General features: G+C 49.4%; 655 protein-coding genes, 5 tRNA genes, 1 pseudogene and 2 riboswitches (2 of these 663 running past the window's edge). Of the genes and pseudogenes, 279 read left to right on the top strand and 382 right to left on the bottom strand.

Features of this window, described 5'->3' with window-relative positions; translation table 11 throughout:
* The 3 genes from ICL55_RS03550 to ICL55_RS03540 form a co-directional block, all read left to right on the top strand.
* Positions 1-813: the 3' portion of a hypothetical protein gene (locus tag ICL55_RS03550; protein ID WP_223151294.1), read on the top strand. 24 nt of this gene lie to the left of the window's left edge; the window shows 813 of its 837 coding nt (coding positions 25-837); its start codon lies beyond the left edge, outside the window; the stop codon is at positions 811-813.
* A gap of 167 nt (positions 814-980) precedes the next feature.
* Positions 981-1,847: a hypothetical protein gene (locus tag ICL55_RS03545; RefSeq protein ID WP_188094656.1), complete on the top strand. Its 867-nt coding sequence runs from the start codon at positions 981-983 to the stop codon at positions 1,845-1,847.
* A gap of 44 nt (positions 1,848-1,891) precedes the next feature.
* Positions 1,892-2,746 carry a hypothetical protein gene (locus ICL55_RS03540; protein ID WP_188094655.1) on the top strand — a complete coding sequence of 285 codons (855 nt, stop codon included), beginning with the start codon at positions 1,892-1,894 and terminating at the stop codon, positions 2,744-2,746.
* A gap of 15 nt (positions 2,747-2,761) precedes the next feature.
* On the opposite strand, the gene ICL55_RS03535 is transcribed toward ICL55_RS03540, so the two are convergent.
* The 3 genes from ICL55_RS03535 to ICL55_RS03525 all read right to left on the bottom strand — a co-directional run bounded on the left by ICL55_RS03535 (position 2,762) and on the right by ICL55_RS03525 (position 5,162).
* Positions 2,762-3,280, bottom strand: coding sequence for a hypothetical protein (locus ICL55_RS03535; protein ID WP_188094654.1), 519 nt, complete (start codon positions 3,278-3,280; stop codon positions 2,762-2,764).
* A gap of 235 nt (positions 3,281-3,515) precedes the next feature.
* Positions 3,516-4,247: a hypothetical protein gene (locus ICL55_RS03530; protein WP_188094653.1), complete on the bottom strand. Its 732-nt coding sequence runs from the start codon at positions 4,245-4,247 to the stop codon at positions 3,516-3,518.
* A 66-nt stretch (positions 4,248-4,313) separates the two neighbouring features.
* Positions 4,314-5,162 (bottom strand): bifunctional metallophosphatase/5'-nucleotidase, encoded by an 849-nt coding sequence (locus tag ICL55_RS03525; RefSeq protein ID WP_188094652.1) that lies wholly within the window; start codon positions 5,160-5,162, stop codon positions 4,314-4,316.
* A gap of 138 nt (positions 5,163-5,300) precedes the next feature.
* Here ICL55_RS03525 and ICL55_RS03520 point away from each other — a divergent pair, with 138 nt between their 5' ends.
* The 6 genes from ICL55_RS03520 (at position 5,301) to ICL55_RS03495 (ending at position 16,009) form a co-directional block, all read left to right on the top strand.
* Entirely contained in the window at positions 5,301-6,413 is a 1,113-nt protein-coding gene (locus ICL55_RS03520) for a phage tail protein (protein WP_188094651.1), read from the top strand.
* 25 nt (positions 6,414-6,438) lie between these two features.
* Complete coding sequence (locus ICL55_RS03515) at positions 6,439-6,984, top strand: phage tail protein (RefSeq protein WP_188094650.1); 546 nt, start codon at positions 6,439-6,441, stop codon at positions 6,982-6,984.
* A gap of 115 nt (positions 6,985-7,099) precedes the next feature.
* Positions 7,100-13,789 carry an MBG domain-containing protein gene (locus ICL55_RS03510; RefSeq protein WP_188094649.1) on the top strand — a complete coding sequence of 2,230 codons (6,690 nt, stop codon included), beginning with the start codon at positions 7,100-7,102 and terminating at the stop codon, positions 13,787-13,789.
* Positions 13,779-14,702, top strand: coding sequence for a PorP/SprF family type IX secretion system membrane protein (locus ICL55_RS03505; protein ID WP_188094648.1), 924 nt, complete (start codon positions 13,779-13,781; stop codon positions 14,700-14,702). The genes ICL55_RS03510 and ICL55_RS03505 overlap by 11 nt, the downstream gene beginning before the upstream one ends.
* A gap of 227 nt (positions 14,703-14,929) precedes the next feature.
* Positions 14,930-15,715, top strand: a complete 786-nt coding sequence (locus tag ICL55_RS03500) for a hypothetical protein (protein WP_188094647.1) — start codon at positions 14,930-14,932, stop codon at positions 15,713-15,715.
* A gap of 15 nt (positions 15,716-15,730) precedes the next feature.
* Positions 15,731-16,009, top strand: a complete 279-nt coding sequence (locus ICL55_RS03495; protein WP_188094646.1) for a hypothetical protein — start codon at positions 15,731-15,733, stop codon at positions 16,007-16,009.
* A gap of 45 nt (positions 16,010-16,054) precedes the next feature.
* On the opposite strand, the gene ICL55_RS03490 is transcribed toward ICL55_RS03495, so the two are convergent.
* The 5 genes from ICL55_RS03490 to ICL55_RS03470 form a co-directional block, all read right to left on the bottom strand.
* Positions 16,055-16,681 (bottom strand): DUF2306 domain-containing protein, encoded by a 627-nt coding sequence (locus ICL55_RS03490; RefSeq protein ID WP_188094645.1) that lies wholly within the window; start codon positions 16,679-16,681, stop codon positions 16,055-16,057.
* Positions 16,682-16,755: 74 nt separating this feature from the next.
* A complete protein-coding gene (locus ICL55_RS03485; RefSeq protein ID WP_188094644.1) occupies positions 16,756-17,118 on the bottom strand; it encodes a winged helix-turn-helix transcriptional regulator in 363 nt (120 codons plus the stop codon).
* 72 nt (positions 17,119-17,190) lie between these two features.
* Complete coding sequence (locus ICL55_RS03480) at positions 17,191-17,865, bottom strand: hypothetical protein (protein ID WP_188094643.1); 675 nt, start codon at positions 17,863-17,865, stop codon at positions 17,191-17,193.
* On the bottom strand, positions 17,865-18,398 hold the full coding sequence (locus ICL55_RS03475) for an RNA polymerase sigma factor (protein ID WP_188095678.1): 534 nt from the start codon (positions 18,396-18,398) through the stop codon (positions 17,865-17,867). The genes ICL55_RS03480 and ICL55_RS03475 overlap by 1 nt, the downstream gene beginning before the upstream one ends.
* A gap of 50 nt (positions 18,399-18,448) precedes the next feature.
* A complete protein-coding gene (locus ICL55_RS03470; protein WP_188094642.1) occupies positions 18,449-19,276 on the bottom strand; it encodes a hypothetical protein in 828 nt (275 codons plus the stop codon).
* Positions 19,277-19,465: 189 nt separating this feature from the next.
* On the opposite strand from ICL55_RS03470, the gene ICL55_RS03465 reads away from it, so the two are divergent.
* Together ICL55_RS03465 and ICL55_RS03460 are read left to right on the top strand one after the other, a co-directional pair.
* Positions 19,466-19,909: a lipocalin-like domain-containing protein gene (locus ICL55_RS03465; RefSeq protein ID WP_188094641.1), complete on the top strand. Its 444-nt coding sequence runs from the start codon at positions 19,466-19,468 to the stop codon at positions 19,907-19,909.
* A 60-nt stretch (positions 19,910-19,969) separates the two neighbouring features.
* Positions 19,970-20,722 (top strand): leucine-rich repeat domain-containing protein, encoded by a 753-nt coding sequence (locus tag ICL55_RS03460; RefSeq protein ID WP_188094640.1) that lies wholly within the window; start codon positions 19,970-19,972, stop codon positions 20,720-20,722.
* 1 nt (position 20,723) lies between these two features.
* Here ICL55_RS03460 and ICL55_RS03455 read toward each other — a convergent pair whose 3' ends face one another.
* The 4 genes from ICL55_RS03455 to ICL55_RS03440 form a co-directional block, all read right to left on the bottom strand.
* Positions 20,724-21,755, bottom strand: a complete 1,032-nt coding sequence (locus ICL55_RS03455) for an RNA ligase family protein (protein WP_188094639.1) — start codon at positions 21,753-21,755, stop codon at positions 20,724-20,726.
* 64 nt (positions 21,756-21,819) lie between these two features.
* A complete protein-coding gene (locus ICL55_RS03450; RefSeq protein WP_223151292.1) occupies positions 21,820-22,737 on the bottom strand; it encodes a DUF6268 family outer membrane beta-barrel protein in 918 nt (305 codons plus the stop codon).
* Between the two features lie 71 nt (positions 22,738-22,808).
* Positions 22,809-23,648 (bottom strand): AraC family transcriptional regulator, encoded by an 840-nt coding sequence (locus ICL55_RS03445; RefSeq protein WP_188094638.1) that lies wholly within the window; start codon positions 23,646-23,648, stop codon positions 22,809-22,811.
* A 91-nt stretch (positions 23,649-23,739) separates the two neighbouring features.
* A complete protein-coding gene (locus ICL55_RS03440) occupies positions 23,740-24,165 on the bottom strand; it encodes a MarR family winged helix-turn-helix transcriptional regulator (RefSeq protein ID WP_188094637.1) in 426 nt (141 codons plus the stop codon).
* A 55-nt stretch (positions 24,166-24,220) separates the two neighbouring features.
* Between ICL55_RS03440 and ICL55_RS03435 the strand changes: the two genes are divergently transcribed.
* A complete protein-coding gene (locus ICL55_RS03435) occupies positions 24,221-26,473 on the top strand; it encodes an ATP-binding cassette domain-containing protein (protein WP_188094636.1) in 2,253 nt (750 codons plus the stop codon).
* A 10-nt stretch (positions 26,474-26,483) separates the two neighbouring features.
* Here the strand turns inward: ICL55_RS03435 and ICL55_RS03430 are convergent, their stop codons facing one another.
* A complete protein-coding gene (locus ICL55_RS03430) occupies positions 26,484-27,077 on the bottom strand; it encodes a pyridoxine/pyridoxamine 5'-phosphate oxidase (RefSeq protein ID WP_223151290.1) in 594 nt (197 codons plus the stop codon).
* Positions 27,078-27,252: 175 nt separating this feature from the next.
* On the opposite strand from ICL55_RS03430, the gene ICL55_RS03425 reads away from it, so the two are divergent.
* The 8 genes from ICL55_RS03425 to ICL55_RS03390 all read left to right on the top strand — a co-directional run bounded on the left by ICL55_RS03425 (position 27,253) and on the right by ICL55_RS03390 (position 41,567).
* Positions 27,253-27,621, top strand: a complete 369-nt coding sequence (locus ICL55_RS03425; RefSeq protein ID WP_188094635.1) for a hypothetical protein — start codon at positions 27,253-27,255, stop codon at positions 27,619-27,621.
* Between the two features lie 227 nt (positions 27,622-27,848).
* Complete coding sequence (locus ICL55_RS03420; protein ID WP_188094634.1) at positions 27,849-29,078, top strand: cytochrome P450; 1,230 nt, start codon at positions 27,849-27,851, stop codon at positions 29,076-29,078.
* A 509-nt stretch (positions 29,079-29,587) separates the two neighbouring features.
* On the top strand, positions 29,588-35,503 hold the full coding sequence (locus tag ICL55_RS03415) for an RHS repeat-associated core domain-containing protein (RefSeq protein ID WP_188094633.1): 5,916 nt from the start codon (positions 29,588-29,590) through the stop codon (positions 35,501-35,503).
* 47 nt (positions 35,504-35,550) lie between these two features.
* Positions 35,551-36,828, top strand: a complete 1,278-nt coding sequence (locus ICL55_RS03410) for a hypothetical protein (protein WP_188094632.1) — start codon at positions 35,551-35,553, stop codon at positions 36,826-36,828.
* Positions 36,829-36,900: 72 nt separating this feature from the next.
* Positions 36,901-38,178, top strand: coding sequence for a hypothetical protein (locus tag ICL55_RS03405; RefSeq protein WP_188094631.1), 1,278 nt, complete (start codon positions 36,901-36,903; stop codon positions 38,176-38,178).
* A gap of 75 nt (positions 38,179-38,253) precedes the next feature.
* Positions 38,254-39,534: a hypothetical protein gene (locus tag ICL55_RS03400; RefSeq protein WP_188094630.1), complete on the top strand. Its 1,281-nt coding sequence runs from the start codon at positions 38,254-38,256 to the stop codon at positions 39,532-39,534.
* A 150-nt stretch (positions 39,535-39,684) separates the two neighbouring features.
* Positions 39,685-40,587: an SDR family oxidoreductase gene (locus ICL55_RS03395; protein ID WP_188094629.1), complete on the top strand. Its 903-nt coding sequence runs from the start codon at positions 39,685-39,687 to the stop codon at positions 40,585-40,587.
* A 59-nt stretch (positions 40,588-40,646) separates the two neighbouring features.
* Complete coding sequence (locus ICL55_RS03390; RefSeq protein WP_188094628.1) at positions 40,647-41,567, top strand: helix-turn-helix domain-containing protein; 921 nt, start codon at positions 40,647-40,649, stop codon at positions 41,565-41,567.
* A gap of 47 nt (positions 41,568-41,614) precedes the next feature.
* On the opposite strand, the gene ICL55_RS03385 is transcribed toward ICL55_RS03390, so the two are convergent.
* The 5 genes from ICL55_RS03385 to ICL55_RS03365 form a co-directional block, all read right to left on the bottom strand.
* Positions 41,615-45,094 carry a carbohydrate-binding protein gene (locus ICL55_RS03385; protein WP_188094627.1) on the bottom strand — a complete coding sequence of 1,160 codons (3,480 nt, stop codon included), beginning with the start codon at positions 45,092-45,094 and terminating at the stop codon, positions 41,615-41,617.
* An 87-nt stretch (positions 45,095-45,181) separates the two neighbouring features.
* Entirely contained in the window at positions 45,182-46,633 is a 1,452-nt protein-coding gene (locus tag ICL55_RS03380) for a RagB/SusD family nutrient uptake outer membrane protein (RefSeq protein WP_188094626.1), read from the bottom strand.
* A 29-nt stretch (positions 46,634-46,662) separates the two neighbouring features.
* On the bottom strand, positions 46,663-49,935 hold the full coding sequence (locus ICL55_RS03375; RefSeq protein ID WP_188094625.1) for a TonB-dependent receptor: 3,273 nt from the start codon (positions 49,933-49,935) through the stop codon (positions 46,663-46,665).
* Positions 49,936-50,191: 256 nt separating this feature from the next.
* Entirely contained in the window at positions 50,192-51,400 is a 1,209-nt protein-coding gene (locus ICL55_RS03370; protein ID WP_188094624.1) for a FecR family protein, read from the bottom strand.
* Between the two features lie 126 nt (positions 51,401-51,526).
* Complete coding sequence (locus ICL55_RS03365; protein WP_188094623.1) at positions 51,527-52,111, bottom strand: RNA polymerase sigma factor; 585 nt, start codon at positions 52,109-52,111, stop codon at positions 51,527-51,529.
* A 118-nt stretch (positions 52,112-52,229) separates the two neighbouring features.
* Here ICL55_RS03365 and ICL55_RS03360 point away from each other — a divergent pair, with 118 nt between their 5' ends.
* Both ICL55_RS03360 and ICL55_RS03355 read left to right on the top strand, forming a co-directional pair.
* Complete coding sequence (locus ICL55_RS03360; protein WP_188094622.1) at positions 52,230-53,657, top strand: glycoside hydrolase family 30 protein; 1,428 nt, start codon at positions 52,230-52,232, stop codon at positions 53,655-53,657.
* A gap of 104 nt (positions 53,658-53,761) precedes the next feature.
* Positions 53,762-54,721, top strand: coding sequence for an MBL fold metallo-hydrolase (locus tag ICL55_RS03355; protein WP_188094621.1), 960 nt, complete (start codon positions 53,762-53,764; stop codon positions 54,719-54,721).
* A gap of 36 nt (positions 54,722-54,757) precedes the next feature.
* On the opposite strand, the gene ICL55_RS03350 is transcribed toward ICL55_RS03355, so the two are convergent.
* Together ICL55_RS03350 and ICL55_RS03345 are read right to left on the bottom strand one after the other, a co-directional pair.
* The gene (locus ICL55_RS03350; RefSeq protein ID WP_223151288.1) at positions 54,758-55,105 is read right to left on the bottom strand and encodes a winged helix-turn-helix transcriptional regulator; all 348 of its coding nucleotides are present in this window, start codon (positions 55,103-55,105) and stop codon (positions 54,758-54,760) included.
* Positions 55,106-55,184: 79 nt separating this feature from the next.
* Positions 55,185-56,336, bottom strand: a complete 1,152-nt coding sequence (locus ICL55_RS03345; RefSeq protein ID WP_188094620.1) for a trypsin-like serine peptidase — start codon at positions 56,334-56,336, stop codon at positions 55,185-55,187.
* 110 nt (positions 56,337-56,446) lie between these two features.
* On the opposite strand from ICL55_RS03345, the gene ICL55_RS03340 reads away from it, so the two are divergent.
* The gene (locus ICL55_RS03340) at positions 56,447-58,660 is read left to right on the top strand and encodes a hypothetical protein (RefSeq protein WP_188094619.1); all 2,214 of its coding nucleotides are present in this window, start codon (positions 56,447-56,449) and stop codon (positions 58,658-58,660) included.
* 14 nt (positions 58,661-58,674) lie between these two features.
* Complete coding sequence (locus ICL55_RS03335) at positions 58,675-59,361, top strand: carboxypeptidase-like regulatory domain-containing protein (RefSeq protein WP_188094618.1); 687 nt, start codon at positions 58,675-58,677, stop codon at positions 59,359-59,361.
* Positions 59,362-59,426: 65 nt separating this feature from the next.
* On the opposite strand, the gene ICL55_RS03330 is transcribed toward ICL55_RS03335, so the two are convergent.
* The 6 genes from ICL55_RS03330 to ICL55_RS03305 form a co-directional block, all read right to left on the bottom strand.
* Positions 59,427-60,545, bottom strand: coding sequence for a TlpA disulfide reductase family protein (locus ICL55_RS03330; protein WP_188094617.1), 1,119 nt, complete (start codon positions 60,543-60,545; stop codon positions 59,427-59,429).
* Positions 60,546-60,558: 13 nt separating this feature from the next.
* Complete coding sequence (locus tag ICL55_RS03325; RefSeq protein WP_188094616.1) at positions 60,559-61,995, bottom strand: RagB/SusD family nutrient uptake outer membrane protein; 1,437 nt, start codon at positions 61,993-61,995, stop codon at positions 60,559-60,561.
* 23 nt (positions 61,996-62,018) lie between these two features.
* Positions 62,019-65,282, bottom strand: a complete 3,264-nt coding sequence (locus ICL55_RS03320; RefSeq protein WP_188094615.1) for a SusC/RagA family TonB-linked outer membrane protein — start codon at positions 65,280-65,282, stop codon at positions 62,019-62,021.
* 315 nt (positions 65,283-65,597) lie between these two features.
* Positions 65,598-66,797, bottom strand: coding sequence for a FecR family protein (locus tag ICL55_RS03315; protein ID WP_188094614.1), 1,200 nt, complete (start codon positions 66,795-66,797; stop codon positions 65,598-65,600).
* A 62-nt stretch (positions 66,798-66,859) separates the two neighbouring features.
* On the bottom strand, positions 66,860-67,459 hold the full coding sequence (locus ICL55_RS03310; RefSeq protein WP_188094613.1) for an RNA polymerase sigma factor: 600 nt from the start codon (positions 67,457-67,459) through the stop codon (positions 66,860-66,862).
* Between the two features lie 177 nt (positions 67,460-67,636).
* The gene (locus ICL55_RS03305; RefSeq protein WP_188094612.1) at positions 67,637-70,027 is read right to left on the bottom strand and encodes an outer membrane beta-barrel family protein; all 2,391 of its coding nucleotides are present in this window, start codon (positions 70,025-70,027) and stop codon (positions 67,637-67,639) included.
* Positions 70,028-70,138: 111 nt separating this feature from the next.
* On the opposite strand from ICL55_RS03305, the gene ICL55_RS03300 reads away from it, so the two are divergent.
* Together ICL55_RS03300 and ICL55_RS03295 are read left to right on the top strand one after the other, a co-directional pair.
* Complete coding sequence (locus ICL55_RS03300) at positions 70,139-71,191, top strand: sensor histidine kinase (protein ID WP_223151287.1); 1,053 nt, start codon at positions 70,139-70,141, stop codon at positions 71,189-71,191.
* Positions 71,188-71,889: a LytR/AlgR family response regulator transcription factor gene (locus ICL55_RS03295; protein WP_188094610.1), complete on the top strand. Its 702-nt coding sequence runs from the start codon at positions 71,188-71,190 to the stop codon at positions 71,887-71,889. Before ICL55_RS03300 ends, ICL55_RS03295 begins: the two co-directional genes overlap by 4 nt.
* A gap of 11 nt (positions 71,890-71,900) precedes the next feature.
* On the opposite strand, the gene ICL55_RS03290 is transcribed toward ICL55_RS03295, so the two are convergent.
* The 5 genes from ICL55_RS03290 to ICL55_RS03270 all read right to left on the bottom strand — a co-directional run bounded on the left by ICL55_RS03290 (position 71,901) and on the right by ICL55_RS03270 (position 75,281).
* On the bottom strand, positions 71,901-72,704 hold the full coding sequence (locus tag ICL55_RS03290) for a helix-turn-helix domain-containing protein (protein ID WP_188094609.1): 804 nt from the start codon (positions 72,702-72,704) through the stop codon (positions 71,901-71,903).
* Positions 72,705-72,725: 21 nt separating this feature from the next.
* Positions 72,726-73,127, bottom strand: a complete 402-nt coding sequence (locus tag ICL55_RS03285) for a GlcG/HbpS family heme-binding protein (protein ID WP_188094608.1) — start codon at positions 73,125-73,127, stop codon at positions 72,726-72,728.
* Between the two features lie 58 nt (positions 73,128-73,185).
* Positions 73,186-73,974 carry an SDR family oxidoreductase gene (locus ICL55_RS03280; protein WP_188094607.1) on the bottom strand — a complete coding sequence of 263 codons (789 nt, stop codon included), beginning with the start codon at positions 73,972-73,974 and terminating at the stop codon, positions 73,186-73,188.
* Positions 73,975-74,130: 156 nt separating this feature from the next.
* Entirely contained in the window at positions 74,131-74,844 is a 714-nt protein-coding gene (locus tag ICL55_RS03275; protein ID WP_188094606.1) for a VOC family protein, read from the bottom strand.
* Between the two features lie 86 nt (positions 74,845-74,930).
* Positions 74,931-75,281: a winged helix-turn-helix transcriptional regulator gene (locus tag ICL55_RS03270; RefSeq protein ID WP_223151285.1), complete on the bottom strand. Its 351-nt coding sequence runs from the start codon at positions 75,279-75,281 to the stop codon at positions 74,931-74,933.
* 303 nt (positions 75,282-75,584) lie between these two features.
* On the opposite strand from ICL55_RS03270, the gene ICL55_RS03265 reads away from it, so the two are divergent.
* The 3 genes from ICL55_RS03265 to ICL55_RS03255 all read left to right on the top strand — a co-directional run bounded on the left by ICL55_RS03265 (position 75,585) and on the right by ICL55_RS03255 (position 83,235).
* Entirely contained in the window at positions 75,585-78,080 is a 2,496-nt protein-coding gene (locus tag ICL55_RS03265) for a glycoside hydrolase family 95 protein (RefSeq protein ID WP_188094605.1), read from the top strand.
* 301 nt (positions 78,081-78,381) lie between these two features.
* Complete coding sequence (locus tag ICL55_RS03260; protein ID WP_188094604.1) at positions 78,382-81,507, top strand: SusC/RagA family TonB-linked outer membrane protein; 3,126 nt, start codon at positions 78,382-78,384, stop codon at positions 81,505-81,507.
* A gap of 24 nt (positions 81,508-81,531) precedes the next feature.
* Positions 81,532-83,235 (top strand): RagB/SusD family nutrient uptake outer membrane protein, encoded by a 1,704-nt coding sequence (locus ICL55_RS03255; RefSeq protein WP_188094603.1) that lies wholly within the window; start codon positions 81,532-81,534, stop codon positions 83,233-83,235.
* A 55-nt stretch (positions 83,236-83,290) separates the two neighbouring features.
* Here the strand turns inward: ICL55_RS03255 and ICL55_RS03250 are convergent, their stop codons facing one another.
* The 3 genes from ICL55_RS03250 to ICL55_RS03240 form a co-directional block, all read right to left on the bottom strand.
* Positions 83,291-83,686 (bottom strand): DUF4240 domain-containing protein, encoded by a 396-nt coding sequence (locus ICL55_RS03250; protein WP_188094602.1) that lies wholly within the window; start codon positions 83,684-83,686, stop codon positions 83,291-83,293.
* Positions 83,687-83,707: 21 nt separating this feature from the next.
* Complete coding sequence (locus tag ICL55_RS03245; protein WP_188094601.1) at positions 83,708-87,883, bottom strand: RHS repeat-associated core domain-containing protein; 4,176 nt, start codon at positions 87,881-87,883, stop codon at positions 83,708-83,710.
* A 259-nt stretch (positions 87,884-88,142) separates the two neighbouring features.
* Positions 88,143-90,467 carry a hypothetical protein gene (locus ICL55_RS03240; RefSeq protein WP_188094600.1) on the bottom strand — a complete coding sequence of 775 codons (2,325 nt, stop codon included), beginning with the start codon at positions 90,465-90,467 and terminating at the stop codon, positions 88,143-88,145.
* Between the two features lie 159 nt (positions 90,468-90,626).
* Between ICL55_RS03240 and ICL55_RS03235 the strand changes: the two genes are divergently transcribed.
* Positions 90,627-91,508: an AraC family transcriptional regulator gene (locus ICL55_RS03235; protein ID WP_188094599.1), complete on the top strand. Its 882-nt coding sequence runs from the start codon at positions 90,627-90,629 to the stop codon at positions 91,506-91,508.
* Here ICL55_RS03235 and ICL55_RS03230 read toward each other — a convergent pair.
* The 12 genes from ICL55_RS03230 to ICL55_RS03175 all read right to left on the bottom strand — a co-directional run bounded on the left by ICL55_RS03230 (position 91,495) and on the right by ICL55_RS03175 (position 109,274).
* Complete coding sequence (locus ICL55_RS03230) at positions 91,495-91,908, bottom strand: L-rhamnose mutarotase (protein WP_223151283.1); 414 nt, start codon at positions 91,906-91,908, stop codon at positions 91,495-91,497. The genes ICL55_RS03235 and ICL55_RS03230 overlap by 14 nt on opposite strands.
* Positions 91,905-93,455: a sodium:solute symporter family transporter gene (locus tag ICL55_RS03225; protein ID WP_188094597.1), complete on the bottom strand. Its 1,551-nt coding sequence runs from the start codon at positions 93,453-93,455 to the stop codon at positions 91,905-91,907. Before ICL55_RS03225 ends, ICL55_RS03230 begins: the two co-directional genes overlap by 4 nt.
* Positions 93,456-93,471: 16 nt before the next feature.
* Complete coding sequence (locus tag ICL55_RS03220; protein WP_188094596.1) at positions 93,472-94,644, bottom strand: mandelate racemase/muconate lactonizing enzyme family protein; 1,173 nt, start codon at positions 94,642-94,644, stop codon at positions 93,472-93,474.
* A gap of 10 nt (positions 94,645-94,654) precedes the next feature.
* Entirely contained in the window at positions 94,655-95,533 is an 879-nt protein-coding gene (locus tag ICL55_RS03215; protein WP_188094595.1) for an aldo/keto reductase, read from the bottom strand.
* A gap of 93 nt (positions 95,534-95,626) precedes the next feature.
* The gene (locus ICL55_RS03210; protein ID WP_223151281.1) at positions 95,627-96,844 is read right to left on the bottom strand and encodes a glycoside hydrolase family 27 protein; all 1,218 of its coding nucleotides are present in this window, start codon (positions 96,842-96,844) and stop codon (positions 95,627-95,629) included.
* A 126-nt stretch (positions 96,845-96,970) separates the two neighbouring features.
* Positions 96,971-98,776, bottom strand: a complete 1,806-nt coding sequence (locus ICL55_RS03205; protein WP_188094594.1) for a RagB/SusD family nutrient uptake outer membrane protein — start codon at positions 98,774-98,776, stop codon at positions 96,971-96,973.
* An 18-nt stretch (positions 98,777-98,794) separates the two neighbouring features.
* On the bottom strand, positions 98,795-101,926 hold the full coding sequence (locus tag ICL55_RS03200) for a SusC/RagA family TonB-linked outer membrane protein (RefSeq protein WP_188094593.1): 3,132 nt from the start codon (positions 101,924-101,926) through the stop codon (positions 98,795-98,797).
* A 553-nt stretch (positions 101,927-102,479) separates the two neighbouring features.
* Positions 102,480-104,012 carry an alpha-N-arabinofuranosidase gene (locus ICL55_RS03195; protein WP_188094592.1) on the bottom strand — a complete coding sequence of 511 codons (1,533 nt, stop codon included), beginning with the start codon at positions 104,010-104,012 and terminating at the stop codon, positions 102,480-102,482.
* A gap of 148 nt (positions 104,013-104,160) precedes the next feature.
* A complete protein-coding gene (locus ICL55_RS03190) occupies positions 104,161-106,320 on the bottom strand; it encodes a DNA/RNA non-specific endonuclease (RefSeq protein ID WP_188094591.1) in 2,160 nt (719 codons plus the stop codon).
* Positions 106,321-106,580: 260 nt separating this feature from the next.
* A complete protein-coding gene (locus ICL55_RS03185) occupies positions 106,581-106,976 on the bottom strand; it encodes a barstar family protein (protein ID WP_188094590.1) in 396 nt (131 codons plus the stop codon).
* A gap of 265 nt (positions 106,977-107,241) precedes the next feature.
* A complete protein-coding gene (locus tag ICL55_RS03180; RefSeq protein WP_188094589.1) occupies positions 107,242-108,354 on the bottom strand; it encodes an agmatine deiminase family protein in 1,113 nt (370 codons plus the stop codon).
* 83 nt (positions 108,355-108,437) lie between these two features.
* The gene (locus ICL55_RS03175) at positions 108,438-109,274 is read right to left on the bottom strand and encodes an AraC family transcriptional regulator (protein ID WP_188094588.1); all 837 of its coding nucleotides are present in this window, start codon (positions 109,272-109,274) and stop codon (positions 108,438-108,440) included.
* Positions 109,275-109,440: 166 nt separating this feature from the next.
* On the opposite strand from ICL55_RS03175, the gene ICL55_RS03170 reads away from it, so the two are divergent.
* Positions 109,441-110,406, top strand: coding sequence for a phosphatidylinositol-specific phospholipase C (locus tag ICL55_RS03170; protein ID WP_188094587.1), 966 nt, complete (start codon positions 109,441-109,443; stop codon positions 110,404-110,406).
* A gap of 196 nt (positions 110,407-110,602) precedes the next feature.
* Complete coding sequence (locus ICL55_RS03165; RefSeq protein ID WP_188094586.1) at positions 110,603-111,193, top strand: FMN-dependent NADH-azoreductase; 591 nt, start codon at positions 110,603-110,605, stop codon at positions 111,191-111,193.
* Between the two features lie 82 nt (positions 111,194-111,275).
* Here ICL55_RS03165 and ICL55_RS03160 read toward each other — a convergent pair whose 3' ends face one another.
* Both ICL55_RS03160 and ICL55_RS03155 read right to left on the bottom strand, forming a co-directional pair.
* On the bottom strand, positions 111,276-114,494 hold the full coding sequence (locus tag ICL55_RS03160; protein WP_188094585.1) for a reprolysin-like metallopeptidase: 3,219 nt from the start codon (positions 114,492-114,494) through the stop codon (positions 111,276-111,278).
* Between the two features lie 248 nt (positions 114,495-114,742).
* Positions 114,743-121,492, bottom strand: coding sequence for a type I polyketide synthase (locus ICL55_RS03155; protein WP_188094584.1), 6,750 nt, complete (start codon positions 121,490-121,492; stop codon positions 114,743-114,745).
* A 584-nt stretch (positions 121,493-122,076) separates the two neighbouring features.
* On the opposite strand from ICL55_RS03155, the gene ICL55_RS03150 reads away from it, so the two are divergent.
* Positions 122,077-122,754, top strand: a complete 678-nt coding sequence (locus ICL55_RS03150) for a hypothetical protein (protein WP_188094583.1) — start codon at positions 122,077-122,079, stop codon at positions 122,752-122,754.
* Between the two features lie 33 nt (positions 122,755-122,787).
* Here ICL55_RS03150 and ICL55_RS03145 read toward each other — a convergent pair whose 3' ends face one another.
* Together ICL55_RS03145 and ICL55_RS03140 are read right to left on the bottom strand one after the other, a co-directional pair.
* On the bottom strand, positions 122,788-123,990 hold the full coding sequence (locus ICL55_RS03145; protein ID WP_223151279.1) for an MFS transporter: 1,203 nt from the start codon (positions 123,988-123,990) through the stop codon (positions 122,788-122,790).
* Positions 123,975-125,096, bottom strand: coding sequence for an alkene reductase (locus ICL55_RS03140; protein ID WP_188094582.1), 1,122 nt, complete (start codon positions 125,094-125,096; stop codon positions 123,975-123,977). Before ICL55_RS03140 ends, ICL55_RS03145 begins: the two co-directional genes overlap by 16 nt.
* Before the next feature lie 201 nt (positions 125,097-125,297).
* Here ICL55_RS03140 and ICL55_RS03135 point away from each other — a divergent pair, with 201 nt between their 5' ends.
* The 3 genes from ICL55_RS03135 to ICL55_RS03125 all read left to right on the top strand — a co-directional run bounded on the left by ICL55_RS03135 (position 125,298) and on the right by ICL55_RS03125 (position 129,713).
* Entirely contained in the window at positions 125,298-128,276 is a 2,979-nt protein-coding gene (locus tag ICL55_RS03135; RefSeq protein WP_188094581.1) for a glycoside hydrolase family 2 TIM barrel-domain containing protein, read from the top strand.
* A 124-nt stretch (positions 128,277-128,400) separates the two neighbouring features.
* Complete coding sequence (locus ICL55_RS03130) at positions 128,401-128,706, top strand: ArsR/SmtB family transcription factor (protein ID WP_188094580.1); 306 nt, start codon at positions 128,401-128,403, stop codon at positions 128,704-128,706.
* 44 nt (positions 128,707-128,750) lie between these two features.
* Positions 128,751-129,713, top strand: a complete 963-nt coding sequence (locus tag ICL55_RS03125) for a zinc-binding dehydrogenase (protein WP_188094579.1) — start codon at positions 128,751-128,753, stop codon at positions 129,711-129,713.
* Between the two features lie 51 nt (positions 129,714-129,764).
* Here ICL55_RS03125 and ICL55_RS03120 read toward each other — a convergent pair whose 3' ends face one another.
* From ICL55_RS03120 to ICL55_RS03110, 3 genes are read right to left on the bottom strand one after another with little or no spacing between them, the layout of a single operon-like run.
* Entirely contained in the window at positions 129,765-131,645 is a 1,881-nt protein-coding gene (locus tag ICL55_RS03120) for an OmpA family protein (protein WP_188094578.1), read from the bottom strand.
* Positions 131,646-131,664: 19 nt separating this feature from the next.
* Entirely contained in the window at positions 131,665-132,666 is a 1,002-nt protein-coding gene (locus ICL55_RS03115; protein WP_188094577.1) for a PorP/SprF family type IX secretion system membrane protein, read from the bottom strand.
* Positions 132,667-132,703: 37 nt separating this feature from the next.
* Positions 132,704-157,453, bottom strand: a complete 24,750-nt coding sequence (locus ICL55_RS03110) for a DUF8202 domain-containing protein (protein ID WP_188094576.1) — start codon at positions 157,451-157,453, stop codon at positions 132,704-132,706.
* A gap of 637 nt (positions 157,454-158,090) precedes the next feature.
* On the opposite strand from ICL55_RS03110, the gene ICL55_RS03105 reads away from it, so the two are divergent.
* Complete coding sequence (locus ICL55_RS03105; RefSeq protein WP_188094575.1) at positions 158,091-158,756, top strand: response regulator; 666 nt, start codon at positions 158,091-158,093, stop codon at positions 158,754-158,756.
* On the opposite strand, the gene ICL55_RS03100 is transcribed toward ICL55_RS03105, so the two are convergent.
* Positions 158,722-161,742 (bottom strand): sensor histidine kinase, encoded by a 3,021-nt coding sequence (locus ICL55_RS03100; RefSeq protein ID WP_223151277.1) that lies wholly within the window; start codon positions 161,740-161,742, stop codon positions 158,722-158,724. The genes ICL55_RS03105 and ICL55_RS03100 overlap by 35 nt on opposite strands.
* A 203-nt stretch (positions 161,743-161,945) precedes the next feature.
* The gene (locus tag ICL55_RS03095) at positions 161,946-162,278 is read right to left on the bottom strand and encodes a hypothetical protein (protein WP_188094573.1); all 333 of its coding nucleotides are present in this window, start codon (positions 162,276-162,278) and stop codon (positions 161,946-161,948) included.
* Positions 162,279-162,582: 304 nt separating this feature from the next.
* Here ICL55_RS03095 and ICL55_RS03090 point away from each other — a divergent pair, with 304 nt between their 5' ends.
* Entirely contained in the window at positions 162,583-163,461 is an 879-nt protein-coding gene (locus ICL55_RS03090; protein WP_188094572.1) for an alpha/beta fold hydrolase, read from the top strand.
* On the opposite strand, the gene ICL55_RS03085 is transcribed toward ICL55_RS03090, so the two are convergent.
* The 4 genes from ICL55_RS03085 to ICL55_RS03070 all read right to left on the bottom strand — a co-directional run bounded on the left by ICL55_RS03085 (position 163,454) and on the right by ICL55_RS03070 (position 168,222).
* Positions 163,454-164,398, bottom strand: a complete 945-nt coding sequence (locus ICL55_RS03085; RefSeq protein WP_188094571.1) for a pentapeptide repeat-containing protein — start codon at positions 164,396-164,398, stop codon at positions 163,454-163,456. The genes ICL55_RS03090 and ICL55_RS03085 overlap by 8 nt on opposite strands.
* 132 nt (positions 164,399-164,530) lie before the next feature.
* Complete coding sequence (locus tag ICL55_RS03080; RefSeq protein WP_188094570.1) at positions 164,531-166,102, bottom strand: hypothetical protein; 1,572 nt, start codon at positions 166,100-166,102, stop codon at positions 164,531-164,533.
* 62 nt (positions 166,103-166,164) lie between these two features.
* On the bottom strand, positions 166,165-167,979 hold the full coding sequence (locus ICL55_RS03075; protein WP_188094569.1) for a cytochrome c peroxidase: 1,815 nt from the start codon (positions 167,977-167,979) through the stop codon (positions 166,165-166,167).
* 15 nt (positions 167,980-167,994) lie between these two features.
* Positions 167,995-168,222 carry a hypothetical protein gene (locus tag ICL55_RS03070; protein WP_188094568.1) on the bottom strand — a complete coding sequence of 76 codons (228 nt, stop codon included), beginning with the start codon at positions 168,220-168,222 and terminating at the stop codon, positions 167,995-167,997.
* A gap of 296 nt (positions 168,223-168,518) precedes the next feature.
* Here ICL55_RS03070 and ICL55_RS03065 point away from each other — a divergent pair, with 296 nt between their 5' ends.
* Positions 168,519-170,873, top strand: a complete 2,355-nt coding sequence (locus tag ICL55_RS03065) for a metallophosphoesterase (RefSeq protein WP_188094567.1) — start codon at positions 168,519-168,521, stop codon at positions 170,871-170,873.
* Positions 170,874-170,947: 74 nt separating this feature from the next.
* On the opposite strand, the gene ICL55_RS03060 is transcribed toward ICL55_RS03065, so the two are convergent.
* The gene (locus ICL55_RS03060; RefSeq protein ID WP_188094566.1) at positions 170,948-172,018 is read right to left on the bottom strand and encodes a hypothetical protein; all 1,071 of its coding nucleotides are present in this window, start codon (positions 172,016-172,018) and stop codon (positions 170,948-170,950) included.
* Positions 172,019-172,304: 286 nt separating this feature from the next.
* Between ICL55_RS03060 and ICL55_RS03055 the strand changes: the two genes are divergently transcribed.
* Positions 172,305-173,696 (top strand): B12-binding domain-containing radical SAM protein, encoded by a 1,392-nt coding sequence (locus tag ICL55_RS03055; protein WP_188094565.1) that lies wholly within the window; start codon positions 172,305-172,307, stop codon positions 173,694-173,696.
* Here the strand turns inward: ICL55_RS03055 and ICL55_RS03050 are convergent.
* Entirely contained in the window at positions 173,693-174,601 is a 909-nt protein-coding gene (locus ICL55_RS03050; protein ID WP_188094564.1) for a helix-turn-helix domain-containing protein, read from the bottom strand. The two genes, ICL55_RS03055 and ICL55_RS03050, sit on opposite strands and share 4 nt — an antisense overlap.
* 78 nt (positions 174,602-174,679) lie before the next feature.
* Positions 174,680-175,495 carry an SDR family oxidoreductase gene (locus ICL55_RS03045; protein WP_188094563.1) on the bottom strand — a complete coding sequence of 272 codons (816 nt, stop codon included), beginning with the start codon at positions 175,493-175,495 and terminating at the stop codon, positions 174,680-174,682.
* A gap of 175 nt (positions 175,496-175,670) precedes the next feature.
* Between ICL55_RS03045 and ICL55_RS03040 the strand changes: the two genes are divergently transcribed.
* From ICL55_RS03040 to ICL55_RS03005, 8 genes are all read left to right on the top strand, one after another.
* The gene (locus ICL55_RS03040; protein WP_188094562.1) at positions 175,671-176,129 is read left to right on the top strand and encodes a nuclear transport factor 2 family protein; all 459 of its coding nucleotides are present in this window, start codon (positions 175,671-175,673) and stop codon (positions 176,127-176,129) included.
* Between the two features lie 77 nt (positions 176,130-176,206).
* Positions 176,207-176,566 (top strand): nuclear transport factor 2 family protein, encoded by a 360-nt coding sequence (locus tag ICL55_RS03035; protein ID WP_188094561.1) that lies wholly within the window; start codon positions 176,207-176,209, stop codon positions 176,564-176,566.
* A 67-nt stretch (positions 176,567-176,633) separates the two neighbouring features.
* Positions 176,634-177,200, top strand: coding sequence for an RNA polymerase sigma factor (locus ICL55_RS03030; protein WP_188094560.1), 567 nt, complete (start codon positions 176,634-176,636; stop codon positions 177,198-177,200).
* Between the two features lie 66 nt (positions 177,201-177,266).
* Positions 177,267-178,208: a FecR family protein gene (locus tag ICL55_RS03025; protein WP_188094559.1), complete on the top strand. Its 942-nt coding sequence runs from the start codon at positions 177,267-177,269 to the stop codon at positions 178,206-178,208.
* Positions 178,209-178,258: 50 nt separating this feature from the next.
* Positions 178,259-181,705: a TonB-dependent receptor gene (locus ICL55_RS03020; RefSeq protein WP_188094558.1), complete on the top strand. Its 3,447-nt coding sequence runs from the start codon at positions 178,259-178,261 to the stop codon at positions 181,703-181,705.
* A 10-nt stretch (positions 181,706-181,715) separates the two neighbouring features.
* Entirely contained in the window at positions 181,716-183,563 is a 1,848-nt protein-coding gene (locus ICL55_RS03015) for a hypothetical protein (RefSeq protein ID WP_188094557.1), read from the top strand.
* An 11-nt stretch (positions 183,564-183,574) separates the two neighbouring features.
* Entirely contained in the window at positions 183,575-184,402 is an 828-nt protein-coding gene (locus ICL55_RS03010) for a hypothetical protein (protein WP_188094556.1), read from the top strand.
* Between the two features lie 260 nt (positions 184,403-184,662).
* A complete protein-coding gene (locus ICL55_RS03005) occupies positions 184,663-185,421 on the top strand; it encodes a basic secretory protein-like protein (protein ID WP_188094555.1) in 759 nt (252 codons plus the stop codon).
* Positions 185,422-185,561: 140 nt separating this feature from the next.
* Here the strand turns inward: ICL55_RS03005 and ICL55_RS03000 are convergent, their stop codons facing one another.
* From ICL55_RS03000 to ICL55_RS02985, 4 genes are all read right to left on the bottom strand, one after another.
* On the bottom strand, positions 185,562-186,074 hold the full coding sequence (locus ICL55_RS03000; RefSeq protein ID WP_188094554.1) for a hypothetical protein: 513 nt from the start codon (positions 186,072-186,074) through the stop codon (positions 185,562-185,564).
* Positions 186,075-186,474: 400 nt separating this feature from the next.
* A complete protein-coding gene (locus ICL55_RS02995; RefSeq protein ID WP_188094553.1) occupies positions 186,475-187,317 on the bottom strand; it encodes a YwqG family protein in 843 nt (280 codons plus the stop codon).
* A gap of 77 nt (positions 187,318-187,394) precedes the next feature.
* Entirely contained in the window at positions 187,395-188,000 is a 606-nt protein-coding gene (locus ICL55_RS02990; RefSeq protein WP_188094552.1) for an SUKH-4 family immunity protein, read from the bottom strand.
* A gap of 78 nt (positions 188,001-188,078) precedes the next feature.
* Entirely contained in the window at positions 188,079-188,405 is a 327-nt protein-coding gene (locus ICL55_RS02985) for a hypothetical protein (protein WP_188094551.1), read from the bottom strand.
* A gap of 167 nt (positions 188,406-188,572) precedes the next feature.
* Here ICL55_RS02985 and ICL55_RS02980 point away from each other — a divergent pair, with 167 nt between their 5' ends.
* The gene (locus tag ICL55_RS02980) at positions 188,573-189,004 is read left to right on the top strand and encodes a hypothetical protein (RefSeq protein ID WP_188094550.1); all 432 of its coding nucleotides are present in this window, start codon (positions 188,573-188,575) and stop codon (positions 189,002-189,004) included.
* Positions 189,001-189,480 (top strand): nucleotidyltransferase, encoded by a 480-nt coding sequence (locus ICL55_RS02975; RefSeq protein ID WP_188094549.1) that lies wholly within the window; start codon positions 189,001-189,003, stop codon positions 189,478-189,480. Before ICL55_RS02980 ends, ICL55_RS02975 begins: the two co-directional genes overlap by 4 nt.
* Positions 189,481-189,551: 71 nt before the next feature.
* On the opposite strand, the gene ICL55_RS02970 is transcribed toward ICL55_RS02975, so the two are convergent.
* Both ICL55_RS02970 and ICL55_RS02965 read right to left on the bottom strand, forming a co-directional pair.
* Positions 189,552-190,481, bottom strand: a complete 930-nt coding sequence (locus ICL55_RS02970; RefSeq protein WP_188094548.1) for a helix-turn-helix domain-containing protein — start codon at positions 190,479-190,481, stop codon at positions 189,552-189,554.
* A 5-nt stretch (positions 190,482-190,486) separates the two neighbouring features.
* Complete coding sequence (locus ICL55_RS02965; protein ID WP_188094547.1) at positions 190,487-191,350, bottom strand: NmrA family NAD(P)-binding protein; 864 nt, start codon at positions 191,348-191,350, stop codon at positions 190,487-190,489.
* Between the two features lie 246 nt (positions 191,351-191,596).
* On the opposite strand from ICL55_RS02965, the gene ICL55_RS02960 reads away from it, so the two are divergent.
* The 3 genes from ICL55_RS02960 (at position 191,597) to ICL55_RS02950 (ending at position 196,422) form a co-directional block, all read left to right on the top strand.
* Positions 191,597-194,731, top strand: coding sequence for an AsmA family protein (locus tag ICL55_RS02960; protein WP_484484286.1), 3,135 nt, complete (start codon positions 191,597-191,599; stop codon positions 194,729-194,731).
* Positions 194,732-194,773: 42 nt separating this feature from the next.
* On the top strand, positions 194,774-195,121 hold the full coding sequence (locus ICL55_RS02955; RefSeq protein ID WP_188094545.1) for a HopJ type III effector protein: 348 nt from the start codon (positions 194,774-194,776) through the stop codon (positions 195,119-195,121).
* A gap of 104 nt (positions 195,122-195,225) precedes the next feature.
* Positions 195,226-196,422 (top strand): winged helix-turn-helix domain-containing protein, encoded by a 1,197-nt coding sequence (locus tag ICL55_RS02950; protein ID WP_246496143.1) that lies wholly within the window; start codon positions 195,226-195,228, stop codon positions 196,420-196,422.
* Here ICL55_RS02950 and ICL55_RS02945 read toward each other — a convergent pair whose 3' ends face one another.
* From ICL55_RS02945 to ICL55_RS02870, 16 genes are all read right to left on the bottom strand, one after another.
* Positions 196,423-197,259, bottom strand: coding sequence for a hypothetical protein (locus ICL55_RS02945; RefSeq protein ID WP_188094544.1), 837 nt, complete (start codon positions 197,257-197,259; stop codon positions 196,423-196,425). It lies immediately after the preceding gene.
* Positions 197,260-197,288: 29 nt separating this feature from the next.
* Positions 197,289-199,751, bottom strand: coding sequence for an outer membrane beta-barrel family protein (locus tag ICL55_RS02940; RefSeq protein WP_188094543.1), 2,463 nt, complete (start codon positions 199,749-199,751; stop codon positions 197,289-197,291).
* A 42-nt stretch (positions 199,752-199,793) separates the two neighbouring features.
* Positions 199,794-200,504 (bottom strand): thioesterase II family protein, encoded by a 711-nt coding sequence (locus ICL55_RS02935; RefSeq protein WP_188094542.1) that lies wholly within the window; start codon positions 200,502-200,504, stop codon positions 199,794-199,796.
* Between the two features lie 27 nt (positions 200,505-200,531).
* Positions 200,532-202,199, bottom strand: a complete 1,668-nt coding sequence (locus ICL55_RS02930) for a cyclic peptide export ABC transporter (protein WP_188094541.1) — start codon at positions 202,197-202,199, stop codon at positions 200,532-200,534.
* An 84-nt stretch (positions 202,200-202,283) separates the two neighbouring features.
* Positions 202,284-223,175, bottom strand: a complete 20,892-nt coding sequence (locus tag ICL55_RS02925) for a non-ribosomal peptide synthase/polyketide synthase (RefSeq protein ID WP_188094540.1) — start codon at positions 223,173-223,175, stop codon at positions 202,284-202,286.
* 24 nt (positions 223,176-223,199) lie between these two features.
* The gene (locus ICL55_RS02920) at positions 223,200-229,766 is read right to left on the bottom strand and encodes a non-ribosomal peptide synthetase (RefSeq protein ID WP_188094539.1); all 6,567 of its coding nucleotides are present in this window, start codon (positions 229,764-229,766) and stop codon (positions 223,200-223,202) included.
* A 35-nt stretch (positions 229,767-229,801) separates the two neighbouring features.
* Positions 229,802-244,258 carry a non-ribosomal peptide synthetase/type I polyketide synthase gene (locus ICL55_RS02915; RefSeq protein WP_188094538.1) on the bottom strand — a complete coding sequence of 4,819 codons (14,457 nt, stop codon included), beginning with the start codon at positions 244,256-244,258 and terminating at the stop codon, positions 229,802-229,804.
* Between the two features lie 107 nt (positions 244,259-244,365).
* A complete protein-coding gene (locus tag ICL55_RS02910; protein WP_246496142.1) occupies positions 244,366-246,000 on the bottom strand; it encodes an MBL fold metallo-hydrolase in 1,635 nt (544 codons plus the stop codon).
* Between the two features lie 239 nt (positions 246,001-246,239).
* Positions 246,240-247,208: a 2,3-diaminopropionate biosynthesis protein SbnB gene (gene sbnB / locus ICL55_RS02905; protein ID WP_188094536.1), complete on the bottom strand. Its 969-nt coding sequence runs from the start codon at positions 247,206-247,208 to the stop codon at positions 246,240-246,242.
* 5 nt (positions 247,209-247,213) lie between these two features.
* Positions 247,214-248,182, bottom strand: a complete 969-nt coding sequence (sbnA, locus tag ICL55_RS02900; protein WP_223151275.1) for a 2,3-diaminopropionate biosynthesis protein SbnA — start codon at positions 248,180-248,182, stop codon at positions 247,214-247,216.
* Between the two features lie 1,100 nt (positions 248,183-249,282).
* Entirely contained in the window at positions 249,283-253,560 is a 4,278-nt protein-coding gene (locus tag ICL55_RS02895) for a discoidin domain-containing protein (protein WP_188094535.1), read from the bottom strand.
* A gap of 43 nt (positions 253,561-253,603) precedes the next feature.
* A complete protein-coding gene (locus tag ICL55_RS02890; protein ID WP_188094534.1) occupies positions 253,604-254,137 on the bottom strand; it encodes a hypothetical protein in 534 nt (177 codons plus the stop codon).
* An 8-nt stretch (positions 254,138-254,145) separates the two neighbouring features.
* Complete coding sequence (locus ICL55_RS02885) at positions 254,146-254,940, bottom strand: heme ABC transporter ATP-binding protein (protein WP_188094533.1); 795 nt, start codon at positions 254,938-254,940, stop codon at positions 254,146-254,148.
* Positions 254,940-255,968, bottom strand: a complete 1,029-nt coding sequence (locus tag ICL55_RS02880) for a FecCD family ABC transporter permease (RefSeq protein ID WP_188094532.1) — start codon at positions 255,966-255,968, stop codon at positions 254,940-254,942. The genes ICL55_RS02885 and ICL55_RS02880 overlap by 1 nt, the downstream gene beginning before the upstream one ends.
* Positions 255,949-256,824: a heme/hemin ABC transporter substrate-binding protein gene (locus ICL55_RS02875; protein WP_188094531.1), complete on the bottom strand. Its 876-nt coding sequence runs from the start codon at positions 256,822-256,824 to the stop codon at positions 255,949-255,951. Before ICL55_RS02875 ends, ICL55_RS02880 begins: the two co-directional genes overlap by 20 nt.
* Positions 256,825-256,854: 30 nt before the next feature.
* Positions 256,855-259,179 (bottom strand): TonB-dependent receptor, encoded by a 2,325-nt coding sequence (locus tag ICL55_RS02870; RefSeq protein ID WP_188094530.1) that lies wholly within the window; start codon positions 259,177-259,179, stop codon positions 256,855-256,857.
* Positions 259,180-259,419: 240 nt separating this feature from the next.
* Here ICL55_RS02870 and ICL55_RS02865 point away from each other — a divergent pair, with 240 nt between their 5' ends.
* The 10 genes from ICL55_RS02865 (at position 259,420) to ICL55_RS02820 (ending at position 275,263) form a co-directional block, all read left to right on the top strand.
* Complete coding sequence (locus tag ICL55_RS02865; RefSeq protein ID WP_188094529.1) at positions 259,420-260,184, top strand: hypothetical protein; 765 nt, start codon at positions 259,420-259,422, stop codon at positions 260,182-260,184.
* A gap of 354 nt (positions 260,185-260,538) precedes the next feature.
* The gene (locus ICL55_RS02860) at positions 260,539-262,857 is read left to right on the top strand and encodes a PSD1 and planctomycete cytochrome C domain-containing protein (protein ID WP_188094528.1); all 2,319 of its coding nucleotides are present in this window, start codon (positions 260,539-260,541) and stop codon (positions 262,855-262,857) included.
* A 54-nt stretch (positions 262,858-262,911) separates the two neighbouring features.
* A complete protein-coding gene (locus tag ICL55_RS02855) occupies positions 262,912-264,366 on the top strand; it encodes a DUF1501 domain-containing protein (protein WP_188094527.1) in 1,455 nt (484 codons plus the stop codon).
* A gap of 16 nt (positions 264,367-264,382) precedes the next feature.
* The gene (locus tag ICL55_RS02850; protein WP_188094526.1) at positions 264,383-265,408 is read left to right on the top strand and encodes an NHL repeat-containing protein; all 1,026 of its coding nucleotides are present in this window, start codon (positions 264,383-264,385) and stop codon (positions 265,406-265,408) included.
* Positions 265,409-267,562 (top strand): DUF2231 domain-containing protein, encoded by a 2,154-nt coding sequence (locus tag ICL55_RS02845; protein WP_188094525.1) that lies wholly within the window; start codon positions 265,409-265,411, stop codon positions 267,560-267,562. It abuts the gene before it with no gap.
* Between the two features lie 18 nt (positions 267,563-267,580).
* Positions 267,581-270,226 (top strand): glycoside hydrolase family 38 N-terminal domain-containing protein, encoded by a 2,646-nt coding sequence (locus ICL55_RS02840; protein ID WP_188094524.1) that lies wholly within the window; start codon positions 267,581-267,583, stop codon positions 270,224-270,226.
* Between the two features lie 135 nt (positions 270,227-270,361).
* Positions 270,362-272,824 (top strand): hypothetical protein, encoded by a 2,463-nt coding sequence (locus ICL55_RS02835; RefSeq protein WP_188094523.1) that lies wholly within the window; start codon positions 270,362-270,364, stop codon positions 272,822-272,824.
* 255 nt (positions 272,825-273,079) lie between these two features.
* A complete protein-coding gene (locus tag ICL55_RS02830; RefSeq protein ID WP_188094522.1) occupies positions 273,080-273,574 on the top strand; it encodes a hypothetical protein in 495 nt (164 codons plus the stop codon).
* 181 nt (positions 273,575-273,755) lie between these two features.
* Positions 273,756-274,127, top strand: a complete 372-nt coding sequence (locus ICL55_RS02825) for a YdeI/OmpD-associated family protein (RefSeq protein ID WP_188094521.1) — start codon at positions 273,756-273,758, stop codon at positions 274,125-274,127.
* A gap of 77 nt (positions 274,128-274,204) precedes the next feature.
* Entirely contained in the window at positions 274,205-275,263 is a 1,059-nt protein-coding gene (locus ICL55_RS02820; RefSeq protein WP_188094520.1) for a WD40 repeat domain-containing protein, read from the top strand.
* A gap of 75 nt (positions 275,264-275,338) precedes the next feature.
* On the opposite strand, the gene ICL55_RS02815 is transcribed toward ICL55_RS02820, so the two are convergent.
* Entirely contained in the window at positions 275,339-275,746 is a 408-nt protein-coding gene (locus ICL55_RS02815; RefSeq protein WP_188094519.1) for a RidA family protein, read from the bottom strand.
* Positions 275,747-275,835: 89 nt separating this feature from the next.
* Positions 275,836-276,957 (bottom strand): oxidoreductase, encoded by a 1,122-nt coding sequence (locus tag ICL55_RS02810; protein ID WP_188094518.1) that lies wholly within the window; start codon positions 276,955-276,957, stop codon positions 275,836-275,838.
* Between the two features lie 274 nt (positions 276,958-277,231).
* Here ICL55_RS02810 and ICL55_RS02805 point away from each other — a divergent pair, with 274 nt between their 5' ends.
* Positions 277,232-277,963 (top strand): hypothetical protein, encoded by a 732-nt coding sequence (locus ICL55_RS02805; protein ID WP_188094517.1) that lies wholly within the window; start codon positions 277,232-277,234, stop codon positions 277,961-277,963.
* Positions 277,964-278,238: 275 nt separating this feature from the next.
* Here ICL55_RS02805 and ICL55_RS02800 read toward each other — a convergent pair whose 3' ends face one another.
* On the bottom strand, positions 278,239-278,661 hold the full coding sequence (locus ICL55_RS02800; protein WP_188094516.1) for a hypothetical protein: 423 nt from the start codon (positions 278,659-278,661) through the stop codon (positions 278,239-278,241).
* A gap of 278 nt (positions 278,662-278,939) precedes the next feature.
* Between ICL55_RS02800 and ICL55_RS02795 the strand changes: the two genes are divergently transcribed.
* Together ICL55_RS02795 and ICL55_RS02790 are read left to right on the top strand one after the other, a co-directional pair.
* The gene (locus ICL55_RS02795; protein ID WP_188094515.1) at positions 278,940-280,412 is read left to right on the top strand and encodes a P-loop NTPase fold protein; all 1,473 of its coding nucleotides are present in this window, start codon (positions 278,940-278,942) and stop codon (positions 280,410-280,412) included.
* Between the two features lie 192 nt (positions 280,413-280,604).
* On the top strand, positions 280,605-280,931 hold the full coding sequence (locus ICL55_RS02790) for a YrdB family protein (protein ID WP_188094514.1): 327 nt from the start codon (positions 280,605-280,607) through the stop codon (positions 280,929-280,931).
* Between the two features lie 117 nt (positions 280,932-281,048).
* Here ICL55_RS02790 and ICL55_RS02785 read toward each other — a convergent pair whose 3' ends face one another.
* The 3 genes from ICL55_RS02785 to ICL55_RS02775 all read right to left on the bottom strand — a co-directional run bounded on the left by ICL55_RS02785 (position 281,049) and on the right by ICL55_RS02775 (position 285,436).
* A complete protein-coding gene (locus ICL55_RS02785) occupies positions 281,049-282,332 on the bottom strand; it encodes an MFS transporter (RefSeq protein WP_188094513.1) in 1,284 nt (427 codons plus the stop codon).
* 309 nt (positions 282,333-282,641) lie between these two features.
* Positions 282,642-284,858: a glycosyl hydrolase family 95 catalytic domain-containing protein gene (locus tag ICL55_RS02780; RefSeq protein WP_188094512.1), complete on the bottom strand. Its 2,217-nt coding sequence runs from the start codon at positions 284,856-284,858 to the stop codon at positions 282,642-282,644.
* Between the two features lie 122 nt (positions 284,859-284,980).
* Complete coding sequence (locus ICL55_RS02775) at positions 284,981-285,436, bottom strand: GNAT family N-acetyltransferase (RefSeq protein WP_188094511.1); 456 nt, start codon at positions 285,434-285,436, stop codon at positions 284,981-284,983.
* 210 nt (positions 285,437-285,646) lie between these two features.
* On the opposite strand from ICL55_RS02775, the gene ICL55_RS02770 reads away from it, so the two are divergent.
* The 7 genes from ICL55_RS02770 to ICL55_RS02740 all read left to right on the top strand — a co-directional run bounded on the left by ICL55_RS02770 (position 285,647) and on the right by ICL55_RS02740 (position 292,627).
* Complete coding sequence (locus ICL55_RS02770) at positions 285,647-286,192, top strand: RNA polymerase sigma-70 factor (protein ID WP_188094510.1); 546 nt, start codon at positions 285,647-285,649, stop codon at positions 286,190-286,192.
* A gap of 10 nt (positions 286,193-286,202) precedes the next feature.
* On the top strand, positions 286,203-287,168 hold the full coding sequence (locus ICL55_RS02765) for a FecR family protein (RefSeq protein WP_188094509.1): 966 nt from the start codon (positions 286,203-286,205) through the stop codon (positions 287,166-287,168).
* The gene (locus ICL55_RS02760; RefSeq protein ID WP_188094508.1) at positions 287,149-288,393 is read left to right on the top strand and encodes a hypothetical protein; all 1,245 of its coding nucleotides are present in this window, start codon (positions 287,149-287,151) and stop codon (positions 288,391-288,393) included. The genes ICL55_RS02765 and ICL55_RS02760 overlap by 20 nt, the downstream gene beginning before the upstream one ends.
* Before the next feature lie 81 nt (positions 288,394-288,474).
* Entirely contained in the window at positions 288,475-289,254 is a 780-nt protein-coding gene (locus tag ICL55_RS02755; RefSeq protein ID WP_188094507.1) for a class I SAM-dependent methyltransferase, read from the top strand.
* A 458-nt stretch (positions 289,255-289,712) separates the two neighbouring features.
* Positions 289,713-290,729 carry a terpene synthase family protein gene (locus ICL55_RS02750; RefSeq protein ID WP_188094506.1) on the top strand — a complete coding sequence of 339 codons (1,017 nt, stop codon included), beginning with the start codon at positions 289,713-289,715 and terminating at the stop codon, positions 290,727-290,729.
* Between the two features lie 185 nt (positions 290,730-290,914).
* On the top strand, positions 290,915-291,316 hold the full coding sequence (locus tag ICL55_RS02745) for a DUF5946 family protein (RefSeq protein ID WP_188094505.1): 402 nt from the start codon (positions 290,915-290,917) through the stop codon (positions 291,314-291,316).
* A 48-nt stretch (positions 291,317-291,364) separates the two neighbouring features.
* Positions 291,365-292,627, top strand: coding sequence for a serine hydrolase domain-containing protein (locus tag ICL55_RS02740; RefSeq protein ID WP_188094504.1), 1,263 nt, complete (start codon positions 291,365-291,367; stop codon positions 292,625-292,627).
* 347 nt (positions 292,628-292,974) lie between these two features.
* Here ICL55_RS02740 and ICL55_RS02735 read toward each other — a convergent pair whose 3' ends face one another.
* Both ICL55_RS02735 and ICL55_RS02730 read right to left on the bottom strand, forming a co-directional pair.
* On the bottom strand, positions 292,975-293,502 hold the full coding sequence (locus ICL55_RS02735) for a DUF4468 domain-containing protein (RefSeq protein WP_188094503.1): 528 nt from the start codon (positions 293,500-293,502) through the stop codon (positions 292,975-292,977).
* A 546-nt stretch (positions 293,503-294,048) separates the two neighbouring features.
* A tRNA-Lys gene (locus ICL55_RS02730) sits at positions 294,049-294,121 on the bottom strand.
* Positions 294,122-294,262: 141 nt separating this feature from the next.
* Here ICL55_RS02730 and ICL55_RS02725 point away from each other — a divergent pair.
* Genes ICL55_RS02725 through ICL55_RS02710 form a run of 4 tightly spaced genes read left to right on the top strand, consistent with a single transcriptional unit; the run spans position 294,263 to position 297,033 of the window.
* Entirely contained in the window at positions 294,263-294,796 is a 534-nt protein-coding gene (locus tag ICL55_RS02725; protein WP_188094502.1) for a GNAT family N-acetyltransferase, read from the top strand.
* Positions 294,793-295,734 carry a hypothetical protein gene (locus ICL55_RS02720; protein ID WP_188094501.1) on the top strand — a complete coding sequence of 314 codons (942 nt, stop codon included), beginning with the start codon at positions 294,793-294,795 and terminating at the stop codon, positions 295,732-295,734. Before ICL55_RS02725 ends, ICL55_RS02720 begins: the two co-directional genes overlap by 4 nt.
* Entirely contained in the window at positions 295,706-296,524 is an 819-nt protein-coding gene (locus tag ICL55_RS02715) for a DUF6597 domain-containing transcriptional factor (protein ID WP_188094500.1), read from the top strand. Before ICL55_RS02720 ends, ICL55_RS02715 begins: the two co-directional genes overlap by 29 nt.
* Before the next feature lie 41 nt (positions 296,525-296,565).
* Positions 296,566-297,033, top strand: a complete 468-nt coding sequence (locus ICL55_RS02710; protein ID WP_188094499.1) for an SRPBCC family protein — start codon at positions 296,566-296,568, stop codon at positions 297,031-297,033.
* Between the two features lie 47 nt (positions 297,034-297,080).
* Here ICL55_RS02710 and ICL55_RS02705 read toward each other — a convergent pair whose 3' ends face one another.
* Positions 297,081-297,572, bottom strand: coding sequence for a DinB family protein (locus ICL55_RS02705; RefSeq protein ID WP_188094498.1), 492 nt, complete (start codon positions 297,570-297,572; stop codon positions 297,081-297,083).
* A 67-nt stretch (positions 297,573-297,639) separates the two neighbouring features.
* Entirely contained in the window at positions 297,640-298,500 is an 861-nt protein-coding gene (locus tag ICL55_RS02700; protein WP_188094497.1) for a DUF6630 family protein, read from the bottom strand.
* 87 nt (positions 298,501-298,587) lie between these two features.
* On the opposite strand from ICL55_RS02700, the gene ICL55_RS02695 reads away from it, so the two are divergent.
* Positions 298,588-299,595, top strand: a complete 1,008-nt coding sequence (locus ICL55_RS02695) for an RNA ligase (ATP) (RefSeq protein ID WP_188094496.1) — start codon at positions 298,588-298,590, stop codon at positions 299,593-299,595.
* A gap of 21 nt (positions 299,596-299,616) precedes the next feature.
* Here the strand turns inward: ICL55_RS02695 and ICL55_RS02690 are convergent, their stop codons facing one another.
* The 10 genes from ICL55_RS02690 to ICL55_RS02645 all read right to left on the bottom strand — a co-directional run bounded on the left by ICL55_RS02690 (position 299,617) and on the right by ICL55_RS02645 (position 312,768).
* Positions 299,617-301,659 (bottom strand): TonB-dependent receptor, encoded by a 2,043-nt coding sequence (locus ICL55_RS02690; RefSeq protein WP_188094495.1) that lies wholly within the window; start codon positions 301,657-301,659, stop codon positions 299,617-299,619.
* A gap of 16 nt (positions 301,660-301,675) precedes the next feature.
* Positions 301,676-302,824, bottom strand: a complete 1,149-nt coding sequence (locus ICL55_RS02685) for a putative sensor domain DACNV-containing protein (RefSeq protein ID WP_188094494.1) — start codon at positions 302,822-302,824, stop codon at positions 301,676-301,678.
* Positions 302,825-302,868: 44 nt separating this feature from the next.
* Positions 302,869-305,247 carry an ABC transporter permease gene (locus ICL55_RS02680; protein WP_188094493.1) on the bottom strand — a complete coding sequence of 793 codons (2,379 nt, stop codon included), beginning with the start codon at positions 305,245-305,247 and terminating at the stop codon, positions 302,869-302,871.
* Between the two features lie 268 nt (positions 305,248-305,515).
* Positions 305,516-306,565: a type II asparaginase gene (locus tag ICL55_RS02675; RefSeq protein ID WP_188094492.1), complete on the bottom strand. Its 1,050-nt coding sequence runs from the start codon at positions 306,563-306,565 to the stop codon at positions 305,516-305,518.
* Positions 306,566-306,593: 28 nt separating this feature from the next.
* Positions 306,594-308,240, bottom strand: a complete 1,647-nt coding sequence (aspD, locus tag ICL55_RS02670) for an aspartate 4-decarboxylase (protein ID WP_188094491.1) — start codon at positions 308,238-308,240, stop codon at positions 306,594-306,596.
* A 47-nt stretch (positions 308,241-308,287) separates the two neighbouring features.
* Positions 308,288-309,988 (bottom strand): aspartate-alanine antiporter, encoded by a 1,701-nt coding sequence (gene aspT / locus ICL55_RS02665; RefSeq protein ID WP_188094490.1) that lies wholly within the window; start codon positions 309,986-309,988, stop codon positions 308,288-308,290.
* 95 nt (positions 309,989-310,083) lie between these two features.
* Positions 310,084-310,521 carry a hypothetical protein gene (locus ICL55_RS02660; RefSeq protein ID WP_188094489.1) on the bottom strand — a complete coding sequence of 146 codons (438 nt, stop codon included), beginning with the start codon at positions 310,519-310,521 and terminating at the stop codon, positions 310,084-310,086.
* A 307-nt stretch (positions 310,522-310,828) separates the two neighbouring features.
* On the bottom strand, positions 310,829-311,353 hold the full coding sequence (locus ICL55_RS02655) for a hypothetical protein (RefSeq protein ID WP_188094488.1): 525 nt from the start codon (positions 311,351-311,353) through the stop codon (positions 310,829-310,831).
* A gap of 5 nt (positions 311,354-311,358) precedes the next feature.
* Entirely contained in the window at positions 311,359-311,847 is a 489-nt protein-coding gene (locus tag ICL55_RS02650; protein WP_188094487.1) for a hypothetical protein, read from the bottom strand.
* Positions 311,848-312,114: 267 nt separating this feature from the next.
* Complete coding sequence (locus ICL55_RS02645) at positions 312,115-312,768, bottom strand: hypothetical protein (protein WP_188094486.1); 654 nt, start codon at positions 312,766-312,768, stop codon at positions 312,115-312,117.
* Between the two features lie 128 nt (positions 312,769-312,896).
* On the opposite strand from ICL55_RS02645, the gene ICL55_RS02640 reads away from it, so the two are divergent.
* The 4 genes from ICL55_RS02640 to ICL55_RS02625 all read left to right on the top strand — a co-directional run bounded on the left by ICL55_RS02640 (position 312,897) and on the right by ICL55_RS02625 (position 319,280).
* Positions 312,897-313,466, top strand: coding sequence for an RNA polymerase sigma factor (locus tag ICL55_RS02640; protein WP_188094485.1), 570 nt, complete (start codon positions 312,897-312,899; stop codon positions 313,464-313,466).
* 77 nt (positions 313,467-313,543) lie between these two features.
* Positions 313,544-314,569: a FecR family protein gene (locus ICL55_RS02635; protein ID WP_188094484.1), complete on the top strand. Its 1,026-nt coding sequence runs from the start codon at positions 313,544-313,546 to the stop codon at positions 314,567-314,569.
* A gap of 91 nt (positions 314,570-314,660) precedes the next feature.
* The gene (locus ICL55_RS02630) at positions 314,661-317,900 is read left to right on the top strand and encodes a SusC/RagA family TonB-linked outer membrane protein (protein ID WP_188094483.1); all 3,240 of its coding nucleotides are present in this window, start codon (positions 314,661-314,663) and stop codon (positions 317,898-317,900) included.
* Positions 317,901-317,909: 9 nt separating this feature from the next.
* Entirely contained in the window at positions 317,910-319,280 is a 1,371-nt protein-coding gene (locus ICL55_RS02625; protein ID WP_188094482.1) for a RagB/SusD family nutrient uptake outer membrane protein, read from the top strand.
* 68 nt (positions 319,281-319,348) lie between these two features.
* Here ICL55_RS02625 and ICL55_RS02620 read toward each other — a convergent pair whose 3' ends face one another.
* From ICL55_RS02620 to ICL55_RS02590, 7 genes are all read right to left on the bottom strand, one after another.
* A complete protein-coding gene (locus tag ICL55_RS02620) occupies positions 319,349-319,732 on the bottom strand; it encodes a hypothetical protein (RefSeq protein WP_188094481.1) in 384 nt (127 codons plus the stop codon).
* A 12-nt stretch (positions 319,733-319,744) separates the two neighbouring features.
* Entirely contained in the window at positions 319,745-320,251 is a 507-nt protein-coding gene (locus ICL55_RS02615) for a hypothetical protein (RefSeq protein WP_188094480.1), read from the bottom strand.
* A gap of 36 nt (positions 320,252-320,287) precedes the next feature.
* On the bottom strand, positions 320,288-320,755 hold the full coding sequence (locus ICL55_RS02610; protein WP_188094479.1) for a hypothetical protein: 468 nt from the start codon (positions 320,753-320,755) through the stop codon (positions 320,288-320,290).
* Between the two features lie 144 nt (positions 320,756-320,899).
* Positions 320,900-322,393, bottom strand: a complete 1,494-nt coding sequence (locus ICL55_RS02605; RefSeq protein WP_188094478.1) for a RagB/SusD family nutrient uptake outer membrane protein — start codon at positions 322,391-322,393, stop codon at positions 320,900-320,902.
* A gap of 11 nt (positions 322,394-322,404) precedes the next feature.
* Positions 322,405-325,578: a TonB-dependent receptor gene (locus ICL55_RS02600; protein ID WP_188094477.1), complete on the bottom strand. Its 3,174-nt coding sequence runs from the start codon at positions 325,576-325,578 to the stop codon at positions 322,405-322,407.
* Positions 325,579-325,812: 234 nt separating this feature from the next.
* Positions 325,813-326,868 (bottom strand): FecR domain-containing protein, encoded by a 1,056-nt coding sequence (locus tag ICL55_RS02595; protein ID WP_188094476.1) that lies wholly within the window; start codon positions 326,866-326,868, stop codon positions 325,813-325,815.
* A gap of 112 nt (positions 326,869-326,980) precedes the next feature.
* A complete protein-coding gene (locus ICL55_RS02590; RefSeq protein ID WP_188094475.1) occupies positions 326,981-327,535 on the bottom strand; it encodes an RNA polymerase sigma-70 factor in 555 nt (184 codons plus the stop codon).
* 262 nt (positions 327,536-327,797) lie between these two features.
* Here ICL55_RS02590 and ICL55_RS02585 point away from each other — a divergent pair, with 262 nt between their 5' ends.
* The 3 genes from ICL55_RS02585 (at position 327,798) to ICL55_RS02575 (ending at position 332,069) form a co-directional block, all read left to right on the top strand.
* Positions 327,798-328,637: a hypothetical protein gene (locus ICL55_RS02585; protein WP_188094474.1), complete on the top strand. Its 840-nt coding sequence runs from the start codon at positions 327,798-327,800 to the stop codon at positions 328,635-328,637.
* Entirely contained in the window at positions 328,634-329,548 is a 915-nt protein-coding gene (locus ICL55_RS02580; RefSeq protein ID WP_188094473.1) for a patatin-like phospholipase family protein, read from the top strand. Before ICL55_RS02585 ends, ICL55_RS02580 begins: the two co-directional genes overlap by 4 nt.
* 181 nt (positions 329,549-329,729) lie before the next feature.
* Entirely contained in the window at positions 329,730-332,069 is a 2,340-nt protein-coding gene (locus tag ICL55_RS02575; RefSeq protein WP_188094472.1) for an ABC transporter permease, read from the top strand.
* Between the two features lie 22 nt (positions 332,070-332,091).
* Here the strand turns inward: ICL55_RS02575 and ICL55_RS02570 are convergent, their stop codons facing one another.
* Positions 332,092-332,898 (bottom strand): hypothetical protein, encoded by an 807-nt coding sequence (locus tag ICL55_RS02570; protein ID WP_188094471.1) that lies wholly within the window; start codon positions 332,896-332,898, stop codon positions 332,092-332,094.
* A 100-nt stretch (positions 332,899-332,998) separates the two neighbouring features.
* Here ICL55_RS02570 and ICL55_RS02565 point away from each other — a divergent pair, with 100 nt between their 5' ends.
* Entirely contained in the window at positions 332,999-333,517 is a 519-nt protein-coding gene (locus tag ICL55_RS02565; RefSeq protein WP_188094470.1) for a GNAT family N-acetyltransferase, read from the top strand.
* Between the two features lie 657 nt (positions 333,518-334,174).
* Here ICL55_RS02565 and ICL55_RS35365 read toward each other — a convergent pair.
* The 5 genes from ICL55_RS35365 to ICL55_RS02545 form a co-directional block, all read right to left on the bottom strand.
* Positions 334,175-334,297, bottom strand: coding sequence for a hypothetical protein (locus tag ICL55_RS35365; RefSeq protein ID WP_281392402.1), 123 nt, complete (start codon positions 334,295-334,297; stop codon positions 334,175-334,177).
* A gap of 72 nt (positions 334,298-334,369) precedes the next feature.
* A complete protein-coding gene (locus ICL55_RS02560; protein WP_188094469.1) occupies positions 334,370-336,283 on the bottom strand; it encodes a CocE/NonD family hydrolase in 1,914 nt (637 codons plus the stop codon).
* 20 nt (positions 336,284-336,303) lie between these two features.
* On the bottom strand, positions 336,304-337,776 hold the full coding sequence (locus ICL55_RS02555; RefSeq protein WP_188094468.1) for a RagB/SusD family nutrient uptake outer membrane protein: 1,473 nt from the start codon (positions 337,774-337,776) through the stop codon (positions 336,304-336,306).
* A gap of 12 nt (positions 337,777-337,788) precedes the next feature.
* Positions 337,789-341,049: a SusC/RagA family TonB-linked outer membrane protein gene (locus ICL55_RS02550; RefSeq protein ID WP_188094467.1), complete on the bottom strand. Its 3,261-nt coding sequence runs from the start codon at positions 341,047-341,049 to the stop codon at positions 337,789-337,791.
* A gap of 753 nt (positions 341,050-341,802) precedes the next feature.
* On the bottom strand, positions 341,803-342,729 hold the full coding sequence (locus ICL55_RS02545; protein WP_188094466.1) for an alpha/beta fold hydrolase: 927 nt from the start codon (positions 342,727-342,729) through the stop codon (positions 341,803-341,805).
* 107 nt (positions 342,730-342,836) lie between these two features.
* Between ICL55_RS02545 and ICL55_RS02540 the strand changes: the two genes are divergently transcribed.
* The 24 genes from ICL55_RS02540 (at position 342,837) to ICL55_RS02425 (ending at position 378,673) form a co-directional block, all read left to right on the top strand.
* Positions 342,837-343,316, top strand: a complete 480-nt coding sequence (locus tag ICL55_RS02540; RefSeq protein ID WP_188094465.1) for a hypothetical protein — start codon at positions 342,837-342,839, stop codon at positions 343,314-343,316.
* A 151-nt stretch (positions 343,317-343,467) separates the two neighbouring features.
* On the top strand, positions 343,468-344,199 hold the full coding sequence (locus tag ICL55_RS02535) for an RNA polymerase sigma factor (protein WP_188094464.1): 732 nt from the start codon (positions 343,468-343,470) through the stop codon (positions 344,197-344,199).
* 96 nt (positions 344,200-344,295) lie between these two features.
* A complete protein-coding gene (locus tag ICL55_RS02530) occupies positions 344,296-345,516 on the top strand; it encodes a FecR family protein (protein ID WP_188094463.1) in 1,221 nt (406 codons plus the stop codon).
* A 256-nt stretch (positions 345,517-345,772) separates the two neighbouring features.
* A complete protein-coding gene (locus ICL55_RS02525) occupies positions 345,773-349,024 on the top strand; it encodes a TonB-dependent receptor (RefSeq protein ID WP_188094462.1) in 3,252 nt (1,083 codons plus the stop codon).
* A 21-nt stretch (positions 349,025-349,045) separates the two neighbouring features.
* The gene (locus tag ICL55_RS02520; protein WP_188094461.1) at positions 349,046-350,686 is read left to right on the top strand and encodes a RagB/SusD family nutrient uptake outer membrane protein; all 1,641 of its coding nucleotides are present in this window, start codon (positions 349,046-349,048) and stop codon (positions 350,684-350,686) included.
* A 33-nt stretch (positions 350,687-350,719) separates the two neighbouring features.
* Entirely contained in the window at positions 350,720-351,865 is a 1,146-nt protein-coding gene (locus ICL55_RS02515; protein ID WP_223151273.1) for an aryl-sulfate sulfotransferase, read from the top strand.
* A gap of 18 nt (positions 351,866-351,883) precedes the next feature.
* On the top strand, positions 351,884-352,879 hold the full coding sequence (locus tag ICL55_RS02510; protein WP_223151271.1) for a c-type cytochrome: 996 nt from the start codon (positions 351,884-351,886) through the stop codon (positions 352,877-352,879).
* Positions 352,880-353,208: 329 nt separating this feature from the next.
* Positions 353,209-353,478 (top strand): PAAR domain-containing protein, encoded by a 270-nt coding sequence (locus ICL55_RS02505; protein WP_168873429.1) that lies wholly within the window; start codon positions 353,209-353,211, stop codon positions 353,476-353,478.
* 1,052 nt (positions 353,479-354,530) lie between these two features.
* Positions 354,531-355,073: a Pvc16 family protein gene (locus ICL55_RS02500; protein WP_188094459.1), complete on the top strand. Its 543-nt coding sequence runs from the start codon at positions 354,531-354,533 to the stop codon at positions 355,071-355,073.
* A gap of 9 nt (positions 355,074-355,082) precedes the next feature.
* Entirely contained in the window at positions 355,083-355,637 is a 555-nt protein-coding gene (locus tag ICL55_RS02495; RefSeq protein ID WP_188094458.1) for a hypothetical protein, read from the top strand.
* A gap of 35 nt (positions 355,638-355,672) precedes the next feature.
* On the top strand, positions 355,673-357,604 hold the full coding sequence (locus ICL55_RS02490; RefSeq protein WP_188094457.1) for a phage tail sheath C-terminal domain-containing protein: 1,932 nt from the start codon (positions 355,673-355,675) through the stop codon (positions 357,602-357,604).
* 31 nt (positions 357,605-357,635) lie between these two features.
* On the top strand, positions 357,636-358,067 hold the full coding sequence (locus tag ICL55_RS02485) for a phage tail protein (protein ID WP_078671504.1): 432 nt from the start codon (positions 357,636-357,638) through the stop codon (positions 358,065-358,067).
* A gap of 35 nt (positions 358,068-358,102) precedes the next feature.
* The gene (locus ICL55_RS02480) at positions 358,103-358,546 is read left to right on the top strand and encodes a phage tail protein (RefSeq protein ID WP_168873425.1); all 444 of its coding nucleotides are present in this window, start codon (positions 358,103-358,105) and stop codon (positions 358,544-358,546) included.
* A gap of 10 nt (positions 358,547-358,556) precedes the next feature.
* Entirely contained in the window at positions 358,557-358,754 is a 198-nt protein-coding gene (locus tag ICL55_RS02475; protein ID WP_188094456.1) for a DUF5908 family protein, read from the top strand.
* Between the two features lie 23 nt (positions 358,755-358,777).
* Entirely contained in the window at positions 358,778-359,464 is a 687-nt protein-coding gene (locus tag ICL55_RS02470; RefSeq protein ID WP_188094455.1) for a CIS tube protein, read from the top strand.
* On the top strand, positions 359,454-361,178 hold the full coding sequence (gene vgrG / locus ICL55_RS02465) for a type VI secretion system tip protein VgrG (protein ID WP_188094454.1): 1,725 nt from the start codon (positions 359,454-359,456) through the stop codon (positions 361,176-361,178). Before ICL55_RS02470 ends, vgrG begins: the two co-directional genes overlap by 11 nt.
* Positions 361,179-361,185: 7 nt before the next feature.
* On the top strand, positions 361,186-361,632 hold the full coding sequence (locus ICL55_RS02460) for a GPW/gp25 family protein (protein ID WP_188094453.1): 447 nt from the start codon (positions 361,186-361,188) through the stop codon (positions 361,630-361,632).
* A 9-nt stretch (positions 361,633-361,641) separates the two neighbouring features.
* Entirely contained in the window at positions 361,642-365,175 is a 3,534-nt protein-coding gene (locus tag ICL55_RS02455; RefSeq protein WP_188094452.1) for a baseplate J/gp47 family protein, read from the top strand.
* A gap of 17 nt (positions 365,176-365,192) precedes the next feature.
* A complete protein-coding gene (locus ICL55_RS02450; RefSeq protein ID WP_188094451.1) occupies positions 365,193-368,456 on the top strand; it encodes a hypothetical protein in 3,264 nt (1,087 codons plus the stop codon).
* A gap of 55 nt (positions 368,457-368,511) precedes the next feature.
* Positions 368,512-371,766, top strand: coding sequence for a hypothetical protein (locus ICL55_RS02445; RefSeq protein WP_188094450.1), 3,255 nt, complete (start codon positions 368,512-368,514; stop codon positions 371,764-371,766).
* A 132-nt stretch (positions 371,767-371,898) separates the two neighbouring features.
* A complete protein-coding gene (locus ICL55_RS02440; protein WP_188094449.1) occupies positions 371,899-373,362 on the top strand; it encodes a contractile injection system tape measure protein in 1,464 nt (487 codons plus the stop codon).
* Positions 373,363-373,382: 20 nt separating this feature from the next.
* A complete protein-coding gene (locus ICL55_RS02435) occupies positions 373,383-376,790 on the top strand; it encodes an eCIS core domain-containing protein (RefSeq protein ID WP_188094448.1) in 3,408 nt (1,135 codons plus the stop codon).
* A 10-nt stretch (positions 376,791-376,800) separates the two neighbouring features.
* The gene (locus ICL55_RS02430; protein WP_188094447.1) at positions 376,801-377,358 is read left to right on the top strand and encodes a T6SS immunity protein Tdi1 domain-containing protein; all 558 of its coding nucleotides are present in this window, start codon (positions 376,801-376,803) and stop codon (positions 377,356-377,358) included.
* Between the two features lies 1 nt (position 377,359).
* On the top strand, positions 377,360-378,673 hold the full coding sequence (locus tag ICL55_RS02425; RefSeq protein WP_188094446.1) for an ATP-binding protein: 1,314 nt from the start codon (positions 377,360-377,362) through the stop codon (positions 378,671-378,673).
* A 95-nt stretch (positions 378,674-378,768) separates the two neighbouring features.
* Here the strand turns inward: ICL55_RS02425 and ICL55_RS02420 are convergent, their stop codons facing one another.
* Positions 378,769-379,224, bottom strand: coding sequence for a protein-disulfide reductase DsbD domain-containing protein (locus ICL55_RS02420; protein WP_188094445.1), 456 nt, complete (start codon positions 379,222-379,224; stop codon positions 378,769-378,771).
* Between the two features lie 228 nt (positions 379,225-379,452).
* On the opposite strand from ICL55_RS02420, the gene ICL55_RS02415 reads away from it, so the two are divergent.
* The 8 genes from ICL55_RS02415 to ICL55_RS02380 all read left to right on the top strand — a co-directional run bounded on the left by ICL55_RS02415 (position 379,453) and on the right by ICL55_RS02380 (position 388,545).
* Positions 379,453-379,854, top strand: coding sequence for a helix-turn-helix domain-containing protein (locus ICL55_RS02415; protein ID WP_188094444.1), 402 nt, complete (start codon positions 379,453-379,455; stop codon positions 379,852-379,854).
* An 84-nt stretch (positions 379,855-379,938) separates the two neighbouring features.
* Complete coding sequence (locus ICL55_RS02410) at positions 379,939-382,209, top strand: heavy metal translocating P-type ATPase (protein ID WP_188094443.1); 2,271 nt, start codon at positions 379,939-379,941, stop codon at positions 382,207-382,209.
* Between the two features lie 26 nt (positions 382,210-382,235).
* Positions 382,236-383,291 (top strand): ferredoxin--NADP reductase, encoded by a 1,056-nt coding sequence (locus tag ICL55_RS02405; protein WP_188094442.1) that lies wholly within the window; start codon positions 382,236-382,238, stop codon positions 383,289-383,291.
* Between the two features lie 123 nt (positions 383,292-383,414).
* The gene (locus ICL55_RS02400) at positions 383,415-383,627 is read left to right on the top strand and encodes a heavy-metal-associated domain-containing protein (RefSeq protein WP_169227291.1); all 213 of its coding nucleotides are present in this window, start codon (positions 383,415-383,417) and stop codon (positions 383,625-383,627) included.
* Positions 383,628-383,640: 13 nt separating this feature from the next.
* Positions 383,641-384,093 (top strand): DUF3347 domain-containing protein, encoded by a 453-nt coding sequence (locus ICL55_RS02395; RefSeq protein WP_188094441.1) that lies wholly within the window; start codon positions 383,641-383,643, stop codon positions 384,091-384,093.
* A gap of 84 nt (positions 384,094-384,177) precedes the next feature.
* Complete coding sequence (locus ICL55_RS02390; RefSeq protein WP_188094440.1) at positions 384,178-386,319, top strand: multicopper oxidase domain-containing protein; 2,142 nt, start codon at positions 384,178-384,180, stop codon at positions 386,317-386,319.
* Between the two features lie 487 nt (positions 386,320-386,806).
* A complete protein-coding gene (locus ICL55_RS02385) occupies positions 386,807-387,781 on the top strand; it encodes an NAD-dependent epimerase/dehydratase family protein (protein WP_188094439.1) in 975 nt (324 codons plus the stop codon).
* The gene (locus ICL55_RS02380; RefSeq protein WP_188094438.1) at positions 387,778-388,545 is read left to right on the top strand and encodes a phosphatidylethanolamine N-methyltransferase family domain-containing protein; all 768 of its coding nucleotides are present in this window, start codon (positions 387,778-387,780) and stop codon (positions 388,543-388,545) included. Before ICL55_RS02385 ends, ICL55_RS02380 begins: the two co-directional genes overlap by 4 nt.
* 4 nt (positions 388,546-388,549) lie before the next feature.
* On the opposite strand, the gene ICL55_RS02375 is transcribed toward ICL55_RS02380, so the two are convergent.
* Positions 388,550-389,677 (bottom strand): lactonase family protein, encoded by a 1,128-nt coding sequence (locus ICL55_RS02375; RefSeq protein WP_188094437.1) that lies wholly within the window; start codon positions 389,675-389,677, stop codon positions 388,550-388,552.
* Between the two features lie 231 nt (positions 389,678-389,908).
* Between ICL55_RS02375 and ICL55_RS02370 the strand changes: the two genes are divergently transcribed.
* Positions 389,909-390,298: a DoxX family protein gene (locus ICL55_RS02370; RefSeq protein ID WP_188094436.1), complete on the top strand. Its 390-nt coding sequence runs from the start codon at positions 389,909-389,911 to the stop codon at positions 390,296-390,298.
* Between the two features lie 150 nt (positions 390,299-390,448).
* Here the strand turns inward: ICL55_RS02370 and ICL55_RS02365 are convergent, their stop codons facing one another.
* The 3 genes from ICL55_RS02365 to ICL55_RS02355 are packed head-to-tail and all read right to left on the bottom strand — an operon-like array spanning position 390,449 to position 402,356.
* Entirely contained in the window at positions 390,449-395,821 is a 5,373-nt protein-coding gene (locus ICL55_RS02365; RefSeq protein ID WP_188094435.1) for a T9SS type A sorting domain-containing protein, read from the bottom strand.
* A 20-nt stretch (positions 395,822-395,841) separates the two neighbouring features.
* Positions 395,842-397,929: a fibronectin type III domain-containing protein gene (locus ICL55_RS02360; RefSeq protein ID WP_188094434.1), complete on the bottom strand. Its 2,088-nt coding sequence runs from the start codon at positions 397,927-397,929 to the stop codon at positions 395,842-395,844.
* Positions 397,930-397,934: 5 nt separating this feature from the next.
* Positions 397,935-402,356: a hypothetical protein gene (locus ICL55_RS02355; protein WP_188094433.1), complete on the bottom strand. Its 4,422-nt coding sequence runs from the start codon at positions 402,354-402,356 to the stop codon at positions 397,935-397,937.
* A gap of 242 nt (positions 402,357-402,598) precedes the next feature.
* Here ICL55_RS02355 and ICL55_RS02350 point away from each other — a divergent pair, with 242 nt between their 5' ends.
* A complete protein-coding gene (locus ICL55_RS02350; RefSeq protein WP_188094432.1) occupies positions 402,599-403,072 on the top strand; it encodes a macro domain-containing protein in 474 nt (157 codons plus the stop codon).
* Here ICL55_RS02350 and ICL55_RS02345 read toward each other — a convergent pair.
* From ICL55_RS02345 to ICL55_RS02305, 9 genes are all read right to left on the bottom strand, one after another.
* A complete protein-coding gene (locus tag ICL55_RS02345; RefSeq protein WP_188094431.1) occupies positions 403,065-403,421 on the bottom strand; it encodes a VOC family protein in 357 nt (118 codons plus the stop codon). The genes ICL55_RS02350 and ICL55_RS02345 overlap by 8 nt on opposite strands.
* Positions 403,422-403,464: 43 nt before the next feature.
* Positions 403,465-404,163 (bottom strand): hypothetical protein, encoded by a 699-nt coding sequence (locus ICL55_RS02340; RefSeq protein ID WP_188094430.1) that lies wholly within the window; start codon positions 404,161-404,163, stop codon positions 403,465-403,467.
* Positions 404,164-404,196: 33 nt separating this feature from the next.
* Positions 404,197-405,240, bottom strand: a complete 1,044-nt coding sequence (locus tag ICL55_RS02335; protein WP_188094429.1) for an SMI1/KNR4 family protein — start codon at positions 405,238-405,240, stop codon at positions 404,197-404,199.
* A 22-nt stretch (positions 405,241-405,262) separates the two neighbouring features.
* Positions 405,263-406,408 (bottom strand): trans-sulfuration enzyme family protein, encoded by a 1,146-nt coding sequence (locus ICL55_RS02330; RefSeq protein ID WP_188094428.1) that lies wholly within the window; start codon positions 406,406-406,408, stop codon positions 405,263-405,265.
* Between the two features lie 79 nt (positions 406,409-406,487).
* Positions 406,488-407,243: a LytR/AlgR family response regulator transcription factor gene (locus ICL55_RS02325; RefSeq protein ID WP_188094427.1), complete on the bottom strand. Its 756-nt coding sequence runs from the start codon at positions 407,241-407,243 to the stop codon at positions 406,488-406,490.
* A complete protein-coding gene (locus tag ICL55_RS02320; protein WP_188094426.1) occupies positions 407,240-408,316 on the bottom strand; it encodes a sensor histidine kinase in 1,077 nt (358 codons plus the stop codon). Before ICL55_RS02320 ends, ICL55_RS02325 begins: the two co-directional genes overlap by 4 nt.
* 14 nt (positions 408,317-408,330) lie before the next feature.
* Positions 408,331-409,317, bottom strand: coding sequence for an NAD-dependent epimerase/dehydratase family protein (locus ICL55_RS02315; protein WP_188094425.1), 987 nt, complete (start codon positions 409,315-409,317; stop codon positions 408,331-408,333).
* An 8-nt stretch (positions 409,318-409,325) separates the two neighbouring features.
* Positions 409,326-410,126 (bottom strand): SDR family NAD(P)-dependent oxidoreductase, encoded by an 801-nt coding sequence (locus ICL55_RS02310; protein WP_246496141.1) that lies wholly within the window; start codon positions 410,124-410,126, stop codon positions 409,326-409,328.
* Positions 410,127-410,258: 132 nt separating this feature from the next.
* Positions 410,259-411,035 carry an SDR family oxidoreductase gene (locus tag ICL55_RS02305; protein WP_188094424.1) on the bottom strand — a complete coding sequence of 259 codons (777 nt, stop codon included), beginning with the start codon at positions 411,033-411,035 and terminating at the stop codon, positions 410,259-410,261.
* A gap of 191 nt (positions 411,036-411,226) precedes the next feature.
* Between ICL55_RS02305 and ICL55_RS02300 the strand changes: the two genes are divergently transcribed.
* On the top strand, positions 411,227-411,664 hold the full coding sequence (locus ICL55_RS02300) for a winged helix-turn-helix transcriptional regulator (RefSeq protein WP_188094423.1): 438 nt from the start codon (positions 411,227-411,229) through the stop codon (positions 411,662-411,664).
* A 4-nt stretch (positions 411,665-411,668) separates the two neighbouring features.
* Here the strand turns inward: ICL55_RS02300 and ICL55_RS02295 are convergent, their stop codons facing one another.
* From ICL55_RS02295 to ICL55_RS02270, 6 genes are all read right to left on the bottom strand, one after another.
* The gene (locus ICL55_RS02295; RefSeq protein ID WP_188094422.1) at positions 411,669-412,988 is read right to left on the bottom strand and encodes a sensor histidine kinase; all 1,320 of its coding nucleotides are present in this window, start codon (positions 412,986-412,988) and stop codon (positions 411,669-411,671) included.
* Positions 412,989-413,106: 118 nt separating this feature from the next.
* Positions 413,107-413,328, bottom strand: a complete 222-nt coding sequence (locus ICL55_RS02290; protein ID WP_188094421.1) for a hypothetical protein — start codon at positions 413,326-413,328, stop codon at positions 413,107-413,109.
* A gap of 306 nt (positions 413,329-413,634) precedes the next feature.
* Complete coding sequence (locus ICL55_RS02285; protein ID WP_188094420.1) at positions 413,635-415,335, bottom strand: GMC oxidoreductase; 1,701 nt, start codon at positions 415,333-415,335, stop codon at positions 413,635-413,637.
* An 89-nt stretch (positions 415,336-415,424) separates the two neighbouring features.
* Entirely contained in the window at positions 415,425-415,952 is a 528-nt protein-coding gene (locus tag ICL55_RS02280) for a hypothetical protein (protein ID WP_188094419.1), read from the bottom strand.
* Positions 415,953-415,980: 28 nt separating this feature from the next.
* On the bottom strand, positions 415,981-416,505 hold the full coding sequence (locus ICL55_RS02275) for a hypothetical protein (RefSeq protein WP_188094418.1): 525 nt from the start codon (positions 416,503-416,505) through the stop codon (positions 415,981-415,983).
* Positions 416,506-416,828: 323 nt separating this feature from the next.
* A complete protein-coding gene (locus tag ICL55_RS02270) occupies positions 416,829-417,668 on the bottom strand; it encodes a helix-turn-helix domain-containing protein (protein ID WP_188094417.1) in 840 nt (279 codons plus the stop codon).
* Between the two features lie 182 nt (positions 417,669-417,850).
* On the opposite strand from ICL55_RS02270, the gene ICL55_RS02265 reads away from it, so the two are divergent.
* Positions 417,851-418,696, top strand: coding sequence for a sugar phosphate isomerase/epimerase family protein (locus ICL55_RS02265; RefSeq protein WP_188094416.1), 846 nt, complete (start codon positions 417,851-417,853; stop codon positions 418,694-418,696).
* 221 nt (positions 418,697-418,917) lie between these two features.
* Here the strand turns inward: ICL55_RS02265 and ICL55_RS02260 are convergent, their stop codons facing one another.
* Both ICL55_RS02260 and ICL55_RS02255 read right to left on the bottom strand, forming a co-directional pair.
* Positions 418,918-419,760 carry a universal stress protein gene (locus ICL55_RS02260; protein WP_188094415.1) on the bottom strand — a complete coding sequence of 281 codons (843 nt, stop codon included), beginning with the start codon at positions 419,758-419,760 and terminating at the stop codon, positions 418,918-418,920.
* A gap of 89 nt (positions 419,761-419,849) precedes the next feature.
* Positions 419,850-420,059: a dodecin family protein gene (locus tag ICL55_RS02255; protein WP_188094414.1), complete on the bottom strand. Its 210-nt coding sequence runs from the start codon at positions 420,057-420,059 to the stop codon at positions 419,850-419,852.
* A 260-nt stretch (positions 420,060-420,319) separates the two neighbouring features.
* Positions 420,320-420,419, top strand: a riboswitch (TPP riboswitch).
* Between the two features lie 308 nt (positions 420,420-420,727).
* On the opposite strand from ICL55_RS02255, the gene ICL55_RS02250 reads away from it, so the two are divergent.
* The 6 genes from ICL55_RS02250 to ICL55_RS02225 are packed head-to-tail and all read left to right on the top strand — an operon-like array spanning position 420,728 to position 425,583.
* The gene (locus ICL55_RS02250) at positions 420,728-421,426 is read left to right on the top strand and encodes an HAD family hydrolase (RefSeq protein WP_188094413.1); all 699 of its coding nucleotides are present in this window, start codon (positions 420,728-420,730) and stop codon (positions 421,424-421,426) included.
* Positions 421,426-422,268 carry a phosphoribosyltransferase family protein gene (locus ICL55_RS02245; protein WP_223151269.1) on the top strand — a complete coding sequence of 281 codons (843 nt, stop codon included), beginning with the start codon at positions 421,426-421,428 and terminating at the stop codon, positions 422,266-422,268. The genes ICL55_RS02250 and ICL55_RS02245 overlap by 1 nt, the downstream gene beginning before the upstream one ends.
* Complete coding sequence (locus ICL55_RS02240; RefSeq protein ID WP_188094412.1) at positions 422,258-422,812, top strand: TerD family protein; 555 nt, start codon at positions 422,258-422,260, stop codon at positions 422,810-422,812. The genes ICL55_RS02245 and ICL55_RS02240 overlap by 11 nt, the downstream gene beginning before the upstream one ends.
* A gap of 36 nt (positions 422,813-422,848) precedes the next feature.
* A complete protein-coding gene (locus tag ICL55_RS02235) occupies positions 422,849-423,463 on the top strand; it encodes a TerD family protein (RefSeq protein ID WP_188094411.1) in 615 nt (204 codons plus the stop codon).
* A gap of 43 nt (positions 423,464-423,506) precedes the next feature.
* Positions 423,507-424,607, top strand: a complete 1,101-nt coding sequence (locus ICL55_RS02230; RefSeq protein ID WP_188094410.1) for a toxic anion resistance protein — start codon at positions 423,507-423,509, stop codon at positions 424,605-424,607.
* Between the two features lie 13 nt (positions 424,608-424,620).
* Entirely contained in the window at positions 424,621-425,583 is a 963-nt protein-coding gene (locus ICL55_RS02225; protein WP_188094409.1) for a hypothetical protein, read from the top strand.
* Between the two features lie 71 nt (positions 425,584-425,654).
* Here ICL55_RS02225 and ICL55_RS02220 read toward each other — a convergent pair whose 3' ends face one another.
* The 20 genes from ICL55_RS02220 to ICL55_RS02125 form a co-directional block, all read right to left on the bottom strand.
* Entirely contained in the window at positions 425,655-426,467 is an 813-nt protein-coding gene (locus tag ICL55_RS02220) for a TerC family protein (protein WP_188094408.1), read from the bottom strand.
* 23 nt (positions 426,468-426,490) lie between these two features.
* Positions 426,491-427,999, bottom strand: coding sequence for a helix-hairpin-helix domain-containing protein (locus ICL55_RS02215; RefSeq protein WP_188094407.1), 1,509 nt, complete (start codon positions 427,997-427,999; stop codon positions 426,491-426,493).
* 31 nt (positions 428,000-428,030) lie between these two features.
* Entirely contained in the window at positions 428,031-429,428 is a 1,398-nt protein-coding gene (locus ICL55_RS02210) for a PP2C family serine/threonine-protein phosphatase (protein WP_188094406.1), read from the bottom strand.
* Positions 429,429-429,442: 14 nt separating this feature from the next.
* Positions 429,443-430,498 carry a TerY-C metal binding domain-containing protein gene (locus ICL55_RS02205; RefSeq protein WP_188094405.1) on the bottom strand — a complete coding sequence of 352 codons (1,056 nt, stop codon included), beginning with the start codon at positions 430,496-430,498 and terminating at the stop codon, positions 429,443-429,445.
* Positions 430,498-431,127 (bottom strand): AIM24 family protein, encoded by a 630-nt coding sequence (locus tag ICL55_RS02200; RefSeq protein WP_188094404.1) that lies wholly within the window; start codon positions 431,125-431,127, stop codon positions 430,498-430,500. The genes ICL55_RS02205 and ICL55_RS02200 overlap by 1 nt, the downstream gene beginning before the upstream one ends.
* A gap of 10 nt (positions 431,128-431,137) precedes the next feature.
* A complete protein-coding gene (locus ICL55_RS02195) occupies positions 431,138-431,773 on the bottom strand; it encodes a vWA domain-containing protein (RefSeq protein ID WP_188094403.1) in 636 nt (211 codons plus the stop codon).
* A gap of 17 nt (positions 431,774-431,790) precedes the next feature.
* A complete protein-coding gene (locus ICL55_RS02190) occupies positions 431,791-432,429 on the bottom strand; it encodes a vWA domain-containing protein (RefSeq protein WP_188094402.1) in 639 nt (212 codons plus the stop codon).
* 71 nt (positions 432,430-432,500) lie between these two features.
* Positions 432,501-433,184 (bottom strand): TerD family protein, encoded by a 684-nt coding sequence (locus ICL55_RS02185; RefSeq protein ID WP_188094401.1) that lies wholly within the window; start codon positions 433,182-433,184, stop codon positions 432,501-432,503.
* A gap of 7 nt (positions 433,185-433,191) precedes the next feature.
* On the bottom strand, positions 433,192-433,767 hold the full coding sequence (locus ICL55_RS02180; protein ID WP_188094400.1) for a TerD family protein: 576 nt from the start codon (positions 433,765-433,767) through the stop codon (positions 433,192-433,194).
* 91 nt (positions 433,768-433,858) lie between these two features.
* Positions 433,859-435,988, bottom strand: a complete 2,130-nt coding sequence (locus ICL55_RS02175) for a DEAD/DEAH box helicase (RefSeq protein ID WP_246496140.1) — start codon at positions 435,986-435,988, stop codon at positions 433,859-433,861.
* Positions 435,988-437,298 (bottom strand): ATP-binding protein, encoded by a 1,311-nt coding sequence (locus ICL55_RS02170; protein WP_188094399.1) that lies wholly within the window; start codon positions 437,296-437,298, stop codon positions 435,988-435,990. The genes ICL55_RS02175 and ICL55_RS02170 overlap by 1 nt, the downstream gene beginning before the upstream one ends.
* Positions 437,292-439,070: a tellurite resistance TerB C-terminal domain-containing protein gene (locus tag ICL55_RS02165; RefSeq protein ID WP_188094398.1), complete on the bottom strand. Its 1,779-nt coding sequence runs from the start codon at positions 439,068-439,070 to the stop codon at positions 437,292-437,294. The genes ICL55_RS02170 and ICL55_RS02165 overlap by 7 nt, the downstream gene beginning before the upstream one ends.
* Positions 439,071-439,528: 458 nt before the next feature.
* Positions 439,529-440,983, bottom strand: coding sequence for an aminoacyl-histidine dipeptidase (locus ICL55_RS02160; protein ID WP_188094397.1), 1,455 nt, complete (start codon positions 440,981-440,983; stop codon positions 439,529-439,531).
* Positions 440,984-441,047: 64 nt separating this feature from the next.
* Entirely contained in the window at positions 441,048-441,767 is a 720-nt protein-coding gene (locus ICL55_RS02155) for an AAA family ATPase (protein ID WP_188094396.1), read from the bottom strand.
* Between the two features lie 137 nt (positions 441,768-441,904).
* Entirely contained in the window at positions 441,905-443,143 is a 1,239-nt protein-coding gene (locus ICL55_RS02150; RefSeq protein WP_188094395.1) for a thioredoxin family protein, read from the bottom strand.
* Between the two features lie 59 nt (positions 443,144-443,202).
* On the bottom strand, positions 443,203-444,564 hold the full coding sequence (locus tag ICL55_RS02145; RefSeq protein WP_188094394.1) for a RagB/SusD family nutrient uptake outer membrane protein: 1,362 nt from the start codon (positions 444,562-444,564) through the stop codon (positions 443,203-443,205).
* A gap of 18 nt (positions 444,565-444,582) precedes the next feature.
* A complete protein-coding gene (locus tag ICL55_RS02140) occupies positions 444,583-448,092 on the bottom strand; it encodes a SusC/RagA family TonB-linked outer membrane protein (RefSeq protein ID WP_188094393.1) in 3,510 nt (1,169 codons plus the stop codon).
* A 40-nt stretch (positions 448,093-448,132) separates the two neighbouring features.
* A complete protein-coding gene (locus ICL55_RS02135) occupies positions 448,133-449,095 on the bottom strand; it encodes a FecR family protein (protein ID WP_188094392.1) in 963 nt (320 codons plus the stop codon).
* Between the two features lie 94 nt (positions 449,096-449,189).
* Positions 449,190-449,771, bottom strand: coding sequence for an RNA polymerase sigma factor (locus tag ICL55_RS02130; RefSeq protein ID WP_169227348.1), 582 nt, complete (start codon positions 449,769-449,771; stop codon positions 449,190-449,192).
* A gap of 59 nt (positions 449,772-449,830) precedes the next feature.
* The gene (locus tag ICL55_RS02125) at positions 449,831-450,727 is read right to left on the bottom strand and encodes an aminoglycoside phosphotransferase family protein (RefSeq protein ID WP_223151267.1); all 897 of its coding nucleotides are present in this window, start codon (positions 450,725-450,727) and stop codon (positions 449,831-449,833) included.
* Positions 450,728-451,381: 654 nt separating this feature from the next.
* Here ICL55_RS02125 and ICL55_RS02120 point away from each other — a divergent pair.
* The gene (locus ICL55_RS02120; RefSeq protein ID WP_188094391.1) at positions 451,382-454,486 is read left to right on the top strand and encodes a non-ribosomal peptide synthetase family protein; all 3,105 of its coding nucleotides are present in this window, start codon (positions 451,382-451,384) and stop codon (positions 454,484-454,486) included.
* Positions 454,487-454,527: 41 nt separating this feature from the next.
* Here ICL55_RS02120 and ICL55_RS02115 read toward each other — a convergent pair whose 3' ends face one another.
* Positions 454,528-455,094, bottom strand: a complete 567-nt coding sequence (locus ICL55_RS02115) for a hypothetical protein (RefSeq protein WP_188094390.1) — start codon at positions 455,092-455,094, stop codon at positions 454,528-454,530.
* A 340-nt stretch (positions 455,095-455,434) separates the two neighbouring features.
* Between ICL55_RS02115 and ICL55_RS02110 the strand changes: the two genes are divergently transcribed.
* Positions 455,435-456,784, top strand: a complete 1,350-nt coding sequence (locus ICL55_RS02110) for an outer membrane beta-barrel protein (RefSeq protein ID WP_188094389.1) — start codon at positions 455,435-455,437, stop codon at positions 456,782-456,784.
* A 58-nt stretch (positions 456,785-456,842) separates the two neighbouring features.
* Here ICL55_RS02110 and ICL55_RS02105 read toward each other — a convergent pair whose 3' ends face one another.
* Positions 456,843-458,192, bottom strand: coding sequence for a sigma-54-dependent transcriptional regulator (locus ICL55_RS02105; RefSeq protein ID WP_188094388.1), 1,350 nt, complete (start codon positions 458,190-458,192; stop codon positions 456,843-456,845).
* Between the two features lie 33 nt (positions 458,193-458,225).
* Entirely contained in the window at positions 458,226-459,416 is a 1,191-nt protein-coding gene (locus ICL55_RS02100) for a histidine kinase dimerization/phospho-acceptor domain-containing protein (protein WP_188094387.1), read from the bottom strand.
* A 226-nt stretch (positions 459,417-459,642) separates the two neighbouring features.
* Between ICL55_RS02100 and ICL55_RS02095 the strand changes: the two genes are divergently transcribed.
* From ICL55_RS02095 to ICL55_RS02065, 7 genes are all read left to right on the top strand, one after another.
* Positions 459,643-459,840, top strand: coding sequence for a hypothetical protein (locus ICL55_RS02095; RefSeq protein ID WP_188094386.1), 198 nt, complete (start codon positions 459,643-459,645; stop codon positions 459,838-459,840).
* Positions 459,841-459,867: 27 nt separating this feature from the next.
* Positions 459,868-461,502, top strand: coding sequence for a hypothetical protein (locus ICL55_RS02090; protein ID WP_188094385.1), 1,635 nt, complete (start codon positions 459,868-459,870; stop codon positions 461,500-461,502).
* A gap of 15 nt (positions 461,503-461,517) precedes the next feature.
* Entirely contained in the window at positions 461,518-463,683 is a 2,166-nt protein-coding gene (locus tag ICL55_RS02085) for a HEAT repeat domain-containing protein (RefSeq protein WP_188094384.1), read from the top strand.
* Between the two features lie 42 nt (positions 463,684-463,725).
* The gene (locus ICL55_RS02080) at positions 463,726-466,518 is read left to right on the top strand and encodes a hypothetical protein (protein ID WP_188094383.1); all 2,793 of its coding nucleotides are present in this window, start codon (positions 463,726-463,728) and stop codon (positions 466,516-466,518) included.
* 67 nt (positions 466,519-466,585) lie between these two features.
* Positions 466,586-467,008 (top strand): hypothetical protein, encoded by a 423-nt coding sequence (locus ICL55_RS02075; RefSeq protein WP_188094382.1) that lies wholly within the window; start codon positions 466,586-466,588, stop codon positions 467,006-467,008.
* A 116-nt stretch (positions 467,009-467,124) separates the two neighbouring features.
* Positions 467,125-468,429 carry a spondin domain-containing protein gene (locus ICL55_RS02070; RefSeq protein WP_188094381.1) on the top strand — a complete coding sequence of 435 codons (1,305 nt, stop codon included), beginning with the start codon at positions 467,125-467,127 and terminating at the stop codon, positions 468,427-468,429.
* A gap of 6 nt (positions 468,430-468,435) precedes the next feature.
* Entirely contained in the window at positions 468,436-469,296 is an 861-nt protein-coding gene (locus tag ICL55_RS02065) for a helix-turn-helix domain-containing protein (RefSeq protein ID WP_188094380.1), read from the top strand.
* Here ICL55_RS02065 and ICL55_RS02060 read toward each other — a convergent pair.
* The 4 genes from ICL55_RS02060 to ICL55_RS02045 all read right to left on the bottom strand — a co-directional run bounded on the left by ICL55_RS02060 (position 469,293) and on the right by ICL55_RS02045 (position 472,364).
* Positions 469,293-470,534, bottom strand: coding sequence for an MFS transporter (locus ICL55_RS02060; RefSeq protein WP_188094379.1), 1,242 nt, complete (start codon positions 470,532-470,534; stop codon positions 469,293-469,295). The genes ICL55_RS02065 and ICL55_RS02060 overlap by 4 nt on opposite strands.
* 205 nt (positions 470,535-470,739) lie before the next feature.
* Positions 470,740-471,033 (bottom strand): hypothetical protein, encoded by a 294-nt coding sequence (locus ICL55_RS02055; RefSeq protein WP_188094378.1) that lies wholly within the window; start codon positions 471,031-471,033, stop codon positions 470,740-470,742.
* A 92-nt stretch (positions 471,034-471,125) separates the two neighbouring features.
* Complete coding sequence (locus tag ICL55_RS02050; RefSeq protein WP_188094377.1) at positions 471,126-472,010, bottom strand: DUF72 domain-containing protein; 885 nt, start codon at positions 472,008-472,010, stop codon at positions 471,126-471,128.
* A 33-nt stretch (positions 472,011-472,043) separates the two neighbouring features.
* Positions 472,044-472,364, bottom strand: coding sequence for a TfoX/Sxy family protein (locus ICL55_RS02045; RefSeq protein ID WP_188094376.1), 321 nt, complete (start codon positions 472,362-472,364; stop codon positions 472,044-472,046).
* Positions 472,365-472,435: 71 nt separating this feature from the next.
* On the opposite strand from ICL55_RS02045, the gene ICL55_RS02040 reads away from it, so the two are divergent.
* The 4 genes from ICL55_RS02040 to ICL55_RS02025 all read left to right on the top strand — a co-directional run bounded on the left by ICL55_RS02040 (position 472,436) and on the right by ICL55_RS02025 (position 476,368).
* A complete protein-coding gene (locus tag ICL55_RS02040) occupies positions 472,436-472,636 on the top strand; it encodes a hypothetical protein (RefSeq protein ID WP_188094375.1) in 201 nt (66 codons plus the stop codon).
* Positions 472,633-473,493, top strand: coding sequence for a helix-turn-helix domain-containing protein (locus ICL55_RS02035; protein ID WP_188094374.1), 861 nt, complete (start codon positions 472,633-472,635; stop codon positions 473,491-473,493). The genes ICL55_RS02040 and ICL55_RS02035 overlap by 4 nt, the downstream gene beginning before the upstream one ends.
* Before the next feature lie 63 nt (positions 473,494-473,556).
* On the top strand, positions 473,557-474,747 hold the full coding sequence (locus ICL55_RS02030; protein ID WP_188094373.1) for an MFS transporter: 1,191 nt from the start codon (positions 473,557-473,559) through the stop codon (positions 474,745-474,747).
* A 148-nt stretch (positions 474,748-474,895) separates the two neighbouring features.
* Complete coding sequence (locus ICL55_RS02025) at positions 474,896-476,368, top strand: M12 family metallopeptidase (protein ID WP_188094372.1); 1,473 nt, start codon at positions 474,896-474,898, stop codon at positions 476,366-476,368.
* Positions 476,369-476,384: 16 nt separating this feature from the next.
* On the opposite strand, the gene ICL55_RS02020 is transcribed toward ICL55_RS02025, so the two are convergent.
* The 3 genes from ICL55_RS02020 to ICL55_RS02010 form a co-directional block, all read right to left on the bottom strand.
* A complete protein-coding gene (locus ICL55_RS02020; RefSeq protein ID WP_188094371.1) occupies positions 476,385-477,053 on the bottom strand; it encodes a hypothetical protein in 669 nt (222 codons plus the stop codon).
* Between the two features lie 14 nt (positions 477,054-477,067).
* Positions 477,068-477,141, bottom strand: a tRNA-Arg gene (locus tag ICL55_RS02015).
* Positions 477,140-478,480, bottom strand: coding sequence for a hypothetical protein (locus tag ICL55_RS02010; RefSeq protein WP_188094370.1), 1,341 nt, complete (start codon positions 478,478-478,480; stop codon positions 477,140-477,142). Before ICL55_RS02010 ends, ICL55_RS02015 begins: the two co-directional genes overlap by 2 nt.
* 71 nt (positions 478,481-478,551) lie before the next feature.
* Between ICL55_RS02010 and ICL55_RS02005 the strand changes: the two genes are divergently transcribed.
* Together ICL55_RS02005 and ICL55_RS02000 are read left to right on the top strand one after the other, a co-directional pair.
* Complete coding sequence (locus ICL55_RS02005; RefSeq protein WP_188094369.1) at positions 478,552-479,265, top strand: hypothetical protein; 714 nt, start codon at positions 478,552-478,554, stop codon at positions 479,263-479,265.
* A gap of 95 nt (positions 479,266-479,360) precedes the next feature.
* Positions 479,361-480,815, top strand: a complete 1,455-nt coding sequence (locus ICL55_RS02000; RefSeq protein ID WP_188094368.1) for an NAD(P)/FAD-dependent oxidoreductase — start codon at positions 479,361-479,363, stop codon at positions 480,813-480,815.
* Between the two features lie 50 nt (positions 480,816-480,865).
* Here the strand turns inward: ICL55_RS02000 and ICL55_RS01995 are convergent, their stop codons facing one another.
* The gene (locus ICL55_RS01995) at positions 480,866-481,246 is read right to left on the bottom strand and encodes a nuclear transport factor 2 family protein (protein WP_188094367.1); all 381 of its coding nucleotides are present in this window, start codon (positions 481,244-481,246) and stop codon (positions 480,866-480,868) included.
* A 261-nt stretch (positions 481,247-481,507) separates the two neighbouring features.
* Here ICL55_RS01995 and ICL55_RS01990 point away from each other — a divergent pair, with 261 nt between their 5' ends.
* The 8 genes from ICL55_RS01990 (at position 481,508) to ICL55_RS01955 (ending at position 495,477) form a co-directional block, all read left to right on the top strand.
* Positions 481,508-482,995: a ferritin-like domain-containing protein gene (locus ICL55_RS01990; RefSeq protein WP_188094366.1), complete on the top strand. Its 1,488-nt coding sequence runs from the start codon at positions 481,508-481,510 to the stop codon at positions 482,993-482,995.
* 24 nt (positions 482,996-483,019) lie between these two features.
* On the top strand, positions 483,020-485,398 hold the full coding sequence (locus ICL55_RS01985) for a hypothetical protein (RefSeq protein WP_188094365.1): 2,379 nt from the start codon (positions 483,020-483,022) through the stop codon (positions 485,396-485,398).
* Positions 485,399-485,407: 9 nt separating this feature from the next.
* Positions 485,408-486,772, top strand: a complete 1,365-nt coding sequence (locus ICL55_RS01980) for a radical SAM/SPASM domain-containing protein (RefSeq protein ID WP_188094364.1) — start codon at positions 485,408-485,410, stop codon at positions 486,770-486,772.
* Complete coding sequence (qhpG, locus tag ICL55_RS01975; RefSeq protein WP_188094363.1) at positions 486,684-488,234, top strand: flavin-dependent monooxygenase QhpG; 1,551 nt, start codon at positions 486,684-486,686, stop codon at positions 488,232-488,234. Before ICL55_RS01980 ends, qhpG begins: the two co-directional genes overlap by 89 nt.
* Positions 488,235-488,320: 86 nt before the next feature.
* Positions 488,321-488,914, top strand: a complete 594-nt coding sequence (locus ICL55_RS01970) for an RNA polymerase sigma-70 factor (RefSeq protein WP_188094362.1) — start codon at positions 488,321-488,323, stop codon at positions 488,912-488,914.
* A gap of 116 nt (positions 488,915-489,030) precedes the next feature.
* Positions 489,031-490,011, top strand: coding sequence for a FecR domain-containing protein (locus ICL55_RS01965; RefSeq protein ID WP_188094361.1), 981 nt, complete (start codon positions 489,031-489,033; stop codon positions 490,009-490,011).
* A gap of 220 nt (positions 490,012-490,231) precedes the next feature.
* Positions 490,232-493,648: a SusC/RagA family TonB-linked outer membrane protein gene (locus ICL55_RS01960; RefSeq protein WP_188094360.1), complete on the top strand. Its 3,417-nt coding sequence runs from the start codon at positions 490,232-490,234 to the stop codon at positions 493,646-493,648.
* Between the two features lie 11 nt (positions 493,649-493,659).
* A complete protein-coding gene (locus ICL55_RS01955) occupies positions 493,660-495,477 on the top strand; it encodes a RagB/SusD family nutrient uptake outer membrane protein (protein ID WP_188094359.1) in 1,818 nt (605 codons plus the stop codon).
* Positions 495,478-495,641: 164 nt separating this feature from the next.
* On the opposite strand, the gene ICL55_RS01950 is transcribed toward ICL55_RS01955, so the two are convergent.
* From ICL55_RS01950 to ICL55_RS01935, 4 genes are all read right to left on the bottom strand, one after another.
* The gene (locus ICL55_RS01950; protein ID WP_188094358.1) at positions 495,642-496,523 is read right to left on the bottom strand and encodes a DUF4249 domain-containing protein; all 882 of its coding nucleotides are present in this window, start codon (positions 496,521-496,523) and stop codon (positions 495,642-495,644) included.
* 3 nt (positions 496,524-496,526) lie between these two features.
* The gene (locus tag ICL55_RS01945) at positions 496,527-499,157 is read right to left on the bottom strand and encodes a TonB-dependent receptor (RefSeq protein ID WP_188094357.1); all 2,631 of its coding nucleotides are present in this window, start codon (positions 499,155-499,157) and stop codon (positions 496,527-496,529) included.
* Positions 499,158-499,238: 81 nt separating this feature from the next.
* Positions 499,239-500,213: a FecR family protein gene (locus ICL55_RS01940; RefSeq protein ID WP_188094356.1), complete on the bottom strand. Its 975-nt coding sequence runs from the start codon at positions 500,211-500,213 to the stop codon at positions 499,239-499,241.
* Between the two features lie 60 nt (positions 500,214-500,273).
* On the bottom strand, positions 500,274-500,840 hold the full coding sequence (locus tag ICL55_RS01935) for an RNA polymerase sigma factor (RefSeq protein WP_188094355.1): 567 nt from the start codon (positions 500,838-500,840) through the stop codon (positions 500,274-500,276).
* Between the two features lie 647 nt (positions 500,841-501,487).
* Here ICL55_RS01935 and ICL55_RS01930 point away from each other — a divergent pair.
* The 4 genes from ICL55_RS01930 to ICL55_RS01915 all read left to right on the top strand — a co-directional run bounded on the left by ICL55_RS01930 (position 501,488) and on the right by ICL55_RS01915 (position 509,667).
* The gene (locus ICL55_RS01930; protein WP_188094354.1) at positions 501,488-505,000 is read left to right on the top strand and encodes an nSTAND3 domain-containing NTPase; all 3,513 of its coding nucleotides are present in this window, start codon (positions 501,488-501,490) and stop codon (positions 504,998-505,000) included.
* Between the two features lie 302 nt (positions 505,001-505,302).
* Complete coding sequence (locus tag ICL55_RS01925) at positions 505,303-505,992, top strand: hypothetical protein (RefSeq protein WP_188094353.1); 690 nt, start codon at positions 505,303-505,305, stop codon at positions 505,990-505,992.
* 133 nt (positions 505,993-506,125) lie between these two features.
* A complete protein-coding gene (locus ICL55_RS01920; protein ID WP_188094352.1) occupies positions 506,126-507,181 on the top strand; it encodes a helix-turn-helix domain-containing protein in 1,056 nt (351 codons plus the stop codon).
* Between the two features lie 95 nt (positions 507,182-507,276).
* Entirely contained in the window at positions 507,277-509,667 is a 2,391-nt protein-coding gene (locus ICL55_RS01915) for a TonB-dependent receptor (protein ID WP_188094351.1), read from the top strand.
* Positions 509,668-509,849: 182 nt separating this feature from the next.
* On the opposite strand, the gene ICL55_RS01910 is transcribed toward ICL55_RS01915, so the two are convergent.
* The 17 genes from ICL55_RS01910 to ICL55_RS01830 form a co-directional block, all read right to left on the bottom strand.
* A complete protein-coding gene (locus tag ICL55_RS01910; protein WP_188094350.1) occupies positions 509,850-512,168 on the bottom strand; it encodes a Gldg family protein in 2,319 nt (772 codons plus the stop codon).
* An 18-nt stretch (positions 512,169-512,186) separates the two neighbouring features.
* On the bottom strand, positions 512,187-513,116 hold the full coding sequence (locus tag ICL55_RS01905; RefSeq protein WP_223151266.1) for an ABC transporter ATP-binding protein: 930 nt from the start codon (positions 513,114-513,116) through the stop codon (positions 512,187-512,189).
* A gap of 27 nt (positions 513,117-513,143) precedes the next feature.
* A complete protein-coding gene (locus tag ICL55_RS01900; RefSeq protein WP_246496138.1) occupies positions 513,144-514,622 on the bottom strand; it encodes a RagB/SusD family nutrient uptake outer membrane protein in 1,479 nt (492 codons plus the stop codon).
* A 21-nt stretch (positions 514,623-514,643) separates the two neighbouring features.
* Positions 514,644-518,282, bottom strand: a complete 3,639-nt coding sequence (locus ICL55_RS01895; protein ID WP_188094349.1) for a SusC/RagA family TonB-linked outer membrane protein — start codon at positions 518,280-518,282, stop codon at positions 514,644-514,646.
* A 176-nt stretch (positions 518,283-518,458) separates the two neighbouring features.
* The gene (locus ICL55_RS01890; RefSeq protein WP_188094348.1) at positions 518,459-519,640 is read right to left on the bottom strand and encodes a FecR family protein; all 1,182 of its coding nucleotides are present in this window, start codon (positions 519,638-519,640) and stop codon (positions 518,459-518,461) included.
* A 93-nt stretch (positions 519,641-519,733) separates the two neighbouring features.
* Positions 519,734-520,342 carry an RNA polymerase sigma factor gene (locus ICL55_RS01885; protein ID WP_188094347.1) on the bottom strand — a complete coding sequence of 203 codons (609 nt, stop codon included), beginning with the start codon at positions 520,340-520,342 and terminating at the stop codon, positions 519,734-519,736.
* A gap of 216 nt (positions 520,343-520,558) precedes the next feature.
* The gene (locus ICL55_RS01880; protein ID WP_188094346.1) at positions 520,559-521,866 is read right to left on the bottom strand and encodes a DUF4302 domain-containing protein; all 1,308 of its coding nucleotides are present in this window, start codon (positions 521,864-521,866) and stop codon (positions 520,559-520,561) included.
* A 36-nt stretch (positions 521,867-521,902) separates the two neighbouring features.
* Positions 521,903-523,297 carry a substrate import-associated zinc metallohydrolase lipoprotein gene (locus ICL55_RS01875; protein WP_188094345.1) on the bottom strand — a complete coding sequence of 465 codons (1,395 nt, stop codon included), beginning with the start codon at positions 523,295-523,297 and terminating at the stop codon, positions 521,903-521,905.
* Positions 523,298-523,317: 20 nt separating this feature from the next.
* The gene (locus tag ICL55_RS01870; protein ID WP_188094344.1) at positions 523,318-524,796 is read right to left on the bottom strand and encodes a RagB/SusD family nutrient uptake outer membrane protein; all 1,479 of its coding nucleotides are present in this window, start codon (positions 524,794-524,796) and stop codon (positions 523,318-523,320) included.
* A 19-nt stretch (positions 524,797-524,815) separates the two neighbouring features.
* Positions 524,816-528,298 (bottom strand): SusC/RagA family TonB-linked outer membrane protein, encoded by a 3,483-nt coding sequence (locus ICL55_RS01865; protein ID WP_188094343.1) that lies wholly within the window; start codon positions 528,296-528,298, stop codon positions 524,816-524,818.
* Between the two features lie 425 nt (positions 528,299-528,723).
* The gene (locus ICL55_RS01860) at positions 528,724-529,941 is read right to left on the bottom strand and encodes a FecR family protein (RefSeq protein WP_188094342.1); all 1,218 of its coding nucleotides are present in this window, start codon (positions 529,939-529,941) and stop codon (positions 528,724-528,726) included.
* A gap of 54 nt (positions 529,942-529,995) precedes the next feature.
* Positions 529,996-530,550 (bottom strand): RNA polymerase sigma factor, encoded by a 555-nt coding sequence (locus tag ICL55_RS01855; RefSeq protein WP_246496178.1) that lies wholly within the window; start codon positions 530,548-530,550, stop codon positions 529,996-529,998.
* Between the two features lie 267 nt (positions 530,551-530,817).
* Positions 530,818-532,965 carry a glycoside hydrolase family 31 protein gene (locus ICL55_RS01850; protein ID WP_223151263.1) on the bottom strand — a complete coding sequence of 716 codons (2,148 nt, stop codon included), beginning with the start codon at positions 532,963-532,965 and terminating at the stop codon, positions 530,818-530,820.
* 10 nt (positions 532,966-532,975) lie between these two features.
* Positions 532,976-534,658 carry a RagB/SusD family nutrient uptake outer membrane protein gene (locus tag ICL55_RS01845; RefSeq protein ID WP_188094340.1) on the bottom strand — a complete coding sequence of 561 codons (1,683 nt, stop codon included), beginning with the start codon at positions 534,656-534,658 and terminating at the stop codon, positions 532,976-532,978.
* Positions 534,659-534,676: 18 nt separating this feature from the next.
* Complete coding sequence (locus ICL55_RS01840; protein WP_223151262.1) at positions 534,677-538,099, bottom strand: TonB-dependent receptor; 3,423 nt, start codon at positions 538,097-538,099, stop codon at positions 534,677-534,679.
* A 149-nt stretch (positions 538,100-538,248) separates the two neighbouring features.
* Entirely contained in the window at positions 538,249-539,199 is a 951-nt protein-coding gene (locus ICL55_RS01835; protein WP_188094338.1) for a FecR family protein, read from the bottom strand.
* Between the two features lie 78 nt (positions 539,200-539,277).
* Positions 539,278-539,826: an RNA polymerase sigma-70 factor gene (locus ICL55_RS01830; RefSeq protein ID WP_188094337.1), complete on the bottom strand. Its 549-nt coding sequence runs from the start codon at positions 539,824-539,826 to the stop codon at positions 539,278-539,280.
* Between the two features lie 541 nt (positions 539,827-540,367).
* Between ICL55_RS01830 and ICL55_RS01825 the strand changes: the two genes are divergently transcribed.
* Together ICL55_RS01825 and ICL55_RS01820 are read left to right on the top strand one after the other, a co-directional pair.
* Complete coding sequence (locus tag ICL55_RS01825) at positions 540,368-541,123, top strand: SGNH/GDSL hydrolase family protein (protein WP_188094336.1); 756 nt, start codon at positions 540,368-540,370, stop codon at positions 541,121-541,123.
* A gap of 274 nt (positions 541,124-541,397) precedes the next feature.
* Entirely contained in the window at positions 541,398-541,844 is a 447-nt protein-coding gene (locus tag ICL55_RS01820; RefSeq protein WP_188094335.1) for a hypothetical protein, read from the top strand.
* A gap of 565 nt (positions 541,845-542,409) precedes the next feature.
* Here the strand turns inward: ICL55_RS01820 and ICL55_RS01815 are convergent.
* The 3 genes from ICL55_RS01815 to ICL55_RS35625 all read right to left on the bottom strand — a co-directional run bounded on the left by ICL55_RS01815 (position 542,410) and on the right by ICL55_RS35625 (position 548,342).
* Positions 542,410-546,810 (bottom strand): NACHT domain-containing protein, encoded by a 4,401-nt coding sequence (locus tag ICL55_RS01815; protein WP_188094334.1) that lies wholly within the window; start codon positions 546,808-546,810, stop codon positions 542,410-542,412.
* Positions 546,811-547,099: 289 nt separating this feature from the next.
* Positions 547,100-547,909, bottom strand: a complete 810-nt coding sequence (locus ICL55_RS01810) for a glycine-rich domain-containing protein (protein ID WP_188094333.1) — start codon at positions 547,907-547,909, stop codon at positions 547,100-547,102.
* A gap of 202 nt (positions 547,910-548,111) precedes the next feature.
* Positions 548,112-548,342: a helix-turn-helix domain-containing protein gene (locus ICL55_RS35625; protein WP_188094332.1), complete on the bottom strand. Its 231-nt coding sequence runs from the start codon at positions 548,340-548,342 to the stop codon at positions 548,112-548,114.
* Between the two features lie 255 nt (positions 548,343-548,597).
* On the opposite strand from ICL55_RS35625, the gene ICL55_RS01800 reads away from it, so the two are divergent.
* The 4 genes from ICL55_RS01800 (at position 548,598) to ICL55_RS01785 (ending at position 552,046) form a co-directional block, all read left to right on the top strand.
* Positions 548,598-549,410, top strand: coding sequence for a sensor histidine kinase (locus tag ICL55_RS01800; protein WP_188094331.1), 813 nt, complete (start codon positions 548,598-548,600; stop codon positions 549,408-549,410).
* A 954-nt stretch (positions 549,411-550,364) separates the two neighbouring features.
* Positions 550,365-550,838, top strand: coding sequence for a hypothetical protein (locus tag ICL55_RS01795; protein ID WP_188094330.1), 474 nt, complete (start codon positions 550,365-550,367; stop codon positions 550,836-550,838).
* A 163-nt stretch (positions 550,839-551,001) separates the two neighbouring features.
* The gene (locus ICL55_RS01790) at positions 551,002-551,292 is read left to right on the top strand and encodes a hypothetical protein (RefSeq protein ID WP_188094329.1); all 291 of its coding nucleotides are present in this window, start codon (positions 551,002-551,004) and stop codon (positions 551,290-551,292) included.
* 358 nt (positions 551,293-551,650) lie between these two features.
* Positions 551,651-552,046: a helix-turn-helix domain-containing protein gene (locus ICL55_RS01785; RefSeq protein WP_188094328.1), complete on the top strand. Its 396-nt coding sequence runs from the start codon at positions 551,651-551,653 to the stop codon at positions 552,044-552,046.
* 227 nt (positions 552,047-552,273) lie between these two features.
* Here the strand turns inward: ICL55_RS01785 and ICL55_RS01780 are convergent, their stop codons facing one another.
* Entirely contained in the window at positions 552,274-552,831 is a 558-nt protein-coding gene (locus ICL55_RS01780; protein ID WP_188094327.1) for a hypothetical protein, read from the bottom strand.
* A 278-nt stretch (positions 552,832-553,109) separates the two neighbouring features.
* Between ICL55_RS01780 and ICL55_RS01775 the strand changes: the two genes are divergently transcribed.
* Entirely contained in the window at positions 553,110-553,400 is a 291-nt protein-coding gene (locus tag ICL55_RS01775) for a hypothetical protein (protein ID WP_188094326.1), read from the top strand.
* 423 nt (positions 553,401-553,823) lie between these two features.
* Here ICL55_RS01775 and ICL55_RS01770 read toward each other — a convergent pair whose 3' ends face one another.
* From ICL55_RS01770 to ICL55_RS01630, 29 genes are all read right to left on the bottom strand, one after another.
* Entirely contained in the window at positions 553,824-554,432 is a 609-nt protein-coding gene (locus ICL55_RS01770; RefSeq protein ID WP_188094325.1) for an RNA polymerase sigma factor, read from the bottom strand.
* A gap of 1,002 nt (positions 554,433-555,434) precedes the next feature.
* Positions 555,435-555,845: a hypothetical protein gene (locus ICL55_RS01765; protein ID WP_188094324.1), complete on the bottom strand. Its 411-nt coding sequence runs from the start codon at positions 555,843-555,845 to the stop codon at positions 555,435-555,437.
* Positions 555,846-555,885: 40 nt separating this feature from the next.
* On the bottom strand, positions 555,886-557,784 hold the full coding sequence (locus tag ICL55_RS01760; RefSeq protein WP_188094323.1) for a ParB/RepB/Spo0J family partition protein: 1,899 nt from the start codon (positions 557,782-557,784) through the stop codon (positions 555,886-555,888).
* 55 nt (positions 557,785-557,839) lie between these two features.
* Positions 557,840-558,250, bottom strand: a complete 411-nt coding sequence (locus tag ICL55_RS01755; RefSeq protein WP_188094322.1) for a DUF6943 family protein — start codon at positions 558,248-558,250, stop codon at positions 557,840-557,842.
* A 42-nt stretch (positions 558,251-558,292) separates the two neighbouring features.
* Entirely contained in the window at positions 558,293-558,772 is a 480-nt protein-coding gene (locus tag ICL55_RS01750; protein WP_188094321.1) for a DUF6943 family protein, read from the bottom strand.
* Between the two features lie 587 nt (positions 558,773-559,359).
* Positions 559,360-559,701, bottom strand: a complete 342-nt coding sequence (locus tag ICL55_RS01745; protein ID WP_188094320.1) for a hypothetical protein — start codon at positions 559,699-559,701, stop codon at positions 559,360-559,362.
* A gap of 129 nt (positions 559,702-559,830) precedes the next feature.
* Positions 559,831-560,967: a hypothetical protein gene (locus tag ICL55_RS01740; RefSeq protein ID WP_188094319.1), complete on the bottom strand. Its 1,137-nt coding sequence runs from the start codon at positions 560,965-560,967 to the stop codon at positions 559,831-559,833.
* Between the two features lie 10 nt (positions 560,968-560,977).
* The gene (gene traN, locus ICL55_RS01735) at positions 560,978-561,832 is read right to left on the bottom strand and encodes a conjugative transposon protein TraN (RefSeq protein WP_188094318.1); all 855 of its coding nucleotides are present in this window, start codon (positions 561,830-561,832) and stop codon (positions 560,978-560,980) included.
* A gap of 32 nt (positions 561,833-561,864) precedes the next feature.
* A complete protein-coding gene (gene traM / locus ICL55_RS01730) occupies positions 561,865-563,103 on the bottom strand; it encodes a conjugative transposon protein TraM (RefSeq protein ID WP_188094317.1) in 1,239 nt (412 codons plus the stop codon).
* 349 nt (positions 563,104-563,452) lie between these two features.
* The gene (traK, locus tag ICL55_RS01725) at positions 563,453-564,073 is read right to left on the bottom strand and encodes a conjugative transposon protein TraK (RefSeq protein ID WP_188094316.1); all 621 of its coding nucleotides are present in this window, start codon (positions 564,071-564,073) and stop codon (positions 563,453-563,455) included.
* Positions 564,074-564,084: 11 nt separating this feature from the next.
* Positions 564,085-565,290 carry a conjugative transposon protein TraJ gene (gene traJ / locus ICL55_RS01720; RefSeq protein WP_188094315.1) on the bottom strand — a complete coding sequence of 402 codons (1,206 nt, stop codon included), beginning with the start codon at positions 565,288-565,290 and terminating at the stop codon, positions 564,085-564,087.
* A gap of 11 nt (positions 565,291-565,301) precedes the next feature.
* Positions 565,302-565,934: a TerB family tellurite resistance protein gene (locus tag ICL55_RS01715; RefSeq protein ID WP_223151260.1), complete on the bottom strand. Its 633-nt coding sequence runs from the start codon at positions 565,932-565,934 to the stop codon at positions 565,302-565,304.
* Positions 565,935-566,573: a hypothetical protein gene (locus tag ICL55_RS01710; RefSeq protein ID WP_188094314.1), complete on the bottom strand. Its 639-nt coding sequence runs from the start codon at positions 566,571-566,573 to the stop codon at positions 565,935-565,937.
* 3 nt (positions 566,574-566,576) lie between these two features.
* Positions 566,577-567,257: a conjugal transfer protein TraI gene (locus tag ICL55_RS01705; protein WP_188094313.1), complete on the bottom strand. Its 681-nt coding sequence runs from the start codon at positions 567,255-567,257 to the stop codon at positions 566,577-566,579.
* Positions 567,254-569,716 carry a TraG family conjugative transposon ATPase gene (locus ICL55_RS01700; RefSeq protein ID WP_223151258.1) on the bottom strand — a complete coding sequence of 821 codons (2,463 nt, stop codon included), beginning with the start codon at positions 569,714-569,716 and terminating at the stop codon, positions 567,254-567,256. The genes ICL55_RS01705 and ICL55_RS01700 overlap by 4 nt, the downstream gene beginning before the upstream one ends.
* A complete protein-coding gene (locus ICL55_RS01695) occupies positions 569,682-570,047 on the bottom strand; it encodes a DUF4133 domain-containing protein (protein ID WP_188094311.1) in 366 nt (121 codons plus the stop codon). Before ICL55_RS01695 ends, ICL55_RS01700 begins: the two co-directional genes overlap by 35 nt.
* Positions 570,048-570,057: 10 nt before the next feature.
* A complete protein-coding gene (locus ICL55_RS01690; protein ID WP_188095640.1) occupies positions 570,058-570,366 on the bottom strand; it encodes a DUF4134 domain-containing protein in 309 nt (102 codons plus the stop codon).
* 247 nt (positions 570,367-570,613) lie between these two features.
* Positions 570,614-571,114 (bottom strand): hypothetical protein, encoded by a 501-nt coding sequence (locus ICL55_RS01685; protein WP_188094310.1) that lies wholly within the window; start codon positions 571,112-571,114, stop codon positions 570,614-570,616.
* Between the two features lie 95 nt (positions 571,115-571,209).
* Positions 571,210-572,079: an RteC domain-containing protein gene (locus ICL55_RS01680; protein ID WP_188094309.1), complete on the bottom strand. Its 870-nt coding sequence runs from the start codon at positions 572,077-572,079 to the stop codon at positions 571,210-571,212.
* 285 nt (positions 572,080-572,364) lie between these two features.
* Entirely contained in the window at positions 572,365-573,207 is an 843-nt protein-coding gene (locus ICL55_RS01675) for a hypothetical protein (protein WP_188094308.1), read from the bottom strand.
* A gap of 27 nt (positions 573,208-573,234) precedes the next feature.
* Positions 573,235-575,268: a conjugal transfer protein MobC gene (gene mobC / locus ICL55_RS01670; protein WP_188094307.1), complete on the bottom strand. Its 2,034-nt coding sequence runs from the start codon at positions 575,266-575,268 to the stop codon at positions 573,235-573,237.
* A 23-nt stretch (positions 575,269-575,291) separates the two neighbouring features.
* A complete protein-coding gene (locus tag ICL55_RS01665; RefSeq protein ID WP_188094306.1) occupies positions 575,292-576,500 on the bottom strand; it encodes a relaxase/mobilization nuclease domain-containing protein in 1,209 nt (402 codons plus the stop codon).
* Positions 576,485-576,889: a plasmid mobilization protein gene (locus ICL55_RS01660; protein ID WP_188094305.1), complete on the bottom strand. Its 405-nt coding sequence runs from the start codon at positions 576,887-576,889 to the stop codon at positions 576,485-576,487. The genes ICL55_RS01665 and ICL55_RS01660 overlap by 16 nt, the downstream gene beginning before the upstream one ends.
* A gap of 163 nt (positions 576,890-577,052) precedes the next feature.
* A complete protein-coding gene (locus ICL55_RS01655) occupies positions 577,053-577,271 on the bottom strand; it encodes a hypothetical protein (RefSeq protein WP_188094304.1) in 219 nt (72 codons plus the stop codon).
* 266 nt (positions 577,272-577,537) lie between these two features.
* Positions 577,538-577,903 carry a helix-turn-helix domain-containing protein gene (locus tag ICL55_RS01650; RefSeq protein ID WP_188094303.1) on the bottom strand — a complete coding sequence of 122 codons (366 nt, stop codon included), beginning with the start codon at positions 577,901-577,903 and terminating at the stop codon, positions 577,538-577,540.
* Positions 577,904-578,615: 712 nt separating this feature from the next.
* Complete coding sequence (locus ICL55_RS01645; protein ID WP_188094302.1) at positions 578,616-579,608, bottom strand: helix-turn-helix transcriptional regulator; 993 nt, start codon at positions 579,606-579,608, stop codon at positions 578,616-578,618.
* Positions 579,609-579,797: 189 nt separating this feature from the next.
* Complete coding sequence (locus ICL55_RS01640) at positions 579,798-580,637, bottom strand: DUF3150 domain-containing protein (protein WP_188094301.1); 840 nt, start codon at positions 580,635-580,637, stop codon at positions 579,798-579,800.
* Positions 580,638-580,665: 28 nt separating this feature from the next.
* Complete coding sequence (locus ICL55_RS01635; protein WP_188094300.1) at positions 580,666-581,751, bottom strand: vWA domain-containing protein; 1,086 nt, start codon at positions 581,749-581,751, stop codon at positions 580,666-580,668.
* A gap of 18 nt (positions 581,752-581,769) precedes the next feature.
* On the bottom strand, positions 581,770-582,765 hold the full coding sequence (locus tag ICL55_RS01630; protein WP_188094299.1) for an ATP-binding protein: 996 nt from the start codon (positions 582,763-582,765) through the stop codon (positions 581,770-581,772).
* 1,076 nt (positions 582,766-583,841) lie between these two features.
* Here ICL55_RS01630 and ICL55_RS01625 point away from each other — a divergent pair.
* The 3 genes from ICL55_RS01625 to ICL55_RS01615 all read left to right on the top strand — a co-directional run bounded on the left by ICL55_RS01625 (position 583,842) and on the right by ICL55_RS01615 (position 587,105).
* On the top strand, positions 583,842-584,264 hold the full coding sequence (locus ICL55_RS01625) for a hypothetical protein (protein ID WP_188094298.1): 423 nt from the start codon (positions 583,842-583,844) through the stop codon (positions 584,262-584,264).
* A 451-nt stretch (positions 584,265-584,715) separates the two neighbouring features.
* Positions 584,716-585,450, top strand: a complete 735-nt coding sequence (locus ICL55_RS01620; RefSeq protein ID WP_188094297.1) for a hypothetical protein — start codon at positions 584,716-584,718, stop codon at positions 585,448-585,450.
* Positions 585,451-585,983: 533 nt separating this feature from the next.
* Entirely contained in the window at positions 585,984-587,105 is a 1,122-nt protein-coding gene (locus tag ICL55_RS01615) for a terpene synthase family protein (RefSeq protein WP_188094296.1), read from the top strand.
* A 27-nt stretch (positions 587,106-587,132) separates the two neighbouring features.
* On the opposite strand, the gene ICL55_RS01610 is transcribed toward ICL55_RS01615, so the two are convergent.
* Positions 587,133-588,908, bottom strand: coding sequence for an ATP-binding response regulator (locus ICL55_RS01610; protein ID WP_188094295.1), 1,776 nt, complete (start codon positions 588,906-588,908; stop codon positions 587,133-587,135).
* 389 nt (positions 588,909-589,297) lie between these two features.
* On the opposite strand from ICL55_RS01610, the gene ICL55_RS01605 reads away from it, so the two are divergent.
* Positions 589,298-589,690: a hypothetical protein gene (locus ICL55_RS01605; protein WP_188094294.1), complete on the top strand. Its 393-nt coding sequence runs from the start codon at positions 589,298-589,300 to the stop codon at positions 589,688-589,690.
* A gap of 180 nt (positions 589,691-589,870) precedes the next feature.
* On the opposite strand, the gene ICL55_RS01600 is transcribed toward ICL55_RS01605, so the two are convergent.
* Both ICL55_RS01600 and ICL55_RS01595 read right to left on the bottom strand, forming a co-directional pair.
* Positions 589,871-591,652: a hybrid sensor histidine kinase/response regulator gene (locus tag ICL55_RS01600; RefSeq protein ID WP_188094293.1), complete on the bottom strand. Its 1,782-nt coding sequence runs from the start codon at positions 591,650-591,652 to the stop codon at positions 589,871-589,873.
* Between the two features lie 596 nt (positions 591,653-592,248).
* A complete protein-coding gene (locus tag ICL55_RS01595) occupies positions 592,249-592,806 on the bottom strand; it encodes a hypothetical protein (RefSeq protein ID WP_188094292.1) in 558 nt (185 codons plus the stop codon).
* Between the two features lie 386 nt (positions 592,807-593,192).
* Between ICL55_RS01595 and ICL55_RS01590 the strand changes: the two genes are divergently transcribed.
* The 7 genes from ICL55_RS01590 to ICL55_RS01560 all read left to right on the top strand — a co-directional run bounded on the left by ICL55_RS01590 (position 593,193) and on the right by ICL55_RS01560 (position 602,541).
* A complete protein-coding gene (locus tag ICL55_RS01590) occupies positions 593,193-595,385 on the top strand; it encodes a peptidase domain-containing ABC transporter (RefSeq protein ID WP_188094291.1) in 2,193 nt (730 codons plus the stop codon).
* Positions 595,386-595,395: 10 nt separating this feature from the next.
* Positions 595,396-596,736, top strand: coding sequence for a putative HlyD family type I secretion protein (locus tag ICL55_RS01585; RefSeq protein WP_188094290.1), 1,341 nt, complete (start codon positions 595,396-595,398; stop codon positions 596,734-596,736).
* A gap of 47 nt (positions 596,737-596,783) precedes the next feature.
* The gene (locus ICL55_RS01580) at positions 596,784-598,400 is read left to right on the top strand and encodes a vitamin K epoxide reductase family protein (protein WP_188094289.1); all 1,617 of its coding nucleotides are present in this window, start codon (positions 596,784-596,786) and stop codon (positions 598,398-598,400) included.
* A gap of 76 nt (positions 598,401-598,476) precedes the next feature.
* Positions 598,477-598,713: a hypothetical protein gene (locus tag ICL55_RS01575; protein ID WP_188094288.1), complete on the top strand. Its 237-nt coding sequence runs from the start codon at positions 598,477-598,479 to the stop codon at positions 598,711-598,713.
* A 63-nt stretch (positions 598,714-598,776) separates the two neighbouring features.
* Entirely contained in the window at positions 598,777-599,778 is a 1,002-nt protein-coding gene (gene gwsG / locus ICL55_RS01570; protein ID WP_188094287.1) for a grasp-with-spasm system ATP-grasp peptide maturase, read from the top strand.
* A 155-nt stretch (positions 599,779-599,933) separates the two neighbouring features.
* Positions 599,934-600,938, top strand: coding sequence for a grasp-with-spasm system SPASM domain peptide maturase (gene gwsS, locus ICL55_RS01565; RefSeq protein ID WP_188094286.1), 1,005 nt, complete (start codon positions 599,934-599,936; stop codon positions 600,936-600,938).
* 460 nt (positions 600,939-601,398) lie between these two features.
* Entirely contained in the window at positions 601,399-602,541 is a 1,143-nt protein-coding gene (locus ICL55_RS01560; RefSeq protein WP_188094285.1) for a cytochrome P450, read from the top strand.
* A gap of 707 nt (positions 602,542-603,248) precedes the next feature.
* On the opposite strand, the gene ICL55_RS01555 is transcribed toward ICL55_RS01560, so the two are convergent.
* The 4 genes from ICL55_RS01555 to ICL55_RS01540 form a co-directional block, all read right to left on the bottom strand.
* On the bottom strand, positions 603,249-604,655 hold the full coding sequence (locus ICL55_RS01555) for a site-specific integrase (RefSeq protein WP_188094284.1): 1,407 nt from the start codon (positions 604,653-604,655) through the stop codon (positions 603,249-603,251).
* A gap of 212 nt (positions 604,656-604,867) precedes the next feature.
* Positions 604,868-604,940 (bottom strand) — tRNA-Lys (locus ICL55_RS01550).
* Positions 604,941-604,998: 58 nt separating this feature from the next.
* The gene (locus ICL55_RS01545) at positions 604,999-606,381 is read right to left on the bottom strand and encodes a phytoene desaturase family protein (protein ID WP_188094283.1); all 1,383 of its coding nucleotides are present in this window, start codon (positions 606,379-606,381) and stop codon (positions 604,999-605,001) included.
* Positions 606,378-606,896 carry a GNAT family N-acetyltransferase gene (locus ICL55_RS01540; protein ID WP_188094282.1) on the bottom strand — a complete coding sequence of 173 codons (519 nt, stop codon included), beginning with the start codon at positions 606,894-606,896 and terminating at the stop codon, positions 606,378-606,380. The genes ICL55_RS01545 and ICL55_RS01540 overlap by 4 nt, the downstream gene beginning before the upstream one ends.
* Before the next feature lie 177 nt (positions 606,897-607,073).
* On the opposite strand from ICL55_RS01540, the gene ICL55_RS01535 reads away from it, so the two are divergent.
* From ICL55_RS01535 to ICL55_RS01525, 3 genes are all read left to right on the top strand, one after another.
* The gene (locus ICL55_RS01535; RefSeq protein WP_188094281.1) at positions 607,074-608,135 is read left to right on the top strand and encodes a winged helix DNA-binding domain-containing protein; all 1,062 of its coding nucleotides are present in this window, start codon (positions 607,074-607,076) and stop codon (positions 608,133-608,135) included.
* 76 nt (positions 608,136-608,211) lie between these two features.
* The gene (locus tag ICL55_RS01530) at positions 608,212-608,583 is read left to right on the top strand and encodes a VOC family protein (protein ID WP_188094280.1); all 372 of its coding nucleotides are present in this window, start codon (positions 608,212-608,214) and stop codon (positions 608,581-608,583) included.
* Between the two features lie 2 nt (positions 608,584-608,585).
* Positions 608,586-609,011, top strand: coding sequence for a MarR family winged helix-turn-helix transcriptional regulator (locus ICL55_RS01525; protein WP_188094279.1), 426 nt, complete (start codon positions 608,586-608,588; stop codon positions 609,009-609,011).
* Here the strand turns inward: ICL55_RS01525 and ICL55_RS01520 are convergent.
* The 3 genes from ICL55_RS01520 to ICL55_RS01510 form a co-directional block, all read right to left on the bottom strand.
* Positions 608,982-609,368, bottom strand: coding sequence for a nuclear transport factor 2 family protein (locus ICL55_RS01520; RefSeq protein ID WP_188094278.1), 387 nt, complete (start codon positions 609,366-609,368; stop codon positions 608,982-608,984). The genes ICL55_RS01525 and ICL55_RS01520 overlap by 30 nt on opposite strands.
* 89 nt (positions 609,369-609,457) lie before the next feature.
* On the bottom strand, positions 609,458-609,835 hold the full coding sequence (locus ICL55_RS01515) for a nuclear transport factor 2 family protein (RefSeq protein ID WP_188094277.1): 378 nt from the start codon (positions 609,833-609,835) through the stop codon (positions 609,458-609,460).
* Positions 609,822-611,231, bottom strand: a complete 1,410-nt coding sequence (locus tag ICL55_RS01510; RefSeq protein ID WP_188094276.1) for an MFS transporter — start codon at positions 611,229-611,231, stop codon at positions 609,822-609,824. Before ICL55_RS01510 ends, ICL55_RS01515 begins: the two co-directional genes overlap by 14 nt.
* 89 nt (positions 611,232-611,320) lie before the next feature.
* Between ICL55_RS01510 and ICL55_RS01505 the strand changes: the two genes are divergently transcribed.
* The 4 genes from ICL55_RS01505 to ICL55_RS01490 all read left to right on the top strand — a co-directional run bounded on the left by ICL55_RS01505 (position 611,321) and on the right by ICL55_RS01490 (position 614,410).
* Positions 611,321-612,196 (top strand): AraC family transcriptional regulator, encoded by an 876-nt coding sequence (locus ICL55_RS01505; RefSeq protein ID WP_188094275.1) that lies wholly within the window; start codon positions 611,321-611,323, stop codon positions 612,194-612,196.
* 74 nt (positions 612,197-612,270) lie between these two features.
* Complete coding sequence (locus ICL55_RS01500; RefSeq protein WP_188094274.1) at positions 612,271-612,933, top strand: DUF2306 domain-containing protein; 663 nt, start codon at positions 612,271-612,273, stop codon at positions 612,931-612,933.
* Between the two features lie 131 nt (positions 612,934-613,064).
* Positions 613,065-613,547, top strand: a complete 483-nt coding sequence (locus ICL55_RS01495; RefSeq protein ID WP_188094273.1) for a YMGG-like glycine zipper-containing protein — start codon at positions 613,065-613,067, stop codon at positions 613,545-613,547.
* 125 nt (positions 613,548-613,672) lie between these two features.
* Positions 613,673-614,410: a protein phosphatase 2C domain-containing protein gene (locus ICL55_RS01490; RefSeq protein WP_188094272.1), complete on the top strand. Its 738-nt coding sequence runs from the start codon at positions 613,673-613,675 to the stop codon at positions 614,408-614,410.
* On the opposite strand, the gene ICL55_RS01485 is transcribed toward ICL55_RS01490, so the two are convergent.
* Positions 614,401-614,913 (bottom strand): 2'-5' RNA ligase family protein, encoded by a 513-nt coding sequence (locus tag ICL55_RS01485; RefSeq protein ID WP_188094271.1) that lies wholly within the window; start codon positions 614,911-614,913, stop codon positions 614,401-614,403. The genes ICL55_RS01490 and ICL55_RS01485 overlap by 10 nt on opposite strands.
* Positions 614,914-614,951: 38 nt before the next feature.
* On the opposite strand from ICL55_RS01485, the gene ICL55_RS01480 reads away from it, so the two are divergent.
* From ICL55_RS01480 to ICL55_RS01470, 3 genes are all read left to right on the top strand, one after another.
* Positions 614,952-615,479, top strand: a complete 528-nt coding sequence (locus ICL55_RS01480) for a hypothetical protein (protein ID WP_188094270.1) — start codon at positions 614,952-614,954, stop codon at positions 615,477-615,479.
* A gap of 51 nt (positions 615,480-615,530) precedes the next feature.
* Positions 615,531-616,058 (top strand): hypothetical protein, encoded by a 528-nt coding sequence (locus tag ICL55_RS01475; RefSeq protein ID WP_188094269.1) that lies wholly within the window; start codon positions 615,531-615,533, stop codon positions 616,056-616,058.
* A 319-nt stretch (positions 616,059-616,377) separates the two neighbouring features.
* A complete protein-coding gene (locus tag ICL55_RS01470; RefSeq protein ID WP_188094268.1) occupies positions 616,378-616,650 on the top strand; it encodes a hypothetical protein in 273 nt (90 codons plus the stop codon).
* Here the strand turns inward: ICL55_RS01470 and ICL55_RS01465 are convergent.
* From ICL55_RS01465 to ICL55_RS01450, 4 genes are read right to left on the bottom strand one after another with little or no spacing between them, the layout of a single operon-like run.
* Positions 616,637-617,323, bottom strand: coding sequence for a LytR/AlgR family response regulator transcription factor (locus tag ICL55_RS01465; protein ID WP_188094267.1), 687 nt, complete (start codon positions 617,321-617,323; stop codon positions 616,637-616,639). The genes ICL55_RS01470 and ICL55_RS01465 overlap by 14 nt on opposite strands.
* A complete protein-coding gene (locus ICL55_RS01460) occupies positions 617,320-618,342 on the bottom strand; it encodes a sensor histidine kinase (RefSeq protein WP_188094266.1) in 1,023 nt (340 codons plus the stop codon). The genes ICL55_RS01465 and ICL55_RS01460 overlap by 4 nt, the downstream gene beginning before the upstream one ends.
* Complete coding sequence (locus tag ICL55_RS01455) at positions 618,342-619,103, bottom strand: ABC transporter permease (protein ID WP_188094265.1); 762 nt, start codon at positions 619,101-619,103, stop codon at positions 618,342-618,344. The genes ICL55_RS01460 and ICL55_RS01455 overlap by 1 nt, the downstream gene beginning before the upstream one ends.
* A 3-nt stretch (positions 619,104-619,106) precedes the next feature.
* Entirely contained in the window at positions 619,107-620,015 is a 909-nt protein-coding gene (locus tag ICL55_RS01450; RefSeq protein ID WP_188094264.1) for an ABC transporter ATP-binding protein, read from the bottom strand.
* A gap of 170 nt (positions 620,016-620,185) precedes the next feature.
* Between ICL55_RS01450 and ICL55_RS01445 the strand changes: the two genes are divergently transcribed.
* Positions 620,186-621,511: an amidohydrolase family protein gene (locus tag ICL55_RS01445; RefSeq protein WP_188094263.1), complete on the top strand. Its 1,326-nt coding sequence runs from the start codon at positions 620,186-620,188 to the stop codon at positions 621,509-621,511.
* A gap of 32 nt (positions 621,512-621,543) precedes the next feature.
* Positions 621,544-622,362, top strand: a complete 819-nt coding sequence (locus ICL55_RS01440) for an SDR family oxidoreductase (RefSeq protein WP_188094262.1) — start codon at positions 621,544-621,546, stop codon at positions 622,360-622,362.
* An 8-nt stretch (positions 622,363-622,370) separates the two neighbouring features.
* Here the strand turns inward: ICL55_RS01440 and ICL55_RS01435 are convergent, their stop codons facing one another.
* Together ICL55_RS01435 and ICL55_RS01430 are read right to left on the bottom strand one after the other, a co-directional pair.
* Positions 622,371-622,961 carry a hypothetical protein gene (locus ICL55_RS01435; protein ID WP_188094261.1) on the bottom strand — a complete coding sequence of 197 codons (591 nt, stop codon included), beginning with the start codon at positions 622,959-622,961 and terminating at the stop codon, positions 622,371-622,373.
* A 43-nt stretch (positions 622,962-623,004) separates the two neighbouring features.
* Positions 623,005-623,886, bottom strand: coding sequence for a protease complex subunit PrcB family protein (locus ICL55_RS01430; RefSeq protein WP_188094260.1), 882 nt, complete (start codon positions 623,884-623,886; stop codon positions 623,005-623,007).
* Between the two features lie 327 nt (positions 623,887-624,213).
* On the opposite strand from ICL55_RS01430, the gene ICL55_RS01425 reads away from it, so the two are divergent.
* The 4 genes from ICL55_RS01425 to ICL55_RS01410 all read left to right on the top strand — a co-directional run bounded on the left by ICL55_RS01425 (position 624,214) and on the right by ICL55_RS01410 (position 626,018).
* Positions 624,214-624,435 carry a helix-hairpin-helix domain-containing protein gene (locus ICL55_RS01425; RefSeq protein ID WP_188094259.1) on the top strand — a complete coding sequence of 74 codons (222 nt, stop codon included), beginning with the start codon at positions 624,214-624,216 and terminating at the stop codon, positions 624,433-624,435.
* 54 nt (positions 624,436-624,489) lie between these two features.
* Complete coding sequence (locus ICL55_RS01420; protein ID WP_188094258.1) at positions 624,490-624,963, top strand: response regulator transcription factor; 474 nt, start codon at positions 624,490-624,492, stop codon at positions 624,961-624,963.
* A gap of 113 nt (positions 624,964-625,076) precedes the next feature.
* Positions 625,077-625,625, top strand: a complete 549-nt coding sequence (locus ICL55_RS01415) for a DUF4199 domain-containing protein (protein ID WP_188094257.1) — start codon at positions 625,077-625,079, stop codon at positions 625,623-625,625.
* A 12-nt stretch (positions 625,626-625,637) separates the two neighbouring features.
* Positions 625,638-626,018: a VOC family protein gene (locus ICL55_RS01410; protein ID WP_188094256.1), complete on the top strand. Its 381-nt coding sequence runs from the start codon at positions 625,638-625,640 to the stop codon at positions 626,016-626,018.
* A gap of 49 nt (positions 626,019-626,067) precedes the next feature.
* On the opposite strand, the gene ICL55_RS01405 is transcribed toward ICL55_RS01410, so the two are convergent.
* Genes ICL55_RS01405 through ICL55_RS01395 form a run of 3 tightly spaced genes read right to left on the bottom strand, consistent with a single transcriptional unit; the run spans position 626,068 to position 628,618 of the window.
* A complete protein-coding gene (locus ICL55_RS01405; RefSeq protein WP_188094255.1) occupies positions 626,068-626,481 on the bottom strand; it encodes a VOC family protein in 414 nt (137 codons plus the stop codon).
* A gap of 37 nt (positions 626,482-626,518) precedes the next feature.
* On the bottom strand, positions 626,519-627,358 hold the full coding sequence (locus ICL55_RS01400; RefSeq protein ID WP_188094254.1) for a helix-turn-helix domain-containing protein: 840 nt from the start codon (positions 627,356-627,358) through the stop codon (positions 626,519-626,521).
* Positions 627,359-627,403: 45 nt separating this feature from the next.
* Positions 627,404-628,618 (bottom strand): START domain-containing protein, encoded by a 1,215-nt coding sequence (locus ICL55_RS01395; protein ID WP_188094253.1) that lies wholly within the window; start codon positions 628,616-628,618, stop codon positions 627,404-627,406.
* A 217-nt stretch (positions 628,619-628,835) separates the two neighbouring features.
* Between ICL55_RS01395 and ICL55_RS01390 the strand changes: the two genes are divergently transcribed.
* Positions 628,836-631,277, top strand: coding sequence for a TonB-dependent receptor (locus tag ICL55_RS01390; RefSeq protein WP_223151256.1), 2,442 nt, complete (start codon positions 628,836-628,838; stop codon positions 631,275-631,277).
* 53 nt (positions 631,278-631,330) lie between these two features.
* Here the strand turns inward: ICL55_RS01390 and ICL55_RS01385 are convergent, their stop codons facing one another.
* Positions 631,331-631,702, bottom strand: coding sequence for a DUF4260 domain-containing protein (locus ICL55_RS01385; protein WP_188094252.1), 372 nt, complete (start codon positions 631,700-631,702; stop codon positions 631,331-631,333).
* Between the two features lie 52 nt (positions 631,703-631,754).
* Here ICL55_RS01385 and ICL55_RS01380 point away from each other — a divergent pair, with 52 nt between their 5' ends.
* On the top strand, positions 631,755-632,480 hold the full coding sequence (locus tag ICL55_RS01380) for a DUF92 domain-containing protein (RefSeq protein WP_246496137.1): 726 nt from the start codon (positions 631,755-631,757) through the stop codon (positions 632,478-632,480).
* Positions 632,481-632,515: 35 nt separating this feature from the next.
* Here ICL55_RS01380 and ICL55_RS01375 read toward each other — a convergent pair whose 3' ends face one another.
* Entirely contained in the window at positions 632,516-633,598 is a 1,083-nt protein-coding gene (locus tag ICL55_RS01375) for a Gfo/Idh/MocA family protein (protein ID WP_188094251.1), read from the bottom strand.
* Between the two features lie 118 nt (positions 633,599-633,716).
* Between ICL55_RS01375 and ICL55_RS01370 the strand changes: the two genes are divergently transcribed.
* Entirely contained in the window at positions 633,717-634,148 is a 432-nt protein-coding gene (locus tag ICL55_RS01370) for a secondary thiamine-phosphate synthase enzyme YjbQ (protein WP_188094250.1), read from the top strand.
* On the opposite strand, the gene ICL55_RS01365 is transcribed toward ICL55_RS01370, so the two are convergent.
* The 3 genes from ICL55_RS01365 to ICL55_RS01355 form a co-directional block, all read right to left on the bottom strand.
* Positions 634,149-634,652: an SRPBCC family protein gene (locus ICL55_RS01365; protein ID WP_188094249.1), complete on the bottom strand. Its 504-nt coding sequence runs from the start codon at positions 634,650-634,652 to the stop codon at positions 634,149-634,151.
* Between the two features lie 93 nt (positions 634,653-634,745).
* Positions 634,746-635,189, bottom strand: coding sequence for a hypothetical protein (locus ICL55_RS01360; protein ID WP_188094248.1), 444 nt, complete (start codon positions 635,187-635,189; stop codon positions 634,746-634,748).
* A 69-nt stretch (positions 635,190-635,258) separates the two neighbouring features.
* A complete protein-coding gene (locus tag ICL55_RS01355; protein WP_188094247.1) occupies positions 635,259-636,038 on the bottom strand; it encodes an alpha/beta hydrolase in 780 nt (259 codons plus the stop codon).
* 82 nt (positions 636,039-636,120) lie between these two features.
* On the opposite strand from ICL55_RS01355, the gene ICL55_RS01350 reads away from it, so the two are divergent.
* Positions 636,121-636,504: a winged helix-turn-helix transcriptional regulator gene (locus ICL55_RS01350; RefSeq protein WP_188094246.1), complete on the top strand. Its 384-nt coding sequence runs from the start codon at positions 636,121-636,123 to the stop codon at positions 636,502-636,504.
* 3 nt (positions 636,505-636,507) lie between these two features.
* Here the strand turns inward: ICL55_RS01350 and ICL55_RS01345 are convergent, their stop codons facing one another.
* Both ICL55_RS01345 and ICL55_RS01340 read right to left on the bottom strand, forming a co-directional pair.
* Positions 636,508-636,822, bottom strand: coding sequence for a hypothetical protein (locus tag ICL55_RS01345; RefSeq protein ID WP_188094245.1), 315 nt, complete (start codon positions 636,820-636,822; stop codon positions 636,508-636,510).
* A 74-nt stretch (positions 636,823-636,896) separates the two neighbouring features.
* The gene (locus ICL55_RS01340; protein WP_188094244.1) at positions 636,897-637,886 is read right to left on the bottom strand and encodes a sigma-54 interaction domain-containing protein; all 990 of its coding nucleotides are present in this window, start codon (positions 637,884-637,886) and stop codon (positions 636,897-636,899) included.
* Positions 637,887-638,361: 475 nt separating this feature from the next.
* On the opposite strand from ICL55_RS01340, the gene ICL55_RS01335 reads away from it, so the two are divergent.
* The gene (locus ICL55_RS01335) at positions 638,362-639,393 is read left to right on the top strand and encodes a GNAT family N-acetyltransferase (RefSeq protein ID WP_188094243.1); all 1,032 of its coding nucleotides are present in this window, start codon (positions 638,362-638,364) and stop codon (positions 639,391-639,393) included.
* A 50-nt stretch (positions 639,394-639,443) separates the two neighbouring features.
* Positions 639,444-639,878, top strand: coding sequence for an HAD family hydrolase (locus ICL55_RS01330; RefSeq protein ID WP_188094242.1), 435 nt, complete (start codon positions 639,444-639,446; stop codon positions 639,876-639,878).
* A 51-nt stretch (positions 639,879-639,929) separates the two neighbouring features.
* On the opposite strand, the gene ICL55_RS01325 is transcribed toward ICL55_RS01330, so the two are convergent.
* Positions 639,930-640,361 carry an acetyltransferase gene (locus ICL55_RS01325; protein ID WP_188094241.1) on the bottom strand — a complete coding sequence of 144 codons (432 nt, stop codon included), beginning with the start codon at positions 640,359-640,361 and terminating at the stop codon, positions 639,930-639,932.
* Between the two features lie 125 nt (positions 640,362-640,486).
* On the opposite strand from ICL55_RS01325, the gene ICL55_RS01320 reads away from it, so the two are divergent.
* Positions 640,487-641,125, top strand: coding sequence for a transposase (locus tag ICL55_RS01320; protein WP_188094240.1), 639 nt, complete (start codon positions 640,487-640,489; stop codon positions 641,123-641,125).
* A gap of 14 nt (positions 641,126-641,139) precedes the next feature.
* Here the strand turns inward: ICL55_RS01320 and ICL55_RS01315 are convergent, their stop codons facing one another.
* The 4 genes from ICL55_RS01315 to ICL55_RS01300 form a co-directional block, all read right to left on the bottom strand.
* Positions 641,140-642,033 (bottom strand): SPL family radical SAM protein, encoded by an 894-nt coding sequence (locus tag ICL55_RS01315; RefSeq protein ID WP_188094239.1) that lies wholly within the window; start codon positions 642,031-642,033, stop codon positions 641,140-641,142.
* Entirely contained in the window at positions 642,030-642,740 is a 711-nt protein-coding gene (locus ICL55_RS01310; RefSeq protein WP_188094238.1) for a DNA alkylation repair protein, read from the bottom strand. Before ICL55_RS01310 ends, ICL55_RS01315 begins: the two co-directional genes overlap by 4 nt.
* 124 nt (positions 642,741-642,864) lie before the next feature.
* Positions 642,865-645,288: an ABC transporter permease gene (locus tag ICL55_RS01305; protein WP_188094237.1), complete on the bottom strand. Its 2,424-nt coding sequence runs from the start codon at positions 645,286-645,288 to the stop codon at positions 642,865-642,867.
* Positions 645,289-645,420: 132 nt separating this feature from the next.
* A complete protein-coding gene (locus tag ICL55_RS01300) occupies positions 645,421-647,058 on the bottom strand; it encodes an FAD-dependent oxidoreductase (protein ID WP_188094236.1) in 1,638 nt (545 codons plus the stop codon).
* Positions 647,059-647,162: 104 nt separating this feature from the next.
* On the opposite strand from ICL55_RS01300, the gene ICL55_RS01295 reads away from it, so the two are divergent.
* Positions 647,163-648,125, top strand: a complete 963-nt coding sequence (locus tag ICL55_RS01295; RefSeq protein WP_188094235.1) for a helix-turn-helix domain-containing protein — start codon at positions 647,163-647,165, stop codon at positions 648,123-648,125.
* A 5-nt stretch (positions 648,126-648,130) separates the two neighbouring features.
* Positions 648,131-648,493: a hypothetical protein gene (locus ICL55_RS01290; protein ID WP_188094234.1), complete on the top strand. Its 363-nt coding sequence runs from the start codon at positions 648,131-648,133 to the stop codon at positions 648,491-648,493.
* A 48-nt stretch (positions 648,494-648,541) separates the two neighbouring features.
* Here the strand turns inward: ICL55_RS01290 and ICL55_RS01285 are convergent, their stop codons facing one another.
* Complete coding sequence (locus ICL55_RS01285) at positions 648,542-649,921, bottom strand: ATP-binding protein (RefSeq protein WP_188094233.1); 1,380 nt, start codon at positions 649,919-649,921, stop codon at positions 648,542-648,544.
* A 152-nt stretch (positions 649,922-650,073) separates the two neighbouring features.
* Between ICL55_RS01285 and ICL55_RS01280 the strand changes: the two genes are divergently transcribed.
* From ICL55_RS01280 to ICL55_RS01265, 4 genes are all read left to right on the top strand, one after another.
* Complete coding sequence (locus ICL55_RS01280) at positions 650,074-650,475, top strand: DoxX family protein (protein WP_188094232.1); 402 nt, start codon at positions 650,074-650,076, stop codon at positions 650,473-650,475.
* 109 nt (positions 650,476-650,584) lie between these two features.
* The gene (locus tag ICL55_RS01275) at positions 650,585-650,923 is read left to right on the top strand and encodes a YciI family protein (protein ID WP_188094231.1); all 339 of its coding nucleotides are present in this window, start codon (positions 650,585-650,587) and stop codon (positions 650,921-650,923) included.
* A gap of 50 nt (positions 650,924-650,973) precedes the next feature.
* Positions 650,974-652,194: an RNA polymerase sigma factor gene (locus tag ICL55_RS01270; protein ID WP_188094230.1), complete on the top strand. Its 1,221-nt coding sequence runs from the start codon at positions 650,974-650,976 to the stop codon at positions 652,192-652,194.
* 89 nt (positions 652,195-652,283) lie between these two features.
* A complete protein-coding gene (locus tag ICL55_RS01265) occupies positions 652,284-652,952 on the top strand; it encodes a dihydrofolate reductase family protein (RefSeq protein WP_188094229.1) in 669 nt (222 codons plus the stop codon).
* Here ICL55_RS01265 and ICL55_RS01260 read toward each other — a convergent pair.
* Entirely contained in the window at positions 652,947-653,879 is a 933-nt protein-coding gene (locus ICL55_RS01260; RefSeq protein WP_188094228.1) for a helix-turn-helix domain-containing protein, read from the bottom strand. The two genes, ICL55_RS01265 and ICL55_RS01260, sit on opposite strands and share 6 nt — an antisense overlap.
* 24 nt (positions 653,880-653,903) lie before the next feature.
* Positions 653,904-654,983: an aldo/keto reductase gene (locus ICL55_RS01255; RefSeq protein ID WP_188094227.1), complete on the bottom strand. Its 1,080-nt coding sequence runs from the start codon at positions 654,981-654,983 to the stop codon at positions 653,904-653,906.
* Between the two features lie 154 nt (positions 654,984-655,137).
* Here ICL55_RS01255 and ICL55_RS01250 point away from each other — a divergent pair, with 154 nt between their 5' ends.
* The 5 genes from ICL55_RS01250 to ICL55_RS01230 are packed head-to-tail and all read left to right on the top strand — an operon-like array spanning position 655,138 to position 659,107.
* Complete coding sequence (locus tag ICL55_RS01250) at positions 655,138-655,701, top strand: TetR/AcrR family transcriptional regulator (protein WP_188094226.1); 564 nt, start codon at positions 655,138-655,140, stop codon at positions 655,699-655,701.
* Between the two features lie 56 nt (positions 655,702-655,757).
* Complete coding sequence (locus ICL55_RS01245; protein ID WP_188094225.1) at positions 655,758-656,717, top strand: alpha/beta fold hydrolase; 960 nt, start codon at positions 655,758-655,760, stop codon at positions 656,715-656,717.
* A gap of 45 nt (positions 656,718-656,762) precedes the next feature.
* Positions 656,763-658,214, top strand: coding sequence for an MFS transporter (locus ICL55_RS01240; RefSeq protein ID WP_223151254.1), 1,452 nt, complete (start codon positions 656,763-656,765; stop codon positions 658,212-658,214).
* Positions 658,215-658,245: 31 nt separating this feature from the next.
* On the top strand, positions 658,246-658,638 hold the full coding sequence (locus tag ICL55_RS01235; RefSeq protein ID WP_188094224.1) for a hypothetical protein: 393 nt from the start codon (positions 658,246-658,248) through the stop codon (positions 658,636-658,638).
* A gap of 22 nt (positions 658,639-658,660) precedes the next feature.
* Positions 658,661-659,107 carry a hypothetical protein gene (locus ICL55_RS01230; RefSeq protein ID WP_188094223.1) on the top strand — a complete coding sequence of 149 codons (447 nt, stop codon included), beginning with the start codon at positions 658,661-658,663 and terminating at the stop codon, positions 659,105-659,107.
* A 9-nt stretch (positions 659,108-659,116) separates the two neighbouring features.
* Here ICL55_RS01230 and ICL55_RS01225 read toward each other — a convergent pair whose 3' ends face one another.
* The gene (locus tag ICL55_RS01225; protein WP_188094222.1) at positions 659,117-659,632 is read right to left on the bottom strand and encodes a VOC family protein; all 516 of its coding nucleotides are present in this window, start codon (positions 659,630-659,632) and stop codon (positions 659,117-659,119) included.
* Entirely contained in the window at positions 659,629-660,096 is a 468-nt protein-coding gene (locus ICL55_RS01220) for a DinB family protein (RefSeq protein ID WP_188094221.1), read from the bottom strand. Before ICL55_RS01220 ends, ICL55_RS01225 begins: the two co-directional genes overlap by 4 nt.
* 73 nt (positions 660,097-660,169) lie before the next feature.
* On the opposite strand from ICL55_RS01220, the gene ICL55_RS01215 reads away from it, so the two are divergent.
* The 4 genes from ICL55_RS01215 to ICL55_RS01200 all read left to right on the top strand — a co-directional run bounded on the left by ICL55_RS01215 (position 660,170) and on the right by ICL55_RS01200 (position 669,457).
* Complete coding sequence (locus ICL55_RS01215) at positions 660,170-661,270, top strand: acyltransferase family protein (protein WP_246496136.1); 1,101 nt, start codon at positions 660,170-660,172, stop codon at positions 661,268-661,270.
* A gap of 823 nt (positions 661,271-662,093) precedes the next feature.
* The gene (locus tag ICL55_RS01210) at positions 662,094-664,718 is read left to right on the top strand and encodes an ROK family protein (RefSeq protein WP_188094220.1); all 2,625 of its coding nucleotides are present in this window, start codon (positions 662,094-662,096) and stop codon (positions 664,716-664,718) included.
* A complete protein-coding gene (locus ICL55_RS01205; RefSeq protein WP_281392390.1) occupies positions 664,712-666,133 on the top strand; it encodes a sugar porter family MFS transporter in 1,422 nt (473 codons plus the stop codon). Before ICL55_RS01210 ends, ICL55_RS01205 begins: the two co-directional genes overlap by 7 nt.
* Positions 666,134-666,142: 9 nt before the next feature.
* On the top strand, positions 666,143-669,457 hold the full coding sequence (locus ICL55_RS01200) for a glycoside hydrolase family 38 N-terminal domain-containing protein (protein ID WP_188094218.1): 3,315 nt from the start codon (positions 666,143-666,145) through the stop codon (positions 669,455-669,457).
* Positions 669,458-669,507: 50 nt separating this feature from the next.
* Here ICL55_RS01200 and ICL55_RS01195 read toward each other — a convergent pair whose 3' ends face one another.
* Positions 669,508-670,251: a GntR family transcriptional regulator gene (locus tag ICL55_RS01195; protein ID WP_188094217.1), complete on the bottom strand. Its 744-nt coding sequence runs from the start codon at positions 670,249-670,251 to the stop codon at positions 669,508-669,510.
* A 162-nt stretch (positions 670,252-670,413) separates the two neighbouring features.
* On the opposite strand from ICL55_RS01195, the gene ICL55_RS01190 reads away from it, so the two are divergent.
* Both ICL55_RS01190 and ICL55_RS01185 read left to right on the top strand, forming a co-directional pair.
* Positions 670,414-671,442 (top strand): SDR family oxidoreductase, encoded by a 1,029-nt coding sequence (locus ICL55_RS01190; RefSeq protein ID WP_188094216.1) that lies wholly within the window; start codon positions 670,414-670,416, stop codon positions 671,440-671,442.
* Positions 671,443-672,012 (top strand): Crp/Fnr family transcriptional regulator, encoded by a 570-nt coding sequence (locus tag ICL55_RS01185; RefSeq protein WP_188094215.1) that lies wholly within the window; start codon positions 671,443-671,445, stop codon positions 672,010-672,012.
* Positions 672,013-672,060: 48 nt separating this feature from the next.
* On the opposite strand, the gene ICL55_RS01180 is transcribed toward ICL55_RS01185, so the two are convergent.
* The gene (locus tag ICL55_RS01180; RefSeq protein ID WP_188094214.1) at positions 672,061-673,158 is read right to left on the bottom strand and encodes a hypothetical protein; all 1,098 of its coding nucleotides are present in this window, start codon (positions 673,156-673,158) and stop codon (positions 672,061-672,063) included.
* A gap of 91 nt (positions 673,159-673,249) precedes the next feature.
* Between ICL55_RS01180 and ICL55_RS01175 the strand changes: the two genes are divergently transcribed.
* Positions 673,250-673,411: a hypothetical protein gene (locus tag ICL55_RS01175; RefSeq protein WP_188094213.1), complete on the top strand. Its 162-nt coding sequence runs from the start codon at positions 673,250-673,252 to the stop codon at positions 673,409-673,411.
* Between the two features lie 45 nt (positions 673,412-673,456).
* On the opposite strand, the gene ICL55_RS01170 is transcribed toward ICL55_RS01175, so the two are convergent.
* Together ICL55_RS01170 and ICL55_RS01165 are read right to left on the bottom strand one after the other, a co-directional pair.
* A complete protein-coding gene (locus tag ICL55_RS01170; protein WP_188094212.1) occupies positions 673,457-674,209 on the bottom strand; it encodes a hypothetical protein in 753 nt (250 codons plus the stop codon).
* A 236-nt stretch (positions 674,210-674,445) separates the two neighbouring features.
* Positions 674,446-674,928, bottom strand: a complete 483-nt coding sequence (locus tag ICL55_RS01165) for a hypothetical protein (RefSeq protein WP_188094211.1) — start codon at positions 674,926-674,928, stop codon at positions 674,446-674,448.
* Positions 674,929-675,133: 205 nt separating this feature from the next.
* On the opposite strand from ICL55_RS01165, the pseudogene ICL55_RS35155 reads away from it, so the two are divergent.
* Positions 675,134-675,883 (top strand): annotated as a pseudogene (locus tag ICL55_RS35155) (terpene synthase family protein); the annotation flags it as partial.
* A gap of 198 nt (positions 675,884-676,081) precedes the next feature.
* Here ICL55_RS35155 and ICL55_RS01160 read toward each other — a convergent pair.
* On the bottom strand, positions 676,082-676,837 hold the full coding sequence (locus ICL55_RS01160) for a LytR/AlgR family response regulator transcription factor (RefSeq protein WP_188094210.1): 756 nt from the start codon (positions 676,835-676,837) through the stop codon (positions 676,082-676,084).
* Positions 676,800-678,818, bottom strand: a complete 2,019-nt coding sequence (locus tag ICL55_RS01155) for a tetratricopeptide repeat-containing sensor histidine kinase (protein WP_223151252.1) — start codon at positions 678,816-678,818, stop codon at positions 676,800-676,802. Before ICL55_RS01155 ends, ICL55_RS01160 begins: the two co-directional genes overlap by 38 nt.
* Here ICL55_RS01155 and ICL55_RS01150 point away from each other — a divergent pair.
* Positions 678,787-679,968: a vWA domain-containing protein gene (locus tag ICL55_RS01150; RefSeq protein ID WP_223151250.1), complete on the top strand. Its 1,182-nt coding sequence runs from the start codon at positions 678,787-678,789 to the stop codon at positions 679,966-679,968. The genes ICL55_RS01155 and ICL55_RS01150 overlap by 32 nt on opposite strands.
* A gap of 108 nt (positions 679,969-680,076) precedes the next feature.
* Here the strand turns inward: ICL55_RS01150 and ICL55_RS01145 are convergent, their stop codons facing one another.
* From ICL55_RS01145 to ICL55_RS01135, 3 genes are all read right to left on the bottom strand, one after another.
* Positions 680,077-680,844, bottom strand: coding sequence for a hypothetical protein (locus tag ICL55_RS01145; RefSeq protein ID WP_188094209.1), 768 nt, complete (start codon positions 680,842-680,844; stop codon positions 680,077-680,079).
* 123 nt (positions 680,845-680,967) lie between these two features.
* Positions 680,968-681,747, bottom strand: a complete 780-nt coding sequence (locus ICL55_RS01140) for an alpha/beta fold hydrolase (protein ID WP_188094208.1) — start codon at positions 681,745-681,747, stop codon at positions 680,968-680,970.
* A 97-nt stretch (positions 681,748-681,844) separates the two neighbouring features.
* The gene (locus tag ICL55_RS01135) at positions 681,845-682,621 is read right to left on the bottom strand and encodes a nuclear transport factor 2 family protein (protein ID WP_188094207.1); all 777 of its coding nucleotides are present in this window, start codon (positions 682,619-682,621) and stop codon (positions 681,845-681,847) included.
* Positions 682,622-682,763: 142 nt separating this feature from the next.
* On the opposite strand from ICL55_RS01135, the gene ICL55_RS01130 reads away from it, so the two are divergent.
* Both ICL55_RS01130 and ICL55_RS01125 read left to right on the top strand, forming a co-directional pair.
* Positions 682,764-683,102 (top strand): winged helix-turn-helix transcriptional regulator, encoded by a 339-nt coding sequence (locus ICL55_RS01130; RefSeq protein ID WP_188094206.1) that lies wholly within the window; start codon positions 682,764-682,766, stop codon positions 683,100-683,102.
* 173 nt (positions 683,103-683,275) lie between these two features.
* Positions 683,276-683,446 carry a hypothetical protein gene (locus ICL55_RS01125; RefSeq protein WP_188094205.1) on the top strand — a complete coding sequence of 57 codons (171 nt, stop codon included), beginning with the start codon at positions 683,276-683,278 and terminating at the stop codon, positions 683,444-683,446.
* A 63-nt stretch (positions 683,447-683,509) separates the two neighbouring features.
* On the opposite strand, the gene ICL55_RS01120 is transcribed toward ICL55_RS01125, so the two are convergent.
* Positions 683,510-684,691, bottom strand: coding sequence for an exo-beta-N-acetylmuramidase NamZ family protein (locus tag ICL55_RS01120; RefSeq protein ID WP_188094204.1), 1,182 nt, complete (start codon positions 684,689-684,691; stop codon positions 683,510-683,512).
* A 67-nt stretch (positions 684,692-684,758) separates the two neighbouring features.
* Between ICL55_RS01120 and ICL55_RS01115 the strand changes: the two genes are divergently transcribed.
* Positions 684,759-685,244: a RidA family protein gene (locus ICL55_RS01115; RefSeq protein ID WP_188094203.1), complete on the top strand. Its 486-nt coding sequence runs from the start codon at positions 684,759-684,761 to the stop codon at positions 685,242-685,244.
* Positions 685,245-685,250: 6 nt separating this feature from the next.
* On the opposite strand, the gene ICL55_RS01110 is transcribed toward ICL55_RS01115, so the two are convergent.
* The 4 genes from ICL55_RS01110 to ICL55_RS01095 form a co-directional block, all read right to left on the bottom strand.
* On the bottom strand, positions 685,251-685,919 hold the full coding sequence (locus ICL55_RS01110) for a hypothetical protein (RefSeq protein ID WP_188094202.1): 669 nt from the start codon (positions 685,917-685,919) through the stop codon (positions 685,251-685,253).
* 87 nt (positions 685,920-686,006) lie between these two features.
* Positions 686,007-686,774: a slipin family protein gene (locus ICL55_RS01105; protein WP_188094201.1), complete on the bottom strand. Its 768-nt coding sequence runs from the start codon at positions 686,772-686,774 to the stop codon at positions 686,007-686,009.
* A gap of 18 nt (positions 686,775-686,792) precedes the next feature.
* Positions 686,793-687,998, bottom strand: a complete 1,206-nt coding sequence (locus ICL55_RS01100; RefSeq protein ID WP_246496135.1) for an NfeD family protein — start codon at positions 687,996-687,998, stop codon at positions 686,793-686,795.
* A 200-nt stretch (positions 687,999-688,198) separates the two neighbouring features.
* The gene (locus ICL55_RS01095; protein ID WP_188094199.1) at positions 688,199-688,723 is read right to left on the bottom strand and encodes a CHRD domain-containing protein; all 525 of its coding nucleotides are present in this window, start codon (positions 688,721-688,723) and stop codon (positions 688,199-688,201) included.
* Positions 688,724-688,919: 196 nt separating this feature from the next.
* Between ICL55_RS01095 and ICL55_RS01090 the strand changes: the two genes are divergently transcribed.
* Positions 688,920-691,028 (top strand): DUF748 domain-containing protein, encoded by a 2,109-nt coding sequence (locus ICL55_RS01090; protein ID WP_188094198.1) that lies wholly within the window; start codon positions 688,920-688,922, stop codon positions 691,026-691,028.
* 29 nt (positions 691,029-691,057) lie between these two features.
* Here the strand turns inward: ICL55_RS01090 and ICL55_RS01085 are convergent, their stop codons facing one another.
* The gene (locus ICL55_RS01085) at positions 691,058-691,432 is read right to left on the bottom strand and encodes a winged helix-turn-helix transcriptional regulator (RefSeq protein ID WP_188094197.1); all 375 of its coding nucleotides are present in this window, start codon (positions 691,430-691,432) and stop codon (positions 691,058-691,060) included.
* Positions 691,433-691,535: 103 nt separating this feature from the next.
* On the opposite strand from ICL55_RS01085, the gene ICL55_RS01080 reads away from it, so the two are divergent.
* Together ICL55_RS01080 and ICL55_RS01075 are read left to right on the top strand one after the other, a co-directional pair.
* Complete coding sequence (locus ICL55_RS01080; RefSeq protein WP_223151249.1) at positions 691,536-692,513, top strand: NmrA/HSCARG family protein; 978 nt, start codon at positions 691,536-691,538, stop codon at positions 692,511-692,513.
* A gap of 249 nt (positions 692,514-692,762) precedes the next feature.
* Complete coding sequence (locus ICL55_RS01075) at positions 692,763-692,960, top strand: hypothetical protein (protein WP_188094196.1); 198 nt, start codon at positions 692,763-692,765, stop codon at positions 692,958-692,960.
* A gap of 149 nt (positions 692,961-693,109) precedes the next feature.
* Here ICL55_RS01075 and ICL55_RS01070 read toward each other — a convergent pair whose 3' ends face one another.
* On the bottom strand, positions 693,110-694,099 hold the full coding sequence (locus tag ICL55_RS01070) for a prolyl hydroxylase family protein (protein WP_188094195.1): 990 nt from the start codon (positions 694,097-694,099) through the stop codon (positions 693,110-693,112).
* A gap of 784 nt (positions 694,100-694,883) precedes the next feature.
* The gene (locus ICL55_RS01065; protein WP_188094194.1) at positions 694,884-713,318 is read right to left on the bottom strand and encodes a non-ribosomal peptide synthase/polyketide synthase; all 18,435 of its coding nucleotides are present in this window, start codon (positions 713,316-713,318) and stop codon (positions 694,884-694,886) included.
* A gap of 936 nt (positions 713,319-714,254) precedes the next feature.
* On the opposite strand from ICL55_RS01065, the gene ICL55_RS01060 reads away from it, so the two are divergent.
* A complete protein-coding gene (locus tag ICL55_RS01060) occupies positions 714,255-714,587 on the top strand; it encodes a YegP family protein (protein WP_188094193.1) in 333 nt (110 codons plus the stop codon).
* A 367-nt stretch (positions 714,588-714,954) separates the two neighbouring features.
* Positions 714,955-715,974, top strand: coding sequence for a terpene synthase family protein (locus ICL55_RS01055; protein WP_188094192.1), 1,020 nt, complete (start codon positions 714,955-714,957; stop codon positions 715,972-715,974).
* Here the strand turns inward: ICL55_RS01055 and ICL55_RS01050 are convergent, their stop codons facing one another.
* The 18 genes from ICL55_RS01050 to ICL55_RS00965 form a co-directional block, all read right to left on the bottom strand.
* A complete protein-coding gene (locus ICL55_RS01050) occupies positions 715,975-716,970 on the bottom strand; it encodes a terpene synthase family protein (protein ID WP_188094191.1) in 996 nt (331 codons plus the stop codon).
* A 152-nt stretch (positions 716,971-717,122) separates the two neighbouring features.
* Positions 717,123-720,863, bottom strand: a complete 3,741-nt coding sequence (cobN, locus tag ICL55_RS01045) for a cobaltochelatase subunit CobN (RefSeq protein WP_188094190.1) — start codon at positions 720,861-720,863, stop codon at positions 717,123-717,125.
* Positions 720,864-720,878: 15 nt separating this feature from the next.
* Positions 720,879-721,904 (bottom strand): cobalamin biosynthesis protein CobW, encoded by a 1,026-nt coding sequence (gene cobW, locus ICL55_RS01040; RefSeq protein ID WP_188094189.1) that lies wholly within the window; start codon positions 721,902-721,904, stop codon positions 720,879-720,881.
* A gap of 21 nt (positions 721,905-721,925) precedes the next feature.
* The gene (locus ICL55_RS01035) at positions 721,926-722,534 is read right to left on the bottom strand and encodes a cob(I)yrinic acid a,c-diamide adenosyltransferase (protein ID WP_188094188.1); all 609 of its coding nucleotides are present in this window, start codon (positions 722,532-722,534) and stop codon (positions 721,926-721,928) included.
* 14 nt (positions 722,535-722,548) lie between these two features.
* Entirely contained in the window at positions 722,549-723,277 is a 729-nt protein-coding gene (locus ICL55_RS01030) for a vWA domain-containing protein (protein ID WP_188094187.1), read from the bottom strand.
* Between the two features lie 17 nt (positions 723,278-723,294).
* On the bottom strand, positions 723,295-724,242 hold the full coding sequence (locus tag ICL55_RS01025; protein ID WP_188094186.1) for a magnesium chelatase ATPase subunit I: 948 nt from the start codon (positions 724,240-724,242) through the stop codon (positions 723,295-723,297).
* Complete coding sequence (locus ICL55_RS01020) at positions 724,239-724,883, bottom strand: hypothetical protein (protein ID WP_188094185.1); 645 nt, start codon at positions 724,881-724,883, stop codon at positions 724,239-724,241. The genes ICL55_RS01025 and ICL55_RS01020 overlap by 4 nt, the downstream gene beginning before the upstream one ends.
* Before the next feature lie 12 nt (positions 724,884-724,895).
* On the bottom strand, positions 724,896-725,603 hold the full coding sequence (locus ICL55_RS01015) for a hypothetical protein (protein WP_188094184.1): 708 nt from the start codon (positions 725,601-725,603) through the stop codon (positions 724,896-724,898).
* Between the two features lie 12 nt (positions 725,604-725,615).
* Entirely contained in the window at positions 725,616-726,704 is a 1,089-nt protein-coding gene (locus ICL55_RS01010) for a cobalt-precorrin-5B (C(1))-methyltransferase (protein WP_188094183.1), read from the bottom strand.
* Positions 726,701-727,474 carry a precorrin-6A/cobalt-precorrin-6A reductase gene (locus tag ICL55_RS01005; protein ID WP_188094182.1) on the bottom strand — a complete coding sequence of 258 codons (774 nt, stop codon included), beginning with the start codon at positions 727,472-727,474 and terminating at the stop codon, positions 726,701-726,703. The genes ICL55_RS01010 and ICL55_RS01005 overlap by 4 nt, the downstream gene beginning before the upstream one ends.
* Before the next feature lie 6 nt (positions 727,475-727,480).
* Entirely contained in the window at positions 727,481-729,307 is a 1,827-nt protein-coding gene (gene cobM, locus ICL55_RS01000; RefSeq protein ID WP_188094181.1) for a precorrin-4 C(11)-methyltransferase, read from the bottom strand.
* Positions 729,304-730,494 carry a precorrin-6y C5,15-methyltransferase (decarboxylating) subunit CbiE gene (cbiE, locus tag ICL55_RS00995; RefSeq protein ID WP_188094180.1) on the bottom strand — a complete coding sequence of 397 codons (1,191 nt, stop codon included), beginning with the start codon at positions 730,492-730,494 and terminating at the stop codon, positions 729,304-729,306. Before cbiE ends, cobM begins: the two co-directional genes overlap by 4 nt.
* A gap of 6 nt (positions 730,495-730,500) precedes the next feature.
* Positions 730,501-731,862, bottom strand: a complete 1,362-nt coding sequence (gene cobJ, locus ICL55_RS00990; RefSeq protein WP_188094179.1) for a precorrin-3B C(17)-methyltransferase — start codon at positions 731,860-731,862, stop codon at positions 730,501-730,503.
* Positions 731,853-732,566 carry a precorrin-2 C(20)-methyltransferase gene (gene cobI, locus ICL55_RS00985; protein ID WP_188094178.1) on the bottom strand — a complete coding sequence of 238 codons (714 nt, stop codon included), beginning with the start codon at positions 732,564-732,566 and terminating at the stop codon, positions 731,853-731,855. The genes cobJ and cobI overlap by 10 nt, the downstream gene beginning before the upstream one ends.
* Positions 732,563-733,498 carry a sirohydrochlorin chelatase gene (locus tag ICL55_RS00980; RefSeq protein ID WP_188094177.1) on the bottom strand — a complete coding sequence of 312 codons (936 nt, stop codon included), beginning with the start codon at positions 733,496-733,498 and terminating at the stop codon, positions 732,563-732,565. The genes cobI and ICL55_RS00980 overlap by 4 nt, the downstream gene beginning before the upstream one ends.
* Before the next feature lie 10 nt (positions 733,499-733,508).
* Entirely contained in the window at positions 733,509-734,267 is a 759-nt protein-coding gene (gene cobA, locus ICL55_RS00975; protein WP_188094176.1) for a uroporphyrinogen-III C-methyltransferase, read from the bottom strand.
* 1 nt (position 734,268) lies between these two features.
* Complete coding sequence (locus tag ICL55_RS00970) at positions 734,269-736,284, bottom strand: TonB-dependent receptor (RefSeq protein ID WP_188094175.1); 2,016 nt, start codon at positions 736,282-736,284, stop codon at positions 734,269-734,271.
* 27 nt (positions 736,285-736,311) lie between these two features.
* On the bottom strand, positions 736,312-736,617 hold the full coding sequence (locus ICL55_RS00965) for a (2Fe-2S) ferredoxin domain-containing protein (RefSeq protein WP_188094174.1): 306 nt from the start codon (positions 736,615-736,617) through the stop codon (positions 736,312-736,314).
* A 127-nt stretch (positions 736,618-736,744) separates the two neighbouring features.
* Positions 736,745-736,953: riboswitch (cobalamin riboswitch) on the bottom strand.
* A gap of 107 nt (positions 736,954-737,060) precedes the next feature.
* On the opposite strand from ICL55_RS00965, the gene ICL55_RS00960 reads away from it, so the two are divergent.
* Complete coding sequence (locus tag ICL55_RS00960) at positions 737,061-738,353, top strand: cobyrinic acid a,c-diamide synthase CobB (RefSeq protein WP_188094173.1); 1,293 nt, start codon at positions 737,061-737,063, stop codon at positions 738,351-738,353.
* 3 nt (positions 738,354-738,356) lie between these two features.
* Here ICL55_RS00960 and bluB read toward each other — a convergent pair whose 3' ends face one another.
* The gene (bluB, locus tag ICL55_RS00955; protein WP_188094172.1) at positions 738,357-739,004 is read right to left on the bottom strand and encodes a 5,6-dimethylbenzimidazole synthase; all 648 of its coding nucleotides are present in this window, start codon (positions 739,002-739,004) and stop codon (positions 738,357-738,359) included.
* Between the two features lie 262 nt (positions 739,005-739,266).
* On the opposite strand from bluB, the gene ICL55_RS00950 reads away from it, so the two are divergent.
* The gene (locus tag ICL55_RS00950; RefSeq protein WP_188094171.1) at positions 739,267-740,235 is read left to right on the top strand and encodes a hypothetical protein; all 969 of its coding nucleotides are present in this window, start codon (positions 739,267-739,269) and stop codon (positions 740,233-740,235) included.
* Between the two features lie 36 nt (positions 740,236-740,271).
* Here ICL55_RS00950 and ICL55_RS00945 read toward each other — a convergent pair whose 3' ends face one another.
* The 5 genes from ICL55_RS00945 to ICL55_RS00925 all read right to left on the bottom strand — a co-directional run bounded on the left by ICL55_RS00945 (position 740,272) and on the right by ICL55_RS00925 (position 746,547).
* Positions 740,272-740,862: an RNA polymerase sigma factor gene (locus ICL55_RS00945; protein WP_188094170.1), complete on the bottom strand. Its 591-nt coding sequence runs from the start codon at positions 740,860-740,862 to the stop codon at positions 740,272-740,274.
* 147 nt (positions 740,863-741,009) lie between these two features.
* Entirely contained in the window at positions 741,010-742,611 is a 1,602-nt protein-coding gene (locus tag ICL55_RS00940; RefSeq protein WP_188094169.1) for a DUF6029 family protein, read from the bottom strand.
* Complete coding sequence (locus tag ICL55_RS00935) at positions 742,608-743,132, bottom strand: TlpA family protein disulfide reductase (RefSeq protein WP_223151247.1); 525 nt, start codon at positions 743,130-743,132, stop codon at positions 742,608-742,610. Before ICL55_RS00935 ends, ICL55_RS00940 begins: the two co-directional genes overlap by 4 nt.
* A 123-nt stretch (positions 743,133-743,255) precedes the next feature.
* Positions 743,256-744,188 carry an Omp28-related outer membrane protein gene (locus ICL55_RS00930; protein ID WP_188094168.1) on the bottom strand — a complete coding sequence of 311 codons (933 nt, stop codon included), beginning with the start codon at positions 744,186-744,188 and terminating at the stop codon, positions 743,256-743,258.
* A 265-nt stretch (positions 744,189-744,453) separates the two neighbouring features.
* Entirely contained in the window at positions 744,454-746,547 is a 2,094-nt protein-coding gene (locus ICL55_RS00925; RefSeq protein WP_188094167.1) for an outer membrane protein assembly factor BamB family protein, read from the bottom strand.
* A gap of 343 nt (positions 746,548-746,890) precedes the next feature.
* Between ICL55_RS00925 and ICL55_RS00920 the strand changes: the two genes are divergently transcribed.
* From ICL55_RS00920 to ICL55_RS00875, 10 genes are all read left to right on the top strand, one after another.
* Positions 746,891-747,769: an AraC family transcriptional regulator gene (locus ICL55_RS00920; RefSeq protein WP_188094166.1), complete on the top strand. Its 879-nt coding sequence runs from the start codon at positions 746,891-746,893 to the stop codon at positions 747,767-747,769.
* A 474-nt stretch (positions 747,770-748,243) separates the two neighbouring features.
* Positions 748,244-751,522 (top strand): SusC/RagA family TonB-linked outer membrane protein, encoded by a 3,279-nt coding sequence (locus tag ICL55_RS00915; RefSeq protein ID WP_246496134.1) that lies wholly within the window; start codon positions 748,244-748,246, stop codon positions 751,520-751,522.
* A 12-nt stretch (positions 751,523-751,534) separates the two neighbouring features.
* Positions 751,535-753,460: a RagB/SusD family nutrient uptake outer membrane protein gene (locus ICL55_RS00910; protein WP_188094165.1), complete on the top strand. Its 1,926-nt coding sequence runs from the start codon at positions 751,535-751,537 to the stop codon at positions 753,458-753,460.
* 20 nt (positions 753,461-753,480) lie between these two features.
* A complete protein-coding gene (locus ICL55_RS00905; protein ID WP_188094164.1) occupies positions 753,481-754,716 on the top strand; it encodes a DUF4959 domain-containing protein in 1,236 nt (411 codons plus the stop codon).
* Between the two features lie 6 nt (positions 754,717-754,722).
* Positions 754,723-755,415: a DUF4998 domain-containing protein gene (locus ICL55_RS00900; protein ID WP_188094163.1), complete on the top strand. Its 693-nt coding sequence runs from the start codon at positions 754,723-754,725 to the stop codon at positions 755,413-755,415.
* Positions 755,416-755,549: 134 nt separating this feature from the next.
* Positions 755,550-755,915, top strand: coding sequence for a nuclear transport factor 2 family protein (locus tag ICL55_RS00895; RefSeq protein ID WP_188094162.1), 366 nt, complete (start codon positions 755,550-755,552; stop codon positions 755,913-755,915).
* A gap of 797 nt (positions 755,916-756,712) precedes the next feature.
* Positions 756,713-757,852, top strand: coding sequence for a ParA family protein (locus ICL55_RS00890; protein ID WP_188094161.1), 1,140 nt, complete (start codon positions 756,713-756,715; stop codon positions 757,850-757,852).
* Positions 757,853-757,863: 11 nt separating this feature from the next.
* Positions 757,864-758,571 (top strand): RelA/SpoT domain-containing protein, encoded by a 708-nt coding sequence (locus tag ICL55_RS00885; RefSeq protein WP_188094160.1) that lies wholly within the window; start codon positions 757,864-757,866, stop codon positions 758,569-758,571.
* A gap of 398 nt (positions 758,572-758,969) precedes the next feature.
* Positions 758,970-760,376: a hypothetical protein gene (locus ICL55_RS00880; RefSeq protein ID WP_188094159.1), complete on the top strand. Its 1,407-nt coding sequence runs from the start codon at positions 758,970-758,972 to the stop codon at positions 760,374-760,376.
* Positions 760,377-760,408: 32 nt separating this feature from the next.
* Positions 760,409-760,921 (top strand): hypothetical protein, encoded by a 513-nt coding sequence (locus ICL55_RS00875; protein WP_188094158.1) that lies wholly within the window; start codon positions 760,409-760,411, stop codon positions 760,919-760,921.
* 263 nt (positions 760,922-761,184) lie between these two features.
* On the opposite strand, the gene ICL55_RS00870 is transcribed toward ICL55_RS00875, so the two are convergent.
* Positions 761,185-761,257, bottom strand: a tRNA-Lys gene (locus ICL55_RS00870).
* A gap of 215 nt (positions 761,258-761,472) precedes the next feature.
* On the opposite strand from ICL55_RS00870, the gene ICL55_RS00865 reads away from it, so the two are divergent.
* From ICL55_RS00865 to ICL55_RS00850, 4 genes are all read left to right on the top strand, one after another.
* A complete protein-coding gene (locus ICL55_RS00865) occupies positions 761,473-762,288 on the top strand; it encodes an SDR family oxidoreductase (protein WP_188094157.1) in 816 nt (271 codons plus the stop codon).
* 197 nt (positions 762,289-762,485) lie between these two features.
* Positions 762,486-763,313, top strand: coding sequence for an SAM hydrolase/SAM-dependent halogenase family protein (locus tag ICL55_RS00860; protein ID WP_188094156.1), 828 nt, complete (start codon positions 762,486-762,488; stop codon positions 763,311-763,313).
* The gene (locus ICL55_RS00855) at positions 763,310-763,603 is read left to right on the top strand and encodes a putative quinol monooxygenase (protein WP_188094155.1); all 294 of its coding nucleotides are present in this window, start codon (positions 763,310-763,312) and stop codon (positions 763,601-763,603) included. The genes ICL55_RS00860 and ICL55_RS00855 overlap by 4 nt, the downstream gene beginning before the upstream one ends.
* Positions 763,604-763,775: 172 nt before the next feature.
* Positions 763,776-767,009: a glycosyltransferase family 117 protein gene (locus ICL55_RS00850; protein ID WP_188094154.1), complete on the top strand. Its 3,234-nt coding sequence runs from the start codon at positions 763,776-763,778 to the stop codon at positions 767,007-767,009.
* Between the two features lie 104 nt (positions 767,010-767,113).
* Here ICL55_RS00850 and ICL55_RS00845 read toward each other — a convergent pair whose 3' ends face one another.
* Positions 767,114-767,959, bottom strand: coding sequence for a sugar phosphate isomerase/epimerase family protein (locus tag ICL55_RS00845; protein ID WP_188094153.1), 846 nt, complete (start codon positions 767,957-767,959; stop codon positions 767,114-767,116).
* A gap of 457 nt (positions 767,960-768,416) precedes the next feature.
* Between ICL55_RS00845 and ICL55_RS00840 the strand changes: the two genes are divergently transcribed.
* From ICL55_RS00840 to ICL55_RS00830, 3 genes are all read left to right on the top strand, one after another.
* The gene (locus ICL55_RS00840; RefSeq protein ID WP_188094152.1) at positions 768,417-769,511 is read left to right on the top strand and encodes a vWA domain-containing protein; all 1,095 of its coding nucleotides are present in this window, start codon (positions 768,417-768,419) and stop codon (positions 769,509-769,511) included.
* Between the two features lie 31 nt (positions 769,512-769,542).
* The gene (locus ICL55_RS00835; RefSeq protein WP_188094151.1) at positions 769,543-771,057 is read left to right on the top strand and encodes a sigma 54-interacting transcriptional regulator; all 1,515 of its coding nucleotides are present in this window, start codon (positions 769,543-769,545) and stop codon (positions 771,055-771,057) included.
* 90 nt (positions 771,058-771,147) lie between these two features.
* Positions 771,148-772,452, top strand: a complete 1,305-nt coding sequence (locus tag ICL55_RS00830) for a Gfo/Idh/MocA family protein (protein ID WP_188094150.1) — start codon at positions 771,148-771,150, stop codon at positions 772,450-772,452.
* 72 nt (positions 772,453-772,524) lie between these two features.
* Here ICL55_RS00830 and ICL55_RS00825 read toward each other — a convergent pair whose 3' ends face one another.
* Entirely contained in the window at positions 772,525-773,007 is a 483-nt protein-coding gene (locus ICL55_RS00825) for a GNAT family N-acetyltransferase (RefSeq protein ID WP_188094149.1), read from the bottom strand.
* Positions 773,008-773,377: 370 nt separating this feature from the next.
* Positions 773,378-773,448 (bottom strand) — tRNA-Cys (locus tag ICL55_RS00820).
* 197 nt (positions 773,449-773,645) lie between these two features.
* On the opposite strand from ICL55_RS00820, the gene ICL55_RS00815 reads away from it, so the two are divergent.
* The 5 genes from ICL55_RS00815 (at position 773,646) to ICL55_RS00795 (ending at position 777,913) form a co-directional block, all read left to right on the top strand.
* Complete coding sequence (locus ICL55_RS00815; RefSeq protein WP_188094148.1) at positions 773,646-774,527, top strand: nucleoside phosphorylase; 882 nt, start codon at positions 773,646-773,648, stop codon at positions 774,525-774,527.
* A 419-nt stretch (positions 774,528-774,946) separates the two neighbouring features.
* Positions 774,947-775,732 (top strand): diaminopimelate epimerase, encoded by a 786-nt coding sequence (gene dapF, locus ICL55_RS00810; RefSeq protein ID WP_188094147.1) that lies wholly within the window; start codon positions 774,947-774,949, stop codon positions 775,730-775,732.
* A 22-nt stretch (positions 775,733-775,754) separates the two neighbouring features.
* Positions 775,755-776,693 carry a magnesium transporter CorA family protein gene (locus ICL55_RS00805; RefSeq protein ID WP_188094146.1) on the top strand — a complete coding sequence of 313 codons (939 nt, stop codon included), beginning with the start codon at positions 775,755-775,757 and terminating at the stop codon, positions 776,691-776,693.
* Between the two features lie 121 nt (positions 776,694-776,814).
* Positions 776,815-777,456 (top strand): class I SAM-dependent methyltransferase, encoded by a 642-nt coding sequence (locus tag ICL55_RS00800; protein WP_223151245.1) that lies wholly within the window; start codon positions 776,815-776,817, stop codon positions 777,454-777,456.
* Between the two features lie 4 nt (positions 777,457-777,460).
* Positions 777,461-777,913: an NUDIX domain-containing protein gene (locus ICL55_RS00795; protein ID WP_188094145.1), complete on the top strand. Its 453-nt coding sequence runs from the start codon at positions 777,461-777,463 to the stop codon at positions 777,911-777,913.
* Here ICL55_RS00795 and ICL55_RS00790 read toward each other — a convergent pair.
* Together ICL55_RS00790 and ICL55_RS00785 are read right to left on the bottom strand one after the other, a co-directional pair.
* Positions 777,910-778,719 carry a queuosine precursor transporter gene (locus tag ICL55_RS00790; protein ID WP_188094144.1) on the bottom strand — a complete coding sequence of 270 codons (810 nt, stop codon included), beginning with the start codon at positions 778,717-778,719 and terminating at the stop codon, positions 777,910-777,912. The genes ICL55_RS00795 and ICL55_RS00790 overlap by 4 nt on opposite strands.
* Positions 778,720-779,001 carry a hypothetical protein gene (locus ICL55_RS00785; RefSeq protein WP_188094143.1) on the bottom strand — a complete coding sequence of 94 codons (282 nt, stop codon included), beginning with the start codon at positions 778,999-779,001 and terminating at the stop codon, positions 778,720-778,722. It lies immediately after the preceding gene.
* A 62-nt stretch (positions 779,002-779,063) separates the two neighbouring features.
* Here ICL55_RS00785 and ICL55_RS00780 point away from each other — a divergent pair, with 62 nt between their 5' ends.
* Positions 779,064-781,571, top strand: coding sequence for a YfhO family protein (locus ICL55_RS00780; RefSeq protein ID WP_188094142.1), 2,508 nt, complete (start codon positions 779,064-779,066; stop codon positions 781,569-781,571).
* Between the two features lie 122 nt (positions 781,572-781,693).
* Here the strand turns inward: ICL55_RS00780 and ICL55_RS00775 are convergent, their stop codons facing one another.
* From ICL55_RS00775 to ICL55_RS00735, 9 genes are all read right to left on the bottom strand, one after another.
* Positions 781,694-781,960, bottom strand: a complete 267-nt coding sequence (locus ICL55_RS00775; RefSeq protein ID WP_188094141.1) for a hypothetical protein — start codon at positions 781,958-781,960, stop codon at positions 781,694-781,696.
* Positions 781,957-782,247 (bottom strand): DUF6915 family protein, encoded by a 291-nt coding sequence (locus ICL55_RS00770; protein WP_188094140.1) that lies wholly within the window; start codon positions 782,245-782,247, stop codon positions 781,957-781,959. The genes ICL55_RS00775 and ICL55_RS00770 overlap by 4 nt, the downstream gene beginning before the upstream one ends.
* Before the next feature lie 125 nt (positions 782,248-782,372).
* Positions 782,373-783,131, bottom strand: a complete 759-nt coding sequence (locus ICL55_RS00765) for a glycosyltransferase (RefSeq protein ID WP_188094139.1) — start codon at positions 783,129-783,131, stop codon at positions 782,373-782,375.
* Positions 783,132-783,142: 11 nt separating this feature from the next.
* Positions 783,143-784,228, bottom strand: a complete 1,086-nt coding sequence (locus ICL55_RS00760) for a DegT/DnrJ/EryC1/StrS family aminotransferase (RefSeq protein WP_188094138.1) — start codon at positions 784,226-784,228, stop codon at positions 783,143-783,145.
* Positions 784,229-784,234: 6 nt separating this feature from the next.
* Complete coding sequence (locus ICL55_RS00755; protein WP_188094137.1) at positions 784,235-784,606, bottom strand: sugar 3,4-ketoisomerase; 372 nt, start codon at positions 784,604-784,606, stop codon at positions 784,235-784,237.
* A gap of 9 nt (positions 784,607-784,615) precedes the next feature.
* Positions 784,616-785,617, bottom strand: coding sequence for a glycosyl transferase (locus ICL55_RS00750; RefSeq protein ID WP_188094136.1), 1,002 nt, complete (start codon positions 785,615-785,617; stop codon positions 784,616-784,618).
* A gap of 9 nt (positions 785,618-785,626) precedes the next feature.
* The gene (locus ICL55_RS00745; RefSeq protein ID WP_188094135.1) at positions 785,627-786,271 is read right to left on the bottom strand and encodes a methionine biosynthesis protein MetW; all 645 of its coding nucleotides are present in this window, start codon (positions 786,269-786,271) and stop codon (positions 785,627-785,629) included.
* A gap of 75 nt (positions 786,272-786,346) precedes the next feature.
* Entirely contained in the window at positions 786,347-787,255 is a 909-nt protein-coding gene (locus tag ICL55_RS00740; RefSeq protein ID WP_188094134.1) for a glycosyltransferase family protein, read from the bottom strand.
* Positions 787,256-787,260: 5 nt separating this feature from the next.
* Positions 787,261-788,022: a class I SAM-dependent methyltransferase gene (locus ICL55_RS00735; RefSeq protein ID WP_188094133.1), complete on the bottom strand. Its 762-nt coding sequence runs from the start codon at positions 788,020-788,022 to the stop codon at positions 787,261-787,263.
* A 199-nt stretch (positions 788,023-788,221) separates the two neighbouring features.
* On the opposite strand from ICL55_RS00735, the gene ICL55_RS00730 reads away from it, so the two are divergent.
* Positions 788,222-789,712 (top strand): lipopolysaccharide biosynthesis protein, encoded by a 1,491-nt coding sequence (locus tag ICL55_RS00730; RefSeq protein ID WP_188094132.1) that lies wholly within the window; start codon positions 788,222-788,224, stop codon positions 789,710-789,712.
* Here ICL55_RS00730 and ICL55_RS00725 read toward each other — a convergent pair.
* On the bottom strand, positions 789,709-790,380 hold the full coding sequence (locus ICL55_RS00725) for a C40 family peptidase (protein ID WP_188094131.1): 672 nt from the start codon (positions 790,378-790,380) through the stop codon (positions 789,709-789,711). The genes ICL55_RS00730 and ICL55_RS00725 overlap by 4 nt on opposite strands.
* A gap of 125 nt (positions 790,381-790,505) precedes the next feature.
* Between ICL55_RS00725 and dnaE the strand changes: the two genes are divergently transcribed.
* The 5 genes from dnaE (at position 790,506) to ICL55_RS00700 (ending at position 798,604) form a co-directional block, all read left to right on the top strand.
* Positions 790,506-794,147, top strand: coding sequence for a DNA polymerase III subunit alpha (gene dnaE / locus ICL55_RS00720; RefSeq protein ID WP_188094130.1), 3,642 nt, complete (start codon positions 790,506-790,508; stop codon positions 794,145-794,147).
* 105 nt (positions 794,148-794,252) lie between these two features.
* Positions 794,253-794,570: a thioredoxin gene (gene trxA / locus ICL55_RS00715; protein WP_168873046.1), complete on the top strand. Its 318-nt coding sequence runs from the start codon at positions 794,253-794,255 to the stop codon at positions 794,568-794,570.
* 164 nt (positions 794,571-794,734) lie between these two features.
* Positions 794,735-796,876: a M43 family zinc metalloprotease gene (locus tag ICL55_RS00710; RefSeq protein WP_188094129.1), complete on the top strand. Its 2,142-nt coding sequence runs from the start codon at positions 794,735-794,737 to the stop codon at positions 796,874-796,876.
* Positions 796,873-798,054 carry an aminofutalosine synthase MqnE gene (mqnE, locus tag ICL55_RS00705; protein WP_188094128.1) on the top strand — a complete coding sequence of 394 codons (1,182 nt, stop codon included), beginning with the start codon at positions 796,873-796,875 and terminating at the stop codon, positions 798,052-798,054. Before ICL55_RS00710 ends, mqnE begins: the two co-directional genes overlap by 4 nt.
* Positions 798,055-798,061: 7 nt before the next feature.
* Positions 798,062-798,604: a DUF192 domain-containing protein gene (locus ICL55_RS00700; RefSeq protein WP_188094127.1), complete on the top strand. Its 543-nt coding sequence runs from the start codon at positions 798,062-798,064 to the stop codon at positions 798,602-798,604.
* Positions 798,605-798,709: 105 nt separating this feature from the next.
* Here the strand turns inward: ICL55_RS00700 and ICL55_RS00695 are convergent, their stop codons facing one another.
* The 3 genes from ICL55_RS00695 to ICL55_RS00685 all read right to left on the bottom strand — a co-directional run bounded on the left by ICL55_RS00695 (position 798,710) and on the right by ICL55_RS00685 (position 803,216).
* Complete coding sequence (locus tag ICL55_RS00695) at positions 798,710-799,075, bottom strand: GreA/GreB family elongation factor (protein WP_188094126.1); 366 nt, start codon at positions 799,073-799,075, stop codon at positions 798,710-798,712.
* A gap of 20 nt (positions 799,076-799,095) precedes the next feature.
* A complete protein-coding gene (locus tag ICL55_RS00690; RefSeq protein WP_188094125.1) occupies positions 799,096-800,658 on the bottom strand; it encodes an FMN-binding glutamate synthase family protein in 1,563 nt (520 codons plus the stop codon).
* Between the two features lie 269 nt (positions 800,659-800,927).
* On the bottom strand, positions 800,928-803,216 hold the full coding sequence (locus ICL55_RS00685) for a DUF7133 domain-containing protein (RefSeq protein ID WP_188094124.1): 2,289 nt from the start codon (positions 803,214-803,216) through the stop codon (positions 800,928-800,930).
* Positions 803,217-803,474: 258 nt separating this feature from the next.
* Here ICL55_RS00685 and ICL55_RS00680 point away from each other — a divergent pair, with 258 nt between their 5' ends.
* Both ICL55_RS00680 and ICL55_RS00675 read left to right on the top strand, forming a co-directional pair.
* A complete protein-coding gene (locus ICL55_RS00680; RefSeq protein ID WP_246496133.1) occupies positions 803,475-804,800 on the top strand; it encodes a NupC/NupG family nucleoside CNT transporter in 1,326 nt (441 codons plus the stop codon).
* Between the two features lie 228 nt (positions 804,801-805,028).
* The gene (locus ICL55_RS00675; RefSeq protein ID WP_188094122.1) at positions 805,029-805,433 is read left to right on the top strand and encodes a hypothetical protein; all 405 of its coding nucleotides are present in this window, start codon (positions 805,029-805,031) and stop codon (positions 805,431-805,433) included.
* 216 nt (positions 805,434-805,649) lie between these two features.
* Here ICL55_RS00675 and ICL55_RS00670 read toward each other — a convergent pair whose 3' ends face one another.
* Entirely contained in the window at positions 805,650-806,048 is a 399-nt protein-coding gene (locus tag ICL55_RS00670) for a DUF4259 domain-containing protein (RefSeq protein WP_188094121.1), read from the bottom strand.
* An 85-nt stretch (positions 806,049-806,133) separates the two neighbouring features.
* Positions 806,134-809,664 carry a chromosome segregation protein SMC gene (gene smc, locus ICL55_RS00665; RefSeq protein ID WP_188094120.1) on the bottom strand — a complete coding sequence of 1,177 codons (3,531 nt, stop codon included), beginning with the start codon at positions 809,662-809,664 and terminating at the stop codon, positions 806,134-806,136.
* A 365-nt stretch (positions 809,665-810,029) separates the two neighbouring features.
* Here smc and ICL55_RS00660 point away from each other — a divergent pair, with 365 nt between their 5' ends.
* Both ICL55_RS00660 and ICL55_RS00655 read left to right on the top strand, forming a co-directional pair.
* Positions 810,030-812,429, top strand: a complete 2,400-nt coding sequence (locus ICL55_RS00660) for an outer membrane beta-barrel family protein (protein WP_188094119.1) — start codon at positions 810,030-810,032, stop codon at positions 812,427-812,429.
* A 193-nt stretch (positions 812,430-812,622) separates the two neighbouring features.
* Positions 812,623-814,845 (top strand): FUSC family protein, encoded by a 2,223-nt coding sequence (locus tag ICL55_RS00655; protein ID WP_188094118.1) that lies wholly within the window; start codon positions 812,623-812,625, stop codon positions 814,843-814,845.
* 155 nt (positions 814,846-815,000) lie between these two features.
* Here ICL55_RS00655 and bshC read toward each other — a convergent pair whose 3' ends face one another.
* On the bottom strand, positions 815,001-816,587 hold the full coding sequence (gene bshC, locus ICL55_RS00650; protein ID WP_188094117.1) for a bacillithiol biosynthesis cysteine-adding enzyme BshC: 1,587 nt from the start codon (positions 816,585-816,587) through the stop codon (positions 815,001-815,003).
* 181 nt (positions 816,588-816,768) lie between these two features.
* Here bshC and ICL55_RS00645 point away from each other — a divergent pair, with 181 nt between their 5' ends.
* Positions 816,769-817,770 carry a glycosyltransferase family 4 protein gene (locus ICL55_RS00645; RefSeq protein ID WP_188094116.1) on the top strand — a complete coding sequence of 334 codons (1,002 nt, stop codon included), beginning with the start codon at positions 816,769-816,771 and terminating at the stop codon, positions 817,768-817,770.
* A 4-nt stretch (positions 817,771-817,774) separates the two neighbouring features.
* Here ICL55_RS00645 and ICL55_RS00640 read toward each other — a convergent pair whose 3' ends face one another.
* From ICL55_RS00640 to ICL55_RS00630, 3 genes are read right to left on the bottom strand one after another with little or no spacing between them, the layout of a single operon-like run.
* A complete protein-coding gene (locus ICL55_RS00640; protein WP_188094115.1) occupies positions 817,775-819,244 on the bottom strand; it encodes a glycoside hydrolase family 130 protein in 1,470 nt (489 codons plus the stop codon).
* A gap of 13 nt (positions 819,245-819,257) precedes the next feature.
* Positions 819,258-820,529, bottom strand: a complete 1,272-nt coding sequence (locus ICL55_RS00635; protein WP_188094114.1) for a glucose-1-phosphate adenylyltransferase — start codon at positions 820,527-820,529, stop codon at positions 819,258-819,260.
* A gap of 51 nt (positions 820,530-820,580) precedes the next feature.
* Complete coding sequence (locus ICL55_RS00630) at positions 820,581-821,999, bottom strand: glycogen synthase (RefSeq protein WP_188094113.1); 1,419 nt, start codon at positions 821,997-821,999, stop codon at positions 820,581-820,583.
* A 180-nt stretch (positions 822,000-822,179) separates the two neighbouring features.
* Between ICL55_RS00630 and ICL55_RS00625 the strand changes: the two genes are divergently transcribed.
* Together ICL55_RS00625 and ICL55_RS00620 are read left to right on the top strand one after the other, a co-directional pair.
* Positions 822,180-823,079 (top strand): DUF72 domain-containing protein, encoded by a 900-nt coding sequence (locus tag ICL55_RS00625; protein ID WP_188094112.1) that lies wholly within the window; start codon positions 822,180-822,182, stop codon positions 823,077-823,079.
* Positions 823,080-823,163: 84 nt separating this feature from the next.
* Positions 823,164-826,088: an FAD-binding and (Fe-S)-binding domain-containing protein gene (locus ICL55_RS00620; protein WP_246496132.1), complete on the top strand. Its 2,925-nt coding sequence runs from the start codon at positions 823,164-823,166 to the stop codon at positions 826,086-826,088.
* A 503-nt stretch (positions 826,089-826,591) separates the two neighbouring features.
* Here the strand turns inward: ICL55_RS00620 and ICL55_RS00615 are convergent.
* From ICL55_RS00615 to ICL55_RS00600, 4 genes are read right to left on the bottom strand one after another with little or no spacing between them, the layout of a single operon-like run.
* Positions 826,592-827,350 carry a class I SAM-dependent methyltransferase gene (locus ICL55_RS00615; RefSeq protein ID WP_188094111.1) on the bottom strand — a complete coding sequence of 253 codons (759 nt, stop codon included), beginning with the start codon at positions 827,348-827,350 and terminating at the stop codon, positions 826,592-826,594.
* A gap of 14 nt (positions 827,351-827,364) precedes the next feature.
* A complete protein-coding gene (locus tag ICL55_RS00610; RefSeq protein ID WP_188094110.1) occupies positions 827,365-830,538 on the bottom strand; it encodes an efflux RND transporter permease subunit in 3,174 nt (1,057 codons plus the stop codon).
* 22 nt (positions 830,539-830,560) lie between these two features.
* On the bottom strand, positions 830,561-831,703 hold the full coding sequence (locus ICL55_RS00605; protein WP_188094109.1) for an efflux RND transporter periplasmic adaptor subunit: 1,143 nt from the start codon (positions 831,701-831,703) through the stop codon (positions 830,561-830,563).
* Positions 831,704-831,742: 39 nt separating this feature from the next.
* Positions 831,743-833,020, bottom strand: coding sequence for a TolC family protein (locus ICL55_RS00600; RefSeq protein WP_188094108.1), 1,278 nt, complete (start codon positions 833,018-833,020; stop codon positions 831,743-831,745).
* Between the two features lie 309 nt (positions 833,021-833,329).
* On the opposite strand from ICL55_RS00600, the gene ICL55_RS00595 reads away from it, so the two are divergent.
* Together ICL55_RS00595 and ICL55_RS00590 are read left to right on the top strand one after the other, a co-directional pair.
* Positions 833,330-834,034, top strand: coding sequence for a TMEM175 family protein (locus ICL55_RS00595; RefSeq protein ID WP_188094107.1), 705 nt, complete (start codon positions 833,330-833,332; stop codon positions 834,032-834,034).
* 2 nt (positions 834,035-834,036) lie between these two features.
* Positions 834,037-835,092, top strand: a complete 1,056-nt coding sequence (locus ICL55_RS00590) for a hypothetical protein (RefSeq protein ID WP_188094106.1) — start codon at positions 834,037-834,039, stop codon at positions 835,090-835,092.
* 11 nt (positions 835,093-835,103) lie between these two features.
* Here ICL55_RS00590 and ICL55_RS00585 read toward each other — a convergent pair whose 3' ends face one another.
* Both ICL55_RS00585 and idi read right to left on the bottom strand, forming a co-directional pair.
* Positions 835,104-836,078, bottom strand: a complete 975-nt coding sequence (locus ICL55_RS00585) for a terpene synthase family protein (RefSeq protein ID WP_188094105.1) — start codon at positions 836,076-836,078, stop codon at positions 835,104-835,106.
* Between the two features lie 175 nt (positions 836,079-836,253).
* The gene (idi, locus tag ICL55_RS00580; protein ID WP_188094104.1) at positions 836,254-836,793 is read right to left on the bottom strand and encodes an isopentenyl-diphosphate Delta-isomerase; all 540 of its coding nucleotides are present in this window, start codon (positions 836,791-836,793) and stop codon (positions 836,254-836,256) included.
* A gap of 252 nt (positions 836,794-837,045) precedes the next feature.
* Here idi and ICL55_RS00575 point away from each other — a divergent pair, with 252 nt between their 5' ends.
* Complete coding sequence (locus ICL55_RS00575) at positions 837,046-837,570, top strand: GAF domain-containing protein (protein WP_343067667.1); 525 nt, start codon at positions 837,046-837,048, stop codon at positions 837,568-837,570.
* Between the two features lie 182 nt (positions 837,571-837,752).
* On the top strand, positions 837,753-838,505 hold the full coding sequence (locus ICL55_RS00570; RefSeq protein WP_188094103.1) for a tyrosine-protein phosphatase: 753 nt from the start codon (positions 837,753-837,755) through the stop codon (positions 838,503-838,505).
* Positions 838,506-838,510: 5 nt separating this feature from the next.
* On the opposite strand, the gene ICL55_RS00565 is transcribed toward ICL55_RS00570, so the two are convergent.
* The 22 genes from ICL55_RS00565 to ICL55_RS00460 form a co-directional block, all read right to left on the bottom strand.
* The gene (locus tag ICL55_RS00565; protein WP_188094102.1) at positions 838,511-840,064 is read right to left on the bottom strand and encodes a T9SS type B sorting domain-containing protein; all 1,554 of its coding nucleotides are present in this window, start codon (positions 840,062-840,064) and stop codon (positions 838,511-838,513) included.
* Between the two features lie 260 nt (positions 840,065-840,324).
* Positions 840,325-841,455 carry a DegT/DnrJ/EryC1/StrS family aminotransferase gene (locus tag ICL55_RS00560; RefSeq protein ID WP_188094101.1) on the bottom strand — a complete coding sequence of 377 codons (1,131 nt, stop codon included), beginning with the start codon at positions 841,453-841,455 and terminating at the stop codon, positions 840,325-840,327.
* Positions 841,456-841,491: 36 nt separating this feature from the next.
* Positions 841,492-842,106 (bottom strand): sugar transferase, encoded by a 615-nt coding sequence (locus ICL55_RS00555; RefSeq protein ID WP_281392389.1) that lies wholly within the window; start codon positions 842,104-842,106, stop codon positions 841,492-841,494.
* Positions 842,093-843,316, bottom strand: a complete 1,224-nt coding sequence (locus tag ICL55_RS00550; RefSeq protein ID WP_188094100.1) for a glycosyltransferase family 4 protein — start codon at positions 843,314-843,316, stop codon at positions 842,093-842,095. Before ICL55_RS00550 ends, ICL55_RS00555 begins: the two co-directional genes overlap by 14 nt.
* Entirely contained in the window at positions 843,313-843,822 is a 510-nt protein-coding gene (locus tag ICL55_RS00545; RefSeq protein ID WP_188094099.1) for an acyltransferase, read from the bottom strand. The genes ICL55_RS00550 and ICL55_RS00545 overlap by 4 nt, the downstream gene beginning before the upstream one ends.
* A complete protein-coding gene (locus ICL55_RS00540; protein WP_188094098.1) occupies positions 843,812-844,960 on the bottom strand; it encodes a glycosyltransferase family 4 protein in 1,149 nt (382 codons plus the stop codon). The genes ICL55_RS00545 and ICL55_RS00540 overlap by 11 nt, the downstream gene beginning before the upstream one ends.
* Positions 844,961-844,979: 19 nt before the next feature.
* Positions 844,980-846,230, bottom strand: coding sequence for a right-handed parallel beta-helix repeat-containing protein (locus tag ICL55_RS00535; protein ID WP_188094097.1), 1,251 nt, complete (start codon positions 846,228-846,230; stop codon positions 844,980-844,982).
* Between the two features lie 69 nt (positions 846,231-846,299).
* Positions 846,300-847,538 carry a hypothetical protein gene (locus ICL55_RS00530; RefSeq protein WP_188094096.1) on the bottom strand — a complete coding sequence of 413 codons (1,239 nt, stop codon included), beginning with the start codon at positions 847,536-847,538 and terminating at the stop codon, positions 846,300-846,302.
* A 16-nt stretch (positions 847,539-847,554) separates the two neighbouring features.
* Positions 847,555-848,922: an oligosaccharide flippase family protein gene (locus ICL55_RS00525; protein WP_188094095.1), complete on the bottom strand. Its 1,368-nt coding sequence runs from the start codon at positions 848,920-848,922 to the stop codon at positions 847,555-847,557.
* A gap of 33 nt (positions 848,923-848,955) precedes the next feature.
* Positions 848,956-850,107: a glycosyltransferase gene (locus tag ICL55_RS00520; protein WP_188094094.1), complete on the bottom strand. Its 1,152-nt coding sequence runs from the start codon at positions 850,105-850,107 to the stop codon at positions 848,956-848,958.
* A 32-nt stretch (positions 850,108-850,139) separates the two neighbouring features.
* Positions 850,140-851,129: an SDR family oxidoreductase gene (locus ICL55_RS00515; RefSeq protein ID WP_188094093.1), complete on the bottom strand. Its 990-nt coding sequence runs from the start codon at positions 851,127-851,129 to the stop codon at positions 850,140-850,142.
* Positions 851,130-851,148: 19 nt separating this feature from the next.
* Positions 851,149-852,435: a nucleotide sugar dehydrogenase gene (locus tag ICL55_RS00510; RefSeq protein ID WP_188094092.1), complete on the bottom strand. Its 1,287-nt coding sequence runs from the start codon at positions 852,433-852,435 to the stop codon at positions 851,149-851,151.
* Positions 852,436-852,480: 45 nt separating this feature from the next.
* Entirely contained in the window at positions 852,481-854,877 is a 2,397-nt protein-coding gene (locus ICL55_RS00505; RefSeq protein WP_188094091.1) for a GumC family protein, read from the bottom strand.
* Between the two features lie 17 nt (positions 854,878-854,894).
* On the bottom strand, positions 854,895-855,815 hold the full coding sequence (locus ICL55_RS00500; RefSeq protein ID WP_246496131.1) for a polysaccharide biosynthesis/export family protein: 921 nt from the start codon (positions 855,813-855,815) through the stop codon (positions 854,895-854,897).
* Positions 855,816-855,825: 10 nt separating this feature from the next.
* Positions 855,826-857,763: a polysaccharide biosynthesis protein gene (locus tag ICL55_RS00495; RefSeq protein ID WP_188094090.1), complete on the bottom strand. Its 1,938-nt coding sequence runs from the start codon at positions 857,761-857,763 to the stop codon at positions 855,826-855,828.
* Positions 857,764-858,471: 708 nt separating this feature from the next.
* On the bottom strand, positions 858,472-859,038 hold the full coding sequence (locus tag ICL55_RS00490; protein ID WP_188094089.1) for a LutC/YkgG family protein: 567 nt from the start codon (positions 859,036-859,038) through the stop codon (positions 858,472-858,474).
* A gap of 22 nt (positions 859,039-859,060) precedes the next feature.
* Positions 859,061-860,443 carry a lactate utilization protein B gene (locus ICL55_RS00485; protein WP_188094088.1) on the bottom strand — a complete coding sequence of 461 codons (1,383 nt, stop codon included), beginning with the start codon at positions 860,441-860,443 and terminating at the stop codon, positions 859,061-859,063.
* Positions 860,424-861,203: a (Fe-S)-binding protein gene (locus ICL55_RS00480; protein ID WP_223151243.1), complete on the bottom strand. Its 780-nt coding sequence runs from the start codon at positions 861,201-861,203 to the stop codon at positions 860,424-860,426. Before ICL55_RS00480 ends, ICL55_RS00485 begins: the two co-directional genes overlap by 20 nt.
* Positions 861,204-861,345: 142 nt before the next feature.
* Positions 861,346-861,927: a hypothetical protein gene (locus ICL55_RS00475; protein ID WP_188094087.1), complete on the bottom strand. Its 582-nt coding sequence runs from the start codon at positions 861,925-861,927 to the stop codon at positions 861,346-861,348.
* Between the two features lie 121 nt (positions 861,928-862,048).
* A complete protein-coding gene (locus ICL55_RS00470) occupies positions 862,049-863,050 on the bottom strand; it encodes an LLM class flavin-dependent oxidoreductase (protein WP_188094086.1) in 1,002 nt (333 codons plus the stop codon).
* A gap of 11 nt (positions 863,051-863,061) precedes the next feature.
* Positions 863,062-865,296: a helix-turn-helix domain-containing protein gene (locus ICL55_RS00465; RefSeq protein ID WP_188094085.1), complete on the bottom strand. Its 2,235-nt coding sequence runs from the start codon at positions 865,294-865,296 to the stop codon at positions 863,062-863,064.
* Between the two features lie 422 nt (positions 865,297-865,718).
* The gene (locus ICL55_RS00460) at positions 865,719-865,910 is read right to left on the bottom strand and encodes a cold-shock protein (protein ID WP_078668260.1); all 192 of its coding nucleotides are present in this window, start codon (positions 865,908-865,910) and stop codon (positions 865,719-865,721) included.
* A 235-nt stretch (positions 865,911-866,145) separates the two neighbouring features.
* Between ICL55_RS00460 and ICL55_RS00455 the strand changes: the two genes are divergently transcribed.
* Positions 866,146-867,444, top strand: coding sequence for an MFS transporter (locus tag ICL55_RS00455; protein WP_188094084.1), 1,299 nt, complete (start codon positions 866,146-866,148; stop codon positions 867,442-867,444).
* Here the strand turns inward: ICL55_RS00455 and rpiA are convergent.
* From rpiA to ICL55_RS00415, 8 genes are all read right to left on the bottom strand, one after another.
* Positions 867,408-868,088, bottom strand: a complete 681-nt coding sequence (gene rpiA, locus ICL55_RS00450) for a ribose-5-phosphate isomerase RpiA (RefSeq protein WP_188094083.1) — start codon at positions 868,086-868,088, stop codon at positions 867,408-867,410. The genes ICL55_RS00455 and rpiA overlap by 37 nt on opposite strands.
* Before the next feature lie 17 nt (positions 868,089-868,105).
* Positions 868,106-870,409 (bottom strand): aminotransferase class III-fold pyridoxal phosphate-dependent enzyme, encoded by a 2,304-nt coding sequence (locus ICL55_RS00445; protein ID WP_188094082.1) that lies wholly within the window; start codon positions 870,407-870,409, stop codon positions 868,106-868,108.
* Positions 870,410-870,419: 10 nt separating this feature from the next.
* Positions 870,420-872,366 (bottom strand): MGH1-like glycoside hydrolase domain-containing protein, encoded by a 1,947-nt coding sequence (locus ICL55_RS00440; protein WP_188094081.1) that lies wholly within the window; start codon positions 872,364-872,366, stop codon positions 870,420-870,422.
* On the bottom strand, positions 872,359-875,469 hold the full coding sequence (locus ICL55_RS00435; RefSeq protein ID WP_188094080.1) for a glycoside hydrolase family 2 TIM barrel-domain containing protein: 3,111 nt from the start codon (positions 875,467-875,469) through the stop codon (positions 872,359-872,361). Before ICL55_RS00435 ends, ICL55_RS00440 begins: the two co-directional genes overlap by 8 nt.
* Positions 875,470-875,544: 75 nt before the next feature.
* Entirely contained in the window at positions 875,545-877,068 is a 1,524-nt protein-coding gene (locus tag ICL55_RS00430; protein WP_188094079.1) for a RagB/SusD family nutrient uptake outer membrane protein, read from the bottom strand.
* A gap of 10 nt (positions 877,069-877,078) precedes the next feature.
* The gene (locus ICL55_RS00425) at positions 877,079-880,375 is read right to left on the bottom strand and encodes a SusC/RagA family TonB-linked outer membrane protein (protein WP_188094078.1); all 3,297 of its coding nucleotides are present in this window, start codon (positions 880,373-880,375) and stop codon (positions 877,079-877,081) included.
* A 119-nt stretch (positions 880,376-880,494) separates the two neighbouring features.
* Entirely contained in the window at positions 880,495-881,505 is a 1,011-nt protein-coding gene (locus ICL55_RS00420; protein WP_188094077.1) for a FecR family protein, read from the bottom strand.
* Between the two features lie 53 nt (positions 881,506-881,558).
* Positions 881,559-882,200 (bottom strand): RNA polymerase sigma factor, encoded by a 642-nt coding sequence (locus ICL55_RS00415; RefSeq protein WP_188094076.1) that lies wholly within the window; start codon positions 882,198-882,200, stop codon positions 881,559-881,561.
* 189 nt (positions 882,201-882,389) lie between these two features.
* Between ICL55_RS00415 and ICL55_RS00410 the strand changes: the two genes are divergently transcribed.
* Together ICL55_RS00410 and ICL55_RS00405 are read left to right on the top strand one after the other, a co-directional pair.
* Positions 882,390-884,009, top strand: coding sequence for a M28 family metallopeptidase (locus tag ICL55_RS00410; RefSeq protein ID WP_246496130.1), 1,620 nt, complete (start codon positions 882,390-882,392; stop codon positions 884,007-884,009).
* An 18-nt stretch (positions 884,010-884,027) separates the two neighbouring features.
* Complete coding sequence (locus tag ICL55_RS00405) at positions 884,028-884,816, top strand: M90 family metallopeptidase (protein WP_188094075.1); 789 nt, start codon at positions 884,028-884,030, stop codon at positions 884,814-884,816.
* Here ICL55_RS00405 and ICL55_RS00400 read toward each other — a convergent pair whose 3' ends face one another.
* The 4 genes from ICL55_RS00400 to ICL55_RS00385 form a co-directional block, all read right to left on the bottom strand.
* Positions 884,817-885,485 (bottom strand): hypothetical protein, encoded by a 669-nt coding sequence (locus ICL55_RS00400; protein WP_188094074.1) that lies wholly within the window; start codon positions 885,483-885,485, stop codon positions 884,817-884,819.
* A gap of 89 nt (positions 885,486-885,574) precedes the next feature.
* Positions 885,575-887,125, bottom strand: a complete 1,551-nt coding sequence (locus tag ICL55_RS00395) for a hypothetical protein (RefSeq protein WP_188094073.1) — start codon at positions 887,123-887,125, stop codon at positions 885,575-885,577.
* On the bottom strand, positions 887,064-888,062 hold the full coding sequence (locus tag ICL55_RS00390; RefSeq protein WP_188094072.1) for a FecR domain-containing protein: 999 nt from the start codon (positions 888,060-888,062) through the stop codon (positions 887,064-887,066). Before ICL55_RS00390 ends, ICL55_RS00395 begins: the two co-directional genes overlap by 62 nt.
* Before the next feature lie 18 nt (positions 888,063-888,080).
* Positions 888,081-888,623 carry an RNA polymerase sigma-70 factor gene (locus ICL55_RS00385; RefSeq protein ID WP_188094071.1) on the bottom strand — a complete coding sequence of 181 codons (543 nt, stop codon included), beginning with the start codon at positions 888,621-888,623 and terminating at the stop codon, positions 888,081-888,083.
* Positions 888,624-888,758: 135 nt separating this feature from the next.
* Here ICL55_RS00385 and ICL55_RS00380 point away from each other — a divergent pair, with 135 nt between their 5' ends.
* The gene (locus ICL55_RS00380; protein WP_188094070.1) at positions 888,759-889,961 is read left to right on the top strand and encodes a cytochrome-c peroxidase; all 1,203 of its coding nucleotides are present in this window, start codon (positions 888,759-888,761) and stop codon (positions 889,959-889,961) included.
* A gap of 93 nt (positions 889,962-890,054) precedes the next feature.
* On the opposite strand, the gene ICL55_RS00375 is transcribed toward ICL55_RS00380, so the two are convergent.
* The 8 genes from ICL55_RS00375 to ICL55_RS00340 all read right to left on the bottom strand — a co-directional run bounded on the left by ICL55_RS00375 (position 890,055) and on the right by ICL55_RS00340 (position 903,156).
* Complete coding sequence (locus ICL55_RS00375; RefSeq protein WP_188094069.1) at positions 890,055-890,531, bottom strand: MEKHLA domain-containing protein; 477 nt, start codon at positions 890,529-890,531, stop codon at positions 890,055-890,057.
* Between the two features lie 7 nt (positions 890,532-890,538).
* On the bottom strand, positions 890,539-892,278 hold the full coding sequence (locus ICL55_RS00370; RefSeq protein WP_188094068.1) for a thiamine pyrophosphate-dependent enzyme: 1,740 nt from the start codon (positions 892,276-892,278) through the stop codon (positions 890,539-890,541).
* Positions 892,279-892,623: 345 nt separating this feature from the next.
* A complete protein-coding gene (locus ICL55_RS00365) occupies positions 892,624-893,265 on the bottom strand; it encodes a hypothetical protein (protein ID WP_188094067.1) in 642 nt (213 codons plus the stop codon).
* A gap of 142 nt (positions 893,266-893,407) precedes the next feature.
* Complete coding sequence (locus ICL55_RS00360) at positions 893,408-893,800, bottom strand: hypothetical protein (RefSeq protein WP_188094066.1); 393 nt, start codon at positions 893,798-893,800, stop codon at positions 893,408-893,410.
* 126 nt (positions 893,801-893,926) lie between these two features.
* Positions 893,927-897,298, bottom strand: a complete 3,372-nt coding sequence (locus ICL55_RS00355) for a DUF1080 domain-containing protein (RefSeq protein ID WP_188094065.1) — start codon at positions 897,296-897,298, stop codon at positions 893,927-893,929.
* 65 nt (positions 897,299-897,363) lie between these two features.
* A complete protein-coding gene (locus tag ICL55_RS00350; protein WP_168872977.1) occupies positions 897,364-898,635 on the bottom strand; it encodes a Gfo/Idh/MocA family oxidoreductase in 1,272 nt (423 codons plus the stop codon).
* Between the two features lie 495 nt (positions 898,636-899,130).
* Complete coding sequence (locus ICL55_RS00345) at positions 899,131-899,997, bottom strand: ROK family protein (protein WP_188094064.1); 867 nt, start codon at positions 899,995-899,997, stop codon at positions 899,131-899,133.
* Between the two features lie 762 nt (positions 899,998-900,759).
* On the bottom strand, positions 900,760-903,156 hold the full coding sequence (locus ICL55_RS00340; RefSeq protein WP_188094063.1) for an ABC transporter permease: 2,397 nt from the start codon (positions 903,154-903,156) through the stop codon (positions 900,760-900,762).
* Between the two features lie 692 nt (positions 903,157-903,848).
* On the opposite strand from ICL55_RS00340, the gene ICL55_RS00335 reads away from it, so the two are divergent.
* Positions 903,849-905,786, top strand: coding sequence for an SPFH domain-containing protein (locus ICL55_RS00335; RefSeq protein WP_188094062.1), 1,938 nt, complete (start codon positions 903,849-903,851; stop codon positions 905,784-905,786).
* A gap of 194 nt (positions 905,787-905,980) precedes the next feature.
* Here ICL55_RS00335 and ICL55_RS00330 read toward each other — a convergent pair whose 3' ends face one another.
* The gene (locus tag ICL55_RS00330; RefSeq protein WP_188094061.1) at positions 905,981-906,367 is read right to left on the bottom strand and encodes a DoxX family protein; all 387 of its coding nucleotides are present in this window, start codon (positions 906,365-906,367) and stop codon (positions 905,981-905,983) included.
* 139 nt (positions 906,368-906,506) lie between these two features.
* On the opposite strand from ICL55_RS00330, the gene ICL55_RS00325 reads away from it, so the two are divergent.
* On the top strand, positions 906,507-906,890 hold the full coding sequence (locus tag ICL55_RS00325; RefSeq protein ID WP_188094060.1) for a winged helix-turn-helix transcriptional regulator: 384 nt from the start codon (positions 906,507-906,509) through the stop codon (positions 906,888-906,890).
* Here ICL55_RS00325 and ICL55_RS00320 read toward each other — a convergent pair.
* On the bottom strand, positions 906,887-907,774 hold the full coding sequence (locus ICL55_RS00320; RefSeq protein WP_188094059.1) for an NAD(P)-dependent oxidoreductase: 888 nt from the start codon (positions 907,772-907,774) through the stop codon (positions 906,887-906,889). The two genes, ICL55_RS00325 and ICL55_RS00320, sit on opposite strands and share 4 nt — an antisense overlap.
* 425 nt (positions 907,775-908,199) lie before the next feature.
* Here ICL55_RS00320 and ICL55_RS00310 point away from each other — a divergent pair, with 425 nt between their 5' ends.
* The 4 genes from ICL55_RS00310 (at position 908,200) to ICL55_RS00295 (ending at position 913,900) form a co-directional block, all read left to right on the top strand.
* Positions 908,200-908,661: an Mpo1 family 2-hydroxy fatty acid dioxygenase gene (locus ICL55_RS00310; protein WP_188094057.1), complete on the top strand. Its 462-nt coding sequence runs from the start codon at positions 908,200-908,202 to the stop codon at positions 908,659-908,661.
* A gap of 52 nt (positions 908,662-908,713) precedes the next feature.
* Positions 908,714-911,575, top strand: a complete 2,862-nt coding sequence (locus tag ICL55_RS00305; protein ID WP_188094056.1) for a TonB-dependent receptor — start codon at positions 908,714-908,716, stop codon at positions 911,573-911,575.
* A 66-nt stretch (positions 911,576-911,641) separates the two neighbouring features.
* The gene (locus ICL55_RS00300) at positions 911,642-912,490 is read left to right on the top strand and encodes an AraC family transcriptional regulator (protein ID WP_188094055.1); all 849 of its coding nucleotides are present in this window, start codon (positions 911,642-911,644) and stop codon (positions 912,488-912,490) included.
* Positions 912,491-912,568: 78 nt separating this feature from the next.
* Complete coding sequence (locus tag ICL55_RS00295) at positions 912,569-913,900, top strand: amidohydrolase (RefSeq protein ID WP_188094054.1); 1,332 nt, start codon at positions 912,569-912,571, stop codon at positions 913,898-913,900.
* A 127-nt stretch (positions 913,901-914,027) separates the two neighbouring features.
* Here ICL55_RS00295 and ICL55_RS00290 read toward each other — a convergent pair whose 3' ends face one another.
* The 4 genes from ICL55_RS00290 to ICL55_RS35360 form a co-directional block, all read right to left on the bottom strand.
* Positions 914,028-915,605: a DHA2 family efflux MFS transporter permease subunit gene (locus ICL55_RS00290; RefSeq protein WP_188094053.1), complete on the bottom strand. Its 1,578-nt coding sequence runs from the start codon at positions 915,603-915,605 to the stop codon at positions 914,028-914,030.
* A 159-nt stretch (positions 915,606-915,764) separates the two neighbouring features.
* A complete protein-coding gene (locus ICL55_RS00285; RefSeq protein WP_343067666.1) occupies positions 915,765-916,892 on the bottom strand; it encodes an HlyD family secretion protein in 1,128 nt (375 codons plus the stop codon).
* A 25-nt stretch (positions 916,893-916,917) separates the two neighbouring features.
* Positions 916,918-918,279: a TolC family protein gene (locus tag ICL55_RS00280; RefSeq protein WP_188094052.1), complete on the bottom strand. Its 1,362-nt coding sequence runs from the start codon at positions 918,277-918,279 to the stop codon at positions 916,918-916,920.
* Positions 918,269-918,901, bottom strand: coding sequence for a TetR/AcrR family transcriptional regulator (locus ICL55_RS35360; protein ID WP_188094051.1), 633 nt, complete (start codon positions 918,899-918,901; stop codon positions 918,269-918,271). The genes ICL55_RS00280 and ICL55_RS35360 overlap by 11 nt, the downstream gene beginning before the upstream one ends.
* Before the next feature lie 344 nt (positions 918,902-919,245).
* Here ICL55_RS35360 and ICL55_RS00270 point away from each other — a divergent pair, with 344 nt between their 5' ends.
* The 3 genes from ICL55_RS00270 (at position 919,246) to ICL55_RS00260 (ending at position 922,167) form a co-directional block, all read left to right on the top strand.
* Positions 919,246-919,725, top strand: coding sequence for a hypothetical protein (locus tag ICL55_RS00270; RefSeq protein ID WP_188094050.1), 480 nt, complete (start codon positions 919,246-919,248; stop codon positions 919,723-919,725).
* A gap of 312 nt (positions 919,726-920,037) precedes the next feature.
* A complete protein-coding gene (locus ICL55_RS00265) occupies positions 920,038-920,835 on the top strand; it encodes an AraC family transcriptional regulator (protein ID WP_188094049.1) in 798 nt (265 codons plus the stop codon).
* A 75-nt stretch (positions 920,836-920,910) separates the two neighbouring features.
* On the top strand, positions 920,911-922,167 hold the full coding sequence (locus tag ICL55_RS00260) for an aminopeptidase P family protein (protein ID WP_188094048.1): 1,257 nt from the start codon (positions 920,911-920,913) through the stop codon (positions 922,165-922,167).
* A 125-nt stretch (positions 922,168-922,292) separates the two neighbouring features.
* Here the strand turns inward: ICL55_RS00260 and ICL55_RS00255 are convergent, their stop codons facing one another.
* On the bottom strand, positions 922,293-922,746 hold the 3' portion of the coding sequence (locus ICL55_RS00255; protein ID WP_223151241.1) for a hypothetical protein. It continues 1,475 nt past the right edge of the window; 454 of the gene's 1,929 nt are visible here — the last part of the coding sequence; the start codon falls outside the window, past its right edge — the gene reads right to left on this strand; the stop codon is at positions 922,293-922,295.

The following is a 922,746-nucleotide window of genomic DNA, read 5'->3' as shown; positions in this document are numbered from 1 at the left end:
GCCAGCTGCAGCAGCAGCAAGTCCGACGACGCGGTTACGCCCGAAATACCGAAGACCGGCGAATGGTATCTGTCTGAAATTATCCGTAGAGATGTGGACAATACCGGTACGGTCTCTTCCTACGAAGACAGCACTGTCATCACCTACAATCCTGACAAAACATTTAACTCACGGGAAGAATTCAAAGGCGCAGTACCATCTTACTATGGCCTTTACAAAGTGGTGTATGATCAACAAAACATCACCAAACTAACTTTGCAAAGCAGTAAAACCGCTGCCGCGCAGCTGATAACAGAAGCCCGTAACACCAATAATCAGCTGGTCCGTTACTTTGAGCCAGGATATGCCAATAGCCGGTATGACTCCCTGGTGTATGAAAACAACAAGATTGTGAGAGTAGTGTACACGCATGAGGACAAGCGGAATAATGCAAAATGGGAATATACGTGGCAGAACGACAATCTGGTGGAGGAGAGAATGTACCAGGCCAATCCAACAACCCTGGTACTTGAACTGACACACATCACCAAACACACCTACAGCGATGTTCCCAATGTGTCCAGGCCCATGGCCGGCTATCACCTGTTAAGACAGTCGGACCCCAACGTGCAGCAGCTGTCTGCCAACGAAGTAAACAGCACCACCCTCGCTAAGGCAGATGGGATTGTTTACGCAGAATACAGCTACAGACGTTCGCTGAACGACAAAAAGCTGCCGGACACCGATACCTGCTGGTACAGGAATATTGCCAATAACACACCCCGTCAGCCTATCACTGTCTCTCATTACAAATACATTGACCTGGCTAAATAAATAATTACAACAGCAAAACGCCCTGCTATATTCCCGGGGCGTTTTGCCCGTATAGCCGTCCTGTTTACCCCCAATTTAACCGGATCCATTGGCCATCAAAAAAGTTAACCTACCTTGCGCCCGATATTGCCTGTCTGTACTAGATAAGAACCCACAATGATCCCCTTATGAAGCGAGTTTGGTTTTATATGACGGTTTACGCTGTCATCGCCGGTAGCTGTGGCAGCAAAAAGTCCGACGATATTACGCCCGTGTTTCCGCCATCGCCGGAATGGCGCCTGTCCGAAACGGTGATCCGTTATGCGTACGGGAACAATCCGCTGATAAAACCCGGCGTTACTGACAGTATCATCACCACTTATAATCCGGACAAGACGTTCCATACCCAGGAGCAATTCAGAGGTCCCCGCGCCAATTCCGGGGCCACCTATTACCTGTACACCGCTTTGTACGATCAACAGCAGGTGGCCAAAATAACTTACCAGCATAGTAAAACGGGCACCCCGGAAATTGTCAATGAAACACGGTATGTCAATCATCAGCTGGTCCGCTTTTTCAAGCCAGGCCTTGAAACAACCCGCTATGATTCTGTAGTGTACGAGAACAATAAAATCGTGAAAGTGATACATATCGATGACCCGGTTTCTATGAGCAGGAAGTGGGAATATGCCTGGGAGCACGATAACCTGAAGGAAGTGAAGTATTACGTCTATGCGCCGAACGAAGGCTGGAAAGATATATCTGTTACCAGATATGACTATACCGACATTGCCAATATGCTCAAGAGTGCTGCCCCCTGTTTTTTGCTGTGGGGAGGCGCACCGGATGCCAGCACGTTCTCGGCCAATGCCCTCCGTAGCACCACAACTTTTGCAACAGACGGCAAAATTTTATATACATACACCCTGAGCTATACCCTTGACGAGAACAACCTGCCCGCCACAGACAGCCTCTGGTATACCGATGCAGTAGCCGGTACCCGTCAGCTGTACAGTGTATCCCGCTCAAAATATATTGACCTGAATAAAAAATAACGGAAACCAATTTACATACATCAAAAAAAAGACTCATTACCTGCATGAAAAAAGTGTGGCTTGGTATGACAGCGCTGGCACTCATGGCTGCCAGCTGCAGCAGCAACAAATCAGACGACATCGTTACACCCGAAGTGCCTAAAACACCAGACTGGCGCGTTACGGGAATCATCGGTGTCCATCTTGACAACAACGGAGAACCCGCTAAAATCAAAGACAGCACCGTGTTCGCTTACAATCCTGATAAGACGTTCAATTTCCGGGAGACATTCCAGAGCGAAACCATGGACTTCTATTTCAAATACACCGCGGGATATGATAAGAACAACATCGTTAGTCTGACCCGGCAATTCGGCCTGACAGGCACTCCCAAAGTAATTACGGAAACCCGGCTTCTCAACAATCAGATAGTACGATACTATGAACCGGGATATGCCAACACACGGTATGATTCGCTGGTATACGAAAACAACAGGATTGTAAAAGTTGTTTTCAAACACGAGGATATACGGGCGCACAAAATCTGGGAATACACCTGGCAGGGAGATAATGTGGTGGAAGAAAAGGCGTACATGACCAACCAAAGCACCCTTGCGATGGAACTTGTCAGTATCTATAAACATACTTACAGTGATGTGCCGAATATCTTTAAATCCATGACAGCTTTGCATCTGCTACGGGAGTATATCCCCAACGTCCAGCAACTTTCTGCCAATATGCTCCAAACCACCACGGTAACAGATGGCGCCGGTAAGCTGCAATATCAAATCATTCGCAGCCGTTCGATGAATGATAAAAACCTGCCGGCCACTGATACCGCCCGGCAGCAGGACTTCGGCGCCTTCCCTGGCACCAGTACCTATGTTTCGCATTACAAATACATTGACCTGAACAAATAAAAAAAGGCGCACTTCCTAGTGCGCCTTTTTAAATCGTTCTTCCTGTATCGCTATCGCTTTGGTCAGCGTCTTCGTTTTTATATCGAGGTAACCGTTCCTCCCCTGCTTAAAATCAGCTTCCGGCACGGTCTGGAATTTAATCGTCACCTGACTGTCCGTATAGCCGTACTGTCTACCCAGGTGGGAAGAATCGGCCAGCTTCAGGGCGTAGTGGTCTTCCAGATAATCTTTTATCTCCTGCTGCGCCGAATAACTCAATATCCGGAAAGCATATCCCGCCACTTTATCATTATAGGCCAGCAGCTCTATATGTGGGGGCGCATAGCGGTCAAATAACAAGGCTCCTTTACTATCTATGCCATAGGAGATCATATTGGTGAGGTCATACATCTTCCCTTCCCGCACACCGGCGATGCCCTGCAGTACTTTCGCGGGCGCTTCATCAAATAATAGTTTTGCCAGGTTCACTTTTTGCTGTGCAAAGACGGTAAGGGAAAACAGCCACATCAGGGTGGTTAACAGCAACTGTTTCATGGTATCGTTTATAGGGATAAATATACGGATTTTTGTGCCCATCCCTGTTGACGATCATCATTAATTTTATTATAAATATCCGTTAAAATAAATGCGGCCTGCTTTCCCCGACCACTACCTCATGCAGCCCTGGAATGATGCTTCCATGAAAGATTATAGCACACAATAAAATTGTCAGGCATACACGGATGGTTAACAATTCATTAAGTGCGGGGGCCGTCTTCCGGTTGCTTTGTCACGTATTGCCGAAGATGACCGTCGCTTTGTGTAACGCCGGGCTATAGAAAAGGCTGATGCTATCCGGCGCAGTGTGCTGAAATTCACTGCCGTCGATGGTACCGATGTATTCAAAGGAAGGATCAATGGGCGCATCATCCGGAAACGCCTCCGGCGCGAGTGTGGTAAATATGCCGGCAGGCCGCTCCTGGTGCAGTTCTGCCAGATAATCCGATACAACATCTTTCTTTAGGTCTGCCGGTGTTAAGGCGCGTAGCCGTTCCAGGCGGCGGATATCATTTACCTGTAAACCAGGGCGGTTAAAATCACCTTCATACAACTGACCATACTGCTCAAAATACCCTTTCTTCAACTGGTACATGGCTTCATTCATGTTGTATTCAATTTGCTGATCGGGGAAATCGCTCGCGTATTGCTCTTCCGGAATAACGCTATAGTTTTCAAAATAACGCCAGTCGGCCTCAAAACGGTACTTACCACTTATCACATCAAAACCAATGATATCCGGTTGGGTGAACGGAGTGTGATATTGTTCTTTGGACTCGCCCACCCTGCCGTCGTAAAATGCTTTAACAGAGACGATGTGCAGCCATTCATCGCGATCAGGATATATCGCGCGGAGGTTGATGGAAACAAGTGGCAGGAAGTGTTGCTGATGTAAGTGAACATCAGTATCGAAAACATCTTCATAAGCGGGGAACAGTCTGGCAAACTTCTGAAATGCGTACATGGGCTAAAATCAATAATACGCTGGCAAATGTAATCATTTGCGGCACACGATTGATCTCCGTCTAGCTCAGGCCATGATACAACCAGGCTCGATACCTGATCTCCTGCGGGTTTCATCGAACAGCATTTTCATGGAGCCGATCATCGATCCGTTGGCGCCGGATTGACTGAGGTATACTTCATGCTGGTTGGCGTTGTGCAACACCATAGTGGTGCGAATGATTTTCTGTTGATGCCCGCCAACCACCCAATCGATGTGGGTAGAGCCGGCGGCTACATCGCGGTTGTCTGCCACGCCTTCCGGTTGTTGGAAACCCAGATGTGAGAGGCATACTACGATGTGGCAACCGTGTTCTTCCTTCAGGCGAACAGCCATATCGTTGGCCGCCTGTACCGGCGGCAGGAATGTGACGCCGCTATCAGCCGGTAATGCCGGGCCTACGCCGGTAATACCTACTTTTAACGATCCCGCATATACGATTTTATAAGGCAGCACCTGACGGGCCAATGTTTTATCCGTAAATTGGTAGTTACAGTTGACCAATGCGAATTGCATATGAGGTATCAGGGCAGCCAGGGCAGCCTGTCCACCTGCCAGTTCACGATTACCGATAGTAGCCGCGTGATAGCCGGCGCGGTTCATGGCGTCGATGGTTTCCCTATGTACATTACCGTTAGCCGTCCCGTGAAGGAAGTCGCCCGCGTCCAGCAATATGCCCTGATCGCCGGATGGGCGCAGGCGAGGTACCTGTCCGTGCATATCATTGGTATGCCATATCTGAAGCGCACGGTTATTACCGGGAAGGTAAGTAGCGTTGCCGGTGGTGGCAGCCAGTGATCTGAATGGTTGTTGCAGCAACAGCAAGCCTGTAGCGAGAGAGGTATTGCGCAGAAAAGCGCGGCGATCTTTATTCATATGTTATAGGGAACGGAAGAATGGGCGTAAAGATATACATTTTACGAAATAATTTATTGTACAGGAAAAATTATATGATATTTTTGCGGCGGTTCAGACGCGACCAAACGTATCCCTTTATCTAAATCACACAACCACATGGACGAGGCGTTTCTCGGGGAGATATTCCTTATAGCCCTTAACTATGCCCCTATCGGATTTGAGCTTTGCAACGGTCAGGAGCTCCCCATCAGCGGCAATGAAGCATTATTCTCACTACTCGGCAACACCTACGGTGGAGATGGTATTTCTACTTTCAGGCTGCCGGACTTACAAGGCCGGATACCTTTATGTACCAACAACAGCTATCCCTTAGGAGAAGCCAAAGGCACTGCCGATAAGCCATTGACAGCCGCCCATATCAGCGGTCATACCCACAGCATCGCTCCGGGCGCGCAGATACAGATGAAAACCGGCACTACTGCTGACGCATCATCTCCTGCCAATGCTTATCCCGCGCCTGTCACCGGTAAGCCGCGTTTCAGCTACCAGGCCGACGACAAGATGATGGCATTGAATGTAACGGAAATGACTACCCCACAGGGAGCTGCATTTACCACCGACCTCAATGCCACTGCCAACCAGCGGGTTAATAATATGATGCCGGGCCTCTGCATGAATTATGTCATTGCCACACAAGGGATATATCCCAGTGGAGGCACTAAGACAAGCCAGCAAATGGGCGATATCATCATGGCTGCGTTCCAGGCCCCACCCAGAGGTTATGCTTTATGTAACGGAGCAGCGATGTCCATTGCGCAAAACCAGGCACTTTTTGCCGTGTTAGGGGACCTGTACAAACCTTATACCACCACCGCGTTCTACCTGCCTAACCTGCAGGGGAAAGTGCCCATCGGCCCCCGTCAGGGTCCGGGCCTGAGTTTGTACAATCAGGGAGTCGAAGGTGGCATCATCAATGAAACCCTTACTGCCAGCCAGCTGCCACCGCATACACATAATGTGAAAAGCAACAGTCTTAGCCTGCCGGCCGGCGACAATAACAATACACATAATCCGGTGGGAGCATTCTCCGGCACCTCCACAACCGGCAACCTGTACAGCCTTACTGCCGGTCCGGGAGTGAGCGCCAGTCTGCCTGCAACACTGACCGTCAATAATGGTACAACTCCCCCCGCTCTTGACAATATGCAGCCTTATCTGAGTGTTCAGTTTTTTATTGCCATCACCGGATTGTTTCCTCCACGGAGCTAGTATTCACCCTACAACAGTACTATTTATGCCTTATATCGGAGAATTAAGAATATTTGCAGGTTCATTTGCCCCCTATGGCTGGGCCTTCTGTGACGGACAGCTATTGAGTATCGCACAACACTCGACGCTGTTTACGCTCCTTGGCACTACCTATGGCGGCAACGGGCAAACAACTTTCGCGCTGCCGGACCTTCGCGGCAGAGTGCCCGTGCACGCAGGGATACAGGCCGGCATCCAATATATACCGGGGATGGTCATGGGCCGTGAAAATGAGTTCATCACCGCCAACCAATTACCATCTCATACCCATGTGATATCAGGTAACGTTTACCAACCCGTGTTAGGTGAAAATCCCGGTCAACTGACATCCCCTGATAACGCCAACATGGCCATCACCAATGGTCAACAGGCGTACAGCACTGCTAAACATGCCACTAATCGCATGGCGCCACTGAAAGTATCCATACAGTTACAAAACACAGGAAGCGGGCAGCCCCTGAACAACATGCAACCTTATCTTCCGATCAATTTTGTCATCTGTTTAACGGGAGACTTTCCACCGCACCCCTAAGCCAACCAGCCACCACACAACGATATATCTCTTATACCTAAGACTTCCCTCTATGAAGTTAATTTTACGCAGGACGGTAATTTTTATATTATTACTAACCGGATTAGCCCCTATTGTGCAAGCACAGAGTATTGGCGCCGGCGATCTGTTGTTTACCGGTGTTAACACCTTCGACGATGATGTCGACGGCAACACACAAGACGATGCTTTTTCATTTGTGATGCTGCGCGACTGTCCGGCCAACACCACTATTTTCTTTACGGACCTTGGATGGACAGGCAGCAGCTTTCAGTCGCTCTCCTGTGGCGCCGGCGGTTCCCTGACAGACGGCATGATCGCCTGGAACTCGGGCGGTGCTGTTATCAAAGCCGGGCAGGCAGTAGTGGTCCGCTGCAAATACAAGCTGACAGCCACTATCGGCTCGGTGAGCGGTATCGCGGCCACCAGAGCGTCTGCCAATGGCGAATATATCAGTCTTGGACTGGCCGGCGATCAACTGTTTGCTTTCACCGGCGCCCCCTCCTTTCCCACCATCATAGCAGGGCTTAATGTCAACCGGTCCACGTGGGACGCCTCGCTGGACCCCTGCGAGTTCACCTCCTCTAAATCCTTGCTGCCAGGTAGTTTGACTACAGCGCAGGTCCCCAACATCACTGCCGTGAACGGCCGCTACAACTGTAACATAGCAGCCGCCGCCTCATTGGCAGCACTTCAGTCACTGATACTGAATAGCGCCAACTGGACAATGGACAATACCATGGCCGCACCTGTGCCGACAGCGCTCGACCTGATAAAGACACCGCCCTGTAACCTGGCCGTTGTAAAAGCCGGGTTTGCCGGTATTTTGTTTGTCAACAACCAGTCAGCCACCCCCGGAGACGGCAGCAGCTGGGGCTCTCCCCTTCCGGAGTTGCGCGATGCACTGGCAGCAGCCACCATTCCTGCCAACGGCATCCGGCAGATATGGGTGGCCAAAGGCACTTATAAACCCAGTACCACAGATCCCAATCAATCATTTGTACTGCTTCCCAATATACCTGTGTACGGCGGATTTGCCGGCACAGAAGGTGCGCCCGGCGCCCGCAATATTGCCGCCAACCCGGTAATCCTCAGTGGAGACATTGACAACGATGATGTGCTCACCAACGGTATCGCCCTCACTTCTTCCAATATTAGCGGCAACAACAGTTACCATGTGGTGACCAGCAACGGCGGCAATGTCACCCTCGATGGTGTGACCGTCACCGGCGGAAAAACCATCGCCTCTCTTGGCAACCCCAATGGGGCTGGCTTCTTCACCAACGCAGCAGGTAATGTAACGATCAGGAATACACGTTTTTATGGTAACAAGGCCGCCGGTGCCGGCGCTGCAACATGGTTCGGCCCATCAGCAAATGCTACGGTCTCCAACAGTAGTTTTTACGGCAATGAGGCGCTGGCAAACCAGGGGATTGTCACGATCTCGTTAAACAATACCCTGACGCTCACCAATGTCACGGTTGCCGGTAATCTGCTGGGCGGTGGCATCAGGCTAAACCCCGGCAGCCGGCTCTATGCCTACAACAGTATCCTGACCTCCAACACCAGCGGAGATGTACTGTTGATGGGAGGCCTCGACAACTATTACTACACAGTTGTCGGTAGTTTGTACTATAACAACAACGCCCCTACGCAGGCTTTTTCCGATGTAGGTTTCACGAATCTGGCCACCGGAGATCTTACCCTGAAGGTGACCAGTCCTGCTATCAACCGCGGCGACCCGCAGACTAACGACATCGGCTATCCGCTACAGGTAGACTTCTTAGATCTCGCCGGACAGATCCGCATCAAAAATACCGCCATCGACCTGGGCGCTTATGAATATCAGCCACAGACCCAAAACCTGATGTTCTATCCGATGATGTCGGTTACCTATGGTGACAACGACGTTACACCGAATACCACCACCACCGGCGACGGTATCATCACCTATACTTCCGACAACGCCGCCGTAGCCACTATCGTGGCCGGCAAGATCAGGATCAGAGGCGCGGGCTCTGCGAGGATCACTGCCTCTGCCTCCGCTACCAATGGCTATGAGGCCAACAGTATCAGTCAAACGTTTGTGGTGAATAAAAAAGTAATCACCCTGACGGCAGATGCTAAAACACGTGCCTACGGCACCCCTAACCCGACGTTTACCGGTACCTACAGTGGTTTTGTTTATAACGAAGACGCCTCGGTCATCCGTGGCACGCCGGGGTATATGACCATTGCCGACATCAACAGCCCAGCGGGCACCTACAGCATCAATCCTATGGTAGTCACGCTCCTCAGCGCTGACAACTACAGCTTTGCAGGTGCTCCCGGCAGACTGACGATCACACCAATTGCACAGACCATCAATTTCACCCTTCCTGCTGAAGTGCCTTATGGCACTCCGGTAACGCTGCCCAAACAGACAGACGGCGGCCTTGATATCGTATACGTCGTTTCCGGTCCGGCTACGGTAAGCGGCAACGTGCTTACGCTCACCGGCCTGGGCCCCGTAACGGTAAAGGCCGATCAGTTCGGCGATGTTAATCATTCACCGGCTACACAAGTGACGCAGACATTCACCGTCACCAAAGCGACCCTGACGGTGACAGCGAATGATAAAACCCGGAGCTACCAACAAGCTAATCCGGCGCCTGATTACACCATCACCGGATTTGTGAACGGTGAAAATACGACTGTCGTCAGTGGAACACCTAACGTCTCTATCGGTGCTGATATCAACAGCGACGCAGGCACCTACCCTATCACGATCACGAAGGGCAGCCTGAACGCCACCAACTATGATTTCAGTTTTGTTGCCGGCACACTCACCATCAACAAACTGCCGCAAACCATTACCTTCCCGGCGCTGACCAATAAAACCTACGGCGACGGGCCTATTACGCTCAACGCTACCAGCGATGCAGGTCTCCCGATAAGTTACGCCGCTACCGGTCCGGCTTCCATCAGCGGTAACGTGCTCACCATCACCGGCGCAGGCAATATAACGGTAACGGCTACACAGACAGGAGATATCAACTACGATGCGGCGAACGCTGTTCCGAATATCTTCTCCGTGAGCAGAGCTCCCTTGCAACTGAAGGCTGACAATAAATCAAGGGCATATGGCCAGAACAACCCTGCCCTGACCTACACCTATAGTGGTTTTGTAAATGGTGATGATATAACAGCGTTAACGGGTACCGCCAGCCTGTCTACTATTGCGGACATTAACAGCTTGCCGGGCAACTACCCCATCACGTTTAGCGCTGTCACCAGTTCAGCTAATTACCTCATCGTACCGGCAGGCGGCCAGCTGACCATCATGGTGGCGCAACAGGCCATCTCGTTCCCGGCTATCAGCGACAAAACATACGGCGACGCAGCCTTTACGCTCGCCGCCACCAGCAGCAGCGGCCTCCCGGTAACTTATTCCCTCAGTGGCCCCGTTACACTCAGCGGTAGTATCCTGAGCATCAACGGTGTGGGCCCCGTGACCATCACCGCCAGCCAGACAGGCAACGGCAATTATGATCCGGCACAACAGGTGACACAAACTTTCCGGATCAACAAAGCCATGCTGACGATTACCGCCAACAATAAAACGAGGGCATACCAACAGACGAATCCTGTACTGGATTATAGCGCCAGCGGCTTTAAGAATGGCGATAATGACGCCATGTACAACGGCGCGCCGATCATCACGACGACTGCCACGGCGTCCAGCGATGCAGGGACCTACCCCATCGCCATCACCCAGGGCAGCCTGACCGCCCTTAACTATGATTTTAGCTTTGTGGATGGCACACTCACCATCACTAAGGCATCCCAAAGCATTACCTTCCCGGTACCTGCCAATAAAACCTACGGTGATGCGCCCATCACTTTGAATGCGACCAGCAGTGCAGGTCTTCCGGTAAGTTATACCGTGAACGGACCCGCCAGCATCAATGGCAATGTGCTCCGCATCAACGGCGCCGGTACAGTGACCGTAACAGCAGATCAGGCAGGAGACATGAATTACAATGCCGCATCTGCTGTTAATCAAAGCTTCCAGGTAGCCAAGGCCTATCTGACCATCAAAGCTGACAACAAAACAAGGGAATACTACCAGCACAATCCGCCGCTGACCTATAGCTATAGCGGCTTTGTAAATGGAGACGATGCGTCCGTGGTCGCAGGCACGATCAATGCCAGCACATCGGCTGATCTCTTCAGTCTGCCTGGTGATTACCCCATCCTGCTCTCCATGGGCGTGTCTACGTTAAACTATGTTATACTGCCGGCAAACGGTACGTTGACCATCACCACCGCGCAGCAGTCCATCACCTTCCCGGCTATCAGCGACAAAACCTACGGCGATGCGGCCTTTACGCTCAATGCCGCCGCCAGCAGCAATCTGCCGGTGACTTATTCCGTTGTTAGCGGACCGGCTACCATCAGCGGCAACACCGTTACCCTTACCGGTGCCGGCACGGTGACCATCGCGGCAGACCAGGCAGGCAACAGTAACTATCAACCTGCGGCGCAGGCTACGCAGACCTTCCAGGTCAACAAAGCCATGCTGACGGTTACCGCCAGCAGCAAAACGAGAGCATACAAACAGGCTAACCCTGCGCTTGACTACACCATTACCGGTTATGTGGGCGCAGACAATAACAGCGTCGTAAACGGCCAGGCAGCGATCAGCACCACGGCAGACATCAGCAGTCCTGCCGGCGCTTATCCTATCAGTGTCAGCCCGGGCAGCCTTAGTGCCGCCAACTATGACTTCCGGTTTACCACCGGTACGCTGACCGTCACTCCTGCCGGCCAGCAGCTTACTTTTGCCGCTATCGCCAATAAACAATACGGTGATGCCGCATTTGCGCTCAATGCCACTTCTGATGCCGGTTTACCAGCCACCTTCGCTGTCACCGGCGGACCGGCTACCGTGAATGGCCATACGTTGACGATCACCGGTGTCGGTACTGTAACGGTAACGGCTACCCAAACCGGCGATGCTAACTATTACGCCGCTACGCCGGTAAGCCAAAGTTTCACGATCACCAGGGCGCCATTACTGGTAAAAGCAGATGACAAACAACGCGCCTTTGGCCTTGCCAATCCCGCGCTGACATATACCATCACTGGTTTTGTGTACAATGATAACAGCAACGTTATCAGCGGCGCACCGGTATTGAACACCGCTGCCAATGTTACCAGTGCGGCCGGTGCTTATCCCATACAGGTGACCGCCGGCAGCTTAAGTGCCGCCAACTATACCTTTACGCTGGCAGATGGCACGCTGACCGTAGGACCGGCAGACCAGTCCATCTCCTTCCCGGCCATCAGCGACAGGACCTATGGCGAGGCCGCCTTCACGCTGAACGCCACCGCCAGCAGCGCATTGCCGGTAAGTTATACCGTTGTCAGCGGACCCGCCACCATCAACGGCAATACCGTGACCATCGTGGGCGCCGGTACCGTGACCATCGCGGCCAACCAGGCAGGCAACAACGAGTTCAAACCGGCGCCGCAGGCCACCCGGACTTTCAATGTGGCCAAAGCCACGCTGACCGTTACTGCGAAGAACGATACCCGTACCTATAACGGCGCCGCCTATACCGGCGGTAACGGTGTAGACTACACGGGATTTGTCAACGGCGACAACACCGGCAGCTTAACCGGCACCGTGACCTATAGCGGCACTGCGCAAGGGGCTACAGATGCCGGTTCCTATGTGATCACGCCGGCAGGACTTAACAGCAACGATTATACGTTGACTTACGTGAACGGCAGCCTTACCATCACACGCGCCACACAGCAGATCACGTTCACCGCGCCGGCCAACAAAAACCAGGGCGACGCTCCGTTCACCCTCAGCGCCACCGCCAGCTCCGGTTTACCAGTCAGCTTCAGCAGCAACAATACGCCCGTGATGACCATTACCGGCAACATGGCTACTGTAGGCAATGCAGGTACGGTTATCATCACCGCCACACAGGCCGGCAACAACAACTACGAACCGGCTACCGCTGTATCACAGACCATCGTCGTCACCGCCTACCAACCGCCGGTAATCACCGCCCAGGGCAACACTGTCTTCTGTCAGGGCGGCAGCGTCACCTTACAGTCCTCCGTAGCACCGGTATACGAATGGTACCGCAACAATACCCTGATCACCGGGGCCGACAGTCGCACCCTCACCGTTACCGACGGTGGCAGCTATACCGTAAAAGCCATCTATCCTGATCATACCGGTCTGTCATCCGCCGCTACGACCGTCACCGTGAACCCATTACCTGCCGGCGACGTACAGGTAAACGGCAACACTACCATCAGCAGAGGAGAGCGCGTTACACTCGTCGCTTCCGGCGGCACCAGCTACAGCTGGGAACCGGCAACAGGACTGAGCGACGCCACCGCAGCGGCGCCATTAGCACGGCCGGCCGTCACCACTACCTACAGGGTGATCATCACCAACGCGGCAGGCTGTAGCATCAGCAAAGATGTTACCATCAACGTAAAAGAAGACTACAAACTGGAACCCAATAATATCCTCACACCCAACGGCGACGGCATCAACGATGTATGGGTCGTGAAGAACATCGACATGTACCCGCAGAACGAAGTGAAGATCTTTGACCGCACCGGTCGACTGATTTATCGTCAGCGTGGCTATACGAACAACTGGAACGGTACCATCAACGGGCAGCGCCTGGCCGAAGGGACCTACTACTATATCATCGATCTGGGCGAGAACAAACCATTATTTAAAGGATTCATCACCATCATACATGAGAACTAAACCGTTAACCAAATATATACTGCTGCTGAGCGCATGGGCGCTCGGCAGCCATACCGCCGGAGCACAGACAGCCGGCAACCCGTCGCAGCTGTACGAACCACTGGCAGCCCAGTATTTTCTGAACCCCTACCTCGCCAATCCGGCCATGGCAGGGATTGATACCGGCCTGCATGTATACCTCGCCTACCAGCGCCCCTGGTCAGATATGCCCGGTGCACCCGAAGCGAAATCGCTAACGGCAGATTATAAACTGTTTCATCGTGTCGGCATCGGCATGAATATTTTTAACGACAAAGCCGGTCTGCTCAATAATACCAAGGTCGCTTTTTCCTACGCCTACCACCTGCCACTCCGTGCCGACGAACAAAGTATGCTTCACTTCGGCCTGTCCGGCGCTTTCATCGCCCGGCGGCTGGATACCAAAGCGGTCAATGGTGATATGAACGACCCTAACATCAATGCGTTTAATCGCCGCGACAACTACTTTGAAGCAGACTTCGGGATGGCTTTTACACATAAAGGCCTTTCCCTGCAAGGTGCATTGCCGAATCTGGTCAGCCTCGTAAAAGACAAGTCTTCCGATTTCGGCATCAACCGCAACCTGTTTTTCGCCGCCGCCTCCTACCGCTTTCCCATCAACGATCAGCTGACGTCCATAGAGCCGAAAGTATGCCTGCGTGGAATGAAAGGGTATGACCACATCATCGATGCCGGCGCCAATTTTGTTTTTCTGGAAAACCTGCTAAACGTATTCGGCATGTACCACTCCAGCAGAAGCTTCAGCACCGGAGCCGGTATCAATTACAAGTCCATCGCCGGCTTTCAGTTGACATATCACTCTCAGACCGCAGGACTGGCCAATTATACCAATGGCACGTTTGAGCTGGACCTGGTGGTCCATTTGTTTAAATAATTACAATTACACCTATTCCCAGGGCTCACGCCCTGGGGCTACGATGTTAAATTCTTTCAAATCAGGGGCGCTTTCGTTTATGCTGACAAACCTACATCCCTTTTCCCTGCCTGTTCATGCATTTGAGAGATTAGCCCATCTTTTCATCGGTATTTTATATATTCGCTACAATCATTTAATATTCATGTTACAGCCCGGAGCTTTAGCGCCGGGAAACAAAAACCGATATGAAAAGATTCGCTTTATTATTTCTTGTAATGTTTTCTGTGTCCGGGTATGCCCAGAACACCATCAATAGCTACAAATACGTGCTGATACCCGAACGGTTTGATTTTTCGCGGGAAGACAATCAGTATGGTCTGAACACGCTGGCGAAGATGTTGCTGGAAGAAAAAGGTTTCACCGCCTATTTTGACAACACAGAACTTCCGAAGGAGCTGGCAGGCAATAAGTGCGAGGCACTGAAAGCAGAGGTAACACAGCGGAAAGCATTGTTCGCCACCAACCTGACACTGGTGTTAAAAGACTGTCAGGGTAACATCATCTTCAAAAGTAAAGAAGGGAAAAGCCGGGAGAAAGAATTCAATACCTCTTACAATATGGCACTGAGAGATGCGTTCGCTTCACTGAAGGATGAACCGTATACGTACAACGGTACCACCCACGCGCGGACAGAAGTGGTATCAACACCAGCGCCTGCACCCGTGGCAGCAGCTCCAGCTCCAGCGCCAGCGCCCGCACCTGTGACTGCTGCACCAGCACCTGCTCCTGCCACGCCAGCAGTGAAAGATGCCGCCGGTACGTTGTATGCACAGGCAATCGCTAACGGCTACCAGTTGATCGATACCGCTCCGAAAATCGTTTTGACCCTGCTGAAAACGTCCGTACAGGATTGTTTCATTGCTGAAAACGGTGCCGTACATGGCCTGGTCGTGAAAAGAAACGGAGACTGGTATTTTGAACATTACAAAGACAATCAGCTGGTGGCAGAAAAACTGCTGATCAAATTCTAATACCTCCCCTCTCCCATGGATAGACCAAGGATATATGTGGATTTTAATGAGATGATTGCCGAAGACCTGGTATTGCTCTCACAGGAAGATACCAAACAGGACAGCGACGGTAACGTCGTACTGCTCTGCGAAGGAAAGATGATCGATATATTCATGGACGACACCAATGAACCGGGAGAAAAAGATAACCTGATGGCCAGTGGTACCGTAGAAGCGAATACCACTGGCCTTTTTCCGGTTTGTAAATGGAACTGCCGGATTGATGCCAACGGCATACGGCATGAAAGTGAATGACGACCTGAATTCAAAAGAGCTCATAGCGGCGGGGGTATAGTCGTATTATTTTAATCGCACCGCCTTGATCATTTCATAGACATACAACGGGATAGCCCATCCCAGCCAGAAAAAAGTGGGACTGATATCTTCAAAGTTACCCAACCTGTATATCACCGGCATTTTCAGTATCAGGCCAGACACTACAAAGGCCAGAGTCACAAGATAACTTCTGATCATCCAGTCTTTGTGCTGCTTGAATTTCATCTTCAATGCCAGCCAGAAAGCGATGCTGGTAGTGGTGATCCATACAGACACCCATATTTGCAGGGAGAAAGCGTAGGCCCAGTTGACCGCATAGGCTGAAGTAGAAGCCAGTACGACGGCACAGAGGCTACTGGCGAGGATGGCCAGCAGGTATAGATAACCAACGATGCGGTGCAGCCGTTTGTTGGACTGCAGTTTTTTCCAGAACTGCAATGGTCCCAATACCAGGGCACCACCGCCGGACGTAATATGCATCAGCAGAAACCATCTGACCGGAAAATATTTACCCAGTGCTTCGGGTGTCAGCTGCAGGTATGGGTCGGCTCCGTGCATGAATGTCCACGTAATAAAGAGAATGCCGAGCCACAGTAGAACATATAGGCTATCCTTCAGAGAAAAAGACCTGTCGATGAGTGTTTTATTCATGATGCTTACAGATTTATGGACACAAAACTCCGTATCCGTTCTGCAAGAATCAATAACCGAAAAATTATTCGGTATCAGGCTGCGGTCCCCGCGATGGCCTGTTTCACCTGCTCTCCATATTTCTTTCCCCAGTTGTCGATGGCTGCTACCAGCGGAATCAGCGACATGCCCAACTCGGTGAGGGTGTAATGGGAGCGCAGCGGAAAACCAGTCCCGGCGTGTTTTTCCACCACGCCCATGGCTTCCAGTTCCCGGAGCTGCATATCCAGCACCCGCGGAGACGCTTCGGTAATGAGACGATGCATTTCGCTGGGCCGTTGATAGCCCTTATGGATCATATCGATGATGCAGGGTTTCCATTTAGCGCCCAGTACCTGCATGTATACGGTGATGCCACAGTCCATGTCTACCGGTATCTTACGTTCGTAAGTAAACATATTATAGGTTTTTCGTCAGGGACAAAGTAACGATATTTCATGAAAAAAGAAGTTAGCCTGCTTTACAAATTCCTAGTTCTTTTTCCCGGAAGAATCTTTTTGCACCGATATCCGGTAATCATCCGGCGTGATTCCTTTTACGCCCCGTGGCTTTTTAACGGGAACGGTCTGCACGGTGTCTGTCTCCAGCGGAAGATACCGCTGATGTTGTATGACGGGAGAATCCACCACGGGTGGCGGCACAACTTGTCTTGCTGAAGAATCCAATGGTGGAGCACCCGGTGGCGGCACCTCTATCAGGGAGATGCTATCTTTTTTAAGGATGACCGGAACAGCTTTCTTTTCTACCGGCGTTATGGTGGTATTACTGTCGGGTGGCGCTGGCGCATGTGTTTCCGGAATGGCTTTTACAGGTGCCGTCTTTTCCGGTGTGGGTGTCTGGTGACTGGTGTACCACCATAGTGCTGTGGCAGCAGCTGCGGCGCCGGCAAAACCATACCAGCCTTTACTGAGATATTGTATAATGCTTTTCTTCGCCGCTGCTTGATGAGGGGTATTGTTTTCTGTAGGGTGATTGTCTGTTTGTTGATTGTCTTTGGCATCATCTGAGGAATGATCATCCGGTGTGTCTGCAACCGCATCCAACTGCAACGCAATGCTCGCCCAAATGCTGTCCGCCATATCGGGAACGGGCACCTGGTCCAGCTTCGCTGCTATTAATTTTTCGTATGGAGTGGTTGTATTCACTAAACCTTTGTTGCTGTTAATTTTTGCTGAAGAATTTTTCTTGCCTCACTCAGATGCCATTTACTGGTTCCTTCACTGATGTTCAATTGCGTGGCAATTTCCCGGTGCGTGTAACCATCAATGGCATACAACACAAAGACCGCATGCGTGGCAGGTGGTAGCTTCCGTACCAGCTGCAGGATGTCCGCGGCATCTGTTTTTTCGATTATACTGTTATTGACGGAAGGCTCTTCCACCGCTTCCAGTTCGAGGCTGGTGAAGCGGCTCCGTTGTTTGACGACATCCAGCGCTTCGTTGATGACGATTTTTTTCAACCAGCCGTGGAAGTTACCTTTCGTTTCATCAAAGGTGTGCAGACTCCGGAACATCTTCACAAAGGCATGACACAGGATGTCCCCTGCTTCATGCTCATCGTTGGCATAACGCATAGCAATGGCCATGGCAAAGCCATAGAGCTGCCTGTACAGCTGCTCCTGTGCTTTCCTGTTGCCCTGGCGGCAATCTGCGATAATATGCTTTAAATCCTGTTCCAGTTGTCTGTCAAACCGTTTAGTACTATTGTCTCATTAAATCCCAGGGCCGGCTACCACTTGGTGTCATGCACTTTTCTTGCAAACAGCGCGGTGGTAATGGCGCTCACGTTCAGCTTCTCTGCGGGGGACAGTTCATTATAAAACCAGACATTCCGGTCAATCAGGTCGATGATGGCGATCACGCCGTCCCTGGTGCTGAGCTCATACCCCGACATCATCTTAAAAAGCAACTGCCCTGTTTTGCCGTTGGACAGCTCCGTTTTTTTAATGCTGAGCGGTTTGATATGGATCGTGTCAATACCGTTGGTGGCCATCCCTTCGTCTTCCTGTTTAATAAAAGCGAAAGGGTTCTTGTCGTTCTGTTCTTTCCGGTCGTATATGTTGGTCATCACCAGCTCCCAGTTCTTACTCTCCTGTGTGGTATCTACGCTGATCAACGCGGAGAAAATATACCGGTGTTCCTGTAATACTTCAAAACCACTCAATATATTACGATTATCGGTGGTTTCATATTCATGTTTTCTGGTCATCTGCCGTTCGTGGGCAAATATCTCCACGGTGTTGCGCCCGTCGGTAATGGCATAGCGGAACTTCGCCTTTTCATTTTCTACCGTTTCAGATTTCGAAATGCCCGCCTGGTTCAGTAACAGGTTCTCCCAGAAAAAACCATGGACCGGGCCCCATCCCGGGTAACTGACATGCACCCCTCTTTTTATTTTTGAAGTGGTAAAATTAGCAAACGACATCCTGTTGCCTCTCGCACCGGTCACATGCTGCATGGTGGCCTGCTCTTTGAATTTGTCCGGCACGGCCAGTTTCATGGAGGTGCCACAACCCATCAAACAGATCCCGCTAAATAGTAATACCGCGTTTTTCATCTTATTACTGCTCTATTAATGTATTACAAATACTAATATGTAAAATTACCGCATATACGGATATCAACATCAATACCCTTATTTTTTGTCAAAGGTTGGGTAATCCTCCAAAAAAATATTTTTTCTTTTTTCCCCAACCCTTTGGTCTGCACCAGGGGTACTACTGTAAAATCCACTCAAACGAAATATATGAAAACAATGACCATCAAATGCACCGCCACTGTACTCATCGCTTCCGCCCTGCTGTTTTCCTGTAAAAAAGAAAAAAGCAGCCCTTCCGGCTGTGATATCAGCGTGACCGGCCTTTCCGGCTCCTACAAACTGACCGCCCTGCAATACCGGGAAAGTGCCACCGCCACGCCCGTTGATTATCTCACCTATCTGGAAGACTGTGAAAAGGACGATATCATGGAGCTGAAAAGCAACGGCACCTATACCTACCACGACGCCGGCACCGTTTGCCAGGAACAGACCGTAGACCACGGCACCTGGGAAGTGAAAGGCAATACCCTCACCAGCGACGGCAAACTACAGGGCACCATCGCCAGCTACGATTGTAAAACACTGGTATATTATGTGGAAGGCGCTTTAACGAAAGGCGATAAACTGACCTATACGATGGTGAAACAATAACCATCTTTTTTATGGGAAACCTCCGGGAAACATCTCCGGAGGCTTCCCGTAAAAAACAGTATGTTTGGAACGATCAAAGGAGATATCGGGATGAACATATCGAAAGTCAAACTGGACAAACAAGACAGGCACTCTCCTGCCTGGCAGAAATTGTGTGAATACATTAAAATCGTGGCGGATGAGCAACGGGAGGAGTTCGCGCCCCGCGAGTTTCTCGGAGCAGATCTTTTTGCGCAGATATATACGCTGCCGGAAACCATCGGTACGCTCACCCGGGTAAAACGGGTACGGCTATATGGCAGCAACCTGAAACGAATTCCGCCGGAGATTGGTGAAATGAGCGCACTTGAAAACTTCGACCCCTATACGTCGTATGATCTCTGCTGGTTTCCCTACGAAATTACCCGCTGCAAAAACCTCCGGGACAGCAGAATAAGCACCCGTGCTTTATATGGGAACTACAAACACCGGAAACCTTTTCCCGACCTGCGTGACAATCCTGTCCGGTACTTTAGCGAAACGGTCCGCTGCAGCTGCTGCCGCAGGGAACTGTCCTACCAGGAAGTCAATCAGGCCTGGATCAGCCTTTGCATAGGGACCGATGTGGTGCCTTTATTAGTCAATCTCTGTTCGGAAGCCTGCGAGCGACAGCTACCAACGCCTCCGCCCCATTATCTTCCGTATGCCCATAAAGGCGGGCCGGACTTAAAACAGCCGCCCCGCGGGATACCTTATACCAAAAGCAGGAAGGAGGAAATACCAGCAGCTGAAGAACCGCTGCTGAAATTCATCAGAAAAAACCGGGAAAAATAATTCAGGACCGGCATTCAGCTATTAACACTGCTATGCGGGCAGCGACACGCTCCCTCACCCAGCGGCGGTCCTGCTCGTCCAGATCAGCAAGGATATTGCCGTTGTCCTCATTGAAATCTACCCATACATCTTCCAGAAATTCCTGTCTGATCTCCTCCTGCCGTTGTGGATTGGCGATATCCGGCCGGCCTGTCTTTGACAAGACACTGTCCAGTCGGTTGCTGGTGACATAACGCGCCATTTCGGCCACCAGGAAAGAAAGCTGCTCCGACCGGGACGTTACCTCGGGGATAAACGACCACTTCTCTGCCTCGTGGAATTTCTGCTCCTCGTCAAACTCCGGATTTTTCAGCTTGATGACCGGACGTATATCCAGCGTAGTGAGCCCCGAATGGTGCAGCGGCTTGATCACCACGCCTTCTATCAGGTTAAACGGCAGCTCGGGCAGTTGCAACTGCGCGGGGATGCCGGAAACAATGCGGGTATCAAAATTCAGCGCTTCGTTCCACTTACCGGCAAAGAGCACCTTCGCGTAGAAGATGCCAAACTGTTCGAAGTAGGTGACCGCGGTATCATAATCGATATAACGTTTAGTGCCGTCGGCAGTTTCCACGGCAATATCGAAAGCGCAGAACCGCACTACCGGGCTGTAATACACGCCCGTCTGGATGGCCTGCACCTGTGGGTCCGGTGTTACATCAGGATGTGGGTATTTCCCGCCAAACAGTTCTCCGTAGAGGATGTACCGTTGTGCCGGCACATCCTGCCTCAGCTGCTCAAAGAGGCGAACGATCCGCTCTTCCATACCGGCCACCACCGCCTGGAAACCGAAAAAATCGTCGCTCCATTGCAGATAGGCTTTCCGTTTGGCAAATGATAACTGATGATCTTCGTACACAAAGCTGAAGTTGGCGCCATGTACTTTCTCTGTCACTGCCCATTTAAGTTTATTGAGGTCTTGCATCGTTTTCTCTGACAGGTGAAGGCCTTTCAGACTTTTGGGCATTTTTTCGTATTCGGAGTGTTTGTTCATTTTTTATCGGGATGGCCCGTGGTTAACAGCGGCAAAAATAAACAATTCCTCCCACAAACAGTGGCTACTTCAACCGATAGGTGATCATGGCTTTGCCGTAGGCGGTATTGTCGATGCCGAAATTGCGGATGGTGTCATGACCGGGACTGAAGAGTTTATAACTGCCAGCCAGCCCTATACCGCCCTGCAACTGGAACCAGAAGTTTTTATAAATGCGCTGGTTAAACTGTAGGCCGGCATGAATAGTGGAGAACTGCGCATAGTCGATTTCCCTGCCTTCAAAGTCCGTATAGTTCTTCAGGTTATAGCGGGTCCAGTCGATGGCCCCTGCGATGCCTACCTGTGTATTGGGCGTTAGGTTATAGACCACGTTGAGCCGGGGCCAATAGAACTGGCCCACCCATTTGCCATTGTTGCTTTTATAGTCGACGGAGATGCCGGGAGTGAACAGGAATTCCCGGAAGGAGTACATGACATGCAAGCCGAAACCCACTTCCAGATTAGATTTTTTGCCGAACCTTTTAGACACGCCATAGATACCGTCCACGATCAGGTCATCTGAAGAAAGCCCGCTTTTGAAATCAGCTGCCACCGTAGGAATGAGTATCCCTAAAACAGACCATTTCTTCGCAATAGGATGTCTGACGATCATCACCGCTTTCACCTCATGAATTTTGTCCAGCTGATAAAGGTGTCCGGTATTTTTCTGGTCGAAAGAAAAATCCATCCGGCGGTAGTGGATGTTCGTGAAGAGCTGTGTTTTTCCGAAGTGCATGGGGGGTAACGACAACCACGCGTCGTAGGTATTGTATTTAAATTTGTTGCCATTCAGACCGCTTCCCTCCGGGAGATCGTTGAACTGACTTTCTCCATGGGCGGTCACCGATACTCCGGCTACATCTTTGATCGTTTGCGCGAAAATACCTTTCGAATAAAATACCAACAGACTGATGAGCAATGACTGATGCAATGAGCGTTTCATGTTTTCCTTTAATTTGATAACACGAAGGTCGCCCGCGGCCGGCGCTTGTTGTAGAACAGAATCTACCTTTATCAGGACAAACTTTGCACGAGAGAAGCCCTGTATTCGGAAGGTGTGAGGTGGGTGATCTTCTTAAAAAGACGACCGAAATAACCGGGGTCTTCGTAGTTCAGCTCAAAAGCCACAGCGGCAATATCTTTCGTAAAATCCTGTAACAAAAGCTGGCTATGCAGGATGTTCACTTTGTTGATCCACTCTTTGGGCGCCGTGCCTAAAGTCTGTTGCACACAGCGGTTCAGATAGTTCACCGAAACAGCCAGTTTATCTACATAAAAGGAAACCGCTCTTTGTTCCACATGGTGTTTATAGACCAGTTCCTTAAACGCAAAAGTGATTTCGCTGCTGCGGGTCACTGATTTATGTTGGCCGTTATCAGCCGCGATGATTTTCATGAGCGCTGCCTGGAAGAGGGAGTAGCAGATGCCGATGTCGGGAGTGAACTGATACAGTTCGCGGGTGAGCAATCCAAAGAGCGGTGTAAGCCAATGGCTGGTGTCATCGGGCAGGTGTACCACCGTGCCGGTGCTGAACAGGTGTATCAGCTTTTCTTTGGACAACAGATGATGCAGGGTGCTTTCTTCAAACACCACCACGTATCCTTCCACGTCGTCACTGGTTTCCAGCAGGGCGGTTACATTGCCCTGTTTTACGAAGAGGACATCATGGGGGCCGATATGTTTTACCGCAGCGTCTACCTGCTGACTGGCATGCCCCTGTGTGAGGTGAACGATAAAATTGTAGTCGGGCCGGTAAAGCGGCGTTGGCAGGCTGATCATCCCGGCTGTCTCCCGGATATCGAATATCTGTAGCGGCGTGCCCAGGGTTTTGAAAACCGGGGGTATACCGGACATATACCAGCGTTCAAATTCAATTGGCTTAACAGTTTTTATTTTCATATGTCAGATGGCAATATCCAGATGACACGTGAACGCTTTCTTACCCCTATTCTTCCTTCAGTATATCTACCACTTTCCGGAGGATGCGGGTAAACTGTTCCAGTTCTTTTTTAGGCAGCATGCCGCTGATACGCGTAGTAACGCTGTGGCGTTGGTTTTCCGAGCCGTCAACCAGTAGTTTTCCTTTGCTCGTCACTTCCAGCAGGAAATTCCGACGATCTTCCGGCAGCTGCTTCTGAACAAGCAGTTTTTTCTCCAGCAATAGCTTTACATGACGGGAAATGGCCGGGGCGCTGATATGAAATTTCTGTGCCAGCGTTTTGCTGTTGGCAGGGCCTTTGCGGTACAGGTATTCCACGATGTTGTAATGCGTAGCGCCGACCCCGTTATAATCTCCGCTGTTGACCTGCGCAATGACATAACACTGGAAATCGGTATAGGTATCGAAAAAGGCTTTTTGTACTTTTTCCATTAGTTAAAATTATTTAACTTAGTTAACTATTTACAAAGTTAATAAAAATTAACCCATGAACCCGATAAAGATCACCGGCGCCCGTCAGCACAATCTGAAAAACCTTACGTTAGAAATTCCCAAAGGCAGGATCACCGTTTTTACCGGCGTATCCGGATCGGGGAAATCGTCGCTGGTATTCAGGACCATCGGGGCAGAGGCGCAGCGACAGATGAGTGAGATGCAGCACAGCTTTGTACGCAGCAGGATGGAGCATCTGGGCGTACCGGATGTGGACAGCATCGAACATCTGAACGTACCGGTGATCATTAACCAGAAACGTTTAGGCGGCAACGTGCGCTCCACCGTGGGGACCGCCACGGACATCTACACCTCGCTGCGATTGCTGTTTTCACGGGTAGGCAAGCCATTCGTAGGCTACGCCAATATCTTTTCGTTCAACCACCCACAGGGCATGTGCCCCGTTTGTGGCGGCATCGGGCAAACACGGCAGATAGACATCCACCGGTTGATAGACACCTCCAAATCGCTGAATGAAGGGGCCATCCGCTTCCCTACCTTTCAGCCCGGCGGCTACCGCTGGCTACGGTATGCTGCCTCCGGGTATTTTGACAATGATAAAAAACTCGCCGACTATACGGAGCAGGAGTGGCAAATATTATTGCATGCTGAAGAGCATGTACCACCCAACCCCTCTCCCCAATGGGGCAAAACCGTGCGTTATACCGGTATCATCCCCCGGCTGGAAAGGGACATCCTGAAAAAAGACTCCAAAGAGCTGCGCCTGCGCGAAAAAGAAATCAGCCGGATTGTAAAGGAGCAGTCCTGCCCTGCCTGTCACGGGAAACGGCTAAACGAAAAAGTCCTCTCCTGTAAAATAGGCGGACGGGATATTGCCGACTGTGCCGCCATGCCGGTAGATGAACTACTGGCGTTTGTCAGCCCCATACAGGCCCAGGGATACGAGACCATTGTCGCTGAACTGGTGAAAAAACTGCAACACATGGTGACCATCGGTTTAGCTTATCTCACCCTCGACCGCGTAACGCCTACCCTCTCCGGTGGCGAATCACAGCGCATTAAGATGGTGCGGCAGCTGGACAGTAGCCTGGAAAATCTGCTGTATATTTTTGATGAGCCCAGTATAGGCCTGCATCCTAAAGACCTGGACAATATATCCCGTATTATTCAGAAGATCAGAGACAAAGGCAACACGGTGCTGCTGGTAGAGCATGATCCGGACCTCATCCGCATTGCCGATCATGTGATGGACATGGGCCCCGGCTCCGGCACCCACGGCGGCGAAATCATTTACCAGGGCAGCTTTGACGGTCTGCGTAAGAGCGAAGGAAAAACCGGCGGCTATTTCGCGCGACACAAAACATACAACCAGCATCCGCGGCCCTTCACCCACACACTGACCATCCGTAACGCCCGGCTACACAATCTGCAAAATGTTACCGTGCAGATACCGCTACAGGTACTGACCGTCGTTACCGGCGTGGCCGGCTCCGGCAAAAGCACGCTGATCAGCGAGATATTACCACAGCAGCATCCGGAGATCACATTGATTGACCAGTCCGGTATTGCCGGCCATTCCAAGTCGAACCTGCTCACCTATCTCGGCATCTCTGATATCATCCGCAACCTGTTTGCCCGTGCCAATGGCGTCAGCAACAAACTGTTTAGCCGTAACAGTGAGGGCGCCTGCCCCAACTGCAGAGGGCTGGGCATGGAGAAGATAGACCTGGCATTTATGGACGATGTGGAGATACCCTGCGAAGTATGCGGTGGCAGCGGCTTCCGGCCGGAAGTGCTGGCATACCATTACCGAAATAAGTCCATCGCTGAGGTAATGGACCTCACCGTGGAAGAAGCGACCGTCTTTTTTGCGGAGCAGCAGGAGCTCCGTCGCCACTTCACCATGTTGCACGACCTGGGCATGGGTTACCTCACGCTCGGGCAACGACTGGACACCTTCTCCGGCGGCGAGTTACAACGACTGAAACTGAGTACCCAACTAAAGGACCAACACTCGGTAGTGGTGCTGGATGAACCCAGTACCGGCCTGCATCCCGCCGATACCGAGAAATTGCTGGCGCTGTTTAACAAACTGATCGCTGCCGGACATACGTTGATCGTGATCGAACATAATCTCGATATCATAGCCTGCGCCGACTGGATCATTGATATGGGGCCGGGCGCCGGCAAAGACGGTGGGCACCTTACTTTTGAAGGAACAGTGGCCGATCTGCTGCAACATTCAGACACTGCAACAGCGACGTATATACGAAAATACCTGGCGTAGGAATATTTTGCTACGGTTGCAGTTTTTTCACCGACCACTGTCCATTTATCAGTTCATATAACGTACGGTCATGGAAACGGGATTCACTAAATACCAAAAACTCCACACGCACCGGAGCAATGCCATAGGCGCCCCAGTCGTCCGGCCGTTTGATGGTGGTAATATGCTGATCATCGGCAAGCTGATCAAACGCCTGCGTCAGTATTTCGGGCGCTGTTAACATCTCACCCTGACGGCTCACGACAGACACAATCTGGCTTTCACGGTTCCGTTCCTCAAAATAACGATCGGCCATTTCTTCGGGCAGCTGCGTGGCTACTCCCTGAATACGCACCTGCTGCGCTGTTTCAGGCCACCAAAACGTTAAAGCCACTTTATCATGGTGATTGATTTCAACGCCTTTCCTGGAGTTCAGTGCGCCGGTGACCACAAACTGTTCCTGATACACTTCTTTTAATGACACAAAACGGGCGTTCGGAAAGCCATCCAGCCCTTCGGTAGAAAGGCAGCAGGCATAAGGCAGTCGTACCTTCCGCCGTTGTATCTCCTGCTGTAGTCCCTTGTTAAACCGATCTATCATTTCCTGCAACGTTATTACTGACATAAGCGCTCTATTGATGGTTACCAATCCTTTTCCCTTACGGGGCACCCGCTAAGATAACTTATTATGCCTGTATATATATACAGGATTTCGCTGCAGTGGCATCCCATTCCCATTTTGTAGCTTTATACACACCAGATTGGAGTCCGGACCATTCATAACCTCAAAATAATTATTTATGAAAACACTCACCTGTATACTCACCGTAGTATTGTTACTGAGTGCCGCTCCATCTTCATCAGAAAAAAAAGCACCCCCTGTTAGTGGCAATGTCACCTTACGCGCCTGGTTTTATCACGCCAGTTCAGGCGCCTTTATTGATATCTGTGCCTTGCCGATATGGATGCCCCGGGCATACGTATGGGGTGATACCACCGTTAATATCAACTGCCCGTCCAGCTCTGTGGTGGTATATGTCACCGAAGGACAAACAGTATCCTGCTCTGTGGCCCTCAATCTGAAGACAAACGTCCTCGCCAGCTATCCGTATGTTGTAGACGCCGATAACATAGGCGCCGGATCAGTAGACTTAATCGTCCCGATGTAATCGTTGAATAGTCAGGCAGCCCGGAATCGGCGTCTATGCCCGTTCCGGGCTGCTCTTTTACGAAGTGAAGGGTTCCGGTGAATTGCCGGGTTAAAACAGTGGTTTATCAGCCTACAAAGTAAGTCCAGGGAAGCTTGCCGGACAACCAGGCAACACACTGCTTTTCTTCTCAGGGTTTTCCGGGAGAAGAACGTATGAGCAAGGGTCTCCTGCGGTAATTTTACAGTATGCAGGGTAACGTTTGCAACATTTCCGCAGTGGCGCAGTTTATTTTTATCGAAAACAACAAAATGCTCCCTGTTACTGTCCTCGACCTCGCACCCTGGTATCACCAGATGCGAGCGGAAAATCCGGTCCACTTCGACCCGGATTTTACTTTCTTCTATGGCGCCAAAGGCGGATGGCAGCTTTATACCTATGATGATGTGAAATGGGCGTTAAGCGACTATGAAACATTTTCCAGCGAATACCTTCCCACTACCGGCGATGACCTGCTGGGCGCGAGTATATTCGCCACCGACCCTCCCCGCCACAGAAAAGTACGCGCGCTCGTCACCAAAGCTTTTTCGCCGGCCACTATCTCCAGAATGGAAACATGGTTGTACGAACAATGCCACCAGTTGTTAACGCCGTTGCTGGCATCTGGAGAGATGAACTTTATCAGCGCTTTCGCCGCTCCCCTGCCGTGTCTCGTCATCTCCCATTTAATTGGCGTTCCCAAAGAAAACGGTCCACAGGTAACGCTCTGGACAAAAACGCTCACCGGCGATCCGACAGTGATCGGCATGGAAATATATTACCAGACCATGAGAGAGATGAGCGCTTTCCTGTCTCACCTCATCACTGAACGGGCGGCCCGGCCACAGCAGGACCTGATCACCGATCTGTTGCAGGCCGAAGTGGATGGCGAAAAACTGACCGACAAGGAAATACTGGCCACGTGCATCACACTGCTCGGTGCCGGAACCGAAACTACAGAGTCATGGCTCACAACAGCGCTTCATCTTTTTATCCAGCGTCCCGAACTGCAAGCGCACCTTGCTACTCATACCGCTGATCTTCCCAAAGCGCTTACAGAAGCGTTGCGTTTCAGATCACCGGTGATGGCGATGCCCAGAAGAGCAACACGCGATATTCTTCTTCGTGGTCAAACTATTAAGGCCGGCAGCCTCGTGAACCTTTGCCTTGCCGCAGCCAACCTGGACCCCGCCGCATTCCCCCAACCCGATGTTTTCGACATCAACCGGGACAATTCCAAAATACTCAGCTTTGGTCACAGCATCCACTATTGCATCGGTTCCATACTGGCAAAGCTGGAAACACGTATCGCCTTCGAAGTGTTGCTCAAACATATGCATCATATACGGGTAAAGCCAGGAGCAACGATCGTAAGAACGCCCAGCACGCTGGTGTACAGCTACCAGGAACTGCCTGTTATCTTCGATCCGTTCATCTGAACCGCTGATGCCATCATGGAAAGATCATCCGCACGCCACACCTTGCTCTTTTTATGATACGCAATTTTCCGGTAAAAAAAATTTTACACAGAAAAAATAAATACTTAACTTCCGATAAGTTAGTCATCCTAAGCATGGAATTAGTTAAAGACACACCACTTATACTCTGGCAGCACAACGACAATTAATCCGATCCTTAACAAAACCCAAATGCACCCTCATTTTTACCTTTACTATCGATGACCGGGACCCTGTATTAATAAAAGAAGAATTGTGGATATTCAGAAAGGACACAGACATCATACATCACTCAAAATAACCGATAACACCCTTTAACCCTACCCGTCAGGAAGGAGATGTAACATCATTGCATATCACATGCAGTTACATTCCGCCTGCCCTATCCGGGACCCAACTAATGATTTCCATACAATTTATTGTTTGACAGTTTCGGTAGGTCATCGACTTACTGAAACAAACGTTTACACTTCATCTAAAACAGCATCACAATGGGTAATTACGCAGGAAGCATTCCCGCCAGATTTTCTATTGACCATAATGGCGGCAGCAACTACACGTTCAAATTCGATGTTCCTCCGGGCATAGCCAAAATGCATCCCGATATAAGCTTCAACTACAGCAGCCTGTGGGACAACGGACCGCTGGGCATCGGATGCCAGCTCAACGGTATTTCCGTGATCGAAAGATGTGGCGCCACCATCGCCCGCGACGGATTTATAGCGGGTATCACCTTCAGCGACACTGATCGTTTGAGGTTAGATCACGCCGCCTTAGTACTACGTGATGGCAACTCCTATTTTGACACCCAGGCCACTTATGAAACAGAAATTCAGTCGTGGAAAAAAGTGGTGCCCACCTATGGCAGCACCTCCGGGCGTCAGGGGCCTGACAGCTTCACCGTGTATGCGCACGACGGAAAGATCTATCAGTATGGCGCCACCGCCGATGCACAGGGTGTAGCGGCCGATAACAATCCCAATATCATGGCGTGGTACCTCTCCAGTATCACCGATACACTGGGCAATACCGTCTCCTTCTCTTATATCAACGCCGGTAAAGGATGGCGACGGTTCCCTAACCGTATCGACTATACGGCCAATAGCGGCCAAAAGGTAAGTGCCAGGCGCTCCGTGCGATTCAGTTATGAAAACAGGGACGATACAGAAACCGGCTTTGTTGCCGGATGTGAGATGCAAATAAACAACCGCCTTCATTCCCTGGCCACCTACATCGATGAAACGCTGGTCACTACCTACACGTTCACCTACGAATACAGCGCGTCCACCAAACGCAGCCGCCTCACCGCCGTTTCCCAGACCGACACCAGCGGCAATGCGCTGCCATCCACCACTTTTTCCTGGCAGGACGCTGCCTGCAATTACCAGCCGGCAGCCACCATTCCTACCCAGAATGTCAGCTGGGGCGGCACTTTTATGCCGATGGACATCAATGGCAACGGAGCGGTGGACTTTGTAAATGCCTATAGTGATACCAATGGCAACCTCAGTTTTAATATCTACCTGTCACAGCTGAATGGCAAGTTCTCAGATCCTATCCCGGTGTCCACCACCCTGCTCTACGGCGGTGAATTTATTCCCCTGGACGCCAACGGAGATGGCAAAATGGAACTGGTATACGCCACCGGGGATAACAATGCGCTCTGCCTGACACTATTTACCGCAACGCCTTCAAATGGCTCCTGGACGCTCTCTCAAGGTAGCACCCAGACCACCGCGCAATCTTTCGGCGGCAACCTGATGGCTGCTGATGTAGACGGCGACGGACTGACCGACCTGGTATACAGCTATCAGGATGGCGACAACCTGGGACTGATCGCACTTTTCTCAGATGGCACCAATTTTAATCCTTCAGGGAAACCCGGCACCACCTTCAATGCCGGATATGGCGGCACGCTGATCGTCATGGACGCCAATGCTGATGGCAGGGAAGATCTGTTATATGTAACGGAGGACAACTACAACCTTTCGTTTACCTGGTTTCTTTCATCAGGAAAAAACGGCTTCACGGAAGTGGACAATGTACTGAAAGATACGATCGCATCAGGGGGACAGCTTATTCCGCTGGACATCAACGCCGATGGTAATACAGACCTCATCTATGTGGCCGGATCAGATAATGTGAGCCTGCAAATTCTTGTCAACAACGGCCAGACCTTCAGCGCCGGTAATCAACTTGCTACCGGTTTATCATCAGGCGTCTCCGTTATGCCCGCCTCGCTGACCGCCTCGCCGGTACCTGAAATAGTCCTGACCAGTCAGCAGGGTTACGACCTCAACATCTCCGTGGTACGCATCACCAACGCACAACTGAGCATGATGATGGGCATCAACCAGTTTACTTCCGGTACCCTCTTTGGTGGTTTAATGATGCCACTTGATCTATACGGAAGGGGATTCAGTGACCTGGTATATCTGACACAGGATGATGATGTGCAAAACACCACCGCCCTCTCTCCCGGAGGACAATATCCCGATTTGTTAACCGGGATCACCGACGGCGTAGGCGCCAAATACATCATTACCTATAGTCCGCTGAGCGATCCTAACGTGTACACCTGTACGCCACCGTCCCAGTCGGGTGTGATGGAGCCCCGGGGGCTCATCCATGCGAAGGTGAGCGGCGCCTCCTATAATGTTCAGCTGTCAGGCTTCACCATACCCGGCAGTGTTGCCGGAAAAGATGTGCTCCAGCGAACGCCCATTCCGAAGTACGTTGTCCGGTCGTACGAAAAAGACGAAATCACCGGAGATAAATGGACCACCACCTACACCTACGCAGATGCCCTGATAGACCGTTCCGGGCGAGGCTGGCTCGGGTTTGGCACCGTCAGCATTTTTGATCAGTGCATGGGTACCACCGAACAGTTATCTATGCTGCAACTGTTTCCCAATACGCAGCTGGTCAGTGAGCATACCACCTTACGGACCAAAGACAACACCTACATGAAAACCGTTGCGCACAGCTATCAGACACCGCAGAAAAAAAACTCGTGGCAGATACAGGACGCCACGATTACCACCCGGCACTTCAACTTCATGAAGGATGATACATCACCCGATACCACCGTCACCGTCACCCGGCAGTTTGATGATTATGGTAACATTATCCAGGCAGACCACGACGGAAACGGGCTGGCTGCGAGGCTGACAGAAACAAGCCAATACCAAAACGACGAAACAAAGTGGATCATAGGCGCCATCACCGACCATCAGTCGTACGCCGACACCGCCCTTAGCAAGACGCTCAAAAAAGAACAATTCGAATACGATGACACCACGCATCAGCTGACGAGCCATAAGATATGGGAAAACGTTGCCAGCGTATGGCTGACGACAACATTCGGCTACGACAAATTTGGCAACCTCACTTCCCAGACAGATCCCTCCGGATTTACGATTGACATCCAGATAGAAACTGGTTTCAATACGTTTGTTGCCTCCAGAAGCGTGAAGCCGGAAAAAGGCACTACGCTGACAAAACAGTTTACCTACGAACCGGCGTTTGGCAGGCTAAAAAGCAAAACAGAAGCCAGTGGCGGCGTCACCACACAGGAAACAGATGGCATCGGCCGCATCACTTCCATCTCCAAAACAGCACCGGACCAATCCATGGTGGAAACAACACAGTACAGCTGGACGATGGACGACAAGCTGTTGTGCCGGACAACCAAAACACGTGTATCGTGGAAAGACGACAGCTGGAAAACCCTGCAGGAATACTACGACAGCGCCCAGCGAAAAGTCAGGACCAGGCATGCGGACGTATCCGGCAAACAGACCATCAGAACAGATACCGTGTATAACGAAACCGGCCTCAAAACCGATGAAACGCTGCCCTATTTTGAATCGGCAACGCCACAGCATATGACATGGGCATATGATGAGTTTGGCCGCAACACCAGCCACGTTAGTCCCGCTGCAGACAGTGGCAACGATGCGGTGACCACCAAAAAAGAATATACCAACAGCACCACGGAAAAGATAACTACCGCCGCCGACACGTCCGTGAAGCGGGTAACGGAGATCACCTGGGCCAATGGTCCCAAACGTCCGTTGCCGGTCAGCAAAAAAGACGCAGACGGTGGCCTGACCACCTACAGCTATAACGGCCTGGGGATGCTGATATCCGTCACCGATCCCAATAACAATAACACGACCATTACGTACGATACCCTGGGCCGAAAAGTGCAGGTCGTCACTTCAGCGGCTACCACAACCATTACCTACAACGATAGTGAGCGCTCCATCAAAGAAGTGATCGGCGGCAATAGCACCACTATCTACAGAGATGGCATACACAGGATCATCAAAAAAACAACGGACAAAGGAGATACCACTTTCACCTACGATGAGACCAAAGCCGCTTACGGCGCGGGTATGCTGACCAGCGTCACACTACCTACCGGAGAACAATTTGAATTCGGGTACAGTGCTGAAGGACTGGTCACCGAAAGAAAAGTGACCGCCGGAGGGAGTACCTATACCATCACCAAAACCTACACGCCCGACGCTCATACAGATACGATTACTTTCCCCGATGGCGCTGTACAAACCAACACCTATGGCAGCGGTGTACTGACACAATCCGGTTTTACTTCCGGTAGCGACGAACTGCCGGCGTTGGTAGTATATGATAAATTTGATACCAACGACCACCCCGCTTCCATTACCTATCATAACGGCGTAACAGGCACATTAGGTTATGATAATTATGGCAGAATAGCGTCTTGTGAAGTAACCGGCAACCACCAAACCCTTTTTTCCGACAACATCAGCCGCGACGCCACCGATGCAGTCGTACAAACGGGGCAGCTCTCTTCTCCCAACACGTATCTCTATGATAAAAGCGGCCGGCTACAATCCGCCACAGACAATGTCGGGTCGTTATCTTACGACTATGACACCTCTGGTAATTGCACCACACTGAACGGGCATACGGTCCAATATGAAGGCTATGCGCCAAAAAGCGGGGATACCCTTTTCTCCGCTCAATACAATTCCGCAGGGAATGTACAACAACTGCAATGCGACAATAAAACCATCACTTACAGCTATGACAGCCAACAGCAGCTCATATCTGCGAATAATTCGGCTTTTGTGTATGACTATACCGGCGCCAGGCTGAGTAAAAGCGAGTCAGGCACCACCACCTACTACATCTCGCCGGAATATGAAGTGGTGCAGTTCCCTGGCGGCGCCGTTCAACACACCTGTATTGTGAGGGCCTATGGCACCCGCGTTTATACCAAAACGATAGTGGATTCCGGAAGTCCCGCACCACAAGATGGCATTCCCGCTACCGGCAGCCTCTATTATATCGACGACTATCGCAACAGTACCCGCGTAGTGCTGGATGATAGCGGCAACGTCACCGGCACACTGGAATATGACCCGTTTGGCGGGATACGGCAAAGGACGGGCAGCAAATCCTTCCGTCATTATTTCGGCGGCGGTGAATTTGACTATGACATCAACGCCTACTATATGCGTTCCCGTTACTATGATCCGCGGCTATTGCATTTCCTCACGCCTGACGACGGGCTTGGTGGCAAACTGCTGGACCGGGACACCTACAATCTGTATGCTTACGTTTCCAGTGATCCTATGGGACTGACAGATCCTTCCGGGCATTCCTGGCTGGACTTCATTGGGCAGACCTTCCTGGACGTTGTCTCCATTGGCATAGGCATTGGCGCTATCATCATGACCGGCGGAGCGCTGGCAGGCGTTGTCGGATCAGGATTGATCGGCGCCGGCATCGGTGGCCTGGTATACGGTATTACACAGAAATCCTGGGAGAAGTCATCCGAAGAATCGTGGGGCATCCGCGGATGGGGCGGTGCTTTCCTCGTGGGCGGGCTCACCGGAGCGGCCGCCGGCGTGGCAGCCTTGTACGTTGCTCCCGCTATCATTTCAACCCTCAGCCTGGAAGCAGCGTCAGTAGGCGCTATGGGCGTCAAACTATTGACCGGCATGATCTCCGGGGCACTTGTCAGCGGCAGCGGTAAAATGCTGACCAACTGGATGAATGGTAAATCCGTTACTTCCGGACTGGGTTCTGCGGTGGTGTTCGGCATTGCTACGGCAGGAGCGTCAGGCTTCTCCTCTCTCACCGCCTCCTATTTCCTGTTTGAAGAAACCATAGAACAGGAAGCCGTGACCACCCTGGAAAACAACGAATCATCCCTGCTGGAAGGAGAAGGAGAAGGCGAAGAAATAGCACCAACACGTGAAAACACGCCGGCACCCAAACAAATAAAACGGGTGCCGATCGCTAAGCGATGGTTCAGGGAAGACAAAGCGCTGATCATGACCACCATCCGGTTTACCTGGAGCACCACAAATAAAGTCCTCACCAGCCTGCATATCATCCCCAGTTTTTAACAAAAAAATTCTCTCAAAATAAACATTCACTTTAAAATCCATTTATTATGAAAGCCAGTAACACCCTCCCCACTCCTGATGTAGCCTTAGCAGGCACGCTCATTTACAACATTCGGGAACAAGCGGTCAATGAAAAAGAAATACATGCCGCACTCGAAGCCGGGAAAACAGTAGCGTTTAAACACACCGCTGCCGGTCAACCGGGAAAAATTATCCCGGGCCTTGAAATTCCTCATGGACTGGCGCTCTTTGCCGTTAAGCAGGAGCCTATCCCCGGCCATCCCGGCAGAAAGCACATTATTACGACCATCATTCCGGAAGAAATTCCGACGACCATCCAAAGTTTCTCGGCAGAGAAAGGTGCACAGGAAAGCAGGAAAGAAACTTTTTCCTTATCAGAAGAAGAAATTGAGGAAGAAATCAAAAAACATATGCAGCTTCAGGTAGACCTGGTTAATTCACTGACTCCTCCGGCAGCATTCTCTGCTTATTGGACGCCCGTTACCCAGAATTTCCCCTTTAATCCCGGTTATACACAGAATTTCTGGTCATACAAAAATGGAAGCGGCCAAACCGTGCAGGTAGTCGTAAGGCAGACTTATTATGTTTATCTCACCCAAAACGGGGGACAAACACAATTTAATATCATCGTCGTGCAAAACGGGTACTCACAGGCATCGGCCAACGGCGGGATTGTCGCCAACGACGGATGGGAAAAAGTATTTCTCAATTCCGACTTTCACCTGAAACAAAGCCTGAGTGGTTGTACCAACGCTTACGCCAGTTCACCCACCACCTCGCTCAACAGCTCCACCCCTATCCCGGACAGCATCAGCGTTCCTTTTCAACTGATATGCAGACAAGGCGGGAAGTCCAGTATCCAGTCATTCACCCCGCAATATTCTAATTCGGTATTAAGTACCGACTGGGGAATTATCCTGCAGCAGGATTCCGGCAACATTGACTGGTGTTATTACACCACCAATCCCTGGAATTCCACGCAACAGTATTTCCAGGACTTCGGCAACTGGTGGGGCAGGATGTATGATGGCGATGACAATGTGGTATCAATTAATAACCAATGCACCGGCGCGGTGAATTTCGATTCCGTCTCTCTCTGGAACACGCCGGCATCAAAAGGAATGACCAGTCTGAACGTAAACTTCGGATATTCCAGCTATTACTATTTCGTGGGTTTCGCCAATCCGAGTGGGACCGGCAACGGCCACCATCAAATGGTGCAGGCTTCTCCTTCCAATAACCCCAATCCTTCAGGTTATGATTTGATTTCCATTACCGGCTCTTACCAATATTTCAACTCATAATTCCGGTTTATGCCAGCCATCAGCCACTGCTGATGGCTGGCTGCTTATCCTCATCCTTAAAAACCATTTCCCATGAATATCAGTCACCCTACCGCCACATCCGACGGTATCCTGGCGGACACCCTTATCTATAACATCAAGGAACAAACCGTGAACGAGCAGGCCGTGCATGCCGCGCTGGAAGCCGGAAAAACAGTAGCGTTTAAACACACCGCCGCTGGTCAGCCGGGGAAAATTATTCCGGGCATAGACATTCCCCATGGACTGGCACTGTTTGCCGTCAAACAAGCCCCTATTCCGGGATATCCGGGCACAAAGCATATCATTACCACTATCATTCCGGAAACAATACCGGTGACCACACAGCGCATCTCTGTAGATAAGGGCGTACAGGAAAATCAGCCGGCAACTTTTTCCTTATCGGAAGAAGAAATCGATGAAGAAATCCGAAAACATATCCAGCTTCAGCCGGAAGCTTATAATGGACTGGTCCCTCCGACAGCATTGTCCGCTTTTTTTGGTGCGGTCACCCAAAACTTCCCCTTTAGTCGTGATTATTCCCAAAACTTCTGGGCACATCACAAGGGAAGCAGCCAGACCATTCAGGCAGTGGCGAGACAGACGTATTATGTCTACCTCACGCAGAATGGCGGACAAACACAGTTTGATATCATTATCGTACAAACCGGATACACGCAGGCATCGGCCTCCGGCACGCTTGCCTGCAACGATGACCAGGAAAGGGTGTTTCTTAATTCCTGTTTCCACCTGAAACAAAACTTACAGGGCTGTTCAAATACCTTCTCCAGTTCACCCGGCACAATACTCAACGGCCCGCAACCGATCACGGACAAGATCTCCGTACCGTTGCAGCTGATCTGCAAAAAAGGCGCTCAAATCGGTATCAACGGCTTTACCCCGCAATATTCCAACTCCGTGCTAAGCACCGACTTTGCCATTATGCTGACGCAGGATTCCGGCAACATTGACTGGTGTTATTACAACACCAATCCATGGAATGCCTTGCAGCAAAAGTTCCAGAACTATAACGACTGGTGGCAAAGGATGTATGACAGCAACGACAACGTGGTACCGGTGAACAACCAATGTACCGGGGTGGTGAATTTCGATGCTGTTTCTCTCTGGAATATTCACGCAGCAAAAGGTATGCGCAACCTATATGTAACGTTTGGGTTCTCCGGCAACTACGATTTTGTGGGCTTCGTTGACCGCAGAGGGTCAGGCAGCGGACATCATCAAATGCTGCAAGTGTCTCCCTTCAATACCCCCAATCCGGCAGGGTATGATCTCATCGCCTTAACTCACTCCTCCAGCTATTTCAACGGTTAAATAAATCTTGCTCTTGTCAGCCATCAGCTACCACTGATGGCTGATTTTTTTCCTCACCATTAAAATTCATTCTCCATGAACACCAGTCAAACCATTCCCACATCCGACAGCGTTATAACAGATGCCCTCGTGTACAACATGCAGGAACAAACGGTAGACCGGCAGGCAGTACGCGCGGCCCTCGAAGCAGGAAAATCTGTAGCGTTTAAACACACTGCCAACGGCCAGCCAGGAAACATCATTCCCGGTATCGAGATCCCTCAGGGACTGGCTTTATTTGCTATTAAACAAGTTCCCATTCCCGGATACTCCCACAGCAAACATACCATTGCTACCATTATCGCAGAAGAAATACCAGTCACCACCCAGGTAACTTCCGCAGAAAAAGGCTTAGGGCAAAGCAGGAAAGAAACTTTTTCCTTATCAGAAGAAGAGATCGATGAAGAAATCAAAAAACATACGGAGCTTCAGGTAGACCTCAACAATTCACTCACCCCTCCTTCAGACTATGAGGCCTATTTCCACCCTTATACTCAGCATTTCCCTTTCAACCCAGGCTATGTGCAGGATGCCTGGGACCATAACAAAGGGACCGTTCAATATTTTCAAATTCTCGTTACGCAGACCTATTACGTTTATCTGACGTTAAACGGAGCACAGCCACAGTTTAACATCATAATAGTACAGAACGGATATTCACAGACATCAGCCAATGGCAACATTTGTTGTAACGACGGATGGGAAAGGGTGTTCCTCAATTCCTGCTTCCATCAGAGACAGGTCTTAACCGGATGTTCAAATGCCTACGCCAGTTCACCTACCACCTGCCTTAATAGTTCCACTCCCATACCGGATACGATCGCCACTTCGATGCAACTGATATGCAGGGCAGGTGGTAAAGTAAGCTATAAGGACTTCACACCGCAATATGCCAATTCGGTGCCCAGCCCGGATTGGGGCATTACCCTGAACCAGGATTATGGTAGTGTTGACTGGTGTTATTATACCACCAATCCCTGGAATTCCACGCAGCAATTTTTCTGGAATTTTCAGGACTGGTACACCCGGATGTATAATGATGATAACGGCAACCTCGTATCGATCAACGATCAATGTTGCCTGGTCACCAATTTCGACTCGGTGGCCCTTTGGAATGCTGCCGCCCAGTTGGGAATGACCTCCCTGAACGTTGGATTGGGATACTCCAGCTGGTATTATATCGTTGGCTTTGCAAGCACCAACGGCTCCGGAGACGGTAGCCATGAAATGACAGAAGTATCGCCAGCTAATAGTCCCTCCGCGGTAACGGTCGATTTGATCTATTTAACAGGCTCTCAGAAGTATTTCAAACCGTAAGTCCTACCTCCCCATTGTACCAATATCAGTCATCAGCCCTTGCTGATGACTGATATTTCTCCCGCCTCGTTTTTGGCTACAACAACACGCGTTCCGGCTACAAATACCAGTTCAATTGGTTTCACCTTTGTGATACAAAAACAAAACAAGATGAAAGTATTTGTAACAGGGGCCACCGGATTTATTGGTTCCGCCGTGGTGAAAGAATTGCTGGCAGCAGGCCACGAGGTAACAGGGCTGGCCCGCTCCGAAGAAGCCGCGCAGAAAGTAACTGCCCTCGGTGCGAAAGTGCACCGTGGCGACATCACCGACATCGCCAGCCTCCAGTCCGGAGCAGCCGCAGCCGATGGCATTATCCACACCGGCTTTATCCATGACTTCAGTCGCTATCCGGAAATGTGCGTTGTTGACGGAAAAGCGATTGATGCGATGGGTGAAGTACTCATGGGCACCCAACGCCCACTCATCGTTACTTCCGGCACCGGTGTTATTGTAAAAGATACGGTAGTGACAGAAGAAGACGGTGTTGAAAACCAGGCCCATCCCCGGGCAGAAACAGAAAGGGCGGTGGAGAGATTAGCCGCCAAAGGTGTTCGTGCTTCCGTGGTACGGCTCCCTCCCTTTAGCCACGGCGCAGACGACACCCATGGTTTTCTTCCCATATTGATCCGGCTCACTAAAGATAAAGGCCGCGCAGCCATGATCAACGGGGGCGCCAATATATGGCCGGCCGTACACCGGTTGGATGCAGCGAGGCTGTATCGCCTGGCACTGGAAAGCAACCCGGCAGGCGGCACCCGTTTCCACGCGGTGGCCGAAGAAGGCAATGCCTTCAAAACCGTGACCACTGCTATCGGCGAAAGACTGCAGCTGCCGGTCGTTTCCCTGGACGCGGAGGAAGCCGCCGCGCATTTTACCTGGTTCGCACATTTCGCCAAAATCAACAACCGGGTATCTGCGGACATCACCAAAACAACACTGGGCTGGAAGCCTGTACATCCTACCTTGTCCGAAGACATGGCCGGAGATATATACTTCCCCGCAAATCAATAAAAGCGGTACATTCACCTACAGGCGGCGATACCGTCTGTAGGTTGTTAACTGATGAAACCATGCATACACCTCTCCGCATCAAAACCATCTCAGAGTTCCACGCGCTGCGCGGGTTGCCCAAACCTAAACATCCGCTGGTCAGCGTGATTAATTTTGATGATATCAAAAATCAGTTTGAAGCAGGCACCGAAAGCCTCATCTTCGATTTTTATACCATCTCCGTTAAACGCGGCATGAACCACCGCTACCGATACGGGCAACAGGACTATGACTTCAACGAAGGCGTGATGTTTTTTATGGCGCCTCACCAGGTATTGAGAATTGAAACAGAGGAAGAAAACCACCAACCCACCGGCTGGTCGCTCATCATACATCCCGATTTTTTCTGGAATACGCCACTGGCAAGCACTATCAAAAAGTACGACTTCTTTGGCTACGCGGTACATGAAGCCCTCTTTCTGTCGGAAGAGGAAGAACTAAAGATCCAACAGCTCATTGAAAATATCCGGCAGGAGTATCATACCAGTATCGATCAGTTTAGCCAAAACATTATTATCTCCCAGCTCGAAACATTGCTGAACTATGCCGACCGCTTTTACCAACGGCAGTTTATCACCCGCAACAAAGCCCATCATCTGGTGTTGGAGCAGCTGGAAACACTGCTCGATCACTATTTCGAGGCGGGTGATTTAAGCAGCAAAGGACTGCCGACGGTGCAGTATATCTCCGATCAGCTGCACCTGTCGCCTACCTATTTACGCAGCCTGCTTAAAATGCTGACGGGACAAAATACGCAGCAGCTGATTCATCAGAAGGTGATTGACAAGGCCATGGAAAAGCTGACCACCACTCATTTAACCGTCAGTGAAATCGCTTACGAGCTGGGGTTTGAACATCCACAATCGTTCAATAAATTTTTCAGGAAGAAGGCCAATATCACACCGATGGAGTTTAAACAACGGTTCCAACGGTCCAACTAAAAGAAAAGAGACGCTGATCAATCAGCGTCTCTTTTATACTTTATATTTTATATTTTAATCAAGGAGCGTGTTTTTGTTTGTCGATCTCCTTCCAGTCTTAGTATATACCTTCCCGCGGGTAGTGAACTGATGTCGCGGCTGATCTGCCGCTCCCCTTTCGGGATGTTCCACTGTCGCAATACATTGCCGCGTATATCCAATAGCGTTAGTCGCGTATAGGACAGGCCGCGCAGGTCTATCATCAGCTGTCCGTTGGTAGGATTGGGATAAAGGACAGGCCCTTTGGTGTCTGTTGTTTCCGGCGCCGGATATTCCGCCTTGCTGTAAGCCATCATGGTGGCGGGTTGGCTGACCGCGCAATTGTCAATCATGAACCAGTTAAACTTCAACGTGGTGCCCGACAGCACATGTACGCCGGTATAATTGAGCGCCGGCAGGCGGATGGTGTCTGTAATCGTTTTCCAGACGCCACCGGTATTAGGTATGCTGATGGTATCGAATTTAAAGGTGCTGTGGCCTATCCATATTTTAACCGGTGCGGTAGTCATCACCCGGAAGCTGATATTGTATCTGCCGGCGACCGGCACATTCAGGTTGCTGTAGGCGAACCAGTCGTTGGCTTTCAGGTTGGTGAAGTCCTGGCCGCCGCCCACGTCCGTACAGGTTTCCAGTACCGGCCCGGGCGCCCGGTTGGAAGCGCTTTCCGCTTCATACTTATCATTAACGGTACAGGTGTAGTCTATCGTCACCGTGGCCGTGGCGGACAAGGAGCCGCTGGCGGCGGTGACAGTATAAGTGCCCTGCGCGGTGCCGGCGGTAAATACGCCGTTGGTATCAATGGCATTGCCGGCGCCATCAACGCTCCACAGCGGCTTAAAGGTGAAGGGGTTGTTCCGCTGGTCGTAGCCTTTCGCCACGAACTGCTGCGAGGCCCTCAGTGGCACGGTAATCGCCGTGGGTGTCAGCTCAATGCGCGTGAGTACCGGCGGCATCACTACGTGTACGATGGCCGTATCACTGACCGTTCCTGCCGTGGCCAGTACCAGATAATCCCCGGCAGCGCTGCTGGTAAACAGCCCGCTGGCATTGATGCTACCGCCGGCGCCCTGCACAGACCATACCGGCGTGACGGTGAACTGGCTGCTATCCTGGCCGTAGCCGGTGGCGGTGAACTGCTGCGCCTGACCGACGTTGATGGTAGCGCTGTCTGGTTTGATCACCACGCGCGACAACGGCACAGAGTCGGCCCGGATAATGCTTAGCCAGTTGAAATTCCAACCGTCTTTGTTGGCGACGATCTTCAATGTTTTTTGTCCCTGCTCTAATCGTATAGGCGCTGAGGTGACCGTGGTCCATTTCTGCCATCCGCCGCTGGCGGGGAGGTCCACCGTTTGCAGCGTGGTAGTGTCCAGCTGCACCCGTAGACCGGAAGCGCCGTTCACCGCCACCCGGAACTGTATCCGGTAGGTATCGGTGCGGGGCACCTCAATGTCATACTCAAACCAGGTGCCGGTGCCGATGTAACTCACGTCCAGTCCACCGCCCACATCTGAACAGGGTTCTGTATTATTGTTGTTGCTGTTGTCAAAGCTTTCGGCCTGTATCTTCACCGGTATCAGCTTGTAATTGGCCGGCCGCCGCGTCACAAAGGCCACGCCTGTTTTAGTGGTGGTATCTACCGTAGCCGTGACCGTTACCTGCCCGGAGCTATTCAACGTGGCCAGCCCATTGGGGGTGATGCTATTTCCTGTGCCGGTAATGCCCCATGTAGGAGTAACGGTCATCGGATAACCATTCTGGTCGAGGGCTTTGAAGGTATACTGCTGCTGTTTCCCGGGCAGGAAAGACAGATCGGCCGGCGTCACCATGATAGTGTCCAGTACCGGTGTGCCCAGCCCTTTCTGATATACACGGGCATAGTCTACCTGCATGCTGTCGGGCCAGTCCGCCTCCGTGATGGCGCCGCCCATGCCTCCGCCGATGGCCAGGTTCAGGATGAGGTGGAACTTCTGGTCGAAGGGCCAGTCTTTCCAGTCGGTATGCGGATTAGGATAAGACAATATCTGTGTGGTATCGTACCGGAAGCGGATCGTATCCGGCGCCCACTCCATCGCATATACGTGATACACGGTATCCGCGTCCATCAGCTTTTTCGTGTTGGTGACACCGCCGCCATTGGTCCAGTTGTGGTTCTGTGTGTGGACCGTAGCCATCACCGTTCCGAAGTTGTTGCCTACATGCTCCATAATATCCAGCTCTCCGCTTTTGGGCCATCCGCCGTAGGCGCTGGTGGTAGGCATCAGCCAGATAGCTGGCCAGGAGCCGCGTGCGCGGGGCAGTTTGGCCCGTACCTCTACTTTACCATAGAGGAAGTCGAATTTACCCTGTGTGATGAGCCGGCCGGAGGACCATGGCTCGGTAGTGTTACCGTTAGGGAAATCCTTTTTTCCGGTGATGACGAGCCGGCCATTTCTCACGCGGGCATTGTCATGGGTAGTATCGGTGTATACCTGTTGCTCTCCGTTGATCCATCCTTTGGGGCGTGCATCTACGATCCATTTGGTACGATCAGGCTGCCCGTCGGTATTGAACTCGTCGGCAAACACCAGCGTCCAGTTGGGGTTGCCTTCAAATACGACATTGCCTTTCGCCGTATAGCTGGTGACGTTAGCCGTGGCCAGCTCTGCGCCGGCTATCAGCAATTTCAGCGTGGTACGGGAATAGTTGGCGCCGGAATTGCCGCTGAGGGTTATGCGTGCCGTGGTATCATTTACCCGCAGCACATTACTGATCACAATGCCCGGCGGCAAATTGGGGGCGGTCCAGTTAGCAGTGGTCAGGGTGGGTTTCAGGACCCCTCCTTTCACTTCCGCAGTGAGGACAGCGCCGTTCTCATGCCCCATCTGAATGCTGGTGTCCTTCAATACGATGGCCGTGGGATTGGGTCCCTGCAACAGATCGAAATACAGGATGCCATTGGCTTTCTTGCCATCGATGTACTGAATGGCGATGGTGTTGAAATCCGTCCGGTTTTTTACGCTCTGGAAATTATAGGTCGCTTCTTCCCAGTGGTTCACCCGCGAAGGTTTGAAGGTAAAGAAAACAGCCTTGCTGTAGTTGTTGCCGGGCTGTAGTTTGAACATGATCTCATCCAGCGTGGTGGCATACACCAGCATTTTAAAAGTGCTGTTGGAGGCGAGATCGAAAGAGTCTCTCAGTGAACACGACGCGCTCATGTACTCAAAGCAGGAAGTGTCTTTGGTGAATTTGGCTACCAGCGGACTGGTGTTCAGTCCGGATGGATTGGGATTGGGCACCCCGAATTCCACCTTACCGGTAGTGGTGTTGCCGGCGTAGTACGTCCATTTACCGGAGCAGGGGCCGTGGCCTTCCATGTCGTCCAGCAGGAGGTATTGCGCATGTAGTGTGCTGCACAGCAGCAGACAGGGCAACAATAATAACAGTAGCCACTTAGCCCGCACAGGTAGTCCCCGGCGAGCAGCAGATTTTGGTTTGCTCGTTTTCATAACGTTTCATTTTTGAAAGGCCGGCGCAGCCGGAAAGCTGTGCCGGCCGGGGTTTTATAGTATCAGGGTTTTAGGTTCGTCTACAGGTCATAGATTAGGGTTCACCACCGCGTCAGCGCCGGGTATAGGCATCCAGTAGTTTGCTTTGGTGATGTTACCGGCTGGTTGCAGATCGCCGGTCGCCTTGTTGGCGTTGGCAGCTTCCACCTGCTCCAGTCTCACCAGATCAAACCAGCGGTTCCATTCTCCGGCAAACTCCCAGGCGCGTTCGTTGACTACCGCCGCAGCGAAATCAGCGCCGGCCATACCGCCCGCCAGGTCAGGCAGCCCGGCGCGCTGCCGTACGGCATTGACAGCCGTATAGGCATCGCTGTTAGGCGTACCGGCGGAACGCGCCTGCGCTTCTGCATAGATCAGCAGCACATGCGCATAACGCATCATGATAACGGGATTGTTGGACATATACACTGCTTTCTGGCCCGACTGGACAGTAAACTTTTTATAGTAGGGATGTTTGGTCGTGGTTTGTTGCCAGGGGATCACGGTACCGTTGCTCAGGGTGAACTGTGTGCTGAAGGTCGCGTCTTTACGCGGGCCGGCCGGGAAGTTGTTAAAGAAATTCAGCTCCGGGAAAAAGTCACTCCACCCGCCTTCATCTTCCGGCATGGTAGACAGTCCGTAAAATGAATTGTACGTCACCCAGTTGCCACGCGTGAAAAGCGTGAACACATCTTCCACGGTACCACCCACAAAAATCTTTAGGTAGCCACCGGTGTAAAGATCAAATCCATAGGCTGTTTTGTTATCGATGACTTCTTTGGCCTTCGCTGCCGCCAGTGCATATTTCGACTGGTCTTTCAGCGGCCATCCGGCTTCTGTGAGATACACGTCTGCCAGCAAAGCTTTGGCCGAGCCTTTATTAGGTCGTCCGGAGCTTCGTCTGGTATTAGGTATCCACTCTTCCGCTCTTTTTAAATCGGCTTCTATCAACGGATAAATCTCTGCCGGTTTACTCTTTTTCAGGTTCAGGTATTCGGGTGCATATTTTTCAGAGGGAATCACCGGCACATCGCCCCACAGCCTTGTGAGCCAGTAGTACGACAAGGCCCGCAGATAACTGGCTTCGCCCACCATGGCGCGGATGGTGTCCTGATTGCCATCCTGCACCTTGCTGTAGTTGTTGATGATATTGGTGGTGGCCTGTATGGTTTTATAGCAGCCCAGCCAGATGGGGTTCATCCTGCTGTTGAGCGACGATACGTTGAAGCGGTCAAACTCGCGGAACTCCTCCTTGTTGGAGCCGGGATGCGTGGTGAGATCATCGCTGCCCATGGTCATGGCGATCTGCGATACCGTGGTAAAGCCGCTGGCCCAGGGTACCATCAGGCTGCCGTAGGCGCCGGAAAGCACCGTCTCCAGGCCGGTCTGGCTGCTCATGGCATCATCGCCGGCTACCAATCCTTTGGGACTTTCCGTCAGCTCCTTGCTGCATCCTGCTGCCAGCATGAGGAAGGATAACAGATATAAAGCGTATTTCATGTAAAATCGTTTAATCATAACGGTTAGTTTTAAAAGCTCAGCGTTACCCCGCCGGTGATGGTCTTTGCATTCGGATAAGTACCGAAATCAATACCCTGACGGATATCTCCCGCGGAGGAACTGCTTTCCGGATCGATACCGGAGTAGTTGGTCACCGTGAAAAGGTTGGTAGCGCTCAGGAAGACCTTCACGCCCAGTGTATTTTTCAGCGCCGATTTTGGTATATCATACGCCAGGCTCACATTCTTCAGGCGCAGGAAATCACCTTTTTCCAGGAAACGGCTGCTCTGCGTGAAATTGCGGTTGGTGGTACTGAAAGCCGGTATGTCGGAGGTTTCATTGACACCCGGAATATAGCGGTCTTTGATCTCCTGCAGCGTGGCTTCGCGCGCATCGCCGCCGTAATACATGGCCGCTGCCTTGTTGTAATTCAGCCGATCGAAGCCAAAGAGGCCCTGAAACAGCAGGTTCAGCGTAAAACGTTTATACGTCACCGTATTATTCCAGCCGATGGAGGTGGTGGGTATGCCGGTACCGATCACATGGTAATCGCCCGCATCGATGGTGCCGTTGTTGTCTACATCGAGGTAACGGGAATCGCCTGCCTTCGCGCCGTATAACGCAGCTTTGTCATCGCCGGGCTTCCAGGTGCCGAGGTAGGTGAGCCCCCAGATGGCGCCGAGCGACTGCCCGGGCATCACGACAAACTCCGACTGCGGCGACATGCCACCACCGATCTTGCGGTTGTTGGGGTCAAAGATGCGGGTCTTGCCTTCGCCCAGTGAGATCACTTTGTTTTTAACAAATGACACGTTGAACCCTGTGTTCCATTGCACGGCGCCGCTGTTGACCACATCCCCTTCCACGGCAAACTCCCAGCCTTTGTTCTGTACGGCGCCTACATTGCGGGTAATGGAGTTGCCGCCCAGGTACATGGGCAGGTTTTCCTGCAACAGCAGGTCGCGGGTGTCCTTGACGAAATAATCCACGGTAACGGCTATGCGCCCTTTCAGCAACCCGATGTCGAGCCCCACGTCCTTCTGCTCGGTGGTTTCCCATTTGAGGCCGGGGTTACCGATGTTGCCCATCACGAGCCCCACCACATGGCTGTTGTTGTTGAAAGATGCCGGTATATTGGAATAGGATGAAAGGGTGCTGTAAGGACTGATCGCCTGATTGCCTGTCAATCCCCAGCTGCCACGCAGTTTCAGGTTGCTGATGCCCTGCACCTGCTGCATAAACGGTTCGTTGCTCACTACCCATCCTGCGGAAACAGAAGGGAAATAGCTGTACTTGTTGTTGCCCTGGAATTTGGAAGAGCCGTCACGTCGCAGGGCCGCGGAGAGCAGGTATTTATCATTATAGGCGTAGTTCGCCCGACCTACCAGTGAGAACAGCGCCCATTTAGAGTAGCCGGAGCCGGGAGAACCGGGTGTTCCTAACGCGAGATTGTTCCACTGGAAATTTTCATACGTCAGGTTGGTAGCGCCCGAAGAGGAATAATTGTAGGTCGACTGCTGGTATTCCGCCACAGCCGTCAGGTCCAGGCTATGGACTTTATTAAATACCTTTCTGTAGTTCAGTGTGTTGGTGTTCTGTAAAACAATTTCTTTGTTTGACCGGATGCCGGCACTGGACACATTGTTATTGGTGATCTTTCCTCCAAAGCTCTTGTCCTCGTACTGGAGATAGTTAGCGCCGTATTGCAGGTTAAAGGTCAGCCCTGGCAGGATGTCGAACTTAAATCCGCCGATGAGGTTGGCCAGCATCCTGTCTCTGATGGAGATCCTGTTGACCGTGAGCGCCACCGGATTATAGAACAACGAGCCTACCGGATCGCTGACGACGAAACTACCGTCTGCATTGCGTACCGGCGTGGTGGGCGCCCAGGTGAGGGCCTGCGCCAGCGGGCTGCTGGGGCCATCTGCCGGGATATCTGCGTTCTGTGCCGTGCTGTAGGAACCGGTGATATTCAGGAAGGTAGAGACGATGTTCGAAAGGCGGGCATTGATATTGGAGCGCAGCGTGTACCGTTTGTAAAACGAGTTGTTGATCACCCCATCCTGATTGAGGTAGTTACCGGAGATAAAATAACCACTCTTGTCGGTGCCGCCGGAGAGACTGAGCAGGTATTCCTGTGCCGGTGCTGTCCGGAAGATCTCTTTCTGCCAGTCGGTGCCACCTTTAGCCCGGAAGTCCGCGATCTGCGCATCTGTGAACTTTGGCGTGGTGCCTACCGCTGCCGCATGGGCGTTGGCCGTTTCTGCAAAGTCGGCCGCATTCAGCAGGTCCAGTTTTTTGATGACGGTAGAAGAAGACAGCCGTGTGGTGAAATTGAGCTTCAGTCCACCTTTACCGCCTTTTTTAGTGGTAATGAGGATCACGCCGTTGGCGCCGCGGCTGCCGTAGATAGCTGTAGCGGCGGCATCTTTCAGTACCTGTATCGACGCAATGTCGTCAGGATTGATCGAGAAAAATTCCGCGCCCACGAAGCCGTCCACCACATACAGCGGATCGTTGCTGCCGTTGATGGAATTGGAGCCACGGATGCGGATACGTACGCTGCCACCGGGCGATCCGGCGGAATTAGTGACCTGCACGCCGGTCGCACGTCCCTGTAATACCTGATCGAGACGGTTCACCGGTGCGTCTTTAAAATCTTTGGAGGTGATAGAAGAGATCGCGTTGGTGAGCGTTCCTTTCTTTTGTTCGCCATAGCCTACCACCACCAGTTCATTGATATTGGAGGCGGATGGCTGTAAGGCAACAGACACTTCTTTTTTACCGTTGAGGGGTATCTCCATTTTGTTGTAGCCCAGGGAAGATACTACCAGCACGGCGTTGCCGTCGGGTACTGTAATTACATACTCTCCTTTGTCGTTGGTCACCACACCTTTGGCCGTGCCTTTCACCTGAATGGTCACACCGGGTAGCGGCTCTCCTTTTTCATTGGTGATCTTTCCGGTGATTGTTTGTTCCACCGGGGCGGGTATCTCGCTGGTGATGGGTTTACGTTTTACGATGACCACCTTGTCGGATATGCTGTAGGTAAAAGGCTGTCCGCTGAAGCAGGCTTCCAGCGCCTCTTTCAGGGAAACGTTTTTCAGTTGCAGGTCCACTTTCCGTCCCTGGAGCATTTGTTCATCCGTATACAGGAAAGTGTAGCCCGTTTGTTTTCGGATCTCCTGAAAGACCTTGTCCAGCGGCACATTACGTTGGGAGATGGTAACTGTTTGAGAATACCCGGCCGCATGTACCTGCAGCAGGGCAACGGTCATTAAAAGCACCGTTAATTTCATCATCAGTAACGTTTTTTTCGATAATCGTGGAAATTTTTTGTCCCACGCAGCACGACGCCGCCTGCCTTGGGAAAAAAGCATCAATTGCATACATTTGTATGGTTTGGGTAAGTAATGAATAATTGCCGCAAGCGATTGTACATACAGGACCTGACTTCACCGGGGGCGGTACGAACGCTTCCGGTTTTTTTTGTCCTGTATGGGTAAAGGGATTCGTGGAAAATTAAGGACCCATAAGTGTATCAGTTTTATTGGAATATCAGGGCGATACGATAATCTGCCTGTCTTTGATCTCGAAATGTACTTCTCCTGTCATCTCCAGTATTTTCAGCACCTGTGACACCGGCACGTTCCGGGGTATGATACCGCGGAAGTGAGCCGGGACGGGCGCCGTGAACACCACTTCCACGTTGTACCAGCGTGCAATCGTGCGCATCACGGAAGCGATGTCGTTGCCTTCCAGCTGAATAAAGCCATTTTTCCAGGCCACCGCTTCTTCTGTATTTACCTGCTGTTGAAGCGACAGCAGATCGTGTTGTTTATCCAGTTGTGCGCCCTGTCCCGGCGCCAGCTGTTTGCTGTTGCCATGGCGGCTCACTTTCACGGCGCCTTCCAGCAGGGTGGTTTTGATGACCGCTTCATCGGCATAGGCCATAATATTGAATTGCGTGCCCAGCACCGCTACTTCCATGCTGTCGTTAGGCTGACCGGTACGCACCGTCACTTTAAAAGGCATGGCGGTGTTGCGGGCCACTTCAAAATAGGCTTCCCCGTTGAGTTCCACCTGTCTGGCGCTGCCTTTGAAGGCCACCGGGTATTTCAGGGAGCTGGCCGCGTTGAGCCATACTTTGGTACCGTCGGGCAGTGTTACCTGGAACTGGCCGCCACGGGGCGTGCGCAGGGTATTGTATTGCAGGAGGTCCGGTTGGCCGGATAGCGCCGTGTACAGAAGCTGTCCGCCAGCCGATTGCGTAATGCGGGTATGACCTTGTTGCGTGAGCATTCCGCTGGCGGCGCTGTCGAGCGGCAGCTCCGTGCCGTCTGCCAGGGTGAGCATGGCTTTGTTGCCGCCGGGCGCCACGTCATGCACTGCCGGTACAGCAGCTACCATGGCAGGGTTACGGGTATTCGGCCGCAGCAGCCAGAAAAGGCCGACTGCCAGCAGCAATACAGCCGCGGCAGCGGGTATCCAGCGCAGGCGGCGTGGCGAACGAAGCGGTACCATATTGTCCGCTGTTTGCGGCCGGTCGGCCGCCAGGATCTGGCTGGCTATCTCATCCCAGTAGTCTTTGTCGTAACCGGCTGTGGCATCCGGAAGTTCCTGCAGCAGCAGCGTTTCCACCTGCTGCGTAAGCGCGCCGCTGTGGTCCTCTTTGATCAGCGTCGATAATTCCTGCAGCTCCGCCGCAGTGGCGACTTGCTGCAAAGCCTGCCCGAGCAGGTACGTAAGGCGGTCTTGTGTTGACAAATGGTGATTGTTTTGACAATGGTGAACGTGGTGATTTTGGTATGTTCTTCAAACGTGAAATACCCCCTTCTGATAAACAGACGCGCGAGCAGACATTTAGGACCTATCGAAAGAAAAAAAAATTTTTTACACCCGCAACAGCCAGAGTACCAAGGCGGGAAACAGCATCCCGGAATGCTCCAGGTGCTTGCGGATGGCGTGTAGCGAGCGTACCAGTGAATTTTTCACTGTATTGGGCGAGAGCGACAGCTGGGCGGCGATCTCCGGTATTTTCAGTCCCTGCTCGCGGCTCAGGAGGTAAATGCGCCGGGCCTGCGGCGGTAGCTGCTGTACCGCCACGCCCACCTGCTCCTTCATAAATGCATAGGCGATGTCCTCTTCCGGGCTGAAGATCGGCTCATCCGGCATCAGCGCGGCCATGGCCTTGTGATGCACCGCTTTTTTACGCAGGTAGGTGAAGCACTGGTAAAAAACGATGCGCATCAGCCAGGAACGCGGCTGTTCTATCTCTTTCAGCTTATCACGGCTGATCCATAAACGAAGAAATGTTTCCTGGAGGATGTCTTCCGTCACCGAAGCGGTTTTGGTGATATGCAATGCCATGGCACGGAACTGGGGCGCATACAGATGAAAAAGCTGCCGGAAGGCCATTTCATCGCCTTCGGAGATCAATTGAAAAAGTTCCTTGTTATCATGTGAGTACGCCTGCATGCGGGACAGCCTTCCCGCTAAAGTAGCAAAATAATTGATAGTTGTTTCGCTGCGGAATACTCCCCGCTATTTAAATTCTTTTTATATTTTCCCGGCCGAAATGTAAAAGATAGTTTTCATGAAAAGATATTCCACGTTATTTTTTGGCGGCATCGTCGCCACCCTGGCTGCCTGTTCCGGTAGTAAACAAATAGCCCATGCCCCGGTCCAGGCCACCGTCACCGCTTTTATCACCAGCAGTGACCAGCGATACCTGCTGAAAGAACAAACCGGGCTCCGCTTTTCAGGAACTAACGCCAACGGATATACTACAATAACGGTAGATCCTGCCCAAACATTTCAACCGGTAGAAGGATTCGGCTACACCCTTACCGGTGGCAGCGCGCAGCTGATCAACGCTATGGACCCCGCCGCCAGGCAGCAGCTGCTGCAGGAGGTCTTTGGCGCCGGCAGTCAGCAGCTCGGTGTCAGTTACCTGCGTATCAGCATCGGTGCTTCCGATCTGAACGCCACTGTTTTTTCCTACGATGATGTTCCTGCCGGAGAGACAGACGTTCCGCTCGCGCATTTTTCACTGGCGCCCGATATGGCCGGCGGCACGGGATTGATACCGCTGCTGCAGGAAATATTACAGATCAATCCGAAGCTGTCCATCATGGCGGCACCCTGGAGCCCGCCCGTATGGATGAAAGACAACGGTGCTTCCAAAGGCGGCTCCCTTCTTCCTACCTATTATCATGTGTACGCGCAGTACTTTGTCAAATATATTCAGGCCATGAAAGCAGCCGGCATCCCGATAGCCGCTATTACGCCGCAGAACGAGCCGTTGCATCCCGGCAATAATCCCAGCCTGAAAATGTTGGCAGGAGAACAGCGCGATTTCATCAAAGGCCACCTGGGACCCGCATTCGCGGCGGCCAACATCCACACAAAGATCGTCGTGTATGATCACAACTGCGACCGCCCGGATTATCCGCTGACCATCCTCGCCGATACTGCTGCCGCCAGATATGTGCATGGCAGCGCTTTTCACCTGTATGCAGGCGACATCAGCGCGCTGAGTGCCGTACAGCAATCGGCCCCCGACAAAGCTATTTACTTCACTGAGCAGTGGACCGGCTCCAAAGAAACATTCGACAACAACCTTCGCTGGCATATCAAAAACGTGATCATTGGCGCCATGCGTAACCACAGTCGCACAGCACTGGAATGGAACCTCGCCAACGACACCGCTTACAAGCCTCATACGCCCGGCGGCTGCACACAATGCAAGGGCGCCTTTACCATCAACGGCAACGATGTCAAACGTAATGTGGCTTACTATATCATCGCACATGCTTCCCGGTTTGTGCCTGCCGGCGCTGTCAGGATTGGCAGCAACAGCGAAGGTAGTTTCCATAGCGTGGCCTTCCAACGGCCCGATGGTAAAAAAGTGTTGATCGTACTGAACGACAACAGCATCCAGGCTTCGTTCAACCTGCGTTATCAAAACAAACAGGTAGTCGCCATTTTGCCTGCCGCCAGCGTAGGAACTTATATTTTTTAGGGAGATGATAAAATAGTGGTTACCTCCAGGTGTCCACTATCTGCTAAACGGTCTCTTTTAGAAACCACGCCATCGTAATTTTGTCTTCACAAAAAAACAAGTTTATGCGTAACAACAGACGATGGACATTTATACTGGGCATAAGCATATGGCTGCTAGGCATTCCTTTCTATTCTTTGGCCCAATCTGCTTCCTATTCCGTTAAAATCGGCGACATAACCGTTACAGCGCTGTTAGATGGCACGATCCCCATCAATGCAGACCAGCTTTTCGCCGGCAGCGAACCAGGAAAAGTGGCGCGGCTACTGGAAAAATCGTTTCTGAAAAATCCTGTAGAACTCAGCATCAACGCCTACCTGATACAGGATGGCGAGAAACGTATTTTAGTAGATGCCGGCTCCGGGGAGCTCATGGGCAAGTACGGCGGTAAACTGACGGAGAGCCTGAAACAAGCCGGCGTTCAACCGGAAGAGATCACCGATATCCTGATCACCCATGTACACGCCGATCATTCCGGCGGCCTGGTCGTTGCAGGGAAAAAGATATTCCCCCATGCTATCATCCATGTACATCAGACAGAGGTGGACTTTTGGCTCAATGCCAAAAACAAGCAGGCGGCAGACCCTAAACACATGGGCGCCGATCCACAAACCTTTACCAATGCAGAAAATGTGCTGACCCCTTACCTGCGAAGCAACCAGGTAAAAACCTTCAACGAAGCAACAGCGGTGCTGCCGCATATCATGGCCATGCCGTATCCCGGACATACCCCCGGACACACCGTGTACGTATTGAGCAGTAAAAATGAGAAGTTATATTTCTGGGGTGATATGATCCATATGGCGGCCGTACAACTCCCCGCCCCAGCCCTGCCCGACCATTTCGACGTAGATGTGGCCGCACAGCAGAAAAACCGCCATACGTTCTATAACAGGGCCGCGCAGGAGAAACATCTTATTGCTGCCGCCCATATCTCTTTCCCCGGCATCGGACACCTTCAGAAAAGCGGAGATGGTTTTCTCTGGCTACCTGTTCCTTTTAGTCTGGAAGGAAGAACAGAATAATCTTTATTAATCTTTATGCAAACCTGCGCGATGAAATCACCGGGCGGGTTTGCGTTTTCTATAGGGGTCGTTATACTTCCTGTTCCACAACGTCAGCTGATTCAGTATTTTCAACAGGTCGATCCCTTTCTCTGTCAGCGTATATTCCACGCGCATGGGTGTTTCGTTAAACTCTTCACGCGCCACAATTTCATCTTCCACCAGCTCCTTCAGTTGCGCTGTCAGCACTTTCTTTGATATAATCTCAATACGCGCGAATATTTCCCCGAAACGCAGTGTCTTCAGGCCGATGGTGTATATAACGATCGGCTTCCACTTCGTACCAATGGTGGCCATGGTGCGGGTCATCGGGCAATTATGGCAGGTAAATATCTCGGTATTCATGGGTCAAAGGTACGGCACTTTCAAACAAAGTGATGGTTGCTGCAACAAGTGTCTCCATAACACGTCATCGGGCTCCCTGTCACCATACTTTCGTCATAAACCGGGAGGCGCTGATCACCGTTTCACCCTCACAATCCCAATCGTCACATCGGAAAGAAATGCGGCACTGTTCTTTGGTCCTGTAGCGGAAGTTCCGGACACCACCAGTCAGTACTCCTATTACAGAATCATTCCGGAATACCGGAGAGCCGGAATCGCCCGTATATACGTCCAGGTTACAGATGAACCCACCAACGGGCAAAAGAGAACGGACAAACGCTTTGGAGGCCACTTTCACCGGAAGTCCCAATCCGTAGCCAATGGAATAAACAGCGTCCAGCATGGCCGGCGTTTGTATGGAAACCGGCAATACGCTTTCCCTGGGCAACGGCCTGTTCGTGGTAAAAACGCAATAGTCGTCCGTCGCATTTTCATCCACTATACTTCCCACCTTGTACACGTCGTTCGCTTTAATCAGCAAATTGGCCTTCAGGGAGTCTTCCATGCGGTATCCAAATACGATATAGTACCGTTTAAAATCAGTGCTGCCCAGACAATGGCCCGCTGTTACCATCGTAGTTTCCTTTATCGCAAATCCCGAACCACGGACCTTCACAACCGGCTGATGGTCAAAGTGCTCCCCGTCGCAGGTCCCGAAGGACGATTTCAGGTCTCCGTTTTGACGCAGCATATAGTTCCCATCTGCCCTTTTTACCAGTTGCCCTGTATCAATGATCAGTCCTACTTTTCCCGCCAGTTGTTTAATACCAAGAGTCGTATTATAGGGGTCCATCCGGTTATCGTCCCCATAGGTCCCGTAGATGGCCAGTTTCTCCCGTTGTATCTGATCAATCGTGATGATCAGTTGTTTTTCGGTTAGCCGGCTTAGTCTTTTTCTTTTTTGCAGAAAGGGCGGTAATGTGTCCGGGCGGGGGCTGTTCAGCCCCTTCCACTGCTGCCGGAATTGTAACTCCGTATATAGCTCCTCGTAGGAATATTGCTGCCGGATAAATGCCGGGGTAGTCAGTTCCAGCATAGGAGTCATATCCAGATCGCCCGGGCGTACAACTGCTGTGTCCCCTTTAGGGACGATGACAGTGGAATCTTCAGCAGGAGTGGTTTCGGTGGTAACATTTTCATTACAGGAAACAAGTAGCCATACAGCAAAAAATACAACTATCGTTCGTTTCATGGTATTTGGGATTAATTAAAAATACACTATTTTGGCAATAATATAACTGTCAACCTATTTTCTGATATCCCTACTATCAATAAACTTTTACTGACTCCAAAACCACCCAGATGAAAGGTACTTTTTCCCTGTTACTGTGGATGAATGCTATTCTTATGCCTGGCCATCTCTTCGGGCAATGGCCGCCGAAAAGCACTAAAAACACTTCCCAACTTATTACAATCGAGATTAATGACAAGGGAGCATTCAGCGGCACGCTTCCACCTACTCTCCATCCATCGGACCGCCTGGTATTTTTGATCCGCATCGCGGACGCAGCCGACACAGGGCACATTGACGTATACCGGCAGGCGTTAGTGACATATGACGAATTATGGAAGAATGGCTCCTACAAGGATGGCTATGAATCGATGTTTGGGGAGGATGCCACGGCCAGGGCCGCAGAACGGGCGGAAATCGCCAACACCATCAAATTTCTGGATACCCGCGACACCAGCCTGTTAACGGGGCTGAAATCCAACAAGTGGGTACCCGTGCCCCGCAGCGATTTTGCGCTGCCTTCCAGCCGCGTCACACTTTCTTTTCCCGGTATCAAACCCCGTCAACTCGCACTCACTGTCACCGATCAGGGCGTAGTTTCCGATACGTTTAAACTGGCGGAATTCGGCAACTACAGGACGGAACAAACATTTACCTATCAGGTGGAACTGGTAGACAAATACCGTGAACTGGTCATTGATCATTTCAGAAAAACCCACAGTTATTTTCAGCGGGACGGAGAGAAAAAGTGGCATCAGCTCCTGAAAGAAATTCTTTCCCATGCCCCTTTAATGGACTCCGTCGGGACGCTGATGAAAGCGCATGCAGCAGGTAAAATTGACGATACCACGTTTAATGCCGCCTTGCAAACAAAATGCTCCCGGATAAACGTGGTAACAGCACTCCTGAACCAACTAAGTGAGTCAGGCAACAATCGCTGGTTAGCCCCCTGGCTTTGGTATACCAAAGGCTCTCTCAGATTCAATCCGTTTGACTTCTCCAACGGGCAGCCACTGAAAGATTACGCCACGGCAAGATTTAAGCCTGATACGTCACAATACTACCGGAGCTTTATCGCCACAGTTGATGCGGCAGTTGATCAGTTACGTACCCACCCGAAACCCAATAGCCCGGACAGTATCCTGTTACTGGCAGAAAAGAAAAAACAAGGGGTAACAAAATTGTTGGACAACAGTACCGCGCTGGCGTTCATCGATAAAAACAATAAAGCTGCTGATGCCTTCCAACAATCAGAAATGGTTGTTTACAAAGGTAACCTGCTCGTGAGCACAGCCGACCAATTGCGATTTGTTCGTTACCACAACGGACTGAAAGGCTATACGCTTTCCTCCAGGCTACCGAAAGACTACCCGGAAGATTATGCCATGTATGTTGGCCTGGTAAATGTGCCGGGCAACAAGATCGTAACGCTGGACCAACGGCTGAGTGATTTCACCGACAAAGCCGAATTCACCACGCAGGTGCAGGAAAGCCTCGGAGCGATCACCAAGGGTAAATCCACCGTAACAGATGCTGCCAAAACTTTCGCTTCCTTATTTTCTACCGTAAAAAAGAGTGGCGAAGACGTCAATCCTCTCTGTACCGATAATGCAGAAACTACCTACCTGCATTACCTGTTCGTGACAGCCGGCTACAAAGGCGATCTCCCCGTACCGGAAAAACTCGCCAACCAGACAGACAGCAGTGATTATAAATACAGTACCATCCTCGCCGGCCAGGACGATAAAGCCGCTCCTTTCACCAACGAATACAGCATCGAAGAACGGCTTGCGTCGGACACCAGCAAAAAACAGGTGGCCAAAGGATTTCGTTACAATGTAGGCAAACTTCGCTCCTTTGCTATCGGCGCGGGACTGGCATTCGGATTTTCTCAGGTAAGCCAGGTAAATGTAGATTCCGCCGGCGCTATCTCCTCCTCTACCGATGCGGCCAGGGCCAAATTTATAGTGGGATTAAAATACTACCCCTTCAAAACTTTCCTGAGAGACAACGGCATCTGCCCCAGATGGCCGGAGCGCCGCTTCTCGTTATTCGGTGGTTTTGAAGTACTGGACCCGCTCAACAACCTCTATCTCGGTGTAGGTTATGATATTGTTCCCGGTCTGAATATAAACGTAGGCGCCAATTTCTACCGGCAGCACTACTACCGTTTGCAAAATGACAGGATACTCGACAAGGCCACCAGAATGCCTGCTGTCGGCTATCTGGCTATTACGCTGGACCCGGAAGTGGTAGTGGACCTCATCAAATTAATGGCAAAGTAAAACCAGCAACCGACATGAAAAAAATCCTCCCCATACTCCCTGTAATTGCCTTTGCTTATCTGTTGACCAACTGCGGCAAGAAAGAATTTGATGATATCAGTGGTAACAAAAAATTATCCGGCCGCGTGTACCTCATTGATACGCTGGGCACCGCCCAGGAGCCGCAAATGCTGAAAAGTAAAAAAGTGTACATCCGCTATAGTGGCAGTTCTACCAGCGACTATCTGTATTCCGTTGTCAGCGGCGCCGATGGCTATTTTACCTTCACTAACCTGTCTGCACAATCCTATACGGTATTTACAGAAGAAATTCGCTCCGGCATTAAATATGTAGACGCCCAACAGGTGGACCCGGGACAGAAAGACTCCATTGTGCTGCGCCTGAAGCCGGACACCTTACAACAACGTCTGTTAAATCTCATCGTAACCGACAAAAATAAAGAACGGGTATCCGGTGCTATTGTCTACGTATACAGCAGCCAACTGGTGGCCGATCATGATTCCGCGATAACCGGCACCGGTTCTATCCTCGCAGATACCACCAGCATCTATGGCAACAAACTACGTATAGGCCTCGGCGATGGCAAATACTATTTTAAAGCCAAACGGGCGTTGACAGATACCATATTGCGGTCGCGCGCCCTGGTAAATACTACTATTTCCGGCAACGGGCTGAAAGATATCAGTATAGCGGTTGAATAAATACCAACATAAAAAAGCAGCTGCCTCGAAGTACTTTGAGGCAGCCGCTTTGAGATCAATTCAAATTAATTCATCAGTTCTCCCAACTTCTTCAGGAGGTCTTCTCCCCTCAGGTCTCTGGCAATAATTTTACCATTTTTGTCCAACAGGAAATTGGCGGGAATACTTTTAATATCATACTGTTTGGCCACTTCGTTGTTCCAGTACTTCAGGTCAGACACGTGTGTCCAGGTGAGCTGATCGTGCTCAATGGCTTTTACCCACGCCTCTTTTTTGCTGTCGAGAGAGACACCGAGGATGGTAAACCCTTTGTCTTTGTATTGCTGATAAGCTTTCACTACGTTTGGATTTTCACCGCGGCAGGGACCACACCAGGAGGCCCAGAAGTCTACCAGCACATATTGGCCTTTGAAGCCGGAGAGGCTCACCGGATTGCCATTGACATCGTTCTGTGTGAAATCAGGCGCGATGGCATTTACAGACAGGGCCTTCGCAATCTCCAGACGGCGGGCAAAGTCGGCGCCTGCTTTGCTCTTGCTGATATTAACAGAAAGGCTGTTAAAAAGCGGCGCAACTGCGTCATAGTCGATCTTGCTGCCGGCTATTTCCCTAAGGGCAACCAGGCTGATATAACTATCAGGATGTTGATTGATATAGGCCTTCTGTATCTGCTTCTTTTCTTCGAGGGCGGGTGTTGCGGCCTTCATCAGGCTGTCTCTGAGCGTCGCGCCTTCTTTTTCGGCAGCGGTAGCCGCTGCCCATCTGGCATCGAGCTGTTTAAGGGTGGTTTCAGGCGAAGCCTGCTGTTGTTTATAGTCTTTGTAGTCGCTGTTAATCCGCGAGTTTTTGAAGACGGCATTTTTAATAGAGTCTTTGGCTGTCAGCTGCAACGTTCCATTTTCAACATAACAGGAGAGCATGTCCATGTTTGGCTGCCGGCCGGCGCCCTGATGGTCCAGTAACAGGGTGGCCATCACCGGGCTGGTGGTAACGCCTTTGAAGGTGAAGCTGCCTTTCTTCATGACAACAGAATCCAGCACATTGCCGCCTGTATTGCGGTATGACAGATATACTTTTGCAGGGGCATCGATTTTACCGATGTTTCCCTTAATGGTGAAAGTGGTGTCCTGCGCCAATGCCGGCATGGTGGATACCAGCAGAGAGGCGACTAATAATTGTTTCATGTTCGTTTATGTTTTAATTCAGATAAGCATCATTTTGAACAAGGCGCGGGTTGGCTTTGATTTCAAGGTCGGGAATAGGATACAGTACTGATCCTGGTTTCCACGTGTTAGGAGGTGAAAGCGGTTTTAACACGGCCTCTGCTCTTTTGGTCCGCTTCAGGTCCAGCCAGCGGTGTCCCCATTCAGCGAAAAACTCTACCTGTCTTTCTTTCTCAATAGCGAGTAAAAGAGAGGCCTGATCAGCCGCGGTAGTAACCGGCAAACCAGCCCTTTTACGGACCATGTTCAGGTCGTCCTGCGCCGGTTGTACCTTGCCTTGTTGTGCGCATGCTTCTGCACGGATAAGATATTGTTCGCTCAGTCTGAATACTACATAGTATTCCGTCAGTGCGCCGGTACCGGCCTTGTATTTGGCTGGATAGGCCCAGGAAAGGTTGGCACTGCTGCTAAAGCCTACCCAGGTGGTTTTACGGTTGTCATTTGTTTCGAAGGCATTTAACAACTGGGGCGTCAACTCATAGTTGGGCCGGGACCCGGCAACGGTAAGAAACTGACCGCCTTCCGGTGTATTGGCATTGGCGATCACGGGCTGTAGTTGCCATATTGCTTCGGGGCTTTCTTTTTTAAATACCTGATCGAGCGGCGGCAATGCAGCGCCGTACTTTCCGGAGTTGATAATACTGCCAGCTTCACTCTCCGCCTCCTGCCACCTGTTGGTATAGAGGAATGCCCTTGCCAGCAAGGCACTGGCCACCTGACGGTTGGGCCGCAGCTTTTCCCCGGTAGGATATTTATCGGACAATAACGCTTTGGCGTCTTTCAGGTCGCTGATAATTTGTTGCCACACCGTGGCAGCCGGCGTGCGGGGAAGCCCCATATTCTCCTGATAAGCGGTATTGAGTACCAACGGCACATCTCCAAAGAGATTGACCAGGTAGAAGTAACAAAACGCCCGCGTGAATTTGGCTTCTCCTGCCAACTGGGTCTTCACGCTGTCAGACATGCCGGTGGCCATGGAAAGACCACCCAGTATTGCATTGGTCCTGTAAATGTATTTATATCCGTCAGACCAGAGCGGCCCTACGTAGTTATTATCAGGCGTAAGGGTATGGTCCGAGAACTGCTGAAAATACGGCGCAGCCGTGTTATTCTGCGTCCAGATCAGCTCATTGGCAGACATGCCGCCGAGTGCCGACATTGAAAAACAGGCAAATGAGCCACTGTTGCCATATTGGTCATTCATCATGCTGATATAGATCGACAACATGGCTGCTGTGGCCGACTGGTCATTGGTAAATATCTTATCATTGGTCAGCACGTTGGGTGGATTTTCCACCGTAACAAATTTTTTGCAGGAACTGAATATACCCACTGCCGTCAGGCAGCAAATAATACACCACATACGGCTACTCCGGATGACAGGTGACAGGTGATTATAGTTGATTTTCATGATGACTACTTTGTTATGAATAATTAAAACCCTACCTGCGCTCCGGCTGTCAGCATTCTCATCGGCGGCATGGAAGAGAAAGACATTGTTTCCGGGTCTCCGGCCTTATAACGGGTAAAGGTGAGCAGGTTTTGTCCCTGCACATATACACGGATGGTTTCTGCTTTGATGCGTTGTGCCACGCTACGATTGAACTGATAGGACAATGAAACGTTTTTCAGACGCACGAAAGAGGCATCCGTGATACGGCCGTCGGAGTAATTGGCGTAGTAGCTGTAAGTCGTAGCTGCTACCCCGCCGGTTGTGTACCGTTGCACGTCGGTGATATCACCAGGGTGTTGCCAGCGATCCAGTACCATCACCGGCTGGTTCGCACGACTACCGGGGGGCAGGAACAGGATACTTGACTTACCCAGCTGTTTCACGAAGTGGAAAAAGATATCCATTGACCAGTTCTTGTAGGTAAACGTATTTTGGAAACCGCCATAATGGCGCTGTGCCAGGTTATACACCGCAGTCTGGTCTTTGGGAATAGCCATGCCTGCCAGTTTATACAAGCCGGTAGCCGGGTCTACGCCCTGAAGGGGAATCCATTTGGAAATGGTTACTGGTTGACCGATAGACCATATACTCCCGTAGTATGTATCTTCCAGTCCGGGGTAAGCCAGCAGTTTATTGCGCGGGATGGTAATGTTGAAGGTGGTTTTCCAGCTGAAGGATTGTTGTTGGATATTGGTGGTATTGAGGATCAGCTCCCAGCCGGAGTTCTGTAGTACAGCATTCTGGTTGGCGTTTACAAAGGAAAATCCTACCTGTGAAGGAAGCGTAAGCCCAGTCAGCTGATTGTCTGTTTTGCTCAGGTAATAATTGGCGCTGAAATAGATACGGTCTTTCAGGAAGGACAGTTCCAGTGCCGCTTCCCACTTACGGTTCCGTTCCCAGGCATAGTCGGGGTTGTAAAGATTATATGGATAAAGGCCGTTTGATCCCTGATAGGGCAGTGCTGCGGTGGTAGGCACCCATTTCGACAAGTATTGATAGTCGCCGATACGATCGTTGCCTGTAACGCCCATGCTGGCTCTTAATTTGCCGAGGCTGAGGAAAGACAGCCCTTTCATGAAATTTTCTTCAGAAAAAATCCATCCGGCGCCTACTGCTCCAAAGGTGCCGAACTGTTTTCCCGGGCCGAACCTGCTGGAGCCGTCATGGCGGGCAGACACATTGAGCAGGTACTTTTCGTCCCAGTTCAGGCTTACGCGGCCAAACAAGGCAGCATAGTGATATTTGGAGTAGTTGCTGGAAACGCTCTTCACCGCAGCAGGACCGGGTGTCAGCAGCAGGTCGTCATTCGTATAGCCGCTGGCGTTTATTTTTGTTTCTGTATTCAGTTGTTCCTGGAAACTGCCACCCACCAATACTTTTACGCCTGCTTTACCCCACCGCGCGTCATATTCGGCCTGAGGTTCGATGATCCAGTTGCGGGCGTTTTTGTTAAAGAAATCCGCGGTACTGATCAGCGTGGTACTATACGGACTTTGTGATTTGATGGGGTTAGTAGCCGTCTGGTCTACCCTCAGGGAGTTATAACCGGCATCAACTTTCAGTTGCAACCCACGCATAACAGTATAGCGCAGGTTCATGCTTCCGAGTACCTGGTCGGTATTAGCAATGAATTTTTTGTAGGTATAGGCGAGCGGGTTGGAGAAATTGATGCCCTTATCCCTCCAAACGAGGTTACCGGCGGAATCCAGCGGATAAGGCGCATTGGGGATGGTGGTGATCAACTGCATCAGGTCAGTGATGATGATGTTGTTTTTATCATTGCTGTATCCTGCGTTGAACGACACGGAGAATTTGTTATCGGCAGAGCGATGCACCATATTGGCGTGTACATTTACCCTGTTGTCGGGCGTATTGCCATAGTAGATGGGTGTTTCCCCATGGTAGCCTGCCGCCAGGGAGAACTGGGTTTGCTGACTGCCGCCGGAGAGGCGTACCTGTGCATCGTTGGCCCGTGCCTGTTTACCGAGCAGTAGTTTATTCCAGTCCGTATATCTGGTGGTATCCCATACCATCAGATCGCTGGCATTAGAAGCAGTAGGCACAATCCCATCATTGGCGAAGGCTTCTTTGCGCATGGTCACATATTGTTGGGTGTTCATCATTTTAGCCATACGGGTAGGCCTGGCCCATCCGGTATAGTAACTGACGTCCACCGATGTCTTGCCTGCTTTGGCTTTGCGGGTGGTGATCAGCACAACGCCGTTAGCGCCACGGGAACCGTAGATCGCTGTAGCGTCTGCGTCTTTCAGCACTTCGATGCTTTCGATATCAGCAGGATTGATGCTGACGAATGGGCTGACACCGGAATTGGCGCCCATCAGTCCTCCCATTGTTTGCGCAGATATACCACTGGCGAAAGTGACGCTGCCGAGGGAGTGGGCAAAAGGTACGCCATCGATGACATACAGCGGCTCCGTTCCTGCTCCCAGAGAGCTTTTCCCTCTGATCACCACACTTACCGGCGCTCCCGCCAGTCCACTCGTTTGTGAGATCTGCACACCTGGCAGTCTGCCGCTGAGGGCCAGCAGCGGACTTTCCACCGGCTGTTTACGGATATCCTCTCCTTTTAATTTGGCGATGCTGCCGGTGCTGGTACGTTGTGTGGTAGTGCCATAGGCGATGATCTGTATATCATCCAGCATGCTGGTAGCGCGGGACAACATAATATTGAAAGTCTTCCCTGCTACCATGGCGTCGGTAACAGGAAGTTCCTTTTTGTCGTAGCCGATAAAGGTAATCACCAGCACTTCGCCGGGGTTTACGCTGATGGTGAATATCCCATCCTGGTTCGTGATACCGGAGCGCTTCCCTCCTTTTACCACTACCGTAGCACCGGGAAGCGGCTGCCCGTCAGGCCCTGTGATACGGCCGGTAATGGGCTGTACGGCGGTAACCCCGGCAGTATTGGCCGCAGGCAGTTGTACCGGCGCCGACTTCGCATATACGAAAATACTTTTGCCCCTGATATTGTACTGTAGGGGCTGAAGACGGAACACGGCAGTCAGGAATTTTTCGAGCGGAACATCCTTTTCACTGACTGTAACGGGATGGGACATACGAAGTAATGACTCCGTATACATAAATACATATCCTGTTTGTTGTTTGACCGAATGGAAAACCGTTTCCAGCGGAACTTCTTTTCCGGTGAAGCTGATGTTTTGTGATACGCCTTTGGCGTACACGTTCAGCAGGCCAACTGTCATTAACACGATGGTCAATTTCATGATAGTCAGGATTTTGGTGACGTAAGGGCGCCGGCCCCCGCTCCGCGCGCGAATCGCAGAATTTTGCATAAGTTTGCATTGTTTGGTTGATAAATAAGCTGTCTTTACAAGGGACGCTGGTTTATGATCAATCAGGCGATACCGGAAGGCTGCAACCCTTCCGGTTTTTTTTACCTGTTATATTTTTCAGGAAGACAAAAACCTCCGGCCACAGAAGCATCATGCTTCAGCGCCATTCATTTTTTAAACATGTTACGGTTACTGTTGTCTGGCTTTTCCTATTGGCTGACGTTCATCTACTCATTGTTCATTCACTTAATTGCCTACTATCAACGTATTACCCTCCATACGGAATTGAACTCCCATTGCTTTTAACATATCCAATACATCTGAAAGATTTACATTCTTATACATCTCACCTTTAAAAACGATATCTGGTACCGCTGCTTCATATCGTACCCGGATGCCGTACCATCGTTCCAGTTGTCGCATGGCCGCATGCAGGTCTGACCCATTAAAATTAAAGAGCCCGTTCTTCCAGGCCAGCGCCTGGTCGAGGTCTGCCTGTGGCGCCACTTTTATGTCATCGTTGTTACCAGTAGTAGCTGCCTGCTGGCCTGGCTTCAGCGTTACTTCCCGCTGGTTGGTTTTTATTTTTACGCTGCCGGTGACCAGTGTAATTTTCGTATAGGCTTCATCTTTATAGGCATTCACGTTGAAGCTGGTGCCCAGTACCTTAATGGTAGTACCGTTCGCTTCCACCAGAAATGGCTTTTGCGCTAACGGCGCCACTTCCAGATAGGCCTCCCCGGTAATGATTATTTTCCGCTCGTCTGCCGGGAAAGCGGCGGGGAACCGTATGGAGGATGCAGCGTTGAGCCATGCTTTGGTACCGTCCGGCAGCGTTATCTGATATTCGCCGCCCTGTGGCGTGCTGATGGTGTTCCATAATGTTTCGTGCTGCTCGCCGGATTGCAGCTGGTACGTCAGCTGGCCGGTGGCCAGCTTCACGATTTGTGCATTTCCCTGCCGGGCAACAGTACCATTAGCCACCTGTTCCAGCGTGACCGTACTACCATCTGATAACGTCAGTGTGGCTTTATTTCCGCCGGGCCTGATATCTGCCGCCACCTGTCGGGACGCCGGAGCCGGTGAATGATGACGGGTGCGGGTGAGGTAGACCACAGCAGTGGTGATACCTGCCATAACGACTGCCGCTGCAGCGACACGCCACCACTCCATGCGGGCAATACGCCCACGGGGTGCATCTGAAGGTATGCCGGTAGCTTGTAACTGTTCCGTTAAACGCTGACGCAGGCGCTCCCTGACTTCCGGCATTTCTTCGGGGACGATGTCATAGCGACCGGTACGCAGGTCCTGCAGCATAAAAGCTGCCGCTGTTGCAGACAGGTCAGGATCGCGGAGGGCAGCCAACAGTTGTTGTCTGTCTTCCGGCTGAATAGTGCCCATCACGTATTCGTCCAATAATCGTTGTAATGTGTCGGTTGTCATCATCGCTGCTTATTTATAAAGACCCGCTTTTTTCCCGGGAGGGTGGTTGGGACGGAAATTTTTTTTTAACGGTAGGTGTAGGCTGCCATCACCAGCGTAATGGTGATCGTCTGATGTCCATGCTGTGTAAGGTAATTCCGGAGAAAATTAAGCGCTTTTACAATATGTTCTTTGACCGTATTACGGGAGATATTTAGTTCGCGACATATCTCTTCGTAAGACTTTCCGTCGATACGGCTCATGGTAAATACCTGTCTGCGGGCCGGCGGCAGGTCGCCAATCCCCTTCAGCAACAGGGCATGTATTTCCTTAAATTCGGCCTGATGATCAGGTAACCAGATGTCCTCTGCGGAGTGAACATCTTCCAGGGCTTCCGTCTCATCCAGTTTTTTACGGACCGCTTTAAATATCCGATTGCGGGTGATAATAAAAAGATAGTTGGCAAAATTTTCAATGGCAGGCAGCTTCTCGCGGCTGTTCCAGATATCCATAAATACATCCTGCGTTAGTTCTTCCGCCACGGACAACGATTTGGCATAAGCCAGCGCATGCCCGTACACCCGTGGCCAATAAATATCCACCAGCACGCTGAAGGAAGCCTCCTCCCCCGCTGCTATCCGCTGCAATAGCTGTTGCTCCTTATACAAATGGTTGCTGTCCAACAAAGTATCTGAATGTAAAATGTAAACATAGAATAAAAATATGAGATACCCTTGTCGAAAATTACCATCACTTTTAATGACCAGGCTATTGTTCGGTTAATTAATGTCCTTATTAAATAACCATCCCGACAGCCACTTGCCGGAAGGCTGCCGGGATTGCTTATCTGTACCACTGCTTAACTAATGCGCCCTGTTCCGTTCATCTTCATTACCAAAATCGCGCTGCTTCAATTTAAGGCTGCTGTTGCCAAACTTATAACTCAGCGAAACCCTGAACCCTCTTGTATCACCATAGCTGCGAACGGTATTTTTTATGCCGTTGGAATAATAGGTGATCAGCGGCCGCTGCGCATTCAGGAGGTCCTCCCCGGTAATGGTCAGCGACAGCTTTTTGTTGGCCATCAGGAACTTCACAGACACATCCAGGATGTTCATCGTTGCAATATGGAAGATCTGATAGCGCCCCGGCAGTTGCAACGCATAATTGACACTGAAGAAAAGCGTCTTTGGCTTGTTCAGGGTAAAATCGTTGTTCGTATAGCAGTAGCCGTTATAACCGTCCGTAGATGCAATAAATCCTGATCTGGACGTCACATGCTGATAGTTTACATTAAACCCGGTAAAGCTGCTCCACCAGGGCCGCACGTTGAAATTATAGTACGTCGAAAAACCCAGCTGATAGGTATTGCCATAGTTCACCGGTGTCTGCCGGGTGATATTGGTCACACTGTCCACGATAGACAGCTCCTGCCCGAAGTCCGTCACTTTGGAATAATAGACGGAGCTTACCCACTGCTGATTTTTCACATAGGAGAACTCCAGGTTATCTATATACGAAGGCTTGAGGAACGGATTGCCTTCGGAGTAGAAATAAGGGCTGGTGCGGACCACGAACGGATTCAGGTAGTCAAAGTCGGGCCGGCGGATCCTGCGGCTATAATTGAGTGAGAAGGAATTTTTATCATCCGGCACATAGGTCACATAGGCCGTGGGGAACAGCTGAATATAGCGGTTCGTGTTGGTCTGGTCCAGGTTTTGGGAATACCCTTTCGTTTGTGTGCCTTCCGCTCTTAGCCCCAGCTGGGTTTCCCATTTCGTGCTCAACTTTTTGTTGGCAGAAAAATACAGGGCCTCATTATATTCCTGATAGTTAAAGACATTGGACTGGCCGGTATTTAATACGGGAATGCCGGTGTGATGATCATACACTACCAGATCGTTGTTGGTATTGGTATAAGACACTTTGGTCCCGAAGCTGATATTCGCCCATGCATAAGGCAGCGATACATCAGCCTTGAGGGAGTAGTTATTGATTTTATTGGCGTTGGTATTGGTGGAAGAGAAGAATGTGCCCGGCACCATGTTTTTTCCCGGGTCCAGTTCATTGCCTGCAAAGAAGCGGTTGTCTTTTTTCCGGTAGCTGAAGAAATCCACATCCACCGTTATGCTTTTTCCCAGCGAATCCAACGTGAAAGCCTGATACCAGTTGAGGGCATGCATACCGGGCTTATTATTGGCCTGCGCGTTGGAGGCGATGTAGCCATTCACTGCCTTTGAGGTATTACCGGAGCGGGTAGTCAGCGGACTGTTCGCTGAAGTTTTATCCGTAAAGCTGCCGAGGTATTTGAAGCCGGTAGTCCATTTGGGGGTGATTTTGTAATCAATGCCCAAACCGGCACTGAGCGCATCACTTTGTGATTTATTGGCGACTTCCTGTTTCCATTGTTCATGCGGGTAAAATATCTGTTCTTCGGAAGTGGTCAGCAATTGCTGCCGGCTTTTGCTGAGAGAAGCCTGTAGGGCGATCTTCCCGTGGTTATAGTTAAATGCGCCCTGAAGGCTTCCGCCGCCATATGTTTTCTGCGTATAGGCGGCGCCGATATGAGCGTCCCATGAATTGGCCTTTGCTTTTTTTAGTTTGATGTTGATCAACCCACTGTTCCCTTCTGCCTCGTATTTCGCCGGCGGCGCCGTAATTACTTCTATGCTTTTAATATTATCTGCCGGGATGGATTTCAGGAAAACGGCCAGGTCTTCCTGGGACATACGCTGAAGGCGGTCCTCCACCATCACCAGCACCTCCCCTTTGCCTACAATGGAAACATTGTCCTGCTGCACCCTTACGCCCGGCGTAGCCTTCAGGGCGTCCAGGGCCGTTCCGCCGGTGGGCATCACCGCCTTTTCCACGTTAAAGACCAGCCGGTCTACCTTCTGCTCCACCAGTTTCTTCGCAGAGGTGATGGTAACACCCTGCAGCTCCGTTCCCTCGTGAATTTCTACGGTACCCAGGTCCATGTCCCTGTCCAGCACGATCTCCCGGTCGAGGCCAGGGTTCCCGAACTGCCGGACCACCAATCGATAAATACCCTTCGGCGCCTTCAGGGAGAAATGCCCCAGACTGTCCCCCATGGCTTGTGCGGCAGGAACGGAATCACGCTTCAACAACCCGGCATATACGAAGCCCACGGCTTCTTTACGCTGGTTAATTACCTTACCGCTGACAGAGAACTGCTGGCAGAGGGACTGAGAACAATATAAAACCGCGACGAGTAAAAAGAGGATCTGCTTCATGTGCTGTGAATTAAATGTGGCACAAAACTGCGTCGCATAAAGGCTTTTTACCACTTTTATCGACAAACCCCTTCCGTTTTCCGACGAACCCGGCTTTATATCTTTTTGGAAATGAATAGCTTTGTAAAAAACAGTCAGATGTTATACCAGGGGACATTATCAGGAAAAAAGGAATTATGGGTCCACATCCTATTTTGGATACTGGTGGCGTATTTTACGTTCGTTAAAAACCCGATCTACGCCCGGATACTGGTCCCTGACCTGTTTTACACCACCTACCTGATCGTATTTGTTCTCACCTTCTACTTTCACTATTTTATTGTGATGAAGCAGGTATTCAAATCTTTCCGGTGGACAAAGTTGATCATCGGCTTATTTATCTCCTACCTGTTCTTTACCGGTGCAAGATGGCTGACAGAGCAGGTGATTACTGACCTACTGTTTCATAAAACAAACTATACCGATCCTACGTTGATCAATTATATGCTGGACAATCTGCACTATAGCAGCATGCCCATCATCTTCAGCTCTTTCCTTTGGCTGGGCATCTATTTCATCCGTCTTTTAGAATACAACAAGGCGATCCTCGAAGAGAATAAAAACACGGAGATCAAATTCCTGAAAGCGCAGATCAATCCTCATTTCATCTTTAATACGCTCAACAATATCTATTCCATGGTCTATTTTCAATCCGACAAATCACTGACCGCGATTGAAAAACTCAGCCAGGTGATGCGGTTTACCACCTATGAATCGCAAAAAGAAAAGGTCAGGCTGGCGGATGAAATCAGCTATATACAGGCTTATATTGAACTGGAACAATTGCGGCACCAGGAAACAGGGTTTATACATTTCACCAGTAAAGTGGAAAATGAGCATGTCGAAATACCGCCTTATATCCTGTCGCCGCTCGTGGAGAACGCCTTAAAGCACGGGGCCACGTCCGGCGAAACGCCTATTGAGATTACGCTTACCGCCGATAACGAGCAACTCACTTTCAGGACATCCAACGAAATCGGTACCCAGCAAAAAGATAAATTAGGCGGCATAGGCCTTGATAATCTGAAAAAACGTTTGCAAATTCACTATCCCGACGGGCATCAGTTACGCCTCACCCGGAATAATAACCGGTTCACCGCCGAGCTGCTAATTCAACTACAATGAAGAAAAAGATTAACTGTATCATACTAGACGACGAGCCGTTTGCCGTAAAACTGATTGCGGATTATGCCTCCAAGATGCCGCAGCTGAATGTACTGTATGCCGACAGTGACGTGTATAAGGCCATTGAGGTGCTCAACAAAGAAACCGTTGACCTGATTTTCCTCGACATCCAGATGCCGCAGCTGACAGGAATTGAGCTGATGCAGCTGTTTAACCAAAAGCATAACTTTATCATCATCTCCGCCTATGCGGAGTACGCACTGGACGCTTTTCAGTTTCATGTGGTCGACTTTTTACTGAAGCCGGTGACCTTCAACCGGTTTTACCAGAGTGTAGAGAAGTACAACCGCTGGCAGGAAACCTTCCAGGCCACGGAAGATTCGGATAGCTCCCTGTTTGTAAAGGCCGACCGTAAACATTATAAAATCGCTACTGATGATATCCTTTATATAGAAGGACTCAAAGATTATATCCGGATACATACCATCGATGAAAAGATCATGGTACTGGAAACCATGAAAGATATTCTGGAGAAGCTGCCGCCAAAGCAGTTTGTCCGCATTCACCGTTCGTACATCATTCCGCTGGATAAAATCAAAGTCATCGAAGGAAATCAAATCCAACTGAGCGACGGTACTTTCCTGCCTATCGGAGAAACCTACCGGAAGCTGGTAGGTGAATGGACAGCGCGGAAGTAACATACCGGGTCTTATACCTCTGAAGTGGTGACGCCATACTTCTGTCTGAAAGAAAAATAAAAGTGGGACAGGTTTTCAAAACCAAGGTCCAGGTAGAAGTCGGCCGGTTTCTGCTGCTTTTGTTTGATCAGATAATAGGCCTCTTCCAGGCGTCTTTCTTTCAGCCATAATTTCGGCGTGACGCCAAAAGCCCTGGCGAAGTCGCGTTTAAAGCCTGAGAGGCTGCGGCCCGTTAATCTTGCCAGGGTGGCAACCGGCACATTGAACATATAATTTTGCTGCATAAACTCCCGGAGGTCGGATTTATGAGGCTCCGAAAAATCAAACAGCAGATTTTTGAAATCCGGATTGCTTTGCAGCAGTAGCTCTATGGCCTCTCTGATTTTCAGGTCTGCCAGTTTGGGAGTGGCTTCCTTGTTGTGGTTGATATAAGGGGTGAGAGAGATAAAAAAGCTCCGGAGAAATTCGTCCGGTTTAAAAAACAATTTTTGTTTGCCGCTGTAAGGTGTACTGATCCTGATTTTATTCTCAGCAGCATAGCGCTGCAATGCAGCGGTATCGAGCGTGATAGCCAGAAACTGATAGTTGCCCTCCCGGGAGGGATATTTAATCGTGCGGATTAGCTGGTTTTTGGGAACAAACACCACGGTATTTTCCCTGATCACGACCTGACCATCCGCATGGAATGCATGTGTTTCCCCGGAGAGTTGGAACCCTAAAAAATGTTCGGGTATAAACTCCTCCTGTCCTCTGTACTTTTCGAAAGCACAGGAATAGACAAACCTGTCAAATATGATTTCAGCTTTAGCCTCCATAATACGAATATCGCGGAAATCCTAAAGATTTCCGCGTGCCCCTGCCGTAGCAATTTCTTTGTCTTGTTCCGGAGTACCTCCCGAAGACGCAATGGCGCCGATGATATTTCCTTCGCTATTTTTGATGATGACGCCACCGGCGATGGTCAGCAGGCCGTCATTGGCATTGATCATGCCGTAGCCGTTCAAACCGGCGCCGGCAATAATATTGCCCATTACATCGCTGTCTACGCCAAACATGACGGCCGTTTTCGCTTTTTTAACGGCGAAGTCCGCCACACCGTATACGCTGTTCCATCTGCCGAAAGCCACCGGATGGCCGCCGGTGTCCACCACGGCTATGCTGACGGGTATATTGAGTGCTTTGGCTTTCTCCACTGCCACCGACAGCGCCTTCACCGCCTCATCGTATGTTATATTCATCATTTGTTTTTTTATGGGAAATCAAAAGAAATGCACAGGCAAATGCCTGTGCATTCACCTAACTTTTTACTGACCAGGCATCACTTTGCAGTTGCTTCACAAAATCTTCTGTTTCTTTCGGGTGCACGTTTCTAAAGTTAGGTTCCTCGTCCAACGCCACATTTACGATGACGTCTGCCATGGATTCGGGGTTTAATTGATGTGCGAGGGAGTCAGCGACACCATCAAATGCGCTTGCCGGGGTGAAATTTACGGCCGGATCGTACCAGCGGGCGATGGAGTCCACGCCCCGGTCATTAAAGCCGGTCCCGAAAACACCGGGATTGCAGGTAGCAATTTTAATATTAAAAGGGGCCAGTTCCGTTTTCAGTCCTTCTGCAATGGCCTCCAGCGCATGTTTGGAGGCACAGTAGGCCGCCACGTAGGGAACTGTCCACAAGCCTCCCATGGAGGAGGTGAAGACGATTTTTCCCTTCTTCTGTTGGACGAATTTTTTGATGAAGCCCTGCGCCAGTTCCAAGGCACCGAAAACGTTCACGTCGAACATGGAGCGTACCAGTTCCAATGGCTGTTCAGCGATAGGGCCACCTTCCATAATACCGGCGTTGCTGATTAAAATATCGATGTCATATTTTTTGAGTATGTAGGCGATATCGCGGGAACTGGTCACATCCAGCTTGTCTACCGTGAGTTCGATCCCTTTCTCCGCGGCCTCCCGGATCAGGTCGCTCATTTGCGGATATACCTGCGTAGTGGCGATAACGTTATGTCCTTTCTCAGCCAGCTTAAATGCGGCGATTTTTCCGAACCCGCTGGCGGCCCCTGTTATTAGAATGGTTTTGCTCATTTGTCAAGAGAATTAGTACACCACAAAATTGAACAAACCAGTTATAAAATAGCTTGCCGGAAAGTCCAAAGATGTATTGCCGGGAGGTTCATCGAAGTTGGCTGCTGATGTTGTTCACTCCAGGAGAAAGACAGTTTCTGCTTTCAGGAGGCCACCCTACATCGTGGCGCCATGTTGTTGTTTGAGGCGTTTTATCTCCTCTTCCGGCAGGTCAAGTCTGCTTAACTGTATATCGCACTCCCCGGCAAAATCGCGGTCTCCCATCAGCGAGGCCAGGTCCATCCGGATGATCAGCGCTTCGGCCATCGTCAGCCGATCCTCATCGGCCGCTTTTTTCAGCGCCACGTCCAGCACCTTCGCCGCCGCTTTTTCATCCTCTTTGTAGTCCCGGAACCTGATGGCCCTGGCGATGGCCTGCCGCAGCGGACTTTGCTGCCCGTCGTCGGCTTTCTCCCATGTTTCCTGGTCTTTTTCTCCCAGGCTAACGAAGATGATGCTATTACCGGAAACATCGGTCAGGGTAAACCGGGTGGTGCCGGGCTTCATCCGGGAAATGCGGGGCAGGCCGGCGTGAGGTACCCTGCCCAGCTTTGTTTTCATTCGTTGGGAAAACTCGCGGTACACTTCCGCTGCGTCCGGCACCGCTACGAGACAGCCATGATAGTGACGCTCGTCTGTTTCCATTCCTTTTAAAGCCGCAAAATGGACCGCTGCGCCGCCCCGTTCTACAACACCATACTGATAGGGGCGGGTTTGTTTGTAGGTGATCGCAAATCCCAGCATTTCCCAGAAGGAAAGCGTTGCCTCGATGGAGGCGCATGGCAATGTGGGAATGGACGTCCATTCCTTTTTACGGTGGTGATCAGTCATTGAAGCAAATTGTTTGATTGCCGCAAATCTAGCCACTCCCCTACAGAGCGCCATGGTTATATACTTTTTTGTATATAAAGGAAATATTACTCCCCGCTGCTCCCGATACCGACTTCTTTCATCAGGAAAAGCCCATAGGCAGTCAGTTGATCAATCATGGGCAATGCGCTCTGCCCGAGCGCAGTAAGCTTATATTCCACCCTTGGCGGCTTTTCGATATAGATATGCCGGGTGAGCATTTTTTTGTCTTCCAGCTCCCTTAACTGGGTGATCAACATTTTGTCAGAAATACGTGGAATAGCTGTTTTCAGATCACCGTATCGCACAGGCCCGTCTCTCAAACACAGGAGAATAGGCATTTTCCACGTGCCTCCGATGTGGGTCATGACAAATTCGATAGGATTATAGTATAACCTGTTGTTGTATGTAAATTCCATGATGATAGTTTAACCAGGAGCGTAAGCCAAGTTACAACAAGATTGTTTGTCCTGTTTGATACATCGCAGCCCATACGACCACATGGCTTTTTCTATGAGAAAATATTTATCACGTCCGGGAAAATAAGCGTCATTTCAACACCATCTTTATACTATGTGTCCGTTACTTTTCGCACCCACAGCCCATTTGAATACTAATTGAGCAATTGCTGGTATTATTTTACCGGTGGCAGAAATTTGCCATGGACGATGGTATTTATTTTATAATTTTCTGGTAACGTCCCTGAAAAAAACAACCGATTGATGTATCAACCAATACGTTCCGCGTGTAGAAAAAATAGCTGGATCACAGGCTTTCTGTTTACTGTTACTGCTGCGCATGCGCAGACGGGCATCATGCCTGCGGCTGAAAGAGCCGGCGATATTACCGCCCGTTGGGAAGACAGAGCGCAATGCAGCAGCCAGGCTACCAAACCGGCCGGTGATGTATTGTGGTACCGTCGCCCTGCCCGTGTATGGGAAGAGGCCCTGCCGGTAGGCAACGGCCGTATGGGCGCCATGATATTCGGCGGCGTGGCAGACGAACGGATACAGCTAAACGAAAGCACGTTATGGGACGGATACCCGAAAGATGCTGATAATCCCGCTGCCTTAAAGGCACTTCCCGAAGTAAGACGGCTGCTCTTCGAAAACAAAAACAACGAAGCGGTAAAACTTGCCAGCAAAACCATGCTGGGCGTGCCGGAGAGGATCAAACCGTACCAGTCGCTCGGGGAACTGTGGCTCGATCAACCGACCACCACTGCAGAAAATTACCATCGCAGCCTCGATGTTTCCACTGCTGTGGCAACCGTAAAATACACCAGCGACGGCGTGGAATACACCCGTGAAAGTTTTGCTTCCTTCGTTGATAACGCTGTCGTGGTAAGGTTTACCGCGAGCGGGCGTGACAAGATAAACTTCCGCTTTACACTCAAACGGCAGCAGGATGCGCAATGCATCCCTGACCCGGCCGATCGTACCGCCCTCCTGCTGGATGGCCGGCTGCCTATCAAAGACAGCACCGGCAAACCCCGCGGGATAAGGTTTGCAGCACGCGCTAAAGTCATCAACCATGGCGGGCGCGTATATATAAAGAACGGAATATTATATGTAGAGAATGCCAACGATGTAACGTTATATATAACAGGCGCCACCAATTACCCCGGATTAAAAAATCTGGCCAAAGGCATTACCACTGTCAATACTGACCCGGTACAACAATCCAGGAATGATGCTGCCGCGGCAACTGCCAAAACGTACAGCGCTTTAAAAGCAGCGCACATAGCGGCCTATAAAAGATATGCCGACAGGATGACGCTGGATTTTCATACAGGCGACACCGTAGCCGCCGCGCTGCCAACCGACGAACGGCTGGAATATGCCCGTCGCACGGGCAGTCCCGATGCCGGCCTGGTGGCCTTGTATTTCCAGTTTGGCCGCTACCTGCTGATCTCCAGCTCCCGGCCGGGGCATATGCCTGCCAATCTGCAGGGCCTCTGGGCCTGGCAGATGACGCCGCCATGGAATGCCGACTACCACACTAATATCAACGTACAGATGAACTACTGGCCGGCAGAAATCACCAATCTGAGTGAACTGCATCAGCCACTGTTTGATCTGGAAGAGGCGCTGGCCCAACCCGGCGCCCGCACGGCACGGCAGACATACGGCGCCAAAGGATGGGTAGTGCACCACCTCACAGACGCATGGGGATTTACCGCGCCCGCTGACGGTCCACAAGGCATCTGGCCGATGGGCGCAGCATGGCTGGCACAACATCTCTGGGAACATTACACCTATACGGGCGATAAAAAATTCCTTGCACAACGCGGTTATCCGCTCATGAAAGGCGCGGCCGAGTTTATGCTGGACTTCCTCGTGGAAGCGCCCGCCGGCACGGTATGTCCCGGTAAACTGGTCACCAACCCTTCCTACTCGCCTGAAAATGCGTTCCTGCTGCCGGATGGCACCAGCTCCGTCTTTACCTATGGCGCTACTATGGACATAGAAATCATCCATGATCTGCTGAATAATTGTATCGCTGCCGCTACCACACTGGGCATCGATGCCGCTTTCAGAGAGCAATGCGCCGCCACGCTGCGGCGACTGGCGCCGGTGCGTATCAGTCCCGCTACCGGCCGTATCATGGAATGGGCGGAAGACTACCCCGAGCAAGAACCGCATCACCGGCATACCTCGCATCTGTTTGGCCTGTATCCCGGTAATCAGATCACCATGGAAGGCACGCCCGAACTGGCGGCAGCGGCGCGCAAAACACTGGAAGGCCGTGGCGATGACGGCACCGGCTGGAGCCTCGCCTGGAAAATCAATATGTGGAACCGCCTGCACGACGGTAATCACGCCTTCCGGCTGCTGTCCGGACTGATCACTAAAAAGACCCTGCCTAACCTGTTTGATAATCATCCGCCCTTTCAGATCGACGGCAACTTCGGCGCTACCGCCGCCATCGCAGAGATGCTGGTACAAAGCCAGCACAGAAAAAGCGACGGCGCTTTTGAGATCGCCCTGCTGCCTTCCCTGCCTGATGCGCTGGCATCCGGCCGGGTGACCGGCCTGTGCGCCCGCGGCGGATTTGTGATCAACATGGAATGGCAAAACGGAAAACTGCAACACGCCACTATTACATCCAAACTGGGCGGACAACTGCATATCAAAGCCGGCGATCAAACCGTGAGTTATGCCACCCGGAAAAACGAAGTCGTACAGCTCAACAGTCAGTTATCAAAAGTCATGTAAACCAACACAATTTTTCAACTACCGTATAACGGCCAACACCCATCCATTACCAAAATATTTTTTCACCGTTTATGCAAACCTTTGCATAAACCAACCAAACAATCGTAAACCATTAGTCACTTGTTTCAAAACACGTTAGGAAAAAATTGCAGGACCTACAAAACAAACCAATAGTCACTTGTATTTCAGACACGTTAAGAAAAAACTGTTGAACCAATAAAAAGGGCAACAGGACTAGCCCAACGGGCTACTATTCAGTATTGCTTTATCACCAAACATCTATCATTCAAAAAATCGTTTTATGGGAGGAATAGTAAAAATAACTATTGCAACAATGCTCTCCATTTGCGCCATGTTTATGCAAACGTATGCACAACAAAACACCGGCCAGGTGAGCGGAACAGTAAAGGACGCCGGCGGCTCACCCCTTCCCGGCGCTTCAGTGGAAGCGTTGTCCAACGGTCACCGGGTGAAAGTCGCCATCTCCGACAGCGCCGGCAAATTCGTCTTCACCAATCTGCCCGTGGGCAACTACACATTCAGCTCCCGCATGATTGGCTACGATGCCAAATCATTTGCAGGATACAAAATCACGCAGGGAAAGAACCCCGAACTCTCGCTGGTACTGACCTCGACGGTCAGTGAACTGACCAGCGTAGTAGTGGTGGGTTACGGTACCAGAAAAAGACAGGACGTTACCGGCGCCGTCGCCAAAGCAGACCTGCAAGTGCAGAAACAATCACCCAATGCCAACGTCATGTCTTCCTTAAGAGGTACGGTGCCCGGCCTCACAGTAGGACAGGTGAACAGAGCCGGTAGCGACCCCACCCTGATGGTTCGCGGCCGGAACTCCATCTCCGGCACCACTTCCCCGCTGATTGTAGTGGACGGACTGATATACAGAGGTTCCCTTACGTCCATCAACCCGTCAGACATTGCGAGCATTGACCTGTTGAAAGATGCCAGTGCTGCCGCGGTATATGGTTCCCAGGCGTCCAACGGGGTGGTGCTGATCACCACCAAAAGCGGCGCCAGTGGCCTCGATAAGCTCACCGTCGATTACAGCGGCTCCTATTCCATGCAGGAGATGACCAAAAAGGAAATGAGACCGGCATCCGGCGCCCAGTACATACAAAAGCTCGGCGACTGGTACCTCAACGAAAGCCGCGATCCGAACGATCCGACAAAAATGAACCCTAACTGGGACCCCACTACGAAAATGCCCGGCATCGAAGGCGACAACTATAAAAACGGTTATGAAGCCAACTGGTGGGATTTAATGACCAACTCCCGTCCCAGAATACATAACCACAACATCGGTTTAAGCGGCAGGTCCAAAAAGGTCCGCTTTTATTTAGGTTATGGTTATTTTGATCAGGTGAACCTCATCAAAAACGATGACTACCGCAGAAACAGCATCCGGCTCAATCTGGAAGCCAAACCGGCGGAATGGCTGACCGTAGGCGCACAAACAGGGTTGTCCATCAATGATTACAGCGGCGTGTCGCCCACCTTCTCCGATATCATGTTCCTGAAACCGTACAACCTGCCCTTCGATCCCAAAACCGGCCAGATGCTGGAGTTCTATGCGCAAACCACCACGCCCACCGCACTGGAAGTACTCAGAAGATCAAAAGACCTGGACCGCAACATGAACATGATCGGTAACTTCTTCGTCAGCGTAGACGTCCCGTATGTGAAAGGCCTGAACTACCGCGTGAATTTCGGTAACAACTACATCTATACGAACAGGTTCAACTATAACGCTCCTAACGTAGAAGCCACCGCCTATAAAACATACATGACCAACTATTTCCTGACCATCGATAATATCCTCACATACAAAAGGGATTTCGGGAAACATGGTGTGGATCTCACCTTACTGTATGGTGCAGAAAAAAACAAACACGATGGCACCAGCACTTCCGCCGGCGGCATCACCAATGGTGTACTGTCGTACAACAGGCTGGACGTGGGCGACCCTGCGCGACTGACCGTATCCAACGACATGGACATCCTTCCATGGCAGGAAACAGCCTTGTATCAAATGGCCAGGCTCTCCTATTCGTTCGATAAAAAATATATCCTGACCGGTACTGTCAGAAGAGACGGATTTTCCGGCTTCTCCGCCACCAACAAATGGGCCACCTTCCCGTCCCTCGCTTTCGCATGGCGCCTGAAAGAAGAGAATTTCCTGAAGTCCGTCAATGTTGTCAACGACCTGAAACTGAGATTGTCTTACGGCGCCACCGGTAACAGGACCGTTGGCCGTTACCAGACACTTTCCCAGATGACCGTAGGATTATCCAGCGGCTATTTGTACGGTACCTCCGGTGGCGCACAACTGGGTTCTTACCTGAGCCAGTTGCCTAATTCGGCCCTGCGTTGGGAAACAACAAAATCCTTCAACACCGGCGTCGACTTCTCCTTCTTCGACAACCGGCTGTTCGGCTCAGTGGACCTGTATTTTTCCAATTCCACCAACCTGTTGAATTCCAGGGCTACGCCTACCATCACCGGCTTCAACAGTTTCCTGATCAACATCGGCAAAATCCAAAACAGAGGACAGGAGGTGAACATCACCGGCGTTCCGGTGTCCAACAAAAACTTCAAATGGGAAGTAACGGCCAACTTCTTCAGAAACCGCAATAAAGTGCTGGACATCGACGGCACCAAAAATGACCTGATCAACGGCAGCGATCCGATATTAAGCTACTTTATCGGTCAGCCTTATGGCGTGGTATACGACTATAAGATCACCGGCATGTACCAGCTGGGCGAACAAATCCCTGCCGGCCTCGCTGCACAGGGATTCAAAGCCGGACAATACCGCGTGGAAGACGTGAATGGCGACGGTAAGATCACACCGGAAGATAAACAGATCTTAGGCAGACTGGACCCCTCCTACAGCCTGGGCATCTCCAACAGTTTCCAGTACAAAGCATTCCAGCTGAAGTTCTTCATCAACACCATTCAGGGTGGTAAAAACGGATACCTTGGCGCACCCGGCATTATGTTGCAAAACCCCGATAACATCCGTAACAACAACGGCTTTGTGTACGATTACTGGACGCCCAACAATCCTGATGCCCGCTACAGAAGCATCGCGGCCTATGTGGCCACACTGGGCGAAAACTTCGGCCCTTATGTGTCCAGAAGCTTCATCCGCCTGCAGGACGTAACGTTCACCTACACTTTACCGGAAGGTCTGCTGAGCCGTTTAAAAATACTGAAAGCGGCCAGCGTATATGTGAACGCGCAGAACCTCCTGACCATCACCAAATGGGACGGATGGGACCCTGAATCCAATCCTGCTTCCAGCCAGCGCTCTTCGCTCGGGCTGAGGGTCCCCGGAGGCATGGGTCTCGACCAGAACGGCTACCCCGTGATGAAGAACTATTCCCTCGGTGTAAACGTGACATTCTAATGCTTCAACCGTAAACTTTCAGACATGAAACCATCAATCATCATATACCTCCTTTGCCTCAGCGCGGTGTTCTCTTCCTGCAGCAAGAGTTTTCTGGATGAAGACCCACTGTCTATCTATACGCCGGATAATTCGCTGCAAACGTCTATACAGTTTCAACAGGCCACTAATAACCTGTACAACGGCGTCCGGAACATCTATATGGGCAACATCAACCTGGATACCTATTTCGGGTTGTATTACGCTACCGACTTCGCCTATAACGGCACCGACTATGACCCGGCCGCGAAGTTAAACGCCTATAAAGCCACCATGGTGCCCACTTATTTTATTCCGGGAAACATGTGGACCGCATTTTATAAAATCATCACCAATGCCAACCTGATCATCAGCCAGCTGTCAAAATCCACCCAACTCAGCGATGCGGACAAAAACAGTTTTCTGGGACAGGCCTTGTTTTTCAGGGCCTATTCCTACAACGTACTGGCCAACCTGTACGGTGGCGTGCCCATTGAGCTGAATGAGCTTTCCGGCCCGCGTTACGACTACGTACGCGCCAGCCGTGAAGCCGTATACCAGCAATGTAAAAAAGACCTGCAGCAGGCCATCGGCATCCTGTCAGACATCAATCAGGTACCGGATGGCACCGTCAACAAGCAGATCGCCAAACATGTGCTCACGGAAGTGCTGATTTCTCTGAAGGACTATGACGGCGCTATTGCCAGCGCTTCTGATGTCATTAACTTCGGCGGTATATCCCTGATGAACAGCCGCTTCGGCAGAAGGGCCAATTTACCCGGAGACGTGTACAGGGACCTGTTTGAATACAACAACCAGAACTACAGCACCGGCAACCACGAAGGGCTGCTGGTCATACAAAGCACGCTGAACAACTCCGCCGCAGTGGGCGATCAGACAGCATGGGCGGTTGTTCCCAGCTTAACGGGCGTGAGAATTACAGAAGCCACCACCAAAACAAAAATGTCGATCCTGTTCAACGCCAAATTTGTGGACAGCGTATCTTCCAACGGCATCGGCTGGATACGGCCTACCTCCCACTTCTTCTACGAAATATGGACGCCCGGTGATATCCGCAACTCCTCCTACAACATCGTCAGGGATATCCGGATTTCAGGCGTGCCTGCCAACTCTCCGGACTATGGCAAATGGTATGTAAAAGACGGCTATAAAGCCAAAGTAGCACCGGCGGACTTCAGGGACACCATCCGCAATTTTTATCCGGTGATCAGGAAGATGTCCCCTTCCGCGGGCGACTTTGTGTCCGTGGCCGGTCCGTCTATCCTCACCAACGTCACCAATCCATTCGGAGGATTTTTGCTGAACGGCGCTTCCCGCCTGTTTATGCAGAAGTATATGGCCCGCGTGGCAGAAACTTATCTGCTGAGAGCAGAAGCTTATCTTGCTAAAGGAGATGCCCGGAAAGCCACGGATGATGTGAATATATTGCGGAACAGGGCCGGCGCCACACCTGCCACTGCCGCAGAAATGAACCTTGATTACATTCTGGACGAACGCCTGAGAGAGCTGTATATGGAGGAATTCAGAGCGGTAACGCTTACCCGATTAGGTAAACTCTATGACCGTGACAAGAAATACAATCCGAAGTCGGGGCTGACGATTGAGCCGTATCACAATCTGTGGCCAATACCGTCTACCGAAATCACACAAAATACCGGTGCTGTGCTGGAACAGAACCAGGGTTATTAATGAAGGGTCCATATAAAAAGGCGGGCAGACATGAAACGTCTGCCCGCCTTTTCGTTTAATATATACCGGTAGGCTCTCCGAATTTGTCTAAAAAAACTTCATCGGCTACCCCATACAAAATGGGGCCTGTATTGCCTGTTACCGAATGAGGGGTTTTTTCCGGATGTTTGACGATATCGGCATAGAAAGCTTTCCCTTTGCTGACAATCCAGTGGGAGACATCTTCTATTCCGTCTTCCGATTCTTCCATATAATCGGTGAAGGGTTCGTCCTGTAGCTCTACCGCCGCATCCACAAACTGTTCCTGGAAGCGCAGGATGTCATCTTTATCCATGCCGGACAGCACCTCCTTCAGGGTGTCCCTGTCTTCTTTGGCGTAACTGATGATGTCCCAGAACCAGTCGCTGATATGACTAAAGCTTTTAGGTAACTTAATTGATGCGTTATCCATGTTAGTTGATTTAATAGTATGTCAGGCGGGACATTTAGGCACGAAGTTTCCTTTTCTGTCCCATTTATATTCTTGTCGCAACTTTTTGTTGAGCCTTGTAAAAGGCACCCCTGGCCCAGGCCTGCCAAGGCGGCCGAGGGTATTGTCCCACGGAAGTTTATGTCCCAGGTCTGACAGGTAGGCGCGTACCTGTTTTTCCACCGCCTCAATGGAATGCGCGTTGCTCTTGTCAATTGTTAACACATCGAGCACCAGATTCCTTTTGGTCTTTTTCCCTGCTGTCTGATATTTGGAGAACCTTCCCACCATGGTATTGGCTTCTGTTTTCCCTACTTTCAGGTATTCTCCGGTATCAGCATCTTTCAGAATATAGAGCATGCCTTCCTGATTACCGTCGAATCCTACCGAGCGCCAATCACCGGTAAGGTCCAGTGTTTTCAGGTTTTCCGAGGTGATCAGGCCGTCCAGTCCGTCCAAACCGAATATGTCTACCCAGGCATTCGTATTCATGACGTAACCGTACAACTTGTGACCTCCTTTGAGCCCTATGGGGTCCTGACTGATGTACACACCTTCTTCAGGGCTGTAGTAACGGTAACGGTTATAGTACAATCCCGTTTCCACGTCTTCATACTGTCCCTGGTATCTGAATGGGACCATTCCCTGCTCTCCTGCTAACTTACGTACCTTACCATAAATATCCAACTCGCAGTCCCATACTTTTTCGCCGGCCTCATCATAAGCTTCACAAGGGGTCCCCAGATGGTCTGTGATAATGGAGAACATCCGGCCGTTCAGCAGTTTCGCTGCCGGTATAAATGAATCTTCCTCAAACACCCAGGTAGCAAGGGTTTCCGCGGGCACAGGTTCAGGATGGCTTTGTTGTATTTCTCCTGTTTCACTGACGATCGTCTGTGGCCGTTCTGTTGCAGGATAACACCATTCATGCAGGGGCACATTACCATCCCATACAAACCGGGTGAGCTGGCCGCCATATTGTTTTTCTATGCGACGGCCCAATGCATCGTATTTAAACGACACTGTTTTTCCGTCGGGGCGGGTCACATTTTTAAGCATGCCGTTGCCATACCAGCTGTACTCCCATTGGGCATAACCAACAGGGGCAGCTGTCGTAATTTTCTTTTGCAGATTGCCTTCTTCATCATAGACGAAGCGTGCCGTTGCTGATTCGAGGAGTTTACCGCCGGGACCATATTGACGGTCTTTGCGTATCTGTGTCTGGTACAGGTTGCCCGCCTTATCCGGCAGACGGTAATCATACTGCCCGTTTTCATATTGCGCCCAGGCGAGGCGATCGAAGTCATCGTAGCCGAACTTCACCACGCCCTGTTGAAGGCCGTTGACAATTTCTTTCAGTTGCTGGCTCGCATCCCAACGATAGTGCCGGTTCCGGACAGGCCGTTCGTTACTGTTGACAAGATGGCTTTCCGCGAGCCCCTGCTGATTATAGGTCCAACTGCTTTTCACGCCACCGGGCAATGTACGCTCTATTTCCAATCCCACCATATTCCGTTCAATATGGGCCTGCCAGGGGTTATACAGCCCCGCTGCTTCGGCCCGTATACCGGTCACATCACCGGTAGCGCTGCGTTGCACGGTAATATTGGCGCCCAGGCTGCTTTGCAGGTTTTTGCGGCGACCGTTCCTGTCGTAAATACTGTTGACACGGTAGCCATCCTGTTGTTCTTCCAGGACGCGGCCCAGTGCGTCGCGGCGGAAAGTGAGGGAACAGTGCTCATTGACTGCTTCTTCCAGATAGCCGCCGCGGTTGTAAGAATAGGTCTCCCAACTACCATCATGATGTTCTGCCCGTACTAACCGGCCGTTATAGTCGTATTCAAATGCGGTCCACCGTTTGCCGGGGCGCTGCACTTTAATGACCCTGCCGGCGGCATCGCGCTCGTAGTGGCGGGTGATACCGTCGAAACCCGTTTCCTGAATAATGTCACCACAGCTATTGCGTGTAAAACGGAACATTTCCCCGTGTTCATTCACAACGCCGGTGAGCTGTTCATCCCTGTTATACACGAAATGTACTTTGGTACCGTTTTCGTCCCGTGCACGAAGGCTTCCCATGGCCGTATATTCAAAACGTACGCTGCCATGCCTGTCGCTGGCTTCCAGTACGTCGTCATAAGCGTTATATTGCAGGCGGAGCTGCTCTCCGTCGGCCTGCCTTATTCCGATGATCCTGCCCAGGGCATCATATTGGAAATACTGTTCCTGACGCAGCGGGTTGGAAGAATAAATGCATTGTCCTCTGCTGTTATATTCCCAGACTGCGCTTCCTCCATCCTGCAGGGTAATGGCAGCAAGGTTATAATCCCCGTCATATTCTAATTGGATCTGTTTTTCCTGTTCATCTTCTATTTTACGCAGCAGTTTTTGCGCATTATACCGGAAAATGCATACCGAGCCATCCGCTTCCGTCAGGGTATGCAGCAAGCCCGCAAATTCGCCGGCGGCGTGATAAATATAAGTACGTCCGTTGCCCTGTGGGTCGAGGGACAACAACAGCCGGTCTTCCTCATCATAATTGAAAGTATAGGCGCTGCCATCCGGTTGAATGATGCTGGTACAATTACCCCGTTCATCATACGTATATCCGGTAACGTTAGCTTCCTCATCGATCTCCCTGTAAATCTCAAAGTCTTCCGTGTACTCGAAGCAACGGGCATTGCCTAACGGATCTTTGATCCTGTTGACCACAAAATCCGGCGTATAATAGTAGGTGGTGGTATGGCCCTGTGCGTTGGTGACCAGGTTATAGCCATCTTCCGGGTGATAGGCTATGCTGCCTTCCAGGATACCGCCATCGCCCCAGGTATGAACGCAGCGTTTTTTGTGATCATATCCCCAGTAGAAAGCCTGTCCGTTGCGGTCTGTTTTCATCGTCATCAGATGGTCCCGGTATTGAATGCGGGTCCACTGGTCGAGGCTGTCGCCAATCCCTGTCAAATCGCCCGCTTCACTGTAATCATACTGCACCAACAGCCACTGATCGCCGCCATGCCGGGCCGTAACAGTGGTTATGTGGTTATCATCATTCAATGTCACCAGCAGGTGACGGCCGGCGCTGTCTATGATGCGCACCAGCCGGCCGGCGCCGTTATAATGGAAGCTGACCATAAAACCGGCTTCGTTACGGATAGCGTATAGGCGGAACTGTTCGTCCTGCGGATGCTGGCGGCGGAAATGAAATGACAGGCCCTGCCGGTGATCGGACAAAAGGTATTCATCGGTGGCGGAACGGGTCAGCGTCAACCTTTCATGACGGTTATAATCGCTGTTGCCGGAATACGGCAGCAGATCGAACACCGCACTGCGCCCGTCTCCCAATAGCACGACGGTACCGTTTTCTTCGGGAAAAGCCTGCACCCACATATCGTAGCTGAAATGTACGCCGTGGCCCAGTGGCCCGTCGTATGAGCTGTCGCTGTTCCAGGAACGCTCCCACTTCAACGGGATAGGGCCGGGCAGCTCAAAATCAACGCCATCATTGATCACGATGCCCTGTACCAGGTCGACCGGCTCGAAGCCTTTTTTACAAAGTGCGCGGCTTAGTTTATTGCTGCCGATTTTACCTTTCAGCGCATGATTAAATTTGGTGAGCGCCTTTTTGCCCAGTTTTTTCAGCCCCTTCATCATCGCGCCAAATCCGAAAGACATGATCAGGTTCAGTAAAGCGCCTGCCCAGTCCGGAACAAAAGGTCCACCTACATTGACCGGCTTTCCGAAAGACAAGGGAATGGAAAAAGAGGTAGGCAAATACAGGCTGGGGATGGGTATCAGTTTCTTTCCCGGCGTGAGTGACAGGGGAATACCAATGTCGTTACAGGTCATCAGCAGATGACCAGACGGGCTCATGAGGTTGCCTTCCACCTTCACCTTTTTGCTACCGAAAAAATTGACGGAATCGTGCCCGATCATGGGGGCCAGCAGAAAGGGACCACCCATCGGAATATGGAACAGGATAATAATGATACCACTGGTATCACTTTTCCCGCGGGGCACATGATTAATTTTCGTGGTGGCGCCTATGAAGGGTACATAATCCATCGGGTCCAGCACAAATCCGATATACGGGTGAGGAAGCGGCACAGGAAATCCCAACAGCAGGACGATATGGATATCCAGCCCTATTACGGGAGTAAAATGTTTGTTGCTGACAAGCATATTTACAGATTTTTCAAATGATAGGGGCTTGCATGGCTATAGGGTAACGGACAAATAAAAAAGGGTTGTATTGATGGTTTCAATTTAGTGCTTTTTGCCGGAAATAAGTTCTTTTACCCCCGGCATTTTTTTACAATAGGGAGGTCGATAATTTCGGCCATTTTTCCGCGTCTTTTCTATCACAAAAAAATCCCCCCGGGAAATCCCGGAGGGCCACACATTCTTGCTTTATTCTGTAATTGTCGGGAGGTTTAAGTCACTATATCACCGCCACTCCTTCCCATGTAACCCGGACCGTTACTGTCTGTCCTGCGTTCACGGTGACGTGCGGCCATGTGATAAATGCGGTGTAAGGCAGCGGCACGGCAGCCTGGCGGTTGTTTTCCGCCAGCACGGACACCGATGCGTTGTAAGTCGTTGGATTGGTGACTGTCACCACCACAGCAGATTTTTCTGCGGCTATTATTTTGACGGTAACATGATCAAAAACGTATGCCTCTTTTTTGTCGGTGTTGATGTAGATGCCCGGTACTTCCAGCGCCATGAGCATGCCGGCTGTTTCCGTCCATGAGTTGCGCGTATTGATAAAATTACCGATGCTTTCTTTCCCTTCTGCATCGCTGGGCTGGATACGTTCCATAGAGGAACCGGTCAGGTTGTTGGTAGTGATGTGACCGGGCATGTTCACGGCTTCCGCGTGCGCATGCTGAATATCCCGCAGGAGGTCGGCATACCGGTGGTTGCCCGTAGCCCTGAAGAGTTTGAACAAGGCGTCACCCGACGAAGTGCAGATGCCCGGTGCGGCGTGTTTGTTCTGAATGCTGGCCCATACGGCGCCGGCCATATGGCTTTGTAACTTGCCAATAGCGCTGCCGGACGGAAAAACAGGGTCATAGGAAAGTGCCCATGTAGCACAGAGGGCGGCTTGTGTCTCTGCCTTTTGCAGCCAGTGCCGTTCCCCTGAATAATCGTACATGGCTACCAGTGACTCCAGAAAACCGAATGCTGATTCTGAGTTGGCATCCTGTGAAATATCTCCGCAGTCACCGCCGGTAAGACCCTGTTTTTCTACATCGCGGTGGTAATAAAAGGCGGACGCATTTTCTGCCATCTTCGTCCATGCCGTAACGTGAAAATAGCGTGAGGCCAGCATCATGCCGGCAGGCACGATGGCCCCCGCCGTGGAATTATAAACTGCTATTTCTCCGGTACGCGGAGCAATATATTGTCCGAATTCGCCGTGTTGTTGCCAGGTAGCGGCGAAGGCAGCTGCCAGTCGTTTGGCGGCCTGTTCCCATTGCGGCCTGATCATCTTAGCATATCCCTGCGCTTTCAGCAGCATCAGGTGTTTCATCAGCCAAAACAGGGCATCGCCGTTCTTTCTCACCATAGCCTGTAATTCCGGAAAATCCGGATGCATTTTCTCCGGGCGCAACTTGCCGTCGGCTGTGATACCACCGTAGAAGTAACCGCTTTCTCCCTGTAATTTGCTGGTGATAAAATCAAGCTCCCTCGCTACCCGCTGCCGTTCTTTTTCATCATTCAATGCCAGCATGGGATAGGTATTGATCATACCACTCACCCACCCCAGCTGGAAGTCATCATTGTTCTCCGGTCTGTAATAAGCGCCTGTCTTTACTTCGATAAAATTCCCCCGGCAAATGTCTGTTGCGCATTGCAGCAGTTTGCTCATGGGCAGTATGTTCCGCGGTTGATTGGGGCCGCTCAGTTCTTTGCGTACCGCCATGAATCGGCGCAACAAGGCAGGAATATTTTCCGCTTCAAAAACATATATCCGGTAACGCATCGTCACCGCATCACCGGCTTTCCAGTCCGGCGCGTGATCGCCGCTGCGATGAAAGTCGCCGAAACCGGGCGCCAGCTGTCGCATGGCCGGCGCGGATATGGCCAGTGAGCAACTGTCCTTTGCACTGTTTTCTGTGATGGCAAGGCCGCTGTTACCCAGCCTGGTTTGTTGTGTGGTCAGCAACACGAACCCTTTCTTTTCCTGCGGGGAATAAAAACAGATGGCCGGTGTGGCCGCATTCCCCGTTTGCAGCGCTATCACGGAAGGTTTGCCTGTTTCAACGGATAAGCGCGGATTGTTGGAAATCGTTAGCGGCGTTGCGGGGTTGTAATACATATCCCGCGGGTAGTCGGGACTGTAGCCGTCACCAATGGAACGATAACGATTGCCATTGTAGACGGAAGCGGGCACTAACACATAATGCTGCGCGCTCCATCTGCCAAAGTCCAACGATATTTTCACCGCGCTTTGCGCCACGGCGCCCTGTGTCAACCGGCATTCTACCTCCACATCAGCAGCGCCACCGGCCAAAGGCGTGGTGCGCATCCGCAGGCGCCAGTCGCCGCCGGCTGTTTGCAGGCGGTCGCCCTGAAATGTTTGTTCTGCCAGCAGAGAAGTGCCATCATACCGGCAAATGCTATATCGCAGGGAGCCATGTAACTGCCGGAGCAACGTTTCCGCCGCCGGTTGCTGCGCCTGCAGCACAGCCGTACTGCAAAGCAGGCACGTCAAAGTGAAGATCAGGGACTGTATCGTTATGTTATTATCGTTGTTCATCAGGCATTTTACCAACACAAAAATCCGTTATGCGTCATCTTTATACCACCCGTTATTTGACGAATACCTATGTTTTTTTTGCTTTGACAAAATCAGCCGTCAAAGTGCTATCATGACTTAAAATTTATTAATTTGGCACCGGGAGTATGCCACATATCTATGCAGTACATTTATGAGAACTTCACGTTTCCTCCGGACCAGTCATTTACCATCAGATCAGAAATGCTGGAGATCAGGAGATATACGGCTTTGAAGTCACATGTGAATTTTGAGATCGCGCTGATTGAAAACTGCAGCGGCAAACGTTTCATTGGCGATCATATCCGTGACTTTGAAGGTACGGAACTGGTATTGCTGGGCAGCTACCTGCCACATTGCTGGCAATATTACCAGCCGGTAGATCCTTTTCAGCCAACGGTGGCAACGGTCATTCATTTCTTCCCCGATTTTCTGGGCCGGCAGCTATTGGAGAAACCGGAAGCCCGGCAGCTCAATACACTTTTTGAAAAAGCCTCCAGAGGACTGCTGTTTACCGGTCCCACCATCACCACCGCCAGAAACCTCATGCAGGAGATGCTTGGGCAGTCGGGTCTCACCCGTGCCGTGCTGATGCTGCAGCTGCTGGATGTGCTGGCACAATCGGAATATGCCGAAGTGTTGTCATCACCCTATTTCAATGCGGTGGACAATTCTGGGGAAGCCAATAAAATCAACAAGGTATTTGATTACATATTCAGCAACTTCAGAGAAGAAATTGCCTTACAGGATGTGGCTGACCTTATTCCCATGTCAGCAGCAGCGTTCTGCCGCTTCTTCAAACGGAAGACTAACCGCACGTTGATTGACTTCGTGAAAGAAGTACGGATCGGCCACGCTGCCAAACTGTTACTGGAAGGACATCACAACGTAGCAGAGGCCTGCTACGAAAGCGGGTATAACAATATTTCCAACTTCAACAAACATTTCAAGGATATTAAGGGCGTATCGCCCCGCGATTTTATCAAACGGTACAACGAGCATGCGGTAGCTATTCCTTCCTGAATTCATAGAAAGGCGTAGCTTCCACCCAGGTTTCTCCCTGCGCCGTACCCGGTACGCCTACCTGGTATCCGCCCATCAGGCGGTTCCACTCCGCACAGCGCGGGCTGTAGGCCTCGGCTGTTTTGCCCATCTGTTGCAGGTCTGCTCCCACCGGCACCACAATCTTCATCACCAGTAAATATTTATAGCGATATAACGTGATCTGTTGATATCCTGCTTTTTTGAAACCAGCTTCCACCTCGGGCCATATGTGTTGATGATAACGCAGGTACTCCTGCAGCTTATCTTCCTGCGGCACAATATTAACCACGAAAACTTTCTCTTCTGTTTTGATGGATTTACCATTACTGCATGCCATGGCGCATGCGAGCAAAAACAGGCAAACAATTCTGTTCATCATTTTAATAAAAAATAAATTATCAACATAACAACCGCCAACACTGCCCATCCGGCCCATACCCTGCGCGACAGCCGGTTTCCCGCCGCGGCGACAAACGCCGGTTTATCTTCCTCCGCAGGCGATGGTGGCGTCAGCCCTGATACGACCACGATCAACAAGGCCAACCCGATAAAAAGATATACCGATAACAACAGGAAATGAGGCCAGAAGCCTTTATACGGATAGTTCAATAAATAACACACGCCGATCAGCAAACACACCGACCCGCCCCCGTACAACACCGTCACTACCGCCTGGCTATTCGTCCGTTTCCAGAAGATGGACGCCAAAAATACCACCGACAACGGCGGCGCAAGGATGGACACCATGCCCTGCGTAATTTCAAACAGCCCTTTGCCAGAGTATTGGAACATAGCGGCGATGCCGATCGCCAGCAACGAAGCCAGTACCGTCATCCACCGGCCCGTACGCAGACGGCGCGTTTCATCCATCGTTCGGAACTGCGCCACCACGTCCAGCGTAAATACGGTGCTGAAAGAATTGAGTCCGGACGATACCGTGTCTATCAGCGCGGCAATCAGCGCGGCGAAACAGAGGCCCCGAAAACCGTCCGGCATCAGCTGTTGTACCAGCGTGATATATGCATTGTCGGCCGTGGTGATATCACGGTATAAAATAAAACAGATAATACCCGGCAGCAGGAAAATGAATGGCGTGATCATCTTCAGCGCTGCAATAAACAGCGCACCATACTGTCCTTCCCGCAGGTCTTTTGCCCCCAGCAGTTTCTGCACAATGGTCTGATCAGCACACCAATAGTAAATAGCGACCACCGGATAACCCGCCAGAATGGCCATCCACGAGTATTCCCGGTCATCGGCGCCATGCAGCAGCTTCCAGAAATTCCGCGGCACCTCGTGTTGTGCGGCGCCGCTTTTGATCATGCTGTTGAAGGCGAGTATGGTCAATATCAGTGACGAAACGATGATGATGACCGACTGAAAAATCCCGGTGCGGACTACCGCCCTGAAACCGCCCACAGCCGTGTAGCTGGTGGCAATCAGCGCAATCAGCGCCACAGCATACATCAGCGGACAACCCAATACCTGCGAGATCACCAGTCCCCCGGCATACAAAGCACTGCCCAGCCATACCACCAGGATGGAGACCAGGCTATAGATAACGAGGAAATTATAAGCGCCTTTCCCATACCGATGCAGCAGGTATTGCGGAATGGTACTGATACCGGCCGACAGGTACCGCGGCAGGAAAAACATGGCGAGCAGCAACAGGAATATCCATGCCAGCCACTCGAAGTTGGCCCCCACCACTCCCTGAGAAAAGCCCAGGCTCGACATACCGATCAGCATCATAGGGCCTGCATTGGCACTGAACATAGAGAACCCGATCTGCCACCATCGCAGCGAACGGCCACCTAAAAAGATGTCCTTTTCACTGTTTCTGCCCAGAAAAAAACCTAATACAAAAAGAGCGATGATATACAGCACCAGCACAATGCCATCAACACCGGTAAGCGATATATTCACAGGCAAGCATTAAAGGTCACAGTGATACAATAGGTGAATATTTCCTGACGTTCTGATCGTTCCAATAATATTGTTTTATAATTTTATTCGCATTCCGGCAAAATTCCCAGTCCACCCTTACCGGCAAACCAGCAATATCCGGCAATACAAAACATCCCTTCTTCCATTCGGGATAAACGCTGAAATAACGTTCCAGTCCCGACATAATGGAGTACAGGTATTCTACTTCACAAGCCAGATCGGCGGTGGCCATCAGCGAGGCCGTAAACAGTGAATAGCCTCCGGAAGAAAAGTCAACACCGCTTTTCGCCGCGAGGTCCCTGACTTCCTTCCATTCATTCACGCCCCCCAGATGCGTGGGCACCGGCTGAAGATGTCGTACCCCCATGCTCACCAATGTAGGGAATAAACGGGAGGTACGTTCGGATTCACCGAAAGAAATTTTGAGCGGTGTACTCCCGCACAATATCCCTATCTGTTCAAATGAAGCAGAGTGAATCGGCTCTTCCAGCCATGCTACTTCTGCTGTGACGATCATGTCCGCAAAGCGCAATGCCTGCTCACAGCTCCATATCTGGTTGGCATCCACCGCCAGCCGGACATCTTTTCCCAGCAGGCTGCGTACAAATTTCACGCGGGCCGCATCTTCCTCCATCATGGTGCCAAATGCTTTGCCTACTTTCATTTTGTAGCAGTCCACCCCCGCTTCCATAAAACGGGCAACCTCCTGTTCCAGTTCGGCCAGCGTATAGTTGGTGCCTCCGCCACTGCCATACATTTTTACCGTATCCCGCGTAGCATGCAGGAAACGATGCAACGGCACGCCTTCCCGGCGCGCCGCCAGGTCATGCAGCGCCAGGTCTATCTGTCCTACCAACGCCGATGCCGGCCCTCTGAAACCTTCGTTCCGTATGGACCAGTACAGTTGGTGATACAATTGATGATAGGGAACATTGTGGCTATGCAGCAAGATGGGCAACAGGCAGTTTTCCAGGATATTGATATAACTGCTGTAAACAGGCGCTTCGCCAATAAAGCCGTTTTCATCTTCCAGTGTGATCAGTGCGAGGCCAAAAGTCGGAAAAGGGCCCATGGTCGCATCCTGAATAGGCGTCACCGCCATGGCAGGTTCCAGCTCTCTCAGTTGTACGCTGGTGATGTTGAAAATTTGATGATCAATAGTATACAATGTTATCTGTTTACTGATTACAATCCAGTATTTCCTGATAGATTGGCTCCGGGAGCGGGCCTTCGCCGAAAGCCGACAGGCTCTCTTCCAGCTCGGTGACACAGGAGGCACCGATGACGATGCTGAACTCACGGGGAATCGTGAGCAAAAAACGATGAGCCAACACTGATAACGGGAGATGATATTTGGTGGCGATCAACTGCAAACGTTGCGCCACGGCAATCCTGTCGTTGCCCAGCCATTGTGGCGGATGTTGCTGCCAGGCCTGAAAATTCCGCCCCAGCAGTCCCATGTTGAGCGGACTTGCAGCATAGTAGTCGATGCCGCTGGCATGACAAAGCGGAAGCCGGTCTTTGAGTGCCGCTATGTTACAGGCATTCAGCCGGTTGAACTCCATGATCACATCGAAGACGCCCGTTGTGATATATGCTTCCATCCACAAAGGGATGTTACCGCCCAGGCCAATCTTTTTCACCAGTCCCTGCTGCTTCAGGAGCAACAGCACAGCGATCACCTGATCGCCGTCCTGTTCCGGCACCGCTTCGGGATCATGCAGGAACAAAACATCCACTGCCGGGACGCCTAATGTTTTTAACGACTGATGGACGCTGTTCATAATGCCGGCGGCAGCATAATCGTAATATGCTTTATCCGCGGCATATGACCGCAGCCGGCCGGCTTTGGTGCTGATAACCGGCATAGGGCCTTTCCACTGTTGCAGTGCCGCCCCTACGATCTCTTCGGCGTTCCCATAGGCCGGCGCCGTGTCTATGGCTGTAATGCCATTTTCCAGCGCAGTCAGTATAGTGCAGACAGCGGCCGAACGATCCACTCGTCCCCACACTCCTCCAAGGCCTGCTGTCCCCAGCACTATACGTTTCGCATTCATTCAAAAAAATCTGATCAGGAAGTCAAAACTTACTGGTATAAATGTAGCATCTCTGTAAAGGCACGACAACAGATAAATTGACTTTAACCGATGTTATTTTTGCCCTGCTTTCAGGAGATAAACCACACAGTCGTGGGCGCTTAACTGCCCTTTCAGTGCCTTTACCGGTTTGCCACTCCATACTTCTGAGATATCAAAAGGTTGCCACAGATGCAGCTCTTTTTTCAGGTCTATCTCAAAGGCCTGCGCGTTGGCAGACCGGTTAAATACACATACCGCCACATCGTTGTGCTGCAAAGGTTTCAGCAACACCTGCAGATCGTTCCGCTTTAAAACAGTGGTCGCCTGTTTACCCAGTGCGTCCTGGTTGATGGCAAGCAACTGTTTGTTGGTGATCAGCTGCAATACCTCCGGCGTCATATGCTGCAGGTCCATGTTCACCATCAGCGGAGCGGCCAGCATGCACCACAGCGCAAAATGCGTGCGGTATTCGGTAGCGGTGCATCCTTTAAAGCGGCCATCTACAGAAGAAGAGGCACCTTTTCCGTAAAGGCCTACCATGAGCAGGTCCGGATCATTCCAGCCACCAGGGCCTGCAAAGGAGGCCAGGTTTTCCTGCTGATGGAATATCTCCATAATACCGGTGAGATTGGTATCGTGCGACTCCCACACGTCGCGGCTGTCCCAGGTGGTGCGCCACAGATGGCCGCCTGCCGCTCTGGCCCATAGCCAGGGTTTGCGTTGCCCCCATTCGCAGATGGAATAAACGATAGGGCGGCCGCACTTCTTCAGGGCATCGCCCATGCGGGCATAACGACTGAATGCGGTAGACACATCTTCCGGCGCGTTGCAGTAGTCATACTTCAGGAAATCGACGCCCCATGCCGCGAAAGTACGGGCATCCTGTTCCTCGAAATTGTAACTGCCCGTCACACCGCCACAGGTAAGCATCGCCGCATCTGAATAAATACCGAGCTTCAGTCCTTTGCCGTGTACATAGTCGGCCAGGTATTTGATGCCATGCGGAAACCGCACCGGATCAGGAATGAGGTTGTTCTGTTTATCACGTCCTGCCACCCAGTGATCATCTATCACAAGGTACCGGTAGCCGGCCGCTTTCATGCCGTTGGCCGCCATCGCGTCGGCCATGTCTATGATTACCTGTTCGCTTACCCGGGCCTCAAAAAAGTTCCAGCTGTTCCATCCCATGGGAGGCGTCATCGCCAGTGAATCCCAGGCACTGTAACGGGTTTGTGCGCTGACTGACGAGCAGGAAATGATGGCCGCCAGCAGAAAAATAACTGTTCTCATTGTTCTCTGAATAAGGGTATGTTTCCGGTAAATATCTGTAAAAAAGAGGATTTTCGACCCATTTGCGTTTCATACAAAAACCGGCAGCCATGGAACAGCTGCCGGTTTTTACAAAGAGGGAAATGATTATTGCAGCGGATCGAAGGCCCCGCCCCACTCTTTATTCTGTTGCAGTGCATTTTGCGATTGCGAGATCTGATCAGGTTTCAGGGCATAGAACCAGTGGTTCAGATCGAGACTGAATTTTACGCCGGCGTCACCATCGAGGTTGTCGATATAACGTGCGGAGAACTTCGCTCTGGTAGCAGCGTCCATGATGTTTTCAGCCGGGGTTACCATTTGTCCTTCTTTCAGGGTGATGTACAGGCCATGGCGCCCGCTCTGGCTGTTGAGAATATCGTAACGTTTCCAGCGGCGGAGGTCACCGAAGCGTTTGCCTTCAAAAGCAAATTCCACCTGTCTTTCGCGGATATATGCCTCGCGGATGTCTCCTGTTGTAGCGGCCGATATACCGTAAGTATTGCCGGCGCCCGGCGCAATACCGGCCCGTTGGCGGATGCTATACAGCACCTGCAACGCCTCGGCGGATTTACCCAGTTCATTGGCGCATTCACCGTAGTTCATCAACACCTCCGCAAACCGTATCTCCGGCCAGTCGGTGCCGGATTGGTCTGACACCGCGCTGGTAAGGGTGGTATCGAGCCCTTTGCGGTCAAAGAAACCGGTGATACCCTGATTGCCCGGCATGCCCGGATGAATGGTGCTGGCCGCATTGGTATACCGATTATTGGCCGCATCATATTTCCATACGTTCCAATAGCTGTTGCCACTCACATAGGAAGGCGGAATCTGGTCCGGGGTGGGATAAGGCGTGCCGCCGTAAAAAACAGTGGCATAGAACCGGTCATCTCTGTTGAGATAAAAATCATTCATAAAAGCCGTGTTGTAATCCGGGTCATTCAGCTGATTTTTATCAAACTGCATAGGCGAACCATCCCGCTTGGGAAAGGCCAGTAGCAAAGAGAGCAGCGGCTGGTTTTTATTGGACTCGTCACGGGTAAAAGGTTCTGCTCTGATGCCCCTGAAACTATTGGCATGAATGGGGTACGAGAACTGGTTGACCATGATCACCTCTTTGTTCCGCTCCTGATACCAGATGTTGCGGAAATTGGGATGCAACGCATGACCCGCACTCGCTGCTGCATCAACCGCAGCTTTACAGGCATCATAGGCCGATTGCCAGCGGGCGGCATCGCCATTGGGATTAAACAACGGGCTGGCATAAGTAAGCAGTACCCTGCCTTTAAAAGCCATGGCGGCCACTTTGGTGATACGCCCATAATCCTGCCCGGCATCCGCGTAAGCGGCGGGCAATGCCTGGATAGCCTCGTCCAGGTCTTTCACGATCTGGGCAATACATTCAGAGGTTTTGTTGCGCGGCACAAACAACGATGGTTTGTTCAGAAAATCCTGTGTATGCAGCACCAGCGGCACGCCGCCCACCTGGCTCACCATCCCCCAATAAGTCCATGCCCGCCAGAATTTCGCTTCTGCCGCGAAACGGCCGTTACGCGCAGCTGAAATCACCGTAACAGGCGCTTTTTCCAGATTGTCCAGGAAGTAGTTGATTTTTTCGATGTACTGATAATCCAGTTTTGTATTGGTCGTGCTTGTGCTGATAATGCCACGCTGATAGTCGCCCAGGCCTCTCGGCGTGGAAATGCCTTCATCTGCATCTTCGCCGTTAAAAGGCCATTTGGGTAGCAAACCGCCGTATATGTCGGACAAATATGCCTGGATCATGGTGGAGTCTTTCCATACATTGTCCGGAGACATATTCCCCACGTTGTCGTAGTCGAGCCCTTTTCTGCAGGAAGACGCGGCCAGTGCTACACATCCAAGGGAGATACCGAGTTTATATATAAGTTTCATCTTACGTTTTTTAGTCTGTTAGAGTGTAACGTTTACACCAAAGTTGAAAGTCTTCATCACCGGATAATTGGCATGGGAGCCCATTTCAGGATCGTAGTACTCGCTGTTGAATTTGCTGATCACGAAGAGGTTGGAACCACTGAAGTACACTTTGAACGCGCCTACGCCCCATCTGTTGATCAGTTTCGACGGCAGGCTGTAACCAATATTCAGCAGGCGTAACCGCAGGAAATCGGAGCGGGTAAGCCAGAATGAACTTTCATCTGTAGTCACCCGTTTATTGCCATCATTGGCGGAATAGCGCCGCGGCAGATAAGCGCCGGGGTTGTCCGGCGTCCAGCTGTTGGTATACCACTCCTTCCAGTTACGGTTCCATTCCACATTATTGGCCAGATCATTTACATATTTGTATTGTTTCAGGTTGCCGTTGATGGTAGCATCTACAGAAATACCTTTCCATTCAAATCCCAGGTTAATGCCCAGCAGGATGGGATTGTTGTTCTGTTTCAACTCCACTTTGTCCCAGTCGTCGATGATGCCATCCGGTTTGCCGTCCGGTCCGTTGATATCCTGATACACCATCTGTCCCAGCTGTGGCGCGATGCCGTAATATTTGTAATTGGGATGAGCAGCATTCCAGGCGTCCAGATCGGACTGTGTACGCAGGATATGATCTGCCACACGCGTTACAATTCTGGTGGTGGAGTGGCCAATTTCGTTCTGATACGGATAGGTAGCGTTCTGGTCTTTGACGATATATTTGGCGCCGCCGTAGGAAGCATTGGCATTCACGTAATACCTGACGTTGCCGATCCTGTTATTGTATCCTACTGTCAGCTCCACACCGTTGGCATGTACTTCTCCGTAGTTCTCCGCAGGCATCTCCCGGGGGAATGTGGGAGAAATGGTTTGTATCCTTTTAGCGAGGATATCGTAGGTGTTGATGAAATAATATTCGGCAGTGGCATTAAAATGATGGAGGAAATCCACGTCTACCGCCACGTTGTAGGATTTTGTCTTTTCCCAGGTAACCACCGGATTGGTGATGTTGCCATATTGTATACCGGTGTTGGTGACCGGCGAAGTACCGAAGTAGGCGTTTTCACCTGTCTTGTACACCTGCATCCACTGATAGGCGTCGATGTTATCGGAGCTGGTGAGACCCGCAGAGGCGCGTAGTTTCAGGAATTGCACCCCGTTGATATTGCGGAAGAAATTTTCTTTTGAAATAACCCAGCCGACCGAAGCGGAAGGGAAAAAGCCCCATCTTGAATCCACCGGGAATTTATAGGAACCATCATACCGATAGGAAAAAGTAGCCAGGTATTTTCCGTCATAGTCGTAGAAGAACTGGCCTACCCATGATTTACGCCCATTTTTTTCATTGGTGATGCCATCCACGTCTTTATCGTTAGGTTCTTTGCTGGCAGCCCACCACTGGTCTGTGGTATACACCGGAAAATTCTGACGATAAGCATCAGCGCCGCCCACTTCGGTCTGCGCCTGTTCCATCAGCACCCATCCGCCCACGTGGTGCCTTTTATGGAAGGTGCGGTCGTAACTGAGTTGCAGGTTCAATTGACTATAGTCTGTCCAGCGGTAATCCTCTTCCAGGTATTCATTGCTGACCTGATACGTTTTCTTTAAGCCTACAAGATCTTTTTCATCCAGCGAAAGGATTCTGTTGCCGGTACGTTTCATCACCCACACATCATATTTCTTCTCAAAATATTTATACCGGGTGTTCGACCAGTTGCGGTTATACTGTGCGCTGGCGGTAAGTCCGTCGATACCGGGTATTTTATAACTCAGTTTCAGATTGATCGTAGGATTTACCAGCGTATTCTTTTTATAGCCGCCATCTCCCCGCACCTGGGCGCCCATGTTCATGATCCAGCCATAGTCCACCGGGTGGCCTCCGTTGGTCCATACCGGTTGTTCCGGTTGCCATATCCTCAGTTTTCCATACCAGTCGTTAAAATCGTCTTTGGTAGGCGGAGAATAACGGTTGGTGGTATTCAGTGCCAGGCCGGCAAACAGCTGCAGGCGGTCCGTGATATCAGCGGTCACATTGGAACGCAGGTTGTATTTTTTGTAGTCCAGATTCTCCACAAAACTTTTCTGTGAGATCATAGACCCACCCATATAATAACGGACCTTGTCACTTCCGCCGGAGACATTCAGGTTATGGGAGGTGGTGGAGGGATTGCGCCATATGGTGGCCAGCTGATCATATCCCCATCCGTTGTTCACTGTTTTGAAGAAGTCCAGCTCCTGCTGCGACCACAAATCAGTGGCGTCGGGGTTGATCCGGTTGTACAACAAACCTGTTTCCACGGCGCTTGTCAGCGGTGCGTTTTTGGTACGTTTATCAAAGCCGGTGTTAAAGGAGTAATTGATGACCGGTTTGCCTTTCACGCCTCTGCGGGTGGTGACTACTATCACCCCGCCGGCGGCGCGCGCACCATAGGCCGCAGCGGCAGCCGCATCCCTCAATACGGATACGTTATCGATGTCGTTCGGGCTCAGGTTATTAAAATCATCTGCATTGGCGACCATCCCATCGATCACAAAAAGCACCGGCTGACTGGGCCCTCTATGATCAGGATCTTTGTCGAAGGTGGTTTCCTGCCTGATATTAAATGACGGCTTGGCACCCGGTACACCGGCAGGCGTGTTTACTTTCAAACCCGCTACCTGTCCCTGTAAAAGATTACCGGCAGAGGTGGTGGGCACCATCCGTTTTACATCATCCATTTTTACCACGCCGATAGAGCCGGATACAGCAGACTTTTTCTGTACGCCGTAACCCAATACCACTACCGCATCCAGGTTACTGGAAGACAATAGCAGTTTCACCAGCATGCTGGTGTCGGCTTTCACCTGCGCGTTATCATAACTTAATTCGGAGACTCTCAGGATGCTTCCTTCCGGCACCCTGATCTCAAAGATACCGGCACTATTGGCCACAGCTACTTCTTTACCCCCTAATCTGGCAATGGTGGCTCCCGCCAGCGGCGTAAGGTCTTTGGCATCTACCACCTTACCGGAGGCCCTGATGATTCGCTGCGCATCAGCTGCATGCATGGAGAGGAACATACACGACACCCCCAAAGCCGCTCTTACGAACGCTTTACTTTTTTCTTTCATTGTGACTGCTATTAGATTTTGATTGATGTTTTTCTTTCGGAAAGATGAAATAAAACCTGTTGTAAATCTCCATCTTTATGCAGCCGAAAACCACCATGAATTTGTCGGATTGTGATGTTTTATTTGCGCGTCAAAACACGCTAAACTAAATACAGCAAACAATTTCAAAGGATTTAAAAAAAACAAAAAGGATGACTCTTTATCTACCAAAGAGGCATCCGGTGGTGACTATTTTCTGAATAGGAATGCTGTGCGAAAAAGCCGTTTTACAGTAATATTTTCATTGTCAACGTGAAATTTTCCAAACTACGGAATAACGTTAGCAGCTCCCGGCTGCAGCCGATCCATTACCATGAAAGTTAAAACTAAAAAACTATCATTGTCCCGAAGGGCAAATAAAACATAGGTATTGATCAATAATCGCCAAGTCAGGCCAGCGAATAAATGATGGGTTACGATACTGACATAACGTGAAATTAAATGGCCGGACCCACCACTGATTTTCTTCAGCAGCTGTCCGGCAAAGTTATGATCGGGACACAAAAATGCAAATCTATTTAAGCTCCAGTACCACCACAGAGAATGGTGGCAGCTTCACTGTCACCGTATTATTCTTCAGCACTGCGTCTTTAAATGCTACCGGCTTGATCTTTTCAGGTTGCGTAAAGCTGTTGCAATCCTGCAGTTTGGCAGACGAGAGGATACGGCCGGTAACGGAATGATAGGCCGCTCCTGTGGCCACCGTTATCTCCCGGGCTTTGGCCGCGTCAATATTCACCAGCGAGATGTGCGTAGCGCCGGATTTGTCTTTGGATGCAGAAGCCGTAACCGCCTGCAGCTGCTCACCTTTGTAGGTGTAGTTGTCACTTTGCACGTCCACCGGTATCAGCGTAGCATCCTGGTGTACGTTGTACATTTCCATCACATGGTAAGTGGGCGTCAGTATCAATTGCTCGCCTTTGGTCAGGACAACCGCCTGCAACACGTTCACCGTCTGCGCGAGGTTGGCCATCCGTACCCTGTCGGAATGATTGTTGAAGATATTTAAGGTAACGCCGGCGATCATGGCGTCGCGCATGGTATTTTGCTGGAAGAGAAAGCCTGGGTTCGTACCTGCCTGCACGTTATACCAACCGCCCCATTCATCTACTACCAGCGCTACTTTTTTCTTCGGGTCATATTTATCCATGATGGCAGAATGGCGGCGTACCAGCGTATCCATGAAACAGGCGCTGCGCATGGTCTGGAAATACTGCTCTTCCGTAAAATCCACCGCGTCACCTTTTTTATCCCAGTTGATAACGGCATAGTGGTGTAGGGCCAGGCCGTCCAGCATATGCAGCGGAATATTTTTCATCAGCACTTCCGTCCAGTTATAATCGGAGGAGTTGGCGCCGGAAGCGATCTTGAAGGTATTGCCGCTCATGAAGGTGGCATATTTCCGGAAGATGTCCGCGTAATACTCCGGCCTCATATTGCCGCCGCAGCCCCAGGCTTCGTTGCCCACGCCCCAGTAACGGACTTTCCACGGTTGCTGCCGGCCGTTTTGCTGCCGCAGGTCTGACATCGGGCTTTTTCCGGGGAAGTTGACATACTGCACCCAGTCAGACAATTCCTGCACCGTGCCGCTGCCTACGTTGCCCGCCAGATAAGGCTCTGCCCCCAGCTCCTCGCACATGTTCAGAAAATCATGCGTGCCAAAGCTGTTGTTCTCTGTAACGCCACCCCACCAGGTATTCACGATCGTAGGTCGCTTGTCTTTGGGACCGATGCCGTCTTTCCAGTGATAGGTATCCGCAAAACAACCGCCCGGCCAACGCAGGTTGGGGACCTTCAGGTTTTTTAAAGCAGCGATGATATCTTTCCTGACCCCATTGACATGAGGGATGTTGGAGGTGTCTCCCACATAAAATCCGCCATAGATACAGTTGCCTAAATGTTCAGCAAAATGTCCGTAGATATTGCGGTTGATAGTTTGTGTCGGCGCTTCGGGATGTAAGGTGACTTTATGCTGCGCCTGAGCGGCCTCCAGGGAGGCCACCAGACCCAGCATACTAATAAAGCGACGGGTAAATTTGTTTGGCATGACGTGGAATTATAACGATTCGTGTTAAACTGATCCAAAGAAATAAAATATTTGTCAATTTTACAATTATTTTTTTTCAGGACAATAACAGGCACAAAAAACCCGCCAGCATCCGTAAAGACCTGGCGGGCGATCAACAGCTACAGCTTTACACTTTCTGCGTGCTGTGTGTATTGTGTTTTTTAAGATGAGTAGCCAACATCTCTGTGGAAGTGATTTCCGCGGCATCTCCTTCAAACGTATCAAAAGGAATAATAGCGGAGAAATCAATGCCCGTCTCTTTTTGAAGCGCCTCAATACTGTACATGTACTCCTTAAACTCCACATTCTGGTCCAGGTCCAGCTGCTCCCAGTCGATATCCTCTACCAGCGCTTTCTGCGACAATTTAAAGGCGGTGGCTTTCAGATCGCCGTCATCCGTGAGCCATAGTACGATTTTGAAAAAATCTACCGGCACCTGTACCCCTCTGAATACCCGGTCGTCTTCTTTAAACACTGGCCCGTTGAAGACGGAGATACGGGCTGTTTTCCCTTCCTCTGCTTCTGCTCCTTTCTCCAGCACCACTTTCTCCAGTATACCCCAGAGGCCTTTCCGGCTGCTTTGGTTGATGGTGGCCACCTGCGGACACGCATTGGTATACATACAGGTAAGATCGGCATTACGTTTGGCATCGTCTGCGGTAGCGCCCCAGTCGGCATCTTCGCGGCGGCTCATATGCCCTTTGTCGAAACCGCTGTTCTTATAGTAGGTATCGTCCAGTTGCAGATCGAAACTCAACCTGTTATCGCGCAGCCACACATCTTTCCGCTTGGCGTTATCGAGGCGTTTAGCCGGGTCTCCATCTACATTGATAGCGCTGATCATCGGCATTCTTCTCACGGAATGCAGAATAGTGCTGTAGTTGTAATATTTCAGCACAATGCTGTCGGTGCCATCCAGTTTAGCTGCAAATTTTTTCAAAGCGCCCTGCGGCTGCGGCATAGCGATATTAAGACCGCCACCTAAAAAAGTGGACAGGTATCCTTTGCAGGCAGAGAAATCCGTTTCCTGCTCCAGCTTTTTCACTTCCTCAAAGTCCGCTTCCGCAGTTGTCAGCGCTGCTGGCGCCGGAGCGGCCGCCGGCTGTATGCCTGCACCCTGGCTGATATTAATGTTAATAACACCATTGCGCTCTATCAGCGACGCCGGGAAGGAAATATTGACATTAGCGGAAGGATTGTTTGTTTCCATATCGGAGGTTTTAGGGGTGATCGAAGGGGTTATATTTTCCTGCTCAGGCATTTTAACCTGGGTGGCTGTCAATGTTGTCATCTTAGGAGCGGCCAGGTCTTTCACCAGCGGCTCCTGCGGGAAATTCAGGGCCATGTCTTTTAATATCACGCTGATCCGGATGCCTTCATTGGCAATCCATACCACCCGCGATGCATCAATGGTACCATTGACCATAGGAATCACTTTCCCGTCTTTGTCAATATAGTCACCGGCATCATTTTTCTGCCCCACGCCCATATGATGCAGGGCCACTACCTGCCACTGGTCGTTAAAGACCGGACTGCCACTGCTGCCGGGCGCTGTATCTGTTTTATACCAGATAGAAGTGGGCGCAATTTTTACGAAGAGATTTTCCCGGATAGACAACTGTTTATAGTCACCATCAGGATGATGAATGATGTTAAGCGCTTCCTCGTCTTCATTACCCAGTTTGCCCAGAGAGGGATCGAGGAAAAGAAAACCGATGTCATTGATACTGCGCTTTCCGGTGGTATCTATCGGCGCCACCGCCACAAAACAATAATCCAGTTCTTTGGAGGAATAGTAAAACCGGTTGACGTCCAGCGCAAATGCTACCGCACTGCCCGGAGAACCATGGATATCCAGCTCATAGAAAAACTGGACTTCGCTATCGGCCACTTCATCTTTGGTTTTAAATACATGCCAGTTGGTCAGCAGCAGGTTGTAAGACACCATGAAGCCGGTGGCATAACCCACATTTTTACTGCCCTGCTTAATGGCAATACGCCCCACCCGCTGTTTGGCGATGCCGATCAGTTCCACAAAATTGCTGTAAACCGAATCATTTTTACCAATGGCCCGTTCAAAGGCAAAATCTACCGGCTCCTGATTAATGGTTTCCAGCATTTGTTTTCTTCGCTGCATGTTTTCGTCGGCACCCAGGATATTGCCTGCTACCACACTGGTGGGCACATCTGCCGGCATCACCTCTTCCGGCGTTTCTCTGGTTGGAGCTTGTTTCAGGGTCGCGTACCGGTTCTCCGATTCGGCCAGCTGATCGAGGGGTAATTGCATAATAGTTACAGGGGTTTATTGGGTATAGAAATTAAACTACTCCTTACCGTTGAGTATGGTCACATCTGATAAAATCACAAAAACATTCATTGAACTACCGGTGGAATAATCGGCGATATCTGACTACATTGGGGCGGTAAAAATCTATTTAAAAGTACTGTTTACCGGCACGGTCACCAAATTAATTTTATGTTACCCTGAACGGTTTGACTGCTATGGGTTTTCCGGTGGTGGGTGGTATCGTCATTCAAAAGAAACAGCTACAGGGGAACTACCGTAATATTGGGGTGTTCTGCGATGATCTCCATCAATATGTCAAAATAGGTCTGCCCTTTGCCGCTGTTCAGTTCCGCCAGCTTCTCCTGAAAATGCGCCCTGTTGAAAGGTAATTCCGGCCTTAATTTTTCTTCGTAATACTTCCGGGTGGTGGCCACCCCTAATGCTTCCCTGCTATGTGCCATATCTCTCCAGACAAGGGCTATAGGCTCCTCTCCGTCGATGGCGCCAAAGCCACCGTGCAGCAAATCGTTGAAGCCATCGAGGCTGTTGCCCAGCTGCCAGTCCTCGCCGGTCATGAACAAACGATTTATTTCCGCATAGAAGCCCGGAATATCATTGATCCGGCTTCCCTCTATGATGAATTGTTTTTGCTGCATAGCGTCCAAGTTAATGAAATTAACAGCCTTTGTACTTATTGAAGTTTTTTGTATATTGGTAAAACGCAGGAATTCCCCCGTTGGGAGAATTCCTGTTATCCTAAAGATGCCCGCGGGCTGCCATTATAGAGAACAACCAGACTATCCATCAAAACTTCTTCTCATGCAGTATGTCAGAAAAAACCTGAAAGCAGTTATTTTCTTTGCCAGTATGCTGGTGGAGCTGATCGTTCAGCTATTTAAACATAGCTGATCATTTCCGGCACTATCTGGGTTGCTGCTGGGTCACACAGTGTACCATGCCTCCATTGGCAAACAGATTACGGCAATCGATGCCCACCACTTTCCTGCCCGGATAAAGGGCCTGAATAATACTATTCGCCACCGCATCGTTGGGGTCATTGTAATTGGGCACCAGCACGATATTATTGGCGATATAGAAATTGATATAAGATCCTTTCCCTACATTCTTCCCGTAAGTAGTCACCACGTTATTTTTCGTAAGCGGTACCTTCACGAACTTATAGGCCGCATTATTCCTGTTGACCGCGCTGTATAAGTTGCGGATATCCGACGGTGGCACCTGCCAATAGTCTAGATCTTCCTCAGACATGGTGATGATCGTATTGGCATCAGCGAATCTGGCAAACCCGTCGATATGCATATCGGTGATATCCAGGCCGGCACGTCCTTCCAGCCAGATGAAGCGGGTAACGCCCAAATATTTGGTGAACAGCGCTTCTGCCTGCTGCTGTGTCATGCCCGGATTACGGTTTTTATTCAGAATAGAGCTTTTGCAGGCCATCAACACGCCGTTTCCATCCATTTCCACGCTTCCGCCCTCGTTGATCATCACGTTGTTCAGGTCTACCCGCTGTATACCGCTATTGGCGGCTATCACGCCCGGTATCTGGTCGCAGTTCTGAAAGGCAGCTTTGTTGCCCCACCCGTTGAAGCCCCAGTCTTCCATCACCAGCCGGCCGTTGCCGTCTCTGACGAAGATGGGACCGTTGTCACGCACCCATACGTCGTCGGTACGACTGATCGTAAAGTCCACATTGGACATCGGTACCTGTGCTGTTTGCAGCAATTCGGTGACCCGCTCCCGTTCATCCTGATCATACACGATGAGGTGGACTTTCTCTCCCGGTACCAGCGCTTGTGTCATGGCAATCCAGGTAGCATCGAGGCGGTTGCGGTAGGCCCTGCCATATTGGTACTCATGTGGCCATTGCAACCACGTGCCTTCGTGTGGCGCCGCTTCTTCAGGCATTTTATACAAAACGGCAGTAGTATCAGCCGGGGCCACAGGTGTGCCGGTGTCCTCTTTGGCGCAGGACATCAGGAGTGCAGACAGGACCATGAATGTTGTTGTCATTTTAGTTGTCATTAATTGCTAAAATTTTGATAGCACAAAACTATCGCAGCGTTCATCCGTTCTGTTGTCCAAAATTGACAATCTTACTGAAGCGGCAACCATATGGCCGTCTCCTGTTCTTCTACAGAAGCAGTATTATCGGGGTGTTTGATATATTTTTCGATGATCGGCGTGGGGGCGAATTCGAGGTGAGTGTCCAGTATCCAGCCGGCGTAAATTTTTTGATAAGTATCTTCTATGGTTTCGTAGCTGCCGTAATGTATAAATCCGGCGTATTTACCGCCGGGAATTGTTTTGGAAGGCAGCTTCCCTTTGGCCGCCTGCACCGAAGCGCAGGCGTCATACCGGCATTTCAGGCTTTCCCGTATCAGTGGTTCATCTGCCACGATGCCATAGAACTCCGTTCCGGCGTTGGTAAACTGATGGGACATAAACCGCTCCCACAGCGCCTCTACATCTTCATGGTTATAATCGATAAAAGCGCTTTGGTAATACACCGTTACCGGCGGCACATACATGATATCAGGCATCAGCCGTTCTTCCATTTCCCGGGGAACAATGGCCGCTCCGGCCAGCAGTGGTAGTTTACGCTCCCTCGCTTCGCTGGGGGCCATGCCAAAATGTTGCCGGAACGCCTTGGAGAAGGAAGCTACGGTGGCGAAGCCTACTTCCAGGGCAATAGAGGACAGCGATTCGCGGGTATACAAAATCATTTTGTACGCATTCTCCACCTTCAGCCGCTGCTGATAGGCGCCGATGGTCTCTCCACAGGTATACTTAAATATCCGCTGGATATTCCTGTACGAATAGTGGGATACCTTCTCCAGCTCTTTGATGGAAATGAGCCGGCTGTAGTTCTCTTCCACAAAATGCAGCGTGTCATATACCCTGACCAGATGAGCAGTATCCCCCGTGTCCATTGCGCGCTTTTAGAACAAATTTACCCCAAAGCTGTCAAACTGCAGCGATGTTTCCGGTAGGCTATCGTAACATCACCTGCCGAACGATTAACAAATTATTAATTCCACGTATCTGATAATAAAAATCTACATTTTTTTTGCTCACTTTAAACAAACAAACGTTCCCATGAAACACCCTCAACTCCTGCTGGCAATTGCCATCTGTGGCCTGTTTGGCTGTAAAAAAGATCTTATTGACAACACCCGGCCGGGCAAGGTTACTGCTGACAATCAAGCTATCAGCAACAACGCCCCCGCCTTTTCGCTCAACAGCTGGATGGGCACCATCCCGAATGACCGCAACCTGGCGACCATCAGCATCCCCGGCACCCACGACAGCGGCGCACGTTTTGAGCCGATAGGCGGCACCGCCAAATGCCAGGAACTCACCATTGCGCAACAGTTGGACGCCGGTATCAGATTTCTCGATATCAGGTGCCGACACATCGGTGATGCCTTTGCCATACACCACGGCAGCATCTATCAAAACATGAACTTCAATGATGTGGTGACAGCCTGCTACGCCTTCCTCTCCGCCAACCCCACAGAAACCATTGTGATGAGCGTGAAAGAAGAGTACGACGCTACCAATAACACCAGAAGTTTCGAACAAACATTTGACAGCTACACCGCCCAACAACCGGGCAAGTGGTATCTGTCTAATACCATTCCCAATCTGGGCGATGTACGCGGTAAAATCGTACTGCTCAGAAGATTCGGTGCGTCCGCTACGCCAAAAGGCATCGAAGCGACCAACTGGGCAGACAACACCACTTTTACCATCAACAACAGCAGCTCCACCCTGCGCGTACAGGACCAGTATCAGGTGCCTGATAACAACAATAAATGGTCCGGCATCACCACGCTGCTAAACGAAGCCAAAACAGGCTCCCCGTCAACGTTGTATATCAATTTCACCAGCGGCTACAAACCACTGATTTTTGGTATCCCCAGCATCACGACCGTCTCCAATGCCATCAATCCACAGCTCAACACCTATTTCACCAACAATACACACGGCAGATATGGTATTCTGCCGATGGATTTTGCTACGGCCGACAGAAATAACCTTATCATCAGTACCAACTTCTGATCAACAAAACTGGTAACCAAACGGACGTCTCATGTATTTGAGACGTCCGTTTTATTTTTATAAGCTACCTGTTTAAGACCACTTATATATCATAAACAAACACATACATCATAGCCAAACCTTTTTTTTAAAAAAAGTGGACGGCATGTCCAAATTTTTGGACCATCGATCGTCATAGTCGTAAACATATCGTATTATGGCAAAGAAAACAGTTTTGCATCTTATCTCCAGTGCCCGGGAAAACGCGTCTTATAGCAAGGGGCTGAGCTCCGCTATTGTTGAAAAACTACACAGCAGGCATGAGATTGACAGGGTCATTGAGCGGGACCTGACAAAGGAGTTTCCACCATTTCTCGATGGTAACCTGATCGGCGCTTTTTATAAAGATCCCCGGTCTTTAAATGAAGCAGAACGACGGCTATTGACATATGCCGATTCCGTGGTCAAAGATGTAAGCGACGCTGATTTGCTGGTACTGGGGACCCCCATGCATAACTTTGGCATGTCAGCCTTATTAAAAGCCTGGATTGACCAATTGGTCCGCTTTGGCGTGACCTATGTTTATGATGAAAATTGGAACAGAAAAGGGCAATTGAACGGTAAAAAAATATACCTGGCGATAGCCTCCGGCGGAAATTTGCCCAAAGATTGTGAATTCATCTCCGGCCATGTCAACGCGGTGTTTAATGCCTATGTAGGCACCACCGAAGTACATACCTTCAGGGTGGAAGGTACAGCGATGCCCGGTTTTCAGGCAGATTATCAAAAGATTGTAGAGGAGTTGTAAAAAATATTGTCTGATAAAACAAACGGACGCCCCCTCTATAGGAGACGTCCGTTTTTACTATATCAGGTCCTGTAATCTGTCTTTATTGTTTAACGATTTTTTTCAGATACACCTGCTTTACACCATTTTTGATTCTTACCAGATAGATACCCGGAGGCAAAGCAGAAATATCCAGCTGTGCGTTAACGATGCCTATTTCCCGACGCAATACTTCTCTCCCATTTACGTCCAGCATGCTCACTTCTGATTTTCCGGTGAAACCTGTCAGGTTAATGTTCACGATATTGTTGACAGGGTTCGGGAAGACATCTACCTTTTGTCCTTTGCTCTCTTTTTCATCTATTCCCTCTTTGCTGACAACCACATCGTTTTCACTGCGGGTGGCCGTACCTAATTGTACCCGTAAGGTGTAGCAGGTAGTAGCACTGTTGGCGCCGCTATAGCCATACACCTGTGCATAATAAGTACCGGCAGCAAGTGTTTTGGTGATTGTTTCATTCGTAGTACCGCCTGCCTGTGAAATAGCGACCTGTGTACCGGCGCTGTTCAGCAGTTTCAGGTCATAGTCGCCGGGCAGCGTACGCAGGGTGATGGTAACAGAACCACGGGTGGTAATCACAAATTTATAGTGATCAATATCACCGCTTGGGCTGATGAGACCCGTTACATCGGTATTAAACGGAATCGTTGCAGCGCCGGCGGTAGTACCATTGGTGGAATTATCCAATGGGTTTGCACAACCAGAAGATGTCAGGGTAGTAAACTGCGCAGCAACATAGGCGCTGCTGCCTCCGGAACAGTTGGTCCTTACTCTCCAGTCGTACAAGGTAGCTGACGTTAATCCGCTCAGATTAACGGAAGTAGCCGTAGTGGCAGTAGCCGCGCTGATCCAGGTAGAAGAGGTATTAGGCTTGTAATCCACATCATAATTGGAGGCGCCGCTTACCGCTGTCCAGCTAACAGTAGCTCCGGCGGCTGTTACACCGGAACTGGTCAGGCCGGCAGGCGCACTGCAAGTGCTGGTGGATTTAGTGGTGAACTGTGCTGCCGCATAAGCACTGCTGCCGCTGCTGCAATTGGTCCTGATCCTGTAATCGTAGGTTGTTCCGGAGGTGAGGCCGGTTAATCCTACAGAAGTGGCGGTGGTTGCTGTCGCTGCATTGGTCCATGTAGAAGACGAGGTGGCCTTATAATCCACATCATAGGAGACGGCGCCGCTTACGGCTGTCCATCCTACTGTAGCAGATGTTGTATCGATAGCGGAAGCATTCAGCCCTGCCGGAGATGCGCAGCCGGAACCAGCGGTAATCGTGAAGTTAGTATTGGAAATATCAAAGAAAATATTTCCCACGGCTTCTACTTTTATTCTGGCAGTGGTAGTCGGTGTATTGGGAACAGTTACCACTTCACTACCATCATTGGGTGTGCTGGCCACCAGGGTGCTGAAGGTATTGCCGCCATCGGTGGAGATGGATATTTTTACGTTGGCGCAACTAACCGCACCGGTTGTTGTATTGGCTACGTTCCAGGTAACGGTTTGTGATGAGTTACCAGCCCATGATACATTAGTATTGGGAGCTGTTACGGCAAAAGGTCCGGAAGTATTGGTAACGGTGATAGTGGCATCGGCAAAATTGGTTTGCCCGATAGTTACCGGTGCAGTAGAACTGTAAGGCGCATTGTCCCTTACGGTCAAACGGAACTTCAACGTTCTGCTCACGGAGCTCAATGCTTCGGTATTAGCGCCTGCATCACCGCCAGGCAACGGGCCGGATATCAACCCGCCTGCGAGGATGGTCTCCAGTTTGGGGAAATACCTTACAGGAGAAGTCGTAGGCGCATAGGATATCCAGTTAGGGCCGGTTGCTTTGGTTACACTGGCCACGCTGGCTGTTCCTGTTTGTGAGGAGGTAGCGTTATCATTCTGTTCCCAGGAATATGTCAGCACATCACCGGCATTAGCATCGGTAGCGGAACCGGTCAGCGCAAACGGTGTGCTAATGGGAATAGTAAAATTACCGCCGGCATTCACCACGGGGGTGGCATTATTGCCGGATATGCTGGTGGTTACCGGACAAGTCTTTCCGGCAAGATTGGCCTGGATCTGTGCAATGGTAGCGGCATGATAGAACGCAATAGAGTGCGGGGCAATATCCTGGGCAGTGATGCCGGCATAACCCATAATGGTAATACCGGAACCAGGTTCCACGTTCACACCGGTGCCTTCATTGCTCATGGAGAAAGTATGGTTGCCACCCAGCTGGTGGCCTACTTCATGCACTACATAGTCGATATCGAAATTATCTCCCTGGGGAATATTATCAGCAGGAGAAGTAAAGCCGCTACCCTTTTGATTATCGACACAAATACAACCGATACAACCGGCATTGCCGCCGCCGCCGGACGCACCGAACAGGTGGCCGATATCATAATTGGCAGCACCGATCACGGAGGTCAGTGTATTTTGCAGCTCGCTGTTCCACGCGCCGCCGGCACCGGAACTGGCATCAGAATATGGATCTGTGGCCGGGTTATAATAAATCACATTGGTGGTTGCCGCGATTAGGTTCAGGTGGAGTGCGAGGTCTTTTTCATACACGCCGTTGCAACGGGTAAGCGTTGCATTGATCGCCGCCAGCACCAACCCTACCTGTGAAGCGCTGGTAGCGCCAAAGTAATTGGAGTATTCAGCGGTAACAGATTGCGCCAGCCGCAGTGTTTTGGCATCACCGGTGGAACGCGCCACGGTACCTACCTGGTTGCCAATGCTGGTAGCCAGCTTTTGTTCAGGAGTAGAACATTTCCATGGTAATGTCTTTGCTTGTTTTTTGAACACCGTATACACCGTGTGGTCAGCAGAATAAGGCTCAATGAATTCACTTTCTTTTTCAGTACGGAATACCATCGCTTGTACGCCCTGCGGAGAAATGCTCAGTTTTAAGGTGGCTTGTTTATCGGTAATACCTTTTCCGGAGAAAGCCCTTATCTCCGGGAATCGCGCTTGTAATGCAGGCTCGAAATTAGAAGCTTCCTTAATTTCGAACTGTTCAATCTGCCCGTCTGCGTTAGGCAAAGAGATAATGGTGGCATGTGCCTGTTTGTTGCCCACAGTTTTGAATACTTCACTCCGTAAAGGAGCAAGATCCAGGTCAAACAATTTGTAGGTGGCTGGAAATGCAAGCCTGGAAACGGCTTTGTCTTTAGTGATCCCGGCGGCGGCGGTATGCGGCCTCCAGTAGTCCTGCGCAAACAAGGTTGTGCTACACAACAACGCCGTTGCGAAGAGTAGAACTTTTCTCATGGTTAGTTGAGATTTTGGTGAATAATGGTTGTTTCAATAAGGGTTATTTCAATAAATTTAGATCAACTCTCTGCGGTTTAAATTGTACCGGTCGAAAATATTCACTGCGGTCATATCTGGGCTAAATCCCTGCTGTGCGGCGTCTAAACCGGCGACAACATTGACCAACAGCTTTTTATCAAAACGAAAAGAGGTCGCCTCAAATCGGATTTGAGACAACCTCCTGTTTATGAATGGGCAACTTTTCCTTATAGTACCATCGTTTTTCCTTTGGATACGGGCGTTGCAGGCTTCGGAAGGAATCCTTCCTGCTGCAGTTCCCGGATACTATCTTTCACTGCCTTGGTGATATGGCGCACCTGTTCATCTGTATGCGCGTCTGACAGGAAGCAGGTCCTCCCCTCCCATATATATACGCCTTTCTCTAACAGGTGATAGAAAAAGAGGTCCATATTGGAAGTGATGGCGAAATAGAACAGCGAGCCAAAATTGTGTACGTCCATGGGCACATTATTTTCTTTGAAGAAGGCCGACAGCTCATTCACCAGCTTAGTGGTACGGCTATTCAGTTTCTCCTGGAGCGCAGGGCCGCGTTGTTGCAGTTCCTTCAGCAGGGCCAGCGTGGCCGACATGCTCAATGGATGTTTACAGAAGGTACCGGCAAAGAAAGTCGTATCGGTAGCCGGGTAGGAATCATCCCCGTACTGCCATACGCCGCCGTCCAGTGCGTCCATATACTTGCGGGTACCGGCAATAATACCGATCGGTAATCCGCCCCCTGCGATCTTGCCATAGGTGGCCAGGTCTGCGCGCACCTCAAAATGCGCCTGTGCTCCGCCCGGATGGATACGGAAACCGGTGATCATCTCATCAAATACCAGGGCGATATCCTCTGCTTTTGTCATCTCACGCAGGGCGTGCAGCAAGGCTTTGGGCTGATACCCCGGCTTACGGCTTTGCACCGGTTCTACCAGTACGGCTGCCAGTTCATGTTTATGCGCGCGTATCTGTTCCACCACGTCAGGGTGGTGATAGTCGAATACCAGTACATCAGCCACCATATTCTGCATGATACCGAGGGCCATCGGTACGCCGGCATGCGATTTTTCCAGGTCTTCCGGCGCCGCCAGGGTGCCATCGAAGTGGCCGTGATAACCGCCGGCGAAGACGGCTACTTTTTTCCTGCCGGTAACGGTGCGTGCCAGCCTGATAGCTGTCATCACCGCTTCGGTACCGGAGTTATGGAAACTGGCCCGCTCTGCACCGGTGAGCGATGTTACCAGTTCAGCCACCTGCCCGGCCAGCGGCGTTTGTGGCCCGAGCTGGAATCCCTGTTGCAATTGCTGCTGGATGGCGTCCACTACTACCGGTGGACAATGCCCCAGCAGGTCTACGCCGAAGCCCATGGCCAGGTCGATATAGGTGTTGCCATCTATGTCCGTGATCGTAGCACCGGCGGAAGACGCGGCCTGTATAGGATATACCAGCTCTTTGGTAGAGAAGCGGAACCCTGCGGAGGCGCGGTTGTCAGCCAATACCGGCCGGTACTGCTGTGTCAGCGCCTTTGATTTTTGTGTTTTGAGATTATACCGACGGATGAATGCATCGAGGTATTCCTGCTGGGCGGCCGTATAGTTGGAGACGCCCGGACGGGTTTCCATCTTCGGGAAGATAGAGCGGTGCTGGGCAGGCGCTTTGGTTACCTCCGCAACGACTGGCGCAGCTGTCGATGGTCCGTTACCGTTAGTCTTCGCTGCTTCGGGCACTGCCGGAGTAGCTGCCGGTTGCGGCAGGAATTCTTCCGTGCCGAGATGTTGGGATAACAACGCCAGCTGCTGCTCCAGGAAATTGAACAGGCGCATGGACACTGCCGTGTCCGGCGTAGCAGGATAAGGCTGGGCGCCATTCGTCTTTACAGGACGAGCCGGCGCAGCGGCGGCCCTTACCACCGGCTGAGACACCGTTTCCGCTATCACCTCCGCTACCGCAGAAGCCGGTGCCGGAGCGGTTTCCACGGGCGCAACCGGGTTCTTCGCCACAATATAGTCCGTTATCTGATGGATAGTGGACAGCGTTTCAAACAGCTGCCGGATGGAAAAATTCACGTTGTATTTCTTCTCAATCCTTCTTACTGCACTCGCCAGTACCAGCGAGTCTGCCCCCATTTCAAGGAAACGGGCATGTATGTTGATATCGGCAGCCGGAATCTTCAGCAGGGTACTGAAAATGTCCGTAATATCCCGCAGGATGGCGGTACGTTGAGCTGGTACATGATTACTTTCGGGCATGATCTTACTTTTTTGTTCGTATTGCGAATGGGTAATGGGTGATGATGATTCTTTTGTTTCGGTCCAATAACGTTGCCGGTTAAACGTATATCCGGGAAGATGGACTTTACGGTAACCCGGATGATCGAACAGCTGTTCCATCCGGACAGGCAACCCTTTGACATATAGTGTCAACAGTACCTGTAGCATCATTTCCCAGGAAGAATGACCAATTTTCATACAGGGCAGCAGATGGTCTTCTGCATATTCCGCACTAAGCTGCACCATCGACAGCAGATTGGGCTGAGGTCCCAGCTCCATCAGGATATCGCCGCCCAGCCGTGCGATGGTCTGTATGCTTTTGGCGAACAACACTGGTGAGATGATCTGATCGCACCAATAACGATGGTCCGGTACTTCGGTCACCTCTTCGCCGGTGATATTGGAAATCAGCTGCAGCTGCGGCGGCCGGAATTCAATCTGCTTCGCTGCCTCACGGAATTCTTCGAGCATAGCCTCCATCAGCGGTGAATGCGACGCATGGGCTATCAGGAGCTGACGGGTATTGATGCCTGCCGCTTCCAATAATTTCAGGGCGTCCGCTACCGCCTGTTTTTTGCCGGAGATCACGGTCAATGCAGGGCCATTGACCGCCGCAATGGCCAGATCATTTCCGAATGGGCGAATGATGGCCGCTACTTCTTCTTGCCCGGCAAAGGCCGTGGCCATAGATCCCGGTTCTTTTACCCCCTGCATGAGTCGCGCTCTTGCGGTGACCAGCTTCAGGCCATCGTCCAGACTGAATACGCCGGCCACATAGGCAGCAGCGTATTCCCCTACACTGTGACCGGCAACGATAGACGGGGTGATGCCCCACGACTTCCACACTTCTGCCAGCGCGCAGGAAATCACGTAGATCGCCGGCTGGAAATAAGTCATCTCCAACAGCAACTCATTGGCAGCATCTTTTTCTTTTTTATACAATAAAGTGGTCAGCGAAAAGCCCCACTGTGATGCCAGCCAGCTGTCGCAATGGTCTACCACGCGGCGGAAGACGGCATTGTGCTGATACAGTTCAATGCCCATATTCCAATACTGGGAGCCACCACCGGTGAAAAGCCATACCAGCTTACCGTCGCGGGGTTGTACCAGGCCCGACAACACTTCTTCTGTATAAGGGTTCGCTGCATATGCCTGCAGGAGACGTGTCGCTTCCGTGACAGATGCCGCCTGAAAAGCGATGCGGTGGCTGAAGGCGTCCCGTGTTGTAAAAGTGCTGTAGGCAATATCTGCGAGGGTATCAGTAGTCTGCTCCAATGCGGTGGCGTAGCTCGCTGCGAGCGATTGTAAAGCCGCCGGCGATTTAGCCGAGAGCGTCAGCGGGTAAGATGCCCATTGTGGTAACGGCTCCGTATATACGTTATTGGCGACAGCAGGTGCTTCTTCCAGAATCACATGCGCATTGGTGCCACTCAGTCCGAAGGAACTGATGGCGGCACGTCTTACGCCGCTGGTAGCAGGCCAGGCCGTCAGCCGGTCCACTACTTTCAACCGCATCTCCTTCCACGGAATATAGCTGCTGGGGGTATTAAAATGCAGCGTGCCGGGCAACTGCCGCTGTTGCAGTGACAGTACGGTTTTAATCAGTCCTGCGATGCCTGCTGCCGCTTCGAGGTGGCCGATATTGGATTTCACGGCCCCCAGCAGCAGCGGATTATCTGCCGCGCGAGATTGGCCATAGGCCGCATGCAGCGCCTGGGCTTCCACCGGATCGCCCAGTTTGGTACCGGTGCCATGTGCTTCTACATATTGTATGGTGTGCGGTGCTACGCCCGCGCGTTGTAATGCTTTTCTGATGACCTGTTGCTGTGCAATACCATTGGGAGCAGTAAGCCCGTTGCTTTGCCCGTCGTGGTTGACGGCCGAGCCGCTGACGACGGCAAGGATGTTATCGCCGTCACGCAGCGCATCGCTGAGGCGCTTCAGTACGATCATGCCGGCGCCTTCTCCCCGCACGTAGCCATCTGCTTCTTCATCGAAAGCATGGCATTGCCCGGTGGGCGACAGCGCCTTCATACGGCATAGCCGGATCGTGGTATCGGGGGTGAGCATCAGGTTCACGCCGCCGGCCAGCGCCAGCGAACATTCGCCCAGCAGCAGCTGCTGACAGGCCTGATGCACGCTCAGCAAAGAAGAAGAACATGCGGTATCCAGTTGCAGCACGGGGCCGTGGAAATCAAACAGGTAAGCGATCCTGCCGGCGGCCACGCTTCGCTGGAGGCCCAGGCTCGTGAAAGCATCTTCAAATAAAGCCGGCGGCGTATGCTCCTGTACGATCTGCTGATAGTCATCAGTGCCCAACCCCACGAATACGCCGGTATCACTGCCCCTCAGGGAAGAGGGCCGGATGCCGGCATTCTCCATCGCCTCCCAGCTCACTTCCAGCAACAGGCGCTGCTGCGGGTCCATACCGATGGTTTCTCTGGGTGAAATACCGAAGAACAGCGGATCGAACTGGTCTGCCTGTTCTATGAAACCACCGTGACGGGTATACATCTTCCCCGTTTCATCTTCATCAGCACTGTAATATTGTTCCGCATCCCAGCGGCTTTCAGGGACAACGGTGACGCCGCTACGTTGTTCGCGCAGCAGTTCCCAGAAAGCAGCGGGACTGTTCACGCCGCCCGGAAAGCGGCATCCGATACCGATTACCGCCACTTTCCCGCCAGTAGCCAGGTGCTGCTGCCCCTCAGCCGTTGCGGTGCCGGTTTTACCGGAAAGGTATGCCGCCAGCGAGGTGGCGGTAGTATAATTGTAGATGACCGTTTTATCCACCGGTTGCTGCAACCACTGCTCCAGGTCGGCCGCCAGCATGACTGCCTGCATGGAGGTCATCCCGTATTCCGCAAACACCCGGTCGGCCAACAGGGCTTCGTTGGTCAGTTTAAACCGCTGTTGCAGCCATTGCTGCAACCATTTCCGGACTTCTTCAAAACTACGTGTGTTCGTCTCCTGTAGTGATGCGGTATGTTGTTGCGCCGCGGCTATTTCACGGATGATATCTGCGTATACCCCTTGCCGGTATTCTTCGGTAAAAGCATAACGCTTCACTTTCCCGCTGGTGGTTTTAGGCACTTTTCTCACCGGCAGCACATGCTTTACTTCCAGCCCCAGCTGAGAGGCAACATATCTTTTCACCGTAGCTACAACAGGCAGGAATTTCTCTGTGGAAGATTTATGGATCACAAATACCACCACCGCCTCGGTGCCTGTCTCCTCGTCGGGAACGCCACACGCCACTACCTTACCGGCTTCCATCCCGGTCCCTTGTTCTACCGTATGTTCTATATCATGCGGATAGACATTCAGTCCATTGACAAAAATGATATCTTTCGAGCGGCCGGCGATGTAGAGATAACCATCGAGCATAAACCCGGTATCGCCGGTATTGAGCCATCCATTACGTATAGCCGCCGCCGTTGCTGCTTCATTATTATAATAGCGACTGGTAACCGCATCGCCTTTTATCTGTACAGCCCCCAGATGGCCGTCGGGCAATGGTTTACCTGCTTCATTAGTGATACTGACCGTCACACCGCCGATGATTTTGCCGACGTTCACCACTTCGGTATGCTCTACCGTGGCTTCTTCGCCGCTGGTAACGATCACCGGTTGCCCCAGGGCCAGCGAATCCCTCCGTATGAACAGGCTGCTGAAGACGGTGTCCATATCCGCCAAACTCACTTCCAGCGTACCTTCCGCCAGTCCGTAGCAAGGGAACATCGACTTCGGGTCCAGCTGATACTTTCCCAGTACGTCTATAAACTGCCGGCACAACGGGGCCGCTATTGGCTCCGCACCGTTGAAGATGATCCTCAGGGAGGAAAGGTCCAGCCCTTCTCCTTTTTCGGGGGTAAACTGATTCAGGTAATATTTATAGCCAAAGTTCGGAGAACCGGTAACGGTAATACGATGTTCTGAAATTTTCTGCATCCACAACAACGGGTTCCTGATAAACAAATCCGTCGGCATCAGGTAATGATTCAACCCGGCAGCAAACGGATACAGGTGAAACCCGATGAGGCCCATATCATGGGTGAGCGGCATCCAGCTGAGGTGGCAGTCCTCCGCTGTGAGCTGATGCGCTGTAATGGCCTCAAACACGTTGGTGATAAGGTTTTTGTGTGTCAGCACCACGCCTTTGGGGTTACCGGTAGATCCGGAAGAGAATTGCAGAAAAGCGATCGTTTCCGGGGTAACGGGAACGACTACCCCTTCTTTACCGGTTTCTTCTTTGTCATCGGTGAAGATGATGTGATCAAAACCCTGCCCGTCGGCAGCCGCGGCGCCTGACAGCAGTTTTTCGTAATGGGCGCGTTTAACGGCCAATACGGGCTTGTCCAGAAAACTTTTGATCTTATACAGCTTCTGTGCGTTTTCACCTTCATAGGTCACCGCCACAGGCACCGGTATAATAGCGCCCAGCAAACATGCCCAGAAGAGCTGTAAAAAAGTTTTGCCGTCCTCTATCTGCAACACCAGCTCAGAACCCGGTGTCAGGCCTCTCTCCTGTAGGTGGGCCAACCATGATAGGGCGTCGGCATACAACTGCTGATAGGATAGAAACGTTTCTTTGTTGCTGCCTGTGATAAAGGTGACGCCTTTGTTTTGTTCATCTTTGAGTCCTGTCAATAACTGCTGTAACGTATCCGGACGCGATGTGTACTTCATAAACAATACATTTTGTAAATAGCTCCGCCAGAAGGCTGCGTACAGGCAGTCTGCGGATACCGACATGGTGAATGGTGATGAGGATATATGTATTTATCAGCGCTGTGTATTACACAGCACCAGAAAGGGGTAACGGTCCACGACAAGGCATAGCTGTCGCTATACTGAATCCAGTCGCTTCTTTCAGATATATTACTGGTGAAATGATTAGTGGCCTGGTGAAGCCATCATCAATGAGGTTATAGGACCTTCGATAGAATCGTTGCGTACCTCCCGGTAAGAGGAATAAGCAGTATCAAATGAATGGTTAAAAATTTTGAGTTAAAAAAGTATACGTAAACGCATACACCGCTAAAATAGTGAAAATTATTCAGCAAAAATAAAAAAAGTAGCCTGCACTGATACGACCATGACTCTTTTTCCGTTATAACCACACTATGCGCAGCATCCGCGATAATACTGCATACTGGCTTCACCTAAATATCAACGGAATGGGCATGACGCTTTTACATCCGTTTGCGTTTCATCACAACACGTATTATCTTGTGGCATTTGCCGTGTAGGAATGCCGCCAATTACTCACCATGGGATTATTTGATTTTCTAAAAAAGAAGGACCAGCCAGCCTATGCCGGCATAGTAGCACAGTATCAGCACTTTTACCAGGCGAATCAATCGCAGCCGCTCTCCCTGTATGGCCTTATTCCCTATGGCGAAGCGGGCAGCACTCCCTTTCATCAGACAGCGTATGAAAAGACATTGCTGGTTGATTTTCCATTTGAGTCAGAATATGTATGGGAGGATGTGGATGATGAGCAACTTGTGGAAGAAAAGATAGCGGCTGTGCAGTATGGTAACATCCCCATCGCCAAAGAAGGTTGCGGGATGTATTGGATACTGATCACCACCGGCAAGCATCAAAACGAAGTATGGCTGTTGACCGATTCCGGTGTAACGCCTGTGCAGGAAAAACTTACGCTGGAGAGCTGGAAGGAAAATCAGCTAAGGAGCGGAAATACTTTCTGGTACCCGGCCTTAGCGCACTGGGGGCCTATTGAAAATGCATTTTTTCTCTGCCATGCGCCCAAGAAAATGGCGGCATCCGGTGAAGATATTTTTGGGGTGAGCAGTAACCTGTGCGGCAGTTGTATTGAATATCTTTCCCGTTGTGCTGTCAAACATCAAAAGGAATTTTTTGTCACCGACCCGGTAGGCACCCGGATATTTGAGACTGACGGCCGTATTGAGTTAGTGAAACCCTAAGCCGCCAGTCCCTGTATGAAACCTGTTTTTATATTAATGCATTAATACCCGTTGCCTATCGGGCAATACCGCCCGTTGACCAAACCGTGTGGTATACCGCAAGGCAATCACCAGCCCGATAAACGCCATTCCTACCCCTACCAGCGACGGGTACGTATAGGGCAGACCGTATTCCAGCGGTATCCCGCCCAGGTAAGCGCCCAGCGCGTTGGCGATGTTAAACGCGGCCTGCATAAATGCGGCGGCCATCATTTCCGCACCAGGCGCGGCCCGCATCATCATAATATTTACCGGCGCCGCTACCGACATCGACAGTCCGCCGCTTAAAAAAGTTAGTATCAGAGAAGGTATCATCATCCCGGAAAAGAAGAAAACACCTGTCAACGCCAGCATCATGAGAAACAACAGCAGCGCGCTCGTACGCGCCGCACCCATCCGGTCTGCCAGATAACCGCCCAGCAGATTGCCCACCACCATGCCACCGCCGGCAAGGACCATCACATAGGCCATATTGCCCTGACTAACACCAGATACTTCCGTCATCAATGGCGTAATGTAACTAAACCAGGTAAATAGCCCACCGAAGCCAATAGCGGTAATCAGCAAGACATACCAGCTCTGTTTATTCTTCAGGAAATGAAGTTCTTCCGTGATGTTGGCCGCCTCCTGCTTTCCGTCCATGGCAGGAAGCCATACCCGGAGCGACAGCAACGTAAGCAGCCCTATCCCGCTCACCACCGCAAAATACCAGCGCCAGTGAAGCATGTGGCCGATGTAGGTCACCAGCGGCACCATCGCCAGATTGGCCACCGTCAGCCCGGTAAACATCAATGATATGTACCTTGCCTCTTTCCCTTTCGCTGCAATGCGGGAAGCTACCACTGCCCCCACGCCGAAAAAAGCGCCGTGCGGAAGGCCGGACAAAAACCGCAGCAACATCAACGCGGTGTAACCCGGCGCCAGCGCGGATAATCCGTTAAAGACCGTGAACAGTGCCATCATCGCCATCAACACCTTCTTCGGTGGAAACTTCACCGAATACCCTACCAGCAGCGGAGCACCCAACACCACGCCGATGGCATAGGCAGAGATAAAGTGCCCCGCCTCCGGTATGCTGATGTTAAAGGACCGGGCAATATCGGGCAGCAACCCCATGATCGCAAATTCTGTGGTGCCTATCCCCAAACCACCGATGGTCAGGGGAAGTATCCTTTTATCTATTATTCCGTTTCGCATAACGCTGCTTTGTTCCCGTATGTTTTCCAATCAATGTAACCATGCATCGTCAGACCGTAATGCAGGTCCCGTTGCGGCGGTGTCAGCGGCCAGTGATGCTGCAGACGGTCCACCAGATCAGGATTGGAAATGAAGGCTTCACCAAACGCTGCGATGTCAATGGTACCTGCATTGATCAGCCTTTCGGATTTTTCCCGGTCCATGCCGCCAGCCAGGATGATAGTGCCATCGTACCAGCTACGGAACCTTTCCAGAAAACCTTCCGGCAAAGCGAAGCTGCCGCGTGACTGCTGGTCCATGATATGGATGTAGGCAATTTTCCTGTCCGATAATGCTTTCGCCAGATAAGCGTAGGTAGCCTCTATCTCGTCGTAGTGAGGCAGTTCATGCAGTCCTCCATAGGGAGTGAGCCGGATGGCCACTTTCGACGCACCTACCGCGGCGATGCTGGCATCAATCGCTTCCAGCAGAAAACGGCTGCGGTTCTCCATACTGCCGCCATATTGGTCTGTGCGGTTGTTGATATGCGGATTTAAAAACTGTTCGATCAGGTAGCCGTTGGCGCCGTGCAGCTCTACGCCGTCAAAACCGGCCGCGATCGCGTTTTTCGCCGCCAGGGCAAAGTCCTGCGCTATTTTCGCCACCTCTTCCGTGGCCAGCGCACGCGGTTGGGAGGCGGTCACAAAACCTTCGTGGCCGTTCTCATCAAATCCCCAGGCTTTCGACTGTGCCGCCTGTATGGCTGAAGGGGCCACCGGCGCCTGTCCGCCAGGCTGATTGGAGGTATGGGACACCCTTCCCACATGCCAGAGCTGGGTAAATATTTTACTGCCTTTGGCATGTACGGCGGCGGTGACTTTCTTCCAGCCTTCCACCTGTTGCTGCGTATACAGGCCGGGAATGTAGAGTACGCCTTTGGCGGTGTCTGATATGGCTACGCCTTCTGTTATGATCAGCCCGGCACCAGCACGCTGGGCGTAGTACAGGGCATTGTTTTCGTTGGGAATACCGTCCGCATTTCTGGCTCTTGTCATAGGAGCCATGGCGATGCGGTTGTTCAGTTGCAAAGAACCGATAGTGGCCGGTTCAAAAATGTTTGTGTTCATGGTATTTGTTTTTGTGTATCAACCATGATGCTCATGATCGATAGTGCAAATTTCACTCGTATTATACCATCATCAAAATAATTTAAATTCTACCTTTCTATTATAATTATTATATCAAAAAATCAGGTGAGATGGATGTTGTTAAAATATTCCTCCAAAAACGCGTACCTTACCACACATCCAAAAAAAAGAACATCCACAGTGAACAGGTATTATTCTCCTCCGCAAAAGGGAGCCAGCAGCGTATTACAACGATATGCGGCATGGTGTTTTTTCCTAACGACATTAACGACGACCGCCACGCAGGCACAATCTCCCACAGCACCCAGACAGGAACTGGACTTCAATACCCACTGGGCCTTCTGTCAGCAGGACGTCCGCAATGCCGCAGCTACCGATTTTAACGACGCCTCCTGGGAAGCCGTTTCTATTCCACATGTAATGGGCATCACCCCCAAACATAACGGTGGCGGAAAAGTGTATCAGGGCATCGGCTGGTACCGGCGTCATTTCACCGTGCCGGCAAACCAGGCTGGCCGCAGGTTATACGTTTCCTTCGAGGGGGTACAGACCGACTGTGAAATATATCTCAACGGAGAAAAACTGGAGGAGCATCATGGAGGATATATGCGTTTCGGCGTAGATATTTCCGGCAAAGTTCGCCCCGGCAGTACCAACGTGCTGGCCGTCAGGGTTTCCAATATCGACAATCCACAAACGCCGCCCGGCAAAAAAATGTCCACGCTGGACTTTAACTATTACGGCGGCATCTATCGAAATGTATCCCTGGTGATCACCGATCATCTTTACATTCCTGATGAGGTGGAAGCCAATAAAATAGCCGGTGGCGGCATATTTACCATGAGCAGAAACGTGTCGGCCCAGGCGGCTGACCTGCTGGTCAACACCCAGGTGGTCAACAGCAGCGGACAGTCTGCCACCACCACCTTGCTGAGCAAACTGGTAGACAACAGCGGGAAAGTAGTAGCCTCCGCGCAACAAACCATCGCCCTCAACGGCAAACGGGACACCACTTTCCGGCAGCAACTTCATCTCACGGCGCCGCATCTCTGGCATCCTGATCATCCATATCTGTACCGGCTGGAATCAGCAGTCTATAACGGCAAAGTGCTCGTCGATAAACGGGTGACCCCCACCGGCATTCGTACCATCTCGTTTACGTCGCCCGACGGAAAAGCCGACGGCTTCTACCTCAACGGAGAAAAGCTATACCTCAGAGGGGCCAACCGCCACCAGGTGTATCCCTATGTAGGCGACGCCGCACCAGCCGCGATGCAATACCGCGATGCCTGGCAGCTCAAAAAAGGCGGGTACAATGCCGTGCGCGCAGCGCACTATCCGGCATCACCGGATTTCCTTCGCGCATGCGATGAACTGGGCCTGCTGGTCATCGAATGCCAACCGGGCTGGCAACACTACAGTGAAGACAGCACGTTCAAAGCACGCACCTTCCGCGATATCCGGCAGATGATACGCCGCGACCGCAACCATCCGTCCGTATTCCTCTGGGAAACATCCCTGAACGAATCCCCCACTCCTTCCGGCTGGATGCAGGAAGCCATCCGCATAGCACATGAAGAAATGCCGGGAGACCAAATGTTTACCGCCGACGATTACAATCAACGCAGCTGCGATCATTATGATGTTTTCTATAAAGTAGTGAATCCCGACATGACAGACCCGGCGCCCAACAAACCCTCTCTCACCCGCGAGTGGGGAGATACCTGGGTGGCAGATGCCGCACGGGAAAACGGACTGCGTGCTTCCCGTCGATACACCGCCCGGGGACTGGTCAACCAATGTATTTTACGGCAGCAGGCCCTTAACGGGGAAACCAGCGAAGAACACGGCGGCTATTGGGACCATGCCCGGCTGGACGCCAATCCCCGCATCGGCGGATACTTCGTATGGAGCTACAACGACTACACCCGCGGAAGCGATGCTGTCACGGCATTCAGCGGCGTGACGGATATGGACCGCTATGAAAAATTCAGCTACTACCAGCTACAGTCCATGCAGTCGGCACGCAATAAAGCATACGGACCCATGGTGTTCGTCGCCAGTTACAACAACCTGCCGGATACCGATTCCACCATCGTGGTGTTTTCGAATTGTGATACCGTGCTGCTGTACCGCAACAACCAGCTCGTGGGCCGGAAAACCCGCTCCGCCAATGCATCCACGGCACCGTTCATCGCAGCGAAGGGCGGCAGTCCCCTATATGCGTTCCCGTTAGGTAGCTATGAGCCGGGCACCCTCCGCGCAGAAGGCTGGCTCGATGGCAAACGTGTATGCGGCCATACGGTCAATACCCCCAAAGCCGCCAGACGCCTGGAAATCACGATACCGGAACCAGCGATGCCGTTGGTGGCCAACGGTACAGATATGATCCCGGTGTATATCAAAGTATGTGACGAAAACGGCACGGTGGTCACTAACACACAGGCAGGGCAATCGTACACCGTCCAGCTCCGCGTTACAGGCGCCGGACATCTCGTAGGCGGAAACATCCCCGCAGCAGCCATCGCAGTGCAACAAACAGAAGGCGGCATCGGCTATGCCCTCATCAGAAGCAGCGACAGCTCCGGCGACATCAGGATTACGGCGGAAAGTAAAGGACTCGCAAGCGCCGTTAAAATCATTAAAACCCAGGGCAGCAGGGCAAAGACAGTCCCGGATGCCCCCCACGCCAAATGGGTAAATGATTACGACAGAAAATATACAGACACCGCCACGCAAACCGGGCAGGCGGACGCGCTCCGGGAAATCTCACTGAAAAATGCAACGATCACGATCAATGGTCAGGTGAATCCGACGGGTTCCGGTGCATTGACAGACAAAAACAATGTTACCGGCTGGACGGCCACCAGCGGGGCTTTTCCGTTAACCATCACACTGCGCCCGGAAAAGGCCTGTACCTTAAAAGGAAGCCAGGTTTTCTGGGGTAAAGACAGCGATTGGTATACTTACCGGGTGGAGACTTCTACCGACGGGACCACCTGGACGATCGCCAGTCCTGATCAACTGTCCAGCGGACAGGACTACAAACCTGTGCTGTTCAATAGCCCCGGCGTACAATATGTGCGGTACGTGATTTCGGGTATTAAGCCGGAAAGCAGCCGTGTGGCCGTGAAGGAAATTTTGTTGTTTGGAGAGTAATAATACGTGTAAAAGGAGGGTGTCCCAAAAGACACCTTCCTTTTTTTACAGCTGTTCATCGATCACCATCGCACCGGTTGATTTTTAATTTCTGGATTTCGGGAAATATCGATATGTTTGCCCAATGGAATTACTCATGGTTTTTAAAGCACTCAGTAATGAGACCAGAATAAACATGCTTATCTGGCTCAAGCAGCCTCACCTGCACTTCCCCGCTGAGGAATTGGAGGACTATGATGCCAATCTTGGTGTATGCGTCAGCGACATTACGCAAAAAGCCGGCTTATCTCCGTCCACCACATCAGACTACCTGAGCATACTCCAGAAATGCGGGCTTATTGAAGCCACGCGGGTGGGCCAGTGGACGTACTACAAGCGTAATGAAGGAGCGATTAAGACCCTGAACAAACTTATCCAAAAAGCATTCTGATTTTTTTTACTCAAACATTTCGAAAATAAGCGAATTATCGAATCATGAAAGCGATTGTAATCAACAATTATGGCGGACCAGAAGTGCTTCAGTTAAAAGAAGTAGCTACTCCCTCCCTAACAGCTCCTACCCAGGTACTGGTGAGGGTAAGGGCTACCTCCGTAAATCCGCTCGACTACCAGGTCAGACGAGGGGACTATGCGTCACTGTTTGAACTACCCCTTATAACCGGTCACGATGTGGCGGGCGATGTGATAGCAGTGGGTGAAGCCGTGAAAAACTGGCGGCCCGGTGATAAAGTCTACTATTCTCCGCGTTTTGGTGGTCAGGGCAGTTACGCGGAATACCACCTTACCGACGAATCCTCGTTGTCCAAAATGCCTGAGCATCTTAGCTACGAGGAAGCCGCTGCGGTGCCGCTTATCGGGGGAACGGTATGGGAGATGCTGGCAGTACGGGCGAACCTGAAAAAAGGAGATACCATTCTCATTCCCGGTGGTGCGGGCGGTGTAGGTTCACTCGCCATTCAGGTCGCTAAGACACTGGGAGCTTTTGTATATACAACAGGGCAAAACATTTTACGGGAGCAGCTACAGCATCTGGGAGCGGATATCGTGATTGATCATCATCAAAAAAACTACCTTGAAGAGATACAGGCACTCACCAGGGGAAAAGGCGTGGATGTAATGATTGATACTGTTGGGGGCAGCACGCTCTCCGATAGTCCGCTTGCGTTAGCTGACTATGGCAGGCTTGTAACGCTGGTGGACATTGCCCGGCCGCAAAACCTCCTCCGCGCCTGGGAAAAAAATGCGACCTATCATTTTGTTTTTACCCGGCAAAGCAGGGAAGAGCTCCATCCTATTACCAGGTTAATGGAAGCCGGGCAGGTAAAACCAGTGATAGATAGCGTGTATCCACTGGAAGATATTAAAAAAGCCCATCAAAGAATGGAAGATGCGAAGCGAGACAGACCGCTGTTTGGTAAAATTGTATTGTCAGTATAAAAACTATCGCGCATAAAAAGAGGGTGCCTTTTGGACACCCTCTTTTTATTATTACCATTTTATGCGCAGCTCAGAACGCCTGTTCTGCTTATAATCTTCTTCTTTACAAGGAACGCCGTCCTTACAGCCATTCACCGGATCTTTCTCACCTTTGTTGCTGTAGTACAACCGTTTTGGATCGATGCCTTTATTGGCGAGATAATCTATTACAGCATAACAACGTAACGCTGACAGATCTACGTTGTATTGATCACTACCACGGTTATCCGCGAACGAAGTGATCACCACGCGCCAATCGGGATAACGCTTCAGCACAGCTGCCACCTGGTCCAGTATCCGGCGCGACTCTGTGAGCAGGGCGGTACTGTTGTAATCATACAGGAACTTCAGTTCTTCCAGTTTCTTTTTGTCTGCTTCCTCTTCCGGTGTATGTTTTTTCACTACCGGGACCGGCTTGCCACCATTGCCTGGCGGCACTGTATTGCCTGAAGTGGAAGGCTGGTTCGGGTTCGTGTTTGGATTTGAATGCGGGTTGCCATTCGCGTCCGGATTAGGCTGAGTGCCCGGTCCGTCATTCCTACCATGATCTACCCTGGTGAAATAGTTCGGATCGGAGAAGTAATAGACGTCGTCTCTTCCTAAGCCACCCTTCCTGCTGGAAGCCAGGTACCCTTCATAACCGTTGCGCTTCAATATCAGCCCGAGATCATCTGCGCCTGAATTGAATGGCAGCTTCATATTCTCCGGCGCTTCCCAATTGGTTTTCGCCCCTCTTACACGATAGATGTCGTAACCGCCCATCCCGGCATGTCCCCTGCTGGAGAAGTAAAGAATACCGTCTTCGTTGACAGTGGGAAATGTTTCTGATGCCACGGTGTTGATCTGGCTGCCGCAGTTGATCGGTGTGCCCCAGGAGCCATCAGCTTGTTTCTCTGCATACCAGATATCGGTCTGGCCTTGTCCTCCCGGACGATCGGACACAAAATACAAGATATCACCAGTGGAATTGAGCACCGCATGGCTGGAAGAATATCCTTCTATATTGATACCGGGTATCAACACGAGCGGCTCCCATTTACCGTTCTTTTTCACGGACTGATAAAGTTGCAGATGGCGAACACCGTTCACCGCGCCTTTACCGGTATAAGGCACTCCTTTGCCCTGTATATTGATGGTTGCATAGAGCGTATCTTCCGTGTTATTCAGACATACCGGTCCGATATTATAATCGAACTTGCCCAACAGTCCCGGCACCAGTTCTTCCAGATAGGCGTTGGAGTTATCTCCGGCATATTGTTGATACACGTAAGCCTTGTAATAGGGTTGCTCCGTACGTTTATCTAACGGCGGTTTGGCCTGTGAGCCGCTGCTCAGCGCCATGGTACGATAGCCGTTGGACATCAGCAACAGCCCTTTCTGTACTACGCCGCTTACCACATCGGAGCCGGGAGTATTCAGTTCTTTCAGCGGCTTCAGTTGCACAGGCGCTGCTTTTCCCAGCCACACCACAGCACTGTCGCAGCCTTTCAGCGCCATGTTTTTCAATTGCAGGCTATCGGCATTAGCGGTGGAGAACAACGCATATTGCGCTTTGGCTTCGTCATATTGTTCCAGCTGCCGGAGGGCTTCGCCATAGGCAAAATAAGCGGCATCGGGGCGGTCAGGGCGACTGGTAATCTCTTTGTAGATATCCGTTGCCTCCTTATAGTAACCGATCTCCTGAAAGCTACGGGCCATTTTCATCAGCTGCTCTACCGGCATCCTGTCGCCTTTCTGGCGGGCAATTCTGTTATAGAGCGCGCCGGCCACGGCATATTCCTGTCTGGCATAAGCTGCTTCGGCCAGCTGCAACACGCTTTTCTGCTCCTGGCCGTACAGGTTGACGGCAGACAAAAACAGCAGCGGAATGATTATTCTGGTACTACGGTTCATAGTGGGTAGTAACTAAAGTTTAAAAATAGCGGGGGTTCTTCACCGTATAGTTTTTCGAAGGGATCAGGAAGCCCAGTGATATTTCATGGGAACCTCCCTGATAACCGGCCATTTTGTTGATGGTCAGGTCGTAGGCATAACCGATACGCAGCTTTTCTGTGGCGTAGAACTCTACCATCACGCTGGCAGCATCCAGTTCACTCAGGTCTTTCTGCAGATTGGTTTTTCTCCATATGCCCACGCCGGTACGGTAAGAAGCACCTACCCACAGCTTCTCTCCGATCAGCAGGAAGGCGTTAATGTCCACGTTGGTAGGACCTTTAAAATCTTCTTTGATCAGGATCGAAGGTTTCAGCTGCAGGTTCTCTCCCAGCGGAAACATAGCACCGGTGGTAATATACAGGTGCTGTGTTTTACGGATGGTGGAATAGTTGTTGCCTTTCCAGTTGTAGCGCGACGCATCGGTATAGAGTGAAAACAGGTCCATCACAGACGCGCCGGCATAAAAGCGGGGCGTATAATAATAGATCCCGAAGCGGGCATCGGGCACCCATACGCTCTTTTTACCCAGCGGTATGGCCGCGTCTTCATTATCGATGTATTGCAGTGCCGTACCATCGATAGAGTACTGGGTAACGCCGGCGCCTATACCGAGGCAAAGCCGGCGGGTATCTTCATCGTCCAGCGGAATGCGGTACGAGTAAGAACCATAGAGCGACAACGCGTCCTGCGGTCCTGATTTATCAAACAACATTTGCAGTCCCAGGCCCACTTTCTTATCGCTGGCGGGCGTCACCCCGTCGACGGAAACGCCGCCCGTACGGGGTGCTCCGGGGAATCCGGCCCACTGATGACGATAAATGGCATTCACATACAAGTCCTCCTTGTAGCCTGCATAGGCAGGGTTAACACTTAACCCGTTGAAGATATACTGGCTGAACTGTATGTTCTGTTGCGCCACGCTCCTCATACTTATTGCCAGCAGCAAGACCATTATTCCCGCTCTGAGTACTTTTTGCATCTTTTACTTTTTTTGTAGCAGATATAATTGTTATCTCTTACCGTAAAATTGTTATCCAGCCTTTATACTTCTTGATACCATCCGGCTTCCTTACTTCCAGGATATAGTAGTAGGTTGCTTCGTTCAGGTTAGAACCGTTCCAGTCGTTGCGGTAATCTTTGGATTGATATACCATACTTCCCCAACGGTTGTAGATGTAAATAGCTGATCCCGGGTATTTCTCCAGTCCTCCGATGATGAATCTTTCGTTTTTACCATCACCGTTCGGCGTGATCACGTTCGGGAAGGACAGGTCGGAACCTTCTATCGCCACACTGGACACTCCCTTGTTGTTGGTGCTGTCGGCGTCCGGCATGTTGGTGCTGTAGGCGGTTGCTTCGTTGATGAGCTGTCCGCCTTCAATTACGCGGGTGGTCAGCGTCATTTGTACGGAGGCGCCTACTGCGAGGTCACCGATGTTCCATTCTACCAGTTTCGTTGCCGGTGATACCACTACTTCCCCTCTTTCCGCGGAAGTGTTGGTAGGCACGTCCAGTTGTACCGGCAGACGGTCTTCTGCTCTCACGTTGGTCACTGGTATGTTACCGGCGTTCCTGACGGTGATGCGGTAAGTGAGGTTCTGGCCCATGCGGTAAGGTCCTGTTGCCGGGGCAACGATCTCTTTGGTCACGATCAGGTCACCGGCCATTTTATCGGTATCGGTGATGGTGACAGTGGCTTCCTTCGCAGCACCTGTGGTGAAGGTGTAGCTGTTGGATGTTCCGCCGGTGAGCATGAATATCACGGTTTCAGGTGTCTCTACTTCATTGTCGTTCAGCACATTCACGGGAACGGTTACACTTGTTGCACCTGCCGGGATGGTGATCTTACCGGTAATCGCGGTGTAGTCAGCATCCGGTGTAGCGCTGCCGCTGATCATGTATTGTATGGTGATCGGGTCTGCGGTACGTTTGCCGCTGGCCAGGCTGATGGTGAACTCTCCGTTCACGCCTGGTTCCACTGCATCCGGTTTGCTGGCGGTCACGATCAGGCTCAGATCTGTATTGTCATCATCGGCGATGTTGACTGTTGCCGTTTTGTTAGCCCCTGCCGGGAAGTTGATGTTACCAGATTTACCATTGGTGATGGTGAGTACCACGTTTTCTACCGGTTCTATCAGGTCATCATCGGATACGATCACTGGTACGGTTACACTGGTTTTACCTGCAAGGATGGTGGCGGTGCCGGTGAGGGCTGTATAGTCGCTGCCTGCGGTAGCGCTACCTGCCACGGTATAGTATACGGTGACGTCTGCCGTTGGTATTTTACCGCTGGCGATGCTGATGGTGAATTCACCCGGGGTAGACGGTTCTGCCGCATTAGGCTTGCTGGCTGTTACTTCCAGGTCCAGGTTGGTGTTGTCATCATCTGCGATGGTCACGGTGGCCACGTTAGTAGCGCCTGGTTTGAAGACGAGGCTGCCTGCTGTGCCGCCGGTGCCGGTGATGACTACGGTTTCATCTCCTTCAATCAGCTGGTCGTCGATAACAGCAACCGGTATGGTGGCTCCGTCCTGACCTGCGGTGATCACTACTGTGCCGGTGAGGGCGGTGTAGTCTCCACCAGCGGTAGCAGTGCCTGCTACGGTGTAGGTGGCGGTGATGTCCATGGCAGCAGTCACACCTGCCGGGAGGCTGATTTTAAAGCTGCCGTTGGTAGACGGTTCAGCGCCATCCGCTTCTCTGGTCACATTCAGCACCAGGTTAGCATCGATGGTTTCATCATCGAGGATGTTCACCGTAGCGCTGCCTGCGGCAGTGAGCGTGAAGTGTGCTGAGGTAGCGCTGGTCTGTGTCAGTATCACCCGCTCGGTACCTTCTATTATTTTATCATCTTTTACATTGACGATGATATTGACACTGTCTTTACCTGCCGGAATGATAACGGAACCGGTAAGTGCGTCGTAATCTGCGTTAGCGGTAGCCTCACCTGCTACGGTATAGTTTACCGTGATATCTTCCGAAGAAGTAACGCCTTTCGGCAGCTTGATGGTGAAGAAGCCGTTAGTGGACGGTTCTGCTGCATCTTCGCCTTTGGTAACGGTCAGCACCAGTTTGGCCGGCGTGGTGGTTTCATCATCCGTGATATTGACGGTGGCGGCGCCATTACCGGTGAAGGTGAAGTGGTCTGAAGTGCCCCCGTTGAGGGTAACGTCCACCGTTTCTGTCACCTCGATGATCTGGTCGTCTATCACTATCACGGGAACGACTACCTCGTTTTTACCTGCCGGGATGAAGGCGGTACCGGTGAGGGCGGTGTAGTCTGCGCCGGCGGTAGCGGTACCTGCTATGGTGTAGTTCACCGTGATCCCTTCTGATGAAGTGATGTTGGCAGGCAGGCTTATTTTAAAGCCACCGTTGGTAGACGGTTCTGCCCCATCGGTATCTTTGGTGATGCTCAGTACCATGCTGGCAGGCGTGATGCTTTCATCGTCCGCGATGTCCACGGTAGCGCTGCCGTTGCCGGTGTACGTCAGTCTGGCGGAGGTGCCGCCGTTCAGTGTCATGATCACGTTTTCTGTTTGCTCAATCACCAGGTCATTCACTACGGTAACCGGTACGTCTACGCCCGTGCTGCCCTGAGGAATGATGACTGTTCCGGTGATGGCCACATAGTCATCGCCACTGGTGGCGGTACCGCTGATGGTGTAGTTCACTTTGATGTCTTCGGAGGCACGGATGCCGTTCGGGAGACTCACCGTGAAGGCGCCATTGGTACCTGGTTCTGCGGCATCTGCTTTCTTCACGATGTTCAGCGTGCGGTTGGCCGGCGTGTCTTCATCGTCTATGATGTTCACCGTTGCACTGTTGCTGCCGGTAAAGACGAAGCTGGTGCTGGTACCACCGGTGAGGGTCATTACCACGGTCTCGGTGCCTTCCAGGAACTGGTCGTCCAGCACTGGTACTGCAACGGTCACTTTGTCCACTTCGGCAGGGATGATCACCGTGCCGGTGAGGGCGGTGTAGTCTGCGCCGGCGGTAGCGGTGCCGCTGATGGTATAGCTCACGGTGATGGCTTCGGAGGAAGCGATACCGTTTGGCAGGCTGATGGTGAATTCACCTGGTGTCAGCGGTTCTGCGCCATCTTTGGTAGCAGTCACGGTCAGTACACGGTTAGTGGCGATGTCGTCATCATCCATAATATTCACCGTGGCACTGTTGTTACCGGTGAAGGTAAAGTGGGCAGAAGAGCCGCCAGCCAGTGTCATGTCCACTGTTTCTGTTTTTTCTATCAGTTTATCGTCCAGTACCGGTACCATTACGTTCACGCTGTCCTGACCGATCGGGATGATGGCTGTGCCGCCCAGTGCGGAGTAGTCTTTACCAGGGGTGGCGCTGCCGCCGATGGTATAATTCACGGTCACGGCTTCGGACACGGTGATGCCTTTAGGCAGATGTATCGTGAACATACCCGGAGTGGACGGTTCTGCGCCGTCGTTGGCTTTCGTCACTGTCAGCACGCGGTTGGCGGCTATGTCGTCGTCATCAGCAATATTCACGGTAGCGTTGTTGTTACCGGTGAAGGTGAAGGTGCCGGATGCACCGCCGTTCAGCGTCAGGACCACGGTTTCTGTCTGTTCTATTATTTTATCGTCGATCACTGTCACGGGTACGATTACACTACCTGGCTGATTGGCCGGTATGGTGATCACGCCGGTGATGGCTTTGTAATCAACATCTGCGGTAGCGGAACCGGTGATGGTGTAGTTCACGGTGATCGGTTCAGCAGAAGTGATATTGGCCGGGAGGCTGATTTTGAAGCCGCCGTGGGTACCTGGTTCTGCTGCGTCATTATTATTGGTCACCGTCAATACCCGGTTAGCGGTGGTGGCGTCGTCGTCCGCGATATCCACCGTAGCGTTGCCGTTGGTGGTGCTGGCGGTGTAGGTGAAGCTGGTAGAGCTGCCGCCGGTCAGTGTCAGGGTCACGTTTTCCGTGCCTTCAATGATCTGATCATCGGTGACGGTTACCGGTACTACCACGCTGCCGGTTGATCCTTTCGGAATGATCACGCTGCCGGTGAGGTTAGCGTAGTCAGTACCATTTTGGGCGCTGCCAGTGATATTGTAATTCACCGTGATATCTTCTGCTGCGGTGATACCGACAGGCAGACTGATGGTGAATTCGCCCGGAGTGCCTGGTTCTGCGGCGTCAGCTGTTTTTCTGACAGACAGTACGCGGTTGGCCGGGTTGTCGTCGTCATCAGCGATGGTCACCGTAGCATTGCCGTTGGTCGCGCTGGCGGTGAAGCTGAAGCTGGCTGAGTTGCCACCGGTCAGGTCCATGATCACGTCTTCTGTTTTCTCAATGATCTGATCGTTGATCACATTCACCGGAACGAACACGGTGTCTTTTCCTGCCGGGATGACTATCGTACCGCTGAGGGCATCATAGTCGGTGCCGGCGATAGCGGTAGATGCCGCTGCGATGGTATAGTTGACGGTAATATCTTCGGCCGAGGTTACTCCCTTAGGCAGGCTGATAGCGAAGCTGCCATTGGTGGACGGCTCTGCTGCATTGCCATGGTTCGTTACGCTCAGCACCCGGTTAGCGGCGATGTCGTCATCGTCTGCGATGTTTACGCTGTCGCTTCCCTTGGTGCTGCTTGCCACGAGCGTAAAGCTGGTGGAAGTAGCCCCTGTGGCCGTCAATATTACTTTTTCTGTTTTTTCGATGATCTTATCGTCGATGATGTTTACCACTACCGGTGCGCTGCCTGGTGTTCCTTTAGGGATGACCACACTGCCGCTCAGGGCTGTATAGTCGACACCTGCTGTGGCAGTGCCACCGACGGTATAGTGTACGGTGATGTCTTCTGAAGCGGTGTAACCAGTAGGCAGACTTACGGTGAAGGAGCCGTTGGTAGCCGGTTCTGCGCCGTCAACCGGGTCTCTCACGATAATGATCAGGTTTGCTGCCACATTATCATCGTCTGCTATGTTCACGGTAGCCTTGCCGTTGGTAGTGCTGGCCGTGTAGCTGAAGTTGGTGCTGGTACCGCCGGTCAGGGTCATCTCCACGGCTTCGGTGGTTTCAATGATCTTATCATCGATGACTGGCACGGATACCGTTACCTTGTCGCCACCGGCAGGGATGATGGCGGTGCCGGTCAGGGCGGTGTAGTCATCCCCTGCTGTGGCGCTGCCTGTGATATTATAGTGTACGGTGATGGCTTCAGATGCTTTGATATTGGCCGGCAGGCTGATGGTGAATTCGCCATTGGTGCCTGGTTCTGCCGCATCGGCGGTTTTCGTCACCGACAGTACACGGCTGCCCGGTGTGTTATCATCGTCTGCGATATTCACGGTGGCCATGCTATTGCCGGTGTATACGGAGCTGGCAGAGCTGCCGCCGTTGAGGGTCATTTCCACGGTTTCAGTGATTTCCAACAGTTGGTCATCTATCACCGGTACCACGACGGTAACATTCGGTGTATTGGCAGGGATCACGGCGGTGGTGCCCAGGGCTGTATAGTCGTCACCAGGTGTGGCGCTGCCAGCTACGCTGAAGTTCACCGTGATAGGTTCAGAAGCGGTGTAACCTGCAGGCAGACTGATAAGGAATGCGCCGTTCACGTTCGGCTCTGCTCCGTCGCCGGCTTTTGTCACTGTCAACACAAGGTTGGCTGCAACATTATCATCATCAGCGATGTTCACGGTGGCGTTGCTGTTACCAGTGAAGGTAAAGCTGTTGGAGGTGCCGCCTGCGAGGGTGGCGATCACAGTTTCTGTTGGCTCGATGATCTTATCATCTGCTACAGCCACTACAATGTCCACGCTGTCTGTACCTGCCGGGATGATCACTTTTCCGCTTAAGGCGGCGTAGTCAGCGCCTGCGGTAGCGGTAGAGGTACCCGCGATGGTGTAGTTCACCGTGATAGGCTCTGAAGCGGTGATGCCGGTTGGCAGACCCACTCTGAAGGCGCCGTTGGTAGCCGGTTCTGCGCCGTCTGCATGTTTCACGATACCCAGTACCAGGTTGGCCGGATCAGCACTTTCGTCGTCGGCGATATTCACTTTAGCACTACCCTCGGTACTGCTGGCCACCAGGCTGAAGTTAGCGCTGGTGCCACCTGTTAAGGTAACGATCACATCTTCTGTTGGCTCAATGATCTTGTCGTTCTTCACGATTACATCCAGGTCTACAGATCCGGGCATACCGGCAGGCAGCAGGATGGTGCCGCTCAATGTATTGTAGTCGTCACCTGCGGTAGCGCTGCCACTGATGTTGTAGTGTACGGTGATCGGTTCTGCTATGGTATATCCTGTAGGCAGACTGATGGTAAAGGCCCCATTCGTACCCGGTTCTGCTGCGTCAGCTTTCTTCTTAATGCTCAGCACCAGTGCTGTGGCGTCGTCGTCTACGATATCCAGGGACGCGATGCCGCTGGTAGCGCCAGGCGTGAAGAGGAAGCTGGTGCTTTTGCCGTCGATGAGGGTCAGCTCTACGTTTTCGGTGTTTTCGATGATCTTATCATCGGCGACGGTCACATCTACTGTCACACCATCGGCGTTGGCCGGGATGATGGTGGTGCCGGCGAGGGCCGCATAGTCATCGCCATTCGTTGCGCTGCCCGCAATGCTATAACGCACGGTGATAGCTTCTGACGTGGTATATCCTGCAGGCAGACTGATACGGAATGCGCCGTTGGTGGCTGGTTCCGCGCCGTCGGACACCCTGGTCACAGACAGTACCAGGTTGCCCGGCGCACTGTCGTTATCGGTGATGTTCACGGTAGCGGTACCCTTGGTGGGGCTGGCGGTGTATGGCGCAGCGCCGGTGCCGCCGGAGATAGTCAGGTCCACGTTCTCTGTAGGCTCGATGATCTTATCGTCCTTCACGTTAACCGCTACATATACTCCTTCGTCGCCCACTCCTATGATCGCCGTTTTGGTAAGGGCGGTGTAGTCGTCATCCGCAGTAGCGGTGCCAGCTACGGTGTAGGTCACTGTCACCGGCACTGCCGCGGTGTAACCGGCAGGCAGGCTGATGTAGAATCGGCCGTTAGTGCCTGGTTCTGCGGCATCACCCGCGTTGATAACACTCAGTACCCGGTTGGCCGGGATGTCGTCATCGTCCGCAATGTCCACGGTGGCTTTGAAATCTGTCGGGCTCACGGTGAAAGTAAAGTCCGGAGATTTACCACCGGTAAGGGTGAGGTCCACGGTTTCCAGGCCTTCTATGATCTTATCAGGCAACACGGTAACGGGGACGTCTACACTATTTGCATAGGCAGGTATCGTCACGGTACCGGTGAGCGTTGCGTAATCTTTTCCATTTTCAGCACTTCCCGCTATGGTATAAGTCACGGTGATGGGCTTAGATGAATTGATATTCGCAGGCAGGCTGATGGTGAAGGCGCCATTGGTACCTGGTTCTGCGGCATCCGTTTTCTTTTTGATGCTCAGTACCTGGTTGGCCGCGATATTGTCGTCATCGGCGATGTTGACAGTAGCGATGTTATTACCCGGTGCCGGAGTAAAGGCCCAGTTGCTGATAGCGCTGGTGCCACCGGTCAGGGTCATCTCCACGGTCTCTGTGCCTTCTATGGTGAAGTCATTTTTCACCGGTACGGCTACGGTTACGCTACCGGTCCCTCCCTTAGGTATCGTCACGGTACCTGTCAGGGCTGTATAGTCGTCATCAGCAGTGGCGGAGCCAGCGATGGTGTAAGTAACGTTGATGTCTTCCGATGCGGTGTAACCGGCAGGCAGACTGATGGTAAACTCACCAGGAGTGCCCGGTTCAGCGCCATCGGCTGTTTTCTTCACAGACAGTACGCGGTTGGCCGCGGTATTGTCATCATCGGCGATGTTCACAGTGGCGTTGTTGCCAGCCGGATCTGCCGTATAGTCGAAGCCGTTACCATCTTTACCACCGGAGAGCGTCAATATAGCGTCTTCTGTAGGCTCGATGATCTTATCATCCGTCACTACCAACGGAATGGTAAAGCTGTTGGTATTGGCCGGCATGGTGACGGTGCTGATGGTATAATCCGCATTGCTGGCAGCGCCACTCATTGTATAGTTCAGCGTGATCGGCGCTGCGGAGGTATAAGTACCCGGCAGGCTGACAGTGTAAGAACCATTGGTGGCCGGTTCTGCGGCGTCTTCATTTTTCACCACTTTCAGTACCCGGTTGGCCGCAACAGCAGCGTCATCATCCGCGATAGTCAGGGTAATCTCGTTCTTAGCCGGGTCTGGCGGGAAGATATAAGCATTGGTTCCATCACTGGCACTACCCGACAGGAGGGTAATGGTCACCGTTTCATTCAGCTCAATGATCTTGTCGTCCAGCACTTTGAGTGTGAGCGGTACAGATGGCGTACCGGCTGGTATAGTGATATCGCCCAGTGCTTCATAGTCTACACCGGAACTAGCGGTACCGGATATTTTGTATCCAACCGTCACAGGCCATGCAGACGTAGTGCCACCTGCCAGCTGTACGGTAAAGGTGCCGTTAGTAGCTGGTTCGGCAGCGTTGGTGCCGGCGATGATCTGTATCGGCGTGCTGGAGGCCGCGTCGGCATCGATGATGTTCACGACCGCTCCGTTGCCGGATGGATCTATGGTAAATGGTAAGCTTCCTGCGTTAGCGCTGGTAAGTGTCAGTATCACGGTTTCCGGTCCTTCCACTTTCGAGTCAGCCAGTGCATCTACATCGATGAATACCTCATTGGCGCCTGCTGGTATTACGATCTTACCGGCGGTGAGATTCAGTAAATTATAATCAGGGCCGCGGTCAGCTGTTCCGGCAACAGAGAAATCAATCACCACATCTTCTGAGCTGGTCACATTCGGCGCCAGGGAAACCTTGTACTGGCCTTTGGTGCTACCTTCTATTGCGTCGGACACTTTCGTGAGCAACACTACCTTGCTGTTATTGGCGTAGTCATCATCCGCGATGTTCACGGTAGCAGTACCTGCGCCGGCAGCTATGGTATAGGTGTATTTAGTGTCACTACCACCGGTGATCGCCAGGTCTACCGTCTCTGTCGGTTCCATGATCTTATCATCTTTCACGTTCACAGGAACGATAACACTGGGTTGATTGGCCGGGATGGTGATGGTGCCCAGGGCCTGATAATCTACACCGGAAGTGGCCGTGCCGGTCACGTTGTAAGTCACGGTGATATCTCTGGCAGAAGTATAACCTGTAGGCAGGCTTACCTCAAAGCTACCATGGGTGGCCGGTTCTGCGGCATCTGCTTTTTTGATGACAGTCAGCACCTGGTTGGCGGCGATGTTGTCATCGTCATCTATCGTTACCAGGGCGTTGCCGTTGGTAGTGCTGGCGGTGTAAGCAAAGTTGGTGCTGGTACCGCCGGCAATGGCAAGTGTAACATCTTCCTGGCCTTCAATGATCTTGTCGTCAATCACATTCACGTCAACGGTTACACTGGTCTGACCGATAGGAATGATCGCCGTACCTGTCAGTACATCATAGTCTTTGCCACCGGTGGCTGATCCGCCAATGGTATAAGTAACGGTGATGGCTTCTGACGGCTTGATAGTGCCTGGCAGGCTGATTTTAAATCCGCCGTTGGTGCCTGGCTCTGCGGCATTGCCATTATTGGTAACGCTCAGTACGCGGTTGGCCGCGGTATTGTCATCATCGAGGATATTGACGGTAGCAGTACCATTGGTGGTGCTGGCAGTATAAGCCTTGCCCCCGCCGGTGCCGCCGGTAATGGTCATATCCACGGTTTCGGTCAGTTCCAGCAGATCATCATTTATCACAGCTACCGGTACGATCACAAAAGGCTGGCCGGCCGGGATGGTAGCGGTACCACCTAATGTGGCGTAGTCTGTACCACCGATCGCTGTTCCCGCGATGCTATAGTTCACAGTAACAGGCTGGGTGGAAGTTACCCCGGCAGGCAGACTGATTTTAAATCCACCGTTAGTGGAAGGTTCTGCCGCATCACTGTCTTTAGTGACACTCAGTACACGGTTGGCCGCATCGTCGTCATCATCAGCAATATCAGCGGAAGCGCTGCCATTGGTTGGGCTGACAGTGAAGACAAAGCTGGTGCTCTTACCATCGGTAAGGGTGAGGGTCACATTTTCTGTACCTTCTATGATCTTGTCGTCCTGGATAGCTACCGGAATCAGCACGTTGTTCTCTCCTTTTGGCAGCAACACAGTACCGGTGAGTGTCGTATAGTCGGTACCGTTAACAGCGGTACCAGTGACAGCATAGTGGATGGTCACATCCTCTGATGTTTTAATGATACCAGGCAGACTCACCTTGAAGCTACCATCGGTAGCAGGTTCTGCGAGGTCAGACACTTTGGTGATGCTCAGCACACGGTTGGCGGCTGAATTATCATCATCATCGATATTGACAACAGCGCTGGCATTGGTGGTGCTGATGGTATAGCCTGTATTGCTCACGCCTGTCAGCGTAGCAACGACGTTTTCCGTGTTTTCAATGAGCTGGTCATCGATCGGGTTCACAAATACGTCGAGGCCTTCTGTATAGGCCGGGATCACCGCCGTACCGCTCAGGGTCGCGTAATCCACCCCAGGTGTTGCGGAACCAGCGATGCTATATGTCACCGTAATAGGTACGGCAGCTGAATAGCCGGCTGGCAGTCCGATGGAATAAGCCCCGCTGGTAGCCGGTTCTGCGGCATCCATTCTGGGTTTGATGCTGATCACACGGAACGCGTCATCGTTGTCCAGGATATTTCCGGTGGCTGTGGTGGCCGCAGGGTCCGGCGTAAATGTAAAGTCAGTGGAGGAAGCGTCCGTAATGGTGATCACGACGTTTTCTGTACCCTCTATGATTTTATCATCTACGATATTACCCACGATGGAGGTTGAAACAGTGGCCCCTGGTGACAGGATGGCTGTTCCGTCGAAGTGGTTCGCAGTGATACCGTTATAGTCAGTACCCAAAATAGCGGAACCGGTTACGGTATAATTAATTTTTATCGGTTGAGAAATGTCAGCCCCTGAAGCAAGGGAGAAATCGAACCTGATAGAGGTGCCGCCTTCAGCCCCATCGCGGGTGGCCACGACTTTCACGACGCGGTTGGCCGGTGTATTGTCGTCGTCCGCAATGTTCACGGTGGCCGTGGTAGCCCCCGGAGCGGCGGTATAAGGAGCGCCTCCGCCAGTTCCACCGGTAATGGTCATCACCACTGTTTCTGTCAGTTCGATGATGTTATCATTCGCTACTGTGACAGGCACCACAACAAAGGGTTGATTTGCAGGTATGACAGCGGTGCCGGTTAATGCAGTATAGTCTGCGCCTGCGGTAGCTGTTCCCCCAATGCTATAGTTCACGGTAATCGGCCGGGTAGAGGTTACCCCTGCAGGCAGGCTGATTTTAAATTCGCCATTGGTAGCCGGTTCTGCTGCGTCGCCATTGTTCGTAACGCTCAGTACCCGGTTAGCAGCATTATCATCGTCATCGGCGATATTAGCTGTAGCGGTGGTTTGAGAAGGATTAAGTGTATAAGCAAAGTTAGCAGAGCTGCCACCGGTGAGTGTCAACACCACATCTTCTGTACCTTCTATCAGCAGGTCGTTGGTCACCACTACAGGGACCGTAACATTGTCTTTTCCTTTGGGGATAGTTGCAATACCAGTCAACGTAGTGTAGTCTGTGCCGTTAGTAGCCGTTCCTGCTATCGTATAGGTCACCTTGATGTCTTCTGAAGGAATAACGCCTGAAGGCAGACTGATCGTAAACAGCGCATTGGTGGCTGGTTCTGCACCATCATTGGTTTTGGTGATGCTCAGTACGCGATTGGCCGGTGTGTTGTCATCGTCCAGAATGTTTACAGTCGCATTACCGTTGGTCGGGCTTGCCGTAAAGGCGAAGCTGCTGCTGCTACCACCGGTAATCGTCAGCGTCACGTCTTCGGTCAGCTCCATCAGCTGGTCGTTGATCACGGTTACGGGAACGGTGACACTGTTGTCACCCGCGAGGATGATCGCGGTGCCGGTGAGCGTCGCATAGTCGGTGCCGTTAATGGCCGTGCCAGTGATGGCGTAGTTCACCGTGATAGGCTCTACAGCGGTGATGTTATCGGCGGCGGTAGCGCCTTTAGGCAGACTGATCGTGAACTTACTGTTGGTAGCAGGTTCAGACGCGTCTCCCCCATCGTTGACGATGCTCAACACACGATTGGCTGGTGTGTTATCATCATCCGTGATGTCAGCAGTGGCGCTGGCCTCTGTGCTGCTGACAGTGAAAGTAAAGCTGTTGCTGGTACCGCCAGTCACCGTTGCAATGACATTCTCAGTCTTCTCGATGATCTTGTCATCAATAACGGTGATTGGCAGGGTGATGCTGTTCTGTCCTGCAGGCAGCAACACCGTTGTTCCCAGGGCGGCGTAATCTACGCCGCTGGTAGCGGTACCGGAGGATGTATAGGTTATGGTTACGGGTTCAGAAGATTTGATCGTACCAGGGAGGCTGATAGTAAACAGCCCGTTGGTAGCCGGTTCTGCGGCATCAGTTGTTTTTTTGATGCTCAGTACACGGTTAGCGGCAGTATTATCATCATCAGCAATGTTCACGGTAGCGGTACCGTTGGTGGTGCTGGCTGTGAAGGTGAAACTGCTGCTGGTACCGCCGATGAGCTTAACGTCTACGGTTTCCAGGTTTTCAATCAGGTCGTCATTGATCACGCTAACGGGCAGGGCTACACTAGGCTGGTTGGCCGGGAAGAGCACCGTACCGGTGAGGGTGTTGTAATCAGACCCACCTATGGCTGTACCGCTGACAGAATAGCTGACGGTGATAGGTTCGGTAGACTTGACATTAGCTGGCAGGCTGATGATAAAGCCGCCATTGGTGGCCGGTTCGGCGGCATCGTTCGCCTTGGCAATGCTCAGTACGAGATTAGCCGGCGTATTTTCATCGTCGATGATGTTCACGGTGGCAGTGATAGCACCGGCGCGTGGTGTCAGCGTGAAGTGAGCAGAGCTACCACCTGTGATGGAGGCAATCACCGTCTCTGGTTTTTCCAGCAGCTGGTCATCGTTCACCTGTACCAACACGGTGGCGCCAGGCTGACCGGCCGGAATCAATACTGAACCGCTGAGCGGAATATAGTCTGCGCCAGGGGTAGCATCGCCGGCCACGGCATAGTTCACGGTGATGTCTTCAGATGAAGTAACGTTTGGCGGCAGGCTAACATAGAAGGAACCATTGGTGTTGGGTTCTCTCGCATCGGCCACCCACACAATGCCTGCGGTTGTCTTAGCCGGGTCGTTGGCGTCATTGTCTTCAATGTTCACCGTAGCGGCAGACTGTGTGCTGCTGATAATATAGGCGTTACCACTGGTAACACCGCTGGCGGCGTTCAGGGTAACGGTCACGTCTTCTGTCAATTCCAGGATGTTGTCATCGGTCACGACTACGTTGAGCGGCGCGCTGTTGCTGCCAGCCGGGAAGGTCATGGTGCCGGTCAACGTCGTGTAATCGACGCCGTTAGCCGCGCTACCGGTCACGGTATAGTTCACGGTGATGTCTTCTGTTGCGGTAACGGTACCAGGCAGACTAACATTGAAAGAGCCGTTCTGTGCACCTTCTTTGCCATCCTGACCTTTGGTGATAGCCAGTACGCCGGTGGCGGTTGTTACACCCCCAAAAGTGGAGAAGTTCTGAATACCGCTGAATTCCACGTATTCCACGCCGTCCTGTTGGCCGGTAGCGGAAGGTGTCAGTTCATTGATATTGGCGAGTGCTGAAGGCGTCAGGTCCGCCAGCGTAGCGGCGATATCACCGGTATGTTTGAACCATGCCCAACGTTGTGCGCCGGTTACACCGCGCGTGCCGGAGAGCATGTTCTGTGCATTGGTTTTTTCGGCCGGGTTCCAGAACAGGCGGAGGGTAACACCACCGTTCTGTGTCAGGTCAGCACCGGTATAGCTGATCTGTACCAGTCTGCGCATCAGCTGCGTACCATAGTCGGTGCCGCTGTTTTTGCCCAGTGCCGCGTTCATATCTCTGTTTACATCTACCAGGGCCGACAGCTTGGTGACGTCCATGGTATTACCGTTCAGGGTAATAGAAGCGATGTATTTGTTGGCATCGGAAGGATCGATGAAATACAGCGTGCCTTTGTCGATACAGGTAGATGCCACTGTTCTCACCGTTGCATCCGGTACCAGGTTAGCCGTACGTTGCAGGTGGCTGGTCACCAGGGTGAACACCACGCCGTCTTTCAGGGTGCTGATGTTGTCGAAGCTCACGACACCGCCGTTGAAGCTGGTAGCCGGAATTTCGCTGACAGTGCCGGTGGCGAAGTTGCCGTCGCCGTCTTCATCCACCAGGATGGTGAAGTCAGTAGCAGCAGTGCCTTTCACGGTGATGCCGTTCAGATTGAACTGCAGGCTGAGTGGCTGGCTGCTGATATCGTAGTTGGTGAACTGTGTTTTCCATTCCTGTGTGAGACGTTCAGGGATACAGCTGCCTACGGGCAGGTCTGTACCGGCTACGGTCAGGGCATTGCTGTTGCTGCCCAGCATCAGGTAGCTCTTATCGGCGCCGAAAGTATTACCGTTATCGGCGTTGGTAGCGGCGATGGTGCGCATACCAATCGTCAGGATAGAACCCGGGTGGATGCTGTGGGACTGCTTCTGTGCCAGCGCCTCACGGTCATCGCGACCAATACCGAAGATATTTGTTTTATAAGCGTTGTTAGCGGTGGCGTTCCAGATCACGGAGCCATCTGTGGCCAGATAGTTCTGTGCGGTGCTCTGGTCAAGCGTGATACCATATTTCACCCCGAGGTAAGATTCCACCTGTTGGGCTTCAGTAGCCGTGAGGGCCGTCTTGTATACGATCACCTCAGGGATTTTACCGTTGAAGATGCGGTTATCATACGCTGTGTTGTCGGTGGTACGACCGCCTATTTCAAAGAAAGAGCCTCCTGCCTGCGTTGCGCAGTTATTGCCGAGCGTACCTTTTTTGCCATTCAGCCAGGTATTTCCATTCAGTCCGTTGTTGGCACTTACATACTCACCACGTACCACATTGGGCCCTAAGTAAGGAGGGTAAGACGGTGCCACCAGGCATCCGCCGCCATCCAGCGCATAGTTAATGCCGCTGGTATACAACAGTCCTCTGCCGGCATTCGCTGATGCCGACCATTCGCCATTGGTAGCGAAAATACCTCCCAGGCCATTGACTACCGGACCTTCCGGTGAACTCACAGAGAAGATGGACATATTGGGGGTAGAGTTCCAGCTGATACCGGCATTACCTTTCAGGGATTTGCCTATGGCGCCGGAGAAGTCTACCGTTGGGTTAAAGTTGATACCATTAGGTACATTAATGATGTCCGCTGAAGCGGCAATAGGATCTGTATGGGCTACAGGTGCAGCACGCAGTTCCGTTACCATAGAGCCGGCCTGGTTGATCCACTGTTCTACCTGATTGTTGGCATTCACCAGCAGGTCTGCATCTGCTTTCACCCACAGCATTTCGTTGGCCACACCACCCGGTGCTGTTACGAAGCTGGCGAAAGTAAAGTATTGACCGTTAGTCAGATCGAGGTTGGTCGCATAGCTGGCCACACCATTTACGTCTGTGGCAGACAGTTGAATAAACTGATCAGTACCGTCGAAAGTAGCATCATTGCTGACTACCAGGTAAGGGGTAGTCGCTATTTTCGGCAGCTGATCTCTCCGCACAGCGATATTAACGGTACCTACGGTACCGGATTCCTGTACCTTCCAGATTCTTGTCATACGGTTGGTAACAGCCGGATTACCGGTGATAGCGGTGGTGAAAGTGGTGGCAGCGCCATCATCTCCCCATACCATATATGATTTATCTGCGGAGAAGGTATTGGTATTGCTCAGGTTATCGGCTGCGATAGCACCGAGGCCCACTATGGGCTGTAAGCCGGTGTTGATGTTCTGGCTTTGTTTCTGTGTCAGGCCTTCCACATCATCACGACCGATACCGGTGATGTTATTTTTATAAGTGGCGTTGGCGGTGGCATCCCATACTTTGGTAGTGCCATCGGTAGCCAGATAGTCGACCGGCGTGGTCTGGTCCATCGTATAGCCGTACTTGATAGCCAGGTACGTAGATACGCGTTGCAGTTCATTGGTACTTAACGCGGTCGGATATACGATCACCTCACCGATGTTGCCTTTCCAGGACTGTGCGATGTCCCAGGGTGGGCTACCAATTTGAGCACCGCCGGTAGTGGTGTTCCAGGCCTTGGCCAGCGGTCCGCCTAACTTCTGCATCTTGCCGTACAGGGTAGCGTTGCCGCCATTACCGGCCCATACGCCCACCATTTCATTAAATACATTAGGTTGCCAGTAGCCGGCAGCGCTGGTCACGTCATTAGCCCAACCCACAAAATCAGCTGTACCGTTACCGCCTATGGCTGCGAGGCCTACACCTTGACTGGTAGTGTTGCCACCATATCCGATGATATAACCGTTGCCAGTGAGCGTAGACAAACTACCCGCGCCGAAGAATGTTCTGGCGCTGGTGCCCATCGGCAGTTTGTTGATATCGAGGTTCAGGAAATCTGCCCCATCGAATTTCACGACAGGGTTAAAGTTGGCATTGGTCGTTGCATTCCTCATGTACAGCGGCTGGTTCACAGCGGTAGCTTGTGTACCGTTGTTCAGGTCTGAAGCGTAGTCTGTCCAGCCGTTGATAGCGCTATTGTCTGTCGTGCTGGAAGTACCTGCGTCTGCACGCAGCCACAGGGAAGTGCCCACTACCCCACCCGGCGTTTTGATAGAGGCGCCATAGGTGAAGTATTGGCCGTTGGCCAGGTCCACATTGGCGGCGTAGTGTTTCACGCCGTTGAGTGTCATGGCGGTTACCGGAATGAACTGGTCCGTTCCGTCGAAAGTAGCGTCGTTGCTGACGATGAGGTAAGTCTGCGCCGCGTTGGGCAGTGCGTCGTAGGGCACCGCCACCTGTACCGTACCGACAGTGCCGGATTTCTGTACTTTCCAGACCCTGGCCATGCGGTAGTTGGCCACAGGGTGACCTGTCAGCGCGGTTTTAAAGAGACCGCTGCCGGCGTTGTCGCCCCATACCATATATGATTTATCAGCCGTGAATGCATTGGCATTGCTGTTGTTTGTTTCTGAGAGACTATTCAGACCGATCGCCAGCTGCATACCGCTCATGGTATTGCGGGATTGTTTCTGGTTCAGGTCTTCCGCGTCGTCACGACCGATACCGGTAATATAATTACCGTAACCGGTGTTGGTGGCAGCATTCCATACGGTGCTGCCGTCGGTGGCCAGGTAGTTGGTAGCGCCGTTGTTTAGCGTGATACCATATTTAATGGCCATGTAGCTGTTCACCTTCTGCTCTTCCACCGGAGTGAGCGCGTTGGTATACACGATTACATCGCCCATACGGCCGTTATAGGAACTGGTATTCCAACCTAACTGGAATGGTTTACCTCCGCCGGTTATGACATCCGTCTTATTACCAGCGGCCACATTGACACCATTCTTGTAGATGAATTGTTTGTTGGCAGCAAGACTCAAATTGCTGGTCGCTGTCCAGAGAATTACCTGATTGGTGATATCTCCTACATTATAGGTAAGACGGTTGTTGAGGAAAGGAGCATCCCAGTACACGACATTATCACTCCAGGTGGCGTGTAAGGTAAACTGGTTCGTTCCTGCAACAGGAGCAGGTTCTGTAAAGATAACTGTCTGATTGGCACTTGCCTGGCTTCCGGCATAGAAAGCATAAGCTGCATTGTAGGTACCGGTCTTCAGGAAAGAGTTGCCTGTCATGGCATGCGGCGCACCATTAAACCTTACCACGGGGTTAAAGTTCAGGTTGTTGGCAGCATTGTCCATGTAGATCGGCTGATTGGCAGCTGTAGCCTGTGCTACGTTGTTGCCATTGGAGCTATAGTCGTTCCAGCTGCTGATCGGCGTATTGTCAGCAGTTGCAGAAGTAGCGATATCTGCGCGCAACCATAACATATTGCTGCTGGCCACGCCGCCCGGGTATTTCACTGTTGCGCCGAAAGTAAAGTAGATACCATTAGGCAGCTGGCTGCTGCTGAGGGTAATGGTTTTATCTGCATTCAGCGGCAGTTCCTGGGTGACCGTCGCAAAAGTAGGATCAGTACTGATCAGCATATATACTTTCGTGCCGGTGGCATTGGCTTTCAGGGTAATATTCTGATCGGTCCAGTTGGTTTTGCCTACTTTCCATACGCGGGGCAGTCGGCGGGTGGCGTTGGTGCCGCTTACGATAGTGGTGTAAGAAGTCGCCGACTGGCCGTTATCGCCAAATACAAAGAAGGATTTATCGTTGGTAATCGTATTGCTGTTCTGTTCGTTGGTCAGCGGAATATTGCTGCCCAGTGAGAGGGTCACGTACCCTGTGTCCACGCTGAGGGACTGTTTGGTATTCAGCGCAGTAGCATCATCTCTACCGATACCGGTGATACGTGCTTTATAGATGGCATCGGCAGTCCAGTATTTGGAGCCGTCGGTAGCCAGGTAGTCCGTAGCGCCTTCGTTCATGGTGATACCATATTTCAGGCTCAGGTAAGATTCTACTGACTGACGTTCTGCGTCGGACAATATACGGTTGTAGGCCACCACTTCACCCATGCCGCCCATCCAGAAAAGTCCCCTGCCCGCGATGGAGCGGGAACCGATGGACACCAGGTTCTGTGTGAGCGGTGTTAGGTTGATCGTTCCCTGGTTGTCGAGCTTATAGTTTCCGAACATGCGGATACCATTGGGCGTATTGCTGGCCTGGGTAACGCTGAAAATATAGGGTTTATTAGCCTGGAAAGTGGCAAGGCCACCTACAGCCACTACTGCTGCTGCGTTTTCGAGGAATTGCTGCTGTCCTGAATTGACCATCCTGAATTCCATACCATGCGCTGCGCTTTCAGCGCCGCTGCCCACCAGTTCTCTCACAGTGGAGAAACCGGAGCCGCTGGCCACTGCAAAGATAGTGGCGGTTGACGGGTCTATACGGGTAGTGTTAATATCAAGGTAATCATCCGTACCATCGAATACGAGGCCATAGTTGAAGTTGAAGGCTTTCGCGTCCGTGATAGGCTGGCTGCCGACTACAGCTTGTACAGCGTCGTTACCTTTGCTGCTGTAATCGGTCCAGTTGCTGCCACCGGACATGCCGTCATCTGCACGCAGCCAGAAGGTAACGCCGTTGGTAACGCCATTGGGCCCGGTAACATTTCTCGCAAAAGTAAAGTAAGCGCCATCGGCCAACTGGCTGCTGTTAAGGGTAACAGTGCCATCGGCATTCAGCGGATAGGCAACGTCGCCTGCGCCGAAAGTATTGTCGGCACTTACCAACAGGTAAGTTCTTGCATTACCGCCGGCCACTTTGAGCGTAATATTCTGATCTGCCCAGTTAGTCTTCTGTGCTTTGAAGATACGGGTCATGCGGCTATTGACGGTGTTGAGACCGGTCACCGGTGTCAGGTAGGTCGTGGCCGCGCCATCATCTCCAAAAGTGAAGAAAGAGAGATCGTTGGTGATAGTGGTGGCATTGGCTTTGTTGGAAGCAGCAATAGCCGCACCCGCGGAGATGGTGATGATACCGGTATCTGCCGCAATAGATTGTTTCTGCAACAGCATGCCTTTGTCGTCACGACCGATACCAATGATATGTTTGGCGTAAGCGCCACCGGTAGCGGCTTTCCACATAGTGGTAGTACCGTCGCTGGCGAGGTAATCCATCGGTGTACCGATGCCCAATGTGAGGCCATAACGCAGCGCCATATAGGATTGGACCTGCTGGCGTTCTACGGTGGTCAGCTTGCGGGAATACAAGATGACCTCAGGGATGTCACCATTGTGTACAGCATTGTGACCGGCGCCGATATAATCCTTATTGTTAGCCGGAGAAAGGAAATTCACGGCATTGGGATTGACAGTCAGCAATACTTTGCCGTCCACACCGGCTGCCCAGTCGTTGGGAGCGCTCCAGATGTTGAGCATATGCGCATTGCGTACGCTGACACCGGCAGGGTACGGGAAGTTCATGCGACCGGTGTTGGTACCGAAATAAGTAAATTGATTGTTGTTGGTATAATTATAGAACGCTGCACCGCCTGCATAGGTACCACCAAATTCAAAAGGATACATGGCATTACCGGTGTTGTCAACGTTGGATGTTTGTATAGAGAATACTTCACCAGCGGTAAAGGTATTGGCGATCTCTGGCTGTAAAATGAAATAACTACCGCCAGTGCCAGTGCCAACGAAGCTGATACCCGGGTTAAAGTTAAAGGATGCAGCCTTCCATGGGAGGGCCACTCCATTAAAGACTGTCCATGTACGGCCGGAAGCGCTCATCTCTTTCCATTGGGAAGCGTTGCCGCCACTTATCACTACCCCGCTATCCGCTCTCGCCCATACTTCCAGGCCGCCGGCTACGCCAGCCGGACCTGCCTGCGCATTGGCAAAAGTAAAGAAGGCGCCGTCAGGCAGCAGATCGCTGCCCAGGGTAAGCTGACCGTTAGCATCCAGTGCATATACTTTATCACCGGCACCAAAGGTTTCATCATTGCTCACCAACAGGTAATTGGTATTGTTACCACCGGTCAATCCCAGTCTGATGGAACTGGTCGCCCAGTTGGTACGATCTATTTTATAGATACGGCCCATGCGCGCGGTGACATTCCCCAGACCTGTAACGCCCTGGCTGTAGGTAGCCGGCTGGCCGTTATCGCTGAAAGTAAAGAAGGAAAGGTCGTTGGCCACATCGGTGGTATTCTCCGAGTTGGCAGCTGCCAGCGCGGTACCGATACTGATGGTCACGTTGGCGCCATCGAGTTGCGACAGACTTTGTTTCTGCAGCAGTGTACCATTGTCATCCCTGCCGATACCGGTGATACGTTCACCGTAACCGGTATTTTTAGTAGCGGTCCACATTTTAGTGGTACCGTCGCTGGCGAGGTAGTCCGTCGTGGCGCCAGCGGCAGTTTTCAGGGTGAGCGCGTATTTCAGTGCGAGGTAGCTGTTTACCTGTGAACGCTCTGTAGCGTTCAGCTGCCTGTTATAAAGGATCACCTCAGCCATGCGACCATTAAATATGGAACCATGTCCTGCGCCGATAGCGGAGTTCAGCGCGGCCCCTCTGCTGAAAGAAACAGGGAAGGTTGTACTGCTGCCGATGGTTTTGCCATCAAAGTTCAATGCCCAGTTGCCGGGAGCGCTCCAATTATTTAATATATGTGCCTTTTGTATATTGAGACTTCCGAACGAATACCCGGGCCTTGCATTGGTACCAAAGTGCGTATATACATAACCGTTATACGGGTAGTGTTGTGCTGTCAGTGCGGACGCGTCTCCTCCAAATTCAAACGGGAACGAAGGCGCAGTAGCAGTAGCCGGCGTATTGGAATACTGTACGGAGAATATTTCACCCGCCGTGAAGCTCTCTGTGAATTTCGGTACTGTGAAAAAGTTATCACCCAGGAAGTTAACGGCAGGGTTGTAGTTAATAGCGTTCTTCGCCCAGCCCACGGATGTGGTGGTGTTAAGCGGCCACTCTCTCTGCACTGCCTGGTCCTGCCATTTGAGGATGTTACCATCCGCCACGGTAGTGCCGGCATCTGCTTTCACCCATGCTTGCAGGTTATTGGCCACGCCGCCCGGATACCGTTGTTGCTGGCCGAAAGTAAAGTAAGCGCCGTTGGCCAGGTCAGCGGCTGACAGTGTAACCGTTCCCGTGCCATTCAGTTTCAGTTCTTTGGTTACGGTGCCGAAAGCAGCATCAGTGCTGATGAGCAGGTAGTTGTTGCCTGCGCCACCGGCCAGTTGCAGCGTGATCTGCTGGCTGTTGTCCCACGAAGCTGTTTTCTGTACCCGCCACACGCGGCCCATGCGCTGATTGGCATTAGCGCTGGTGACAGCCGTGAAATAACCGGTTGTCCCACCATTGTCGCTGAAAGCGAAGAAGGCCTTGTCCTGCGTGAAGTTAGTGGCATTCGCCGCATTGGAGGCAGCGATCGCACTACCCAGCGCGATCGTGACGATACCACTATCCTGGCTGAGGGATTGTTTCTGGCTCAGCATAGCGCAATCCTCGCGGCCGATACCGGTGATGCGTTTGCCATAACCGGCATTAGCGGCGGCCGTCCATATTTGTACGGTACCGTCGCTGTTAATATAATCTGTAGCGCCGTTGTTGAGCGTGATGCCGTATTTGAGCGCCATGTAAGATTCTATCCGCTGCATTTCGGCAGGCGTCAGGTCACGGTTGTAGATGAATACTTCCGGGATAAATATTTTTGAGTATTCAGCATAAGCGTTGCCGCCTACGTCCAGCGTCCATCCGGTAGCGCTGGAGGTAGGGCCGTTTTTCCGCAGTACGCCGTTGCTTTTAAATTCATAGGCGCCGCTGGCTGCTCTTTCAAAAGAGTAAAGTTTACCTTTTGCCGTAACAGCGTTACCCTGATCGATCCAACCTTCCACATACGCGCGGTTTTCCAGCCCGGCATGCCACCCCATCAATTCATTGCTGGTGGAGCTGGTGAATACGCGGCCCGTCTGGCTACCTTCCAGCAGGCCCATGCCCATGATAGAATAAGCCCCGGCAACACTTGCCGCGGCAGGTACCACGTGGGCATCGTTGCCATCATAATAAATAGCCGGATTGAAGTTGACCATACCAGTGGTATTGTCCGGATCACCGACCACCGTCATATGGTTGGCGTTACCGGAAATATCGCCCCAGTTCACGCCATTCACCGCCTGGTCTGCCCGGTACCATGCTACTACGCCGTTGCTCACACAGGCAGGACCTTTGGCCGCCATCGAAATGCTATTGCCAAATTCGGAAGTACCGCAGGTATTAGCGGGGATGCGCAGCGTGGCGGTCCAGAAACCGAGGCCGGTAACACCCGGACCAGCATTATAGGTGATGGTTTGTGTAGAGGTGCCGGCAGAAAGCCCGGTTAAGGACGTAACATAATATTGCCCGCTCGTTTTGTTCGTAGCGGGATCATTGGCATAAATGTCGACGGTGTATTGTGCGCCGGCCGTTATATTGGGAATGGTGAGCTGTAATTGATACTGCCCTCCTCCCATCGGCGTGGACGACACCAGTACCGGCGTCTTGCCTGCCGCAAAGGTATAGTTACAGTTACCGCCCGCTAAGGAAATGCCTGCGAGCATATTATTATATATGGAGTTGTTGGTGATGATCACCTTGGTGGGCGTTACGGTTATGATGCCCGCACCGCCGTTGTCATGTACCACACAACCATCTATCTGCGAATCGGTGACGCCGGCGGCGGCGCCATAAAACCAAATCCCGTGATTGGTACTATTCACGACCGTGTCCCCTTTCAGGTCTACGTCGGTAACGGCATTTGCGCCGTTGATGACGATACCGGAGCGTCCCTGGTCATAAAAAGCAGAGTTGATGATGTCTACATTATTTCTCGGAGCATCGTTGTAAAACTCAATACCGTCCGTGTTCTTTGTAAATTTAGAATTGGTCAGCTGGAAATTGGTCGCTGCACCTGTAACATTAATACCATCTGCATCAAACTCGTTAAAGGTCACGTTGTCGATCGTGACGCCGGTAGCAGCTCCGGTAAAGTAAATACCTGCATCACTATCATCTGTAGTGCCCAGCTTGTCTCCGTTCAGTACTGAATTGGTACAGGTAAAGCCATTGACCGTGGTACTAAACAGGATGTGACTTCCGGCGTAGATCCCGGGTATCCGGTTTTCTATGACGGCTTTATTAATCGTGATATTGCTGGCCGCTCCGTTGAACCAGATGGACCAGAGATCAACTTCATTAATATTAATGGTATCGAGTGTAATATTCGTAGCTGTATTAACGAAGCGGAAAGCATAGTCGCCATCGTCATCGGCGCCAATCACGTCCAGATCTACCGTGGTGCGGTTGATGTCAAAATTCGTGGCGATGAAATCACAGTAGATACCCTGTGATATGCCGCTCCATAAACTATCAATGGTGACATTCCGGAACAACACATTGTTCGCCGTTTCCACCGCACCGCCGGTATTATTCAGTACCACCGCATTCTGGAAACCGCTGATATTACTATTGGTGAGCGTAAACCCATTCACGCCTGCGTCGCGGAATACGATGCCTTCTCCCCCGCGCGTATTGTTGGCCGTGCTGAGCTGAATATTGTCCATGATCAGATCGGTCTGCGTACCGCCGGTAAAATAAAAGGCCCGCCCGATATGTGGCGGGAGGGTGGAAGCACCGGCAGGCTCTACGTCGGTGGAAGTGATATTTCTCACCGTCAGCTTATTGGAAGCACCCTGTACCCGCATAAACGAGTTCAGGTTGTTACCTACCGTACTGAAAGAGCGTATATTCTCAATCGTTATCCCGGTTGTATTAGGGAAGATGTCCACATTGATGTCCCCGTTGTTCTGCACCGTGAAATTCCGGATAGTGACGCTGTCCGCATTGATCACAAAAGGATTAATGACGGGATTGACGCCTGTGGAATACAAGGTGATCCTGTTCTGCCCGTCGATCGTCAGTTTCTTCACCGTAATGGTAGGCAGCGACGTGGCCAGTGTAATCTGGCCGTGCACATTGAACACGATATCGTGCGGGCCTGCGCCCGCTGCGTTCGCATCCAGAATAGCCTGTCTGAATGAGCCGGGCCCAACATCGTTCGTATTGGTGACGGGGAAAGTGCCGGCAGTAGCGGCAACGGTCGTCATCATGCCAAACAGCGCCAGTAACAGCCGCTTGCAGCTTTTGCTGAAAAACCTTGATTCGGGAGTCATAACATTATTTAAGAGGGACATCATGCAATAAACATTGGGTAATAATAGTCCGGGACCACTATGCTACACACAGAGGACCAGGTATGATTCTTTTGGGAATCTTTATAGCTCAGGACGTGATATGGTTGATTATTAATACCAGCAACAACTCTCTATAACCGGTACAGATCAAACACAGACAGTATTGGTTTTAAGAATAATGGTTATTGAGACAATGTAAGACGGTAAAGTCCGCATGTGTTACAATCGCGTAAAAGTTCCCCATAGGAAATTATTAAGTTAAAAAAAGGATACGGGCCTCATTGATTCATCCTACAATTCACATTGTGTTCACATTTATTTATCCTACAAATCACCAGAAGTGTTCACATGACTCAACGGAACAATTCTGTTAACGAAAGTAGAGAAACTAATCTTGACAGCTTGTAGTAATGCTTCAATATAGACGTAGTAGTTATACTACATATTTTCTGGTAAGTAGTTGGGAAACAGAGGCAGTAAATGATTTAAATGATCACTGTGTCATGATTATATCATAAAAAAAATTTACAAATAATAATATACTTCCGAAGAAAAATATATTACATTAGTGGCGATAAAAGATCTATGCTACCCTCCCGCCCTAACCTTAAACGGAATGATACACGTATTGATAGCAGATGACCATTCGATCGTAAGACTTGGCATTAAACAAATTATCTGCTCCCTGCCTGGTAACATGCATGTTACAGAAGCCAAAACATTCGACGAAACCATCTCCTTTATGGAAGCCCAGCATTTTGACCTGCTGATATTGGACATTAATATGCCCGGTGGCAACAACCTGCAGATGATACAGGCGGTGAAGCTACGGCAGCCGCAGATCCGGATACTGATTTGTTCTGCCTATGAAGAAATCATGTATGCGCTGGGTTATTTGCAGACAGGCGCCGATGGTTATATTGAGAAGAACTCCCCGGATGATGACTTCAAAACGGCCATCAATACGGTTCTTGCGGGTGAAAGATATATCAGCAGGGCTGTCCGGGAACAACTGATCAGTAAATACACCCGGCAGCAGGACCATCGCCCGAATCCTTTCTCCGTGCTTTCCGGCCGTGAGGTAGAAGTGATGAACCTGTTGACCAAAGGACTTCCGCTGATAAAAATCGCGGAAATACTCCATCTGCAGCTCACTACCGTCAGCACCTACAAAGCACGCATTTTTGAAAAAACAGGGGTCAAAAATGTGATCGCCTTAGTGGAGAAAGCGCAGATGTACCAGGTGGCTAGTCATTCCGGCGAAGCAGTAGTGAAAGTATAGTGCCGCCGTTATCGCCGGAACGGGCCTGAAGCTGGCCATTGATCATGGTCAGCAATTCCTTGATGAGTATCAGGCCTATGCCTGTGCTGCCGGCGTGCCCGGTGCCGTCATTTTCCGGGTGATTGATCCAGTCCCTTACGGCCTGTGGCATTCCGCTACCCGTATCAGACACATGTATCGTCAGCGTCTTCGGTCCCTTTTCAACGGATACGGCTACACTCCCGCGAACAGTATATTTCACGGCATTGTCCAGCAGGTTGTGCAGCACCACCGCCAGCAGCAGTTTATTAGCCACCACCTTGGTGCCGGATGGAACATGGTTGATGAGCTGCACGCCTTTTGAATCGGACACCGGTTTAAAAATCGACATTTTTTCTTCCACCAGCCAGGGCAGGTCTATCACTTCTTCGGAGAAATCACCTGTCTGATAAGTCGTCCGCATATAATGTATCAGGTTGTCCACCAGATAATGCATGCGGTAAAGGCTTTCATAGGTGACCGTTTTTATTTCCTCCTCCTGCAATCTGTCGGACGACGGTTCATTATTATTAACGCGCAGCAGGAAGCGCAGCGGCGTTTTAATATCATGGGTAATGGCCGTCAGCAGGTGCTTATGCATCAGGCTTTGTTTACGCAGCAGTTCTTCCGACTCCTGCAGGATGCTCATCGTTTCCTGCAACTTCTCTGTGCGATTAAACACTTTTAACTCCAACAATTTGTTTTGTTCCTGAATACGCCTGATGCGCATCTTGTATAGTACGATGATCAGACAGATCAACACCCCCAACGCCAGTAACCGAAACCATCCTGTTTCGTAGAAGGCTTCCTGCACACGGATAGCGATCACCTTTTCGATATACTGGTCTTTCCCAAAACCTTTCAGCTTCCGGACACGGATGCGATAATCTCCTGAGGGTAACGAGGACAACGTAATGGTCCTGTCGCTACTAATGGGGAGCCAAATTAAATCTTCCTGTCTGCCGTCTTTCTCGAGGCAATAGTAAAAATAGAGATTCCCCGGGTCGCCGAAATAAGGAGTACTGATATGTAACCGGAAAGTTTTAAAATTATTCGGTAACGCGAGGTGTTCCCCTGGCGCTGTGGGTTTCAGGTTATGCTCCATCCAGTCCACAAATATTCCTTTGTCCGGCATCTCCATCCGGATAGCAGCGGGAGTAAACTGGACCAGCCCGTCGAGCGAGGGCAGGGAAATATCGCCGTTTTCGTATTTAAAGGCACAAGGTTCACAGCCACCATTAAATTCGTTGGTATTAAAGCCCTGGTCTTTTCCAAAATAATAATAGAACAGGTCGCGCTGCCTCCCGTCGGCATAGTCCAGCACGTCCTGATGGCTGACGCAGAACAGTCCTTTGTTGGTGGTGAGCCAGCAATAACCATCGGCGTCTTCCGTCACACAATGGGTGGTGGCCATATAACGCTTACGGTCCAACGGCAGCGCCATCAGCTTGTCGTTCCGGTAAAGATAAATGCCCTTGTTGTAAGTGGTGATCCAGGCTTCCCCTGGTTTGGGAATGTAGATGCTACGAATACGTCCGTCTTCCAGTCCGCTGATAGTATCTGTACGGCCTGATGGCAGATGGACCCGGTACAATCCTTTGTTGGCGCCCACCCAGATAACTCCCGGGAGCTTACCTTCTTTGATATAGGTCACATCGTTCACGGCTGCGGGAAGGTATTGCAGTCCCTTGCCAGGTTCCCCATTTTTCAAATAGTATAACCCCGGAAATTTGCCGGCCGTCCATACTGTTCCTTCCGGATCTGTGTAGACAGGGCCAATGAGATACGGCATATGAAATTTGTATAGCACCCGGCCGAAGTCGGGGGATATGCAGATCAGCGAATACCCGTCCCTTCCCCAATATCTGCCTTGTTTATCGCGGGCCAGCGTATATTTTTCGATGGTGTTTTCATGATTGAACGACAATGGCAACCAGTTGAATTGTCCGTTGTGACTGATGCTAAGGCCGGAGGCCGTCACCACGGCATTGCCGGGGAAAGGCGCCTGCGCATAAAACACTTCTTCGCCGGAGGCATTGGATTTATGGACCGTAAATTGTTGTCTGGTGCAAACGTAGAGCCCTTTGGTGGAGCTCCCCAGAAAAACGCGTTTGTTCTGCTGATCATAGTAGACAGTAGTGATATAGGCCTGATGCAGATCGAAGTCACGCAGCACCATTGTACCACGGATACGCCCCTCCGGTTCCGGCTGTAGCAGATAGCAGGCACGGTCTGTATATACGAAAACCTGTCGCGCCGCCGGATTCCAGAACAGTTCCATCTTGCATTTGCTAAAGGCAGGGTCGGCCAATAGTTCCCCTGCAAGCGGCAATTTTACAGGCCGGTCCCGCTCCCACCCCAGGAAATGCCCGTCTTTGTTCAGATAAAAAAGTTGGTTACCGCTAACGAATAAACGTTGCAGGTCCAGCTGCGGCTGAACGATCCGGTAGTCCACTTTTCCTTGTTTCACATGGGAGATGGTATCACGATACACCGAGAAATAACTGTCTGAGGTCTGCGGCAACACCAGCGGGCGCATTTTTGCGAAATGGGCGCCATAGTCATCCGGCCATCCCCGGATAGGATAATAATCGTCTTTCGTGTCTTTATATTGCTGGTATTGATATCCCGGTAGTTCTTTTCCTATATGCTTTACCGTGCTCTGCGAGACAGTCAGTATTTCCCCGATATCATTTTCTACCGCGATGACGGTATCGTTAGGATAAATCCGCGCCATCCGGCTGCTTTTCAGTTCGGGCAGGTTATCGCTGCTGAAATTGAAGAAGTAGCTCCCATCGAACCGTGTGAGGCCATTCTCCGTGGCCAGCCACAGGAAGCCATTCTTGTCTGCCACAATGCCTTTGATGCTGTTTTGCGGCAGTCCATCTTCATCAGTAAAATGTTTGACAAAATAGCGCGCTGTAGTGTCCGCCGGGGCAGAGGGAGTGGCCGGCATGAGATGCAGCAAGCATAGGTGAAGACAAAAGATAAGGTTCATCGAACAACAGGACAATACGGACGCCTGAATTTTTCAGGCCCGACAAAGATATAAAATACACCAGCAAATTAAAATCAGATTAGAAATATTCTGTCACCCTATCCCGAACACATGTGTCAAAAGGCCGCCAGGCCAGACACAACCGGTCTGGCCTGGCGGAAATTTATCTGCTTTTATTTTATTTTAATACGGGAAATCTTGCCGTCCAGGCCGTTATTATTGATAAAAGACACCGTTACCGTATCATCGTCATAGCTTTTTTCAAACGTACCAACGGTGTATTCCGGCGAGATCTTTTTTACATTGACGATCGTGAAATCATCATTGGTCGCGGCGTCCGGTGAATCATACACCGTTATTTCACAACCCTGACGAACCCCATAGAGCTTCATGGAACGGATCTCGTCATTCTTAACAGGTTTAAAATCCTGTCCCGGAGTGTCTTCAACGGTCTGCACAATGTTTTCAGTTCCGTTGTTGCCTTCATAGAATACGATAATACCCATAAAATAAAATTTTTGAGGTGAATAATGAATAAAAACAAAAAGGAGTCATCTCCTGTATACAGGAAAAATTTATATAAGGAAATCAGGTCGGGTGAAATAACAGGATTAACGAAATAGTCAGGACTCCAAATTATCAATGGTTTTTTACTAAGTACAAAAGGGGTCTCCTATCGGTGCAATCATAGCGTTGTCAAGCATTACAAGACCATCACACTCGTCTGCATTTGCTAAATGAAATTAATCAAAAAAACCAAACCATCAAAAAAAAGGCATAAAATATGATGAAGGAAATCACATGAATTCCATGCAGCCACAAAAGGTATTTCACCGCACCATACCCATTAACGGGTTAGATATTTTCTACCGGGAAGCCGGAGATCCTGTTCATCCGGCGATATTGCTGATGCACGGCTTCCCCAGCTCGTCGCATATGTTCAGACGGCTACTTCCCGCACTGGCACAGGCAGGCTACTACGCCATTGCGCCCGACTTTCCGGGGTTCGGCTACAGCACTTATCCTACCACTGACGGCTTCGCCTATACGTTTGAAAATTTTGCCCACATCCTATCGTCTTTTGTAGAACAAATGCAGCTAAGAAACTTCGCGCTGTACCTGCATGATTACGGCTCTACCATCGGCATGCGCGTGGCGTTACAGCATCCGGAGAAAATCAGCGCACTTATTTTTCAGGATGGCAATTCCTATGAGGAAGGGCTGGGTAAAGAGTGGGACACCGCTAAGGCTTATTGGGACAGTCCCACGGCCGCCAACAAGGCCCAACTACCGGAATGGCTAAACGCAGAAGGCACCCGTCAACAATATGTGGCCGGTGTTCCTGAAGCGCAGCTTCCCCTTTTCAGCCCTGACAACTGGGCGCTGGACTGGGCCCTGATGGACCGTCCGGGGCATGTGGAGGCACAATTTGCGCTGTTTGAAGACTACCGCGACAACAGAAAATTTTTTCCATTGTTCCAGGAATTTTTTCGTCGGACACAACTCCCTGCACTGGTGATATGGGGAAAATACGATGCTTATTTCAGTGTAGCGGAAGCATCCTGTTACACGAGAGATCTGCCTCATGCCGAGGTGCATATACTGGATGCCGGACACAAGGCACTGGAAAGTCATTTTGAAGAAATCAGTCCGCTCGTGCTGGATTTTCTCCGTCGGGAGCTCAAATAAGCGTCACTTGCTCCAGCCGCGCACCCATTCCTTTCAGGGCAGCGTAGGTGAGCTTATCCATGGTGGCCCCTTCAAAATTAATAGTCGCGATCGCGCGGTAGTATTTGTTCGTCAGCGCGAAGGCCGGACGGAAAGACACATTTTTGAGGGTGGCACCCTTAAACATCGCATCGTTCAGCACCGCCCGGTCAAACTTGACGCCGATAAAAGTTTGTCCGTCAAAACATTGTCCCCGCAAATCGGAACGTCTGAAATCCACGCCACTGAATATGCAGCGTTGAAAGAGGGTGGTCTTAAGGTCGGCGATGTCCAGTTTCACGTCTGTCAGCCTGATATCCGTGAATATGGCCCGCGTCAGTTCTGACTTGCTGAAGGTGGTGCGTACCAATATGGATTTGCTGAAACGCGCATCCGTCAGATTAACGATGGACAGCCTGCCATCTGTCAGATTCGCTTCACTGAAATTGGCGCCGCTGGCATCACTGGTCGAAAACGAGCTGCCCGTGAGATCTGCGCCGGTAAAGTCGCAGCCGCGTAAGCTGCAGGCATTAAATTTTCGTTTAGGCGCGATGACCCCGGCGAAGTCGGTCCCGGACAAATCAGTCCCGGAGAAGTCGGTCACCAGCTGCCGCTCTTCCGCACCAGTGGCAGAGGCTTCCACCTGCACGGCTGGCTCCGTATGTACAGTACCGTTAGCTGGTATGACAGGCGCCGTATCTTCTTTGACGGACTCAAAATCGGCTGAGAAGTAATTCAGGTCAACGCTCAGGATGGCGGCGAGCCGGTTGATGGTAATAATATCCGGAACGGATTCTCCCCGCTCCCATTTTCCGACGGCCTGCGGGCTGATAAACAACTGTTGGGCCAGTTGCGCCTGAGACATATTGGTCTCCTTTCGTGCTTTGGCAATTTTGCTGCCGATCTGCTTAGCTTCCATGTATACGCTTTTCATCACAAAGATAACCCGCTTCATGGTCACCACCACCAAAAGGCCGCCCCTGTTAGTTGTTGTGCCGCTACTACCTGTTGTAGTGTGACAACTACGGGTAGTATTTCCGTCAGGAGGAGGCTAAATCCCCCTGTCCTGGAATTTTTCCGGGATGGTATATTGACCGTTTTTAAATGGTATCACGGTCTTCTCCAGCGGCAGGTTACTACTGATACAACTGCCGGTAACGATCACCAGGCGATAGTTCTCTTCCTGTGCGACCGGCTCCATCTGCCATCTGGTATAACTGCAATGTCTTGTTCCCACCCCTTCATAGGCATTGTCCCTGACAAGCGTAAAAGCGGAGGAAAGCTTGTCGTTGGAGAACGACAGCACATCGTCCCAGAAAACATTGGACCCCATATGGGTGATACCGCCTGAAATCACGATGCCTATGCTGTGGCTGCCCAGCTTCACGAGCTCACTAAAATAACCGGAACTGCCGTACATGCCGCCACCGCCGGCATTTAGCATGTGGGCCGCCTGTTGCCAGCTGCCATTGGTGTTTTTAAATATCCAGATGTCCACCCAGCCGGATGGTGGCGCACCGCCGTCTTTTATTTCATTGCGGAAGGCGGCCAGGCAATACGTGTTGCCATCGTGTCGGAAATATTGCACGGAATCGAGCGCACGGGACACTTTGTCCGGTCCCAACTCTTCCGGTACGGTATCATAAACGGATTTGGTCAGCTGTGCTATCTGTGCCTGGCCAAAATCAGCCTGCGCGGAAAGCAGCTCCACATGTTCTGCAAAGGCCTGTTTAATTTCCTTCCGGATATCCTGTTTCAGGTTATCCATCGACTTTTCCGTTGTCAGCTTCTCCAGGAAAAGTTTAACGATGGCGGCGGTCCTGGTAGTAGCATGTTTTTGTATAAAAGAGAGATACTCATCTTTATTCTCCTGGTTCAGCGAGCCAATCTCCTGCCAGTTCTCAAAAGCAGGTGTGTTATCCTGGCCGAAAAGATAGTCTTCACAATACCGCTCAAAGCTTTCCCTGGCATTAAAAGCCAGGGTGCTGTTGGGATAGGCAACGAGGAACTGTTCCCAGTTCAGCGTCCGTTGGCCTACCTCATGAAAGGATACGCCCAGCCCTGCATCGGCGCTGTACAATACGGTATCTTCGTCCGCATTCAGTTGCAGATAGCTGCGGTAATCTGCCGGCAGCGCGTTTTTAAACAACTGGGTATAGAAAGTCGGTATCGTCCGTAATTCCGTATAACCTTCCCCGATACCCCATGGTTCAATACCGGCAGTGGCCAGCAGGTCAACAGTCCGCTGTACGCTATCCGGCGGCACGATTTTCTTTTTTTCTTCAACGTAGTAGTTGACATAGTTCTCCAGCCACACCGTTTCATTGTTGGAAATGCCTGCCAGGGCGGTATCTACGTATAGTGCCAGTGAATTGTACAGCTTCACTGCCGCTTCGGCGCTGATGCCCGGTAGCTGCTGCGCGATCGCTTTTCTTCTGCTGATGATGCCATCGACATATGTTTTTGTGGACAAGGCCTGCTCTGTGACAGGCTTCTGAGCGAGTGAATCCGCTTTCGCTTTTTCTTTGGTGCCAGCCTTTTTATTGCCTTCATGACAGGCAGCCAGCAAAACAATGGAGCATAACAGGCCCGGTAGCAGGCCTTTGAAAAATGTGCAGTTCATAAGTATTTTAAGCCGTGAATAAGGTTGTAAGATACAGAAAGCGTTGCAAATAAAACACGGCGTCAGTAGTGCACAGCTGCTTTCCAGCTGCTGGTGTCCGTCAATGCCTGCATAAAAGCCACCAGCGCTTTCTTCTCGGCGGGCGTCAGCTGCAGCTTCTCAGCGGGCAACGTTTGATTGGGAGGCGCTATGCCCAGTCCGGCGCCGCCGCCCTTGTCGTAGAAGTCGATCACCGACTCCAGCGTAGGGAACACACCGTTATGCATATACGGAGCGGTGAGGGCGCTGTTACGCACCGTCGGTGTTTTAAAGGCATAGCGGTGAATACTGATCTTATACAACACGTATTTACCGGGGTCCTGGTCCAGCGCGGCATGCGGACGGTTATTTGCCGGCACGCCCAGCACTTCTGATTCCGGCTCCGCGAAGTACGGCGGCGCCACGCCGCTGAACAGCGGCGCAAAATGACAGGTACCGCATTTCGCTTTTCCCATGAAGATATTGAAGCCTTTCTTTTCGGTGGTGTTCAGCGCCGTGGCATCGCCATTCATATACAGATCGAAGCGGGATTGCAGGCTGGTGAGCGACCGCAGGAAAGAGGCCAGCGCATTGGCGATGTTTTCTTCCGTAATGCTGTTATGCCCTGCTGCAAAGGCTTTGGCAAAAAGACGCACATAGGTGCTGTCTTTCTTCAGCGCATGGGCGGTCTGTTGCAGGGAACCGTTCATCTCCCGTTTATTGTGCACCACATCCGACACCTGGTTTTCCAGGAAGATAGCGCGGGAATCGTAGAACTGTTTGGACTGGAACGCGGCATTCAACAAGGTGGGCGTATTACGGGCGATGAGCGCTTTGCCGTCCAGGTCCGTATTACGCGCCAGGCCATCCGTAAAGGCTTTCGATGCCTGGTGGCAGGAGGCGCAGGAACGTTGCAGATTGCCTGACAGCAAGGGATCGTAGAACAGTCGCTGCCCCAGCTGTATCCTTCCGGTCGTAGGGTCCGACTCATAATTCGGCGAATAGCCGTTCACGTTATAGTACCGCATGGCAAAGAGGTGCGGCGCTTCCGGCGATAGTATCCTTCGTTCGGGCGGCAGCTGCAGGGAAAGCCGTTGCTGCAACGCCAGCAACGACGCGCTTAGGGGGTTGGCGTATTGTGTGATGAAATGGAGCCGGTCAAATTCATTGAAGCTGCGGTGTTGCAACAGGTACCGCCGCGCGGCGCTGAAACGTTCTGTCAGCGTGTATTTGAAGGCAATATCGGTCAAACTGCCGGCATACAGCATGGCGGCATGCTCCACCCCTTCCAGGGCCGCAGCAGCTTCCGGCATCGACAGCAGCGCTATCGGTGAATCGTACCCGGAGATACCCAATGCGATGACGCGGTATATCTCAAAGCGCATGGCGTCCAGCACATAGGCATCTATAAAACCATAAGGGTCTGTTTGCGATTGCAGGGTGGCGAACTGTGTCCGGAGCGCCGTAACGGCTGCCTGCAATTCTTTGGCGGCGGCAGCGGGCGTCCATAGTTTCTCTTCTATCACCTGAAAGCCCTGTGGAGGCAGTATATCGCGGGAGTTCTCCCCATCGGCAAATGGCAATGCCGGCCCGTTGATGTTCCGGATCAGGTGGGGGTAATAATATTCCGTAAGAAACTCCGCGCGCTTGTAGGACAGTCGGGCGGCGCGGAACAGCCGTTGCTGCACCGCCACCGGCGCATGACGACGGATGGCCTGCTGCAATTGTTCCAGGCTGTCGGCCACCACGCCCATCTGCCGGCTGAAATAGCCTTCCAGCACCGTGGCGGGTGGCGGCTCCCGGCGTGGCTGCGTAAACGTTAGTGCGGCAAACAATAGCGCCGTAAGGATAATTCTCATGGGTTCCGGTAAATATTATCGAATGAGCTGCTCAATCACAGTCTTCACCATCTTCAGTCCCTCCTGGGGGTCGAAAAGGAAAGCGTGTCCGCCTTTATCGACTTTCAGCAATTTCCAGTCAGGCGCTTCAGCCGTATGTTCATTATAAACGGCCATCACGCTGTCCACACCACCAGACAATACCAACACGACTACGGCTATACGGAGAGAATAATATAACGACCTGTCTTTTGTTGATTTCATAGCCATCGTACGGGAATTTTTAGATTAACTATTGTAAAATATGAAAATTATAATTAATTTCAACATCGGAACCATCGACGATTTTGGGATTTTTTGATTTACGAATGTGCGCATTTGAAAATGCAGCGAAGATCCCCCGACATCAAAAAATCTATAGATCAAAACATCCCAAAATGAGGCTGCCCCCGGAAACCCAGTGCTTCATTCCTCAACCTTTTCTGTATCAGACGATTCATTCAATTCACCTTTAATCTAAATCGATCTATCAACATCCAAACACGCTAAAATCTCATCCCATGATCCCATGCTTGTCCACTATTGCGAAATCGTGCATCCTTACGTGTTGCAGCGCCTTCCTGGGCCTGGCGCTACAGGCACAGACCACACTGGTCCCTTTTGGTTCTACCTGGAAATACCTTGACAACGGTTCCAACCAGGGTACGTCGTGGCGATCGGCCACCTTCAACGACGGCTCCTGGAAGAGCGGCCCTGCTGAACTGGGCTATGGCGACGGCGACGAAGCCACCGTGGTGAGCTATGGCAGCAACGCCAACAGCAAGTACCCTACCACTTATTTCCGGAAACAGTTCACCCTCTCCGGCCTTAGCAGCTACACCAGCTTCACGCTGGAATTCAGAAGAGACGACGGTATCGTGGTATATGTAAACGGTACCGAAGTAAAGAGAGATAACATGCCCTCCGGCACGATCTCCTACAATACCCTGGCTTCCGCCGATGCCAGCGACGACGGCGCCTCTGTACAAACAGCCACCATCCCCGTTTCCGCTTTTGTGGAAGGTAGCAACACCATCGCAGTGGAGATACACCAACAGGTGGTCACCAGCAGCGATATTTCCTTCGACCTGCAACTGAAAGGCAATACCGGCAGCTCTTCTGCTTCCGTGGTAAGAGGCCCTTACCTGCAAATGGGTAACCAGACCGCCGTCACCATCCGCTGGCGCACCGCTGAAGCCAGCAACACCAAAGTGAAGTACGGCACTGTATATGGTAGCCTCACCGACAGTGTGGTCAACACCACCTCGGCTACCGAACATGAAGTGAGGCTTTCCAACCTGCAACCAGACACCCGTTATTATTACAGCATCGGCACCACCACCGCCGTACTGGAAGCCACCAACAAAAACTATTTCAATACCGCGCCGCCCACCAATACTACCCGCAAAATCAGGATTGCGGCCTATGGCGACTGTGGCAACAACTCCAGCAATCAGACCAAAGTGCGCGACGCTTACCTGAACTACGTTGGCACCGAACATACCGACGTATGGCTGCTACTCGGTGACAACGCCTATGACGGCGGATTCGACAACGAGTATCAAACCAATTTCTTTAATATCTACAAAGACAATCTGCTCAAAAATATCCTGCTGTTTCCCACATTGGGCAACCACGATTACGACAACGATCCTTCCCGGCAGGACGATCATAATATCCCCTACCTCGCCAACTTCACCCTGCCAAAGAATGGGGAATGCGGCGGCGTAGCTTCCAACAAAGAAGAATACTACTCCTTTGATTACGGCGATATCCACTTCATCTGTCTCGATTCCTACGGAGAAGAGAGCAACAAACGTTTTTATGATACCTCCTCCACGCAGATACAGTGGCTTAAAAACGATCTTGCTGCCAATAACCGTAAATGGACCATCGCCTACTGGCACCACCCGCCGTATACCATGGGCAGCCATAATTCCGATACAGAAAGTGAACTGGTGAAAGTAAGACAGAACCTCATCCGCATACTGGAACGCAACGGTGTAGACCTCATCCTCAATGGTCACAGCCACGATTATGAGCGTTCTTACTTTATCCGTGGTCACTATGGACTGGAAAATACGTTCTCACTGACACAGCATGCGGTGAGCAAGAGCAGTGCGAAGTACGACAGTACCGCCGGCTCCTGCCCTTACCTCTCCTCTTCTGCGAAAACGAACCATGGCACCGTATACGTGGTGGCCGGTTCCGCCGGACAGGTAGGTGGTACCTCTTCCTCTTTCCCGCACGCCAGCTCCTACTATGCCAACGCCACCACCGGCGGCTCCCTGGTACTGGAAATAGAAGGCAACAGGCTGGACGCGAAATTCATTGCGGCGGATAAAACCATCAAGGACCGTTTCACCGTGATGAAAGATGTCAATAAAACCACGGTGGTAAATGCTACGGCCGGTCAACCGCTTACCCTCAGCGCCTCCTGGCCAGGTAATTACAAATGGGATGACGGCTCTGCCAGTCGCACCCGGACCGTAACCCCCAACAGCACCACGGTCTATACCGTTAGCGATAACGCTATGCCAACGATCTGCGTCACCGATACCTTCCGGGTAGTCACCAGCGCACTGATGGCTGCCAGCGCTGTTACGGACAACAAACCGGCTCCATCCGGCTTCTCCTGTAAGGTGTATCCTAATCCATCTCCCAACAACAAATTACAGGTGGAGATCAGCAGCAAACAACAGCAGCTGGTGAGATACAGTATTGTAGACCTTTCCGGCAGAAAGGTACAGGAAAATGCCTGGCAGGTGGGTGCCGGCACTACTACACAAACCATTACACTGCCCCGCGGCAATTATATCCTTACGGTGTTCAACAATAACGGTGAGCGACAAACGCAGCAGCTGGTAGTAGAGTGATCAATCATCTTTTTATAAAAAATCCCGGGGCATACAATGCTCCGGGATTTTTATTTATCGTACTGCCGATGGCGTTAGCTGCCTACGGGCGTGGCCGCATGTATAAATGTAGGCCGGCTGAAAGTATAGAACGGCTGAAAGAAGCACCAGATCCGTTTGGAGCCGTGTGAACGGAACACCTGCGTAGTGTTATCGGGATTGGCGATAGAAAAACTGATCGTAGCATTGTTTACGTCCGGGAAGTTGGGATCATATACTTTCAGCGACAGATCGGTCCCGTCCAGCTCGTAGCCATATACCAGCACCGCATGGTTTTCTCCCAGGTCAACCGGATTGATGGATTTTGTTTGCACCAGTGCGAGGGGTACCAGCTGATTGCTGTCCAGTTTACGTTGCATCTTGGGCCATTCGTCTTTGATCATACGCCAGGCCCTGCCCCGCGGCGCCAGTCCTATTTTGCTCATGTCGGTTTCGTGGTCCGGCAGCGCAGGGTTCATCAGGGTCATGTACGTGGTGAGGCCGCCGGGCAGGTTAAAGCTGGCCATAAAGCGGTCCACCAGATAGTTATACATCGTGCCGCCACAGGGTGAGGTGGTGGTAGCCGGCGGCAGCATTTTGCTTTCGAAGAGATCGCGCACAACGAACACCATACCGCCGCAGACGCCGTTGGAAGCGTTGCCAACAGGGATCTTGATGTTACCGAAAGGAATGGGCGGTATCAGGTTAAACAACGGGCAGTCCGGAAACCGGCTGTTGCTGAAGTGGAACGCGTTGACGCTGGGCGTGAAACCTGGTACGCTGTGTTGCCTGATCCAGGTGTCGGAAGACCATAACGCCCTGCCGGCAGCGTCGTATATCACCAGGTTGCCGTCGTTCTGTACGATCAGCCAGGCGCCGTAGTGGCCGTCTGTGCCTGTATCCCATACATAACTGTGGCCGGGGCCGTACATCACGAGATTGCCGTCCTGCTGCATTTCCAGGATATTCACCTGCCGGCCATCGGTGTTGGATGCCCAGCGTGGCACGTTACCGGTACGGTACAGTACCAGGTTGCCGTCGCCTTGCAGTATTAAAGTCGTTTTTCCGTTTGGGGCAGTAATTGTTCCGCCAACAGGGAGCGATTGTCCCGGTAGAAGCCTATCCATAAAAAGGGGGTTAATTTATTTGGGTGATGAATAACAATTATTTGAGGTTAACCGGTTAATTACAACACAAAAGTAGGCCGCCCACCGGAAAATAGTCAACGTAGAAACAGGTAATTTCATAACTCAGTAGATCTACGGAAGTCGCCCGCCCGTGCTACAGACGGATATTCTCCCCTCCCCCTAAAGCCCGGGGCGCTGATAACAGGGCAAAATCTTCATAATAAAAAGTACTTTGTATTTCAAAGTATATTTGTATTTTTGTATCGCCACTCTAAAACAATATGCTATGAAAATAGATTTGATTATTGCGTATGTGCAGCGATACGAATTCGGACACGAATATGATTTTGTACCACCTATCACGGGGATACACCTTGCGGCCATCACCCCGGCGGAGCATACCGTCAGGGTATATCACCAACAGGTAGATAACATCCATATCGACACCGATGCTGATCTGATCGCCATCTCCTTCTTCAGCGGCTTTGCCATGGCGGCCTATGCACTGGCCGTAGCGTTCAGGAAAAAAGGCAAGACCGTGGTAGCCGGCGGTCCGCATGTAACGTATTGTCAAACAGAAGCACTGGAGTACTTCGATGCCATCGTCACCGGTGAAGCGGAGAACGTATGGCCGCAGCTGATCAGCGATGCGGCCGGTGGCCAACTGAAACGCCTATACGCCGGGAGCCCCTGCGATATGCAGGACCTGCCTACGCCCAGATATGACCTGCTGCCCAACAAATTCTTTATCCGCAAGGTGATCCAGGCGACCAGAGGATGCCCTTTCTCCTGCTCCTTCTGTACCGTTCCCTCGCTGAATCCGGGCTTCCGGCTCAGGCCCGTTAAAGACGTGTTACGCGATGCCGGCTACGATAACTTCCCCTATTGGTGGCAGCGCAAAGTAGTCTGGTTCTGGGACGACAACCTCACCATCAAACGTCCCTATATCCGGGAACTGCTGCAGGAAATGATCCCCTTAAAAAAATGGTGGCTCACCCAGGCCAGTATGGACATCGCCAAAGATCCGGAGCTGCTGGACCTCATGAAGGCGTCCGGCTGCATCGGCGTGTTTCTCGGCATCGAATCTTTCGGAGTAGACTCCCTCGCCGACGCCAACAAACGGCAGAACAAAATTGCGAACTACAGCGCCGCGGTAAAAGCCATCCGGCAACGCGGGATAGCCGTGATGGCAGGATTTATTGCAGGCTTCGATCACGACGACGAACAAAGCATCATCAATATGGCCGACCAGCTGATGGAGATAGGCATAGATGTTCCCTTCCTCAGTATCATGACGCCGTTCAGAGGCACCCCCATCTACCATACATTACAAAAGGAAAACAGAATACTGGAAGACAGAAACTGGAATTATTACAATGGCTATAACGTGGCTTTTGCGCCGAAAAAAATCGATGCCGACCAACTGCTGCGGGCACACAGAACGTTATGGAAAAAATCTTTCTCTCCCTGGTATGCCGGCAAACGGATACTGCGCGGCCTGTTCACCCTCCGATGGGGCGCGTTGTTGTTATCCACGTTCATGAATGGTTTCTATTCCTATAAACGCATCAGGAAAAACTATCCCATCGATATGACTAAACGAAAAAATGGTGTAAACGCCGTGGAGCCAGTTCCCCACGCGCAAAGGGAAAGCAGCGCCCTGCCATTACCGGCCTAATTCATACTTCTGAATTCCAGCGGCGTTTTCCCTGTTTTCTGCTTAAACAGTTTATTAAAATATTGCGGATAGTCGAACCCCAGCGAATAGGCAATTTCGCTGACAGACTTGTTAGTGCTCAACAAAATGTTCTTCGCTTCCTCGATCAGATGAAAGTGGATGAGGTCCTGCGTGTTTTTGCCAGTCTCCCTTTTCAGCAGATCACTGAGATAGCCGGGTGATAAATGCACCTGCTCAGCCAAATCCTTTACCGTGATGAGTCTTTTTTCCGTACCAGGATTTTGGGCGAAATGCGCGTTCAGGATTTTTTCTACCTGCGCGATCACATGGTTATTGGTACTTTTTCTGGTGATAAACTGTCTGCCGTAGAAACGGGAACAATAGTTTAACAGCAACTCAATCGTGGAAACGATGATAGCCTGGCTGTGCACATCAATATTTTCCTGTAACTCTGTCTGGATCTTTATCATACAGTCAAACAGAATCTGTTTTTCTTTTTCTGACAGGTGCAACGCCTCTGATATTTCGTAGGAGAAGAAGCTGTACTCCTTCATCTTCTCATTCAGAGCAGTACCCCTGATCAGATCAGGATGGAAAAACAGGCCCCATCCAGCCATACCTTCAGCACTCTCGCCATCATCGTCCATTTCGATGACCTGATGGGGCGCCATACAAATCAGGCTGCCAGCCTGAAAGTCCACTACCTTGCGGCCATATTTGACACTGGTTTTAAAACCCTTGAACAGTATGGAATAGTGATCTGAGGAAATTTTTGTGCCATCGCTGACAGGCTCGGCCAGCTTGCTGAAATCGATGACAGCCACCAGCGGATGATGAACAACATCATCCAGCCGGAACAGTTTAAAAATATCTGAAATCGTCTGTAAATGGATAAACTCAGGCATACTGGTATGCATTAATCTCCCTAAAATTACGTAAAACGGCGGAAGCGATCACCATTGGCACGCTTCCACCGTCTATCATCAAATCCCTAACTGAGCTTTCATACCACCGATGAAAGTTTCGTCGTCCAGTTGTTTGCGGTTGGCAAGGATGACTTGGGCATCTTCGCCGGCGGTATAACGCAGCCGGCTGGTACCGTCTGTAGCCGCTTCATAAATCACCTCCGCGATCTGGCGACCACTCGGTGCGCCCTCATACATGGCCGTGGTGGCTTCCATTAATTTGCCCACCAGTTCCTGATATTCTGTGAGTGATTCATCATTGCTGAAATCAAACGACCTGCTGACAAAGTCAGTGGCTATTGCGCCCGGCTCAACGATTTTCACTTTCCCGCCAAACTGTTCCACTTCGTAGCTCAGTGATTCAGAAATACCTTCTACCGCGAATTTAGTTCCGTGATACAACGCCCCTAAAGGGAAAGTGATCTTACCACCTATGGAAGAAATGTTAATGATGATACCGCTTTTATGGGCCCGGAAATGCGGCAGCACCGCTTTGGTCACATCCAGCAGCCCTATCACATTGGTATCAAACTGGCGAACGATCCGCTCTCTGGTAAACGATTCCAACGGGCCATAAGCGCCATACCCCGCATTGTTGACCAGCACATCAATACGGCCAAATTTCCGTATCCCTTCCTGTACCGCGCGATCAATGGAAACGGTGTCCAGTACATCGAGGCGGGTGACCAGCACATTGTCCAGCTTTGTCAGCATTGTTTCTGCTTCCGGCTTGCGCATGGTAGCTATTACATTCCAGCCTTTGGACTGAAATAGCTCGGCCGCACCTTTTCCCAAGCCAGCGCTGGCGCCGGTAATTAAAACTGTCTTATTCATTTTTCGGATTTTTTAAATTGATGATGTAAAGGTCGGGTGGAAAACAGGATACCTTATAAGACGAATCCGGGGAAATTGTATACTTTTTACGGTGCCCCTGTGAGGAGGATATTTAATACCGGTTTTGACACATAACCGCTACTTTTGCGCTTTAAGAAAAAACGGACCCGAACATATGAACACTGTAGCACCATATACTCCTGATTACATCGCCATTCAGCAACTGATCAGCCAATACACCCACGTCATCAATCTTCGGGAGTGGGACCAGCTGGAACAGATTTTTTCTGAGAACGCTACCTGGCAGGCATTAGCGCCGGTGAACCTGAAATGGGAAGGACTATCCATGATTAAAACGGAACTGCCCGCAAGCGTGGAAAGAATGGAAATACTCATACAAAGTACATCCGGCACCGTTATTACCATGGAGTCTGCCAACACCGCCCATGCGAAATCGCTGATCACCGAATTCGGAAGAAACAAGGAAACAAAAGAAGGCATGCAGGCAACGGGTTATTACCATGATGTGCTCGTTAAAGAAAACGATACCTGGAAGTTTTTGAGCAGAACGTTTACCCTGATTTACTTCGAATCCAGAGAAGTGGCCGGAACATTGGTCAACTATAAATATTAAACATCAGAACAAGGTCATCAGAGGGGAAAACAACCGTAAAGGTGTATTTTTATTGAAACCAATAAAACCCACCTGTTATGACCGTAGCACAAATCGCTAACCGCCTGGCAGATCTTTGCCGGGAAGAAAAATTCAGTATTGCCCAAAAGGAATTGTATGCCGATGATGCAGTGAGCATAGAGCCTCACGAGACACCTGGTTTCGACAGGGAAACCAAAGGACTGCCGGCATTAATGGAAAAAGACAAAAAATTCAACGCCATGCTGGAAGCCCGTTACGGCACCACGATCTCCACCCCGCTGGTGACCGGCAATGTGTTTGCCTTTGTGCTGACGATGGATATCAAAATGTCGGGCAGGGAACGGGAAACCGTCAGCGAACTTTGTGTGTACCAGGTGAAAGACGGTAAAATAATTTCAGAGCAATTTTTTATGTAAGAAATGCCTGCCTGATATTTAACACTGGCTTAACACACAACAGCTATTTTCGCATGTCATTACCAACATGAAGCAATTGCCTGAAAATGAGCTGATAGAAAGATTAAAAGGTGGAGATCACCTGGCCTATGAGCAATTGTTTCATCGCTACTGGAAAATGGCCTTCGACATCGCCCATCGCAAAACAGGCGATGAACAGGAAACCCTCGACATTGTACAGAGCATTTTCTCCTATCTCTGGGAGAAGCGGGAAAGCCTTACTATTTCCGGCTCCTTCGCCGCATGGCTTACCGCCGTGGTAAGACATAAGGTCATCGACTGGTACCGCGCCTCCCAAACCCAACACGTACACAAAGAACAACTGTGGCATCAGCTGAACGCCCAGCAGGCATTGCAGGTAACGGATGGCAATAAAACCGCTCTCCGCGAACTGGAACGTGACTGGCAACTGGAGGTAGAACGCATGCCACTGCGCATGAAAGAAGTATACCTGCTTAGTCACCAATCGCAACTTCCTGTTGCAGAAATAGCCCGTCAACTTTCCCTGAAACCACAAACCGTCAAGAACCAGCTGTATAAGGCAGGAGAGCGCCTGCGCAAAATGCTGGAGCATCACTTCTTCTTCTTCTTTTAAGTGGTAACAATTTGGTAACATACTGTGGATGGTACGCATCCCCATTTTCCCCGAGAGATATATAACATGGGGACACATCAACAAAAAATCATAGACGGATTATTACAACGCTACCTGGATGGTCAATGTACACCGGAAGAGGAGCAAGTGATCCTTCACTGGTATGAAGACCTTGACCTCACCAACGGAGCAACGTCGGCGGTTGCTGCAAACGCAGAAGCCCTGCTCCGTAACAGGCTGCCACACCTTCCTGCCAAACGATTGCCCTTCCTTCACCGGGCCTATGTACGATGGAGCGCCGCAGCCGCGTTGCTGGCCGGCATGGTGATCAGCGCCCTGTATTTTATACCATCCGGAAGAAGCACCCGGAAGATGTCCACCAGCGTGTTTGCCACCCATGCCAAACAACTGAAAAAGTTCACCCTGCCGGACGGCACACAAGTGTGGCTCAATCAGCTATCACGCCTCGAATGGACGAACGACCACAACGACTCCCTGCGCCTGGTGCGGTTAACCGGAGAAGCTTTTTTCAAGGTGGCCGCCAATCCGGCGAAGCCATTCCTCGTGCAGGCCGGCAGCACTACCACCCGCGTATTGGGGACCGATTTTAACGTAGAAGCCTATACGAATGAAGCAGCCGTGAAAGTGGCGTTGTTGACCGGGAAGGTCCGGTTAACTGAAACAGGCACACCAGGCGCCGTTGTCCTGCAACCCGGCAAGATGGTCACCAGTAAAAAAGGACAGCCGTCTGTCATCACAGATATCAGCAACGAAGTGGATGCCTGGACAAAAGGGTTTACGGTATTCAATGAAGTACCGTTGGCAGAAGCATTTGTGCGCCTGGCCAACCGGAATGGCTGGCAGCTGATATGGCAACGGAAAGATCGTCCGTCAGCCCCGGTATCAGCCATTTTCAGCCGGGAAACACCCGGGCAGATGGTGCAGGGTATCGCCTTTACACATCACATTACATACCAGTTAAAAAACAATATCCTGACCATTTACTGATAAAAAAAGGGAAGCTGCGACCAACAGCTCCCCCGAAAAAAAACAAAAAAATGAAGATCAAATGTACCAAGTTTTGGGATCAATCCCAAAAGCGGCGATGTCATGTCCTGCTACTGGCAACGCTGCTGTTAGGGATGATGGCTTATCCCGCTGGCAGCAATGCCCAGTCCTACAGCCTCACAGAAAAAGTATCCCTGTCCCTTACCGCTACCAACGCTACCGCTGTATTGGAGGCACTCGACAAACAAACCAATTTCTCCTTTACCTGGTCCAAAGCAGCATTACGACAACTGTCCCTTCGAGCTGTTAGCTGGCAGCACATCACCCTGCACCAGGCGTTGGAAGAACTGAAAGAAAAATACCACATCGATTATCTGGTGGTAGGCGGCACCATTTCTTTTACGGTAACAACTCCACCTGCTCCGTCCACCAAAACCAGCGCCCCACAAGCTACCGGCGCCACCCTGAAAGGACGTATCGTGGATTTTGAAACCGCGCAGCCGCTGCCCGGCGCTTCGGTACAGCTGGAAAACACCCCGAAAGGCACGGCCACGGACGCCAAAGGATATTACGAGCTGAAAGACGTGCCGCCCGGGAAATACGCGCTGCTGGTCAGCTACATCGGCTATCAGCGCAACAGGCAGGCGGGCATCGATATTGTAGCCGGCAGGCCCAACACCTATGATGTGAAAATGCTGGCCGGAAAATCATTGGAAGGCGTTACGGTGACGGCTGGTCCCCACCGCGTGAAAGCCGTCACCTACTCCACCGATAAAGAGATCATCAGCGAAATACGCGGCGCTAACGCAGTGGTATCCGGTATCTCCAACGAACAAATCAGCAAGATGGCAGACCGCAACGCGGCGGAAATCGTAAAACGTATCCCGGGTATAACGGTAACGGACGAACGTTTTATTGTGGTCAGAGGCATGAACGCCCGGTACAACCAGACTTACCTGAATGGCAACCTGGCGCCGGGCACGGAACTGTACACCCATGCCTTTGCGCTGGACCTCCTGCCTGCGCCGGTCATCGACCGCATCCTGGTGTATAAGTCGCCCACACCCGATCTCTTCGGGGACGCCGCCGGCGGTTCCGTCAAGATATACACGAAAAATGCAAAACCGGTACGCCATTTTGATGTGGGCGTACAGAGCGGCTTCAGGACCACCACTACCTTTAAAGAAGGCGTCACCTATAAAGGCAGCAGCATGGACTGGCTGGGCTTTGACAACGGCATGCGCAGCAAAGCGATGAAAACGCTGCCGGCCTTTGCGGAGTCGTACGGTAAAACACCCGTATCGCAGCAGCAAATGATGCAGGCCTTCTCCCCTGACCTCCAGATCGGCCGCCAAAACATGCGCCCCGATTTTCAGGCTTTCATCAACTACTTCGATAACGCCCGGATCAGCAGCACTGCCCGCCTGTATAATTTCACGATGCTCAACTATACCAGCGAACGCCGCATACAGGAAGTATACCGGCAAACCGGCAACCTGTATTCCATGAGCTTCGGCGACTACGAGCTCACTACCGGCCAGAATAGAATGGCCACTGCCAGCCAGTCCATGGAAAAAGGCCGCGTCAATATCATGGAAAACCTGCTGCTGAAACTCAACAGCCGCCATACCGTTGAACTGAAAAACTTTTTCCTGAACGAAGGCAGCAAAAACACATCTGTCACCAACGCTCAGCTAAATCAGCTGCCGCAACAGGACAGCACGCAAAAACTACGTAACAGGGACCTGCTGGAGTCGTTCGAACAGCGCACCCTCTACTCCGGCAACCTAACGGGCACGCACCTACTGGGACCAGTTCAAAAACAGCAGGTGCAATGGAATATCGGTTACAACTACTATAAACAGCAGGTGCCCGACCAGCGTAATATCCGCTTCTTCGGTAAGCTGGGCGAAGGCGATCCGCTCGCCGCCCTGGGCAGCAACGGCACCGGTTACCGCGATGTATATCTGGGTATGATCAACCGGATATTCATCTGTAATCATGAAGAAAACTACCAGGCGTCACTGGACTACACCTACACGCTCCACCCGGCAGTAACGCTGAAAACCGGCGCCTATGGGCTGTTCAAGAACCGTCATGTGGACCGCCGCTTCTACCGGGTCAACAGAGCTGGGCTGGAAGGCGTGGAGCTGGGCGGTTATGATAACCTTGGTCCCGGTATATGGGACAACTACGGCTGGAGCGATCCTTCCCTGATCCGGTTCAGGGAAGCCGATTTAGGCAAAGTATGGACCGACGCGTATTTCAGGGCCGACGGCAAAGGCCTCGCCCTGTATGATGCCACACAACCTACTGATAGCTATATCGCCGACGAACGATATACCGCATTTTATGGCATGGGCGATGTGCACCTGTTGAACAGACAACTGAACATCGTAGGCGGCCTGCGCATGGAAAATGACCGGCAGCAGCTCTCCGCAGCCGTTGTGCAAAACGGCGCCTTCGTGCCGCTGATGGTTAAAAAGCCACTGACCGTGTGGCTACCTTCCGTCAATGCCACGTACACCTTTGCAGACTCCGCACTGGTGATACGCGGTGGCTATGGTAAAACCGTGAACCGGCCGGAGTTCCGGGAGATATCGCCCTTTCAGGACTATGACTTTATGAACGATGTGATGCTCACCGGTAATCCGAAGCTGGTCACTGCCCGGATAGACAATTACGATCTCCGTTTTGAATGGTATCCCCGTAACCATCCGGGGGAGATGATCAACGCCGGTGTATTCTACAAACACCTGAAAAATCCGATAGAGCAGGTACGTAATGATCAGTCGGGCGATGTCAACTTCATGCCCACCAACATCAGCTACTGGAATGCTGACAAGGCCGATGTTGTTGGCATAGAGGCCGAAGTCCGCAAGAGCCTCGCTTTTATTCCCGGTAAGTTTTTCCGCAACGTGTCTTTTATGCTGAACGGCGCCCTGATCAAGAGCCAGGCCACCAAAATGCCCATCGGCGACAGTGCACAGTACAGCTTTTACAGTGGATTTAAAAACCGGCAGTTACAGGGCCAGGCACCTTATGTGCTGAATACCGGCTTTTTTTATGAGAACTCCGGATGGGGACTGAAAGCCTCATTGACGTATAACGTTGCCGGCACTACGATTTACGCCGTGTCTACCGTATCTACCCAGGAAGCACATGGCAACGGCAAAGGGATCGGGGGCTCCCCTTCTTCGCAGGCATTTATCCGGCCCAACCTGATTGAGCTGCCGCGCCATCAGCTGGACTTCTCGCTTACGCAGCGGTTGTTAAAGTCGCTGAACGTAAGGCTCAATATTCAGAACCTGCTGGACCAGGCCACACGCCTCGCGGAAGATCATGACTACGACAGTAAATACACCGCAGAAAAGAATACCGGTATTGCCAAAGGCAGCGGTGGTGCTTTCGAAGGACCGCTGTACAAAGGGGATAATATTTTCAGGAGATATAACACCGGCCGGTATTTCCTGCTTTCGTTCACTTATTCATTTTAATGCTGGTTTTATGAAGATGTTTTACAAGTATATAGGACTGCTCTGCTTACTGCCGATGGCTTTCGCCTGTAAGAGGGTAGAAAAGAACGATGAATTGCTGCATACCATCTACTCCGTGATCACAGAGAGCAACTTATACAAAAATGACGGCTCTTTTATTTTCTATCAGTACACACCCGGCGGTAAGCCCCGCGTGGCCGGTGATACGCTGACCATCGCCGGTGTGCTGGGAGGCAGTAAGGCCGGCCGGCAAATACAGATCGGTGATAGTATCGTGCAGGCGTTCGGGTATGCGCAGTACCGGATATTCAATACCAGCACCGGCGACACCGTCTGGACAGACGTGGACTATCTGAAGTGCCGCATCCCACGCGGGATCACCGGTAATACAGTAGCCGTCACCGTTACCGTGAACGGCATACCGTTGAACGCACCTTCGCTGAAAATACAGCAGTTCACCGACATCCCCAGCGCTATGGACACGACGCTGATCGTAGAGAAAGTCGCTGAGTGGCTGCCCACTGATCTCGCCCAGTATAACACAGGCACCCAGTACACGCTGCCCACTCCTTTGTGGACGGATGGCACCGTCACCAATAATGGCAACATATGGTTTTACAATACAAAGGAAGGTATATTTCGTATCACCAATGGCGTTACACAATCCGTGCTACACAATGGTTCCACCATTACGCCTATCGCCGGCGCCGCTTTTAAGATTGTCAATATTCTGGGCTTTACCGTAGACATCGATGAAACGATGCTCTATTTCTCCGCTTCCACCACGGAACAAAATGCCGATACGGCGAAGTACTATATTACCCGTTTGTGCAGCATGAATCCGTTCTCCGGCGGCGTGGAAGTGCTGAACCGCTCCACTTTTATGCGGCCTGCCGCCAGTTATCAGAGAGCAGCAGACCTCATCACACCGCTGTATGACCCTACGTATAACTATCTGCCGGCAGAGGGCACCACAAAAGATGCAAAGATTGTCTTAAAGAATATGCACCTGATGCCGGACGGTACTTTGTTCGCCACCAACCATGCCTATAATACCATCACCACCCCGAAACATCCGCTGGCAGGCAATCCTAAATTCCCGCAATTCAGCGATCCGGCATACTATACACAAAGAGATTCCGCAGCAGCCCAGGCGTGGTATACAGGAGGAAATATCAGCGGTGGACTGAATAATTTTGTGCGTATACGGAATGGTGAAGTGAAGTCGCTCGCCAGGCCCGGCACCAATACGCCCGTGCCCTCGCTGGCGATCTTCTATTACCACAATCAGCAGATTAGTCCCGATGGCAAATACATCTATGCCGTCAATGCCTCCCAAAAAGTACTGACCATCACGTCGACAGACGATTTTGAAAACGAAACCATCGGTATGCCTGGTGCAGGCGATTTCAGTTTCTCTTCCATAGACACCTCGTCTCTTACCGGCTGGCATCAGCCGACCATCCAGTTGGATGAAGAACGCTTTACCACCGGTTATGTCCTTTCCAACAGGAATGGTGTTTTTTTCCCGGCCCAATTTGGCTACCAGGGCGTATCGATGCTGGGCATCAACTTCAGCCGGCATAACGCATACGCCTATGCCGGAACAGAAGCCGGACTGAAAATACCTTCCGCCAATGCTGCTACCCTTGGACAAACCAATACCACGGGGCTGGCTAAATGGGTGAACTTCTCCCCCGGCAGAAAACCCAGGACCGGCGGTCCGCTGTTCTTCATTGGGTTCGACAGAAGAAACAACCTTTATTTCGGTTCCTATAACTATAGCAACGTCCCGGGACAGGTTTATCAGTATCAACCTAACCTGCCCATGGAAATATTCCGCATCCGGAAACCTTAAAAAAACAGAACATGAAAAAGTGTTTATATGTGCTCTCCGCTGTGGCAGCCGTCCTGCTGGGTGCTTGTAGCAAAGAAAAATACGGTGACGGCGACGCGCACGGCAAAGTGAGTTTTTACAACGCGTCTTATACGCTGAATGCCTTTCTCGGCGCCAGCAGCAGCCAGCAGAAAGTGCTGCTGGCCCTTACGCCGGACGGTAAGCAGTCCGTTCCCATGGCCGGCAGCGCCACGCCGTATTTCAACGCCTGCACCGATTGCGGCAGCCGGTACGACTATCCCCGTGTAACGGCCAGGAATACTATTCCCTGGGTGTCGTTTGATTATTATACACCAGGGCCATATACTGTCAGGCTGTATTTAAACTCCATAGATTCCGCCATGCAGTATACTTTCCCGGTAAACGTAACGCAGGACCAGTCCTCTACCTATGCCCTGTCCGACAGTCTGGGTGCCTGGCATGTAACAGCCGTTAGGCATGAGGCCCCGGCGACAGCCGGTAATATCCGTTTGCGGTTGGTACAGCTTTGTCCCGATGCCGATTCCGTAAATCTGCGTATAGGTAACCGCTTGCTGACCGGCATGCAAAATTTGCCGTACGGTGCTGTTTCCCAAACAATAGATTATCCGCTGGCGGCCGACAGCACGCTGAAGCTACGCCTCTTTAATGCCCGGGATACACTGACGACGATAGCCCGTACCGATCTGCCTGCGTCACCCAGACAGTCCTATCTGCTCATTCTCAGAAATTATAGCAAGCCACATCAGTACACCGATAAGCAAGGCCGTACCGTCAGCATTATTGCCGCAGGTACACTGGATACACGTAAACTGGAATAAGATCGATGGACCCAAAAGCCTCCGGAAATCCCGGAGGCTTTTTATTTTTTCTTACCTTTGACCATATTAATAGCGCACGTTTTCTTCTTCCACGCAATCCCGCCGCAGCAGCTGACGAATCCCTGAAACAAGCCACCCATCAGCCCTCTCTCAATATCACCAAATTGTCAGGATCTTCCTGTTGTGTAGGATTATTCTGAAGTTATCAATAACTTACTATTGATCGACCGTTTATCTGCCCCTACGAAACCCAACATCTGATGAGATACCCAAACCCGTTATGCATTGCACTCAGTGCAGTTTCTCTTTTCTTTTTCTTCGCATGTAGCAAGTCATCACTCACCGACCCTCGGGAAACCGGACAAACCACGTTATCTACCAGCAAACAGGTCTCCACTGCTTCCACCACGCCCGTTGGTACCGTTATTTATACCAGCAATGGGTATAAACTGACGTTTACCAATAATGCCGGTGGATTTGATGACGCCACCCGTCAAAAATTCGTGGATATGTACTTTAGTATTTATCCCACATTGCTAAATCGATTTTATACCGGCGCTTCGAAGCAGGTGACCTTTGTTATCGATCCTAACTACAACGGCGTGGCCTATACGTCGGGCACCACCGTCACCTACAGCGCTGCCTGGATGGCCAACCATCCGCAGGACGTGGACGTACTCACCCATGAAGTGATGCATATCGTACAGGCATATACCGGTGGTACGCCCGGCTGGCTGACAGAAGGCATCGCAGACTATGTGCGCTATAAATATGGCGTCAACAACGGTCCTGCCGGCTGGTCACTCCCCGCCTGGTCTTCCTCCCAGTCCTATACAGATGCCTACCGCGTAACAGCGCGCTTCCTCGTATGGCTGGAACGGCACGTCAGGGCCTCCATTGTGGACGACCTGAATACGGCGCTGCGTAACAAAACCTATTCTGCCAATACATGGAATCAGCTGACCGGAAAATCAGTAGATCAGCTGTGGACAGACTACTCCAATAACCCGGCCTTATAATCTATTCAGGACATCATAACATTGCCGTTATTATTCTCTAATCAGGGAATGATGAACAGTCGATCAACTATTCAGGCAATGGTATGTACTACAGGTTACCGGCAGCCCTGTAAGGCATGGCCGGTAACCCTGCATAATCTTTACGACTGCGGTAGGGCCTGCGGGGCTGCTATAAGGCCCCTGGCAGTCAGCTCCTCCGCATTCAGTTGCAGGATATAATCACCGGTGATAACGCCATTGGCCAATAACAGGTGCCCATCCATGGTTCCGGCATACGGTGCATTGGATGCCAGCGAATACACTGCCTCCCCGAAAGTCCCGATAGATACCTGGGCTATACCCACCTCATTTCCGTCTTTGTCTACCAGTTGATGGGTACCCGGAACAAGTTTGTCGGCGCGTATCAGCTGCCCTGTACGCAGCAGCAACAACTGGTCTACACTGGTCACCATCTGGTTATTGTTGTTGAATAGAAGATGGGCCTGCCGCGGTTGGCCGCCACCTGATGGTTGGTACAAATCTACCAATACCGGTTCCCACACCGGCTTATCACCCTTCAGTGTGGCTGCATGCAACGGACTTCCGGGTTGCAGTTCCTGTACCGTCGCTTGTCCCTGTGGGATGGAGATTTGGGCATCTTTGTAGTAACACATAAGCATATATTTATTTGGTCAACAATAGGCTGTCCGTTGAATCGTTTCTGTCACCACGACTGAAAAATGGAGGGCATAAAGAGAGGAATAAAAAGATGCGTTTGAAGATACCTCCCGGTGGTTTTCTGTATCTGCGTTTCAGGCTATGGTTATTTTGAATACTGCTGCCGCATCGCGTTCGGAAAACGAATGTAAAATCTTTTTTTGAGTACATGCAGGAAAAAATCATCTCGCTACCTGCAGATCTTAAGCGGCGGTGGAACAAGGTTTCATCCGGGACCAGGCGCATCTTTGTGATCGCTAACAGGCCCTGCCGCGTTCTTCGATGAAGCATTAACAAACAGAAAATCCGCAGCTGACATCAGCTGCGGATTCTCATTATCATTTATACAACACGGTATTACATATCCTGCAACACGCACCAGCAGTCGTCAAAATTCTTTTTCTCCAGGTCCTGTTTTCTGATCCAGAAATATAAACGTCCCATATCAGCCCACATCATGCTGGCATCAGCTTCGTTACTATCCACCTGTAGCAATAACAACCAGTCTTTGGCGTCGGCCATCACGGCTGCATACTCCGGCTCGTCGAACTGCTTAAAGTTGCCGGTAAAATCTTTATGGGTAACAATCTGACAGAACTCCTCCATCTCTCCCTGCAATATATCAGCGTAGCCCAGTGTTTTATTGCTCTCCACCTCTCTCCATACTTTTTCTTTGTAGACATCTTTTTCTTCAGCACTCAGAAAAGATAAAGCTTTGCTCCGTCTGAACGGCATAGACACCTGTGTTTCACAGGTGAGCGAGCAGGCGCCAAACTGTGCACTCAGCGACGCAGGGAAATCAGGACATCTGAGCTCTTCCTGCGGGCCATCGAAATAGAGCACGCGGAACAGGTGCTTTTCTTCCATAGAATACCCGCCCATGGCCTGATTGGCATCGTAGAAGAAATAGAGATAGCCGGTGTCTGGAAGAACATGATAAGTATCAAAAGGCTTGATCTCCTGTAGATTCAGCTGTGCTATAAATGACAACGGATTACCCTGATTGTCGGCCGGCCAGGATATATGCTCCGGCAGGTCGGGCGTACCGCCTATTCTGGAGCCTCCTATAGGCACATCATTGTAGTCATGGATTTGGGTCAGATGATATCTGATGGTGTCTTTCATCAACTCCTCAAACCGGGGTTTGTGGTTGTCTAAATTGCTGGCGGTTAACGCGGCGTAAAATTCCTGTTTATTCATGGTACAGTATAAAAAGTAGGCTAAAGATAGATTCTTTTTATCAGGAATTTTACTCATTTGTTATTAAACAAATGACCTTATAACAAATCATCTTCTACCTGCTCCAATATAAAACTCCACCAGTTATTTTCGTGTATAGCTGTCACATCATGGTGTTCAAAGAATGCCTTCATCGCTTTGAATTCCTTCTCCTGATCAAATTTCTCTTTCCCCGGAGATGAGATAGGCATCGTCTTGTTCTTCAGTTGCTCCAGGCGTTGCAACATTTCCTCGCGGGTGTAGACGGCAACGGGCGTATCGTATGCCGCTCTGCGTTGCTGGTATTGCTGAAAATATTGCAGAAAGAGGAGGAACGCAGGCAGGCTGGTGTTAACAAAGGCGGGAGGTGTTTTCGTTTGTTCGTCAACGCTATAGACAGCGCCGGTTGTTTCTTCCAATGCTATCACCCGGACATGCTCCCATTCGTAACCAATTTGCCGGTAGGTTTTACCATCGATAAGCATGGCATTGAAGCTGCCTTCCAGGTGGATGCCCAATGCCCTGTCGCCCGGGCCTGCCGGCAGCCCGGTGGTGCGGAGCCATTCTATCGTAGCTTCGGGAAGCCGGGCATCCCTCAGTCGTGTATCCGTAAAGGTAATGGCGCCGTGCTGATATAGGTCTTTTAATTGTTCCTGATTGATCATGCAACAAAGATAAGAGGCGTGCCAGTGAAAAAAACGATCGTTTTGAGATTTACTGGCAGCACAGGCGGAAAACCGATCTCACATCGGTTTTCCAGGCATTACTTTTCCGGAGGAAACGCCTACAAATTCCAGCACTTTCACGGCATGCGAGCCATGGAGACCGCTCTCATCCCGCTCCTGCTGGAAAGCCCTGAAAGACGGCACATTCAGCACTTCCTGCTGGATCTTTTCATCCCGGTAGGCAGAGAAATGAGAAAAGGTGACTCCGTCATCCATCAGGGAAACATGGTACCAGAAGGCGGAATCGTCCATCTTTTGGAAATCGGCGAGGAAACGTTGTATGTTCTCTTTATTTTTCGCAACAAATGCTGGTTTTACGGTGTAGGTAACCTGTACGGTGATCATGTCCAAATACATTTAAAAGGTTTGAATTGAAGGCCCCTTCAGGACCATTTATACCTATACAACAACCGAAGTCTTACATTTTGGACAGGTAGAAAAAAATTTATTCCCAGCGATGCTCCGAACAAGAAAAAGACCATTATTTACATTATATTGGTTATATTTGTATTATGGCAAATATAGAAAAGAGGGTCGTAGTTATTCATTGGAAAAAGCGGCAAGACATCACCTTTGAAGTTTTTTCCAATCTCAAAAACCTGTGTCTGAGCTATCCTAAGTACAACTACAATACGCTGAACAACTACCTCGGCAAGGCAAAGACAGCTTACGAAAATGATGACGTTCGTATCGAACGTAAGAATATCTTTACGGAACCCAAAAATTCGCTAATGGGAACACGTCTTCCGGGACGAAGTATTGTTCCTGTCGTACATAAGGCAGCATTAAAGGACACAGATGAAAGCTTTGATAACCTGGCTTATTGGAGTGCGCAACCGCCTGTTAAACGTGTTGCTGCGGTGACTTTTATTATTTCTCAGTCCCTTCAGCCGGGAGAACGGCTCAACAAGAATATTGTTAATAGGAAAAAAATGAACTCATGATCCTGGCTCCAGACTTTGAAGATTTTATTAAACTACTGAACAAGCACAAGGTTGCCTATATGGTTGTAGGGGGATATGCACTTGCCTTTCATGGAAAACCACGCCATACCGGTGATTTGGATGTTTGGATAAAAATCTCCGACGACAATTCCAACAAGATGCTGAAAGTATTAAAGGAATTCGGAATGGGTGCTCTTGGATTTGAGAAAAAAGATTTTTTAAAACCTGGGTATATTACCCAAATTGGATATCCACCTCTGCGTATAGATATTCTCAATAACATTGATGGGATCGAATTTGATGAAGCTGGTAAAAACATGTTGCAGCTGGATGCCGAAGGTTTTAAGATTAATTATATTGGGCTGGACGATTTCCTGAAAAATAAAAAGGCATCTGGCAGAAGTCAGGATCTCGCAGATATTCAGGAACTTAAAAAAAGTAAAATAGCAAAACCGAAGAACAAAAAATCAAAGTGATTCCTTTGCAACGCGTTGCCTAACTCTTATCTCCTCCATTACATGACGAATTTTTTGTCCTGTTGAAACAGTCAAAACCTACTGGACTTTCTAAACTCCAGCGGTGAAACATTCGTTTTGGTCTTAAACAGTTTGGAAAATGACTGTGGATACTCAAACCCCAGCTCAAAGGCGATTTCATTGATGGTCAGATCGGTCATGGTCAGCCTTTCCTTTGCTTTTTCGATGACTTTCTCCTGGATATGCTGCTGGGTACTGTTGCCGGTAAGCGTTTTGAGCAGGCCGCTCAGATAGTTAGGGGAAATATTCAGTTGGGCGGATATATCCTTCACCGTGGGAACACCTTTCTCTTCCAGCACTTCCGGCATAAAAGCTTTTTCCAGCAACGCTTCCAGCTGGTCTACAATACAATGGTGGGTGATGGTACGGGTAATGAACTGCCGCTGATAAAAACGTTCCGCATATCCCAGCATGGTTTCGATCAGTGAAATAATAATACCCTGGCTGAATTTATCGATATTGGTACGGTACTCTTTCTCAATGTTCCTAAACAGGCCGCAGATGGTCTGCTCCTCCTCTTCCGACAGGAAGAGGGCTTCATTGACCGAATAATCGAAGAACTCGTATTGTTTGATCTTCAGGGCCAGCGGATGGTTCCAGAGGAAGTCCGGATGGAGCAGCAGCAGCCATCCGGTCTGGTTGATATCATCTTCGCGGCAGGTGTTGAAACTAAAGACCCGCCCCGGCGCCATAAAACTCATCACGCCTTTATCGAAATCATATTCCTGCTGCCCGTACTTCATTTTCAGGCACGACTGGGTGAACCGGCTCATGCTGATAAAATAGAAGTCGGTGGTCATCGTGATGTCTGCATTTCTGGACGGGTCCTTCAACTCAGCGATGTTGATCACGTTCATCAGCGGATGTTTCGTATCGGGCAGGCTTCTCAGCTGTGACAGCCCATGGATACCTTTTATTTTCAGGGGCGGATTTCCGGCCATAGTATTTAGTTTTGATGATACCAGGTAGCGTACTCCCTGGCAAAGTCCCTAAATCTTGTTTTTCCTAATACAGGTCTGTTAAGATAATAATCCTGCTGTGCTTTCCCATTATGAATGTTGTCCTGCATTTCCACCAATAACCCGGCCGCTTCAGGCGATACGCCGGTCGCCTCGAGGCCTTGTTTCACCTGTTCTCCCGGCAGCGCTATCCATTGAAGATCGGGTATGCCAACGGCTTCTCCGATAATCTGTGCCGCCTGTGTGCAGGTCAGTTCCTCGCTGGCCACATACTTCGCTTTCAGGCCCGGCACCGCCTCCGTATTGATCTCCTCCACGATGGCGGCGGCGATGTCTTCCGGGGCCACAAAAGCCACCAGGTCATCTCCTCCGTAATTGGACATGATCCTACCATGATGACGGATCATGTCTTTCAGGTGATAGAAGTTGGTGTAGAAAGGCCCTGGTCGTACAAAGGTAACGGACACTCCGTTCAGTGCCTCAAACTTTTTCTCCGGTTGTACGCTGTGCAGCAGATGCGCTATCCACCCGGTCAATACAATAACGCGTTGGATACCTGTTTGCCTGATGGCATGAATATAATTATCCATATTACGGTCCCATGCGCCCATGTCCCGCGACGTGAAATCCAGTGGGTTCATGCAATAAACAACATCTGCGCCGGTAAAGGCTTTGGTGAGAAATGACGTATCACTGATGCTGCCAATGGCCGGTTCTGCGCCCATCGCCTGTATGGTGGCCTGTTTGCCAGGGTCAGTACTGATGAGGGTCACCTGGTGTCCTTCCTTTACGAGCATTTCCGTGAGCGGTTTGCTGATATTTCCGAGCGAGCCGGTAAGTACGATTTTCATCTTTAAAAATTTTATGTGCCCAAAGGTGTCCCCGAATGCCGACCTAAAAGTGTTCAGATCTCAGAAGATTCTCGGAGAATCTATTTAATAAATAAAAGTTGTCTTTTGGGAAAACAGCCCTCTCTGCAAGTCCTGCAGCCAAAAAAGCGCTACCTTCGCCCCCGGAACCGTAATAAAAATGTCAGGCATATGCGTCCCTCCTACAGGACATATGTCGGCACCGCTTAAATATATACCCGGATTGCTATGCGTAATGCCTTCATTAAAAAAGTTGCATTAAAAACATTAAAAATTACTTCGATATCTTTGGCCGCCATTCTTGCGCTGCTATTCCTGCTTCCGATGTTGTTTCCGGATGCAGTGTCCAGCAAGATCAAGACCTGGGCCAACAGCAGTATCACCGGCGAGCTTAATTTTTCCAAAGCCCGGTTATCCTTCTTTAACCACTTTCCGTCTCTAACGCTCACCCTATACGATTTTAGTCTGAAGGGCGGAGCGCCTTTCCGGCAAGACACACTGGTGGCCGGCAATGAAGTATCCCTCGGCGTAAACCTGACCAGTGTTTTCTCCAATGCCATCACCATCGACGAGATATTTCTGACCAACGGGAAAATCCACATCATGGTGGATTCCAGCGGGCATCCGAACTATAACGTATACAAAGCCGCTCCCGCCGGCACCAGCAGCAAACCAGACAGCGGCAGCGCCTCCATGAAGATTGAGCGGATACAAATTGATCACTGTCACCTTATCTACGATGATCAGTCGCTCCCCATGTACGTGCAGGCCAAAGAGGTGAACTATGTGGGAAAAGGAGATCTTTCCAAAGCGGTCTTCGATCTCCACTCTAAAATCAACATCGGCTCCCTGGACTTCACCTATGACAACACTTCGTACATCTTATCCAAAAAATTAAACGGGGAACTGATCACCAAGATCAATACCAACTCCCTGGATTTTGTTTTTGAGAGAAATGACCTGAAAATAAATGAGCTGCCGGTAAGATTAAAAGGCGCTTTCGCTTTCCTGAAGAACGGCTACAAAATGGACTTCCGGCTTAGCTCCATGGAATCCGGCCTCCATGCGATTTTCGGCGCCCTGCCTCCTGAGTACCTCACCTGGATGCAGCATACCAACGTAGACGGCACCGCCGATGTAAACGCCAGTCTGATCGGTGAATACATCGCCGAAACCAACACCATGCCCACCCTCACTTTTAATATGCAGGTCCGCAATGGCGTTGTCACCAATCCGAAAGCGCCGGCGCCTATCAAAAACCTGTTCCTGAATTTCCAGTCGCGCCTCGCCCAGCTGAACACTGATAGTTTATATCTCAACGTAGACTCCATCTTCTTCAACATCGACAAAGACTATTTCAGTTCCGTGATACGGGTAAAAGGGTTGAAGACACCGGACGTCCATCTCAAATTAAATACAGACATCGATCTGGAAAAATGGAGCAAAGCCATGGGCTGGCAGTCTTTTGACATCAAAGGCCGCCTGCAGGCGCATATGCTGGCCGATGGCCCTTATGCCACCAGCATCGTCAACCGTGGCCCCAAACATCTTCCGGATACCGTCATCAGTAGTATTCCTTCTTTTGATCTCCAGGCGAGCTTCCGCGATGGCTACTTTAAATTTGCGTCCCTGCCGGAAGCGCTGAAAAATATCAGCTTCCAGGTGGCCGCCAACTGCCCGGACAACCACCTCGCACATACGCACTTTAATATCGATAATATCAATGCTAACCTGCTCAGCAACTATATCAAAGGTTACCTGCGCTTCAGCAATGCCCAGGCCCCTGTCATAGATGCGCAACTGGCTTCCGTGCTGCAACTGAGCGACGTCAAACAGTTCTGCCCCATGGACAGCCTCGATGTGACCGGCGCCTTGCATGTGGACATCCATACCAAAGGCAGCTATGTGCCGGCCAAAAGGTTGTTCCCCGTCACCACCGCCAAACTGACGATGGACAACGGCACCCTGCAGACAAAGTACTACCCCAGACCCATTCAGAAAATCAATGTAGACGCCACCGTCACCAATACCACCGGCACGCTCAGCTCTCTGAAAGTAGATGTGAAACCCATCGCCTTTGAATTCGAAGGCAATCCGTTTCTGCTGAAAGCCGATCTGAGCAACTTCGACAACCTGCGGTATAATATTACCTCCAATGGCATCATCGATCTGGGCGCTATCTATAAAGTATTTGCGTTGCAGGGATATGACCTGAAAGGCTATATACAGACCAACCTGGCCCTCAGCGGCACCCAGGCCGACGCGCTGGCCGGACGTTACGGCAAACTCAACAACCGGGGCAAAATGACGGTGAAGGATATCGTGTTGCAATCAGATATGTTCCCCCTGCCTTTTTATATCAGCAACGGCGTATTCCGGTTCGATCAGGATAAAATGTGGTTTGATACTTTTGTCGCCACCTACGGCAAATCGAAGCTCACCATGAACGGCTTTTTAAGCAACGTGATTGGTTATCTCACCGCCAAAAATCAGACACTGCACGGCAACTTCGATTTCAAAAGTAACTATGTGCTGGTGGATGAACTGATGAGCACCAACAGCCCGGCTGCCCCCACTGCTCCGGCTAAAAGCACCACGGCTTCCGGCGTCATCATGCTGCCTGCCAACCTGGCGCTGACGCTCAATGCGGCCGCCGACAGGATCCGCTTCAAAGGCATGAACATCGATAGCTTCCGCGGACAACTGGTGCTCGACAGCGGCAAAGTAGCGCTCAATAAAACCGGGTTCAATATTATCGGCGCTCCGGTAGAGATGGACGCCACCTATGCCTGTACACGGCCGCAGCGGGCTTCGTTCGACTATCACATCACCGCAAAGGAATTTGATATCCGCCGCGCCTATAACGAAATCAAAATTTTCCGCGACATGGCCAGTTCTGCTGCCAGCGCCAGCGGCATCGTAGGCCTCGACTATCGCCTCAGCGGTAAACTGGACGGCAATATGAACCCCGTCTACCCCTCGCTGAAAGGCGGCGGCGTACTGTCTGTCAAAAAGATCAAACTGAAAGGCTTCAAACTGATGAATGCTGTCAGCCAGTCCACCGGCAAATCAGACATCAAAGATCCGGACGTTTCCAAAGTGGACATCAAGTCCACCATCAGCAATAATATTATCACCATCGAAAGGACCAAACTGCGCGTAGCCGGCTTCCGTCCCCGTTTCGAAGGACAGGTAAGCATGGATGGCCGGTTAAACCTGAAAGGCCGACTGGGCCTGCCGCCATTCGGTATCCTGGGCATCCCCTTCAACGTTACCGGCACCCAGAGCAATCCTAAGGTAAAACTGCGCAGGGGTTCCGATAAAGATCAACTGGAAGAAACACCCGATACAGCAGAAGAATAGCATTCACCCATGTCACCTACATCTTAAAAAACTTTATTTCGAATGAACGAGCCATTAACAACATTGATCGGACAACTAAAGGCCAATGCCATCCAGTTTAAAGCGGTGATTGCATTTATTGACAGTCAGTATCATCATCAGCCAACAGCCTTTAAAAACGGGGATACGTATAATGAAGCCACACAAAACCAGGGTAGTGCCAGGGTTTTTGCGTTCGCTCAGTTACATCATCTTTCCAAAGAAGATACACTCTCTCTGTTTGCAGAACATTACCAGTCTGTATTAAATACGCCCAATGGAGAAGACCACCAGAATATCCGGCAGTTCATGGCACATGGATGGCCAGGCGTGGTATTTGAAGGAGAGGCACTGACGCCCATCCAGTCCTGATAACCTAACTTTTCAGCAAAGTTGTGACCTGCCGGGGTTTGCAACTTTGCTGGCTTCATGATAAACGTATCCCCTGAGGCAAAAATTTTTCTTATTTTGCTGCCATGATGCAGCCACATGTTCTCACCGCTCCACAGGCCAGAAAAATAATCCTTCACGCCGCAGGACTGGCACAGCCAGGCCAGTTCGGCAAAGGGATTGAAGCCGTTTACAAACTGATCGACCACCTCGGTTTTATCCAGATCGACACCAACTATGTGGTGGAGCGGGCGCATCACCACGCTATTGCTTCCCGTGTACCCGACTATAAACCGGAATGGATTGATGAGCTGATGGCAGATGGGAGCATCTTCGAATTCTTCACCTACGGCACCGGCTATATTCCGATGCATGAATTTCGTTTTTCACTGCCGGTGAAAGAAAGTTTTTTGTCCAGGAGAAAACCGCTGACACAACCGGAGATCAACCTGATGCACAAGGTGCTCGACAGAATTGGCCGCGAAGGCCCGCTGATGGTAAAGGATTTTGAGAACGACCGCCCGGTGGCCAGTTCAGGTTGGTGGGACTGGCGGCCGGCCAAGCTCGCACTCGAGCGATTATTTCTCGACGGCAGCCTGATGTGCACCCGGGAGAAAAACTTTCATAAAGTATATGACCTGCCTAAAAACCTGATTCCGGCAGACGTGGACACCACGATGCCTGGTCCGGAAGAATATGCCCGGTATGTTGTCCGGCGCTCCCTACAGGCGCTGGGCATCGCTTATGCCAAAGACATCGCCTGGCGTGCCAACTACGCAAAAGACAATCCGGTAAAAGCTACGCTGGAAAAAATGGTAGCGGAAGGTGAAGTGTGCCTCGTGAGCATCAAAGGACAAAACACCGCTCCCCTTTATATGTTGCCTCATTACAAAGACAAGAAAATAAAGCTGAGCGGTGATGCATTTATTCTTTCTCCCTTCGATACCTTAAACGTGCTCCGGCACCGTTTGAAAGACTTCTTTGATTTCGACTATCAGATAGAATGTTTTGTTCCCCAGGCGAAACGGAAGTACGGATACTTTTCATTGCCGGTGTTAGTCGGCGATACCTTTGTTGCCAGAATGGACGCTAAAGCTGATCGTAAACACCGTATCCTGACAGTCCATAATCTTCATATAGAACCGGTGGAACTTACACCGCCTGTGATCCGTAAGCTGGCAACGGCGATTAAAACATTCGCGCAATTCAATCAATGCCGGGAAGTCATCATCAAAAAATCCAATCATAAACAGCTGGTCAAAGCGGTTAAGGATGGACTTTGATTATTTGTTATAGATAGGACTTCTTTTCAGCATGTAATGCAAGGCATCGTGGTAGGACCCTTCATTATTTAAAAATGCCGTACGCCTGTTCGCGAATATTTTCTCATTCTGTTTATTGAAAACACTCAGGCTTACTTCATTCTCATACTGGTTCTCTACGGTAGTACTGTTGGAGTTATCATTCTGTCTTTTATTGCCTTCTACCTTGGTGGTACTGGAGCCGGAGGAGTTAACGCTTTCCTTTACACTGCGGGACAAGGTGCCCTGTAAAACAAATTCAGCGCCCAGTATTTTACAAAGTTCATCGTACGTATAGCCCTTAATGGTATTGATATCGATGCCTCTTTTGTACAACAGCGCGTTGGTGGTGTTAGGGTCCTGGAACTTGTACTGGCCATTCCGTTTGCTCAGGTACACATAGACATCGTTCTGCAACTTCTCTCCTTTTTCAATGACCTGCTGCACCGGTTCATTGACGGCGATGTATTTAAAAGGCAGGATGGCCACCAATCCTGCTTCAATAGGCCGGCCGCTCTCCATCGGTTCTCTGCTTCCATTAGCAACGGGAGCGCTGATCACCTCCACTCTTCCGCTGCTAAAAGTGATTTTACTGATGTCTGATTTTTTCAGTTCATATACCAGTGTTTCGCCGGTATGAATAAATTTAACGGTGTTTGTTTGCATTTCAGTGATCTTCCCATGTTTTTCCTCTCCGTTCAGCATCAGTACCACATCTTCTTTACTGCCTGAAGCTTTGCCGGTCTGTGCTTTTAAAAAAGAAAAACTACTCAGTACCATCCATAACACCGTCACTGAAAATTTCAACATTCTGATCATGATAAAAATATTAGGGTTTCAAAATTGTGTCATTTTTTCTCCGTCTTAACCCTTTTCTGCTCCTCCGACGCGCCGCCTTCGTGTTTGTCTGTCACATCTTTCTTATCATTTTTGTTAAAGCGATAAGTAAACGCCAGTTTCAGCACTTGTGTTTGCCATTGTCCGCGCATCAGGATATCGATATTCTGGTAGCGGCTCGTGGCTTTGTATTTGTTCCAACCGAAGATATCGGATGCGCTCAGGCGGATGGTAGCCTGTTTGCCCAGGATATCTTTTTGTATGCCGGCATGCAGCGTACCAATGGGCTGCAATAAAAAGGTACCGTCAATGCTCCGGGAGGAATAAGTGCCCATAAACTGAAAGCCCCAGCCGTTCTTCAGTTTCACCTGCTGCATCAGCTGGCCGGTGAAAACGCCTGCCTTTAGTCTAAATGGTCCTTCATTAATCGTACCAGAATAATCATAATTGTTATAGTCCATATAGATAATGGTAACCATGTTATCTCCTATGGGTATCTGGGCATTGATGTTGGCGCCCAGCACCTTGCGGGTATTCAGGTTCTCCGGACGCTGATAGGTTTCATTCCTGGCGGCGTCCTGCAGGATGACGTCCTGAATAATATCCGTTGTTTTGTTATACAGCAACGTGGTGGTCAGTGCGCCTTCCCATATGCTATAGCTCAGTTCCACGTTATGGCTGTATTGTGGATTCAGGTAAGGATTCCCTTCATTGTAAGTGTACTGGTCGAGGTAGAAACGGAATGGGTTCATACTGCGATAATCCGGCCGTTCTATCCTGCGCCCGTATGTCAGTGTCACTTTACTTTCCTTGTCTACATCGTAGGCCAGGAAAGCTGTCGGGAAGAACTGCAGATAATTACGGGAGAATGTTTGCCCGTTGTTTTTCTGTTCTCCTGTAATCCACGTTTGTTCTGCCCGGAGGCCGGCCTGAAATTCCCAGCGATCGTGTTTGTGCCGGAGATTGAGATAAGCTGCATTGATATTTTCCTTGTAGAGAAAATGGTTACTCAGCGTATCGTTCTTTTTCCAGCCGGCAGTCACGCCATCGTAATACTGCGCGTTGTTATCGGTATTCACGAAAGATGTTTTCAGCCCTGCTTCCAGGCGTGTATTGACTGAAAACGGATGGGTATAATCTGCTTTCAGGCTATAGATGCTGATTTTTCCCGGCAGGTCTGCCCGGAACAACTTGTGCGGCGCGGCCTCGCTGCTATCGGGTTTATAATAACGGTTATCAAAATGCTGCTCGCTGGTGCTGTTGTACGACAAATAGTCAGCATTGACCAGCAGTTCATGTCCTACAGTATCAAACACTTGTTTCAGGCTAACATTCGCTTCCAGATTATCCCATTTACCGTCGGAGGTAGCTGGTGCGTCTACCCGGGTTGTCATCACGCCTTCACCGGTTTTCAAAAGCGTATTGTTGGTGCTAACGGCCGAAGAGGGATTATGAAACCCGCCTACTGCTACTCCTATAGTCGTTTTCGCACCGGCGTAATAATCCAGTCCCAGTTTCGCAGTGGTACTTTGTCCCGTTGTTTTGGTGTAAGTATGCTGATCATAAATGCTGGTGATTTTATCATCGCCGTTGCGGAAGTTACGGACAATATAATAATCTTCAAAACTCTTCCGGTAACTATAGCCGGCATTACCGTAAAAATTAACATGCTGGTTACTATAATTAAAGTTAAGGTTTTGTGTAGTGCCGGGGTATCTTCCCTGTAAGGCGGTCAGGACAATGTTTCCATTGAAACCACCGGTTTTCATCTTCTTTCTTCTGATATTAATGACGCCATTACCGGCAGCATCGTACTTTGCCGGTGGGTTGGACATGATCTCGATCTGCTCCAGTTGTGAAGCCGGCATATTCCGCAGGAAGGCGGTCAGCTCCCCTCCGGAGAGGTAAGCGGGCCTGTCGTCTATCATGACTTTCACGCCTTGTTTACCTTTGATGGAGATGCTGCCATTCTTATCTACCAGCACGCCGGGCAGTTTTTCCATCACTTCCATGGCGCTGCCGCCGGCAGCCATAATAGACGATTCCACGTTGACAACGGTACGGTCCAGCTGCTGTTCGATAAATGGTTTTTTAGCCGCTACGGTCACTCCTTTCAGGTTGCTGGCATCAGATTGCAGCATCGTATTGTCCAGCGCCACCTGTGGCTGGTCCAGGCTAAAAACAGGGCCATTCCACTCTTTGTATCCTATATAGGTAATGGTAATAAAATAGCGGTTGAACGGAATGCTCTCCAGCTGCCAGTTGCCGGTGGTATCGGACAAGGTCACTTTCACCAGGGAGGAATCGGTCGCTTTTTTGAGCAGGATGGTGGCAGCCACCACCGGTTGTTGCGAGGCATCGTGTATCTGACCGGTGATTTTACCGGTTTGTGCCTTCGCGGCAACGGATAACATCAGCAAAACCAACGGCAATACCCATTGTTTTGTCAGGCACTTCAGGAAACTGGGTGTCATAGTAGTGTTTTCTATGGTTATGTACATATGATGAATGGGGTTTCAGCTATGCTGCGGGGTTAACGCCACGTCGCGCAGGAGCATGGCTATATTCTGGAACTGATGCAGGATGAAGAAATGATTACCGGGGTAACGCAGCGCACGGACCTCCTTCTCTGTTTCGAGGGCCCATCCGGCCGCCTGGCTGGTGGTGACCTCCTCCGTCGTGCCGGTGATGGTCGTGATACCGGTGCGATATTTTCCTAAGGACTGATACTGGTAACATTCCAGCGCCTTCATATCTTCCCGGATCACCGGCAGAAAAAATTCCATCAGGTCCTGATCGGCCAACAGGGCGTCGGGCATTCCGCCCATCTGCCTCAGTTCTGTGATCAGCTGTTCATCAGACAAAAGATGCAGTTTCCGGCGCTGATCATTAAAAACAGGCGCTGCACAGCCGGTAACGAAGAAATGCAGCGGCAGCGGCTTCCACTCCTGCTGCAGCCGGTGCACCAGCAGGTTGCCCAGCACGGCGCCCATAGAGTGACCATACAATATATAAGGGGACCTTGTATGCGGTAACAGCTGCCGGTAAAGATCAGCTGCCATCGCGTGCATATCCGACAACAACGGCTCCGCCAACCGCTTGCCGCGGCCGGGCAGTTCCAGTGTCACCATATCCATAATCCGGCCCAGAAAAGGTTGCAGGTCGCGGAAAGCGTAACTGTTTCCGCCTGCATACGGGATACATATCAGGGTAGTTCTCTGTAACATCTCCAATACTTTTTTGATATCATTTTCTCATACAACAACCGGCAGATCACTGGCTGCATTGACCGGCGTATCACTGACAATCGTACCATAGTCGAATTTTATCAACCGGTCGCCACAATTGAAATAGGTATCGTCATGTGTCACCACAATAACAGTTTTACCCATCTGCTTTAATTCAGGAATAATTTTCTTATAGAAATAAGCCCTGAACACGGGGTCCTGCTCTGCGGCCCACTCATCCAGCACAATCACGTCTTTATCTTCCAGCATCACATAAATCAACGCGAGCCGTTTCTGTTGCCCTTTAGACAAATCCGCCCTGATTGATTTCCTGTCGTTGTCAAACACCACGATGTTTTCCAGTTCCATTTTACGCAGCCAGAACATCAACCGTTCGTTGTCCGGCACCAGCTCCAGGCCGTCGTAGTTTTCGTTAAAGAGCACGCTGTCTGTGAAGATGGCGGCAATACGGTTGCGATAACCGGGATAGGTCCTGTCATTGATCACCCGTCCGTTTAAGGCGATGGTACCGGAATGCGGCACATACAAGCCGGTCAGCAGGTTCACGAAAGTGCTCTTCCCGCTGCCATTGCCACCGGTGATGAAAATGCTCTCTCCTTTTTTAATATCCAGCGTAAGCGGCTTTAAACGGAAGGTCTCCGCTCTTCTTTCATCATAATATTCAAATGTCACGCCTTCAAAACGGATGCCTTCAAACTTGTCTCCGGCGTTGGCCAGGTCACCATGACCGATAGCGATCGCTTTGGACGCATTGATTTTCTGATGAAACTGTTCCAGCCGGTCGACCGCTATCTGCATTTGTGTAAACTCGCTGATACGGGCCACCACAATACCTACAGGCCCCATCAGGTACAGCAGCGTGGCAACAAACTGGTTACTGGCCACGTTGGTCATCTGCAGGAGCACAGGTAGCAGGAAGACGATAATACCGATCAACAGATACCATAAATAATTACCCATCAGTTCATTGCCCATAAATTTGATCAATGTTTTGATGGTCAGTTCTTTTACCCGATGCCTGTTTTGGGAGATATATTTCAGGAAGATATTATCGCTTCGCGTGATGCTCATTTTCACGTCTTTAAAACCACGCAGGAAATCATTGACGTTCTGCTGGTAGATATTGGCCAGGTCACGCACGGTATTAAGGTCTTTGCTGATAGACAGGTTACGGATGTAATACACTACCGCCAGCGTAACGAGCACGCCCAGGATCAGTAAGGCGCCCATAAAATTGGTATAGAATAAAAAAGCCAATCCTATCAACACCATCACAATGGAGTTAAATGTTTCTATAAACACATTGGGAAAACGTTGCAGGGTTGTTACATCTGCTGTGGCGGTACGTACTTTTTCTTCTCCCAGCTTAATATATTCTTCATAATCTGAAAACCGCAGTTTTTCAAACACCGATAATCCCAGGTCATTGCCTAATTCATAGGTAAGCCGGATGGTGTAGGATTGAAAGGCCCTGGCGGTAAAAAAAGATACCAGGATCATGGCCACATATATCTGCCAGTCATATCCCCGCACGAATGGAAGAGGCGTTCCTGCTATCTTACTGTTGATCAGCAACAGCAGGCCCATAGACCATACGCTATTGATCATTCCCAGCAATAGCAACAGGATATAAAACAACTTCGATTTTTTCTGAAGCAAGCTTATTAGTCTCATACGGTCCCGGTTCTAAGGGTTATTGGATTAATGAATGTCAAAAAGAATGCTGCCCGGGCCGTAGCCCAGGGCAGCGTATTTCACCTAGTGTACTGACAACTGTTCGTTGAGGTATTGTGCCAACGGTCCGGCGTTCTCCTGCTTTAGCATGGAGAAGTGATCGCCCGGGGCGGTAAATACCTTTACTGTTTTCGTATGGGCGTCCCATCCAAGGCTTTCCCCTTTATCTTTCCATTGGGCAGATGCGGCCTTTACAATGTGCAGACCGGCATTGGTTTGCCCCTCTATCAGGTAAGCATTCAACACCTCAATGTTGCTTACCTTGATATCCGTTAACCGCATGATAAAGTCCACATGCGCCCGTTTATCGTCACTTATCTTTCCTTTCAGGTAGTTGGAGATAAATGGCACTACCGCCTTCATGTCCAATGGCCGCACCAGTTGCTTCAAGTCGGTCACCCAGTCGGGTGGCGTAGTGGCGATGATATTATTCTCATGCAGCACCTCCACCACGGAGTCGTAGAAGATATCCTGGTAAGTGATAGCGCCTTGTTGCAGCACGTCGATATGTCCCGGGTGAGCATCTGCATCCAGTATGGCCGCAAAGGCAACGGTTTCTCCCGCAGCTTCCAGCTGGCGCACCATCTCATACAGCACATATGCACCGAAGGAATGGGCAATGAAACGATATGGACCATGTGGTTGCAGTGCTTTTATCCAACGGATATTTTGTGCAGCGATAGCGGCGATTGTATAGAGCGGGCGTTCTCCTTCCATCACGCCCGGCATTTGTATACCGTATACAGCGGCGCTGGCGGTGAGCCCCTTGGCCAGTTCATCGTACCCGTCAGCCAATCCATCCTGACCCGGTACAATAAATACCGTCGTCCGGCTATTGCTTTTGTTTAACGGGATGATGTGGCTTTCTTCGGTAGCGGTTTGTTCACCTGCGGCGGGTGTATCCAGACTGGCGGCCAATCCTGCTATGGTAGGCGTCTCGAAGATATTGCTGAGCGCAATTTCTTTACCCAGCTTGCGGCGGATAGCAGCGATCAGACGGATGGATAACAGTGAGTGACCACCCAGCGCGAAGAAGTCGTCATGAACACCCACCTGGTCTACCTCCAGCAGCTGTTGCCAGATGTCTGCCAGCACTTCTTCCGTTTCATTGCGGGGCGCCACATAAGCATTTTCAGACAATGTGCCTGCGTCCGGATCAGGTAAGGCTTTCCTGTCTACTTTACCATTAGGGGTTACCGGTATCTTATCGATTTTAATTAACAGAGATGGCACCATGTAGTCCGGCAGCTTGCTTTCCAGATAAGCGATGATGGCCGCGCGGTCGAATGTGCCGTCCGGCAGCACATAGGCGATCAGCGATTTGTTGTCGGTGCTGCCTTTGGCCACTACCACAGCCTGACTAACGCCTTCGCACTGTTCCAGCGCGTTTTCGATTTCACCCAGCTCAATGCGGTAGCCGCGTATTTTCACCTGGTCATCTATTCTGCCCAGGTATTCGATGCTGCCGTCCGGCAGCCAGCGGCCGAGGTCACCGGTCCGGTACAGGCGGGCGTCTTCTTTTCCGGAGAAAGTATCCGGGATGAATTTTTCCGCCGTCAGTTCAGGACGATAGAGATATCCTCGTGCCACGCCTTCGCCACCGGCGCAGATTTCGCCGGTTACCCCTACCGGGCACAGTTCCCCGTGCGGGTCCAGCATGTACACCTGCACCTGTGCCACCGGGTTACCGATCACGATGGTGTCGCCCCGAAGCGGATCGTCGGTGAGGCTGGTACAAACGGTATTCTCCGTAGGGCCGTAAGCGTTAATAACGCGGATGCCTTTGGACTGGAAGTATTTAGCATCTTCGCGGTTCAGCGGTTCACCGGCAGACACGATGGTTTTAATCGTCCCCAGTTCTTCGCGGATGGTATGCTGGTATGACGGTGGCAATACCACCAGTTCTACCTGGTGTTTGCGTACCATATCGCCGAATTTATCAGCGGCCAGCAGGTCTTCTTTCCGGGGGAGTACAAGGCTACCACCACTTAACAGGGTATTGAAGATTTCGTAGCAGGATGCATCAAAGCCGAAAGCTGCAAACTGCAATGTTCTCATACCAGGTATTAATCTGAGGGATGCTGCCTGGCTCAGGGCCAGGTTTACTACACTTTTGTGTTCGATCATTACGCCCTTGGGGTTGCCTGTACTGCCGGATGTATAAATAACGTAGGCGAGATGACGTGGTGCGTGAACAACAGCCGGCGCCTGTGTTGGCTGGCTATTGATCATTCTGCGGTCGGCATCTGTTCTGATGATGTGAATGTGTGCGGGAGTATCCAGTTCATCCGCCAGCTCACGGCTGCTGACCAGCATCGTGGCGTGGCTGTCTTCCAGCAGGTAGGTGATCCTGGCCGCCGGATAAGACGGATCGATAGGGAGATACGCCCCTCCCGCTTTCAGGATACCTAATATCGCGATGATCATTTCAGGTGAACGTTCCATACAAACAGGCACCAGTGTTTCCTGTTGCACGCCTTTACCCGCCAGGTAATGTGCCAGCTGATTGGCGCGGATGTCCAGTTCCTGATAGGTAAGCACCTGCTCTTCAAACAGCAGCGCAATGCTTTCCGGTGCTACCGCTACCCTTTCTCTGAACAGGTCTATAATGGTTTTCTCCGCAGCGTCGTAAGTTACGGGCATGGCGTTGAAGTCCACCGCAATATGCGCTTGTTCTTGTTTGTTCAGCAGCACAATATCACGGATGCTGGCAGCCGGGTGGCCCACTATAAACTCCAGCACCTGTTGGAAATGTCCGCGCAGGGCCGTTACATACACGCGGTCCAGCAACGCGGTGTTGTATTTGAACCTCACCGCTACCGACTCGCCCACCACTGCCGCAATGCCCAAAGGATAGTTGGCATGGTCGCGCATCTCGATATTATCCATCTGCAGCTGCCACTGGTGGGTGCTCAGCAGATCGCTGACCGGATAGTTTTCAAATACCAGGAAGTTGTCGAACAAGTCTCCCGGTATTTCCATCCAGCGCTGCATATCATTGAGCGAGGTATATTGATGTTCGCGGCTCTGCACCTGCTGCTGCTGGATTTGCTGCAGCCAGGCGGCAATGCCCTGCTCTCTGTCGATGGTGGTATGGAAAGGCAGGGTATTGATATACATGCCCACGCGTTTTTCCACGCCAGGCAGATCGTCGGGGCGACCGGAAACCGTTACGCCGTAGGTAACCTGCTGTTGACTGGTATAGCGATATAACAGGTACGCCCATACGGCCTGTATTACGGTATTGACAGTGATACGGTGTTGTTGCGCGTAGGACAACAACTGCTTCGCCTTCGCTCCTTCCAGCTGCATTTCCTGCACTTCGTAGATACCCTTGCCTTTGGTGCGTTCTGCCGTGGCGCTGATGAAAGGCAACAGCGTACCGCTGTCTGCCGATGCCAGGTAGTTTTTCCAGTAGGCCATCTCTTCCTCCTGATCACGACGCTCGAGGTAGCGGATATAATCTTCGTACTTCTCTTCTTCTGTCACCACCGGTTTTTTACCGGCCATCAGCTGATCGTATGTTTGCAGCAATTCTTCCACGGCCACCGACCCGGACCAGCCATCCAGCAACAGGTGATGGAACGTCCATACCATGCGGTACTGTTCATCCGCCAACCGTATCAGGGCGATGCGCATCAGCGGCGGCGTGTTGAAATCGAAGCCTTTCACCAGATCGGCCGCCTCGTAGGCTGTCCATGCAGCTTCCTGCGCGGCAGCGTCCATCTGCCGGTAGTCCAGCTCATCGAATGGTATGGTCACCTGCTGCTGTACGCACTGTACCGGAATCCGGAACACATTGGCGAAGAAACTGCTGCGCAATACACTATGATGCTGTACCAGGTGTTGCCAGCTTGCTTTTAACACCGGGATATCCGGCGCATCGAGGGTGCAGCAAAGCTGTTGTATGTAGATGCCATCGCTGCTGTTATACAATCCATGGAACAACATCCCCTCCTGCAAACTGCTCAACCTGTACAGGCCTGTGATATGGTTTCTCCGGGTTCCGCCGCCGGCATGCGGCGCATCGAGGAACTGGTCCAGTTCCGTATTGGTCACGATATCTCCCAAACCATAATCCGATGGTGTGAACACGGGTTGCAGATTCGCCTGGGCTACCGCGTGGGCAATCAGCTGCTGCAACTGTGCACGGTACTTCTCTGCCAGCGCCTGTATCGTACTGCCGTGATAGTGATGAGTACTATAGCTCCAATACAACACCAGTTCTCCATTTTCCACGGAGCCGTTTACGGAAATTTTATGGCGGACTTTCACATCCGTGGTGTTACCGGTACCGGGGGCTTCCGGCGCAGCACTGAACCATTTACTGTTTCTTCTGGCAGCATCTACCTGCCCGAGGTAGTTAAAGGTAATGTCCCACGGATCTCTGCCTTGTAAGGCCTCCTCATTATTGATATATTTCAGGACACCATAACCGATGCCTTTTTGTGGCAACTGCCTCAGTTGTTCCTTGATCTCTTTTAATAAGATACCGGGTGCGGTGTCCGCGCTATTGTTCAGCCATACAGGATACAGACTGGTGAACCAACCCACCGTATTGCTGATATCGATGTTAGCGGAAATTTCCTCACGGCCATGGCCTTCCAGACCTACCACCACACCGGCGCCGTTCCAGGCGTGCAGCGCGGTAGACAAGGCAGTCAGCAGCATGTCGTTGATTTCTGTATGGTAGGCTTTCGGCGCTTCCTGCAACAACAGCTGTGTCAGGGTGGCGTCCAGGTGCATGACATAGGTATCCATATCATTGCCGGTCAGCTCACCATGGTAGGGCTTATCAACTTTCAGCGGATGGTACTGTTGCACGATATCCTGCCAGTAGTCACGTTGCTGCAGCAGCGGCTTACGCTGTCCATATTCCACCAGCGCCTGTTGCCATTCGCGGTAGGAGCTGGTTTTATGGGCGGCTGTCACCGGCGTTCCTTTGGAAAGGCTGTCCAGCATGATTTCCAGGTCGTCCTGCATAATCTGCCATGACACACCATCTACCGCCAGGTGATGCACGATAATGAGCAGGCGGTTGGCTGCTTCGGAATCAGGGGTTAAAAACAGCACGGCACGTACCAGGATTCCCTGTTCCGGCTGCAAACTGGCCTGGAACTGATCGCAGTAGTTGGCCAGTGTGGCGGCATAATCCGCGGCATCGATATCGCGCAGGTCCACTACTTCCAGTTCGCCGGCATAGTTGCCGTAATGCTGCCGCCAACCATTGTGTTTATGGGTGTATGTAAAGCGGAGGCTATCATGACGGAGCAGTAATTGTTGCACCGCGGTCTCTGCTATCGTAGCATCGATTTGTTTATCGATCCCAACAAATAACTGTTGAATAAAATGTTTGGCGATCGTTTCGTCTTCGAGGTACCACTGCTGGATAGGCGTCAGTCCGCTGTTGCCGGTGAGTACGCCCTGTTCGCTGCGAATGACTTTCTCTTTGCCGGTGGCCAGCGATGCGGCCAGTCCGGCGATGGTCTGGTGCACAAACAGGTCTTTCGGTTTCAGATCGTATCCAAAACGTTTGGCCCTGCCCACCACCTGAATGGTGATAATCGAGTCGCCGCCCAGTTCGAAGAAGTTATCATTTCTGCCGATGTTCTTCACCCCCAGCAATTCTTCCCAGATAACGGCCAAGGTTTGTTCCACCTCGCCGTTTAGGACAGCGCGGGTATGGGTAGTGGCGGTGTATGGCTCCGGCAATGCAGCCTTGTCTACTTTCCCGTTGGCGGTGACCGGTATTCTTTCCATCGCCACCAGTAAGGATGGCACCATATACGGCGGCAGTTTGTCTTTCAGCGACGCCAGTATCTGGTCCTTTTCGAAAGTGCCCTGCGGCACTACGTAGGCGACTAAACGTTTATGCCCGTTGTCATCTGTTTTCACCAGCACTACTGCCTGGGTGACGAAACCACTTTGCAGCAGGGCGTTCTCAATTTCTCCCGGTTCTATACGATAGCCACGGATCTTCACCTGGTCATCTATCCTGCCCAGGTATTCGATGTTGCCGTCCGGCAGCCAGCGACCGAGGTCACCGGTGCGGTACAGACGGGCACCCGGCTGACCGCTGAAATGGTCTGGTATAAATTTCTCCGCCGTGAGGGTGGGACGATACAAATACCCGCGTGCCACGCCGGCGCCACCGGCACAAATTTCGCCGGCCACGCCTATCGGGCACAGCTCACCCTGCTGGTCCAGTATATATACCTGTCCATTGGCCAGTGGCTTACCAATAACAACGGTATCGCCTTGTAACGGACTATCTGAGATACTGGTGATGACGCTGTTTTCCGTAGGGCCGTAAGCGTTAAATACACGGATGCCTTTCGACTGGAAATATCTTGTGTCTTCACGGTTCAGGGCTTCACCGCCGGAGATGATAGTTTTGATGGTACCCAGTTCCTCCCGGATGGTATGCTGGTAAGAAGGCGGCAGCAGCAACAACTCCACCTCGTGTTGTCTCACCATTTCGCCAAACTTATCGGCCGACAGTAAGTCTTCTTTGTGTGGGATCACCAGGCAGCCACCACTCAACAAGGTGCTGAAGATCTCGAAGCAGGAGGCATCGAAGCCGAAGGCCGAGAATTGCAATACCCGTATTCCCGGTTTCAATGGCAGTACCGCTTCCATATTCAGGGCCAGGTTCACCAGTCCTTTATGCTCGATCATCACTCCTTTCGGATGGCCCGTACTACCGGAGGTATAGATCACATACGCGAGATCGTCCGGCGCAGGAGTGGTGCCGAGCGTGATGCCTGGCTCTCCTTTGATCGCCATCCAGTCATCATCTGTATTAATCAGCTGAATATGTGCGGGTATGTCCATGCGCTTCACCACGTCGCTACTGCTGATCATCATCGTGGCACGGCTGTCTTCCAGCAGGTAGCTGATACGCGCGGCCGGATAGGACGGGTCAATCGGGAGATAACCTCCGCCGGCCTTCAGTATCGCCAATATGGCCACCACCATGTCCAGGGAGCGTTCCAGGCAAACCGGCACCAGGGTTTCTTTCTGTACTCCTCTGCTCACCAGGTACAACGCCAGCTGATCAGAACGTTTATCCAATTCCTGATAAGTAAGCGCCTGTGTTTCATATACCAGCGCCGTCTCTAGCGGAATGAGGGCCACCCGTTCTTTAAACAGGTCTATGGCTGATTTCCCGGCAGGGACCAGCGGCTGTGCGGCAGTATTAAAGGTGACGGCTATACGTTCCTGCTCGTTCTTGTTCAGCAGCACCACATCCCCGATTTTCGCAGCAGGATACCGGACAATGTATTCCAGCACCTGTGTGAAATGATCGCTGATTTGTGCGATGTAAGCCGGAGACAACAGGGTAGTATTATACTGCAACAGGATGGTAATCTCCTGTCCTACGCCTATCGTAATACTCAACGGATAGTTGGTATGTTCTTCTACCTGTAGCTGTTCTATCTGTAACTTCCAGGGGTAAGAAAGTGTTTCCTCATCCACCGGATAGTTTTCATATACCATCAGCGTATCGAAGAGATCTCCGGTAACAGGGGTATACCGCTGACTGTCACGTAACGGCGTGTATTGGTACTTGCGGCTTTGTACCTGCGCCGCCTGGATGTCACGCAGCCAGTCGGTGACAGACAGGTCTGGGGCCACCGCGATATGCACCGGCAATGTATTGATGTACATGCCCACCTTTCTCTCGATGCCTGGCATATCATCCGGGCGGCCGGACACGATGGCGCCATAAGCCACGTGCTGATTGCCGGTATAACGGTACAACAGGTACCCCCACACGCCCTGCATCAGGGTGTTGACGGTAAGACGGTGTTGCTGCGCATAGGCGGTAATGACACGTGTCTGAGCAGCATCCAGTACTACCGGCGTGGTTTTGTACAGTCCCTGCGCTTTTGTTCTGTCTGCACTGTTGATAAACGGCAACAGGGTGCTGTTGTCAATACCGGCCAGGTAGCCGCGCCAGTAGGCACCCTCTTCGTCTTTATTCCTGCGGTCCAGGTAGCGGATATATTCTTCGTAATGATCGATGGCAGTTTCTTCGGGTTGTTCTCCGGAGGCCAGCGCTTCGTAGGTACGCAGCATCTCCTCCAGCAATACCGGCATAGACCAGCCATCGAGCAACAGGTGATGATAAGTCCACACCATGCGGTAGGTATCATCCTGCAACTGAATAAGGCTCATCTTCATTAACGGCGGCGCGGTAAAATCCATGCTCTGTTGCAGCACCTCCGCTTCATGGGCGGTCCAGGCGGCTTCCTGCGCGGCGGCGTTCAGATGACGGTAGTCCAGTAACGTCACCGGCAGTTGCGCCTGACGGTACACGCATTGTACCGGCACATGGAAGGCGTCATGATAAAATGCGCTGCGCAGGATGGTATGCTGCTGTAACAGGTGTTGCCATGTTTCGATGAAAGCATCGATGTCTGTTTGATGCAGCAGGTAGGTAAACTGTTCCGTGTAGGCGTCTACGGTATTGTCATACAAACCGTGGAACAGCATGCCTTCCTGCAGGCCGCTCAGGCGGTACATCGCGGTGATTTCCTCGCGGCGTTTGGTGCCGCCAGGCATCGGCATGTCCAGGAACCGGTCCAGCTCTGTATTGCTCACCAAACCACCCAGTCCGTAGTCGGATGGCGTCAGCAGCGGCTGTTGCGCTGCCTGTGCTACCGCCTGTAAGATAATGGTTTGCAGTTCATCGATATACCGCTTCGCCAGCTTCGCGATGGTATCGCTGTTATAATGTTTACTGCTATAGCTCCAGTCCAGCACCAGCTCTCCGCCGGTCACCATACTGTTCACCGCTATTTTGCGGCGTACGGTGTAGTCATCTCCCGCATCTGCGCCGGCTGATTCGTCTGTAATGGTAAACCATTTACCACCGCTGGCAACAGTATCAAACTGGCCGAGGTAGTTGAAGGTAATATCCCAGGGATCATTGCCCTGTAAGGCTGCCAGCTTATTGAGATATTTCAGTACGCCGAAGCCAATGCCTTTGTCGGGGACCTGGCGTATCTGCTCTTTCAGGTTGCGCACCAGTGTACCGGCATCTCCCATGGTATTACCGGGCAACAATACCGGATAAAGACTGGTGAACCAACCAACAGTATTGCCCACATCGATTCCTTTGTCGATGTCTTCCCTGCCATGCCCTTCCAGTCCGATCAGCACATCGCTGTTGGCCCAGCCATGCAGCGCCAGCGCGAGGGTACTTAACAGTACATCGTTGATCTCCGTACGGTAGGCCGCCGGTACTTCGTGTAATAATTTCTGTGTAAAGGAGGCATCCAGTTTCACCTGACAGCTCTCCATATCTTTTATCCGCAGCACGCCGTCGTAGGCTTTATCTACCGGCAAAGGCTGATATTGCTGCACGATGCCGGACCAATAATCTGCCTGCTTCAGCAAACGGTCTATCTGTCCATATTTCACCAGCGCCTCATGCCACTGCCGGTAAGAACTGCTTTTTTTGCCGAGCGATACCGGCTCGTTGCGATACAGGCCGTCGATCAAACGTTCCAGGTCTTCCAGCAGTATACGCCATGACACCCCGTCTACGGCCAGGTGATGGATGGCCAGCAGCAAACGGTTATGTGTGTCTCCCGCAGGTGTTAAGAACAATACAGGGCAGATACAACTACCTTTGCTGACGTCGATATTGCGTTGGTAGCTATTGCCATACGTTTCCAGCATTCCCGGCAGCTCCTGCAATGATTCCGTCTGTAGGTTCACGATATGTAGCATCGCCTCGGTAGCGCTGTATGCCTGCTCCCATCCGTTGGCACCCTGCGTGTATTTGAATCGCAGGCTGTCATGGTACTGTACCAGTTGCATGATAGCGGCAGACAAGGTGGAGGAAGGAATACGTTTATCTATCTTCAGCAACATGCTCTGGTTGAAATGAGACGGCGCGGTGCCTTCTTCTTTCTCAAAATACCATTGCTGTACCGGCAAGAGGCCACAGCTGCCGCTTTGCACTTCCTGATCGGCAGAAAGGGCCGTAGCGGCGCCTTTACGGGCAGACATCACCGCGTATAACATGGCGATAGTCTGATAATCGAACAGGTCGCCCACCTGTAATTCGTAGCCGGCTCTTCTCACCCGGCTCACCACCTGGATGGTGATGATAGAATCACCGCCCAAAGCGAAGAAGTTGTCGTTGATCCCTACTCTTTCTACGCCCAGCAGCGCTTCCCAGATACCGGCCAAGGTACGTTCCACCTCGTTGCGCGGCGCTACATAACTATCCGTTTGCAGGTCCTGTCCATCAGGGTCCGGCAGTGATTTTTTATCGACCTTGCCGTTTGCCAGCAGCGGGAAATAATCCAGTACCATCAACAGGGATGGCACCATATAATCCGGCAGCTGCGATGTCAGCTGCTGCAGTATCTCTTCTTTATCTACATCCTCTTCCGCCACTACATACGCCACCAGTCGTTTGTTGTCGAGATGATCTTTTTTGACGATCACCACGGCCTGTTTCACCGTAGCACAGTTGTTCAGTGCTCTTTCTATCTCGCCCAGCTCGATACGGTAACCCCGTATTTTCACCTGGTCATCGACACGGCCCATAAAGAGGATATTGCCGTCCGGGAGATATTTCACCATATCACCGGTGCTGTATAACCTGCCGTTGGGGGTAAACGGATCCGTGATAAACTTAGTAGCGGTCAATGTTTCATTATGGAGATATCCTTCCGCAACGCCTTCCCCACCGATATACAACGCGCCGGGAACGCCTACCGGGCATAACTGCAGCTCGTTGCTGAGCACATATACCTGTGTGGCAGAGAAAGGTTTACCTACCGGAATAGTTTCGCCGTAGGTGGCATCCCTGTCCACGATGTGCAACAACTTGCCGATGGTCGTTTCCGTAGGTCCGTAGTGGTTAACCACCACACAGTCCCTGCTTGCCGCGTAGACAGCCGTTGCCACCGAAGACTCCAACGCTTCACCACCAAAGATCAGCAGCTTCTCCGGTAACAGTAACCGGTCCTGCAAACACAATGCTTTCCAGTGGGAAGGCACTATTTTCATACAGTCTATCGGATGTTTGTCCAGATAGTTATATAGCAGCGTAGTGTCCTGTACCATCTCTTTAGAGAAGATGTGTAAAGCGCCACCATTGGCCAGCGCACCAAAAATCACGGTATTACCGAGGTCGGTGGCCATACTGGACATCAATCCAAAAGAGCGGCATTCCTTTATCGGTAATGCATGGGTAAGACCGGAGATGTAATCTGCCAGGTTGCCATGCGTCACTACTACGCCTTTAGGCTGACCGGTACTACCGGACGTATAAATCACATATACGGGATGCTCCGCCCGGGTAATGCCGGGTATATTATCCGTTCCATGTACTTTAATATCATTCCAGTCATCATCCAGTAAGATGATATCCGCAGGACCCGCTTTTAATTTGTCCGCATATTTACCAAGGGTGATGATATTGGAGGCGTCAGTATCTTCCAGCATAAAGCGGATACGATCTTCCGGAAAATCCGGCTCCACCGGTACATAGGCGCCGCCTGCTTTCAGGATGCCCAATATGCTGACAACCATGTCTGCCGAACGTTCCATACAAACCGGCACCAGCGTGCCCGCTTTCACTCTTCTGCTTCTTAGGTAATGTGCCAGACAATTGGCGCGTTCATTCAGCTCCCGATAAGTAAAGGCGTGATCGTCAAACACTACAGCTATAGCATCCGGCAAACGATTGGCCTGCGCTTCAAACAGGTCTACAAAAGTGATCTGTTTCGTATATTCTTTCTCGTAAGTACCTTTTACGGACAAGAGCTGTTGTTCTTCCGTAGCCGTAAGCATCGGCAACAGCGCTATGTGCTGCGCCGGCGATGACACCACCGCCTGCAACAGTTGCTGGAAATGCCCCACCATGCGGGCTACTGTAGCTTCATTAAACAGGTCGGCGCAATATACCACCGTTCCATTCAGGCCGTCCTCATCTTCATCCATGCTGAATACGAGATCGAACTTGGCGGAAGTATGTGCTACCGTTTCTTCTGACAAAACAACATCACCGAATTGGAGGTCCGGCTGGTTCACGTTGTTCTGCAAACCGAATACCACCTGGAATACCGGCCGGTGGCTTCTGTCGTTGTCCACCACTACCTGGTCCACTATTTTTTCAAATGGCACTTCCTGGTGTTCAAAGGCATTCAGGGTGGTTTGTTTCACCTGTTGCAACAGGGAGCGGAAAGAAGGATTATCGCTCAGGTTCACCCGCAACGCCAGCATGTTCACGAAGAAGCCGATGAGGCCTTCTATTTCCTGCTGTGTTCTGCCGGCTATCGGGCTGCCTACGCAGATGTCTTCCTGTCCGCTGTAGCGGTGCAGCATCACATTGAAGGCGGTGAACAATGTCATGAAAAGGCTCACGCCTTCCTGGCGGCTCAACTGATGCAGCTGCGTGGTGAGCTCGGCAGGCAGTTGGAAGCTGACGGCGCCTCCCCTGGTGCTTCTCACCGGTGGTCTTGGGTAGTCCAGCGGTAAGTTCAATGGCGTGATGCCTCCCAGGTTCTCTTTCCAGTAAGCCAGTTGTTTATCCAGTATGTCACCGGTGATATAAGTCCGTTGCCAGATCGCATAGTCTGCATACTGAATATCCATTTTGTCCAGGTGCACTTTGGCGCCTGTAGATGCGGCCATGTAAAACGCTACCAGTTCTTTCACCAGAATACCGGTAGACCAGGCATCAGAAGCGATGTGGTGGGTGGTGATGATCAGGATGTGTTCCTCAGCGCCCAGCACGACCAGGTCGGCCCGCAACATATGATCTGCTGATAAATCGAACGGCGCATCTGTTACCTTTTTGATGAAGGCTTCCAGGGCGGCCGGATTTTCTTTATATGCCGGTTGATCGGTGATGTTTAATGTCCAGTTGTCCTGCTCCAGTATGTATTGATAGCCGCGGCCATCATTTTGCCGGATCACGGTCCTTAGTACCTCATGCCGGTTCACCACGCTGCGCAGTGCGGTGGACAAGGCTTCGATGTCCAGTGAGCCGCGCAGCCGTAATACTGCCGGTACGTGATATTGCACGCTGCCTTCCAGCTGATCTATAAACCAGAGACGTTCCTGTGCGAAGGAGAGCGGGATACGGTTGGGCCGTTTTACCGCTTTTACGCCCGGCAAAGATGTTTGTCCGGTTTGCTGCTGTAGAAAGGCTGCCAGTTCCTCCATCACGGGGTACAGGAATATGGACCTGACGGTTGTTTCCACGCCCATCTTGTTCCGCAGGGCGGCTGCCATACGCATGGACAACAGGGAGTGTCCTCCCAGTTCAAAGAAGTTATCGTACACGCCTACACGCGGCAGCTGCAGTAATTCCTGCCAGATATCTGCCAGCACCTGCTCCATTTCATTCCGTGGCGCTACATAGGTGCGCTGTGGCAATAAGTCGGTCGGCAATGCCTGCAATGCTTTCCTGTCGGCTTTTCCATTGGCCGTTAACGGCATTTTATCTATTGCTGTGAAGAAAGATGGTATCATGTATTCGGGTAACCGGCTGCGGAGATAAGCGACGATCTCTTCGCGCTTAAAGCTGCCATCGGGCACCACGTAGCCTACGAGGGATTTATTACCATCAGGGCCGGTTTTAGTTAATACCACCGCTTCTTTTACCAGTGGGCACTGCGTCAGCATATTTTCGATCTCTCCCGGTTCTATGCGGAAGCCGCGTACTTTCACCTGGTCGTCGATACGGCCGAAGTATTCGAGCGTGCCGTCCGGCAGCCACCGGCAGATATCGCCGGTACGGTATAACCTCCCTGCGGTAGCTGACAGCAACGGATGCCGGATGAATTTCTCGGCGGTCAGCTCCGGACGGTTCAGGTACCCGCGGGCCACCTGTATTCCTCCGATATGCAGCTCCCCGGGTATGCCTGCCGGCGCCAGGTTTCCGGCCCTGTCAAGGATATAGAGAGGGGTATTGGCCACCGGCGCGCCAATAGGCACCATATCTACCGGTAAGCCCCGTTGGGCATGCCAGCAGGTGACATCAATAGCCGCTTCCGTAGGGCCGTATAGGTTATACAAGGCTGCTGTCTGGAATTTCTCATGGAAACGCACCACCTGCTGCGGCTTCAGCGCTTCACCGCTACACAGCACCCTGCGCAGGGATGCACAGGCATGGGCCGGCATATCGTCCAAAAATGCGTCCAGCATAGATGGCACAAAGTGGAGGGTGGTGATCTGATGTGCGGCGATCACGTCGCGCAGGTAGCCGGCTTCCTTATGTCCGCCCGGTTTGGCAAACACCAGCTTAGCGCCTGCTGTCAGTGACCAAAACAATTCCCAAACGGATACGTCGAAGCAGAAAGTTGTTTTCTGCAATACGGCATCGCCGGCACCCAGTTTGAAATAATCCTGCGTCCATAACAAACGGTTCACTACACCTGCATGTTCGTTCATCACCCCTTTAGGCTGCCCGGTAGAACCGGAGGTATAAATCATATAAGCCAGGTGATGAGGCGCCAACGATGTTTCAACGGGCGTTACCGGTTCCCTGGAAATGATGTCCCATTGTGCATCCGGTAGAACAAGTGAAACATTCTCCGCTACAGCCGTCAGTTTATCGGCGCTGGTGATATCCGTCAGCAGCATGCCGGCGTCAATATCGTTCAGCATAAAGCGTATCCGGTCTTCCGGATACTCCGGATCGATGGGAACGTAGGCGCCGCCTGCCTTCTGGATGCCCAGTATCGCGACGATCATGGTTGCGCTACGGTCCAGGCACACCGGCACCAGCGTATCTTCCCGGACACCTTTCTTCCTTAAATAATGACCAAGCTGATTGGTTTGCTCGTTCAGCTCACGGTAGGTCAACTGTCTATCTTCCGCTACGATAGCCACCGCATCAGGGGTCAGCAACACCTGCTGATGGAACAGATCAATAATGGTCTTATCGCGCGGATAATCCGCTACATGACTGTTAAACGCCGCCAGCAGCTGTTCTTCCTCTGCGGTAGTGGTTATGCGCAGCGCATTGATATGAGCCGCCGGCGCGCTTATAATGGAACGCAGCAGCTGCTCAAAATGCTTCATCATCTGTTTAATCCTGTCGGCATTAAACAAATCCGTGCAATATTCAGCATAACCACGGATGCCATCTGCCTGTTCTTCCAAAGAAACGGTGATGTCACACAACGTGGTTTTATGAGATACTTCTTCATAAGCCAGATGCAGATCCCCCAGCAACAATTCCGGCACGGGTGGCGTATTCTGCAAGATGAACATGGTCTGATACAAAGGACTACGGCTCATGTCGCGGTCCTTCACCACCTGCTCTACTATTTTCTCAAACGGTACCTGCTGGTGCTCGTACGCGTCCAGCGTGGTGTTTTTCACCTGTTGCAACAGGGAGAGGAAAGAAGGATTATCACTGAGATCGGTTCTCAAAGCTACCGTATTCAGGAAGAAGCCTATCAGCCCTTCTGTTTCCTGCTGCGTTCTGCCAGACACCGGGGAGCCCACGCAAATATCATCCTGGCCGCTATAGCGTTGCAGCAATACGTTGTAGGCCGTCAGCAGGGTCATAAACAGGGTAACGCCCTGTTCTTTGGAGAACTGCTGCAGCTGGCCGGTTAATTCCTGATCCAGATGGAACCAGCTGATAGCGCCATTAAACTGTTGCACTGCCGGGCGGGTATGATCTGTTGGCAGTTCCAGCGGCGGCATGTTGCTCAGCTGCTGGTTCCAGTACGCCATCTTCTCATGGAGAACGGTCCCTTCAAAACTATTACGCTGCCAGAGGGCGTAGTCGGCATATTGTATTTCCGGTTTCTCCAGTATAGGCGCACGTTTCTCTGCATAGGCGCGGTACAGCTCCACCAGCTCTTTTACCAATATGGAGATGGACCAGCCATCGCAGGCGATGTGGTGAATCGTGAGCAACAACAGATGTTCGTCTGCCGCCAGCGGGAGCAGATGCGCTCTCAGCATATGATCGCGACAGAGATCAAAGGGTGCGTCTGCAAGGCTGCTCAGCAATTGCTTTAAGGCGCCTTCGTCAGACAGCTCCGGTGTGGCCGCCACCAGCGTCAGTTGCCACTGGTCTTTGTCCATCACCTGCTGCCAGGCGACGCCATCTTTAGGGGCGATAACGGTACGTAATACTTCGTGTCCGTTCACGATGTTACGGAGCGCATATTCGAGGCCTTGCACGTCCAGGTTGCCATGCAGTCGTAATATCACCGGCATATGATAAGGCACGGTGCCCTGCAGCTGGTCGATGAACCACAAACGTTCCTGGCTGAATGACAGCGGAATGCTGGCTGGTCTCGGTCCGGCGATCAGCGGCGGCAGGTGCGACCCTTTCTCCTGTTGTTGCAGATATACTGCCAACAGGGCGATGGTAGGATAGATGAAGAAATCTTTCACTGTCAGCTCCACGTCCATGTCTTTCCGCACGGCGGCCACCACGCGGGTAGCCAGCAGCGAGTGGCCACCTAATTCAAAGAAATTATCCTGTATGCCTACACGATCTACTCCCAGCAGATGTTGCCAGATATCGGCCAGTCGTGCTTCTGTTTCATTGGTGGGCGCCACGTAGTTAATGAGGCGTTTGCGTTGTATATCTTCCCAGGCCGCCAGGAATTTACGGTCTACCTTGCCGTTACCGGTCAGCGGCAACTTCTGCAAGGCCACAAAATCGGCCGGCACCATGTATTCCGGCAGGCGGTCCAGGAGTTGCTGTTTGATATTTTTCTGCAGCGATTCACAGATATCGGTGAACAACGGCACGTTTGTTTTCACGGTGTCAGCGAAGCTGATGCTGTTACTGTAGGATTGGTCCACAAAACCATCGAACGGATCACGTTCTATCAGCAGGTTTACTTTCAACGGATCTTCATCCAGGAAAAAGCGATAGCTGTAGCCGGCGGCGGTGGCTTCGCTCAGTATTTCATTCACGGTATGGGTGACCGCATCAGGCTCATTGATATAGTCGGATAAATCACCTACGTTGTTGAACAGATGGTTCTTCAGCGCATGTTCCAGCATCCTTTCTCTCCACACGCGATGGCCCGGCACATCCTGCAATGCGATCACCGGGATACGGTTCGTCAACTGATCGAGAATAGTGCTTTTATCCGCAATGAGGTCCCATGGCTGCCAATCCGGCTGCAATACAGGTTGCTCCGTACCGATGTGCATGATCACTGTATAACGGTAAAGGCTCAACTCATTGATATAATCCCCTTGCTTCCATACAATTTCTACATGGGTAATTTCCGGGAAGCGGGTTTGCAGGTGATAAAAATAGGCCGGGGAAAAACACAACTCTTCTTCTTTTAACACCTCCTGGTCTACGCTCCATTCAAATTCACGGGTGCTGGTTTTATCATGCAACTTGTCCAGCTGCAGGCGGCGTTTGAAAGAAGGCAACAAACGCAGGTCACGTACGTCGCCTACCACAATGCGGCCTTTCCCTTTCAACAGCGTAATGGCTTTGGCCAGCACGTCGGTCATGTAAGCCGCGCCCGGGAAATACTGCACAATAGAGTTTAAGATCACCAGGTCGATCTCTTCTTTTTCATCCAGGATGATTTCATGGGCAGCACATAGTTTCATTTCTGTATCCGGATAACGGCGCTCCCCTTTGGCGATGCGGCGCAGGATCTGTTCTACCGACACACGGGAGAAGTCCGTACCGATATATCGTTCTATATGGTCAGCAATCGGATAATAGATCAATCCCGTACCAGAACCAATTTCCAGTACCCGTTTAGGTTTCAGGGCTATGATCAAACGGGTAATATCGTCTACCCATTGCTGCATGTTTGCTGCGGGGATAGCTCCGCTGGTGAAACTGTCGTTCCAGCCGGTGATATTGAATTCTTCATCCAGGTCTTCTATCTCGTCAGTTTTACTGTAAGCCGTATCGTACAGAGCGCGCCAGCTGGCAATCTGCAACTGCGACAGCTCATATTCTTTCTGTTGCAGGGTTTCCTGCTGCGGCACATAATAGCTCACCAGTCTCTTTTCGCCACTGTGTTGCTGTTTTACCACCACGCAGCTGTCGCCTATTTCGGGCAGGTTGTTTAACACGCGTTCTATCTCTCCCGGCTCTATGCGGTGACCGCGGATCTTCACCTGGTCGTCTATTCTGCCTGCATAGGCGATCGTGCCGTCCGGTAGCCAATAGGCCTTATCACCGGTACGATACCAGCGGCCGGGTGTGTCTTCCAGCGTCACATATTTTTCGGCAGTTAATTCTTCTTTGTTGACATACCCCAACGACACACCATCACCACCCACATAAATTTCACCGCTCACACCGATGGGCACCAGTTGTTTATTTTCATCCAGTATCCGGATGCTGGTATTGGCCATCGGAGCACCGATAGGAACAGAGATTTTTCCGGTAACATCATTCACCTCGTAGCAGGTAGCGGCCACGGTTACTTCCGTAGGGCCGTACATGTTAACCAGCTTGTCCTGTCCCAGCACCGCCAGCGCTTTTTCCAAATGCGGCAGCGAGGCTTTTTCGCCGCCGAACAGGATTTTCCGCATGGGTTTCAGTCCCAGCACCTGGTTATCGACGAAGTTGTGGAACAACGCCGTCGGGAACAGCGCGATGGTAATTTTCTCCGCAGCGATGATCCTGGACAATTCAAACACATCGATGGCCGCATCGTCTTCCACCATACACAGGCAGGCGCCGTTGAGCAGCGCACTGTAAATATCAAAGGTGGAGCCGTCAAACGCGTAGTTGGAACATTGCAGCAGTCGGTCGGTAGGCAGTACCGAGGTAGCGCCACGGTCAAACGCCAGATTGATTAGGTTTTTATTGGTGATGGCAATCCCTTTAGGACGGCCAGTGGTGCCGGAAGTATACATCACATTCACGCAGGCGTCCCCGCCAGTGCGTATGCCCGGCGGCGTTATAGCGCTTTTACGCGCCGCGGAAATATCCAGTCCTGCGGTAAACGCGCTCATACCGGAAGTATGGAACAATTCTTTGCTGGTATATAACAACGTAGTGATACCCGCATCTTCCATCATGCCCTGCAAGCGGTCGGCGGGATAGCCGGTATGGAAGGGTGCGTAGGCATTGCCACTTTTCAAAATGCCCCAGATGCCCACGATCATTTCTATGCCGCGTCTCGACAACAGCGCAATGGTATTACCCGGCTGAATGCCCTGCTCCGCCAGGTAATTCGCTACCTGGTTGGCCTGCTCGTCCAGCTCTCTGTAGGTCAGCAGCTTTTTACCAAAGGTAACCGCCGGCGCATCCGGCGACACCGCCACCTGTCCTTCGAAAATAGATACCACGCTTTCTGCGGAGGGATACAGCGTGGCGGTGTCATTAAATGACACCTGCAATTGATTCACCTCTGCTTCACTGAGCATATTCAGCATGCCAATAGGCGTAGCAGGATGGTCCACCGCCGATTGCAGCAGCACCTGGAAATGCTGTACCATGCGCTGAATGGTGGCTTCGCTGAAAATATCCGTGTAATACTCTACTTCCACTTCTATCCCATCAGCCCCTTGTTCCATCGACCAGGAAAGGTCGAACAAGCTGGTGGTACGCATAATTTTTTCGTCCTGCATCACCACCTCTCCCATCTTCAGTTCTTTGGTAGGTGGTACGTTCTGCAACACAAAAACGACCTGGAACAGCGGGTTTTTGCTGATATCGCGCTCTCCCATCACCGCTTCCACCACTTTCTCAAAAGGCACTTCCTGGTGCTCATAGGCATCCAGCAATGTGTTTTTCACCTGTTGCAATAACGTGGCAAAATCCGGGTTACCACCCAGATCTGTACGCAACACCAGTGTATTCACAAAGAAACCGATCAACCGCTCCATTTCCGTTCTCATCCTGCCGGCCACCACGCCGCCGATGCTGATATCTTCCTGTCCGCTGTAGCGGTACAACAATACTTTGAAGGCCGCCAGCAACGTCATGTACAACGTAGCGCCATGCTCCTGTGATAATTTTTCCAGCGCCGCGGTCAGTGACTGATGAATATGAAAAGTCACCAACGCGCCCCGCGTGCTCTTTACGGCCGGACGTTCGTAGTCGGTAGGCAGATTTAATAACGACGCGCCATCCAGTTGTTTTTTCCAGTACGACAACTGTTTATCCATCATATTCCCGGCCAGGTACTTGCGTTGCCACACGGCATAGTCAGCGAACTGAATATCCAGGTTGTCCAGTACCGGTTCTCTTTTGGTAGCTGCCGCAGTATAGGCTTCGTTCAATTCATTCACGAGGATGGCGGTAGACCAGCCGTCAGAAGCGATATGATGCATCACCAGCACCAGCAGGTATTCTTCTTTCCCCAGCTGTATGAGATGAGCACGCAGCATATGGTCGTTGAAGAGGTCGAATGGTATTTGTACCAGCTCATCGATATACGCCTGCAAAACGTCCGCCTCTTCGTATCCGGAAGTGCCGTCAATGATATCCAGCTCCCATTGATCTTTTTCCAGCACGCGCTGCCAGGCATGACCATCTTCCAGGTGTATCACGGTACGCAGCACTTCATGACGGTTCACCACGGTGCGCAGGGCGTAGTGGAGAGCAGCAACATCCAGTTTACCTTTCAGCCTCAATGCAGCGGGAATGTGGTATTGCACGCTGCCTTCCAGCTGATGGATAAACCAAAGACGGTCCTGGCTGAATGACAAAGGCACGGGGCCGTTGTCATGCTCACGGGCTTCTTTGATGCTGCCAGAGAAATGTTGCGCTGGTGTAGCAGATGTATGTTTCTTAAAATAGGCGATCAGTGATTGTTTATTGTCTCTTAATTTATCGAGGAAACCAGCATCAATCTCTTTGTCTTCATCGGCTTCCACCAATAAATTATCGTCTTCCCAGGAAACTCTTATTCCGCTACCGTGGGCCTCGTTTAACAGATCAATTATTTCATTGAGATTAAAATCAAACATCGTGAATGGTTTAAAAAAATAGGATTATAGAATAATTTTTTTCTGTTTAGCTGTAGGGGCAGTCACCACGGTGGTATTAACGCCGATATATTTGGCCAATGCCGCAATAGTCGTTAGCTGGAAGAACGTACGCACGGCTACCTGCAAACCAAAATCTTCCTGTACCGTGGCCGCGAGACGCATGATCAACAGGGAATGCATACCAATTTCAAAGAGATTGTCGTATATGCTTACCCGTTCTATTTCCAGCAACCGGGCACAAATGGCGGCCAGCTTCTCTTCCAGTTCATTCGTGGGGGCTACATACAGGTCTGCTGACACCGTGGTCATATCTGATTCCGGTAGTGCTTTCCTGTTGATTTTTCCGTTGGCGGAAAGCGGCATCTCCGTTAAGATCATCCACTGCGCCGGCACCATGTATTCCGGGAGTTTGGTTTTCAGGTATGCCAACAGTTCATCCTTGTCGAAGTTTTCCTGTCCTACTACATACCCTACGAGTTTCAACTGTTGCTGTTGATCGGCACGGGTCACCACGACCACCTGTTTTACCATCCCGCTTTTCTCAATCACCCTTTCTATTTCACCCAGCTCGATACGATAACCACGGATTTTCACCTGGTCATCTATTCTACCCAGATGCACCAGGGTACCATCCGGTAGCCATTTGCCGAGGTCTCCCGTGCGATACATCGGCACCTGGTCACGGAAGGGATCAGTCACAAACTTCTCTGCCGTTAATTCCGGCCTGTTGAGATAGCCACGGCCTACGCCAATGCCGGACACGCAGATCTCTCCGGCCACCCCGATGGGACACAGCTGCCGGAACGCATCCAGGATATATATGTGTAAATTCTGTATGGGCTTGCCTAAAGGCACATTGTCGTGCACCGGCGCTTCATACATAAAATGATGGGTAATGTCATCGGAAGCCTCCGTAGGGCCGTAAGCGTTAACTACCGGAATGGTGTGATAATCCTGATGACCGAACCATTCCACCAGTAGCTGCCGAGGCAATGTTTCACCCGTTACCAGCAGGTATTGCAGCCGTTGCAGCGACACCCCTTTTACGGTAGCTAATATAGCAGAGAGATAAGAGGGCACCACTTCCAGGATCGTCACCTGGTCTTTCTCCACGGCCTGCATCAGCGCAGCGGGTTGTAAAATGGTGTCTGTCGGGTAAATAATCGTATAGCCGCCACACAACAAAGCGGAGAACATTTGCCATACGGAGATATCAAAAGTAAAGGCAGCCGTGAAAGCCACTACGGAAGCGGCATTCATCCGGAGATCATTTACTTTGGCAAACAGGTGATTGAGCATGCCGGCGTGTTCAATCATGGCGCCTTTGGGCAAACCGGTAGAGCCGGACGTATAAATAACATACGCCAGTTGTGAGGGCACCGGTAATGCGGCCAATGCGGTAACCGGGTAGCCGCCGATGGCTTCCCTTTCTTCATCCAGGGAAATAATGCGTATCTCACCGTCAGCAGGCAGCTTTTGTTTGTCGGTGCTGCTGCTGATAACGGTCCGCGCTTTGCTGTCGTTCAGCATATACGCCACCCTGTCTTCAGGGTAGCCGGGATCTATCGGCAGATACGCGCCACCGGCTTTCATAATACCGAGGATGGCGACGACCATCTCCGGTGAGCGGTCCAAACAAATGGGCACCAGTGAGGTATCGTCTACGCCCATCGCCCGCAGGTAGTGTGCCAGCTGATTGGAATGTTCATCCAGTGCGGCATAGGTCATCACCTGGTCACCCATCACCAGCGCGGTCGCCGCCGGTGTGCGTTGTGCCTGTTGGCCAAACAGGCCGATCAATGTGTTATCGTGAGGAAAATCTACCGTGGTATTGTTAAAGGCAACCAGCTGCTGCTGTTGTTCTGCTTCCGTCAGCAGCGGCAAGGCGTTAATTCGTGTATCCGGCAGGGTGATAACGGTGGCCAGCAGCTGTTCGAAGTGTGCCATCAGCCGGGTGATCGTATCCTCCCGGAAAATCTCGGTGCCGTACTCCACATAGCCGGTAAGGCCGTCTGGTCCTTCTTCCATAGACACCACCAGGTCGAACTGGGCGGTGTTGAATTTCACTTCTTCTTTGGTTACTGTCAATGACCCCAGTTGCACCTGATCTACAGCGGGCGTATTCTGTAATTCGAATAACACCTGGAACAAGGGGGTCCTGCTAAGGTCGCGGTCTGTATTCACCGCCTCTACTACTCTCTCGAAAGGCACGTCCTGGTGATCGTACGCGGTGAGCGTGGTTTGTTTCACCTGTTGTAATAACGACACGAAAGAAGGATGTTGGCTCAGGTCACTACGCAGCGCCAGGGTATTGACAAAAAAGCCAATCACGCCCGCTACTTCTTCCTGTGTTCTGCCGGCGATGGAAGAACCCACACAGATATCATCCTGGCCACTATACCGGTAAAGCAATACTTTAAAGGCCGCCAGCAACGTCATGAAGAGCGTTACATCCTGCTGCAGCGAAAACTGCCGCAGCTGCTCCGATAATGTGCGGTCCAGGGTAAAACGCTTCAACGCTCCTTTCGTACTCTGGATAGCAGGCCGGGAGAAATCAGTCGGGAGCTGCAATACCTCTACTCCTTCCAGTTGCTGCTCCCAGTAAGCCAATTGTTGATTGAGTTGTTCACTGTCCGCGATGCTACGCTGCCAAACGGCATAATCCGCAAACTGCAGCGGCAAAGGCTCCAGCGCGGCAGGACGTTTCTCTATATAAGCATTGTATAGTTCAGCGATATCATTTACGAGTAGCGTAACAGACCAGCCGTCGGAAGAAATATGATGCAGGGTGATCAGCAGCAGGTGGTCATCTGCCGACAGGCGGATCAAACAAGCGCGCAACATATAATCCGCCGCCAGGTCAAACGGTGCATTGACGAGGTCTATCAACTGAGCATGCAACCGTTCAGGCGTGTGATACTTTTCTCCGGAGAGGACGGCGAGCTGCCATTTATCTGCCGTCAGCAGCTGCTGGTAAGGCACACCATGCTCCTGCCTGATGACGGTACGCAGTGCTTCATGCCTGTCCACCACCGTATGCAGCGCCTGTGATAAAGCTGCTTCGTCCAGCGTCCCTTTCAAGCGGATGGCCAGCGGCACGTGATAAGCCACGGTACCATTCATTTGGTCAATAAACCATAAACGTTCCTGGCTAAAAGCCAGTGGTATCCTTTCGGGGCGGTTACCGGCCGTCATAGCAGGCCATCCGCTTTCTTTGTCTTTCCCAATAAGATGGGCCGCCAACTTAGCGATGGTGGGATACTGGAAGAAACGGGTGATACTCAATTCCACCTGCATAGCATTACGAATGGCGGTCACCGCCCGCGATGCCAACAGGGAGTGACCTCCCAGCTCAAAGAAATTAGCGGTGGTGCTGATCTGTTTTTTTTGTAAAAATCTCTCCCATATCGTGGTCAGTTGTTGTTCTGTTTCATTAGCCGGCGCCATATAAACCGCTGCTTCCCGGCTATCATCTTCCAATGCGCGCAGGGCTTTTTTATCTGCCTTACCATTGGAGTTCAAAGGAATTTTGTCGAGGATGACGAGTTGCGCGGGCATCATATATGCCGGCAGCCTGCTTTTCAGATAGTCTGTTAATGCGGCTTTATCGAAATCACCTTGCGGCACCACGTAGCCGGCCAGGTACTTATCATTTGTGGCATTGACCTGCATCATGACCACCGCCTGTTTTACGTCAGGATATTGTAACAGCACACTCTCTACTTCACCTGGTTCAATGCGGTGACCATGGATTTTCACCTGGTCGTCAATGCGGCCCTGGTAAACGATGGCCCCGTCCGGCCGCTGGTAGGCCAGATCACCGGTACGGTACAACCTGGCAGGTATATCACTAAAAGGATGCTGCACAAATTTTTCGGCGGTCAACGTAGGTTTGTTGAGATAACCTATGGCTACGCCGGCGCCACCTACATATAGTTCGCCTGTCACGCCTGTGGGCACCAGCTGCTGCTCACGGCTAAGGATATACGCTGTCCGGTTGCCCAGCGGATGGCCGATAGGAATGGTGATGCCCGGGTCTACGGATTCGATATTCCACCGGAGGGAAAAACCGGTATTCTCCGTAGGGCCGTATACGTTAAGGATCTGCGTAGTGGGATACGCCGCCATGAATTTCCGGATATGTTCTTCCGATATCTTTTCGCCTCCTACCATCAGGGCGGTCAATCCTTTAAATACGCCGATTTCATCATCTACCAGCTGATTAAACCACATGGTGGTAAAAAACATTTTGGTGACGCCCCGTCGCTGTATTTCCTGTTTGAGCAACTGATTATCCAGCATTTTTTTCTCCGGATATAACACCAGCTGCCCGCCATTCAGCAACATACCCCAGTATTCTACGGTGGTAGCATCGAAGGAGGGAGAACCGGTAGACAGTATCGTGTCGGCGGCGGTTAACTCCACGTAATCGCCTCCCATAGCTAAGCTGGTAACGTTGCGATGTGTTACCATCACGCCTTTGGGCTGACCGGTAGAACCGGAGGTATAAATAATATAAGCCAGTGATTCCGGGTGAGTGGCGATTACAGGTGCCAGTGTTTCAGAGGGCTGTTCCAGCACGTCTTCTACACAGATCAGGGTGGTGGCCGGCACTTCTTCCCGCAGCATCGACAGCTGTGCCTTGTTGGCCAATATCAGGTCGGACTTCGTATCTTCCAGCATATACCGGATACGGTCTTTGGGATAGGCCGGATCTACCGGCACATATGCCCCGCCGGCTTTCAGGATGCCCAGTATGCTGACGATCAGCTGTACCGAACGTTCCATGCACAGCGGCACCATCGTGTTTTCCTGCACGCCTTTGCTGCGGAGGTACCCCGCCAGTTTGTCGGATTGCTCCTGGAGCTGCCGGTAAGTGAGTTGTTCTTCTTCGAATAGCAGTGCCACCGCATCCGGCGCCAGCGCCACCTGCTCATCGAACAATGCGGTGATGGTTTTATCAGCCGGATAAGGGATATTGGTGGAATTGAATGCTATGAGCTGCTGCTCTTTTTCCCGGTGGCTCAACATCTCCATCACGCCAATGGCCTGCGCAGGATCTTTTACGATAGCTGCCAACAATGTTTCATAGTGCGCAAACATTCTCCGGATGGTGCTTTCCCGGAACAGGTCCGTGCTGTATTCCAGATAAATGCTAATGCCTTCCGGGCATTCCTCCGCAATCCAGGTAAGATCAAAAAGGCTGGCGTTGCGGACCACCGGCTCTTCCGTGATCACGACGTCGCCTATACGCAATGCCGGCATAGCCGGAACATTCTGCAATACAAAGATGGACTGAAACAACGGGCTTCTGTTCATAGCCCGCTCTTTCACCACCGCTTCCACTATTTTTTCAAAAGGCGCGTCTTCATATTCAAAGGCGTCCAGCAGGGTATTTTTAACCCGTTGTAATAAGGATAAGAAAGAAGGACTGCCGCCCATATCGGTGCGCAAGGCCAGCGTATTGACGAAGAAGCCAATCAGCGGTTCCAGTTCTGTACGTGTTCTTCCGGCCACCGCGCCACCCACGCAGATATCTTCCTGCCCGCTATAGCGATATAACAGTACTTTAAAAGCGGCCAGCAACACCATATATAGTGTTGCGCCCTCCTGTTGGGCCAGTTCCCGTAAGGAGGCCGACAGTGCAGGGTCGATATTAAACACGATGAACGCGCCCCGGGTGCTGCCTGCAGCAGGACGTTCGAAGTCTGTTGGTATTTCCGCCATGGCCACGCCTGTCAGCTTCTCTTTCCAGTGCGCTACTTTCTGCTCCATCACGGCGCCTGACAGGTAATTACGCTGCCATACGGCATAGTCGGCATATTGTATCTCCAGTGGCGTATAAACGGGCGCCCGTTTTTCCTCAAAAGCGCTGTAGCCTTCCATCAATTCCTGGACCAGTACAGCAGAAGACCATCCGTCTGAAGCAATATGATGCATGTTGAGCACCAGTAGGTGATCATCTTCCCCCAGCGTGATCAGGTGGGCACGCAACATATAATCCCGGGCGAGATCAAATGGCTGGCTGATCAGCGCTGCAATGCGTTCCTGCAACGCGGCGGCATCCGTTACATTGCTTATTTTTTCCAGCTGCCAGTTATCGCCGGGGATGGACTGCTGCCAGGTCCCCTCCTCATCAGCGCTGATAACGGTACGCAATATTTCATGCCTGCCTACAATATTACGCAGCGCCTGTTCGAGGGCGTCCGCGTTGACACTACCCTGTAGCTTCAGTACTGCGGGCACGTGATACTGCACCGAGCCCTGCAAGGCGTCGATAAACCACAAACGTTCCTGGCTAAACGAAAGCGGCGTGCGGGAGCCGGCAGGCCGTGCCGCCACCCGGATTTTTTCCGTAGCAGGCGTTGTAGCAGCAGCGTTAGCCTGTGCTTTAAAATAAGCCACCAGCTGCGCTTTATTTTCTTTCAGGGTCTGTAAAAAAGAAGGTGCAAACTGTTTTTGCTGTTCTGTTTTCAGCACCAGCTCTTCTCCGTCCAGGGAAAGACCGATTCCCAGGTCCTGTGCTTGTTCCAATATCAGGACAACCTCCGATAAATTAAAACCCGGCATATGCTTAATTAGTTAAATAATGAGAGAAAAAGCCGTTACAACCTCATTTCCTGCAATCCTTCAGACGTTTCCGGCACCGCCGCCTGGCTGATCTTGATATAGGCCGCCAGTGTTTTGATGGTGGTTAGTTTGAAGAATGTCCTTACGGTGATATGCAGCCCGAATTTTTCCTGCACCGCTGCCGATAACCGCATCACCAGCAGAGAGTGCATGCCCAATCCAAAAAGATTGTCGTTGATGCTTACCCGTTCTGTTTCGAGTAATTTTTTGCAGATGTCTTCCAGTATCTCTTCTATTTCATTGCCCGGCGCTTCATACGGGGTCTGCACTATTTGCATATCTGCTTCCGGCAAGGCTTTTTTATCTACTTTTCCATTCGGTGTCAGCGGTATCCTGTCCAGCGCAATGAGTTGTTCAGGCACCATGTATTCCGGCAAACGTTCTTTCAGATACACCACCAGCGCATCCCGGTCATAGCCCTCACCGGCTGCCACATAACCTACCAGGCGTCTGTCACCGCCTTCTCCTTTGGACAGCACCACGGCTGATTTCACGCCGGGGAACTGTTGCAGCACGTTTTCAATTTCACCCAGCTCAATTCTGTATCCGCGGATCTTCACCTGTTCATCTATCCTGCCCAGCATTTCAATGCTGCCATCAGGCAGCCATCTGCCGAGATCACCGGTGCGATACATGCGAATGGCGCCATCAGCATGGAAAGGGTCTTTGATGAACTTAGCCGCTGTTTTCTCCGGATCATTCAGATACCCTCTGGACACGCCCACGCCGGACACACATATTTCTCCGGCCACGCCCACGGGGCATAACTGCCGGGCGGTGTCCAGTATGTAAATACGTAGGTTTTGAATAGGCTTGCCCAACGGCACGTTGTTGCGCGCAGGAGCTGCGTACATGAAGTGATGCGTAATATCATCAGAGGCTTCTGTGGGGCCATAGGCATTTACCACCGGGATATGGCCGTAGGCAGCATGACTAAACCATTTCGTCAATAACGCCTGACTTACCGGCTCACCCGTCACCAGCAGGTATTGCAGGCTCTCCAGGGCTACATGGCTCTCTTCCATTAATACGGCGGCCAGATAGGAAGGCACCAGCTCCAGCACCGTGATGCCATCGCTGCTAAGGCGGCGCAACAACGCTGCCGGCTGATGAATTTGTGTTTCTGTGTACACGACGGTCCGTCCGCCACTCAGCAAAGCCGCAAACATCTGCCATACGGAGATATCGAAGGTATAAGCGGCCGTATAAGCCAGGATGCTGTCGGCATCCATTTTCAGATCATTTACCTTGGCAAATAAATGATTCAGCATACCGGCATGTTCCACCATCACCCCTTTAGGCTTACCGGTGGAACCGGACGTATAAATAATATAGGCGAGATCGTTAGGCGCGGGTGCGGTAAACAGTGGCGTGACCGGCTGGATATCCAGCGTGGCCGCATCACCGTCTATTAAGAATGTATTCAGTACGGTGATGTCACTGATTTTTTCGTTGGCATAGCTACTGCTGACGATCAACGGCGCATTGCAATCATCCAGGATATAGGCGATTCTTGCGGCCGGGTATTCCGGGTCAACCGGCACATAAGCCGCACCGGCTTTCAGGATGCCCAATATAGCGACGATCATATCTGCTGAGCGTTCCAGGCAAACAGGCACCAGCGAATTGCCGGTAACGCCCTCTCCGATCAGGTAGTGCGCCAGCTGATTGGAGCGCTCGTCCAATGCCTTATAACTAAGGACGGTGTCTCCTGCTATCACAGCCGGCGCGCCGGGTGTAATAGCAGCCTGGGATACAAACAAATCTATAAACGTTTTGTCCTGCGGGAAAGCAACGGCGGTGTTATTAAAATCTACCAGCAGCTGCTGCTCTTCTTCCTGCCGTAACATCGGGATAGAGCCGATATGTGCGGCCGGCAGCTGCACAATAAATTGCAGCAACTGCTCAAAGTGTTTCACCAGACGCTGCATGCTTTCTTCGGTAAACAGGTCCACACAATATTCAATGTAGCCGCTTAAACCGTGGGCATCTTCCTGCAAGCAGCAGCTGAGGTCAAACAAAGTAACGGTATGCGGAATTTCTTCCTGTGTAATATGCAGTTCGCCCAGCTTCAGATCTGGCGCATCGGGCATATTAAAGAGTTCAAACATCACCTGGAACAACGCCGTTCTGCTCATGTCCCGGTCTTTTTCCACCACTTCCACTATTTTTTCAAAGGGTGCGTCCTGATGATCGTAGGCATCCAGCGTAGTTTCTTTCACCTGTTGCAGCAGCGTGATAAAAGTAGGATCATCGCTCAGGTCACTGCGCAGCGGTAATGTGTTCACAAAGAAACCGATCAGTCCTTCTGCTTCCTGTTGCGTTCTGCCGGCGATGGTAGTACCTACGCAGATATCATCCTGGCCGCTGTAACGGTACAACAATACTTTGAAGGCGGTGAGCAACGTCATGAACAGCGTAGTGCCCTGTTGCTGCGACAGTACCTGCAACTGGTCGCGCAGCTCTTTATCCAGGCGGAACCTGCTGATAGCGCCGCGGGTGCTCTGTATCGGAGGACGTGAATAATCTGTAGGCAGGTGCAGCACTTCTACGCCCGCCAGTTTTTCCTGCCAGTATACCAGGCGTTTCTTTAAGGCAGCGCCTTCCAGGTGTGTGCGTTGCCAGATGGCGTAATCCGCGTATTGGATATCCAGCGCAGGCAGATGCGATGCACTGCCGGTGCTGTGGGCACGGTATAACGCAATCAGTTCATTTACCAATATGGATACTGACCAGCCATCGGAAGCAATATGATGCATTACCAGTACCAGCACCTGTTCCGCTGTTGATACGCGCAGCAGATGCGCCCGCAGCATAAAGTCATTGGCCAGATCAAACGGCTGGTATACCAGGTGGGTAATATATTCCTGTAACGCCGTACCATCAGCACTCAAAGCAGCGTCGTCTATTTCCGTCAGCTGCCACAGGTGTTTGTCCAGAAACTGTTGGTAAGGTTTACCCTGTTCCTGTCTGATGACGGTACGCAATGACTCATGCCGATGGACGATCTGTCCGATAGCATGGCCCAGCGCCTCATTGTCCAAGGCGCCTTTCAGCCTCAACACCACCGGCATATGATACGATACGCTGCCTTCCAGCTGATCAATGAACCACAGCCTTTCCTGGCTGAAAGACAGCGGAATCTGTACGGGCCTTTCTGCCGCGAAAAGCGCGGGCAGCAACAGCCCTTTATGTTGCAGTTGCAGGTAAGTAGCTAAGGAAGCAACGGTTGGATGCAGGAAAAAATCTTTTACCGTCAGCTCCGCCTCCATCTCTTTACGGATGGCAGATACCGCACGGGTAGCGAGCAACGAATGCCCGCCCAGCTCAAAGAAATTATCCTGCGTGCCGATACGCTCTACTCCCAGCAGCCGTTGCCAGATGTCCGCCAGCTGCTGTTCTGTGGCGGTTACCGGCGCCTGGTAATTCAACAGGCGCTTGCGCTGTATAAATTCCCATTCGGTTAAAAACCGGCGGTCTACCTTACCATTGCTGGTCAACGGCAACAGCTGCATGGCCACAAAAGCGAAAGGTACCATGTATTCGGGCAGCCGCTGTTGCAACTGCACACGGATATCTTTTTCCAGCACTTCGCAGATATCGGGGAACAGCGGAATATTTGTTTTTACACCCTCCGTATAACCGGCCGATTTGCTGTAAGATGGCTCCACAAAACCATTGAACGGCACCTGTTCTATCAGCAGGTTTATCTTAAACGGATCTTCATTCAGCAGGAAGCGGCATTGATAACCGGCAACTTTGGCAGCGGCCAGTATGTCATTCACCACTTTGGTATCGTTGTCAGGTGTCAGGATATAGTCTGCCAGATCACCCACCTGGTTGATGCTTCTGTCGGTAAGCGCCTGCTCCAGCAGCCTTTCCTTCCATAACCTCGGGTTAGGCACGTGCTGCAAGGCAATCCGTGGCTGACCGGCAGCGAAGCGCGACAAGATGCTGTGCTTATCCGTGATCTCGTCCCATGCCTGCCATTGCGGCTGCAGTACTGGTTTTTCTATATCCAGATGCAACACCACCGTGTAGCGGTAGAGCGTCAACTCATTGAGATAGTCGCCCTGCTTCCATTGAATTTCCACATGGGTAATCTCCGGATACAGCGACTGCAACTGGAAGAAGTAAGCAGGAGAAAAACACAGCTCTTCTTCTTTCCATACTTCCTGGTCTACGTTCCATTCAAACTCCCGGAGGCTTGTTTTACTTTGCAGTTTATCCAATTGCAGCCTGCGTTTGAAAGAAGGGAGCAAACGGAGGTCTCTCACGTCCCCGATCACAATATGTCCTTTCCCTTTCAGCAGGGAGATGGCATTGTCCAACACATCAGACATGTACTGCGCACCCGGGAAATATTGTACGATGGAGTTCAGGATCACGGTATCGATAGAGGCGCCTTCTTCCAGGGTTACTTCGTGGGCCGCACATACCTTCAGGGTTGTTGCAGGATAGCGGCGCAGTCCTTTGTCGATATGCTGCTGCAGCTGACGGGTAGATACCTGTGAGAAGTCGGTACCAATATATTTTTCGATGTGCCCGGCCAGCTGAAAATAGATCAAACCGGTACCACATCCTATTTCCAGCACATTACGCGGCTGGGTGGACAATACTACGCTGGTGATATCTTCCAGCCAGCTGCGCATGTTCTGCGCCGGGATGGCTTCACCGGTGAAGCTGTCGTTCCACCCGGTGATATTAAATTCCCCGTCCAGGTCTTTTACTTCGTCTGCTTTACTATAGGCCGTTTCATACAGTTCTTTCCAGGTAGCCACCTGTTGCAGGTACAGTTCCTGCTCTGTGCGGAGCACGGCTTGCTGGTCGGGCACATAATAGCTGACCAGTTTTTTCTCCGCGCCCTGTTGTTCCTTTACCACGACGCAACTGGCGGCTACAGCCTCCAGGTTGTTCAATGCTCTTTCTATTTCGCCGGGCTCTATTCTGTAGCCACGCATCTTGATCTGGTCGTCCATACGTCCCAGGTACTCCACCGTACCATCGGGCAGCCAACGGGCACGGTCGCCGGTGCGGTATAACCGGGCGCCCCGCTGTTCACTGAACGGATCGGTGACAAATTTTTCTGCGGTCAGTTCCGGCTGATTGAGGTAACCACGGGACACCCCCGCGCCGCCTACATACAGCTCTCCCGGCGTACCTACCGGCAGCAGCTGCATCGCGCTGTCCAGCACATAGGCCGTACGGTTGGCCAACGGCCGGCCGATAGGAATACTTTTGCCCGGCACCACCGCGGCGATATTCCAGGTGAGGGAGAAAGTCGTGTTCTCCGTAGGGCCGTAACCGTTAATAATCTGCGTAGCAGGATAAGCAGCCCGGAATTTACGGATATGCTCTTCCGATAGTTTCTCTCCTCCTGCCATCACAGCGGTCAGCCCTTCGAAGATGGAGATGTCATCATCTACCAGCTGGTTAAACCAGCTGGCGGTGAACCACATTTTTGTAACGCCCCGCTGACGGATCTCCTGTTTGAGCAACTGGTTGTCCAGCAGCCGTTTCTCCGGGCATAATACCAGCTGTCCTCCATTCAGTAACATACCCCAATATTCGATGGTGGTAGCGTCAAAAGAAGGAGAACCGGTAGACAATAAAGTATCTGCGGCGCTCAGCTCCACGAAGTTGCCGCCCCGCGCCAGGCTGGTCACGTTGCGATGGACCACCATCGCGCCTTTGGGCCTGCCGGTAGAACCGGAAGTATAAATAACGTATGCCAGGGAGTCCGGATCGGTTTTCACGCCTACCGGATACGCCGGCATCGCTGCGAGCAAATCAAGGATATTATCTACGAAGATGAGCGTGGCCTGCTCCGCTTCCGCGGCTAGCAACGCCTGCTGGTCGGTGGTCGTGAGCACCAGTTTGCTGGCCGTATCGTGCAGCATATACGCGATACGGTCCTTTGGATAAGCCGGGTCTACGGGCACATAAGCGCCGCCGGCTTTCAGGATACCGAGGATACTCACGATCAGGTGAATGGACCGTTCCATGCACAGCGGCACCATCACGCCTTCCTTCACGCCCTGCTTACGGAGGTAATGCGCCACGCGGTTCGATTGCTCTTCCAGCTCACGGTAGGTCAGCTGCTGCTCACCGAAAGACAACGCAATGGCGTCCGGCGCGTTGGCTACCTGCTCTTCAAACAGGGCAGTAATGGTTTTATTGACCGGATAAGGCACCACATTATCGTTGAAGGTAACGAGCAGCTGGTGTGTTTCTTCCGCACTCAGCATTTTCAGTTCCCCGATAGTGGTAGCGGCATTTTGTACTGCCGCCTCCAGCAGCGCCATATAATGATGCATCATTCTCAGGATGGTCGTTTCCCGGAACAGGTCTATGCAATATTCCACTTCCAGCGCAATGCCGTCCGGTCTTTCTTCTACGGTCCAGAAGATATCAAACAGGCTGGTGCTGCGGATCACCGGCTCCGGCGTCATCGTGGCTTCTCCCAAACGTAATTCCGACATCAGCGGAATATTCTGCAGGGTAAACATCACCTGGAACAGTGGGTTTTTCCGGATGTCGCGCTCGCCCATCACTTCCATCACCACTTTTTCAAAAGGCACTTCCTGGTTATCGTGGGCATCAAACAAAGTATTCTGTACTTCTTTCAATGCAGCGGCAAAAGAAGGATTACCACTGAGGTTGCTGCGAAGCGCGAGGGTGTTTACAAAGAAGCCTAACAATGGTTCCAGCTCCACCTGGGCCCTGCCGGCGGTAGCACATCCGATGCAGATGTCTTCCTGCCCGCTGTAACGGTACATCAACACTTTTAAAGCGGTGAGCAGCGTGGTAAACAGGGTAACGCCCTGCTGCCGGCCCATTTGTTTTACCCGCGCGGACAATTCCTTATCCAGTTGCATAGTGATCACAGCGCCTCTGGTACTTCTCACTACCGGCCGTTCAAAGTCAGTAGGCAACTGTAACAAGGTGACGCCATCGAGCTTCTTTTTCCAGTAGGCCAGCTTTTGGGCAACGAGCGGTCCCTGTAAAAAACGGCGCTGCCACAGCGCGAAATCCGCATATTGAATTTTCAGGGCCGGTAATACCGGCTGACGGCCGTTCAAACGGGCATTATATATTTCTATCAGTTCCTGGAAGAAAATATGTGCGGAGGAATCATCAAAAACAATATGATGGATGATCATCACCAGCACATGTTCTGTGGCTGAAACACGGATCAGGTATGCGCGCAGCATATTGCCTTCGGACAGTTTAAAAGGCATGTTCACCAGGCTGGCGATGTATGTCTGTAAAGCAGCTGCATTGTGCTGATACAGCGGATCTTCCACCTCTTCCAGTTGCCATTGTACCGATTCCTGCACCCGCTGACAGGCATGGCCTTCCTCCTGATAGATGTTGGTCCGTAAGATTTCGTGCCGGTCTACAATGAGCTGTAAGGCGTCCGTGAGGGCATTTTTATCCAGATGCCCTTTCAATCTTACGATAGCCGGCAGGTTATATTGCACGCTCCCTTCCAGCTGGTCAATGAACCATAAACGTTCCTGGCTGAAGGACAGCGGGATATGTGCAGGTCGCTCCTGTTTTTCAATGACCGTGGGCAAAACGTTCAACACCGCTGCTTCTACGGGCGCCACCTTTTTTTTAACGGGGGCTACCTGTGGTAAAAAACCAGCTCGTTGCAAATCTGTTATGGTATCCCTGAAACATTTTTCGATGAAGTCAATATCATCATCGGTATGTGCTGCGGAGAGGAAACAGGTTTTACCTTCCCATATGTACACGCCTTTTTCCAGCAGGTGGTAGAAGAACAGGTCCATGTTACCGGAAATGGAGAAGTAGAACAGGGAGCCAAAGTTATTCACCTTGATGGGCACCTGGTTTTCATCCAGCATCTTCGTGATATTGCCAATCAGGCGATTGGTGCGCATATTCAGCTTTTCCTGTAAAGCGGGGCCTTGTCTTTCCAGTTCGCCTAACACGGCCAGTGAGGCCACCATGCTCAGCGGATGCTTACAGAAAGTACCTGCCAGGAAAGTGGTTTCCGCTTTAGGATAAGAGTCGTCTTTATAGTTCCACAATCCGCCGTCAAAAGCCTGCATGCACCAGTCTTTGCCCGCAATGATACCGATCGGCATGCCGCCGCCGGCGATCTTGCCATAGGTCACCATGTCCGCGCGGATACCAAAATGTGCCTGTACGCCGCCCGGATGAATGCGGAAGCCGGTGATCATTTCATCAAAGATGAGGATGATCTTTTCCTGCTCCGTCATGGCCCGCAGCTCCTGCAACAGCGCTTTCGGCTGATAGCCCGGCCTTCTGCTCTGAATGGGTTCTACCAGTACGGCCGCCAGCTCATGCGCATGTGCACGGATCTGCTCTACCACGTTGGGATTGAGGTAATCAAATACCAGCACGTCGGCCACCATGTTAGGGATAACGCCCGGCGCAATGGGAATACCATTGTGATCGTGTTCTATATCTTCTACCATGGCCAGTGTACCGTCAAAGTAGCCGTGGTAGGAACCGAGGAAAATAGCGATTTTCTTTTTGCCGCTGGTAGTACGGGCCAGTCGCATCGCAGACATCACCGCTTCAGTACCGGAGTTATGAAAGCTCACTCTGTCCATGCCTGTGAGTGCGGAAATACGGGTGGCCACTTCTCCTGCCAGGTAGGTCTGCGGGCCCAGCTGGTAGCCTTTTTCCAGCTGTTTGTGAATCGCTGCCGTAACGATCTCCGGACGATGTCCTAATAAATTCACCCCAAATCCCATGGTCAGGTCCACGTATTCGTTGCCGTCCACATCCCTCATTTTTGATCCGAGGGAAGAAGCGGCCACGATAGGATAGACCATTTCTTTGGTAGCAAAACGGAAGCCTGCCGATACGCGGTTGTCTGCCAGTACCGGGCGATAGCGCTCTGTCAGTGCTTTGGAAGTTTTGGTTTTGGTGGTATATTTTTCGATGAAAGCATCCAGGTAGGCCTGTTGCTCCGGCGCATATTTCTGTCCTGGTTTAGTTTCTATTTTGGGGAAGATGGACACGCCTTTTTTGGGAGCAGCGGCCGGTGTATTTGCCGGCGCTGCTGCCGCGCCGCCGTTTACGTGGGGCGACGATGCCGCAGGATGCCCATTCGTATGACCGTTGGCGTTACCATTGCCATGGCTGTGCGCCGGCTGCATGCCTTGCGACATCCATTGAAACTGCTGCGCAATCACATTCAGTTGCTGCTGCATCAGCTGCACCGTGTCCTGGATAACGTTATACCCGCCCGGTGCCTGCATGTGTGGCATCAACACCGGGGCAGGCAGCGTCGATGGCAATGGTGAAGAAGATGGAGGTGGAGCCGGTGAAGGCGCCGCTACTGTTGTTTCCTGTACAGGAGCCGCCACCGGCATGCTGTCTGCGGTAACAAAAACGGTGGCATGTGCCGAGATATACTCTGCCATCAGCTGGATAGAAATCAGTTCCTCAAAGATCAGCCGCATCGAAAAACTCAAGCCATATTCATTCTCTATCTTTCTCACCAGACTGGCCATGATGAGGGAATCCGCTCCCTGCGAGAGGAAGGGCACATGGACGTTCAGTTCGTCTGAAGGAGACATTTTCAACAGCCGGCGCAGGTTGTCTGCCAGGTAATCGGCGATATATCCGGCACTATTGGGAAGTAAATGATTTTTGTGACTCATGGGCGTGTTTTTAGGGATGGTTATTTCCTCCACGGTGGCCAGCTTGTCTTTCGGCTGACGGGTATTTTTTTCTATCCAGTAGCGTTGGCGCTGGAAAGGATAAGTGGGTAAAATGGCTTTATGAGGGGCACCGGTCGCATAAAATGCGGGCCAGTTAACGGTAATTCCTTTTACATGCAGCGCCATCAGGGCATGAAGCATGGTGGTCCAGGACGAACGTCCTTCTCTCATCACCGGCAACAGCCGGTGCTCTTCATACTTCAGTGTCAGTTGCGCCATGGATAACAGGCTGGGCTGAGGACCCAGCTCCATCAGGTTAAACTCGCCGGCTTCTTTGAGCGTTTGAATGCTCTGCGAAAACAGTACCGGCCAGAGGATATGTTTGCCCCAATAAGCGGCATCGGTCACCTCTTTTCCGGCAATGGCGCCGGTTACATTGGACACCAGCGGAATAACCGGCAAATGATACTGCACGCCGGAGGCTATCTGATGAAAATCTTTCAGCACCGGCTCCATCAGCGGAGAGTGGAAAGCATGCGACACCTGCATTTCGCGGCTGCCGATGCCGGCTTGTTTCAGGGACTGCGTCACTGCGCGCAGAGCAGCTGTCTTCCCTGAGATAACGGTCAGCTCCGGTCCATTAATGGCCGCAATAGCTAAGTCGTTGCCGTACGACTGAATAGCGGCGGCCACTTTAACAGCTGTGGTAAATACCACCGCCATGCTGCCTTCTTCCGTTACGGCGTTCATCAGCGCAGCTCTGGCAGTGATCAGCGCCAGTCCGTCGTATAAACTGAATACGCCCGCTGCATAGGCGGCGGCGTATTCGCCGGCGCTATGACCTAATACTATATCGGGCACCACACCCCACGATTTCCACACTTCTGCCAGCGCACATTCTATCACGAACAAAGCAGGCTGGGTGAAAATGGTTTGCCGTAGCAGCGCATTGGCTTCTTCCGGATTCTTTTTATAAAGCAGGTCGGTGAGTGAAAACGGCCAGCTCTTTTTCAGGAAAGCGTCGCAATCATCTACCACCCGTTTGAACACGGCGTTGTTATCATACAGCTCCCTGCCCATGTTCCAGTACTGGGCGCCCTGGCCCGTGAACAGCCAGGCAATTTTTCCCGGCGACCGCAACGTATCTCCTGTGGAAACACTATGCTGTCCCCTGCCGGCCACATAGGCCTGCAGCTGTGCGGCCGCATCTTCTTTGGAAGCCGCCTGCCATGCGATCCGGTAGGGAAAGGCATCGCGGCCGGTGGCCATCGTCCGCGCGATAGCGGCGATGGTATCTTCACTTTGCGGCAGGAAAGAAACGTAGCCGGACACCATCGTCTCCAGTGCTGCCGGCGTTTTAGCGGACAACAACAAAGGATAGGCAGGCAACGGTTTCTCTTCGGGAGCTGACACTGCCAGCGCTTCTTCCAATATCATGTGCACGTTGGTACCGCTGAGTCCAAAAGCACTGACAGCTGCTCTCCGGGGCGATGCCGCGGCCGGCCACGGCATGAGGATATCTGCTACCTTCACGGCCATATCCTTCCAGGGGATAAACCGGTTGGGGGTATTAAAATGGAGACTGGCAGGAATTTGACGGTGTTGCAGGCTAAGCACGGTCTTAATAAAACCAGCAATACCTGCTGCCGCTTCCAGGTGACCTATATTTGATTTCAGGGCGCCCATCAGCAACGGCTCCTCCTTCTTACGGGAGCGGCCATAAACAGCATTCAGCGCCAGTACTTCTACCGGATCGCCCAGACGGGTACCTGTTCCATGTGTTTCTATGTATTGTATACTGTCTGCGTCCACCGCAGCGTTGTGCAGCGCTTTCTCTATCAGCTGCTGCTGCGCCATACCATTGGGCGCTGTCAAGCCATTACTTTGTCCGTCATGATTGACCGCGCCTCCCCTTATCACCGCGAGGATGTTATCACCGGCAGCCACGGCATCTTCCAGCCGCTTTAACACCACCACGCCGGCGCCTTCTCCCCTCACATAGCCGTCTGCGTTATCATCAAATGTTTTGCACTGCCCGGTAGGAGAAAGTGCTTTCATCCGGCATAACTTAATCGTCGTGTCCGGCGACAACATCAGGTTCACGCCACCGGCCAGCGCCAGCGAGCACTCTTTGCGCAACAGGCTCTGGGCCGCCTGGTATACGCTCAGCAGGGAAGACGAACAGGCCGTGTCCAGCTGTAACGCAGGACCATGGAAGTCCAGCAGGTAGGCAATCCTACCGGCTGCAATACTTCTTTCCACGCCTAATCCGGTAAATACATCTTCGTAGTAAGTGACGTCGCCATTGTCACGGATAACCTGCTGGTAATCGTCCGTGCTCATGCCCACAAAAATGCCGCTGTCCGAGCCTCTCAGAGAAGCCGGCGCAATACCGGCGTGTTCCAGCGCCTCCCGGCAAACTTCCAGCAACAGGCGTTGCTGTGGGTCCATCGCTGCCGCCTCTCTGGGGGAAATGCCAAAAAACAGCGGATCAAACTGATCTGCATGTTCGATAAAACCACCGTGACGGGTATACATTTTACCAGGCGCATCTTCCTGTTTATCATAATAGGCAGAGATGTCCCATCTGCTTTCCGGCACTATTCCCACCGCATCCCGGGACGATTTCAGCAACGTCCACATAGCCTCGGGGGAGTTCACATTCCCCGGAAAACGGCAGCCGATACCGATGACCGCCAGCTGATTGCCCGCCGCGTCCGTTGCCGGCGACGTAGTTTTATTTTCCGGCAGGGCAAGCGTCATCCCGGCGAAATGAGTAGCCAGGCTCTGCACAGTGGGATAACTGAATACCACGGTATTCTCCACCGGCGTTTGCAGGAAAATTTCCAGATCAGCCGCCAGTTGCACTGCCAGTATGGAAGTGAGCCCATACTCGGCAAAAGTTCTTTGGGCCTGCATCTCCGCTGGCGTAGTATGTAAATGCTGCTTCAGCCAGGCTTCCAGCCACTCCTTCAACCGCGATAACGTATGTGCGTTCACGGTAGTGATGGCCGGCACCGGAGGGGCAACCACCATTTCTTCAGCCGCAGCGGCCTTCTCTGCGACCGCTATTTCTTCGATCGCTTCTTTATAAGCACCTTTGATATATTCTTCAACAAATAAATGTCTTCTTACTTTCCCGCTGGTGGTCTTGAAGATCTTCCGCACCGGTATCACCTGTTTTACTTCCAGCCCCAGTCGCGCTGCCACGGTCCTTTTCACCAGTGATATCATCGGCAAAAATTTCTCTGCAGACATTTTATGCACCACAAAAACAACGATGGACTCAGATCCGTTCACCTCATCAGGGATACCTACAGCCACTACTTTACCCGTGTCAATTTCATCGAGGGTTTCCAGCGTATGCTCAATGTCGTGCGGATATACGTTGCCGCCGTTGACAAAAATGATATCCTTTACGCGGCCCATGATGTACAGCACATCATCCAGCACAAAACCCGTATCGCCGGTATTCAGCCAGCCATCTTTAAATGTATTTTTACTGGCCGCATCATTATTGTAATAGCGGCTCGCCACACAGGCACTTTTTACCCAGATAACGCCAGCATGGCCGGGCGGCAGCGTGGCGCCTTTTTCATTGACGATGCGCAGCTGGAAATCGCCTATCAGGGTGCCAACGGCCACTACTTCCAGCGTATCCGCTGCCGGCTTCTTCACCAGCGATTTGCCGGTAATGCTTTTGCCGATGGTCAACGCATCCCTTTTTACAAAGACGCTCTGGAAAGGCACATCTGCCTTGGGGAAGGTGATTTCCAGTGTAGCTTCCGCAAGGCCATATACCGCGCGCATGGCCATCGGATTGAGTTTGTATTTTGCCATCCGCTCGTTGAAAGTCCTGGACAGGCTGGCAGATATGGGCTCGGCGCCGTTTAGTATGATCCGCACAGAAGACAGGTCCAGGCCCTCTCCCTTCTCCTCTGTAAAATGATTTAAATAGTATTTATACCCGAAGTTAGGAGAACAGGTAATGGTAACGCGGTAATCAGAGGATTTCTGCAGCCATAACAACGGGTGCCTGATAAAGAGGTCCGTAGGCATGATATATTGCTGTACGCCTGCCGCCAGTGGGTTAAGGTGATAACCAATCAATCCGAGGTCGTGCGTCAGCGGCATCCAGCTTAAGAAGATATCATCCGATGTACAGGCATAAGCTTCCAACACCGCGAAAGTATTGGCGATCAGGTTGCGATGGCGGATTTCCACCCCTTTAGGGTTACCGGTGGAGCCGGAAGAAAACTGAAGGAAAGCAATATCATCCGGCGTAACATCGGCCGGAATACCTGCTGGCAGGTTATCTTTATTTTCTTCCAGGAACAATACCTGGTCGTAGAAAGTTTTATCGGCGCTACCATCACTATAATCCTGCTTGCACAGTTTTTCATAATGCGCCGGTGTGGTAATGATATAAGGGTTTTTCAGGTAAGTCCTTATTTTATATAGTTTCCTGGCATTTTCGCTGTAATGCGTGACAGAAACAGGTACAGGTATGATCCCTCCTAAAATACAGGCCCAGAAATACTGAATAAACTGCTGGCTATCGTCCAGCTGTAACACCAGTTCATCACCGGGTTTCAATCCTTTATGCTGTAAGTATCCCAGCAGGCACAATGCTTCGTGATACAACTGATGATAGGATAGAAAATTGGTCTTGTTGGCCGCAACGATAAAGCTAACGCCTTTATCACGTTGATCTTTTTGATGGATCAGCAGCTCAGACAAGGTCTTCAGGGACAGCTCGTTTCTCATTTGTGCTCAGTTATTTGTTCAGTAATAACAATAGTTTAACCTGTAGAAAGATGGGACTTCCACCTCACTACACACCTAATAGTACGCCGGCATAGGGTTAATAATGCTTATTCTGCGGCAGCATACTTCCGTTCGTACAGCAGTTCTTTTTCACCAAACAGGCGTTCAGCTATCATTCCTTTCTCCTGACAGTTTTTGACGAGTTTATCAGACTGGATGATGGGATTGGAAGCATCCGTATATTTAATACTGCTGATAAATTCCAGCCACGGCTCCATACCCATCGCATATACGTACACCTCTTTGGGATTGAAGATCTCTACCAGCGACATGCCTTTCAGGCAATCAGAACCTGCCAGCCTGCGGCTGCTGTCCTGTTCGCGGGTGATCTTTTTCGTCATCAGCGGTCCGTATAACCAGGTCAGCGGCGCGCCGTCGCATTCCATGCCGAGGAACATCACGTCCACATCACCGATGCTCTGATGAATGTGCTCGTAGAGGGCAGGCTCACTGATGCGGGAATCCGCCAGGAACAAAAGTTTGAAGCCGCTGATCTGTACCAGGTAGCAGGCCTTGGAGAGAATATTCAGATCGCTGTGTTCTCCGGTAAAGGGCAACCCTGTGATCGTTGTGTTGGTAAACTCAATGGTTTCCATTTCTTCTATCGCTTCCACCTGATCAAAACCGATGTTTTGGAACATCAGCCGCAGATCAGGATTCTCCAGTTGGCCGGAGTTGGTACGGGGAACAATCAGATGTTTGATCTTATGACGAAGTGGCAATAATGTTTCAAACAGAATATGGTCCTGGTGATTGTGGGTGATCAGCACATAATCGATCACGTCCGGAAGATCGGCATCGGAAAAATGCTCGATATCGCTATCATAGCCATAGTAGCTGATCAGCGGATCTACGAGGATACTAACGTCTTTGGTTTCTACCAGGATACAGGCATGGCCGAAGTAGCGCATACGGATTTTATCACCGGTATATTTATTATAAACAGGAGGCGGGGTGGTCGTAAAGAAGGTATTAAACAGCGCTTCGTCCGCAGGAGATATGTCTAATAATGTTTTGATATACTCCAGGTTTTTCGGCGTACGCTTCATTCTTGCCAGTTCATCGATACCGGCATGATCAAAAGGTAGGGGCAGGTGCAGCACCCCCGGTTCGTCCAGTCTGGGCGTGCTCAGACAAAAAGGACGGTGGTCGTTTTCAGTCACCCACAGGGCAATGCTCTGAGACGATTTATTGTAAAAATGGCTCTTATATAATAATGCTTCAAAAAAGCGAAAATCTGCGTTGTTGTTCCGATCGTAAAACAGTTCCACATATCCTTTGAGCATGGGGGGAACTTTCTCGTACAGCGTTTCCATGCCCATCCCTTTACCTTCCGCTTCCAGCAAACGGTCCAACTCTTTTACCGCTTTGGAAAACTTCAGCGCTTTCTCTTGTTCCTTCATGGTTTTTTCATAGAGGACATTCACTTCGTCGACCCGGTCAACCGGTATATCCATGAAAGGGCCGCCTTTCATCTTGGGGTTCAGTACCGCTTCAGCATGCACAGAAGGTTCCATGATAAAGGAATCCATGATATTCAGGTGTCTGCCTACCACGTTCATGGCGGCGGTAGCAGGTGATATCAGGTGGCTCCAGGCATACCATCTGTCGAATAAAGGTTCTATGACTACGTTAGGTTTTAAGTAAAATTCATTTCCATTCATGATGGTGAGGTTTCGCATTAAAAAATATGTTGATCATAAAAGTGTTTCCTCCAAAGTGGCGTTATGCTTACCACGACGTAAAGCAAACATTCACCCGGCGGAAACACTTGTGTATCAAGAATGTCACAGGAGACGTCGCTATGTGATAGTTTGGTAAGTTCCACCCATACCAGTGACTATCGGATAAAAACATCTTTCCTGCAAGCATCCAGACTCTTTAACAAAAAGAACCATGATCTGGTGTTGGGCTGACTATTTTAATCGGCGAGTACCGTACCGATGCCGGCTGCTTTTGCTTTCTCATAGAAGTATACAGCAGTAGCAATATCAAATACGGCCATTCCCATCGGATTAAACATGACCACCTCTTCCATCCCCGCATTTTGTAATTTGTCTTCACAAATGATATCCACAAGTGAAAGCGTGCCTGATTTGGTTAACCCCTGTGTTTTATGCATCACCTCGATATCTGTATTCTCCCGGCATACTTCTTCCCAGTCATCCACCACAATATGATTGGCGTAGTTGATAAACTCCGGCACATAATCTCTCAGGGAAATATTTAACTGCAGGGAGCCTTTCTTAGGGGCTTTGTTGATGTATGGCTTTTTAGAGACAGTACAGGTCATCAGTATATCTGCATTCTCAAATGCTTCTTCCCAGGTATGAACGATATGTACCTTGTCTTTCAGAGAGGCAGGGATCAGGGAAGCATCAGGCTGATGAAGGTCGTAGATATGCACGTAGTCCAGCCGCTCTCCCAGCAGGGAACTGATCATGTCCAGGTGTTGCTGGCCGATAGGACCGAAACCGATAATACCTACACTTAATTTCTCCTGGCGGTTGCGCTGCAGGTATTCGCTCACCACCAGTCCTGTTACGGCCGCCGTACGAACGGCACTCACGTGGCTGGTATTGATAATACAGGCAGGCACACCGGTATCTGCTTCATTCAATATGGTGACAGAGTTGGCACGGGGAAGGTTTTTCCTGATATTTTCAGGAAAGCTGGCTATCCATTTTATACCTGAAAAAGATACTTTACCACCCACGAATGCGGGCATAGCAATGATACGGTTGGTGAGGTCCCGGTATCTCAGGTAAGGTTTGATGGGCTGGGCAAAATCTCCATCTTTCAGGGTATAAACGGTTTCCCGGATCTTACCAATCATTTCTTCCCAGTTAACACCCATGTGTAACAGATCGGATTTACTTAAATAGTACATATTTATTATGCTTTTATTTTGGACAGCTTTTCCATCATGTTATTCACCCATTTTCTGTCGTATACATTGTTGATATAGGAATCTCCGCGGTCTGCACAGCAGAAAAGTGTAACAGGGGTACCCTGAATAGCGTGTGAATTGAAATAGGTTTTGATGGCGGCATAGACTGCTCCGGAGGAAGCGCCTGCGAAAATATTCTGTTCTCTCACCAGTTCGTGACAGCCGGCAACCAGTTCCTCGTGGGTCACGATCATGACCTCATCAATGATGGCGTTTTCCAATATGGAAGGCACTTTGCTGGATCCGAGGCCGGAAACATATCTTTTCTGGGGAGGAATATTAAAGATAACGGAGCCTTCAATGTCTACAGCGACGATGGTGATGTCCGGAAATTTCTCTTTTACTTTCCGGGATATCCCGCTGATAGTGCCACAGGAGCTGACGGCGATAAACATGTAGTCCAGGTGATCAAACCGGTCGCAGATCTCTTTTCCCAGGGTGTTGTAATAGCCTTTGAAATTATCGGGATTATCGTACTGATTGGTCCAGAAACTATTGGGGTGTTGGGCACACAGTTCCTTGACGGTTTCAATCCTGGTGAGGAGGTATCCGCCGGTGCTGTCTTCTTTTTCCACTTTTACTACTTTATCGGTAAACAAGCGGAGCATCGCTTCATTCTCGCGATTAATATTGGGATCAATGACGGGGATAAAGGTCAATCCCAGGTCTTTACAGATTCGTGCCAGGGCGATGGCGAAGTTACCGGAGCTCGACTCTACGATAAGCGTATCGCTGTTTACCCTGCCGTTACGGATGGCATTGGAGAGAATGCTCAAAGCAGCTCTGTCTTTAATACTGCCCGAGTAGTTTCTGTACTCCAGTTTTGTGAACAGTGAAACACCAGGCATATTAAGTTCTACCACTGGTGTATTTCCGATCAGGCCGCTGATCTTTTCGAGGGAAGATAACATCATCTCATCTTAGGTTTTTCAATGATTTATTAAATTGGTATGTAGGGACTACTAACGTTCTCCATTCATCTATTCGTTGCTATTGTCTATATCTTACGTTTCGTTATGCTCATATCTCATATTAGTTGACACAATACTGCTATACATTGCCGGAAGAATTTCTTCCCGCAAATGTGACAGTCATTCGTTCATATGAAAGAGATACCCTTCGTAAAGGACAACAACATTGACCGCAGTATCGAAAGGCATGTATGCTAAAACAGCCCTCCACTGCATTTGATGCATGCAATTCTAGTCCCTGTTGTAACAATTAAGGCGCAGCGACATGATCAGCACGATTTTCCGTTCCCTAAACGAAATACGATTAATAGTATGCTTGCAAGAACCAGTGAAACAATAGTTACACCGGTCGGAAAAACCAGACGCACAGTTTTTTTCTTAAATTCTTTGTGGAAACGCTCTCTTTCCGACAATACATCGTATTAAATCAAGCTCTTTAACTTGACCTGGGTTGCTTTAAACAGGTTTTTAAGGATAACTGACAACAACGCTTATACGTAAAATGTATAAACCCTGATGCTGGTATCGCTTTTTTGTGTCTAAACGTTCATGGGATCGATAAAATAGGGTTCTATGAAAATACAGTTGTGGTGGAAACAACTTTTTTCTGTTTGTCGCAAATACTTTTCAGTTCGTGATAGAAACGTATTCATTAGCGAGGTAAAGTAAATAAATAATTCTGAAACAACAAAAACTCTTATCAAGAAAAAACAAAAAATTATTTTTCCGGTAACATTGGACGACACCCGGAAACACCAGTAAAATAAAGCATCTACATATGTCCCATGAAATATTACCTCACCGCACACTGCAGTCCGACTTCAAAAATCAATCGCAATAAATAGATGTGAGAACAGGTATTTTTTACGTTTTATCATAATAATAGGAAACCAAACAATATTTATCCATGAGATCATAATTCAGTGTAAACTACCGTCGGCAAAAGACAAGACCCCGTGCTGAGCACGGGGTCTTGTTTGCTATTACACACAAAATTTGTGTTAACCGTGAAGGTGAGCTTCCTCCTTGCTGCATGACTGCTATCACTCTGTAATCACGATCTTACCTGTTTTCAACGGCCGGGCCGAAGGTTGCTTATTATTAAAAATACTATAAAAGTAAACGCCTGCGTTCAGATTGCCGGTATTTACCGTACCGCCGTCTGTCACGTATTCCATGCGTACCATTCTGCCTTTCACATCGTAGAGGCGCAACAGTAGCATCGTGTTGTCGTGCGTGCGCACGTTCACGCTTCCGCCCTGCTGCAACCTGGTCGGATATACGCTGATGTTACCGGCCGGCTGTTTACTAACCAGTGCTGCTTTAGCCAGAGATGACGTGGTATCAGGACAACCGGTAAACGACAGCTCAGCAATGGAGGTCCATGCATTGGCGTTCACTTCAGAAGTAGCTACCAGCTTCACATAACGCGCCTTCACCGTGGGTGAGAAAACCACATCCTGTGCCGCAGTGCTGTTCACAAAGTTGCCGCTGGCCACCTGCGTCCAGTTAATGCTATCGGCACTCACCTGCACCTGGTAGGCGTTGATACGTCCATTAGTGCCTGACTGCCTTGGCAGATAGGTGAGCTTACTCAGATTATAGGCGCCGCCGAGATAGATGGAAATATAATGTGGCATGGGCGCCGTGCTGTTGTACCACTGCGTATGCCAGAATGTGCTGTTATTACCGTCAATAACATTTACGGCCGGGGCGCTCTCTCCTACTGTTTCCTGGCTGTCGAACTGCGACACCCTCAACTGGCTGCGCGGTATCGGGGTGTTACATGCGCCGGCTACCGGCGGATTACCAGGACTACCGGCACCAAAGCCTCCCATACCGGTATTGAAGGTACCAGACACGTAATAGATAGTGGCGCCTTTCTTTCCGCTGCTATCACGCGCAACGTAGATCGTACCGGCGCCATCGGGCGCGGGATTGGCTGGTGTAACGTTACTGATATTGCTCTTCACCTTCACCACCTTCGCAGAATCCCAGATGAGCCCTGTCGTGTTTTCCCAGCCTTGCTTTTCAGCCGCCGTATAATACAATGTCACATTCAGGCTGCCGGCGGTGTTGTTATTGGTGGGAGTGATCTTCAGCGTTTTGGATGTCAGATAATGTACTTTGGCCGTGTCCCAGAATGGCGCCGCACTGGTACCTGCACGGTCTATCTGCACCGTGGTGCAACCATAATCAAAGGCGGACAGGTTCTTCACTTTCGCCATGATCTTGCCGGTGCTGTCTGCAAAGTATACGGTGGCATTAGGGCCAAGGTACTGCGTAGTGCCCGTATTCAGCGTGCCTGCCACGGTAGTAACGGCGGGCCGGGTATTGAAGATCAGGTTAGGTCTGGTAGAGCCATAACCTGGTGCCGTGAAACTACATCCTGCACCGCTGGTTTGCCGCTGGAACACCGTAGGATTAGCGCCGCTCACAGAGATAGACGCCACGAGGTTGTCTCCCTGGTCGGTGCCATCTGCGTTGTTGTAGCACGACTGTATGAGGATGTTGGAACTGCCGTCCCAGTAGAAAGGCTGTGAGAAAGGAACCTGTACCCATCCTGTATCTGCCACGGTGATACTGCCGCTATACACCGTTGTAACCGGGCTGTTATCAAATTGTGTGTCCGTAAATGTTGCCTGAGGCGTGGTACCTACCGCCACGTTGAAGTTCTGGAACGTGCTGGTGGTAGTCACCGTACGCGAGGTCACATGATAAGCAATGGAGTAGATATTGCCTCGTTGCAGGCCTGCCGCTCTCAGCTCATCTGCCGGATAGATAGTCTGGGCGCGCTTATCCGACTGCGTACCGTTGAACGGACTGGAGGCGCTGCCGCCCGTAGTGCCGTTACCGTAAGTGAGGTTAATGAGCGCCGTATCCCCTACCGGCGATGCATCCGGATAGCTGATATTCACGCGGCAGGTTTGTGCAGCCGGATCAGCCATGGCATTCGTACTACCGTTGACGTAGAACGATAACAACGCATATTTGCCGGCCGGGTCTGTCTTACTGCCATACACGCGGATAGTGACCGTACGCGGGGTCGTCTGTCCCGATGTAAAGATCAGCGTGTCCGCGGGTGTGGTAAAGCTGCCGTTGGTGGTCACGTCGTAATCGACGCCTTTCACGGCGGAAGACGTGGAACCTGCCACCAGCTGCACGTTGGCATTGCCGGAAGGCGCCGGGCTGACCGTCAGGTTAACGGTATAGTCCGTATAGGGCTTACAGCCGGACTTATTCACTCCGCCGGCGGTGGTATTGACCGTCGTAGCCGCGAAGGAAATCAGCGGTGTGATGGCATTGTTAAATTTAGTGCCGAAAACGCCACGACCGTAGAAGCTCACCCGCAACTCGCTGCTGTCGGCCACGCCGTTGTTATAGGCAAAGATATCCGTGATATCGGCAACGGTAGGCAGCCCGATAGAATACAGCGACCAGTCGGCCATGTTCTTATTACGGTAGTACACGCCGCGTGCCGTGGCCAGGTATACCGATTCGTTGGTAGCGTAGCGGTCTTCCAGCAGCCGGATAATATTGACCGGTGGCAGGGTGCCGCTGATATCCGTGAAGGTATTTCCCTGGTCTGCCGAGCGGTATACTTTGCTGCCGCAGGAGATATACACCACATTGGTATCACTCTTAATAGTGGTAACGCCGGCGGCTACACTGGTGGCTACCGGCGCGGCCACGCTGACAAACGTGGGCGACGCGGCCAACGCATTACGGGAGCGGTATACTTTCTGATTAGTGGTCACATAATATACCACATTGGCGTCTGCATTGCTGATATGCAATGCCTTGATCTTTTCTGTGTTGTTCACCACTTTGGTCCATGCCGGCGAAGCCGCGGTAATATTGGTGCTGCGCCACAGGCCCGTGTCTGCAATGAATGCAACGCCTACGTTGGCCGGTGTGAACTCCAGCTCCATTTTATTGGAAGCGGTGAACGGCACGTTGTACGAACTTTCGCTTCCGGTAACCGGTCTTCGCTTCCCATTCTCATAATAGTACACCTGGTTGTTGGTATTATAGTCAAAGGCAGAACGCGAGCCCCAATCGCCGCCCCTGTTGGTAAACCAGGGATTGGCGGCATACTTGTAATACAGCTCTCCGTTGTCCTGTGTGCCGATACTGATCATATCACGTCGGATAGGGCTATTGGAGGCATGATATACTTCTGTGGACGAAAGCCCGTCGCTGCGGGGGACCCAGTTGGTGCCACCGTCTGTGCTGAGCCAAACACCACCATCATTATAGTTGAACACCTTACTGTTGTTATAGGGGCTTACCTTGATACCATGCATATCTGTATGGATCATGGTCCACCAGCCGGTCTGGATCTGCGTCCAGCTGCTGCCGCCATTTGTGCTTTTCCATACAATGTGTGCCACCAGATAAAGGACATCGGCATTCACCGGGTCGGCGCCGATAGAAAAATTGTAATTCCCCTGTCCGCTGGAGGTGGCGTTGTAGCCTACCAGATTAGGTGCTACATCGCCTTTTACCTGTGTGAAAGTAGTACCACCGTTGGTGGATTTGTAGATCACCCCACCGGAAACGGCGTCATTAGCGCCTACCATTCCCACGTACACGCGGTTGGAATCAGCAGGCGTTACTGCTATCCTGCTGCCTTTGGCCCCACTGGCCGGCAAGGTGAGTGTAACAGGCATCCAGGTTTCTCCCATATCAGGAGATACATAAAACCCGCCGGCCATGTTCACAGCATAGATAGTAGTGGTATTGTTGGAGGCTTTGTAGGCCATGTCGGTAAACTGTCCGCCACTGAGCTTATTGGTCCAGGAAGTGCCGCCATCCGTTGTTTTCCATATCCCATCGTTGGTAGCGGCAATCAGCACATTATGGTCTGTGCGCGACATGAGCAGTTCCACGGCCATACGGTTGCCGATGTTGCTGTTGGACGGCAGCCACGATTGCCCGCCATCGGTGGTTTTATACACGCCCAGTGCGGTGCTGTAATAGTTGGGGTCCCCGGTGCCGAGGTACATGATCTGATCGTTGGTGTAATCTATGCATACGGAAGCACAGGTGGCCTTAGGCAGCTCGTCGGTGCCCTGCAGCTGCCAGGTATTGGCGGTATCGGTACTTTTCCAGAGGCCCCATACGCTGGTAGCATAGACGGTGGCCGCATTGGAAGGGTGGAATTTCATCTGTGTCACACGGCCAATACCGTTGATCTGTCCGGAAGAGTTGATCGGAAACAGCACGGGGCCGATATTTCGCCAGTTGCCATAGTTTTGTGCCACTGCAGCTGCAGACAGCAACAAGGCGGATAAAAACAGGAATATATGTTTACGCATAGTCATTGCGGTTATTTTCGGTTGATGATGGAGAAATTTTTTACTACCACTTCTTGCCGGGGTTATCGTTGTTCTTCTCCTGCTCTTTTTTATCTTTCACCTGCTTTTCCCGGATGTTTGTCTTTAGTTGCTTTTGCTGTTGCCAGATTTCCACCTGCTTTTCCCTGCTGAGGATAGACCCGTCCGGCTGCACATAGGGCAGCACCTGCCTCCTCCACCATTGGTATTTCTTGTAGGCAAAGGCATACTTGTGCGTATCCTCCTCTTTTTCCCGCTCGGCTTCAGACTCTCTTCTTTTGAAAATGCCCAGGAACCGGCGCTTTCGCTCGGTGTTCTTTTTCACGTCCAGTATTTCATCTTCCTCAATCGGCAGTTCCTTGTTTTTCCAGAAATCGTTGAAGGACTTTTCTATCACGAAAAAATTAACGTTGGGATCATCCATCATGGTGACCCAATCAGGTTCTTTAGTCTGCTGACGTGACTCATGGCGTTGTGCCGATACAGTTATACCGAACAAGAGCCAGGTCATCATCATCACGCAGTGCCATAAAGGCTTCCAGACAAATTGCTTTTTCATTATTCATGTTATTTAGTGTGAGAAACAGATGTTGGGGGATGATAAACAGGGATGACTGCCGACACATCTTCACTGTCCAGCTGATATACCGCCTGAATGTGAGTGGGGGTCAGCACTGCTTCCCGGCTGCCGTGTGCCGCCATCCGGCCTTTGTGCAGCAACAGGATATTGTCGGCAAACCTGGCGGCGATATGCAGATCGTGCAATACCGCCACGATCACCAGGTCTTGCTGTTGTAACAGTGTTTTCAGCTGCCGCATTAGTCTGAACTGATAGTGCACATCGAGGAAAGTGAGCGGCTCGTCCAGCAGCAGATAACGGCAGCCATTGGGCGGCTTCTCCCAGATCTGGGCCAGCACGCGTGCGAAATGCACCCGCTGCTTTTCTCCGCCGGAGAGACTGAGATAATCGCGTTCCGACAGCTCCTCCAGATCAAACAGCGCCATCGCTTCCCGGCAGTAGCGCTTATCTTTTGCTACCGGCTTGTCCGCAATATGCGGGTAGCGGCCCATCAGCACTACCTCCCGCACTTTCAGTGGAAACGCCAGCTCCTGTTGTTGCGACAGCGCCGCACGGACAGCTGCCAGTTGTTTCACAGAGAAATCAGCGACCGGCCTGGCGCCGTACGTCACGGTCCCCGACGTAGGCGACAGCTGACCGGCCGCGATCCGCAGCAAGGTAGACTTGCCGGCGCCGTTAGGTCCCATGACGACGTGCAGGCTGCCTGGCTCCCATTGTACGCTGATATCTTCCAGCAATACTTTGTTATTTTTAATGCAGGTAATACCAGATAATGCAAGCATCAGAAATAGTATTTTTTCTTCTTCAGTAAAAAAATGAGCACCGGCACGCCGGCAAAAGAAGTGACAATACCTATCGGCAGCTCCGCCGGCCGCAGCAGCAGCCTCGCCGCGATGTCCGCTGCCGTCAGCAATACCGCACCCGCCAATGCGCCGGCTGCCATCAGATAACGATTGTCGGCCCCTTTCCAGATGCGCAGAAAATGCGGCACTACCAGTCCCACAAAACTGATCACCCCGGTGAAAGCCGTTACCACCGCTATCATGATCACGTTGATGATCATCACCTCCATCTTCAACCGCCGCACGCCCACCCCTGATAATTGCGCTTCCTCTTCGCCCAGCATCAACAGGTTGAGCTTCGCTGCACAGGCCATGGCACGCCAGCAGCATAAGGTCACCACTACGGCCACGATGATCACCGACTCCCAGTTGGCGCCGGACAGAGTGCCCAGGTTCCAGAAAGTAATGGAACGCGCCTGCGGGTCCCGTGCGATGTAAGAGAGAAAACCGGTGCCGCTGAGAAACAGCGCATTGATGGCAATGCCCATCAGCAATAGCGTGACAATACCGGTCCTGCCGTCTTCCCGGCTGCCGGATAACACCAGCACCATGAAAGTGGCCAACATGGCGCCTGCGCAGGCAGCTAACGGTAACACCCATACGCCGGCATGAAAATGGAACATGGCGCCTGTTACAAAATACAACGCAGCGCCAAAGGCGGCCCCGCTGGAAGTACCTATCAGCCCGGGTTCTATGATGGGGTTCCTGAACAACGCCTGCAATAACACACCACCTACCGCCAGCGCCGCTCCTGCCAATAAACAGAACAACACCCGCGGCAAGCGTATTTCCAGGAAAATCCGCTCATGTAACGTATAGTCGTTGCCATGATAAAACAGTTTACCGAATGCTCCGGCTATCTCCTCCATGCTGATGTCTATGGCGCCCAGGCAGGCAGACGACAACACCGCTGCCACCAGCAGTATCGTCAGCCACAGCAACACTTCGCTATATGGCCTGTTTGGCATGTATCAGTTTTTGCAGTGCCAGCACGTTGTTGCCGGTACGCGGTCCCAGGTATATCAGATCATGTTCTTCCACCCGGTAGATGTGGTTGCTGCGTGCGGCTTTGGTGCCAGACACGCCGGGCAGCTCTTTGATCTTCTCTATAGACCCCAGCCTGTCGTAACCGAAATCTGTCAGCAAGATCACGTCGGGGTCTGCCTGTGCTATCAGCTCCGCAGATACCTGCTGCATTCCTTTTGTGCCACCGATAGGAATAACGCCACCGGCCCATCCTATCATTTTCGCCGCCGTACTCTGTTGTGTTACGGCGAGATAAATATTCATGGCACGGCCAAAATGGATGATCACTACACGCGGCGTGTCCGTATAGTGCTTACTGTTAGTCAACGCTTCTTTCATCTGCGTGTCCAGTATCCGGCAAAGACTGTCTGCCTGATGTTCTTTCCCGAAGTAAGCCCCCAGGGCAGTGATCATTTTTTTGTCCTGCTCTATCGTAAACACACTGTCAACAAAGGTTTTCATGGGTATCTTCATTTTCTCCAGCTGCTGCATCACCTGCTCCGGTCCCACGTTATTGTCGTGGATCACCAGCGTAGGCTCCTGCGAGATAATGCCTTCCGCGCTCAACGCGCGGTGATAGCCTACTGTAGGCAATGCTTTGATGGCCGGCGGATAGGTACTGGAGAGGTCTACTGCCACCAGGTCCTTTTCTGCGCCCAACGCATAAATTACTTCATTGTACTGCTTGGCCAGGCAAACGATACGGGTACGCCCGGCATGCTGGTCTTTATTGCCAAATCTGCCACAGGCGCATATCATCAACATGACGGCCGGCAACAGCAGGTATCTGTTTCTCATAATTATACTTTAAGGAGATGATGAACTTTTTCAGAATTTATAAGACAGGTTAAAACCGCCGTACCACACGGCTTTATAAGGTCCGGGAAGATAGATATTCGGTGGCGCCGCGCTGTAATTGGCGTTCAGGAACACCATGGTATAACATCTGCTGCTGGTGATATTATTGCCACCGGCAAATATATCCAGGCTGAAATGCTGTCCCAGCTCATGCCGGTAACCCAATTTGGCCTGCAACAGCGTATAGGCATCGGCGTAGTGTGCATTGTCGTACGTAATCGGCATACGATCCACATACTGAAAAGTAGTGTTCAGGTATACGCCCCATATGGAGACGAGGTCCACGCCGGCGTTGAACAGATGCGGCGCTATACCGGAAACTTTGTTATCGCTATAATCGATTGTCTTGGCGTTGTTGTTATTATCGCTTTTAAACTGCCTGTAGGTAAAGTTGGAATAGGTGTAGCTCACAAACGGCCTCACCAACGAAAATACCGCTGGATGTTTTGGTTGCAGCGCATAGGCCACATCTGCTTCCAGGCCCCGGTTTTGTTGTGCACCGGCATTGGTTGTCATGGTATACAACACCGTGCCGGTATTATTATCCGTCACCGCCTGCGAGGTGAGTTTGTCTTTGATCTCCATATCAAATACCATCAGCTGGAACGACAACCGTTTGGCCAGCAGACTGCCTTTGGCCCCCACCTCGTACTGCATGGCTTTCTCGGGCCGCAGGTCTGTATTCACCTGGCCGATCTGCGTAATCACCACCTGGCCGGACACGGGTGGCGAATATCCCTTACTCACGCCCGCGTATACGGACACGGTTTCATTCACCGCCTTTAATACGCTCACCTGTGGCGTGAGCACGGGTGTAAAAGTTTTGTGCCCCGACTGGTCCTTGTGCGTGGGATTGGCTGAATTGGTAAGCCGGTCGGTGATGCCGTATTCAATATAATTATTGCTGACACCAGCTGTAACCAGGAAGCCTAATGGCAGCTTCAGCTCCCATTGGGTAAAGAGGCTGTACTGCATGGCAGATATTTCCAGATCGCCGGTAAGTGGCCCCAATACGCCGTTTGCGAGTGCATAACCTTTTTTGAAGGAGTTCGTTTTCTGATATTCCGCACCTGCCGTCCCATTCAGTGTAACGGCCCTGCCGCCGAAGCTCAGCCCGAAAGCGGTGCGTGCACCGACATTCTGGGCTATATTGGACGACAGTCCCGCGGCAAAAGCCTGCGATTGTTTGTAGCCACTGAAATAAGCGCTGGTGATATTGCTGACATGTGATGAGAAAGTATATTGATGGGAAAGCCCTGCACGATAGGTTTCAAAAGCAACATACCCTTTATTTCTGAGATAGGGCACTTCGCCTGTATCTTTCCGCTGCGCAAACTGGCTGCTGTCAAGCTGTCCGGCTAATTGATCATTGGAGTTATTATAGGCCGCATATACGGAGAACGTCTGTTTTTCATTACTGTGAAAATCTCCGATGAAAGACACAAAATCTTTTTTGGAGGCGCTGTTGATACGATAGCTATCATAATTCTGATGACCGTAATTCAACATAATGGACGATTTCTCATCCGCATATTCCAGGCGGGTGTTGGTCCTGAAAAGCCCGTTACTGCCTGCCAGCGCTTCCTGCGAAATACGCGTGCCATACAGCGAGGGCTTCAGCGTGTACATTTTCAGTACACCGCCAATTCCGCTGCCATAGAGGCTGGAAGCTGGTCCTTTGATCACTTCGATGCGGCCGAGGATAGAAAAGTCGATGTCATCGAGGATGGTCGTGCCTTCTCCATCGGTTACCGGAATACCATTGAGGTAAGCTTTGTAGCCGGTGCCATTGAAGTTGGTGCCATTGCCGTAACCGCGTATGGTGATACGCTGGCCGCCAGCCATCGTTCTTTTCTCCATCCGTACGCCGGGAATCAGGTTGAGCGTGTACTCCGGGGAAATACCATCATTACGTTGCAGGTCTTTTCGGCCAAGAACAGCCACCGACTGTGGTTGTAGCAGATTACTGCGAGGCTTCGCCGCATTGACGGAGACCTCACTAAGATTATAAGTAGTAGCGGCAAGACCTATCAGCATCAGCGAACGGTTGTCCTTTACCCTGACCGTCTGCGGCTCATAGCCGGAAGCCATCACCAGTAGCCGTTCGTCATGGGCGCTGATACTGAAGCTACCCGTGATATCAGTTGTTGCCAGTAGTTGATCACCAGCGTAAATGCCGGCATTTTTTACGGGAGATAATGTGTACAGATCATAGACCCTGCCTTTGAGAGACTGTTGGGCATAGGTGTGTAGCATGCATAGCCATGCCACTGCCAACAAGGACATTTTTTTCATTGTTTATCAGATGTTTGGTTGAAGTATAATGCTCGTCGGTATTATCTATTATGGGCCAACTTCAGCAGGTTCATTGTTCACAATGGGCTCAGGTTCACAGGGCATTCAGATTTTTCAGCGTTAGCTTTGATTTCGATTCAAACAGGATAGCCATTCTTTACTAAAGCTAGTAAAAAATTATCATGATGTACAATTTTTTTTTGACAACCAGCCTTCCGCTCCATACCTTATCTTTATACCATGTATTCGAAAACCAGTTCGTCAAAAATCGCCGCTGTAAGGTATAGTATGCTGTTGTGTTTTGTCATGGCCACCCATTTATTGCGGGCACAGGAATCGCCCGATACGCTGGAGGTACGCAAGATTACTTTTACTTCAACAGAAAAAACGGCTGCCGGAAAAAAACCGTCAGCAGGCATGACGGTCTATTATCATCCCGACTACCTGTACGCCACACAAACACAAAGTGACGGGTCGGCCACCAGCTGGCTCCTCTGGCATCATGCAGGGCGACTGCTTAAAATCGAGGGGCAACAGGGGCTGCCGCTGAATTACGGACTGCAATTAAAAACCAATGTGTACCTACCGGGAGAAGCGATAGACAGCAGTACTACTACCGAAAAAGCCGGCAACGACGGAGACTGGGACAATGCAAACGAATATAACGGTCCCGGATATGGCAAAATAAACTTCACCAATGATACCACTACCATTGCAGGCTATCCCTGCAAAAAAGCGGTCATCCATTACGTATATCCGCCACAGTGCGCAGACGGTCTTATCCGCAGCATCACCATCTGGTATAACGCCGAACTGCCGCCATTTTTCCTCCCTCCCTTTACCTGCCTGCAAAAGATACCGGGGGCCGCTTTGATGATGATGGTAGAAACGTTTGACGGCGCCACAGATGGTTACAAAGCGACCGCTGTGGAAAAACAGCAGAAAACGATTTCTTTCTTCAGGCCGTCTAAAGATATCCGGATCCTGTATCCACCGAAGTTGTAGTTCCACTTTATACAGAGAACTGTATGCCCGCCCGAAATATTTCCGGCCTCTCTCCTCGTACCTATATATCAATAGCGATATACTGCATTCACGTCACACCATCGAATGTGGTGACATTCATTTACCGTTCCTAAAAAAAATACCTCCTCCTTGCAGATTTGTGAATAGAAACACTATATTTGTTTATGTTCATACATATGAACTTGTTGGATAGCCAGGATAAGCAAAAAAAGCATCGATCAAAATCAAAATAGCATAGGTATGCCTATCACGGGGCATACTGTGTTCCTATAGCACGGGGAAATGTATACCATTGAAGTCAATAGTGAACAATAATATACCGAAAAACAGATTATGTTCCAACGTTATGTAAAGGCTGCGGCCTGTATCATCACTTTCTTTACGGCCTGCCACCATCAGGAAGCGCAGGAGCAGTCGGCTGAAAAGATGCCCGATATCGTGGACTATAACTTCCATGTAAGGCCCATCCTGTCCGACAAATGTTTTGCCTGTCACGGTCCGGATGCCAACAAGCGCGAAGCCGGTCTGCGCCTCGATATTGCCGACAGCGCCTACAAAGCGCTGAAAGACGATCCCGGCGCCCATGCACTGGTGCCCGGCAATCCCATGACCTCAGCGGTATACCAGCGTATCAGCAGTGCCGACACCGCCATGCGGATGCCGCCACCCTCCAGCAACATGACCCTCAGCAACTTTGAAGTAAAGCTGATTGAGAAATGGATTAAACAGGGTGCTAAATACAAACCGCACTGGGCTTTCGTGACACCCGTACTTCCTGCGCTGCCGCAGGTAGCGGACCGTAAATGGACCCGCAACGAGATCGACTATTTCACGCTGGCACAGATGACGGAAAAAGGACTGTCACCCAATCCGGTGGCAGATCATGAACGACTGCTAAAACGCCTCAGCCTCGACCTCACCGGCCTGCCTCCCACCATGGCGCAAATGGAACGTTTCGCTAAAGACACCAGCGACAAAGGCTATGAACGCATGGTAGACGAACTGCTGCAAGACAGCGCCTACGGCGAGAAAATGGCCGTTCACTGGATGGACGTCGCCCGCTATGCAGACTCCCACGGTTATCAGGACGATAACTACCGCACGATGTGGCCATGGCGCGACTGGGTGATACACGCTTTCAACAGCAATCTCTCCTATAAAAATTTTGTGACGTGGCAACTCGCCGGTGACATGATCCCGAATGCTACCCGCGAACAGCTGCTGGCATCAGGCTTTAACCGCAACCATAAGATCACGGAAGAAGGCGGCGTCATCGATGAAGAATACCGCGTGGAATATGTGAGCGACCGCACCAATACTTTCGGCAAAAGCATGCTGGGCATCACCCTGGAATGCGCCCATTGCCATGATCATAAGTATGATCCCTTTTCACAAAAAGAATATTATCAGGTCTTCGCTTTCTTTAACAACGTAAAAGAAGTAGGGCTGGAATCAACCGTAGGCGGTCCTGAAACCTATGCCAAGAAGCCTTACATGGAGATCACCAAAGAAGACCTCCAGGGTGTGCTGCATTTCCTCAACAAACAAGATACGGCCAGGCTGATCGTCTCGGTGATGGGAGAAAGAGACACCGCCAGAAAAACGTACATACTCGGTCGGGGCAACTATGACAACCCCACGACCGAAGTAACGCCGGCCACGCCTAAGTCCATATTGCCATTCAATACCAACAGCTATCCCGCCAACCGGTTAGGTCTCGCCAACTGGCTGTTCGACCCGGCAAACCCGCTCACCGCCCGCGTTTTCGTGAACCAGGTATGGCAGGATTTTTTTGGCAGAGGCATCGTAAAAAGCACCGGTGATTTTGGTATGCAGGGCGACCTGCCCACCAATCCGGCGCTGCTCGACTGGCTGGCGGCGGATTTCCGGCAACATGACTGGAACATCAAGCGGCTGGTAAAACAACTGGTGATGTCCGCTACCTACCGTCAATCAGCTGCCATCACACAGGAGAAGCTCAAAGCTGATCCGGAGAACATATACCTTTCCAGAGGACCGCGCTTCCGCCTCCCCGCAGAAACCGTGCGCGATCTGGTGCTGCAAAGCAGCGGGCTGCTCGTACATGAAGTAGGCGGCCCCAGCGTAAAACCTTATCAGCCTAAAGGGCTGTGGGAAATGGCCACCTCCGGCCGCGGACAGCTCTCCACCTACCGGCAGGACCATGGCGCCAGTCTTTACCGCCGCGGACTTTACACCTTCATCAAAAGAACGGTGCCACCACCTTCTATGATGATCTTCGATGCCAGCAACCGCGATCAGTGTGAAGTAAAACGCTCTGCCACCAACACGCCGCTACAGGCACTCATGATGCTCAACGATCCTACCGTGCTCGAAGCCTCCAGGGTGTTGGCTTCCCGACTGCTGCAACAACCAAGCGGTACGGAGCAGCATATACAGCAGGCTTTCCGGCTGATCGTTTGCCGCGCACCACAGGCACAGGAAACCGCTACCCTGCTTAAATATTACGAACAACAACAGGCGTATTATAAACAACAACCGGCCAAAGCCACCAAGCTGCTGCACCATGGAGAATATCCGATGGCAGCCAATCTTGACCAGGCCTCCTGGGCTGCTATGATGCAGGTGATCACCACCATTTACAACCTGGAAGAAACACTGTCCAAAACATAAACCGGCGATGATCATATCCGCTTCACCATCCTTCTCTCTAAAAAAAATGACAAGATGAAAAACGAATTCCTGGAGCATCACCTGAATATGAACCGCCGTAAGTTCCTGTCACGGCTCAGTTTAGGCATCGGCAGCGTGGCACTCGGCTCTTTGCTGATACCCGACCTTTTCGGAAAAAGCAGCACCAGTGAAATGCCCTTCATTCCCGGCATGCCACACTTCGCACCCAAAGCCAAAAGGATCATCTATCTATTTCAGAACGGCGCTCCTTCACAACTGGAGAGCTTCGACTATAAACCGAAACTGCGTGAGATGATGGGCCAGGAACTGCCACCATCTATCCGCATGGGACAAAGGCTCACCGGCATGACCGCCGGACAGTCGTCTTTTCCGCTGGTAGGCTCGCACTATGATTTCAAACAATATGGAGAAGCCCGTGCCTGGGTGAGCGATCTCTTTCCGCATACAGCGCAGATAGTAGATGATATCTGCATCGTACGGTCGATGTTCACCGAAGCGATCAACCACGATCCGGCACTGACCTTTTTCCAGACAGGCGCACAACAGGGAAACCGCGCCAGCTTCGGCTCCTGGATGAGCTATGGCCTCGGCAGCGAAAACAAAAACCTCCCTGCCTTCTGCGTACTGCTGTCACGCGGCAAAGGCAACGGCCAAGGCGTGTATTCCAAACTGTGGTCCAATGGTTTCCTCGATAGCATCCACCAGGGCGTGCAATTCAGCAGCGGCGATAATCCGGTGCTGTATCTCAACAATCCCGAAGGCATCGATATGGCCAACCGCCGCCAGATGCTCGACCAGCTGGCAGCGCTCAATGACCAGTCTTACAAAGACTTTGGTGATCCGGAGATCAACACTAAAATCCAGCAATACGAGATGGCCTACCGCATGCAAACAGCGGTACCTGAACTGACCGATCTCTCCAAAGAATCTGATGACATCATCAAATTATACGGGCCGGAATGCCTTGTTCCCGGCACCTTTGCGGCCAACTGTCTCCTGGCCAGAAAACTCTCTGAAAGCGGCGTGCGCTTCGTGCAGCTCTACCACCAGGGATGGGACCAACATGGCAACCTGCCCAATGAAATGGCCGGTCAGGCAAAAGACGTAGACCGTGCCTCCGCGGCGCTGATCACCGATCTCAAACAACGCGGCCTGCTCGATGAGACGCTGGTGATATGGGGCGGTGAATTCGGCAGGACCAATTACTGCCAGGGAAAAATGACGGCCGACAACTACGGCCGTGATCACCACCCGCGCTGCTTCTCTATCTGGATGGCCGGCGGCGGCGTAAAGCCAGGCATCGTTTATGGCGAAACCGACGAGTTCGGGTACAACATCGTAAAAGATCCCGTGCACGTGCACGATTTCCACGCTACGGTGTTACATCTCATGGGGCTGGACCACGAAAAACTCACTTTCAAACACCAGGGCCGTCGCTACCGGCTCACCGACGTAGCAGGAAAAGTTATACCAGGGCTCATGGCCTGATAAAAATTTATGATTCATGGAGAGAAGAAAATTCATACAAGCGTCCGCGTTAGTTACCGCGTCTTTTTACATTTCCCGCGACCTCTTTGCCCGTCCGAAAGGTCCTGTCTATGGCCATCAGGATATGCGCTACACCCTCGACACCCGCTGGGGTACGCTCGACAGCAGCCGGCATCCGGTGAAAGACTGCCACGAGATGGTGCAGGACAAAAAAGGCCGTATCATTCTGCTGACCAACGAAACGAAAAACAATATCCTCGTCTATAATAAATCCGGTAAACTATTGGAATACTGGGGCCATGAGTTCCCCGGTGCGCATGGCCTTACGCTGGCCAATGAAAATGGTACCGAATATCTGTTCATCACCGATACCGACAAACACCAGGTATACAAAACCACCATGGACGGCAAGATCGTGATGACCATCGACTATCCCGCGGAGACAGGCTTCTACAAAAAGAAAGAAGAATTTGTGCCGACAGAAACCACCGTCACAGATGATGGTGATATCTATATCGCAGATGGATATGGCGCACAGTACGTCCTGCATTACGACCGTCAGGGTAAACTGCTGCATACTTTTGGCGGCCGCGGTGAAGGTGATGCCCATCTGGACAACGCCCATGGCATCTGCATCGACCGCCGTCAGGGTACGCCTACCCTGCTGGTGACCGACCGTACCCGCAATTGTTTCAAACGATTCAGCATGAGCGGTGAATTAATCGAAGTCATCTCTCTGCCCGGTGCCTGCGTATGCCGTCCGGTAATCAGGGGCCATCACCTCTATGCCGCCGTGTTGCGCTCCCCTGATATGAATATCAGCGGCAGCGGCTTCGTGACCATTCTGGACAAAGACAACAAGGTGGTGTCCAATATCGGCGGCACGGCGCCGGTATATAACGGTCAGCAATTGCAGCCCATGCAGCAGGCAGAGAAACTGTTCGTTCACCCGCATGATGTATGTGTAGATAACGATGAAAATGTTTACGTGGCACAATGGGCTTCCGGTAAAGTGTACCCATATAAACTCAGGAGGGTATAAATGAGGTGGAATCGTATCCGCTGGCAAGATGCCGGCAACCAGCTCTTATTCGCCGCTAATATTTTCGGGCTGGTTTTATTGGTGGCCGGCAGCAGGATCATGGTGCCGGCATGGCTACAGGTAGTGGGGCGCATGCATCCGCTGGTATTGCATTTTCCGATTGTATTGTTGCTGCTGGGCAGCCTGCTGCTGTTTGTACAACTGCGTGAGCCGGAAGCCAATCGCTGGAAAAATCAGTTCACCTCCTGGCTGTTATTGGCGGGCGCACTCAGTACAGCCGTTACCGTTATTATGGGCCTGTTGCTCGTCCGGGAAGAGGGGTATGCCGATGGCGACATCCTCTGGCATAAGTGGGGCGGAATGATCGTGTTATGGACCGCTTCCGCATTATACTGGCTACGCGCTTCCTCCAGGCCCTGGCTGCCGAAAGCGGGCGCGCTGGCCACCGTAGTCCTCCTACTGGTTACCGGCCATTTTGGCGCCGGTATCACCCATGGCAATAACTTCGTGCTGGCCCCTGTTACGCCCCGTAACACGGCCGTACCCCTGGATAAAGCACTGGTGTATGAACATCTCGTCAAACCTATCCTGGAAGAAAAATGTATGAGCTGCCACAACGCCGGGAAAGCAAAAGGCGGCCTGTCGATGGAATTACCGCAACAACTGCTCTCCGGCGGCAAGAGCGGTAAACTGTTCATCGCCGGCAATCCTGCTGTCAGCCTGATCATGGAAAGACTGCATCTTCCGGCGGAAGACAAAAAGCATATGCCGCCGGCAGGCAAACCAGCACTCACCGAACAGGAGGTGGCTGTCCTCTATTACTGGATCAAAGGAGGCGCGGATTTCAAAACGCCGGTAGCGTCACTGCCTGCACGCGACAGCCTGCGGCTACTGGCCGCAGCACGCCTGCAACCTGCCGCTGCGAAAGAACCCGTATATGATTTCTCTCCGGCAGATGATAAAGTAGTGCAACAGCTGAACAACAACTACCGCGTCGTATATCCGGTAGCGTTACACGCTGCGCCGCTGGTAGCCAACTGGTACAACAAGGATAAATTCAACATCGCGTCTGTCAAAGAACTGTTGCCGGTAAAAGAACAACTGATAGAAATGCATTTGCAGAAGATGCCGGTACAGGACGCCGATCTGGACGTACTGGCACAGTTTAAACAATTGCGGGTGCTCAACCTGAGCTTTACCAATATCACCGGGCAAACGCTGTCCACCCTCGCTAAACTGCCGCATCTGCAAAGCCTTTCTTTATCAGGCACCCCTATTACGCTACAACAGCTCACCAGCCTGAAAGCCGCGCCAGCACTACAGGAGCTGTACGTCTGGAACACGGGCCTGTCGCCGGCCGATATACAACAGGCACAAAAAGTTCTCCGGCAGGTGACCCTGGTGAAAGGCTTTACCAATGATAAAGGAGAACAACTGAAATTAAATCAGCCGACCATACTCAATACAGCCGCTGTTTTCAGAAACAGTATGCAACTGAAACTACAGCATCCGGTGAAGGGAGTGGAAATACGATATACCCTTGACGGCAGCGCTCCCGATAGTCTGCATTCACCTGTATTCAAAGACAGCCTCCTGATCACCGGCAATACCACCGTACGTGCCGTCGCCTGTAAACAAGGATGGTATAGCAGTGATCCGATACAGTTCCAACTTGTCAGGACCACCTATGCGCCCGACAGCATTACACTCATCCACCAGCCGGAAGGGTCTTACTTCGCCAATGGCGGCAACACCCTCTCTGATGGACAAAAGGGCGGTATGGACTACAACAATGGTAAATGGCTCGGCTATACGAAAAATACGCTGGAGGCGCTTGTCTGGTTCCCGCAACCAGTGCCGCTTCAATCGGTGACAGTAGGCACCCTGCGCAACGTGGGTTCTTATATCTTCCCGCCACATCAAATCGAGATATGGGGAGGTACCAACCCACACCAGCTCAGGCTGCTAAAAAAGATCACGCCTCCCCCGAGTAAAAAAGACGATCCTGTTTCAGCGATGGACATCGATTGTACGTTCCCCGCCGCGCAGGTATCCTATATGAAGATTGTTATGACGCCGGCCATCCTCCCATCCTGGCATCCCGGCAAGGGGAAACATGCCTGGGTATTTACGGACGAGCTGTTGTTCAACTAAAAGCACCAGACAAACAACATGAGAAAACTGACAACGACGCTGCCTATCCGTCTGGTATTGTTGTTACTACTACAGCTGCCCTTGTCCCACGGATACGCACAAACGCGTTCTTCCGGGGTTACCGACGTATGGATAGTGGTAAAAAGCCATTTCGACCTCGGGTTTACCGACCTGGCCGCCAATGTTTTTCATCGGTACAGGACGGAGATGATGGACAACTCACTAAAAATTTTTGATCAGAACCGGTTACTGCCGCCATCACAGCGATTTGTATGGACCGTGCCCGGATGGCCGCTATGGGCGCAGATGTTGGGGCCTCAACAGGATCCCCTGCGCAGACAACGCATTGAGCAGGCAGTGAGAGAAGGCGCGTTGACAGCCCACGCCTTACCTTTTTCCACGCATACAGAATCACAGGACCCGGAAGATCTCGTACGGGGACTGGTGTTTGCGGCGAATGCCAGCCGTCAATACCACCGGCCTTTGCCCATCGCTGCTAAGATGACCGATGTGCCCTCCCACAGCTGGATATTGCCGGTTTTGCTCAGTCATGCAGGCGTGAAATTTTTACACATCGGCGTAAACCCCGCCAGTCAATATCCCCGCGTGCCGAAGCTTTTCTGGTGGGAAGGGCCAGATGGTTCCCGGGTACTTTGCGGATATACGGTCGACTACGGAAGCGATTTCCTCCCTCCCGCTGACTGGCCCTGCAAAAACTACCTGTGTATGATTATGGCGGGCGACAACCACGGTCCTCCTACGCAGGAGGAAGTAAACAAATGGAAGCAGCAGTATGAAGAAAAAATGCCGGGCGTGCGTATTCATTTTGGTACCCTGGATGATTTCGCCCGTGCCGTACTTACCGAAAAAACAACACTGCCCGTTGTCAGGGGCGATATGCCCGATACCTGGATACATGGTCTGATGTCGATGCCACAGGCTACCAAAACAGCCCGGAATACGCGACCGATGGAACCTGCGCTGGAAAGCCTCGATACGCACCTGCGTAGCTGGGGCCTTCATCCGGCTTCGTTGGGCGCCACATTGGCCAAAGCCTATGAACAGAGTTTGTTGTACAGCGAACATACCTGGGGGATGAATGCAGAATACGGCCCGCGACGTTTATACGGAGAAGCCTGGAAACAGTGGCTGGCCGATATGGAAAAGGAACCCTTGCCGCCCGATGGCGACTATTCCAAATTGCCCAGAGGCAGCAAGCGTAAATGGATGCAGTCGTACGAAGACCATCGAAATTATGCCAATACCGCTGCACACCTCGTAGATTCAGCGATGAGCAACCGGCTTGCGTTGCTGGCCTCCGTTGTCAAAACATCACAGAAAAGTATCGTGGTGTTTAACGGTCTTCCCTGGAAGCGGTCAGGCATGGTCACCATCAACGGGCAATCGCTTTGGGTGGAGGATGTGCCGGCGACCGGCTATAAAACCATCCCCTACCGCGAGATGCAGCAGGAGACGGTGCCTGGCACTGAACGTATCGAGACACAACATTTCGTGGCGGTATTCGACCTGCAGCAAGGAGGTATCCGTTCCCTGACAGACAAGGCCACCGGCCGGGAAATGGTGGACCAGTCAGGTGGACAGGTGTTGGGACAGTTTATACACGAAAGATTCAGTCAGCACGAAGTATATGACAGCTTTTTCAATCGCTATTCCCGTATCCGCGATGGCTGGGGCCTGAATGATATCGGCAAGCCGGGGATGCCGGATGCTACGCAGGTGCCCTATTCCAGGACCACGCCCGGCGGCTGGAAGATGCGCCACACGCGCACGGCAGCGCAACAACAGGTAACGCTTACCGCCAGCGACTGCAAAGGACTGGCAAAAGGATACTCCCTGATTTTTACATTCCCTGAAGGCAGTCCCTATATAGATGTACAATGGCAGGTAGATCACAAAACAGCGGATAAACATCCGGAAGGTGGCTGGCTTTGTTTCCCTTTTAATATCCGGCAGCCCGATTTTCGGATCGGACGTTTAGGCGCCCCCGTTAGTCCGGCTACCGACATCGTACCTGGCACCAACCGGCATCTCTTTGCGGTCAATACCGGTGTCAGCATTCATGGTCCTGATGCCGCGGCAGGCCTCTGTCCTATCGATGCGCCGCTGGTGTCACCGGGTGAACCCGGCCTCTGGCGCTGGTCGATGGACTTCGTGCCCCGGAAGCCGGTTGTATACGTCAATCTCTACAACAATATGTGGAACACCAACTTCCCATTGTGGCAGGATGGCAGCTGGAGTGAGCGCGTCCGCATCTGGCCGGTGTCGCCGTCAGTTGCTATGGATGAAAACCTGATGGTGCAGTCCTGGGAAGCGCGCTTACCCCTATTGGCCGCTATTGCCGATAACCCTAACGGCCGGCTGCCCGACAGCCGACAGGGGCTTTCGCTTTCACGGAAAGGCGTATTGGTGACCGCCTTCGGAACAGACCCTAACGGTCACGATGGTACGTTGCTGACACTATGGGAGCAGGCAGGCCAATCCGGTAAATTAACGGTGCAGCTGCCAGCAGGCATGACTTCGCGGCGGGCAGTCCCGGTAGACCTGCGGGGTGAAAAACTTCCCCTGCCACCTATCCCCATTCACCAGGGACGCTTCTCCTTTGAATGCCATCGGTACGCGCCAGCCGGCTTTCTTTTACAATAACCGAACACAGATAGCTACATCAGCAAAAATAACGGCAGAAAAAGATAATATACAGCTGACAGATACAGGCCGGAAAATGCAATTTGCCCGTTGGGAGGCCGTCAGCGGCCTCCTTTATGCCTATAAATTATTGATATGAAGCAAAAATGTCTATTCAAAAAACTGGCGGTTGTATTAACAACAATAGCCACGCTACCAGCGGCCGCACAGGTGAATTTCAAAACCAAACAGTGGAGCCTTCAGCTGGATAACACCGGTAAGCTCACCAGCATGAAGAGCCTCGCTTTACAGAAAGAATTTCTCGTGGCCGACAAAGCCACCGCGCTTCTCAGCATAAAAAAAGACCAGCATCTTTACGCTCCCGCCAGTTGCACCTGGAACGCCCAAAAATCAGAACTGGCGCTATCCTACCCGCAGACCGGCGTCGAGGCAACAGTAAAAGTGCAGCGCAACGACCGCTATATCAGCTTCGATCTGATACAACTGACACCGCAGGACAAAGTGGACCTGGTGCTGTGGGGACCCTATCCGGTCGCCATCGCAGATACGATCGGCGAGGTAGTGGGCGTAGTGCGTAACAAGGAATTTGCCATCGGTATCCAGGCGCTGAATGTAAAAACGCTGGGGGGATACCCCACCGCAGAAAGTGATATCGAACCATCCTACGATGTATTTGAAGGCGGTAATAAAGTAGATGTCACCACAGACGACCTGCATAAACAGCTATTCCGGGGAGATGTGGCACGCCCTACCGAGTATGGTGCGGTGTTACAGGCATACTGCCGCAACCGCAGCAAAGACCGGGTGATCGAAAACTGGGGGCACACGGCCTACCTGGCGCCCGCCTTCCAGGATGGCGGCGTGATGGGCAGCAAGATCGCACTGTTTGGCGTGGCCAATGCAGAAGTTTTACCCACCATTGCACAGATAGAACTGAAGGAAGGACTCCCCCATCCGCTACTCGATGGAGAATGGGGAAAGCAGTCGGCGCATGCCTCCGAGTCATACCTCATCATGAACTTTGGCGTCAACAATCTGCAGGAAGCCCTCGCCGTCACCAAACAGGCAGGGCTGCGCTACCTTTATCATGGCGATCCTTTCGATAACTGGGGCCAGTTTAAACTGCACAGCAATGAATTTCCGCAAAACTGGGCCAGTATGAAGGCCTGCGTGGACATCGCCAAAGCAGCAGGCGTACGACTGGGCGTACATACGTTGTCCAACTTCATCACGACCAACGATCCTTACGTGACGCCGATGGCCGACCCGAGACTGGCGAAAGTCGGCTATTCACGGCTCAGCGAAGCCATCGACGCCAGCGCCAGAGAGATCGGCATTGAAGACCCGGTTTTCTTTAACCAGTTCCAAAACAACACGCTGAAATCAGTAGCCATCGGCAACGAAATCGTTCGCTACGGAAGCGTATCCGCTACGGCTCCCTGGAAGCTGCTGGACTGCCAGCGTGGGGCCTTTGGTACCCATGCTGCCGCTCACGCACAGCACGACTCCATCGGCAAGCTGATGGACCATCCCTACAAAGTATTTCTTACCGACTACGCCTTGCAGGAAGAAATGGCGAAGACCATTGCCCGCCTTTTCAATGAAACAGGCCTCATGCAACTATCCTTCGATGGCCTCGAGGGCACCTTTTCCTCCGGTATGGGTCAATATGCCAAACAGTTGTTTACCAAAACATGGTACGATCACCTGAAGCCCGAATTAAAAGGCAAAGTGATCAATGATGCCAGCATGCCGGCCCATTACTTCTGGCATATCTACACCAGAATGAACTGGGGAGAGCCCTGGTATGCCGGTTTCAGGGAAAGCCAGCTACAGCTGCGGTTAAAAAACCAGCAGTTCTTCCGTCGTAACCTCATGCCCTCCATGTTGGGCTGGTTCAGCCTGCGGCCGGAAACAACACTGGAAGATATCGAATGGATGCTGGCGCTGGGCGCTGGGTACAATGCCGGCTTCGGCCTGTCTACCAGCGTGGAAACATTGCAGAAACACGGAAAGAAAGACGAGTTGCTGGCATTAATCAAAACATGGGAAGAGGCCCGCATGAAAAGTATCTTCAGCGAAGCGCAGAAAGCGCAAATGAGGAGCCTTCAGCATGAATTTCACCTGAAGATGACCGCCAACAATGAATACCAATTGACACCGGTGTACAATGCCTATTTCAGGCACGCACAAAAAATGAAGCAGCCCGGTGAACCTGTTTTCTCCAGCTTTCAGTTTAATAATCCGGCAGCTGCCCAGCCGGTGGCCTTTATCATTTCATTTGCACCGGGCAAGGACTTTGACCCGGATGTCACCTTTGACCAGATCACCATTACTATTAACCAGCAGGATGCGTTGGTATTGCCCATAAGCCTTCAACGGAACCAATTCCTCCAATGCGATGGCAAAGTGGTGCGTTTGTACAACAAACAATGGCAACTGTTAAAAACGATAGCACTACCTCCATCCCTTCCGGTTTTATCAAAAGGCGCCAACGAAATTACCTTCGATGGGAAATACTCCGGTGAAAACGGCGCTGACGTGAAGCTGGAGATACGCGCTGCCGGCGAGCCTACAGTGATCCACGCCGGTAAATAAGTACCCCTCCCTATCTTTTTATTCAGCTTTAGCGGCCAGGTTGGCGGTTAAAGCTGAATAAAAGAGTGCACTGCTACGCATTTGTCCATAATAATTCTTATCTTGTAGATAGTATCGACCCCATCCCTCCGCTTTTCAGTCACCGTCTTTGACTTTATTTATTGTCTAAAAAACCATTTTACTATGAAAAAGATTTCCCTTTTCGTATCTCTTGCGTTTTTTGCTGCCTGTACCTCCACCCCAAAACAATCAGCAATGGATTCAACAAAGATGTCCGAATCCGAACCAGCCGGACAGGAAAACATGGCATATCCTTACACAGCGAGTTATTCTTCGGATTTTAAAATCGGCGATTCCAAAAACGCGAAGACATTGCTCAATGTGTACCAGCAGTGGGACAACAACACCCTGGACAACGCCAAGCCTTTCTTTGCAGACAATGACACCATGTTCTTCTCCGATGGCATGATGTTCGCCGGCAACCGGGATAGCCTGTTTGTGCTGGCTAAAAAGAAAAGAGAACCCATGGGCATGGTCGTTGACTCCATCCACGCCTGGATTCCCCTCAGAAGCAAGGATAAAAAAGAAGATTGGGTAGTGGTATGGACACGGGAAATTTCAACTGATGCCAGTGGCAAAAGGACCGCCAAAGAACTGCAGGAAACATGGCGGTTTGATAAAGACGGGAAAATTAATCTGATGTATCAATATGAACAGGCACCACCCAAAATGTTCCCCCCGAAAAAATAATCTGTTGTGCTGTTATTTTCAGCATGATACAAAAGCCATACAACTGTTATGACAGAAGAGGTTGTCTCACGCATGGAGATGACCTCTTCTTTTTTCTCCGAACATTTTTTTAGATTTAATCACGCCCCTGCTGACATAGGGCTGTCAAAACCGGGTGCTACCTTTGTTAAAACGATAAGTTATGGAAACACTTGACGGACGACAAGCGGTATACGCTCCCACCAGAGCTGAATGGCGGAAATGGCTGGAGGCCAACTGCCAGTCGGAGACCGGCGTATGGCTGATACAGTACCATAAAAAGAGTAACGTTCCCTGCATCTCCCTGATTGACGCCACGGAAGAAGCCCTGTGCTTCGGATGGATAGACAGTAAAGCCAAAGGGCGGGACAAAGAAAGCTTCTACCTGACGTTTACTCCCCGCAAAGCAAAAAGCAAATGGAGCAAACCTAATATAGAACGGGCCAAACGTATGATAGCAACAGGCCTGATGACCGTGCATGGCCAGGAAAAAATCGATCTGGCCAAACGTACCGGCATGTGGGTGGAGGAATAAAATAAAACAGCCTTAAAGATGCAGGTTGTCAGAAAAGCTGTTTGTGCCTTACCTTTGCGACGGTATAAACGAAAGATATGAGTCAATTTCCGCATATAAACCTGCCATTAAAGAACAAGTTAACCTTCACTGCCAACCCGGTAAATGTAGTGCCGTTGCCGAATGGAGAGGTCCTGATGAACTTTGCCAGTCAGCCGCTGATCACAAAGCTCAACGCCCACCTCGAAATTGTCTGGGAAAAGATCATGCAGGGACAGAACACCAACTATGTCAGCAGCAAGCTGTCGGCCTCTTCTGACGGCCGCTTCATTGCCATTGCCGGCATGACCGACGTCCGTATTCTGGACGCAGAAGGCACCCAGGTACTGCATACCGTGGAACATGGCTCCTGGGGCTGGTTCCTGGGCGCCGCCTGTTATTTCTCCAAAGACAACCAAACGATCTGGTATATATTGCCCGGAGAAGAAAATGAAACCGACGAGCTACAGGTAATGGATGTAGCCACCTTTGAAGTCATCGCTTCTTACCCCCTGCTGGAAAGTCACCAATACGCCTATGCATTTCATGCTACGCCGGACAACGGCACGATCCTGCTGGAAGCCGCTGCAGGACAGGAAGAATCCATCCTGATGCAGTTGCAGCTGAACGACGGTATCATCTCCCTGACCGAACTTACTCCCTGTGAGAATATGATCATGGGCAACTTCGCTCCCTCCGGAAAAGAGTTTGTGATGGCCCCGCATTATGATGAGCCGCTGGCCATCTACTCCTTCCCTGAAATGGACAAAGCGGCAGCGCAGGACCAGGCAGCTATTTTCGACGGCAGCAAAGATTTCCCTTCCGCCGAACCAGATAATATCAACTACAGCGTCTTTTTCGTAGATGACCACCATATCCTCGTCATGTCCCAGTTTGGAAGATTGTTGTTGCTGGACAGAAAAGACCTGCGTTGTAAAGCAGAGGTAATGCCGGAGGGCATTGAATTTACCGCCTATGACCTGGATGGCAATCCGACTACCAACCCCGATTATATCTATGATTACAGCAGTAATATTATCAACGTCATGATAGTGCATGGCAAACTGTTGCTAACGACCGGCGAAGGTCAGTTGCGCAGTTATGACCTCCCTGTATGATGCGTGCAAGTGGTAAAGCTATAAAAGAAAAAGCTGTCTTTTCAGACAGCTTTTTCTTTTATAGCACCAGTTTTTTTACTGTTTCCATTCTGCCGCCTCGTCTGCTACCGCTACTGCTTCTATTTCTATCAGCGCATCAGGAGAATAAAGGGATGATACTTCCAGAATGGTGTCTGCCGGATAGGGCGCCTTAAAGTACTTTTCCCGCAAAGCAACGATCTTATTAAAGTTGCCCATGTCTTTCAGGAGGATGGTCACCTTGATCACGTTTTTAAGGCTGGAACCTCCTGCTTTCAGTACCTTTTCCAGGTTTTCAAAGGCCCTGGCAGCCTGCTTATCAAAATCACCGATTCCCACCAGCTGACCATTGTCGTCGATGGCTGTTTGTCCGGAGATGAACAGGAGATCGCCTGCGCGATAACCCTGGGCGAGATGGAAAGGTTGATATGGGTCGGGATTGATTTTTATTTGTGAGATTTTCATTTTATTGTTTTTTAATTGATGAGATGATTTTTTTGATTGTGCCGATACGCTGATGCTGTATAGGCTGATGAGCATTAAGAAAAGGGTTTTCATAAGACATTAACAGAAAAGGATTGGATAATTTGATTCGTATGTTGGATGGTGGCTTCCGGCCAGAGCATGTCCGGATGGAAAGCGAGCGGCGACGTTCCCTGCTGTATGTGTAAAGGCCACGCAGGATCCGCCAGGGCGGCCTTTCCGATGGAGAGAAGGTCGGCGTGCGATTCGTCCAGCACCCGGGCAGCCCTTGTCGGTTGGTGCATTCCGCCGTTGGCGATGACCACCTTACCGGTAATTTTTTTGGCGAGTGCGGCATAGGAGTCGCCATTGCTGTAGAAGCTGTCCCGCTCCCACTCTCCGCTTTGAACGGCAATATGAATAAAATCGGGTGCTGCTTTTCTCACTTCTTCCAATACTTCCACCGCCATGGCCACACCGTCTTTCCAGCGGTATTTGAGGTCGTTCACTTTTCCCTCTGACAGGCGTATGCCCACCAGGAAATGTGCCGGTACCACCGCTCTGATAGCCTGAATAATTTCGGCGACTATACGAAAACGGTTGCCGGTATTACCTCCGTATTGGTCTTCCCGAACATTGAGTTCAGGTGTCAGAAACTGATCGAGCAAATACCCATTGGCCGCATGTAGCTCTATGCCATCAAACCCGGCCTCTAGTGCGACTTTGGCCGCATTTACGAAACCTTCTTTTACGGTATGAATGTCTGCCAGGGTCATGGCCTTCGGAAAGGGATAAGCTCCTGTGCCGCCATATTGCGCCATTTTAACGCCTACGGGTTGTATAGCGGAAGGAGCAAGCGTATCCCGGGAATATTGCGACAGCGCGCCGGCATGCATCAGTTGCGCGATGATCAGCGCTCCGTTGGCTTTTACCTGTTCTGCTACCGGTTGCCAGGCAGCGGCATGCGCAGCAGAGACGAGCCCGGGTTGATGCGGATAGCTTTTACTTGCTACCTCGTCTGTATAATTACCCTCTGTGATGATCATGCTGAAACCACCTTTGGCAAAAGCAGTATAATAGGCTTCCATTTCGGGGGTGGCCAGTCCATCCACCGTAGCGCTGACGCGCGACATGGGCGCTATCACCAGCCTGTTTTTCAATGTGTGTCCCGGCCATGACAACGGCCGGAATATAGGATGTTTTGAGATGTCCATATGTTCGTTTATTATGAACACAAAACTATCCCAACCATTTCTGCCAGATGTTCAACTACTATAATAAATAATATTAAACTACTTTAACTTTTCCCGGCAATGGCAGGTCACGCTTTTACAATGGACGTTGAGCATCGTGGAATTTTGATATATAGGTGAAGGTAAAAAACTTCTCCCACAGCAGGTTTCGGTGCTTTATACCATTTTATATCTGTTTAATGCTATATATTTGGCACTCAAATGTCAACCTGATACCTAAAGTTTATACCCAAATATGATTCACGAAAGTAAGTTCAACATTCTTTCCTTTAAAGATTTACGAAGCCTCCTCCCCACCGGTAACAAACTGGAAACACTGTACGAGAAAGCAAAAGACAAATCAAAGTTTGAAGACCAGCTTTTCCCGGTCTATGAAGGTGACATTGAAACAGCCCGTCTTAATCTGCTGAATGATATTTACTGGGGCGTATTCTATAAATATGTGGAAGAGAGGGACGACCTTCGTTTATCCCAGCCGGTAGTATTGGGAAATGTGCACACCGAAGCACTGAGCTTCTATGAAGGACTGATAGCCGGTAACGTACAAACCAGGAACATGTGGACCCGCTACCCCGATCACACCGATAGTCTGGCCCAGATTGCCGGTAACTTAACCGTATCGGAAGTGTTTTTCCTGCAAGGAAAAGGGCTCAAAAAAAGCACCTGCCTCTCCGTTACGGGAGACGCCACTATCCACACGCTGATCAATGCCTCAGATGCCGACATTAGTAGCAACGCGCTGTCGGTACAGAAAACTTTTTCCTTTCCGTTTACCTATACGACAGCAGAAAAAGGTAAACATGCCCCCAAGGGTACCGACTGGAGTAACCATACGTCTGCAGAATTGACCAGTTATTTTAATGCAAAGTTGCTGGACATGCAATACCTCCACGAGGGCGTGGATATGTTTTTTAATGTAGGGACTCATTTGTCGCAGGAGTATCATCCGTACCTGGCGGTGAAGTAAGATGCACGGAGCACGTTAGCCATTGCAATAAATCGGAACTGTTACCTAAAAACGGGATGAACACGAATCTACCAACAATTGACGTACGTCATACAGCTTAATAAATCAGTAAATAAAAAATCGAAAAGCCATAGTGACTATAGCTTTTCGATTTTCACTGCTCACTATAACGAACCAATCAACTTTCTTTCCTCTTCGCTGAGCAAAGTCTGATTAGTAAACCCTATTTTATAGGTACATCAGATCGACTGTCGGAAGAATTAGGCAAAACTCTCTTATAGTAACTTGCGCTTTCCTCCTCTGGTAACCAGATACCACTTGCACTTATCTTTCGTCGTCAGTACTAAAAACGGTTGCCCAGCAATAAACTCACAGGTAAATCTAGTCTGATTGCCATTTGTGCCTTCTGTCAAAATTAAGGAGTTTCCTTCCAGTTCCCAATATCCGGCTGAAGATGTTCCACCAACCCCTAAACGATAAGAGTTCGGTTCCTCCAAAGTTAATGTGCGATAGACAGTTAAACTATTATCTGCTCTTTTCTCAAATTGTATAAGCTGATCCGGACAATCTATTCTAATACAATACCACGCTCCAATAAGTTTACCGGAAGTCGGTCCACCTTGTGCAAACCCAGCGTGAATAGGTAAAAACAACAATAATAATAGCAACAATTTGAGATAGCTAACCAGGGGTTTCATTTTTTATTCCTTTTTATCAATTCAAGATATATACTCCATACGCACAGGAGCTTATTATGGTTGTTATGTTTTCTAAATTATATGTATCTCAACGCAGGGGGGCACTATATGAATCGACGATATTCCTTATTTTTAGCCCAATCTTACACACCAAATATATGTAAAACAAATTAAATACCAATATTTATTGACCAATTAATAAGCTACCAAAGGGTATATGCAATTCATTCCTCCAAAATGGCTATTTTCGTACTTTCCTTACTAATCATTAGCTAAAAATGAGGTCCCCCATCTTCCAAGAGATTTTCAACTATCCCATATTAGAATTTGAGAAACATCTAACCCTGGATGAGAATGAACGAATTTTCTTCTCTGGCAGATATGGCAGTGGTAAAACTTCCTTTATTAAAAACTACTTTGACCAAGAGAAGATAAAGCAACAATACGAAGTATATCATCTATTTCCTGTTAACTACTCCATTTCTTCCAATGAGGATATCATGAAATATATTAAATATGATATTATCTTGGCCATGCTGGAACAACATCATAGCTTTCCTGAGGAAAGCAAAAGCTATTTGCGGACCCTACCCAAATTTATGCTCAAAAGAATGGACAAAGTCCTGGAGGCTATAATAGCCATGGTTCCCGAAGTTGGGAAAAGTATTCTGGACATGTACGAGAAATTGGGTAACCTCAAAGACGAATATCTAGCTTATCATGACGATGAAAATAAAAGTGATGGCGACAAACTAGCTGAATACCTTGACCTTCTCGAGGGTAAAGCAGGAAGCTTGGTAGAAAATGACGTAATTACCAAAATAATATCTGGGAAAATAGCATCTAATAAACCTAAAAAATCTGTGCTTGTATTAGACGATCTGGACCGCCTGGATCCTGAGCATGTTTTTAGAATCCTCAACGTCTTTGCAGCTCATTTTGATGCCAAAAATAGTAGTAGAGGGCCTAACAAATTTGGATTTGACAAGGTCGTTATTGTAAGCGACATCGATAACATTCGGAATATCTTCCTTCACCGCTATGGGGCATTAGCCGACTTTACAGGATACATCGATAAATTTTACAGTACGGATATCTATCACTTCGACAATAGAGCAGCAGTAGCCAAAATCACTGATGAAATTATTAGTTCATATACTACTGACGGAAAAAAGGAAGAAGCACAACAACTCTATTTTAGAGATGGATGGTTAAGAGCGATAATTAGTTTACTACTCGAAAAAGGCGATCTGAGTCTGAGATCAATACTTAATACCTATACCAAGAACTTAACCTACCACAAAGAAGAGGTTGATCTTGGGGATTATAATCCAGTTAATGTCTGGCGTGTCCCCATGATACATAAATTAAAATATCTAACCGAACTTCTGGGAGGTGCCAATGGTGCTACCATCATTTTAGAGAAGTTGAAACGTGAAAGTATTAAACTAGAGTTTATCATGCTTTACGCGGGTAATTTATTATACATCCTTAACTACACAATGATAGAAAGTAATCCTACAGATCCGATTGTTATTTCTTATAAAAACAAAAAATTTATTTTAGAAGCAGAAAGAGATATTGGATACGATAGAAACATCATTAATCGAGTTCAACTATATACTACCAGTTACCTTGACAACACGGGGGAATATTTAAAAAGTAATGAGTATGTCACAGAGCCAAAAGAATTTTGGGAACTAGCTATCACAACAATCAATCGCCTCCAGGTATTAGGCTATCTTAAATAAAAAAAATCAAGAATAAGAAGAACAGACCTGAATGCCCAGAGATAAACCCGGGAAGAAGGGTGTAGTAATCATATAATCTCTGGTAAAAAAATTATTACACCATCTAAACCTACACTGATTTTTCCAGTCAAAGGCATTTACTCATCAAACCCTATTTATCAAATGTACCTGCTTAAGTGGTTAAATCGTTTAATGGCATTTTCACTGGAAATCATCATGCTCATCGTCGCTGTGTATGGTCCCATTAAGATCATCAATACCCCGTGGTTAAGATATGCAGTGGCAGCCGGCTTATTGCTGCTTATCATTGTGGCCTGGAGCCTATGGGCGGCGCCAACCGCTACGGGGAGGTTAAAGTTGCCCTACATCGTTATTTTCAAATTCCTGATCTACCTCATCCCTACTTACCTGCTTTTTAAAGTGGGCATGAAACATTATGCCTGGATGTTTTATGCTTTGGTGGTGATCACAGAAGTTGCGGCAGTACTGTTCAATGAGTATACCGGTGCCGTTAAGTAAATTTATCCCCGCGAGGGTATTCACGGGAAAGACAGCACCCACTTTAAAGGCGATATTACCGCCTTCAAAGTGGGTGCTTCCATATTTATTAAACGTGTGTGGTGATTAAAAGACCCTTCAGGCATTAACAGGTACCAGCTGCTGCGCTTTTTTCCTTCCCCGCATGTATATTACCAGCCCGGTAAAAGCCACGATAAGAATAACCGGGATGATCAGCGTGGTGTTCAGTATTTCCGGACCAGCAGCTTTCTTTGCTTCAGCCATTACCACCGCCATCTCTGATCCGGGGGCCGCTTCATTATACAATTTCAAGTCAGCGCCGGCCGGCAGCTTCTGCGCCAGCAGTTCGTCATAATGCCCGCCTATAAACATCATATAGAGGGATACGGCAAACATACCAGCTCCTCCCATAAAATTCAATCCTACAGCGCCGGTACGGGGCAGGTTTTCTGATACAAACCCCAGCATGGTAGGCCAGAAATAACATACGCCTATACCGAAGACCAGGGCGCCTACGAAAATCATATTACCACTGGTATGACCCAGCAAATAGATGCCCAGCGCAGAAAAAACAGCGGACAACAACAGTACGCCCTGCGGTGAAAACCGATGCACCACCGGCTCTGCCAGTCCGCGCCCTATTACCATTACACCGGTAGTAAGCGTAAGGATCAGGATGGCGTTGCTGGTTACATTTCTCAGTAATACATCGATCCACTGGTTAGTAAACAACTCTGTAATGGCCGTACCAAACATACACACCATCATAAACAGATAAAGTGGGTTCAGTAGTGATTTATACATCTCTCCGGTAGAAACGCCTGCGGCTATACGCTCGGTAACCGGGAATGTTAATCTGGAGAAAAGATAGCCGTAGATCAGCGTAGGGACCAGCATAGTGCCAACCTGTACCTTCCAGCCAATACCCATTTTATTAAAGACCAGTACAATCAGTGTTCCGATGACGATACCACCCGGAAACCAAAGGTGGAAGTGATTCAGCTTCGTTGTCTTATTATCAGGGAAAGTGGCCGCGACCAGCGGATTACAGGCTGCTTCTACTGTACCGTTGGCAATACCGATCAGCAAGGTGGATACATAAAGTGTCCAATAACCGTTGGCAAAAATAGTGAGCAGGATGCCCAGCAGGTGAAACACGAAGGCCATCACCAGCAATTTCTTCATTCCGATGATGTCAACGACCATTCCGCCGATAATAACCGCGAGTGGAAATCCCCAGAAAGCGGAAGCCGCAATGGTGCCTAGTTCACTTTTACTGAGGTTAAACTCAGTACCCCAGGTGTCCAGTAGTCCGGCCCGGATGCCAAATGACAGGGAGGTGACAAGAAGTGCAAAACAACTGGCCCAGAAAAGTTGGCCGCGGTGAATATTTGGTTGCATAACTGTGTGTGGTTTATAATAAAACTTTGGTAAAGCGTGCAAAAATCATATCGTGGTTTGTATACCTCAGCGCCAATATTCAAAAGAATATCTGATTACCGGCGTTGAGCAGTAAAACTAATTCATAACGTGGCTACATAAATACTCAACTCATATAAAGATAATGGTACAATTTAATCCAAGCCAATATTATTTTGCACTGTTTCGACTTTTTTTTGTTTGTGCAATGGAAAAATGTATAACACCAATGACTTCAATGCTCCTGGGCCAACCTATACATGCCATCGCCCCAACGGGAAAATAAGGCTATTAAACCGGTTCAAACGCCAGCATCTCCCCTGCCAGGGTATTGATCTGTAACCATTCCCCTCTTTCAAGCCTGGTAGTCGTTTTATTCGACTTAATTTCTACCTCCTTGTCTGGCCAGGGATTACGGAGGGTAAGGGTCCTGCCTTTTTCACTTTTCACCCGAACAAATACCACTTTATTCTCCTTAATAGCTGCTGATACCAGAAATGCTCCGTTGGCTCGGAGATCTTCAAAAAACGCATCTTTGTTTTCAGGCCAGCATGCAAAAACGCGCAAGCCTTTTCCGTTGGACATACACAGCATTTCGTTCACCGTATTGGGCACCGTGCTACAATTTTCAATGCCATGCGGATTATTGAGCTGAAAACCATTCGGGTAAGTATGTGTACTGTATTTCCTGAGCTCCTTCCAGATAGTGTCTGCCGGATAACCAATACGAACGGCTGCGGGAAAGAAACTGTTTGATCCGTTGAAATCCTGCCAGCGCCTCATGACATCAATGGTATTGTAGGCTGTACGCAGCAAGGCGCTATCACTGTCAGGGCCGATTTGTCCGGCCGGGTAAATATGCTGGATGCCAAGGGTATTATCGCCCCACCAGGCCGTACCAGCCGATGTGTACCGGAAAACGGTCCTGCCTTGCATGACCTGTTCCGGATACGGGGCCATCTCCTTCCCCATGTGTTGCCATTGTTCCTGTAATGCGGCATCTTTTCCCAGGAATTTCGCCATATCCGTTGCCGTTGTGAACACCATTCTGACAAGCCCCAAAGAAAGGATAGGATTAACGGTACCGATGGTACCTTCATGGATAGCGTCATTTTTAATGACGTACCGGCCGTTTTCCGGTTGCAGGTATTGTCGCCAGAATTCCGCCACGGCCCTGACGAAGGGATAGGCTCTCTCTGTAAATGCCATATCGTACGTGGCATAAAAGGCGAAAGACAGATTGGTGACGCAATAGGCCGCATTGCTTTTCTGTCCGAAGAAAAGGCCTTCGTCCTCCACCTGTCCACCTGAAATGTAGTCGGGTGCTTTCCGCTGCATGACCGCATTCTTTCTCGTTGTTTCTATGCCGTAAGGGCCGATGCCCACCGGGTACAATACACCATCCCGGATCCCTGTAATCCGTTCTGCGTAGTATTTTCCCCGTTCCATAAAATCGAGTATCGGCGCTTCATAGGGAATAGCCTGCTGAAGATGATTGCTGGCATACAAAGCGTAAAAGGGAGCGATGTAATTGTAGTTAAGATGGTAATCCCCGTTCCATGCGGGAATTTCACGTGTGACCCAGCTGCCGAAAATACCGGGAGGAAATTTAGGATCACGGCTGCACGAAGCCATCGTATACTGCGATCGGTAATATTGGGCTTCCACTAAGCTATCATTGACAGAAACATAACTTTGATGCCAGAAGTCACGCCACCAGTCGGCATGTTGCCTCCCGGCCATGCTGATGCTTTCTGTGTTCAGTTGCCGCAACGCTGTCACCGCCTCGGCCATTGCTTTCTTTCCTTTGAAATTAGAGGTAGTGGCGCAAACAACCGTAGCGGATGCTCCAGGCCGAAGCTGTATTTTACCGGAAGTGTTTCCTATTACACGGAACAGGGCGCAGGCACTGGTCTTTATATCAACATCTTCATTAAATGCACGTTGCAGCCACTGTATCCCATCCACGCCCACACCTTTTGTAGTGCTGTCCTTAAAGGGATGGTCCCCTTTTTCCGGTGATACCAGCCCGATGTCTCCTGTAAGGACCGTATGCCCGGTGTTCTTTAATTCAATTACCAGCCAATCCTGCTGCGCAGCCATCCAGGCAATCATATGCAGGGCTGTATCGCCATGAACAAAATCACCGGTGGTCACCGCATGATAGAGGTCCTGTTCCACCTGATAGGACGCAGCTGTTAAACCAGGCATCCGAATAACCAGGCTGGCAAGCGGTGCTGGAAACGATTCATCAAACCCCGACTTCAATCTCCAGAAATCATTCCTGGCGAGGTAAAAAGTCAGGCGGTCCGGAGGACCTCCCAGTACAGCAGCTCCGGAGCCATTGCCCAGCAGCGGCCCGTCAACGGCCACGTTATTAGGCGTCTTTACGGGCACGGCATTAAATACGGAGGTATGCCGACTGATAATCTTCTCCGCCCTGTCCTGCGCATTCGCAGCTGACCCCATAAGTCCCCAAAACAGGAAACAGCTTATAACTTCCTTCATGTACAATTTATCAGGTAATAAATATCAGGCAGCGAGCGGCATAATACTACAACAATATTGACCTGAACAGATGTTATTTTACCGGCAGAGAACAGCTGCATGTTACGGGAGCATGCATTATGTCATAGTTGCTTACGATACACGATAAAGCCTGACCGCTCGGCCAATTTATCATACAACTGCCTGGCCGTATGGTTGGTCTCCTGCGTTTGCCAGTAGACCCTGGAACACCCATTTGTTTTAGCGAGGTCATACACCGCTTCAATGAGTTTTCGGGCCACTCCCCTTCCACGGAATTCCTGCGATACGAATACATCCTGCAGGTAACAATTGGGCTCTACTGTTATCGTACTGCGGTGATAGAGGTAATGCGAAAGTCCTATTAGCATTCCGTTCTCCTCTGCAACGATGGCATGGACGGGCTCATAGACATCAAAAAAACGACTCCATGTGGTGCGGGAAATCAGCGGGTCCAGCTTTTTATCTCCCGATCGCCCGTAAAATTCATTATAACCATCCCACAAGGATAGCCATTGTTCAAAATCTTCCTGATGCGGTTTTCGGATAGTAAATTCCATAGTTAAAGATAAATAAATCCGTTAAACGATTTCGTTTGATCACCACTCCCAGGGATTTCTGGCCGGTGCCCCATTTTGCCCTTTCCAAAATAGGGTTCTTTTAGTTAGCGCTTTGTTAAACAACAAAAAAAATAGCAGTTGAAGTAAGGGTCTGAATACAATTTAGTGTATTAGCATCAGTAGCGCTAACTAAAATACTTTGAGATATTCATGTTGAACGACCATAATGATGATCGACTAGTTGAAATATGCTTCAAAAATTATTACCAGGCATTGCATAGGTATGCCTACGGAATGCTTAAAAATAATGATGATGCAGGAGATGCAGTTCAATCTGTGTTTTTGAAAATATGGGAAAATAAAATCCAGCTAATAGAAGAGCAGGGTATTCGATCATATCTATATACTGCGGTGCATCACCATTGCCTCAATGTCAGGCGGCAGCAGAACATTCAGAAAAAGCGCATCGGGAATTATCAGGCACCCGCTATTATTAATATGAACCAACTGATTTCTAAAGAAAGTTATGATCGAATAATGAGGAGTATTGATCAATTACCGGAACAGTGCAAACAGGTATTCAAAAAAAGCCGGTTTGAGCAAAAGACATATAAAGAAATTGCTATTGAACTGGGCATTTCGATTAAGACGGTGGAAGTGCATATGGGTAAAGCACTTAGGATCCTACGTTTGCGACTGTCCAACATATTATTGATAACTATCCTGTATAGTACCTTTACCTGTTTCAGTAATTAATTAATATACCATGGAATTTTCAGAAGAAGAGATATATGAATTAATCGCCAAATTTCTCACAGGAGAATCCAGTCCGGAAGAAGCGATGCGATTAGAAGATTGGAAGGCAGCATCCAATAAGCACTACGAATTTTATATTCATTCCGTCCAACTGTGGGAACAAATCGTTGGTAGCGTTCATTTGCCCAAGCCCACAGACGAAGCCTGGAGAAAACTAAGGAAGAAAAATCAGGAGAGTAATAAAAAAATAGTCGTCATTAAAATTACTGTGGCAGCTGCGGTAACTGTGCTTTTTTTTATCGGGATGCTGTTGCTCAAATCATCTGATCGGCAACAGTCCCAATATGCTATTAACCTCGAGGCCCAAAACAGTTATCTGAGGAAAACTTTACCAGATTCTTCACGCGTGGTGCTGGATAAACATTCCAGACTTACCTATGATGCTGATGGCGATTCCCGTAAGGTGATTTTAAAAGGGCAGTCCTGGTTCGATGTTCAAACTATGAATGGAAAGCCTTTCGAAATTGAGACGGAGTACATGAAGATAAAAGTGTTGGGGACTACCTTTCACGTGGCGGTCGAAAAAGATGGTCAGTCGGTAGCAGTCACCAGTGGAAAGGTCTTGTTGATCACTCACCATGACACACTGTTGGTATCTGCCAACCAAAAAGGTTACTACCTCTTCTCCTCAGGAAAATTGGCTTTGCACCAGAAAATAAATATCAATGAAATGGCATATGCCACGCACGCGTTTAATTTTGAAGACGCTACACTGGAAAATATTAGCACTGAACTATCCAAAACATACAACAAAAAGTTTGTGATAGCTGATAAATCCCTTAGCTCCAGGAGAATGACAGCCGAATTCCGGGATGAATCGCTCGAGGATATAAAGACCATCATCGCCAATACCTTACATGTATATTTCAAACAGACCAATGACACAATAATAATATATGGAAAAAACAGCGACTAAAGAATGTCTGCGTATATTGTTGGTGGTGTTCAGTACATTCTATAGTGTATTACTGGTAGCTCAAAACACAGACCCAGCATGTAAACATGTAACGATAAGTACGCCTGAAGTGCAGTTTAATCGACTGTTTGAAATACTACATACCCAAACCGGCGCGCGCTTTTCCATCAATACAGGCAAATTTCCCTCCACGAAAAAAGTCCGGATAAAACCAGGACGTCATACACTTGGGGAGGTCCTTATTCAATTAAGACATCAAACCGGGATTGAATATCATCAGGTAGCCGGGTACATGGTGATCACCGATGGCATTGCTTCCAACAACAGCATAGGCGTTCACCCTCAAAAGCGACCTGTAAAGCCCACGCGTGTACTATTGTTACATTGCCTGAAACCAGCAAACCGCTCCTACAGGCCTCACTTACCCCATATTCCCACCGGCGTTCATCTGCCAGCCGGAGTCATTGACAGTAAAATAACGGTAGCCGGATATGATAGCGTTCCTGCAAACTATAATCTGTCTCAAAAAACAGATACGCTCCATACTATTGGAATCAATAGTCGTTCTTTTGAAGATAAAAAAACCAGGCTATTGAAAATTGACTACCCGCTGATTCCGATTCTCCCTTCCCATATCCATTCAGCTTTCTGCACTCCCTATTTTGCTATGGGTGGATATATTGATGAAAACTCCTTGATCAATGTCTATTTAAATGGCGGATTTCGATACCTGTACCTAACGATGGCCCTTAGTAAAAATGACAGGTTTGGACTGTTTAGATATGGCCTCGGATCGAATTTTGAACTAAACAAACATAATGACCTGAATGTAAATCTAACCTATTCGAATATACGAAATACCTATCCGAATACTTTTGATACTTCAGGAAAACAAATGGTAACGATAAAAGGGAAACATCTTCAGGTCAAAGTCAATCTGGAACGTCGTATAAACGATCATTGGGCTTTACTGGCAGGTATCTCCTTAAATGCATTTTTCCATACTCACTATACCGGAAGCAATCCTACCCCATCATCATTAGACCGCGAAAGGTATTTCTCGGATTATACGCTTGTACGTACCCCTGTGATACTCTACAATAGCTATTCTGCGAATAAAAGTACCAACTTCATCTCCTGGATAGGGTTTCAGCTGGGCATTTCCTATACTATCAATCCGGTACGTAAACGAGTAAAAAAAGAATGCCCTATGCCATATCCGTAAAAAATCTTTTCATTCCGGTAAGGGTCTTGACTTATTTATGTGTATAAGAATAGGTAGGTATTCTTAACAAAAAACAAAGTCATGATCAACCTGATTCAGACCGCAGAAAGGACAGATGGTTCTTCTCATATCAATAATTATATTTTTCAGCGACATTTATTTGCATATCGAAACGTCCCCCGCGAGTGGCTGTTGGGAAAAGATATATTGGAAGTGGGCTGTGGCACCGGCTATGGGTCCGGTTTCCTCGCTGCTAATGCTAATACGTATGTTGGATTGGATAGAAAATTGCCTCCTTCGAAGCCCGGACCAGGAAACACTAATTTTCTAAAGTGTACCTTACCTTTTCTCACCGGCATGTCTGATGAGAGTTTTGATACAATAGTGTGTTTTCAGGTAATAGAACATATTTTGCAAGACACTATATTACTTTTGGAGATGAAAAGAGTCTTAAGAAAGAATGGGGTTATTCTCATCACAACGCCCAACCGCCTTACGACACTTGTCCGAAACCCTTTCCACGTAAGAGAATATACCGCCACGGAATTACGGACGCTGATGAATCACCATTTCGACGATGTTGATATTTATGGCGTGTTCGGAAATGAAAGCGTAAAGGAATATTACGAGGCGAATAAGAAGACAGTCACAAATATTCTCAGGATGGACAAATGGGGACTAATAGACAAAATCCCTGCTAACCTGTTAAAGGTCCCCTATTCAATCATGAATAATCTCAACAGACTGCTGCTTTATGTCTCTTCTCCTCAAAAAACAGCAGTAATAGATCATACAGATTTTTCACTGTCGGAAGTGAATGACAATTGCCTTGATCTTTTTGCGGTGATCCGTAAGTCTTAAATTATCTTCTTTATAAAAGCAGGAAGGCCGCTTAAATCCGTGATTTAAGCGGCTTTAATTTCCGTTGATAATCCTGTGGCGATCCAGCCGGGAACCGAACCCAGGTTTATTATTTCTACCCCGACCACGATGCCACAAAATACTATCAGCATTCCCTCGTCATCAGTGAATTTCTATAGCATTGCGTTAGCTTAAATTAGTATAGGCTTCGAGCCTTAAACCGCAAGTAAAGAATGCTAAAGGGCCTCACTGAAGATCTCTTAGCGTTGCCATGCCGGAAATAGTTAAAAATGTACGTAGTTAATCCAACAGGTGTTCCGTTGCTGGTATCCAATTACGATTCGCGACGATCTAAGCGTGTTATTTATGTCCCTCAAAACATCCAGCGGATGACACGCTCCGAACGCATAATATTATCAATTCAATAGGCCTTATTTTAAACCAAAAAACCATACATTATGAGCGAGCAATTTAATGTGCCAAAGCCAATATATCCATGGGAAACCCTTGAAAGTCCCTTTGCCGGAGCTTTCTACGAAGAAGAAACCAATTGGTACGATCAAGACTACCAGTTCTTATCAAAAGAGGCGATGGCAAGGTACAGAAAGATGCGATTAATTGATGTAGGTCCTTTTATGGTACCTGCCGCAACCGAAAAGGACCGCGTTCTCCATGCCACGCGTTTCGCCATTTACATGACGGTAACCGACGATTATGCAGAACTTCTACCCATAAAGGAAATAGCTGCATTCAGAGACCGGATTTTTGAGGTAATGATGGGAGACGATCCCCGGCCGGAAGAGAAAGGAATGCTTCGTCAAATGCAAACAAACAGAAAAGAGTGGATAGCACTCGGGATGCCAGACTTCTGGCTTAAGCGGATAGCTAAGAACTATAAATATCGTTTCGTTACTGACGGCATTATGGAAGAGTCGCCCTATAAAATCAGTAAGGACATTCCTCCCATTCCCCTCTTTCATCTAATCCGCGCCAATTCCATAGGAATGATTCCGTTTGTTGATTTGATTTGTCCTTCCACTGGATTTGCGTTACCTGATTATATCTATAATCATACCGTTATCCAGCGTATTATTATGCTACAGTCTATCATTGTTGCTCTTCAGAACGACTTTGCAACAATCGGCAAAGAACTCGCCATAGAATCAGAAATTTTCAATATCATCAAATTACTACAGCATCATCATAAAATATCTTTTGATGAAGCCTGTCAGGAAGGGATGAAGATCCATGACGAGCTTGTAAATGAATTTGTAACGCTATCAAATCATCTGCCTGACTTTAGTCCATACCAAAAGGAGACAGAAGAATTTATTTATTACATAAAACAAATGATCAGTGGTTTAAATAACTGGTATTATAAAAGCGGAACGAAACGATATGAAGCCGGTGGATTTGCTGTGCCGCCGAATGGAAAGGGTGAGACAATAGAAAGAGTAGAAATAAAACATTTTTAGGGTTTATCGAAACTGAACGTCCATTAGAAACAAATCCCGCGCATAGCGCGAGGTTTGAAGTATGTCTGTGATCCTGCCGGGATTTGAATCATGCGCTTATTGAAAACAACTTATTTTAAAAATTATACTAAAATCATATTTTAGTAGAGAAATCTTATTTTTCGCAGTAGTAGTAACACTTTAAAATGGAAACAGAGATCACCATAGATGAATTGTGGAAACGAAAGTTTTATGATTGCCTGGCAATGGAATTTTCCGTTCCATCATATTTTGAAGTTCACCATTTACTTGTAATCACATATATGCTTCAAACAGATGGTTATAGTCCTGAATATTTTCCTGAGGCAGTCAGATTACTCGAGGATTTCCTTTACGAAGGAGTATGTTCGAAACAATTTATTAAAACTAATCAGTACCGTATTGAAAATAAGAAGCAAAGAAAACTGAATCAATTCGATTGGGAAATAGATATATTAAGTATTAGTACCTTGAATGCTGCTACCTACTGCCGGGATGTCCGACATTGGGCCGAGAATGTTTTACATGTAATAAAAAATCGTAAGCATCCGGCAATCCATTTTCTTTAAAAGTTCTCTAAAATAACCTTTCTTTATGGTAAGAAATATATTTTTAACATGAAAGGCATACACCAGGGTTCTGTTGAAAAAATCGCCGGAAAAATCTTTCTCCTTCTTTTGTTTATCTGTAGTGCTGATCGTGTCAGTGGACAGTTAGCAGCTGATTCGCTAACAGCTGCGCTTACTACACAATACCAGCAAAACGGTTTTCCGGGATTCAGCGTATCTATTGTAAACAGTGATAGTATTTTATACGAACATGCGTTCGGGTTTGCTGACCTTGAAAAAAACATTCCGTATACCACTACTACGGTACAACCGATTGCTTCTATCAGCAAACTATTCATTGGAATGGCAGTGATGAAAGCTATCGAACAAGGCCTGTTCACACTGGATACTGACATCAACAGTATTTTACCTTTTAAGGTACGACATCCGCACACGCCTGAAATACCCATCACCTTAAAACAACTCGTTACGCACACTTCAGGGATAACAGATAACCCTGCTGCATACAAAAAGACATACTTATACAATACCCCCTTGCAGGAAGACAATCCCATCTATAGTATACTAAAATCAAAAGGTTATGGTGCAAAAGGCCAGGACACTACTTTAGGCGCATTTCTTCAGGCTTATTTAAGCACGTCCGGCACTTATTATTCAAACAATAATTTTGATAAAGCCGCACCAGGTAAAAGATATGAGTACTCCAATATCGGTTCTGATCTGGCGGCCTGGCTGATAGAACTTAAATCAGGTATTCCCTTCGCTCAGTACACACAACAATACATTCTGCAGCCACTACAGATGACACATACCACCTGGTCTACCGCTACCGCAGACCAGGCAAAGCTGGCAACCTTATACACCGGTCTCAAAGTCCCCTATCCAAAATACAGTTCCGTTACTTATCCAGATGGCGGGCTTACCACTTCTTGTCATGAGCTAAGTCTTTTTCTGAAAGAAAATATTGCAGGGCAGAAAGGCAAAGGAAAAATTCTTACTGCCGCCTCCTACACCACCATGTTACAACCTGCATTTTCAACTGATTATAATCCAAAGAATATAGATCCGAGAGAACCTAATATTGGTGTGTTCTATGCCATGAAAAAAAATGGCATCATCGGGCATAGCGGCAGCGATGGAGGAGTTACTGCTTTTCTTTTCTTTAGCCCCGCCAAAGGTTATGGCATGTTATTAATCACCAATACAGAACTGGAAGGGCTGAACGGTGTGAACAAAAAACTGCTGACAGGATTTGAAAATATATGGAGCACGATGAGCCACTACGCAGGAAAATTACACCCGGTTAAATGACAAATACATACGTTGTAAAGAGGTTATACAATCGAACTCGGCTAAAAACAAAAACCCGCGACCGGCGCGAGGTTTGCAAGTTGTCTGTGATCCTGTAGGGACCATATCAAAGGCTTAATTAGCGCTGCTTTTCGAGGATTTTGAAGCTCCTGTATCCAAATTTGTATCCTTCTGGATTAGCTTGTTTTGTACCGGATTGTTAAGAAACCTATAACCTGTACAAATATACGAAAACCCTTACTAGACTAGCACAAAACAGACTAATCTATTTATTAAAAAGTAGCACCGGATTTACAGCTAAATGGATTTTTTCTCACTAAAGAAGTAAAAATCGAATTATTAAATAACTAGAAACTATCCTGGCTTTTCATTGTATTAATCAAAGCAACTATATATCGATTGATGACTGCATTAATATCAGGGGATAGTTTTTCAGCTCTTTTTTTATTAAACAACATTTGTTCATAGTTAAAATCGGGAACTCGTATGCTTGAACTAGGCTTAATGAAATCTGTAATCTCATACTTAAATTTCCCATCTTTGACCTGTATATTAGTACTCGCATAAAATTCCTGATATGTCTTAATAAGACTTCCTCCTCTAGCATCTGTCTGAAAAAGTCCGCGAACTGTTATCTTTCCTAAGTCCTTATCATCAAGCTTAACAACATCTTTAAAATTAGGAAAAGCTGTTGAAAGGAAGGATTTAGCTCTTAAATACAGTTCTTCCTTGCTCACCCCAGCAACGCTATCAATACCTGTATAATTAATTCGTCCATTTCTTATTGGCAACTCACCTAAATAAGAATCCGGGGGATTGTTTTGTCCATAAGTTAAACACGGCAAAAGGAGAAAAAATAAGATGAACTTCTTCATAAGTATATCTATTTAATTTGAGGCCAAATAGATTGATATTGTTTGTACATCGCGACAGGCTGATAGCACAAATATAATAGAATTAAACATTCAAAGCGTCTATCTTTCACCCCAGTTTGTTTTACCAATTGTGGAAATTTCTGTCTTATAAGGCCATATATTTATAGCCCAGTGAAAAACCATCCCGGGGAAAGCCCGTAACTGTTATACGGACGCAGATGGTTGCTTTCCCATCAGGGTTTTTGTTATCGTACCGTAGATGAATAAGAATTGATAAATCTTCACTTACTTTCATGGTCCATAAAGTTTCAGGTTACCGATTTTTGGTTTTGTTTGGTGTGTTTTGTTTCGGTTTGCAAGTCCTAAAACCCTTTACTGATAAGCAATTCAGGGAAAGGATACACTAAGCGTAGATTTTTTTTGTGTATCCTATTTTTGTATCCTTTCAGATTCGTTTGATATGGTTTACCTTTCTATGGTAAAAACAGAAAAGCCGCATAAATCCTACGATTTAAGCGGCTTTAAGTTGCTTTGATGATTTAGTAGTGATCCCGCTGGGACTCGAACCCAGGGCCCATACATTAAAAGTGTATTGCTCTACCAACTGAGCTACGGAATCATTCCCTTTTTCGAAGGGAGTGCAAAGATAGAAAAATATTTTATTCCACAAAATAAATATTTGATTCTCAGCACATACCCCTCACTAAAATTGTAAGTTTTTTACACCAACTCCCGCCACGCGGCACCGTACTTTTGTTCCATGCAAGCTATTATCACTCTTACCGGAAAGCGTGACGTCACGCTGAAAGCCATTGATCGCAGCGACCTGCAAGAACTGTCTGTACTGGCGAACGACCCTGCCATTGCGGCGAACCTGCGCGACAGCTTTCCGTCGCCTTATTCGCTGAAAGACGCGGAGATATTCCTCTCCCTGATTCAGAGCGGTAAACTGGAGCATGTATGGGGCATGTATGTAAAAGATAAAATTGCGGGTGTTATCTCGCTCACCCGCCAGGTGGATATCTATCATCATGCTGCTGAAATCAGCTATTGGCTGGGAGCGCCCTATCGTGGCCAGGGTATCACGACGGAAGCAGTGAGCCTGCTGACAGCCTATGCTTTCCGGGAACTGAACATTTACCGGATCTATGCGGGTATATTTGCGTATAATGAGGCTTCCAGGAAGGTGCTGCTGAAGAACGGGTATCACCTGGAGGCGGTGAAAGTGAAGGCTATTATCAAGCAGGGGCGACTGCATGATGAACATCTCATGGTTAAACTGAATGGCGTATGACCGATCTTATCGCACAAAAAATCGTAGAGAAAACCGGGGTTACTGGTATGCTGGAGGCGCTCACTTCCCTCAGCGGCTCCGACCTGTCGTCGGTGCTGATGGAGGTATACCGCTTGTGGGCGGAGCATATGTCTGCCGGCACATTGCTGCAGCAGTACCAGCGCAACGCGTTCGCGCAACCGGCGGACACCGACATGGTGCTCATGCTGGAGAAAGAACTGGAAATACTACGTTACCTGCGGCAGCAGGACTACCACCCGCTGGAACTGTCGCCTGTAGGGCAGTTTGGCAGCTGCGCCGTGGTGGGCACCGTTAGCCAGAACAAGATCATCTCCGCCATCCGTCATACGGAAGTGATGGCTGACGCTACCAACGCTCTGGCGCTGCATATGGCCGGCCTCCGGAGTGCCGGCGGCTTCAACGGCAACATACTGCGGTACTGCACCGTGCACCGGCACATCCGGGCGATGCGGCTGCCGGCCAAAGGCTATACGCCTCACTTTAAAGTGGCCTGTATGGTGGCAGCCGGTAAAGATACCGGCAACCATTCGTTCGAGCTTACGACCTTAAGAGAACAACTATCGCATATTTATTGGCTGTTAACCGTTATTTTTGGGATACAGCAGGTGTCTGTGAAAATCATTCCCCGCAATGGTTACAAAGGGGATACACTGATCACCGGAATCAGGGAGCTGTCTGCCGGCATGCCCATGAAAATAACGGTCGAACCACAAGCGGAAGACAACAACTACTATAAAGGGGTACAGTTTAAGGTGATGATACCTTCGGAGCAAGGCCGGGAAATGGAGATCGCCGACGGAGGATTTACCGACTGGACCCAGCAGCTTACCGGCAACAGAAAGGAGCGCTGCCTGATATCCGGCATAGGTTTAAGCCTGCTGATCAAATATGCACAAAGCCGCCAAAGTAATATTTGAAAATGAAACGGGCCATCCCCTCAGGATCGCCTATCCTCCCCCTGCGCTGTCCACGCTGATTGAATACTATTTTGAGTTAGACCTGTCGCATGCTACTGCCATGCAGTCCATGAAAGGACTGCCGTCGCTAAATACGCTGTTGGCCTTTCAGCTGCGCCCGGCGGCGTGGACTTCCATCAACGACGCCAATGGGCAGGCACTACAGCTGCAACGCTCCCGGTTCCTTGGGCACCTGACACATTCCTTTAGCAGCAGCTACGCCCCCGGTACGCTGATGTTCTTTATCAAACTAAGGCCCGGTTACGCTTCAAAATTATTCCGCTGCCCGCCTTCCGAACTGGAAAACAACCAGCTGCCCCTGCCCTTCCTGTTTAAAGACTTTGACCTGGAAGAACGGCTGGGCGCTGCTACGAACTTTGCAGACCGCGTCCGGCTTTGTAACCAGGCATGGCTGCCCATGCAGATACAGCCTGCTGATAATGACTATCGTTTTCAGATCGTAGAGCACTGCCTCCGCAAGTTTGAATCATTGCAACTAAAAGATGAAAAAGGACTGCAACACCTCTGCGGCAGCTTACACGTCACCTATGCGTCGCTGAGAAGGTATTTTCTATCGGCCGTAGGCGTAACGCCCAAATTTGCGCAGAAAACGGTCCGTTTTAAAAAGGCCTTGCAGGAATACAGACTACGGGGCTATAACTTTTACTATGAAGATTTTGGTTACACGGATTTTTCCCACTTTGCTAAAGAGGCGAAGGCGCTTACCGGCAGCAGTCCATTAGCGTTGTGACAACGGATACACTCCGGCCTGAAAATTGTGCGAAGACAACCATGGAAATATCAAATATCACCAGGCACCTGCAGGTACCGGTAGCACCGGACCAGGCCTATACGAAATTCGTCTATGAAATCAATGAATGGTGGCCCAAAACCTACACCTGGTCGGGGGAGAAACTGCTGAACCTCCGTATCCACCCGGCGGTGAACGGACTTTGCACCGAAACAGGCCCGCACGAATTCAGGTGCGACTGGGGCCGGGTGATCTATCTCACCGAAGGGGAAAGCATCGCTTTTTTATGGCAGATAGGACCCGACAGGGCACCGGAGCCGGACCCCGACAAGGCCAGTGAAGTATTCCTCCACTTTTTTAAAGAGAGTGATGAGAAGACCAGAATCGACTTCGGCCATCGCCATTTCGCGCGGCACGGACAGAAAGGGGGATTATACCGGGAAGCCATGAACAGCCCCGAAGGATGGGATTTCATTCTGGACAGGTTCGTCCAATATTGCTCAGCATAAAAACGCCTTTCCGCCGGAGCCCGAACCGACAGAAAGGCGTGACATCATCAATACTCGTCAGCACTTGGCCCGTAGCTGCCGGGGATCGGTATGTCCAGAAGACGGAGATATACGCCCAGCTGTGCTCTGTGGTGCACAATCTGACTGTAGGACGTACGGATAAATTCGGCTTTGGTCTGGGTAACGAAGACGGTATCACCATCCCGTAGCACCCAGGTTTCTTCCATTTCGGCTGGCGTTGCCGCGGCAAGCCGCTGCTTGCCCTCTGCCAGGGTAGATTCGAAGTAATTCATCAGCTCCGCGGCGTCCTTCACCACTACCGGCGAGTACTGGCCCTTGGAAAAATCCAGCTCTGAGGTATTCAGCGTCATTGTTACCCAACCCGGCAATTCGGCCACATGGGTCGCCAGTCGCAATAACTTCATGCTTTTAGGATGCGGTTGCCAGTCATATTTATCTTCGGGAATACGGGAAAGCATTTTGCGGGTAGTCGCTGCTTCCTGTTCCATTTCTTTGAGTAATGCCTGAATCTGTGACATGGTGGATACGTTTTGTTTTCTGAAAGCAAAGTAAAAATCACGGAGTGACAACCCTATGTCAGTAGCCTCAAAAAATATTTTTAATAGTCACGTTAAATCGTTGCGCGAGGGCAGCAACGCGGGTGGCATCCGCCGGCTTCACCACCAGCAGGCACCGGTCTTCCGGGGAAATATCCATCTGCATGAGCTGCCAGCCTAAGGGCAACAACCGTGTCTGTGCCTGTTCAAACAATGCCGCCTCTGCTAAGGAGACAGGCAGATTAAAATCTTCTCCGATCAGCTCACTGACACACTCCTCCAGTTCGGCCGCGGTTGGATGCAGACTGCAATACACCACCGGCGCCGCCTTTTCCAGCACGGAAAGAAACAGGTCCTCTCCTTCTTCTTCCTCCATAAACTCAGGATGAAACGCCGCAAACGAAGATGGCGCGCTCCATGCCAGGTACAGCGCCTGCGCAATCGTGTCCAGATCAGCATCATCGGCATACACGCCTGGCGTCAATAATGCAATCAGCTCCCGGAGGTCTGCCAGCTCCTCCTCCGCGGAACGGTGGCGCAGCAGCTCGGGGATCTCGATAGCACGGGCAATGGCAATATGCAGCTCCCGCAACAAAGCGATGAGCGCTATCTCCAGATGCGCATGCCCTCCGGGAAGCAGCTTGTCCTGATAAAACACCACCGGCTCACGACCGGTAAACACCAGGAACACCTCCACCGGATCTGACGGATAACGCACCTTCAGGGCGGTGTCAAACTTCAGACGGGCCCATTCCGGCAGCGATGCCAGCAAAGGACTGCCATCCACCAGAGACGCTACAATATCCCCTTTTAACCCTCTTACCGGCAGATGGATATGCCTCCCCGGCTCCTCTTCGAGGGCCCTCACCAGTTTCTCCACGTATCGTGTTTGCAGAATATGCTCAGTCATCTCACAAAAATAAAGGCATCTCCATTAAAAAAACATATATCTTTGCGCCCTAATATATTTTTGTTAACCTTAAAACTACCTAACCTAATGGAACGCAAACTTGTGTCTGTCGTCGTGATCGACGACCTACAGCCTATAGCCGGCGCCGACCTGATTGAAGTAGCCACTGTAAAAGGATGGAAACTGGTTGTTAAAAAAAATGAATTTCGCATCGGCGGTCATGCCGTATACTGCGAGATCGATTCTTTCCTGCCTGAAAAAGAGGAATTTGAATTCCTGCGTAAAAGCTCCTTCCGGAAAATGGGCGAACAGGGCGGCTTTCGCCTGAAGACCATGAAGCTGCGCGGACAGATCTCACAGGGCCTGCTGATACCGGTAACTGTACTTAACGGTTACCCCTACACGCTGGGAGAAGATATTTCCGCTCAATTGGGTATCGTGAAATATGAACCGCCGGTTCCCGCCTCCCTGGCGGGTATCGCGAAGGGAAACTTCCCCTCTTTTATCCCTAAAACGGATGAAGAACGTATACAGAACCTCAGCGCGGAATACGAAGCCTACAAAAAGGAAATCTTTTACGTAACAGAAAAACTGGACGGCTCTTCTGCCACCTTCTACCTCCGTGATGGCGAATTTGGCGTATGCTCCCGCAACCTCGATCTGTTGGAAACAGCGGACAACACTTTCTGGAAGATAGCCCACCGACTGCACCTGCCGGCTAAACTGGCAGCACTGGACAAAAACATGGCATTACAGGGAGAACTGATCGGTGAAGGCATACAGGGAAATCCTTACGGCATCAAAGGTCAGACCGTGCGTTTTTTCAATGCGTTTGATATCGATGCTTATACTTACCTGCCCCTGACTGCTTTTCAGGAGATAACCAGGCTAATGGGACTGGAACATGTGCCCATACTGGATATGGCTTTCACGCTGCCGGACACGGTCGACGAACTGCTACTGGCGGCCGAAGGCAATTCTGCGCTGAGTCCGGCCGGTAAACACGTGGAGCGCGAAGGCGTGGTGATCCGATCTGCGGATAAACGTATATCCTTCAAAGTGATATCCAACAAATTCCTGTTGAACGAAAAATAGAGCTGTGGCGCTGTAGATAAATTACAGCGCCACATTGATACCGCCGAAATACGTACGGCCAGGCGCCGGATTATAATACCGCTCTCCTACTGCATTCAGGTCGTTACCCAGGCTGTAAGCCTGATTCAACAAATTATCTGCCCCTGCCTGTACACTGATTTTACATTTTCCGGAGATGGGCAACTGCCACGCTGCTTTGCACTGCATCAGATGATACCCGCGTGCATAGGCGCTGTTAGCGTCGTTCAACGGTATCCTGCTGGTATAATTATGCGCCACATACACATACACGGCTTTCGGTAAATACACGGTAAGTCCGGAAACGACCACCGTACGGGGCACGCCGGTCAACCGGTTGCCGGAAAAATCTTTGCCGCTGCTCACATAATCCCTGAAATAAAAATCACTCCAGGTATAGCTGCCCCGCAGCTCCAGTCCGCGCACAACGCCATGGCTACGGGACTGCATCAGCTGCAGCATGCCTTCTATTTCTACGCCCGTCTGGTTCACGCCGCCGGCATTGACAAAAAACTCCGCCCCGTTGTCCCGCAACTTACGCACAATAGCATCCTGCATACGATAATGAAAGCCTGTCACGTCCAGGGAATAGCGGCGCGACAATGGCAACAGCCGCAGCCCTGCTTCATAGTTCCAGCCCGTTTCCGGACGCAATGCGGTGTTGATGATATTATCGGAAGCCCTTACTTCAGCTGTAGCCGGAGGAGAATAGCCCCTGCTAACGGTCACGCGGCCGGTCAACTGCTCATTGATCAGGTACGACAACGACAAGCGTGGCATGAGCTGCGGCGTGAAGGTTATTTTCGTATTGCCGTCACGGTTATAGGTGTAATGATAGTAGTTCATACTGGCTGCGGCTTCCAGTGTCCAGCGTTGCAGCTGCGCATGGAACCGCGAGAAATAAAAGTACTGCCCGGCGGTGAGCTTATCGGCCGCCTGTACGGCGCCACGGACGCCCTGGTTGTTGCCGTAGTTGATGATATCGGAAACGGTCCGCTGCCATTCCATACCGGCCTGCCACTTCCATTGCAACAACGTCGCCGTGGGCTTATTGATCCATGACAGATAAGTCCGGAAGCCGAAAGTATTTTCGTCGCGTGCCTCGTAGTTGGTGATAAACGGATTTTCAAAGTGCGTGTTGGCGCCAAACACCGTGATCACATGCTGCCAGCGGGGACTGAACTGCGCCTCGTGTACCAGGCCGCCCTGTGCGGTGCGGTTATAGATACCGGCCTTTTGTGTGATGGCGCCGGGCAATGTTGGCGTAGCAGGACGTGCGGCGCGTGGATCTTTGTCCAGCTGCGCCAGCGTTAAACCGCCGGGCGTACGATACCCCAGATCGGAGTAGAAGCCCAGCATCTTCAGTACATAACCGGGTTTGTATTCCCATCGTTGTCCCAGCTGTGTGTAAGAACGGCGCATGGCCGTATGCTGCCGGTAGCCGTCGGCCTGCTGATATCCCTGAAACAGCTGAAAGCTGTAGTTGCCCAGCTGCTGCCGGTAACCGGCCGTGGCATGAAAGAGACCGTAGCTGCCTCCCTGCACGGATGCCTGCAACCGGGTACTGTCGCCCGCAGGTGGCAGCATATCCAATCGTACCACGCCGCCGGAATTGGCTCCAAACAGGCTGCCATCGGGGCCTTTCAGCACTTCGGCACCGCTCAGTGCCACCGGGTCCAGCAGATTGAGGTAGGTATTACCACCAGCATCGGTGAGGGGAATTTCATCCATATACATTTTCACATTGCGGATACCGAAGGGCGAACGCAACAGGCTGCCACGGATAGAGAGCCGGTAGCTGCCGGGCGATCTTTCTTCCATCCGCACGCCGGCCATACTGTTGAACGCAGGCACCATCGACGCGCCCTGTTGCAATGCCAGCTGCTGCGGAGACAGCACGCTAACGGCCGTGGGTATACGTAACAACGGTTCTTTCGACAAATAGGATTTCACCACTACCTCCGGCAAACGGTGCAGGGTATCCTGCTGCGCAGCCAGCGGCAACGCAAATGCCAGTGATATGGTGGCCAGTAAAGGAGATTTCATTCGGTTGATTTGTCTGTTAGAGCAGCAGGATATCGATGCGATGAGCCTGTACCATCTGTTTGGTGACGGACCAGGAGAAAATGGTGAAGTAGCCGTCCTGAGAGGCTACCAACGCAAGAGCATCAGGTTGGTCATGCACAAACTGCGCGGCCGACAGGTGCCGGGTGCCACCAATGGCAGATGGATGCACATAAGAAGGAATGCCGCCCAGCACAGGCTCCATCATCAGCACTTTTTCTACCGGAGAAGAATAACTGGCCCGGGTGATCTTGGCGCCGAAAGCCAGCAGTTCATGATGCTGATTGATAATGGTGGCGCCATCTACGGCGGTAAGACCGCTGATATTTTCCACTTCCCGGCGCAGGGCATTCTGCCAGAAGATCTCGCTGACGGTGGAGCTCTCCTGCCGTATCAGGTCTGCCACGCCCGCAAATGCCGGTGATATCGGATATTGTAACGGTTGTACGATGGATTCTTTCCAGGAAGGGCTACCGTCCGGCACCACCAGCAGGATACCGCCCCGCTTGTGTGCCCGCATAGACACCGCGATCTGTATGAGAACGTTTTCAGGATTATTCCAGAGAGAGGACGAATCAAGCCCCAGGAGCGATCTCAGTAGCGCCGGGCTGCACATCGGGTAGCCGGAATTTTCATCTACCACCTTGATCTGGTCTCCTTTGAGCATGGCCACGTTGGTGAACTTGCCCAGCCCCATGATACGCCGGTGTTTTACCACCAGCAGCCCGGGTTCAGACACGTCCAGCACGAAACAGAAATTAGGCAGTTTGATGGTAGTGCCCCAGATGCATAACTCTTCACCATTAAACCAAATGCCTACATGAATACCGGCCCTTTCCACGCCGGGCGCCAGTTTGGTCAGCACGTGCGGGGTGAGCGGCAGCGGTTGCTCAAACAACAGCGGCTTGCCTGCTTGTTCGGGGCTGACAAATGCCAGCGACATGCGGGTGGCATTGCCTTCCTCCCGCCGCAGGCTGGCCCAGAAAGCCACGTCGATGATCTTCTCCACCACGCGCGCAGAAGGGGCCGTCGCCAGATTCTCGACGCCCTCATCCCTCGCAGTGTCAAGATGTTTGATAAAATGCGCTTCTATAATGTCGGCTACTGCTGATGCTGCCTGATATGTCGATTCTGTTGTCAGTGCCATGCCCGTTCTCTTTTATTTCAGGCATAAATATACGCAAAGCCTGCCTATTCGGAACGGAGACTCCTCACCGGGTTGGCCATGGCTGCTCTGATGGCCTGAAAACTAATGGTAACCAGCGTGATCGCTAAGGCTATCACCGCGGCAAAGAGGAACACGCCCGGGCCCAGCGTAATACGGTAATCATACTGCGCCAGCCAGCGCTGCAGCGAGTACAGGGCAATTGGGGAAGCAATCAGGCAACTTAAAAGCACCAGGGCAATGAAGTCTTTCGACAGCAGGAACCACACCTGTGCAATCGACGCCCCCAGCACTTTCCGCACCCCTATTTCCTTGGTCCGCTGTTCTGCCATATAAGCGGCCAGCCCCAGCAGCCCCAAACAGGATATTATAATGGCCAGTATGGCGAAGATACCAGATAACCTGCCGGTAAGCATTTCCTGATGGAACTTGTTATTATAAGCATCGTCAGCAAATTCATATACATAAGGGTAAGCAGGATTATGCCGGTTGAAGATGGCCCCCAGCCGCTCCACCGCCCGATGAGGTTCCACACCGGGCGCCAGCTGGTACAACAAATAACCATCATCCCCATCAGACTTCATAAATAACGTAGGTTCGGCCTGCTGGAAGGGATTCTCCATCAAAGCATCGTGTACTACGCCAATCACCCTAAACGGCTTATCGTCCAATTTGATCTCAGTCGTCAGCGGATCTTTCAGCCGTAACCGCTTTACGGCTGCTTCATTCAGCATGATATTGAGCGTGTCAGACAAACCGGGCCTGAAGTCCCGGCCGGCCATCAACTTCATCCCCATAGTATTCATATAATCATCGCCGGTCAACACCATCCCCATCTCCACCGTTTCTCCGGGCAGCTTACCGGGAAAATAATCAGGATCGCTATGCCAGTTGATCTCTACAGGCGAAGAGGAAGAGGTGCTCACATGGTTCACCAGCCCACTCTGCAATAAATCCTGTTTTAAGGCATCATTCCGCTTCCGCATATCCTGCGTTACCCGTGACGACATCAGGCGCGATGTTTCAAAGCCGGTAGGCCGGTCTTTGGCATACTTCATCTGACGGTAGATGACCATGGTGCTGATCACCAATACTACCGAACAGGTAAACTGCACCACCACCAGCGCCCTGCGGGACCACGTGGCCGAAGCGCCGATTTTCATAGTCCCTTTCAGCGTTTTCACGGGGTTAAAAGATGACAGGTAAAAAGCCGGTTTCAGTCCCGCCGTAATACCGGTCATCGCCACACCAATCAGTGTAATCAGCCAGAAACGGATATCGTCAAAGGGTATATGAATTTTCGCGCCGGTCATCTTATTAAAGAAAGGCAAGGCGATTGCCACCATCACCAAACTACATAACAGGGCAATAAAAGTCAGGATCAATGATTCTGCGAGAAACTGAACCACCAGGTGCCAGCGCTGTGAGCCGATCGCCTTGCGGATACCCACTTCCCGCGCACGTTTCTCAGACCGCGCAGTGGTGAGGTTCACGAAGTTTATACCTGCAATCAACAATACCAGTATGCCGATGCTGCTGAATATCCGGATGTAATCGATAAAACCACCGGATTCCTTTCCATTCACATAATTACCGAACAAATGCCAGCGGTCCATCCCCTGCAAAATCACGATCGATTTCTCCGCATTGGTATTTCCTTTCTCCCGTTTCTCGAGAAAAGCGATTTTAGATGCCAGCCGGTCAAGATTCACCTCCGGTCTAACCTTCACGAATATCTGAAAAGCATTGCTACTGAAGGAGCCGGATTTACGGTTGCCCATCACAAATTCGTTGGTCTTATCGAGGAAACTGAAGGGATATAAATATTTAAACCGAAAAGTGGAAGTCGCCGGCAGATCTTTTAAAATACCGGTTACCGCCAGATCATACTGATTGTCTACCCGCACCATCCTGCCCATGGGGTTTTCATTACCAAACAGCGCTTTCGCAGTCGATTCCGTGAGTACGATAGAGAAAGGATCTTTAAATACGGAGGCAGCGTCGCCCTGTAAGAAACGGAACTGAAAGGCTTTTAGAAAGTCGTCCTGCACCCCGCCGCCGTTCAGTACTACTTTGCGCTCACCCACTTTCAGCGCATGGTTGCCCAGCCAGTCGGTCTCACATACATACTCCATTTCAGGAATCTCGCTGCGCAACACGTCCGCCAGCTTCAGCGAAACCGTCGCAAAAGTAAGCGTATCCCCGTTACTGGCGAAGTTGCGTTGCACCCTGTACAAACGTTCGTGGTCCGGCATAAACCGGTCATAGGAATATTCATGCACCACCCACAACGCAATCACCATGGCCACCGCCATACCGGCCGCCAGCCCGAAAATATTAATGGCACTGTAGCCCTTATTGTTGAGGAGATTGCGCCAGGCAACCAGGAAGTAATTCTTGATCATGCTGACGACAATCTAAGAAAAATGCCAAACTTAGAGACCCTTTAAACCAGCTTTTTTTATATTTAAATTAAATAAATATGTCCGGTTTTGATACAGTGGTTGTTCGCTTCCGGGGCACTCTTCCCATTCGTCCACGCGTGCTACAGACCTGCGTTTCATGGAAACGCGGGAAGCCGGTATCCTCATTTTCCGGGAGCTGTTGCAAAAAAAAGAGGCAGGCCCTTTTGGCCCGCCTTCTGTTTATGGCTCTCTTCTTTGGGGGGATGTATTAATACGTAAAGAAATACTGTTGCAGGGTTTTCTTGTCTTTCGTCTGTGTAAGGCCCAGCATCAGCAGGATACGGGCTTTCTGCGAACTCAGGTCATCGGCTACGAAAGTGCCTAGTTTCGCATCATCGGTTTCGTCGTACAGCGTAACACGCCCAGACACCACGCGGGAGCCACGGCATACGGCCACTCCTTTGGCCACCGCGCGCATCACCGCTTCTGTATTGGCTTTGTTGATATTCCCGTTGCCCAGTCCGGACACCACGATACCGTCCACGCCGGAGGCCACATAGGCGTCAATGGCGGTGGAAGGCGCATCAGCGAATAGCTCTGCTACCACCACATTCGGCAGTTTATCGAGACCGGTGATATCAAACGGCGTACTCTTATTGGCCTTACGCAGATCGTGCATATAGAACACCACCTTTCCGTCGTACACCTGTCCTAACGGACCGGCATTAGGTGATTTGAATGCGTCCACATGGGTGGTGCTGATCTTCTCCACACCACGGGCATCGAAGATGCTTTCACTGAACACCACCATCACACCGCGGCCTTTGGAGTTGGGGCTGGCGGCTACGGTAACGGCGTCGTACAGGTTCTTGGGACCATCAGCACTGATGGCCGTCGCCGGACGCATAGAGCCGGTGAGCACTACCGGATGATCATAGCGGCTGGTGAGGCTGAGGAAGTAAGCCGTTTCCTCCTGCGTGTCGGTACCATGCGTTACCACAATACCGTCGGCCTCATTGTTTTTAAAGATTTCATTGATCCGTTTGTTGAGCTTAATCCAGATATCTACCGTCATGTCCTGGCTGCCCACATTGGAAATCTGCTCTCCTGAAATCTCCGCTACCTTGTCAATGCCCGGCACGGCATCTATCAGCTCTTTGATAGGCAGCGAACCAGCTTTGTAGGCCGCACGGTCTGCTGACGCGCCTTTCCCGGCGATAGTGCCACCGGTGGCCAGGATCTTTACGCGGGGAAGTTTCTGCGCGTACGCCGCGAAACCAATCATCAACGAACAGATAACACATAACAGTTTTTTCATACAACCGTTTTTTAATGTAGGGTGAAAATTATTTTTTCAAAGTTCCGTTACTTTTCCATACGCTGGCGTATTCCCGCATAATTTCGGTGATACGTTTACCAATAACGGAATAGGATGCCGTGGGCAGATTGGCAAGCGATACGCGCACCGACCACTCAGGGCCATCGAAGCCGCCGCCATTGAGCAATACCACACCGGTCTTCTCCGCCAGCCGGAACAGGATATCTACCGGTTCAAAATGCTGTTGCAACCATTTAAAGAATTTATCACCATATACTTTCTCCGCCCACACCTGTATATCTATTTCAGAGTAATAACCGGCATTGAGCGGATCTTTTACCAGCGGTATTTCCAGTTCATCCCACAGGAGCTTCAGGCGTTTCTGTACCAGCACCTGTGTAAGCTGCTTGTATTTGTTTTTGGTGTCCAGCAGCGCGAAGGCGGCAAACAGCATCATCTGTGTCTGTTGCGGCAAAGACAGGCCCGCCGTATGATTGAGGGCTACCTGCCGACTGTCGGCCACCATGCGGTCAATGAATGTCAGCTTTTGCGGGTCCAGCGTGATGCTGCCGTAACGTTTGTTCAGTGCTTTGGTCGCCGTCGGGGAAAGCCGGCGGATATTATCATCGAACATATTTTTCCGATGTATAGCGATCACGCCTAAACGCCATCCGGTGCAACCGAAATATTTAGAGAAGGAATACACGCCGATAGTATTGTACGGAATGGCCGCCATCAGGGATTTGAAGCCGGGAACAAAGGTGCCGTACACATCGTCTGTCACCACCATCAGGTCAGGATTATCTTTCTTCACGATCCTGATGATCTTCTTCAGCGAATCGGGATGAATGGCAGAAGAGGGCGGGTTGCTGGGGTTCACGGTGAACAATATACGAATAGCGGGGTCTTTGAGCTTTTCCAGTTCGCTATCGGGGTATTGCCAGGTATGACGGCCCTCTTTGTTCATGGTATTGGATTTGATCTCCACCACCTCGAAGCTGTAACGCTCCAGTTCCGGTATCTCTATGTACGGGGTAAACACCGGCACCATCAACGCGATCTTGTCTCCTTTTTTGATCAGGTAATTCTGCATCAGCGAATCGAAGATGTAACACATGGCGGCCGTACCACCTTCCACCGCAAAGAGGTCGTACTTGCCGGGCGGCGGTTCGTTGTTGCACATCTCCTGAATAATATAGTCGTGCACGATAGGCTCCATGTGCGACAGCATCCTGTCTGGCACCGGGTATTGGTCGCCGATCACGCTTTCAGCCAGTTCATGTACCCAGGCATCGGCATCATAACCATGCTGCCTGAGGCCATATTTATAAGTCTTCTGCAACAGGTCTATTCCGGGCGCTGTTTTATTGATCGACAGAAACTTCTCGAATCTTTTGGCGATCCCTTTTTTGTCGGGGATGCCCGCCAGTCCCTCTGCATTGTCCATCACCCTTCTGCATTCCTCGATACCAAAGAGGCCCAGGGTAAAGAAGGCTTCGCGCGGCGTGGTAGCCACCCAGTTAGGGTTGCCCCTTCCGGCGTTCAGCATTACCGTAGCTGCCTGGCGGCTTTCATCCTGCGCAAGATTTATCAGGTTGTCTTTTAACTGGAAAGGGCTCAGGCTTTCCAGCATGTGTTCTCTTTTTCTGCTGGTTTTAATTTTTGTGAGGGCCATACAATAATGTTTTTGGGAGATCTCTGACTACTAACTAATATTGGGTTTCATCGCATCAGCATGACAATTACAACGCCCCAGATGATGAGAAGGGTATTACCCACCGCATAGGTGACAGTATAACCCAGGGCTGGCGTCTTACTGTCCACCGCATCCTGAATGGCGCCCAGCGCGGCGGTGGTAGTACGTGCGCCGGCGGTGCAACCAAGTATTAATGCAGGGTGGAATTTAAAGATATACTTGCCCATCAGCACACCAGCCAGCAGTGGTAAAGTAGTGGCGATGGCGCCCACCAGGAAAAGGCTGATACCTACCTGTTTGAAGCCATCCACAAAACCAGGTCCGGCAGTGATGCCCACTACAGCTATAAACATATTCAGTCCCACATTGTTCATCACCCACAAAGCGGGTGCAGGAATGCGGCCGAAAGTAGGATGCTGCGAGCGGAGCCAGCCAAACACCAATCCGATGATCAGTGCGCCGCCACTTGTACTCAGACTGATAGGCACGCCACCGATATGGACGGTCAGCACTCCTATCAAACCTCCTATCACAATGCCCAGCCCTACGAAAGTCATATCTGTTTTCTCCGTAGGCCTGTCAGCGTAGCCTATCTGCTGCGCAGCTTTGTCGACCTCTTTTTTAAGGCCTACCAGCTCCAGCACGTCCCCCCTTTCCAATACCGTGTCCGGCATGACCGGCACCTCAATATCAGCGGCTTTAATGCTGCGGATAAAGATACCATGCATATAAGGCTGCGTTCTCAGTTCACTCACCTTCATGCCGGCGATCGTTTTCTTTGCGACCAATATCTGTAAGGCTTCCGCCGGAAAATGTAGTAGTTCAGCGTCCTGTATCTCCGGGCCTATCAGGCCTCTTTCACCCATCAGGTCTTCGCGGCGGCCACTTAAAACGATCTTGTCTCCTTTATGGATGACCACGTCGGGTGCTGCATCGACCAGTTTATTTTGTTGCCGCAGCCGCTCTACGAACAGCCGGGCATGCGCTTCTGCCAGATGGGCTTCCAGCTGTTGCACGGTTTTACCATCAGCAAACCAGTCGGCCGTAACAGTGTAAGCGCGGAAGATCACCACCCTGTCGGCGGAGATCATGCCGGGTTGAGAGCTTTCATCACCGGCGCCCATGGAGGCTTCCAGCTCCTTACAGGCTTTCCTTACTTTGTCCAGCCCACCCAGCATGGCAGGTGCCAGACTGGCCAGCACCCAGGCAGATCCGGCCGTTCCGAAGATATAGGTCACTGCGTAGCATACCGGTATCGCGTTGTTATAATCCGCTTTCTGTGCGGCCGTCAGCGGCAGTCCGTTGATCGTATCCCCGGCCACCCCGATCACTGCGGAGATGGTCTGTGAGCCGGCCAGCAAACCCGCTGCCTGTCCCATGTTATATCCCATAAAACGCGCGCAGAGCCAGGGAAATATGAGACAGGTCAATAACATCAGCACGGCGAAGCCCATCTGCGGCAGCCCCGTTTTTTTCAGTCCGCGGAAGAACTGCGGCCCTACGCTATAACCTACGGCAAACAAAAACATCAGGAAAAAAACAGACTTCACGGTAGGTGAAATATCTATCTTCAGCTGCCCTACCAGCACGCCCACCAACAATACGGCGGTAACAGTCCCCAGACTGAAAGTTTTGATTTTTAACGGCCCAATGGCAAAGCCCAGTGCGATAGTGAGGAAGATAGCCAGTTCAGGGTATTGCTGCAATACATGAGTAATCCACTGCATAGATGGTCATTTTCGTTCGGGAAATAACGCTGTTACAGCACTTAAACAAGAGCTGCTTTATTTTTGTTCAATGACCATGAAAATGAAGGAGATAGCTATTGCTGATAATCGGGTAGCAGTTGTTCCACGTCTATCCATTCATAGTTATCTAAAACATGTACGTCCATCGCTGCCTGCACGTCGGCTACAAAGGCATTCGGCACCCAGCAATAAAGAACAGGATATCCCTTTCCAATCCTGTAGGCCTGATAAATCCAGGTATCAACTGGCGGCAGGTCATTAATATCCACATATCCGTTACTGGCTACTTCTGCTGCCCCATCCACTACCGTTACATAGATTTCGTGTGCCGCGATTTTGCCCTTCTGCTTCATCTCTTCCCACGTAACAGGCGAAATGTCTTTTCTGGCGGTCAAAGCGGCGAAAAGCAAACGGGGAAATTCTTCGCTGAGATAAGATGCTTCCAGATTGATCAACTTTGTTTTTCTGAATACCATCTGGTTGTCCCATTCCCCATCTGGATATTCTTTCATCAATGACTCCGTCCACGCAACAACTTCCAATAGTCGTCGCACAAATTGCTCCTGATGGACAGGTGTAAAGAGTGAAGGTCGAGGAGTATATGATACTGTAGGCATCGGTGCAGGCAGGTCAAGTGGTTCATCTCTTCTAAAAGCAGATGAAAAAAAATGCCGCCATAGCACCCCAACAATCATCGTTACCCCCATGATCGGGCATATCCAAAAATTAGGATCAAAATGTTTCACATAGTATAAGAGGCGTTCCATCCTGCAAAATTCAGATAAAAAGTGCGGAATTTTAGGATGCTACTACAACATTTTAATGACTAGCAGCCTTGTCTTTTTTACGATGTTCGTTTCTACGTAAAGTCACAAACACCGGATCACATAGCCGATAGGGCAACCCAAGCGATTTGGTATAACCGAAGAGCCTATAGAGCGTTCCCAGCTCCTGCTCAGTGTCTACCCATGGACCGTTTTTAAACCGTACTATAAACGGCACCACTACACTAAAATCCCCCTTCACGCTTAAGGAGGGAAATATCTTTACCCAATCCATTTCCATCAATATTCTCGCAGGCTCCCTGAAATACTCATACATACTATCGGAGATGTCTCCGGGTATATAACGAACTGTTTTCTCTCCCTTGGAGACGTCACACACCAGGACGAGTTCGAACGGCTGCCCCTTCTGCTGAAATGTTGTTGAAAAACGAGGCGCCTGGCTAATAGCCTTTTGGTATTCAAGGTATGCCGTACTATCCTGCGCTTTTGCGGCAAAAGGCATGGTCACAAAAAGCAAGAGAAAGCAAAGCTTATCCCATAAAGTTTTAGGTTGGAACATAAGTCTTATCGTTTAAAGAAGCCTACAAACACGATGTCTAATATCTTATAGGGTGGATCTACCTTGCCTGTGAATTCAAACAGCCTTCTGATAACTGCCTCCTCTTCTTCCCTTGTTATACCAGCGGCATTGGCAAACCGGAAGACCATAGGTATCACGATACTGAAATTGTTTCCCGTTTTGAGCTCCGGATATATTTCCTGCCACTTTGTTCTTTTAAGTACCCGCTCACATTCGACCAAACCGCTGATAACGCTGCTGCGGGTGTTCTCAGGGAAGTAACGTACCGTCTGCTTACCGTCGGAAATAGTATACACCATCGTCAACTCAAACGGTTGGCCAGATTCCACCGTACCGACAGGCATATGCGGGGCGAGAGAAAGATCCCGTACAAATACGTGGTAGGCGGCGCTGTCCACCTGTGCTCTTCCTACAAAAGGCATGATGATAAAAACAAAGAAAAAAAACAGGGTAACAAGGGGCTTTTTCAGCATATGCTACAAAATTTCGAGGTGAAGGGCTGAGGATTATGGTTGAAAATACTATTTTATACTGAAATTCTGTTGCGGTCAACGCGATTATTATGCCGTACCCCGCAACGGGAGGCGTTTGCAAGATGGGGCATACTGTTCCTGTGGGGCTACGCAACAACACTACTACCAGCAAAGGCTTGCAGATAGCGCTCGTTCGCAGGTAGGCGTAGTCGACCGGATTACCGGAGGATAACGGCCGTTATGAATTATTCGTTTAAAAACAGCTGACTATTGCTGCATCACTTTATCAAGATAGATAGTGAAGACACCTGACACCTTCACTTTTTTAGCGCCACAGAGGTCCGGATTGTACATCGGCATGCGGCCGCTATTCGCAATTCCCTCCTTTACGCAGTCGTCAGACTGGTTATCAGGCCCATAGGCTGCGTTATATCTAAAATGTCCTTTTAACTTCAACAGGTTCGCGGTATCCCTTACCTCCGTTAAAGTCAGGTAGGTCCTACTATTGCTGCCATTAATGTCTGTTTCGTAGTAGAGGAAATAGAACTGGCCGGAGTAGCTGGTTTGACTGTTGCCGTTTTGGACCGTCACCGAACCGGTGGCTGTCCCTGTCTGTTCCATGCCGGCTTGCAGGTCCAGCTTCATCAGACCGGTGGAGGCATCGGTTTTGGTGTTGCCACCGGCGCCCGCCACAAAACCACCCACGCCAAATCCCTCCAGCGAAGTTTTGGTAAACTTCAGCAGGGCCACTTCCACATCTCTGCCCCGGGCTTCGATTTTCTGGTTAACCTCTCCTTCTATGGAAACGGAGATGCTGTTCAGGTCAGCAGGATCGGTATCCTTTGATGTCTCTTTATCTGATTTGCTACAGGCGGCCATCGCGCAGGCCATCAGCGGTAGATAGATTTTTCTGTAAAACATGGTACGCAAAGGTAATATTCTTTCGCCACCCTTCCAACCGGGCAATGATAATCATAACATAACCTGCCCCTTCTTTTAATTTGTCTTGTCCCATCCTATTTTTGATGGTCAGAAACAGTGCACCCGATATGACTATGCTACTCCATAAAGCTGAACTTGCGGCATTCGATAGTATCTACAGCCAGTATCATCAGGCTGTGTTCATGAATATCTGTAAGCTGGTGCCCCAGCAGGAAGTGGCTGAAGACATCCTGCAAGATGTGTTCCTGGCATTGTGGAACAACCGCCACAAGCTGGAACTCACCGACGATGTGGCACGCTGGCTGTTTGTAGTGAGCTATAATAAATCTATTCAATACCTGAAAAACGCGGCCAAAGAAAAGACCATCCTGGCCGCCCACCCAGAACAGCCTGTATCTACAGACGATGACAACTTTGCTGTCCTGAAAGAGCTGCAACTCCACCTGATCAGCGACGCCATAGAAAAATTGTCCCCCAGAAAAAAAATGATCTTCCGGCTTTGCCGGCTGGAAGGCAAGTCGCTCCAGGAAGCGGCTTCCATCCTGGGCATTTCCCATCATACCGCTAAAGAATACCTTAAGGCATCCTCCGCCTTTATTAAAACGTATATCGCTGCCCAACAGGTAACCATACCGGTGGCGGGTTTGCTGCTTCTCAGCACTTACTTTCAATATTGATTTCCATTCGTTAATAATTTGGTAACATATCCTCCTCCCCCCTTTTTGCTCCTTGTTGAGTTTTTATAGATGAAGACATGGAACAATTCTACTTACTATTAGAGAAATTCAAAAAAGGGCAGGCCGATGCCGCGGACATTACATTACTGGAAACATGGATGCAGCAGGGTGCAGACGAGTCCCTGAAAGCAGCCATGCTGGAAGCGTATCTGCAAAGCATCGCGGAGAAGAAACAGGTGTTGTCTGCGGATAAAACCGCTGCCATACTGGACCGGCTACACGCCGCCATAGAAGCGAACGCCGTAGCGCCTGCGCGGAAACGGCCGCTGAGCGCGGTACTGCTTCCACTGTCTGTCGCCGCCGCAGTATTGGTGCTGATCGGAACCGTCTATCTGAAATACCAGGTGGACTCCGCCCACGAAAAGGCAGCAACAGCAGCAGTCGCCAGTCGACAGATCACCAACGGTGGCAACGATATCAAAACGCTGGTCCTGGCCGACGGCTCTGTCATCCATCTGGCGCCCGGCAGTACGCTGACATGGAAAGACAGCACCCTGAAAATGCAGCGCCGGCTCACCTTACAGGGGAAAGCGGAATTTATCGTGCAGGCAGATACAAAAAGGCCTTTCTTCGTGGAAGCCGCCGGCATAACCGTTACCGCACTGGGTACTACTTTTACGGTGAACACACTGGAAGCTGATCATCTGTCCGTGAAACTGTCATCAGGCAAAGTACAAATACACACCACAGATAACAACGAGGATGTTTACTTGTTACCGGGAGAAGCATATGCCATCAATACCATCACCCGGTCATTCGATATCAGCAAGTCCGGCAATGCCGGAAAAGCAGCTGTCAGCAAGGCGCCGGAAGTCAACAACGTCGTGCTTTCCTTCAACAACGAGCCGCTCGACCAGGCCCTTCATACCCTGGGAGCACATTTTAAAACAACCGTATGTTTTCAGCAGGAAGATGTCAGTGCATTGTATTTCACCGGAAAAGTGTTGAAGAAAGATTCCCTGAAAAGCATTCTGGCAGCGATATGCGCCATGAATCAGCTGGAACTCAGGGCTACAGGCGATAGCATCATTATCAGCAAATAAAAAACCGAACAGCCGTTTTTACCAATTTGACACATGCTGCAGCATGTGCAGGGCTGCTCATTCTTAAAAAATCGTACAAATACATTATCATATGATCAGACTTTTAAGAAGGTACTCCCGTATTCTTTTATTGCTGCTATGTGCCCTGCACACCTATGCACAGGAAGCCGGCAAACCCGTTCTGGTGAAAGGAAGTGTGGTAAGCGAAAACGGTGAACCGCTTATCGGTGTATCCATTACCGTTAAACAACGGAACGGTAAGGAAACCTACAACGCCTCCACCAACGACCGCGGCGTATTTCAGCTGCAGGGCCTTAAAGCAGGCTCCCGGTATGATTTTGCTTTCAGCTTTATCGGTTATGAAACCAACCGCGTAGATGGTTTTACGGTAAAAGCAGGAGAAGGCAACCTGCTGCTGGTACGAATGAAGGAATCCAGCCACGGCCTGAACGAGCTGGTGGTAGTGGGTTATGGCAGCCGCACCAGAAAAGAGCTGACCGGCGCAGTAGCCTCTGTCCGCTCCGCCGATCTGATGCAGCAGCCGGTCACTTCCTTCGATCAGGCCCTGGCCGGTAAGATGGCCGGCATACAGGTGATGCAGACCAACGGCGCTCCCGGCGGCAACGTATCTATCCGTGTACGCGGCGTAGGTTCCATCAGCGCCGGTAATAATCCCCTGTTCGTCATAGACGGCATGCCGGTCACCAATGACACCCGCAATGCTTCTCCGGGCGTGAACAGCTATCAGCAACCGGCCAATCCGCTCGCCTCCATCAATATCAATGATATCGCCTCCATTGACGTATTAAAAGACGCCGCATCAGCGGCCATATATGGCTCCAGAGGTTCCACCGGCGTAGTACTCATTCGTACTAAAAAAGGTACCGCCGGCAAACTGACCGTCAACTATGATGCGAATTACGGCATCCAAAACGTCAACAAACATGTGGATGTGCTGAACGCCTACGACTATGCCAAACTGGTATACGACGGTCATAACAACGCCTATCTGGACGCGGTGCCGGGTGGCAAACCAACAGATCCTAACAGTGTACGCCCCAGAAATCCGTCTACCTGGGTACCTCCGCAGGTATTGCCTTATCTGGCCGGTCAGCAGGGACTCACCAATACCGACTGGCAGAAAGAAATCTTCCGCCAGGCGCCCATGCAAAGTCATACCGTCAGCATCTACGGCGGCAGTGACAACCTGTCTTATTATTTCTCCGGTAACTACCTCAATCAGGATGGTATCGTGATCAACAACAACTACAAACGTTATTCCAGCCGATTCCGGATTGACGGTGGCAGTAAGCGGTTCCGCTTTGGCGTGAATATGAACCCTTCCTTTACCGACAACCACCTCGTCAATGCAGAAGGCCCCTGGTTTGCGCCCAACTCCGGCGTGGTGGCACTCGCGCTGGGATATGCGCCCATCTTCCCGGTACGCAACCCCGACGGCACCTTTGCTGATTCCGTCAACGTGTGGGGCTATGGACAAACCAACCAGCTGAACCCCGTAGCGGTAGCCAGCCTGATCAAAGACCGTATGAAGAACTTCCGCCTGATGGCCAATGCCTATATGGAATACGAAATACTCAGCGGCCTGAAATACAAAATTTCCGCCGGAACAGACATCAATACTTTCCGCCGGGACTACTACCGCCCTTCCACCCTCCCGATCCCTTCCGGCACGCTGCCTTCCGTAGCCACCGGTTTCTCTAACACCGACCAATACACGAACTGGCTGATAGAACATACCGTCTCCTATGCGAAGAGCTTCGGAAAACATAAAATAGACGCACTCGCCGGCTTCACCGCCCAGAAAGAAAACCAGGAGCACAATACGCTGACCGCCATCAATTTCCCGACAGACATCGTGACCACGCTCAATGCCGGTCAAATCAATGCCGGCGCCTCCTCACAGGAACAATGGAGCCTGAACTCCTGGCTGGCAAGGGTGCAATACAGCTACGGCGATAAATACTTTGTCACCGGTTCCGTGAGAAGAGACGGCTCCTCCCGTTTCGGCATCAACAAAAAATGGGCTTCCTTCCCGGCTATCTCAGCAGCATGGCAGGTATCCAACGAACCGTTTTTTAAAAGCGTGAATGTCATCAGTTCCCTGAAAATCAGGAGCAGCTATGGTCTCACCGGTAACTTCCAGATACCCAACTATGGTTCGCTGGCGCAGCTGGCCAACTATAACGGCACCAACGCCACCAACAGCAACTATATCCTCGGCAATCAGACGCTGGTGAACGGTGTATCGGTGGTAACGCCCGCCAATCCGGACCTTACCTGGGAAAGCACCGCCAGCTTCGATGCCGGCGTGGAAATAGGACTCTTTAAAGATGTCCTGAACCTGACCGTTGATTACTACAACTCCAATACCACCAAGCTATTGCTGAATCTCCCCGTACCGGGCATCTCGGGGTTCAGCACCTATCTGCAAAACATCGGTGCGCTGAACAACCGCGGCGTGGAAATAACCTTATCCTACAATAAGAAACTAGGCAAAGACTGGTCGCTGGAAGGCAACGCCAACATCGCCTTCAACAAAAACAAAGTTACCCGCCTGGGCCCCTCCGGCGCGCCTATCATCGCTACCGGTGGCACCGGCAACGCCTATTTCATCACTAAAATCGGCGAAACAATCGGTTCCTATTATCTGTACGTGACTGATGGCATCTACCGCGACAAAGCTGATCTGGACGGCTCCGCCAAAACCAGCAACCCTACTTATGTAGGCGATCTTAAATTCAGGGACATCAACAGCGATGGTAAGATTGATGCTAACGACCGGGCCATTGTCGGCAGCTTCCAGCCTAAGTACATCTTCGGTTTCAGTAACACCGTACGCTACAAACAGCTGGACTTCAGTTTTTCGATACAGGGCAGTCAGGGTAATAAAATCCTCAATCTCTTCCGACGCTACATCGCCAATGTGGAAGGTAACTTCAACAACCTGAGCTTCGTCAAAGACCATTACGTGTCTCCGGACAATATCGGTAACGGCTATATCAACAGACCTAACCGCCTCGCCACCGGTGGCAACGGTATCACCTCCTCCTGGCATGTGGAAGACGGTTCTTTCGTAAGGGTACGGAACATCGCGCTGGGATACAATTTCCCATCCTCTCTGCTGGGCCGTGTCCATCTCTCTGCCGCAAGAATATACGGTGCGGTACAGAACCCGTTCACCTTTACCAACTACTCCCTGTTCAATCCGGAGATCAGCAACCGTACCGATAATGCGTTGACTGCCGGGGAGGACTATGGCTCCTATCCCCTTGCACGCACGTATTCTCTTGGTCTTAACATCACCTTTTAACGAATGATCATGAAAAAGCACTTATTATATTTGCCAGCACTGCTATTCCTGCTGAGCGCCTGTGGTAAAGACTTCCTGAACCTGACGCCGCCGTCGGCCATCTCCCCGGGCACCTTCTTCAAAACACAGGACGATGCCATCACCGCCGTGAACGGATGTTACGAATCCCTCGCACTGAGCAGTCAATATGGCAACACCTTTCAGGTATTGATGGAAGCCAGGGCCGACAATTTCACCGATCAGGACCCGTCCTCCAATGCCGGCCAGAACTATCAGATCAACCGGTATTCCGATAACCCCGGCAATACTAACTTCTACAACACCTGGGTGGGCGTATACAATGGTATTTTCCGTTGCAACACCCTACTGGGCAATATCGACGGTATCAAAATGGATGAACAGCTGAAAAACCGTATCAAAGCGGAAGCGAGGTTTATCCGCGCACTGGACTACTTCAACCTGGTGCGGCTCTGGGGAGGCATACCTGTACTGACTACCGTAGTAGACCCCATCAGTGCCGTAAACCTGAAAAGAGATGAGGTGGCTGCCGCCTATAAGCTGATAGAAGAAGATCTTACATTTGCCGCGGCCAACCTGCCCAACACCTATCCGGCCAACGATCTGGGACGCATTACCGCCGGCGCCGCCAAAGGGCTGTTGGGTAAAGTATATCTCTACGAAAAGAAATACGGTAACGCACAAACGGTATTACAGGATGTCATCGACTCCAAAGTATTTTCCCTGCTGCCTAATGTAGCAGACGTATTCAATACCGGCAACAAGTACAACGCGGAGATCGTATTCGCGGTCCGCTACGCCAAAGGCGTCGCCAATCAGGACCACGGCTTCTGGTACGCTAATTCACAGGTGATCACCGTCGACACCACCCTGACAAATGCCTACGACGCCAACGATCTGCGCAAACCGCTCGTAGACCCGGTAAAACCAACCGGCAACGCTAATATCATGCCGCGCAAGTTCCTCGATCAGCCGGTAAACGGCAACGCCGGCAACGACTTCCCCGTGCTGCGCTTCGCGGACATCCTCCTGCTGCAGGCAGAAGTACTAAACGAGCAGGGCTACATTGCCAATGGCAATGCGTTTACTTACCTCAACAACGTGCGTACCCGCTCCGGCCTGACAGCCCTCACCGCCACTGACTTACCCGACCAGGCCAGTTTCCGCGCAGAAGTGTATAAACAGCGCCGGCTGGAGCTGCCTTTCGAATGCGATCGTTGGTTTGATCTGGTACGCACCAACAGAGCTATCTCCGAAGTACTGGCGAATAAAAAAGTGAATTTGCCGGCGTTTCGGTTGTTGTATCCGATACCGCAGCAGGAGATAGATATCATGGGATTTGCACAGAATCCGGGGTATTAGTGGATAGATATTAAAAGGAAAGGGCCTTAGCGATGATGATTGATCGCTAAGGCCTTTATCATGTTGTGTTATCTGCCTTCTTTTACCCCGTCAGGTATTAATTTTGTCTCGTTATAAGTACCCGTTGTATCTAAGGTAATCTTATATCCAAACACTTCTTCATCCATGTGTTTTGTAAATACCATGCTTTTTGACGGCCCGAGTGTCTTCAGGATAATGTCGTGGTCTTTAAGGGTTACGTCCAGAACAGTCCATGTTGCTTTAAAGATCTCTTTTCTATTACCGTTTTTTTCCACCACTACCAGGTCGGGGCTATTGTTGGTGAGGTGACTATAATAAAACCACTTTATCGAGATGTCTTGATTGTCAATTTGTTTTCGTACAAATTTAGGTTCCTCGAAACTACAGCTTAAAAGAAAACTGAACAGCGGTATAAATAAAACTATCTTCATGTGCAAACAATGTTAATCTTGCTTCTTTACTCCCCGGGCTGACTTATCGCTATCCAATATCGGATACACTCTCCAAACATATTGATGATTGGCGCCGGCATAGTTCAGAAAAAAATCTCGCCCACCATATCGTATTCGCCAATAAGCAGTACCCCCTTTTCTCTTAAACCCCGCCGACACAGAAACTGTTTCAACCGGAATGATGCTCACGGAATCTTCTATCAGCACCAAAGTATCCTTCACCGGATAATAATTACCGATAATATATTTTTGACCAATAGATGAAAAGTTCTCTCCCCATTCATTCACACGCAGTATATATCCATTCTTCCTTACCTTTTTGGAGAAAAAATTATTCCCGCGAATATTTTTTTCCGGGAAGAAATACTCCCGGTTATTGTAATACATCAAATATCCTGTACAAACGTGTAATACGTTATGCTTAGGTACGAACAGAGCATAGTTACAGGAATATAAAAACAGGATCATCACCGGAATCAAAAAATTCAATTTCCGCATATTTGTCGCTTAAGTAACAACGTCGGATTTCAGTATTTACACACTTCCCCTTTTAACCGCCAGCAACTCAAATTTCTTGCTGGAACAATTGTATCGGAACTCGATCCCATATCCTCCACTGTTGCCGTAATTCAGCCCTTTCGAACTTTTTGTCACGCCAAAGGGAATTATATCGATAAAGAACACCCCTCCCTCCATGCGCAGGGGAATTATTCTGATCACCGTTAGCGACGTCTCCTTTTTCAATCTATTCTTAATAGCTGAATAATTAAGTATCTCGATATCAAAAGCCCCCATTCGCCTGGGAATACTTTTCGTTGTTATATTATCTTCCTCCACCAGCAATGTTTCCCTATGCCCTTCGGGAGCGCCGGAGCAGTACTGAAGAAATGCCTGATAATAGATATTTGTTGAGTCTTTCGACTCTGTATTGGTCGCAACCTGGCCGGATACTGTTATACAGCCAAACAGCAGGCATAAGGCAGTAGTGTATATTTTTTTCATGATGTTAGTGGTTCTGCGGGAACAATACGTCGCAGGAAATGAATGTATACAATATTCCACAAATGGAACAATATTATAAAAGCCTTAGCGATCCATTGATCATCGCTAAGGCTTTTGTTTTTGTCTTCCGGACTGCAGTATTAATTATTTATATCCCGGATTCTGCACCAAATTCGGGTTAGCGTCCAGCTGGGCTTGCGGGATAGGGAACAGTTTCCTGAATTCGGCATCGGCCGGGTGGAACTGCCATTCACTGTTCCATTTGCCGAACCGGATGAGGTCTTGCCGGCGGCAACCTTCCCAGATAAATTCCCGGCCTCTTTCGGCCAGCATATTATCAAGTGTCAGCGTCAGCAATGGTTTGGCCACGGCGAAGTTGCGGGCCCGCACTTCGTTCACCAACGCCAGGGCCGGTGCAGCCTGGCCGGTACGCAGCAGGCATTCTGCTTTCAGCAGGAGGGCATCGGCGTAGCGGAAAATCACGAGATCGTTGTCCTGGTCAGCGTAGGGCGTGTTCTTCTCTATCTCATATTTAACGATACGTACACCTTCTGTTTGGGTGGCGTTGGCCAGATCATTAATCTCCGGTGTAAAGATGAGGGGAGCACCCTGTTCGGTCTTCAGCGGCGTACCATCCTGCGCATACTGTTGACCAACGAGGAACATGGTTTTACGTTTGTCGTCATTGTCATAGGATTCATAATGCGCTTTCAGTGTACACCATCCGTTCCATGGGGCGCTGGGCAGTCCGTAGGTATAGCGGTTGTTGTAATGCAGCGTCAGATAATGCAGCATCATACCTTTGGCATTGATAGCGTCGTAGGGTACCACAAAGATGTTCTCTTTGGAGGATTCGTTGTGGGTGGAGAAATTAGCGAAATAGTCCGCCTCGAGCTGGTAGCCTTGTTTGGTAACGGAGTCGCACATACGGATACAGTCGTTCCAGCGTGGCGTTCCCGTATATACTTCCGCGTTGGCATATAGTCGGGCGAGCAGCATGAAGCCCATCCCTTTGGTGACTTTACCGTAGTTTTTAGTGTTCAGTTCTGCGGGCAACGCCTGGATATTGTCCAGGATCTCTTTTTCAATGAATGTAAAGGCCTGCGCCCGGGGCGTATTTTTAGGCGGCTCTGCCTGGCTGAAGGAAGTCACAATGGGAATGTTACCGAAAGCGTCCATGGCCAGATAAAAATGAAAGGCACGCAGCACTTTCATCTGTGCTTTGATCTGGTCTTTGGTAGGTAGCTGCAGCGTGGACTGGTCCAGCTTTTGCAGGATGGCGTTGACCGGGTTGACACCATTTTGGTAGATGCTGTTCCACATGTCATTGATATACTGATGGGTTACCGGAAACTGGTGACTGATCAGTACGCGCCACAGGCCACCTTCGTTCCAGTCGGCGCCGCGGGAAGGCACGGTGGTTTCGTCGGTGGTGACTTCATTCATTTTCCAATAGGCGTCGCGGTAGCTGCGCATATTGGCATAAGCGCCGTTGGCGAAGGCGTTGAGCTCATCTTCTGTTTTGAGGAAGTTGTCGTCTGTACCACGGTCATAGAACGTTTCATCCAGCTTGGTACAGCTGAAAACGGAACAGGCCATGCCTGCCAGTAAGGTATATTTTAAGATACTTGTTTTCATGATCATCATATTTATTTAAAGTTCACCGTAAAGCCCACTGCGAGCGAGCGTGTTTTCGGATATACGTTCCGGTTATCGATACCGGGCGCGAGGCCATCGATGGGCAATTCAGGGTCCAGGCCGGAATAGGCGGTCAGGATGAAGAGATTCTGTCCGGAGATATATACCCGCGGGTTGGCGAACCATTTACTATTGGCCGCCGGGATGTTATACCCCAGCGTGAAGTTGTCGAGCCGCAGGAACGCGCCGTTTTCGATGAAGCGGTCAGACACATAGGTGCCGCGGATATTGCTGTCGGCATATTTAGCGATGATATTCCTTCCGGGCATGCGGCTGAAACGATCGCTGAGCACCAGTTCTGTGGCGTTGAAGATCTGATAGCCGAACAGGCTGCGCAACAGGAAATTGAGATCGAAGTTTTTGTAGCGGAAAGTGTTGGCAAGACCGGCCTGGTATTTAGGCAGACCGTTACCCGCTACGCGGCTGTCGCTGCGGAAGTCGAAGGAACCGTTGCCGTCGAGGTCTTTGAACTGCTGGTTACCATTGGCATCCACACCGTTGAACTGCGGAATGTAGAAGGTACCGATAGAGTAACCCGGCACCACTTTCACGATCTGTACAGCGGTAAGGCCGCGCGCGCCCACGGTACCGGCATAGATAGCGTCGCTCTTGAACTGGTCGTTTGCGATGGAGAGGATCTCATTATAGTTACGGGAGATGTTGAAGGAAACATCCCAGCTGAAATCTTTCCGCTGAATCACGCCTGCACTGAGCGACAGCTCCACCCCTTTGTTGCTGATCTGTCCTACGTTGGCCAGAATGGTGGGGAACAGGTACGGCGGAGAGGGCACGTTGTAGTTGAACAACAGGTCTTTGGTCCGTTTGTCGTAGTACTCGAGGGTACCGGTCAGCCGGCCTTTGAAGATGCTGAAGTCGATGCCGGCATTAAATTGCGCGGTGGATTCCCAACGCAGATTGGGATTTTCATTTTGCCCGATGACGTAGGATGTTACCCAGCGGCCGTTGTCCAGCACTTTACCACCAGGGCTATATGTCAAAGGTGATTTATAGTTATCGATTTCCTGGTTACCGGTAACGCCGTAGCCTACACGCAGTTTCAGGTCTTCCAGCCAGGAAGTTCCTGACAGGAAAGGTTCCTGTGTCATACGCCAGGCGAAAGAGGCGGAGGGGAAGGTGCCCCATTTTTTGTCCTTACCGAAACGGGTGGAGCCATCGCGGCGGATGGTACCGGTGAGCAGGTATTTATCGTGATAGCTGTAGAAGGCGCGGCCGATGAAAGACACCAACGCATTCTCTCCTGCCCCGGAACCAACGGTAGGCAGGTCAGCCTGGCCGGCGCCCAGGTTGTTGTAGCCAAAGATATCGGACACAAACTGAGTATTGCCGGCGGTCATGGAGTTATTGAAGAAATTCTGATAGGAATAACCGGCAGTTACTTTCAGGTTGTGTTGTTTCCATTGTTTGCTGTAGGTGAAATAGGTCTCCAGTGTTTTGTTGTCCCATGTTTTGGATTCACGGGTAGCGGTACCGTTGCTGCCGGCGCCTTCTATCACGGGTGATTTTTTGGAGTAATAAATGCCTCTGTCGGCGGAAGCTCTTTCCAGTCCTAACAGCACATCGTAGGTCAGGTTTTTCGTGATATCGTAGGTGATCTTGGCAGATCCGATAAATTTATTGAATGCGCGCTGATGGTTGATCTGGTTGGCCAGTGCTACCGGGTTGTAGTTATCGTTGATATCGAGTTTTTCGAAATAAGTGCCATCGGGTTTATAAATGGGCGCGGTAGGATTATAGGCGATGGACTGTTCCCAGATGCGGTTATCACCCTGGTCGTCCGGGTTCAGGCCCTGGTAGCGGTTTTTCTCGCCTACGTAGTTCATGGACAGGCCTATACGAAGCCGGTTGTCGAAGATGCCCTGATCGAGGGTGATGCGGCCGATGATGCGTTCCAGCCCGGAATTGATAATGGCCCCCTGGTTATTGAGATAGTTCACCGAAGCGCTGTAGCGGGTATCACCTTTACCACCGCCCATGGAGAGGTTATGGTTATGGCTCACGCCTGTGCGGGAGATGGCTTTCTGCCAGTTGGTGCCGGAGCCGAGGTCAAAACCATTAGGGTCAATATTATTATCCTTCAGGTATTTGCGGTATTGGTCTGCATTCACTACGTCGTAGGTGTTAGCGATCTGGTCGAAGCCTACGTAACCGCTATACGACACCTGCGGAGCGCCTTCCTTACCGCGGCGGGTGGTGACGATAATAACGCCGTTGGCGCCGCGGGAGCCGTAGATAGCAGCAGCCGAAGCGTCTTTCAGCACATCGATGGACACGATATCGTCCGGCGGTACCACGTTGATGTCGATACCGGGGATACCGTCTACCACAAACAGTGGCTGGCTGCTGGCCGACAGGGAGGAAGCGCCTCTCAGCCGGATGCTGATTTTTCCGTTGGGATTGCCGCCGGGTTTGCTGATCACCAGGCCTGCCACTTTACCCTGCAGTACCTGTACCGGGTTGCTGATGATGCCTTTATTAAAATCTTTGGGCGTGACGCTCACGACAGAGCCGGTGAGGTCTTTTTTCTGGGTGGTACCGTAACCTACCACCACTACTTCTGAGAGGGCGCTGGAAGATTTTTTCAGTTGCACCTGCATACTGCCTTTCACCGGCAGCTCCAGCTGGTCGTACCCTACATAGCGGAACAGCAGCGTACCGCCGGCGGGCGCGTTGAGTTGAAAGTTACCATTTTCGTCTGTCAGCGTACCGATGGCAGTACCTTTCACCTGTACCGTTACACCGGGCAGCGGGCTGCCATCATCTGCGCCGGTCACTTTTCCTTTCACCTGGATATTGTCCCAGCCGGTATTTTCGGGGATGATGACCACCAGTTTATTTTCCAGTTCTTTATAGGTAAATCCGCTGCCGGCCAGCAGTTTGTCCAGCAGTACGGGCAGCGGCTCTTCTTCCGCATGCAGGCTCACTTTACGGTGCAGGTCCACTTTACGGTCGCTGTACAGAAAACGTACGTCTGTCTGCCCGGAGATGCGGTCCAGCACCTTTTTGATCTCCGTATCCCTGACCGACAGTGTTACCCGGCGCTGGGAATAGCCGGTGGCGGCCACCTGCAGACAGGACAATAAAACAATAACAAAAGACAGCTTCATAATGACTAGAGGCTTTAGTACCGCCGTTCTTTGCCGGCGGCAACGCGATTGGTTGACATTTTGCATTACATTTGTGATGATGGGTGAGAAAATAACAATGCCTTGTCCGCCCGGCCAAAGGGGATATGCATTGTTTCTTTACCTGGAATGACAGGAAATGTTCGTAGCATTTCCTGTTTTTTTTCTGTGATGTTCTACTGTTTGTTTTTACTGATTCATAACGGTTTTTGCAGCTTATTTTTTAGTTGACGTGCTAAATATGGTAATCATGTTGCCTTGTACTTCATAGCGAAAATCTTCGATCAGCTGCATGGCGTCCAGTGCCTGCGTGACGGTTTCGCCGGCAAAAGCGCCGCTGAAGACATAGTGCTTCGGTTTTTCATCCCGGAAAGTGATGTGTACGCCATACCAGCGTTGCAGCAGCCGGGCCAGTTCTTCAAAGTTGATTTCATCAAATTGCAGCCGGTTGCTTACCCAGGCAGTCTCGGTCAGGCTGCTGTCGGCCAGTGGTGCGACTGTCGCCGCTGGTGTCTGCGGGCCGGCATGTATCGTTTTCAGGTTTATCTTTTTTACCGGTGCAGCAATGGATGCCGTAGCGTCCAGGGACACTTTTTCGTAGGGCCGCAGCCGTATCCTGCTGTCGGGGGTTTTGTCCGCATATACTTCCACGGCGCCTTCCAGCAGGGTCGTTTCGCAGGATGGCTGCCCATGGTAGGCTTTTACGTTAAACGCCGTGCCCAGCGCATGGATATTAACGCCGGAAGCATGTACGATGAAAGGGCGGGACGGGTCCGGCGCCACCTCAAAATAGGCTTCTCCTTCCAGCCATAGCTCGCGGCGGGAACCATCCACCACACAACGCAACTGGCTGCCGCCGTTGAGGTGTATGGTGCTGGCATCTGCCAGACGGAAAGTTTTCCGCTCTCCGTCGGCCGTCCGTACTATTTGCTGAGGCGATCTGCTACCGGGCCGGAATAAAAAGAACATGCCCAGCAGCGTAACCGCCGCTGCCGCCCACATCGCCCACGATTTCCGTGAGAAACCTTTAGTGATTGTTTTTTCGGGAGATAGGTGGGCTGGCTCTGCCACGTCCATGATATTTCGGAAAGCGTCTCCGGTAGGTGCACCGGCTACCGGAACAGCGTCCCAGTATTGCTCCAGCAAAGCAAGGGTGGCCCGTTGTTCAGGATATAACCGCAACAGGGATTCCAGCTCAGCCGTTCCATCAGCATCGATGATGCCGGTCAGCCGGGCAGTGATCAATTCGTTCAGGCGTTGTTCATCTGTCATTATTCTTCCGGAAAGAAGTGCTCTCCGGATAACCAGACACGAAAAAAACCACGATTACGTACAAACGTTAAAATTTTTTTTGAAAATGGCGGAGTAATGCGGTCCCTCCAGTCTACCGTACCGGGTGTTGCATCGTTTGCAGCACTTCGCGCAACCTTGCCACGGCCCTTACCAGTTGCGTTTCCACGGTGCGCGGGGAAACATCGAGGATGGCGGCCACCTCCTTGTATTTGAATCCTTCCTCGCGGACCATACGGAAAACGGTGCGGCATTGCGGTGACAGGCGCCCCACGGCGGCATCCAGTTGCTGTTGCAGCTCTTTCCATTCCAGCGAAGGTTGCTGGGTTGTTTCTGCCGGTTCATCGATACTGTCCAATCCCAGCCATCGGTGCTGCTGATGATCACGTATATAGTTATAGCTGCGGTGACGGACCGCTGTATATAGATAAGTCTTCAGGCGTATAACCCCTACCGTTTGCCGACGGTTTTTCCATAGCTGCACAAACACATCCGACACAATCTCTTCCGCCGCTTCGCGGGTACCGGCCAAATCGGCTGCAAAGCAGACCAACCGGTTGTAGAAGGAATCAAACAACGTACGGAACGCCGACTGATCATCCGCCCCACAAACAGACTGCCACAGGGTGTTTACTTCAGCGTCTCCCATACAATAGTTTTTAATAATGCGTGCACCGGGGTAAACTACTCAAATTTTCTCGCAAAGTGTGCAAAGATTTTAGCGGAGAATAAGAACGCGAAGAGGCGAGTTTATTCATTTCCGTTAGATCGATTCCGTTTTCCACTGCGTTTTTCCGCGGAGATATTTTCAGCAGCTGTTTATGTCTTTGCGCGCTTATTCTCCGCCAAAATCTTTGCACACTTTGCGTGACTGCGTTGCCGTTTTCTGTGAAAAGACTTACCTTCCTGTTATGAAAAATACCCTGCTGCTATTGTTACTATGCATAGGCAGTATCCGGGAGCTCACTGCACAAACGCGGGAGAAATGTTGTGACAATGCCACCTGCAGAGCTAAAGCGGTATCCTATGCACAAACCATATCTGCGCTCACAAAAACCCTCGGACAATATCAGCCGCAGGACAGCGCCAACGAACGGCTGCTTGCGCAGCTAAAACAAAAAAGTCCACAAGGCTATCAGGATTTTATCCGCGTCAGCCGGCAAACCGCCACCTTCATCAATGATACCCTCAATGGTACCTGCTTCGCCGACGCCCTGCCTGACGACGAAGCCAACAACGTCTTTCAATGGCTCGTGTATATGAACCGTCAGGATATTGCCCATCCGGATTTCCCCTCCTCAGAATTTTGCGGCGGACTGGAGAAACGCTTTGAGCTCGGTCAGGGCGCAGCCAATATCCTCAGCAACCAGGTTGCCTACCTCGGCACGCTGAGAGGTTATCTCAGCTATACTTTCGCGGGCGCCGGTCAATGTGGGGGCCGCTTTCGCGTGATGGCCGGTCCTTCCGTCTTCCTCCGCGGCAATACCTTCTACACCACGCTTAGTACCCGTCTGGCCGTCCGTGTCACGGATATCTCTGTGAAAAAGATACCCGTCGGCGTTGGTAACCTAAACGCCTATACGGAATACAATACCAGCTTCGTACATTTTAATCAGGTGGCATTGGGCGCGGAAGTGCAGCTAGGTCCTTTCGGCCTCAACCTGTCGGTCAACAATGAACTGAAATCCGCCCGTATGGGCTTTGCCGTAGGCATCGTCCTGTTCCATCAGCCTTTCAAAAAAAGATCATGAACGTACTCATAACCAGCGGAGGCGGTGCCAAAGGCGCTTTCAGCGTTGGAGCACTCCGCCAGCTGATGGCCTCTACAGGCATCCGCACTTTCGACCTCATCAGCGGCACCAGCACCGGCGCCCTCATCGCCGCGATGGTAGCAGCCGGTAAAATACCTGAGGTGACTGACATCTACCTGAGTAACAGCAATGCCGATATCCTCAACAAACAAAACGCCATCGACAACATCCTCAACAACAAGCCGTATCTGTACGACACCACCCCGCTGGAAAACCAGATCCGGCAACAGATGACCGATGACGCCTGGAATACCATCCGGCAATCCACTTCCGTGCTATGCCTCAACGCCGTTTGCCTGCAAACCGGTCGGCTCAGCATCTTTTCTTCCCGCCCTATTCAGGCCAGTATCCATTACGACAACCTCGTGATCAACTCCTCCGAGATGCTCATAAAGGCACTGCAAAGCAGCAGCAATCAGGCTGTTTTTATGCCCCCGATCACCATCAATGACCGCCAGTATGTGGACGGCGGCAACCGCGAAGTGGTACCCACCCGCGCTGTTGTCACTAACCTCGCGCCCGGAGAGGAACACCGCATCTATATCCTCAGCAACAATCCGGATGCACAACAGCCAGGCAACGACAATTACACCGCCCTGCTCGATGTGCTGATACGCGCCGTTACCATCTTCATTCAGGACGTACGGGAAAACGATCTCGAAGTGCTGCGCAACTTTCAGCATACCGCCACAGCACCCGTCAAAGTATACTACATCAGCCCTGAAGCAGAACTGGACCCTGACTTCCCTACCGGCCTTCGTTTTGACAGGTTGCTGATGCAAGCCTGGATGAAACAGGGACAACTGCGTGCCAAGGCCATACTACAGCAGTATCCCGGCGGCAACTGGTAGGTGGAGAAATGTCCGGCTGTATGCGCTGCGCTCCCTCCGAACGATGCATGTTATGTGCGAAATCGGACACTTTTGTCCTGAAACCGGACGACCAGCAATGCCCTGTCCCTTGGCAAACAAGGGTTTCAAAGATGGCATCGTCTTGGCGGAGTCGGCTGACAACAGGTTAAAATTCCCGATTATGCTGAAAAACTACTACGCCGCTACTATCCGGGGCATGGCCAAAAACCGGTTATTTACCTTCGTCAATATCAGCGGACTGTCGATAGGCCTTGCGCTGGGCATCATCTTCCTCCTTTTTGTAAATGGAGAACTGCAATATGACCGTTTTCATCCCAATCCCTCCTCTATCTATGGCATCATGCTCAATGATTCGCGGGAGAACATCATCTATACCGGCCAAACGACCACCCCTGCCCTCGCAACAGCCATCCGTGAAGGCCTGCCCGACGCCGATCATGTGGCGCGTATCAGCGATGGCGGCGATCAGCTGCTGAACATCGGTAATAAAAGCACCTATGAAAAAGGACTTTATGCCGATGCTGATTTCTTCCATATCTTCCGGTTCCCCGTCATTGCCGGAAACCCGGTAGCCGCCCTCTCCGATCCGGGCTCCATCGTCATCACCTCCGGCACAGCGCGTAAATTCTTCGGCACAGACGATGCCGTCGGTAAAATATTCCTGCACAATCAGACACGCAGCCTGAAAGTAGGTGCCGTTATCCGGGACATCCCGGAAAACAGTACCCTGAAGTTCGATGTGGTGCTGCCCTACCGGCTGGCAGAACTGCAAAACCCCGGCATCTCTGATCGCTGGGATTATAATGCCATACAGACTTTTATCACCCTCAAACCACATGTTGACCCTAGCGTCTTCAACGATAAACTGAAAAAACTGGTTGGCACCCGTTACGGTAACAGCACACCGTTTGCGTATCCTTTTGCTGATTTCCGTCTTTATAATAAGTTTAAAGACGGCAAACCAGCCGGCGGCAGAATACAGATCATCCAGTTTACCGTCATCATAGGCATCTTCGTGCTGTTGCTGGCCTGTATCAACTTCATGAACCTGGCCACCGCGCGTTCTGTACAACGGGCCAGGGAAGTAGGCGTTCGCAAAACGCTGGGCGCCACCCGGCGGCAGATTGTATGGCAGTTCCTCTCCGAATCCATGGCCATGGCGTTGCTGGCGTTGATCACCGGCGTATTGCTGGCCAAGCTAAGCCTGCATGCCATGAACACGATGCTTCGTACCCATCTGACAATGGACCTGACAGACTGGAAGCTGTGGCTGGCGATGATCGGCCTGGCGATGATAACCGGCCTTATTGCCGGCAGCTACCCGGCACTTTTCCTCAGTGCCTTCCGGCCGGTTAAAGTATTAAAAGGCCAGATGCTCAGCAACCGCAGCGGCAGCTTCTTCCGCAAGGCGCTGGTCACCTTTCAGTTTATGATCTCCATTTTCCTGATCATCACCACCATCGTCATTTTCCGGCAACATCGGTATGTGCAGGAACTGCCGATCGGTTACGATGCGGAAAACCTGATCGATATCCCTACCCGTGGTAACATGGCCGGCAAATACGACGCTATCCGGGAGGCTTTCCTGCAAATACCGGGCGTACAAGGGGTTTCCGCCGGCAACGACGACCTGGTACGCTACAACGGCGCCACCAATGACCTCGTATGGCCCGGCAAAACGGCCGACCAGAATTTTATGGTCAACATCAGTCATGTACAATACGATTGGATCAGGACAGCGGGGCTGTCGCTTGTGGAAGGGCGCGACTTCAGTCGCGACTTTGGTGATACGATGGGCTGCATCCTCAATGAGACGGCTGTAAAAAAGATGGGCCTAAAACCTCCTGTAGTAGGCACGCTCATCGGCAACAATATGGTGATCGGCGTCGTGAAAAACTTCTCTTTCAACGATCCGTTCGACGCCACTGCGCCGTTAGCGGTATTCCTGAATACCGGCACCCTCAATCATATTTTCGTTCGCCTCGTCAACAACGGACAATGGCAACAACAAGTACAGCAACTGGAGACTGCTTTCAAAAAAACGGCCCCCGGTTTTCCCTTTGAATTCCATTTCACCCAGGATGCGCAGGAACGCAAATTTGCCGGTATACGCTCCACCTGGCAGATGATCAGTGTGGTGGGCACACTCGCCATCATTATTTCCTGCCTCGGACTGCTGGGCCTATCTACCTTCATGGCCGAAAAACGTACCCGCGAAATCGGCATCCGCAAAGTATTTGGCGCCAGCATTGCCCGGCTGTGGTTCATGCTGTCGGCCGATCTGATGAAACCGATACTGCTGGCCTTCCTGCTATCGGCTCCCCTCGCGGCATGGGCCATGCAGGTGTTGCTGCAACACATGGACCAACATATATCCCTCTCGTGGTGGATATTTATGCTGGCTGGTTTGCTGGCAATAGTGATAGCATTGTTAACGATCAGCGTTCAGGGTATCCGCGCTGCCATGACCAATCCGGCCAACAGCCTGAAAGCAGAATAGGCTGATATCATTTATAGTGGACCTACGCTCCCAACAGATACAACAGCTGGTCAGCCTCGCCATTTTTTCCGGGAAGTATATGCAAATGCACTTCCAGTCCGGGGTTGACCGGATGTTCCGTCTGCCGCAATGGTTTCAGAAGATACAGGGTATCACCTAAACGGATATACGTTTCATGCGTAGCTTTGCCTCGCTGCAGCGGTAGCAAAACCTCGGTGATTTTACCTATAACAATCACCTTCTCCCGGTCACGATACTGACTCACCAGCCGTTTATCCGTTTCCGTTAACACTGCCGGTGCTTTAACGGCCAATGCATCCGGATAGCTTACCTGTAACAATACGCCGGTAACACTGATATGCAGCTGAACATGTTCTCCCACAGCACCTATGGCCTGTTCAATCACGCCCGGATGCCAGGAAGACAACTGTCTGCCCAGTACCGAAACACCCGGCAGTGGCACCGCTACCCGGTACACTTCGCCATTATCCGCTACATAGTCCACCCCTCCCCGGCCATTGGCCTGCAACGCCTTCAACTGAATATCTACGATCCCCTTGCGGCCATTGTCGATACTGAGCTGACTACGCCGCCGCATCAACCACACTCCCCGCCACATAAAATAACAAAGCGAGAACATCAGCAGAAATATCAATCCCACACCAATCGTAAATCCGGTGGTATCAGACGGGATAAATAACAACAGCCCAAATACCAGCGTGACAAGGGTAAAAAATACCAGCAGCCTCAAACGACGCCCTTTCACCCGGCCCAGGCTTTGCAACAATTGAATATCAATATCAGTCAGTTGGGTTTCTTGTCTCGTCATACCGCGAAGGTACTAAAAGGAAACTGTCAGAACGATGACAACACCCAACCTCCACAAGACACCGCCCCCGGGATTCGGTATCTTTGTAAAAAAGAAAATCATGACGTCTATCTATATTATTCGTGCGACTTTGGAAAATATCACACAACTACAGACACTTTCTGTTAACACCTTCCGGGAAACCTACGAAGCCTATAATACCCCGGAAGATATGCAACACCACCTGTCCACCCATTTTAACACCGCACAACTATCCACGGAAATCAATTCTCCCGATATCAGCTACTACCTCGCTTTCCAACAAGACACCCCCGTCGGTTACATCCGGCTCAATACCGGCACGGCACAAACAGACCTGAAAGATCAGGACACACTGGAAATTGAACGGATCTATGTATTACAACAGTTTCAGGGACTCAAAGCAGGACAACTTCTGCTCGATAAAGCCATCGCTGTCGCCCGGGAGAAAAACGCCGCCTTCATCTGGCTGGGCGTATGGACCAAAAATGAAAAGGCACAGGGATTCTATCACCGACAAGGCTTTGTCCCCTTCGGTCAACATATATTCCGGCTCGGCGCCGATGAACAAATGGATATTCTGATGAAACGGGACATCTGATGCATATTCCCGGCGACACGCCGTCCCGCATCCGTTTTCCCAGGGCTGAAGCCCTGGGCTACGATGTTATTCAGGCTGTTTTTAGGCCTGAAATTCACTAAAATGCAGATAACGAAAGGATGCTGCAAAATCACTGCACAGCACTTCAGGCATCAGAACTAACCCCTCAACCCTGCTTGCAACAAAATAATTGTATCGATAATTCCCTCCTGACTATATTGTATTCAGGCTGTTTTTAGGCCTGAAATTCACTAAAATGCAGGTAACGAAAGGATGCCGCAAAATAACTGCACAGCACTTCAGGCATCAGAACCAGCCCCTCACTTCTGCTTGCAACAAAATAATTGTATCAATAATTCCCTCCTGACTACATGGTGTTCAGGCTGTTTTTAGGCCTGAAATTCACTAAAATGCAGATAACAAAAGGATGCCGCAAAATCACTGCACAATACTTCAGGCATCAGAACTAACCCCTCAATCCTGCTTGCAACAAAATAATTGTATCAATAATTCCCTTCTGACTACATGGTGTTCAGGCTGTTTTTAGGCCTGAAATTCACTAAAATGCAGATAACAAAAGGATGCTGCAAAATCACTGCACAGCACTTCAGGCATCAGAACCAGCCCCTCACTTCTGCTTGCAACAAAATAATTGTATCAATAATTCCCTTCTGACTTCAGGCCTAAAACAGCCTGAACAACATCGTAGCCCAGGGCTTCAGCCCTGGGTTTGATGGGTTTGATGGGTTTGATGGATTTCATGGATTTCACGGGTTTCATGGGTTCAGCGTGTTTATCAGTTTTATCAATTCCCGATTTGAAAGAGCACCTCCCAACATCGTTCCCACCTCGTCATTCCCCACGCCCCTTCGCCAATACCGGCAACACTACCGCCGACGGATGCGCCGGATCATGATACACCCGGATATTAGCTTTCTTAAAATCTTTTTCCTGTGCTTCGTAGATATTAATGAACTGCTGCGGATTCCGGTCGGCCAGCGGAAACCAGCTACTCTGTATCTGCACCATCACCCGATGCCCTTTTAAAAAGGTATGCGCGATGTCTGGCAGATCAAAACGGATTTTCTCTACTTTCCCGGGCGTAAAAGCCACGGGATGTGCGAAGCTATTGCGATAACGGCCACGGAAAATATCTCCCCGCACCAGCATCTGGTAACCACCCATCGGATGCGGCCCGCCGGCATCGCGGGTCATATTGGGCTGCGAGGCGCCAGGGTAACTGAAATCGTCCGGGAACACATCAATGATCTTTACTACAAAATCTGCGTCGGTACCGGTAATGCTTACACTGAGATCAGCGGTAACAGTTCCTCCTAACGTTATCGACTCGGTAAGCGGCTCCGTTTCAAAAGTCAACACATCGGCGCGACGGGCAGCAAACCGCTGGTCATCGGTCATGTAATCACGGGTACGTATATAGTGTATATCGCCGGTGTATGGCACCGGATGGGCCGGATCACTGACGTATTCACTGTAAGTACGGTCCGTGGCTGCGGGAAGGCCCCATCTCAGCGCACCGCCCGATTGAAAATACAACGGTTTGTGCTGTACCTCCGGCGAAGGCCACGCGGTAAACTGGCGCCATTGGTTTTCACCGGTAAAAAAGATGGTGGCCTCAGGCAGGTCCGTCAGCGAGCCTTTCTCTTTCAGATAGTAATTAAAAAACGGCACTTCCACATGCTCCTGATACCAGGCGGCGGTGTTGTCGCCAAATTGCACATTACCCAGCCGGGAACCATCGGTGGAAGCCCATTGACCATGATACCACGGCCCCATCACCAGTTTATTGAAATGGGCGGACTGCTTTTGCTGCTCAATAGCTTTGTATAGATTCCAGGCGCCGTAACAATCTTCCGCATCAAAAAGGCCACCGACGACCAGCATGGCGGGTTGTATCCTACCTACGTGCTGCCGGGGATCGCGGGCCTTCCACCAGTCATCGTAATTGGGATGGGATATGATCTCTTTCCAGAAAGCGAGGCTGTCGCCGGTCAGCTTCGTAAAATTAGGGATGGTGCCGATCTGCAGGAAGGTCTGGTAATTATCGGCGCAAGGTAACTGCAACTGCTGTACCGGCGCTACAGACACCGGATGCGGATGAGGATAACCGAAACCTTTGGTATAAAAATTAAAACAGTCCATCAGGAAAAAAGCGCCGTTATGATGAAAGTCATCACCATGGAACCAGTCTGTCACCGGCGCCTGCGGACTAACCGCTTTCAGTGCCGGATGCCCGCTCAAAGCCCCCATCGTACTATAAAACCCGGGATAGGAAATACCGAAAATACCGACCCTGCCATTGTTATGTGACACATAATGTAACAACCACTCAATGGTATCATAGGTGTCGCTGGCTTCGTCAATATCAGCGCCCTTCTTATCAGGATTAAACGGACGGATATTGGTAAACTGTCCTTCACTCATCCAACGGCCACGCACATCCTGTATGACAATAATATAACCCTCACGGGCGTACGTGTTCCAGTAAGAATTCCACAACCTGGGCGACAGTTCCTTGCCATAAGGGGCGCAGGAATAGGGCGTCCGGGTCATCAACACCGGATGCCGCTCACTGCTGTCGAGCGGCTGGTAGATGGTAGTGAACAACTGCACCCCATCACGCATACGGATATACTGTTCTTTTTTGACATAGTGGGAATGAACCCATACAGAGTCTGCGGCAGACCGTGCGGCGGCTGTCAGTGACAGCAACACGCACAGTATACCTGAATAAGCATGTTTCATGGTTTCTCGTTTATCCGCCTTTAATACCCTTTGTTCTGCGGGAAGTTGGCGGGATCATTATGGATATTGATTTCACTCTGCGGGATGGGAAACAACAGGCGGTCGGCGTTCAACACCGGCGTGGCCAGATTGTATTCCTGCTTCAGATGTGCCTGCAATACCGCTACCCCGTTAGTACTGCGGGCAAGATCAAACCAGCGGTCATTTTCAAACGCCAGCTCCACCCGCCGTTCACGGAAAACAGCATCGCGGAAACTAGCCTGGTCCGGCAGCTCGGTCGCTGTTTTCTCCGGTAGCCCCGCTCTTTTGCGGACGGCATTCAGGAAACCAAAGGCCGTTCCGGGACCATTAGCGCCGCTATAGGCCTGCTCATTCAGGGCTTCGGCTTGCAACAGCAGGATATCTGCGTAACGGAGCACCGGGAAATTGCTGCCTCCATCGTTGGTAGCGCCGGGCACATCGAGGTATTTTTTTACATAGTTGCCTTTGACTACATTGGTGGGACTATTATTATAAGTGGTATCCAGCGATACTCCCAGGCGTTTGTCTCCCGGCTCGTAGGTCGCTACCAGATCATGGGTAGGCCGGTTGTTGTTGGAACCACCATATTGCACGCCATTATAATAGAAAGACACCGGCACCATGTCGGCGAAGTAGTTGTTGCCCTCGGAGGGATTAAGCCCTTTTTTGAAACGTACGGCAAACAGTATTTCCGGGTTCACCACGTTGGCGGGTTTGTACAGGTCTGCATATTCGTTCAGCAGACTATAGCCGCTGGCCGTATTCTTCAGGGCATTCAGCGCATCGGTCCATTTTTTCTCTGTCACCAGCACCTTGCCCAACAGGCCGAAGGCGCTGCCGGCGGTAGCCCTCCCATAGTCGTTAGCGTTAGCATACACGGCCGGCAGCAGCGACGCGGCGGTTTGCAGATCGTTTTCTATCTGCGCATATATCTCTGCGGTGGCATTCCGCTTATGATTCAGCGCCAGGGAAGTGGTTTCCATGCTGGTGACCAGCGGCACCGGTCCGTATAGCCGTACCAGGTTGAAATAAGACAACGCCCTCAGGAACAATGCCTCTCCTTTGTATTGTTTTTTGGAGGCGTCAGGGATAGCGGAACCATCGATCTGGCCCAGCACAGCATTGGCGCGGGTGATGATCACATAAGCGCCGGCATAACCATCACTGATAAAAGGATTGGTGGTCACTTCCGTAAAGAAATCGACCTGCGACGCTACGCCTGCCAGCGCTCCCCGGTCCCAGATATCGGTGTTGTCACTACGCACTTCCATCAGGTAATAGTAAGTTTTGCCGTACGTCTGGGTACTCTGCAAACCGTCATAGACGGCATTCACCCCCTGTTCAAAATCAGCAGCGGTCTTAAAGAAAGTAGACGTGGTTTGGTTCGACTGCGGTGTGAGATTGATAAAATCCTTGCTGCAGGCGCTGAAGGTAAGCATGCCCAAAAGCGGTAGTATATATTGATGCTTCATATAGCCCTGATTTTAGAATGAAAGATTTAAACCGGCGATAAAGGTTTTGGGTAACGGATAGGTGCCGTAGTCCTCTCCCTGCGACAGCGGGCTGTCGGGCCGGGCGTTTACTTCGGGGTTGTAACCGGTATAATGTGTCCAGGTATAAATGTTCTGTCCGGACACGTATACACGCAGCGCGTTGACACGATTCCCCAGTAGTTTTTTGTTGAAGGTGTAGCCGAGGGTCACATTACGCAGCCGCACAAACGAACCGTCCTCCACATGGAAGGAGCTGATCTGGGCACTGTTGGCGTTGGTGACGCGGTTGGCCCGCATCACGTTACCATTGCCGGGGTCCTGTGGCGATTTCCAGTAAGAGAGGGCATCAGCCATCTGGTTGGCGTTACCTTCCATATTAAAGATGAAGCGGCGCTGCAGGTTCAGGATCTCGTTGCCATGCACCCCTTGCAGGGATATGGCCAGATCGAAGCCCTTATACCGGAATTCGTTGGTCATCCCCCAGATAAAATCAGGGAAATAGCTGCCGATAGTGGTACGATCGTTGGCATCGATTTTTTTATCGCCATTCACATCCACAAAACGGCGATCGCCTGGTTTGGCGGTGGCGTAATGCGGGTAATTGTTGATTTCATCCTGGTTGCTAAACACACCACCGTTCACATAGCCATAATAACTGCCGATAGGCTGGCCCACCGCGGTGATAAACAGCTGAGAGATAGTACCGTTGCCGCCATCCGACAGAATGGGCGCGTTGCCCGGTCCCAGCTGCAGCACTTTATTTTTATTGGCCGACAGGTTGAAATTGGTATTCCAGGTGAAAGCACCGGTGAGGTTGCGGGTCGTCAGACCGAACTCCACACCGCTGTTCTGCACCTTGCCCACATTTTTGAGGGCGGTGACAAAACCGGAGCTGAAAGGTACCGGTACATTCAGCAGCAGATCGGAAGTGGTGGTCTTATAATAATCTGCGCTCAGATAGATACGGTTCTGGAAGAGGCCGAGGTCCAGGCCGGCATTGAACTGCACCGTTTTTTCCCAGGTCAGGTCCGGATTGGCCGGCTGGGAAAGCCCCGCACCGTTGACCACGTTGCCGTTGCCGCTGCCCAGGACATAGTTATTGGAAGCCAGCAGATCATAGGAAGCATAGTTAGCGATCTGGAAGTTACCGGAAGTACCATAACTCACGCGGGCTTTCAGCTCGGAGATCACCGGCACTTTAAAGAAAGCTTCATTGCTGATCAGCCACCCACCGGACACGGAGGGGAAATACCCCCATTTGTTGTTGGCCCCGAAACGGGATGAACCGTCACTGCGCAGACTGGCGCTCACAAAATATTTGTCGTCGTAATTATAGTTGATACGGCCCAGATACGACAACAGCGACCATTGCGAGGTGTTGGAGGTGCCGCTGGTAATGGTAGCCGCATTAATCGTATGTACGGCATCGTTAGGGAAGCCGGTACCCACTGTTTCGTTGGCTTTGGTGGTATTTTTCTGGGAGGTATACCCTGCCAGCACATCGAAGCGGTGTTTGGACGTTTCAAAGTGATAGTTGAGCGTATTTTCCCAGAGCCAGTTGACCGACTGCGCCGTCTGAGCGGAGCCTTTGGGCACGGTGGGCGCCGCCTGCTGGATGGGCTTATAGCTGCCTAGTGTGGAAGGCCGGTAATAGTTGCGATTGAAGTAATTGATATCGGTGCCGAAGAAGGTCTTAAAAGTCAACCCTTTAATAATCGTGTATTCACCATAGATATGCCCGAGGTTGCGTACGTGGTCCAGTTTATCTTCAATCTGGGTGGCCAGGGCCACCGGGTTTTCACCGCCGGAGTAGCCGTAGGCCCACACGTTTTGTTTGTTGGTGGCCAGCGAGCCATCAGGGTTATAAACGGGGAAGATGGGCGATGCCTTCAGGGCGTTGCTCAGGATACCGTCAAATGTCCATGGGCCTTCACTGTTGATCAGATCATAATGATCGAAGGTGGGGTTCAGGGAGATGCCCACTTTCAACCGGGAGGTGAGCTGGGCAGTGAGATTAGCCCTTACCCCATATCTTTTATACCCGGAAGCGATCACAATACCTTTTTGATCGAGATAATTACCGGAGATGTAATACTGGAACTTATCATTACCGCCGGAAGCGGAGAGCGTATGGTTTTGTATCGGCGCCGTGCGGAATACCGCGTCCTGCCAGTCGGTGTTTACCAGTCCCTGCTCCCCTTTGAGGTATGGCAATATTTCCGGGGCAATCTGGAAGTTAGAGTTACCGCGGGTGGCGTTATCGTCATTGATGCTGCCGCCGGGCCTGGCATCCAGGTAGGCGTTGTTTTTAGCATCATAGGAGAGTTTGGCCCACTGGTAAGCGTCCAGCATCCTGATCTTTTTGCTGACCTGCTGGAAGCCGCCGTAGGCGTTATAGCTAAACGAAGGCGGACCTTCTTTTTTTCCTTTTTTGGTGGAGATGAGCACCACGCCGTTAGAAGCGCGGGAGCCATAGATAGAGGCCGCGGAAGCGTCTTTGAGGATTTCGATGGACTCGATATCGTCGCTGTTGAGGGTACTGAGCGGGTCCGGTGATTTCTGGAAAGAGGCCTGTCCGGTGATGCCCACGACGTCGGTGGTGCCTTGCAGGTTCTTCAGGTCGTTGGACAATGGGAACCCATCTACGACGTAGAGCGGGTCGGTGCCGGCGGAAATAGAGTTAAGGCCCCTGATGCGGACGCTGAGGCTGCCGCCGGGAGCGCCGCTATTCTGTATCACCTGTACCCCGGCCACTTTACCGGCTATCGCCTGGGCAAAGCTGGATACCGGCTGGTCTTTCAGCTCCGCTGCGCGGATAGAGGACACGGCGCCGGTCACCTCACGGCGGCGCTGCACGCCGTAGCCTACCACCACTACCTGATTGAGGGAGGAAGCCGACTCTTTGAGGACGGCATTGAGTTGCAGCGGTGATCCTGCTTTGAGGGTGTAGCCCGGCAGGTCCTGGGGCTCCAGTCCGATGAAGGTGATACGGAAAGTGTAAGGTCCGCCGGAAGGCAGATTGGGAAACTGAAACACGCCGGCCGCGTTGGTCTGCGTGGAGGTGGTGGTGCCGGTAGCCGTATTGATGGCGGTGACAGAAGCGCCCGGCAAGACTTCATTGCGGTCGTTGCGTACCGTACCGCTTACGCCTGCACGTTGTTGCGCCAGCAAAAACATCGGGGAAACAAGGGTCAGTATCAACAGGAGGATAGCCCATGTCCGCTTACGTGCATTAATGTAAAATAAGTCCATAGGTAACTTTATTTTGCGATTTGATTATTTGGTTATTTGGCCATTTTTTTGACTATTCAGGCAGGCTCAAAAGGAAAATAGGCCAACTTGCCTATCACACAACATTAAATAATTAAATAATAAAATAACCAATTTTTTCGATTCCGGTTGCCCCCACTGCTGCCCTTTTGTCAGCAGTGCGATGATAATGCTGTAAGCGCGATAAAAGTAGTCACAAGTTTTTAGTCTACCAAATTAATAGACTTTTAACTTTTCTTGTGCTATGCCGCTCCTGTATTTTTAAATTCTTTCGCTGGTGATTATCATTTTAAATTAAATTATTATATTCGTGAAAATATATATACACGATGACCGCAATCAGTCATGATAAATTACTGGAGTTGGGATTCATTTTTCAGCCGGCAAAAAGGTCGTATAAAATCGAAATCGGAGGGTCAGCATTTGGGGTAGTAGCGAGTGGGCCCCGATGGTTATTTTCACCTTTGCCGATGGAACACGTATCACTCGTTACTGTGAACTCCGTGGAAGAACTGGGCGATCTCGTTTTCGCTGAAACAGGGGTAAGACCAGGGGTCTGACAAACAGCACGTACGAAAATTACGGGTGTTATCTAAAGTTTCACTTTACTTTAAACATTTTCTGTAAAACAATTGATAATCTGATAGTTAAAATACACACATCTTATCAACCAGATATAAAAAAATGCAGGTCTAAAAAACCTGCATTTTTATTAAGTACTACATAAAAAACGGCCTATTTCAGCCATTTTTTGAGGTCCTGGAGAAAAATTGCCTGCTGATCAGCGAACACATTATGCCCCGCTCCCGCCAAATAATCGACCCGGCCGCTCCCAATGATATCCGTCATATCGGCCACCTGCTTTTCAGAAAACAGCCCGTCTTCTTTTCCGTAGACTGCATAAATTTTCATTCTCTTTGACACCAGTTTTTGGAGGTCCGGCAGCACATTCAAAGTGGTGTAATGTTCATGCTCCCAGTAGCCCGTGGGCGCCAACCGCGTCATCTGGCTGGCATATTTTTTCACCACGGAATCCTTCTTCGTTTCCTGGTAGATCACCTTCGCTTCTTCGGATGGATGCGCCGGTCCATACAAACCATTCATCATCGCATGCCCCAGCGTATAAGAGTTATATGCCAATCCGGCAGTATCCATTTGCTCGATCATCCCGATATAACGAAGGCTCATACTGTCCTTTTTCTCCTGATAAATACCCTTCACTTTTGCCAAAATGGTCCGGTAAGTTTCCTGTGCATCGAGCAGCGCATCAGCCAATACAATGGCATCTACCGCCGCCGGATTTTTCGCTGCAAACTTAACGGCCAGCACCCCGCCGAAACTATGTCCCAGTAAAACGGCTTTCTTCAATTTGTACGTTTTATACAAACCATCGATATCGGCCAACGCTTCCCGGAAAGTAAACTGAGCGGCGCTGTCCGGCGAACGGCCCTCGCCCCTGCGGTCATAAACGATCACAAAGAAACCTTTATCGGCCAGCCGGGCTGCGGTGCTTACCTCAAAAAAAGCAGCATTGTACCCCGGACCTCCGTGCAGGAAAATAACCGGCTTGTCTGTAGGGTTACCGTAAGTCTTTACATATAAGGTCTGGGAATGCGTCCGGCACAATACCAGGCATAACAAAGCGGTAAGGATTTGTTTCATGAAACAGGAAAGGGATTTTTTACCGGGCGAAAGTAGCAAAAAAGCGCCTTACATTTGCGCTCTAGACATTTATTATGAAAGCTACAATTTGTGTAACCTCCCTTCTTTTGGCAATACTGTGCCTGTCTTTTACAACCGGCCCGGGGAAAAAGTATTGCAACAACCGCTTCCAGTTCTGTATGGAGTACCCGGATGATTTTAAAGCCAACGGAGAATCAGGGAACGGTGACGGACAAACGTTTTCGGCCCCCAAAGGCACGGCCAAGATATACGCCTTCGGCCAGCTGGCAATGGACCCGGCAGACATCGACGACAATGTTCAGCCAGGTACGGACCCGTTGAAGTACAACTTCCAGTCGGCGACCAGGGACCTTAAAGTGGTTTATAAGGTCATCAAGCCCAACTACTACATTTATTCCGGTACCAACAACAAAGGCGAAATCGTGTACTGCAAGACCGTAAAACGCAAAATTGACTATATGGGTGGCGATTCAGATGTGTTCCAGACCATCATGATCATTTACCCGGCGGCCGACCAGGATAAATACAAAGATTATTGCACCTACATCGCGGGAAGCCTCAAATAAAAGAGGCTTCCTTTCCCCTGTTATTGATCCTATCTGAATTATTACTACCTTCCCTGTCTGAACAAAAACAACCAAAGTCACTAACTGTTACCACGTGAACATGAAACAGGATCAACCAGCCATCCTGTCAAACAGCTGAACAATTCTCCTGATGAGCAATGAACCAGTAACATTCCGCGATCAGCCCACTGCCGGCCAACCGCAGGCGGATACCGCCAATACCCTGCTATGGGACGAAGTGCGCCAGAACAATCAGGAAGCACTGGTGGCCCTGTACGAAAAAATGTACCTGTCGCTGGTCAATTATGGCATCCGCAGCTGTGGCGATGCAGAACTCACCAAAGACGCCATCAACGATGTTTTCCTGGAAATATGGGACAAACGCCACCAGCTGAACACCGTTCGCAATGTGAAGTCTTACCTTTTTACTTACCTGCGCCGGAAAATATTTGCCGGCATCCGCCAGTCGCAGCAGACCGATGCCGCCGCCGACGCTTTCGCCACCGCCGCCCCTTATGAGCTTTCCTACGAAGCCCGCATTGTGGCCGTACAAACAACCGAAGAGCTCCGGGACAGGGTACGCAGGGCTATCGCACAACTCACGCCCCGCCAGAAAGAACTGGTGGAACTCCGCTATTTCGATGGCCTGCCCATGGAGGAAGTGGCCCGTCGCACCGGTATCACCACCAAAACGGCTTACAATACCCTGGGCTCCGCCCTCAAAATATTGTCCGCCGCCTTCTCCCTGCTGATGCTGCTGCATATCAAATCGCTCCGTGCCCTGCCTGCGCAGGATGCCTGCCTGTCCATGCACAAAAAAGGCTCCCTCATCGGCCCACTGTCTGTCGACCTTTATTTTAATATGATCAACACACTGAAATAAAGGCCTTTATCTCCCTACATTTTATAGAGAAAAAAATATTTTGGGATTCTTTGGGAATAACCCGGGATTCCGCACACTATAGCATAGTAACACGTCATGGAAAACGCTTTTATCTCCACTGAAGATTTTTTGCAAGACGATTCCTTCCTGCGCTACTGTATGGGCGTAAGCGAGGAAGATACCCGCTATTGGGAAAACTGGGTCCGGGAAAACCCCGACCGGCAAGTCCCTTTTGAGCAGGCCAGAAAAATATTTGACGTCATCAACGGGCAACAGGGACAGCTGCATGCTGCAGTCGGCCAATTCAGGTTGTTGCTCCGGGAGCATGTTGCCAATACAACAGCACAGGCGCCTGCTGCCTTAACCCCTCCTGCCCGGGGCCAACAACGCCGGCTCTACTGGTGGTCTGCCGCAGCCGCAGTACTGGTGCTCGTGGCCGCCACCGGATGGTACCAGTATAGCCGTTACCGTGAACAACGGCACCTCGCTGCCGCACACCCGGCCCACGATATACAGCCCGGCACCACCAAAGCCATGCTCACGCTGGCCGATGGTACCGCCGTGCCCCTCGATTCCACCGGCTCCAGCCAGTTTGAAGAAAAAGACGGCACCCGTATCAATAAAGGCCAGGGGTCTCTCGTATACGACCACTCCGGCAATACAGACGAAAAAATACTGTTCAACACCCTCGCCACGCCTCGCGGCGGTGAATATCAAATCACCCTCCCCGATGGCAGCAGAGTATGGCTTAACGCCGCATCATCCCTGCGCTTCCCGACCCGGTTCGCCGGCAACGACCGTACCGTCTACCTTAACGGGGAAGCCTACTTTGAAATAACCCCCAATGCACAGCAGCCATTCCACGTACAGCTCAGCGACAACCAACAAATCACTGTATTAGGCACCAGTTTCAACGTTATGAATTATGCCGATGAAAACAACATCACCACCACACTCGTCACCGGAAAAGTCATGGTTTCCCGGGCCGACGGACAACAAGCTGTCCTGGCCCCGGCCGAACAGGCGGTCAGCACCAAAGGACAAAACCGTATCACGGTATCCGAAGCAGATGTCGATAAAACCATCGCCTGGAAGACCGGAATATTTGAATTCGAAGATGACGACCTGCCAACCATTATGCGGCAGCTCTCCCGGTGGTATGATGTAGAAGTGGTCTATAACGGTCCTATCCCGGACCAGCACTATTCCGGCTCCATCCGAAAAACGTCTACCCTGTCGCAGGCCCTACGCATCCTGCAGACAGCCGGTATTCAATATTCCATCACCAACAAAACCATCACTATTAAATCATTTTGATATTTGGTCATTGGGTTATTGGAAGTCAGCCAGATTATATCAGGATCTACAGTCAGGAAAATAAATAAATGCCTAAATAACCAAATGCCTAAATGAAAAACCGGGCCTGTCGCCACAGGCCCGGTAGGAAGTTCTGGTAAACAAAAAACAATTGTCGTAAAGCCTTATTGCTCACCAAAAACCTAACAAAGTTATGCCATTTAGAAATGCCGTCAAACACCGGTGGTCCCCGGTGTGCGCGCAAATGCTGAAAGTTATGAAGCTAACTGCTTTTCTGCTGCTGGTGCTTGCCCTACAGGTCAGTGCCACCGGTTACTCGCAAAAGCTGACCCTGGACATGCGCCGTGTACCACTCACTAAGGTGCTCCGGGAAATCAGAAAACAAACCGGCTATACCTTTTTCTACAACACCGAAATGCTGAAAACGGCCGATAAAGTGTCCGTTTCTGCCAGTCAGGCCAGCCTGGAAGATGTGATGGCCCAATGCCTGGCAGGCAACAAGCTAAACTACAGCGTGGTAGATAACACCATCATCCTGTCGGTTAAAACCGATGGTGCGGAAGTAAAACCGGTTGCCAATATTTCGGTATACGGCCGTATCACTGACGCCATCACCGGCGAACCCCTCACCGGCGCCTCAGTAAAACTGAAAGGCAGCACCAAAGGCACCAGCACCGACGCGAAAGGTAACTTCGCCCTGGAACTGCCCGATGGCGGCGGCATCCTCGTCATCTCCTTCATCGGATATGAAACCATCGAGAAACATGTCACCAAAGCCGGCCCCCTCGATATCACGCTGCAGCAGAAAGCAGTACAGACCGAAGAACTGGTCGTGGTAGGCTACGGTACCCAGAAGAGAAAAGACGTGACCGGCTCCGTTGCTTCCGTTCGCGTGAACACCATCAGCGCCAATGTCTCTAAAAATATCAGCGGCGCCATCCAGGGCCGCGTTCCCGGCGTATCCGTGGAATCAGCCAGCGGCGCTCCCGGCTCAGGCCTCAATATCACCATCCGCGGCCTTAGCACCCTCGGCAACAACGCCCCGCTGTTTATCGTGGACGGCGTGTTCGTCAACAGCATCGACGGCGTAAGCCCTAACGATGTGGAATCCATCGAAGTACTGAAAGATGCGGCCACCGCCAGCATCTACGGTTCCCGCGCGGCCAACGGCGTGGTGATCGTCACCACCAAAGGCGGCCTGAAAGAAACAGCACCCAAACTGGAAATCGACAGCTGGTTCGGCGTTCAGTCCGTTCCCAAGAGAATGAGCCTCCTCAACGGCGAACAATGGACTAAACTGATGCAGGCCAATATGACCGGCATCCCCAACTATAACGGCATAAACACCAACTGGCAGGACGCTATCTTTCACCAGGCTACGATTGCCCGTACTAACGTTAACTTCAGCGGCGGCTCCAAAAACTTTACGTACAACCTCTCCGGCGGATACCTGAAAGAAAACGGTACCATGATCAATACCGACTACTCCGCTGCTAACTTCCGTGTAAAAACACAATACGAAAAAGGCAGAATTAAAATAGGCGAGACCGTTATTATTAAAAGAGGGGTTAGCCGCCTCGCGCCCGGCGGTGGCGACCAAACCCACAGCCTCGTAGGCAGCGCCCTCGTGATGCCCGCCACCGTACCGGTATATGATCCTACGCAGGACCTCGGCGGCTACGGCAGAAGACCGATATACATGAAAAATCTGTCTAACCCCGTTGCTCTGCTGGAACAAGTGAACAGAAGCTCGAAAGACCTGAACCTGCTGGCCAACGCCTTTGTGGAAGTGAAACTGATCGAAGGCCTCCGCTATCGCTTCAACGTCGGCCTCACCGAAGCACAAGGCTACACCCGCACCTACACCGGTATCTATAACGACGGTAACGCCGCCAATACCCTGCCCGACCTCGCGGAAGGCAGCTCTATCGGCAACTCCTGGCTGGTGGAAAATACCCTGAGCTATACCAAAAAACTGGGTAAACACAACATCGACGCGGTAGCCGGTTATACCGCCCAGAAAAATACCTACTCCGGCTTCAACGCCTCCCGCAACGACCTGCCGGAGGGCACTTCCGTACTCGGCGCAGGCACCGCCGGCTCCCAGAAAAATGATGGCAGCGCCAGCACCAGCGCCATCCTGTCCACCTTCGGACGGGTCATGTACTCCTACGATTCCAAATACCTGTTCACCGCTTCTATCCGCAGAGATGGTTCTTCCCGGTTTGCAAACGACTATCAGTTCGGCTCCTTCCCCTCTTTCTCTGTTGGCTGGAACGTCCACAACGAAAACTTTTTCTCCGGTCTGCGTGATGTTATCAGCAACCTGAAACTGCGTGGCAGCTGGGGCGTACTGGGTAACCAGGAAATCGGCAACTACCTCACACAGTCTGCCATCACCAGCGGTATCAACTACGTACAGGGTAACACGCTCTGGGCTGGTGGCACCGCCAGCTCCTATGCTTCTCCCCTGGACCTCTCCTGGGAAGAAACCAAGATCGTTAACGGTGGTATCGACGCAGGCTTCCTCAATAATAAACTGTTCTTCATCTTCGAAGTCTTCCATAAAAAAACCAATGGCGTACTGCTCGGCGTACCTTTCCCGCTGTCTGTGGGTAAAACGGGCACGCCTACACTCAATGCCGGCGTGATCGAAAACAAAGGCTATGAAGCTTCCGTGGAATACGCCAGCCAAACCCGCAGCGGCCTCAAATACCGCGTGATGTTCAACCTTTCCCATACCGCCAACGAAATGACCGCCATCACTGTAGGCTCCGGCAGACAAGAATTCGGTGACATCTCCAGAGCTAAAGTAGGCGCTCCTATCGGCTCCTTCTTCCTCATCAAAACCGATGGCATCTTTAATTCACAGGAGGAAGTCAATGCCTACAAAAGCAAAGACGGCACCCCTATTCAACCTGACGCCAAACCCGGAGATATCCGCTTCGTAGACTACAACGGCGACGGTAAAATCGACAACCAGGACGTACAAAACGTTGGCAGCCCCTTCCCGAAAATCACCATGGGCCTGGCCGCTAACCTGTCTTATAAAAACTTCGACCTGAACCTCTTCTTTGAAGGCGTGTCCGGCAACAAAATCTATAACGGCAGAAGACAATGGATGGAAAAAATGACGGAAGTGACCAACCTGTCCACCGCCGTACTCGATGCCTGGACGCCGGAACATCATTCCAATTTCCCCCGTTTCACCCTCTCCGATCCTAACAACAACAAAAGAGAAAACAGCGACAGATGGCTGGAAGACGGTTCTTATATCCGTTTCAAACGACTGGAATTAGGTTATAGCATGCCCACCTCCCTCACTGGCAGATGGGGTATCGACAAGGTGAGATTTTTTGGTTCCGCCGAAAACCTCTTCACCGCTACCAAATACAAAGGCTACAATCCTGATCTGGGCGGTGGTGCGCTCTCCCGCGGCATGGACAATTCCTGGGACGCCTATCCGCTGTCACGCACCTTCCTGCTGGGCCTGAACCTTTCCTTCTAACCATCAAAAAAAGTTGTACGCATGAAAAAATCAATCAAATATATCGGCGCACTGGCACTGACGATGGCGCTGGCCGGCAGTTGCAATGAACGCGACTTCCTCACACAAACAGATCCTAACAGGATCACCGAAACCAATTTCTGGAAAGACGAAAACAGCTTAAGCATGGCGCTGGCCGCCACTTACAGCCCGCTGCGCCTTCCGCTCTACGGCTATTGGGGCGCCTTCACCGGCGTACAGGACATCAATGCCATGGGTGACGATGTATTTACCATCCCCGGCGAGGAAGCACCTACCTGGGCCATCGCGTCGTATACCAACGATGAAAACAACAGCGACGCTGCTGATATCTTCGACAGGACGTATCAGTGTATCCATCGTGCCAACCTGATCCTGTCCCGCATCGACAAAGTACCGATCGACGCCGCCAAGAAGGAGATCTATATCGCAGAAGCCAAATTCCTCCGCGGTCTGTCCTATTTTATCCTCGCCTCCAACTGGGGCGCGGTGCCGCTGCGCACCGAGCCGGTAGAAACCACCAACGCCTATGCCGCTCCCTGCGCCAATAAAGACGAAGTATGGCAGCAGGTGATCAGTGACCTGTCAGCCGCCAAAGACAAGCTGCCGGCAACACGCGATCCCAAAGAGCAAGGCAGGGCTACCAGTGGCGCCGCGATCGGCTTCCTCGGCAAAGCATATCTCTATATGGAGAACTATCCGCAGGCAGAAGCCACCCTGACGCTGCTCACACAAGCTCCCTACGGCTACGGTCTCGTAGACAATTTTGAAGACAACTTCACCGACGCCAACGAGTTCAACAAAGAGTCCATCTTTGAATGGGTATGTGCGCCATTAGGTGATCCCTATGGCCCATGGGGCGCTGAAACGGCTAACTCACCGATGTTTAACTACATCCCGCAGTTTATCGGTCCCCCGGCCGGCGGCGGATGGTTTAAATATGTGCCGTCCAACTACCTCGTATCTCAGTTCGTCAAAGAACCTCGTCCTGCCGGTTCGGACACCAAATACGACAAACGCATGTACGCCACGCTGATGTGGAAATATTCCACCCTCGGCGAGGCTGACAAAACTTTCTACGACAACAAAACATTCGATGAGTTGTGGGGTTCCGCCCGCGCCAAAATTGTGCGCCTCTATCCGGACACCAAACTGGACACCACTACCAACGGTCGTTTCCTGATCAAAAAATATACGGGCGCCTGGCGCAATGTGGCCAACGCCGACAACTACTGGGGCGCCACACCGTCTACCGCCAACTATCGCGTGATGCGTTTTGCGGAAGTACTGCTGATGCGCGCAGAAGCCGCCACCCGCAACGGCCATACCGGCGTTGCGCTGGCAGACATCAACCAGATCCGTACCCGTGCCGGACTTGCTGCTAAAACGGCCGCAGATCTGCCTGGCGCCGATCAGCTGATAGCCGAAATCGACCATCAGAAACTGCTGGAAATGTTCTACGAACAAAACAGGATCTATGACCTGCGCCGCTGGAACAAGTCGGCCGCGCAACTGGCTTCCATCCTGACCGCCCGCGAAAAACAGGGCGCCAACACTTTCAAGGCCAAACATTATGTACTGCCTATTCCGGCAAGAGAACTGAATGCCAATCCTAAAGCGACACAGAACGATCTGTGGAAATAATATCCATCATGCCCCGGGCTAACGCCCGGGGTTATGCTAACTGCCATGCACACACGCCTGCTATGCCTGCTGCTCCTCTTCTGCAGCTGCACCACTCACACCATCCGCATTAAAATGGATGTACCGCCTGCCCTGCAGGACCAGCTGAAAGCTTCCGTTGTACCCGGAGAAAGCCTGCCGGCGGGATTTCAGAAAGGATTGCTGTTACTCAACCAGCGCGATGATCCCGGTATGATCTGCCTCGTTAATGCCGCCGGACGCATTGTCTGGTATCATCAGGTAAAAGGTACCGGCTTCAAAACCGCGCATCTTACCCAACAGCAAACACTCCTTTGTATCCTCGGTGATAAAACCTTTCCCACCAGTTATGGCAACGAAATCATGGAGATCAGTCTGCATGGCGACACCCTGCTGCACCTGAAAAAAGGACAACAGGATTTTACGGCGGATGTGCACCACGAAGTGCTGCTGAATAGTCGCGATGAGATCGTAGCCCTTACCAACGTGGAGAAGATAGTGGACCTCTCCCTTCAGGGCGGCAGCGAAAAAGATACTGTAAAAAGTGACGGTATCGTGGTGTTTGACCGCAAAGGCAACCGCCACTGGCAATGGAGCGTATTTGACGTGTTGGAACCTACTGCCGACACGGCCATCCTACGCACGCGGCATGACTGGATGCATGCCAACAGTCTGAGCTTCGACAAAGACAGCAACTATCTCATTTCTTTCTACAACAATGGTCAGGTCTGGAAGATCAATGCGCAAAGCGGCAAAGTGATGTGGAAGTTCGGTAAAGGCGGTGACTTCGCCATTCCGGATTCCGCCGCATTCGATATGGGGCATTCCGTGCATATCAATGCGGAGCATGAACTCATGTTGTTCGATAACGGCGTATCACGGCAACGATCACAAACGCTGGCCTTCCGCCTGAACGATAGTACGCAGCAGGCAACCGTCGCCATCCGGTCGGTGCTGCCACCCTATCTCTTCAATGAAAGAATGGGCAGCGCCTACCTGGTTGACCATGAGCATATCCTGCAATGCTGCTCCAAACGCAACACGGTGATACTGACCACCCGCGATGGTCATCCGTTATGGACGTTACGGACCACTTTCATTCCGTACCGGGCTGAGTTCATCTCCCCGTCACAGTTATTACCCTATGTCATCGAACAATGACATACAAAGCTTTTGTTTATGACTACTATGCAATATATCCGTACCGGTTGTTTCCTGGCTGCCACCGCCGCCGTGATGGTCTGGTCCTGTAATACCGGCAGTAGCGCCAGGACGCCTGTAACAACCGCCAACGCAGCGCCGGAGCTGTTGACAGTAGATACCGGCGCCATCCCGAAAGACAAATATGGCGAGATGGTCCGTTATGGTCGCGAACTGATGTTCAATACCGCTTATTATATTGGTCCCGATGGCATAAACGGCCGTTACCTCGGTAATAGAATGAACTGCACCAACTGCCATCAGGATGGTGGTACCAAAGCATTTTCCTTCAACCTGATGTTGTCTCACCAGCAATATCCGCAATACCGTGCCCGCGAAGGCAAGGTACTCACGCTCGCAGAACGGATCAACAACTGTGTAACGCGGCCGCATAATGGTAAGCCGTTGCCACTTGACAGCAAAGAGATGGTGGCGTTTCTGTCTTATCTGAGATGGATCAATAGTTTTGTACCCAAAGACAAGCCGCATCAGGGCAGTCACAACCTCACTGTAAAACTGCCTGATACCGCCGCAGATCCGGAAAGAGGAAAGACATTGTATCAGCAGCATTGCGCCCGTTGCCATGGCAAAGAAGGAGAAGGTCAACTGGCTGGCGTTACGTATACCTACCCGCCGCTGTGGGGACCCAATGGTTATCAGCCCGGCTCCAGCATGCATCGCGTGATCAAGCAGGCACAATGGCTGAAGGCCAATATGCCTTATGATAAAGCTACGTGGGACAAGCCGTTCCTCACCGATGAAGAAGCGCTCGACATCGCCGCGTTTGTGAACAATGACAGCATACATGCCCGTCCGGATGTCAAAAACTACGACTATCCGCATGTTGCCGAAAAGGCCATTGACTATGACAAAGGGCCATTTGCAGACACTTTCTCTGCCAGACAACACAAGTATGGACCGTTCCGCCCTGTCATCAGCTACTGGGAACAGAAAGGCATGAAAGCATCTTATTAATAAGGTATCCTAATCACTGGCTATACTATGCTACCCTGTAAAAGCTTCCCGTTAAGGGAAGCTTTTTTATGTCTGACTATATTTTTTCTTTCATAGCTCCTCAACATCTCCTGAAAGAATGCCTGTCATCTGAAAAATAATTTGGTTGTAAAGGAATTAATTTCTACCTTAATTGTCGGATTTTTACTATACTCTTTTTTCCTGGCAACGTCGTAATTGAACCTCAAAGATTAGTGGATACCCCAAATAAGCCAGGAGGAAGACCCGAGAATAGTATTTCAAATTGTTTAAGACGGGAAGTTCAGAAGAAGCGTAATTAATTGTTGCTTATGTCATTTCCAGCGGCGACTATCGGGGATCTGCATGTATGCTCACATGGAGGAGGCCCTGTCCTCGGCCCGGGATGCCCTACCGTATTAATTGGTGGCAAACCTGCGGCTGTTATCGGGGACAGTTGTGTTTGTCCTTTAGCACCTGATGCCATCATTACAGGATCTGCCACAGTGCTGATTGGTGGTAAGCCGGCAGCACGGATAAGCGATAGTACAGCCCACGGAGGTGCCGTAACAACAGGTGCCGCGAATGTCCTGATTGGCTGATTTCACAGATTATTACAACACTTTTTGTGTTTATTGTTTGCCTTCGGCAGATGATGAACCGGAATCGGATTGCATTTTCTTAATGCCGGCCTTTTGTCTGTACAAGACAGAAGATCGACTGAGAGTGGATTGCTTTTTTCTGACGTTGATCTTTTGCTTTTGGCAGATGATCGATTGGGAGTGTATTGTTTTTTCCTTTTACTTTTTTCGGCTTGGCTGATGATCAACTGAAAGTGAATTATTTTCTCTGACGTCACTACTTTGCCTCCGGCAGATGATCAATTGGAAGTGAATTGTTTTTGACATTACTACTTTGCCTCCGGCAGACGATCAATTGGAAGTGATTTTTTTGACGTTACTACTTTGCCTCCGGCAGATGACCAATTGAAAGTGAATTGTTTTTGACGTTACTACTTTGCCTCCGGCAGATGATCAATTGGAAGTGAATTGTTTTTGACGTCACTACTTTGTCTTCGACAGATGACCAATTGAAAGTGAATTGTTTTTGACGTTACTACTTTGCCTCCGGCAGATGATCAATTGGAAGTGAATTGTTTTTGACGTTACTACTTTGCCTCCGGCAGAGGATCAATTGGAAGTGAATTGTTTTTGACGTCACTACTTTGCCTCCGGCAGACGATCAATTGGAAGTGAATTGTTTTTGACGTCACTACTTTGCCTCCGGCAGAGGATCAATTGGAAGTGAATTGTTTTTGACGTCACTACTTTGCCTCCGGCAGACGATCAATTGGAAGTGATTTTTTGACGTTCCTACTTGGTCTTCGGCAGATGATCAACTGAAAACGATTCTTTTTTTTGCCCTCGACAGATGACGGATTGGTATTGATTTACATCTTGTGCGTTCGATGCGTTGCATCGACGAATCGTTGATCAGCAGCGAATGACATTTTGGTGGTGTGTTTTGTTGGCCTCCGGCGGACAGTATAGAGCGCAGCGGATGCTTTCTAAAAGAAAAAAGTTGCACATTTTAAAAGACACAGTTACACATATACACTTGTTTGCAGCAAAAGGATACAGTTTAAAACATACATATGCTGACCGAAATACTGACCATCATCAGAGATAGTCTTACGCCCCAGTTTGCGGGCGGGGATTTCGATCTGGGAAACATTGCCAGTCCCGGTAATGCAGCACCGTCCGTGCTGTTGACGCTGGTGAACCTGAAAGAGGAACCTTCTCTTAAAAACACCGCCTATTCCCGGGTAAACAACGCCACACTGAGAACGGAGTATTTCAACCCCTATGTATTTCTGAATGCGTATATCCTTTTCAGTTCCCGCAAAAGCAACTATAAGGACGCGGTATCGGACATCGGAAAAATTATCCGTTTCATTCACGGGCAAAATCAGTTCTCTACCAACTACAACGGAACGGACTATCGGGTGGTGTTAAATATGTATTCCCCTTCGTTTGAAGAGATGAACCACCTATGGGCCATTCTGGGCGGTAAAGTATATCCCAGTATTATGTATGTGATGCGCGTGATTGAACTGCACAATACCAATGTCGTAACAGGCGATGGCGTCATCGAGTCCATCACCGGAAAATTCAGTGTTATTGACCCTAAAAAGTGAGTGTCTCTGATGGAAAGTATAACCGTAGCATATCAGCATGTCTGCGAAATTGCCTTGTCTCACCAATATGTAACGGCCACGCAGCCCGCCCTCCCGGTAGCGGAGTGGATACAGTGGTATCCGGATACCGACACGCTTCAACTGCTGGACGATAAAAAACTTACCATCAGGCCGTTCAACAGCGGCCTGCGGCTGATAACGGCCATCAAGGCCGATAAAGACCCGATTTGTGATCTCAGCAATACCAGTATCAGGATAGGGTTTACATTCATTCCCGTTGTGGCAGCCCATACGAAACTGGACGCTCACTTTCTGGTGGGCACGCAGGAAGGAAGATATGTATTTGGTAACGCCGTGGCCAAAGCCAATGGCAGCACCTATCCTGATATATCGCTGCAAACCGTCACCGTAGCGGCTCCCACAGACAGCGAAAGACTCTTCGGCTATATCGACATCAATATCATCCGCGGCCCCGGCAGCTACGACCTGTTGGACACCGGCGGTAAACTTAAATACCAGAAAGGAACAGCCAACAGCAAATTCTCCCTGACATTTCAACAATAAAATTTTTATAACCATCACTTCTTAAACCCCATCACATGCTCAATTTAACTGCCATCAAAACACCCGGCGTTTATATAGACGAAGTGCCCAGGTTCCCGCCCTCCATTGCAGCGGTGGAAACAGCCATCCCGGCATTTATCGGGTATACGGAAAAAGCAGACATGCTGAGCCCCGGCGACCTGCACAATACGCCTACACGCATCGGTTCTATCGCCGATTACCAGCTGTATTTCGGCGGCCCGGCCAAACCGGTTGTCACCGAAGTGCAACTCGATCTCAACAATCAGTTCTCCAGCGCCAAAGTAGACTACCAGTGGTTCCTATACGACTCACTACGGCTGTTCTACGCCAACGGCGGAGGCGATTGCTACATCGTGTCAGTAGGCCTCTATACCTCAGGAGCACCGGTACAGGGCGACATCCAGAATGGTATCGACGCACTCGTTAAATACGATGAACCTACCATCATCCTCTTCCCCGATGCGGCCACACTCGCGGGCACTGCTCTCTATGATCTGCAGGTATCTACCCTGAAACAATGTGATGACCTGAAAGACCGCGTAGGCCTCTTCGATCTGAAAAGGACCGACGCACAGGGCGCTGAGTTCCGCGATAAAGTAGGTATCAACAACCTCAAATACGGGATGGCCTATACGCCGTGGGTACAGGTGGCACTCGACAAAAACATCCTGTATGCCGATATGGTAGGCAAAATCAAAAAAGCCGGTGTGCTCATCCCCTCCCTCAAAAACTTCACCACAGATACCAACGTCCAGAAAGTGATCGACGACCTCGACAACCTGGCGGCTGACAGTAAAAGAATCAGCACAGAATTTACCACGCTCCTCGGCACAGACAGTCTGGACAGCCTCTTCAACAAGAAAATAAATAAATTCATCCTCAGCGGCACCGCCACTGACCTGCAGGATGTATTCAAATACCTGCTGGATATTGCCAATACGGTCAATACCCTTGATACCACCACACCGGCGCCGGGCACGCTCAAAAACGCCGATATGGTCATTAACCTCAAAAACACGGTGCTGGCCCTGAAAGACCGCTACACCAATCTGATCAACTACCAGGCCGACCTGAAAGCATTGGCTACGCCGGGTTATACCACACAGACCTTCAGCGGCACGGCCACCGCCGACTGGGGCGGCGTACTCGGCGCGGCAGGCACGGCAAACGGCGTACTGACCGGCCCTAACGATAAGGCCAAAATGCTCAGCGTAGTACCCCTCGTGCAAAATGAATTCAGCGCCATCAAAAGCACCATACAGGCAGGTATCCTCGATGCGGCCACCATCCTGGAGAAAGCGAAAAACGACGCCCTCTCCGCCGGATTCCCGCTGTTCAAAAGCATTATCGCCGGTATTAACAACACCAGCATGGCACTGCCGCCCAGCGGCTCCATCGCAGGCGTATATGCACAGGTAGACAATGCCCGCGGTGTATGGAAAGCCCCTGCCAATGTCAGCATACTCGGCACCCCGGATGTGATTTATTCCAATAGTGAACTGAATCAGCTGAATGTGGACGTAGTATCCGGCAAATCTATCAACGCCATCCGCGCTTTTACCGGCAAAGGCACCCTCGTATATGGCGCCCGTACCCTCGCCGGCAACGACAACGAATGGCGCTATGTCAGTGTAAGGCGTTTCTTCAACATGGTGGAAGAAAGCACTAAAAAGGCCACCCTGCAGTTTGTGTTCGAACCTAATGATGCCAATACCTGGGTAAGAGTGCAGGCGATGATCGAAAACTTCCTGCTCACGCTCTGGCGCCAGGGTGCCCTGCAAGGCGCTACCCCCGACAAAGCATTCTATGTGGCTGTTGGCCTCGGTAAAACGATGACAGCACAGGATATCCTCAACGGCTTCATGATCATCGAAATAGGAATGGCTGCCGTAAGGCCCGCAGAATTTATTATCCTGCGCTTCTCCCATATCCTGCCTCAGGCTTAATCCATCTTTTCACAATTAAAACCTTACCACAATGGCTGAATATCCAATTCCTAAATTCCATTTTGAAGTCAAATGGGGAGATACCACCATCGGCTTCACTGAAGTCACCGGCCTCGACAGACAGGTAGATGTCATCGAATACCGGGAAGGACAAAGCAAAGACTATAACAAAGTAAAAATGCCAGGCCTGCAGAAAAGCAGCAACATCACCATGAAACGCGGCACCTTCCCTAATAAAACCGAATACTTCGACTGGTTTAAGGAAGTCAACAACCTGGGTAAAATAGAACGCCGTACCATCACCATCAAACTATTGAACGAAGTGCATCAGCCGGTATTCACCTGGTCCGTGCTCAACGCCTTCCCGGTGAAAGTGCAGGCCAGCGACCTGAAAGCAGATGCTAACGAGGTAGCCGTGGAAACAATAGAGATCGCACACGAAGGAATCAGCCTCGTCAAATAAATAAATTTCAAAATCAATAAATCTCTGCATGTTTTATGGCTGGTTACTACCCCCCGGTAGGCTTCCACTTCAAAGTGGAGTTTACCGGCCTCGGCAAAAGTGATAACGATACCCGCTTCCAGGCCGTCACCGGTCTCACGGTGGAATACGAAACCGAGACCGTGAAAGAAGGCGGCGAAAACAGGTTTGAACATACCCTCCCCGTGAGGACCAAATACCCCGACCTCACGCTCAAAAGAGGCATGCTGCTCACCGATTCGAAAATATTCGACTGGTGCATGAAAGCCTTTCAGGACAGGGAGTTCACCCCCTCCGATATCGTTATCACCCTGCTCAATCATGAGCATGAGCCTATCCGTACATGGAATGTTGCACAGGCATGGCCTAAAAAATGGTCCATCACGGAACTCAACGCTGAAACCAGTTCCATTGTGATCGAAAGCCTGGACCTCCGGTACCGTTTTTTTACCGTCAGCTAAACATACTGCTATGCCCATCCAGATACGGGAGTTACACATCCGGGTGGTGGTGAATGCCGCCGAAAGCCCGCCCGGCAGCACGGCTGCCTCCGGCGGTGGTGGCAACCAACAACCGCCGCCCGACAAGGCTGATGCCGATAAAGACCTGATCATCGCGGAATGCGTGGAGCAGGTCATGGCCGTGCTGCGCGATAAAATGGAGAAATAATCCCGAGTTAAAAACAATCACCCATGAGTGTCGATAAAGGTAAACTGGAGAAAGTAAAGATCATCGCCTACAAAAAACCTGAAATGGACGATGCGTCCAAAGCAGGTGACTTCGACGCGTTCATCAACCCCGAAAGCTATCAGTTGAACTATAAGATCGAATACAGCGAAGGACAGGGACAAGGCACCAGTGGCAAACAACAGAAGTTCAAAGCCATCGCGCCGGACGAACTGGCCCTCGAACTGATGTTCGATTCTACCGGTATCGCCGACGATCAGCCCCGGGATGATATATGGGACGATATCAAGAAGTTCAAAAAACTGCTGACGGATTACGAAGGAGACGCACACGAGCCCCGCCACTTCCGGGTAATATGGGGACCGATGGCCTTTGCCGGCAGGCTCACTTCCCTCAACATCAACTTCAAGCTGTTTAAGCCCGACGGACGCCCGATTCGTGCCATCGCCAAGGTGACCTTCAAAAGCAGCATCGATGACAAAAAACGGGTCGCCAAAGAAGATCCGCTGTCACCCGATCTGACACATCAACGCACCGTAGCCAATGGCGACCACCTGTCGCTCATGAGCTTCCGGCAGTATGAAGATCCGTCCTACTACTTTCAGCTGGCCCGCGCCAACAACCTCACCAATTTCAGGAAACTGACACCAGGTACCGTTATTAACTTTTTACCACTGGAAGATGCCCGATAACCGCGACATACAAACCAACGGAACACCCTCCGTCACCACCGTCACCGTCCTCTCCGGCGGCCAGGAAGTGCCACGCTCCTACCCGATCGCGTCGGTGATGGTCAACAAGGAAGTGAACCGCATCCCAACCGCAACACTGATCTATCAGGACGGAGAAGCCTCCAAACAAACATTCGCCCTCTCCGACACCGACCTCTTTATCCCCGGCAAAGAGATAGAAATCAAAGTCGGCTACGGCGGCAAAGATGAAAGCATTTTCAAAGGGGTCGTGATACGGAACAGCATCAAAGTGCGCAAGAATGTATCCCTCCTCACGATTGAATGCCGGGATAAAATATTTGCTGCCTCCATCACACCACAGGAGAAATACTACAAAGACCAGAAAGACAAAGAGATCATAGAAGACATCCTTTCTGCCTGGAACATGCAGAAAGAAGTGGGCACTACTACGTATAAACATCCGGGTTTGGCACAGTACCATCTGACCGACTGGGACTTCCTGCTGGAAAGAGCCACCGCCAACGGTTTGCTGATGGTCATAGACGATGGCAAAGCCACCATCAAAGCACCGGACCTGAGCCAGCAACCGACAGAAACCATCCAATACGGCTCTTCCCTGCTGGAACTGGACCTCGAAATGGATGCACGTACACAGCCCGCCGGACTGAAAAGTTATTTGTGGGATTACGCCAGTCAACAGCTGACACCCGTTGAAGCGAAAGAACCCGCCGGCACACTCGGTGGTAATATCAACGCCAAAGATCTCGCCAGCAGTATCAAAACGAAAGAAACGGAGCTGAAATTCAACAATAAAATCAACAGTGCGGAACTGCAGCCTGTCGCAGACGGACTGCTGCAACAGGCACGCCTGTCAAGGATTACCGGTCGCGCTAACTTCCAGGGCACCCCTAAAATCAAACCAGGGAATATTGTAGCGCTGAAAGGTGTCGGCAAACGTTTTGAAGGCAACGCATTCGTTTCCGGCGTCCGACATCAGATTGTGAAAGGCAACTGGACCACCGATATACAGATTGGCTTTCAGGCGCCCATTCCGGCAGGCCCACAGGCACCAGCCGCCCGTATTACATCGTTGCAGGTGGGCGTTGTCACACAACTGGAAAATGATCCGGAAGGAGAAGACCGCATCAAAGTCACCCTCCCTTTCATCAACAGCAAAGAAGACGGCATGTGGGCGCGCGTGAGCACACTCGATGCCGGCAAACAAAGAGGTTCTTTCTTCCGGCCGGAAAAAAATGATGAAGTACTCGTCAGCTTCATCGATGGCAACCCCAACTACCCCGTGGTACTGGGAGGCCTCAACAGCAGCGCGTTGCCCGCTCCGCTCAAAGCCTCCGACGACAATGATGAAAAAGGACTGGTGACACGCAGCCAGATGAAAATGATTTTTAACGACAAGAAAAAAAGCTTTCAGCTGGATACGCCCGCCGGTAAAAAAGTTACCCTGTCTGAAGATGCTGATATCGTGCAACTGGAAGATGAACACGGTAATAAAATCACCATGAACAGCAGCGGCATCAGCATCGAAAGCCCCAAAGACATCTCCTTCAAAGCTACCGGCGCCATGACCGTGGAAGGCAAAACGGCAGACGTAAAAGCCACCATGGGCTTCAAAGCCGATGGCGGCGGCGGTTGCGAACTGGCAGCCGGCAACGGCATGACAAGCGTCAAAGGAGGAATGGTAAAAATAAACTGACACCCCCATGGACAACAACAGCTTTCTGGGCAGAGGCTGGAGCTTCCCGCCCGCCTTCAATAAATACGGCACCGTAGCCATGCTGGAAGATGTGGATGATATCTACAGCAGCCTGCATATATTACTGACCACCGCCACCGGCGAAAGGATCATGCAGCCCCGCTATGGATGCGACATGCAGGAGTTCGTATTTGAACCGATGGACACCGGTCAGAAAACACTGATGCTCGAAAAAGTGGAAACCGCCATCCTCTTCTACGAACCACGCATCAAACTCGAAAACCTCGAAATTGACGGCAGCAACGAATGGCAGGGCATCGTATACATCAAAATAGATTTTACCGTGAAAACATCCAACTCGCGGTTCAACTATGTCTTCCCCTTCTATATCAAAGAAGGTACGGAGATACCCAACTTTTTATATACCACCCCCAATATCACTGATACTTTGTAAACCACTATTATGTCACAGGATTGCCCGTTGGTATTGGACCCCTTATTTATACCGGGAAGCGGAACTTCCCAGCAGGACAGGCAGTTGCCTGCGCTCGATCCTGCCTATGCTCCGGTGGATGAACACAGCACCGCCGACCATCTCGTATTCACACAGCAATTATCCGCATTCCTGCTGTTCATCAACAACGACAATAACAGCGATGGCACTACCTGGGAAAGTTTCTTCAATAAAGATATTTCCACCCAGCTGTCGCTGATCGTTACACAGCAGACCAGCGACTTCGCCGATACCCTGAAAAAATTCCTGCAGCCCTTGCAGGAAGGTACCACCCCACTGGCACAAGCCAAAAACTTTTATGGGAAAATATACAGCGCCCTGTTTTCCCTGGCGTGGCAGATAGAGAAAATGCGGGCACAGCTGCCCGATACCCTGCTGTTGAAAGCCGTGGTGCAATCGCTGATCACCACGCGCCTCAAAGACCAGCTCAAAAAGCTGCTGGCTTATTACAACAAAGCCGTCACTGACGGACTGATCAACGCTAACGCCAACATTTATACGAACATATTCGGCATGGCGTCAGAAGATGCCGATATCGCCGCCGGACATAGTTTTCCAGCCATCTGGAACAGCACCATCACGGTAGATCCGGACATTTATAGTCCCGCCACCACCAAATTAAAGAAGCTGTATTTCGCCGCCAATCACAATTTCTTCAAAAGCGCGATCGATGTTTTTATCAAAGCCATTGTAAAAATAACAGCCGCCGCGGCACAGGAACTGCAAGACACACTCGGACAATGGGACAGCCACGAGCCACACAACGCGCTGTTCCTCGCCTTCCTGAAACTATTGCAGTTCTCCCGGACGCAGCTCAACGAACTTACTCAAAGGCATCTGGAGCTCTACTACCAGGAGATCCTGCGCCTGCGGAAAAAACAGCCTGTTCCGGATAAGGTGTTTATGACCTTTGCCCTCGCACGATTCACCGATGAATACCTGTTGCCAAAAGGCAGTCAGCTCAAAGCAGGGAAATTCCCCGACGGCAGCGATGCCTTCTACGCCACCGATGCAGACCTGGCCGTCAACACGGCCACCATCAGCGATATGCGCAGCGTATATATATGCCCGGTAGAAGACACCAATGCCGCTGTTTCCAAAGATCGCGTGTATGCGTCTCCGTTGCCTGCCAGCAAAGATGGGAACGGGCTGCCTTTTGACGACCCCAATACCCCCTGGCATCCTTTTGCCGGCAAAACACTGGCCGACTATACGCAGGTACAGCAGGTGAACATGCCGGTGGCGCATATCGGCTTCGCATTTGCCTCCCACTACCTTTTCCTGCGGGAAGGCAACCGCACCATCACCCTCAGCGTGGCCACCAGCAGCCCGGTGACAGGACTGAACGCGGCAGATTTTACGGCCGCCATCACCACTGTCGCCGGATGGACGCCCATTACCATCACCGGCATCGCTGCCGCCGCCACGGGCAACGGCTTTGTGCTGACCTGCACCATGGCCGCCACCCTGCCAGGCACGGCGCCCTTCAGCAAGGCCATACATCAGGCCTCCTTCGATACCGCCGACCCGGTGCTGCGCATCCTCCTCAGCGAGAACACCGCCACCACCTCCGCATGGGCGAAGCTGAAAGACACCGTGATCACCGGTTACACCCTGGAAGTAAACGTAGACAAAGTCAAAAACATTCACGTACAGACAGACACCGGCGTCATGGACCCCTCCAAACCATTCCTGCCGTTCAACGCGGTGCCCTCACCCGGCGCCATGTTACTACTGGGATGTGATGAGATATTCCAGAAAAACAACGCCCGCGTAACGCCCATGTTTATGTGGAAACAGGGCACGGAATATGATTTTGGCGAATCTCCCCAACTATATATACTGCGGCATAACGACGGATGGAAGATCATCCGTCACCCGCTGGATATCTTCGACGCTGATATCAACGGCCTGCTGCACAACAAACCCAGAGAACATTTTTATATCGACGATAAAACCCAAATAGCACCGGTTTACAGTAACCTGAATACACCTTACTCTCCACTCAGCACCGCCGGCTTTGTGCGGTACAATCTCACCACCGACCTGGGCTATCAGGCCGCGCTCGTACAACGCATGGCCTATCTTACCAAAGCGGCCAACAGTCAGAGTCTCACCGGCGTGGCCACCGGACTGTTTACGCCGCCCACGCTGCAGGAGATGTATCTGCAATACGTGGCAGACACACAAACGGAAGCGACCTTCTTTCATGTATATCCTTTTGGAGAGAAACAAACGCCTGTCGGTCATCATCTGTTGCCGCAGTTCCTGCACGATACTACGGCCAACAAACCAAGTCTGGCAGAATTTTATCTGGGGCTTCAGCATTTCCTGCCGCCCAGACAGGTGACGCTGCTGTTTCAGATCGATGAAAGCACCGCCAATCCACTCGTGAGCAAACCGGATAACCAGGTACAGTGGCACTATCTGAAAGACGATGAATGGATGGCTTTTGATAATGCAGCGGTAGCCGATGGCACCGACAACCTGATACGCAGCGGCATCATCGCTTTTAACATCCCGCGGGAAGCAGGCCTGAGCCATCACGTCATGCCCGACCAGCAGTACTGGCTGAAAGCCACCATCGCGGAGGCAGACGAGGCTATTTGTAAAACGGTGTCAATAGTTACGCAGGCTGTATCCGCCACTTTTGTGCCGGGCACCGACCTCACACAGACACTGGCATCTCCGCTGCCTGCCGGCACCATCGCCAAACTGGCCACCCCACAGCCGGAGATCAAAACGGTGACACAACCATTTTCTTCTTTCGGCGGCACCCCACAGGAATCCAGTCAACAGTTCTATATCCGCTGCAGCGAACAATTGCGGCATAAAGGACGCAGCGTCAACAAATGGGATTATGAACACCTCGTATTACAGCAGTTCCCCAACCTCTATCGTGCCAAATGTATTCCGCATACACGTTTCGAAAACGGCATCTACAATGAAATGGCGCCGGGACATGTAACGGTCATCACCATCCCCTCCCTGTTGCAACGTAACGGCATCGATCCCTTGCGGCCTTTCACCTACATGAGCGACTTACAACGGGTGAAAGAATATCTCCAGAAACTGACATCCCCCTTTGTTCACCTGCACGTCTGCAATCCGGACTACGAGCAGGTACGGGTGGAGGCCCAAGTATGCTTCTTCCCACAATATGATGAAACCATGTTCACCCATCAGTTGCAGGAAGAAATCACCCGCTTTCTGGCGCCCTGGGCCTATACCGAAGGAGCGGAACTGCGGTTTGAGAACAGGATCACAAACGCGATGATCGTCAACTTCATGGAAAAAAGATACTATGTCGACTATGTGACGGACGTAAAACTCTATCATGCCGGCATACTGAAAGATATCATCACGCCCGACCGGCAATCGGCCATCATTGTACCGGTAAAGGCCGCCGACCACGTCATCACGCCTATCCCGGCCAAAGCTGCCGCGGTAGTGGATAACGGGCCGGACTGCGGATGCGCATAAAGAACAAGCATTGTATCATGGAAAAACAGACTACCATATTTCGCAATATCAAACTGAAACCGCCGGAAGACTTCAACTTCCTGCGGCAACAGGGCATGACCTATATCCAGCAGCTGGGCAGCCGGTTCTGGACAGATTATAATCTCCACGATCCCGGCATCACCACGCTGGAGCTGCTATGTTTTGCCATCACCGATCTGGCCTACCGTACCGGTTTCCCCACGGCCGACATCTTTGCGGCCTACCTGGACAAAAGCCAGTTGAACAAACAGGCTTTTTTCCCTGCCCACGAAATCCTGACCATGAACCCGCTCACGGTCAACGATTACCGCAAACTGATGATCGACCAGGAAGGTATCCACAACGCCTGGCTGGCGCCCCGGCATTGCAGTTGCGACGATAACACGCCCCCGGAGGCGGAATCGGCATGTGCCGGCCAGTGCAACTGCGAAACAGATATCTATGCAGACGGGAAAAACGGCCTGTTGACCTATAAAAGCCATACGCCCGACGGTAAACAGGCCTTTGAGAAAGTAAACATCAAAGGGTTGTACGACGTACAGATCGCTCTGGAAGATGATCCCGTATTCGGGGACATCAACGATGGCAGGGTGTACCAGACGCTGACCTATGGCAGCAGCCGCGCCACCATCGAACTTCGCCTGCCCTCCTACGAAACCATCCTCCAAAAATGGAACGACTGGAAAGACCTGACAGATAATACGATCACCATAACCGGTGTGGCGCTGAACAAAATCGTTGATAACAATAACACCGCCATTACAGACAGCAACCTGTCCAAATCCTTGCAGAGCGCCATGTTCGTCGATCTGCAACTCACGCTCAGCAATGCAGTGGTCATCAGTTTCACCAACGCCGTATTAAACATATACCTTTCTTTTACCGATACCGGCACACTCGCGGTAGCGGATATTACCAGCGCCCTGCAACAGGTACCGGGTATCATCAGCACCTATAAAAACGGGCTGGAGAAAACACACGCCCTGATCAACGCCACCCGCAGTAATCTCAACGCGCATCGTAACCTCGATGAAGCTTTCTGCCATATTTCACTGGTACCCATGGAAGACATCAGTATCTGCATGGACGCGGAACTGAAGCCGGACGCAGATATCGAAAAGGTACAGGCAGCGATCATGGTGAAAATAGAACAGTACCTGAACCCTAATATCCCGATCTATTCCCTGGCGCAGCTGCTGAAAGAGAACACGGATATCACAGAGATATTCAACGGCCCGAGGCTGCATAACGGCTTCATCAAAAACGAAGACCTCGACCAGGCGGTCATCAAACAGGAAATACATGCGTCGGACATGATCCATCTCATCATGGACCTGCCCGAAGTGGTGAGCATCACCAATTTCCTGATGACCAGCTATAACGAACGTGGCGAAGTGATCTATCATAGCCAGCCATGGGTGCTGCCGGTAACGCCGGGACATCAGCCACGGCTATACGTACAACGCAGCAAGTTCCTGTTTTATAAAAACGGGCTTCCCTTCCTCGCAGCCAACGAAGCAGAGCTCAACAGCATCCTGCAGGAGCTGCGCAGCAGCGGCGAATATCTCAAAGCCACCGGCATCAATAATGAACTGGATATACCTACTGCTACCATCCGGAATATGGAAGACTATTATCCGGTGCAATATTCCTATCCGCTCACCTATGGTATCGGGGAATTTGGGCTCTCAGACACCGAACCGGCCGTACGCAAAGCGCAGGCGCGACAGCTTAAAACGTATCTGCTGTTCTTTGAACAGTTGCTGGTCAACTATCTCGCGCAATTGCAACATGCCGGTGATCTGTTTCTGGTAGACAGCACGCAGTTGCAGAGCTATTTTACCCACTGGCTGTCTGACAGCGATATCAAGGGAGTCACCGCATTGTATGCCGGTCTCACGCCGGCGGCACTGCAATCACTCACGGAGCCGGCCAACGGCGGCCTCGCGCGGCGGAATCGTTTCCTCGATCATCTGCTGGCACGTTTTGCAGAAAGTTTCAGTGAATATGCGCTGGCACGATATACCAGCATCCCCACAGAGCAAACGGCCATGCAGACAGCACTGTTGCAACTGAAAACAGACTTCCTCAGCAATTATCCTGAAGCCAGCTACAATCGCGCCAGGGCGATCGATTACAGCATCCCCGTCCCCTGCGGTCCCGGAAACATTGCCGGGCTGCGAAAGCGGCTCAACAGCCTGCTCAATATAGACGCCGCTACCAGCTTCGTCATCATAGAACATCTGTTGCTGCGGCCCCGTATACCCGGACAGGTATTGTTGCCCATCTGTCTCGACAGTGGCTGCCATACCTGCTATGATAATGATCCTTATTCTTTCCACCTCACTTTTGTGATGCCCGGATGGCTGGAACAAAATATGAAGATCGACTACCGGCGTTATGCGGAAAAGACCATCCGGCAGGAAACACCAGCCCACCTTTTGCCTAAGATATGCTGGGTAGATAACAAAGCCTGTGATGATACGCTGCTGTGTGACCTGACAGACCTCCTCTGGGGGCTGCAGGTGCCGCTGCCCGCGACCAAGGAAGGAGACACCCTACGTCAGTTGTGTCTGGTGGCCGAAGCAGCCATAGCGGCCATGAACAATGCTTACCGGCAGGCGCTGAGTACCGGCAACAACGTGTTTCCGGTAAAAACACAGGTGGAGCAGTTCTTTGATGACAAGGTAAAAGACGGCATCGCCAATGGCGTGCCTGGCATTACGCCTGCCAGCGTTGATACCGTGAAAGCCTGGATGGTGGACTATTGGCTGAAACATACCGACTGTTTCATTTTCACACGGCTGGAACTGGCCTGGTGTGCCTGGCTGAGCGCCAATGCAAAGCTGGCTGCCAAAGACAATTATCTCGAAAACATCCTGGCAGACGCGCTGCTGAAAGTCAATCCGGGTAAAAAACATACAGATATCTGCTCCTGTGCCCAAAGCCTGATGGAGCAATATGGGGAAGCCATCCGCCTGTGGGTGATCGCACAGCTGCCCGTTGGCCTGCAAAAGGCGGCCTTCGACAGTATGATCAATGCTATGGTGCCTGCCTGTAACGGAATCGTCACCACGGCTGTCAATGCGGTCTTCACCACTTTCTATGATCCGGACAAAATACAACTGTTGCAAACACATGCCACGCTGATACAGGTCATGTCGGAACTAAAAAGCATCTATCCGCCGGCCACACTGCACGACTGCGAAGACGGCAATGATGTAAACCCCGTACGGCTGGGTGCTACCGCCATCGGATAAAACCGGTAGAAAAGGATAAAGCTATTATTAAATCAAAGAAGTCATTATCATCATTATGATACCTTCCATTCAAAAGTACCCTCAGTTTGAGGCGAACCAGATACTCACCAACGAACAACTGAACCTGTTGTTCGGGTACAATGATGAACAAACGAGGCTGACCAGAAGCCATCTGATCGGCATCGGTATCATTTGTGGCCTGGATGCCATCACCTCGGCAGATGGGAAGTCCGTCACCATCACCCGGGGCGTGGGCGTCACCTCCGCCGGATACCTCGTCATCCAGGATACCGATCTGGTGTATACCGCCTCCCAAAACTATTCGCTGCCGAAGGAAGTAGCTTATCCGGTGTTGCAAAACAATGCAGGCGCCAACCTGTACCCGTTATGGCAGCTATTGCCACAGATACCGATCAGCAACCCCGACCCTTCTGCCCGCAACCTCGACAATCCGTTCCTGCTGGATAAAGTAGTGATGCTGTTCGTGGAGCTGAATAAAACCGGTAACAAAAACTGTTTGCCTAACTCCTGCGATGATAAAGGTTCCACCGTGGGCGTTACCATACAACCGCTGCTGATAAGGAAAAGTGATGCCGACAAAATCAAGGCGGTCATACCCGGTTACCCCGACAATGCAGCGCTGCCGGATATCCGCATGCCCCGCTTTGATGTGGCCAAAACGCCGCTCAACACTACTGCTGATGTGATCAAGGCCTATAAGATCATATTAACCAAAGCCTTTATTGACAAAGTATTTGCCAACCTGAAGAAACTATCAGACACCTTTGCGTTTCTGAACACCAACGCTACCGCACTCAGTAACCTGATACAGAACAATACCATTTTCAGTTACGATACCGATAGTACCATTAAACTGCCGGTGGAGTATTACTACCAGTATTATTATGATTTTGTGAGCGATCTGGTAGACACCTACAACGAAATAAAAAACAGATCAGGGTCCGCACTGGCTACCTGCGCGCCCAACCCGGCGTGGTTTCCGAGGCATCTGTTTTTGAAAGAAGCCGTCAATCCGCCCTCCCCCAGTGCGTACCGGCATTATTTCCTGCCCTCACCGGCGGTGGCGCGGGAAGAGCAGCGCACCGAAGAGATGGTACAACTGCTCAATCGCCTTTATATGATGCTGCTGACATTCCCGAAGATAGCAGCGCCTACTATCATCGCCGGTGGCGGTGTAAACAATTCCGATTTACGGGTAACGCCCAGTTACCTCGGCAGCAACCTGTCCGGCAAAGCTATTCCTCACTACTACAGTGAAGACAAACAAAGCAACAACCGGCAGCTGTTTGAATACTGGAACTACCGGCTAACCAAAGCTGGCAAAGCGAATCAGAACTTATCCTATCGCGCCATTGAATATCCTGCCACAGAGGATTTTGTTAAAAATCCGTTGCGGTATGATATAGAGCCGTATAACTTCTTCCGCATAGAAGGCCATGTAGGCAAGAACTACAAATCGGTGGTGAACTACCTGCAGGGCATTATCAATAACAACCGGTTGCCCTTCGATATGGTGGCGATAAAAACCGGCAACAAACCGGATGCACTTAGCGGCAGCACCTTTGACGCACAGTTTGCAGACCTGGAAAGTGAGTTCCGTGTGATACAGGCCAACATTATCTGCAAAGGCGGCACCAACGCCACCATGGATGCCTTTAAGAAACTGACGAAGCTGTCGCAACTCAATGATCCGGTACCGCCTAATAACCAGACGATGCTGGCCATGCTGAAGGCGCTGACCAGTGCCGACATTCATTGTGATGTAGCCGAACTGGAAAGGCTGCTGGATATCTACAACAAGCGGACGACAACGTTGCAACAACAATTCCTGCTCAGCAACTACGCAGAAAAACATGTGGGGTTGCAGCATAAAGGCGGTGTGCCTTCGGGTGGCACGTTTGTGATCGTGTATCACGGTGACGTATCTACGCCGTCACAGCCCGGGAAGTTCTTTGGTGATCTGATCTACCTCGATGCCGTCACCAACAAATACAAACTGGACGAACAGGCTTTTAAGTTCTATCACCCGGATGCCGGTACCGCAGCTGTTATCGGAACGCTGCTGGGGCAGATTGACCCGGCCAATCCGCAGGCGGGTGACTTCATAGAAAAAACCTTCCAGCCGATTATCGGCAAATACAGAAACACCGGACGCAGACCTTCCTTTGGAGGCAGGGGCATTATCGGTGGCCCTGGAGCCGGTGCGCCGGTAGCCATCGCCGAAGGCATCGTATTTGCGGACTTCTACCTGCCTTATCAATGCTGCGGCGATGGCACTACCATCCAGTACACCATCAACGAAAGTTCTCAGGCGCTGGCGGCGGACATAACGGGTTCTGAATGCGTGAATGGCCAGCAGGTGGTGCATTTCCTGATCACTGGCGGCACTGCGCCATACAAAGCCAATAACAATACCGTCAACAGCCGGTTTGATCTGTCATTCGGCAGCAACCAGTCCGGTACCGTGGTGGTGACCGACAGTAGCGGCGGCAGTGCAACCGTGCAGGTACCGGCCAAAACCTGTGAGCCGCCTTGTGACCTGCCGTGCAAAGGCATCGTCACCCGTTGCCTGTACCCCACCTGGATGGTATTGCCGGAACAATATGTTTATGACGCCAAACTTATCCGGTTTGATATTGCCTACCTCACTATTATGGATGAAAACGGACTGATATTGTTGGATGAACAGTTTGTCAAAGATTTTACCGACTATCTCCAGCAAGTGGGTGGCATCAAAAAAGCCAACTATCATGATTTCATGAAAGCAATCGCAGAAATTATCAATAAGCGGGTAGACAAGTTGGCCAAGGGTGCACTGAAGATCGAATACCTGGTGAAAGATGATAAGGTAAGCGGACAGTTTATGATCACCTCCTATCCTTGTCAATCGTTTGACCTGCGGATACGCATGGCCATAGAAGGCACCTATTACGACTACCACTATACGAAAACCGGCGTGGACGCACAACTGGAGAGCGCCAAATACCGCTACCAGACAAGACTGCCCAAATATGGCTGTTTTATTGACGATCAGTGTAAAGGCTCCAATATCCAGAAACCGTGCGCCAATGATACACTTGTAATCAAACGGGAAACAGACACCTTCTATTTCGTGACGGGCGATTTTAAGGCCATCTACTGGATTGCGGAAGGCAGCATGCCTGGTTTCGGTACCGGGCCGCAGTTCCATCTGGACAGCAATAATATGCTCCCGGAAAAAATCAGGGTCATCGCCATCGATAACAATGGATGCTGGGCATATGCGGAATATATCGTCAGAAGAGCATAATTCTAATAAGGAGAAACATTTACCAGAAATATCGTCAGATGCGCATCTGGACGATAACCCGTTAACGGTGCCGGTAGCCATTCAGTATTAGGCAATAAAAAAATAACCAAATAAACAAATGACCAAATAATCATGCATCTCATTCAAAAACAGCTGGTAGACGTGACTTTCAACGGTCCCGAATCACAGGCGCTGCCATGGCAGCGCGAGCTGTCCGCCCTGTGCGAAAATGAGTTACTGCCTGCCCTCGAAAAAGTGCTGGCGCCCTATGATTTATTAGAAGATGATCTGATTTTTGATTATCTTAGTATCAGCGTCGACGACCTTCGGACCGATAATTTCCGACAGCTGTTCACAGACGCTGTAGCGCAGCAGTTGAAAGCAACGCTTGCGCAAAAGATATCTCTCTCTTCAGAGGAAATATCTGCCACTACCTCCGACGTAATAAGGATAAAAAATAGAGAAAGAAGAGAAGCACAAAGTGCCCATCATCGGAATGTTGAGCAAATACTCTTCCATTTTCTCCTGCATGGCGTATATCCCTGGTGGGTATTACCGGACAGGGTCAGGGAATGGAAGGGTGTTATGCTCAACATTTTTTTTGAATCCACCCCAGCTGCCATTCAACTACTACATATACTCAGAACAGCTCCCATAGCCCGCGAGCGGCTGGTAGCGCAGTTCCCGGCAGAATGGCAGCAACAGCTGCTGCAACAGATAGCCCCAAACGTATATGCAGCTACGTTATCCGTCATCGCCACACTACAGCAGTACATTCCTGGCATGCAGCATATAACGGCATCCGTTATACGTAATTGGCAACTGGAAATGGTGGCGTACGAACACCTCCCTCCTTTGGGAGTAACGCCGGGAACTTCGGATATAATGTCGGAAGCTGCACTGATAGCCAGCGCGCTCACCGCCCTGATGCCGGCGCCGCTGCCGCAACTATCGCTGTTGGTACAGCAGCATCTGCCTGTTCCGCTACAGGCCCGGGTACTGAAGCAACTGGAACAACAGGCAGGCATCTCCCTAAAAGAAAAAACAAATACCTGGCCCCTTCGGAAGGAAGAGCATAACGCCATTGTTAGCGACGGCTACTACGTGCATAATGCGGGACTGGTACTGCTGGCGCCTTTCATCAGTCGGTTCCTGCAATACTGCGGGGCAGCAGACGAAAAAAAACTGCTACGGCCCGGCTATGCCACCGCCCTGCTGGAGTGGCTGGCCACCGGTCGCACCGATGTTGGAGAAGAAGAAATGGTGCTGAACAAAATACTCTGTGGCATACCACTGTCACAAACAATTGAACTCATTACCGCTATTGAACCGGCGCATCAGCAGGAAGCTGCCAGCCTCCTGTCGATGGTGATCAGCAACTGGCCTTCCTTGAAAAACACCAGCCCTGAAGGGCTGCAAGCCAGTTTCCTCCGTCGTCCCGGCAAGCTCTCTGTCCGTGAAAACGACGACAACTGGCTATTGCAGGTGGAACGGGAAAGCTATGACGAATGGCTGTTGCCCGACCTGCCATGGGGATATAACATGGTGATACTACCCTATACCCCACATAAAATGATCTGGACAGAATGGATATAACCGCTTAAACCAAAAAAGGAATGAAAGCAGGTGCAGATGCGGCCCCCAAAACGTCTGCCGCACAAAAAGCCCCCAAAAGCGCGCCTTCATTGAAAAATGAAGAGAAGCCCTTTTTTGCGCCTGCCACGCCTCCGGTACAAACCAAACTGAAAGTAGGCAGCCCAAACGATCCGGCGGAGAAGGAAGCAGATAATATGGCCGATAAAGTGATGCGCATGCCCGCCGAAAAGCCGGCAGCCAATGTGTCTGCAGGAAAGAAAATACAGGCTAAAAAAGAAGAGCCACCCAGGCTTAAAGAACAAAAGAAGATACAGCCCAAAAAAGAAGAGCAGCCCAAACTTCAGGAACCAAAGAAACCACAGCCGCCAAAAGCAGATCCCTCTAAACTTCAGGAGCCGAAGAAGATACAGGCCAAACACCAGGAAGGTAAAATGCCGGCTGCCAAACAGAAAGAAAAGAAAGAAGAGAAGACGGTCCAACGGAAAGGAGAAGGCACGCCCATCACCGCTACCAACGAAATCGGGGAAGGCATCCGTCAGCAGAGCGCCGGCGGCTTTACGCTCTCAGACGACACACGGAGCTTCATGGAGACCCGGTTCAACGCCGACTTCAGCCATGTGCGCATACACACCGGGCCGGAGTCTGCGCAACTCAACAATCAGCTGGGCGCCAAAGCCTTCACTTATCAGAACCATATCTTCTTTAATAATAATCAGTACCAGCCCGATGCGCCGGCAGGCAAACACCTCCTGGCCCACGAGCTGACCCATACGATACAGCAGGGCCAAAGCATACAACGCGCTGAGGCAACCAAAGCTGAAACCACCCCGGCAGCAACGGCTGCCAAACCTGCTGCCGCAACACCCACGGCCATGGCCATGGCGCCGCAGATACAACGTTTCCTCGGCATCGATATCCCTTCCTGGCAGGACGTGCTCGACTGGCTCGCGGAGAAAGCCTATCACATCCCCGGCTATCGCATGTTCACCATCGTGATCGGCGTCAATCCGATCAACGGCGAATCGGCCGACCGCAGCGCCGCCAATATCCTGCGGGCCATCGTGGAATTCCTGCCAGGTGGCCACGTGATCACTCAGGCGCTGGACAAATACGGCGTATTTGAAAAAGCCGGCAGCTGGGTGGAACAACAACTGAAACGTTTCTCCGGCCTCATGGGAGAAGTCAAATCTGCCGTCAAACAGTTTATGGACGATCTTGACTTCCTCGATATCATCCTGCATCCGGTACGCACCTGGGAAAGAGCCGTGGCCATCTTCACCAAACCGGTCAGTGATATCATCGATTTTATCAAGAGCATCTTCCAGGCCATCCTGCAGTTCATCCGTGATGCGGTGCTGAAACCCCTCGCTGAACTGGCCGCCAAAGCACCGGGATTTGACCTCCTCTGCGCCGTACTGGGCACCAACCCCATTACCGGCGAAACAGTGCCCCGTAACGCCGATACGCTCATCGGTGGCTTCATGAAGATGATCGGACGGCAAGACATCTGGGAGAATATCAAAAAAGGCAATGCCATACAACGCGCCTTCGACTGGTTCCAGAAGGCCATGAAAGGGCTGATCACCATGGTGACCAGCTTCCCCGGGCAATTCATCGCCATGTTGAAGTCGCTCGAAGTCATGGACTTCATCGTGCTGCCCAACCTGTTCAGGAAAGTATTCGGCGTATTCGGCAGCTTCGCCACGGCCTTCTTCAACTGGGCCATGAACACCATCTTCGACCTACTGGAGATCATCTTCTCCGTAGTGGCCCCGGGCGCGCTGCCTTATCTCGCTAAAGTACGCAGTGCCTTCCGCACCATCATTGAAAAACCGGGCGTATTTGTTGGGCATCTGATCAATGCAGTGAAGAAAGGGTTCAACCAGTTTAAAGATCGTTTCGGTACCTGGCTGAAGAAAGCGTTGACCAACTGGTTGCTTGGCTCTCTCGAAGGCGCCAATATCTACATTCCGCAATCTTTCTCACCCAAAGAGCTGCTGAAACTGGGGCTTTCCGTATTCGGCCTCACCTGGCAGAAACTCCGCGCCAAACTGGTAAAAGCCATCGGGGAAACAGCCGTCGCCGCGCTGGAAACGGGTTTCGACATTCTGAAAACACTGATCACAGAAGGCCCCGCAGCTGCATGGGACAAGATACAGGACAAAATAGAAGAACTGAAAACACAATTCTTCCAGGAAGTCACCACCTACGTAACTGTTACCGTGGTACAAAAAGCCATCACCAAACTGCTCTCCAGCCTTAATCCTGTGGGCGCTTTCATACAGGCTATCATTACCATCTATGACACCATCATGTTTGTGGTCCAGAAGATCAAACAGATTGCACAGGTGGGAATGGCGGTTATCAACAGCATCGTGGAAATTTCCAGTGGTAATATCGGTAAAGCCGCTAATGCCGTAGAAAATGTGCTGGGCGGACTGTTGAAGATGGCCATCAGTTTCCTTGCCAATTTCCTCGGCCTGGGTAAGATAGCCGACAAAGTGGTGGAAATCATCAAAAAGCTGCAAGCCCCTGTAGACAAGGCCATGGACAAACTGGTGGACTGGATCGTGACAGCCGGGAAAAAACTGCTGGGCGGCATCAAAAACAAAGTATTGGGCTGGCTGGGCGTCACCCAGGGCTTCACCGCCAAAGACGGGGAGTCACATACTATCTCGTTTAAAGGCAAAGATGCCAGTGCCAGCCTCTATGTGAATTCCAGGCCCAAGCTGGTGACCGACTACCTCAACGAACTGGCTGCCATCCCTGAAAATGCGCCCTACATCGGTGCCGCCAGGAGCGCCTTCGATGCCATTGCGAAGCTGAAAGCCAATGACCCGGGAGAAGATCCGGCCAAAGTCACCAAACAGAAAAATGATATTGAAGCCGAATTCAAAAAACTCGCTGCCGCATTTAGTCAGATGAAAGGCGGCACCCAGCAGACGATGGACAACGTGCCCATTGTCTTTAACCGCAGCAGCCTGACCACGCCGGTAGAACATAAAGAATTCAATGACCAGCTCCAGATGCAACAGGATAGGCTGCAACAAATGACTATTCTGATCTGGCTCAGAAACAGGAACACTTTTGAACAGATCGGCAGAAGCAAACAAGGCACCAGGGCTATGCGACGCGAAAGAACACTGGAATGGACCAATCGGAAAAACCAATACATCGCAGCCGGAAAAACCCCTGCTGACGCGGAAAAGCAGGCAGACGCCGATCTGAAAGGCAAAGCCATACTTCATGTCATTGACCAGGTGGCCGGTGGGTACGATGATGAATTTGCTAAAGCCGCCGGCTTATCCCGCGTCAATTCCATTATCGGTCCGGGCTGGGTCAACAAGATCCCGCTCATCCTCGATAAAATCAAAAAAGTAGATCCTAAAGCACAGGAAACAGCAAAAATAAACGTAACATTATCCTAACGTAAAACATATGCAACAGATAGATACCTTTCTGACAAACCTGCCGCCGGACAACGGTCCCTTCCCCGCTATCGCGCCCGCTGTGCAGGAAAAATATGCGTCGCGGGTGCCCGCCTTCCTCATCGATATCTGGAAGAACAACGGCATCTGCTCGTTTGGCAAAGGTTTTATCTGGACCGTCAACCCCGACGACTATACGGACATCGTGCCTAAATTCGGAGCGCAGTACAAAGATGCCGTGGCGGTGCTGCGTTCCGGCATAGGCACTGTCTTCTTCAAACACGGCCATGAATATCTTTTCTTCGACCCCGTATATCTCGATGTGTCCTCGTTGCAGGAGGTACCGCTGGAAATCATCATGAATTATACCATCGCTGACAAAAGACCGGCCAATGAGCTGTTCTATCAGAAGTTATATGAACAGGCGTTAAAACGGCTCGGTCCACCTGCGTTTGACGAATGTTTTGCCTTTGTGCCCGCTATTGCCCTTGGCGGAGAAATGAGTGTAGAAAACCTCCAAAAGATGAAGCTCAAAGAACAGTTGATACTCCTCACACAACTGATGTAAAATGAACACCTCTTTTCATATACCCCTGCAATACCTCCGTGAATACATCCAGGGGAGGCTATCGCTCCATTTTGGCAAGACGGACAGCGTGACCATTAACGCAGACGCCTATGTGCATGACGCCTCTCCCTTTGCCACCTGGATGGAAGAAGCGCAGCCCGACGCGCCGGAGTTTGTGGCCCTGCTGCTGGCGCTGGCGCCACATCTGCAGCCAGGGTTCTTTGAAGATATCCTCCGGGAGTACATCCCCGAAGGCGGTGACTTCATTCCTTTCGGCGGTATCAAATCCCAACATCACCGGGGCATGTTGCCCACCGGCGAAACACTGCTGTTTGTGCTGGCTGGTAATGACCCCGACAAACGAACAGACCTGCAAAACACGCTGCTGCATCAAAGCCGCTTTTTCCGGCAGGGCACACTCAGCATCGAACCGGTGAATATAGGCGACCCGCTTATGTCGGGCCAACTATTGCTTGCGGCGGAAACACTCGACTACTGGCTCACGGGGCGGGTCAGTCATCCACGTTTCTCTCCCGAATTCGCAGCGGAATACATCACTACCGACTTGTTGTGGAGCGATCTGGTGTTACAGGAAAATACATTGCACCAGATACGGGAAATAGAACAATGGGTGGCCCACCACCGTACCCTGCTCGACGACTGGCAGATGGTCCGGAAAGTGAAACGCGGCTACTGCGCCCTGTTCCATGGCCCTCCCGGCACAGGTAAAACCATGGCGGCCACGCTGCTGGGCAAATACACGCAGCGCGACGTATTCCGCATAGATCTGTCTAAAGTAGTGTCCAAATATATCGGAGAGACAGAAAAAAACCTGTCCCGTATTTTCGACAGGGCAGAAAGAAAAAACTGGATACTGTTTTTTGATGAAGCGGATGCGCTCTTCGGTAAAAGAACAGAGATACGCGATGCGCACGATAAATACGCCAACCAGGAAGTGGGCTACCTGTTACAACGCATCGAATCATATGACGGCCTGATCATCCTCGCTTCCAATTTCAAAGGCAACATGGACGAAGCTTTCCTGCGAAGGATGCAGAACGTGGTGTACTTCCCCATACCGGCAGCCCCCGAAAGACATGTTTTGTGGAACCGGGCGTTCCCGGAAAGAATCACATTGTCTCCTCACATATCGCTGGAACAAATTTCCCAACATCATGAACTCACCGGCTCCAATATTAATAACATCGCCTTCCATTGCTGCCTGAAACTCATCAGCGATCAGCGGATGGAACTCACCGGCGCAGATCTGCAAAGTGCCATCCATCGCGAACTGATGAAAGAAGGTAAATCATAATACTGATCTCTTCCCTCAAAATAACAGCCCTTTTCTTCGTGAAAGAAAAGGGCTGTCCGTTTCTATAATATAAAAGTCATCCTATTTTAATCCGTTTACTTCCCGCCCACGTTAACCGAAAATTCAACTTGTTTTGAAGGCAGGCACTGATGGTCATCACAGGCCATGAATTCTACGTATCCCTTCACTTTAGTGGCAGCCAGACCTTTCAATGTTACCTGCTGAATAAAGTCGACCTTCCGCTCGTAATATTTCAGCGTTGTTTTAAAATTGCTGTCGTAAGCTTTCTGGAGGGATCCCCGCTCTTCCATCTTTCCGACAGGAGTGACCAATGGATTTTTAGTAAAATGGAAACTGGTAGGGATCGGCCCCTCTCCGGTTTCCTGCGCGTAAATATGCCAGCGCGTGTCAATGATGGCCGTCATTTGCAATTCATATCGCTTTGCATCGATCTTTTTGGCGCTAAAGGTCCACTTTACCGGATTTTCAATCTGGGAAAAGACCATCCGGGGTAATAAAAACAGGGAAAGCGTAACTAACAGAGATTTCATATTTGCGTATTTAAGTTTCTACCATTCGTTTTCAACAGTCAGCCGTTGTGCTGCATAATAATAAGTATCAAAACCGTCATCTCACCCTACCCGGGGTAAAAAATTTCGCTCCTTGCAGTAGTGGAAAGGGGCCGCTAAAAACTACCATTGTTATAAATTTTTCTTGTAATTGTATAACACTTCCCATCCCGCTATCCGCCAATTTTGCTATCATAAAAAACTGATGACATGCAACCGCTGACGTCCACACCCGAAACTATCACCATGGCCGTAAAACAGCTGACAGAGAAGATCTACGGCGGCGACTTTATATTTCCGGCACATTTCAATCTGCCTCAGGAGCTGTCCCTGTCCCTTCAGCTGGACTACGCCACTATCTGCCAGGCTTTCCTGACGATCGAAAACATTACACTGAAAAAATATATAGAAAATCTGCGTATTGAGAAAACGAAGGAGTGGCTGGTGTATACAGATGATTCCCTTCAGCAGATAGCAACCAAACTGGGGTTCCACCGTGCCCGGCAACTATCGGCCTATTTTAAGGCCGCTACGGGGCTAAATCCGGCCTATTTTAAGGAAATCCGGAAGTCCAGACAATCCATACAGGCCATGCCCGGGAAACCATCTTAAAATTATATACAATTCACCCTTAATCATATAACAACACCGCCCCCTGCCGTCGGTACCTTTGTTAAAATTATAAAACAGACCACTATGACCACCTTAACACTAAACGATACATCCAGGGCCACCAGCCATCAACATAAAAAAGGACTCATTAAAGAAACCTATCCCGTGTTGGAAATGACCTGCGCCGCCTGCGCAGTGAGCGTAGAATCCACACTGGGCTCGGTAGACGGCGTAAGCGCCGCCGGCGTGAACTTCGCCAACCAAACCGCATGGGTGGAATATAACCCCGGCGTTACCACTCCTGAGCAGTTACGCGATGCTGTGAGAAGCATCGGTTATGATATCGTCATCGAAAAAGAAAATCAGGACGAGATCAAAGAAGCCGCTCAACAAAAACACTATCAGGCGGTGAAACAGCGTACCATCTGGGCTTCCGTGCTGTCGCTCCCTATCGTGATCATCGGTATGTTTTTTATGGACATGCCTTACGGCAACTGGATCATGATGGCGCTCTCCACGCCGGTCGTATTTTTCCTGGGCCGCAGCTTCTTTGTCAATGCCTGGAAACAGGCCCGTCACGGTAAAGCGAATATGGACACGCTCGTGGCCCTCAGCACCGGTATCGCCTGGGTCTTCAGCGCCTTCAACACCATCTATCCTGAATTCTGGCACCAGCGCGGCTTACACGCCCACGTATATTTCGAGGCAGCCGCTGTGGTCATCGCCTTTATCTCTCTCGGTAAACTGCTGGAAGAAAGAGCAAAATCCAACACTTCTTCCGCCATCAAAAAACTGATTGGCCTGCAACCGAAGACAGTGCTGCTGGTAGACGCCTCCGGCAACACCCGTGAAGTGCCTATCGCTGCTGTAAAAGTAAATGACATCCTGCTGGTAAAACCAGGAGAAAAGATCCCGGTAGATGGTACCGTTACCGCCGGCGACTCTTATGTAGACGAAAGCATGATCACCGGTGAGCCCGTGCCAGTCCTGAAAAAAGAAGGTGAAAGCGTTTTCGCCGGCACCATCAACCAGAAAGGCAGCTTCCGATTCAAAGCCGATAAAGTAGGCGCAGACACCCTGCTGTCACATATTATCAAAATGGTGCAGGAAGCCCAGGGCAGTAAAGCGCCGGTGCAAAAACTGGTCGACAAAATTGCCGGTATATTCGTACCCGTCGTTATCGGTATCGCCACCCTCACGTTCATCACCTGGATGGTATTCGGCGGCGACAATGCCTTCACGCATGCACTGCTCACTTCCGTGACCGTGCTGGTGATCGCCTGCCCCTGTGCCCTCGGCCTCGCGACCCCTACCGCTATCATGGTGGGCGTTGGTAAAGGCGCCGAAAACAATATCCTGATCAAAGACGCCGAAAGCCTGGAACTGGCACATAAAGTAAATGCCATCATCCTCGATAAAACCGGTACCATCACCGAAGGTAAACCGGTAGTAACGGACCTCTTGTATGTAGATGCCCAACAACATGCTGTTGACCAGTCTGTTCTTTTCGCTCTCGAACAGCAGTCAGAACACCCGCTGGCGGCAGCCATTGCCCAGCATCTCCAACAAGGTGGCGTGAATGCCGTAACCCTTAGCACTTTCGAAAGCGTTACCGGTCAGGGGGTGAAAGGCACCTACAACGGTCAGACGTATCTCGCCGGTAACAAAAAACTGTTGCAGGAAAACGGAGTGGCATTGGACAATAAATCCGTTACCCTTGCCCAGGGCCTTCAGGCAGCCGCCAAAACCGTCATCTACTTCGCCCGTGGTAAAGAGGTCCTCGCTGTGGTAGCTATCGCCGACCGTATCAAAGAAAGCTCTGCTGCCGCCATCGCAGCGCTGCAACGCCAGGGCATTGAAGTATACATGCTCACCGGTGACAACCAACAGACGGCCGCCGCAGTAGCGCAACAGGTAGGCATCACCCAATATACTGCCGAAGTAATGCCTTCTTTCAAAGCCACTTTTGTAAAACAGTTACAGGAACAAGGCAAAACCGTAGCCATGGTGGGCGACGGTATCAACGACTCCCAGGCACTGGCACAGGCAGACGTAAGCATCGCGATGGGCAAAGGTTCTGATATAGCCATGGACGTAGCTAAAATGACGCTGATCACTTCTGATCTGAACAGCATCCCGAAAGCACTGAAACTGTCCTCCAAAACAGTCGCCACCATCAAACAGAACCTGTTCTGGGCCTTCATCTACAACATCATCGGTATACCGGTGGCCGCCGGGATCCTGTTCCCTTCTCATGGCTTCCTGCTCGACCCGATGATTGCCGGTGCAGCCATGGCGCTCAGCTCTGTCAGCGTAGTGTCCAACAGCCTCCGACTCAAAACAGCTAAACTTTAAACCTAACATTCTACCACTACACGACAATGCCTTTAACAAACACCTGGTATACCGAAGCGGTGATCCGGGAAACAACAGACACCGTCACCATTATTTTCGATACCCGCGGAGACAACTTTCAATATCTGGCCGGCCAGTTCATCAACCTCACTTTGAGGATTGATGGACGGCCGGTCACCCGTTCGTACTCTCTCAGCTCTGCTCCCGATACAGATACCGCTCCCGCTATTACCATCAAAAAAGTTACCGGCGGCGTGATGAGCACCTACATCACTGAAAACGCGGAAAACATTCACAGCTGGGAGGTTGACGGGCCATATGGCGCCTTCACACTGGACAACGACACCAGCAACTACCGCCATATCGTATTGCTGGCCGGCGGCAGCGGCATTACGCCACTGTTCTCCATCGCGCGGACCGTGGCGCGCCAACAGCCAGACACCCGTATCACGCTGCTGTATGCCAGTCGCTCCCTTCCCGAAACCATCTTCAAAGCAGCACTGGACAACTGGGAGGCCCAACACAACAATATCCGCATACAATATGTTTTATCAAAACATACCGCTACTGCGGATGATCCGGCCAATATCATGACCGGAAGGCTCAACAGGATCATCATCAAAAAACTGGTCAAACAGGCTATCGGCGAAAGTACCGACCCTTCGCACTTTTTCCTTTGCGGGCCTTCCGAACTGATGAAGATGCACCAGGACTCACTGGCAGCACTGGGTATACCGGACACGCATATACGCCATGAATCATTTTCCGCAGAAGTGACGGCGCCCACGATTACCCTGCCCGATAACAGCCAGGAAGTACTGCTGCATTATTATGAGCAAAGTAACCTGCTGGAAGTGCAACCCGGACAAACCATCCTGGCGGCCGCGCTGGAAGAAAGAATACCCCTTCCACACTCCTGCCAGTCGGGCACCTGCGGCCGATGCGCCGCCCGCCTTACACAGGGCGCCGTGCATATGCAACAGAACTACGCCCTCCGCAAAGAAGACGTGGACGCCGGCTATGTGCTGCTATGCCAGAGCTTTCCGCTCAATAATGACGTCACAGTAACCATTGAGGAATAACGCCTCATAATTATGTAAAACGATTACTCAATTGTATAACAATTCAGCACCATAGCCGATGTAATTTTACATCATCAACAATAACAAAAAACAAAAATAATCAACACCTTAAAAGTTAATAAAATGGAAACAGTTCAATTCAAAACCAATATCAAATGTTCAGGTTGCCTGGAAAAAGTAACTCCCGGATTAAATGAAACCGCTGGTGCAGACAACTGGGAAGTAGACCTGCAGTCTCCTGATAAAGTACTCACCATTTCTGCTGACAATGTAGATGCAGCCGCTATCCGCAAAGCCGTTGAAACAGCCGGTTACAAAGCTGAAACTATCGCCTAAAAAAATTATAGCTATGAAAAAGTTTATTCTTGCCGCATCGATGCTCACCGCGCTCTTTTCCTTCCGCGGTGAAGCCCAGGACAAAGGACAATCTCCTCTCCTGACCAACTACTACAGCATCAAAGATGCACTGGTAAGTAGTAATGCCGATAACGCAGCCAGCGCAGCCGCCTCTTTTGTTCAGGCCGCCAAAACATCAGACGCATCCGTTAAAGACAAACTGGTGGCCGATGCAGCCGGTATCTCCGGTACCAAAGACCTGGCCCGTCAACGGGAAGCTTTCAAAGCCCTGTCTGACGACCTGTATCAGCTGGCTAAATCATCCAAACTGTCTGATCAGCCCATATATCAGGACTACTGCCCCATGAAAAAGGCCTCCTGGCTGAGCAACAGCACCGCTATCAAAAACCCGTACTACGGCAATCAGATGCTGAGCTGCGGTAAAATAAACGACACCATCAAGTAACAGCACTGGCAAGGGAGCCGGGCCCTCTTCCCGCTCCCTTTGCCGCTTTGCTGACCTCGCGCCTACCGTCGACAAATATCTTTTATGAAACAGCTTTTCGCACTACTCCTACTGCTTTTTACCAGTCACACGATCCTTGCACAAAAAACCATCCGTTACGATCTTTACGTGGGCGATACCATGGTGCACTATTCCGGAAAAATGAAGCATGCACTGGCCATTAATGGAACCATTCCCGGCCCCACCCTGCACTTCACCGAAGGAGACACCGCCGAAATATACGTTCACAATACCCTGCATGAAGAAACTTCTATCCACTGGCACGGCCTGATACTGCCCAACCAGGAAGATGGCGTACCCTACCTGACCACACAACCTATTAAAGCCGGACAAACACATAAGTTCCGTTTCCCGATCGTGCAACACGGCACCTACTGGTACCACAGCCATACCATGTTCCAGGAACAAAGCGGTATGTATGGCTCCATCGTTTTTCATAAAAGAGATGCCGCCCCGCAGCAGGAAGAAGTGGTGTTACTAAGCGACTGGACCGACATCCATCCGCATCAGGTGAACCGTATGCTGCATAATGCGAGCGACTGGTTTGCCATCAAAAAAGGCTCCACCCAGAGTTATGCCGAAGCCATCAAACAAGGGTATTTCGGCACTAAAGTCACCAACGAATGGAAACGCATGAACGCCATGGACGTGAGTGATGTTTACTACGAGCGTTTCCTCACCAACGGACAGCCGCAGGCCGCTGCGCCCACCTACAAAGCCGGCGACAAAGTACGGCTGCGGGTCATCAACGGCAGCTCCTCCACCTATTTCTGGCTCAACTATGGCGGCGGTAAACTGACCGTAGTAGCCAACGACGGCGCCGATGTAGAACCAGTGGAAGTAGACCGCCTGCTGGTAGGCGTTTCAGAAACATACGATGTCATCGTGACCATCCCGGACAACAAAAGTTACGAGTTCCTCGCCACCGCCGAAGACCGCACCAACAGCACCTCGCTTTGGTTAGGCACCGGCGATAAAGTAGCCGCCCGCCATCTCCCTAAACTCACCTATTTCGAAGGGATGAAGATGATGAACGGCATGATGCGCATGGATGGCAACCTCGATACCGCCGGCGGCATGATGATGACCAACCAGATGATGGACATGAACACCGTGATGTATCCGGAGATCACCCATCCCGACTCCACCGCCGGTGATATCGTGACGCTCAACTATGGCATGCTCAAAGCACCGGAAAAAACCACGCTGCCCGCAGGGCCTACCAGAGAGTTTAAATTTGAACTGACCGGCAACATGAACCGTTATGTGTGGACCATCAACAATAAAACCGTTTCCGAAACAGATAAGATCCTGATCAAAAAAGGAGAGAACGTCCGCATCGTACTGTACAACAATACCATGATGCGCCACCCGATGCACTTACACGGCCACTTCTTCCGCGTACTCAACGGCCAGGGCGAATACTCCCCGTTGAAAACCGTGCTGGACATCATGCCGATGGAAGTAGACACCATCGAGTTTGCAGCCACCGAGAGCGGCGACTGGTTCTTCCATTGCCATATCCTCTACCATATGATGAGCGGCATGGGCCGGGTATTCAGCTACGAAGACTCCCCTCCTAACCCGCAGGTACCGGACCCCGTAAAGGCTTATCGCATGCTGAAACGCGACGACCGGATGCTGCACTTCATGGGACAGGTAGGACTGGAAAGCAACGGCAGCGACGGAGAAATCATGCTCTCCAATACCCGCTACCGCCTCTCCGCCGAATGGCGTGTAGGCCTCAACGATAGACATGGCTATGAAAACGAGACACACTTCGGCCGCTACTTCGGCAAAAATCAATGGCTGCTCGGCTACGTAGGCTGGGACGTACGTTACCGCAAAATGGGAGACGACGACGAAAAGAACCTCTTCGGACAGCGCAACACCAAAGACTTCCGGCAGGTACTGCACCTCGGCGTACAATATACGCTCCCGATGCTGATTCTGGCAGATGCCTCCCTCGACACCGACGGAAAACTGCGTATACAGCTGATGCGCGACGATGTGCCCATCACGAGAAGATTACGGTTCAACTTTATGGTCAATACCGACAAAGAATATATGGCCGGCTTCCGGTATATCTTCACCCGTAACTTCGCCCTTTCCACGCACTATGACAGCGACATGGGCATCGGCGCAGGGATAACGTTGTCTTATTAGTTAATGCAGCAAATTCGGTAACGCCAACAAAACGAATTCAATAACGAATCCAATAACGAATCCAATAACGAATCCAATAACGAATCCAATAACGAAAACCCAGGGCTAAAGCCCTGGGCTACGTTGTTTTTCAAATTCATGAGTAATTAATGTGCAATACACTTGCAAGACAGCACATATATACACCACCTGTTTTTCAGACTACGATGACAAACCGCTTCCATAGCACAAGCCACCGATAAAGCACTTGCACAACATCGTAGCCCGGGGCTTTAGCCCCGGGACGACAAATTCAAATCAAAATCAATTCGATTTATTCGAACCAAATTAATTCAAACCAAAATCGTTCATCAACCTATTCGAACCAATCAAATTCAAACCAAAATCGATCCTATCAACCATTCGAATCCTTCTGACAAAATCAAAATCAATTCCTAATCTATTGGAATCAAATCCAATCGAATAAAAATTATATTATATTCGATGCATGAAAATCGCAATCACCGGCGCAACAGGTTATATCGGTTCTGTATTAACCCCGTTGTTGCTGGCACAGGGACATCAGTTGAGCATTCACGCCCGCAAGACACAGCCACCGGTTACCGGCATTACCTATGTATATGGCTCACTGTCAGACCCTGATTTTGTTGCTTCTTTTGTGGCGGGTATGGACGCCGTTATTCACATGGCAGCTGTCATTTCGCTGAGTGATACGCCGGATATGGCTGCCTTCGAATTTAATACCAATACTACCCGGCTGCTGACGGAAGCTGCGCAGCAGGCCGGTGTCCGGCGATTTTTGTTTGTCAGTTCCATCACTGCCTACGAACAGTTTCCTTACGATGCCCCGATGGACGAGACCCGTCCCTATACACAGGGTATGCGATACAGTTATGATCATTCCAAAGCGATGGCGCAGGAAGCGGCGCTTGCCTGTAACGGTCCTTTCCTGGAGGTGATTGCGCTGGCGCCTACGGCGGTGATCGGCCCGTTTGACTGGCGACCTTCGCTGATCGGTGATGCCGTTATCCGTATCTATCGCGGGAAGATACCGGCGATATTTCCCGGCGGCGTTGATTTTGTGGATGTCAGACAGGTAGCGCAGGCCATTGTACAGGCGTTGACGGCCGGTACACCGGGACAAGCCTATATCCTCAGCGGCGAGTGGATGACGCTGAAAACGTTGTCTGCGCACATTGCGCAGATCAAAGGGAAGCGTATATTCCTGCCCGTATTGCCGCTGTGGCTGGTCATGGGATTGTTGCCATTTGTACGGGCACTTTCCCGGCTGACCGGTGGCGCTCCTTTCTATACCAAACAATCGGTCTACAATCTTATCCGCAGCAATCGTAAAATAGATAACAGCAAAGCCCGCAGGGACCTGGGTTTTAACCCCGGTAGTCTCACCGCCACTTTGCAGGATACCATCGCATGGTTTAAAGAAAACAAGATGCTCCCATGAATCAACTGCTTTCACTTCAACAGTACTATCTTTTTATCGGCGGCTGGTCCGCCCTTGGCATTATCACGGCCTTTTACCTGCTGCGGCGGGAGGCGCCGTATGGGCGATATACCACCGAGAAATGGGGACCGATGGTCAGCAACAAGCTGGGATGGATATTGATGGAAACCACCGTGCTGGTGTCTTTCTTCGTGTGGCAGCCACCGGCAACGGTAAAATGGACGTCGCCGGCGGGCGTGATGACCGGTATGTTCCTGCTGCATTACCTGCACCGCAGTTTCGTGTATCCGTTCATGATACGTACCCGGGGTAAAAAGATGCCGCTGGTGATTATGTTGTCGGCCATGCTGTTTAATACCGTCAATGGCTCTTTGCTGGGCTCCTGGTTTGCCCATTATGCGCAGTATCCGGACGACTGGTGTAGCAGCGTTCCTTTTATAGTAGGCACCCTGTGCTTTTTTGCCGGTATGCTGATCAACTGGTCGGCCGATTATCATCTGATAGGGCTGCGCGGCAAAGGTGAAACCGGTTATAAACTGCCACGGGGCAGGCTTTTTGAGTATGTCACCTCCCCCAATCTCATGGGCGAGATACTGGAATGGGGCGGTTATGCCCTGCTGACATGGAGTGCGCCGGCGCTGGCATTCTTTATCTGGACATGCGCCAACCTTGTACCCCGCGCTGCTGCCAACCAGCGCTGGTACCGGCAGCGGTTTCCGGATTATCCCGCCAAACGGCGCATATTGATACCTTTCCTATGGTAGGGACCTAATAAGCTTTTATCTGTAAACAGGAAGGCGCCGGCATCGTCAGTGTGGTTCCTGTTGTCTTCAACAGGCCTGTTTGTTGGTTCCGTTCAAACACCACAACGTTATTACTGATCTGATTCGCCACCAGCAAATATTTGCCGGCAGGGTCGATCACGAAGTTACGCGGATGGTCACCACCGGTAGATTGGTACCCTATCCTGGTGAGCAGGCCCTTATCCTGATGGATGGCATATATGGTGATGATATTTTCCTTCGCGCGAACGGACGCATATAAGAAACGGCCATCGGGCGACACATGGATGTCTGCCCCGCTGTAGTCGACCTCCTTTTTTCGTGTATGGTGCGCCGTTATCCGTTGCAGGCTGTCGAGCCGACCGTTGGCATATCGATACACGCTTACCATACCAGACAATTCCTCTATACAATAGGCAAAGGGCCGGGTCGGATGGAAGGTAAAATGCCGCGGGCCACTACCTGGCACCGTGGCGGTGAAAGGAGGTGTGGCCGGTTGCAATGGTTGCGCAGCATCCCCATCAAAAGCAAAACAACGGATTTTATCCGCACCCAGGTCAGGGAGGAAAAGGAAACGATGTGCCGGGGCCAGCACTGCCGAATGCACATGGGCGCTTCGTTGCCGGTCGGTGAGACTACTGTCTTTGAAAGCCACTACCTGCACGGCTTTTCCAATGTGGCCATCCTTCACGGGAAATACCGCCGCACTGCCACTGGTATAATGCGCTACCGCCAGCCAGCGGCGACTATCATGTTCTGTGATGTATACCGGGTTTTCGCCGCCTGCCGGCTGACTGCTGAGCCATGTGGCCTCCCCGGTTTCCGGGTTAAAAGCATAGCTGCTGACACTGCCGGCCCCCGGCGTCTGTGCTTCCGTACAGGCGTAGAGATAATGACCATCCGCAGAAGGTACCAGGTAGGCAGGATTCAGCACATTACTCACCGTACTGACGGGTTGCAACCCGCCATCACCAGGATTAAAACGATAGATATAAATACCCGCTTTGTTTTTATCGCGGTTATAAGAGCCGATGAATAAATAATACCGCTGTGCAGAAAGCAGCTGGCTGACACCCAACACCAGCAAGCACAACAACTGGATTTTCTTTATCAAGATGTAATTTTGTTTTTAACGTGAAACGGAGCGACCTCGCTGTCAGTACAAATCTATCAAAGCATCTCCGGAAATCATAATAACCGCTATCCCGGAAAAATTTTATTATACAACCAAAAGGTTGCATATTTATAAGACGAGATGCGGCAAAAAGGGCGGGAGCATTATTGTGAGGTACAGCTGGAGCAACTACAACACTGTTATCTTGAAACACCTATAAACAGCTATCACATGAAAAAAACAACTGTTCTCTATTGGATCTTCACGGGTCTGTTAGCGGTGGGCATCACCATGTCTGCCATACCGGACGTCCTCTCCGTAGCGGAAGCCAAAGCCGTTTTTCAGCACCTCGGTTACCCGATGTATCTGCTGCCTTTCCTGGGCATTGCTAAGCTGCTGGCTGTTATTGCCATTGTAACGCCGGGGCATCCGCGACTGAAAGAGTGGGCATATGCAGGCCTGGTATATGATATCACCGGCGCCTTTTATTCCAGTATCTCCATTGGCGAAGGCGCTTCCGCCTGGCCTATTATCATCTTCTATGGCGTGTTGGCAGGCTCCTATATTTATCATCACAAAAAACTAAAGGAAAGCGGACGCGCGCATTTGTCCGTTGCCTGATCATACAGAAAACCCCTGTCGCAGAGTGATGGCTTTGCGACAGGGGCTTTCTGCCAAAGGTCGTTTTTCCCTTTCCTGTACCACTGATCAGCGGCTCATGCTTCCTGGCAGGCCATGCGGGGTATAGATATTCCCACAGATTCAAATCGGTCAGCGGTTGATGATAAACCGTACATCTCTGCTTTCATTTTCGGCCACCACCCGCAGGATGAAGATACCATTATTGACACTTCCCAGTGCAATGCGGTCATCTATCTGTAAAGCAGGACTATAGGGCTGTTTAGCCAGGATACGCCCGTTCAGGTCGAAGACAGACACCATCACCTGTTGTTTGCGTTTCAGTTTTATCTGGAAACGGAAATTGCCATCATTCGGATTGGGCGACAACATCACGGTATCTATCACGGACACGGGCACACTGAACGAAGGGCCGGCGAGCGGATCATAGTCGTTGATCTGAATATCCTTGCGCAGCTGATAAGTACATTCTCCGAAGGTGGCTTTCATGGCCACCCAGTAGGAACCTGCCGTGGTAAATCTGATCAATGGCGCACCGCGGTCGTAGCCCAGCAGCGTAGTGCGCGGATCGAATGTCCAGCTGACGAAGTCCGGTGCAGGGAGGCTGATTTCCCTGATCACCAGCGTATCGTAGGCATTTTTCCGGGAAGCGACGAGGAAGTTCACATCCGGCTGCACATTTCGTTTAGTGATGGCCGTTGTACCGCTGGCGCTGCAGCCACGTGCATCCTGTGCTCGCAGCGTATACTCCCCTGCCCCGAGGTTGGCAAAGTGGTTATTGCCCGTCCATGTGCCGTTGTTCAGGGCGTATTGATAAGGCAGCGTGCCACCCTGTACAATAGCTTCCACTGTACCATCTTCTAAGCCGTCGCATATTTGTGAACCGGTAACCACCAGACCCAGGGCAGCCGGTTGCGCTACCTCGTAGCTGTAAGACTGGCTGCAGCCTTTGCCATCCGTTACTTTGACGCTATAATTACCTGCGGTCATGTGCTGTGCCTGTGCGCCACTTACACCTGCATTGCTCCACTGGTAGCTGTAGTTGCCATCGCCACCGGAGGACTGCAACATAATAGCACCGTTGGCCTCCCCATAGCAACGTACCGGTGTTACCGTAGCCGTGGCCGTCACCGGTGGATACATTTCTTTTACCATGGTGACCGCCGTTGCTGCGCAACCATTCACGTCTTTTACCGCCAGGGTGTAGTCTCCCAACAGTAGCGCCCCAAATACCGGTGAGGCTTGTGGTGTTCCGTTATTCATCGTATAGGCATACGGGGTAGTACCACCGGTTGTCTGCAACGTAATACTACCGGTAGGAATACCGCCGCAGGCCAGATGCGTAATGTCAGATACGGTTAATGATACAGGGGCAGCGGGCTGCTGAAGGACGATGTTTTTAGTGATTTCGCAACCACGACCGTCTTTTATTTTAACCGCATAATTGCCGGCAGGCATAGCGGTGTATTGAGACTGTACCGTATAGTCGCCACCGTTAATACTGTACAGATATCCCTGATAGCCGCCATCATTGCCACCAGCGGCGGTCAAGCTGAAAGCGCCATCTGACAAACCATAACAGGATATCTGCTTTCCATGATAATCCGTAACGGTAGCAGTTGTGGTCAGTGGCGCAGAAGGCGCAGTGACAGCCACTACATCACTCACCGGGGAATAACACCCAATGGCATCTTTTACCCGGATGGTGTAGTTACCTGCTTTCAGTGGCGTTGTATTGGTAAATGGCATATAGTCAGTACCGTTAAGCGCATATTCACTGATCAGTTGACCGCTACCACCATGTGCCTGTAGCTGTATCGTTCCGGAGGCGCCGAAACAAACGACATCGTTTCGTGTAATATTGTCTATGGTAATAGCCGGATTCACCGACAGCACCTGTACCGCCAGCGTGTTACCACAACTATTGGCATCCCTCACCGTGACCGTATAGTTACCGGCTGTGAGGCCGGAAAACACCGGACTGGCCTGCCAATCGGTGCCATTCAGGCTGTATTGCAAAGCACCGGTACCACCGGCGCCGGCAACGGTGATGCTGCCGCCGGGCATCGCTGCACAGCGGACATCTTGTTTGCCCACCAGCTGTATACTCAACGCCAGTGCTGATTCTGTAAAGGTATAATTTTGCGTGGCCACACATCCCCGTCCATCTTTCACTTTAAATACATGCGCGCCGGCTTTGATACCCGTGAACTGCGCAGCGGGACCAAAAACATGATTGTCGATAGCATACGTATAGCCATTATAGGCAGCCCCGTTACCACCCGCAGCCGTCAACTGCGCAGCGCCGTTGTCGCCGCCGGCACAGGAAATGTTATAGCCATTGTAGTCCGACAATACACCCGAGAGCGACAGTGCTGCCGGCGGAGCCGTAATAGTAAGGGGATTGTTATAGCCGAGGCTACAACCATGGTTGTCTGTCACCTTCAGGGCGTAAACACCGGCATGCAGTGCTGCCCCGCTGGCATAAGACTGAGACGTGGCCCAGTTGTCATTGCTCAGCCAGTATTGATATCCTCCATCTCCGCCTGTGGCATTTATGGCAATGCTACCCTGTGTGCCGAAACAGGATATGTCCGTTACCGTGGCAGTCGCGAAGGCCAGCGCCGGATAGCGATGCATGATCGTCAGCGTTGTATCTTTCGTACAGCCGTTAGCGTCAGTGACATGCAGCGTATAATTGGCCGCCGGCAGATTATTCGCCGTAGCGCCGGTGATGGTGGCGCCGTTGAGCTGCCACCGGTAAGGCGCAGCGCCGCCCACGATATGGGTGGTGATGCTGCCGGTAGACTGGCCGAAGCAGGTCACATCCTGTTTGGTGACCTGGACACTCATTTGCGGCTCTGTTAATATTACGTTGCCGGAAGTTTCACAGCCACGGGCATCTTTTACACTGATCGTATAAGTCCCCGCTGTTAAACCGGTGAATATGTTAACCGGCTGATACGCGCCATTGTTCAGTTTATATTGATACCCCGTATAGGTGCCACCGTTACCACCGGCCGCCAGCACTGTGATTTTACCATCCGCCGCACCGTTACAGGAAATCTGAAAACCATTGTACGCCGATAGCTGTGTGGTGAAACCCAACGCCGCTGCAGGCAGGCTTATATCATAGGCATTCGGCAGGTCCAATGTACAACCTTTGCCATCTCTGATACGGAAACGGTAGCTACCAGCGGTATGTACCCTGGCGCCTGGTGTAAAGGCCGTATAGTCGGCACCGTTCTGGGTAAAGAAATAAGTATAAGTATTATCTCCTCCCGTAGCGGAGATGTTGATAGCCGCACCGTCTGTCAGGCAAACAGCCGGCGTGATCAGCACGCTCCCGGATTGTAAGGCCGGCAATTCTGTAATGGTGACCACGCCGGATAATACGGAGCAGTTGGCGGACTTACTATCGGCAACGGTTACACGATAAGTACCGGCACTCAGGGCATCTATTTGGATATCACTGTCAAACCAGAAAGGACTGGTAGTCCATACACCGGCCTTCAATTGTTCCCACTTGTAGGTATAGAAGCCGGACCCGCCACTGGCCCATGCTTTTACAATACCATCCTGCGCGCCGTGACAGCTGATATGAATTGTTTGCAGGCTCACTTGCAGCAGTGCCGGTTCGCTGATGGTAATGGTCTGAGACGTAGCATCAGTACAACCGGCGATATTATTCTGTACGGTAACGGTATAGTCGCCGGCTATTAATCCGTTGAAAGTACCGGTGCTATTACTCACCGTAGGCATACCGGTGCGTTGTAGCATAAAGATATAGTTGCCCGCTCCGCCGCCAGCGGAGTATTGCAGTGAGCCATCACTGCCGCCAAAGCAGGTCACCATGTTGAGTGCCTCCTGTGTTAACGTCAACGAGGGTACGGCATTCAGGCTTACGGCACCACTCCACCCTGTACAGGCCGGATAATCCATATTCTGTATTTCCACCGTATAGTCGCCATTACCAAGCCCGGCGAAAGTATAACTTTGGGAAGTGGTGACAGCGCTCTGTTGCAACAGGGAAGCACCTTTATACAATTGATACCGGTAGTTAGTCACCCCAGGACCGGCCATCACACTGATACTGCCATTACCGGGGAAGAGGCAGGTGGGATGTTGCGGAGTGAGTTGCCCCTTTACCTGTGGCGGTTGTGTGAGTTGAACAGCTACCGGAATCACCGGAGCACAGGCGCCGTCTTTCACTTCTCCCGTATAATTGCCGGCAGGCAAACCAGTCCAGGTAAAACTATTACCGGATGCCTGTTGCGGTGCACGTATCACATTGCCGTTTTGTTTCAGGGTAAAAAAATAACCACTGGCAGCGTTTCCACCGGAAGCAGTGAGGGTAATTTTACCATCGCTGGCGCCAAAGCAGGCCGGGTTGGCCGACTGTGCCACGTCCTGGCTGGCTGCCAGTGCCGGCAGTTCCGTCACCTCCACCGGAATGGGACTATAACAACTGCCTGCCGTCCCTGAAGGGTTGATCACCCATAAAGTATAAGTACCTTTTCGTACATTATTTACCGTTATACCGCCTGACACCGGCACATTACCATTGCTCCAGTCTATAATATCACCACAACCGGAACCGCCGCCGGACAGGTCCGGGTCGCAGGGAACCGTAACGTTGCCCGGCCGCAACAGCCAGCGGAGGGAAGAAAATCCGCTGCTAATAGCACTGCCCGGAATGATGACTTTACCTGTAGCCTCACCCACGCAGGAGGGCAGGACTTGCACTTTTGTGACATCTACCTTGGGTGCGGCAGGTAAAAAAGTATAGTTGGTAGTTTCCTGGGAATAAGGAGAATAATAAGTGCTATCACCATACGTTGCTCTCACCCGGCAGCGAAAACGAAGATTCACCATGCTATTTGTTACTTCCGGTATATCTTCTCCCGTAAAATGGTGCAGGTAATACCGGCCCTCCGTTTCTACAGCGCTCAATTCCTTCCACATAGCACTGTTATTAACAGCGTACTCCCATATGACAGCTGTACTTACATAATCATCTGAGAAGAGAGGCCAGTTCTGGGAAGACTGAAGTCTGACTTTCGTTGTAGCACAAATTTGAGAAGAGGCGTCGGTGATCACTACAATAGGTTTCGGGGCAATCATCGCATACGACCACCTGGCAGAAAAAGTACCATTCACCTGGTATGCACCGTAAAACGGTACGGATGACCTGATATCTTCACCAGTGACCGGGTAAATGTCACGCTCCGTCAACGATCCTATACTATTATTATTCTCCGTTACATCATACGGAGGGCCTTGTTTCACCCCTACACTGACGATCAGCGGCCCCCAGGAGGAATGCCGGTAAAATGGAAGTATCTGCCCTCGCGACCTTAAGCCCAGGGTACCCAGATTGGTACCCCCATTTGGGATATCACCAAATACATATACTGTCTCTGACAGGGCCTGCGCATAGAGAAGCTGGCTGGTACACGACAGCGCAAGTACCAGTAAATATAGGAAATGAGGGAAACGAAACATAGTACTACAATATTCAGATATTAGTATTTGAGGGACACCTCCCTGCTCATCTCAGCTTTAGCATCGCCTTTCAGCACCGCCGTAATTTTGTACTTATAAATATTGCCTACCATTATTTCATCGTCTACTGCCTGATGAGTGGTTCCTTCTACCGTACGGTAAAGGATATACGGTGCATCATTTTTAGCCCGGTAAATTCGGTATTGTTTTACATCCGGCTGCTCATACTCCCAGGACAACACCACCTGTTTCTTTTCCATATCCACCGCACCTTTCCAGCCTTTCACCGCCGGACGCCTGCCTGTTTCAAACCAGATATCTCCACTGATGTCTTTGGATTTGTTCCCGCTATCATCAGACACTACCAGTTCATAGAAATAGGTATTGCCCAACACCAACGCGGTATCGGTATAGGATTCGCGCAGATGAGCACTATCCCATCCTGCTATTTCACGGCGACTGCTGTCTTTGGTATGAATGCGATAAAGCGTGTATTTCACCACATCTTCGCTGGTACTATTGTGCCATTGCAACACGGCGGCTTTCAGGCTATCGGAGCGCAGCGCCCTGGTGAATACAGGCGCGGATGGAGCAATGGTATCCGGCCGCTTCAATATCAGTGCCGGCGTATAGGCGGAGGTGTTATAGTTCTTATCCAGCGCTATCACCTTGTAATACACTTTCGATGTCAGCGTATGCAGGGTGATAGTGTCTGTAAAGGCAGGCACGGAAAGGATTTCCTGTGTCACCTCGGTAAATTCCTCTTTTGCGCTGTTGCCTCTGAACACGCGGTACCCCTTCAGGTCCTGTTCTGTATTATTGTCCCATTTCAGTGTAACAACACCCGTAGAATCCACAGTACCGGCCAACCCTTTTGGCATGTCCGGCGGGATGCTGTCTATCAGTTGCGCGAAATACGGGAAGGAATAAATTGCCTTGCCTCTTTTAGTGATGCCCTTAATCTTATAATAGTTGGTGTTCATGGGCCTGGGATCGATATAGCTATATACCGGCGCCTTGTCTGTCTTAAAAGTAGCGATGGGCAGGAAGGGGCCACTCCCTTTGTCTGAGCGGGTGACCACAATGGAAGCCAGGTTTTTGGCCAGATCACCGGGCAACAACCAGCGCAATTCAATCTTTTTATTTTCAATGACGATGATGGTGTCCATGATGGGCCTTTCTGCTACTGCCGGAATGCCCATCCCGATCACCACCTGCGAGTACGGACCATATTCCCCGAAAGACGTGATCCCTTTCACGCGGTAATAGTATTTAACATCATTATCGGGTAACGAGTCCTGATAGTAGGAAAAACCGGCAGCATCCGGTGCGGTAGGCAGTATAGGCAGATCACTCACCGGCCGGAATGTTTTACCGTCGGTACCCCGTTCTACTACGTAGGCGGAATACATACCCCGGGTCAGGTTGGTGAGCCAGCCGAGTGTGGCGGTACTATCTGCGCAAACGATGGCCAGCTCCGGCGGCCGCACCAGCAGCACCGTTTCGTTAAGTGCTGTTACCACAATCGCCGTATCAATGACCAGGTTTTTCGGTTGCTGTGCCACACTGATACGATAGGCATATCGCTCTCCCGGGCGGACAGTGCTATCTTCCAGAAAAAGGCCGGCAGCCCTGGCGGTGGCCACAGACAGGTCGCAGCTCAACAGGGCCATGCTCATACGCCAGTCGTTCTGGCTTTGGTTTTCAAACCAGGAACCGATACCTTCTTCCGGCTTCACCTTTTTTCCGCCTTCGCCATAGATGAGTTCCGCGATAGCAGCAATACGCTCCTCCTTGCGGGCAGCGGCCTCCATCTGTTGCAGCGTATAAGGTTTCAGCGGTTGCGTAGTCAACAGCACCGGCTGGGGATGAGGGACCAGCACACCGTTGACCGAGGTGGTGAAACGTTCTACCGTATAGCCGTACTTGTTACCGATCTCCCAGGCGATGTATCCGGCGGGCGACCAGCGCAGCTGGATTTTGCCGGGCTTGGGATTTGCTATGCCCACAATACGGTGCTCACTTTGTTGTTGCTGCGCACGGGTGTGCCCATAACCCATCAGCAACAAACTCACAGATAACAAACCGGTAAAAAATTTACGGTACATCGATATTATAATTTATAGTAAATGCTTCGTGTAATGGTAGATGTTATATTGTTCTTTCCCGGCAGCCGGTATTGCAGTTCTACCGGGTAGAACTGGTTGCCCTGCAGGTCGGGGAACAGTGATGTCATCAGTCTGCTGATGGCCGGTGTGGCCTGTCCTCCGCTGATATAATAACGGTTTGCTTTGTTGAGCAACTCATGATAGTCGTCGTTGGCTACAAAGGAAACGTAATACATAAAGCGGCAGCGGCCAGCCTTCGCGGGGGCGTAGCCATCGTTGATATGGCTATCTTCCAGTTTATAGGCGGCAATATCGTTGTTATACAATCTGACGGCTTCGAGTGGCGGTATGCCTCCCGTGACGTTCAGATCGCGGGTGATATTGATAGAGGGATGGAACGGATAATTGTTATACAGCAGCGGCATCAGCTGATTTTGCAGCCAGCCGTTGTTGGTACCGGCCCGCAGGGTTACCAACGGTTTGGTGGAGAAAGACCCGTCGCCTTCCAGCTCAAACTTATCGAAGGTTTCCACCGCATCGAAACGTTGTCCGATGACGCTGATGTAGTTAGTGGCCACGTCGAAGAGGTCACGCGGATCTGTAGTGGCATTCATCTTCTCGGCGAAGGTGCCGTAGCGGCTGGTGCGGAAGTTATAGCTGATCACTTCTTTGGTCACCGCTGAGCTGGCGTTGCCTTTCAGCATTTTTTGGGAGAAGGTGGTGGTATCCCCTTCTTCACTGATGGTCGTCGTTTTTTTGGTGACAACGTTAGCCGCCGCCGCTTCACCATCGAGAGATGCGCGGTTGATATTGAAACTATAGATCGTTTCCCGGGCCAGGTTGGCCGGGATATCAAAGCCTATTTCCGCGGTGTTCTCTGTGTAGGATACCGGCACGTCCGTTGACTGGCCCTGTGCCGTAGCCATTGCCGCTGTGACTTTCCATTTTTTACCGGAGCCGTCAACTTCAGCAAAGAGATAAGGCTGACCGCGTTTTAATTTAATATAGCCTTTACCGTATTCTCTCGGGAGCAGGTTATACTGACGTTTCACCGGATAGGCATAGGCCACGTTTTCCCATGGAATATAATCAGGGGCTTCACCGGTGGTGAAAGTAGCCGATTTTGTTTCATAGTCGATGTTATTGCCGTTTTTCAGCGCATCCCAGCTGCCGCCATTCTGCCGGTCGATATGTACTTTCGCAGAAGCGGTGAGCGTGCTTTTCGGCGGCAGGATATCACGCAGGGTGAGTGAAGCAGAAGAACCATCTGACGCCAGCTCCGTAGTGCCTTTGATCTCCGTCTGCTCTTTCATTAGCTTCAGTTCATCCAGCTGGATACGATAGGTAGCCACTTCATCAAATTCATTCATCATACTGAACGGTTTGCCCACGGCCATATTAAAGGCCACCTGCGGCGTGGCGAAGACGCTCACATCGTTGTTCTGATCACCCGGTTTGATATCGCTGATCACTACTACGTTCAGTTCTTTGGCCCCGATGAGTTCACATTGTGACCCCAGTTCTATTTTGATGTTGGCCGTACCGTTCACCAGCCCGCTCAGTACGGAGTATTTAACCCCTACCATGCCGCGGAACCAGCTAGGGTTGGGCAGTTTAGCCTGTAATAGCACGGCGGCCGATAGTTTAGCGATAGAGAAGCCTCTCTTTTTACCAAATATTTTTACGCGGATGCCCACATCGCCTTTCACAAACACATAAGCCTGACCGGAAGCGTACCAACCGTTAAAACCAATCACGCTGTTACTGCCTTTACATCTGGCTTCGCCGTAGTTGCGCAACAGGATGTCTGTTCCGGCGCCGAGGGCAAACTCGCCATACACGCCAAAGTCGAAAGAGAAACCAGCCCGGAAATGTGCGCCGAATCCGAAGCCACCGCCTTTGCTCATGGAGTTTTCCATGGCCATGAAGTTGGTGTTCACCTTATCAAATACCTCGCTCACTTCCTGCGGTACCGGCGGCATGTCTTCCACTTTGCTGCCCATCATGAAATAGGTTTTGATCTCTGCCAGTCCGAGGATATTGAGGCCGAACATCTGCGAAGGGCGGCCGATGTAGAACCACCATTCATTGGGCGCCATGTGGAAGGCCGCCTCGCCTACCAGGCCATTTTCGTTGATGCCCCGCAAGACACCGGCAATATTGATATAGGTTTTAAAGCTGGCATCGTAGGTGCTGTTCACGTTATCGTAACGCATTTTGAACTTCACCCATACCGGCGCAGATACATCTTCTTTCGCGTCTTCTTTGTTTTTGGCTTTCAGCGCCGGATGCACCACATACCCTGCTCCATCGAACTGGGCGTAGCGGAAACCGCCGTCGGTGCCGAATTGCACTTCCAGCGCCACATTGGCGTTGACCACCATTTCCTGTACGAAGGCCAGTGATACGCCACCGATGAAGCCGAGGCCGGCATCACGGGTAGGCACATACGGAAATATTTCAGAGACGTCTTTGAGGCCGCCCTTTTGGTCCACTGCGTTGCGGGACTCATAAGGATCAAAGTTGGAGGGCCGTTCCATATGGTAAGACATGCCGCCCATGAGGCCCGTGATCTGCAACATACCGATAGGGATGGTTACACCGATATAGGCGTCCACGTGCCAGTAGCGATAGTCGTCTTTGGAACCGAAGTAGGCGTTGGCCTTAGCTTTGGGAATAGGGCCGGGAATGGAGAAGTCCAACATACCGCGGAAGCCGTTGCCATACACCGGATGATCATCGAAGATAGTGAGGATACCGTGCATGGAAAACGCCATCACTTTAACGGTGAGGTCTATATCATTTACGGCTATCTTGTCCAGTTTCCAGCGGGTCCTGGTTTTTTGAATCACGGAACCATCGACAGTCACCGACTGGGTTTCTTCCTGCTGTGCCGCCGTTACCACAAAAGAGGTTTTACCGCTGAAGCCCTTGTCGCTGGAGTTCATGAAATTGAGCTTCACGGTGGCGCCTATACCGATTTTTCCTTCGGAGATGCCTATACTGATATTTTCAAATCCCAGCGGGAAGCCTCCCATTTTGGAATCGCCTGTATTGGAGATATCGAAGGTACCGCTGTGCACATAAGGTTTCTGGGTGGACAAGGTCAGCTCCTGGAAACTGATATTGTTGACATTGAGGAAACGCTGGTTCAGGGTCACTTTTCCGTTTAGCACCGCCATCGGCACAAAATCCTTTTCTGTTTTGGTGATCTGGATACGGCTGTTTTTATCGAGCGTAATTTCTCCGGCAAAGAACTTATACTTTTTCTCGGCGGTGGTCCTTACGGCGAAAGAATAATAGGTGTCGCTGCCGCGCATACTCACCGAGGCATCATAGCCCAATGGGGCATCTCCCAGAAAGTCTACCTGTAACAGACCGGCGAGCTCTCCGCCATTGAGTTTGTTTTTACTGAAGGAGAGACCGATTTTATCGACAGACAAAGGCCAGCCGCCTGCGCTGGCATCTCCCAGCGGGAGAATATTTTCAGCAGTAATAGCGCCGCTTACCCCCTGATCATCGAGGATAAAATTGGTGACCGCTACTTTGGGGCGTCCCTTTTGTGTGGCCAGCTGTTGTGGCAGTCCTACTTCCAGCTCCTGTAAATAAAAGCCTCTCCACAGCAGCGGGTTGCCCGGGTCCGTGAGCATGTCACCGGTTACCTTCAGTCCGGCAGGGTTGGCGATATCGCTCATGTCGACCGTCGCGTTTTTCACTTTAAAGCTGAAGTCTTTCAGCCCGTTGATGTGGAAAGCGGGAATGTCCACGCTGGCCATAATATTATTGAGATCGTGCACATTCACCTGCATGGCTGCACGCAGTTTGTCGGTATTCTTGTCTTCCGGTTGCAGCCAGCTTTTATCAAACTCAAAAATGCCGCTCAGGTTAGCAGCACGAAAACCGTTACAGTCCCATTCTACGTAGTTGGTACCGTCACCGGGGAATATCAGATCGAGGTGGTCATTGATAGAGATGTCTTTTTGTTTGAGCAGCACCATTTTGGTAGATCCTGAGGCAGCGATGCCTCCTGGTGTGAAAAGCACGTTTTTGGCGCCGAATATCAGTTCACTGTTGGTGCCGGGGAAGGTAAACCGGAAATAGGCGTTAAAATAAGCGCCGGAGGGCGTCATGCGGGCGCTGTCGATCGCGATCACATAAATTTTCCCGTTGATCTCCCTCACCAGGCCTACCGGCAGGCTACCCATTTCCTCCGCGCTGAGCGCATTTACATAACGGCCTTTCTCCTTGATTTTTTTGAAGACACCCTGTACATAGTCCACCACATCAGCTTTCTGAGCAGTGTCGGCCACGGGCGATATATAGGAGGAATCGGTAACAGCAGCATAACCGGGTTGGAGGCATAACAGTAACAGCGCCAGCAACCATAGCGACAGTGCAGGGACAGGGTTAGGGATGTTCTTGAACATTGGTCAACGGGATAGGCCCTTAAAAATGTTTATTTCACGGTATTATGTTCAAATATATATTATTTTTTATAATTAAACATTTTTTTAATTCGTTTATCAGAAGCAGGCTTGGGGCATATGTTAATACCGGTGTCGGCTAAACGATTACCAGACGATAGCTGTGGCGGGAAGATAGGTCCGGAAGAGGTTTTGGAATTATCCTTTCGTTAACGTACTTTTGACGCAAAGTAATTGTATAACCCATGAGTAGTATCCGGTACATCCAAGGAGACGCCACGCAGCCAGCTGGCGACGGTAACAACATCATTGTCCATATCTGTAATGACATCGGGCGTTGGGGGAAGGGATTTGTACTGGCGGTATCTGCCCGTTGGCCGGAGCCGGAAAAACAGTTCCGTGAGTGGTATGCTTCCGGAGAGGACTTCGCGCTCGGCAATGCGCAGTTGGTGGCGGTAGAGCCACGCCTATGGGTAGCAAATGTGATCGGTCAGCATAAAATCACCAACGCAAAAAATGGCCTCCCTCCTGTTCGTTATGAAGCCATCCGGGAGGGCCTGCGGCAGGTGGCGGTTTTTGCTGCTACGCACCAGGCGGCGGTCCACATGCCTCGCATCGGTTGCGGCCTGGCCGGCGGTACCTGGGATATAATAGCACCTATTATTCAACAGGAACTGGCAGATAAAGGCATTGAAGTAACCGTCTATGATTTCAACTAGGGGTTTCCGTTAGTTCCACTTTCCGGCCGTCAGGGTCCTGTACTACGGCCGCATAGCCCCATTCCGTTTTCACCGGCATCGTTAATACCGTCATCTGTAATTCCTGCAACCGGGCAATCAGTGCATCCAGTCGGGGCACCGCGAAGCCCAGGCGGGTGGTATTGTCCGGTACAGTCACACTGGCAGGCAGCGGGTAAATTTCCATCACAGGTGTACCATTCTTACTCGCGTAATGAAAGGGTCCTTTACCGTGACGATGGTATTCAAATTCGATCCCCAGCTGCGTGTAAAAAGCAGCGAGTTGATCGGGCTGGTTGGTTTTGACGACAAGGAGTTGTAAAACAGTCATAGCACTTTACTTATTTAAGCTACGGCACCTAGAAAATTTAGCTTTAATTGGGAATATCACTATTGAGAAAGGTGCTGTCCAACGCATGCCATCCCCGACGATCATTAACGTAGGTAACCGCAAAACGCGCGGTGTCTCCTAATATCGGTATATCTTCTTCGTCCCTCCATTTTATCAGGGTATAATACATCCGTAACGTATCGCTTTTCAACTCACGTATACTGGTAAGACTGCTGATCTCGCCCGCCTGTCTGCTCCAGGCAGCTTCCAAAATATGGTGAAGGCTGTCCTGCGCCGTTACATGCCGGAAAACGTATACGTTCGATGAAGAAAATCCGCTGCCGGTACCACATATTTTCAGGAAATAACAATCACCTGTTTTAGTGAAGCCATCGAAGCCATCCCAACAAGCCGGGTACATCCCATGAAAGTAACGTTCTTTTCTAAGGACGCTATCGTACGAATTAATTTCCAGCAGCCAATGACTATCTGCGCCCACTTCTTTCAAACAGGCGATGACATTCCCTGCCGGTAAGCGGTAGTATTTACCCAGGATATCGGTGTTATCGTAGTCCCGCCAGATTTCCGCGGAACTATCGGTCAGATGGTTAACAGCGAGGAATGGCAATACTTCTCTCTTCCGGAGATATCCGGAATCATATGGGAACAATGCAGAATTCGTACGGGAATGACCGTTACAAGCCATTAGCAGCAGCAGCCAGCAAAACAAGGCACAGCGCATATTTACACAGGTATCCCCTAAAGGTAGCAGTTATTATTTACCGTTAACAAGTTTTGTGATCAACGCCATAAAATTTTCTGCATACCTCCCGAACTCCCAGGCACCCTGGCCATGTGGGGCAGTATATATCGGGGCATCCCCGTCTTTAACAGCTGAAAGGTCCAGGCAATACGGATCGGCGCCGTCATCGCCTATCACCAACAGGTGCGGGGGCCAGTCAGCCAGGCTTTCTCCGGTAACGGCATTGTAGGCATAACCGCCCTGCCGCTCCGCCAGTTCACGGGCGCCGTACAGGGAAAGCCCTTCCACAAAATCCGGTCCGGCGAGCGTTACTTTCAGGGGGGAATAATATTGCAGAAAGGTAGTGTAGACCGCAGGCAGCGACCAACGTTCACGGATGTACGCTATATCCTTTTCATCGGCCATCACCAGCCAGTCTGACGGGTTGGCGTGATCTTTATTTTTACGGCGTTTTTTCTCCAGTAACTTGTCCAGTTTCGCCATCAGTTGCTCGAAATCATTGCCTGGATGCAGCAGCGACGGATGTACCTGCGGCGGCGCATATCCGGCCCCGTCGGGGTATCCCTGCTCCTGCCACGCTATCAGTTCAGCCAGCCGCAGCTGTTCCGGCTTCCAGTAGCCCGGGTCGGAAGGCAGTTCTCTGTCGAACGGCTGGCGGCTGTACATCGCCAGGCTTTTCACCGCTTTGGCACGTTGCGCTGTCGGCAGCTCTTCTTTTGCTGCCAAGGCTACGAGGGAGGGATATGCTTCATGACCGGCTGTTTTCAGCAGGCCGTCTGTTGCCCAATAAGTAAGGGAGGGTTCGGTCAGGGCCCATTCAAAGAAAGGGCGCCATGTATTTTCACCGGGGGCTGTCAGCCGGATGATGTCTGTCATCAGGAATGCGCGCCAGTGCAGCAACCGGCCTTCCCGGGTATAACGGATGAGTGTTTCGATCACTGCCGGCCGGTCTTTACCGGCGTAGCTGCGAATGAGCTTATCTTTCAGGGTAGCGAATTTGTTGCCATCCGTTTCTGCAAACAAGGTGTCGGTCAGGTTAACCAAAGTATTTCTCATGTGCCGCAAGGTACGACATATATCAAATGCCGGCGCGGCGCATCGCCTGTTCTATGTCTGCTCTCAGGTCGGCCACGTCTTCTATGCCGGCAGACAGCCGCAGCAGATTATCGGCGATGCCCAGTTCCTGCCGGGCAGCAGCCGACAACGCGCGATGCGAGGTAGTAGAAGGCTGGCAAATAAGACTCTCTACGCCGCCCAGGCTCAGCGCCGGCCTGATCAGCTCCAGGTGATCCAGGAAAGCGTCCAGCTTATCGGGGGTAGTATTCAGCTCAAACGACAACATCCCGCCGAAGGCGGTCATCTGATCACAGGCCAGCAGATAATCACGATGGGTAGGCAGTCCGGGGTAAAACACCTGCCCTACTTCCGGGCAAACAGACAGGTATTCGGCCAGCGAGAGCGCATTGGCATTGTGTTGCTGCACCCGCAGCGACAGCGTTTTCAGGCTCCTCTCTGCCAGGTAACACTCCTGTGGCGCCAGTGAGCCGCCGTACATTTTGGCGGTATCCATGATGCGGTCACGATGTTCTGCATGGGCAGATACCAGCACGCCGAAAGGCAGGTCGTTGTGGCCGCCCAGGTATTTGGTACCGCTGTGCACCACGATATCAATCCCCAGCAGCAAAGGCTGCTGATTGAGCGGTGTGGCAAAAGTATTGTCCACAATAGTCACAATACCCTTGCTGGCAGCCATCGAGGCGATGGCTTTCAACGGTACAATGCTCAGCAACGGATTAGCGGGCGTTTCGAGGTAGATCACTTTCGTATGTTTACTCAGGTTCGCCTCAAATTCAGCGAGCGTATTACCGGCATAACTGCAACGGATACCCCGTTTGGGCAGTTCCTGTTCCGCCAGCTTCCAGGTGCCACCGTACAGGTCGCGCGAAAACAACACATGGTCGCCCTGTTGCGCGAAAGACAGGATAGCGGTGCTGATAGCCGCCATACCGGAGCTGTAAGCCATGCCCCAGTTGCCTTTTTCCAGATTGGCGACAATCTGCCCCAGCCGTTGCTGATTATAAGTGGAAGAAAAACCCGGATACCGAAGGGTATCCGTATCCGCATAGGCGTAGGCCACGGCGGGCATTACAGCGGCGGTAACCGCTCCATCGAGGGTACCGGACGGCTCCAGTGGGTGCACACATAACGTACTGGTGCTTTTCATGACTGCTGCTTTTGGTTCTTCCTAAAATTACCCAAAAGCGTAAAGGAAAACAAGCTACAGTATCTACTGCTTGACAGCGTTAGCTTTTGCCTTCAAGCCAGTTCTTGAATTCCGCCACCCTCTCACGGCTAATAATAACATCAGTATCAACATAAGGCGCTAATTGAAGAATTAATCTGCTATTGTAATAGGTCGTTATTTTTTTGATGGCATCAATATGAATAATAAACTGCCGGTTAATCCGGAAAAACACGTTGCGGTCCAGCATCTTCTCTATCTGGTCCAGTGAATAGTCCAGCGGAAAACGTTGGTTCGTGGCCGTAGTGGCCACTGTCATTCCTTTGGAGAAATGCAGGTAAGCGATGTCCTGCGCTTTCACATATACCAGCTGATTGTTGATCTTACCGATAAAGCGGGTACTGTTACGTTTCATGAACTCTTCGGCAAGCTTGTCTATGCTGATGGCGGTAGCGGCGGAAGGCCGGAAATGTTCATACTTCTGCAACGCCCGTTTCAGCTCCTCTGTATCTATCGGCTTCATCAGATAGTCGATGCTGTTCACCTTAAAAGCCTGTAAGGCAAAACCATCGTAGGCGGTAGTGAAGATAATAGGCGTTGTCACTTTCACCTGACTGAACATCTCAAAGCAATTGCCGTCCGACAGCTGGATGTCCATCATCATCAGGTCTGCGGCGATACCCTGCTCCAGCCATTTGATACCTTCTGCAACGGATTCTATCACGGCTACTACTTCTATTCGCGGATCGTATTGGCGTAACAGTTGTATCAGGCGTTCGGCATTATGCATCTCATCTTCAAATATGACTATCTTCATGTGGCAGTTATAATCGGAATTTTTACAATAAACATATCGTTCACCTGTAACACTTCAATTCCCTGTTCGCTGATCAGCGCGTAACGTTTCTGTATGTTCTCCAGCCCTATCCCGGATGAAATCTCTGTGCTGGCTTTGCGGCGGATATGATTAGATACGACCAGGCATCCGTCTTCATGTTTTACGGTGATCACCAGCGGATCGGCGGAAGAAAAGCGGTTATGTTTGATCGCATTTTCGATCAGCAGCTGCAGCGATACCGGCGGTATCATCCCTTTGCTACGTATTTTCTCTTCTATATCGATCCCGAACTGTATGCTCTGCTGATGCCGTATCCGCATCAGAAAGAGATACGACTCCAGAAAGTCCAGTTCCGTTTGTATAGTGACCAGGTTCTCAAACTTTTTGTCCAGAATATAACGATAGGTCTTGGCCAGCTGCGTGATATAGTCGGCCGACAGGTCCGGGCTTTTATATACCAGATTGGTCAGCACACTGAGCGAATTGAAGAAGAAATGCGGGTCTATCTGGTTACGCAGCGCATCATAGCGCGCCTGGATGTTTTCGCGTTTCAGTCGCTCCGCCTGCACCTGGTATTCCTTCCAGGCGGTGTAATAATAGATAATTCCGTTAAACGTCAGTATCAGCAGGTAGAACATGAAGATACCGAAGTTGAGATCATAACTCAGTCGCTTAAAACTCTGCCAGGCCTCATAACGGTGAAACAGGACGATGTCGGTGATGGCATAGAGGAACCCGAAACCAACGGCTGCCAGCATACCATACAATATCAGCGCGCAGCACAGGATGGTCAGCCTCCGGGAAGCGCTGCCGCCTCCTATCCGCTTTTCCAGGATACGGGCCAGCCATACCGCCCCTTCCCAGACGATCAGCCCGAAAATCACATATACCACACTGAAAGTCCATCCTCTCACATCCATTACCCGCAAATCGTTCACAAAGGTGTGATCGAAAGATTTGAAGATGATGCTGAAAGTGAATAATACCAGTATCCTGGACAGATACAGGAACAGTTTGCTGGAGAATAAAGGTTCGTTTTCCTGGAAGTTCATAGTATACCTTACTCCTAAAAATAGTTATTTTCCCGGAACCAGTTAAATGCGCCGCTGACCGCATCTTCAATCGGCGTATACCTCACCTGTAGCTCCCGTTCTGATTTTTTCCCTGAATAATAGTTGTCGATGCACAACAGATACGCCGAGGTATAATTCAGCTTGCTGTGAAACCGGGTGAACCGCTGCAACAGCGAGCCCGCCATACCGCCTATTTTGAGCACCACCTTAGGAATACGTACCATCAGTTTCTTTTCGCCCGCCACCCTGTTGACCAGTGCAAAAAACTCCCGGTAACTGAGATTGTGGCCGGCCAACAGGTAACAGTCGCCCGTTTTACCATAGATGATCGCATTGATGATTCCCCTGCACACATCCTGTATGTGCACGAAATTTTTTCCCCCGGGGGGATAAAAAAGCACTTTCTTACCCAGACCGTACAACAACAATTTGCCGGAGCTGGGCTTTACATCGCAGGGACCGAGCATAAACGTGGGATTGACCACCACCGCCGGCAGGCGCGATGCCGCCACCTGTTCCAGCACATATTGCTGCGCGAGGTATTTGGTATTGATATACCCCGAATTGGCGTTGAACAGGGTGAAGCCGTTCAGCTCACTGCCCGGATGTATTCTGCTGCCAGGCCCGATGGTATTGGCGGTGCTCACATAAATGAACCGTTCCGCCTTGTGCCGGATGCAGGCTTCCACGATGTAACGCGTACTGGTGTAATTGATCCGCTCGTATTCCTCAAAGGGAATGTCCCACTGATCGGTGATACAGGCCGCATGCACCACGATGCTGCAACCGGCTACCGCCGCCATCACATCATCCGGGTTATCGATATGCCCGTAATGCACTTCGCAGGGAATATCGGCAATACCTTTCAGATCGGCCGTAGGCCTGATCATCGCCTTGATGTCGTATCCCTGCCGGAACAGTTCCCGGGTAAGGTTGGAGCCAAGGAAACCATTGGCGCCTGTCACTAGTACTGTCTTCATGTATTTGCTCAGATGGTAAATTGTATTTCCTTTTTCACTTCCCTTGACACCAGTTTCAGCTTGAAGGACAAAGGCAGCAACTGCATCAGGGTATGATTGATCCGGTTCATCAGTCCGGGGATGATCACCCGGCATTTGCTGAACGTCCCTTTCAGCGCGATGGCTGCTATCTCCGAAGTATTCAGCAGTCCCATTTTACCTTTAAAGCCCTGCCCGATGATACGGCGGGAAGTATGTGAATTGGTCATGATGGGCCCGGGGTATACCACGCTGACAAACAACCCGGTGCCGGACAGCTCTTCCCGCAATCCCAGAAAGAAGGAAGAGATGAAAGCCTTCGAGGCCGGGTATACCGTTTTGTAGGCGATAGGCGTGAATGCCGCCATGCTCGCGATATTCATGATATAACTCTCTTTATGTTGCAGCAGGTGCGGTATCAACATCCGGGTAACGATCACCGTACTACGGATGTTGAGCTGAATAATACTGTCGATCCGTTCCAGTGAAGTGTCTGTAATGGCCGATGTGCCGCCGATCCCGGCATTGTTGATCAGGAAATCCACCTGGTACTGTGACATCACTTCCCCCAGGGTCTGTTGCAATAAAGCGGTATTGGTCATGTCGAACTCAAAAAAACGCACGTCCACTTCATATTCCAGTTCCAGGCTTTCGGCCAGGGAGAACATATTCCCTCCCGGCAATGCCATGAGGATCAGGTTTCTGCCCATAGCGGCACACTGCCGGGCAAACTCCTTCCCCAATCCTGAACTGGCTCCTGTTATCATGGTGTACTTAGTAGGTTTCATCATATGATTGTTGGCTTTAAGTCATCAAAACAGCCCCCATTATCTTTTGCTTCTGTTACCGGACACAAAAATGCAGTAGCGGAGCGCTACTGCAAACGAATTTCCTTTGAGTTGAGGAAAAAAGACCCTGAGCCGTCAGGCCAGCTTCTCAGCCGGCGTGAGCCGCTGACCGATGCCGCCGTCTACCAGCAGCTCTTCGCCGGTGGTGAAGGTGGCGTCGAAAGCGAGGAAGAGCACGGCTTTGGCCACTTCTTCCGGGGAGCCGTGGCGGCCCATCGGGGTGAGGATATCCCCCACTTTCCGGAAGGCGGCCCTTTCTTCTTCGGTGGCGTCGGTCACCCCCATGGTCGGCGTATCGATGAAGCCGGGGCTGACAGCATTCACCCGGATACCGTTAGGCAGCAGTTCCGCGGCAAAGTTTTTGGCGAAAGCGCGCACGGCGGCTTTGGTACCGGCATACACGCTCATACCGGCATATCCCGATTCGTCGGCCACAGAGGTGGTGAAAACAATCGCGCCGCCGAGGTTGATCAGTGGCACCAGCTGCTGTACGGTGAAAAAGCTGCCGCGGGCGTTGATGGCAAACGCCTGATCATAAGCCTCCGGCGTCACGGAGTCCAACATCGTCAGGGAGGAAATACCCACATTGATATACAGCAGGTCGATATCACCGAGCTTCTGCGCGGCGATGGCGTGCAGCTCTTTGATATCCGCGATACTGGCGGCATCAGAGACAACAGCGTGGGCCCTGTCGCCCAGCGTCTGGCGGGCAGCTTCCACATTAGCCGGATTACGGCCTGTCAGCAATACGGTGGCCCCTTCTTCCAGCAACATTTTCACGGTGGCCAGTCCGATACCATGTGTTCCTCCGGTCACCACTGCCTTCTTTCCTTCGTATTTTCCTTGTTTCATCTTACTTTGTTTTTTTGTTAAATTGATTTGCTTTGAATGTGCTTGTCGTTCGTTTTTTTGACAACACAAAGTGACGCCGATTAAGTGGAAGAGTCAAGAATGGCAATTATCTTCGGATACGGATAATTTTTTCCGTATTCCCCGTTTGTGGAAATAGGGATAAATTTGTCAGTGTATAAAAACGGATGACGATGTACGAAAAGAAGATTCCTAAAAACTTTAGCTGTGGCATGGCCGTGCTGATGGAAATCATCGGCGGCAAATGGAAATCCTATCTGATCTATCTGATCAACAACGATGTCAGGAGACCTGCTGACCTGCAACGGGCCATCCCTTCTGCCAGCCGCCGGGTGCTGGACCTCCAGCTGCGGGAACTGGAGTTTCACGGCATTATCAAAAGAGTGATTTATCCGGAGATGCCTCCGAAAGTAGAATATTTCCTGACGCCCTTTGGTGAATCGATGTTACCCGTGGTAGCAGCGATGGAAGCATGGGGCGGAGAATACATGGAGACTTTCCGTCAACTGATGGAGAGCAAAAAGAAAAGTATGCTGACAGACGGTGAAAGCGTGGAGATAAAAGACAAACCCGTTATCCAGCGACGCCGCACGCTGGCAAAGGCTGTTTAGGCGGTTATCGTTCTTCTTTGGCAGCGGTCATGCCCACAGGCAGGTAAACGGTGAAACGCGTGCCTTTGTCGACATGACTTTCTACCGCGATTGTTCCGTTGTTCTGTTGGGCGAACTCTTTACAGAGAATGAGTCCGAGGCCTGTCCCCCGCTCTCCGCTGGTACCGTAGCCGGGGCTCTGGTTGTAGGAGAACAGCTGTAATACCTGCGTGGCTGGCATACCGGTGCCATGATCTGTGATACTGATGCCCACCTGTGCACCCACGACCTGTGCTTTCAGCTCTATGACACCGCCGGCATAACTGAATTTGAGCGCATTGCTCAGGAAATTGCGCAGTATCACCGACACCTGGTCTTTATCTGCATACAGCATCAGATCGTCCGGGATGCTGGTGTCCACCCTAATTCCTTTCTGCTGGATGGTCATCTCAAAAAAATACAATACCTCGGTGGCCAGCGGCCCGAGGTAAAAATTTACAGGCTGTGCCTGGATACCTTTCATGCTGCGGGAGCTCCAGCGCAACACGTTGTCCAGCGAGCCTCCCAGCTGCGATATCTTTTTATGCAGGATAGCCGCGGCCTCTTCCATCTCATCTTCCGGATACTCTCCCTTCCGGAACATGTCCAGCAGGATTTCCAGCGTTGCCAGCGGACTGCGGATATCATGCGCCACAATGGAGAATAATTTTTCCTTGTCTTTGTTCATAGTGGCCAGCGCCTCCCGTTGTTTCTCTATCTCCTGCTGGTAATCTGATTGAATATGTTTAAAAAAACTCAGGGCAACCACGATAAAAACAAGGGACGTAGCTATATTGGCCCATACGCGGGTACGCGGCACCGGATCGGCCATGTACCAGTGTTGCGGCATCAGCACTATCAGCAGGAAAGCACTGATGATCAGCAGGCCCAGACCGGCATTCAGCCATTTGTTATCGTACACCAGCAGACAACAGATGAGGATATTGAGCAGAAAATATTCCGCCCCGTTGTGAAAGAAAAGCCCGGTAAACGTATATATCACCACACTGCAAAGAATCGCCACCAGCCGGGCGCTGAGGTAACGCTGCTTCCAGTGCAGCCATAATACGAACACATTGATGCTACTGGTCAGCAGATTGAAGAGGGCCAACAGATAGCGGCCCTGACTACAATTCAGGACAGCAAAAAACAGCATAAAAGGGATGCAGGGAATGGCGAGCAGGTTCAATAATTTGGTACGCCTGGACTCAATGAAGGGCATCAGCGGACTTACGCCAACATTGACGATGTAATTCCACGTTCGCAGTGTAAGTTGGTATAGATAGCCAGAAGGACCCTTATGCATAGGACTGCAAATATACCGCGAAAATCGGGTTGTCAAGCAGCCCCGGGGCTAATGCCCCGGACTATGGACTGAAATGTGGTGATAACGCCTGAAAGGAAGCCTTTCCGTCAGCCTGCCCCTAGCCTTCCTTTCCTGCCGGCCACAGCGTGATGTCCAACAGCACCGCCGCCGTCAGTAACAAAATTAAGAGCAGGATCCTGAAGGCCAGCACCACGCCACGAACCTCGTTTTCCCGGTATTGACGGTAGGTTTCCACTACCTTTCCGCCATATTTCACGATCAGCGCAGCTTCAATAACGAGAAAAACCAATATTACCGTCCATTCAGAATAAGGATGCATATACGTTGAATTATTTGTTTTGGTGTGATTAATGCCCCCCGCGGAACGGGGAAATTGTTTCCATTCCCGAGCGTCCCACGGCTGAAGCCCTGGGCTACGTTGTGTTTCAGGCTGTTTAGTATGCAGGCTGCGAACGAACCTGACAATTTTATTTGCCAATAATAACGGGCCTGAATCACATCTTAGCCGCTATAGATAATAAAGGACCCCAAAATTTGGCGTATGCCACCGAATGAACCCGAATAACATCGTAGCCCAGGGCTTCAGCCGTGGGACAACCGGGGATATCCGAAAATATCCAGAGATTTATAATGATTGTCGTTTCAGTTCCTCCACGGCGTGGTTGGCCGCCCTGGCGGTAAGTGCCATATAGGTGAGGCTCGGGTTCTGGCAGGCGGAAGAGGTCATACAGGCCCCATCGGTCACGAATACGTTTTTCACGGCATGTACCTGATTCCATTCGTTGAGCATAGATGTTTTAGGGTCTCTGCCCATCCGGGCGGTCCCCATTTCATGGATGGCCATGCCGGGGTACGATTCACGGTCGAACGACTTCACATTTTTCAGTCCGGCAGCTTCCAGCATGGCGGCGGCTTCGCCGGCCATGTCCTTACGCATCTTCATTTCGTTGTCTTTGAATTCGCAGTTGATCTTCAGCACCGGCTGGCCCCAGGCGTCTTTCACGGTGTGATCGAGGCTGACCATATTCTCTTTGTAGGGCAGGCATTCCCCGAAGCCCATCAGTCCCATTTGCCAGGGGCCGGGTTCGGAGAGATAATCTTTAAAGGCGTTGCCTACGCCCAGTTCGGCGATACCCCTCGCCCATCCTGAGCGGCTGCTGTAGCCGGTGTACCCGAAACCACGCAGGTAATCTCTTTTATCTTTTCCCACATTGGCAAAGCGCGGGATATAAAAGCCGGCAGGACGCTGACCATGGTAATATTTATCTGCAAAGTCTTCCGACATCCCGCTGGCGCCGGCATGGAAGTGATGGTCCATGAGATAATGCCCCAATACGTCGTTATCATTTCCCAGTCCCTGCGGGAAACGGCCAGACGTGGAATTGAGCAGCACAAAGGTGCTGGCCAGTGCCGAAGCGTTGAGGAAGATGATCCGGGCGTGGTACTCGGTCATCTCTTTGGTATGTTTATCGATGACACGCACGCCGGTGGCTTTGCCTTTGTTTTCGTCGTAGATGATACTGTTGACAAGCGAATCTGTCAGCAAGGTGAGGTTGCCTGTTTTCACCGCGGCTGGCAAGGTGGATGCCTGTGTGCTGAAATAGGCACCGAATGGACACCCGCGGGAGCAGCGGTCGCGGTACTGACACTTATTGCGGTCACCGATGGCCTGTGTGAGATTGGCCGTGCGGAAGATAGTCATGCGCCTTTCCGGAAAAGCCGTTTCCAGCTTACCTTTCACCTGTTTTTCAAAACAGTTCATCTCCATCGGTGGCTGAAACACGCCGTCCGGCAGATGTGGCAGCCCTTCCGCCTGGCCGCTGATACCGGCAAACGCTTCCACATGGGAATACCAGGGCGCCAGGTCTTTATATCGTATCGGCCAGTCGATGCCGATGCCTTCTTTGATGTTGGCTTCAAAATCCAGATCGCTGAGGCGCAGGGAACCGCGGCCCCACATGATGGAACGGCCGCCTACGATATCAGCGCGCTGCCAGTCGAACCGTTTTTCTTCGGTGTACGGACTGTCGCCGTCTTTCATCCAGTAACTGTGGTTGAATTCCGTATATACTTTTTCCCGGATAAGGTAGGAATGCTCTTTTTTCAGGTCATTCGTCAGCACGCCACGATGGGGCACTTCCCACGGTGCGGCGGTAGCAGTCTCATAATCTTTTACATGTTCCAGCTGACGGCCCCTTTCTATCATCAGCACCTTCAGGCCTTTTTCACACAGCTCTTTGGCTGCCCAGCCACCGGTGATACCGGAGCCTACTACTATCGCATCGTACGTATTGGCCGCTTCGGCCTTCAGATTCAGATTAATCATTCCACGGAATTTACTGGCAGGCCGAAAAATAATAAAATATTCATACAAACCTAACAGAAATGGGACGACCGGAAAAGCGGCAGGACGGATCATCTGTCTTTTTTCAGCGTTACCAACACACCGTATTTTTTGCCTGTAGCAGGATACCGTTTAGCTAAAGCCGCTTTATCGATAACAGTGACACTCTCGAAACTTCTCATATTAACTGCCGCCAGTGCTATTTCAGGCTTCTCCGGCAAAGCCTTGCCATCCAGAACATACAAAACGTCGTCATCTTCCCCTGGTGATGGCACCACTTTACGATAAGCGGCATTCTGGCTGAAGATCAGCCAATACCGGTTACGCACAAAGCGCTTTGTCTCGATAAAAATAGTGCTGGTACTCAGCTGGCCATCCCCATGCACATTGTTAATTTTTAATGTCGTCATCGACGCGATATTGTTGGGATTCAATTCCGCCAGGTCCGACGGTATTATCTGTACGCTGTCTAAAAAGTAAGTCGGTGGCGGGCCTTCAGAAACGACAGGTCTGCGTGGTGCCGGCTGATCGGGCGTCTGAGCATAGACCTGCATACTGCAGGTTGTCAGTAGCCAGAGAAAGAACAATGGTTTTATCATACAAACGGGGATTAGCGGTTTTGCTGTATCATTTGTCATCTTTCAACTGCACTACCACGCCGGGTTTATTGCCTTTTATGCCGTATTGCTTTTCCAGCGCCTTTTTATCCAGGATCGTGATACCTGCGAAAGTATGGGTATTTACGCTGGAAAGCATGCCCTCCGGCTGTGCGGACAACGGGTTTCCCTTCAGGATATATATCACTCCGCTGTCAGCATCCGGCGACGGCACCAGTTTACGGTAAGCAGCATTTTCACTGAAAATTTTCCAATAACGGTTACGCACAAACTTTTTTGTTTCTATGAAAACGATGCCATTGCTGCGGACCACGAACTTCCCGGTGGAATGTTTTAACACGGTAAAACAGGCTATCTCGTCGGGAGTAATCCTGACCATGCTTTTGTCAGTAACAAAAACGCTGTCTATATAATAATCCGGTTCTTCTGTCAGTCCCGGGATGGCTACAGAGGTATGTGAAGTATCTTTCTGGGCAAAAACAGTACTACAGGCTAGCAACATATAAACAAGCAACGGTATTCTCATAGCAGGCATGGGACAATCGATTTCGCCAAAGATAATTAAAAGAACCGCAACAATCAGACGACTGTGCGGCTTTTTCACGTTAAACCAATTACTACTATGGATAAGGCCGAAACCCCGGGACCTCTCGAAAGCATAATGGGGCGCAACAAACAATGGGGATTACTGATTAAGACGACATTAATAGTTCGCATGGCGGAAGGAGAGCAGCCGGAAGGCTAACGAAGCCCCTGTCACACAACGTGTTAAATGATAGCCAGACAGAAGCTGCCCCTCTTCGCACACAAAATTATCGTGATTACCAACCGATGAATAGTACAAATGCGACATCTTTTTTACTGGGTCATCATCCGGTGAAGGCGGATAGTGTTCACCAACGCCTGTTCATCGAGAAAGGAGGGGGTTATGCCTGCAAACTCTTTGAAATCCCGGATAAAGTGCATCTGATCGTAGTAGCCGCTCATATGGGCAATGCGCGTCCAGGTAGCTTCAGGATGCAGCTCTTTCAGGTGATAGGCTTTACAGAAACGGATTAACCGCGCGTATCGTTTGGGAGACATCCCCGTGCGCTCCACCACTTTACGCTCAAACTGCCGTACGCTCACACAGGCATCGGCAGCCAGTTTTTCGATGGTGGCATTACCGGCATTCGCCACCAGGCCGTTCATGACCAGATCTACCGGCAGCAGGGGCTTGAGGCGTGACAACTTTTTGAGCAGGTACGTCTGTACAATGCGTATCATCAGGTCCCAGTCGTGCGTGTTCTCCTGCAACTGTTCGTTGACTTCCTTTATTTCGCTGCCCAGCAACATACTGGTATCAAAATCCTGTTCATGCATTTCCGTCATCGGGATATTAAGCAGCCGAAACAGTCCTCCCGGTTTGAAAGCCACTCCCAGTGCCAGGTGGTGCTGCCCCAGGTCCAGCGTCACGGCGCGTTCCAGCGGTCCTACCGTCAGGGAAACAGACTTGGTCTGAAAATCGTTGCTGTAGACCCGCAACACCTTAATCGGGTCTTTGATGTAGAACATGATATACCGCTGATAGGTAGGTACAAAACGATACATATTGGAGAGTCCCGGCGATTGGGCAAAATCGGCTTCATAGATGGTGATATTGCTGACAACATCCTGCAGCAGGGGGTGTGGCGTATAGGCTTTCATGCGTGGTTTCATCTTCCTCGTTTTATAGGTTAATACAAACGACCGGCACTCCAACCCATGCCTGGCGTCAAACAAATGTAAACATTCACTCCCATAAATGACGGGCCGTTCAGAAAACACCAGCCGCGGGTAAAATTCGCCCTGAAAATACCGGAAAATTTGAAGACCTTGGCCCTTATATCAATTGTTAGCTTATGTCTTCGAGAAGAAATTTCCTGCTGCAGACCTCACTGGGACTGGCGGCCACGAGCCTCTCCCCCTTGCTGTCGGCAGCAGCACGCCCCGCTGGTCCACAACAGACGAAAGACCGTTTGGCCGTTGGCGTAGCTGGTTATACCTTTTACAAATTCAAAGTGGACCAGGCCATTGCCATGATGCAACGGGCCAATATCCACTATATCTCCCTGAAAGACGTCCACCTGCCGCTGCAAAGCAGCCCGGAACAGATCGCAGCCGTGCTCGCCCAGTTCCGCGACGCCGGCATCAACGTATATGCCGTAGGGGTGATCTATATGAAAACGAAGCAGTCCGTAGATGAAGCCTTTGCCTACGCCAAAAAAGCAGGAGTACCGATGATCGTTGGCGTACCTACGCCCGATCTCCTCGACTATACCGAACAACAGGTAAAACAATACAACATACGCCTCGCCATCCATAACCACGGTCCGGAAGATGCGCTATACCCCGGCCCCCGCAATGCATGGGAACATATCAAAAACCGCGACGCCCGCATAGGCCTCTGCATCGACATCGGCCATGCCACCCGCGCCGGCGAAGATCCGGCCAAAGCAGTGCTGGCATACAAAGACAGGGTATTTGATCTGCACCTGAAAGATGTGACGGCGGCCTCCAAAGACGGCAAACCAACAGAAATAGGCCGCGGTGTCATCAACTTCAGCAGCTTCGTCAGCGCACTGGATAAAATACGCTATAAAGGCATCTGTAGTATCGAATATGAAAAAGAGATGAACGATCCCCTGCCCGGTATTGCGGAATCTGCGGGTTATTTCAAAGGGGTGGTGAATACCGTGAAATCGTAATGGCCGTGCGCGGATATACGCACGATCCCGGGAACCCAGGGCTCACGCCCTGGGCTACATTGTGTTTCAGGCTGTTTCGTATGCACGTTACGAATGAACCTTAAAACGTAATAGCCGGCAGGTTGGTTTTCAAGCTATTTCGTGAGATAAAGGAATCAAACCCGAACATTTTGTATCCAGCCATCGAACGAACCTGAAACACAACGTCGCCCCGGGGATGTTTATTCCGCCAGCGCCGGTATCGACAACAATGGCACCGGGGAATTGTATGCTAATTCTTTGGAAATGCTTTTGTGGAAAATAGAAGAGATAAACGAGTGTTTTTTGGGAACAGTCACAATCATGGAGGCATGCTGTTCTTTGGCAAACTCCAGCACGCTGTCCGCCACATGCGTGCCGGTGACATAATGAAAGGCCGGGGTGTATTTTTCGAGGACATCATGCAACCGCGTGATCTGCGCTCTGGTATCATCTGAATATTTGTCGGTAGCTGCCGGTTCTACATTGACGACATGTACTTCCGGATGAAGCAGGTCAAGGAAACGGTACAGTTGTTCCAGCGATGCGTGGGAAATATTTTGCAGATCCGTGGAGAAAACAACACTGCTGATGCCCTTCCCTACCGGGGCTTCCTGCGGCACCACTAATACCGGATATTCACTGATCTTCAGCACCTGGGAAGTGTTGCTGCCCATAAAAAACTGTTGCAGCCCCGTCTTCCCCGCAACGCCCATGACGACAAGGCCCACGTCGCTTTCTTTACAAAGTTTATTGAGCTGATCGGGAAGAAATGCATCTTCCGCGAGCAGTTCATATTTCGGATCGGCATCTGTCATCATCCGTAGCTGGTCCTGTAGCGAGGCCAGCTTTTCCATATTTTCCAGATGTAGCATATTCTCCACGTGCGGCGTAGGTACCGGCAGTTCTGTGCCCTGCACCATGGTGCGGTACGCATGATACAGGATCAGCCGTTCCAAGCCCAGCAAGGGCGCCAGACTGGTAGCATATTCTGCCGCCCGGAAGGCGGCATCAGAAAAGTCGGTTAATATCAGTATCGATTTCATGCCATCTTCATTTAGATGTGTGGTGAAAGAAGGGATTGAACCTATAGTCCAGGGCCTTAACCCCGGGAAACCCAATCCCTGTGCGCTGATCAACGTTTTTCATCAAGCCGGAAAGACACTTTACAGATGGCTCCGTAAGTGGATATTTTGCCATCTTTCACATGTACTTTAAAATCCTTTACAAATACAGAATCTACATTATGGATGGTTTTACCCACTTCATTCACAGCATTCTGTACAGCATCTTCAAAACCTTTTTCGGAGGAGGCGATCACCTCAATTACTTTAACGATAGCCATAAGAAAAGTTTTAAATGGTGAAACAATACGGCGTTTTTATTGGAATCAAACAACCTACCGGTTTGTTCAATACCGGAACTGTAGCGGATTACAGAGTCATGACAGGCAAAGCGGACAGGCAACATTTCCCCCGGAATGGGAACCGGATTGTGCAATGAACGCTACAGTGAAAGGCTGTGCCGGCAAAGGTTTTCATTGAAAATCAGTCGCTTTCCTTTTGCTCACCATCCGGCACGGTTCTGTTAATGCTATTGGTAAGATGTTTCTGAAAAGGGGTGGTTTGGTAAAACAACACCTGAGATTATACCCTTAAAACCTGAACTGGATAATACCAGCGTAGGAAAGCAGGAAACACCAGGGAGGCACTGGTAAACCCGGCGCCTCTCTTTTTATGCTTACCCACTAGATAAGTTGTCATTTTGACAGCGCCAACCGATATTATCCCTCCCTTAATCCTGCTATTTTTTCATCTCCGTATAGTATTAAGTGTTATATTAGCTGGCAAACACTACGGCAGGCTTTTTGATATAATCCCAGCTCAGTCATGCGTATCATGGAAAGAGAAATGTCCCGTTTGTAAACAATACTATATTCACACTATGCTATCATAAATAGGCTTAACCCTGATTTGTGCAGTATCCGTGAGGATTATACACCATAACCAACAGATGAACAGCTATCAGCACTACTCCTTTGACCTCTGGTTAACCTTGATCAGATCTAATCCTTCCTTTAAACGGGAACGGACAAAATTCTTTTTTGATCATTTTAATCAACGGCAAAAATCACTCGAAGAAGTGGAACGTATCTTCCGCAGGATAGACCTGTTGACCAATGCCATCAACGAAAAAACAGGTGGCAATCTGGATACGGACACCCTCCATCTGATGGTGATCAGCGAGATCAATGACCATCAGTATGACTTTGAGACGATCGACCTGGCGGCGCTGTACGACGAAATGGAAGCACTGGTATTCAAATACCGGCCCATCGTGTATTGCTCTGCCACCGTGGAAGTGCTGCGTACGCTGCATCAGCGGCAGGACTGTACCCTCAGCCTGTTGAGCAACACCGCTTTCATCAAAGGACGTACCCTGAGAAAAGTATTGCAGGAACTGGAACTGGGCCAATACCTGCACTTCCAGTTGTATTCAGATGAAACCGGTGTATCCAAACCCAACCCACACATGTTCCGGCTGATGCTGGACTCCATTGCGACTACCAGAAACGGGGAGGCCGTCCTGCCCCGGCATATTATACATATAGGCGATAACGTAAAGGCAGATATCCAGGGCGCCACCAAGGCCGGCATTCATTCGTTACTGGTCAATTCCAACAATCAATGTATTTCAAGCCTGCTTAACTGATGACGACGACATACTCCCTGCATAAAATCACTGACACCAGCCAGTTCGGATTTTGTCCGGATGATTACAGCCGTTTCAAATTCGGTGATGATCTGGTGGCGGAAAAGTTTGGTAGCACCCTGGCCGACGGGTTTATTGAACAGCATCTGCAAGGCCACGCCGTACCGCAACTGGTGGTGGTGTCCAGCCCCTATGCTTTCATTCCCACCGCTACGTTCTCTATGAAGAACCATTTCGTGTTCCGGCTCAACCGCTGGCTGGCAGCCAACGGGCAGCCGATCGTACAGGAAACGAAAGTACACCGTACCATCACCTACAAGGAAGACTACGGAGAACTGGACGCCGAACAGCGGCTGAAACTGATTGGCAACGATTCGTTTCATATCGATCGGGAATTTCTCGCCGGCAAAACCATCGTGTTTCTGGATGATATCCGCATCACCGGCGGGCATGAACGGATGATCCTCAAAATGGTGGAGGCCTATGGCCTCACCAATGAGATGTACCTGCTGTATTACGCGGAATTACAGAACAGCAGCATTCATCCCAATATTGAGAACCACCTGAACTATCATTTTGTTAAATCGATCTTCCACCTGGAGAAAATCATTCAGGACGAACGATTTGCCATCAATACCCGCATCGTAAAATATATTCTGAACTACGATTTCGATTCATTTTGTATTTTCCTGCAAAATCAGTCAGACCAGTTCATCAATATTTTGTATGATATGGCCATCGGCAACGGTTATCACACCATTGAGGCCTATCAGCAAAATCTTCAGTATATTAACCACTATATTTTTCATAGAAAACATAAAAGCATACAACATGGCAATTAATTTGCAAAAAGGACAACGGCAGGCGATTAATGCTCCCAAATTCACTATTGGCCTGGGATGGGATGTGAACTCCTCTTCTACCGGCACCAGCTTCGACCTCGATGCTTCCATCTTTGTGATGGGTGAAAACAAAAAAATCCTGTCCGACCAGCACTTTGTGTTTTACAACAACCTCGTTTCCCCTGATGGCAGCGTGGAGCATACCGGCGACAACCTCACCGGAGAAGGCGGCGGCGACGACGAGCAGATTAAAATCGACCTCTCCAAAGCAGATTCAAAAGTGACTGAAATATGTGTGGTAGTGACCATCCATGATGCGGAAGCCAGAAGGCAGAACTTCGGCCAGGTGAGAAATTCCTATGTACGTATATTCGATCCCGCTACCAACGAAGTGATCCTGAAATACGAACTGGAAGAAGATTTCTCTATCGAAACAGCCGTAGAATTCGGCCGTATCTACAAACGTGGCGACGAATGGAAATTTGAAGCCGTAGGCGTAGGCATGAAAGGCGGTCTGCAGGACTATCTGAACAAATACAACTAATCTATTCCATACCATTTCCATTAAACAACCCGACAAATGGCAATTAATCTCCAAAAAGGCCAACGTATCAGCCTCGAGAAAAGCAACGGTACTAAACTGCAAAATATCTGTGTAGGCATCAACTGGGGCGCGATCGAAAAGAAAGGGCTCTTTGGCATGTCCAAATCCAAAGAAGCGGTAGACCTGGACGGCAGCTGCGCGCTGTTCAACGAACAAAAACAATTGCAGGAAGTAGTGTATTTCGGTAACCTCCGCTCCCAGGACGGCTCCATCCGTCACAGCGGCGATGACCTGACCGGTGATATGAACGGCAATGATGGTCTGGACAACGAAGTGATCACCGTCGACCTCTCCCGCCTGAACCCGGGCGTGAACTACGTGGCTTTTGTGCTCAACAGCTTCCGTGGCCACGATTTCGGCACTATTCCATTTGCTTCCATCCGCATATATGAAGGCACCCCTTCCCGCGTCAATGAAGTATTTGCCACCTACGACATCGCCAGCGGTCCCGGTTTTGCCGGCCACGTATCCATGGTAATGGGCGTATTCTATAAGAAAAACGGCGAGTGGAAATTCAACGCCATCGGTGAACCCACCCGCGACCGTAAGCTGCAGGAAACTGTGGACACTGTGTCCAGGCAATACCTGTAGTCCTTACCTTTGTAAAGCTATCACTCATTAATCACGATACCTTATGGAATCTAATCCGAATGTTACTGATCAGGCGCTTCCCGTGGTAAGACTGGACAAAGACGGCAATGCCGACCTCGCCCGCATTACCCCCGAAGAAACGCAGAAATATAATGAGCTCAATAAGTCGCTGGTCACCACCGACGTGAACTCTATCCTGAACTACGGCGCTGACGTACAAAGCTCCATGGAGCGCTACAGCAACGAGTTCCTGACCTCTGTGCGTACCTACAACTCCGGAGAAGTAGGTGGCCTGATCAATGAACTGCTCAGCGAGCTGAACTACATCGACGTGGATGAACTCAATCCGGGCGGCCTGAAGGGATTTCTCTCCAAAGTGCCGTTCCTGAAAAAACTCGTCCTCGACGCGCAGAAACTCTTCCAGAAATATGATACCGTAGTGGCCAACATCGACAAGATCACCAACAAGATCAAAGCGGGCCGTATCAATTCCCTGAAAGACAACAGCTCCCTGCAAACCATGTTCGACAGCAATGTCAATTACATTAAACAGATGGAAGACCTGATCATTTCCGGTCAACTGAAGTATAATGAACTGACCCAGAAACTGGCCGAAATGGAAGCCAATGCCGGCAACTACAACGACTATGAAATTGCGGACCTCCGTGACTTCGTAAGCCGTCTGGATAAAAGGCTCGCAGACATGAAGATCGTACGTTTCATCATGCTGCAATCACTGGCACAGATCCGACTGGTACAGAACAACAATACCTCTATCGCTGAAAAAGCACAGTCCATCATCTCCACCACCATCCCTGTCTGGAAAAACCAGCTCACCATCGCGGTAGCGCTGCAACGCCAGAAAGCCAACGTGGAAATGCAACGCAAAGTTTCCGATACCACCAATACCATCCTGCAGAAAAATGCAGACCTGCTCAAACAGAACAGTATCGAGGTGGCACGGGAAAACGAAAAGACCGTGGTGTCTGTCGAAACACTGAAACGCACCACCCAGTCGCTGATCGAAACGTTGCATGAAGTGAAGAGAATCCATGATCAGGGCGCCGAAAGCCGTAAAGTGCTCAACGGTGAACTGCAAAACCTGGAAACAGAGCTGAAGAAAAATGTAACTAACGTTCGCTAACCGTGTATAGATAATGGAGGATAACCTGGCGATTATATTAAATGACTCAAACAAAACCAACAGCAAACTACAGCTGCTGTCCGCTTTTTTTGAAGAAGAGATTATTTACAAAATATATCTCCGAAGCCAGGTTGTCCATAAATTATTTGAAACCAATCCCGAACTGGATATCAATAAGCTGGAGCTGTTTCACCTGCAATACACCGCCTCTGCCATCGAACTGCTGAAAAAAATCAAGGCTTCCAACGAAAGAAACGTGAGCCTGATCTACGATGAAATGCAGCTCAATAAAGAAATGATGGAGAAACTAAACAGCTCCGTCTTCTCTGAAAAAAACTACGACCTCGACAAACAAAAACAGGCGCTGAAAATAAACCTGTCGCTCCGCAGACTGTACCAAACGCTGTCGGACAACACAGATCAATACCCGTTCTCCAAAAATATCAACACCTTCAGCAGCCGCTTTTCACAGGATTTCTATTACGATATCTCCGCCGATCAGATGATGGCCCTCATCCATTATGATACCGCGGATGTCTATAAAAACAACTACGCTACCATCCAGAAAAAACTCATGGGACTGCTGTGCAAACATGAGTTCCGTACGGAGTTCTTCTGCGGCCTCAAAACCGGCAGTATGATCGCGGAAGTGTACCGCTTTCTGGACGTGGACCAGCACTTTCTTTTCTTCCCTTCCAAAAATCTGTTTTTACGCTGCGATTTATCGACCATTCCGGATATCGACTGGACCAACTCCCTCTCCAAAAAAGCGAGGATCATCCAGGAAATGACCGATAAAAACGACCAGCTGGAAAGCAGGGCCAATATCCTGAAAACCGCCATCCCCGATAATGTCCGGACTTTGTTGCAGGAGTATTATGATAAAATTTCCGAAGTGGACTTCCTCCAGAAAATCGGTAACTACGACGTGCAAACGAATATTCTGCGCACCATGCTCAACACCGATACCCTCTAAAAAAAATTGCACCAGCCCGGAGACCAATGCAATTCTTTCATTTAGCTATTTAGTTATTTAACTATTGGGGATTACGCTTTCTTTCCTTCCAGTTCGGCGGTGTTACCTCTTTTAGGAACATTGAACAGTGCAGAAGTAATGATCGGCACTACAAACACGCCTACGGTGAGAATAGAAGTCCATACGTCAGCGATATGGCTTTCGAGGAATTTGGTCACCGGTGATTCGGTGTTGTAATGTTCCCACAGTGACAGGGACAGTTTCAGGCCTAAAATAGCGATCACGATATACGCAGCCGTTTCCAGGAAAGCGAATTTGGTCATCAGTTTAACGAAAGCCTGTGCCACAAAACGCATGGCGAGGATACCGATAAATACGCCGAGGCAAACCAGCAGGATATTATCCGTGAAAGCTACCGCAGCAAAGATATTGTCGATAGAGAAGGCCATGTCCATCAGCTCCACCAGCGCCACCGTGGCCCAGAAAGGACCGATAGCGCCTACTGTCATCTTGTACAGCCAGTTCTTTTCCTTGTCAATGGATTCTTCCTCTTCTTCTTCAGCGGCTTTTGCTTTAGCGCGCTTTTCTTTTGCCCAGCTGAACACCAGGTACAGCAGATAGAGGCCGCCCAATGCTTTGAGCCACCAGAACTGGATCAGGAAGGAGGCAAACAACATCGCAAGGCCACGGAACAAATAAGCGCCAAAGATACCATACTTCAGTGCGCGGTCACGTTGTTTTTCAGGCAGGTCCATTACCATAGTGGCCAGTACCGCCGCATTATCAACGGAAAGCAAACTTTCGATGATAATCAGGTTCCCCACCACTATCAGGGACGGAATGGGATTGTCAAGAATTTGTTGGAATAGTTCTGCAAAATTCATTTCAGTGTGTTTTTTATAGGTTCTTATTTGTTCGCCATTGTGATGACTACTACCCTGCCGCCTTCTTCGCGGGAGAGCAGGAGTTTTTTGCCATCGGTCAGTTCCACCATGGTACCGGGTGGAATTTCCCTGTCTTCCGTCAGGTCTTTCAGGGTGGTCAGTTGCTGGTTGACCAGCACCCATTTGTTCTGATGGAAAGTAAAATAGCCGACGGGCACTTTCTGTTCCGGTGTCAGCCTTTCATTGCGGATAATGTTGCGATTAGCATGCCACTGAAACAGGTATTGATTATGGTAGACCATCAACCGGTGGTTTTCCGGTTTCCAGACGGTCGGTTTAAATTCATAATACAAATCCAGCACCGGCAACGTGCCTTTATGCGGCGTACCGCAGAACGGACATTTCGGGGACATGGTATTATCAAACACATACCATTTCTGTTCGCAGGCCGCATTGCTGCAGGGTTGCATCAGGTCGGTGGTTTTCAGCAGCGCCTGTTCCCACATCTCTGCCGGCGGCCTGTTATTGGGCTGATGCAGACCGGTAATGAAAGCCTGGTCAAACAGCTCTTTCAGGTAAGGGCCGGTGATGGTGTAGGGCAGTTTCGTTACGTCCGCCCAGGGCAGCTCTTTCGGGTTCAGCTGATTCAGCTTAGGCCGGTTGGAGGTATCCTGCGGATGTTCGATGAACAGGGCTTTTTCGCCCATCGACAGCAGGTCGTCTTTTTCTGTGTCCAGGTCATGTACCTTCCCTCCTTTCAGCGGATGGCGGTACAGCAGGTACATATATATCATGACTGCCAGCGCATGCAGGTCCGTCAGGCGGCTCGGCAGTTTGCGGTTAGCGTCTTTAACCTCGAGGTGTTTGGTGGCCAGCACTTCCGGCGCAATAAAATCGGCGGTGCCGATCACATCGGGCGGGAACAGGCCGGGCACTACGAGACCGTCTATATCGATGATCGCGGCCGATTTGCTTACCGGGTCGACCAGCACGTTTTTATAAGACAGATCGGAATGGGCCAGTCCGGCGGCATGCAAACGTTTCACGCCACGGGCGATATTCACACAGATCTGGAAATAGCTCAGCCAGTTGCCCAGCTCCGCTTCATCGAGACGCAGGGCAAACTGTTTGTTCCGGAATTTGGGAGAAGCAAACCATTTGCCCTCTTTCTCTTTTCCTTTGATCAGGTCATTGGAAGCGTATCCTTTTTTGAAAAAGAAGTTCTGGTTATAGCAGGGAACGATGAGCCCTACTTTTTTGTCCAGTTCCACCATGTCGGTAGGCCAGCAGTACAGGTCTTTGTAATAATGGCCGCCTTCGCGGTTAAAGAAACTGTTATAGTATTCGGTCACAATTTTACGCAGTCGTTCGCGGGAGCTGAAATCCTGGTCATCCCGGTAGAACGCTACCACATAAGATTTATCGGGGCTGAAATACACATCTTTCATTCCGCCGCGCATAGGTTCGCCGTTATCAATATACTGATAAGACTTGCCTGCATTAATGACGGAATGGACAGTTTTCGTGTTCATGATGTTATGGTGTTACCTAATCAATATGCAATTAACTGATGATCATCAGGGTCCTGTCGTCGTGATTACCGGGGCTCCAGAAATCCATCCAGGCTGACAGGCGGCCGGCGCTTTCGGGGGCGTGTGCGCCCAGTGGCAGCGCCACTTTTTCCGGGTTGTTGCCGTTCAGGTCGTCCAGGAAGGCTTTCCACGTCTCTATTTTTTCGAGGTTAGCTTCCACCACGAATTTAGGATCGTAGATACCGTCGGTCATCAGCATGAGATAAGCGAAGTCCGGCACCAGTTTGAAACCGAAGCGGGTAGGGAATTTGTCGCTCGTAAAAATTTCGGGCATGGTAATGAACCGCGTGCCGCCTCCAAATTCTCCTACGTCAAGCCGGTTCATCAGGGTGATAGCGGAACAGTCCTTGTTTAACAGTCCGATGGGGCAGTCTCCCACACCAAAGCTCATGATGACATAGCCAAATGCATACTTTTTCAGCAGCACAAATATAAGGGTGGAATGCAGATCTTTTATGGAAACCTGTTGAGCGGCAGCAAATTCTTCCAGTTTTTTATGGATGGAGAAAGCAGCCTTGCCCAGCGTATCGTATACCAGGCGGGTGATCCGTTTCTGGGTATCGGTACCGGTACCAGCGGCATGTTCCTGGAACAGCGCGTCCATATCCGCTATGGGCGCGGTTTTGAAGTACTGTTCAAAATAATCGATGATGCCGGCGCAGGCCAGCCGGGAGCCCTCGCGGGACAGTTTGGCGCTGCCGGCGCCATCGGATACGGCCAGTATGCTCCAACCGGAAGGTTCCAGGTGCCGGAAGGAATAATCGTCGTCACGGAAGGAGCCTACGTTTGCGTGTGAGCGTCCCCGTTTGGAGGCGACGGTCACCCAGCGGTCGCCCAGCGGGGCAAACTCGGCCACGTCATCGGCTTTCCAGAAAGGGCCGGCCATATCGCTGGGAATATTTTTCCAGAGCGAGCGGGGATCGGGATTGATTACCAGCGGCAGCAGCTTTTCATGGGGCGCCGCGTTAGCGTCGCCGCCGGCGAGGCGGAACTGCAGCTTCACCCGGATATCGCCGCTTTTCACGGGCGTACCCTGTATGATGCCGCTGGCGGCATCGTAGCGCAGCCCGTATTCTTCCAGTCCTTCGATAGCGGTCCACGTTACGTCGGCCCACTGCCGGAAGTCGAGCGTAGCCTGATAAGGCTTGCCTACCGTGGCATTGGGGATGGTAACGGTCTGCTGCTGGATATCCGCCAGCCTGTTTTTATACTGCCATATGTCCATGAGTCGTTGTTGGTTTTCCAGTATCTGCCGGGCCAGTAGCTGATGTTGTTCATCATCCACAAAGGCATCGAACAGCTGTTGTCTGCTGCCGGCGATGGTGATATTCCTGGCAGCAAATAGTTCGCGGATGTATTTTTTTGACATGCTGTAGATTCCTTTTAGCCCTGGGCGCGGTTAACGTCGAATCCGCCTTCGCCGATGCCGTAAGTGCCTTTGTTGCCGCACCAGGGGCAGGTACTGATTTGTTCTTCCCCGATGCAATGTATCTGGCCGCATACGCACATGGCGAAAGCCACCTGGTTGCCACAGCAGGGACAGGTAGGGCTTCCGATCAGTTCATCACTGTTGATACGGGATGGACCGGCGGTGTCATCGGACAGTTCCTGATAGGTGTTATCTACCTGGAAAGCTCCTACCAGCCGGTATGACAGGCGGTTGATGTCCAGTCCGTATATTTTTGCTTCTTCTTCAGAGCGGCGGTATTTCATCAGGTAATGCCGGTTCAGGTTCTGGCATTTGCCCACCAGCACCGCATAGTTGCTGTCCATCAGTGACTGCGACGGAATGGGTTTGGTGAGGTCTACCTTGCTGAGCGTATCATCGCTGTATATTTTAGCCAGTTCAAAGCCGGAAGCATTTTTCTCCACGCTTTCGCTGCTGGTTTTGATAGAGTCTGTCACCCATTTGAAGAACTGCTTATAAGCCGCGGCGTTGCTGTTTTTGAAATGGATGATATTTTCGGTGAGTTCTTTCAGCACGTGCACGTCTGCCTCATTACCGAAAGAGATGGCCACCATATTGGCGGTACGTTGCCAGTTCTGTTTCCATTCGGTGATGGCCGCGCGGGTGTCGTCGGTAGGCACGCCGTCGGTGAACAGGAATACGATGGGTTTCCAGTCGCCTTTCTGTTCGTAGGTGGTTTTCACCTGGTTTTTACGCAGCTCGTACATCAGGTGGCCGAGGCCTTTGCTGAGCGAGGTGCCGCCACCGATGGGGAAACGGGGAGGGTAAAAGTTGATGATCTCCTGCAACGGCACCAATGTTTTGGCCTGTCCTGCGAAGACGATAATAGAAACCCAGACGGTTTCAATAGCGTAGGGGTCAGCTTTCAGCGCCTGAATAATTTGTGACAGGCCTTCTTCCACCTGCTGTACCGGTTCTCCGACCATAGATTCGGAGACGTCTATCAGAAAATAAATGGGGAGTCTTCTCATTACCTGAAGTTTACAGAGGTTATGTATACGGTGCCCGGTCCTGTGATTTTGAGCATCGTGAGTCCTTCGCCGCCGAGCATATTGCTGCCGGAGAAGTGTGATGACATCCTGTTCTGCATATCAGCATTCATACAGATAAAACTTTTTTCATCCACAAATACCGTTTGACCAGCGGCCAGGTCCAGTGTGGTGGCCGTTCCGATCACATCGAGAAACACGGTGCAGTAGCCGGTGATTTTCTGCATAATGAGGCCGGTGCCGCCAATCAGCGAAGTGAGGTTCAGCTTCGCATCGATATCGACTTTATCGGAGGAGGCCACATAATAACCTGCCCGGCAGATGATGCCGCCGGAAATATTTTTCAGGTTGATGGGCAACATGCCTACCCTGCCGGCCACCATGAGTTTCTTCGGGTTAAGATTGGTATTGCACAGTTCCACCTGAAAAATACTTTCACCGGTCAGTTTTCTTTTCAGTACGCCGGCGATGCCTTTATCAAATACATTGATCGAAGAGTTGATGCCTTCTTCGTAATAGATCAGGGCTCCTTTCTCACAGTAAAATTTCTCGTTGTGGGTTAATTCTACCTGCAGGCTTTTGAAGTCGTGCCCTATAAGTTTTACGTTCATAATTTGTTGATCAGATCACTAAATTCACTTCCTGGGGTGGCGGTGGCAGGGTCACCTGGGAGGTGGTGCCCATGCTTTTGTTGCCCTGTTCGATGGTATCGGACACCCATTTAAAGAACTGGCGCAGGGTGGCGCTGTCTGCGGTATCGAGGTGTACCACTGTTTCGGTCAGTTCTTTCAGCATCTCGTTGTCGGCCGCTTTGCCGGCGGCGCATCCTACGATGGCGCCGAAGTTGAGGCCTTTTATTTTAGGGATCATCTCCCGGTAAAGTAATTGATCGGAAGGTTTACCATCCGTAAAAATAAACAACAGCGGGCGCCAGTCTCCTTTCTGGGTGGGCGTTCCGCGTTGTACCTCCTTTACCACTTTACCATGAAGATATTCCAGTCCCTGTCCGGTATGGGTAGGTCCGCTCTGTGGGCAGGTGATTTCGGGCAACTGGAAGCTCACCAGTTCGGTGAGCGGTACCAGTTCCTTTACTTCCCTGTCGAACGTGATGATGCTAAGCCACAGGGAGTCCAGGGCATGAGCATCCATACGCAGATTGTTGACCATCCCGCTCAGGGCATTGTTCAATGCCTGAATGGGTTCCCCATACATGGAACCGGAGGTGTCCAGCAGGAAATATACCGGTAGTCGTCGCATATCAGTACATTAAAGTCTTACACTACAATATTCAGTTCGGAGGGTGGTGGCGGCAGTTCTGACAGGCCGGTCACTTCTTTTCCGGAGTCTTCCACGCGGGTGGAGGTAACGCCGATGGAGGCGGTCACCCAGGCGAAGAAGCGGGAGATAGTAGCACTATCGGCGGTATCGAGGCTCACCACATTTTCCGTGATTTGTTTGAGCACGGAAGTATCGGCGCCATGGCCGGCGGCGCAGGCCACGGTGTAGGCGGTCTTACGCTGCTTAAAAGCGCTGAGGCCACGCTGCCAGTCGTCGGTAGGCACGCCATCGGTCATAATGAACACCAGTGGTTTCCAGTCGCCTTTTTGTTCAGCGGTGGTTTTCGCCACTTCTTTGTCCATGCACTGGCTGACCAGCTGCAGGGCATCGCCGAGCGCAGTGGTGCCGGTAGCACGGATGTCAGCCATCTGAAAGGAGGCCAGGTCGGTTAGAGGAACGACCTGTCTGGCACTGCTATCGAAAGTGATAATGCTGATAAAGGCAGTCTCGATAGCTTGCGGGTTCTGTCGTAATGAGCTAATCATTATCTGGACACCATTCTTCACGGCCTCTATCGGTTCTCCGCTCATGGAGCCGGAGGTGTCCAGCAAGAGGTAAACAGGTAGTCTTCTCATAAAATAAGTTGGTTAAAGCGCTGCTGTTGATTTGGGTTAACAACATTGCTACAGTTACATACATTCAGGGATCAGGAGTACACCATGGTCTTCAGTTCATCGATGAAGCTGTCGGACTGGTGCGGGTTACCGAGTGCTCTGAATTTCCAGGCGCCATCTTTCCGGTATATTTCCGCGAACGTCATGGAGCACATGCCGTTGTAGGTGCTGTCACCGGAAAGGCTGAATTTGGCAATTTCTTTCCCTCTGGCATCCACCGCACGGATAAACGCATTTTCTATCAGCCCAAAATGCTGATTGTTCGTACGTCCCTGATAGATCGTCACCATGAACAGGATTTTCTGATAACGCTGGTCCATCTGGTCCAGTTTGATGATGATCTGTTCATCATCGCCATCGCCGGCACCGGTTCTGTTATCGCCTGTGAGCCAGATGTGGCCGGAAGGATGTTTCATGGAGTTGAAGAACACCACATCACCTTCGTAGAGGCCGAGGCTTCTGCCATCACGGGTTTGAACGGTACGACCCAGATTGGCCACTTTGCCGTTGTTGTCCAGCAGGAAGGCAACAGCATCGAGATCATATTCTTCCTCTTTCTGTCCGCCGCCGAAAAGTTTTCCGAAGAAACCACCTTCCGCTTTTTTCTGTCTTACGTCCCAGCCAAGGCCGATGGTAACGGTGGAGAGATCAAATTCTTCTCCCTGATCATTTTTACGGAGGTCGATAGTTTGACCTTTTACGAGATTGATCGCCATATATAGGTTATTTAATGATCTGTCCTTTAAAATATTTAGAGAGGAAAAATGCCAGGTCTTCTTTGTATCCTTTACCGGAAGCTTCAAATTTCCATTGACCGTCTTTGACGTACAGGCGGCCGAATTCCACGCCGGTTTCGATGGAGAAGTCTTCCCCCAGTTCGTATTTAGCGATCTCCTGTGAGGTAGCGTTATCAACGATACGGATATACGAATCCCTCACCTGGCCGTAGTTCTGTCTTCTGGCGATAGCGTCATGAATGGTCACAACGAACAGGATTTCTTTTACGCGGGGGTCTACTTTCGTCAGGTCTACCAGGATGGTTTCATCATCGCCGCCATCGCTGTTGCCGCCCGTAGGGTCGTCACCGGTATGATGCAGCGCGCCATCAGGAGAATCTGTGTTGCCATAGAATACAAAATAACGCTCTTCCGGAATCGTTCTGTTGTCATCAATCATAAAGGCAGATGCGTCGAGGTCGAAAGCCGCTCCTGTACCTTCGTTTGGCTCCCATCCCAGTCCCACACTGATGCTGGACAGGCCAATATCAATCCTTTGTCCTTTTTGTAAGTTAATAGCCATTTTCAGAAAATTTAAAACGTAGGTAAGATAATGTTTTTAATTAGAACGGCTACTACATATTTAAAAATAATTATGTGTAGCAGAAAACAAATCAGCAAGTCACGAATCTAACCTGCTGTAAGAAAGCAGTAGTGCCAGGAATGTCCAGTATGGAGTTCCTGATGAGTTCCTCCTGAAGCGGTGCTGGCAGGTATTGGCCCCACTTGAACCGGGCACAGGACAGACCCAACTTTTCCAAATTATCAAGATCCAGTTTAACCAATACGGCTAATTGTTCTTCCAGATGAGGCCATAACTTTTCCGGCGACCACATGGTGTTAGCAATGCTGAACATACTTGCTTCGTCTTCCATAACACCATCAATATCTGCAAGCTTCAGCAGGAACCACAATGTTTTATTAATTCGGGACCCGGTAAAAGTATAATACTCATAACTATTTTCTCTGACAATGTATGGCCGCTCCATTTTTCCGGCTACCAATGGCGTTTCACGAAATTCAAACCGCAGCTCGTCCAATGCTTCCGCCGACTTGCTATCCATAATATCCAGCGGCAAATCATGGTAAATAATCTCCATCATTTTTTCCCTTACGCGGGGATGCACGTCTGGCCCTTCTCCGCCAAACAGCGGCTTCTTACCGTCGTTTGCCCGTTCTACCAATATTTTAGCTACCGCAGGATCTTTCATTTTCACTTTCCAGATTTTTGCGGCCAGATAGATATTGACATCTTCCACCAGGGACGGCGAGTCCGGAATTTCCCCGATCGTATTGCCGGCATGGATGACCTTGAATAGCCTATCTATCGCGAATACACTATAAAAATCTTTGGAGTTGGTCAGCTTCTCCCCTTCATATCCTACAATCAGCTCCGGTCCCAATACTTCTATATATTCCGCCGCGATCATATCCTGCAACAACCGACTAATCGTTTCCGCCGGTATTTGTTTAAATGCACTATTCGTCTCCAAACGCTCCTGCAACGAAGCTCTGCCAATGCCATTGGTTTCTTTCAGGATGGAGAGCGTTTGGTGAAACAACAGGTCGTAGGGTGTTGCCGTGACCGTTATCGGTTCCATAAACCCTTCATCATACAACTGCCAACAGGCAAGCGATTGCAACAGCGCCCAGGGACGGGTACCGTATAGCAGTAATTCGCTCCTGGCTCCTTCTCTCCTACCGGCACGCCCCATCCGTTGCACCAGTGATGCCACGCTGTTACTGGAATCTATCTGCACGACCATGTCTACCGTACCAATATCAATCCCCAATTCCAACGTAGAGGTACAGCAGATACAGAACGGATAACGTTTGTTTGTTTTGGCAAAACGCTCTACATACTCACGTAATTCTTTATCAACGGAAGAATGATGGGAAAAATAAAACTGATGTCCTTTCCTTCTGGCTGCGATTTTGGAAAGCTTTACTGCAATCTCCTCCGCGCGCCCTCTGGAATTCGGAAAAATGAGCACCTTCTTATCTTTGGTCAGCTCGTACAGCGTTTCAATAAATTCTACTGAAAGCTCATCGCCTTCCTTACTGAATTTCAGGCTGACATGATTCTCCTTCGCCGTCCTGTCAATCAACACTTTAGCGGGGAGTGTGCTTTCAACAAATCGTTTGGCCACCTGAAAGTTCTCATCGCCAATGGTCGCAGACAGTCCCACAATTCTCACCGGGCGGCCCACTTTCAGGCTGCAAATCCTCGATAATAAAGATTGCAGATGCTTGCCTCTGTCGGTTCCCAGGAAAGCATGTATTTCATCAATGATGATGAACTGGAGATTTGAAAACAGCTGTTTAGCCCTTCCGGGATGATTGACCAACATCGCTTCTATCGACTCCGGTGTGATCAGCATCACTCCCTGCGGATCAGCCAGCAGCCGCTTTTTTCCCGCCTGATTGGCTTCTCCGTGCCACTTTGTTACCAACACGTCCATGTATCGGCAAAGTTCCTCACATCGCAGAAACTGGTCATTGATCAGTGCAATCAATGGAGAGACATACAACACCTGTACCCCTTTTTCCCTGAAATCAACGCTCGACAGCACTGGTAGAAACGCCGCTTCTGTTTTACCGGAAGCTGTGCGGGAAGCCAGTATATAATGTCCGTCCGATCCCATGATAGCCCTGATGGCTGCATCCTGGATGGGCCGCAGCGCTTCCCATTTTTTCTCCCGTATGTAACGGCGTACCGGTTCAGATAACAGTTCGTATGCCATCAGATTTCTTCAATATTCTGTAAAGCGTCTACTGGTCTTTCGTCTGTGATTTCTATATCACTAATCAATTTTCGTTTGTCCATCTCCGGGTTCTGTCGCAGAATACTCAACACATTCAGGAAATCGCGGATCACTTCACGGGGGGTGAGAAATTCATTTGCTCCGGGCTTGTTGAACATCTCTTCCATGAACAGCTGAATATCATTATCATCTACCGGAATATTAGTTTTGTAGTTAAAGTCAAAAATCTGTTTGAGATGCTGTAACAACACAAAAATCTCCGTATGACTCAGCGGCATCAGTCGCAGTACAGGTTGCGCAAAGTCCCGTACACCGGCCGTTTCAAATCGGTTGGTCTCTAACCTTGTCTTTAAAGCCTGATAACTGAAAAGCCCTCTTCGTTCGTTTTCCAGAAACTCACGCGTGCCCGCGAAATTAAAAAACAGATGGGCTACTTTTCCCTGAAAACAATCATTATAAATCGACAGGATCTTTTCATAATTCTTTTCGCGCATTGCTCCGGTGGAGATTTTATAAAGGTTAATAGCCTCATCCAGATTGATCATAAAACCGCTATAGCCTATGCTGACAAACAGTTTACAGAAGTTCTTCAGCATATCATAGAAGTTCTGGTCATCAATGATTTCCCGTACACCGAGGTCCTGCCGTGCTTCTGTTTTGGTATTATACTCTCCTTTCAGCCACCGCAGCGCATTTTTACGCAACTGCTCATCATTCCGGATATATCCCTCATAATATTTCGTGACCACCAGTCCAAAATCGAAAGCGCCTACTTCAGTAATGTTATTGATGGTTCGTGCAATATGTTGGCGGACAACATTTGCGTGTTCCGGCTGTCGGACCACTTCCAATGCAACACCCGATTCCTGAGCTGCTCCGGCAATGGCCTGTTCAATCCACTTTTCCAGCAGTACCGCCAATGCACCACCTTCCGGCCGGGTTTGAATCGCTATATTGTCCATAATGGCCGTATACAGGGCAACAGCCTTCCCATCATTGGCATACAATCTGTTTTCCGGCGTAAAGTCCGCATTCGCCACCACAAACTTCTGCTTTAATGCCACAGTGTTCAACAAGTGCATCATAAAAGATTTTCCGGAACCAAAGTCACCGATCCAGAATTTCACCATACTATGACCGTTCTTCACATCTTCCAGTGCTGTAAGGAAAGCATTTACTTCTGCCGTACGGCCCACTGCAATATGTTGCACTCCTATTTTAGGCACAACGCCGCCTAAAAGAGAATTGATCACTGCCGTAGCTTCTTTGGGTTTGATGTCGCCTAACATAGATTAATTATTTTTTGATAATAGAATTCATTGACCTCATACCGGTCTTCGGTTTCTTCAATTAAATTATCATCCAGTTCTTCATAACAACAGTCATTGATACTTTCCACCAACTGGTTTCTGAACAGGTTTCTGCTTTTTGCATAGATCGTTACCTCCGCAGCACTCAGATGATACTGATGATCTTTAAACAGTGCCAGTAGCTCCTGTTGATATAGGTTGAGCTGCACACCGGCGATAAAAACAGGATCCTGTAACATTACCTCTGCTGCTGTAGCCTGGCCCAGTTGCAGCGTTACCGTATCATTTATGTCAGCGAACGTTTCTTCCTCTTCCTGTAAAATTTCGTTCAAACGACCAACAGTTGCTGCGCTTTGCGAACGTACTGCAGCAATAGCTGCTGCATCCAGTTCAATTTTCTTTCTTTTTTTCTCGTAGATTTTTCCTGCCGCATCCAATGCTGTCGGCAAATCACGGGTTTTAATCAGCTCATTGGCAATTGCCTCGAAGGCCTCCAGCTGATGCTGGTCTGCAAAAAGACTTTTCTGTATGGATTTAGCTAACTGACGGTTATCGATCTTATCAGAAAGAAGGTCGGCATACAGGTATTTCAGGTAAAAGCTGATAGCGGTGACTTTATCCACTTTCGCAAAAACCTTCGACGCTTCAAAATAGATATTCTCTACAGCAGGGTTCTTCGTATTCATCTGTCCCAGCCGGTCAAGCTGTTCTGCCACCTGCATGGCATTATCGTTATTCAGCGTTGATATAATCTCATCAAAATAAGTCTTCCAACGGGTAACGTTCATTTCATTTAATAGCAATTCCGTAGCCTCGTCAGCCACCGCTATTGTATTCACCGCTCCTGCCAGTATTTCATTCACAGCTGTTCCGAATGTCTGTTCAAAATCGCCTGCGAATACCGGGTAATTAAATTCATTGCTGATTTTCCGCTTATGACGATAGGCTTCCCGGACCGTATTCTCCGACCTTTTAAAAACAGTCAGGTAAATGTGAGTCTCCAGGTTCTGACGCTCATAACTGATGGTATAGGTACCGTTATTCCCTTGTATATAGCGGTCCTGAAATTGTTTCACCTGGCGGGCGATGGTCGTTCCCTTTTTATCGAACAGCTTATTCAGTTGCTTCAGGCAAAGCAGATAAAGGCGAATAGTTTGTATGCAACAGCCTTCCATTTCCAGAAAAGCGTTACAGGGGTTCCAGAATTTGTTCAGCCAGGCTGTTTCCTGCGTGTTCAGCCCCAACTTCTCCTGATACTGATGCCCAAGCTTCCAGTTATCATCGTAGGGCAGTCCTTCCACCTGACCGGCAGGCACAGCATCGACGCCAAAATCAATAGGCACGGGGCCGCCCGAAACGTCAATAATCGTATCATCTGCTGCCGGTATGTCACTGGCCTCCTCCCCGCTGCGTTGCTCCTCCCAAAAAGACGTCTCCTGCTCCTTTCGAAGCCGGATAATATCGGCAAACACTTCCCGGGTAGAAAAGACAGACAATCGTTGTGTTACCAATGGTTCCAGCATGGCGTCAAACAACCGCTCCTGTAGCCGTCGTATGATTTCCACCGGCTCAGGAGAAGGATGAGCAAACCATTGTTGCAGCCAATCCTGTTCTGGCGGCGCCATCGCATCAAAAGCCTGGCTGATTGTTTTCTGTAGCCAGCCATCGGTAGGTACCGGCACACCATAATCGTACAGGTAGGCTGTCCAGTCCTGTCCAAAAGCTGCGCTCGTAAATGTCAGTCCATCCATGCGTGGGAACTATCCTTAGCGGTCATGAAATAAAGACATGCAGTTACGGTTGTCAAACGGGGAAAATGCCCGACTATCTTCGGGTATGGCTGCATGCAGGGAAATGGCGTTTTTGGACATGGGATAATACATTCAAATGATGATCATTGATAACCAGCGAGGGCACTGGCCTGGTGTTAAAATAAGGATCGGTTAAATTTTGATGTACAGATGATAAAGCTAAGCTTTGGGTTCAAACTGTCAAATGTGGGGCTTTGTTTTAACTGCCTTATATGCAATATAAAAATAAAATCAGAGAGCAGCAAACGGGATCCCGTAAGCATGTAAAAATACTATCAGTTTTAGGGTAATACCGAAAATATATGCCTGATTTTGTCCATACATAGAAAGTACGCACAAAATCAGGCATCGTATTAAATAGCTTTGTTTCACCCGAAAAACGGATTTTCCAACAACGACTATTTCTTCGGTATCCCCTTCAGTATATCCAGCAAAAACCCATAGAACTTTTGCACGGAAGATATCTGTGCACATTCGTTCGGTGAGTGTGCGCCGCGGATGGTGGGCCCGAAAGAAATCATGTCCGGTCCTTTGAGCAATGAGCCCAGGATGCCGCATTCCAGTCCGGCGTGGATAGCGCCTACTTTCGGCTGCTGTTCGAAATGTTTGCCATGCAGTGACAACAATACTTCCAGGATCGGAGAAGCCGGGTTGGGTTTCCAGCCGGGGTAGCCGCCTGCCTGCACCACTTCACAGCCCATATTTTCAAAGGCTGACCGTACCGCGAGGGCCACGTCTTCCTTGGTGCTGTCTACGTTGCTGCGTTGCAGTGACTGGGTGATGAACTTTCCGTCTTTCACCGTCACTTTCGCGATATTGTTGGATGCTTCTACCAGGCCGGGCACATCGGGGCTCATGCGGAATACGCCGTTCGGCGCGGCATACAGGGCACGCAGCAGCTTATCGAAATAGGCAGCTTCCATTACGGAGGCGGGTGTGGCTGCCGGCGTGATCTCCACTGCCAGCGCTGTTTCCACGGTGCTGTATTCTTCCTTCAGCACCGCTGCAAACGCCTGCGCCAGTTCCTCGAAACGGGCTTTATCTGCGCCTGGCACTACTACCGTTGCGCGGGACTCGCGGGGGATCGCATTGCGCAGGCTGCCGCCGTCGAGGGTGGCCAGCTGCAGGTCAACGGATTGCCGCACTTTGTACAGCAGGCGGTTCATCAGCTTGTTGGCATTGCCTCTGCCACGGTTGATGTCCATGCCGGAGTGCCCGCCCAGCAAGCCTTTGATAGTGATATCATACGCCGCGCCGCCGGCTACGGCAGGCACCTGCTGGTAGCTTCCGCTGGTATTGGTATCGAGACCGCCGGCACAGCCGATGGTAATTTCGTCGTCTTCTTCTGTATCGAGGTTGAGCAGTATTGTTCCGGTATAGGGAGCCGGGTCCAGCTGCATAGCGCCGGTCATGCCAGTTTCTTCGTCAATGGTGAACATCGCTTCGATAGCGGGATGCGGAACATCTTTAGATGCCAGGACAGCCATGATAGTGGCCACCCCGATGCCGTTGTCTGCACCAAGCGTAGTGCCGCGGGCCCTAACCCAGTCGCCATCTACATACATCTCAATACCTTGTGTATCAAAATCAAAAACGGTATCCCCGTTCTTCTGATGCACCATGTCCAGGTGGGACTGCAGGATAACGGTCTGACGGTCTTCCATCCCGGCAGTCGCCGGCTTTTTGATACACACGTTGCCAACAGCGTCCTTGATCGTTTCCAGGCCCAGCTGACGGCCAAATGCCTCAACGAAGGCCACTGCCTTCTCTTCTTTCTTAGAGGCCCGGGGAATGGCGTTCAGCTGACTGAAATATTGCCACAACGGTTGTGGGGCCAGGTTTGTTATTTCCATGTCGTATATTAAATAACGTTATTAGGCCGGCAATGTAGGTAAATCCGGCGAAACGGGCAACAAACTATAGGTAACGCAGGTACATGTCCGGGTTGTTCAGAAAAGAGTGGGTAATACGATAATGTTCCGTATCCCGGAAGTCCACCTGCTGTATCCCCTGCTCCTGAATTTCATATAGCCGTGCCCCGGGGATGCCCATCAGAATAGGCGAATGGGTGGAAATGATGAACTGGGTGTTATTGCTCTTCAGCATGTCGAGGATATAGGCTATGAGCGACAGCTGCTTCTGCGGCGAAAGGGCCGCCTCGGGCTCGTCCAGCAGGTAAATACCGTTATCGGAGATATGTTCACCGATGATTTTCAGATAGGCTTCTCCGTGGGAAAAGGCATGCAGCGAATCGCCATAATCCTTGTACATGCTTTTCAGGGTCCGGTTCATGTTATTGTTCATCTCCTCTATCACGCCGTCAGACACCGCTCCTTTCAATTCGTCCAGATGCGCAGTGTTGCTGCTACGGTCACGTTTCAGGGCATACAGAAATTCGCTGAAATCCTCTGCGCGAAAGAAAAAACTTTTCAGGGGTTTCCTGACCTGTTGTATCTCCAAATATGGCTGTAATGCTCTGGGGCCTTCAAATCCCTGCCGGGCCGCGATCCTGCCGCCTATCAGCGGTGCGTCCAGGTAAAGGCCGATCGTTTCCAGCAAAGTGGATTTACCGCAGCCATTGTCACCTACAAAAATAGTGAGGCGGTTGTCCAGCGCTATATCATGCGCAAATCTCACACCCGGAACATTAAACGGGAAGGGGTGCTGCCTGTGGCAATGGAGAGAAAAGGAGCGGATAAAAGGCATAACAAACTCAATTACGAATGACGAATGACGAATGTAAGGTTTATTCGTCATTCGTAATTCGTAATTGATTAAAGTTTTTCTCCGTTCTTCATCTTATCAAGCACTTTCTGTTGATACGCTTTCTGGTATTTATTTTCTTTTCCGACAGAAAGATCACTGACCACTGTTTCCTGTATGCGGACAGCCGTGGAGACATCTCCCAGTTTATACAACAACAACGCCTGTACGCTCTTCGTTTCTGGCTGAGGATCTTCCTTAACAGCGCGCCCACTCCACGCCAGCGCGGTGCGTAACATGGTTGTATCCGTAGCATAGTGCCCGACAGTACGGGCAAAGCCGCTCAGGTCATTTGCATCCAGTTGTTTGTCGTATTGTTTCACAAAGACTTTCACCGCCTTCTCAAACTGGTCGTATGCTTTGGTACGCTGGTACCATTGCAGCCGGAATTTATCTGTCACGATACCGGCCCATTCGGGATATTTCTTTTTCAGCTTCGCCTGAATGGCTGTAAAATCAGGCGTCTCCCCTTCTTTCAGTTCGGCATAAATCTCTTCTCCGAAGATGATCTGTTGCACCTTGTTTTCTGCATAACGTGCTCCTTTTACCTGATTGATTTTTGCCGGATTTTTCCGGAAGATGGTAAAGCCGGTGTCGCGGCTGGAGCGGGTGAACTTATCCAGAAAATCTACCACGTCGGGCGCAAAAATATTGGGCACCGCACGGAGATAACGTTGTGCGAACAAAGTGGTGTAGCGGCCGTCATACATTTTCCCGGCTTCTTCCGCTAACCGTTTCAGCGTGTCCGGCTGACTGCCTGCATTTTTAGCCATGGTTTCCATACGGGTGTAGTATTGTGTTTCGGGCTTCAATGCCTGTGCGGAAGCAGCGATAAATGCCGCAGCACTGTCGCCGCCCACCACCAGGTGCACCAGCCGGCCATCAGGCGCGAAGTACAAAAACGTCGGATAGGCCATCACGTTATATTCCTTCGCAATGGCGGTAGCATCTTCATACCAGCTTTTGACGGTCGCGTCATCACCGGCTGTTTTGTCCATCTGTACTTTGACGGAGATGAATTTATCATTAAAGAAATCGCCCACCGCCTGCTGCGGGAAAATGTCGCGGCTCATCATTTTACAGGGACCGCACCAGGTGGTGAAGCAGTCCATGAAAATAAATTTACCTTCTTTTTGGGCTTTGGCCCGGATCTCTTTCCAGCTGAGGCCATGTTCAAAGTAAATGCCCTTTTCCTGTGCTGTGGCGGTGATACCGGCCAACAGCAGTACATACAAAAGCAACTGTTTCATCAGAAAATAGAGGACGGCGGAAAATTCCGCCGCCGCTTTTTTATTGGTTGGTTGGTAAATTATCGTCTCTCATTGGGTTCCAGTTCCGGGTTCATCTGCATCAGCTTCGGCGCAATAGGAAACACATAGTGATAATCGTTAGGCTTCAGTGTAAACGTCTGTCCGCTGTAGGTATGCGTGATCGTCTTAGCGAAACGCGGGTCTTTGTTAAGCCGCTTCAGATCGAACAACCGCTGTCCTTTGAAACACAGCTCCCGCCGGCGCTCTGACAATACCTGCTGTAATGCCTCGTCTGCTGTAGCGGCTGTGGATGGCACATACGCCGCCTGCGCGATACGCATTTTACGCAGCAGGTGAAGGTCCTGCATGGCCTCCGCCACATTGTTCTGCCGGGCATTACATTCAGCCCGTATCAGGTACATCTCCGGCACCGTCGGCCCTACCAGGCGGGCATCAAACGACAGAAACTCTCCATAGTAATACAGGTAACCCACGAAAGGATCAGTAGTCGTTGTAAACAGAATTTTATACCGAAGATCGATCGTCGAATCTTTGAAGGCTGCTTGTAAATCTTTACTCAGAGAAAACCAGGTGTAACTGTTGGAAACCGTTTTCATGAGGATCGTCTCCGGATTATCTCTGTTCTGTGGAAAAGTATTGCGGGGATCGGCCACAGACTTGTTATAATCTATCAGCTGATTTTTGATTTCCAGTGTTTTGGATGCCGCTTTCAGCGCTTCGGCATACTCTCCCCTGATGAGGTAAGCACGGGCCTGTAAGGCATATGCCGCAGCTACCGTAGGCTCAAAGGCGCTGGTACTGCCCGTGCCCAGCAACAACGTGGCCTGATTCAGGTCCGCCAACAGCTGATCGTACACGGCTTTTACGGAGGCTCTGTTTAATTTGGCATCGGTGGTAGGCGCCAACAACAACGGCACGCCCTTGTCAGTAGCCGCAGTGGCAGCGTCATATTGCACAGCATAGAGGTTCACCAGGGAGAGATAAGCAAAAGACCGGTGTACCAAAGCTTCCCCGGTCAACTGGTTACGTTCTTTTTCCGTGCCATCGGTTACGGATTTCATCCCATCCAGCACCACATTAGCCAGATACACCTGCTTATACAGGTTGCTCCACTGTGCGTCATTGTCGGTAGCCATCCATACATCGTCCTGCCAGGTATGAATGCGATACGTACTGATGCCCAGATAATCCAACCCTTTCTGTTCATAAAACTCCACATTATCAGATGCCATTTCATCTGCGCCGTAGGCACTCACCAGCTCGTTGGAGTTGTTCATCAGCAAACGGTAATCCTTATACGTAGAAGGGATCACCTTTCCTTTCGGTTTTATATCGAGATAATCCCTGCCACAACCGGCGAGGGTCATCAATGCAGCGGCATATATCAAATTGCGAAACATCAGGCAACATTTTTAAGATTAGAAAGTTGTTTTCAGACCAACGGCGAAAGAGCGCGCAGGTGGCAGCAGCGAATAATAAGCACCGGGAACATAATCCGGATCAATACCGGCTTTGTTTTTAGTCCACAGGGCCAGGTTGCGGCCATAAGCGATAAAAGATAACCGTTGCAGATGCAGCGCACGCAATAGCTGCGCCGGCAGGTCATATGTCAGCGACACCTCCCGCAAACGGATATGGGCGCCACTTTCAACCAGCCTATCCGACTTCGGATACCACGTATTCGTGTAGCTGACACCGGTAGAAGGCACTACCGGCACATCGGTATGCGCTTCATCGCCCGGATGCTGCCAGCGGTCGGCCACATCGCTGTGGATGGACTTCTGCGTGAAATAGCTGAAATAGTCCACTGTAGGGCGACGGAAAACATACCCCATCTTGTACGTGATCATCAACGACAGCTCCAGCTGTTTATAACGGACAATGTTGGTCAGCCCGCCGAAGAAGCGCGGCACCGTAGTACCGCTATAAGTCAGCGTAGACAGGTCCGCGGAAATATCGGCATTGGCCAGGTTCCGTTTGCCATCACCGGATAACACAATGGGCCGGCCGATGCTGTCCAGTCCTCCGTAGCGATAGCTGTAAATACCTTCAATAGGTTTACCCTTGACAGGATTGGCGCCTGTTCCGCTGTTGCTATAGTAGTTGACGTTCTCCCGTTGCAGATTGGACGACACGACTTTATTTTCGTTGTAGCCGAAATTCATGATGGCTCTCCAGGAAAAGTTTTTCCGTTGTATCACAGCCGCTGAGATATTGAGGTCTACCCCGTTGTTGCGCAGCTCCGCCGTATTGACGGTCAATGTGGTGAAACCATAGGTGGCATTAAATTCTGCCGGCCCTAACAGATCGTAGCTGTGTTTGCGGTATACGTCCAGCGTCACGTCGAGGCGGCTATCCCACAAAGAGAGGTCAGCGCCTACGTTGAAGGTTTTGGTTTTTTCCCAACGCAACAACGGATTGGCCGGATTGCTGATGCTGGCGTAGGGCTGTCCGTTATAATATCCCGGAGAGGAAGATACGGACGCAATGAGGAAGGGACTGGTAGTTTTGTCTACGTTACCATTCACGCCATAGGTTACACGAAGATGGAGACGGTTCAGGAAAGCTAACTGCATAAACGGCTCCTCTCCCAGTTTCCACATACCGCCCAATGACCATAAAGGCGTGGCACGATATTCTTCACTGGCACCGAACAGATTGGAATCGTCCAGTCTGGCGCTGCCGGAGAACACATAGCGGCTGTTGAAAGTATAGTTGGCATTGGCATACCATGACATAAAGCGGTCCCTTGTATCACCCAGACTGTTGGGAATGGACGGCTTTATCTGATTCCCGGTTACTGCTGTCTTGTAGTATGCGTCATAATTTACCGGCATGGAAGCCAACGTCTGGTCATCATATCCATACAGCCGGCTGGAAGCGCTGGAAGTCCACACCTGCCTGATTTCGCTGCCGGCGACAGCGTCTATCCGGTGCCGTTTTCCAAACTGATGGTTCAGGTTTAGCTGCCCACGTACATCATAATGTTCCATGTCTGCGTTGCCAATGTTCAGGATACCGCCTTTCGGCAGGCCATACACCAGGTTACCGGCGTTCATCGATGTGGCGTTATTAACGGTATTCCTGCTCGTATAGGTGTCGGGGTTATAGTAGTTGCGGTTGCGCTGAAAGGAGCGCTCATAAAGACCGCTCAGTGTGGCCGTCAGTCCGGGGACGATGCGGTAGTTGAAGCCGGCATTAATACGATAGAGGTTCAGGCGGCTGGTATTGTCAGCATTGGCCATTTCAGCAAGATAATCGTACCGCCATGGCAGGTACCCCAAACGTTGCAGGGAGTCCAGCGCGCGACCGTTAAAGGCGCGGGCATATTGTATCGCTTTACCGTTATCGTCTACAATGCGGTCGTATGGCAACATGGTGTAGATGCCCGGTTCCAGCGGGGACAGGCCCGGGCCGTTGTTTTTGGCGGTATTCATGACCGCCATGATACCCAGATTGGCATCGAGGTTTTTGTTGAGCTTAAAGTTATTGGTGGAGTTGATGGTGACGCGGGTATTGCGGTTCCCTTTGGCTACCGGTAGTTCATCACTGATGGAGCCGGAAATAAAATACTGCGCAAATTCGCTGCCACCGCTCATGGACAGGTTGTATTGCTGTATCTGTTGCCGTTGCAGCAGGTATTGCTGATATTGTGAGGTATAGTCGTAGCCTGACAGTTGCTGTACCAGCGCGTCACGTTGTGCAGCAGTGATCTCACCGCGTTTGTAGCGGTAAAAGATATCTGCGCCGGCGCTTACCACAGGCAGTGTGCGACCGTTAGGGTCAGGGATCAGGTTTTTAGCCACCGCCTCCCGCTCGAAGTCGAGATAGGCTGCCGAACTGGCTACAGGACGGTAGCTCAGGTCGGGCCGTCCACCCACCGTAAAATTGGTGGAGAAGGTGATCTGTCGCCGTTGCTGACTTCCTTTCCGCGTTTCAATCACCACCACGCCATTGGCTGCACGAACGCCCCAGATAGAGGCCGCAGCGGCATCTTTCAGGAAAGTGATGCGGGCGATGTCTTCGGGATTGATCATGGACAGCTCGCCCTCATAGGGGAAACCGTCGATGACGATCAGCGGGTCTTGCTGCGCTTTGAAAGTATTACGGCCACGGATGGCGAACACCGGGCTTTTAGACGGACGGCCGCTGGCATCCGGAGGGTTGTTGGTCACCAGCAGGCCGCTGACCATGCCCTCCATTTTGTCTACCACATTGGTGGTGATCTTGCGTTCCATGTCTTTCTCCTGTATCTGAGAGAAAGAACCAGTAGCCCTTTCTTTCGCGATCGTCTGGTAACCGGTAGACACTTCCACCTGCTTCAGCTGAATATTATCCGACTGCAATACTACGTCCATCCTTGGTTTACCCGCGGATGCCTGCATACGGTAACCGATAAACGTAAAGGTGATCATCTCCCCCGGTTTGGATAAGCGGACAAAGTAAACACCATTACCATCCGTAAAAGCGCCGGCCCTTCCGGAAGCGGGTTTCACAGTCACGCCCGGAAGCGGGTTACCATTTTCATCGGTCACCCGCCCTTTTACGAGCAACGGGTCGATGTCTGTCACCATACGGTCCATGGCAGATGCGGGCGCTGCAACACCTGCCGGCGCTGACTTCCGGCGTGCGTCTTTAATAATCGTATAGGTGTTGTCGTTAACATACAAAAAGAGATATCCTTTTTGATACAGCACTTCTTTCAGCACGGCTTCCACGGATTTACCGCGGAAAGCGCTGATGTCCACCGTAGTGGTAACATGGTCCAGCAGATTGTTTTCATACACGAAGCTGGTGCCATAGAGACGGGTGATTTCCTTCAGTGCGGTGCTGACCGGCATGGTCCTTACCTGTGCGTAGGCGAGCTGCATCGCCAACAGGACAGAACACACCATCGCCGCAGTTTTACGTAACTGTGCTCCCTTCATAATTGATGTTTGGTTGGTTGTTTGGTTGATGAATAAACGATCACTGTCTGGCAGTGAACAAAAGCGTATCATTTTTCTGTTGAATATCTATATCCAGTATTCTGGACAAAACGAACAGCAGGTCTTTTTCCTTTTGCATAGGTATCCTGCCTTTGATTTCACGTTCACCGATGGTACTATCCTGCAATACTACCGTATAGCCGTAGTTGTCTTTCAGTACGTTTATAATATCTTTTACTTTGGTGGCGTTCAGTAATAGTTCATGTCGCGTCCAGGCGGTAGCGGCGAGCGTGTCGACAGCGTGCACCACCACAGGCGGGCGCCGATGGGCATAGGTCCACCCTTCTCCCGGCAGCAGGAAAGCAGGCTGCCCTTGTCCGTCAGTAACGTCGACGCGCACACGTCCGCGTTGCAGCACCACGGCGGTTATATCCTCCCGGTGACGTACATTGAAAGCGGTGCCCAGTACTGTAACGCGCGCCGGTCCTGCTGCTACGCGGAAGGTATCGCCGGTATGTTTTACATCGAAAAAGGCTTCCCCTTGCAGCGACACTTCCCTTTTGCCGGTAACCGGCCAGCTGCGGGCATAAGAGGCTGTGGAATGGGCGTTCAGTATCAGCGAAGAATGATCAGGCAGGGTGATCTCCCGGGTTTCCCCGTAACCCGTACGGACGGTAACGGTAGATGTAAAATACCACACCGCGCCCAGTGTTAGTAGTAACAGCACAGAGGCCGCCGCCAGCAATGGCCGGCGATAACGCTGCATACGATGTACAGGTGGTTGTTGTATGTTCTCCAGCACTGCCTGCCACACCTTTTCCCGGGCAGGATCATTTTTTTCCAGCACCGGCGTCGACAACGCATACACCACCTCTCTGGCTTCCCGCATCAGCGGGGCCTTGTCTGGCATATCAGCGGAAAGCTGCTGCCAGAAAGCATCAGTCGCCGCATCCGGAAACTTCACCCAACGGATAAAATACTCATCCGCCAGGAAATCTTCCATCCGATAATCTCGATAATCCTTGTTCATCATCCCATAAGACACAACAGGACATCCGGATTATCCCATTTTCAGAAAAAAAAGTAAAAAAAATTTTTTAGCGGCGTTGCAGCAGGTATAACAACACAAGCAGGGAGAAGTCGCCGAATTGCTCTCTGAGGCGTTCCAATGCGCGGTAAACCAGTTTGTAGGTGCCCCCTGTATTGATTTGCAGGATCTCTGCAATCTCTTCGTATGACAGATCTTCGTAGTATTTCAGGAAAATAGCTTCCCGCTGCCGGTGTGTCAGTGTATCCATTAAGGCATCCACCTTTTTCTTTAGTTCCGCTGCACGCTCTGCTCTGATCAAGGGATGCTCATAAGACAGTTCCAAATAAAAAGGAACGTGTTCTCCGGAAAACGCTTCCTCCAGCCGGGAAGGGCTGTATTCCAGCTTGCGCAGTAAGATGCGCCGGAAGGATAACAACAGGTATTGTTTCACTACCTGCGGGGTGACAATGGAATCCCTATTGCGCCATAACTTCAGAAAGAGGTCCTGTATGCTCTCTTCGATAAATGATTTATCCTCCGTGAATTTAAATCCGTAGTTGGTAAGGGGCATATAATAGGCATTATACAACCCTTCCAGACCAGTGATTTCTCCGGACTTGTACCAGGACCAAAGTTCTTTGTCTTGCATGTCAAAATAGGAAAACCGATGAAGTTACAATATTACACGAATTTTTTTTGTCGCCCAATTCAGTGAGACACACCGGCCAGGTGTTCGCATCGCACCAGCGCCCAGTCCATATCATCCAGATCACCGGCCATCGCCGTCTGATACACTTCTTCTAAGCCGATACGCAACTGGTAACAATCCAATCGTGTTTTATCGATAGCCTGTGTTTCAAAATAACGCGCCTGATATTCCATACAATCCAGCCACGTGCGCCAGAAAAAAATATTGGCCATGTCATACAAACTATCGCCCACCATGGCTTCCGACCAGTCGATCACGCCGGTGATCCGGTGCCCGTCGGTGAGTACATTGTTGGACCCGAAATCCCCATGCACCAGTTGCCTTATTTCCGGGATGCCCTGCAGCTGTTGCAGCAGTCGTTCCTGTAAAGGTTTTATCCGTTTCAGGGACACTCTTTTGCCGGCAGCAGGCCAATCGTAGCGGTCTTCCCCGCAAACACTTTCCAGATAAGCTTTCCAGCTGGTGTACTGCCCTTCGCCCCGGGAGTTGAAGGGACCGAAGCCGGTGACCCCTCCCAGCGGCGCAATAGCCATCGCCTGCATTACCGCCGCCACCGGTGTGGTGACGGCCGTCAGGTATGCTTCCGGCAGGTCCTGCAACGTCACGCCCGGCGCCTGCGCCGACAAACACCAGGCGATCCCGTTCTCCAGCAGGCCGACAGCTTCTATCTCCGGTATCGGCAATCCGGGCCCCGCAAAATGCCGGTTGGCAAAATCGTCTTTCTCAAAGCCCTCCGCCTGACGATTGACACGGAGCACGTATTTTTTTCCGGAGATGACCACCCGGAAAGCAAAAGACTCCATCCCGTCCTGTACCGGCTCCATGTGGGTGATCGTCCCGTAATGATCTATCACCGCGGCTGTCAGTTGTTCTATATCTACTATTGGTTTGCGCATGCCCGATCTTTTTAACACAACAAGATGAAAGCCGACTGGTTCATTTCATCCCGTATAAGTTTTTATTAAATTTATGATCTTCCTGCATATCTATCTCCTGTTATTCACTGCGGCTCCTCAGCGGACATCCTCCCCGGTGGCCCGGGCGAAACTGCAGAGAACCGTTGTACAGGCCCTTTATTATGAACCCGTTAGAGCAGGATCACGACTTTTTTCTTACTGCGGTTATATTTCAGTCCACAGAACTAACTTGCTGTTCAATCGGACCCGGAAAACTCAGGTAACCATTTTTTTTCACCACATTCGCAATCCAAACACTTTCCCTGTTCGTATATTTTTTTTGAAAACCGGATATACTTTAGAAAATTATTTTTGATTATTGCACCGATCCACCGCCGGACATGTGAATTCCTTTTTTGCTGATCTTTCATAAGAGACACCTATGTGAAATGCTATTGAAAACCTTTTAAACCATACGCCTATCCAAGATGAACCGTACACCTATCCGAATTGAAACCAGTGAACCTTTTTTACTGCTCTTTCAAAACACGCCATCACCGGACGTGTGAAACATTTCCTGAACTTTAAAACCACGTATCCACCACTAATTTAACCGTACTCCTTTTTTAAACCCTCAATTTAAACCACGATCCTATGGACGCGATCATGCACGATGCGAACGGGCAGCAGCGGAATATTGTTGCAACCGATAGCAATCAACACCTGGCCGATTTACTGAAACAAACACCCTGGGAAGAGTACAACTCCCGGGAAACATTGGTCTCCCTGTTCCACAGACAGGTGGCCCGCACACCCAACAACACGGCGGTATCTTTCAAAGGCCACTCCCTCACCTACCGGGAGCTGGACGAAAAGAGCAGCCAGCTGGCGCATTACCTGTTGGCACAGGGCGTCACCACCGGCAGCTACGTTCCTGTTTATCTGGAACGCTCTGCGGAATGGGCCATCGCGGTACTGGGCATCCTGAAAACAGGCGCCGCCTACATCCCGGTAGATGCCATCTATCCCGGTAAAAGGGTAGCCTACATCCTGGAAGAAGTGGAAGCTAAAGTGATCATTACGCAGCTGTCGCTGGGCTCACGGCTTTTCCAGGTACACAACACGGCGGTCGTGTATCTGGACAATCTCTCCATTCTTCAGGACCAGCCCACCACGGCGCCGGACAACATGCCCGCTCCTACAGACCTGGCGTACATCATCTACACTTCCGGTTCTACCGGCCAGCCTAAAGGCGTGATGATCACCCACCTGTCGATCCAGCACCTGATCACCTGGCATCAACAGCAGTATGCCGTCACCAGCAGCAGCCGGCTGTCGCTGGTAGCCGGACTGGCCTTCGACATCTCTGTCTGGGAATGCTGGTCGGCCCTCCTGTCCGGAGGCACCCTCTTTATCGCTGACAACGAAGAAAGGACCCATGCAGGGCTCCTGATGGAATTCTACCGGAGAAACCAGCTCACGCACGCCTTCGCCCCTCCGGTGCTGGCCCCTGAGTTGGTAGCGCTCAGCCGGCAAACACCGGGACTGGCACTGCAATACCTCTTTTCCGGTGGTGAACAAATGAAACCCGTATTGACCAGCGGACTGCCGTACCAGCTGATCGATTATTATGGCCCCACGGAATACACCGTGTACGCTACCCACCGTCATGTAGTGGATGTAGACGGACAGTATGTTCCTACTATCGGCAAGCCCATCGCCAACACACAAGCGTTTATCCTCGACCGTGACCTCCAGCTGCTGGTGCCCGGTGCGGTAGGTGAACTGTGCATCAGCGGTATCGGCATCGCACAGGGTTACTTCAAAAACCCCGCGCTGACCGACAGTAAATTTGTGCCGCATCCTTTCATTCCAGGCCACAAATTGTACCGCACCGGCGACCTGGCCCGCCGCCTGCCAGACGGCGACATTCAGTTTCTCGGCCGCATCGACAACCAGGTGAAAATCCGCGGCTTCCGCGTGGAGCTGGGCGAAATAGAAGCCGCACTGCTACAGGTGCCGCACGTAAAAAGCGCCGCTGTAATAGCGGTAGACAATAACCGTCAGCAGAAACAGCTGGTAGCCTTCATTGTACAGGACCATCCCAATGAACAACAGGGCGTCGCGCTGGCACGGCAACAGCTTAAACAGGACCTCCCCGGTTACATGGTGCCTGCCCGCTTCATCACCGTTCGCGAGCTGCCCATGAATGCCAACGGCAAAGTGGACAGAACAGCGCTGGTGACGCTTTCCTCACAGGCCGCCGGCAGCTACCAGGAATCCGCAGAACCGGTGAGCGAAACAGAACGCCTCATCGCGGAAGTATGGGCCGACATCCTGGAAAGACCGTATATCCATCACAGTGACAACTTCTTCGACATCGGCGGTGACTCCCTGCTGGTAGCCACCGTAGTCACCAAACTCAAGGACCGCTTCGGGGTGAAAATGTACCTGCGCGACCTGTACCAGTTCCCCGAACTGCGGGCACTGGCCACCATGATCGACAACCGGGTGAAAACAGGCGAAACCGGTATCCCCGAAGAAGATGTGGAGCCATATGTGTCCCTGCAACAGGATGCTTATCTGCTGCCTGACATCCAGTACCAGCAACCTTTTGATGTCAGCGTGCTGCAACGTCAGTCGGCGGTACTGCTCACCGGCGCCACCGGCTTTGTCGGTATCCATCTGCTGCAGGAACTGCTGGACAACACCACCGCCACGGTGTATTGCCTCGTTCGCGCCAGAGATGAACACCATGCGCTCGACAAAATCCATCAGGCCTTTGCAGCCTATCATATCCCGGTGCAGGATGATACGCGGCACCGTATTGTACCGGTACCAGGCGATTTTGCGCAGCCTTCCCTCGGCATCGCCGATCAAACCTATCAGGAACTGGCCGGCAAAGTGGAAGTGATTTACCATTCCGGTAGCTCGGTGAATTTCATTGAGCCATACTCCTTCATGAAGAAACCCAATGTAGACGGACTGCGGGAGATCATACGTTTTGCTGCCACCGGCAAAATGAAGTGCCTGTCGTTACTGTCCACCATCTCGGTCTATAGCTGGGGGCATGTGTTCACGCACAAAACCATCATGAAAGAATCGGATGACATCTCCCAAAACCTGCTCGCTGTCAGCAAAGACATTGGCTACGTCAGAAGCAAATGGGTAATGGAAGCAGTAGCTGATCTGGCTGCAGCAGCCGGCGTGCCGCTGATCACGTTCCGCCTCGGTTATGCCATGTGCCACAGCCAGTCGGGCGCCAGCGCGCCTTATCAGTGGTGGGCCAGTCTCGTGAAAAACTGTGTACAGTATTCCTCCTACCCTACGCTGCGCGAACTGCGTGAAGGGCTTATTACCGTGGACTATATGGTGAAAGCCATCGTACACATCACGAAAAACCAGGAGGCCATCGGACAGAAATTCAACCTGATCTGCTCTCCGGACACCAATCTCACGCTGGAACAGTTCTTCGGGCGGCTGATGGAGCTCTATGATTTCAAGCTGAAACCATTGTCATATAAAGACTGGCGCAAGCAGTGGGAAGACGACAGCACCAACCGTCTCTATCCGCTTACCAGTCTGTTCAGAGATAATATGCATGAAGGTCTTTCTACCGTGGAACTTTATCAGGACACCTATGTATGGCACCGCGATAACGTGGACAAGTTCATGCAAGGCTCCGGCATACCGGAACCAGTGTTCGATAAAGCCGTATTAGATAAGTATTTACAATACCTGGGCATACTAGTTGGCTAAAATGAAAACCGCCGCATGATTTCCTCATGCGGCGCTTTTTTTTATTTGATCAGCCATTCCAGTTTATACATATGATGAAACGTGTCATACGCCATCAGATCGTCATTATCCCTGAAAGCCGCGTCCAGCCGCTCCGGCAGGTCTTTCCTGGCCACAAACGCCTGTTTCACGTTCTGCGTAGTCAGCTCCTGCAGATTGCTTTCACCGGTAGAAAAATAATACCGATAGGGCTGCTCCGGATACGTTTTGGGAGACGCCGGCAGCTTCCGCCGGAACAACAATAATTGTGGATTACGGTTTAGCAACTCATAACTCTCCCCGCCCCTCATGTGGAATATTTTTCCATCCTTCAGCTGTACGGCAAAAAAACGATCTTTCCCCAGCTTCGTCTGCTCCCCGCCGCGGGTCAGGAGAATATGGTCTTTGGGAACGAGCGCATAAAGCCGTGCTTTATAAAGATGCCCGTTGGTTTCGGTATACGCCATCTTGTTTTGGACGTAATCAGCCGCTGTGAGGTAAATACCGGTTATTTTCTGTTGCGCCATCGTACCCAGACAGGTAGCCATCATTAGCCCTGTCATCCATAGGGATAATTTTTTTCCTTTCATGATTTTGTTGTTTGTAAAATGATATCAACCGGAATGCCATTACAAGAAAATAATCCAATCCAATGATAATCATTGCATAAAAACAAACACAAGGACCACAATGAGTTTATCACAATGAAAAACATTGTCAGATTGGGGCATACCGCTTTCGCCTTTACCATTTTGAAAGGCTTTTTCATTTTGAACCGGAAGGTATCATCTTTTTTCAAAGGCAACAAAAAGGGAATGTTGGCTGTAATCCTTTATAGCAGACATTTTTAAGAAGAGGGCGAAAGGTTTTTTATTCAGGGCACATGTTTGGTGATCCCTGATGGTACAACAAAATCAATTTTACCCGGACATGAAACACGGCATTATTATCCCGCTGATCCTGACACTGACATTATCCAAAGGATACGCACAGCAAGACACCGCACCCGCATCATCCATGACCACCGACAGCAGTTCCAACGGCAGGAGCCTGCCTTCACCGATAGCTTCCCCGCCGTTTCCCAGCGGTGAATGGGTGGGCAATCCCCTGATCGGCATACCCGCCGACGCACCGGATTATCCATTGACCAAACTGCTCGGCCTTGCCGGTAGCAAAAGCCGCATCAAAATTTACGGATGGGTAGATGTGGGCGCCAACTTCAGCACATCCAAAAATTCCAATGCCCCTACCTCCTACAATCTCGTTCCCAACCGGGTGGTGCTGGACCAGCTCATCCTGCGCGTGGAGCGGCAGCCTAATACCGTACAAAGAGATCATGCCGACTGGGGCTTTGTGGTCGATAACATTTTTGGCACCGACTATCGTTATACGCTGGCCAAAGGCATCTTCAGCGACCAGTTACTGAAGAACAACCACCTGTATGGGTACGACCCCACACAGGTATATGCCATGCTGTATCTGCCGAAAGTAGCAGAGGGACTGCTGATCAAAGTCGGACGTTTCATTTCACCTGCCGATATTGAAGCACAGTGGGCGCCGGACAACTACCTATACTCCCACTCCCTGATGTTTACGGTAGATCCCTACACCTTTACCGGCGTTCATGCCGCACTGCGGCTGAATGCACATTGGCAGTTGTTTGCCGGCGTACACGGCGGCAACGACATGGCGCCCTGGAGCAATTCGTCCAGCTTGAACGGATTATTGATGGCCCGCTGGGTTTCCGCCAATAACAACAACTCCCTTTACGGAGGCATCAACTCGTTGGGAAAGGGACGCTACAAAAATGAACACGACAACCTGCAAATGGCCGTGCTCACGTGGGGTCACCGCTTCAGTCCCGCTGTTCATATGAACACGGAAGTGTATTACATGTGGCAGCACGATGCAGCCGTAGGCGGCACCGCCATTGACGGCCCGGGCAAAGAATGGTACATGAACACCGGCCTGGGCGCCACTATTCCGGGCATCGCCGCTGCGGTGGGCGCCGTGAATTACTTTCAGGTGCAGCTGTCCCCAAAGAAAGACTACCTGTCTATACGCAACGATCTGCTTAGCGACCCACAGGGCAACCGCACCGGCTTTACCACCCTGTATACCAGTCATACTATCGGCTGGGTGCATCACTTCCATCCATTAGTGAGGATAAGACCAGAAGTCCGCTATGAACGCGCCTGGCGCAATAAGGCCATGCCTTATGACAATGGGCTTCGCCGCGACCAGTTCACCGCTGCCATGGACCTGATTGTTCGGTTCTGAGGTATACACGTTAAACGTAAGGGGCTGACCAGATGAGTCAGCCCCTTGTGTATTCCTTTTATTTTATCAGACTGTATTCGTCCATTTTCCGGTACAGGGTCGACAAGCCGATATTGAGCAACCGCGCTGCTTTGGTTTTATTACCTGCTGCATAGCGGATCACCCATTGTATATGTTCTTTTTCCACGTCGGCCAGATCGAACGTGCCGGAGTGCTGGCGTCCACCTTTGTGCCAGCGTACTTCCAGCGGCAGTGTCTCCGGCGTCAGTTCCGGGCCCTGCGCCACAATAACGGCCCTTTCCATCACGTTCTTCAGTTCCCGGATGTTACCCCGCCAGTCATGCTGTTTTAGTTGCGCCACAAAATCGCTGGTCATCCCGCTTACCGCCTTACCACTTTTGCGGGCAAACAACTGCATAAAATAGGCTGCAAAAACAGGAATATCTTCCTCTCTTTCACGCAGTGCCGGCAACTGTATCGTGAACATATTCAGCCGGTAAAAGAGATCTTCCCGGAAACGGCCCTCATTTATTTCTTTGGTCACCTCTCGGTTGGTAGCAGCGATAATACGTATATCCGTTTTCGTTGGTTTGGTGTCTCCTACTTTGATGAACTCACCGGATTCAAGCACCCGCAGTAGTTTGGCCTGTAGCTCCAGCGGCATTTCTCCTATTTCGTCCAGAAAGAGCGTGCCCTGATGGGCTTCTTCCATCAGTCCTTTTTTATTTTTGGCGGCGCCGGTGAAAGCGCCGGCCTTATATCCAAACAGTTCACTTTCCAGGATGTCTTTTCCGATGGCGCTGCAGTTGATGGCCACAAAATCTTTGGCAGCGCGGCAGCTCGCATTATGGATCGCTTGTGCGAACATTTCCTTTCCTGTGCCGGTTTCACCCAGCAGCAGCACCGGCGCATCGCTGGGGGCTGCCTGCGCGGCCAGCTGACGGGCCGCTTTAATACCAGGGGCGGTACCGATGATTTCCTGAAAGGAAGCATAGCCGCTCACAATGCGGGTTTCCAGGTGTTGAATACGTTGTTGCAACTGCACTTTCTCCATAGCGCGGAACAACAGGGGTATAATACGGGTGTTATCATTGCCTTTGGTGAGATAATCAAAGGCCCCGGATTTGATAGCGCGTACACTGTCAGGAATGTTGCCATAGGCTGTTAACAGAATAATTTCCGCCGGCAGCTGCCGTTCACGGACATACGTCACCAGATCGATACCATTGCCGTCCGGCAACATCACATCACAAAGCACCACATCTACCGGTGTATCTTCCAGCAGGCGGCGGGCAGATTTAACGTTGGCACATTCCTGTACGCTAAACCCTTCGAGTGTAATAATACGTTTCAGCAGATGACGGACTTTTTCCTCATCTTCTACTAACAAGATGTTTCCCGTAGTCATGTTTTGGTGATATTAAATAATCAAAAAAAGCGCTCAAATCGTGTGCAACTGTTCATCTGTGGCATCCAGGATTTCACTGCTGATTTTCAGGATGCGGTCTACATCTTCCTCCAGGCTGCTTACCAGCTCGCGCTGGGCCGGCTGCAGTGGTCCGGTACGGCTATCGGCCAACAGGCCGAGGCTCATTTGCATGGAAGCAATCGGTGTTTTCAATTCATGCGAAGCGGTGGCAATAAACTTAGTCTTAGCGGCAGCCAGCTCCTGTATGGCACTGATATCGCGTAATACAATCACTTCTCCGATCACATCGCGATTATTTTCAACCCGCATTACTTCTTTCACAAAAGTGTAGGGCTGCCCACTATGGCTGATCGTGAGCTGTTGCTGTGCAGGATGATGGATGATGGCGTCCAGCACTGTATTGCCGGGCGCTTTCACCTGTCCGCATAACCGTTTGGCCACCGTATTCATAAACAGGATATTTCTTTTCTCATCGAATCCGATCACGCCATCGTGCATCAGGTTGATGATGGTTTCTATCCTTGTTTTTTCCGCTTTGATTTGTTCGATGTTACTATTTTCATAGGTGTACAGTTTTTCCGCCATGTTATTGATCCCCGCTGCCAGTTGCCCGAACTCATCGCCGGGACGAAGATCGATGCGGGTACGATAGTTTTTTTCCGCTATCTGGCGGATACCTGTGGCCAGCATGCCTACCGGTCTGCTGATAATTTGCGGGAAGCTAAAGATGAAAATGATGTACACGGCGAGCGACAGCAGCGTAAATACCGACAACGCGAGAATAGCATTAGACGCCGTTTTGGAGGCTATGGCACTCTTACGCGCAATGGCTTCCTGGTTGATAATGGCTACCTGTAAGACATCATGACGGAGCGACCGGATCAGTTCTTCGTTGGCCGGATCTGCCTGTAATTTCTTCGCCATGTCTGTTGCATTGGCCGTAGCGGCATCTTCTCCATGCTCCGTTACATTTCGCTGTTGAAGCACCAGGTTCTCCTGCAGGGTCTTTAGCGGTACCGGTCGTGTTTCCAGCGCCTGCAACATATTATTACAGTAAACGATAGAGTGCAGGTTTTGCTGTAAGATCAATCGCGCGTCACGGTCCAGCTGGTAAATCCGGTAAATGCCCTGCATGCTGATGGCTAATGTCACGGCAAACAGGAAAGTTAAGCCGAGGATCAGTTTTGTTCTTAACCGTAACATGGTATAGTGTTTTTGATAACGCCACCAAAGCGATGCCATACCAACAGATAGAATTTAACTATTTGATTATTAGTTTATTGAGATTTTACCAGTAAAGGGAGACCCTTCCGAAATGGAAGGGTTTTTATCAAAATGGTAAGGTATTTACCCGTTTTTCCGGGTGGCCGCATCCGCGAAATGCTTTATATTTACCCCCATCCGGAAACAATATTAAAATGTTAACCATATGTCCGAAACGAATGTATTCATTGTCATGCTTGAGAGTAGTCAGCAGGAACAATTACCGGTCCGTATCTTTTTAACCCATCACACGTTCAGCGGTATTGTCACCCATATCAGCCCAACGACGGTAGAAATCAGAACGCCCGAAGGTCAGCCGGCTGTTATCCTGTTGAACAAAATAGAGGCTGTTGTCGGCCGCTGATTCTCTTTACACTGAAAAAACGATAGCATGGAAAATAGTACCCAACGCCCGGAGCACGCCTTGCCCGGGCTTATCCGCAAAGTATTGGGCAGCCCGCATTCCGAGCAGGTGATCAAAGCGCAGATTATCCAGATGGCTTCCCAGAACCTGCATGTACCGGAGGTAACCACCGCGTTGCTCGAAGTGTTGCCCCTGACGAAAGACAAAGAGACCCGTGACCAGCTCCTGCGTTTCCTTTCCGCCCTGAACACTTCCCGTTTCACAGATACCGGCGCCCTGTTCCAGGCACTGCTGGACGTATACCGGCAGGAAAAAGACCGGGATACCCGCATCGCCTTGTTGTACCGGCTGCAGGAAAGCATCCATCAGGACCCGCGGCTGGCGGTATTCTTCGTGGAGTTGTCGGGCCAGGAAAACCTGAGTGAACAGGAACGTATAGCCGTGCAGGATACCCTCTCTTCGCTTCCTGCTATTTCGGAAGATATTGCACTGGCAGCGCTGCTGAAAAACGTGAACGCCCCTACGATATTACAGTTACAGGCCGTGGAGATCGCAGAGAAATGCCCTTCATGGGGCGAAAAGATGGTGGCCGGCCTGCAACCTTATCTCGATGTCAAAAACGACCGCGGTATCCGTTTCCGCATCCTGCAGCGGCTTGCAGCCGCCCGCCTGCTGGAACCGGCTTACGCCGATGTACTGATACCCGTACTGCGTACCGACAACGACGTAACTGCCCGCCACGAAGCGCTGGCCGCCCTGGCACGCATCAAACCATGGAATGAGGCCATCCTCCTGCAGTTGATCTGGTCTGCCTCTCATGATGGTGACACCGGTATCCGCAGCCAGGCCTTAGAACTACAGGGAGAACAACCCGAACGCACCAACGAACAGCTGGTCAGCATGGCCGGACTGCTGGCCTCCGACCGTTCGGAAGGTGTACGACTTACGCTGTTGCAACAGCTCAAACCGGTGATGCGCATAGCAGATATCCGCAACAAAGTAGCCGCCGCCTTCGCCGGTAATCCGGGTGTTTTTGTTGAAGAAGAATTTAATCAGTTGACCGATATGCTCGCCCCCTATGCCGGCCGCGATGAACAAATCAGCCAGCTGTTGCTGCAAAGCATCAAAGGCCTGCCCGGCACCAGCCAGCGCCAGAAGGTGCTGCAGCTGCTGATAGGAAAAATCAGCCTCGAAAAAATGCTGGACCCGGTGGTGCAATTGTTCACGCAGGAGCACAACGAAACGCTGCGGGAAGTGTTGTTCAACCAGATCAAAGCCCTGTCAGTGGCCCGTCACCCGCAACTGGTAGACATATTCTGCGCCGAGCTGACCGAGCCGGGATCGCCTTTCCGGGTTACCTGCGCCGGCATCCTCGCCAACGCGGCCGAGCTCTACCCACAGATACCGCCCGCCCTGGAAGACGTGCTGTTGTACGACAACGAACGGGAACTGGTGCGCCTCTGCCTCGATGGTTACCTGCGCCCCGGCGTAGACAAAAAGTTCGATGTACTCGTCCATCTGGTGAAAAACGAACTGATAGACACCGCTTCCAGGCAGAAAGCACTGGATGCCATCCTGAAACTTTCTTTAGATGAACACCAACAGGAGACACTGGCCAACGCCCTGTCCGGCCTCAAACCCGGCACACTGAAAACCTCCTGATAAACGCCCGTTAATATGGACCTTAGCCAAACCATCGCCACCATCCGTGAACGCAGGAACGCCGGCACCGAACAGGCGCTGCTGATGCTCGATATGGCGCCGCTTTCCGATACAGACAATAAATATTCGCTGCTCTCCACCGCGGCGCATTACCTCCACGATCCCGCTGTGATCAGCAAGTGGATAACACTGCTCGCTGCCGAAACAGATACGCAACTAAGAGCAGACATGCTGCAACGCCTCGCCGCCACAGGGCTGCAACAAATCCCTGATAAACAGGGCTTCGCCGATCTGCTGGCCGCCTCGCTGCAACAAGACGAGTCGAGGGACATCATTCTTCCCCTGCTGGGAAAGCTGTCTCTTACCTATCCGCCCGCACGGGAACGGCTCATCGCTTTTTACCAGCAACAACATAACGCCGACGTAAACCGGCAAATCCTTTCCTGGCTGCTGATACCGGTGCAGGCAACGGAAGCAGACCTCGCCTTCTACCGCAGCCTGCTGGACAGTACCGATACAGATGACAAGCTGCTACTCCTCAATCGGCTGCTGCTGCGTGACCAGCTGGCGCCGGAGCAGATAGCACAACAGCTGCAACCGGCCACGCCGGAGGTGATCAAAGAAATGGTGCTGCGTTTCTGTTTCGACCGCTCCATCGTTCCGGAAGCCGCGTTGTGCACCCTCGTGCGCGCCGACAAAAATCCGCTGATACGCAAATGGAGCATCCAGCTGCTGGCCGTGCACGGCGTAAGTCAAAACGATGTGCTGGACACCCTGCTGCAGGCGTTACGGGAAGACCCCGACCCTGCTGTACGGCAAGCCGCCATGTTTGTATTCACCTACAGTCTCACGCTGACACCAGCCATCATTGAACATCTGGCGCGCTGCCTGCAAACAGAAAAACATATAGCCGTAGCGTTACAGCTGCTACAGCTGCTGGCGCCTTATACAGAGAAAAATGAAGCACTGGCAGATGCACTGTGGCTGCTGCCCGATCACGACATCGCGGTAGACCTGGCTGCTGCTATCTATGATATACTCGGCCGGCTGGTGCCTGTAAAACCTGCGCTGCTGGAGAAGTTCATGGCTGCTTATGAAAAAGAACAGCATGACGACTGCAAGGCCATCATCCTGAAAGCCATCACCAGCGCCATGAATACCGGAGCATCATGGAACCGTTTTTATCTCCGCGCACTGGAAGCACCATCCGCCGCTATCAGAAGCTGGGCCGTGCAAGCCATGCTGTACATCCCGCTGACACCGGACAATATCAGCACCCTTGCAGCCGCAGCGCCCGTGTTGCTGCATCCGGAGATACCGCACCAGCAACGGCAACTGCTGGCGCGCAAAATCAGCTGTATCCCGCAGCTGCCCGCTGCCGCCGTACAGGTGTTCAGCAAACTGGCAGACCACAGCAACGACCAGGAGCTGCAACGTCTCGCCACCAAAGTGCAGGAGAAAGCGATCTCCCATAACGGCGGCACACAGATCAACTGGGAACAGTGGCTGCATAAAGCTGACGTCACCCACGACCTGACTGGCATCTTCCCGCATATCTGGCTTTTCTACGACGACAATCCGGAGATGGCCGATAAAATACTATTCGCCGCCATCAATCCGGCCAATAGCAACAGTTTGTATCAGTGCTCCGTAACGGACATCGAAATACTCAACTTCCTTTCCGTAAAAGCCGGCATCAACGATGAAATGAGCCGGTACGCCCTGCATCAGTTGTTACACACCGATCTGGGCAACGAATCGAAATTCAAATGGTACCTGCTGGTGCTGAAAAGTAATCCTGCCAACGCGGAATTACGGGAAGGGCTCTGGCAGCTGCTGGAAAAAAGAGGTCGCTATATCAATATGATACAGCTCGACGAGCTGCTGCGCATCATCTGGAAAGACCAGCTGGAAAACGTTTTCCGCCAACATCTCTTACAGCAGCACACCGCCGCCGGCGCCGTGCCTTACCTGCAATTCCTGGAGGCCAACAACACCTGGGCGCCCGTGCCTGCCTTGCTGAAAGAGGCCGCGCAGTTGCCCGGCCTGTTGCAGGACAGCAGCTTTAAAGACGCGCTCCAGCGGGCTTGTCGCGCTGCCGGTATTGACATCGATGACCTGCTGCGCAGCGTAGCGCCACCTGCCGCTCCCGAAGCAGATGGCCCCGGCTTCGCCGATTAGCCAGCGCCGGTAACCTATTTCATCATCTTCACAGTACAACATATGTCGGAAGAAATCTTATTATTCGATATACTCCTATCTCCGGAACGCAGCACAGCGGAGCGGTTGACCGCCCTCTCCAGTCTGCGTCCTTTTCTGGAAGCGGCGGAAGGCATCACCAAACTATGCCAGGCCGTACAAACAGAAACAACCCTCGCCGTAAAACAGGCCATGCTGCAGCAGCTCTGCGACCTGGACAGCGCCCGTGTGACCGACCATCCTGTCTACATCGAGACGCTGGCCCTTATCGCCTGTCTGGACCCCGAGCGTCCATTGCGCTATATGGCCGTCAGCACCCTCGCGTCACTGGCCGCCCATGTAAGCGACATACAAGCGATACTGGCCGAAACCATGGCCCACGACCTCGATACAGCCATACAACTGGCCAGTATTCAGGGGCTACAAAACAGCGTCCGCAAAACGGATGCTACCATCGAAAAGATAGGGGCGTACATTCCGCTGGCGCCAGTAGCCTGCCGCGAGGCCCTGCTGGCGCTGGTACAGCAATTACCACTGCCTGCCGCTGCCATGATGGCATTGGATTTTACCGGGCCGCTGGAAGCTACCCACGTGCGACTGACCGCCCTGCATTTTCTGGCCACTATCCCGCAGGTACCCGCCAACGCGCTGTCACAGCTGGCCGCCATGATACCCACGGAAACATCGTTGCCCGTACGGGAAGCTATCATCAGCCTGTTGGCCGGCATGCGGCATATAGACGAGGCACTCTTCAAAGATATGTTCCATGCGCTGCAACAAATGCCGGACCTTCCGGACCTGTTGGCGCTGGTCACCGGCAGGCTCACCGCCCATCCGGAGCTACAGGACGCCTTCGTCGCTTTGTTTGCCTCCACCCCGTCCGCAGGCCTGAAAATCAGGCTGCTGACCTTACTGCAACAGGCAGAGATACCACAGCTGATCGTCCGCGGCCTACAGGATGCTAATCCGTATGTAAGAGAAGCCACGCTGCCGTTGCTAACGCACCGCTTCGCCGCGTACCAGGACCAGCTGGAACCGGCCCTGGCAGCTGCCATCCGACAGGAGCCGTTGCTGGCGCTGCGTAGCGCTATGGTGCAGGTGGTCCTGCAAACCGGCCGCAAATCAGCGGAAACAGATCGCCTGCTCGTGGAGCTGGCCACCACCGAAACAGATCATGCGCTGAAAATACAACTGGCCACGGCAGCTTGTGAGGTGACGGTACAGGAACAGTTCCAGCCGGCATTGTTACAGCTGTATGGCGATATCATGGAAGGACAATGGTATCCGGCCACACTCAAACAACTGGTGATAGCGCGGCTGCAAACCTTCTCCTACAGCGACAATCCGCATCTGCGTAAAAGTCTCGGCCTGCTGCTCGATCAGGCTAAAGACATCCATGAGCTGGACCGCATCTACCGCGTGCTGAAAACCCTGGAAGCCGATTTCAGCCAGCTCGCCCCTTCCCTGCTACAGGCCCTTTACCGGCACATCGCCTGGTATCCGCAACAGCCACTCGATGAATGGGTGAAACTGATCGGGCAACTGGCAGCGCAACATCCGGCATTACGCGCCGAACTGCCCTATCTGGTGTCTGTTACCGGCGCCACCTGGCTGCTACAGGGCGCGGAGAAAGCAGATCAGACAGGCGCCTTCCTCCCCACGCTCAAAGACGCCATGATGAAAAACAACGGCATGCAGAGCTTCATGGAAGTACAGCGCCTGATCAACGATGCCTGGAACAACCGCACCATCAAAAAAGCAGAGATCATCGCACTGTACCAGATGCTGGCACAGACACCGAAATCAGCCGGGCTGCTGCAACAGGTGACCACCATCCTGCAACAGGGCAAGCTGGTCACGCCCGAACTGGTGACCATCAGCCTCGATTATATCCTGACTTCGCCGGATACTGAGGGCGTATACGTTGTCCGCAAATACCTGGAACAAGTAGGCTTCATCGACCTCGAATACCGGGAACGGCTCCTTCGTTTGTTTACCCAGGAACAATATGCCCGGTTCATGCAGCACCATCTGCCACAAACACACTCCAAACGCCGCATACAAACTTTCAACGACTGGGAATATGCCGGTGGCTGGACTTGTCCGTATGGTCAGTGGCCTATTGCGGAACTGGTATTTGCCATTGAGCCGGGAGACCTGATCACACAGGTATTCAGCGACCTGCCGGCGGGCGAAGACACCAACGCCACGCTGCCGTACCTCGTGTTGGAACACCTGTTCCGCAACACCAACAGCGTATGGGCGAAACAGTTATATGGCGACAACCAGCGGCTCGAACAGTTCCTCAGTCTGCTTTTCAGAGGATACCAGCAGCTCACCGCCCGCAATCCGCTGGGCGACCGCATGATGTACACCTTCTGGAAGAAATGGAACGACTATGTGAACCGCCTTAATGGTCAGCTCGTTCCGCCTGCCCTGGCCGATGCCGCCACCCTCGTGTATGCGGGGGTATGCCAGTTGGCACACCAGCTGGACCCCGTCCTGAAAAACAAGCAGTTCCCGCAGGTTCTCAAAGGCATGAATAAAGACCTGCTGCATCAGCACTGGCCATGGGACCAGGACCTATGGGAAGCCTTCTCTTACAAACATTTCCCGGTACACGATCCTGCACAGGAAGCAGCGGTGCAGTTGTTTCAACAGGCCGCTAAAACCTTACAGGCCGGCCATCTCGCAGAAGGCTATCAGCTGCTGAAAGATTTGCTGGCACAGTATCCGCATACGCGGCAGGTAAAAGAACAGCTGTCAGTCATCAACAACGCATTGCAACAGCTGGAAGAAAAACTTCGTCCTGCTTAAAATATTAAAACCGCGGTAGGTCATCGCCCTACCGCGGTTTTATACTATATTTAAAAAAATATCCCCTATGCCTGATTTTTCAATGGCCGGTAAATGGCGCGGCTACTATATTCTGGGACAAGGCTACGCTGATGACTTGTTTGGAAAGAAAGTAATGTTTGAATTAACACTGCATGATATCGGCGAAGAAGAATTTGAAGGTAGCTGTGCCGATTTTTATGACAAGCCCGCCCCGCCAGCTACCATCAAAGGTTATATAGAAAATGAGTTTATTAATTTTATCAAGGAATATGAAGGCCCCTTCACCAGTGCAAAAGAAGATCCGGCCGTAACACTCACTCCGCCCATCAACTATACAGGATATTACGATGCTACCCGTGATACCTTTTTCGGAGAATGGGAACACATGGGGAAAACCCATGATACTCCCATGGGAACATTTACGGAAGGTTGTGCCGGCATCTGGAATATGAAGAGAGCCGCTGACTAGGTCAATAGCTCATTTCACATACTCACTCGGGAAAATTCGTCAACTCTCAGGGAAAATCAGATATCAACCAGCCCTTGCTCTCCGGTTACCTTTGATTCCTAATAAAAGAGATGAGTATGAAAAACAGACAACCGGTATGGACGTCCTTTTTAGGGCTATCCTTGTTGGCATCCGCCTGCAATAAAGATGATGACGGGAACATGGGTATGACATACTCTCCCACGATCACCATCGAGAATGTATTGGATTCGCGACCGCTGGTAGAATCAGGCACCTTTAAGAATACCGGCAATTCGCCGGTGATTATGCCGGGAGAATCGATATCCTTCCAGTTCTCGGCAGGCAAGGGGCAGGCGGTATCGTTTGCCACTATGTACGGCTGGTCCAACGATCTTTTCTTTGCCCCGGCCAATCCGGGCATCAAAGTGTACAAGGACGACGGAACTCCTATTGAGGGGGATGTCTCCGGCCAGATAAAACTATGGGACAACGGCACCCGTATCAATCAGACACCAGGACCATCCGTGATGCATCCGGGCACGGCCGAAAGTACCGCTAAAAATGTGACGGAAGTAAATGGTACCGACGCTCAGGGTAATACCTATGCAGCAGCATCTGCTTTGATGAAAGCCAGTTTACATTATAACGGTAATTCCATCTTTACGTTAACCATCACCAACGGCTCCGGCGGTACTTCCAACCCGACGCCCTTTAGTCCGGGTGTGTGGGCAGTTTCCTACATTGCCGGCGGCAACCTGTTAAGCCCCAATCCGCTCTATGAAGCCGGCAAACTCAGCGCCAACGGGTTGACCAACATCGCTGAAATGGGCGACAACAGTGTATTGGGAAATTATATTACGGGGCAAACTGGTATTTTCACGCCATTATCGCCTATCTTGGTGGTGGTATATAACGGTATTGACAATCCCATCTATAAAACGGGCGAAAACGACAGAGGACAGGGACTGAAAAAACTGGCCCAAACGGGCGATGCCAGCGATCTGGCAAGCTATCTAAAAACAGTAAAAGGCGTTAAAAACGTATATGTATTACCGGCGGCCAGCACCACGGTATTGTTGCCCAAAATCGGTACCCAGGCAGGCAGTAAAGTTTCACAGCAGTTAAGTGTGGTCTCAGGTGACAGGATAGCTATCGCCACCATGTATGGATTATCAAACGACTGGTTCTTTGCGTCGCAAGGCAATGGTACAGATGCCACCCAGACAGGCGACATCTCCGGATCTATGGGTCTTTTTGATGACGGCACCGCCATCAATCAATTCCCGGGGGCAGGCGTCACACAGGCCAACCTCGGCGGAACTCCCCTTCCGGAGAGCAAAAACATAGCAGCAGTACCCAATCCAAATGACTTTACCACCCTACCGGCAATACCCAATATTATCAAGGTAACTATTCAGTAATGGAGTATGGTAAGCGAATATGATGAAAAAGCTACATCGGCACGGTTCATTATGCATGTCCATAATGACCGGTTTAAAGGAGCGGGGCTTCACAAGCCAACCGTGCCGATCAACACCTTTGTATACAACAAGGGAAAAGCACAACGGGTCACCATCGATGAGATTGAGTACCTAATGCCTGAAGCGTCTATGCTGCCTTTAGTATCCAACCAGCACTTTACCTTCGAGAACCCGGATAAACTGGTGGCATGGCAGTTTAACCGGGAGTTCTACTGTATCGTAGACCATGATGCAGAAGTGGGCTGCGTAGGATTTCTGTTCTACGGTATTCATCACCCGATGTTTATCAGGCTAAATAAAATACAACAGGAAGAAATACAATACCTGGAGAAAACTTTTACCGCTGAATGGCCATCCAAAGACGGTTTTCAGGGGGAAATGCTGCGTACACTGCTGAAATACCTGATCATCACCACAACCCGGATCGCCAAACAACAAAGCGAGTGTTATCAGCAGTTTGCTGATGAAAAGATGGACATTGTGCGCAAGTTCTCTTTGCTGCTGGAATGCTCTTTCAGAAGAGAACACAGTGTAAAATTTTATGCTGATGCACTGAACAAATCAGCCAAAACCTTAAGCAATATCTTTGCGCTACTGGAACAGCCTGCACCATCCAGGCTTATTCAGAACAGAATAATACTGGAAGCGAAGCGATACCTTCATTACACCAACAAAACGGCTAAGGAAATAGCTTATGAGTTGGGGTTTGAAAGTCCTGCACATTTTAGCCGGTTCTTTAAAATGTATACCGGCATCAATGTTTCCAAATTCAGAGATGGTAAATCCGTTATGGATGCCCTTCCCTAAACCGTCTGCATGGTTTCCCTTTGCGCCTCAGCGGCTTCTTTCCTGCTCACCACCAACACCCGATACATGACCAGGCCGCTGGCGACGATTAATGCGATATAGCTGAAAGACAGGTTCTGTCCATCTTTGGCAGGCAATACATAAGTGATGCCGGCGCTGAGCATAGACACGATCACGTATACCAGTCCACCGGTAAGGCCTCCGGCGATGCCCGCATTTTTAGGGAACCGTTGTAAGCAGTACGTGAAGTAGTTATTATAGGTGAAGCCAGCTCCTACATGCACGAGGAAGGCGAATACCAGTACCGTCCAAAGCTGATTGAACAACAGGAAAGTGCCCAACAGCGCGAAGGCTGCCACCAGTTGGCAAGCTATATTCACATTCAATTTCCGGACAAACGGTTTGTTGATCGTTCCCTTGCCGATGAAACCACCCACCATCCAGGCGAAGCCCAGGAAGAGGGAGCAATAGCCCGTTACGACCGGCGACAGATTAAAATAATGCTCAATGATGAAAGGACCTGACATGTTATAGATCATCACCATGGTATAGGCCAGTCCCAACATACCAATGCCCAACGTAAAGCTGCTGGTGCGCAGCATCTCATAATAGATAGCTACTATTTTGGCCGGAAGGAACGGTGTTTTCTGCCTGATGGTTTCCCCGCTGAAGCATACTTCCAGTACCAACAGCAGCGCTGCATAGGCGCCCAGGAAATAAAAATTGGATTCCCAACCGAAGTTCACTTCCAGATAACCACCAATGAAAGGCGCTATGATAGGGCCGGTGGACCATATAATGGTGAAGAAGCTGAGATAATGTTTTAGTTTTTCGCCGGAGTAGAGGTCCACGAAAAGTGCCCTTTTACTCACCACCATGGCGGCGATGGTAATACCATGCACGATCCTCATGGCATATACCACATACAGACTATGGGTATTGGCGATGATACCACAGGAGATACAGAAGAGCAGCATGGATATCAGGGCTACCCTGTAGCGGCCATAACTATCGAGCAGTCCGCCGATAAACAGTTGTGAAACGCCGTAGCTGATCAGGAAGAGGCCCAACGTGAGCTGTGCCTGGCTGCTGGAGATACCGAGTGCATTGGTCATGCCTGGCAGCGAAGGAATGTAAATGTCGGTAGCAAATCCCGACATGGGTATCATGGCAAAAGCGAGCAGGGTGGCTATTCCAATATTACCCTCTTTGATGCGTTTAACAGTGCTGGTCGTCATTTTACAGAAGCTGGTGATTCAGTTTGCTGCAAAATTAGGCCATCATACACTATCTATTGACACAGTAATCTCATAAAAAACCGAAGTTTTTCCTCCTTAAAAAACATTTTGAAGAGAAGTTGAATTTTTGTTCACGTCATAAAAGCCGGCATGACAGGATTCACACCGGCTATTATGCTTCCTACTTTCTGCGAAGGGGTTGTCATCATTTCATGACAGCAGCCAGTCCTTTCTTCAGATCGTCCTGGTTCATCACCGGCTGAAACTCAAGTTTTGCATTTAGCTCCATAAAAAATGGTTCAGCGATGCCCGGAATTTCCGAAGGATCTTTCATATCAAATATCATGATACCGGTGCGGCAGCCTTCTGAGGCAAAGAAGTAACTCGCTTCAGGTTTGATTTTGTCAACAGTCGCTTTGATGATTTCGGGGAGCCGGCCGTTTTTAATAGCCTCGTTGGAAGCATTTACTTCCATTACGACCTTTAACATGGTACGCATAACTTTTGGGGGTTTGGTTATGCTGTAATTTCGCACTTTTTGTGCAGGGAAAATGTTATTTGAAAGTTATAATGCGACACCGCCGTGACTGCTTAAAACAGCGACATCTGCGTTTGCTGCGGCTGTTGTGGCTGCCCGGCCAGTCCGAATACCTTCCTTACCTCCTGGTAAAAGTCCGCCTCGTGTACACCGTCGTGCACATGCAGGAAAAAGTATATATCCTGCAGGCCTTGTGCTTTCCAGGCATCGATGCGTTCTTTCCAGGCATGCAACCGGGTAACATCCAGCGGATGCCCGCCCTTGGTGACGAAACGCAGGAATAGATGCGGAATGGTATGTGCCATATGCAGGCAATCACGCCTACCGGGCGTGTCGGTCATCACCACCCCGATGCCCAGCTGATGCAATGTGCGGAAAAACGTTTCGCGCTCTGTTGTTTTCTCAAACCAGTCGGGATGCCGCACCTCTACAAAAAAGCGGATATCCTGCGGCAGCTGCTCCAGGTATTTATAGAGGTTCAGCTTCCGCACCGGCGAAAAATGTTCGCTGAGTTGCAGGAATACCGGTCCCAGCTGCGTTTCAAATGCCCGTATGCTTTCCAGAAAAGCAGCGGTTTCCGTACCGGCATTCAATAAGGTACTGTGGTGGCTGATAGACTGTGGCACTTTCGGACAAAAACGGAAATCACGTCCCTGGGTTTTGTCGGTCCATTTGCGGATATCATCAGGACTGTAAATTTTATAATGGGTGGCATTCAACTCTACACAGTTGAACAACCGGCTGTATTCCGTCAGTGTATCTTTCACGCCTTTTGTATAGAGCGTGCCGGTGTATTCCTTCCGGCTCCAGCCAGACGTGCCTATCCTCAGGGTACTGTTGCCCGCGGGACCATTCAGAACGGCCGCTGTAGGCCAGGCATCAGCCGGTAAGCTCAGGTCCAGTTGATCGTATCTTTGCCAAAGGGCGCCAAAATCCATACTTCATCTCTTTTTAACTGTCTTCGGGTAAAATTACAGCGTCTTGTTAAAATCCAGGGCAAGATTTACCCAGTAGTCCCAATCTGCTTTGGTGTGCAGGCTGTCTGCCGTCACATGTACATACCCTTTGTACTCTTTTCCGCCCATAATGACCGTAGTACAGCCTTTCCTGGCGATGGCCGCCTGATGCAGCGCCGGGTCGATGCGGCACATGATCCGGTCCGCCCCTGCTGTCAGGCACATTTTTTCATTGACCATAAAAGCCAGTCCGCCGAACATTTTCTTTTCCGTTACGCCTTTTTGTTTGTCCAGCGCTTTACGAAGCTTATTGGCCAGTTCTTCACTGTAAGCCATATACGTTTATTTAGATGGAACAATGCTTATCTTAGCGGCTACTAAAATACGGCATTTCTGATATCCATACAATGACGGACCAGCTTTACCACGACCCGCATCTGGCGCAGTTTTATGACCTTGATAACAGCCGGGGGAAGGACTCTGCCGGGGAAGCGCCGGAGCGGGCGGGCCTGGAAACCGCTCCATTGTGTGGCAGCCGGGACATAACATCGTACACTCCTCAGTCGGAAAAAATGATTTTTGAAGTCCGTCATAAAACGAACATATGAAAGCTCAACCGCCCATCCCCCTCCATGGCAAAGAATTACAGGACCTCGGTGTTGAAATGAAGGAGGGTACTTATATACACGAGGGCATGAGACATATCCACCGCGATGAACACTATGTTTTCCTGCTGTTGACAGCAGGTGAGTTTTTGCTGGAAATTGATTTTATCGAATGGCGGGTCACCGCGCCAGCCTTATGTTTCATCTCACCCGGACAGGTACATCGTTATATCCGGCAGGAGCACCACAGCAACGGCTGGTTCGTTTTTGCCGACCCGGGTCTGGTAAGAGGAAAATGCCGCGATGTTTTTGAAAACTACCAGCGGGTACAACAACAGTTTCCGCTCCCTCAGCCACACGCCGTCTTTCTCAGTATGCCCGTGTTACAGCACGCACTGGAAGCCACCAATCATCCATTAAAAAAACAAATCGTGTCATCACTGGCAGAAGGCATATTGGGCCTCTTTGCCGCCGAAATCATGCAACATGATTTATCCCATACCGCAGCCACCAGTCAACGGCAAACTATCACCGTCAAATTCAGGAAACTGGTAAAAAAGAAATTCAAAGAGCTGAAGCAGGTGCAACAATATGCGGAGTTGCTGCATATCACACCGCTCTATCTGAACGAATGCGTGAAAGCCACCACCGGATTCCCTGCCAGCCACTGGATTTCAGAAGAAGTGCTGCTGGAATCCCGGCGGCTGCTGTATTACACCCGGCTCGACGCCAAGCAGATCGCGTTTGAACTGGGCTATGAAGATGCTGCTTATTTCTCCCGGCTCTTTAAAAAGCACACCGGCGTGTCGCCCCTCGCATTCAGGACGCGAAACCATGAATTGTCCAAGGATACCCATTAATCAGTCAACATCTGCCCCTGTTACTCACGGTAGCTTTGCACTCATAATAAGCTGATAAAAGTTATGAGTACAATTGTTAAAAACAGTATTGAGACCAGCCCCGCTACGAGCTTTGGTGCTCTTGTAACCCCGGTAGTACTTTCTGTATTATCTATTTTTCTGACCATCGGTGTTTCTTTCGCGATACTACCCAAACTGGTACACGATCAACTGGGATATGGCAACGTGATCGTCGGCGTAGTGATCGGCCTTGCCAACGCTACCGCCCTTATTACCCGCATGTATGCGGGCACACACACCGATACCCGCGGTCCGAAGTCGGGCCTGGTGCGCGGTATCATCACCACCGCTGCAGCAGGCGTGGTGTACGTCTGCTCTGCCATTGCCGGCCTTCCTCCCATGCTTTCACTGGGCTTACTGCTTACCGCCAGGATCCTCCATGGCATTGGTGAAAGTTTCCTTATCACGGGCGCACTGACGCTGGGCATTGGGCTGGTAGGCCCTGCCAGGGCAGGTAAGCTGATGGCCTGGGTGGGCATCTCCCTATATGCCGGTATTGGTCTGGGTGCACCGCTGGGTAATTTCGTACACCAGTACCTGGGCGTGATGGCAGCGTTTATGCTGATCCTGTTGTTACCAGTGCTGGGCAGCCTTCCTGTATTAAGAAGCCCTGAAATAGCCACCAGTGGCAAGAAATCAGGCGTGCCTTTTTACCGGGTGCTGTCCATGATTTCAAGACAGGGAGTATCCCTTGCTTTGTCAGTGATCGGATTTGGCTGCCTCTCTTCCTTTGTTGCGCTGATGTTTGCAGCCAACAAATGGGGTGGTGCTCCGTGGGCGCTCAGTGTGTTCGCCGCAACGTATACCCTTGTCCGTTTGTTCTTCGCCTCTTCGCCTGACAAATACGGCGGATACCGGATTGCGGCGATCTCCATCGTGATCGAAATCGTGGGACTGCTGATGTTATGCAGCGCTGGTTCGCCGGCTATGGCCTTGTTGGGCTGTGCTTTCACCGGTATCGGCTTCTCGCTGATATTCCCCGCCCTGGGCGTGGAAGCGGTTAAAAAAGTGTCTCCGGAAATACGCGGCAGCGCCATGGGAGCCTATACCGCCTTCACCGATCTGGCGCTGGGCATCACCGGACCTATTGCCGGGCTGATAGCCAGCAGCTTTGGCTACCAGGCGATTTATCTCTTCGGCGCCGTTTGTGCCGCGCTGGCACTGCTTCTGATCATGATCAGAAAAGAACAGTAAGCTACATACGAACAATACCCCCTCTACATCCCCGGATAGCTACCCGGGGATTTTCCCATTTTATACCTATATTTAGTTATCCTAACTTTATTCTACTCAAAATAATTAACACCGGGTACCCTATTGTTTCACTCCTAAAAATCAGCACATGTCAGTTACTCCCTCCAATGTATCGTTGTGGGCTTACCGCACCATCCCCTTCATTTTTGAAAGCGACTATCCTTATCAGCAGGAAGTGATGGCCGCCATGACCCAATGGGAAATCGCTGCGGGCGTCACTTTCCTGCAATGGACAGACGAGCCCAATTACCTCTACATCCAAAAAGAAAGCTCCGACAACGAGAGCGACATCGGCATGAAAGGTGGCAAACAGATCGTCGGCATCAGTCAAACCAACCTGGCGCTGCATGAACTGGGACATGCCATTGGCCTGGCGCATGAACATTCCAGAAGCGACCGTGATGACCACGTCGATATGCAATGGCAATACATCGACGGTGGCCAGTCCAACGCTCAGTTTACGAAAGACCGGTTCAGTAACAACCTCACCGACTACGACCGGATGTCTGTGATGCATTATCCGGCCCCCGCCACCGGCTGGGGCGGATACCCGGCCAATCAGCAGGTATGGACCATGCGCTGGAAGCAGGACAACAACACCCAACTGGGCGCCGGCGACAATCAGGGCTACACAATATTATCTGATCATGATAAAAGTCCGAATGGCATCCTGTCGTTATACCAGCAGCTGCATGTACCCATGGGCCCACAAACGGCCAGCGGCAAATGGGATAACCCCTACGCCGTACAATTCCCCTTCACGATCGATGGTCAGACCTATGCCTTCGAACACAACCCCACCGCCAGGAGCTGGTATATACAGCAACTATTGCCCGACGGTACTTTGGGCGCAACAACCGTTCACGGCACATGGTACAATCCCTACGAAGTGCAGTTTCCCTTCACAGTCGGCGGCAGGGTATTCTATTATGGCCAAAACCTCGAAAAAAAGAATTGGTTTATACAGGAACTATTGGCCGGCGGACACGTGGGAAGCACCACTGCCACCGGCACGTGGCAAGGCTCCTATGCGGTGCAGGTACCCTTTACCATTGGCGGCCGCGTATTCTTTTTCGGGCAGAACCTCGACACCTACTACTGGTTCATTCAGGAGCTGCTGCCTGATGGCAAAATGGGAGAAGAGACAGATCACGGCACCTGGAAAAATCCCTACCATCGGCAGTTTACCTATAGCATCGGTGACCGCACCTTTATTTGCGGCCAGAATATGATCAAAAAAAGATGGTTCATCCAGGAGGTACTACCGGGTGGTAAAATGGGGAAAGAGCTGTCTGCGGGCACATGGCCGGATGCCTATGAAGTACAGTTTCCCTATCACCTGGGCGGCGTGCAATACTTCTATGGACAAAGTATGACCTCAAAAATCTGGTTCATTCGTCGGCTGAATCTCGATGGCTCCATGGGAGCGCTGGTACAGGCCGGCAGATGGGACAAAGCTTACCAGGTGCAGTATCCTTATTTCAGCGGATATCAACAGTATTTCTTCGCGCATAGCACGGATGACTATCATTGGTTCACCCGACAATTACTGACCGTATAAGATCGGAAGCCGTCCCTTAACGGGACGGCTTGTTTTTGCGTTCGCCATGGATGCGGATAGTTTTTATCATCGACAGTGCTTCAGGGATAAAGTTATCGGTGACAATATCTTTCTTTGCGGAGAGCACTTTGTACTTAAACCATACGGGCACACCGCTAATAACGGTAAATGCTTCGATCTCCTTATGTTGCAACGAATCTGAATAATTTGAATAATCAAAAGCAGTGATAGTGTAATACCTGTCGTCAATCTCCTGTATAGTATCCACCACCAATCTATTCATTACACCGCTTTTTTTTGCCACAGCCATTACATCCCTGAGGTAGAGTAAATGGCCATTCCCGGACGTATCTTCATTAAACTGCCTCATTTTGGACGGATGTACGATAGTAAATTCATCAATGGTATCTGAGTGCTCCCTGCCAAAAAATCCCGACTCCTGTTCCATCTGCAAAACCTTAGGCTGAAAGCGGTATTTACACTCGTGACATGAACTACAATCAGAATAATGTATCCAGGAGAAGCTGGTATCATATCGTTCAGGCACAGCCATCGTTATGATGCCAAGACTATCGGCCAGTTGCTGCTGTACCATCCTGGAATGCGGCGGAAGCGGCGCCTCTCTCTTCGTTTCCCGGCAGGCTGCCAGCAGGAACATTGCTACGAATGGCAATAGGTATTTCATGGCGGGAATTGTAGAAACGGAGGCAGGGCTCGAACCTGCGTCTATCCGGAAATCGTGCCGGAAGCTCTACCAACTGAACTACTCCGTTAGTTTTGTTCGGGGAATAGCGGTGTAGCGCCTTTCCCGGAAAAATATTTGTGTTGTTTTAACAGGGTTGCAAGATAGGGATTTGACACGGTAACACCATGCACCAATTCCGGTGTTGGCAGAAAAGGTACCGGCTGATGTATTCTGGGAGCAATCCAGCCGGACCGCTCCGGGTCCAGTCCTGCCCTTTTACAGGCAGCTACCACACGCTCACGGTTACACGTAGCTTTGCCGGAGAGTACTTCCCAGGGCAAAGGCAACCAGTTCCATACCACCAGATTGGGATCGCCATCATGCCCCTGCAGATAATGAGATGCCGCCACGTCGGCGGCTATCAGCCGCATCACCTTTCCGAAACACATTTCCTCCAATATAAATTCCATACCCAGGGCGTAGATCAGGTTCATCCAGCCGTCGCGGGCCTTGTTCCAGGCGCCGGCGATATTATTCCAGGTGGAAGAATCGTTGCCCCGCCGTACCACCATCGTCTGCCGATTGAAGTCGTTCGTTTGCCACAGCTCTTCCAGAAAAGCAGCCACCTGCTGCAATAACGTTGTCCATTTACCGAGCAGCAGGCCCTGTTGCTCCGGTGATAACTTACCCAGTACCTCCTGCGTAGGGTATACCTGCGCAATGGCCCACCAGTTGGCTGTTTCCGGCTCACGCCAACAACGCATCAACAGCATATCGGCAATTTCATCATAAGGCCGCTGCTGTCCCTGTACCGTAAACTGACTCCGCAGATTACCGCGCGCCGTGTAGTACGCTATAAAACAAGCGCTGTTGACATCTTTCATAAAATCCTCCCGGGAGATATCTTCCGCGAAGGCATGCTTGCCTACACGCTGGAACAAACTTTTCCTGTACTCGCGGACCATCGTATCCAGTTTCTTTTCAAGATGCCGTAAACAACGAAACAGCTTATTGTACTGCCGACGGGAAATATCAAGACCGGCAGCCTGCCGCGCTTCCCGGTTCAGCCGGTCCGTTTCATAATTATTATACCCCGGATTTTTATGTATCAGCGCGCTCACCTTCGCTAAAAAAGCTTCTACCGCCAGCGGATCATCACAGGCCGACTTGTTGGCCGCGTCATCTGTTTTAAACAGCTGTATGGCCCTGCTCACCTGCACCTGCGCACCCGATACCTCCGCAAACTTTTCCAACATGGAAGTATATTGCCATACCTGATTACGCAGCGCACCAGATGCTGCTTTGTTCAGCAGCAACAGCTCTTTTTCATTCAGCGCTTCGTTCAATATTATCTGTGCCGCAATATCTTCCGGTCTTTTCCGCAGGCGCAGGCTTTCGTATAATGTCTCCAGATTCAAATGGGTCATGACTTCACAACAGAATTTCCCAAATCTACTAAGTTCTGCCGTTTTTCTTTATTTTTAAGAAAATCCCATACATGAAGATCCCGTACCTATTGTGCTGTTGCCTGGTCATCCTTAGTGCCCGGGCTTATAGTCAAAACATCGATATCCTCCGCAAGTCTGACACCTTTGAACGCAAAGGAAAACACCGCGACTTCGTTTACTGGAATAATCCTTCCGACACCGCCGGGCTGGAATATGTAGCCACGCTTTCTTCCAAAGGCTCCGCGATGGGCGGCAGTTCGTTGTGGGAAATCTGGAGCCATGCCGGCAACCGGTCCACCCGACTGGGCTCCAACGTATTTATCTTCCGTTCTTTTACTGACAGCGACTCCACCAAACCGGAGCTGATCGTTGATCTATATTTAGCCAATGAAGAAGCGCTGCAACGGAATGCCGACCGTGAAGAGAAAAACGTAGTATACCTGTTTGGCAACAAAGGCAAGGAGATGTCTGTAAAAGTAAATGCAGAACAAAAAGATATTCCCGCCAACGGGGTGCTTCGTTATGAAATACCCGCCGGCACAGAACTGCATCTCAGTAAAGGCGGTGCTACCGGCGCATGGCGCCACATCAAAGGCGAAGAAGGCAAAGCCGCTTTGTTTTTTTCCGTGTCCGGGCCGGGACTGGGAGGAGCCGTACCTCCGGCCGGTTCCATGGGTATTTCCTTCAACAGCGGTCGTATCACCGACATGAATCCTCATTTTGCCCGCATGATGATGGCAGTGCAGCAACAGGCAGTCAAATAACATCTCAAAAAAAATCCCGCAGATATAAAAAATAATCCCGCCAGCGCCACAGCAGGGCAACCGGAAAGATGAGCTTTGGTCTAAAACACAGACTTATGAAGAAAGTAATCATCATCGGAGGGGGTATGGCCGGACTTGCTGCAGCACGGGTGCTGTCGGATTTCTGCCCGGAGATATTGATTATTGAAAGGGACATATTGCCCGAAACACCTGAAACACGGCCAGGTACACCGCAGGCGTACCACCCTCATCATCTCACGCCGAGAGGACGCATGATTTTAGAGCAGCTTTTTCCCGGACTGAACAACGAGCTGTTGCAAAACGGCGCCGCTTCCAGCCTGGGTAAAGACATCCGCTTTTATTATCCTTTCGGAGAACTCATCATGCCTGATCCCGGCAACGATGCAGCGTGTAGCCGGCCTTTTCTGGAATGGCATATCCGCCAACGGGTGTTGCAACACAAAGGCATTCAGCTGCTGACTGACACCAACGTCATTGATCTTATCATGGAAGGGGAACAAAACAAAGTAAGCGGTGTATTTGCCATCAGCGGGAGCAAAACCATGGAATTAAATGCGGACCTGATAGTCGTGGCCACCGGTTTCCATTCCCGTTTGAGCGACTGGCTTCACCGGCTCGACTATACGATTCCCGAACCGGAATTACTCACTACCAACCTGGGATACAGTACCCGTCATTATGCAGTTCCATCTTCCCTCACATTTCCCTGGAATCTGTTACACATCGAAAACCAGGAGCTGCCGGAAGTACCTACCTGCGTGGTGAGCTTTATGGAAAACAACGTACTGGAAATTATTCTGGGCAACATCGGTGGGTTGTATCCGCCAACCGATACAGCAGGTTTTGAAACAGCGCTGGCCTTACTGAACAACCCCACGTTAAACGAGCTGCTGCAACAGGTAACGCCGCTGGAAGCGCCCCGCGGCTACCGGATAAAAGACGTGACGCTCCGACATTATGAAAAGATGGATACATGGCCCGAAGGGTTAATCGCCATCGGCGATGCTTTCTGTACGTTTGATCCCATTCACGGCACCGGTATGACGATCGCTGCGATGCAGGCGGAGATGCTGCAAAGAACATTACAACACCAGGGTATCTTATCTCCTTCCTTTGGAAAAGATTTTATGCAGGCGGCTGCAAAAATTGTGGAGCCAGCCTGGTGGATGAATGCAGTCTCCGATACCGGTCACCCGCAGGTGGCGCATCGTTACACCACGTCGCAGCCAGGGTTGCAGTTTGCCCATGTTTTCATGGAACAGGTATTGCAGTTTGCGGTCAACTTCCACCAACCGGCCTTGTTTGCATTGGTATGGCTCGTCAGGACCTCCTTCTTATCGCCCGGAGAGCTGATCAACCGGCGCATGCTGTATATGCTGCGGGAAGCAGGGCTGGCCGGTCCGCCGGATCAGCTGATACAATCAGGCGAAGTGTCAGCTATCGAACATTGGCATGACGACCGTTGTCCGGATATCCCTGACTTTGCAGCTGAACTGTTTATTCCCCGGGAGGTATTGAGCAGACAATAATTCCCATATACCCAAAGATCTCCCGGAGGGAGATCTTTGGGATTGACTATTTAATAAAAAAACTGTTCGAGAATAATTTTCCCGTCTTTCACTTCGTACAGCATGATTTCGTTCATCTGAATCCTGCCATGCGGCTTAACCGTAATGTCCGTTTCTCTTGCCACCGCAATGTGATTGCCTGTCACGATCGGTGCACTGGTATACACGCGATGTACCGCTTCAATACGGCTAACGAAGTCGTCTGCTTTTTTACGCACCGCCGTTTTACCAAAAGCATCTTTCATATAAGGAGAACCTGCCGGTTCGATGCTCCGCACCTCTTCCGCGAATAACTCATCCTGGATCTCAAACCATTTTTCCTGTGTTGCCAGTTCCGTAAAACGTGCTACCACTTCCGCCGTTGTCATCGTTTTTTCTGCTATCTGTGTCATAATTTTATTTATTTTATTGATATAATATTTTGTCTCACAAAACTACCATCCGCCGGTTGTTTTCTACCGGGGTTAAACCGACTTTGTAGCAGGTTGATCTGGACAGGCCCGGGAAAATTCCCCCTGCATTCCGGATAAAATATTTTTTTCTATTTGCTAAAAATGCTCTTATTTTATCTGGCAGTACCGATAACCTCATAGTGACCATTTCCTTCGAGAAGATTCCAGTCTTTTTATCAATAACCATAATCCAAAACCCTCATGCAACCGAACTACAAGCGTTTCCTGGGTCCTGTATTTTCGCGTGCCCGCGCATTGAGCCGCAGGGTCATACCACCCCGGCAAGAAAACATCATCGGTGGAAAGGAAGGAATCCAAACCTTCCTGGAAGAATCAGTAGCCATCGAAGCGGCGCAGGTTGTCATCCCGCCGGAATTTAACGGCAAAGACTATGTGACGTTCCTGTTGCACATTGACGCTGAAATTGAACACGGGCTGATGATCCAGTACCTGTATGCCGCCTACAGCCTTGGCGGACCACAGGTGCCGGAGGCGAATCAAGCCACCGTCAGCGCCTGGCAGGAAACCATTTTGGGTATTGCCAAAGAAGAGATGGGACACTTCGTGTCGGTACAGAATGTATTGAAACTAATTGGCGCCCCGCTGCATTTTGAGCGGCAGGACTATCCATGGGATACGCCGTTTTATCCTTTCCCTTTTAAACTGGAGCCACTCACCCTTTCGTCGCTGGCCAAATACGTCTATGCAGAGGCGCCGGAGTCTTTCCTGACAAGTGATGATCCTATTGCAAAAGAGATTGTCGCAACTGTCAACGCGGATGTCTCCAATCCCAACACGGTAGGCGCATTATTTTCCGTACTCCTGCAACTGATACAGGACCCTGACGTTATTGGAGATGAAATATTTCAGGCCAACACGTATCCGTTCCAGGCCAAATTCGATGAATGGGGCCGCGGTTATAAAGGTGGCGCCAGAGGCAATACACAGGGCGGCAGCCCCGCCGGCAGCCCCGATGTGCTGGTGATGCCTCTCGCCAGCCGCGACGATGCCTTCAACGCCCTCAACGCCATTGCCGAGCAGGGAGAAGACAACACAGGTACAACGGACGATCCCTCTCACTTTGAGCGCTTCCTGAAAATCTATACGGAGATGCGTGGCATGACCGGTGTACCGTTTTCCCGGAAACTTGCCACCAACCCCTACATCCAGGAAGACGTGGAAGATCCTAACTCCTCCCCTTCGGAAGGCCAGACCGATAACAGCGATCCGAGAGATCCTATCACCAATCCCAATGCACAACAGTGGGGACATTTATTTAACCTGCGTTACCGCATGCTGCTGAATTTCCTCACCCACAGCTTTGTGCTGGTTGACGGACTGAATGTTGCCGGCGCCATGACCCCCAGAGGACTCATTATTAATTCCACCTTCGGTGAGATGTACAACCTGCGCGCTATCGCCTCCGAGATGGTGAAACTACCACTGAATGTTGGTAAAGGTGATAAACTGGCCGGACCGCCCTTCCTCATTCCGTATACGCTGGAACTCCCCACCGGTGAGCATAACCGCTGGAGGACCCATGCCGATCTGATACAGGCGTCCGGCGTACTGATTGATCAGATGCTGTCAAACAGCAACATTGGCCACCAGCGCTATCTGCACGCGCTGAAAGAGGCCGATGCCAAACTGAATCAGGTTATTCAGGACATGCTCGCTGTTAACGCTTAATCTCTCACCCCCAAATTCTTCCACATGGCTATCACTGCAATCAGGATATTACCCCCTTTTGCCATTGCCCGGCTGGGGTCTTCCACTGTACCACAAACACCATATGACCTGGAAATACCCGCCGACAAACCGTTAGGGTTCCGTGAAATGGTGCCCAAACCGTCCTTTGACGTAGATCCTAACACCGGCAAAATCACGTCAGGACCGGCACCCCAGGTGGTGATCTTCAAAGACAATGTTACCTCCCTCCAGGACAAACAGGGAAAAATACGGCCGGTAGCGCCCTTCCTGGAAGTCTTCGCCATTACCTCAGACGCCCCCGACAAGTTGGTACCGTTGACACAAAAAATGCTGGACGATGCCAACATCAAAATCAATGATTTTACGTGGACGGTAAAACTCAGCAATCTCAAACTCCAACGCAGGACCGGAGACGCCAATGACGCCATCCATGCGTCGGTAAGCATACAAGGAGGCGACTACACGCCTAAACCGGTAACCGGCCATTGCACCAACTTCATCTCCGGCCAATCGCTGCCGTTAGGCTCGGTGCAGTTTATCCAGCCTACCACCGATTTCCCGCAGATAAGGCTGCGCTATACGCCCGGCCCGGGGAAAGTGTATGGCTGCTCTGTGAACAGCATCAAAGCTTTTGGACAACTTCCCACCAAAGATCATAATATCACCGATCCGAAGACACAGGTGATCTATGATCCCAATAAGCCGTGGGCCAAATACGTGGAAGGGCCGGACTTTAATCCGCACTACACCATGCCGGCACAGATCTTCGCCGGTTATGCTGATGACAAAGGCAACCAATACAGCTGGGGCTATATCGATGATGAATGCGACGGCTACGTGGAACTAAATATCAAAGGCGCCAATCCGCTCACCGCCCGGGCCACCATCTGCGCAGGGCCGCCGGCATTTGCCCCGGACATTCTGCCGGTGCGCACCATCGCCGATGAACTGGAACAGGTGTACCTTGGTCCCGACAGAAGCGACCCCGTTCCTATCGATGAAGCAGAAGAAATTGTGCGCCGTGCACTGGAATCCATCGTACTGATGAATACCAGCGTCATGAACGGCAATCCTATCAATGGCAGATGGAACATCGCCAGCACCATGGTCCGGCAGGACACCAACGATCTCGGACGGCTATACGAACCGATTATGGCCGACTCACTGGTCGATAACCTGGCGCTGCGTACCCTGCACGAAAGAGTATTCAATGGCCTGAGCACCGGCATGGCCGCATGGTTTGCCGACGCTTTGCGCCGGCCTGATAAAATCGGCGATGTGTCCAACAAGGAAAGGCGTAAAATGCCCGGGCTGATGCGCGGCGCCGACGGACGCGCCCTGACCCTCACCTGGCGTATGATCAATACCGTTATACAGGCCGCTGCCAACGCCCTGTTCAACGACAACACGACGGACCCGCCACCGCCGCCCAATAGTGTCATTCATAAAGATGATTATATCGCGCAGCTGAACTACCGCTCTCCGGGCAACCCCTACAGCGTTATTCCAAGAGCCGCTATCTCCAACTGCTTCCCCGGACTGGAATCAGATTTCAGGAACATCTGGGTGAATGTTTTCAGCGGACTGGTCATGAGTGAAAATGACAACTATGTCATCAGCGGAAAAGTTCAGCCAGGCAATGTAGACGTCTCCGGACACAGGCTGATAGGCATCAATAAAAACCCGACCATGGTGCCGGCAGAAGGCCCGGTATTCCCGAATGGCGACAATGTACCGCTGATCACCGCCGGCAACCCTAACGGCGCGGTATTCATGGAATGGTCCAACCTCATCGCTTCGATGGGTATTAAGCCGGGAGACACTGTTCAGTTGCAGTTCACCAAAGAAGCGGCCACCTTTCCGGTACTGGTCACAGCAGCGGACCTGAAGACCAGTCAATATCCGGTGTATACCGCTAAGATGGCCAATTTCTTTGCCAGCAAAGACATCACCGGCGGTGAAATTGATCCTCACCTGATAGACGACGGTTACCTTACCCGCAGCCTCTGTTCTCCCTGGCAGAATGACTACCGTGAATGTGCCTGTTACTACTGGGCCGCCACACGTCCCGATTATGTGAACGTGGAACCGGGAGAGAATGGCCTCAGCAAAGGCGATATGTGGCTGGCTAAAAAACGTACCGGCGAATATGTGCCCGACAACCGTGTGGACACCCGGTTGCTGTCTTACAATGATTTATTCCAGAACTGGGAAGGTGAACTCAACTTCATCGTTAAAGGCAATGACGCACTCACCAGCAGCGGCGCCACTACCATCGACACCTCCGCTAATTCATTTGAAAACTGGGACGGTGAATTCAATTTCATTGCGAAAGAAAAAGATACCCTCAGCAGTGATGCCAGTACTATTCAAAACTCATAGGACTATTTCATGTTAGATCATTCTTCCTTACATACAATCGCTACCCAATTAACGTCACAGATAGCCAGGCAGTGCGTGCCTGGCTCTTCTCTGGTACACCTGGTGTCCGGCGGTGGCAGGACGCAGCTGCTGGTGACCAACGGCAGCAGGCTGCACAAGATCGGACCCGAAGCGGAGCAACGCTTCCGGCACCTGATCGCCCAACGGGACGAAGCCGCTATTCAGCAGGAGCTGGTGTCAATGGGTATTGACACCACGCCGTTCATCGATGATACGCCGCTGAAAAGTCCGGGGACATATGCGCTCTCGCTGGCCATCGCGCAGAAATGCAACATGGGTTGTACCTATTGTTATGCCGACCAGGGCGACTTCGGCGGACCGGCGAAAAATATGGACATGGGCACCGCCAGGCAGTCGATCGATCTGTTGCTGCAAGGCTGTGTGCCCGGCGACAAGGTACAGGTCACCTTTCTGGGCGGAGAACCGCTGATCAACCGGAAGGCGCTGCGGGAAGCCACGCTGTATGCGCTGGCCGCCGCGGCGGAAAAAGAAGTACAGGTACATTTTTCATTGACCACCAACGGCACGCTGCTCAGACCGGACGACGCCGATTTTTTTGAAGAGCATGGCTTTGCCGTGACCGTTAGTCTGGATGGTATCGGAGCGCAGCACGACAAACAGCGCCCCATGAAAAACGGCGCCGGTTCGTACGAGCGTATCATCGAAAAGATACAGCCGTTGCTCTCGCAGCAAAAGAAGATGCAGGTATCTGCCAGGGTGACCGTTACACCGGCACAGCACCAGCTCACAGACATGCTGCAGACATTCATCAGCATGGGTTTTCACAGCGTAGGGTTCTCTCCGTTATTGCGCTCATCCAACGGCCAGGATGAAATGACACGGCAAGACCTTGAAAGAATGCTGGAGGAGATGATCGGCTGCGGACTGTTGTTTGAACAACATATCATTCAGGGCAAACGCTTTCCGTTCCTCAATATGGTCAACGCCCTGAAAGAGATTGCCAAAGGCACGCACCGCCCCTACCCCTGCGGCGCCGGCGCCGGATATATGGGCGTATCTGCTGACGGAGGACTGTATGCCTGTCATCGTTTTGTGAACGAAGAAGCCGGCAGCATGGGGAATATTTACGATGGCGTGAATGCCGGTCTTCAAAACAACTGGTTAGCTTCCCGGCACGTGCATCAACAATCACCCTGCCACAGCTGCTGGGCGCAATACCTCTGCGGCGGTGGATGTCATCATGAGGTACTGGAAAAAGGGCGGCATGCCTGCGACTATATCCGCGGATGGTTGCACTACACCATACAGGCACACGAAAGAATCAACCGTATGGCACCACAATGGTACCAGTAACTGTTTACTTTTTATCAGCATGGACACCTACGACATCCTGATTGTTGGCGCGGGCCCCGCAGGGACCTGCGCCGCACTGCGCCTGCTTTCGCTGGGTTATCGGGTGGCCATGGCAGAACGAGAACCTTTTCCGCGGCCGCAGATAGGCGAATCTCTGTCGCCCGGCATCCGGAACATATTCGACTACCTTGGCGCCGCAGCGCTATTGCAGGAAGACTATTGCCTGCATCAGCTTCCGGCGCAGGTAATCTGGCAAACGCAACATGCGGAGATGCAGCCTCGTGGCCACGGCGTCATGACAGACCGCAGCCGCCTGGACAAAGCGCTGCTGGACCTTGCCGTAGCCAACGGACTGGTTTTATATCAACCCGCGAAATATGAGCACAGCAGCTACGATGGTACGCATTGGCAGGTGCATGTCCGTAGTACAGCAGGAGCCCTAACGCTTTCGGCTACATTTCTGCTGGACGCACGTGGCAGAAAAGGTATCCGGCAACACCAACGATGGCAGACCGCTCCACCGATGGTAGGTGTCTGGGGATATACCTCCGCTGATAACATGCCTGGCGCCACCTGTGTGGAAGCTGTTCCCGACGGGTGGCTCTGGGGTTCTCCATTATATGACGGTCGTTACAGAATACTTGCTTTTACAGACCACCAATTTGTCAGGCAACCATCAATTCTTTCGCATTTTCATCAGCTGCTCCACGCCTCACAACTCTTCCGGCCTGCGGGACAGTTCTCTTCTCTGCAAAGTTGCAATGTGTTCAGTTACGTTCACCGGGAACCGTGGCACCATAACCGTATACAGCTGGGAGAAGCAGCCTTCGCCATCGACCCGCTTTCCTCCACCGGCGTGGAAAAGGCCATGCGCATGTCTTTACAGGCTGTCATTGCCATCCATACCATCTTTCAAAAAAACACCCCGGCAATAGCGCAGGAATTTTTTGAAAGCCGTTTAGCCGCTTCCGTTGCCAGTCACATGCGATGGACCAGCCAGTATTATGCGGATGCATGGCCGGCAAACACCCATCCCTTCTGGAAAACAAGAGCCGTTCTTCCCTTCTCCGGCCAGGCCGTATCCCCCTTTACCGCAAAGGTGGAACATTCTCTCGCGACCTATCATCCACCGGTATCATCTCCCCATAAAAAAATTAACATACAAGACACCCTGCAACAACTGTGGCATAAAAAACTCTGTCTCTCCCCTGCCCTCTCTTTCAAACAAACCCTCTGTGTGGTCAACGATTGTGTAGAAAAAAAGACCGCCATATATCACCCTAACCTCGAACAGGAAATGGCTTTTCTGGGCAACCACGACATCCTCCCGCTCATACAGATCGCGCAGCAAAGCGATACGTTCGGACAACTGATACTTAGCTGGAAACAGCTTGTTCCTGCCGACATGGCGGTTCCCATGGTACTGCAGTTATGGGACAAACAACTGCTCTGCGAACGTTGAGTAATACCCACATAACACGTTTGTATTTTATTATTATTGTCATTATCTTGATCGTGAATAATCGTTCAAAATACCTTTAATGAGCTATGGGTGATCCTGTAGATGAGACACGTCAAACCGGTATTTCGGTACCGCAGGATGCAGCAGCGCTTGAACCTCTTTTTAAAGCGTGTTATGCCCTATTGCTTTCTTATGCCTGTAAGTATGTGACCCGCGAAACAGCAGAAGACATCATACAGGATGTGTTCATTCAGCTATACAAAAAAGGGGCTTCCCTCAACATCAGTACCAGCATCAAAGGCTATCTTTTCCGCAGCGTGCATAACGGTTGCCTCGATCATATCCGGCGGGAAGCGATCCACCAGCGTTACATCAACGCCACCATTCCGGGACTGAGTGAAGCAGAGCTGGATTATTTCAGTCCCGACGGACCACGGCAAAGCCTGCTCCAACAAGATAACCTGGCTGCCAGCGTATGGCAGGCCATAGAAGCACTGCCGCCCAAATGCCGGGAAGTGGTAAAACTACGCTATGAGCAAGGCCTTAAAACCGGGGAAATATCAGCTACGATGGGCATTTCCACCCGCACGGTGGAAACTCAGCTATATAAAGCCATTAAACAACTGCGCGGGCTCATACGCAAAACCAACGTATTCCTCTCTGCGATCGCTCTTTTTTAAAATGGATATATATTATATTCCCGGAATCCCAGGTTCCGAGGGCTAAAGCCCCCGGAAAAAAAAATTTCCAAAATCCGTACGTAGTTCCTATCCCTTTCTCGTCTAAATAATATGAAATGGCACCTAATAATACTAACAGGTTGGATTATACGATATTAATAAAGTTTATCGATGGTCAGGCCAGCCCTGCCGAAACCGCTGAAGTGGCCGCCTGGCTGGATGCAGCTCCCGGCAACCGTGAGTTGTATTTCCAGGTCAAAGACATATTGGACCAGCAACGGGTATCGGCGGTTACCCGGGAAGCAACCGACCATCAATGGGAGCAGATAGCCAGCCGGCTACAGCCCGTTACGATGGACCGTGTTCCGGTACGGCGCCTCAGCTGGATGAAATATGCTGCGGCCATATTTGTACTGGTAGTAGCAGGGAGCATCGCAGCTTATATATGGACGCAGTCTCCTAAGCAGGAGCCGTTCGTTACGCTCGTATCGCAGAAGCCGGCCGTACAGCATATCCTGTTGCCCGACAGCACAAGCATCTGGGTAAAACCAGGCAGTAGCCTTCGTTACCATAACGTAAAAGGCGGGCTGCGGGAACTGTGGCTGGACGGCAGCGGCTATTTCGAGGTAGTAAAAAATACAGCAACGCCTTTCCAAATACATACGTCCGGTATCACCGTCGTGGTATTAGGCACTTCATTTACAGTGAACAATGATCAACACAACACCAACGTAATAGTAAATACCGGTATGGTAAAAGCCAGCACGCATGAGCAGGAGATGCTGCTCCGGCCGGGACAGAGAGCGACGGTAGTCAACAATACCCTTCAGATGGACAGCGTCAACGCCCAGCTGTTTGCTGCCTGGAAAGATGGGGATTACAAATTTGACAATACCACCATAGCAGAGCTCAAAGAATTATTACAGCTCAACTATGGATATGAAGTAAACATATTACAACCGCAAAAATTCCGGAACACCAGCCTCAGTGGCCGCATGCTGATAACAGATGCACAGAGCCTGTGTAAATCACTTTCAGGTATGCTGGAAGCCGATGTCAGAAAAGATGGTAACCGGATTATTATTCAACCAAAATAAGTCGTCCCGTTTTAAACAACAACCAGATTTAGCAACAGCATTTTTTAACCAAAAAAAATTATCCGGAAAATCCCGATCGCCGCAGGTGACCTTGCGGGAACAGTGACTTTGTTTTTCTAATGGAAAGGAATTTCTCCGCGGGCCACACGATCCCGCGGCAGGTGGCTCCTTGTTATTCACATATTGCTTTATGTAGTCTTTAACCAAAATTTTACCCGTTATGAAATTTGGATCTCTACGGCTATGCCTGAAGGGAATGGCCAGCCTATGCCTGTTGCTGGGCATATCAGCATCATCCACGCAGGCACAGGACGCGGTGGCCGGCGTACAGACGCCACCGTTACCACAACACCAATACCGGAAATCCGGCAATACAGACACCAGTCCTGCCAGCCAGGTCCTCTCCCTCAGCAATGCCCTGGAAAAAGTATACACAAAATATCAGCTGCGCATAGCGATGAATGAAAAATATGCCAGGAATATTTTTGTGCCCGATAAGCTGCTGAACAGCGGCGCGTCTGCCGCTATCGCCTCGCTACAAAAAATACTACAGTCATACGGCCTTACACTAAATATGACCGGTCCCTCACAATATATCATTGCGCCGGCGGAACCTCGTCCCGCTCCTGCTCCCGCCCCCAAGCCACCCGCTAAAGTACGTGTATCCGGCACCGTGAAAGATAAACTCGGTGCCCCGCTGGTAGGCGTTACCGTTAAAATCATCAAAACGCCTGTGGGCACCACCACCAACGACCGGGGGTTTTACGAGCTGGACGCGGAACCGACCGACACGCTCGAATTTTCCTACATCGGCTATCAGACCCAACAGATCAGCGTCCGCAACAGGTTAGATATCAATATTGAGATGCTGGCCAAAGAAGGCGGCCTCAATGAAGTGGTGGTGGTAGGCTTCGGCGCACAGAAAAAGATCAGCCTCGTAGGCGCGCAGTCCACCATCAAACCAGAGGAACTAAAACTACCGGTGAGAAGTCTTACCAACGCGCTTGGCGGCCGCCTGGCAGGCATTGTGGCCGTACAGCGCAGCGGCGAACCGGGCTACGACGGCTCCGACATCTGGATACGTGGTATCTCCACCTTCGGCTCCAGCCCCCGCGGGCCACTCATCATCGTAGATGGTGTGCCCGACCGCAGCATCAATGACCTGGACCCGGAAGATGTGGAAAGCTTCACCGTATTAAAAGACGCTTCCGCCACCGCCGTATATGGCACCCGTGGCGCCAACGGGGTTATCCTCGTTAACACGAAATCCGGCCGTCCCGGTAAACCACAGATCAATATAGAACTGAATCAGGCCATCACGAAATTTACGCAGCTGCCTAAATTCGTAGATGCGCCAACGTTCATGCGCCTCTATAACGAAGGACTGCAAATGCGCGGCAGAACTCCGCTCTACACCGAAGAACGGATACAGAAACATATCACCGGCGAAGACCCTGACCTGTACCCCAACGTAGACTGGTTTAAAACGCTGTTCAATCAGTTTGGGCAGAACAGAAGAGCCAATCTCAACGTACGCGGCGGTTCCGAATTCGCGACTTACTATATCTCCGCAGGATATTATTCTGAAGTAGGCATGCTGAAACGGGACAACCTGCAATCATACAACTCGTCCATTAAACTGGACCGCTATAATTTCACGACCAACGTAGATGCCAATATCACCAAGACCACCAAACTGGAACTGGGCGTTAATGGTTTTATCATCAACAGTAACTATCCCGGCATCGGTACAGGCGCCTTGTTTGACCTCGCCACACAGGTGCCACCGCACCTGATCCCACCGCAATATTCCAACGGGCAATGGCCTAAAATACCCGGCGGCAGCTATCCCAGTCCGTACCGCAATCTGACGCAGTCCGGTTATGCTACCGAATACCGCAATACTATCCGTTCCAATATCCGCCTACGGCAGCAACTCGATTTCATCCTGAAAGGGCTGTCTTTCACCAGCATGTTTGCGTTTGATTCCTACAGCTGGAATAATCTCAACAGAAAAAGAGAAGTACAAACCTATTATGCCACCGGACGTGACTCTGCCGGCAATCTGCTGACCCGCATTGTAGATCCCGGCTCCAATGTATTGGGCTTTGAAGTGACAAGAGGTGGTGACCGCCGGTTCTATACCGAGTCGGCCTTGAACTATACCCGTAAGTTCGGGGACCATGATGTATCCGGTTTATTACTCTACAATCAATCTGATTACATCAATGCAGACGCCGGTGACCTGATCAGCTCCATTCCTTTCCGTATCAGAGGCTTGAGCGGCAGGGCCACTTATGGTTACAAGAGCCGTTATTTTGCAGAAGCCAACTTCGGGTACAATGGCTCCGAGAACTTCACGCCTAAAAAACGTTACGGTCTTTTCCCCTCCTTTGGTGCAGGCTGGGTGATATCCAACGAAAATTTCTTTGCGCCGCTGAGCAATGTTTTCTCTTATTTAAAACTGCGATACACCTACGGTCTGTCGGGCAACAGCAACACCGGTTCCCGCTTCCTCTTCCTTACCCGTATAAAGAGCAGTAACGATCTCGGGTATACTTTTGGTGTTCCCGGCAATACCACTTCTTTCAGTGGCCTGCAGGAAGACCAGATCGGTTCAGAGGTAAGCTGGGAAACCGGCAAGCGGCAAAACCTGGGTATCGAGATAAAAGCATTTAAAGATGAACTGTCTTTAATCGTGGAATTATTTCAGGAAAGGAGAACAGGCATCCTGTTGCGGCAGTATGATATCCCTTACTCTTCCGGCTATACGACAGACAATATTCCTTATCGTAACATCGGTATCACGGAAAACAAAGGGATTGATGTGACCATAGATTATAACAAATCGTTCTCCAAAAACTATTGGGTAGCCTTCCGGGGGAATTTCAATTTCAACATCAACAAAAATGTGTATGATGGCCTTCCACCATGGCAATACCCATGGCTTAACCGTACCGGCCACACCATCGATCAACGCTTCGGTTATGTAGCCCTGGGACTTTTCTCTGATTCCGCAGATATCGCTAAATCGCCCAAACAATCCGGCGATGTCCGTCCTGGTGATATCAAATATGCAGACCTTAACGGCGACGGTATCATCAACAGCTTCGATCAGCAGGCCATCGGATACGGCCCTGTGCCCCGCATCGTATACGGCCTGAATTTCAGCGTTGGCGCCAAAGGCTTTGATCTCAGCCTGTTCTTCCAGGGTGTGGCGATGGTGGACTTCATGTACAGCGGTGGTCATGGTACCAATCCGTTTTATGAAGGTCCCACTATCGGCAACCTCTATACGATAGCCACCGACCGTTGGACACCCGACAATTCCAACAGCAAGCCTTTCTATCCACGTATGTCAACCCGCCAGGATATCACGACCAACTACTACGCCAGCACCTGGTGGCTCAAAAGAGCAGATTATATCCGCCTGAAGAGCGCCGAGCTGGGATACACCTTCAGCATGAACCGGCTGCAGAAATATGGCCTTAAAAACCTGCGTGCGTATGTAAACGGCACCAACCTCTTCACCATTTCGCCGTGGAAAATATGGGACCCGGAACTGGGTGATGGCAGAGGCACCGCCTATCCCAACATCACATCATACAACCTCGGCATCCGCGCCAGCTTCAAATAAAACCTAACATCATGACGTATTCATACAAAAACATACTGCTGTTGTTCCTGCTGATACTGTGTGCAGCAGGCTGTAAAAAAGGTTACCTCGACACGGTGCCGGATAATATCACCACGCTGAAGGACGTATTCACCAATCGCACGATGACAGAGCAGTGGCTCGCGCGGCTGTACAATCCCATGCCCGATATGTGGAACCAGCCTTACGGCGTTCCCTGGACCGGCCAATGCGATGAAGCCGACTATGCCTGGGTGCAGCCCGGCATCAACTCCGGCGCTATCACGCCCGACAATGCCAGTCCCTCTTATTGGAACAGCTACTACCAGACTATCCGGCAGGCAGCCATCTTCCTGGTGAATGCAGACCAGAACCAGGAAATCAAAGCACTGCCCGGCGGCGACAAGCTGCTGAAACAATACAAAGCAGAAGCGCGCTTTCTGCGGGCCTATTACTATTGGCTGCTGATGCGGCAATACGGCCCCGTAGTGCTGATGGGAGAAACTCCCAGTCTCCCGGAAGATAACTTCCAGGTACCCCGCAGTCCGTGGGACGCCTGCGTGGCCTATGTACTTTCCGAAATGGACAAAGCCTATCCCGATCTGCCCGTGCAACATGTGAACCCCGTTGACCCCACCCAGCCAGACGTAACACAGACAGGCCGTATCACACAGCCGATTGTACTGGCCGTTAAATCGCAGGTCCTGTTATACCATGCCAGCCCGCTGTTTAACGGTAATAAAGACTTCGCCACTTTCACCAATCAGGACGGAACGGTGCTATTCAATCAGAGTTATGATCAGGAGAAATGGAAACGGGCCGCCGATGCAGCCAAAGCGGTGATAGACCTCAACCGCTGGGATTTATTTACCGTATCCGACCCCGATCCTTTCCGGGCCGCTTTCCTCTCCTGCCGCAACCTCTTCTTCGATGGCTGGCAGAAAGAAGCTATCTGGATACGCACCTCTTCCGCGCACGTCAGCAACTGGGAGCGTCACTGTTCTCCCCGCTGCGCCAATGGCCAGGGCTGGAACGGTATCGCCGTCACACAAGAGCAGGTGGACGTCTTCAGAATGGCCAGCGGTAAAACCATTGACGACGCCGGCAGCGGTTACTCCGAAAGTGGTTTCACTACCACCGCTACCCCCTACTATGTAAGTGGCACGTACAATATGTACACCAACCGTGAACCACGGTTTTATGTAGATGTGACTTTCAACGGCTCCGTCGTTCCTGTTGTTCCGGAATCCGGTCAGACAAGGGTGGAATTTTTCTTTACCGGCAACTCCGGTAAAAACGGCGCTCCCCGCGACTGGCCATCCACCGGCTACACCGCGCGCAAGAATATTCACCCCAACACCGATTTCAGAACAGGCCGTAATTTCACCCGCCCCGCGATGATGATACGGCTCGCTGAAATCTATCTCAACTACGTAGAGGCGCTGAATGAATACACGCCCGGTCATGCAGACATTCTCAAATACCTCAACAAAATCCGTAACAGAGGCGGTCTCCCCGACCTGCTGCCCGGACTGTCACAGGAAGAAACGCGGACGCAGATACGGCTGGAACGCCGCATAGAACTGATGTTTGAAGGGCACCGCTACTGGGACGTGCGTCGCTGGAAAGTAGCAGACAACCCTGATCAGCATCAGGGCGGCGCCTTCCACGGTATGAACATCGAAAAAGGAAGTTCACTGTCAGATCCGGAGTTTCATAAAAGAGTGACCTCTTTCACAAGAGCAGCATGGCAGAATAAGTTCTATTTCTATCCGGTGCCACAGAGTGAGATAGACAGGAATAAGAAACTGGTGCAGTTCCCGGGATATTGAGGAAGGTTTTCTGAAGGGCCCGTGTAAAAGCGGGCCTTCTTATGTAGCATGTTATTTGTTCTCCCCAAAAAATACCCCGCCCGGAAAGAGTTCCGGGCGGGTTTCCAATAAAAACGCGTCCTGACGTTCAGAAAAAAACCTGAACGGAAGACTGTAGAGCTTCTTTATTTTTTGGCATAGTAGTGGTCTATCGACATCCCGCCTACGATACCAAACCCATTGTGAACATTGTTGAAGACGATTACTTTTTCAGACAGCACATCTTCATTTTTTTCTGATGCCATAAATGCGCTAAATAAATAGTTATAGCTGTCGTAAGTCAACGTTGTCACTTCTACCACCAGCGGATATCTGAAGTTTAACTCACTGACTGCAATGAAATTGAACCGGGGACTACGGCCATTATAGAGCGCATCATTGGTAAAAAATTCATTCCGTTCTTTTTTGTTGAACAATATGTCGAACGGGTCTGTGGATATCATAGGTATCGGCTGAAGATAATTGTATACTATATTTCCAGGCTGTACGCTGATCTGCTCGTATAACCTGATACGGTAATAGTTTTTTACTCCAGGCCTGTCATATAACTGAACAGATACGTTGGCCCGGCCCCTCCTGTCATCACTAGGCACTTCTTTCATCGAGACTTCTCCTACTACTACCCGCTGTGGTACAGAATCACGCCCTTCCATTTCGGGATATCCGGGAATTTTTGCGGTAACATGGTAGTTAGCACCAGGTTTCGCCCTGAGTGTACTTTTGTAGACAGCGTTATATCCCAGATCAACCAACTGAAGCTCTTCCTGGAACACATCATTTTCGTATAATTTCACGGTTGCATTTTTCACTATTTCCCTGGTCCACGGCTGCGTGTTCGGCCCGAGATTGGGGGTTCCGGTGTAGGACAACTGTGTAATGACCAGGCTGTCTTTCGCTATTAATAAATTGATGACCGGTTTATGCTGTTGGTCCGGTAAGTCCACCGTCATTTGTTTTCTACAGCTACAGGCTATCAGAACGAATAGCAGCATCCATCTTATTTTCATGGGCTAAAATTTCAGTTCGTAAGAAAAACTGGGCAGGAAAGGCACCAGGGAAACCGAAGTCAGGTTTACCTTTGATTTTACTACGTCGTAATCATCCACGTAGTAGAAGAACGGATTAAGACGGTTATAAATATTCAGCACACTGATATTCCATGTGCGTATCAATCCATTCTTTTTGTATTTGATAAAGCTGATGCCAAGGTCCAGCCGGTGATATGCTTTGAGGCGCACATTATTACGCGAACTCAGATAATCGACTTTGCGGGGCTGACCAGGCCATCCTGATGTTGGTATCGGGTTCGTGAGCCCCGAGTAAGAGGTCTCCGGTATGGTAAACGGCGCGGGACTTTGATAAGTCCAGGAGCCGGATAGTTCAATGCCTTTACGAAGTTTATACACCGCGACCAGGTGAACGTCATGCCGGCGGTCGTATTTATAAGGGAACTGACGCCCGAAGTTTACCTGCGGAATCTGACGGTTAGCCCATGCCAGTGTATATCCTGCCCAACCAGTGAGTCTTCCGGTTTTCTTTTGCAGTAATAGTTCCATTCCATAGGATTGTCCTTCTCCAGCTACCACTTGCTCTTGCCAGGAATCTCCTTTTGTTGAAGTCAGATAGTTGGCGCCCTCTTTATACTCGATTACATGTTGCATATGTTTATAGTATGCTTCCGCCGAGAATTCAAATTTTTCTCCAAACAAGTTACGGGCCACCCCCAACGCAAACTGGTCGGCATCCTGGGGCCTTACCCTGTCTGTAGCAGGTACCCAGAGATCGGCCGGCAGCGAAATGGAATTATAGGCCAGCAAATGAATATATTGGGTCATTCGGGAATAGGAAGCTTTCAGCGCCCAGTTTCCCGGCAACAGATAACGTGCGCTCAGACGGGGCTGCAGCGACGTATAAAGCCGTTTCTCTACGTTAAACGCGCTAAAATGCAGCCCGGCATTTACTTTCAGATTTTTGGAAAGTTCCCAGTCGTCTTCCGCATACAGCGTCATTTCCTGCGTATGAATATTGTGGTTACTATTTGCCGAATCGACGGTCACCACATCCTTGTCGGTCTGCCTGGTTTGCAGTACTCCCGGCGTAAAAACACGGGCCATCAGCTGTGCTCCGGCCTTAATCGTATGAGCGGGATTGGGCTGATAATCTACATCTATTCTTCCTCCGTAATCCCTGATACCAGAAACCAGTTTCTGGTAATCGGTGAATTTGCCGGTACTGGCAGTCCCTGCCTGATCAAAAACAGTTTGAAAACGATAATCGCTGCCAATCAGCATCACATTGGAAAACAATTTCGGAGAGTACACGTGGTTCCATCGGATAGTACCGGTATAGTTTCCCCAATGTATATCCGTGTTGGTTACATAGTCGGTGGCAAACTTGTCGAAATCACCAGGTCCACCGACATACTGCTGCCTCATCGCCAGTTTATCGCGGCCACCATAAAAGCTGAAATACAATTTATCTCTGTCGGAAAATTTGTGGTGCAGTTTTGCATTGACATCGTAAAAGTTCAGCCTGAACTTATCTGGTGGATTCTCCTGAAACCTGAGATAAAGTTTTGCGGCCAGATCGGGATATGATCTACGGGCAGAGATCACAAAGGTTGTCTTCCCTTCTTTGATGGGCCCTTCCAGCATGGCCTGTGCTGAAAGCAGCCCGACGGAAAAATTTCCGTGTATGTTATGCATGTCGCCATCCTTTGTGGAGATGTCCACTACTGATGACAGCCTGCCGCCGTAGCGGGCCGGGAATGCACCTTTATAGAGGGTCACATCTTTCAGCACACTGGTATTGAAAGTGGAGAATAATCCCATCAGGTGCACCGGATTGTACAATGGTGCGCCGTCAAGTAAGATGAGGTTTTGATCCGGGGTACCACCGCGAACCAGCAAAGCGCTGGTAGCTTCTGTACCCTGTTTAACACCAGGCATCAGCTGGAGGGTTTTGAACAGGTCCGGCTCTCCTAAAAGGCGAGGCGTAGCCCGTACCAGTGCTGCCGATAAATTAATACGGCTCATCTGGGAAGAGGCCAGGTTATTATCGGCCCCTGTGCCCCGGATAGTCACTTCCCCCAGCTGGCTGCTGAGTGTCTTTAGGCGGAAGGAGAAACTCCTGGTGTTTTGCATGGTAACGAATGTGTCCAGACGCTGATACCCCAGGTATGACAGCTGTACCATGACCGTATCGGCCGGTAAGGTAAGGCTGTAGAACCCATAGGCATTGGTAACAGTACCCGCCTGATATTGAGGAGCCACCAACGATACGCCGATCAGTCTTTCTCCAGACATGGCATCTTCCACATAACCACTGAGGGTATGGCTCGCCTTCGCAACCGGACCGATAATAATCTGTCCGTTCCGCTGCTTGAAAGTGAGGGATGTTCCTTTCAACAGGTCGGCGATAATCGTTGTCAGTGGCGCCTCTTTATAGTGACGTGCTTTAATGGTTATTCCCTGCACGCGTGTATACTCATAAGATATAGGTATCCTGGTTTGCTGTTCCAGTATTTTCAGCGCTCCTTCCAGCGTGGTAGCCGGAATATTGATACTGAATCTGGGTTCGCTTTGCTGACCGGTAGCCACCAGTCCGCATACTATGAACAGTACGATTAAAAAATGTCGCATCATTTGTTTTTTGAAAAACATGGCCTCCCCCGCCGCCTTTGAGGCAGCTGTACGCGGGGGAACAATTCCGTTATTGAATGATTATTGTTGAATGCCGGTAACAGTTACCCGGCCGTTACTGAGTGTGTAAGTCATACCACTCAGGTCTTTCAGCATCTCGAGTGTTTCTTCCAATGATGTTTTGGCAGCAATCCGCAGGTTGAAACGATAGGTCGCCATCATAGCCGGTTCATAGGAAACCTGTACCCCGTAATGATTTTGCAGGATACGCGCCACTTCGGCAAAAGAAGCGTTCTGCATTGTCAGCGCGCCATTCCGCCAGTCGGCGATGTCTCCATCTTCCCGTGTAGCCTTGTGCGTTTCCAGTTGATATACGATCTGCTGACCGGCTTCCAGTACACCCAGGACCGCAGTGCTATCCGACACCTGTACCTTTCCGGTGCTCACGCCCACTTGTATGTAACCCACACCCTGATAAGCCTTCACGCTGAATTCAGTACCCAGCACCTTCGTCTCTATACCACCGGGGGCGCTGACCACAAAAGGTGCTGATGCGCCCGGCGCCACGGAGAAATATGCCCGGCCATCGAGCATCTGCACATGGCGGCTATTCTTCCCGAAGGGGTCGGCATAACGTAGCCTGGAACCTGGCTCCAGCCACATCACAGAGCCGTCCGGCAGTTGTACATGCATCACCTGCTTACCGGCAGGAGCAGTCACCGTTGCATAAGATGCCGGTGCAGGCTTGTCCCGCAGACTAAAAAACACATCCCCTGCTACAATTAACAGCAATATGGCTGCGGCTACCTGCCAGTAGAGCCGCCGGACCGGCCTTTTTTCCGGCATGGCTGCCGGCATGGTGCCGATTATCTCAAAGATCCCTGCCTTCATCAATTCCCGCGTTGCCTTTCGCTCCGCTTCATCTTCAAATACGCGTCCTTCGGCCGGAAAGGAAGCATACCATCTGTCGAGTACAGCACGCTCTTCCTCGGTACAGATACCCAGTGCATGCTTTTCAAGCAATCGATCGATGAGTGATTTATCAGGGTGACTCATATGCTGTTGTTTAATAGACAAGTGTCAAATTCCGGTAGTACTATGCCGATGAAAAAAAAATTATTCCAAAAAGAAATTCCCCAGTCCCTCTCTCAGTTTTTTTAAGGCAGCAGAGAGCTGGTTTTTGACGGTCTGCTCCGACAGGCCGTGCTTCTCAGCGATTTCACGGACAGATAGCCCATGATCACGGCTCTCGATAAATACCTGCCGCATCTTGTCCGGCAGCCGCTGTAGCTCACGACGGTAACTGGCTTCCAGATCGGCGCTCGCCAGCGTCTCCTCTGTAGAATGGGTGATCTCCGGTATTTCCCTTCCTGCCAGCTGACTGTATTTATCTCTCGCCTGCTCCGATTTCAGGTGATTCAGCACCTTAAACCTCACGGCCGTACGAAAATAGCCTTCCACCGACTCGGTGATCTGAATCTGTTCTCTTTTCTGCCAGCAATAAATAAATACTTCCTGTACAATATCTTTTGCAGCGTCCTTATCGTACAGGCGCCAATAGGCCGTTTCGTACAGGGTTTCCCAGTAGCGTTCGTATAACTCTCCATAAGCAGGCAGACTGTCCTGGCGGACCAGCTGCCATAATTCGGTATCCGTTGTGTCTCGAAGGATAGATGATGACATGTAAATGGGCGAAATCAGGCGCAAAGGTAGTTTGTTATTTAGAAATGATGCAATAATTATCTTGTATAACGTCTACGGGTATACAGAAAACCCGCCGAAAAGATTTCCAGCGGGTATTCAGAAAAAAACTGCGGCCTTAGTTCCCTAAAAACACTTAAGCACACATCTTGCATCTTATAAAGTTCACTACATACATTCAGGCGATTGTTCCTGACAACATTGATTGATAAGCATGGTTTCCGTTGCTGCCTTCCTGGCAGCATTGAGCAAGTTTTAAATCATTCATCTTTGCATAGTACCCGCTGTATTTGTCAGCGTAATTCATATGCTGTTGTTTAATAGACAATCGCCAAAATCCGGTAGTACTATGTCAATGAAAAAAAAATATTTCCGTGTATTCTCTGTTGTTAGGCAGACATGTATACAAGGTAGGTTTCGATTCCCACAGGGATGAAATATTTGGGACCAACAGGGGTATTGGGGAGATGAACGCCGCGGGAGCGGGAATGACTGTTATTCCTAACCCTAATTCAAATCGGATTTACCATCCACCCGATCTTACCAGCATAATTTTATCCAATTCCGGATTAATCCGGAATTAGCATAAAAAAAGTAACTTTAGTTAAGACAGAACAATTTATAAGGTTATGAATAAAGCATACGATTTCACCTCCTTGTCCCCTAAAGAATTTGAGTTGCTTTGCAGAGATCTTATACAAAGAAAGATCTCAACCGAAAATCAAAAGAGCTTTTTTTTTAACAGCTTTAAGGAGGGAAAAGATGGCGGCATTGATGCTATTTTTGAGGACGGCAAAGACTATATTGTTCTCCAGGTGAAGAGATACCGAAAATTTGAAGACCTATATAACCAGATAAAAAACCAAGAGCTAGATAAGTTAAAGCATTTGTCTCCTAAACGATATATTCTGGCGACCTCCCTTCAAGTATCAAAAGGGCAACTATTAAAGTTATATGACCTTCTGCGACCTTATGTACTGTCAACAGATGATATTATTGCGGCCGAGATGTTAAATAATCTACTGGGAATATATCCGGAAATAGAACTAAAACATGCTAAACTATATCTACCCAATACCAGTGTATTAGAACGTTTGCTACATCCGGGAGTATACGAACAGTCACAGTATAAGCTACAGGAGTATGTTGAGCTGAAGAAGTATTATGTGCAGGATGATGCCTACATCCCGGCTATCGAAATATTAAATAAGTATAGGTTTGTAATCATTTCTGGTGCACCAGGGGTAGGAAAATCTACTTTAGCAGGGATGTTAAGTTTGTATTTCCAACAGGAGGGATACGAATTTTATTTTATCCGTGGAAGTCTAAAAGAAATATCAGGGCTTTGGAAGCCCGATATCCCTCAACTTTTTTTATTCGACGATTTCCTCGGCAGTGTTACCTTTCATGGTTTTGACAGAAACGAAGACAGAGAACTATTGGAGTTTGTCAGTAAGATATCAAGATCCGGAAATAAGCGATTGATAGTAACCTCCCGGGAATATATATTTCAACAGGCAGAGTTAAAATACCCCGAACTAAAGGAGCTTAATTATCTGAAGTGTATAATCAAACAGGCTGCTTTTACAAAAACATTTAAAATAAAAATATTATATAATTACTTGTATCATCCTCCGATAGAATTACATCACATAACCTCTATTACTCAGGAAGCTAACTATGAGAGCATCATTTTTCACAGGAACTTCACTCCAAGGCTCATCAGTGAATACATTAAAAAATACTATGACCCGAAAGGTAACAGAACTTCGCTTCTTTCAGGCCTGATTAGCTATCTGGATGATCCATATGCCTATTGGGAAAATATATACCGAAAGTTAGGAGAATCAGCAAAATTTATTCTGCTCATCATTGCCATATCTGAAGAGCCAATACCAGAACCCACAGTTTTCAAAATGTTCAAAAATGCAAATGAATATAGGCATTTGGCTCCAAATGGGCATGAAAAGGATTTCTTTAGTGATGGCCTAAAGGAAGTAATTGGCTCCTTTGTTTCAGTAGTACAAAATCCTGAGTTAAAGACTCGTGAAGACTACTACAAGGTAGACATTTCAATGATTTATGAAACAATAAAGACTGAAAGGCTATTAATACTAAACAACCCTTCGATTAAAGATTTCTGCCTCGAGTTTCTCCGACACCGAGACGACCTGATTGAATTGTTGATACAGACCGCCGTAACATTCAATCAACTTTTTCTTGTATTCACGACAGAGGAAGGTGAAGGCTTTTACGACGCCCTGGATATGGATTATTATGACCATAGCCATTTTCTGGATAAAATCCACCTTAACTCCCGGCATTTTGAGGTATTAAAACAAAAGGTTTTAACTGAGTTCGATGAACTAAAGACATTCCGTATCAGTACGGTCAACTGGTCCGGCGGTGATACAACCTATCATCTAAATTTTTCTCTGTTCCAAAACAGAATGTATAAGTTGGTCAAACTGGTCTATTATTTTAATCTGGACGACGACATGGAAATCAGGGAGTTTGTGATCCAAAAATACGACGAGTATATAAATGGAGAAGATCTTATGCAAAAAGCCCATAGTATTCTTCATCCTCTGACTTCTGCTGAAAGGGTTTCTCAGCTCGACGTTTTAGACAAGATCCTGCCCTATCGCCCTATCAATCCTGCACAGGCTATTGAGGATTATTATGACAACATAAGTTTTACAACCGAATATCTGTCATGGACATATTTTAAAGAGAAATTTCCAACAGAGTGGGACCATTTTGTAACTCCCAGAATCAGGGCAATTCGAAAAGAAATACAGGAAATGATTCTGGATGATATCGATTATTTCCTTTGGGATGGCAGCTATCAGTCCAGGGTTGACATGGACGATTTATTAGATATACGACTAGATGATCTGGTTGACTTCTTTAAGATTCGCATAACAAAAAAGCTACAGACCGATATAAACGATATGACCGGAAGAGAAATTTTTTCTCGACATGGGCATGAACAGGCAATAGAAAAGGATTCCCATTCTCAGGCAGAAAATGCTGCAGAAATCGGCAGCGATAAGGAAATGCAAGAACAAGAATATCACTCCTACAAAATCTCCTTAAAGCAGCTTAATCCTGACTGGAATGACATTGAGAATGATGCTCACGCCAAAAAAGTCCTTGCACAGTATATCGATGCTAAAACGGTCCGGAAGCTGAATAAGCTTATCGACTCCTCGCACCCGATTGTCAGGCATTTCCTCTCATCTACCACACAAATTGAACTACTGGCCTCCCTTACATCACAAATTGATATAGCCAAACACAGTTCTTCAGAAATGTGTCAACAGATGCTCTCATGCCTCAAATTAGAATCTGAAATTATCTCATTATTGTCCAAAATAGCATGCGCATTCCAGCTATCTCAGGTTCGTATCTTTAGAAAAGAAACCTTTCTTTCTCATTTTCATGAATATAGTACTGAGCAGGCAAACAATATTTTCGAACGCCTCATCAATATTAAACTCCTTACACAAAGGGATATCTGGTATACCTTTACATTGGACCTGCTAACGGATTTTCTGGCATTCCAATACTTTAATTGCCAACCAACTAACAAAAAGGAGGAACTTTACAAAAACCTGCTCACCTCCTTCAAGTCACAGACCATTATAGAACTTAGAAGCTTTCACATTGATCTATATCACAAAGACACCCCTTCTTTTATCAAACACTTTCTTTGCCCGATTATACAAGAAGTTATAGATATACTTGATAAAACAGATAATACGGCAACCATTCTATCATATATAAAATATACAAATTTGGCGATCGAATTCTCTTATTATGACAAATCTGGCACATATGATATTTATGCCAGTAGCAGTGCGGATAATCTTGAACCAATACTAAGGGATTTGGATATTGAGATAGTATGTAATGATTTAACAATAGAAAAATATCTCAATATAAGCACAAATCAGTCCCAATATTTGAGAAAGTATATACAAACCAATTTCCCGGATTTTAAAGTTGGATATACCATTCACTTTCAGAAAGAGCTTTCAAAAACTGGCTTTATTGAACTTCTTCTGGAACTCGGGATGCATAAAGCGATCAGAAGATATATTAAAGATTTAAAAAAATTCGTTTCGGATCACTATTAAAAATGCTACTCCCGGAGCTTAAATTCATCAGGCTTTTTATTGGCTTCAATTGTAGCATTCTTTATTTTGCCGGTTAGCCAAAGATGAACTTCATAGCATAGGAAGAAACACCTATCGGTATTTAACTATTTACCAAACACTCATTAAAGATAGAAAATTACCACACACTATGAAACCGTGCAACTGATTATGTGTTATCTTATCCAGGTTAATCCAAAAAAATATTATTTTCAGCCACTTTTACATATCAGCGGCTCTGCCGCACAACATCCGTTAAAATCCATCATCTCCGACGCAATACTATGATAACACTCGTTTCAAGAAAAGAATCCGTTCAGACGAAGAAAATCATTGGCACAGCATTAGCTAAGCTTCAAAAAGTATTCTATGACGAAGATATGCTTCAATACTACAGAGATGAGCATGAAGAACACCTATATCAGGACCAATTTGATTTCTTAGAGACTGAAACCATTGGCCATACCTGTTTTAATAAAATTATTGGACTACATCATACTGACATCAATACATTTACCACCACCCTGACTCATAAGCTGACGGAATTATTTGCTGCCATCGGCGTCAAAGAGCTCGTTGTTATTTCTCATCTAAAGCTTGATTTTTTCGGCAATCGCAACAACAAGTTTAAGCCGCTAGTCAATGCCTATAAACTACTTGAGCGGATCGTTGGTAAGCCAACCTACAAAGAGGCATTTATTTTAGACGTAGACAGCTTACCGGAATGTATTGAGATATTATTTTGGATAACAAGGTGCGATCCGACCGTTGCTGAGTACATTTTCCTTTTTGATAAGGAAGAAAAAATACAGCTTTTCCTTTGCAAATATGGAAATATCCACCTGACTGAATTCGGAAGCGAAACACTCACCGCTTCACTTTTAGCATCGATGGACTGGAAGATAATTGAAGGCCGGGAATCTGACAATTTTACAAGCGATGGAAAAATCAGGGGCCGTAAATCGATTAGATAATACGAGCTTACTACCACCAAAGAGAGAAAAAATTTTCTTCAGCACTGAATTGAAGCTTGTCCGGGGGCTGTAAGTGAATGTAGAACAAAGAAAATTCCCTTATATTTCTCCTATAAATTCTGTATTGTTCCTTATGAATATTGGTCAGCAAATATTATTCTTTATTAGTTCCCTGGGAGCTTTCAATGGAATGGTGATCAGCCTTTATCTTTTCTTTAGTAAAAGAAAAAAGACGCTATCTACCTTATTCCTCTGCATATTATTGCTGGCACTTAGTCTCCGGATCATTAAAGCGGTCTTTTTATATTTCAATCCCTCCCTGCCTAAAATATACGCACAGCTGGGGTTATCCGCCTGCTTTTTGATCGGGCCTTCACTATATTACTTTTTCCGGGCTGCGCTGCACAATGTAACTGCCCTTCCCCCCTCCTGGAAATGGGTCTGGGGAGGACTTCTGGGGGCTTTGCTGCTAACGGGCATCCTTTTGCCGTATCAAACTTATCCTGATCTGTGGAACGGGCCTGTGATTTCCATTATATACTATCAATGGATAATATACCTGGTGGCCACGGGATTCGCGCTAAAAAACCTGTTGAAAACGTTCTTTATACATCCTGCGGCATTAACTGAAACGGAAAAATTCTGGCTGTTTCTGTACGGCAGCAACTGTGTGATTTGTGCTATTTTCATGCTCTCCTGGGCTGGTATCGCCTGTCACCTGTACATTAGCGGGCCGGTATCACTATCTGTTTTATTCTACCTGACTATTTTTTATCATTTCCGGGGAAAAAAATCCGACCCCACCCATTTGCCTGTCAAAACCGAAAAAAAGAAAATTGCTGATACAGACGCGGTGACGTGGATAGAGAAGCTGGAAAAGACCCTACATGATAAGAAGTTGTACCAGGACCCCAATATTAAATTAAGCGATGTGGCAAAGGAGGTGAAGATAACACCACATCAGCTATCTCAGTTATTGAATGATAACCTGGGAAAAAGTTTTTCTACCTACATTAATGAGTACCGGATTCAGGAAGCCTGCAAATTAATAACCACTCATACCCATCTTACTTTCGAAGCTATCGGATACGAAGTAGGCTATAATTCAAAGTCAACTTTCTACGCGGCCTTCAGAAAAGTGAAAGACACCACTCCGGCGCTCTATAAGAAATCCTTTGATAATCAATAGGCTGCAGTACGGTTTTATAAATCCGAACGTCTGAATTGATAATATCAGACCACCCCGGTACCTGGCCTTTTTAGGTTTGCAGGAAACCGTTACAGATGACAAAAATTAGCCTGGCGTCCTGTTGGCTTATTGGCTTATCATTTCCCGTTGCCGCCCAAAAAACAATCCAGGGGAAAATTCTGGATGACCAAACACGGCAGCCCCTGAAGTATGTTACGGTTAGCTTATTGTCGCCTGACTCCATTTTTGTCAAAGGACAGCTGACGGATACTGCCGGCACCTTCCGGTTAACCCATTTGCAGCATGGCCGATATACCCTATCCCTTTCCTCTTTTGGGTACAACAGGTTTTATTCGGATGTTATATTGGATAATACCGGCGGCAGCAACCTGGACCTGGGCTCCATAACGCTAACAGCAACGTCCAGTCAACTAAACGAAGTCATTGTAACCGGCGAAAAAACAGTACTGCAGCGTCGGGCAGATAAATTGATCCTGCATGTTGCCGGCAACCCATTATTCTCTTCTTCCGCCAACACATTTGATATCCTGAAGAAAATACCGGGCCTGCAGATCAATGCCGATGGTTCTCTACAAATGACTGGGGGCGCTGCCCCCAGTATATTTATTGACGGGAAACAGGTACCCATGAGCCAGGAGGAACTGCAAAGTTATCTTGCCGGCCTTTCTCCTGAAATGATAACAGCTATTGAAGTAATCAACAATCCCTCTTCCAAATACAATGGCGAACATAAAAGTATTATTGATATCCGGCTGAAACGCGACCTCACTTTAGGATGGAAAGGCAACATCAGCAGTAATATCCAGCAAAATGCATATGTATTGGTAGAAAACAACCTGCTGTTGACCTACAAGACAAAAAAACTTTCCTACACAGCGCGACTGGGGTATACCGCCGGAACAGGTATTTACAAGTATTCGGCGCTGCAACATCTGGCCAATACGAATATCATGACCACCCAAAACAGGGTCCCCACCAGCAACAACAACTTTAATTATCAGCTTGGAGCTGACTATAATTTTTCCAAAACACATCATATAGCAATCACAGGACGCGCATATCAGTCGAGTCGTCATGTCAATTCCTTCAATACGCTCCACACAACAGATGCTACTGCTCAACAGCTGCTATCAGACATCTATACGTTCAACAGCGCCGTTCCCCGACAACGGACGTATGCGGTCCATCTTTATTATACCGGAAAGCCAGGTAAAAATCAGCTGGAAATACTTTCCTCGTTTTTAAAAATCAGGAACCGGCAAAACGAGGATATACAAACGAAAAATCTCGATGGGCACCGTTTGCTCGATTACTGGAAAACAGATCTAAAAAATGATATCCTGATACACTCGGTACAGGCAGACCTTTCCGGCAATCTGGCAAAAGGAAAATGGAGTACGGGCGCCAGATTTGCATTTAGCACCACCAACAATCAATTACGCTACGACACACTCAATCGGCTGTCTATTTTTGTACCGGACAGCAGTCGCTCCAACAGCTTCCAGTATGATGAATACGTTACAGCCGCCTATGTAGCCTACGAAAGAACAGTGAATAAATGGCGTTATAGCGCCAGCCTGCGCGCTGAACATACCCATAGCACCGGCAATGCCATGACCCAACACCTGCTGACCAGCAGGGACTACCTGACCTGGCTGCCTTCCTTTAGTTTTACTTTTCCGTTGGAACATACGCAGCAGTTACACGTGTCCTATAGTCGTCGTATTACCCGGCCTAACTTTGCCCAGCTTAATCCTTTCCGGTTTTATAATAGCCCGCTTAATTATTTCGTCGGCAACCCCTATTTACAGCCCTCCAAAACGGATATGCTAAGCGTCGCCTATAGCCGGCACGCCCTTAGCGTCACGCTATTCGCAGGCAGGGAAACGGACCCCATGGGGCGCTATCCTGAATATGACCCCGTTACCAATGTGCTGGAATATCTCGGTCGTAACCTGCCTTACAATGATTTCGGCGGTGTAGAAGTCAGCCTTCCGCTGACGATCACCCCCTGGTGGAATATGAATAACAATGTCAAAGGCAACTATAAAAAAGAGGTAACGCCCTACCACGATAAGGTATATGCTATTCCTATATTTGATTATACCCTTTCCGGCAGCCAGGTATTCAGTTTGCCGAAAGGTATCACCTTCGATATTTCCTATCTCTATCGTTCCGCTACCGGTAATAGCCTATATACCTTCCGGCCCATGGGAAGCCTGGACCTGGGCATCCGGAAAAGCTGGCTGAAAGGAAAGCTGCATTCCAGATTCAACTTTTATGACGTATTGGATACCTATCGTTACTACCTGACATTCCGGGAGAAAACGATCATCAATAACCAGCTACAACATTGGTACGGCAATCATAAAATGGCATTGACGCTGAATTATAGTTTCGGAAAATCCACCCATACCAGTAAAAGTGACAGTAAAAATGAAGAAGAGAAAAGGGCGGGCATGTAATCTGAGATTCGTTTGGCTAAACCGCCAACTGACGCCGTCCTCTATTTTCCGCCAAAAGAAAAATCACCCACATCGTTCTCCGGGATGTGGGTGATAGTGGCTGTAAACGAGGTCACAGGTAAGGTTTCCATCCGATAACTGTCTCTTCAGCGTCTCCTTATCGGTGACAATTAGCAGCGTGCTTATCTTCTTTTACGTCTGATCAATATAGCGGCGCCGAGGGCCAGCAATATTCCCGGCAATACCCACAACAAAAATATTTTCTGTACTTCCAGGCCGCCGGGCGTTAAAGTGATCTTTTTGTCATTGGTTTCGGGGCGTGTGGTATCCAGGGGAAATTCTCCATAGCTTAACCAGCTGAAAAGCGAGGTACTAAAAAAGAAGTTAGCAAATTGTACATCTCCATGCACAGCTGTCAATTCATTATTGGAGATAAAGTCCGCATCACCGGTTACAATGATGCGTTGTTCTTTACCATTCACTTTCCGGCTGAGGCTCAGGGCCAGCGGCACAGATCTTCTGTCATCCCCATTGATGGCAGAAAAAACGATCTGACCAGAGTCTGTCACCAGCCGGTCTTTTTTAATCCAGCTCTGGGTAGCATCGGAGATTAACAGCGGTTTTACGGTAAAGCCGCTGTTGTTATTCCAGGTAAGTCCGGTTACACCAGGCATGGATACACGTAAACTGTCTTTATAAGCTTTGTCTACCTGTTTCGTAAAGGAGGCCGCTGTATTGGTCAGGTAGGGCAATGCAAGGTCAGGTGCAAAGTCTTTGCCAGGCTGGGCGATGATACCATCCATCAGTTGTACGCCCACACTTTGCAGTAAGGGATTGAGCATGGCCTGCTTTCCGGGCTCGCCGGCTATCAGCAGATTACCGCCGTTATCAATGTACCTTCTTAGCTTTGCCAGGGTAGCTTCGCTGAAGGCTTCTTTAGGATCAGCTACCACCAGTGCAGTAATATCGGCTGGAATATCGGCTGTTTGCGCATTCACAGTATCTACATCAAACCCCTGGTTTATCAGGGCATACCGAAAAGTGGGCTCGTTGTTCAGTTTCTTGTAGTCCCGGTCTCCTGATTTATGAATACTGCGCTCCAGTTCTCCGGTCAGGAAAGCGATCTTCGGCATCCTGGACTGTTGTAAGCGTTTGAAAGCAGCGCCTACCTCCGATTCGTCCGGGAAAGTGCTCATGTCCTTAAATATCCGAAGAAAGGTGGTTTTGTTCTTATAACGCAGCTGCACCACAAAGCGATTAAGTTCCGGCTTCAGGTCTACCATTTTCCGGATCTCTTCAGGGGTTTTAAAAATACTCATGTCCAGCTTCTGTGCCTTTGCTTTCTGTTCTGCGACCTCCTTCAGGGTTTTATCTTTATAGTATTTGAGGTCTTCCTTGCTATCATCATAGGTACTATCATAATAGTTTACAAAGCGGAAGCTGATATCTGGTTTGAACCGTAAATAAGTTCCCCATCTCCCAATATATCCGTTACGGGATTGAGGCAGGCCCAGATTATAATACCGGTTTAACAGATTATTGTAAACAGTGACCTCAAGCGGGCCGTCGTCAAACGCCGTAGTAATGCGCTGCAAATTGGGTGTAAGCGTATTGGACTTAAGCGCAGTGGCATCATAGTAACCGATGAAACCGGGGCGCGAGCCAATATACCCTATCAGCAGTACCAACGCGAACACCACAACATACCGCGCTCCTTTTACGATCGGCGGCCTGGACTCCATACCGCCTTTCAGTTTGAGATAACTAAATGCCAGGAACATGGCAATAACCAGTAGGAAGTAAAGAATATCACCCGTGGAGATCAGCCCTCCTAACATCGTGTGGGCACGTCCTGACAGTGCCAGGAAATAGGTAAGATCTCTTACAAAATCAATATTCTGCCAAAGAGAACCAACATAGCTCAGTGCGGCAATCATTACAAAGGTGCTGATGGCGGCTACTACCTGGTAAGTGGAGAGGCATGACATAAAAAGGCCAATGGCTGCATAGGTACACAGCAACAGATAAAAGCCCAGGGTAGCAGAAAGTAGCATACCGGTGTCCACTGATTGAATATTGCAGACGCCTGCCGCCATAAAAATGCCGGCGACAGCTACCATCATCAGGCTATATACCATGGTGGCCGCATACTTCCCAAGAACGATCTGCCATACCTTTACCGGTGAAGAATAAAGCAACCGAATAGTACCACTACTCGTTTCCCGGCTGATAAGCCCCATTGTCAGCAGTGGTATATAGAGATACAGCTTTTCCATCACTGTATCAAAAAAGGCTTCCCTACCCAGAAATATTCTATGAGTGAGGTTCGAGGCCATCGACGCAGATACGCCACCCCCCTCCTGGTAATTGAGGTAGCGCTCCAGCAGGCCCATGTAGGTCAGGGCACACTGTACGAGGAACGCAATCATCAGGAACCAGACTATCGGAGAATAGAAAAGTGTACGCAGTTCGGTCTTTGCAATTTTGATAATCGTTTTCATTTATGAATGATCGGAGAATTAAGATTGAGAGGATTTAATGGACAATTGTTTGAAGATGGTATCCAGCGCGGTCTTATCGAAGGTGATTTCCCGGAGCCGCCAGCCGTTATGCACTGCCGCCGCTGTTAGTTTTTCGGCTATTTCCTGGTCGCTGCTGAAATGTACCCGTAGCTGTTTTTCAGTGAGGAATTCCACCTTATCAATGCCGGACATCTGCAACAGCGCAGCCTCCGCCGGCGGGTTTTCCAGGTGCATGACCACACTGCGTGGCTCTACGTAATTGTTGAAAGCGTCCATGGTATCTGCGAAAACAATTCGGCCTCCTTCGATCATCCTGATATCTTTACAGAGCAGCTGTACTTCCGTGAGGATATGTGATGAAAAGATCACCAGGCAATCTTTCGCAATCTCTTTGATCAGCGCTCTCACCTCAATGATCTGGTTAGGGTCCAGGCCATTGGTAGGTTCGTCCAGCACTACCAGGCGGGGACGGTGAATGATGGCCTGAGCGATACCCACCCGCTGCCGGTAACCACCGGAGAGGTTCCGTAACAGTCTTTTGCTGAAATGGGCAATGCTGCAACGTTCCTTCACTTCCCGTAGTGCTGCCTGCACCTTGTCTTTCGGTACCTGCCGCAGGCTGGCGCAATAGGTCAGGTACTCGTCTACTGTCAGCTCCAGATGCAGGGGCGCCTGTTGTGGCAGGAAGCCTACTTCCCGTTTCGCCAGTTGCGGCTGCTCCCGCATATTAAATCCATTGATATACACCTGTCCCTCCGTTTGGTTAAGTGTTCCACAAAGGATGTTCATCGTGGTAGACTTCCCTGCACCGTTAGAACCCAATAGCCCTATTATGCCCGTCTCGTTAAATTCCATGTTGATATCACGGATCGCCCAGGCAGCAGAATATTTGTGGGAGAGATGTTCAATTTTTACGATACTGTTCATTATGTTAATTGCTGTTGATACTAAGATTTATGGATTGTTGGTCATGTCAGGGTTATATTGCAGGTAACTATACGGCAACTGCATCACCAAACGATCAGGTTGGCGCAGTGTATACGATACTGTGCTACCGTCCTTGTTATATAGCGTATGCGTAAAGATTATCCCTGCAAACAGCGGATCTACAGAAAGACGACGCATATCAAACCAGCGGTAGCCTTCCATGGCAAATTCACGGATACGCTCTTCGATAATGAATTTGATCAGCGCCACCTGATCGCCCGCTATAGTCGCCGGCACGGCTGCATCGGCAGCCGGCATTCGATGCTGACGGAGTGTTTCCACATCTGCTACGGCGCCAGGCAGGTCGCTGAGCCGGGCTTTGCATTCGGCACGCAGCAGATATAATTCTGACAGCTCCAGGCCGTACCTGCTGTACTGTACGCCATATTTCCTCAGGCGTCCGCCAGCATTGAGCGACCCATCAGGATTCTTGTTGGTATACAGGCGCAGGCGAAGATCGGCAGCTCCGTACAGGGCGGCTGTTTGTGGTGTCAGCACCAGCCCGTTATTGCCAGCCATGTTCCCGTTATATCGGCCATTATAATAGACCTTGAAGAGCACGGATTCTGTCAGGTCAATAAAATTATTGCCGGGACCTTTGGTGGGGCCGATATTGGGGTCCATAGGCAGGAACGCGCCACCGGTTTCCATGGTCTGGTTATAATCATACAGTTTGGCACTGCCGGCCCCCAGATCGTTGAAGGCGGCATTTAGCATGGGCAAAGCGTCGTGATAACGTCCCATGAACAGGTATACTTTACCTAACAAACCTTCTGCTGCCGGCTTAGACATACGGGTACGAACAGCGGGAACTACCGGCAGGTCGGGCAGCGCTTCTGTAAGGTCCCTGATAATAAAGTCATACATTTCCTGTACAGTACCTCTTTTAAATACGGTAGCTGCGATATCGGCCTGCGTAATAACAGGAAAACCCGGGTCAGTGCCTGCTGTAGCGGCCAGATATGGTTTTGCATACAGATTAATGAGCTGGAAATTGCTCCAGGCACGGGTGGCACGGGCTTCCGCGCGGATGCTTCTCTTTTGCGCATCCGTTCCCCCCTCCGAACTCATCACCTCATTAATGATCTTGTTCAGCTGATACATATTGGTCATAAGACCGCTCAGCAACACTGGCGGCCGCTGGTATGCATCATTCGGATAGTAGATCACATCCTGCCACTGGAAAAGCCTGGTCATATGTTGGGAAACGGGACTAAACAGCGCATCTTCTGCCGCCACGTCATCTTCCATCAATACGCCTTCCTGCCATCCACCGCCACCACGCGCCAGATAGTAATCAGGGCTATTCATCAGTTTATCATAATCGGACGTGGAAGATGCCACCTGGCTGCCCAATGGCACCACCTCCAGAAAGCTCTTGCTACAAGCGCTAAAAGCTACAGGCGCTGCGACGCAGATCAGGAGATATAGTAATTTCTTCATCATGCTGTGTTGTTTAAAATCAGATTAAAGTGTTACTCTTAACCCCAGGCTATAGCTGTGTTTAGACACCGGAACAAATGAACTTCCGACACTCGGGTCCGCATTGTATTCCGGATCAATACCATAATGATTGGCCTTCCATATCAAAAAATTGCCGGCCTGCGCAAAAACACTGGCACGTTGCAGCCTTAAATTTTTCACTATTGACGGTTGCAGCTCGTATGACAAGGAAATATCCCTGAGTTTTATGTAAGAAGCGCTGATCACATTGATGTCAGCATAGTTGTAGTAGTCCATATTTCTGCGGGTAAAGTCAACTGCCGGACTGGAAACGAAGGAAGGCACATTGGTAAATGCTTCATCACCCGCCTTCTGCCAACGGTCAAGAAAATCGGTCCTGAGATTACCGCCGAAGTAGGCACGGTCCGAAAGACGACCGGAGCTTTTAAAGCTCACATTCCTGCGCATCACATGACCAAGGTTGTAGATGAGATTGGCAGACAGGGAGAGCCCCTTATAACTGAAAGTATTGGTAAGTCCTCCACTGAATTTGGGCTGTGTAACGCCCATATATACCAGGTCGTCGCCCGTTGCGATATTGGGATTTTTGGTAACCTTATTATTGGCCAGTTTTATTTGCGGATCGCCTAAACTATCGAGTCCTGCATACTTGTAGGCAAACAGCGAGCTAAGTGAATACCCTGCCAACCTTGCGGAACTCAGTTTGAAAGCTACGGTGTTGTACATCGGCGGATTTGTTCCCCATGACACCAGTTTATTCTTGTTGTAACCGAATACCCATCGGGTAGTCCACCTGAAATTTTTAGTGCGGATGATCTCTGAATTCAACGTGATCTCTATCCCCTTGTTGTTGGCCTTGCCGAGATTACCGGTGATTTGATTGAATCCGGTAAATGGGTTTGCAGGAAGAAAACTGAGCAGGTCAACTGTTGTCTTATTATATCCTTCAATACTACCATTGACGCGATTGTTGAACAGCGCAAAGTCGATTCCCACATTGATCACTTTCACACTTTCCCAGGAGAGTTTTCTATTGGCCGCACTGGCGATGCTCAGACCGTCTCCACCGATACCACCGCTTTGTACCTGTGAATTGGGACTCAATACGTCATATAACGTTGCCGCACCTACGTAAGGCGAATTTCCCAGGATTCCGTAAGTACTTCTCAGCGCGAGCGCATCGATCCATTTGACCCCTGACAGGAATGCCTCCTTATCTATCCTCCATTTGCCACCCATGCTCCATACCGGTTTGTTCTGTGAAGACACATCACTACCGAAAAGGCTGCTCTGGTCTTGTCTCCAGCTCATGTCAAGACTGTACTTCTGATTAAAAGAGTAGCTTCCCAATGCAAAATAGGAGTTAAAACGTGTGATGGTCCTGGCAACCTGGTAGAAACTAGCATTCAGATACCCTGTGCCGGTTACGGTACCCGGTATCCCTTTGGACATGGTAAGGTAGTCCAGCACCGGATAGGTACCCAAATCCCTGTTATATCCATATATGCTGGTATTAGCATTAGAAGCGTATTGCTCCTGCGCCTCCTGTCCTGCCTGCAGGGTAAATGCATCTCTTCCCTGCCGGGGCTTGGCCTCATAAACCATTTGGTTACGTACCGTCCAGTTATGCTGGTCGTTGGTGGCGGTGTTGTAATAACCACCTGTCAGCGGCAGATAATACACCGGCGAGGCAGCAGCGGTAGGCGCTACGGTGAGGCTCAGCAATGTTTTCCGCATATTGAGGCTCTTGTTGTCACCATAATTTTCATAGGTACCGGGAGTTTTCTGATAGCCATAAGCGCCCTCAAACCGGAGACCTTTCCACAGCTTCACGCCTACCCTGGCGTTTACATTCGCGCTCAGATTAGTCCGCTTATAATGCTGGTAATTGATTTCATCCAACGGGTAATAATCCAGGTTAATACGGCTGCGGGTCTGGTAATCCTGCCGAAGCGAGTCGCCATAACCTGTCATATAAGGCATATTGATGCTCTTACCGTTTGCATCCTGCAGCTGCTGATAAGGCAGCACATCATTCGTGATGCTCATAATGCCATTACTGGTACTAACGGCATTGTTCAGGGCAGTGTTCAACGTAAGGGTGACGCGTTTGCCGGCATTGAAATGCTGGGTGAGGTTCAGCCGGTAGCTATTGCTCTCCTCTCCCTTATGGATGCCCTGCATATTCACGTATCCCAGTGAAAGGTAGTAGGAATAAATGCTGGTGCCACCGGAAACGGCTACCGTATGGCTGGTAGTAACGGAGGGGCGATAGAAAAGATTTATCATCTGTGATCTCCCGTCAATGTTAGCCAGGCTATCAAGGCTTTTGTTGGCCTGCGCTTCAGAAATCAGTCCCCGGTACTGGTTGTAGAGGACCATATCGTGAGGCGCTACATAACCAGTGGAAACACTGGCCCATGGATAACGCACCGGATCAAACAACTGCCGGGCCACCTGTATGTACTGCCTGCTGTTAAGCATTGGATCACGTGCCCACTCCGGCTTGCTCTGAACAGTTGCCGAACCGCTATATTCAATGTTCATGCGCTGGTTCCTTTTGCCTTCACGTGTGGTGATAACCACCACGCCATTAGCTGCACGGGCGCCGTAGATGGCAGCCGCCGCCGCATCTTTGAGCACGGTAATGTCTTCGATATCATCCTGGTTCACGGCACTGAAATCGGTGGAGACCATGCCATTGATCACGTACAGTGGCTCCGCATCCAGCATTACGCTGTTAGTTCCCCGGATAAGGCTTTTCCTTGATACAATGCCATTGGCGTTGGCCTTGGCCTTTACATTAAGGAGACCGGCGTTCACCGTGAGCCCTGCCACCTGTCCTTCCAGTCGGCCTATGATATCTGTTACGTCCCGGCTGCCTACCCGGTTCCGGAAGACCTCCATGTCGGGTTTAGCAAAAGAGCCGGTAGCTCTCTCCCTGCTCAGCTGCTGGTAACCGGTATTGTATACAGTTACAGCCGATAACTGTGACAGCTGCTGTTTCAGTGTCACGCTCATCTGTTCCCCCAATCTTACCGGCAACAGGCGCGTTTCATAGTTGATACTCCGGAATATCAATGTATCGCCCTTTTCGGCGGGGCATATAAAAAAGCCCTTCTCATTTGTCGGAAAAACGTGGTGGTTACGCTTTGTCATCACTGTAATGCCGGGCAACGGGTTTCCCTGTTCGTCCGTCACGATACCACTAACACGCGGAAGCTCCTGCTGCACCTGTTCCGGCTCGGGAGCCAGTGAATTTTTCAGCACGGTCTTTTTCCGGATAAATACGGTCTTACCCTGAATCACAAATTCCAGTGGCTGCCCCTCCAGGATCGTGCTTAATGCCTTTTCCAGCGGCACGTCTTTCAGCTGTACCGAAACAGGTTTCATGCCTGTAAGGCTCTCATTGCTATAAAAGAATTTGTACCCTGTTTGCTCCGAGAGAATGGAAAACAGTTGTGCCGGCAACGCTTTTCCTGAATAGCTGACCTTTTGTGCCTGCACCGTTGCGCTAAGCTGCAGTAACAGCACCAGCAGCAATACGCTGCCGGCTTTACTGAATGGTTGGTTTTTGATTGTTGTACGCTCTCTTCTCCGCAATAGTGGGAGGATAGGGACATTGTCACCTTTAATTTGCATACTGTTACATCGTTTGAGTGTAATAAATGAGCAGCGGTTTATGCTGTTTCAAGTTAAACGTAATGACAAGCCGGGGGCAGGACGCCCATTTCTGGCACCCGGTTTTTTCATTTTGTTCACCAACTTGTTTCAGGATTTTCCCTGCTGTTTGATTTTGGTTTGTTTATGGTACTGTCCTATGGCTGTATGACAAGCTTATTTTCATGCTCAAATGTATAATGTAGTTCATTGGAACCTAGCCCCTGCAATACCTGCGAGAGCGTGAGCGACCTTTCTATTTCGCCGCTGAAAGTAGTCCTGGGCATTGCTCCCCGGAATTCGACTTCTATATTGTACCAGCGCGCCAGCTGTCGCATCACCGTTTTAATATCGGCATTCTCAAACCAGAAGAAACCATTTTTCCAGGCCATCACCGCTTTCAGATTGGCCGCTGACACGGTAGTGCTTCCATCAGGCATGACAGCCGCCGCCTTCCCTGGTTGTAACAAAACGCTTCCCTTCTCTGTCTTCACCCTTATGGAACCCGATACCAGCGTGGTACTCAGATAATTTTCCTCCGGATATGCGTTAATATTAAAGGCAGTGCCCAACACCTGTATGGCCGTATGGTTCACCTTTACGACAAATGGCTGATCTACGTTCGCTGCCACCTCAAAGTATACTTCTCCGGTTACTTCCACACTTCTTTCTTTTCCGGTAAACGCCGTTGGGTAGCGGATGGAGCTGGCAGCATTCAGCCATACTTTGGTGCCGTCCGCCAATACGAGGCGGAACTGCGCTTGTCGTGGTGTGCTCAACTGATTATAGCCGGTAGCTGTTTCCGGCCCGTTTACTTCGTACTGTAGGCTGCCATTATGCTGATGCACTGCGGCTGTTCCCTGCCGGATAACCTGGTTGCCCGTGCTATCGAGTGTGATATGGGAACCATCTGCCAGTGTAAGGATGGCCCTATTCCCCCCAGGCTGCACATCGGAGACCTTCGCGATAGTGCTACGGGCGGGTATTTCGCTGTGATGAACAAAGTAGTAGGCACCCGCCGCCAGCAAGCCCGCCAGCATCGCCGCGGCCCATCCCCAGCGACGTATAAAACGCGGCCGCGGGGCAACAGGCACTAACGTCCGTATGATTCCCGATGGCTGTCTGTCTGCCGACAGCACCCATTCCAGCTCCCTCGCAACACGCTCCTGGTCCAGCTTTTCAGCCTGTCCGGCATCCTCGCTCATCCATGGGTCCAATAATGCCTGCCACTCCTGCTCCGCCCCTTCTCCGGCAAAATGAAACAGCTCCTCCTCTTCGGACGCAGAAAGACGGCCAGACTTATATTGTTCCAGTAAATAACTAAAGCGGGATGCATCCATAATTCGAGATTCATAGTTAAAGTGGCGTGGGAAAAACAAACGTACTAATGCACTAAAAAAAATATTTTCAGACCGGCCCCAAGAGGCCATCTATTACATCCGGCTGGAAAACATCCAGTATAACAAGAGCCAGGGCAACGGGTAACCAGCATTCGCCAAATGTTGACGGATCTGCTTCAAGGCCGTTACCAGCGTATTCTTTACGGTACTGACGGAGAGGGACAAGCGCGCTGCAATTTCGGAAGGCTTCAGGCCTTCTTCGCGGCTCAACTGATAGATGCGCCGGCGCTGATCGGGCATTTGCTGAACTGCATCCCGCACCAGCCTCATGATTTCCGCAACAGTGGTGGGTTCTGCCGGTACCGTGGACTGCTCAGCGGTAAAAACATCCTCATATGCCTTATGCTCGCTGCGGAGCATTAGCAGATTTTTGCGCAAAATTGCCCTGCATTGCCGGGTGGCAATACGTAACAGCCATCCTCGCATTTCCCGGATTTCAGTGAGTTCGTCACGTTGCAGCCACACCTGTAGGAATGTTTCCTGCAGCGCTTCGCGTACATCTTCATCATGAAGTGTAAAACGGTGGACCAGCGAAAACAACTGCGGGTAATAGTAAGAGAAAAAGACTCCAAAGGCTTGCTCATCGCCAGACGCTATCTGCTGAAGAAGCGCATTTTCATTATTTAAAAAGTTGTCTGACAAATTTTAATGATTGATGTTCACCGGGGCTAAATTTAAGGCAAAAAAATTGTCGTCCAAATAATTATTCCATTTTCAATGAGGTATCGTTGGTGAGCCAGCCCGCACTGGCAGCCATCAACAAACAGGCAGCAACCCTGGCTAAAAAAATAAAACCTGCGACAAGGTAGCGCAGGTTTTACTTTTTTAGTGCTCTTGGTACAAATTCAGCCTATTAACCTAATAGAGCATGAAAGTCATGATAGTGCTCCCGTTTTTGCTGGTCACTTTCCCATACATATTGCCACTGTCAAAATAATAATCTAAACTAAACTCGTTGTTTTGCAGGAACGTATCCAATAAACTGACGTTATAGGTAGCATAACCAGGCGCCAGTACGATCTTATTGCTCAGCTTGTATAACCCTGTTGCGGGATTAAAATCATAGTCATAACGAAATCTGGTTGCATATATATAACTCCCTTTGAACAGCAGTCCTTCCATAATTACTTTTTTATTTGGGACATCCCATACCAGATTGATCTCGCTCTTGTCGTAAGAAGCCGGATAAGCCAATACCAGTAAGCTTAACTGCTTTAGGATAGTAGTGCCGGCAGGATTTGTGCCCGGTAAATTGGCCAAAAACGGAAGATTTAATCCCATATAACTCAACCCTATCATCTGATTCAGGGGAAGGAGCGCTGTCTGCGAACTCCGGACAGCTATCTTCTCTCCACGCTTTGTCTGGATAAAGAGTTTATCACCCTCCAGCAATATCCTTGTCACGAGCGTGTTTCCCATCTGTATGCCATCTGATAATTCCATGCCGTTGACAGAAAAGGAAAAATTCCCGGAAGAAAGCCTGATCTCATTATTCACCACGCTCATTATCCCCACTCGCCTTGCGCCTGTATTAGGTATAATCTGATAAGTAACGCCACCATAATCAAAAAGGGAGACCTTGTTACTGGCAAAAACAGCTTTAACAGCCTTAATATTGGCCAGATAACCTCCATTCAGATAAGCCTCCTGCTCCTGCCTCGTTGCTTTCACCAACGTCATTTGGGTCCTGAATTTGCGGCCTACAAGGAACATCGAATCGGAGGTAACCCTGACAAACTCAAATTCATTGTCTCCTTTAAATCCCTGGCCCACTACCCCTCCGCTCACACCAGGATTGGGGTCGCTTAACAAATGAATGTAATTATACGTCTCAAAAGAAAGAATCGGCGCATTGACCAATTTAACCCTGTACGCAGAAACCTGCACCGTCGCGCTGCTGGTATCATTGATATCTGACACCATGCAAACCCGGTCCTTCTTTCCCTCAAAATCGAAGTCCATATAAAATCCGAAATTACCTTTCAACTGGGTTGAATTCGTGATTTTCCAACCATATTGGGCCTGTACAAGCATCTGCCTGAATTGTTGTTGCTGTCCGCTCATACGCTCGTCAGGCGTTTGATTAAAAACCAGGTCCACATCTGAGCGGCTACAACCTATAACCAAAGCGGAGATGACAAATAGGAGCTTATATAAATTCTGCATAATCTCATGATTTAATTTGGTTAATCATTATTCAGTTTACTTTCTCACTTTCAACAGTTGGAAGTTGAGATAACTGGTCCTGTCGCCTGCTTTATAAAAACCCCCTGAGTTGAAAAAAGCTTCATCCCGGCGGGAGAGGTCCGGTTTGTTCACCGACCAGTCCGTCCTGAAAGAGGAACCTGTCAGATAGCCGGAGATATTGGTCATGAAGGAGGCCATGAAAAAATTGGCATTGGTATAATTCGGCCCCGTTCCCTGTGCGGCCTTTACAAAATTGATGGAATGGGTAACCGGGTCCTGCGTGTAAGTGAAGTTGTAATCCGCGTAAATGATGGGGCTCGTCCCGGACCGAAAGGGTACGCTCACCACCAACGTTCCGGCAGTGGCATTAGCAGGCGTAAATATATAAGTCAAATCCTGCACTACATACCTGGCGGATGCACTGTACGCGTTCACTGCCGCTTTGAAATTATCTACGGCGTTTTTTACGTCAGGAGAGACATTTGCGGTATTATAGCCCAGGCTCCGGTCAAACAGCCCCTGGTTGAAAAACCAGTATTCAAAAGTCTGGGAATTTTTATCATTAAAATCGTTATACATGGAAAAGGCAACTTCCCTTTGCAGTTTCCTGAAATCAACCCCGAACTGATCTCTGAAATAATTCACCACAGCGCTTTCCTTTTTCTTCAGAATATCATATCCTGATTTGGGCACCTTTCCGGCTTTGTTATCATACCATAGTTGTCCATTTGCCAATAAAAACCCGGCCGTCTCCGCGAAATCCTCCATCACATTGGCCCTCGCATACCGGGAAACAAAACCCAGAGAGTCGTTATCCTTGTCCGGATAAAGTGTGGCATTGCGCCAGGACTCTGTATAATCTGCCCTGGAAATATTCTCAAATTCGAGTGGTAATCGCTGAATCTGTGACAGGGTATGCGTGAATTCATGATGTATGGTCTTCAGCCTTGGACGCACCGCCTCGGGATCAGCACTATTTATTGCATTCACCTCATAGAGGGTAATATTCCTGCCACCACCGGAGGTAGCCAGCACACGCGACCCATCAGACTGGATAGAATAAGATCCAAATAAAACCCATTCTTTGGGAGCAAATCTTTTGATGAAGGTCCTGCCTCCCGCAATCTCATAGGGCATCAAATACCCATTCAAAACCATCCTCATTTGCTCTTTTACCTTGTCTTCCCCGGCCGGCACCAGGTTTTGGTCAACGGCGCCTTTATACCGGTCAAAACGATACACTACCTCTATATTATAAGGGTCCGTGAATGCCGTCGTTAACCAGTTATCGAGTTCGGTGGGCATATAATCCAATTCCCTGTTGAATTCGAAATCAACTTTCTCTTCTTTCCTGCAACCAGTTACAGCCACCATTAACAGGAAGGAAAACGTGATGCAAAATATTTTCATAACTGAATTTTAAATTTGTTCTATCTGGGGTTTTTAGTTAATCCGGAAAGCATCGCACTTTCCGGCAATTGAAAGACACGGCGCAGATCATTTTTCTTCAACACATCGTAGGTTGTATCCCATTTATTATCCAAATACCGGTGTGAAATTTCTATGCTGTACCGATTGATGTCAAACCAACGGATCCCCTCATGCGCAAAAGCTTTTTGTTTAAAATCCAATACCGCTTTCAGCAAACCGACCTTGATATCCGTGGTATTATAGAAGCTTAAGACCTTCGCCTCGGTAATTCCATGCAACGAAGTATTGTATCCCTCAATCCTCACTTCCGCAAAGTCGTTCAGGTCCTTTAACGCCGATGTGTAATCGCCGGTACTAGCATAGGCCTCCGCTCTGTTCATCAGCGCCTCATCTGCTGAAAACAGGCACTGAACAGTATAATAGGTCCAGTCAGTTGCAAATGTGCTTGCTCTATAGGAAAAAGTCGGGTATTTCCCCAGTGAAAGTTTATCGGGAATTCCCCCAATCCGGGTATAATATTGGTAAAATTGTTTCCCGGCAACGGTATTTCCGCTGATCATCTGCTCGGTGGACAATCCGGCTCCGTAACGGCCGCCGGCAGCGATACTATTGAAATTGGAATAGACATTTGCCAGTAAAAGATTGAAATTTTGCTGGCTACCTGTAAATAATGCCGGGGAATTACTACCTGCCGCCTTCAGTGCCCCGGCTATAGGCCGGATATTCTGTTTAAAATTATTTTCCGGAAAAATAGCACTGGCATATTTGATGACCTTATCATACTCTCCCTTAAAAAGATAAAACCTTGCAGCAAAAGCATTGGCAGCCTGCTCATTGAAATGAAACCTGGGTGATTTATAGCTGATCCCTTTAATCAGGCGCATACCTTCGAGCAAGTCTTTTTCAATATGCTCATACACGGAAGCCACGGTACCACGCTCGTAGTTTTTAAAGGCTATTTTTTCAGGATCGGTAAGATACGGTATCCCCGGAGATGAGTTGTCACCGTTGATCTGATATGTTTTCGAAAACAAAGAGACCAGCATATGGTGCGCATAAGCGCGTGCTAACAACGCTTCTCCTTTGTATTGCTGCCCTGTTGTACCAAAATTATTTTCCTCCACAGCTTCAATGGCATGATTGGCAGCTGCGATAGCCCTGTACATATCCAGCCAGTACGCATTAGGAGAATAGCTATCTGACACCTGTGTCACTTCTTTCCAAAAATAGCTGTCACGGGCAATATCATTTAGGGAGAAATCACCAGGTCCTTTATCTGCACTATTGTCTGAGGCTAATTCCGCAAACAGGAAATAATCAGATGTTGGATAGGCCGTCACCAGTAACTGGGCTACTTTTTCAGGGGTGTTCAATTCGGTACGCATATCCGGATTGACTTCAAAGTATTTTTCACAGCTTCCCAGCAGCAATGAAAGCAGTGATAAACGGACAATATTGTATATATTTTTCTTCTTCATTTTATTCAATGCTTTTTAATTAGAAACCAGCTTTCAGAGAGAAAGTAAATTGCCTGGGCACCGGTAAGGCCACGCCCCCGCTTCCAAAAAATTCAGGGTCAGCTCCATTCAGCTTCTTATCTGCATAGAGCAGCCATACATTGTTGCCCACCAGGGCCAAATCAATGTTCTTCAATCTTAGCCTGTTCGCATAGGACTTGGGCAGACTATAGCCCAGCGTCACATTCTTCAGGCGGATGAAATCACCTTTGGCCACGCGCTCGTCTGAGGAGTTATAGGCGCTATAAGCATACATGGGGTTACTGGGCATATCCACCTGGGCCACCAAAGGATCTACAATTGTTGGAATGGTCGTGCGTTTTTCATCCCCGGGCACCATCCACCTGTTTAACCATTCTTTAGACATCCCGATATCGTCGCTCAACTCAGACGTGAATACCGGCGCAAGTCGCACGTAGTTGCCCATACTGAAAGTAAACAGGAAGGAAAGAGACAGGTTTTTATAGGCTAACTGATTATAGAAGCCTCCTGTCAGGGTGGGATCTACCGGTCCATGATATTTCAGGTACTCTACATTCGTGCTTTGAAAATCTACCTTCATGGCGTTTCGCTCGCCGGATTGGGAAATGAAGGTCGGATAACCAAAATCGGGGTTCAGTCCATCGAACTGTACAGAAAACAATCCTCTTTGTGCATAGCCTTCCAGTGGCCCCCCCTCTGCACGCACCAGATTCGCCAGGGTTGGGTTAATCACCAATTTGGTGATCTTATTTTTGTTGTGGGCGAAATTGAAAGAACTGCGCCACCTGAAGTCTTTTGTTTGAACAGGATTTCCCGCGATAGTCAGCTCAAACCCTTTACCAGACATCGTTGCATAATTGGCGATTTTCTGCACCTGGCCACCGATGCCGGATGTGACAACAGGCCCGATCAAATCAAAAATGTCCCGTTTATACAGGTCCAGTGTAATGTTGACTTTATTATGGAAGAAGGCCAGATCTGCACCCACATTTGCTTCATATAATTTCTCCCAGGTCAGGTCAGCATTCTCCAGCGCTGAAATTTTGACCAGCTGTTCTTTATCTGTCTCTATCGGCCGGTACGTTATCCCATTATTATAAAGCACCGACTTATTCCGGGCATTGCCCAGGTTCGCGACCAGCCCATAGGTGCCTCTTACCCTGGCACCGGAGAGGAATTTTCCCTGCTGGTTAAAGAACTTCTCCTGGTCAATATCCCAGGCAGCGGAAACATTCCATGTAGGCAGCCACCCGAGGCTTTTCCCTTTGGCTTTGGTTTTACCCAGCATATTGGACCGGTCGAACCTGGTCGTAAAATTGAAGCTGTACTTGTCGGCATAGGCATATGCGCCACGGGCCATCATAGCGGCGAACCGGTCTTTCGTGTATCCCATACCGTAATATGGCAGGTTTTGATATTGCGCATCCTGGAAGTACCTGAAATCAGGATGTACCAAACCAGAGCTGGTATACTGATAACCGATACCGTCAAAATTGTCGTACTGCCTGTCGGTAGAACGGACCTCCATGGACCCGAAAATATTCAACCGGTGTTTTGCGCTGAACTGTGCATCGTACTCCAGATTATGACGGAAATAATAACTTACCAGATTATCATTGTTGACATTATAAAAACCTCCGTCGGGCAAAACCACGACTGGCAGTGAGCCTGGCACATTGGGATCTTTAAACAGGAAAGGGTTATTTTCCATGATGTAAGGATCGTTATTATGTGCTTTATACGCTCCTACCATATTTGAGTTTTCCTTTACATAGTGCTTTCTGAAGGTAGTAGCGTAACGATAGGACCCGTCAGCAGAATAGGTAAGGCGTGGGATAATTTTATACCTGAAGCCGGCCTGCACTTTCAATTCATTCAGGCCAAGCTCGATATAATTATTCTGCAGCTCATTTAATATATTGAAGGGTGCGAAATTCCTTCTGAAGTATTCCAGGTTGCCATCAGTATCATAGGGCGTCATCAACCGACTGGTATTCATCGCGTACGAAAATGGGTTGATATCAAAATCCCTGGTAAAACCGCCTGTAGCCGGGTTACTACCCCTGGTGAGCGTCCCGGGCGTACGTTGGTCTCTGATGGAGCCATTAAACAACAGTTCACCGCTGAACCGGTCACTTAATTTGAAGTTGGTCCTCAGGTTCGCCGTATATCTTTTTACCTTGTCGCCCACCGTTTGCCCCCCATCGCTCATAAAACTGGTAGATGCATAGGTCTGTGATTTTGCGTTCCCGGAAGAATAGCTCAATGAGTGTTCCTGAAGCAGGGAGTTTCTGAACAAGATATCGAACCAGTCGGTATTGGCATCTGCATAACGTTTCAGGAACTTTTGCCTCGAAGCGGGATCATTTCTTAAAGCATACGAATCTGTTACCGGATCATAGTCATACATCAGATCATACATCTTATTAAAAATGCCTCCGTCCTTCGAATTCTTCGACGCACTATGCCCAAAAGAGCCCTTACGCTCCATTTCCAGCAAAACCGCCATCTGCTCCGCGGAATTCATGATGTTAAATTGCTCATACCTTGGCTTCAGGTAAGTGCTGAGGGTAGAGCTATAATTTATCTGCGGCGCTCCGTTTGTCTGTCTGCCTTTTTTGGTGGTAACGACAATTACGCCGTTCATGGCACGCGCGCCGTACATGGCGGTAGCGGCCGCATCTTTGAGGATATTGAAAGATTCGATGTCATCGGGATTCAACCCCGCTACAGACGACCCTATCAGGGTGTTGGGGTCTCCTGTAGACAAAGCCTCATTGGAGATATTCACGATATCTTCCAGGATGATCCCATCTATTACCCAAAGTGGCTTATTGTCGCCGGATATCGAGGTCGCGCCTCTCACCCTGATCTTCGGAGCTGCTCCAAATGTGCCGGAAACGTTCTGGATAGACACCCCTGCCACCTGGCCTTCCAGCATGCGTGATACATCCGGGACGCCTGCACGCGCTACATCTTTTGCGTCCACTTTGGTGGCAGCCCCGGTAAACAGCTTACGATTTATATTCTGGTAGCCGGTCACCACCACCCCGTCCAACTTCGTTTCCATTTCCTGCAACACGACATTCAGCACCGTATTAGCGGCACTGGTCTTTATTTCCCTGGACTCAAATCCTATCATGGAACAAACCAGCGTGGTATTAGGCTGCCTGCTTTTTAATACAAAGCGCCCGTCTTTGTCGCTGCTGGTACCAGCAGTGGTACCTTTCACAACGATGGACACACCATACAGGGGAGCTCCGGCTGCATCCACAACCCGCCCTCTGATATCTATCAGCGTATCAGCGGAAAGATCCGGTCTTTCATAAAATGGAGGTGGGTAGGACACCGGTTTGGGAGAAACCAGGATACTCTGTCCATCTATTGAATACTGAAAAGGCTGTTCTTTGAAAACCTCGTCAAGAAAGGTTTTCAGCGGAACAGCCGACGCGTAGATCGTCACCGGCTTCGACGCTTTCAATACAGGACCACTATATAAAAAAACGAAACTGGTCTGTCGTTCAACAGCAGAGAAAACAGATTTCAATGAAGCCTTTTCGGCTGAGAAGGAAATGCTCTGTGAATTGCCAGCAGCATAAATATTAAGAAAACCGACAGTTAATAAAACAATCGTTAGCCTCATTACTAACAGGATTTTGGTGACATGGCGGTTTCCTGCACGGGCAAACCACCTACAATAAGCAACTTTTTGCATACTTTTGCATTGTTTGGTTGACGAAAAATTGTCCCGGTCGGACTGTTTTTATGGCACTCAGACGCCGGGCCAGGGATGTAGCAGCATCACTGGCCTTTTGTTTAGGCTATATTTTTATTTTGCTTAAATTACGGTTGTTCACATCCGCGATGCGTTGTAGGCAGGCATCGGCCCCGTTGTTGTTCTGGTGTTTACAGTATTATCAAAGTTTTGTTTTCCATCCGGAATCGCACCCCGGACTCCCGCAGGAATTCCAACACACTGGATAGATTTACGTTGCGGTACATCTTGCCGTCTATGGTAATACCGGAATCCTTTCCTTCATAACGAACCCTGATATCATACCATCTTTCCAGTTGCCTCATCACCGTTTGGATATCCGCATTGTTAAAACTAAACAAGCCATTTTTCCAGGCCAGTGTTTGAGAGAGATCAACATCCGATAATACCGCTATGCGGGCCTGAGTGTCTGTTACCGGTGTTTTCGCGGCAACGATAGCCTGCTGGCCGGGCTTGAGCAACACCTTATCTGGTCCGGCAATATCGGTGGCGCCTACACGAACGCTTCCCTCAGCAACGGTCGTTTTGATCGTTCCCTCGTTAGCGTAGGCATTGATATTAAAGCTGGTCCCCAATACTTCCACCGTTGATTTCCCATCCACATCCACCAAAAATGGCCTGGCGTTATCTTTGCGCACTTCCAGATAAACCTCGCCGGTAATTTTCACCCGCCTTCTTTCACCATCAAAGGCCGACGGGAAACTAATACTGGATGCCGCATTCAGCCAGGCTTTTGAGCCGTCCGGCAATACTAACTGATACTGACCTCCGTTCGGAGTGGCGAGCGTCAGCCTTTTACCGGCAACGGAAAGTTTTTCTCCGTCGGTATAGGCAATCGTTTCACCCACGGCAATGCCGTTTTTGTCAGGCGCCAGATCTATTTGCCTGTCGTCCAGGGTCAGCACTGCCTTATCGGCTCCCGGTAAAATATTACCGTCACTACTTTCATTGACCGAAGCCATGCCGGAGCCGGTACGCTGCCGGTGCCCCGACACAATAATAGCGGTCGCAATACCTGCAACCAATATTACGGCAGCTGCATAGCGCACCCACCGGCGATGCAGGAAACGCACACCCCGCGCTATGGGTTGAGCTTTATCTGCCTGCAATCCGGCATGCAGCAACAGCTGTGCCCTGACATGATGGATGTCTTCATCAGAAAATACCATGGGGGAACGATGGGCCACTTCCGCTGTAAGCGCCATTATGTCCTCCTGAAGCAACATTTCTTTGTACTCCTGTGGCGCGCTTTCGATAAAAGCACACAATTCCTCCACCTCATCGGGCGTAACTTCATTCCTGATAAATCGGGAAAGCAAGTCTTTATAATAAGTTCCTGATTTGTACATAAACTGATATAAGACTAGGGGAAACAGAAAAAAGACTATGCCGGGCCGTCTTTTTTAAAAAAATTTTTGAAAAAGCCACACGAGAACAGGAGTAAGCTTACTGTGTTGCCTCAGATAATCACGCAAAAAAGAAAGCGTGTTGGTCATATGGTTCCTTACCGTATTGGGGGAAATATTTAGCGCCCGGGCTACTTCATCGTAACTTTTCTTTTCATTCTTGCACATTTCATATATGCGGCGGCGTTGCGGTGTGAGGGAGCTCAACGCTTGTTTCAGCAGATGCATATAAGGGGTATCGCCCTCCTGAACCAGGGCTTCCGGCTCCATTGCCGGCTCATAATAGTTAACCAGTTGTTCCCGCAGATGGCGGTTTTGGGCTATTTCTTTCTGCATGTCATAAGCCCGGTTATGACAAACACGGAACAGATAACTGCGAAAACTCTTTTCCACTGCTATTTTTCCCCGCGCCTCCCAGATCTTAATAAAAACATCCTGTACCAGGTCCTTTGCCAGTTCAGGTATCTTCACAAGGACAATCGCATAATTGAAAATTTCCCGGCAATAGCGCTCATATATCTCGGCAAACGCCTGTGGATCATTATCCTTCAGCAGCAGGAGCAGTTTCGTATCTGGATATGTGGAATACCTGTTAATGGCAAGTTGGTTTATCGTAAAATTATGAATTTAAGATTCCATTACTTAAAAATTTTCACTGCCGGAATTTGAAACTTATCAACGATTTTCAGTAATGACCATATCAGCCAAAGATAACAAAACCATCTAAACTTACATAGCGGACCACCTGCCTGACGCGATTACTCGTGGTTCCTATAGTTGGTACGGGAGCATGTACGCTCCCGTACCAGGCTTAATTTTTTAGTGACACGACATAAATCTCCATTTAATATTCTTATAGGCAACTTTTAGCCCCTGCTTATTTTCTATCACTACCTGTCCCTTCCATCCTGCATGCTTGTCCATTTTCGCTGACAGCCGGTATTGCATATATTTTCCATGCTGGTAGTCATATGATTGCCCGTCATCATCGTACAGCAGTGAAGTGCTTTCAGCCTCTCCATAATGGCGGATTTCCAGGGAAAGTTGCTCGTCTGGCGCCGGTGTGTGCAATACCGGTGGTATCATCGGGATAATACCGCCGTCTTTTACATACAATGGTATTTTGTCCAGGCCAGGCGTAGCTACTATTATATCGCCGTTTCCAACATATTCGCCGGTGTAGAAGTCATACCATTTGCCTGGTGGCAGTATCACTTTTCTGTTGGTTTGTCCTGTAAACATAGGTGCTACCAGCAGATCATCCCCCAGCATAAACTGATCTTTTACATCTTCCCGCAGGGCCATCTGATAGGGATTCTCTGTTCCGTCCAGGGTTGTTTTCTGAGACGAATGCTGGTAGGAGAAACCTTCTACCAGGTTCATCGCTCTCACCGGTGGCTTGCCTTCCAGGTAATACTGAGAGAAAACGGTATAGAGATAGGGGAATAATTGCATTCTGAGCAATGCCACATCTTTTACCTGTTTCTCCACTTCCGGAAAACTCCAGGGTTTGGTGCCATCAGCCCAGGCATTAAGCATGGCCATGGGTGAAAAGCAGGCGGACTGCATACGCCTCAGCCATTCCTCCGCCGTTTTTGAGGCCCTTACTTCCGGCGTCCAGAGTACACCTATAAAGCTGCTGTTACACAATGCCGTGATAAAATCACGATGGTTGTAATAGTCATTATAGATAACATAAGGAAAGGAGGAGGCACCTGCATTGGACGCACGCACCAATCCATAGGTACGTATGCCTTTCTCCCGGAACCATTCAGTGGTGAGGCGCTGCATCATTACGCCATATACCTGTCGCATTTGTTCGGCAGTTGTTCCGGACGGGAAAGAGGCTACGTCCGGCCACAACCAACTGTCTACGCCATCCACTTCATCAATTTTATATCCGGAGACACCGATGTCCAGGTGCTGTTTTTTGAAGAGATCTCTGTATAACTGCTGCGCAGCTGGCAGGGTCAGGTCCGGCACCAGTCCATTCCACACCGTGTGCGACCCTGACAATGGTTTGGCTTCGTTATATCGTGATGAAGCCGGGGACAGGTAAGGATTCAGCCATAAATTCAAACGGATACCTTTCGCCTGCATTTCCTTTACGAAACCGGCAGGATCGGGAAACCTGCTTTTATCCCATTCAAAAGTGCAGGGATACGCTTTTGTTTGCCATCCGGGCTCGAGTCCGATAAAGTCCAGTGGAAAGCCATGCTGACTGAAGGCTGAGGCTTCTGCCTTCACCTGTTCTGCTGTAGATAAGGTAGGCATACGATGCGTAAAGCCAAGGCCCCATTTGGGAGGAAGGACACCGCCGCCGTTGAACAGGTTATACCGTTGTACCACCTCCATTGTATTTTTACCGGCAAAAACATATATCTCCGTGCCCGTTGTTGGCACCAGCATTTCCACCGCATCGGAGTAAGGCTGAGCGCTCCAGTCGGGATCAGTGTTCCGGTCGTATGCCTTTGGAGGATGCTGACTGTTTACCCGCACGCCGGTGCCGGCATATACGGTAATATAACGGGCGCTGTTGATCAGCACGCCGTAACCGCTGCTGGAAATATAGAAAGGAACAGGTGCATGTGAGCGGCCATCATCGCGGCCCTCATAGTGGTCCATATGCAGGTTCAGTATCTGCCCCCGGCGGTTGACCGTTTTAAATTGCAGGCCGAGGCCATACAACTGTTCACTCTCCTGCAACGGGAAACGCAGATACACCTTTCCTTCCTTTATTTCGGCGTTACAATCCGCCTGTGGGAGCGGAAATGATAAGTCACCCAGTTTCTGCAATGCTTCTCTCCGGGGACTGCCGCCCGCGGTAGTAAGTAAATCCACCTTATCGGGTTGCCCTACGGTGGTTTTCCAGACGCCCGGCGCCACCTGCTCCCACTTTAAGGGTACAGGCTGCGCCCGCATAAGCAGTCCGGATAATATACAGATCAGCAAAAAACACCATCTCATTTTCATAAAATTATTGCAGGGGATCAAAAGCACCTCCATCCCATCCGTTTGTTTGTTTAAGATTACCATTCAACTCCAGGTGCTTGGTGTTGATAGGATAAAAATAATAGTTTGGCTTAAAGTCTATTTTGAATACCTTATCCACGGCCACCAGTGAATCCCTGAAGTATTGCTCGTAGTGCAGGTCGAGATTAACCGTGTCCTGTATTTTACTGAATTCATTTTGCGGTATCAACAACGTAATGACAAGGCCATGCCTTACCTTACCATTCAGTTCCTGCTCAAATAATTTCCATCTTCTCAGGTCCCAATAACGTTTTCCTTCATAGGCAAACTCAATTTTTCTTTCCAGCCTGACAGCATCCCGCATCGCCTCTATAGTCATACCGGCTTTCATTCCGTACAGGTTATCGCCGCCGGCATCTATCCCGGCACGCTTCCGGATAAGCTTAAGTATGTCGTAGGCTTCACCGGTTTTACCTGTTTCGTTGGCACACTCCGCCAGGTTCATCAACACTTCTGCAAAACGTATTTCCACCCAGTCGGTACTGCTGTTGTAGGTGAAAAATTTGGAGTAACTGACATCTACCGCCTTTTTACAATAAAAACCGGTTTCTGTCAGGAACTGCGTTTCTGCGCCAACGTAGTTCCATTGCCTTCTTCCTGCTTTTCCGCTTAGCTCCCAGGGGCATCCGTTATAGGCGATGGTGGCGGCAAAACGGGGATCTCTGTTTCTCCAGTAGTGCACGGCATCATAACCAGCTGCCGGATCTGTGACAGGCCGTCCGTCTTTCATAGGAAAAGCATTGACCATTTCCAGCGTGGGGTGATTGGCCCCTGTGCCGTTTTGTGCTTCACTCAGCGGGCGGGTGGCCGCGTTCCAGTCATTCACTTTATCAGGGTAGGAATAGCGGTTTACCCAAACCACCTCTTTATTCATTTCATCAAACCAGATATTGGCAAACTTATCATACAGCCCTGCTCCCACGCCTTCGAGCACCTCTCTGGCTGCTTTATTCGCGTCATAGGCCTTTTGCCATCTTGCCTGATCATTGGAAGGGTTAAATTGCGGACTTGCATAATACAACAATATTCTTCCTTTTAATGCAAGCGCGGCCCCCTTGGTGATCCTGCCCAGGTCATTACCTGTCCATGAGGGCGGTAACAGCCTGGCTGCGTTGTCGAGGTCGGCCACCATCTGGTCAATGCATGCTGATGTTTTACTTCTCGATACTTCCAGATTGTCTGTGATCTGCTGAGGTTCCAGGACCAGTGGCACACCGCCATATAGTCTCACCATTTCAAAATAACGCCATGCCCTGAAAAATAACGCCTGTCCTTTTAACACGTCCTTCGTTGCAGCAGGCAGGGTACCCCCGTCGATATTTTTCAGGAGGATGTTAATGTTCCTGATATTACTAAAAGACCATAGATCGAAGGAATTAATTGTGAGCTGGCCGTACATCACGGCATCTCCTCCTGATGCTTCATCGGAGGTACCGGCATCGGAAGTATTCCAACCCGGAAGGTTATCTTCATACAACTTATTGACATAAGACGTTGCCAGCTTATCATCTTTCCAGATATCAGACTCGTTAACAGCGCTCAGGTCTTTTTTATCCAGCACCTTACTGCACGCTGTAAAGCAAGCCAGTAACACCAGGGCATATATAGTAGTATATCCAAATTTCATAACTATTTTCTTTTCACGTTATAAGGTAATGTTCAGGCCGAAGGTGTAGTTCTTCATCAACGGATAGGAGCGCATGCTGGCTGCTTCCGGGTCTCTGACCTTCACATGATCTTCCAGCAACAGCAGATTGGTACCTGTGAAGAAGAGCCGCACGGCCGCAAGCCCGCTTCTTTTCATCAACGGCCGGGGAAGGTCATACGACAGGTTGATATTTTTCAGTCGTAAAAAGGAGCCATTCCGCAGCCAGAATGTAGAAGCATCATCTGCGGTGTTCCTTGCCGCCCGTGGAAATGCGGCATTAGGATTTTCGGGCGTCCAGTGATCGTTCCAATAAGCGAAATTTGTTTCTTCGGTCCTGGCCTGTACATAACGTACATCAATCATCGTTTTACTACCTGCGAGGCCCTGGAAAAGCAGGTCGAGTCCAAATCCTTTCCAGGTACATCCCAGCGCGATACCATAATTTATCGGGGGATTGCTGTAATTGGCGATGTATTGCGCATCATTATCATCGATTTTCCCATCCGGTTTATCGTCTACCGCCCCACGGATATCACGGTAATTGAGCATTCCCGGTTCTGGTTTCTGGCCAAAGATCGTATAGCCGGCAGGTAATGCGTCGAGGTCTGCCTGCGTGCGGATGATGCCGGTGGCTTCATACCCCCAGATGCGGTCCATATTGTATCCGATAACGGATTTATAAGCGCGTTGATTCGCCGGTTGGTCCTGCACTTTTACTTCGTTGGTAGCATAACCGAAATTGCCGGACACATAGTAGCCGAAATGTTTGTTTACAGCACCGTTGTACCTCGCGGACAGCTCAAACCCTTTCGCATTGATAACGCCGTAATTCTCTGCCGGGAGCGTGGCCCCGAAAGTAGACGGAACGCTTTGCTGCCTGGCCCCCAGAATATCATAGGTATGAGTGCGGAATACGTCCGCTGAGAAATTCAGTTTGCCGTCCAGCATATAGGCATCCAATCCGCCATTCCAGGATACGGACTTTTCCCAGGTGATACCCGGATTGGACAGTGAGCCCGGAGTGATACCGCTGGTAATACCGCCAAAAACAGCGCCGTTAGCAACATTATAACGCTGCATCCATTGCCAGCCGCCTACGGCGTCATTGCCTATCAAAGCTATCGTGCTTCTTAATTTAAGATCATTGACAAACGTCACATGGTCTTTAAAGAAAGGCTCCTCCGAAACGCGCCATATGGCAGACAGGGAAGGGAAAAAGCCCCAACGTCTTGGCGGCGAGAACTTAACAGAACCGTCGTACCGGAAAGCGCCCTCCAGGATATATTTATCAGCATAGTTATAATTCAGCCTGCCTATATAGGAGGCACGGCCGTCTTCCCATCCGCCTCCATTCGCAAACTGGCTGGCGGCGCTGCCGGCAAACAGCTGGTCAATGGAAGGCGACACAAAATTATTACGTTGACCGTTGAAATTATTCCCATTGCTTTCCGCCTGTTCGTACACCAACAACGCACTCAATTTATGCGCCCCGAAGGCACGGTTATAGGAAATATATCCATCCAGCTGATAAGCTTCCTGGTTATCATATGACTCGTAAAGGAACTCGCCGTCATTACGCGTTTTCACGCTTTCCAATTCATCAGTGACAATATGATTATGTTCGCCGCTGCGTTTAAACACGGATAATTCATACGGTAGGCTGAACTGTTTCGCGAAATTGGTCCTGGAATATTTATTGAACATGAATTTTAACTCAAGTCCGGGCACCGATGGCACCTTATAGCGCAGGGTAGCGATGGTGTTGTAGTTGGTAAACTTCTTTTTATTGTAACCGGTCTGTCCTTCTGTGATAGCCAATGGCGACCATTCGACGTAGGTACCGTTCAGTTTACCGTTTATATACGGTGGCACAGATTGCGTCCTGAACAGGAACGCCTTATACAGGTCCTGCATATTATCGCCGTCATTGTCATATCTCCAATAGGGTTTCTGGTCGTTTCTGACATCCATGCTTACATTTAAGGAAGCGGTGAGGTTACTGGTGATATCTGCATCCACGCTCGCTCTCAGGGTGTTCTTGCGAAAGTCGAGCTTATTGAAAGAACCTGTTGCATAGAAGTAGGTGCCGTTCATAAAGTACCGCACCTTGGGAGAACCTCCGCTTACCGATAATGAATGCCGCGTAGTCACCGGGTTTTTCCAGGCCTCATCTATCCAGTTCCAGTTATGTGTCTTAAAGTAATCCAATTCATCGGGCGAATAATACCTGGCATCATTGGTGGGGATGTTATCGATACGCAGGGCATCGTTAATGGTAACGCCCTGATGGTAGGCATTCTGGGTTTCAGGAATGTGTATAGGCTTCTCCACTCCTACCGAACCACTGTATGAAATAGCTGTTTTCCCTTCTTTGCCCTGCCTGGTTGTGACGAGGACAACGCCGTTGGCCGCACGGGAACCGTATACGGCAGCCGAGGCTCCATCCTTTAATATGGAGATATTCTCTACCTCACTGGGGTCCAGTGCATCGAAGGCAAATTTATCCCGCACCACGCCATCAATTACGTATAGGGGATCTGCGTTATTCCAGGTGCTGGCAGCGCGTATACTGATAGCGGAAGCCATGCCTGGTTTACCGCCGGATTGCGTAATACGCACTCCCGACAGCCTCCCTGCCAGCGCATTGGAAAGGTTGGCTACCGGCTGATCTTTGATTTCTTTTCCGGAAACAGTGGCAATGGAACCTGCCAGGGTGGCCCTTTTTTCTGTTCCATATCCTACTACCACTATTTCATTGAGTCCGCTGGCGCTGCTGCTAAGCATTATGTCGAGGTGGTTGTTTCCTTCCACATTGGCTTCCCGGCGATTGAATCCGATAAATGAAAAGAGCAGGGCCGCATTGGGAGCAGCCGGAATGGTATAATGTCCGTTCTTGTCCGTTACTGTTCCTCCGGCGGCGCCTTTCACCTGAACGGTAACACCTGTCAGCGGCGTCCCCAGTGAGTCTTTCACTGTTCCGGAAACGCGGAAGGTATCCGCTACGGCTTCGTTTTCCCGGCGCCGGGCAGGATCTGCCAACGGTCCGGGAGCCCGCTGCATACGGCTTTGCGGATTGCTTTTCACGGTGATCGTATTTCCCAGCTTTTTGAAGGACCAGTTCAGCTTTTCAGCCAGGCTGTCCAGGATGTTGTCGGCTGTTAAGCTGCGGGCATTTATTCGTACAACAGTATCCGGATTAATGCTACGGGCATCGAATACAAAAGTGACAGCAGTTTGTTGGTTGATAACGGAAAATAGTTTTCTTACTGAAATGCTTTGAAAATTTTCTGTGATAACGTGATTCATTTGGGCATTTACATTTTTCCCGGATGAGGTATTGAACGCGATCAGTTCTGCCAGGAAGTAAATGATAAGACATCTTGCCCACATCAGTAATAGCGTGGATAATCTTTTTTTCATACTTTTAACGTGTTTTTGTTTAAGCAAACGTCGCCTGTGCGCGGAGGCTCCACTTTCCGCACGATGACGCATTTTTACATTAACAGGCCGGTAGTCCTGTCCGATTACCGGCTTTTTTTAATGCGGTTACTACATATGTATATCGGATTTTAAAATTCAGACAGGATTACTTTCCCGGCTTCTATCCTGTATTTAAAGTCATAGTTAAAAGACAGGCTTTCCAGTACTTCCTGCAATGTCGGATTGCTGTATTCTCCGGTAAGTCGCCACTGCCGCGACTTTAATTGGTTGATATCAAATTGTACCCCATAAAATCTCTCCAGTCTGACAAGTACTTCGTTGATGTCGGCGTTGTCGAAATAAATGACCCTCTGTTTCCAGGCAAAACGTTTCCTGAAGCTAAATTTCTCTTTTTCGATATGGTCTCCCTTTCTGGTATATACCACCTCTTCTCCAGGTGCCAGTATAACGCCCGGAGAACTGTCCTTTTCCACCAACACTTTACCATTTGCCAGGGAAACGATGACCTGCGGCGCATCAACAAAGGCAGTAACGTTAAAACCGGTCCCCAGGGCGGTCACGGACAGTTTACCGGCGTGCACAGTAAAGGCTTGTCCCGGTTGACTGTAGACGTCAAAACAAGCTTCGCCCTGAAGTTGTACATCCCGGTGCTGCCGGCCAAAGTCGCCTCTCACCTTTAATACAGAACATGCGTTGAGCGTGACGGTAGTGCCGTCTGCCAGGCGAAAACTCCTGACCTCACCAAATGAAGTAGTATATTCTTTTTCATAACCGCGGAAATAGTTCAGATAAATAAAACCCACACCCACTAATACGACCAGCATGGCAGCAGCTATCCACCACCTTCCACGGGCGGTATAACTACTTCCCGGGGCTGGCACGGCGCTGAGTCCTTCATCAAGCCTGGATAATTGTTTCCATCCTTTTCTCAACTTCCGGTCATGCTTCCTCTCACTGTGTACGTCGGGATACTCGTCCAGATCGTTCTCTTCCAGCCATCGATATACCAGGTTTTCTTCTTCCCGCGTACATTCCCCGTTAAAATATTTTTCCAGCAGAGCTCTGTCTATCGGCGCCATAGCATTGTTCTTGAAAAGGCCGTCGGTTATATGAGTGTATAAAACACCCTGTATACCCTAAACCGATTTAAAAAAAATTTAAAATTTTCCTGAGGCTATTTTTCTAAGGGCCAGGGATACATGATATTCCACTGTTTTTACAGAGATTTCCATTCTGTTCGCTATTTCCGTATAGCTAAGTCCGTTATAGCGGCTCAGGTAAAATATCTCCCGGGTTTTATGGGAAAGGGATTCCAGCAGGGTATGGAGGTAGGCCTGCATGTCTTTATAACGGACACGCTCCTCCGGGCCATCCAATGCGTGAGGGGGTGTTGCCTGTTCTGTAGCGTCCTTTTTCTTTTGTCTCATTTTGAGATAAAAAAAGGCGGTATATTTTGCACAGCGGGCAATATAGTTTTCAAGTGGACCTTTTAATTCAATCTTTTCACGTCGTAACCAGAGGGACGTAAATACGTCCTGTACGATGTCTTCAGCATCTTCTTCAGAACCGGTATAATAGAATGCTATGTTATATATCTTTCGCTCATACGATTGATATATTAAACGAAATACCATAGCGTCACCCTGTGCCAGCCCTGTTAACAAATAAATGTCGTCATTGGAAAGGGGCGATAATTCAGGCGCCATTCACTATTCAATTTGCCAGGAAGATAACAACATCCCCGGGCACTTTATAGTAGCATTTAACCGATTTATACATAAATATTAGCAAGGGGCGCCGTAAGAATTTGGGGCATTTTGAAATCCCCCCAAATCATATTGTACCTTTTAGGGTAGCTTCCGGGGTGCAGCTGGACCAGCTTTGCGGCCGCCGGTATATACCTCAGGCCAGTGGAAAGCCGTCACCCGGGCATCCGGAAAAGCTGGCTAAAAGGATACCTATCATTACCACCTGACCTTCCGGGAGAAAACAACATGGGTGCGGCAATCATAAAATGACATTGACACTGAACTCCGGTTTCAGGGATTCTACCCATCCCGGTAAAAGTGAAAGTAAAAATAAGGAAGAGAAAAGGGCGGGCATATAATTAATAAGCGGCTGTCGAAAAAAAATAGTGTAAAATTAAATCTCTTTTAAACTTCATCACATTTGAATAGTCATACTAACGTTTTAGCAAATAGTCCTTAACCCACCATTGACCACAAAGCTGTACCCAGGCCTTGTATAATGAAGAATATTAAAGTCCTTGCAATTGGAGGATGTCACATTGCCGGCTATGGCTTACCCAATCAAAAAGATAATTTTGTCGATGTGTTGATTTCCGCTGTCAATTCTGAGGAAATCACATTTGAAAAAAAAACACAAGAGTATGTTGCATTAAAAAATTTTCGTCAGAAAACCGACAATATCCATGAGTTTGCTCCGCATATTTTATTAATACAGTTGGGGAATCATGAATTTACTTTCAGTCTCAAAAAGGAACTATTCTCTTCCCTGAAATTAAAAAAGAAAAAGAAGGTAGTCAGGGAAACCAGTGCTGATACTCCTCCCGCTGCCAAAGCCGGAATGGTCTCCCGACCACAATATCTTAAAGTCGTAGTAAAGTCCTGGTTTAAATTAGCTTTTGATACGCTTGTTTCCGTTACCGAAAAAAAGTTACAAGTAAGGAAAGCTGAGCTGAGACAGTTTATAGAACTACTAGATCAGTTGAATTATGACATCATCCTTCTGTCTCCCTTTCCTGTATTGGACAAATTCGACCAAAAAACAAGGAGGTCTGCGAGTAAAGTTATAGAGCACCATGAATTCAGGAATAAGAAAATCAGATACATCAATACCCATGCCCTGGTGCCACAGAAAAGGACGTATTTTCAGGATCCTATCCACCTTAACAAGGAAGGGCATTTACGGATAGCCAATAAGTTACAGTCCGTATTTAATGAATTATGCGGACTACATCAATCAAACACAGTTATCATGTAAGGGAAGCGCCGCGACTTTCGACAGAACCTAAGTTAAACAGCCCGGCAACTAAGTTTTTTTTGAAAAAATGGGTGATACAGATATTTTAGGGGTCGTCGTAGAAAAATTGAGTAATTTAGAAATAATTCAAGACGGAAAGGAACACGCAAGCATTAAACCAACTGACGATTATGTAGGAGTATGGGAGAAGCTCTAGATGATTGGAATGCGAAAGGAGATTCGCATCCATCTGGTGTAGTGCCTTCTGAAGCCGCAGAATTATAAATAAAATCTAATGAATTTAAAATCATTCATCAATAATGAAATTTTACGAATAGAAAACCATCTCAATACTTATTTACTTAAAACAGGTGTTGAATCATTAGTAAAGAAAGAGGTGATTTATGGGCAAAAAAACAATTTTATACTTCATTCGCTTGAAGGAGATAAAAAAGAAGTATTTACGTTTTCCATATCATATACATTCAAAGAGGACATAGAAGAGGAGAATGGACAGAGACCTAATGATATAACATTAAGCATCATATTACAAGTTAGCGATAATAAGAATTGTAAAATTACTCAGGAAATTATTTTTGGGACCGGGTTGGATGATATTGAGTTCAAAGTAATAGATATCGATAATATCGCCAATGTAAACTTTGAACAAAAGTTTAATTTTGATGAACTTAGGGAAACCTTTGAACTAAGCGTTGTGGATTTTAGTAAATCATTACAATAACATCTTTGGGAGGATAACGTAAAATAATATTATTCCCTAAGCAATAGCGCAACCTCTTCATCTAAACAGGAAAAGCTAATCTTACGATTAGCTTTTCCTGTTTGATCCCGCTCACTATCCAAATCACAAAATGAAATGGAGCTTTCATTGTTAGCGAATCGTATCGGAGTTCCCTTAGTCTATTTAGAACAGCCTACTAGAAATCTTGATAGGTGAGATACAGATTTTATAAAGTACGGGAAAGAAATCGGGGTTATACAGAAGGAACTCGACTAAACACTCAACTAAAAAAACAAAACCCCGCGACCAGCGCGAGGTTTATAAGTTGTCTGTGATCCCGCTGGGACTCCTCAGAACCCAGCGAAACCCTCCACCATACAGCAGCTTTAGTTATATTTACCCATAGGTACCCGAAAGAGTCCCCTTTTCAAATAGCTGAATTTATGCGATTTTAGACGCTTGTCAAAACGAACAAAAGTAGCAATTTCACACGAAATTGCCAAACCGGGCTAAAATTTATACTAAAAGGACGATCTACCAGTAATTTTTCTAAGTTTTTAGTTGCTCAGTTACAAGCCTCTGCATCCCACACTTTTCGCCAGACTATACTGCCATTTTCAAACCAGGTAAAGTACTTTCTGCATCGTCGGCAAAAATTTTCACGATTTAACGATTTTAGATAAGGTATTCTTTCGCGCTTAAACAGCTCTACGAACCAGATTAATTCTAGATTACGGCTATTTAAAGCTTCCAGTAGCAGCGTTTTTTTGACAAGCAATAGTTGTTGTCCCCCCTTGGGTGTTTGTCCGCAATCTTGATAAAATGCGATTACCTCCCCCATTGCATTGAAAAAACAGTTTTCTTCCATCGATACAATACCAAGTAAATTACGAATAAATTTGGATGGAATCTTAAGGGATACCTCCTCGCCAGATCTCATTGTCGTTACACTTGTAATTGTCGAAAAAATGAACTTTTCTTGTCCATCAGGTAGAAAATATGATAGTTCATTTTCAACCTCTCCAATCCAATCCATCCATACAATATCGGTTGGATTGCTGTAGGAATCAGTATCGGGGAACGCATCCAGTCTGTTCAGATTATTAAGTAAGTTAAACTGCGCATCCGGGGTCATGATACTTTCCATTAAACAACTTACCTGTCCTTTTTCAATAATTCCGGCACGTCCAGCCAAACTAGTATCCATACTTTTTTGAGAATCTGTAGTATTTGTATAATTATAGAAAGCCAACCACTCGTCCTCAACATCCTTTACTCCTAAGTCGTCGGAGGCATACTCTAGCCAATTTACAGGATCTAAATCAGGTTCCAAGGTGATAGCCTGGATTATGGCTTTATCAACTGGCAATGTCATGTCTAATTCAGGGGTTAACGTCTCCTTAATAACCAACCCATTTAGTGCAATAGGAACACTTCTGAATAACAACGAACTATCAAAACTAATCAATTCAGCGGGGTTAGGAATGGATTCTATTTGATGATAACCTATTAGGCGTGTCTCATTCCCAGATTGGTTAGGGACGTATGGCAAGTAATCAGACAAATATCCCTTAAGGTAATGGACTGCAAGCCAAGTATATTTTTCCTCGCAAGTATAGATCGTACTTTTCATACCATGAGTTGCCTCAGTGATTGTATTACCGACTTTTCTGTTAAACCCAAGACTTTTCATGTAGGCAATAGCCGCGGCCTTAGTCCAATTATGACTATTCACTGGTGAGTCTTTTGCTTGCTCGTGAAATGCTTGGTAAAAGGCATCTATTGCGCTCTTGTTGGACCCGGAATTCGCTAACCTTAAAAAATTATCGTCTACCTCTTTAATAACATACCAAGCTAAGTCGTGTACAATTGGATAAAATTCTTCAGTTTGGACCGTAAGAGCGTCATAATCCAAAGGAATCGGAACTATAAATTGGAGCATTTGAGGATGGCACCTCTTTAGGTAATCTTCGCTTACTAACCCATACTGGTATGCTCGTTCGATCACGGCACGGAATCCATGACGAACTATGATGTTGCGATGATTAGTCGAACTCATGAAAATGTTGGCAAAAGCCCAATTTGCCAAATCTCTTAGGATTTCATCGCAATGGTCAATCTTTCCGGCTAACCCCATAGCGATTGATGCAAGATCTTCCTGTATCTGAGGGTCAGCTTCCATGAATAATTTTTCTAGAAGCAAAATAAACTCATAGGGCTGTTTAATTGCCCATTCACACAATGCCTTTGTCAGTCGGTTACGAATTCGCTGGTCAAGTGTAGAAAGTGCCCAAGCGTAAATTAAAGGCATTTCATCATGCAACGCAATCGGAGATAACGTTAAATGATATGAACCTATAGTCAGAAGTGCAGTATGTAAATGAAATTCATCATTAAAAATACCTATACCCCTACCATCTGACGCCACGGAATATTGATCCTGTCCCATCCAAATTTGATCACGGGCAAAAGCAGAAGGCTGGCTTGCCAAAATTTCGTGTAAAAAATTTGCTCCAAAAGGACTTTTAGAACGTTGACCGGCAGGCAGTATTAACTTTGAGAATATCTTAAATCTTAATTTTCGATCTTCAATAAACTGTTTTTTTAACTTTGGTTTATACTTTGCGACGATGTTTTCATTGGAATTCATTAATGCACCCATCTGTAATGTCAAAATCATTTCTTCACTTAGTCCATCAGAAAGGAAACCCTGTCTTCCAATTATCTTATCTTCATCTTGCAGAAATTTGTTGACTACATTTTGGACAATACGGTAATTAATTAGGGATTTTCCTTTATCAAGTGTCATATCATAGCTATTGAGGTGTGTTGGCTGCCGGTCAGAAACGCTGCTTGTTTCGAGCAGAAATACAGGAAATATAGGCTTATCTTGCAATTTTAATTCCTGATAGATTTTATCCGACATAATTAATTCCATTATAGACTGATAGGATAGCGTATATCTTGTAACTAAAGAGGAATAGGGTGAAAAATCAGAGATAGTCTCCTCATTCAAGAGACCGTGAGCTACTAAATGATCAAGTAGTCGGCTAATTTCTCCAAAGGAAAGATAGTTCAAGCTAGAGGATAAAGCCTGCAAAAGCTTTTTCTGTTCTAATTCTGGCACCTTATAAAACTCATCGGCAATATGTCGCACCGCTTCTAGAACGGGATTGTGAGATTTACCAGGCGAATGGGATAAAGTAGAAATAAACTCAGTATTGATTTTGTCAACTTTTTTTAAGAGTAATTTCTCCTCTGCAGTTTCAATTTCGTCTGTGTCACCTAGGTGGCGGTCGTGGTAAAGATCACAAAACAACTTGAGGGCAAATAAGCTATCAATACCCCTAACCCTATCAAGAGATTCTATTTCGATGTTATAATGGGTGAAATACTGGGACGCAACCATTTTTACACTAACATCTCCTTCTTCAGGTAGTACTAGGCGTTTAAATTCCTTCCCATTAGGAATTTTAGTACTATCCTCAAAATAAGGCCTTGCTGTAAAAACAAACCTAACAGAAGGAAAACGTTGTATAATATACAAACTTTCTCCCATGCGTTCATACCAAATATTCCAATTATGAATATCTTCCTCCATACCATCAATCGTTATGATCACTTTGGAACCATTGGTAAAATATTCGTTGGCAAGATCAATGTTTTTTTCTGTAACAATGGTTTTAAGCACGGTAGCTTCCTTCCGCAGGGCAATTAGCTCTAGTGCGGTTAAAATTTCATCTTCATTCCATGTTGGTAAATCCAGAGCATTTCGCAATAATTCCGGCCAAGATTGACAAGAGCTACCTTTTGCTTGAATGATAAGAGCCGGTGCCCCACTAAATAGATGGCGCTCTACAGTGTTGGCCAAAGCATGCGTTTTACCGCTTCCTGCATTACCTAAAACGAGGAGAACGGATTGTCGCGTTTCGGCCCAGATATTCTCGAGTAAATTTCCAGTTGTAATTAAAAGCAGATCTTTAAGAGCATATGGTAACATTTGTTTGATCGGATGATAAAAATCTGAATTAGGTAGTTTCTCTAATTCCTCCATTAATCCTTGCAGGTCGATAGGTGGATATTCAATTCTTTCATTTAATATTGAGCTGCCCTCACGAATAGTTTCAGAGGTATATTCAACCATCTTTTTGATTACAATAAGGTAATTACTTAATGCTTCCAGATGAGAAACAAGAGAAGCATCTAAGGTGGGGGAAAAGCCAATTTTTTTTATGAGCCTATCTACCTGCACTACAGGTCTCATTATCTCATTCAGATCGCCCAGTAAACGTATTTGGGATGCTTTAGAAAAAGTTAAATTCCTGATTTCCCGTTGGATAACGCCGGTGTTATGTAACTGAGGGATATAACGTCCTTGGAGCCAACCGTGTTTTTGCTTTTCGAAAGAATCAATCAATTTTTTAAACGTTATCACTTCAACTTGAAAGAAAAATTTATGAACCCCTTCGTTCTCAGGTTGCATGATTTCATCTTCTAAACGTTCTTCAAACCACCAAATTAACTCCAAAGCAGGATACGTCTGCTTTATCCTAGCCTCAAATTTCTCTACCAAAATCTCTTCATGGTTCATGGTCGGCTTTTTTCCTTCCCCATTTTTTCCTCTCCCAAACTTCACAGACCAAATCCTATGTGGGATACAAATAGTATACTTTGTTATTTGCGGACGTAGGTGCAAAGCCTCCCGAATAGAATCCTCTATCTGATTTAACTGCGGAGTTTTCATTGATTTTAGAAACCACTTAGCCTGCATCGCCATTGTATCAGCATTGTCCAGCTGTGCATATGCCTCAACTCCACCATCACCACCAGCACCGTTGATTACGCGAAATTTGGTCAATTGTTTGCCATACTGCCTTTTTAAATAATTGTGATATAGTTTACTACAGAGGATTTCAAAAGCATCCTTTGGGTCCTGCCCGTAAGGTTGAAAATTAGACCAATTCATTGAGCGCTGGTGTTTAATAAGGTGTAAGTGTTTAAGAAAATCACATCTGGCAGCCCTATATTCCAAATTGATTAAAAAATGCTAAACAAAATTGTACATTTTTTATTCGCACATAAAACCAGTTTTTTTCTAAGAACGAGCTAAGTAACAGAAAGTACTATATTGTAGTGATGAGCTTTAGGTTTCAAAAATGAAAATCAAATATCGATGTCGTAGTTCGGATATTAAAGAAAATCTCATGTATATAACCTCTATTTACTCAGAAGTTGTGTAACGAACAGCTTTAATACTAATAGTAAATGATTACCATCCCAGCTGCACCTGTGGTGGAAGGATCATTATAAGGTACGGTATATTTCTTATAGAAGGCGGCAACTCCACCACCGCCGCCACCAGGACTAATCCCATTTGCTGCTTCCTTTTTTCCTCCTAAAATATAACTGTCAATATGTATAAAGGACGCGTCAGTTGTTCGCTGTCCCACAAGAATAAGATCTCCACCCTGACCGCCAGTATTGACCGAATTACCGGCATTACCACCAACTCCCCCCACTAGTCTGTAGATCACAGAAGAATCACCCTTAATTATTAAATCTGTATTTAGATTGGTACCACCATTTTCTCCATTTACGCCATAGGCCGTGGCATCACTTGAATTGATTTCAATTGAATATAGTCCACCCTTCCTGTAAGCCCCGCCACCATTAGCTATTATTCTACCACCGGGAAATGAAACAACAGTATTTCCACCGTCTTGAATCCTATTGTTCGCATCTCGCATACCTGCATTCCCAATACTTATTTCAATGGCACTTCCACCTGCTTTTCTAAATTTTGCAATAACATAACCTCCGCCTCCACCGCCACCGGCAGTGGTTCCCATTCCTCCGCCTCCCCAGGCTTCTATAATACAATATTTTGCATCTGGCGGCAAGTTGGCTATTATAGGATTCCCGGTAAACTGATACTTTACAATTCGTGTAATTGCTGGCATGGAGTCTGACCAATTAATTGGGCTATGCTCAACATAACTAGGTTTCTGGGCTAACAAACAGGAGGAAATAAACAATGGAAAGATTGAAAATAGGATTTTTTTCATATTATGGGATTTTAGTTATTTGCCTGAAAGTTTGATTGATTTACCTAGAAATGCATGAAATGAGTTTCAGGTGGAGTTTCTAGAAAATACTGAGTAGCAGCAGGTGTGTTTTTAGGGCACAACGTTTACTAATTCGATAAAGCGGGCGTCCGATTCTGTCTTATCAATTTATAAAAAAGCTTTAAAGCTGAGTATTTATCGACTACAGTGGTTTTTGAGGAACAAGGTCCCAAATAGTACATTTAAAAATTTTTGCCAAATGATTAATTTGCTCCATTGAGTATTTATGTGGATATCTGGTACTTTCAACATTACCTATGAACCCTTTACTGACACCAAGTTCGAATGCCAAGTCCTCCTGAGACCATTTAATTTTTTCTCGTCGCTCTTTTACCCTGTCAATTATATACTGATCTATTTTAGAAATCCCCATACTCAGTCTTTCCAGCAAAGAAGGGGTATACCCTAAAAAACGCCGCCCACATTTTGTGAGTATTTGAAAAATTGCTTATCTTACAATAGAGTTGAAGCGTGAATAAAGACAATTTATGATGATATTAATATAAACAAAAATATGTAATGATGAATATATCAACTTAAAATCGTAATTTGCGATCCCAAACTTATTGATCGCATTGCCAGTTTTATGGTTTCGTGTAGCTTGGCGGCCTCGAAATCAGATACGGCGATGCCTGCACCTTATGGCGCAGGCTCGCTTGTATACATCCGAGGCCGCCAAGCTACACGGATTGTTACAAGAATGAGTCCTGCGTCATTTTTCTGTCGCAGCATTGCCTTATCTAAATTGTTTTATATGCTAAATCATCTAGTTGCAATTGAGGATACTGAGCTACAAAAAACACAAAAATTCATTTACGCCTGGGGACATGATATTGGTAATCTTATTTCAAGCCTCCGTGGCTCACATGGTGCATTGAATGACTCTGAATTGTCATCAGAAGCTGCCAGCTGGGTTGACACAATTGGAATGATATGTCATCAGTTGGAGGAAGTGAATATGAATATTAGGATGTTTTCCCAAACGGGGCGGAGTTCCTATTTTGGCAAATATCGAATATCAGAGATTGTAGAGCCAATAGTTGGAATATATCAAAAAATCGCTGAAAAAGACATATCGATTGTATTGAACAATAAATGTACTTTGGATTATATCGAGACGGATAAACTAAAACTAACACATATTTTATCCAATTTGATAGTAAATGCGGTAAAGTTCTCCCCTCCTAATAGTGATGTAGCTATAAACATTTCAGATGCCGGGCCCCACATTAAATTCGAGGTTACAGATAATGGCATTGGCATACCACTAGATAAATTTGATGACATTTTTCGTCCTTATGTTCGTTTAAATAAAGATTATAGAGGGACAGGTTTAGGATTGGCTATATGTAAGCAAAACGTAGATGATTTACGAGGTAGCATCTCAGTCTATAGTATCCAAAATCAGCAAACCACATTCACGGTACTTTTACCAATTTGACAATGACGTGGTGAGAATGGATCAGTGCAGTCTTTTAACTGCACCTGTAAACTTTTTTATCTTTGAAATAGAACTAAAACATCCGTAGAACGTTTAATAGTATGCATTCAATAATTAGGTATTTATCTGCTCTTTTTTCTAAAAGGGCATTTAATTTTTAATATGTAAAAATCATCTCAAATGTCTTAATCAACCTTCATGGTTTAATACATTTGAGGCTAAATCAGCTTTTAAAATATACTCCACTTTTAAAAGGGATAAACAACCACTAAATGCGCGCCGATCTTCAGAGTAAAGAATGGCAAGAAACCTTGCAAACATTATAAGAATATCCTTTTCTAACAGAGTGAGTGAGTTTAAATTCATCGTCTGCAACTACATGTTGCAGACCGCCAATATTAAATGAATGTCTCTTGAGTAAAGAGTGTTGATATGGATGGGTGATTTTGGTTTGAAGTGTTTCAAAAGTGGGTTATTAACCAGTTGCTAATTGTACCTGACATTTCTGTCCAGAGCAACATAACGTGGTACTATTGCAAACTGAAATTTTCAAAAGAAAGGTATTCAGTAAAGCAATTATCATTTGTAAACAAAAAATGCCTTCACAATTTATTAACGAATATCACGTACCTGCCATAGATACTTTAAAATTTAACTGAAGTTAATTTGCATAGATAATGCCTCAAAGGAGTACTTCGGAGGCATTGTCCAATGGCTGTCTTGGACATTCTCTACTTTACCCGGGATGCCCAAATTGAATATCATCACTGATACAGGAAGATCTTTTGTACCTGTGATGCCTTTTCGTTGGTACTGCGTTAATGAACTAATCAGAGCGGAAACCATGCTTTTACATCTGCTATATCAGTGTCTGCGACATGAATGAGGGATGCTATCTCGGGCCCAAGTAAGTCTGCAGATAGAACATTTGCTATTTCACACTAACCTTAACATATGGAAAAGATTAATGACAAAATTTCTTACCTACGCGAATATTATATCGACAAGGAGCAGTTGAATGAAGATGAAGTGTTGAATCTCTTAAAAGTTACCGACGAGAATTGGTTGAATCGTACTTACACCACCGTTAGGAATCGAGATGAAAAACTGCGATCTGTAATTTCCAGTATATATGAGCCACGTGAAGCGGCCATACTTCTAAAATTGTCACCTGGTAGTCTATCGGTGATCATGAACTTTGCATTCAACTTGTACATACTAGATACGATTCTTAGGTATTGTAAGTATGTTATTATTGTGATCATAGCAATGATAATTCTACTCTTTGTTATTGACCATCGTGGAGGATTGATTGATAAGTTCGTTGGGATTGAGCTTATATTAGTCGCTATAGTGTTGGCTTTGCAAAAAAAAAGGAGTTTAGTTGATAAAAAAGGTTTATTAGCAACACAAAAAATTCTGACTTAGAGGCGCAGCGTATTACCCAGGATTCTACGGGGCCTGTATTACTTCTGCCCCCGCTTCGCTGCTGACAACAGATAAGGAGATCCTCCCTGTGAATCCATCGCAACAACGCAGCGAGTCACCAGGAAAAAAATAATGCTGAATGAAACTTCCATAATACGCTATAATGAAATACATAGTAATTTTTGTGGTATCTTTTACACTTATTCGTTGGGGTAAAGTTCCCTGTGACCAATCCAAAATGAATGAGGATGTGGAGTGTTGGGGCAAACAAATTGATCAGAAAATTGATAGTGTTTTCATTGATAGTCTAACTGCAGTTAGATTTTACAACAAGATGGCTGCCATAGAAGATTCAATGGACAAATGCAAATGGGGCCGAATTGTTCCTACTTCACATTTCCTTACCTATACAGCTGGTTACCAGTTTGAGAAGCGAATGAAACCCGTTGAATAGTTATTCCTAAAAGCTTATTCTGAAAGTTGTATTTTAACTGGGCAAGATGCATATACTCACCACTACTACACACCTGCTACTTAATATCACTACGGGTCATGTACACACCGATGTAATAGACATCTATTATTTTTGGTGCCAACTAGTTCCCGGAATCTCAATGGCACCGTGTTTATGGCAGCGGGCAGGAAAAGCTATTCAACCAATTTTATTATCGAAAGTAGATCTACCTTGTTCTGGGTACCATCCAGAAATAACAGACGGTCCAATCACATTAATTTTTAACGAAATGGAAATGAAGATATTTTGGGATAACTTAAAACAGGTATCAAGCCATTCAAAAGGTGACATGTAGCAAATGCTTTCGTCCAAAACAATTTTTCAGCACTTAAAACCTGAGGTTATTTACCATAAGAAGCTTCAAAGGATGGCGGAAAAAATAGTTTACATAAAGGGTTATTTCATGGCAATAGGAAAAGTAATACGCGTGATTAGGAAGCACAATGGGTTAAGCCAGCGTGAATTTGCAGGTATGGTAGGAATAAGTCAAACATCCCTGGCACTTCTGGAAACAAGCAAAACCTTTCCAAGAGATGAAACAATCTTAAAAATGGCGGAAGTATTCGATACTCACCCACTATTAATAAAGATTGCTGGTATTGGTCTTCAGCTCTATGAAGAAAGAGAGAAGACGTTTAGGACGGCTTTTCCTGATTTCAACGAAAGAGCTTTGGCCCTAATTTTAAGAAGGTGAGATGATACGGCCTTCAGGTTTCCGGAAGATTGGTACTTCCGATTATTCAATGTTTTTTAGGGTGCATGTAGCAACTATTTTTTAGAATTGATCGGAAAGATGGAATTGATGAAAGAGCTTTTTCTGGTAACTTACTCCCTACAAAAACTAGCAAGGGAAAAAATTAGAGTTGCGCAATAGCTACATTTTTGCCAGCACCTACGTGCTAAGAAATTTGACACATTGATTTATCCTCTTGGTGTCTTCGGGCGCTTGATATCATTCAATGCCAATGAAATAAAATCCAGCGGCTGTACTTCGAAGAGTCCTGCCATCACAATCATTTCAGAAATCATAAATCCGCCAGGTTTAAATATTTTCCTATGTAGTGTTGCATGGATGATGCCGCTATCATCACGAACCGCTTTCTTTGAAATCATATTAAAAATATCTTTCAACCTTTTAATTTCACCTGATTTGATGAGAATTCCAATAGATTTGTATCTGTGATCTTTTGATGATGCTATTTTTTGTTTAGCGAAAATAGAGTGAATCTCTTTAATCTCATCCAATACCATAGCCACAAAATCAGTCACCGAAATATTGAACAACTCAGCGAGAATCACCAATTCATCCAGCTTAAAGGTTTCTGGTTTTAGTACTCGCTTACGTAGTGTTTCATAGTGAATATTGCTATCATTACGAATAGCTGTTATCGGAATCAATTCAAAAACCTGGACTATGCTTTTTATATTACCTGATTTTATGAGCTTTCCGATTGATTTATACCTTGGGTCATTTATCATTTAAATACCAGTCATTGATATCACAGAAAAGTAGTACCCATATATTATTTATGTATATAAAAATATTAATTTTGTTACATTAAATATTATTTTTGTAATTTTCAGTACTATAAATGTAATATCATTTAATTTTCATTCTATTCCTGTTTAAAGGGCTGATCCACTCCGCCGCGACCTTCTGATCAGTTGTGAATAAATACGACCGGAAAGAATTCTTATGTTTTAAACCAAAATCGTAATATTCTATAGAATAATTTGTTTCTTAACCAGTAGATTGTATGAAGCTTCTTAAATTCACAGTACAGTGCGAAACTAACCTTATAAAGGTAAGGCTTACGAAAATTCAGCGTAAAAGAATGTTTAAAGTAACCTGGGAGGAATACGATAAAACTCATATAACTGTTTATGCAATTTCCGATGAGACAAATGTCCTTGATTACTATGAAGGCGCACCTATGTCTCTTATTCTGCATAATAGAACTATTCAGATGATACAACAATATTTTACAAATACAAAGGCAATTATGAAAATTGAAGAAGATGATTATGACGATTATGACGATGACTAAATGATGAGACGATAATTAATTTAACTAAACAAGTAACTCATCAGTATTTCGGGCGCAACCTTTAGAAGGCGTTCACCGGCGTTACAAGTGGATAAGATTTTCAATATTTAAAACCTAACAACATATTGTCCTATCCAGGAATAGTTAGGATGATATAAATATTCAGGTTAATTACATTACAACAACGGAAACGCAGGTAAGTAACTTTTAATCATACCAAGAAAAACTCTTACAAAATATAATTTTAGATTATGAAGTTGGAGTGGACAGAAGCAATCGCAAAATATGGTTTAAGGCTGATCAATACTACTCCTGCGGATATGCCAACGGAAGAACTAGCATATGGCACTGGAATTCTTCATAAGGCATTTACCAAGAATAATATTATTCGAAGTGATTTACCCACCTCTTCAAGAAAAGTAATTAAATATTTCTATTTCTTTGCTTTTTCTTTAACCAATGTAGAGACTGTGGAAAGTGCTTAAATACAGCCCGTATCAATTTCTGTTTTGCATCATGTATTTGAGTTTTTACGGTTGCATTATTTCTTCCGGTTAACTTGGAAATTTCGTTGACGCTAAGTTCCCCTTCAATTCTCAGCAGTAAACTTTCCTGCTGCGCCGCCGGCAATACATTCATCTCCTTCATTATTATCTCCCTTACCTGTCGCACAAACATAATATCTTCAGCATTATACCGTTCAACCTTATCTTGTAAACTTAGCGAAGCTCTCATATTCGCCAAATGTTTGCGTCTGGACATATCACTTTTGTAAAGACTGATTACGGCATTTTTAACGGCAGTATGAAGAACACTAGGTAGGTCATAGTTTCTATTAATGCTACCTTTTTTTACTAGGCGAATAAAAATTTCTTGCACAACATCTTTAGCTCTATCCTCATCATCCAGCATACGACGGGCGTGCCTGAATAATTCCTCCCAGTAACGATCAAATATAATTTTGAAAGCGTCTTGCTCTCCGAGGTTATACAAATCTATCAATTCAATGTCTGATAAGTTATCTAATCTCATCGCAAACTATATTTTAACATTAAACGAAATACTAACCAAAAAGTACCATCCATTTTTTAATAAAATCTATATACACTAAGGACTACAGCCTTTAATGGTCATTACACAAGCACGAAAATCTATTCTTGTAAAAAAAAGTATATTCCCTGTCATGTTATTGTGGTCGACATCTTTGCATAAATGAACAATTGTTCTATGTCATTAAAAAACAGGATGTGCCATCTCATTGGCAGAAATAAACCATGCGTGTTTCATATTCTGAACGGCATCCATTCCCAGCAGCTAGGACATTCAGTTGACCGAATTTGAAAGGCAGTTATTCCCATATTCCAAAATTTAGCCGAGTTATTAATATAAACATTGATTCAGAGTACAGAAGAAATAGACCGCTATTGTAAATACAATAGCGGGATACATTGTTACTATGCCTGATCGAATATTAGTAATATTTACAACCAGATCGTATACCTCCTAAATAATGCTCCGGCACAAAAAGTAGTTCGACGGCACTTACAAATTTTATATTCTCACAACGTTCAGAATAAATAAATCTGATGGTAAGATCGACCACAATGTCAGCGATACGACCTGTATAGAGCGCTCTTGAAAACATGCTTCCACTTTTTTCAAACCTTGGATAATCAAGCCATACAAGGCTGTATACTAGGCCTATTCCATTAATAAAATCCTTTTGTGTATAACCGTTGTTACGCAGAAACTCACTGACCGGAAAATTCTTTAAGAGGCATACATCCTTGATGTATAGCAGCAAATTCAGCATCTCGTTAGGAAATAGCTTATGTAGTAATTTTGCTTTACGAGTCAATGACATGTTGTTTAAACCTCTCATAAAATACTGTACTGCTGATATCCGGCAGCACTCGGAATATAGTTTGAAAGTATTATACCGATGTTGGTTACTTATTGCATCACGCTGAAGAAACTTGATAGATAACCGCTATTGTAGACACAACAGCGGATTACTTCTACCATTCACCTTTTTTAGTCATACTCACAAGAACCGTTCTGGTAACCAAGTTCAAAAACAGGCACAAAGAGCAAATCTATAGCGCATAAAAATTTTTTGTTTGCGCATAGATTAGTATGCCGATACCGGATAATGAGGTCACTCATTACTAGAAAATGATTTTCGTCAAATAGCGATTCACTAAAAACCCTACTACTTCTTTCTAATTTAAAACCACATTCAGCTATCTCCCTGTATAAAGAGTATAAAATGGCTTGAAAATCGGGTTCGGCACAACCTCTATCCGACAGAAAAGGACTGGCTGAAATATGAAAATTTTGTGTTGATCTTTTTATATAGCTAAGCAGATAGGGTATTTCGTTTGGAAATAGCTGATGTAGAATTTTTCCTTTCTGTATGTCTGTAAGATTATCTAAATTTTTCATGATGTACGTATGTCGGTTGGTATCCGGTGACGCATCCGGATTAAAGTGAATTACTGCGGTTTATCCTATCCTGATACTTTGTTAATTCCCGCTTACGCGCCTGTATCCGCTCTTCACGCTCATCTACCCTTTCCGAAAAATCGTTTTTAATACTATCCACATTTATCCCTGCTGCCACGGCTAACCGATAAGTAAAATGAGCATAGGAGTTATTCGGAAATTTACTTTCAGATCTTCCTGTAATAGCCAGCCTGATCATAAAGGCTAGCTGTTCCTGGGTCATTGTTTCCAGTCTTTCATAAAGTATCGTCCCAGCATATAACAGATGCTTTTCCCTTTCATTGGCTAGCAATGAATTGATAATTTCCTTTCCATCAAAATTGAGTGACTGGTAAACAAAAAAACGCGCCACAGCATCGTCCGACGTGGTAAAAGATACCTCTGCCTGCTGCTCAGAAACCAGACTGCAAAACTGATTATATACCTCTAAGTGGATTTTTTCCGCATCCAGCTCTTTAGCGCGATTTTCCCGTTCATCCAGCCTCTTTTTCTCAGCCTCCAACAGTTCTACGGTGGCGGTCTTCTCCTTTATGGCCTGTTGCACCTCTTTGGCGGTTACCCTGGCATTACCTGTAAGTGTAGCAGTCTTTCCCATTCTGTAGTAACAGGCAGAAATTGATCTTTCAGTAACTTTCAAGCCTTTTTTTATTAAGCCCTCGTCTATTTGTTTTTCAAAGGCACGCAGCGTTTCTTTATATTCTTCTATAGCATCGGAATATCCATTTTCATCAAGCTGCTCCGACATCACTCCTCTCACATGACAGCTTTTACCCTGTTTTCTGCTACCAGAGAATTCCTCTTCTTCCATTTCATCTAGAAGGCTATCATCATCAAACTGATCAATACTCAAATAATCCTTCCTATCGGGCTGCGCTGGTTTTTGGCAAACAGTCACTTCATTTGATTGATATTGTATCACGTCGGAAAATTCCGCAAGCAAACTATCAAGAAATGAAGAATGCAAATCATCACGTATAAATGCTGCCGGCTGGTCGATAAAAACAGCATCTGCCAGTATCCTTCTTCGATGAGCCATACATTTATTTTTATAACAGGCACCGCTGGTACAAAACCTGTTTGCTGCAAGGTCGGGAAACAATGAATTTTGACAGGCAGAATTAAAAGGGCAAATCGTACAGGAACCAGCAGCAGGAACTAATTTCCTATCAGTGATGTCAAATGGAGCATTATCAAGATCGAACTTGTATCGGTCCAGTGTGTAAGCAAGGTCAGGAAACCTAAAAACCTCATAGTCTTTCCAGCCCTCGCATTCTTCATTGAATAAGTCCCGCTGCGCCTCCGGAGAAAGAGACGCTATATCAGATGATTGATCGATGGTTATCACTCCAGCGAGAAACATCTCCCTAAATTCTTCTGTGAGGTTTAGCAGTTTAAGACGGCCATGCACAAATTTCGTTGACTTACCTAACCGTGATGCAATTTGTTTAATGGTCTGTCCGCTATTTTTCATTGTATCAATTGCCTGTGCAATATGCAGCGGATGTGGGTCTTCTCGATGCAGATTCTCACTTAACTGAATTTCATTCACCTCTTCATCCGTATAATCTTTAACAACTGCCGGAACCATAGAAAGTTTTGCCTGCAAAGCAGCACGCAGACGTCTTTCTCCACTGACCAGCTCATAGCGATCATCTTTGGGTCTTATCGTAAGGGAATGAATAACACCATAAGTGCTGATAGTTTTAGCCAATTCTTTGATAGCAGAATGAGAATATAGCTTGCGATGGTTGTTAGGATTGAAATCTATTAATGAGATATCAATCATTTGACTATTACCTAGAGCTGGAGAGCTATTTACCTTGGCCGTTCTTTTGTATCGTCCGGCGATAATGATTTTGTTTTTAACTGAAGTTTTCATATCTGTTTTTTTTATGGTGAATAATAAAAACGAAAAAATATTATGGGCGCAGGCGTCAAGGATTATACTTTTGAAATAAAAGATGATTTTTAGCCGCCTCAAGGATTTTCATTTTTGATAATGTCGGATTGGTATCATTGCCAACTACGTAGCATACATTGATGCACTTTTCTATTTCCATAAGAACTCTGATATTTTTTTCAATAGCGTGATAAATTTCCTCTGGCGACAACTCCGGTATCTGTTCAAATGACATGTACTCCTGAAAGATATCTGCCCGCCATAGACAGTAGATGTAGTAATAGTATTCATTCCTGTCATTGGCATCACAAAGGAAGCCGAAAGAATGTTTATAGGGTTCTGGGGTTGGCATCCCCGCAGACAAGCCCCGTGACAGGATATAGAAAACGGGGGCATTACGATGGACTGCGCTGGCGTCGTAAGACGTAATTCTAAAATTTTTCATAGCCAAGATGATTTAAAATATTTACAGGATTGTACTTTTTATTTATATCTTTATGGCTCGATTTCCGTAATTCCATGCGTATCCTTTTCGACCGCAACTCCGGTTAATAATTGAAGGCATGCCTTCTCTCTGCATCAATACAAGTTGTAAGCTTTCTAATACTGCTATTCTATACAATTTCGTGATATCCTTCCCCATCAATAAATAGAGCTTTCCTATATAAGCGTCAACACCCTCCAAGACGCCTATTGTAACCGCGATAATTCGGTACATTTCCTTTATCGTGAGGTAAGGTATTCCCCATATAGGTAAATCATGGCGGAAGATATTTGCAGACCATATACAGTAGACATATCTGTAGTATTGTGGAGCATCCTCTGGATTGCAGTAAAAACATAAACTGTTACGCCATGGATTTAGCCCTGGTTTGCCGGTCGTAATGCCGCGTGAAAGTATATAGAACGCAGGCGGGGTTTTCGGAGGAACCGACGAGTTATAAGTGACAAGTTTGAAATCTTTCATACCATTTATTTTTTTTTGCGGCCATCGGCCATAAACAATTTGACAAAGAAAAAAGGACAAAAAAGAAAGTCCGATCAGAGCCGCCCAGGCGATGATAATACCAAATGCGCGAGCTATAAACCGGGGTGGTCCGAAAAAAGCACAGTGAAGCAGCTTTCGCTTCACTGTGCTTTTTTCGGACCCGGTTTAAAGCCCCGGTTTTATGGCACTCGCACATTTGGTATTTCAGCGCCGGGTGGCTATTTTTGGCTTTCTTTTTTTGTCCTTTTTTCTTTGTTAAAGTGTCTATAATTCTTATTAGAAGGTTTAGAGAAGCTGCTAGTTAGTATCCGATAATCTTTAAAAAGGACTTTGGACATGTCAGAAACAATCTTATCATAGGAGATAGGAAGCCACCAAAACCAGACAAAACAGGCGACGTAAAATAGTAGTACAAAAGAGGAACGGAGCGTCGCAATGGACGCGCAATCATGGAACAAACATCGACCCCAAAAAAACAAACTATTTTTAAGAAAAAAATTTTGCGCGGAAAAAATCGATTTGACGGTAGCATTAATACCTTATCGGGGTAATGACGGAACAGGTACCTATTGATCAAAGTAATGACCATCGTAAATGGTAAATCTGCCTTTATTATCACGGATTAAATGGATGTATGATTCATTACCATGGTCATCATGAAAACTTAAATACACATCATGGCATAGCCCGAATCCTTCTATGAAATGATTATCCCTGATCTTGACAAGAAGCTTTAAATCTATGTCCTTTCCCGGTACATAGATATCAATTTTTTGACGATTCGACAGGTCAATTTCTAATGATTCCACGGCATTTGCATTTTCTCTTTGTTTTCCATAGTATTCAATTCTTGATTTCGGATTAATTAATTTATTTAGGTACACCATTAAAATATTGCTGCGCAGCATCAATGTTCTAAGGTTTTATCTGAGTTATTTTGGTTGAATCACAGAATACAATCTACAGAAGTTACCTATTCCATCAAGTTGGCTGATGGCCGCTTTCACTAAAGAGTTTAATGGACGTCTTTAAAAATACTATCTTATTTTTCTCGTTTTATCCTGGCCTAAAACCGGCTCATCTATTAAACGAAGTGTAGTTTCCTGTTGCTTCATGGCAGCGCCGACCGCCTTAGCATTGCGACCCCAATTTAGAGGCAGATGATTTCTATCATAAATTAGCATCTGACCAATGTGCGGCGCGGCTTTTATGATACACTTTACTGCTTTGTTATCAATCATAAGATCTACCACCCTGCTTACTCCTTGCTTTAGGCTATCAGCCAGCTTCATAAACTGATCCTGTGATAGAGGCTTCAATGGCAGTCTATTTAGCGCCTTGGGTAGATCAAATGAATACTTTACAAGTGGAATGCCATTATCTGGCCTGATTTGTGTCCGATCAAGTCCCACCCATTGTTCCTTATTCTCCAGCGGTATACAAACGTGTCCGTTATTGACCAATACCGCTGCTTGCGTCGCCGTAAATTTGCCACCTTGATGCAGTGGGAAATTCTGACTGACAGCATTATTTGGCTGGGTAAACAGATCTCCTAATTCAGGAGTAGCAGTAGCAGTAAATGACTGAAAGTAATAATAATTCGAGCCAGGGACTTTTTCAAAATACAGTACAAAACTGGTGTTTTTACACTTCACATCTGAATACCGTAGGTGAAACTGATCAAATCCCTGTTCCATCATCTTTTGCAGACTGGTGTCCATAGCCTCGGAAAACCCCACCTGCTGCATGGATTGGCGAAGTACTTCCAGGTTTAAATGCTTTAATTGAGCTCTGGTAACCTGCTGTAGGTCACGGGTGTGCTGATTAAAGTTCCTGTTGTTACCTCCAAGAAAGGAGCGTATTGCATAAACAACAGGATGATTATAAAAACGGTTTAAAGTAGTCGGATTTATAACGGCGCGCATTCTTTTTAGTTCACTACGTACATAGTTCAGCGATTGTTTTTCTGCCGGGTTTAGCTTATTCTTCCGGCCAAAGCCAGAAGAATAAGCACGGGCCACCTCACTATACCACTGATATTTCAGTTCATAGCCAGCAATATCATTTTTCCAGCCGGCAGGGTTTGCGGCGATGTGTTGCGCTTCATTTTGAACATAAAGATGAAGGGCCTCTTTGACACGATTATAAACTAGTGCTGGTTGTACTGGTCGCATGAAATTTGATTTAAAACAACGGACGGGCACGGAAAATGTGCCTGTTTTTGATATTTAGTGAAAGGCGCCTTCCCCCATTTTTTTCCTGAAAATTGACATGGATTTTTTTTGCATCCGGAATTGTAATTTTTTTTATAACGAAGACAAAGTCTGTACTGGAGTTACCGGGAACCAGCTTCTCAGACGTAGCATAAACCGGAACTATTTCTTCTTCCTGGGAGGTAGTACGTTTTACCCGGTGTTTGTCTTTGATGTACATCCTGCTAAAATCTACGGTGAAAGGTATGTTGCTATGATTGTATATCCGGAAATGTAGGTAGAGATGATCACTGGTAAAGTAAATGCTGCGTAGCTTCAACCGCATATTATAGGTGCCGGCACCCACATGATAAAATGGCCGGACATTCCGGATATGCTGGAGGCGCTGGTTTAGTAATGGGGAGAAGGCTTCGATTTCCGGGATGATAAGGGGCATCGGTTTAGCGTTAGAAACGGTTGAGCTGTCGACCCTGGACAGATCGAAAGTTGTCCCCACCGGCGCCTCAGCGTAAAGGACTTCAAAAGAGTACAAACGGCCATCTTTTGTAAAAACATTCAGATTAGTAGGCTGGAACCCTTTCCTGGTCGCTTTTACCCTCACCACATTGCTAACACCTGGCACAGTATCCACAATTACGTCACGTTGTCCCCGGTCAGCATCCCGGATCGGTGCAGGAAACATCAGTATGGTAGTTTTGTTAAACCCAATTTCAAGCGTGTAAGGCGAAATGACGGTGGTTGCCGGTAGATAATGATAGGTAGGTACCTGGGCCAAAGCCGGAAGTACACAAATAATCACAAAAAAAAGTGATACACATTGTTTCATACTGCACATTTTGATGGTTTATGAATCAAATATTAGAAATTCCGGGTATTGAAGAGCAATACTGTATGCCCCGCTTTCAAAGAGAGAGAAATCGTTTTAGACCTTTTACTGATAAGACTTTTGGCTGCCTGTACTCCTGCTGCCGCTGCCTGGGCTCCTATACCCGGGTCCATGCTATAAAGTTCCAGATTCTGTATAGCCTGGCTGATTCCCTGTTTCGCTACATCACGACTCATTGCGCCAGGTACATAGACGCCGGGGATACCGTCCAAGTCGTATACAGACAGGTCAATCGGATAAAGGGCGTTTTTGTAAACAGCATTCTTGATACTAATATCCAGCCGTTCTGTACCGAGTCGGCATAGCCCGTATACGAATGAACCAATAGGTATTTTTGACCCTTTAATATAAATATCCTGTAGTAACCGGAATTTAACTATTGAACCATCTTTTACTGTTTGGTTATCGGGAATTTCAGCTAGTATACCATATTTATATGACGGTAAAGTGTCTAGCAGATGACTACCAGATGAAAGACCATAAAATTCGTTAGCGCTGGTATGATCAGGCACAGGCAACGCTGTTTCCGGCGTTGTTGAGACAGCGCTTACTTCAGTACTGTCCGGCGTTACAGTGCCAGATAGCGTTTTCCCACCATTTTGAATTTGAAGAATCTTGTTCAGCATTCCTTCCAGCCGCTTCATCTCCGGATCTTCAGCACTCGGCGTGTCCATACTTGTCATGATTTTTTCGAGCTGTGTAATTTCCGGAGAAGATGTTTGCGGGCCAGGTGGTTCTATAGTCGGTTCCTTCTCCATTTTGATCGTCGGTTTTGTTGAACTATCGACATGTTTATTCAGCTCTTTGTATAGCTTTTCAATGGCCTCAGTAACCTTCCTTTCATTCGGATCTACCGGAGCTAAAGACATGGTGGTTCGGTTTTGCTCCGCAGTGCGCAGGTCATCTACATCACTAGCCATTTCTGAAGAAGTCTGAAGGTAGCCATCGCTGAGCCGCTCTTTTTGTAACCGCTGGCTGTCTTTGAGGGCATCCATGTATATATCCAGCTTATTTTTGTAGAGGTTTTTTAGGTCTAAATTCGGACTCGGCAGTTTGGCATTAAAAGCGCTGATTGTATCGGGCGTTTGGCGGCCGTTGGTTTGTTTAAAGGCGGAAAATAAATAATAAAGGGTAACGGTTAAGATAAATGCGGCTAAAGGAAGGATTTTTACCAGTTTCGTCACTTTTATCTTTTTCACTAATGCTTCCATATAAATAAGAATTATTGTTAGAAATGCCTTTATTTTCTAGGATATCTGACAATGCTATCGGTAGACGGCACCACGGATGGCAGTCGTATAGTCTGAAAGTTTACTGGTGGAATAGACGACGTTGCAGTGTATCCTGTAATGACTAAATAGAGGAAATAAGTACCGGCTGTTATTGAAAACAATAACAAACAGATTTTTCTCTGACCAGGAGAAAGATAGCTATCAAGCTGGTGTAAGAAGAAAACACAGTTTTTTGCAGCTATCGCATAAAAACGTCGTAAATAGCCGTTTCCAGTTGGCGCTTTAACAGCTCTATTCCTCAAAAGGCTACTGAAAATCTGTATCATTGTTAACGTTTTTGAAGTGTGATATCCCGGTTATCTACAATGCGCCATTTTTCAATTAAAAACCCATGAGGGTTATTGTCACTTACACTCTCTGTAATTCGTATCTGTCCGGTGGAAACAATACTACGGGTCAGTATTGAAGTTGTCCGAACAATTCTTAGTTTGCCGTAGTAGATAAATTGGGCAGGATCGGAGTTTAGATTCACTGACACACTATCAGCATCAATAGACTGGGTGATATTGCTGGCTACTAAGCCTGAATAGTAATTACTTTCCTGCAGGTTGTCATATTCAGCCTTTGCACTGCCATCTGCCAGGTACAATGCCTTGGTGATGTTTTTCTTTATAGCATCCATATCAGGACTAGCCGTAAAGAAATAATAATGAAACACCTTAACATGATCTCTTATTTCCACTTCAGCAACCTCTTTCCGTGTTGTACTGACCGCCTCCATTAACTTGCCATTAGCCAGTACAAGTATTTTTGATTTTTCATGGGTCGCAATATTAAATGCTTTGTTGATGACATAACAGCAGATGATAATGTTTGCAACTATGAGCGAAAAAGAAAATAACCGGATGTACTTAAATGCTTTGTCTATATTTTTGAATTGCTGGAACATACTATTAAACTTTACCCTGCGATTTGTTTATGTTGGTAGCTACCACCATCAGGTCTGTACCCTTCTGAGTTTCCTGCATCGGACATTGGGTAGAGTAGCTTATCACTCATTGGCATGTCAGCAACATAACTGCCAGCAGCAGTGTTGCCTCCTCCTCCGCCAGCAGCCCCCCCGGTAGCCCCTCCACTGGCTACTGACGACATCACCCCTGACGTCATACCAGTGATTTTTGACATGAGTACGTTTCCTCCGCTTGCATGAACGATATAATTGGAAATAGAGGGAACAGAGAAATACCCGACTATACCGACAATAAGAAACACCAGGTAGGAAATACTGGTATAGTCATAAGTAATATTTGTACCTCCTGCCAAAGCAGCCTGAATATCTTGCTTGATCATGTTTTGCTCGATGATGGATATCATGGCGCCAAAGATGTTAGCAACGGGTAACCACAGGTATACGTTTACGAACCGGGCTAACCAAATGGATAGGGTGTGCTGAAATCCGTCATATGTGGATAGCGCCAGGACAAACGGGCCAAGGATGGCAAGAATCACCAGGTGGAACGTCCGCATTGCGTTTATGCAAAGGGCGGAAGCATAAAATAGTATTTGCAGTACCTTTGAAATAATTATCTTTAACCAGTACATTACGGTACCTTCCATTTTCCCCCATAGCAGGGACATAAACCCAGGAGATTTCTGTTCGTCACCGGACTCAGCTTGCGCATATTTGTACCATTCTTTAATATCTTCGTCGCCGGGGCTGCCCATTGGCATCTGAACTTTACCAGAAGTGCGTAACTGTAGTTCAATTTCCAGCAGCTCTTTTATGCCCTGGTCTGATACAGCAACAAGTCCGTTGGTTGCTCCTACTGTCGGTTTTAAAATACCGTCCAGTGTTTGCAGAAAAAGTGGGTAAAACCCTATAACAACGGCCATGATAAAGGGCCTGAGCAAGGGAAAGAAGTCAATTGGTTCTGCATTGGCAAGGTTTCTTCCAGCGCGCACCGCTATATAGAGAATGGCGCCAAAACCGGCTATGCCCCTGGCGACAGTAGTAAGCTTCTCGCATTTGGGTGTCATTTCATTATAAACATTTTGTAGCACATCATGCAGGCGTTGAACCTCAGTGTTACCGCCAGACTGCGCTAGACAAACTGATGGAAGCACTACTGCCGCTATAACCAGTACTGTAGAAAGAGACTTGTTCATGTTGGTCTATTTTATTTGCCAAAAAGATGGGATAACCGGTTTACATCATCCAACTGGGATTGTCTCTGACGGCCCAGGGTGTAGTTATTGAAATTGTAGTAGTGTAAAAAAGTGGATTTTTCCTTCATAGAGAAATAGATCCTATCGACAGCAGCAAGTCTTTCTGCATCGCCCATACGCAGCTTTCCGCCTGTAACAACTAAAATAAGTTCATCTATATTTTCCACAGTGCCGGCGAAAATGCCCTGGTAAACTTTTTCCATAGAGGCAATCTCAGCTCCGGAAAAAACGCTCATCATTTTAAAATTCCGTACAGCGTTTCTATACTCAGACAACAGGTCTTTCTGTATCCGAATAATTTCAGGTATTCTCTTGTATTTAGCTACGGTGGGGCTTACAGACAAAAGACCATTCAAAAATGTTTCATGTAGGCTAAAGTTTCCTTCAGAGAGATTTTTTACGGTTGTATAACCTTTACTGATAATCTGATAGCCTTTCTTCATATCAGCCAATATCGTTCGAAACTGATTCAGCTTTTGAATATTGAGCGCTAGTTGCGCCAGCTCGTCAGCCTGAGCATGGGCTGTCTGTAGGTACCCGGAGAAAAAAACCGACATCACCAAAATCCACCTCATCTTTTTCATTCAATACAATTTTCGAAAATTTGAAATTTCAGTTTCATCTCGTTGATTGGCTGAGGCATAGCTAAGTAGCTGGTCAGATACATGTTGAATGAATACCTTTCGGGTCTGAAAATCATTATACAATTGATCAATCATCTTCAAACGGTAAAAGTCATTCATATTAACCGCGGTATTGCTAATAATGTCAATAAATGAGAAGACATCTTCGCCTATCTGCGCAATGAACTGTCCATACAACCGGTCGACCGTTGTCAGTTGATTTGCTGGCAAGGCATTTATTACACGAAGCTGCCACCGAATGTCTTTACAATATTGATAGAGGGACAATTGCGCCAGGGCAAGGTCCAGTAGCTTTCTATTTTTCTGTAAGGAAGGGTTAAGCCTTTTGAGATCGTTAAAAAATAGTGTATGAACACTTATGTCGCCGTCTTTTATTTTACTGATGGTAGTTAAACCACCATTGGCAATTTTGTACCCATCCTTCAACCATGCGATATATGTCTGCAAAGCCGCGATTTGAGCAATCAGGTATTTTTTCTGTGTTTTTTTCTGGTTAAACCACTCAGCTGCCGTTTGGCCAATACATACCTGGCGGCAGAAGAACGTGAATAACAAGATTGATAAGAACAAACATTTCATCGGTTACTGTTTTTGGACGCCGTACAATGCTTCAAGCAGATATATATCTTCTGTACTTTTAGCTCTCTGAAAGCTGATGGCAATATTCCGTTGGGTAAACCTGCGAAGGTCGGCAACATATTCATCTATTTTGCCGGCTACCTCAGCGATAATCTCAAGCCGCTGTCCATCTGACATTTGCAGAGAAAATGAATTTATAACCAGGAAAATATCATTGATGCTTTTTAAACTTTCTGAAATGATGCCGGAGTACATGGTATATATTTGATCTATTTCCGTCTGGGAGAAATGCTTATCCTGCCGCAGCAAAGCATAAGCATGTTTATACTCTTCCACCAGTTGTTTTTGCTTTTCGATAATATCGCGTATTCGCTGGTAATACGTAATGGCCGATTTAACTTTCCACAATTCGGAAAAGTAGTCCTGATAAAGTTTCTTTTGCTTTTCTGTCCATGTGCTGATCTCATCGAGTCGGAGTTTTGAAAGTTTATTTTCAAGCGCTTTCTGGATATTTTGCAAGCCTATAGTTTTATTTTGCAAACGCTGCACCTGTAAGTCCATGGCTTTAATGACTTTTTTCAGTGCAGCTTTTACCACCACCCATATAACAGCATGGCTTTCCTTAGTGGGAATAACACAGAATGTGGTGGTCAATATCAAGAGTATAACAATATACTTTTTCATAGTGCTTTTGTTTTGGCCCTTAGGTCAGCTGCCAGCCTGGCAATACCACGTTTGACAGAGCCATAACGTTGCGCATATTCCTGACGAAGCAATTTTTCTTTCTCTTCTGTCGAATAACATAAATATTCTTCCAATGACACTTCCGTCCGGTACACCTTTGAATAGCTACCAAGAGCAATAAAAATTTCTTTATACTTCAGGTTGGGGTCATTACTTTTATTCATGCTCATGATGAGCGTCTTATCTTTTTCTGTCAAACCCAGCAGGTCTTGTATATCCTGAAACTTATTCTGAAATTTGCTTTGATCAAGAAGGATTTTGATATCTGCGTTGGCCAGTATAGAATCCTTTACTATAGAACTGGAGATGATATCGTTGAGTTCCTGCGTAACGAGAAATGCGGTGCCCCAAAATTTTCGGACCGTTTTGAAGAGATATTTGATATACTGGGACATACCGGATTGTGCTATCGCTTTCCATGCCTCTTCTATCAGAATGATTTTTCGTTTACCACGCAAGCGCCTCATTTTGCTAATGAACAACTCCATGATAACGAGCGTGGTCACACTGAACACAACTTCATTACTGGCAATGGAGTCAAGGTCAAACACGATAAAAGACGTTTCCAGCAGGTCTAAGTTCTCCCGCGCATTTAGTAGATATCCGTATTCACCCTTGCCGTAATAGGGCTTGAGGACATACAGGAAATTACTGACATCAAAATCTTTGTCCTTTATACCCTGCTGCTGCAACTCAGGTAGAAAGTCATTTCCCAGGTAGTCATAAAAGCTATCAAAGCAGGGGAAAACATCCGGATTTAGTTTAAGAAATTCAAAATACCCCTGAAGGGCGTTGGACAAGGTCACATATTCACTACGGCTGAATGATTCGTCAGTCCGTTTCCAGAGTGCCAATAACAGCGCCTTGATGGATTCCCGCTTTTCAATATCCAACATGCCATCCTGAATAAAAAAAGGATTAAAACAGATTGGTTTCGTTTCGGAAGCTGCAAAATAGTAGCCCTCTGCCAGACTGCACAGTCCAGTATAAGAGTGACCCACATCAATGATTACGATATGTGCTCCCTCTTCCCAACAACTTCGTAGAATATGATTTGTAGCAAAGCTTTTCCCGGTTCCACTGGGTCCTAAAAGAAATACATTTCGATTATTTATTATATTTAATTTATACGGCAATTCAAACAGATCAACCGCTTTGGGCACCCCTGTGATACGGTCACCAAAACGGACACCTTCCGTAGCTACTGAGTCTCTGTAGTTAGTCTCGATTGAAAAAAAGCATGTCGCCTGTTCTGCGAACGTGTCGAACCGGGAAGTGGACGGAAGCTCTGCACCATTACCAGGCACTCCCGCCCAAAAGAGGGTCGCTGCTCCAGCTGTTTCCAGCTTGCATTTACCATCCATTTCCGCCATGGCTCCGGTAACTATGTTTTTGATATTGCGGGTTTCGGCGGCATCATCACACCAGGCGATTATATTGAAATGCGCCTTTATCGGCAGCCGGCCCTGGCTGACTGCTTCATTAAGGAAGTTATTGGTTGCGGTTAAACTAATTGTGTTCTCCCGGCTGTATTTGGACAACGCCTGGAGTCGGCGGCGTTTGCTTTCAAGTCTATTGATGGTCTCCTCATGTTGCCCGGTAACGATGTACTGGTTATAAATATGATTGCAATGCAGCAGTAAGGAAACAGGTCCGGCAAAACAGATAGAAAACTTCGTCTTCTCTGTCGAATACCTGGCATAATTGGTTCTTGGCCCACATAGTGAAGGCAGAACCTCCGCATCTGCTATGGTAAATACGTGCAGATGGCGGGAGCCTATCTTAATTTCTTCACCTGTTTTGATATCAGAAAGCGTAGGGTACTCGTCCCTTCCCAGTAAAAAACAATACCTTTCAAGTAAACCTGCCTGGTCTTTACTACTGCCAATTTCATCTCCTTTCAGGCGCCGCAGGGACAGGTAGCCACTATCCTGCAGGATTTGGGCAAATTGCTCTACCTTATCGGTAAACTGACCGATTCTACTAATATCCAGAGATGCTGCGGGTATAATGGAATTCCTAATAAGGATGGAAGACAAAGGAGATGGCTCCTTTAGATTATCAGGTATTGTACTGAGAAAGATATAGCACTCATGATCAAGATAAGGTCGTTCATTAAAATGCCGGTCACTGGCTCTTGAAAGAAAAGTCTTTTCAACGTCACTATCCGGTTTAAAACGAGCCTCAGAAAACCAATCTTGCTTATGGATAATAACATGAGGGGGAAGCGTTCGAATAGCCTTTAAAAATGAGGCATGAATGGCTTCATAGTCGTTAATGCCTAGCGTAAATATTTCCGGAAGTTGTACTGCATAAGCAATAGTAATGCTGCCGGATTTAGATAGGATGTAATCGTCCTCAATTTTATAAATAGGAAAGACTTCTTCCAGATTTTTCATCTTCTTCATTTTCATTCACACTTAACTGTATAAATAATTTTCTAGACGTAGTTATAACATAGCCTGGCAACCTGATCTGTGCAGCCTTTTTCACAAGACCGTTTTCACCATATTTTTTGCTATACCGCTGAACGCCGTTAAAAAGGGCATATCCGGCAATGAGGACTGTAGTTACACAGCAATAGATATTAATTCCAACGAGGTAAACAATAGCAAAGAGAAGTAATATTCCAACCATACCTACTGCAAGGTAAACTATATATTGAGCCTTGATGCCTTTGAATTCCACGCTACGGTTAATGCCTTTGTTTATCTCATATACTGTAGCCATGGCAAACCTTTTAAATGCCGAAAAATGATTTTAGAACAGTGACAACAACCACGAGAAAAATGCAACTGCCAAACCAGCTTGCGGCAGTCTTACTGGTGTCAGGATCTCCCTGTGACCATTTCCCATATACTTTCACAGCACCAACGAGACCCAGCACGGCACCTATTGCATAAAGCAAATAAGTACCTCTTTCAAAATAGCTTCTCACGAGCTCATTAGCTTTATCTATACCACCTGTACCATCCTGGGCGAAACTATTCTGAATAAAAACGAAAATTAAAAACACAACCAACGTCGAGCAGGACGTGTATCTCCACATTTTCTTACTGCACATACCAAAACACGTTTACTTAGAACAACGAATACGTTTACATCAACATCAGAAGAATTCAGTTACTAGATATTTAAGATAGGTATTTGGTATTCAGGCTGATAAATTATCGTATGCACGTCACGGTTATAGTGTCGAAAAAGTTACCCCGTCGGTTCAAACGCACAGTTCAAAACCAACCTTCACATACCGGCGAGGCAACTACCCAACCAACCACCCTCAATCATACAGGATATCAACCCCAAAGTTCACATAGCTGCTGCTCATCAAATCTTAGGTTCAGTTCACGATCAACGGTCACGGACACAAATCGATTGATGGCATCATAAAAATCAGTTCCTTCAAAAATCTTATACTGGCTGACAATCGCCTTGATTTTGGAAAATACCTCGGCAGGGTTAGCCGGATCGCTGGCTATATTGGTTACAACGTTACTTATTTGTTCTGTTACAGCTTCCGCTTCCTTTAAAAGTATACTTGAATCATCTTCAATCAATTCCCAGGTGTCGTCTTCTTCCTGTTCCTCAAGCTTAAGCTCCAGCTGTTGATCAGGAATTGCAGGAGGAATCAGATCATGTCCAGTCGATTTACCTGCGTTTGATATAGATTGCGAAAGAGCCACCTGAAGACCTTTTTTATTATTCCCTTGATTTTTCTGTGCCCAATAGATAATTGCATATGTCACCGCTGAGAGCAGTAAGGCGATCAATATGGGATTCAATGAAAGTGTATCCATACTTCAAGCATTTAATTGTGACGAATTTTCAGTTACAAAGATGCAGGTCCGCCAAGGAGAAATATCATAGCGTAATTCATAGTATGAAAAATAATTTATTGGCGCCTGGAATTGCGCTGACGGTTACGCTCGTCAATTGCCTCAATATAGAGTAGATATTGATTATCCAGGTATTGCCAGTAATTATTAGCGCCCTTCTTTCGTCGGAGAATTTCCTGAAAGGTGGTAGTATGAGTATTTAGTTCGATACCAAATATTTTTTCAATATACTTCACAATAGCTTCTAAAGTAGTATTGCCGTTATTTAAAACTTTACCAGCGTATAAATGATAGATTACTTCGTACAGCCCTGTTTTTGATCCAGTCCATTGCAGGGGTTCAGGGCCAGCATCTGCTTCAGGATGGTCCGATAATATAGCTGTAATTGCGTCGTTAAGGTAAATTTGTAAACGCTCATAGGCAATGATGGTAGCTAATTTGAAGGCATACACAGTACAGACATCCTTATCCAGGATTCCAGCATACAGATCAGTAACAAACTCAGGCTCATCATTCTTATGTCTAGTGAAGTACTGAACGTCAAGGTAAGTACGTCCTGAGCGATAATATTTATAAAATTCCAGATGATGAAAGAAAAAATCATCTATTCTTCGTAGTTCAAAGTCAAAGTATTTTAATTGATGCTTGCGGCTGTTGGGTGCCGTATGGCATTGTATATTATAGACAGTTGTGTGATAAATCCACAATGCATAGAATTGAGGCATCACTTCCTTATAGAACTTGATTTCGTCGGCCGCATCATTGAAAGCGTGCGATCTTATCAGTTCTTTAAGTCGTTCTAGGTCGGAATTGATTAGGTGAATTATTTTCTCGCTGCGGCCGATCACATTCGCTGATGGGTTACGTAAGAAAATATTGATTTTTCCTTGGAGCTCTTGTAAGAGCCCAATTGATACGGCTAACATATTGTTAAAATTTAAGCACGAAAGATCTATTCCCTAAAAATGGGAACTTGGTAGGTATTGGAAGCGAAAGTGGCGGGATGTATCAATAACGAATGTACAAAATAAATGTCAATTGTGGGAGTCTACTTTAACAAACAAAATTAAAACCCAAACACTTGATAAGATTACTAATATTCAATTTGCTCCACATATCAAATAGAATATTGAACAAAAGAAAATTAAATAAAATAACTATAGGCCGATGAATTAAATCAGCCTATAGTCATCTCTAGCAGCCAGATGTAGTTATTTAATGCTGGCGCCTTTTCCCTTTTTTTCTTCTTTGGCAAGATTCTTGGCAGGTTCCTCTTTGTTCACCTTTTCTGTGCTTGCCAGGGTCATAGCTCCCATTGCCAAATCTTCTTTTGTGGAATGTTCCTCCATCAACTGGAAACTGGGTTTGGTAAGAACGACCTTTTCCCCTTCCCCATTGAAGACATCAATTTGAGCTGACCGGGGGTTTGCTTTTAAATACAAATCTTCCTTTTTACCATTGACTCTTAGAGAGACGGCAACATCGTCACCGTTACGTAGCGCTCTCAGTAGGTCTTCTTTCATTTCCTGGGTCATACCATTGATGTGAGGAAGTGCAGAAAGTTCCTTTGTAATATTCCATTGAATTCTGTCATCGTAAATACTATTCAAAGGATGCTCACCATTTTTATTGAATGATCTGAAGTCAACATACTGCCATTTGTTAACCATCTGACCAGTTTTGGTACTTCTGTAGGAAGCGTGGACATAATTGCCTTTCATCAGATTGATCATCTGTTCTACCGGGAGTCCCTTTTGTTTGTAAAGCCCGAAAGTGTGCTGCTTTGGAGTTTCTTCACCGTGTTTTTTATATGTAACTTCAATTTTGTTGGCAAACCAGAATCGCTCCTGGTCTGAAGAAAGATTTTTTCCATCACCCTTTTCCAGCACAACATTAAAAGTGAAGTTACCAACTTTTTTTTCCATCATCGCTTTTAATTCAATTTTAGGTAACCCCATTTCCATGGCACTTTTTAGCCTATCATTGAAAAGGCCGTTTTTAAAACCTAGGTTTTCTAATACCTCTGTTAAGAAGTTATAATTTGCAACTACCATAAATTTGATTTTAATTATTAACAATAATCACATACTCATAGCAGATTTATCCGTGGGTTCAGTAGTCTCTTTTTGGCTTTGATTCTGATGGACTTGTTGTTGGTATTCTTGGCTTGACTTTATCCTGTCTATTTCCCGATCAATGAGATCCTGAATATCCTGTTTTACCTGTAGGTAATTCCGATGAACTGTCGCGTTATCAATATTTCGAATAATAGGTAAATCAACATAGGACATCTCCTCTAAGCGGCTGGCCTCATGATTTTTTGTTACAATAGCATGAAACGCTTTAAGTTGGATGGGATTAGTGGGCTCGTCGCCAACAATTCCTACAAATTCGCCGCTGCTAAGAGTGGCTATTTTTGACGGAGGGATAGCGAACTCCAATTGTGTACTTCTGCTCAGGGATGTTTCGGATGAATTAATGGAAAGAGACTCCCTTACTTGTAAGGTCTTCCCAATCCGGTCAGAAATTTGACGCGCCGTTTCTCCGTTGACTTGCCCACAAATAACATTACCAGCAATATTCATGATCACATCAGCTGATTCTTTACCATAGTTTTTTACCAGTTGTGACATATCCTGAACACCTAATACTGTCGCAACTTTGTTACTGCGGGCTGTGGCAATTAAGGAATCAATATTGGGAACATAAATAGTTGGAAACTCATCGAAATAAATAGCGGACTTTGTTTTCTTCTTCTGATTAACTAATTTGAGCATACGCTCGATATACAATGAAAGCACCGCACTGTATATTTTCTGTTTCGCTGGGTTACTACCCGCGCAAATTATTTTTGGTGACTGTGGATTATTTATATCTAAACTAAAATCGGAGCCACTAAGCACATAATACAACGAAGGGCTGGATAGACGAGCCATCGCTATTTTTGCAGATGCTACCTGCCCTTCAAGCTGTTCCAGCGCCTTATGCTTGAGTGCGGAGATGAAAGGGTTTATAAGCACATGTATTTCAGGCTCTAGCGATAAAACCGGAAATAACTTCTCGTATTCTATTTGAGACAACTCTATAGCGTGCGGTAATGTACAGTATAACCCATTTTTATATTTTTTTAAAAACCAGAATAAGGCCGTGCAAAAATTAATTGCAGATTCCGTAAAAAATTCGCCCTCTTTTCGCTGCCACTCCTTGTTTAAAGCCAGCATAAAGGTCCTACTGCTTTCAGTTGCATCAGTAATATCCTCCATCAAATCCGGTGGTAAGGTATTACAACGGTGAGTTCTGGAAAGGTCATCAAAATTCAGAATAAAAAATTTCGGCGGGATAGGATATTTATTGACGTGCTTTAACAAATGATTGTAAGCAATCTTGGTAAGGTCGGGGAATTTATAATCAAAAATGAACAAGCAGAATTGTTTTTCGATATGTTGCTTTATAAACTCAGAAAAAAAATAGTATGTTTTACCACTTCCGGGAGACCCTAGAATAATTGTACTCCGAAAAACGGATATATTATTGATATACATATTCCGTCGCCTACCATTTAAAATATAAGTAGCCGGTATATTTACTGAGTATTCTGTTTCAATAAGTTTTTCACATTGGGGAAATGATTGTCCTTTTTCATTGAATACGTCTTTATTATATTTCAGGCGAAGCAACCGGCTTAACTTGGATACACCTGAAAGAATAGAAAGATACCCTGCAGAGGTAATTACAATATATGCCTGTTCAGTAGTCACGCTATTTGCTGGAATTAATAGACACAGGCTAGAAATAAAATACAGCAGGAAGCCTATGCTGATGGAGAAAAGTATCGTCGGAAATGTAAGTTTTTCATTTTTCTTTCCTTTTGTTCCAATAAGGCTGATAGATAACAAGAGCAATGCAGAAATTTTGATAGGAATCTGCCCGGAAAGAAATGGTACACTATGCGAGAGGTTATAAATAATACGGTCGGAAATTCCGAAAGAAATACCATAGTACTGCACCACGGAATAGCAGGTTGCATAGTAATGGATAAGCAAAATAATAATTGAGCATAACCTGATAAAATTGATGATCGACTGTAATGCTTGTACATTTTCCCCTGTTTGCATATTTTCATGATTGATGTCTACAACTATGGTTTCCTCCTTTTCTTTTTTTTCTTTTTACGATCTACCGGCGCCGGCTGATTGCCAAAGTCGTATGTTTCTTCTGTTAGCTGGCTAAAGAGAGCAGCAGTAAAAGCCATTGTTTTTTGTTCAGTAAATGAGAAGTCGATTACTGGCTGTGGCCCACTTAGCACGACCTGTTGAGCGCTCCATAATTGCTGGTGTAGTGTTGCAGGATTGAACCCATTGGTATCTGCTGAAAGGATGGATTTTTTCTGGTTATCGATAAAGAATACATCCTCAACTTGCCCCGCTGTTCCGGTGAGAACACGGACTTTTATTCCTAGATTTTCCAGTACCTTTACTGGCTGCTGGATAGAAGATCTGGCAAGCGTTTTATTTAATACCCGGAATAATATCGCGCGTTGGGCCAGGCCTGTGACTTTATTGACTTCCATTTTCTTTTTGAGTGTGGACAGTACCGGTTTGGTATAGATATCGCTGGCCTTTACCGGTACCCCTATTTTATTTCCGTCGGCATCAACGATGGAATACAGCAGCCCTCCCCGCTGGCGAGTGATGCTGCCAGCAGATCCACGATCAATAGTTACATTGAATTGCTTGAGTAGCGCGTCAAACTCCTGTAGTGAAGTATATTTATAGGTTTCAGCTACCTCCCTTACAATATTGGATATGGCAGCCTTTGTTTCATTTTTTCCGTAGTAAACCGGTTCCAGTATTACCAGTAAGCCATTGTTATGTTGCCGGCCCTGGGCTACAACCAGGTTAAACAATTTCTCAATGTCTTTACGGGCGGGTTCTGATTTATCCCGTGCGAGATTATGGAAGCTGATAGCTTTGCCACTTTTTGCTATATTGGTGGATATGATATGCAGGTGTTGATGAGCAGCGTCTTTATGTAAATAAACCAGATAAGGCTGATCACCAAATCCGATGCGGCGCATGTAGTCGCCGGCGATATGACGAAGCGTATTTAATGACAATTGCTCTTCCCTGGCGAAATTGAGGGATAAATGCAGGCAGTTGGTTTTTATTTTTGGATTCCGGGAGATGAGTTTATTGAAACGTTCTAGTTTCTGCCCAACCGACAAATCGTCAGCATCCATCGCAAAACGAGATGCAAGGATCAAAATAGCCGTCCCCTTTTCTACTTTGTTTTCATTGTAATGAAGGGCGCCTTTTATAGATTTACCGCAAATTATTTTAACAACCATCTACCTGCTATTTTTGAAATTATTGTTAACAGATGATCGATTTTCCCTTCAATCCTCAGGTATTCAGAAAAGGCAACTTTGGCGTAAAAAGCTTTTCGTTTTGGCTCTGGATATGTATTAAATAGTCTTGTTATTTGATTAATGTTAACACCGATAGATTTTATTTCTCCCCTGATAGCGGCCAGCTCCTCCATTTCCATGTCTAAATGATGATCATGTACGTAGGTTCGTATAGTTCTGTTATGTAGAATATCTCTGAGTAATCCGCTCATTTCCCTGTGGCAGGAACGTCTAAGTAAATCCTGCAGCTCTCGAAATTTCGCAGCAGTCACGCGTGTTTCTATTCTGTAAACAAGCGCCCTTTCTTCCGGTGTCTTTCTTCTTGGCATCACAAGAGTTTTGAGTTTAGCAAATGAAAGCATGGGACTGCCTTCCGTTGTTGTAGACAACTATACATCTTGCTCCCTGCCGCACAAGGCAGGGAGAGTCGTAATCTATAGGTAGATTAATTTTAATACAGGGCTCGCAAATGTGGGACTGCGAGGGAGAAAATTAGTTTTCAGGATTGGGTAAGCCTGGTCGCCAGAGCGAAGCGTTACCTGTAGGAAATGACTCAATGACCGGTACCATAATCATCGTAACGGTTTCATCAGTGAGCTGAGGAAACTCCGTCTTAATGAGGGCTATTTCATGATCTTCCAACAAACGAGAAAAGAGTGTATTTTCATTATAGATGCCCCAAGCCTCCGGAAATTTTCTGACAATCCACATAGCATCATTATTTAATATGTAAGTGAAGTTTTAATTTCGCTCGCGATTTTGTAATCAAGGTTGCGATGTTAGAACGCTAACAATCCAACAGTGAGCAATTGTCTTCCAGCTTTTGTAAAGATTTCCCCGCCTGCTCAGCCAGTTCCGGCCATTGTAAAACAGATAAAAGTCACGGGCCTCATCGGCGGAAATTCCTTTTTGCAAGAAATAAACCAGTACTTGCTCGTATGTGGGTGGCATGGTGCCGGATATTTTAGAATCCATAATTATGTCTTTTTGGCACTTCTACCGATAGGAATTTCTCTACCGTGTAAGTGACGCCGGTCCAATAATGCGCGGTTAATATCATCTGCGTTATAGAAGATAGTCCCCCCAATCTTTGTGTACGGGAGAGTACCATTGTTTCGTAGGGTAAGCAAAGTCCCCACCGAGCAATTCAGTACCTTCTGGGCCTGATAAGTTTTGAGCCACCGGGGTACCCGGGCATTATCTCCTGAAACCATTTCATTGAGCAGCAGTTTGATGCTTTTTAGAAGATTCTGCTCAAGCTGCTGCAGGTCACGGATAGTTACCAGTTGGTCCGGGGTAATGCCTAAGTGTCCGGCGGTGTTGATTTTCTGCACTTGATTCATCCTTTACGCTTATACATTGGCGAAGATATATGCCAGAAAAGCCGATCTTTCACAGTCTGTTTCCTAGTTTGAAAAAAAACATTCAGGTAGGTAACATTATATAAATACAAAAGGGAGCCCAGTCGGCTCCCTTCTATAGATACATCCACGCTTATCTTTCGTTTAGTGGATGGCATCCGCTAAACGATACCATTGTCGCGTCAATTTGATTAATTGTGAACGCGCAGGTGAAGGCAATAGCCATCCCCAAAGATGACCTACCGGAATGTTTAGGACATTTGACTTCGTAATTGTCCAGGTAATCTCTTTTTTGATAGAATGAAACATAGAGATCACCATTCCGATCATGGCTAAAAGGATTGAAGAGTTGTTTTTTTGCATAACAAAAAACGAAATTTAGATGTTACGCCTACTCTTTTACCGGGTTTCGGCATTCCCGTTTGCATTCCTTCAGGGCGGCCAACATCAGGAATGCTATAGTACACACGCGGTGAACATAGAAAATCGGAGAGGGAAAATCAAAGAGGGAAAATTGGAGAGGACAGTTACAGGTGGGAAGAAGTTTTCGATCAGGTAAGTTGTATTACCATTTTCACTCGGTACCAAAGTAGTCGATAAAAGTAGTACTAATACAAAAGTGCGGAATTCTTTCTAATAAACTGTTGACTGGAAGCGACACTAAATCGGAATCAATAGACTAAAAACGACAGTCTTATTCGTAAGGGGAAGGTAACATTTCAGGATGCCCCCGAGCCATTGTCGGGGTCATATGATAGTATTTTTTGAATATTCTAATAAAGGCAGACACATCTTGATAGCCAGTTTCGATAGAAATAGATTTAATAGGCATGTTTGATTTAATAACAAAAAACAACGCCTTCTTCATCTTTTCATGTTGGTGATATTCTACCATTGTTTTTCCGACTTCTCGCTTGAATAACCGTTCGAGCGTACGAAGGCAAATATTAAGCTGTTTTGCAAGGTCTTTTACCGGAAGTTTAACCTTCGTAGTGTTGTCATTGATATACTTTAATGCATGATTAATGATGGATTTTTTATTACTGGCTGAAGTTATTATGAAAGGATTCTCTAACTCTAGAAGATATAGTGAGAGCAATCTTAACAAGCCAGCTTCCAATTCAAGGTCTAGTGCTGAACCCGTTTTATAGGAGCGAAGCAGGTCATTGCAAATTATCTCAAATTCATGTGGTATTTTTGCAACAGGTAATAAGCTACCCTTTTTTGAGGAAAGTTCTACATGTTCGACTAATCGTCTAACCATTGGGTTGTTAACGGATAATTTATTCAGGTAGGTGCCAGACATTTCCACATACAATGCTGTATAGTCACCTTTTTTCATTCTGCCAGAGCGCACTCCTCTGGGAAGATAAAAAAGATTATAGTGCCCTTTGGTTAGAACAATTTCGCCGACGCCGGGTATCTTCCCGAACATTGTATGGCCCGAAATCCAGTATATAAGCATAATGCTAGGCTTAGTGATGGTGGCACGTATCCACGCTTGTTTTTTTAAAGAAAAAATACCATGGGAAATGACGTAGTCTTGCCTTTTTATTGATTGCAAAAAGATGGTTCCACTGTGGTCTTCAGCAAGATGGGGAATAGCATAATCCATCAAATATTTTCGATGGCTAATTGGAATGGTAATAGCTTTGGAAGCTACAACTTTGTTCAGTTGTAAAAACATATCCTTCTAAAGGTTAACTTGATTTGGTTAATAAGACAGGTTTACAAATAACTACATGACATTCTGTTAAAAAAATCCTCAAATGATTCGTTGATACGGTAATGATTCTTACGAAAATAGGGCATTTCAGTTAAATAATGAAAATAGCTAAAATGGACAAATTTTTTATGTTGCCGGCAACATATTCATTTAAAGTATAAACTCACTCACTTTGTCAAAGATTCGTTGTGCTTCATTTGCTTTGACCCTACGAAGGTCTTTGTTAGTCCTCAGTGATTCAACTGGAACAATCAGTTGTTTCATAGAATCTATAGTATCCGTAATTTCATCATCCGAAGTGAAGTTCAGGCGGGGCAATAATTCAATGAGTTCTAGCATGTTTGACACCAGAGAGCTGTGGATTTTAGAATCATCTTTTGATAATTGTTCAGCCATATGACCAACCGCAATTCTAATACGCTCCCATATGTTCTGCGTGGCTTCCTTAATCCGTGTTTCGATTTCGATCTGCATTTGTCCCTTTATTTTCTCCACCTCCTTCTGATCAATTTGCAGGCGAAAATCAGTCAGATCACTGAGTGGCATAAAAGTAATCCCGATATTAAATTTTGTTTGAAGTGCCGTTATCGGTGGGTAATCATTCTCTCGAAACATTCCATTTAATCGCACACGAGCTTCTTCTATTAAAGTATCATACTTTAGAATAAATGCTGAAACAGCTTCTTCATATTGATCTTTAAAAGTTCTAAATTCGCCAACAAACGCAAAATAGTTTGTTGCTGGCAACAGTCTATCACCTCCATCTGACCAAGGTAATGTATTATCATACAAGTATGTTCGGGCCGCGGATGCTACTTTTTGTATTTTTCTCATTTCGTCTTCATTAATTAAAATTTTATTGAATCTGCCTGCGTTGTGACTATTATGTTCAATTTCAATTTCCCGGCTGACCTGTTTATCATGACGACGTGCAGTCCACTGGTTAATTTTTAGATTAACTAAAAGTGCATTTTCAAGTAGATTTTTCATAAAAAATAGTTTTACGTTAAATAATTAGCTATTCGATATTGATCACATTTCCAAAAGGTGGATAAAACTCAAAACTGCCGAATTGTGCCCAGAGAACTGGATATTCAGGTTCACTGGGAAATAAATAGCACATTCCATCCGTTAGATACACTACAGCGCTAGGAAATAACTGGCAATGGTCAATGTATTCAAAGCCCGGTCTATAATCTGTGCCTCCTCCGCCTACCGGCTTTAGTAGCACTTCTTCGTCTTGTAAAAAGGTCTGACTTCCACGAACTTCATGATCTACATATATGACCGTTAATTCGGTCTTTGTGAAGCAGGAAACTTCCTGGATCTCTGCGGCGAATTGGCTTATTATCTCATCAGATATACTGCCAGAAGTATCGATGATCAATACAAGGTTCCCAATTTCCGGTTTGTCTAGAGTAGGTAGGTAAAGTCCCGCGTGTAGGTACCTGTAGGATGGCTTACTCCAAGTATAGTCATTTCGGCAAACGACTGCAAGGAAGTGCGAAAGATGTTGCCCCCACGGAACTCGGGGATGGACTACTTCAGCGACTAAACGCTGCAACATCGGAGATAATTTTTTTTGTTTTGCTGAAATTTGAACAGCCTGGACAACCACCTGTTTGATTTCTGCCTCAAGTTCTTGCGCATTACTGTTTGATGGTGCATTATCAACTACACCATATGATACAAATGATTTGTCCGGTAAATTATCTGGCAATAAGCGATAAATCTCTTCCGCGCTTTTATTTACATATTTAGCATCAATCAATGCGCCTTTTGGAATTTTAAACCCTGATTCCTCCAAGATGGGATTGATTGCGTAATCGGCAGCAATGTTCCATTTCAACTTACATCGAGTCCCCATACGGGTGTGGTGTAGCAAGGTGATATGCAAAATTTCGTGAGCCAGAAGTCCAACAACCTCCTGCAACGCTAGAGTGTCGATGAATTTAGGGCTGTACTTGATTACCTTGCCGTCGGTACATGCAGTGGTAACCGATGGATCGCTGATATATGCTAAATGTAACGAGACTGTTGCGAAAAATGGATGGTTCATAATAAGATCCATTTTTGCTTTTGATATTTTCTGTATTGCTTCCATAAATTACAATTAGAATTGTTAAACAAGCAATGCCGCATTTTTTGCGGCCCACTTTATGTATGCACGATTGTTGGCTATTCCGGCATTTTTTGTAGTGGCATACTTCATACAAGCCACAGCATGTTCATCTGGTAGTCTAGTTATATAGTCGCAAATTGCCGCGATTGTATGATCAGTAGCTTGATGTGCCAGAGCGATTGTTAACGCATAGATTACACCCGGATCTTTAGGTATTGGTGCAGTATTAGGGTGTTTTAGAATATCTTCTAATGAAGGAATTTGACGGAAAAGCTGAAGAAACCCTTTGTATTCAATTGCAAAAGCCTCTCCTGCTATCCCTGCAAAAGCTTCGAATTCGTATTTTGGCGGCAAACCTGCTGCTTGTTGTTTACCAACAGTAGCTATGGTCCGTGGAGATACAGAGTTCGTAATATCCCTTGATGGCGCAAAGCCATTTAATAAATCTGGTCGGAAGCGGATAAATGCAATCAATTCAACAGGCATATTATTGCTTAGTGCCCATTGTATCCAATCATCAATGTCCACATCCAATTTTACAATTGAAAATCGTGATTTCACTGGCTCCAGTATCCCGGTAACTGCTGCCATATCCTCCCGACGATTTGTCGCAGCAATGAAAGTAACCCAATCGGATATCAAATGCCCGTTGATTCTTCTGCCTAAAATCAGTTGCATACAAGCGGCTTGTACGCCAGGTGAGGCTTGACCTAAATCATCGATGAAATAAATCGTCTTTTTTTTTGTTTTGATAATTTCACTAAGTTCACCATACGGTAAAAATTGAGCTGTTCCATTATCCTTTGGGAATGGCAACCCTTTGTAATCTGTAGGGTCACTTACCACAGGATGAGAATGTATCAAAAATGCTCCAGCTGAAGTAGCGGCATTTTTAACGATGTCTGTCTTTCCAATACCAGGACGACCTACTATCAATGCCGGAAAGTTGTTGTTAATGCAGAATTCAAGATATCCTGCTAAATCTGATGGTTTCATATGTTATGTATTAAGTGAAAAAATACTAATTAGAAAGTATTGCTTATGATCAAAGCCGGATTTGTGAAGTGTTTTAATGGCATTATTCATGTTTACCATGTCGTTATTTTTTAATGGTGGAAAAAGAGGGCACGGTGACAGCGTCGCCCGCCTCGAATTGACCAAATCCCAAAGAAAGCCGGCGGTGATGATGATGATTGCAGCATTTATCTGCAATCATCATCATCACCGCCGAAGGGAGGCAAATCAAAGGGTGCGAGGTTAATGCACCCTTTGATTTATGTTGGATTTGGTCATTTCGGGGCAGACGCTAAATTTGCCCTGCTTTTTCCACCATTAAAAAAAGATTTAATTACTCCTCATGGTTGGTTTCCCGCCTAGGAATTAAAAAACAATACAAAGCGCTGTCCGTAGGCAGCGGAAAATGCGGTTATTATTATGACGATCGATTTTTATAATCCCTCATAGTACTTTTTTACCCCCAATGCGTTATAAAATGGTAATTGGAGATATCTCTCTTAACCGCTACAATAAACACATTTAAAGAAAGTATCAATATGGAAAACAATATCAAGGAGAATACTGAACGGAAAATCAAGTTGCATGTCGTACGTCCAGAATTAATTTTGGAGGATATTTTAACCGACGTCGATGTAAAGGACGGCATTCAGATTTATTTAAACCCTGCCTTTCACACCACCCCATAAATCGCAGCATTACACCTGAATGGTTAACGTTGGTAATTGGAAAGTCAATACATAATCACCATGAGAAATGATAAGTATACAATAGAGATCATAAACATTGAAAGCGGCGAAATAGTGCATACTGTTGCGGTTCGACATGGTAACTCAGAACAAGTAGAACGTGGCATTCTGATGAACCTCAATAGGGAAAAGTATTTTACTCAAAAAAAGCGTAAGAAACATGTTAAATAGGAGGTCTACATTAAACGCTGTTGACTGTATTTTTTGATAAGCATCAACTAACCATCATGGGATTGCTAGTATCATGTGTTTTGGTACTGGTTTTTGAAATTCCAACACAAAACTTTTTTTTACATTAAAAAAAATAAAATGTTAACTACACGAAAAATTGTAAAAGCAAAATTTGAAATTGAGGTAGAAGTAGATGAAGACAAACTTCTAGCTTCAAATGAAATTGTAATAGCGAATGAAATTGTGTCCGGAGCAGCCAAAATAAAACTCACAGAACGTTCAAATCCCAGGGAAGTCCCAATAATAAAACAAGATTTGCAATTGGTTAGAAAGGGAGAAATGATACGCATACCAGCCTGGTCCGTTGATTTTATTCCAGGAGAAAGTACAATCTGGGTTGTATCTCCAACTGGAGATTCAATTATTCGCATAAAAACTCCAGGAAAAATTGAAGTTGAGTCGTGTTTGGTAGGACCTTCGTCTAATTTCAATATTGTACTAAAAGAAAACATCAAGTTCTGCATATCAGAAGACTCTAAAACTTGGCAGATATTCTCTTAATAAACCACTTTGATTGAGAAGCATATATTTAAACTTCCTGTATAAATGGAATAAAGGATGCCATCTATTTAGATGCGTCGTTTTAAAGTGCTTGAACGAGAATGTTTCCGCACCGGCTTCAAGACATTTTTGAATGTTATCATCAGATGCAACGGCAATAATTGGAATTGAAGCTGTCGTCCCGGGGCTTTGTATCACTTTCTAGTTAGCGCTTTTAACCGACTCTTAATATGATATTAGCAGCCTAATTGGTATAATTAGGTTGCACTTTTAGCATTCAGAAGCAGACGATACAAGTAGGCCACCTGTACGGAACATTTATTATTTAGAAAATACTAAAATATTTAGTATTTTTGCCTCGACATACTATAGTTGTATCACCTCAGGAAACCTTTTATTCTTAGAAGATTCCTGAGGTTTTTTTGTTTTCTTTTGCTAAAATATTTAGTTTATGCCAATTGAACTCGAGCAGGTGAAGGAGGGGCTTTATTTTCGGTATGGTGGTGTAGTAATACGTGTGCAAGAGGTACATGTTCCGTTTTTGCACGTCATGATTCACAATATGGACCCGATTCCACTAGAAAACAAGGAACTATATATGTTAGGTTTTAGTAGTGTAAGGGACGCTAAGTTCGGAGAGTTTGAAAAATACACGGCGAATGGCCAGAAGCGCCTTTGGTTAAAGAAAAACTCGACAGATAGGGGCTGGTCGCTTGTAATTGGTACCGCTGATACCGGTACTATGATTGAATTTGTTCACGAGCTCCAGGAAATCTGGTTTGTATTATTCCGTGAATCACTACGACGTGCTGGCGACCAACCTCTAGTCATAAATAAACTAGTGTACAGATTAATGCCAGACGCGGAAATTTCTGTTGCAACAGAAGAAGACGATAACAGGCTCAGCCGAAGTTACGGCAAGATGGGACGATACTCGGAAAGACTACCGTACGCGGAGCAATTATATTATTTAGTTTGGGATTGTTGTTATTTGTTTCGAAATATACGATTTGCCATTTGGAAAGTTACTCATCCAAAAGATCCGAAATATATATTATTCTCTTATCTCGGTGTCACATGGGGATTGTCTCTGGTTGCTGGTAAAGACACGACAGATTCAGACACACGAGCAGCTGGCAGGTGGTTACAAGAGCATTTACGCCAGAACGATTTAAAAAATGGGTAAATACATTTCTCTGGTCTACTGATAAACAACTCATCGGAGTTGATTGGTACTAACATAGCATCTGTCGGATGTGCTGTTAGTATCTAAAAGGCATAGGACTATATGTGTAATAGCTCAATATTTGAGCCTCCAGTGAAATAATTTCCGTAAATAGAAGAAAATCAAATTGTAATACTTTTATAAAATTACCACCCAAAGGAAATTTACTTAAGATAACTACCATCTTTGGTTATTAAGCAGTTGAATAACCTAATATCAAAAGTGACTTTAAAATCACCTCTTCAACCTCGCATACGATTTTTCTTGCAAAAATAATTGTCCTTTTTAGCTATCTTGGAATAGACAACGCAGCGATATTAAATGAAACATAATTGGAAATTCCGATTGAAGCCTTAGCACTTATTAATTGTCTCTATCCTCAATAGCCATAACAATCGATTGCCAAATAAAATCTCTTGGCTTGGACATAGTTTATTAGGCCACAAAAAATAGCACAGAATTTTATTCTCCCACTTCTTAAAAAACTAACATTTATGAAAAAAGACGTATCCCTGACTGCCCAAAGAATGGGGCAGATCCACATGCAGTATCGCGAACTTATCAGCGCTGAAACTAGCTTTTCAATTGAAAAACTTCTGAATTTCGGCGATTTTACTTTAAAAGACTTCTGTCAAAGATTAAACCCTCATCCTGAAAGTGAAACAATTATTAAAATTGCACAACAGTTCTGCGAGAAGTACGGTATATGGATTGAACAGGCAAAGCACTATATTACCTGTGAGCTTTTTCTATATCCCGATGCTGCGTTTGACAGAATAGTAGTCATGGTTGAGAATAATGCCATAGATTATTATCTTAATGACATAATTGGCAGAGATCTTTTTAGCCATTTAAATGCGGAAAAACAATTTAAAGCAAGGGAACTAATGAAAAGGATGTCTACTGTTGATTATAACTTGAGATTACCCAACGATGCTACACCAGTTGAAATTGCCAACATCGAACTCCTACAGTTCATTAAGAACACTTCACCATTTCACTGGTTTGAAAAGTTTCTGAATCTATACTGTCATCATGTAGATGTAACTCATAAGGACGGAAACTCGGACGCAAAAGGATACATATCATCCATAGATGAATATATTGATCTACGTTGTCATACTTCTGGCATGCATCATATTGTAATGCTTATTGAGTACGCTGATAATAACTTCATTGATACAACCTGGTGTTCTACTTTCGGTATTGATGTATATCTGCATAGAGTAAATTTTCTAACTTCCGCTTTTGGATGCCTATCAAATGATCTTTTTTCTTTCGAAAAGGAAGTTATTGACAATTCAACCGATGCAAATCTATTAATGATAGTTGCCCTTAACAATCCAACATTTACTTTGACAGAAGTGATTACAAGATCGGCAAAGATTGTACAAGAGATATTAATAGAATTACTAGGTTTAATTGATAAAATTAAGAATCAATTACGCGACCTACCTATGATTAATGAACAGCAAAAAAGATCCCTTAATAAATATTTAAAAGGTATTGAAAAGTGCTTACAGGCCAGTTGGATGTGGCAGGTATACACTAAAAGATACAAACGCCGGAACTCTGTTTTTCAGGAAACCCTGTTAGTCGAATCAATAGCAGTGTAATAAACACAAGCAATTTCGAATTCTAAACTACTTCTTAAGTTGATCGTCACAGTGTTGCTGTAGGTGTTGTGTTAATACTTTTGCAACGTCTTTAACCACAATTGGTTTTGACAATACTGCAGAAGCCCCAGCACTTATAAAACTAACCTGATTTTCTGCGAAAGCATCTGCTGTGGCGATCAACACAGGTATATTCTTTGTTTTGCTATCCGATTTTAATTTCTTCAATGTCTCTCCACCATTAAGAATCGGCATATTGCTGTCGAGAATAATTAAATCTGGTACCTTTCTCCATATTGCCTCCAGTGCCTCCTGACCATTTGAAGCAGTTCTCACCTTACAGCCAAGATCTTCCAATACCCTGCAAAGAAGCGTGTTGTTCATATCGTCGTCATCTGCTATTACTATGCTATGAGGAAACTGGAAAATCGCCATTTCATCATCTTCGTTTTCTTCTTCAATTTTACTTTCATCTCCTATTAATAACGGCAACTTTACCGAAAAAGTAGTATGATCTGGTATTGGAGTTGTGACACTCACACATCCATTCATCGCTTCTGCGATGCTTTTCACAAGCGCAAGGCCCAACCCAGTTCCTTCAGTTTGTCTATTGACTTTAGAAGTTATGAAAGGGTCAAATATCTGAGTGATTTTTTCCTCCGGAATAACTTCTCCCTTATTTGTCACATCAATCTGGTATGTGTCTTCATTTACGGTGACTTTTAAATATATGGTGCTGTATTTATGTGAGTACTTTATCGCATTTCCCACCAGGTTATTAATGATTTCGCTTATTTTTAATGGATCTCCTATTATTACTGAAGGCATTTTATCCTCGATGATTAATTGCACCTGAATTCCTTTGCCTCTGGCAAGCAATCTGTAAATATCTAAAACCTTTTCCAAAAATTTGGTCACATGAAAATGAGATAAAATAACAGGGTCCATTTGACCGGATTCAATTTGGGACATGCTGAGAACATTATTTACTATATTTTTTGCTTCACGTGATGAACTTTCGATTATATCAATTAGATCGACTATACTCTTCATATCCTCGTTTTTAAGCGTTTCGTTCTTAATTAAATGAGAAGATAAGATAACCTTATTAAGTGTATTTCTCAATTCATGACTAATTCGGTATGTGAAAATTTTAATAAATTGATTTGCTCGCTTCAATTCAGAATAGTAATCATTAGAATGTACATAAGGCTTGCTGATTACGAGAATTAATAACAACACACCTGCCAGAGCCATTGATTGTATTACATAGGCAGTTCCTAATTCTAGTGGTTGTATCTGTACTGAGTTTAAATAGTAGATTGTCTGCATTACGACTAATGTCACAATTGCTGTAACCAAACAAATTATTCTAAGAATCTTTTCTTTAAAGAGTTGGTAGAGTATTGAGATTAGAAACACTACCATACATTGCAATTGTAACAATCCACCCAGAACGATACCAAAGCCAATTAGAGCTGAACACTGAGAAAAATAGATTACAAACCTCGCGGCCAGGTGTTTTTTGTAATAATTTAAGGGCAGAACAGAGAGTGTAACTAGGAAATCGATACTCGCAGCCACGGCGATTAATTTACTTTTTGTAATGATAAAGCCAATGGGCGCTATTATCAATATCATTAAAGCTATTAATGTACCAATAGAATTTGTAAGCTTTATTCTTTTTATTTCATCTTGATCATCTATCCCAATAGTGCCTATATGCAAAATAGTTGATACTAACTTTATAATGCTGTTTTTAAAGCCAAGAGGGTTCATTAGAGCATCAATTCTAGCTTTCATGTTTGTAGGTATTTACGAGGGTTATAAACTTTCGGCTATACTGAATAAAAAATCTATCGCATCAATGAATATTTATGTTATACCCTTTTTAATTCATATAAATTTATATAATAATATATTAACTGTAGGTACTATTAATTTAACGCTATTTTCAGAAATTTAGGGATATTTTATTCGGCAATTGTGAATTAAATGTAAACGTCTACTCTTTTATTTGGAAACTGATTTTTTTTCAGTCTATTCATTTTCGCTTTTGAATGCAATTTCCTACCTTAATTCAAATTTTTTTCTTTGAATTTTTAATACAAAATTGAATCAATGGAGGCTTTGGCAACCACTGATCATATTTACATAAAATTTCCTGATATCCCAAAAAACACCCAACAAATATGAATGAAATGACCAATCAGACCAGATTTGAGTTTGATAAAAGGCTAGACTCCTCATTATATATAACATTTGAGCTGAAAGAGATTTATGCTGTCGATGTTTTTGAATCCTTTATCAATTCAATACAAAAAAAACTGGCAGATTTAGAAAATGCGATACTGAAGAGAGATGTTGATAGAATTTCTATTTTGCTTCATACATACGTTTCTAACTATAATTATGTAGGACTATCATTCATCGCCGGAACTATAAGAGAGATGAAATCATATGTAAACGCAGAAAATTGGGAACAAGTGGAGTATCTAATGACGCAGGTGAAAATCCAAACAGAGACCTTTTCACCTGTTGTCCGTGAGGAATTAAAAAGGCTTAAGACATACCTGAACCAATAAGAAAAGGCTGCCCCTTATATTTGAGGCAACCTTTTATCCAAGTTTAATAGAAACAACTACTAAATTTATAACATTCTAGGAACTTTTGCTATTTTTTATATTTTTTCTCTATAGAGGCTTAAGGCAGCACCAGCCTTGACATATTCGAGTAAAGAAATTTTATTTAAGCTTGATTTGTCTTTAACTTTTTTGAAAAAGAGGAATAAAGGATGCCAGTATTTCTTTTAGTTGTATAAGGTCAAAAGGTTTGGGTAAATACGCATCAGCACCAGCTTTAAAAGCTTCAGAAACCTTGCCCGGATCACAGCTAGAAACTAATACGATTGGGATCTTTGTTGTTACCTTATCCGACTTTAATTTTTCTATTACTTGAATTGCGTTTATACCTGGTCTTAGTTCCATGTCCATAAGAATTAGAACAGGTTCCTCGCTACACGCTATAAAAATTGCCTCTTCGGGAGTTGCTGCTCCAATTGGTTTGCAACCAAGTTTTTTCAATGACGAAAGGTTAGCCATCCTACAAAGGTGGTCGTCATCAAGTACTAAAATTTTTTCTCCGTTAAAGTTGTAGTTTGAATAATTGACGAATCGGTTAATCTCTATTTCGGATGGCGTTTTTAGTGGAATTTTCACGGTAAATCTAGTACCTATCCCTACATTACTATGCAAAGTAATGGCACCATTAATTTGATGTACATATTTTTTAGCGAGAGCGAGCCCTACTCCAGTGCTCATTATGCCAACTGCTGTTTTCCCAGTTGTATAGTAAGGCTCAAATAGCAATCTTTGTCTTTCCTCAGATATGCCAGGACCGTGATCACTAACTTCTATAATTAGATTTTCATCTTCATTTCGAACGAATATATCAATGTCAGTTGCTTCATTGGAAAACTTTATTGCATTCGTTATCAAATTTGTTACAATGTGATTAACTCGAAATTCATCTGTGACAATATATTTTGGTGTATTTTTGGCAATGTTAAGGATTAATCTGATCCTCCGTTGACTTGCAGCATGTTGATATAGCCTAATGATGTCAGTGGCCCATGTATATATATCCATGGTTTTATTGTCGATTTGTTTTTCCCCTCCCCGCTCGTTTCTGGCCCACAGAAGAATAGTTGAACATTGATTGGATATTATACGACCAGCTGTAACTAATGTCCAAAGATCATCCTTTGAGATGTTTGTATGATTGATATATGGGGCATTTTCAATTCTTTGAATGTATTTATTTACTGTACTTACTAAAATATGAGCTGGATTGGCGATTTCGTGTGTAACTTCATCTAAAAGCCTTTTTTTTGCTTCCATTGCCTGCAAATATTTTTCAGTTTTTGACGCAATTTCCATTTCTGTTAACCGTGCTTCTTGTGCATTTCGTAATATAAAAAAATACATTAACGAACCGCTTAACACCATGACCGAAGCATAGATCATCCAACGGATAAAAGTAATTTCCGAATCTGATAGTTGCCAGGTTGGAATATAATGAAACTGATAATTTAATTGTAGCACGACGAAGGTAGCTATTGAAATTGCCATTCCTGTTACCCTAAAGGCATTAGACTTGAATACCAGGTATCCGGCAATTATCAGATATATTGTTAGTGTGACAGCATGTGAGTTCTCGCCAAACTTTGCGCCAAAGTATAGAATTGAAAAGCAGTGAGTTATAAACATAATAAACGCTGCAGGATCGTATAAGCGGCGCTTGTTTAGATATAGCACAAGGATAAACAGTAGGTCTTCGCCAAGTGATGGTATCAGAACAGTTCTAATGTCTGTTAGGAGATAAATAGAAAGATTTGCGACCAAGCCAACTCCAATATTGATAATAGACATAATGTTGATGGTTCGTGTCATAGTCCTGTGAAAACTAATCGGCTCACCTTCTACGCCTAAATCAAATATTTTACCGCTCAAAACAAAAATTTTTTTGGAAATGGTCTTGAGGTTCATAGTCTGCAATTAAATAAGGATGGGTTAAATGCTTATTTTTAACTTTTAGCTCTGGTATTTATATAAGGCCGCTAATTTCAAAAAAATCATTATCAATTTACGAGTATACATTTCCGTTAAATGTTAATTAAATGTTAATACAAACATACCGTATCTTCATTTTGAACTATGTATCATATTATATATATAATAATATCAATTTGCTCAATTATGCTCTCATAGAGGTTCCTAGCATTTCTATAGTTAGGAGGCTGTAAAAAAGTCCTCACTACTCACAAAGCTTTTAGTAATAAGTATACCCGAGAACTAAAAATAACCCACCTTCAGACAATCTCATCAGCTGCCCTACACACAACATGCTAGACTAAGAGCCTTCATGGGAAGAACCTTTTCCCTCTAAATGCTTTCAAAAACACGTTTAAATAAGTAATGGTTATGAAGTTTTTAGTGCCGTTTGAAATTGCCCTGGCTTAATCGCTTCTCCTCCTTCTATTAGATCACTCATCTCCAGCTCATTTTCGTGAGCCCTACGCAAAATGACTAAACCATAAACTGATTATACATAGCAGCTTTTTAAAGCAGTAACTCCCAAAAAACTAGTCAAGATCCACTTCAACTTTAATCACACCAAAAGGAGCTTGCGTTCTCATATCTCTATCGAGACTCTGTTCAGACAAATAATCTATTTTTCTAATCCTACTTCGCATAAAATCAGTAAAAAAAATGCACTTTATCTGTTTTGAGTCGAGCAGCTTTCCATTCATCAATAAAGGCCGCTTGGAATAGAATGAAACTCCATCAACTTTCTTAAATAAAAAATCGTCACTAAAATGCTGATAAATAAAATCTTCAAAAGGCGTGTTCGGGGTGTTAAATATTTCTACAATTCTATCAGAATCCGAAAAATTCATTATAGCATTAAACTCTTTGTTATGTATTCTTTTAACTTCCGTAAATCCGGTTGTCAACCGAGAGGTATCGACGAACCCATCGACAATGCGAATAGTACTACTCCCCGAAGTCTGAATCGTAACCATCCGTCCATTGCCAATCACGTCGCTACCGCGGGATGATATATCACCAATTCGAATTTGAGCCATACCCTTAACTGCGAAAATGAAAAACAAGGCAAAGACAGATGTAGACTTACGCATAATTTCAATTTTATAATGAATAAAAGGAAAGGAGAACTTTTTGAGAAACACTATTAACTTGATAATTTCAAGTATTCAAATTAAAAAAGATGCTTGATATGAATCCGCACCAAATACTGTATAGGCGTTGCAAGCTACAATTCATAGTTACAATACCACACATAAAAAAATATTAAATTGTTGCTTCAAAAAAATTGGAATATCTTGTGTAAAGGTAACTAATTAAACGGGAAATTTATTCACCTTACAAACCAGTACTTCCCTCTACTTCATTACTGCTTAATATTTATTTGCCTTAACTCCCTAACCGCAGGAATATCAAGATTGATGTCGCTGTGGATACAACTTTTCTCCGTATATCAGAACCAAAATCGCTAAAGGAGCCTATGAGTTTTCCTCTGTTAAGACAATTTGACAAAATGGACTGTGGTCCAACATGCCTGAGAATGATAGCCAAGTACTATGGCAAGCATTATTCTACAGATAAATTAAAGGATTTGAGCTTTGTTACAAAGGGCGGATCAACTCTCCTAGGGTTAAGCGACGCTGCTGAGAAAATCGGCTTTAGAACATTTGGTGCAAAAGTATCTTTTGAGGACATAAAAGAGAAAGTGACACTTCCATGCATCCTTCATTGGAACAATCAACACTTTGTTGTATTACCTCGTCAAAAGTTCAGAAAAAAAAAGAAAAAAATTCTTATTGCTGACCCGGCGAAAGGCATGGTGAATATTTCTATAAATACATTTCTTGAAAACTGGAAAGCTAATCAAACCAAAGGTATTGTGTTGATACTAGAGCCTACGGAGGCTTTCTTCAAGAACGAAGATGAAGAGCACACATTTGATGGCTTCCGATTTCTATTTGGGTATATTAAAAGATATAAAAAATATATCCTGCACTTATTTTTGAGCGTGTTCTTAGCAAGTGTACTTTCATTAGTTACACCATTTTTAACACAAAGCTTAGTAGATGCAGGTATCAACCATCAAAATAGTGGTTATGTAATTTTAATCCTGTTATCACAATTTGTCATCTTCCTTGGCAATACCTCTATTGACCTGATAAGAGGTTGGATACTTCTCCATCTAAACAGTAGAATCAACATAAACATTCTAACTGACTTTCTAATAAAGTTAATGAAACTTCCAATCGGTTTCTTTGACTCCAAACTAATTGGCGATTTACATCAACGTATCGGCGATCATAGTAGAATTCAGTCGTTCCTTACTGGATCAACAATAAGTACATTGTTTTCGCTAATTAACCTGGTAGTCTTTGGTATTGTATTGGCGGTTTACAATCTGTACATTTTTTTAATTTTTTCAGTATTTAGCTTCGCTGCTGTATCCTGGATAGTTTTGCATCTTAAAAGAAGAAAGGAAATTGATTATCAAAAATTCAGAAGGCTTAGCGATAACGAAAACGTGTTATTTGAGCTAATTACTGGTATGCAAGAAATCAAATTAAACAACTGCGAAACTAGTAAAAGATGGGAATGGGAAAGGGTTCAAGCTCATATCTACAAATTAAACAACGCCACTTTAAAATTAGGACAGTACCAACAGTCAGGTTCTGCATTTCTTCATCAATGCAAAAACATTTTAATTACATACCTAGCTGCGACCGGCGTAATTGAAGGCCGAATGACAATAGGTGTAATGATATCGATTAGTTTTATAATTGGTCAAATGAATGGACCCTTAGACCAATTACTAGGGTTCATTCAGAGTTATCAGGACGCCAAGCTAAGCCTCGATAGGCTAGGTGAAATCCACAATAAACAAAATGAAGACCAATCAATAGATTCGCCAAGAATCCCAGATTTAGATCGAAACGCTGATATTATTCTACATAATGTATCATTTAGATACAACGGCCCAAATTCACCGGAAGTACTTAATGACGTGTCATTTACTATTCCGTTTGGAAAAATAACTGCCGTTGTTGGCGCAAGCGGCAGTGGCAAAACCACGCTTTTAAAATTATTATTAAAATTCTATAATCCGTCGGCTGGAGGGATTACCATTGGAGGTACTTCACTGAAAAAAATATCAGCAAAATGGTGGCGGAGTGTATCAGGAAGCGTTATGCAAGAAGGGCATATTTTTTCAGGAACCATTGCAAAAAACATATCCATTAGTGAGGAAAATATCAGCATTAGCAAAATGCACCGGGCTGCTGCAATCTCAAATGTCGCCGACTTCGTTGAAGAATTCCCCAATGGCTATCAAACTAAAATAGGAAACTCGGGAATTTCCCTTAGTGCGGGGCAGCGACAACGAATTCAAATCGCACGTGCAGTTTACAAAAATCCGAATTTTCTATTTTTTGACGAAGCAACGAGTGCTTTAGACTCCAGAAATGAAAAGGTTATCAATGAAAATCTTCAAGAATTTTTTCAAGGTAGAACAGTTTTAGTTATTGCGCATAGGCTAAGCACAATAAAAAATGCAGACCAGATCATTGTCCTTGAAAAAGGAAAGGTTGTAGAAGTAGGCACACATACCGAACTGATAGCACGTCAAACACATTACTTTAATCTGATTCAAAATCAGATTGAAATGAACCTGCAATAAAAATAGATTAATGATACAGCCACACGAAAATTATAAACCGGTCAAAGATTCAACCACTACGGTAATATATGATGAAGTGGGGATAGATAAAAACAGCGAAGAGCTTGATGAAGTAATTGGGGAAGTCCCTTCATGGATCGCATCTAAAGGTCTTATTGTATTGTCAACATTGATATTATCTCTCATTGTCGCAAGCTTTGTCATTAGTTATCCAGACGCCATCACTGCTAACGTATCCATCGTATATAGTAACCCCCCAGTAAAGATTGTTGCAAGATATAGCCTACCAATACAGAGGCTAATGGTACACAACGGAGAAAACGTAAAAAGTGGAGAAGTCCTTTGCGTGCTAGAAAATTCAGTAAACCTAAGTGAGGCTTACATCGCCTTGTCTCTAGCGAAAGAAATAGATACAACGGCGAATCTTGGTCAAGTAAAACCAGTTGCAACGGTGCTATTGAATCTTGGAGAACTACAATCAAGTTACGTTGAGTTGCAAGAGGCACTTGACAGGTATATCTTTTTTACACAGCATAGTCAATTTGAACAGAAGCATAAACTACTTAGCCAACAGCAAACTCAATATAATACATTAGGAGAACAACTAACTAGGAAGCAAAAAATAATTAGCGAACAGTTGGAAATTAATAGGCAAAGGTATTTACTAGACTCGCAACTAAAGTCGGAAAGAGTAATTTCATTAGTTGAACTACAGGAAACTCAGAAAAAGCTCCTAGATCAGAAGCTTACCTCGGAGAGTAATCTAAATTCAATAACTCAGACAGATCTACAACAATCAGAACTTAGTAGAAAAATGATTGAGTTGCGGGAGCAAAATGTAAACGAGGAAAGTAGATTATGGCGTGAAGTAAAAGTTGCTTGTAGAAAGTTCATTGGTATGTTTGAGCAATGGGAAGATCATTTTGTCATAAAAACCTCTGCTCAAGGTCAGGTCTCATTCTTTCGGTACTGGAAAGAAAATCAGGTAGTGGAAGCAGGAAAGGGTATTATGATGATTGTCCCAAACCACGAAAGGTATCAAGTACGTGCAGAAGTAGGAATAAATAAATCCGGGAAGATCAAAACAGGTCAGAAAGTAATCATTAAACTAAAATCGTACCCATATCAGGAGTTTGGTGTAATTCAAGGGAGGGTATCACTAATAAGTGGATTGGCAATGGATAGCCTCTACTCAATGAATATCAGTCTTAACTCAGCGCAACTTGTGACATCAACAGGCTTAACTTTACCAACTCAACCTCAGCTTGATGGCACAGCAGAAATCCTTACAAATAACAGGAGTATAATTTCCAGGCTATTTGAAAGCCTAAATATATTTGCTGAAAATTAGACAATCGTTATTTCAATAGATATCATGAACCAGCAACCTTTCTTAATATGAGGTTTTTAACATTTTCACTTGAACGAAAAGATGACCTTTTCACGATTATTAGTGAACTATTCAAAATACTGAATGTGAGGCATTCATCGATGGGTCTTCACAAATGCATATCAGGGCATTATGAATACCCTAGCCTTCAAACCATTTCAGATGTAATTAACAGTTATGGATTAAAGACTATAGCAATTAAAGGAATCATCCAAAATCTTACTAGTTATGAAACGCCATTTATAACTCAGGTAGTTGATTCTACAACGAATAAAATTGAATTCACAATCGTAAGAGGTATAGAGTCTGGCGTTGTTACTATTTTTGAGAATAAGTCAGAGAAATGGACTGACTATAGTGTATTAGATTTTATTTCCATTTGGATTCCGGTTGTTCTAAAAATCAGTTTTCATCCCGGAGTATCCTATCAAGAATCAAATTACAATCTAAATACTAAAATAGAGCGTTCCCTGACAAAAAAGAAATTATTGCTATTAACCTTCATTACTTTCTATCCGATATTATTAGAATATCTAAACCCTCATCACTTTCAAATCTCCATCGCCTTATCTATTATCAACTCTTACGTAATGCTGCTAGCAACAGGCGCTACGATATTGCTAATGCAAGATGAAAAATCATCATTAAGTAGCGCAAAATACTGTTATTTATCTTCTAAGTTTAACTGTCAAAAGGTGTTAAGTAGTCGATATTCAAAATTGGGCGGCGTTAGCATTTCAACAATCGGCTTTTCATACTTCTTTAGTATTCTCGCTATCCGGTTTATAGCAGGAGTGTTAAGAATGTCACCAGATTCGCTCCTTGCCACATGTGCGATACTACCAGTGCCTTTAGTGCTATTTCTTGTGTTTATACAATGGAAAATAATCAAATCTTGGTGCAGCATGTGTTTATTTATCCATTCTATGCTGGCAATTAATGTAACAACTATGCTAGTAGTTTGGGATTATTCTTTCAAAACACCACCTGATCTAATCTATATTTTCCTTTCTTTACTAGTCATTTCATTTATACTTGCTCAGATTTATTCATTCGCTTTGAACCTTAAGATGGAAAATAAATCCATTAGGAAAGAGCTACTATCACTTAAATACAATACGGATCTATTTAATACTATATTGAAACAACAAAGGAAAATTAGCCATCCCCCTAACAGCGTCGGGATGCAGGCCGGTTCCGATCATGCAAAAAACACCTTGGTTGTTGTAATCAGCCCCAGTTGCGATCATTGCAAAATGAGTGCGCCAAATGTAATTTCCATTTTGAGGAACAAGGAAATTAGAATACACTTTATTTTACTGCCGGGAAAGCACTACGAAGAAAGTGATACAAGAATTATTAATCAACTTCTTTTAGAAGGAATCGAAGGACTATCTACTATTTTTCAAATCCATTCACCTCCAGACAACATCAATCTTAAAAGTAATTCTAATAACGGAATGGAACAAAGAAAGAGACCTAATGGTAACAATTTAATAGCAATAGAAAAAATGAAAAACTGGGCATTTGAAGTTGGGATTAAAAAGGTTCCCACATATATTTTCAACGGGCATCAGCTACCTGAGCAATATACTATCTCCGACTTACATTACATCATCGATTAGACATCGATCAGTATCCTAGTTTTAAAAGACAAAGAGTTGAATTAGTATTTTTTCACAAAACACAAAATCCAGATTTATGGTTAAGTTAGAATTAAAGTCTACACTTTTAGATGTTGAATCTCTGCTCTCCAGAAACCAACTTAAAAACGTTGTTGGCGGTGGTACGGCAGATTGTTATCCTGGCATGGGTACATTCTTTGATGGTCCAAATGGCTGTGGCACAGATACAGTAATCTATGTGGATGAGTTTGGGGGCTGCAATGTGGCTCACGACAATAAGCCAGTAACGGAGGGACCTTGTGGCTGGGCATAAAATCACTCCACATCTACGACCTCGGTAGGGTAAAACCTTCCGAGGTCTATAAATTATCTGCAAATGTCGCATCGTAACACTATACTTATCATTAGTGAATATTCAGACATATCAACCAGGAAGGTGTTTGATTATTTAAATCATCTTTCATCTATCAATGTAAAAATTATAACACCACATGAAAAGGTATTTATTGAGACTATTCGCGTCTCCGTGAATAGAAAAAAGATTCTTTTAAAATGCAATAATGATGTGATAAATTTTGACAATATTAGATCAGTATGGTATAGAAGAGGATTTATATCAAGCGTACCATTTCCATACGACACAATTCATAAGCTTGAAAAACAAATCAATACTTTTCTTTCAACAGAGTGGGAAAAAATAACAAGCTTCTTACTGTCAATAAGTCAACTTGAACCAGGCATTTTTTTACTTGGAAGCTTTGAACACGAACGACACTGCAATAAATTGATCAACCTGCATATTGCATCTTCCATTGGACTAACAATTCCAGAAACGTTTATAACGTCAGACCGACTCTCTCTTTTGAATTTTTCCGACGACTATGAGCTTTTAGCTACAAAGCCAGTATCAAACGTTCCGATATTTTCACTGGGAATGAAGATATATTCTGGGGGAGGCACGAATGTTTTAACCAAGTCTGATATCAAAGATCTTCCTCAACAATTTTTCCCCGTACTTGTGCAGGAGTATATAGATAAACTATACGAAATACGAGTACTATTCCTAAAAGGTGATCTATACGCGATGGCAATTTTTTCACAAGGAAACGAAAGGACAAAGATAGACTACAGGAACTATGACATCGATGAACCCAATAGGCTTACCCCGATAGAGTTGCCTCAAAGTATCCAAGTGAAGATCAGAGAATTTATGAACAAACTGTCTTTAAATTTTGGCTCTATAGATTTAATCTACTCAAAAGAGGGAAAATACGTTTTCTTAGAAGTAAATCCTTCAGGACAGTTTGACTGGTTGTCCTTTAATTGTAATTATAATCTGGAAAAAAGGATTGCAAAAATATTACTCAATGAAACCTGAAAAGAACATTTTTCTACCAAAGACCCTACCACCTACAATTCAGAAGTTACGGGAGGTACCTCCAAATAAATATTTAACTATTCACGCAATATTGGAGATTACCAAGTCAAACTATAAAAAAAAATTTTACAAACCAATATCAAAGATATTATAGTATGAATGAAAGCCTATATCCACTACTTTATTCTTCATGTATACCTGTAAAGGGCGCAAATAAAAGTATCATCTGTGACTTGCAAAATCAATGTTATATTCATTTACCAAATGAACTATATGACATAGTTGATACATTAGGAGAATATTCCTTAAGTCAGTATCGAAGCGCGAATGACCTGGAGACATACCTACTACTGGAAAAGTACTTTTTTTCTTTGGAGGAAAACCGTTTTCTTTTTTTTACCCATACTCCAAAAATGTTTCCAAAATTGGATTTTGAAAGATGGGATTGTCCTTCGCTCATTTCGAATGCAGTAATCGACTTAGGAACTTCAATTCAATTCAACCTTGAAAATGTGATAGATGATCTAGTCAATATGGGCTGTCAATACCTCCAAATTAGATCTTTTGATACTTTGGTACTTTCAGACCTTAGTTACCGACTAATAAACGCCAGAATACATTTGAAGGATATTAATTTAGATTTGATCTTAAAATACTACCAGGGTTGTAAAATTAGTCAAATCAAAGAATTTGCAGACCTCTTTCCATGTATTTCGACTATCACCTTCCATTCTGCTGGATTTGAAAAGTTCTATGAAATTTCTTCCCACATTAAGGTTACATATACAAAGACGGTGATTATAGATGAAACCCATTGTGGAAAAATTAACAGTGAACATTTCAGGGCAAATATGACAGCTTTTGCGGAAAACAGAGAGTGGAACTCCTGCTTAAACAGAAAAATTGCAATTGACAAAAACGGTCAAATAAAAAACTGCCCTTCTATGGAATTTTCATACGGCTTGATTACAGAAAGGTCTATTCGGGAAGTTGTTCTTAACATTCCTGAGTTTAGGGATTTATGGAGAATTTCGAAGGACAAAATTCAGGTTTGTCGGGATTGTGAGTATAGATACATTTGTTCCGATTGCAGGGCTTACCTAGAAGATCCCCTAATGAAACCAGCCAAATGTAGTTACAATCCCTACCAAGGAGAATAATGAAAGCGAATACCCTTGTAGGAACAAACTATTAGCTTTTGGGAATATGATTCCAGATAGTATACCTGAATATTTCTTTCACTATACCTTTCCTATTCAGAGAACCGCAGGTATCTCACATTTTGTGTACAGGAAAATCGTTTAATGCCAAGCTAAACAATATTGTAGGTTTTGTCTTCAATACCTTCGCAAGTTCAAAATTCCTGGTGAGAAAGCTGCGTGGCCATTTAAAACATTTGACACTGCCGGACGGGTTACCTTCAGTAGCTCCGCGGCATTGGTAACGGTTAGACCATGCTCCTTTATCATGTTATCACGCAATATAAGGCCAGGATGACGGCGGGAATTTACAAGTATACATTTCCGTTGTTTGTTAATTAAATGTTAATATTCAATTACTGTATCTTTTTTTTGAATTATATATCATACATTATATATAATAATATTAATTTACGCAATTATGCTGTCACTGTATCCCGATCAATGGATTGATGAAAAGTTAAATCAGGGTGTCTATTTTGATCCTACATTTACAACTTACTTCGGCCATAGAGGTTCCTGGCATGTCTATAGTTACGAGGATGTAAAAAAAGTCCTCACTTCTCACGAAGTTTTTAGTAATAAGTATACCCCGAGAACTGAGAACAACCCACTTTCAGACAATCTCAATCAGCTAGACCCCCCAGAACATGCTAGGCTAAGAGCCTTCATGGGAAAAACCTTTACCCCTAGTTTGGTAAAAGCCATGGAACCTGCTATATACACGACAGCAACGAAACTTGTAAATAAATTTGATGATTATGAAACTGATTTTGTAAGTGCGTTTGCAGCCTCTATGCCAGCTGATATAATTTCACAGCTATTAGGTATTCGAAGTACCAATTTTTCCCAAGTTGCCAAGTGGGTCAACCAAATAGCTTCTGTTCCTAGCCCTGATATGATTGCTGCCTACTTCCAATGTCAGGAGGAAATTTTTGATTTTTTAATGGGGGAGGTAAAGTTGAAAAGAGATTCCCAGGAATTAATTTCGCAATGGCAACGGACAGAAATTTCAGGAGAGCTTTTAACAGAAAAGGAAATTGTGTTGTTTTGTATGAATTTATACCTCGGAGGTTCCGGCACACTTTCGGGTCTTTTGGAAATGGCGATTTTCACTCTTGCAGAAAAACCTGAGGTACAAAAACAGCTCTCAAAACAACCCGGTCTAATTCCAGAATTTATCGAGGAATTACTTCGTTTTAGAACCACAGTTCCAACCATGTATCGCATGGTGAAAGAAGATACTATGATTGATGGTCAGCATATGAAAAAAGGAGATATTGTTACAGCCTGGATTTGCACGGCAAACAAAGATAGCACTGTTTTTGACCTACCTCATTTATTTGACATACAAAGGAAGAATGCCTCTCTCCATTTGAGTCTCGGTCATGGGGTACATTTTTGTGCAGGGTCCTATCTTCTGCGGACTGAAACAAGGATAGCGTTAGAAGTCATTTTGCAAAATCTTGACAATATACAGTTAGTAAAAACGCCAGTACTCAATGACAGCCTATTAGCAAGTTCTTTTGATCAGCTTTTAATACGATATTCTAAACGCCCCTAGTGTTCAACTAAAATATTGATCTTTCCCTTCAATGTTCTTTCCGCAAAAGAACTAGCTGAATCGTTATAACTGTTTTGTGAATACGATTTTATGGGATATTACAAATCCAAAAATTGGGAATAAGGCATGTACAGCTCATCAGGAGAGCTAAAATTAAATAGCCTAGTCAACGAATATTGAGAATTTTTGAAATTCAAGTTAAGGTTTATTACTAATAAAGTATCCTACAGTGAGAACGACTAATATAATGCTCGAGCCTACAGTTATCATCTCAAAAATGACTTCAAGAATGAATGGAAGGGCAAGGCGGTTGTGAACCCAGAAGAAAGTGCCAACCATCAATATTAGTAACGCCCAGAGTAGTAATAAAAATATCTTTTGGCTTTTTTCGACGTTTTGCATATGAGGGAAACTTTGTCATTTTTTGATTTGGTTATTGAATGCTGTCGCCCATACCTAGCGAAAAACAACAATTACTGGAGAAATGGAATCAGAGATTCAAATTCCGTTAAAAATATTGTTGAACTGCTCCAGTGTTTGGAGTAGTCCGTTTTAATGCAAGAGTGTATAGCTATTAGCTTTGGGGTTCTCGGGTTGTCCGTAACGATGGGTTCCAGATTTTCATAGTGTAACAAGTAGCTGGATGTAAACAACTTGTTTCACCAGAAATGGTCGACAATATACTAAATTTTATACTATTGTGAAATTTATTTGTCATCCTTATTAACTTTACGTAAGGATTTATCCACCAATAGTTTTAAATTGGATTCAGGAGTATCATCCCGCAATCCTGTTGAAAAGTGCTTTGGCAGTAGTTGAACGATTTCGGTAACTTTTATATTCCCCTCAGGGCAGAACAGTTTTCGTTCAAGCATAGTCATATTGACACTTAGATTTCGATTTGAAATTTTAGCGTATATCTGTGTTGTCCGAATATTAGTATGTCCCAACATCTTGCTGATTGTTTCTAGTGGTACACCGTTGTCCAAACATACTGTCGTCGCAAATGTATGACGTGCAACGTGTGTCGTTAATTCAAAGTCAATATTACATATACTAGAAATTTCTTTAAGATATCCATTGTAATGGGTGTACGATTTTAATGGCAACAACTTGTTGTTCTCAATGCAGTAGGGGTCATTGATATATCTGTCAATAACGGACGTTGGAATTGGTAACAATGGTAGACATTCCGGATTATTCGTTTTCTGGCGATCTATTTTAATCCATTTTTTTCCATCAATTCCAATAAAAACAGCATCACGAGTAAGGTTCTGGAGTTCTGCAAATGAATACCCGGTAAAGCAGGCAAAGAGGAAAACATTCCTGACATGATCCAACCGACCTATCAAGTTTTTCTTGAAAATTGCTATGATTTGATAAATAGTCAGGCAATTTCTTTTAGGCTGTTTATATGTTGTTATGAAAGGAGACCAGGGATTATTAGATCTCCATTCATTCCCTTCTGCAATCTTTAAAAGTTCCTTTGTATTCTTCAGGTATTTCATTGCCGTATTCTTGACAATGTGATGTTTGGTTAGCAAGTAATGAAGAAAATCATCTGCATGGGAGAACTTAAATAATGATAGCGGGACATCACAACTACCGAATTTAAATTGAAGGAATTGCCGGAGCTTCCTTTTAGTTATTTTCCATCTTTTAAGTGTATTTGGAGAGCGTTCTCCAGTCTTTACAAGCGCCGAAAGTTTGCTGTATTTATAATTACATACCTGCATTATAGTTCTTTCCGGTTTTACAAAAGACTCATGCTTCTTTTCTCCAATAGTAAGAAGCCCTTTATAAGATTTTTTCAATAGGTCGGCACTGACATACTCATACTTCTGAGATAAAAAGAAGTAATGAGTCTTTAGGTCATTAAGGGCTTGAGAAATGATCGAATAAAGTAATGCTGCTTCCTTTTTGTTGGGATGAGCATCTAAAGAAACATTTTCGCTCTGTTGATCCCAATGGCTTGGAAGAATTTTTTGTCCTAGAGACATTTCAGATCGCACACCATCAACGGTCAGACGAATGGTAATTGGTACTGATCCGTTTGAAGATGCTTTAGATTTCTCTAATAAGAAAAGTACCGATAGGTGTTCATTAACTTTCATACACACGAATTTTTTAGGTTTTAAAATGGCCTAAAACCGCCTAATAGTGTTGATGAATTCTCTAGGGTACCAAATATACTGTCAAAAGAGAGGTACCCGGATAGGTACCCTCTGACTTTGAGTTTCTTTGTGCTTTTTTGTGTGAAAATTTTTATGGATATGAGAAGTCCGGTGATTTTGACACTAAAAAAGCCATCCTGTGGATGGCTTTGTGATCCCGCTGGGACTCGAACCCAGGGCCCATACATTAAAAGTGTATTGCTCTACCAACTGAGCTACGGAATCATTTTCCCTTAACGGGAGCGCGAAGGTAGTAAAAACATTTTCATCTTCAAAAAAATTATCAAAAATCTTTTAAGGCCTGTAATGCGGCGTGGTACCCGCACATGCCGTGTACACCTCCGCCGGGTGGTGTGGACGCGGAACAGATATAGATACCCCTGGCACTGGTGCGATAGGGTGAAACGCTGAGTACTGGCCGGGCATAGAGCTGACGGAGATCGATGATGCCGCCGTTGATATCACCGCCGATGTAGTTGGGATTATATTGTTGCATGTCGGCGGTGTTCATGACATGTCTGCTGAGAATACTTTTTTTAAATCCGGGAGCGAAGCGTTCTACCTGGGCTTCGATGAGGGAAGTCATATCGGCGGTGCTGCCGTTGGGAACGTGGCAATATCCCCAGGCGGTATGGTATCCCTGGGGAGCGCGGCTTTCCTCGAAGAGGCTTTGTTGCGCAAATAATACAAAAGGCAACCTGGCAGCAGCCATCTCCTCATAGGTATTCCCCAGATGCACCGTCCCTGCCTGGCGGCATTCGGGGTTGGTGAAAGGCACGGGGCCGTCGAGCGCCCAGTCTACTTTAAACACACCGGGGCCATAACGGTAACGGCTCAACTGCCGGACGTAGCGGGAACTGAGTCGATGTCCTGCGATGTCCACCAACTGACGCGGAGAAACATCCAGCAGCACCAGTTTTGCCGGCGGCAGCTGATCGATGGTATTGATCGTAACGCCGGTGACGATTGTCCCACCGAGTGACTGGAAGTAGGCAGCGAGGGCGTCTGCTATTTTCTGTGAACCACCTTTCACCAGCGGCCAACCGGCGATATGTGCGGCGGCGCAGAGTATCATGCCGATAGCAGCACCGGGCGGACGATTCAAAGGCAGCATGGAATGTGCGGCCATGCCGGCCCAGAGCCCGCGGGCCTGTGGGGTATGGAAACGTTTCGCAACAGCTTCTGCGGAACGCAGCGCGTTCAGCCCGAAGCGCGCCATCTTCAAAGGATGCCGCGGAAAGTGGAAGGGCGCAAGGATATCGGCAGCTATATTTTCCCAGTCGCCTACCAGCGGAGCAACCAGGTCATGGTAAACGGCAGCGTCCTCTCCCAGCGCTGCCGCCGTGTCAGCAAGACTGCTACGCAGCACTGCCGCACGGCCATCATCAAACGGATGGGCCGCTGCCACAGCGGGATGGACCAGCTCCAGACCGAATCGCTGCAACGGCACGCTGCGGAAGAAAGGCGATATGCCCATCATAGGATGGATAGCGGCACACACATCGTGATGAAAACCGGGCAGCGTCAGTTCTTTGGTACGCATTCCGCCGCCTACGGTGTCCTTTGCTTCAAGCAGACATACCTGTAAGCCCCGCTGTTGCAGGGTAATAGCGGCAGCCATGCCGTTGGGACCGGCGCCCACTACGATGGCGTCATAGTTGTTCATAACATCTTTTTCATCAGAATATCTGTTTGTTCGTCTTCTCCCATCCTGAAAATATGTTTGTCAAAAGCAGCGAATCCGTTCTTCTCATAAAACCGGATCGCTCTGGGATTGTTCTCCCAAACACCCAGCCACAAAAAAGATTTCCCCAGCATACGGGCTACCTCCAATGCTTTTTCATACAACAGCTGCCCTACTTTTTTACCGTGATAATCGCGCTGCACATAAATACGTTCTATCTCAATCGCCGTATCATCCTGTGCTTCTGTCTGTGCCGCACCGGTATTCAGCTTCAGATAACCGACCGGCGTGCTGCCTTCAAAAGCGATAAAAAAATGTGATCCAGGATGGCGTAGTTCTTCCAGGAGCTTCGCATCACTAAAACTTTCTTCAAGGTATCGCTGCATGTTGGCCTCGGTATTATACGGGCCAAATGTTTCGGCAAAAGTAACGCTCCCGATAAGCTGAATGATGTTAAGGTCATCAGCGGTAGCTTTGTTGATCCTGATTTGCTGCATGTTTGTATCGTTAAATACAGCAAATATACCGCTCTGCCGGCCCACACCGATAGCCCGATTCATACAAAACACATAGTCCGGTATAACTCAAAAATAAATCCAAAGGCTACTGACATATGGTTGTCACCTGCGGGTTATTTCTTTGTAATCAGCAACAGAACGATTAACTTAATGACGATGAACACATTTGATATTACCCAACAGAGATTACACCAACAATGCCTGATCACACCGCAGCACAGCCGTGCCGGTGAGCTGGTGGCCTGGATGGGCGCCGTACAGGCACAGGACTATGCTGCCGCTAAATGGGCCATCGGACAACGACTCACGGCCGCTACCGACACCCTGCTCGATGATGCGATGGGCAACTGGGAAATCATCCGCACCCATGTGCTTCGCCCTACCTGGCATTTTGTGGCGCCGGCAGACCTGCGCTGGATGCTGAAACTATCAGCTCCCCGCGTTAAGGCACTGTGTACCTATAATGACAACCGTTGGGGCATCACGAAGGCCGTCATTACCAAAAGCCAGAAGGTAATGGAGAAAATGCTCCGCAACCGTCAGCAGCTGACACGACTGCAGATAGGTCCCGCATTGCAGCAAGCTGGCATCGTCACCGATGAATACCGGTTGGGCTCCCTGCTTGTGCATGCAGAGCTGGATGGCCTGATCTGTAGCGGCCCACGTCACGGCAAGCAGTTCTCCTACGTACTGCTGGAAGAACACGTTCCCGCGGCCGCCGCGCTCTCCAAGGCGGAATCTATCGCCACCCTCGCACAGCGCTACTTTCATAGCCATGGACCCGCAACATTACAGGATTTCGCCTGGTGGTCGGGGTTAACCGTCACCGAAGCCAAAAGCGGACTGGAGGCGGTAAAAGAACAACTCGTTGCCACGGAAGCGGATGGCAAAACCTACTGGGCGCCACCCATGAATCTGACCAGGGAGAAGCCCTCTGTGTTTCTGTTGCCAGCCTTCGATGAATTCACCGTTGCCTATAAGAAAAGAGACATCCAACAATTGTACATCAACGGCAACCTCGCGCCGATGGCCAGCCTGGGCCCGGTCATCGTGGCAGATGGTCAAATCACCGGCACCTGGAAACGGACAGTCAATAAAAAAGATATCTCCCTGGAACTCATACCCATCCAACCGCTGAAAAAAACACACCAGCCCGCCTTAAAAAAGGCGATCCAACAGTACGGCCAGTTCAATGGACTCCCCGTTACGGTAAAATAATTTTAAAAAGAATGATCATTCGTTTTATATTTGCATACAGAAAACGAACGCTCATTCTTTTTAAAACATTAAGACAATGACACTCAATCATCTAAATCTGACCGTGAATGATATTGCCGATGCCAGTCATTTCTTCCAGACATACCTCGGATTCAAAGCCGCCGATATAAAGCCCAACGACGCCCTCGCTGTATTGAACGGTCCCGATGGTTTTATACTGGTACTGATGCACAACCGCTTCAATGAAAGTGGCCAACACACTTACCCGGATGCTTTCCATATCGGCTTCTATCTGCCCGACCAATCGGCGGTACACCAAACCTGGCAACAGCTGCATGACGGCGGCATTCCGCTCACAGCGTCCCCGCGTCCCATCAGGAAAACTTACGGCTTCTATTTTCACTACGACAACATCATGATTGAAATAACTACCACCAGTAAAGCATAAACATGGAACACACTAAACCTATCGGCTGGTACCTGAAAGAAGCAGACAGCCTCATTACTGCTACCTTCAGCAATGCTTTCGAGCGTTTTGGCCTGACCCGTTTTCACTGGCAACTACTGAAAAACATTGCGGATAACGGAGAAATATATACGAAAGACTATTACCCACAGGTAGCCCGGTTCATCACACCAGAGACATTCCAGGCCATCGTCACTTCCCTCCGGGACAGAGACTGGATTTCCGTATATGATGATACGTGCCGTTTTACCGCTGCCGGCGTAGATATTTTCGCGGAGATAGAAGAACAGCAAAAGCACATCCGGGAAAAGATGCTGGAAGGCACCGATCCGGAGGATTATGCCCACACCATTCTTTTTCTGGACAAGGTCATTCAGAATTTAAAAACGCTCCCACAGGTCCAGCCATAACATACGGTCCCCGTCACGGATAAATACAGCGCTGGAATAACGGCTATTTTCACCTCCACTGTCGGCCTGCACTTCGGTGTAGGTTAACAGTACATGGTAGTCCGTAGCATAGCCCTGTATATCCTTCACGGCTATACGCATGTCCGGAAGTTTGCCCAATAACTCCCGTATCATGGCTGCCAGTTCTTCCAGGCTGCTCCGGTTGCCTTCAGGCGACACGATCCGGAAGTCCGGACTAAAATTGGCCAGCAGTCCTTTAATGCCACCTGCTGCTACCGGTTCATCTCCCCGGAACCAGGCCGCTATCTGCTCATGAAACCGGATTACTTCTTCCTTTGCTTTGCTAAGATTGTCCATATATGATCTTTTTTGAAGCCGATTTTAGGGTGATGCACTACAAGCCCTCCTCTGTTTGGCCAGCAACGGGCAGTTCAACCGTCCGGAACTTATGAGCGCTCCCACAAATCTAACCATAACATACGGTCTCCTTCACGAACAAACACCGCACTGGAGAAACGGACATGCGCTCCTTCCCCGTGGTCCTGAATTTCCGTGTAGGTCAACAGCACATGATAGTCGGTGGCATAACCCTGCAGATCTTTCAGGGTCACCTGTTTTTGGGGGAACCGGCCAAACACCTGCGGTAGCCATTCCCGCAGATCATCCAGGTTTCGCCGGCTCCCATCGGGCGAAATCATCCTGAAATCAGGACTGAAATTGGCTAATATACCGCTGTCGGTTACACGTTCGTCTCCCCGGAACCAGCCCTCTATTTGTTCACAGAACCGAATGACTTCCTCCTTTGCTTTACTAAGATTGTCCATATATGATTTTTTGATTTTTTGAAGATGATTTCAGGGCAATGACCAACACCAGTCCTGCCACCTGTAAGGTGGCTAGTACGCCCAGCGTGATGCCCACCGCTACCGGAGCAGAATATGCGTCCAGCAAGGCAAAGAATAAAGTTCCCAACAGCGCCACGCCCATTACGCCTCCCACCTGGATGGCCGTACTGACGATGCCCGCTGCCTGTCCGGCCACAGCTATCCCTATCTCTGCCAGAATAATACGCATCATGGAAGGCATCACCATCCCGTGACCAATACCGGCGAAAAACAATCCGGCCTGCACCATGCCATCAGGCTCCGGCGAATGCCACAAACCTGCCACTACCAGTACAAAACCGAGTGCCAGCAACCCCTGGCCCAAGCTGACAATATACACGCCCATGCGTTTGGCCAGCAAAGGACTGATCAACGGTCCGGCGAAAAAACCGGCAGCATAAGGCAGCACTGCCAAACCGGCGGACAACACATCGCGGTGCAACGCATGCTGCAGATAATAAGGATACACCAGAAAAAACGCTGCCGTATGATTGTACAGGTAGATGATCGCCAGACCGTTCACAAAATGGCGGTCACGGAACAGCGGCAGGTGTATCAATGGCGCGCGCCCCTGCTGTAACAGATAGCGCTCCGTATACACAAAACACACGCCCGCTGCCACCGATGCCAGCAAACAACCGAAGATCCATGCCGGCCAGTGCGCTTCCCTTCCCATGATCACAGGATAGATAAACAATCCCAGCGCCAGCGTAATCAGCAACATCCCCGGGATATCCAATCGCTGCCGCACCGGCGGACGGTTCTCTTTTAGTATGTACATCCCCGCAATACCCGTGATCACGCCTACGGGTATATTAATCATAAACACACTTTGCCATGTCCAGCCGAAGATGCCCGCTTCAATCAGCACGCCGCCCAGCAATTGCCCACCGATGGCCGCTAGCCCGAACACAGATCCGAAAATACCCATGGCCAGCGGCTGTTCCTTTGCCGGAAAAATCAACCGGATAGTAGACAATACCTGCGGCGCCAGCAACGCCGCCGATAATCCCTGCACAACACGCGCAGCAATGAGCACCCTGATATCCCCCGCCATCGCACAAATGCCCGAGGTCAGCGTAAACATCGCCATGCCCAGCAGGAAAATACGCTTCCGGCCATAAATATCTCCCAGCCGCCCGCCTGTTACCACCAACACTGCATACGCTGCGCCATATCCCGCAATAACCAGTTGCAAAGCCCCTTCTGAAGCATTCAGGCTACTCTTGATAGCCGGTAATGCCACGTTGACAATAAAAAAATCCAAAGGCGACAAAAACGCCCCCATACATAACACTGCCAATGCCCACCAGCGGCGGCTCTCCATTGCTTCCATAAAATTCCCTGCTTTTATGGCTGCAAAGGAAACCCTATTTGTACAATAAAAAATTGCACTTTAACAGGTTTTGCCAGTACTTTTGCAACATGTTCAACAAACTGCTGCACGAGCCATATGACATCGTACTGGAAGAGAAAGATACCTGGGAAAACATACGGCTCTCCCAGCCTACCTTTCAGCTGGTATATATCCGCGAAGGGAACGGACATTATCATATCAATGGCAATCGATATGAATACCACCCGGGCAAACTATTCCTCATAACCCCGGATGACCGCTATCACTGCGATATCGCGCGGCACACTGCTTTTACTATTATTCGCTTTACCCAGCTTTTTATCACACAATTAAAAGATGATGCTGAACGGCTGGAGCTGTGCGACTGGATGAAAAAAACGGACTATATCTTTAACAACTATCACACGAAAGCCGGCTGTATCTTCCGCGACGCGGCAGACGAAACCACTGCCCAGGCCCTGCTGGGAAGCATCGCCCGGGAACATCAACAGCATGGCAAAGGCTACCAACTGATCATCCGTCAGTCCATCTCCATCCTGCTCAATCTCATCGCCCGCAATCTCCTGATGTCAGAAACCCCCGATGTACAGGAAAACAACGGCCCCTTCTCCGTCCTCCGCATGATCAGCTACCTGCAGGAACATATCTATCAGCCGGAAATGCTGCGCATGCCGGCACTGGCGGCACACTTCAACATGTCTGTGCATTACCTCGGCGAATACTTCAAAAAACATACAGGGGAAAGCATACAGGATTATGTCATCGGCTACAAACTGAAACTGGTAGACATCCGCCTTTCCTACAGCAATATGCGGGTACGGGAAATAGCGCAGGAACTGGGGTTTACAGATGAGAGCTACCTCTCCCGGCTGTTCAAAAAATACCGGGGTACTACCCCGGGCATATACCGGAAAATGAACCGGAAGCAGGAAACCGCCCGTTAACCTGTCGTGGTCAAAATCGACGTTGTTAATCCCGGATTTTATTCGCAACTTATAGGAGTTAAATCCCTGACTTCATGACCACCCCTTCTGCCACGGCAAAATATTTCCGTATCTCTGCCTGGATACTCTTATCGCTGCTGGCCATTATCGTTGGCCTTTACCCTTCCCTGTATTTTATTTTGGGAGAAAAATTCGGGCTGCTGCGCTCCAAACCACCGGCACTGCTGAGCAATACCCTGTGGCGCATCGGCTTTTACGCCCACATCATACCCGGCGGAATAGCACTGTTGACCGGCTGGCTACAGTTCAGCCGCAGGCTGCGGGAACGGAAAGTACAGTGGCACCGGCAACTGGGCAAAGTATATGTCATCGCCGCCATAGTCAGCAGCCTGGCTGGCTTCTGCATCGGCTTCACCGCCACCGGCGGCCCTATCGCGCAAACCGGATTTATCGGTCTCGCTATCGTATGGTTCACCACTACCCTGCTGGCCTATACAACGGTCCGTCAGGGTAATACCACCCAACATGAGCAACTGATGATCTACAGCTACGCCGCCTGCCTCGCTGCGGTCACCCTCCGGTTGTGGCTCCCGCTGCTGGTATATGAACTGCATTATTTTATCATTGCCTATCGCGTGGTGGCATGGCTTTGCTGGGTGCCCAACCTCTTCGTGGCCTGGCTGATTGTCCGCCGGCTGCCCCGGAACATAACATACTCTTCCCGGATAACTGACTAACGGTCAATCATATATTAAATATCCAACAACCATAGCTGTCATAAAACTAAATTTTTATACGTCATTTTATACATATGGCATAATTTTCGCAGGCTGCTGGTTAAACCTAGAATTTTCAAAAAATTTGAACCATGAAACAGATAGTTTTAGCCTTGGCCACTGTAGTAACACTTTTCGCATGTAACAGTAACAGCACAGATACTGCGGCTGCCGTTGAAAAGGCCAAAAAAGAGACGATCGATTCCATCAATGCTATCAACGTAGCCAAACAACAGGTAATCGACTCTATCAACACTATCAAACATGCAGCCCATAAAGGCCAGCGGATTGAATCGCCTGAACGTAACAGTTACGCGGCGCCCAACACCGTAGCTGCCGACAATACACCAGCTGCGGCACCCGCTCCCGCTCCTGCCCCACAAAAGAAAAAAGGCTGGAGCCACACAGCTAAAGGTGCAGTGGTAGGTGCAGGCGCAGGCGCCATTACCGGCGCGATCGTAAACCCTGACCGCGTGAAAGGTGCCGCCATCGGCGCTATCATTGGTGCAGGCGTAGGTGCAGGTACCGGCGCGATCGTTGATCACTCCAAGAAGAAAAAAGCTGCACGTCAATAATTAAAGACATTTATTTCATCATAAAAAACGTCTCCCATCCGGAGGCGTTTTTTTTATTTCCGTCCCAGGGCTGAAGCCCTGGGCTACTATAAGAGGGAAATTGAATATCTTCGCAGCTTCCCTATATGAAGATATACTCCACCCTTCAAATCGGTGACTTTCACCTCAACCACTGCGAAGACTATTTTCTGATCGAAAACCCGGGTACTGACAGAACACTGATGGCCGTCATGGACGGGTGCACGATGGCCCGTGATAGCTATTTTGTGTCTACGCTCGTAGCCCGTATACTCCGGAAGATATGTATTACGCAAGGATACCAGGAACTGTACCGGCCCGGCGCTACCACCCCCTCACTGGAAGAACAACTGAAGCAAATACTGGCGGAATTGATGCATCACCTGAAACAATTGCAAAGCCAGCTACTGCTCGAACAAAAAGACCTGCTCACTACACTGATCCTGTTTCTGGCTGACAAAAAACAAAACAATGGCTTTATACTCGCCATCGGCGATGGACTAATCAGTGTAAACGGCACCGTTACTGTATTTGATCAGGATAATAAACCCGACTACCTCGGTTTCCATCTTCATGAAAACTTTAACACCTGGTACGATTCTCTCCATCAGAAAGTACTGGTAGAGCATATCCATGATGTCAGCATTGCCACTGACGGCATCATGCTATTTCAACCCATCCACGACGCAGCGAACACCGAAACAGATCCAATGGACTTTCTCCTGCATGACCTCCATTTCAACGAATACGAAGACATGCTGGACCGTAAGCTGAAAACCCTGGAGCATCTGCATGGACTAAAACCTGCTGATGATATCGCTGTTGTCCGCGTGATCTATTCGTGAAAGATAAATTTATCCAGCGCTTTCCAGGGGCCGCGCAGATAAGCCCAGGTACCAAAGCCGGTAGCGGTAATATTAAAAGGAGTGAATGTTTCCATCAATTGGGCATGCAGTTGCGCTGCCTTAAAAGCGGTGACTTTGTTTTGTATGGTAATGTGCGGACGAAGCGGCTGCCGGTCCTGCCGTACCAGCCAGGGATCAAATGCTGCCTGTAAATCCCGGTGCAGCTCCTGCAGCGCCGGGGCAAACAGCGTATAGGCCACCCCGGTACCAAAGTTGACGATACCGTTTACTTCAAGGGTAATCGGCGCTCTTCGACTATATCGTTGCAATGTTTCCGGAATAGTAGCTTCCATTCCGGGCAAGCGGTAAAACAAGGTAAGATGCGCCTCCAGATAGTTGGCATGGCCCGGGAAGTACAATTCCCGCAAGGCATTGAACCGTGCCATATCGGAAGGGTCTATTTCGAGTGTTACGATGACTGGTTTGGATGGCAATTGGAACATATATCCATTTGTCTTTACTTTTGCAAAGTAACAACCTTATGCCTAAAACTATGGAATACATCTGGAACTTTCTCCATCACCTGATATCTGGTTATATACTATCTATGCTGCTGTTTTTTGCGGGCTGCGAATATTGGAAATCGTTCAGGACCATCCGTCCGGCTTACCTGAAGACCGCCAACACCGCTGTCGCCGTCATTACGCTATTGAAGATAATAACCATGTTTCTGATACTTCCGAATCCATTTGATGCCAACAACATACTCTTTTATTTTCCACCTCCGGTATTCCTTTTCGAGATAGTACTCCCCTGCATACTCTCTCTGATGGCGCTTTTAGGGAAGCGGGCGGAGAACAGGGGTTTCACCTGGCTGTTATTGTTTTCCCTGCTGGTCACAAAGGTGATAGAATATCTTTTCTTATGGAATGCTGCGAAGAATGGCAATACAGCAGCGGCACAACAGGCAGCTAATTTTCCCTACCTACAGATAACTATCGCCACCGTTGTATTCTTTGCCGGATGCTATTATCAAACCTTGCGCAAAATTGGTAAAACTTCCGGATAACGGTACCCCATCGCCTTTTTATTCGTATTTTACACCGTAACCAATAAGCCCATGGAAAATGTTTGGGACATTCTTACCTACCTGATAGATGGCTGTGCCATCTCACTGCTGCTTTTTCTGATAGTATCCGTATATATCCCCTCGCTGAAAAATATACGACCGGCATATCTCCGTGTAGCCAATATTACTTTTGCTATTATAGGTCTGGTGCCACTGGGGATTTTAGTTTATTTGTACACCATTTTGGTATCGGAGACCAATGGCCACCTCCTCTTCTATTGGGCAAAATTCGTATTAGTGGGCCTACTATTACTGGGCATAGTACCTATTTTGGCTTTTTCCCGTAAACGCAATACCAGGGTATGGTTTACCTGTTTGTTAGTTGTCAGCATCTGGGCGATCACACATGCTAATGCAATAACAGACTGGACTGGTCTGTTCGTGAGGGAGGGCCGGTTCTGGTCTTTTAAGTCTGAAGAACCCATTATAAAATGGTACCGTCTGGCCATTGCCCTTGTATTTTTCCTGTTCTGTCACTGGCTCACTCGTCGTAGCATTCACCGGGCATCTCAGCCATAAAGAAGACTGATGCAGTATTTCAGTCGTTTTCCCTATTTTAGGGGACAACCTATATACCATGATATTTGTCTGGGATACCACTATCTATCTGCTGCAAGGCTGCATCGTTTCCATCTTTCTTTTTCTGATCGCATCTGTTTTCATACCTGCTCTGAAAAGGATACGGCCCTATTATCTTCACAATGCCAATATCCCCTTTGCCATATTGGGGTTAATAATGATGGGATTGTCAATTTTTCTAAACGTTGTAATGATATTAATCGCCGGTATGGGCGGAGAAGAGCCTGTCCAGAGGGATTATGGTGCAATGGTTACGATAATGGCACTGCTATTGTTAGGGATAGTCCCTGTATTGGCGTTCTCCCGTAAACGTAACACCACCGTTTGGTTTACCTGTCTGTTATTAATCAGTATCGGCGCCATCGTACATGCCATAGAAATCAGGCACTGGATATACAATATAACCGGAATAGATTCGTATCAATATTCACCCAACCATGAACCAGACACAAACAGGTACCGGATAGCCGCTGCTGTATTAATTTTTGTGGTGCCTTATTGGTTTGCCCACCGTAAAATCAGCCGCGTGTAATCAACGCATAAAACTGTTTACGGTAGGTCTCGGATACGGGAATGGTAATACCGGCAATAAGAATACCGTCCTTTTCAATACTGTCTATTTTGGCAATGGCCACCATATAGGATTTATGTACCCGGCAGATCTGCTGTGGCGGCAGCTCCTGCTCGAACCAGCCAAATGGTTGCAGGGTCATGATCTGTTTCTGCTGCGTATATACTTTACGGTAATCACGACGACCTTCTATATACAAAATATCCTCCAGCGCTACTTTTTCCAGTCTCCAGGAAGTTTTGATGAAGATGTAATCCGGAGCGGTGGTGGCCTGTCGCTGCAGATTATATTGCACCTTGTCCATCGCCTGCACAAAACGATCGAACGTATACGGCTTCAGCAGATAGTCGGTCACATTCAACTCATAGCCTTTCAGGGCATATTTTTCATAGGCGGTGATCAGCACCACTTCGCAGCGGGTGTTGGCTGTTTCCAGCAGCTGTATGCCGGAGATACCGGGAATATTGATGTCCAGCAAAATGAGCTGTACGGGATGCAGCCGCAGATATACCATGGCATCGGCGCCATTATCAAAGGTTTCCAGCAGATGCAGGTAAGGCAGCTTCCCTACGTACTCCTTCGCCCGCTCCATGGCCAACGGCTCATCTTCTACAATAATACAACTGATCTTCATGCGTCGTGTAATATAAGGTTTACCTGATAAACACCCTTTTCCCGGGTGATGTCCAGCTCATGCCTGCCGGGATATAATAACTGTAACCGTTTTTGCAGCAGCTCATTGCCCAGCCCGTTGTGTTCCTGTTTCATCGGTGCGTCTACGCTGTACAGGTTGCGGCACATAAACACCATCCGATCATTTGCTATGTGCAAACGTATCTGTATGGCATTTTCTGCTTTTTTATGTTCTGCATGCTTAAAAGCATTTTCGATATAGGAAATAAACAGCATCGGCGCAATCATACGGTTATCGGGCGTTCCATCCACTTCATAGGTTATATAACCGTCGTTGGATGAACGGATACGCTGTAATTCTATATACTGGTCGATGTAGGTCATCTCCCGCGACAGCGGTATCATCTCCCCGTTGGTTTCATACAACATAAACCGCATGATACCCGATAGTTTATTGAGATATAAGGAAGCTTTCCCTGCATCTTTAGAAATCAGCACATCGATATTATTAATCGTATTAAATAAAAAATGTGGGTTGATCTGCGCTTTGATCAATGCCATGGATGTCTCATAATTTTTTCTGTTGAGTTCTTCTTTTACCTTGATGTCATTATACCAACTAATAAAGCCTTTCAGCACTAATCCGATAATGCCATGAATGGCTGCCAGCGCGGCCATGACCAGCAGCATCTCCAACTGCTGCCAATGAGTTGCAAATCCTCTGTAGGGCCACATCAGCAAAAGGGAAACGGCACCACAGGAAAGTACGGTGATGACGCCTGCCAACAAAAACGTTCCTATTCGTTGGGGATGCAGATAACGGCCAAACAGCAACCCAGAAAAACTATAGAAACCCAGAAAAGCAGGCACAAAACAAAAGATAGCCACCGGCGCGGAACCGAGCAGGTTCACGGAGCGGAGGTCCCCTTTGGTAACGATTACCATAAAGAGGAAAATCAGGAAGCAGTACATCATCCAATACGCCAGATGAAACAGTACAACAGTCATCTTCTTTATCATTATCCTTTCTCTTTTTTTCTGATATACAGGATATAAGCCAACACCCCAAACATCACAAAATAGCCGGCCGACATGATGTAAATACCAGACGGTATTACCCTCTGATTGGCCAGTATCATACAATAAATATAAGGAATAGTGTAGGCATACTTCCAGGAGAGGGCTATCGCAGAGGCAATATACAAGCCCAATCCTATTCCCAGCGGCAACATAAAATTCCGGTAGCGCAATCCCAACAGATACTGCAACGCGATGATCGGCAGGCAGCCCAACAGGAACTGCCCGCTGCCGGACAGGTACTTCATCCAGGGGAAAGCGGCCACGGGGTACGGCACATCACGTATCACCCAGGCAGGCACCACACCCGTGAGGTAAAGACTGATGTTAAACAGTATAAAGAGGAACAATAGGAGTATCAGCATAACCGTCAGCTTGGCCAGAAAGATGGTGGTAAACCGTTGTGGTGTTACATGCAATAACTTCCAGGCATTGCTGCGTGTTTCCTGCTGTGTGATCAGGCTCGTTACCAGAATACATCCCAGAGGCAGCAGTAAAAAACCCATGTATTGCCAGCCATAACGGTATAACCGCTCCCAGAGGTCGGCCGATGCGTTTTGCCCCGCCAGCTGGTCGAAATGATAAAACCGAACGCCCAATATGATCAACGGTACAAACATACCGCCTAAAAGGGTGAGCCAGACGGCGGCGCTGTGCTTTCTTTTGAGCCATTCACTCTGAACACTATAGAAATATGCCAACATGATTTATGCTTGAATAAGGTCCATAAAAATTGTTTCCAGATCATTTTTCACCGGCTGAATACCATACACGCCAATGCCACGCTGCACCAGCTGCCCGTTCAGTTCCACGATCGCCGCTACCGGCAATGCGGGTAATTGTATCCTGTCAGTGTCGGTAACAAAGGGAATTTCCTGTGTCGATAAAAATTCCAGCGCCGCGGCGTTGTCTGTCGTATCCAGCAGGTAGCCTCTCACCTGCTGCCGCAGGCCTGCCAACTGCTCCAGGCTGCCTTCGAACACCATCCGTCCACGGCTGATGATGCCCACATGCGTAGCCAGCCGCTCTATTTCGGGCAACAGGTGGCTGGAGATCAGGATGCTGACGCCCTGCTCGCGGTTGATTTTCTTCAGCAACGTCCGCATCTCTATGATACCATTAGGGTCCAGACCATTGGTAGGCTCGTCCAGTATCAACAGTCTCGGACGGTGCAATATTGCCATAGCCAGCGCCAGCCGCTGTTTCATGCCCAATGAAAACTGTCCGGCTTTTTTGTGATGCACCGCTTCCAGTCCCACTGTCTGCAATGCCTCCATGATATTGGACTTCGGGCATCGATAGACACGTTGTAATACCTGTAGGTTATCTGCCGCACTCAGGTGTTCATAGATAGCGGGACTTTCTATCAGGCAGCCTGTCTGTTGCAGGATGTTCAGCCGGTGCTGCCGGAAGGACTGTCCCAGTATTTGCACGCTGCCGGTCTGCATGCGCAGCAGGCCGATGATCAGGCGCAGCGTCGTCGTTTTGCCGGCACCGTTAGGTCCGAGGAAACCATAGATAGCCCCTTGCGGCACCTTTAGTTGTATATCCTGCAGCACAGGTGTTTTGTCTCCAAACTGATAGGCCAGACCGGCCACTTCAATGCAGTATTCCATAAAAAAATGATTACCGGTCAAAAATAGCTGCTGAGCCCGCGCCGGCAAACAGTATTGTGTGATATCGGCAGGTTTCTCTGCAAAACAGGTAAAATGTCCTGCAAAATTTTACATGGTAGTTTATACAGTCTGGGTTATATTTAAGATAGATCCGTAAAAAAACAATGAGGATGACAACTAACTTTTCTGCGCTGCTGATGGCAGCAGCCCTGTTATCAGGCACCATGGCTTCAGCGCAGACCACCCTACTGAAAAATGCCACCGTCATAGATGGCACCGGCCAACGGCCGCAACTGCATACCGATATTCTGTTGCAGGCAGATACCATTGCCGCCGTCGGCAACCACCTGAAAGCCCCTGGCGCCACCGTGGTAGACCTCACGGGAAAAACCGTGATGCCCGCGCTGATCAGCGTCCATACGCATGTAGGCACCCTCAAAGGCACCACCACCAATGCTGTTAACTACACCCGGGAAAATATACTGCGGCAGCTGCAGCAATATGCCAGCTACGGTGTGCTGCATGTGCTGGCCATGGGCACCGACAGGCCCATGCTGTTTGAAAGCGGACTGCGTGATTCATCGGCCACCGGATTATTGCCCGGTGCGCGCCTGCATTCCGCGGGGTATGGCTTCGGTGTGCCCAATGGAGCGCCGCCGCTGGAGTTTGGCATGGACCTCGTCAACCGCCCCGCTACGGCGGCCGATGTGGCCCCGGCCATGGACAAAGTAGCGCAGTTACATCCCGATGTGGTGAAAATGTGGCTGGATGACTTCAGCGGCCGTTTTAAAAAGATGGAACCGGAGGTGTATAAGGCTGTGATCACCGAAGCACACCGGCACGGCATCAGCGCCGCTTCCCATCTGTATTATGCGGCCGACGCGCAACAGCTGGCAGATGCCGGCATCGATATTTTCGCCCACAGCATCCGCGACCGCGATATCGACGATAAACTGTTGCAGACCATGAAGGCAAAAGGTATCGTGTACGTCCCTACGCTGTCTCTCGATGAATATGCCTACATCTACGCACGCCAACCTGAATGGCTACACGACGATTTCTTCAAACGCTCACTGGAACCGGGCGTATATGAGATGATCACATCCCCCGAATATAAGCAGCAACTGGAGCACTCCCCTGCTTTTGCCAAAAACAAAGCCGCCTTCGAAACAGCATTGCGCAACCTGCACCGGATATACCGCGCAGGCATCTTCGTAGCCATGGGCACCGACTCCGGCGCTACGCCGATACGTACGCAGGGCTTCTCCGAACACCTGGAACTGGAACTGATGGTACAGGCAGGACTGACCCCGCTGGAAGCTATCAGCGTAGGCACCCGCAATGCCGCCAAAGTGCTGAAGCTGCCTAATACCGGCACTATCGCACGCGGACAGGTGGCCGATCTGCTCGTGCTGGCAGACAGCCCGGAGAAAAACATCAAAAACACCCGTCACATTGTGACCGTATACAAAGCCGGTAAAAATATCCGGCCATAAATATTTCTTACACCCAACAAAAGCAGCCTGACATGACCTTTCAAAACCGCACTATCTTTATCACCGGCGCCAGCAGAGGCATCGGTGAAGCCATTGCCCTGAGACTCGCGGCCGCCGGCGCTAACATCGTTATCGCCGCCAAAAGCACAGAAGAAGATCCCCGCCTTGGCGGCACCATCTTTTCTGTAGCGGAAGCAGTAGAAAAAGCCGGCGGTAAAGCCCTGCCCGTTAAGGTGGATATCCGCGATGAGGAACAGATACAACAGGCCGTGCAACAGGCAGCCGAAAAATTCGGCGGCATCGATGTGGTCATCAACAACGCCTCCGCTATTCAGCTGACCAACACCGAACAAACACCGGCCAAACGTTTCGACCTCATGTACGACATCAATGTAAGAGGCACTTTTCTGGTAACACAACATTGTATCCCCTATCTGAAAAAAGGCAACAACCCGCATATCCTCACCTTGTCGCCGCCGGTGAACCTCTCACCCAACTGGCTGGGGCCGCACGTGGCTTATACCATCAGCAAATACAATATGAGCATGCTCACCCTGGGATGGGCAGAAGAACTAAAAGCTTATGGTATCGCCGCTAATTCATTGTGGCCGGCAACGACCATCGCTACGGCAGCTATTAAAAACCTGCTCGGCGGCGAAGCCCTGATGAAAATAAGCCGCAAGCCGGACATCATGGCGGATGCAGCGTTCTATGTGCTGGGCAAACCAGCGGCTTCCTGTACGGGCAATAACTTTATTGACGAAGCAGTATTAAAGGCAGAAGGGATTACTGATCTGGCGCATTACGCCGTAACGCCGGGCGGGAAACTGCAGCCGGACTTATTCCTGTAAGATTGGCATTACCAGCCGGGAAAGAAAACGCTGGTACCTTCTTCAAAATTATCGATGAAGTTTTGCTGAAAATTACGGACTGTCTCTTTCCCCGCTTCTTTCCAGGGTGCTAAATATTCAAATGCACGTAAAACATCCGCTTGGGAGAAGTATAATTTATCGTTGGTAAAATCTTCATAAAACCGGACGTTCATCTGCTTGCGCTGATAACCGTGTTGCTCAAAGCATAACAACTGCTGGTCCGGGTAAACAGTACGGTATTGGATCATCCGGTAGGAAAAGGTGCCCGTGTCATCGTTCACGTTACCATCCATTATCGTTTGTTTGGCGTCTGTCAATTGTTTTTCCTTTTCTATCTGACAGATGACCGGTGCCAGCGATTCCATAGTACCGGTGAGCAACCGGCAGTCGTCATGTTTACCGAATAATTTTTCGAAAACATGGACCTGTTGCTCACCGGCAAAAATACAAATAGAAAAAATGTCGGGCGGGACGGCCATCCGCACCAGCAAATGCTGATACTTCTCCATAAATGCAGCCGGGGCATCTGCCAACCCCTCGTCCAGCGCAAAGCTGATCTTTGTCGGGTCACCAGACATCGCACAAGGCTTTAAATGGTATAGGTCCAATCCCACAACGCAATTATTTATCCTGTTGTAATACTACTTTATAAGCGCTACCCACAAAAGTTTCCGCTTTAGGCTCTGTGATCATCTGCATGTACATTTTGCCCGGCTCAGGGTTAGTGAGCTTGTAACGTACGGTAGCAGTGCCTTCGGCAAAGTCGATACCAGTGATGGCGATCTGATAGCCGGAGTTAGGCTGGCTGCCTCTGGAGAGGACCACGCTGTTTACCTGTGCATTTACCGGTGTAGACGTTACCGTTACCTGGCCCTGTTGTTGATGTTCTTCCATGCGTTCTTTGTGTTCTTTTACAAATTTAGCGGCTTTAGCCACCATCGCATTGGCTTCTGCCGGTGTCACATTGGCTTTCGGGCGGAAGTTGCCTCTCTCCAATGCTACCACGCCAAATTTAACCAGCGCCTGTACGGCATTATTAGCTTTGTCTTTGTTCACGAAAGCGGCGGCATCTCCGATGTTGATCCACATCATGTTCATCGGATACGGACCGGTATGCTCGATGGCTTCTTCCAGGGCCAGTGCAAATTGCTCACGTGTCATCGGCGTATTGAAGCGCTGTTTGCGGTCCAGCGTGATGCCGTTGTTCGCTGCGATGATCACTGACTGGGCGTAAGATGCCTTGTTATCAGCAAATTCACAGTAGTCTGTAGCCTTTGGCTCCTTGATAAACCGGATGTTATCAATGTTGAGGCCCAGGGCTTTTACGATCAGGTCTACGCCCTGACCATAAGTGATCACTTTGGCCGCTTTGGCCTGATCAGCCATGTGCATAGCGGCAGTAACAGTTGCAGTAGCGGGGTAAACATTTGCTGCCCGGCTTGCGAGGGAACTGTGAAGTGTCAGGCAAACCAATGGCAATGCAATAACAGTACGTCTGTTCATGGGAAAATTGAATTTTTCTGGTGTCAAATGTAATTTATTTTATCTTGTATGTAATTGAACATCCCTGCGTTAAAATGAACAATTGCTGTCATTTTGTGATAAATAATAGATTAATAATCATGCCGGTTTCCTGTCAGCGGCCGTCAAAAGCAGTGTAACGCACAAGAATACTTAAATGTTACTCCGGTATGTATCAAGAACAATAATTTAATACAACCGGCCTTTCAGAAAAGTTTTGTCGCGGTACCAGCCCCTGATTGACGGACTTCCCCCACAAAGCATAAAGACATCTTATTTAATTTAGTATTTCATCATCTCCATCACACCATGACAAAGAAATCGGCTCCGCTCCAGCCCGACGATTTTCCCAAACTGGCACAGCCTGCGCTGCGCGCCTTGCACGGCGCCGGTTACACGAACCTTCAACAACTGCGTAGTGTTACCGAATCCTCCCTGATGCAACTGCATGGTATGGGACCCAATGCCATGGCTGCTATCAAAGCAGCGCTCGCAGCACAGGGATGGTCATTGGCTCCGGAAAAACGCTGAGCATCGCTTTTGCGCTAAATATGATAACTTTATGCAGACAGCAAACCGTTATGCATGAAGTGGCAAGCCATCACCAGAAATAAGCAGAATATTCTTTACGGCCTCTCGCTGGCCTTGTTGCTTTTTCTCCTGAAATGGCTGGAACTGCGTTTCCTGATCATTCACCATGCCATGGAAATCTATATCGGCATGGTCGCACTTGTTTTTACCGCGCTGGGAATATGGCTGGCGCTAAAACTTGCCCGGCCTAAAGTGGAGACTGTCATCGTGGAAAAACCGGTGCCCGTAACACCGGCAGCTACCTTTTCTTTAAATACACCGGAGCTGGACCGCCTCGGACTCAGCAGCCGCGAACTGGAAGTACTACAGCTTATGGCCGATGGACTCAGCAACCAGGAGATCGCCGGCCGCCTGTTCGTGTCGCTGAACACCGTTAAAACCCATGCCTCCCGTTTATTTGAAAAACTGGACGTAAAAAGAAGGACACAAGCCATAGACAAAGCTAAGCGGCTGAGTATCATCCCCTAACCATCATCACCCGAAAGCAGGAAAAAAGGTAAAAACGATAAAATCACCCTAAAGTATGAATGGAAATAAATGCCGGAAAAGCATTTTTGCACCAACTACTAAATCCTGACCAGATGAAAAAAAATGTGCTCGTTTTCGGATTGATCTCCGGCGCCATCATTAGCCTCATGATGGTATTTTCTGTCTTGTGGTGTTATAAAGACCCCAACTTCAAAGGCAACATGTACCTCGGCTATGCCGGCATGCTGATCGCCTTCTCCTTTATTTTTGTCGGCATCAAAAACTATCGCGACAAATACAACAACGGCACCGTCACTTTCGGCAAAGCTTTTAAAGTGGGGCTGTTGATTGCCCTGATCGCAGCCACTGCCTACGTGGTGGTATGGCTGTTCGATTTCTACCTGTTTGTTCCCGATTTCATGGACAAATACAACGCCCACATGCTGAAAGAAGCCAGGGAAGCCGGCGCCGACGCAGCTACGCTGAGTAAAAAGATGGCAGAGGCGGAGAACTTCAGGCAGCTATATAAAAACCCGTTGTTTGTGATACTGATCACTTATGCTGAAGTGCTGCCGCTCGGCATTGTGATTGCACTCATCAGCGCCCTGATCTTAAAACGGAAAAAAAGTCAGGACAGTTCCACCATGATCACTCACTATTAAAACCATATCCATATGAAAATAGCCATGGCCGGGGTCCACGTCAACGACCCCCTGGAAGCTTTTCGCTTTTACACAGAGAAACTGGGCTTTAAGGAGAAAGTCTATATGCCGGAAGCAATGCTGGCCGTAGTCGTATCTCCTGAAGAGCCTGACGGCACCACGCTGTTGCTCGAACCTTCCCAACATCCGGTAGCCAAAGCCTATCAGGAAGGACTATACGCAGCAGGAATACCCGCAATCATGCTGGGCACTGCCGATATTGCAGCTGAGTACGAACGGCTGACAGCCCAAGGAGTGGTTTTCCGGAAACCGCCCACCAGGGCCGACTGGGGCATAGAAGCGGTTTTCGAGGATGAATGTGGGAATTTGATTGCTTTAGGGCAGATTTTTTGATTTTCCCAGGGCATGAGCCCTGGGATTTAGGGATGGTGAATTTGAGGAATCAGCAATTCACCATCCATTTGATACCGTATTTATCCGTCAGGTTACCGTGCCAGTCGCCCCAGAACTGCTTGCCGAAAGGCACGCCTACCTCGCCGCCGGCCGCCAGTGCGTCGAATGCTTGTTGCGCGGTTTGCTCATCCGGGAAAGTGAGCGATAAGGCCACATCTGCGCTGCTGCCTTTTGCTTCTTTGCCGGGAAAGATATCGCTGGCATAAATAGCCAGATCATTAAAATGCAATCGGCTATGGAGTACTTTGTCGCGGTATGCTTCCGGCGCATTCATATTAGGATTGTCGTAGCGGGTCCATACTTTAAAAGTGCCGCCCAGGGCTTTGGCATAAAAATTCATTGCTTCTTCACAATTGCCTCCGAAAGTGAGGTAGGGAATCAATTCATATTTTTTTCCTTCCATGACATATATTTTTTACGAAGATGATAAATGCGGGTGATTATAAATTGTACGATTTCGACAGTCGTGCTGCGAGGGCCGGCTGTATCACCTGTACGATGGTATATTGCTCCTTCAGAAAATGACGCGGGGTAGTGCCGGAGAGCTGTTTGAATTCGCGGATGAAGTGTGACTGGTCGTAGAAGCCACAGCTGTGGGCCACGGCAGTGAGGGATTCGTGGCGACAGCTATACATGGCCAGTATGGCTTTGTTGAACCGCCGTATCTTCAGCAGTTCTGTCGGGGTAAGGCCTGCTACCTGGCTAAAGCGGCGTTCCATCGCTTTATAGGAAACACCGAAAGCCCGGCAGGCGTCTGCCACGGAAACAGTCTCCCGTTGTAGCATCCAGGCCGTGCATTGTTGCAGAAAATGATGGGGAATATTATCGAATTGTAAGCGGTCCAGCAGAAACTGATCGGTGATTTGCACGCGTTGTTCATCGGTGGCGGCTTCAAACAGCTGCTCTTCCAGCAGCGTATAGTCCTTGCCCAGCACATCGGGGAGGCTCCAGAAATCATTGGCCAGCAGGTGGGCGGGAATGCGGAACAGCGGGTAAGTGCCGCCCAACCGGAAGCGCACGGAAAACACGTGCTGATGAGCCGTTTGCGAGATCCGCAACGCATGCTGACGGATACCGATGATATGAGAACCTTTTACCGGCTGGCGGGAACCGTCTTTGATACGGGCATAGTTGTCACCAAAATTAAACATCAGCTCGATGGTACCATCGGGAATCAGTGATTCCTCCTCCCGGAAAGGGGGCCTGTCGGCATCAGCTTTCCAGTAACATTCAACATATGGCGCCAGTAGCGGATGAGGTGCAAACTCCCTGTAGATCATTCACCGGAGGTTTCTCCAAAAATAATCAAATACCGCACATGTTTATCATCGCTTCTCCAGGATGCTTCTGAAAGTAGACATGGTTTCAAACATATTATTACGAACAATAGGATCAGACACCCATCGTGGTATCCGGGCGCTGCGGTTAGTGGTAATCGTGTAGGTGATCTGCATATTGTTGTTCCCTAATTCTTCCATCAGCCATTTACCCCGGGTGCCGGTGATGCGGGTCACATCACCGGAGACGGGAAACCGGTTGTTCAGCGTGCTTTCAAAGCTGATTTCCCCGGAGTGTTCGTTGTGCATATTCAGGCGGAACAGCAGCAGACAGTCCTGATCGCCGAAAGGCCAGGGAATATTGTATTTCAGGTACGTGATCCACTCCCGGCCTTCATTTACCGGCAACACCTGATAGCTTTTAGCCCGGGCATTCCACACCACGCCCTGTTGCTGGTCTGTCAGCAGCCGCGCCACAGACGGGACATCAGATCTGACAGTAAATACCGCCTTGATTTCCCGTACACTTTCGTCGTTACCAGCGGAAATCCATCTTTCGTACAGCGAGATGGATTTATCTCTTTTCACCAGCCGGTACTCCCCTTCGGCCTGCTGGTGGGCATAACCGGCGGCCGACAGACTCAACATCAGACAGAGCGTGAACATGGTCCGGAAGACCCGGTCCCACAACGTAGAACTCACTCCAAACCCCAGATCGTCATTTTTATAATGATGCAGGTGATGGTTGCGCCAGAGCGGCTTTAGCCATTTGACCGGCGGCGCCCAGGCGTGGATAGCGTAGTGCATGCTTCCGTACAACAGATACCCGGACACAAATCCCGGGAAGAAGACGAACGCATTATTTTTCATGAGGAGATAGAAAATACAGAATAAGGCCGAAGAAATGATGACACTGGGCACCGGTGGCATAAACAGCCGCTGCCGGTCGCGCGGATATTCGTGATGATTACCATGCAACGTATACACGACGCGGCGGATGGCTGGCTGATCGCTCACCCAATGGAAAATAAACCGGTGTGCCACATACTCAAACAGTGTCCAGTAGAACATGGCGCCGAAGTAAGTCAATATAATACGGAGCAGTGAATATCCCAGTGTGGCATGGCTGTAATAGAGCATATACCCGATAACGGGCAGGTACATACCAAAAATCACCACGGGGTGCGTTTTGGTCAGCATTTCCAGGTAACGGCTTTTAAAAAGCCTCGCCTGCCCTTTGTTATGCACTTTTTCAAATTTCATGATGTGTTGTTTATGGACGGTACAAAAATGCGATGTCCCGGCAGGCCGGCCAGCCATTTTTTGTCGAGTTGTCAGATAACTGGGTTGAACCGTCAATGTATAATTCCCGAATGCGTAAACTTTTTTCCCGATTGGATGGTGCAACTTCTTTCTGGTGATAGAATTTTGCGCCCTGGATTGTCATTTCGTCTTTTTAGATCAATATTATAGCACAACAATGATCAGAAAATTGTCAGCATTATTAGTAATGCTCTGCAGCATAATAGCCGGTGTAAGCGCCCAGAGCGGCACCGGAGGCATTAAGGGAAACATTGTCACCAGCGAAGGAGAAGCCGCTGCTTTCGTGAGTGTACGCATAGAACAACACAGCAGAGGTACCGTTACCGATGCGAAGGGCGATTTCGCTTTCCGTCGTCTGGAGCCGGGGAAATATGTATTACAGGTATCGTTGCTGGGATACGAGCCCATGGCCGAGACGGTAACGGTAACGGCTAACCAGACCGCCACGGTGCATTTGAAGCTGCAGGTATCTAAGACACAGCTGTCGGAAGTAACGGTGGTAGGCGGACAGAACAAACTGGCCAGCAAGGAAAGTGATTATATCGCGCGCCTGCCCATCAAAAACCTGGAGAACCCACAGGTATATAACGTGGTGGGCAAAGAACTGATGAAAGAACAGGTGGTCACCAACTTTGACGATGCCCTGAGAAATGCGCCCGGCGTAACCCGCCTGTGGTCTTCCACCGGCCGTGGTGGCGATGGCGCCGGTTACTTCACCATGCGGGGTTTCGCGGTACAGCCAACGATGGTCAACGGTATCGCGGGCATCTCCAACGGCAGCCCCGATCCGGCCGATATTGAAAGGATAGAAACCATCAAGGGCCCGTCCGGCACCCTGTTTGGCAGCAGCCTCATTTCTTTCGGCGGCCTGATCAACATCGTCACGAAGAAACCGTACGACGTATTCGGTGGTGAAATCAGCTATACCGGCGGCACTTATGGACTGAACCGCGTCACCGCCGATATCAATACCCCGCTGAATAAGGACAAATCTGCTATCCTGCGCACCAATGCGGCCTATCACTCAGAAGGCAGCTACCAGGATGCCGGCTTCAAACGCTCCTGGTTCCTGGCCCCCAGCCTCTCCTACCGTGTGAATGACCGCCTGTCTTTCCTCGTCAATACTGAATTCTACAGCGGAGAAAGCACCAATCCCACCATGGTGTTCCTGAACCGTCGCCGTCAGCTGATTGCCCGCACTCCGGACCAGCTGGGCATCGACTTCACCCGGTCTTTCACCAGCAACGATATCACCATGAAAACACCGTCCGTGAACCTTTTCGGCCAGGCTAACTATAAGCTGTCTGATAAATGGACCTCACAGACCACCGTTTCCAGAAGCACCCGCCGCAGCAACGGCTACTATTCTTACGTGATGTTCCTCGATCAGGGCGATGCTTCCGTACAGAAACCCAACGACACGCTGCTGAGCCGCTATGTAACACATCAGAACGCTACCACCACCGCTACGGACGTTCAACAGAACTTCATCGGCGATTTCAAAATCGGTAGCCTGCGTAACCGTGTCGTAGCCGGTATCGACTTCCTCAGCCAGTATACGGAAAACGATAACTCGCCTTATATCCTCTTTGATCTGGTAAACGCGGTGAATCCAAAAGACCCGCGCTACTCCCAGCTCAGCAAAGCCGCTGTAGACGCCCGGCTGGCACAGGTAAAAGACGGACAGGTGAAAAATGCCACCACCAACTATACTTACAGCGCTTATGTATCAGATGTGCTGAATATCACCGATCAGCTGATAGCCATGGCCAGCCTGCGTGTAGACCACTTCGTCACCAAGCCCACCAAGGACTACGTGACCGGCGAGAAAAGCAAGGATGATTTTAGTCAGACTTCCGTCTCCCCGAAATTTGGTTTGATATACCAGGTGGTAAAAGATAAAGTGAGCCTGTTTGCCAACTATATGAACGGTTTCAAGAACTCAGCCCCGGTAACGCAGTCCCTGCCTGAATATAGCGGCGTACTGAAACCACAGCAGGCCAATCAGTTTGAAGGGGGCGTGAAACTGAATGTGCTCAACAATAAACTGAGCATGAGTGCCAGCTACTATAACATTCTCGTGACCAATATGACGCGCAGCATCGACGTGGAGAAAGAGGGCAACCGTTACAATGTGACCATACAGGACGGTTCTCAACGCAGCAAAGGCGTGGAAGTGGACCTGATAGCCAATCCGCTGCCGGGATTAAACATCGTGGCCGGATATGGTTATAATGACAGCAAAATGGTAAAATCCGATTCCAGTGTACTGGACCGCCGTCCTACCAGCGCAGGTCCGGAGCACGTGGCCAACTGGTGGGTGAGCTACACCGCTACCAGTGGTAAACTGCATGGTCTTGGCGTAGGCTTCGGCGGTAACTATGGCAGCGAGAATATGATCACCAATTCAAAAGGGACCGGTGTATTCACACTTCCTTCTTATGTAGTGCTCAATGCAGGTGTTTTCTATCAGGTAAATGCTTACCGTATTGCGTTGAAACTGGACAACATTACTGACAAAGCCTACTACAGCGGATGGACGACTGTAGAAAGGATGATGCCCCGCCGCTTCTCTGCCAGCGTGGCCTTTAAATTCTAAGCCTTACAATCAATGTCAATAAACAGGCCGGTGTGTTTCCACACCGGCTTTTTTTATGCGGTCCGTTTGGCTTTCGGGCCTATCTCGCCGAGATGGGTGTCTTTGAAGCCGGTCAAATATTTCAGGCCATAACCAAAAACCCTGTCCATGCAAGAGTGGGCAAAGAGGATAATACCGGTGAAGGCGAGCCAGTCGAGCTTCAGCGTGTGGCCGGCCAGATACACCAGTATGGCGATACCTTTATGGTGAAAGAAATTATACGTCCACGCGCCTATTTTGTTGCCCGCCAGGTAACCGACCATACTGAGGTCCGGCAGCAGCAAACACGCCGGGAAGAGCCACCAGGCGTAGGGAGACTGTACATTAAACAGTACAATGGCGGCCAGGAACATGGCAATTTCTTCAAGATTCAACAATGTTTTCATACAAAATTTTCAGGCAGCAAAAGTAATTAATTAGTTTTGCTGACCTCTATTTATGGATATGATGTTTCAGTATTACGGCCTCTTTATTTTCTTACTGGCAACCTTTATCGTGATCTGTGTCCGGACCGGCAAACTATCTGTTTCCGCGGCCATGGCGGCCGGTTTTATCGGACTGGTGGTGTTTGTCTTTGTGGGATATTCCGGCATTGCGCTGTTGGGTACTTTCTTTGTGCTGGGCACTCTGGCCACCTCGCATAAAAAAAATGTCAAAGCCGCACTTACCGCAGAAAGTGCGCATCCTGAAAAGCGGAAAGCAAGCCAGGTATTTGCCAACGGTGGCGCCGCCGCCCTGATGGCGTTGCTGATAGCGATGGACACGTCGCACGGAGGACTGTATGAGCTGATGCTGGCAGGAAGCCTGGCATCTGCCACCGCTGATACGCTGTCGTCTGAACTGGGCACCGTTTACGGCCGCCGCTTTTTTAATATTCTCACTTTCAGGAAAGAGCCTAAGGGACTGGATGGTGTCGTGAGCCTGGAAGGCACGCTGCTGGGGGCTGCCGGCGCTGCGGTGATTGCCGTCGTATATGCGTTGGCGGAAGGGTTCGATCGGCGTATGGCCTTTATCGTGATCGCGGGCGTACTGGGTAATCTGATGGACTCTGTTCTGGGCGCCGCGCTGGAGCGGAAACATTATATCGGCAATGATGCCGTGAACTTTGGCAACACGTTGTTTGCCGCCCTGGTAGCCGGCGTATGCGGCTGGTTATGGTGGTAAAGAAAAAGCCCGCACAATGGCGGGCTCGTATCGGTTTATAATGTAACGATCTTTCCGGTACGGACAGACTCATCGCAGGCAAAGGCGATGCGCAGACTGTTCACCGCATCCTGTATATGGTCCGTCAGATCTGTATTTTCACGGATAGCCTTCAGGAAATAACGCTGTTCACGGTTGCACAGCTCCTGATGGTCCGGTTCATCTTCCATATTGATCCACGTATCTTCTTTTGCGAACTCCCCTTTTTCGTTCAACACCGCATGGTGCAGTCGCAGGGATTCCGTTTTCGTATGTGCTTCGATGTTATCTGAGTTGCCGGTGCTGCCGGATTCTTTGGCTACGATAGACACGCAGCCCTGTGGCCCGATCACATCTTTCACGAAGAAGGCCGTTTCGCTGATCATGGGGCCCCATCCTGCTTCGTACCAGCCTACGGAGCCGTCTTCGAAGCGGATCTGCAGCTGGCCGTAGTTATAGTTATCTGCCGGGATGTCGTTAGACAGCCGCGCGCCGATAGCGCTCACCTGCACCGGTTTGGAGCGGGTCATCTGGCACATCACGTCGATGTAGTGAACGCCGCAATCCACGATAGGGCTCAGGCTCTGCAGCAGGTTGCGATGAACGCCCCATTTGCTGCCGGAGCTTTGCTGATTGAGGTTCATGCGCATCACCAGCGGTTTACCCAGCTGGTGCGCTATTTCCACGAAACGCTCCCAGGAAGGATGGTGCCGCAGGATGTATCCTACCACCAGTTTTTTGCCCGCTTTATGTGCCGCTGCCGCCACTCGTTCAGCGCCCGCCACCGAGTCTGCCAGCGGTTTTTCTATGAACACATGACAACCGCTTTCCAGCGCTTTGATCGCGTAACTTTCGTGTGTATCAGGATAGGTGGAGATGCAGACAGCGTCCGGCCGGGTGGCGGCCAGCGCCTCTTCATAGTTGCTGTACAGCGTGTAACCGCCGCCCAGCTTATCATTCAATACCTGCTTGCTGGAGCCGGTAGATACAATACCACATATATCGAATCCTTCCAGGGTATGGTAGGCCACTGCGTGAGACGTGCCCATGTTGCCACAGCCCACTACGAGTACCCGTAAAGGTTGTACGTTTTCTGCCATGAGATAAATTTCCGGTTTAGTTTTTCATCAATTCCGGTAAGATACTGTGCAATAGAGTGATTTACAAGCAGAATTTTATGCAGCGCAGAAATGTTACTTTTGCAGAAATGACAGAAGCATGGAAATTTTTCAGCAGGCAGTACGCTTAAAAGCCCGTCCCAGAGGGTTTCACCTGATCACGCACGAAGTGGTGCAGGCCTTTCCGCAGATAGGCACGTTACAGTCTGGCATGTTACAGGTATTTATCCAGCACACCTCTGCCGGGTTGACCATCAACGAAAACGCAGACCCTACGGTGCGCGTGGATTTTGAAACGTATTTTAATAAAGCGGTGCCGGAGAATGATCCGGATTATGAGCATAATGATGAAGGGCCGGACGATATGCCTGCGCATCTGAAATCGTCGCTGCTGGGCTGTTCTGTGATGATACCCATTCACCACGGCAGGCTCGCGCTGGGCACATGGCAGGGCATCTACCTGTGTGAACACCGGGACCATGGTGGCCCCCGCCATCTGGTACTGACCGCCTGGGGCAAGCCAATGTCCTGACTACGATAGCCCCTGCGGGAAACGGTCGCCCACCAGGTTGAGCTCCAGTTGATATTCGAGGTAGGCTTTCAGTCCGGCTAACGCCCAGCAGAAGCCGCCGTTGGAGTCCAGTGCTTTCTGGCAGACAGTCGCAGCATCACCGGAAAAACCATCATTCACCACCTCTACAAAAGTGGCGTTTTCTCCATGCGGGGTGAACGTCCATACCACGCGGGTGAAATGCTCGCGGGTGCCCGGGTCTCCTGCTTTCATATCGAAGCCCTCGAACCAGCGGATTTCTATCCTGCTGTTGGGCACAATATCTACGGTCTGGACCGCAGCGCTTACATTGTACATTTCCCAGGACCAGATGACTTCTTTTCCTTTCTCCAGTTTGCCTGTGCTTTTGGTAAACCAAAAATGGGTGGTGACAGCCGGATCAATAAATGCGTTAAACACTTCCGCTGCCGGTTTTCTGATCAGCATGCCGGTCTGTGCGACTGCTGGTTGAGGTGTTGTTGCCATGATCGTGGTTTTAATCAATAAAAAAATGCATAACCGTTCGGTTACAAATATAAATATAAAACCGATCGGTTACGCATTCTTTTTTCAGAAAGATTATTTAAAGTAGATATCTACATAATCAACCACATTATTGCCTTCACAGTTATCCATTTCCTGGAGCCTCCAGTATTTTCTGGCGCCTTTGGCCAGGAAGTGGTAAGTACCGGTTTTTTCGCACACCTGGCCACCGTTCACATTGCTGTACTGCGTACGGATGGTACCGTTAAATGTCAGCTCCTTTGGTGAATCTACTTTCAACGTACCATCAATGGTCACAAAATCGCCCGTCTTCGCATCACGTTGTTCGCCTTTTACCGTATAAGTGCCATCTTTTTGTTTGTTGATCATCACTTTCCCGGGGCGGTCCCAGCTGATCCACTGAAGGGTAAGGTCATGCTTGCCTTCGCGGAGCGTACCGGCGGCGGGCTGTTGTGCATAGGTGGCAAATCCTGTAAAAAGGGCGGCGGTCAACAGGCATGCGCCAAAAAATTTCTTCATGATACGTACGTTATTGGTTAAAAACAGTGTATCAAATATAAGCGCATTACTGTCTTCCGCCAAAATCCCCTATCGGCTTAATGACACCAGCAGATTGGCCAGCTCCCCCGGCTGTGTGATCATGGCATCATGCCCTGTCTTCATCTCGTAATATTTCCATTGGGGAGATTGTTTTGCTTTGGCTGCAAACGGCGCTAGTACCGGCAATTGCGGCTGCGTACAGGCGATGTAAATCAGTGGCAGGCTATTCCCATATGGATGATGTAACGTCAGCGGCTGTGCAAAAGTATTATAAGGTTGCAAGGTAAGGCGGCTATCCACCCACTGCTGATCTTTCGGATTGCTTACGCCAAACAGGCTGGAAGGTCGTACAGACAAGCTATGCATTCCGTATTGCGAAGCATCTTTCTCGAACTCCTTCCGGAACGATGCAGGGTGCACCGATATACAGCTCTCCCCGTTTTCTGCGAGCACCGCGTCCAGGTAAACCAGTTTGCTGATCCGCTCCGGCATACGGTCTGCCACTCCCGTGATCACCACGCCCGCGTAACTATGGCCCACCAGCACCACATCATGGAGATCTTCCATATTGAGCAGGTTTACAATATCCGTGATATGGGTATCGAGATTAATACTATCGTGCGGTTGATTGTTATGCTCCGCCATTCCGCTGAGCGAAGGCGTATACACGATGTTGCCTGCTGCCCGCAGCTTTTCACTGACCTGTTGCCAGCACCAGCCGCCATGCCAGGCGCCATGCACCAGCACATACACTTTGTGCGACTGTGCCATCAGGGATACCTGTACCAACAGGCATACAATGATTAATTTGACTAACTTTGATTGCATGAAAATAATTTTCTGCAATGTTAGAAAGACCGATTATCATCATCAATAACTCACCCGAAAGTGAGTAAGCAAAACGTGACATATGGCATCGAAAGTAAAAGGCAGTTCCATGAATGCCCACAACCTGAAAGTACTGGCATCCTACTGCGACGTAAATGAAACCCTCCAGAACATCAGTCAACGCTGGAAAGTACAGATACTCCATAGTATATTCACTGGTCTGGCGCATTTCAGTCAACTGAAAAAAGCGCATCCCTCCTTATCCGACCAGGTGTTGGGCAAACGGCTCGGAGAACTGGTAGCACAGGGCCTTGTGAGCAAAACGTGTATCACCGGCACTACACCTGTACAAACAGCGTACAGTGTTACCTGCAAAGGGAAAGGGTTGCTTTCCATTATTTTCGAGTTACAGGCGTGGAGTAAAAAAGACTGGGCTACGCAATCATTGCAGTGTAGTGCGCTTTAATGATCAACGCAGATATCGTAATTCAAAATTCTCCAGAAAAAACTGCATCATCTCTATAGCAGATTGATGTTCGTCTGCACAATGAATCCGGCAGAAAATGATGTCGGTATCTTCATCATCCTGACAAAACTGCAATGCAATCGTTTGTTCCCCTATCAGGGAATAGTCAAACCAGTGATCATTATCGAGGGAAGTGTTGGTGAATCCATACGTGACGGCCTCTATATCAGCATCATCAAATGTATAGTGACAGATATGGGATAATGCTGCGAGCAGCGCCGGTAAATGATCTTTTCGGATCCAGTCAATGGCCATCATACGACAACGGGTATATTTATATCGTAAATATACTGCTACTACAGGTTATTTTTGGGGAGAAAAGAAAGGGGGTGTCAATGGTTGCTCATGTGTTGCCGGGTGATGCCCAGTTTTTTCATCCTTGCTTCCAGTGTAGTTGGCTTTATCTGAAGAATGGCCGCAGCGCCGTTTTCTCCGCGGATACGTCCATTGCAATGCTTCATTACACGAATAATCAGTTGTCTTTCTGCTTCCGCGAGGCTGGTAATGGGAGGACTGGAATCGGTGTCCCTCGCGTTTTCCGGCGGAGGCAGTTCCACATAGATCACCGGCGCATTCCCGATGATCACCGCTCTTTCCACCAGATGCTGCAGTTCCCGGATATTGCCGGGCCAATGGTAGTTCATCATTGCATCGAGGGAGCGCTGACTGATGGTAGCCATGGGTTTGCGGAAATGTTGCGCTGCTTTTTCCACGAAGTATTTCGCCAGCAGGGGAATATCGTCTTTCCGTTCCCGCAGGGGTGGCAGGTGTATCGGAAATACATGCAGGCGGTAGTATAGGTCGTAGCGAAAGCGGCCCGCCTGGCATTCCGCTTCCAGTATACGGTTGGTGGCAGCAATCACCCGCGCGTCCGTTTTAACGGTGGTGCCGCCTATTCTTTCAATCTCTTTTTCCTGTAGTACCCGCAGCAGCTTCGGTTGCTGTTCCAGTGGCAGCTCGCCTATTTCATCGAGGAAGATGGTGCTTTGTTGCGCCTGTTCAAACTTACCGGTGCGGCGTTGCAGCGCTCCGGTAAAGGCGCCTCTCTCATGTCCAAACAATTCGGATTCTATCAGTTGAAGCGGCAGCGCGGCGCAGTTGACTTTCACCATGGGGCGTGCCCGGCGGGCCGACAATTCATGGATAGCCTGCGCAATCACTTCTTTGCCCGTACCCGTTTCCCCCGTGAGCAAAACGGTGGCATCGGTGTCAGCCACCTGCTGCACCTGCTGTAGTACCGTCTGCAAAGCGGGGCCACCTATCAATGGTCCGTATGACGTTGATAAATACGCAGCATCCTTTTCTGCCTGTTCACTTTTCATGCAAGATCGGGTCAGTGAGCCGTCTGTCACGACAACTCCGGTTAACAATATCCAATATTTCGTATATCCATTTAGGTAATTCCAAAATATTGGAGGGGATCATCATCCAACATCCTTTGTAAGCAACTGGTTAACAAGCACTTACTCACATGGCATAGTCATTGAATTCCGGATGGAAATTTTTTTTAACCCGGAAAAAATTACAGAAGGTTCTGTAATACAAACTGAAGCCCAAACAATCACTATAAAATAATGAATAGCAGATTTCAGCGATAGTAACAGGTAAAGACTTTTTACATCAATAGCAGGCTGCATTACACAAAAAAGATACCAGTTGGTGTCTGACGGGTATGCTATGCACCTACGCCAACGCCGGTACGGATTCCTTCCTTGTTACACCGAACATCCTGCCACCCATGGCCCCATCGGCCAACACATAACCATCAAATCTATATGTTTAAAAACCTCATTTGTTATGGCCTACTTTACAGTTGACATCACGGAGCAGGAACACTGGGACCAGGTTATTCACGCGGCCCACAGCTACGACTTCTACCACACCTGGTATTATCATCAACTGTCCGCAGGCGACAGTCATCCTTTTTTATTTGTATTGGAAGAAGAAGGAAATTTTGTGGCAGTACCACTGCTAAAGCGGAACATAGAAGACACGAATTATTTTGACTGTACTTCTGTCTATGGTTATGCCGGGCCTGTTTCTAATCTGGATTTCGGCGATATGCCACCCGCACTGTTGCAACAGTTTTTACAAACGTTTCTCCGTTTCCTGAAAAAAGAAAAAATCGTCAGCGTGTTTACCCGGCTGCATCCGCTGATCCATCAGCATTTTCAGCCAGGCCAAACCGGCGGACTGTATGACAACGGGAAGACCGTGATCATAGATATCACACCACCTATTGCCGACCAGCGGCAACAGTACCGCAAGGCATTCCGCTCCAAGATCAATCAACTGCGGAATAAAGGCTACAAGGTACGCCAGGGCATCAATGAAGAAGACATTGCATCATTTGCAGCCATCTATTTGCAGAATATGCAGCGACTGGGCGCCCATGCGAATTATTATTTCGATAAAAACTATTTTAAACAGTTGCTACAGGCCACGTCTTTTCAAAGCAACATATTGCTTGCCTCCTTTGATGGTCGTGATACAGCAGGCGTTTTCACCACCTGTTGCAACAACATGATGCAGCTGCATCTGGCGGCCACGCATGAGGACTTTATACATGATTCCCCTATGCGGCTGCTGGTGGAAGAGGCCAGCATTTTCGGGCAGTCGCAGCGGATGCAATACCTGCATCTGGGTGGCGGTGTAGGCGGGCAGCAGGACTCGCTGTTCAACTTCAAGGCCGGCTTCTCTGATCACTTCCTGGATTTCAGGACGTGGCGCCTGATTGCCGACACGGCCACCTATAGGGCCCTGACGCTGAAAAAGGCTCCCACACCGGTCATGACAGACCTCCCCTTTCCTGTTTACCGCTTTCTCTAGTTATAGTTGATAAAAAATTTTGCCATATCTTTTTAAAACCTGCATAACATATGTATTCCAATATCACCATTGCCATAGATTTCGACGGGACCTGTACCTATCATCGCTTCCCGATGATAGGGGAAGAAATTCCACACTGTATCCATGTGTTACAGCGATTACAACAACAAGGCGTCAGACTTATTCTCAATACCATGCGCTCCGGCAAGCATTTGAAGGATGCGGTGAAATGGCTCAACAGTAAAGGCATTACCCTTTATGGTGAAAACAGGAATCCGCAGCAGCGCCGGTGGACCGGCAGCCCTAAAGTACAGGCCGATTATTACATTGATGATGCCGCCCTCGGCTGCCCCGTAGAAGATGACATTTTCGGAAGAGTTTCTGTAAACTGGTATCAAGTGGAAACCCTGTTGGAGGCGCGACAGATACTCCCTGCGCGTACCAAGGCTAAAGAAAAAAACTGGCCACTCCAGCCGGTAAAGTAAGCATAGCTGTTCCTACGTTAAAAAGCCTGCGATCACGCAGGCTTATTCATTTTATAATGTCAGGTGCAATATCGGATAAGGCTTGCCCATACCGTCTTTTTCAGACCGGCCATTGACTTTAAAGCCCATCCGCTCATAAAAACCTATTGCCTGGCCGTTCTGCTCATTCACATCCACTTTACGGATATTCAGCTCCGCGATGGCGTAATGAATGAGGTGTTTGCCTATCCCCTTTCCCCTGGCCGTATCACTCACAAACAACATCTCCAGGGAGTCTTCGTGTACGCCCAGGAAAGCGACCGGCGTCTCTTCGTCATTCAACATCAGGTAGGTATCTACCTGAGGAAAAAATGCCTCCGCCAACAACGACTTGATGTGATCAAAATCTTCCTGCTTTAAAAAATCATGGGTAGCCTTCACGGCAGATTCCCATATCCGGACCATCTCCGGATAGTCCGTAGCTGTAGCTCTTCTAATCTTCATCTTCCTATTCTTTTAAATTGGGTAACAAGTTCGCACATTCTGTGTTTTGTACCAAATATCCAACGGTAAGTGTCATAAATGCCAAATGACGCAGTGGTAATTTTGTACTTATTAATTCAAACAATATGAATACAAGTGCACTATTTTTTGGCATCATGGCCGCTCTGGGCTATATCGTTTTACAATCCCTCTTCATCCTGGGCGTGCGGATAGCCGCCAAGGGCGCGGTGGAGAAACTGCCCAATGGCAAAGACAAGGACAGCGAAATGATCCTGTTTCCCCTCTTCAAATATCTTACCCGCACCACACAGATGAAAATCTATTACAGCAACGAACAGTTCGATCTGCTGATACAAAAATTAAGGGTGCTGATGCCGGAGGCAATGCTGCATACCGAAGAAAACAGCATCCTGCTTCCTACAGGGGATGCTTCCAGAATACCGGTATTAAAGGAACTCAACAACATCTTGCCCAAAATAGATGGGAAAATACAGGTAGACGTCAATGATAGCGGCGTCCGTTTTTTAAAGACAGATGAGGTGTTTAAGGTCAACAAATACCTGCGCAAACCTGTTATTCAGTGTCCAATCTGTATGGCATCGTATTGGAGCGTCTTCAGCTACTGGATTCCCATTATTTATTTCTACGGGTTCGACTTACTGGTGGTATACGCCGGCGTGATCAATATCTGCGCGGTGGCCAGTATGAACTGGCTGCTGTGGATGCGGGGTTCCGCCTATGAATCACAAATCATGAAAGGATAACCAGGCACCGCTTTCTAACTCTCCGACAGGCTATTCCGGAACTGGTATTGACGGCATAGCTGCTCCATTTTCTGTGCAAAAGCCTGTCGGTAATACAACGGCATCTGTGGACCCTCTGCAAAAAAACGGTGGTACTTTTCCAGCAAATGAGGATAGTGTTTGGCCACAGCATGCAATACGAGCGTTTTGCTGTCAGACGGTCCCGATCCGAATAATGTCAGTGTGGCGGGGAATATATAAGCTGCTCCGGCTGCCTTAAATGTCCGGAACATCTCCTCCAGCTGCGCTGCGGTATCGGTAATAAAAGGCAGCAACGGCATCAGGCTAACACCGCTGTGCAGGCCTTTTTCAACGGCCATCCTTAAAGCGTCCAGTCGCAGCGATGGCGGCGTGGCGCCAGGCTCAAAAATACGGGCAACGGCATCTGTGATGGTTGAAAAGGAAAAGGTCACGAAAGCCTTGTGGGACAGTTTATCCTGCAAATCGTCCGGCAGTATGGCCGCCTTGTTGATATCATGAAGCAGCTCAAAATCGCGGCTGACGAGGTTTGACTTAGTGATAATATGCACCGGAAAACGGTAATGCAGGATCACTTCAAGCAGGCGCCGGGTGAGCTGTTCCGTTTTTTCGATTTGCAGATAGGGATCTGTAGCGGAAGACAGGACAATGATGCCGTATTGTTTTTTGCGGGCCCGGAGCGACAGTTGCTTCTCCAGCAGTTCGACGGCATTACTTTTAACACTGAGTTTTTCTTCCATGTTGATCCCATACTTACTACCCCTGATGTAACAGTACTGGCAGTTAAAAGAGCAGCCGCTGTAGGGATTGACCGTATAATCGTCCAGGAACCAGGGATCACGGCTTTTTGTTTTATTCAGTATGGATTTGACGGCGATGGAGCGTGTCATTTTTTCCTGTTGTAATGAAGACCTATGTTGACTTTTGTCCGGAACCACTGTTGCGTTGCGGTTGATGCGAGCTGCTCCTGATAACGGGCGATCAGTTGCGGGTGAAATTTGGCAACTGTTTTAGCGCCCCATCCGATGCCTTTCCGGGTATGAAAATCTGTGGCGGCCGATAAAGACAGCAGTATCCGGAATACCGGTTCTACATACTGCTGGTCCAGCCCTTTTTTAACGGCATAATGCGTGGCCACTCCTACTGTCCTGACGATCCATTTATCTTCGTGCCCGGATAATTGGGCTAATAACGGAATGGTCTTTTCCGGCATCGTGAGCAAGGCGTGCCCTAATACCCGCTCCCCAATGATATCGCACACATACCATTGATCGCCGAACTGTATATAGTCACAGGCTTTGTTAACGGCAGTATCGAAATCCTGCGTCAAACGTTCCTGCAGGATAATCCCGGCCAGCACCTGGCTCCCGATTTCCCGTAATTCGATGATACGATCTGTGATAGTGATATGCGCTGCTTCGGGCACTGCTATTATGATTTCTTTAGCAGCATACTCCAACAAGGGGAACCTCACTTTCTTCTTCAGCAGGGCATCATGCAGCGAGACGATAAAAGCCTTTTGCCCATTGCGTTGCAGGGCATCCAGCGCCCCCGCCACCATGAGCTTGATAGTTGCCTTGCTGCTGATACTTTCCATGGCGTCAAAGGTATGAAAACTATGCACGTTTCCGGGTAAGGACTTCGATGTGGACGCTCATCTAAAAGCAAAGGCCGCCTCAAAGGAAGAAGCGGCCTTTTTATTGGGTTAAATGGAGATCAGCTTACTGTGCCCGCAAACTATTCACCGGATTGGCCAATGCTGCGCGGATAGCCTGGAAACTGATAGTCAACAGGGCTATGCCTACGGCCATAAAACCTGCCATGGCAAATACTTCCCAGCCGATACCTATCCGGTAAGCGAAGTCCTGTAACCAGCGGTGCATCGCCCACCATCCCAGCGGGAAGGCAAAGACAATGGCGATCATCACCAGTTTCAGAAAATCTTTGGACAGCAGGTGGACGATGTTGGTCATGGTAGCGCCCAGCACTTTACGGATACCGATTTCGCGGGTCCGTTGTTCCGCTGCATAAGCCGCCAGTCCAAACAATCCGAGGCTGGCGATGAAAATGGCCAGTACCGCAAACGACAGGGATATCTTGCCCATCCTGCTTTCTGACCGGTACAGGTTATTAAAATCATCATCCATAAAAGAGTAGCTGAAAGGCTGGTTAGGCACCATGGCACGCCATTGCTGTTCCACCTGTGCCATCAGTGCCGGCATATCGTTACTGCGTATACGAAAAGCCATGCTGCCCTTGTCTTCATGGAGAAACAGCGCCAGCGGCGTTACCTGTTCCCGTAAGGAATTAAAATTAAAATCCTTTACCACGCCGATGATCGTATAGCCGTTCCCGTTTTTGCTGTCCATGTCCCGCCATTCATATATTTTCTGGTTGAGCGGATCTTTCAGCCCGATCAGCCGTGCAGCTGCTTCATTGATCACCACGGCCTGTGAGTCGGTGGCAAAAGCGGCGGAGAAGTTCCTGCCTGTTTTCATCTGCATGCCCAGGGCCGGAATATACTGATCGTCTACCGACCACATTTGCATGGTCACCGCATTTTTAGGATCGGGCACTGGATGGAGGAACATGGGCCCGTCGTTGCGGCTGGCGCTGGTAGGCAGGAATGATGTCATGGTGCCCGCCTTGATGCCGTTCAGTCCCATGATCTCCTGCCGGAAGGCCCGTGCCTGGCTGCCCAGTACATTGGTATTCTGCAACACCAGCACCTGGTCGCGATCGAAGCCCAGTTGTTTGTTACGGATAAAACGAAGCTGGTTGTAAATCACCAGCGTGCCTACCATCAGGAAAATGGAGATGCTGAACTGGAACACGACCAACCCGTTACGCAACATACTGTTCCGGAAGCCCGAGGCAATCGTGCCTTTCAGCACCAATACCGGCCGGAAGGCCGACAGGAAGAAGGCCGGATAACTACCGGCCAGTAATCCCACTGTAAGAACAAGTGCCAGCAATATCCATCCCAGCCACGGCCTGCTGAACAAGCTGAGGGTGATCTGTTTGGCCGCTACCTGGTTAAAAAGCGGCAATAGCAGCCATGCGATACCCAGTGCCAGCAACATGGCCACTGCGCTGACCAACAGCGATTCTGTCAGGAACTGCGCCACCAGCTGTGAACGTTGTGAGCCCATGACCTTACGGATGCCCACTTCCCGCGCCCTGTTGGCAGAGCGGGCGGTAGACAGGTTCATAAAGTTCACACAGGCGATCAGCAAGATAAACAGTGCGATGGCCGAGAAGATGTATACATACTGAATAGAGCTGGTGGGGCTCAATTCATACGATTTGCTACTGTACAGGTGAATGTCTGTCAGCGGCATCAGCGAATAGCGGATATAGTCACCATTGCGTGCCAGTTCCTCCTGCGACGTGTTCATCATGGACACCAGCTGCGGGGCGATGTATTTCGCGGTGGCCGGTCCCAGCTTTGCCTCCAGTTTCTTCGGATCGGCGCCCTTGCGCAGCACTAAAAAGGTGTTGAAATTATTGGCGAGCCACTTGTCATTTCTGCTTTCAGGCGCGTCAGCGAGTGATACAAAGAAGTCGAAGTCCAGCAGCGTCTGGCCGGGGAATGGTTTCAGTACGCCGGTCACCTTATAAGGCACGCTGTCATCGATCACCAGGTCGCGGCCCACCGCGTCGGCGGTGTTAAAATACTTAACCGCCGTTTTCTCCGTGATCACCACGGTGCGCGGTTCTTTTAACGCCGTAGCCGGGTCGCCGGCCAGCAGCGGAAGGGAAAAAACGCGGAACAGCGTAGAGTCGGCGAAAATTACTTTGTTCTCTTTGATATTCTGGCTTCCCTTGCGAACCAGCCAGCCCTCATATTTGCGAAAACGCACTGCCTCTTCTATTTCCGGCAGGTCCGCTTTCAGGGCCGGGCCCAGCGGCGCCGGCGCCGTAGCCACATCATAACGGGAACCACCGAATTTGATGTCCGCATCTACTTCATAGGTCCTGTCAGCAGCAGCGTGAAAGCGGTCGTAGCTCAGTTCATCGAGTACGTACAGAATGATCAGCAAACTGGTGGCCAGGCCTATCGCCAGGCCCAACACATTGATGGCCGAAAAAGCTTTGTTCTTCCAAAGGTTACGTATGGCTACGCTGAAATAATTTCTTAACATGGCAGGGGAATTTATACCTAAAAACGATACCTGCCCACCAAAAAAGAAACCATGATATCAACTACTAAATATCAAAATAATACAAATAATAAAATTTACATCTATGTTCAGATTCGAACAACTACTGTTCACTTATGACAGCAGTTCCTTCAGTGGCAGCTGAGCGGCTTTTTCCACGTTGCCTCTCCAGGCAACGAAGCCGTCGGGCCTTACGAGCAGCGCATCGCCGGGCATAGCGCCGGTAGCTTCTTCCCACTGCGCCACTATATTGCCGGCCAACGGGAACACCCGTACGAAAACAGCGTGTTCATTCAGCGCCTCCTGCCAGGGTGCGGTATCGCCATGCACAAAAAGCGTGAAGCGTCCTTTCAGCAGATCGAGGGTGGATTGTTTACGGGCTTCATCCAGCCACAGATGCGGCACCCTTGTACCAGGAAGGCCATACAGCACTTTTTCAGCCGGCGCCGGCGGACATTCCGAGGCCACGGTCACCGGGTATTGATAATCCGGTATCCCGATCAGTGTGCGTATGTTTTGCGTCAGCGTCATCTCCTGCTCCTTTATCGCCTCACCGTCCTTTGGTGGCGCTGCTGCCATTCGCTGCATGATCTCTTTCTCTTTCAGGATGCCGCGTTCATCTGCCAGCTTTGCTGAAGACAGGGCATTGAACAGGCCTATCGGCTGCCGCTCCGTGGTATAGGATCCCAGCAGTGAGGGGGCGGCATGACCTTTTAACACCGCCGCTATTTTCCAGGCCAGGTTCTGCGCGTCCTGGATGCCTGTATTGGCGCCTTTGCCGCCGTAGGGCGTCATCACATGCGCGGCATCGCCGGCGAGGAAGATGCGGCCGCGCTGCATGGTGTCTGTCACGCGGACAGTCATCTCCCACGGCAGTACGCTCAGGATACGCATAGGCAGTTCAGGCATGCCCAGTGCGGTATGCAATAGATGGACCAGCCTTTCTTCCGTATAGTCTTCTACCCGCTCCCCATTTTCGGGATAGTACCGCAGCTGATACACCCAGCGGTCGCTGTTATTAATGGCCGTCACAAAACCGATGATGCCGGGCGTGTCGATGATACAGATGCTGAACTCCCGATCCAGCACCAGTTCAGCCATATCGGCTTCGAAATAGATATTGAGGAAATCGGCCAGCACGCCCGGACCGGTAACCGGGAGCTGTAATTGTTGTCTGACCGGGCTTCCGGCGCCGTCAGCGGCAATGAGATAGTCTGCCGTCACGATAGTGGTCTCGCCTGTTTCCCGGTCGCGCAGTACCGCTTTCACGCCGTTGTCATCCTGCGAAAAAGAAATCATCTCGGTGTAAAACAACAGGTCCGCCCCCCGCTCCTCCGCGGCTGCGCGCAGTACCGGCTCTGCGAGGTCCTGTGTACAACGGGCGCCGGTTTCCGGCGTCAGCGCCGCCAGGCTTTCCAGCCCCTTCAGCTGACTGGGATAAGTGATACGTCCCCCTTCCCTGGGCTTCAGGTCCTTTAACGCTGCCGTCAGTGTGTCCGCCCGTAACACGCCCCAGGCCGGCCCCAGTGCTTTACCAGCTTCCCGTACCGCCTCGCCGATGCCCAGCTCCCGGAACAGCTCCATGGTACGGATGTCAAAACCGCGCGCCCTCGGGTGGATGGACGTACCGCGGTGACGTTCCACCAGCAACGGCCGGATGCCCTGTTGTAAAAGAAATAAAGCGGCCGAAAGACCGGTAATACCGCCACCGGCAATCAATACCGGTACCTGCAGCTGATGTTGTGTTGTCATGAAAAAATGTTTTCACAAAATTGCCGGTTCAGCGACGGGACGGGGTGCATAAAACGGATAAATAAGTACCATTTTTGTAACTGTTTCATCCTACATTTGTAATCATGCAATCCTCTGCAAACCATAACGCCGCTTTCAGAGACGCCTTCCTGATCCCTCAGGGAGAAGTACATCAGTACCGTTTGCCGATGCCGGACATAGACGGTAGTGGCAGGTTCGTCCTCTGCGAGGATATGGCCATCGCAGACGGCAGCGTGGTGGCCGGTCCCCCGGAGTTCTCCTGGCAGCATTATAACGAGAAGACTTTCGTGGAGCTCAATTTTGTGATGTCAGGACAACTATACCAAACCCATGAAGGACTGATATCACGCCAGCTGTTCACACAGGGATACGCCAACCTGCTGTTCAATCCCCAATCCTGGGAGAAAAATGAACTGGCCGATAACAAAGGCTTTCGCAATCTGGGCGTGCATATCAAACCGGAGAGAATGATAGCGCTGCTCGACAGCTACGCCCCGGAGTTACACCATCTGACAGATAGGATAGCAAAGGGCACTCCATTTGTCGTGCATTCGCCAACGGCCTACTTCACGCCACGGTTGCAGCACACCCTGGACCACCTATGGGAAAGCCCTCTTCCGCAGGGGCTGAAGCGGTTGCATTTTGAAACACAGATACTACAGTTGTTCGGCCTGCAATGCGAGGCATTACTGGCTGCCCATAAACCAGCCGGCGCGGATGCGCTCCGTACCGCCGACCGTGAGCGACTACATCATGCCCGGCAATACCTCCTGGAACACCTGGCCTACCCTCCTTCTCTGGCCGAGCTGTCACGCGTATGCGGACTGAATGAATTCAAGCTTAAAAAAGGTTTCCGGTTATTGTTCGGACAAAGTGTTTTCGCTTTTGTCAGCAACGAAAGACTGGCAGTCGCCCGCGAACAGATATTACAGGGAGAACATAATATTTCCGAAATCGCCTACGGCCTCGGCTATACGCATCCGCAACATTTCCACCGGGCGTTTAAAAAGAAGTTCGGTATTACGCCCATGGGGCTGCTCAAATGATGATCATGCATCCCGACACCGTACAATATATCCTGAAATACTATAGTACCCTGATGGAAAGTAAAATAGGGTTGATCGTTGACTGTACCCTGCGCATCTACAAATACAAAAAACTCAGGGAGAGCTACCAGACCAACGATACCCTTACCCGGCATTATCGGGAGGCGGGCTGGATAACAGAGAATGAAACCGTGCAGACATTGCTGGAAGATGGCATCGATAAGTTTGAATTGGAAGTAGCCATGCGGATACAGTACCGATATGGTGACAAGATATTCTTCAATCGCTGCCCCCAATGCGATAGGCTGGCCAGAACACCGCAAGCATGCCAATGCAGGTATTGCGGGCATCGTTGGCGTAAGGAATAATAGAAAAGGATTTAATTAATTGGCCCCTTTTGCCCCTTTATTGCCCCTTTAAGGCCTATTTTGCCCCTTTATTGCCCCTTTAGCACCCTTAATTGCCCCTTTAGGTTTCGATAGTACATAAAAGGTACCTCTACCGGTTGAACCCACCTTTTTAATCAACTGCTTTAACAGCAATGCTTGCAGATCTGACGTTGCAGTCCGTTTAGATACCGAAAAGTAATCCTGATATTGTTTATTACTTATCTGAAGATGCTCCTTTATGAACATAAGCGCCTTCACCTGACGATCTTCCAAACCTAACCTCCTCAGATTTTCAATTGTATAGGTATCTTTATAGAACACAATACTAAAGCCACCCTGTTCCTCCACCATCACCGGCTCTGGCAGCCCAGCCTCCACACAAGCCTCCACAATTCTGTTAATACCCCTTCCCCACGACTCGATGTAACCAGCTTTATAGAATATATTAGCGATATTTCTGTTTCTGGGATAAGACGAGTGGTTTTCCCTTAATGCATCGATTTTTAATTCTTCAGGGAGATTACCTGGGTTCCAGAGATGTAAACGGTCATCGAACACGCGGAGGAAAGTATATGTACTCGAATAGTCCCTGTGTATGATGGCATTACAGATCGCTTCTCTAAGCGCTTCTTCGGGATACTCCAAAGGCTCCAACCGTTGTAGTCCCTGATAAGATATAGGCCGGATAAGATACTTCCGGTCCAGTAACTCCATCACACTGTCAGCCATGCTGAAAATATTGGTTTCTATCATGTCATGAAACAACAGGTCATGGTTTGACTTGCCGAATCTACCAATCTTAAAGCTCGCTGTAATGGAAACTCTTCCCAGACGTTTTCCGAACAATAACAGCGCGGCGTGGGAGAAGTCTCCTGTTGGCGCCATCAGCTCCAGCTTTTTCAGCAAGGAGAGGGTGTCCAGGGTTAACGCTTCTGCCGGTATTCGCTCTTTCATCCGGGCTTTTCGAAGAAAAACATCGATCGTTTCCCGGTCAAAATCCTCTATGGTGGCTCCCTCCACGGGTAACTCCTCCCATTTCTTACCGATCTTTTTCAGTAACAGGTTCTGCAACGCAATTCCCTTCAGTTCCTGCCTGGTACTGCCGCTACGATAGTGATAAACACCATGATAGGCAATAGGCACTGTGCTTACCGGGACGACAATCTCAATATAATAATGGTGTTCCCGCTGATGAAGGTTAACATCCACTACCAGCCCCAGATGGTTCACAGTCTTATTAGGTATTTCATCCATCAGCTTTCGATAATCGTCTACTCCCACTACCATTCCCTTATCGTCAAAACCGATAAATATTCTACCTCCCTGGGCATTTGCAAAACCACAGATCCATTTCAGGTGTTCATCCCTCCAGGATGTCTTATATTCAATATTTTGTTGTTCAGGCATAACAATACTGGATAAGGCGCGAAAGTAGGGCTCACGGCTCCGCTAAATCCCCTATTCCCGTAAACCGATCTGTATTAACAAAAAACCTTCCCTCCCCTGTCTCATTCTCTGCCCCTCAGTCATCATACTGATGAAACAAAAATTATTTCATTATGCAATCAAATGTTAAGGGCCGGAACATCGCCTATTGGACCACTACCGGTTTACTGGCCGCCGGCATGCTCTCCGGTGGTATTGCTCAACTGATGCGCGCTCCCTGGAATACACAGGGTATCATTCATCTGGGGTATCCTGTTTACGTAATGACCATATTGGGCACCTGGAAACTATTGGGCGTTACGGCGCTGCTGATGCCCCGGATGACGCTGGTGAAGGAATGGGCTTATGCCGGGTTCTTTTTTCTGATGACCGGCGCCGTGATCTCCCATCTCGTAAGTGGTGATGGGCTGACAGCGGTGACCGCGCAGAGCATTTTCGTGGTACTCATCGTGCTATCCTGGTATCTGAGGCCTGCTAACAGAAGAATTACCGCCTTAACAAACATGCCGGAATAATTGTATGTTTATCTACCGGAAATTATTTTTTTTAAAAGATGTCCAATTTTTCATTTTCCAGTCATCCTATGTATGTTATCTTTTTACATCACTTTAATTGAATGATCCGATGAAAGAGTTCATGTTATTATTCCGCCAGCCCAGCTACGATTATAGTAATGCTTCCCCCAGCGAGATGCAGGCCCTGGCACAGAAATGGAAAGACTGGGTTAATGGTATCGTGGCACAGGACAAACTGTCCAGCCATGGCCCTCGCCTGTCGCTGGAAGGCAAGGTATTGAAGTCCGGTGGCGTGGTGACCGACGGCCCTTTTGTGGAAGTCCGGGAAATACTCGGTAGCTTTATCATCGTGAAGGCCGAAGACCTGGAAGCGGCCACCACCCTGGCTCATGGCTGCCCTGCCGTAGAGATGGGCGGCAGCGTAGAGATCAGGCCTTTGTATATGTAATCGTAAACAATTTTATCGCCACCTGCCTTGCGGGCAGGTGGCGCCCTGTTATGGAAGCAGCACCTTCACTAAAACAATTATTTCAACAGGAATTCTCCCGCATGGTGGCAGTCATCAGTCACCGTTTTGGATTGCAGCATATCGAAACAGCGGAAGACATTGTCAGTGAAACATTCCTCGTGGCAGCAGAAACATGGGGCCTGAAAGGGGTACCCGATAATCCTGCTGCATGGCTCTACGCCGTAGCGCGACAAAAAACGTTGTACCACTTTCGGCGCAACAAAATCTATGAAGAAAAAGTAATGCCCGCCATCAAAGCAGGTCAGGCATCAGAAGAGACGCTCGATTTCTCCGACCAACATATACGGGACAGCCAGCTGCAAATGATTTTCGCCATATGCAATCCGGCTATCGCCAGCGAAAGCCAGATAGGACTGGCGTTACGCATACTCTGCGGATTTGGCATCGACGAAATTGCAGAAGCCTTTCTCACCAGTAAAGAAACCATCAATAAAAGACTGTTCCGGGCGAAGGAAAAACTCCGGACCGCACAGATAAAACTGGAGATGCCCCCGGAGAACATGCTCGCCGAACGACTCGATAATGTACTGCATGTCATTTATCTGTTGTTTAACGAAGGATATTATTCGGGCACTCAAAGTCGCGTGCTGCAACAGGAGCTGTGCCTCGAAGCGCTGCGGCTGGGGCTGATGTTGGCCGATTACGAGAAAACCAGTCTGCCTGCTACCAACGCATTGATTGCCCTGATGTGTTTTCATGCCTCCCGGTTTGAAGCACGCCAAAACGACGAAACGTCGCTGGTGCTCTATGAAGAACAGGACAATTCCCAATGGGACCAGGCACTGATTCATCAGGGTGTTCGTTACCTCGAACGTTCTGCGCAAGGCGGACAACTAACCTCTTATCATCTCGAAGCCGGTATCGCTTACCGGCATTGCCAGCAGACGGACACACCTGAGAAATGGCAGGACATCCTACAGCTGTATGATCAGCTGCTACAGGTGAACTTCTCCCCCGCCGTAGCGCTGAACCGCGCCTATGCCGTTTACAAAGTACACGGAGCACAAACAGCCATCGATGAAGCGGAAAAAATTCCGCTGACCAACAATCATTTTTATTTTGTGTTGTTAGGCGAGCTGTATAAAAATATCCAACCGGACAAAGCGGCCGCCTGCCTTCGACAGGCCTTGTCGCTGGCCCGCTCCCCCATAGAGAAACAACAAGTGCTGCGTAAAATAGCACTGCTGTAAACTGCCGTAATCCCACCCTCAAAAAGTCGCATTTACACAGTATGCAGGTTAACTACCTCCTGTATTTTTGTAGTACAAATTCAGATGTTATGCGAAAGATCATCATCATAAATTTTATTACGCTGGATGGCGTGATACAATCACCCGGTGGGCCGCAGGAAGATACCTCCGGCAAATTTCAATGGGGTGGCTGGGTGGCTCCTTTCGGAGACGATATCCTGCACGAGAAGCTGACCGATGTAATGAGTCAGCCTTTCGATTTGTTACTGGGCAGACGCACCTACGATATTTTTGCTGCCCACTGGCCGCATTATGACGATCCTATCGGTAAAAAATTCAACAGCGCAGAGAAGTTTGTCGTCTCGCATCATGATATTCCGTTGCCATGGCAACATTCAACGCTGATTACCGATGATGTGGTGGCGCAACTGCAAGCGTTGAAAAAAACCGGGGGCCCTGATTTACAAGTCTACGGCAGCAGCCAGCTGACACAGACATTACTGAAACATCAGTTGGTAGATATCGCGCATTTGTGGCTCCACCCTGTCACCATCGGTTCGGGCAAGCGCCTGTTTGAGGACGGCACACTTCCCGGTAGCTGGAAACTCACAGACGCTACCCCTACTTCCACCGGGGTGATCCTCACTACCTACGAAGCTGCCGGAGCATTGCATACACGGGCTATTGAAGCGAAACCACCTTCCACCGAGGAACTGGAAAGAAGGAAAAAAGTAGCGGCAGAAGATGCCAAATTATAAGGTGTTAGTCCCTGCTTTGAGGGATTGACGATAGGCCAGCGGCGATAAACCCGTCTTACTTTTAAAGAGGCGATTAAAAGATTGTGGTTGCTCAAAGCCCAGTCTGTAGGCGATATCCGCCACGCTCCATTCTCCGGCGCCCAACAGGTCTTTTGCTGTTTCGAGCAATTTCCGGTGGATATGTTGCTGCGTATTTAATCCGGTATTGGCCCGCAGCAGATCGCTCAGATAATCAGGCGAAAAATGCAATTGCTCAGAAACATATTGCACGCTGGGCAATCCCGAGCGGGCAGGCGCGTCGCTATCGAAATACTGCAGCAATACCGTGTCGAGGCGGTTCAGCAGGCCATGGTCATCTTCCCGTTGCGCGGCAAACTGGCGGTGATAAAAACGATTGCTATAGTCCAGCAACAGCTCCAGCCCCGATACCAGCAGGTCCTGACTGAAGCGGTCGGCCGGTGTGTCCAGCTCCAGGCCTATCTGTTCAAATATTCTGAGGATCACGGCTTTTTCTTTCTCTGTCAGATGCAATGCTTCTGATACGGCATAGGAGAAGAAACCATATTGTCGGATTTTCTTTCCCAGCGGGTGATACCGGATAAGATCAGGATGAAAAAAAATGATCACGCCCGACAGGCTTTTTTCCGGCGATGCGCCGGAGATCAGCTGTCCCGGCGCCATAAAACACAACCCACCTTCTTTGAAGTCATAATAGTGCTGGCCATAACGGACCATGCCGTTGGTCTTATGAATAAAAGAAACCTTGTAGAAATTGAGCATGATACGCGAAGAAAACTCACGCTGGAACTGCATCCCTTCGTAGCTGACATAACTGATCAACGGATGTTGCGGCGCCGGCAGTCCCAGTTCGTTGTGAAAAGAGGCGATATCCGGATATATCGCCGGTGATGGCATTGTTTTCTTCATGCCATAAAAATAAGACATATCGTGTCAATAATGATCGTTCTCCTTCCTGGGAAGGATGGCCGGCAACACGGAAGCCTGTCCGTTGATGGTAGCGCCTCCCTGCGCAATATGCCGGGCATTGGCCAGTAAGGTGTACGGGAAAACAGGTTCCGGCGCCGACAGGGCGTCCAGCTCCGCCATCACCTGCGGAGAGAGGGTTACTGACAATGCCTGCAGGTTCTGTTGCAGTTGCTCCGCGGTACGGGCGCCGATGATGGTGGAAGTAACCCCTTCCCTTGCCATCACCCAGGCCAGTGCGATGGCCGATGTGGGTACACGATAGTTGGCAGCGATGTTGTTCAGTGCCTCCGTCAGGTCGTACACCTTTTCACTGACAGGCCCGTTCGTTGAACGTTTGCTAAGCGTTTGGTCTTTATTCTCCCGTGTATATTTTCCGGAGAGCAGCCCTTGTTTCAGGGGCGACCAGGGCATGACGCCCAGTTGCATCTCGCGGGCCATTGGTACCAGTTCCGCTTCCACTGTTCTTTCCAGGAGAGAGTATTCTATCTGTAAGCCGATAAAAGCGGGCCAGCCCCGGAAGTGTGCTATCGTCTGCGCCTCCGCAATTTTCCAAGCCGGCGTATCTGACACCCCGATATACCTGATTTTCCCTGACTGCACCAGTTTTTCCAATGTATAGAGCGTTTCTTCTATGGGCGTGTGCGGGTCGAAGGCGTGCATCCAGTAGAGGTCTATGTAATCGGTTTGCAGCCGCCGCAGCGATGCTTCCAGCGACGCGATGATTGTTTTCCTGCCTGTACCGCCGCTGTTAGGGTCTCCGGGCCGCATGCTGCCGAAAAACTTGGTGGCGATCACCAGCCTGTCTCTGTTGATGTGGCTTTCTTTCACATAATCTCCGATGATTTTTTCTGAATGTCCTCTGGTATAAATGTTGGCCGTGTCTATCATGTTGCCACCCTGATCCAGGTAGGCTGCCAGTATCTCTTTGGAGGTTTCCGGTGAAGCACCGTAGTGCCAGTCTGTTCCGAATGTCATGGCGCCGAGCGTCAGCGGGCTCACTTTCAGGCCCGACCGGCCCAGGGTGCGATAATGTGTTACATCCATCTTTTTTTACTTTGACAACAAAATTCCGTTAACCTTAAAACGGGGAAGTAACCGGATCAGGGATTAATATAACCGGAAACAGGATTCCTCATTTTTAGATAGACCTCTCTATTTTTTAAAAATGAGCTATATTTGCTTTTGTAAAAACAGTTTTATGAAGGAAAAAGTAAAAGTGCGGGACCGGATATTGAATGTGGCGACGGAGTTATTCTCCCGGCAGGGCTTTAATCAGACCGGCATTAACCAGATCATTGCCGAAGCGGATATTGCCATTGGTTCCCTGTATAATCACTTCCCCTCCAAAAACGACCTGTTACTGGCCTATCTGCAGCGGAAGGAAGACGAATGGTTTGAAGGCTATGAGCGTTGCTGTAAGGGCGCCGGCAGTGCCAAAGACAAGATCCTGAAGTTTGTGGACTTCCGGATAGAGCAACAAAAACAATCCGATTTCTGTGGTTGTCCTTTTACCAAAATTATTTCAGAGATGGGGTCCGGGGAGGCGCAGATACAGGAGATGGTAGCTTCCCATAAAAATAAACAACGTGTATTGCTGCAAGGGCTGTTCCGGGAGCTGAAAGACACCGGTGAGCTGGACAGGAAGCTGCTCGCGGAAAATTTCTTTCTGATGGTGGAAGGCGCTACTGTCAATACCACCATTTCCAGGAATATGCAGGCGCTGGAACAAGTCCGCAAATTCATTAAAAAATTAATCGATTAATTTTTTTCTTCTCACATAAATAGATATATCTATCTATTTAAAAAAAACGATATAATATGATACCCAGTGAATCAACATTCAATGGAACGTACCCCTATGCGCCTAAGTTTTCCGACGCGCCGGGGTTCAGGATGCATTATGTAGACGAAGGCAGCGGACCCGTAGTGCTTTGTCTGCATGGCGAACCTACGTGGGGTTATTTATTCAGGCATCTGATTGCGGAGCTTTCCCGCACCCACCGGGTCATTGTTCCCGACCATATGGGATTCGGAAAAAGTGAAACGCCGGCAGACCGTACTTACTGGCTGCAGGACCATGTTGACAATATCGAGCGACTGGTACTGGCACTGGACCTCCGGGAAATTGTACTGGTGATGCATGACTTTGGCGGACCGGTAGGCATGGGACTCGCCGCGAGACAGCCGGAGCGGATCAGTGCTGTTGTCAGTATCAATGGACCGGTACCTTTCGGTCAGCCGGAGCTGGGCGACGCGCTCACCGCCAATACGCAGGAGTCTCCCTGGTTCAGCTGGATTGTACGCGCTGCGCAGGAAGGCCGGTTAGAAACCGTGCTGAATGAAACCGGCTACCATATCCTGAGCACGCTGAAGCTGAACGGATTTGAAAATAATGCGCTGATTACGCCTACCTGGCTGGAAGCCTATGGCAGCCCCTTCCCCACTGCAGCCGACTGTCGCGGTGTAACAGGCTGGGCGGCCGGTTTCGCCACAGGGATGCATCAGTTTGCGGTACCTACCGCCGAAGCCAGAGAAATCATCAGCCGCCTGCCTGCTATGGCCATCTGGGGCATGGAAGACCGCACCCTTCACGGAAAATATTTCCTGCCACTTTTCCGGTCGCTGTTCCCCCACGGGAAAGTGTATGAGCTGCCGCAAACAGGGCACTACAGCCCGGAAGATGCGCCTGATGCCGTTGGCAGCCTGGTGTCCCGCTTTCTCGGTATACCCTCCGGCGACAGAATATCCGCCACACACGATATGTATGAATCGTATTAATTTTTTTGTTTAAAAATAGATAGATCTATCTATATAATTTATTGTATGCAAAACAATACATCAAGATGGTTATCGATGGCCATTGTATCTGCGGGCATCTTCCTGGCGGTGATTGACATCTTTATCGTCAACGTAGCGCTGCCGGCCATCAAAAGAGGATTAAACGGCACCAACAGCGAACTGCAGCTGGTGGTGGCCATCTATCTGCTGGGTTATTCCTGCCTGCTGATCACCGGCGGGCGACTGGGCGACTATTACGGCCGTAAAAAAATCTTCCTCACCGGCATGTTTCTGTTTACGGTGGCTTCCGGGTTTTGTGGTCTCGCGCAGTCAGGCCTTCAGCTCAACATTGCCCGGTTCGTACAGGGACTGGCAGCAGCGCTGATGACGCCACAAGGCGTGTCTTACATACAGGTGCTTTTCCCCGAACCAAAAGAAAGGATGAAAGCCATCGGCATCTACGGCATCATCGCCGGATCTGCTTCCGTGATAGGGCAGTTTCTCGGCGGTGTGTTGCCAGACACCCACTTCGCCATCGACGGCTGGCGGCTGATATTTTTTATCAACCTCCCGCTGGGCCTTCTCTCACTGGCCTGTGCCGCTATTTTCCTGCATGAAACACCCAGGAACACCTCGCAGCGGTTCGACTATGGCGGCGTGGCGCTGCTGACACCAGCGCTTTTCTGCCTGGTATTTCCCGTGATACAAGGCCGCGAACTGGGCTGGCCTGCATGGAGCATTATCCTTTTCCTGGCAGCGATAGCGCTGCTATTCTTCTTCAGCCGCGACCAGCAACGGAAACTCGCGGCAGGGAAAGCGCCGCTCATCGATGCACGCCTGTTCCGCAACAAAGACTTTCGCACCGGGCTGTATGCTTCCATCTTTTATTTCCTGGTACAGGAATCCTACTTTCTGATCACCGGCGTGTTTTTCCAGGACGGACTGGGCCTCGCATCGCATACAACCGGCGCGTACTTTGTATTTCAGGGCATCGGTTACGTGATAGCCTCCATCCTCTCCGTTAAACTGATCCCTGCTCTCGGCAAGAAAGTGTTGATGGCCGGCGTGACGATCATGATTATTTCGTTTGTGCTGCATTGCCTTTTCCTGGTCACCCGCAGCGTGCCGCCTTATGTGTTCTCCGCCATCCTGTTTACCTACGGCGTAGGATGCGGCGCGGTATTGCCATCGCTGCTCGCATTTTCCCTCAAAGGTATTCCGCATGAATTTGCCGGCGCGGCCTCCGGCACCTATTACACCGCACAACAATCAGCCATTGCCATGGGTGCTGCCGTGGTGGGCGGCGTGTTCTTTTACTACGCAGGCGCCACGCCCGGACTCCCGGAATATGTCACTGCTTACCGTGCCGCCGCTATTTTTAGTATAGCCATGCTCGTTATCGTGCTGATTTGTTTGTATAAAATGCCCGATCATCAGACATCAACGCCAAAACCCGCTCCCGGGAAAAAAGCACGCCCCGTTATGAACCAGTCATGACAAGCAGGAAATTTTTTTATCAATATTAAAAATGAATAATATATTTACCATACAAGCCTCACTGACCCTAACCAGTGAGGCTTGCTACAAATCCCGTTACCTAAAAGCAAACACCTATGTCCCTTGTGCTGAAGACGTATTCGACCCTGTCAACTGCTTTATCAATTACGAGCGAGGCGAACGATGCATCGTTGGAGACCTGCGTAGCGGCTGCATGGAGCCGGGCTGGTTCCTCTTCCTGCCGGACATACTGGTGCATGGTGTACGCATTGCCGACATTGAAACGATAGCGGTAGCCGGTGAAACAATGCAGCATACCATGCTGATCAGAGAACTGAGGAGAAAGACGCGGGAATGGTTGGAAGATAAGTTAAACCTGATGCTCAGCCGGGAAACACTGACTATTTCAAAAACACTCAGATAAAAATCCATTATATAAACCACCTATGAAAAAAATCTTTTTTCTGGCCGCGACCGGCCTTTCGCTGTCACTGTTGAGCCACCACTGTTCTGCACAGGAATTTAAAATCAGGGAACTGGAAGGTTACCTGCAACAATCCAGATCACAGGTAGCTGCTGCTTTCAAAAGCAAACAGTTTGTTTTTCAGGAAACCGACGAAGTCATTGAGTCCTTTAAGAAAGGTGGCGTCAATGCCAGCTACATGTTTACTCCTGAAAACAAGATAAAAATAGTCAGCTGGAGTGAAAGCGCAACGGTGCGACCAAAGATCATTGCAGAGCTAAAAGCATCCGACTACGTGCTGACCAAGGTCATAGACAACGGAGGTCCTGTCGGGAATATCTTTGTGAATACTGCGAAGGGATTAAAAGTAGTTCTGACGCTGATTCCCATGACACAAAAAGTTCACGTCATGGTCAGCAAAAACCAGTAGTCGATACCGTTAGATACCATGTACATGACTGTACGTGGTATCTTTCACAATATCCATGCAATGGGATTGATTACCGCTGCCAAAGAACAAATAAGGCAATGGCCCATGAGCGGCCATCGTAGGGAAACCGTCTGCCGTATCGAACGCCAGTCCGCTCCGTTTCAGTAACCTGATTAATGCTGCCTTGTCCGGTGTATATAAAGCGAGAAAGGCAGGGCCTTCCCCTTTCGCCAGATGTTGGCGATAGGCTGTGGTGAGTTCGTCGCGGGCATCCGTGGCGGTGATCAGCTCCAGTTCGGTACCGTCTGTGAACTTCACATGCATATTGCGGATACCATTAGTATGTGACCGTCCGGGCTTCAGCGCAAATCCTAATGCCTTGAACCGGGCAGCCGCACTGTCCAGGTCTCTCACGGCAACGGGTATATGATCAACACCGGCAATCACCGGCTGACCGGAGGTTTGGGCCGATACCTGTAATACGGAGCCAATGGCCAGGCATAAAAAAAAGACACCGCGGATCATGCGTCTTTAATCATTTTTTTGATGATAACGATTTGTCCGAGATGATAATGGGTATGCTCAACGATGCCCGTCAAATTGCGGTACCAGGTACCATATTTCCCATCGGTGAAATCTTCAGACAGCAGCTTTTCATCCAGTCTTTCTACCAGACCGGCAAAGCTTTCAGCCTGCACGAGTGCTTTGTTCACCAACCGCTGCCAATCCTCTTCCGAAGTGATGGGTGGTAAATCGAAACTAAATTTATCACTGGCCTGTAAAGGTCCTCCCTGTAGTACCTTCAACACCGCATCTACATAATAGTTAACATGGAACACCAGCACGGCAATAGTATTCAGGCCATTTATGGGAGTGGTGGCCATCTGCCAGTCGACATCGGTGAGTACATCTTTCAGATTAACGGAGGTCCAGTTACCTCCGAAATGCACGTCGCGGAAGTGTTTGGCCATTTGCTGCGGGGTGGTCATCTTTTTTCCAAAAGATACAAATAATTCCTATTTGTAGTTCCGGGGCCGGCGTGTTATCTTGTGCGGATTCGATATGGAAACAGGGACAATGACAACAGGGGCCGCGCCACAGATACAGACACCGGCCGGCAAACAACATTTCGCGATACTCGACGGGCTGCGGGGCATAGCCGCCATTGTGGTGGTGATTTTCCATTTCATGGAAATTGTTTATTCCGATTACAGTAAAAATTTTGCAGGGCACGGTTTCCTGGCGGTAGATTTTTTCTTTTGCCTCTCCGGCTTCGTCATCGCCTATGCCTACGATGACCGTATGCCACAACTGCGACTCCGGGACTTTTTCCGGTCACGGTTGATACGCCTTCATCCGCTGGTGGCACTGGGCGCCGTGCTGGGCCTGCTCACCTTCCTGTTTGACCCGCTGATGGGACCACCCGCCGGCTACGGCTTCGGTAAAATAACGATGTTGTTTATCACCACCCTGCTGCTGGTCCCCTACCCGGTGATGCCGGAACGATTTTTTAATCTCTTCTGTATGAACGCCCCCGCCTGGTCGCTATGGTGGGAATACATCGCCAATATCTTCTACGCGCTGGTGTTATGGCGACTACGCCGTCACCTGCTGCTCGTACTGGGCTTCATCGCCGCCGTGATATTAACTGTGGTCGCTTACAAAGCAGGCAACCTGATGGGCGGCTGGAGCAAAGACACCTTCTGGCAAGGCGGCGCGCGACTGCTATATTCCTTTACCGCAGGCATGCTGGTCTACCGCTTCCGGTTGATCATCCCCAACCGCCTCGGTTTCCCCGGCGTTACACTATTGTTGTTGCTGGGCTTATTCATGCCGTATTTCCCGCATAACTGGCTGGTGGAGCTGGTCATCGTACTGTTTTATTTTCCTGCACTCGTAGCCCTCGGCGCCGGCGCACGGCTGGCACCCTGGCTGGAAAAGCCCTGCACGTTTTCCGGAAAAATCTCCTATCCCCTATATATGACCCACTACGGGTTTATGTGGATCTTCGCCCACTACCTGGAAGTATACAAACCGGCAATGTCGACGCTGGCGATCGTAATACCCGCTGGCGTAATAGCGCTGATGATGTTAGGCTGGATAGCGATGGTTGGATATGACCAGCCCCTTAGAAATTACCTGAGCCGGATTTGGAAAAAATAATTATTCCGGTCCGGCGCGCGTTCCGTTCCCAGGGCTAAAGCCCTGGGCTACGATGTTGTTCAATTTCTTTAACCAGAGATGCTATATATAGCGGACAGCCTTTTAGCTAGTGCGGGTAAGGGCATGTGCCGGTATTGACGATGTTTGATTTTTTGAGTGCACGCTATGCCTAACGATGCGCTTTTCACAGGGCTAAAGCCCTGGGCTACGATGTTGTTCAATTTCTTTAACCAGAGATGCTATATATAGCGGATAGCCTTTTAACTAGTGCGGGTAAGGACATATGCCGGTATTGACGATGTTTGATTTTTTGAATGCACGCTATGCCTAACGATGCGCTTTTCACAGGGCTAAAGCCCTGGGCTATGATGTTGTTCAATTTCTTTAACCAGAGATGCTATATATAGCGAACAGCCTTTTAGCTAGTGCGAGTAAGGGCATATGTTCACCTTTTTTGCATGAGGTTATGGGATTGTTTGATTTTCTGAAATGGAGATATTTTACCTTTTTTACCAATTTTACCTTTTAGATTTTACCTTTTAGATCTTACATTTTAGATCTTACCTTTTAGATTTTACCTTTTACCGCTTTTTAGGGGGTCTGATTCCAACCACCCAGCCTTTATTTTTTTATCCGGTCGTTCGATTTTAGGATCGTCATCCTGCTTTTTCCTTTCGTTGGGTAATCGTCTATACCTTGATTCAATAAGGCTTTTCTTGTTGTGGCTGTTAACTGCTGCCCGCTCTTCCCGTTTGTCGCCTTCAAATTAATTTGCCACTCCAAAAACTTTTATTATGTTTGAACATATGAACATTAAAAAATAATGGGAACGGGGAAAAAAATAGCGATCGACATTGGCGGCAGTCATGTATCTGCCTGTATAGTAGACACCACTCATCCCGGAACGGACCCGGGCATGATGATCACCAAGAGTTTGCAGGCGGACGGCAGCGCGGCAGACATTATTTCCACGATAGCCGGTTGTATCACCGCCTTTAAAGATACGGCGGTAGATGGCATCGGGATAGCCATGCCGGGGCCTTTTGACTACCGTCAGGGCATCAGCGCCATCACCAAAGTGGGCGGGAAATTCAGCCGTCTTTTTGGCCTGCATGTAAAACAGGCCTTACAGGACGCCGCCGGCATCGGCGACCTGCCGGTTCATTTCTGCAATGACGCGCATTGCTTTGCGATCGGCGCCCGGCAGGTACTGGGCCTCAGCGGCGAAAAGGCCGTATTCCTGACATTGGGCACCGGTTTTGGATCGGCCTTTCTGGAAAACGGCGAACTGGCAACAGGACCAGAAGGCCTACCATCAGCAGCATTCTATGATTGCCCTTTTCAGGACGGGCTGGCAGATGACTACTTCTCTACCCGCTGGCTGCTGGAAGCCTTCCGGCAACAGACCGGCGTGGTAGCCCCTTCCGTGAAAGCGATGGCCGAACAATATGAAACAATGGCCCGTCCGGTATTTCACGCCTTCGGCGGAAACCTGGGCGCTTTTCTGCGGCCCTGGCTGGCTACCTATGGCTGCACCGAACTCGTCATCGGTGGCAACATCGCCCGCGCCCATGCCTTGTTTTCCGGTCCGCTCGAAGCACAACTCCATGATCTTACCATAAAAATCACCTACTGTCAGGATACAGCACATTGTATGCTGACCGGCGCTGCCATAGCGCCACATCCATCAGACAGTACCGACATACGCCGCACCACCCAGCCACTGCTGCCCGTGTCAACCGGCAACACCGGTGAAGATACCTATACCGTCTTTCCCTCTTTTCAGACGGGCCGTCCGGTACAGGAAGGCTACGCCTCACTGGCAGCATGGATCAAAGATGAACATCTTATCATCATAGATGGCTACGAGGGCGTACTGTGGGAAAAATTCAGAACAGCGCTCCATCAGGCGCTACGGTCCCACAACCGGCCGGTATACTGGTATCATGCCGGCGTAGGCCTGCAAACGCCCGCCGCCATCAACACCATGCTGGAAGAGTATTCCGGCACGGCCGACCCGGTATTCGGCAAACGATTCGAAGGCACGCTGGCCGATTTCTTTGATGCCGAAAAATTAGCATCGATACGCCCCGAAGATACGCCCGGCCTGCATATCGTCTATGGCACCGGCGCCGCCCTCACCGGCCTACAGGGCAAAACACTGTACGTGGACATCCCTAAAAACGAGATCCAGTACCGCTTGCGGGCCGGTAGCATCACCAACATCGGCACACCTACGTATACGTATAAACGCTGCTACTTCGCCGACTGGCCTGCGTTGAATAAACATAAACAGTCCTTATTACCGTACATCGATGTGATCATCGATGGGCAACGGCCCGATACCATCACCTGGATGGAAGGCGCGCAACTACGTGCATCCCTCGACGTAATACTCACCCGGCCATTCCGCGCCCGGCCCTGGTTTGAAGCCGGCGTATGGGGCGGCGACTGGATGAAAAAACATCTCCCCGGTCTGAACCCGGATGAAGTCAACTATGCCTGGTCCTTTGAACTGATCACACCGGAAAACGGCCTCGTACTGGAAGGCAGCGGCAACCTGCTGGAAATAACCTTCGACATGCTGGCATTCCATAACAATCATCAGCTGCTGGGCAAAGCTGCGCCACGCTTTGGCACCGCCTTCCCTATCCGCTTCGATTTCCTCGATACGTTCAACGGCGGCAACCTGTCTATACAATGCCACCCGCGGCCGGCATATACCCTGCAACATTTCGGGGAGAACTTCACACAGGACGAAACCTACTATATCCTCGACTGTGAACAGGATGCAGAAGTGTATCTTGGTTTCCAGGAAGACATACAACCTGCTGCCTTCAGAGGCGCACTGGAAGCGGCCATCAACGATGGTACGCCGCTGCCCGTAGAAAAATACGTGCAGCAGTTCACCGCCAACAAACACGATCTGTTCCTGATCCCCAACGGTACTGTACACGCCTCCGGTAAAAACAATCTGGTACTGGAGATCAGTAGTACGCCGTACATCTTTACCTTTAAAATGTACGACTGGCTGCGGACAGACCTCAACGGCCGCCCACGTCCCATCCATCTGGACCGTGCGTTTGACAACCTGTATTTTGACAGGAAAGGCCAGACCGTACGCGACACGCTGATTTCGAAGCCGCAGCTGCAGGAAGAATGGACATCCGGCAGGAAATGGCAGTTGCCTACCCATCCGGAACATTTCTATACGGTAGACCGTTATGAGTTCTCCGGTGATGTGGCCATCGCTACCAACGGGCAATGTCATATCTGTATGCTGGTAGAAGGCCGTCAGCTGGACGTTACCGCCGGTGATGGCACCCAACGTTTTCAGTATGCCGAAACCTTCGTCATTCCCGCAGGGGCCGACAGCTATACCTGTCGTTATACCGGCGAAGGCAAAGCCATGCTGGTAGTGGCATATGTAAAAGACAACTATTGCTGATTCAAATATTTCACGTCATGGGAAACAGTAACACACGCCTGTTCATCACCACCATCACCCTGATCGCTGCCCTGGGAGGCCTGCTTTTTGGCTTCGACATTGCGGTTATCAGCGGTATCATTCTTCCCGTAAAAACACAATACCAGCTGACCGCTTCACAGGAAGGCTGGTTCGTTTCCTGTGCCCTGCTGGGATGTATCGCAGGGGTGGCCGTTTCCGGCACGCTGAGCGACCGCATAGGCCGCAAAAAAGTGCTGGCCCTGGCAGCCTTCCTTTTCCTGGTGAGCGCCATCGGGTTCGCCGTGTCCGCCACCTATCCCTTGCTGATATTTTTCAGGGTGCTGGCAGGCATGGGCGTAGGCGTGGCCTCCAACATCTCGCCGCTTTACATCTCAGAGCTGGCGCCGGCTTCCCGAAGGGGACGACTCGTAACGTTTTATCAACTCGCCATTACAATCGGGATCATGGTCGCGTATTGTTCCAACCTGGCGATACAGCGCCATGCCGCCGCCACAGGCGATACATCCGGAGGGTGGCTGCACTGGCTGTTTGTCACCGAATACTGGCGGGGCATGTTCCTCGTCGGCGTAGTGCCCGCAGCCGCGTTTTTCCTGCTGCTGGCTATTGTACCCGAGAGCCCGCGATGGCTGGCCCGCTTTGGCCGGCAAACGGAAGCACTACATATCCTGGAGAAAATCAACAGCAACAAAGCAGATGCCTCCAACGAGTTGCAGGCCATCCTGGCCGTATCTGCCGATCAGGCCAATGGCGGGCTGCGTGCCCTGCTACAGCCACCGCTGCGGCATCTGTTGGTGATGGCGTGTGTGTTGACAGCCTTCTCGCAGTTCAGCGGTATCAATGCCGTGATCTATTACGGCCCTACCATTCTGCGCTCTTCCGGCGTAGTGGCCAATGATACGCTGTTGTACCAGGTGATGCTGGGCGCCGCCAATATGCTCTTCACTTTTGTGGCCATCTGGAAAGTAGACAGCCTCGGTCGCCGGCCACTTTACCTGGCAGGCTCCATCTGCGCCGCCGCGGCACTAACGCTCACGGGTATCTGTTTTCTGTTGAAGATAAACGGATGGCCGCTGCTGATACCCATCACCTTTTTCCTGCTGTTCTTCGCCTTTTCGCTGGGACCGCTGAAATTTGTGATTGCCACGGAGATATTTCCGACACCGGTGCGCGGACTCGCACTATCCATCTGTATCCTCGTGATGTGGGTATCTGACTGGCTACTCAATCTGCTGTTCCCTGTTATGCGGGAAGGCATGGGCATCGCGGCCACTTTCTTCCTGTTTGCCGGTTGTTGTCTCTTCTCTTTTTTCTATGCGAAAAAATACCTGTTTGAGACCAAAGGTCAATCGCTCGAAAACATCACCATCAAAGAAAAAACGATCATCCACCATTAATCATTTGTTATGAGGAGAATATTCTGTTGTATCACAGTTTTACTTGCCGGCGTACTGAGCGCGTCCGCCCAGAAAACGGTGCCTTACCTCGGCAAGGTAGACTGGATCAATGGCTACGACCATGAAATTGAAGGAGAAAGCATGCGCTACTATTCCGCCTTTCCTGACTACGCTACTACCGCACTGCTTACCCGCGCTACCGACGGCCACAAGGTCATAGCATGGGAAACGGCTGCCGTACCCGCTCGCGTGAAAGGTCCCTATGTGTATTTCAGCTGGGTGGCAGGCCACTCCACCGCTACCAGCAGCGGCGACCGCCATTTCGATCTGTATGTAGACGGAGAAAAGTTGCTGACGTTCACCACCAAACCCGGTAATCAGGCGCCGACCTGGACTTTCGGCGCACCCGACAGCAGCCGCATCGTGTTTGAGCAACTTCGGAAAGATGGCGCCAACGATTCCCACGGCCTCATGTTCCTCCGGCTGCCGGTGAGCCGCGTTAAACCCGGCAAACCAGTCAGGGTGAAAATCATCGGTCAGGCGCAACAAAGCAACGACTGGCTCATGACGTTCAAATTCTCCTTTGAAGAAAAGGTGGACATCCACCCACAACCCTTTATCCTTAAAAACGGATCACAGCCGATAACCCTTACTGCGCTTCACTTTGGTACGCCGCGTACCTTCCGGGTGACCGTAGGCGGCAAAAAAGTGTATTCCTTCCCAGTAGCAGATGGTGTCAATAATTTTGATATCCCTGTCACCGCCGTAAAACAAGCCGACAGTATTCGTATAGTCGTTTCCGATGCCGGCAAAGTACTGGCAGACCGGTTCGTTACCCTGAAGCCTGTTACTTACCGCGAACTGCATTTCATACACCATTCCCATACAGACATCGGCTATTCACACCTGCAGCCGGAAGTGCTGAAAATACACCTCCGCAACATCAACGATGCGCTGGACATGATCGCCGCTACCCGCAGCTATCCGGAAGAAGCCAGATTCAAATGGAACATCGAATCACTGTGGGCAGTAGAGCATTTCCTGCAACAGGCCACCCCGGAAAAAAAGGCGGCATTCATTCAGGCCGTAAAAGATGGCAACATCTGCCTGTCGGCCTTGTACGCCAATATCCTCACCGGCCTCACACTTCCGGAAGAAACATTCCATTACACCGACTTCGCCACACAACTGCGCAAAGCCTATGGGCTGAAAATACCCAGTGCCATGATTTCCGATGTACCGGGTTATACCTGGAGCACCGTAACAGCACTGGCGAAAGGTGGTGTGAAATACTTCTCCAGCGGACCCAATTACCTGGGTGAAAGTCATCCTTACCTGGGCGACCGTGTAGGCCATTTCGTGCGCAGCTGGGGTGATAAGCCCGTATGGTGGGAGTCTCCCTCCGGCCAGGAAAAAATACTGTTCTGGACAGGTGGCAAAGGCTACTCCTCCTGGCATGGTACCGCTCCCGGCGCCGTTTTTGAAAGAGGTCCGCAGAAGATAGCCGCCTACCTGAATGAGCTGGACGAGAAACATTACCCTTATGATATCGTTCAATGGAGATACAATGTGGTAGCCGATAACGGGCCGATAGACACTGCTATCTCCCGTTTCGTTAAACAGTGGAATGAAAAATATTCATCTCCCAAAATTGTACTCAATACCACCGATAAACTCTTTGAAACATTTGAACAGAAATATGGCAAAGACCTGCCCGTGGTAAAAGGTGATATCACCCCTTACTGGGAAGATGGCGCCGGCTCTACCGCGCAGGAAGAAGGACAAAACCGTACCAACAGCCTGCGGTTGTCTCAACTGACCAATGCCTATGCGATGCTGGCCCCGGGCCAATTTAACGCACAGCAGTTTTACCAGGCCTGGACCAACATCCTGATGTTCCATGAACATACCTGGGGCGCGCACAACAGTATCTCTCAGCCGGACGTACCGTTTGTAACGGAGCAATGGCGTATCAAAAAACAGTTCATGCTGGATGCAGACAGTATCCTCCAAATCCTTAGCGGACAGCTGTTCCAGCCCCTTACAGATGAACGTTCCCGCAGCATTGCGGTAGTGAATACGCTCTCCTGGCCCCGTAGCGGACCGGTGAAAATTAAAGTCAGCGGCAAATCCGTGAAAGATGCGCGCGGCCGTAAATACCCGCTGCAACGCCTCTCCGACGGTACTTTTGTATTCCTGGCCAACGAGGTGCCTGCCTTCGGCACCGTCGTGTACACCGTGAGCGATGAACCGGCAAACGCGGCCAACACGCTTAAACACAGCAACAATACGCTTTCCAACGGCAACATCGTGGTTAGCTGGGACGGCAACGGCAGCATTACCCAACTGTCGGCGAAAGACGGTCATAACTACGCCGGCACTTTCGGCGGACAAGGGCTCAACAGCTACTGGTACGTACCCGGTCAGAACCCTGCCGATGCCGTTACCAACCAGCCGGTACAGGCGCAGGTAACAGAGAGCGGCCCGGTAGTAACGACCGTCGTGCTCCGCGCCCAGGCGCCGGGTGCCAATGCGTTAGAGAAACGACTGACACTCTATGCCAACAGCAACATCGTGCTGATTGAAAATACCATTGACAAAAAACCGGTGAGACAAAAAGAAGCGCTGCACTTCGGATTCCCGTTTGAAGTGCCTTCCGGCCAGGTGACGCTGGACGCAGGCTACGGCACCATGCGTTACCTCAAAGATCAGCTGCCCGGCTCCAATATGGATTTCCTGTTCGGCCGCAGGTGGATAGACATCTCCAACCAGACCAACGGTCTGCAATGGATGCTGCTGGAAGCGCCGATGGCAGAGCCGGACAGCATGATCGACGAACGCCTGCAGATCGCTCAAAGCCATAAAGCCTGGCGGACAAAAGGACAACCGACCACCCGTTGGTTCTCCTATGTCATGAATAACTACTGGCATACCAACTATAAGGCCGATCAGGCCGGCGCCAGCAGCTATCATTATGCCCTGCAACCGCATGGCCAGGCCGATGGCGCAGCACTGGAAACAGCCGCGGCGGACTTCACACAGCCCCTCATTGGTTTCCCGGTGAAAAAGGGCGCTGCCCTACCGGCGGGTCTCTTCCGGCTGAGCAATGCGGCCGTCGTGGCGACCGCCATAGTGCCACAGGAAAACGGTCAGTATATGGTACGCCTCTTTAACCCCGGTAAGACCACCCAAAGCACCGGGTTTGACTGGGGCACGCTGAAGCCTGCACGAATTACCGTCGTAAGAAATGGTGAAACCAAAGATGCCAGGGCCTCCTTTAGTCTGCCCGCCATGGGCGTAGAAGAATATCTGCTTATTCCGTAACCATATCCCATAAAGAAAATGCCGGATGATATTTCATCCGGCATTTTTATTTACAGTTGAGGTCTTTTTAGTTCGATACTATACGTAAAACAATCGCTTCGGTACCAGCAGATGTTAAACTCCAGCGGCCGTCGGCTCGCGTCCAGCACTACTCTGCGTCTTTCCAGCACCGGTGCACCTTTTTTGATCTTCAGCAAACCCGCGATTTTTTCATCTGCGCCGATTGCTCTGATTTCTTCCTGAGAATAAACAGGTACCACGTGAAAATCCGCGTCCAGCATCTCATACAGCGGGCGGTCAAAGTTCTCTTTGCCGGTAAGCCCTATTCTGGGATGAAAGAAAGACTCGAAATATACCATGGGGTTTTTCTCCGTGCTGCGGATACGTTCCAGGCAAACTACCGGCTGGCCTGGTTCTGTTTGCAGCATCTTCGCCACTTCCTCCGCCCCTTTCAGCACCGATACTTTGCTCTTCAGCGTTTTGAACGGGATGCCTTTGTCTTCCATCTCATGCGTGAAGCTGTACCAGTTATCCAGGTTAGTGGTGATCTTTTTCTTTTTCACCACGGTGCCATAGCGTTTCTTCCTCTCGAGCAGTCCGTCCTTGACCAGGTTGCCGATGGCCATGCGTAAGGTGTTCCGGGAAATACTCCATCGTTTCGCCAGGTCCGTTTCTTTTGGAAAAATGTCTCCCTCCCGGAAATAATCCTCGCGGATCAGCTTCCGTAATAGTTCTTCCGCCTGCTGGTGCAGAGGGATTTTACTATCGTGGTCCAATAAAGGTATCTTCGTCATATATGTACGAACATATCACTTTTTTGCGATCGGGGGAAATTTTTATGTCTGGACATTAATAAGGTACGTCTTCTTTTCCTGGCCACGTGCCGGTGGAATTTCTTACCAAATGGTAATTGCCGGTTGGCGTAGCTGTGTCAATTTTGTCTAAAATTGAAAATCATGAACAGCCAACGTGTTTTATTGACCGGCGTGACCGGCTTTCTGGGATCTCATACCACCATCCGGTTACTGGAGAAAGGGTATGAAGTTATTGGCACCCTTCGGGACATGGACCGGGCAGCGGCCATTGGGGAAGTGATTGCCCGGCATACGGCCTATGCGCACCGTTTAACCTTTGCACAGGCAGACCTTCAGGATAAAGAGAAATGGTTTGACCTGACGAAAGGTGTCGATTTCGTGCAACATGTCGCGTCTCCTTTTCCGAGGGAAGTGCCCAAACACGAGGATGATATTATTATTCCCGCGAGAGAAGGTGTTTTAAACATCATGAAAGCGGCTGCCGCCAATAAAGTAAAACGGTTTGTACTGACTTCCTCCAGCTCCGCCGTAGGTTATGGCAAAACACCTCAACAGCAGGCGAAGGTGATGAATGAATCCGACTGGACCAATGTTGACTATGCCAGGGACCTTACCCCTTATTTCAAAAGCAAAGCGGTCGCAGAAAAGGCAGCCTGGGATTTTATCAAAGATGACCGGTCGGGCATGGAGCTGGTGACCGTTTTACCCGGTGCGATATTGGGCCCGGTACTGGAACAGGATTTTGGCACCTCCGCCAATATCGTCATCAAAATACTGGATGGCAGTGTTCCGGCCCTGCCTAAAGTTGGATTTGAGATAGTAGATGTCCGTTCCGCGGCCGATGCGCTTATCCGTGCCATGGAAATACCGGAGGCCGCGCAGAACCGCTATCTGGCCTCTGCCGGCTTCCTGATGATGAAAGACATTGCACAGATACTGAGAAAAGCTTATCCCGGCAGAAAGCTGCCTTCCAGGGAGCTACCCAATTTTCTGGTACGGCTGCTGGCAAAATTTGACGCCACACTGGGCCCTATTCTTCTCGACCTCGGCATCAAAAGACAGGTGGATGCCAGCAAAGCCAGACGGGACCTGCAATGGCAGCCGGTATCGACGCAGGAAGCAGTATTGTCGTGCGCAAAAAGTATCTTTGAAACCGGAATCGTAAAATAGATGGACAAACTCACTTCAACGCTGGAATTTGGCGGCATCCTTTCTCCGAAAGATATTGCGCTTTTTTCCGGTCAGTTTAAAAAGAGACAGTTAAAATCCGGAGAACACTTTCAAAAAGACGGCGACATCTCCCACGAAATCGCTTTCGTGGAAAGTGGCATCCTGCGGCTGTATACGGCCACTCCCGACGGCGCCGAGGTGACGAAGTACTTCGCCCGGGAGAAGCAGTTTCTTGTTGACCTGGAAAGCTATTATTCCTTAAAGCCTTCCAACAATCCGATACAGGCCGTGGTGGATACCGGGATCTACTCCATCCGCAAATCAGCCATCGAAAAGCTGAGCCTTGAAATACCTCATCTGTATATCTTCATCAAAACCATTTCAGAAGCGGCGTTGCTGACTAAAATAAAAGACAACGACTTCCTGAATTTCGGGGACTCAAAAACCAAGTACCTCGAGTTTGTGAAGCGCTATCCTGATCTTGCTTTACAGGTACCGCAACAGTTCATCGCCTCTTATCTGCAAATCACGCCACAGTCGCTCAGCCGGATCAGACGGGAAATCAGGTAAAGATTTTACTGGTATTCAAAAGTTGCTGTGCTAAGTGCCGGACGTATCTCACAACTTGTAGTCCACCTTCAGTATCCGGTCCGCTTCAATATCTTCCGGCAGGGTATTCATCATGCTGTAATAAACGGGAACGCCTGCGTACTGAAACGGCGTATTCCTCGTAATGGTGACATATTCTTTCAGCCGGTCATACCCGTTTAAATTCTCCTTTGCTACTTTGTCGGCGGCAGTGTGGCGGTAATATACCCGGGACGATGATTGTTTTAACAGCGTGATATCTTCGCCGGTTTCGGTGCCATCCAGCGTGCGGTTGATGGCCGCCGTGAGTTTATCTTCTGTGGCATCGGACTCAACGAATACATATATTTCATGCCCGTAGGATACTGATGAAATGAAGCCTTTATTCACCGCATTCGTGGCATAATAATCTTTGTAACGTTGTAGCCCGTCGAGGTAGTCAAAAAAGACAGTATGATAACTGGCTACGGAGTATACCATACAGCCGGTCTTCTTTTCGAGAGCGGCATGTTTCGCAGCAGGAATCAGTTGACTGACAGGCACCGGATCAAAAAAGCGGTTCGTCAGCGTACCGGGAAACGATAAAAACAAAGTGGCATAATCTGTAAAAGGAACCGCCTTACCGCTACCGACGCCAGACACCGGTCCTTTGTTTTCCCGGAACCAATACCGGATGGTGCCATCCACCGCAGCCCTGGATGCTGTCAGGAGGGTATCATACGGTTTAACGAGATGGTTGCTGTTAAATATTTTCACCTGCTGGTTGGCCGGTCCTGCTACAAATTCCAGCTCGTTCCTGTTTTTGAACGGGACAGGATTAATGGTATTCCCCGGAAATAAATTATTGTCATTATACCGGTACCATCCGGCGGTATACCCAATAAAAAAGCTGATCCCGGCGCTGTCCTGCCATACACTGTCCCGCACGATGTTATTCAACTGCCACTTTTTTATGGCGTTGGTGAGCGAATCTATCCGGGCTTTTTTAGCGGTAGCGGAAGCGACAGGCGTGGTGGGTCCGGGGTTGGTGGGTGGTGGGTCCTGAGGTCTGTTGGGCGTTTCCTTTTTTCCGCAAGACATCACTATCATGAGTACAGATAGGGCTACTACAGTATGCTTTCGTATCATAGACATTTGGGTTGAACATCTTTTTTTGTAGTCAAAGTTCATGCCGCCTTATCGCATAGTTGTCGTGTACCTTTCGTTAAATTTCCTTCATATGAAAAAAGTCACCGTTAAACAGAAACCGTTATCCCTGCAGCGGTTCACCGTTGCCGCTTTGAATCAGTCTGCCTCCGCTCAGCGCATGCAGGACACTACTTCGAGCAAAGCGTTTGACACTACCTCCAGCAAGGTACAGGACACACACTGGACCAGGTAAATGAGAAAATAAAAGAGGCCGGAAATCCCGGCCTCTTTTATTTTGCTAAGGTTGTTCGTTATACTCCACTATCAGCGTAGGTCTTCTCGCCACATCAGTATTTGTTGATCCACAGAAAATACGGATGTTATAACTGTTCGTTTCAGATTGCAGTTGAATCATCAGGCCCAAAGGTCCTACCTGGCCACCATCAGACACCAGTTGTTTTACCATCGCTGTTACGTCTACCGCTTCATCGTGGACAGTCAACCTGGTATGAGGCACCAGCACCTGGTTTGCGGTAGTCACCGCCGGCTGATTGAACCAGTTGAACTGCCCCATGGTGGTCATCTGTAACGGCGTCGTAATTTTCCTCACATAGAAGGCGTTGTTGGTGCCGTAGTTAGCGTCCACCTGATTGCCATTACCCACCGGGTTACGGTCGGAGTAAAGCATCAGCGTGGCAGACTTAATCAGCCCCGGATTCACAGAGGGGAGCGGCAGCGACGTGACAAAGTAACTTCTGTAGGTATACCATATGCCGGAGACGGTCCATGTACCGGCAATAAACTGATGGTAAGGGAAGGCGCTGCCATCTTTCTGGGCATTACCAAACAGCAGCCCTGTTTTTTCTTCGAAGAATCCACGGGGAGAAATCATCTGCAGGGTGTCGGGATGCCTCTTCCCATTAGCATTCATTGTTTGCTGATTGTCGATGGCCGCAACATCCGGGGATGCGTTGTCTTTTTTACAGCTCATCACAGCGGAAACAGCCAGCAGCGCAAGCACCGGCAGACGCAAGGAGGACAGGAATTTCATAGTGTTGAATTTTTCGGTTATGTTTTGAGAACGGGTTGAGAAAAACAATACCTCAAAATAGTGGATGGATTATTCCTGTGCAATGTTTTTTAAAGACATGAAAAGTTGCATCTTCCGGTATTAGGCAGGCTGGTTGACTGAAATAATGCAGGTGTCAGGACGGAGAGATTTTTCAGCTTGATAATTTGTTGATTAAAAGAAATTATATCGGTAAAACGCTCCTTTTTTGAAATTTATTAAATGACTGGCGCCCGGTAGCTAATCTTATACGTTTGCATGATCAGCGCATTCACAAAGGGCGTAGTGTTTTCTCCGGGATACAAAAAAAGATCTTCCGCGGTATATTCATAGAAAGTAGCGTTGTTCTCCCTCTCATCATAGGCCACAAATGGAATGATAACGGCATCACCGTCCTTGAGCGCACGCTTAAAAATGGCGGTCCAGTTTATCCCTTTAAAAATGGCCGGGTCCGCGAGTTGCGGAACCATTTTCTCCGGGAAGTATTTGGAAGCCAGCACATTGACGATTTCTCCGTTGGCCGACAAATTGATTTTCAGCGAAAAAACAGCCGATATTTTTTTCTCAGCAAGCTCCCGGGGAAACCGTGCGTTTCTGTTCAGTACCTTAACAAGGTCGCTCGCTGGTGTGTGCTGATCCTTCGTTTGCGCCATTAAACCAAGCTGAAAGATCAGTAATAAAGTAGTTAGAATCGTCCGCATGTGTAGTTTTTGAAGTTGGCAGTTATGATTACGGCTTTGGTTTTTATTTGAGTACAATGTTTAAAATTAAGAAACATTTTTAAATAGCTCCTAATATTAATCAGTCCGCTAAAAACACCATCCGCTGAAGTTTAATAACAGCCATGAAAAATTAATTTAGCCATGGAAACCACCCTCTTTTCACCCTGATAAATGTTCAACCCGGATGGAAATTCCATTATTAACATCGCGTTTTCAGGTGATGGCCCACCCGCAAATGGAGGAGATTACAGCCGACATCAAAAGATTCTTTAAAACGGAGGCTTTTCATATATTAAACCAGAATACCGCACAGTATGGCGACTACATGTCGGCGGGTGCTCTGTATTCCATATATATCTACCCAATGGGCGACACCGAAAAGCTAAAGGCTGTCAGCCGTTTTTTTGCCTATTGGGCCCTGGTGGATGACCTCTATTTTGACAACTCCGTTGATCTTGATCATATCCAACAGATCATAGACAGATACATCGCCGCACTGGAAGGGATGCCCAACGGGGATAAACTGTTTGCCCCGGTGACTGAATTTTGTTCACGAACCGACTGGAAGGATGGCACTAAAGAGATATTCCGGAATGAAATAAAGAAATACTTACAGTCTACCATGCGTCTGCGTACTGTAGAAATGGAAAAGAAAATCATCAGTGTGGAAGAATATCTTAGTTACCGGCATTTGAATGTTGCCATGTGGGTAATCTATGCACTGTTATATTATACGCAGGATGACCTGGAGCTATACACCTTCCATCACCATACGTTTGCGAAGATATTCGAGTGTTCCGGTATGTGCATCGGTATCCTGCTGGATTTATATAATCTAAAAGCCCACAAAGAAGAAATTTCCAACTACACCAATCTTGTTCAGGTGATCCGGAGAACTGAAAACTGTACCGAAGAAGCGGCCATCAACAGCAGCGTTCAGCTATTTTATGACTATGAGGCTAAAATGGAAGAAGAATGCAACCGGCTGGAGGTCACCTACCCTGGCGCTATATCAAATATGTTCAATCCGGATCGGTCAGGTACTGCAATGAAAGCAGAAAGATGCGTTACCTTCAAAAATACGATACCGATGAGGGCCAGGCCAATGGCCGGACTATTCTCTAGGCCTCCATCACTGAAATGCTTTCAACAAACTATCTTTATAGGCGGGAGATACCTCCACCTCCGTTCCGTCGTTCAGGTTTACATACCCGCCGGCACCTTTATGATAGGACTGAATGTAATGAATATTGATGATGTGCGACTTATGTATCCGCACAAACGGGTGGGGTAACATTTCCGAAAAATGTTTGAGGAAGCGGCATACCATCTTTTTACTGCCGTTGGCTAAATAAACATCCGTAAAATTTCCGTTGCCTTTCAACCGCACTATTTCGTTCATCTTCACCACATCAAATCCATCCAGCGTGGGCAGTATCACCTGCTGCATGGCAGGGTTGCTTTGCCGGGCATTCTCCATGATGATGCGGTTCCGGTCCAGCCACTGCTTCTGTTGCAATTGTTGCTGTACCTTATTCACCGCCAGCACCAGTTCCTCTATGCTGACCGGCTTTAGCAGATAATAGGCAGCACTCTGATTGAGCGCCCTCAATGAATATTCGGAGAAAGCTGTTACAAAAATGGTCTCAAACTGAAGGTCCTGGCAGCCTTCCAGCACATCGAAGGCATTACCAAAAGGCATTTCCACATCGAGAAAAACCAGCTGCGGCCGTAGCGCATGCAACACACTGATGGCCTCATGGCTGTTCTGCGCGGTACCCACTACTTCTACCTGCGGACAGAACTTCCGGAGGTAATTCTGTAGCGCTGCCACCGCCGCGGCCTCATCTTCAACGATGACTGAAGTGATTTTTTCTGTTAACATCATGTTTATGCATTAAGGGGAACTGTAACATCACGCGGGTACCGGTAGCCCCGTCGGCGGTTATCTCCTGCATCTCCAGCCGGATGTGGAGATGGTATATTTCGTTCAGCAGATGGATGCGTTCTTTGGTGTTGGTGATACCTCGGGATTGATGCACCTTCTGGTGGACCGTCTTCAGTTCCTGGCTTTTCGAGAGACCGATGCCGTCGTCTGTGATCTCCACCTGCATAAAGGATTCCTGTTTCCGAAAACGAACGTGCAGCAGTCCTTTGCTGTCTTTATAACGAAGGCCGTGCCATACTGCATTTTCCACGTGAGGCTGTATCAGCATATTGGGGATCATCACCGTATCCGGGTCCAGGGCATCATCTACCTCGAGGATATACGTAAATTTATCACTGAACCGCAGCTGCTCCAGGTCCAGGTATCTTCTCAACTGTTCCGCCTCTATCGCCAAAGGAACGAAGTCTTTATTGGAATGCTCCATCACATTCCGCATCAGCCCGGAGTAAGAGGTCAGGTATTTGTTAGCCGCTACCTCATCGTTTTCCGCGATGTATTGGTTCACACTATTGAGACTGTTGAAGATAAAGTGTGGATTCATTTCGCGGCGCAGGGACTGCAACGCTATTTTTTTATTCTTGACTTTGATCGCACGAAGCGACTGCACGATGAACAACAGCAGCACTACCATCGCGAGGATGGAAGCGATCAGGAAATAATTGAGTTTGTTTTTATTGCTGATCAGCGCCAACTGTAGCGCTTTTTCTCTTTCCAGGTCTTTTATTTTCCCTTCGGTGATGTCAAAAAGGTTAGCATCCACGAGGGAGCTGTCTGTTCTGATAAGTGAATCGAGATTCTGCAGGAAGTTGTCATACCGGGTGAGCGCCACGGCTTCTTTCCGTTGTTGTTTGTAATAACTGGTCAGCGCCAGCAGACAGTCTTTGGCCTTAGAGGTATGCCCGCTTTTAAGTGCAATCCGGTAAGCTTCTTCCAGTAGTTTTCCGGTTTTATCCACCTCCTGTTTAGCCTTATACAGCTCTGCCAGGTCCTGTAACTGATCAATTTGCAGCGCTGTATTATGCTCTTTTTTTGCCTTTTCCAGTATGGTCTCATTACTATGGATGGCTTCTGTTATTTTATTATCCGCTACGTAGGCTTTGGAGATATCTTTACTGATGGCCGCGATATCCATCGTGTTATCACTTTTCTCGATGGCCTTTTTATAGCTGGCAATGGCGTCTGCTTTATTGTCCTGCATCAGCAGGCTGTTGCCCAGCTGTCGGTAAGCATCAGCAGCCTCCGATTTCTTTCCCTCTTTCTCAAAAATATTAATATTCGACTGGGTATAATTGCTTTGCAGGCGGGGATTACCGGTATTGAGCAACCGGTTGGCGTCGTTGAAGTTTACTTTTCCCAGCGTGCTGTCAGCAGACAGGTTTCCGGCGGATTGGTAATTACTGATGGCCGGCGCTATTTTGTGCTGCATCTCCTGCACTTTCGCCAGCGCGCGGCTGGCAGCGGCAGCATTTTCGTGGTTTAACCGGGTATAGATGTCCAGCGCTTTTTTCAGATAGTCCTCCGCCTTGACATAGTCACTTTTCTCTGTCAGCTCCCTGGCCAACGCCTCATAATTGACAGCCGTCTGTAGTTCGTTTTCATTGGAAGACAACGATTCTTTCAGCTTCCTGGCAGCCTTGGATACCGAACTGCCGCCCCACTTTTTACCAGCACCTTCCTGTGCCAGGACAGTTTGCCCCAGGCACAACAATAGCAACAAGATAAGTATACAAAAGCGATCACGTACCATGGTCATTGATTCTACTGCAAAATAAGATTTTTCAGCACGGATAAACGATTGTTTCACCCAGTCATCCCGGCCTTTCACCAAGTGCTCCCGCCGGCAAAGCGGAAGACCGCTATTTTCATGGGGTAATCTTAACTCAAACACGATGAAAACAACAATACTTGCCGGCGCCATCATGGTATCAGGGTTGCTGACCTGGAAATATGATATGATACAACTGTCTCCGGAAAAAGAAACGGTAACGGCTACCCTGGACCAGGTACACCACTCTCCTTCCGCCAGAGACAATACCCGTATTCAGGTAGCCATCCTACTGGACACCTCCAACAGCATGGATGGACTGATAGACCAGGCCAAGTCGAGATTATGGAATATCATCAATACACTGACTACTCTAAAATATCAGGGTAAGACGCCCACTATCGAAATCGCCCTGTATGAATACGGCAACGACGGGCTTTCTCCCGCCTCCAACTTTATCAGACAGGTAACCCCGCTCACCACCGATCTGGACCTGATCTCAGAAAAGCTGTTCTCCCTTCGTACCAATGGCGGACAGGAATATTGCGGGGCCGTCATCAGATCGGCCGTACAATCACTGGAATGGGGACATCACGAAGCCGACATGAAACTGGTTTACATCGCAGGCAATGAACCATTTAACCAGGGAGGCGTCAACTACATCAGTGCCACCGAAGAAGCGGTCAACAAAAACATCTTCATTAATACCATCTTTTGTGGTGATAAGGGAGAAGGGATCGCCACCAAATGGAAAGACGGCGCAGATAAAGGACGGGGCAAATATTTTAATATCGACTCTGACCGGAAAGTTGATTTCGTGGAAACGCCTTACGACAAACTTATTGAAGCATGTAATGAACGCATCAACACTACGTACATTGGATATGGGACGTATGGCGCCTCAAAGAAAAAAAATCAGGCCGTACAGGACGCCAATGCTAAATCCATTTCCAGTGCCAATTCCATTGAACGTTATGTCAGCAAATCAAAGGCGGCTTACAAAAATGAGAGCTGGGACCTTGTAGAACGCAGCAAAACAGATCCCGCTGTGCTGAAAAACATCTCCAAAAGCGATCTGCCCAAAGAGCTACAGGACAAAACAACGGCCGAAATACAAAAGGTGATCGAAGTGAAAAGCAGGGAAAGGGACAGTATCCAGAAAGAGATCGCCGTCCTTGGAAAAAAACGCCAGCAATACATTGACCAAACGATGAAAAAAACCGGGACACCAGACGACCTCGGAACGGCCATCAATCAGTCTATTATACAACTGGCCGCCACAAAAGGCTATACAGCTGAAAAGTAATAACCCTCAGGACTTCCGGAGATTTATCCATTGGCTGACTTCAAATAATAAAACACCATAGCCGCTTAAATCAGGTGATTTAAGCGGCCCCTTTTTACTAAAACAGGTTTATTGACAGATCGGTAATCCCGGGAAACCAACAGCAGTGCTGTTCATCCCTTTATAGGTACTTGTTTTCAGATCGTACCGTGCATATTGATTACCCTTGAAAATATACAACTGTGGATAACCAGGGATCTGCCAGGTATCAACGTATACCGCGTCAAAGGTAGCAAACGGCACGCCCGCAAAACCATTCACAATATTGTTTACTCCTTTATAGGTGTTTGTCTTCAGGTCGTACAGCGCATACTGTGTACCACTGAAAACATATAATTGCGGCGAACCCGGAATCTGCCAGGTATCTACAAAGGCGGCGTCAATGCTGGAAAACGGTATACCCGGAAATCCATAGGCAATGCTATTCACGCCCTGGTAGGTACTTGATTTCAGATCATAACGGGCATACTGGCTACCGCTGAAAACATACAACAACGGAGAACCCGGCACCTGCCAGGTATCCACAAAAGACGCATCAAAGGTGCTAAAAGGGATCCCGGGGAAACCATAAGACAACTGGTTCGTTCCTAAAGGAGACAACGAAATCAGGTCGTATTTCATGTAGCTGGTACCGTGCGCAACATACATAATAGGAGAACCCGTTTGCCAGGTATCTACAAATGGTGCGCTCAGACACGCTCCGGCAGCGTTCACAACGGCTTTCACGTTGCTAGTCCCGGCCGGCGGCGTCTCCGGTTTGTCGAGATTGTTTTTTTGGCAGGATTGATTCAACAGGGCCATCGTTCCACCCAGGAACAGTACAAATAGTCTTTTCATGTCGTGATTTTTTTGGGACTTGGGTTAATCTATTTTTATTTAAAAAAAGGGACAACGGGATTTACACCTCTTAGGTATAGGACAATGAAAATATGCATTTTTGTACTCTCCTTAAAATAAAAACTATCTCAACTTATCCTCTGACAGAAATGTTTCTACTGCGCTCACATATGCTTCCGGCTCTTCGTACATGGGCGCGTGACCAGAATACTGCATTTCGATAAACTTCGCGTTGGGAATAAGTTTCGCACATTCCCTGCCCTCTTCCGGCGAATTCAGCCCGTCATACTTTCCGCTAATCACCAGTGTTTCCGCGGTAACCTTTCCCAGATCATTCCTGAAATCGAAACCGGCCAATGCTTTGTTGGCAGCGGCAAACTGGTCGGGCGGCAATTCGGTATCAAAGACTTCCATATGTGCTTTCATGGCTGCTGCATCATAGGTGAAATAGCGAAGCAGATAGGCAAAGGTTTCATGTAAATTGAAGCCCTTTATTTCGGCTGCATGTTCAGTCATCAGCCGCTGCACGGAGGATGTCAGACCGTTGGATTTAGGAACGGTGAGCACCAGTTTATCTATCCTCTCTCCGGCAGCAATGGCCACGCCCTGCGCAATATAGGAGCCCATGGATATTCCCAGCAAGGACGTTACAGACAAATTGAAATGGTCCATGATACCTATCACATCATTCACATGATCTTGCAGGGTGTATTGCGCCGGCTTGTCTGACAGTCCATGTCCGCGACAATCCAGGGCGATGGTCATAAATCGGGAAGAGAGCCTGTCGATCAGGGCGGACAAATGTTTGTGCTCACCGCCCACGCCATGAATGAGCATGATCGGATGACCTTCTCCTTTGACAGCTATATTCAGGTTGATTCCGTTAATTGCAGTTAGTGCCATATCATTTTTTAGGGGCATGAAGTTACTATTTTCGCATTTATATTCAACAAGGGATAAAAAAACCTGCGACCAGCGCAGGTTCTATCATTCAGCCGTTTTAAAATTTGCCGTTATCGTTTTTTCGTTTATCCAGTGGCGGTATTTCCTCGATCACATCCCAGTGCTCGATGATCTTGTCGCGCTCTATCCGATATAAATCATAGAAAGCGGCATGTATCCCGTGCAGATATCCCTCACTCAATACCAACACAAAATTTCCTTCCCCCCATACCTGATGGATGGTGTGATACTCCTGTGGCCGTCCTTCTCTTTTCCATTGGTCCAGGACGTTGAAAAATTCTTTCACGCCGTCGCCCATATGTGGATTGTGCTGAATGAGTTCATCATCCTTAAAGTATGTTGCTAGTCGTTCAGTGTGGCCCGCTATCAGTACCTCCTGCACAAAACTGCGCGCGAGTTCCTTGTTGGACGCCGTTTTATGATGATCTATAGCCTTGGTTTTACCATCTGTCATGGTCCTTCCGCTCTTGTTGCGCTGTTGGGGATTGACCTGCAAATTATCCCAATGCTCCACACTCACGCCATTTTCAAAACGGTGGATATCAAAAGCTACTGTTGGTCCGAACAAATAATAATCTACGTGCACGAATCCGATATCCCCATCCTGAAACTTGCGTACCACGTTGGTATATACTTTATCCATCGGCATCTGCTCATGCAGTCCGAGGATGGCCTGCAGCCCGGTAGCTACATGAGGATTATGTTGTTTGTAAGAAGTGGGACTGATTAATCCGATTTCTGCCAGCGTTTCGGTCTCAATGCTGTTTTGTATCGCCTCTGCTTTGTCTCTGTTGGATAATGTTAATAATTCCATATGTCTGCTGTTTAATGCGGTCAAAGGTATGGCTGCCCTGTCCCGCAAAAAATAAGGGTGAAAATTTTGCTATAGTGAAAATTTTGCCCCTATACCCGTTCTCAGACATATCACCTAAATTTGCAGCTATAAGGGTAAAAAGATGTACGAAAAGAAAAATCCAAAAGACCTGAGTTGTGGCATGGGCATGACATTGGAGATTATCGGGGGGAAATGGAAGCCCTGTTTAATCAATTCTATCCATAAGGGAATACACCGGCCCAGCGAGCTGGCCCGGCAAAATCCCGGCGCCAGCAAGCGTGTATTAAGTTTACAGTTAAAGGAACTGGAGGAGCACGGTGTTGTCAGAAAAATCATTTATCCGGAACTGCCGCCGAAAGTGGAGTATTTTCTGACGGAGCTGGGCGAATCACTGCTGCCTATTGTTGAGCTGATGGAAAAATGGGGCGATAATGTTCTGGCGAAGGGGCAGGCTGTTTAAAAGCGTGTAGGCCCATTTTATTGTTTTGGGGTACTATCCCTTTGCCGCCACCAGGTTCCACTTTCGTCGCCTCCATTTAAAGTGATGTACAAAGATTATTACATAACGTATATCCATCAAGTGGTAAATAGTGGCACAGTTCTGGCGGTAATATTCCGACTAAAAATAACTTCATGAAAAAAGTACACCTACTGATAGCTGCTGTAGCCGTCATGCTTTTCACCTCCTGCTATACCGTGCAACCAGCAGGTAATAGCGGCAAGGTACCGCCGGGACAGATGAAAAAAATGACAGGTTCTCAGTCTGCTAAACCTTATGCGCCCGGTCAGCAAAAAAAATACTAGATATCCCGTTTAGACATAAAAGTGATCATTTTTCAGTCCCTGTGTTTACACAGGGACTTTTTTTTAATATAATAAATGCGGGGCGATCTTCTCCCGCCAGTCGCCCGGACCAGTATAACGGCTGATGTCTTTGTCATCTATGCCATCGATCAGCGACGCTGCACCTTCCAGGCCGGTCAGCAGATCGAGATGCCGGGCGCCGGTATGATTAACGTAGGTAGGATAGGAAGCCCACGCAAAAACATCCGGATGGAGCTGTTTGATAAGACGGATCAGCCACCAGCCATAGGCAACCGGCCTGAAGACAGCCGGATCAGTCACGTGCAACATCACACCATGACATTTTTGTCCGGTGTATTTTCCTTCGGCGGGCTGGAAACTCACCGGCCGCGCATATACGCCATTGGAGCATAATGTATTGATGCGTTGCGTTATGAGGGCGCCATCCATCCAGGGGGCGCCTGCCACGCGGAACGGAGTGGCTGTTCCTCTCCCCTCGCTGATATTGGTGGCCTCCAGCAACCCCAGCCCGGGATATAACAAGGCGGACTCAAAACAGGGTATGGCGGGGGAGGTTGGCACAAAAGACGCTCTCCATTGGGGATAGAACAGCGTCCGCTGCCAGTGGTGACAACGAACCACCTCCAACTCAAAAGCGTTTCGTAAAGTTTGACTGCTTCCGGCCGATTTGAAATAAAGTGCCAGTTCACCCAGGGTACAGCTATGCCTGACGGGCATGCGCCATCTGCCAATGAAGCTGCTGCAATGGCTTTCATCCAGCAGCGGCCCTTCTGCCAGGTCCAGCCTGCCGGATAGGGGATTGGGCCTGTCTGCGATCACCAGCGGCTTCCCATGCAGGGCACAGGCTTCCATCACATGGGTCATCGTCCACAGATAGGTATAAAAACGGCAACCGATGTCCGGAACGTCGAACAATAGCAGGTCTATTTCCGCCAGATCTTCCTGATCAGGCGCCAGCTTGTCGCCGTATAGACTTGTCACCGGAAGCCCTGTCAACGGGTCCATCCCGTCCTTCATTTCCGCGCCATCTACGCCGATGGTATCCAATCCATGTTCCGGAGAAAACAGCCGCTTAACCCTGAACCCTGCGGCCAACAACGCCTGTCGAACGGGTTTGAAGTCAACCGTACAGGCAGCATGGTTCGTCACCAACCCAATGCTGCGATCTTTCCACGCAGGTGGATTGGCCAATAATATATCAATACCAGACAACGTCACATTCATAGTGGACTATGCTTTCCATTACTTATATTTATCGTATCATCATAAATATAACCTGAAAGCATTTTATATGACTAAAGTAGCATTAGTATTCTGTTTTATTTCATGTTTATTGGCCAACAGTAACAACAGCAACGCCCAAACACAGCCAACGCAGCCCCTTACCAAAAAGGTAATCACCACTAAAGAAAAGTGGCATTGGGGCAATGCCCAACAACAAAACAACAGTGCCGGATATACGCAGGTAGTCAAAACAGGCAATACCCTTTATATCTCCGGTATCCCTACCAGCGATTTGAGCCCAAAGGGCGTAGCGAAGTTGTACGAAGCCCTGGGAGAATGTTTGAAAGCCTTCGGCGCATCTTCCAAAAATGTGGTAAAAGAAACACTCTACACCACCGATATAGAAGCGATGAAGCAGTGCAACGGTCCAAGAAAAGAATTTTACCAGGGTGACTTTCCCGCAGCCTCCTGGGTACAGGTGAGCAGATTATATGAGCCCAATGCCAAGCTGGAAGTAGATTTAGTTGCGCAGCTCGACGGTAGTAAGGAGTAAAAACCTTTACTTACTATAGTTGTAAGCCTGGACCACCATTTCAATATCCTCCGCCGTGTAGTCGTGGCTGTTAATAAACTCCACAATACCAGGCTTGTCTGCCAGGAAGGCGGTCAACTCCTTTTTGAAAGGCTTCGCTCTCTTAGGGACTTCCTGTACTACCTCACTATTTTTCTTTTTGAGTACGTAGACAGAAGTGGCCTCTCTTTGTGGGTTGCTGCCGATGGAACCGCCGAAACCGGACGCGCCGACGAAGGTGGCACGGGACCTGTTTTTTTCATAATACACCAGGTACAGACACAGCTCTCCACTGATGCGCAGTTCGGCGAAACACTTAGACACTTTCGTGCCAACCAGTTCACCGGGCAATTTTACATTGGAAAGCGTCTGAAAATCGGCCTTGTCACCATCTTCATGAAATCCGATACACTCATCTGCGGTGACGGTTATCGCCTTCGCGGTAAGGGAGTCTTTAAACCGGAAACTGCCGGGGACACGAAAAGTATATTTAATCAACCCGCTTTTCTTTGTAGAATCAGGCAGGTAATAATATCCGGTGCTATAATAGCTTTCCTCATTTTCGAGACTAAAAATTTTCTGTGCAGACACCACATTGCTGCATAATTCCAGAAAAAGGGTCAGGGCACAACATGCTACAACTCTACAAGCGTTCATGGTATAGGTATTGGGCCGCTAAGTTACAATATATCAGGTGTTAAACAGGGAGAGGACACAAATATTTTTTGCCGTCCTATCAACCATTCATTCGGGCTTATTTAAGAAAGGTTTCAGCAGGTCTATCGGTATCGGGAAAATTGTGGTGGAATTTTTCTCCGTCGCAATTTCTCTGAGTGTTTGCAGATAACGTAAGGTGAGCGCGCTGGGTTGTTCACTCAGCACTTTTGCTGCATCTGCCAGGCGCTGGGAGGCCTGGAACTCCCCTTCTGCTGCGATGATCTTGGAACGACGTTCCCTTTCCGCCTCCGCCTGTTTGGCCATGGCCCGTTGCATCTCCTGCGGCAGATCTATCTGCTTCACCTCTACGTTGGAAACTTTTACGCCCCAGGGTTCTGTGTGTTTGTCGATGATCTGCTGCAATTTCATATTAATCTTTTCCCGTTGTGACAGCAGGTCGTCCAGATCTGATTGTCCCAGTACGCTACGCAGCGTGGTCTGCGAAAGCTGCGAGGTGGCTACGAGGTGATTTTCCACCTGTATAACGGCCTTCTCGGGTTGCACCACCCGGAAGTACACCACGGCGTTTACCTTCACGGATACGTTATCCTGCGTGATGACATCCTGAGAAGGTACGTCCATGACCACGGTACGCAGACTTATCTTTACCATTTTATCGATGATGGGGATGAGCAGTATTAATCCCGGCCCGCGTACGCCATCAGGCGCTACCAGTCGCCCCAGACGGAACACCACGCCCCGCTCATATTCCCGCAGGATACGAATCGCGTTTGCCAACAGGATCACCACAAAAAAAACGATGATGATCATCCAGGTTGAATAATATGGTATCATAATATGGGTTGTTTTGTGTCAGGCAACCAGGTGTCCAACGATCAATTTAAAGTTCTTCACAGCGATAACCCGTATCTTTTCTCCTTGCGCTATCTGCCCTTCAACAGACTCCGCTTTCCATATTTCCCCGTGCACCATGATATTTCCTGACGGGTCCAGTTCATCCAGCGCTTCACCGGTTTCGCCCATCATAGCTTCCATACCGGTGGCCGGCTTTGCCCGCTGGGCCCTCAATCCGGCGCCTATAATAAACAGAAAGAAAAGCGTGGTGACCGTTACGGCAGCGATGATCACGCTGAGTGATATCCTGACGGACTGCCACGCGGAGTCAGCATGCACCAGCATGAGAGAACCCAGCAGCAGGGAGATGATACCGCCGATGGTTAACATACCATGACTGACAATTTTTATCTCCAGTACAAAAAGTACAATGGCAAATATAATCAGTGCCAGTCCGGCGTAATTAACAGGAAGCGCCTGCATAGCGTAGAAAGCCACTACCAGCGCTATCACGCCAACAATGCCGGGTAATATGGCGCCTGGGTTATACAGCTCAAACAGTATGCCGTAGAAGCCCAGCAACAGCGTGATATAGATGATATTGGGGTCCGTAAGCAGGGACAATATTCTTTCTGTTGCGTCCATGCGCAGTGTTGTTATCTTCGCATCTTTTGTATGCAACACCCGGATGCCAGCTGAGGTCTTGACACTTCTGCCATCGATACGGCCCAGCAATTCCTGCTGGTTGGTCGCCACCAGGTCTATCACCTTCTTCGCCAGCGCTTCATTTTCAGTAATGGAGAGGCTCTTCCGGACCGATTGCTCCGCCCATTCCAGATTCCGGCTCCGTTGGCTGGCGATGGAACGAATGAAAGCTGCCGCATCATTCGTTGCTTTTTCACTCATCACCGTATCCATGGCCTGTAAGCCCACCGGATGCGCTGCGCCGATGTTGGTGCCGGGCGCCATGGCTGCTATATGCGCCGCCATGGTCACAAAGACGCCTGCAGAGCCGGCATGTGCGCCACCGGGGGCTACATATACCACAACAGGCAGCGGAGACTCCAGCAGATCGTGTACAATGTTCCGGGTAGATTCCAGCAGTCCGCCGGGTGTATTCAGGTAGATAACAAGACAAGTGGCCTTTTCAGCCCGGGCCTTGCTGATACTGTGATGGATAAAGTCGGCGGATACAGGATTGATGCTTCCATCAATCCTTATCATGAATACCGTTTGTGCTATAAGTGTCGATGGAATAAGGAAAAGCAAGGCGAAAAAGATAACAACCTGCTTCATAACAGCGTCAGCATATTACACCTCAAAGTTACGCAATTTCAGGCCTATTTCCTGCTACATAAAACAAGCACCATAAAAGGGGGACGTCTCTTTTTATGTTGATACGTCCCCTTTTTCAATGAAATACATTAATAACCTGGCGTTGGACTGCTGGTCATTTTCGAAGTCACCACCTGCCCTCTTATTTCTCCGTTCGGGAACTTAGCGGTGTGAATGTTTACGTACCAGTTGCCTGACAACAAATCACCTGCCTGCCCGGCGGTAATCACCACCGACCCGGACACGCTACCGGTTGAATCAGTCGGAAAACCTGTAATGCCCACCACCACCGGCGCCGCCACTCCGGCCGCAGCTGGTCCGTGGAAATGCATACCGGTAGGGGCTCCACTGATCATGTTCCAGGTAATTTTATAGGTGAGTTTGTACGTAGCAGGGTCATAGGTGCCGGTTAATGTACCCGTGCCGGTACTGGCATTGGGAGGCGTTTCCTGTCCGCCGGTCAGCGACGCACTAATAGTGTAAGTATTACCATCTCCCGGATTACTATTGTTATAGCTATCATTACACGCAGTCATCCATACAGCTCCGAATAACAAAGAACTGTATGCAAGCATCTGACTTCTCCAGCGCCTGGAAAAAGATATCTTTTTCATAACAGTTTGTTTATAGTTACTACGAGCAATAGATAGGATTTGTTGCCACCTTAACAAGGTTTTAACGGAGAAAAGGCAGAAACCAGCATTTCATGCGCTACAGCAGATAATTCTATGACAAATACCCATCCAGACACACCTATATTCAACAATCAATAACCATCAGGTGTAAAAGGTATATAATGTTGGCAGATTGATGTTAAAATCGCTTAAAATATCCGGAAAATGGCGGATGCTCCTATATGGTGGCGTCGGACTACTCTTTATCCTGGTTATCGCCAATGTTATTATAAACCGGATCGTTCAGCACAAAGTCAGCGAAACATTGCAACATCTTTCTCCCGGATTAAAAGTCAGCTTTTCCGCTATCAACAGTAATGTGCTTACTGCCGTGCTTTCACTGGATAGTGTCATCATAGATTATACACCGGATAGTAGTCAATCCCAACATCAACATATGGTGCGTTTTTCAGCGGTTGAACTTACCGGTATTAGTTTTATGAAGATGTTGTTCCGTCGAACACTTTCCATCAATGATGTACAACTCAGTAAGGTGGAAGTGAATCTGGACGAGTACTTGTTGAAGAAAAAAGACAACTTGGGAAAACAGCTGTTTGATCATACTGCTTTCAACAGTATATCGGTCAATCACTTTACGGTAAACGATCTCCGCATATGGGAAAGTACCAGGTTACTATTAAAGGGAAACATCAGCATAGATGAAATAAACATCAGAAACGTAAAACAACCATTCACTGCTGACAATTTTCATATAGGCGCTGTCAGAGGCAACCTGTCCGACATCAACTATACCCTGCCGAATGCCTATCATACGCTCACGATCAAACAGCTGACAATCGATAGCCGCCAACAAACATTGCAGATCAATTCCATGAAACTGGTACCGCAATACCCCCCATCCGAATTTTTTCAGAAAACCGATAATCAACCGCTATACGTTGCGTTAAATATTGCAGATCTTACCCTGCTACAAGTAGATATGCCGAAATTGTTGGATAAAAAACTGGTGGCCGGTAAAATAACGCTGAACAAATCTGCCTTTAATATTTACTATGAAGTAAGCGGGGCACAACCCACACTGTCGCGGTCCTTTCTCTTTATTGACCTGCAAAAAACACTGTCTGTTATACAAACGGATTTGTTCAGCATGAACCGCTCCTCCATCGCTTACGGGTCTACTACCGGAGACCAATTAAAGCTGAACGGTAATATCGAAACGCATCAACTAAATATCCGGACAACGGATACCCTCTCCGGTCGTCATGATATTCATTTCAAAACGCTCGCCTGTGCATTAAATGATATTCACGCGGTGAGTTCCGGCAGCTATCAGCATCTTCACATAAAGCAGCTGAATATCGATCATAAAGGGACATTACAGGCCACCTCCCTGAAGATCAGCCCGCAATACGACAAATTTGAAGTAGGGAAAAAAGCAGGGCACCAGATAGACGTAGTGGATGCCACCATCTCCGGCATCACGATCACTCAACTGGATATGGCCAGGTTTTTTCGTCAGGAGATAATAGCAGAACAAATATGGATAAAGGAAAGCAATGTCTATATTTTCCGGGACCGGCGGCTACCGCGTCCATCACGGTATAAGCCACTACCTGTGGCGTTTCTGAAGAGCATTCCGACACGTATCCGGGTGCATCAGCTGAAGGTATCATCGTCCACACTGTCCTATGAAGAACTGCCGAAAGACGGACCACAAACAGGCCTACTGAAGGTAGAAAAACTACAGGCCTCCCTGTCTCCGTTGATCAACCACCCCTCCCCATCCGATCCTGATCATATGGACCTGCGCATGGAAGGGTCGCTGATGGGGTCAGGCACCGTTAAAACAACCGTTTATTTACCCTTCGCCGCCGGCAAAGATTATTATGTCAGCGGAGCGTTTGATAACCTGGACCTAACCACTTTAAATTCAGCGGCGGAAAACCTTGGTCACTTTCATATCGAATCCGGGTTGCTGAATAATTTAACCTTTCAATTCAGCCTGAATGATGAAAAGTCGACGGGAAAAGTAGTAGGGTCGTATCATCAGCTGGTGGTGGAAAAATTAAAGGGGGCCTCAAAAAAGGTAGCCGGGTTCCCCACCTTCATGCTGAAGCATGTGATCATTCCCAAAAACAAAGATGCATCGCTGCCGGTAGCCCGTCGTACAGGGGCTATAGACTATAAGTTTGACCACACCCGTTCGCTGTCTTTCTATTTTTTGAAATCGTTACTGTCGGGTATAGATGCCAGTTTCACCTTTGGGTTTCTGCTGCCGAAGTAGGTTTTGGAAATACTATATAACGTGCACGGCTATCCGGCAGTAATGAATTCGCCTTTTTCCTTTACAGCCTGATTTCCCCAGGCAGTAATCGCTTCCAAAACAGGGATGAAGGTCTTACCAAAGTCAGTCAGGCTGTAGACCACTTTAATAGGTGGTTTTTTACCGTACACTTTCCTCGCAACGAGGCCGTCTTTCTCCAACTGCTTCAATTGCAGGCTCAGGGTCATCTCCGTTGCGGAAGGCATCTCTTTACGGAGCTCGTTGTATCTTTTAGGTTCCTCCTTTAAATGATACAGAATAACCGCCTTCCATTTTCCGCCCACCAAATCCATGGTTAAACTGACGGTACAAGGGTAAAGCTTGCCATTTAACTTTATATGATCACCGATACACTCTGTCTTCATACGATCTTTTTTACACCTATCTGTTTTGATAGTTATTGCAAATGTATCCAACTAAAAATAGTTTTGCAACTATAATTTTTATAGTCCTTAAAAACAGCAGTATATGACAACCAATACAGCCACCAACAACACTATCATACAATCAGACAAACCCCTTATTACCATCGTTGGCATTTTAGGTAAACAGGGCCTGAGTGCCGCCCGTACCCTGCTGGCGTCCGGGAAATTCCGGGTGCGCGGCATTACACGCCGTATTGACTCCCCGGAAGCGCAGCTCCTGTCCCAACAGGGCGTAGAGCTGGTGAGCATCCCGCTGGCGCTCGGGCACCAGGAAGCTTTTGTGAAGGCATTCCGGGGCTCCGACGGCGTTTTCCTGATGACACCCAACATCGCCCCGCCAGCGACCCATGAGTTCGAACTGGGCAGACAGTTGGCAGATGCACTGGTAGAAGCGCAGGTACCGCACGTAGTGTTCAGCAGTCTGGAAAATGTCCATGCGCTTACCCATGGGAAAAAGTTCGCCCCACATTTTACCGACAAGGCTAACGTAGAAGCCTATATCCGCACACTGCCCATTAAAAGCTCATTTATCTACATGGCCTTCTTTTATACGAACCTCATGGAGTTTTATACGCCGACCTTAAAAGGTGATACGCTCGTATTTCCCATCTATTTGCCCAGGGACTTCCGCGCGCCATTCGTGGATCCGCTGACCGCCACCGGTCCGGCGGTATTAGAGATTTTCTCCAACCCGGACCAGTATGCGGGACAGTCGCTGCCTGTTGTAGGCGATATCATCTCCCCACAGGAAATGGTGGACACCTTCACCAAAGTAACCGGTAAAAAAGCCGTGTATAGTTCAGCGTATTCCCGGGAGGAGCTGCTGCATCACTTCCCCGCATTCAGTGCAAACGAGCTGTTGGTACAGGAACTCACCGGGATGGTGGAATATGCGGTAGAATATGGATATTTCAGACACGATCGCGACTTAACATGGAGCAGAAAAATAAATCCGGGCATCCTGAACTGGGAACAATTCCTGAGCAACACCGGATGGGAAGGACAAAAACTTTCGTATTGAGTCCTATCCTGCATTTATTCCTACGAAACAGCATCAAACCCAATGGTGGCAGGCAGATAACAAACAGCTAAAATCAGTACATAATCAGATAATTTCTATCAAATGTATCCTCTTTAAACGTGAGATATTTGCATCCGCATAGCGTCAGGTACCTGCGATGCAAAAAATTCTGTATAGTGTTTATCTAAAAATGTAAACCCTCAATCTGCCCACATGAAAAAAACAACAGCAAAAAAATTAAGCCTCAAGATGATCAAGGTTGCTCAATTAAGCGACAACGGCGCACACATTCTGGGTGGTTACTCGGCGCCTGCCCCGGGCACGCCCACAGGCGCCCCAACAGGTCCCGTTACCAGTCCTACGTCCAGGGCTACTACCGGACCAGTTGGTCCTCCAACATGTGATACCGGAACCGGAACTTACACCGTAGCATGTCCTCACGGATGATAATCTGCTGATAAGGTCGGCCTTTCAGCAGTAACAACCCTCGGACACCAGCACTGTACTTTCATCATGTACAATACAGCAAACAAAAAAGCCTTCAAATCTTTTGATTTGAGGGCTTTTGTTTGCTTAATGAAAAGTGTTTGTCTTCACTACACATGGATCCATATGTTACAGGCGAACTTGGTGCCTCCTGTTACCGGCGCTCCTCCGTGCAGCGCGTAGATAATGTCGTTGTGCTGTTCATCAAGGTTGATAAAGGCCAAAGCCATACCCTTTTTGGGACTTATGCTAACATCTATTTCCGGGAATATGGTTTCGCCGCCTTCGAAATCATCATTCAGATAAACCAACAAGGTGGCCCTGCGTTTTAAGCCTGATTCGAAAGAGTCGAAATGGGGCCGGTATTCCTGCCCTTCTCCATAACGCACACATTGCAGGTCTTCAATCCGCGTTGCTTCTACCTCCATCAGGTCTGCCGCCCGTTCTATGATCTCATTAAATATTGCATCCTGTCTGCCGGCAGTAATAAACGCCGAGTAGCTGGTCCTGCCCGCCGTCACTTCGTTGGTGCCGTCCGCTGCGCCGGTCATACTTCTGTTGAACAGATGATGTTGCTCACAATAGTCGATCATATACTGACATTCTTCCTCCGAGAAAAAATCTTCCACCGCAAAAATGGTGTCTTCATAGGCTTCCCGCCTGGATGCATCTTCCTGCTCACATGCTTCACAAAATTCCTGATCCACCACCACCTCTTTGATGTCCAGGTATTGCAGCACGGTCAACTCATTCATGGCATAGGCAACTTTATCCGTAGAAAAATACGGTAAGTACACCTGTTGTTCTTCCACCTTTTCTACGATAACCGGCACCTCCTGTTCATTGATCCGGACAAAGGCCAATGTCGGAAAGATAGTGGCATCTGCAATATTGCAAGGGGCTGCTTTCAGCTCATGCCGGATGCCCCATTTCTGTAATTCCGTGCTGATGTCCTGCATGGACAGTTCCGGAAATGTTTCTTTTTCGTACAGGGCTTCCCGTACTTTTGAGCGACCCATGTTAATATCGTGCAAACCAAGCAAATGAATCACGACATTGATGGCATAGTGATGTACTGTAGTGTGGAATAAAGGCTTCATAAAAAATAGGTCTGATTGTTTTCTGTTTAACCATTATAATGACCAATAGCAAATAACACTCCCGGAGGAATGTTATTTGCTGTGATGTTAATAGCGTGTTCGTGCATCAAATAGGACAACAAGGACCAACATTGCCGTTGGTAATCTGACAAGGATATCCGATGCTGTTCAGGCAGGGAGATCCCGGAGGCGGTATGGGAGCGCCGGGAGCCGTTGTATAACCTGTTGGAGGACCAGCAGGACCAGGACCTGTACCACCCCATAGATTCTTCTGTCCGTCAAGGCTTAAACTCGCAATTTCCATTTTACGCAAGCTAAGCTTTTTGAATGTTTGTTTTTTCACTTTTTTGCTGTTTAAATGATAAATAAAACAAAACTTTCATCTCGATGACATCTACCGACAATTATAGCGTATAGGAAAACCATCCGGCTTTCGCCTGATGTGTAAAGGGTACTACCTTATGTGTTAAGGGAGGGTGCTGTGACGTAACGTGTGTTTTACAGCGGTTTATTACTGTTATAAATGGTTATTAAAAAGAGTTTCCAATATATATACTGCTGGCATGGTTCAAACAATATTTATCCGTTAACATTCCGTACAATACAATGTAATATTACGACATCCCGTATAGGCCATATAGTTAGAAGTTAACCATTTTTTCGTTGATGTTAACAATCACAGAAAACGTCCGAAAATCAAGAAAAGAATGTTGTGGCGATCAAAATCAAAAGCCTCGCGCATGGCACGAGGCTTTTGATTTTAATGTGATTTCCGATGAAAAAATTAATCATGTCCCAGCGAGACAACCCTTTTGCGAACCGGCTCAAAGAAGCCCACTTCCACAGCATATTGAATCATCAGGTGTACTTTTTCTTCGTCGGGATGTGCCCATCTGAATTTCATCTTTCTCAGGATGGCATTCGTTGCCTCATAACATACCTGATATGGATGCCCTACATCCGGTTTATCGTCGCCAAACAGATCGGCCTGCAGGAACAAGCGGTCTATCAGGTCCTTTTTCGTATTGTACGATTGCAGCATCTTTTCCAGATAAGTATATACGTTCGTCAACTCCATATCATACCCATAACTGTTCAGATAAGCCACAAAATCAGCAGCAGGCAGCAGATGCGGGTTACGGATATGATAGTTCCTGTTCAGCAATGCCGGCTTATCAAAAATCTGTAGTATCGCAGCCGACACCTCGTCAATATTAGACAATTCCAGTTCGCTGAATTCTTCCGGCATCACATGGAAGGCAATAAATCCTTTGATCTGATTATAGAAAGCATTGTTGTCGATATTCTCCTGGAACTTACCGGTAGCAGAGTGGAATGACAGGTGGCCTACGCGGTAGATATTTACGTCGACGCCTTCCTGTCTGGCTGCATCCAGCAGTCGCTCCGCCTCCAGTTTGCTCTTCGCATAGAAGTTGGGCACTTCCTGTCCTTTGAACAAATCGGCTTCGGTATACAGATAATCGGTGCTGTCTTTTTCTGCCATACCAGCCACACTGGTAGTGGAGATATGGTGGATGACCTTCTTTCTTCCGATTTTGCAGTAATCCAGTATCGTCTGTACAGAGCGGGTGTTCACGGCTTCAAACTCACTATAGCTACCATAGTGTTTTACGTTGGCGGCCGTATTCAGGATACAGTCCGTCCCGGCCATCAGTGCCTCAAACACGGCAGTGTCCATTCCCAGCTGTGGTAAAGCGATATCTCCTTTCCATACCCGCAGCTTCGCCTGGTTTTTAGGCAAGGGCGTGCCAAAGTAAAAGGCATATTTTTCCGACAACCGGCTAAAAGCCGCTTCATCGCTCTCTGCCCGTACCAACACACATACCGGCGTATCGTTTCGCTGCAGCAGGTCATACAACAAGTGGATGCCCAGGTAGCCCGTTGCCCCCAGCAGCAGGATCTGCTGATAAGTAGTGGTACTGTTGACATCCAGCTGTTGCCATGCTTTCACTTCTTCCAGATAGGGCCGTTGCTGTTCTTCCAACAGCTGCTGCCTATGCGCGGCCTGCGCCTGCATGGCGTCATGATCTACCTGTGCCGGATCAAACCGGGACATCAATGCCGACAGTTTGTTTTTAAAGTGATTCTTTTCATAAATCACATATTTAGAAATACCCGCGATGGTGGGATGTTGGAAGAGGTTATTAATAGAAACCTGGAAATTCACTTTCATCTTGGCTATCAGCCGGATCGCGGTGATAGAGTTACCGCCGGCCGCAAAGAAGTTATCGTGTATGCTTAACTGTGGTAAGTTCAGCACTTCCTTCCAGATGTCCAGCAGCTGCTCTTCAATTTCGTTGGCAGGACCAGCATCCTGCTGCTGATCGGAGAGCATGACGGAGGTGGGCGACGGCAGCGCTTTCCGGTCAATTTTGCCGTTAGGCGTCAGCGGGAAAGACTCCATCGGAATCATCACCGGCGGCACCATAAATTCCGGCAGCTTGCTCTTCAGATAGGCAACGATAGCGTCTTTATTGAACTCATCCTGCGGTATCACATAAGCCACGAGCAGTTTGTTATCATGTTCGCCACCTTTCACCACTACTACTGCTTCATTCACGTGCTCACACTCGCGCAGCACGTTTTCTATTTCGCCCAATTCAATCCGGTATCCGCGCACTTTCACCTGGTCATCGATCCGCCCCATGTATTCTATGTTTCCGTCCGACAGCCAGCGGCCCAGGTCACCGGTACGGTACATCCGGGTTTCGCCGTCGCCGACAAAAGGATTAGTGACAAACTTCTCCTGCGTAAGTTCCGGACGGTTGAGATAACCACGGGCCAGACCGGCGCCACTCACACAAATCTCTCCCGCTACCCCTACCGGACATAATCCGCCGTGGGCATCCTGGATATACACCTGCATGTTAGCCACCGGCTTGCCGATCACCACTACACCATCTTCCCGGATAGGGTCAATGGATGCGGTAGTGCAGATACTGTTTTCCGTAGGGCCGTATGCGTTCATGAACCTCACCCCTCTGGCTTGCAGGTACCGGCCATCTTCTCTGTTTAATGGCTCACCACACGATACAACGGTTTTCACCCTGCTCAGCATTTCTTTCATACTGTGCAGATAGGACGGCGGTAAAAATAACACCTCTACTTTACGTTTATTGATCAGCGTAGCAAATCCGGCAGCAGACATCAGGTCTTCTTTGCGCGGCAGCACCAATGTGGCGCCATGAGACAGCGTGCAGAATATTTCCATACAGGAAGCATCAAAGCCGATAGTCGCAAACTGCAGCACGCGGCTTCCGGTTTCTATCTGTAGCTGGTCCTGCTGGTCATATACGAGGTTCACCACGCCGCCATGCTCTACCAGTACGCCTTTGGGTTTGCCGGTAGAACCGGAAGTAAAGATCACATAGGCCAGGTCATTGGCGGCAGGGCCATCAGCCAGCGCCGTTACCGGATAAGCGGCGAATAAGTCCGCATCGGTAGCCATTACCAGTTCTATACCCGCTACAGCAGCGCCCAACCTTTCGCTGACAGCAGGGCTGCTGACCATGATATTGGCGCCGGTATCGCTAAGGATATATTGTATCCTGTCTGCCGGATATTCGGGGTCTATCGGTACATATGCACCGCCAGCTTTCATGATGCCATATATGCTGATGATCATCTCCAGCGAGCGTTCTATACATAACGGCACCAGGGTATCCCTGACAACACCTCTCTCGCGCAGGTAGTGCGCTACCTGGTTAGAGCGCTCATCCAGTTCTTTATACGTCAACGTAACATCCTTGAATATTAACGCTACAGCGTCAGGGACGGCTGCTGCCCTGGCGGAGAACAAGCCGGGCAGGGAGACCCCTTGCGGCACGGCCAATGTTTTGCTGTTAAAGTCTTCCAGCAATTGTTGTTCCTCCACCTCGTCCAATAACGGCAACGCACATATGTGGGTGGCAGGTTGACGGGTAATGGAACGCAGCAGCTGTTCAAAATGTTTGCCCATCCTTCTCACCGTATCACCGTAGAACAGGTCCGTGCTGTATTGAATGATCAGGGAAAGCCCTGCCTCGGTCTCTTTCAGGCAGAAGTTGAGGTCAAACACAGACGTAACATGGTCCAGCGGCTCTTCTGATAACTGTACCGCTCCCAGCGTCAGCTCGGGAATGTCCGGCGTGTTTTGCAACACCAGCATCACCTGGAACAATGGACTGCGGCTCATATCGCGCTCGGTTACCACGGCGTCCACTATCTTTTCGAACGGTACTTCCTGGTATTCATAAGCGCTGAGGGTAGTCTGTTTTACCTGTTGCAGCAGGGAAAGGAACGCAGGGTTACCAGCGAGGCTGCTGCGCAGGGCCAGGGTATTGATGAAGAATCCGGCGAGACTTTCCACCTCCTGCCGGGTACGGCCGGAAATAGGGCTGCCGATGCAGATATCATCCTGCCCGCTGTAACGGTACAGTAACACCTTGAGGGCTGCCAGCAACGTCATAAAAAGCGTTACGCCTTCCTGTTGCGACAGGGCCAGCAGCTGGTCCGTCAGCGCTCTGTCCAGTTGCAGGTGTTCCACGGCGCCATTTTTACCTTTTACGGCCGGTCTCACTTTATCTGTCGGCAGTTGCAGTGCCTGCACATGCTTCAGGTTTTCTTTCCAGTACGACAGTTGCGTGGCCAATACCTCATCCGACATGTACTTCCGCTGCCAGATGGCATAATCTGCATATTGTATGTCGAGTGGCGGCAACTTCACCTTATCTCCGGTAGCATAACCGTTGTAAAGGGCGATCAGCTCGCGGAACAGGACACCGATAGACCAGCCATCAGAAGCAATATGGTGCATGTTCATCACCAAAATATGCGTGGCAGCGTTCAGCGCGATCAGATGTACCCGTAGCATATGGTCTCTCGTGAGATCGAAAGGTTTTCTAATCAGCGTATGCACAAGGGCACGACAATCCGCTATCGCCTGCTGGCGGCCACACAGATCGATTTGTTGCAGCTGCCATTTTTGCGCAGGCAATATCTGCTGGCCGGAATGCCCGTCCAGCTGCACAATAACAGACCGTAATACTTCGTGGCGGGTCACCAGGTCCTGGAACGCATAGGCCAGGGCATCTTTATCGAGGGTGCCTTCCATACGCAGCACGACCGGCATATGGTATTGTACGCTGCCTTCCATCTGATCGATGAACCACAAACGTTCCTGGCTATACGACAGCGGAATCAATTCGGGCCGTTGCTGCGGCGTTACTGCCGGCAGCAGCCAGCCTTTGCCGTTCTGACGGATAAACGCTGCCAATCGCGCGATGGTAGGATGTGCGAAGATGGATTTCACGGCCACTTCCACTTCCATCTGTTTACGCAGGGCAGACTGCAGGCGCATGGCCAACAGCGAATGACCTCCCAGCTCAAAGAAGTTGTCGTGTATACCGATTTTTTCTACCTGTAGTAAGCTACTCCAGATATCGGCCAACTGCTGTTCCGTGAGGTTACGTGCAGCCACGTACGTAGCACCGCCGAGCGCGCTCAGGTCCGCTTCGGGCAGTGCGCGTTTATTGATCTTGCCATTATTGGTCAATGGCAGTTCCGGCAACGTGATGAAAAGAGAAGGGACCATATAATCCGGCAGCCGGGATTGCATCCAGGTGCGCAGCTCGTCTTTCCCGAAGCGCCGTTGTGGTACCACATAGGCTACAAGCCGTTTATTACCGTATTGGTCATTTTTCACCAGTACCACACATTGCGCCACCAGCTCACACTGACCCAGTACGCTTTCCACCTCGCCAATTTCCACACGGTTGCCGCGGATCTTCACCTGATCATCTTTACGCGCCAGGTAATTAATATTGCCATCCGGTAACCAGCAGCAGATATCGCCGGTTTTGTATAAACGGCCATTTCCGGATACATCAAACGGATCGGCCATAAAGCGCTCTGCTGTTAATTCCGGCAGATTCAGGTATCCTTTTGCTACCTGTACGCCGCCGATAAACAATTCCCCTGGTACGCCCACCGGGCAGGGATTGCCGTTGGCATCCAGAATGTACAGCCGTGTATTGGCAATCGGTTTGCCAATAGGCGGTAATACCCGTTGGGTATAATCGTCGGGCTGTATCATATAGGCGCTCACCACGTGCGCCTCCGTAGGTCCGTACTGGTTATGCAGGCGGGTGTTTCCTTTTTCCAGGAACAACTGAAGATCGCTGCTCAATTTAAGCTGTTCGCCGGCGGTAACCACCTCCTGTAAGTACTCAGGGTAGATACCACTTTCCTGCGCGTATTCCACCAGGTTTTTCAGCACCACATATGGCAGGAACAGGCAGTTGATCTTTTCTGTGTTGATCTGTTCCATCAGGATAGCCATGTCTTTCCGGCGTTGTTCGTCTACCAGATGAAGACTACCGCCAAAACTGAGCGTGAAGAATATCTCCTGGAAGCTCACATCGAAATTGATACTGGCGAACTGTAGTATACGTTTAGGCGTCCGGGTATCGATCTCCTGTTGTTGCCAGCAAAGCAGGTTAAACAGCGCTTTGTCAGGCATTTCCACGCCCTTCGGCTGTCCGGTGGAACCGGAGGTATAAATAAGATAAGTGAGTTTATCCGGAGAAGTATGCCGGGGGAGGTCCGTCACCGGCTGACCCGACAATAGGTCTGCCGATAAAACCAGGATACGCTCCGCTGCAATATCTGCCGGCAGAAGCCCCTGGCTGGCCGTATCCGTCACCATCAAAGTAAAATGGGTATCGGAGAGAATATAACGGATACGTACCTCCGGATAGGCAGGATCTACCGGCACATAGGTGGCACCAGCTTTGAGGATACCGACAATAGCGGTGATCATCCCCAGCGAGCGCGACATGCAAACGGGTATCAGGGTGTTTTCCACCGCTCTTTTCTTCCGGAGATAATGAGCCAGTTGATTAGCCCTTTCATTCAGCTGCCGGTAAGTGTACTGGTCTGCTCCGAAAACCACCGCTACTGCATCCGGTGTCTGCTGCACCTGCGCTTCGAACAAGTCTATCACTGCCTTACCGGCAGGATACCTACTTGCCGTATCGTTAAAGGTCTGCAATAACTGTTGCTCTTCAGCCGCCGCCAGCATCGGCAACGCGCCTATCTGTTGGGAAGGTGCAGCCACAATCGCTTCCAGCAATACCAGGTAATGCTCCATCATTCTGGCGATGGTAGCCTCCTCATACAGATCACTGCAATACTCCACCCGGAAACGCAGGCCGGTATCGGTAGTCGTTACGTCTACTGTCAGATCGAATTTGGAGGTGCTGTTGGTGATCGGCTGCATCGTTACCTGTACATCATCCAACTGCAGGTCCGGAACGTCCGGCAGGTTCTGTAGGATAAACATCACCTGGAACAGCGGCGTACGGCTTATATCACGGTCGCTCACCACTGCCTCCACTATTTTCTCAAACGGGGCATCCTGGTATTGATAGGCCTCCAGCAAAGTAGTTTTTACCTGTTTGAGCAGCGACAGGAAGTCCGGATTACCGGCCAGGTTGCTGCGCAGCGCAATGGTATTGACAAAGAAACCGATCAGCGGTTCTATCGTTTGCTGCGTGCGGTTGGCAATAGGGCTGCCCACGCAGATATCTTCCTGTCCGGTGTAGCGATACAATAACACCTTGAAAGCCGCCAGCATGGTCATAAACAGGGTTGTTCCCGTTTGTCTGCACAGCTGATGTATGCCGGCCGTCAGTGTGCCGTCCACCTCATAATACAAGGTATTTCCGCGGGTGCTTTGGCTGGCAGGGCGTGGGAAATCGGTAGGCAACTGCAGCGTGGCCACATCCTCCAGTTGTGTTTTCCAGTAGGCCAGTTGCTGATCGAGGACCGCTCCCTGCAGGTGATGCCGGTGCCACAATGCATAATCGACATATTGTACGGGCAACGGCTCCAGCTGATGCGGATGCTGCCGGTGCGCTGCTTCATATAGCCGTACCAGTTCTTTGAGCAGTATAGACACGGACCATCCGTCGGACGCAATATGGTGCTGCACCACCACGAGGAAATACTCACGGGGCGCCAGTTGTACCAATTGTACCCGCAGCATATAATCCGCTGCCAGGTTAAATGGCCGATCACAAGCCGCTGTAATTTCTTCCAATATCTGCTGCCGGTCTGCTTCCATGGTGCTGTCTACCACTTGCAGCTGCCATCCATCGGCAGGCAGGATATGCTGACTTACCGCTCCGTCTTCTTCCTGAAAAACGGTACGCAATGCTTCATGCCGGTCTACAATTGTTTTGAGGGCACTTTCCAGCGCTGTTACATCCAGGTCGCCCTCCAGTTTTAACACCATCGGCATATGATACGGCACACTGCCTTCCATCCAGTTGATGAACCACAACCTTTCCTGCGCTGAGGAAAGCGGCAACTTGCCTACCCGCGGGGATACCGTAACAGCCGGCAACACCATACCTGGTTGCTGGCGACGGATATGCTCCGCCAATGAGGCCACCACCGGATAGGTGAAGAGGTCGCGTATCGGGATCTCCACTTCCAGCTCGCGGCGTATTGCAGATACCACGCGGGTCACCAACAGCGAATGCCCGCCCAGTTCAAAGAAGTTATCGTATATACCTACCCGTGACACTTTCAGTAATTGCTGCCAGATACCTGTCAATGCCAGCTCTGTGGCATTACGCGGAGGCACATACGCCGCCGCGGGCATCAGTGACGGGTCCGGTTCAGGCAACGCACGTTTGTTTACCTTACCATTGCTCGTCAATGGAAGTTTCTCCAACGGCATCAGGACAGCAGGTACCATATAATCCGGCAACAGCTGTTTGAGGTAAGCCTGTATTTTCTCTCTTTCAAAGGCTCCTGCCGGCACGATATAACCTGCCAGGTATTTACTGCCTTGCTCGTTCGTACGTGCCATCACCACCGCTTGCTCTACCCATTCACATTGTTGCAGTACCCTTTCCGTTTCACCGGGTTCAATACGGTAGCCGCGGATTTTTACCTGGTCGTCTGTACGGCCCAGGCAAAGCACGTTTCCGTCGGCCTGCCAACAGCCCAGGTCACCGGTCTTATATAGTCTTTCCACCCGGTTATCACTAAACCTGTGGGAGATAAAACGTTCGGCTGTCAGTTCAGGTAAATTGAGATAGCCTACAGCGAGGCCGGCGCCGCCCACATAGATTTCGCCTGTAACCCCGACCGGCACCAGCTGGCGGCGGCTATCGAGGATATATACCTTCCGGTTGCTCAGCGAACGACCTATCGGTACCGGGACTTTCACCGTACCCGGTTCTACTTCGTAGGTAGTAGAGAAGGTGGTATTCTCCGTAGGACCGTAAGCGTTCATCACGGTCAGCGCGGGATATCGTAGTTTTAATTTGTTGATATGCTCTTCCGATAATTTCTCTCCGCCGGAGAACACTACCGATAAGGTTTCAAAAATACTGATGTCAGTGTCGATGAGCTGATTGAACCAGCTGGCGGTAAACCACATCATATTTACCTGGTGGGCCCTGATTTCACGTTTCAATACTTCATTGTCCAGCAGCTGTTGTTCCGGGCAAAGAATAAGACGGCCGCCATTGAGCAACATGCCCCAATATTCAAAAGTGGCAGCATCAAAAGAAGGAGCGCCGGTAGACAACAAACGGTCCGCTGAACTGAAAGAGACATAGTCTACCCCTTTCACCAGGCTCACCACATTCTGATGACTGACCATCACCCCTTTGGGCGTGCCGGTAGAACCGGACGTATAAATAACATAGGCCAGGTGCTGCGGAAGGACTGCCGGCCATGGCGCTGACATTGCCTTCGCCATCAGCGTTTCTTCCGGCTGGTCCAGGCAGACGAACTTCATCGCTATGCCCGTCTGCTCCATCGCGGCCAGATGCATGGTTGTCGTAAGCAGCAGCGTACTGTTACTTTCGGCCAACATATAACTGATGCGTTCTGCCGGATAATGCGGATCAACCGGCACGTAGGCGCCTCCTGCCTTTAATATCGCCAGGGTAGCGATAATCAGGGTATCTGAGCGCTCCATGCAAACAGGTACACGCATCCCGGGCGTCACACCTGCCTCCAGGAGGTATTGCGCCAGTTGTGTGGAGGCCGTGTCCAACGCCTGATAACTCATTTCCCTGCCAGCAAAAACCAAGGCTGTCGCATCCGGTGTGAGGGCCACTTGTGCCGCGAAGAGGTCAGTGATACTTTTATCAGCCGGATAGCTGGTATCTGTCTGGTTAAAAGCATCGACCAACTGTTTCTCCTCTTCCGCCAGCAACATCGGCAAATAGCCAATTGCGGTGGACGGGTTGGCCACAACAGCCGCCAACAGTTGTTTAAAGTGCGTGATCATCCGGAAGATCGTCTCTTCCTTAAACAGGTCGGTACAATATTCCACGCTGCCCGTCAATCCTGTTGCGGTCTCTTCTACTGTGAAATTAAGATCTACCTGAGCAGTGGTATAAGCGATCCTTTCCGGTTGCAACCGTGCGGCGCCCAGTTCGAGATCAGCCACCACCGGTAAGTTCTGTAAGGTGAAGATTACCTGGAATAGTGGGCTATAGCTCAGATCACGTTCTTTCACGACAGCTTCCACAACTTTTTCAAATGGCACATCCTGATGCTCATAGGCGTCCAGCGTGGTATTTTTCACCTGTTGCAGCAAGTCCGTAAAAGAGGGGTTATCCTGCAAATGCGTCCGTAGCGCCAGCGTATTCACAAAACATCCGATCAGGCTTTCCGTTTCCTGCCGGGTACGACCGGAAACAGGACTACCCACGGTAATATCTTCCTGGCCGCTGTAACGGTATAATAACAGTTTAAATGCCGCCAGCAATGTCATGAACAAAGTAGTTCCCTCCTGCTGCGACAATGTCTGCAAACGCTGCTGCAATGCACGGTCTATGTCGAACGATACAATGGCGCCACGGTTGGAGAATACAGCCGGACGCGTGTAGTCAAGTGGCAACTGCAACGTCGTCACATCAGCCAACTGACGGCTCCAATAAGCTTGTTGCTGTTCCAGCACTGCTGCCGACATATAAGTGCGCTGCCAGCGGGAGTAATCCGTATACCGGATATCCAGTGGTGGTAACACCGGCAATGACTGGTGCTCCCATGCGGCATACATCGCCATCAGCTCTTTCATAAAAATATTGACAGACCAACCATCGCCGGCAATGTGGTGCAGCGTCAGCGCAAGGACATATTCCTGTTCTGACAGCTCAATCAGCTGCCCGCGTAACATATGGTCGGCAGACAAATTGAACGGTGCGTCGATCAACGTTTTCACATAAGCGTGCAATGCGGTAACATCCCCGTGGAGATCATGCCGGCTTACCGTTTCCAGCTGCCATCCATGCTCGTCCATTATCTGTTGATGCGGCACTTCGTCTATAACGGTGATGACAGTACGTAATACCGCGTGGCGATTGACCATCTCCCGGATGGCCGTCTCCAGCGCTTGTTTGTTGACCGCTCCTGTCAGTCGGTATACCACCGGAATATGATACTGTATGCTACCGGTGAGCCGGTCGATAAACCAAAGCCTTTCCTGTGCGAAGGACAATGGTTGCGGGCCGGTATACGCTTCCGCGGTAATACCTTCCTGCACCGGTCCTCTCTGTTGAAGGATGTACGCAGCCTGCTCCGCTATGGTAGGGTGATTGAAGATCGCCTTTACCGGCACTTCTGCCTGTAGCTGCTTTCTGATGGCAGATTGCAACCGCATCGCCAGGAGAGAATGGCCGCCTGACTCAAAGAAATGTTCGTGTATGCCTATACGTTCGCGGCCCAGCAGCTGTTGCCAGATACCAGTCAACGCACTTTCCTGTTCATTACGGGGAGCCACATACGCCACATCTGAGAGGGCGGTATCATCCGGCGCCGGCAACGCCTTTTTGTCCACTTTTCCATTAGCAGTCAAGGGCAGTGTATCCAGGGCTATCAGGAAAGACGGCGTCATATAGTCCGGTAACCTTTCTTTGAGATAGGCCAGTACAACTTCTTTATCAAAGTTGTTTTCCGGCACCACGTACCCGGTCAGATACCGGTTATGATGTTTATCCGTCCAAACGGTCACTACCGCCTGCTTCACTGCCGGGCAACTTTCCAGCACGCGCTCCGTTTCACCGGGTTCGATACGGAAGCCGCGGATCTTCACCTGTTCATCGACACGGCCCATGTAAACGATGTTTCCATCAGGCAGCCATCGGGCCAGGTCACCGGTACGGTAGATCCTCGCTGCCGGGTCATCGGTGAAGGGATTCGGTATAAACCGGGCAGCGGTCAGTTCCGGGTCGAGGTATCCTTTCGCCACACCATCGCCACCTACATACAGTTCTCCCGTTACGCCCACCGGCACCGGCTGTCCGGCACTATCCAGGATATATGCGGTCCTGTTTTTCAAGGGACGGCCAATAGGTACGTTACTGTTAACTGTCGTCTCATGGATGCGGTAATAAAGCGAGAAGGTCGTATTCTCCGTAGGGCCATATATGTTAGTCAGCGCGATATGCGGATAGGCGCGTCTGAATTTATCAGCATGCTTTTCCGATATTTTCTCGCCTCCTGTCAACACCTCCTGTAACCGGGCGAATACCGTCATATCCATATCCACCAACTGATTGAACCAGCTGGTCGTAAAGAACATCTTGGTAACACCGCGCTGATAAAGTTCCTGTTTCAGTAATTCAACATCCAGCAAACTACTCTCCGTGCTTAGCACCACACAGCCGCCGTTCAACAGGGCGCCCCAATATTCAAAAGTGGTAGCATCAAAGGATAACGAACCGGCAGAAAGGATGACATCATCTTTTGTCAGCGTGATATACTCCTGCGACTTCACCAGGCTCACCACATTCTGATGCGTGACCGCTACTCCTTTGGGCTTACCGGTAGAACCGGATGTATACATCACATACGCCACGGCTGCGGGCGCAGGCCGTTCTGCCAACGTATGAGCGGGATATTGTAACAGGGCAGGGTTATCATCTACATAAAGTAATTCCTTATCAGCAACAATAACTTCCAGGGCGTCTTTCCAATCAGTGTCACTGATGACCAACGGGCTATCACAGTCGCTCAGCAATTGCAGTATCCTTTCTGCCGGGTATTCAGGGTTTACCGGAACATAGGCGCCGCCGGCTTTCAGCACGCCCAGCACCGCCACCATCAGACCAGCGGAACGCTTCATACATACAGGCACATAGGCGCCTGCTTTTAATCCCTTGCCACGCAACTGGTGTGCAAGGCGGTTGGCCGCTTCATCCAGCCCTTTATAGGTAAACGACGTTGTATCGTATACTACGGCGATGGCATCCGGCGTTTGTGCTGCCTGTTCTTCAAAAAGTGTTGTGATGCTCTTGTCCACCGGGTAAGCAATTGCAGTCTGATTGAAATCCTGCAATAGTTGTGTTCTTTCAGCGGCTGTCAACAAGGTGATGTCCGCGATGGTACGGACAGGCTGAGTCGCTATCTGTATCAGCACCTGTTCAAAATGGGCGGCTATCATCCGGACGTAGGCGCCGTCGAGTATCGTTTCATTATATACCAGGCCGATTTCAAGCCCTTCCGCCATCATCACGCGGATCGTCAGCGGGTAGTTAGCCTGCTCCTGCACCTGAATATGTTGCAGCTGCAATTTCCAGTGAGGGGATTGCAAAGCAGGATTCACCGGATAGTTTTCAAACACCAGGAGACTGTCAAACAGCTCCTCCCGGACACCTGTCCAGCGCTGAATATCATTCAGGGCGGCGTACTGGTGCTCACGGCTTTGCAGTTGCGTAGTCTGCATCTCCTGCAACCAGCCAGCGATGGTCTGTTCATTTGCCAGCGCGGAGTAGAGCGGCAGGGTATTGATATACAAACCAATTTTTTTATCTGCACCAGGCAGTTCATCTGGTCTGCCTGCGACTGTTACGCCAAACATGGCAGCAGGCTTGCCGGTATAGCGGGACAACAGGTACGCCCACACGCCCTGTACCAGGGTATTGAGGGTAATACGTTGTTGTTGGGTAAATCTTTCCAGTTGCTGGCGCATCGTCGCATCCAGGCGTAACGCCGTTTCTTTGAAATGCCCCTCTCCTTTTGTACGGGACGCGGTAGTGGTCACAAAGGGCAACAGGCATCCTTCGGTTACCTCTTTCAGATAACCACGCCAGTAAGTTTCTTCCGCCAACAGGTCCCTGTCGGCCAGGAAACGGATATACGCTCCGAATTCATCTGTCTTCAGAGATGGCAGGGAACGATTGTTCACGATGGCCTCATAGGTTTCCACCAGTTCGCCGAGCAATACCGGCAACGACCAACCATCCATCAGCAGATGATGATAAGTCCATTGCATACGGTATTTGTCGTCTTGCAGGCGGAACAGGGTGATGCGCATCAACGGAGCTTTTTCAAAGTCCAGCCCCTGTTCGCGGTCCGCGACCATCCAGGCATGGAGCGCTTCCTGTTGTGCTGCTTCCGTCATATGCCGGTAGTCCAGTACCGTGAAAGGCAAATCAGCCTGATGATACACACACTGCACCGGGAGGCTGCAAATTTTTGCATAGAAGGCACTGCGGAAAATAGTATGATGCTGTATCAGGTGTTCCCAGCTTTTCCGGAAGGCATCTACCTGCAAACGAGGGAGTTCACATCCAAACTGCTCTACGTAGGCACCGCCTTTTTCATCATACAGCCCATGGAACAACATGCCCTCCTGTAATCCGGTGAGGCGGTATAGTCCGGCCACCTGAGGTCCCGCAGCGCCGAGGAACTGGTCCAGTTCATCATTGGTCATCACGCCGCCCAGTCCATAGTCGGAAGGTGAAGCCACCGGTGCTTGCTGGCTGCGCTCAGCACAGTGCATGATGATTGCCTCCAGATGGCGGCAATAGTCTGCTGCGATCCCTTCGATGGTAGCTGCCTGGAAGTGCAGCTGGCTGTAGCTCCACTCTATCACGAGTTCCCCATCACGGACCATGCTGTTGACCGCCAGTTTTTCGGGAACGATACGTTGTGGCGATCCTCCGGCTTCCAGGGAAGCCAGCGAGGCTTTTATGGCGCCTTGTCCTGCTGGCATGTTATCGCCCTGACCGAGGTAGTTAAAACCTACTTCCCAGGGTACTGCGCCTTGCAGGGTGGCTTGTTTGCCGATATATTTGTTGATACCGTAGCCGATACCTTTATCCGGTATCTGGCGTAATTGTTCTTTGATGTCTCTGATCAGACGGCCGGTAGCTATGCCTGCGGCGGCTTCCAGCCATACGGGGTATTGACTGGTAAACCAGCCGATGGTGCGGTTAACGGCGATGCCGGGTGCGATATCTTCCCTGCCATGCCCTTCCAGTCCCACCAATACACCGGCGCCTTTATTCCAGGTGGTCAACGTCCTCGCCAGCGCGGCCAGCAGGATATCGTTAATCTCTGTTTTATAGGCTGCGGGCACTTCCTGCAGCAGGCGGCGGGTAGCCGTTGCATCGAGGCGCGCCGTTTCCCGGCGTATATCCGATACAGTTATTTTACCGTTGTGTGGCAGGTCTGTATGTAACGGCGTACGTTTCGCCACTACAGCCTCCCAATAACGTTGCTGTTGCCGGCCCAGGCCATTTTGCGCATAGGTGATCAGGGCATCATGCCACTGACGGCAGGAGCTGCCTTTAGCGCCTAATACGGCGTCTGCGGTCATAGCAGGTTGCTCCAGCAGGCGGTTGAGGTCTTCCAGCAGGATGCGCCAGGAAACGCCATCGATGGCCAGGTGATGCACCACCAGCAGCAGCCGGTTGTTGGCCTCAGCGGAGGGCGTTTGTATCAGGGTAGCCTGCAACATTACGCCATGGCGGATGTCCAGGCGTGCCTGGCTTTCTGCTATGCAAACGGCAATATGTTGCTGCCAGGTTTTTTGTTTCCGGCGCATATCCCTGATGTGTAGCGTAGGCTCCGCTATACCGTAGGATTGCTGCCATCCGTCGGCGTCCTGCTGATAGGCAAAACGGAGTGCGTCATGGTATTGCACCAGCTGCCGGAGCGCAGCTTCCAGCGTCACCGGCGACAGTTGTTTATCTGTTTCCAGCAGTAGCTGTTGTGTAAATAATGCCGGCTCTTGTTCGAAATACCAGTGCTGAATGGGCAGTAAACCGCTATTGCCGGTCAACAGCCCTTGTTCACCGATGACTGTCTCTACTTTTATTACAGACAACAACTGCGCCAGCGCGGCCACTGTCTGGTGTTTGAAGAGGTCTTTTGCTTTCAGCTCATACCCCAGTCGTCTGGCACGGCTCACTACCTGCATGGACACAATAGAGTCACCACCCAGTTCAATAAAGTTGTCGTATATCCCTACCCGTTGTAGTCCCAACAGTTCCTGCCAGATAGCCGCCAGTTGTTTTTCCGCCTCATTACGTGGCGCTACATATTCCTGTAGCGGAAGGTCAGCTGCTTCCGGCGCTGGCAGCGCTTTTTTATCCACTTTACCGTTGACAGACAGCGGCAGCTGCGCCAGTTCCACGAGCACCGACGGCACCATATATTCCGGCAGTTTTTCTTTCAGCCGGTTCAATACAGCCGATTTATGGTAATCCGCACCGGTGGTAACATAACCGACGAGGCGTTTGTTGTTGCGTTCGTCTGTCCATGCCACCACGACAGCGTGCTTAACGCCTTCGCATTCCTGAAGTGCATGGCCTATTTCTCCTAATTCGATACGGTAGCCGCGAATCTTTACCTGGTCATCGATACGGCCCAGGTATTCGATATTGCCATCCGGCAGCCAGCGACCGGTATCGCCGGTTTTATACAGCCGGTTACCGGCCTTGTCGGTGATAAATTTCTCTGCGGTCATGGCCGGCAGGTGCAGGTAACCATTGGCCACTTGCGGACCGCTGACGTACAGCTCCCCGGTTACGCCCACCGGCAGGAGCCGTTGCTGCGCGTCCAGAATATGTATCTGCATATTCGCTACCGGCTTTCCGATCGTGATCAGATTATCCACCGGTTGTATCTGCGCCACGGATGACCATACCGTACATTCCGTAGGGCCGTATTCGTTATATAATGCCGCTTTCTTTACGTCTCTGAAGTGACGCCGGGCCAGTGATACTTCCAGGGCTTCCCCCGCCAGAATAACGGTAGACAGCGCAGCCTCCTCTAACAGTCCTTCTTCCAGGAGAAAACGGTAATAGGAAGGCACGCAAAGGACCATGTCCGTGCGGGTGAGTAGTTTTTTTACGGTCTCCGCCTCTTTCAGGGTTTCTTCGCGGCAGATGATGAGGCTGCCGCCGGAACACAGTGTCCCGAATATCACCGCCACCGAGGAGTCGAAGGAGAAAGACGGCACCAGTAATGCCGTACCGGTGTTGCCATAGTAAGCTATCCTCGCCTGTGTGGAAGCCACCAGGTGCTGATGCGCAATGGTGACACCTTTCGGGTTGCCCGTAGAGCCGGACGTATAAATCACGTAGGCAGGATGTTGCGGTTGCAAGGCTGTTTCCACGGGCGTTACAGGATACTGCCGCAGTACGTCCGCCAATTGACGGACATCCACAATTTTCGCAGTGGTATATTGGTCCAGGGGCAGGCTACCAGTCACATTGCTGAGCACTACTGCTGCCCGGGCGTCTTGCAGCATGAAAGTGATCCGATGTTGCGGATAGGCGGGATCTACCGGCACATAGGCGCCGCCGGCTTTCAGCACCGCCAGGATGCCGATGACCATTTCTGCGGAGCGCTCCATGCATACAGGGACGAACATATTTTCCCGCACACCTTTTTCACGCAGGTAATGCGCCAGCTGGTTGGCTTTTTCATCCAGCTGCCGGTAGGTGAGTGTTTCGTTTTCAAACACCAGTGCTTCTGCCGTTGGCTGAAGCCGCACCTGCTCTTCTATAAGCGCATGGATATAAGGATAAGGCGCAACGTCTATATGGTTACTATTGAAGGATGCCAGTAATGTTTGTTCCTCCTCCGGAAGGATGCTGATCTCCTCCAGGGTATGTTGTCCTCCGTCTTTGAATTGCTGTATAATATGCAATAAACGTTTCACAAATAAACGTATATCCGTTTCCGTGAAATATGACGGATAATAATCCGCTTTCAATTGCAGCGGCTGCCCTTTCCCATAGTCACGCCAGAGCAGTTCCAGCGGGTACCGGGTGATCTCACTGGTCAGCTCCTGTGTAACTGCTTGTATATCTTCTCCGAAGTCCAGATGGAGGTTTAGATTGGCGTGGTTAACGAGGATATCTACCAGCTGTTCTGTTGTGCCGTTGAGTTTCAGGGAGCGGCTTAGGTCCGCTATCTGGTAGGGCTGATGCTGGTTGTCATTTTTCCTGGCCGTTGCCATATTCTCCAGCAAAGCAGTGACTGTATCAGCGGGCTGATATACGCCCTGAAACGGTATGATCCCCGAAAACATACCGGCGATCTGTTGTAATGGTATATCTCTTCTGCGATGTACCGGTGTACCGAATACAAAAGCAGGGTGTTCTGTGGTTTTGGCGAAGTATATGGTGAGCGCCGCCAGTGTCAGGCGGAGCAGATTGGCCTGGGTGGTTTGTTGTAAGTCTTCCAGCGCGGCTTTCTCTTCCGCAGAAAATTCCAGGAGGAAAGTACGGCATTGCCGTGGATTCGTGTCTGTGGGTGGGTACCTGCGTTCCAGCAACTGCGCCGGTTTTTTATCGATCAGCTTTTTCCAGTAGGCAACGTCTTCCTGGTATGCCGGTGATTGCTGGTAGTCGAGCGCATGACCGGCGGCGGCCACGTAGGAAACCGGCGACCAATCCAGGGTTGTTCCCTTCAGCAGGGACTGGTATTTACGGGCCACGTACTGGTAAGTGGCCGCCAGTCCATATCCATCATTGATCAGGTGATGATATTTACAGAAGTAATAGTGTTCTTCCGGCGATATCGACAACAGGTATTGTTCGCATAGCGCATTTCCTTTTTGCAGAACGAAGGGTATCTCCAGGCGTTCCCGGACCCATTTTTCTACAGCTTCCGGTGACGCGTCGGTGAAATCCATACACATCACTTCCTGTGTGGTGAAGGTATCGTCCAGGTAGGCCTGTGGCGCCTGGTCGTTGAGATCGAACCTCATCCGGAATACGTCGAAGACCGCTGGCAGCGTCTCCGCGGCGGCCATGAATTTTTCTTTGTGGAGCGGACCAGTAAGTCGGGTTACGCCTCCGACATTATAGGTCGAGTTTTCTGCATTGATCAACAAGTCCATCAGGATATCCCGCTGTGCAGGATGAAGTGGCGTTACATGGAGTGGCATGGTCTAACGGTCATTATTAGATGAGGAAATAATTCAGGCATGTGTCTGCACATGCTGTCATTGTCTGTTACAACAAGGCATAAGCATCCTTGTCCAACAGGCTACAGCAGCTGGCAACAGGTTAAAGGCATTAAAATGTCTGCGCGGATAATCGTATTACATTGCTATTGAGATCGTAATCGTTGTGCCGCTGATACCCTCAGACGAACGGGTGTAATAAACAGGTCCTGGATAGTAATGTTGAGTTCATGTCTTTAGGGTATTTGATAATAGGAAAAATTTTCATCGTTTATAATCATTTTTTAGCTGATTATAAGCACGGGAAATGCATGCCATCACACATGGTGTCTGGTATCTGGTGTATGATATCATAAAATCACTGTATAAAGATCCTGGTATTGCTTCTGCAATACTAAAGATCACGGCTAGCCTGATATTTTTTGCTAACACACATGACTTTTTAATTCAACTAACAATCGGTCATTGTTAAAAAATCACGTCAAAATGGTAGAGTTTCTCATAAGCCCAGGGCTTTTAAACAAGGTTCCGCAGTTTTTTTAAAATACTGTTTAAATCGGGTTTCGGAATTGGCATAACAAGCTTTTAGTCTATTACTAAAATTGCGGCTTCAAGATAAATAAAATTCATAACCGAACAAAAAATTTTGGATCAACGGAAAGAAATTTCGACGCGATTTTTCCGGCCCAACAGCCATACAACCGAGATGGGTAAACACTTCCGGCTAAGGCAGACCAGATCGCCATTTTTATTAGATGATATCTTCATTGTCAACGAACACTCATTACATCATCTATATCCATTCATATCACAGCCGTTATACCGACGTACCCATTCTTAATGAAAGTTACTGCAACATATTCGCATCATATTAAAATTATTTACTTATCTTCAGCAGTATAAAAATTGTATACGACAATGGGAAAATTTGTTATCACCAAGAGTGCCAACGGAGAATTTCGCTTCAAGCTGAATGCCGGCAATGGCGAAACCATCCTCGTCAGCGAAGGCTACACCGCAAGAGCAGGCTGCGAAAACGGTATCGAATCCGTAAGAACCAACTCCCAGCACGATGAACGGTTCGAGAAGAAAAATTCTTCCAACGAAAAACACTATTTTAACCTGAAGGCCACTAACGGCCAGGTGATTGGCACCAGCCAGATGTACGCCAGCGAAGCTGGTCGTGATAATGGCATCGCTTCCGTAAAGAACAACGCGCCTACGGCGACGATTGATGACCAGACTGTGTAAGCAGATTTTTTTTGCTCATGGCCGGATGATGGTCCGGCCATGGGTTTTCACAGTTAGATGCAGCGTTTACCATTACCCCTCGCCTCCCCGATATTCTCCTTTGGCCAACCAGAATCCCCGGCAGCACAACAACCACTCTTCACCATTCTGATAAGTTCGGTTTCCTTCCAATATTTTCTTTTTCCATTTCTCAAATATTCACAGACTGAATTACCACAGCTCTCCCCGGGCTTATATTCGTATAGGCTTCAGACCTAAAAACGCAGAAAAATAACCCGAAAGAAATGCTGTGCCGATACAGCAACCTGAAAAACAGCGGAGCCTCGATTCATCAATGCCAATATTTCCGACCCTGAACACCCTTGACATGAATGCACTTGAATTACTCAGAACACAGTTCAGATATCCATTTCCGACGTTAAAAAACCCTTATGCCGACCAATTACAGGAGATTACTGACCAACAATGGATAGATGGTGAATATTTGTGGCTCTATGAGCTGGCCCCTGGTATACGCGAAAAATACAAGAAAACGAAAACCGCGCATATTGCTTCCCAATGGTTTCCTACCGCCTCCTTTGAACGGCTGAGGCCCTTAGGTAGGCTCATGTTATGGACGTTGTATAATGACGATCTGTATGAGGAAAGCAATCCGGAAAGAATTGACTACGTACAGGAACAATCAATAGCAGTGCTGACGGGTGAGATAAGCGCTGGTGAAACAGAAATCCCTCTCGGCCAGATGCTGGCAACCCTACGAGCAGAACTGCGGCAGTTCATTCCGCAGGAATCGATCATCCGTTTTGCGAATATGATCCACCGGTATTTTTCCGGTTTGAAAAGAGAGTTGATGTACAAAAAGAATAAAACCTTTCCTACCGTAGCGGAGTGTATCGCCTTGCGCGAAGACTCCATATGCCTGTACCCTTTCTTACAGCTCACTGAAGTGGAAACCGGCATCGTTCTGCCACCAGAGATACACAGTCACCCCGTGATCTTACGCTTACAGGCGCTGGCCTGTCATCTCGTCACCTATTTTAATGAGGTCCAGTCCGCAGCGAAAGACGAAGCCACTGACAGCATTTACTATAACATCGTGAAAGTGATTCAGCATCAGTATAAGATATCCCTGGAAGAAGCCTTCCTCGAAGATCTTCGCCTGCATAATGAAGACCTGAAAGAATTTATCACGCTGCAGGCCACTTTACCTGATTTCGGTATCTGGCAGGATGCGGTTGTAAACTGGGTACACTATATGAGCATGGTGCTTAGCGGCTGGAAAAATATCTCCACCAGACTCGACCGCTATAATACAATCGAATTCCCCAGTGCCTCAGAATTAAAGGACCAGCTGCATCAAAAACAATTTAACAAAGGGAAAAAATAATCAGCGGGGAAGCTTTTCTTCAGGCCAGGCAAAGCCTACTCCTCCATGCAGGTATCTATCTGTTTCCTGTAAATAGAATGTATTTACGCCCTGTAGGCCAACTCCCGCATAATAAAGAAACTTATCAACGTGTTCCTGGTATTCACCAAACTCGCGATAGTCCCTATGTAAGGTGAGCAATTCTTCCAAATCCGCATTATGCATACGGAAAGCCTCCTCGCAGGCCTCTTCCAGAGACAAATGATAGTCCCGCTGCAGCACAAGAATGAGGTTAAACACCTCCGTCCCCTTTGCCATTTCCTTTGGCAGAGAATGGATATCGTTTTGCCATGCCACCACTCTGACAATTAAGGATATGATCTTCTGAATGACAGGATGCTCGATAATATGGTCCGGGAGAACGAGCCCCGACTCAATTTCCCCGAGCACCAGATATGGATGCATAAGAACGGAGTATTCACGGAGCACCTTGAAAAGGGTAAGCGATGGAGGTTGCTTAGTGATTTTAAAAGAGTGTTCTAATTCAATCCCATATCTGAATGATTTGTAGAAATAGTTAATGAAGCGATTCATCCAAATTTCAGGCATAAAAGCGCGAAATTCGTCTCTGAGGAGCGCCATATGTTTATAAAGCGCATTTTCCTCCGGCGCTGGTTGTTCCCCTTTAAGAATAGCCATACAGCGGATCCGTTGTTGCTGTATTTCCTCCAGTGAGGAATGTTCTAACTGATCGTCGAGGACAACATACTGGAGCATGAACCTGTTGCAGGGAATCGTTTGTTCATACGTCAGGTCGGGCCACATACAGGCTGTACAGGCATGCAATCGCATCTTCTTGTATTTCTCCCGTTGTAAGGCTGTCAGAAAAGTGTAGTCATTGTCGATCCAGCCATCCATATCTCTTCCCATTTGCGCGATATGCGGGTTCACAAGATTGGGCCATGGATAGTAATTTAAAGGAAGATAGTTGCTGGATTTATATTCTTCAGGTTTCATATTACAATTGACATTTTAGTGGTAAATGTTTTGCCGTATGGCCTGGGACCCTACTTTGGAAATTGATTATCAGGAAGCTGCTGCAAAAATAAGGGAACCTCCTGCTGCGGGCTGACAGCGGGTTCATTTCGACAGAGGTTTTTTATGTTACGTTATTCCTGCTGGAGGTACATATTTTTCAACGCTTCCTCCGTGTCAGCAGACGGTTCTTTCCAAAGGCCGCGCTGCATCGCTTCCAGCATGCGTCCTGCCATGTCCTGTAAAGCATGTGGATTGAACTTTTCCAGGAACTGCCTGTTGTCATCATTAAAAAGATACGCCTGCGTGATGCCTTCATACATAAAGTCATCTACCAGTCCGGTGGTGGCGCTGTAGGCAAACAGATAGTCCATCGTAGCGGCCATTTCGAAGGCTCCCTTGTAGCCATGGCGGTGCATGCTATTGATCCATTTACTATTGACGACGCGGGAGCGATAAACCTTGAGGAGCTCTTCTTTGAGGCTTTTTACACGCGGATTTTCAGGACGGCTATGGTCTCCGAAATACATCACCGGCTGTTGGCCGCTCACTTGTTCCACCGCATTGGCCATACCGCCATGAAACTGGTAGTAGTCATCAGAGTCGAGGATATCATGCTCCCGGTTGTCCTGGTTGTGCATCACCACTTGTATGCCGGAGAGGCGCTTTGTAAAAGGCTCATAGGCAGAAACGCCTTGCTGGCGTCCGTTATAGCCGTAGGCGCTCCAGTTCATGTATACCATGGCCAGGTCTTCGCGGGAGGTCCAGTTTTTTTCATCGATGAGGGCTTGCAGGCCGGCGCCATACGCTCCCGGCTTGGAGCCAAATACCCGGAACAGCGCCCAATCGCGGGCTTTTTCGGCCGGCAGTCCTTCACGCTCCCATTGCGCTTTCTCAGCGAGGTATTGCGCACGGATAGGGTTGTCTTCCGGCGACTCATCTTCCAGTTCGGCCAGACGTTCCACCACAGCGTTAAACAACGATATCATATCCGGGAAAGCGTCCCTGAAAAAACCGGAGATACGCAGGGTAACATCTACGCGCGGACGACGCAGTGCTATCAGCGGTATGATCTCGAAATCCGTGACACGCCTGCTGGCGCTCTGCCATACCGGCTTCACGCCCATCAATGCAAAAGCCTGCGCCAGGTCATCGCCACCGGTACGCATGGTAGCGGTGCCCCATACGGACAAACCTATCCGTTTCGGATATTCGCCATGCTCCTGGAGGTAACGATCAATGAGCAGTTTTGCGCTTTTTTGTCCGAGGCTCCACGCCGTTTCTGTCGGGATACTGCGGACATCTACCGAGTAAAAATTGCGGCCGGTTGGCAGAATGTTTACCCGCCCGCGGGTAGGGGCGCCGGATGCGCCGCTCTGCACATATCCGCCACCGAGACCTGTGAGCAGATTACTCACCTCATCTGTAGTGGCTCGTACGCGGGGCAACGTACTGTTGTATATGTAATGTAATACCAGACTTGTATTTTGTCCTGCCTCCGGCAGATGATTTTCCATCAGCCTAAAGACCAGCTCCATGGCTTTTAGCTCCAATTGCTCCACCACATCGCCCTGCGTGCGACAATTCACCCCATTCAATGTGACCAACAACGGTAACGCATAATCGCAATTCACCGGATCAAAGCTAAGTCCTTCGTCCATGGCCAACGCCTGGGTGATACCCGGCAGTCCATTTCCCGGTAAGCGATGCAGCGCTACCAATAAGCTACAGAGCTGTTCTCCCTGTGGCACGTCACCGAGGATGTGCAGGCCATCGCGGATCTGTGCCTCTTTGAGTTCGCACAGATAGGCATCGAGCTTCAGGAGCAGTTCGTCTATGTCTTTACCATCAGTTTGCAGGTCGGTCAGCAAGTGTTCCTGTTTTACCAGCTGCCGGATATTCGTGCGTATAAGAGCGGCACGGCGGGCATCTAAACTAACGGCCTCATAGTATTCATCAACTTGTTGCTCCAGCTTCGCGAGCGCTCCGTAGGTTTCGGCGCGGGCCATAGACGGCACCAGGTGATCGATGATGACAGCGTGGTTGCGGCGTTTTGCCTGTGTACCCTCTCCCGGGTCATTGATGATAAAAGGATAGAAATGTGGCAACAAGGGGAATAAGGCAGCCGGGAAACAGCTGTCCATGCTAAGTGCCACGCTTTTGCCCGGCAACCATTCCAGGTTACCGTGTTTACCGGTATGTACCACCGCATCAGCGTTGAAATGGTGGTGCAGCCAGCAATAAAATGCGAGGTAATCGTAGGTGGGTGGCAGGTCCGGGCTGTGGTAGATGCTTTTAGGATCGCTGTTGTAACCACGGGCCGGTTGTATGCTGACGAAGATGTTGCCGAGCAGGCAGCCAGGTAATGCAAAGCGGCCCTCGTGGTAGGTGGCCGCTTCGTGATAAGCACCCCACTGTCCTTCTATTTTTTCACGGAGCGTAATACTGAGTGTACGATACCAACGCAGGAACGTTTCTTCTTCCAGATACACCTGGTAAGGACGACTGTAATAGGTGCCTGTATCGTTGGTGATGTAGTGGGTAATCATCTCCATGAGGGCAGCGCTGCTGCCGGGCACATAGCTGCCCAGTGTATAGCCTTCCCTTTGTAAGGCGCTCAGCACGCGGACCACGCTTTCAGGAGTGTCCAGTCCTACCCCGTTAGCCAGACGGCTATCTTTATTGGGGTAGTTAGGCATGATAAGCGCAATATGTTTATCAGCGTGTTGTTTCTGTTGTAACAATACCCAGGCCCGTATCATATCAGCCACGCGGGCGCAGCCTGGCACGTGGGCTTCATAGGCCACGATAGTAGAGTCCGTGAGCGGATCGCGCCCTTTGTCAGACTTAAAAGATACTGCTGTGCCAATGATACGTCCGTCCATTTCGGGGAGCGCGATGTTGATGGCCACGTCGGTGGGCGGCAGCCCGAAAAGTCCCTGCTCCCACTGTTGGAGCGTGCAGGAGGCGAAGATGGCCTGTATAACGGGAACGCCAATACGGGAAAATATGAACTCATTTTCCGGTTGATCGTCCATCAGGGATTTGGTGGAAAAGCTGGTGGTATTGATCAGTGCGGCAGGGCGTATTTGCCCGTTGCCCGTAAGAAAACGATACAGTTCATCCAGCATGCCCGCATCCCGAAGATTGGACACATATACCGGCATAGGCTGTAGGCCCCGCGCGGTTAGCTGCGTACAGAGTTGAGCAACCGGATCGGTATTGCCAGCGACGTAATGAGAGCGGTAAATGATGAGCGGCACCAGCGGCAGCGATACATCTCTTTTCAACAAAAACGCCTCCATCTCCATTAAGCGCTCTCCCGGAAAACTTATAAACAGGTCCGGCAGGAAAGCAGGCGCCTTAAAGGCCGCCGGCCGATCAAAAAAGCGATGCCAGAGATACAACAGGCATTGCTGCATATTTTGCGGGCCACCGGCCGTAAAGTACTTCCATACTACATCCGTTACCGTGATATCTACGGACGACAACTCCATCAGTTGCAAGTCCGGGGCATCATAGCCCGGGAGAAACAGAACAGGGATATTCCATTCCGTACAGTAGCGTTTGATGGCTTCTACCAGATAATTGTAATATCCCTGCCCGCCGAGCAACCGGCATATCACCAGTTTAGCATGCCTGATCACATGGTCCACGTAATGATCTGTAGACAGTTCCTGTTTTAAGAAGATAACATTGGCCATGCGCAACGTAGGGCTACCTTCCGATCGGATTTGGTGGTAGGCCGCATTCAGCGCATGTATCTCCGTGTCGGCTGCTGTCAGGAACACGATATCGCCCGGTTGCTGTTCCACCATAAAAACGCCTTCGTTGTTTGGATTCCATCCGCCGGGTATCGTTGCTATCAGGTGCATGCCTTGTGGTTATGGTTAGTTTAATGCGGCGGTAATAGCTGCCTGGTCGAGATCATGACCAATTACCACCAACGATGTTTTTCTTTCTTCTCCGGGTTTCCAGGCGCGATCGAAATAGTTTTCGAAGCGGTGGGATACGCCCTGTAATACCATGCGCATCGGCTTACCCGGCACATCGATAAAGCCTTTGATACGATACACTTCATGTGCCGACACAACGGCCCTGCACTTTTCGATCACCGATTCCGGTGTGTGCGTCCCCGTTATATCTACCACAAATGAGTCGATGTCTTCATCATGATGATGGTGATCATGGCCACTTGCGTGATCTTCTTCGTGGTGTGAGTGGCGGTTGTCGAGGTCGTTTTCAGCAGCCGCGCCGATGCCCAGCAATACACCAGGGTCCACTACGCCCATGTTGGCTGTAATCACTTTAATGCCATCCCGCAGTTGCTTAGTCACCAGATGTTTAACGGCATCAAACTCATGTAAAGCAAGGAGATCCGCTTTCGTCATCACCACCAAATCCGCACAGGATAACTGGTCTTCAAACAGCTCTTCGATAGGTGTTTCATGATCGAGACTATCATCAGAAAGACGCTGTGCCTGTACCATTTCCCGGTTGCAGATTTCACCGGTAGCCTGGCCTACAGCATCCACTACCGTCACCACGGCATCTACGGTGATCTGTGGTTTCAGGTCCGGCCAGTTGAAGGCGTGCAATAACGGCTTGGGGAGCGCAAGGCCGGATGTTTCGATGATGATGTGATCGATGCTGTCTTTACGTTCCATCAGTTGCAGCATGGTAGGCAGGAATTCTTCCTGTACGGTACAGCACAGGCAGCCGTTGTTGAGCTCCACGATGTCCTCTTCATTCTCGCAGCAGGTGCGGATCAGCTCACCATCGATACCCATGGCGCCAAATTCATTTACTATTACAGCCAGGCGTTTCCCCCGGTTATTTCGCAATAAATTGCTGATCATCGTGGTCTTTCCTGAACCCAGGAAGCCGGTGATTATGGTAACTGGTACTTTAGTCATAAAATACGGATTTATGCTTATTTAAATAGACATCTTTAAACCAGGGTCCGGTTGGTCCGGTTGTTTTTTCCTTTTATAAAGAAAGAGTTGCCACTTCTCTTCTGCCACACCTGCCTTGTCCATCTCCGCACGTGCCAGGATGAAGAAAAGGTCCGAGAGGCGGTTGATATAAGCAGGGATATATGCTTCGATCGTATCTTCTTTCATCAGGGAGACAAGCAATCTTTCGGCTCTGCGCATCTGCGTACGCACAACGTGACAGAGTGCAGAAATCTCATTACCACCCGGCAGCAGGAAATAATCTGACGGCGCGGTAATCGCCGCTTCCAGTTCATCGATCCACTGCTCGCAGAAGGCGGCGCCGTCTACCGGTTTAGGATTGGGATTTTCCTTTTTACAATCAGAAGGGCGCGCGAGGTGCGACATCATATCCATCATATCTTTCTGAATACGGTGCAGGTTGGGCTGCCAGACATGATCGTTCCCCAACCTGGCGCGGAGCAGCCCGATGGTGCTGTTTACCTCATCGAGAGTGCCGTAGCAGTTGACACGGGTATCATCTTTATATACCCGCTTGCCTCCAAACAAGGCGGTAGTGCCCTGGTCACCTTTTTTTGTGTATATCTTCATAACATCCTACTATTTTAAAAATGAGTTCCTGGCTCAAAACGTTTGCACCCCAATAGCTTTGACAATCTAACGGCCATGCCCAAACGCGGCATGCCGGTCTCCGTATCGAGCACCGAGGTATGCTTTTTCAGCTTGCTGAGGTGCGCTTTGAAAAAGGCTGCAGCTTCTTCCAATGTACCCCCCGTATTCACGCGGCCATCTGTAAAGATGAACAGGTGATGTTCCCGGCTGTCGAGTTGGCCTTTGACCAGCGACCGTACAGCATCGAAGGCTGCGCGCAGGTTGGTTTTACCCCCCGTATGCAACTGGGCCAGGGCATTCTGTATGGTATCCATATCGCCGGAAAATGGCAGCACACAGGGCGCCTGGCCATGCAGCATCGCCACGATGGCCACCTGTGGGTGCTGGTACTGATAACGCCGCATCATATCAGTGATGATGCCTTTTGCCATGCCGACCTGCTGGTGCAACGCCATGGAAGCGCTGCTGTCGATCACCATGATCAGGCGCAGTGCCGACACCTGTTGTATGCGACGATACCTGATTTCACAGCGGCCATGCAAGAGGTAATGCAGGATGGTGGCGGGCAGGTCGCGCTGCATAACCGCCCCTGCTGTCTTATTCGCTATCACGCGGGCATCCGTGGGCAGCCGCAGCGGCATGCCTTTACGCCCCGCCTGCGTACTACTTTTTATCGGTATGCGGGCGCGGTGTTGACCGGACTGAAACAGATATTGTTCCAATCCGGCGTAGGTGTTGTTTATATCGTCAGGCGGGTTGCCGTGTGAGACTCCCCCCGGTCTGGTGAAGGATGCTGCTCCCTGCTCTGTTGCGGGGGCGTTCGCTGCTGCGTGGCCTTGCTGCGGTGCGCCAACACCAACGGTGCCACATGGTGGATGTCTGCTATGGACACGGACAACCGATTCTGAAAGGCGGCGTAGGCGCGTGCAGCCTTGATCATGAGGATATCGGCGCGCATCCCTTCTGCCTGGTGTTGTACACAAAGGCCGGCCACTTCCCCATAACTGTCATCAGGAATTTCCACGTTTAGTAAAAGCGTGCGCGCCAGGTTCACCGACCTGTTCATTTCTCTTTCGGTTTCGGCATAGGCATGTACAAACTGCTGCGGATCGCTGTCGAAGGCCAGGCGACGGCGCGTAATGGCAGCACGTAATGCAGTATCCCGGGGAGTGCTCACGGTAACGCATAAACCGAATCTATCCAGCAGCTGCGGGCGTAGCTCCCCCTCTTCCGGGTTCATGGTACCGATGAGCACAAAGCGACTGTCCTGCCATGCCGAGAGGCCTTCCCGCTCGAGGTGATAGCCACCACTGGCGGCGGCATCCAGCAACATGTCCATGATGTAGTCGTTCAGTAAGTTAACTTCATCAATATATAAAATCCCTTCATGCGCAGCGGCCAGCAGGCCTTGTCGCACCTCCAGGCGTTTGTCGTTGATTAAGGTTTCCAGGTTGATACTGCCCAGCACGCGGTCTTCGCTGGCGCCCACCGGCAGGTTGATAAACGGAAACGGCTGTACGCTGTTATGTAACAGGCTGGCCAGTGCCCGTACGGTAGTGGTTTTGCCAGTACCTTTATCTCCCATTACCAACACTCCGCCGATAGTAGGATCAATGGCTGCCAGCAACAACGCCAGCTTAAATTCGTCTTGTCCGCATACCGCGGTGAAAGGGTAATATGGTTTCATATCTCCTTAAACATTTCTACTAAACAGAAAATACCGATCACGATTGAAAAGATGCCCACTGCGTAGTTAATCGCTTTTACAGAAGGCTTCCATTTGCCGGAGAATCTTGTTACTGACAGTGCAAAGAGGCAGCTGTAGCCTGTCATGGCGATGATGATGCCCACGCTTTGCAGAATTAAAATGCCCACTGCGGTATAAGCGTCTTTTGCGGCCAACGTAAACGCGATGGTACAAGCGCCACCGGTTCCGGCCAGTCCGTGCAGCATACCTACCCAGAAAGAGCGGCTTAACATATTGCCTTGCGGGATATGCATATGATCATGCGTATGTTTGCCTTTACGCGGGAAGTTGCGCATGATGGCGGTTACGCCGAGCCATATCATCACCGGGCCGATTAAAAACGCTACATAACCAGCCACCTTTTCGGAAAGCGCGGACTTTAGTATCAGGATCAGGATACCGAAGATGATCAAGGTAAGCGAGTGGCCAATGGCCCACTGAGAAGAGCGCCACATCAGCTTTTTCAGTCGCTGTTTACTTTTATCTTCTGTGGCCAGCACCGACACCGCCGCCACATGGTCCGGCTCGAACGAATGCTGAATACCCATCAAAAAGGAATCTAAAAACAAAGGCACTATCATGTCTTACGTCATTTATCCATTAATAAAATCTTGTACCGCGTTATACATCCAAAGCAGCCCTACACCGATAGACACCATACCCACCAAGGCATTGATGACTTTGAAAGCGACCTGGTTACGTTCAATAAAACGGGACACAGAAAAGGCAAGTACACAGCTATAGGTGGTCATCGCGAGGATGATACCCAGGCTTTGCAGCACGATGATCCATACAGCCGTCAGGTTATCCTTCGCCGCCAGCGCAAGTGCGATGGCGCAGGCGCCACCCGTGCCGGCCAGTCCGTGTAACATACCTACCCAGAAAGAGCGGCTCAATGGATTCATGGCGATCTCTTCTCCCTGCTTTCCATGCAGGTGCAGGGCATTAGAGAGATGTTCATGTTCCTCTATCTTTTTATGCTCCGCCATCAGGGCCTTGAGCCTGTGATTGCGGCGGATAGCATCTACACCTAACCATACCATCAGTGGTCCTACGGCTATTTCTGCCCAGGCAGAGATATTATAGGGCAAAGCCGTTTTAAGCAGCAGCGCCAGGGCGCTAAAAATGATCAACGTAAAGGAATGTCCCAGCGCCCACTGCGAGGAACGCCAGATCAGGCGCGCCATGCCACTTTTATGGCGGCTTTTCTCGGATGCCAGCACCGACACCGCAGCCATATGGTCTGGTTCAAACGAGTGCTGTACGCCGAGTAATAATGAATCAAAAAGTAATGGATACATGCTTTTCTGTTTTTAATCGCCAAACAACAGGTGCTTATCTGTCGCGTCTATCAATACTATCTTAAAAGGCAATGGCCTTATTTCTCTGGTAATGACTTCCCTGCATTGCGCCGCCAGCACTGCATAAAATGGTTCTCCTTCATGGAAGGGAAACAGCGCTGTTAATCCCCTGGCCATGTTAAGCGAAAGAATACTGTCGCATAACTCTTGGGGGTAGCCTGCTTTTGTGGCCAATGAGGCTACAAATTCCTTATCCCAGGATGACTGATCACTATGCGTATTCAGTGCGCCACCAGCGAGCTTCACCGCCTTGCCCAGCATCATGCCGATGGTAAAGGAAGTCAGCGGCACGCTGTTAATTTTGGCCAATGTCTCTCCTATCCAGTTGCCGTATTGCACGAAGGCCATCATGGGCAATGCGGGAAACAACTGTTTTAAGATTTTTTCACTACGACCACCGGAATTGATGACGACCGTATTCAGCCCATTGGCGAGGGCCACATCAATGCCTTGTTCTATGCTGGCGATGTAGGCTGCCGAAGAAAATGGTTTCACCTTGCCCGTGGTGCCGAGGATGGATATCCCGTCCACGATGCCGAGGCGGCTGTTCAATGTTTTTCTGGCCAGTTCTTCTCCCATCGGTACGCTCACGCGGATGCATACACGCTTGTCGAGCTGATGTTGCAGTAATAGTCGCTCCACAACCTGCGTCATCATTTGTCGGGGTACCGGATTGATGGCCGGTTCACCTACCGCCACCGGCAATCCTGGCAGCGTGACCCTGCCCACCCCTTTACCTGGCAAAAAAGTAATCGCTTGTTCGCCGCCGAAAGACACGGTGCTGGCTATTTCCGCGCCATTGGTTACATCGGGATCATCGCCGCTGTCTTTATACGTGACGCAGGTAGCGCTATCTGTGTCAAAGGAGCAGGCATGTATTTTAAAGAGCACTTCTTCGCCACCCGGCAGCGTGATGGTCGCTACTGCTACTTCCTCCTGCTCTATCAGGGCTTGTAGAGCCGCCTGGGTACAGGCGGTGGCGCAGGCGCCGGTACTATAGCCCCATCGCAGGTCGCCGGAAGGAATGGGCTTCAGGCTCATAAGGCCTTCATTTTATGCTGATGAAGATATTGCCGCAAGCCTTCCGCTCCTTCCACTTTAATAAAGTGGGCTGGCAGGGCTGGGCGACGAATAATATATAATGGTTTACCCGCAGCGATGGCAGCGCTTTGTTTAACCGGGAGAAAACCGCTTTCGCCGCTCTCCTTTGTCACCACGGCCTCCGCGCCGGTTTGTAGTATGACGGCCAATTCCTCTTCCACTGTCTTCCCCGGAAAAGACAATAACAGCTGATCTTCCGGAAAACTATCTGCCTGTGCAATTGCCAGTGACGTGTCGCGTGGCAGAATACGGCAAAACATCTTCTTTTGTTGCCAATATGGTTTCCAGCGGGCGATAGTTTGTACGCCCGTTAAGGATAGTACCGGCTCATAGTTATGGCGGAGCAAGGCTTCCAGCACCTCGCTATAACTGTCGGCATAGCGAATGAGCGGATGTGTGGACGTTTCGGGATAGGCACGTTCCGGGCGTACCACGGGGATGCCCATACGCTCGCTCACCTCCCCGATGGTAGTATGCAGTTCGGCAGCAAAGGGGTGACTCGCATGGATGATCAAAGTGATCGCCTGCGTCTCGCAAAAAGCCAGCAAAGCTGCTGTGCTAAAGGCGCCGTAACGGTATTGCCCACCGGCGGGCAGGTCCACGTCTATCGCTGTTTTGGTGGAGTACCAAAATGGCAGGTCCGCGGCGGCCAGTGCCGCCATCGCCATTTTACCTTCTGTCGTGCCACCAAAAACCAATACCATACTCATTTATACTTAGTTACGGAAGATATGCCTCCACGTAGGATTATACAGATGTGACCTGTTTTTACGGGCGCCGATGGCCGTTCCAACAATAATGAGGACCGTACGCGTCAGCTTATTGCTGCGGATGATGGCCGCCAGGTCTTTCAGTTCGCCGGTAAAAACTTTTTCATCTTTCCAGGTAACACGGTACAATACGGCTACCGGCGTTTCCGGTGGGTAGTGTGCCAACAGTTGAGCCTGTACGCTTTTAGCAATGGTGGCACTGAGGAAGATACACATGGTAGCACGGTGGCGCGCCATATCTTCCAGCTTTTCATTTTCCGGCAGTGGCGTGTTGCCCTCTCCTCTGGTGAGGATGATGGACTGCACCACTTCCGGTATGGTAAATTCTGACTGGAGCACAGCAGCGGCGGCCTGGAATGAAGAGATGCCCGGCACAATGAAGTAGTCCATCCCTTTTTCGTCGAAGATGGTCATCTGTTCCTGAATAGCGCCATAGATCGATGGATCACCGGATTGCAGGCGTACAATGAGGTGCCCCAGGGCATAGTGTTTTTCCATCAGCTGTACCTGCTCTTCGAGTGTCATGCCGGCAGAATTTTGTACCACAGCACCTGTTTTGGCGAAATGGGTGAGCTCTTCCGGTACGAGGCTGCCTGCGTATAAAATGAGGTCTGCCGCCTGCAACAATTCTTTACCACGAACTGCTATCAGCGCGGCATCACCCGGACCGGCCCCCACAATGGCTACCTGCGCACGCCTTTCTAAAGCCGCGTCCAGGGCTACCGCGATGGTGTGCTTTTTCCCGGATGGCAGGCTGATCTTTTGTTTTTCGAGCAGCCAGGCGCGGTTGCCGGAAGCCAGCAGTGAGGAGGCTTCTGACACACTATGCACGCCCAGTTTGCTCATCACCACCTCCGATGGATTAGCCACGTTTTGGGTGTTCAGCTGCGCCGCGGTATACGTATGAAAAGGAATTTTCCATTTTTCCGCCAGGGCGATAAAGGCCACTTCGTCGTGTTTGATGTCAATGGACGCGATGCTTTTTACCGCTTGCGGCGCAAAGCCGTGTTGCGCCAGTTGTGCCAGTACAGACGCTTCCAGCTCTTCGCTGCCAATATCTCTGCTGCAACCCATGCCTATGTGTAATGCAGCCGGATGATAGTGCAATACCGGAATGGATTCAATATAGGTTCGGTAGGTAACCGCGATCAACAAAGCATATTCATCTACCTTAATCTCGGCTCTCTTAAAAAAGATATCTACAAAATCTGGTTTGGTTTGTATCAGTCGCTCTGTGCCTTCATCTTTTACATCCAGTAGCAGGGCCACTTTTTTATTGTTGACGAATATCGGGATGATAGTATTCATCGGTGCGCTGGCCGATGTTTTCCAGCCATTTTGCCGACCAAGGGTGTCTAATGCCCAGATGTCCTGTAAGTCACTGGAAGTAGTAATAATCGCCTGTGCGCCGAGTGTACGGGCAATTTGTCTGGCGAGCGTATTGGCTCCGCCGAGATGCCCGGACAGCACCGGTTGTACAAAGTAGCCGTGATCGTCAAGGTTGACGATGGCCGGATCAATTGTTTTATCCCGGATAAATGGCGCAATGCTGCGCACGCAGATGCCGAGTGCGCCAATAAATACAAACGACGTATAGGCCTGGATATTATCTTCCAGGAAAGCCGCGATGGACGGGATTTGTGTCACCGCTGCGCTTTCCTGCGCTCTGGTGGTAAAGATAGCCGCTTCCGGCAATGCCGCACAGATAGTCGTTGCCAGTTGCAAAGCCCGGTCTGTGCTGGCGATGACAGCTATATTAAATGTCTTCCTCATCGTGTTTTGATAGCAGTTAAAATGGTGATCGGATTGTGTGCATTTACCTGCAACACCTCTTCCGGTTGTAGTTCCCAACCTGCATTGGTGGCGGATATAACGAACTGCTCCCTGCTGGAAACCTGTACTGCATTGAGTACAATACGGCCTCCTATATTAATATGCTGGTTGATAATTTGCACCAATGTATCCAGCCGGTTGCCATGACCGCCGATGAACACTGCGTCAGGCGATGGCAGGGAAGCATGGTCTTTCTCATAAAAATCGCCCATGATCACCTCGATACCGGGCGCTGCTAGTCGTTCCATATTATGCTGTATGATGGCTTCGCATTCTGTCCTTACCTCAAAAGCATATACGCCCAGATCGGCGTGCATACGTTTGGCCTCAATGGCAACAGCACCCGTGCAGCTGCCGATGTCCCAAAACGTAGTGGCTGTGTGCAGTTGGAGCTGCGACAGGGTCACCAGTCGGACACTCCGTTTAGTGATCATGTTGGGCCTGCCGGGCAAGCCTTCGAATTGCTGATCGGCTATGCCCATGCCGGGCGTTTTTGCCGGTGACACCCGCCGGAGCAGTACACAGTTAAGCGGATGAAAAGAGCGTGTAGCCATTTCCACGAGTGTGCCGCTGATAATGTTTTCCTGTTGTCCGTCCAGGTCTTCCGCTACTACCATTTCATAGTGATGGAAATTGTATTGCAACATCCGTGCGGCGATGGCCTGCGGGCTGCGGGTTCCATCGGTCAGCACGGAAATGAGTTTATCATCCTTTATCAATGCGGCGTCCAGCTCTTTCCATCCACGCCCGTGTACGGAGGTATGACGGACCTGTTCACAGGGTTGCGCTATTTTGGTACAAAGCCGCTGTACGCTGCTGAAGTGGGGGAATACCTGTAAAGTGTCTCTGGGTGCATATTTATAGATGGTTTGTACCATACCATAAAACAACGGGTCACCGCTGGCGAAGATCACCACTGTTTCCCCCGCCTGCTGATATTTTTCAAAAAGCGCGTCCATGCCCCCTTTGATGGTGATCCAGGTATGCTGCTCCGGCAGCAGTGCTTTTACCAGCTCGTAATGCCGCTGCCCGCCACTGAACACACGCTGCTGTGCCAGTAGCGGCAACGCTTCCGGCATAATATTGTGGGTGGTTTGATTGGCGGTACCGATGACGATAAAATGCATAGCTGATTATTGAGCCTGTTCCAGGACAGTAAAGGCAGCATTAACGATAGCCGCAGCGACGTTACTGCCGCCTTTGCGTCCTTCGATGATGACAGCCGGAATACCGGGCAGGTATTTTATTTTAAACTTAGATTCGAGCACGTTCACAAAACCCACCGGCGCCGCCACCACCCCTACCGGATGGCAGTTGCCCTGTTGATACTGATCGCAGATCTCCAGCAATGCGGTAGGCGCATTGCCGATCACATACAAAGCGTCCGGATGCTCCTGTAGGGCCAAACGAATACCTGCCTGACTACGCGTAATGTTCTCCGCGGCGGCTAATGCCGGCACCCGTTCATCGTTCAGGTAACATTTTACCGCGACACCATACTTGTTGGTAAAGGCTTTGGTGATGCCGGATTGTACCATGGTCACATCCGTGATCACCGTACCACCGCCAGCGAGGTATGCATGCCACTGCTCCAAAGCATTTTCTGTAGCGTAATACAGCTGCTCATACTCAACATCCGCCGTGCTATGTATGCATCTGATCACCGCCCACTGGTCGGCGGGCGACAGCTCGTCCCGTTTGAGTTGTAAGCGTATCTGGCGGAAGCTCTCCTGCTGAATCTCTTCGCCCGTATGTGGTTTACGGCTCAGGTAACCACGCGGTGTCACTAAAAAGTGCTGAAAGCGATACGTTTGTGAGTTACCGATCATCACCAGGCAAAACATATCCACCAGTGTTACGTCCAGTTCGCCGAGCGTCGTCAGCTGAATATGTTCTTCCGGGCGGGCCACCTGCCTTACAATAGCCACGGGTGTTTCCGGGCTGCGGTGCTGCAGGAATATTTCTTTGAGTCGTGCCAACTGCCAATGGCGTTGCTTACTTCTCGGATTATATAATGACGTAACGAAGTCGCCGATAGCCGCTGCATGGATACGTTTTTCTATTGTGGTCCATGCCGTCATGAGGTCTGACAGGGAGATGGTACAGAAATCGTGGCCAATGGGCGCGCCTAACCGGGCAGCCGCCGCCTGGAAAGCGCTGATACCCGGGATAGAACACAACGCTATATCCTGCCGGTTTTGCTTCGAGGCGTATTCATAGACTAAAGACGCCATGGCATATACTCCCGCGTCTCCCGAGCTGATCACCGCCACATGCTTGCCGGCTGCACAACTTTCAACTGCCAGTACCGCCCGGGCTTCCTCTTCCGACAACTCCTTGCCAATACACTGTGCGCCAGGCTTTAAAAGATGCTCTACAAACCGGAAATAGTAATGATAACCAATTATTATATCTGCATCCGCGAGTGCCTCCCGGGCTATGGGGAGCAAATAACCGGCATCACCCGGGCCAATACCAATCACACTTAGGCGCATAGGTTACTTTTTAAAATAATCAATGAGAAATAAGGAAGCACATGACCTTCCAGTGCGGAAACGTCTGTAAACAGCTGTTGGTCAGGCGTGCCCAGCTTCTCGCTGTATAGCATGGTTGCCTTTCCCGTTGCCACCAATGGCTGTATATATTGCATGGCCGCTCTCACCTTGATGAGCACGACAGTTTCAAATTGTTGTAAATATCGTTGGAGATCGGCTTCACTTTTTAAAAGCGGTATGATGGCGATCTTTTCGCGGAGCAAAGCCAGCGGCGCCTGATGGGCCGCAGTAGCCAACAGGAAGGAAGGTACGCCCGCAATGATTTCCAGCGGCAGCTGATGTACATGGATCTGTTGTAAGAGGTAGACAAAAGTGCTGTAAAAGGACACGTCCCCCTCACTTACAAAACAAACCTGCGCACCTGTCTCCACCAGGGCTTTCATCTCAAAGAAACATTGCGTATAGACCTCTAAGTTATAGGCACGGTCTGTTTTCATATCGAGGACGACCGGCACCATTCGTTTATCTCCCAGGTCATAATAATCCAGTATGGAGCGCGCGTAACTCCGAACACCCTCTTCCTGAAGGGAGGCCGGATAGAAGATCACATCACATGTCTTCAATACCTTTAAACCCTTTACAGTAATCAGCTCCGGATCACCCGGACCTAAAGAAACCGCATATATTTTACCAGTAGTACTCAAATCCCCAATACTTTTTTTACGGAAGAGAAAATTCCTTTTTTATCGCCCGGCTTTTCTTCTTCTTCGAAGAGAATACCTTTCACACTAAGATGGTGGCCGATTTGTTCTTTGCCCTGATCGGCTTCAAATCCTACGATTTGGGTACGGTATTTACAGAGCTGGCAGTTCATGTTCGGATGGCCGCTTTCTGCTTCCGCAATGCGTATCCCGATGGCCTGTAACAGCCATTCATGGCTCCCCAGCGGCTCTGCAGCGATATATTCTTTATCGGGCGACAACATTTGTTGCGCAGCTACCTGCTCATAAATTCTCTTTAGTAATACGCCCGTAAAGAGGAAGACGGGTAGCACGACCACTCTTTTAAACGGTAGTTTTTCCATTAAGGGGAAAGCGTCCTGCAACAGAGGCTGCGTAACGCCGATATAGGCAGTGGTAGCGAATCCGAACCCCATGCCTTCCCACAGCATGCGGGTTAATTTGGCCACATCAGAGTTGGCATCCGGATCATTGGTGCCCCGCCCTACGACCAGCAGGCAGCTTTCCGCACGCGGAGATGCAGGCGCTGTGGCTTCCGCGTTCTCTATGAGCCAGCGCGTAAGTTGCAGTAGCGGCCCTGTAATACCCAGGTGACTTGCCATTGTGATGGTGAGGTCCGGATATTGCTGTTGCAGGGAATTCATTTCAAAAGGGATATCATTTTTCGCGTGGCCACCGGCAAAAAGGATGGCCGGCAAAGCAGTGATATGTCGTACTCCCTGCTGGTACATGCGTTCTACCGCAGCAGCATACACCGGATGTGCAAACTCCAGAAAGCCGTAGTCCACTATCCTGTCGGGATAGCGCTGTTGTAATTTTTCCACCAGGATTTTAAAGTGCGTAACGCCCGCTTTATCCCTGCTGCCATGTCCGCAAATCAGAATACCCTGTTTCATACCATTCGTTTTATAGTAAGTCCGCGTATTTACCAATGATAAACACCACTGGCATCGGCAAGGGACGCAAGGTGAGCGCCGCCTCTATCTCACTTAATGTAGCCGTCACTGTTTGTTGCGTTGGGGCCGACACCTGCGATACCGCCGTTACGTAAATGGTTTCGGTGCCTGCGGCTACCTGTAATTTGGCGATTACTTTAGGCAGGTTACTGAGGCCCATGTACATCACCAGCGAGGTGCCGGTACGCAGCATATTGGCCAGTGCCTCCAGTTGTTCGAAGTCGTAGTTGGCCGTATGACCGGTGCAAAAAAGTACCGCTTTGCTGTGATTACGTTCGGTGAGCGGTACCTGGCAAAGGCTTGCGGCGGCTATACCGGCTGTTAGTCCGGGTACGACCTCAAAGGCGATGTTATGTTCCTGCAGGTAGCGCACCTCCTCTGCCGCACGGCCGTAGATAAATGGGTCGCCGGATTTGAGGCGGACTACCTTTTTGCCGTTGGCGGCGTGTTCCGCCATCAGCTCGTGAATATGTTGCTGGCGTTCCACCGGGTCGATGGCATCGCCGTATTTTTTACCGGTGTAAATAAGTTCAGCATCTTGGCGACAAAGTGCCAGGATATCCGCTGATACCAGGTTATCGTGCAGTACAACATCGGCTTGCCCGATGCAGCGTACTGCCCTCACCGTTAACAGGTCAGCCGCTCCCGGGCCTGCGCCCACGATCTGTACGGGGTGCAGGTGATGGCTTTGTGTTTGTTTGTTATGCATATTAAAACCGTACTGTCATGCTTGCCCTGAGCGCGAAAGGCGTACCTGGTGTGATGTGGAAGTCCATCACCGGTGCAGCCTCGCCCTTCAGTTGCGATTCGTCATAAAACTGAGCCTCCGCCCATTTCCTGTTAGTCAGGTTTTCGGCAGAGAGCGCCCATTCATAGCGTTTGTAGTTATATCTTACCACAGCGTCGAAGATCAGGTAGTCCCTGGATTTGACGCTGTTATCTTCGATGGCAGGCCTTTCACCCATATAACGATAACGCAGACTGGCGCTGATACCATTGTGGGACTGGTAAGTCAGGCCGCCGGTACTGGTAAAGACAGGAGCAAAAGGAATGTAGTTTTCATTCTTCACCTCGTCCATCAGCCGTGGTCGTGCGAAATTGAGGTTCACATCGGCCCATAGCGGATTAACGATGTGATAGCGCAAAGCTGCGTCCACACCCGTTCTGGTGGTACGGCCCATATTCTCAAAGCTGCCATCGTCGGCAATAAATTTGTATTCCGCATCACATTGCAGCCACCAGATGGTCGCCGTCACCAATGCTTTGTTGCCCAGCTTGAAGTTGGTGCCTATGTCGGCGCCATAAGAGCGGGGCACCGCAGCAGATTGCCCATGCTGTATAGCTACGTTGGCATAGTTGGAGTGAAAGCCCGTGGCTGCCTTAGCGAAGAACGTCCATGATGGCGATACATCGTAGTAAGCGCTGAACTTGGGACTCAGGCGGTTGGCTGTTTTACTCCCACTGGCATTTTTTATAAGATAATCATGGAGATCGAAGGTAAAGAAGTCATCCCGGAGGCCCAGGCTGAAACTCAGGCCATTGGTGAATCGCAGCGTTTCACTGATATAGACGGAATAGTTGCCCACGATGGCGCGGCTGGAGTCTTCGTTAGACAAGAACATTCTTTCTTCTACGAGATCGCGGCCTAAGTTAACGAAGTCGACGCGAGCGCCGATACCTGCTTCCGTCAGCAGCGTGGCATTGTTCCATTTACCCGTATGACTAAAGGTATTTTTATACCCGGCCATATCTCTTCTCTCCCACTGTTTTATCTCATCGCCATGAGTGGGGTCATTTTTATAAAATGTAAAATTAGACCATAGGTCAAAGTTATTTCTTACATAATACACCTGCTGCTTCATGACAGAACGCCCGCTGATATTCGTTTCCAGCATCACATTTGCATTGATGCGGGTCGTTTTACCCCCTTCAGTCGGATCGATGGAGCCAAAGTATGGCAACGACCCCGCTTCAACGGCACGTTGCGGTACCTGTCCGGACGCATGCCAGCTGCTGGTAAAGCCGGAGCCGATAATGGAGAGTGTATTTTTTGCATTCATGGCCACATTGTAACGCGCTAAAAAATTAAAGCGGTTAAAGTACTGCGGGTTATCGAAATAGCTGTTGGTATAAGTGTAGTCCGCGATGACATAGGCGTTTTGTTTTTCCGCGTTTACCACGTTCACCAGGCCCGCCACCCTGGCGCTGTTGAAGCTGCCCGCCTCTACTTTCACAAACTGGCTGGTGGGTTTAAAGAGCGTGGAATACACCGCAGCACCAGCGTTGGTAAAGTCGCCCTGACTGGCTTCATACGGCCCTTTGTAATAGGCTGCGCTGCCGATGGCTTCCGGAATGAGGAAGTGCATGTCAGCATAACCTTGTCCATGTGCGTGGTTGGGCAGATTGACAGGGACGCCGTCTACGAAAATGCCGAAGTCAGTGCCGTGGTCGTTGTCGATGCCACGCACTAAGATCTGCTCCGCCTTCCCTCCGCCTGCGTGTTGCGCGATGAAGAGGCCGGGGACCGTGCGAAGGAGGTCCTGCGCGGATTTTACCGGCAGCAGCTGGAGGTCTATTTTAGAAAGCAGGTGGCCGCCCTTGTCTGCGTTGGCAGAAACATCCACCCCTTTTAGGTTAAATATTTTTTTACTGGTAGTGTCAGTCGTTTCTTGCGCCCAGGCAGTCAGGGACAGGCACGACAATGCCGCTGTATAAAAGTGTTTCATGCAAGCTGATGATGGTTGATAAAAATATTAGTCCTGGAAAAACACGGCGTTGCCCACGGGCTTGCCGATTACGAAGTGGCAGTCAACCAGGTTGGCGGTAAATTCTGCCTTCATGTTTTTGTACCAGGTACCATCAGGATGAATGAATACAACAGGGCCATGCTCGCACTGGCCGGTGCAGCGGGTACGGATAGTGTGTACCTCGTCGTGGAGATTACTGGCGGCGATAGCGGCGCGTAACGAAACGGTGGTGTCTTCAGCTCCTTTGTTGAGGCAGGAGTTGCCATTACAGATAAACGCGATGCGTTTAACTTTTAAGAGATCTTTGCCCATGAAAATTAATCGAGTTAATAAGCCCGTTAACGATTAAAGAATGCCGGCGGCGGGGATGGGATGCAAAGGGTGAGAAATCACCATCGAAGAGGGGGACTTCTATCCTGTTGCTCCTGGTCCCGGAAGCCGGATATTAGATTATGAGGCAGGTCTTCTGGCTTGTTCTGTATGTCGGCGCCTTCCCGTCGGATAATCAGACAGTGGCATTTATGCCGTCAACATTTTTGTGAACTTACAGCAGCGGGTACTGCTCCGGAATTTGCGCCTGGTGGGCATCACCGGATTCCCTTTTAAGCATTGTAATGACAACAATGCACCTGATAACGGGGGCGAAGATAAGGAATTATCTATTCAGGAGATGGAAGCGGAGGTTTTTATTTTTCAGGGCCGCAATGAGGGCATCGATGAAAATAACTTTCACAAAAGAAATACCTTTGCCGTCCATGCAACCACAATTCCTGATAGCGGCGCCACATAGCGGCGCAGGTAAGACAACCGTTACACTGGCGGTACTGCGGGCCTTGCAGCGCAAAGGTTTGCGGGTGCAGCCCTTCAAATGCGGCCCGGATTATATAGACCCCAGGCTCCATAGCATAGCAGCCGGCCGGCCAGGCATCAACCTCGACAGGTACATGATGTCCGACGAGCATGTGCGCAACATCTACGCGCAGTACAGTGCCCAGGCCGATGTCAGTGTTACAGAAGGCGTGATGGGCCTGTTTGACGGAGCTGTAAAGATGGAAGGCAGCAGCGCCGAACTGGCCATGTTCCTGGACATACCCGTGATACTGGTAGTGAATGCTAAGGCCATGGCTTATTCCGCAGCAGCATTATTATATGGCTATAAAAATTTCTCCCCCGGCCTGCGTATTGCCGGCGTCATATTTAATTTTGTCAGCACCGCCTCTCATTACAGGTTCCTCCAGGACGCCGCCGCAGATGTGGGTTTAACGGCATTAGGTTATCTTCCTGAAAATATCTCCATCAAAATTCCTTCCCGACACCTGGGACTGCATATCTCCGCAGACCATGATTATGATCAGATCATCAACGATGCCGCCGATCATCTGTCTCAATATATAGACCTGGATAAACTGATGGAGATGACGCGTGCACCGCGTAAGGCATATACCACCGAAAACAAACCTGCCGGACGTTTGCGGATAGCCGTGGCACAAGATGAGGCGTTCAACTTTATCTATCCGCAAAATATACAAGCCTTATCGTCGTTCGGGGAGATTACCTACTTCAGTCCCTTGCAGGACCAGGCACTTCCTGCTGCCGACGTGTTATATTTACCGGGAGGCTATCCGGAGTTGCATCTGCCGCAACTGACCGCCAATACCGCCTTGCGTACCGCTGTCAAGGCCTTCAAAGGGAAGATACTCGCCGAATGTGGCGGTATGATGTACCTGGGCGCTGCGATACACGATGAAAGCGGGCAGCCCTATGAGATGTGCGACGTGCTGCCCATGTCTACTACCATGCAGCAGAAAAAGCTGGCGTTGGGCTATAGAGAAGTGGAGTTTGACAGCATCACACTGCGGGGACATGAATTTCATTATTCCACTTTTGTGGATACCCCGGCCCTAACGGACATGCCCATCCGTGTATCTAATGCGCGCGGCGAAATGATGGCCACGCCTGTTTTTTATGACGATCGCATTTTCGCCAGCTACCTGCATTTTTATTTTGGCGACAATCTCCCCGCCCTTAGAAAAATTCTTTCTTTGTAGTATTTAATAATATCCCTCTTTAAAAACAACCGCTTCCTTCATTTTCCGTTTCTCCCACTGCAATATTTCCAGCTCAGGCTGCGTATAAAATCCGTTAGTATACCCCACACATAAATAAGCGACCAGCTTATTATCAGCCGGTGCATGTAATATCCGCTTTACCTTTTCGGCATCCAGAATGCTCACCCAACCTACGCCTATATTCAGGGCACGGGCCATGAGCCACATATTCTGCACCGCGCATACCACGCTATACAGACCTGCTTCCGGCATCGCTGTTTGCCCCAGCACCGGTTTATCCGACGGCTTATAGAACACGGCAATATTCAGCGGCGCCTCCATAATGCCTTCCAGTTTAAGACGTATATATTCCGGTTGCTTTTCTTCGTCGAACTGTGGCAGGGCTTTGGCATTTTCTTCCCGGAACGAATCCCTGACCTGCTGTTTAACGGCCTGGTCCCGGATCAGCACAAACTCCCATGGCTGCGAGAACCCGACTGAAGGAGCATGGAGGGCTGCCATCAGCAGTTGGTCTATGACGGCTTCATCCAGTGGCGTGGACAAAAAACGGTTTCCTCTTACATCTCTCCTGTGAAGAATGATTTCCTGTAGTACCGAAACTGTGGCTTCATCGAAATATTTGCCTTCCATGACATCAAGGTATTTGTGGCGCAAATATAGTTTTGTTATCCGAACCCGAAACAAAGACAGCTGATAACCAGCGTTGACCTTTTAATATAAAGAAGTCTGTCAGGAGATCGTGTGCTTTTAATCAAAAAAGGGAGGAAGGGGAACTGCCAGCCGCCCAGCACCACCGGCACTATGCCACAGATCTTCTAAACAGGTGATCGCAATAGCGGCAAAATTCATTATTTTACGTCCATTATCTCTTAAGCCGAAAAATGCCGACTGAATGTTCAATACACTGGTAAGCCTCATGGGATCTGCTATTGATTCCGCGGACATCATTACTTTCCTGGAGCTGCACGGATTTAAATATCCGAAGAAGCCTTTTATCTCCAATCGCTCCACAGAAACATCCTACTGGATTGAAAACAAAAAACTGGGAATTGACCTGCTGTTGGATGCGCAACCATATCTGGCAACATATCCGCTGCTGCAGGGCGACAAAAAAGGCATATTTATACCGCGACTGGTAAGCGCAAGATGGTACAACAATAAATCATCGACCACTTTCCCGGACCAGGTAGACTTCAGCGCCACCTTTGAGCACCTGAACGCCTCCCTCGGCGCCCCTACGCTCAAAAGCAGTGAGATATCACCCATATGGCTAAACGACGATGGCAGCGAAAGCTTCTACCGCTGGCGCATACCGGTAGACAAACAGAAAAACATAAGCTGGGGACCGGAATTCACGGATGAACAAATAGTTAAAGATATTGTGCTGGGACTGGATTACCGGAATCCGTTATTCCATCTGTACAACGAAATGGGATACGGTACCCCGGAGCAATTTGTGAAGGAGCAAAACTTTTACAAAACCTCCGCCCTGATGTTCCTGCAATGGGCGCTGGACAGGAAACTTATTGCCACCACGGGCCCCACTTCCGCATTGGACTGGGCGCAAAGCCTGAACAGAGGCTACATCACAAAAGAAGACTTTGCTGCCGAACTGCCGTTTATTAACGCCTATATTAAAAACCTCAGTGGACATGATGTGCTTTACAACCGCGACCTGGCACTTACTTTCCTGCAAGAACCTGCACTGCGGAACAACTATCTGGGCGAAGCGGCAACGGCCGTATTAGACGCTATACCGCTCGACCAGGAACGCTATGATATCGCCTCTGCCTTGTTGGACCGCCGGCTGAAAGAATACCAGGAACATAAATTTGCGAAGAGCAGGAAACAGGTGTCATGAGCAATTGGTGGCGACACGCAGCGCGTCCGTTAAATTTCATGACAACATCTTCCAGAACAGATAGTAAAAGATCATGATAACAAGGGTTTCACGAAGATAACATAGTCCTCTAAAAACATTTTTGTAACTGGCCCTTACCGTGGTGTCCATTACCTCGGCTATCTTTTCGTAAGATGCATTTTCAAAAAAACGCAGATAAATAGCTTCTTTCTGACGGTGTGGAAGTTGACACAGCGCATATTCCAGCCGTCTATCCAGGATGATTTGTTGTTCGACCTCGATACAACTTGCTTCCGCAGAAAGTTCAAGATCAAAAAAAACATATTCAGATGTGTACTTTGACATTTTCCGCGACCGGGACAACTTTCTAAAAAGCAGGTTGCGGAATGCCTTTAACAGATAATTTCTGGCGGAAACGGGCATAGACAACCTATTCCTGGTAGTCCACAAGCAGATAAAAAGATCCTGTATCGTGTCTTCTATCACACCTTCATCTTGTGTAAACTTTAAACCGTAGTTGTATAGGTTCTCAATAGATGTATTAAAAAAATACGCTAAAGCATCCTTATCGCCCATTTGAAAGGCAACCCAATGTTGCTGGTCTTCATTGATAGCATTGTTCTCCATTAATATAATATGATTGGTTTCAAAATACTGCGTCAAATACAGCATTCATTCCGGGCCGGAATACGTCCGGTATTGTGCTCAGCGTATATAGACGCAGTATCCCAATTATTTATTATAACGAATGAAAGAATCAACAGTATCTGTTATCTAAAAATTGTAGGTGAACGATAAATTGGCACCGCTGTATGCCGGCACCACCCTGCAAATACCGCCCACACACAATAATCCGGCACGTTGTCTGCCATAGCTAAGCGACACCCGCGCCTCCTTATAATTAAAGGCACCGCCTGCGCTGAAATAGTGAATTTTCTTTGACTGGTAATTGATCATATCGCCGGCAAAAAACGACCATCCGGGCGCATACCCATATTCCAGTAATACTGCAGCCCAGTTTCTCTCATCCGCTACCGTCCACAGATGTTGTATTTCCCCACGCAACGAGTTTTTTCTATCAAAGTTCAACAATACATCTACAACAGCAATATCTGCGTTTACCATTCCAAATCCCGGCCCTTGTATATAGCCCTGATTATATCGAAGGTTGGTGTAAGAGATAATCGTTTTCACCCATGATGTCCACCTGCGTTCCAGACTAACATTGACGTCGTTATATAATTCCGTAGGCCCCAATTTCCAGAATTCTGCACGGAAGCCTTCTTTTGAGTTCAGCCGGGCGGTATCCAGGTTGCGGTACATCGATGCCGTCAAGGAAAGCTTGGTACCATAGTGCCCTCCCAACGCACTCCCTCTTTTGAAGTGATAAAACACATCCACTTTCCCGCCTATTTCACCCATTGACTGGGCTGCATATGGATATAGACCAGGTAAGGAATAGGTGTACAACTTTGTCAATGCCGGCAGATAATTCAGTACCGCTACGTTATCTTTTTGCGTTCTGTCTGTCCTGAATTCCATATTCTCCATTCGGCGGAACGCAATATCGGCGCTCAAACCTTTATTAGTCGTAATGGTTTGACTGATATACAGCAGCGATCCTTTTTTAAAGATATTCTTGTTGACATCCGTAGGATCAGCGCTTTTGCCAACATATTCCATGTTCAGGTTGTAATACGGATGTGTTAATTGAAGTCTGCCGGACCAGGCATCTACTCCTGGCGGGAAATCCTCATCAGGGCCTGTATACCGCTGATACCTGTTTACGACACTCCCCCCTATTGTAACACCCCAACGATGCTTTATCTTCAGGAGGTCCAACGGATCCAGCTCCAGATCTGCTCCACGCACGATACCTTCCCCATTGTCCATCAATACACGCTGCAGGCCATAGGATGCTTTTAAACGGATACCCTTTAAAGGGGTGAAACGAACATTGACGCCATCCATTATATTATCTATGCCCAGCTGCCGCTCCTCGTAAGAACGAAAAACAAATCCATTACCATACTGTTCATAAAAATTACCCGCAGTAATATCTATTTTGTCAGTCCGGTATCCGGCAAAACGATGCGTAAGTTTTGTCCCTTTCAGGCCCTCCGGATAGCCCATCAGGGATGAAAGATAGGATTCCAGCTGCACCCCGGCATAGAAATTCTTTAGCGTATAATTAAGCGTAAAATAACTATTGGTGGCTATTTTATCACGGGGGGCTTTTGCCTGGGTAGCTTTATCGTCAATGTAATATTGATTATTTGATTCCAGCCCCCCGCTTAGTTTCCCGGGTATCTCCTGCGCCCGTAAAACGTTACTGATCCCGGCTATCGTGATCATAATGAATATCTTTCTTCTCATGGTTTTCCAATTTTCTTCACCACTTCCAGTAAACGGTATTCATCTCCGGGATTATAACCGGCATGCCTTTCCACTACTTTTCCGTCTCCGTTAAGTACAATGGTATAGGGCACGTTGGCAATTCCCAGCGCCCGGTACAGGTCCTTGTTATAGTCATTATACACTTCGTATGTCCATCCCCGTGAGGACACCAGTGATTTTATTCCTCCATTGGTCCTGGTATCATCAATTGAAATAGCGATCAGTTTTACGCCCGCTACTTTCTGCCAGTCCTCATAGTCGTCCGCTATGGATTCCAGTTCAGAGATACATGGCTTGCACCAGGTAGCCCAAAAACTGATGATGATTGGTTTGCCGCCATTGGAAAAACTATTCACATTCATCAGTCTTCCATCCATATCTTTCACCTGTACATTGGGCAGCTTCTGCTGGCTCGTATTCCCCTGGGCCACAGCAGTTGATACGCTCAATAATGCAAGTACCACCACCATCATATATATTGACGCCGTCTTTTTTTTCATATCATTTGATTTAATACAATAAGTACTCCGTTAACCACCATACTTTATCGAGGTACCCGGAAGCACTCTTACATATGATGGTTAATGGAGCTTTCTGCGTGGAGTTGTAGTATACAGGTTTTATCAATCAAACTTTTGTGATTGTCCGGCAATCACCACCTGTGAGTTGTAGGTATCAATTAATTTTCCTTCATCGTCCTGTCCATATACCAGTGCAATGACACTACAGTTGGCAGCCTTGTACTTGCTGATATCCAGCGTAAAATCCTTAGTATAAACAGCCCCTTTTATTTTGTAGGCTGCAGGTATTTCATCGCCTTTGGCATCTGTCAACACTTTTCTTACCACATGATTATAGGTATATCCTGTGATGCTGTGCGCTAATTTTGTCAGTGGGCCCAGATCAGGATCATTCATGTAATCGTTTTTCACCTGATCAAGCGAATAATAATTGTTTTGTGCAGGGCCTGTCAGTCCGCCTTCGAGGACATAAACCATCAATTTTGCTTTTGTAACATTCAGAGGCTGTCCCATCCCTACTTTTACAGTGATATTGAGATTATTCCCGGCAACAGTACTGGTGATACTCAACCCCAATACCGCGGTCTTTTTGGCGAAAGTGCTTACCAGTGCATCTGCCTGAGCAAAACTGATATTGTTACTGGCATCATACCAGTCGAGATCTTTCAGTCTTTCCAGTTTGCTGGTGGGATAACCCTGTACGCCCATTTTTTCTTCAATAACAGATCTCACGTCTCTTCCAATATCAAATGTATCGGATGCATGAAAAGCTGATATGATCACATTCGGATATTTTGCATGCAGTTTTTCCAGCAAAATTGGCATACGCGGGCACCAGCCACACCAGGCGCCTGTAAATTCTTCTATTAAAACTTTTTTGGTATACTTTTCGGGTGCACCTGTTTCTATACCGGGATTAACAGGGTCTCCGCCACCGGGGGTACCAGAGTTGTCTTTTTTGGAGCATGCGGTAATCAACATAATACTCAATACTACAGAGATGCCTGAGAGGCAACGAATGAATTTTGATTGCATAAAATTGTTTTTTGGGTTTCAATAACCGGGTCTAAAAATGGTTAGTCTTAACATATTGGGTTAACAGGCAAATAATTCCCCGCCTGCTTTCCAAAGTTGGTAGCAGTCTGGTCGTGATTTTTGTACCTGTCTTCTATAAGAATAGACAGCGATTGGTTATTTTTACCCTCCGGAATTAAATTATTTTTTATGCAATGTTTTACGTTGTTGAAAAGTCAGTGCTGATAAACTGCCCCCATTCCCTCTACATTTTTCCTGTTTTCTGCTATTGTTTAGCAGGTAACGCAAAAGCAACGTATGCGTCAGAAGACTTTCCTCCCCATTTGCCGCCCCCGCAGGCTATTACAACATATTGCCGCCCATTCACGGCATAGACAGCCGGGGTAGCAATGCCCGGAGCAGGAAGCTTTACTTTCCAAAGTAAAGCGCCAGTATGTTTATTGTATGCTCTCATATAACCGTCCGCCGACGCCGCGATGAACAACACTCCCCCGGCCGTCGTAACCGGGCCTCCATAATTCTCTCTGCCGGTTTCCGGGATGCCTTGCTTCGTCAGCTCCTCAAATTCTCCAAATGGTATTTTCCATAAGTATTGCCCCGTGTTCAGATTGATAGCGTTTAATGTACCCCAGGGAGGGCTGATAGCCGGGTAGCCTTCTTTTGTCAGGAATTTATTATATCCGGTAAATCCATAAGGAGCCTGGGGAGGAGCATCGCGTTTTTCGTTCCGTCCTTTGTATTCCTGGAGCTGCAACTGTTTTAAATCGAGAATAAAAGAAGCTACGGCGTCCTTCTCCAGAGAATCGAGATGATTAAATCCGGGCATCATCCTTCTTCCTGTTGACAACAAGGCCAGAAAACGGGCATAATTGTATTTTTTCTCCACGCCGATAATGGAGGGATAATCACCACCGCCGAGCCGCTCCGGTCCGTGACAGGCCATACAATATTGATGATACAGGACGGCGCCTGCTTCCAGTTTAGTCCTCTTCTTTTCCTTTGGCGGGTCGTTATCCACCATGTTTAATACCCAGGCCATTTCATTGGCGTTAACATATAACACATTTGTTTCCGGGTCTACGGACGGGCCACCCCATTCACCGCCCCCGTCATATCCCGGAAAGACGACTGTTCCTTCTTTTGACGGCGGCGTAAAAATTGTTCCGGCACGATAACTTCTGAAGCGCCTTCGTATGTCCTGGTAGGAGGAGTCGCCCACCAACCTGTTTAGATTTTCCACTGTGAGCGTATGCCGCACAAAAGGCTTCGGCAATACGGGGAACGGCTGTGTGGCCCACAACTGCTCACCCGTCAGGGTTGTCATGGTATCTACCGCTCTTTCCTCTATCGGATATACCGGTTTGCCTGTTTCGCGGTCCAGCACAAATATTAATCCTGTTTTGGTGGATTGCGCAATGGCGTCTACCTTTCTGCCATCTCTGATGACCGTCACCAAAACCGGAGGAGAAGAGAGATCCATATCCCATACATCATGATGTACCGTCTGGAAATGCCACAATAATTTCCCGGTAGCGGCGTCAAGTGCCAGTATACAGTTGCCATATAAACCGGCCCCTCTCCTTTGGCCGCCATAAAAGTCATTGGTGGGGTTTCCGGTGGGAGCAAACAGTATACCTCTTTCTTCATCCAGACTGAAACCGGACCAGCTATTGGCAGAGCCCATGTATTTATAGGCCGCCGTATCTTCCCAGGTTTCATATCCCGGTTCTCCGGGGTAGGGAATGGTATGAAATATCCATCGCTGTTTTCCTGTTCTCACGTCAAAAGCTCTAATATGCCCGGGGGTTTCTTCACCGACAAGACCACTCAGAAAAAAAAGATCGCGGTAAATCATTACCGGCGAAGTAGGTGCAATGAAAACTTTCGAGGAGTCCCTATCCAGCCCTTCCCTCAGATCAATACCACCCTGCTTTCCAAACGAGGTCACCAGTTTACCCGTTTGCGCATTAACGCAAAGGGCTACACTACCCACGGTATAGATAATCCGCTTGTCGTCTCCGTCGGCCCAGTAAGCCACGCCGCGGTTCATATTAACACTGTTGCGATGCCACGTCTTGTTGGCCAGCGTATCGGCAGGATCGAACGACCATTTCTCCTTTCCCGTGGCAGCATCTACAGCAAATAATTTTAACTTCGGGGATACACCGTACAACACATCATCCACTATCACCGGGTTACATTGCATAGCACCATACCTGGTACTGTCCTGATTTTCCGAATAGTATACCCATGCCACCTTTAACCGGCTCACATTATTTGTATCAATCTGATTCAGGGATGAATAGCGGATGGTTTCCTTACTTCCACCGGCAGTTCTCCAATCAGCATATTTCTTCATGCTTTTTGAATTACAGGCGCTTAGAAAAAAGGCGCAACAAATGATTAGCCAGCGTTTTCCGCCGTTAATGTTGTGATGTAATTTCACCAGGTTATACATGGTTATCAGGATTTAGCACAAGTACTTGTATGGTCAGAAGGTCCTCCGGGGGATGGAACTTTTTTCTGACGAATGATAAATATCGTTCAACACACTGCACAAGCCTGTCAGCAATACGCTACAATAATGAATATATCAAAACCACCCACACGAATGTATAATAATAAGGACAACTGATTAACAGAAAAATAGATTCACTAAAATAATTACGATTATTTTTTATTTTGATTTTCCAAAAAAGAGCATGAAACCAATTTTAGCTACCCTGGGCCACAACCTGATATCAGACAAACTCTTTCTGATAAAAGAAATCAACCTCCCCGCATTCTCAACCGAGTTTCACTTCCACAAAGAATGTCAACTGGTGCATGTTATGGAAAGCGCCGGCAGACGTATCATCGGCGACAATGTGGAGTACTTTGAAAGTGGAGAACTGATTTTTGTAGGATCAAACGTACCACACGTATGGTACAATGAAGCCAGTTACTTTGGAAACAAAAAGCAACTGCAGGCACGTTCTATGGTGCTGAATATAGAACCCTTCCAGCTGAAAGAGTGTTTTTCCCTCTTCGGCAACATGCCACAGCTGGAATCCTGGATGCATACCGCCCAACGCAGCATTCAGTTTTACGGCTCCTGTAAAGACAATATTGTTGCCTTAATGAAGCGTATGCTTACTGAACAGGGGCTGCGGCAGATCTGCTCTTTTATGGAGTTGATCGTGCTGTTAACAGAAGCAAAAGAGTACCGGTTGCTGACCAGCGGTAATTACGAGAATACCTTCAGAGACAAGGACCAAACGCGTATGGATGCCGTCTTCAAACACATATTCCGTCACTTCCGCCGGGAAATCCCTCTCACCGAAATTGCGGCGGTCGCTTCCATGAACACCTATTCATTTTGCCGCTTTTTCAAAAGCAGAACGCAGCAATCATTTGTTGATTTTGTCAATGAGCTCCGCATCAGTTACGCCTGCCGCCTTATGCAGGAGAAGGAAATGAACATGTCTGAACTAGCTTCCATGGCAGGTTTCAACCATACCACCCACTTCAACCGGTTATTCAAGCGAAAAAAAGGATTAACCCCTAAGGAATACCGGAAAAGTTTGCAGCTTCCGGGATAAAAGCGTCGTAATTAATAACCTTTCAAATGCATATGGTCCATAAAAAGGCAATATTGTGCTGAAATAAGTCAAATTTACCTGTAAATTGATTCCTTCTTATTGATAAATTTGATAATAACGATCATGATATTGTTTGGCTAATAAAGAGCTCCATCAATAGTGGCAAAGGAAGACCAGAAATTTAAATGATAGTAATACCACGTCGTAGATAGTCATTTCGCAGAAATTTAGTGAACACCCAAGCGTATACAGCATTGAGTAATTTCTGTTAAACATCACGCAAAATGAAATAAAAAAGTTCAACCAAACACCCAATATCTGTAACAAAAAAACCAAAATCAATACCAGGCCGAAAAGTAGCATTCACGTTGTAAACACAACAACAGGGAGCGTATGCTCAGTTATCGCCCGCGTACTTTGTTTGCCGTAAAGCGAACAGTGAACATCCTTTTCTTACCCATAACTTCAAATTACATGAAGAAATTCCACACGCCATTCCGGAGATGGTGCTGCCGCGCCATGTTCTTTTTTCTCCTATTGCTGTCGCAACAAGTCTTTGCGCAACAAAAGACCCCGGCCACCGGTATGGTCACAGACACCAGCGGCAGGCCACTTCCCGGCGTTACCATCGTAGCGGCCGACAATAAATCACTTGGCACCGCTACAGACAACAACGGAAAATTCACCATCGACGTAAAACCAGGTACCACACTGCTGTTTAAGTTCGTGGGCTTCAAAGGAGATACGGTTGTGGTAACGGAGCACACACATACATTCTCCATCCGGCTCAAGCCACTGGAAACTGTACTGACCGATGTAGTGGTAACAGCCTTCGGCAGAAAGCAGATAAAGGAATCTGTAGTGGGTTCTGTATCCACCATTACCGCAGATAACCTCAGGACCTCGGGCAGTAACCTCACCAACGCGCTGGCCGGACAGGTAGCCGGCGTCATCGGTTTTCAGCAGAGCGGGCAACCAGGCCTGGACAACTCCAACTTTTTCATCCGTGGGGTTACTACGTTCGGGTACCGGCAAAACCCATTGATACTGATAGATAACGTTGAGCTGACCACCAATGATCTGGCACGCCTGCAGGTAAATGACATCGCCAGTTTTTCTATATTAAAAGACGCAAGCGCCACCGCCTTATACGGTGCGCGGGGGGCCAACGGCGTTATCCTTGTTACAACAAAAGAGGGCAAGGAAGGCAAAACCAGGCTTAACCTCATCCTTGAAAATGCTATTTCCACGCCTACACAAAGCATTAAACTAGCCGATCCCATTACCTACATGAAGCTGTACAACGAGGCCAGTACCTCCCGCGATCCGCTTCAACCTATTGTTTTTGATGCGGATAAAGTATACAATACCCAACAAACCCTCAACAAAGCGCCGGGCAGTAATCCTTATGCATACCCCGCAGTGGACTGGCTCGACCTGATGTTTAAAAAATATGCGAGCACGCAACGGGCCAATCTGAATGTGAGCGGCGGCGGGGACATCGCGCGGTTTCTTGTATCCGGCTCCTTCAGCAATGACAATGGTATGCTGAAGAAAAGTTCCGCCAACAATTTCAACAACAATGTAAACTATAAAAACTACCAGTTACGTTCCAACATCAATGTAAAGCTCACCAAAAGTACCGAGATGGTACTACGGCTATGGGGCAATTTCAATGACTACAATGGTCCGCTGACCAACGATGCATCGTTTTCATCAGACCTCTATAGTGCTGCCGTACATACCAGTCCGGTACTGTTTCCGGCATACTATGCTCCTGATTCGGCCAACAGGCTGACCCAACATATCCTGTTTGGCAACTCCAGCCTGGGCGGGGGCGCCGGTAGTACGCTGACCGGTATCGGCTATTCTAATCCATACGCCCAAATGTTGAGAGGATACAAACGTTTCTCTGAATCAAGGATGTCGGCCACACTGGAGCTACATCAGGACCTGCGCTTTATTGTTCCCGGCCTGAAGTTCCATGGTTTTTTCAACACCAACCGCTATTCCTATTTTGATAATACCATGGCCTATAACCCTTTCTATTACACGATACAGCCCCAGGATTACAACAGAGCTACCGGAGAATACCGGCTTACGTGGCTCAATTCACTTCCCGGCGGCACCTTCCTGGGAGGCCTGGGATCCGGCGATAATGGCGCCGCTACGGAATACCTGATCTATACACCGGGACGTAAAGATGCCAATACTTTCCTTCAATTTCAGGGACAACTGGAATATCAAAAACAGTTAGACGACCATAACATATCTGCATCGTTGATCGGCGTCAGGCAGCAACGGCTTGTGGCAAATGGCGTGAACCCCGTCACCCAGCAGCCCAGCCTGCAATACTCGCTTCCCTATCGAAACCTCAATCTGGCAGGCCGTCTGAGCTATAATTATCTTACCCGTTATTTCGTCGAGTTCAACTTCGGCTATAACGGATCAGAAAGATTCTCACAGAACAACCGTTTTGGTTTCTTCCCTACCGTCGGCGCGTCGTGGATGGTATCCAGAGAAAACTTCTGGAGCGAGGCACTCACCAATGTGGTCACTTCATTGAAGCTGCGGGCCAGCTATGGGTTGAGCGGCAATGACGATATTGGACAACAACGTTTCTTCTATCTTTCTGATGTTAACCTCAATGCCAACAACGGCGCTAATTTCGGTTTACAGAACATTTATCGCCGCAATGGTGTCAGGATCAACAACTACGAAAACACCAATGTAACCTGGGAAACCGCAAAAATCCTGAATACCGGTATTGAGTTGACCCTATTCAAAAATTTTGACTTTATCGCAGAATATTGGCGGCAAGACCGCAGCAATATCCTCATGGAGCGCAACATCCCGTCGAGCATGGGTCTGGAAGCCAAGATCCTGACCAACGTGGGGACCGTTAAAGTAAATGGTGTCGATCTCACGGCCAACTATAACCAGGTTTTTTCGAAAAACCTCCGGGTACAATATATGTCCAACTTCACTTATTCCAAAGGAACATATGGCACGTATGAAGAACCACAGTATGCGGAGCCGTGGCGTTATGTGTCCGGCACCATGCTAAACCAAAAGTTCGGCTATATCGCGGAAAGGCTCTTTGTGGATGACAAAGAGGCCCTGGCATCCCCCTCACAGACCTTTGGCGGCAATCCTCCGCGTGGCGGCGATATCAAATACCGCGATCTGAACGGTGACGGCCGTATTACCGTGGCGGACATGGTCCCATTGGGTTATCCCACCGTACCACAGATCATGTATGGCTTCGGCTTTTCCATCAACTACAAAGGGTTTGAGCTAAACGCCCGTTTCCAGGGACAGGCCAGGGTCAACTTCTTCATCGACCCCAGGTCGGTAAGCCCCTTTATCATCCCTCCCTCTCCTCAGATCCAGAGCCAGTCGCAGGTGCTAAAAGCTTTCGCAGACAACTACTGGTCTGAGGAAAACCAAAATCTTTATGCCCTCTATCCACGGCTGGGCACCAGTACACAGGCCATAGAAAACAATTTGCAGCAAAGCAGCTGGTGGATGCGTGATGGTAGTTTCCTACGACTGAAAACAGCGGAGATAGGATATGTGCTGCCGGTATCACTGCTGCAAAAAATCAACCTAAAGTATTGCCGGATCTATATTAATGGCCTGAACCTCTTCAATATTACGGAGTTCAAACTCTGGGACCCCGAACTGGGTGGCAATGGTTTCAACTATCCGATACAGCGGGTTTACAATATCGGCCTTAATGTTAACTTATAAACACACCACCACATGAAATATATAGTTGACCGGATATTATTTGCAGCGATTTTTTGTTTTATCCTGTCTCTTGCACAGGGATGCCGGAAATATCTCGATGTAACGCCGGAAAACGTAGGCACCATCGACTATGCTTTCCGCAACAGGAATGAGGCTGAGAACTACCTGTTTGCCTGCTATGGTACCCTTCAGAATATGAGTGACGTCGTGATCGATCCCGGGTTTACCACGTCCGGAGAGATTGTGTACCCTAACGACCTTTCGGAGAGACCTGTTTTTGATGCCGGCTTTCAGTTGATACGCGGCACGGTACAGAACATCTCCAACCCGGTGTTGAACTACTGGGACGGCACCAATGGCGGCCCGGCAATTTTCCAGGCCATCCGCCGCTGCAACATCATGCTGGAAAATATCGACAAACCAATCGACCTGAGTCCGCAGGAGAAAGCACGCTGGATAGCAGAAACAAAATTTCTGAAAGCCTATTATCATTACACCCTTGCCAGAATGTATGGCCCTATCCCCATCTACAGGGTCAATCAGAGCATTACCGCTCCCATCGATGAAATCCGCGTAAAAAGGCAACCTGTGGACACGGTGTTCAATTATGTAGTGCAGCTGTTGGATGAAGCTATCCCAGACCTGCCACAACAGATCGGGAACCTGCAACAGGAAATGGGACGGATCACCAGAGTAGCGGCCATGAGTGTGAAGGCAGAAGTGCTCGCCATGCAGGCCAGTCCTTTGTTCAATGGCAATGCGGATTATGTACGGTTTCGGAACAAGGATGGCCAGGCACTTTTCCCGGCATCAGCCGACGCCTCCAAGTGGCAGCGTGCTGCCGACGCGTGTAAAGCCGCCCTTGAAGAAGCCTCCACACTAAATTTGCGCCTTTATACCTTTATACAGCCTGCTAACCTGCCTACCCTCAATGACTCCCTCCGTACGGTGCTGAGCTTACAAAATGCTGTCACAGAAAGATGGGACCTCAACGCCGAAGTGATATGGGCACTCAACCCCAACTTCGGTTATCAGTCTTTCTGCATACCACGACTCACCAGCAAATCAGTGGAAAATTCCACATCGGCGCCGAGCAGCTTTACCGTACCCATGTTCACTACCGACCTTTTTTATACGAACAATGGCGTTCCCATCAACGAAGACAAGAACTGGGATTACCCCCGGCGTTTTGATTTACAAACCGGCGATAATGCCAGCAAATACTATATCAAAAGCGGCTACGTGACCGTAAAAAACAACTTTGGCAGAGAGCCCAGATATTACGCCAATATCGGCTTTGATGGCGGTGTGTGGTTTGGTAATGGTGTAACAGACCCCAACAACCCGCTGTATATAGAGGCCAAAGGACCTAACTCAAAAGCCGGTCCGAAAGACAGGGTAAGGATCAATATGCTGGCAGCATGGCCTAAAAAGCTCGTTAATTATCTGACGGTGTTTAATGAAGGCGTACAACAAACGGCTTACCGTTTACCACGTATCCGGCTGGCAGATCTTTACCTCCTCTATGCAGAATGCCTGAATGAAGTATCAGGACCCGGCGCAGAAGCCTACCGGTACGTCGATATGGTACGCGCCCGCGCAGGTCTCAAAGGCGTAGTAGCATCCTGGGCACAATATAGTAACCTTCCCTCCAAACCGGCCAGTAAAGAAGGCCTGCGGGAAATCATTCACCGGGAACGGAGGATCGAATTATGTTTCGAAGGCAGAAGCGGATGGGACCTCCGCCGCTGGAAGGAAATGTTAACGGTGTTAAACAATCCCATCCAGGGCTGGAGTATCTTCCAGAACAGTAACAGCAACTTTTACACGTTGCAGACACTATTCATTCCAGGAATTACGGTAAAGGATTACTTCTGGCCACTCTCAGACGGAGCCATGTCCAACAACCCGAATCTTGTTCAGACTCTTTACTGGTAACCTAAAAACCTAAAAACGTTATGCATCAGACATCCCGTTTTCTGAAAAGCACCCTGCCGGCATTGATTGCCCTTGTATATATCCATTTCTCGTGCAGTAAGGAAGTGGACTACAATACCCCTGTTTCTTCCGATAAAACCAAACCTGACGTTGTATCCAACATTAAGGTGACCAACTTCAACGGAGGCGCTTTTATTACCTACCAATTGCCCAAAACAGGAAATGTGCTGTATGTAAAGGCGTCTTACGTCATCAATGATGAAACAGGGAAATCAAGAGAAACAAAATCCAGCTATTATAACGATACCGTTACTGTTGAAGGCTTCGCCAGGAAGAAAGAATATGAAGTAAAACTGACAGCGGTTTCACGCGCCAATGTGGAATCGAATGTAGTAACGGTAAAGGTGAACCCCGATACGCCGGTTTATCAGCTCGTGGCCAGGACCATCAAAATGCAGGCAGATTTTGGCGGAGTGAACGTACAGACGATCAATCCGCATAAAAAGCCTGTTGGCGCCATCTTACTTTACAAAGGCAGCGGTGATCCGGGTTATGGCATCTACCAGCAAAACTTCAGTGATTTTTTATTCATGAATTTTTCAGCAAGAGGATTTGATACATTGCCCAAAGCATTTGCCACCTATATCACCGATCAATGGGGCAATAACTCGGACACCATCTATCAAACGATCCGGCCATTATTTGAAATTCAACTTGATAAAAGCAAATTCTTTGAAAACCGGTTGCCCAGTGATACCAAAATCGGGTTTGGATGGGCACTGAGTAATCTCTGGAACGGCGCCACCGACGGAACCGGCTGGCATACCGTACAGGAGAATGTTCCTTTACCCATTACGGCCACCTGGGGCCTGGGCATCTCCGCTAAATTGAGCCGGTTTATCCTTTATGGGAGGGCCGGATATGAATATGGACATGGAAATCCCAAAGTATTCTCCATCTGGGGTTCCAATAATCCGGCCCCTGCAGATGTGACACTGCCTGTATTCTCAGAAGTGGGAACCGTGCTCGGTGATTGGGTAAACATGGGAAACTATGTATGGCCCGGTCCTCCTTCCGGCGCCCCACCCACTGCCGCCACGGCCACCGACAAAGCCTTCTTTAACAGAGGGACGGAGTTCACCTTTCCTTTCACCGCACCCAAAGCGAGATTCCTGAGACTGGCTGTTTCAGAATCCTGGTCCGGCGCCACCTTCGCCCATGCGATGGAGATCACCATTTTTGGAAACACAAATTAAACTAACATGAAAGCATATATTTTTTTATTGTCGGCCATATTGCTTTGGACAACGGCCTGTACAAAAGAGGCGACAAAATACAAAGACCTGCTGAATGGAACCGAAATTATCTATCCCGGCCCCGTCACCAACCTGATCGCCAGGTCCGGTAACATGCGGGCGCTGTTACAATGGCAGCCGAGTCCCGACCCCAGTATCACAGGATATATCATATACTGGAACAATAATACCGACTCCATTATACTGCCTGCCACCGGTACCGTAAACGATACGATCAGCACACTGATCAAAGGCATGGGTGAATATGTACAGAATTTTGTTTTGTATACGACAGACGGTAAGGGCAACAAATCTGTAGGCCAATCGCTTTCCGGCGTAAGGATATACGGCCCGTTGTATATTTCATCGCTGGTAAATCGCCAGCTAAACAGTGCCAGGCCACCTGTAGCACTGCCGGGAAACGCCTACAAACTATTTTTCTCCGCAACAGACACCGCGCTAAATGTCACTACCCGCCTTACTTTCTATGATGCCACCAACCAACAGCAAATAGTCAGTCTTCCCTCCCGTAGCGATTCAGTTGTACTCAATACTGTCAATCCGGGTACAAAAGTGGCCGTTCTTTCATCGTATATCCCGGAGCTGAAAGCGTTGGACACGTTTAATGTGGCCTATAGTGATACCATAACGATAAGATAACAGGTCTTCAGACAGATAATGGGTGTCTCCGAAAAAAGGAGACACCCATCCCGGACCATATCCCGTGTATATTGGAAAACAGGATGCTGAGTCCAGACAACTAACCTATATTTGCTACTTACAAACAGTAGTATATGTCAGTACCCACCGAACTGGAATTCATTGCCCACAAATGGTTTGAAGCCTTCAATGAACATGACCTGGAGAAATTATTATCCCTGTACCACGATCATGCGATGCATTACAGCCCTAAGTTGAAAATCCGACAGCCAGCCACGGGCGGCCTAATCAAAGGCAAGGTGGCACTCCGCGCCTGGTGGCAGGATTCTTTTGAGCGATATCCCCACCTACAGTATATCCCGCATACGTTAACCGCCAATCAGGACCGCATATTTATGGAATATCTCCGTCAGGTGCCCGGTGAAGAAGACCTGCAGGTAGGAGAAGTGCTGGAAATAAAAGACGGCATCATTACTTCTTCCAGGGTGTATCACGGGTAGGTGGTTGAGGAGTCTTTCGGTTCGCCCCATCGGTTGTTCTTCGTGTATTATCAGCTCAACATGGCAGGACAAGTTTTCACTCAGTCATTTTGACACTCAACAGATAATGTTGCGTCTTTTAGTGGCAAATGGAGAAAATTTTTAAAAAATGTTGCCAGTCGATAGTACTTTTTGTCAAACTGATCGTTAGTAAATAAGAATTACTATCCTGCGGAGCGCCCGTTAAATTTTAGAATAATGGACTCATTTTATCTATTTTCCTCTCATTTTCAATCTGTCAAGACTGATTACTTGTTATGTTATAAGGTAATCAGTCATAATAGTATATTGCCCAATTCCTTTCCCTTATATCAACCCATTGAATTATCTGCAAACATTGCCTCTATTTATTCGAAGCGCTGTTGTAGTACATTTCAAACTGCCGTTGTAGTGCATTTCAAAACAAATTGAATGTGATCCGAGGAAGGGACAATAATAGCACATGCCTTAACACGCCGCATATTACCAAAATCCAGGTATGTTTTTTCTAAATTCATTCACCTCATCTCGAGGGCTGTTTACTGATCCCAAAACAGCGGCCGGTACATAGTCTGCAGCTATAGCAGCTTTGACTTTTTTTATCACTTTCATCTATAGACCATTTCGCAATGGATACTTCACATATTCCTAAAATGATTCATCAATCTCTTACGTTTCCAGATCGATTCTAAAAAACAACGACTCAACGCATGAACAAGCTATTATTTCGAAAGAACATAAAATTGTAACCTTCCTACATTATATTTTAATACACACTTATGAAAATAATTTCAGTTTTTAACAATAAGGGAGGAGTAGGTAAATCTACCCTGACTTTTCACGTTGGACATACCCTGGCCGAACTTGGATATAAAGTCCTTTTATTAGACTTAGACCCCCAATGTAATCTCACAATTTGTGCAATGAGGGAAGAAACCCTACATACGATATGGGAGGAAGAAGACGATTATATAGAAGACTTTGAACCGGCATTTAAAAGGAATCCTGATATAGTAAATTCTCCCAGAAGTGCTCATTTTATTTTAAAGCCTACAGAAGATGGTCTAAGCGAATTGGCTGATATACCACCTCCATATCGTTTAGATTCAAATATTGACATTATTCCTGGTAGGCTGTCGCTTCATAAATATGAAAATAAAATTGCCGAAAGATGGAGTGGAATATATCAGGGAGACAATCTGGCTATAAGGACAGTTACCAATATCAGACGTGTCTGTCAGCAATACGCAACTGAAAAAGGGTATGATTTTGTTTTAATTGATACGTCTCCCAGCCTTGGGACATTAAATAAAGTAATAATGTCAACCGTGGACGGTTTCTTTATTCCGGCCCAACCTGATATGTTCAGCCTATATGGTATAAGAAACATTGGAAGTGCTTTGCAGTTATGGCAAAAGGAATTTACTTCTATCTATACCTTGATTTCAGGAGACAAAAGAGCCAGATTCCCTAAAAATTTTGTGCAATTTTTGGGTTATACTATTTATAATTCAAAAAAATATACTAAAAAAGGAGAAAATGGTAATGAATATGATTTAGCGCAAGCACATTTTCAATATGTAAATCGAATCCCGAAGACCGTTTTAACTTACATTCAGGAAAGTAATCGTGTGCATCTTACTCCTCAACTTGCTTCAAATCCAATTGGGAGAAAAGCAATTATCCATACTCACAACACATATCCCGCCATGGCGCAAGCATTAAAATGCCCTATGTGGAAAGTCCCGGAAGAGTATGTTGAACTTCAAAGAACCGATAGCGATTATTTGGACCTCCTAAAAGAAAATGGCTTCAGCTACAATGTGGGAAACAATGGAAACCTGAGAGAAATAGGTGAAAAATATAAAATTTTCACAAAAGATTTGTTAACTCGAATTAAAGCCCTATCAGCCAAGTAAAGGAAAGACCTATGGATACTGTTATTAATTTCTATCAGGAAAATCAGCATAAATTACTTCAGTTTAAGGCTTCAGTTGAAACATTCTTTGGTGCGCACCCTGCACTGAATTCCAAACCCTTTCCAATAATTCACTCTGTTAAGGGCCGATTGAAAGATCCCAGTCACCTTCGGGATAAAATTGACAGGAAAAATAAAAAAGGAAGGGAAGTGACTATCGACAATTTATTTCAGGAGGTGACCGATCTCATAGGCATACGAGTGTTACACTTGTATCAGGACCAGTTTCCAATTATTCACAAACATATTCAAAATTACGTAAAAGAAGGAGATTGGGCATTTGTAGAAGAGCCTATGGCATATACATGGGATCCCGAATCAAAAAAGCTATACGATAAATTAGGAATTAGGAGCTCGGTAAGAGACACTTATTATACAAGTGTACATTATCTCGTTAAACCCAATAATAACAACCCTAATCCTATATGCTGTGAAATTCAGGTCAGGACGCTATTTGAGGAAATTTGGGGAGAAATTGATCATAGTATTAATTACCCCCACCCAACAAGTGACGTTGCCTGTAAGGAACAATTGCGTGTCCTATCTAAGTTAATTTCAACTGGTACCCGACTTGCGGACTCAATTTATAGAACATTAAATGATCACAATAAAAACAGGTCAATCCAAAATATATTTGAACCGTTTTTAAGGGTAGAGTAATGCCGAAAACAGTTTTCTATTCTGTCATACCCAAACAGAAGAAAGTTCATAACTAAAATTAATAATTAAATTATCAGATTACTACTTATATTTGAGCATTCGATTTAGTTATAATATATATTATAACCGCTTGATAATTTAAACTATCATGTTATTAATGTTAAAACAATTTCCCATCTCAAGAGCATCACGTCGTGTAATCAGGACTATTTCGGAACCCATACTATATTGTTATATATCAGATTGCTTTTAATGTTTTTTTTCAAAAAATATTCTCAACATAACAATAAACGGTAGGCACTACTTGCCATGTAATTCCTGTTTGCCCGGCGGTCCTCACCTATTACATTACATTTCACAACAAAACTATATTTGTTAACCTATAATTTTAGCCCGCTATGTTAAATATTCCCCACAGATGGTTATTATCCAATCTGATCCTGTTATTCTTTTTACTGATGGTATCCTGCTCGAAGAATAATAAAGAGGTTCTATCTTCCCCGAAAGATCAGCTTTTAACCGATGCCCAAAACTGGTATGGAGCTACATCAAAGGCTACAGGTGAACTAAACTGGGACAAGGCCCAGGTATTGACAGACACCAGTATTTCAATACCAGCGCCGTTCAAATATAAGTTGAGCAAAGGAGGCAGAAGCATCCGTAAAGTTGTAATAACCCGAACTAAATCGGGATTTAAGGGGTATCTTTTGGTGATCATCACTACCAGCGAATATGGAAAGCAAAACAATATGTTCAGAGCCTGGGACTTTTCCGGAGTAGCTGGCAGATATGACCTGAACATGCATTTCCAGTATGGATATTATTACGAGCAGGGAGTTCCGAAATATAAAGCTGACTTTGAATCATTCCCAAGTAAAGATTCCTATGACAAGACTCCTCAATCAGAATTAGAATGTAAGTTTCTGCAGGAAACCTATATAGATTCGGATGGAGTATTTACTGTGTATGGTTATTCCGTGTGTACTGATCGTAGTACCGGGGGAGATGTAACCCCACCCCCATCACCATGGGAAGGAGGTATTGGTGGCGGTAGTGGGGGCGGCGGTGGAACTGGTTCTGGTGGTGGAGGCAGGGGCAACCTGGAGGAGCACGAAGAGCTGGATCCTCCGGCGCGTGACCCACAACCTTTGCCTGCCGCCACTAATAAAAATCCTTGTGACGAAAGAAAAACGATCGACAGTAATATGAAAGTCCCTGCCTTCAGTAAACCACTAAGTGAATTAAGGGGTAAACTTGCAACATCCTCAAATGAATGGGGAGTGGAGCAGGCATTAAGCACGCTAGGCGGTAAGTGGGTTCAAAAGCCCCTCTACACAGATAACAACATAGATCACATCCATTCCAATTTCACCTGGAACGCGGCGGAGGGTTATACTATCGGATTTGCACATAGCCACCCTGCGGGAACCGCCCCAAGTCCACAGGATATATTTGACCTCGTAGAAAAGGCTTTAAACAGCCCGGAGTTTAAATTGTATCCTTCCGATCTGAATTTCTTCATCAAGAATGCGAGTCTTACAGTGGTAACAAAAGACAATAACTATATTATAACGTTGAATGACTGGGACAAGATTAAAACACTATATGAGTCCTTCAAATCAGATCCGGGTGCATTTGAAAATAATTTCCGGAGAAAATCAACGGAACTTAAGTCAGCCACGTCAGGACTTCTTTCCATTTTTGGATCGGCCGTAAACATATATCTGGATCCACTTGATAATATGGGAGTTATCCCAGTAGAATTGGATAGTAATTCGAAACTCCCTGTTGGAAAACCTTGTTAATCTTTTATATAATTACTGCTTAAACAAATGATATGAAAAAAATATTTTTTTTACTCCTAACTGTAATGACTTCTATTGCGTCATTTTCATGCTTTGCTCAGGAAATTGGTAATACCTCAATATCGTTTCAACTTCCTCATGGGTTTAAGCAGATTCCAACAACAGAATACAGCACTCTGATCAGAAAGCATATATCAGACCCTATGAAACATTCTGATGAAGATATATACTACTACAATGATAAAGGTATCGGGCTGGTCATACGAGCAGCGGAACCGAATAGATTTATGCCAGCCAGCCTCAATGCAAGAAAGCAGATGTACGACGCTCTCAAATTTGATAATTACTCATCTGTAATAGAGGTTTATAATGGAGCTAAATTCATGGTGGTTAAATATACCGAGGGTAATGGTTATTATACTGAAATTGCATCCGATTTGAAGGAGGGTAAATATGCGATTGTTGTGTTAGAATGCAACCAAACAATGTCCGAGGAAGTAAGCAGTATTGTGAATTCAATCAAAAAGACTATACGTTTAAAATAATGCCTCTCATCGTTCAAACTTATCTCGCTGCACAGAACCCTGTGCAGCGTTTTTATTATCCATAATGTAAGAAACATCTTTTTTTTTGTCACAGGCTTAAGGCAACTACAATACCTCAATAGAGATTTTTCGTATCTTAGTAAAAGCTGATTAACCTGTATAAAGTACGGGAAAGAAATCGGGGTTATACAAAAGGAACTCGACTAAATCCTCAACTAAAAAGCAAAACCCCGCGCTATTGCGCGAGGTTTGATACTTGCCTGTGATCCCGCTGGGACTCGAACCCAGGGCCCATACATTAAAAGTGTATTGCTCTACCAACTGAGCTACGGAATCATTCCCTTTTCTGAAGGGAGTGCAAAAATAGGAATAATTTATTTTTAAACAAGTTTTTGTCAAAAAAACTACACAACATCTTACAAAAACCGCTTGTACAAAGGGTTACAGCGGTATATTTTTTTCCGGACGCCGGCACAAATCTGTAACCTCCCTATAATAAATTGCTGTTACTATGAACTTCTCTCCTATTTTTGCAGTGCAAAAATATACCCATGAAAACTTTCTTTCAGAACAAGACAGTCGTTATTACCGGCGGATCGTCGGGGATTGGTAAGGCTTTGGTAGCGGAGATGCTGCAACAGCACGCTAACGTAGCGGTATGTGGCCGTAAGCTGCCGGCGCTGGAAGCGCTGCGCAACGAGCTGAATAATCCGAAGGGACTGTTCATCTTCGTAGCGGATGTGAGTAAGGAAGACGACTGTAAGGCGTTCATAGAAGCGGTGAATGCACAGTTCGGCCGTATCGACGTGTTGATCAACAACGCCGGTATTTCCATGCGGGCACTGTTCCGTGATCTGGAGCTGAGTGTGTTGAAGTCGCTGATGGATATTAATTTCTGGGGAACTGTTTATTGCACCAAGTACGCGTTTCCGGCTATCCTGGCATCGAAGGGCACGATCGTAGGGGTATCTTCCATTGCCGGTTACCGCGGCCTGCCGGGGCGGACCGGCTATTCCGCGTCCAAGTTCGCCATGCAGGGCTTCCTCGAAGCACTGCGGACAGAAAATCTGCATACAGGCGTCAACGTGATGTGGGTATGCCCCGGCTTCACGTCATCGAATATACGGAATACGGCGCTCAACCCACAGGGACAGGCACAAAGTGAAACGCCGCTCAACGAGGATAAACTGATGAGCGCTGAAGCGGTGGCTGCTGCCATTGCCAAAGCGATCGCTAAGCGCAAACGCACGCTGGTACTGACCGGGCAGGGCAAGCTCACAGTATTCCTCAGCAGGGTGATACCCGGTATCCTGGACAAACTCGTCTACAACCACTTTAAGAAAGAACCCAATTCTCCCTTACAGTAAAAAATCAATTTTCTGCTTAAAATAGGCGCCATCGGTATTTTTACCTTTATTTGCAATGAGATTGCATTTAAAACCCCATGGCATCTTTTTTGGAAGGAAAGCGGACATTTAAATATGCCATTCAGATGTGATACCGGTAACTGTTAGCAAGGAAGGGCGTTGAAATGTGAATTTAGAGCGGATTTAGAATTTCTGGCATGTCCATTATAACATTAACATCAGACATAGGGATGCAGGATTACCTGGTAGGTGCCATCAAAGGGCAGCTCTGGCATTACTGCCCGGAATGTCATGTTACGGACATTACCCACCATATCAGCCCGTTCAATCTCCCGCAAGCCACTTACATCTGTAAAAGCGCTTTCGCCTGGTTCCCGCTCGGCACCTTTCATTTTGTATTGATCAATTTATTCGACCGGAAACCGGACCATGTCCTGGTAGCGGAACATAACGGCCAGTATATCGGCTGCGCTGATAACGGCCTGCTGACCATGATCGCCGGAGGCATGCCCGAAAAGGTGGTGAAAATCCCCCTGCCTGCCAATGCGCCCAAAACCACGTTCACCATGATTCAGCTGCTGGCCATGGCTGCCCGTGAACTGAGCAGAGGAAAAGCACTCGGTGAAATCGCCCCCCTCACACAACAGATCCAGGTAAAACATAACCTGCAGCCACTGGTAGGCGATGACTTCATCGAAGGCCAGATCATCCATATCGACAGCTTCGAAAACGTAGTGGTCAATATCACCCGCGACCAGTTCGATGCACAACGCAGGAACCGCCGCTTCCAGATATTTTTCCGCCGCAATGAAGTGATCAACCAAATCAGTGAGTCCTACGCTGATGTACCGGAAGGCCAGAAACTGGCCCTATTTAACGCTGCCGGCTACCTCGAAATAGCCATCAACAAAGGAAACGCCGCCGGCCTCTTCGGCCTGCAGGGATTCCGCAGGGACCAACTGACCCAGCCCACCGGCTTCCAGCAACTTTCATTTTACCAAACTGTCAGAATAATATTTCAATGATCAACAGACTCGTTAAGATGGAGTTTGCACCCGACAAGGTAAACTCCTTCCGGGAACTGTTTTCCCGTCAACAAAATCTTATCCGGCACTTCCCCGGATGCCTCCACCTCGAATTATGGGAACATCCGGCCTCCGGAAACACCTTCTTTACCTTCAGCAAATGGGAGTCCGAAGCCGCACTGGAAACCTACCGGCAGTCAGATCTCTTCCGGGAAACATGGGCGGCCACCAAAGTGCTTTTCAACGGAAAACCAGCAGCATGGACCGTTACAGAGGCTTTCAAAGCCTGAACGCCCGCCGGACGGACCGGGAATTCTAATGGTATTTTAATTCCCCCGAAATCGGCTACTATTCAAGCGGATAGCTAACAATTAAAAAGATATTTACAAAAAGTTAAAACTGTTCGGCAGATTAGCATAATTTGCTGTTTTTTATATTTTTGTCGGACCTTAAAACAACCTTATGAATTTTAAAAGGACCAACAACATAGTTGGCTGGGTGATTTGCATCATAGCCTGCTCTGTTTACATTATGACTATGGAGGCCACGGGCAGCTTGTGGGACTGCGGCGAGTTTATTTCCAGTGCGTACAAAGTACAAGTCCCCCACCCTCCCGGAGCACCCCTGTTCGTGTTGCTCGGAAGACTCTTCAGCATGTTCCTGAAACCCTCGCAGGCCGCCCTGGGCGTAAATACCATGACTGCCCTCGCCAGTGGTTTCACCATCCTGTTCCTCTTCTGGACCATCACGCACTTCGCCCGTCGTCTAATGGTTAAAGCCGGTGAAGAGATCTCCCGTGAAAAAATGATCGCTATCATGGGCGCCGGTATCGTAGGGTCCCTCGCATATACCTTTTCTGATTCATTCTGGTTCTCCGCTGTGGAAGGTGAAGTATATGGTATGTCCTCCTTCTTCACCGCCATCGTGTTCTGGGCCATCCTCAAATGGGAACATGAGGCCGACGAACCTTATGCCGACAGATGGATCGTGTTGATCGCTTACCTCCTGGGTCTCTCCATCGGAGTACACTTGCTCAACCTCCTCACCATCCCGGCTATCGTAATGGTGTACTACTTCAGAAGATTCAAACCTACTGCATGGGGAACCTTCTGGGCCTTCATGATCGGTTGCGCTGTCACCGGCATGATCCAGAAATACCTGATCCAGGATACGGTAAAAGCCTCCGGTTATATGGACGTTATCTTCGTCAATAATTTCGGCATGGGCTACTTCTCCGGATTTATCTTCTACTTCGTGGCCATCACCGTGGTACTTGTACTGGGTTACAGAAAACCGAAACTGGGCCTGTATGCTCCGCTGATCGTGATCGCCTCCGTGATCCTGGTGCCAGCATACAACGACACCAGCGGCGGCGTAGTATTCTTCAAAGTATTACTGGCTGCGTTCTTCCTGCTCATCCCTACCCTGCTGAAAACTTTCGGCGTAAAGCTGAATCCTGCAAAAACATTGCATTTCAGCCGGTTGACCATCCTCTTCATTCTCTTTACCCTCCTCGGATATTCCACGTACATCACCACCATGGTGCGTTCTACTTCCAATCCTTCTGTAGATATGTACAACGTGGACAACCCGATCTCCCTCGTAGGTTACCTCGGCCGCGAACAATATGGTGACTTCCCCCTGATCTATGGTCAGGTATTCACCGCCCGCCCCGAACGGTATGACGAAGGCGGCAACATCTACGCCCGTGGCCCAAAGAAATATATGGTGGCCGGCAAAAAGATGGAACCGAAATACGCTTCCGATGATATGATGCTGTTCCCCCGTGTATGGGACGCCAGCAACGATCAGGGCCACGCAGACTTCTACCGCTCCTGGCTCGGACTGGAAGCCAACGAGAAACCAGGCTTCGGCGATAACATCAAGTTCTTCGTACAATACCAGATGAACTTCATGTACTTCCGCTACTTCATGTGGAACTTCGTCGGTAAGCAAAACGATACCCAGGGCTATGGCAACGTACGCGATGGCAACTGGATCTCCGGTATCCCTTTCATCGATAACCTGATCTACGGCGACCAGAGCATGATGCCGGACAGCCTGAAAGACAACAAAGCACACAACACACTGTTTTTCCTGCCGTTCATCCTCGGTATCATCGGTTTCTTCTTCCAGTACAACAACCATCGTAAAGACACCCTGGTGGTAGCCCTCCTGTTCTTCTTTACAGGTATCGCGATCGTACTGTACCTCAACCAGGCCGGTAACCAGCCACGTGAACGTGACTACGCCTATGTAGGCTCTTTCTACGCTTTCGCTATCTGGATCGGTCTCGGCGTACTCTCTGTATACAACTTCATCAAAAAGAAAACCAAGAGCGCGATGGCGCCCACCCTCGCCACAGCCTTGTGCCTGCTCGCGGTACCGGTACTGATGGCCGCACAGGAATGGGATGACCACGACCGCTCTACCAAATACATTGCCCGCGATATCGCAAAAGATTACCTCGAATCCTGCCAGCCTAACGCGATCCTCTTTACCGTAGGAGATAACGACACCTACCCGCTGTGGTACGCACAGGAAGTGGAAAACATCCGTCCGGACGTGAGAGTGATCAACCTCAGCCTCCTCGGCGTGGACTGGTACATCGATCAGCAACGCAGAATGGTCAACAAAAGCCCGGCCATCCCCATGAGCTGGACACCTGACAAATACCAGGGCGAAAACCGCAACTACATCCGTTTCTTCGATCCGGGAAATATTCCGGCCGATAAATACTTCAACCTGAAAGACATCATGGACTTCATGGGAAGCGATGATGAACACAACAAGATAAACACCCAGGACGGTGGCGCAGAAAACTTCCTGCCTACCCGCCAGCTGTTTATCCCGGTTAACAAGGACGAAGTGCTGAAATACGGCGTGGTAAGCGCTAAAGAAGCAGATAAAATCCTGCCACAGGTACCTATTAAAGTGACCAAGAGCTACCTGCTGAAAAATGACCTGGCTGTTTACGATATCATCGCTACCAACAACTGGAAACGCCCGATCTACTTCACCAGCCCTACCGACCTCGGTCTGAACGATTACCTGCAAACCGATGGTCTGGCCTACCACCTGGTACCGCTGCCTAAACCTACAGCTACCGATCCGTTAGGCATGGACATCAATGCCAACGTAGGAGTAATGTATGATAACCTGATGCATAAATTTGCTTTCGGCGGTGCACAAACAGTAGGTACCTACTTCGATGAACCGAACCGCAAAATGCTGATGTACCTGCGCCAGTCCTTCACCCGCCTCAGCGTAGCCATGACACAGGGCGGTGCTTCCAAAGACAGCGCCATCTCCGTGCTCACCTACATGGACAAAAACGTGAAGGAAGTAAACTTCCCTTACGCGATGACCACTCCGGGTAACATGCACAACTATACGTCCCTCCAAACAGTGTACGCACACTATATTGCCGGTGATGTAAAACGTGCAGAAGAACTGAGCAACCAGATCATCAAAGACTGTCAGCAACAAGTACGCTACTACCAGTCCCTGCCTGCCAGCAGACTGACTTCCGACCTGCAACGCGACGGACAGACCGCTGAACAGTTCATCCAGTGGCTGGAACGTATGAAGGTTGACTTCGGTCCTGGTGGCCAGCACGCCCGCGAAGGCATGCAAACCATGAACACCGAGGATTCTAACGCTGCTCCCAAAGCAGCCCCCGATTCCGCCAAATAACTAAATAACGAAATACAAAAATGTCTAAATAAATTTGGGGCCTTCGGTCACCGGAGATAAAATCCGGACCGAAGGCCCCAAATTTATTTAGACAATTAAATGATTTACAGGTTGCTCACCATTGTTCTCCAGAAAGCAGCGCTTTCTTTTACTTCCGGAACGTTGGTATCCCAGTTGTACTCATATTCTGCGGAGAAAAGGCCTTTAAATTTCTGTGCTTTCAGTGTCTCCAGTACTTTAGGTATCTGACAAACGCCGTTGCCCCAGATCACGTCATGTCCTTTTTCAGATTTTTCGTTCAGGTCCTTGAAGTGCAGGCTTACAATGCGGCCGTTCAGTTTCTTCAGGCACTCTACCGGATCGAGGCCGGAACGCACCCAGTGACCGATATCAGCGCAGGCGCCCATTAATTTGCTTCTGCCTTCGATAGCTTTCAGCACGGCTTCAGGGCTCCAGTAAGGGCTTGGTTTCGGGTGATCATGGATCGCCAGTTTGATGTTGTAGCGGTCGCAGAGCGAAGAAATCAGGTCCAGGTACTCCGGTTGCGGTTCGCTGGTGATGCTCTGGATGCCCATCCTGTTCGCAAAGTCGAACAGCATGCGCCATTCTGCTTCAGAATTTGGCACTACCACGCCAAAAGCCATCAGCACTTTGTGTTTCTTTTTAAACAGCTCTTTTACCTTTTCCTGTTTGTCGGGAGCCATATGGTAGTCCATTTTGCCTTCAATACCGCCGCCGATGGTCTGGCCCGGAAAAGCTTCCACGTACTGGATCCCGCAGCTGTCCATTTTGTCCAGCGCTTCCGCCAGCGTAAAATGGTTGAATGTCCATGCCTGGGCACCCAGTTTCCAGCCCAATGCATCTGCCCTGGCCTGGCCCTTAGCAGACTGTGCAAACATTGCCACCGCTAAACCTCCCGCCAGCAGCCATGCATTTCTCAGTTTTTTCATATTGTTATTTTTTTGATGATTGAAAGTAATAGCTTTCAAGGAAAAATACAAGCACGCGGAGATTTTCTCGCAAAGCGCGCTAAGATTTTGTGTATAAATTAAGCCCGCAAAGGGAGCGAACAAAGGGCGGAGATCACATTTTACCGTTTTTTCACGCAAAGGCGCAAAGCAGCAAAGAAGCAAAGAAAACATCTCACATTATATTAAAAAACAATTAAAATTTATCTACCATATGTTTATATGATACAGTAGATGGTATATTATAAAAAACAACAAATTCCTTAGTTTCTTTGCTGCTTTGCGCCTTTGCGTGAAAAAGCAAAACACCATCTCCGCTCCCTTTGCGGGCTTAATTTATACACAAAATCTTTGCGCCCTTTGCGTGAAAATCTTTACACGCTTTGCGAGAAAATTTTTCGCTAATTTTAGAAACGAACTTTGATTTGATTTTTGTGCTATGAGAGGAATAATTTTTTCCCGGTTCAAACCGGACGAAGATACCCGATCTCCCTTCCAGAAACTGCTGGACCTCTTCACTCAACTACTCACCTACACCAGCGGAGATGTTACAGAAGCCCTGCAGTGGCTCACAGAACTGGATAAGGAATTCGGGCTGACCAACGATGAGTATGGCATAGGTGACTTCATTCAGGAACTCCGCGAAAAAGGATACCTGAAAGAAAATGAAGAAACCGGCAAGATCGAACTCACCGCCAAAACGGAACAAACTATCCGCAAAAACGCGCTGGAAGAGATCTTCGGAAAACTCAAAAAATCCACTGTCGGCAATCACAATATCCGGAAATCAGGCATGGGCGACGAGCTCAATGCGGAAACAAGGCCCTTCGAGTTCGGTGACAGCATCGATCAGCTCGATGTGACCGCCTCCATCCGCAATGCCCAGATCAATCACGGCATCGACAGCTTCTCCATTCATCAGGATGACCTGGAAATCAAGGAAACAGACTACAAAACCCAGACTTCCACCGCCCTGATGATCGATATCTCCCACTCCATGATATTGTACGGGGAAGACAGGATCACCCCAGCCAAAAAAGTGGCCATGGCCCTCAGTGAACTCATCACTACCCGCTATCCGAAAGATACGCTGGACATCATCGTTTTTGGGAACGATGCCTGGCAGGTGGAGATCAAAGATCTTCCCTACCTGACAGTCGGCCCCTACCACACCAATACGGTGGCAGGCCTGGAACTGGCCATGGACCTGCTGCGCCGCCGCCGTAATCCCAACAAACAGATCTTTATGATCACAGACGGGAAACCTACCTGCCTGAAAATCGGGAAAGAATATTACAAAAACAGCTTCGGCCTGGACCGTAAAATCCTTAACCGGACACTCAATCTGGCCGCGCAATGCAAAAAACTGAAAATACCCATCACTACCTTCATGGTAGCCACAGATCCCTGGTTGCAGAAGTTTGTACAGGAGTTTACAGAAACCAACAACGGTAAAGCCTTTTTCTCCGGCACCGACAACCTGGGCCAGTTCCTGTTCTATGACTTTGAAAACGGGAAACGAAAATTATTCTAAAAACCGGCAAGGAATTGCGTAACTTTTAAACATGGATACGAGCATCAAGACGTTAGGTGAACTGAAAAAGAGTGGCTATCAACCCGTTTCAGTCAAAGAGGAAATCAGACGCAACCTGATCAAAAAACTGCAGAAAAAAGAAACTTCCTTCCCCGGCATTATTGGCTATGAAGATACGGTTATACCAGACACCGAAAGAGCCCTGCTCTCCCGGCATAATATCCTGTTCCTCGGTCTCCGCGGACAGGCTAAAACCCGCATGGCACGCCAGATGATAGACCTCCTCGATGAATATATTCCCATCGTGGAAGGCTCTGAAGTCAACGACGACCCGTTCCACCCGCTGTCACGCTACGCCCGTGACCTCGTTGCGGAAAAAGGCGATAAAACGCCCATCACCTGGTTGTCGCGCACCGACCGCTACGCTGAAAAGCTCGCTACACCAGATGTGTCCGTGGCCGACCTCATCGGTGATATAGACCCTATCAAAGCTGCCAATCAAAAACTCAGCTATGCCGACGAACGTGCCATCCACTTTGGCATCATCCCCCGCTCCAACCGCGGCATCTTCGTTATCAACGAACTCCCCGACCTCCAGGCACGTATACAGGTAGCCCTGTTCAATATCCTGCAGGAAGGCGATATCCAGATCCGTGGCTTCAAAGTGAGGATGCCGCTGGACATCCTGTTTGTCTTCACCGCTAACCCCGAAGACTATACGAACCGTGGCTCTATCGTCACGCCGCTGAAAGACAGGATCGAAAGCCAGATCATCACCCACTACCCGAAAAGCGTGGAAAACTCCCTGCTCATCACCGAACAGGAAGCCGATATCCATACCGATCAGGAAGCCCGCGTGGCCATCTCCGATATGGTGAAACGACTGATTGAACAGGTAGCCTTTGAAGCGCGTAACAGCGAATATGTAGACAAAAAAAGCGGTGTCTCCGCCCGTCTCACGATCGCTGCCTTTGAAAATGCGGTCAGCTCCGGCGAAAGACGCGCCATCATCAACAAAGAAAAAGAAACACACGTACGTATAGCCGACCTGATGTCCATTATTCCGGCCATCACCGGTAAAATAGAGCTGGTGTACGAAGGCGAACAGGAAGGCCCGCTACAGGTAGCACACAACCTGCTCGACAAATCCATCCGCACGCTCTTTGCCACCTACTTCCCCAATCCTGATTCGTTCAAGAAAAGGAAACAGGCCGTGCCCGTGGAAAATCCATACCGCAGCGTTATCCAGTGGTTCGACAAAGGCAACAGCCTGCAACTGCTACAGGACATCAGCGACAAACAGTACGAAAACACGCTCAATAAAGTAGAAGGACTAAAAGATATGGTGAAAGCCCGTTTCCCGCAGGCCAACAACCGCGAAGCCCTGCTGCTGATGGAATTCGTGCTGCACGGACTGGCATCCTATTCTCTCATCAGTAAAAAAGTAGGAGAAAACGATACCCGTTTCAGTGATCTGCTTGGCACCATGATGAATTTCAGCCTGAGCAACGATGATGATGATACCAACGATGAACCCGATTTTTAATTCTTTTGAATAAATTCTGACAACAAAGGCTGGTCTTTCGAGACCAGCCTTTGTTATTTTTTATTATTTTGTTGACCTAAAATTCCACTTATGAAACATTCCAGAAGGGACTTCCTCCGTTCCGCGTCCGCTTTGGCGGCCGGTACAGGCCTGGTGTCCGTCCTGCCCGCCGGTTTACGGGCCGTTGCCCCCTCCGACCGTGTCCGCATCGCCGCCATCGGTATCAATGGTATGGGATGGTCTGACCTCACCGCCATGCTCAAACATCCGGCCGCACAATGTGTGGCGCTCTGCGATGTAGACCGCAACGTGCTGGACAAGCGCGTGGGCGAGCTCTCTCAACAAGGCATCAAAGCAAAAGCGTATAGTGATTACCGTAAGCTGCTCGATGACAAGTCCATCGATGCTGTGATCATCGGCACACCGGACCACTGGCACTGCCTCCAGATGACTGACGCCTGCGCCGCCGGTAAAGACGTATACGTGGAAAAGCCGGTAGGCAATTCCATTATCGAATGCCGCGCCATGGTGGCCGCACAGCAGCAACACAAACGCGCCGTACAGGTGGGCCAGTGGCAACGCAGCCAGCAGCACTTTAAAGACGCCGTCGCTTTTGTACATTCCGGCAAACTGGGACAGATACGCCTGGTGAAGGCATGGGCTTATATGGGCTGGATGAAATCCATACCGGTTAAGCCCGACAGCGCCCCTCCTGCCGGCGTGGACTATAAAGCCTGGCTGGGCCCCGCCAAAGAACGGCCCTTCAACGCCAACCGCTTCCATTTCAATTTCCGCTGGTACTGGGATTATGCGGGCGGCCTCATGACCGACTGGGGCGTACACCTGCTCGATTACGCCCTGCTGGGCATGAAAGCAGAAACACCCAAATCGGTGATGGCCGCCGGAGGCAAGTTCGCCTATCCCGATGATGCCGCCGAAACGCCGGATACACTCACTACCGTGTATGAATTCGATGGATTTAATATCCAGTGGGAACAGGCACAGGGCATCAATGGTGGTCCCTACGGGCGCGACCATGGTATTGCTTTTATCGGCAACAACGGCACGCTGGTACTGGACCGCGGCGGATGGGAAGTGATCCCCGAAAAGGACAAAATGGAGGCTGTTGCCCGCCAGGCAGCGGTAGACAATGGCCTTACGCTGCATACGCAGAACTTCATCGACGTTGTTCGTTCACGCCGCCTCGACGACCTGCGCACACCTGTACAGGCTGGCGCACATATCGCCACCACGGCACAAATGGGGAACATCGCCTTCAGGACCGGGAAAAAACTGTATTGGGACAAACACGCAAAGCAGTTTACCGACAGCGACGCCAATCAAATGCTGGCTGCCGGATATCATAATGGGTACAAACTGCCGTCAATCGGCTAACTCACACAGCGGCGCCAGGCAGCAAAAACGCTAATATAAAAGCACTTGTTGCTGGCGCCGTCCCGCCACTGTTCAGGAAGCTTTCTCCAGACTCAGTGACAGGTATACTGCGCTGCTGATAGGGTTGTCGTAATAAGCAGCTATCGGCTGGAATCCCAGCGACGTATACAATTCTATCGCCGGACGCATATGCGCCAGCGTATCGAGCAGAATACGTTTATAGCCCAGGTTACGGCTCTCTTCAATCGCCTCAGCTGCCAATGCTTTGCCTACACCATGGCCTTTGAAAACGTCTCTTACAAAGAGGCGTTTCATTTCGGCGGTCGTGTTGTCAAAAGGACGGATAGCCACACATCCTGCCACCTGGCCATCTACTTTGGCCAGCAAAAGGGCGCCGCCGGGGGCGGAATAAGCGCCTGGCAAATGAGCCATCTCGTCTTCAAACTGTTGAAAGCTAAGGTCAACACTTAACCAGTTGGCATATTCTCTGAAAAGTAGCTTTACCTGTTCCAGGCTTCCGGTATCTGCTGCGGTTACTTTAATGATCTCTGTCATCGCCACACTTTTAGAATTATCGGGAAAGTGCAAAAGCCTTCCGGAATAGGGTGTTCCTATCTCTCTGACTGGTTTCCGGGAACACCCCCAAACTTTTGCGGGATAAGCAATTTACGACATTTAAAACGTAAATGATCAAACAAAAAAATTAATTTTCTGAGAAAAAAAGTGGCTGGATAAGAACCCAAAAGGGGATAAAAGAATGGTAAAACATAACGGGGATAAACACCTGTCTTTTTATCACATGATCAGCATAGACTCCGCGTGCTTTCGTCAGCACCCATCAGCATCTATCCGTAACCGAAAAGCGGCCATGGACAAGGACAATAAAAAAAGCCGCTACAAGAGCGGCTTCTTACTTTCCCATCTGAGGTTCCGAGCGGATTCGAACCGCTGTACGAGGTTTTGCAGACCTCTGCCTAGCCACTCGGCCACGGAACCATACCATCCGACTAAAACACTTGCTGATGCTTGCCTTCAGCGGGCGTCCCCGTCGTTTTGTGGGATTGCAAAAGTAGTAAATTTCTGATAACCACCAAATATTATTCAAAAAATATCTAAAAAAATATTTTGATAATTATACAGAACGTGGGAATATTGAGGTGCCAACAAGGAATGTTGAATTAAAAATTAATAACATGGAGAATAAACGTATTGCTGAATCTGAGCTTATTATCAACAGCCGTGGAGCGGTATATCACCTGGACGTGAGACCGGAAGAACTGGCCCATACCATCATTACGGTGGGTGACCCGGACCGTGTTCCGGCCGTGACCAAACATTTCGATAAAATAGAACACCAATCGCAACACCGCGAATTTGTTACACATACCGGTTATATCGGAAATAAGAGATTATCTGTCGTATCTACCGGCATCGGTACAGACAATATCGATATCGTACTCAATGAACTGGACGCCCTCGTTAATATCGACTTCCAGACACGTCTCGTGAAAGCGCAGCTGACCTCCCTGCAGGTAATCCGCCTCGGTACTTCCGGCGCACTGCAGGACAGCATTCCGGTAGACAGTTTCGTGGTTTCTTCTCATGGTCTCGGCCTCGACAACCTCATGGCCTATTACGCCTTTGAAAATACCACAGAAGAAAAACAACTGCTGGAAGCCTTCCGCGGACAGGTAATGCTGCAACCAGGAGGCGCCAATCCCTGCCTCTTCGCCGCCGGCGAAGACCTGCGTCAGCATTTTACCGACGGATTTCATACAGGCATCACCGTTACCTGCCCCGGCTTCTACGCGCCACAGGGACGTATGCTCAGAGGACCGCTCTCCAACCCGAACCTGATCGACAACCTCACCGGTTTCTCCTATGAAGGACAACGCATCACCAACTTCGAGATGGAAACATCAGCCATCTACGGTATGGGCCGCGTACTGGGCCACCAATGCCTGTCCATCAGCGCCATCGTGGCTAACCGCATCCGCCAGGAATTCACGAAAGACGGCGCCGCTGCCGTGGAAGCTCTGATACAGAAAGGCCTGGGGATTATCGCGGGACTGTAAAAATCCATTCCGCATCGCATATTCATCCCATTCCGGTATCCCAGGGCTCACGCTCTGGGATACGATGTGTTTCAGGCGTGTTTCATAAGCTGTATCCGTCACTAACAGCTTTAAGCCTATTTATACTGCATATAAAGATTAATGCCATAAATGATGGAACAAGCATACCTGAAAGCCTGAACAACATCGTAGCCCAGGGCGTGAGCCCTGGGGCGCCATGATTGACGCCACGATTAAAACCGGGTATATCGGGATGGATAGCATGATAATACCGGAATTGACACCAGGATTAATATTGGACACCATGATTAACACCAGGACACCGCAATTCACGCCTGAATTATCAATTTCCCGTTAATATTTTCCCCTCTGGCCCACAGCCCTGGAAAATCAAATACATTCTTTTCTATCTTTGCCTTATGCAACAGATCCATTTCTATAAATATCAGGGTACCGGCAATGACTTTGTTATCATGGACAACCGGCAAGGGCAGTACGACTGGCTCACCAACGAACAGGTGAACGAGCTGTGCGACCGCCGTTTCGGTATCGGCGCCGACGGCCTGATGCTCCTGAACAAAAGTGAGGACTATGACTTCGCCATGAAATATTACAACTCCGACGGCCGCGAAAGTTCTATGTGCGGCAACGGAGGCCGCTGCCTCGCTGCTTTTGCACATAAAATGGGCGTGGGCGACGGTAACCTGTATTTTATCGCAGTAGATGGCGAACATGAAGCCACGATGGACGGCGAGAACTGGGTCAACCTGAAAATGCTGGACGTTGACTTCGTGGAACAGGGCCCACTGCATTATTATCTCAATACCGGCTCACCACACTTCGTAAAATATGTGGATGATGTACAGGCGGTGAACGTATTTGATGAAGGCCGCCAGATACGCTACAATGAACGTTTTGCTGCAGAAGGCACCAATGTCAACTTCGTACAGCCTTTTGAAAACGGTATCTTCGTACGTACCTACGAGAGAGGTGTGGAAGATGAAACCTATTCCTGCGGAACCGGCGTCACGGCTGCCGCTATTACCTTCGCCGGAAAAGAAGAGAAAGAATATGTAGTGCCCGTGCAGACACTGGGCGGACAACTGGAAGTGCGCTTTACCCGCACCGGCGAACGTTCCTTCTCCAACATATGGCTCTGTGGCCCCGCCACCCTCGTGTTCGAAGGACAAATAACCATTGGCTGATAACGCTTTTTTACCCCTGCAGATGATCCAATACTTCAAAAACATCGATTCCAAGACAGTGGCTATCCAGGCGCCTGAAAACGACGCCTGGGTAAACATCACCCCTCCGCTGAAACAGGCTGAATTTGAACAGCTCTCTGAAGCACTGGACATACCGCTGGACTTCCTGACCGACTCCCTCGATATCGACGAAAAGTCACGCTACGAGCTGGAAGACAACGTAAAACTCATCGTTATCAAAACACCGACGGAGAACAACTCCATCAATGAAAGCGATGCCTATTACATCACCATCCCGATCGTGATCATCCTTACGCATAATCAGATCCTGACGGTCAATTCTTTTGATAACGCGGCCATCAAAAGGTTCCTGGACACTTTCCATAACCGCTCTCCTGAAAAAAGGAACATGATGGTGCTGAAGATCTTCGAGAAAGTCGTGGTCAATTTCCTCGATTACCTCAAAGAAATCAACCAGCGCAGAAATATGCTGGAAGCTAAACTCTATGATTCCAACCGGAATGAAGAGCTGCTGGCCATCATGCGTATCCAGAAAAGCCTTGTTTATTTCGTTACTGCCCTCCGCAGCAATGAACTGCTGCTGATGAAACTGGAAAGGACCAACTTCCTGGGCCTCAATGAAGATGAAAAGGAATTCCTCCATGACCTGATCGTAGACACTTCCCAGGCGCTGGAAATGGCCAATATCTACACCAATATCCTCAGCAGCACGATGGACGCCTTCGCCAGCATCATCTCCAATAACCTGAACGTGGTGATGAAAAGGCTGACCTCCATCACGATCATCCTTACATTTCCCATGCTGGTGGCCAGTATCTACGGTATGAACGTAGAACTTCCCTATCAGCACAGTATACATGCTTTTTATATACCCATCATCCTTTCTATCGTGATTTCCGTGATCATCAGCATGTATTTCATGAAGAAAAAGTGGTTTTAATACCGACAAAATATACTGCCACGGCTGTACCCGTTACCGCTTCCTGCGATTCAGGACGCGGTATTTTACTTTATTCTGTTATATTTACACCCTGATTTCATTTATAACCTGATCTCCGCCCATGGCAGCTCTGTTAAAAAATATCGTACGAAAAGCCAAAGCGCTGAGCGGCTACAACACCATGAAAGCCGCCATCGCTGAAAAAAACCTGATAAAATCGCTTAAGAATACGACTGACTGGAAACTGGTCATCGGTGCCAGCGATGTGTTTGAACAGGGATGGATCCCGACAGAAGTAGAGCAGTTCAACCTGCTGGTCCCCGATTCCTGGAACAAATATATTCCCAACGCCTCCGTATCTGTTTTCCTGGCAGAGCACGTGTGGGAACACCTCACCTACGAACAAGGCCTCATCGGCGCACGTACCTGCTACCGCTACCTTAAACCAGGCGGTTACTTACGTATAGCCGTACCCGATGGTTTCCATCCGAATGCGGACTATATCAACATCGTAAAACCCGGCGGTACAGGATGGGGAGCAGACGATCATAAAGTATTGTACACCTACAAACTCATGACCCAACTGTTGACAGATGCCGGCTTTACCGTAAAGCCACTGGAGTACTACGACGAAAACGGCGAGTTCCATTTTAACGAATGGAACAAGTCCGATGGCATGGTACACCGCTCTATCCGTTACGACGAAAGAAATGTTGACGGTAAGCCTGTCTACACTTCCATCATCATCGACGCAGTTAAATAAGCATATGCAAACAGGATTCAACGTACGTGTTTACGGCATTATGATCAATGACCGTAAACAGGTACTGGTAACAGACGAGTATATCCGTGGCGGGTATTATACCAAATTTCCCGGCGGCGGGCTCGAATTCGGAGAAGGAACACTGGAATGTATGGTACGGGAGTGGCGCGAGGAACTGGCACAGGATGTACGCGTGGTAGAACACATCTATACCACCGATTTTTTTCAGATCTCTGCATTCGATAACGAAACACAGATCATCTCCATCTACTACCTGGTGGAACCACTATCTCCCTTCACCGCGCAAACGCTTGACAAACCGTTTGATTTCAACGTGCCGGAAGGCGTGTCTGAAGTAGAATATGCCCGCTGGATCAACTGGGAGGATTTTTCGGCCGGAGCCGTTACCCTCCCAATCGATAAAGTGGTAGCTGATATGGTGAAAGCACGCTATTAGTCGTGCGGCACCACATCCATTACCGGCATTTCTTCCTTGCCCATGGCGGCCGCCTTCATGCGGGCCGCCGTATCGTGGCCCAGGTAACGCACAATACGATGCTCCAGTAGATAAATCAGCGGGGTTAACGCTACCGCCACTACGAATTTATAGCTGTAGTTGACCATACAGATCGCCAGCACACGCTGCCAGCTCCAGTCTTTCCCCACCTTAAAGGCAATAAACAATACAATAAAGCTGTCTACCAGCTGTGATACAATGGTAGATCCCGTGGCACGTAACCATACGTGTTTTTCGCCGGTACGTTTTTTTATCCGGTGAAACACGGTCACATCCACGATCTGGCTTATCAGGAAAGCTGACAGGCTGCCCAGGATGATCCACATCCCCTGCCCGAAAATACCGACAAATGCTTTCTGCATGTCCGGTACCCCTTCGGCGCTGCTGCTACCTATCCACCAGCTGTCTGCCGGCACTCTCATCGCCACAAAAAACATCAGAAACGCATAGGAAATCAGCGCTACGGCCGTATAAGAGATACGACGCACCGCCACCGGCCCGTAAAACTCATTCACGATGTCTGTCATCACAAACTCCAGCGGCCATAATAACACACCGGCTGTCAGCGTATACGACAAACCGCTCTCCCCAAACAACGTGAACGTATGTACGGGCAATCCCAGTAAGCGCTCCAGCGAAAACAATTTACCGCCGATACATTCCGCTATCAGCGCATTGGCTACAAAAAAGCTGGCAAATATGACAAAAAGCCGCGTAGGCTTATCATTTAATAGTTGCTTGACCATTTAATAAGAGACTATAAGTTGAAATATTAAAATACCGGCATTACACAGGAATAACCACGGCGGTAACGGCTTCCACTGTATTTTTTTCACCATCAGCAACACCGCAGTGACCAGGCATACGATCAGATTCAACGGAAAAGCTACTCCCACGCCCAGCACCAGCACATGTTCCACCACTACGTCCAGCCGGTGGTCATATGCGGTGATCCGGAGCAACTGCCCCAAAATAAAGCACAGGTTGCAGATAAATGCAAATTTTAACACAAATCGAATCCAACGCATATTGAAATTTCGGATAAATTACAGTTATTTTTGTTCCTTTAAAACTAAATACAAGATATCCGATGAAGCAAAACTGGCTAAAAGCCATTCTTCCGCATCTGGCAGCAATTGGCATCTTCATATTGCTGGCAACGGTTTACTGCTCTCCTGTATTGGAAGGCAAGATAGTAAACCAGAGCGACATGATGAACGTAAACGGAATGGCCAAAGAGGCTAAGGACTTTTATGAAGCGACCGGTGAGACCCCTTTGTGGACGAACAGCATGTTCTCCGGGATGCCTTCCTATGTGATTTACACAGGCCCCGGCAAAAATGCGCTCACCCGTGTCAATCAAATAGTACCCCTTGGCCTGCCCTCCCCTGTTAACATGCTGTTCCTCGCTATGATCAGCATGTACCTCCTCGCCTGTATCCTGGACTTTAAATACTGGATACGGATAATGGGCGCCATCGCATTTGCCTTCTGCTCCTACAACGTGATCCTGATCGATCTGGGACACATCACCAAGATGTATGACATTGCCCTGATGCCCGCCGTACTGGCCGGTATCATCCTCACCTACCGCGGACGCCTGATTGCCGGTTTTGGACTCACAGCATTGGCCACCAGCCTGCTTATCTACAATAACCACCTCCAGATGATCTATTATACCCTGATCATGGTACTGATGCTGGTAGTGGGCGCATTCGTTCATGCGTATAAAACACAAACAATACCGCAATTCTTCAAAGCTTCCGTATTGCTCGCGATCGCAGGCGTATTAGCCGTATTGCCGGCCGCAGACAACCTGATGCCGGTAAAAGAATATACCGACTATACGATGCGTGGCAGCAAATCTGAACTGACATTAGGTAAAGAAGATTCAAAAGAAAATAAATCCACCGGCCTGGACAGAGACTATGCTTTTGAATGGAGCTACGGCGTCCCGGAATCCTTCACCTTCATGATTCCCGGCTATGTGGGCAACTCCTCTGGTCAGAAACTGGGCACCGGCTCCCACGTGTACGAACAAATGGTAAGCCTCGGCGCGCCAGCTGCACAGGTGGAACAATACATGGAACAGATGAGATTTCCACTGTACTATGGTGCACAGGAAAGAGGTACTTCCGGCCCTGTATATGTAGGCGCTATCATCTGCTTCCTGTTCATCCTCTCCCTGCTGGTAGTGGACAGCTGGCATAAATGGTGGCTCCTGGCAGTTACACTCTTCGGCTTCATCCTCTCATGGGGTAAAAACTTCGGTTTTATCAATGACTTCCTCTTCTATCATCTGCCACTGTACAACAAATTCAGAGCGCCGGCCCAGGCCCTGGTACTGCCCTCCCTCACCTTTGTGATACTGGGCTGCTGGGCATTGCAGGAAGTAGCCAACGGCAAACACAGCAAGGAAGTACTGCTAAAAAAACTCAAACAGGCCCTCTATATCACTGGTGGCATCATTGTCGTGATCGGCATCTTCGGTAGCATGTTCATGAACTTCAGCGGCCACAGCGACGAAACCATGCTGGGCTACTTTGCGCAGATGCTGGGTGGCAAAGAAAACGCCCAACTCATGATCCGCGCACTGGAAAAAGACCGCAGTGCCCTGCTGCTAAAAGACAGCATCCGCTCACTGGTGTTTATCCTGATTGCTGCCGGCGCTATCTGGGCTTACCTGAAAGATAAACTGCAATGGCAGCCTGCTGCATTGATCATTTTAGCAGCTGTAACAATAGATCTCGTACAGGTAGACCGTAACTACCTCGGCAAAGACAGCTTTGTGGATGAATCAGCTCAGATGGCCCAACTTCAACCATCTCCCGCCGATCTGCAAATCAAACAGGACCCAGACCCTTATTACCGCGTCTTCAATCTCACCACCAGCCCGTTTGAGGATGCCATCCCATCTTATTACCACAAAAACATCGGTGGCTATAGCCCCGCTAAACTGTGGATCTATCAGGACCTGATCACCCATCAGATATCTAAAAACAATATGGGCGTGCTCAATATGCTCAATACAAAATACTTCATTGTGCCTGACCAGAAAACCGGTCAACCGGTGGCACAACGCAATCCGGATGCTAACGGCAACGCCTGGTTCGTAAAAGGTATCGTATGGGCGCCTGATGCCAATACAGAAATGAAAACACTGGATTACCTGCACACCAAAGATTCTGCCGTGGTAGACCAACGTTTTGCAAAAGAACTTGGTGCTAACTATCAGCCTGCTCCTATAGACAGCAACGCGGCCATCAAACTCACCAAATATGGCCTCAACAGCCTGGAATATGCGTCCAACAACACACAGGAAGGCCTCGGCGTATTCTCCGAGATCTACTACCCCGCCGGCTGGAACGCTTACATTGATGGTAAGAAGACGGATATCGTAAGAGTGGACTACGCTTTGCGCGGTCTGAAAATACCGGCTGGTCAGCATAAGATTGATCTGAAATTCGAGCCGACGACTTTCTACAAAGCCCAGAAAATTTCATCCATTACGTCCATCATATTGGTGTTGGTCGTAATTGGTTCATTCATATGGGAGATCATCAGTGCACGTAAGAAAGAAGAGAAGACAGCAGCGTAAACTACTGCATAACAGCATACAAAGGGCAGACCAAGACGGTCTGCCCTTTGTATTTACAGGAATAATGATGATGATCACAGAAGGGTACCACAAACTTCTACAAGTATCCCCTATTCCAAATGCTATATTGTAAATAATAACTTGTCACCACCTTCCCGTTCCCCGGACTCATTATAAACCGGTTCACCCTTTTCTTCATTATAATCCACAATTTCCAACAGCACCGACTCATGCTGTATCCTGACTTCATTACCTTTCAGATAGATCTCCCCTTTCCCGTTCATTTGAAATTCTCCTGCGTCTGGTATGCGTAAGGTTTGAATGATGTATTCCTGCATTGACCAAATCGTATCTTCAATTTCCCCGGGTTCCGGATTGAAATCGGTCAATATTTAAACCATTGATTTAAGGTAGGCACCACTCCCAAAAGATCTTCTTTACAGTGCTCGGCCGCTATATCTCTCACGAGGATCGTTTGATTGGAGGAGTTGACCAGGGTTTCACCAAACTTTTTTGTGCAGAGATCGATACCATAGGTATGATGCAACAATATACGATGGCGGAGGTTGAAGTAAAACAGTTTACTGCTGTCGAGAAATTTGTGAATATGCAGGTAATCGGCTGCTTCGCCGTCGAATTTCTTTTTGGACAACAGGCTATGCTTCCAGTAATTCATTGAGCAATGGACTTTTGTTGGGAGCATTAAGATACAACAGTTTCTCAGTCGTATCACTATATGGGGAAATATACCTGGGCTGCCTCAAAGTAAAAAAGGCTTTTAGGCCTGCCCCGGAATATCAATTAATATTTTTTAGAGAAAATATACCGCAACCCGATAAACAGGTGATGCGTGAAATTAGGTATATGACCGTAGTATCGACTCAATATCTTGTAACGTTCCTTCCACGCCAGCTGTTGATGTTGTTTGGAAGTACCACCCACCCTGAACTTCGACACGGTGAGGTGCGTATTACAAATATTACGCGAAGCTTTTAAAGTTCTGATCATCCAGTCAATGTCTGCACATACTTTATATTGCAGGTCATAGAGAGGGCTCAACTTCCGGCGAATAACATAGGCCTGATGAGACACTACCATGCCATGTTTCAGGCTTTTCCAGTTGAGCTGCGCCGGCACCTGGTGCGGTGTCTGTTCCGACCGCAGGCCCAGTTCATTTCCCTGCTCATCGATAAACATCGCTTCTCCGTAATACACATCAGCATCCGGACAGGTATGTAGCATCTTCTCAATGACCGTATCATTCATCAGTGTATCGTCTGCATTGAGGAACAGCAGGTATTCGCCGGTAGCCAGCTGCATCCCCTTGTTCATCGCATCATACAGACCGTTATCTTTTTCTGATACTACCCGGGCTATCCGGGAGCGATACGGCGCTATCACCTCCAGCGTATTATCTTTCGAGGCACCATCCACGATAATATACTCGATATGCGGGTAAGTCTGCGACAGCACACTTTTGATGGTGCTTTCAATGAACCTGCCCGCATTATAACATACGGTAATGATGCTGACAACCGGTGATGATCGTTTATCCGTCACAGTTACTGTCTTTAAAATTTATTGATCACTTCCACTACCTTCTCGATGTCTGCTGTTGTATGACAATAGGAACATGGCAGGCTCAGTGTGGTACGGTGTATCTCTTCAGAGATGGGGTACGAATCACCGTCGATAATACCTTTCATGGCCTTCTGCTGATGCGGTGGTAACGGGTAGTGGATATCCGATTTCACGCCATTGTCCAGCAGAAACTGTTTCAGTGCATCCCGGCGTTCGTGGCGGATATTGTAGATATGATACACATCAAAATAGTCGGGGTGTACCACAGGTTTGATAAAATCGCTTTTCAGTCCCTGATGATAAACATCGGCCAGTTTCCGTTTATGTTCCGTGATCTGTGCCAGGTATTTGAACTTCACGCTCAGGAATGCAGCCTGTACTTCATCCAGACGGGAATTGTAGCCTACCACTTCATTGTAGTATTTTACATCGGAGCCATAGTTGCGCAGCCGGCGGATGGCTGTGGCCAGTTCATCGTCGTTGCAAACAACGGCACCAGCGTCACCGAGGGCACCGAGATTTTTAGTCGGATAAAAGCTGAATGCGCCAAATTCACCGAAAGTACCAGTCAGCTGCCCTTTGAAAGTGGCGGCATGTGACTGCGCACAGTCTTCTATCAGCACGAGGTTATGTTTTTCCCTGATGGCCATGATCTTGTCCATCTCACAGCTCTTACCATACAGGTGTACCACCATAATGGCACGGGTACGGGGCGTGATCGCTGCCGGAATTTTTTCCGGATCGATATTGTAAGTATTGATATCCGGCTCCACCAGCACGGGTTTCAGGCCGCACTGCGCAATAGACAGAATAGTAGCGATATATGTATTGGAAGGCACAATCACTTCATCACCCGGCGCGAAGTTAAACGCACGCAGGCTCAGGATCAGCGCATCGAGACCGTTGGCCAGTCCGAGGCAGTGTTTTACCCCGTGATATTGTGCATAGGCTGTTTCAAATTCCTTTACTTTATTGCCCAGTATGTACCAGCCGCTTTCCAGTGTATCGTTGAAAGCAGTTTTGAATTCGTCAAAGAAAGGCTTGTTCAGTAAGCCCAGGTTCTCATAATCGATCATAACCTATCAGTTGTCATAAGGTTCATAAATATAATCCGCCGGGTCGAATGGAGTGGATGCCATCACCAGCAATACCGCGTCGGGTGTAAAATGGTGCATGGTATGCCAGTCTTCCGGTTCCAGTATCAGGCATTTATTGGGATGGTCCAGCACGAAATCGGTCTGCTCTCCCTTGCCATTGTTGTTGGATACAATACAGCTGCCATGCACGCAGATGGCGGCCTGTATGGTATGGTGATGGCGGTGGCCTCCTCTTATGGAATCATCCACGCCATAGATATAAAAGATCCTTTTGATAGAGAAAGGAATCTGTTTTTCTATGACGGTAAGGTTCCCCCGTTTATCACTATGTGTCGTCAGATTGATGATATGTGCCATACGCTGTATTTAAATCCCGGATTCTTTCAGGGGATATATATGATAAACATTTCTCAGTTTGCGCCAGATGGTGACCAACGTGGCTTTCAGTCCTGATGGCCGGGGCCTGGCGCCATGCGGGTCAAAAGACGGGTCTACCGCCTGTATCCGCCGCTTGCATGCTTCCAGTTCCAGGATATATGGCTCATAGAACAACTTTTTCACGGCTGGCGTGATGATACGCCTTCCCAGCTCTATGGTATTATCAGTAAAATACTTCAGGTAGTGGAAATGGTAAAATATCGGATCAAATTCCTTACCGGTACTGATTTCACGGCAACGCAGCCGGTCCCCGTTTTTAAATACGTCGTACTGCTGGATATTCCACAGGGCAAGACCTCCACCCAGATTTTCCATTACCCATACGTTCAGGAAGCGGGAAGTCCAGTCATCCAGATACTTCTGGTCACCAAACTTACCATCCTCGTGCCGGTCGTAACACCAGTCGAGGCAGGCGTTACGCCACCACTGCAAGGCTTCCATGCCCCAGCGGTTGTTGCGGAAAGTGATATACTGTACGCAATACTTGCCGCTTAATTTACTCTTATCATACCGGGGAGTATACCGATGTTCGGTGATCATGACAGCGTGGTTGCCCATCTCCTCCATCAATACATGAGGATCGTTGTAGAAAAGCAGGTCCGCGTCGATATAGGTACAATGCGGCAACTGAAACTGTTGAATACAATACAGAATCGTGGAAGAGCTACAGGTCCAGCAGTATTCTGCCCTGTTACGGGTAGGTTTCACTTTCAGCAGCTCCGGATCTTCAAATGCTGCCAGCGAGATCACTGTCAGATGTGGCAATGCCATTTTCCGCAATACAGACAGACATTTGTCGTCAAAAGCAAAAACGTACAGATGGAAATCGGAACATACCGCTGCCAGCGAAGTGTACATGGCCAGGCCACGGGACAAATAATTACTGTCAAACAGCGTACAATAATATAATGTAGTATCTCTTTCGTTCATAATCAGGTTTTATTCCTTCACTATCTCCAGGATGACGGTCTTACGGAACCATCCGGGAAACAGGCCGCCAAGCACATCTATCGGCTTAAAGCCGGCCGACACATATAACTTGCGTTTGGTGTGCAGTCCGCCTACGGCCTGCAACAGCTCATTAAAATCGCGGACAGACAGCTGATGAATATGGCCGGTATTGTACCACCGGTAACCAAACAACATCCGGGTGGGCATTCTGCCATTCACGAGCATGTCCAGGCGGTTCATAAAGTAGGCAAAGTTAGGAAATGAGATGATCTGACGGCGGGAAACCCTTTTCATTTCGGCTAACAATTTCTCCGGATACAGCACCATCTGGATGGTCACATTACACACGGCCACGTCAAACTCGTTGTCTCCATAAGGCAACGTTTCATCAATACGCCCCGTAATGACGTCCAGCCCTTTTTGCCGGCATATTTCCACACCGGATTCGGAGAGCTCCATGCCTTTGCAGCTACATTGTCCTTCCTGTTGCATGGCCTCGATCAGCAAACCGTTGCCACAGCCCAGGTCCAGTACTTTCTCCCCTTTGTTAAGTAAACTGATGATTTTACTGTATTCAGGCCTTCTGTTGACTGGAATCTCCGAATAGTCATAATTCCGGTTGTCATTGCGCATGGATATGGTATTTTGATTGTTGGCTCCCGGCAACCAGCACCGCATCAGCACACTCACATTAACATCACCCGGCTCCTATCTTTTTTTGATAAATCGTTTAATCTTTTGCACCAGGCCCAGTTTGGTGGACCTAAAATAGTCCTCAAAGGCAGTCGTGCCCAGCACGCTGGCCTCCAGCGGCAATTTTTGCAGCTGTATCGGCGTGGGTGACAGGGTTACTTCATACTTCACCGTATCCGCTTCATCCATGTGTGTGGCCGATTCATCCCCACCGATATTCTGTACCAGAGAACGGGAAGGATACAAAGTCAGCATATTCTTCAAAAATGCGGAAGCATTCCAGCGGATAGCCCAGGAGTCGTTCTGGCCGCTGATCTGCTTGCGCAGCATCTTCATATAATTGTAGGTATTATTAAAATCAAACGCCCTGCTCTCTCCTTTCAACCGGATGGCATCATACAGCTTCTGCCCGTCAGGCTCAAACTGTTTCCATGCCCGGGCCCAGGTGGCCCAACCCCAGCAGTCGGCCCCGCGGATAAAAAACGTTTCCGGCATTTTCTCCAGCAACGGATAAAGATAACCGTGGATAGAGGCTACCTGAGCGTCGTCTTCATACAGGTCCAGGCCCTCATTCATATACCGGAGGAAATAAGGCGATAACACCAGGTCGTCTTCCACAATGATCGCTTTACCATGTTTTTCAATGACTTCCGTTACGCCGGTGATCACCGATTTGGCCAGTCCGTAATTCTGTACCCGCTCAGCAATATGTACCGTTCCGCACCATTTACGGCTACGGATCACTTCCCGGGTGGCCGCAATCTGCTGCAACGCCTCTGCAGTAGCACCTTCTTTTGGTCCGTCCGCAAAAACATACAACTCACTCTCCGCCGCTTCCGGATTGAGCGCCAGGCTTTCCAGTGCTTTCCTGGTTATCTCCGGCCGCTTATATGCAAAAAAAATAATCGGTGCTAATGTTGCCATAACTGTTATTTATATGATCCGGCTCCCAATCCTTTACCTATCGGGTAGATACCCTCCACCACTACGCCGGGTAAATGGCTCCAGCGCTCCAATATACTTAATTCCCCGTCACGAAGAGAGTCGTCCAGGAACCAGACAGCGCCTGGTTTGGCCATTGATTGCAGCGAAGGCACGGTACTGTACCGGCTATCATCCCCGCCAGCAGGGCCGTCCACCACTAACCAGTCAAATGGCTCCATAAAAGGTAAAGATGCCAAACCGCCAAACTGCGCGAAGTCATATCCCTGATCAGGTCCTACGACAGGCAAATGGTAGATATGTATCCCTTTTTCCAGGCCCAGGCCCTTTAACTTACCTTCTAACCGGGCTTTTTCTTTACTGTCCTGTTCCAACGACAATAAAATGCCGTCAGGGCGATGCAGGGAAAAATATTTGGCAAACATGATCGTGCTGACCCCACAGCCACACTCCACAATCACTTTGGGACGTTCTTTTACCAGCCGGTTCCAGAGCAACACCATAGAAGCGGCATCCATTGTCCAGTGTCCCAGCGTATCATTATCATACAGTCCTTTCAGCTCCGGCACTGGTATTGACTTACCCGGTGTCTTCATCCATCTGTAGGAAGGGCATAATATATTCTCCTTGCCGGAAAAACGTTGCCAAAATGCCTTCTTCTTCTCCCAAAAAGACAGTGAATATGGTTTTACAGGCATGTTGCGATTGGCAAAATACATGTAGTTACGGATAAGCAAATTCATTAACATACGTAAGTCTGATTTTATGCAATACAACGCCCTCAGCGTTTTCCGGCCTGTAAATGCTTACAACAAAATAAGCTCATAAATTGCAGAATGCAAAAACTATGAAAAAAAATTATTGTTTGTTGTTCTCTAATACACAATTACTGAGAAGAATAACCTCCCTGAAAGATTCTTTCTATATTTGCGCTTCATAAAACAGGAAATGGGGATCATCCGAAAACAGAGCTTTTATTCATCCATATTTATCTACATCGGGTTTGCCTTCGGCGCCGTCAATCTGATCATGCTGATGCCGAAAATCTTCTCCCAGGAAGAAATCGGCCTTACCCGCGTACTGATTGACGTCAGCACATTGCTCGCTACTGTGGCCTCCCTGGGCGCTGTGCCCGTAATCAATAAGTTCTTCCCGTTTTACCACGACTACCTCAAGCCGGAGAAAAACGACCTGCCTAAACTCACCCTGATCGTATCATTGATCGGATTTGCGCTGTTTGTACTGTTCTCTGTCATCTTCAAAGGATTGATCATCCGCAAGTTCAGCGGCAACTCCCCCCTCTTTATCACCTATTTTTCCGCTATTTACCCACTCACTTTTTTTATACTGGCCTACAACATGCTCGAAGGCTTTGCCTGGGGCCTGCATAAAACCATCGCCTCCAATTTCCTGAAGGAAGGCGGCATCCGCATTATATCCACTGCGATGCTGCTGATCTTTGCCTTTGCACATATCAGCTTCGCACAATATATCAGTGTGTTCAGCCTTCCGTATGCTGTTGCTGCCATCGCGCTGCTGGTGATATTATGGCGTACCGGTCAACTGAAATTCAGCCGTGGCGGTATCAGCACCGTCACCCGGCGACTGGGCAAGCGGATGTTTATCTTCAGCAGTTACGTGTTCTCCTCCAATGTGTTCACGCTGCTGCGGAAAACCAATGACATCCTCATTATCTCCAGTATCAGCGGACTGGAACATGCCGGTCTTTTTTCCTACGCCACCTTTGTGATCAGCTTCATGGAGGTGCCACAGCGCAGCATGTACGCCATTACCACCCCCATCCTGGCTACAGCCTGGAAAAACAGGGACATGGCCAAAATACAGGAGCTGTATACCAAAAGCTCCATCACCCTGTCTATCGCCGGCGTCGGCATCTTCGGGGCCATATGGCTCTCTGTTCACAACCTTGTACTGTACCTCGGCCCGGGATGGGACATGATCGTGCATATCATCTTTATCCTCGGCCTGGCCAAAATGATCGACCTGATCACCGGTATCAACAATCAGATCATTCAAACCTCCAACTATTGGCGCTTTGATTTTGTCAGCTCTATTGTGGTGGTGTTTATCTCCTTCTTCTGCAATTTATACCTGCAAAGGCGCATTGGTACTGTCGGCGCGGCTTATGCCGACCTCATCACCGTAGCGGTCTTTAACCTGTTCCGCTATCTCTTTATCTGGATACGGTTTGGCATGCAGCCGTTAAGTCTCAAAACCCTGTATGCGCTGCTGCTGGGCGTGGGAGGCGTATTGCTGGTGCAACAGCTCCCGTTCATGTTTAATATGTATGTAGACACCATCATCCGCTCAGTCCTTTTCATGGGCCTGTTCGGTGTCGCTGTCATCAGCACACGCTTGTCAGAAGATGTCAATAATGCCTGGGAGATCGTAAAAGGAAAGATAGGGCTGCGCTACTAAAGCCTGCCACCACCGGCGAAATACCGTTTCCAGTAAGGTTCATTCAGATCACTGATCATGACGCCATTGCTGGTGGATGCATGTACAAATTTATCGTTATCCAGGTAGATGCCCACGTGGGAGATGCGTTTGTGGTGGATTTTAAAGAACACCAGATCACCTTCCCGCAGGTCGCGCTCTTTCAGGTGTTGTCTTACCTTACTGTACAGTTCTACCGAATTACCGGTGAGCGCATACTGGAACACCGCGTTCACCAATGTATTCACAAAACCGGAACAATCAATACCGTCGCGGGTTTTGCCTCCCATTCGATAAGGCGTGCCTAACCATTCTTCGATAAAGTTATACAGGCTGTAGTTTAATACATTCTCCACCGGCACGTCCAGCAACTGCGCATATTTGAACTGCCAGCTCTGGGCGTTTTCCAGATTAGCGCTTGCATAGGTAATGTTTTTACCGATGCTTACATTTCTATTGGTACTATTGGCAGAATTGTTGTTGGAGCGGCCCGGCGTATTGATATGGTCCAGAAAGGTGATGCGGCGTGATTCAGACACGGTTGGCGTAGTATTGCGTTTAGCAGTGCTTTTTTTGATGGTAGAACAGGAACCTAATGCCATTGCACAAACCGATAATTTCATCCATAAATGTCCCTTAATTCTCATCATAGTGTCTGGTTAAAAAAATTTTGCGCTAAAATATTGATTAATTACAAATTATGAACGCAAATAATCGATTTTTATTGAACCAAAATTCTATCGTACTTTTGACGCCTGACGAAACAGCTTAGCAGATGATCTTTTCCCACTTACACGTACACACGCAATTTTCATTACTGGATGGTGCAGCCGATATCAAATCACTGTACAAAAAAGCCATGGCCTCTAATCAGCCGGCACTGGCCATCACCGATCATGGAAATATGTTTGGTGCCTTCCAGTTTGTGGCAGAAGCGTATAACAATAAACTCAATCCCGGTGATCCCAAGGATAAAAGACTCAAAGTAAAACCCATCGTTGGTTGTGAGTTCTACCTCGTGGAAAACCGCCACAAACGTGCCTTTACACGCGAAGAGAAAGATATTCGTTACCACCAGGTGTTACTGGCAAAAGACGACGAAGGATACCGTAATCTGATCAAACTCTGCTCGCTGGGCTACATGGAAGGCCTCTATGGTAAATATCCGCGTATCGATAAAGAGCTGATATTACAATATCACAAAGGCCTGATTGCGACCACCTGCTGCCTCGGCGCCTCCGTGCCCAAGACCATCCTGCGCAAAGGAGAAGAGGAAGGGGAAAAGGAATTTAAATGGTGGCTCGACATTTTCGGTGATGACTTCTACGTGGAAATGCAGCGCCATGGCATCCCTGAACAAGATCAGGTAAACCATGTGCTGCTGAAATATGCGGCAAAGTACAACGTAAAAATCATCGCCTCCAACGATTCCCACTATGTAGACCAGGCAGATGCCAACGCACACGACATCCTGCTCTGTATCAACACCGGCGAGAAAAAAAGCACGCCTACCAATAAAGAGTTTTCTGACGATGAAGCGGCACCTAAAAATACCCGCTTCGCCTTCTATAACGATCAGTTCTATTTTAAGACAACGGAAGAAATGACCGCGCTGTTCCATGATCTTCCGCAGGCAATAGACAATACCAACGAGATTGTGGACAAAGTGCAGCTGCTGGACCTGAAGCGCGATATCCTGCTGCCCAACTTCCCTATCCCGAAAGAATTCCTCACGCAGGACCAGTACCTGCGGCACCTCACCTACGAAGGCGCCCGCACCCGCTACCGGGAAATGACCGCCGACATTGAAGAACGTATCAACTTTGAGCTGCAGGTAATCGAAAACATGGGATTTGCCGGTTACTTCCTCATCGTATCCGACTTCATCAAAGCCGGTCGTGACCTCGGCGTATTCATCGGCCCGGGCCGTGGTTCCGCCGCCGGTTCTGCCGTGGCTTACTGTATCGGTATCACCAATATCGACCCCATCAAATACAACCTCCTGTTCGAACGTTTCCTCAACCCGGACCGTAAGAGCATGCCCGATATTGATACGGACTTCGATGATGAAGGCCGTCAGAAAGTAATCGACTACGTAGTACAGAAATATGGCCGCAACCAGGTAGCGCAGATCATTACCTACGGTACCATGGCCGCCAAAATGAGTATTAAAGACGTTGCCCGTGTAATGGACCTGCCCTTGCAGGACTCCAACGGACTGGCCAAACTGGTACCGGACAAACCAGGTATCCAGCTCGACCGTATCTTCAACGCCCCGCTGGACGGCGATAAAAGCCTGGCCGACAAAGAAGGCCTCGCCGGTGAAGACATCGAAAACGTAAAACGTCTTCGCGAACTGATCAAAGGAGAAGACCTGCAGGGCGAAGTGCTCCGCGAAGCCTGCGTACTGGAAGGGTCTGTACGTAACACCGGTATCCATGCGGCAGGCATCATCATTGCCCCGCAGGACCTGTACGACCTCATTCCTGTATCCACGGCCAAAGACTCCGACCTCCTCGTTACCCAGTTTGAGGGCAGCATCATCGAATCTGCCGGCGTAATCAAGATGGACTTTTTGGGGCTGAAAACCCTGACCATCATCAAAGGCGCGCTGGAGCTGATCCGTATGAACCACGGCGTGGAAATAGAAATTGACAACATCCCGCTGGACGATGCTAAAACGTATGAACTGTATCAGAAAGGCGAAACCAACGCCACGTTCCAGTTCGAGTCGCCCGGCATGCAGAAATACCTCCGCGAACTGAAACCGGACCGTTTCGATGACCTCATCGCGATGAACGCCCTGTACCGTCCGGGCCCGCTCGAGTACATCCCGTCCTTCATCCGCCGTAAACACGGCCTGGAGCCGGTAACCTTCGACCTGCCGGACATGGAGGAACACCTGGCAGAAACCTATGGTATCTGCGTATACCAGGAACAGGTAATGTTGCTCAGTCAGAAACTGGCCAACTTCTCCCGTGGTGATGCGGACATCCTCCGTAAGGCAATGGGTAAAAAACAAATCGCCGTACTGAACAAGATGAAGGCCCAGTTCATGGAAGGTTGTTCCACCCACGGCTACGACCTGAAAGTCTGCGAGAAAGTATGGACCGACTGGGAAGCCTTCGCATCCTATGCGTTCAACAAATCGCACGCTACCTGCTACGCTTTCGTGGCATACCAGACTGCCTACCTCAAAGCCCACTACCCTTCTGAATACATGGCGTCTGTACTGAACTGCGCCAGCAACATTGAGAAGATCACCTTCTTCATGGAAGAATGCAAACGCATGGGCATCGACGTATTGCCGCCGGATGTGAACGAATCCCTGAAAGGTTTCGCAGTGAACAAAAAAGGACAGATCCGTTTCGGCCTCGGTGGCCTGAAAGGCGTGGGTGAAGCAGCGGTAGAAAACCTCCTCGAGGAAAGGAAAAAAGATGGGGTCTTCAAAACCGTATTCGACTTTATCAAACGCGTGAACCAACGCGCCGTCAATAAAAAATCACTTGAAGCCCTGATTATGTCCGGCGCTTTCGACTGCTTCCCTGAATTCCATCGGGCGCAGTATTTCCATAAGCCGGAAACAGAACCCCTGACCGGTCTTGATAAAATCGTGAAATTCGGACAACAGGTTTCAGCAGGCTCTTCCAACATTGGCAGCCTCTTCGGCGCCGAAGACATGCCGGATGTGGAACCGCCTAAAATCCCGAACTGCGACCCCTGGCCGCTGATCATGAAACTCAATAATGAACGGGACATCACCGGTATCTACATCTCCGGCCATCCGCTGGATGACTACCGTTTTGAACTGAAGCATTATAGCATGAACTCGGTGCAGGAACTGGTGGAGTACCAGGCAGAAATTAGCACGCCCGGCAGCTCCGGCGGCCGTTCCCGCGAACGCAATTTCCGGCTGGCAGTGTACGTCACCAACGCACAGGAAAGGATTTCCCGCAACAACCGGCAGTTTGGCATTATGACCATCGAAGACTATAGCGGCAAATTTGAATTTGCCCTGTGGAGTGAAGACTTCATCCGGTTTGCTCCTTATCTCAAACCCGGCCTCTGCCTGTTTATCAACGGCGGGTTTAAATCCAAGCGCTTTAATGACAACGAATATGAGTTTAAGGTAAACAGCATCCAACTGCTGCAGGAAGTGAAGAAAACACATACCAAACAGGTATTCCTCGCCACTTCCCCTAAACGGCTGAACCGTGAAACGGTGGACTTCCTCGTGGAAAACATCAACCGTTATCCCGGCAACAGTCCACTGCATATGCAGCTCGTGGATATAGACGATAATCTGCAGGTAAAACTGCATACTTTCAACAGAAACATCGAGATGAATGACGAGTTGGCGCATTTCCTGCGAAAACAACCGGATCTTGATGTCTACATAGAGATTATCAATAAGTAAGATGTCAAAAAAGCAGTAATTTGCACTCGGTTCAAGTTTTGATCATATACACCAGTAGACAATCAAAAACAATCATTAATAAACACCTTTAAATTATAATATCTTATGGCTTTAGAATTCACAGACGCGAACTTCCAGACGGAAGTGCTGGATTCCGATAAATTAACCGTTGTTGATTTTTGGGCAGAATGGTGCGGTCCCTGCCGGGCTATCGGACCAGTTATTGAAGAACTGTCTAAAGATTATGCAGGTAAAGTAAACATCGGTAAAGTAAATGTTGACGTGAACCCGCAGATCTCTATCGACTACGGTATCACCAGCATCCCCGCTATCCTGTTCATCAAAGATGGCAAGGTAGTAGACAAGCAGGTAGGCGCCGTTCCGAAAGCTGTTCTGGACAAAAAAATACAGGCCAACCTGTAATGATATAAACGAAACTGAGTGATGAAAAGGCCCTTCCGTTCGACGGAAGGGCCTTTTTTATGTCCTTCGGTTTCCACTGTGACAAAATTCCGGTTCCGCTGCGTATATTACACCATCATCAAAACCAGAAAAACCATCTGATTCATCTCAAATAACAACGATCTTTGCGCCACACATTTATTATCCTGTTTACCTTACTTTACAGCCTGGCCGCTATGGGCCAGCGCCAATGCGGCACCGCCGTTGCCCTGCAGCAACGCGTGCTTGAACATCCTTCCCTCCAACAAGTGATCGACAACAATGAGAAAAAAATGCAGCTTTTGCAGCAGCGCCGTATGATGCGCGTGCAAACCGAAACGGTGCAACAAAACGTCACTATTCCCGTAGTAGTGCATATCGTACTGGACAACCCTGACCTGGTCACCGATGCCCAGGTGATGTCACAAATAGCCGTACTCAATCAGGACTACAACGCCACCAATCCGGACGTTAGCCAAGTGCCCCCGGTGTGGCAGCCGATCATTGGCAATAGCCGTATCAGTTTCTGCCTGGCCCAGCGCACTCCCGGCGACGAGCCCACCACCGGCATCGTCCGTGTTAAAACAGCGGCAGGCCAGAGCTTCAGCATCAGCGGTGGCGCTCCTGATGCCAAATACAACCAAACCGGCGGTTCCGACGCCTGGGACACCCAAAAGTATCTCAACATCTGGGTAACCCGCCTGTCGGGCAACTACCTCGGCGTAGCAGCGCCTCCCGGCAATGGTTACCCCGGTGAACAGCTGGGCGTAGTGGTGCTTTATACCGCTTTTGGTACCACCGGCAGCGTAGGCCGCATCTATAATCTGGGCCGCACTACCACCCACGAAATAGGCCATTTTTTTGGACTGAAACATATCTGGGGCGATGACAACGGTACCTGCGCTGTTGACGACGGTATTGCCGATACCCCGTTGCAGGGCGACAATACCTATGGATGCCCCTCTTTTCCCAAAACAGACAACTGCAGCCCCAATTTTCCGGGGATCATGTTCATGAACTACATGGACTATAGCGATGACGCCTGTATGCACCTTTTCACCGCCGGGCAAACCGGCAGGATGCGCGACGTGCTGGAGAATATCGTCACCAGCCTGATGACCTCCAACGGCTGCACGCCTGTTGTGCTACCGGAAAACGATGCTGCGCTCACCGCCATTACCGGCGCCAGTGGCAAACTTTGCGACAATCGTATCCTGCCGCAGGTGACCCTGCGCAACAAAGGCACCAGTCCCCTCACAGCCGTCAGTATCCTGTACCGGCTCAACAATGGCGCGCTGGTCAACTACAGCTGGCAAGGCAGCCTGCCCAGCCTCCAGAGCGTAGACGTTTCCCTGCCGGCCTCGCAGGTACCTGTAGGCGCCTATAACCTACAGGCCTATACGCAGTCGCCCAACGGCCAGCCAGACGCCAATGTGAGCAACGACACCGTCATCAGCCGCTTCCACTTCGACGCGGCAGTGCAACTGCCTTTTGAAGAAGGGTTTGAACAGGATAGCTTCCCGCCACCGGGATGGGACCTCTACAATCCCGACCACAGCTTTACCTGGGAGCGGGACCGCAACGTAGGGCACAACAGTAAAGCCTCCGCGCTGGTACGTAACAAAGGATACAATGTAAATGACCAGACAGATGACCTGATCACCCCTGTAATAGATCCACAGGCACATGACTCCATTTTCCTTTTCTTCGATGTGGCCGCAGCCGTTTACTCCGACCCCAATATGACCGGCAACGTGTGGGACACCCTGCAGGTGTTGGTAACCAAAGACTGTCACCAGACAGGCGCCATCGCCTACAGCAAATGGGGCAAATACCTGATCACCCGCCCTACGGCCGTACAGGATGAGTTCATCCCCAATAACACGGAATGGCGCCGCGATTCGGTGGACCTGACCGCGTTGGTGGGCAAAGACAAGTTCCAGGTCGCCTTCAGAAACATTTCAAATGCTGAGAATAACATATATATCGACAATATCCGGATCGTCACCAAAGACATCAATCCCGAACTGCGCCGGGCCGGCGTGTTGATCCACCCCAACCCCACCGATGGGCTGGTATGGATCAGCTTCTATGAACGGCCCACCGATCTGCAGCAGGTCAATCTTTATAACGCCGCCGGGCAACTCATCGCTTCCAAACCCGGGAACGCCGTTGGCGCCAACAACCGGATGACCTTTAATTTGGTAAATGAGCCAAATGGTGTTTATTTTGTAAAATTAATTTACAGGAACAGGGCCAACACCATTAAATTAATGAAAGTAAGATGACGATGAGACAAGATTACCCGGCAGTTCAGACACTTCTTCAGCAACCTTCTCTGGATACTGACCTGAAGAACATTGCAGAAAAAATTCTGCGTCAGGAAAGAATTACGCCCGCAGAAGGGCTGACCTTATTTCAAAAAGGCGACGTCGGCTTTTTAGGCGCACTGGCCAATCACGTACGGGAACGTATGCACGGCGATAAGACTTACTTTAACCGTAATTTTCATATTGAGCCTACCAACGTATGCGTTTTCACCTGTCACTTCTGCTCCTACTCCCGGCTGTATAAAAACCGCGAAGAAGGATGGGAACTAAGCATCGACCAGATGCTGGATATTGTGAAAAGCTACGACGGGCAGCCCGTGACGGAAGTCCACATTGTAGGCGGCGTACATCCTAAGATGCAGCTGGACTTTTTCGTGGAACTGATCCAAAAAATCAAGGCACATCGCCCTGATCTTCATATCAAAGGTTTTACAGCGGTGGAGCTGGACTATATGTTCCGCAAAGCCAAAGTAAGCGTAGATGAAGGTATGCGCATCCTCAACGAAGCAGGCCTGCAATCTATGCCTGGCGGCGGCGCAGAGATTTTCCATCCCGATGTGCGCGCCAAAATCTGCCACGACAAGGTAGATGCAGACGGCTGGCTGGCCATCCATCGCGCAGCCCACAACCGCGGCATGGTCACCAACGCTACTATGCTGTATGGCCATATTGAATCCTACGAACACCGTATCGACCATATGGAACGCTTACGTCAGCTCCAGGATGAAACACATGGCTTCAATACCTTCATCCCGCTGAAGTTCAGAAACAAAGGCAACGATATGTCCGATATTCCGGAATCATCTATCGTAGAAGATCTGAAGCTGTATGCCGTGGCTCGTTTGTATATGGACAACTTCCCGCATATCAAGGCTTACTGGCCTATGCTGGGCAGAAACACCGCACAGCTGACCCTCTCCTTCGGCGTGAATGACCTGGACGGTACAATCGATGATACCACCAAGATCTACAGCATGGCCGGTGCGGAAGAACAAAACCCTTCCATGAACACCGCTCAACTGGCCCATCTGATCAAACAAGCCGGCAGAAGGCCCGTAGAACGCGATACCGTGTACAATGAAATAAAAGACTACACAGAGATTGTTTTCTCCGACGAGGAACTACTGACTAAATAATATCCTTATGCAGCTACCGTTCAAATACCTGTTGATAGCCGCCCTGTATGTGTCCGGCTGTAACAACAATACCGGCAAAAACAACAGTGCCGCGACCACGGAAACAGGTACCAGCACCACCGCAGGTACGGAATCTCCCACACAGGTCACTTCCAACGGCAGCGAATTCAAAAAGGAAGCGTCTCTGGTGTTCCTGTCTAAAAACAAGGCAGACACCATTCGCAAAATCGATATCCAGCTGGCACAAACTGATCAGCAGCGGGAAGATGGTCTGATGTACCGTAAATCCATGACAGACGATCAGGGCATGCTGTTTATCTTCCCGGATATGGAAGAGCGTTCCTTCTGGATGAAAAACACCTATATCTCCCTGGATATCATCTACCTGGACGATAAACTGGAGATCGTGTCTATACAGAAGTATGCAACACCGCTGTCAGAACAGAGCCTGCCCTCTTTCAAAAAAGCGCAGTACGTGCTGGAAGTAAATGGTGGTTTCTGCGACAAATACCATGTCAACTACGGTGATCATGTGGTCTACCACAAATAACCACATCACAAAATATCTACATTCCAAAATGATGAAGCCCCGGCAGACGCCGGGGCTTTTTTTGCTTGATACATATTTGATCGCTAACATTATAGCCTTTAAAGACTATCCTTCGTTCACCACCCGCAGGATGTGCAGCTGGGTTTTGCCCGCAGGCACTTCCCAGTCGATGGTGTCGCCGGTACTGTAGCCCAGCAGGGCTGTACCAATAGGCGAAAGGATAGAGAGTTTCCCCAGTTGAATGTTGCTGGCGGCAGGCAACACCAGTTGTACTTCCCGTACAGCGCCACTGCGTTCATCTCTGAATTGCAGCGTGGAATTTACCTGTACCACATCTTCGGGTACTTTTGTTTTCCGGATAACCGCCCTGTCCAGCTCCTCTTTCAGCTTAGCTGTGCCGGGAGCGTGATAACAAAGCGTTTTCAGAATGTCATAATCATGTTGGGACACTATAATCTGTTTCTTTTTCATAAAAACAGGTTTTTAATCAATTAATTAACTGACTGCCCCGGAATAAGTGCCGCTCCGGCTGAACGGCCGTTGTCCGGTGCGTAAATTTCTTCATATGATCGTATATCCGTTCTCGTTACTCTTCTGTAAAGTGCAGCAGGGTTTACCTGTTCAGGCGTCGCAAAACCGCAGGCGCCCATCAGTTCAGCCAGTGCATATATGGTGTTGCGGTGGAAATTGGCCACACGCTCTTTCTTATCGGTCACATTCACCCCCTGGTACAGGGTCGGGTCTTGCGTAGCCACGCCTACAGGGCAGCTGCCGCTATCGCATTGAAGCGCCTGTATGCACCCCAGTGCCAGCATCATGCCTCTGGCGCTGTAGCAGGCGTCTGCACCCAATGCCAACACTTTCATGATGTCGAAACCGGTGATGATCTTACCACTGGCCATAATTCTGATATGCTGTTTCAGATCGTACTTCTTCAGCATGGTCACCACAAAAGCCAGTGCATCGTACAAAGGCATACCGATACTATCTGTGAACTCCAGCGGAGCCGCACCGGTACCACCTTCTGCACCATCTACCGTAATAAAGTCGGGGTAGATACCAGTGTTGGTCATGGCGACACAGATACGCTCAAATTCATCTTTGCGGCCTACGCACAGCTTGAAACCTACCGGCTTGCCACCGGAGAGCGTACGCAGTTGCTGCACGAACGACAGCATCTCATATTCATTGCCGAAAGCAGTATGCGCCGCCGGCGACAGCACGCTGACACCCGGTTTCACCTTACGGATAGCCGCAATTTCCGGCGTATTTTTCGCTGCCGGCAGTACCCCGCCCTTACCAGGCTTGGCACCCTGGCTCAATTTCAGTTCCACCATCTTTACAGCTGGTTCTGCAACCGTTCCGGCATATACCTCCGGAGAGAAATTACCTTTCTCATCGCGGCAGCCGAAGTAACCGGTACCGATTTGCCAGATCAGGTCACCGCCATGTTGCAGGTGATACGGACTTACACCACCTTCCCCGGTGTTATGGGCAAATCCACCCACTTGTGCGCCACCATTGAGGGAAAGGATGGCTGTTTTACTCAGCGCACCGTAACTCATTGCGCTGATGTTGAGTAAACTTGCATTGTATGGCTGACTACATTGTTTGTTACCGATCGTTACCCGCAGCGCGTCCGGTTTTACTTTCGTTGGAAACGCTGTATGCGCGGCCCATTCGTAACCCGGCTCGTACATGTCGGCCAGTGCGCCGAAGGCAACGGTCTGTTTCACGTCTTTCGCACGCTGGTACACTACCGCACGTTGGCGACGGCTGAACGGCCGCCCGTCTGTGTCAGACTCGAAGAAATACTGCCGCATTTCCGGCCTGATGTGTTCCAGCAGGTAACGCAGCCTACCCAGGAGAGGATAGTTGCGTAACAGGGCGTGTTTGCCCTGAAAACGGTCTATCAATGTCAGCAAAGTGACACCTACGGCCACCGGTAATAAAATCCATCCTGTTAAATAACCGCGATAAAGGCTTGCAGCCACGCTCACATCCAGCAACAGGCATAAAAGATAAACTGCCCATCGTGCTATCCGATGATTCATAAAACTTATTTTATAAGATTGTTTTGGAAATTGCTAAATGGATTGTAGTACCAATACAAGCGTACAGGTATCATCCCCCCGGGTACAACTGTTACGATGCTATAAGTTGCCCGGGCTTAATTGTTGAAGTCTTTTGGACAGGATAAAAACGGCAACAGAAACCCGCCCGTACAAATACGGTGTTGGCTACAGCAGGTCAATATGTAAGTTGCCTTGTTCACTTGTAATGAATGAACAACAAAGATAGGCCTTTTATTGATATCAGCGCACTATTTGGTTAATTCCGCCGCAGTAAATGCTTTCTGACGACCGTTAAACTGTTTGCGCACACCTTTGATATCATCTGCGGATACCTTTCCGGCCTTATTATTCCACGCGCTGCGTAAAAACGTGAGCAGTTCTGCAATATCAGCATCGCTGAATTCATCGCTGCCGCCGATACCAGGCATATCACCATTGATTTCGGGCGCTTTATACAGCTTGCCGTGTACTTCCACCGGACCGGTAAGGCCGTACAGCACGATAGCGGCAAACTTATTTTTGTCACCGGTCACCCAGTTGCTTTCATTCAGCGGCGGCGCCATAGCAGCAATACCATTACCGTTTTTACCGTGGCAGGTCTGACAAACAGTATTGAATATTTTATATCCTCTGGGGTATTTTTCAGCCAAAGCATCCATTTTTTTTGCGTTGGCATTGTTGTCCATATTCTTCAGCACGGCGTGCAATTGTTTATTCAACACCAACGCAGTATCCGGATTAAAAGCTTCCAGTTGCTTCAGCAACGCGGCTTCCCGGTTGACGGCATTATTGATCAGCGCAGCTGATATATAACGGTCACGCGCATACGCTTTCATCAGTTTTTCTTCGAGGCGGGTCGCTGCAGCTTTATCTGCTTTACCCAATGCGGGCAACAAATACGCGACATACGGCGCAAAGAACGGTTTACCAGCCAGCGTGTCCAGCTTTGTCAGCGCGGCTTTAGCGGACTTTCCGTCCAGCACGGAAGGCAGCGCGGCAAGCGCCTGTACTTTGTAGTCATCCGTCCCCTGCTCCAGTATCACGGCCAGATCGGCGTAGGTCAACTGATGCAGTCCTTCCAGTGTCCAGAGCGCATGCACCTGCAGGAGCGGTGCGCCGGTATTGGACAACGCGGCACGCAATGCCGGCACCAGCGCGGTTAAACGATGATCAATAATATATTGTTGCGCTTTATCACGCAACGCGCCATTGGGATCATTCAGCAATTGTAAAAGCTGGTCTTCCCTCACCTGGGTTTTCTGTGGATGTTGCCCCGTCGGAACAATGCGGTAAATACGGCCACAGCTGAGTGGTTGCGTCAGCTCCCGCATTTTGATTTCGTTCTTCAGATAAGTGGTGATATAAGTTTTGTGTTGCAGAATTCCCCTGTACATATCGGTGATATACAACGCCCCATCAGGGCCGTTATACAAGCCCGTGGGCCTGAAACGCTCGTCCGTGCTGGCCAGAAACTCTTTCCCCTGGTAAGCCTGTTTACCGGTAACGATATAACCACTGTCTTTTAAAATATTCCGTTTGATGAGATTAGCGGAAGGTTCGGCGACGAAAGCGTTGCCTGCATAAGCTGCCGGCAACAGATTGCCCCGATAGATAACCGGACCGCAGGCAGCTGTAAACTCCACCAACCGCAGACTATCGTCCAGCACGCCTTTCATATAGCCTCTGTTGACCCCCGGCGTGGGATGTGCCGGATACACGTGGTTGTCCTTCACGATCTTCTGATCATAACCGGCAGCATTCTGCTGATGCGGATTTTTACCGCCCAGCCCTGCCGGGAAATAGTCCCCCAGCAGATTTTCGGAGTTATTATTATAATATAACCGGCCTTTATCATCCTGGGTAATGCCCCACTGACCACGGAAAGTGGTGGCCTCTTTCAACCATTTGTCGCCCACTTTACGGTAACGGCGATCAGACTTCGCATTGTATATCCAGTTGTCAAGTCCCCGCAAAAGTCCGTTGGGCTGATGTTCTACGTTACCACCGGCAGCATACGCGCTGTCTACCAGTACTTTTTTGCCGGGTTTGTCATGGTTATTTTCGATGAACCATAATTGAGGCGGCGTAGCCACCAATACACCATTCTCCACAAGGCATACCGCTCTGGGCAACACCAGCGAATCCAGAAACACCGTCCGTTTGTCCATCACACCATCGCCGGTGGTATCTTCCAGTATGACAATTTTGCCATCCGGCTTGTCTTCTCCGGTACCGCTGGTATCCGGCATAAAGCCCATCATTTCCACTACCCACATCCTGCCACGATCGTCGAACACCGTACTTACCGGGGCTACAACCATCGGTTCTGCCGCTACCAGCTGCACTTCCAGCCCTTTGTCGACCGTCATGGCGCCGATGGCAGCCTTACCATCCAGCACAGGAGACTTATCGAACTGTTTTCGCATCGCCAGCGAATCCCGCTCGTGTTTGCTCATCCGGTCTTGTTGTTGTGTTTGTCCGCAGGCAAACCATGCCAGGGAAATCGTGGAGATGATCAGGTATTGAAGACGATTCATGTATTTAATTCGATTGCAAAAACTAAAAATACATCTCCTGCGATTATTTGCAACTATTTTTTGATCAGGGGTAAAATCATTTGCGAATTTGGTTATTTAAGAATTTAGGGCATTAGCGGGTCGTCCATATTTATCGTGGTGATGTAAAATGGCAGTGATAACTCCTTGTTTTTCCTATCAATGTGAAAATATTGGCAACAATGGAGAAACATCCATCATAAACAGTCGGCTAAATATCTAAATGATAAAATTAACCAAATGTTAAAATGGCTTATCTTCGTCGCCTTATTGCATACATTTTACGATTTATTTGCATTTATGGGACGCTTTCAGGGCTTAATAGGCATCGCCCTCATTTTGGGCATTGCCTTTTTGTTTTCCAACAATAGGAGTAAAATTAACTATCGGCTGGTGATAAGTGGTATCACGTTACAGGTAGCGATTGGTCTGCTGGTATTTAAAGTCCCACCTGTCACCTGGTTTTTTAAGCAAGTCGGCGAGGGCATGGGTAAACTGGAAGCATTTGCGCGTCAGGGCGCCGCTTTCGTATATGGCGGCATTGGCGTGGCCCAGATTCCTGATGGCCATCTGGCCAATTATGCCGGCGGTGGATTTGTTTTTGCGTTTAATGTAACAGCCACGATCATCCTGGTATGTGTACTGGTTGCGGTGTTGTACCACTTCGGTATTATGCAGCGGGTGGTAGCGGTGATTGCCCGGGCCATGAACATTGTGATGCGGGTGAGCGGTGCGGAAGCACTCAGCAACGTGGCCAGCGCTTTCGTAGGCCAGGTGGAAGCACAGGTGATGATCCGTCCGTATCTTAATTCCATGACTAAAAGCGAGATCCTCGCCTCTATGAGCGGCAGCCTTGCCTGTATTGCCGGCGGTATCCTGGTGGTATATGCCAACATGGGCATCCAGGCCGGTATGAACATCGCGCCATTCCTGATTACCGCCAGCCTGATGGCCGCTCCCGGCGCACTGGTGATCTCCAAGATCGTATTTCCGGAAACGGAAGAGAGCGTGACCATGGGTCGCGTGAAAATGGAAGTAAAAAGCAACTATACCAACGTGATCGACGCTATCTCCCATGGCGCCGGCGATGGTTTTAAAATAGCCATGAACGTGATCGCCATGCTGATCGGCTTTATCGCATTGATAGCGCTGCTCGACTGGTGCCTGATCAACCTCGGCCACCTGGTGGGCCTGAGCTTCGATCTGAGCCTGGACTGGATCTTTGGTAAACTGTTTACGCCAATGGCCTGGGCCATGGGCGTACCCAGTGAAGATGTCAACAATGTGGCTACCCTGTTGGGACAAAAACTCACGATCAATGAATTCGTGGCTTTCAAAAACATGACCGACCATAAGATAAAAATAGAATCCGTTAAGGCGATCACCATTGTTACCATCGCCATTGCGGGTTTTGCCAACTTCAGCAGCGTGGGCATGCAGATCGGTGGTATCGGAGAACTGGCGCCCGGCCGCCGTACCGATCTGGCCAAACTGGGTCTCAAAGCACTGCTGTGCGGAACATTGGCCAGCTACCTGTCAGCGACCATTGCGGGTATTCTGCTGTAAATTTCTTAAAACAATATTATCAATGCCTAAATGCCGGGGAGATGCTTATCAATAGCATTTCTCCGGCATTTTTATACACGACAATTTTGTACTTTCCGCTTTCGCATTGATTAGATGGATAATAGATGATCCACACTGGGATTTGGGAGACAATCTTCCTGTATTGGTGTATCTTGACTAAACAGAAGTAATATTCTCACCTCTTATCCCCTAATCAAACCACCACGTATGAAAACAGTATTATTATCGCTTTTATTAGCCATGGGGCTCAACAGCACTCCCCCTAAGCTCATTAAAGAAGAAAAAGGTCCTGACAGAATTGTTACGATGTTCAATCTAAGTATTGGACTAAATGTCACGTCGCATGAGTTATACGTATCCTGGCAATTACAGCCTGGAAATGCGGCCAGCTATTCAACACAAGCCTCCTGGGGACCTTATACTAAGTATTTTAATTTGGCGCCGCAGGGTAATATAACTTTTTATGGCGCTATTGTTCAGCCCAATACCGTGCAAACAATGACCTTTGACAATGGCCGGGTAAAGTTCATTTGGGACGGAACCGGAACAGCGTGTACTGTTATCTGTCAGCCGGGCCCAACTACTGGCTGTCCGGACCTTCCTTTTCCATGACTTAAAGATTGGCTACCAACATAAAAAGCGAAGGCCCGTATGAAAGATCATACGGGCCTTCGCTTTTATATTTTCTACATGTTTTGATCAAACAGACTGCATCAATGGGCTGAATAAGACGCAGCAGTATCCCTGCTTAAAAAGTCACTTGTCCTTAAGCATTGTTTTCCTGCGATCAGATCAGTATTGTCTCCGGGCAGTCCCGGTCATTACAGGTTAGAGTTCCAGTCTTTTCACCAGGGAAGCCTGAACGGCTGTCCATGCGTCGAGGTTACCGGATTCTTCCCAGTAATTTTTCATTTCTGATGCGCCCAATATTTTGTTTACAGCAGCAACGGCCTGGCTTCTTAATCCTTTTGTTGCGATCAGGTTCAGGATATCCAGTTTATCCAGCGGATCTTCGGGGAAGTCTTCGCTGGGCTTGCCCATCAGCGCTGCCACCAGTTCTGCGGCGGCTAATCCTTCTTCGCAATCTGATACTTCCAGTGTTTCGGTGTTGTTGATGATACGTGCCAGTGTATCAGTTACCAAGCCACCATCTTTGCTGTCGATCACGTCAAAAACCCAGTCTTGTGATCCATCATTTTCAAAATTCCTGGTGCCCCATGCGCCCATAGTGTGTAATGTTTTTTATTTTTTTAAAATAAAGAAATAGAGAATAAAATTAATAGTCTCTCTTTACAACAACAAAAACCTTTCATCAGTTTAAACTCCTGAAGTCCACCGGTACCAGTTTACTCACCCCTGGTTCCTGCATGGTAACCCCGTAAATCACGTCCACGGCGGCCATCGTTTGTTTATTGTGTGTAACAATAATAAACTGTGAATTATCAGAGAATTTTCTGATCATGTTAGTGAATTTGCCCACATTGGCATCATCGAGCGGCGCGTCTACCTCATCCAGAATACAGAATGGCGCGGGTTTGATCAGGTAGATGGCAAACAGCAGGGCGGTAGCGGTGAGGGTTTTCTCGCCACCGGAAAGCTGGGTAATGGCTGCCGGACGTTTGCCTTTGGGTTTCGCAATGATTTCAATCCCGGTATCGGCCAGGTTTTCAGGATCACTCAGGATCATGTCGCACTGGTCTTCCTCAGTAAAGAGGGCTTTAAATACCCGGATAAAATTCTCTTTAACGGTGTTGAATGTATCGAGAAATTTCTGGTTGGCGGTCGTTTCCACTTCCTGGATGGTTGCCAGCAGGGAATCTTTTGCATTGACCAGATCTGTTTTCTGTTCCAGGATAAACTCGTACCGTTTTTTCATTTCCTGGTAAGCCTCAATAGCGGTGGGGTTGATTTCACCCATGTTCTCGAGGCGTTTTTTCAGGCGTTCTGCACTGCCCTGCAATTCATCTACCGGCAGTTCAGAGGTACGTTGTTCATCGATGATCTCGTCCAGGTTCACCTTAAACTCCACACTCAGGCGTTCTTTCATGGAAGCCAGTTGTAACTTCAGCTCATTCACTTTGTCTTTGATGACATTGAGTTGCTGTTCCAGCTGTTCGCGGGCCCTTTGTTTGGTGCGCAGCGATGTTTCCAGTTCCTGGAGATGGTTACGGAAATTATAGTATTCCTGGTCTTTTTCGTTGAGTGCTTTTTCTTCCTCCTCGCGCTGACGGAACAGCTCTACCAGTCCGTCTTCCGCCGTCCCGCGTTTCTCTTCTGCCGTCGCAATATTGGCTACCGCGTCTTCCAGTTGCGCTTTATTGCTGGTGATCTGCGCGTGCAGGTCTGTCAGTTGTTTACGCTTAAATTCCAGCTCCTGTTTCAGCGCCTGCACCTTACTATGCTGACGGGTATGTTGCAGGTTCTGGTTATTGAACTGTACGTTGGCCATGTTGAACTGCTGTTCCACTTCCTGGGCCGTTCTGTCGGCCTCTGTAATGGAATCCTGCAGCTCTCCCACCCGATCGTTCAGGTTTTCCAGTTCCTCACGGACGCCGGAGATGCTTTCCTGATTGGTTGTCAGCGATTGCTGCATTTCCTCCAGCCGCTTGTCGCCGCTTTCTATCAGGTGATGGAAGTTTTCGATCCTGTTTTGAAGGCCGAACAACTGGTTATTCAGCTGGTTGATCTTCTCCCGGGCCGCATTGATATTATTTTCATTGAGCTGGCTGTTGTAGCCGAGCACCTGGTTGTGTTTGTCCTGTATCTGGATACGCAGGCTACCTACGGTTGCCTCCAGTTCTTTGATCTCCGCCTCCAGTTTTTCCAGATTCTTGGCCCGGCCCAGTTTTTTACCTTCAAACAGGCCCACAGAGCCGCCGGTGATGTTGTACTTACCCCGGTGCATGCGGCCGGATTTCTCTACCAGACAGATCTCATCGTCAGATACCTGGCTGAATTCGAGGCGGGTAATGTCTTCCCCGATGAAAACCTTGCCCAGCAGGTGGTAGCCGAGGCCCTTGTATTTCTCTTCAATTTCCACCACCTCGAGGGCCGGAATAGTGCCGGCAGGCGCCAGCAGACCGTTGGCCGGTATGCGGAACTGATCGAGGATAAAGAAATTGGCTTTGCCTTTTTTATGGGTGTCCAGTAACCGGATAGCCTGTACGGCTTCCGCCACATTATTGACCACGTAATAGTTCAGGTAAGGCTCCAGGAGGTTTTCCACGCAGGTGCGGTATTCCTCCTTACAGAAAAAAACGTCGCTCAGAATAGGAGCTTCGTTGTTCCATTCCGGGTTCTTTTTCAGGAATTTGATACTTTCAGGATATCCTTCCAGGCTGTCCACCAGGGACTTCAGCAGGTCAAATTCGTTCTTTTTGGAGTCCAGTTTACGGTTTTCGTCCACCAGCTGGTCACGCAATCCTTCTATATCTGACTGGGTAGCCAGAATTTTACCTTTCGTTTCCTCCTGAAAGCGGACCATCTCGTCCAGCTCCGTTTTACTGGTGGTGATTGTCTGTTGCAGTGTCTCTTTCTCTGCTTCCAGTTGCGTGATTTGCTGGAGGCGGCTGTTCTTTTCTTCCTGCAGCTGCTGGATGCCGCGTTGCAGGTTCTGCACAGAGGTATCCGCTACCGCCACTTTCTTTTCGGCCTCAAACTGTTGGCGTTGCCAGCGCTGCTGGTCGTTACGCAGGGTTTCGAGGGCCAGTTTCTTTTGCTGGAAGCGTTCCTTCTTCTCCTCCACCATTTCGCGGAGGGTTTCCAGCTCGTCTTCCATGGATTCAAACACTTCCGCTTCTTCCACCACCTGTTTCTCAGTAAACTCAATCGAGGTGGTCAGTCCCTGCAGTTGTCCTTCCGCGTTGTTAAGGAAGTCGTTGATATTTTTCTCGCGTTCCCGCAGATAGGTCAGCTGTTGGGCGGCGAGGTTCTTGTCATTTTCTTTGGTACGGATGGTGGCCACCAGTTCGTTGAACGATTTCTGGAGGACCTGTAATTCCTTTTCTTTGGCGACGAAATGCAGTTTATCTTCTTCCACAGCAGCTTCGGCGGTGGTAATTTCTGTTTCCAGCTGCAGTTTCCGGTCGCTTTCCTCCGTTTGTTTGTCAGACAGTTCGCGGAAGGTGACGTTAAATCCTTCCAGCGCGGCTTTGGCCAGTTCGATGCTGATTTCGCGGTATTCCTTTTTCACCTCGTAGAAGCGTTCAGCTTTACGGGCCTGGCTTTCCAGCGTTTTCAGGTTGTTATTGATTTCAAACAGGAGGTCTTCGATGCGGTTGAGGTCTCCTTCTGTAGCCTCCAGTTTGGATTTGGCTTCCTTTTTACGGGTTTTGTATATGGAGATGCCTGCCGCTTGTTCCAACATGCGGCGACGGCTGTTTTCCTTGTCTCTGATGATATCGTCCACCATGCCCAACTCGATGATGGCATAGGAGTCGGTGCTGACCCCGGTGTCCATGAAGAGGTTATGGATGTCTTTCAGACGGCAGGCCACATCATTGAGGCGATATTCACTATCCCCGTTTTTATAGAATTTGCGGGTAATGGTAACCGTTGTGAATTCGGTCGGAAGTACGTTTTTGGTATTTTCAAAGGTAAGGCTTACCTCTGCCATACCACTGGCGGAGCGTGTTTTGGAACCGTTGAACACCAGGCCTGACTGGTTCTCCGAACGCAGGTTGCTGATTTTGTGTTCCCCGATCACCCAGCGGATGGAGTCGATGATATTGCTTTTGCCGCAACCGTTGGGCCCGATGACACCTGTTATCCCTTCATCAAAGTTCAGAACGGTTTTATCGGCAAAACTTTTAAAGCCTTTAATTTCTAGTGTTTTTAAGCGCACGACTTACTCCGAGGTTTTTTTAAGGCGTCAAAGATATAATTTTACCCGAATGAAAAAGTAATTTAAGTGAGAAGCTGGTATCTCCCGTAATTATTTATACACACTTTGGGCGAAAATAGCTGTCACACGACCATCACATCCTCTTTAAAAGACTGATTATAAATATAGTAAAAAGCATAGTTATAATTAAATTCCCTGTGAGAAATTATTAGCCACTTATCCCAACCGCTCTGCGTTAGCAGTAACATTTTATAGCTTGTGTAAGTAACCCCGAGGCCACCTATGTAGCTATGCCACTGTAACTTATGCCATTTACCACATAGGCGGGGCCCGGGACGATACCTCAAAATAATCCATCCTGTTCCATGACGCAAAAAGGCATATGGCTGTTGCTCCTGTTATGCATTACTGTGACCCTGCAGGCCCGCCAGCAAGGAGGCTCCATCACCGGCCAGGTGGCCGACAGTATTTCCCGCAAACCCGTGGAATTTGCCACGGTGGTGCTGATGCAGGCAGCCGACCGTAAAACGGTGGCCCAAACGCTGACAGACAACAAGGGCGATTTCCGGTTTACCGGCGTGGCCTATGGCGTTTACCGGATCGGGATCACCATGCTGGGCTACAAACCCATCCTCCTGGACACCATCCGGGTAGACGCCGCCAACGCTGCCCACCGTCTCAGCCCCCGGTACCTCTCCACCACCACGCAACAGCTGAGCGGCGTCACCATCGCCGGTAAAAAGCCGCTGATAGAGCTGCAGGACGAGAAAATCATCTACAACGTGGAAAATGATATCGATAAAGACAACAGCTCGGCATCAGACATCATGCGCAAAATACCATTGGTTACCGTAGACGCAGATGGCACCATTAAGCTGAAAGGCCAGACCAACTACAGGGTGCTGCTCAATGGCCGCGCCACCTCCTTTATTACCAAAGACCCCAAGGAAGCATTAAAAGCCTACCCCGCCAGCATCATCAAAAAAATAGAAATCATTACGGAACCCTCGGCTAAATATGATGCGGAAGGCATCGGTGGCATTATTAATATCATCACCCAGCGACAGGCTATCGGCTACAACGGAAGCTTGTTTTCCAATTACAACACACTCGGCCGGTTCAGCGGCGGAGGCAGCATCAGCGCCCGTAAAAAGAAAGTCGGCGTGACTGCCTACGCCGGTGTCAATACTGATCAAAGCCGTAACAACAATACCGTCAGACGGGAGAGCTTCATCCCCGGCAACAGGGGAGTATTACTACAAAACACCGAGTTTAAGCGCGATAGTAAAATGTACTTCGGCAGCCTGGAATTAACCTACGATATCGATACGTTAAACAGCCTCACGGTATTCGGCAACGGCAGCATCAACAGGGCCACCATGCTCACTCCCCAGAACAGTGACTGGAGTGACAGCACCGGGAAACTGATACAGACCGGCATCAGCAGCAGTGATTATTATAACAGAGGTAATGGCACCGGTGTAGGGCTGGATTATCAACATACGTTCAAAAAACCGGGCCACCAGCTGTCTATTTCCTTCAATCTCGTAAACAACAGCGGTGACGGTCGTGCCGAAAACAATCAACACTATACGCCGGGCACCGACAGCTTTTACCGGAATAACACCATTTTTTCCAGTCGCGTCACAACCGCCCAGGCAGACTATACCCTCCCGATATCCGCTGAGCAACAGTTGGAAGCAGGCGTTAAAGGCACCTTTCAATACAATGAAAATATCGGCACCCAGGAGGTGCGCAAAGATGGGAAGATGATACCCAACCCGGCACGCGACAACAACTTCAACACCAGGCAGGACGTCCTGGCATTTTATATTACCTATCGTTTTAAAATTGCGACCAAACTCAGTATCAAGCCAGGTTTCCGGCTGGAACAAACCAACCAGACCGGAGATTTTATCACCACCAACACTAAAATCAACAGCAATTATCTTAGCCCTATTCCTACTATTAATATTACGTGGCAGCTAAAACCCATGACCAACCTGTCATTCTCCTATAGCCGGCGACTGCAACGGGTAAGCATCAGCATGCTGAATCCCTATGTAAACGATAACGATCCCTACAACATTCTTTATGGTAACCCGAACCTCCAACCCTCCTATGCCAATAGCTTCGGGCTTTATTTTAACAAAATAATGGAGAAGGTCACCTTTAACACCGGCATCGATTATACCTTTATCAACAATGCCATCCAGAGCATTCTGCTGGTGGACAGTGTAAAAGGAATTACTGCTTCCACCTACGACAACATCGGTAAGTCCAAAAGCATGGGCCTCAGCTCCAGCATACGTTTTGCGCTCACCAAAAAATGGAATGTCAGCATCAACGCACGGGGCAACTACAGCGACTACAGCAATGGCAATACCCTCCACAGCAGCGGGTTCTCCGGCAGCGTCTATTTCAACACAGACTATAACTTCGGCCATAATTTCAGGGCGGATGCCTATGGTTATTACTATACCGGCAGTCCCAGCGTACAAGGCAGTAACGGGTCCAACATCGGTTACGGCTGTACCCTGCGCAAGGATTTCTTCGACCGGAAATTATCTGTCAGCATGACCGCCGACCAGCCTTTCCGTAGCCAGCGACCAGCCATTATGGAAACACGGGACCCCGCATTTCACCGCGTAGCTACCTCCTATTTTCCGGCAAATTCTTATGCCATATCCGTCAGCTGGCGCTTTGGCAAACTAACGACCAGCGCTACACGCAATAAAAGCGTGGTAGATACAGGTGGCCTGTAGTTCTCGCAAAGGCGCAAAGCAGCAAAGGACGCAAAGATGATATAAGCGGGCAGAGAAAGCAAAGGAGCGAAAATCAATATCAGATCTTCACTCCTTTGTTTTCTTATTATTCCTATTTAATCCTTTGCGCCCTTTGCTGCTTTGCGCCTTTGCGAGAACCCCATATCTTTGTGTTCCAAAAACCGATTTACGTTTGCGTATAGAACAGCGAATCAACGATATTAAGAGTTTCCTTTACAGTTATCATTTTAGCAACGGCATGCGCACCACCATCAGTGTGGTGGTCCCTTCCCTGATTTTTGCCGCCATCGGCCAGCTGGGGCTGGGCATTGCTATGTCGATGGGGGCCTTGTGCACCGCTTTGAGCGATGTGCCCGGCACCATTGTGCACAAACGCAATGGCCTTATCATCAGCACCGGCCTCATTTTCCTGACCGCCATCGGCACCGGGCTGCTGCTCCCCTATCCAACACTGATGGCCTTCTGGATAGTAGCCTGCTGTTTTGTCTTCGCCATGATGCTCGTATACGGCAACCGCGGCGGCAACATTGGTACCGGCTGTCTGCTTATCCTGGTGTCCATTCTGGGAGAAACCAACCTGACACCCGGCATGGCACTGATATACGCGGCCATGGTACTACTGGGGAGCATCTGGTACGCCTTGCTGGCGCTGATACTGTGGCAGATACGCCCTTACCTGAACGTACAGCAGGCATTGGGTGACTGCATTCAACAAACCGCCCGTTATCTCGAGCTCCGCTCCAACTTCTATACTCCCGGCGTAGATGTGGCTGCCAACTATAAAGCCGTGCTGGCGCAACAGGTCATCGTCAACGAAAAACAGGAGAATGTACGCGAACTCTTATTGAAAAGACGTTCCGCCCAACAGGGTACTACCAGTATCAACAAAAGCATGGTGCTGATCTTCCTGGACATGGTAGACTTACAGGAGCAGATCATGGCCTCGCAGACGGATTACAACGCCCTGCAGCGCGACTTCAAACAGGACGATATCCTGCAAAAATTCCATGCGCTGATCACCGAATTTGTGGAAGAACTGGAAAATATCGGGCTGGCTGTTGCAGCCGGACAACGCTCCCTGCCTAAGACCAATCTCAAATATGAGATGGAAAAAGTGAAAAAGGCGATTGCAGACATCACCCTGAAACTGCCCACACTGGCGGAAAGGACCCGGACCATCCCACTGACCAATATCCTGCAAAACCTTCAGGATATGGCCCAGCGTATTTACAACCTGCACCGCCTTACCCGCCTGGAGCGCCTGAAAGATGAGACCATCGATCCGAAACTGGAGCTGTCCAAATTCACGACCCGTCAGAAATACGATCTGGAAACATTCCGTGACAACCTCACTTTCAAATCCCATATTTTCCGGCATGCCATCCGTGTGAGCCTCGCCACTGTTACAGGTTACCTACTGGGCCAGGCCCTGCACCTCGACAGGGTATATTGGATATTGCTGACCATCGTCGTGATCCTCAAACCAGGCTTCGGCCTCACGCGTTCACGGAGCATACAACGCCTTATTGGTACGGTATTGGGCGCCCTCTTCGCCGCGGGGCTGTTATATATTACCCACAACGATACGGTGATCTTTATCAGCATGCTGCTCTGTATCCTCGGCGCCTACAGCTTCATGAGCTTCCAGTATACGCTCAGCGTCTTCTTTGTAACACCGTTCATCATCTTCCTGCTGCATTTCCTGCACCCGTCAGATCTGTACAACGCCACCCAAAGAGTACTCGACACCTTCATCGGCGGAGGCATTGCCTTCTTCGCCAATATGCTGCTGTGGCCTTCCTGGGAACACAATACCTTGCCCGGATACATGCAGAAAATGCTGCTCTCCAACCGGAAATATTTTGAAATGGTATTACGGGTATACGCCAGTGAAACCAATACCGTAACGGATTTCAAACTGGCCCGTAAAGACACCTATGTCAGCACCGCCAATATGATGGCCGCTTTCCAACGTATGTTGTCTGAACCTAAAAGCAAACAGAAAAATGCATCTCAGGTGTACCACTTTGTGGTACTGAACCATACCCTTACCTCTCATATCGCGGCCCTGGCGGCCTACAGCATGCATCATGGCGTGCAGTTCCCCCGGCCGGAGTATAAGGAAATCACCACCTATCTGCTGCAATACGTTGATCAGCTGTACCTGATGATAGATCCTGCCACCCGCAGCCAGGCGCAACTGGAACCACCCATTCATGCTTTTGACACACTGGATGAACATCTGCATAATCTGGTCCATCTGCGTCAGCTCGAAATCAACGAAGGCAAAGGCGCCACCCCCATCCGCGACGAAATGCTGGAGACCAAACAGGTACACGATCAGCTGCAGGCGATTTTATCACTGGTAAAAGATATGGGCAAAGCACTGAGTTGATTTTGGGATTTTTTGATGTACGATTTTGGAATTTCGGGAATGATTGAACCGAACCAGGATAAATAAAAAGATCGAAGCAATCTTAATCGCTTCGATCTTTTTATTTTAATCATCCCCCGAACTTCCAAAATCGTACATCAAAAAATCCCAAAATGTTACACCTGGCTTACTATTGTAAACTGGTCCGTGACCGGCGTCAGCGCCGCCAGTACGCGGTCCAGGAAAGCCGGGCCTTCCGCTGCGTACCAGGGCATGAAGTTTTCCTTGCGCTCCTGCAGCGACCCGCCCGGGAAGAGTTTATTTTTCACTTGTTTGATCTGGTCTGTCTGCCAGGCGAATTTTTTCTTCTCTGCACGGAGGAACTTATGTTCCAGTTTACCGATAGATTTCAAAGCCCGACTCCTTTCTGCTCCTGCACTGGCCACCAGCGTCACGTCAATGCTGCGGGCCTTTTCTTCCAGACTGTCGTACAGCTTTTCAATGGCTGCATACTCTTCTTTCAGCACCAGTGCCGCATTCGTATGCTTTTTCACATAGGCGTTCACGATATCATCGGTAGTAGCAAATAATTCTGCGGTAGTGATACCCAGTTTGTCGAGCCGCTGGGCAGACAGTTCATCCGTCAGCAACAGCGAGTTACGCAACAGCAGAATCGGATAAGGTACCCCATAGTGGGCGAACAACGCCTTCAGCTCCAGCCAGTAGGCGATCTCGCCACCACCACCGATGAAAGCGATATTGGGCAGGATGGTTTCCTGGAACATGCCCCGCAAAATAACATTGGGACTGAAACGCTCCGGATGCGACACCAGTTCTTTTTCAAGTTCAGCAGCGTCAAATTTCAACGAGGTGTGTAATACTTTCCACTGCTCCCCTTCCTGAACGATGCGTTCACGCATCCCGTCCCGCAAATAGAACAGGTTGATCTCCCTGGGATTGGCCTGTACTTTATAATGTGCCCCCAGTTGTTCCAGGGTATTATTGACAATATTATGGGATGCCTGATGAAACAGTTCATCCTTTATCACCGGAATATACAGGCTTTTCAGTGCCGGGTTATCGGGTACCAATACCACCAGTCCATAACGCCCGAACAAGGCATGCACCAGGTACAGCGTGGCATCCTGAATATTGCGGTGCTCCAGGTAAGCCTTCTGCAACAACGTGATCAGTTCTCCTGCATGTGGCGCGTACCCGAGTGTATCTTTTATCTGTCCGATCAGCTGCTCCAGCCCATCCGGATGCATGCGACCGACAGCACCCTGCTGGCCTGCCGCCCAGGTCAAAGTTTTACCTTCCAGATAGATGCTGCCCAGTTCATCCAGATCGGCATCTTCGCTACCCATATAATACACGGGCACAAAGTGATGCTGCGGATATTGCTGTTGCAGCTCCTGACAAAGTTTGACTGCCTGTAGTATCTTATAAACAAAATACAGGTAGCCGGTAAATATATTGGGTTGGTGGGCGGTCGTCACCGTGAATGTCTGAGGATGAGCGAGGCGGGCGATATTATCCTGAACGGCCTGTTCCGGTTCCAGGTGTTGGTATTGCTGCTCCAATGCAGCTACCAGCGCAGCTCTCGGGGTGTTAAACTGTTGTCGTGCGGCTATAGCGGCAGTAAAATCCGGACGAACAGCCGAGTAGGAATAAAAAGGTCTGATCTGTGGCGCGTCTGCTAAAAAATCTGTTACCAGCTGATTAAAATAGCCTGTCTTCCCGTAAGGAATATACTCGAGCATATTACGTGTCGAATTACAAATGATCAATAAAAGTAACGGATATATCTCAATACATCGAAACTTTTGAATGTACGAAGTTAGATAAGAAAAAGTGATTTAAGGATTTTTACTAATGAAATTTGATGGGCGGACGATTATGGATTAGAATTTGCCGTAATGCAGGATCGGAAACCGGAATACTATGAAGATCGCAATCCTTTCGCCCGTGGCCTGGCGGACACCACCCCGGCATTACGGCCCCTGGGAACAGATGGCCTCCAACCTCGCAGAAGGCCTGATCGCCCGCGGCGCAGACGTGACCCTCTTCGCCACCGGCGACTCACTGACACAAGGCAAGCTGGCGTGGATTTGCCCGCAAGGCTATGAGGAAGACCGCCAGGCAGATGCCAAAGTCTATGAGTGCATGCATATCAGCTACCTGATGGAACAGGCGCACCACTTTGACATCATCCACAATCATTTCGACTTTCTCCCGCTCACCTATTCCCGCCTGATCGGCACCCCGATGGTGACGACTATTCACGGTTTTTCCTCCGAAAAGATCGTTCCGGTATACCAGCGTTACAACCAGACAGGCCACTATGTGGCCATCAGCAATGCCGACCGGCATCCTACCCTGCAATACAAAGCCACAGTATACAATGGTGTCAGGTCAGACGACTTCGCGTTTACGCCGGTGCCGGACGATTACCTGCTGTACTATGGGCGCATCCATCCCGACAAGGGTACGTATGAGGCCATACAGATAGCGTTGCAGGCCAACCGGCAGTTGCTGATAGCCGGTATCATCCAACAGAAAGAATATTTTGAAGAAAAGGTGAGACCTTATATAGATGAGGAACAAATCATCTACCTGGGCCCTGTGGGCGGCGCTGCGCGCAGCGAGCTGCTTGGGAAAGCCAGCGCCCTGTTACATCCTATTCATTTTAACGAGCCATTCGGACTGAGTGTGGCCGAAGCCATGCTGTGCGGCACCCCTGTGATTGCGTTCAACAGAGGCTCCATGCCGGAGCTGATACGGGACGGGAACACCGGCTTTTTAGTCGATACAACAGCAGAAGCTGTAGCTGCTGTGGAAGTATTGGGACAGATAGACCGCTATGCCTGTCATCTGCATGCGCATGAGCATTTCACCACCGAAAGAATGACGGAAGACTATCTGAAAGTATATCATTCGCTTTGACAGGCTATGCGCCGTCTGCCTTGATCTGGGCCAGCAGTCTTTCGAGGTTGACCGTGGCGAAGCCGGATGCGTAATCAGAGAGGCCGTAAGGGATGATCAGTTCTTCATTATGTACAAGGGAGCCGCAGGAATAGAGCACATTGGGCACATAGCCTTCCCTTTCGTCTTTGTTGGGCATGAGCAGCGGTTCCTTCAGGCGACCGATCTCCGTGCCGGGATCGTCGAGGTCCAGCAGGCTGGCGCCGACGCAATAGGTACGCATGGGGCCCACCCCGTGGGTGATCACCAGCCATCCTTCCGGTGTTTCTATTGGAGAGCCACAGTTGCCCACCTGTACAAATTCCCAGGGATATTTGGGCGTCTGGAGTATTTGCGGGTTTTCCCAGATATTGATTTTATCAGAATACATGATGTATCCGTTGATACCATCAATACGGGATATCATCACATATTTACCTTTGATCTTGCGGGGAAAGAGGGCCAGGTTTTTATTCTGGGCCCCCTCTCCGTACAAGGGCATTATTTTGAAGTTATAGAAATCATCTGTACACAATAGTTTGGGCTGAATAGCCACCCCGTCAAATGCGGTGTAGGTAGCATAATAGATGATACGGCCATCTTCCTCCTGGTATTTCACGAAACGAGCATCTTCAATCCCACGGCTTTCGGCGTCGGAGTAAGGGAAAATCACCCGGTCGGAAATATCGGTATCGAGGGAGAAGTTCAGTTCATAGTATGAATCTGCCAGCCAGAGCAGCCTTTCCAGCGCTTTTTTCACGAGATGATCGACCTGATAGCGCTGTTGCATTTCACGGATGACCTTTTTCAGGGCCATGTATTCGAATTCTTCCGGCAGGCTGTTCATCACTTCCTGCATCACCGGGTCCGGCAGTTTGATGGAAACGGCGTTCTGAAAGAAGGTATCTTTTTTATACATGGCATTGCGGATCACTTCCGCTTCGTCCACGTAGTTACCGGCTGTCTGTAGGGAAATCTGGTTGTTACGGTCGATGATGCCGCTCCGGAAAGCGATGGACGAGATATGTCCTTCGCCAACGGCCCGGAAGCTGAGGATCACTCTTTTTTCTCCTTCTTCCAATCCGCTCTGGTCCACATCTTCAATCATCGACGGATTAAAAAAGGCAGCAGATTCAATAGAATATTCATTGGTAAAATACGAACCTGTCAGTAGTTTTCTTTTCAGGGAGAGCTCATCATAGTTGACCTGGGCCGCCGCAAAGAGGTGCCGGATCCTGTCAGCATGTTTTTCAAAAATGCGGGTGATGTTACGGTGACGCCGGGAGAACTCTCTCAGTATAGGCGTTATCGTTACCTCCACCTCCTCATCGGTCATGGTAGCGACATGCTGTATAATGGACTTTGCCCTGGCTTCGCCATTGAAAAAAAACCTGGCAACCACCCTTTTCAGATCAGGATAGATCTTGGTAGGTTTCCGCTCAATTGACAGTCGCATGTGTATTGTTTTGTTAGATGTTGAATCCGTCCGGCAGGACTACTCCTTTTTTAACAACAACAATGCCGTCTTTCACCGTATATTTTTCAAAGTCGCCATCCGGGAGATGGTCTCCGCCTTTGATATGTACGTTGTTTCCGATACTGCAGTTCTTGTCAATGATAGCCCTGTCGATCACACAATTTTCGCCTATCCCCATCGGTGGGCGGCCTTCCGCACTGGCCCTGTCGAGTTCGTCGAGGGTCTGGTAATAGTCGCTTCCCATGATATAGGTGTTGGAGATGACCGAGCCTTTGCCGATGCGGGTACGGATACCCACTACGCAGCGCTCCAACCGGCTCGCCATAATAATACAACCATCGGCGATGATTGTTTTCTCCATCGTGCCGGATATTTTGGCGGGGGGAAGCATCCGCGCCCTGGAATAGATGGTTTGGGATTCGTTGAACAGGTTAAACTGTGGTATATCATCTGTGAGCCCGATATTGGCCTCCCAGAAAGAAGAGATATTACCGATGTCGGTCCAGTAGCCTTCGTACTGATAACTGAACACACGGGCTTTGGCTTCGATGGCTTCCGGGATCACCTGTTTGCCAAAGTCGGCCGCCTCCGGTTGTTTGCCTAACATATTAAAAAGCACGTCCCGGCTGAAGATATAGATACCCATGCTGGCAAGGTACACACGCCCTGCGGATTTCATTTCTTCACTGACCTCAGACGCCCATGGCGGCAGCACGTCCTGCGAGGGCTTTTCTGTAAAGGAAACGATAGCGCCGGAATCATCCGTTTTCAGGATACCGAAATCCGATGCGTCTTTCGCCGATACCGGAATAGTGGCAATGGATATTTCCGCACAGGTTTCTATATGATGTTGGATCATATCGCGGAAATCCATCTGGTATAACTGATCTCCGGAAAGGATCAGCACATATTTGAAGTCAAAATTCTCCACATGGTGCAGACACTGCCTTACCGCATCCGCAGTGCCCTGGTACCAGGTTGGGTTGTCGGGCGTTTGTTCTGCGGCCAGGATATCTACAAACCCTTTGTCGAAATGACTGAAGTGGTAGGAGTTTTTGATGTGTTTGTTAAGCGAGGCAGAGTTGAACTGGGTTAAAACGAAAATACGGTTCAGTTCCGCGTTCAGGCAGTTGGAGATGGGGATATCCACCAGTCTGTATTTACCGGCAAGGGGCACCGCCGGTTTGGACCTACGGCGGGTAAGGGGATATAAGCGGGTACCTGCACCGCCTCCGAGAATAATGGATATAACATCTTTAGTCATAGTGTGGACGTTGGTTTAGATTAGGAATTCGCAGTGCGTTATCATCATGAATTAGCCTTTTATACGCTGGTATACATCGAGGTACTGCTGGGCCGAGCGTCCCCACGAGTGATTGAGCCGCATACCACGTAGCCGTATATCCGACAGGTGGGCGGTATCATTGAACAGTTCCACTGCACGTTTTACGGAGTAACAGGCATCCCATACCCCTGCCTGATTAAAACGTATGCCAAAACCACCGGGATCTCCAAAATCGGTCACAGTATCTTTTAATCCGCCGGTACTGCGCACCATGGGCACCGTTCCATAACGGAGCGCATAGAGCTGGTTTAGCCCGCAGGGCTCTACTCTGGACGGCATCAACAGAAAATCGCTGCCGGCATATATCAGGTGTGACAGTGCTTCGTTATAACCAATATGTAAATTAAACCCATAGCTTACGTCATGCCGGGTTTGTTGTAGTGACCATTCCACATGTGGATCTCCGCTACCCAGTACGAGGAAGTTTACCTCACCGGGCAGCTCATGTAAGGTGCGACTGATGATTTCCGGGAGCAGGTCGGCGCCCTTATCGCCTACCAACCGGCCAATGAAGGATACCAGCGGCAACGACGCATCAAAACCGAACCGCTCACAGAGGGCCTGTTTATTTTCCTTCTTACCCTGGGCTACGGTCTCCAGATCGTAATTGGCCTGCACCATATGATCGGTTTCCGGGTCCCACACAGCGGTATCAATGCCGTTGATGATACCCACCGTTTTCGCCTTTTCATGACTGATCAGCCATTCCAGGCCATTGGCGTTCTGATACAGCTCCTCTAAATAACCCGGCGATACGGTGGTCACGCGCCAGGCGCACTTAATGGCGGCAGCCAGCGGGTTGATAGCGCCGCCCCAGTCCAGCAAACCGGACTTCCACAAGTCGAAAGACGGGATGAGGTACAGTCTGTCCCACCCAAACTGGCCCTGATACTGGGCGTTATGGATGGTGAGCACGGAAGGCACTTCCTTCATGCGCTCATATTTATAACCGTAACTCATCAGAAAGGGGATCAGGCCTGTGTGGTGATCGTGACAGTGCACAACATCCGGCAGATGGTTCCATTCATTGATCCAGTCCAGTACCGCGATCTGGAAGGCGAGGAATCTTTCTGTATCATTAGGGTAACCATATACTCCGGGGGTATCCAGCAGACCGGGGATATCTACCAGATATAAATCGAAGCCCAGCTCATTGTTGCGCTCTTTTAAAACATTGAAATGATACCAGTCGTGTCCCAGCCACATGCCTGCCTGGTGTACCACGTCAAATTCATGCGTATCATAATATTTATTCCTGTAGGCCGGCACCACCACCTTGGCGATGGTCCCCAGCTCGTATTGGTATTTGGGCAATGCCCCTACCACGTCACCGAGCCCACCTACTTTGGCTACCGGGTAACATTCCGCGCTAACGTGTAAAATCTCCATGCTAAATAATTGATAATCTAATTTAAGTTAACAGGTAAAAACAAGAAAACAAAGGGTTTCGACCATTTTATTTTAGCAGTGTGTTTTACCACCGTAGCCCCCGGCTTTTAGTATATTTGTAGTACCTACCTTTATCCCTTTTACCGGTGATTGTCATGTGCACCCGTTAAACCTCCTGTTATGGATTTTGGCCGTGTAACACCTGCGGAGCTGGAAGAACTCGACTTCAAACTGCCCGCTGAACCGCTTTTCAACAAGAAAGTGCTGAAAGGCAAGCCCGTTAAGAAACCGCAGGCCTGGCTGGGCTGCGCCAAATGGGGCCGTAAGGAATGGATAGGGAAAATATACCCCAAAGGCACCAAAGAAGCCCTTTTCCTTCCCGAATATGTGCGCCATTTCAACAGCATTGAACTCAATGCTACCCACTATCAGATCTACGGACCGGACACCATCTCCAAATGGGATGCTTCCGCTAAAGGCATGGAATTTAAATTCTGTCCCAAAGTGCCGCAGACCATCAGTCATTTCAGCAATCTCAGTCCCGCTACCGCCGGTCCCAAGACCACCTCTTTCCTGGAGGGAGTGCTGGCTTTCGGCAAACACCTCGGGCCTATTTTCCTGCAGCTGAGCGACAAATACGGGCCGGCCAAACGGAAAGCACTATACGATTATCTGGCCTCGCTGCCTACCGACCTGCAGTTTTTTCTGGAAGTAAGACATAAAGAATGGTATGAAGATGAAGCCGTCCGGCTGGAACTGTTCGACAAACTGCGGGAACTGAAAGTAGGCGCCATCATTACCGACACCGCCGGCAGGAGGGACTGCGCCCATATGCACCTCACCGTCCCTAAAATATTCATCCGTTTTGTGGGCAACAGCCTCCACCCCACCGACTATACCCGTATCGACGACTGGGCCAACCGTATCAAATACTGGCTGGACAACGGCCTGCAGGAGATTTATTTCTTCATGCACATGCACGACGAAGCCCTGTCGCCCGACCTGGCAGCCTATCTGGCCGACAGGATAGAAGCTGTTTGCGGACTACAGGTAAAAAAGCCGCAATTTGTAAAGGAATAGTGTTTTTTTTGACGAATACATTACAAGAGATAAAAAAGCCGGACTGAAATATTAATTTCGCCCTCTCAAAACCCGGTACATACCATGATGCGCGAAAAGCTGGAACAATTGGCCCAGGAACTGGAAGGAACGCTTTATACGGACAATACCATGCGGACACTCTATGCCACCGATGCGTCGGCATACCGTGAGATGCCGCTGGCTGTGGTCATCCCTGAATCAACAGACGACCTGCAAAAACTTATCTCTTTTGCGCGTACCAACAAAACATCGCTGATACCCCGCACGGCAGGCACCTCGCTGGCAGGCCAGGTGGTGGGCAACGGTATCATTACCGACGTGTCCCGCAGCTTCACTAAAATACTGGAACTCAATACCGCCGAAAACTGGGTGCGGGTGCAGCCCGGCGTCATCCGCGACGAGCTGAACATGTACCTGAAACCGCACGGCTTCTACTTCGGCCCTGAAACATCCACCGCCAACCGCGCTATGATCGGCGGTATGGTGGGCAACAACTCCTGCGGCTCCAACAGCGTGGTATACGGCAGTACCCGTGAACACCTGCTGGAAGTAAAAGCCCTGCTGAGCAACGGTGAAGAGGTAACCTTCGGCACCCTCAGCCCGGACGACTTCCACGCCAAGTGTGAAGGCCCCGACACCCTCGAAACCCGTATCTATCAACAGATACGCAGCACGCTGAGCGACTATCGCAACCAGGAGGAAATACGCCGTGAATTTCCCAAAAAGAGCATCCCCCGCCGCAATACCGGCTACGCCGTAGATATGCTGCTGGAAACCGCTCCTTTTACCGCCGGCACCGAAGACTTTAACTTCTGCAAACTCATCGCAGGCTCCGAAGGGACCCTCGCGTTCATCACAGAAATAAAACTGCACATCGACCCCCTTCCTCCTAAAGAAACAGGTCTGCTGTGCATCCACTTCAACAGCATCGATGAATCCCTGCGGGCCAATATCCAGGTGATGGACTTCAAACCCAGCGCCAGTGAGCTGATAGACCATTTCATCCTGGAATGCACCAAAGACAATATCGAACAACGTAAAAACCGCTTCTTCGTACAGGGAGATCCCGGCGCCATCCTCGTGGTGGAATTCTGCCGCCATACCCGCGAAGAAGTGAAAGAAATAGCCGGCAGGCTGGAAGCCCAACTGCGTGCCGCAGGACTGGGTTACCACTTCCCGCTCCTGTTTGGAGAAGACACCAAAAAAATCTGGACGCTCCGCAAAGCGGGGCTGGGGCTACTCAGCAACCTCCCCGGCGACGAAAAAGCCGTTCCGGTGATTGAAGACACCGCGGTGGCCGTGGAAGACCTCCCCGATTTTATCCGCGACTTCAATCTCATCCTGCAGCAGTATGACCTCCATGCCGTACACTACGCCCATGCCGGTAGCGGAGAGATCCACCTCCGCCCTATCATCAACCTGAAAACGGAAGAAGGTAATCAACTCTTCCGGACCATCGCGGAAGAAATAGCCACCCTCGTAAAAAAATACAACGGCTCCCTCAGCGGAGAACATGGCGACGGCCGACTGCGCGGAGAATTCATCCGTCAGATGGTAGGCGAGAAAAACTATGAACTGCTACGTCAGATCAAATACACCTGGGACCCTGAAAACATCTTCAATCCCAACAAAATCGTGGACACGCCGTCCATGAACAGCATGTTGCGCTACGAACCCGGACAGAAAACACCGGACTTCCATACTATCTTCCATTTCCCGGAACAGACCGTACTACAGCACGCAGAACAGTGCAACGGTTCCGGCGACTGCCGTAAGACACCGCTGAGCGGCGGCACCATGTGCCCCAGCTACATGGCCACCCGCAACGAAAAAGATACGACCCGCGCCAGGGCCAACATCCTGCGTGAATTCCTCACACACTCCACCAAAGAAAACCGCTTCGATCATAAAGAGATTTATGATGTACTGGACCTCTGCCTGGCCTGTAAGGGCTGTAAGTCAGAGTGCCCCTCCAACGTGGACATGGCGAAGCTGAAGATGGAATTCCTGCAACATTACTACGATGCCAACGGCGTACCGATGCGGGCCAAAATGATCGGCAATTTCTCTAAACTGTCTGGTCTCGCTGCCATTGCGCCAAGCCTCTACAATGGCCTGATCAATAACAGCTTTACCGGCGGCCTTATCCGGAAATTCAGCGGTTTCGCTGCCAAACGCTCCCTGCCCGGCCTGCACAGTACTACCCTGCGGAAATGGTTCAACCAAACCTGGCCCAAAGAAAAACAGGGCACCGGCAGCCGCACCGTTTACCTCTTCTGCGATGAGTTCACCAACTATAACGATACCCCCGTTGGTATCAAAGCGGTGCAACTGCTGCATCGCCTGGGCTATGAAGTGAAAATGATCGACCACCCGGAAAGTGCCCGCGCATATATGTCTAAAGGACTGCTGCGCCAGGCACGCGAGCTGGCAGAACAGAATGTGCGTATATTCAGTACCGTTATCAACGACAATATCCCCCTGCTGGGCGTAGAGCCTTCCGCCATCCTCAGTTTCCGCGACGAATACCCTGACCTTGTCCGGGAAAATCTTCGTTCACAAGCGCAAACACTGGCTAAAAACTGTTTCCTGATCGATGAATTCATCGCCAGCGAAGCAGAGAAAGGACATATCACCGCCGCCCAATTCACCAGCCAACCACAGCAGATCAAGCTGCACGGCCACTGTCAGCAGAAAGCATTGTCTTCCGCGCTGCACAGCAAGAAAATGCTCTCTATCCCGCAACATTACAACGTGGAAGTGATCCCTTCCGGCTGTTGCGGTATGGCCGGCTCCTTCGGTTACGAAAAAGAACACTACGATCTCAGTATGCAGATCGGGGAAATGGTGCTGTTCCCGGCCGTCCGTAACGCCGCCGCCGGTACGCTGATAGCTGCGCCCGGCACCAGCTGCCGCCATCAGGTGAAAGATGGTACCGGCGTAAAAGCGCAGCATCCCGTGGAAATATTATTTGAAGCGTTGGCGTAATGGACGTTACAGTGCTTATGTCAGGCATTAGCTTCTAACGTTTCAACGTTTTATTTTCCGGCATTTGTTTTCCGGCATTTGTTTTCCCAGGGCTGAAGCCCTGGGCTACGATGTTGTTCAATTTCTTTCTAATTAGGAATCCCGTAGTTTATGTATGGTAAACGATCTTAGCGTCAGAAATGTCAGCAACGTGGCAAGCCTGAAGCAATGAATAGAAACAATCATATTAATCGATTGATCGATTGATTGATTGATTGATTGATTGATCGATTGATTGATTGATTGACAATACAATGACATAAAAAAATCCCGGAGCAATTTCCGGGATTTTTTTATGCCTGATAGTAATATGCTCCCAGAGGCAGTGTAGCCTCAATACATGCCTGAACAACATCATAGCCCAGGGCTTCAGCCCTGGGAATGGGGAATGGGGAATGGGGAATGGGGAATGGGGAATGGGGAATGGGGAATGGGAAACGCGAACGAAAATAAAATGTTCGTTTTTATTCGCTCAATCTTCCGGTATAGAGCCGTGTTTCATATTTAAACACCACCATGCCATTCTCCTGATATTTATTGAAGAGGTCTTCCAGGTCCTTGATCATGGGCCCGTAGTTTTCATGAGAACGGGCTGGCATATACGAAGATGATGACAGCAATCCTTTCAGGGCTTTGAAATCGAAGCGTTGTGCATTCTGAATGGTTTTCTCGCGGAAGGTGCCGGGGAGAAAAAACGAGGCGAGTTGTACGGCACTTACATTGCGTTGCTGCATATGTTTATAATCTGTGCCGTGTTGTTGCAGCAGTTGCTCGTAGTCATACTCAAACGGAGAGTTGGTTGGACGGATGTTCCACATTAACGCTGCGAAGCTGTCCGGCTTAGCGATACGGTGAAATTCTTTGCGGGTAAGCACCTGATCAAACCAGTGGAAAGCCTGGCCTGCCACGATGAGGTCTACTGAATTATTGGGCAGGGTGGTATGCTCTGCCGTGGCGGCAATGCTTTTAAAACCGGGAAAACGGCCCAGCTGCTGCTCTGCGGAGGCGCGCATGGCATCGTTAGGCTCTACGGCATATACCGTGTTACCATTATCCAGAAATGGCTGTGCCGAAAGACCGGTACCGGAACCAATATCGGCGATGACGCTATTATGCGTTAGTCCCACCGTGGCCGACAGGTACGGGATCATGGCCACCGGATAATGTGGCCTGTATTTCTCGTAATCCGTGACCCTGTTGCTGAATCGTTCCGTATTTTTCATGACCAAAAATAAAGCTATTCACCCAGCCCTTTCGGTTTTTTCTCTTCATTGCCATGTGCTTCCAGTTCGGCCAGTTTCTTTTTGCCGTAGGCCAGTTTGGTGATCAGCACATATAATACCGGAACGGTGAACACGCCGAGCACGGTAGCGGCGAGCATACCGCCAATAACGGTAAAGCCTATATTAACACGGGACGCTGCGCCGGCGCCTTTCGCCAGACACAGCGGCACTACGCCGAGGATAAATGCAAAGGAGGTCATCAGGATAGGCCGGAAACGTAGTTTAACCGCTTCCAACGTAGCCTCCAGCAGCGGCATCCCCCTGTCCACACGTTCTTTACAGAACTCCACGATCAGGATGGCGTTTTTAGCCGCCAGACCGATCAAGGTGATCAAACCTATCTGGGAATATACGCTGTTGGCCTGTTTGGTCAGCGCCAGCGCCACTATGGAGCCAAACAACGCCACCGGCACGGCCAGTAATACCGAAAAGGGTACCGACCAGCTTTCGTATAATGCGGTGAGCAGCAGGAACACAAACAGGATAGACAACATGAAGATGAGCACACTACTGTTGCCCGCCTTGATTTCCTGCAACGATACGTTGGCCCATTCGTAACCGAAGTTTTCCGGTAGCACCTGGGCAGCCACTTCCTGCAAAGCCTTGATGGCGTCACCGCTACTGTAGCCCACTTTGCTATCTCCGTCTATTTCCACGGAGCGGTAGAGGTTGAAGTGGTTGATTACCGGTGCACCTGCTCCTTTTTTGGAGGTGATGAGCGCACTCAGTGGCACCATCTGGCCCAGGTTATTGCGTACGTAATAGGTAGCGAGATTATCGATACTGGTACGATAGAGCGAGTCTGCCTGCATCACCACGCGGAAGCTGCGGCTGAAACGCGTGAAGTCGTTGACATAAAGACCGCCAAGGAAAGTCTGTAAGGCATTGAACACATCACTGACTGCTACCCCCAGTTGCTTACACTTGTCTCTGTCCACTTCCACATTGAACTGCGGGGTATTGGCACTGAAAAAGGCATAAGCACGGGCAATTTCGGGTCGCTGGTTGGCCGCCATCAGGAACTGGCCCATCACCTGAGTAAACTGTTTGATGTCCGGATTACTTTTCTGCTCCAGCACAAACGAGAAGCCGCCCGACGTACCCATACCACGTAATGTAGGCGCGGGGATGGCAATGATGGTGGCCCCTATGATGCGGGAGGCGGCGCCCTGGATACGGCCCAGCACTTTATTGATATCATCTCCGTGCGCGTAGCGCTCATCCCATGGTTTGAGGCTCACGAAGAAAGTGCCGGAGTTAGGTTTCACCGCATTCGCCACAAAGTTCATCCCGGTAATACCGAAGAAGTGATTGACAGCGCTGTCGGAACCGAGAATATGCCCGATTTCATCCACGACTTCTTTTGTTCGTTCCGTAGATGCAGCTTCCGGCAATTCCAATGCTATAAAGAGGGCCCCCATGTCTTCCTGAGGAACAAAAGTGGTGGGTGTCTTCTTAAAAAGATAAAAAGCGGCGGCGAACAACACACCCAGCAAAATGAGCACCACCGGCGTAAAGCGGATGGAACGCATCACCATGTTACCATAACGGTTGGTAACGCGGGCAAACCATTCGTTGAACTTATAAAAGAGTTTATTCAGCCCGTGGGATTTTTTGGTGAGATGCGCTGGCCGCAGCAGGATGGCTGTCAGCGCCGGTGTGAGGGTTAATGCCAGGAAGGCGGAAAGCAATACTGAAAATGCGATCGTGAGCGCAAACTGTTGGTACAACCGTCCGCTTACCCCGGGAATAAACGCCACCGGCACAAACACTGCCGCCAGGATCAGGGCGATAGCGATTACCGGTGCCTGCACCTCAGACATCGCTTTAAACGTAGCCTCCCGTGGAGACATCAGGTCTGCATCGATGTGGTGCTGGACCGCCTCCACCACCACAATGGCATCATCCACCACAATACCGATGGCCAGTACGAAACCGAACAAGGTGAGGGTATTGATGGAGAATCCGAGTAACTGGAAGAAAATAAAAGTACCGATCAGGGAGATCGGGATTACCAATATCGGAATGATGGTGGCGCGCCAGTTTTGCAGGAACACAAACACCACTATTACCACCAGCGCCAGCGCTTCGAGGAAGGTATGAAACACTTCGTCAATAGATATTTTTACAAACGACGTGGTTTCAAAAGGGATCAGCCAGTTTACATCTTCCGGGAAGGACTTGCCCATTTCTTCCATTTTAGCGATCACCCGGTCGTTCACATCCAGCGCATTGGCGCCTGGCGCCAGATAAATCGCCAGACCGCTACCGGTTTTACCATCGGCTTTCGCATCGATGGCGTAACTAAAGGAGCCCAGGTTGATACGGGCTACATCGCGGAGACGAACGAGGCCACCATTGGGGTTTTTCGCTACCACGACGTTGCCAAATTCTTCCGAGGTGGCCAGACGGCCTTTTACACTGACCGTATATTCAAAAGCCTGCGTACGGGACATGGGCGGCGCTCCGATGCTACCGGCGGGTACCTGCTGGTTCTGTTCGGTGATGGCCCGGGCAACATCAGCGGCCGTGAGGTTAAGCGCCGCCATCTTGTCGGGGTTGAGCCATATACGCATACTATAGTCCTGCGAGAACACGTTCACGTCACCCACCCCGGCGATACGGGCCAGCTCTGGTTTTAGATAGATATTGATATAGTTGTCGAGGAATTCACGGGTATGTTTGCCTTTCGGTGAATTGAGCCCGATTACCATCAACATATCATTGGAACGTTTTTTAACGGTCACCCCTACACGTCTTACTTCATCCGGCGTACTGGGGAGCGCGAGGCTTACCCTGTTCTGCACGTCGAGTGTGGCGATGTCCGGATCAGTGCCGAGGTTGAATGTCACCGTGATACTCATGGAGCCGTCGTTGGCGCTGACGGACTGAATGTACATGGCGCCTGGCGTACCATTCACCTGGTTTTCGATGGGCGTGGTCACCGTTTCTTCCACCGTAGTGGAGTTGGCGCCCACATAAACGGCCCTTACGTCCGTTACAGGCGGCGCAATATCGGGCAACTGGGCAATAGGCAGGTTAAACATACAGATCAACCCTACAATCACCAGGATGATGGCTATAACTATCGTAGTATTCTTGCGCTCTATAAAAGTTTTTGAGATCATACTGTGATGGCGATTTTAGGAATTAATGTTTACCGGCCGGAGGTGTTGCCGGCGTACCGGGACCGGCCACATTCACGGTATCTCCGGGCCTCACTTTCTGCAGGCCTTCCACGATGATCCTGTCGCCGGCTTTCAGGCCGCTTTCTACGATCAGCATGGTATCTGCAACGGGGCCGGGCTTGATATGCACCGGTTGTACCACGTTGTCTTTCGTGAGGGTCATCACGGAAGTTTCGGAGAGGGTCTCTACGATTGCTTTAGCAGGGATGGCCACCTGCGTGGCCGGCGTGGAGTACTGCATGACCACTACACAGCTCATCCCCGATTTAAGCTGATTGTCTTTATTATCAAATACCAGCCGCACCCGGATAGTGCCGGTCTGCGGGTCCACGATATTATTGATGGCCTGTATTTTTCCCTGTTCCCCATAACTTTCACCGCTGGTGAATCTGAGGAAGAATTTTTCATCCCCTTGTCCTTTCTGGATGCGGAGGAACTGGGGGATGCTGGCTTGTGGCACATCAAAATCCGCGAAGATGGGATGTTCGTTGACGAGGGTGTTGATCAGCGTCTGGCCGGCGTTGACGATATCGCCGACTTTGATCTGTACGATGCCGATGCTGCCGCTGACCGGAGCACGGATGACGGCGTGATTGACATCGGTGCCTGCCCGGGCCACAGCTGCTTTAGCGGCCGCCACGTTGGCTTTGGACGTCATCATGGCAGTGTATGCCTGGTCTACCGTTTGTTTGGAAATAGCATCATGCTCCAGCAGGGTTTTATATCGCTCATAATCTTTCTGCTTCTGAGCGAGGTCAGCTTCTGCCTGTTGCTGGCTGGCAGCCACCTGGCCATAAGCGGCCACATAGCGGCTTTTATCGATCTCATACAGGGGCTGTCCCTTTTTCACCATACTACCGTCTTTCACTTTGATGCCGGAGAGATAGCCGGTCACGTCGGAGCGGATAGCCACTTCATCGTGGGCCATCAGGGTAGCGGGGAACTGAGAGTGCACGGTATAGGAAGCCGGTACTACTTCCTGCGCTACAACGGTTGCCTTCATCTTGCCCATCATGGCTGCCTGTTGCTGTTCTTTTTTTCCACCACCGCAGGCAGTGCCCAGCAGCGCAACCACGATGATGATCCAATTTGATTTCAGGTGCATATGGAGAAAAAATTAATAATTGTTGTATGAGCTGTTATATTATTTGATTCTGCCAGTGGCTTTATCCAGGTCCGTTTTGCTGATCAGGGTACTGAGCATGGCGTTGACGTAGTCTGTCCGGGCCTGGGTGAGCTGACTTTCCGCTGAGATCACGTCCAGACTGGTAGCTACTCCCTGTTCAAATTTGAGTACTATGCGGTCGTATATGCCCTGCGTTAGTGCCATATTCGTCTTCTGTGTCACGAATGTGGCTTTATTACTTTCGTAGGCTGTATTCGCACTTTTCACTTCCAGCTTGATCTGTTGTGAGAGGAAGTCGAGATCATTTTGTGATTTTTTCAGGGTGATCCGTTGTTCCTGGATCTGATGCAGCCTTTCCGTACCGGTAAAAATGGACCATGATAAATTGAGCCCCAGCGCGGAAGCGCCGAAACCTTCTTTGTACAGGTCGCCGAAGCGGGTGGAGAACCAGTTAACGCCGTAGTTGATGAAAAAATTCAGCTGTGGCAGATAAGCCATCTTCTTGCTTTTCAGGCTCAGTTCATTCAGGGCTATCTGGGTGTTCTGAATGCTGTATTCGATACGGTCTTCCACTTTATAATTGAGCGTGTCAGCAGAAAACGACTCCACGTTGAGGTCCTGGACGGTTTCCTTCAGCTCGAGGTTACTTTCCTGCGGCATGCCCATCTGAAACTTCAATAACTGCATCGTATATACGAGTTCCCGGATCTGGTTTTCGATCTGGGTAACGCCGTTGTTATAGGACACCTGTATCCGGTCCACGTCTACCCTTTCAGACACGCCGGCATCATAACGGGCTTTGGTGTCGGTGAGGGTTTTACGTAGCTGATCGAGATTGGATTTTGACAGGCGGATATTCTCCTGATTGGTGAGCACCGCGTAGTAGGCTTTGATGATGGCCACCTTGGTATCTATTTCCGTGCGTGTCAGGCTTTTGGTGGCCAGTCCCCGGTACACGCGGGAAGCTTTCAGTCCGAGGAAATAATCACTTTGAAAAACGGTCTGGTTCACCTGGCCGGTAGCATTGGAACTGAAGCGGGTCCCAAACTGCACGGGAATTTTCCGGTCATAGTTGCCGCTGGCGATGTCGGGAATCAGCGAGGTGGCCAGCTTCAGGTTGTCCGTGAAATTAGCATTGATATCTGCATGCGGAAACAGCTTTGCCGTGGCTTCCTTTACCTGTTCCTTTGAAAAATCCACGTCCAGGTTGGCATTGACCATATCATGATGATGCGCGGTCCCGTATTGTATGCAGTCGACCAGGTTAAAGGCGTAGTTTCCCCTGGTTGTATCCATCTGCCCGTAAGTGGTATTTATTCCTGACAAAAAAAGCGTAGAAATCAATATAAGGGTACAACGCATACTTATAACATTGAAAGTATATGATGATTGATAAATACCTAACAAATGAAAAAAGAAAAGGTTGTAAAGCAGCTATCGACGGTTGACAAGGCCGCAACGCATAAATGAATTCTGACCGGAGGCGGTCGCACAGGAAATGCTGCTACCCGAATATACGAAACTGTTGGATTAAAAAAAGGGTGGCTGGACGCTTTCTTTAGCTTTTCGTATATTGCCGAAAAGCCATACGTTTTTATTATGTCTATGTCAGTTATCAAGGAAGCCAAACCTGCACACCGTGAGTTTGAGCTGGACCGGGCAGTGTTGTTCAGCGATGCTGTGTTTGCCATTGCCATTACCCTGTTAATTATTGAGATCAAGTTACCGACGATGCCCGCGCAGCTGCCTCCGGGCGGCTACCGGCAGGTGCTGAATCCCTTTCTGATGGAGTTTTTCACGTTCGCGATGAGTTTTCTGTTCATCGGTACTTTCTGGAAATGGCACCTGCACCTGTGTCGTTTTTTACAACACTATGACGATGGGCTGATCCACCGCAATCTCTTTTTCCTTTTTTTCATCGTCACCTTTCCTTTCTCCACCGGCGCCATGATGCATATGGGCAACCATTTCATGTTGCCGCTGTATATTTACCTGTTTAACCTGGCCGGATGCCTGGCCGGGCTGTTCTGGATCAGCTATTATATTTTCCAGCGCAAGCCGGGGCTGGCGGTAGCAGGACTTCATACAGAAAAAGAGTTGCTGTATCAGCGGCTGAAATACAGTTTTCTGACGATGGCCTTCGGGTTTACCGCGATTGCGCTTGCTTATTTTATTTATCCGGACAATACAACCATACAAAATCTCAGTTTCTGTCTGATTCCGTTATTGATTTTTTTCAATCATTTTCGGTTGAAGATCAAAAAACGCAATACCCTGCGCCTGGTACATGTAGGCGATAAACCCAGTTAACCATGATAGAAGTAGATAAAAGAGACGGACAGTTTTTGCACCGGGTCATCCGGCAGTGGCAGCAGGACGGGCTGGTCACCGACACACAGGCGGAGGACCTGCAGAAAAGCTATACTGTCCGGACCAACGACTGGCAGACGATCACCCTCTATATTTTTATTGCTGCCATTTCCTGCGCCCTGATGGCGTTTGGATCATTGGTACTGGACGAAAAATGGATTGAGGTGCTGCGGAAGAAATTCTCGCTGACTGACGGTGTGATCGCCTTTCTGTTTGCCGGGCTGACAGCTTTCCTGTGTTATCAGGGATGGCGCCGCAATAAGCATCAGCCTGCGTTTTCTTTTAATCGTGAGTTATTCTGGTTGTTACCGATACTGAGTACGGGCGTTACCGTAGTATACCTGGGCAAAAGCATGGACTACCTCGGTGGCAATTATGGTGTTTTCTGGTTGCTGGCCACGCTCGTATATGCTTCAGTGGCGTTGACACTGCATTCGCGGCTGTTATGGATCGCTACGCTGATCTGCCTGATACCCGCCTATGTGAAACTGACCTATTATATCAGCGGTGATGCTCCTTATTTTCTGGGTATGAACCTCCCCTGCCGCATGGCCCTGTTGGGGGCCGTTATGATAGTTGCCGGCTGGTTGATGAAACGCACAGCTATTTTCCTGCCTGCGAAAGAAATCACCTGGGGCGGCGGCTGGCTGCTGTTCCTGCTCTCGGGCTGGCTGATCTCTATTTTCGGCAATTGCGGCACCTGGGAGGAATGGCAGGCACTGCGACAGGTACATCTGTTGTGGTGGGTGGTGGTGTTCAGCGCACAGTGTATCCTTACCCTCCTGCTGGGCATCCGTAGCAAAGATGATTTGTTGCGTGACCTCGGCGTTATATTCCTGTTACTCGACCTGTATACCCGTTATTTTGAATACCTCTGGGACCGGACCAATAAGGGCCTGTTCTTTTCCATCCTGGCCGTTTCCTTCTGGTGGCTGGGCAAGCGGATAGAGAAATACATGAACAAACGCAAAGCACCCCGGGCCGAAACCCGGGGCTAAGATCTTCTCTCTCAACTGTTGACATATTCTTTCATCATGGCGCTATAGCGTCCGGTATCCTGCAGGCTCCAGTCGAAGTTGCCCGTAATCCAGGAACGCAGTACGGACACGTAGCGCAGCAGTTCGTAGTCTCTCTCGTTGCCACTGAGCGGCAACAGTTTTTCCAACACCACAAAAATGGCCACTTCTTCGTTGTGCATGCGGGCGGCTTCATCTACCGCCTCCTGCAGGGAGCATTGGCGCTCATGCTGCAGTACCAGTACCAGGTTATGGACGTCGCCGGCAGTATGTTCTTTCGGGAAAGAAAAGAGGTCGTTCGACCAGCATACAATGTTATTACAGGCTTGTACCATGCGTTTGAGCAGGGCGTTTTGCAGCGTGTCGGCAGGCAAATATATTTTCTCTATAATATCTATTGCCTCCACGTCGGCGAGGAGGGCGCCGGTATAGGGGCGCATCCGTACATAGTCCGCTACGGTAGGGACTATACGATTTTCGCGGTTCTGCGCTTCCCAGAGGCAGGAGTCGAAATAGTCTTCCATGCTGCGGATAAAGCGCTGTTGCCATTCCGGTGAGCTGATGGCTTTCATCCGTTCCCAGATACTGATGAGCGCTGCCGGCAGCGGTGCGTTGTTGGCCGGCGTACGGGGATCAGGATTACGGAAGATGTCCATAAAACCGGTCATGACACTGCGCAGGAAGCCTGATTTTTTGCCGGCATCCGCCTCATCGCACTGATCATCGAGGATAAACAGCCAGGTATTAAAGTCGGCGATGATGCAGAGCTCATGCAGCCTTGCGTCCGGGAAGGCGCGGGCGGCCAGCCAGGCAAAACGGGCTTTGGCAAAGCGGGCCCTCGCTTTGTCGGTAGACAATAAACCATGATGATGCACCCAGTCTTCTACGTGTTGCTGGGCAGCTGCCACATGGGAATTCAAACGGGAAGGAAACGGATACTGGATCCGGGGAAACTGGATCGTTGTCATGTGTCTGAGGATTTAGCAGTTAACTATTAAGGGTTATGAAATGGCATAGGTGAAAATCAGGGAAAACGGCGGCGGGCGGGCATATCAATAGCCCACCATACCTGTTGGCACAGTAAAAAGTCGGCTAAATTTTCGGTTAACAGCAAATGAGATGTAACAATAAAGTACAGGGTGGTTACATGCCGGCAGTGGTGACGGACATATTCAGATGTTTGAGCACCCTGGGCAATGCGAGATGGAACCAGCTGGTGAAGCGGTCTGGCTCCTGCTCCATCAATTCCAGAATCTGACTGGCAGACATATACCTGTAATCATTTACTTCCGTGCTGTCGGGGTGAATTGCACCATTGTAAGTACCAATGAGCACATGATCAAATTCATGTTCGATGAGACCATTGTCAAAAGCTGTCCTGTAAGTAAAAGCAAAAATTTCCTCCAGTGGGCAGTCGAAACCCATTTCTTCCTTCAGCCGTCGGTGGGCGGCGTCAGGGGTGGTTTCGCCGGGAAACTGGTGACTACAGCAGGCGTTGGTCCACAGGCCGGGAGAATGGTATTTTCCCAGTGCCCGTTGTTGTAACAAAATATCTCCGGCATCATTTAAAATAAATACAGAGAACGCGCGGTGCAACAGGCCCCTGCGATGCGCCTCCATTTTTTCCATGGTACCAATAGCTTCATCGGATTCAGTCACTAGTATTACTTCAGGTTGATTCATAGTGTAGCAAAGATAATTTAATAAAGCTGTTAGCTGTCTGAAATGATCGCGAATTACTAAAAATGAGCCCTGTTTTCTTTAATGGTTACTTCAGTTAAATATACAATAATAACGGGAAAAGTGAAAAAATTCTCGCAAAGGCGCTAAGCAGCAAAGCGCGCAAAAAGTGCGACTGCTCACCACATCCCTCCCATAAAAAAGACACAGAAATGGTCAAAAAAAAGTAAAAAAGAGCCAAAAACAGAAATCTTTGTGCGCTTTGCTGCTTGGCGCCTTGGCGTGCTGTATCTTTACAGCAAAAAAATGGCAGAAGACTTACAGATTATCCAGGGAGATAAAGCCGTACAATACCAGTCACTTATTCCGCAGATAAAAGGGCTGCTGGACGGGGAACCTGACCTGGTAGCCAATCTGGCCAATGTGGCCGCAGCGTTGAAAGAGCAGTTCGGCTGGTTTTGGGTGGGTTTTTATCTGGTAAAGCAGGACGAGCTGGTACTGGGGCCATTTCAGGGCCCTGTAGCGTGTACCCGTATCCGTAAGAACAGAGGGGTATGCGGCACCAGCTGGGCACAGGCCACCACGCTGATTGTACCGGATGTGGAAGCGTTTCCGGGACACATCGCCTGTAGCAGTCTTTCCAAATCTGAAATCGTGGTACCCCTGATGAAAGACGGCATAGTGGCCGGTGTGCTGGATGTGGACAGCGAGCTGCCAGATCATTTTGATACGACCGATCAACAGTATCTGGAAGAAATTGTTAAATTGATTACCATATAAATTATTAATTACGAATGATGAATTACGAATTACGAATGGAGGGCAGTCTAATAGAAAGGTTATTTATCAGCTGCTTCATAAAAAAAGACCTAATTCGTAACTCGTAATTCGTAACTCGCCATTTAATCTGTGGCAAAGATTTTGCGAACCATAGTCCTGAAAAATCAAAGGAAAATTTAACCATGTTCTTCTTCAGGAAAAAGCGGGATGCTGGCAAATTGTTGGAACCTTTCCTGTCAGGCATTGAAACTGACATCCATTCGCACCTGATCCCGGGGGTCGATGACGGCGTTCCCGATGTAGCCACCAGTGTAGCATTTGTAACTCAACTGCATGAACTGGGTATTCAGAAAATTATTACCACTCCTCACATTATGATGGACCGGTATCCTAATTCACAGGAAACCCTCCATGGTCCATACCTCGAGGTAGAGGCCGCACTGGCTGCGCAACAGATCAACGTGCCTTTTAATTATGCAGCGGAGTATTATATGGACGAGCAGTTCGAACAACTGTTGAAATCACCGCTGCTGACGCTCAACGGCCGGCTGGTGCTCGTGGAAATTTCGTTTGTGTCTGCACCGCCACAGATGCACCATTGGCTGTTTCAGCTCAGTGCACGGGGATATATGCCACTGCTTGCGCATCCGGAACGATACAACTATTGCCACAAAAATTTCAATCAATACAAGGAATTTAAATCGTGGGGATGCCAACTGCAAATGAACCTGCTGTCACTCACCGGCTATTACGGCAAACACGTGCAACAGGCTGCCACGCAGCTATTGGAGGCCAATATGATCGATTACATCGGCACTGACCTGCATCATGAAAAACATATGCAGGCGATACAGGAAATTACGCAGAACAAAAAGCTGCTGAAACGGCTGGAACAATATCCTTTTAAAAACAATAAATTAACGGCGAGCCGATAACATGGCTAACGCACCAGCACCAAGCTGCCCTGTTGCTTGCGTGCCTGCAGCTTGCTGTCGGTGTAAGTCAGTACCCAGACGTATCCCCCGGCAGGCTGCCGGAGCCCGTCCCAGGCCTGACCGGGGTCGTTGCTCTGAAACACCAGCGTTCCCCAGCGATTAAAGACCTGTAATCTGTACTCTGTGATATCGTCATTGATACGGCAGCGGAACAAATCATTGCGGCCGTCGCCATTCGGACTGAATGCTGTTGGCACATAAACGGCACATTGGCGGTAGTTGCGGATAATTTCTGCCGATCCTCTTAGCTGACATTCGTTTTTATCTTTCGCCATAAAATAATAACGCCCTTCATCCAGTTTTTTCCAGACACTGTCCGACTGCCACTCCCCTGTTTCCAGGCGGTAGTAATAGGGCTGCGTGCCTCCGGAGAGGACCACTGCAATTTGTCCGTCGTGCGTTTCGCTGCAACTGATATCTTTCACCTGTGCTGCTGCGAGTTGTAACGGGGCTGGTTCTGTCACCGTTACATTTTCCTCCGGTGATGAACAGCCCATTTCATCTTTCGCCAGCAGCAGGTATTTCCCGGGGTGCAGATCGCGGAACTCCGGTGTGTATTGCGGATGATCGGAGCCGTTCAGGTAGTACCGGTAGGGAGGTTTCCCTCCGGTGGTGACCAGCGATATTTCGTTCGTATTATCACCATAACACTTAGAGGGTGTTATGGTAATTTTGTTTTGCAGCTCCACCGCATCGATGCGGGCGGTGGCAGTGGCATATGCCCCGTTAGCGCCGGTGACTGTTACTTCATAACTGCCGGCGGATAAGTGATCGATGCTATGGGTCGTCTGTCCGCCGGGCATCCATTTAAATGTATAGGGTAACGGGCCCGAGAGTACGTCTACCCGGGCGGCGCCCATGTTGGCGCCTTTACAGGTAGCCGTAGTCGTTAACGTGATACGTGGGATTTCCTGGATGTACGGTGAGAGGTTGTCTACCAATACCCCTCCCAGTTTAGCGTCGCTACAGGGAATATAATAGTTGCACAACAGGATGTAGGCATAATCTTTTGTTGGAGCAAACTCAATCCGGTAGCGTTTCCAGTCGGTATGTCTGAATGCCGGCGACTTCCACAGTACCTCTTCTTTTGCGCCCGGGGTATTGCCGCCGTACACCACGAATCCGCCGTAACATGTTTTCTGACCGAAATACACCGGCGGATATGCCAGGTCCACAGAGAACGTATAAGCTCTTCCGCCCTTGATGGCAGCAGAAAGTTTCTGGGAAATACCTTCCTCCATGCTGGCGTCGCTGATCATACCGCTGTAGGTGTTGCCATCAGAAGGTGGTTTACTGACGGTGCAGCACCCTGGCTGAATGTCCGGTGAATTATTGATGATCGTCCATTCCGGTGGTGCTGCCGCTGCTCTTGGCGGGCCTTCCAGAGAAGGATTTTTGATTTCGATGTCCTGAGCATGGAGGGAAAAGGAAAGGCATGTTACGAGCGCAGCAACAGCTGTGACATACACGCTCCTGCATATAGTAATGACACGCTTCATAGTAGAACAGTACTCCAAAAAAAATATGGTTATAATCGGGAAACGATTGACAGCCCCTTTAAGTTGAAATTAATGCGCAAATATACTCATTAATAAAAAAAATATCTATTTTAAACTAAAAAATAATTTATTATACATGACAAACGATTTGGATTACTAATTAATGTTTTCGGAAGAAATTCCGGGCTAAGATATAAACGAAAAACGGTCCCGTATATGCGGGACCGTTATCAATTTTAAATATTTGGTAACACTGTGATTTATTTCCAGAGTGTGCGAATAATATTTGTAGTCTGTTCCAATTGCGCTGTTGTCAGGTTGGAACCGCTGGGCAGGCACAGGCCATATTCGAAGAGTTGTTCGGACACGCCGTTCACATAAGCAGGCGCGTCGGCGAAAACAGGTTGCAGGTGCATGGGTTTCCACAGCGGCCTCGATTCGATGATGTGTTTGTCGAGCGCCAGGCGAATGATTTCGCGGGTGATGCCATTACTTTGTGCGGGATCGATTAGTACGGTGCTGAGCCAGCGATTACTGAAGGAGCCGGAAGGTTCTGCCACAAAAGTAACACCTGGCAGGTCACCTAACGTTTTCAGGTAATGCTGATAATTACTTCGGCGTTGTTCCACTCTTTTGGCCAGCACTTCCATCTGACCGCGGCCGATACCGGCGCAAATGTTACTCATCCGGTAGTTATAACCGATATGGGTATGCTCATAATGCGGCGCCGGATCTCTGGCCTGGCTGGCGAGGAAGCGGGACTTTGCGATAGCCGCCTGGTCCTTGCCTGTCAGTGCGCCGCCGCCGCTGGTGGTGATAATCTTGTTGCCGTTGAAGCTCAACACGCCAAAGTCACCCAACGTGCCACAGGCTTTGTTGTGATACCGGGAACCGAGTGCCTCTGCAGCATCCTCGATAACGGGAATCTCATATTTTGCGGCCACTGCCAGTATCTCATTCATTTTGGCCGGCATACCGTATAGATGAACAGGGACGATCGCCTTAGGCTTTTTTCCTTTTGCCATCCGGTCTTTGATAGCTTGTTCCAGTAACACCGGGTCCATATTCCAGGTATCTTTCTCACTGTCTATAAATACCGGCGTGGCGCCCTGATAAACAATAGGGTTGGCGGATGCTGAAAAGGTCATGCTCTGGCAGATCACTTCATCGCCGGCGCCTACACCGGTCAGAATCAGCGCCAGGTGCAGTGCTGCAGTGCCTGAAGAAAGCGCCGCTACATGACTACCTTGCAGGAACTGTTCCAGGTCGTGTTCAAAACCGTCTACATTGCTGCCCAACGGAGCAACCCAGTTGGTTTCAAAAGCCGTGGTAACAAAACGTTGTTCTGTGCCGCCCATATGAGGGGATGAGAGCCAAATTTTTTCGCTCATAATTGATAAATTTTTCAATAAGGATATGGTTAATAATCAGGCGTTCACTTTTCCGGTAAACCGTTCGGATGATACATGTCCTGCCTGTGAAATACCTTCTGATTTAAATACTTTGATAATAGTCATGAACAGGATTTTGACATCGAGCCCAAAACGCAGGTGGTCCACATACCACACGTCCAGCTCAAACTTCTGCGTCCAGCTGATGGCGTTACGGCCGTTCACCTGTGCCCAGCCGGTAATACCGGGCCTCACTTCATGCCGCCGCGCCTGCCTGGGCGAATACAGTTCGAGGTAATCTACCAGCAGCGGCCGCGGACCAATCAGGCTCATATCACCTTTGAGGACATTGATCAGCTGCGGAATTTCGTCGAGCGATGTTTTGCGGACGAATTTTCCGACAGCCGTCAGCCGCGCTTCGTCCGGTAACAACGCTCCGTCCGGCCCCCGCCTGTCATTCATCGTTTTATACTTGATTACCCGAAACACCCGCCCCTGCTTACCCGGGCGAGGCTGCAGAAAAAATGGCTTTCCGCTATTGGCCACATACAACAACACCGTTATCACCACAAACACCGGCGACAACAGCAGCAGCGCGGTAAAAGCCACCCATACGTCCAGCCAGCGCTTTAAGAAACTACGATACAACATGGTCGAGAATTTTTAGGTAAGCGCCGGCGGCAATATCCAGCGAATAACGCTGCTGCGCCAGTAACTTCGCCTTGGCCTGTTGGCGCTGCAACAGCGTCTTGTCATTGATATATTCGGCAAACCGCCTCGCTTCCACCGGCATATCCGCGGTGTCATAATGCATCACAAAACCCACGTTCTCCTGTTCTATCACATTGGCCTGCCATCCACGATGGTTAATCAATATCGGCCGGCCCGCCGCGAGACAGTCAAAGAACTTGTTGGCCGAATTAGCCCACAGCTCCGGTACCGGTATCACAAAGGAACTGGCGATAGTACACTCGTAATAGAGCTGCGACAACTGAGACTTGGGCACAGGGTCGAAAAAAAATAAGTTGATCCCCAGCACGCCTTTTTCCTCGGCATATTCCGTCAGCGCCGCTTTTTCCATGCCATCACCGAAGACAATAAATTTGACGCTGTCATCCAGCCGAAGCATGTGGACCGACAAATCCACCAGGTAACGCAACCCGTTGACCATACCCAACGTGCCGGCGTACAACACTACCTTCTCCGGTGTGAAACCCAGCAACCCGTTCAGGATGCTCTTACCGGAATCATACTTGCCAAACCGGACCACTTCTGATATATTAGGGATGACAGACATCTTCTTAACGGGGACGGCCGTGCGCTCTTCGATAGACCGTTTCATGTCATCCGATAGCGGTACGATATGCGCCGCTCTTTTATAGATGCGCTTTTCAAAGCGGTTCAGCAGGCCCACCAGCAGTTTATTGTTGATGATGCCCATGGCCACCGGCACTTCCGGCCATACATCACGCACTTCAAAAATAAATGGTACCCTGTGCAGGGAACGTTTGATCATGGCAGGTACAGCGATAGTAATGGGCGTGCTGGTAGCCAGTACCACATCTCCCTTTAGTTTTAATACCCGCATGGTGGACTTAGCCACAAATTTCACGAAGGTGAGCGCTCTTTTAGCAAAGCTCATTTTATTGCTGTACTCCAGATTGAGCACATGCAGTTCAATACCATCCACCTCCATGACCGTCCAGGTGTCGGTGAAAGTATACTGCTTCAGAAAGGAGCTGGTCGTGATCACCTGCACCTGATGCCCGGCTTTGGCGAACCGGGTGGCCAGATCATAGGAACGGGTACCTCCAGAAGAGGCAGGCATGGCAAAATATTGATGTATATATAGTATCCTCATCGCATTTTTTTTATGAATACCGCCGGAATGCCGCCATACAAGCCATCGGCAGTATCGTATTTTTTATTCAGCACCGCACCGGCGCCCAGTACCGAGCGTTCCGGTAGCAAGCTGCCGCCCAATACGGAGCAGTTGCCGGCAATCCATGATCCGGCGCCGATTTTCACCGGGCGCCGCAGGGATTTCCCATAGCGGTAAGAGTTATTTAAAAAGGTATGATTGCCGGAAGAGATAATACAATTAGGGCCTATGATCACTTCATTGCCAATTTCAATGTCTATGCCAATGAGTACGGTGTGATGCGCAATATATACGTTATGGCCCACTTCCAGTCCGGCCAGGGAATTCAATACAGCCGTGGACGTTACCTGAAAATTGCGCCCGCAACCTTTCATCATCAGCGAATACAGGAATCCCCTGAAACGCATAAACACAGGTATATTGGGCAACAGAAAGGTAACCATTTTCACCAGCCAGGAATATAGGATAGATACTTTAACCTTCATGAAAAATACTTTTAATAAACCCTTCGATGGTAAATCCTCTTACTTTGTTGTATGCCTTATCACTCAACTGCCGCCTTAAAGTGCTATCTTTTACGAGGGTGTCTACCCGGTGATAAAAAGCCTCATGGTCATTAAAATCAGCAAACAGGATATCTTCCTTGTCCTCAAAAACATTAGGCAGGGAGCCTACAGGCGTACTGACCACCGCGAGGCTATTGGCCATGGCTTCGAGGATCACGCGGGGCGACCCTTCCGACAAACTGGCGAAGCAGAAAATGTCATGCGAGCGCAGATAATTGTTCAGTTCTTCCCGGTTATCGACATGACCGGCAAAATGAATATGCCCGTCGAGGTGCAAAACGGCGGCGAGGTCTTTCAGTTCGCGTTCAAACTCACCGGAGCCGACCACCGTCAGGCGGGAGCCGGGATATTTCCGTTGTACGATCTGAAAAGAACGGATGACCGTCTCCACTCCTTTCGCTTTTCGCAGATATCCTACATACAGCAATTTAGGCCCCTCTTCACTGATACCATTGATTTCCTTCGCATAGAAATCTGCATCATTAAGCGTGGAAGAAATGACAGCCTTTGCCTGAATACCCCAGCCGGTCAGCTTATCCCTGAGATGATGACCATTGGTAAATACCGATGCTCCCTTGCAAGCCCACATATAGGCTGAATGTTCTGGCATGAAAAGGGTGATCATGGTAAACTTTTTTAGCCGGCTGAAGTTGGGATTCGTTCTGGCTGCGTCTACCGGGTCGCCCACGAAGTGCACGATCCTCTTTTTTCCTTTGAAGAAAAATTTGCCCAGCCATCCGAAAGGAACCGGATAACGGGCATATACTTCATCATAATTTTTGAGTTTGCGATAGGCTTTCAGATAAGCCGGAAAATGGGGTACCGCCCTCACATAGTTGGGAGAATACGGTAACGCATATACTTTTACGTTATCGAAACAGCCAATGTCCATCAGGTTTTTGGCACCTGTGCCCGAATGCTTTTGCACCGGGGACATGAGGCATACTTCGTCATAATATTTCACTATCTCTTTCAGATACACCCAATGCGTATAGGGCAAATAGTACCTTCCCCCTTCCCTGTGCACTACCCATGCATGTACAAGCAGTTTTGCCATAATAATGTCGGTTCTTGATTTATTTATCTTCTATCTTGATTTTGCTTTCTTTGCTAAGGCCGGCCTTCATTTTTTTTACGGCATCCTGACCTGCATTCTGTACCGGGGCGCTAAAAGCCTGTATCGTACTACGGGCAGCTTTGTTGGCAGCACCGGCGCCAGATGGGCCGCCCATCACCTTGATATTTTTGAATCTGGTTATTGGCAGCATCTGATAGTTGCTCCGGAAACGGAAAGGCATCTCATTATTTTTCCAGACAGGATCGATCACCGAAATCTGGCCACTCATTTCCCGGTCTGTTTTGCGGAAACCGGAACCCAGTCGAAATGCACTGTAGGAGCCATCATCCACATGGTCTTTTACCACAATGTTCGTGTTGGCGCTACCGTTAGCCTGTGGCAGCCGTGTCAGCACAATCAGGATACCATCTCTGGCATTGTTATACGTGGTGACGCTGTCAATGGTGATATTGTTGATCACATCCTTTGGCTCATTGGGCTCGATATCGATGCCGCTCATGGGCAATGTCCCGTATGTATTGGCGATGGTGGTATTGCGAATATTGATGTTACTGCCGCATACGATAGAGATGCCGTTTCTGCGGTTAAAATCAATGACGCCGTTGTAGATATTGATATTGTCACTGGGGATGTAGTGCCCATCTACCACATCGCGGGTACGCCAGCCGATGTAGATCCCGTCGCCCCAGCAATTGGAGATGCGGGGGCTATAGATATTCACATCTTTGGCCGACCGCAGCGCGATGCCCATTCCGTGTTCGCCGCTGGTACCCAGATGGCCTTTACGATCACCCACCAGATTAGCATTGTAGATGTTGACATTATTCACGCCATGCACCCGCAGCATTTCAAATTTCTCCAGGTTGTTGGGCTGCATGATCAGCTTGGAATTCGGCTTAAAATACAAGTTGGAATTACTGTTCACCGTCAACCCTTTGCTGCTGATCAGCACCGGAAAATCAGGAAACACCACATTCCTGTTTTTGTCGAGGCCGCTCTGCAGATAGTCCGTATAATCTACAGATCCGTCTTTTTTATATCCTGCCGGCAAAAGCGTGGTGAGGTCCACAGCCGACTGTATACCGGCAGTTACCTTCGCTTTGATAGCAGCAGGAGCGGTAGCATTATATTGGGCAGGAACGCTGTTAAAAACGAATTTTTTTCCGTTGTAATCGAGATCGCCACCCTGTGCCATACAAGACATAGCAAACACGGAAAGGCTGCTGAAGAGGGTGCAGATTTTAGACATGGTCATCTCATTTAACATTTTACTGTTAACAATCGGTTTTTCAATTATCTGTTGTCATATTGCCTGGCATCAGCCCGGGGACCATTGCAGGTGTTCGTCCTGCGGGTCAGTCCTGGTACTGTTTTTAGGTAATATGGCTAGTTCATAGGATATCGGAATAAAGTATACGGCAAACAGAAAGATCAGGTAATCCACCAACCACGAGCGGTGTACAAATACCACTGCGAAAAAGAAAAAGGACAACAACACAAACTGTTTCTTTCTACCGTAGGTCATTACAAAAAACCACACCAGATACAGGGCTATCCCTACCCATCCGTATTTCAACAGAAAAGAACGGTAATCGGAGGAAGTCACCTCAAAATTTTCCGTGATGGTTCTTCCACCACCGAAAAGATTGATATCATAGCGGGTATAATGATCATAGAACCTGGAAAATTCGGCGCTGGTACGGGCATCCAGCACATCCTGGTTGGAGCTCATCTTATTGAGGAAGAAGCGGTCCATAAAATCTGCCGGCATGGCGGATATGGCAATAAAGCCTACTAACGCCAGCACTACAACGCCCACCACCTGTTTCTGTGAAAAGCGGAAACGGTACATGCACAGTCCCGCGAACAATACATAAAAGCCCATAGAAAGGGTCAGTAGTGCCGCGATCGTGATGACGGTCCTTTTCCGTTTACTCAGAATTTCCGGATTCATAAACAGGACGATCGCAGAGATCATTCCAAAGTGGCCCGGCTCAGAAAAAATACCACTGACACGGAACAACGAACGGCCAAACACGGTGTATTCCTGTCCCTGCAGCACTGCCGTTCCCGGGTAAATGAAAAACAACGATTTAGAGCCGGTGGCGCCTGTTTCATAAGGATAGAAAGGCAGGTCCACCCCGATGAGCTTGACCGCAAACACCAGCAGGGCCAACAAGGCGATGACAAAAATAATATCTGCAAAATAGCGGGCGGCCATCAGCAGTATCACGGTATCCAGCATCAATACCGTGAGAAATACCAGCAGCCATACGGCTGCTACCACTATCCTGTCGTACTGCCTTATCGGAAAGAATAAGTACAGCAACAGCATAAAGGATATGATGAAGTAATTCAGATTTCGGTTAGATAAACGGGCCTGACGGCGTGCAAGACAATTGGCGAAAAACAGGAAATAGATACCGGTAGACCCCAGGATGAGATATGCCGCGTTACCGCCCATGCTAAAGAAAGGTGAGCAGGAAATCAGCAATACCACCGCCAGGGACCAGGCAACGGGTTTATACGTTTTTCTGTTTATATCAAGCCAATTCATTTTACTATTTTAAGATTTAGATATTTACGGACTCTTCGGACGGTTCTTTCTTCGCTGGCGACGGCATAGTTGTTTTGCCGGCAACCTTTCCCCTGAACTTATTGACAATGCCCATCGCAAACTCTCTGTCTTCCCGGGTATATGTAAATATTTTCTTTATCGGTATACGTGTATGCACGGAGTATAGTACCAGAAATACCAGCGCGGCGATGGAATAACTAACGGTAGAGGCCATTGCGGAACCGCTGGCGCCGTATTTGGGAATCCACCAGTAGTTGAGCGCCACGTTGGCAATAACCGCCGGTATCATGGCTTCCATCGACATCCAGGGCTTTCCTTTGCCGGCGATGTCCATATACAGCACCTTGTAGATGATCATCAACAAGACGCCCGGCATCAGTATCTTCAATACTTTGGAGCTTTCTGCAAAAGCGGGGCCATACATCAGCCCGATCACAAAATCAGAGAGCGCATAAAAAGCAATCGCGATCACTAAAATCAGTATCAGTGCGAAACGCAGCAACCGGCACACCTTCAGCGAAAACCCCGCAGGATCTTTAGCGCCGGCACTTCTGGAGAAGATGATCGTACTAAGGATCGCCGGTATCTGCCATAACATTTCTACCAGTATAGCTCCTTTGGAATAAATACCCAGCTCGTAGGCGTTGGACCATTTCTCCAGCAACACCACATCTACTTTGTAGTTGAGGCTGGCAATGAGCGTAGTGCCGGCATAAATCACGCCAAGGCTCAACAGCCCTTTGATGATTTTTCCATTGAACCGCGGCCTTACCGGAATGCTTTGCCTGATTTTATATACCACCAGAAATGACAGGAAGAATACACCCAGAAAAGTGGATGCCATATACCCAGCCACACCGAAATGAAATACGCCGGTTAACAGAAACGTGAATGCCAGGTTGATAACGGCCGGCACCCAGTTGATCCGGTTAAACTCTTTCACGTTCTGTTGCCCCAGGAAGATACCCGAGCTGTAAGTAGTATACAGTGAAAACGGGATGGCCGCCAGCGCCCAGAAAATGAGGATATTCGGGTAATCTCCTTTGGTGAAATATTTGATCAGCAGGAAACTGCTGATGATACCAAAAAGGCTGGTGAAGATCCAGGTGGCGAGCACGGCGCCGTATACATCTTTGATGTCGTATTTTTCCTGGCCCACGAAGTAGGTAGTAGACTGCTGAACACCGAGTGCCCCGATAGCCATGAACAGGCTGGGATACACCAGCAGCGCGGCGCTGACCCCATTGCCTTCCGGTCCCAGGTACCTCGCTGTTACAATCGAGGTACCCAGGCCCAGCACAAGAGAGGCCACTCTGCTAGTGAATACACTGGCAAGGTCTTTTATAAAAGAATTCTTAGGCACTTTTCAATAAAGAATTAATAATTCCAGATATGGTTATCGGCTACCGATGGTTTTATATACGGTTGCCAGATTTCCCGCCATCCGTTCGATAGTGAAGTTGTTCATCACAAACTCCTGTGCGCGTGTGGTGACTTCTTCTCCTATCTTTCTTTCGCGGATATTGCGGATAATATTTTGTAGCTTATTGCAGCCATCCTGTATATCGTACGGATCGAAGAAATACTGATGATAGTATTCATGCGTAGCCTCGTGATGCGGCTGTAGCCCGGAAGCGCAGACCGGTACTTTCATGTACTGGGCTTCAATCAGTACATTACCGAGCCCTTCGTATATCGAGGGGAAAAAGAACAGATCTGCGATCAGCAGATATTTGGTAATGTTCTGGTCTATACCTGCGAAGAATACGCAGCTATCGAGCCCTTCGAGCATTACTTTCTTTTTCACCTGTTCAAAGAGCGAGCCGTTTCCGACGAGTATCAGCTTGTATTTTTCTTTCAGCGGGTTCAGGGCTTTGAAACAATCGATCAGGTAGAGATGATTTTTCGGTTCCCGGAAACTGCCGATATGCAGAAAAGTACAATTGCTGTCTGCTACAAACTGCGCCGCCTCATCTCCGAGTGCCGGAGAATTGCCAGCCAGTTTGGTAAAGTCGATCCCGTTGTAGATCAACTGGAACTTATCTGAGGCCGCATTCGGGTTACCCTGCGTATAGTATTGCAGGTTAGTTTTGGAATGCCCGATGATACGGGTAGCATAACGCAGCGTCAGCCGCTTGTGCAGGTCCAGGTAAGCTTGCGTAACAGCAGACAGCAGGCGGGAATTTTCCCGCTTAGGCTTGGCGAAATACCGTTCGCTGTGTACAGACACAATAAACGGTATGGACAACCTTTTACAGGCCAGCGCAAAGCCGCCGGAGGTAAAACCAAACCTGCTGTGTACTACATCGTATTTACCGCTTTTCAGTATTTTATACAGTTGTACAGCGTCGTTAAAAGGTATCTTGCTCCTTTTGAAATAGATGATCTCCGTTCCGGCATCTTTATACTGCTGTTCCAGGTGCCCGCCTTTCGCGTAGCAGCAGATGGTCAGCTGAATGGCTTCTTTTTTGAGAAAAGGCAGGCATGAAAGCAGCGTTTTCTCGATACCACCGATATCCAGTTTGCTAACAATGGTTAATACTCTCATAGCCTTTTAGGTTTTTCAGATAGGTTAAATTATCAGACGACGGTATGCCTGCGGTACCACTCCATCGCGATATCGAGACCATTCAGCACGGTGAAGGCTGGTTTGTATCCCAGCAGTTCTCCGGCTTTGCCGATATTAGCGAGGCTGTGTTTAACATCTCCTTTTCGCTCCGCCTGGTATACAGGGCTGATATCTATGCCGGCGATACGGCAGATATGTTGCCACAATTCATTCAGTGTTGTTCTTTGGCCTGCAGCGATATTAACGATCTCACTCTTACGGATATCTGCTGCCAGCAATGCTTTGATATTTGCCTGCACCGCATTCTCCACGAAGGTGAAGTCCCGGCTGGTTTCTCCGTCACCGTTGATCACCGGCGCCTGCTGTTTGATCGCAGCCTCGATGAACAGTGGGATCACCGCGGCATAAGGGCCACGCGGATTCTGACGGGGACCGAACACGTTGAAGTACCGCAGCCCTACCGCATGGAAATCGTAGGTACGTGAAAACACGTTCGCGTACAACTCATTCACGTATTTGGTAACGGCGTAAGGCGACAACGGGTTGCCGATCAGTTCCTCCACTTTAGGCAGGCCGGGATGGTCGCCATAAGTGCTGGAGCTGGCAGCGTATACCAAACGTTTTACGCCGGCGTCCCTGGCAGCTACAAGCATGTTCAGAAAACCGCTGATATTGACTTCGTTGCTGGTGATAGGATCATTGATAGAACGGGGCACAGAGCCCAGCGCCGCCTGGTGGGACACATAGTCGATCCCGGCAATAGCCTGACGGCAATCCTCCATGTTGCGTATATCGCCTTCCAACAATTCAAAAGCAGGATTTTCGAGAAAGGGCTGAATATTCTCCCGGCTACCGGTTGAGAAATTATCCAGCACCCTTACTTTCTTTGCTTTGTATTTCAAGAGGTACTCCACCAGGTTGGAGCCGATAAAACCGGCTCCCCCGGTGATCAGGAAACTGTACTGCGACAGCTCTTCTTTATGATAAGGTATTTCGTACATACAGTGTTTTAAGGTGTCATTATAATCTGGCGTCTACTGCGGTTTTAGGCAGCATACCCTTCACATCATAAATAACCCTTGATTTTTTACAGATCTTATCGAAAGCTAAATCTTTAAACTGATGATGGGCAACAGCCAATACGATAGCATCGTATTCACAATCATCCCCCAGGTCCTGAACAGAGCGCCAGCCATATTCATGCTGTACTTCATCCGGATTGGCCCATGGATCGTACACGGTGATGTTGGTCTGGTAATCTTTCAGTGTTTTCAGGATGTCTACCACTTTCGTATTACGTACATCCGGACAGTTCTCCTTAAAGGTAATACCCAGTACGAGGATCTTCGAGTTTTTCACCGGAATCTCTTTCTTCACCATCAGCTTCACTACTTCATGCGCCACAAATTCGCCCATACCATCATTGAGGCGGCGGCCGGCGAGGATAATCTCCGGATGGTAACCTGCTTCCTGTGCTTTCTGCGACAGGTAGTAGGGGTCTACCCCGATACAGTGACCACCTACCAGGCCCGGACGGAATTTCAGGAAGTTCCATTTAGTACCGGCAGCCTGTAATACTTCATCCGTATCAATTTCGAGGCGGTTGAAGATCTTGGCCAGTTCATTCACAAAAGCGATATTGATATCACGCTGTGCGTTCTCGATAACTTTAGCCGCTTCCGCTACTTTGATGCTGGCTGCTTTATGGGTGCCGGCGGTGATAACAGATTTATACAGCTGGTCTACTTTCTCGGCCACTTCAGGCGTAGAGCCGGAAGTCACTTTCAGTATTTTAGCCACCGTATGTTCCTTATCGCCCGGGTTGATCCTTTCCGGAGAGTAGCCGGCAAAGAAGTCAACATTGAATTTCAGGCCGGACACCTTTTCCAGTACCGGCACGCATTCGTCTTCTGTTACGCCCGGATATACGGTGGACTCATACACCACGATATCTCCTTTTTTGAGCACCTTGCCTACCGTTTCGCTGGCTTTATACAGCGGCGTGAGGTCAGGCCTGTTATGTTTGTCGACCGGTGTAGGCACCGTAACGATGTAAAAATTACAGTCCCGGATTTCATCCAGGATATTGGTGCAGTACAGACCTTTGGCGCCCTGCGCGTCTGTCGTCACACTTTTAAGGTCCTGGTCTGCTACTTCCAGGGTATGGTCGTGGCCATTTCTGAGCGCCTGAATGCGCGCCTCATTAATATCGAAACCAACAGTCCTGTATTTTCTGGCAAATTCCACTGCCAGCGGCAAACCTACATATCCTAAGCCAATGATTGCAATTCTGGGATCCACAGCCATAGTGATTTAACTTTGTTTTAATTTGATAGTTATTTGAATTGATAGTTAATTGTTAATGAGTGATTTCAGCTTCTTAATGCCATTCTTTTTCTGTCCGTTGTCCTGTCCATAGCCATACCCATATCCATAGCCATAACCGCCATATCCGGATGACCTTGAGGCTTTAACATCATTAATGACAAGATTGATTTTGGGCATTTTATCATACAAATATAAGTCTTTGGATATTTCCAGTTGCTGTCTGAAAGTATATCCTTGTCTTACCAGGTACAACGAAGCATCTGCGAAGCGACCCAGCAGCTGGGCATCTGTCACCAGCCCTACCGGCGCGGTATCAATAATGATATAATCGAAATAGCGGCGCAGTTCTGTGAACAGGTGCTCTGTTGCGTCCAGCAACATCAGTTCGGCCGGATTAGGCGGAATAGGCCCGGAAGAAATTATTCTCAGATTATCGTGTATGCCTGAGGGTTGTACGATATCGTTGATGCTTGCTCTTCCGATAGCATAACTGCTAAAGCCGGTATGATTGCTGAGACCGAGGCCTTCAGAGATTTTAGGTTTACGCAGGTCCATCTCCAGCAGCACCACTTTTTTGCCGGAGTAAGCCAGTACGGCGGCGAGGTTCACTGCTACGAAGGACTTGCCTTCACCGCTCATGCTGGACGTCAGCAACACGGTCTTTTCCTGTTTGCCTGTCAGGATAAACTGCAGGTTGGTGCGCAGGGCGCGGAACTGTTCTGCCACATGCGAGCCGCCTTCCCTGCTGATGACTAAACCATCCTTATCGGTACTGTGCCCTATTTCGGCCAGTACAGGTACGGGGGTAAGCCCTTTGATATCTTCCCTGCTCTGTATGCGTGTATTGAGCAGGCCACGCAGGTATATCCATAATGCGGGGATACCGACGCCGGCCATCAGTGCCAGCAGATATACCAGCAACCTTTTCGGTTTGAAAGGCAGCGCATCGCTCTTAGCCGGGTCAATTATCCGCGCGATGGCCAGGTTAGATGTTTTGGAGATAGCGGATTCTTCTCTTTTCTTCAGCAGAAATACATACAGGTCCTGTTTGATGGCCTGCTGACGCGAGAAATCGAGGAATACCCTTTCAGCGGCAGGCACCTTACGGATACGCTGTGAGATAGCACTGCTGTTGCGCTGCAGTTCTTCGATGCTCAGTTCCACGCCTTTCTTGAAGGACTGGATATTGCTGAGGAGGTCTCCACGGATGCCTGCCAGCTGACGGTCCAGATTCACGACTACCGGGTTGGTAGGCGTGCTGGCCAGCAGCTGCCGCTCTCTTTCCAGCTGGAGGGTATTGTATTTTTCCACGAGGCCAACGAACGTGGGGTCCTGTACGATCATCGAAGATGGTACCACCCTTTTGTTGTTCTTTTCGTCCCGGATATATTCTTCCATAGAGTTGATCACGTTCAGTCTTACCTGTGCGTCGGTCAACTGTTTCATGTTGTCACCAGAACCGGACACCAGCAACTTGGACTGCTCGGTGAGATCAGCCAGCTGGTTATCCTGCTTAAACTGCTGGATGTTCCTTTCCACTCCCAGTAGTTCGGTGCTAACGATCTGCAGGCGCTTATCAACGAAGTCGATAGTGCTGTCTGCGATACGGTTTTTATCTTCCACGCTGGCCTGACGATAAGCGTCGATCAGGGTGTTGAGGATTTTCTCTCCTTTTTCCGGAATAGTAGTGGTCAATGCCAGATCAATGGTGCTCACCTGTTTATTGGGAATGCTGACATTCAGCTGCGTCATCATATCTGCTACTGCCGCATCAATGGACACTACGTTTACCTGGTATTCCGCGGCGATGGTATCGATCTGACGGTGACGTTCTACCATCATAACGCCTTCGGGTAAACGAAGTGTATCGCCCCATGCCTGGGTAATGCTGAGATCATCGCGGTTCAGCGAGAAACTGTCCACACCTTTCGGGTTGATGGTGTAACCGATGGCAGTGATAGAGTCCTTCAGCGACAGCCAGTGCATCGAGAAAGGACGTTTGGCAAACAGTTCCGTTTGTTTGATACGGCCTTCTGTGAAGTAACGGACATTGAGGTCCAGTTTCCTGACCACATTCTCCATGAGCGAACGTGACTTGATGATTTCCACTTCATTGTCTACGTTGCTTTTGTTGGAGAACAGTTCCAGTTGCTGAAATATTTCTTCTCCCGGCAGGTTGCCACCTTTCTGCTGGTCTTGTACCAATATCTTCGCATTGATCAGATAGTTGGGTGTAGCATAACGGAGATACACCCATGCCAGCGCCACAGTCAGGATGCCACATAGCACAAACCAATACCAGTTGGACAATACCTTGTCGAGGATACTACGCAGGTCCAATACGCTGTCATTCGGCTCTTGTGGCCTGGCGAGACCATTTAAATGGCCCTGTCCTTTTGAGTTAGTGTTTTCGTGCTGCATGCAATAGTGTTAAGAAATTAGAATTTAACTCTCGTCAGAAGTACAATCAGGACAGACAATGCGGAAGAAACGATCGTGATGTTACGTAGTCTTGCACCGTCTGTGGAAGCGATCTTTGACTTATTCGGTTCAACATATACCACATCTCCCTGTTGCAAATAATAGTAGGGAGAAGCAAACAGATTGCTCTTATTCAGGTTGAATCTTACAAATTCTTTCTTGTTATCTTTTTCTCTGATCAACAACACGTTTTCTCTTTTACCGTAGATGGTAAGGTCGCCCGCCATGCCCAGTGCATCCAGTAAAGTCACTTTCTCGTTAGGCATTACGTAAGTAGACGGTCGGGCAACCTCGCCCAATACGGTCACTTTGAAGTTGGCCAGTCGTACGTTTACTACCGGATCTTTATAGAATTCCGCTGCTTTCGCTTTGATTTCATCCCGGACCTGGCTGGTGGACTTGTCTTTCACCAACAGTTTACCTATCAATGGCAGGGTAATATATCCTTCTTTATCTACCAGATAACCGGCCACGCCGCTGCTGGTGGGGGCAGTTGAACTACCGGGCGTGCCGGTCACCGGCCAGCTGGCAGTATTTTGCTGATTCAGCAATGTCGTCGCGTTAGGATCCAATGTCTGGATACTTACCTGCAGAATATCATCCACCTGAATAACCGGCGTTTTATACGATGCCTGGTCTACTTCCTTGTTTTGCAGGGAGTCCGGAACATCTTTAAAATAAGTGATGTTCTTAGGTGTTGCACAGGAGAATATGCCCATGCTGATAATACCGATCATCAGCCAAGACCATCCTCTTTTCTTCATCAAACAGAGCAGTGCTCCTTGTTCCCGGGTGAAAAACTTCATTTTTACGCTCGATTTTTTAGGCAATAAAGGGCCGTTCCAGGCAATGGTGTGCGCTGGTGGTATGACCTTCATTGCGTAATGATTACATTTTTATTTTGTCCTTGTCCAATTCTTCGTAGGCCGAATTTTTACTGATAAATTCCGGCACCAGTTTTTTCATTAATGCTACGGTCGGTGTCAGGTAGTGCTGTTGTGCTGATTCAATCAGCTGTGTCACTTTAGCGTCTACTTCGTCGAATGCGTAGCTACGCACTTTGGCGATCAGTATTTTTTCGTGATAGGTAGGCAGTGTATTTTCTGCATTGTTCAACAGTTCTTCGTACAGTTTCTCTCCTGGTCTTAATCCGGAGTATACGATCTGAATATCCCTTCCTGGTTCTTTACCTGCCATGCGTATCATCTTCTTGGCCAGGTCGGCTACTTTCATGGGCTTGCCCATATCGAAAACAAATATCTCACCGCCTTGTCCCATGGCGCCTGCTTCCAGCACCAGCTGACAGGCTTCGGGTATCGTCATAAAATACCGGGTAATTTCCGGATGGGTAACCGTAAGCGGCCCACCGTTTTCCAGTTGTTTTTTGAAGCGTGGTATGACAGACCCATTGGACCCGAGTACATTACCGAAACGGGTGGTAATAAAACGGGTAGGCGGTAGACCAAATACCGGACCGGTTTTCTTGAAATGATCGTTGATCTTGTTATTATATGATTGTGTAAAGATCTCTGCAATACGTTTGGAAGCGCCCATCACATTAGTAGGGTTCACGGCTTTATCAGTAGACACCATCACAAATTTCTCCACCCCGAAGTCCACTGCCAACTCAGCCATGATCTTGGTCCCCAGCACATTGTTCATCACAGCGATGGAGGGATTTTTTTCCATCATCGGCACATGTTTATAGGCCGCGGCGTGATATACAATAGCAGGCGCGTATACTTCAAACAGTTGCTGCATACGTGACCGGTCGCATACGTTACCGATAAACGGAATAATGGGAATTTTAGAGCCCATCTCCGCCATCTCCAGCTCCAGTTCATGCAGCGGGGATTCTGCTTTATCACAAAGGATAATGACAGCCGGCTGATAACGGATCACCTGCCGTACGATCTCACTGCCGATAGAACCTGCGGCACCGGTAACGAGTACACTCTTATCTTTGATTTCCTCTTCCAGTTTTTCATTTTTGATATCGATGACAGATCTTTCCAACAGATCTTCTATATTGATGTCTTTCAACTGTATACCTTTATTTTGTGTACCATCAATCCATTGGTTTACAGAGATGATCTTCTGTACTTTAACATTCGCCATTATACACTCTTCCACCAGTTCATTCAGGTGTTGCGCATCCAGATGATCGTCCGGTATCAGCAACAGCGATATTTTCCCCTGCCTTACCATTTTAAAGAGCTGTCCCCTGCGGGCTGCATATACCGGTAATCCTTCGATGGACTTGCCGGCATGACCGTTTGTTTCCGCGAGGAAGGCCACAATGCGTATGTCCGATTCCGGATTATCATTGAGGGCTTTGCGTATCATGATACTGGTCAAACCGGTGTGATAAATAGCCGCTCTTGTTTTGTTGACAGCACGAAAATTTTTATAGTATTTAAATACCCATTTCACCAACAGTCGATAGGATAACAACAGGAAGGAAGTGATAAAAAAAGCGATCAGGACTACTGACAATGGGAAGAGGTTGACTTCAGCATCCAGCACATGGCTATAGCCGATAGTCAGCAAAATACAACAGCTGACGAAGTTCATGCAGGCGATGTTGGCAATATCAGCGAGGCTGGTATGCCGTACGATGCCGCGATAAGTACGAAGTAACAGGGACAGCCCCAGCGTTACACCTAACACAATAAAGGAGATTTCTTCAAGCGGATACGGAGTGAGGGCCTCCATATCAAAATTGAGCCTGAGCAGAAAGGCAAGATTGATGGCGATTACGGAACACCCAAGGTCAAGCAGCAGAATAAGCCATGACGGGGTAATCCATGATGATTTGTTCACCATAGGTTTCAATAATAGATACGGTTAAGAAATATTTGCTCGTCCAATCAGGATAAGTAGCGCGAGGGTGGTTTTCATAGAGGCGCTTTACTCTCTGGTCAGATAGCTTAAGGTTTGGTTCGCATTTTTCGGTTTTTCAAGTTATGCAAAGTAAACACTAAATTTTGATATCTTACTATTATGAAAAAGTAAACATTAAAATTTTTTTACTCTGCGCAAATGATAGCTCCTCCAATCCAATATTGATCTTATACTGACAAGATGATAAAGGCAAGTATGAAACCCGCCGCTGAAAGGCAGTGCGTCTCCTGTGTTCGCATACAGGTAATATGGACGACTAACTTTACAGGCTATATTAAAAGGCTACTTTCAACAACATCTGTTGATATCGGGACAGGACAGGCGTAATACCTTCACACATGATTGATTGTGCAGTTGACAGTCATTCTCGTTTCTAATACCTTCATGCGCTGGCACACAAAATAATTGATACATGGTCTTTCAATTTTTCCGGTTAACTAAGTTCGTTCGCTATATGGTTAAAGTAATATTCGCTATATGGTTAAATAGAACTACTAAAGTTGTTTGTGATGGCCAGTGGAAACAAACACCATACCAACTTTATAAAAAAAGATGATTTTTTGCATTCAGATCATCTTTTCATTTATAAAAGTAAGTGATTTTTTGAATAAACCTACAGTTAAAATGAATTTAACTTAAAACAAACACGACCAGGCTCTTTGCGCCGTGGGCGCCTAATACGAGGGATTGCTCTATGTCAGCGGTTTTGGATGGGCCTGCAATAAAAACACCGAAACCGGTTTGAGGTGCACCGATTTTCTCATACGCATCATGCATGGTTGCCAATATGCGTTCCCGTGGTAATATGATCGCCAGATGCTGGCAAATGAATGGTAATACTCTTACGGCTATATTATTTTCAGTTAACCAGATGGCGCCATTTTCAGCAACGCCCCACTGCCCGGTTACAACAGCCATGTCCACATTTTCCAGCTGATGCGGATCTTCGTGTGCCCATTCCCGTTGATCATCAGCAAACACGACCCTTTCAAGATGAGGATAATGCTGCGACAATAACGCAGGCACCTGTGCGGCATCGGTGATCTCAAACAGACTGCCGCCAAGACTTTCCAGCACTTTACGATAAGCCTCCAGTGTGGCCGGCATCTCTCCTGCCAGTCCCTGCAATGATGGCAACGCAGTGGCTTCCGGTTGGTTTTTCTTCACGGCGGCCAGTATCTGTTCCCTGCTACTCATATCAATATATTATTACGGCTGTTTATTTTTTTGTTGATTGTTGTTGCGCGTACCATTCAGAGAATGACTGCGCAGGTGGCGCCGGCATCTCCCGTTGTTTATACCATGGGTTAAAACGATTGTTGACCATACCCGGAAAAGCGCGTAACACCCAACGGCCCATCTTACCTGCTTTTTTATAATTACCTGGTTTGGAGAGTACGGCGTTCATCATTTTCATACCGGCCGTTTTCATACCGCTGGTATGACCCTCCTGTACCAATACCTGTCTCCATTTATATAACTGCTGATGGATATCGATCTTCACCGGGCATACATTGGAGCAGGAACCGCACAGCGTAGAGGCAAAAGGCAGATCGGCGTAATCCTTCATATCCAGATTAGGCGCCAGTATACTACCGATAGGACCGGCAACGGCTGTATGATAACTATGCCCGCCGCTGCGACGATACACCGGGCAGGTATTCATGCACGCGCCACACCGGATACATTTCAGGGAGTTGCGGAAATCTTCACGCCCCAATTGCCGCGAACGGCCGTTATCTACGATCACGATATGTAGTTCCTTCCCGGCAGCCGGCTTTCTGAAATGGCTGGAGTAAGTGGTGATCGGCTGACCGGTAGCGCTGCGTGCCAGCAGTCGCAGGAACACGCCCAGATGTCTCCGCTCCGGGATGATCTTTTCAATGCCCATACAGGCAATATGCACATCTGCGAGATGAGCGCCCATATCGGCGTTACCTTCATTGGTGCACACGACCATCTCCCCTGTTTCCGCCACCGCGAAATTCACACCGGTGATCGCAGCTTTGGATTGCAGGAACTCTTTGCGCAGATGCTGCCGTGCCGCCGCTGTCAGGAACTGCGGATCAGCGTTACCGGCCGGTGTGCCCAGGTGTTCATGGAAAAGCTCCCCTATCTCTTCTTTCTTTTTATGGATACAGGGCAATACGATATGACTGGGCGGTTCTTTCGCCAGCTGCACAATACGTTCGCCGAGGTCTGTATCGATCACGTCGATGCCATGCGCTTCCAGATGCGGATTCAGATGACATTCTTCCGTCAGCATCGACTTGCTCTTCACCATCCGTTTTACACCATGCCGTTGCAGGATGTCCGTCACGATGCGGTTGTGTTCCGCTGCGTCAACGGCCCAGTGGACCACCGCGCCGTTCTGTAGCGCCTGCTGCTCAAACTGTGTCAGATAGTCGTGCAGGTTACCCAGCACATTTAATTTTATCTGTGAAGCGGTTTCCCGCAGTAGTTCCCATTCAGGAATGCTCCATGCCTGGCGGTCACGTTTGGCGCGTACCCACCACAGGGTTTCATCGTGCCAGTTCACCCTGGGCTCATTTTCGTTGAACTTGTCCGCCAGCGTGGCGTGATCAGTGGTTGGCCTGTTCATGGATCTGTTGATTAAGGATTTCAGCAATATGCATCACTTTTACCGGTTGATGCTGCCGGCGGAGGATACCTTCCAGATGCATCAGACAACTAACATCTGTGCCGGTGATGATTTCAGCACCGTGTTTAACGTGATCGGCTACACGGTCTTTCCCCATTTTCACCGAAACGGCTTCTTCTGTCACGCAGAAGGTGCCGCCAAATCCGCAGCATTCGTCTTTGCGGCCCAGCTCCACCAGCTCCAGTCCTTCCACCATGCGGAGCAGCTGCTCCGGTTTGGAGAAAGGCGCCGCTACCAGCTCGCTCATCTGTGCGAGACCGAGGCCGCGCTGCCCATGGCAGCTCTGGTGTAATCCCACTTTATGAGGAAAACGTGCAGGCAACGCCGTTACCTTTAATATATCGGTGAGAAACGCTGTCAGTTCATATATACGTTCCCGTATGCCGGCGGCTGCCGGTTCATCTGCGGGGTCGTGCAGGTGCTCTTTGATGTGCAGCACGCAGCTGCCGGAGGGTCCCACAATATAATCGTACGCCGCAAAATTGCGGACAAACAGGCTATTGCACTGATGCGTCAGATGCTCGTAGCCCGAGTTGGCCATAGGCTGGCCGCAACAGGTTTGTCCCTGCGGGTATTCCACCTCACATCCCAGTTTCTGTAACAATTGCAGGGTGGCGATGCCTACCTGCGGGTAGAACTGGTCAATATAACACGGTATAAATAATCCTACTTTCACAGTGGTAGCGATTTTAATGGTCATTCCTAACGTGCAAATTTAGCGGCAGCCACCGTAGTAATCCTACCTCTTTTTTACCGGTTACTGGCTTATTTTTCACTGATACAAAATAATAAGGCCGGACTGCATTAGCAACCCGGCCTGTTATGGATAGTATGTATCTTCTTTACGGTTGTACTTTGATGGTGGCTTTCAGCCGTTGCCCGTCGATGGCGGACACTTTGATCACCCCTATTTTCCCTGCGGCATTTTTGAACAGCACCACGCCCCTGTAGGTAGTGGTAAAAAAACTGTTGTCCTCCTTTACCGCCAGGCCATTCAATGCGGAGCCATGAGACAGGGTGTCGAATTTCGCCGGATCAAAGGCCAGTACTGCCGGGGAGTTCATGATCTCCGTAATAGTGGCATTGTCAAACGTAAGGCCGTGGGAAGCGGTAGCAGTGGTACTGCTGAAGAACAGGTTTCCCGGGTCTACGCCTGCAAACACCAGGTCGATGTTTTTGCCGTCTTTAGGAAGATTACCACGATAGTACATTTTACCGTCTTTTGTAGAGAAGGCGATGCCTACCGTTTGACTGGTACCGCTTACATCAAATTCCAGGTCTTTGTATATCGTCAGGGAATCTTTGGGTGTTACCGCAGGTTGTTCCGGCTTGGGTGCGTTATCATCGTTGCTATTCTTGTCTTTTTTGGAACAGGCGGTCAGCATGGCGGTAAGAATAACCGCGCCTAAAATGAGTTTTTTCATAGGGATGATGGTTTTAAGCTGGCGTTTTCAGGTTTTCACTGTATGTGATCGGACATAAAAAAACGGCTATATGCATAGCCGTTACAAATATAAAAAGATTTAAATGATAAATATCGATAATTTATCTGCCTAGCTGAAAGGCTTCCGCCAGCAGTTCATATGACCGGAGCCTGTCGGCATGGTTCTGGGTAATGGTGGCGATCACCAGTTCATCCACCTCATAATCTGCCGCCAGCTGTTCGAGGCGGGCTTTTACCTGTGGCGGGGTACCGGCAATGCGCCTACCGCTGTTGGCCCGTATCCGTGCCAGTTCTTCCGCGGTATACTCGATGTCTTTGATTTCTTCATAGGTAGGAAATACATCGTACTTCCCTTTTTCAAAGCTGAGCAGGCGATAGTCCATCACCGCTTCCAGTTCAGCTGCTTTCTCTTCTGTATCAGCACAGTACACGAAAATGCCGACGCTGGCCTGCGGGGCGGCGAGGTGCTCCGAAGGGCGGAACTGCTGACGGTACTTGGCTACCGCCTGCGGGCCGCCTACCGGATAGATAAAATGCGCAAAAGAGAGAGCTATGCCGAAATGAGCCGCCAGCAGGCCACTTTCGCCGCTGGAGGTCAGCATCCACAGGTCGGGCGAGGAAGGTATGACCGGAATGGCCTTTACTTTTTCCTGCATGCTGCCGGGGGTGATTTTATCGGTGAGCCATGCCTGCAGGTCTACCACCTGCTGCACAAACTCTTTAGGATCAAAGGTATTGGAGGGATTGAGGATATGCGCCGTGATGCGGTCGCCTCCGGGGGCGCGGCCGATGCCCAGGTCTATACGCCCGGGGTACAGCGCTTCGAGCAACCGGAAATTTTCTGCTACTTTAAGGGTACTGTGATTCGGCAGCATCACGCCGCCGGAGCCGATGCGGATACGCTCCGTTTCTGCGGCCAGCCGGGCTATCAGTATCTCCGGAGAGGCGCCTGCCAGGCTGTTGGTATTATGATGCTCTGATAACCAATAACGGGTATAACCCAGTTTGTCTGCCAGCCGGGCCAGCTGTACGCTTTCCTGCAAGGCTTCCATGGCATTGCTGCCGTTTCTGATCGGAGATTGGTCTAATACGCTTAGTTTCATCGTCTGTCGGTTTAATCTTTCATAATCTCTTCTTCCTGTTGTTTTTTAAGATACCATTGTACTGCCCGTATTTCTGCGAAGGTCACGGCGGGGCCTACACGCTCTTTGATCGGTCCTGCTGCCGTAGCGCCCAGTTCGCGAATATGGGACATAATCAGTTTCACCGTTGACTCGGACACAAAGCGGTACAGGTCCAGCTCTCCGGCCTCCACACACTGGGCCAGATGGCTTTCTACCGTACTTACCGCCAGCTGCCGCGCCACGGCAATGTCGGGGATGGTTTTACCACCCAGGTACAGCTCGAGTGTTCCCCTACGGCTACTCCCCTTTTCTACTTTGCCTTTAGCTTCCGGTTTGCCACCCTTTTTACCGGCAGCACTTTCCGCTTCCGCATTTCTCATTTTCGTATAGTCTTTCAGCCCCTTGGTAAAATCCAGATCGGCATAAGACACTTCCCACACCTGTTGTAACTTCTGCCAGCAATCAGCTTCGAGCGACATGAGCTGCAACAGGTATTTTTTTGATTTCTGCTTTTTAACGGCCGTTATATGTTCCTGCAACGGCACTATCAGATCTTCGTATATGCTTTTGGTGAAGTAACCAATTGCTTTGGTGACACGCTCTTCGAGCTGGTCGGTTTCGCCCGTCTGCACGGTGGTATCGAGCAACTGATGCAGCTGCACCACAAATCGGTTGGCCACTTCCTGCTGCTGTTCGGTCTTAGCGGTCAACTGCCGGCTTACCTGTAAGGCCGCATCGATGTCCGGCACTTTTTTATCCTGAATCCATACGGCGTGGCTGCGGATATTGGCCTGCATGCGGTACCAGTCGAACAGCTGGAGCAGCGAGGTGGCCTGGAACTTCTTCCGTTCCATTTCCAGCAACACCACCAGCTCATTAGCCTCCACTTCTTTCTCCGCAAACTCAATCACCTGACGGTCTGTTTTGATGGCGCCATAGTTAATACGCGAATGCAGCACCAGCCCTTCCAGCGAGGTACAGCGGCTCAGCGCCACATACACCTGTCCGGGCGCGAAAGCATACCCCGCGTCGATAATAGCTCTTTCGAAAGTAAGCCCCTGGCTTTTATGGATGGTGATCGCCCACGCCAGCCGTATCGGAAACTGTGTGAAACTACCGATCTCCTCTTCGTCGATACTGTTCTCTTCCTGGTTATAATGGTAACGGATATTACGCCAGGTTTCCTTCCCCAGTTTCAGTTCCTCGTGGGAACCGGCCAGCAGCAACGTTATCTCATCATCGGCGATATCAGTGACCGTTGCCAGCTTACCATTGTAATAACGGCGGGGCTGTGCCAGATCATTTTTCAGGAACATCACCTGTGCACCAATTTTCAGTTGCAGCACCAGTTCCGTTGGCAGCGCCTTATCGCTGAAATCCCCTTCTATCTTGCCCTCAAAGCGGAAAATCTTACCCGGCATTTCAGCCAGCCGGCGGGCATTGATATCATCGGCCTTCCGGTTGTGCGTAGAGAGCACAATGTACTCACCGTCTTCTCCTTTAAAATAAGGATCATAGCGGTCGTTGAGCAACATGAGGTCATCTTCTTCTACTTCACTGTTACGAATGCGGTTGAGCACATCGATAAACAGCTGTTCATTCTGCCGGTATATCTTTTTGAGTTCGATATACAACGGAGGCGCTTGTTCTATCACCCGCGCATCGAAGAAAAAAGAGCTGTTGTAATACTCTGAAAGCAGCTGCCATTCAGAGTCCGGCACTACCGGCGGCAACTGGTACAGGTCGCCGATGAAGAGCACCTGTACGCCACCGAAAGGCAACAACGGCTTATTCCGGAAGTGTCGCAGGATGGTATCAATGGCATCGAGCATATCGCAACGCACCATACTCACCTCATCGATAATGAGCAGTTCCAGTTCCTGCAACAACACTTTTTTATCGTTGGTAAAACGGATGTTACGGAACAGGCTGTGTTTATCCGTGCTGCTGATTCCATCCATGCCAAATCCGTGCTTGCTGCCCGGAACAAAAGGTCCGAAAGGCAACTGAAAAAAGGAGTGCATGGTAACCCCGCCGGCATTGATCGCTGCCACGCCGGTAGGCGCCACCACCACGGTATTTTTCTTCGTATGTTCTTTGATATATTTCAGGAACGTAGTCTTCCCTGTGCCGGCTTTACCGGTCAGGAACACATGGCGGTTTGTCTGGTTAATGAAATCTGCCGCCAGGTGGAAGATGATATTTGTACTATCAGGTTGGGGCATGATATTTAAAATTGAAACCGCAAATATAATTTATTTTTTCCCGCATTCCCGCCATCTCGCGTTCCCAGGGCTGAAGCCCTGGGCTACATTGTGATTCAGGTTCATAATGTAGTACAAACGTAGATGGATGGAGTATTTTTAAGTATGATAGCCTGGAGACATGATGTTCATCGGGCCATAAAAGCACTGGGCCAGATGGTTTTAAGGCACGATGTTCTGACCATAAAAGAGCATAATAAATGATGAATGAAGGGATGCAATAAAACCCGGGACGATAAAATAAAGGGATTACAAAGCCAATAGCGTACTGATAAGCTGAAGGAAGCCGGGCCACAATGTCGCCCAGGGCTGAAGCCCCGGGTAAAAAAAACTGCCCCGGCTAATCGCCGGGGCAGTCCTCAACAAAACTATTATTCAATAAGTTATGCCAATCTTACGTTAACAGCATTCGGGCCTTTTCTGCCTTCTTCCACGTCGAATACTACGCGGTCATTTTCGCCGATGCTTTCTTTGATACCAGAAACGTGAACAAAAATTTCTTGTCCTGTTCCTTCGATTTTAATGAATCCAAAACCTTTAGCTTCATTAAAAAATTTAACTACACCTGTTTGCATTTTTTATTAATATTTAATTGTGAACGTGTTCTCGCCATTTTTTTAACAGGCGGCTACCTGGGGGCAACTAGAAGAAAAAATGTAAGAAAAAAGCTGAATGTACCCGGAGATCACCAACAAAATGAAATACAATATTCTTAAGAAGCGGGACGAAGATAACTGTTTAGCCTTTACCATCCAAACTTTTTTGTAACAACACGGAAAGCAGTTTTATTTATATATTTTTGATACCTATATGAAAAACACGGACGCATGGCGCATTAAGGCCATTTTAACCGGCTCAGCCGGCAATCTCGTGGAATGGTACGACTGGTACATTTACACTACATTTTCACTTTATTTTGCCCCGGTATTCTTCCCGAAAGGCAGCTATACCGCGCAATTGCTCAATACTGCTGCCATCTTCGCGGTGGGCTTCCTGATGCGCCCCATCGGCGGATGGATGTTTGGCCGTATTGCCGACCAGAAAGGGCGTAAAACCGCCATGACGCTGTCTGTCCTCCTGATGTCGCTGGGCTCCGTGCTGATTGCCTGTACCCCATCGTACAACAGCATCGGGGTGGCGGCGCCGGCCCTCCTGCTGATAGCCCGGCTGTTACAGGGCCTGAGCGTGGGCGGCGAATATGGCACTTCCGCCACTTATCTCAGCGAGGTGGCCACCGCCAGCCGGCGTGGCTTCTTCTCCAGCTTTCAATATGTAACGCTGATCGGCGGGCAACTGACCGCACTCGGCGTACAGATGCTGCTGCAACGGGTGTTCCTCACACCGGAACAGCTCCATAGCTGGGGATGGCGTATCCCCTTTGTGATCGGTGCCCTGCTGGCCTTTGTAGCACTGTACCTGCGCACCCACATGCAGGAGTCCGGCTCCTTTGAGCAACATAAGTCTTCCAAAAACAAAGGCTCGGTAAAAGCCCTGTTCCAGCAATATCCCCGGGCAGCCTTCACGGTGGTGGGCCTCACGATGGGTGGCACCCTGGCGTTTTACACCTATACCACCTACATGCAGAAGTTCCTCGTCAATACGGTCCACCTGACCATTGAAAGGGCCACTACCATTACATTTTTTGTGATGCTGATATATGCATTTTTACAACCCTTATTCGGCTGGCTGTCAGATATCTATGGCCGAAAGCCGCTGCTGATCGGATTTGGCGTACTGGGCACTATCCTCACGGTGCCTATTCTCACGGCTATTAGTCATACGACCTCTGAATGGGCCGCTTTCTGGCTGATACTGGGAGCGCTGGTGATTGTGAGTGGTTACACGTCTATTAATGCGGTGGTAAAAGCGGAGATGTTCCCCGCGGAAGTGCGGGCGCTGGGTGTGGGTTTCCCCTATGCTATCACGGTGGCGCTCTTTGGCGGAACGGCAGAACCCATAGCGCTGTATTTCAAAAAAATCGGCCACGAACCATGGTTTTACTGGTACGTGACCGTTTGTATCTTTATTTCCCTCCTCGTGTATATCACAGCGCGTGATACCAAACAGACTTCTTACCTAGACAAGGATTTCACAGAACCATCGGCATAGCCGATAATAACGCGACTGGCGTAGTGGAGGAACAGGCCGTTCTCCACTACGCCGGGAATATCATTCAGTTGTTGATGTAATGCCACCGGGTCCTTGATTTTCTCATAGTGACAATCCAATATAAAATTGCCATTGTCGGTCACAACAGTGCGGCCATTGCTGGTACGTAGTACCGGCGCGGCATCCAGCGCGAGGAGCCTCCTGAAAGTGAGCTCCCATGCAAAAGGGATAATTTCCACCGGCAACGGGAAACGGCCCAGGTGTTTCACCACTTTGGACTCGTCTGTCACCACGATCATTTCAGCGGAAGCTGCCGCCACGATCTTCTCGCGCAACAGCGCTGCGCCGCCTCCTTTGATCAACCGCAGGTGCTCATCCACTTCATCAGCACCGTCGATGTCCAGGTCTATTTTTTCCACCTCACTAAAAGGAACGATGGTAATACCCTGCTTTCGGGCCAGCTGCTCGGATTGTTCGGAGGTAGCCACCGCTTTCAGCGGCATACCGCTTCTCACCATCTCGCCTATACGCATAATGGCATAATAAGCGGTGCTTCCGGTACCGAGACCGATGGTCATATTCGGTTTGATGTATTCGGTGGCTTTTTCGCCAGCGGCTTTTTTGGCCAGGTCCTGTTGTTGCATGCAACAAATATAAGGAATCAGAGGGAAGACAATACCTCGTCCAGGTGGGCCAGCAAAGCGTCGGTGTTGGCCTTGTTGAACGTCATGGGCGGTTTTATCTTCAGTACGTTGTGTAGCGGTCCGTCGGTGCTAAGCAGGAAACCACGTTGTTTCATCGCTTCCACCACTACATCTATCTCGGGAACGGCCGGTTCCAGGGTATTGCGATCACGCACCAGTTCTGCCCCGATGAAGAAACCATGCCCACGCACGTCTCCGATGATGGCATGTTTATCTTTCAGCTTACGCAGTCCATCCATAAAATAATTACCGGTTACGCGGGCATGCTCCTGGAGACCTTCTTCCTTGATTACATTCAGCACGGCCAAACCGGTGGCCATGGATACCGGGTTACCGCCGAAGGTGTTGAAGTACTCCATACCATTGTTAAACGCGTCTGCGATAGCGCGGGTAGTCACCACCGCTGCCAACGGATGTCCGTTGCCAATAGGTTTGCCCAGCACCACAATATCCGGTGTCACTTCCTGTAGTTCAAAGCCCCAGAAGGCGTCTCCCACGCGGCCGAAGCCTACCTGTACCTCATCGGCGATACATACGCCGCCGGCAGCTTTCACGGCGGCATATACCGCCTGCAGGTAACCGGGAGGTAACGGTATCTGTCCGCCAACGCCCAGCAGCGTTTCGCAGATATAAGCAGCCACGCCCCTGCCCTGCTCTTTCAGACCGGCGATGATATCGGATACGTCGGCGGCATATTTCTCTCCCGCCTGCGGATCGTCTGCCCGGTAAGGCCCGCGGTACATATCAGGATTGAGTGCTTTGTGCGTATGTTCCGGTTTACCGAAACCGCCTTTGCCGTCAAACTTATACGGGCTCAACTCCATGGCCACGGTAGAAGTGCCGTGGTAGGCATGATCGAGCACAATCACATCTTTCTGTTTCGTATAATGACGGCTCATACGGATCGCGAGGTCATTGGCTTCCGAACCTGAATTGGTAAAGTAGCATACCTCCAGTGACGGCGGCAGCGTAGCAATCAGCTGATTGGCGTAGTCCACCAGGTGGTCGTGCAGATAACGTGTATTGGTATTGAGCCGTGCTGCCTGCTGTTGCAGCGCTTTCACCACCACGGGGTGGCAGTGCCCAACGTGACAGGGATTGTTCACACAATCGATATAGGTCCGGCCTTTGTCGTCGTAAAGGTATTGTAACGCGCCACGGACGATCTTCAATGGCGCTTTATAGCTGATGCTCAGGTTACGGCCGATGTGCGCTTTTCGTTCAGCCAGCAACGGTGCATAATCAGCGGTATCATCGATTACCGGCGCGAATCCGCAGGCATGGCGGAAAGCCTGCTGCATGGCGAGTGGGTTGATGGTGATCAGGTGGAAAAGCAGTTTCCAGGCGCCATTTTCTGTGATGAAATGAAATTCGTTGTCGCTGCCGGCCGCCGCTTTCTCTGCGGAGGTAGTCACGCTGATGCATAAACGTGCAGCGATCAGATAATACAACAGATCTGTCTCCTCCGGCGTAAACGGGTAGGCGTCATGGTATCCTTTTACCACAGCCACAGCAGCTTCCAGCGGATCGGCAGCTTCCAGCATGGCATACGTACAGGCAATGGCCACATTGTTGATCAGCTGCGTATATACCATATCCCCGAAATCGATCAGGCCACTGACGAGATCTTGTTGCACGAGGATATTATAGTCGTTGGCATCGTTGTGGATATAAGCTTTACGCAGGTGATGCCTCAGGGGCAGCACTTCTGTTTCATATTGCAAGAGGAAATAAGCTGCCAGCCGCTTCTTTTCCGGATCTTCGATACAGTGTAACTGATCGCGCGCATCAAGCGCGTTTGCGAGGTCCCAGCGGATATCCCGGTGCATGGCAGGATGAGAGAAATTCTCCAGCGCCTTGTCCATTTTTCCCAGGAGGCTTCCCCAGGAAGCATACAGGTCGCGTGTACCCTTTACCGTTACTACGGGCTGACCTTCCAGCCAGGTATACAAACGGATATAATACAGTTCTTCCGGTGTAGCGATGCGGGTCACCGGTTCATCTTTCACATTCCGCACCACTTCCTGAAAATGCCCTCTGGTATCGCCTTTGGCCAGATGTTCCAGTATTCGTACCTGTGCATCGAGGAAAGCAGGGTGCTGGGACTCACCGGCGATTTTGCATATCCAGGCATTGCCCTGTTCATCTTTCACATAAAAATTGGCTTCCTCGTAGCCTTCCAGTTCCTTCGCAGTTACGGTAAGACCGTAGTGCTCCTTCAACAGGTTAACCACCCCGGTGGTAGAAAAAGTATAAAACATAGCGTCTGTATTAAAATTTGTCGGCCAGCAGCATCAGTACATGCGCTGCTGTCCAGCTGAAATTCTCCGCGTTGAGGCCTTTGCCGGTACGCGGGTGATAGTTCTCACGCAACGGCTGATCGTCCTTCATACCGCTCGCGTGTTGCCATAGTTTGTTGACCAGCGTTTGGGCTGCGGCCTGCTGCTGGTATCGCTGCAAGCCTTTTACGCCAAAGTAAAACTGATCTATCCATACCGGTCCACGCCAGTAACCCCGTTGCGGGTCAAAAGCTTTTTCGCTGGCGTCCAGCACCGGCAGGGGCACTAAAGTATTAAAAACAGTGGTATCCAGCATGTATTGCGTCATCTTTTTTACGCGGGATGCAGGAGCGATGCCCGCCCACAGCGTTACCCAGGCTTCCGGCCCTTTCACCCGGACCAGCGCTCCACTTAAATGACGGTCATAATAATAACCACTGGCGGTATCGAAGAACAGTTGGTTGATCTGTTGATTTAATGTGGTCGCCTGTCTGCCGAAGGTAGCAGCGGCAGTTGGTTTGCCCAACACGACCGCCATCTGCGCGAGTACTGTTTTTTCTTTAGACAGATAGACATTGAGGTCGACCGACTCCTGATCGAGCGACCAGGCGCCAGGGCCGTTTTGCAGCATCGTTGCGTTATCGAAGCGAACGGCGTTGTCCATACCGCTTTCCCAGGCTGCGGCGATGCGGGTGCCATCCGTGGAGCCAAATTCACAGAGACCGTTGTGGTCATGATCACGCTCCGCGTACCACCAGTTGTGATAACGTTCCAGCGCCGGATACATTTCGCGGAGGAAAGCGGTGTCGCGGGTAGCGGCAAACACCTCCCATACGGCCCAGGCAGCCAGCGGTGGCTTGGTGTCGCGGAAGTTATTCTCCGTGCTGTCAGCATATATGCAGTCAGGTACCATGCCATTCGCCGCCTGATAATCGAACAGCGACCGGATATTATCTTTCGCCAGTGAAGGATTAAAGTAGGCCAGTCCCACGGCCTGTTTCCAGCTGTCCCATGACCAGAAACCATAGAAGCCCTGATATGAGGCAGACGGGAATACGCCATCATGGCGCAAATGCCCGGAGGCGCTGCGCCAGTTGGTGAGCAGCGTGATCATACTTTTTACGGCCAGCCTGCTGCGGAAATTGTCTTTTTCATTGAAAGGCATGCGACGGAACAGCTGTTGCAGGTATCCGTTCCAGCGTTGTTCATTTTGCCGGAGTACGATGTCAAACTCCCGCTCCGGGGTTGTCTGCATATTTCCTTCCGGCCAGAAGCCTTGCGTTTGCAGGTCTTCCAACTCGCCGCCGGCAGGGATAGACACGTTTCTTGCAGCTGTGTATCCATCTGCGGTAGTTTGTATATCCCAGCGAGCCTGCGCACACCAGTGCAGGCGGAAAACATGTTTAGTACCGGCAATGCCTATACGTACGGAATTACTTTCGCGGGAAAATTGCGCTCTTTTCAGCAGTGCTGCGCCCTGCCATTGCAGGCGCAGCTGCAGCGGTTGCGTACCGTTGTTACGAATAACCGTCTGTATCGCCGCTTCACGGTTGCTGCTAAACAACAGTTGCATTTGTACCTGTATCTGACCAGCGCGGAAGCCTAGTTGTAATAGTCCGGGATAATAATGCGTGGCCGTTGTGTCCTGCTGCAAGGGAAGTTCCTGCCCGTCTGCGTATAGGTGCAGCTGCGCGATGGCTTTTGACAGCCACTCCCCTTTCATGTCCATCAGCAATGGGCCGGTGAAACCGGTAGCCGTGCCGGGTACCGGCAATGCATAGGCATGCCAGGCGCCGTTGTCTGCAAAGAAGGAGGCAGCGATGCGGTTCGTATCTTTTACTGTATAATGGATGTCCAGTACATCCGCAAAATGGTTCCGTTGCGCGCTGGCAGCTTGTTGCGTTAGCAACAACGCCAGCAGCCATTTAATTTTATTCATAGCTCTCTTTGGCCTTTTCTGTTGCTTCTTCGCCCGACCTTAAAGGTCTCAGTATAAATTGATATTGATAAAATTTGTACACCAATGTGTAAGGTGCATGCGGCTTGGCTCCCCAGCTGTTATCACCGCCGAGGCCAGCCTGTTGGTAGTCGATGTTCCACCAGATCAGCGGATCGTTGTTCATAGAGCCGCCGTGCACATTGTGTTTGCGGTTGAAGTTGAGCCGGCCCATATCAAAGTGCAGTACTCCCATGTTCAGCGGTACGTCGGTACGGGCCATCCACCCGTTGCCGGCAGCGGACCGCAGCGCCATCCAGTGTATGTCGGAGCGGTAGCCACTTTCCTGAGCACGGGGATAAGGATGGAACAATGAATCTGCCGGCAGCGTGTATACGTCTACGTCAGCAGCGTACTTGCGGTCCTGGTAGTTATCGAACGGACCGCGGCCCAGCCACGTCACTTTATCCAGCGCCGGATTAAGCACCATACGCATGCCCATGCGGGGCAGTTCAGGCATCACGGTATCACCGGCGAGGAAGTTCACATTTACTTTAATATCTCCGTTGGCAAAAATCGTATAGTCGACATGGTACCTGGCCCCTACCAGCGGTAAGGCGTGTTGTGACTGTATCTGTACCTGCTGTTTGTCCTGCCGCACAATGCTGGCGGACAACAAGCGGGTACTGTCGCCGGCATGTTGCCACACCGCGCAGCGCACCTGTTGACTGTTGCCTATATCATTATCAGTAGCCGCCCGCCAGAAATGCGGTTTCAGCGGCTGTTGCATATAGGCGGTGCCGTTAGTGGTAAACTGTTCCAGCCAGCCGTTTTTAATGGTCGCCGTAAAGGCAGGGTTGCCGATTTCCCAGCCGCCGTCCACTTGTTTTACCTGCAAGGCTGCTCCGGTAACCGCCTGGGCTTTTACCGGCGTATACCAGGGTAGTTCAAACTGGTCTGTTGCCAGTGTAAAACCGGCTGGCAGCATACCATCTGCTTTTTTCAGCGTGGCTTTCAGGTGAAGGAAATAGTGAACACCGGGTTGTGGCTTTATCACCGGCAGGCCTATACGCAGAGTATCGTGTTGATGCGGCAGGAGGAGCCGGTGCGCTAAATCAGCCGAAGCGATTACTTTTCCATCTCCCTTCAGTTGCCAGGTAAGCTGTATATTTTCGAGCTGGTTAAAATCATACCGGTTGGTGATCTGTAAGAGATCAGCAGACAAACCGATGGTGGCAAACTGCACCGGCTGATATACTTTCTTCACTTCAAATGCCTGCGGATGCGGCGTACGATCGGCAGCCAGCATACCATCGGCACAGAAACTGGTATCGCTGGTGGCGCCTACGGTGCCCATATCTGCGCCATAGGCCCAGATAGCTCTTCCTAATGAATCGTGTTGTAAGAACGTCTGGTCAGAGAAGTCCCAGATAAAACCTCCCTGCAACTGATCATATTTGTTGATCAGGTCCCAGTCATCGCGGAGGTTACCGCCGCTGTTGCCCATCATGTGTGCGTATTCGCACTGGACCAGGGGCCGGTCGCGGTACTCTTTCACATACTCCTGCATCCAAGCAACAGATTTGTACATGGGCGCTACGATGTCGGTCCACGGCGTATTGCGGGCCGGTTCGTATTGTACCGGACGGGTATTATCGCGTTGTTTGGTCCATTTGTAGGTGTTGATGAAATTATCGCCAAATTCACTTTCATTGCCCAGCGACCAGGTGATGATGCTGCAATGGTTCTTGTCACGCTCCACCATGCGGCGGGTACGATCGAGATAAGCCGCCTGCCATTCCGGTTTATCGGAGAGGGTTTTCAGCGGGTGCATGCTCATACCATCGCATTCGATGTTAGCTTCGTCCACTACATACAAACCGTATTGATCACAGAGGGCATACCATTCCTCCCTGTTAGGATAGTGGCTGGCACGTACCGCATTGATGTTGTACTGTTTCATGGTGAGGATGTCTTTCAGCATCCCCTCGCGGTCTACCACTTTGGCCGTGTGCATATCATGCTCATGGCGGTTCACCCCTTTGATGGTGATGGGTTGGCCATTGACCATCAGCAGGCCTCTTTTTATTTCCACGGTGCGGAAACCGATAGCATGGGTAAAGCTTTCTACCGGGCGGCCTTGTTTATCTTCCAGCGTCACCACCAGCTGGTATAGATTAGGCTGTTCCGCTGTCCATGATTTAACGCCCGGCAACAGCTGTTGTACCTGCAACAGGCTGTCACGGCCGATCGGCAATACCCTGGTAAAAACGGCCGTCCCGTTGTCCTGCAACGTTATACGGATACGTTTATCCTTGTCCGTTGCAGCGGGTATTTTATTAAGCGCCAGGTCCAGTTGCAGGGAACCGTCTTTGTAATTGTTGACCAGCAATGGTTTGGCGAAGAAATCGTATATAGATAAGGGTGCGCGGGCTACCAGATACACGCTGCGTTCTATGCCGCTCAGCTTCCACATGTCCTGTCCTTCGAGATAGGAGCCGTCACTGAAGCGGAACACCTGCATGGACACGGAGTTGTTGCCTGGTTGCACCAAAGCCGTCACGTCAAATTCGGCGGGGGTTTTACTGTCTTTGCTAAAGCCTGCGTAGTTACCATTTACCCATACATACACAAAAGCATTGGCGGCGCCGATATGCAGGATAGTTTGTTTGCCTTTCCAGGTGGCCGGCAGCTGGAAATTGCGGCGGTAGGAGCCGACAGGATTTTCTTCTTTGGGGACAAACGGCGGATTAGGCGGGAAAGGGTATTCCACGTCCGTAAAAATATAAGGGGCATAACCTTCCGTTTGCCAGTTGGCCGGCACGCGGATAGTTTTCCAGTTCGTTACATCATAAGCGGGTTGTTCATACCCTTGCGGGCGAACAGCAGGATTGGCGGCGAGGTGGAATTTCCAGGTACCGTCCAGTGAGAGGGTGAAAGGAGAGCTGTCTCCTTTTAGGGCGGAAGCGGCGTCCGGGAAGGGAATGAAATGGGCGTGCGGGAACAACGTGTGTTCAGAAGGTTTCTGCGGGTTCTCCCAGTCGTTCGACTGGGCCAGCAAAGTAGCCGGCAAACACATCAAAGCAAGTAATACAGTTTTCATCATGGTACCGTTGTATAAAACCACCGGCGGCTGCGAGGCCGCCAGTGGGATCGTTTAACCGTTATGGATCCTAAATTATTATTGGGCCAGTGGGTTGTTCAGCGTTTCCTTCAAAGGCAGCGGATAATAGCTTTTATCCACGGTGAAGGTCCTGCCGGCGTCCTGCATCTGTTGTTGCAGCATGCCCCAGCGGCGAAGGTCGTAGAAACGGCTGCCTTCCAGTGTGAACTCCATCACACGTTCATGCACCAGCTGTTTAAACACGTCGGTAGTATTAGTCAGGTTCAGTGGCGGCATAGCAGAGCGGGCACGCACATCGTTGATCTCGGCCATCGCTGCAGCCGGAGCGCCGATTGCGTTCTGTGCTTCGGCGTACAGCAGCTTCACGTCTGCGTAGCGGATGATCGGCACGTTGATCGCGTTGGCGTTTCCCAGTTTATCGAGGCTGGCAGGTATCCACTTACGGAAAGCGATGGTATTGTTTTCAAATACTTTACCATACGTATAGCCGTAAACGCGGGGGTTAGCAGCGTCGTTGAAGTAATCATCGTTGAAGAACACGGTATTGTATACACGATGATCATAAAGACCGTCTGTCGCTACTTTTCCTTCTTTCAGCATTTCTGTGAGCAGCCTGGGGGCGCCATAGATTTCTCCGTAGCCGCCCAGCTCAGAGGCAGCCATCCAGTCGCTGAGATAAGATTTGAAGTATGCGCCGTTAGACTCGTCCATAGTCTGTTGCAGTTCAAATACGGACTCCGTGGTGTTGTTGGTCGTACCGTTGAACATAGACAGGTAATTGGACACGAGGCTATACTCTTTGGAGTCGATCACTTTTTTCAGCCACGCAGCTGCTTCGGTGAAGTAGGCGTTAGCGTTGGCTTTATCTTCCCCGGCGCGATAGATGAGCGCTTTACCCAGGTAGGCCTGGGCGGAGCCTTTGGTGGCGCGGCCCAGTTCCGTGGCGGCTCTCTCGCTGCGCAGCGGCAGGTCTGGTTCCGCGGCTTTCAGGTCAGCGATGATCATGTCCCATACTTCAGGGCGGGTAGAAGGTGCTTTCGGCAGATCTGCTTCGCCATTCGGTACTTTATCGCGGATGATCACTTTCTCAAAGTTGGTGACCAGCTTAAAATAATAATAGGCACGCAGGAAGTGGGCTTCTGCCAGGATCATTTTTTTACTGGCAGCATCGATCTGTTTGTCGGTCATCAGGTTTACATTCTCCAATACCTGATTGGTGAAGTTGATGCCGCGGTAGTTGTCTCTCCAGAGCAGGTCGATGGCGTAGTTACCGGAGTTATAGCTATAGTTATAGATCTCCATCCACCAGCTGTAGTTATAGGCATCGGCGCCCGGCTCCACATAATCTTCGCGGTAGTATTCGCGGCAGGAACGGGCTTCCACGAAGTTATCCCAGCCGGCAAAGCTTTCTATCCTGGAATAGGCCGCGGCCAGGCCGGTGAGGGCGCGGTCGCGGGAAGTCCAGAAGTTATCCGATGTAAGCTTGTCGGGCGATGCCTGTTCAAGCAACTCTTTTTTACAGCTGGTATTAAATACCATGGCTGCGGATAATAAGGATATATATAACAAAGATTTTTTCATAACCATTTTTTTAGAATTCCAGCTGTGCCCCAGCCATCAATACTTTGTTTTGCGGATACATCAGGCGGTCCAGGCCACTGTTGAGGATGTCTGTACGGCCGATTTCAGGATCTGGTCCGGAATACCTGGTGAACGTGAGAATATTCTGTGCACTTACGTACAGGCGTAACCGTGTAACTTTTATCTGTTGCAGGAGCTGCGGAGAGAAAGCGTACCCGAGGGTGATGTTTTTCAGGCGCAGGTAGCTGCCGCTTTCGAGGAAGCGGGTGGATTCGCGGTTATTGTAGTTGGGATCGCCCAATACAGCGCGGGGCACGTCGGTGTTGGTATTTTGCGGCGTCCAGGCGTTGAGGGTGCTTACGTCGAAGTTACGACCGGCGTCCATGCCTTGCAGTTCGTATTTGTTGCCGTTGTAGATCTTGTTACCGCCCACACCCTGCCAGAAGAGCGCCAGGTCGAAGCCTTTCCATGCTACGCTCATATTCAGGCCATATTCAATTTTCGGGAAAGAGCTGCCTTTGTAGGTTTTGTCTGCATCGTTGATCACGCCGTCGCCGTTGCTGTCTTTAAAGCGTACGTCGCCGGGTTTGGCATCAGGCTGCAGCAGCTCGCCTTTGCTGTTTTTATAGGCTGCTACTTCGGCGTCTGACTGGAAGAGGCCATCGGCTTCATACAGGTAGAAAGCACCTACTTCGGTACCTACCTGTGTGGTGTTAGGAACGGGACCGGTGCCGTATTTAAGGCCGGTGCCATACAGTTTCTGGCCGTCGTTGGCGAGTGCCAGCACTTTGTTTTTCACCTGGCTAACGGTACCGGTTACACTGTAGCTCCAGTCACCTTTTTTGTCAGACCAGGTCATTTCCAGTTCCCAACCGCTGTTTTTGAAACGGCCTACGTTGAGGATCGGGTTGTTCAAACCATTGCTGGGACCCAGCTCTCTTCTGATCAACACATCGGAGGTAATGTTGTTGAAGTAGTTGAAAGCACCCGTTAATTTATTGAGAATCGCGAAGTCGAAACCGGCGTTGCGGCTGGTGTTGGTTTCCCAGCGCAGGTCTTTGTTACGCAGCTCCCAGGCAGCGCCGCCAGGCCATGCGGTACCACCGGCGCCCTGTACGGAACCACCACCCCACAGATTGTTGATTAAGATCAGCTGTTGATGATCGTATGCATTCAGCACTTCTTCATTACCCAGTTGACCGTAGCTGGCACGCAGCTTCAGCATATTGAGCCAGGTGAGGCTTTGCATAAATGATTCACTCTGGATGTTCCAGCCCACAGACACGGACGGGAAAGTACCATAGCGGCGGTTCACACCGAATTTGGAAGATCCGTCGCGACGTACCGCCAGTTGCAGCAGGTATTTACCGTCGTACGCATAGTTGACACGACCCAGCCAGGAGAGGCGGTCTGTTTGCCAACGGGTGCCGGTAGCGCTGAAAGTACCGCCTTTAGCACCGTCCATGGTGTTAAACAGCGGATCGAGGAAACCACCGGGTACGATATCAGAAGAGATCTGACCATCTTTCACGGAGTAGATGGTGGTTTTACCATCGGCGGTGGCGAGAACGTTGTTGTAGGTTTTCTCCAGTGCGGTGTAACCGGCGAGCAGGTTCAGGCTGTGTTTACCGAAGCTGCGATCGTAGTACAACAGGTTTTCCATCAGGCGTTGCCGTTCGTTGCCGCGGTTGTCCTGCAGCTGGGCAAAAGGAATCAGCGGATCGTTGGCGTTAGCGCGGTACGGCGGATGGTAAGCGTAGGTGAAATAGTTGCTGTTGGCTAAGCTCAGGTTAGTCACGAACTTCATGCCCCTCAGCAGTTCCAGCGACAGGCGCGCGTTACCATTGAAGTATTGGATCTTGTTGCTGTTATCGTTATAGTGATTAACGCCCACGGCGTTCTCGAACTTAGGCAGCTGGTTGATCTGCATTGCGTAACCATATTTTTCCTTCTCGTCGTATACTGGTAACAGTGGTGACTGGAAGTAGGCGTCTTTCACGCTGTAAGGCACGTCGCGGCGGTCTGTTTCCGCATATACGAGGTTGGCTTCCACGGTGAGGCGGCCTTTCTTGTACTCGTTACGGGAGCGGATAGATTTCTTCTTAAAGTTGGAACCCAGGAAAGTACCTTTCTCATTGGTGATGTTACCGCTGAGGCCATAAGTGAAATATTCGCTGCCGCCGGTGAGGTTCAGGCTATAGTTTTCGCTGTTGCCCTGTTGGAGGATTTCATCCTGCCAGTTGGTATTGGCGGTGATACCGCTTTTCAGGTAAGTTGGTCTTTTGGTGCTGGCCGGAGCAGCATCGTACATCATGGTGTGTACTTTCAGGTAACCGTCTGCATCGAGCAGGTGCTGTTTGCCGGTAGGGTTCACGATGCTGTACCAGGTATTGAATTCAATTTTTGGTGCGCCCTTTTTGCCTTTTTTGGTGGTGATGAGGATCACGCCGTTGGCAGCCACGGAACCGTAGATAGAGGCAGCGGCGCCGTCTTTCAGTACTTCTATGGAAGCAATATCGTTGTTGTTGAGGTAATAGGGGTCTGCCGGGCTGCCGTCTACGATAAACAGCGGCTGGTGTGAGCCAAAGGTGCTGATACCACGCAGGCGGATATCGGCCATAGCGCCGGGAGCGCCGCCGGTATTGGTAACGGTGAGGCCTGCCACTTTACCTTGCAGGGCATTGACAGGGTTGTTGCTGGCAACATTGGAAATTTCGCTTCCTTTTACAGAGGTGATGGCACTGCTCACATTTCTTTTGCTTTGTGTGCCGTAGCCTACCACCACCACCTGGTCCAGTACTTTGGTGGAAGCAGCAAGGGTAACGGTCAGCGGTCCATTTCCGTTGACTGTTACCTCTTGTGTTTCATAGCCGATGAAAGATACTTCCAGTACCGCACCGGGTTGCAGGTCGGTGAACCGGAAGCTGCCTTTCACGTCAGTGAGCATACCGCGGGGAGTACCTTTTACCCGCACGCTTACGCCGGGCAGGAATTCACCGGTATTGGACTTCACCACGCCTTCCACCACTTTTTCCTGTGCCGGCTGAGCGGCTGTCAGGGCGGAAGTGGCCGGCACTGCTTTCACCAGGATGATGTCTTCCGTCATCCTGAACTGCAGCGACGTAGCGTGGCTGATTTCCTGGAGTAAACTTTCTACTGTCCTCTCTTTTTTATCGATGGTTACAGGTTTCAATTTTTCCAGATCATCAAGATTGTACGAGAATTTCAGACGGGTATTTTTCTCGAGGTACTGAATAACACTGAGCACCTTCGTCTGCCTGAATCCCACGTCAATCTTATCTTTCAATCCCTCTGCTATTTGCGCCCAACTTAGCAAAAGGGATGATAGGAGCATGGCACAGCATGCCCTTAGAAGGGATGTCTTCTTCATAACGCATTTTGGTTGTTTAGATGTACCTGTGTGGACTATTTACTGATTGGTTGCACAAATAAAGTGTCGTTTTTTGTCACAGACTGCAGTCCGTTGACAAAGCAAACTGCTGCCAGCACTTCATTCAGCGGTTTGTTGTTGAATACGCCGTTAAAGCGGATAGGTTTATTTTTACGTGTGATTACTTTTACATTGATACCATACCAATATCCCAGCGTGGCCGCTATCTCATCGGGAGATGCGTTGTGGAAGACGAGGCGTCCGCTGCGCCAGGCTTTTTCCCTTTCAGGGTCAAATTTGTTTTTCACGAAGCGGGCATGAGCTTTACCCGTAGTCAGTTGTTCACCGGGCACTAATTCAGCGACGGCTGTTTCCTGTGCTACCCGTACTTTCCCTTCAACAAGGGTTACGGCCGCCTGTTCATCATACCGGTAAGCGCGCAGTTTAAAAGCTGTTCCCAGCGCCTGTACCTGCAGGTTGCCCGTGCGCACCATAAATGGTTTGCCTTCTGCTTTGGCCACTTCAAACAGCGCCTCCCCTTCCAATATCAGGTTGCGTTGCTGCTCATTGAAGCTGGCCGGCACTTTCAGCGTGCTGTGTGCATTCAGGATCACGAGACTTCCGTCGGCCAGCATTACCTGCCGGCGCAGGCTGTCGCCCGCTTTAAAAAGGGTGTAGGACTCATTCCCTGCGGCGGGTGCAGCCGGATGATGTGTTGTCAGCCACCAGGTGGCGGCAGCCAGTGGTAGTACGGCGGCGGCAGCGATACGGGCTATCCGTTTCCAGGAGATCCTTTTTACCGGCGTATCTGCCACTGCTATAGCAGCTTTCAGTTTACCGAATTCGACTTCCTTTTCTTCCGGCGTGATCCGCAGCCCTAAGCGAAACAACATGTCCCGGGCTTTTGCAGCTTCTTCCTGCTTGTGCGGGTACCGTTCCAGCCAGTCTTCCCAAAACTGCACGTCCTTCTCATTGCTGCGCAGGCAGTAACGAACGAACGAATCGTTTAAAATAAAGTCTTCCGCCTTATACTGCTGTAAGTCCATGCCAGGCATTTAACTATAAAGAGGGGGGTACGTCTGTCTTTTTACCAAAGAAATCAGGAAAAATTTTCCGGATCGATCAAAAGCAGCAGCAGTGCGATAAAAGTGGCATCGGTATATACTTCCCGGATGCGTACGAGGGCGTTGTGAATGGTATTATAGATGGTACGGGGGGTGGCCGCCGTTTTAACGGCTATTTCTTCAATGCTCAGGTCTTCGTAAAAACGCATCCTGATGAATTCTTTCTGGCGACTGGTGAGCAGTGCCAGCATTTTCTCCAGTTTTTCCTTTACCAGGCTGTCGGTTTCCTGGCGTATGAGCACCGTTTCATAAGGTTGCTCTTCCGGCTCGGGGAACAGCTGACTATCGGTCAGCACCGTGCCTTTCTGGTTTTTGGTTAACAGTTTATATAGTTTCCTTTTAAAGCAGATAAACAGATAAGCCTGAATATTTTCAGGCATGTCGAGTTGATGGCGCTTACGCCAGATGTCCACAAAAATGTCGTTGATGGCTTCTTTCACCATGCCTTTGTCCAGCACTACAGAAACACCGTAGTGGTAGAAATTATCGTAGAGGTCATGGTAGATTTTATACAGTCCCTGTTCATTGTCCTGCTGCATTTCGTACCAGAAGCCGGCATATTCCTTTTCACCGTACCGGCCTGTGCTGGATTCGGTTGAGCGATGTGCATTGAGCATACAGCTGAGCATTTTGGTTGGCCCGTGGGAGCAATTGTTGTTCTGATTATGGCGGCAAATTAATGGTTTAGATTGAAACAACCACTTCTTTTATTGTGAAAGCATGACAAAACCGCGTCCCGCTTTTCGTATTTTTAATTTTGTTATTTTTATCAGGAATGGTTTTTGTTTATTATCAATCCTCTTAATTTGAAAGCACCCATCATCTTTAGCATGGCCGCCTCCCTGCTGTGGCAGGGCGCCAGCGCCCAGGATTCATCCGCCATCCGGGCCATCAATGCCACCAGCTTCGCGAAACATATACAGGTATTGGCGTCAGATGCCTTTGAAGGCCGTAAGCCCTTCACCCGCGGAGAAGACAGCGCCATCCACTATCTGGCGGCGCAGTTCAAAGCGCTGGGACTGAAGCCCGGCAATGGCAACAGCTATTTCCAGGATGTGCCGATGGTAGCCATCGGCTCCAAACCCGCAGGCAATCTGGTGATCAAAGGCGCACACGGCGAGGTGTCCTTACAATATCTCGATGACTATGTGGCCGCCACCCGCCGGGTACAGGAACAGGTAAGCCTCCGCAATTCCGAACTGGTATTTGCCGGTTATGGTATTGTGGCACCGGAATACGGACATAACGACTACGCCGGCCTCGATGTAAAAGGCAAGACGGTGATTGTGATGATCAACGACCCCGGCTTTGCAGACAACAGTCTTTTTAAAGGCCGCACCATGACCTACTACGGGCGGTGGACATATAAATTTGAGGAAGCGTCCAGGCAGGGTGCCGCAGGCGTGATCATCATCCATGAAACAGCCGCCGCCAGCTATCCGTGGAAAGTGGTGCGCAGTGGATGGTCCAATTCCAAACTACACCTGCAGGCGGCAGATAACAATATGTCAAGGACCACCATGGAAGGCTGGATCACCCAGGATGCCGCCAAAAAAATCTTCCAGCTGGCCGGCATCTCCCCGGATATCATGGAAAAAGCAAAACAAAAGGATTTTAAACCGGTAGATCTTCACCTGCAAACATCGCTGGTCATCAACAATACCATCAAAAAATCGACGTCACACAACGTACTGGCCATTCTGCCAGGCGCTAAAAAGCCGGATGAATGCGTGGTATTTTCAGCGCACTGGGACCACTTCGGCATCGGTGAACCGGTAAAAGGCGACTCCATCTACAACGGCGCCGTGGACAATGCCACCGGCACCGCAGGGCTGCTGGAACTGGCCACCGCCTTCACCCGGCTGAAACAAAAACCGGCGCGCTCCGTGCTCTTTCTTTCTGTGACGGGAGAAGAACAAGGCCTGCTCGGCTCAGAGTATTACGCCGCCCATCCGGTGTTCAAAGCTGAAAAAACAGTGGCCGACATCAACCTCGATGTGCTCAACACCTTCGGCCGCACCAAAGACGTGACCGTGATCGGTATGGGCCAGTCGGAGCTGGACGAATATGCCCAACGGGCGGCCGCCAAACAGGGCCGTATCACCGTACCGGAAGCAAATCCGGAAGGAGGCTGGTTTTTCCGCTCAGATCACTTTAACTTTGCTAAAAAGGGTGTCCCCGGTTTATACCTGGGCCCAGGCAACGATATTGTGGGCAAAGCTCCCGGCTCCGGTAAAGAAAAAACTGCAGAGTATAACCGTTTACGTTACCACTCCCCCGCTGACGAGTTTAACCCTGATACCTGGGTAATGGACGGCATGGTAGAAGATGTACGCCTCATGTTCGACGTTGGTTATACCCTCAGCAACGAAAGCACTTTCCCGCAATGGAAAAAAGGCTCAGAGTTCAAGGCGTACCGGAAATAAACGATAACACCCGGTAACATGATTATGGTATTATTTGGATTAATAATGATAGGGCTGATCCTGTTCTTGTACTTTAAGAACCTGGTCAACCGCCACCAACTGAAGAAAACAGCAGTTCCCGATACTTACCGGGAACTGCTGCAAACACATGTACGCTATTACCAGCAACTCACAGAGACCGATAAAAGCCGCTTTGAGCAACAGGTACAGCGTTTCCTGAAAAGAACGCATATCGAAGGCGTAGGTACGGCAGTAGAACCACTCGACCGCGTACTGGTGGCAGCCAGCGCCATCATCCCCATCTTCGGTTTTAAAAACTGGGAGTATTTTAACCTCACCAACGTGATCCTGTATCCCGATACGTTCGATGAATCCTATCAGTATGAAGGCAACCGCCGGAATATTCTTGGGATGGTAGGCAGCGGCGCGCTCAACGGACAGATGATCCTTTCCCGCTCCGCACTGCGGGAAGGTTTTTCCAATACCACCGATAAAAGCAACACGGCCATTCATGAGTTCGTGCACCTGCTCGACAAGGCAGACGGCACGGTGGACGGCCTTCCCACCAAACTGCTGGAACACAGCTACAGTATTCCCTGGCTTAAACTGGTACACCAGACGATTCAGGAAATGGCAGAAGGCCGTACAGATATTAATCCGTACGGCGCCACTAATCAGGCCGAATTTTTTGCGGTGATTTCAGAGTATTTCTTTGAAAGGCCGGATCTGCTTTCGGAGAGACATCCCGAACTATATAAAATGCTGACGCATATTTTTCAACAGGACCCGGCTAAAAGCACCGTCTGATCAGTGTTTGTTCTCTTTGTTTGAAAGCGCTTTCACAGCAGCTTTCAGCGCTTCAATTTCTTTTTGTTGTTGCAGGATATACAGCGTGAGCTCTTCAATTTTCTGCATTTGTTTGCGCTGCATATCGCCGAGGTCCAGGCCGTCCTGTTCTATGACAGCAGCGGAAGGCATATCCGGCAAATGTTTGTGCGTGTTGATGTGCTGCTGTACTTCCGCGAGCGATGGCAGTTTGTAGCCGGGATCGAAGACATAGTCGGCCCAGCCGTTCTGGGACACTTTTATCTTCTGCGTGGTGATAGTACCCAATACGGAAAGCTCCGTTTGTGGTTTTGTAGTACCGATGCCCACCCGTCCATTGTCCGTGATGGTAAAGCGTGCAGCACACATCCCGCCCGCCGTGCAGCCGGTTTTGTCGTAAGCCCAGAACTGGAGGCTGTTCCCATAGCTGTTGCCGGTCATGTTAAATAGGATCCACTTTTGGGCCTCTCCCGGCTGCGTTTTAGACGGATTCTGAAGCGTAAGATAACCTCCAATAGTATTTTCAGTAACGGGAACAGAGCTAACGAGCCCGCCCCTGGCCAATATGCTACCATTCACATCCAACTTCTCTGTTGGATCGGAGACACCAATACCTACGCTGCCTTCTTTTTCGGTGATTTGCGCGAACATAAACATAGGAAATAACATTCCTAAAAAGGTAAGGGAATACTTCATAGTTAAATACGGGTTAAACTTTAATCAAACTCCTGCAAGTTGAATTATTTCCTCCGGAAATCCAAGCGATAAAATACACCCAGCTGTATGCCGATCCACATTTTCCGGCTCTGCGGCTCATTTGCATTAAAGTTATCGCTGATGGTATACAATGGCTTAAAATAACGTACGTCTTTCAGCGCTTCTTCTTCCGGCCGGCCCAGTGGGGTTGGATCTTTAAAGGTGTAGTATTCCGAATTCAGGATATTCAGCGATATGCCGGCCTGTACGCCGAAATGATCATTCAGCCTTCTTTCTCCGATGAGCGCCAGTTTATGCCACTGCATGCGGATTTGTTTTTGTAAAAATCCCGACGAATCATAATCAAACTGCATTTTTCCGGTGGTGGCCTGCAAATGCAGCCGCCAGTTTTCCGACAGCCATACTGAAGTACCGGCGCCATAACGTAATCCGGATGCACTACGACCAGCGCCCCATGACGCGATCCCATACAGGAAAGGCATGCCTGCCTGCAAATGCCCGTTCACCATAAACGATTCTTCCAGTGTAACGCCCGCGCCCACAAAAGGGACCAGGCCCGGCCTGGGACCGTCGCTGCTGCTAGGGATACCTGTAAAAGAGCGGCTGGTACGGTGAAACCAGTTGGAGAGGAAAAATGAATGATCGCGTTGATCCCTACTACGTATATTCTTTCCCGTTGCCACCGGTTCCGCGGAGGCAGTTGTTTTTTGTTGCGGGTTGGTAGCAGCCGGTTGTTTCCGTATAGCCTCTGCTGTTAGCGGGGGCGCCGCTTCTTTTTTCACACTGGTATCGGGTGATGAACGGATACCGGTATAGCCTTCCCCGTCTCTACCGAAAGAACCGATATTCCCGATTCCCCATCCGTTTTTTTCTTTTTGCCCTTCGGGCGATTTTTTTAGCGATAAATGGAGGAGGCCCGAGTCTTGTCTTTGCGGCAATGAGTCTTTCTTTTTCGCTGCGATGGCTGTTTTCAGGCTGTCAGGTTTGTTAACAACGGAATCCGGGGAGGGTTGATGGTAAAGGTCAACGGAATCTATCGTCATAACGACCACCCCGTGCGATGGGCCTGCCGTAGGAGCGTTGTAGACCGTATGTGTCGTCCGGCCTGCTACCGGTGCGTTTTTCCCTTTAGTGGTGATTGTTTTTCCGGGAATGGCTTTTCGTTTCACCGTCGGCGCCGCATGCGCAGGCGCGGTTTGTTTTACCGGCGGCGCATCGATGAAAATAATATGTCCGCCCAGTAAGCGGTAGTTAATGCCGGTCTCTTTCCGGATATCTTCCAGTAACTCGCCCAGGGGCTGCGTTTTTTTATGGAGATGAATTAAACGTGAGGGAGGAAACTTACGGGTATTGAGAGAGAAACGGGCACCGGTCTGTTGCCCTACCGTCTTCAGCAATTTATCCAGCGGCATCTCCGTGGCACTGATGGTGATATTTTTCCGGAGATTGACAGCAGATGACTGACAATAACCTTGTATAGTTCCCGTAAATAAAAAGATGACCAGCAGCCATTTACCCACCGCAGCCGGCACCGCTGATATAAACCTTGTCTTTTTCAATTCTGCATGTGACATTCAGCGTAACAGATATAACCTCAAAAACGTATTCTATAGGTTTGTTTTCAAATGTGCTGCTCATGGTACAGCCTTCCAGCGCTTTATGCTCAAATACCACCTGTATGCCGTATGCTTTCTCCAGTTGCGTGACAATCTCTTTCAGGGTGATATTCTCAAAATTAAACACCCGGGTGGCATACCCCAGTTGGTTGGTCTTAAACGCGCCGGCAGTGAGCCCCAGCTCCTTCCGGGCAATGTGATAAACACCTTCCTGTCCGGCTTTCACCTGTATGCTGCTATCGCCTCTTGACATCTTTACCGCTCCGGTTTTTACCATCACCGCGATAGCGCTGTCGGACTGCCGTACGTTGAAGGAGGTGCCCAGTACCTGCACCCTGATATCCCCCACCGCCACTATAAACGGTTTATCCGGACGCGAAGTTACATCAAACCATGCTTCCCCCGATAATTTAACCAAACGAACGGTATCCTGAAAACCTGACGCGTATTGCAAAGAAGCATAGCTGTTGAGCACCACCGTCGACTGGTCCGGCAGCGTATCGCGCTGAATGGCGGCACCAGTGCGTTTCGACACCAGGGCCAACGCCTGCGGTCCGTTATGGGAACGAAGCACGAATATCAGTATCGCAGCAACGCCGACCAGCAACGCCACCGCCGCGGCAATACGCCCCAGCGGCAGCACTTTCCCGACCACCGGCCGGGTGGCCATCCGTGCCTTTAGTTCCTGCAACACAGCAGTTCTGTCGGGCAACTGATAACGCTGTTGCAAGCCGGCATCATCCCATATCGCGGCCACCTGATCGTACAATTCCCGGTGGTCGCGATGTTCCCTGATCCAGTCATCCACGGTCATCGCTTCTTCCGGAGTAGCCTCCCCGGAAAAATATCTTCCCAACAACTCATATGGCAGGTTTTGGTTTTCAGCAGTGCTCATGTTCTGTAAAATTGTAACTCATAAAAACAAACAGGCAAACAATATCATTACCATCACGTCAAACAGTTTAGCCCTTAATATCTTCAACGCTTTCCCCATCTGAACTTCCACGGTCTTCACCGATAATCCCAGATCAGCCGCTATTTCAGCATATTTCCGGCCTTCAAACCGGCTTTTGCTGAAAATCAACCGGCATTGCGGAGAGAGATTGTCGATATGCTCCATGATCTGCCGGTGGGTTTCCTTGCTCACCAACTCATTACGGTGCTCAAAGGCCGGCGGACGTTGTGCCAGGTAATTGTCTTTCACCTTCTCATGTCGTTTGACATTGAGACAGTAATGATATACCGCTGTATAGAGATATGATTTCACGGATTGTTGTTCATTGATCTCCGCCCGTTTCTCCCATAACTTCAGGAAAACGGCCTGTACAGCGTCTTTCGCCTCGTCGTTGTCTTTCAGTATCGTGAAGGCATAACGGTGCAACCCCTCAAAGTAGGTATGAAAACATTCTTCCACCAGCTTGTCCTGGTCCTTTGCCTTGCCAAAATGTATATCCACCTTAATTGTTTCAATAAGCTACCCCTAATACACCTTCACTTTAAAATACCCCTATCCGGCGGCAAAAATAAATTATTTTATGTCCCGTAAGGGGAAATTCAGGACAGCGTGTATTATGGGAAACCCAAGTATACCATGCGCTATTTAACATTATCATCGCTGTTTTTGCTGTTCCTGTTATTTGCCTGTAAAAAAGATAACGCGGACCCAATACCTGGCCACAACGGAAATGGTCAGGGACAGGAGCCGCCCGCCAATACGCCCGGCGCTCCTCAGCTGCCTGCCGCGCTGTACGACTATGTAGGTACCGGGAACAACATGCCGCCTTATATCAAAACATTCCTCGCCAGCCGGACCGACCTTGACAACACGCCTACCGGCAACCCTATCACCAATGCCGGCGCCACCCTGGGCCGGGTACTGTTTTATGACAAAAACATGTCGATCAACAATACCCGCTCCTGCGCTTCCTGCCACCATCAGGACAAAGCCTTTACAGACGGCATGGCCCGCTCCTCCGGGTTCGATAATCAGCTCACCCGCCGCAATGCCATGTCTGTGGTAAACCAGCGTTTCTTTGGCCCCAAAGCCATGTTCTGGGACATGCGGGCCGCCGACCTGGAAACACAAACGCTGATGCCTATACTGGACCATATTGAAATGGGCATGCCCTCCCTCACCGCACTGGAGACCAAACTCACCGGCATCACCTACTATGCCCCGCTGTTTAAAGCCGCCTTCGGTGATGAAAAAGTGACCTCCCCACGGATAGCCAATGCCCTGTCACAGTTTATCAGAAGCATCGTCTCCTTCCAGTCCAAATACGACCAGGGCCTGGCCGGCAATCTCAGTAACCTTACCGCCGATGAGAAGAACGGATTACGCCTGCTGCAGGTCAACTTCTGCACCGAATGCCATAGCGACCTTTCTACTACCCAGTACGGCAAACTCCCGTCTTTCCTGATTGCGGATAATACCGGCATCAATACCGGCTTCGGCTCCAACAACGGACTGGAAGCTGATTACACGGATAAAGGCATCGGAGAAATCACCCATAAACCTGCAGATCAGGGCACCTTCAAAATACCCAGCCTCCGCAATGTGGCACTCACCGCGCCCTATATGCATGATGGCCGTTTTGCTACGCTGGAAGACGTGTTGGAACATTACAATCATGGTATCAAAGGCAACCCAAACATCGGTATACAACTCGCTTCCAGAGCTGGGTCCGGTGTGCCTTTAACCACCAAAGACAAAAGCGACATCATCGCATTCCTGAAAACATTAACGGACGAGCAGCTGGTGAAAGACCCGAAATATGCAGATCCGTTTAAATAAAGAAGCGATCGGGATCGAGTCTACTTTTAGGTGAGACTCCCGAAAGAAAGGGCCCACCTTTTCAGGTAGGCCCTACTTACAATGCTAACAATGCTATTTGATACCGGTATACCACGAAGGCCTTTCCGTTTCTTTCAGCCAGAAAAGCGCAGCCTGTCCGAATGGTGATCCGTCCGGGTTACTCAATCGCCATACCACGCCATCATAAATCGTGAAGGTGTTGCCGTGTTTATCAACACGCGGACCGGTATAGTGATAAGCAATACCGTTGAGCGTCACGTCCTGCAACAACCGCTCCCGCTCGCTCCTGTCCTGTGGCGCAGCACTTAACCGGGAAGGAAGCTGCAACAGCTCTTCCGGAGTGTACTTAAAACAGGATAAAGCAAATTGATTGGCATAAATAAAATGCGGGTCCGTACCGGTTCCGTGCGCCAGGATACTATAGGGCGCCTCTTCGTGTAGCCATTGTGCACGAGCCGCCACATCCGATGGCGCCGGAAGCCCTTTACCATTCCGGTCGAGGAAATTATGATCTATTTGTGTGATCAACGGAAGAAACGATGCTATCATATGCTGCTTATAAGTTTTTAAGACGGGGATTCTGGCCCAGCTCCTGCTGGTGATCTACGGGCACTTCGATGAGCAGAGAACGTTGACCGCCTGTTTCTATGCGATGCAACAATTCCTCCAGGTTACTCAGATCGGGCTGCAGTCGCGCCGCCTCCCAGCCACAAGCCCTGGCGATCAGACAATAATCAATTGCAGCGACACGCGCATGATAGTGTGGCGAGGCGATATCAGGCAATACCTTTTCCAGTCCCTGCTCTACAATGGACAGTGATTCGTTCTTCAGCAGAAAAACGACGATGCCCAGCTGTCCCACCTCTCCCAAAGAGCCGGAAAACAAACGGAAACATCCATCTCCCGTAAACAAAAACACCGGACGGTGCATCTCTGCCAGCTTCGCGCCTACTGCCACGCCAAAAGCACCGCCCATAGCGGAACCGCGATAAAGGGAGTAGAAATCAATATTGTCGTTGGGACGTTGCGTTACATACTGACGGTCCTTATAAGCCAGGCATACATCGTCTATGCCCAACGAATGGACCGGCCACCACTTGTTGAGCCGCTGGTATAAAGTCGCCATGTTTACATAACCTTCCCTTGGCGTAACAAACGGGCGGTCGTTCAGGTCCGCAGGAGCCTTGGCCATCGGTCTGTTCGTAAAGGGATAACGTTGCCCGGCGCTGATCAGCGCAGTTAATAAAACATCCAGTGATCCGGAAACATGATCATAACCGCCAGCGGCCACATGGCGCAAACTATTTTCTACCAGACCATACGCCTGAAAAATATTTCCCAGAAAAAAAGTATGGGAAGCCCTGAAGCCACTGAAATTAATAGTGTATTCGTCCGGGCAGGCTCCCAGCACTACCAGTACATCCTGCTCACCGAGTGAATTAAACAGTGCCATGGCTTTATCATTTCCGCCAAAAGAAATATAGCCATAACCGTAAGGATTGTGCTGACTTACAGCATTGGCGCCGTTGATGCTCCAGATGGCCGCAGCCTGTAGCTGCACACACAGCTGTGTAGTGAGTTGTTTGGCATTGGGATAACGCGCCATCTCTTCTCCCACCAGCACTACCACCCGCTTGTCGGCGGTTGTTTTGCGGAAAGCAGCTACAAAAGCATCCAGGTAATCATCTTCTATAGAAGGCGCTTCCTCCGGCAAAGGCATGGAATACTCCATCACCGGGGTCCCTACCGCTTCATTGTCCAATACCAGCACTACCGGCTTCGAGTTGTCCAGCATCACTTTGGCGGCAGCCAGCTGTGCGGCCAATGAAAACGGATCATTCAATACAAAAACAGCATCCCCCAATTCTGCGCGCAGTTGCGCTACAATGTTACTTCCATATACAGAAGTATCCTGTAATGGGGAGAATCCTTCGGTATTACTACCGGAAACAGGTACAATAAAAACAGCCGGAATGTCATGCAACTTGGCATCACTTAATCCACAAGTGATCAATTTGGTGGCAGCGCCGGTAGTGGCCACAGCGGCGGCTATCTTGCCACTGGCCAGGTAATAACCCAGGGGAACAAAACCAGCACTGTATTCTCCCAACGTCAAAAACGCAGGATCGTGAGAGGGTTGGTCTTCAAGGGGTTTCAGGTGCTTTAGCAGATGAATAACACCACCGCCGGTAACGCCGGTGTATAAAGTAATACCCCAGTCGGTAAGGGTGTCAATAATGAGCTGATAGTTATCAGCCACGCATGGCGGATTTCCATAAAGGTTACTGAAGGTCATAGAATACGGATTAAAATTGATGTATCGCGGTTTTCCTAAAAGGCTTATATGAGGATCTTGAAAGAGGGATTTTTAAGAAAATGATAGATAAGGTTTTCAAAAACAGATATACGATGCATTGCTCACATTCACTGACAATACAAGATAAATAGTATTTCTCACAAAGCAAATTTTTTACAACAAGCTTCATGAGTAAAAACGCGGAGATGCCTTATTTTCTGCGCTTCCCGAAGGGTTATTATTTTTTTGTTATGCGGAGTTCAGTAGTTATCCTTACTTTTTTTTGTGATAATACGGCTACAACATGTAGTACAACTACTACAATTTTTCACATTGATATTGGGGTCATTTATTGTCCGGCTGAGCATATCGTTTATCTTCTTCAGACACGGGGCCTGTATACCTGAATTTCCTGTGTTCATCATTGATGTTGATGACACAGCTATCGCTGACCAGAAATGGGATATTATTAAATACCGGTTTTCCCAGGCCATCACCAGGGCCGATCACTACCTTATTGACTTTCTCCGGCAGCGTATATGCAGAGAATTCGGTATCGTACATGGTATGGACCAGCCACAGTTGCCGGGAAGCGGGTTGGTTGATCAGCAGTTGAAATCCTTCTGCCACCTGCGTCATTTCAGGATGCGGGGTTGTTACAGGAGGTGAGGTAAAACTAAAATTGATATACGGCGCGTGTTGATAGCCGAACTTAAATATCAGCAGCATTTTACCGGCGGGCACTTTTTCATCTGTCGATGAAGTAACTACATATTTTCCTTTCACTTTATCGGTCGAGAGATAGATGGTATCATGCTGTTGTGTCCACATCCCTTTCACAAAAACATCCAGCGCGCCATAACTCATGGCATAGACAAAGCGGTTGTTCTCAAAAATGCAAAGCTCTTCTGCCACCTCCATCCGGCTGGCATTGTAATAGCCGGGAAGCACGTGGGGTTGCTGCTGCCCGTACGCATTATTTTCCATGGTCCATAAAAATAAAGTCAGTAAAGCAGATAGGTACTTCATGTTCATCCATGTCTGACATTGGGGTTGCAGTTATTGACAGACACGCAAAGATACTAAACATGGTGAACACCGAACGGCACAGCTTCTTTCAGCCGGCAGGTTACTCTTGCCCGCTTTCTTCCAGTTTTCTTACCATCTTTATCTGTTTCAGGGTTAACAGTCCATAGGCAACAGCAGCGATCAGCACCCCTGCCTTTACTATCCAAAGCACCACTCCTTTACCACCCGCTGCGTCACCACTGCTGACGGCAATTCCCACTACCACATATAATAACACCCATGTCAGCACCAACCTCAGCTCACGGGGAGGTGAATCTATGTTGAGCTTTCTCAGCTGCCAGGCTTCAAACGCCAGATACAGCGCCAGTATAATATCCATTACTAAAAGACCGGAATATTCGTCAAAAAAGAGGTGTTTACGTCTTAAATCACCTGCTACAATGGCTATCAAAATAGCAATCGCTTTAATGATAGCGGACCTTCTCTCTTTCATTATCGGGTTAATTTACCTTCGAATGTAGTTTTTTACGTTACATTAGTTGCTCACATCTTCATGTGAGCAACAAAAAAACGCCGGCTGGAAGTTGCCGGCGTTTTATTATATCGTGTAATATCACTACTACAATTCTTTCACCCGGATATTCCGGAAACGTACGATAGATCCATGTCCCAGGAAACCGATATGACCAGTTTCATTTTTCAGGCCGGGATGATTTTTATGGTCCAGTGTACCTTTTTCACGGGCCTCGGCGATATCGCCGTCCAGGATAACGGTACCGTTGAGAATGACTTTGATATGTGTACCATCAACGATCGCTTCTTCATAGTTCCACTCTCCTACTGGTTTGAGGAAACCTCTTTTAGCGGGGATAACACCGTACACAGAGCCATGATATTGGTAGATATTCAGGTCTTTGTAGATGTCCGCTTCGTTGTCCAGGATTTGTAATTCCATACCCTGATAGGCAGCGTCGCCGCTCAGCGGGGCGCGAACGCCCAGGCCGTTGTTGGCGCCGGGGGTAAGCTGGAATTCAAAACGGAAGGAGAAGTTCTTATATTCTTTTTTCGTGTAGAGGTTACCGTGACCGCCATTGGTGGGGTAGATCACCAGGTTACCTTCATCGATCACATAGTCTTTGGTATTACCGGTCCATTCGTGCATATTGGTACCGTCGAACAACACCTTATACCCTGCTTTCTTCTCTTCGTCGTTCAGTACGAAAGGTTTCACGCGGGGCAGTTCCCTGATATACAGGTTACGGTAAGCCACGTAGGTGCCGTGTGCCTGCAGTTCGATCTGCTCTTCCGGAGAGATAGGCAGGTTACGGTCCCAGTAGTTTTCCAGGATGGTATTGTCTGTTACCAGTTGACCGTTGAGGTAAACCGTTACGCGGTCGCCTTTCATAATGATGCGGAAGTGGTTCCACTCACCGATGGCGTTATCTGCCAGTTTCAGCGGTTTACTTTCATTCTGCTGGTTGTTGTACAGACCACCGGAGCCTACCTGAGCGCCCACGTCGGTACGGGAGGTATCCCAGATCTGCACCTGTGGCGCGCCACGGAGGTAGATGCCCGCATCGCCGTTCGGTGTGATTTTCCAGTCCACCAGCATTTCAAAGTCGCCGTATTTTTTGTCTGTGCAGAGGTTATCGCCCTGGCCGTTGAAAATAAGCAGGCCGTCTTTTACGGACCAGCCTTTGCGCATAGCTTCGTTGGCTTTGTCTTGTGCTTTGCTCAGTGCCTTAGCGTCCATTTTGGCGCGGGCGATAGGATTTTCCACCAGTCCTTTCCAGCCGCTGAGGTCTTTGCCATTGAACATTGATACGAAGCCGTCGCCTGCGGGCATTTCCGCGAGGTATTTACGGATAGACTGGCGCTGGTAGTCAGCGTCGCCACCTTTCAGTGCAGCAGCGGCTTTGTCCAGCAGCTGACGCACCGCGTTGCCGTTATAGGTTTTATTAGCCAGCGCGATGTTCATCACTGCCATAGCCGCTTCCTGTTGTACGGCAGTTTTATCGAGGTATTCACCTGCCAGCAGTAAGGCGGGGAATGTCTTGCATTGTTCCAGTACTGTGAGCGCCTGTTTTTGCACTGTTTCAGATGGGTTCAGCTCCAGCACATTGCGCAGCATCAGTGTTTTCTGATCGGCGGTGTATCCTGATTTTTTAGTCAGGTCGATATAGCCTGTCAGTGCTTTTTCGCGGTAAGCGCTGTTAGCGGCATCACGGGCGATTTTCAGCAGCGACGGGGCAGCGGAGGCATCTTTCCAGTCGGACAGCGCACCTACCGCAGCATCTTTCGTAGCGGCGTCGCCATTCGCAAAGGCGGCCATTACCGGCTCCAGGGCGGCAGGTTGACCGATACCGGCCAGTACACCGAGGTAGCGGTACTGGTTAGCGGCAGACACCTGTTTCATTTGCGTCATTACATCGTTGCTGGTAGCACCTGCATTGATGAGTGCCGTCTGGATATTGACGATTTCCTGCGGCGCGCTGGCGCTGTTGAGCAGCGAGAACAGTGCCGGCAGGTTGTTTTTGCCGGCCACGTCTTTCAGGGCGGCGAAGGCAGCAGCTTTCACGTCAGCATTGCTGCTGGCGGCCAGCGGCAATACATCGTTCACGCGGTTGTCGGCTTTGCGGGCAGCGAGCACGCCGAGCAGCGCTGTTTGTGCTGCGGCGGGCATGGTAGCCAGTGCAGCACCGGCCTGTTGTGTAACTTCTTCACCGGGCATCAGGCGCAGCGCCTTTTTCACCGCGTTGATATCAGCAGGTGAACCGGTTTTCATGATACCCAGCAATGCCGGCAGGGTGGATGTTCCGCCGATGCGGGCAGCAGCAGCGATGGCTGCCAGTCTTACTGCGTCGTTACCATTTTTGGTAAACGCGGTAACGGCAGGCAGGGCGGAAGTCACTTTGTTTTCGCCCAGCATCGTGATGATAGCAGCTTTGGTATCATCAGTAGCATTTTTCAGTTGTGCCTGCCAGGTAAGCGAAGCGGCATTGGCAAAAGGGGCGCCGAATTTCAGGGCTGCGTCGCGGTATTCGTTGTTTTTATCTGCGACAGCCTGATTGATCCAGGGCTGGCTTTTGTCACCGAGGATATCTACCAGCAGTTTAAGGCCGGCAGTACGGGTATGTACCTGTGCATCGGTGGTGCATTGTTTTACCAGTGCTTCCGCGATTTTCTGTGCGGCAGCTTTGTTACCATTGCTGGCCAGTTGACCGGCATAATAGAGATAAGCCGAAGTAGCGTCTGTAACATCGTAGGTATAACCGGCTTTAGCGGCAGCGTTGCCCAGTGCAGGAGCTGAAGACGGATCGGCGATCTGGGCGAGGGCGTATTGAGACACCTTCACCAGTTTTTTATCGCTGTTGTTCAGCTGTGCGGTAATAGCGGGTACTGCTGCAGTATAACGGGCATCCCCCAACGCTTCTGTGAGGGTGATACGGTTAGTCGCGTTAGCGGTGGCCAGGGCGCCGAGCAATGCTTTCTGAGCGGCAGGGGTGTTGATTTTAATCAGCACGCGGGCGGCAGGATCGCAGAAACGATCGGCTGCGAGCAGCGGCTGCAGGGTGCCAACAGCGTCATTGTCGCCGGTAGTTTGCAGCTGGGTGAGCAGAAACACTTTGTTTTCCGGATCGGTGGCTTTAGCGATGGCTTTGCAGAAAGCCGCGGCTGCTTCTTTCCGTTTGGCTTCCTTACCAGGTTGTGTAACGTAATAGGCGTAACCTGCGAGGGCGTATTGCAGCTGGGTATTATCACCTTTTCCTTCTGGTACCAGCATACCGGCGATGGTCGCCACCCCTTCTTCGCCGAGGGCGCTGATGGCTTCCATATTGGTATTGAACTGCCCTTTGTTGGGAGCAGGCATTAAGGCCAGCACATCGGCGATTTTGGTATTGAACGCGCGCTGGTCTGACGGGCCCTGTGCGATGGCCAGGCTGTTCCAGCCAACCAGCAGTGCAGTAAGTATGTATGCGATCTTTTTCATGTAGTCATTTTCTTGATTTAATCATTTTAACATTTAAACATGTAAATATTAAAATGCTAAAATGGTTAGATGGTCCACGGGCCACGCATCGGCTGGAATATCAGCGCATTGGCGCCGGCGTCATCGATAAACTCCTGTTTCACCGGGTCAAATTTGAGGGAGCGGTTCAGGCGAAGCGCTATTTTGCCCATATTCACGAGTGTGCAGGAGCGGTGACCGTTTTCTTCGTTGAGTGCGAATTTTTTCCGGTTTTTCACAGCATCGACAAAGTCGGTCTGTTGCGGCAGCGGATCAGGGAAGGCGGCCAGTTTTTTCTCCAGGTCCGGGATATCGGATTTGAAGCCGGGATACAGTTTGCCTTTCGGCCCTTCGATGTAAGCGGCTTTTTCATCTTTGCCTTCGCCGTCGAGGATGATCTGGCATCCGTCGGCGTAGGTGTAGGTGATCCTTCTCCAGGTGCCTACTGCGTCAGGATGTTGTTGTGGAGCGTCTATTTCCACGCTAACGGGGCTGGTATCGTCTTTACCGAGGAAGTATTGTACAGGGTCGAGGTAGTGCTGGCCCATGTCGCCGAGGCCGCCGCCATCGTAGTCCCAGTAACCGCGGAAGGTCTGGTGTACGCGATGGGGGTTGTAGGGACGGAACGGTGCAGGTCCGAGCCACATATCATAGTCCAGTTCTTTAGGAACGGCTACTGTTTCCAGGTTGGTTTTACCTACCCAGAAAAATTTCCAGTCGAAGCCGGTATGTTTGCTGACGGTGACTTTCAGCGGCCAGCCGAGCAGTCCGCTTTCCACCAGTTTTTTAATTGGTTTAACGGTAGTTCCCATGCCATAGAAGCGGTCTTCAAAGCGGAACCAGGTATTGAGGCGGAAGATGCGGCCATGTTGTTGTACCGCTTCCACGAGGCGTTTGCCTTCGCCGATGGTGGCCGTCATGGGTTTTTCGCACCAGATATCCTTGCCTGCACGGGCGGCATCGGCAGCGATAATTCCGTGCCAGTGCGGCGGTGTGGCAACGTGGACGATGTCCACTTCAGGGAGGGTAATGACTTCGCGGTAGTCGGAGAACGTTTTCACGCCTTTGTCGCCGAGCTGGTCCATGGCCAGTTTGAGGTGATTGCGGTCCACGTCGCAGATCGCTACCACGCGGGTGCCGGCATAGCCGAAGTGGCCGCGGCCCATGCCGCCGGTGCCGATCACTGCTTTGGTAAGCTGATCACTGGGCGCCAGATAGCCGCGTCCCAGCACATGCCTTGGAACAATCGTGAATGCAGCAAGCGCTCCCAGGGAATTTTTAAGGAACGCCCGCCTTGAATCGCTGTTTTGTTTTGCCATATATATGTTTGATTGAATACGTGTATTGATCTCCGTTAGTTCACTGGACATTATTCACTGTAAAAACAAGTTCTGGTTGATGTTGGAGTAAGATAGAAAGTCGGTGGGGCAATTGCAAGCGGAGCGGCTGAAAATAGTGATAAACGGCAAAGGGAAGACGATAGCCATGAAGGATGGCCTGTGCAGCAGTATATAAAGCAAAATGAAGCCCGGCGCGGACAAAGCTGTTCTGTCGCCTGCTTTTTTGTTAAGATTCAGGGAGATGAAAAAGCCCGCATTATTTTTTATAGCCTTTTAGGGGAAATTTATGCAGATGCTCTGCTACAAAGCGTATCAGATACGCTTATTGCTCCCGGGAAGGGCTTTTTCATCTACCTTCATCAACATACCGGAGGTAATATTTCCGGTGTCCGGTGATGTAGTATTTATATCGTTGGCATCATTCAGCATGTAAGGACGGTTTCCTCCTTGCTAACCTGATGTTACATGAAAAATTTATTCGTACCAGATGCTGGCAGCGCCGAGGATAGCGGCTTGTTCGCCGAGTGAGGCAACCAGCAGTGGCAGGTGGTGGTGGTGGTGTGCCAGCTCACGTTTTACGGCCGGAAAAAACAGGTCCGCTGCCTGTGCAATATTACCGCCGATCACGATGGCTTCCGGCGATTCATCGCGGATAAAGCTGGTCAGAAAGCTCGCCAGGTTGAAAGCGAATTCATCGAATATTTGTTGAACCGTAGCGTCTGTATCGATATAGGTAGTCAGTTCTTTTACATCTTTCACTGTTTTGCCGGTCAGCTCCTGGTATCTTTTCACGAACCAGCGGGTCGACAGATAATCTTCTGCCATCCCATCGCGGTAGGGTGAGCACCAGCGGTCAGCATCCTGTGCCAGGCCGCCGTGGAAGGTAGCTGAGCCCAGCCCTGTGCCCAGGGTAAGTCCGATGACATGTTGGTAATTACGACCAGCGCCGCTAAACACCTCACCCTGCAGGAAACAGCCTGCGTCGTTGATAAAACGGATCCTGGAAGGGTCCAGTTCCAGTTTGGCAGCCAGCATGTTCTTTACGTTGAGGTCGTAGAGCGCATCATATTTGTGCTGGTCTTTCATCCGGCTGATACCCTGCTCATAGTCAAAAGGACCGGGCATACCAATACCAATATACCGGTTGTCGGCAGGTGTATCTTTAAAAGCGTCATTGATCACGACCGCCCATGCGTCTATTATTTCCGCTGCGCTGCCTTGTGAGTTCACGCGCGTACGATGCCAGGATGGTGTATCAATCGTTCTTTTTTCCAGGTTCACCAATGCAGCTGTGATATGAGACCCGCCGATATCAATTCCTAATGCCATGGAACTTTTCATAAACAGTTTTAAATGTATAAATGGCTAAATCGTTTTAGCTTCGACAAATATAAGATTGTTTGGTTGACAATGTCAAATAAATCGTTTTAGCAAAGAGAAAATATGCTTCTCAATATAGTCTCTTTTTTGAAAACGCAAAAAGAAAATATCCATACAGCAGGGCTGCCCACAGGGACATTCCGTCAGGGCCCGGTCTGATCACTCCCCCAAAACGCACCGGAACTGCAAACGATTGCTAAAAAGTGGTCATGAAGTCTTGCACCGCTCCGCTTCTGATGCGCCTGAAATAAGCATTAAAACATTGTAGCTGCAAGCGATTGCCAGACATAGCGGTTGCCCACTCCTACTGATGCGCCCGAAGTAAGCATTAAAACATTGTAACGGCAAGCGATTGCCAGACATGGCCGTTGACCCACTCCTCCTGATGCGCCTGAAATACGCATTAAAACATTGTAGCTGCAAGCGATTGCCAGACATAGCGGTTGCCCACTCCTACTGATGCGCCTGAAATAAGCATTAAAACATTGTAACTGCAAGCGATTGCCAAACATGGCCGTTGCCCACTCCTACTGATGCGCCCGAAATAAGCATTACAACATTGTAACTGCAAGCGATTGCCAGACATAGCCGTTGCCCACTCCTACTGATGCGCCTGAAGTAAGCATCAAAAACAACGCACCTGTCGTTCACTGATATACGCCTCTCATTACCGACACCGGCTGTCAAAGTAAAGTCCCGGCAAACGCCCGCGCAGCATCGCTATCACTCCATTTTCAAACTCTTCACCGGATTAGCTACCGCCGCCTTTATAGCCTGATAACCCACGGTCAGCCAGGCAATCACTTCGGCACTGAGAATGGTTAACAGAAATATTCCCACACTGATGTTGATCCGGTAAGCAAAATGCTGCAGCCAGTAATGCATGAAATAATAAGCTAAAGGAGCCGCAATCAAAAAGGCTATACCAATCAGCAACGTAAACTCTTTGGAGAATAAGTAAACAATATGGATAACCGAGGCGCCCAATACTTTTCTGATGCCCACTTCTTTGGTACGCTGCACCGCCATAAAGGAAACAAAGCCGTACAAACCAAGACAGGAAATAAATACGGCAATACCTGCAAATAACTTGTACAACTGTGAAAGCGCGCTTTCCTGCTTGTAAAAGCTGGCTATCGCATCATCGAGAAACTGATATTCATAGATAAACTCAGGATAAGTATTGCTCCAAATCTTTTCTATGGCGGCCAACGTTTGATTCGCATGCTGTGGCTGTACTTTTATGTTGACCAACCGGTACATCATTTTCTGCGGACCCAGTATCATCGGTTTCATCTCCGTTTGCAGCGAGCTGCTGTGGAAATTTTTTATTACCCCTACAATCGGCGCTACCAGCCCACCATCCCACAGATTTATTTTCTTACCGATCATCTCTTCCGGATGGGTGAACCCCAGCTTTTTAGCCATCAACTCATTTACTACAAATCCACTCACGGTATCAGCCTGCCGATAGGGCGCTCCGGCAATGAACTGCATGTTATACGTTTTAAAATAATCAACGTCTGCCCATTTTAGTTCAGCCTGAAATCCCGGTTTTTTAACCTCGTTATCAAATTTAAAATCGCTGTCCCAACTCGCCTTGTCCATCGGACTAAATGCACTGAGACTGATACTCTTCACCCCTGCCTGCTGTTGCAATGCGGCTTTTAATACTGCTACTTTCCCACGTGCCGTATCATTGGCAAGCGGAACAGTGATGATCGCATCTTTATCAAATCCCAGCGCCGCATGTTGAAAGAAATTCATTTGTCCCACCACGATGAGCGTTCCGATAATCAACGTCTGCGCTACGGTAAACTGGAAAACCACCAGTGCTCTTCTCATGGAAAGTCCGCCTGCGGCCCTGGCGGCAAACTTGCTTTTCAGCACGGCAATGGGATTAAAACCTGATAATACAATGGCAGGATAAAAGCCCGACAAAAATGTAACAACGATTACCATCCCACACAAAAAAGCCAGCAGAGGAAGACGGAACTGGACCTTCAATGGTGTCTGCAACAGCTGATTAAACAACGGCAATACCAGGAATACCAACACGATGGCTATCACGGCTGAAATAAGTGTAATAAGAAAAGTTTCACCCAGAAACTGAATAATCAATTGTTTTCTGCTACTGCCCAAAACCTTTCTGACCCCTACTTCTTTTGAACGGTTGACGGCCTGCGCTGTAGAAAGATTAATAAAATTAACACACGCGATCACCAGCAGGAATAAACCGATTAAACCCAACGCCGTAATCAATTGTTTACTGAAAGTGCGACCGCTATAAGTGCCAAACCGGCTCTCATAGTGGATGTCGCGTAAAGGCTGTAACAGATAGGCCTGATTCGCTGCTTCAGCAGGCGCATGTCTCTTTACGAAGTCTTTGAGGTTGTTATCGAATTGCTGCGCCGACATACTTTCCGACAGTACCGCGAAGGTATTTAACGATCCGTCCTGGCTCAGCCAGTCGGTGGCAAGATCTTCATGCACGGAATTTTTAAAGGGCAATACCACCTGCATGGGAAAGTCAGTATTGGCCGGTGTATTTTTCAGAATACCTGTTACCTTACAAACCTGGTCATTGTCATACTTTATGAATTTACCCATCGCGGCATGCCAGTCTCCAAAATACTTCTCCGCTGTTTCCTGCGTCAGTACAACGGTGTTGGGTGCTGACAACGCAGTTTTTGCGTTGCCTTCCAGAAATGGAAAATGGAAGATGTCGAAAAACTCCGTGTCGGCAAAGAAGATGTTCTCCTTAAATTTTTTTTGTGTGGACCTGGCATTATCATCCAGCACAGTTACCTGTTTATCCCGCCTGGCATAGATGCGGGCAGTATGCTCCAGTTGCGGATATTCCATTCGCAGGGCTTCTGCCACCGGAACAGCGCTGGCCGTGGAATAATTGATACCCTCCGGCGTTTGGGTGACCGATACCACCCGGTAGATACGTTCCTTGTTGTGATGAAAATTGTCGAAACTGGTTTCATATTGAATTAACAGGAAGATAAGCAGGCAGGCCGCAATCCCTACTGCCAGTCCAATTGTATTAATAGCCACATAGGATTTGTGGCAGCGTATATTTTGCCAGGCGGTTTTCAGATAATTTTTAAACATAACAGGCGTATCATTAAAAGTTGAGCAACAGAACGAACCAGCCGCGCCAAAAAAATGCCACTTAGTTATCAATCTGTAAATCAATAACATGTAAATATTAAAAAATAATAAATGTACGTTTTTGATACACTAATTGTTCGTTTACAGGAGGGTACACCGGTCGCGTCCTACCCGTTTTATCCTTTCCGGCCTTATCATGAAAAACCATTTCCAGAAGCTGCCTACACCTTATATATGCAGAGGGGTCATCCGCTGTAACCCGCAGTAAATAAGGGAAAAATATATTTCTCCCCTCTTTTTTGAAAATTTCATCAATAAAATCATTCTTTTTTGCAACGGCAGAAAAAACGAGGCCACTGCGTCCATCATTTCATCAATCTGCTCAATCGCCTGTCCGCAGGGCATTTTGACGGATGAAAAATTATATCCATTTTTACATCCTCAATCTACATCACGATGGTACTCCGTCATTCACTGTTCAGCATCAACCTGACAGATTATATTGCGACCAACTTCAACACTTCTCCTCCAACCTGCTAATTTACTTTCCGGGCAAACGATCGGCTGTTAACGGCATGTAATAATGCCGCCTGACTATTGCTATGCAACTGTACTCACTGTGCTGCCACTGCATTACCGTGCGCTGTCCGTAAATTCCTGATGCACATACCTAACATCTAATATCAACAACAATGGAAAACACCCCTGTATTAAAATGGGCATTGCTCATTGGCCTGCCTATTCTATGCCTGATTATGTACAAAGTCATTCTTCGTATATTCTTTGGCGTTGTCATTGTACCAGAAGACCGTATTGGTCTGGTAACGAAAAAATTTGTGCTGTTTGGCAAACAGGAATTGCCCGAAGGCCGCATCCTGGCTACTCACGGCGAGGCCGGCTTCCAGGCGCAAACACTGGCCCCCGGCGTATATTTCTGGAAATGGATGTGGCAATATGCCATCACCTTTCAGCCCTTTACTATTATCCCCACCGGCAAAATAGGACTGGTGCTGGCTAAAGATGGGGCAGAACTGCCTACCGGCACTATCCTCGCCCGTAAAGTCAACTGTGACACCTTCCAGGACACCGTGGCCTTCCTTGAAAGCGGCGGCTGCAAAGGCCGGCAGACAGCCATCATCACGCCTGGCTCCTACCGTATTAACACCTTCATCTTTGAAGTGGAAATCACCGATATGATATCCATCCCGGAAAATGCGGTCGGCATTGTGACCACGCTGGAAGGACAAGCCCTGGAAACCGGTGCTATCGCAGGTAAAACCATCCCGGAACACAACAACTTCCAGGACGTAGATGCCTTCCTCGAAAGAGGCGGCTACAAAGGGTTGCAGGAGCAGGTGATCCTCGCAGGTTCCTATTTTATCAACCCCTGGTTCGCAAAGATGGAAATCGTGCGCATGACGGAAATAGCCATTGGCCACGTAGGCGTAGTGATCTCCTTTGTGGGTAGTGACGGCGTAGATATCAGCGGCGCTGAATTTAAACACGGTAACATCGTGGCGAAAGGCACCAAAGGCGTATGGGCGGAACCGTTAGGTCCGGGTAAATATCCGATCAACCCCTACATCATGAAAGTAGAACTGGTACCTACTACCAACCTGGTGCTCAACTGGGCCTCTGCCAGAAGTGAAGCACATCAGCTTGATAAAAACCTCTCCACCATCACCGTACGGAGCAAGGACGGTTTTACCTTCAATCTCGATGTATCGCAGATCATCCATATTCCTACTACGGAAGCCCCGAAAGTAATTGCCCGCTTTGGTAACATGAGCAACCTCGTTACACAGGTACTGGAGCCTACCATCGGCAACTACTTCCGTAACTCTGCCCAGGGCTCTGATGTGATCAGCTTCCTGACCAGCCGTAAAGAAAGACAGAACGCAGCGAAAGAACACATCGGCCAGGTGCTGGACCAGTACAACGTTTTCGGTGTGGACACCCTTATCGGTGATATCGTGCCGCCGGAAAGCCTGATGAAAACGCTGACCGACCGTAAAATCGCAGAGGAACAAAAAGTGACCTACGAAACACAGCGCCAGGCACAGGAAACACGGCAGTCGCTCGAAAAAGAAACTGCTGTTGCCGAAATGCAGAAAGAAATCGTGAAGGCCGATCAGGGCGTACTCATCGCAGAAAAAATCGCCGACGCCTCTGTGAAAAAAGCCACCGGTGACGCTAACAGCGTACGCCTGCAGGCCAACGCGGAAAGTGACAGAATGAAACTGCTGGCCAGCGGTGAAGCGGAAAAAGTAAGGCTCCTCGCCAAAGCGGAAGCCGACCGTACAGAATGGACAGCCCGGGCTGAAGCAGAAAAAATATCTCTTACCGGTAGAGCAGAAGCGGAAAAAATTCTGGCTATCGGTCAGTCCAGCGCAGAATCCTATAAACTGGCCGTAGAAGCCATGGGTGGCGAAAACTTCACCAAATTAAAAGTGATGGAAGCTATCGGAAGCCAACATATCCGCATCATGCCGGATGTGCTGATCGGTGGCGGCGAAGGCGCCAACGGCCCTATCAGCGGTTTACTGGGACTGAAATTACTGGAAGAAATATCCAATAAACAAACGACGATACCCAACACTTCTCCTTCCGCCGATTCAGAAAGTAAATAAAGCTATCGTCCCTATACCCACTTTCACCATTCATGTTACCCTAAAAAGGCCGTCTCGATGACGGCCTTTCATTTTGGGATTTTTTGATTTACGATTTTTTGATTTAAAAACGCAGCGGAGATTTACCCGAATAACAGGAGAATGCGGCTATGCTTTAAAATCAAAAAATCGCAAATCAAAAAAATCGTAAATCATTATGCTTTGTTGTCTATACTAAATGGCCCTGCCCCAAAATAAGCAATCAGCAACGCGCCGCCTATCAACGCCACATTTTTCATAAACATAGCCATCTGCATCTGCGCGGTCATAGGATCAGCAATACCCCAGAACTTGTGCATGGCAAACGTTACCGGAACCAGGAATATCACCACCAGCCATGCCCCGATCCTGGCCTTGTAGCCCAGCAATACGCTCAAACCGCCTACCAAAGAGAGCAGTCCCGCCAGGCGGACCATAATATTAGCTGCCGGCACACCGGAAGCTGCTGCATAATCGGCGCCGGCACCGCCTACGTGATTGATACCCGACATTACAAAGATGAGCGCAAACAGGATACGCCCTAACAGTGGAACAATTTTCATAGTGAACAGTTTTATGATATACAAACGTATAGATATTCAAGAATGTTTTATAGATGAGTTACCGGAAGGAAAGCGCTAACCTCTGGGTTAGCGTCCGGCGAAGTTGTATATTTATGGTTTGAAACAAAAACAGGCATCTATGCGGAAAGAAAACTCCACTAATGCGATCAATGAGCGGATACTCAACGGCTTATGTCAGACAGCCCACACCCTTTCTGTGATCGGCGGACGATGGAAACCCACCATCCTCTGGCGGCTGCTGGAAGGCAAAATGCGTTATCACGAACTGAAAAAATCTATATCCGGTATATCCGAAAGGGTGCTGGTATTACAATTAAGGGAGCTGGAAAACGATCAGCTGATAACACGGATCGTTTATCCGGAAGTACCGCCCCGGGTGGAATATGAATTAACCCCACTGGGACGGTCACTCGAAAGTTTATTGGAGCATATGTGCAGCTGGGGTGAGATGCATCGCGACGCCACCCGTCAGGCGGGAGAACTGGCGGTCAGCAAAAACTAGCCCTTCAGGCCGGCATCTTCCAACGCACCCATCGCCAATGCGGTCCAGTCAGCATCTTTCACGTCCCGCGCTACCACGGTCATGAGCCGGGACTGCACCAGCTGGGCCAGTGGCATCGGAGTATGTGACCGGGTGGCGGTCTGCAACACCAGATTCATATCTTTTAATCCCAGCGCCGCACCAAACGCCGGATTGCCGACATACGTACGATCTACCACCATCGCGCCATAACCGCGGAAAATGGGTGACGCAAATAAAGTGGTGGTCAGCATTTCGTAAGCCACCTTCGCATCTACGCCGTTTTTCTCTGCCAACGCAAAAGCTTCTGCCATCATCTCAATAGCCCCGGCAATCATGAAGTTGCCCATCAGCTTCAGCACATTGGCACTTCCCACATCTTCACCTAAATCAAAAATATTCTTAGCGAATCCAGCCTCCAGTAAAGGCCTTATCCTTTCTTTCGCTGCAGCAGGGCCGGATATCACGGCGTTGCCCACTTTTGCCGCCGCCGCTTCCGGACGGGCAAACACCGGCGCCGCCACGTAGGTCACCCCCTGCTTTTGATGATGCGCCGCCAGCGTACGCGACGTATCCGGTGAAATCGTACTCATCGACGCATGAATACCGCCAGCGCCCAGGGCTTTCATTAGGTCATCGTTCGCTACGCTCTCTACGGCCTTATCATCGGCCACAAGGCTCATCACAATGCCGCCCGGTGTTGCCGCCGCCGCAGGACTATCTACCAGCTCCGCCCCCAATGCCTCCAGCGGGAGTGCTTTCTCACGGGTACGGTTATATACTTTTACATGATAACCTGCCTTCAACAGGTTGGTAACAATCGGCGTCCCTAAATTACCGGCCCCTATAAATCCAATGGTTTCCATACTTTAACAAGATTTTTGAGGAAAGTTATCGATTATTGTTAACTTATACCATAACCCGCTAAATACCCTTTGCCTTGAAACGTACACTGCTGTTACTGCTATGCTGCTTTGGCGTGATCGTCCACGGATTTTGTCAACTCACTAACAGCCCCCAGCGCAGTCCGCGGCACCGTGGCGGAATTACGTATAGACGTTACGGTCAATGCAGAGGCAGACTATGTGACGATCGAAGTGCCTATCCCTGACCAAAGGCCGGCATACCTTTACCGTGTCTCTGCTGCCGCGCTACAGTGGCAGCTATCACCTGAATCCGGCAAAAGCGTCTATGATGTATTTCCCGACATTTTTCGGTCGCACCGGGATGAAGCGCATCCTAATCACCGGCAAATAAATTATATTAGTAAAAGCGTAAAACAGCTTCCACCATGAAAACGATCCAACAATGGCTGGATGACTATGGCACCAGTCATCGCAACGAGACCAACAAGCTCATTCACTGGATTTGTGTACCGGCTATATTCTTCAGTATCGTGGGCTTTTTATATGCTATCCGTATTCCGCTACCGGGCACCGCGATGGTGCTCACCGTGGCGCAGATAGCGTTGGTGCTGCTCATTATCTACTATGCGCGGCTGTCCGCGTCGCTCGCGGTAGGGATGACCATCATCGGCATTATCTGTCTGTGGTTATGGCGGCTTATTGCGGCCAGCAGCGCACCCGTCTGGCTGGTGGCCCTCATTATCTTTGTGGTGGCATGGATTGGACAGTTCATCGGCCATAAGATAGAAGGCGCCAAACCCAGCTTCTTCAAGGACCTCCAGTTCCTGCTGATCGGTCCCGCATGGTTACTGAGTTTTATCTACCGGAAAGCAGGCATCAAACTATAATAAAAAAGGGCCATATGGGATTTTTTTCTTAAATTAAAGAAAAGCCCCCCATATGCACCTCAAAATCCTGTTTTTTCTAACCGCGATCCTGTTATGCACCCGTGCATTCAGCCAAAATCAACATGTTACCGGTAAGGTAACAGACGCTTCCACCGGCAGCCCCCTCGAAGGTATCACCGTCAGAATCAAGTCTGTTGCCAAAGGCACACAAACCAACAAAGACGGTATTTATCAACTGGACGTTCCCGCAGGCGCGAGCCTGGAATTTAGCGCCATCGGATTTAATACCGTGGAGACTAACGTTAACGGCCGTACGGAAATTAACATCCAGCTGGTTTCCACGGCCACCGAACTAACGCAGATTGTATTAGTCGGCACCCGCGGCGGCGGCCGCGCCAAAACGGAAACGCCGGTGCCGGTAGACGTGATCAGCGTTAACCAGGCAGGACTGCCCAGCGCTAAAATGGAACTGACATCCCTGCTCAACGCAGCAGCGCCCTCTTTCAATTACAACAAACAAAGCGGCAGCGATGGCGCTGACCAGATAGACCTGGCCACCTTACGTGGACTGGGCCCCGATCAGACGCTGGTGCTCATCAACGGGAAAAGACGGCATCAAACAGCCTTTGTGTCCGTATTCGGCACCCGCGGCCGCGGTAACTCCGGCACAGACCTGAACGCCATCCCCGAATCGGCCATCGACCGGGTGGAAATACTCCGCGATGGCGCCTCCGCACAATATGGCTCCGATGCCATCGCCGGCGTTATCAACATCATCCTGAAAAAAGATGTCAACCACCTGACTTTCAACACCGGTTACGCCGGTTACTACGACCATCAATACAATACCTACTTCAAAAAGGATTTACAACAATATCCCCATACCGGCGCCATAGATGGCAACACCGTTACCCTGGGCGCCAACTACGGCGTCCCCATTGGTAAACACAACGGATTTATTAACTTCTCCGGTAACTTTCTGCGGCAAGGTAAAACCTTCCGCCAGGTACTGGACACCAATCTCAACAACGCCAACAGCCTGCCGATCAATACCGGTCGCCGCGCCCATGGCGACGGCTCCGTTACCTCCGGAGGTGGCATGATCAACATGGAAGTACCGGTAGGCAGCAGCAGCACCACCGTGTATGCCTTCGGCGGCTATAATTACAAGTCGTCTGACGCCTACGCCTATACGAGAACATTCCACGGTTTCAATCCGCTCTCCAGCGGACACACCGACCGGTTTCCCACAGACCCCGGCGGCAGTCTTATATTTTACCCGGGCATTATGGAAAGCATCCCCACCCCCGGCAACGTACCCGACACGGTCTTCAATCCCCACATACAAACTCATATCCAGGACCTCTCACTCGCTGCAGGCGTGAAAGGCAGCACCGGCAACAACTGGAAATGGGACCTCAGCAATACTTTCGGCAGGAATGACTTCCGTTTCTTCGGTGATAAAACGTTTAACGCCTCACTAGGCGCCAGCACGCCCACTCATTTTAAAGATGGTGGTTTCTCTTTCACCCAGAACACTGCCAACCTCACTTTCTCCAAAGATATCCCACACATCGGCGAAGGGTTTAACCTCGCCATCGGCGCAGAATACCGCTATGAACAGTACCGTATATACGCCGGTGAGGAAGCCTCTTACACCAACTACGACCCTACCTTCAATAAAGCCACCGGCGCACAGGGCTTTCCCGGCTATCGCCCTACCGACGAGGTGAAAGCAGACCGCTCCAATTTCGCGGGATTCGTAGACGCTGAATGGGACATCACTAAAAAATTCCTGCTGGGTGGCGCGGTAAGAGTAGAAAACTACAGCGACTTCGGTTTTACCAGCAACTATAAACTGGCCGCACGCTTTAAAGCAGCACCAGGATTTAATATCCGCGGTTCCGTCAGCACCGGCTATCGCGCCCCTTCCCTGCAACAGATCAACTACAGCTCGCAATTCACCAATGTGCAGGGCGGCCGTATCACCGAAGTGAAAATAGCGCCCAACAACAATCCCATCACCAAAGCCGCCGGCATCCCGGACCTGAAACAGGAAAAATCCGTTAACGCCAGCCTGGGCTTCTCCCTTAAACCCGTCTCCAATCTTACCATCACCGTAGATGGTTACCTCGTAAAAGTGAAAGACCGCATCGTGCTCTCCGGTCAGTTCAATGCCGGCGACGCCACCCTCGATAAAGAATTTCAGGACGCACTAAAAGCCCTGCATATCGATAATGCTCAGTTTTTTGCCAACGCCGTTAATACGACCAACTATGGCCTCGACATGGTGGTTGACTACAATAAAAAGTGGAACGACCAACATTTCCGGGTGCTGTTTACCGGCAACATTCAACATATGAACATCGACAAAATCAATGTGCCCGATAAACTAAACGACAGCTACCTTCACCGGGGCGAATTTTTCAGCGAAAGAGAACAACATTTTGTGCTGGCTTCCGCCCCTCCGGCCAAACTGGGCCTCAATGTGGAATACGGCATCAAAAAAGTCAGTGTAGGCGCCCGCGTTACCTACTTCGGTAAAATTGTATTGCTGGGCTACGGCTTCGCCGGCGACCCCGCCAAAGAAGGTACCGGCCTGCCCGGCGACCCCAATCTGGCTGGCACCGGCATCAGTCCGCTCGTAGCGCTCGACAAAGATGGTACCCTGGTACCCGAACAGTTCAACTACAAAGGCAAAGCCGTTACCGACCTATATGCCAGCTATCGTTTCTCTTCCCACATCAGCTGGTTCCTGGGCGCAGACAATATCTTCAATGTGCATCCCGATCTGGGTTATGTGCCCGGCGCAAAACTCTCTGCCTACGACGGCGAAACAGGCGGTCCCTGGGACGCGGTGCAGATGGGCTTTAATGGCATGCGCATCTTTACAAAAATTGCATTGAGCTTTTAAAAATCCTCCCAGATCCCCAGGGCTCATGCCCTGGGAATCTGGGAGGATTTTTTGTATTTTCCCCCCATGAAGGCAAGAGAGCAGTTTCCGGTATTGGATATCAGGGCATTTCAGGGCGAACAGCAGGATGCCTGTAATTTCCTGTACCACGAAATCCGCGGAGAGCGACTGATTGAAAAGCCGCACAAACATGACTTTTTTGTTTTTCTGCTGATAGAAAACGGAAGCGGTACCCATGCTATTGATTTCATTGATTACAACGTGGCGCCTTATCAGGTCCACCTGCTGTTCCCGGACCAGGTACACAAATGGGAGTTCAGCAGGAAGATGGTCGCTCATCAGCTGATGATCAGCCGTCCTTTTTTTGAAACCTTTTCCAATGCGCTGCAATTTCCTTTTGCCTTGTATCAGCAGCATCCGGTAATCGATCTGACGGAGGAGAGTTTCCACAAACTATTTTACGAATTCCGGGCTATACAACAGGAACTGGGACAATCACCTGTTTCCCGGGAGATCGTTCATCTCCGTAGCTGCCTGATTGCCCAGCTGGTTACCCGTGAAGCAGAGCGTAAGTTCGACGATCTGTTGGTATACCGGGCTAAGCCAGCCCTGCAAAAGTATCATGCGCTGATCGACCAGCATTATAAAACAGAAAAGTCTGTCGCCTTCTACGCCGGTCAACTCAATATCTCCCCTAATTATCTGAATATCCTCTGTAAAAGACATTTTCACCTACCGGCCACGTTCCTCATACAACATCGGGTCATCCTCGAAGCCAAGCGCCAGATACAGGCTTCCGGAAAATCAATCAAAGAGATCGCTTTTGATCTCGGGTTTAATGATCTCTCCTATTTTTCCAATTTCTTCAAAAGCCAGACGGGCATTTCACCCCGACAATTCAGAGATCAGTTATAAAACTTACAAGTTCTGGCATAATTCATCCATCATTGCATGCGTCCCTCGTTTTATTTTTGCGTAAAACGATCATATCATATGGCTTCTTCTATTTCGCGCAAAGATTTTCTCAAGCACTCTTCCATATTACTGGCCGCAGGTGGCAGCCTGTTGACCAGCAACGCTGCCGGCGCCACTGCCAGCGAGACACACGCCGCTGCCAGCACCGGCAAAAGTTTCACCCTGAAAAATGTACGGCTGGAAACAGGCTTCCAATATGAAGAAGGAGAAGTGACCGGTACCACCACTGATCTTTTTACCCTCGACATCAGCCATGGGAAAATAACATCCGTATTGCCTAACCAGCCCGGCGCCAAAGCTGTGGATGCCAAAGGGTGGCTGCTGCTGCCGGCATTCCGTGATATGCATATCCACCTCGACAAAACATTTTATGGTCTCCCCTGGAAAGCACACCTGAAAAAGAACAAGTCTGTAAAAGACATGATCGCCTTTGAACAACAGGTGATACCCGAGCTGTTGAAGACATCTACTGCCCGTACCGGGCAACTGATTGAACTGCTGCAGTCCAAAGGCACCAGCTTCGCCAGAAGTCATGTCAACATAGAACCTACCTCCGGATTAAACTCACTTAAAAATCTGGAGAAAGCGCTGGAAAATAAAAAAGACGGTTTCTCCGCGGAACTGGTTGCTTTTCCGCAGCATGGCATCTTCTATACCCCTTCCGCAGCACTGATGAAAGAAGCCGCCAAAATGGACATCGACTATATTGGTGGCCTGGACCCGTACAGCATCGACGGCAGCATAGAAAAGCACATGGACTTTGTAGTGCAGCTGGCGTTGGACCACCACAAAGGCATCGACATCCATCTGCATGAAGCAGGCGAGTCAGGCGTCAAAACTATCGAATACCTGATCAATAAAGTCAATGAAAATCCGGTGCTGAAAGGTAAAACCTATGTCAGCCATAGTTTTGCGCTGGCAAAAATGGATAATAAAAAACTGGAGGAAGTAGCTGAAAAACTGGGCAACGCCCGTATTGGTATTATGACCACCATTCCTTTCGGCAGCACGATTATGCCGATTCCTACCCTGTACAAATACGGCGTGGACGTACAGGCCGGCAACGATTGCATCATTGACCACTGGAGCACTTTCGGTTCCGGCAGTGTTCTGCAGAAAGCCAACCTGATGGCTCAACTGTACGGCTACCGTACCGAGTTCGATTTGTCCAGGTGCCTGAAGATAGCCACCCACAATATTCTCCCGCTGGATGACAAAGGTACCCGCCAATGGCCTAAAGCAGATGATGCGGCAGATATGGTCCTGGTAGATGCCAGCTGTTCAGCCGAAGCGGTATCCCGCATCTCCCCTGTGAAGTCGCTGATTCATCAGGGTAATATCGTCTTCTGATTTTCCTTCTCTCTATAAATGTTGTAGAAAAAAATAAAGCCCCGATGAATATCGGGGCTTATTTACCTAAACCTACAACTGTTACACTGTTATTGCAACAATAATTTTATGTCGAAAAACGAGACCGTTAGTGCATCGCTGACGGATCCAGTTTTGCAGCTTTCTTAGCTCTTACCATCAGTACAAACGGGATACAGATGAGGAACATCAGTCCCAGGTACAGGAACACGTCCATGTAAGACATGACAGCGGCTTGTTTGGCGATGCTGTAGTCCAGTACCTTGTATCCGCTTCTGACAGCAGTACCGGCGTCCATGCCTTTGGCGGCGAAGTTGTGTGCCAGGCCGTTAACACGGTTCATGACGTCCGGGTTGTTGGTATCCAGTTTAGATACCAGGTCGCTTCTGTGCACCATGTTCTGACGGGCCATAAAAGTGGTGATCAATGCCACCCCGAAGGAACCGCCGAGCTGACGCATCATACCGGTGAAGGCCGCACCCTGACCAATCTGTTGACCTTTCAGGGACGACAGCGCCAGTGTGGTGATCGGGATAAAGAGCAGGCCCATACCTACCCCGCGCACGATCAGCATCCAGAAGAACGCATCCGCGCCGGTATCGGAAGGGGTAATAATCAGATATCCCCAGAAACTATAGACAAAGAACAATAACATTCCCAATGCCACCAGATACTGTTGCGGCACCCCTTTCTCCAGCAGCTTACCGATGATCGGCATCATGAAAGCGGTAGTCAGTGCCGCCGGTATCATCAGCATACCAGACTGGGTGGCGGTCCATCCCAGCGTACTTTGGGTGTACAACGGAATGATGAACGTAGAGCCATAAAGGCCGAAGCCCAATATAAACGAGAGGATGGTACCTACCCTCAGGTTCCCGTTCTTCAATACCCGCAGTTCCACGATCGGGTTCTTATAGGTCAGCTCGCGCCAGATGAAGAAAAACAGGCCCAGGGCGCTCATCACAGATAAGAGGGTGATAGTAGGATCACTGAACCAGTCATCTTCCTGCCCACGTTCCAGTACAAACTGGAGACAACCTACGGTGACGGCGAGTAATATGATACCCAGAAAGTCGATCTCATTGATGGCCTTCTTCTCCGCATATTTCGGGCTGCGCACGAACTGTAAAGTCAGCAGGGTAGCGATCACACCGATAGGGATGTTGATATAGAAGATGTAAGGCCAGGAATAGTTATCGGTAATATAACCACCCAACGGAGGACCCAGTGTGGGGCCGATGATGACACCGAGGCCATAGATCGCCTGGGCAACACCGCGTTTTTCGGGAGGATAACTTTCTGTAATAATTGTTTGTGACGTTACCAGCAGTGCACCTCCTCCGAGGCCTTGTATGAAGCGGAAGAGTATCAGCTCCCACATGGCTGTGGCGTTACCGCAGAGGAAAGAGGAAACGGTGAATATGATGACTGAGGCAGCGAAGTAGTTACGGCGGCCGAACTGTTGGGATAACCAGCTGGTCATCGGTACAATGATTACGTTACCGATGGCATAGGCGGTGATCACCCAACTGATCTCACTGAGTGTGGCGCCCATGTTGCCACGCATGTCGTTCAAGGCCACATTCACGATAGTGGTATCCACGATTTCAAGCAGCGCGCAGAAGATAGCGGTGATCGTGATGATCACCCTGCGTGAGCCGTATTCTACCAATGATTCTTGTTGCATGCAGCGATTTATTTTGAATGAATGCAGGTTGACCAGGAATTAATAATCAAGCCGGTGGTTTCCTGTCTTTGAGGTCTTTTGTTGAAGCTGATGGTTTCCGCCGAAAATATCTGGACCGGTTCAACTATTAACCCCTGGTCATGATGCATTCATGTATGATTAGTTGAGATGCACGTCTACCAGTACGTTCATGCCCGGGCGCAACCTTTTGATCAGTTCATTGTTCGGGTCATCGAATTCGATTTTCACCGGGAGACGTTGTACTACTTTTACGAAGTTACCGGAAGCGTTGTCCGGAGGCAGCAGGGCAAACTTAGCGCCGGTAGCTGGTGAGAAGGAAGTCAGTTTGGCTTCCAGCGGCGTGCCGGGGAACGCGTCGATATGTACGGTCACTTTCTGGCCGAGTTTCATTTTTTCCAGCTGTGTTTCTTTGAAGTTGGCGACTACCCATGGAGCAGTATCCATTACCACGCTGAAGAGAGACTGGCCGGCAGAAATATATTGACCGGGCTGCACATATATTTTGGATACAACACCATCTTCCGGCGCGGTGATCACGGTGTAGGACTGCACCAGTTTAGCGTCGTCCACATCGGTTTCACGTTGTTTGATAGCGGCGTTGGCCAGATTGATCTGTTTAGCTGTCGCGCTGCTTTGGGAAGTCACCACAGAAGTCTGACGGGCAGCTGCTGCTTTCTGTCTTACCAGTACATCGAGCTGGCGTTCAGCGGTTTGTTTGGCAGCCAGTGCCTGTTCGTATTGTTGCTGGGTGATGGAGTGATCTTTGATCAGGTTAGCATAACGCTCATAGTCCTGATTGGCTCTCCAGATGTTCACCTTCGCGGCTTCGATCTGTGCGTCGATAGTGCTGACGTTAGCCTGTGCGGTGCTGATGCCTGTTTCCGCAGCGCTGGTGGTAGCTTCAGCAGCACCCAGATTAGCTTTTGCGGTACCCAGGGCATTTTCCGCCTGTTGTACTCTGATAGCCTGGTCACGGTCGTCGAGCACCACGAGGGTATCGCCTTTTTTCACGTGTTGGTTATCTTTTACTCTTACTTCTTTCACAAAACCTGATACTCTCGGAATGACGGGGCTCACATTCGCGTCGATCTGCGCGTTGTCTGTTTCTTCGTGGTGCAGACTATGGATGTATTTGGAGATACCGAACGCGCCGCCACCCAGTACCAGAGCGGCCAGTACGATCACGAACCCTTTGCTGCGCTTTTTAGGCGCGGATGTTTCCTGCATGGTAGATATATTATTCGTAGCTTTTGTTTGCGTTTCCACAGCTTTGTAGTTTATTGGTTTGTTGTTATTTGTTGTTGTCGAGTATTCCCGATGCCTGTAACAATTTGTTGTAGGCCACCAGTGCGTCTGCCCTTGCGAAGGTGTAGTTCAGATGAGCCTGAAGGTTGGCCACATCCGCATCCAGCAGGTCGGTGGTGGTAGCCAGATTGTTATCGTGTTTGTTCTTCGTGATACGGTAATTCTCTTCTGACTGTTCTATTGCCTTAATATAAGTGTCCATTTTTTTCCTGCTCAGGAGGTAGTTTTCGTAAGACCGCACCACATCGAGATGGATAGCGTCTGTGAGATTGGCCTCATTGGCCTGTAGCTGCGCAAGCTGTGCTTTTGCGCTGGCCACCCTGCTACCTGTTTTCCAGAGGGAAGAGAGGTTGTATTTCACGCCCACACCGGCCATTACCGCGTTGGTGATGGTCACTACATTCGGGATGTAGGCGGCCACATAACCACCGGTTACCGCGAGAGAAGGATAATATTCACCTTTCACGCCTTTCACGTTAGCGAAAGCTGCTTTCTCTTTAGCGCCGAGGGAGGCTGCGTCTTTACGGTTCTGGTAAGCCAGTTGTTCAAATTCCGCTACGCCCCTGCCGTCTGTTTTATCATCTGTTTTAAACACGGTGGTGTCCAGTTGCAACGCTGTATTGTCTGGCAGGCCCAGCATGATGTTCATGTTGAGGTTGGCTACTTTCAGGCTGTTCTGAGCGTCCATGAGGGACAGTTCATAATTAGACTGTTGCAGTTCTGCCTTTAAGAGATCGTTGCGTGCCAGCAGGCCGTTCTTTTCCAGATTGGAGAAGTCTTTTACGCGCTGGGTGGACTGTCTCAGGTTTTCCTCCATCAGTTTCACCGCCTGGTTGGCTTTATAAAGGTTGCTGTAAGCGCCGATGGTGTTTTCGATCACATCATCCCGGTCTTTATCAGCGTCCAGTTTAGCTGCCTGTGCGAGGTAGCGGGCCGCTTCTTTGCCGCTTTGTATCATCATACCGGCAAATACGGGGATGGACACATTGGCCATACCATAAGCTGCCTGATCTACTTTCGGTGCTTCCATGCCAGAACCGCCGCCGGGGTTGCTGCCCCCTTTGCCGAGCTTCAGGTCAAGGTTAGGCTGTGTCAGTCGCAGGTAAGAGCCGGAGATGCTTACGTCGGGCAACTGTCTTTCGTTGGCTGTTTTAACGTTAGCGTTGGCCTCTTCGATGCGGGCCTGGCTGGCCTTCAATTGTTTGCTGTTTTGGAGACTCAGCGATATGGCTTCATTTAACGAAAGCGGTTTTACGCTTTGCTGTGCGGATGCTGCCTGAAAAACCAGCGTCAGCACGATTCCGGATGTAAGCGCATATAATCGGTTGTATATGCTTCTAGAATTCATGTGTAAGGATTGCTTTAAACAATTTTTTCAAATGGGTGCTCAATCTGAGCCTTAAATATTCTTTAAACTCCTCGTCGTTCATGTGTGCATTTTCCGGGTACGTCCGTAGCACATGCTGAGCAGGTATGGTCTGATGAATGGTGCCAAACAGGGTTGTCAACAGCATTTCTACGTCCACATCGGTGGTAAAGGTGCCGGCGTCCTGGGCGTTGGTCACGATGGGGCGCATCAGTCCGAGCATCTCCCCTTTCAGCTGCCAGATCAGGTCTCTCACCGGGCTCTGTTCTTTATTGAGCTGTTCCCGGCTCATAATGCATTGAAAGTTTTGCTCATTCAGCATTTTATTGATAAACCTGTCGATCAGGGAGTAAATTTTTTCCAGGGGGGCCATGGTATCGTTCTGTACCAGCTCATTGATGAATGCACGGGACGCATACATGCGATGTCTGAAAACCGCCTCCAGCAACTTATCCTTAGACCCGAAGTAGTAGGATATCATGGCTATGTTCACGTCTGCTTCCTGTGCGATATCCCTTACAGAAGTGCCATGAAAACCTTTTTCTGCAAACAAACGTTCCGCCACCGTGATGATTGAAAGTTGCTTATCGTTATAGTCTTCCATGTTCCCTTTTGTTGTTTTGACGAAGCAAAGTTAAACAAACGTTTAATTAAAACAATCGTTTACTTAAACGTTCATTTAAATTTTTCTTTTTATTATTTTTAATTATTTGATAGATAATATTTTATAAAATCATTTTAAGGAGATTTTAAGGTCGATGATGAATGGGGAGATAAAAGAGGTGAATATTGTATAAGTAACACAAATTGAAAAGCAGAAAGAAAGGGAACATCGAGCGGCTGCATGCGTAGCCGGGACACCGGCAGAACAACAAGGAAACCTCAAAATTTCCTTTGGTTTTTCATAAAGAAATTTTATAATTTAAAGGATACCATTTCTTTAACATTATGGCTAACACTCGCGCTTTTCCTGTCGGCATCATTTTCCTCACCTGGTTGATAGTCGGTACACTGGATTTATTCTCTGCCTGTTTACAGTTTGTACTGGTAACAGGCAAAAGTTTTGTCAACGTGCTGCTATTCGTCGCCAGCGGCGTTTTCGGCACAGCGGCCTTCAGCGGTAATCCTGCCATGCCCTGGTGGGGCGTACTATTTCACTACACCATCGCGCTCGGCTTCACCCTACTGTTTTTCTTTCTGTATCCCCGCATACCGGAGATGCGGAAAATACCTGCCGTGTCCGGACTGATATACGGTATCTTCGTCTGGCTGATCATGAACCTGCTGATATTACCGTTGACCAATATTCCGAAAGGACCGTTTCATCTGGTCAACGTACTGGTGGGCATGACGATCCTGATGGTCGCTATCGGGTTACCGATGGGATTGATGGCGGGGAGATTCTATCAATATAAAAGCGCATCCTGAAAAATAAAAAAGGGCGGGCGTTGTCAATATATAAGCCCGCCCCAGCACATCTCAACAAATTGCAAGATGTTGTACCTGTTTATCAACCGTTAACTTTAAATGATTTTACAGTACAGCAGTTCCGGCCGGCATCCTCGATGTATGCCGGTAATATTTTTTTCATGAAAGCCGGGGAAAGGCAGGGCACTACTGCGGTGATCATGTATGCCCCGATCCGGATTTTCACAGGTAACCTAATTAACAGAACATCTGATTAAAATGTTCGGGAGTTGACTAAATCATGCCTCTGATATCCGTAAATTAGCACCCTGTATGCAGGCAATCGAATTCATACACCAGGAATACTTCACCGGCCAGTACCGGTACATCGGTCCTTCGCCGGACCTGGAGCGGCATGTGGTATACTACTGGCTGCTGGACCTTCGCAGGCCGCTGCCGGAAGATGAAGAGTTCCGTGAACTATTGCTGGCCAACATGAACGCTTCCCTGGTACTGAACATGGGCGCTCCTTTCGATATCTGCAATGCAGCAGGACAACTACTGCATTCCTGTCATCACAGCGAATTGATAGGCTACCAGCCCACACCGGTCACCTATCGCCACTATCCCAATAATTTCCTGGTAGGCATCAAGTTCAAACCTGCCAGCCTGAACTACCTTTTCCATGTAAAAGGCGCCGATATGCAACGGCAAACACTATCGGCCCACGATGTGATGACACACCTGCCGGAACTGGAGTCGGCAGTGTATGAGGCGCCCGATATGCAGGTCATCAAAACCCTGCTGGAAAAGTTCCTGCGCCGGCATACCAGCACCACTACCAACAACCATCGTTTTGATTATGTGCTGCAATCGCTGAACGGCCCCGCCTTACAGCAGTCAGGCTTCCAGCTGAAAAAACTGGCGGATCTGCTCTATATATCTCCCCGTACCCTCGAAAGATACTTCTCCGATTCGCTGAACATCAGCCCCAAAAAATGCCTGGCCATATTACGCTTCCGCCATGCTGCTGCGCAATATGTGCTGCACGGCTACAAAGCCGACTGGGAAGAACTGGGCTATCATGACTTCTCACATTTCCGAAAAGACTGGCATAAATGGTCGGCATAAAACTGTCGTTTTTTTACACCACTTATTCCCTGCCCTCCCGCTAAGTTTGTGACTTCACCAAATGAAGCCGCTCTTATGTTTTCAGATCACCGTCAACGCCTTATCCGGCAACTGCCTGCCGGTGCTGCCGCTCTCCTGACCGCCAACGACGTCATGCCTACCAATGCCGACGGAACCATGCCCTACTATCCCAATGTAAACGTATACTACCTGACGGGCCTCTCCGAGGAAGACGCCATGCTGGCCCTTTTCCCCGGTCATCCCGACCCTGCCATGCGTGAGATACTGTTCATCAAACGGGTAGACCAAATGTTCGTTAAATGGATGGGCAGAAGGGCAGACAAAACTACCGCCTCGGCCATCTCCGGTATCCGCACCGTTTTTTATACCGATGAGTTCTGGGCTGTCATGAAAAGAGTACTGCCGCTGTGCAGCACTATCTATCTGCACACCAATGAACACGCCCGCTCTGAAAACGAAATACAGACAAGGGAAGACAGGTTGCTGCTCTCCTGCAAACAGCACTATCCCCTGCATCGTTATGAACGCCTCTACCCTATCCTCGCCCGACAACGCAATGCTAAAACAGCGGAAGAAATAGCCCTCATACGCAAAGCCAGCGAGATCACGGAAAAAGGCTTCCGGCGTGTATTGCAGACCATCCGCCCGGGACAAACCGGTATGCAGGTGGCCGCCGAAATGATCCATGAGTACATGCAGCATGGCGCCTCATGGGCCTATGAACCCATCGTGGCTTTTGGCACTGATAGCACCATTCTGCACCTCCGTGCCAATGAAAGTACCGGAAAAGACGGGGATGTGGTGCTGATAGATGCCGCAGCCCAATACCGGTACTACAACACCGACCTTACCCGTACCATTCCGGTAAATGGTCGTTTTACACCCCGGCAGAAAGCATACTATAATGCGGTCCTGCGGGTGCACAAACAAGTAGCGCAACAGGTAAAGGCAGGCATCCTTATAAAAGATCTCTGGAAAATCTCCAACAACCTACTGCTCGAAGAGCTGGTAGGACTGGGCCTTTGCACGACTGCCGATATACAAACACATGGCGCGCAGTATTATCTGACCAAACATTGTTATCATAACGTGTCCCATTTCCTCGGACTGGACATACATGATACCGGTTATCATGATGAGCCTATGCCTGTGGGCGCCGTGATCACCAATGAGCCAGGTATTTACCATGAAGAAGAAGGCATCGGGGTGAGAATAGAAAACGACCTGCTGGTCACTGAAAACGGGTTTGAAGACCTGATGAAGACGATACCGAAAGAGGCGGAAGAAATCGAGGAGCTCATGAACAATTAGTCATTTGTTTATTTTGATATTTAGTTATTTATGAGTTTCTGCTATATCAACAGTCCATAAATAACTAAATATCAAAATGACTAAATATCAAAATAACTAAATATCAAAATGACTAAATATCAAAATTATTTGAGGGAGTTGATCCACAGCGCGATCTTAGTCGCATCGGCCTGTGGCACCTGTGGGAACGGAGGCATAGGGGTAGCATAACCTGGCCAGTTTTCCGGTTTCGGATTTTTAATCAGCGCCAGAATTTTGGCAACGGAGTAATTCCTTTTTGCTACTTCCTTAAAGCCCGGACCTACCTGTTTCTTTTCTGCATTGTGGCAGGACGAGCAGGTATATTTATTCAACAGCGGCTGTATCTGTGCGAAGGTAGGCGCTTTGGCTGGTTCGGCTTTGGCAGCAGCTTTCGTAGGTGTTTTCGGTTCTGCTACCGGCGCTTTGGCACTGCTCTTTGTACTTACTTCAGACATCGCCAGTGACGCACCTTCCGGGATATTGTTCAGCGTATAATACACATCCGGATGTACCAGTGAGTAAGATCCTTCCTGAGAACGGATACCATTCAGGGATACT

This window comes from Chitinophaga varians, assembly GCF_014529945.1.
In the GTDB taxonomy this organism is placed as follows: domain Bacteria; phylum Bacteroidota; class Bacteroidia; order Chitinophagales; family Chitinophagaceae; genus Chitinophaga; species Chitinophaga varians.
The sequence above is the reverse complement of the archived record's forward strand: the minus strand, read 5'-3'. Positions and strand labels throughout refer to the sequence as shown.

Coding starts and splice junctions, on each gene's coding strand:
- ICL55_RS03405 (WP_188094631.1), top strand. CDS start 36,901: ATGAATATCAGTCACCCTACCGCCACATCCGACGGTATCCTGGCGGAC.
- ICL55_RS00300 (WP_188094055.1), top strand. CDS start 911,642: ATGAAGGCAAGAGAGCAGTTTCCGGTATTGGATATCAGGGCATTTCAG.
- ICL55_RS01685 (WP_188094310.1), bottom strand. CDS start 571,114: ATGGATACACTTTCATTGAATCCCATATTGATCGCCTTACTGCTCTCA.
- ICL55_RS01510 (WP_188094276.1), bottom strand. CDS start 611,231: ATGGAAGCAATGGAGAGCCGCCGCTGGTGGGCATTGGCAGTGTTATGT.
- mobC (WP_188094307.1), bottom strand. CDS start 575,268: ATGCAAACAGGGGAAAATGTACAAGCATTACAGTCGATCATCAATTTT.
- ICL55_RS02600 (WP_188094477.1), bottom strand. CDS start 325,578: ATGAAGCTGTCTTTTGTTATTGTTTTATTGTCCTGTCTGCAGGTGGCC.
- ICL55_RS02740 (WP_188094504.1), top strand. CDS start 291,365: ATGAAAGGCATACACCAGGGTTCTGTTGAAAAAATCGCCGGAAAAATC.
- ICL55_RS00740 (WP_188094134.1), bottom strand. CDS start 787,255: ATGGCAACATTAGCACCGATTATTTTTTTTGCATATAAGCGGCCGGAG.
- ICL55_RS02655 (WP_188094488.1), bottom strand. CDS start 311,353: ATGTTCCAACCTAAAACTTTATGGGATAAGCTTTGCTTTCTCTTGCTT.
- ICL55_RS02485 (WP_078671504.1), top strand. CDS start 357,636: ATGGCTGAATATCCAATTCCTAAATTCCATTTTGAAGTCAAATGGGGA.
- ICL55_RS01110 (WP_188094202.1), bottom strand. CDS start 685,919: ATGAACGCTTGTAGAGTTGTAGCATGTTGTGCCCTGACCCTTTTTCTG.
- ICL55_RS01415 (WP_188094257.1), top strand. CDS start 625,077: ATGAAAAAAAATGTGCTCGTTTTCGGATTGATCTCCGGCGCCATCATT.
- ICL55_RS01405 (WP_188094255.1), bottom strand. CDS start 626,481: ATGGAAGGAAAAAAATATGAATTGATTCCCTACCTCACTTTCGGAGGC.
- ICL55_RS03045 (WP_188094563.1), bottom strand. CDS start 175,495: ATGAATAAGACAGTTTTAATTACCGGCGCCAGCGCTGGCTTGGGAAAA.
- ICL55_RS02435 (WP_188094448.1), top strand. CDS start 373,383: ATGAAAGCAGGTGCAGATGCGGCCCCCAAAACGTCTGCCGCACAAAAA.
- ICL55_RS00355 (WP_188094065.1), bottom strand. CDS start 897,298: ATGAAAAAGATCGCATACATACTTACTGCACTGCTGGTTGGCTGGAAC.
- ICL55_RS00505 (WP_188094091.1), bottom strand. CDS start 854,877: ATGCAGCACGAAAACACTAACTCAAAAGGACAGGGCCATTTAAATGGT.
- ICL55_RS02280 (WP_188094419.1), bottom strand. CDS start 415,952: ATGATAAAACCATTGTTCTTTCTCTGGCTACTGACAACCTGCAGTATG.
- ICL55_RS03520 (WP_188094651.1), top strand. CDS start 5,301: ATGGACGAGGCGTTTCTCGGGGAGATATTCCTTATAGCCCTTAACTAT.
- ICL55_RS00615 (WP_188094111.1), bottom strand. CDS start 827,350: ATGAAAAATACGGAACGATTCAGCAACAGGGTCACGGATTACGAGAAA.
- ICL55_RS01820 (WP_188094335.1), top strand. CDS start 541,398: ATGAATTTAAAATCATTCATCAATAATGAAATTTTACGAATAGAAAAC.
- ICL55_RS02745 (WP_188094505.1), top strand. CDS start 290,915: ATGGAAACAGAGATCACCATAGATGAATTGTGGAAACGAAAGTTTTAT.
- ICL55_RS02825 (WP_188094521.1), top strand. CDS start 273,756: ATGGAAACACTTGACGGACGACAAGCGGTATACGCTCCCACCAGAGCT.
- ICL55_RS02275 (WP_188094418.1), bottom strand. CDS start 416,505: ATGCCTGCTATGAGAATACCGTTGCTTGTTTATATGTTGCTAGCCTGT.
- ICL55_RS02390 (WP_188094440.1), top strand. CDS start 384,178: ATGAAACAGCTTTTCGCACTACTCCTACTGCTTTTTACCAGTCACACG.
- ICL55_RS01705 (WP_188094313.1), bottom strand. CDS start 567,257: ATGAAAAAGTATATTGTTATACTCTTGATATTGACCACCACATTCTGT.
- ICL55_RS02505 (WP_168873429.1), top strand. CDS start 353,209: ATGTCATTTCCAGCGGCGACTATCGGGGATCTGCATGTATGCTCACAT.
- ICL55_RS00455 (WP_188094084.1), top strand. CDS start 866,146: ATGAAAAACACGGACGCATGGCGCATTAAGGCCATTTTAACCGGCTCA.
- ICL55_RS00475 (WP_188094087.1), bottom strand. CDS start 861,927: ATGAAAAAACTCATTTTAGGCGCGGTTATTCTTACCGCCATGCTGACC.
- ICL55_RS02380 (WP_188094438.1), top strand. CDS start 387,778: ATGAATCAACTGCTTTCACTTCAACAGTACTATCTTTTTATCGGCGGC.
- ICL55_RS00965 (WP_188094174.1), bottom strand. CDS start 736,617: ATGGGCAAAGATCTCTTAAAAGTTAAACGCATCGCGTTTATCTGTAAT.
- ICL55_RS02235 (WP_188094411.1), top strand. CDS start 422,849: ATGGCAATTAATCTCCAAAAAGGCCAACGTATCAGCCTCGAGAAAAGC.
- ICL55_RS02855 (WP_188094527.1), top strand. CDS start 262,912: ATGAAAAACGAATTCCTGGAGCATCACCTGAATATGAACCGCCGTAAG.
- ICL55_RS02865 (WP_188094529.1), top strand. CDS start 259,420: ATGTATTCGAAAACCAGTTCGTCAAAAATCGCCGCTGTAAGGTATAGT.
- ICL55_RS01900 (WP_246496138.1), bottom strand. CDS start 514,622: ATGATGAAGAAATTACTATATCTCCTGATCTGCGTCGCAGCGCCTGTA.
- ICL55_RS01930 (WP_188094354.1), top strand. CDS start 501,488: ATGAATAAAGCATACGATTTCACCTCCTTGTCCCCTAAAGAATTTGAG.
- cobJ (WP_188094179.1), bottom strand. CDS start 731,862: ATGCGCCTAAGTGTGATTGGTATTGGCCCGGGTGATGCCGGTTATTTG.
- ICL55_RS00850 (WP_188094154.1), top strand. CDS start 763,776: ATGAATTTTAAAAGGACCAACAACATAGTTGGCTGGGTGATTTGCATC.
- ICL55_RS02705 (WP_188094498.1), bottom strand. CDS start 297,572: ATGTCACAGATTCAGGCATTACTCAAAGAAATGGAACAGGAAGCAGCG.
- ICL55_RS03360 (WP_188094622.1), top strand. CDS start 52,230: ATGAAAAGATATTCCACGTTATTTTTTGGCGGCATCGTCGCCACCCTG.
- ICL55_RS00325 (WP_188094060.1), top strand. CDS start 906,507: ATGCGGAAAGAAAACTCCACTAATGCGATCAATGAGCGGATACTCAAC.
- ICL55_RS00915 (WP_246496134.1), top strand. CDS start 748,244: ATGAAGAAATTCCACACGCCATTCCGGAGATGGTGCTGCCGCGCCATG.
- ICL55_RS00430 (WP_188094079.1), bottom strand. CDS start 877,068: ATGAAAAAATCTTTGTTATATATATCCTTATTATCCGCAGCCATGGTA.
- ICL55_RS03140 (WP_188094582.1), bottom strand. CDS start 125,096: ATGAACACAAACATTTTTGAACCGGCCACTATCGGTTCTTTGCAACTG.
- ICL55_RS03350 (WP_223151288.1), bottom strand. CDS start 55,105: ATGAATACCGAGATATTTACCTGCCATAATTGCCCGATGACCCGCACC.
- ICL55_RS02000 (WP_188094368.1), top strand. CDS start 479,361: ATGAAGAAAGTAATCATCATCGGAGGGGGTATGGCCGGACTTGCTGCA.
- ICL55_RS02715 (WP_188094500.1), top strand. CDS start 295,706: ATGCACAAAGCCGCCAAAGTAATATTTGAAAATGAAACGGGCCATCCC.
- ICL55_RS01105 (WP_188094201.1), bottom strand. CDS start 686,774: ATGATACCATATTATTCAACCTGGATGATCATCATCGTTTTTTTTGTG.
- ICL55_RS02385 (WP_188094439.1), top strand. CDS start 386,807: ATGAAAATCGCAATCACCGGCGCAACAGGTTATATCGGTTCTGTATTA.
- ICL55_RS01225 (WP_188094222.1), bottom strand. CDS start 659,632: ATGATCCGCGGTGTCTTTTTTTTATGCCTGGCCATTGGCTCCGTATTA.
- ICL55_RS01950 (WP_188094358.1), bottom strand. CDS start 496,523: ATGAAAATAAGATGGATGCTGCTATTCGTTCTGATAGCCTGTAGCTGT.
- ICL55_RS00905 (WP_188094164.1), top strand. CDS start 753,481: ATGCATCAGACATCCCGTTTTCTGAAAAGCACCCTGCCGGCATTGATT.
- ICL55_RS00860 (WP_188094156.1), top strand. CDS start 762,486: ATGTCCATTATAACATTAACATCAGACATAGGGATGCAGGATTACCTG.
- ICL55_RS03070 (WP_188094568.1), bottom strand. CDS start 168,222: ATGAAATCAACAAAAGACAGGTCGTTATATTATTCTCTCCGTATAGCC.
- ICL55_RS01015 (WP_188094184.1), bottom strand. CDS start 725,603: ATGTATCCATTACTTTTTGATTCATTATTACTCGGCGTACAGCACTCG.
- ICL55_RS00260 (WP_188094048.1), top strand. CDS start 920,911: ATGTTTTCAGATCACCGTCAACGCCTTATCCGGCAACTGCCTGCCGGT.
- ICL55_RS01840 (WP_223151262.1), bottom strand. CDS start 538,099: ATGAAAAAAAGATTATCCACGCTATTACTGATGTGGGCAAGATGTCTT.
- ICL55_RS02260 (WP_188094415.1), bottom strand. CDS start 419,760: ATGAAATCGATACTGATATTAACCGACTTTTCTGATGCCGCCTTCCGG.
- ICL55_RS01395 (WP_188094253.1), bottom strand. CDS start 628,618: ATGAAATTTGAAAAAGTGCATAACAAAGGGCAGGCGAGGCTTTTTAAA.
- ICL55_RS02700 (WP_188094497.1), bottom strand. CDS start 298,500: ATGACTGAGCATATTCTGCAAACACGATACGTGGAGAAACTGGTGAGG.
- ICL55_RS02510 (WP_223151271.1), top strand. CDS start 351,884: ATGACTACTATGCAATATATCCGTACCGGTTGTTTCCTGGCTGCCACC.
- ICL55_RS03355 (WP_188094621.1), top strand. CDS start 53,762: ATGCGTAACAACAGACGATGGACATTTATACTGGGCATAAGCATATGG.
- ICL55_RS01800 (WP_188094331.1), top strand. CDS start 548,598: ATGCCTGCACCTTATGGCGCAGGCTCGCTTGTATACATCCGAGGCCGC.
- ICL55_RS01690 (WP_188095640.1), bottom strand. CDS start 570,366: ATGTGGAGATACACGTCCTGCTCGACGTTGGTTGTGTTTTTAATTTTC.
- ICL55_RS35365 (WP_281392402.1), bottom strand. CDS start 334,297: ATGAAACCCGTGAAATCCATGAAATCCATCAAACCCATCAAACCCATC.
- ICL55_RS01960 (WP_188094360.1), top strand. CDS start 490,232: ATGAAATTTGGATCTCTACGGCTATGCCTGAAGGGAATGGCCAGCCTA.
- ICL55_RS02975 (WP_188094549.1), top strand. CDS start 189,001: ATGATCCTGGCTCCAGACTTTGAAGATTTTATTAAACTACTGAACAAG.
- cobN (WP_188094190.1), bottom strand. CDS start 720,863: ATGCACCTGATAGCAACGATACCCGGCGGATGGAATCCAAACAACGAA.
- ICL55_RS03400 (WP_188094630.1), top strand. CDS start 38,254: ATGAACACCAGTCAAACCATTCCCACATCCGACAGCGTTATAACAGAT.
- ICL55_RS03295 (WP_188094610.1), top strand. CDS start 71,188: ATGAAGAAAAAGATTAACTGTATCATACTAGACGACGAGCCGTTTGCC.
- ICL55_RS03500 (WP_188094647.1), top strand. CDS start 14,930: ATGAAAAGATTCGCTTTATTATTTCTTGTAATGTTTTCTGTGTCCGGG.
- ICL55_RS00500 (WP_246496131.1), bottom strand. CDS start 855,815: ATGAAGGTCATACCACCAGCGCACACCATTGCCTGGAACGGCCCTTTA.
- ICL55_RS01250 (WP_188094226.1), top strand. CDS start 655,138: ATGAAGGAAAAAGTAAAAGTGCGGGACCGGATATTGAATGTGGCGACG.
- ICL55_RS01370 (WP_188094250.1), top strand. CDS start 633,717: ATGGAAATTTTTCAGCAGGCAGTACGCTTAAAAGCCCGTCCCAGAGGG.
- ICL55_RS01525 (WP_188094279.1), top strand. CDS start 608,586: ATGGAACACACTAAACCTATCGGCTGGTACCTGAAAGAAGCAGACAGC.
- ICL55_RS03505 (WP_188094648.1), top strand. CDS start 13,779: ATGAGAACTAAACCGTTAACCAAATATATACTGCTGCTGAGCGCATGG.
- aspD (WP_188094491.1), bottom strand. CDS start 308,240: ATGGCCCTCACAAAAATTAAAACCAGCAGAAAAAGAGAACACATGCTG.
- ICL55_RS02445 (WP_188094450.1), top strand. CDS start 368,512: ATGATACCTTCCATTCAAAAGTACCCTCAGTTTGAGGCGAACCAGATA.
- ICL55_RS03060 (WP_188094566.1), bottom strand. CDS start 172,018: ATGGATAGGCTTCTACCGGGACAATCGCTCCCTGTTGGCGGAACAATT.
- ICL55_RS03460 (WP_188094640.1), top strand. CDS start 19,970: ATGTTTGGAACGATCAAAGGAGATATCGGGATGAACATATCGAAAGTC.
- ICL55_RS01385 (WP_188094252.1), bottom strand. CDS start 631,702: ATGAAAACATTGTTGAATCTTGAAGAAATTGCCATGTTCCTGGCCGCC.
- ICL55_RS03455 (WP_188094639.1), bottom strand. CDS start 21,755: ATGAACAAACACTCCGAATACGAAAAAATGCCCAAAAGTCTGAAAGGC.
- ICL55_RS00520 (WP_188094094.1), bottom strand. CDS start 850,107: ATGAGAGTATTAACCATTGTTAGCAAACTGGATATCGGTGGTATCGAG.
- ICL55_RS00635 (WP_188094114.1), bottom strand. CDS start 820,529: ATGACTAAAGATGTTATATCCATTATTCTCGGAGGCGGTGCAGGTACC.
- ICL55_RS02585 (WP_188094474.1), top strand. CDS start 327,798: ATGAAAAATACCCTGCTGCTATTGTTACTATGCATAGGCAGTATCCGG.
- ICL55_RS02270 (WP_188094417.1), bottom strand. CDS start 417,668: ATGAAACCACGCATGAAAGCCTATACGCCACACCCCCTGCTGCAGGAT.
- ICL55_RS02970 (WP_188094548.1), bottom strand. CDS start 190,481: ATGGCCGGAAATCCGCCCCTGAAAATAAAAGGTATCCATGGGCTGTCA.
- ICL55_RS03200 (WP_188094593.1), bottom strand. CDS start 101,926: ATGAAAGAAAAAAGTAAAGCGTTCGTAAGAGCGGCTTTGGGGGTGTCG.
- ICL55_RS03445 (WP_188094638.1), bottom strand. CDS start 23,648: ATGTCCGGTATACCCCCGGTTTTCAAAACCCTGGGCACGCCGCTACAG.
- ICL55_RS00700 (WP_188094127.1), top strand. CDS start 798,062: ATGCAGCTACCGTTCAAATACCTGTTGATAGCCGCCCTGTATGTGTCC.
- cobA (WP_188094176.1), bottom strand. CDS start 734,267: ATGCATAACAAACAAACACAAAGCCATCACCTGCACCCCGTACAGATC.
- ICL55_RS01060 (WP_188094193.1), top strand. CDS start 714,255: ATGGGAAAATTTGTTATCACCAAGAGTGCCAACGGAGAATTTCGCTTC.
- ICL55_RS02320 (WP_188094426.1), bottom strand. CDS start 408,316: ATGAACTTCCAGGAAAACGAACCTTTATTCTCCAGCAAACTGTTCCTG.
- ICL55_RS01750 (WP_188094321.1), bottom strand. CDS start 558,772: ATGAAAGATTTCAAACTTGTCACTTATAACTCGTCGGTTCCTCCGAAA.
- ICL55_RS01345 (WP_188094245.1), bottom strand. CDS start 636,822: ATGATGGCCATTGACTGGATCCGAAAAGATCATTTACCGGCGCTGCTC.
- ICL55_RS02965 (WP_188094547.1), bottom strand. CDS start 191,350: ATGAAAATCGTACTTACCGGCTCGCTCGGAAATATCAGCAAACCGCTC.
- ICL55_RS01620 (WP_188094297.1), top strand. CDS start 584,716: ATGCCAATTGAACTCGAGCAGGTGAAGGAGGGGCTTTATTTTCGGTAT.
- ICL55_RS03300 (WP_223151287.1), top strand. CDS start 70,139: ATGAATAGCTTTGTAAAAAACAGTCAGATGTTATACCAGGGGACATTA.
- ICL55_RS01765 (WP_188094324.1), bottom strand. CDS start 555,845: ATGAAAAATTTAGATAATCTTACAGACATACAGAAAGGAAAAATTCTA.
- ICL55_RS01935 (WP_188094355.1), bottom strand. CDS start 500,840: ATGTCATCATCTATCCTTCGAGACACAACGGATACCGAATTATGGCAG.
- ICL55_RS02980 (WP_188094550.1), top strand. CDS start 188,573: ATGGCAAATATAGAAAAGAGGGTCGTAGTTATTCATTGGAAAAAGCGG.
- ICL55_RS01755 (WP_188094322.1), bottom strand. CDS start 558,250: ATGAAAAATTTTAGAATTACGTCTTACGACGCCAGCGCAGTCCATCGT.
- ICL55_RS01790 (WP_188094329.1), top strand. CDS start 551,002: ATGAAATACATAGTAATTTTTGTGGTATCTTTTACACTTATTCGTTGG.
- ICL55_RS03110 (WP_188094576.1), bottom strand. CDS start 157,453: ATGACTCCCGAATCAAGGTTTTTCAGCAAAAGCTGCAAGCGGCTGTTA.
- ICL55_RS00930 (WP_188094168.1), bottom strand. CDS start 744,188: ATGCAATCAAAATTCATTCGTTGCCTCTCAGGCATCTCTGTAGTATTG.
- ICL55_RS00950 (WP_188094171.1), top strand. CDS start 739,267: ATGTTCAATACACTGGTAAGCCTCATGGGATCTGCTATTGATTCCGCG.
- ICL55_RS00545 (WP_188094099.1), bottom strand. CDS start 843,822: ATGAAGGTTAAAGTATCTATCCTATATTCCTGGCTGGTGAAAATGGTT.
- ICL55_RS00725 (WP_188094131.1), bottom strand. CDS start 790,380: ATGATGAGAATTAAGGGACATTTATGGATGAAATTATCGGTTTGTGCA.
- ICL55_RS03545 (WP_188094656.1), top strand. CDS start 981: ATGAAGCGAGTTTGGTTTTATATGACGGTTTACGCTGTCATCGCCGGT.
- ICL55_RS03255 (WP_188094603.1), top strand. CDS start 81,532: ATGAAACCATCAATCATCATATACCTCCTTTGCCTCAGCGCGGTGTTC.
- qhpG (WP_188094363.1), top strand. CDS start 486,684: ATGCCTGCGACTATATCCGCGGATGGTTGCACTACACCATACAGGCAC.
- ICL55_RS02135 (WP_188094392.1), bottom strand. CDS start 449,095: ATGGAAGATTTCCTGGCGGATGAGTATTTTATCCGTTGGGTGAAGTTT.
- ICL55_RS01545 (WP_188094283.1), bottom strand. CDS start 606,381: ATGAACAACTATGACGCCATCGTAGTGGGCGCCGGTCCCAACGGCATG.
- ICL55_RS01130 (WP_188094206.1), top strand. CDS start 682,764: ATGTACGAAAAGAAAAATCCAAAAGACCTGAGTTGTGGCATGGGCATG.
- ICL55_RS01375 (WP_188094251.1), bottom strand. CDS start 633,598: ATGGCAGAAAACGTACAACCTTTACGGGTACTCGTAGTGGGCTGTGGC.
- ICL55_RS03105 (WP_188094575.1), top strand. CDS start 158,091: ATGATACACGTATTGATAGCAGATGACCATTCGATCGTAAGACTTGGC.
- ICL55_RS00550 (WP_188094100.1), bottom strand. CDS start 843,316: ATGAGGATACTATATATACATCAATATTTTGCCATGCCTGCCTCTTCT.
- ICL55_RS03435 (WP_188094636.1), top strand. CDS start 24,221: ATGAACCCGATAAAGATCACCGGCGCCCGTCAGCACAATCTGAAAAAC.
- ICL55_RS00380 (WP_188094070.1), top strand. CDS start 888,759: ATGCGCTATTTAACATTATCATCGCTGTTTTTGCTGTTCCTGTTATTT.
- ICL55_RS02215 (WP_188094407.1), bottom strand. CDS start 427,999: ATGAACACGAAAACTGTCCATTCCGTCATTAATGCAGGCAAGTCTTAT.
- ICL55_RS03490 (WP_188094645.1), bottom strand. CDS start 16,681: ATGAATAAAACACTCATCGACAGGTCTTTTTCTCTGAAGGATAGCCTA.
- ICL55_RS02680 (WP_188094493.1), bottom strand. CDS start 305,247: ATGATCAAGAATTACTTCCTGGTTGCCTGGCGCAATCTCCTCAACAAT.
- ICL55_RS00595 (WP_188094107.1), top strand. CDS start 833,330: ATGTCAGTTATCAAGGAAGCCAAACCTGCACACCGTGAGTTTGAGCTG.
- ICL55_RS01275 (WP_188094231.1), top strand. CDS start 650,585: ATGAAAGAGTTCATGTTATTATTCCGCCAGCCCAGCTACGATTATAGT.
- ICL55_RS00530 (WP_188094096.1), bottom strand. CDS start 847,538: ATGAATTGGCTTGATATAAACAGAAAAACGTATAAACCCGTTGCCTGG.
- ICL55_RS01125 (WP_188094205.1), top strand. CDS start 683,276: ATGAAAAAAGTACACCTACTGATAGCTGCTGTAGCCGTCATGCTTTTC.
- ICL55_RS01300 (WP_188094236.1), bottom strand. CDS start 647,058: ATGACAACACAACATCAGCTGCAGGTACCGGTATTGATTGCCGGTGGC.
- ICL55_RS01050 (WP_188094191.1), bottom strand. CDS start 716,970: ATGAAACCTGAAGAATATAAATCCAGCAACTATCTTCCTTTAAATTAC.
- ICL55_RS01700 (WP_223151258.1), bottom strand. CDS start 569,716: ATGAAAAATCTGGAAGAAGTCTTTCCTATTTATAAAATTGAGGACGAT.
- ICL55_RS01640 (WP_188094301.1), bottom strand. CDS start 580,637: ATGAAAAATCTACTTGAAAATGCACTTTTAGTTAATCTAAAAATTAAC.
- ICL55_RS02410 (WP_188094443.1), top strand. CDS start 379,939: ATGACCACCTTAACACTAAACGATACATCCAGGGCCACCAGCCATCAA.
- ICL55_RS00885 (WP_188094160.1), top strand. CDS start 757,864: ATGGATACTGTTATTAATTTCTATCAGGAAAATCAGCATAAATTACTT.
- ICL55_RS00845 (WP_188094153.1), bottom strand. CDS start 767,959: ATGAAAAAACTGAGAAATGCATGGCTGCTGGCGGGAGGTTTAGCGGTG.
- bluB (WP_188094172.1), bottom strand. CDS start 739,004: ATGGAAGGCAAATATTTCGATGAAGCCACAGTTTCGGTACTACAGGAA.
- ICL55_RS02810 (WP_188094518.1), bottom strand. CDS start 276,957: ATGGACATCTCAAAACATCCTATATTCCGGCCGTTGTCATGGCCGGGA.
- ICL55_RS00390 (WP_188094072.1), bottom strand. CDS start 888,062: ATGAGCACTGCTGAAAACCAAAACCTGCCATATGAGTTGTTGGGAAGA.
- ICL55_RS02775 (WP_188094511.1), bottom strand. CDS start 285,436: ATGGAATTTACTATCCGAAAACCGCATCAGGAAGATTTTGAACAATGG.
- ICL55_RS02895 (WP_188094535.1), bottom strand. CDS start 253,560: ATGCGTAAACATATATTCCTGTTTTTATCCGCCTTGTTGCTGTCTGCA.
- ICL55_RS02545 (WP_188094466.1), bottom strand. CDS start 342,729: ATGAAACAAATCCTTACCGCTTTGTTATGCCTGGTATTGTGCCGGACG.
- ICL55_RS03115 (WP_188094577.1), bottom strand. CDS start 132,666: ATGCAAAAAGTACTCAGAGCGGGAATAATGGTCTTGCTGCTGGCAATA.
- ICL55_RS02330 (WP_188094428.1), bottom strand. CDS start 406,408: ATGAAAAGCACCAGTACGTTATGTGTGCACCCACTGGAGCCGTCCGGT.
- ICL55_RS02420 (WP_188094445.1), bottom strand. CDS start 379,224: ATGAAATCTCTGTTAGTTACGCTTTCCCTGTTTTTATTACCCCGGATG.
- ICL55_RS02590 (WP_188094475.1), bottom strand. CDS start 327,535: ATGGGAGACGCTGAAGTAAACACCCTGTGGCAGTCTGTTTGTGGGGCG.
- ICL55_RS01880 (WP_188094346.1), bottom strand. CDS start 521,866: ATGCAGAATTTATATAAGCTCCTATTTGTCATCTCCGCTTTGGTTATA.
- ICL55_RS01775 (WP_188094326.1), top strand. CDS start 553,110: ATGAAGCTTCTTAAATTCACAGTACAGTGCGAAACTAACCTTATAAAG.
- ICL55_RS00645 (WP_188094116.1), top strand. CDS start 816,769: ATGAAGATCGCAATCCTTTCGCCCGTGGCCTGGCGGACACCACCCCGG.
- ICL55_RS02690 (WP_188094495.1), bottom strand. CDS start 301,659: ATGAAATCTCCTTTACTGGCCACCATATCACTGGCATTTGCGTTGCCG.
- ICL55_RS03155 (WP_188094584.1), bottom strand. CDS start 121,492: ATGAAGTACACATCGCGTCCGGATACGTTACAGCAGTTATTGACAGGA.
- ICL55_RS02910 (WP_246496142.1), bottom strand. CDS start 246,000: ATGCGAAACCTCACCATCATGAATGGAAATGAATTTTACTTAAAACCT.
- ICL55_RS01490 (WP_188094272.1), top strand. CDS start 613,673: ATGAAGATATACTCCACCCTTCAAATCGGTGACTTTCACCTCAACCAC.
- ICL55_RS02525 (WP_188094462.1), top strand. CDS start 345,773: ATGAAGCTAACTGCTTTTCTGCTGCTGGTGCTTGCCCTACAGGTCAGT.
- ICL55_RS00335 (WP_188094062.1), top strand. CDS start 903,849: ATGGAAAACACCCCTGTATTAAAATGGGCATTGCTCATTGGCCTGCCT.
- ICL55_RS01255 (WP_188094227.1), bottom strand. CDS start 654,983: ATGGATGTAACACATTATCGCACCCTGGGCCGGTCGGGCCTGAAAGTG.
- ICL55_RS01520 (WP_188094278.1), bottom strand. CDS start 609,368: ATGGACAATCTTAGCAAAGCAAAGGAAGAAGTAATCCGGTTTCATGAG.
- ICL55_RS00800 (WP_223151245.1), top strand. CDS start 776,815: ATGGCAGCTCTGTTAAAAAATATCGTACGAAAAGCCAAAGCGCTGAGC.
- ICL55_RS02045 (WP_188094376.1), bottom strand. CDS start 472,364: ATGGCTTACAGTGAAGAACTGGCCAATAAGCTTCGTAAAGCGCTGGAC.
- ICL55_RS00830 (WP_188094150.1), top strand. CDS start 771,148: ATGAAACATTCCAGAAGGGACTTCCTCCGTTCCGCGTCCGCTTTGGCG.
- ICL55_RS03330 (WP_188094617.1), bottom strand. CDS start 60,545: ATGAAACAATTATTAGTCGCCTCTCTGCTGGTATCCACCATGCCGGCA.
- ICL55_RS03210 (WP_223151281.1), bottom strand. CDS start 96,844: ATGAGAACAGTTATTTTTCTGCTGGCGGCCATCATTTCCTGCTCGTCA.
- ICL55_RS01745 (WP_188094320.1), bottom strand. CDS start 559,701: ATGCTGCGCAGCAATATTTTAATGGTGTACCTAAATAAATTAATTAAT.
- ICL55_RS03145 (WP_223151279.1), bottom strand. CDS start 123,990: ATGCGAAACGGAATAATAGATAAAAGGATACTTCCCCTGACCATCGGT.
- ICL55_RS02175 (WP_246496140.1), bottom strand. CDS start 435,988: ATGGCATACGAACTGTTATCTGAACCGGTACGCCGTTACATACGGGAG.
- ICL55_RS02595 (WP_188094476.1), bottom strand. CDS start 326,868: ATGACAGATGAACAACGCCTGAACGAATTGATCACTGCCCGGCTGACC.
- ICL55_RS00420 (WP_188094077.1), bottom strand. CDS start 881,505: ATGGACTTACAGCAGTATAAGGCGGAAGACTTTATTTTAAACGATTCG.
- ICL55_RS00690 (WP_188094125.1), bottom strand. CDS start 800,658: ATGAATCATCGGATAGCACGATGGGCAGTTTATCTTTTATGCCTGTTG.
- ICL55_RS00375 (WP_188094069.1), bottom strand. CDS start 890,531: ATGATAGCATCGTTTCTTCCGTTGATCACACAAATAGATCATAATTTC.
- ICL55_RS02660 (WP_188094489.1), bottom strand. CDS start 310,521: ATGAAAGAATATCCAGATGGGGAATGGGACAACCAGATGGTATTCAGA.
- ICL55_RS03125 (WP_188094579.1), top strand. CDS start 128,751: ATGAAAGCGATTGTAATCAACAATTATGGCGGACCAGAAGTGCTTCAG.
- ICL55_RS02520 (WP_188094461.1), top strand. CDS start 349,046: ATGAAAAAATCAATCAAATATATCGGCGCACTGGCACTGACGATGGCG.
- ICL55_RS03270 (WP_223151285.1), bottom strand. CDS start 75,281: ATGGAATTTACATACAACAACAGGTTATACTATAATCCTATCGAATTT.
- ICL55_RS02720 (WP_188094501.1), top strand. CDS start 294,793: ATGACCGATCTTATCGCACAAAAAATCGTAGAGAAAACCGGGGTTACT.
- ICL55_RS02550 (WP_188094467.1), bottom strand. CDS start 341,049: ATGGACTTATTTTACATTAATGCACGTAAGCGGACATGGGCTATCCTC.
- ICL55_RS01005 (WP_188094182.1), bottom strand. CDS start 727,474: ATGAGTATGGTATTGGTTTTTGGTGGCACGACAGAAGGTAAAATGGCG.
- ICL55_RS01200 (WP_188094218.1), top strand. CDS start 666,143: ATGAGGAGAATATTCTGTTGTATCACAGTTTTACTTGCCGGCGTACTG.
- ICL55_RS02370 (WP_188094436.1), top strand. CDS start 389,909: ATGAAAAAAACAACTGTTCTCTATTGGATCTTCACGGGTCTGTTAGCG.
- ICL55_RS00270 (WP_188094050.1), top strand. CDS start 919,246: ATGGCTAACACTCGCGCTTTTCCTGTCGGCATCATTTTCCTCACCTGG.
- ICL55_RS01650 (WP_188094303.1), bottom strand. CDS start 577,903: ATGAATCAAGTGCAGAAAATCAACACCGCCGGACACTTAGGCATTACC.
- ICL55_RS00805 (WP_188094146.1), top strand. CDS start 775,755: ATGATCCAATACTTCAAAAACATCGATTCCAAGACAGTGGCTATCCAG.
- ICL55_RS02120 (WP_188094391.1), top strand. CDS start 451,382: ATGGACGCGATCATGCACGATGCGAACGGGCAGCAGCGGAATATTGTT.
- ICL55_RS01475 (WP_188094269.1), top strand. CDS start 615,531: ATGGAAAATGTTTGGGACATTCTTACCTACCTGATAGATGGCTGTGCC.
- ICL55_RS01940 (WP_188094356.1), bottom strand. CDS start 500,213: ATGAGTCACCCTGATAAATCACTCATCGATCGATTGCTTGAAAAGCAT.
- ICL55_RS00395 (WP_188094073.1), bottom strand. CDS start 887,125: ATGTCACATGCAGAATTGAAAAAGACAAGGTTTATATCAGCGGTGCCG.
- ICL55_RS01680 (WP_188094309.1), bottom strand. CDS start 572,079: ATGTTAGCCGTATCAATTGGGCTCTTACAAGAGCTCCAAGGAAAAATC.
- ICL55_RS02255 (WP_188094414.1), bottom strand. CDS start 420,059: ATGGCTATCGTTAAAGTAATTGAGGTGATCGCCTCCTCCGAAAAAGGT.
- ICL55_RS03175 (WP_188094588.1), bottom strand. CDS start 109,274: ATGGACACGGGGGATACTGCTCATCTGGTCAGGGTATATGACACGCTG.
- ICL55_RS01280 (WP_188094232.1), top strand. CDS start 650,074: ATGCAATCAAATGTTAAGGGCCGGAACATCGCCTATTGGACCACTACC.
- ICL55_RS01575 (WP_188094288.1), top strand. CDS start 598,477: ATGGTTAAGTTAGAATTAAAGTCTACACTTTTAGATGTTGAATCTCTG.
- ICL55_RS00400 (WP_188094074.1), bottom strand. CDS start 885,485: ATGTTCGCGCAAATCACCGAAAAAGAAGGCAGCGTAGGTATTGGTGTC.
- ICL55_RS02755 (WP_188094507.1), top strand. CDS start 288,475: ATGATCAACCTGATTCAGACCGCAGAAAGGACAGATGGTTCTTCTCAT.
- ICL55_RS02400 (WP_169227291.1), top strand. CDS start 383,415: ATGGAAACAGTTCAATTCAAAACCAATATCAAATGTTCAGGTTGCCTG.
- ICL55_RS01715 (WP_223151260.1), bottom strand. CDS start 565,934: ATGAAAAAGATGAGGTGGATTTTGGTGATGTCGGTTTTTTTCTCCGGG.
- ICL55_RS01430 (WP_188094260.1), bottom strand. CDS start 623,886: ATGAACAGACGTACTGTTATTGCATTGCCATTGGTTTGCCTGACACTT.
- ICL55_RS01335 (WP_188094243.1), top strand. CDS start 638,362: ATGGCCTACTTTACAGTTGACATCACGGAGCAGGAACACTGGGACCAG.
- ICL55_RS02070 (WP_188094381.1), top strand. CDS start 467,125: ATGAAAAACAGACAACCGGTATGGACGTCCTTTTTAGGGCTATCCTTG.
- ICL55_RS00295 (WP_188094054.1), top strand. CDS start 912,569: ATGGCTTCTTCTATTTCGCGCAAAGATTTTCTCAAGCACTCTTCCATA.
- ICL55_RS00745 (WP_188094135.1), bottom strand. CDS start 786,271: ATGCGCAATGACAACCGGAATTATGACTATTCGGAGATTCCAGTCAAC.
- ICL55_RS00935 (WP_223151247.1), bottom strand. CDS start 743,132: ATGAAAAAAAAGACGGCGTCAATATATATGATGGTGGTGGTACTTGCA.
- ICL55_RS01500 (WP_188094274.1), top strand. CDS start 612,271: ATGACCACCCCTTCTGCCACGGCAAAATATTTCCGTATCTCTGCCTGG.
- ICL55_RS02790 (WP_188094514.1), top strand. CDS start 280,605: ATGGCATTTTCACTGGAAATCATCATGCTCATCGTCGCTGTGTATGGT.
- ICL55_RS02165 (WP_188094398.1), bottom strand. CDS start 439,070: ATGGATGGACTGACATTTACGAGCGCAGCTTTTGGACAGGACTGGACA.
- ICL55_RS02340 (WP_188094430.1), bottom strand. CDS start 404,163: ATGCGCTGTGCCTTGTTTTGCTGGCTGCTGCTGCTAATGGCTTGTAAC.
- ICL55_RS02345 (WP_188094431.1), bottom strand. CDS start 403,421: ATGACTGTTTTACAACTCCTTGTCGTCAAAACCAACCAGCCCGATCAA.
- ICL55_RS01195 (WP_188094217.1), bottom strand. CDS start 670,251: ATGACGAAGATACCTTTATTGGACCACGATAGTAAAATCCCTCTGCAC.
- ICL55_RS03325 (WP_188094616.1), bottom strand. CDS start 61,995: ATGAAAATCAACTATAATCACCTGTCACCTGTCATCCGGAGTAGCCGT.
- ICL55_RS03185 (WP_188094590.1), bottom strand. CDS start 106,976: ATGCAGCAAAAACAATTCATCATAGAGGGAAGCCGGATCAATGATATT.
- ICL55_RS02055 (WP_188094378.1), bottom strand. CDS start 471,033: ATGCGTACCATGTTAAAGGTCGTAATGGAAGTAAATGCTTCCAACGAG.
- ICL55_RS03055 (WP_188094565.1), top strand. CDS start 172,305: ATGAAAATAGATTTGATTATTGCGTATGTGCAGCGATACGAATTCGGA.
- ICL55_RS02770 (WP_188094510.1), top strand. CDS start 285,647: ATGTTGAACGACCATAATGATGATCGACTAGTTGAAATATGCTTCAAA.
- ICL55_RS02295 (WP_188094422.1), bottom strand. CDS start 412,988: ATGCATAAGGGTCCTTCTGGCTATCTATACCAACTTACACTGCGAACG.
- ICL55_RS00920 (WP_188094166.1), top strand. CDS start 746,891: ATGAAACCAATTTTAGCTACCCTGGGCCACAACCTGATATCAGACAAA.
- ICL55_RS00305 (WP_188094056.1), top strand. CDS start 908,714: ATGCACCTCAAAATCCTGTTTTTTCTAACCGCGATCCTGTTATGCACC.
- ICL55_RS03290 (WP_188094609.1), bottom strand. CDS start 72,704: ATGGAGGCTAAAGCTGAAATCATATTTGACAGGTTTGTCTATTCCTGT.
- ICL55_RS02695 (WP_188094496.1), top strand. CDS start 298,588: ATGGAACGCAAACTTGTGTCTGTCGTCGTGATCGACGACCTACAGCCT.
- traM (WP_188094317.1), bottom strand. CDS start 563,103: ATGGAAGCATTAGTGAAAAAGATAAAAGTGACGAAACTGGTAAAAATC.
- ICL55_RS00795 (WP_188094145.1), top strand. CDS start 777,461: ATGCAAACAGGATTCAACGTACGTGTTTACGGCATTATGATCAATGAC.
- ICL55_RS02845 (WP_188094525.1), top strand. CDS start 265,409: ATGAGGTGGAATCGTATCCGCTGGCAAGATGCCGGCAACCAGCTCTTA.
- ICL55_RS01830 (WP_188094337.1), bottom strand. CDS start 539,826: ATGGCGCCTGAATTATCGCCCCTTTCCAATGACGACATTTATTTGTTA.
- ICL55_RS00605 (WP_188094109.1), bottom strand. CDS start 831,703: ATGCACCTGAAATCAAATTGGATCATCATCGTGGTTGCGCTGCTGGGC.
- gwsS (WP_188094286.1), top strand. CDS start 599,934: ATGAATGAAAGCCTATATCCACTACTTTATTCTTCATGTATACCTGTA.
- ICL55_RS01085 (WP_188094197.1), bottom strand. CDS start 691,432: ATGAAGACAGAGTGTATCGGTGATCATATAAAGTTAAATGGCAAGCTT.
- ICL55_RS02780 (WP_188094512.1), bottom strand. CDS start 284,858: ATGAAGGAAGTTATAAGCTGTTTCCTGTTTTGGGGACTTATGGGGTCA.
- ICL55_RS01100 (WP_246496135.1), bottom strand. CDS start 687,998: ATGATAAGGATTGATGGAAGCATCAATCCTGTATCCGCCGACTTTATC.
- ICL55_RS02945 (WP_188094544.1), bottom strand. CDS start 197,259: ATGATCAGAATGTTGAAATTTTCAGTGACGGTGTTATGGATGGTACTG.
- ICL55_RS02350 (WP_188094432.1), top strand. CDS start 402,599: ATGAGTAGTATCCGGTACATCCAAGGAGACGCCACGCAGCCAGCTGGC.
- ICL55_RS02440 (WP_188094449.1), top strand. CDS start 371,899: ATGCATCTCATTCAAAAACAGCTGGTAGACGTGACTTTCAACGGTCCC.
- ICL55_RS03430 (WP_223151290.1), bottom strand. CDS start 27,077: ATGTCAGTAATAACGTTGCAGGAAATGATAGATCGGTTTAACAAGGGA.
- ICL55_RS00750 (WP_188094136.1), bottom strand. CDS start 785,617: ATGAACGAAAGAGATACTACATTATATTATTGTACGCTGTTTGACAGT.
- ICL55_RS01245 (WP_188094225.1), top strand. CDS start 655,758: ATGATACCCAGTGAATCAACATTCAATGGAACGTACCCCTATGCGCCT.
- ICL55_RS03335 (WP_188094618.1), top strand. CDS start 58,675: ATGAAAAAAATCCTCCCCATACTCCCTGTAATTGCCTTTGCTTATCTG.
- ICL55_RS01580 (WP_188094289.1), top strand. CDS start 596,784: ATGAGGTTTTTAACATTTTCACTTGAACGAAAAGATGACCTTTTCACG.
- ICL55_RS02455 (WP_188094452.1), top strand. CDS start 361,642: ATGTCACAGGATTGCCCGTTGGTATTGGACCCCTTATTTATACCGGGA.
- ICL55_RS00630 (WP_188094113.1), bottom strand. CDS start 821,999: ATGGAGATTTTACACGTTAGCGCGGAATGTTACCCGGTAGCCAAAGTA.
- ICL55_RS01165 (WP_188094211.1), bottom strand. CDS start 674,928: ATGCGGACGATTCTAACTACTTTATTACTGATCTTTCAGCTTGGTTTA.
- ICL55_RS00540 (WP_188094098.1), bottom strand. CDS start 844,960: ATGGCAAAACTGCTTGTACATGCATGGGTAGTGCACAGGGAAGGGGGA.
- ICL55_RS01150 (WP_223151250.1), top strand. CDS start 678,787: ATGAAAACAACAATACTTGCCGGCGCCATCATGGTATCAGGGTTGCTG.
- ICL55_RS02250 (WP_188094413.1), top strand. CDS start 420,728: ATGAACAGCTATCAGCACTACTCCTTTGACCTCTGGTTAACCTTGATC.
- ICL55_RS02885 (WP_188094533.1), bottom strand. CDS start 254,940: ATGCTTGCATTATCTGGTATTACCTGCATTAAAAATAACAAAGTATTG.
- ICL55_RS02710 (WP_188094499.1), top strand. CDS start 296,566: ATGGAAATATCAAATATCACCAGGCACCTGCAGGTACCGGTAGCACCG.
- ICL55_RS00625 (WP_188094112.1), top strand. CDS start 822,180: ATGGATTTTGGCCGTGTAACACCTGCGGAGCTGGAAGAACTCGACTTC.
- ICL55_RS03015 (WP_188094557.1), top strand. CDS start 181,716: ATGAAGATGTTTTACAAGTATATAGGACTGCTCTGCTTACTGCCGATG.
- ICL55_RS00360 (WP_188094066.1), bottom strand. CDS start 893,800: ATGAAAGAGAGAAGGTCCGCTATCATTAAAGCGATTGCTATTTTGATA.
- ICL55_RS02515 (WP_223151273.1), top strand. CDS start 350,720: ATGCTAACTGCCATGCACACACGCCTGCTATGCCTGCTGCTCCTCTTC.
- ICL55_RS02765 (WP_188094509.1), top strand. CDS start 286,203: ATGGAATTTTCAGAAGAAGAGATATATGAATTAATCGCCAAATTTCTC.
- ICL55_RS02500 (WP_188094459.1), top strand. CDS start 354,531: ATGCTGACCGAAATACTGACCATCATCAGAGATAGTCTTACGCCCCAG.
- ICL55_RS01270 (WP_188094230.1), top strand. CDS start 650,974: ATGGAAGCAGCACCTTCACTAAAACAATTATTTCAACAGGAATTCTCC.
- dnaE (WP_188094130.1), top strand. CDS start 790,506: ATGATCTTTTCCCACTTACACGTACACACGCAATTTTCATTACTGGAT.
- ICL55_RS02960 (WP_484484286.1), top strand. CDS start 191,597: ATGCGTAATGCCTTCATTAAAAAAGTTGCATTAAAAACATTAAAAATT.
- ICL55_RS00900 (WP_188094163.1), top strand. CDS start 754,723: ATGAAAGCATATATTTTTTTATTGTCGGCCATATTGCTTTGGACAACG.
- ICL55_RS02290 (WP_188094421.1), bottom strand. CDS start 413,328: ATGCATCCTTATTCTGAATGGACGGTAATATTGGTTTTTCTCGTTATT.
- ICL55_RS02205 (WP_188094405.1), bottom strand. CDS start 430,498: ATGAGAAGACTCCCCATTTATTTTCTGATAGACGTCTCCGAATCTATG.
- ICL55_RS01450 (WP_188094264.1), bottom strand. CDS start 620,015: ATGGAATACTGCATTGAAGTGGCCGGTCTGGCCTATCAGTTTGGAGAC.
- idi (WP_188094104.1), bottom strand. CDS start 836,793: ATGAATCAACCTGAAGTAATACTAGTGACTGAATCCGATGAAGCTATT.
- ICL55_RS02800 (WP_188094516.1), bottom strand. CDS start 278,661: ATGAAACCCCTGGTTAGCTATCTCAAATTGTTGCTATTATTATTGTTG.
- ICL55_RS02110 (WP_188094389.1), top strand. CDS start 455,435: ATGAAACACGGCATTATTATCCCGCTGATCCTGACACTGACATTATCC.
- ICL55_RS01230 (WP_188094223.1), top strand. CDS start 658,661: ATGAAAAAAATCTTTTTTCTGGCCGCGACCGGCCTTTCGCTGTCACTG.
- ICL55_RS01285 (WP_188094233.1), bottom strand. CDS start 649,921: ATGCCTGAACAACAAAATATTGAATATAAGACATCCTGGAGGGATGAA.
- ICL55_RS01035 (WP_188094188.1), bottom strand. CDS start 722,534: ATGAAGATATACACAAAAAAAGGTGACCAGGGCACTACCGCCTTGTTT.
- ICL55_RS03410 (WP_188094632.1), top strand. CDS start 35,551: ATGAAAGCCAGTAACACCCTCCCCACTCCTGATGTAGCCTTAGCAGGC.
- ICL55_RS02185 (WP_188094401.1), bottom strand. CDS start 433,184: ATGGCGATCAATCTCGTAAAAGGTCAAACTATCGACCTCCGTAAAAAT.
- ICL55_RS01870 (WP_188094344.1), bottom strand. CDS start 524,796: ATGAAGAAGAAAAATATATACAATATTGTCCGTTTATCACTGCTTTCA.
- ICL55_RS01055 (WP_188094192.1), top strand. CDS start 714,955: ATGAATGCACTTGAATTACTCAGAACACAGTTCAGATATCCATTTCCG.
- ICL55_RS35360 (WP_188094051.1), bottom strand. CDS start 918,901: ATGGAAGACTATAACGATAAGCAACTTTCAATCATCACGGTGGCGGAA.
- ICL55_RS02875 (WP_188094531.1), bottom strand. CDS start 256,824: ATGAGAAACAGATACCTGCTGTTGCCGGCCGTCATGTTGATGATATGC.
- ICL55_RS01160 (WP_188094210.1), bottom strand. CDS start 676,837: ATGATGTTAACAGAAAAAATCACTTCAGTCATCGTTGAAGATGAGGCC.
- ICL55_RS02460 (WP_188094453.1), top strand. CDS start 361,186: ATGGACAACAACAGCTTTCTGGGCAGAGGCTGGAGCTTCCCGCCCGCC.
- ICL55_RS00405 (WP_188094075.1), top strand. CDS start 884,028: ATGATTATGGTATTATTTGGATTAATAATGATAGGGCTGATCCTGTTC.
- ICL55_RS01760 (WP_188094323.1), bottom strand. CDS start 557,784: ATGAAAACTTCAGTTAAAAACAAAATCATTATCGCCGGACGATACAAA.
- ICL55_RS00535 (WP_188094097.1), bottom strand. CDS start 846,230: ATGTCTAAAATCTGCACCCTCTTCAGCAGCCTTTCCGTGTTTGCTATG.
- ICL55_RS01410 (WP_188094256.1), top strand. CDS start 625,638: ATGAAAATAGCCATGGCCGGGGTCCACGTCAACGACCCCCTGGAAGCT.
- ICL55_RS01075 (WP_188094196.1), top strand. CDS start 692,763: ATGATCAAGGTTGCTCAATTAAGCGACAACGGCGCACACATTCTGGGT.
- ICL55_RS01505 (WP_188094275.1), top strand. CDS start 611,321: ATGTTCAACAAACTGCTGCACGAGCCATATGACATCGTACTGGAAGAG.
- ICL55_RS02140 (WP_188094393.1), bottom strand. CDS start 448,092: ATGAAGGGAGCACAGTTACGTAAAACTGCGGCGATGGTGTGTTCTGTC.
- ICL55_RS02870 (WP_188094530.1), bottom strand. CDS start 259,179: ATGAAAAAAATGTCCTTGTTGGCAGTGGCATGGCTATGCATGCTACAC.
- ICL55_RS01645 (WP_188094302.1), bottom strand. CDS start 579,608: ATGTTTTTACAACTGAACAAAGTTGTAGCTTCCAAAGCTATTACCATT.
- ICL55_RS03025 (WP_188094559.1), top strand. CDS start 177,267: ATGGGGACACATCAACAAAAAATCATAGACGGATTATTACAACGCTAC.
- ICL55_RS01145 (WP_188094209.1), bottom strand. CDS start 680,844: ATGAAAAGACTATTTGTACTGTTCCTGGGTGGAACGATGGCCCTGTTG.
- ICL55_RS02530 (WP_188094463.1), top strand. CDS start 344,296: ATGGAAAACGCTTTTATCTCCACTGAAGATTTTTTGCAAGACGATTCC.
- ICL55_RS01265 (WP_188094229.1), top strand. CDS start 652,284: ATGCGAAAGATCATCATCATAAATTTTATTACGCTGGATGGCGTGATA.
- ICL55_RS01080 (WP_223151249.1), top strand. CDS start 691,536: ATGACAACCAATACAGCCACCAACAACACTATCATACAATCAGACAAA.
- ICL55_RS03440 (WP_188094637.1), bottom strand. CDS start 24,165: ATGGAAAAAGTACAAAAAGCCTTTTTCGATACCTATACCGATTTCCAG.
- ICL55_RS01585 (WP_188094290.1), top strand. CDS start 595,396: ATGATACAGCCACACGAAAATTATAAACCGGTCAAAGATTCAACCACT.
- ICL55_RS00620 (WP_246496132.1), top strand. CDS start 823,164: ATGATGCGCGAAAAGCTGGAACAATTGGCCCAGGAACTGGAAGGAACG.
- ICL55_RS00345 (WP_188094064.1), bottom strand. CDS start 899,997: ATGAAAAGTTCCATGGCATTAGGAATTGATATCGGCGGGTCTCATATC.
- ICL55_RS02995 (WP_188094553.1), bottom strand. CDS start 187,317: ATGAATAAACAGGAATTTTACGCCGCGTTAACCGCCAGCAATTTAGAC.
- ICL55_RS02950 (WP_246496143.1), top strand. CDS start 195,226: ATGATGCAGCCACATGTTCTCACCGCTCCACAGGCCAGAAAAATAATC.
- sbnB (WP_188094536.1), bottom strand. CDS start 247,208: ATGTACTATTTAAGTAAATCCGATCTGTTACACATGGGTGTTAACTGG.
- ICL55_RS01610 (WP_188094295.1), bottom strand. CDS start 588,908: ATGAAAGCTAGAATTGATGCTCTAATGAACCCTCTTGGCTTTAAAAAC.
- ICL55_RS03000 (WP_188094554.1), bottom strand. CDS start 186,074: ATGTGTTACTACAAAGATGCCCAAATCTCCATCCCACAGGGACAAGCG.
- ICL55_RS01310 (WP_188094238.1), bottom strand. CDS start 642,740: ATGGAAAGTATCAGCAGCAAGGCAACTATCAAGCTCATGGTGGCGGGG.
- ICL55_RS00495 (WP_188094090.1), bottom strand. CDS start 857,763: ATGGTGAACAAATCATCATGGATTACCCCGTCATGGCTTATTCTGCTG.
- ICL55_RS03495 (WP_188094646.1), top strand. CDS start 15,731: ATGGATAGACCAAGGATATATGTGGATTTTAATGAGATGATTGCCGAA.
- ICL55_RS01390 (WP_223151256.1), top strand. CDS start 628,836: ATGATCAGAAAATTGTCAGCATTATTAGTAATGCTCTGCAGCATAATA.
- ICL55_RS00265 (WP_188094049.1), top strand. CDS start 920,038: ATGCAGGCAATCGAATTCATACACCAGGAATACTTCACCGGCCAGTAC.
- ICL55_RS02890 (WP_188094534.1), bottom strand. CDS start 254,137: ATGAAAAAGCAATTTGTCTGGAAGCCTTTATGGCACTGCGTGATGATG.
- ICL55_RS00755 (WP_188094137.1), bottom strand. CDS start 784,606: ATGGCACATATCATCAATCTGACGACACATAGTGATAAACGGGGGAAC.
- cbiE (WP_188094180.1), bottom strand. CDS start 730,494: ATGCATTTTATCGTCATCGGTACCGCCAATCAAACCACCCACAATATT.
- ICL55_RS01020 (WP_188094185.1), bottom strand. CDS start 724,883: ATGATAGTGCCTTTGTTTTTAGATTCCTTTTTGATGGGTATTCAGCAT.
- ICL55_RS02415 (WP_188094444.1), top strand. CDS start 379,453: ATGCAACCGCTGACGTCCACACCCGAAACTATCACCATGGCCGTAAAA.
- ICL55_RS03365 (WP_188094623.1), bottom strand. CDS start 52,111: ATGCAGGCGTACTCACATGATAACAAGGAACTTTTTCAATTGATCTCC.
- ICL55_RS03525 (WP_188094652.1), bottom strand. CDS start 5,162: ATGAATAAAGATCGCCGCGCTTTTCTGCGCAATACCTCTCTCGCTACA.
- ICL55_RS01065 (WP_188094194.1), bottom strand. CDS start 713,318: ATGCCACTCCATGTAACGCCACTTCATCCTGCACAGCGGGATATCCTG.
- ICL55_RS01875 (WP_188094345.1), bottom strand. CDS start 523,297: ATGAAAATATTTTGCATCACGTTTTCCTTCCTGTTAATGGTGGCTGTA.
- ICL55_RS02880 (WP_188094532.1), bottom strand. CDS start 255,968: ATGCCAAACAGGCCATATAGCGAAGTGTTGCTGTGGCTGACGATACTG.
- ICL55_RS02990 (WP_188094552.1), bottom strand. CDS start 188,000: ATGATCAATCAGGAACAATTAAAAGACCTATATCAGCACGGCGCCATT.
- ICL55_RS02035 (WP_188094374.1), top strand. CDS start 472,633: ATGAAAGCTCAACCGCCCATCCCCCTCCATGGCAAAGAATTACAGGAC.
- ICL55_RS03250 (WP_188094602.1), bottom strand. CDS start 83,686: ATGGATAACGCATCAATTAAGTTACCTAAAAGCTTTAGTCATATCAGC.
- traK (WP_188094316.1), bottom strand. CDS start 564,073: ATGTTCCAGCAATTCAAAAATATAGACAAAGCATTTAAGTACATCCGG.
- ICL55_RS02300 (WP_188094423.1), top strand. CDS start 411,227: ATGTACGAAAAGAAGATTCCTAAAAACTTTAGCTGTGGCATGGCCGTG.
- ICL55_RS02940 (WP_188094543.1), bottom strand. CDS start 199,751: ATGACACCCAGTTTCCTGAAGTGCCTGACAAAACAATGGGTATTGCCG.
- ICL55_RS01235 (WP_188094224.1), top strand. CDS start 658,246: ATGAATAATATATTTACCATACAAGCCTCACTGACCCTAACCAGTGAG.
- ICL55_RS01560 (WP_188094285.1), top strand. CDS start 601,399: ATGCTGTCACTGTATCCCGATCAATGGATTGATGAAAAGTTAAATCAG.
- ICL55_RS02625 (WP_188094482.1), top strand. CDS start 317,910: ATGAAAAAGCACTTATTATATTTGCCAGCACTGCTATTCCTGCTGAGC.
- ICL55_RS03050 (WP_188094564.1), bottom strand. CDS start 174,601: ATGCCTGAGTTTATCCATTTACAGACGATTTCAGATATTTTTAAACTG.
- traN (WP_188094318.1), bottom strand. CDS start 561,832: ATGAAACAATGTGTATCACTTTTTTTTGTGATTATTTGTGTACTTCCG.
- ICL55_RS02675 (WP_188094492.1), bottom strand. CDS start 306,565: ATGAAAAAACTGTTATGTGTTATCTGTTCGTTGATGATTGGTTTCGCG.
- ICL55_RS01480 (WP_188094270.1), top strand. CDS start 614,952: ATGCCTAAAACTATGGAATACATCTGGAACTTTCTCCATCACCTGATA.
- ICL55_RS02985 (WP_188094551.1), bottom strand. CDS start 188,405: ATGATCACCGTACAGGTTACCTACACCGTAAAACCAGCATTTGTTGCG.
- ICL55_RS01530 (WP_188094280.1), top strand. CDS start 608,212: ATGACACTCAATCATCTAAATCTGACCGTGAATGATATTGCCGATGCC.
- ICL55_RS01185 (WP_188094215.1), top strand. CDS start 671,443: ATGGACAAACTCACTTCAACGCTGGAATTTGGCGGCATCCTTTCTCCG.
- ICL55_RS02080 (WP_188094383.1), top strand. CDS start 463,726: ATGTCGGAAGAAATCTTATTATTCGATATACTCCTATCTCCGGAACGC.
- ICL55_RS03245 (WP_188094601.1), bottom strand. CDS start 87,883: ATGCTTGTCAGCAACAAACATTTTACTCCCGTAATAGGGCTGGATATC.
- ICL55_RS00890 (WP_188094161.1), top strand. CDS start 756,713: ATGAAAATAATTTCAGTTTTTAACAATAAGGGAGGAGTAGGTAAATCT.
- ICL55_RS01815 (WP_188094334.1), bottom strand. CDS start 546,810: ATGAATTGGTCTAATTTTCAACCTTACGGGCAGGACCCAAAGGATGCT.
- ICL55_RS02315 (WP_188094425.1), bottom strand. CDS start 409,317: ATGAAGACAGTACTAGTGACAGGCGCCAATGGTTTCCTTGGCTCCAAC.
- ICL55_RS02230 (WP_188094410.1), top strand. CDS start 423,507: ATGGAATCTAATCCGAATGTTACTGATCAGGCGCTTCCCGTGGTAAGA.
- ICL55_RS01360 (WP_188094248.1), bottom strand. CDS start 635,189: ATGAAGAAATTTTTTGGCGCATGCCTGTTGACCGCCGCCCTTTTTACA.
- ICL55_RS02305 (WP_188094424.1), bottom strand. CDS start 411,035: ATGAAACAAGGAAAATACGAAGGAAAGAAGGCAGTGGTGACCGGAGGA.
- ICL55_RS01420 (WP_188094258.1), top strand. CDS start 624,490: ATGAAGTGGCAAGCCATCACCAGAAATAAGCAGAATATTCTTTACGGC.
- bshC (WP_188094117.1), bottom strand. CDS start 816,587: ATGCTCGAGTATATTCCTTACGGGAAGACAGGCTATTTTAATCAGCTG.
- ICL55_RS00370 (WP_188094068.1), bottom strand. CDS start 892,278: ATGACCTTCAGTAACCTTTATGGAAATCCGCCATGCGTGGCTGATAAC.
- ICL55_RS03180 (WP_188094589.1), bottom strand. CDS start 108,354: ATGACAACAACATTCATGGTCCTGTCTGCACTCCTGATGTCCTGCGCC.
- aspT (WP_188094490.1), bottom strand. CDS start 309,988: ATGCAGTGGATTACTCATGTATTGCAGCAATACCCTGAACTGGCTATC.
- ICL55_RS03035 (WP_188094561.1), top strand. CDS start 176,207: ATGACCGTAGCACAAATCGCTAACCGCCTGGCAGATCTTTGCCGGGAA.
- ICL55_RS02190 (WP_188094402.1), bottom strand. CDS start 432,429: ATGAGAAGACTACCTGTTTACCTCTTGCTGGACACCTCCGGCTCCATG.
- ICL55_RS02425 (WP_188094446.1), top strand. CDS start 377,360: ATGAACACCTCTTTTCATATACCCCTGCAATACCTCCGTGAATACATC.
- ICL55_RS03485 (WP_188094644.1), bottom strand. CDS start 17,118: ATGTTTACTTACGAACGTAAGATACCGGTAGACATGGACTGTGGCATC.
- ICL55_RS03120 (WP_188094578.1), bottom strand. CDS start 131,645: ATGAACCGTAGTACCAGAATAATCATTCCGCTGCTGTTTTTGTCTGCC.
- ICL55_RS01835 (WP_188094338.1), bottom strand. CDS start 539,199: ATGGCGCCGATAGACAGAGCTCTGCTGGAAAAATATTTTAACGGGGAA.
- ICL55_RS01320 (WP_188094240.1), top strand. CDS start 640,487: ATGAATACAAGTGCACTATTTTTTGGCATCATGGCCGCTCTGGGCTAT.
- ICL55_RS35625 (WP_188094332.1), bottom strand. CDS start 548,342: ATGGGGATTTCTAAAATAGATCAGTATATAATTGACAGGGTAAAAGAG.
- sbnA (WP_223151275.1), bottom strand. CDS start 248,182: ATGATGTTATCTTCCCTCGAAAAGATCAGCGGCCTGATCGGAAATACA.
- ICL55_RS00825 (WP_188094149.1), bottom strand. CDS start 773,007: ATGACAGAGATCATTAAAGTAACCGCAGCAGATACCGGAAGCCTGGAA.
- ICL55_RS00790 (WP_188094144.1), bottom strand. CDS start 778,719: ATGGTCAAGCAACTATTAAATGATAAGCCTACGCGGCTTTTTGTCATA.
- ICL55_RS03065 (WP_188094567.1), top strand. CDS start 168,519: ATGATCCCATGCTTGTCCACTATTGCGAAATCGTGCATCCTTACGTGT.
- ICL55_RS01355 (WP_188094247.1), bottom strand. CDS start 636,038: ATGCAATCAAAGTTAGTCAAATTAATCATTGTATGCCTGTTGGTACAG.
- ICL55_RS00960 (WP_188094173.1), top strand. CDS start 737,061: ATGCAACCACAATTCCTGATAGCGGCGCCACATAGCGGCGCAGGTAAG.
- ICL55_RS01915 (WP_188094351.1), top strand. CDS start 507,277: ATGACAAAAATTAGCCTGGCGTCCTGTTGGCTTATTGGCTTATCATTT.
- ICL55_RS03010 (WP_188094556.1), top strand. CDS start 183,575: ATGAAAAAGTGTTTATATGTGCTCTCCGCTGTGGCAGCCGTCCTGCTG.
- ICL55_RS02010 (WP_188094370.1), bottom strand. CDS start 478,480: ATGACCCATTTGAATCTGGAGACATTATACGAAAGCCTGCGCCTGCGG.
- ICL55_RS03320 (WP_188094615.1), bottom strand. CDS start 65,282: ATGAAATTGACCATCGTGTTAATGACAGTTGGCCTGCTGAACGTGTAC.
- ICL55_RS01135 (WP_188094207.1), bottom strand. CDS start 682,621: ATGGAATTATTAACATTATCCAACAGAGACAAAGCAGAGGCGATACAA.
- ICL55_RS01770 (WP_188094325.1), bottom strand. CDS start 554,432: ATGAGATTAGATAACTTATCAGACATTGAATTGATAGATTTGTATAAC.
- ICL55_RS00490 (WP_188094089.1), bottom strand. CDS start 859,038: ATGAGTAGCAGGGAACAGATACTGGCCGCCGTGAAGAAAAACCAACCG.
- ICL55_RS01780 (WP_188094327.1), bottom strand. CDS start 552,831: ATGATAAATGACCCAAGGTATAAATCAATCGGAAAGCTCATAAAATCA.
- ICL55_RS02805 (WP_188094517.1), top strand. CDS start 277,232: ATGATTCACGAAAGTAAGTTCAACATTCTTTCCTTTAAAGATTTACGA.
- ICL55_RS01970 (WP_188094362.1), top strand. CDS start 488,321: ATGGGTGATCCTGTAGATGAGACACGTCAAACCGGTATTTCGGTACCG.
- ICL55_RS02150 (WP_188094395.1), bottom strand. CDS start 443,143: ATGAAACAGTTGCTTTTGTATGTACTGCTGTTGGCCGGTATCACCGCC.
- ICL55_RS02285 (WP_188094420.1), bottom strand. CDS start 415,335: ATGATTAATCTGAATCTGAAGGCCGAAGCGGCCAATACGTACGATGCG.
- ICL55_RS00610 (WP_188094110.1), bottom strand. CDS start 830,538: ATGATCTCAAAAACTTTTATAGAGCGCAAGAATACTACGATAGTTATA.
- ICL55_RS01380 (WP_246496137.1), top strand. CDS start 631,755: ATGGATATGATGTTTCAGTATTACGGCCTCTTTATTTTCTTACTGGCA.
- ICL55_RS02830 (WP_188094522.1), top strand. CDS start 273,080: ATGGATTCAACAAAGATGTCCGAATCCGAACCAGCCGGACAGGAAAAC.
- ICL55_RS03005 (WP_188094555.1), top strand. CDS start 184,663: ATGAGATACCCAAACCCGTTATGCATTGCACTCAGTGCAGTTTCTCTT.
- ICL55_RS02210 (WP_188094406.1), bottom strand. CDS start 429,428: ATGTCAAAAAAATACATCCGCGAACTATTTGCTGCCAGGAATATCACC.
- ICL55_RS03345 (WP_188094620.1), bottom strand. CDS start 56,336: ATGAAACGAACGATAGTTGTATTTTTTGCTGTATGGCTACTTGTTTCC.
- ICL55_RS00670 (WP_188094121.1), bottom strand. CDS start 806,048: ATGGGCGCATGGGGCACCAGGAATTTTGAAAATGATGGATCACAAGAC.
- ICL55_RS01445 (WP_188094263.1), top strand. CDS start 620,186: ATGACAACTAACTTTTCTGCGCTGCTGATGGCAGCAGCCCTGTTATCA.
- ICL55_RS01495 (WP_188094273.1), top strand. CDS start 613,065: ATGAAACAGATAGTTTTAGCCTTGGCCACTGTAGTAACACTTTTCGCA.
- ICL55_RS01625 (WP_188094298.1), top strand. CDS start 583,842: ATGTTAACTACACGAAAAATTGTAAAAGCAAAATTTGAAATTGAGGTA.
- ICL55_RS01910 (WP_188094350.1), bottom strand. CDS start 512,168: ATGAAAACGATTATCAAAATTGCAAAGACCGAACTGCGTACACTTTTC.
- ICL55_RS02480 (WP_168873425.1), top strand. CDS start 358,103: ATGGCTGGTTACTACCCCCCGGTAGGCTTCCACTTCAAAGTGGAGTTT.
- ICL55_RS03085 (WP_188094571.1), bottom strand. CDS start 164,398: ATGGAAGCTAAGCAGATCGGCAGCAAAATTGCCAAAGCACGAAAGGAG.
- ICL55_RS01985 (WP_188094365.1), top strand. CDS start 483,020: ATGGCTATCACTGCAATCAGGATATTACCCCCTTTTGCCATTGCCCGG.
- ICL55_RS00855 (WP_188094155.1), top strand. CDS start 763,310: ATGATCAACAGACTCGTTAAGATGGAGTTTGCACCCGACAAGGTAAAC.
- ICL55_RS02835 (WP_188094523.1), top strand. CDS start 270,362: ATGAAGCAAAAATGTCTATTCAAAAAACTGGCGGTTGTATTAACAACA.
- ICL55_RS00465 (WP_188094085.1), bottom strand. CDS start 865,296: ATGCCCCAACCTGATAGTACAAATATCATCTTCCACCTGGCGGCAGAT.
- ICL55_RS02085 (WP_188094384.1), top strand. CDS start 461,518: ATGGACCTTAGCCAAACCATCGCCACCATCCGTGAACGCAGGAACGCC.
- ICL55_RS02245 (WP_223151269.1), top strand. CDS start 421,426: ATGACGACGACATACTCCCTGCATAAAATCACTGACACCAGCCAGTTC.
- ICL55_RS01995 (WP_188094367.1), bottom strand. CDS start 481,246: ATGACACAGATAGCAGAAAAAACGATGACAACGGCGGAAGTGGTAGCA.
- ICL55_RS02040 (WP_188094375.1), top strand. CDS start 472,436: ATGACGGACCAGCTTTACCACGACCCGCATCTGGCGCAGTTTTATGAC.
- ICL55_RS03030 (WP_188094560.1), top strand. CDS start 176,634: ATGAAGCAATTGCCTGAAAATGAGCTGATAGAAAGATTAAAAGGTGGA.
- ICL55_RS01675 (WP_188094308.1), bottom strand. CDS start 573,207: ATGGTAGTTGCAAATTATAACTTCTTAACAGAGGTATTAGAAAACCTA.
- ICL55_RS02620 (WP_188094481.1), bottom strand. CDS start 319,732: ATGAAGATAGTTTTATTTATACCGCTGTTCAGTTTTCTTTTAAGCTGT.
- ICL55_RS02325 (WP_188094427.1), bottom strand. CDS start 407,243: ATGAAGATAGTCATATTTGAAGATGAGATGCATAATGCCGAACGCCTG.
- ICL55_RS01175 (WP_188094213.1), top strand. CDS start 673,250: ATGAAAAAAGTCACCGTTAAACAGAAACCGTTATCCCTGCAGCGGTTC.
- ICL55_RS03380 (WP_188094626.1), bottom strand. CDS start 46,633: ATGAAATACGCTTTATATCTGTTATCCTTCCTCATGCTGGCAGCAGGA.
- ICL55_RS01845 (WP_188094340.1), bottom strand. CDS start 534,658: ATGAAATTTGGATATACTACTATATATGCCCTGGTGTTACTGGCTTGC.
- ICL55_RS00925 (WP_188094167.1), bottom strand. CDS start 746,547: ATGAAGAAATATGCTGATTGGAGAACTGCCGGTGGAAGTAAGGAAACC.
- ICL55_RS02820 (WP_188094520.1), top strand. CDS start 274,205: ATGAGTCAATTTCCGCATATAAACCTGCCATTAAAGAACAAGTTAACC.
- ICL55_RS03240 (WP_188094600.1), bottom strand. CDS start 90,467: ATGAACAACGATAATAACATAACGATACAGTCCCTGATCTTCACTTTG.
- ICL55_RS00290 (WP_188094053.1), bottom strand. CDS start 915,605: ATGCAACAAGAATCATTGGTAGAATACGGCTCACGCAGGGTGATCATC.
- ICL55_RS02935 (WP_188094542.1), bottom strand. CDS start 200,504: ATGTTACAGAGAACTACCCTGATATGTATCCCGTATGCAGGCGGAAAC.
- ICL55_RS01455 (WP_188094265.1), bottom strand. CDS start 619,103: ATGTTGGCATATTTCTATAGTGTTCAGAGTGAATGGCTCAAAAGAAAG.
- ICL55_RS02840 (WP_188094524.1), top strand. CDS start 267,581: ATGAGAAAACTGACAACGACGCTGCCTATCCGTCTGGTATTGTTGTTA.
- ICL55_RS02145 (WP_188094394.1), bottom strand. CDS start 444,564: ATGTTTCGCAATTTGATATATGCCGCTGCATTGATGACCCTCGCCGGT.
- ICL55_RS00660 (WP_188094119.1), top strand. CDS start 810,030: ATGACGCAAAAAGGCATATGGCTGTTGCTCCTGTTATGCATTACTGTG.
- ICL55_RS02225 (WP_188094409.1), top strand. CDS start 424,621: ATGGAGGATAACCTGGCGATTATATTAAATGACTCAAACAAAACCAAC.
- ICL55_RS03265 (WP_188094605.1), top strand. CDS start 75,585: ATGTATCAACCAATACGTTCCGCGTGTAGAAAAAATAGCTGGATCACA.
- ICL55_RS02115 (WP_188094390.1), bottom strand. CDS start 455,094: ATGAAAGGAAAAAAATTATCCCTATGGATGACAGGGCTAATGATGGCT.
- ICL55_RS00310 (WP_188094057.1), top strand. CDS start 908,200: ATGAAAACGATCCAACAATGGCTGGATGACTATGGCACCAGTCATCGC.
- ICL55_RS01630 (WP_188094299.1), bottom strand. CDS start 582,765: ATGAAACCATCAGATTTAGCAGGATATCTTGAATTCTGCATTAACAAC.
- ICL55_RS03230 (WP_223151283.1), bottom strand. CDS start 91,908: ATGATGAACAGAATTGTTTGCCTGTTTTTGCTCGCATGCGCCATGGCA.
- ICL55_RS02925 (WP_188094540.1), bottom strand. CDS start 223,175: ATGTTTGATTTTAATCTCAATGAAATAATTGATCTGTTAAACGAGGCC.
- ICL55_RS02095 (WP_188094386.1), top strand. CDS start 459,643: ATGTCCGAAACGAATGTATTCATTGTCATGCTTGAGAGTAGTCAGCAG.
- ICL55_RS01785 (WP_188094328.1), top strand. CDS start 551,651: ATGCTTTCGTCCAAAACAATTTTTCAGCACTTAAAACCTGAGGTTATT.
- ICL55_RS01315 (WP_188094239.1), bottom strand. CDS start 642,033: ATGACACGCTCCATCGCCGTCAAATCCATACTGAATAAAACAAAAAGC.
- ICL55_RS01330 (WP_188094242.1), top strand. CDS start 639,444: ATGTATTCCAATATCACCATTGCCATAGATTTCGACGGGACCTGTACC.
- ICL55_RS03165 (WP_188094586.1), top strand. CDS start 110,603: ATGGCAAAGAAAACAGTTTTGCATCTTATCTCCAGTGCCCGGGAAAAC.
- ICL55_RS00510 (WP_188094092.1), bottom strand. CDS start 852,435: ATGGCTGTGGATCCCAGAATTGCAATCATTGGCTTAGGATATGTAGGT.
- trxA (WP_168873046.1), top strand. CDS start 794,253: ATGGCTTTAGAATTCACAGACGCGAACTTCCAGACGGAAGTGCTGGAT.
- ICL55_RS02640 (WP_188094485.1), top strand. CDS start 312,897: ATGACTATGCTACTCCATAAAGCTGAACTTGCGGCATTCGATAGTATC.
- ICL55_RS01695 (WP_188094311.1), bottom strand. CDS start 570,047: ATGGCTACAGTATATGAGATAAACAAAGGCATTAACCGTAGCGTGGAA.
- ICL55_RS01240 (WP_223151254.1), top strand. CDS start 656,763: ATGCAAAACAATACATCAAGATGGTTATCGATGGCCATTGTATCTGCG.
- ICL55_RS02160 (WP_188094397.1), bottom strand. CDS start 440,983: ATGGAAATAACAAACCTGGCCCCACAACCGTTGTGGCAATATTTCAGT.
- ICL55_RS00685 (WP_188094124.1), bottom strand. CDS start 803,216: ATGAATCGTCTTCAATACCTGATCATCTCCACGATTTCCCTGGCATGG.
- ICL55_RS02470 (WP_188094455.1), top strand. CDS start 358,778: ATGAGTGTCGATAAAGGTAAACTGGAGAAAGTAAAGATCATCGCCTAC.
- dapF (WP_188094147.1), top strand. CDS start 774,947: ATGCAACAGATCCATTTCTATAAATATCAGGGTACCGGCAATGACTTT.
- ICL55_RS00760 (WP_188094138.1), bottom strand. CDS start 784,228: ATGATCGATTATGAGAACCTGGGCTTACTGAACAAGCCTTTCTTTGAC.
- ICL55_RS00680 (WP_246496133.1), top strand. CDS start 803,475: ATGTTAAAATGGCTTATCTTCGTCGCCTTATTGCATACATTTTACGAT.
- ICL55_RS01070 (WP_188094195.1), bottom strand. CDS start 694,099: ATGAAGCCTTTATTCCACACTACAGTACATCACTATGCCATCAATGTC.
- ICL55_RS01190 (WP_188094216.1), top strand. CDS start 670,414: ATGAACAGCCAACGTGTTTTATTGACCGGCGTGACCGGCTTTCTGGGA.
- ICL55_RS01945 (WP_188094357.1), bottom strand. CDS start 499,157: ATGCGACATTTTTTAATCGTACTGTTCATAGTATGCGGACTGGTGGCT.
- ICL55_RS03020 (WP_188094558.1), top strand. CDS start 178,259: ATGAAGATCAAATGTACCAAGTTTTGGGATCAATCCCAAAAGCGGCGA.
- ICL55_RS02030 (WP_188094373.1), top strand. CDS start 473,557: ATGAGTACAATTGTTAAAAACAGTATTGAGACCAGCCCCGCTACGAGC.
- ICL55_RS01905 (WP_223151266.1), bottom strand. CDS start 513,116: ATGAACAGTATCGTAAAAATTGAACATCTCTCCCACAAATATTCTGCT.
- ICL55_RS02645 (WP_188094486.1), bottom strand. CDS start 312,768: ATGTTTTACAGAAAAATCTATCTACCGCTGATGGCCTGCGCGATGGCC.
- ICL55_RS03450 (WP_223151292.1), bottom strand. CDS start 22,737: ATGAAACGCTCATTGCATCAGTCATTGCTCATCAGTCTGTTGGTATTT.
- ICL55_RS01350 (WP_188094246.1), top strand. CDS start 636,121: ATGGCATCGAAAGTAAAAGGCAGTTCCATGAATGCCCACAACCTGAAA.
- ICL55_RS00415 (WP_188094076.1), bottom strand. CDS start 882,200: ATGCTCAATGCACATCGCTCAACCGAATCCAGCACAGGCCGGTACGGT.
- ICL55_RS01440 (WP_188094262.1), top strand. CDS start 621,544: ATGACCTTTCAAAACCGCACTATCTTTATCACCGGCGCCAGCAGAGGC.
- ICL55_RS03090 (WP_188094572.1), top strand. CDS start 162,583: ATGCAGCCACAAAAGGTATTTCACCGCACCATACCCATTAACGGGTTA.
- ICL55_RS01120 (WP_188094204.1), bottom strand. CDS start 684,691: ATGAATGTGACGTTGTCTGGTATTGATATATTATTGGCCAATCCACCT.
- ICL55_RS02025 (WP_188094372.1), top strand. CDS start 474,896: ATGTCAGTTACTCCCTCCAATGTATCGTTGTGGGCTTACCGCACCATC.
- ICL55_RS00730 (WP_188094132.1), top strand. CDS start 788,222: ATGGGGATCATCCGAAAACAGAGCTTTTATTCATCCATATTTATCTAC.
- ICL55_RS01515 (WP_188094277.1), bottom strand. CDS start 609,835: ATGGACAATCTTAGTAAAGCAAAGGAGGAAGTCATTCGGTTCTGTGAA.
- ICL55_RS02630 (WP_188094483.1), top strand. CDS start 314,661: ATGATCAGACTTTTAAGAAGGTACTCCCGTATTCTTTTATTGCTGCTA.
- ICL55_RS03465 (WP_188094641.1), top strand. CDS start 19,466: ATGAAAACAATGACCATCAAATGCACCGCCACTGTACTCATCGCTTCC.
- ICL55_RS02760 (WP_188094508.1), top strand. CDS start 287,149: ATGGAAAAAACAGCGACTAAAGAATGTCTGCGTATATTGTTGGTGGTG.
- ICL55_RS01925 (WP_188094353.1), top strand. CDS start 505,303: ATGATAACACTCGTTTCAAGAAAAGAATCCGTTCAGACGAAGAAAATC.
- ICL55_RS03305 (WP_188094612.1), bottom strand. CDS start 70,027: ATGAAGCAGATCCTCTTTTTACTCGTCGCGGTTTTATATTGTTCTCAG.
- ICL55_RS02180 (WP_188094400.1), bottom strand. CDS start 433,767: ATGGCTATTAACTTACAAAAAGGACAAAGGATTGATATTGGCCTGTCC.
- ICL55_RS01555 (WP_188094284.1), bottom strand. CDS start 604,655: ATGAAAGTTAATGAACACCTATCGGTACTTTTCTTATTAGAGAAATCT.
- ICL55_RS00910 (WP_188094165.1), top strand. CDS start 751,535: ATGAAATATATAGTTGACCGGATATTATTTGCAGCGATTTTTTGTTTT.
- ICL55_RS02815 (WP_188094519.1), bottom strand. CDS start 275,746: ATGAAAATCTCACAAATAAAAATCAATCCCGACCCATATCAACCTTTC.
- ICL55_RS00600 (WP_188094108.1), bottom strand. CDS start 833,020: ATGGATACAACCAGGGGAAACTACGCCTTTAACCTGGTCGACTGCATA.
- ICL55_RS02575 (WP_188094472.1), top strand. CDS start 329,730: ATGCTGAAAAACTACTACGCCGCTACTATCCGGGGCATGGCCAAAAAC.
- ICL55_RS00815 (WP_188094148.1), top strand. CDS start 773,646: ATGGAGAATAAACGTATTGCTGAATCTGAGCTTATTATCAACAGCCGT.
- ICL55_RS01605 (WP_188094294.1), top strand. CDS start 589,298: ATGAATGAAATGACCAATCAGACCAGATTTGAGTTTGATAAAAGGCTA.
- ICL55_RS02635 (WP_188094484.1), top strand. CDS start 313,544: ATGGAACAATTCTACTTACTATTAGAGAAATTCAAAAAAGGGCAGGCC.
- ICL55_RS02495 (WP_188094458.1), top strand. CDS start 355,083: ATGGAAAGTATAACCGTAGCATATCAGCATGTCTGCGAAATTGCCTTG.
- traJ (WP_188094315.1), bottom strand. CDS start 565,290: ATGAACAAGTCTCTTTCTACAGTACTGGTTATAGCGGCAGTAGTGCTT.
- ICL55_RS02650 (WP_188094487.1), bottom strand. CDS start 311,847: ATGCTGAAAAAGCCCCTTGTTACCCTGTTTTTTTTCTTTGTTTTTATC.
- ICL55_RS01090 (WP_188094198.1), top strand. CDS start 688,920: ATGTTAAAATCGCTTAAAATATCCGGAAAATGGCGGATGCTCCTATAT.
- ICL55_RS01435 (WP_188094261.1), bottom strand. CDS start 622,961: ATGTCTGGTGACCCGACAAAGATCAGCTTTGCGCTGGACGAGGGGTTG.
- ICL55_RS00470 (WP_188094086.1), bottom strand. CDS start 863,050: ATGAAACTAAGCGTATTAGACCAATCTCCGATCAGAAACGGCAGCAAT.
- ICL55_RS03205 (WP_188094594.1), bottom strand. CDS start 98,776: ATGAAACTTATATATAAACTCGGTATCTCCCTTGGATGTGTAGCACTG.
- ICL55_RS02365 (WP_188094435.1), bottom strand. CDS start 395,821: ATGTTTCGTTTCCCTCATTTCCTATATTTACTGGTACTTGCGCTGTCG.
- ICL55_RS00770 (WP_188094140.1), bottom strand. CDS start 782,247: ATGAATTACTGGAAGCATAGCCTGTTGTCCAAAAAGAAATTCGACGGC.
- ICL55_RS02360 (WP_188094434.1), bottom strand. CDS start 397,929: ATGTACCGTAAATTTTTTACCGGTTTGTTATCTGTGAGTTTGTTGCTG.
- ICL55_RS00435 (WP_188094080.1), bottom strand. CDS start 875,469: ATGATGAAAACTGTATTACTTGCTTTGATGTGTTTGCCGGCTACTTTG.
- ICL55_RS00880 (WP_188094159.1), top strand. CDS start 758,970: ATGTTAAATATTCCCCACAGATGGTTATTATCCAATCTGATCCTGTTA.
- ICL55_RS02130 (WP_169227348.1), bottom strand. CDS start 449,771: ATGCAAGACAAAGAACTTTGGTCCTGGTACAAGTCCGGAGAAATCACT.
- ICL55_RS01485 (WP_188094271.1), bottom strand. CDS start 614,913: ATGTTCCAATTGCCATCCAAACCAGTCATCGTAACACTCGAAATAGAC.
- ICL55_RS01535 (WP_188094281.1), top strand. CDS start 607,074: ATGAACACATTTGATATTACCCAACAGAGATTACACCAACAATGCCTG.
- ICL55_RS01920 (WP_188094352.1), top strand. CDS start 506,126: ATGAATATTGGTCAGCAAATATTATTCTTTATTAGTTCCCTGGGAGCT.
- ICL55_RS01365 (WP_188094249.1), bottom strand. CDS start 634,652: ATGGCAACAACACCTCAACCAGCAGTCGCACAGACCGGCATGCTGATC.
- ICL55_RS02020 (WP_188094371.1), bottom strand. CDS start 477,053: ATGAAATACCTATTGCCATTCGTAGCAATGTTCCTGCTGGCAGCCTGC.
- ICL55_RS02240 (WP_188094412.1), top strand. CDS start 422,258: ATGGCAATTAATTTGCAAAAAGGACAACGGCAGGCGATTAATGCTCCC.
- ICL55_RS02850 (WP_188094526.1), top strand. CDS start 264,383: ATGGAGAGAAGAAAATTCATACAAGCGTCCGCGTTAGTTACCGCGTCT.
- cobW (WP_188094189.1), bottom strand. CDS start 721,904: ATGACTAAAGTACCAGTTACCATAATCACCGGCTTCCTGGGTTCAGGA.
- ICL55_RS00560 (WP_188094101.1), bottom strand. CDS start 841,455: ATGAGCGAAAAAATTTGGCTCTCATCCCCTCATATGGGCGGCACAGAA.
- ICL55_RS01140 (WP_188094208.1), bottom strand. CDS start 681,747: ATGGCACTAACTGCAATTAACGGAATCAACCTGAATATAGCTGTCAAA.
- ICL55_RS01590 (WP_188094291.1), top strand. CDS start 593,193: ATGAGTTTTCCTCTGTTAAGACAATTTGACAAAATGGACTGTGGTCCA.
- ICL55_RS00695 (WP_188094126.1), bottom strand. CDS start 799,075: ATGAAAAAGAAACAGATTATAGTGTCCCAACATGATTATGACATTCTG.
- ICL55_RS01595 (WP_188094292.1), bottom strand. CDS start 592,806: ATGCGTAAGTCTACATCTGTCTTTGCCTTGTTTTTCATTTTCGCAGTT.
- ICL55_RS02475 (WP_188094456.1), top strand. CDS start 358,557: ATGCCCATCCAGATACGGGAGTTACACATCCGGGTGGTGGTGAATGCC.
- ICL55_RS00340 (WP_188094063.1), bottom strand. CDS start 903,156: ATGTTTAAAAATTATCTGAAAACCGCCTGGCAAAATATACGCTGCCAC.
- ICL55_RS00840 (WP_188094152.1), top strand. CDS start 768,417: ATGAGAGGAATAATTTTTTCCCGGTTCAAACCGGACGAAGATACCCGA.
- ICL55_RS02065 (WP_188094380.1), top strand. CDS start 468,436: ATGGTAAGCGAATATGATGAAAAAGCTACATCGGCACGGTTCATTATG.
- ICL55_RS01810 (WP_188094333.1), bottom strand. CDS start 547,909: ATGAAAAAAATCCTATTTTCAATCTTTCCATTGTTTATTTCCTCCTGT.
- ICL55_RS03170 (WP_188094587.1), top strand. CDS start 109,441: ATGAAACACCCTCAACTCCTGCTGGCAATTGCCATCTGTGGCCTGTTT.
- ICL55_RS03190 (WP_188094591.1), bottom strand. CDS start 106,320: ATGCAATTACCCCTCGATCAGCTGGCCGAATCGGAGAACCGGTACGCG.
- ICL55_RS03515 (WP_188094650.1), top strand. CDS start 6,439: ATGCCTTATATCGGAGAATTAAGAATATTTGCAGGTTCATTTGCCCCC.
- ICL55_RS00350 (WP_168872977.1), bottom strand. CDS start 898,635: ATGGCAAAACAAAACAGCGATTCAAGGCGGGCGTTCCTTAAAAATTCC.
- ICL55_RS01425 (WP_188094259.1), top strand. CDS start 624,214: ATGACAAAGAAATCGGCTCCGCTCCAGCCCGACGATTTTCCCAAACTG.
- ICL55_RS01340 (WP_188094244.1), bottom strand. CDS start 637,886: ATGAAAAGTGAACAGGCAGAAAAGGATGCTGCGTATTTATCAACGTCA.
- ICL55_RS03540 (WP_188094655.1), top strand. CDS start 1,892: ATGAAAAAAGTGTGGCTTGGTATGACAGCGCTGGCACTCATGGCTGCC.
- ICL55_RS03425 (WP_188094635.1), top strand. CDS start 27,253: ATGAAAACACTCACCTGTATACTCACCGTAGTATTGTTACTGAGTGCC.
- ICL55_RS02220 (WP_188094408.1), bottom strand. CDS start 426,467: ATGAATTTTGCAGAACTATTCCAACAAATTCTTGACAATCCCATTCCG.
- ICL55_RS01615 (WP_188094296.1), top strand. CDS start 585,984: ATGAAAAAAGACGTATCCCTGACTGCCCAAAGAATGGGGCAGATCCAC.
- ICL55_RS02450 (WP_188094451.1), top strand. CDS start 365,193: ATGGAAAAACAGACTACCATATTTCGCAATATCAAACTGAAACCGCCG.
- ICL55_RS01215 (WP_246496136.1), top strand. CDS start 660,170: ATGGAAACAGGGACAATGACAACAGGGGCCGCGCCACAGATACAGACA.
- ICL55_RS00835 (WP_188094151.1), top strand. CDS start 769,543: ATGGATACGAGCATCAAGACGTTAGGTGAACTGAAAAAGAGTGGCTAT.
- ICL55_RS02955 (WP_188094545.1), top strand. CDS start 194,774: ATGAACGAGCCATTAACAACATTGATCGGACAACTAAAGGCCAATGCC.
- ICL55_RS02580 (WP_188094473.1), top strand. CDS start 328,634: ATGAACGTACTCATAACCAGCGGAGGCGGTGCCAAAGGCGCTTTCAGC.
- mqnE (WP_188094128.1), top strand. CDS start 796,873: ATGACGATGAGACAAGATTACCCGGCAGTTCAGACACTTCTTCAGCAA.
- ICL55_RS01895 (WP_188094349.1), bottom strand. CDS start 518,282: ATGCAAATTAAAGGTGACAATGTCCCTATCCTCCCACTATTGCGGAGA.
- ICL55_RS01010 (WP_188094183.1), bottom strand. CDS start 726,704: ATGAGCCTGAAGCCCATTCCTTCCGGCGACCTGCGATGGGGCTATAGT.
- ICL55_RS01740 (WP_188094319.1), bottom strand. CDS start 560,967: ATGCGACCAGTACAACCAGCACTAGTTTATAATCGTGTCAAAGAGGCC.
- ICL55_RS01980 (WP_188094364.1), top strand. CDS start 485,408: ATGTTAGATCATTCTTCCTTACATACAATCGCTACCCAATTAACGTCA.
- ICL55_RS02920 (WP_188094539.1), bottom strand. CDS start 229,766: ATGCCGGGTTTTAATTTATCGGAGGTTGTCCTGATATTGGAACAAGCA.
- gwsG (WP_188094287.1), top strand. CDS start 598,777: ATGTCGCATCGTAACACTATACTTATCATTAGTGAATATTCAGACATA.
- ICL55_RS03530 (WP_188094653.1), bottom strand. CDS start 4,247: ATGTACGCATTTCAGAAGTTTGCCAGACTGTTCCCCGCTTATGAAGAT.
- ICL55_RS03260 (WP_188094604.1), top strand. CDS start 78,382: ATGGGAGGAATAGTAAAAATAACTATTGCAACAATGCTCTCCATTTGC.
- ICL55_RS03160 (WP_188094585.1), bottom strand. CDS start 114,494: ATGAGAAAAGTTCTACTCTTCGCAACGGCGTTGTTGTGTAGCACAACC.
- ICL55_RS00675 (WP_188094122.1), top strand. CDS start 805,029: ATGAAAACAGTATTATTATCGCTTTTATTAGCCATGGGGCTCAACAGC.
- ICL55_RS01540 (WP_188094282.1), bottom strand. CDS start 606,896: ATGCAGCAAATCAGGATCAACAAAGCTACCGCTGATGACCTTAACATC.
- ICL55_RS03080 (WP_188094570.1), bottom strand. CDS start 166,102: ATGAACTGCACATTTTTCAAAGGCCTGCTACCGGGCCTGTTATGCTCC.
- ICL55_RS01220 (WP_188094221.1), bottom strand. CDS start 660,096: ATGACCACCCCGCAGCAAATGGCCAAACACTTCCGCGACGTGCATTTC.
- ICL55_RS03415 (WP_188094633.1), top strand. CDS start 29,588: ATGGGTAATTACGCAGGAAGCATTCCCGCCAGATTTTCTATTGACCAT.
- ICL55_RS00555 (WP_281392389.1), bottom strand. CDS start 842,106: ATGTTGTATCGTAGTTTCTTAAAGCGCTGGCTGGACGTATGGGTGGCT.
- ICL55_RS02610 (WP_188094479.1), bottom strand. CDS start 320,755: ATGAAAAAAATATACACTACTGCCTTATGCCTGCTGTTTGGCTGTATA.
- ICL55_RS00640 (WP_188094115.1), bottom strand. CDS start 819,244: ATGCGACTGTCAATTGAGCGGAAACCTACCAAGATCTATCCTGATCTG.
- ICL55_RS00330 (WP_188094061.1), bottom strand. CDS start 906,367: ATGAAAATTGTTCCACTGTTAGGGCGTATCCTGTTTGCGCTCATCTTT.
- ICL55_RS02405 (WP_188094442.1), top strand. CDS start 382,236: ATGCCTTTAACAAACACCTGGTATACCGAAGCGGTGATCCGGGAAACA.
- ICL55_RS01955 (WP_188094359.1), top strand. CDS start 493,660: ATGACGTATTCATACAAAAACATACTGCTGTTGTTCCTGCTGATACTG.
- ICL55_RS01170 (WP_188094212.1), bottom strand. CDS start 674,209: ATGAAATTCCTGTCCTCCTTGCGTCTGCCGGTGCTTGCGCTGCTGGCT.
- ICL55_RS01660 (WP_188094305.1), bottom strand. CDS start 576,889: ATGCCAAGAAGAAAGACACCGGAAGAAAGGGCGCTTGTTTACAGAATA.
- ICL55_RS00970 (WP_188094175.1), bottom strand. CDS start 736,284: ATGAAACACTTTTATACAGCGGCATTGTCGTGCCTGTCCCTGACTGCC.
- ICL55_RS02075 (WP_188094382.1), top strand. CDS start 466,586: ATGCCTGATTTTTCAATGGCCGGTAAATGGCGCGGCTACTATATTCTG.
- ICL55_RS02555 (WP_188094468.1), bottom strand. CDS start 337,776: ATGAAGCATCAATATATACTACCGCTTTTGGGCATGCTTACCTTCAGC.
- ICL55_RS00780 (WP_188094142.1), top strand. CDS start 779,064: ATGAAGCAAAACTGGCTAAAAGCCATTCTTCCGCATCTGGCAGCAATT.
- ICL55_RS00785 (WP_188094143.1), bottom strand. CDS start 779,001: ATGCGTTGGATTCGATTTGTGTTAAAATTTGCATTTATCTGCAACCTG.
- ICL55_RS01460 (WP_188094266.1), bottom strand. CDS start 618,342: ATGATAAAGAAGATGACTGTTGTACTGTTTCATCTGGCGTATTGGATG.
- cobM (WP_188094181.1), bottom strand. CDS start 729,307: ATGAGGAAGACATTTAATATAGCTGTCATCGCCAGCACAGACCGGGCT.
- ICL55_RS01260 (WP_188094228.1), bottom strand. CDS start 653,879: ATGAAGAAAACAATGCCATCACCGGCGATATATCCGGATATCGCCTCT.
- ICL55_RS00320 (WP_188094059.1), bottom strand. CDS start 907,774: ATGGAAACCATTGGATTTATAGGGGCCGGTAATTTAGGGACGCCGATT.
- ICL55_RS00570 (WP_188094103.1), top strand. CDS start 837,753: ATGTTCTTCTTCAGGAAAAAGCGGGATGCTGGCAAATTGTTGGAACCT.
- ICL55_RS01400 (WP_188094254.1), bottom strand. CDS start 627,358: ATGATCTACAGGGAGTTTGCACCTCATCCGCTACTGGCGCCATATGTT.
- ICL55_RS03215 (WP_188094595.1), bottom strand. CDS start 95,533: ATGAATGCGAAACGTATAGTGCTGGGGACAGCAGGCCTTGGAGGAGTG.
- ICL55_RS00940 (WP_188094169.1), bottom strand. CDS start 742,611: ATGAGAAGAAAGATATTCATTATGATCACGATAGCCGGGATCAGTAAC.
- ICL55_RS01305 (WP_188094237.1), bottom strand. CDS start 645,288: ATGTTAAGAAATTATTTCAGCGTAGCCATACGTAACCTTTGGAAGAAC.
- ICL55_RS00945 (WP_188094170.1), bottom strand. CDS start 740,862: ATGGAGAACAATGCTATCAATGAAGACCAGCAACATTGGGTTGCCTTT.
- ICL55_RS00445 (WP_188094082.1), bottom strand. CDS start 870,409: ATGTTTTATACTTTTTCTACCACCGGGGTGGTTAACCTGTTGAAGGAG.
- ICL55_RS02050 (WP_188094377.1), bottom strand. CDS start 472,010: ATGGATTTTGGCGCCCTTTGGCAAAGATACGATCAACTGGACCTGAGC.
- ICL55_RS03420 (WP_188094634.1), top strand. CDS start 27,849: ATGCAGGGTAACGTTTGCAACATTTCCGCAGTGGCGCAGTTTATTTTT.
- ICL55_RS02615 (WP_188094480.1), bottom strand. CDS start 320,251: ATGCGGAAATTGAATTTTTTGATTCCGGTGATGATCCTGTTTTTATAT.
- ICL55_RS01465 (WP_188094267.1), bottom strand. CDS start 617,323: ATGAAGATCAGTTGTATTATTGTAGAAGATGAGCCGTTGGCCATGGAG.
- ICL55_RS01180 (WP_188094214.1), bottom strand. CDS start 673,158: ATGATACGAAAGCATACTGTAGTAGCCCTATCTGTACTCATGATAGTG.
- ICL55_RS02685 (WP_188094494.1), bottom strand. CDS start 302,824: ATGGCACTGACAACAGAATCGACATATCAGGCAGCATCAGCAGTAGCC.
- ICL55_RS02090 (WP_188094385.1), top strand. CDS start 459,868: ATGGAAAATAGTACCCAACGCCCGGAGCACGCCTTGCCCGGGCTTATC.
- ICL55_RS01825 (WP_188094336.1), top strand. CDS start 540,368: ATGAAGAATATTAAAGTCCTTGCAATTGGAGGATGTCACATTGCCGGC.
- ICL55_RS03130 (WP_188094580.1), top strand. CDS start 128,401: ATGGAATTACTCATGGTTTTTAAAGCACTCAGTAATGAGACCAGAATA.
- ICL55_RS02200 (WP_188094404.1), bottom strand. CDS start 431,127: ATGAACGTAAAACTTATAGGGCACGACTTCAAAAGCCTGCAGGTAGAA.
- ICL55_RS02355 (WP_188094433.1), bottom strand. CDS start 402,356: ATGTTCAAGAACATCCCTAACCCTGTCCCTGCACTGTCGCTATGGTTG.
- ICL55_RS03150 (WP_188094583.1), top strand. CDS start 122,077: ATGGGATTATTTGATTTTCTAAAAAAGAAGGACCAGCCAGCCTATGCC.
- ICL55_RS01635 (WP_188094300.1), bottom strand. CDS start 581,751: ATGGAAGCAATACAGAAAATATCAAAAGCAAAAATGGATCTTATTATG.
- ICL55_RS03075 (WP_188094569.1), bottom strand. CDS start 167,979: ATGAGAATTATCCTTACGGCGCTATTGTTTGCCGCACTAACGTTTACG.
- ICL55_RS03040 (WP_188094562.1), top strand. CDS start 175,671: ATGAACACTGTAGCACCATATACTCCTGATTACATCGCCATTCAGCAA.
- ICL55_RS03395 (WP_188094629.1), top strand. CDS start 39,685: ATGAAAGTATTTGTAACAGGGGCCACCGGATTTATTGGTTCCGCCGTG.
- ICL55_RS01325 (WP_188094241.1), bottom strand. CDS start 640,361: ATGAAGATTAGAAGAGCTACAGCTACGGACTATCCGGAGATGGTCCGG.
- ICL55_RS03375 (WP_188094625.1), bottom strand. CDS start 49,935: ATGATGAAATTAACGGTGCTTTTAATGACCGTTGCCCTGCTGCAGGTA.
- ICL55_RS00980 (WP_188094177.1), bottom strand. CDS start 733,498: ATGAAACAGGGTATTCTGATTTGCGGACATGGCAGCAGGGATAAAGCG.
- ICL55_RS03235 (WP_188094599.1), top strand. CDS start 90,627: ATGCAGTACATTTATGAGAACTTCACGTTTCCTCCGGACCAGTCATTT.
- ICL55_RS01600 (WP_188094293.1), bottom strand. CDS start 591,652: ATGAACCTCAAGACCATTTCCAAAAAAATTTTTGTTTTGAGCGGTAAA.
- ICL55_RS00590 (WP_188094106.1), top strand. CDS start 834,037: ATGATAGAAGTAGATAAAAGAGACGGACAGTTTTTGCACCGGGTCATC.
- ICL55_RS01965 (WP_188094361.1), top strand. CDS start 489,031: ATGGCACCTAATAATACTAACAGGTTGGATTATACGATATTAATAAAG.
- ICL55_RS03390 (WP_188094628.1), top strand. CDS start 40,647: ATGCATACACCTCTCCGCATCAAAACCATCTCAGAGTTCCACGCGCTG.
- ICL55_RS00585 (WP_188094105.1), bottom strand. CDS start 836,078: ATGACAACGATCCAGTTTCCCCGGATCCAGTATCCGTTTCCTTCCCGT.
- ICL55_RS01850 (WP_223151263.1), bottom strand. CDS start 532,965: ATGAGATGGTGTTTTTTGCTGATCTGTATATTATCCGGACTGCTTATG.
- ICL55_RS00895 (WP_188094162.1), top strand. CDS start 755,550: ATGTCAGTACCCACCGAACTGGAATTCATTGCCCACAAATGGTTTGAA.
- ICL55_RS02100 (WP_188094387.1), bottom strand. CDS start 459,416: ATGTTACGGTTAAGAACAAAACTGATCCTCGGCTTAACTTTCCTGTTT.
- ICL55_RS02560 (WP_188094469.1), bottom strand. CDS start 336,283: ATGAAACATGCTTATTCAGGTATACTGTGCGTGTTGCTGTCACTGACA.
- ICL55_RS02395 (WP_188094441.1), top strand. CDS start 383,641: ATGAAAAAGTTTATTCTTGCCGCATCGATGCTCACCGCGCTCTTTTCC.
- ICL55_RS02735 (WP_188094503.1), bottom strand. CDS start 293,502: ATGAAGAAGTTCATCTTATTTTTTCTCCTTTTGCCGTGTTTAACTTAT.
- vgrG (WP_188094454.1), top strand. CDS start 359,454: ATGCCCGATAACCGCGACATACAAACCAACGGAACACCCTCCGTCACC.
- ICL55_RS02725 (WP_188094502.1), top strand. CDS start 294,263: ATGCAAGCTATTATCACTCTTACCGGAAAGCGTGACGTCACGCTGAAA.
- ICL55_RS00440 (WP_188094081.1), bottom strand. CDS start 872,366: ATGAATAAAATTAAATGGCTGCTGGCGTTGTTGCTAACGCAACAAGCT.
- ICL55_RS01115 (WP_188094203.1), top strand. CDS start 684,759: ATGACTAAAGTAGCATTAGTATTCTGTTTTATTTCATGTTTATTGGCC.
- ICL55_RS02750 (WP_188094506.1), top strand. CDS start 289,713: ATGAGCGAGCAATTTAATGTGCCAAAGCCAATATATCCATGGGAAACC.
- ICL55_RS01095 (WP_188094199.1), bottom strand. CDS start 688,723: ATGAAAAAGATATCTTTTTCCAGGCGCTGGAGAAGTCAGATGCTTGCA.
- ICL55_RS01210 (WP_188094220.1), top strand. CDS start 662,094: ATGGGAACGGGGAAAAAAATAGCGATCGACATTGGCGGCAGTCATGTA.
- ICL55_RS03470 (WP_188094642.1), bottom strand. CDS start 19,276: ATGAAAAACGCGGTATTACTATTTAGCGGGATCTGTTTGATGGGTTGT.
- ICL55_RS03535 (WP_188094654.1), bottom strand. CDS start 3,280: ATGAAACAGTTGCTGTTAACCACCCTGATGTGGCTGTTTTCCCTTACC.
- ICL55_RS03275 (WP_188094606.1), bottom strand. CDS start 74,844: ATGACTGATCACCACCGTAAAAAGGAATGGACGTCCATTCCCACATTG.
- ICL55_RS00565 (WP_188094102.1), bottom strand. CDS start 840,064: ATGAAGCGTGTCATTACTATATGCAGGAGCGTGTATGTCACAGCTGTT.
- ICL55_RS01890 (WP_188094348.1), bottom strand. CDS start 519,640: ATGGATGCATCCCGCTTTAGTTATTTACTGGAACAATATAAGTCTGGC.
- ICL55_RS01860 (WP_188094342.1), bottom strand. CDS start 529,941: ATGTACAAATCAGGAACTTATTATAAAGACTTGCTTTCCCGATTTATC.
- ICL55_RS00515 (WP_188094093.1), bottom strand. CDS start 851,129: ATGTACGAAATACCTTATCATAAAGAAGAGCTGTCGCAGTACAGTTTC.
- ICL55_RS00365 (WP_188094067.1), bottom strand. CDS start 893,265: ATGGAAAATAATGCGTACGGGCAGCAGCAACCCCACGTGCTTCCCGGC.
- ICL55_RS02170 (WP_188094399.1), bottom strand. CDS start 437,298: ATGTTAGGCGACATCAAACCCAAAGAAGCTACGGCAGTGATCAATTCT.
- ICL55_RS00460 (WP_078668260.1), bottom strand. CDS start 865,910: ATGCAAACAGGTGTAGTTAAATTTTTTAATGAAGCTAAAGGTTTTGGA.
- ICL55_RS02930 (WP_188094541.1), bottom strand. CDS start 202,199: ATGAGACTAATAAGCTTGCTTCAGAAAAAATCGAAGTTGTTTTATATC.
- ICL55_RS01655 (WP_188094304.1), bottom strand. CDS start 577,271: ATGTGGATTGTCAGAAAATTTCCGGAGGCTTGGGGCATCTATAATGAA.
- ICL55_RS01665 (WP_188094306.1), bottom strand. CDS start 576,500: ATGGTTGTTAAAATAATTTGCGGTAAATCTATAAAAGGCGCCCTTCAT.
- ICL55_RS01710 (WP_188094314.1), bottom strand. CDS start 566,573: ATGAAATGTTTGTTCTTATCAATCTTGTTATTCACGTTCTTCTGCCGC.
- ICL55_RS00485 (WP_188094088.1), bottom strand. CDS start 860,443: ATGAACAGGCCAACCACTGATCACGCCACGCTGGCGGACAAGTTCAAC.
- rpiA (WP_188094083.1), bottom strand. CDS start 868,088: ATGCAACAACAGGACCTGGCCAAAAAAGCCGCTGGCGAAAAAGCCACC.
- ICL55_RS02430 (WP_188094447.1), top strand. CDS start 376,801: ATGCAACAGATAGATACCTTTCTGACAAACCTGCCGCCGGACAACGGT.
- ICL55_RS03095 (WP_188094573.1), bottom strand. CDS start 162,278: ATGGGTATTATCGTATTCTATGAAGGCAACAACGGAACTGAAAACATT.
- ICL55_RS02795 (WP_188094515.1), top strand. CDS start 278,940: ATGAGGTCCCCCATCTTCCAAGAGATTTTCAACTATCCCATATTAGAA.
- ICL55_RS01290 (WP_188094234.1), top strand. CDS start 648,131: ATGCATCCCGACACCGTACAATATATCCTGAAATACTATAGTACCCTG.
- ICL55_RS00480 (WP_223151243.1), bottom strand. CDS start 861,203: ATGACCATTAAAATCGCTACCACTGTGAAAGTAGGATTATTTATACCG.
- ICL55_RS00735 (WP_188094133.1), bottom strand. CDS start 788,022: ATGTTAATGAATTTGCTTATCCGTAACTACATGTATTTTGCCAATCGC.
- ICL55_RS02060 (WP_188094379.1), bottom strand. CDS start 470,534: ATGACGACCAGCACTGTTAAACGCATCAAAGAGGGTAATATTGGAATA.
- ICL55_RS01470 (WP_188094268.1), top strand. CDS start 616,378: ATGGCACTGCTATTGTTAGGGATAGTCCCTGTATTGGCGTTCTCCCGT.
- ICL55_RS03340 (WP_188094619.1), top strand. CDS start 56,447: ATGAAAGGTACTTTTTCCCTGTTACTGTGGATGAATGCTATTCTTATG.
- ICL55_RS03280 (WP_188094607.1), bottom strand. CDS start 73,974: ATGAGCAAAACCATTCTAATAACAGGGGCCGCCAGCGGGTTCGGAAAA.
- ICL55_RS02265 (WP_188094416.1), top strand. CDS start 417,851: ATGTCTTCGAGAAGAAATTTCCTGCTGCAGACCTCACTGGGACTGGCG.
- ICL55_RS02565 (WP_188094470.1), top strand. CDS start 332,999: ATGACGTCTATCTATATTATTCGTGCGACTTTGGAAAATATCACACAA.
- ICL55_RS00875 (WP_188094158.1), top strand. CDS start 760,409: ATGAAAAAAATATTTTTTTTACTCCTAACTGTAATGACTTCTATTGCG.
- ICL55_RS02195 (WP_188094403.1), bottom strand. CDS start 431,773: ATGCGACGACTACCGGTATATTTCCTGCTGGACACCTCCGGTTCCATG.
- ICL55_RS02605 (WP_188094478.1), bottom strand. CDS start 322,393: ATGAAAACAAGTATCTTAAAATATACCTTACTGGCAGGCATGGCCTGT.
- ICL55_RS02335 (WP_188094429.1), bottom strand. CDS start 405,240: ATGAGAAATACTTTGGTTAACCTGACCGACACCTTGTTTGCAGAAACG.
- ICL55_RS02125 (WP_223151267.1), bottom strand. CDS start 450,727: ATGCGCAAACCAATAGTAGATATAGAACAACTGACAGCCGCGGTGATA.
- ICL55_RS03385 (WP_188094627.1), bottom strand. CDS start 45,094: ATGAAAACGAGCAAACCAAAATCTGCTGCTCGCCGGGGACTACCTGTG.
- ICL55_RS02785 (WP_188094513.1), bottom strand. CDS start 282,332: ATGCAACCAAATATTCACCGCGGCCAACTTTTCTGGGCCAGTTGTTTT.
- ICL55_RS01795 (WP_188094330.1), top strand. CDS start 550,365: ATGGAAAAGATTAATGACAAAATTTCTTACCTACGCGAATATTATATC.
- ICL55_RS01025 (WP_188094186.1), bottom strand. CDS start 724,242: ATGAAACCATATTACCCTTTCACCGCGGTATGCGGACAAGACGAATTT.
- ICL55_RS01990 (WP_188094366.1), top strand. CDS start 481,508: ATGCAACCGAACTACAAGCGTTTCCTGGGTCCTGTATTTTCGCGTGCC.
- ICL55_RS03315 (WP_188094614.1), bottom strand. CDS start 66,797: ATGATGACAACCGACACATTACAACGATTATTGGACGAATACGTGATG.
- ICL55_RS01155 (WP_223151252.1), bottom strand. CDS start 678,818: ATGATGGCGCCGGCAAGTATTGTTGTTTTCATCGTGTTTGAGTTAAGA.
- ICL55_RS00865 (WP_188094157.1), top strand. CDS start 761,473: ATGAAAACTTTCTTTCAGAACAAGACAGTCGTTATTACCGGCGGATCG.
- ICL55_RS02310 (WP_246496141.1), bottom strand. CDS start 410,126: ATGATGAAACCTACTAAGTACACCATGATAACAGGAGCCAGTTCAGGA.
- ICL55_RS02535 (WP_188094464.1), top strand. CDS start 343,468: ATGAGCAATGAACCAGTAACATTCCGCGATCAGCCCACTGCCGGCCAA.
- ICL55_RS01295 (WP_188094235.1), top strand. CDS start 647,163: ATGCAATCCTCTGCAAACCATAACGCCGCTTTCAGAGACGCCTTCCTG.
- ICL55_RS02490 (WP_188094457.1), top strand. CDS start 355,673: ATGCTCAATTTAACTGCCATCAAAACACCCGGCGTTTATATAGACGAA.
- ICL55_RS02570 (WP_188094471.1), bottom strand. CDS start 332,898: ATGACGAGACAAGAAACCCAACTGACTGATATTGATATTCAATTGTTG.
- ICL55_RS03195 (WP_188094592.1), bottom strand. CDS start 104,012: ATGCCAAACAAATTTACCCGTCGCTTTATTAGTATGCTGGGTCTGGTG.
- ICL55_RS03285 (WP_188094608.1), bottom strand. CDS start 73,127: ATGAATATAACATACGATGAGGCGGTGAAGGCGCTGTCGGTGGCAGTG.
- ICL55_RS02005 (WP_188094369.1), top strand. CDS start 478,552: ATGAAGATCCCGTACCTATTGTGCTGTTGCCTGGTCATCCTTAGTGCC.
- ICL55_RS00280 (WP_188094052.1), bottom strand. CDS start 918,279: ATGAATTCTAGAAGCATATACAACCGATTATATGCGCTTACATCCGGA.
- ICL55_RS02860 (WP_188094528.1), top strand. CDS start 260,539: ATGTTCCAACGTTATGTAAAGGCTGCGGCCTGTATCATCACTTTCTTT.
- ICL55_RS02105 (WP_188094388.1), bottom strand. CDS start 458,192: ATGACTACGGGAAACATCTTGTTAGTAGAAGATGAGGAAAAAGTCCGT.
- ICL55_RS02915 (WP_188094538.1), bottom strand. CDS start 244,258: ATGAGAAACGAGCTGTCCCTGAAGACCTTGTCTGAGCTGCTGATCCAT.